At 40.1% G+C, this 922746-nt stretch carries 799 protein-coding genes, 15 tRNA genes, 6 rRNA genes, 2 other RNA genes, 2 pseudogenes and 3 riboswitches (1 of these 827 running past the window's edge); of the genes and pseudogenes, 471 read left to right on the forward strand and 353 right to left on the reverse strand.

The features are described from left to right. Positions 1-273, forward strand: partial view of a zinc-dependent peptidase gene (locus tag OQ289_RS02405; protein WP_270089278.1) — the 3' end only. The gene continues 528 nt to the left of window position 1, outside the view; the window shows 273 of its 801 coding nt (coding positions 529-801); its start codon lies off the left edge, out of view; the stop codon is at positions 271-273. Positions 274-558: 285 nt separating this feature from the next. Here OQ289_RS02405 and OQ289_RS02410 read toward each other — a convergent pair whose 3' ends face one another. The 5 genes from OQ289_RS02410 to OQ289_RS02425 form a co-directional block, all read right to left on the reverse strand. Further along, a complete protein-coding gene (locus OQ289_RS02410; protein ID WP_270089279.1) occupies positions 559-816 on the reverse strand; it encodes a hypothetical protein in 258 nt (85 codons plus the stop codon). Between the two features lie 107 nt (positions 817-923). After that, positions 924-1106, reverse strand: a complete 183-nt coding sequence (locus OQ289_RS22130) for a winged helix-turn-helix domain-containing protein (protein ID WP_443020448.1) — start codon at positions 1104-1106, stop codon at positions 924-926. Then, a complete protein-coding gene (locus tag OQ289_RS02415) occupies positions 1103-1390 on the reverse strand; it encodes a helix-turn-helix domain-containing protein (protein WP_270089280.1) in 288 nt (95 codons plus the stop codon). The genes OQ289_RS22130 and OQ289_RS02415 overlap by 4 nt, the downstream gene beginning before the upstream one ends. Positions 1391-1480: 90 nt before the next feature. After that, the gene (locus OQ289_RS02420; RefSeq protein ID WP_270089281.1) at positions 1481-2311 is read right to left on the reverse strand and encodes a universal stress protein; all 831 of its coding nucleotides are present in this window, start codon (positions 2309-2311) and stop codon (positions 1481-1483) included. A 212-nt stretch (positions 2312-2523) separates the two neighbouring features. Then, on the reverse strand, positions 2524-3600 hold the full coding sequence (locus OQ289_RS02425) for a cyclic nucleotide-binding domain-containing protein (protein ID WP_270089282.1): 1077 nt from the start codon (positions 3598-3600) through the stop codon (positions 2524-2526). Positions 3601-3785: 185 nt separating this feature from the next. On the opposite strand from OQ289_RS02425, the gene OQ289_RS02430 reads away from it, so the two are divergent. Next, positions 3786-4223 carry a hypothetical protein gene (locus OQ289_RS02430; protein WP_270089283.1) on the forward strand — a complete coding sequence of 146 codons (438 nt, stop codon included), beginning with the start codon at positions 3786-3788 and terminating at the stop codon, positions 4221-4223. Positions 4224-4466: 243 nt separating this feature from the next. Here OQ289_RS02430 and tnpC read toward each other — a convergent pair. From tnpC to tnpA (OQ289_RS02445), 3 genes and pseudogenes are all read right to left on the reverse strand, one after another. Next, positions 4467-5983 (reverse strand): annotated as a pseudogene (tnpC, locus tag OQ289_RS02435) (IS66 family transposase). 44 nt (positions 5984-6027) lie between these two features. Beyond that, a complete protein-coding gene (gene tnpB, locus OQ289_RS02440; protein ID WP_270089284.1) occupies positions 6028-6366 on the reverse strand; it encodes an IS66 family insertion sequence element accessory protein TnpB in 339 nt (112 codons plus the stop codon). Continuing rightward, entirely contained in the window at positions 6366-6647 is a 282-nt protein-coding gene (gene tnpA / locus OQ289_RS02445) for an IS66 family insertion sequence element accessory protein TnpA (protein WP_270089285.1), read from the reverse strand. The genes tnpB and tnpA (OQ289_RS02445) overlap by 1 nt, the downstream gene beginning before the upstream one ends. 367 nt (positions 6648-7014) lie before the next feature. Here tnpA (OQ289_RS02445) and OQ289_RS02450 point away from each other — a divergent pair, with 367 nt between their 5' ends. The 25 genes from OQ289_RS02450 (at position 7015) to OQ289_RS02570 (ending at position 36405) form a co-directional block, all read left to right on the forward strand. Next, positions 7015-7773 carry a polysaccharide biosynthesis/export family protein gene (locus OQ289_RS02450; RefSeq protein ID WP_270089286.1) on the forward strand — a complete coding sequence of 253 codons (759 nt, stop codon included), beginning with the start codon at positions 7015-7017 and terminating at the stop codon, positions 7771-7773. Positions 7774-7792: 19 nt separating this feature from the next. After that, a complete protein-coding gene (locus OQ289_RS02455; RefSeq protein WP_270089287.1) occupies positions 7793-10081 on the forward strand; it encodes a GumC family protein in 2289 nt (762 codons plus the stop codon). Positions 10082-10375: 294 nt separating this feature from the next. Further along, positions 10376-10930, forward strand: coding sequence for a UpxY family transcription antiterminator (locus tag OQ289_RS02460; RefSeq protein ID WP_270089288.1), 555 nt, complete (start codon positions 10376-10378; stop codon positions 10928-10930). Further along, a complete protein-coding gene (tviB, locus tag OQ289_RS02465) occupies positions 10918-12213 on the forward strand; it encodes a Vi polysaccharide biosynthesis UDP-N-acetylglucosamine C-6 dehydrogenase TviB (protein ID WP_270089289.1) in 1296 nt (431 codons plus the stop codon). Before OQ289_RS02460 ends, tviB begins: the two co-directional genes overlap by 13 nt. Before the next feature lie 3 nt (positions 12214-12216). Beyond that, the gene (locus tag OQ289_RS02470; RefSeq protein WP_270089290.1) at positions 12217-13659 is read left to right on the forward strand and encodes a lipopolysaccharide biosynthesis protein; all 1443 of its coding nucleotides are present in this window, start codon (positions 12217-12219) and stop codon (positions 13657-13659) included. Next, entirely contained in the window at positions 13656-14822 is a 1167-nt protein-coding gene (locus OQ289_RS02475) for a DegT/DnrJ/EryC1/StrS family aminotransferase (RefSeq protein ID WP_270089291.1), read from the forward strand. The genes OQ289_RS02470 and OQ289_RS02475 overlap by 4 nt, the downstream gene beginning before the upstream one ends. Positions 14823-14829: 7 nt before the next feature. Then, a complete protein-coding gene (locus OQ289_RS02480; RefSeq protein ID WP_270089292.1) occupies positions 14830-15693 on the forward strand; it encodes a glycosyltransferase family 2 protein in 864 nt (287 codons plus the stop codon). Between the two features lie 40 nt (positions 15694-15733). Further along, complete coding sequence (locus OQ289_RS02485) at positions 15734-16906, forward strand: O-antigen ligase family protein (RefSeq protein WP_270089293.1); 1173 nt, start codon at positions 15734-15736, stop codon at positions 16904-16906. A 1-nt stretch (position 16907) separates the two neighbouring features. Next, the gene (gene asnB, locus OQ289_RS02490; RefSeq protein ID WP_270089294.1) at positions 16908-18731 is read left to right on the forward strand and encodes an asparagine synthase (glutamine-hydrolyzing); all 1824 of its coding nucleotides are present in this window, start codon (positions 16908-16910) and stop codon (positions 18729-18731) included. 173 nt (positions 18732-18904) lie between these two features. Continuing rightward, entirely contained in the window at positions 18905-20005 is a 1101-nt protein-coding gene (locus tag OQ289_RS02495; protein WP_270089295.1) for a glycosyltransferase, read from the forward strand. 55 nt (positions 20006-20060) lie between these two features. After that, positions 20061-21359 (forward strand): DegT/DnrJ/EryC1/StrS family aminotransferase, encoded by a 1299-nt coding sequence (locus tag OQ289_RS02500; protein WP_270089296.1) that lies wholly within the window; start codon positions 20061-20063, stop codon positions 21357-21359. Next, positions 21349-21945: a sugar transferase gene (locus tag OQ289_RS02505; protein WP_270089297.1), complete on the forward strand. Its 597-nt coding sequence runs from the start codon at positions 21349-21351 to the stop codon at positions 21943-21945. The genes OQ289_RS02500 and OQ289_RS02505 overlap by 11 nt, the downstream gene beginning before the upstream one ends. Positions 21946-21983: 38 nt before the next feature. Beyond that, on the forward strand, positions 21984-23081 hold the full coding sequence (locus OQ289_RS02510) for a glycosyltransferase family 4 protein (RefSeq protein ID WP_270089298.1): 1098 nt from the start codon (positions 21984-21986) through the stop codon (positions 23079-23081). Positions 23082-23170: 89 nt separating this feature from the next. Next, a complete protein-coding gene (locus OQ289_RS02515; protein WP_270089299.1) occupies positions 23171-24052 on the forward strand; it encodes a glucosamine inositolphosphorylceramide transferase family protein in 882 nt (293 codons plus the stop codon). 58 nt (positions 24053-24110) lie between these two features. Continuing rightward, on the forward strand, positions 24111-25199 hold the full coding sequence (locus OQ289_RS02520) for a glycosyltransferase (RefSeq protein ID WP_270089300.1): 1089 nt from the start codon (positions 24111-24113) through the stop codon (positions 25197-25199). Between the two features lie 53 nt (positions 25200-25252). Continuing rightward, positions 25253-26353 (forward strand): NAD-dependent epimerase, encoded by a 1101-nt coding sequence (locus OQ289_RS02525; protein ID WP_270089301.1) that lies wholly within the window; start codon positions 25253-25255, stop codon positions 26351-26353. Between the two features lie 201 nt (positions 26354-26554). After that, entirely contained in the window at positions 26555-27937 is a 1383-nt protein-coding gene (locus tag OQ289_RS02530) for a pectate lyase family protein (protein ID WP_270089302.1), read from the forward strand. A 97-nt stretch (positions 27938-28034) separates the two neighbouring features. Beyond that, positions 28035-29183 carry a glycosyltransferase family 4 protein gene (locus OQ289_RS02535; RefSeq protein WP_270089303.1) on the forward strand — a complete coding sequence of 383 codons (1149 nt, stop codon included), beginning with the start codon at positions 28035-28037 and terminating at the stop codon, positions 29181-29183. A gap of 45 nt (positions 29184-29228) precedes the next feature. Then, positions 29229-30260, forward strand: coding sequence for a GNAT family N-acetyltransferase (locus OQ289_RS02540; protein WP_270089304.1), 1032 nt, complete (start codon positions 29229-29231; stop codon positions 30258-30260). A 68-nt stretch (positions 30261-30328) separates the two neighbouring features. Further along, positions 30329-31132, forward strand: a complete 804-nt coding sequence (locus OQ289_RS02545) for a phytanoyl-CoA dioxygenase family protein (RefSeq protein ID WP_270089305.1) — start codon at positions 30329-30331, stop codon at positions 31130-31132. Between the two features lie 34 nt (positions 31133-31166). After that, a complete protein-coding gene (locus tag OQ289_RS02550; protein WP_270089306.1) occupies positions 31167-32153 on the forward strand; it encodes a hypothetical protein in 987 nt (328 codons plus the stop codon). 58 nt (positions 32154-32211) lie between these two features. Then, the gene (locus OQ289_RS02555; RefSeq protein ID WP_270089307.1) at positions 32212-32712 is read left to right on the forward strand and encodes a GNAT family N-acetyltransferase; all 501 of its coding nucleotides are present in this window, start codon (positions 32212-32214) and stop codon (positions 32710-32712) included. 255 nt (positions 32713-32967) lie between these two features. Further along, on the forward strand, positions 32968-34023 hold the full coding sequence (locus tag OQ289_RS02560; RefSeq protein WP_270089308.1) for a GNAT family N-acetyltransferase: 1056 nt from the start codon (positions 32968-32970) through the stop codon (positions 34021-34023). Between the two features lie 10 nt (positions 34024-34033). Beyond that, entirely contained in the window at positions 34034-35986 is a 1953-nt protein-coding gene (locus OQ289_RS02565) for a polysaccharide biosynthesis protein (protein ID WP_270089309.1), read from the forward strand. A 65-nt stretch (positions 35987-36051) separates the two neighbouring features. Continuing rightward, positions 36052-36405 carry a hypothetical protein gene (locus OQ289_RS02570; RefSeq protein WP_270089310.1) on the forward strand — a complete coding sequence of 118 codons (354 nt, stop codon included), beginning with the start codon at positions 36052-36054 and terminating at the stop codon, positions 36403-36405. A gap of 392 nt (positions 36406-36797) precedes the next feature. Here OQ289_RS02570 and OQ289_RS02575 read toward each other — a convergent pair. Further along, a tRNA-Glu gene (locus OQ289_RS02575) sits at positions 36798-36869 on the reverse strand. A gap of 144 nt (positions 36870-37013) precedes the next feature. Here OQ289_RS02575 and OQ289_RS02580 point away from each other — a divergent pair. Beyond that, positions 37014-39518 carry a family 20 glycosylhydrolase gene (locus OQ289_RS02580; RefSeq protein ID WP_270089311.1) on the forward strand — a complete coding sequence of 835 codons (2505 nt, stop codon included), beginning with the start codon at positions 37014-37016 and terminating at the stop codon, positions 39516-39518. A gap of 33 nt (positions 39519-39551) precedes the next feature. Here the strand turns inward: OQ289_RS02580 and ytxJ are convergent, their stop codons facing one another. The 5 genes from ytxJ to OQ289_RS02605 form a co-directional block, all read right to left on the reverse strand. Further along, on the reverse strand, positions 39552-39884 hold the full coding sequence (ytxJ, locus tag OQ289_RS02585; RefSeq protein WP_270089312.1) for a bacillithiol system redox-active protein YtxJ: 333 nt from the start codon (positions 39882-39884) through the stop codon (positions 39552-39554). 11 nt (positions 39885-39895) lie between these two features. Beyond that, entirely contained in the window at positions 39896-40648 is a 753-nt protein-coding gene (locus tag OQ289_RS02590) for a hypothetical protein (RefSeq protein WP_270089313.1), read from the reverse strand. A 270-nt stretch (positions 40649-40918) separates the two neighbouring features. After that, a complete protein-coding gene (ribH, locus tag OQ289_RS02595) occupies positions 40919-41413 on the reverse strand; it encodes a 6,7-dimethyl-8-ribityllumazine synthase (RefSeq protein WP_270089314.1) in 495 nt (164 codons plus the stop codon). A gap of 238 nt (positions 41414-41651) precedes the next feature. After that, positions 41652-42332, reverse strand: coding sequence for a tetratricopeptide repeat protein (locus OQ289_RS02600; RefSeq protein WP_270089315.1), 681 nt, complete (start codon positions 42330-42332; stop codon positions 41652-41654). 89 nt (positions 42333-42421) lie between these two features. After that, entirely contained in the window at positions 42422-44344 is a 1923-nt protein-coding gene (locus OQ289_RS02605; protein ID WP_270089316.1) for a nucleoside-diphosphate sugar epimerase/dehydratase, read from the reverse strand. Positions 44345-44502: 158 nt separating this feature from the next. Between OQ289_RS02605 and OQ289_RS02610 the strand changes: the two genes are divergently transcribed. From OQ289_RS02610 to OQ289_RS02620, 3 genes are all read left to right on the forward strand, one after another. Continuing rightward, entirely contained in the window at positions 44503-45714 is a 1212-nt protein-coding gene (locus OQ289_RS02610; RefSeq protein WP_270089317.1) for an alanine dehydrogenase, read from the forward strand. A 141-nt stretch (positions 45715-45855) separates the two neighbouring features. Continuing rightward, positions 45856-46722 carry an alpha/beta hydrolase gene (locus tag OQ289_RS02615; protein WP_270089318.1) on the forward strand — a complete coding sequence of 289 codons (867 nt, stop codon included), beginning with the start codon at positions 45856-45858 and terminating at the stop codon, positions 46720-46722. Between the two features lies 1 nt (position 46723). Then, positions 46724-47251: a TlpA family protein disulfide reductase gene (locus tag OQ289_RS02620; protein WP_270089319.1), complete on the forward strand. Its 528-nt coding sequence runs from the start codon at positions 46724-46726 to the stop codon at positions 47249-47251. Here OQ289_RS02620 and OQ289_RS02625 read toward each other — a convergent pair. From OQ289_RS02625 to porX, 6 genes are all read right to left on the reverse strand, one after another. Further along, positions 47236-48222, reverse strand: coding sequence for an ABC transporter ATP-binding protein (locus tag OQ289_RS02625; protein WP_270089320.1), 987 nt, complete (start codon positions 48220-48222; stop codon positions 47236-47238). The two genes, OQ289_RS02620 and OQ289_RS02625, sit on opposite strands and share 16 nt — an antisense overlap. A 151-nt stretch (positions 48223-48373) precedes the next feature. Continuing rightward, positions 48374-49177, reverse strand: a complete 804-nt coding sequence (locus tag OQ289_RS02630; protein WP_270089321.1) for an outer membrane beta-barrel protein — start codon at positions 49175-49177, stop codon at positions 48374-48376. Between the two features lie 2 nt (positions 49178-49179). Further along, complete coding sequence (locus OQ289_RS02635) at positions 49180-49941, reverse strand: hypothetical protein (protein WP_270089322.1); 762 nt, start codon at positions 49939-49941, stop codon at positions 49180-49182. Next, positions 49938-50483 carry an RNA polymerase sigma factor gene (locus OQ289_RS02640; protein WP_270089323.1) on the reverse strand — a complete coding sequence of 182 codons (546 nt, stop codon included), beginning with the start codon at positions 50481-50483 and terminating at the stop codon, positions 49938-49940. Before OQ289_RS02640 ends, OQ289_RS02635 begins: the two co-directional genes overlap by 4 nt. A gap of 106 nt (positions 50484-50589) precedes the next feature. Next, positions 50590-51000: a tRNA (adenosine(37)-N6)-threonylcarbamoyltransferase complex ATPase subunit type 1 TsaE gene (gene tsaE, locus OQ289_RS02645; protein WP_270089324.1), complete on the reverse strand. Its 411-nt coding sequence runs from the start codon at positions 50998-51000 to the stop codon at positions 50590-50592. Positions 51001-51107: 107 nt separating this feature from the next. Next, positions 51108-52661: a T9SS response regulator signal transducer PorX gene (porX, locus tag OQ289_RS02650; RefSeq protein WP_270089325.1), complete on the reverse strand. Its 1554-nt coding sequence runs from the start codon at positions 52659-52661 to the stop codon at positions 51108-51110. Positions 52662-52935: 274 nt separating this feature from the next. Between porX and OQ289_RS02655 the strand changes: the two genes are divergently transcribed. The 7 genes from OQ289_RS02655 to OQ289_RS02685 all read left to right on the forward strand — a co-directional run bounded on the left by OQ289_RS02655 (position 52936) and on the right by OQ289_RS02685 (position 59430). After that, positions 52936-54213 carry an HD domain-containing protein gene (locus OQ289_RS02655; RefSeq protein WP_270089326.1) on the forward strand — a complete coding sequence of 426 codons (1278 nt, stop codon included), beginning with the start codon at positions 52936-52938 and terminating at the stop codon, positions 54211-54213. Positions 54214-54239: 26 nt separating this feature from the next. Further along, on the forward strand, positions 54240-55277 hold the full coding sequence (lpxD, locus tag OQ289_RS02660) for a UDP-3-O-(3-hydroxymyristoyl)glucosamine N-acyltransferase (RefSeq protein WP_270089327.1): 1038 nt from the start codon (positions 54240-54242) through the stop codon (positions 55275-55277). A 41-nt stretch (positions 55278-55318) separates the two neighbouring features. After that, a complete protein-coding gene (locus OQ289_RS02665) occupies positions 55319-56713 on the forward strand; it encodes a bifunctional UDP-3-O-[3-hydroxymyristoyl] N-acetylglucosamine deacetylase/3-hydroxyacyl-ACP dehydratase (RefSeq protein WP_270089328.1) in 1395 nt (464 codons plus the stop codon). A 1-nt stretch (position 56714) separates the two neighbouring features. Further along, complete coding sequence (gene lpxA / locus OQ289_RS02670) at positions 56715-57509, forward strand: acyl-ACP--UDP-N-acetylglucosamine O-acyltransferase (protein WP_270089329.1); 795 nt, start codon at positions 56715-56717, stop codon at positions 57507-57509. 17 nt (positions 57510-57526) lie between these two features. Continuing rightward, complete coding sequence (locus OQ289_RS02675; RefSeq protein WP_270089330.1) at positions 57527-58150, forward strand: ABC transporter ATP-binding protein; 624 nt, start codon at positions 57527-57529, stop codon at positions 58148-58150. Between the two features lie 69 nt (positions 58151-58219). Continuing rightward, on the forward strand, positions 58220-58780 hold the full coding sequence (gene efp / locus OQ289_RS02680) for an elongation factor P (RefSeq protein WP_033563464.1): 561 nt from the start codon (positions 58220-58222) through the stop codon (positions 58778-58780). 77 nt (positions 58781-58857) lie between these two features. Continuing rightward, the gene (locus tag OQ289_RS02685) at positions 58858-59430 is read left to right on the forward strand and encodes a 5-formyltetrahydrofolate cyclo-ligase (protein WP_270089331.1); all 573 of its coding nucleotides are present in this window, start codon (positions 58858-58860) and stop codon (positions 59428-59430) included. 144 nt (positions 59431-59574) lie between these two features. Here the strand turns inward: OQ289_RS02685 and OQ289_RS02690 are convergent, their stop codons facing one another. Next, positions 59575-60867, reverse strand: a complete 1293-nt coding sequence (locus OQ289_RS02690) for an HAD-IB family phosphatase (RefSeq protein WP_033563462.1) — start codon at positions 60865-60867, stop codon at positions 59575-59577. Positions 60868-60870: 3 nt separating this feature from the next. Then, on the reverse strand, positions 60871-61881 hold the full coding sequence (locus OQ289_RS02695; RefSeq protein ID WP_270089332.1) for an SDR family NAD(P)-dependent oxidoreductase: 1011 nt from the start codon (positions 61879-61881) through the stop codon (positions 60871-60873). 87 nt (positions 61882-61968) lie between these two features. Here OQ289_RS02695 and OQ289_RS02700 point away from each other — a divergent pair, with 87 nt between their 5' ends. Together OQ289_RS02700 and rmuC are read left to right on the forward strand one after the other, a co-directional pair. Further along, positions 61969-63153: a formimidoylglutamase gene (locus OQ289_RS02700; protein WP_270089333.1), complete on the forward strand. Its 1185-nt coding sequence runs from the start codon at positions 61969-61971 to the stop codon at positions 63151-63153. Between the two features lie 55 nt (positions 63154-63208). Then, the gene (gene rmuC, locus OQ289_RS02705) at positions 63209-64537 is read left to right on the forward strand and encodes a DNA recombination protein RmuC (RefSeq protein WP_270089334.1); all 1329 of its coding nucleotides are present in this window, start codon (positions 63209-63211) and stop codon (positions 64535-64537) included. A 41-nt stretch (positions 64538-64578) separates the two neighbouring features. Here rmuC and ggt read toward each other — a convergent pair whose 3' ends face one another. The 4 genes from ggt to OQ289_RS02725 form a co-directional block, all read right to left on the reverse strand. Then, complete coding sequence (gene ggt, locus OQ289_RS02710) at positions 64579-66267, reverse strand: gamma-glutamyltransferase (RefSeq protein ID WP_270089335.1); 1689 nt, start codon at positions 66265-66267, stop codon at positions 64579-64581. Positions 66268-66361: 94 nt separating this feature from the next. After that, entirely contained in the window at positions 66362-66688 is a 327-nt protein-coding gene (locus OQ289_RS02715; RefSeq protein WP_270089336.1) for a nucleotide pyrophosphohydrolase, read from the reverse strand. Positions 66689-66770: 82 nt separating this feature from the next. Continuing rightward, positions 66771-67229 (reverse strand): D-aminoacyl-tRNA deacylase, encoded by a 459-nt coding sequence (gene dtd / locus OQ289_RS02720; RefSeq protein WP_270089337.1) that lies wholly within the window; start codon positions 67227-67229, stop codon positions 66771-66773. Between the two features lie 70 nt (positions 67230-67299). Next, positions 67300-69762, reverse strand: a complete 2463-nt coding sequence (locus OQ289_RS02725) for a TonB-dependent receptor (protein WP_270089338.1) — start codon at positions 69760-69762, stop codon at positions 67300-67302. 439 nt (positions 69763-70201) lie between these two features. On the opposite strand from OQ289_RS02725, the gene OQ289_RS02730 reads away from it, so the two are divergent. From OQ289_RS02730 to OQ289_RS02740, 3 genes are read left to right on the forward strand one after another with little or no spacing between them, the layout of a single operon-like run. Next, positions 70202-71374, forward strand: coding sequence for an amidohydrolase family protein (locus OQ289_RS02730; RefSeq protein ID WP_270089339.1), 1173 nt, complete (start codon positions 70202-70204; stop codon positions 71372-71374). Between the two features lie 36 nt (positions 71375-71410). Further along, positions 71411-71689 carry an acylphosphatase gene (locus tag OQ289_RS02735; protein ID WP_270089340.1) on the forward strand — a complete coding sequence of 93 codons (279 nt, stop codon included), beginning with the start codon at positions 71411-71413 and terminating at the stop codon, positions 71687-71689. A 7-nt stretch (positions 71690-71696) separates the two neighbouring features. Beyond that, positions 71697-73208 (forward strand): lipopolysaccharide biosynthesis protein, encoded by a 1512-nt coding sequence (locus tag OQ289_RS02740; protein WP_270089341.1) that lies wholly within the window; start codon positions 71697-71699, stop codon positions 73206-73208. Between the two features lie 2 nt (positions 73209-73210). Here the strand turns inward: OQ289_RS02740 and dusB are convergent, their stop codons facing one another. The 17 genes from dusB to OQ289_RS02825 all read right to left on the reverse strand — a co-directional run bounded on the left by dusB (position 73211) and on the right by OQ289_RS02825 (position 94849). Then, complete coding sequence (gene dusB, locus OQ289_RS02745; protein WP_033563454.1) at positions 73211-74206, reverse strand: tRNA dihydrouridine synthase DusB; 996 nt, start codon at positions 74204-74206, stop codon at positions 73211-73213. A gap of 232 nt (positions 74207-74438) precedes the next feature. Further along, positions 74439-76877, reverse strand: a complete 2439-nt coding sequence (locus tag OQ289_RS02750; protein WP_270089342.1) for an outer membrane beta-barrel family protein — start codon at positions 76875-76877, stop codon at positions 74439-74441. A 50-nt stretch (positions 76878-76927) separates the two neighbouring features. After that, entirely contained in the window at positions 76928-78094 is a 1167-nt protein-coding gene (locus tag OQ289_RS02755) for a PepSY-associated TM helix domain-containing protein (RefSeq protein ID WP_270089343.1), read from the reverse strand. An 84-nt stretch (positions 78095-78178) separates the two neighbouring features. Then, on the reverse strand, positions 78179-79432 hold the full coding sequence (locus tag OQ289_RS02760) for a DUF4374 domain-containing protein (protein ID WP_270089344.1): 1254 nt from the start codon (positions 79430-79432) through the stop codon (positions 78179-78181). A 25-nt stretch (positions 79433-79457) separates the two neighbouring features. Beyond that, on the reverse strand, positions 79458-81848 hold the full coding sequence (locus OQ289_RS02765) for a TonB-dependent receptor (protein WP_270089345.1): 2391 nt from the start codon (positions 81846-81848) through the stop codon (positions 79458-79460). A gap of 327 nt (positions 81849-82175) precedes the next feature. Next, a complete protein-coding gene (locus tag OQ289_RS02770) occupies positions 82176-83381 on the reverse strand; it encodes a hypothetical protein (RefSeq protein WP_270089346.1) in 1206 nt (401 codons plus the stop codon). Positions 83382-83387: 6 nt separating this feature from the next. Beyond that, positions 83388-84005, reverse strand: coding sequence for a hypothetical protein (locus OQ289_RS02775; protein WP_270089347.1), 618 nt, complete (start codon positions 84003-84005; stop codon positions 83388-83390). Positions 84006-84041: 36 nt separating this feature from the next. Next, the gene (locus OQ289_RS02780; RefSeq protein WP_270089348.1) at positions 84042-84557 is read right to left on the reverse strand and encodes an RNA polymerase sigma-70 factor; all 516 of its coding nucleotides are present in this window, start codon (positions 84555-84557) and stop codon (positions 84042-84044) included. A 217-nt stretch (positions 84558-84774) separates the two neighbouring features. Beyond that, entirely contained in the window at positions 84775-85557 is a 783-nt protein-coding gene (gene trpC, locus OQ289_RS02785) for an indole-3-glycerol phosphate synthase TrpC (RefSeq protein ID WP_270089349.1), read from the reverse strand. Between the two features lies 1 nt (position 85558). Beyond that, on the reverse strand, positions 85559-86131 hold the full coding sequence (locus tag OQ289_RS02790) for an anthranilate synthase component II (protein ID WP_270089350.1): 573 nt from the start codon (positions 86129-86131) through the stop codon (positions 85559-85561). Beyond that, complete coding sequence (locus OQ289_RS02795) at positions 86103-86417, reverse strand: chorismate mutase (protein WP_270089351.1); 315 nt, start codon at positions 86415-86417, stop codon at positions 86103-86105. The genes OQ289_RS02790 and OQ289_RS02795 overlap by 29 nt, the downstream gene beginning before the upstream one ends. Continuing rightward, positions 86414-87817, reverse strand: coding sequence for an anthranilate synthase component I family protein (locus tag OQ289_RS02800; RefSeq protein ID WP_270089352.1), 1404 nt, complete (start codon positions 87815-87817; stop codon positions 86414-86416). The genes OQ289_RS02795 and OQ289_RS02800 overlap by 4 nt, the downstream gene beginning before the upstream one ends. Before the next feature lie 245 nt (positions 87818-88062). After that, positions 88063-88740: a tRNA (guanosine(37)-N1)-methyltransferase TrmD gene (trmD, locus tag OQ289_RS02805; protein WP_270089353.1), complete on the reverse strand. Its 678-nt coding sequence runs from the start codon at positions 88738-88740 to the stop codon at positions 88063-88065. 330 nt (positions 88741-89070) lie between these two features. Beyond that, positions 89071-89247, reverse strand: coding sequence for a hypothetical protein (locus OQ289_RS02810; protein ID WP_270089354.1), 177 nt, complete (start codon positions 89245-89247; stop codon positions 89071-89073). A gap of 409 nt (positions 89248-89656) precedes the next feature. Next, positions 89657-91969 (reverse strand): 5-methyltetrahydropteroyltriglutamate--homocysteine S-methyltransferase, encoded by a 2313-nt coding sequence (gene metE, locus OQ289_RS02815; RefSeq protein WP_270089355.1) that lies wholly within the window; start codon positions 91967-91969, stop codon positions 89657-89659. Positions 91970-92040: 71 nt separating this feature from the next. Continuing rightward, positions 92041-92148, reverse strand: a riboswitch (SAM riboswitch). A gap of 140 nt (positions 92149-92288) precedes the next feature. Then, entirely contained in the window at positions 92289-92975 is a 687-nt protein-coding gene (locus OQ289_RS02820) for a response regulator transcription factor (RefSeq protein WP_033563440.1), read from the reverse strand. A gap of 53 nt (positions 92976-93028) precedes the next feature. Then, entirely contained in the window at positions 93029-94849 is a 1821-nt protein-coding gene (locus OQ289_RS02825; RefSeq protein WP_033563439.1) for a sensor histidine kinase, read from the reverse strand. Positions 94850-94980: 131 nt separating this feature from the next. Here OQ289_RS02825 and OQ289_RS02830 point away from each other — a divergent pair, with 131 nt between their 5' ends. Continuing rightward, positions 94981-95331: a hypothetical protein gene (locus tag OQ289_RS02830; protein WP_033563438.1), complete on the forward strand. Its 351-nt coding sequence runs from the start codon at positions 94981-94983 to the stop codon at positions 95329-95331. A 32-nt stretch (positions 95332-95363) separates the two neighbouring features. On the opposite strand, the gene pyk is transcribed toward OQ289_RS02830, so the two are convergent. Further along, positions 95364-96794, reverse strand: coding sequence for a pyruvate kinase (pyk, locus tag OQ289_RS02835; RefSeq protein ID WP_270089356.1), 1431 nt, complete (start codon positions 96792-96794; stop codon positions 95364-95366). Between the two features lie 181 nt (positions 96795-96975). Further along, complete coding sequence (locus OQ289_RS02840) at positions 96976-97482, reverse strand: IPExxxVDY family protein (protein WP_270089357.1); 507 nt, start codon at positions 97480-97482, stop codon at positions 96976-96978. Positions 97483-97747: 265 nt separating this feature from the next. Here OQ289_RS02840 and OQ289_RS02845 point away from each other — a divergent pair, with 265 nt between their 5' ends. The 8 genes from OQ289_RS02845 (at position 97748) to OQ289_RS02880 (ending at position 106223) form a co-directional block, all read left to right on the forward strand. Further along, a complete protein-coding gene (locus OQ289_RS02845; RefSeq protein WP_033563902.1) occupies positions 97748-97984 on the forward strand; it encodes an acyl carrier protein in 237 nt (78 codons plus the stop codon). A 27-nt stretch (positions 97985-98011) separates the two neighbouring features. After that, entirely contained in the window at positions 98012-99265 is a 1254-nt protein-coding gene (fabF, locus tag OQ289_RS02850; protein ID WP_033563435.1) for a beta-ketoacyl-ACP synthase II, read from the forward strand. Between the two features lie 71 nt (positions 99266-99336). Further along, positions 99337-100077, forward strand: coding sequence for a ribonuclease III (gene rnc, locus OQ289_RS02855; protein WP_270089358.1), 741 nt, complete (start codon positions 99337-99339; stop codon positions 100075-100077). A gap of 69 nt (positions 100078-100146) precedes the next feature. Beyond that, a complete protein-coding gene (gene hisS, locus OQ289_RS02860) occupies positions 100147-101529 on the forward strand; it encodes a histidine--tRNA ligase (RefSeq protein WP_270089359.1) in 1383 nt (460 codons plus the stop codon). Between the two features lie 243 nt (positions 101530-101772). Continuing rightward, positions 101773-102768, forward strand: a complete 996-nt coding sequence (gene pdhA, locus OQ289_RS02865; RefSeq protein ID WP_033563433.1) for a pyruvate dehydrogenase (acetyl-transferring) E1 component subunit alpha — start codon at positions 101773-101775, stop codon at positions 102766-102768. 38 nt (positions 102769-102806) lie between these two features. Next, the gene (locus tag OQ289_RS02870; protein WP_270089360.1) at positions 102807-104438 is read left to right on the forward strand and encodes a pyruvate dehydrogenase complex dihydrolipoamide acetyltransferase; all 1632 of its coding nucleotides are present in this window, start codon (positions 102807-102809) and stop codon (positions 104436-104438) included. A gap of 208 nt (positions 104439-104646) precedes the next feature. Next, a complete protein-coding gene (locus tag OQ289_RS02875; protein ID WP_270089361.1) occupies positions 104647-105837 on the forward strand; it encodes a serine hydrolase domain-containing protein in 1191 nt (396 codons plus the stop codon). Between the two features lie 23 nt (positions 105838-105860). Next, the gene (locus tag OQ289_RS02880; protein ID WP_270089362.1) at positions 105861-106223 is read left to right on the forward strand and encodes a CoA-binding protein; all 363 of its coding nucleotides are present in this window, start codon (positions 105861-105863) and stop codon (positions 106221-106223) included. On the opposite strand, the gene OQ289_RS02885 is transcribed toward OQ289_RS02880, so the two are convergent. Further along, positions 106220-110155 (reverse strand): hybrid sensor histidine kinase/response regulator transcription factor, encoded by a 3936-nt coding sequence (locus OQ289_RS02885; RefSeq protein WP_270089363.1) that lies wholly within the window; start codon positions 110153-110155, stop codon positions 106220-106222. The genes OQ289_RS02880 and OQ289_RS02885 overlap by 4 nt on opposite strands. Before the next feature lie 205 nt (positions 110156-110360). Here OQ289_RS02885 and OQ289_RS02890 point away from each other — a divergent pair, with 205 nt between their 5' ends. The 38 genes from OQ289_RS02890 to OQ289_RS03075 all read left to right on the forward strand — a co-directional run bounded on the left by OQ289_RS02890 (position 110361) and on the right by OQ289_RS03075 (position 138409). Continuing rightward, positions 110361-113480: a SusC/RagA family TonB-linked outer membrane protein gene (locus tag OQ289_RS02890; protein WP_270089364.1), complete on the forward strand. Its 3120-nt coding sequence runs from the start codon at positions 110361-110363 to the stop codon at positions 113478-113480. Between the two features lie 15 nt (positions 113481-113495). After that, positions 113496-115181, forward strand: a complete 1686-nt coding sequence (locus tag OQ289_RS02895; RefSeq protein WP_270089365.1) for a RagB/SusD family nutrient uptake outer membrane protein — start codon at positions 113496-113498, stop codon at positions 115179-115181. A gap of 259 nt (positions 115182-115440) precedes the next feature. After that, entirely contained in the window at positions 115441-116700 is a 1260-nt protein-coding gene (locus tag OQ289_RS02900; protein WP_270089366.1) for a DUF2264 domain-containing protein, read from the forward strand. A 19-nt stretch (positions 116701-116719) separates the two neighbouring features. Next, positions 116720-117991, forward strand: coding sequence for a glycoside hydrolase family 88 protein (locus OQ289_RS02905; protein WP_270089367.1), 1272 nt, complete (start codon positions 116720-116722; stop codon positions 117989-117991). Between the two features lie 346 nt (positions 117992-118337). Further along, entirely contained in the window at positions 118338-118955 is a 618-nt protein-coding gene (gene rplC / locus OQ289_RS02910; protein ID WP_033563426.1) for a 50S ribosomal protein L3, read from the forward strand. Positions 118956-118959: 4 nt separating this feature from the next. Further along, a complete protein-coding gene (gene rplD, locus OQ289_RS02915) occupies positions 118960-119589 on the forward strand; it encodes a 50S ribosomal protein L4 (protein WP_033563425.1) in 630 nt (209 codons plus the stop codon). 1 nt (position 119590) lies between these two features. Further along, positions 119591-119881 (forward strand): 50S ribosomal protein L23, encoded by a 291-nt coding sequence (gene rplW / locus OQ289_RS02920; protein WP_033563424.1) that lies wholly within the window; start codon positions 119591-119593, stop codon positions 119879-119881. A gap of 6 nt (positions 119882-119887) precedes the next feature. Further along, positions 119888-120715, forward strand: coding sequence for a 50S ribosomal protein L2 (gene rplB, locus OQ289_RS02925; RefSeq protein WP_033563423.1), 828 nt, complete (start codon positions 119888-119890; stop codon positions 120713-120715). After that, positions 120715-120981, forward strand: coding sequence for a 30S ribosomal protein S19 (gene rpsS, locus OQ289_RS02930; RefSeq protein ID WP_002997495.1), 267 nt, complete (start codon positions 120715-120717; stop codon positions 120979-120981). The genes rplB and rpsS overlap by 1 nt, the downstream gene beginning before the upstream one ends. 6 nt (positions 120982-120987) lie before the next feature. Beyond that, entirely contained in the window at positions 120988-121419 is a 432-nt protein-coding gene (gene rplV, locus OQ289_RS02935) for a 50S ribosomal protein L22 (RefSeq protein ID WP_033563422.1), read from the forward strand. An 11-nt stretch (positions 121420-121430) separates the two neighbouring features. Next, positions 121431-122243: a 30S ribosomal protein S3 gene (rpsC, locus tag OQ289_RS02940; protein ID WP_270089368.1), complete on the forward strand. Its 813-nt coding sequence runs from the start codon at positions 121431-121433 to the stop codon at positions 122241-122243. 60 nt (positions 122244-122303) lie between these two features. Then, positions 122304-122726 (forward strand): 50S ribosomal protein L16, encoded by a 423-nt coding sequence (gene rplP / locus OQ289_RS02945; RefSeq protein WP_033563420.1) that lies wholly within the window; start codon positions 122304-122306, stop codon positions 122724-122726. 97 nt (positions 122727-122823) lie between these two features. Then, positions 122824-123042, forward strand: coding sequence for a 50S ribosomal protein L29 (gene rpmC / locus OQ289_RS02950; protein WP_033563419.1), 219 nt, complete (start codon positions 122824-122826; stop codon positions 123040-123042). A gap of 13 nt (positions 123043-123055) precedes the next feature. Continuing rightward, positions 123056-123310: a 30S ribosomal protein S17 gene (rpsQ, locus tag OQ289_RS02955; protein WP_033563418.1), complete on the forward strand. Its 255-nt coding sequence runs from the start codon at positions 123056-123058 to the stop codon at positions 123308-123310. Position 123311: 1 nt separating this feature from the next. Beyond that, complete coding sequence (gene rplN / locus OQ289_RS02960; RefSeq protein WP_033563417.1) at positions 123312-123680, forward strand: 50S ribosomal protein L14; 369 nt, start codon at positions 123312-123314, stop codon at positions 123678-123680. 2 nt (positions 123681-123682) lie between these two features. Further along, complete coding sequence (gene rplX / locus OQ289_RS02965) at positions 123683-124024, forward strand: 50S ribosomal protein L24 (protein WP_443020420.1); 342 nt, start codon at positions 123683-123685, stop codon at positions 124022-124024. Further along, positions 124024-124593 (forward strand): 50S ribosomal protein L5, encoded by a 570-nt coding sequence (gene rplE, locus OQ289_RS02970; protein WP_033563415.1) that lies wholly within the window; start codon positions 124024-124026, stop codon positions 124591-124593. Before rplX ends, rplE begins: the two co-directional genes overlap by 1 nt. Beyond that, positions 124586-124855, forward strand: a complete 270-nt coding sequence (gene rpsN / locus OQ289_RS02975; RefSeq protein ID WP_033563414.1) for a 30S ribosomal protein S14 — start codon at positions 124586-124588, stop codon at positions 124853-124855. The genes rplE and rpsN overlap by 8 nt, the downstream gene beginning before the upstream one ends. 134 nt (positions 124856-124989) lie before the next feature. Then, positions 124990-125388 (forward strand): 30S ribosomal protein S8, encoded by a 399-nt coding sequence (rpsH, locus tag OQ289_RS02980; protein WP_033563413.1) that lies wholly within the window; start codon positions 124990-124992, stop codon positions 125386-125388. A 21-nt stretch (positions 125389-125409) separates the two neighbouring features. Continuing rightward, positions 125410-125964: a 50S ribosomal protein L6 gene (rplF, locus tag OQ289_RS02985; protein ID WP_033563412.1), complete on the forward strand. Its 555-nt coding sequence runs from the start codon at positions 125410-125412 to the stop codon at positions 125962-125964. A 5-nt stretch (positions 125965-125969) separates the two neighbouring features. After that, positions 125970-126323, forward strand: a complete 354-nt coding sequence (gene rplR, locus OQ289_RS02990; RefSeq protein WP_033563411.1) for a 50S ribosomal protein L18 — start codon at positions 125970-125972, stop codon at positions 126321-126323. A gap of 12 nt (positions 126324-126335) precedes the next feature. After that, the gene (gene rpsE / locus OQ289_RS02995) at positions 126336-126854 is read left to right on the forward strand and encodes a 30S ribosomal protein S5 (protein ID WP_033563410.1); all 519 of its coding nucleotides are present in this window, start codon (positions 126336-126338) and stop codon (positions 126852-126854) included. 5 nt (positions 126855-126859) lie between these two features. Continuing rightward, on the forward strand, positions 126860-127039 hold the full coding sequence (gene rpmD, locus OQ289_RS03000) for a 50S ribosomal protein L30 (RefSeq protein ID WP_002997468.1): 180 nt from the start codon (positions 126860-126862) through the stop codon (positions 127037-127039). A gap of 108 nt (positions 127040-127147) precedes the next feature. Further along, positions 127148-127594 carry a 50S ribosomal protein L15 gene (gene rplO / locus OQ289_RS03005; protein WP_270089369.1) on the forward strand — a complete coding sequence of 149 codons (447 nt, stop codon included), beginning with the start codon at positions 127148-127150 and terminating at the stop codon, positions 127592-127594. Between the two features lie 3 nt (positions 127595-127597). Then, positions 127598-128938: a preprotein translocase subunit SecY gene (gene secY / locus OQ289_RS03010; protein ID WP_033563408.1), complete on the forward strand. Its 1341-nt coding sequence runs from the start codon at positions 127598-127600 to the stop codon at positions 128936-128938. Positions 128939-128949: 11 nt separating this feature from the next. Next, positions 128950-129732 carry a type I methionyl aminopeptidase gene (gene map, locus OQ289_RS03015; protein ID WP_270089370.1) on the forward strand — a complete coding sequence of 261 codons (783 nt, stop codon included), beginning with the start codon at positions 128950-128952 and terminating at the stop codon, positions 129730-129732. Between the two features lie 75 nt (positions 129733-129807). Further along, positions 129808-130026: a translation initiation factor IF-1 gene (gene infA / locus OQ289_RS03020; protein ID WP_002997456.1), complete on the forward strand. Its 219-nt coding sequence runs from the start codon at positions 129808-129810 to the stop codon at positions 130024-130026. 36 nt (positions 130027-130062) lie between these two features. After that, positions 130063-130179, forward strand: a complete 117-nt coding sequence (rpmJ, locus tag OQ289_RS03025) for a 50S ribosomal protein L36 (protein ID WP_038702005.1) — start codon at positions 130063-130065, stop codon at positions 130177-130179. A 26-nt stretch (positions 130180-130205) separates the two neighbouring features. Then, on the forward strand, positions 130206-130583 hold the full coding sequence (gene rpsM / locus OQ289_RS03030) for a 30S ribosomal protein S13 (protein ID WP_033563406.1): 378 nt from the start codon (positions 130206-130208) through the stop codon (positions 130581-130583). Positions 130584-130593: 10 nt separating this feature from the next. Beyond that, positions 130594-130983, forward strand: a complete 390-nt coding sequence (rpsK, locus tag OQ289_RS03035; protein WP_033563405.1) for a 30S ribosomal protein S11 — start codon at positions 130594-130596, stop codon at positions 130981-130983. Positions 130984-131046: 63 nt separating this feature from the next. After that, entirely contained in the window at positions 131047-131655 is a 609-nt protein-coding gene (gene rpsD, locus OQ289_RS03040) for a 30S ribosomal protein S4 (protein WP_033563404.1), read from the forward strand. A gap of 96 nt (positions 131656-131751) precedes the next feature. Then, a complete protein-coding gene (locus OQ289_RS03045; protein WP_033563403.1) occupies positions 131752-132744 on the forward strand; it encodes a DNA-directed RNA polymerase subunit alpha in 993 nt (330 codons plus the stop codon). A 146-nt stretch (positions 132745-132890) separates the two neighbouring features. Beyond that, positions 132891-133445: a 50S ribosomal protein L17 gene (gene rplQ / locus OQ289_RS03050; RefSeq protein WP_033563402.1), complete on the forward strand. Its 555-nt coding sequence runs from the start codon at positions 132891-132893 to the stop codon at positions 133443-133445. Positions 133446-133590: 145 nt separating this feature from the next. Further along, a complete protein-coding gene (locus OQ289_RS03055) occupies positions 133591-134727 on the forward strand; it encodes an aspartate aminotransferase family protein (RefSeq protein ID WP_270089371.1) in 1137 nt (378 codons plus the stop codon). A gap of 12 nt (positions 134728-134739) precedes the next feature. Then, entirely contained in the window at positions 134740-135708 is a 969-nt protein-coding gene (locus OQ289_RS03060; protein WP_270089372.1) for an acetylornithine carbamoyltransferase, read from the forward strand. Positions 135709-135727: 19 nt separating this feature from the next. After that, positions 135728-136525 (forward strand): acetylglutamate kinase, encoded by a 798-nt coding sequence (gene argB, locus OQ289_RS03065; protein WP_270089373.1) that lies wholly within the window; start codon positions 135728-135730, stop codon positions 136523-136525. Positions 136526-136548: 23 nt separating this feature from the next. After that, a complete protein-coding gene (gene proC, locus OQ289_RS03070) occupies positions 136549-137349 on the forward strand; it encodes a pyrroline-5-carboxylate reductase (RefSeq protein WP_033563398.1) in 801 nt (266 codons plus the stop codon). Continuing rightward, entirely contained in the window at positions 137342-138409 is a 1068-nt protein-coding gene (locus OQ289_RS03075; RefSeq protein ID WP_270089374.1) for a M20 family metallo-hydrolase, read from the forward strand. Before proC ends, OQ289_RS03075 begins: the two co-directional genes overlap by 8 nt. Before the next feature lie 50 nt (positions 138410-138459). On the opposite strand, the gene OQ289_RS03080 is transcribed toward OQ289_RS03075, so the two are convergent. Further along, on the reverse strand, positions 138460-138933 hold the full coding sequence (locus tag OQ289_RS03080; RefSeq protein WP_033563396.1) for an Lrp/AsnC ligand binding domain-containing protein: 474 nt from the start codon (positions 138931-138933) through the stop codon (positions 138460-138462). Between the two features lie 662 nt (positions 138934-139595). Between OQ289_RS03080 and OQ289_RS03085 the strand changes: the two genes are divergently transcribed. Then, positions 139596-140639: a hypothetical protein gene (locus OQ289_RS03085; protein ID WP_033563395.1), complete on the forward strand. Its 1044-nt coding sequence runs from the start codon at positions 139596-139598 to the stop codon at positions 140637-140639. On the opposite strand, the gene ruvC is transcribed toward OQ289_RS03085, so the two are convergent. Then, positions 140640-141206: a crossover junction endodeoxyribonuclease RuvC gene (ruvC, locus tag OQ289_RS03090; protein WP_033563394.1), complete on the reverse strand. Its 567-nt coding sequence runs from the start codon at positions 141204-141206 to the stop codon at positions 140640-140642. A 90-nt stretch (positions 141207-141296) separates the two neighbouring features. Here ruvC and OQ289_RS03095 point away from each other — a divergent pair, with 90 nt between their 5' ends. Next, positions 141297-142271: a lysylphosphatidylglycerol synthase domain-containing protein gene (locus OQ289_RS03095; protein ID WP_270089375.1), complete on the forward strand. Its 975-nt coding sequence runs from the start codon at positions 141297-141299 to the stop codon at positions 142269-142271. Further along, the gene (locus OQ289_RS03100) at positions 142255-143385 is read left to right on the forward strand and encodes a glycosyltransferase family 2 protein (protein WP_443020421.1); all 1131 of its coding nucleotides are present in this window, start codon (positions 142255-142257) and stop codon (positions 143383-143385) included. The genes OQ289_RS03095 and OQ289_RS03100 overlap by 17 nt, the downstream gene beginning before the upstream one ends. A gap of 7 nt (positions 143386-143392) precedes the next feature. On the opposite strand, the gene OQ289_RS03105 is transcribed toward OQ289_RS03100, so the two are convergent. After that, on the reverse strand, positions 143393-144133 hold the full coding sequence (locus OQ289_RS03105; RefSeq protein ID WP_270089376.1) for a lysophospholipid acyltransferase family protein: 741 nt from the start codon (positions 144131-144133) through the stop codon (positions 143393-143395). 429 nt (positions 144134-144562) lie between these two features. On the opposite strand from OQ289_RS03105, the gene OQ289_RS03110 reads away from it, so the two are divergent. The 4 genes from OQ289_RS03110 to OQ289_RS03125 are packed head-to-tail and all read left to right on the forward strand — an operon-like array spanning position 144563 to position 147251. Continuing rightward, positions 144563-144838 (forward strand): DUF2089 family protein, encoded by a 276-nt coding sequence (locus OQ289_RS03110; protein WP_033563390.1) that lies wholly within the window; start codon positions 144563-144565, stop codon positions 144836-144838. After that, positions 144828-145331 carry a hypothetical protein gene (locus OQ289_RS03115; RefSeq protein ID WP_270089377.1) on the forward strand — a complete coding sequence of 168 codons (504 nt, stop codon included), beginning with the start codon at positions 144828-144830 and terminating at the stop codon, positions 145329-145331. The genes OQ289_RS03110 and OQ289_RS03115 overlap by 11 nt, the downstream gene beginning before the upstream one ends. Further along, positions 145318-145908: a hypothetical protein gene (locus tag OQ289_RS03120; RefSeq protein WP_270089378.1), complete on the forward strand. Its 591-nt coding sequence runs from the start codon at positions 145318-145320 to the stop codon at positions 145906-145908. The genes OQ289_RS03115 and OQ289_RS03120 overlap by 14 nt, the downstream gene beginning before the upstream one ends. An 8-nt stretch (positions 145909-145916) precedes the next feature. After that, the gene (locus tag OQ289_RS03125; RefSeq protein ID WP_270089379.1) at positions 145917-147251 is read left to right on the forward strand and encodes an alpha/beta hydrolase family protein; all 1335 of its coding nucleotides are present in this window, start codon (positions 145917-145919) and stop codon (positions 147249-147251) included. Between the two features lie 73 nt (positions 147252-147324). Here the strand turns inward: OQ289_RS03125 and OQ289_RS03130 are convergent, their stop codons facing one another. The 3 genes from OQ289_RS03130 to OQ289_RS03140 all read right to left on the reverse strand — a co-directional run bounded on the left by OQ289_RS03130 (position 147325) and on the right by OQ289_RS03140 (position 149394). Then, positions 147325-148035, reverse strand: coding sequence for an SDR family NAD(P)-dependent oxidoreductase (locus OQ289_RS03130; protein ID WP_270089380.1), 711 nt, complete (start codon positions 148033-148035; stop codon positions 147325-147327). A 39-nt stretch (positions 148036-148074) separates the two neighbouring features. Further along, the gene (locus OQ289_RS03135; protein WP_270089381.1) at positions 148075-148998 is read right to left on the reverse strand and encodes a lysylphosphatidylglycerol synthase transmembrane domain-containing protein; all 924 of its coding nucleotides are present in this window, start codon (positions 148996-148998) and stop codon (positions 148075-148077) included. Between the two features lie 66 nt (positions 148999-149064). After that, complete coding sequence (locus OQ289_RS03140; protein WP_270089382.1) at positions 149065-149394, reverse strand: hypothetical protein; 330 nt, start codon at positions 149392-149394, stop codon at positions 149065-149067. Positions 149395-149452: 58 nt separating this feature from the next. On the opposite strand from OQ289_RS03140, the gene OQ289_RS03145 reads away from it, so the two are divergent. After that, positions 149453-150019 carry a lipocalin family protein gene (locus tag OQ289_RS03145; protein ID WP_270089383.1) on the forward strand — a complete coding sequence of 189 codons (567 nt, stop codon included), beginning with the start codon at positions 149453-149455 and terminating at the stop codon, positions 150017-150019. Positions 150020-150238: 219 nt separating this feature from the next. Continuing rightward, positions 150239-151162, forward strand: a complete 924-nt coding sequence (locus OQ289_RS03150; protein ID WP_270089384.1) for a hypothetical protein — start codon at positions 150239-150241, stop codon at positions 151160-151162. A 59-nt stretch (positions 151163-151221) separates the two neighbouring features. On the opposite strand, the gene OQ289_RS03155 is transcribed toward OQ289_RS03150, so the two are convergent. The 5 genes from OQ289_RS03155 to OQ289_RS03175 form a co-directional block, all read right to left on the reverse strand. Then, a complete protein-coding gene (locus OQ289_RS03155) occupies positions 151222-154974 on the reverse strand; it encodes a sensor histidine kinase (protein ID WP_270089385.1) in 3753 nt (1250 codons plus the stop codon). 95 nt (positions 154975-155069) lie between these two features. Further along, entirely contained in the window at positions 155070-155843 is a 774-nt protein-coding gene (locus OQ289_RS03160) for a succinate dehydrogenase/fumarate reductase iron-sulfur subunit (RefSeq protein ID WP_270089386.1), read from the reverse strand. Between the two features lie 72 nt (positions 155844-155915). Then, positions 155916-157847 carry a fumarate reductase/succinate dehydrogenase flavoprotein subunit gene (locus OQ289_RS03165; protein WP_270089387.1) on the reverse strand — a complete coding sequence of 644 codons (1932 nt, stop codon included), beginning with the start codon at positions 157845-157847 and terminating at the stop codon, positions 155916-155918. A 53-nt stretch (positions 157848-157900) separates the two neighbouring features. Further along, positions 157901-158674, reverse strand: coding sequence for a succinate dehydrogenase cytochrome b subunit (locus tag OQ289_RS03170; RefSeq protein WP_270089388.1), 774 nt, complete (start codon positions 158672-158674; stop codon positions 157901-157903). A 166-nt stretch (positions 158675-158840) separates the two neighbouring features. Beyond that, on the reverse strand, positions 158841-159437 hold the full coding sequence (locus tag OQ289_RS03175; RefSeq protein WP_270089389.1) for a porin family protein: 597 nt from the start codon (positions 159435-159437) through the stop codon (positions 158841-158843). A gap of 72 nt (positions 159438-159509) precedes the next feature. Here OQ289_RS03175 and OQ289_RS03180 point away from each other — a divergent pair, with 72 nt between their 5' ends. From OQ289_RS03180 to pruA, 5 genes are all read left to right on the forward strand, one after another. Beyond that, complete coding sequence (locus OQ289_RS03180) at positions 159510-159725, forward strand: hypothetical protein (protein ID WP_033563378.1); 216 nt, start codon at positions 159510-159512, stop codon at positions 159723-159725. Then, positions 159725-160063 carry a tRNA-binding protein gene (locus tag OQ289_RS03185; protein WP_033563377.1) on the forward strand — a complete coding sequence of 113 codons (339 nt, stop codon included), beginning with the start codon at positions 159725-159727 and terminating at the stop codon, positions 160061-160063. The genes OQ289_RS03180 and OQ289_RS03185 overlap by 1 nt, the downstream gene beginning before the upstream one ends. A 9-nt stretch (positions 160064-160072) precedes the next feature. Further along, entirely contained in the window at positions 160073-160540 is a 468-nt protein-coding gene (locus OQ289_RS03190; RefSeq protein ID WP_270089390.1) for a nucleoside deaminase, read from the forward strand. 102 nt (positions 160541-160642) lie between these two features. Further along, a complete protein-coding gene (locus OQ289_RS03195; RefSeq protein WP_270089391.1) occupies positions 160643-161254 on the forward strand; it encodes a superoxide dismutase in 612 nt (203 codons plus the stop codon). Positions 161255-161488: 234 nt separating this feature from the next. Then, on the forward strand, positions 161489-163126 hold the full coding sequence (gene pruA, locus OQ289_RS03200; RefSeq protein WP_270089392.1) for an L-glutamate gamma-semialdehyde dehydrogenase: 1638 nt from the start codon (positions 161489-161491) through the stop codon (positions 163124-163126). Positions 163127-163215: 89 nt separating this feature from the next. Here pruA and OQ289_RS03205 read toward each other — a convergent pair whose 3' ends face one another. From OQ289_RS03205 to OQ289_RS03220, 4 genes are all read right to left on the reverse strand, one after another. Next, positions 163216-163986: an endonuclease/exonuclease/phosphatase family protein gene (locus OQ289_RS03205; protein ID WP_270089393.1), complete on the reverse strand. Its 771-nt coding sequence runs from the start codon at positions 163984-163986 to the stop codon at positions 163216-163218. 157 nt (positions 163987-164143) lie between these two features. Then, on the reverse strand, positions 164144-165160 hold the full coding sequence (gene recA, locus OQ289_RS03210) for a recombinase RecA (protein ID WP_033563372.1): 1017 nt from the start codon (positions 165158-165160) through the stop codon (positions 164144-164146). A gap of 79 nt (positions 165161-165239) precedes the next feature. After that, a complete protein-coding gene (gene nth / locus OQ289_RS03215) occupies positions 165240-165923 on the reverse strand; it encodes an endonuclease III (RefSeq protein WP_270090850.1) in 684 nt (227 codons plus the stop codon). A gap of 344 nt (positions 165924-166267) precedes the next feature. After that, positions 166268-167899 (reverse strand): S8 family serine peptidase, encoded by a 1632-nt coding sequence (locus OQ289_RS03220; RefSeq protein ID WP_270089394.1) that lies wholly within the window; start codon positions 167897-167899, stop codon positions 166268-166270. Between the two features lie 178 nt (positions 167900-168077). Between OQ289_RS03220 and OQ289_RS03225 the strand changes: the two genes are divergently transcribed. Further along, positions 168078-170234 (forward strand): S9 family peptidase, encoded by a 2157-nt coding sequence (locus OQ289_RS03225; protein WP_333485568.1) that lies wholly within the window; start codon positions 168078-168080, stop codon positions 170232-170234. Between the two features lie 27 nt (positions 170235-170261). Here the strand turns inward: OQ289_RS03225 and OQ289_RS03230 are convergent, their stop codons facing one another. Then, the gene (locus OQ289_RS03230) at positions 170262-170510 is read right to left on the reverse strand and encodes a hypothetical protein (RefSeq protein WP_033563367.1); all 249 of its coding nucleotides are present in this window, start codon (positions 170508-170510) and stop codon (positions 170262-170264) included. A 624-nt stretch (positions 170511-171134) separates the two neighbouring features. Between OQ289_RS03230 and OQ289_RS03235 the strand changes: the two genes are divergently transcribed. The 3 genes from OQ289_RS03235 (at position 171135) to argC (ending at position 174358) form a co-directional block, all read left to right on the forward strand. Further along, the gene (locus tag OQ289_RS03235; RefSeq protein WP_033563366.1) at positions 171135-171851 is read left to right on the forward strand and encodes a GNAT family N-acetyltransferase; all 717 of its coding nucleotides are present in this window, start codon (positions 171135-171137) and stop codon (positions 171849-171851) included. Positions 171852-172007: 156 nt separating this feature from the next. Next, on the forward strand, positions 172008-173195 hold the full coding sequence (argG, locus tag OQ289_RS03240; RefSeq protein WP_270089395.1) for an argininosuccinate synthase: 1188 nt from the start codon (positions 172008-172010) through the stop codon (positions 173193-173195). 143 nt (positions 173196-173338) lie between these two features. Next, positions 173339-174358: an N-acetyl-gamma-glutamyl-phosphate reductase gene (gene argC / locus OQ289_RS03245; protein WP_270089396.1), complete on the forward strand. Its 1020-nt coding sequence runs from the start codon at positions 173339-173341 to the stop codon at positions 174356-174358. Between the two features lie 66 nt (positions 174359-174424). Here the strand turns inward: argC and OQ289_RS03250 are convergent, their stop codons facing one another. The 5 genes from OQ289_RS03250 to hemA all read right to left on the reverse strand — a co-directional run bounded on the left by OQ289_RS03250 (position 174425) and on the right by hemA (position 180849). Next, positions 174425-175255: a hypothetical protein gene (locus tag OQ289_RS03250; protein ID WP_033563363.1), complete on the reverse strand. Its 831-nt coding sequence runs from the start codon at positions 175253-175255 to the stop codon at positions 174425-174427. Between the two features lie 135 nt (positions 175256-175390). Next, entirely contained in the window at positions 175391-176710 is a 1320-nt protein-coding gene (hemL, locus tag OQ289_RS03255; protein ID WP_270089397.1) for a glutamate-1-semialdehyde 2,1-aminomutase, read from the reverse strand. Positions 176711-176851: 141 nt separating this feature from the next. After that, positions 176852-177826 carry a porphobilinogen synthase gene (hemB, locus tag OQ289_RS03260; RefSeq protein ID WP_270089398.1) on the reverse strand — a complete coding sequence of 325 codons (975 nt, stop codon included), beginning with the start codon at positions 177824-177826 and terminating at the stop codon, positions 176852-176854. Between the two features lie 77 nt (positions 177827-177903). Then, positions 177904-179490 (reverse strand): hydroxymethylbilane synthase, encoded by a 1587-nt coding sequence (gene hemC, locus OQ289_RS03265; RefSeq protein ID WP_270089399.1) that lies wholly within the window; start codon positions 179488-179490, stop codon positions 177904-177906. A gap of 117 nt (positions 179491-179607) precedes the next feature. After that, positions 179608-180849: a glutamyl-tRNA reductase gene (hemA, locus tag OQ289_RS03270; protein WP_270089400.1), complete on the reverse strand. Its 1242-nt coding sequence runs from the start codon at positions 180847-180849 to the stop codon at positions 179608-179610. Between the two features lie 360 nt (positions 180850-181209). Here hemA and OQ289_RS03275 point away from each other — a divergent pair, with 360 nt between their 5' ends. Beyond that, positions 181210-181620, forward strand: coding sequence for a hypothetical protein (locus OQ289_RS03275; RefSeq protein ID WP_033563358.1), 411 nt, complete (start codon positions 181210-181212; stop codon positions 181618-181620). A gap of 23 nt (positions 181621-181643) precedes the next feature. Here OQ289_RS03275 and OQ289_RS03280 read toward each other — a convergent pair whose 3' ends face one another. The 5 genes from OQ289_RS03280 to OQ289_RS03300 form a co-directional block, all read right to left on the reverse strand. Then, on the reverse strand, positions 181644-182291 hold the full coding sequence (locus OQ289_RS03280; RefSeq protein ID WP_270089401.1) for a hypothetical protein: 648 nt from the start codon (positions 182289-182291) through the stop codon (positions 181644-181646). Between the two features lie 193 nt (positions 182292-182484). Continuing rightward, the gene (locus OQ289_RS03285) at positions 182485-183573 is read right to left on the reverse strand and encodes an aminotransferase class V-fold PLP-dependent enzyme (protein WP_270089402.1); all 1089 of its coding nucleotides are present in this window, start codon (positions 183571-183573) and stop codon (positions 182485-182487) included. Between the two features lie 3 nt (positions 183574-183576). Next, positions 183577-184212, reverse strand: a complete 636-nt coding sequence (aat, locus tag OQ289_RS03290; RefSeq protein ID WP_270089403.1) for a leucyl/phenylalanyl-tRNA--protein transferase — start codon at positions 184210-184212, stop codon at positions 183577-183579. Positions 184213-184232: 20 nt separating this feature from the next. Then, positions 184233-184604 carry a 30S ribosome-binding factor RbfA gene (gene rbfA / locus OQ289_RS03295; protein ID WP_270089404.1) on the reverse strand — a complete coding sequence of 124 codons (372 nt, stop codon included), beginning with the start codon at positions 184602-184604 and terminating at the stop codon, positions 184233-184235. A gap of 479 nt (positions 184605-185083) precedes the next feature. Then, on the reverse strand, positions 185084-187996 hold the full coding sequence (locus tag OQ289_RS03300) for an alpha/beta hydrolase family protein (RefSeq protein WP_270089405.1): 2913 nt from the start codon (positions 187994-187996) through the stop codon (positions 185084-185086). A 279-nt stretch (positions 187997-188275) separates the two neighbouring features. Between OQ289_RS03300 and argH the strand changes: the two genes are divergently transcribed. Beyond that, positions 188276-189607 (forward strand): argininosuccinate lyase, encoded by a 1332-nt coding sequence (argH, locus tag OQ289_RS03305; protein ID WP_270089406.1) that lies wholly within the window; start codon positions 188276-188278, stop codon positions 189605-189607. 158 nt (positions 189608-189765) lie between these two features. Here argH and OQ289_RS03310 read toward each other — a convergent pair whose 3' ends face one another. Then, the gene (locus tag OQ289_RS03310; RefSeq protein WP_270089407.1) at positions 189766-190821 is read right to left on the reverse strand and encodes an aldose epimerase family protein; all 1056 of its coding nucleotides are present in this window, start codon (positions 190819-190821) and stop codon (positions 189766-189768) included. Between the two features lie 78 nt (positions 190822-190899). Beyond that, positions 190900-192222, reverse strand: coding sequence for a serine hydrolase domain-containing protein (locus tag OQ289_RS03315; protein ID WP_270089408.1), 1323 nt, complete (start codon positions 192220-192222; stop codon positions 190900-190902). 209 nt (positions 192223-192431) lie between these two features. Here OQ289_RS03315 and OQ289_RS03320 point away from each other — a divergent pair, with 209 nt between their 5' ends. After that, the gene (locus OQ289_RS03320) at positions 192432-194021 is read left to right on the forward strand and encodes an aromatic amino acid hydroxylase (protein ID WP_270089409.1); all 1590 of its coding nucleotides are present in this window, start codon (positions 192432-192434) and stop codon (positions 194019-194021) included. Next, a complete protein-coding gene (locus tag OQ289_RS03325) occupies positions 194022-194195 on the forward strand; it encodes a hypothetical protein (protein ID WP_270089410.1) in 174 nt (57 codons plus the stop codon). Here the strand turns inward: OQ289_RS03325 and OQ289_RS03330 are convergent. Continuing rightward, complete coding sequence (locus OQ289_RS03330) at positions 194184-195086, reverse strand: flavin reductase family protein (protein ID WP_270089411.1); 903 nt, start codon at positions 195084-195086, stop codon at positions 194184-194186. The genes OQ289_RS03325 and OQ289_RS03330 overlap by 12 nt on opposite strands. Positions 195087-195125: 39 nt before the next feature. Further along, complete coding sequence (locus OQ289_RS03335; RefSeq protein ID WP_270089412.1) at positions 195126-196100, reverse strand: fumarylacetoacetate hydrolase family protein; 975 nt, start codon at positions 196098-196100, stop codon at positions 195126-195128. Between the two features lie 301 nt (positions 196101-196401). On the opposite strand from OQ289_RS03335, the gene OQ289_RS03340 reads away from it, so the two are divergent. The 5 genes from OQ289_RS03340 to OQ289_RS03360 all read left to right on the forward strand — a co-directional run bounded on the left by OQ289_RS03340 (position 196402) and on the right by OQ289_RS03360 (position 203748). Continuing rightward, positions 196402-197559, forward strand: a complete 1158-nt coding sequence (locus OQ289_RS03340) for a homogentisate 1,2-dioxygenase (RefSeq protein WP_270089413.1) — start codon at positions 196402-196404, stop codon at positions 197557-197559. 23 nt (positions 197560-197582) lie between these two features. Next, positions 197583-198710: a 4-hydroxyphenylpyruvate dioxygenase gene (gene hppD / locus OQ289_RS03345; protein ID WP_270089414.1), complete on the forward strand. Its 1128-nt coding sequence runs from the start codon at positions 197583-197585 to the stop codon at positions 198708-198710. Between the two features lie 177 nt (positions 198711-198887). Further along, positions 198888-200123, forward strand: coding sequence for a Glu/Leu/Phe/Val dehydrogenase dimerization domain-containing protein (locus OQ289_RS03350; RefSeq protein WP_270089415.1), 1236 nt, complete (start codon positions 198888-198890; stop codon positions 200121-200123). Between the two features lie 52 nt (positions 200124-200175). Beyond that, on the forward strand, positions 200176-201540 hold the full coding sequence (locus tag OQ289_RS03355; protein ID WP_270089416.1) for a deoxyguanosinetriphosphate triphosphohydrolase: 1365 nt from the start codon (positions 200176-200178) through the stop codon (positions 201538-201540). A gap of 93 nt (positions 201541-201633) precedes the next feature. Then, a complete protein-coding gene (locus OQ289_RS03360; RefSeq protein WP_270089417.1) occupies positions 201634-203748 on the forward strand; it encodes a type IA DNA topoisomerase in 2115 nt (704 codons plus the stop codon). A 63-nt stretch (positions 203749-203811) separates the two neighbouring features. Here the strand turns inward: OQ289_RS03360 and OQ289_RS03365 are convergent, their stop codons facing one another. Continuing rightward, on the reverse strand, positions 203812-204420 hold the full coding sequence (locus OQ289_RS03365; protein ID WP_270089418.1) for a DoxX family protein: 609 nt from the start codon (positions 204418-204420) through the stop codon (positions 203812-203814). A gap of 154 nt (positions 204421-204574) precedes the next feature. On the opposite strand from OQ289_RS03365, the gene OQ289_RS03370 reads away from it, so the two are divergent. After that, the gene (locus OQ289_RS03370) at positions 204575-205564 is read left to right on the forward strand and encodes a hypothetical protein (protein ID WP_270089419.1); all 990 of its coding nucleotides are present in this window, start codon (positions 204575-204577) and stop codon (positions 205562-205564) included. A 42-nt stretch (positions 205565-205606) separates the two neighbouring features. Here OQ289_RS03370 and OQ289_RS03375 read toward each other — a convergent pair whose 3' ends face one another. Next, entirely contained in the window at positions 205607-206746 is a 1140-nt protein-coding gene (locus tag OQ289_RS03375) for an acyl-CoA dehydrogenase (protein WP_270089420.1), read from the reverse strand. A 177-nt stretch (positions 206747-206923) separates the two neighbouring features. Between OQ289_RS03375 and OQ289_RS03380 the strand changes: the two genes are divergently transcribed. After that, positions 206924-207559 (forward strand): peroxiredoxin, encoded by a 636-nt coding sequence (locus OQ289_RS03380; protein WP_033563339.1) that lies wholly within the window; start codon positions 206924-206926, stop codon positions 207557-207559. Between the two features lie 51 nt (positions 207560-207610). On the opposite strand, the gene OQ289_RS03385 is transcribed toward OQ289_RS03380, so the two are convergent. The 3 genes from OQ289_RS03385 to OQ289_RS03395 all read right to left on the reverse strand — a co-directional run bounded on the left by OQ289_RS03385 (position 207611) and on the right by OQ289_RS03395 (position 210976). Then, positions 207611-209095: a TPM domain-containing protein gene (locus tag OQ289_RS03385; RefSeq protein WP_270089421.1), complete on the reverse strand. Its 1485-nt coding sequence runs from the start codon at positions 209093-209095 to the stop codon at positions 207611-207613. 151 nt (positions 209096-209246) lie between these two features. Next, entirely contained in the window at positions 209247-210356 is a 1110-nt protein-coding gene (locus tag OQ289_RS03390; protein ID WP_270089422.1) for a S1C family serine protease, read from the reverse strand. Positions 210357-210394: 38 nt separating this feature from the next. Continuing rightward, positions 210395-210976 (reverse strand): RNA polymerase sigma factor, encoded by a 582-nt coding sequence (locus OQ289_RS03395; RefSeq protein ID WP_033563336.1) that lies wholly within the window; start codon positions 210974-210976, stop codon positions 210395-210397. A gap of 360 nt (positions 210977-211336) precedes the next feature. Between OQ289_RS03395 and OQ289_RS03400 the strand changes: the two genes are divergently transcribed. Next, on the forward strand, positions 211337-212290 hold the full coding sequence (locus OQ289_RS03400; protein WP_270089423.1) for a glycoside hydrolase family 43 protein: 954 nt from the start codon (positions 211337-211339) through the stop codon (positions 212288-212290). Between the two features lie 133 nt (positions 212291-212423). On the opposite strand, the gene OQ289_RS03405 is transcribed toward OQ289_RS03400, so the two are convergent. The 6 genes from OQ289_RS03405 to OQ289_RS03430 all read right to left on the reverse strand — a co-directional run bounded on the left by OQ289_RS03405 (position 212424) and on the right by OQ289_RS03430 (position 215169). Then, a tRNA-Asp gene (locus tag OQ289_RS03405) sits at positions 212424-212497 on the reverse strand. Positions 212498-212549: 52 nt separating this feature from the next. Continuing rightward, a tRNA-Asp gene (locus OQ289_RS03410) sits at positions 212550-212623 on the reverse strand. 140 nt (positions 212624-212763) lie between these two features. Beyond that, positions 212764-212837 (reverse strand) — tRNA-Asp (locus tag OQ289_RS03415). A 71-nt stretch (positions 212838-212908) separates the two neighbouring features. Then, complete coding sequence (prfA, locus tag OQ289_RS03420; RefSeq protein ID WP_033566205.1) at positions 212909-213982, reverse strand: peptide chain release factor 1; 1074 nt, start codon at positions 213980-213982, stop codon at positions 212909-212911. A 94-nt stretch (positions 213983-214076) separates the two neighbouring features. After that, positions 214077-214409, reverse strand: coding sequence for a DMT family transporter (locus OQ289_RS03425; RefSeq protein ID WP_033566206.1), 333 nt, complete (start codon positions 214407-214409; stop codon positions 214077-214079). A gap of 10 nt (positions 214410-214419) precedes the next feature. Then, positions 214420-215169 (reverse strand): UDP-2,3-diacylglucosamine diphosphatase, encoded by a 750-nt coding sequence (locus tag OQ289_RS03430; protein WP_270089424.1) that lies wholly within the window; start codon positions 215167-215169, stop codon positions 214420-214422. Between the two features lie 280 nt (positions 215170-215449). Here OQ289_RS03430 and OQ289_RS03435 point away from each other — a divergent pair, with 280 nt between their 5' ends. Then, entirely contained in the window at positions 215450-217585 is a 2136-nt protein-coding gene (locus OQ289_RS03435) for a prolyl oligopeptidase family serine peptidase (protein WP_270089425.1), read from the forward strand. Between the two features lie 71 nt (positions 217586-217656). Here OQ289_RS03435 and OQ289_RS03440 read toward each other — a convergent pair whose 3' ends face one another. From OQ289_RS03440 to OQ289_RS03525, 18 genes are all read right to left on the reverse strand, one after another. Continuing rightward, the gene (locus tag OQ289_RS03440; protein WP_270089426.1) at positions 217657-218889 is read right to left on the reverse strand and encodes a thioredoxin fold domain-containing protein; all 1233 of its coding nucleotides are present in this window, start codon (positions 218887-218889) and stop codon (positions 217657-217659) included. Between the two features lie 201 nt (positions 218890-219090). Continuing rightward, the gene (locus OQ289_RS03445) at positions 219091-220275 is read right to left on the reverse strand and encodes an aminopeptidase C (protein WP_270089427.1); all 1185 of its coding nucleotides are present in this window, start codon (positions 220273-220275) and stop codon (positions 219091-219093) included. A 215-nt stretch (positions 220276-220490) separates the two neighbouring features. Continuing rightward, positions 220491-221549: a TerC/Alx family metal homeostasis membrane protein gene (locus OQ289_RS03450; protein ID WP_033566211.1), complete on the reverse strand. Its 1059-nt coding sequence runs from the start codon at positions 221547-221549 to the stop codon at positions 220491-220493. 2 nt (positions 221550-221551) lie between these two features. Then, positions 221552-222523 carry a polyprenyl synthetase family protein gene (locus OQ289_RS03455; protein ID WP_033566212.1) on the reverse strand — a complete coding sequence of 324 codons (972 nt, stop codon included), beginning with the start codon at positions 222521-222523 and terminating at the stop codon, positions 221552-221554. Positions 222524-222584: 61 nt separating this feature from the next. After that, a complete protein-coding gene (locus OQ289_RS03460; RefSeq protein WP_033566213.1) occupies positions 222585-223148 on the reverse strand; it encodes a DUF3109 family protein in 564 nt (187 codons plus the stop codon). A 4-nt stretch (positions 223149-223152) separates the two neighbouring features. After that, on the reverse strand, positions 223153-223944 hold the full coding sequence (locus OQ289_RS03465) for a DUF3108 domain-containing protein (RefSeq protein WP_270089428.1): 792 nt from the start codon (positions 223942-223944) through the stop codon (positions 223153-223155). 35 nt (positions 223945-223979) lie between these two features. Further along, the gene (locus OQ289_RS03470; RefSeq protein ID WP_270089429.1) at positions 223980-224495 is read right to left on the reverse strand and encodes a DUF2480 family protein; all 516 of its coding nucleotides are present in this window, start codon (positions 224493-224495) and stop codon (positions 223980-223982) included. A gap of 62 nt (positions 224496-224557) precedes the next feature. Continuing rightward, complete coding sequence (locus tag OQ289_RS03475) at positions 224558-226660, reverse strand: SurA N-terminal domain-containing protein (RefSeq protein WP_333485570.1); 2103 nt, start codon at positions 226658-226660, stop codon at positions 224558-224560. 165 nt (positions 226661-226825) lie between these two features. Then, a complete protein-coding gene (lptC, locus tag OQ289_RS03480; protein WP_270089431.1) occupies positions 226826-227422 on the reverse strand; it encodes an LPS export ABC transporter periplasmic protein LptC in 597 nt (198 codons plus the stop codon). Between the two features lie 13 nt (positions 227423-227435). Next, positions 227436-228758 carry a hypothetical protein gene (locus OQ289_RS03485; RefSeq protein ID WP_270089432.1) on the reverse strand — a complete coding sequence of 441 codons (1323 nt, stop codon included), beginning with the start codon at positions 228756-228758 and terminating at the stop codon, positions 227436-227438. Positions 228759-229130: 372 nt separating this feature from the next. After that, positions 229131-230114: a DUF6427 family protein gene (locus OQ289_RS03490; RefSeq protein ID WP_270089433.1), complete on the reverse strand. Its 984-nt coding sequence runs from the start codon at positions 230112-230114 to the stop codon at positions 229131-229133. Between the two features lie 96 nt (positions 230115-230210). Then, entirely contained in the window at positions 230211-230420 is a 210-nt protein-coding gene (locus tag OQ289_RS03495) for a CcmD family protein (RefSeq protein WP_033566219.1), read from the reverse strand. Positions 230421-230575: 155 nt separating this feature from the next. Further along, positions 230576-231256 (reverse strand): cytochrome c biogenesis protein, encoded by a 681-nt coding sequence (gene ccsA, locus OQ289_RS03500; protein ID WP_270089434.1) that lies wholly within the window; start codon positions 231254-231256, stop codon positions 230576-230578. 24 nt (positions 231257-231280) lie between these two features. Then, complete coding sequence (locus tag OQ289_RS03505) at positions 231281-231940, reverse strand: heme exporter protein CcmB (RefSeq protein WP_270089435.1); 660 nt, start codon at positions 231938-231940, stop codon at positions 231281-231283. Between the two features lie 64 nt (positions 231941-232004). After that, a complete protein-coding gene (locus OQ289_RS03510) occupies positions 232005-232346 on the reverse strand; it encodes a YtxH domain-containing protein (protein ID WP_033566222.1) in 342 nt (113 codons plus the stop codon). A 99-nt stretch (positions 232347-232445) separates the two neighbouring features. Beyond that, positions 232446-234281: an ABC transporter ATP-binding protein gene (locus tag OQ289_RS03515; RefSeq protein WP_033566223.1), complete on the reverse strand. Its 1836-nt coding sequence runs from the start codon at positions 234279-234281 to the stop codon at positions 232446-232448. Positions 234282-234353: 72 nt separating this feature from the next. Further along, the gene (locus tag OQ289_RS03520; protein WP_270089436.1) at positions 234354-234893 is read right to left on the reverse strand and encodes a hypothetical protein; all 540 of its coding nucleotides are present in this window, start codon (positions 234891-234893) and stop codon (positions 234354-234356) included. Positions 234894-234944: 51 nt separating this feature from the next. Further along, positions 234945-235733, reverse strand: a complete 789-nt coding sequence (locus OQ289_RS03525; protein WP_033566224.1) for an SAM hydrolase/SAM-dependent halogenase family protein — start codon at positions 235731-235733, stop codon at positions 234945-234947. Between the two features lie 434 nt (positions 235734-236167). On the opposite strand from OQ289_RS03525, the gene OQ289_RS03530 reads away from it, so the two are divergent. The 14 genes from OQ289_RS03530 to OQ289_RS03595 all read left to right on the forward strand — a co-directional run bounded on the left by OQ289_RS03530 (position 236168) and on the right by OQ289_RS03595 (position 249880). After that, positions 236168-237148, forward strand: coding sequence for a PhoH family protein (locus OQ289_RS03530; RefSeq protein ID WP_270089437.1), 981 nt, complete (start codon positions 236168-236170; stop codon positions 237146-237148). Positions 237149-237322: 174 nt separating this feature from the next. Next, on the forward strand, positions 237323-238273 hold the full coding sequence (locus tag OQ289_RS03535) for a phosphoribosylaminoimidazolesuccinocarboxamide synthase (RefSeq protein ID WP_270089438.1): 951 nt from the start codon (positions 237323-237325) through the stop codon (positions 238271-238273). 202 nt (positions 238274-238475) lie between these two features. Continuing rightward, positions 238476-238853: an STAS domain-containing protein gene (locus tag OQ289_RS03540; RefSeq protein ID WP_033566227.1), complete on the forward strand. Its 378-nt coding sequence runs from the start codon at positions 238476-238478 to the stop codon at positions 238851-238853. A 3-nt stretch (positions 238854-238856) separates the two neighbouring features. Beyond that, positions 238857-239768 carry a ribonuclease Z gene (locus tag OQ289_RS03545; RefSeq protein ID WP_270089439.1) on the forward strand — a complete coding sequence of 304 codons (912 nt, stop codon included), beginning with the start codon at positions 238857-238859 and terminating at the stop codon, positions 239766-239768. A 192-nt stretch (positions 239769-239960) separates the two neighbouring features. Then, positions 239961-241019 (forward strand): histidinol-phosphate transaminase, encoded by a 1059-nt coding sequence (gene hisC / locus OQ289_RS03550; protein WP_033566229.1) that lies wholly within the window; start codon positions 239961-239963, stop codon positions 241017-241019. 18 nt (positions 241020-241037) lie between these two features. After that, the gene (gene hisB, locus OQ289_RS03555) at positions 241038-242177 is read left to right on the forward strand and encodes a bifunctional histidinol-phosphatase/imidazoleglycerol-phosphate dehydratase HisB (RefSeq protein WP_270089440.1); all 1140 of its coding nucleotides are present in this window, start codon (positions 241038-241040) and stop codon (positions 242175-242177) included. A 44-nt stretch (positions 242178-242221) separates the two neighbouring features. Beyond that, on the forward strand, positions 242222-242815 hold the full coding sequence (gene hisH, locus OQ289_RS03560) for an imidazole glycerol phosphate synthase subunit HisH (RefSeq protein ID WP_270089441.1): 594 nt from the start codon (positions 242222-242224) through the stop codon (positions 242813-242815). Positions 242816-242834: 19 nt separating this feature from the next. Beyond that, on the forward strand, positions 242835-243587 hold the full coding sequence (locus OQ289_RS03565; RefSeq protein ID WP_033566232.1) for a 1-(5-phosphoribosyl)-5-[(5-phosphoribosylamino)methylideneamino]imidazole-4-carboxamide isomerase: 753 nt from the start codon (positions 242835-242837) through the stop codon (positions 243585-243587). Between the two features lies 1 nt (position 243588). Further along, on the forward strand, positions 243589-244341 hold the full coding sequence (gene hisF / locus OQ289_RS03570; RefSeq protein ID WP_270089442.1) for an imidazole glycerol phosphate synthase subunit HisF: 753 nt from the start codon (positions 243589-243591) through the stop codon (positions 244339-244341). 130 nt (positions 244342-244471) lie between these two features. After that, positions 244472-245056 (forward strand): bifunctional phosphoribosyl-AMP cyclohydrolase/phosphoribosyl-ATP diphosphatase HisIE, encoded by a 585-nt coding sequence (hisIE, locus tag OQ289_RS03575; RefSeq protein ID WP_270089443.1) that lies wholly within the window; start codon positions 244472-244474, stop codon positions 245054-245056. Positions 245057-245124: 68 nt separating this feature from the next. Further along, on the forward strand, positions 245125-246042 hold the full coding sequence (locus OQ289_RS03580) for a WD40 repeat domain-containing protein (protein WP_270089444.1): 918 nt from the start codon (positions 245125-245127) through the stop codon (positions 246040-246042). 96 nt (positions 246043-246138) lie between these two features. Continuing rightward, entirely contained in the window at positions 246139-248481 is a 2343-nt protein-coding gene (locus tag OQ289_RS03585; RefSeq protein ID WP_270089445.1) for a DUF2339 domain-containing protein, read from the forward strand. Position 248482: 1 nt separating this feature from the next. After that, entirely contained in the window at positions 248483-248644 is a 162-nt protein-coding gene (locus OQ289_RS03590) for a hypothetical protein (RefSeq protein ID WP_270089446.1), read from the forward strand. 15 nt (positions 248645-248659) lie between these two features. Then, the gene (locus tag OQ289_RS03595; protein ID WP_270089447.1) at positions 248660-249880 is read left to right on the forward strand and encodes a DUF3999 family protein; all 1221 of its coding nucleotides are present in this window, start codon (positions 248660-248662) and stop codon (positions 249878-249880) included. A gap of 32 nt (positions 249881-249912) precedes the next feature. Here the strand turns inward: OQ289_RS03595 and OQ289_RS03600 are convergent, their stop codons facing one another. From OQ289_RS03600 to dacB, 5 genes are all read right to left on the reverse strand, one after another. After that, a complete protein-coding gene (locus tag OQ289_RS03600; RefSeq protein ID WP_270089448.1) occupies positions 249913-250380 on the reverse strand; it encodes a GAF domain-containing protein in 468 nt (155 codons plus the stop codon). A 135-nt stretch (positions 250381-250515) separates the two neighbouring features. Further along, a complete protein-coding gene (gene sov / locus OQ289_RS03605; RefSeq protein ID WP_270089449.1) occupies positions 250516-257550 on the reverse strand; it encodes a T9SS outer membrane translocon Sov/SprA in 7035 nt (2344 codons plus the stop codon). A gap of 160 nt (positions 257551-257710) precedes the next feature. Further along, positions 257711-258295: a Holliday junction branch migration protein RuvA gene (gene ruvA, locus OQ289_RS03610; protein WP_270089450.1), complete on the reverse strand. Its 585-nt coding sequence runs from the start codon at positions 258293-258295 to the stop codon at positions 257711-257713. 6 nt (positions 258296-258301) lie between these two features. Further along, a complete protein-coding gene (locus OQ289_RS03615; protein ID WP_270089451.1) occupies positions 258302-260590 on the reverse strand; it encodes an NADP-dependent malic enzyme in 2289 nt (762 codons plus the stop codon). 121 nt (positions 260591-260711) lie between these two features. Further along, positions 260712-262139, reverse strand: coding sequence for a D-alanyl-D-alanine carboxypeptidase/D-alanyl-D-alanine endopeptidase (gene dacB, locus OQ289_RS03620; protein WP_270089452.1), 1428 nt, complete (start codon positions 262137-262139; stop codon positions 260712-260714). Between the two features lie 614 nt (positions 262140-262753). Between dacB and OQ289_RS03625 the strand changes: the two genes are divergently transcribed. Then, complete coding sequence (locus OQ289_RS03625; protein ID WP_270089453.1) at positions 262754-264532, forward strand: aminopeptidase P family protein; 1779 nt, start codon at positions 262754-262756, stop codon at positions 264530-264532. 57 nt (positions 264533-264589) lie between these two features. On the opposite strand, the gene OQ289_RS03630 is transcribed toward OQ289_RS03625, so the two are convergent. Next, positions 264590-264808, reverse strand: a complete 219-nt coding sequence (locus OQ289_RS03630) for a hypothetical protein (protein WP_033566258.1) — start codon at positions 264806-264808, stop codon at positions 264590-264592. A gap of 380 nt (positions 264809-265188) precedes the next feature. On the opposite strand from OQ289_RS03630, the gene OQ289_RS03635 reads away from it, so the two are divergent. Next, complete coding sequence (locus OQ289_RS03635) at positions 265189-265743, forward strand: TetR/AcrR family transcriptional regulator (RefSeq protein WP_270089454.1); 555 nt, start codon at positions 265189-265191, stop codon at positions 265741-265743. Further along, on the forward strand, positions 265743-266987 hold the full coding sequence (fabF, locus tag OQ289_RS03640) for a beta-ketoacyl-ACP synthase II (protein WP_270089455.1): 1245 nt from the start codon (positions 265743-265745) through the stop codon (positions 266985-266987). The genes OQ289_RS03635 and fabF (OQ289_RS03640) overlap by 1 nt, the downstream gene beginning before the upstream one ends. A gap of 101 nt (positions 266988-267088) precedes the next feature. Here fabF (OQ289_RS03640) and OQ289_RS03645 read toward each other — a convergent pair whose 3' ends face one another. Then, a complete protein-coding gene (locus tag OQ289_RS03645) occupies positions 267089-267646 on the reverse strand; it encodes a GtrA family protein (RefSeq protein WP_270089456.1) in 558 nt (185 codons plus the stop codon). Positions 267647-268240: 594 nt separating this feature from the next. On the opposite strand from OQ289_RS03645, the gene OQ289_RS03650 reads away from it, so the two are divergent. The 3 genes from OQ289_RS03650 to OQ289_RS03660 all read left to right on the forward strand — a co-directional run bounded on the left by OQ289_RS03650 (position 268241) and on the right by OQ289_RS03660 (position 270696). Further along, positions 268241-269287 carry a sensor histidine kinase gene (locus tag OQ289_RS03650; protein ID WP_270089457.1) on the forward strand — a complete coding sequence of 349 codons (1047 nt, stop codon included), beginning with the start codon at positions 268241-268243 and terminating at the stop codon, positions 269285-269287. A 114-nt stretch (positions 269288-269401) separates the two neighbouring features. Beyond that, positions 269402-270163 carry a LytR/AlgR family response regulator transcription factor gene (locus OQ289_RS03655; protein WP_033566261.1) on the forward strand — a complete coding sequence of 254 codons (762 nt, stop codon included), beginning with the start codon at positions 269402-269404 and terminating at the stop codon, positions 270161-270163. 257 nt (positions 270164-270420) lie between these two features. Next, positions 270421-270696, forward strand: coding sequence for a hypothetical protein (locus OQ289_RS03660; RefSeq protein ID WP_270089458.1), 276 nt, complete (start codon positions 270421-270423; stop codon positions 270694-270696). Between the two features lie 20 nt (positions 270697-270716). Here OQ289_RS03660 and OQ289_RS03665 read toward each other — a convergent pair whose 3' ends face one another. Beyond that, positions 270717-271178, reverse strand: a complete 462-nt coding sequence (locus OQ289_RS03665) for an Lrp/AsnC family transcriptional regulator (RefSeq protein WP_270090852.1) — start codon at positions 271176-271178, stop codon at positions 270717-270719. A gap of 202 nt (positions 271179-271380) precedes the next feature. Between OQ289_RS03665 and OQ289_RS03670 the strand changes: the two genes are divergently transcribed. Next, positions 271381-272466, forward strand: a complete 1086-nt coding sequence (locus OQ289_RS03670) for a PLP-dependent cysteine synthase family protein (protein WP_270089459.1) — start codon at positions 271381-271383, stop codon at positions 272464-272466. A 201-nt stretch (positions 272467-272667) separates the two neighbouring features. Further along, the gene (locus OQ289_RS03675; protein ID WP_270089460.1) at positions 272668-274347 is read left to right on the forward strand and encodes a protein-disulfide reductase DsbD family protein; all 1680 of its coding nucleotides are present in this window, start codon (positions 272668-272670) and stop codon (positions 274345-274347) included. A 62-nt stretch (positions 274348-274409) separates the two neighbouring features. Here OQ289_RS03675 and OQ289_RS22135 read toward each other — a convergent pair whose 3' ends face one another. From OQ289_RS22135 to OQ289_RS03720, 10 genes are all read right to left on the reverse strand, one after another. Continuing rightward, entirely contained in the window at positions 274410-274661 is a 252-nt protein-coding gene (locus OQ289_RS22135; RefSeq protein ID WP_443020422.1) for a fibronectin type III-like domain-contianing protein, read from the reverse strand. Between the two features lie 41 nt (positions 274662-274702). Further along, the gene (locus OQ289_RS03680) at positions 274703-276382 is read right to left on the reverse strand and encodes a RagB/SusD family nutrient uptake outer membrane protein (RefSeq protein ID WP_270089461.1); all 1680 of its coding nucleotides are present in this window, start codon (positions 276380-276382) and stop codon (positions 274703-274705) included. A gap of 10 nt (positions 276383-276392) precedes the next feature. After that, a complete protein-coding gene (locus OQ289_RS03685; protein ID WP_270089462.1) occupies positions 276393-279695 on the reverse strand; it encodes a TonB-dependent receptor in 3303 nt (1100 codons plus the stop codon). A gap of 222 nt (positions 279696-279917) precedes the next feature. Continuing rightward, the gene (locus OQ289_RS03690; protein ID WP_270089463.1) at positions 279918-281141 is read right to left on the reverse strand and encodes a FecR family protein; all 1224 of its coding nucleotides are present in this window, start codon (positions 281139-281141) and stop codon (positions 279918-279920) included. Between the two features lie 58 nt (positions 281142-281199). Next, positions 281200-281826, reverse strand: a complete 627-nt coding sequence (locus tag OQ289_RS03695; RefSeq protein WP_270089464.1) for a sigma-70 family RNA polymerase sigma factor — start codon at positions 281824-281826, stop codon at positions 281200-281202. A gap of 845 nt (positions 281827-282671) precedes the next feature. Beyond that, the gene (locus OQ289_RS03700; protein WP_270089465.1) at positions 282672-284453 is read right to left on the reverse strand and encodes an alpha-L-fucosidase; all 1782 of its coding nucleotides are present in this window, start codon (positions 284451-284453) and stop codon (positions 282672-282674) included. A 164-nt stretch (positions 284454-284617) separates the two neighbouring features. Then, positions 284618-285031: a hypothetical protein gene (locus OQ289_RS03705; protein ID WP_270089466.1), complete on the reverse strand. Its 414-nt coding sequence runs from the start codon at positions 285029-285031 to the stop codon at positions 284618-284620. Positions 285032-285168: 137 nt separating this feature from the next. After that, positions 285169-287076: a SusD/RagB family nutrient-binding outer membrane lipoprotein gene (locus tag OQ289_RS03710; RefSeq protein WP_270089467.1), complete on the reverse strand. Its 1908-nt coding sequence runs from the start codon at positions 287074-287076 to the stop codon at positions 285169-285171. 20 nt (positions 287077-287096) lie between these two features. After that, positions 287097-290174, reverse strand: coding sequence for a SusC/RagA family TonB-linked outer membrane protein (locus tag OQ289_RS03715; RefSeq protein ID WP_270089468.1), 3078 nt, complete (start codon positions 290172-290174; stop codon positions 287097-287099). Positions 290175-290186: 12 nt separating this feature from the next. Further along, positions 290187-291383 (reverse strand): ROK family protein, encoded by a 1197-nt coding sequence (locus tag OQ289_RS03720; protein WP_270089469.1) that lies wholly within the window; start codon positions 291381-291383, stop codon positions 290187-290189. Between the two features lie 185 nt (positions 291384-291568). On the opposite strand from OQ289_RS03720, the gene OQ289_RS03725 reads away from it, so the two are divergent. Then, positions 291569-292114, forward strand: a complete 546-nt coding sequence (locus OQ289_RS03725) for a hypothetical protein (protein WP_270089470.1) — start codon at positions 291569-291571, stop codon at positions 292112-292114. A gap of 114 nt (positions 292115-292228) precedes the next feature. Here the strand turns inward: OQ289_RS03725 and OQ289_RS03730 are convergent, their stop codons facing one another. Genes OQ289_RS03730 through OQ289_RS03740 form a run of 3 tightly spaced genes read right to left on the reverse strand, consistent with a single transcriptional unit; the run spans position 292229 to position 298454 of the window. After that, positions 292229-294118 (reverse strand): SusD/RagB family nutrient-binding outer membrane lipoprotein, encoded by a 1890-nt coding sequence (locus OQ289_RS03730; RefSeq protein WP_270089471.1) that lies wholly within the window; start codon positions 294116-294118, stop codon positions 292229-292231. Positions 294119-294131: 13 nt separating this feature from the next. Continuing rightward, positions 294132-297242, reverse strand: a complete 3111-nt coding sequence (locus OQ289_RS03735; RefSeq protein WP_270089472.1) for a SusC/RagA family TonB-linked outer membrane protein — start codon at positions 297240-297242, stop codon at positions 294132-294134. A gap of 12 nt (positions 297243-297254) precedes the next feature. Beyond that, the gene (locus OQ289_RS03740; protein ID WP_270089473.1) at positions 297255-298454 is read right to left on the reverse strand and encodes an ROK family protein; all 1200 of its coding nucleotides are present in this window, start codon (positions 298452-298454) and stop codon (positions 297255-297257) included. Positions 298455-298901: 447 nt separating this feature from the next. Between OQ289_RS03740 and OQ289_RS03745 the strand changes: the two genes are divergently transcribed. The 3 genes from OQ289_RS03745 (at position 298902) to pnp (ending at position 302892) form a co-directional block, all read left to right on the forward strand. Continuing rightward, entirely contained in the window at positions 298902-300116 is a 1215-nt protein-coding gene (locus tag OQ289_RS03745; RefSeq protein ID WP_270089474.1) for an acyltransferase family protein, read from the forward strand. 141 nt (positions 300117-300257) lie between these two features. Continuing rightward, the gene (rpsO, locus tag OQ289_RS03750; RefSeq protein WP_033564720.1) at positions 300258-300536 is read left to right on the forward strand and encodes a 30S ribosomal protein S15; all 279 of its coding nucleotides are present in this window, start codon (positions 300258-300260) and stop codon (positions 300534-300536) included. Between the two features lie 181 nt (positions 300537-300717). After that, entirely contained in the window at positions 300718-302892 is a 2175-nt protein-coding gene (gene pnp / locus OQ289_RS03755; protein ID WP_270089475.1) for a polyribonucleotide nucleotidyltransferase, read from the forward strand. 77 nt (positions 302893-302969) lie between these two features. Here pnp and OQ289_RS03760 read toward each other — a convergent pair whose 3' ends face one another. After that, the gene (locus OQ289_RS03760) at positions 302970-303296 is read right to left on the reverse strand and encodes a DUF493 domain-containing protein (protein WP_270089476.1); all 327 of its coding nucleotides are present in this window, start codon (positions 303294-303296) and stop codon (positions 302970-302972) included. A 550-nt stretch (positions 303297-303846) separates the two neighbouring features. Further along, complete coding sequence (locus OQ289_RS03765; RefSeq protein WP_270089477.1) at positions 303847-306132, reverse strand: GH92 family glycosyl hydrolase; 2286 nt, start codon at positions 306130-306132, stop codon at positions 303847-303849. A 164-nt stretch (positions 306133-306296) separates the two neighbouring features. Here OQ289_RS03765 and OQ289_RS03770 point away from each other — a divergent pair, with 164 nt between their 5' ends. Beyond that, complete coding sequence (locus OQ289_RS03770; protein ID WP_033564725.1) at positions 306297-307316, forward strand: LacI family DNA-binding transcriptional regulator; 1020 nt, start codon at positions 306297-306299, stop codon at positions 307314-307316. A gap of 30 nt (positions 307317-307346) precedes the next feature. Here the strand turns inward: OQ289_RS03770 and OQ289_RS03775 are convergent, their stop codons facing one another. Then, the gene (locus tag OQ289_RS03775; RefSeq protein WP_270089478.1) at positions 307347-307754 is read right to left on the reverse strand and encodes a peptide-methionine (R)-S-oxide reductase; all 408 of its coding nucleotides are present in this window, start codon (positions 307752-307754) and stop codon (positions 307347-307349) included. A gap of 538 nt (positions 307755-308292) precedes the next feature. Here OQ289_RS03775 and OQ289_RS03780 point away from each other — a divergent pair. The 16 genes from OQ289_RS03780 (at position 308293) to OQ289_RS03855 (ending at position 325517) form a co-directional block, all read left to right on the forward strand. Beyond that, positions 308293-309567 (forward strand): cytochrome c3 family protein, encoded by a 1275-nt coding sequence (locus OQ289_RS03780; RefSeq protein WP_270089479.1) that lies wholly within the window; start codon positions 308293-308295, stop codon positions 309565-309567. A gap of 43 nt (positions 309568-309610) precedes the next feature. Then, a complete protein-coding gene (locus OQ289_RS03785; RefSeq protein ID WP_270089480.1) occupies positions 309611-312616 on the forward strand; it encodes a TAT-variant-translocated molybdopterin oxidoreductase in 3006 nt (1001 codons plus the stop codon). A 30-nt stretch (positions 312617-312646) separates the two neighbouring features. Further along, the gene (gene nrfD, locus OQ289_RS03790; protein ID WP_270089481.1) at positions 312647-314125 is read left to right on the forward strand and encodes an NrfD/PsrC family molybdoenzyme membrane anchor subunit; all 1479 of its coding nucleotides are present in this window, start codon (positions 312647-312649) and stop codon (positions 314123-314125) included. A 5-nt stretch (positions 314126-314130) separates the two neighbouring features. Continuing rightward, positions 314131-314667 carry a DUF3341 domain-containing protein gene (locus OQ289_RS03795; RefSeq protein ID WP_270089482.1) on the forward strand — a complete coding sequence of 179 codons (537 nt, stop codon included), beginning with the start codon at positions 314131-314133 and terminating at the stop codon, positions 314665-314667. Next, positions 314639-315289, forward strand: coding sequence for a c-type cytochrome (locus OQ289_RS03800; RefSeq protein WP_033564731.1), 651 nt, complete (start codon positions 314639-314641; stop codon positions 315287-315289). The genes OQ289_RS03795 and OQ289_RS03800 overlap by 29 nt, the downstream gene beginning before the upstream one ends. Positions 315290-315308: 19 nt before the next feature. Continuing rightward, positions 315309-316544 carry a quinol:cytochrome C oxidoreductase gene (locus OQ289_RS03805; protein ID WP_270089483.1) on the forward strand — a complete coding sequence of 412 codons (1236 nt, stop codon included), beginning with the start codon at positions 315309-315311 and terminating at the stop codon, positions 316542-316544. A gap of 44 nt (positions 316545-316588) precedes the next feature. Beyond that, complete coding sequence (locus OQ289_RS03810; RefSeq protein WP_270089484.1) at positions 316589-317920, forward strand: cytochrome c oxidase subunit II; 1332 nt, start codon at positions 316589-316591, stop codon at positions 317918-317920. Positions 317921-318038: 118 nt separating this feature from the next. Continuing rightward, positions 318039-319826, forward strand: a complete 1788-nt coding sequence (locus tag OQ289_RS03815) for a cbb3-type cytochrome c oxidase subunit I (RefSeq protein ID WP_033564939.1) — start codon at positions 318039-318041, stop codon at positions 319824-319826. A 51-nt stretch (positions 319827-319877) separates the two neighbouring features. Beyond that, positions 319878-320921: a COX15/CtaA family protein gene (locus tag OQ289_RS03820; protein WP_270090853.1), complete on the forward strand. Its 1044-nt coding sequence runs from the start codon at positions 319878-319880 to the stop codon at positions 320919-320921. An 85-nt stretch (positions 320922-321006) separates the two neighbouring features. Then, positions 321007-321915, forward strand: a complete 909-nt coding sequence (cyoE, locus tag OQ289_RS03825; protein WP_270089486.1) for a heme o synthase — start codon at positions 321007-321009, stop codon at positions 321913-321915. Between the two features lie 11 nt (positions 321916-321926). Further along, entirely contained in the window at positions 321927-322508 is a 582-nt protein-coding gene (locus OQ289_RS03830) for a cytochrome c oxidase subunit 3 (RefSeq protein ID WP_270089487.1), read from the forward strand. Positions 322509-322517: 9 nt separating this feature from the next. Next, positions 322518-323252: a cytochrome c oxidase subunit 3 gene (locus OQ289_RS03835; protein ID WP_033564737.1), complete on the forward strand. Its 735-nt coding sequence runs from the start codon at positions 322518-322520 to the stop codon at positions 323250-323252. A gap of 23 nt (positions 323253-323275) precedes the next feature. Further along, complete coding sequence (locus OQ289_RS03840; RefSeq protein ID WP_033564738.1) at positions 323276-323659, forward strand: cytochrome C oxidase subunit IV family protein; 384 nt, start codon at positions 323276-323278, stop codon at positions 323657-323659. Between the two features lie 5 nt (positions 323660-323664). After that, the gene (locus OQ289_RS03845) at positions 323665-324393 is read left to right on the forward strand and encodes an SCO family protein (RefSeq protein ID WP_270089488.1); all 729 of its coding nucleotides are present in this window, start codon (positions 323665-323667) and stop codon (positions 324391-324393) included. A 1-nt stretch (position 324394) separates the two neighbouring features. Next, positions 324395-324940 (forward strand): DUF420 domain-containing protein, encoded by a 546-nt coding sequence (locus OQ289_RS03850; protein ID WP_270089489.1) that lies wholly within the window; start codon positions 324395-324397, stop codon positions 324938-324940. A gap of 124 nt (positions 324941-325064) precedes the next feature. Continuing rightward, positions 325065-325517 (forward strand): ABC transporter ATPase, encoded by a 453-nt coding sequence (locus OQ289_RS03855; RefSeq protein ID WP_270089490.1) that lies wholly within the window; start codon positions 325065-325067, stop codon positions 325515-325517. A 73-nt stretch (positions 325518-325590) separates the two neighbouring features. Here OQ289_RS03855 and OQ289_RS03860 read toward each other — a convergent pair whose 3' ends face one another. Further along, positions 325591-325998, reverse strand: coding sequence for a DoxX family protein (locus OQ289_RS03860; protein WP_270089491.1), 408 nt, complete (start codon positions 325996-325998; stop codon positions 325591-325593). Between the two features lie 4 nt (positions 325999-326002). Continuing rightward, positions 326003-326905, reverse strand: a complete 903-nt coding sequence (locus OQ289_RS03865) for a S66 peptidase family protein (protein ID WP_270089492.1) — start codon at positions 326903-326905, stop codon at positions 326003-326005. 101 nt (positions 326906-327006) lie between these two features. Here OQ289_RS03865 and metG point away from each other — a divergent pair, with 101 nt between their 5' ends. Next, on the forward strand, positions 327007-329076 hold the full coding sequence (metG, locus tag OQ289_RS03870; RefSeq protein ID WP_270089493.1) for a methionine--tRNA ligase: 2070 nt from the start codon (positions 327007-327009) through the stop codon (positions 329074-329076). Between the two features lie 78 nt (positions 329077-329154). Here metG and brnQ read toward each other — a convergent pair whose 3' ends face one another. The 6 genes from brnQ to OQ289_RS03900 all read right to left on the reverse strand — a co-directional run bounded on the left by brnQ (position 329155) and on the right by OQ289_RS03900 (position 334428). Continuing rightward, positions 329155-330453, reverse strand: coding sequence for a branched-chain amino acid transport system II carrier protein (brnQ, locus tag OQ289_RS03875; protein ID WP_270089494.1), 1299 nt, complete (start codon positions 330451-330453; stop codon positions 329155-329157). A gap of 60 nt (positions 330454-330513) precedes the next feature. Further along, positions 330514-331356, reverse strand: a complete 843-nt coding sequence (gene folP / locus OQ289_RS03880) for a dihydropteroate synthase (RefSeq protein WP_270089495.1) — start codon at positions 331354-331356, stop codon at positions 330514-330516. Between the two features lie 179 nt (positions 331357-331535). Continuing rightward, positions 331536-332348: a hypothetical protein gene (locus OQ289_RS03885; protein WP_270089496.1), complete on the reverse strand. Its 813-nt coding sequence runs from the start codon at positions 332346-332348 to the stop codon at positions 331536-331538. Positions 332349-332405: 57 nt separating this feature from the next. Beyond that, positions 332406-332885, reverse strand: a complete 480-nt coding sequence (locus OQ289_RS03890) for a DUF4920 domain-containing protein (protein ID WP_270089497.1) — start codon at positions 332883-332885, stop codon at positions 332406-332408. Between the two features lie 130 nt (positions 332886-333015). Next, on the reverse strand, positions 333016-333591 hold the full coding sequence (locus tag OQ289_RS03895) for an L-threonylcarbamoyladenylate synthase (protein WP_270089498.1): 576 nt from the start codon (positions 333589-333591) through the stop codon (positions 333016-333018). Between the two features lie 15 nt (positions 333592-333606). Then, a complete protein-coding gene (locus tag OQ289_RS03900) occupies positions 333607-334428 on the reverse strand; it encodes a 2,3,4,5-tetrahydropyridine-2,6-dicarboxylate N-succinyltransferase (protein WP_033564749.1) in 822 nt (273 codons plus the stop codon). 528 nt (positions 334429-334956) lie between these two features. On the opposite strand from OQ289_RS03900, the gene OQ289_RS03905 reads away from it, so the two are divergent. The 6 genes from OQ289_RS03905 to OQ289_RS03930 all read left to right on the forward strand — a co-directional run bounded on the left by OQ289_RS03905 (position 334957) and on the right by OQ289_RS03930 (position 339463). After that, complete coding sequence (locus OQ289_RS03905) at positions 334957-335367, forward strand: RNA-binding S4 domain-containing protein (protein ID WP_033564941.1); 411 nt, start codon at positions 334957-334959, stop codon at positions 335365-335367. Positions 335368-335511: 144 nt separating this feature from the next. Then, positions 335512-336063: a YeeE/YedE family protein gene (locus OQ289_RS03910; RefSeq protein WP_270089499.1), complete on the forward strand. Its 552-nt coding sequence runs from the start codon at positions 335512-335514 to the stop codon at positions 336061-336063. A gap of 10 nt (positions 336064-336073) precedes the next feature. Then, entirely contained in the window at positions 336074-336487 is a 414-nt protein-coding gene (locus OQ289_RS03915) for a DUF6691 family protein (protein WP_270089500.1), read from the forward strand. Positions 336488-336499: 12 nt separating this feature from the next. Further along, positions 336500-337129, forward strand: coding sequence for a Crp/Fnr family transcriptional regulator (locus tag OQ289_RS03920; protein WP_270089501.1), 630 nt, complete (start codon positions 336500-336502; stop codon positions 337127-337129). Between the two features lie 122 nt (positions 337130-337251). After that, positions 337252-338046, forward strand: coding sequence for a sulfite exporter TauE/SafE family protein (locus OQ289_RS03925; RefSeq protein ID WP_270089502.1), 795 nt, complete (start codon positions 337252-337254; stop codon positions 338044-338046). Positions 338047-338077: 31 nt separating this feature from the next. Then, positions 338078-339463, forward strand: coding sequence for an MBL fold metallo-hydrolase (locus OQ289_RS03930; RefSeq protein WP_270089503.1), 1386 nt, complete (start codon positions 338078-338080; stop codon positions 339461-339463). Between the two features lie 41 nt (positions 339464-339504). Here the strand turns inward: OQ289_RS03930 and mtgA are convergent, their stop codons facing one another. Continuing rightward, on the reverse strand, positions 339505-340233 hold the full coding sequence (gene mtgA, locus OQ289_RS03935) for a monofunctional biosynthetic peptidoglycan transglycosylase (RefSeq protein ID WP_270089504.1): 729 nt from the start codon (positions 340231-340233) through the stop codon (positions 339505-339507). 237 nt (positions 340234-340470) lie between these two features. On the opposite strand from mtgA, the gene mutS reads away from it, so the two are divergent. Then, positions 340471-343080: a DNA mismatch repair protein MutS gene (gene mutS / locus OQ289_RS03940; RefSeq protein ID WP_270089505.1), complete on the forward strand. Its 2610-nt coding sequence runs from the start codon at positions 340471-340473 to the stop codon at positions 343078-343080. Here mutS and OQ289_RS03945 read toward each other — a convergent pair. After that, the gene (locus OQ289_RS03945; protein WP_270089506.1) at positions 343077-344207 is read right to left on the reverse strand and encodes a hypothetical protein; all 1131 of its coding nucleotides are present in this window, start codon (positions 344205-344207) and stop codon (positions 343077-343079) included. The genes mutS and OQ289_RS03945 overlap by 4 nt on opposite strands. A 152-nt stretch (positions 344208-344359) precedes the next feature. On the opposite strand from OQ289_RS03945, the gene OQ289_RS03950 reads away from it, so the two are divergent. The 3 genes from OQ289_RS03950 (at position 344360) to fbp (ending at position 346651) form a co-directional block, all read left to right on the forward strand. Beyond that, positions 344360-345013 carry a tRNA1(Val) (adenine(37)-N6)-methyltransferase gene (locus OQ289_RS03950; protein WP_270089507.1) on the forward strand — a complete coding sequence of 218 codons (654 nt, stop codon included), beginning with the start codon at positions 344360-344362 and terminating at the stop codon, positions 345011-345013. Positions 345014-345080: 67 nt separating this feature from the next. Beyond that, positions 345081-345575, forward strand: a complete 495-nt coding sequence (locus OQ289_RS03955; protein WP_270089508.1) for a metallophosphoesterase family protein — start codon at positions 345081-345083, stop codon at positions 345573-345575. Between the two features lie 77 nt (positions 345576-345652). Further along, the gene (gene fbp / locus OQ289_RS03960) at positions 345653-346651 is read left to right on the forward strand and encodes a class 1 fructose-bisphosphatase (RefSeq protein ID WP_270089509.1); all 999 of its coding nucleotides are present in this window, start codon (positions 345653-345655) and stop codon (positions 346649-346651) included. A 19-nt stretch (positions 346652-346670) separates the two neighbouring features. Here the strand turns inward: fbp and OQ289_RS03965 are convergent, their stop codons facing one another. Then, a complete protein-coding gene (locus OQ289_RS03965) occupies positions 346671-347006 on the reverse strand; it encodes a MerR family transcriptional regulator (protein WP_033564760.1) in 336 nt (111 codons plus the stop codon). Positions 347007-347152: 146 nt separating this feature from the next. Between OQ289_RS03965 and OQ289_RS03970 the strand changes: the two genes are divergently transcribed. After that, the gene (locus OQ289_RS03970) at positions 347153-347494 is read left to right on the forward strand and encodes a hypothetical protein (RefSeq protein WP_270089510.1); all 342 of its coding nucleotides are present in this window, start codon (positions 347153-347155) and stop codon (positions 347492-347494) included. A 29-nt stretch (positions 347495-347523) separates the two neighbouring features. Here the strand turns inward: OQ289_RS03970 and accD are convergent, their stop codons facing one another. The 5 genes from accD to dprA form a co-directional block, all read right to left on the reverse strand. Beyond that, positions 347524-348366, reverse strand: coding sequence for an acetyl-CoA carboxylase, carboxyltransferase subunit beta (gene accD, locus OQ289_RS03975; protein ID WP_270089511.1), 843 nt, complete (start codon positions 348364-348366; stop codon positions 347524-347526). A gap of 689 nt (positions 348367-349055) precedes the next feature. Next, an RNA gene (gene ffs, locus OQ289_RS03980) (signal recognition particle sRNA small type) lies at positions 349056-349153 on the reverse strand. A 148-nt stretch (positions 349154-349301) separates the two neighbouring features. Next, positions 349302-349529 carry a DUF6814 family protein gene (locus OQ289_RS03985; protein WP_270089512.1) on the reverse strand — a complete coding sequence of 76 codons (228 nt, stop codon included), beginning with the start codon at positions 349527-349529 and terminating at the stop codon, positions 349302-349304. A 1-nt stretch (position 349530) separates the two neighbouring features. After that, positions 349531-351039 (reverse strand): MFS transporter, encoded by a 1509-nt coding sequence (locus OQ289_RS03990; RefSeq protein ID WP_270089513.1) that lies wholly within the window; start codon positions 351037-351039, stop codon positions 349531-349533. Positions 351040-351058: 19 nt separating this feature from the next. Then, entirely contained in the window at positions 351059-352159 is a 1101-nt protein-coding gene (dprA, locus tag OQ289_RS03995; protein WP_270089514.1) for a DNA-processing protein DprA, read from the reverse strand. 221 nt (positions 352160-352380) lie between these two features. On the opposite strand from dprA, the gene OQ289_RS04000 reads away from it, so the two are divergent. Beyond that, positions 352381-352611, forward strand: coding sequence for a hypothetical protein (locus tag OQ289_RS04000; protein WP_033564767.1), 231 nt, complete (start codon positions 352381-352383; stop codon positions 352609-352611). A gap of 92 nt (positions 352612-352703) precedes the next feature. Here OQ289_RS04000 and rsmG read toward each other — a convergent pair whose 3' ends face one another. Both rsmG and OQ289_RS04010 read right to left on the reverse strand, forming a co-directional pair. After that, positions 352704-353339: a 16S rRNA (guanine(527)-N(7))-methyltransferase RsmG gene (rsmG, locus tag OQ289_RS04005; RefSeq protein WP_270089515.1), complete on the reverse strand. Its 636-nt coding sequence runs from the start codon at positions 353337-353339 to the stop codon at positions 352704-352706. Between the two features lie 25 nt (positions 353340-353364). Next, positions 353365-354513: a glycosyltransferase gene (locus OQ289_RS04010; protein WP_270089516.1), complete on the reverse strand. Its 1149-nt coding sequence runs from the start codon at positions 354511-354513 to the stop codon at positions 353365-353367. A gap of 235 nt (positions 354514-354748) precedes the next feature. On the opposite strand from OQ289_RS04010, the gene tgt reads away from it, so the two are divergent. From tgt to OQ289_RS04025, 3 genes are read left to right on the forward strand one after another with little or no spacing between them, the layout of a single operon-like run. Beyond that, positions 354749-355879, forward strand: coding sequence for a tRNA guanosine(34) transglycosylase Tgt (gene tgt, locus OQ289_RS04015; protein ID WP_270089517.1), 1131 nt, complete (start codon positions 354749-354751; stop codon positions 355877-355879). 23 nt (positions 355880-355902) lie between these two features. Next, entirely contained in the window at positions 355903-356982 is a 1080-nt protein-coding gene (locus OQ289_RS04020) for an LptF/LptG family permease (protein WP_270089518.1), read from the forward strand. A 10-nt stretch (positions 356983-356992) separates the two neighbouring features. Further along, positions 356993-357907, forward strand: coding sequence for a DMT family transporter (locus OQ289_RS04025; RefSeq protein WP_270089519.1), 915 nt, complete (start codon positions 356993-356995; stop codon positions 357905-357907). Positions 357908-357979: 72 nt separating this feature from the next. On the opposite strand, the gene OQ289_RS04030 is transcribed toward OQ289_RS04025, so the two are convergent. Both OQ289_RS04030 and gltB read right to left on the reverse strand, forming a co-directional pair. Further along, positions 357980-359446 (reverse strand): glutamate synthase subunit beta, encoded by a 1467-nt coding sequence (locus OQ289_RS04030; protein ID WP_270089520.1) that lies wholly within the window; start codon positions 359444-359446, stop codon positions 357980-357982. An 11-nt stretch (positions 359447-359457) separates the two neighbouring features. Continuing rightward, on the reverse strand, positions 359458-363975 hold the full coding sequence (gltB, locus tag OQ289_RS04035) for a glutamate synthase large subunit (RefSeq protein WP_270089521.1): 4518 nt from the start codon (positions 363973-363975) through the stop codon (positions 359458-359460). A 456-nt stretch (positions 363976-364431) separates the two neighbouring features. On the opposite strand from gltB, the gene OQ289_RS04040 reads away from it, so the two are divergent. Then, positions 364432-365157, forward strand: a complete 726-nt coding sequence (locus OQ289_RS04040; protein WP_270089522.1) for a hypothetical protein — start codon at positions 364432-364434, stop codon at positions 365155-365157. A gap of 120 nt (positions 365158-365277) precedes the next feature. Here OQ289_RS04040 and OQ289_RS04045 read toward each other — a convergent pair whose 3' ends face one another. Continuing rightward, positions 365278-366765, reverse strand: a complete 1488-nt coding sequence (locus OQ289_RS04045; RefSeq protein ID WP_270089523.1) for a sulfatase — start codon at positions 366763-366765, stop codon at positions 365278-365280. A 235-nt stretch (positions 366766-367000) separates the two neighbouring features. On the opposite strand from OQ289_RS04045, the gene OQ289_RS04050 reads away from it, so the two are divergent. From OQ289_RS04050 to rdgB, 4 genes are all read left to right on the forward strand, one after another. Beyond that, positions 367001-368098, forward strand: a complete 1098-nt coding sequence (locus OQ289_RS04050; RefSeq protein WP_270089524.1) for a mandelate racemase/muconate lactonizing enzyme family protein — start codon at positions 367001-367003, stop codon at positions 368096-368098. Between the two features lie 280 nt (positions 368099-368378). Further along, on the forward strand, positions 368379-369359 hold the full coding sequence (locus tag OQ289_RS04055; protein WP_270089525.1) for a deoxyhypusine synthase family protein: 981 nt from the start codon (positions 368379-368381) through the stop codon (positions 369357-369359). Positions 369360-369436: 77 nt separating this feature from the next. Further along, positions 369437-369979: a hypothetical protein gene (locus OQ289_RS04060; protein ID WP_270089526.1), complete on the forward strand. Its 543-nt coding sequence runs from the start codon at positions 369437-369439 to the stop codon at positions 369977-369979. A gap of 105 nt (positions 369980-370084) precedes the next feature. After that, entirely contained in the window at positions 370085-370660 is a 576-nt protein-coding gene (gene rdgB, locus OQ289_RS04065; RefSeq protein WP_270089527.1) for an RdgB/HAM1 family non-canonical purine NTP pyrophosphatase, read from the forward strand. 87 nt (positions 370661-370747) lie between these two features. Here the strand turns inward: rdgB and OQ289_RS04070 are convergent, their stop codons facing one another. Continuing rightward, on the reverse strand, positions 370748-373108 hold the full coding sequence (locus OQ289_RS04070) for an OstA-like protein (RefSeq protein ID WP_270089528.1): 2361 nt from the start codon (positions 373106-373108) through the stop codon (positions 370748-370750). 189 nt (positions 373109-373297) lie between these two features. Here OQ289_RS04070 and tilS point away from each other — a divergent pair, with 189 nt between their 5' ends. The 5 genes from tilS to OQ289_RS04095 all read left to right on the forward strand — a co-directional run bounded on the left by tilS (position 373298) and on the right by OQ289_RS04095 (position 377042). Beyond that, the gene (tilS, locus tag OQ289_RS04075) at positions 373298-374647 is read left to right on the forward strand and encodes a tRNA lysidine(34) synthetase TilS (protein WP_270089529.1); all 1350 of its coding nucleotides are present in this window, start codon (positions 373298-373300) and stop codon (positions 374645-374647) included. A gap of 5 nt (positions 374648-374652) precedes the next feature. After that, positions 374653-375144 carry a hypothetical protein gene (locus tag OQ289_RS04080; RefSeq protein WP_033564779.1) on the forward strand — a complete coding sequence of 164 codons (492 nt, stop codon included), beginning with the start codon at positions 374653-374655 and terminating at the stop codon, positions 375142-375144. 156 nt (positions 375145-375300) lie between these two features. Further along, the gene (locus OQ289_RS04085; RefSeq protein ID WP_270089530.1) at positions 375301-375594 is read left to right on the forward strand and encodes a DUF4834 family protein; all 294 of its coding nucleotides are present in this window, start codon (positions 375301-375303) and stop codon (positions 375592-375594) included. A gap of 37 nt (positions 375595-375631) precedes the next feature. Next, positions 375632-376735: a DNA replication/repair protein RecF gene (recF, locus tag OQ289_RS04090; protein ID WP_033564781.1), complete on the forward strand. Its 1104-nt coding sequence runs from the start codon at positions 375632-375634 to the stop codon at positions 376733-376735. Further along, the gene (locus OQ289_RS04095) at positions 376728-377042 is read left to right on the forward strand and encodes a DUF721 domain-containing protein (RefSeq protein ID WP_033564782.1); all 315 of its coding nucleotides are present in this window, start codon (positions 376728-376730) and stop codon (positions 377040-377042) included. The genes recF and OQ289_RS04095 overlap by 8 nt, the downstream gene beginning before the upstream one ends. Here the strand turns inward: OQ289_RS04095 and OQ289_RS04100 are convergent, their stop codons facing one another. The 3 genes from OQ289_RS04100 to sucC form a co-directional block, all read right to left on the reverse strand. Then, a complete protein-coding gene (locus tag OQ289_RS04100; protein ID WP_270089531.1) occupies positions 377043-377663 on the reverse strand; it encodes an L-threonylcarbamoyladenylate synthase in 621 nt (206 codons plus the stop codon). A 118-nt stretch (positions 377664-377781) separates the two neighbouring features. Then, complete coding sequence (gene asnS, locus OQ289_RS04105; RefSeq protein ID WP_270089532.1) at positions 377782-379227, reverse strand: asparagine--tRNA ligase; 1446 nt, start codon at positions 379225-379227, stop codon at positions 377782-377784. Between the two features lie 366 nt (positions 379228-379593). Next, positions 379594-380787: an ADP-forming succinate--CoA ligase subunit beta gene (sucC, locus tag OQ289_RS04110; RefSeq protein ID WP_033564785.1), complete on the reverse strand. Its 1194-nt coding sequence runs from the start codon at positions 380785-380787 to the stop codon at positions 379594-379596. Between the two features lie 148 nt (positions 380788-380935). On the opposite strand from sucC, the gene OQ289_RS04115 reads away from it, so the two are divergent. The 5 genes from OQ289_RS04115 to OQ289_RS04135 are packed head-to-tail and all read left to right on the forward strand — an operon-like array spanning position 380936 to position 385292. Then, positions 380936-381592 (forward strand): ABC transporter ATP-binding protein, encoded by a 657-nt coding sequence (locus OQ289_RS04115; protein WP_270090854.1) that lies wholly within the window; start codon positions 380936-380938, stop codon positions 381590-381592. Continuing rightward, entirely contained in the window at positions 381593-382081 is a 489-nt protein-coding gene (locus OQ289_RS04120) for a hypothetical protein (RefSeq protein WP_270089533.1), read from the forward strand. Between the two features lies 1 nt (position 382082). Continuing rightward, the gene (locus OQ289_RS04125; protein ID WP_270089534.1) at positions 382083-382631 is read left to right on the forward strand and encodes an HAD family hydrolase; all 549 of its coding nucleotides are present in this window, start codon (positions 382083-382085) and stop codon (positions 382629-382631) included. A 31-nt stretch (positions 382632-382662) separates the two neighbouring features. Continuing rightward, positions 382663-384228, forward strand: coding sequence for a S41 family peptidase (locus tag OQ289_RS04130; protein ID WP_270089535.1), 1566 nt, complete (start codon positions 382663-382665; stop codon positions 384226-384228). A gap of 56 nt (positions 384229-384284) precedes the next feature. Next, complete coding sequence (locus OQ289_RS04135) at positions 384285-385292, forward strand: LacI family DNA-binding transcriptional regulator (protein ID WP_270089536.1); 1008 nt, start codon at positions 384285-384287, stop codon at positions 385290-385292. Between the two features lie 53 nt (positions 385293-385345). On the opposite strand, the gene lpdA (OQ289_RS04140) is transcribed toward OQ289_RS04135, so the two are convergent. Then, positions 385346-386734, reverse strand: coding sequence for a dihydrolipoyl dehydrogenase (gene lpdA / locus OQ289_RS04140; RefSeq protein WP_270089537.1), 1389 nt, complete (start codon positions 386732-386734; stop codon positions 385346-385348). A gap of 335 nt (positions 386735-387069) precedes the next feature. Here lpdA (OQ289_RS04140) and OQ289_RS04145 point away from each other — a divergent pair, with 335 nt between their 5' ends. Next, complete coding sequence (locus OQ289_RS04145) at positions 387070-387372, forward strand: DUF3817 domain-containing protein (RefSeq protein WP_033564791.1); 303 nt, start codon at positions 387070-387072, stop codon at positions 387370-387372. 74 nt (positions 387373-387446) lie between these two features. Here OQ289_RS04145 and OQ289_RS04150 read toward each other — a convergent pair whose 3' ends face one another. The 7 genes from OQ289_RS04150 to OQ289_RS04180 all read right to left on the reverse strand — a co-directional run bounded on the left by OQ289_RS04150 (position 387447) and on the right by OQ289_RS04180 (position 396565). Further along, entirely contained in the window at positions 387447-387851 is a 405-nt protein-coding gene (locus OQ289_RS04150; RefSeq protein WP_033564792.1) for an acyl-CoA thioesterase, read from the reverse strand. A 125-nt stretch (positions 387852-387976) separates the two neighbouring features. Further along, a complete protein-coding gene (gene lpdA, locus OQ289_RS04155; protein WP_270089538.1) occupies positions 387977-389383 on the reverse strand; it encodes a dihydrolipoyl dehydrogenase in 1407 nt (468 codons plus the stop codon). Between the two features lie 137 nt (positions 389384-389520). Continuing rightward, positions 389521-390048: a plastocyanin/azurin family copper-binding protein gene (locus OQ289_RS04160; RefSeq protein WP_033564794.1), complete on the reverse strand. Its 528-nt coding sequence runs from the start codon at positions 390046-390048 to the stop codon at positions 389521-389523. 57 nt (positions 390049-390105) lie between these two features. Next, complete coding sequence (locus tag OQ289_RS04165; RefSeq protein ID WP_270089539.1) at positions 390106-391737, reverse strand: response regulator; 1632 nt, start codon at positions 391735-391737, stop codon at positions 390106-390108. Positions 391738-391741: 4 nt separating this feature from the next. Beyond that, the gene (locus OQ289_RS04170; protein WP_270089540.1) at positions 391742-392323 is read right to left on the reverse strand and encodes a chemotaxis protein CheB; all 582 of its coding nucleotides are present in this window, start codon (positions 392321-392323) and stop codon (positions 391742-391744) included. A gap of 7 nt (positions 392324-392330) precedes the next feature. Then, complete coding sequence (locus tag OQ289_RS04175; protein ID WP_033564797.1) at positions 392331-393140, reverse strand: CheR family methyltransferase; 810 nt, start codon at positions 393138-393140, stop codon at positions 392331-392333. An 8-nt stretch (positions 393141-393148) separates the two neighbouring features. Further along, positions 393149-396565 carry a response regulator gene (locus OQ289_RS04180; protein ID WP_270089541.1) on the reverse strand — a complete coding sequence of 1139 codons (3417 nt, stop codon included), beginning with the start codon at positions 396563-396565 and terminating at the stop codon, positions 393149-393151. Between the two features lie 642 nt (positions 396566-397207). On the opposite strand from OQ289_RS04180, the gene floA reads away from it, so the two are divergent. From floA to OQ289_RS04200, 4 genes are all read left to right on the forward strand, one after another. Further along, entirely contained in the window at positions 397208-398194 is a 987-nt protein-coding gene (gene floA / locus OQ289_RS04185; RefSeq protein ID WP_033564799.1) for a flotillin-like protein FloA, read from the forward strand. Between the two features lie 219 nt (positions 398195-398413). Then, a complete protein-coding gene (locus OQ289_RS04190) occupies positions 398414-399709 on the forward strand; it encodes a DUF3472 domain-containing protein (RefSeq protein ID WP_270089542.1) in 1296 nt (431 codons plus the stop codon). 542 nt (positions 399710-400251) lie between these two features. Beyond that, positions 400252-400770: a KdsC family phosphatase gene (locus tag OQ289_RS04195; protein WP_270089543.1), complete on the forward strand. Its 519-nt coding sequence runs from the start codon at positions 400252-400254 to the stop codon at positions 400768-400770. A 3-nt stretch (positions 400771-400773) separates the two neighbouring features. After that, positions 400774-401352: a Maf family nucleotide pyrophosphatase gene (locus tag OQ289_RS04200; RefSeq protein WP_270089544.1), complete on the forward strand. Its 579-nt coding sequence runs from the start codon at positions 400774-400776 to the stop codon at positions 401350-401352. A gap of 47 nt (positions 401353-401399) precedes the next feature. On the opposite strand, the gene OQ289_RS04205 is transcribed toward OQ289_RS04200, so the two are convergent. Continuing rightward, on the reverse strand, positions 401400-404321 hold the full coding sequence (locus tag OQ289_RS04205) for a cation transporter (RefSeq protein WP_270089545.1): 2922 nt from the start codon (positions 404319-404321) through the stop codon (positions 401400-401402). Positions 404322-405077: 756 nt separating this feature from the next. Here OQ289_RS04205 and OQ289_RS04210 point away from each other — a divergent pair. Both OQ289_RS04210 and OQ289_RS04215 read left to right on the forward strand, forming a co-directional pair. After that, positions 405078-405524 carry a PepSY-like domain-containing protein gene (locus tag OQ289_RS04210; RefSeq protein WP_033564802.1) on the forward strand — a complete coding sequence of 149 codons (447 nt, stop codon included), beginning with the start codon at positions 405078-405080 and terminating at the stop codon, positions 405522-405524. A 213-nt stretch (positions 405525-405737) separates the two neighbouring features. After that, entirely contained in the window at positions 405738-406175 is a 438-nt protein-coding gene (locus tag OQ289_RS04215; RefSeq protein ID WP_270089546.1) for a PepSY-like domain-containing protein, read from the forward strand. Between the two features lie 252 nt (positions 406176-406427). On the opposite strand, the gene trpA is transcribed toward OQ289_RS04215, so the two are convergent. The 10 genes from trpA to OQ289_RS04265 form a co-directional block, all read right to left on the reverse strand. Beyond that, a complete protein-coding gene (gene trpA / locus OQ289_RS04220; RefSeq protein ID WP_270089547.1) occupies positions 406428-407189 on the reverse strand; it encodes a tryptophan synthase subunit alpha in 762 nt (253 codons plus the stop codon). Between the two features lie 3 nt (positions 407190-407192). Next, positions 407193-408377 (reverse strand): tryptophan synthase subunit beta, encoded by a 1185-nt coding sequence (trpB, locus tag OQ289_RS04225; protein WP_033564805.1) that lies wholly within the window; start codon positions 408375-408377, stop codon positions 407193-407195. After that, a complete protein-coding gene (locus tag OQ289_RS04230) occupies positions 408358-408999 on the reverse strand; it encodes a phosphoribosylanthranilate isomerase (RefSeq protein ID WP_270089548.1) in 642 nt (213 codons plus the stop codon). Before OQ289_RS04230 ends, trpB begins: the two co-directional genes overlap by 20 nt. Further along, a complete protein-coding gene (trpD, locus tag OQ289_RS04235) occupies positions 408996-409985 on the reverse strand; it encodes an anthranilate phosphoribosyltransferase (RefSeq protein WP_270089549.1) in 990 nt (329 codons plus the stop codon). Before trpD ends, OQ289_RS04230 begins: the two co-directional genes overlap by 4 nt. A 66-nt stretch (positions 409986-410051) precedes the next feature. After that, on the reverse strand, positions 410052-410216 hold the full coding sequence (locus OQ289_RS04240) for a hypothetical protein (RefSeq protein WP_156142805.1): 165 nt from the start codon (positions 410214-410216) through the stop codon (positions 410052-410054). 39 nt (positions 410217-410255) lie between these two features. Beyond that, positions 410256-410717, reverse strand: a complete 462-nt coding sequence (locus OQ289_RS04245) for a hypothetical protein (protein WP_033564808.1) — start codon at positions 410715-410717, stop codon at positions 410256-410258. Positions 410718-410804: 87 nt separating this feature from the next. Further along, the gene (locus OQ289_RS04250; protein ID WP_002996718.1) at positions 410805-411026 is read right to left on the reverse strand and encodes a DUF2795 domain-containing protein; all 222 of its coding nucleotides are present in this window, start codon (positions 411024-411026) and stop codon (positions 410805-410807) included. A 150-nt stretch (positions 411027-411176) separates the two neighbouring features. Next, the gene (locus OQ289_RS04255) at positions 411177-411935 is read right to left on the reverse strand and encodes an ABC transporter ATP-binding protein (RefSeq protein ID WP_033564809.1); all 759 of its coding nucleotides are present in this window, start codon (positions 411933-411935) and stop codon (positions 411177-411179) included. Positions 411936-411960: 25 nt separating this feature from the next. Further along, positions 411961-412704, reverse strand: a complete 744-nt coding sequence (locus OQ289_RS04260; RefSeq protein WP_270089550.1) for a lysophospholipid acyltransferase family protein — start codon at positions 412702-412704, stop codon at positions 411961-411963. A gap of 98 nt (positions 412705-412802) precedes the next feature. Continuing rightward, positions 412803-414173 (reverse strand): dipeptidase, encoded by a 1371-nt coding sequence (locus OQ289_RS04265; RefSeq protein WP_270089551.1) that lies wholly within the window; start codon positions 414171-414173, stop codon positions 412803-412805. 256 nt (positions 414174-414429) lie between these two features. Here OQ289_RS04265 and OQ289_RS04270 point away from each other — a divergent pair, with 256 nt between their 5' ends. After that, complete coding sequence (locus OQ289_RS04270; protein WP_270089552.1) at positions 414430-417195, forward strand: outer membrane beta-barrel protein; 2766 nt, start codon at positions 414430-414432, stop codon at positions 417193-417195. 14 nt (positions 417196-417209) lie between these two features. Next, complete coding sequence (locus OQ289_RS04275) at positions 417210-418001, forward strand: GLPGLI family protein (RefSeq protein ID WP_270089553.1); 792 nt, start codon at positions 417210-417212, stop codon at positions 417999-418001. Between the two features lie 44 nt (positions 418002-418045). On the opposite strand, the gene OQ289_RS04280 is transcribed toward OQ289_RS04275, so the two are convergent. Together OQ289_RS04280 and OQ289_RS04285 are read right to left on the reverse strand one after the other, a co-directional pair. Next, positions 418046-420283, reverse strand: coding sequence for a Tex family protein (locus OQ289_RS04280; RefSeq protein WP_270089554.1), 2238 nt, complete (start codon positions 420281-420283; stop codon positions 418046-418048). A 278-nt stretch (positions 420284-420561) separates the two neighbouring features. Continuing rightward, the gene (locus OQ289_RS04285) at positions 420562-421059 is read right to left on the reverse strand and encodes a Sec-independent protein translocase subunit TatA/TatB (RefSeq protein WP_270089555.1); all 498 of its coding nucleotides are present in this window, start codon (positions 421057-421059) and stop codon (positions 420562-420564) included. A gap of 190 nt (positions 421060-421249) precedes the next feature. On the opposite strand from OQ289_RS04285, the gene OQ289_RS04290 reads away from it, so the two are divergent. Then, positions 421250-422611: an MATE family efflux transporter gene (locus OQ289_RS04290; RefSeq protein WP_270089556.1), complete on the forward strand. Its 1362-nt coding sequence runs from the start codon at positions 421250-421252 to the stop codon at positions 422609-422611. 64 nt (positions 422612-422675) lie between these two features. On the opposite strand, the gene OQ289_RS04295 is transcribed toward OQ289_RS04290, so the two are convergent. From OQ289_RS04295 to OQ289_RS04305, 3 genes are all read right to left on the reverse strand, one after another. Next, on the reverse strand, positions 422676-424043 hold the full coding sequence (locus OQ289_RS04295; RefSeq protein WP_270089557.1) for a dihydrolipoamide acetyltransferase family protein: 1368 nt from the start codon (positions 424041-424043) through the stop codon (positions 422676-422678). A gap of 95 nt (positions 424044-424138) precedes the next feature. Next, the gene (locus tag OQ289_RS04300) at positions 424139-425398 is read right to left on the reverse strand and encodes a competence/damage-inducible protein A (RefSeq protein WP_270089558.1); all 1260 of its coding nucleotides are present in this window, start codon (positions 425396-425398) and stop codon (positions 424139-424141) included. Between the two features lie 39 nt (positions 425399-425437). Beyond that, positions 425438-428029, reverse strand: coding sequence for a putative LPS assembly protein LptD (locus OQ289_RS04305; RefSeq protein WP_270089559.1), 2592 nt, complete (start codon positions 428027-428029; stop codon positions 425438-425440). Here OQ289_RS04305 and OQ289_RS04310 point away from each other — a divergent pair. From OQ289_RS04310 to OQ289_RS04320, 3 genes are all read left to right on the forward strand, one after another. Further along, the gene (locus OQ289_RS04310) at positions 428028-428201 is read left to right on the forward strand and encodes a hypothetical protein (RefSeq protein WP_270089560.1); all 174 of its coding nucleotides are present in this window, start codon (positions 428028-428030) and stop codon (positions 428199-428201) included. The two genes, OQ289_RS04305 and OQ289_RS04310, sit on opposite strands and share 2 nt — an antisense overlap. Positions 428202-428259: 58 nt before the next feature. Then, complete coding sequence (locus tag OQ289_RS04315) at positions 428260-429102, forward strand: N-acetylmuramoyl-L-alanine amidase family protein (protein ID WP_443020423.1); 843 nt, start codon at positions 428260-428262, stop codon at positions 429100-429102. Positions 429103-429170: 68 nt separating this feature from the next. Further along, positions 429171-430118 carry an MlaD family protein gene (locus OQ289_RS04320; protein ID WP_270089562.1) on the forward strand — a complete coding sequence of 316 codons (948 nt, stop codon included), beginning with the start codon at positions 429171-429173 and terminating at the stop codon, positions 430116-430118. A gap of 57 nt (positions 430119-430175) precedes the next feature. On the opposite strand, the gene OQ289_RS04325 is transcribed toward OQ289_RS04320, so the two are convergent. The 4 genes from OQ289_RS04325 to OQ289_RS04340 form a co-directional block, all read right to left on the reverse strand. Continuing rightward, positions 430176-432275, reverse strand: coding sequence for a S9 family peptidase (locus OQ289_RS04325; protein ID WP_270089563.1), 2100 nt, complete (start codon positions 432273-432275; stop codon positions 430176-430178). Positions 432276-432440: 165 nt separating this feature from the next. After that, positions 432441-433880, reverse strand: coding sequence for a cell envelope integrity protein CreD (creD, locus tag OQ289_RS04330; RefSeq protein WP_270089564.1), 1440 nt, complete (start codon positions 433878-433880; stop codon positions 432441-432443). A 51-nt stretch (positions 433881-433931) separates the two neighbouring features. Further along, positions 433932-434234 (reverse strand): winged helix-turn-helix domain-containing protein, encoded by a 303-nt coding sequence (locus OQ289_RS04335; RefSeq protein ID WP_033564823.1) that lies wholly within the window; start codon positions 434232-434234, stop codon positions 433932-433934. Then, positions 434231-434851, reverse strand: a complete 621-nt coding sequence (locus tag OQ289_RS04340; RefSeq protein ID WP_270089565.1) for a hypothetical protein — start codon at positions 434849-434851, stop codon at positions 434231-434233. The genes OQ289_RS04335 and OQ289_RS04340 overlap by 4 nt, the downstream gene beginning before the upstream one ends. Before the next feature lie 163 nt (positions 434852-435014). Between OQ289_RS04340 and OQ289_RS04345 the strand changes: the two genes are divergently transcribed. After that, positions 435015-435096 (forward strand) — tRNA-Leu (locus OQ289_RS04345). A 78-nt stretch (positions 435097-435174) separates the two neighbouring features. Beyond that, the gene (tig, locus tag OQ289_RS04350; RefSeq protein ID WP_270089566.1) at positions 435175-436500 is read left to right on the forward strand and encodes a trigger factor; all 1326 of its coding nucleotides are present in this window, start codon (positions 435175-435177) and stop codon (positions 436498-436500) included. Between the two features lie 403 nt (positions 436501-436903). On the opposite strand, the gene OQ289_RS04355 is transcribed toward tig, so the two are convergent. After that, on the reverse strand, positions 436904-441253 hold the full coding sequence (locus tag OQ289_RS04355) for a translocation/assembly module TamB domain-containing protein (protein WP_270090855.1): 4350 nt from the start codon (positions 441251-441253) through the stop codon (positions 436904-436906). A 103-nt stretch (positions 441254-441356) separates the two neighbouring features. Here OQ289_RS04355 and tsaD point away from each other — a divergent pair, with 103 nt between their 5' ends. Next, entirely contained in the window at positions 441357-442358 is a 1002-nt protein-coding gene (tsaD, locus tag OQ289_RS04360) for a tRNA (adenosine(37)-N6)-threonylcarbamoyltransferase complex transferase subunit TsaD (RefSeq protein WP_270089567.1), read from the forward strand. Between the two features lie 17 nt (positions 442359-442375). Here tsaD and OQ289_RS04365 read toward each other — a convergent pair whose 3' ends face one another. After that, positions 442376-443224, reverse strand: a complete 849-nt coding sequence (locus OQ289_RS04365) for a hypothetical protein (protein ID WP_270089568.1) — start codon at positions 443222-443224, stop codon at positions 442376-442378. Positions 443225-443437: 213 nt separating this feature from the next. Between OQ289_RS04365 and OQ289_RS04370 the strand changes: the two genes are divergently transcribed. After that, positions 443438-444319, forward strand: a complete 882-nt coding sequence (locus OQ289_RS04370) for an energy transducer TonB (RefSeq protein WP_270089569.1) — start codon at positions 443438-443440, stop codon at positions 444317-444319. A 31-nt stretch (positions 444320-444350) separates the two neighbouring features. Here the strand turns inward: OQ289_RS04370 and OQ289_RS04375 are convergent, their stop codons facing one another. Genes OQ289_RS04375 through OQ289_RS04385 form a run of 3 tightly spaced genes read right to left on the reverse strand, consistent with a single transcriptional unit; the run spans position 444351 to position 447656 of the window. Beyond that, on the reverse strand, positions 444351-445514 hold the full coding sequence (locus tag OQ289_RS04375) for a glycosyltransferase family 4 protein (protein WP_270089570.1): 1164 nt from the start codon (positions 445512-445514) through the stop codon (positions 444351-444353). Continuing rightward, complete coding sequence (locus OQ289_RS04380; RefSeq protein ID WP_270089571.1) at positions 445489-446475, reverse strand: lysylphosphatidylglycerol synthase transmembrane domain-containing protein; 987 nt, start codon at positions 446473-446475, stop codon at positions 445489-445491. The genes OQ289_RS04375 and OQ289_RS04380 overlap by 26 nt, the downstream gene beginning before the upstream one ends. Positions 446476-446477: 2 nt before the next feature. Next, positions 446478-447656 carry a glycosyltransferase family 4 protein gene (locus tag OQ289_RS04385; protein ID WP_270089572.1) on the reverse strand — a complete coding sequence of 393 codons (1179 nt, stop codon included), beginning with the start codon at positions 447654-447656 and terminating at the stop codon, positions 446478-446480. Positions 447657-448006: 350 nt separating this feature from the next. On the opposite strand from OQ289_RS04385, the gene OQ289_RS04390 reads away from it, so the two are divergent. Further along, positions 448007-448882 (forward strand): endonuclease/exonuclease/phosphatase family protein, encoded by an 876-nt coding sequence (locus tag OQ289_RS04390; protein WP_270089573.1) that lies wholly within the window; start codon positions 448007-448009, stop codon positions 448880-448882. Between the two features lie 6 nt (positions 448883-448888). Here the strand turns inward: OQ289_RS04390 and OQ289_RS04395 are convergent, their stop codons facing one another. Together OQ289_RS04395 and OQ289_RS04400 are read right to left on the reverse strand one after the other, a co-directional pair. Next, positions 448889-450130 carry a carboxypeptidase-like regulatory domain-containing protein gene (locus OQ289_RS04395; RefSeq protein WP_270089574.1) on the reverse strand — a complete coding sequence of 414 codons (1242 nt, stop codon included), beginning with the start codon at positions 450128-450130 and terminating at the stop codon, positions 448889-448891. Beyond that, positions 450123-450701 carry an RNA polymerase sigma factor gene (locus OQ289_RS04400; RefSeq protein ID WP_270089575.1) on the reverse strand — a complete coding sequence of 193 codons (579 nt, stop codon included), beginning with the start codon at positions 450699-450701 and terminating at the stop codon, positions 450123-450125. The genes OQ289_RS04395 and OQ289_RS04400 overlap by 8 nt, the downstream gene beginning before the upstream one ends. Before the next feature lie 236 nt (positions 450702-450937). On the opposite strand from OQ289_RS04400, the gene OQ289_RS04405 reads away from it, so the two are divergent. Both OQ289_RS04405 and OQ289_RS04410 read left to right on the forward strand, forming a co-directional pair. Next, positions 450938-451753, forward strand: a complete 816-nt coding sequence (locus tag OQ289_RS04405; RefSeq protein ID WP_270089576.1) for a metallophosphoesterase family protein — start codon at positions 450938-450940, stop codon at positions 451751-451753. Continuing rightward, a complete protein-coding gene (locus OQ289_RS04410) occupies positions 451734-452363 on the forward strand; it encodes a hypothetical protein (protein WP_270089577.1) in 630 nt (209 codons plus the stop codon). The genes OQ289_RS04405 and OQ289_RS04410 overlap by 20 nt, the downstream gene beginning before the upstream one ends. Positions 452364-452370: 7 nt before the next feature. On the opposite strand, the gene OQ289_RS04415 is transcribed toward OQ289_RS04410, so the two are convergent. Both OQ289_RS04415 and aspS read right to left on the reverse strand, forming a co-directional pair. Next, entirely contained in the window at positions 452371-453762 is a 1392-nt protein-coding gene (locus OQ289_RS04415) for a LutB/LldF family L-lactate oxidation iron-sulfur protein (RefSeq protein WP_270089578.1), read from the reverse strand. A 249-nt stretch (positions 453763-454011) separates the two neighbouring features. Then, positions 454012-455769, reverse strand: a complete 1758-nt coding sequence (aspS, locus tag OQ289_RS04420; protein WP_270089579.1) for an aspartate--tRNA ligase — start codon at positions 455767-455769, stop codon at positions 454012-454014. Positions 455770-456244: 475 nt separating this feature from the next. Here aspS and mraZ point away from each other — a divergent pair, with 475 nt between their 5' ends. From mraZ to OQ289_RS04495, 15 genes are all read left to right on the forward strand, one after another. Further along, positions 456245-456718, forward strand: a complete 474-nt coding sequence (mraZ, locus tag OQ289_RS04425) for a division/cell wall cluster transcriptional repressor MraZ (RefSeq protein ID WP_270089580.1) — start codon at positions 456245-456247, stop codon at positions 456716-456718. Next, complete coding sequence (rsmH, locus tag OQ289_RS04430) at positions 456711-457625, forward strand: 16S rRNA (cytosine(1402)-N(4))-methyltransferase RsmH (RefSeq protein ID WP_270089581.1); 915 nt, start codon at positions 456711-456713, stop codon at positions 457623-457625. The genes mraZ and rsmH overlap by 8 nt, the downstream gene beginning before the upstream one ends. 12 nt (positions 457626-457637) lie before the next feature. Beyond that, complete coding sequence (locus OQ289_RS04435; protein ID WP_270089582.1) at positions 457638-458048, forward strand: FtsL-like putative cell division protein; 411 nt, start codon at positions 457638-457640, stop codon at positions 458046-458048. A gap of 16 nt (positions 458049-458064) precedes the next feature. After that, a complete protein-coding gene (locus OQ289_RS04440; RefSeq protein ID WP_270089583.1) occupies positions 458065-460188 on the forward strand; it encodes a penicillin-binding protein in 2124 nt (707 codons plus the stop codon). 10 nt (positions 460189-460198) lie between these two features. Continuing rightward, positions 460199-461656, forward strand: a complete 1458-nt coding sequence (locus OQ289_RS04445) for a UDP-N-acetylmuramoyl-L-alanyl-D-glutamate--2,6-diaminopimelate ligase (RefSeq protein ID WP_270089584.1) — start codon at positions 460199-460201, stop codon at positions 461654-461656. A 7-nt stretch (positions 461657-461663) separates the two neighbouring features. Further along, positions 461664-462908, forward strand: a complete 1245-nt coding sequence (gene mraY, locus OQ289_RS04450) for a phospho-N-acetylmuramoyl-pentapeptide-transferase (protein WP_033564844.1) — start codon at positions 461664-461666, stop codon at positions 462906-462908. A 2-nt stretch (positions 462909-462910) separates the two neighbouring features. Beyond that, positions 462911-464284, forward strand: a complete 1374-nt coding sequence (gene murD, locus OQ289_RS04455; RefSeq protein ID WP_270089585.1) for a UDP-N-acetylmuramoyl-L-alanine--D-glutamate ligase — start codon at positions 462911-462913, stop codon at positions 464282-464284. Positions 464285-464320: 36 nt separating this feature from the next. After that, entirely contained in the window at positions 464321-465520 is a 1200-nt protein-coding gene (locus tag OQ289_RS04460; protein WP_033564846.1) for an FtsW/RodA/SpoVE family cell cycle protein, read from the forward strand. A gap of 13 nt (positions 465521-465533) precedes the next feature. Further along, on the forward strand, positions 465534-466631 hold the full coding sequence (murG, locus tag OQ289_RS04465) for an undecaprenyldiphospho-muramoylpentapeptide beta-N-acetylglucosaminyltransferase (RefSeq protein WP_270089586.1): 1098 nt from the start codon (positions 465534-465536) through the stop codon (positions 466629-466631). A gap of 4 nt (positions 466632-466635) precedes the next feature. Further along, positions 466636-467991: a UDP-N-acetylmuramate--L-alanine ligase gene (murC, locus tag OQ289_RS04470; protein ID WP_270089587.1), complete on the forward strand. Its 1356-nt coding sequence runs from the start codon at positions 466636-466638 to the stop codon at positions 467989-467991. Continuing rightward, entirely contained in the window at positions 467981-468808 is an 828-nt protein-coding gene (locus OQ289_RS04475) for a cell division protein FtsQ/DivIB (RefSeq protein ID WP_270089588.1), read from the forward strand. The genes murC and OQ289_RS04475 overlap by 11 nt, the downstream gene beginning before the upstream one ends. A 36-nt stretch (positions 468809-468844) precedes the next feature. Next, positions 468845-470218 (forward strand): cell division protein FtsA, encoded by a 1374-nt coding sequence (gene ftsA / locus OQ289_RS04480; protein ID WP_270089589.1) that lies wholly within the window; start codon positions 468845-468847, stop codon positions 470216-470218. A 138-nt stretch (positions 470219-470356) separates the two neighbouring features. Next, on the forward strand, positions 470357-472048 hold the full coding sequence (gene ftsZ, locus OQ289_RS04485) for a cell division protein FtsZ (RefSeq protein WP_270089590.1): 1692 nt from the start codon (positions 470357-470359) through the stop codon (positions 472046-472048). A gap of 160 nt (positions 472049-472208) precedes the next feature. After that, positions 472209-472394, forward strand: a complete 186-nt coding sequence (locus OQ289_RS04490) for a histone H1 (protein ID WP_270089591.1) — start codon at positions 472209-472211, stop codon at positions 472392-472394. A gap of 99 nt (positions 472395-472493) precedes the next feature. Beyond that, positions 472494-473633 (forward strand): sugar phosphate isomerase/epimerase family protein, encoded by a 1140-nt coding sequence (locus OQ289_RS04495; protein ID WP_270089592.1) that lies wholly within the window; start codon positions 472494-472496, stop codon positions 473631-473633. A 43-nt stretch (positions 473634-473676) separates the two neighbouring features. Here OQ289_RS04495 and OQ289_RS04500 read toward each other — a convergent pair whose 3' ends face one another. After that, on the reverse strand, positions 473677-474315 hold the full coding sequence (locus OQ289_RS04500) for a response regulator (protein WP_270089593.1): 639 nt from the start codon (positions 474313-474315) through the stop codon (positions 473677-473679). A gap of 211 nt (positions 474316-474526) precedes the next feature. Between OQ289_RS04500 and mscL the strand changes: the two genes are divergently transcribed. The 5 genes from mscL (at position 474527) to tsaB (ending at position 476733) form a co-directional block, all read left to right on the forward strand. Next, positions 474527-474934, forward strand: a complete 408-nt coding sequence (mscL, locus tag OQ289_RS04505) for a large-conductance mechanosensitive channel protein MscL (protein ID WP_033564855.1) — start codon at positions 474527-474529, stop codon at positions 474932-474934. Between the two features lie 238 nt (positions 474935-475172). Next, positions 475173-475331 (forward strand): 50S ribosomal protein L34, encoded by a 159-nt coding sequence (gene rpmH / locus OQ289_RS04510; protein WP_081981212.1) that lies wholly within the window; start codon positions 475173-475175, stop codon positions 475329-475331. A gap of 63 nt (positions 475332-475394) precedes the next feature. Further along, a complete protein-coding gene (gene rnpA / locus OQ289_RS04515) occupies positions 475395-475802 on the forward strand; it encodes a ribonuclease P protein component (protein ID WP_270089594.1) in 408 nt (135 codons plus the stop codon). Then, complete coding sequence (gene yidD / locus OQ289_RS04520) at positions 475765-476019, forward strand: membrane protein insertion efficiency factor YidD (protein WP_270089595.1); 255 nt, start codon at positions 475765-475767, stop codon at positions 476017-476019. The genes rnpA and yidD overlap by 38 nt, the downstream gene beginning before the upstream one ends. A gap of 12 nt (positions 476020-476031) precedes the next feature. Then, positions 476032-476733 carry a tRNA (adenosine(37)-N6)-threonylcarbamoyltransferase complex dimerization subunit type 1 TsaB gene (gene tsaB / locus OQ289_RS04525; protein ID WP_270089596.1) on the forward strand — a complete coding sequence of 234 codons (702 nt, stop codon included), beginning with the start codon at positions 476032-476034 and terminating at the stop codon, positions 476731-476733. Here the strand turns inward: tsaB and OQ289_RS04530 are convergent, their stop codons facing one another. Both OQ289_RS04530 and OQ289_RS04535 read right to left on the reverse strand, forming a co-directional pair. Beyond that, positions 476734-477639: a magnesium transporter CorA family protein gene (locus OQ289_RS04530; protein ID WP_033564858.1), complete on the reverse strand. Its 906-nt coding sequence runs from the start codon at positions 477637-477639 to the stop codon at positions 476734-476736. Positions 477640-477756: 117 nt separating this feature from the next. Then, entirely contained in the window at positions 477757-478365 is a 609-nt protein-coding gene (locus OQ289_RS04535) for an OmpH family outer membrane protein (RefSeq protein WP_270089597.1), read from the reverse strand. 207 nt (positions 478366-478572) lie between these two features. Here OQ289_RS04535 and gyrB point away from each other — a divergent pair, with 207 nt between their 5' ends. The 5 genes from gyrB (at position 478573) to OQ289_RS04560 (ending at position 487469) form a co-directional block, all read left to right on the forward strand. Beyond that, a complete protein-coding gene (gyrB, locus tag OQ289_RS04540; protein ID WP_270089598.1) occupies positions 478573-480531 on the forward strand; it encodes a DNA topoisomerase (ATP-hydrolyzing) subunit B in 1959 nt (652 codons plus the stop codon). A gap of 105 nt (positions 480532-480636) precedes the next feature. Further along, complete coding sequence (locus OQ289_RS04545) at positions 480637-481440, forward strand: DNA-binding protein (protein ID WP_270089599.1); 804 nt, start codon at positions 480637-480639, stop codon at positions 481438-481440. Then, positions 481430-483481, forward strand: coding sequence for a helix-hairpin-helix domain-containing protein (locus OQ289_RS04550; protein WP_270089600.1), 2052 nt, complete (start codon positions 481430-481432; stop codon positions 483479-483481). The genes OQ289_RS04545 and OQ289_RS04550 overlap by 11 nt, the downstream gene beginning before the upstream one ends. A 5-nt stretch (positions 483482-483486) precedes the next feature. After that, on the forward strand, positions 483487-485571 hold the full coding sequence (locus OQ289_RS04555) for a ComEC/Rec2 family competence protein (RefSeq protein WP_270089601.1): 2085 nt from the start codon (positions 483487-483489) through the stop codon (positions 485569-485571). A 2-nt stretch (positions 485572-485573) separates the two neighbouring features. After that, entirely contained in the window at positions 485574-487469 is a 1896-nt protein-coding gene (locus tag OQ289_RS04560; RefSeq protein ID WP_270089602.1) for a RecQ family ATP-dependent DNA helicase, read from the forward strand. Positions 487470-487505: 36 nt separating this feature from the next. Here the strand turns inward: OQ289_RS04560 and OQ289_RS04565 are convergent, their stop codons facing one another. The 7 genes from OQ289_RS04565 to OQ289_RS04595 form a co-directional block, all read right to left on the reverse strand. Continuing rightward, positions 487506-488066, reverse strand: coding sequence for a YdeI/OmpD-associated family protein (locus tag OQ289_RS04565; protein ID WP_270089603.1), 561 nt, complete (start codon positions 488064-488066; stop codon positions 487506-487508). Positions 488067-488157: 91 nt separating this feature from the next. Further along, positions 488158-490092, reverse strand: coding sequence for a 30S ribosomal protein S1 (gene rpsA / locus OQ289_RS04570; protein WP_033564865.1), 1935 nt, complete (start codon positions 490090-490092; stop codon positions 488158-488160). A 134-nt stretch (positions 490093-490226) separates the two neighbouring features. After that, the gene (locus OQ289_RS04575) at positions 490227-492365 is read right to left on the reverse strand and encodes a hybrid sensor histidine kinase/response regulator (protein ID WP_270089604.1); all 2139 of its coding nucleotides are present in this window, start codon (positions 492363-492365) and stop codon (positions 490227-490229) included. Positions 492366-492435: 70 nt separating this feature from the next. Beyond that, positions 492436-493404 carry a YihY/virulence factor BrkB family protein gene (locus OQ289_RS04580; protein ID WP_270089605.1) on the reverse strand — a complete coding sequence of 323 codons (969 nt, stop codon included), beginning with the start codon at positions 493402-493404 and terminating at the stop codon, positions 492436-492438. Next, on the reverse strand, positions 493404-493814 hold the full coding sequence (locus tag OQ289_RS04585) for an acyl-CoA thioesterase (protein ID WP_270089606.1): 411 nt from the start codon (positions 493812-493814) through the stop codon (positions 493404-493406). Before OQ289_RS04585 ends, OQ289_RS04580 begins: the two co-directional genes overlap by 1 nt. A 13-nt stretch (positions 493815-493827) precedes the next feature. Next, positions 493828-494850, reverse strand: coding sequence for an endolytic transglycosylase MltG (gene mltG / locus OQ289_RS04590; protein ID WP_270089607.1), 1023 nt, complete (start codon positions 494848-494850; stop codon positions 493828-493830). A 24-nt stretch (positions 494851-494874) separates the two neighbouring features. Continuing rightward, positions 494875-495633 carry a PASTA domain-containing protein gene (locus OQ289_RS04595; protein WP_033564870.1) on the reverse strand — a complete coding sequence of 253 codons (759 nt, stop codon included), beginning with the start codon at positions 495631-495633 and terminating at the stop codon, positions 494875-494877. A 296-nt stretch (positions 495634-495929) separates the two neighbouring features. Here OQ289_RS04595 and OQ289_RS04600 point away from each other — a divergent pair, with 296 nt between their 5' ends. After that, positions 495930-496934: a D-alanine--D-alanine ligase gene (locus OQ289_RS04600; protein ID WP_270089608.1), complete on the forward strand. Its 1005-nt coding sequence runs from the start codon at positions 495930-495932 to the stop codon at positions 496932-496934. A gap of 69 nt (positions 496935-497003) precedes the next feature. On the opposite strand, the gene OQ289_RS04605 is transcribed toward OQ289_RS04600, so the two are convergent. The 4 genes from OQ289_RS04605 to OQ289_RS04620 form a co-directional block, all read right to left on the reverse strand. Beyond that, positions 497004-498257: a serine hydrolase gene (locus OQ289_RS04605; RefSeq protein ID WP_270089609.1), complete on the reverse strand. Its 1254-nt coding sequence runs from the start codon at positions 498255-498257 to the stop codon at positions 497004-497006. Positions 498258-498426: 169 nt separating this feature from the next. Beyond that, positions 498427-499752 carry a cryptochrome/photolyase family protein gene (locus OQ289_RS04610; protein ID WP_270089610.1) on the reverse strand — a complete coding sequence of 442 codons (1326 nt, stop codon included), beginning with the start codon at positions 499750-499752 and terminating at the stop codon, positions 498427-498429. Further along, on the reverse strand, positions 499749-500249 hold the full coding sequence (locus tag OQ289_RS04615; RefSeq protein ID WP_270089611.1) for a dihydrofolate reductase: 501 nt from the start codon (positions 500247-500249) through the stop codon (positions 499749-499751). Before OQ289_RS04615 ends, OQ289_RS04610 begins: the two co-directional genes overlap by 4 nt. A 99-nt stretch (positions 500250-500348) precedes the next feature. Then, positions 500349-501170, reverse strand: a complete 822-nt coding sequence (locus OQ289_RS04620; protein WP_270089612.1) for a thymidylate synthase — start codon at positions 501168-501170, stop codon at positions 500349-500351. A gap of 110 nt (positions 501171-501280) precedes the next feature. On the opposite strand from OQ289_RS04620, the gene mtaB reads away from it, so the two are divergent. Continuing rightward, positions 501281-502600 carry a tRNA (N(6)-L-threonylcarbamoyladenosine(37)-C(2))-methylthiotransferase MtaB gene (mtaB, locus tag OQ289_RS04625; protein WP_270089613.1) on the forward strand — a complete coding sequence of 440 codons (1320 nt, stop codon included), beginning with the start codon at positions 501281-501283 and terminating at the stop codon, positions 502598-502600. Here mtaB and OQ289_RS04630 read toward each other — a convergent pair. Further along, complete coding sequence (locus tag OQ289_RS04630) at positions 502597-503505, reverse strand: EamA family transporter (protein WP_270089614.1); 909 nt, start codon at positions 503503-503505, stop codon at positions 502597-502599. The two genes, mtaB and OQ289_RS04630, sit on opposite strands and share 4 nt — an antisense overlap. A 360-nt stretch (positions 503506-503865) precedes the next feature. Here OQ289_RS04630 and OQ289_RS04635 point away from each other — a divergent pair, with 360 nt between their 5' ends. Together OQ289_RS04635 and OQ289_RS04640 are read left to right on the forward strand one after the other, a co-directional pair. Then, positions 503866-504279, forward strand: a complete 414-nt coding sequence (locus tag OQ289_RS04635; RefSeq protein WP_270089615.1) for a C40 family peptidase — start codon at positions 503866-503868, stop codon at positions 504277-504279. Between the two features lie 157 nt (positions 504280-504436). Beyond that, positions 504437-504853: a hypothetical protein gene (locus OQ289_RS04640; RefSeq protein ID WP_270089616.1), complete on the forward strand. Its 417-nt coding sequence runs from the start codon at positions 504437-504439 to the stop codon at positions 504851-504853. A gap of 491 nt (positions 504854-505344) precedes the next feature. Here OQ289_RS04640 and OQ289_RS04645 read toward each other — a convergent pair whose 3' ends face one another. From OQ289_RS04645 to OQ289_RS04660, 4 genes are all read right to left on the reverse strand, one after another. Then, positions 505345-506721, reverse strand: coding sequence for a nucleoside permease (locus tag OQ289_RS04645; RefSeq protein ID WP_270089617.1), 1377 nt, complete (start codon positions 506719-506721; stop codon positions 505345-505347). Positions 506722-506748: 27 nt separating this feature from the next. Continuing rightward, entirely contained in the window at positions 506749-507378 is a 630-nt protein-coding gene (locus OQ289_RS04650; RefSeq protein WP_270089618.1) for a bifunctional nuclease family protein, read from the reverse strand. 206 nt (positions 507379-507584) lie between these two features. Beyond that, on the reverse strand, positions 507585-508559 hold the full coding sequence (locus OQ289_RS04655; RefSeq protein WP_270089619.1) for an electron transfer flavoprotein subunit alpha/FixB family protein: 975 nt from the start codon (positions 508557-508559) through the stop codon (positions 507585-507587). A 26-nt stretch (positions 508560-508585) separates the two neighbouring features. After that, positions 508586-509323: an electron transfer flavoprotein subunit beta/FixA family protein gene (locus OQ289_RS04660; protein WP_270089620.1), complete on the reverse strand. Its 738-nt coding sequence runs from the start codon at positions 509321-509323 to the stop codon at positions 508586-508588. 332 nt (positions 509324-509655) lie between these two features. On the opposite strand from OQ289_RS04660, the gene OQ289_RS04665 reads away from it, so the two are divergent. Then, positions 509656-509991 (forward strand): tetratricopeptide repeat protein, encoded by a 336-nt coding sequence (locus tag OQ289_RS04665; RefSeq protein WP_270089621.1) that lies wholly within the window; start codon positions 509656-509658, stop codon positions 509989-509991. A gap of 80 nt (positions 509992-510071) precedes the next feature. Next, positions 510072-510515: a copper resistance protein NlpE gene (locus OQ289_RS04670; protein ID WP_270089622.1), complete on the forward strand. Its 444-nt coding sequence runs from the start codon at positions 510072-510074 to the stop codon at positions 510513-510515. Positions 510516-510586: 71 nt separating this feature from the next. On the opposite strand, the gene OQ289_RS04675 is transcribed toward OQ289_RS04670, so the two are convergent. Genes OQ289_RS04675 through rsmI form a run of 4 tightly spaced genes read right to left on the reverse strand, consistent with a single transcriptional unit; the run spans position 510587 to position 514780 of the window. Continuing rightward, on the reverse strand, positions 510587-511729 hold the full coding sequence (locus OQ289_RS04675; RefSeq protein WP_270089623.1) for a cysteine desulfurase family protein: 1143 nt from the start codon (positions 511727-511729) through the stop codon (positions 510587-510589). A gap of 30 nt (positions 511730-511759) precedes the next feature. After that, a complete protein-coding gene (lnt, locus tag OQ289_RS04680; RefSeq protein WP_270089624.1) occupies positions 511760-513373 on the reverse strand; it encodes an apolipoprotein N-acyltransferase in 1614 nt (537 codons plus the stop codon). Positions 513374-513375: 2 nt separating this feature from the next. Continuing rightward, positions 513376-514074, reverse strand: coding sequence for a PH domain-containing protein (locus tag OQ289_RS04685; RefSeq protein WP_270089625.1), 699 nt, complete (start codon positions 514072-514074; stop codon positions 513376-513378). Between the two features lie 40 nt (positions 514075-514114). Next, positions 514115-514780, reverse strand: a complete 666-nt coding sequence (rsmI, locus tag OQ289_RS04690) for a 16S rRNA (cytidine(1402)-2'-O)-methyltransferase (protein WP_270089626.1) — start codon at positions 514778-514780, stop codon at positions 514115-514117. 357 nt (positions 514781-515137) lie between these two features. Between rsmI and serS the strand changes: the two genes are divergently transcribed. Continuing rightward, complete coding sequence (gene serS / locus OQ289_RS04695; RefSeq protein ID WP_270089627.1) at positions 515138-516409, forward strand: serine--tRNA ligase; 1272 nt, start codon at positions 515138-515140, stop codon at positions 516407-516409. 76 nt (positions 516410-516485) lie between these two features. On the opposite strand, the gene OQ289_RS04700 is transcribed toward serS, so the two are convergent. From OQ289_RS04700 to OQ289_RS04710, 3 genes are all read right to left on the reverse strand, one after another. Next, on the reverse strand, positions 516486-517202 hold the full coding sequence (locus tag OQ289_RS04700) for a class I SAM-dependent methyltransferase (RefSeq protein ID WP_270089628.1): 717 nt from the start codon (positions 517200-517202) through the stop codon (positions 516486-516488). Continuing rightward, the gene (gene pncB, locus OQ289_RS04705) at positions 517202-518374 is read right to left on the reverse strand and encodes a nicotinate phosphoribosyltransferase (RefSeq protein WP_270089629.1); all 1173 of its coding nucleotides are present in this window, start codon (positions 518372-518374) and stop codon (positions 517202-517204) included. The genes OQ289_RS04700 and pncB overlap by 1 nt, the downstream gene beginning before the upstream one ends. A gap of 179 nt (positions 518375-518553) precedes the next feature. After that, positions 518554-519948 carry a DUF6600 domain-containing protein gene (locus tag OQ289_RS04710; protein ID WP_270089630.1) on the reverse strand — a complete coding sequence of 465 codons (1395 nt, stop codon included), beginning with the start codon at positions 519946-519948 and terminating at the stop codon, positions 518554-518556. A gap of 287 nt (positions 519949-520235) precedes the next feature. Between OQ289_RS04710 and OQ289_RS04715 the strand changes: the two genes are divergently transcribed. The 6 genes from OQ289_RS04715 to OQ289_RS04740 all read left to right on the forward strand — a co-directional run bounded on the left by OQ289_RS04715 (position 520236) and on the right by OQ289_RS04740 (position 524481). Next, a complete protein-coding gene (locus OQ289_RS04715; RefSeq protein ID WP_033564893.1) occupies positions 520236-520994 on the forward strand; it encodes an MlaE family ABC transporter permease in 759 nt (252 codons plus the stop codon). Between the two features lie 4 nt (positions 520995-520998). Next, entirely contained in the window at positions 520999-521775 is a 777-nt protein-coding gene (locus tag OQ289_RS04720; protein WP_270089631.1) for an ABC transporter ATP-binding protein, read from the forward strand. A 6-nt stretch (positions 521776-521781) separates the two neighbouring features. Further along, positions 521782-522795 (forward strand): MlaD family protein, encoded by a 1014-nt coding sequence (locus OQ289_RS04725; protein WP_270089632.1) that lies wholly within the window; start codon positions 521782-521784, stop codon positions 522793-522795. A 186-nt stretch (positions 522796-522981) separates the two neighbouring features. Then, positions 522982-523668: an RluA family pseudouridine synthase gene (locus tag OQ289_RS04730; protein ID WP_033564896.1), complete on the forward strand. Its 687-nt coding sequence runs from the start codon at positions 522982-522984 to the stop codon at positions 523666-523668. Positions 523669-523813: 145 nt separating this feature from the next. After that, positions 523814-524071 carry a hypothetical protein gene (locus OQ289_RS04735; protein ID WP_033564954.1) on the forward strand — a complete coding sequence of 86 codons (258 nt, stop codon included), beginning with the start codon at positions 523814-523816 and terminating at the stop codon, positions 524069-524071. 14 nt (positions 524072-524085) lie between these two features. Beyond that, positions 524086-524481 carry a DUF983 domain-containing protein gene (locus OQ289_RS04740; protein ID WP_081981214.1) on the forward strand — a complete coding sequence of 132 codons (396 nt, stop codon included), beginning with the start codon at positions 524086-524088 and terminating at the stop codon, positions 524479-524481. A gap of 19 nt (positions 524482-524500) precedes the next feature. Here OQ289_RS04740 and OQ289_RS04745 read toward each other — a convergent pair whose 3' ends face one another. Then, positions 524501-524785 carry a DUF4286 family protein gene (locus OQ289_RS04745; RefSeq protein ID WP_033564898.1) on the reverse strand — a complete coding sequence of 95 codons (285 nt, stop codon included), beginning with the start codon at positions 524783-524785 and terminating at the stop codon, positions 524501-524503. A gap of 104 nt (positions 524786-524889) precedes the next feature. On the opposite strand from OQ289_RS04745, the gene OQ289_RS04750 reads away from it, so the two are divergent. The 9 genes from OQ289_RS04750 (at position 524890) to OQ289_RS04790 (ending at position 533725) form a co-directional block, all read left to right on the forward strand. Next, the gene (locus OQ289_RS04750; RefSeq protein ID WP_270089633.1) at positions 524890-526776 is read left to right on the forward strand and encodes a S9 family peptidase; all 1887 of its coding nucleotides are present in this window, start codon (positions 524890-524892) and stop codon (positions 526774-526776) included. Between the two features lie 27 nt (positions 526777-526803). Beyond that, complete coding sequence (locus OQ289_RS04755; protein ID WP_270089634.1) at positions 526804-528465, forward strand: sensor histidine kinase; 1662 nt, start codon at positions 526804-526806, stop codon at positions 528463-528465. Positions 528466-528481: 16 nt separating this feature from the next. Then, the gene (locus OQ289_RS04760; RefSeq protein WP_033564901.1) at positions 528482-529177 is read left to right on the forward strand and encodes a response regulator transcription factor; all 696 of its coding nucleotides are present in this window, start codon (positions 528482-528484) and stop codon (positions 529175-529177) included. A gap of 143 nt (positions 529178-529320) precedes the next feature. Continuing rightward, positions 529321-529794 (forward strand): transcription elongation factor GreA, encoded by a 474-nt coding sequence (gene greA, locus OQ289_RS04765; protein ID WP_033564902.1) that lies wholly within the window; start codon positions 529321-529323, stop codon positions 529792-529794. 129 nt (positions 529795-529923) lie between these two features. Then, entirely contained in the window at positions 529924-530337 is a 414-nt protein-coding gene (locus tag OQ289_RS04770; RefSeq protein WP_033564903.1) for an HIT family protein, read from the forward strand. A 128-nt stretch (positions 530338-530465) separates the two neighbouring features. After that, on the forward strand, positions 530466-531101 hold the full coding sequence (locus OQ289_RS04775) for a DedA family protein (RefSeq protein WP_270089635.1): 636 nt from the start codon (positions 530466-530468) through the stop codon (positions 531099-531101). Positions 531102-531130: 29 nt separating this feature from the next. Next, on the forward strand, positions 531131-531673 hold the full coding sequence (locus OQ289_RS04780; protein WP_033564905.1) for an inorganic diphosphatase: 543 nt from the start codon (positions 531131-531133) through the stop codon (positions 531671-531673). Positions 531674-531681: 8 nt separating this feature from the next. Continuing rightward, entirely contained in the window at positions 531682-532995 is a 1314-nt protein-coding gene (locus OQ289_RS04785; RefSeq protein ID WP_033564906.1) for a hemolysin family protein, read from the forward strand. A 16-nt stretch (positions 532996-533011) separates the two neighbouring features. Then, positions 533012-533725, forward strand: coding sequence for a 16S rRNA (uracil(1498)-N(3))-methyltransferase (locus OQ289_RS04790; protein ID WP_270089636.1), 714 nt, complete (start codon positions 533012-533014; stop codon positions 533723-533725). A 119-nt stretch (positions 533726-533844) separates the two neighbouring features. Here the strand turns inward: OQ289_RS04790 and OQ289_RS04795 are convergent, their stop codons facing one another. The 3 genes from OQ289_RS04795 to OQ289_RS04805 all read right to left on the reverse strand — a co-directional run bounded on the left by OQ289_RS04795 (position 533845) and on the right by OQ289_RS04805 (position 536402). Then, positions 533845-534324, reverse strand: a complete 480-nt coding sequence (locus OQ289_RS04795; protein WP_270089637.1) for a hypothetical protein — start codon at positions 534322-534324, stop codon at positions 533845-533847. 44 nt (positions 534325-534368) lie between these two features. Then, complete coding sequence (locus tag OQ289_RS04800) at positions 534369-535691, reverse strand: ABC transporter permease (protein ID WP_270089638.1); 1323 nt, start codon at positions 535689-535691, stop codon at positions 534369-534371. A gap of 72 nt (positions 535692-535763) precedes the next feature. After that, complete coding sequence (locus tag OQ289_RS04805) at positions 535764-536402, reverse strand: ABC transporter ATP-binding protein (RefSeq protein WP_270089639.1); 639 nt, start codon at positions 536400-536402, stop codon at positions 535764-535766. Positions 536403-536787: 385 nt separating this feature from the next. Here OQ289_RS04805 and OQ289_RS04810 point away from each other — a divergent pair, with 385 nt between their 5' ends. Both OQ289_RS04810 and OQ289_RS04815 read left to right on the forward strand, forming a co-directional pair. After that, entirely contained in the window at positions 536788-539661 is a 2874-nt protein-coding gene (locus tag OQ289_RS04810) for a TonB-dependent receptor (RefSeq protein ID WP_270089640.1), read from the forward strand. Between the two features lie 66 nt (positions 539662-539727). Further along, positions 539728-541101: a hypothetical protein gene (locus tag OQ289_RS04815; protein ID WP_270089641.1), complete on the forward strand. Its 1374-nt coding sequence runs from the start codon at positions 539728-539730 to the stop codon at positions 541099-541101. A gap of 45 nt (positions 541102-541146) precedes the next feature. On the opposite strand, the gene OQ289_RS04820 is transcribed toward OQ289_RS04815, so the two are convergent. Then, positions 541147-542319, reverse strand: a complete 1173-nt coding sequence (locus OQ289_RS04820) for a hypothetical protein (protein ID WP_270089642.1) — start codon at positions 542317-542319, stop codon at positions 541147-541149. 940 nt (positions 542320-543259) lie between these two features. Next, on the reverse strand, positions 543260-544168 hold the full coding sequence (locus OQ289_RS04825) for a DUF6268 family outer membrane beta-barrel protein (protein WP_270089643.1): 909 nt from the start codon (positions 544166-544168) through the stop codon (positions 543260-543262). A gap of 228 nt (positions 544169-544396) precedes the next feature. Here OQ289_RS04825 and OQ289_RS04830 point away from each other — a divergent pair, with 228 nt between their 5' ends. Together OQ289_RS04830 and rlmB are read left to right on the forward strand one after the other, a co-directional pair. Next, positions 544397-546187, forward strand: coding sequence for a DNA polymerase III subunit gamma/tau (locus OQ289_RS04830; protein WP_270090856.1), 1791 nt, complete (start codon positions 544397-544399; stop codon positions 546185-546187). Between the two features lie 43 nt (positions 546188-546230). Further along, complete coding sequence (gene rlmB, locus OQ289_RS04835; RefSeq protein ID WP_270089644.1) at positions 546231-547010, forward strand: 23S rRNA (guanosine(2251)-2'-O)-methyltransferase RlmB; 780 nt, start codon at positions 546231-546233, stop codon at positions 547008-547010. A 162-nt stretch (positions 547011-547172) separates the two neighbouring features. On the opposite strand, the gene OQ289_RS04840 is transcribed toward rlmB, so the two are convergent. The 5 genes from OQ289_RS04840 to OQ289_RS04860 form a co-directional block, all read right to left on the reverse strand. Next, positions 547173-548996, reverse strand: coding sequence for a DEAD/DEAH box helicase (locus OQ289_RS04840; protein ID WP_270089645.1), 1824 nt, complete (start codon positions 548994-548996; stop codon positions 547173-547175). A 171-nt stretch (positions 548997-549167) separates the two neighbouring features. Then, the gene (locus OQ289_RS04845) at positions 549168-550487 is read right to left on the reverse strand and encodes an OmpA family protein (RefSeq protein ID WP_270089646.1); all 1320 of its coding nucleotides are present in this window, start codon (positions 550485-550487) and stop codon (positions 549168-549170) included. Between the two features lie 271 nt (positions 550488-550758). After that, positions 550759-552099: an OmpA family protein gene (locus OQ289_RS04850; RefSeq protein WP_270089647.1), complete on the reverse strand. Its 1341-nt coding sequence runs from the start codon at positions 552097-552099 to the stop codon at positions 550759-550761. Between the two features lie 246 nt (positions 552100-552345). Continuing rightward, positions 552346-553197 (reverse strand): universal stress protein, encoded by an 852-nt coding sequence (locus OQ289_RS04855; RefSeq protein ID WP_270089648.1) that lies wholly within the window; start codon positions 553195-553197, stop codon positions 552346-552348. A 5-nt stretch (positions 553198-553202) separates the two neighbouring features. After that, complete coding sequence (locus tag OQ289_RS04860) at positions 553203-554054, reverse strand: universal stress protein (protein WP_270089649.1); 852 nt, start codon at positions 554052-554054, stop codon at positions 553203-553205. Between the two features lie 410 nt (positions 554055-554464). On the opposite strand from OQ289_RS04860, the gene alaS reads away from it, so the two are divergent. The 3 genes from alaS to OQ289_RS04875 all read left to right on the forward strand — a co-directional run bounded on the left by alaS (position 554465) and on the right by OQ289_RS04875 (position 558982). Continuing rightward, positions 554465-557080, forward strand: coding sequence for an alanine--tRNA ligase (alaS, locus tag OQ289_RS04865; protein ID WP_270089650.1), 2616 nt, complete (start codon positions 554465-554467; stop codon positions 557078-557080). Between the two features lie 10 nt (positions 557081-557090). Beyond that, positions 557091-558188 carry a TlpA family protein disulfide reductase gene (locus OQ289_RS04870; RefSeq protein WP_270089651.1) on the forward strand — a complete coding sequence of 366 codons (1098 nt, stop codon included), beginning with the start codon at positions 557091-557093 and terminating at the stop codon, positions 558186-558188. A gap of 101 nt (positions 558189-558289) precedes the next feature. Next, positions 558290-558982: a response regulator transcription factor gene (locus OQ289_RS04875; RefSeq protein ID WP_270089652.1), complete on the forward strand. Its 693-nt coding sequence runs from the start codon at positions 558290-558292 to the stop codon at positions 558980-558982. Between the two features lie 53 nt (positions 558983-559035). Here the strand turns inward: OQ289_RS04875 and OQ289_RS04880 are convergent, their stop codons facing one another. Together OQ289_RS04880 and OQ289_RS04885 are read right to left on the reverse strand one after the other, a co-directional pair. Beyond that, positions 559036-560955 carry a DUF3857 domain-containing protein gene (locus OQ289_RS04880; protein ID WP_270089653.1) on the reverse strand — a complete coding sequence of 640 codons (1920 nt, stop codon included), beginning with the start codon at positions 560953-560955 and terminating at the stop codon, positions 559036-559038. Further along, entirely contained in the window at positions 560955-562928 is a 1974-nt protein-coding gene (locus OQ289_RS04885; RefSeq protein WP_270089654.1) for a DUF3858 domain-containing protein, read from the reverse strand. The genes OQ289_RS04880 and OQ289_RS04885 overlap by 1 nt, the downstream gene beginning before the upstream one ends. A 247-nt stretch (positions 562929-563175) precedes the next feature. On the opposite strand from OQ289_RS04885, the gene OQ289_RS04890 reads away from it, so the two are divergent. Beyond that, complete coding sequence (locus OQ289_RS04890) at positions 563176-563748, forward strand: helix-turn-helix domain-containing protein (RefSeq protein WP_270089655.1); 573 nt, start codon at positions 563176-563178, stop codon at positions 563746-563748. A 152-nt stretch (positions 563749-563900) separates the two neighbouring features. On the opposite strand, the gene OQ289_RS04895 is transcribed toward OQ289_RS04890, so the two are convergent. Beyond that, complete coding sequence (locus OQ289_RS04895; RefSeq protein WP_270089656.1) at positions 563901-564812, reverse strand: hypothetical protein; 912 nt, start codon at positions 564810-564812, stop codon at positions 563901-563903. A 347-nt stretch (positions 564813-565159) separates the two neighbouring features. Between OQ289_RS04895 and OQ289_RS04900 the strand changes: the two genes are divergently transcribed. Then, positions 565160-565233 (forward strand) — tRNA-Pro (locus tag OQ289_RS04900). Positions 565234-565346: 113 nt separating this feature from the next. On the opposite strand, the gene OQ289_RS04905 is transcribed toward OQ289_RS04900, so the two are convergent. Then, entirely contained in the window at positions 565347-567515 is a 2169-nt protein-coding gene (locus OQ289_RS04905) for a hypothetical protein (RefSeq protein ID WP_270089657.1), read from the reverse strand. Positions 567516-567969: 454 nt separating this feature from the next. Between OQ289_RS04905 and OQ289_RS04910 the strand changes: the two genes are divergently transcribed. The 7 genes from OQ289_RS04910 to rrf (OQ289_RS04940) all read left to right on the forward strand — a co-directional run bounded on the left by OQ289_RS04910 (position 567970) and on the right by rrf (OQ289_RS04940) (position 574934). After that, on the forward strand, positions 567970-568797 hold the full coding sequence (locus OQ289_RS04910; protein WP_270089658.1) for a glycoside hydrolase family 16 protein: 828 nt from the start codon (positions 567970-567972) through the stop codon (positions 568795-568797). Between the two features lie 291 nt (positions 568798-569088). Further along, positions 569089-569400: a hypothetical protein gene (locus tag OQ289_RS04915; RefSeq protein ID WP_270089659.1), complete on the forward strand. Its 312-nt coding sequence runs from the start codon at positions 569089-569091 to the stop codon at positions 569398-569400. Positions 569401-569904: 504 nt separating this feature from the next. After that, positions 569905-571426: ribosomal RNA gene (locus tag OQ289_RS04920) — 16S ribosomal RNA — on the forward strand. A 112-nt stretch (positions 571427-571538) separates the two neighbouring features. Further along, positions 571539-571612: transfer RNA gene (locus tag OQ289_RS04925), tRNA-Ile, on the forward strand. Positions 571613-571625: 13 nt separating this feature from the next. Next, a tRNA-Ala gene (locus tag OQ289_RS04930) sits at positions 571626-571699 on the forward strand. A 153-nt stretch (positions 571700-571852) separates the two neighbouring features. Further along, a 23S ribosomal RNA gene (locus tag OQ289_RS04935) occupies positions 571853-574737 on the forward strand. 85 nt (positions 574738-574822) lie between these two features. Next, a 5S ribosomal RNA gene (rrf, locus tag OQ289_RS04940) occupies positions 574823-574934 on the forward strand. 464 nt (positions 574935-575398) lie between these two features. Here the strand turns inward: rrf (OQ289_RS04940) and OQ289_RS04945 are convergent. After that, positions 575399-575554: a hypothetical protein gene (locus OQ289_RS04945; RefSeq protein ID WP_270088791.1), complete on the reverse strand. Its 156-nt coding sequence runs from the start codon at positions 575552-575554 to the stop codon at positions 575399-575401. Between the two features lie 270 nt (positions 575555-575824). Between OQ289_RS04945 and OQ289_RS04950 the strand changes: the two genes are divergently transcribed. From OQ289_RS04950 to OQ289_RS04980, 7 genes are all read left to right on the forward strand, one after another. Next, positions 575825-576232, forward strand: coding sequence for a GtrA family protein (locus tag OQ289_RS04950; protein ID WP_270088790.1), 408 nt, complete (start codon positions 575825-575827; stop codon positions 576230-576232). Between the two features lie 535 nt (positions 576233-576767). Next, a 16S ribosomal RNA gene (locus OQ289_RS04955) occupies positions 576768-578289 on the forward strand. 112 nt (positions 578290-578401) lie between these two features. Beyond that, positions 578402-578475 (forward strand) — tRNA-Ile (locus tag OQ289_RS04960). 13 nt (positions 578476-578488) lie between these two features. Then, positions 578489-578562: transfer RNA gene (locus tag OQ289_RS04965), tRNA-Ala, on the forward strand. Between the two features lie 153 nt (positions 578563-578715). Then, positions 578716-581600: ribosomal RNA gene (locus tag OQ289_RS04970) — 23S ribosomal RNA — on the forward strand. Between the two features lie 85 nt (positions 581601-581685). Further along, a 5S ribosomal RNA gene (gene rrf, locus OQ289_RS04975) occupies positions 581686-581797 on the forward strand. The 16S, 23S and 5S rRNA genes sit together here with 4 tRNA genes alongside, the layout of an rRNA operon. Positions 581798-582072: 275 nt before the next feature. Next, complete coding sequence (locus tag OQ289_RS04980) at positions 582073-583020, forward strand: TIGR01212 family radical SAM protein (RefSeq protein WP_270089660.1); 948 nt, start codon at positions 582073-582075, stop codon at positions 583018-583020. Positions 583021-583060: 40 nt separating this feature from the next. On the opposite strand, the gene OQ289_RS04985 is transcribed toward OQ289_RS04980, so the two are convergent. Further along, entirely contained in the window at positions 583061-583531 is a 471-nt protein-coding gene (locus OQ289_RS04985; RefSeq protein ID WP_270089661.1) for a nucleoside triphosphate pyrophosphohydrolase family protein, read from the reverse strand. 99 nt (positions 583532-583630) lie between these two features. Further along, on the reverse strand, positions 583631-584866 hold the full coding sequence (locus OQ289_RS04990; RefSeq protein ID WP_270089662.1) for a pseudouridine synthase: 1236 nt from the start codon (positions 584864-584866) through the stop codon (positions 583631-583633). Positions 584867-585151: 285 nt separating this feature from the next. On the opposite strand from OQ289_RS04990, the gene OQ289_RS04995 reads away from it, so the two are divergent. The 9 genes from OQ289_RS04995 to OQ289_RS05035 all read left to right on the forward strand — a co-directional run bounded on the left by OQ289_RS04995 (position 585152) and on the right by OQ289_RS05035 (position 596369). After that, the gene (locus tag OQ289_RS04995) at positions 585152-585937 is read left to right on the forward strand and encodes a lytic transglycosylase domain-containing protein (protein ID WP_270089663.1); all 786 of its coding nucleotides are present in this window, start codon (positions 585152-585154) and stop codon (positions 585935-585937) included. 175 nt (positions 585938-586112) lie between these two features. Continuing rightward, complete coding sequence (gene ccoN / locus OQ289_RS05000) at positions 586113-588257, forward strand: cytochrome-c oxidase, cbb3-type subunit I (RefSeq protein ID WP_270089664.1); 2145 nt, start codon at positions 586113-586115, stop codon at positions 588255-588257. A gap of 11 nt (positions 588258-588268) precedes the next feature. After that, the gene (locus OQ289_RS05005; RefSeq protein ID WP_033566434.1) at positions 588269-588454 is read left to right on the forward strand and encodes a hypothetical protein; all 186 of its coding nucleotides are present in this window, start codon (positions 588269-588271) and stop codon (positions 588452-588454) included. Between the two features lie 69 nt (positions 588455-588523). Then, the gene (locus tag OQ289_RS05010) at positions 588524-589399 is read left to right on the forward strand and encodes a cbb3-type cytochrome c oxidase N-terminal domain-containing protein (protein ID WP_270089665.1); all 876 of its coding nucleotides are present in this window, start codon (positions 588524-588526) and stop codon (positions 589397-589399) included. Between the two features lie 11 nt (positions 589400-589410). Continuing rightward, the gene (ccoG, locus tag OQ289_RS05015; protein ID WP_270089666.1) at positions 589411-590799 is read left to right on the forward strand and encodes a cytochrome c oxidase accessory protein CcoG; all 1389 of its coding nucleotides are present in this window, start codon (positions 589411-589413) and stop codon (positions 590797-590799) included. A 10-nt stretch (positions 590800-590809) separates the two neighbouring features. Beyond that, on the forward strand, positions 590810-591232 hold the full coding sequence (locus OQ289_RS05020) for a FixH family protein (protein WP_270089667.1): 423 nt from the start codon (positions 590810-590812) through the stop codon (positions 591230-591232). Positions 591233-591235: 3 nt separating this feature from the next. Then, positions 591236-591925 carry a sulfite exporter TauE/SafE family protein gene (locus OQ289_RS05025; protein ID WP_270089668.1) on the forward strand — a complete coding sequence of 230 codons (690 nt, stop codon included), beginning with the start codon at positions 591236-591238 and terminating at the stop codon, positions 591923-591925. 138 nt (positions 591926-592063) lie between these two features. Continuing rightward, positions 592064-593563 (forward strand): cardiolipin synthase, encoded by a 1500-nt coding sequence (gene cls, locus OQ289_RS05030; RefSeq protein WP_270089669.1) that lies wholly within the window; start codon positions 592064-592066, stop codon positions 593561-593563. A gap of 82 nt (positions 593564-593645) precedes the next feature. Beyond that, a complete protein-coding gene (locus tag OQ289_RS05035) occupies positions 593646-596369 on the forward strand; it encodes a carboxypeptidase-like regulatory domain-containing protein (protein WP_270089670.1) in 2724 nt (907 codons plus the stop codon). 73 nt (positions 596370-596442) lie between these two features. On the opposite strand, the gene OQ289_RS05040 is transcribed toward OQ289_RS05035, so the two are convergent. Then, complete coding sequence (locus OQ289_RS05040) at positions 596443-597423, reverse strand: YihY/virulence factor BrkB family protein (RefSeq protein WP_270089671.1); 981 nt, start codon at positions 597421-597423, stop codon at positions 596443-596445. Between the two features lie 7 nt (positions 597424-597430). Then, on the reverse strand, positions 597431-599206 hold the full coding sequence (locus tag OQ289_RS05045; RefSeq protein WP_270089672.1) for an AMP-dependent synthetase/ligase: 1776 nt from the start codon (positions 599204-599206) through the stop codon (positions 597431-597433). 308 nt (positions 599207-599514) lie between these two features. Between OQ289_RS05045 and OQ289_RS05050 the strand changes: the two genes are divergently transcribed. Continuing rightward, positions 599515-600018, forward strand: coding sequence for a hypothetical protein (locus OQ289_RS05050; protein ID WP_033566427.1), 504 nt, complete (start codon positions 599515-599517; stop codon positions 600016-600018). A 43-nt stretch (positions 600019-600061) separates the two neighbouring features. Here OQ289_RS05050 and OQ289_RS05055 read toward each other — a convergent pair whose 3' ends face one another. Then, positions 600062-601801: a M61 family metallopeptidase gene (locus tag OQ289_RS05055; RefSeq protein WP_270089673.1), complete on the reverse strand. Its 1740-nt coding sequence runs from the start codon at positions 601799-601801 to the stop codon at positions 600062-600064. A gap of 182 nt (positions 601802-601983) precedes the next feature. Here OQ289_RS05055 and OQ289_RS05060 point away from each other — a divergent pair, with 182 nt between their 5' ends. Together OQ289_RS05060 and OQ289_RS05065 are read left to right on the forward strand one after the other, a co-directional pair. Further along, positions 601984-602850 (forward strand): N-acetylglucosamine kinase, encoded by an 867-nt coding sequence (locus tag OQ289_RS05060; RefSeq protein WP_270089674.1) that lies wholly within the window; start codon positions 601984-601986, stop codon positions 602848-602850. Positions 602851-602861: 11 nt separating this feature from the next. Then, a complete protein-coding gene (locus tag OQ289_RS05065; protein WP_270089675.1) occupies positions 602862-603383 on the forward strand; it encodes a glutathione peroxidase in 522 nt (173 codons plus the stop codon). 237 nt (positions 603384-603620) lie between these two features. Here OQ289_RS05065 and OQ289_RS05070 read toward each other — a convergent pair whose 3' ends face one another. Continuing rightward, positions 603621-604205, reverse strand: a complete 585-nt coding sequence (locus OQ289_RS05070; protein WP_270089676.1) for a thymidine kinase — start codon at positions 604203-604205, stop codon at positions 603621-603623. 214 nt (positions 604206-604419) lie between these two features. On the opposite strand from OQ289_RS05070, the gene OQ289_RS05075 reads away from it, so the two are divergent. Beyond that, a complete protein-coding gene (locus OQ289_RS05075; protein ID WP_270089677.1) occupies positions 604420-605463 on the forward strand; it encodes a hypothetical protein in 1044 nt (347 codons plus the stop codon). Positions 605464-605590: 127 nt separating this feature from the next. Here the strand turns inward: OQ289_RS05075 and OQ289_RS05080 are convergent, their stop codons facing one another. Continuing rightward, on the reverse strand, positions 605591-606202 hold the full coding sequence (locus tag OQ289_RS05080; protein ID WP_270089678.1) for an ABC transporter substrate-binding protein: 612 nt from the start codon (positions 606200-606202) through the stop codon (positions 605591-605593). A gap of 125 nt (positions 606203-606327) precedes the next feature. Here OQ289_RS05080 and OQ289_RS05085 point away from each other — a divergent pair, with 125 nt between their 5' ends. Next, on the forward strand, positions 606328-606642 hold the full coding sequence (locus tag OQ289_RS05085; protein ID WP_270089679.1) for a YbaB/EbfC family nucleoid-associated protein: 315 nt from the start codon (positions 606328-606330) through the stop codon (positions 606640-606642). Positions 606643-606644: 2 nt separating this feature from the next. Next, positions 606645-607328, forward strand: a complete 684-nt coding sequence (locus OQ289_RS05090; RefSeq protein ID WP_270089680.1) for a metal-dependent hydrolase — start codon at positions 606645-606647, stop codon at positions 607326-607328. 70 nt (positions 607329-607398) lie between these two features. Here OQ289_RS05090 and OQ289_RS05095 read toward each other — a convergent pair whose 3' ends face one another. Continuing rightward, positions 607399-608256 (reverse strand): N-acetylglucosamine kinase, encoded by an 858-nt coding sequence (locus tag OQ289_RS05095; RefSeq protein WP_033566416.1) that lies wholly within the window; start codon positions 608254-608256, stop codon positions 607399-607401. A gap of 248 nt (positions 608257-608504) precedes the next feature. Continuing rightward, on the reverse strand, positions 608505-610232 hold the full coding sequence (locus tag OQ289_RS05100; protein WP_270089681.1) for an MFS transporter: 1728 nt from the start codon (positions 610230-610232) through the stop codon (positions 608505-608507). Positions 610233-610576: 344 nt separating this feature from the next. Here OQ289_RS05100 and rho point away from each other — a divergent pair, with 344 nt between their 5' ends. Next, on the forward strand, positions 610577-612073 hold the full coding sequence (gene rho / locus OQ289_RS05105) for a transcription termination factor Rho (RefSeq protein WP_270089682.1): 1497 nt from the start codon (positions 610577-610579) through the stop codon (positions 612071-612073). Between the two features lie 75 nt (positions 612074-612148). After that, positions 612149-612844 (forward strand): CDP-alcohol phosphatidyltransferase family protein, encoded by a 696-nt coding sequence (locus OQ289_RS05110; protein ID WP_270089683.1) that lies wholly within the window; start codon positions 612149-612151, stop codon positions 612842-612844. Here OQ289_RS05110 and OQ289_RS05115 read toward each other — a convergent pair. Both OQ289_RS05115 and folK read right to left on the reverse strand, forming a co-directional pair. Beyond that, a complete protein-coding gene (locus OQ289_RS05115) occupies positions 612836-613192 on the reverse strand; it encodes an Hpt domain-containing protein (protein WP_270089684.1) in 357 nt (118 codons plus the stop codon). The two genes, OQ289_RS05110 and OQ289_RS05115, sit on opposite strands and share 9 nt — an antisense overlap. Before the next feature lie 3 nt (positions 613193-613195). Further along, positions 613196-613681, reverse strand: a complete 486-nt coding sequence (folK, locus tag OQ289_RS05120) for a 2-amino-4-hydroxy-6-hydroxymethyldihydropteridine diphosphokinase (RefSeq protein ID WP_270089685.1) — start codon at positions 613679-613681, stop codon at positions 613196-613198. A 230-nt stretch (positions 613682-613911) separates the two neighbouring features. Here folK and sppA point away from each other — a divergent pair, with 230 nt between their 5' ends. Together sppA and OQ289_RS05130 are read left to right on the forward strand one after the other, a co-directional pair. Then, positions 613912-615681 carry a signal peptide peptidase SppA gene (sppA, locus tag OQ289_RS05125; RefSeq protein WP_270089686.1) on the forward strand — a complete coding sequence of 590 codons (1770 nt, stop codon included), beginning with the start codon at positions 613912-613914 and terminating at the stop codon, positions 615679-615681. Positions 615682-615797: 116 nt separating this feature from the next. After that, a complete protein-coding gene (locus OQ289_RS05130) occupies positions 615798-616988 on the forward strand; it encodes a phosphoglycerate kinase (protein ID WP_270089687.1) in 1191 nt (396 codons plus the stop codon). 51 nt (positions 616989-617039) lie between these two features. Here the strand turns inward: OQ289_RS05130 and OQ289_RS05135 are convergent, their stop codons facing one another. Next, positions 617040-619871: a hypothetical protein gene (locus OQ289_RS05135; protein WP_270089688.1), complete on the reverse strand. Its 2832-nt coding sequence runs from the start codon at positions 619869-619871 to the stop codon at positions 617040-617042. A gap of 746 nt (positions 619872-620617) precedes the next feature. On the opposite strand from OQ289_RS05135, the gene mgtE reads away from it, so the two are divergent. The 5 genes from mgtE to OQ289_RS05160 all read left to right on the forward strand — a co-directional run bounded on the left by mgtE (position 620618) and on the right by OQ289_RS05160 (position 624984). Then, positions 620618-621997: a magnesium transporter gene (mgtE, locus tag OQ289_RS05140; protein WP_270089689.1), complete on the forward strand. Its 1380-nt coding sequence runs from the start codon at positions 620618-620620 to the stop codon at positions 621995-621997. A gap of 123 nt (positions 621998-622120) precedes the next feature. Next, positions 622121-622194 (forward strand) — tRNA-Asn (locus OQ289_RS05145). A gap of 466 nt (positions 622195-622660) precedes the next feature. Further along, positions 622661-622737: transfer RNA gene (locus tag OQ289_RS05150), tRNA-Asn, on the forward strand. Between the two features lie 184 nt (positions 622738-622921). After that, positions 622922-624223 (forward strand): site-specific integrase, encoded by a 1302-nt coding sequence (locus OQ289_RS05155; protein ID WP_270089690.1) that lies wholly within the window; start codon positions 622922-622924, stop codon positions 624221-624223. Positions 624224-624561: 338 nt separating this feature from the next. Continuing rightward, entirely contained in the window at positions 624562-624984 is a 423-nt protein-coding gene (locus OQ289_RS05160; protein WP_270089691.1) for a GNAT family N-acetyltransferase, read from the forward strand. Between the two features lie 416 nt (positions 624985-625400). Here OQ289_RS05160 and OQ289_RS05165 read toward each other — a convergent pair whose 3' ends face one another. From OQ289_RS05165 to OQ289_RS05185, 5 genes are all read right to left on the reverse strand, one after another. Then, complete coding sequence (locus tag OQ289_RS05165) at positions 625401-626732, reverse strand: c-type cytochrome (protein ID WP_270089692.1); 1332 nt, start codon at positions 626730-626732, stop codon at positions 625401-625403. 12 nt (positions 626733-626744) lie between these two features. Continuing rightward, complete coding sequence (locus OQ289_RS05170) at positions 626745-628226, reverse strand: c-type cytochrome (RefSeq protein ID WP_270089693.1); 1482 nt, start codon at positions 628224-628226, stop codon at positions 626745-626747. A gap of 238 nt (positions 628227-628464) precedes the next feature. Beyond that, the gene (locus OQ289_RS05175) at positions 628465-629334 is read right to left on the reverse strand and encodes a helix-turn-helix domain-containing protein (RefSeq protein ID WP_270089694.1); all 870 of its coding nucleotides are present in this window, start codon (positions 629332-629334) and stop codon (positions 628465-628467) included. Between the two features lie 37 nt (positions 629335-629371). Then, positions 629372-629749: a hypothetical protein gene (locus OQ289_RS05180; protein WP_270089695.1), complete on the reverse strand. Its 378-nt coding sequence runs from the start codon at positions 629747-629749 to the stop codon at positions 629372-629374. Positions 629750-629771: 22 nt separating this feature from the next. After that, complete coding sequence (locus OQ289_RS05185) at positions 629772-630371, reverse strand: SCO family protein (protein WP_270089696.1); 600 nt, start codon at positions 630369-630371, stop codon at positions 629772-629774. A 293-nt stretch (positions 630372-630664) separates the two neighbouring features. Between OQ289_RS05185 and OQ289_RS05190 the strand changes: the two genes are divergently transcribed. Beyond that, entirely contained in the window at positions 630665-631339 is a 675-nt protein-coding gene (locus OQ289_RS05190; RefSeq protein WP_270089697.1) for a hypothetical protein, read from the forward strand. Positions 631340-631470: 131 nt separating this feature from the next. Here OQ289_RS05190 and OQ289_RS05195 read toward each other — a convergent pair whose 3' ends face one another. From OQ289_RS05195 to OQ289_RS05290, 20 genes are all read right to left on the reverse strand, one after another. Continuing rightward, positions 631471-632022, reverse strand: coding sequence for a cysteine hydrolase family protein (locus OQ289_RS05195; RefSeq protein ID WP_270089698.1), 552 nt, complete (start codon positions 632020-632022; stop codon positions 631471-631473). Between the two features lie 62 nt (positions 632023-632084). Then, positions 632085-632957 (reverse strand): AraC family transcriptional regulator, encoded by an 873-nt coding sequence (locus tag OQ289_RS05200; protein ID WP_270089699.1) that lies wholly within the window; start codon positions 632955-632957, stop codon positions 632085-632087. 87 nt (positions 632958-633044) lie between these two features. After that, entirely contained in the window at positions 633045-633488 is a 444-nt protein-coding gene (locus tag OQ289_RS05205; protein ID WP_270089700.1) for a hypothetical protein, read from the reverse strand. Between the two features lie 105 nt (positions 633489-633593). After that, on the reverse strand, positions 633594-634196 hold the full coding sequence (locus tag OQ289_RS05210) for a TlpA family protein disulfide reductase (protein WP_270089701.1): 603 nt from the start codon (positions 634194-634196) through the stop codon (positions 633594-633596). A 24-nt stretch (positions 634197-634220) separates the two neighbouring features. Further along, on the reverse strand, positions 634221-635240 hold the full coding sequence (locus OQ289_RS05215; protein ID WP_270089702.1) for a TQO small subunit DoxD: 1020 nt from the start codon (positions 635238-635240) through the stop codon (positions 634221-634223). A gap of 83 nt (positions 635241-635323) precedes the next feature. Beyond that, a complete protein-coding gene (locus tag OQ289_RS05220; RefSeq protein ID WP_270089703.1) occupies positions 635324-635680 on the reverse strand; it encodes a hypothetical protein in 357 nt (118 codons plus the stop codon). Positions 635681-635864: 184 nt separating this feature from the next. Further along, the gene (gene trxA, locus OQ289_RS05225) at positions 635865-636158 is read right to left on the reverse strand and encodes a thioredoxin (RefSeq protein WP_270089704.1); all 294 of its coding nucleotides are present in this window, start codon (positions 636156-636158) and stop codon (positions 635865-635867) included. Beyond that, entirely contained in the window at positions 636136-636357 is a 222-nt protein-coding gene (locus OQ289_RS05230) for a DUF6132 family protein (protein ID WP_333485586.1), read from the reverse strand. Before OQ289_RS05230 ends, trxA begins: the two co-directional genes overlap by 23 nt. After that, on the reverse strand, positions 636341-636619 hold the full coding sequence (locus OQ289_RS05235) for a hypothetical protein (protein WP_270089705.1): 279 nt from the start codon (positions 636617-636619) through the stop codon (positions 636341-636343). The genes OQ289_RS05230 and OQ289_RS05235 overlap by 17 nt, the downstream gene beginning before the upstream one ends. Positions 636620-636686: 67 nt before the next feature. Beyond that, positions 636687-637262 (reverse strand): class I SAM-dependent methyltransferase, encoded by a 576-nt coding sequence (locus OQ289_RS05240; protein WP_270089706.1) that lies wholly within the window; start codon positions 637260-637262, stop codon positions 636687-636689. Positions 637263-637307: 45 nt separating this feature from the next. Further along, a complete protein-coding gene (locus OQ289_RS05245; protein WP_270089707.1) occupies positions 637308-638015 on the reverse strand; it encodes a DsbA family oxidoreductase in 708 nt (235 codons plus the stop codon). Between the two features lie 70 nt (positions 638016-638085). Further along, positions 638086-638502, reverse strand: coding sequence for an OsmC family peroxiredoxin (locus OQ289_RS05250; RefSeq protein ID WP_270089708.1), 417 nt, complete (start codon positions 638500-638502; stop codon positions 638086-638088). A gap of 89 nt (positions 638503-638591) precedes the next feature. Beyond that, entirely contained in the window at positions 638592-638855 is a 264-nt protein-coding gene (locus OQ289_RS05255) for a hypothetical protein (RefSeq protein ID WP_270089709.1), read from the reverse strand. Next, complete coding sequence (locus OQ289_RS05260; protein ID WP_270089710.1) at positions 638852-639223, reverse strand: rhodanese-like domain-containing protein; 372 nt, start codon at positions 639221-639223, stop codon at positions 638852-638854. Before OQ289_RS05260 ends, OQ289_RS05255 begins: the two co-directional genes overlap by 4 nt. Next, entirely contained in the window at positions 639220-639522 is a 303-nt protein-coding gene (locus OQ289_RS05265) for a DUF3817 domain-containing protein (RefSeq protein WP_270089711.1), read from the reverse strand. The genes OQ289_RS05260 and OQ289_RS05265 overlap by 4 nt, the downstream gene beginning before the upstream one ends. A gap of 529 nt (positions 639523-640051) precedes the next feature. After that, positions 640052-640642: a TetR/AcrR family transcriptional regulator gene (locus tag OQ289_RS05270; protein ID WP_270089712.1), complete on the reverse strand. Its 591-nt coding sequence runs from the start codon at positions 640640-640642 to the stop codon at positions 640052-640054. Positions 640643-640860: 218 nt separating this feature from the next. Next, positions 640861-641709 (reverse strand): helix-turn-helix domain-containing protein, encoded by an 849-nt coding sequence (locus OQ289_RS05275; protein ID WP_270089713.1) that lies wholly within the window; start codon positions 641707-641709, stop codon positions 640861-640863. A 137-nt stretch (positions 641710-641846) separates the two neighbouring features. Beyond that, entirely contained in the window at positions 641847-642236 is a 390-nt protein-coding gene (locus OQ289_RS05280; RefSeq protein WP_270089714.1) for a nuclear transport factor 2 family protein, read from the reverse strand. 11 nt (positions 642237-642247) lie between these two features. Continuing rightward, positions 642248-643144, reverse strand: coding sequence for an SDR family oxidoreductase (locus OQ289_RS05285; RefSeq protein ID WP_270089715.1), 897 nt, complete (start codon positions 643142-643144; stop codon positions 642248-642250). Positions 643145-643168: 24 nt separating this feature from the next. Next, positions 643169-643933: an MBL fold metallo-hydrolase gene (locus tag OQ289_RS05290; RefSeq protein WP_270089716.1), complete on the reverse strand. Its 765-nt coding sequence runs from the start codon at positions 643931-643933 to the stop codon at positions 643169-643171. A gap of 106 nt (positions 643934-644039) precedes the next feature. Between OQ289_RS05290 and OQ289_RS05295 the strand changes: the two genes are divergently transcribed. The 17 genes from OQ289_RS05295 (at position 644040) to OQ289_RS05375 (ending at position 658837) form a co-directional block, all read left to right on the forward strand. Beyond that, complete coding sequence (locus tag OQ289_RS05295; RefSeq protein WP_270089717.1) at positions 644040-644372, forward strand: winged helix-turn-helix transcriptional regulator; 333 nt, start codon at positions 644040-644042, stop codon at positions 644370-644372. Positions 644373-644553: 181 nt separating this feature from the next. After that, positions 644554-644988: a MarR family winged helix-turn-helix transcriptional regulator gene (locus OQ289_RS05300; protein WP_270089718.1), complete on the forward strand. Its 435-nt coding sequence runs from the start codon at positions 644554-644556 to the stop codon at positions 644986-644988. A 110-nt stretch (positions 644989-645098) separates the two neighbouring features. After that, a complete protein-coding gene (locus tag OQ289_RS05305; protein ID WP_134433181.1) occupies positions 645099-645722 on the forward strand; it encodes an ExbD/TolR family protein in 624 nt (207 codons plus the stop codon). Between the two features lie 743 nt (positions 645723-646465). Next, positions 646466-647020 carry an SCO family protein gene (locus tag OQ289_RS05310; protein ID WP_270089719.1) on the forward strand — a complete coding sequence of 185 codons (555 nt, stop codon included), beginning with the start codon at positions 646466-646468 and terminating at the stop codon, positions 647018-647020. A gap of 179 nt (positions 647021-647199) precedes the next feature. Then, a complete protein-coding gene (locus OQ289_RS05315; RefSeq protein WP_270089720.1) occupies positions 647200-647415 on the forward strand; it encodes a hypothetical protein in 216 nt (71 codons plus the stop codon). A gap of 183 nt (positions 647416-647598) precedes the next feature. Beyond that, on the forward strand, positions 647599-648441 hold the full coding sequence (locus OQ289_RS05320) for a FixH family protein (protein ID WP_270089721.1): 843 nt from the start codon (positions 647599-647601) through the stop codon (positions 648439-648441). Positions 648442-648473: 32 nt separating this feature from the next. Further along, entirely contained in the window at positions 648474-649346 is an 873-nt protein-coding gene (locus OQ289_RS05325) for an MbnP family protein (RefSeq protein WP_270089722.1), read from the forward strand. After that, on the forward strand, positions 649346-650467 hold the full coding sequence (locus OQ289_RS05330; protein ID WP_270089723.1) for a cytochrome-c peroxidase: 1122 nt from the start codon (positions 649346-649348) through the stop codon (positions 650465-650467). The genes OQ289_RS05325 and OQ289_RS05330 overlap by 1 nt, the downstream gene beginning before the upstream one ends. A 5-nt stretch (positions 650468-650472) precedes the next feature. Continuing rightward, a complete protein-coding gene (locus tag OQ289_RS05335; RefSeq protein WP_270089724.1) occupies positions 650473-651372 on the forward strand; it encodes an MbnP family protein in 900 nt (299 codons plus the stop codon). A gap of 15 nt (positions 651373-651387) precedes the next feature. Further along, positions 651388-652455, forward strand: a complete 1068-nt coding sequence (locus tag OQ289_RS05340) for a cytochrome-c peroxidase (protein ID WP_270089725.1) — start codon at positions 651388-651390, stop codon at positions 652453-652455. A gap of 10 nt (positions 652456-652465) precedes the next feature. Continuing rightward, the gene (locus OQ289_RS05345; RefSeq protein ID WP_270089726.1) at positions 652466-653416 is read left to right on the forward strand and encodes a transporter; all 951 of its coding nucleotides are present in this window, start codon (positions 652466-652468) and stop codon (positions 653414-653416) included. Positions 653417-653439: 23 nt separating this feature from the next. Further along, positions 653440-653928, forward strand: coding sequence for a c-type cytochrome (locus OQ289_RS05350; protein ID WP_270089727.1), 489 nt, complete (start codon positions 653440-653442; stop codon positions 653926-653928). A gap of 19 nt (positions 653929-653947) precedes the next feature. Then, positions 653948-654673 carry a superoxide dismutase gene (locus OQ289_RS05355; protein ID WP_270089728.1) on the forward strand — a complete coding sequence of 242 codons (726 nt, stop codon included), beginning with the start codon at positions 653948-653950 and terminating at the stop codon, positions 654671-654673. 22 nt (positions 654674-654695) lie between these two features. Further along, the gene (locus OQ289_RS05360; protein WP_270089729.1) at positions 654696-655463 is read left to right on the forward strand and encodes an MbnP family protein; all 768 of its coding nucleotides are present in this window, start codon (positions 654696-654698) and stop codon (positions 655461-655463) included. A gap of 10 nt (positions 655464-655473) precedes the next feature. Beyond that, positions 655474-656304, forward strand: a complete 831-nt coding sequence (locus OQ289_RS05365; protein WP_270089730.1) for a DUF4595 domain-containing protein — start codon at positions 655474-655476, stop codon at positions 656302-656304. A gap of 279 nt (positions 656305-656583) precedes the next feature. Continuing rightward, positions 656584-657522, forward strand: coding sequence for a helix-turn-helix transcriptional regulator (locus OQ289_RS05370; protein WP_270089731.1), 939 nt, complete (start codon positions 656584-656586; stop codon positions 657520-657522). 136 nt (positions 657523-657658) lie between these two features. Further along, entirely contained in the window at positions 657659-658837 is a 1179-nt protein-coding gene (locus OQ289_RS05375; protein WP_270089732.1) for a hypothetical protein, read from the forward strand. Here OQ289_RS05375 and OQ289_RS05380 read toward each other — a convergent pair. Next, complete coding sequence (locus OQ289_RS05380) at positions 658832-659050, reverse strand: hypothetical protein (RefSeq protein WP_270089733.1); 219 nt, start codon at positions 659048-659050, stop codon at positions 658832-658834. The genes OQ289_RS05375 and OQ289_RS05380 overlap by 6 nt on opposite strands. Before the next feature lie 110 nt (positions 659051-659160). On the opposite strand from OQ289_RS05380, the gene OQ289_RS05385 reads away from it, so the two are divergent. The 5 genes from OQ289_RS05385 (at position 659161) to OQ289_RS05405 (ending at position 662277) form a co-directional block, all read left to right on the forward strand. Next, the gene (locus OQ289_RS05385; protein ID WP_270089734.1) at positions 659161-659415 is read left to right on the forward strand and encodes a helix-turn-helix domain-containing protein; all 255 of its coding nucleotides are present in this window, start codon (positions 659161-659163) and stop codon (positions 659413-659415) included. Between the two features lie 108 nt (positions 659416-659523). Then, on the forward strand, positions 659524-659850 hold the full coding sequence (locus tag OQ289_RS05390; protein ID WP_270089735.1) for a hypothetical protein: 327 nt from the start codon (positions 659524-659526) through the stop codon (positions 659848-659850). 293 nt (positions 659851-660143) lie between these two features. After that, on the forward strand, positions 660144-660419 hold the full coding sequence (locus OQ289_RS05395) for a hypothetical protein (RefSeq protein ID WP_270089736.1): 276 nt from the start codon (positions 660144-660146) through the stop codon (positions 660417-660419). Positions 660420-660451: 32 nt separating this feature from the next. Beyond that, positions 660452-661306 carry a hypothetical protein gene (locus tag OQ289_RS05400; RefSeq protein ID WP_270089737.1) on the forward strand — a complete coding sequence of 285 codons (855 nt, stop codon included), beginning with the start codon at positions 660452-660454 and terminating at the stop codon, positions 661304-661306. Between the two features lie 317 nt (positions 661307-661623). Beyond that, positions 661624-662277 carry a toprim domain-containing protein gene (locus tag OQ289_RS05405; RefSeq protein WP_270089738.1) on the forward strand — a complete coding sequence of 218 codons (654 nt, stop codon included), beginning with the start codon at positions 661624-661626 and terminating at the stop codon, positions 662275-662277. A gap of 300 nt (positions 662278-662577) precedes the next feature. On the opposite strand, the gene OQ289_RS05410 is transcribed toward OQ289_RS05405, so the two are convergent. Beyond that, positions 662578-662973 (reverse strand): hypothetical protein, encoded by a 396-nt coding sequence (locus OQ289_RS05410; protein WP_270089739.1) that lies wholly within the window; start codon positions 662971-662973, stop codon positions 662578-662580. Positions 662974-662993: 20 nt separating this feature from the next. Between OQ289_RS05410 and OQ289_RS22140 the strand changes: the two are divergent. The 26 genes and pseudogenes from OQ289_RS22140 to OQ289_RS05535 all read left to right on the forward strand — a co-directional run. Continuing rightward, positions 662994-663332 (forward strand): annotated as a pseudogene (locus OQ289_RS22140) (DNA cytosine methyltransferase); the annotation flags it as partial. Between the two features lie 39 nt (positions 663333-663371). Then, the gene (locus tag OQ289_RS05415; RefSeq protein ID WP_270089740.1) at positions 663372-664043 is read left to right on the forward strand and encodes a hypothetical protein; all 672 of its coding nucleotides are present in this window, start codon (positions 663372-663374) and stop codon (positions 664041-664043) included. Continuing rightward, the gene (gene mobC / locus OQ289_RS05420) at positions 664040-664450 is read left to right on the forward strand and encodes a plasmid mobilization relaxosome protein MobC (protein ID WP_270089741.1); all 411 of its coding nucleotides are present in this window, start codon (positions 664040-664042) and stop codon (positions 664448-664450) included. Before OQ289_RS05415 ends, mobC begins: the two co-directional genes overlap by 4 nt. After that, on the forward strand, positions 664447-665628 hold the full coding sequence (locus OQ289_RS05425; RefSeq protein WP_270089742.1) for a relaxase/mobilization nuclease domain-containing protein: 1182 nt from the start codon (positions 664447-664449) through the stop codon (positions 665626-665628). Before mobC ends, OQ289_RS05425 begins: the two co-directional genes overlap by 4 nt. A gap of 38 nt (positions 665629-665666) precedes the next feature. Beyond that, entirely contained in the window at positions 665667-666302 is a 636-nt protein-coding gene (locus OQ289_RS05430; protein ID WP_270089743.1) for a ParA family protein, read from the forward strand. Continuing rightward, positions 666299-666646 (forward strand): hypothetical protein, encoded by a 348-nt coding sequence (locus tag OQ289_RS05435; protein ID WP_270089744.1) that lies wholly within the window; start codon positions 666299-666301, stop codon positions 666644-666646. Before OQ289_RS05430 ends, OQ289_RS05435 begins: the two co-directional genes overlap by 4 nt. Further along, complete coding sequence (locus OQ289_RS05440; protein WP_270089745.1) at positions 666643-666963, forward strand: hypothetical protein; 321 nt, start codon at positions 666643-666645, stop codon at positions 666961-666963. Before OQ289_RS05435 ends, OQ289_RS05440 begins: the two co-directional genes overlap by 4 nt. Before the next feature lie 7 nt (positions 666964-666970). Beyond that, positions 666971-667276: a DUF4134 domain-containing protein gene (locus tag OQ289_RS05445; RefSeq protein ID WP_270089746.1), complete on the forward strand. Its 306-nt coding sequence runs from the start codon at positions 666971-666973 to the stop codon at positions 667274-667276. Between the two features lie 41 nt (positions 667277-667317). Next, positions 667318-667626 carry a DUF4134 domain-containing protein gene (locus OQ289_RS05450; protein WP_028069947.1) on the forward strand — a complete coding sequence of 103 codons (309 nt, stop codon included), beginning with the start codon at positions 667318-667320 and terminating at the stop codon, positions 667624-667626. Beyond that, the gene (locus OQ289_RS05455; protein WP_182982322.1) at positions 667623-667934 is read left to right on the forward strand and encodes a DUF4133 domain-containing protein; all 312 of its coding nucleotides are present in this window, start codon (positions 667623-667625) and stop codon (positions 667932-667934) included. The genes OQ289_RS05450 and OQ289_RS05455 overlap by 4 nt, the downstream gene beginning before the upstream one ends. Continuing rightward, a complete protein-coding gene (locus OQ289_RS05460; protein WP_270089747.1) occupies positions 667906-670395 on the forward strand; it encodes a TraG family conjugative transposon ATPase in 2490 nt (829 codons plus the stop codon). The genes OQ289_RS05455 and OQ289_RS05460 overlap by 29 nt, the downstream gene beginning before the upstream one ends. Beyond that, positions 670392-671054, forward strand: a complete 663-nt coding sequence (locus tag OQ289_RS05465) for a hypothetical protein (protein ID WP_202103796.1) — start codon at positions 670392-670394, stop codon at positions 671052-671054. The genes OQ289_RS05460 and OQ289_RS05465 overlap by 4 nt, the downstream gene beginning before the upstream one ends. Continuing rightward, positions 671051-671710 carry a hypothetical protein gene (locus OQ289_RS05470; RefSeq protein ID WP_182982319.1) on the forward strand — a complete coding sequence of 220 codons (660 nt, stop codon included), beginning with the start codon at positions 671051-671053 and terminating at the stop codon, positions 671708-671710. Before OQ289_RS05465 ends, OQ289_RS05470 begins: the two co-directional genes overlap by 4 nt. Then, on the forward strand, positions 671707-672381 hold the full coding sequence (locus tag OQ289_RS05475; RefSeq protein ID WP_270089748.1) for a hypothetical protein: 675 nt from the start codon (positions 671707-671709) through the stop codon (positions 672379-672381). The genes OQ289_RS05470 and OQ289_RS05475 overlap by 4 nt, the downstream gene beginning before the upstream one ends. Before the next feature lie 2 nt (positions 672382-672383). Further along, a complete protein-coding gene (locus OQ289_RS05480) occupies positions 672384-673172 on the forward strand; it encodes a hypothetical protein (RefSeq protein ID WP_270089749.1) in 789 nt (262 codons plus the stop codon). 27 nt (positions 673173-673199) lie between these two features. Next, the gene (locus OQ289_RS05485) at positions 673200-674333 is read left to right on the forward strand and encodes a plasmid transfer protein (RefSeq protein ID WP_028069942.1); all 1134 of its coding nucleotides are present in this window, start codon (positions 673200-673202) and stop codon (positions 674331-674333) included. 21 nt (positions 674334-674354) lie between these two features. Continuing rightward, positions 674355-674975, forward strand: a complete 621-nt coding sequence (gene traK, locus OQ289_RS05490; protein WP_148908905.1) for a conjugative transposon protein TraK — start codon at positions 674355-674357, stop codon at positions 674973-674975. Next, positions 674953-675393, forward strand: a complete 441-nt coding sequence (locus tag OQ289_RS05495; protein WP_270089750.1) for a hypothetical protein — start codon at positions 674953-674955, stop codon at positions 675391-675393. The genes traK and OQ289_RS05495 overlap by 23 nt, the downstream gene beginning before the upstream one ends. Positions 675394-675408: 15 nt before the next feature. Continuing rightward, complete coding sequence (gene traM / locus OQ289_RS05500; protein ID WP_270089751.1) at positions 675409-676572, forward strand: conjugative transposon protein TraM; 1164 nt, start codon at positions 675409-675411, stop codon at positions 676570-676572. A gap of 20 nt (positions 676573-676592) precedes the next feature. Continuing rightward, positions 676593-677441 (forward strand): conjugative transposon protein TraN, encoded by an 849-nt coding sequence (gene traN, locus OQ289_RS05505; protein WP_270089752.1) that lies wholly within the window; start codon positions 676593-676595, stop codon positions 677439-677441. Between the two features lie 35 nt (positions 677442-677476). Further along, positions 677477-679513 (forward strand): TraM recognition domain-containing protein, encoded by a 2037-nt coding sequence (locus OQ289_RS05510; protein WP_270089753.1) that lies wholly within the window; start codon positions 677477-677479, stop codon positions 679511-679513. 49 nt (positions 679514-679562) lie between these two features. Continuing rightward, a complete protein-coding gene (locus OQ289_RS05515) occupies positions 679563-680087 on the forward strand; it encodes a M23 family metallopeptidase (RefSeq protein WP_270089754.1) in 525 nt (174 codons plus the stop codon). Position 680088: 1 nt separating this feature from the next. Further along, positions 680089-680247 carry a hypothetical protein gene (locus OQ289_RS05520; RefSeq protein WP_003005492.1) on the forward strand — a complete coding sequence of 53 codons (159 nt, stop codon included), beginning with the start codon at positions 680089-680091 and terminating at the stop codon, positions 680245-680247. After that, entirely contained in the window at positions 680237-681463 is a 1227-nt protein-coding gene (locus tag OQ289_RS05525; RefSeq protein WP_270089755.1) for an ArdC family protein, read from the forward strand. Before OQ289_RS05520 ends, OQ289_RS05525 begins: the two co-directional genes overlap by 11 nt. 28 nt (positions 681464-681491) lie before the next feature. Beyond that, the gene (locus OQ289_RS05530) at positions 681492-682307 is read left to right on the forward strand and encodes a DUF4099 domain-containing protein (protein WP_270089756.1); all 816 of its coding nucleotides are present in this window, start codon (positions 681492-681494) and stop codon (positions 682305-682307) included. After that, complete coding sequence (locus OQ289_RS05535; protein WP_270089757.1) at positions 682307-682927, forward strand: hypothetical protein; 621 nt, start codon at positions 682307-682309, stop codon at positions 682925-682927. The genes OQ289_RS05530 and OQ289_RS05535 overlap by 1 nt, the downstream gene beginning before the upstream one ends. A gap of 321 nt (positions 682928-683248) precedes the next feature. On the opposite strand, the gene OQ289_RS05540 is transcribed toward OQ289_RS05535, so the two are convergent. Next, complete coding sequence (locus OQ289_RS05540) at positions 683249-683842, reverse strand: hypothetical protein (RefSeq protein WP_270089758.1); 594 nt, start codon at positions 683840-683842, stop codon at positions 683249-683251. 343 nt (positions 683843-684185) lie between these two features. Here OQ289_RS05540 and OQ289_RS05545 point away from each other — a divergent pair, with 343 nt between their 5' ends. From OQ289_RS05545 to OQ289_RS05585, 9 genes are all read left to right on the forward strand, one after another. Further along, a complete protein-coding gene (locus tag OQ289_RS05545; protein WP_270089759.1) occupies positions 684186-684464 on the forward strand; it encodes a SinR family protein in 279 nt (92 codons plus the stop codon). A 74-nt stretch (positions 684465-684538) separates the two neighbouring features. Further along, complete coding sequence (locus tag OQ289_RS05550; RefSeq protein WP_270089760.1) at positions 684539-685543, forward strand: hypothetical protein; 1005 nt, start codon at positions 684539-684541, stop codon at positions 685541-685543. A gap of 11 nt (positions 685544-685554) precedes the next feature. After that, entirely contained in the window at positions 685555-686424 is an 870-nt protein-coding gene (locus OQ289_RS05555; RefSeq protein WP_270089761.1) for an S-4TM family putative pore-forming effector, read from the forward strand. Between the two features lie 417 nt (positions 686425-686841). After that, positions 686842-687759, forward strand: coding sequence for a 5'-methylthioadenosine/S-adenosylhomocysteine nucleosidase family protein (locus OQ289_RS05560; RefSeq protein ID WP_270089762.1), 918 nt, complete (start codon positions 686842-686844; stop codon positions 687757-687759). Then, the gene (locus OQ289_RS05565) at positions 687749-691753 is read left to right on the forward strand and encodes a hypothetical protein (RefSeq protein ID WP_270089763.1); all 4005 of its coding nucleotides are present in this window, start codon (positions 687749-687751) and stop codon (positions 691751-691753) included. Before OQ289_RS05560 ends, OQ289_RS05565 begins: the two co-directional genes overlap by 11 nt. Positions 691754-691759: 6 nt before the next feature. Beyond that, positions 691760-693424 (forward strand): DUF4209 domain-containing protein, encoded by a 1665-nt coding sequence (locus tag OQ289_RS05570; protein WP_270089764.1) that lies wholly within the window; start codon positions 691760-691762, stop codon positions 693422-693424. Positions 693425-693437: 13 nt separating this feature from the next. Continuing rightward, positions 693438-695366 (forward strand): hypothetical protein, encoded by a 1929-nt coding sequence (locus OQ289_RS05575; RefSeq protein ID WP_270089765.1) that lies wholly within the window; start codon positions 693438-693440, stop codon positions 695364-695366. Positions 695367-695960: 594 nt separating this feature from the next. Continuing rightward, positions 695961-696034: transfer RNA gene (locus OQ289_RS05580), tRNA-Asn, on the forward strand. A 62-nt stretch (positions 696035-696096) separates the two neighbouring features. Next, positions 696097-697017 (forward strand): PfkB family carbohydrate kinase, encoded by a 921-nt coding sequence (locus OQ289_RS05585; RefSeq protein ID WP_270089766.1) that lies wholly within the window; start codon positions 696097-696099, stop codon positions 697015-697017. Positions 697018-697031: 14 nt separating this feature from the next. On the opposite strand, the gene OQ289_RS05590 is transcribed toward OQ289_RS05585, so the two are convergent. From OQ289_RS05590 to murB, 3 genes are all read right to left on the reverse strand, one after another. After that, positions 697032-697280, reverse strand: a complete 249-nt coding sequence (locus OQ289_RS05590) for a cytochrome b5 domain-containing protein (RefSeq protein WP_270089767.1) — start codon at positions 697278-697280, stop codon at positions 697032-697034. 38 nt (positions 697281-697318) lie between these two features. Next, positions 697319-697822: a sigma-70 family RNA polymerase sigma factor gene (locus OQ289_RS05595; RefSeq protein ID WP_033565285.1), complete on the reverse strand. Its 504-nt coding sequence runs from the start codon at positions 697820-697822 to the stop codon at positions 697319-697321. Between the two features lie 299 nt (positions 697823-698121). Continuing rightward, positions 698122-699138, reverse strand: a complete 1017-nt coding sequence (gene murB / locus OQ289_RS05600) for a UDP-N-acetylmuramate dehydrogenase (RefSeq protein ID WP_270089768.1) — start codon at positions 699136-699138, stop codon at positions 698122-698124. Between the two features lie 108 nt (positions 699139-699246). Here murB and OQ289_RS05605 point away from each other — a divergent pair, with 108 nt between their 5' ends. Then, entirely contained in the window at positions 699247-699852 is a 606-nt protein-coding gene (locus tag OQ289_RS05605) for a TetR/AcrR family transcriptional regulator (RefSeq protein ID WP_270089769.1), read from the forward strand. Here the strand turns inward: OQ289_RS05605 and OQ289_RS05610 are convergent. From OQ289_RS05610 to OQ289_RS05620, 3 genes are all read right to left on the reverse strand, one after another. Continuing rightward, positions 699841-700833: a YpdA family putative bacillithiol disulfide reductase gene (locus OQ289_RS05610; RefSeq protein WP_270089770.1), complete on the reverse strand. Its 993-nt coding sequence runs from the start codon at positions 700831-700833 to the stop codon at positions 699841-699843. The two genes, OQ289_RS05605 and OQ289_RS05610, sit on opposite strands and share 12 nt — an antisense overlap. Beyond that, the gene (locus OQ289_RS05615; protein WP_270089771.1) at positions 700814-703012 is read right to left on the reverse strand and encodes an FUSC family protein; all 2199 of its coding nucleotides are present in this window, start codon (positions 703010-703012) and stop codon (positions 700814-700816) included. The genes OQ289_RS05610 and OQ289_RS05615 overlap by 20 nt, the downstream gene beginning before the upstream one ends. Before the next feature lie 158 nt (positions 703013-703170). Continuing rightward, on the reverse strand, positions 703171-703584 hold the full coding sequence (locus tag OQ289_RS05620; protein ID WP_270089772.1) for an organic hydroperoxide resistance protein: 414 nt from the start codon (positions 703582-703584) through the stop codon (positions 703171-703173). A 198-nt stretch (positions 703585-703782) separates the two neighbouring features. Here OQ289_RS05620 and OQ289_RS05625 point away from each other — a divergent pair, with 198 nt between their 5' ends. From OQ289_RS05625 to OQ289_RS05650, 6 genes are all read left to right on the forward strand, one after another. Beyond that, positions 703783-706359, forward strand: a complete 2577-nt coding sequence (locus tag OQ289_RS05625; protein WP_270089773.1) for a phosphoenolpyruvate carboxylase — start codon at positions 703783-703785, stop codon at positions 706357-706359. A gap of 214 nt (positions 706360-706573) precedes the next feature. Then, on the forward strand, positions 706574-707146 hold the full coding sequence (locus OQ289_RS05630) for a hypothetical protein (RefSeq protein WP_270089774.1): 573 nt from the start codon (positions 706574-706576) through the stop codon (positions 707144-707146). A 17-nt stretch (positions 707147-707163) separates the two neighbouring features. Beyond that, the gene (locus tag OQ289_RS05635; protein ID WP_270089775.1) at positions 707164-708186 is read left to right on the forward strand and encodes a Gfo/Idh/MocA family protein; all 1023 of its coding nucleotides are present in this window, start codon (positions 707164-707166) and stop codon (positions 708184-708186) included. A 240-nt stretch (positions 708187-708426) separates the two neighbouring features. Then, positions 708427-710475: a polyphosphate kinase 1 gene (gene ppk1 / locus OQ289_RS05640; RefSeq protein ID WP_270089776.1), complete on the forward strand. Its 2049-nt coding sequence runs from the start codon at positions 708427-708429 to the stop codon at positions 710473-710475. Next, entirely contained in the window at positions 710472-711362 is an 891-nt protein-coding gene (locus OQ289_RS05645) for a Ppx/GppA phosphatase family protein (RefSeq protein WP_270089777.1), read from the forward strand. Before ppk1 ends, OQ289_RS05645 begins: the two co-directional genes overlap by 4 nt. Before the next feature lie 63 nt (positions 711363-711425). Further along, a tRNA-Leu gene (locus tag OQ289_RS05650) sits at positions 711426-711509 on the forward strand. 45 nt (positions 711510-711554) lie between these two features. Here OQ289_RS05650 and OQ289_RS05655 read toward each other — a convergent pair. The 9 genes from OQ289_RS05655 to OQ289_RS05695 all read right to left on the reverse strand — a co-directional run bounded on the left by OQ289_RS05655 (position 711555) and on the right by OQ289_RS05695 (position 721148). Further along, entirely contained in the window at positions 711555-712349 is a 795-nt protein-coding gene (locus OQ289_RS05655) for a (Fe-S)-binding protein (protein WP_270089778.1), read from the reverse strand. 17 nt (positions 712350-712366) lie between these two features. After that, a complete protein-coding gene (locus OQ289_RS05660; protein WP_270089779.1) occupies positions 712367-713662 on the reverse strand; it encodes a (Fe-S)-binding protein in 1296 nt (431 codons plus the stop codon). Positions 713663-713804: 142 nt separating this feature from the next. Next, positions 713805-714362, reverse strand: a complete 558-nt coding sequence (locus tag OQ289_RS05665) for an OmpH family outer membrane protein (RefSeq protein WP_270089780.1) — start codon at positions 714360-714362, stop codon at positions 713805-713807. 116 nt (positions 714363-714478) lie between these two features. Beyond that, on the reverse strand, positions 714479-715012 hold the full coding sequence (locus OQ289_RS05670) for an OmpH family outer membrane protein (protein WP_033565272.1): 534 nt from the start codon (positions 715010-715012) through the stop codon (positions 714479-714481). A 71-nt stretch (positions 715013-715083) separates the two neighbouring features. Further along, positions 715084-717660, reverse strand: a complete 2577-nt coding sequence (gene bamA / locus OQ289_RS05675) for an outer membrane protein assembly factor BamA (RefSeq protein WP_270089781.1) — start codon at positions 717658-717660, stop codon at positions 715084-715086. A 116-nt stretch (positions 717661-717776) separates the two neighbouring features. Continuing rightward, on the reverse strand, positions 717777-718514 hold the full coding sequence (locus OQ289_RS05680; protein WP_270089782.1) for an isoprenyl transferase: 738 nt from the start codon (positions 718512-718514) through the stop codon (positions 717777-717779). 20 nt (positions 718515-718534) lie between these two features. Next, positions 718535-719356 carry a type IX secretion system protein PorG gene (gene porG, locus OQ289_RS05685; RefSeq protein ID WP_270089783.1) on the reverse strand — a complete coding sequence of 274 codons (822 nt, stop codon included), beginning with the start codon at positions 719354-719356 and terminating at the stop codon, positions 718535-718537. Between the two features lie 98 nt (positions 719357-719454). After that, positions 719455-720339 (reverse strand): NAD kinase, encoded by an 885-nt coding sequence (locus OQ289_RS05690; protein ID WP_270089784.1) that lies wholly within the window; start codon positions 720337-720339, stop codon positions 719455-719457. A 146-nt stretch (positions 720340-720485) separates the two neighbouring features. Then, the gene (locus tag OQ289_RS05695) at positions 720486-721148 is read right to left on the reverse strand and encodes a CBS domain-containing protein (RefSeq protein ID WP_270089785.1); all 663 of its coding nucleotides are present in this window, start codon (positions 721146-721148) and stop codon (positions 720486-720488) included. Between the two features lie 313 nt (positions 721149-721461). Here OQ289_RS05695 and OQ289_RS05700 point away from each other — a divergent pair, with 313 nt between their 5' ends. The 3 genes from OQ289_RS05700 to OQ289_RS05710 all read left to right on the forward strand — a co-directional run bounded on the left by OQ289_RS05700 (position 721462) and on the right by OQ289_RS05710 (position 725093). Further along, on the forward strand, positions 721462-722295 hold the full coding sequence (locus OQ289_RS05700) for a 1-acyl-sn-glycerol-3-phosphate acyltransferase (RefSeq protein WP_270089786.1): 834 nt from the start codon (positions 721462-721464) through the stop codon (positions 722293-722295). Positions 722296-722298: 3 nt separating this feature from the next. Then, positions 722299-723255, forward strand: coding sequence for a GNAT family N-acetyltransferase (locus OQ289_RS05705; protein WP_270089787.1), 957 nt, complete (start codon positions 722299-722301; stop codon positions 723253-723255). Positions 723256-723824: 569 nt separating this feature from the next. Next, a complete protein-coding gene (locus OQ289_RS05710) occupies positions 723825-725093 on the forward strand; it encodes a 6-bladed beta-propeller (protein WP_270089788.1) in 1269 nt (422 codons plus the stop codon). A gap of 648 nt (positions 725094-725741) precedes the next feature. Here OQ289_RS05710 and OQ289_RS05715 read toward each other — a convergent pair. The 5 genes from OQ289_RS05715 to ubiE all read right to left on the reverse strand — a co-directional run bounded on the left by OQ289_RS05715 (position 725742) and on the right by ubiE (position 729183). After that, on the reverse strand, positions 725742-726209 hold the full coding sequence (locus OQ289_RS05715; protein WP_270089789.1) for a GNAT family N-acetyltransferase: 468 nt from the start codon (positions 726207-726209) through the stop codon (positions 725742-725744). A 3-nt stretch (positions 726210-726212) separates the two neighbouring features. Next, positions 726213-726662 (reverse strand): GatB/YqeY domain-containing protein, encoded by a 450-nt coding sequence (locus tag OQ289_RS05720; protein ID WP_270089790.1) that lies wholly within the window; start codon positions 726660-726662, stop codon positions 726213-726215. 79 nt (positions 726663-726741) lie between these two features. Further along, complete coding sequence (locus tag OQ289_RS05725) at positions 726742-727506, reverse strand: SDR family oxidoreductase (RefSeq protein ID WP_270089791.1); 765 nt, start codon at positions 727504-727506, stop codon at positions 726742-726744. 112 nt (positions 727507-727618) lie between these two features. Next, a complete protein-coding gene (locus OQ289_RS05730; protein ID WP_270089792.1) occupies positions 727619-728446 on the reverse strand; it encodes a PorT in 828 nt (275 codons plus the stop codon). Then, positions 728443-729183 (reverse strand): bifunctional demethylmenaquinone methyltransferase/2-methoxy-6-polyprenyl-1,4-benzoquinol methylase UbiE, encoded by a 741-nt coding sequence (gene ubiE / locus OQ289_RS05735; protein WP_033565260.1) that lies wholly within the window; start codon positions 729181-729183, stop codon positions 728443-728445. The genes OQ289_RS05730 and ubiE overlap by 4 nt, the downstream gene beginning before the upstream one ends. A gap of 444 nt (positions 729184-729627) precedes the next feature. Between ubiE and dnaB the strand changes: the two genes are divergently transcribed. Continuing rightward, positions 729628-731226, forward strand: a complete 1599-nt coding sequence (gene dnaB / locus OQ289_RS05740) for a replicative DNA helicase (RefSeq protein WP_033565259.1) — start codon at positions 729628-729630, stop codon at positions 731224-731226. Positions 731227-731317: 91 nt separating this feature from the next. Here the strand turns inward: dnaB and OQ289_RS05745 are convergent, their stop codons facing one another. Then, positions 731318-733933, reverse strand: coding sequence for a valine--tRNA ligase (locus tag OQ289_RS05745; RefSeq protein ID WP_270089793.1), 2616 nt, complete (start codon positions 733931-733933; stop codon positions 731318-731320). 165 nt (positions 733934-734098) lie between these two features. Between OQ289_RS05745 and OQ289_RS05750 the strand changes: the two genes are divergently transcribed. Both OQ289_RS05750 and OQ289_RS05755 read left to right on the forward strand, forming a co-directional pair. Next, positions 734099-735979, forward strand: coding sequence for an LTA synthase family protein (locus OQ289_RS05750; RefSeq protein ID WP_270089794.1), 1881 nt, complete (start codon positions 734099-734101; stop codon positions 735977-735979). A 2-nt stretch (positions 735980-735981) separates the two neighbouring features. Further along, positions 735982-737928: an LTA synthase family protein gene (locus OQ289_RS05755; RefSeq protein WP_270089795.1), complete on the forward strand. Its 1947-nt coding sequence runs from the start codon at positions 735982-735984 to the stop codon at positions 737926-737928. 26 nt (positions 737929-737954) lie between these two features. Here the strand turns inward: OQ289_RS05755 and OQ289_RS05760 are convergent, their stop codons facing one another. The 4 genes from OQ289_RS05760 to OQ289_RS05775 all read right to left on the reverse strand — a co-directional run bounded on the left by OQ289_RS05760 (position 737955) and on the right by OQ289_RS05775 (position 744578). Next, positions 737955-738959 (reverse strand): hypothetical protein, encoded by a 1005-nt coding sequence (locus OQ289_RS05760; RefSeq protein WP_033565255.1) that lies wholly within the window; start codon positions 738957-738959, stop codon positions 737955-737957. Positions 738960-739054: 95 nt separating this feature from the next. After that, positions 739055-740293 (reverse strand): 2-oxoglutarate dehydrogenase complex dihydrolipoyllysine-residue succinyltransferase, encoded by a 1239-nt coding sequence (gene odhB / locus OQ289_RS05765; RefSeq protein WP_270089796.1) that lies wholly within the window; start codon positions 740291-740293, stop codon positions 739055-739057. Between the two features lie 55 nt (positions 740294-740348). Continuing rightward, positions 740349-743093: a 2-oxoglutarate dehydrogenase E1 component gene (locus tag OQ289_RS05770; RefSeq protein WP_270089797.1), complete on the reverse strand. Its 2745-nt coding sequence runs from the start codon at positions 743091-743093 to the stop codon at positions 740349-740351. 204 nt (positions 743094-743297) lie between these two features. Then, positions 743298-744578, reverse strand: a complete 1281-nt coding sequence (locus OQ289_RS05775) for a deoxyribodipyrimidine photo-lyase (protein WP_270089798.1) — start codon at positions 744576-744578, stop codon at positions 743298-743300. Positions 744579-744822: 244 nt separating this feature from the next. Here OQ289_RS05775 and OQ289_RS05780 point away from each other — a divergent pair, with 244 nt between their 5' ends. From OQ289_RS05780 to OQ289_RS05830, 12 genes are all read left to right on the forward strand, one after another. Beyond that, positions 744823-745695, forward strand: a complete 873-nt coding sequence (locus OQ289_RS05780; protein WP_270089799.1) for an SDR family oxidoreductase — start codon at positions 744823-744825, stop codon at positions 745693-745695. Positions 745696-745786: 91 nt separating this feature from the next. Further along, entirely contained in the window at positions 745787-747625 is a 1839-nt protein-coding gene (locus tag OQ289_RS05785; RefSeq protein WP_270089800.1) for a UbiD family decarboxylase, read from the forward strand. Positions 747626-747680: 55 nt separating this feature from the next. Beyond that, positions 747681-749030 (forward strand): sigma-54-dependent transcriptional regulator, encoded by a 1350-nt coding sequence (locus tag OQ289_RS05790; protein WP_270089801.1) that lies wholly within the window; start codon positions 747681-747683, stop codon positions 749028-749030. A 283-nt stretch (positions 749031-749313) separates the two neighbouring features. After that, positions 749314-749676, forward strand: coding sequence for a DUF7674 family protein (locus tag OQ289_RS05795; RefSeq protein ID WP_270089802.1), 363 nt, complete (start codon positions 749314-749316; stop codon positions 749674-749676). A gap of 114 nt (positions 749677-749790) precedes the next feature. Next, positions 749791-750123, forward strand: coding sequence for a DUF7674 family protein (locus OQ289_RS05800; RefSeq protein ID WP_270089803.1), 333 nt, complete (start codon positions 749791-749793; stop codon positions 750121-750123). A 1-nt stretch (position 750124) separates the two neighbouring features. Next, a complete protein-coding gene (locus OQ289_RS22145; protein WP_443020435.1) occupies positions 750125-750202 on the forward strand; it encodes a potassium-transporting ATPase subunit F in 78 nt (25 codons plus the stop codon). 113 nt (positions 750203-750315) lie between these two features. After that, a complete protein-coding gene (gene kdpA / locus OQ289_RS05805; protein WP_270089804.1) occupies positions 750316-752004 on the forward strand; it encodes a potassium-transporting ATPase subunit KdpA in 1689 nt (562 codons plus the stop codon). Between the two features lie 30 nt (positions 752005-752034). Continuing rightward, positions 752035-754062, forward strand: coding sequence for a potassium-transporting ATPase subunit KdpB (gene kdpB, locus OQ289_RS05810; RefSeq protein ID WP_270089805.1), 2028 nt, complete (start codon positions 752035-752037; stop codon positions 754060-754062). Positions 754063-754079: 17 nt separating this feature from the next. After that, positions 754080-754649 (forward strand): K(+)-transporting ATPase subunit C, encoded by a 570-nt coding sequence (locus OQ289_RS05815; RefSeq protein ID WP_270089806.1) that lies wholly within the window; start codon positions 754080-754082, stop codon positions 754647-754649. Between the two features lie 35 nt (positions 754650-754684). Next, positions 754685-755779, forward strand: coding sequence for a porin (locus OQ289_RS05820; protein WP_270089807.1), 1095 nt, complete (start codon positions 754685-754687; stop codon positions 755777-755779). 30 nt (positions 755780-755809) lie between these two features. After that, positions 755810-756934 (forward strand): sensor protein KdpD, encoded by a 1125-nt coding sequence (locus OQ289_RS05825; RefSeq protein ID WP_270089808.1) that lies wholly within the window; start codon positions 755810-755812, stop codon positions 756932-756934. Between the two features lie 178 nt (positions 756935-757112). Beyond that, positions 757113-758840: an ATP-binding protein gene (locus OQ289_RS05830; RefSeq protein ID WP_270089809.1), complete on the forward strand. Its 1728-nt coding sequence runs from the start codon at positions 757113-757115 to the stop codon at positions 758838-758840. Between the two features lie 108 nt (positions 758841-758948). Here the strand turns inward: OQ289_RS05830 and OQ289_RS05835 are convergent, their stop codons facing one another. Both OQ289_RS05835 and OQ289_RS05840 read right to left on the reverse strand, forming a co-directional pair. Beyond that, positions 758949-759230: a GNAT family N-acetyltransferase gene (locus OQ289_RS05835; RefSeq protein WP_270089810.1), complete on the reverse strand. Its 282-nt coding sequence runs from the start codon at positions 759228-759230 to the stop codon at positions 758949-758951. Between the two features lie 263 nt (positions 759231-759493). Then, positions 759494-760087 (reverse strand): Crp/Fnr family transcriptional regulator, encoded by a 594-nt coding sequence (locus OQ289_RS05840; RefSeq protein ID WP_270089811.1) that lies wholly within the window; start codon positions 760085-760087, stop codon positions 759494-759496. Positions 760088-760460: 373 nt separating this feature from the next. On the opposite strand from OQ289_RS05840, the gene OQ289_RS05845 reads away from it, so the two are divergent. The 4 genes from OQ289_RS05845 (at position 760461) to OQ289_RS05860 (ending at position 767348) form a co-directional block, all read left to right on the forward strand. After that, on the forward strand, positions 760461-761018 hold the full coding sequence (locus tag OQ289_RS05845; RefSeq protein ID WP_270089812.1) for an RNA polymerase sigma factor: 558 nt from the start codon (positions 760461-760463) through the stop codon (positions 761016-761018). A gap of 89 nt (positions 761019-761107) precedes the next feature. Beyond that, positions 761108-762187 carry a FecR family protein gene (locus OQ289_RS05850; protein ID WP_270089813.1) on the forward strand — a complete coding sequence of 360 codons (1080 nt, stop codon included), beginning with the start codon at positions 761108-761110 and terminating at the stop codon, positions 762185-762187. Between the two features lie 178 nt (positions 762188-762365). After that, a complete protein-coding gene (locus tag OQ289_RS05855) occupies positions 762366-765644 on the forward strand; it encodes a SusC/RagA family TonB-linked outer membrane protein (RefSeq protein WP_270089814.1) in 3279 nt (1092 codons plus the stop codon). A gap of 102 nt (positions 765645-765746) precedes the next feature. Continuing rightward, entirely contained in the window at positions 765747-767348 is a 1602-nt protein-coding gene (locus tag OQ289_RS05860) for a SusD/RagB family nutrient-binding outer membrane lipoprotein (RefSeq protein ID WP_270089815.1), read from the forward strand. A 78-nt stretch (positions 767349-767426) separates the two neighbouring features. Here OQ289_RS05860 and OQ289_RS05865 read toward each other — a convergent pair whose 3' ends face one another. Beyond that, the gene (locus OQ289_RS05865; RefSeq protein ID WP_270089816.1) at positions 767427-768317 is read right to left on the reverse strand and encodes a 1-aminocyclopropane-1-carboxylate deaminase/D-cysteine desulfhydrase; all 891 of its coding nucleotides are present in this window, start codon (positions 768315-768317) and stop codon (positions 767427-767429) included. Between the two features lie 90 nt (positions 768318-768407). Between OQ289_RS05865 and OQ289_RS05870 the strand changes: the two genes are divergently transcribed. Both OQ289_RS05870 and OQ289_RS05875 read left to right on the forward strand, forming a co-directional pair. After that, positions 768408-769451 carry an RluA family pseudouridine synthase gene (locus OQ289_RS05870; protein ID WP_270089817.1) on the forward strand — a complete coding sequence of 348 codons (1044 nt, stop codon included), beginning with the start codon at positions 768408-768410 and terminating at the stop codon, positions 769449-769451. 18 nt (positions 769452-769469) lie between these two features. Beyond that, on the forward strand, positions 769470-770327 hold the full coding sequence (locus tag OQ289_RS05875) for an aminotransferase class IV (RefSeq protein ID WP_270089818.1): 858 nt from the start codon (positions 769470-769472) through the stop codon (positions 770325-770327). A gap of 403 nt (positions 770328-770730) precedes the next feature. Here the strand turns inward: OQ289_RS05875 and OQ289_RS05880 are convergent, their stop codons facing one another. The 12 genes from OQ289_RS05880 to OQ289_RS05935 all read right to left on the reverse strand — a co-directional run bounded on the left by OQ289_RS05880 (position 770731) and on the right by OQ289_RS05935 (position 787499). Then, positions 770731-771870, reverse strand: coding sequence for a TlpA disulfide reductase family protein (locus OQ289_RS05880; RefSeq protein ID WP_270089819.1), 1140 nt, complete (start codon positions 771868-771870; stop codon positions 770731-770733). A gap of 3 nt (positions 771871-771873) precedes the next feature. After that, the gene (locus tag OQ289_RS05885) at positions 771874-773064 is read right to left on the reverse strand and encodes a thioredoxin family protein (RefSeq protein ID WP_270089820.1); all 1191 of its coding nucleotides are present in this window, start codon (positions 773062-773064) and stop codon (positions 771874-771876) included. A 34-nt stretch (positions 773065-773098) separates the two neighbouring features. Continuing rightward, a complete protein-coding gene (locus OQ289_RS05890) occupies positions 773099-774544 on the reverse strand; it encodes a RagB/SusD family nutrient uptake outer membrane protein (RefSeq protein WP_270089821.1) in 1446 nt (481 codons plus the stop codon). A gap of 26 nt (positions 774545-774570) precedes the next feature. Further along, complete coding sequence (locus OQ289_RS05895) at positions 774571-778152, reverse strand: SusC/RagA family TonB-linked outer membrane protein (protein ID WP_270089822.1); 3582 nt, start codon at positions 778150-778152, stop codon at positions 774571-774573. 31 nt (positions 778153-778183) lie between these two features. Next, positions 778184-779395 carry a FecR family protein gene (locus OQ289_RS05900; RefSeq protein WP_270089823.1) on the reverse strand — a complete coding sequence of 404 codons (1212 nt, stop codon included), beginning with the start codon at positions 779393-779395 and terminating at the stop codon, positions 778184-778186. Positions 779396-779497: 102 nt separating this feature from the next. Beyond that, a complete protein-coding gene (locus OQ289_RS05905; protein ID WP_270089824.1) occupies positions 779498-780061 on the reverse strand; it encodes an RNA polymerase sigma factor in 564 nt (187 codons plus the stop codon). Between the two features lie 235 nt (positions 780062-780296). Then, positions 780297-781727, reverse strand: a complete 1431-nt coding sequence (locus OQ289_RS05910; protein ID WP_270089825.1) for an amino acid permease — start codon at positions 781725-781727, stop codon at positions 780297-780299. 11 nt (positions 781728-781738) lie between these two features. Further along, positions 781739-783049: a type IX secretion system plug protein gene (locus OQ289_RS05915; RefSeq protein WP_270089826.1), complete on the reverse strand. Its 1311-nt coding sequence runs from the start codon at positions 783047-783049 to the stop codon at positions 781739-781741. 110 nt (positions 783050-783159) lie between these two features. Further along, a complete protein-coding gene (locus OQ289_RS05920; protein ID WP_270089827.1) occupies positions 783160-784779 on the reverse strand; it encodes a DUF4139 domain-containing protein in 1620 nt (539 codons plus the stop codon). Positions 784780-785004: 225 nt separating this feature from the next. Continuing rightward, on the reverse strand, positions 785005-785172 hold the full coding sequence (locus OQ289_RS05925; protein ID WP_270089828.1) for a hypothetical protein: 168 nt from the start codon (positions 785170-785172) through the stop codon (positions 785005-785007). A gap of 7 nt (positions 785173-785179) precedes the next feature. Beyond that, complete coding sequence (gene feoB / locus OQ289_RS05930; protein ID WP_270089829.1) at positions 785180-787261, reverse strand: ferrous iron transport protein B; 2082 nt, start codon at positions 787259-787261, stop codon at positions 785180-785182. A gap of 1 nt (position 787262) precedes the next feature. Beyond that, the gene (locus OQ289_RS05935; protein WP_033565229.1) at positions 787263-787499 is read right to left on the reverse strand and encodes a FeoA family protein; all 237 of its coding nucleotides are present in this window, start codon (positions 787497-787499) and stop codon (positions 787263-787265) included. A gap of 112 nt (positions 787500-787611) precedes the next feature. Between OQ289_RS05935 and OQ289_RS05940 the strand changes: the two genes are divergently transcribed. After that, a complete protein-coding gene (locus tag OQ289_RS05940) occupies positions 787612-788079 on the forward strand; it encodes a MarR family winged helix-turn-helix transcriptional regulator (RefSeq protein WP_033565228.1) in 468 nt (155 codons plus the stop codon). A 70-nt stretch (positions 788080-788149) separates the two neighbouring features. Here the strand turns inward: OQ289_RS05940 and OQ289_RS05945 are convergent, their stop codons facing one another. Then, on the reverse strand, positions 788150-788944 hold the full coding sequence (locus OQ289_RS05945; RefSeq protein WP_270089830.1) for a ZIP family metal transporter: 795 nt from the start codon (positions 788942-788944) through the stop codon (positions 788150-788152). Next, entirely contained in the window at positions 788941-789537 is a 597-nt protein-coding gene (locus OQ289_RS05950; RefSeq protein ID WP_033565226.1) for a phosphatase PAP2 family protein, read from the reverse strand. Before OQ289_RS05950 ends, OQ289_RS05945 begins: the two co-directional genes overlap by 4 nt. 338 nt (positions 789538-789875) lie before the next feature. Here OQ289_RS05950 and glmM point away from each other — a divergent pair, with 338 nt between their 5' ends. Continuing rightward, positions 789876-791258 carry a phosphoglucosamine mutase gene (gene glmM / locus OQ289_RS05955; RefSeq protein ID WP_270089831.1) on the forward strand — a complete coding sequence of 461 codons (1383 nt, stop codon included), beginning with the start codon at positions 789876-789878 and terminating at the stop codon, positions 791256-791258. A gap of 41 nt (positions 791259-791299) precedes the next feature. Here the strand turns inward: glmM and rlmF are convergent, their stop codons facing one another. Beyond that, positions 791300-792214 (reverse strand): 23S rRNA (adenine(1618)-N(6))-methyltransferase RlmF, encoded by a 915-nt coding sequence (gene rlmF / locus OQ289_RS05960; RefSeq protein ID WP_270089832.1) that lies wholly within the window; start codon positions 792212-792214, stop codon positions 791300-791302. A gap of 215 nt (positions 792215-792429) precedes the next feature. Between rlmF and OQ289_RS05965 the strand changes: the two genes are divergently transcribed. Then, positions 792430-793305 carry a glycerophosphodiester phosphodiesterase family protein gene (locus OQ289_RS05965; RefSeq protein WP_270089833.1) on the forward strand — a complete coding sequence of 292 codons (876 nt, stop codon included), beginning with the start codon at positions 792430-792432 and terminating at the stop codon, positions 793303-793305. A gap of 50 nt (positions 793306-793355) precedes the next feature. Here OQ289_RS05965 and OQ289_RS05970 read toward each other — a convergent pair whose 3' ends face one another. The 5 genes from OQ289_RS05970 to OQ289_RS05990 all read right to left on the reverse strand — a co-directional run bounded on the left by OQ289_RS05970 (position 793356) and on the right by OQ289_RS05990 (position 798098). After that, positions 793356-795617, reverse strand: coding sequence for a multicopper oxidase family protein (locus tag OQ289_RS05970; protein ID WP_270089834.1), 2262 nt, complete (start codon positions 795615-795617; stop codon positions 793356-793358). Between the two features lie 48 nt (positions 795618-795665). Beyond that, on the reverse strand, positions 795666-796145 hold the full coding sequence (locus OQ289_RS05975; protein ID WP_270089835.1) for a heme-binding domain-containing protein: 480 nt from the start codon (positions 796143-796145) through the stop codon (positions 795666-795668). Then, complete coding sequence (locus OQ289_RS05980; RefSeq protein ID WP_270089836.1) at positions 796145-796696, reverse strand: DUF3347 domain-containing protein; 552 nt, start codon at positions 796694-796696, stop codon at positions 796145-796147. Before OQ289_RS05980 ends, OQ289_RS05975 begins: the two co-directional genes overlap by 1 nt. 30 nt (positions 796697-796726) lie before the next feature. Beyond that, positions 796727-797614 carry a DUF3347 domain-containing protein gene (locus OQ289_RS05985; RefSeq protein WP_270089837.1) on the reverse strand — a complete coding sequence of 296 codons (888 nt, stop codon included), beginning with the start codon at positions 797612-797614 and terminating at the stop codon, positions 796727-796729. 112 nt (positions 797615-797726) lie between these two features. Then, positions 797727-798098 (reverse strand): hypothetical protein, encoded by a 372-nt coding sequence (locus OQ289_RS05990; RefSeq protein WP_270089838.1) that lies wholly within the window; start codon positions 798096-798098, stop codon positions 797727-797729. A 277-nt stretch (positions 798099-798375) separates the two neighbouring features. Here OQ289_RS05990 and OQ289_RS05995 point away from each other — a divergent pair, with 277 nt between their 5' ends. The 7 genes from OQ289_RS05995 (at position 798376) to OQ289_RS06025 (ending at position 807795) form a co-directional block, all read left to right on the forward strand. Continuing rightward, positions 798376-798798 (forward strand): HYC_CC_PP family protein, encoded by a 423-nt coding sequence (locus tag OQ289_RS05995; protein WP_270089839.1) that lies wholly within the window; start codon positions 798376-798378, stop codon positions 798796-798798. A gap of 150 nt (positions 798799-798948) precedes the next feature. Next, the gene (locus OQ289_RS06000) at positions 798949-800337 is read left to right on the forward strand and encodes a TolC family protein (RefSeq protein WP_270089840.1); all 1389 of its coding nucleotides are present in this window, start codon (positions 798949-798951) and stop codon (positions 800335-800337) included. A 9-nt stretch (positions 800338-800346) separates the two neighbouring features. Next, the gene (locus OQ289_RS06005) at positions 800347-803502 is read left to right on the forward strand and encodes an efflux RND transporter permease subunit (protein WP_270089841.1); all 3156 of its coding nucleotides are present in this window, start codon (positions 800347-800349) and stop codon (positions 803500-803502) included. A gap of 3 nt (positions 803503-803505) precedes the next feature. Beyond that, complete coding sequence (locus tag OQ289_RS06010) at positions 803506-804612, forward strand: efflux RND transporter periplasmic adaptor subunit (RefSeq protein ID WP_270089842.1); 1107 nt, start codon at positions 803506-803508, stop codon at positions 804610-804612. A 212-nt stretch (positions 804613-804824) separates the two neighbouring features. After that, positions 804825-805250: a TRASH domain-containing protein gene (locus tag OQ289_RS06015; RefSeq protein WP_270089843.1), complete on the forward strand. Its 426-nt coding sequence runs from the start codon at positions 804825-804827 to the stop codon at positions 805248-805250. A gap of 129 nt (positions 805251-805379) precedes the next feature. Next, the gene (locus OQ289_RS06020) at positions 805380-806213 is read left to right on the forward strand and encodes a universal stress protein (RefSeq protein ID WP_270089844.1); all 834 of its coding nucleotides are present in this window, start codon (positions 805380-805382) and stop codon (positions 806211-806213) included. A gap of 367 nt (positions 806214-806580) precedes the next feature. Further along, positions 806581-807795 (forward strand): MFS transporter, encoded by a 1215-nt coding sequence (locus OQ289_RS06025; RefSeq protein ID WP_270089845.1) that lies wholly within the window; start codon positions 806581-806583, stop codon positions 807793-807795. A gap of 35 nt (positions 807796-807830) precedes the next feature. Here the strand turns inward: OQ289_RS06025 and purL are convergent, their stop codons facing one another. Next, complete coding sequence (gene purL, locus OQ289_RS06030; protein ID WP_270089846.1) at positions 807831-811499, reverse strand: phosphoribosylformylglycinamidine synthase; 3669 nt, start codon at positions 811497-811499, stop codon at positions 807831-807833. 391 nt (positions 811500-811890) lie between these two features. Between purL and pheT the strand changes: the two genes are divergently transcribed. From pheT to OQ289_RS06115, 17 genes are all read left to right on the forward strand, one after another. Next, positions 811891-814290: a phenylalanine--tRNA ligase subunit beta gene (pheT, locus tag OQ289_RS06035; RefSeq protein WP_270089847.1), complete on the forward strand. Its 2400-nt coding sequence runs from the start codon at positions 811891-811893 to the stop codon at positions 814288-814290. 32 nt (positions 814291-814322) lie between these two features. Then, the gene (locus OQ289_RS06040; protein ID WP_270089848.1) at positions 814323-814631 is read left to right on the forward strand and encodes a hypothetical protein; all 309 of its coding nucleotides are present in this window, start codon (positions 814323-814325) and stop codon (positions 814629-814631) included. A 48-nt stretch (positions 814632-814679) separates the two neighbouring features. Beyond that, the gene (locus tag OQ289_RS06045) at positions 814680-814970 is read left to right on the forward strand and encodes a cell division protein ZapA (RefSeq protein ID WP_033565209.1); all 291 of its coding nucleotides are present in this window, start codon (positions 814680-814682) and stop codon (positions 814968-814970) included. Between the two features lie 280 nt (positions 814971-815250). Further along, the gene (gene rny / locus OQ289_RS06050) at positions 815251-816816 is read left to right on the forward strand and encodes a ribonuclease Y (protein WP_033565208.1); all 1566 of its coding nucleotides are present in this window, start codon (positions 815251-815253) and stop codon (positions 816814-816816) included. Positions 816817-816890: 74 nt separating this feature from the next. Further along, on the forward strand, positions 816891-817430 hold the full coding sequence (locus OQ289_RS06055; protein WP_270089849.1) for a hypothetical protein: 540 nt from the start codon (positions 816891-816893) through the stop codon (positions 817428-817430). Between the two features lie 137 nt (positions 817431-817567). Beyond that, positions 817568-818566 carry a ligase-associated DNA damage response exonuclease gene (locus OQ289_RS06060; RefSeq protein WP_270089850.1) on the forward strand — a complete coding sequence of 333 codons (999 nt, stop codon included), beginning with the start codon at positions 817568-817570 and terminating at the stop codon, positions 818564-818566. Next, the gene (locus tag OQ289_RS06065; RefSeq protein WP_270089851.1) at positions 818563-820152 is read left to right on the forward strand and encodes an ATP-dependent DNA ligase; all 1590 of its coding nucleotides are present in this window, start codon (positions 818563-818565) and stop codon (positions 820150-820152) included. The genes OQ289_RS06060 and OQ289_RS06065 overlap by 4 nt, the downstream gene beginning before the upstream one ends. Next, entirely contained in the window at positions 820149-822572 is a 2424-nt protein-coding gene (locus OQ289_RS06070; RefSeq protein ID WP_270089852.1) for a ligase-associated DNA damage response DEXH box helicase, read from the forward strand. Before OQ289_RS06065 ends, OQ289_RS06070 begins: the two co-directional genes overlap by 4 nt. After that, on the forward strand, positions 822572-823216 hold the full coding sequence (gene pdeM, locus OQ289_RS06075; RefSeq protein WP_270089853.1) for a ligase-associated DNA damage response endonuclease PdeM: 645 nt from the start codon (positions 822572-822574) through the stop codon (positions 823214-823216). The genes OQ289_RS06070 and pdeM overlap by 1 nt, the downstream gene beginning before the upstream one ends. Before the next feature lie 175 nt (positions 823217-823391). Next, entirely contained in the window at positions 823392-823973 is a 582-nt protein-coding gene (locus OQ289_RS06080; RefSeq protein WP_270089854.1) for a sigma-70 family RNA polymerase sigma factor, read from the forward strand. A gap of 56 nt (positions 823974-824029) precedes the next feature. Beyond that, complete coding sequence (locus tag OQ289_RS06085) at positions 824030-825232, forward strand: FecR family protein (RefSeq protein ID WP_270089855.1); 1203 nt, start codon at positions 824030-824032, stop codon at positions 825230-825232. 121 nt (positions 825233-825353) lie between these two features. Next, entirely contained in the window at positions 825354-828716 is a 3363-nt protein-coding gene (locus tag OQ289_RS06090; protein ID WP_270089856.1) for a TonB-dependent receptor, read from the forward strand. A 115-nt stretch (positions 828717-828831) separates the two neighbouring features. Further along, positions 828832-830241: a RagB/SusD family nutrient uptake outer membrane protein gene (locus tag OQ289_RS06095; RefSeq protein WP_270089857.1), complete on the forward strand. Its 1410-nt coding sequence runs from the start codon at positions 828832-828834 to the stop codon at positions 830239-830241. Between the two features lie 43 nt (positions 830242-830284). After that, positions 830285-830791, forward strand: a complete 507-nt coding sequence (locus OQ289_RS06100; protein ID WP_270089858.1) for a DUF4843 domain-containing protein — start codon at positions 830285-830287, stop codon at positions 830789-830791. 115 nt (positions 830792-830906) lie between these two features. After that, complete coding sequence (locus tag OQ289_RS06105; protein ID WP_270089859.1) at positions 830907-832031, forward strand: metallophosphoesterase; 1125 nt, start codon at positions 830907-830909, stop codon at positions 832029-832031. A gap of 313 nt (positions 832032-832344) precedes the next feature. Next, on the forward strand, positions 832345-833478 hold the full coding sequence (locus OQ289_RS06110) for an SPFH domain-containing protein (protein ID WP_033565200.1): 1134 nt from the start codon (positions 832345-832347) through the stop codon (positions 833476-833478). A gap of 20 nt (positions 833479-833498) precedes the next feature. Continuing rightward, a complete protein-coding gene (locus OQ289_RS06115; protein ID WP_270089860.1) occupies positions 833499-834623 on the forward strand; it encodes a hypothetical protein in 1125 nt (374 codons plus the stop codon). 59 nt (positions 834624-834682) lie between these two features. On the opposite strand, the gene OQ289_RS06120 is transcribed toward OQ289_RS06115, so the two are convergent. Further along, positions 834683-835522 carry a prephenate dehydrogenase gene (locus OQ289_RS06120; protein ID WP_270089861.1) on the reverse strand — a complete coding sequence of 280 codons (840 nt, stop codon included), beginning with the start codon at positions 835520-835522 and terminating at the stop codon, positions 834683-834685. A gap of 76 nt (positions 835523-835598) precedes the next feature. Beyond that, positions 835599-836753 (reverse strand): pyridoxal phosphate-dependent aminotransferase, encoded by a 1155-nt coding sequence (locus OQ289_RS06125; protein WP_270089862.1) that lies wholly within the window; start codon positions 836751-836753, stop codon positions 835599-835601. Positions 836754-836968: 215 nt separating this feature from the next. On the opposite strand from OQ289_RS06125, the gene OQ289_RS06130 reads away from it, so the two are divergent. The 4 genes from OQ289_RS06130 to OQ289_RS06145 all read left to right on the forward strand — a co-directional run bounded on the left by OQ289_RS06130 (position 836969) and on the right by OQ289_RS06145 (position 841432). Further along, positions 836969-838795 (forward strand): ABC transporter ATP-binding protein, encoded by a 1827-nt coding sequence (locus OQ289_RS06130; RefSeq protein WP_270089863.1) that lies wholly within the window; start codon positions 836969-836971, stop codon positions 838793-838795. Between the two features lie 86 nt (positions 838796-838881). Further along, positions 838882-840084, forward strand: a complete 1203-nt coding sequence (mqnE, locus tag OQ289_RS06135; protein ID WP_270089864.1) for an aminofutalosine synthase MqnE — start codon at positions 838882-838884, stop codon at positions 840082-840084. A 6-nt stretch (positions 840085-840090) separates the two neighbouring features. After that, positions 840091-840720, forward strand: coding sequence for a histidine phosphatase family protein (locus OQ289_RS06140; RefSeq protein ID WP_270089865.1), 630 nt, complete (start codon positions 840091-840093; stop codon positions 840718-840720). Then, the gene (locus OQ289_RS06145) at positions 840713-841432 is read left to right on the forward strand and encodes a menaquinone biosynthetic enzyme MqnA/MqnD family protein (RefSeq protein ID WP_270089866.1); all 720 of its coding nucleotides are present in this window, start codon (positions 840713-840715) and stop codon (positions 841430-841432) included. Before OQ289_RS06140 ends, OQ289_RS06145 begins: the two co-directional genes overlap by 8 nt. On the opposite strand, the gene OQ289_RS06150 is transcribed toward OQ289_RS06145, so the two are convergent. The 3 genes from OQ289_RS06150 to OQ289_RS06160 form a co-directional block, all read right to left on the reverse strand. After that, positions 841427-842695, reverse strand: coding sequence for a voltage-gated chloride channel family protein (locus OQ289_RS06150; RefSeq protein ID WP_270089867.1), 1269 nt, complete (start codon positions 842693-842695; stop codon positions 841427-841429). The genes OQ289_RS06145 and OQ289_RS06150 overlap by 6 nt on opposite strands. A gap of 64 nt (positions 842696-842759) precedes the next feature. Continuing rightward, a riboswitch (Fluoride riboswitch) is annotated at positions 842760-842822 on the reverse strand. 69 nt (positions 842823-842891) lie between these two features. Continuing rightward, a complete protein-coding gene (locus tag OQ289_RS06155) occupies positions 842892-843266 on the reverse strand; it encodes a DUF423 domain-containing protein (RefSeq protein WP_270089868.1) in 375 nt (124 codons plus the stop codon). Between the two features lie 493 nt (positions 843267-843759). After that, positions 843760-845151, reverse strand: a complete 1392-nt coding sequence (locus OQ289_RS06160; protein WP_033565191.1) for an arginine decarboxylase — start codon at positions 845149-845151, stop codon at positions 843760-843762. Between the two features lie 109 nt (positions 845152-845260). Between OQ289_RS06160 and argS the strand changes: the two genes are divergently transcribed. The 5 genes from argS to OQ289_RS06185 all read left to right on the forward strand — a co-directional run bounded on the left by argS (position 845261) and on the right by OQ289_RS06185 (position 851437). After that, the gene (gene argS / locus OQ289_RS06165; protein ID WP_270089869.1) at positions 845261-847045 is read left to right on the forward strand and encodes an arginine--tRNA ligase; all 1785 of its coding nucleotides are present in this window, start codon (positions 845261-845263) and stop codon (positions 847043-847045) included. Positions 847046-847232: 187 nt separating this feature from the next. Further along, on the forward strand, positions 847233-848309 hold the full coding sequence (locus OQ289_RS06170; protein ID WP_270089870.1) for an oxidoreductase: 1077 nt from the start codon (positions 847233-847235) through the stop codon (positions 848307-848309). Position 848310: 1 nt separating this feature from the next. Further along, positions 848311-849501, forward strand: a complete 1191-nt coding sequence (locus OQ289_RS06175; protein WP_270089871.1) for an NAD(P)/FAD-dependent oxidoreductase — start codon at positions 848311-848313, stop codon at positions 849499-849501. 76 nt (positions 849502-849577) lie between these two features. After that, positions 849578-849962, forward strand: an RNA gene (rnpB, locus tag OQ289_RS06180) — RNase P RNA component class A. A 62-nt stretch (positions 849963-850024) separates the two neighbouring features. After that, on the forward strand, positions 850025-851437 hold the full coding sequence (locus OQ289_RS06185) for a sigma-54-dependent transcriptional regulator (protein WP_270089872.1): 1413 nt from the start codon (positions 850025-850027) through the stop codon (positions 851435-851437). Between the two features lie 502 nt (positions 851438-851939). On the opposite strand, the gene OQ289_RS06190 is transcribed toward OQ289_RS06185, so the two are convergent. From OQ289_RS06190 to OQ289_RS06205, 4 genes are all read right to left on the reverse strand, one after another. After that, complete coding sequence (locus OQ289_RS06190) at positions 851940-853121, reverse strand: homoserine dehydrogenase (RefSeq protein ID WP_270089873.1); 1182 nt, start codon at positions 853119-853121, stop codon at positions 851940-851942. 21 nt (positions 853122-853142) lie between these two features. Then, complete coding sequence (locus tag OQ289_RS06195) at positions 853143-854198, reverse strand: homoserine O-acetyltransferase family protein (RefSeq protein ID WP_270089874.1); 1056 nt, start codon at positions 854196-854198, stop codon at positions 853143-853145. 36 nt (positions 854199-854234) lie between these two features. Further along, positions 854235-855542: an O-acetylhomoserine aminocarboxypropyltransferase/cysteine synthase family protein gene (locus OQ289_RS06200; protein WP_033565184.1), complete on the reverse strand. Its 1308-nt coding sequence runs from the start codon at positions 855540-855542 to the stop codon at positions 854235-854237. A 253-nt stretch (positions 855543-855795) separates the two neighbouring features. Then, positions 855796-855910, reverse strand: a riboswitch (SAM riboswitch). 209 nt (positions 855911-856119) lie between these two features. Then, complete coding sequence (locus tag OQ289_RS06205) at positions 856120-857388, reverse strand: chloride channel protein (protein WP_270089875.1); 1269 nt, start codon at positions 857386-857388, stop codon at positions 856120-856122. Positions 857389-857834: 446 nt separating this feature from the next. On the opposite strand from OQ289_RS06205, the gene OQ289_RS06210 reads away from it, so the two are divergent. From OQ289_RS06210 to OQ289_RS06260, 11 genes are all read left to right on the forward strand, one after another. After that, complete coding sequence (locus tag OQ289_RS06210; RefSeq protein ID WP_270089876.1) at positions 857835-858344, forward strand: GNAT family N-acetyltransferase; 510 nt, start codon at positions 857835-857837, stop codon at positions 858342-858344. 250 nt (positions 858345-858594) lie between these two features. Continuing rightward, positions 858595-859212: a hypothetical protein gene (locus OQ289_RS06215; protein ID WP_270089877.1), complete on the forward strand. Its 618-nt coding sequence runs from the start codon at positions 858595-858597 to the stop codon at positions 859210-859212. A gap of 54 nt (positions 859213-859266) precedes the next feature. Next, on the forward strand, positions 859267-859560 hold the full coding sequence (locus tag OQ289_RS06220; RefSeq protein WP_270089878.1) for a hypothetical protein: 294 nt from the start codon (positions 859267-859269) through the stop codon (positions 859558-859560). 806 nt (positions 859561-860366) lie between these two features. Then, complete coding sequence (locus tag OQ289_RS06225; protein WP_033565179.1) at positions 860367-860693, forward strand: ArsR/SmtB family transcription factor; 327 nt, start codon at positions 860367-860369, stop codon at positions 860691-860693. Next, positions 860690-861661: an SRPBCC domain-containing protein gene (locus tag OQ289_RS06230; RefSeq protein WP_270089879.1), complete on the forward strand. Its 972-nt coding sequence runs from the start codon at positions 860690-860692 to the stop codon at positions 861659-861661. Before OQ289_RS06225 ends, OQ289_RS06230 begins: the two co-directional genes overlap by 4 nt. Further along, the gene (locus tag OQ289_RS06235) at positions 861658-862293 is read left to right on the forward strand and encodes a DUF998 domain-containing protein (RefSeq protein ID WP_270089880.1); all 636 of its coding nucleotides are present in this window, start codon (positions 861658-861660) and stop codon (positions 862291-862293) included. Before OQ289_RS06230 ends, OQ289_RS06235 begins: the two co-directional genes overlap by 4 nt. Before the next feature lie 8 nt (positions 862294-862301). After that, positions 862302-862700, forward strand: a complete 399-nt coding sequence (locus OQ289_RS06240) for a DUF1801 domain-containing protein (RefSeq protein ID WP_270089881.1) — start codon at positions 862302-862304, stop codon at positions 862698-862700. Positions 862701-863623: 923 nt separating this feature from the next. After that, the gene (gene tnpA / locus OQ289_RS06245) at positions 863624-863881 is read left to right on the forward strand and encodes an IS66 family insertion sequence element accessory protein TnpA (protein ID WP_270089882.1); all 258 of its coding nucleotides are present in this window, start codon (positions 863624-863626) and stop codon (positions 863879-863881) included. Between the two features lie 220 nt (positions 863882-864101). Further along, positions 864102-865517 (forward strand): aldehyde dehydrogenase family protein, encoded by a 1416-nt coding sequence (locus OQ289_RS06250; protein ID WP_270089883.1) that lies wholly within the window; start codon positions 864102-864104, stop codon positions 865515-865517. Positions 865518-865571: 54 nt separating this feature from the next. After that, positions 865572-866390, forward strand: a complete 819-nt coding sequence (locus tag OQ289_RS06255; protein ID WP_270089884.1) for a helix-turn-helix domain-containing protein — start codon at positions 865572-865574, stop codon at positions 866388-866390. A 439-nt stretch (positions 866391-866829) separates the two neighbouring features. Next, on the forward strand, positions 866830-867372 hold the full coding sequence (locus tag OQ289_RS06260) for a hypothetical protein (RefSeq protein ID WP_270089885.1): 543 nt from the start codon (positions 866830-866832) through the stop codon (positions 867370-867372). Positions 867373-867460: 88 nt separating this feature from the next. On the opposite strand, the gene OQ289_RS06265 is transcribed toward OQ289_RS06260, so the two are convergent. Further along, a tRNA-Lys gene (locus OQ289_RS06265) sits at positions 867461-867533 on the reverse strand. A 260-nt stretch (positions 867534-867793) separates the two neighbouring features. Here OQ289_RS06265 and OQ289_RS06270 point away from each other — a divergent pair. Continuing rightward, positions 867794-868468 carry a response regulator transcription factor gene (locus tag OQ289_RS06270; RefSeq protein ID WP_270089886.1) on the forward strand — a complete coding sequence of 225 codons (675 nt, stop codon included), beginning with the start codon at positions 867794-867796 and terminating at the stop codon, positions 868466-868468. Next, positions 868465-869739, forward strand: coding sequence for a sensor histidine kinase (gene porY / locus OQ289_RS06275; RefSeq protein WP_270089887.1), 1275 nt, complete (start codon positions 868465-868467; stop codon positions 869737-869739). The genes OQ289_RS06270 and porY overlap by 4 nt, the downstream gene beginning before the upstream one ends. 27 nt (positions 869740-869766) lie before the next feature. On the opposite strand, the gene OQ289_RS06280 is transcribed toward porY, so the two are convergent. The 4 genes from OQ289_RS06280 to rpsF form a co-directional block, all read right to left on the reverse strand. After that, complete coding sequence (locus OQ289_RS06280) at positions 869767-870060, reverse strand: hypothetical protein (protein WP_270089888.1); 294 nt, start codon at positions 870058-870060, stop codon at positions 869767-869769. 124 nt (positions 870061-870184) lie between these two features. Continuing rightward, positions 870185-870628 (reverse strand): 50S ribosomal protein L9, encoded by a 444-nt coding sequence (rplI, locus tag OQ289_RS06285; RefSeq protein ID WP_033565172.1) that lies wholly within the window; start codon positions 870626-870628, stop codon positions 870185-870187. Between the two features lie 13 nt (positions 870629-870641). After that, a complete protein-coding gene (gene rpsR / locus OQ289_RS06290; RefSeq protein ID WP_002998940.1) occupies positions 870642-870905 on the reverse strand; it encodes a 30S ribosomal protein S18 in 264 nt (87 codons plus the stop codon). Beyond that, complete coding sequence (rpsF, locus tag OQ289_RS06295) at positions 870905-871273, reverse strand: 30S ribosomal protein S6 (protein WP_033565375.1); 369 nt, start codon at positions 871271-871273, stop codon at positions 870905-870907. The genes rpsR and rpsF overlap by 1 nt, the downstream gene beginning before the upstream one ends. Positions 871274-871405: 132 nt before the next feature. On the opposite strand from rpsF, the gene OQ289_RS06300 reads away from it, so the two are divergent. Beyond that, positions 871406-872305 carry a DUF4886 domain-containing protein gene (locus tag OQ289_RS06300; protein WP_270089889.1) on the forward strand — a complete coding sequence of 300 codons (900 nt, stop codon included), beginning with the start codon at positions 871406-871408 and terminating at the stop codon, positions 872303-872305. Between the two features lie 218 nt (positions 872306-872523). Here OQ289_RS06300 and OQ289_RS06305 read toward each other — a convergent pair whose 3' ends face one another. Further along, the gene (locus OQ289_RS06305; protein WP_270089890.1) at positions 872524-873177 is read right to left on the reverse strand and encodes a metal-dependent transcriptional regulator; all 654 of its coding nucleotides are present in this window, start codon (positions 873175-873177) and stop codon (positions 872524-872526) included. Between the two features lie 206 nt (positions 873178-873383). Here OQ289_RS06305 and OQ289_RS06310 point away from each other — a divergent pair, with 206 nt between their 5' ends. From OQ289_RS06310 to OQ289_RS06335, 6 genes are all read left to right on the forward strand, one after another. Further along, positions 873384-874199, forward strand: coding sequence for a ZIP family metal transporter (locus OQ289_RS06310; RefSeq protein WP_033565169.1), 816 nt, complete (start codon positions 873384-873386; stop codon positions 874197-874199). A gap of 179 nt (positions 874200-874378) precedes the next feature. Further along, positions 874379-875095 (forward strand): 3-ketoacyl-ACP reductase, encoded by a 717-nt coding sequence (locus OQ289_RS06315; protein WP_270089891.1) that lies wholly within the window; start codon positions 874379-874381, stop codon positions 875093-875095. Between the two features lie 165 nt (positions 875096-875260). Further along, positions 875261-875437 carry a hypothetical protein gene (locus OQ289_RS06320; RefSeq protein ID WP_156142835.1) on the forward strand — a complete coding sequence of 59 codons (177 nt, stop codon included), beginning with the start codon at positions 875261-875263 and terminating at the stop codon, positions 875435-875437. A 78-nt stretch (positions 875438-875515) separates the two neighbouring features. Continuing rightward, positions 875516-875875, forward strand: a complete 360-nt coding sequence (locus tag OQ289_RS06325; protein WP_270089892.1) for a hypothetical protein — start codon at positions 875516-875518, stop codon at positions 875873-875875. 193 nt (positions 875876-876068) lie between these two features. Beyond that, a complete protein-coding gene (locus OQ289_RS06330; protein ID WP_270089893.1) occupies positions 876069-878342 on the forward strand; it encodes a TonB-dependent receptor in 2274 nt (757 codons plus the stop codon). Between the two features lie 9 nt (positions 878343-878351). Beyond that, positions 878352-878813: a thioredoxin family protein gene (locus OQ289_RS06335; RefSeq protein WP_270089894.1), complete on the forward strand. Its 462-nt coding sequence runs from the start codon at positions 878352-878354 to the stop codon at positions 878811-878813. A 72-nt stretch (positions 878814-878885) separates the two neighbouring features. Here OQ289_RS06335 and OQ289_RS06340 read toward each other — a convergent pair whose 3' ends face one another. From OQ289_RS06340 to OQ289_RS06355, 4 genes are all read right to left on the reverse strand, one after another. Then, positions 878886-880355, reverse strand: a complete 1470-nt coding sequence (locus OQ289_RS06340) for an efflux transporter outer membrane subunit (RefSeq protein ID WP_270089895.1) — start codon at positions 880353-880355, stop codon at positions 878886-878888. A gap of 49 nt (positions 880356-880404) precedes the next feature. Next, a complete protein-coding gene (locus OQ289_RS06345; protein WP_270089896.1) occupies positions 880405-883557 on the reverse strand; it encodes an efflux RND transporter permease subunit in 3153 nt (1050 codons plus the stop codon). Between the two features lie 84 nt (positions 883558-883641). Further along, positions 883642-884817, reverse strand: coding sequence for an efflux RND transporter periplasmic adaptor subunit (locus OQ289_RS06350; RefSeq protein ID WP_270089897.1), 1176 nt, complete (start codon positions 884815-884817; stop codon positions 883642-883644). Between the two features lie 173 nt (positions 884818-884990). Next, on the reverse strand, positions 884991-885455 hold the full coding sequence (locus OQ289_RS06355) for a GNAT family N-acetyltransferase (protein WP_270089898.1): 465 nt from the start codon (positions 885453-885455) through the stop codon (positions 884991-884993). A gap of 192 nt (positions 885456-885647) precedes the next feature. Between OQ289_RS06355 and OQ289_RS06360 the strand changes: the two genes are divergently transcribed. From OQ289_RS06360 to OQ289_RS06380, 5 genes are read left to right on the forward strand one after another with little or no spacing between them, the layout of a single operon-like run. Beyond that, the gene (locus OQ289_RS06360; protein ID WP_270089899.1) at positions 885648-886781 is read left to right on the forward strand and encodes a porin; all 1134 of its coding nucleotides are present in this window, start codon (positions 885648-885650) and stop codon (positions 886779-886781) included. Between the two features lie 18 nt (positions 886782-886799). Further along, entirely contained in the window at positions 886800-888230 is a 1431-nt protein-coding gene (locus OQ289_RS06365; protein WP_270089900.1) for an anion permease, read from the forward strand. Positions 888231-888240: 10 nt separating this feature from the next. After that, positions 888241-888897: a succinate dehydrogenase cytochrome b subunit gene (locus OQ289_RS06370; RefSeq protein WP_270089901.1), complete on the forward strand. Its 657-nt coding sequence runs from the start codon at positions 888241-888243 to the stop codon at positions 888895-888897. Between the two features lie 16 nt (positions 888898-888913). Further along, positions 888914-890830, forward strand: coding sequence for a fumarate reductase/succinate dehydrogenase flavoprotein subunit (locus OQ289_RS06375; protein ID WP_270089902.1), 1917 nt, complete (start codon positions 888914-888916; stop codon positions 890828-890830). Between the two features lie 18 nt (positions 890831-890848). Next, positions 890849-891595 (forward strand): succinate dehydrogenase/fumarate reductase iron-sulfur subunit, encoded by a 747-nt coding sequence (locus OQ289_RS06380; protein WP_270089903.1) that lies wholly within the window; start codon positions 890849-890851, stop codon positions 891593-891595. Between the two features lie 18 nt (positions 891596-891613). On the opposite strand, the gene OQ289_RS06385 is transcribed toward OQ289_RS06380, so the two are convergent. Further along, the gene (locus OQ289_RS06385; protein ID WP_033565369.1) at positions 891614-892705 is read right to left on the reverse strand and encodes a 3-oxoacyl-ACP synthase III family protein; all 1092 of its coding nucleotides are present in this window, start codon (positions 892703-892705) and stop codon (positions 891614-891616) included. A 396-nt stretch (positions 892706-893101) separates the two neighbouring features. Here OQ289_RS06385 and OQ289_RS06390 point away from each other — a divergent pair, with 396 nt between their 5' ends. Continuing rightward, positions 893102-894526 carry a Glu/Leu/Phe/Val family dehydrogenase gene (locus OQ289_RS06390; RefSeq protein ID WP_270089904.1) on the forward strand — a complete coding sequence of 475 codons (1425 nt, stop codon included), beginning with the start codon at positions 893102-893104 and terminating at the stop codon, positions 894524-894526. A gap of 132 nt (positions 894527-894658) precedes the next feature. Here the strand turns inward: OQ289_RS06390 and OQ289_RS06395 are convergent, their stop codons facing one another. Further along, entirely contained in the window at positions 894659-895621 is a 963-nt protein-coding gene (locus OQ289_RS06395) for an alpha/beta hydrolase (protein ID WP_270089905.1), read from the reverse strand. Between the two features lie 66 nt (positions 895622-895687). Beyond that, positions 895688-896197 carry a hypothetical protein gene (locus tag OQ289_RS06400; RefSeq protein ID WP_270089906.1) on the reverse strand — a complete coding sequence of 170 codons (510 nt, stop codon included), beginning with the start codon at positions 896195-896197 and terminating at the stop codon, positions 895688-895690. A gap of 235 nt (positions 896198-896432) precedes the next feature. On the opposite strand from OQ289_RS06400, the gene OQ289_RS06405 reads away from it, so the two are divergent. Both OQ289_RS06405 and OQ289_RS06410 read left to right on the forward strand, forming a co-directional pair. Next, the gene (locus OQ289_RS06405; RefSeq protein WP_270089907.1) at positions 896433-896795 is read left to right on the forward strand and encodes a hypothetical protein; all 363 of its coding nucleotides are present in this window, start codon (positions 896433-896435) and stop codon (positions 896793-896795) included. Between the two features lie 10 nt (positions 896796-896805). Continuing rightward, positions 896806-897012 (forward strand): helix-turn-helix transcriptional regulator, encoded by a 207-nt coding sequence (locus OQ289_RS06410; protein ID WP_270089908.1) that lies wholly within the window; start codon positions 896806-896808, stop codon positions 897010-897012. A gap of 199 nt (positions 897013-897211) precedes the next feature. Here OQ289_RS06410 and OQ289_RS06415 read toward each other — a convergent pair whose 3' ends face one another. Both OQ289_RS06415 and OQ289_RS06420 read right to left on the reverse strand, forming a co-directional pair. Continuing rightward, positions 897212-897343: a hypothetical protein gene (locus OQ289_RS06415; protein WP_270089909.1), complete on the reverse strand. Its 132-nt coding sequence runs from the start codon at positions 897341-897343 to the stop codon at positions 897212-897214. 10 nt (positions 897344-897353) lie between these two features. Further along, positions 897354-897722, reverse strand: coding sequence for a hypothetical protein (locus tag OQ289_RS06420; protein WP_270089910.1), 369 nt, complete (start codon positions 897720-897722; stop codon positions 897354-897356). 41 nt (positions 897723-897763) lie between these two features. Between OQ289_RS06420 and OQ289_RS06425 the strand changes: the two genes are divergently transcribed. Then, positions 897764-898561 (forward strand): helix-turn-helix domain-containing protein, encoded by a 798-nt coding sequence (locus OQ289_RS06425; protein ID WP_333485592.1) that lies wholly within the window; start codon positions 897764-897766, stop codon positions 898559-898561. Positions 898562-898586: 25 nt separating this feature from the next. Here OQ289_RS06425 and OQ289_RS06430 read toward each other — a convergent pair whose 3' ends face one another. Beyond that, positions 898587-900872 (reverse strand): glycosyltransferase, encoded by a 2286-nt coding sequence (locus tag OQ289_RS06430; protein WP_270089911.1) that lies wholly within the window; start codon positions 900870-900872, stop codon positions 898587-898589. Continuing rightward, positions 900862-901950, reverse strand: coding sequence for a hypothetical protein (locus OQ289_RS06435; protein WP_270089912.1), 1089 nt, complete (start codon positions 901948-901950; stop codon positions 900862-900864). The genes OQ289_RS06430 and OQ289_RS06435 overlap by 11 nt, the downstream gene beginning before the upstream one ends. A 389-nt stretch (positions 901951-902339) precedes the next feature. Between OQ289_RS06435 and OQ289_RS06440 the strand changes: the two genes are divergently transcribed. Then, positions 902340-902636, forward strand: a complete 297-nt coding sequence (locus tag OQ289_RS06440; RefSeq protein ID WP_270089913.1) for a hypothetical protein — start codon at positions 902340-902342, stop codon at positions 902634-902636. Positions 902637-902803: 167 nt separating this feature from the next. Here OQ289_RS06440 and OQ289_RS06445 read toward each other — a convergent pair whose 3' ends face one another. Next, entirely contained in the window at positions 902804-903541 is a 738-nt protein-coding gene (locus OQ289_RS06445) for a GntR family transcriptional regulator (RefSeq protein WP_270089914.1), read from the reverse strand. Between the two features lie 177 nt (positions 903542-903718). Here OQ289_RS06445 and OQ289_RS06450 point away from each other — a divergent pair, with 177 nt between their 5' ends. The 6 genes from OQ289_RS06450 to OQ289_RS06475 all read left to right on the forward strand — a co-directional run bounded on the left by OQ289_RS06450 (position 903719) and on the right by OQ289_RS06475 (position 916138). Further along, the gene (locus OQ289_RS06450) at positions 903719-905491 is read left to right on the forward strand and encodes a class I mannose-6-phosphate isomerase (protein ID WP_270089915.1); all 1773 of its coding nucleotides are present in this window, start codon (positions 903719-903721) and stop codon (positions 905489-905491) included. Positions 905492-905523: 32 nt separating this feature from the next. After that, positions 905524-908658, forward strand: coding sequence for a GH92 family glycosyl hydrolase (locus tag OQ289_RS06455; protein ID WP_270089916.1), 3135 nt, complete (start codon positions 905524-905526; stop codon positions 908656-908658). Between the two features lie 36 nt (positions 908659-908694). Further along, on the forward strand, positions 908695-909189 hold the full coding sequence (locus OQ289_RS06460) for a DUF3823 domain-containing protein (protein ID WP_270089917.1): 495 nt from the start codon (positions 908695-908697) through the stop codon (positions 909187-909189). 25 nt (positions 909190-909214) lie between these two features. Beyond that, positions 909215-910510, forward strand: coding sequence for an MFS transporter (locus OQ289_RS06465; protein WP_270089918.1), 1296 nt, complete (start codon positions 909215-909217; stop codon positions 910508-910510). Between the two features lie 3 nt (positions 910511-910513). Beyond that, positions 910514-912847, forward strand: a complete 2334-nt coding sequence (locus OQ289_RS06470) for a GH92 family glycosyl hydrolase (RefSeq protein ID WP_270089919.1) — start codon at positions 910514-910516, stop codon at positions 912845-912847. Positions 912848-913480: 633 nt separating this feature from the next. Then, entirely contained in the window at positions 913481-916138 is a 2658-nt protein-coding gene (locus OQ289_RS06475; protein WP_270089920.1) for an alpha-L-rhamnosidase, read from the forward strand. 189 nt (positions 916139-916327) lie between these two features. Here OQ289_RS06475 and OQ289_RS06480 read toward each other — a convergent pair whose 3' ends face one another. The 3 genes from OQ289_RS06480 to OQ289_RS06490 all read right to left on the reverse strand — a co-directional run bounded on the left by OQ289_RS06480 (position 916328) and on the right by OQ289_RS06490 (position 919750). After that, complete coding sequence (locus tag OQ289_RS06480; RefSeq protein ID WP_270089921.1) at positions 916328-917545, reverse strand: enolase C-terminal domain-like protein; 1218 nt, start codon at positions 917543-917545, stop codon at positions 916328-916330. Positions 917546-918029: 484 nt separating this feature from the next. Beyond that, on the reverse strand, positions 918030-918737 hold the full coding sequence (locus tag OQ289_RS06485) for a LytR/AlgR family response regulator transcription factor (protein WP_270089922.1): 708 nt from the start codon (positions 918735-918737) through the stop codon (positions 918030-918032). After that, positions 918734-919750, reverse strand: a complete 1017-nt coding sequence (locus tag OQ289_RS06490) for a sensor histidine kinase (protein WP_270089923.1) — start codon at positions 919748-919750, stop codon at positions 918734-918736. Before OQ289_RS06490 ends, OQ289_RS06485 begins: the two co-directional genes overlap by 4 nt. Positions 919751-919921: 171 nt before the next feature. On the opposite strand from OQ289_RS06490, the gene OQ289_RS06495 reads away from it, so the two are divergent. Next, positions 919922-922336, forward strand: a complete 2415-nt coding sequence (locus OQ289_RS06495) for a TonB-dependent receptor domain-containing protein (RefSeq protein WP_270089924.1) — start codon at positions 919922-919924, stop codon at positions 922334-922336. 17 nt (positions 922337-922353) lie between these two features. On the opposite strand, the gene OQ289_RS06500 is transcribed toward OQ289_RS06495, so the two are convergent. Continuing rightward, positions 922354-922710 carry a bleomycin resistance protein gene (locus tag OQ289_RS06500; RefSeq protein ID WP_270089925.1) on the reverse strand — a complete coding sequence of 119 codons (357 nt, stop codon included), beginning with the start codon at positions 922708-922710 and terminating at the stop codon, positions 922354-922356. Positions 922711-922746: the final 36 nt, after the last annotated feature.

Raw genomic sequence — 922746 nt, forward strand, 5'->3', positions numbered from 1 at the left:
CTTATTGATAAAGCCGATGGTGAAATTGATGGAGTCCCCGAATATCTTATTCCGAAATCTTTAGTGGGGCCATGGTTGGCCGAAATGAGTAAAACGATAAGACAGATTAGAAGCGAACAATCAGATATTAGAGATTATGCGGCCACCAACGAAGCCGAATTTCTCGCTGTACTATCAGAGTACTTTTTTCAAAAACCAAAATTATTGAAAGAGGAACACCCTGAGCTATTCAAAATTCTTTCAGAAACCTATGAACGAAGTGGTACGATTTAAGGGGGAAAAGAAAAAGCGATTTACATTGTAAATCGCTTTTTTAGTAGAGGGCAGTTTCGGAAAATCTAACCTCATCGACGACTACGAAGCCATTTTAAATATGAAAAACCTCATCGAATAATCCGGAATAAAACATTTCAATCAAACCGCCTGTTTCGCTGCCCGAAGCAGGCTTTTTTGTTTTGACAATAGAAAATATCCTACATTATTAAAGAAAATATCAAGCTAAATATTATCAAGTTTCCGTTGCTCATCTTCTGGAAACTGAATATGTTCAGATAAATCCTAAACGAATTTTCTGGCAAAGACCGCACCTTCAGCCTCGCTTTTCATAATATCGTCATCACCAAGATCGGCATTTTCACCGTAGATCGCTTTCTTAAGTTCAACACGCTGGTGCATTTCGGTCACTTTTTCTTCCAACTGTTCCACCACGGAAAAATCAGGTGTTCCCCGTTCCAACAAATCACTAAAATCCTTATAGGGAGAAAGGCTCTCCTTAATCACTTTCTGCAGCACCTCATCCCCATTGCAATATCTCATGTTTAGCATACTCAGGATTCAATTAGGTGTACGTTCTGTCAATACTGGCCACTTTCTGTACAATTAAACTGGTTCTTCGTCACTTTTGGTGAAAGTATTATATAAAATTACACGGAACATACTAATCCCTGCTTCTTCATAAAGGTTATGTCAACCTTTTCCAGTAAGTTGTATACCTGCGCTTTCTGATAGTCTAAGCCGTATTCCTTTTTTATCCATTTTGCCAAAATCGGTCCAGTCCATCTGTTTGATTCAAACCCATAGTCTGAGGGAGTCTGTTTCAGGACTATTTTTTTATTTTCTCAAGCTGTTCATTTGACAGCGCACTATGCCTTCCTCTTCCTTTCTTATCTTTCAAACCTTCTATGCCTTCATTCTCGAAACGATGAACCCAATTGGTTATCTGTTTAAAACTTATGTTGTGAAGCTCAGACAGTTTTCTGCTGGAATGTCCCAATGCGACCAGGTAAACAAGATTTAGCCTGGCTCCAACGGTATACGCCTCATTCTTGCTTAAGATTTTCTTTATTTTCTCAGCCTCTGCACGCTGAACTTTTAATACTGATTTTCCCACGATACCGAAAGATAAGTTGCCAAAAACCGTTGAGAATGAACCAGAAGTTGAGATTCTTTATATATTAGATTGAACCTCTTGGGGATTTATTTACTTTTTATAAGTTAATATCGGGATTTTTCTCAAGCGAGATAGTTCGTGTGTCGTTGAAGTATAAAGTATTGGGTTTAAATAGTGTTTAGATTTATTTATAAAAAAAACAACTAGAGACGGTCTTATTTTTCTAACCGCAAGATCAATATCTTCAATTATAGTGTTCGTCGAGGTTCTGAGAGCATATTTAACCTTAACCGCAACTCCTATTCTTTTGAACAACCGCGCTTCTAAAAGCGTAGCTTTAAGCATAATTTCTCGTGGAGAGACAATATGCAATAATTTAATTTCAAAATTAAGTGTTTTTACAAACTCTACAATCTTCTTGATTTCCTTTTGATAATTAGTCATATCTGAAGCGTAACAAATACTATCTATAGTTTTTGTCTTATAAAAACTAGGCACACTAATCACGGGAACTGGAGATTTCGCAATTAATTTGTTTGCTGAGGCACCAATCGTCTTTTTTAATCTCCCTCCCCCCTGAATACCAAGGCATATACAGGTACATTTATGCTTGGACACGCATCTCAAAATAGTGGTCACTATATTTGGATTCATCTGAAGGTCTATCTCAAAATTGACGGCAGGCGCTTCTATGTTACTAAAAATTCGATTTAAAAACTTGTTTAACTTAGTTAATATAAATTCTCTTCTGACTTGACGGTAATTTTCAAACCTATGAGGTCTCCAGCTTTTGGGTTTCAAAAGATGATAAACATGCACAATAATCAAAGTGGCACCTTTTAACTGTGACAATTTATAGGCAAAATGAATAGCTGAAGTAGAACCAGCCGAAAGATCTGTAGCTACCAGAATTTTTTCCATACATCCTCATCATTTTTTGCTAAAATTACTTTTAGAATAGTACAGATACAATGATGGCTATCAGTTAAAACACTGATCGTTAGCGTAAAATATGCTTTACAGATAATTTGATGATATACATTTTTCAAGATTTGGAGAGAACACCTTATACAGGCATTTTAGGGAAGGTAATTATAATTGTTCTGATGAAAACGGGGCTGTAAACCGTTTGTTTAGCTTTTCATCTTTATTAAACCGCCAAGATCCATAATCTGGATCTGACTTCCATTTCTTTCTATTAATCCTCTTTCTTTAAAATCGGTAAGTATTCTACTAACCGTTTCTGTAGCAATACCAGCAAGTCCAGCAAGCTCATCCCTACAAATATCTATTTGGTCTATTGGAACTGCATCCTTACTTAACCGAACCAACACTTGTGCAAGTCTTTTTCTCACAGACTCATAAGCAAGCTCTATAAGTTGGTCTTCTTTTTCATGTAAATTGGCTGATAATATTTTAATAAAGTGTTGATTAAGTTCGACATGCTCGTTTAACAAATCAATAATTGCACTTTTAGATATAAAATAAAGAGATGAATTCTGAGTAGCTTCGGCACTTTCAAGCCAAGGATCATCTAGCAACAAAGTATCCAAACCAATAAAACTTTTTGGTTTATACAACCCTGTGATCATTTGTCGACCATCGGCTGTTAATTTCAAAGTTTTAACACAACCTTCTACCAATAGATAAAGCCATTGTGAATGATCGCTTTCGTAATACAACGTTTGTTTCTTTTTGATATGTCTTATTTTGCATTGAGAAATAAGATCGAACAGTTTTTCCAGGCCTTTACCATTATGGGGATGATTATTACTCGCCTCGCTAACTGGCAATGATGTCCAATTCTGATTCTTATTCTTGTTAATTCGAGCTTCTACAGATCTAACAAGCTGATCGCCCTGAAATGGCTTGGTGACAAAATCATCAGCGCCACACGCTATACCTTTTTTTACAATATCTGGAGTCGATAAAGCATTTAAAAAGACGAAGGGTATTTTAGTAGTTGATGGATTTTTTGATAATATAGATAATACTCCAAAACCATCTATATTTGACAACACAGTATTGCATAATATTAAACTAGGAAGTTCACTTACTGCAAGGTTAATCCCCATTTCGCTATTAAATGCTGCTGTTACTTCATGCCCTGAATTTTTTAATACATCCGAATATTTACCCAGTAAATCCAGATCATTTTCGATAATTAAAATGTTTTTCATTTTTGTCAATACCTGTAGCAGATCATTCATAAATCTACTTCTAATTCTGCTTTGCGACAATTTTTTAAGAAAAAAATGTAGCGTTTCAGCGACAAAACCGAGATCAAAATATGTGACCATCGTCACTATAAACCCTGACAAGCATCATTTCACATACAGAACATTTGAAGGAAATTTATACAAAAATTAATTATGTCCTAAAAATTAAGAAAATTATGAACGCTATCAAATCGAGGATGGATTTTTTTAAAGTTGGTTTAAATACCGAAAGCAGCAGAGCTGCCTTAAAAGATTCTTCGCAAAAACATGCAGGTAATATTGTAGAATCTATTATTAGAAAGCAAGGTCATAATATAAGTAAGCTGGCCAAATATATGAAGGTTAGCAGGTGTACGTTATACAATTGGTTTGAGCTTGATACTTTACCTTTTGATATATTAGTTAGAATTGGCTCTTATACTAATTATGATTTTTCTTCTGATTTTCCCGAAGTTTTTCGCTCAAATTCAGGCGCTAAAATAGAACAGCATCCTTTACAAAACCCATTCACAGAAAATGAGAAGATTGACTATTGGATAAGAAAATATATCCTTCTGTTAGAAAAATATAACGAGTGTCTAATAAATCAAAATCACTCTCAACACCCCAAATAACTTTCTTAATTCGCTATCTTCTTTTAAAATACATCCCTTTTATCCTTTCCGTTAGCTTATATGTACTAAGGTCACTAAAACTTGGTTATGATCGTGTTTAGGATATAACGCCCGATTTGTACCCGTCTTTATATACCTCACCATAAAGACTACACAATACCTGACGGGCTCCTCCCCCCATTCTATCTGCTATATGCATTTTTCTTTTGATTATCTGTGGTTTAAAAGTATCCTGCCTATGAACTACAGGTTAGCTGATTTCTTGAAGTTCTGAGGATATAGCTCTTTAAGATTTTTGTGGTTTATGGACATAATATTTTCCAGCGTATGTTTAACCACTGAAATGGGTTTACCTCATGCTTTTTGCAGATCGCAAAAAAAGAGTATATCATTGCTGCACGCTGTGCTGCTTCATGGCTTCCTGCAAAAAGGTAGTTCTTCCTTCCGAGGGCTACAGGTCTGATTGTATTTTCGACAAGATTATTGTCGATTTCGAGGTGTCCATCGTATAAATAAGCTGATAGTGCATCCCATCTGGCGTATGCATACGCCATTGCTTTACCGATCTGGCTCTTAGGGAGTGTGCTTTTTATCTCTTCAAAGATCCATTTGCCCAGCTCGTTGATAACAGGTAAGGATTCGGTCAATCGAAGTTCTTTGATCTGCTCTGCGCTTAGATTTTCCTGTTTGGCTTTCCGTTCTACGGTATACAGCTGTTGAATCATCAATAATGCTTTTTCAGCTCTTGCTTTATCATTATCCAATGCTTTTTCAAACTCACGGCGTGCGTGCGCCCAACAGGCCAAGTGCGTCACTTCCTTCTTTTTGCCATACTTTTCGTATACAGTATAGCCATCGGTCGGGAGATAACCCTTAAAGTTTCCAAGCATAGGCACAGCGGCAATACCACCACGGGTAGGGCTATAATCAAACAGCACGGTTCCATCGAGCGGAGCAAGGTATACCCAATAATAGCCCTGATGGGCAGCGCCTTTTTTGTCGCTGTCCAATACTTTGATCGGTGTTTCGTCTACCTGTAAGGAGCCCTGTACTTTAGTGTCAAAGACGAGTTTTTCATACAATGGTTCCAGTTTTTCTAGCGCTTGTTTGGTCCATCCTTCGATGGTCGAGGAGGCTATCTTTATGTTTTCCCTTGCAAAGATTTGCTTCTGTCGGTATAGTGGAAGATGATCCATGTATTTAGCGGTCAGGATCATCGCTAACAGGCTGGCTCCTGGGATTCCTTTGTCGATGACCCGTTCGGGAAGCTCGGCAATGGCTACGGCAGATTTATCTTTGGCAGCATATTTATAACGGATGTAACGTTTGATATAGAATTTAGCAGGCTCGCATTCCAGTTCTTCGGTAATTTCCTTACCGATACACGCCATTTCAGACAGATCACCCTCTGGGTGGATCTCGATATCTTCTACAGGAAGGTGTGCGGGCAATTTCACACGTCCTTTATGGATGGGACGTTTACGTATATACTCGATCTTTTCTTTGGTTTCCTCCTGTTGCTGAACAACGTTGGCCGGCTCTGCTTCAAAGGGGAGCATGGTCTGAGCAGGATCGCTTTCAAAGCGCTCACGCTTCTGTCCCAACTGCATACGCTTGTACATGGCAAGCTGTGACTTTAGGTAATCTATCTCTTCGTCTTTTTTTGAGGTATCTTGAGAAAGGGACTTTATCTTTTCATCACGGCTGGAAATGACCTTGAGAAGGTCCTCTTTAGAGAGATTTTCCAGCGCTTTTTCCATAGTGTAAATATACGGAGCAGCTTTTATCCTACAATAAATCGCTTTTAAGTCGAAGAAAAACGTCTTTTTTGAATGCTTTTTACGACCTGTATCCCTTCAACCATCAGTACCAGATCACTCCAGGACAATTCGTGGTTTTTTGTGTGTGGCGCCAGAAAAGTTCCGCTTTCCAAACGTTTGTAATACAACACAAAGCCACCCTTCTCCCAATGTAACAGCTTTACGTGCGTACGGCTACGGTTTAGGAACACGAACACCTCTCCACTGGTAGCCTGCCGTTGCATACCTGAACTGATCAGTCCACAAAGTCCATCAAAAGACTTCCTCATGTCGCAAAAACCATCATAAAGATAAAACCTATGCGATGAGACTAGCGCAAACATCAGTACAAACGAATCAATTGAGAGAGAAGCCCAAGGTCCTTTTCTACCTTTATACGTACACCATTGGGATAGATAATTTCAATATCACTGTTTTTACTGGCTTTATCGATGGTTAAAAAGCCAACAGCGGACTTATCGCTTTCTTTAATTCGGGAAAGCCAATAATAAAATTTGGCTTCATTGATCCCATGTTCAGCACAATATGCCTTCTTACTTTTTCCGCTCTGCTGCCAGTCTGCTATCATCGATAGCATATATTCTCTTTTTTCTTGTATGCTCATGCAACAAAGATCGAAACTAGATACCCTTTATAAAACATGTACTTGGTCGGACGGATACGTTTAAAACTGTAAAGAAATCAAATGTTTAAACTGAGAAATGCAAATCTGCTGTTTTACAACTTCTCTCAAATTGATATACAACAAAAATTACTTTCATCACACATTAAATACAACCAAGTATTACACATATAGTAATTCACTTTTTTTACAACTCCTGCTAAATCTGTTGAACAAAACCGTAAACTTTTGTAAAACCTGTACACCATTTATACACTTTAAATACATAGTAATCTGCCGCATAAATTATTGATAGTTTTATATATACCTTAGTTGTAAAGAAGGTTTGCACATTTTAAGATATAAAATCATGAAAACAAAACACCTGCTAATTATTATATATATACTCACTTTTAGCTCATGTGCGCAAAAAAGAGAGTTGGCTTATTTCAGCAATTTAGCTCCGCAAAGCGCCGAGAAAACGATACGAGACGAATCAATAAAAATACAACAAAACGATCTTTTGAGGATAAATATAAATAGTCTTAACCCGGAATCAAACACGCTATTTACGGTTAACCGCCAAAATGCAGCAGGAGCTACCTATGAAGGACCGGCAGGTTACAGAGTAGCTAAAGACGGAATGATTACTCTCCCCGTAATAGGCAATATTAAAGTGGAAGGTTTGACTATTACACAAACCCAGGATGCATTAATAGAAAAACTAGCTAAATATGTCAAAGAACCAATGGTTGAAGTACAACTTTTAAATTTTAAGATTACCGTAATCGGAGAAGTAAATAAACCCTCGAGCTTTACCATACCTGGCGATCATATTAATTTATTAGAGGCGCTTGGTATGGCAGGCGATATGACGGTTTATGGTAAACGAGAAAACGTATTAGTCATTAGACAGCAAAATGGGAAAAGAATAATGAAAAGGTTGAATTTAAACCAAGAAGATGTGCTTAATGATCGCTTTTTTAATCTGATGCAAAACGATATAGTTTATGTGGAGCCGGATAAATCTAAAGCTATAGAGTATAGCCCTAGCACGAGAATTATGCCTATTGTTATTGCCTCTATATCGGCAGTTGCTGTCCTGATTTCATCCATTTTAAGAAATTAATTACTTAAGGAATAAGATCATGTTTGCAGAAAAGAACTTAAACGGCCCTAAAGATGTTGCAGAAGCTTTGAAAAGTTTTACCAAAAACTGGCCCTATTTTTTAATTAGCATTACGACAGCAATAGCTTTCGTTTATGGCTTCTTGTTCATAACACCTCCTGTTTATAAAATTAGTAGCACATTGTTAGTACAAGACGATAAAGAGGGTGCTTCTATGTCTAACGGCACTGCTTTTAGCGATTTGAACATGTTCCAAACCACTAAAACAGTTGAAAATGAAACTGAAATTTTCAGATCAAGAGATTTGATATCTAAAGTTTTAAAAGATTTGAATCTTGAGACATCATACTTTCAGAAAGTAGGTTTTAAAACAAAAGAGTTATACGGTAATACATTACCTATTAAAGTAGAAGTACAGGAATTGAAAAAAGGAGCTTATTCCAGAGCTATAGAAATTACATCTATTAACAACAACCAATTTCGTTTAACAGTTGGTAATATTAATATGATTGCAAACTATAATCAACCTATCAAAAATAAAAACTATACAATACTAATAAAGAAAGGGCCTGCTTTTAAACCTGAATATGGAAAAATAAATATTCAATTTCAAGATCTGTATAAACTGACAGAGTCATATAGCTTAGCTAGGTTGAATATAGTTCCTGTAGTTAAAGATGCTAATACTATTACAATTAGTTTGAACGATAATATTCCGCAACGGGGATTAGATATTTTAACAAATCTTATTGAAAACTATAATATTAATAATGTAAACAATAAAAATATTATCGCTCAAAATACAATTAAGTTTATAGATGACAGATTAAAATATTTAATAAATGACCTCGCTGGAGCGGAACAAGATGTAGAGAACTTCAAACAACAAAATCAAGTGACCGATTTCGGTATAGATGCACAATTAAATGCAACAAGATCGGTTGAATACAACCAATTGTTAGCGGAATCAGTTGTAAAGCTCGGCCTAGTAAAATCTATAGAAGGTTATTTTCAAAGCAATCAGGCACAAGGCAGTTTAGCGCCAAGCGCCATGGGAATAGAAGATCCTATACTAAATGTAATGATTGGAAAGTTTAATGATTTACAGTTAGAAAGAAACAGAATGCTTCGTACAGCTAATGCTGAAAATCCTCTTGTTTTAAATTTGAATGAGCAATTATCAAGTTTAAAAAGCAACATTCTGGAAAACTTAAAGTCAATTAAAAGTGGGTTTAATATTCAGAACAAAAATTTACAAAAAAATTATTCACAATTCTATAGTAAAAGTAAATCTGTCCCTACAATAGAAAGAGGACTTTTAGAAAGAAGTAGAGATCAAAGTGTGAAAACTGGGTTATACCATTACTTGTTGCAAAAACGTGAAGAAACAGCATTATCATTGTCTACAACTGTACCTACATCACAAGTTATAGATAGACCAGCTTATAATACGGTACCTATTGCTCCAAAAGCACAAATGCTTTATTTATGTGGTTTAGTCTTCGGATGCTTAATACCTGCAGGGTTTATTTATGTTAGGGGATTTTTTAACAATAAAGTGAGGGATACCAGAACAATTGAGCTTACAGGTGCAAAATTGCTAGGTGAACTTTCCCACAATCTAGATAAAGGTACCAATGTTTTTCAAACAGACCATCGCTCCACTATTTCCGAGCTATTTAGGTACATACGCATGAATTTAAGCTTTATGACAAATCAACGTCATAAAATGATATTGGTTACATCAAGTATGAAAGGGGAAGGAAAGACATTTTTTAGCATCAATTTGGCGACTACATTAGGAATGCTTAATAAAAAAGTTGTTATTGTAGAACTTGATTTAAGGAGCCCCGTACTATTAAAAAAGTTAAAATTATCATCAACGCTAGGAGTTACAGATTATCTTGATGATGAGTGTATTTCTGTAGATGATATTATCCAACCCAGTCTATTATCAGATAATGTCAGTGTAATTGGGTGTTCAGAAATTCCAAAAAACCCAGCAGAAATGATAATGAGCTCCAGAGTTGATGAACTCCTAAGTGAATTAAGAAAACGCTTTGACTATATAATTGTAGATACATCCCCTGTTGGACAAGTAGCTGATGCTTTCAGTTTAGCGCCTTATGTAGATATAAGCATTTACCTGGTAAGATATAATTACACGAATAACTATCAATTAGGTATCCTGAAAGATATTAACGACGAAAATAAGCTTAAAAATCTAATGGTAGTATTTAACGACGCTAAAAGAGGAAAGAACCAAAAGTATGGGTATGGTGGCTACGGATATGCCATGCCTAACTAATACGCTTCTTAAAAGAAAAAAATAGATCTATTACAATATTTAAAGCAATAACTATTATAAAAACAAACTTACGCTGCACCTGATTTGAAATAAATGATCTTTAAATAATAATTTTAGCCGCCTCCAATTTACCCTTCATCTAATTACTTCACAAAATACACGCTCATCACTGTAAGTGATATGGCGAAGCCTTGCACCCCAAAGTAGCAAACCAGTATTTACACAATGTCCGGAAAACTCTATTGGGTCTAATAAAACAACACATTTTTTTACTTCCTCTTAAAGAATCTGACAATGGAAATGGCATTAAATTACAAAAGAAAACTTAAAAAAAACTGGCTGGTTATTTATGTACGTCCTCGTTGGGAAAAAAAGGTTGATAGGTTGTTGCAGGAACAAGGGATTGATACTTTCTGTCCCTTAAGAACTACAGAAAACCAATGGGCGGATAGAAAAAAGATGGTAAGTGTACCACTTTTTACTGGTTATGTTTTTGTTAAAATAGATGATAGAGAGCTTACAAAGGTCAGATATACGCTTGGAGTAGTTAACTATATCTATTTTATGGGGAAGCCAGCTGTGATAAGGGATTCAGAAATTGAACAGCTTAAGGAACTGATGAAAACATATAATAACCTTGAAATAATTAACCTAAAAGATCTTTCGCCTGGTGATAGAGTAAGAATTAAAAGTGGCTTATTCTACAATCATGAAGGTAAAATAATCAAAGTACAAGGAAAAACAGTCCTGATGTCGCTTGACCATATAGAATGCGCATTGGTAACCTGTATCGAGATTAATCATCTTATAAAAGCTTCACCTTTAAACACAGCATTATGCACGAGATAGAACCCGTAAGAATAGCCATAATTGGCCTTGGGTATGTTGGACTTCCACTCGCAGTAGAGTTTGCCAAAAAGCATAAAGTCATTGGTTTTGACATTCTTCAACGAAGGGTGGATGAACTTAACGAAGGCAAAGATTGTACTTTAGAGGTAAGTGAAGAAGAACTCAAAAAAGTGCTAACTTTTTACTGTACAGTTCAAAATGGACTGTATTGCACGAGCGAAAAAGACAAATTAAATTCTTGTAAAGTTTTTATCGTCACCGTTCCGACACCTGTTGATAAAAATAATAGACCAGATTTAACGCCATTAATAAAGGCTAGCAATCTAGTAGCAAGTGTATTAAAAAAAGGAGATATTGTTGTTTATGAATCGACTGTATATCCTGGTGTGACAGAAGATGAGTGTGTTCCTATTTTAGCAGAAAAATCAGGACTAGTTTATAACGAAGATTTTTTCGTAGGATATTCGCCAGAACGGATCAACCCTGGTGATAAGGAACATACAGTTGCCAATATATTAAAAATAACTTCGGGCTCTACACCTGAAACGGCCACTAAAATTGACAATCTTTATAGATCTGTAATTGGGGCAGGCACCCACAAAGCTTCATCAATAAAAGTCGCAGAAGCAGCAAAGATTATAGAAAATGCACAAAGAGACATCAATATTGCCTTTGTTAATGAATTAGCGATGATTTTTAACAGGCTGGGTATAGATACCACTGAAGTGCTTACTGCTGCAGGTACAAAGTGGAATTTTCTGAATTTCAGACCAGGTCTGGTAGGTGGGCATTGTATAGGTGTTGATCCGTATTACCTTGCGCAGAAAGCACAAGAAGTTGGTTATCATCCTGAAATTATTTTGGCTGGGCGTCGCGTAAACGATGGAATGGGAGCTTATGTAGCAGATCAGCTTATTAAACAAATGATCTATAACGGCACGCATATCATAGATGCAGAAGTGTTGGTGTTAGGATTTACTTTTAAGGAAAATTGCCCCGATGTAAGGAATACAAAGGTAATCGACATAGTTAGGAGGTTAGAAGAATATAAAGTAAAGGTCTGCATTCACGATCCTTGGGCCAATTCAGATCAAGTTAAACAAGAGTATGGCGTGATTTGTCAGAACGGGGAATCGAAAAAGAGACAATACGATGCAATTTTAATAGCCGTTGCTCATCAGGAATTTAAACAGCTCGACCTTACAAAGCTCTGCAAAGAAAATACAGTCATTTACGACATCAAATCAGTCTTGCCAAATACCATGGTAAGTGCACGCTTATAACAAATGACTTTAAAGGAAAAGACCATCTCTGGCGTAATATGGGCAGTAGGTCAGCAATTTGGTTCTAAACTAATTAGTTTTTTTATAACCATAGTGCTTGCCCGCATTTTAACCCCGGCAGAATTTGGGTTAATAGCTATGTTATCGGTATTTATATCCATCGGAAATACATTACTAGACAGTGGCCTTACTTCTTCGCTTATACGAACGGCCGATGCAGATCAAAAAGATTTTTCTACCGTTTTTTATTTTAATTTGATAGGGAGCACAATACTTTATTTTATATTATTTTTTTGCGCCCCTCTTATTTCATCGTTTTACCATCAGCAAGTCCTTACAACTATCATTCGTGTTTATAGTCTGATATTTATTTTAAATGCTTTCTTTGGTGTACAAAACACCTGTCTTGTAAAAGAGATGAGGTTTAAAACACAAACAAACATACAAATTCCTTCATCTTTAGCAGGGGGAATTTTAGGAATTATTTTGGCTAAAACCGGATATGGCGTTTGGAGTCTGGTATGGATGAGTTTATTTACTACATTTTTATCTACCATACTTCATTGGATATATTCAGACTGGCGTCCTGCTTTGATATTTGATAAAAAAAGTTTTAACCGTCATTTTGATTTTGGTTATAAAATGACCCTATCGGGAATACTTGACACCCTTTACCAGAATATATATACACTGATTATAGGTAAATTTTACTCTGCCACTCAACTAGGATATTATTCCCGGGCCGATTCTATCAGTCAGCTACCAACAGCAAATATTTCAGCAGCTGTCAATAAAGTTACCTATCCGATGTTTTCAGAAATATCCCATAATAATGTGCAATTGAAAAGGGTAAACAAAAAAGTGATGCAGCAGGTTATTTTTTGGAATGCTCCCATATTGATTTTTATGAGTGTAGCAGCTCAGCCTCTTTTTAGTTTTTTATTAACCGATAAATGGTTGCCAGCAGTACCTTATTTTCAAATACTTTGCATTGCAGGTGTAATGCAGCCCCTTCATGCGTATAATTTAAATATTTTAAAGGTAAAAGGCCGGAGCGATTTGTTTTTAAAACTGGAGGTTATAAAAAAAGCACTAAGTGTAATAGGCATTTTGAGTGTAATACCATTTGGTATTTATGGTCTGTTATATTTTCAATTATCCTTTAATTTTATTGGATTTTACATCAACACAATCTATAGCGGAAAGATGATTAACTATCCGGTCAAAGAACAGATATTAGACATTTTACCCACCATAATCTTAGCTGTCTTTATTGGTATTTCAACTTATCTTCTTGATTCTTTCTTAGTGGATTCTTTTAATATTAACAATTTGACACGGATTATCATAAGTGCTCTGTTTTACGCTCTTACTTATTTAAGTATCAGCAATCTTATAAACCTTACAGCAATAATAGATTTTAAACAATTAATACTAAAAAGATGATACCAGTAACTAAGCCTTTTCTTCCTAAAATAGAGGAATTTGAAAACTATGTAAAAAGCATTTGGGACCGCCAATGGTTAACCAATAATGGCCCTCTAGTTAATGATTTGGAACTTAAACTCAAGCAGTACCTAAATGTGGATTATTTATTATATGTATCCAATGGTACTATTGCTCTCCAGATGGCTATCAGAGCATTGGAATTGAAAGGAGAAATTATTACAACTCCATTCTCTTTTGTTGCTACGACAAATAGTATTTTATGGCAGGGCTGCAAACCAGTATATGTGGATATCGATCCGGATACGTTCAATATTGATCCCAATAACATCGAAGCTGCAATTACTCCTAAAACCTCCGCGATTTTAGCAACGCATGTTTATGGCAACCCATGTGATATTGATGCAATACAAAATATTGCTGATAAATATGGTTTAAAGGTGATATATGATGCAGCCCATTGTTTCGGAACAAAATATAAGAACAGGTCAGTCTTTGCGTATGGAGATATTAGTATCACAAGCTTTCACGCCACTAAATTGTTTCATACCATAGAAGGAGGAGCTGTTTTCACTAAAAAACCAGAGTTGTTAGAGAAAATGGCATTTATGCGAAATTTTGGGTACAGCGGTCCGGATACCTTTGCGCTGGCAGGTATCAATGCTAAAAATTCGGAATTTCATGCAGCTATGGGGTTGTGTAACCTGGGACATATTGATGCCATTCTGGAAAAGAGAAGATCTTTGTCTCTGCATTACCGAGAGAACCTGAAAAAGTTAAAAGTTAAATTTCAGTTCATTGATTCTGCTCCCGATTACAACTACGCCTACTGTCCGATTCTGTTTGATTCAGAAGAACTGATGCATGATTGTATTGTCAAACTTGAATTGGCAGGTGTATATTGCAGAAGGTATTTTTTTCCTTCTTTGGCTACATTACCGTTTGTAAGCCGTAAAAGAATGCCCGTATGCGATTCTGTGGTAAAGAGAATCGTTTGCCTGCCCCTGTATGATACACTCACCATCCCCGATCTGGATATGATTTCACGTATATTATTGAGAGCACAGAAATATCCTGTGAAAACCATCAATACACAAAATGGCTTTGGAGAATTGATTGCCAATCGAATAGAAAAAGTCATAAATGGTCATGAAAAAAAGTAAAACAGCTATGAAAAGTATAGAAACTGAAGTGATGGTTAGCATCTGCTGTGTAACTTACAATCATGAGAAGTATATAGCACAGGCTATTGAGGGCTACTTGATGCAGCAAACTTCTTTTAAATTTGAGATTCTTATCGGGGAAGATTGTTCTACCGATAATACCAGAAAAATTGTAGAGGAATATGTGCTAAAACATCCTGATAAAATAAAATTAATTACTTCAGAATCTAACGTGGGTGTCCACAAGAACGCGGTAAGACTGTATAAAGAGGTAAAAGGTAAATATTTGACCCAATGCGATGGAGATGATTATTGGACAGACCCTTTAAAACTGCAAAAACAAGTTGATTTTTTAGAACACAATCAAGAGTATATCATGTGTTGTCATTATTCAAAAAGGATTAAAGAAAATAATGAAATATATTATATGAATTTAAATCCAAAACCAATAATCTATTCGTTTGAGGATATATTATTCGATAATGATTTTGAAACAGTACTCAATACAATTCTTTTCAGAAATACGTCCGAAATTAGAGAAATTTACTCAACAGATTGGTTCTTTAAATTTAATGCCCCAGACAGATTTCTTAAACTTTATTTAACATTTACTTCCGGAAAGAAAATCTATGTTTTACCCGAAATAATGTGCTGCTATAGAAAACATCCAGGAGGCATCTGGAGCATGTTAAAAGCAAAAAGTTTAAAACAAAAAACACTTGACGATTTGTACTTGATTATTGAAATTTTCAAATATTCCCGCGTTCAAAAAATCAAGTTGCTTCTCTATTATCTTAAAAAATATTTCCTATTTGAAGTTAGAGATCACAGTCTACAAAATGCTTTTAGTACAATAAGAACCATATTGTAAGCGGTTAGAAAATATAATTATACATTAAATAATTTCCGATATGAAATATCTTAAGATTATTATTTTATTCTTAGTTTTCTGCAATCTTCCAAGTTATTTCTTGGTTAAAGCTAATGCCGCAATTGGTCAACTTTTAAGTTACAGCACCTTCCTACTCCTAATCGTTTATTATTTTTTAAGTGAGAATAAGAAGCCAATAGTTCCATTTATCGTATTCGGTCTTTTATTCTTTTTGATATCTATAATAGTCAATGCACAAAATGACGATGGTTATTTAGTAACGCTTATTAAATATTTTATTGTCATAGTTATGGGAGCAAGTGTTGTAAGCGATACCACAAAGGAAGATATATATATAGTGCTTTTACTAGGATGTTTAAGTATAATTTTTGAATCTATTTTTATTGAAGGTATTGGTGGCAGATATAGAGGGTATTATATTAACCCTAATGCAGCTGGCTATGCTTGTATATTAGGTTATTCTCTAAGTTTTTCAATAAATAGCAAAAAATTAAAAATCATTGGCCAATTACTATTTTCAATGGCCGGCTTTCTTACTTTCTCCAGGACTTTCTTATTTATCTGGATATTAGTCAATTTGATATCTTTGTTGATCAATTATAAAAATGTATATAAAATACTAGTAGGTATTGTTCTATTTGGTCTGTTTCTTTCATTTGGAGATAAACTGGATTTAAGTACGAAAAGAATGCATGCATTTTCAGGAATACTTGAAGGAAAAGTAAATGATGATTTAAAAGAAGAATCGAGAACAGAAACCTGGTCCCATTATTATAATCAAATTTTAAACAATCCAATCTTGGGTAATGGATACCATTCCTTTAGCGGAGAAATTTTTGGACCTGAATACAATACTTACACCGTAAAAAATGGTGTACACAACACTTTTTTAATGGTTATTGGTGAAGCCGGTTTTTTTGTCCTTCTCTATTTTCTATGGATATATGGGTCTTTTTTAATTAATGGCATAAGAATGTTTCATGATAATCCGGTAATTTTTCTGGTTTCATTTTCTTTAATAATGTACATGCTTACCAATCATAATTATTTTGAAAATAACCTGGTATTATTTGTTTCGATGTGGCTGTATATTCAAATAAATCTGGATAAGAAAGTATCTGAAAAGAAACATTTAGATCTTCACCAAGTCAAGAACTATCAGGTTGAGTATCTAAATATAAATGCATTTTAGTATGTGTGGAATTTATTTAACCAATATTCCTATTGAAGAGGAGGCCGTAAAATTAAAACTGGAATCCATACAATTCCGTGGACCGGACTATTTAGGGATTCAAAAAGTATTTGATTTGACTTTTGGACATTTACGACTATCCATTTTAGATTTAAATGTTCGTTCACATCAACCTATGACATTTGAAGACCTTGTTATAGTGTTCAATGGTGAAATTTATAACTTTCAGGAGATAAAAACAGATTTAATAGCTCTAGGGTATACTTTTGATACAACCAGCGATACGGAGGTTTTATTAAAAGGTTATAAAGAATGGGGAGCTGCTTTAGTGCCGAAACTAAACGGAATGTTTGCTTTTGCTATATATGATGACACAACACGAAAAATATTTTGTTCACGCGACCGCTTAGGTGTAAAACCCTTTTATTATTCATGGAAGGACGGTGAACTTGAAATTTGCAGCCAGTTACGTCCAATAAGCCAACACAAACAAATAAACGATGAAGCTATATCGATGTATTTGGACTGCGGTTATATCCCCAGCCCATACACGATCTATCAAAATGTCTATAAATTACCTCCCGGAAATAATCTGGAGATTGATTTGGACAGACAAAAATACGATGTTAAAGAGTACTGGAATCTGAAGGAGGTCGTCGAAGCGGGCTTGTCTTATAATGAGGCCAAAGAGAAGTTGCACCATCTGTTAAAAGATGCCGTAAAAATAAGATTGCAAGCAGATGTGCCTTTTGGATCGTTTCTGTCTGGAGGAATAGATTCTGCTCTAATATCCAGTATTGCTTCAACGGTTTCAAAGGATCCTATCAAAACATTTTCGATAGGCTTTGAGGATCCGGAATATGATGAAAGCAAGATCGCTGCAGAATATGCAAAAATTATAGGTTCTGAACATACAGAAACAATTTGTAAAGCAACAGATATTTTAGAAATGATTCCCCAATTGGTAAAAGTGTTTGATGAACCTTTTGCAGATAGCTCTGCATTGCCTTCTTTACTGTTGAATAAAATCACGAAGCAATCTGTTACCATGGTCTTATCTGGAGATGGGGGGGATGAAAGTTTCTTTGGATACAACCATTTTAGATTAGTGCCTTACGCAGCTAAAATTACGTTTGTTCCCTATTTTTTGAGAAAAATAGCCGCCGGCGTATTGAGTTTTAATTTCCTGGGTGCACGAGCATTTTCCTATAAAGGAATACTCAATGCTGTTTCAAAATATGATTTCATTGCAGGTATATTTGTTGGATATGACTCTCTTCTAAAGAAGAGAAACTTTAATTGGCTGTCCCACTATAATGGTTATAAAATATGGTCGAAAGATTTGTTACAGGCAACAGCTGATTTAAATATTAAATTGTGGTTAGAAAACGATAGTAATGTAAAAGTAGATCGTGCCAGTATGGCTCATTCAGTAGAAGTAAGAAGCCCCTTTCTGGACTATAATATCATTGAGTTTGCAAGAACACTTCCTATATCATTTCGTTACGAAAAAGGCCGGAGAAAAAAAATATTAAAGGATATTCTGAAAGAATACATTCCTGAAGAAGTATTTGATCAACCCAAAAGAGGATTTGCTGTGCCTTTAGCCGGCTGGATAAGAAATGAACTGCGTAATGAATTTGAAGAAAACCTAACAGACGATTTTTTACGTCAGATTCCCATTTTAAATACACCCAGATTTAAAGATATTTTTAGAAAGCATTTAGAAGGAAAGCATGACTATTCATCTTTTATTTGGAGAATATATATTCTGTCTAAGTGGTACCAAGAATTTGGATTTTATAAAAAGATTACTGTCCAATAAATACCTTTAGCACCGAATAATAATATCCTTTACTTCTTCTTTAACCCCAAAAAAGCACTGTTTCAGGCATGTATGGCTTTTTTAAATACTTTTAATCGTTGGTATTGTCCCATTAAATATTTTGATCATTGAAGTTTTCCAGATAGCTGTCAGCAAGGCCAGATTATACACATATGAAAAATAAATTGTTTTTTGTTATTAATAACCTTCATAGTGGAGGAGCAGAAAGAGTATTATCAATACTGGCAAATGAATTTAGTAAACAAGGACTGACCGTTTTTATTCTTTGTCTTAACGAAGCCGAGCCTGGATATCAAATTTCACCTCTTGTCAGGATGATTAATTTATTAGAGAAGAGGGATAAAGAAAATATTTTTAATCGTATTAAATATGCATTATTAATATTTCTACGATTGTCTAATTTGCTTATTAAAGAAAAGCCAACTTGTGTTATTTCTTTTATGACCACAGCAAATTTATGGACCGGTTTGGCTTGCTCTTTAATTAAAACACCCTTTATCGTTTCAGAACGAACTACCCCTGATCATACGATTAATTCATTCAACTTCTTTTTAAAAAGAATTTTCTATATCACATATAAAAAATCTAAGGCTATAGTTATACCAGCCAAAGGAATAGAGGACTGCATTAGAAACCATAAATCTTTTAAAAGATTAAATAATTTTAAAATTATCCGAAATCCTTTAAATGTATTTAAATCGCCCTCTGTTAAACCGGTAAACACCAGGAAGTTCATCTTAGGAGTTGGTCGTCTTTCCTATATTAAAGGATTCGACCAACTAATTGAGGCCTATAGTAAAATTAAAGCTGATGACATTGATTTATTAATTGTTGGTGGCGGAAGTGAATATGAAAACCTATCCAACCAAATTGAAAAATTGGGTATGCAAAAACGGGCTAAACTAATTGGACCAAAAGATAATCTGCAGGATTATTATAATCAAGCCGAATTGTTTGTTCTACCATCCAGAAATGAAGGATACCCAAATGCTTTAATAGAAGCGATGAGTTTTGGCTGTCCTTGTATTGCAATGGATTGTGAGTTTGGCCCATCAGAAATAATAGAAAATGAAGCAAATGGAATTTTAATAGAGGCAAATAATACTGGTCAACTTACTTCCGCAATGGATAATTTATTAGCCGATGAAAGCCTTAGAGTAAAAGTTGCTAGCAATGCGCAGTTAATAACTCAAATAAATTCTATAGAAAACATTCTGCCAAAATGGAAAGATTTGATATTGCATAATGCATAATCAATGTCCTTTCTTTTACTGAAACAGACATTTAACCACCTTAAATTTTAGAATTATGAATATTCCATTTTCACCTCCGTTTATTGATCAATCGGTTATTGATCAAGTAGTACAAACACTTCAAGATAAGTGGATTACAACCGGACCTAAAGTTAAATCTTTCGAGCAAGAAATAGTTAAACTTACCAATTCTGATGCAGCAGTTTGTGTAAATTCCTGGACATCCGGAGCAATACTGATGTTAAAATGGTTTGGGATTAAAGAGGGTGATGAAGTAATTATACCAGCTTACACTTATTGTGCAACCGCTTTAAGTGTTTTGCATTGTGGTGCTATTCCTGTAATGGTAGATATCAACGATGATTTTTGTATAGATCCTGAAAAAGTCAGAAAAGCCATAACGGCGAAAACAAAAGCTATTATAGCTGTAGACATTGCAGGATGGCCATGTAATTATGTTGAACTAAAAGCTATTATTCTGGAATCGGAGGTGAATAATATGTTTACAGCAGAGTCTGAGAAACAACAACTTTTAGGACGTATCTTATTGATCGCAGATGCAGCACATTCTATCGGTGCAACGTATAACGGTTTGTCTTCAGCAAAAATGAGTGATATCGCTATATTTTCATTTCATGCTGTAAAAAATATCACTACAGCTGAAGGTGGGTGTATATGCCTAAATCTTCCACGCAGTTTTAATGCAATGACAGAATATGAATTTCTAAAGATATATACACTTAATGGACAAAATAAAGATGCTTTGGCTAAATCAAAAGGTGGCGGCTGGCGTTATGATATATTATTTCAAGGGTTAAAAATTAATATGCCAGATATATGTGCTGCTATTGGTTTGGCACAAATAAAAAAATACACTAATGAGTTATTGCCTAAGCGTAAAGAAATAGCTTCAAAATATTGTAAGGGCTTGGAGCAAATGGATTGGTTTATAAAGCCACCTTTGCGGGATGATGAGAGAGAATCTTCCCACCATTTGTTTCCACTACGAATAATGGGTATTACCGAAGCACAGCGGGATCGGATAATAGATGATTTGGCCCAACTAGGTGTAGCCGCCAACGTACATTTTATACCGATGCCTATGCTTACTTATTTTAAAAACCTTGGGTATCATATAGAAGATTATCCGGTCGCCTATAAGCAATATTCATGTGAGATTTCATTACCTATTTACCCTCAGCTTACTGATGCCGAAATACAATTTATCATCGAATCGGTAATTGCTACCGTACAAATTCAGCTGAACAAACCAGTACAGGCAGAGGTTGAAGATAAAATTAAGAGAACAAGAAGACCAATTGTTTCAACAAGAATTTTTGGATATGGACACTAAACGCATATTTGATATTTTATTAGCCTCATTTGGCCTGATTGTACTTAGTCCGGCTTTTGTAGTAATTGCTATACTAATACTTCTAGATTCAAATGGAGGAATATTCTATCGTCAGATCAGGGTTGGGAAAAACGTGGAAGATTTCCCATTGTTCAAATTCAGGACAATGTATGTGCATCAAACAGATCTGCAACTACTTACGATAGGTAATCACGATAGTCGTATTACAAAAATTGGATATTGGTTAAGAAAATATAAACTGGATGAATTACCTCAGTTATTAAATATATTAAAAGGCCATATGAGTTTTGTTGGTCCCCGCCCTGAGGTTCGTAAATATGTAAATCTTTATAACGAGGAGCAAATTAGGGTACTCTCCGTTAAACCGGGAATTACCGATTGGGCATCAATTGAATTTTCTGACGAATGCGAACTTTTGGAAAAATCAAATGATCCAGAGCATTTTTATATAGAAGAAATAATCCCATTAAAAATCACACAAAATCTGAAATACATCAATAATCATGATTTATGGATTGATCTGAAAATCATATTTCTGACTTTAAAAAAAATTGCGATTGGATAAAGCAGTCAATTAATACGATTCTAAAACTCATCAACAAAATGAAAATAGTTCACATTATAGGCGCACTTAGAAGAGGTGGAGCTGAGCGCTTTGTTGTCGACTTATGTAATGAGTTGGCAAAGAATGATCAGTATCAAATATATTTAATTTCTCTTTGTGATAATGATGCTGATACAACTTTTCTTAATGAAATCAGTGGGAAGATAAGTTATTTATCCCTACACAAGGGCAAAGGTCTAAATTTCCGGGTACTTTTTAAATTGACCAGTTGGCTGGTTAAGCAAAAAGCGGATGTAGTTCACACGCACTTAAATGCTTTTGAGTATTTGCTTTTGTATAGATTTATGAGTGGTAATTGCAAGTTTTTTCACACCATCCATTCAACAGCCGAAGCCGAATGTCCGAATTTTTTAATTAAGGCATTTCGTAAAACTCTTTACAAGAAGAATAAGGTAATTCCTGTCGCAGTTTCAAATGATGGGGGCAAATCATTTAAAAAATATTATGGTTTGGATAATGTTATTGTCATTGAAAATGGTCGTCCATTTTTAACTCTGACTGATGAATATCCCGTACTTACTAAAAGATATAAAGAAAATATAAACTTTTACCTTTTAATTCATGTGGGAAGGATTATGAAAGTGAAAAACCAGCAGCTATTAATTGAAGCTGTACAAAAGTTTAATGCAAATGAAGAAAAAAAATGCAAACTATTAATAATCGGTGATGTTCGTGATGAATCCTTATATCATCATCTTTATTCAATGATAAAAGACGACCCTTACGTTGAGTTTCTTGGAGGAAAAGAAAATATCGCTGATTTTCTAAGTATGGCAGACTTTTTCTGCTTATCAAGCTTTTATGAAGGGATGCCTATATCCTTAATTGAGGCATTATCAGTTGGATGTATATCGATTTGTACTAAGGCCGGTGGTGTTAAAGATATGATTAAGAATGAGGACACCGGCTTCTTGAGCGATGATAATAGCGTAGATTCATATTATCAAACGATAAAAAGAGCTGTTTTCTATCCAGATAAACAAAAGATAAAAGAAAATAGCCTGAATTCATTTAAACAGTACTACCATATAGGAACTTCGTGTAAGAAACATGTAGATGCATACCTTGTGATCTAAACATAAATACTAAATAAACAGAATCTTTTAAGAATTTGCATAATCAGGTTTGGATAATGAAATTCTTGTTATTTAATCTTGATGAAAACATGAAAAACGTAATTGACAGGTATTTTGGTGCAGACAAATGGAATATAGGATTTGTTAAACAATCTGCTGCAGATTTAATCCGGAGAAAAAGATTTAATGGAAAAGTAGTATGGCTGGAGGAGGATGAAGCCCATTATTCGGCAGACCCCTTTGTTGTCAAAATTAATTCCAGTCTTTTCATCTACTATGAGGAGCTTAACTTTTGGAAGATTAAAGGTAAAATTTCAAGAATTAAAAATTTTAATTTTAGCACTAAACAAAGGATATCTGGGCTTACGCCAAAGGGGATCCATTTTTCATACCCGTACATTTTTGAAGAAAAATCAAATTTTTATTGCATTCCAGAAACAGCAGATGCAGGTGAAGTAAGTCTGTATCAACTGGATCATAAAAACTCGACCGAGCTAAAGAAAAAAAGGGTTTTGCTAGTGGGCCCTCGCTATGTAGATACTTCGATTATCCACTACAAGGAAAAATATTGGTTGTTTACCAATATAGATGGCATGTTAAATGATTTATACATATACTATTCAGATTCATTAGAGGAGGAGTTTAAGCCACATGCATTAAACCCCATTCCGGTAAGGTCAAAAAATTGCAGGAGTGCCGGAAACTTATTTATAGTAAACGGGCAACTTTACCGCCCAACTCAGAATCTGGAAATCCGTTATGGAGGATCCATAATTATTAATAAGATTTCTGAACTTTCTGAACATTCATTTAAATCAGATCCTGATTTTGAATTATTACCGGAAGCCCCTTATTTGGAAGGTATGCATAATATCAGCTTTGGAGACAATTTGATTGTTGTAGATGGAAAGAGAAGAACACATTCTCCCATCACTCCCGTACATAGATTATTAAAAAAAGTTCTTTACTAAAATAGTATGCCCTTATTGGCGCATAATGTTAGCTGAGAAGTGTGATTATTTTCAAAGGATGGATACGATTTCAAATAGATTATTATTTGTATCAATGTCTGATACTGCAGGTGGAGCAGAAAATATCCTGCGTATGATAGCAGGGGTAACAAACAGTCCATTAATATTTCTCAAACATGTATTCGATTCGCGCCTTTTCATACCAACAAAACAGGAGGTAAAGCATTTGACTCAAGGGGCGCTATTGATCGGCTTTTTAAAACTTATTAAAGAGCTGTGCCCTTACAGAAAAGATTACACGATCATAAGCACACATCCTTACCTAAATTCGTATTTAGGCCTACTCAAACGCGTTGGTTACCTAAAATCCAACCTGATTGTCCGCGAATGTACTTCGGTATTTACTCGCTATACAGGTGTCAAAAAATTGAGCTATCAGATAGCATATCGATTAGGTTATCCGGCAGTTAATTTAATCGTATGCCAAACGGAGATTATGCGTAATCAGCTATTAGCGCAAAATAAATTTATCCCAGACGATAAGGCTGTAATAATAGAAAATCCGATTGACCTAAATCATATACTAAGAAATGCAGAAGCCTCTATAGATGAAAGTCTGACAGATTCAGAATTTATCTGCTCAGCTGGCAGGCTAATTCCTGAAAAGGGCTTTTCAATACTAATCCGTGCATTTGAAAAAATTGCACAGCAGCATGAGAATCTAAAGTTATTGATATTAGGAGAAGGCAAAGAAAGGAAAAATCTACATACTTTAATAAAAGACACCGGTCTACGAGAGCGAGTAGTCCTAATGGGGCATGTTGATAATCCAATACCTTATTATAAAAAAGCAAAACTATGTGTTGTCTCATCTATTAAAGAAGGATTTCCAAATGTTTTACTTGAAATGATGGCCGTAAATGACTCGGTTGTTTCAACCCTTTGCGCCGGCGGCATTGAAAAAATACCTTCTATTTTTAAAGTTGAACCCAACAATATCAACTCTTTAACATCAGCTATAGGATTTGCCATTGCTGCTTATCCCAATCAGAAAGACAACGGCAAACAAGACTATCTCAAAGATCGCAGTCCTGAGCAATTTATTAATTCCATTCTGGAAGAGGTGCACCGGGTAAATAGCTTATAACTTTTAATAAAAAGACTCAAATAGTCTATAATTCATCTATAAACTTATATCTTATGAAAATTTTAGTCACAGGTACGGCCGGATTTATTGGCTTCCATCTAGCCAAACGTTTGTTAGAAAGAGGAGATACTGTAGTAGGTATAGATAACATCAATGATTACTACGATGTCAACTTAAAACACGATAGACTTATAGAAACAGGAATAGATGTGACAGCACTTGAATATGGTAAAAGTAGGATAAGTACTAAATATCCAAATTATACTTTTATTAAATTGGATATATGTGATAGTGAAGGTTTAGCGGCTTGTTTTGAAACTTTTCAGTTTGATGCTGTTTGCAACCTTGCTGCACAAGCAGGCGTAAGATACAGTATCACAAATCCTGAAGTTTATGTAGAGACTAATATTAAAGGGTTTTTGAATGTTTTAGAATGCTGTAGAAATTTTGAAATTAAACACTTACTTTATGCCAGCTCATCAAGTGTGTATGGGTTAAATAAGTTAATGCCTTTTTCTACACATGAAAGTGTAAATCATCCCGTTTCACTATACGCTGCGTCTAAAAAAAGTAATGAATTAATGGCTCATGCTTATAGCTATTTGTTTAATTTGCCAACGACAGGTTTAAGATTTTTTACAGTTTACGGTCCTTGGGGTAGACCAGACATGGCTTTGTATATTTTTACTAAAGCAATAATGGAAGGTCAAGAAATAGAAGTTTTCAATAGCGGTGAGATGAGTAGAGATTTTACTTATATTGACGATATTGTCGAAGGTATAGTTCGAGTAATTGATACTCCCGCACAAGCAAATCCAAATTGGAATGCGAAAAGCCCTGATCCTGCCACTTCAAAAGTACCTTACGTTGTTTATAACATTGGAAGAGGAGAACCGGTAAGTTTGCTAAATTTTATTAATGAAATCGAAAAACATACTGGAATTAAAGCCAATAAAGCTTTTTTGCCTATGCAAGCCGGAGATGTTGCCGAAACTTCTGCTGACATTAATGATTTAACCAATAAGCTTCATTATCAACCAAAAACAAGTGTGGGAACAGGAGTGAAAAATTTTGTAAAATGGTACAACAACTATTATACAGCGTCTTATCAAAATCAGACAAAAATTATACAAACCGCAAATGGTTTGTCATAATACTGTAACATAAGGTTTTTTAACAACTTGAATAATTTTACTTGAAAACAAAAATTTAAAAAACCACAACTAACTAAATATCAAGGCTTAACGAAAAAATATTCAAAATTAAGTTAGATAGCTACTTCATTATCTGCATTGTGTTTTAATTTACAAATCCTTTAGGTTTGCGCCCAAGATGTAAATTTAAAACACAAATTCATGCAGAAGAGAACAAAATTAATTACAAAAGTGCTAGTATTTAGCTCACTACTGTTTACAATTTTTACCTTTAGTCAATGTCAAAAAGAAGGGGTAGAAAATCTAACAATTGATGCGCCTAACGATGTGGATTTACAAAGTGTTGTTTCAACAACTTCAACTTCTGTATTCACAGTAAATGTTTCAAAAGGTATTTCCGATGGCGGATTTTCGGTACGAATTCCGATGGACGCCAATTTAATAAGCGACACGAACGATAAGCCAACTGCATCAACCGTAAGAGTATTTGAAAATGGTGTTGAAATAGGGCCTTCGCACTCTGTACACCAGGAAATCAGAAACTTAGGTAAAGGTCGTTTCAGTCATAAATCGGGCTTCTTGTTTCTTTCGGCTTCTGATAACTCAGATCCGCGAACCAATCGTAAGAAATACACCTATACTGTAGGCGATCAAAGCATTACAATACCTCCAGTTGTTCCGCCAACCGGTACCACAGATCCTCCAGTATCTACTAATGTACCTATCGGATATGCTTCTGTAAATGGTAAAACAACAGGTGGTGCAGGTGGTCAGACAGTAACTGTGTCAACTTTTTCTGCGCTTCAAAGTGCTGTATCATCCTCGGCACCGTTAATTATACAAGTATCCGGAACGATTACCGGTTCAGGACTACTTCGGGTAGAATCTAATAAAACGATTTTGGGCCTTAACGGATCTAAACTGATTGGTGCAAGTTTATTTATCTACGGGAAGAGCAATATCATTATCCGGAATATGACAATCAGCAAAGTTAAAACATATTCAAATATAATTATCAAAGGTGGTGCACACCACGTATGGGTAGATCACTGTGATCTTTCATCAGAACGGGTAAGTGACTGGGATTACTATGATGGATTGTTGGACGTAGGAACTGGTGCTGATTACGTTACACTATCATGGAATAAGCTGTACGATAACCATAAAGCGATGCTGATCGGTTTTAGTTACAATGAGCCTGAATCTGTTGGTAAACTTCGTGTTACTGTACATAGTAACTATTTCTATAATGTTTCAGAACGTTGCCCGAATGTAAGATACGGAACTGTTCATACTTTCAATAACTATTATGACAATGCAGGATTTGTTAGCTCTTTTATGGGGGCAATCGTAAGAGTGGAAAATAGTTATTTCAAAAACACTACACTTCCTATCAGAACAGAACTTAGTCCTGTAGCAGGTGTTATCAGCGGTGAAAGTACCAATATATTTGATAACTCTGGGAAAAACAAAATTACTACGGCCCCTTCAAACTGGGTACCTACTTACGAATATAAATCAGTACTTAGTGCTGCAGCAAATGTTCCATCTATTGTGATGAAAGGTGCTGGCGCAACTTTATAATCAACAGAAGTAAGTTAAAACATTTAATTGCAAGGCCATCTGACTGTAAGTCAGGTGGCCTTTTGGTTCATGTATAATTCTTTTTAATTCCACTATTATGGCAGAAAATAGAAAAAAAGTATTGATAGCGTGCGATTCTCCGCGTACATTACTTGATTTTAGGGGTAAACTCATTGAAGAACTTATCAAGAAGAATGAGGTGTTTGTTTATACCCCAAAAATTTCACAACAGCATGTTCAAGAAAAGCTAAAGAATCTTGGAGTAACTGTTTTTGAAAATCATCTGAACGGAAGTAATGTATCGATCCTCTCCGATCTTACATACATGATTCAATTATACAAGGTTATCAGGAAACTAAGACCGGACATTTTCTTTCCCTACACATTTAAACCTGTAATCTATGGAACTATTATAGCAAAGCTTTGTGGAATAGATTGTATAACTCCGATGTTAACCGGACTGGGATATAATTTTACCGATAATGGTTCTAAGAAGAGTGTAGTGAGTCTGATAACCAAAACACTGCTTAAGTTCAGCCTAATGGAAAACCGAAGGGTCAGAATCATTTTTCAGAACCGAGATGATTATAATAAACTAATAGAATCAGGTATAATCGGAATTAAACATCAGGCATTTGTAGTAAATGGTTCTGGTGTGGATTTGGGCCATTATGATTATTCTGAACCAGAAACTACTAATATCAGCTTTCTAATGATAGCTCGCCTTATCAATGCAAAAGGTGTAAATGAGTTTTTTGAAGCCGCGAAAACCATCAGATCCAAATACCCGGACATAAAATTCAGGCTTATTGGTTCTTTTGATGATAATATTGACTCCATTAACAAAGAACTGTATTTCAAAATCCAATCTGGAGATACCTTGGAATATATAGGGCAAGTGGATGACGTAAGACCATATATAAAAAATTCATCCATCGTTGTACTCCCTTCGTATTATGGAGAAGGTGTTCCCAGATGTATCCTAGAAGGCATGGCCATGGGAAGGGCCATCATTACCAGCGATTCTGTTGGATGTCGTGAAACTGTAAATGTTTCACCTTCCTGTACTAATGGTTTTTTGGTTCCGGTAAAAAATATTCCAGCGCTTGCTTCCAAAATGGAGCACTACATAAATAATACCCGAGATATTATCTCATATGGTATCAATGGTCGAAAATTCGCCAAAGAGAAATTTGATGTGAACCTTGTCAATGCAGAAATGCTGAAAATCATGAACGTTGGCTAGCTTGTACATCTAAAAAACTGTAGTTCTTTAAAAATACTATAAGTCATGGCATATCGCTTAATCAATTTTCAACAATCGGAAGAATGGACAGCATATGTCCATAATTCTGTAAACTATGATTTTTATCATACCTGGCACTATCATTCACTAGAGAAATACGGGGATCCATTTCTTTTCGTTTACGAAGAATCGGATGTGTTTATTGCGCTACCTCTGCTAAAAAGAGAAATTGAAAATTCAGGTTTATATGACCTGACTTCTGTATATGGTTATTCAGGGCCGATTTCCAATAGAAAATTTGCAGACATAAGTGACCAGATACTTGAAAATTTCAAGTATTTCTTCTTAAACTTCATGAACACGGGAAGATATATCTGTGTTTTCTGTAGACTTAATCCTTTCATTGACCAGAAAGTGTTGATTGAAAAAATAGGAGGTATTTCCAACAATGGTAAAACTGTATACATGGACTTATCCATTTCTATTGAAGAGCAAAGAATAGGCTATGAAAAAAGGATGGGCAGACAAATCAGACATTTGAGAAAGATGCCTTACAATATTAAAGAAGCTAAAACCGGAGATGAAATAAGTTTATTTACGGCCATGTACAATGAGAACATGCACCGGCTGAAAGCAGAAAAAAGCTATTTTTTCAACGAAGATTATTTTGCAGCAATCATTAAAGAGGATAGTTGCAAGTTAATCGTGATGTATGATGGAGTTAAAATGATTTGCGGCGCAATTATTATGTGTTGTGGAGGCATAATCCGAAACCATCTGTCTGCCACAGCAGTCGATTATGTTAATCAATCGCCCAGTAAGTTACTCACGGACGAAATAAGTATAATAGGCAGGCAGCTGGGAATGAAGTATTTTCACCTGGGCGGTGGTTTGGGAGGTCGGGAAGACTCCTTATTTAAATTCAAATCATCCTTTTCAAATCTGTTTCTCGAAGATTCTACCTGGAAATTTGTATCGGATACAGTCGTATACAATGATCTGATCAAAGAAAGAAAGAACGATTTAAATATAAATTATTTCCCCTTGTACCGTTACCCTGAAATGGCCATTAAATAAAAGCAATCCGATTTCAAAATACCGGATTTTCTAAAAAAAATAAATTTTAACCATTAAATCTGTATGCTTTGAAAAATATATTTAATTATTCTGGAGCTACTATTAGTGACTTTGAGAATGCAATTGATCAGTTTGGTTGGGTTATATATGAAAACGCTCTTAATGAAGGGCTGATTGCTCAAATTATTAATGACCTAGAACCGGCTTATTTGCAAAGAAGAGAAATCCAAACCCAAAACGGTATTGAAACAAATATGGAGGGAACCCTTCATCATTTATTGGAATGCGACAATTTTAGTTTACATTTTTTAGAACAAATGTTTTGTGATAAGGAAATGCGCTTCTTTTTAGGTGGAAACTATATCTTAAATGGGTTTAGCGCGGTTATTAACATGAAAAATGATAGGCCGTATGTTCAAAATATTCATCGGGATTTGAGAAGTTTTACCGGAAATATGAAAATGATGATCCAAATGATTGTGTTGCTTGATCATTTTACAGAAGAGAATGGTGCTACTTATTTACTTTCAGGCTCACACAAAGAAGATATTAAACCAAGTGAGGAATATTTTTACAAACACGCTGACCGGGCGATAGCAAAAAAAGGCAGTATTATCTTGTTTGATTCTAACTTATGGCATGCTGCCGGTAAAAATTATACTGAAAATGCTAGAAAAGTATTAACATTAAGTTTCACCAAACCATTCTTTAAGCCAATGTTTGATTTTCCAAGATATTTAGGTTATGAATTTGGAGAATCTTTAAGTGAAAGCTTAAGGCAAGTTGTTGGTTACAACGCCAGAATTCCAGCAGATTTGTACGAGTTTTATCAACCTCCTCATAAAAGAATGTATTTATCGAATCAAGGTTAATAGTTTTTTTGAGAAAATTTAACTTCCAATTTTTATGAAAGATCAAAAAGAACTTCAGAAAACCATTGGAGGCTTTTTTCAGTTACAACTCTCAAATGGCGAAGAATACTATCCTTCACTCATAAAATTAAATACAACCAGAAATGCATTGGAATATATATTGAAGGTTAAGGGGTATACTAAAATTTATATACCCTATTTTACGTGTGATACGATATTGGAACCTATGTTAAAATTGGCAGTTCCATATGAGTTTTATACACTGGACAAACAGTTAGACCCTATAGTTGATTTTGAAATTGGATATGCTGAATGCTTTTTGTATACCAACTATTTCGGCATAAAACAGCATGCAGTAGAAAAATTAAGCAAAAACGTTAAAAATTTAATTGTTGATAATTCGCAGGCCTTCTTTTCAAAACCAATAGATAAGATCGATACAATATATTCATGCAGAAAGTTTTTTGGCGTCTCTGATGGTGCTTACTTGCAACTTAATAGTAGTCTCCGATTGAACATAGAAACGGACATATCTTTTGATAGATTGTTGCATCTTATAAAGAGTATCGATGTTGGGAGTGAAAATTCATATGGGGATTTTGTTGAAAACGATAAAAGTCTTGAAAATAACGATATTAAAAAGATGTCTATTCTAACGCAGAAAATTCTTTCCGGAATTGATTATCAACACTGTGGAAAAACAAGAAAACAAAACTTTAAATACTTGCAAGAAAATCTGGGTGCAATAAATGAACTTGATATTGAAATGCCTCTTGATGCTGTTCCAATGGTATACCCTCTTCTTATTTCAAATGATCAAGTTAAAACTAAACTTATAGCGAATAAAATATTTGTTCCTACTTATTGGCCCAATGTTTTTAAGTGGACAAACGAACATATGTTTGAAAATCATCTGGCAAAACACCTTGTCCCACTACCAATAGATCACCGGTATACTATAAAAGATATGGAACGAATAGTTTGTGTGTTGAGAGATATAATACGTGAACTAGCATCCTAACTCTATTGACTAGGCTCTTTATTTTTTGATTCACACTATGAATTTTCATTTAAATAAGATGGATAATTTAGTTTATATAAGACCATTGGTTTTAAGTGATGCAAATGTCTCTTATCAGTGGAGAAATGATTCTGATATCTGGAAATATACTGAATTTAAACCTGATAGATACATTTCTTTAGAAACTGAACAGGAATGGATAAAAGGCAAATTAGAGAATAAGGATGAACGACGGTTTGCAATTTGTCTTAAAGAAAACAATCAATACATAGGAAATATTCAGTTATTAACTATAAATAATGGACTGGCATCCTTTCACATATTCATAGGTGAAAAAAGCTTATGGGGAAACGGAATAGGCAAGCAAGCTACAAAGCTTATATTAAAATATGCTTTTTTCGAACTAGGTTTAAAATGTGTTTTATTAGAGGTAAATCCATTAAATATTTCTGCTTGTAAAACTTACGAAAGAATGGGTTTTGTTGCAGTAGGTTCCAATAAAGTAAATGGATTTATTAAAATGAAATTAAATAAAAAAGAGTTTCCCATCCAACTTTAGTTCACTTACTATCATGAGAAAATTTAATTACTCTTTTTCACAAAGAGCAATGGATAGCCTACGTATGTTGCCAATGAGCCAATATATAATTCCTTAGTTGATCGTATAGGAATCGATCCTAATAATAAGATTGACAATTTCCCCTTATACAGATGCGACTTTGTGCCAGTAAATAATGCAGTACTCCAATATTAGCTAATATATGTTAGTATTTGATTAACCTCTTGGTCTTGTGTCCACCTAAAAATGTATTCTATGATTAAATTACTTACCCTTAACGAAAGAAATGAATGGAATTCTTACGTTAAACGCTCTTTTGTACACGATTTTTATCATACCTGGCATTATCATTCTTTAGACAATAGTGGTAATCCTATACTCTTGATTTATGAAGAAGGCGAAGATTTCATAGCCTTTCCGTTCCTCAAAAGAGCTATCCCTGATTCGTCATTTTTTGATTTAAGCTCTGTTTATGGATATCCTGGACCAATTGCAAATAAAAAATTCGAACACCTGGATGAAGGATTAATCGATAATTTTAAAAAGTCATTTTTAAAATTTCTGAAAAACGAACAGATAGTCTCCGTATTCTCCCGATTGCACCCTTTTTTTGATCAGTATATTTTGATGAAAGAATTTGAGGGGGTTCATGAAAATGGACTTACTGTTGCACTCGATCTGAATTTACCTTTAGATGTTCAGCGTAAAAAGTACGATCGGTCTACCACTAGAGCGATCAAAAGGTGCCGGGATAAAGGATACTTCGTAAAGGAATCAAAACGACCAGAAGATATTGACACATTCATTGATATCTATACAGAAAACATGCGTCGAATCGGATCCACTGAATACTATTTATTTGATAAGCAATACTTTACAAACCTAATTCATTCAAATGAGTTTGACTGCAGATTATTATTGGTTTATTTAGGTGATGAAATAACATGTGTAACGATCATCTCTTTTTCTCACGGCATTATTCAGGCACATTTGGTTGCTACTAAAGCATCATATTTAAATCAATCTCCTGCAAAATTTCTAGTTGATGAAATTACCATTATTGGACGGGAAAGGGGAATGAAGTTTTTTCATCTAGGTGGGGGGCTCGGCTTTAAGGAAGATTCCCTGTTCCGATGGAAATCGGCTTTTTCAGATCTGTTCTTAAACTATAAAAGCTTCCGGTTCATTGCAAACCACAAAGCATACAACTATTTGCTTGATAAGCGAGGAATTGATAAAAAAATAGCAATCGACTATTTCCCTTTATACAGAGCTTTCATTACCTTATTTTCCTCTTTATCATTTATCTAAAATTACTCTTATGAAAAAGTTATTATTTAGTGATAAAGTACATTCAAGATGGTTGATATTATTGATCGATCAGTTAATCGTAATCTGGACACTCTTTATATCTTTATTGCTGACCAAAAAAATTGAATCTGCTGAATTGTTTTACACGAGCGATATCCTGTATATAGGTCTGTACAGTGTGATCTCTATTTACGTGTTTATCAGCATGAGAATTCATACAGGAATCATAAGGTATTCCAATACAGAAGATATCTTTCGTGTATTCATGGCAGTGCTAATAAGCAGTATTGGTTTTATGCTTATCGGTAATCTGCTTGTTGCTCCATATTTTAAACTTCCATGGATATGGTTTGACAAAGCACTGTTATTGAACTTTTTTATTTCTTCATCCTTGTTAATTATTTTGAGAATAGCCGTTAAACACATTTTTGGATATTTAAAAGATTTACAACCTGGAAATATAAAGGATAATATCTTAATTTATGGGACTGACAACACCTCAATCCTAGTGAAACAAGCACTCGACACCTGTCAGGAAGCACCTATAAACGTGTTTGGTTTTATTGATGATGATCAAGATAAAATAAACAAACATATAGAACAAAAAAATGTATATCCGTCATTTTGCATAGAAACACTTAAGAAAAAATATGCTATCAATAAGGTTTTATTAGTTGGCAACGATCTGAATATTAATGGAAAAAAGAAAGCAATTGAAAAATGTATAGAGCTGGGCATTAAAGTCGTTACAGTGCCGTCCTCTGATAAATGGCTATATGGCAAATTAAGCCCTAATCAGATACAGGACTTGAAAATTGAAGATCTTTTACAACGGGAACCTATTATCCTCAAAAAGAATAATGTATCAAAAGAGATAAACGGAAAGAGAGTTTTGATTACCGGAGCAGCAGGTTCAATCGGTTCCGAAATTGTACGTCAGGTTTTAAACTATAACCCAGAGTATATCATCCTCTGCGATCAGGCAGAAACACCTTTACATGAGCTTCAGCTTGAAATTGAAGATTATTATCCCCAAGGTAAAACCAAAATATTCATGGCCAACATCCAAAACAAAAGCCGGATGAAAACACTGTTTGAAGAATTTAAACCACAGATTGTTTTTCACGCGGCGGCTTATAAACATGTTCCGATGATGGAAAATAATCCTGCAGAAGCTATATTAACCAACGTATTAGGTACGAAAAACATATCCGATCTTTCGATAGATCATGAGGTAGAAAAGTTTATTATGATTTCTACAGACAAAGCTGTAAAACCCACTAATATTATGGGAGCTTCTAAACGTCTTGCAGAAATGTATATCCAATCGCTAAATAACAATAATATATTATCAGCTTCGGAGAACGTTAGAGCAAATTTTAAGAGTTTACTTAAACCAAAAACTAAATTTATTACGACCCGTTTCGGGAATGTTATGGGGTCAAACGGATCTGTCATTCCGAGATTTAAAGCTCAGATAGAAAAGGGTGGCCCAATAACAGTTACCCATCCCGAAATAACCAGATATTTTATGACTATTCCTGAATCTGTACAATTGGTATTGGAAGCTGCGGCAATGGGAAATGGAGGTGAAATCTTTATTTTTGATATGGGAGACCCGGTTAAGATTGTTGATCTGGCAAAGAACATGATCAAACTTGCCGGCATGGCGCCTGATAAGGATATCAAAATTGTTTTTACCGGACTACGCCCCGGAGAAAAGTTATATGAGGAGTTACTCCTTTTGGAAGAAGAAACTATTCCGACCCATCATCAAAAGATTAAAATATCTAAAATTATTGATTATAGCTTTAATTATGTTCATCAGGTTACAGAGGAATTATTGTGCTTAAATAGCTTGAACAATGACTATGAAATGGTAAAAAAAATGAAAGAAATTCTACCAGATTTCATCAGTAATAATTCCAAATATGAAGAGCTAGACTTGTTTGAGGCTAATTAGATCAACTTTTACATTTTTTTATTATGGGCATACACGTAGGAAATATTCTAAAACAGGTTCTTCGAATGGAACGTATTGGGATTAGCGAATTATCCCGAAAGCTTAAAGTAAGTAGAAGAACAATATATAATTGGTTTGAACAAGAGAATTTGAATCTTCAAATTCTCTTAGAAGTTGGTAATATAATTGGACACGATTTCACGGCCGAACTACCTGAAACGTTAATAAAAAACCATCGTCACGTGCTTAGTGCACAAGATGCTTCTTCTGTAAAAAATACAGACGCCGATAATAATTCTGTTTATTTCTGGATGAATAAATATATTGGCTTGTTAGAAAAATATAATGATCTATTAAATCTCATTTCCGAGGACTCACCTTCAAATAAGAATCCAACAGGCAAAAATGGTTATTTTTAATGTAAAGATGACCTGAACCCTATCCTACTATCTCCATCGATTCAGAATCAATATATAAAATATAGAGAACACAAAGATTTGCGTTTTCTTCTGCCCTAAATCAGGAGAAACCAAAAAACTGTTAATCGAACCCTAAAACCAAAAACAGGATATAAAACACCACCTCACCATCTCTTCTTTTAACATTCCTCTCGTTCCCTTACTTTTTAAGTACGGATTCCAATCCTCAACAGTCAGTACATCGTATTTTATGACGTTCAGAATTGGCACGTATTTTTCCCAGTATGTTCCTTAGAATTCCTTATTACTGAAACAGTAACAACTGTTGCTAAACCTTAACCAAAAGTCTAAAAACAACAAAAGCCTCACTTTTCAGTGAAGCTTTTAATTTGTAGCCCGTAGGGGAATCGAACCCCTGTTTCAAGAATGAAAATCTTGCGTCCTAACCCCTAGACGAACGGGCCTTTTTGTGTTTCGGTGTGCAAATATAGAAACAACATTCTATAAACCAAAATTATTTTGATATTATTTTTATTTTTTTCAGAAATAGATTTTTGTTTGCACGAATTTATGTATTTTGACTAGTTATAAATGTCTGTATTGTGACTATGAACAAAAAACATATAGGAAGCGTAACCTTAGGGCTATTGATGGTTGTACAAGGGGTTTCGAATGCACAAGAGAAGCTAATGAAGTCAGCTTTACACGTGAAGTGGAAAATAGAGGAGACGAAACCGATAGATGAATCGTCAACTTCTTCATTTATTATAAAAAATACAGGTACTAAAGCTGTAGATATAAGGGATTGGTCGCTTATGTTTAACTATTTATACCCGGTGAAAGAAGATAAAGGAAATACGAAGTTTTTGGTGGAGCACAGAAACGGTGACCTATATCAATTAAGTTTCTTAGATAACTCCTATCATGTCATCAAACCGAATGATTCACTGATTGTGACATTCGATGCGATTGCACCATTGCGAACTACGAGTAAGGCTCCAGGAGGCCTTTATTTTGCCAATAGGAGCGGCGAAAAATTTGACGTAGTCAATTACAAGATTGTGGAGCCAAAGATGGACAATGCACAAATGATGGAGGTATTGGAGAAGCAATACATATTCAACCAAATGGGCAATGCACAGCAAGGCCAATTAATATTACCGACACCTGTATCCTTGATTCGAGATTCTGAACGCACATTCTTACTGCCTAGTAAATTGAGTGTCCAAACAGATGAAAGATTTCTCGATGAAGCCAAAATATTTGTATCTGATATAAAGCAATTGGGATGGAAAGCATCACTTTCTGGAAAATCTAAAGGTGTTATTTCAATTCAGAGCTCGCAAAGCCTCGCAGCAGATGAGTACACGTTGAACATAGATGGTGAGGGTGTTGTGATAACCGCCTCTAGCGCTACCGGTGCTTTCTATGGACTGCAATCCGTCAAGTCTTTGCTTGTGCCTCATAATCCTGCCAAAACAAATGCATTCTTTCCTTATGTACAGGTGAAGGATAAGCCACGGTATAAGTACCGTGGATTTATGATGGATGTAGCCCGTAATTTTCAAGACAAAAAGATGGTTATGAAGATGTTGGATGCAATGGCTATGTACAAATTAAATGTATTCCATTTTCACTTCACTGAAGACGAAGCTTGGAGAATAGAGATTCCAGGACTTCCTGAGCTGACAGAGGTAGGTAGTCAAAGATCAGCAACATTTGCAGATGGTCGCTCTTTGCAACCTGCTTATAGATCGGGTGCTAAGGGCAAGGGACGGCAGTATTACACCGTTAAAGATTACATCGAAATCCTTCAATATGCAAAAGCAAGACATATCGAAGTCATACCCGAGATTGAGACACCTGGACACGCACGGGCAGCCATTAAATCAATGGAGTCTCGGTACAATAGGTATATGAAATCAGGAGAGCAAGATAAGGCCGAAATGTATTTATTACACGATATAGCCGACAAATCTATTTACAATTCAGCCCAAAATTGGAATGATAATGTCATCAATGCGGCACTACCCTCCACATATGCTTTTATTGGAAAAGTATTAGACGAGTTAAAGAAAATGCACCAACAAGCTGGAGTGGAGCTCAGAACTGTTCATCTAGGGGGCGACGAAGTGCCCGCTGGTGTATGGGAGAAATCGCCGAAAATAGCGGAACTGATGAAAGCGGCCAATTTAAAATCAGTCAATGACGTATGGCCCTATTACATACAAAAAATTAATAATCTGGTCCAAGAGCGTGGATTGACAATGGAAGGATGGGAAGAAATGGGAATGTATAACGATGGGAAGGGTATGGGCGTAAATCCACAGTTGACAGGAAAGGGAATGAAATTGGATGTTTGGAATAATCTCATTGGTGGTGGGCAGGAGGATCTTGCGTACCGTCTCGCAAATGAAGGATACAAGGTCATATTTGCAAGCGCCAGTAATTTTTATTTAGATATGGCCTGGAATACAACATTTGCAGAAACGGGTCTAAATTGGGCTGCTTATACAAACTTAAGAGAAGCCTATACTTTTGCGCCAGAGAATTTCTTTGTTAATGTCACTGAGATTGGAAAAGGAAGGGCAAAAGGCGCAGCGTATTTTAAAAATAAAACTAAGTTGACAGAGATTGGAAAGGCTAACTTTTTGGGTGTCAAGGGAGCAATATGGTCTGAAACGATAGGAAGTGCCGCAGATATGGAATATTTAGTATTTCCAAGATTTTTGGCGGTAGCTGAGCGCGCATGGTCTCCGGTAAAGAGCTGGGAGGAATCTGCTTCTTATGATCTCAAGAAATTTGATAAGGATTTTGCCGAATTTTCTAAGAAGGTAGGAGGGGTGGAATTACCAAAGTTAGATAAGCTAAATGGTGGCTACGCGTATCGACTGCCAGCTGTTGGCGTTAGGTTGGAGGGACAAAATGCATTGGTGAATACCGAATACCCAGCCTATCAAATATTTTATACGGATGATAAATCTGAACCTACACTGAAATCTCAACCCGTCAAAAATGGCGTAGTCAAGTTAGAGAAAGGAAAAACATACTCCTTCGCCGTTTTCGCAAGCAATGGTAGAAAAGGACGAACGTATAGTTTTAAATACAATTAATGACTAACAGACGAAGGTCTAGGCCTTCGTCTGTTAGCTTATGAATTTGATAATATCAGCCATTTCGATATCGCCGTGTGAGGCATAGTACAAACATTCATCTCCCTTTATGACCAGTATCTGAGGCGATTCATGGTGGATCTGCCATTTCTCGGAGATCATATTGGAAATCTCTCTATAGCGGATTAAATCTAGATAATACAAGCTATAATCAGGAGGCAGTAGTACGGCACTGTACTCCAATGATCGCTTAGCCATACTGCTTACCGAACAGCGTGTACTGTGTTTGAAAATAACATGAATTTGACTGTCCTGAGCGATATCGTCAAGCTGCTGAACGGTTGAGAGATCTTTCCATTGAATCATATTGTAATTTGTTATAGTGAAGAAAATTTACTAAGCTCCATATCTACAAAGGCCGCTACTGTTGTAAAAGTCACACTTTTACTGTTGTCATTTGAAGACTTAAAAGTCGTTGGTAGAATCAATCCAGCACCAATATCCTTATAATTGTCGACCATATACTGTACATTACCGTCTTCCGTGTCCAATTCCCAACGACGTATTCGTCCACTATCGGAGTTGAAGTATAACTTACCGCTTATTCTGATATTGACCTCGGAAGTCGTACTAACATTAATCATGGTTAATTTCTCAGTATCAACTATTTTCTGTTGAACATCATCCGGTTTTAATTGTTTGTTGCCTAACGTCGTCGGAAGAAAAAGAAGAGATATATCCTTTTTGAACTGTTCTGATATTATTGGAAAATTCTTAATTGTAAAATTTTCAATATTGGTCTGCTCTACTTCATTGACATAAAGCTTTTTTATTTTGTTGCTTTTGTAATTGAATAATAATACAATTTGATCGCCAGAGGAAGTTGATCCTTCAAAACGAGAATCTCCATTTTTTCGATTTATTAAGAATTTTCTAGGATTCTCAATAAAATTGGAAACATTGTTACCAGAAGCCGAAAACAGGATGAAGTGTGTTTCTTCCCATTTGGCCTTTCCACCTATTCCTTCCCACAATTTATTGGTTGATACAGCCTCTTGAGCTGTCAAACTATTTTGGGAAAAAAGAGCGCAGAAAAAAAAGATGAATGATAAGAATTTGAAAGTTTTCATATTCATTATTTTAGTAAGAATAGACAGCTAGCAGGAAGGGATTACGTAGTAGCTGCAGTTCTTTGACGTGTGTAGGAACGCTATCTTGTCCTTGTTTTTTTCTTGGGATAGGAATTATATGCGGCGCATTGTTTCTGGGACGAACAGGACGAAAGTAAGGTCGATCCGATAAATATGAACGTAGCCAAAATCAATAAGTAACATTTCATGTGGATTGTATTTTGATAGTCAGCGTGAATTGCACCTGACAATTTTTATTTAATATAGCGTCTATTGTGTGTATTTACGACCGATGTTCGCCATCTGTATAGCTGTAATTGCAGCCTCTTCTCCTTTGTTCCCGTGTTTACCGCCTGCGCGTTCCTCTGCCTGTTGTAAATTGTCCGTCGTCAATACCCCAAATATGACCGGCCTGTTGTATTTGAGCGCTACATTTGCAATGCCGTTAGCAACAGCGTCACAAATAAAGTCAAAATGCCTAGTTTCCCCCTGTATCACACAACCTAAACAGATGATTGCATCAAATGTTTGGTCCCGTAGTAAGATATCCGCTCCAGAAATAAGTTCATAACTGCCAGGTACCTCAACCAACTCAATGTTTTCTTCTTGGGTATTATGTTTCAATAAACCCTGTACGGCACCATTTAACAATGCGCCTGTGATTTGTGCATTCCATTGGGATACGACGATTCCAAATTTAAAATCTTTCGCATCACTAACTTGGATGTGAGAAAAATCAGATAAGTTTTTTAAAGTACTTGCCATATGGTTACAAACTTAGACAAACTTGCTTTTATATGCAATTATAATTGTTCGGATTATAAAATCGATGTGTACAAATGATACGACATCTTGATATTTGATTTTGTATCTTAATGGAATGTCCAATTGATATTTGATGACGATTTTCCAGAGTCTTGCAATGTCGAACAGGAGGAAATGGTATATATAACAAAGGGCTGCCATAATGCAGCCCTTTGTTATATTGTACGCTAGGTATATCCTATTGCTCGGCTTTTACACGAGCGATTAACCCTTCTACCAAAGAAGCCTCTTGGCTCTCTGGGTAGTTATTTTTTATTTTGGTATAAGCTTCTTCAGCTTTTTTATTTTCTTTCAACTGCTCATACACCAAGCCTAATTTTTTAAGGAATAAAGGGGAGGTATAAGAGTTTTCCTTCTTCTCTGCAGCTTGCTTATAGAAAGAGGCCGCTTTGTTATAGTCTTTTTGTTCAGAATATGCATCGCCCAATAGACCTACGACTAGTGGGTCTAAGACCTCACTGCCCGTATCGGAGTATTTTTCTAAAGCCTCTATTGCTTCAGCATACTTACCTTCTCTAAGGTACAAGCCCCCAAGGTAAGCATTTGCGATATTCGCTGATTTCGTGTTAGAATATTCATCAGCGATTTCTTTGAATCCTGGGTATGATCCATCACCAGCAATCGCTTTTTTCTGTAGAGAGTCATCAGTAGATGAAGCATATTCTTCTGCTTTGAAAACCAAGTTGGCGGCTTTTTCAGCTCTTGGTGCTAAATAAAGCTTTTGGTAACCGAAATACAATAATATAAGGACTGCAATACCACTGACAATAAAAGTGATACTTTTCTGGTTTTCAATAAAAAATGAACCTTTTTGAGGTTTATTTGCAGGTTCAGCTGCACGGGTTTGATTATTTGACATTTTCAAAAAATAAAAATTCGGAAAGCAAAATTACACTTTTAAAAATTATTTGCAAGTGTTTTGGGTTTATATTATTAGGAATGATGAGGTTATTGGATTTGCACTTTCTCTTTATCCAATACTTCATAGATGGAGTTCTGACTTTTAAACTCTGGTACGATACGCTTCATTTGTCTAACCATGTCAGTTTCATTCTGTGTCTTAACAATCTCAAATAGCTTGTTAAGTTCTTGATTTACATAGTTAAAGTCGTTTTCCCGGACCTGTGCAATCATAATTTTTTCATGATGAGTAGGCATGGTGTTTTCTAGGTCATTCAAGAGCTCTTCATACAACTTTTCCCCCGGGCGGAGTCCCGTGAATTTTATTTGAATATCTTTGTTGGGGATATAACCAGATAGCTTAATCATTTTTTCAGCTAATTCGACAATTTTTACCGATTTCCCCATATCGAATACAAAAATCTCACCACCTTGACCCATATTGCCAGCTTCTATAACAAGTTGACAGGCCTCAGGGATGGTCATGAAGTATCTCGTTATCTCCGGATGAGTGACCGTGACTGGGCCGCCCTTCTCAATTTGATCCTTAAATCTAGGGATGACAGATCCATTGGAGCCCAGTACATTTCCAAATCGAGTCGTGATGAATCTCGTATTACGCTTGTCAGGATTGGATTGTTGGATATGGGTATTTAGTGACTGTACATATATTTCAGCAATACGTTTAGTAGCACCCATGATATTTGTTGGGTTGACCGCTTTATCTGTAGAGACAAAAACAAATTTTTCAACATCATACTCCACCGCTAGATTGGCAATGGTGAAAGATCCGAAGATATTTGTACGAACTCCCTCAATGGGGTGGTTTTCCATCATGGGGACATGTTTGTAGGCGGCAGCATGATAGACCACATGGGGTTTGAAGGTCTCAAAAAGGGCAATCATACGTTCTTCATTCTTGACGTCAGCAATGAAGGTATGATATACTTGATTTTTGTGCAAATCTTGGAGGTCCAATTGTAGATTGTGCAGTGGCGATTCGGCTTGGTCACATAAGATAATCATCTGCGGCGAATATTTTCCAAGTTGTTTGGATATTTCGCTTCCGATGGATCCGGCTGCCCCAGTGACAAGAATACGCTTGCCTTTCAATTGGTCCAATATGTTATTGTTGGATATCTTTATAGGATCTCGCTCCAATAGATCTTCAATTTTTATTTTTTGTATCTGATTTGGGTTTAAGTCTCCGTTGATAATCTTTTGTACTGGAGGTAGTGTTAACACATTGACATTGTATTCTAGACAGATATCAATAATTTCATTTTTACGATGTGCAGGAATGTTGTGCGATGCAATAATCAATTCCTCTACACTCAATTTGTTGATGAGTTTGTCTAAGTCATTCGGGGAATAGATTTTGACCCCATCGATAGATTTTCCGATTTTTTGATCACTATCATCCAGGTAACCAATGATAGCATTTATAGACCTAAGGTCGTGATCCATCGTTCTTTTAACGGCTATTCCTAAGTCTCCTGCTCCAAATACTAACGTATTCTTTTTCGTATCCCTAGCGGCTTTGGTATATTGAAAGAAAACTTTGATTGACGTGCGATAAATGACTAAGCAAACAAATGCAAATAAGGCATATAGGATAATCAGGTTCGTGGGGAGGAGAGTGGGGATACGAAGTGCAATAAGCACCAATTTGACAGCAAATAGAATGATTACCACAAAAAGAATGGTAGATAGTATTCTTATCGAATCTACTGCACTAGTATACCTAATGATGCCCGTGTGTGTTTTAAAGATTAAAAAAGCGATAGAAGTCACGGACATTCCGTATAAGAATTCCCCCGCAAGTGTGGGTCTATAAAATGCTTCTTGAGAGAAGTTGTAATAGACAGAGTACGCTAAGAAAAATGCAAAAGAAGCACAGGCAATATCAAAAAGAAATATTATCCACCGCGGGACGATGCTCAGTTGATTGACTGAATTTAGTATTTTCATCTGTTTTTAATCTGGACAATGGTTAAGCAAATCTAAACTTTTTATTCATCAAACTATAGTGTTGACCACTATTATTGTTAGCTGAAACTAAAAGAATAGCGTTTTCTTTTAGATACCTTAATATTTACCTAAATTAGTGACAGAAAAATTTTGAATAGATGGGTAATATTTCCAAAATAGCCCAACAAGCGATGATGCAGCCTCAGGAGGCGCTTATGGCTGTTGGTAAATCCAAAAATAGCCTTACCATAGGTATTCCTAAGGAAGTGTCATTTCAAGAAAACAGAATTGCATTGACACCTCTTTCTGTTGCACTGCTGATTGAAAATGGGCATGAAGTAATATTAGAGTCAGAAGCGGGGGCTGGCTCTAATTTTTTGGATCAGCATTACAGTGAGCAAGGAGCCTTGATTGTATACAGTCCTGAAGAAGTCTATAAAGCAGACCTGATTATAAAAGTGGCAAGTCCAACATTAGACGAGGTCGGACAGATGAAGCCGGGGCAGGTGCTATTTTCTTCCCAGCAGCCCTCGATGATGAGTCTAGAGGTCTTACAAGCCTTGATGCGGAAGAAGGTTACAGCACTATCATATGAATATCTTCAAGATGAGGGCTGTCACCTTACCGTCGTTAGAGCAATGAGTGAAATCGTCGGAGCTACTTCAGTATTGATAGCCGCAGAATATTTAAGTAATGTTTTTGACGGAAAGGGTTTGATGTTGGGCGGAGTGACCGGTGTACCTCCTACAGAAATGGTCATTATTGGGGCAGGGACGGTTGGCGAATTTGCTGCCCGCACAGCGATTGCGTTGGGAGCACAAGTGAAGGTCTTCGATAGCTCGGTTTACAGACTTCGGAGGTTGCAGAACAATGTGGGTAGCCGTGTATTTACCTCGGTAATGCAGCCCATAGTGTTGAACAAAGCAGTCCGATCTTGTGATGTCGTTATCGGTGCTGTTAGGGCAACAAATGGACGGTCCCCTTGTATTATCTCCGAGGAAACTGTTTCACAGATGAAGCCAAATTCGGTATTAATCGATGTAAGTATCGATCAAGGAGGCTGTTTTGAGACCTCGGAAGTAACCAGTCACGATAAGCCCATTTTTCGAAAATACGATGTTATCCATTACTGCGTGCCCAATATTGCCTCAAGAGTAGCTCGTACAGCTACTTATGCATTGACCAATATATTTACACCGATCCTTTTGCAAATTGGAGAGGCTGGAGGAATGAATAAGATGATTTGGGCAGACCAAGGAATCCGTAGTGCGATTTATTTGTACCAGGGAAATCTCACCAATAAAGACATGGCCAACAAGTTCAATCTTTCAGCAAAAGATTTGGACTTGATCATCGTCTCCAATCTCTAGCGATATGGAATATCCACGTACTACAAGCTATACGAATAAAAATGGCCCTCAAGCAGCATGCAGCAGCTAGAATAAAATTAGTTCATAATACAGTGTGGATTCGTCAGCTGACGAAGGACCGTTAAAGAACAATATATGCATATGAAAACTCTTATTTTTTTTAGTTTGTTGATGATTGCAATGACGAGCGCAACAGCGCAACAGCGGATAGAAATCTATCCAAATGGCATACCAAACAGTAAGAACCAATCGAGCGAACGGTATCAGAAAAATATACCTGAACTTTTTGTGTATAAGCCGACGACTGTAGATAAGCATATAGGAGTACTCGTGATTCCTGGAGGTGGTTACGCACACGTCGCTATAGATCACGAAGGCCATCAGGTAGCCAGTGAGTTTGCTAGGAATGGCTATACAGCATTCGTATTGAGGTATAGACTACCGCACGAAGAGATTATGTTAGACAAGCGTATTGGTCCTCTGCAAGATGCACAGCGAGCCATGCAACTGATCCGTGAAAATCAGAAGGAGCTGGATGTTGATATCCAAAAATTGGGTGTGTTGGGGTTTTCTGCTGGAGGTCACTTAGCTGCCACCTTGTCTACACACTACAAAAAAAGCTATATCGAAAATAGAGCGAAGACAAATCTCAGACCCGATTTCTCCATTTTATGTTATCCTGTCATTTCAATGGATACAACAATTACCCATATGGGGTCTCGCGTTAATTTACTTGGTCGCTCGCCTTCAAACGAAGATGTAGAATTGTTCTCCAACGAGTTGCAGGTGAATAAAGCAACACCACCAACATTCTTAATGAGTGCTCTAGACGATAAAGGCGTAGTAGTGGAAAATGCCTATCGATATCAAGCTGCATTAAAGAAGCATGGTGTATCCAATGAAATTTATACCTACCCTAATGGTGGACACGGCTTTGGTTTAAATAATAAAACTAGCGAAGAAAAGTGGATGAAATCTTGCCTTCTTTGGATGAGCAAATTGAAATAATATGAAACATCTGCTTTTGTGGTTAGCCGTCTTAGGTAATATCTGTGCCTTAGCTCAGGAGGATAAAGAATGGAAAGTCAAATTAGGAGCCGTCACCCCCAATTTTGAATGGCAAAGCAAGGATGAAAAAATTTTTACTACCAAAGATCTCATTGGCAAAATCGTGCTCATCAATTTTTTTGCTACATGGTGCCCTCCATGTAGAGAGGAACTTCCACGAGTTGAAAATGAAATATGGAAACGCTATCAATCTCGCTCTGATTTCTCATTACTAGTTTTTGGACGCGAAGAGAATTGGGATAAGTTAAATCCCTTTATGATACGAGAAGGATATACATTCCCTGTATTTCCAGATTTGAAAAGAGGTGTTTTTGCATTGTTTGCAGACAGCTCCATTCCCAGGAATATAATCCTCAATAGAAAGGGAGAAATCATCTATCGATCTATAGGTTATAGTGCCGTCGAATTTCAGAAAATGCTAGATGTCTTAGAAAAAGAGTTAGGAGCCGATTCTCAAAATAAGAGATAATTTTCAATATGGATGGAAACACCACTCCCCACACTGATTGAGGATATAGGATGGTCTATCACGTGTAATGATAGGTTTTCATTACCCACGGTCAGTTCCCGGTAGAATCCTCGGAAACGTATGTCCATAACAATCATATCTCCTGTAGGTGATTCCTGTATTTTTATCCATTCTTGATGTATAGCGACCATGCCGTCCGCTTCAATCCCTAACATAAGAGCTTGCCCAGGAGAAATTAAATTACTTTTAGATAATAGTAAAGCTGTATAGGGGTTGTGAGGTGTATAGTATAATGTAGCGGGCGTTCCCTGATCTACAATCTTCCCTTTTTTCATAACGATCAGTTTATCTGATAGAGATAGAACCTCTGCGGGGTCATGTGAGATAAGCACCACAGTCAGGCCTGTCTCTTTTACAATCTGTCTGATGTCATGCTGAAGATTATCACGGAAGGAAGCATCGACCTGATTAAAAGGTTCATCCATTAAAAGTACTTCAGGGTCATTGATCAATGCCCTTGAAATCGCGACTCGCTGTTTTTCTCCGCCACTTAAGTCAGCAACCCGTTGATTTTCGAGGTGGGCTATCTTCAATTTTTCGAGAACCTCTTGTGTTCGCTGTTCTTTAAGAGCCAAATTGGTGTTGGAGAGTTGAGAAGCGATATTGTCCCATACCTTAGCATAAAGATTAAGGTCATCAAATCCTTGAGAAACCAATTTCATTGCTGGATGTCCAGGGATAAGTTTATCTCTACGTGTAGGGACAAGCCAGCCCTTATATCTGATACTTCCAGTGTTAGGCTCCAGGAGGCCATAGATTAGCTTTAATAGCGTAGTCTTCCCACTACCCGACTCCCCGATAATTGCCGTAATCTGTCCCTGTTCAATATCAAAGCCCACATGGTTTACAGCAGTTATCGTTTCCTTATTTTCAAATATGCAGCTCACATCATCCCCGTGAATTAATGGCAAACCTAATTGTTGTTGATCAGATGGTATAAATTGGCACGGAGAAAGTTCTTGCATAGCTATAAAAAAAATGTGTCTGATTTTCTATTTAAAAATCAGACACAAAAATACAGTTTATTTGTTTCGAAATCAAAAACCAATACTCTCCAGGATATTACATGAACAGTGTCAGGCCGAATGTAAAATTGTTAAGATCCTTCTGATTTGGACTTTTTTCAAATATATCGTTAAAGTAATATTTACTGAATAGACCTACATTCCCAAATCCTGCACGCACAAATGCTCCATATTGGAATTGCTGTAGGTTGTAATCATCGCGAAACTTTTGCTTACCATTTTCTTCACTCTTCAAACGTTGACTACCCTTCAAAAGGACGCCACCTATCGGGCCAAAGGCTACCTTTAAACGGTCTCCATTAGCCATTCTTCGGCTTCTAAGTTCGACGGTCAATGGGATTCGCAAATAGGTAGACGTTAAGATGTTTTTTTCAAAATTCACATCATTTCGATCAAGTACTTCATAGCTTAGGGGGGTGCTGTTTTTGTTCAAGAGTACATTCTCCTTAAGTCGGGTGTAATTCCATTCAAAACCTGTAGATAGGTAAATACGTAAATGATTGTTCATCCTCACGCCAAATTGAGCAACGTCAAAGCCAAAGTTTGTAGTTTTTCCTCTTTTATAGTTTAGGAATTGATTGTCATCTGATAAATTGAAGCTTCCATTGTCTATTATTCGTGAAAATCCCCAGTCTACGCGAGCGAAGGTAATACCATAAAATGTTCGAGGATATTTAATCTGCCTATCAGTATCATTTTTGCCAATATTATTCGAATAGGAAACGTGTTTCTTATGACTAGAGTTTTCATGTACCGTAGTCGTGTCATTCTCTTGCGCGGATACCTGAGTCCAACATGCGATGACAGTCAAGACGGCAATTAATGTTTTTATCTTTTTCATAATTATTTATTTTTCTTTTTGTTTTTAGCAATATATTGAATACTAATAGAGCCTTCCTCATCCGTGTGGAACTCCAATGTTTTGCCCTCAGACTTATCTACCTTGCCAATTAGTGAGTTGAGGATACCACCTATACTGATAGGCTTTCTATTCGGCCTGTCAGTGCGGGCAATCATTGTGTCCTCTTCCTCCGGATTTTGTACAAGTGGCTTTAGAGGCGGCGCTTCCAATGATGCCGTTGGGTTCGGGAGCGTGATTTGATGTTTAATAGTATCCGCTTTGAACATTGCTTTTTCGACTTGTGCTGCAAGAACCTGTTGGTTGGGAGTATCGTCGTAGGGCTTCTTTATTGTGCGCGTAGATTCAATAGGTGTCGATGACGGTGAAGTTTTTGCGATCAAACTGATAGCTATCTTTTCCGGTTTCGGCAACAGGCTCTCCTCGCTTTTCTTTTGGATAGATGTTGGGCCTTCCATTTTAGGCGTTTCCCGCTCAAAAGGAGGTAAATCCCGTTGTGATACTATTTCCTGACTTGCAATAGGAGCTTTGTTCTGCGTAAACCAGAAGGCAAAAATCCCTACCATAATCGCAACTGCCGCAGCAGTACCTAAATACCAAAGTGTTTTTTTAACTACTTTTTTACGATTCCTTTTTTCCTGTTCAGCTAGTTCATGGTTGATGCGATTCCAGATTTCCGGATTAGGTAATTCCTCTGCATGTTCTACATGAGATTGGAATATAGCGTCTAGTTCGTTGTCTTTCATTTTTTTAGTTCCTCTGTTTTACTCAATTTCTCCTTAAGCCAAGCTCTCGCTCTTGATAGCTGAGATTTGGAGTTGCCTTCACTCATATTGAGGAGGTTTGCAATTTCCTTGTGCGAATACCCCTCGATAACATACATGTTAAATACCGTCCTATATCCTGTAGGCAATCCCTTGATCAATTGCATCAAGTCATGATATGCTGTAGGATCATGGCCTACCTCGCTTTCTCCGACTAAAACTTGAGTACAATCATCTATATCGTAAAAATTCATTCTATTCTTACGGAGTATCTCAATTGCATTATTAATCATAATACGTTTGATCCAACCTTCAAGCGAGCCCTTTTCATCATACTGGTCATGCCTGCCAAATACCTTAATGAATCCAGTCTGCAACATATCCTCAGCTTCCAATGTAGTATTGGCATAGCGTAAACAAATAGCGTACATCCTTGGAGCAAAATGATGGTATAGTAAAGATTGCGACTTTCGGTCAGCATCTTTGCATCTTTTCCATACATGATCAAGAGTATTCTTTTCCAAGGTGTTCGTCGGTTTGTTATTAAGAAGACGTCGGTTTTGAGACAAAGGTTGCGTCAACGCACAAAAAAGGCAGCTGATTTCTTTAATTAGCTGCCTTTCAGAGGTTTTATTTTATTTCTATCTTTCGCGTATGCTCATCTATTACATATATAGAGATAGATTTTGCATCCGATGGGAGTAAATTCTCAATTTTTTGAGGCCATTCAACAAAGCAGTAATCACCAGAGTAAAAATACTCTTCATAACCCATGTCAAAAGCTTCCTGTTCATTCTTGATCCGATAAAAGTCAAAATGGTACACACTTCCGTGTGGCGAATGGTACTGGTTGACAATAGAGAATGTGGGGCTTGAGGTTGAATCTTTCACTCCAAGTTCCTCGCAGAGGGCCTTGATCAAAGTCGTCTTACCAGCTCCCATGTCACCATACAATAAGAAAATCCTAGATGATGGAAAGGCTTGTAGCATTTCTCTTGCTACACTCCCTAATTGATCGACATGGTTGACTTGTGTTTCCATGCTGTAAAATTAATACTTCAAGTCGAATTATAAGTCGAGAAATCAATCTTTGTTTATGGAGTTGAATGAGAGCTCATCTCCATAAACAAGTTCGAAATCGATATCTACTATTTCGTCGAGTAAGTTGCGTAGGGAATAATCATCTCTTCCAAAGAGATACCCCCATGCTGAAATGTTCCATTAAAATAATTGACAAATTGATTGTAATTATTGGGGTATACAAAGTATATATCTTCTTTGGCAAATACAAATGTAGAGCTCACATGAAGCTTTGGCAGTTGTGCATCATGCGGATTTTTGATAACAAATACATCCTTGTCCTGATAATTCAGGTTTTTACCTTGTTTATAGCGAAGATTGGTATTCGTATTTCGATCACCAATAATCTTGCTTGGTTTTTTGACGCGGATTGTTCCATGATCTGTAGTGATGACAACCCGTACATTGCGTTGAGACAGCCATTTCAACGTGTCTAGAAGAGGTGAGTGCTCAAACCACGATAGCGTAAGAGATCGATAAGCCGCCTCATCGTTAGCAAGTTCGCGAATCATCGCCATATCCGTCCGAGCATGTGATAGCATATCTACGAAGTTGTAAACCAATACATTAAGGTCATTTTGCATCAAGTTGTTTACATTATCTAATATATCCTTTCCTTGCTCCAACGTTAGTATTTTATGATAAGAATGTTTAATATCCCGCCTGTACAGCCTTTTAATCTGATCTGCCAGGAATTTATCTTCATGGAGATTCTTGCCCCCCTCATCCTCATCGTTTTGCCAATAATCTGGAAATCTCTTTTCCATTTCCAAAGGTGTAAGCCCGCTAAATATAGCATTGCGGGCATATTGTGTCGCAGTTGGCAATATACTGAGGTAACTATCCTCTTCATCTAGGCGGAAATAATCCGTAATGATGTCATTGATGATTTTCCATTGATCATAACGGAGGTTGTCAATTAAGAAGAAAAAAGTAGGTTTACTTTCCTGCATCCCAGGGAAGACTTTCTTCTTAAACAGTTGATGGGACAATATTGGACCGTCATCTGGATTTTTCATCCAATGTGTATAATGCTTCTCTATGAATTTCGAGAATAACATATTAGCTTCCGATTTTTGCATGGTTAGAATTTCATGCATGTTGGAATCTTCTAGCTTTTCCAATGACAATTCCCAGTATATCAATTTTTTATACACATCCGTCCATTGGTGGATATCGAGATTGTCATTTAGAATCATTCCCAGATTCCGAAAATCCTGTTGATAAGCCATAGACGTCTTTTCGCTGACCAGTCGCTTATTCTCTGTGAATTTTTTAATCGTCAACAAGATCTGTCTAGGATTTACCGGTTTAATCAAGTAGTCATCAATTTTACTCCCAATCGCATCTTCCATAAGATGCTCTTCTTCATTTTTGGTGACGAGCACTGTAGGAATAGACGGGTTGATTGATTTCAGTATCGCCAAAGTTTCCAAACCCGTAAGGCCAGGCATATTCTCATCCAAAAAAACTAAGTCGAATGGTTCATTTTTGAACGCTTCAACAGCATCATTTCCATTGTTAACAGTTTTGACTTTATAATTCTTTTCCTCTAATAGAAGAATATGCGGTTTAAGGAACTCAATTTCATCATCCGCCCAAAGTATATGTGTTTTTTGCATAGGAAATTCTTTAATTATTAGTAGCTGATGAGATTTAGCAGAAAATCCAAAAACTAATTTTGCAATTCGAAGATAAATATTTTTGCACCAAATGTGATGCTGTAAGGCTGCTAACTTAGCCAATTTGCGACTTTAATTCTGGATTTTTAACATTTCTTAACGAGCAACTCCGTATCTTTGCGCTATCTTAGCTTTATAAGATAATGGTATCTACCTTGCTATCAATAAACATAATTTGAGTGTAAGTTTGTTTCGTTGTAGTTGTGGTGTAAATATGTTTTACGTGCAGTCCAAATTGAATAAGAAAAAAATAATTAATGACCCAGTTTATGGGTTTGTTACAATCCCCTCAGGGTTTGTCTTTGATCTTATTCAGCACCCTTATTTTCAAAGACTTCGCTATATCAAACAAGTCAGTATGACCCATTTGGTTTATCCCGGAGCTTTACATACCCGATTTCAGCATGCAATAGGGGCGATGCATTTGATGTCGTTGGCCATTGATACCCTAAGAAGTAAAGAAGTACAAATATCTATAGAAGAAGAAGAAGCTGCTTTGGTCGCCATACTTCTCCATGATATTGGTCATGGGCCTTTCTCCCATTCACTTGAACATACACTTATTGATGGTGTATCCCATGAGATGCTGTCATCCCTATTGATGGATCGTATTAATGATGAATTTAATGGTCACTTAGATTTGGCCATTACTATGTTCAATGATAAATATCCCCGCAAATTTTTTCATCAGCTGGTATCCAGTCAATTAGATACCGATCGGATGGACTATTTGAATAGAGATAGTTTCTTTACAGGAGTATCCGAAGGCGTCATCTCTTTCGATCGAATCATAAAGATGCTCAATGTACATGAGGACGAGCTTGTTGTAGAGCTCAAGGGAATTTATTCAGTTGAAAAATTTCTTATTGCCAGAAGATTGATGTATTGGCAGGTCTATCTTCATAAGACAGTCATTGGAGCCGAGCAGATGCTGATTAAAGCACTTAAAAGAGCGAAAGAATTAAGTAACAACGGAGCGGATATGTTTGCTTCGCCTGCGCTTTCTCATTTCTTGAAAAATAAGATTACGATTGATAACTTTTTATTGAATGAGTCACATTTACAATGGTTTACTCGTTTGGATGATACAGATATCATGTCCGCTATTAAAGCGTGGGTTGATCATGAAGATAAAATCTTAAGTATGTTGTGCCGAAAGCTTATGGCTCGAGATCTTTTTAGGACAGTCATGAGTAACGAGGCGTTTTCACCCGATGATATTGCAGCTATCAATGAAGCTGTCAAATCATATTTTGGTGTATCGGACCAAGAGCTGGAATATTTTGTCTTTGCGCAAGAGGTTCATAACAGTGCATATACTTCAAGAGAAGATAGCATTAAGATTATAAATAAAAGAGGCGAGGTGCAGGACATTACCGAGGCCTCTGACCTCTCCAATTTGGAGGCGTTGGCCAAAAAAGTCCAGAAATTTGCTGTTTCCTACCCGAAAGAGGTCGGATATCCATGGATTAAGCAAAAACTTAAAGAATAATTAACAAAAACGTATACATTTGTAAAATGCAATTTTCTGCACAACAAATAGCCACATTACTCAAAGGCAATATCGAGGGAAGTCCAGATGTTGTCGTAGGTCAATTGGCTAAAATAGAAGAAGCAAAATCTGGTGATCTTTCTTTTTTGGCGAACCCTAAATACGAGCATTTTCTGTATACAACAAACGCTTCGATAGTTGTGGTGAATGCCGATTTCGTGCCAACTCAAACCGTTAATTCAACATTGATTCGGGTAAAAGATGCGTATTCATCCTTTTCCGAACTATTGACCTATTATAGTCAGATGAAGTTAGAGAGAAGCGGACGTGAAGAACCTTCTTTTGTACATGAGTCGGTCATGATAAGTGATAATGTGTATGTAGGAGCTTTCTCCTATATTGGAAAAAATGCTAAGATAGGACAGCATGTCAAGATTTATCCTCATGTTTATATCGGAGATGACGTAACCATAGGTGATTATACTACGCTTTTTCCGGGCGTCAAAGTCTATAGTGAATGTAGCTTGGGACAACATGTTGTATTGCATGCTGGAGTGGTAATTGGAAGTGATGGTTTTGGCTTTGCACCACAAGACGATGGTTCCTATAACAAAGTCCCTCAGATTGGAAATGTTGTCGTGGATGACAATGTCGAAATCGGGGCTAATACCGTTGTCGATAGGGCAACGATGGGGTCGACAATTATACGCAAGGGAGTCAAGTTGGACAATTTGATTCAGATTGCTCATAATGTCGAGATTGGTAAAAATACAGTGATAGCAGCTCAAACCGGAGTTTCTGGAAGCACAAAGATTGGCGAAAATGTAGTGCTGGGTGGTCAAGTTGGTGTTGTTGGACACATTACTGTTGCCGATAGGAGTCAGGTACAAGCACAATCAGGAGTGAATAGATCGATTGTGCAAGCGTCCAAAAAATGGGGTGGGTCACCCGCAACACCTTATCAGGCTCAATTGCGCTCCCAGGTATTATACAGTAAATTACCCGAATTGGAGAAGAGAATAGCAGATCTTGAACAAATCATACAGAATCATAGTGCTAAATAAACAAATAAAACCCTATATTGCTTAATAACAGAATGTTAGATATGAATGTAAAACAAAGAACCATCAAATCCGAAGTTTCCATTTCGGGTGTTGGTTTGCATACAGGAAAATCTGTTACCCTAACCATTAAACCTGCTCCTGAATACCACTGGTACAAATTTAAGAGAGTGGACATAGAGGGGCATCCCATTATTGCCGTGGACGCAGATAATGTGACCGATACCTCACGCGGGACCACCATCTCTCAAAATGGTGCCAGTGTAAGTACAATCGAACATTTAATGGCCGCTTTGGTAGGTTTGCAGGTCGATAATGTGCTCATTGATATCGACGGACCTGAAGTGCCTATTTTAGACGGAAGTTCTTCACCATTTGTAAAACTTCTCGAAGGAGTTGGATTTCAAGAGCAAGATGCCGATCGTGATTTTTACGAAATTCAAGATAATATCCATTATACCGAAGCGGAACGTAAAGTAGAGATTGTTGCCATGCCATTAGATGGATATCGTTTGACATGTATGATCGACTTTAATTCGCCGGTACTAGGGAGCCAACATGCTTCTGTGAGTAATATCGGCGAATTCGTAAAAGAAATATCTGCATCACGTACGTTCTGTTTTTTGCATGAGCTGGAAACACTGGTCAACCAAGGTTTAATCAAAGGAGGTGACTTGTCCAATGCAATTGTAATCGTAGATACAGAAGTCGAAAAAGAGGAGTTGGACAAATTGGCCCATTTATTCAATCGTGATGACATAGACGTAGCAAATGAAGGTATATTGAATAACATCCAATTACGTTATCAGAATGAACCTGCACGTCATAAGTTACTGGATATGATTGGTGACCTAGCGCTAGTAGGTAGACCCTTGAAAGGACATATTATGGCCGCGCGCCCCGGACATGCCGCTAATGTAGCATTCGCCAAAAAGATTCGAGCCGTAATCAACAAAGAGAAAAATCGCAAACATGTGAAGGTATATGATCCGAATATGACACCGTTGTATGATACGGTTCAAATCATGAAAATCCTTCCTCATCGTCAGCCATTTCTGATGGTGGATAAAATATTGGAATTAACAGATAACCATGTTGTTGGCCTCAAAAATGTGACTATGAATGAAGATTTATTCATGGGGCATTTCCCCGGATCACCAGTGTTTCCAGGGGTACTTCAAATTGAAGCAATGGCACAGACCGGAGGTATTTTGGTTTTAAATACCGTACCCGACCCTGAAAATTGGTTGACATTATTCCTAAAGATAGAAAATGCAAGATTCAAAAATCAAGTAGTACCTGGAGATACGATTATTTTCCGTTGCGACCTTATGGAGCCAATCCGTAGAGGTATAGCGCGTATGAAAGGTGTGGGCATGGTTGGAGAAAAAGTTGTTAGTGAGGCAGAGCTAATGGCTCAGATAGTAAAAGTAAAATAAAATGATACAGCCCTTAGCTTATATACACCCAGAGGCCAAAATAGCCCAAAATGTAGTGGTTGAACCCTTTACTACAATTCATAAAGACGTAGTCATTGGAGAAGGCACTTGGATTGGATCCAACGTGACGATTATGAATGGCGCGCGTATCGGGAAAAATTGTAAAATTTATCCTGGAGCCGTTATTTCCGGTGAACCCCAAGACTTAAAGTTTGAGGGAGAGGTGACCACTGCAGAAATTGGTGACAACACTACTATTAGAGAGTGCGTGACTATAAATAGAGGTACTAAGGATCGCTATAAAACAGTCATCGGCGAGAACTGTCTAATACAAGCTTATAGCCATATTGCCCATGATTGTTTCATTGGTAATAACTGTATCTTTTCCAATTCAAGTACATTGGCCGGACACATTACAGTAGGAGACCATGTGGTCTTGGCCGGTATGGTTGCCGTACACCAGTTTGTAAAGATTGGATCACATGCCTTTGTGTCTGGTGGATCTTTAGTGCGTAAAGATGTACCCCCCTTCATCAAGGCTGCTCGGGAACCTATTACCTATGCAGGAATTAATTCAGTAGGGCTGCGCAGAAGAGGATTCTCTAGCGAGCAAATTAATGAAATTCAAGGAATATATCGCGTTTTGTTTATCCAGAATGGCAATCTTTCCAAAGGACTGGATATTGTCGAGGCCGAATTTAAAGCCACTGAAATCCGAGATGAAATACTGACGTTTGTTAGAAATTCAAATCGTGGTGTTATCAGAGGGTTTGGCCAAGGCCGTTCTAACGCATAGGTTTAAATAGAGGTGTTTTGAATATAACACTACAAGATATTGGTAGAAGGTATAATCGGGAATGGATATTTCGTCATCTCGATTATACCTTTTCTATTGGAAAGAGATACGCAATACTTGGAGCCAACGGGTCCGGCAAGTCAACCCTATTGAAGATCTTGACAGGCAGCCTAACACCCTCCCAAGGAAAAATCACCTATCATTTAGAGGCTGCGCAAGTCCCAATTGAACATGTCTTTCAACATATTTCCATTGCAGCTCCATATGTGGAGCTTGTTGAAGAATTAACATTAGACGAAATGATTGATTTTCACTTTCGGTTCAAACGTTATAAGACAGGGTATAACAAGAATACACTTGTTCAATTATTGGGTCAGGAATCCTCTAGAAATAAAGAATTAAGATACTTCTCATCAGGTATGAAGCAGCGTGTTAAGCTTGTTTTGGCTTGTTGTTCAGCTAGTTCTGTTGTTTTTTTGGACGAGCCCAATAGCAATTTAGATGAAAAAGGAGAACAGTGGTATTTAACACTTGTTGAAAAAACAATAAGCGCAGATAGGCTGTTAATCGTGTGTTCAAATCAAGAGAAGGAGTATTCTTTTTGCGATGAGCAAATAATAATAAGTGATTATAAAAAGTAATTTGTTCGGACTTTTTTAAAAAACAAAGAATTTTTGTAGTTTTGTGGTCTCAAAAACAAAAGAATTAACATGGCAAAAGCATCGGAAGTAAAAAGTGGAAATGTCCTTCGTTTTAATGGTGAGTTAGTAGCTGTAGAGGAATATATACACCGTACACCAGGAAATTTGCGTGCTTTTTATCAAGCAAGAATGCGCAATGTGAAGACCGGTAAATTAGTGGAATATCGTTTCAGAGTAGATGAGTCGGTAGAGATAGCTAGGGTCGAGACGAGCGATTATCAATACTTATATGAAGATGGAGAATTCTACGTGGTAATGGACAACAATACTTACGAACAATTCAATATTCCGAAATTTTTATTTGGTAATTCGGCACGATTCTTGAAAGAAGGTATGAGTGTAATCGTCGCCTTTGAAAGTGAAGAAGCGATAATGGCGCAGGCTCCGAAGAGCGTAGAGTTGGAAATTACATATACAGAACCAGCGGTAAAAGGAGATACTTCAACCAATGCTTTGAAAAAGGCTACTGTAGAAACAGGAGTTGAGATTAACGTTCCTCTTTTTATTAACCAAGGGGATAAAGTGAAAATTGATACAGCGTCCGGTGACTATATCGAACGTGTGAAATAAATAAAGATTTTAGGTTTAGGTTGATTATTCGGTCTTGTTAGCTCCCAGCTGCAAGGCCGTTTTTTTTAGAATAAAAGATGACAAAACAGCAACTTAGAAAAATATTTAAACAAAAGAGAACTGCGTTGTCCCCTGAAATTCAAGCAGTATGGAATGAACGTATTTTCTCCCATTTAAAAAGTTTGGATTGGACAACCTGTCAGTATTGTCATATCTATCTTCCTATTGAGAAAAACCACGAACCCAATACCTTAAACCTTATTAACTGGTTACAGCATCGTTTCCCAAATATGCACTTGGTGGTTTCTAGAAGCCATCTTGATGACTTATCCATGTCCCACTATCTTTTAGATGAGACTGTACGTCTTCTTCCCAATAGGTGGGGTATACCTGAGCCAGTCGATGGTATAGAGGTGAAGGAGGAGCTAATTGACGTTGTTTTAGTGCCCATGCTTGTCTGCGACCAAAGCGGTAACCGTGTCGGTTATGGAAAGGGATTTTATGATCGTTTTTTACAGAAGTGTAGACCAGATATCTTGAAAATTGCATTGTCATTTTTCGAGCCAATAGCGCAAGTGGACGATACAAATATTTATGATATTCCCGTAGATGTCTGTATTAGTCCGAGCGAAATCTATTATTTTAAATAAAGCAATTTGGCGAGATATCTTAGATGCTTATCTCCGAATCAGGTCAATAGGGCTGAAGATTACAGCCCTATAAAATATATTTTGATAAAAAAGGGAGCAACATCATGACATTGCTCCCTTTTTTATCAGTTAGATCCACACCTCTTAATAGAGTATTCTAAATTTTATCGTGTTTTCAATCTTTTTAAGCTGTTTGATTAAGTCCTTTTCATATTCGACGTTCAAATCGGTGACGGCATAACCGATATCACCCTTCGTCATTAAGAATTGAGCAACGATATTGATATTGTTTTCTGCATAGATATTATTGATTTGCGCCATTACACCAGGTACATTTTGGTGAATGTGCAAAAGGCGATGTGCTTTACTCAACTTTGGCAAGATTAAGTTTGGAAAATTTCTGCTTTGATCGGTATCTCCATTATTAATGAAATCAGCCATCCGACGTGGAATGAACTCTGCATTTCGTTTTTTATCCTTCTTGTCATCAAATACCACGATACCTTTCTCATTGCAGATTACCTTGTTGATATGACCTTTGATATCGCCTAGAAAACCTATTGTTTTTAGTTTGTCAGCCCGCGACAGTTGTTCATCAGATACACTTACGTTAGGTCCAAGCAATAACATACCGACATCTTTGGTGTATTTCTCTTCAAATGTCTCCTTGGTTCTGACTGAGAAGCCATCTCTTTTCAAGATATGCGACGCAATTTCTGGGACTTCACCGACGATTAAGCATAGGATTCTATTTTTTGGGTACGATATAGCTCTCGGTAAATCGTTGACGTATAGGAATTCGTCAAAACTAGGCGTGATGTGATCTGCTTTCTCCGTGACGCTTTGTCTAGCGATATTTTCCGTGAACGCGAAAAATTTTTCAATCAAGCCTGATTCCTTAAGCTGGAAGTCTGAGTATCCATCACCGATACCGAATATTCGTCCTTGTATATTCAATTCCTGAAGCAGTTTGACCTTACCCCCTTCATCGGACAATGGGTTGTGTTCGTCATATCCAATGATATTACCCTCTGCATCAAATTTAAAGGTATTCGCGTAGATGTTTTCCTTCTTGATATGATAAGGTGTTACCACGGGAGTAATGAATTCTTTAAAGCCCCCAGACACAATCCAAGCGGTGTCTGAGTTTTTCCTGAAAAACTCCCTGTTACGGTTAAACGAATGTGATACCTTCTTCTTGAGATGGCTGACTAATTTGTCGAGGTGGCTTTTATTGGCCTTTAACAATTTAATTCGGCCTGCCAAGCTCTCTCTGAAGGATATCTTCCCTTCCATTGCCAAGTTTGTGAAACCTTCAATTTGTTTGTAAACTTTATCTTGGTCTGGATGGCCTTCCAATGATATCCGTGCAAGCTCATCTAGCGCTTCTACTTGCGTAAATGTACTGTCAAAATCAATAATGTAATAATTTTTCACTGTTTATTCGGGTTTGGTTTGATACGTTAATGTAATTTCTTTCAAGGTGTCATCTATATTCTTGAAGGTATACTGAGTCGCCCCAATAATTTTAGCGTTGTTGTACATCAGCTTGGCCGAAGAGGCCCTCGCCGAGTCCTTGGTGATGGCAGGTCTTGTGTTGGTGATGAGCGAAATTGCCTTCGCAATACGCCAAGCAATACTCAAAAGAGTCGGTGAGGCCCGGATGGTCGGTGCTGGTTTTCCCATTGCAGCACTTATTCGCTCTATTAGATCTTTGTTTGATAGATTGGCCGAATTCAGGATATATCGCTCGCCTGAAATATCCGGTCTATTCATCAATATAATCATTAAACGGGCCACATCTTCCACATCGACTAAGCCAACGCTACCACTGGGATATACCTTTAAACCTTTTTCTATCATAGCAAAGATGGCTCCAGAGCCTTTCTTTCCAGCTGCTGCCCCCATAATGACCGAAGGATTGACAATGACTGCATCCAGTCCCTCTACTACACCTCGCCATACTTCCAGTTCACTCTCATATTTGGATAGAGCGTATTTGGATATTTTAGGATAGTATTCCCATTTGTCATTTTCACTAACCGGCTTATGCGCTTTATTGGTGCCCAAAGCAGCAATAGAACTCACATGGACCAGACGTACTTGGTGCTCAAGGCAAAGGTTAACAATATGTTTCGTTCCTTCAATATTGATTTTCATCATCACCTTTGCATCTTTTGGTTGGTAAGAAACCATTGCCGCACAGTGGAATACATGTGTAATTCCTGCAAAACAGCTAGAAAGTGCAAAGTAATCCGTTACATCCGCATCCACCCAGTGGACCAAGGAAGATGATTTTAAACATTCAGGAATGGTCGAATTAGGTCTTTTTGTAGCCACCACCGCGACACCTTCATTGATAAGTTGTTTAATCAGCGTTGAACCTAAAAATCCTGTTCCTCCAGTTATTAATATCACGGGCTTGTGGTGTTGATAAAATAATGTTTTCAAAAGTAAGCTAATAAATGGATATTTGCGAGATACTCCCTATATTGTTTTGTACATTTTGATAAATAGAGTAGGTTAAATAGCAAGTTTATGTCCTTATCAGTTTTCTTTTCTCCAGTATCCGTTCAAGAGTTCTCGCCCAGAGAACGTTTTTATAAATCTCAATTTGGAGATAGCATCCAGGCATTTGAAGATGAGTTTCCTGTTTTGGAAGGAGATGATAAACCTCAACTCGTCATTTTTGGCGTTGAAGAGGATAGGGGAGCAGTGAATAATGAGGGGGCTTCCTTAGCACCTCAAGCCGTACGCAAACATTTATACCAGCTTTATCAAGGAGACTATAAAATTAAAATCGCTGACTTGGGTAATATTAGAGCGGGCGATACGGTCCGCGATACCTATTTTGCAGTTAAGACAGTCGTAGAAGAACTGATTAAGCAAGATATTGTACCCATTATCATAGGAGGTGGACACGACCTGACCTATGCGCAATACCTGGCCTACCAAAATCTTGAACAACGGGTAGAAGTTGCAATTGTCGATGCCAAGTTTGATTTAGATCAAGAGCAAGTAGAAAGTGCGCTATTGAATTCTGAAACTTTTCTCAATCATATTATCTTACATCAGCCAGATTATCTTTTTAATCTCAATAATATTGCTTACCAAACCTATTTAGTCAGCAAAGAGTCAATTAACATGTATGATAAGCTGTTTTTCAACGCGACACGTGTAGGCGCAATAGCTGGCAAGATGGATCAATCAGAGCCTTTGATTCGAGCCGCCGATATGGTTAGTTTTGATATCGGTGCGATTCGAGCTTCCGAAGCCTGCGGAAATGCAAATGCAAATCCCAATGGTTTATTTGGTGATGAGGCTTGCCAGCTGGCAAGATATGCAGGAATGTCCGATAAGTGTAGTTCAATAGGATTCTATGAGTTCAATCCCAAATATGACCCCCTTGGTCAGACCGCTATGTTAGTCTCACAAATGATTTGGTGTTTTGTCGATGGTTATTACAATCGCAAGCAAGACGCCCCTTTGGTACCCAAAGCCTCCTATATCATTTATCGGACTACACTCGAATCCATGGATCACGAATTAGTATTTGTAAAAAGTAGAAAATCCGATCGGTGGTGGATACAAGTTCCTTACTTTGGTTCCAAATCTGTTAATGAGCGGTATTATCTAGTGCCATGCAGATATGAAGATTACCAATTGGCTGTCTCGGGGGAGATGCCAGACTTGTGGTGGAGGACCCATCAAAAGTTACAATAAATAAAAGATAACAAAATAATGGTCCTCAAGGGCCATTTTTAATAATAAACATATCATGGAGTGGATATTTGGTGTCGTCGTCATACTGTTAATCTGTTGTGTCATTTTCCTATTGATAAAATACAAAGAGGGTGTCAGTAAGCGCGTGTATGAGGACTTACGTGTGGACAAGGACGAATTGGCCTTGGAATTGGCGAGGAGCCAACAACGGGAGGAAGGATTGATAGGAGAGCGAGCTGACCTGAAGGAAGACTTGGACAAAGAAAGAGCGCAGCGATTACGAATAGAACTTACATTGGAAAATACAAATGCCTATCTACAAGCGCAACAGGAAAAGTTAGAATTCCAGAAAAAGGAAGTGGAAGAAACTAAAAATAAATTCAATTTAGAATTTCAACACATCGCCAACAAAATTTTAGAGGAGAAAACCCAGAAATTTACCGAAGTCAACCACCGAAGCATCAACCAGCTTCTAGATCCACTGAAGGATAAGATTAAGGCATTTGAAGAGAAAGTAGAGCGAACGTATCAGCATGAGTCTGCTGAGCGAAATGTGCTCAAGGGCGTGGTTGAACAACTCATGCAACAAAGTGTACAGATAAAAAATGAAGCTAATAATTTAACGAGGGCACTCAAAGGAGATTCCAAGAAGCAAGGAAATTGGGGAGAGGTAATCTTGGAGCGAGTACTGGAGCGATCGGGACTTGTTAAAGGGCAGGAGTATAGGTTGCAAGCTTCATTAGTAGATGGGGATGGGCGACGCATGCAACCAGATGCTATTATTGACCTTCCTGATGAAAAACATTTGGTGGTGGACGCTAAGGTATCGCTCGTGGCTTATGAAAAATGGGTAAATGCAGTATCCGACGAAGAGCAACATACCTTTGCAAAGCAACATGTACAGTCGGTAGAGAATCATGTGAGAGAGCTTTCTGCTAAGAATTACCATGAGCTCTACCAAATCCAATCACCAGATTTTGTCCTACTTTTTATGCCTATTGAATCCGCACTCAGCATGTCCGTACGTGAAAAACCAGATTTATTTAGCGATGCATGGGATAGAAAAGTCGTTATTGTAAGTCCATCGACATTGTTAGCGACTTTACGAACGATAGCCAGCGTCTGGAAGCAGGAGCGACAAAACCGAAATGTTTTGGAAATCGCAAGAGAAGCGGGAGCCCTATATGATAAATTTGTAGGTTTTATGCAGGATATGCAGTTGGTCGAGAATCAAATCCAACGCGCCCTTGAACGACATCAAGATGCAACTAAGAAGTTGGGTAGTGGTGCCGGAAACATTATCAAGCGGGTAGAGAACCTAAAGGACTTAGGGGCCAAAGCCAATAAACAAATAGATCAGAAATACTTAGACAATATTGAGTAGGATAGGGAGAGTATTTGTGACACTCCCCCTTCCATATCATATCAATACCCCATCGCTCTGTCGTCCCCTCTGGGATCGGCACCCGTTTGTAATTTCTTATTAGGGAGTACTATAATGTTTTCAACCCGACCAATGGCACCTCTAGGTGATATCTTGTAGCCATCTTTCTCTAAACTTTGTCGCACAGTAGCCTTGATGGCTTTCTCTTCCACATCTATCTGGTCAGGTAGCCATTGATGGTGAAATCTTGGAGAATTGACAGATGTCTGCGCATCTTGTCCGAAATCGATAACATTTAATATCGTTTGAAATACAGACGTCATGATCGTTGACCCTCCAGGAGTACCTAAAACCATGTGTAGGGCGCCATTTTTTTCAATAATTGTTGGCGTCATGGAACTTAACATCCGTTTGTTTGGTTGTACAGCATTTGCCTTACCTCCGACAAGTCCATAAATATTCGGTACACCTGGTTTGACAGAAAAATCATCCATTTCGTCGTTTAACAGAAATCCAGCTCCTTGCACAAAGACCCGCGATCCATATGAATTATTCAAAGTTGTGGTAATAGATACAGCGTTGCCTTCCTTGTCCACGATGCTGAAATGTGTCGTCTCCTCCGATTCATAACCAGGAAACTTGGCCGCATTAACAGATGAACTTGGTGTCGCTTTTGACAAGTCCACTTCTTGCATGCGCTGTTGATTGAATGTCGCATCTGTCAGTTCGGCGACAGGAACGCGTATGAAATCAGGGTCACCTAGATATTTAGCCCGATCAGCATACACACGACGTTCCGCTTCGACCATCACACGTACTGTAGAATCTGATTGGAAGCCCCATTTTGTCAACGGGAATTGCTCTACCGATTGCAGTAGGGCGACTAGTGCGGGACCTCCGCTCGAAGGTGGAGGCATGCAGATTATTTTGTGACCTCTGTAATACCCAGTGGTCGGAGTCCGCCATATAGCGTGATAATTTTCGAGATCGGCGTGGGTGATTATACCCTTTCCTTTTTTCATCTCATTAACAATTAGATCTGCTGTCTGGCCTTTATAGAAACCCGCGCGACCTTCTTCAGCGATTCTTCTTAATGTAGCTCCCAAATCTTTCTGTACAAATGGTTGTCCCTTTTTCCAGATATCAGGTTGAAGGATGGGGGCGCCGTTTGGATTGTATTTTGTAAAACTCGCTTTATAGTAGTTAAATTCTTCAGCTTGTTGTGCGGTAATGGGAAATCCATTTTCAGCCAATTCTATTGCAGGCGCCAATAATTTTGACCACGCTAATTTGCCATATTTTTTGTGGGCTTCCTCCATTCCAGCCACAGATCCTGGTACCCCGGCAGATAGGTGGCCATATACGCTTAGATCTTCAATAACATTGTCGTTTTTATCCAGGTACATCTTTTCAGAAGCGTTAGCTGGAGCTTTTTCCCTGAAATCTAATGCATTTGTAGCCCCCGAGTTATCTCGATATACCATGAAGCCACCACCCCCGATATTCCCTGCATTCGGATACACGACAGCTAGTGCAAACTGTACGGCTACTGCTGCATCGATAGCATTGCCTCCCGCTTTAAGGATATCGACACCTACTTGTGAAGCCAATGGGTGTGCCGTGACCACAGCAGCATTGGAAAATGTTTGCGCACGTGGGAGATGTTTCGGAGCGCTGCATGAGGATAGGACGAAGCCTATAATCAAGCTGTATATACATAGTCTTTTCATGAATAATAGAGTATCGAGAAGATATTAATAGATTCCAAATTAGTCGAGCTTAATGAACATGTTACCATGGAAGATACACTTTGTGTCGACATTGCTATTTTAATTTTTCATTGTTCTTGTGGCGATCGCCATCTCTGATCGATTTTTTTTCCAGATTCTTTTCCAATGCGTCAGTTAGATCGATGCCTGTCTGATTGGCCAAACACATCAAGACAAAAAGTACATCCGCCATTTCGTCGGCCAAGTTAACTTCCTTGTCCGATTTTTTAAAAGACTGCTCGCCATATTGTCTGGCCATAATACGGGCAACTTCTCCCACTTCTTCCATAAGCATGGCTGTATTAGTCAACTCATTGAAATAGCGGATTCCAGTCGTATTTATCCATTTGTCGATTGTTTCCTGTGCTTCCTTGATAGTCATAATTTTCGTTGTTCTATTAAATTACTCTGAATGGGATGAATTCCTAATATATAGATCCATTGCTTGATGTCGTTTATGGTCGTTAATAGTTGTCTTTGTCCCGTGTATTCATTACAATCGTGACAGGACCGTCATTGCGTAGATCTATTTTCATATCTGCTCCAAAAATACCAAGTTCTATTTTCTTGTTTAACAATTCAGAAAGATAATTCGACATGGAGTTGTACATGGGAATCGCTATGTCAGGTCTTGCCGCACGTATAAAAGACGGTCTATTTCCTTTTTTTGTTTGTGCAAATAACGTGAATTGAGAGATAAGTAAAATCTGACCACCTACATCCTGAATAGACTTGTTCATAAGGCCATTTTCATCAGAGAATATCCGAAGATTGACAAATTTTTGAGCCATCCATTTCATATCATCTTCGGTGTCCGTTTCTTCAATACCAATAAATATCAACAATCCGTGTTCTATTTCCCCGGTAATGATGTGGTCGACTGTGCATGACGCCTGCGTCACTCGCTGTATTACTGCTCGCATGCTACAATATTACAAAATAAAAGCTCCGTCGGGTATATTCCGACGGAGCTTTCTGTTCTTCAATAAGATATTAGAACCTTATATTCAGCCCCAATATGAAATTGGCAGTTGCCTGTGGTGTGTAAAAATTATAAAAGCTACGCGTGTGATTTTGGTCAAATGACCCCCATGTATACCCGCCAGTTTCGTATTTCTCATTAAAGATATTATTGATACTTAGGTTCACATCTATTTTTTGTAACCCCAATACGCTAAAGCTATAGATTGCCCGTACATTGTTGACAAAGAACGCATCAATACTTCTCTCATCGGCAGTTGTATTGTCAAGGTACTGCTTGGATACATATTTTGAGATGAATGCAAGATTGAGAGCAGGGGTAGGAGAGTAACTTAATTCATTTGACACTATCGTCGAAGGTGATAGTGCAATATTTGTTTTTTTATAGTAAATCTCTTCTTCGCCCACAATGTTGAAATCATCGTCGTAGATTGTGCCATATTCAATAAAATCTTTAATCTTATTTTGGCTGAGTCCTGCAGTAGCCTTCCATGTAAAATGTTCCGAAATACGCCATGCCCCATCAAACTCAAGGCCTATCCGATAACTTTTAGCCACATTTTGACGAATAGGAGAACCAACATCGTTGATAGCACCGGTCGGAATGAGTTGGTCTTTATAGTGCATGCCGTAGCCGTTAATGCCTACATTGAGATTGTCCGTCCGTAAACGGTACCCAAATTCGATATCCTGCATTTTTTCTGGTTTAGGAGCTTCACTACTGGTGTTCTCCACAAAATCTTTTCTAACAGGCTCTTTGCTAGCATAAGCATAAGATGCGTATACGTTGGATGTGCTATTGATGAAATAGGTCAATCCTAACTTTGGGTTTAAAAAATCATATTGAGGGTGGAAAGCCATGTTCTTGATTTTGTCGTCATCACCATCTATGCGATAATCTACATTGCGGTATTGGATATCCGCCATGAGCAGCCATTTTCCAATTTGATAGTCCCCTTTCATAAATATGCTGAAATCGTTCTTTTGAGCATCGCCTGCATAATATTTGTCTCCGATGAAGCTGGTTGAGGCATGTCTTGCCCATATTATCTCTCCATAATGATCACCACGATATTGATTGTAGGCACTTCCTAGCGTGAGCTTTAAATCGGTAGAAGGTGTATATATCAACGAAGAGGTTGCACCATAGTAGTAGTTATCCAGCCAACGACGCCTGACTAAGTCAGTTTTCTCGATTGTCTCTCCTCCAATGTTGACGTTTGGCAATCCATATTTACTAAATTTGTCCCCTAAACGTAATTCTTCGTAGTATCCAGCGCCTCTGGTGTAATGTAGCGCTGCGTTCCAACTGAGCTGCTCACTAAGAAGATTCGTGTAGTGTAGTTGATGATGCGTCTGTGTGTAATTGTCCGTCTGATTGTCGTAGGTATACAAGTTGTACTTTCGGTCTGCACTTAGTAGGCGTGCTATTTCTTCAGGAGATCCTAGCTCCATTGCAACAGCATAGTCCGCAAGTTTAGCTCGATCACCTTTAATCAACGGTTCCGGTGTGCCGTACCACGCTTGGTACGTCTTTTCCTTTCCTGAAAAGACAATGGCCTTCACAATGTGTTTTTTACTGTAATAACCTCCGTCAACATAGAATGATTTAAGGTCAGAGGAAGCTCGGTCAATGTATCCATCACTTGAAATGCGGGATAATCTAGCATTGAAGGCAAATTTATCGTTGATTAATCCCGTTCCTACTTTTAATGTGTTTTTCCAAGATTGATAGGATCCAAAAGAGTTGTTGAATTCAACATATGGAGTTTTCTCAAGCGTATTGGATTGTATATTTATTGAGGCTCCAAAAGACCCTGATCCATTTGTAGAGGTTCCGATCCCACGTTGCACTTGGATACTTTCAACAGAGGATGCAAAATCTGGAAGATTAACGAAAAATGAGCCCATGCTTTCTGCGTCGTTTAATTGGATTCCATTGAGCGTAACATTAATCCGTTGATTATCAGATCCGCGTATTCGGATGTTCGTGTACCCAATACCCGCTCCCGCATCTGAACCGATTACTACAGATGGTGTCTGGTCAAGTAGGTAGGGGATGTCTTGGCCAAGATTGTTTTTCGCTATCTCTTCTCGTCCTATATTTTTGAAAGTGGTAGAAGAATTATCCTTAGCGCGAGTCGATTGGACTAGAACCTCTTCCGTTATGATAGATCGAGGTTCCAACAAAATCTTTGTAGATGACTGTCCCAATTGGAGAGGCTGTTGTACAGAATTGTAGCCAATATGGCTGACCTTAAGTGCATGTGGCCCTGTTGTTAGGTTGTTAAAAATAACGACTCCTTTTTCGTCAGTAGTCTGCGTACTGTTTGTTCTACCAGTGATGACGACGGTTACATGCTCGAGTCCTTTTTTGGAATTTGCATCTTGGATGGTCACTGTGACCGATTGTTGCCCAAATACAAAAATGGACATTAAAAACATCACCGTTACGGCGAATGATTGCTTAATCATGATAATTAAAATGATTTTTTTGAGTTAAACAAACTGCTGCAAGGGGCTACAACAGTATATTAATCTAACTTAACCTTTTCCCTCCGCCAGCATTATCTGGATCAGGTGCATCCCGTAAAAACGGGATTGGGTATAATCTCAGCCTTTATTCGTGTTCAGAAAACAAGGCACCCCTATTCGATAGTGCGAAGGTAGTAAATATATTACAACAATCGCATAAGCATGTTAGTGATTTGTTAAATTTTGTTAAATTAATATGCTTGGCATGATTCTTTCTTTTTTATTATAAGTTTTCTTTGTAGGATTGGGGATAAGATTTGTTTCTACTTTAATAAAAAATATATTCATTGTCAAGGTTTTCTGAAAGAAATTGAGTATTTTTGTATGTCACATTAAGTAAAGCCTCCTACTCTTAGGACATTTTATAAACAAGTTAAAGATGGTGAAATATTATTCTGGAGATTACGTATTACCAGTTACGAATCTACCAATTAAGCGTGGTGTAGTGGGTATCGACGAATCTGGAACTATCCAGGGGATATACACAAATGACGCCGTTGAGTTAGTGGGAAAGGAAATCGAGCACTTGGATGGAGTATTGATACCTGGGTTTATTAACGCCCACTGTCATATAGAATTGTCGCATTTAAAGGGCAAAATCCAAAAAGGAACTGGCCTTCCGAAGTTTTTGAGTACTGTAATGACTTACAAGAAAGAGACGGCGCGTACTATCCAAAAACAAATTGAAAAGGCTGACAAGCTCATGTTTGAGAATGGAATTCAAGCCGTAGCTGACCATGTTAATACTACCCATTCGGCCCAGGTTAAAGAAAGTAGTAAAATCAAGTACCACACATTTGTGGAGGTCATGGGTTTGGAAAATGACGCCGTGGATTCAAGAATAGATGCTGCTATTGAAGTCAAATATAGTTTTGACGAAATACATTCATCTCTCACGCCACATGCGCCTTATTCTTGCTCAAAGCTGTTGTTTAAAGCTTTCAAAAAGAAGATTCCTGTCGGAAATCTACTCAGTATCCACAATCAAGAAAGTGAAGAAGAAAACAAGCTTTTTCGCTATAAAGACGGAGAGTTCCTTTCCTTTTATAAGGAAATAGGTCACAACTATGATGACTTTAAAGCACAAGCTAGAAATTCGATTCAATCCTACCTTCCAAACCTGCCCGTTCGGAATAAGTTGATGTTGGTGCACAACACTTACACTTCTCTTAAAGATTTGGATTTTGTAGAGCGTATGGACAGAGATGTCGTATGGTGCCTTTGCCCTAAAGCAAACCTGTATATCGAAGGTGTGTTGCCGAAGGTAATGAACTTTGTCCATGATGATCAAAAGATTGTTATCGGAACAGATAGTCTTGCTTCGAATGATACATTGGATGTATTGGAAGAGTTAAAGGTTTTGCACAACGCATTCCCAGCACTTGATTTTGTAAATACAATCAAATGGGCTACAATTAATGGAGCTGAGTTCTTGAGCTTTGATGATCAAATAGGTTCTTTGGAAGTTGGTAAGCGTCCGGGACTTGTACTGCTCAAAGGCATGGAGAATCTCCGATTGACAACAAATGTCACTGTTCAACGAATAGCATAGTTTTTACTCAAAATCTTCTGTACTTTTGTCCTTAATATGAAACACATCAATATTTCTATTAAGGGAAAAGTACAGGGGGTATATTTTAGATTGACGACAAAAGCCGTTGCCGACCAATTGGGTATCAAAGGTTTTGTGACCAATTTGCCTGATGGTTCTGTATATGTAGAAGCCGAAGGCGACAAATTTTCTTTGGACTCCTTAATCGAATTTTGTGAAGAAGGACCAGAACGGGCCGAGGTAGAACATGTTTCGATTGAAGATGGTGAGTTGAAGAATTTCCATAATTTTGAAGTAACCAGGAAAATTAAATAGGCTTACAGTGTCAGTAATCAAAAAATTTGTTAGCGATACATTCATATACGGTCTGAGTACAATCGTCTCGCGGTTACTTCATTTTCTGCTAACACCACTTTTCGTCAAGAACTTTCCAACGGCAGTATTTGGAGTTATGTCCAGCCTGTATGCATCGGCATCTATGATCAATGCCTTACTCGCCTTTGGAATGGAAACCACCTATTTCCGGTACTTGCAAAAAGTAGATAAAGAAGATAGAGAAAAGGTCTTCAACAACAGTTTCTTTATTATATTAGTCACTTCCGGGCTTTTTCTTATAACGGTATTTGTATTCAATAAACCCATTGCCAGTTGGTTGGGTAATGGTGAGCGTTTAGCTGAATATATGCAGTTCCTCAAGTTTTTTTCTATTATTCTTATTGCAGATGCACTTGCCGTTATTCCATTCGCCAAGCTGAGGGCGCAGGGACGACCTATTCGATACAGTGTATTGAAGCTCATTAATATTCTTATCTTAATTTTTTCCAATCTATTTCTTATTCTATGGTTGCCTCAATTGATGGCACTTAGTTCATTTTGGCAATCCTTTGCGTCAGGCTGGTTTCAACAAGGATGGTTGGGAAATGTCTTTATTTCAAATCTGTTGGCAAGTGTCGTCACCTTGATTATGCTGCTCCCACAACTAGTGACCTTTAGACTTCAACCAGATAAGAAGCTTCTGATGGACATGTTCAAGTATAGCTTCCCGGTTTTGATAGCAAATATATCTTTTATCATCAACGAAAACCTCGATAAGATACTTTTTCATAAGTTAATGCCTGGTGAAATAGGAGAGCGCGAACGTGGAATATACAGTGCGGTTAGTAAATTGGCAATTTTTCTCAATCTGTTTGTGACGGCATTTAGACTAGGAGCCGAACCCTTCTTTTTTTCATATTCGAAAAATAAGAATGCGCAGAAAACCTATGCCCTGATTATGGATTATTTTGTCATTATCATGGTGATCGTCATGGTTGGGATTTGTGCCAATATCAGTTGGCTCAAATATTTCATTGAAGGGTCTGATGAAGAGAGGATAGCCTATTGGTCTGGGTTGTACGTAGTTCCTATTTTGCTATTTAATTATGTACTCTTAGGTATTTATATGAATCTATCGGTATGGTACAAACTGTCCGATCAAACCAGATACGCCCTTTATATCTCCGGAATAGGAGCTTTATTGACAATCCTATTGAATATATTGTTTATTCCAAAGTACTCGTATCTAGGCGCTATCTTATGTACCTCCATCGCGTATGTAGTTATGGTAGCACTGTCTTATTTTTGGGGACAAAAGAATTATCCCATACCTTATCATACAAGTAAGATATTAGGCTATTTGGCATGCGGTGTCTTAATATCTGGGCTGTGTACTACTGTTTTGAATAACAGTTTTTGGTATGGTAATTTACTTTTCCTAGCATTTCTTGTAACCGTATTTTTTCTAGAAAAAGGAAATGTAATCCGAATTATTAGCAGTAAGGAAATAAGCGAGTAGGATTAAGCCATCTCAATGACAAATTTATCCTTGATTTCTTCCAATACTTCTTGAATTTCGTCGTAGGTCTGTAGGCTGACAAGTAGCATACGATATTCCTTAAAGTTTGGGATACCTTTGAAATAATTGGCATAATGTCTACGCATTTCAAAAATCCCTGTTTTTTCCCCTTTCCATTCGATGGACTTTGTCAAGTGGGTATGGCATACTTCGACACGTTCTGCAATAGTTGGACCCTCTAGGCGCTCACCTGTCTCAAAGAAGTGCTTGATTTCTCTGAAAATCCAAGGATATCCAATCGACGCTCTACCAATCATAATACCATCCACCTCAAATTCCTGTCTCCAAGCTGCTGCCTTTTCCACCGAATCTATGTCGCCGTTTCCGAAAATAGGAATTTTGATTCGTGGATTACGCTTTACATCTCTGATCATTGACCAGTCAGCTTGGCCCTTATACATCTGCGCACGTGTTCGTCCATGGATAGACAAGGCCTTGATGCCAATGTCTTGGAGACGTTCCGCAACTTCATATACATTTTTAGTATTATCGTCCCAACCGAGTCGTGTTTTCACTGTTACCGGTAAGTGGGTTGCCTCTACAACAGCTTTTGTCATAGCGACCATTTTGTCTATGTCTTGAAGTAGACTAGCTCCTGCACCTCTACAGGCTACATTTTTTACAGGACAACCGTAGTTGATATCAATGAGGTCTGGATGGGCTAGCGTGCAAATCTCCGAAGACTGGCGCATATGTTCAATCTCAGATCCAAATATTTGGATACCAATAGGACGCTCGTATTCAAATATGTCAAGCTTTTGGCGAGATTTGGCCGCGTCCCGAATCAATCCTTCCGATGATATGAATTCGGTATACATCATATCTACTCCGTTTTGCTTGCATACGTAACGGAAAGGGGGATCGCTGACATCCTCCATGGGGGCTAATAACAAAGGGAATTTACCTAAATCAATATTCTCACCTATCTTAACAGACATTTTTATTAATTTTTTACAAAGATAAGGAATTTAAATTTTTGATTGGTAATGTACATTTAGTGCCAGTCATCTCAATCTCAAATTTGAATTGGCCTTCCTTTCCCATATAAAGAAATTACAGAACAATCGTTATGCTTTTTGACCTTCTTTTTTACGAATGGAACCAGAAAAAAAGTCGACTTTATAAAAGCACGAGATGTCGACTTTTTTAACCATGTATTTCTGGTCGAGGCTACAATCTATTTTTGATATCTTCACTTCCAGTACTCCTATTATTACTGGATGAAATATTCCCTCCAAATCGATAGCTGAACGTGAGTAAGACCGATCGACTATCACGATTGATTTTACCAAAAGTCCGGATGTCGGTATACATGGTTTCATAGCGACGTTGATTGGTTTTTAATATGTCGTTGATGACAAGTTTTAACATGGCTTTCTCGTTTAGGAAGTTCTTTTGGATTCCTGTGTAAATGAGACCATAGCTTTTGATTTCGTGAACCCCCACTGTCATCCCAGACGTGTAGTTTCCTCCCAACTCTAGCTTCCAGCTCTTTGGAAGAGAAAAGGTATTCTGGCCGTTAATTGCAAGTGTATTTCCAGAACGTATACTGATTGCCTCGCCCATTGGTAGTTCGTATCTGTTGTAGTAAAAGTTTGCAAAATAAGTCGCATTCCACCATCTTGTAAATTGAGTTGGTACCGTTAGCGACACGCCCATATTGGTGTAGGTTCCTAAGTTTACTGGTCGTTCGAATACAGTGTTGGATGCTAACAGATCCCGTCCTACAATCTCATTGACCACATCTTTAGCATGGCTATAGTTTGTTGTTACCATATACTTACCTAAGAGCGTATAGCCCAATTCGAACGAGTTCGAAAACGAAGGGTCCAATTTTGAATTGCCCTCATAATAGGAGAATGGGTCTGTATATACCCTGAACGGATTCATATCCCAGAAAGAAGGGCGTTCAATTCTTCTGCTATAATTGGCTTGCACTCGGTGCTGGTCTGCTATAGTGTATGTGACAAATAGCGATGGAAATAAATCGAAATATTTTTTGGTAAATGTTTCATCTGTTGTAATCTGCTCCCCTTTTGTATCCGTATACTCACCTCTAAGTCCTACCTGCGTTGTCAATTTTCCCCATTCTTTGTTAAGATTCAAGTAAGCAGCTTGTATGTTTTCTTGGTAAATGAAGTGATTGCTTGTTTTATGGTCGGGCAAGTAAATCCCGTTCTGAAGCGTATCATATCGTAAATCATTTTCCGTTCGGACGATACTTCCTTTATATCCCGCTTCAAATTTTAACCCATTTCTAAATGGAAGTGTGTAGTCAACTTTTGCAACATACGCGCTGTTTTTTGATGGAATATCACCAATTCGAGCAGATAGCGGTCTAGTTGGATTTTGCATGTCATCTGTGTAAGTGGTCTGCAACGATTGGTCCATCTTTGAATAGTGATAGACGTGATCCAAATCTACTGTCAATTGATGCCCGTCCTCATCAAATTTGTGGACATAGTTCAGGTTGTAGAGCAGGTCCTCCCAACGTTCTCGTCCCTCATTAATCGTATGTGCTCTCCAAAGCAGACTATGGTCTGTTGCATTTCTGAAGTCATTTTCAGTAGGTTCATATTTGGGATATTTGCCAAATCCTCCATTGATTAGAAATCCAATGATATTTTTTGAATCGAGTGTAAAATCTGCTCCAATCCTAAAATTGTTAGAACGTAATTTTGGTTTTTCGATATTGCGTTGCTCAGAAATATACTCCGCTTGCTGGGTCCCATTATTCATTAAGTATCGGGTGAGTTCTTGACGGTTTTCTAGATTTTGATAATATTGGTTGTACGTAGCAAAATAGTTTGTTTTTGAAGTTCTATAGTTTAAATTTATGCTTCCCCCCATCTGTGCACCTCGTCCCATCCCCCCGTTCAAGCCAATCGAACCATTAAAACCTTGCTTCAGGCCTTTTTTCAACACGATATTTACAATACCACTTTCTCCGGCAGCTTCATACTTAGCTGATGGATTGGTCATGACTTCCACTTTGGTTACATCTAAAGAGGAAGTGCTACGTAGAAGATTTGTCAATTGGTCGGCTGATAGATAGGTGAGTTTACCGTTGATCATAATCGTTGTTCCAGATTTACCTTTAAGGGTAACTGTACCATCTGTCGATACCGATAACCCAGGAATCTTATTAAGAAGGTCTAGGCTTGAGCTTCCGTCAGAAAGTCCTGAGTTCTCGACATTCACAACCATTTTGTCTACATGCTGTTCAATCAACGGTTTTTTCTGTTGAATCACGACTTCGCCAATTGCATTCGACTTACTCAATAATTGAATTAAACCAATATTGTGATTCGAAGCTGAAAGACTGATTTGGAAAGGTGCGCCGATATGTTCCTGATGCGACAGACTCTTTATTGATATGTTATAGTTACCAGCAATAATATTTTTAAATGCAAAAGTCCCAGTGCTATCCGTAATTGTCGCAATAGTGACAGTCCCGCTGTCCATATTATGGAGCGTCACAGTCGTATAGGATAGTGTTTCATGTTTTTCATTAACCACCTTTCCAAATATATGTGACCCGGTCTGTGCTTTAGCGACTGGTAAGGATGCAATAATGATGAATATAAAAATTGAAAATAGTAATTTCATTGAATATGAGCTTTTACGCATGTTACACAGGATGAGAAATGAAGTAATCGTTAGGTCAGTGCTATTGGTGTTTTTCCTAAAGGATCTTTTCTTTTCCTATATTTTTTTGAGGTCTTGTTTTTATTTTTCTTACCCCACCAAATATAGAATCCTGTGAGGGGAAGTGTCGCACAGATCAGACTCGCTAAGAAGTAAAGTACCTTAGTGGTCATTCCACCGATAAATCCTGTATGCAACGCGTAGTTATTACGCATGAGCCATTCTGTAGGATTAGCTGCTGCCATAGGTTTTTGTGTTCGGGCGGTAAGCGCTAACGTTTTACGGTCAAACGACAAATCCCGCCAACTGCCTAGATGCATATCTGTGCAGGCATATATTGTCTCATCTTCACCTTCTGGAATATGAACGATAACAGCTTCTTTATTGTATTGTGCAATCTCCTTACGGACAGTGTGCCAGATGTAATCTGCTTTTTCTAGATCCTCACGCTCCGTAAAGGTAAATTCCTCTTCTTTCGTATCTTTTGGTATTTCCATTTTTGCGCGAGGAGGATAGCCCCCACTTAACCACACGACGGATTGTCTCGCCCAAGGAAAGCTCATGACAAGTCCCGTGACAGCCATTACCGTAGCAATCAAAAGAGCATAGAATCCTAACACATTGTGGAGATCGTAGTTAATCCTTTTAAACCGGGCTTTCCAATTGATAAAGAAGCTCTGCTTTGTTGCACGTTTCGTCCACTTTTTAGGCCACCATAAGATAAGCCCTGTGATGAGTAAAGAAAAGAAAATCAACGTACTGTAACCGACTACTTTTCTGCCAATTTTGCTCGGAAACCAAAGATGCCGATGACCCTCATCAATAAAATGGAAGAAATCCTCGTGGTCAACAGCAGCCAATACTTGTGCGTTGTAGGGATTTACATATACAATTGTGTCACTGTGATTCAGACTTACTTTTACAGATTTGTCCAAACCATAATACCAAAAGCTTCCTATTTCTTTCTCAGGAAAGGTATTCTGCACACTCTTAAAAAGTGCGGAAGGCGGAAGTTGTTCCTCAGCCGTTTTTTCTTCAATCCTAATATAGCTTGTGGTCCATTGCCTGATTTCTTGTTCAAAGACAAGCACACATCCCGTAATACTAATCAGTACAACGGGTATTCCAGTAATGATGCCTAGCCAGAGATGTAGCCATGCATTGAGTTTTTTGAGCATTGAATTTACTTTCAGTATAGATTCCGATAGGTCTGTGGTCTATCGGAATCAATGTTGGTTTTATAAATTGAAAAAAAGTAGACGTTAGTAGTTAAGCTTGCTGATTGCCGTGACATCAGATACGCCCAAGAACTGTAGACCTTTTGTTCCTGTAGCCTTTTCTGTATCAATCACATAGACGTAGAATTGCTTGTCTGTTGGGTCTTGGAGTACGTAATATGCTTTTTTACCATCTTTGTCAACATGTACCTTGTTGTTATATCCAAATTGTTCGTGCACCGGGACACCGTTTACAGCTGTCATGGTTTTGGCTTGGATATCCACGATGTATAACTTAACATTTCCGCCACCAATCCCTTCAGCGGTAGAACCTTTGTCATATACCGTCATCAAGAATTTGCTTCCTTTTAAGTAGCTGCCCCTCGCTATTTTTCCATTACCCAGTGCTTCAACATCGAAATAGTAACCTTTATCAAATTCATTGGTTTCTTTGTTGACGCGTAAAAAACCAGAATGATTTTTTGTTTTGATTTCTTCGGCATCAGCCGTAAACCAAGCATATGCATAACCATCAGCAGCCTCTGCAATACCTTGTTGGCTGAACCAATTGCCAATATGGCTACCACGACCGTCTTTGATGGTTTTCTCAAATTTTAAATCTGGATAAGAGAATACCCCGATATATGTGGTGTCAATAGTCGTGAAGTCTCCTCCCCAATTATTGGAACCATCCCCAGATTGAAAAGGAATATAAATCTTTGATCCCACTTGGAACAATCCAGTCCATATCGCCATGCGTTTTCCACCCAATACCTTCGACAGATCCACTGTATTCTTGCCTGCAATTTGAAAGTTTTCAGCATCATAATTGGTTAATGTCGCGATAGGATTGCTTAGACTACGAGTTGTTGTTCCCATGACAATGTTTTTGTCACCATAGGTTCCATAGACTCCCGCTACCAACGCATTGACAGTTTCATCTTCCAAGCGGACCAGTTTGCCACTGTTGTCCACTTTATATGGAGTGACCTCACCTTGGCCACCATATACCAGGCCAAATAGATGGTTATTTTGGAAAGCAAAAGAGAACTCTTTAGAAGCAAGTCCATTCCCGGCTAGGCTTAACGAGCCTTTAGATACATCATCCGTTGATACTACGTATGTGCCAGTACCACCCGTTTCGGAAGATCCTTGTCCAGATACTACAAAGACAAATTTCTCTTTACCTTGGTCAATTGGCTCTTGATCTTTACCCGCAGGATTGTCTTTACTACAAGATGTGATAGCTACAGCACCGATTAAAAATGCTAGGCATTTTAACGTATTCAATTTGTTCATTATTATTGTATTTTAGTGAATTTTATTATTTTCTATTGATAAAGTAACGTAGTTTCAGATGGAATAATCTGCTTGGTTTTTGCATTTCAAAATTGTCAAATCTCGTTACATCCGTGAGGTTGTTACATTCAAAGGCTACATTGTATTTGCCAGAAGCAAGTGTGTAGATTAAGCTCACATCGTGTGATAATTGTTGAGGAATTACGAAGTTTGTACTTACATCTCCGAGACTTGGCCAGTCTAAAAAGAACTCATGGATATACTGTAGATTGTAACCGATACTTAAGGTATTGGCTTTCTTTAAGAAATTATGCAAATAATACGTCACATCAGCATTCCCGTATAGATAGGGCGTATTGGGCAGACGATCTTTGTAGATGATTGCCTGATTGACATCTCCAGGTTCGGATTTCGTGGTATTGATCATATTTTGATAGGTCATATTTGCACCTACCGCAAGAATCTGTTTAAAATAATATCTGACATTCAAATCAACACTCTGATTGCGTACATTTCTAAGGTTAGCGAAATATCTTTCACGACGACCATTGCTATTCTCTGGCCCAGTAATTTCTCTGATGAAATCCTTTGCGTTCCTGAAGATATAATTGGCATCTACGCTAATCTGATTGTTATCGTTAAGCTTAGAGAAGTAGCTGGCGCCGATATTGATATTGTCTGACGTTTCTGGACGCAATAGCGACTTACTCGCTGATAAATTTACTTCATCTCCAAAAAGCTCCATATTTTCGGGAAGTCTGATGGCCTTTTCGTAAGATGTCTTTAGTTGGACGGCCTTGTTCAAATAATACGATCCAGCAAATCCATACCCTAATTTGCTATTGCTAGTTTTCAACTTTTCGTATTCTGTAGTGCTGATTTCTTTGCCCGATGTGTTATTTTGATGGTAGTTTTTTACAAAAGCATTTAAATCCCATTGATCTGCAATCGCGAATCGGTACCCCAGTCCTGTTATATTCTTTATGGTTTTTTTAGGAAACTTGTTCTCGATAAGATCTGGAAAATATTTGTCTGTACCCTTTCTGTCAAAAGTGGTCAATAAATGGTTGACCATAATCCCGTTTCTTTCGTCTATATTGTAACTAATGCTTGCGGTGAGGTTGCCGTTGTTGTTTTTATATCTATAGTCCGTTAGACCTGCCTCCCCACCCTTAGCCATAGGGTCGTTTGGGTACTTAGGAATCCCTTGCCCACTCCAGTTAAAGATTTTTGGAATGGTGTCTATGCTCCTATCTTTTCCCATATTATAACGTGCTTGCAGACGTACGTCCAGACCCGAAGTGAATAGGTTATTTTTGATATATTTCAAGCTAGGTTGGATAAGCGAGCCCTTTGTTTCGCGCCCCCCGTATACGTCATACATATTGTTTCCGGTCTGTATTTCTTTTCTATTTTCCCCAACCGTAATACCAAATAATAGTTGGTCTGCGTATGGTTTGTTTGAAACACCCGCTTGCATCACAAGTGTTTCATTTCTATATTGGTCATGAAAGCGCCTTGTGCGTTGTGGTTTTGTATATTTAGACGTTTGGGGATCGTAATGTTTTACATTGACCCAATAATTGTTGTCAGAAAAATTTTGAAAAGCATTGATCATCAATGTGAAACCATTGTCAGCGACGTAGCCCGTGTTGATCGTACTTTTGTGTGTATGGAAAGAGCCATACGAATAAGATGCATCCAAATATTTCCCAGGTCTCGATTGTGTAACAATGTTTACCGCCCCGCCCAAGGCATCGCCCCCTAGCCAAATAGGAACGACTCCGCGGTAGACCTCCACCCGTTCCGCAAAATTGATTGGAATATTGTTTAATTGGAAGGAGGATCCAAAGTTGTCCATTGGAATGCCGTCTAAAAAGAGCTTAACCTGATTCCCCGAAAAACCATTTAGAGAGAAAGATATATTGGAACCTACTCCGCCCGACTCTCTCATACGTGCACCGGATACACGATTCAATGCCTGACCAATGTCTAAGGTCGTATTGTGTAGCTTTTTCGCGTCTATGGCAGTTACGTTGTAGGGTTGCCTATTGACTTCTTCTGTTGTACTTCTTCCTATTATCTCCACCTCATCAATGCGTGTGGTGTTTGGTTCTAATATTATCACCATTTCTTGCGAAGGATGAATTTTCGTTATTTCAAACGTAGATTTTATTGTCCGATAGCCGAGTGAGGAAGCGGTGATTGTATACGAACCGATAGCTAGGGAGGATAATAGAAAATTTCCGTTTTTATCTGATTGCGTTGTTTTTCCTGATGCTCCAATGCTGATGGAAACACCCTCTAAGCTGATATTATTTGATTTTACCTTCCCCTTAAGCTGTCCAATCTCTTGCCCATAGCTAAATGTCTGGACCAATAATGCGATGAAGGTGATAAATCTTACTTTAAACATTCTTATTTAGATTAATTATACATTGTATATGTTGCCCTTGTTTGAATCTACCGAAGGTCTATTGTAAATTAATTTTAAATAATATTACAAGTCATTGTCATTGAGGGAAATAAAAGAAGTGAGGTTTATTCTAAAAAGGAGCAAGATAGGGGAGTAGGAGTTGGTCAGAGCCGTAGAGGCAGGTACGTACAGATAGGAATAGCCCCAAAACATGGGGGTATACATGTTTTGGGGCTATTCAAATCGAATCCACTGGAATAAGCAGCTTTAACTGTTTTTTTCGAACGTTTTACATGTGGTAAAACATTTGATACAGCAGGGATAAAATTACATTTTGTCTATTCGGAGTATAAAATCGGTTTCCTTTGTCAATTTCAGTCCTTTACTGATTGTTGTGCTTCCGATATCGTATACCCAAATTTGATGGGTATCCGTTGAGTCATCTATGCCGATGTAGGCCTTGTTGTTATCGATTACAACCGATTCCTTTCGAGTGCCCTTATCAAATGGTAGTGATAGCTTGGTCATTTTTCCGGATTGGAGGTTGACTCGGTAATATTCGAAATGATAGGTAGAATGGTGATCGGAAAAGTCTTTGTAACGATCTTTTCGTTCGCTTCTGATTAGGACTTCGCCATTTCCTAAATACCACATTCCATATGCATGATTACCTATTGTTCGAGAGATATCAACCATATAATCTCGATCGATCAAATCAGTTGTGGTATTAATTTTAAAAATAGCAGTGGGCATCTTCAAATTATTACCTAATGCAATGCCTGGGCAGCTCATGAAATAGAAATTATGGTATTCATCTTCGAAACTATAGGACTGTATCGTATTTATTCCTCCCGGATAAGCCGATCGTGAATCCTTCTCTATGCTCTGGAGTTCCATAGATGGATAGCCGAGTGTAGCCACATACATCGTATCGATTGTCGTATAATTCTCGCTGTCCAGAATCTTATTAAAACAATAGCCAAAGAGAAGTTTGTCTTGATCAAGATTGCTAAAACCTATAGATATTGTTTTGAACGCGGTTGAGGGAAAATCCAATGGAATAGTGCCGGAGGATACCACGCTAAAGTGTTTCATGTCAATTTTGTAAAAACCGACCTGTCTATAGGTCTGGTCATCTAGCGTCAATAGCAAAAGCGTATCTTGTCCCACCCATACTTTATTTTCAATATGTGTATCTACTATCCTGATGCCAGCAACTTTTTGCAATCCATCTATCGTTAGTCTATATTTATTAAAGCTGTTTTCCTCGGTATCCATGTGATAGAAGAATCCATCCTTTAAAATGATTGATCGGTCAAACGACGCAGGAATAGAAATGGACGCTACCTTCGTATCCATGCTATCATCCGTTAGGCTATCAACCTGTAAGAGGGCATGCGTACCATCTTTTTGCATGATATACAGGGAGTATGCTCCAGTTGTTTTTTTTGTAATCGATGTAGGATTACACCCTAACATCGTAGCTACCAGCAATAGTGCTCCAAAATATGTTAATATTTTTGTTATCGACATAAGCTGCTACGAAATATTAAACTGTAGTTTGAGCTGATTTTGAAGAATAGGCGATAAGAATGTGAGTTCCTGCCTTGTCAAAACAACATGTTCACAATTTTTATTTTGTGCCAACAGAATGTAAGTTTCGCCAGATTTTAACCTGATTTGATGATTGCGGTTGCATACATGAAGGATGAGATCCTTTTTAGGGGTGAACATAATGTCTCCTTTCACATCTAAATCTCCCGTTTCCGTATCTATGCGAACAAAAGATTTTTTAGAAAGCGTAATGTTGTAATTGTGCTCTTCAAAGTTTTGGATTTGATCACCAGAAAGATTGTCAAAAGTGAATTCATCTGGGAACTCCGTATCTAACATAAAAGTACCAATGCCCAACACTGCCAATAGCACAGCTGCAGTTGCAGACATCCACCGCCTCAACGACAGGGAGTATTTTTCTTTTTGGGTGGAGCGATGTACTTCACTCCAAATAGACGCCTTGGTATTAGCGAGGTCATTTATACCATGGACAGCACCTTCCATTTCCAAGTTGTCATTATCCAACCACTGCTCAACAGTATCTCGCTCATTCTTTGTGCATTGGCCGAGATGATACCTTTCTAGAAGCTCTTTGTTGATCATTTTGTTTTGAAGTGCTTATGATGGATAAAGATAAAATTATTTTATGTAATCAGCTAGATGTGTTTTCAATGTCGTTAAGGCCCTTGTGATATGGTATTCGACGGCACGCTCTGAAATATATAGTCTTGTGGCAATTTCTCTATTGGTTAACCCCTCTTGTCGACTCATTTGAAACACATTTTTACATTGATTGGGCAGGGCGCTAATCAACTGATTGATTTTACTAGACAACTCTTGAGTCTCTATGTGATTATCTTGATAGTCTTCTTGCAAGCTGTTTTGGATCTGCTCATGATGTTGCTGTCGCGTCACCTTATTTCGAATATGTTCAAATGATTTTAACTTGACGGATCGCACAAGGTAACGCTCTACTTCTTTGAGTTGTAAGGAATCTCTACGTTCCCATAGCGACTTAAAAACATCTTGAACGATTTCTTTTGCAACATCTTCATCTTGACAGGCCTTGACACAGAAGAAGAACAACTTTTCCCAATGATCGAGATAAAGTTGTTCAAAGCTTTTATGTGTTATAATAAATATTGTCGTCTCCAAATCTGGTATATCAAGTTAAGATAAATTGCTGTTCAAGCTAACTTTACACAATTTCTAACTGCATATCGTTCTTGTCTATTTTATTTATAGACCATGTAAATGGTGCGCACTAGCGGTGCCTGTCAATATTTAAATACCAAGCAATGGCGGAAAGACAAAAAACCAAAAATGCATTCGACGACAAATATAAGCTATTTAGATTAATTACAAATAGAGGCTATAGTTCTTTCACAAAATCAGCAATAGATTTAGATGGATTTGTTGTTTTCATGAAGTTCTCACCAATCAAAAAAGCTTGGAATCCTATTTCTTTCAGTTCTTTTATCGTATCTGGATTCGAAATGCCACTTTCGGAAACTTTAATGAATTGAGTAGGAATCTTGTTGACCAAATCATAGGAATGAGCAAGAGAAACCGAAAAATCTTTCAGGTTGCGGTTATTGACCCCAATAGCATCAATAGTATCCATGATGTTGGGTGTCAATTCTTCTTCGTTGTGAACTTCTAATAATACACTCAATCCCAGTTGCTTCGCATAAGTGGAAAAATCTTTAATCTCGTCGGATGTCAGGCAAGCCGCAATTAGTAGAACGATATCCGCGCCGTAAGCTTTTGCTTCTGTGATTTGATATTTGTCAACGATAAATTCCTTTCGGAGAAGGGGAATACTAAGTGCTTCTCGTGCTTCTGTCAGGTCTTTTAGATTACCGCTGAAATAATCGGTATCTGTTAATACCGATACAGCTGATGCACCTGCATTTTGATAGCCCGTAACAACTTCCGTCACCGTTGATGTCCCGTTAATAAGCCCTTTGGAAGGAGATGCCCGTTTGTACTCGGCAATAATTCCAGTACGATTGGGATTCAAGACCGATTCTTTAAGAGAGTAGCATTCCCGGTCAAAGAGGGGATACGTTAGGAGTTCTTCTATCGTGACTAGCGCTTTGGCTTGCTCCACTTCCTTTTTTTTGCGTTCGACTATTTTATCTAGGATTGTCATATTAGCTTTTTAACCAATTGTTGATAAGTGTTTTCCCATTATCCGTCAACACAGATTCGGGATGAAATTGCATTCCCTTTATTTTTAAGGTTTTGTGGCTTAAGGCCATGATGATTCCGTTCTCGTCTACAGCCGTGATACGTAAAGAAGATGGTAACGACTCTTTGTCTACCGCCCATGAATGATAACGTCCGATTTTGGAATCATTTGGAAAATCCTTGAAGAGTAGCTCTTCTGGGTCGGTGATGAGAATATCCGTCGCCACACCATGCAGTGGTTTGGCCATGTTGAATAGCTTTCCTCCAAACACCTCAGCAATCGCCTGTTGTCCCAGACAAATGCCCAGTATGTTTTTCGTATTCGAGTAAGTCCGAATTACATCAAGCAACAAACCTGCTTCTTCAGGAATTCCAGGACCTGGAGATAAAAGGATTTTGTCAAAGGCATCGACATCCTTTAAATCAAATTTATCATTTCTCCAAACTTCGTACTCTTGTCCACACTCTTGTAGAAGATGGACCAAATTATAGGTAAATGAATCGTAATTATCGATTACTAATACTTTGTTGCTCATCGAATATATTTAATTCTTCGTTTATAAAATAATTGACAATGTCAGTAAAGAGGTTCTGTACGAAGGTCTCTTGCAAACCGAAATCTGTGGCTAGTTGACGACGGTCTTTTAAGAGTTGATTAACACGTTCCTCGGCTTTTACCTCTTCGCTATTTGTCTTAAATTCAGCTGCTTTTATTACATATTGCTTACGGAGAGCAATAAGTTCCAGTATACGATAGTCTATGGTGTCTATAGATGAACGTACATGAGCGAGATTTTCGCAATATTCCAATGGTCTGATCATATTGTTTCTGCTATTTCCAGTGCTTTTCTCAAGGCTGCAATTTTATTGTTCACTTCTTGCAATTCCATCTCTGGATCAGAATCTAAGACGATTCCCCCTCCAGCTTGATAATGCAACAGGTTTTGCTTACTAAGGAATGAACGGATCATAATCGCGTGATTGAAATCTCCGTTAAATCCCATATAGCCGATGGCTCCACTATAAAAAGATCGTTGTTGTCCTTCATAACGATCAATAAGTGTTAATGCCATATGCTTAGGGGCGCCACTTAAGGTTCCAGCGGGATACGTGTCACCAACCACATCAAATGGATTGATATCTTTTTTCAGTTGCCCGGTGACCTTAGAAACCAAATGGATGATATGCGAGTAATATTGCGCTTCCTTATAAGAGCGCACCGTCACCTGATCACAATGTCTACTCAAATCGTTCCGGGCTAGGTCTACCAACATGACATGTTCCGATGTCTCTTTTGGATCGTTTTTCAGTGCTTCGGCTATTTTTTCATCTTTTTCCATATCCCCGGTCCGTTTGAATGTACCAGCGATTGGGTAGATGGCAGCCTCATTTTTTTTGATGGTTAATTGTGCTTCGGGGGAAGAACCGAAGATTTTAAAATCGCCATAGTCAAAATAGAATAAGTAGGGGGAAGGATTAATAGATCGTAAAGCTCTGTATACATTAAATTCATCACCCAGGAATGGTGTTGCAAACGCACGTGAAGGGACAATCTGGAACACATCTCCTCTTTGGATATGTTTGATCATTTTACGCACAAGCTCACGATGCTGCTCGTCCGTGCGATTGGAGGTCTCCGGTCCGCTTGTCCGGAATTCATATTCCGGGAAGTTTTTGTTTTGGATGAGGTATTCCAGCTTGTCAAGGCCCGATTGCTCATCGTCTAAAAGATGCTCAAAGATATAAAGCTGATTACGGAAATGGTCTATGGCAATGACATATTTATAAATATGATATTGCATAAAAGGGATATCGCGTTTTGGGTCGACAGGCGTGGTTAACTTAATGTCTTCAAAGTGTTCGATACAATCGAAAGTAAAATAGCCAAACAACCCATTTGTAATCACATTGACTTCAGGTTCATTAGCCTCTGAAAACTGCTTTCTGAAAGCAGATATTTCTTCTCGTAGATTGATGCCTACTATATTTTTATGTTCAGTCTGGTGATTCGGATAGCTGATTTCCAATGTCTGTTTATTCAGTTTGATACCCGCTACAGGTTGACAACAAATGTAACTGATATTGTTGTCCCGACTGTGGTAGTCCGAGCTCTCCAGCAAAAGGCTATTAGGGAAGGCATCCCGTAGCCGTAAATAGATACTTACCGGTGTCGTGGTATCGGCAAGTATCTTTTTGAAATTCGTTTTAAACGTATATGACATGAATTCTTATTTTTTAATTTTTTTACAACAAAAAACCCGACGTTTTCTTCGCGTCGGGTGAACTTCCATAAGTGGTTTTGGTTGATTATGAAATATTTTGACAATACACTAGCACCCGATGCAATTTGCGTCCGGCCACCACCATGTATTGTTTAATTGAATTGTCAACATTATATCACAAATTTATAAAAAAAATTCATAATGCAAATTTTATGTGACAAAAAAATAAAAAAAAGGCTTTTTCGTTACTCATTTAATAAATCTGGGCGTCGTTCTTTAGTTCTTTGTAACTGCTGTTCATCTCTCCATGCCGAAATTTTAGCTTCATTGCCACTTAGCAATATCTCTGGTACTTTGTGTCCATTCCACTCTGCTGGGCGCGTATAAATTGGAGCATCCAATAGCCCGTCTTGAAATGAGTCTGATAAAGCCGAAGTTTCATCCGACAATACCCCAGGGATTAGCCTGATTATCGCATCTGTCAAGATGGCGGCAGGAAGCTCACCTCCAGAAAGAACATAATCTCCAATTGAGATTTCCCTTGTAACGAATATATCCCGAATACGTTGATCGATTCCTTTGTAGTGTCCACATAGGATCATCATATTACCTCTAGTTGAAAGTGTATTGGCAATTTCTTGATTTAAGGTTTCGCCATCGGGGGTCATAAAGATAATTTCATCATATTTTCGCTCGGTTTGTAGATGCTCAATACATTTGGCAAAAGGCTCAATCTGCATTACCATACCCGAGCCACCACCGTAGGGATAATCATCTACAGACTTCTGTTTATTCGAAGCATAATCTCGCAAATTATGAACCACAATCTCGGCCAATCCTTTTTTTTGCGCGCGTTGCAAAATAGAATGTGCAAATGGGCTTGTCAGTAAATCGGGTAATACGGTAATAATATCAAATCGCATACCGCAAAGATAATGAATCGCTCATCAAGAGCGCGTATGGGCAAAAGAATATCTGTTGTTTTTCATCTAAATCAATTCGCTTTTGTAGGGAGGGTTTTATGTTTTTTATAAAAAGATTGTAACAATTTATTTAAAGCTTCACTAATTCAATAAAAAACACCGCGAATCAAAGCTATGATAGGAATACCCTGAAAAAAATGTTGCATTCTCGGCGGGATGGGATATTGTAATGCAGCTTTACCAACTATGGGGAGGTAGTGAATGCAGGAAGAGGTTGTCCCAGTTTGTGAAACAATCCCATCCTCATACCTTCTGTAACGAAGTAGGGGCTTAATCTTTTCGTCCCCCAAATAATTTGGCCAATATCCAGATTAGAAGTGCTAGTACTACAACGACCATAATTACACCAGACCATACGCCTGCTTTAAATATCCCCTCAATTGCAGCACAGCTGCTGAGAAGACTAGTTGCCATAACGACCAATGCTATCGGAAATATTCTCTTCATAATATCTTTTTTATACTGTATTTCAATAACAATCCAGACATCAAAAAGTTCTGAATCAGCTTTTTTATCCGATGATAAAGCATTTGATAGTGTTCTCTCCCGTGTAGACCTCTTGTGGTTACTTCCCCAATGATGCTTGATAGCGTTTATATAAATTCTGATTTAATAAAGACTTAAGACATAATTACTAGAGGATTAACAGAGGGTTGATAGAGGTCATACCTCTATCAACCCTCTGTTAATCCTTTATCTTATCTCTATTTAACCTCTACTAATAATAGCTTTATGTCGAATTATATACCATTCAATTGTGAATTGAAGTCCTATTGCATTGGCAGGTAAAAAAAACACCCCGTAGTATATTTCAACTACGGGGTGTCTCTATTTTAATATTACGAATGCTTAAAGGCTATTCAGCTCTAAGGATTTTGGCAGCTTCCACCATTGACTCTAAAGCCGCTTTGGTTTCCGGCCAAGCACGTGTTTTCAATCCACAGTCAGGGTTTACCCAAAGTTGTTCTGCAGGAACTACAGCCTTAGCTTTACGTAAAAGGTCTACCATTTCTTCTGTACTTGGTACACGAGGCGAATGAATATCGTATACACCTGGACCAATGTCATTAGGATATTTAAAATCACCTGCAAAAGCGTTCAATAATTTCATTTGCGAGCGTGATGTTTCGATTGTGATTACATCAGCATCCATTGCAGCAATATCCTCAATTACATTGTTGAACTCGGAGTAACACATGTGTGTATGAATCTGGGTATTATCTTCTACATTCGATGATGATACGCGGAAAGCACGTACAGCCCAATTCAAATAATCTTTTTGATCAGCTTTACGTAAGGGTAGTCCTTCACGAATAGCAGGTTCGTCAATCTGAATGATTTTGATTCCAGCTTTTTCCAATGCCTGTACTTCGTCCAAGATGGCTAACGCAATTTGATAAGTAGTAGTCGAACGCGGTTGGTCGTTACGTACGAATGACCATTGTAAGATTGTAACGGGGCCTGTTAACATTCCTTTTACAGGACGATTGGTCAATGATTGTGCGTATGCCGACCACCGTACGGTCATATCTGCAGGACGGTATACGTCACCGTAAATAACCGGAGGTTTTACACAACGAGAACCGTAAGACTGTACCCATCCGTATTGCGTGAAGGCATAGCCTGCTAATTGCTCGCCAAAATATTCCACCATGTCATTACGTTCGAACTCACCGTGTACCAAAACATCGATACCTAAATCTTCTTGCAAACGGATGGCTCTTTCAGTTTCCTCAGCAATCTCTTTGTCGTACACTTCTTGCGTAATAGCTCCCTTTTTCAAATCTGCTCTCCATTTACGAACGTCTTTGGTTTGCGGGAATGAACCGATAGTAGTAGTAGCGAAAGCAGGGAGACTAAATTTTGCTTGTTGAGCGAGTTTACGTGTTGCAAATGCCGATGTACGTTTAGCATCCTCATCCGTGATGTTGCTTACCCGATTTTTTACTTCTGGTTTGTGGATAAGGGGAGAGGTACGACGGCTTTCAGCAGCAGCTTTATTCGCCGCAAAGCGCTCTGCAGTATTTGCATCTACTTCGCCATCAGCCAAGATAGATAGGTCTTTTACTTCTGCTAATTTTTGCTTAGCAAATGCTAACCAATTTTTAACCTCAGCAGGAAGTGTTTCTTCGTTTTTCTCGCTGTCCAGGTCAAATGGAACGTGCAGTAATGACGATGACGTACCTACCCATACTCTGTCTGCGCCTAAAGCAGCTATAGCTTGTTGGAGTTTTGTTAACGATTTTTCGTAATCATTTTTCCAAATGTTACGACCTTCCACCACGCCCAAGGAGAGAGTCAATGACGCCGGTACTTTTGGTAGCACAGTGTCGAGTTGATTTTCCCCGCGAACTAAATCTAGGTGTAAAGCGTGTACTGGAAGCCCTAGCGCTAAATCTTCATTGTCCTTTAAAGCTTCAAAATATGTTGTAGCGATGAGTTTAGCATTACCTGCTGCTGCACTTAATCTTTCGAATACTGAAGTGTATAAAGCTTTTACTTTTGCATCTATGTCTAAAGCCAAATAAGGTTCATCTATCTGGATATATTTAGCACCAGCTGCGGCTAATTTCGAAAGAATTTGCTCGTAAACGGGTAATAAGTTTTCGATTAGATCGATACGGTCAAAACCTGTTTCTTTTTCTTTACCGATTAAAAGGTAAGTGATTGGACCAATGATGACCGGCTTTGTTTCAATGCCAGCTGTCTTAGCCTCGTTGTATTCGTTTAGAAACTTTTCAGAAGTTAACTTGAATGTTTGACCTTTAGTGAATTCAGGAACCATGTAATGGTAATTCGTGTCAAACCATTTTGTCATTTCAGAAGCTGTGACGTCGATTCCATCTTGTTGGAAACCCCGCGCCATAGCAAAATAAAGATCTAAGCTATAGTTGTTGTCTACTTTGCTTAATAAGGTATTGTATCGAGCTGGAATAGCACCAACTGTCAATGAAAGGTCTAATACTTGATCATAGAATGAAAAATCATTGGAAGGAATCAAATCGATGCCCGCATCTTTCTGAGTTTTCCAATTTGCTTCACGGATTTCTTTAGCTGCCTGTAATAATTCTTCCGCAGAAATCTTCTTAGCCCAATATGCCTCGTTAGCTTTCTTCAATTCGCGGAAAGGTCCCACTCTTGGGTAACCTAAGTTGTTTGTAATTAACATACTATTTCCTTATTAATTGTTATCTAAATTATTTATTGCTAAAGAGGAAGGACACCAGATGTAGTGACTTCGGCTTATCTTTCCCTCTTCCATGAAGGGGGGTAGAATTTAGCACCTTGTCAAGTGACAGGTTGCTAAGGCTTCTTCGGGTCTATTCCCTCGGCCTTTCTCTATAAGCGACGCTAATATCGGAATAAGAATTGATATTACAAAAAAGAACAGATAAAAAAGAAAAAAAGGATTGAAACTGATGGTTGAACTTCTAGGTTCCAACTCATTTTCAATCCTTTCGGTATGCCTTCTATTCTATATTAATGCGTTAGCTCACGAGCAATTTGTATCCTTTACCGTGTACATTAACAATTTCTACATTTGAATCTTGCTTGAGATATTTTCGTAATTTGCTTAGGAAAACGTCCATACTTCTACCTGTAAAATAGTTGTCGTCATGCCAGATCTTTAGTAACGCCTCCTCCCGGGTCAGGACATCATTCTTTTTGAGGCACAGGAGTCGGAGCAGCTCAGCTTCTTTTGTGGAGAGTTTTTGCTGTTGGCCTTTGTAAGAAATTTGCTGACTGGTGTAGTCAAAGAAGTAATCGCCAATTTCAAACTTGTCTGCGACTTCCTCATCTTTTTCACGGGAGCTTCTTTTTAAAAGAGCGTGTATGCGTAACAAGAGTTCTTCTACTCGAAAGGGTTTGGTGATATAATCGTCCCCACCAAGTTCAAATGCTTGAGTTTTATCCTCCATCATGCCTTTGGCGGTAGCATAAATAATCGGGACAGTGGTGTTGGTTTTACGGATGTCCTTACCAAGTGTGAACCCATCTTTTTTAGGCATCATCACATCTAGTATGCAGAGGTCGTATTCATCCTTATGAAAGGCGGTGAGCGCTTCCTCTCCATCCTGGCATAGCGTGACATCAAACTTGCTTTTTAATTCAAGATAGTCCTTTAATAATTCCCCTAAGTTTGGATCGTCTTCCGCTAATAATATTTTTTGCATAATTCGCGTATTTGTTCATTGGACAATTGCAGATGGAAATTCATCCGCGTTAGTTATAGTTTGTAACCCTTTAGCGGCAATGTTACATCAAAATGTGTGCCTTTATCTTTCTCACTTTTTACCTGTATACGTCCGTCTAATCGTTTGATTATGTCATTTACATAACTCAAGCCTAGGCCAAAACCCTTTACATTGTGAATGTTGCCTGTCGGAATGCGATAGAATTGGTCAAATATCTTTTGTTGTTGTTCTCGGGTCATGCCAATACCGTTGTCAGCAACAGAGATGACAATTGTATTTTTGTGGTTATGAGTTTTCACTACGATGTGTGGCGCATGGCGACTGTATTTGATGGCATTGTCTACCAAGTTGAATAGTACGTTGGAAAGGTGGAGTTCGTCTCCAATGACGGTATCTTCCTTCGCTTCTAAATATACTTCTAACGTACCTTTTGATTTCTGAAGCTGTAAATTCATACTGTCCAGTACAGCATTAGTGAGTTCATTTATACGCACGTCGATGCGGTCAATTTTAAGGTTTTCTTTTTCTAATCTAGCGATGTTGAGCACTCGTTCGATATGGTCACCTAATCTGATATTTTCGTCATATATGATATTTGCAAGTCTATTTACCCTTTTTTGGTCGGTTATGATTTCGGGGTCACGTAGCGATTCGCTCGCAATCATGATAGTCGCAACAGGCGTCTTAAATTCGTGCGTCATGTTGTTGATGAAGTCAGTTTTCATCTCTGATATTTTCTTTTGTCGATAAATAGTGGTCAGCGTATAGGCAAAACAACCAATCAAAAGAACTAATAATGCGCCCATTGGAAAGAAAAGATAGCCCATGTTGTCCATGATGATATTCTTTTTATTTGGAAAAGAAATAGTCAGCTTTCCAGGTGCATTTCCGAGATCTCCTTGAAATAATAAGGTGGAATAGCTATTGTGTTTTTGGGGTTTGTCTAATTCCCCTAATGTATTGATGTTGTATATGAGATTGTTGTTCTCCCTGACTTCAATATTGAATTCTGATGTAATATCCCGATTCAATAATTCTTTGGAAATTTCGCGCTCCAAAAATGGTAGGTTAATGCGTTCTTTTAGAGGTTTTTTTGATAACTCTATGCTAGCTGCAAAATCCTCTATTACATCTGTTTTTTTTCCTCCCATCACTGCGATGCTGTCGTATAGATTGGCTGCATCATTTAATTGTGTGAGCTTTAACTTCCTTTCTAGCTCATGGATGCGAAGGGCTAATTTCATATCCGCGCGGGGGGGGAGGGTTTTTATTGTAAACCCTATGGCATTGAGGTCATATAGGTTGTAGTAAGCCAAATACCTGCTGCTGTCATCTTTCCCATCTACTTGTGCTATTTTCTCTACTGCATATACTTCAATAGAGTTGTCTACGGCGTTATCTTCGTAGTTAATGCCTTGTGAGATCTTGAGTTTGACAAGGTAATTGTATCGAGTACGGCGAATGTAGGTCTCGTAAAATGAATTTTCAATGGATACGACAATAGGATAGCTCATTTTGAGATGGTCTTCTGCGTCTTTAAATTTTTGCTGTGTTTCGTATTGTCGTACTCGAAGACTTTCAATTTGCTTTTGTATGTTGATTTGCTCTTCTAGGCGTTTTTGCTCGCGTTCATATTTTTCTTGATTACTTTTTTGCTGTGTTTTGGCAAATGCCATGACTTCATGCTTCTCGACTTTTGAAGCTACGGTTGACAATGAGGCATTTACAGCTTCGTCAAAGAGTTGAGATTTTTGACGAAAGGAATCTCGAATAAAAAAGTACTGCATAGCCATTACCCCCAATAGGGCAATTGACATCAAACCAATAATGACTGTGATACTTTTTTGTTTCATTTATTACAAAAATAGGAATGCTTTATGTTCATATTTTCCATTTAACACTATTTAACAGCTGTTTATGGAAGTTATTTGGTCCTTGGACGGAAATTTTCTAAATTTAATGGAATTAATTAAGCACTTTATTTATGAATTTACGATATAGTCTTTTGTTTGCGATCGGCCTAGTGCTGGCCGTGAATGTTGAGGGGCAGGAGCTTGCACCGTTGCCTGCGAAGGTTAAGAAGAGTCTTGTTGGCCAGCAAGACTCAATAGCGTTGCCTGATACCTCTGCAGGGGATGTTGTGGCCGTTTATTATTCTAAGATGAAACCACCCGAGGATCGGAACAACATGCCCGTAAAGAAATTGTATGGTCGTGATTCGGCGAATATGCCGGGTACGGAAAAATTAGCTGAAATCGATCAGCAGGAGATCGATAAGATACAAAAGTTTACTCCAAAGCTTTTATTAGAGGAGAAAAGGGTAATAAAAAAATAGGCGATTGAATTTTTCCAATCGCCTATTCTCAATTATTTTACTTCCGAAACTCGGATAGTATTTGTACGTCCTTTTTCGTGTAAAGGTGTAGATGATGTGTTAATCACAATTTGTCCTTTTGATACTAGATTTTTCTCCGTTAAGAGCGTGTTTACATCTTGGATAGTTCCATCAGTACTTTCAAATTTTTCGTAAACAAATGCTCGAACACCCCAAACAAGGCTGAGCGAACGTAACAAATGTTTGTTGCCAGTGAAGATGTAGATATCAGCATCTGGTCTATAGCTTGATATTTCAAATGCTGTGTATCCAGATGATGTCATGACTGCAATTGCGGAAGCTTTAGTTTTTTGCGCTAAGAAAATAGAGGAACCGCAAATTGCATCTGGAATTTTAGTCAAATCGGTGTTTTGGTCACTCTTGTCACTATAGTAGTTGTAAGAAGTACGCTCAACATGTACGATGATTTTAGTCATTGTCTCAATAACAATTTCTGGGAATTCACCTACAGATGTTTCTCCACTCAACATTACCGCATCTGCACCATCGAGTACGGAATTGGCAACGTCGTTAACTTCGGCACGAGTAGGACGAGGAGTTGTAATCATGCTTTCGAGCATTTGGGTAGCGATGATTACTGGTTTTGAAAGGTCACGACATTTTTGAACAATGATTTTTTGTAAGCCAGGGACTTCTTCCATAGGCATTTCGACACCTAGGTCACCACGAGCTACCATGATACTGTCAGTGGCTTCTATAATGGCATCTATATTTTCAATTGCTTCTGGTTTTTCAATCTTTGCAATGATGCGAGCGTGGCTGCCCTTTTGTTTAATGATTTCTTTACATTGGTAAATGTCTTCTGCAGAGCGAACGAACGACATAGCAATCCAATCTGCGCCATGGTCAAGGGCAAAATTAAGGTTGTCCAAATCTTCTTCCGTCAGGGAAGGAATAGAAACCTTTGTGTTGGGCAGGTTGACTCCTTTTCTAGATGTCAATACACCGCCGTGTACAACCTCACAAATAACAGTATCTTTGTGATTGGTCGATAGGACTCGCAGTTGGAGTTTTCCGTCGTCTAAAAGGATAATCTCATTCTCTTGGACGTCGTTCGGGAAATTTTCATAAGTGATATAGATACGTTTTTCATCTCCAATTAATTCTTGGGTAGTAATTTCTACCTGTGAACCATTGATTAAGATGGCACCGCCCTCTTTCATTTTGCCAATTCGGATTTTAGGTCCTTGAAGATCTGCAAGGATAGCTACATTAAATCCTGTTTCAGCGTTTATTTCGTTAATCGTGTTGATCACTTTTAAGTGATCCTCTTGACTTCCATGGGAAAAATTAAGTCGACATACATCGACTCCTTTGGCAATCATGTTCGTTAGAACAGTTTTATCTGCCGATGCCGGTCCAAGGGTTGCTACTATTTTGGTCCGTTTTTGAACTTTTTTCATCCTTTATTTTTTTTAATTGTTGATGAGCGGTCGTCCGATTAATCGGGGGCTGCTTCATGTAATGTTTTTTAATATCTATCTGATTACTATTCCGTGTATTTGCATTAAATAAAAGAAATAGCGTCTTTCTTTTCTCGTTTATAAATTTGGAGTGTAGAATGTACACCTTTGGAAAAGAGTGCTAAAATATGAGATTTTCTTTAGATTTCAATATTTTAGGAACTATTTCTTTTACCATTATGATATCATTTATTCTATTTATTTGTTGAATTAGTGTATTTAGATCGTCCTCATGTATAAAATGTTTGATGACCATAAAGAAATCAAAATTGGCGATTTCAGGTATCAATATCCCTCCTTCGAGGCTTCTGTTGTTAATCAGGTAGTATTCGTATTCATAGTTTGGGTCACAATCTCTATATATTGCAAAATGGTGTTTTAATGCTGGTTTTTTATTTCGGCTTTTTTCTTGTATGATATGGTATTCGTATTCCTCTTTTGGGCCTTCCTTCGAATTTCCCTTGTGGTCCAGGTCACTTTCTTTTCCATAGATAAAGCGTAAGCCGGTGTTTTTATTTAAGAAATGGCAAAGTCTGTAATCCCGTAAAGGGGAACTGATTCCAAGGAGAACAAAATCGAGTTCTTCCTCCATGTCCATTTCCAATTTAAATACTGTTATTTTGTTCAATTTTGACGCTAAGTTTTGTACGAAAATACTATAATTTCGTGTATCTTGCGGAGATTCTATGTAAAATTTGCATTAAGAAAAGCGAATGTTTGTAAATAAAGCTAAAAGTTAGTATTATTGGATAGGATTAAGTATTAGCTCATTAGTGTATGTTTAATGGGTTAAAATCCTTATTTTTGCAGTGCCAAAAAATCAAAAGGGTTTGATAATTGGTGAAATTTAATTTTCTTTGCACAGATTTATTAAACAATTAAACTATAAAATCATGTCAGATATCGCTTCAAGAGTAAAAGCAATTATCGTTGAAAAACTAGGTGTTGATGAGAACGAAGTTACACCAGAGGCTTCATTCACCAATGATTTAGGTGCTGATTCACTTGACACTGTTGAGTTAATCATGGAGTTTGAAAAAGAATTCAACGTGGCTATTCCTGATGACCAAGCTGAAAACATTGGCACAGTAGGTCAAGCAATCGCTTATTTAGAAAAAAACGTTAACTAACTAATTTAATTAGGCCAATCATCATAAATGGAGCTTAAAAGAGTAGTAGTAACAGGGTTAGGCGCTCTTACACCACTTGGCAATACCGTTCCCGCTTATTGGGAAGGATTGATAAATGGTGTAAGCGGTGCTGCTCCTATTACAAGATTTGACGCATCGAAATTCAAGACTCAGTTTGCGTGCGAAGTGAAAGGATTCGATCCACATGATTTTATGGATCGTAAGGAAGCTCGTAAAGTTGACCCTTTTGTACAGTATGCTATTGCCTCATCTGATGAAGCAATCAAGGATGCTGGTTTAGTTTTTGAAAATTTAGATACGAATCGTATCGGAGTTATTTGGGGGTCGGGAATTGGTGGTTTGACTACTTTTGCTGACGAGGTGGCAAGTTTTGCCAAAGGAGATGGAACACCCCGTTTTAATCCTTTCTTCATCCCGAAGATGCTTGTAGATATTGCTCCTGGACATATTTCTATGCGACATGGTCTTCGCGGACCGAATTTTTCTGCTGTTTCGGCATGTGCTTCGGCGACAAATGCTATGATTGATGCTTTTAACTATATTCGTATGGGAAAAGCTGATGTCATTGTTACAGGAGGATCGGAAGCAACCATTAATGAGGCTGGAATAGGCGGATTTAATGCGATGCATGCGCTGTCAACAAGAAATGATGATCCTAAAACTGCATCTCGTCCTTTTGATAAGGACCGTGATGGCTTTGTTTCGGGCGAAGGTTCTGGTGCGATTATATTAGAGAGCCTAGAACATGCGCTAGCTCGCGGAGCTAAGATTTATGCTGAGGTTGGTGGTGGTGGTATGAGTGCTGATGCACATCATATTACAGCATCTCATCCCGAAGGATTAGGGGCCAAGCTCGCCATGACTATGGCTGTAAAGGATGCCGAATTAGATTTCTCGGATATCGATTACATTAATGTGCATGGAACTTCTACTCCTGTAGGTGATATTAGTGAGACTAAAGCAATTGTAGATTTGTTCGGTGAACATGCTTATAGATTGAATATCAGTTCTACCAAGTCGATGACAGGTCACCTTTTGGGAGCTGCCGGCGCGATAGAGTCAATTGCTTCAATTTTAGCGGTTCAACACGATATTGTGCCTCCGACAATCAACCATTTTACTGATGATCCTGAGTTGGATAATCGATTGAATTTCACTTTCAATACAGCTCAGAAGAGACAAGTAAATGCTGCAATGAGTAATACTTTTGGATTTGGTGGACACAATGCTACTGTTATTTTTAAAAAATATCAGCCATAGTTCCCATAGATAGTGGAGAGAGTTTAAACAGTGAAGACTAGCTTTTTTCTCTCTATATTTTTTTGAGCAGCATGCCCTTCTTGTGGATTTATAATTTGTATTTCTCACCGCATAGAATATATGTGCGGAAACTGAAAAACCTTCTTGGGTTCGTCCCTGATAATGTACGGCTATATCAGATGGCTTTTAGGCACAAGTCTGTGGCCGTGGCAATTAAGGAAGGTGCAAAAAATAGCAACGAGCGGTTAGAGTTTTTGGGTGATGCTGTCTTAGGTTCGGTAGTTGCTGAGCTCTTGTTTAAGAAGTATCCGTATAAGGACGAAGGATTTTTGACCGAAATGCGGTCAAAAATCGTTAGTCGTGTGAATTTGAATCAACTTTCCCGCAAGCTGGGGTTGAATGAATTAATACAGTACGATGCGCGTATGATTAGCTTTCCAAATAAGCAAGGCTCTTTGCTTGGAGACGCTTTTGAAGCACTAATCGGAGCCGTATATCTGGATAAAGGGTACCAATTTACTCGAAGTTTCCTTCTAAATAGAATTATCAAGCCACATGTTGATATTCAGCTTTTGGAAATGACGGAAACAAACTTTAAGAGCCGCCTAATAGAATGGTGTCAACATTTGGGTAAGGAGGTGCATTTTACACAGATTGACAATCCAGAAGGTGAGTCTGCTAAAATGTTCAGCATTCAGGCCGTTGTTGATAAAGAGGTTTGTGGAATAGGGCGTGACTTTAATAAGAAGAGTGCCGAAAAGCTTGCCGCCGAAAAGGCCTGTGAGTACCTCAAAATCTTCGAAGTCGAATAAACTAAATTTACGATTAACCTTTCTCTCCTTTCTTAAATTTCAATTTGATACCTTACCTTTGTCGTCATTATGGCAATAGTAAAACCATCCTTGGCTAAAGGTACGCGTGATTTTTCACCGGCCGAAATGAGCAAACGTAATTATATCTTTGATACCCTTAAATCAGTATTCCGCAAATACGGGTATCAAGAAATCCAAACACCTTCTTTTGAGAATTTGCAAACATTAACCGGTAAGTACGGTGATGAGGGGGATAAGTTGATTTTTAAAATTTTAAATTCTGGTGATTTTCTGAACAAAGCACCGGATTTGTTATTGCATGAACGCGCATCCAATAAATTAATTCCACATATTTCAGAGAAAGCATTACGGTATGATTTGACGGTTCCTTTTGCGCGTTATGTGGTCATGCGTCAAAATGAGATAGCATTGCCATTTAAGCGATTTCAAATTCAACCGGTATGGCGTGCGGATCGTCCACAACGTGGACGCTATCGGGAGTTTTTTCAGTGTGATGTGGATGTTGTAGGGTCGGATAGCTTATTGAACGAGGCCGAATTTGTGCTGATTTATCATGAGGCATTAAAGGCACTTGGTCTGAATGATTTTACCATTAAAATCAATAATCGTAAAGTGCTATCAGGCATTGCTGAAATTCTTGGCAAACCTGAGTTGATTGTCGATATGACTGTTGCTATCGATAAGTTGGATAAAATTGGGCTGGAGGGTGTTAACAAGGAGCTGTTAGCGCGTGGTTTTACTAGTGAGGATTTGAACGTTTTGCGTCCCATTATTTTGTTGGAAGGCTCGACTTCTTCAAAAATCGAACAGTTGAAGGAAGTGTTGGGTAGTTCGGAGATAGGATTGCGAGGTATCTCGGAATTGGAAGAGGTATTTGATTATTTAAATAGCCTGGATGTTTCTCAAGAGGTATTCGGTCAATTTGTTGAGCTGGATATAACGCTTGCTCGTGGGCTGAACTACTATACGGGGAGTATTTTCGAAGTGAAGACCAATGAGGTTGCCATGGGGAGTATAGGCGGAGGGGGGCGTTATGATGATTTGACTGGTATGTTTGGTTTGAAGGGCTTGACAGGAGTGGGGGTGTCATTTGGAGCTGATCGTATTTACGACGTCCTAGAGGAGCTTGGCCTCTATCCTGAAAATGAGTCTGTAAATACGAAGTTGCTGATTATCAATTTCGATAAAGCGACGGAGGCATTTACGCTTCCTTTGGTGCACCGATTGCGGAAGGCCGGTGTAGCAACGGAGTTATATCCACAGGCTGCCAAGCTTAAGAAGCAAATGAGCTATGCTGATGATAAGCGGATTCCTTTTGTGTTGCTTGTTGGAGAAGAAGAGGTGTCTTCGGGATTACTTTCCTTAAAAGATATGGAGACTGGTGCGCAACAGAAAATAACAGAAGACGAGCTAATGAAGCTGTTAAAATAGCAGCTGTAAGATAATAGTTTTGCAAAGCGACCATTTGATGAAATAATCAAATGGTCGCTTTGCTTTTTGTAAAAATATATCGTTGAGTGTGAGGTGTTATCCTGATGTTAAAATTTGTTAATATGCTTTGAATCCTGTAATTGGATTGTTTTCGCACTGTAATAAAATTGTGCTCGATAACAAAAATGTTGTAAATATTGATTAGATTTGTAGTCAGTTAAGTCAGAAATTCAATACTTGAAAATGAGTTCAACACCTATAACAAAAGAGACATATTTGGAGTGGTATAAATCCATGCTACTCATCCGTAAATTCGAGGAAAAAACAGGTCAACTTTATGGTCAACAAAAAATTCGTGGGTTCTGTCACCTTTATATCGGACAGGAAGCTGTAGTTGCGGGTACAATGTCCGTAATCGGACCTGAAGATTCGTTGATTACTGCGTATCGCGATCACGCACATGCACTGGCAAAAGGCGTATCTGCAGATGCTTGTATGGCAGAAATGTATGGTAAGTCAACTGGCTGTTCTAAAGGTAAAGGTGGTTCTATGCACTTTTTCTCAAAGGAACATAAGATGATGGGTGGACATGGTATCGTTGGTGGACAAATTCCATTGGGAGCCGGTATTGCTTTTGCTGAGAAATATTTAGGAACAAATAATGTAAACGTTTGTTATATGGGTGACGGAGCGGTGCGTCAGGGAGCTTTTAACGAAACTCTCAATATGGCTATGCTTTGGAAACTTCCTGTGATCTTTGTTTGTGAAAACAATGGTTATGCGATGGGTACTTCTGTTGAACGTACAACAAACATGATTGATATTTATAAGATGGGCCACGGTTTTGATATGCCTTCTGCAGCTGTAGATGGTATGGATGTGGTAGCGGTTCACAATGCGATGGACGAGGCTGTTCAACGTGCTCGTGCGGGTGAGGGGCCAACGTTCTTGGAAATCCGCACTTATCGGTACAAAGGACACTCGATGTCTGACCCTGCGAAGTATCGTACAAAGGAAGAGTTGGAAGAGTATAAAGGTCGTGATCCATTATTGGCTACGAAACATGCTATCTTGGAAAATAACTATGCTGATGATGCTTGGTTTGCAGCAGTAGAGGCCGATGTGAAGAAAGTTGTAGATGATTCTGTGAAATTTGCTGAAGAATCTCCTTTTCCTGATGCTTCTGAAATTTACAAAGACGTATACGTTCAAGAGGACTATCCTTTTGTGATGGATTAATTGACAATTACTTTAACTAAATATAATTAAGTAACGAAATGGCTGAAGTAGTAAAAATGCCTAAAATGAGTGACACCATGACTGAAGGTGTTATTGCAAAATGGCACAAAAAAGTTGGTGACAAAGTAAATTCCGGAGATCTCGTTGCCGAGATTGAAACCGATAAGGCGACGATGGATTTTGAATCCTATCAGGAAGGTACATTATTATATATCGGACCTAAAGAAGGCGAAGCTGTACCAATCGATGCCGTTATTGCTGTTCTTGGAGAAGAGGGAGAAGACTACAAAGCGTTATTAGACGGCGAGAGTGCTCCAGCTACTGACGATAAAAAGGAAGAAAAGCAGGAAGAAGTATCTGCCCCGGCTGAAGAGTCTGGTGAGACAGTTAGCGCCGAAGATTTGGGTGTGACAGTCATTACTATGCCTCTTTTGAGTGATACAATGACGGAGGGAGTAATTGCCCAGTGGAACTTTAAAATAGGTGATTCGATCAAATCTGACGATGCTATTGCAGATGTAGAGACCGATAAAGCTACGATGGAAGTGACAGCTTATGCTGAAGGTACATTATTGTACGTCGGATTAGAAGCAGGGCAAGCGGCCAAAGTAAATGATATTATTGCCATCGTTGGCCCTGCGGGGACAGATGTGACTCCATTGTTGAATCAAAAATCTGCATCATCGAAAGCTCCAGTTGAAGCTAAAGAAACCAAGACTGAGGAACCTGCTAAAGCAGTAGCTGAAAGTACAACAACAGCTTCGTCTTCCTCAGATGATTCTAGAGTGAAGGCATCTCCATTGGCTCGTAAAATTGCTAAAGAAAAAGGAATTAACCTCAATGATGTAAAAGGTTCTGCGGATGGCGGACGTATTGTGAAGAAGGATGTTGAGTCATTTGTGCCGACAGCTAAGCCTGCGGCAGCCTCAGCGCCAAGTACCTCTGCTTCAGAAGCCAAGACAATCACGCTGCCAACATTTGTTGGGGAAGAACGTTATACAGAACAGCCTGTATCTCAGATGCGCAAAACAATCGCGCGTCGTTTGGGAGAAAGCTTGTTTACTGCACCTCACTTCTATCTGACGATTAGCATTGATATGGATAATGCGATTGCTGCTAGAGCTCAAATAAACGAAGTGGCGCCAGTCAAGGTGTCATTCAATGATATTATCATCAAAGCAGCTGCCGTAGCTTTGAAAAAGCACCCGGCGGTGAACTCATCATGGGGTGGAGATAAGATCCGCTTCAATGAGCATACAAATATCGGTGTGGCAATAGCTGTAGAAGATGGCTTATTGGTGCCTGTCGTTCGTTTTGCAGATGGTAAATCGTTGTCTCATATATCAGCAGAGGTGAAAGATTTTGCTCAAAAAGCGAAGTCTAAGAAACTTCAACCCTCTGATTGGGAAGGGTCGACATTTACAGTGTCTAACTTAGGAATGTTTGGTATTGATGAATTTACATCAATTATCAATTCACCTGATGGCGCTATTCTTTCTGTCGGCGCTATTCAAGCAATACCTGTCGTTAAAAACGGCGCCGTTGTTCCTGGAAATATTATGAAGTTGACTTTAGGATGTGATCATAGAGTTGTGGATGGGGCTACAGGAGCTGCCTTCCTTCAAACTTTGAAAGCATTGGTCGAAAATCCTGTTAGATTACTAGCATAATTACGGGATACCATTATATGAAAAGCCACTTTAGAAATAAAGTGGCTTTTTTTGTTGGTGGCGACACCATTGGGTATGTTTTATTGAACGCTCAATTTGTATTGGTATTTGTGACATGATTTTATGAGCGTTTTATTTGGGGGTTACAGACTAATTCGTTATTTTTTCACATTATAGATATATACCATAAAATTTTAAAGAAAAGCTAGTGAAATTGATTGTTGCGAAAGTATTATTGGGTTTAAGTATTATTAGTTTAGTGGCCTGCACATCCGCAGAGGAGCGGAAAATTAAGGAGGAAAAAAGTCAAGCAGAACAGGACAGCCTTCGATTGGTTTATAATCCGAATGAGGAGGATAAGAATGTAGATGCATTTATGCAGAATTTACATAAACGAGCTGGCTTTAATGGGAACGTGCTGGTCGCGAAAAAAGGAAAGATAATTTATCAAAAATCCTTTGGATGGGCTGATTACCTCTTGAAGGACAGTTTGAATCTACAGTCTCAATTTGAACTTGCATCGGTGACAAAGCCAATGACCTCGATTGCTGTTCTTAAATTGGTAGAAGAAGGGAAATTGAAGTTGGATCAGACGGTAAATGATTTTTTTCCAGATTTTCCGTACGAAGGAATTACCATTAAGATGCTTCTAACACATCGCTCAGGATTACCCAATTATGTATATTTCACTGACGGAGTCTGGAAGGATAAGAAGAAAGGAATGACCAATATGGATGCTATTCAGCTCTTGACAGAGTATAAGCCAGGGAGATATGGAAAACCTGACGGAAGGTTTCATTATAATAATAGCAATTATATGGTCTTGGGAGGAATTATCGAAAAAGTATCCAAGCAGGATTTTGCAGTATATATGAGTGAAAATGTATTTGGACCTGCAGGAATGAAACATACCGCGGCGTACTCAAAAGCTGTTTACGAAAAAATTCCGACCAAGGTGATTGGGCATGATAAAGTTTGGAGGCGTTCCGTAGTCCAGAATTTCTTAGATGGGCCTTTGGGAGACAAAGGCATATACAGTACTGTTCAGGATATGTTCCTGTTAGATATTGCTCTTAAAGAAGGACGGCTATTGAAGTCTGAGACATTGGATTCTGCATACGTTCCTCGTAACGATTCGCAGAAAAAGAGTGTATTTGGATATGGATATGGGTGGCGAACATTTAATCATCAAGATCAACATATTGTGTATCATACCGGTTGGTGGCATGGATTTCGTAATTTATACGTACGAGACCTCAAAAATGACGTAACTATCGTATTGTTGTCTAATATGGCTAATGGTAGTTTGGTAAAGTTGGATGAGTTGTATAAAATTTTGGGAATGCCTATCCTTCGTAAGAACGCCTACAATTCGGACGGTGATTTTATGGTGGATTAGATAAGGTTGCAAAGTATTTTGGAATGAATAAGAAAACATTGATTATTGGTGCTAGTACCAATCCGGAACGCTACTCTTACAAGGCGGCCCATATGCTGAGCCAGTACGGACATAGTATTATAAACGTTGGAATAAAAAAGGGGGAAGTAGCTGGTCAACCTATTGAACCAGCGACAACTATATATGATGATATTGATACAGTGACCATGTATATGGGCGCCCAAAATCAAAAGCCGTTGTACGATTACATCTTGGAGCTTCATCCTAAGCGGATTATCTTTAATCCGGGTGCTGAAAATACCGAATTGCAGCTGCTCGCCGAGTCAAATGGTATTACTGTGGAGAATGCTTGTACGCTCGTGCTACTCCGTACAGGTCAGTATTAATTTTCAGGATCGTTGGTATCTCTGATGTATTCTGTCGGATTGACACCAAATTGCTTTTTGAATTCTTTACTGAAGTACTTCCGGTCGCTGAATCCGACTTCATATGCCACTTCGACAATGGTATACAATCCGGTTTTTAACATTTTTGAAGCTTGATTCATGCGTATGGATTTAATAAAATTTATAATGGATAAATTGGTCATGGCTTTAATTTTCCTATTTAATATAGGATGACTCATTCCTAACTCCTTGCATAGAAAATCAACAGATAGCTCTTCGTCTGCTAAATGTAAGTTAATAATATGAATGGCTTTCGTTAGGAACGCATCATCATCTTTGTTGATAGTGGATCTTTTTTCAATGAATTTTTCCAAATTAAAGGATTTTCTATTTTTCTCGGAAAGTGCAAGTAAATTACGAATGGTCAATAAGAGGTAGTCACGATCGAAAGGTTTGACGAGATAGACATCTGCACCATGTTCGAGACCTTCTATCTGTTTTTCGAGATTGCCCAATGCTGTCAATAGTACAATGGGTATGTGACTGGTTTTGGTTTCTGTTTTTAGTCTCTGACAGAGCTCGAGCCCAGATATTCCTGGCATCATCACATCACTTAATATGAGGTCTGGGATTTCCTCTTGCGCTTTCTGTATACCATCGAGACCATTGTATGCAACAGATACCTTGTAAAGTCCTGACAACATATCTACTAACATATTGTTTAAATCAGGATTGTCTTCAACGATAAGAAGTGACAAATTCGTCTGTTCTTGTAATGGATTTCTATTATGGCTTTCGAATCGGCTTGTCGAATATATTTTATCTTTGGTGAGAATATTGATGTGCTTTTTGTCTTGCAAATGCGTGATACCCTTCAGAAGCTTGATTCGAAAAGTAGTATTGCTGGAATTGTAGGGCCTGTGTTTTTCATGGTACGCACTAATCGTGCCTCCGTGGAGATTAACCAATATTTTGGATAAAGCGAGGCCAATACCTGTCCCATCATGTGACAGTTGGCTATCAGGAGTTCGGTAATACTGTTCGAATATTTTATCAAGGTTGTCCATTGGTATTGCTATACCCGTGTTTCTAACATAGATATTGATGTCGGTATCAGATTCTGCTAAAGAAATGGAAATGGAACCACCGGTGTGGCTATACTTGATGGCGTTGGATATGAGGTTGTAGATGATCTTTTCAAATTGAATCCTGTCGAAGAAAACATTGTTTTGAATATTAGGGACGTCAATATTATATTGAATTTCTTTTTCCCTAGCTAAATCTAGAAAAACATGGCTTATCTCGGTCAGGAATTCGGATAGATTGTAATTATAAACATTTAGGTGTAAGCTATTCTCTTCTATCTTTCGAAAGTCCAATAATTCATTGATGAGGGACAATAGCCTGTTGGTGTTTTTTTCCATGGCCATCAACTTACCCTGTACGTGTTCATTTGCTTTGGTCTCTTTTAAGAGCTGCTTTAAAGGATGTGTTATTAAGGTAAGTGGCGTGCGTATTTCATGGGAGATATAGGAAAAGAAGTTGATTTTGGCCTGATGATCTTTTTCTGATTTGAGTAAAAGCGCGCGTTCTATCAAAAATCGGTTTAAGAGATATATTATGCCGATGATGACTGTTATGTAAATAAGATATGCCCACCAGGTCTTCCATATAGGGGGGAGAATTGTTAGTGTTAGGGTTGTCGTATTAGACCATATACCATCATTGTTTGCTCCTTTTACATTTAAGATATAATCTCCGGGAACCAGATTCATATAGGTAGCGGTGGGCGTGTCTGTAAATACCCAATCTGGGTCGAGACCTGCTAATTGATACGCATATTTGTTTTTTTCCGATTTGATGTAGTTTAGGAGCGCAAAGTCGATAGAAATTACATTTTGGGAATGTGCTAGTTCTATATTGGTCAGCAAGGATATATCTTTATTTAGAATATGGGTACTGTCGCCAATCTCGACATTTTTATTGAATAGGCGGAGTTTTGTGAAATAGACTTTTTGTTTTTCTAAATTGTATTTGATTTCATTAGGATCGAATTTGATTAATCCATTGAGCGTTCCGAAAAGCAATTCATTATTGGTTGCGGACAAATAGGAGTTTTTGTTGAATTCATTTGATGGTAAGCCGTCTACCGTGGTTAATAGATGTTCGGAATTTGTACTTGGGTTGTAGGATACTATCCCATTGGGGGTGCTAACCCAAATATTGTCGCCAGATTTTAGGACGGAAAGTAAATTAATGGCTGACTTGATAGGATAGTATGTTAACTGTCGGCTTTTGATGTCATATTTTGCTATTTTACCTACGGTAGTTCCACACCAGACGATCTTTCCTTGTTCCAAGAAAATACTGTTGAAGGTAATGTCACGGGTCTGTTCAATGAGATAGATTCTTTCTTTTATTTTATGGAACAATCCGGAGCTTGTGGCAATTAGGAACTCTTTAGGTCCTATCTCTGTAATTTTGGATATGAGTAGTCCTTGGGTTTCTTTGTATATTTTACTTATTTTTTTGTTTTGTTCATCAAATAGAAATAGTCCACTATTAGTACCAATCCATAGATTTTTTTCGGAGTCTTTTAAGATTGAGTATACATTGTTGACGGGATTTAGAATATTATTTTGATCGATAAGGTAGTGTTCTACCTGACCTGTCTTTTTATTAAGTTTATTAAATCCTCCATTGTAGGTGCCTATATATACCATGTTGTCATAGGTAAAGACGTCCTTTATGAGGTTGGAAGAAAGTTGACGATTGTAATGTTCAATAGTCTGATTGTCCTTTCTGATAAAATTTAGGCCTTCTTCTTCGGTTCCAATCCAATATCCTTGGGAATCTTCTGCAATGCCACTAACGATGTTGCTGCTAATAGAGTTATAAGATTCGGTGGGGCGATATATTAGAAAGGGAGAATTGGAATTGTATATGACATTTATCCCTCCGAAGTAGGTGCCAAGCCATATATTTTGTTGTCGGTCAATAAGGATGTCATAAATCGAATTCTGGCTTAGGCTTTGATTATGGCCAACTTCGTGTTTGTAGGTGGCGAGGGTGGAAGTGGAATCTATTACTGATAATCCTTTTAGCGTACCAATCATTATCTCTTTGGCGGAGGTTTTGATTATTTTTCTAATCCTGTTGCTGGCTAGTTTGGAGTTTTGTTGATTCCATTGGATAAAAGTATGGGTTGCTGGTGTGTACCTTACTATACCCGAATTGAATGTACCTAACCAGATGTGGTTGTTGTCTTTAAAAATGGTGGTAACATAGTCATTGAACTGTTGGTAGATTTTTTGATGAATGTTTGGGTTAATATGGAAGTTCATCTTAGGATTAATGGTATAGTATCCTTTGTTTGAACTTATTGTAGTGCTGTTTTCATCTGCATGTATGGCTTTGATTTCTTCTCCATATAGATGGGATGTGAATGTTGTATCTCCTTTGGCTATGGTGAGTATATTCAATCCTTTATTGGTTCCTACGGCTATTTTTTTATCCCTCAATAGCTGGATGGCTGAGATGACGTTGCCTATCAGTTTTGTTTTGTCGGTATAGTGATAACGTCGACCTGTGACTTGGTCAAAAACAAAGAGTCCGGTAGAAGTTCCAATAATTACATTGTCGGTTGCATCTACGGTTATGGCATTGATGTAAAATGGATTTGGAGAAGCGAGTAGATGACTCAAGGGGTGAAATTTCACTCCGTCGTATTTGTAGAATTGATAACCGCCTCCCAGCCATAGGAATCCCTTACTATCTTGACCAATTGTCAGGATGGGGGTTCGAGCAATTCCCTGTTTTTCGTTGAACTGGTGAAAGATTCTTTTTTGCTGTGCATGACCTGCCGTGATGAGTACAAGTTGAGCTGTTAGGAAAATCAGTGTAAAGACTGATTTTAAATTGATTATTAGCATGATGAATCCTGGTTGTTGGGTCGGTTAGCATGTGCTTATGCCGTAAATCTACAACTTATTTCACGGACTGCGGTGTTGGGCTAAAGAATTATTACCCCTATTTTTTTTGAAAATTACCCCCTTACAAGCCGTCTGGCATTCTACATTTGATTCATATACCAGTTATTAAAGGATAACTAAAGCATTATAAACTAAATCAAATTTTATGAACAACATTTACAAATGGCTAGCCACGTTATGGCTAATCGGTATGTCTCTATTTGCTCTTGGTCAAGAAAAGAGTATTGTTCGGGGGACAGTAAAAAGCGAACTGGGAGAAGTTTTGTCTGGTGTGACGGTCTCTATCAAGGGTACGGCTATAGCAGCTTCTTCAGATGCGAACGGGATTTTTCAAATCTCAGCGGGAGGTAAAGATGTATTGGTGGTGAAGTATATTGGGTATACTTCTCTTGAAGAGGCTATACGTGGAAGGAATAGGTTAGATATTACTTTGCGTAGTGTTCAGTCGGAGATCGATGAGGTGGTTGTAGTGGGGTATGGTACACAGAAGAAAGTCAATCTAACGAGCTCTGTCTCGACGATAGATGAAAAGGTATTTGAGTCTCGACCTATTTCGAATGTGATGTCTGCAATGCAGGGAGCAGCCCCCGGGCTGGTGATAACAAGAGGTGGTGGGCAACCAGGTGCGGAGGGGTTCTCTACAAGTATACGGGGCGAGCTCTCAACAAGTAACTCTGGACCATTGGTATTGATAGATGGAGTTCCTGGATCTTTAACATACACTAATCCAGATGATATTGCTAATATTTCGATTCTTAAAGATGCGTCGGCAACAGCCATCTATGGATCTAGGGGGGCGGCAGGTGTCATTTTGGTAACTACTAAGTCTGGGAAAGGCAAACCTAAATTGAGCTACCAAGGAATGTGGACAGCGAAGACATTGGGTATGTTTCCGGAGCGAATAAATAGCTGGGAGGAGGCCGAAATGCAGAATCTAGCACGGGTTAATGCAGGACAATCTCCAGATTGGACGGAAGAGCTTATTAATTTAATGAAGGATCCGAACCAGTATTATCGTGTTAATCCTACTAATCCGACAGCTTACCAGTATTTCGGCAATTACGATTACCCGAAATTGCTGTTGAAGGATAAAGCTACTCGTTTAAATCATAACCTATCGTTGTCTGGAAGTACTGATAAAGACAACTACCTATTCTCCTTGGGATATGTGAAGGACAAGGGAATCTTTAAGGTGGGACCGGATGACTATAATCGATTGAATGCACGATTTAATTATAATAGAACGCTTACTGATAAACTAAGTGTCAGTTCAAAAGTTGTTTTTAGCCGATCGGAACGAAACTCAAGTATCCTAGGTGCTACGAATGATTATGGTCTAATCTATAACATCGTTTCTTCAAGGAGTATCAGCCCAATTTATCTGCCAGGAAGTGATGATAAACTATATGCTGCAGGTAGCGCGGCTGGAGAGACTGTAGGTCTGCTTAAAGATGGGGGACGTAACCATAATGTGGCGCAGGAAATAGGAGCTACTTTTGAGGCTAGTGCGATAGATATTTTGACGCAGGGGTTGAACTTCAGGGTATTGTATAGCCCTCGCCTTATTGTGGACAGTGATAATAATACAAGAATTCCGGTGCCGATGTATAATTTGAATGGTCGGACTGGCTGGGCAGGGGGTATCAATTTGAATTCGAGTATAAAGGGGCGTGGATTGACGATTTCCAATAACTGGCAGTTTATTGGTGAGTACATTCGTACTTTTAATCAAAAGCATGAGGTGCTGGCACGAGCAGGACATCGATATGACGACTACCGCTATGATTACACTTTTGCTTCTGCTTCGAATCTTCCAGTGGATGATGTGTTGGCCTTGTCACAATTTAATGATAAGAATAACACCAGCGTCTCGGATAATATTCAGACCAATGCATTGCTTTCGTTTTTTGGAACGGCACAGTACGTATTCGATCAGAAATACATTGTACAAGGAACCTTGAATAGAGAGGGAAGTTCGAGACTTTCTCCATTGAATCGATGGATTACGTATCCAGGTGTGTCGGCGGGATGGCGTATTAATAATGAATCGTGGTTTGAAGGGGCTAAGGGATTGGTGAGTGAGTTAAAGTTGCGGACATCGTGGGGTAAGCAGGCGAACGATCCTAACAGTGACAACCCTCGTTTATCCAACTACGATTATATAAGTAGGCTGTCGAAAGGAGATGCTTATCCTTTTAACAATATCAGGAATACATATTATTGGATTGGCAACGCGCCATCACCACTGCGGACATGGGAACGGGTGACTAATACGGATGTAGGGTTGGATTTTACTACTTTGAATAGGCGTTTGGAGGGGTCGTTCTCCTATTTTTGGAGGGAAACAAACGGTACGTATGGGGTGATACCTCAGCCTGGAGTCTTCGGAATAGGAAGTCCAAGTACCAACGTTGGTGACTTCAAGTCGTGGGGATGGGAGCTAAGCCTAGGCTGGAAAGATAAAATAGGTGATGAATTTGACTATTTTGTATCGGCCAATGTATCGGATAACAACAACAAGGTATTGAAGTATGCGAATCGTAATACAATTGGACTAGGACTGACATCTGTTTTGGAAGGGTACGCGAAGAACTCAATCTTTGGTTATCGAACGGATGGGTATTTCCAAAATGCAGACGAAATTGCTAATAATAAGGTCAATCATCAAAATCCTAATCTTGCAGCAGGGGATATCCGATACGTGGACGTCAATGGAGATAATATTATCTCCAGTGGGAAGGGTAATTTGGAGGACTCTGGCGATTTGGTCTATCTGGGAACCCAGAACCCAAGATATTCTTTTGGCGTTAATTTAGGGTTTAACTATAAGGGTTTTGATTTCAGTGCATTTATTCAAGGAGTCGGCAAACGTCAGTTTTTACTGCCGTCTATCTTGACGGTACCGTATACGGAGAGTTGGCGACAGGCTTGGGCTATCCACAAGGATTATTGGACTCCCGACAATCCCGATGCTATGTTTCCGCGTCCAGTGATGGGAGGGGGCAGTAATACCCGAATTTCGGATAAATGGGTGGTAAATGGTGCTTACGCGAGATTGAAAAATGTACAATTGGGCTACACTATTCCGCAAAGTATATCTAAAAAGGCAGCGGTTGATAGAATGCGGGTATTTTTCTCCGGAGAGGATCTGTTTGAGACAACGAAATCATGGCATCCATATTATGATCCGGAGACGCCTAACGGACAGGCGTTTGGATATCCATTTTTCCGTTCATTCACATTTGGGGTAAATGTTTCATTCTAAAAATGTAGAGAAATTATGAAAGCAATTAAATTAAAAGGTTTATATAGAAGAAATCTAGTATTGTTTGGGGCACTTGCATTGACTACGGGCATGGTATCTACCTCGTGTATGAAAGAACTGGACAATAAATATGACGAGACGACTGTGACGGATATTTCCTTTTGGAAAACGGAAGCGCATTTGGCGATGGGGGTGAATTACCTATACACCTACCTGCCAGGTATAGGTGAAAATAATGCAGCCAATTGGTCTGACGATGGGCGGGCGACAGGAAACAACAGCATCAGTGATGGTTCAAGGTTGGTGCCTAGTGGGAGTGGAGATTATACCGGGAACTATGGTCTGATTCGTGCGGTGAATACCATTTTGGAAAAATCAGCAACGATGGCCATCGATCAGGGGATTGTAACCAAGTATAATGCGGAAGCTCGCTTCTTTCGGGCATATGCTTATGGAGAACTATTGAAGCGATTTGGTGGGGTACCACTGATACTTCGTACTATGGATATCGGGGATGAGCTATTAGCTGCGCCGCGGGCTACGCGGACGGAAATAGTCAATCAGATTTATGAGGATTTGGATTTTGCGATTCAAAACTTACCGGAAGCTTCACAAACGAAGGCTACAGACTATGGTCGTGTCAACAAAAACGTAGCACAGGCTTTAAAGGTGCGTATGGCATTGTTTGAAGGGACATTTAATAAATACCATCAACTCGGAGATGCCAATAAGCACCTTGTCATTGCGAAAACATTGGCGAACGATATTATTAGTACGGGCTATTTTAGCCTATATAAGTACGGGCCGGATCCTGCAAAAAGCTATTACTACCTTTTTCAAAAGGACGGAAATGGATATGCAAATAAGGAGAATATGTTGCCAAGGTTGTACGGAAAGGATATGACGGATCGGATATCTACACATAACTACAGCCGTAATATAGAACAGGGTGTGATAACCCCAACGCGATATTTGGTAGATGCCTATCTCTATGTGGATGGGTTGCCGAGAGATGGTGTAAATAGATCGCCTTTGTATAAACCAAGTATAGGTACATTGACGGAATTTGAGAATCGGGATCCTCGCCTAGCGATGACTGTCTTTAAGACTGGAGACCCTTACATCAATGGTAGTCCTTATCAACCGATGTTCTCTTTTACGCAAACCGGTTATAAGACATTCAAGTACTTCAACAATACGGATTGGATAAATCAAGCTAGTTTTAATGAACATAAGGTAATCCGTTATGCAGAAATATTGCTGTCTTACGCGGAAGCCACCTATGAGCTTGACGGTAGTATCTCGGACGCTGATCTGAATCGTTCACTGAATGTGGTACGCGAGCGTGTGGGTATGCCAAAGCTTTCCAATGCTTTCGTGTCGAATCATGGTTTAGATTTGTTGTCTGAAATTCGTCGGGAGCGAAGAGTTGAGTTTGCGCTAGAAGGGGAGCATCGCTATTGGGATATTATCCGTTGGAAGGTAGCGGAGCAGGTGCTCCCGCTACCAACTTTAGGGATTCAATATTTTGAGCAGGAATATGCTCAAAAGCCTTCGGTCACGTTGACTCCAGAGGGATATGTGGTTGCGCAGACAGCGGCGACGCGCAAATTTGATCCTAAAAGAGATTACCTTTGGCCCTTGCCAACAGTAGAGATGAGCTTGAATCCCAATCTTACTCAAAATCCAGAATGGAAATAATACATGAATTTGCATAACCATGCGCGCATTGATTAATTTCGTGGTTGTGTAAATGGTTTGTTATCAATTGTTTTTGCAATCTTTTGCGAGTATAATATTGATAAAAAAATGGTTAATGGCAATAAATGCCAGATTTTAGGGGCAGCCAATTCAAATGTAATTGGTGCCCCTATATGAGGAAGTAGAATGTTTTATTCGAGTGTGAAATGCACCTTTTTGGATAAACATATTTAGGAGGTTGATTTATTAGATACTGTACATGGAAAGAAGAATATTATTGAAGTTGCTGGCCACCATAGGATTGGGGGTTGTGTCTTCTCCTTTTTCAGTAGATGCGAAAGTAGTTGACCAAAGTCGAGGAATCGAAAAGGGGAATGACCGAGCATATTGGGTATCCGTGTTGGATAAAATGGCGGCTCCGATTTTGGATAACATCAGTGAACAGCAGCTCCGTAAGCGGATGCCTATGCTCGTGAGCCCAACCTTCGACTCTCGAGATCCGGGAGTGGGCTATCTAGAAGCTTTCGGTCGCTTATTGTCAGGAATGGCTCCTTGGTTGGCCTTGCCAGATGATGAGACGGTTGAAGGGAAACTGCGTCAGAAGCGAAAAAAGCAGGCACTATTAGGGATACAATATGGTGTGACACCTACGTCTCCAGATTATTTCACATGGAACAAATCTTCACAACCGTTGGTGGATGCGGCTTATTTGGTGCAAAGTTTTATGAGAGCTCCCAAAGCGCTGTGGGACCCGCTGCCTGTGGAAGTAAAGGCCAATGTGACGAGGGAACTGATAGATTTACGACGAATAAAGCCAAATGAAAGTAATTGGTTATTGTTTGCAGCTATGGTCGAAAGTTTTTTATATAAGATCGGGGTAGATTGTGTTCGGGAAAAAATAGATTATGCTATTCAGAAATTTGATAAGGATTGGTATGTAGGGGATGGTTGGTACAGTGATGGGAATTCCTTCAGTTTTGATCATTACAATGGGTATGTGATTCATGCGATGCTAGTGGATGTATTGCGGGAAAATCTGTCTGCAGATGCTAAGTATAGGGAATTGTATGATCGAGCATACAAACGTATGCAACGATATGGACATCATCTAGAACGGATGATATCGCCTGAGGGGTATTTTTTGGTTGTGGGGAGGTCTTCAACTTATCGTACTGCAGCCTTTCAACCCTTGGCGCAATTAATATGGGATGAAAAATTGCCAGAAGGTTTAACATATGGACAGTTGAGGGCAGCATTGACGGCTGTGAAGAGGCATGTATATGTGGAGCAGACTTTTGATAAAAGTGGATGGCTTACTATGGGGCTAGTGGGGGACGAGCAAGCGAATCTGGCGGATTATTATACCAATGCGGGTAGTATGTATATCACCTCGACTTCTTTTTTGCCACTTGGGCTACCTGCCGATCATCTGTTTTGGACTACTGCCGCCGAAAAATGGACTTCTCAAAAGGCTTGGTCTGGAGAACGGTTTGCGAAAGATTATTATGTCAACTATTAATATATTTTATAAGAAAAACATGAATTTTAAAAGAATGTCTGCTGTTACAGCGTTAGTCATGGTTGCTCAATATTTCCTGTTGTCTGCCGAGGCGCAGCCAAAAAGTGCCCAATTCAAATTGTCAGCATCTTTTGTAGAACGCAATTTGACGGATGCTGCTCAGCAAATAAAATTTTTGGAATCTAACATTCAAGAGTCAGATATCCCGACGACCTACAAAAATGGTAAATATGTGAACTGGGGATCGAGTTGGTGGTGCTCGGGATTCTACCCAGGAACAGCATTTTATCTTTACGAAGCAACGCAGGATAAATCGCTGCTGGACATCGGAACATCCAAACTGAAATATTTGGAGAAGGAAAAGAATAATAAAGGAACACATGATCTTGGCTTCATGTTGTATTGTAGCTTTGGAAATGCACTTCGTCTGACGGGAGATTCTGCGGCCTATAAGGATGTATTGGTTACAGGGGCCGAATCGCTATCTACTCGTTTTAATGAACAAACCAAGACTATTCGTTCTTGGGATGGTGGAAAGAATTGGGATGGAGAACCATGGACGTATCCGGTTATCATTGACAATATGATGAATTTGGAGTTTCTATCACAGGTGTCGAAAATGACGCATAATCCTAAATATCTGAAAATAGCAATTACACATGCGAATACGACGTTGAAAAATCATTTTAGGAAAGACTACAGCTCTTACCATGTCGTGGACTATGATAAGCAGACGGGGAACGTGTTGGCAAAAAAGACTGCACAGGGTGCATTCGATGAATCTGCTTGGGCGCGTGGACAGGCTTGGGCCCTGTATGGTTATACGATGATGTATCGCGAAACGCGGGATAAGAAGTATTTAAAGCAGGCGAGAGGCATTGCTGATTTTTACTTGAGACATAGGAACCTGCCTAGCGATTTGATTCCATATTGGGATTTAGACCAAAATAACCTGCCTACAGGAAGTAAGTACGAGAAGGATAAAAATTTTCGAGATGTGTCAACAGCGGCCATCGTGGCTTCTGCGTTATTAGAGCTGAGCGTTTATACGAAGGGAAAAGAAAGTCAGCAATACATATCTAATTCGGAAAAGATGATTGAAAGTCTGTCAAAGTCTCCTTATAAGGCTTCTTACAAAGAGAATGGTGGATATATTTTAATGCATAGTGTAGGCTCTATTCCACATAATACAGAAATAGATGTACCCCTAACTTATGCAGACTATTACTATGTGGAGGCCTTGGTTCGTTACCAAAGGTTGCTGAGAGGTGAATCTGTAATCAAGGAGTAGGGCGGGGGCTGTCGCAGCATGACGAGATATATCGCACAGTTATAACGTTTTTGAGGGAGAGAATCACCTATTAAAGAAAGCGTATTGTTTTAAATAACAAGGAAGGGTTTAAATATTAAACCCTTCCTTGTTATTTAAAGATATTCGTAATCGCTGATGCAAGATTTGTCAGGTAATTGGTCAATGGAATTTTATTTGGGGTGGATAAAAGAAAAATAAAAAAATAATGCACTAATTATTTGACAGTTAAAGAAATGTTCGTACTTTTGCAGTCCCTTTAATGGGGATAGTGTGTCTTGAGCGAAGCCCTACTGCTTCGAAGGACTTTAATTAATTAATTTATAACATGTCAGGAATTATTGGTAAAAAAGTAGGAATGACCAGCCTGTACAATGCAGAAGGAAAGAATATTCCTTGTACAGTGATTGAGGCTGGACCGTGCGTGGTAACGCAGATACGTACGGAAGACAAAGATGGTTATGCTGCAGTTCAACTTGGCTTCGGTGAAGCAAAAGAGAAGAACACAACATCATCTTTAAAAGGGCATTTTGCAAAAGCAAACACAACGCCTAAGCGTAAGTTGGTAGAATTTAAAACTTTCCCAGACGAAAAACAACTTGGTGATGTAGTTGACGTTACTATTTTTGAAGAAGGCGAATTCGTAGATGTCGTCGGTACTTCAAAAGGTAAAGGTTTCCAAGGTGTTATGAAGCGTCACGGATTTGGTGGTGTAGGAGGTGCGACTCACGGTCAGCACAATAGACTACGTGCTCCAGGTTCATTAGGTGCTTCATCATGGCCTTCTCGCGTATTCAAAGGTATGCGCATGGCTGGTCGTACAGGTGGTGATCGTGTAAAGGTTCAAAACTTACAAGTGTTGAAAGTTTATGCTGAACAAAACCTAATCGTTGTTAGTGGTTCCATTCCAGGAGCTAAGGGTTCTTTTGTAATCGTAGACAAATAGGAAGATGGAAGTTAAAGTTTTAAATTTATCAGGTAAAGAAACAGGTGCCAAGGTGCAACTTCCTGAGTCGGTATTTGGGTTAGAGCCTAACGATCATGCGATTTATTTAGATGTTAAACAGTATTTGGCTAACCAACGTCAAGGTACTCACAAATCTAAACAACGTAATGAGATCGCTGGTTCGACTCGTAAATTACACAAACAAAAAGGTACAGGTGGTGCCCGTGCGGGTAGCATCAAATCTCCATTGTTTAATGGTGGTGGTCGTGTATTCGGTCCTCAACCTCGTGACTACAGTTTCAAATTGAACAAGAAATTGAAACAATTAGCACGTAAATCTGCATTAAGTTACAAAGCAATTGAGAACAACATTGTGGTGTTGGACGCAGTTAATTTTGATACTATCAAAACTAAAAACTACGTGAGCTTTGTTGCAGCTTTAAATGTTGCAGATGAGAAAACTTTGTTGGTATTGCCAGCATATGACAATAATGTTTATTTATCAAGCAGAAACTTGAAGAAAGCAAAAGTAGTATCAGCAGATCAGTTGAATACATATGATGTATTGAATGCTACTAAATTGTTATTGACAACAGATTCTGTTAAAACTTTGGAGGAGGCATTCGCTAAGTAATATGGAAATTATAAAAAAACCTATCTTAACAGAGAAAGCTTCAATCTTAACGGAGAAATTTAACCGTTATGCTTTCAAAGTGGATCACAGAGCAAACAAAATCCAAATTAAATCGGCTGTAGAAGCAATGTTCGGCGTAACTGTCGTAGCAGTAAATACTTCGGTAGTTGCTGGAAAAGCGAAGAGCCGTTACACAAAAGCAGGTTTTGTTTCAGGCAGAAGCCCTAAGTATAAAAAGGCCATCGTTACAGTTAAAGATGGTGAAACTATTGACTTTTACAGTACTATATAATTAGAGATGGCAGTTAAAAGATTCAAACCGGTTACCCCTGGTACGCGTTTCAGAATAGGCGCTGACTATTCTGATATAACTACAAACGTTCCTGAAAAGACGTTAGTTGTAAGAAGCAACAAAAGATCAGGTGGTCGTAATAAATCCGGTAAAATGACTATGCGTTATATCGGTGGGGGACACAAGAAAGTGTACCGATTAATAGATTTCAAACGCGATAAAAAAGATATCCCTGCAACAGTAGCCACTATCGAGTACGATCCAAATCGTTCTGCTCGTATTGCATTATTACATTATGCAGATGGTGAGAAACGTTACATCATTGCTCCAGCTGGATTAACAGTTGGTCAAACAGTGGTAGCAGGCGATTCAGTAGCCCCAGAAATAGGTAATACTTTACCATTAGCAAACATCCCATTGGGTTCTATCATTCACAATATTGAATTGAATCCAGGTCAAGGCGGTTCTATCGCACGTAGTGCGGGTACATACGCTCAATTGTCTGCTCGTGACGGTAAGTATGCCATCATCAAGTTGCCTTCAAGCGAGGTTCGTATGATCTTATTGACTTGCGTAGCTACGATAGGTTCAGTATCTAATCACGATAGACAAATCGAGGTTCTAGGTAAAGCTGGTCGTAAACGTTGGTTGGGACGTCGTCCAAGAGTTCGTGGTGTGGCTATGAACCCAGTCGATCACCCTATGGGTGGTGGTGAGGGTCGTACCTCAGGAGGTCAGCCTCGTTCACGTACTGGTGTTTTAGCTAAAGGCTTCAAAACACGTGACAAGAAGAAAACATCGAATCGTTACATCATTGAGAGAAGGAAAAAATAATGGCTCGTTCAATTAAAAAAGGTCCTTATATCGATCACAACTTAGAAAGAAAAGTTCTTTCTATGAATGAAACTAACAAAAAGTCAGTTATCAAAACTTGGTCTCGTAGATCAATGATTTCACCAGATTTTGTAGGCCATACCTTCGCGGTGCACAACGGGAATAAATTTATCCCTGTATATGTAACGGAAAACATGGTAGGTCACAAGTTGGGTGAATTTGCACCTACGCGTACATTTAGAGGCCACGCAGAAAAGAAAAAATAATAGGTAATGGAAGCAACAAAAAAACTTAAAAAGTCTGTTTTAATTAAGCAGCGCAAAGAGCAGGAAAAAGCTCAGATAGGAGGAGCTTCTACTGCCAAATTATTAAACTGCCCTACTTCCCCACGCAAAATGCGTTTAGTAGTGGATTTAATCCGTGGTGAAAAAGTAGAAAATGCTTTATATATTCTTAAACATTCTAGCAAAGAAGCAGCAGCTCGTGTAGAAAAATTATTACTATCGGCTATCAAAAATTGGGAGGCTCACAATGAAGGCCAATCAGTTGAAGAAGGTGCACTATTTGTTAAAGAAGTGTCTGTAGGTGGAGGTCGTCAATTGAAAAGATTGAGACCAGCTCCTCAAGGCCGTGGTTACAGAATTCGTAAACGCTCTAACCATGTAACTTTGGTAGTAGATAGTTTAAATAACGTAAACAACTAATATTTAGAAGAATGGGACAAAAAGCAAATCCAATAGGTAGCAGATTAGGGATCATCAAAGGATGGGATTCTAATTGGTTCGGAGGCAACAACTATTCCGATAAATTGGTTGAAGACGAAAAGATCAGAAAATATCTTTCTGTTCGTATAGCAAAAGGTGGAGTAGCAAAAGTTGTTATCGAAAGAACTTTGAAACGCATCACTGTAACTGTTCATACAGCTCGCCCAGGTATCGTTATCGGTAAAGGCGGTCAGGAAGTTGACAAGATCAAAGAAGAGTTGAAAAAACTGACTAAAAAGGATGTTCAAATCAATATTTTCGAGATCAAACGTCCTGAGTTGGATGCCAAATTAGTAGCTGAAGGTGTAGCTAAGCAATTAGAGGCACGTATTTCATTCCGTCGTGCAATGAAAACAGCTATCGCATCTACAATGCGTATGGGTGCAGAAGGTATCAAAGTAATGTGTTCTGGTCGTCTTGGTGGTGCTGAAATGGCACGTACTGAGCAGTACAAAGAAGGAAGAACTCCTTTGCACACATTGCGTGCTGATATCGACTATGCATTAGCAGAAGCATTGACTACTTACGGTAAGATTGGTGTTAAGGTGTGGATCTGTAAAGGTGAGGTTTACGGTAAACGTGACTTGTCTCCTAACATTGGTCAAACATCTAACGTAAAAACCCGTGGTGGAAACGAAGGCGGAGGTGAGCGTCGTGACCGTGATAACCGTAAAGGCGGAAATCGTGGTGGAAACAATCACAACCGTGGTGGAAACAATAGCCGTGGCGGAAACAACAACCGTGGTGGTGCAAATAGAGGTTAATTAAGTTTAATAGATTACAACAAATGTCCCGTCGCAGACGGGATTAAATAAAATACGAACATGTTACAGCCAAAAAGAACGAAGTTCAGAAAGATGCAGAAAGGCCGCATGAAAGGTAACGCTTCACGTGGAGCAGAGTTAGCTTTCGGTTCATTCGGTATCAAGTCACTGGAACCAGCATGGATCACAAGCCGCCAAATTGAGGCTGCTCGTATTGCCGTAACACGTTTTATGAAACGTGAAGGTCAAGTTTGGATCCGTATATTCCCTGACAAACCTGTTACGAAAAAACCTGCAGAGGTACGTATGGGTAAAGGTAAGGGAGCTCCAGAATACTGGGTAGCAGTAGTACGCCCAGGCCGTATGTTATTTGAAGCAGAAGGTGTGCCTTTGGAAGTAGCCAAAGAAGCATTACGCCTTGCGGCTCAAAAACTACCGGTTCAAACTAAGTTTGTGATACGTAGAGATTACGTTGAAGCATAAAAATAGTTGGTAATGTCAATAGTTTAGCCTTACGGCCGTTACCCGTAAGGCATACATAAAAACAGAATTGATAACCCAGCATAATAACTGAAACAAAATGAAAAATTCAGAAATTTTAGAATTATCAACAGAGGATTTAGCAGCTCGCCTTGTCGAGGAGAAAGCTGCCCTTAGCAAATTGAAATTTGCACATGCTGTTTCTGCAATTGAGAACCCAAACGTAATCAAAGCAGCTCGCAGAGCTATTGCTCGCATCAGTACTGAATTGAGCGCTCGCAAAGCTGCAGCTAAAAAGGAAACAGCCGCTGAGGCATAAAAATTAAGTCGAAATGGAAAGAAATTTAAGAAAAACAAGAATCGGCTTAGTAGTTAGCAACAAGATGGACAAATCTATCGTAGTTACTGTTGAACGTAAAGTAAAACACCCTATCTATGGTAAGTTCGTCAAAAAAACTACTAAATTTAAAGCTCATGACGAAGAGAATACCTGCGGTATCGGCGATACGGTATTAATTATGGAAACTCGTCCGCTGAGTAAAACTAAGAATTGGAGATTAGTAGAAATTTTAGAAAGAGCTAAATAACATGGTACAACAGGAATCAAGACTAAATGTTGCTGACAATAGCGGAGCTAAAGAAGTTTTAGTAATCCGGGTATTGGGTGGCACGCGTAAGCGTTATGCATCGATCGGTGATAAGGTTGTTGTTACCGTGAAAAGCGCTATACCTTCTGGAAACGTAAAGAAGGGATCAATTTCTAAAGCAGTTGTAGTAAGAACGAAAAAAGAAATTCGTCGTAAAGATGGTTCTTATATTCGTTTTGATGACAATGCAGCAGTATTGTTGAATAATAATGATGAGCCACGTGGAACACGTATCTTTGGCCCAGTTGCCAGAGAATTGCGTGAGAAGCAGTTCATGAAAATTGTATCACTAGCACCGGAGGTTTTATAATTATGGCACAGAAAACAAAAACAACTCACAAAATCAAGATTAAAAAAGGTGATTTAGTGAAAGTTATCGCTGGTAACTCTAAAGGTGTTCAAGGAAAGGTAATACAAGTATTAGTGGACGCCAACAGAGCATTAGTAGAAGGCGCTAACATCGTTAAAAAACACACTAAACCAAGTGCGGCTAATCCTAATGGTGGCATCATTGAAAAAGAGGCAGGTATTCATATCTCTAATTTGGCTTTGATCGATCCTAAAACTGGAACTCCTACTCGTGTAGGCCGTAAGGTTAATGAAGATGGAAAAATTGTTCGTGTAGCAAAAAAATCAGGGGAGGAAATTAAATAATGACTTACGCACCAAGATTGAAAGTGAAATATGCGGATGAGATCCGCTCTACACTTAAAGAGAAATTTCAGTATAAGAGCATTATGCAAGTTCCTAAACTTGAGAAAATCGTTATCTCTCAAGGTATCGGTGCTGCTACTGCTGACAAGAAATTAATTGATAATGCTATTGCTGAGTTGACCCTTATCTCTGGACAACAAGCGGTGCCTACGAAATCTAAGAAAGATATTTCAAACTTTAAGTTACGTAAAGGTATGCCAATTGGCGCACGTGTTACTTTGCGTGATAACAATATGTTTGAGTTCTTGGATCGTTTGATATCCGTATCTCTTCCTCGTATCCGTGACTTCCGCGGTATCAATGATAAAGGTTTCGATGGTAGAGGTAACTATAACTTAGGTATCACAGAGCAAATTATCTTTCCTGAGATCAACATTGACAAGATCAATAAGATCCAAGGTATGGATATCACATTTGTAACTAGCGCTGGTACAGACGTTGAAGCTTTAGAATTACTTAAACAATTCGGTTTACCATTCAAAAACCAAAATACGAACAACAATGGCTAAAGAAGGATTAAAGGCACGCGAAGTAAAACGTGCGAAATTGGTAGCAAAATATGCTGATAAACGTGCGGCGCTTAAAGCAGCTGGTGATTATCAAGCATTAGATAAATTGCCAAAGAATGCTTCTCCAGTACGCTTACACAATCGTTGTAAATTGACTGGACGTCCTAAAGGATATATGCGTCAATTCGGTATTTCACGTGTAACATTCCGTGAGATGGCATTGGACGGAAAGATCCCAGGGGTAAAAAAAGCTTCTTGGTAATCAAAAAAAATAATTACTTTTGCCCCGGTAAACCGTAAATGGTTTATCAGGGTTTTTTGTTTTAAATTTTTTAACAGACAAAAGGTCTCCTATCTTCGGTTAGATGGGTGAAACCATTGTCATAATTATATTATATGAATACAGATCCAATAGCGGATTACCTTACACGAGTAAGGAATGCCATCAAGGCCAACCACAGGGTTGTTGAAATTCCTGCATCGAACCTTAAAAAAGAGATTACTAAAGTTCTTTTTGATAAAGGTTACATTGCTAATTACAAATTTGAAGACGCTGCCGTCCAAGGTACTATCAAAATCGCTTTGAAGTACAATCCAATTAGCAAAATTCCGGCTATTCGCACATTGACACGTGTGAGTAAACCTGGTTTAAGAAAGTATGCAAGTGTTGAGACTATGCCTCGTGTATTGAACGGCTTGGGAATTGCTATCTTATCTACTTCTAAAGGAGTAATGACAGATAAAGAAGCCCGCGTTTTGAATGTTGGTGGTGAAGTTTTATGTTACGTTTATTAATCTAGGAAAAACACACAGAAAATGTCAAGAATTGGAAAAGCGCCTGTCGCTATACCTGCTGGTGTAACTGTAACAGTATCTGATAAAAACTTAGTTACTGTAAAAGGACCAAAGGGTGAATTAACACAACAAGTTGATCGTGACATTACAGTTGCTCAAGAAGATGGTAACATCTTAGTAACTCGTCCAACAGATCAAAAGAAACACAAATCGTTACACGGATTGTATCGTTCATTATTGAACAATATGGTTGTAGGTGTTACGGAAGGTTACAAAACTACACAGGAGTTAGTCGGTGTGGGTTACCGTGCATCAGCTAACGGTAATACATTAGAGTTAACTTTAGGTTTCTCTCACCAGATTGTTTTTGTATTGCCACAGGAAATTAAAGTATCAACTACTGCTGATAAAGGTAAAAACCCTACTATCACATTAGAATCTATCGACAAGCAATTGATCGGTCAAGTAGCGGCTAAAATCCGTAGCTTCCGTGCACCAGAGCCTTACAAAGGAAAAGGTATCAAGTTTGAAGGTGAAATTTTAAGAAGAAAAGCAGGTAAATCAGCTAAAAAATAATAACCATGGCAGGACAGAAATCAACTCGCAGAGCGAGAATCAAAAAAGGAATAAGAAAGCACCTGGCTGGATCATCTGAGCGTCCACGCTTGTCAGTTTTTAGAAGTAACAAAGGTATCTATGCCCAAATCATTGATGATGTTGCAGGTAAGACATTAGTGTCTGCATCTAGCACATCTAAGGAGTTTGTAGGTTCAGGTAACAAAGTTGATCAGTCTAAAGCTGTCGGTAAATTGGTAGCTGAAAAAGCAGTTGCAGCAGGTATTAATAAAGTAGTTTTTGACCGTAATGGGTACTTATACCATGGCCGTATCAAATCTTTGGCTGAAGGTGCTCGCGAAGGCGGTTTAGACTTTTAATCACAAGAAGAAATGGCATTAAGCAATATAAAACGAGTAAAATCAAGCGAGATTGAACTAAAAGATCGCTTAGTAAGTATCCAACGTGTAGCAAAAGTTACTAAAGGTGGTCGTACTTTTAGTTTCTCCGCTATCGTAGTTGTTGGAGATGAGAATGGTATCGTAGGATACGGACTTGGTAAAGCGAAAGAGGTTACTGAAGCTATTACTAAGGGTATCGATGATGCAAAGAAGAACTTGGTAAAGGTTCCCATCATCAAAGGTACTGTACCTCACGCACAACGTGGTAAATATTCAGGAGGTTCAGTATTAATCAAACCAGCAGTTCACGGTACAGGAGTACTAGCCGGTGGTGCAATGCGTGCAGTATTGGAAAGTGCAGGTATCACAGACGTATTGGCAAAATCATTAGGTTCATCTAACCCACATAACGTGGTAAAGGCGACAGTTGATGCTTTGGCTAACATGCGTGATGCTTACACAGTGGCACAGCACCGCGGTGTCGATTTAAACAAAGTATTTAACGGTTAATTATCATGGCAAAAATCAAAATCACCCAGATAAAGAGCGTTATCGACAGAAGCGAGCGCCAAAAGAAAACTATTGAGGCATTAGGATTGAAACGAATCAATCACTCTGTAGAAGTAGAAGCTACACCTTCCATCATTGGAATGGTTCGCAAAGTGAACCACTTAGTAGCTATCGAAGCAATTTAATTTAAACTTTGGAAAGAGCATCACACTCTTTCCATTGTATTTTATTATTTTTTTATCGTTAGGACCTGTTTAGTGAGAGCGAAGGCCTAACACAATCTAGTTTTTAAAATGAACTTAAGTAATTTAAAACCAGCAAAAGGTTCCATTAAGAGTAGCAAACGTATCGGTCGTGGTACAGGTTCTGGCCGTGGTGGTACATCCACACGTGGTCACAAAGGAGCTGGCTCACGTTCTGGACACAGTACAAAGATCGGTTTCGAAGGAGGTCAGATGCCTTTGCAACGTCGTGTGCCTAAATTTGGTTTCAAGAATTTGAATCGTGTAGAGTATAATGGTGTTAACCTTGACGCTCTTCAAGCTTTAGTCGAGAAATTCAATTTGACAACTGTTGACTTGGAAGCTTTGGTAGCTCACGGTCTCGTATCTAAAAATGATAAAGTTAAAATTTTAGGTCGTGGCGAGTTAAATGCCAAAGTTGAAGTTAAAGCACACGGTTTCTCCGCTACTGCTCAAAAAGCCATTGAAGCAGCTGGCGGTTCTATCGTTAAACTTTAATACATGAAGAAACTAATCACAACCTTAACCAATATTTGGAAAATTGAAGATTTACGTAATCGTATCTTAAATACCTTACTTTTTCTTCTTATTTACCGTGTTGGATGTCATATTGTATTACCAGGGGTCAATCCTTCAGCTCTAGCTTCCGGTCAAAAGGAAGGACTTCTAGGTTTGTTGGATATGTTTGCGGGGGGGTCTTTCTCTCGTTCTGCAATCTTTGCACTCGGGGTAATGCCGTATATTTCGGCATCCATTGTTGTTCAGTTACTGGGCATCGCGGTACCTTATTTCCAGAAAATGCAAAAGGAAGGAGAGTCTGGTCGTAAGAAAATGAACCAGATTACTCGTTATCTAACATTGGCTATCACATTAGTTCAAGCTATTGCTTATGTGAAAACACAGATTGAGCCTGGTGCAAGAACTATTGCCGATCCGATGTTTACGATCCTTTCTACATTTGTTTTGACAGCAGGTACTTTATTCGTGATGTGGCTCGGGGAGAAAATTACGGATAAAGGTATCGGTAATGGTATCTCATTGATTATCATGGCAGGTATCATTGCACAATTACCAAGTGGTATTACGGCAGAATGGGTGACTCGTATGAGCCCTAATGGTGGTGGACCTATTCCATTGTTGTTAGAGTTTTTGGCTCTATTCTTTGTTGTGATTTTTACGATTCTAATCGTGCAAGGTGTTCGCAAGATTCCTGTACAATACGCTAAAAAGATTGTCGGTAATAAGCAAGTGGGTGGCGTAAGACAGTATATTCCCTTAAAAGTGAATGCTGCTGGTGTTATGCCTATCATCTTTGCGCAAGCGATTATGTTTGTGCCTATGTCATTGAGCCAGTTTTTTCCAAGTATGCAATCTGACTTCTTGACTTCTTTAAGCAACTATACGTCTGTAGCATATAATGTAACGTTTGCAATATTAATTATTGCCTTTACATTTTTCTATACAGCTATTATGGTTAATCCTCAACAGATGTCTGAGGATATGAAGAAGAATGGTGGATTCATACCAGGTATTAAGCCAGGTTATGACACGAATCTGTATATTGATCGAGTGATTTCAAATATCACTTTTCCAGGTGCAGTATTCTTGGCTATCATCGCTATATTGCCAGCGATTGCAAGTTTATTTGGAATCAACAATCAATTTGCCCACTTCTACGGAGGTACGTCATTGTTGATTTTGGTTGGTGTGGTATTGGATACTTTGCAGCAGATTGAAAGCCATTTATTGATGCGTCACTATGACGGATTGATGAAGACTGGTCGTATCAAAGGACGTTCAACGTCTGCGACGGTTGAGGGTATTGATCAATCAGCAATATAAATTTCTTTAGCATGTCTAAAGTATACTATAAATCGGAGGATGACATAGAGCAAATAAGGAAGTCCGCAGATGTACTTTCTTTATTGCTTGGTGAAGTGGCAAAGGTTATAAAACCTGGAATCACTACCCTATCTCTTGATAAATTAGCTTACGATTTTATCCATGATAATGGTGGAACGCCCGCGTTCTTAAATTATCATGGATTTCCATTCTCGCTTTGTATTTCTGTGAATGATCAAATTGTTCATGGTTTCCCTAGCGATTATGTCATTAAAGATGGCGACTTGGTTTCTGTAGATGGTGGGGTCAACCTTAATGGTTTCATCAGTGATTCTGCTTATACCTTTGGTGTAGGCGAGGTTTCAGCAGAGGCACAGCAACTATTGGATGTGACCAAGGAATCACTAAATCGTGGTGTTGCACAGGCAGTTGCCGGTAAACGTGTTGGGGATATTTCTTCTGCTATTCAGGAGTGTGTAGCGCCTTATAACTATGGGATTGTGAAGGAATTGGTTGGACATGGGGTGGGATACCACTTACATGAAAAGCCTGAAGTTCCAAACTATGGTAAACGGGGAGTTGGACCGAAATTGGAAGCGGGATTAGTGATTTGTATCGAACCCATGATTAATGCTGGCAAGGCAGGAGTTAGATTTTGGGATGATGGATGGACGGTAAGTACAGTAGATGGAAAACTTTCCGCTCACTTTGAACAAATGGTCGCAATTCAGAAAGGACAACCTGATGTATTGCTTACTTTTGAACATGTAGAGAAAGTTTTGGGTAAAAAATAATTGATTTTCAATTATTTTATTTATCTTTGCACTCCTGTTTGTGCAGGCTATTTAACAGTTAATAATCAAGAATATATGGCTAAACAAGCCTCAATAGAACAAGACGGAATAATTAGAGAGGCACTTTCTAACGCGATGTTTAGGGTGGAGTTGGAGAATGGGCATGAGATTATTGCTCATATCTCGGGTAAAATGCGCATGCATTATATCAAGATCCTTCCTGGAGATAAAGTGAAATTGGAAATGTCTCCTTACGATTTAACTAAAGGACGGATCACTTATCGTTATAAGTAGTCGATCCTTAGTTTAAAGCTTTTAAAAATATACATCATGAAAGTAAGAGCATCAATAAAAAAACGCAGTGCGGATTGCAAAATCATCCGTCGTAAAGGAAAAGTTTTTGTAATCAACAAAAAGAACCCTAAGTACAAGCAACGTCAAGGGTAATTATTAAAATAATCGCTTAGTAATATATGGCAAGGATAGCAGGTATAGATTTACCTAAAAACAAAAGAGGTGTGATCGGCCTTACTTATATTTTTGGTATTGGTCGTCAAACAGCGGCTTATATCTTGGATAAGTCAGGAATCAGTCATGACGTTAAGGTTCAAGAGTGGAACGATGAGCAATTGACAGCAATTCGTACTATTATCAACGACGAGTTGAAAGTAGAAGGTGCTTTACGTTCAGAGGTTCAATTGAACATCAAACGTTTAATGGATATCGGTTGTTACCGTGGTTTACGTCACCGTAAACATTTACCGGTTCGTGGTCAACGTACTAAAAACAACACCCGTACTCGTAAAGGAAAACGTAAAACAGTTGCAAACAAGAAAAAGGCTACTAAATAATAATTAAGAAATGGCTAAAACTAAAAAAGCTACAAAAAAGCGTATCGTCGTGATCGAGGCCGTTGGTCAAGCTCATATTAACGCAACGTTCAACAATATCATTGTAACTTTAACTAACAATCAGGGGCAAACTATTTCTTGGTCTAGTGCCGGTAAAATGGGCTTCCGTGGTTCTAAAAAGAATACTCCATACGCTGCTGGACAAGCTGCTCAGGATTGTGGAAAAGTTGCTCATGATTTAGGCCTACGTAAAGTAGAGGTTTTTGTTAAAGGACCTGGCGCAGGACGTGAATCTGCAATCAGAACACTACAGACTGTTGGAATCGATGTGACTACTATTAAAGATATCACACCACTTCCTCACAACGGTTGTCGTCCCCCTAAACGCAGAAGAGTATAATTAAATTTTAAAGATAAGATTCATCGGCTTTAGGCTGATTGATACTTTAAACGAAGAAAAAAAATGGCTAGATATACAGGACCTAAGTCCAAAATTGCCCGTAAATTTAGAGAGCCGATCTTCGGCCCTGATAAAGCGTTAGAAAAGAAAAACTATCCTCCTGGACAACATGGTCCTTCAAAACGCAGAGGAAAACAATCTGAATATGCTATTCAGTTGTTAGAAAAACAAAAAGCTAAATACACTTACGGTGTATTAGAGCGTCAGTTTTCTAATTTATTTGTGAAAGCTGCTGCTAAGCATGGTATTACAGGTGAGAACTTCTTGAAATTGTTAGAGGCTCGCTTGGATAATACAGTATACCGCTTAGGTATCGCAACGACTCGTTCCGCTGCTCGTCAGTTGGTATCTCACAAGCACATCACTGTAAATGGTGAGGTTGTTAATATTCCTTCATATAGCTTACGTCCAGGTGATGTAATCGCTGTTCGTGAACGTTCACAAGCTCTAGAAGCTGTTACTACTTCGATTGAAGGAAGAAAAATCAACAAATTTGCTTGGTTAGAGTGGAATGCAAATGAATTCAAAGGTACTTTCTTGACTTATCCAGAAAGAACTGACATTCCAGAGAACATCAAAGAGAACTTAATTGTAGAGTTATACTCTAAATAATAAATAGAACGGAATCATGCATAATCTCTCGGGGTTATGCATCATTCTGTTTGTATACATAAGTATTATTACAAATAAAACTTTAATAGAAATTAAATGGCAATTTTAGCATTTCAAAGACCGGATAAAGTTATCATGCAAAAATCAACTGATTTTGATGGTACGTTCGAATTTCGTCCATTAGAGCCAGGATTTGGTGTGACAATTGGTAATGCTTTGCGCCGTATTTTATTGTCCTCGCTTGAAGGATATGCAATTACGTCGATAAGGTTTTCGGGAGTTTCACATGAGTTTTCTACTATTAAAGGTGTAGTGGAGGATGTAACTGAGATTATCTTGAACTTGAAGCAGGTTCGTTTCAAAAAGACTGGTGAGCAAGGTGATAACGAAAAGATATTTGTAGTAATCAATGGTCAAGATCAATTCTTAGCCGGCGATATCACGAAGTTCTCTAGTAACTTCACTGTACTTAATCCTGAGCTTGTTGTATGCAACATGGATAGCTCAGTGACAGTTGAAGTTGAATTGAGCGTAGCAAAGGGACGTGGATATGTGAATGCTGAGGAGAATAAAGTAACGGATGGACCAGTTGGCCTAATCGCAATCGACTCTATCTTTACTCCGATTAAGAATGTAAAATATACCATTGAGAACTATCGTGTAGAACAAAAGACCGATTACGAAAAATTGTTGTTGGACATTACAACAGATGGTTCTATTCACCCAGAAGACGCATTAAAAGAGGCAGCTAAGATTTTGATTCAACATTTCATGTTGTTCTCGGATGAGAATATGCTGTTAGAATCTCAGACTAAAGAAGAGACTAAAGTTGTGGACGAAGAGATTTTGCATATGCGTAAAATTTTGAAAACAGAATTGGTAGATTTGGATTTGTCTGTTCGTGCATTAAATTGCTTAAAAGCTGCTGATATTCGTACTTTGGCAGAATTGGTTACTTATGATGTAGCTGACATGTTGAAGTTCAGAAACTTTGGTAAGAAATCTTTAAGTGAAATCCAAGAATTGGTCAAATCTAAAGGTTTGTCATTCGGAATGAATTTGTCTAAGTTCAAATTGGACGAAGAATAATATAATAATAAATTAAGCGACCTGTTGCATAATTCCCCTGAAATAAGAGTCAAGATGATCGGAACAAGGAGAGTATACGTCTCTTTAATCCTTAATCCAAGAGTCTTTTAAAGAAGGACGGTATGCACAAATTACATTAAAACACAATGAGACACGGAAAAAAAGTAAATCACTTAGGCCGCACAGACAGCCATCGTAAAGCAATGCTTGCAAACATGGCTACGTCCTTGATTAAACACAAGCGTATTACTACTACATTGGCAAAAGCAAAAGCTTTGCGTACATATGTAGAGCCTTTGATTACGAAATCTAAAAACGATACGACTCATTCTCGTCGTACAGTTTTCTCTTATTTGAAAGACAAAGACGCCGTTACTATCTTATTCCGTGAGGTATCTGAGAAAGTAGCAAATCGTCCAGGCGGTTATACGCGTATCATTAAAATGGAAAACCGTTTAGGTGATAATGCTGAAATGGCATTTATCGAGTTGGTTGACTACAACGAAGTGTACGGTGCTAAAGCTGCTGAAGCTGAGAAGAAAACTACTCGTCGTCGTGGCGGAAAGAAAAAAGCTGAAACTGCTGAAGTAGTTGCTGCTGAGGAAACAGTAGTAGTTGAAGAGGCTGCAAAAGAAGAAAGCAAGGCAGAAGAGGTAGAAACACCTAATGCAGAAGCTGACGCTGATAAAAAAGCGGAGTAATCTTTAGCTCTGAGATAAAACTGAAAGTCCTCTTGACATCAAGAGGACTTTTTTTTGTGTTTATAATTGACTACAATTAGTTTTTACTTATTTATATTTGTATCTCATTTTGGATGGGGACATCCTAATTATACTTAAATCATAAATGGACTTATTTAACGTTTATCCCATCAACCCCATTAATATAGTCAAAGCGCTAGGGTCAACAGTGTGGGATTCAGAAGGGAATGCTTATTTAGATTTGTATGGAGGTCATGCTGTGATTTCCATTGGACATACTCATCCCCATTACGTACGACGATTGAACGACCAGTTGCAGGAAATTGGTTTTTATTCTAATTCTGTTGAGATTCCAATCCAAAAGAAACTTGCAAGTCTGTTAGGCGAAATATCCGGTAAAAGTGCGAATCATCTTTTTCTCTGTAATTCTGGTGCAGAGGCAAACGAGAATGCATTGAAATTGGCTTCTTTCTATAATAAACGCAAAAAGATAATTGCCTTTTCTAAGTCTTTTCACGGTCGTACTTCACTTGCGGTGGCTGCGACAGACAATGCTACTATAGTTGCACCAGTGAATGAGACGGAGAACGTTGTATTTTTACCTTTTAATGATGAGGAGGCTTTACAACAAGTTTTTACGTCATACGGTGAGGAAATTTCTTCGGTGATAATCGAAGGGATTCAAGGTGTTGGTGGAATTCGAGAGGCATCTGTTCCTTTTTTGAAATTGATTAGGTCGCTTTGCAATCAGTATAATAGTGTTTTTATTGCCGACTCGGTGCAGTGTGGATATGGCCGTACGGGCCTTTTCTACGCTCATGATTACGCTGGTATTGAAGCTGATATCTATACGATGGCTAAAGGAATGGGCAATGGTTTTCCAGTTGGCGCGATTAGCATTGCTCCGAAATTTAAGGCTTCTTTTGGTTTGTTGGGGACGACATTTGGTGGGAATCATTTGGCTTGTGCGGCAGCAATGGCTGTGTTAGAAGTAATGAAGGAGGACAATTTGATGAGGAATGCAGAAGTAGTGGGAAATTATCTCATTGGTGAACTTCGAAAAATGGATAGGATAAAGGAGGTACGTGGTCGAGGTTTAATGATTGGGATAGATCTTCCAGAAGAGCTTTCGACTTTGAAGAAGGACCTTTTGGAAAAGGATCGTATTTTTACAGGTGAAGCGAAACCGAATGTAATTCGCTTGCTCCCGGCATTGAATATAACCACTGCACATGCCGATCAGTTTTTGGAGGCATTGGACAGAAGATTAAAAGCTATTTAGTAAATTACAACGATGAACAAGTTTTTTTCAGTAGACGATATTCCTAATCTCTTGGAAGCGGTCAAGGAGGCACTATCCTTAAAGGCAAATCCAAATGCAAATGAGAACTTGGGAAAACATAAAATGCTAGGATTGGTATTTCTAAACCCTAGTTTGAGAACTCGATTGAGTACGCAAAAGGCAGCTCTTAACCTTGGGATGAATGTCATGGTGATGAATATGGATAAGGATGGTTGGGCTTTGGAGACTCAGGATGGTGTTGTAATGAACGGGACCACGGTGGAACATATACGAGAGGCTGCAGCTGTGATGGGCGAATATTGTGACATATTGGGACTACGGTCATTTCCTAAGTTGAAGGACAGAAAGGAAGATTACAGTGAGGATTTGTTTACAAAATTTATGAATTATTGTAAAGTGCCTGTGATTTCTTTAGAGAGCGCGACACGCCACCCTCTGCAAAGTCTAACGGATTTGATTACAATCATGGAACACTGGGATAAAGAAACCAAGCCGAAGGTAGTGTTGACATGGGCGCCGCATGTTAAAGCGTTGCCTCAGGCGGTGCCTAATTCATTTGCAGAATGGATGTGCAGAGCGCAAGAAGAAGGGCTTTTGGATTTTACAGTAGTACAACCTGAGGGGTATCAGCTTGCCAAAGAATTTACTATGGGTGCGCATATTTCAACCGACCTAGAAGAAAGTCTTAACGGGGCTGATTTTGTTTATGTGAAAAATTGGTCTTCTTATGAGGACTATGGGAAGGTATATCCGATTGAAGAGGATTGGATGATGGATAATAAGAAATTGAAATTGACGAATAATGCTAAAGTAATGCATTGTCTACCAGTGCGTCGCGACTTGGAATTGTCAGCTGAGATTTTGGACGGTCCTAGTTCTTTAGTGATCAAGGAAGCTGGAAATCGAGTTTGGGCAGCACAGGTGGTAATCAAACGAATGTTGGAAAATTTAGGGAAATAAAGTAAGCAATAAGGAGATTATGGGGGTTAGCACGCTAAATATTATAAAAATTGGGGGAAATGTCATTGATAATGAGGAAGATCTTAACGATTTTTTGGAGAAGTTCTCTGCATTGTCAGGAAAGAAAATATTAGTACACGGTGGGGGTAAGATAGCTACCAGACTAGCGACGGAGTTAGGGGTTGACGCAAAGCTCGTAGAAGGGCGTAGGATTACAGATGCTGAAATGTTGAACATTGTGACGATGGTATATGCTGGGCTTACAAACAAATCAATTGTTTCCAAATTGCAGAACTTAAAATGTGATGCGCTTGGTCTGAGTGGTGCTGATGGAGATACTATTCGTACGATGAAAAGACCAGTAAAGGATATCGACTATGGTTTCGTGGGTGACATGATGCATGACTCTATTAACAAGGGGGCAATAAAGAAAGTATTAGAGGCAGGGTTTGTTCCTGTTTTTTCTGCAATTACTCATAATGGTCTTGGTCAGTTGCTGAACACAAATGCGGATACAATCGCATCTTCTTTGGCTGTAGCACTATCGGATTTATATGAGACTTCTTTAATCTATTGTTTTGAGAAAAATGGGGTATTGCGAGATGTAAATGATGAGAACTCTGTTGTTAATCAAATCAGTGCAAAAGATTTTGTGATGATGAAGGAAGAGGGGATAATCCATGCGGGAATGATACCAAAGCTGCAAAATGCATTTGATGCTATTCGTAAAGGTGTGAAGCATGTACATATTGGTAATGCGAATAACCTTCACTTGTTCCAGCAGGGGCATTTTGGAACTTGCCTTGTTCAAAAATAAAGAAAACGAATCAACCTATAACCATGAGTAAAATAACAATAATTGGGACTGGCAATATTGGTCTATCATTGGCCAAGGGCTTAGTTAAGTCGGGCGCATATGCAGCTTCTGAAATTACATTGACTAGACGGTCTTTAGCCGCTTTGGAGCAGGAAAAGTCTCAAGGATATGATGTAAGTGATAACAACGGACAAGCTGTAGTGGGGGCGGAGGTTGTTGTGTTGGCAGTACTTCCTCAACAATTAAAGAAGGTTATGGAGGAGCTTAAGTCAACAATCACTCCTGATCAGTTGGTTGTTTCTGTTGTGTCGGGGGTTTCATGTCTTGATGTTAAAGCGGTCTTGGGGAGTGATATGACAATTGTGAGAGCTATGCCTAATACAGCTATTGCTATTGGACAGTCTATGACTTGTATAGCTACCGATGATGCAAACGAGGTGCAATTGCAACGAGTGGAACACTTGTTTGAAACAGTTGGGGCTGTCGTCGTGATAAACGAGGATTTGATGACCTCGGCGACAGCATTGTGCGCATGTGGCATTGCATTTTTTTTACGTAGTATTAGAGCGGCATCTCAGGGTGGTGTAGAGATTGGTTTCCATGCCCATGATGCCTTAAAGATGGCTATCCAGACGGCAAAGGGCGCTGCGGATCTCTTGTTGCAAACACAAAGTCATCCTGAGAGTGAAATTGACAAGGTAACGAGCCCTAAAGGATGTACTATTGCGGGCTTAAATGAGATGGAACATAACGGTTTCAGCTCAGCATTTATAAAAGGAATTAAACTTTCAGCGACCAAAGCCGGAGGCCTATATAATGAGTGAGGTTGATCATTTAACGAACGCGAGTATCAGCCTTTTGCGAGAACTGATTGAGATTCCATCTTTTAGTAGAGAGGAGCATCAAACAGCGAATCGAATCCAGTCCTATTTGGAATCATTTGGTGTCAGAACTTACCGTAAGGGGAATAACGTTTGGTGTTATAATCTTCATTTTGATGCTTCGAAGCCAGTAATTTTACTTAATTCGCATCACGATACTGTTCGGCCTAATGCGGGGTATACGCGTAATCCTTTTTTGGCTACGGAAGAGGAAGGAAAGTTGTATGGTCTGGGAAGTAATGATGCTGGAGGTTGTTTGGTCTCATTGATTGCTACATTTCTTCATTTTTATGCGGAAGAGGGAATGTTGTATAATTTTTGCCTAGCGGCTACAGCTGAAGAGGAAGTGTCTGGTCATGATGGTATTGCATCGGTATTGACGGAGCTCGGAGATTTGAGTTTTGCTATCGTGGGAGAGCCCACGCAAATGCACTTGGCTGTCGCTGAGAAAGGACTTATGGTATTGGATTGTGAAGCTCATGGAGAAGCTGGACATGCTGCTAGAGAAGAAGGGGTTAATGCAATTTATAAGGCGATGGCTGATGTGGAATGGTTTCGTACTTTTCGTTTTCCAAAGGAATCTGCGATGTTGGGGCCTATTAAAATGTCAGTGACTCTTATTACTGCGGGAACGCAACATAATGTGGTACCTGCAATATGTACATTCGTGGTGGATGTCCGTACTACGGATGCCTATAGTAACGAGGAGACGCTATCGATTATTCAAGAGCAGGTTGAGAGCTCGGTGCGCGCACGATCGACTCGTTTGACGTCATCGTCGATATCCTTGGAACACGCTATTGTGAAAGCAGGTGTAAGTCTAGGGAGAGAAACATATGGGTCTCCGACAATGAGTGATCAGGCCCTACTCAATATCCCATCTTTGAAGCTGGGGCCTGGAGATTCCGCACGTTCCCATATGGCGGATGAGTACATTTACCTAGATGAGATTAAAGAAGGTATCGCTCTCTATATAAGGATGTTGAGTGAAATTATCCGATAATATCAAAGCGGCCATTGCATATGCAACGGCCGCTTTGATATGGAATGTGCTTAAATCAAGCTGATTTGTCTTTTGATACTTTCTTCTAGAGAGATAATCGTTTCCGTTCGTTGTATACCTTTTACAGATTGTATATCTTCATTCAGGACCTTTCTCAAATGTCCAGTATCTCTACAGATAATTTTTGCAAATATACTGTACTGCCCTGTGCAATAGTGTAATTCTACAACTTCTTTGATTTTCTTTAACTGTTCAACAGCATCTGCATATTGGGATCCTTTATCAAGGTAAATCCCGAGAAATGCAGTAATATCAAACCCTACTTTCTGCGGGTTGATAATCAAATTGGAGCCGCGAATAATACCTAGTTCTTCCATCTTCTTCATTCGAACGTGAATGGTACCACCTGAAACAATTAATTTTTTAGCAATTTCGGTATAGGGGATTGAAGCATCTTCCATCAAAATAGACAAAATTTGAATGTCTAATGAATCTAAGTCGTAGTTGGAATAATTAATTTCCATAAATCCTATATTTTGTTTTTAAAATAATGCTTTTATTATGACGCTATTGATATTATGAATGAATAACTGCTTGCGCAGAATATCAGTTTTCTTTCAAAATGTATATCCTTTCATTCAAAAATATCTTGGTTTATGTTTTTGGTTAGCACTATAGATGAGTTTATTCGTTATCTATAATTTATCTTTCTATAATTCAATTTGATATTCTTGACAATTTTACAAAAATAGTAAGTTTTTTGGTTATTGTGGTATTAATTTCATAATTAATATATCCTTAACTTGTGAAAATTACTAGGATTGCATTTTTTTATTCTGGCCGATTATATTATAGTGTAATCTCGTGGTGGACGGGAATAACTGTGCTCCATGCGTTTGCAGGGATGGTGGGTATGGAACGAATATTAGGAAATATTCTGATTAACGGATTGTAAGGCAAATGTGGCAGAATAATTATTTTCGAATAGTGACTGGGGAATACAAAGCATTTTTTCTAAGTTTATAGAATCATCACCACCGAACGACTGGCTGATGACCATTGCAAAGTAAACCGATGCGCCAAATGGCGATTACAAAGTGATTACATATAGATGAAATCAAGATAGGCATATGACTTACAGATTAAGACAATACGCCGATGGTTGTTTCATCTTTAAAAAATAGATATGGAATTTGATGATGTGAAGATATCTAGAAAGAAGCCTATATTTCCTGTGGGTTCGGGATTGAATAAATATCTCAAAGTGTATCAGCGAGATGCCAAATTGCCTATAGCTTATCGAGATTTATTGTCATTTAGTGAAACAATTCCTGTGTTGGATAAAAATGGGAACGATACTTTTTGGGAGACCCCTTTGTATCTGCCCTATTTGCAGGATCAGTTGTATGAGGGGTTAAAAATTGTCTATGCAGAACTGAAAGCTTCTGGTAATACCCGTATAGTACAGCATAAATACATTGATAGGATTGAGTATTGTGCATTTGGTAATACCAGACCGTTTCGTATTCGTATCGTCAATCGGTTGAATGACGTTTACGATTATTTTTATGTAAAACAAGCAGATGCGTCTCGTATATATGGTTTAGAACTGGAGGAAATCCTGTCACCTAACCAAGTCAATTATTTGGTTGATCAGGATACATTAATCGAAGAACATATTGTCGGGATTCCGGGTGATGTCTTTAGTAAGGATAGAATGTTTTCTCCTGACTATAATATGACGAGGATTGCAAAGGAATTTGTGAAGTTCAATGAGCGATGTATAATTACATTGTTAGGTGATATGAGAGCATATAATTTCGTTATGCAAATCACACCTGACTTTGATGATTTTCAATTTAGGATTAGGGCGATAGATTTCGACCAGCAATTTTACGAAGGTAATCCAAAAGTGTATATGCCACAGTTTTTCAAAGAAAATTATCCATATGTCAAAGTATGCATGGAATACCTGAATGATCGAACGGTATCTCAATATCAACAAGAGGAACGGTCTTCTTTAGTCCATCGCGTGCGAAGTGAACGTCATCGTATTGCTGATTTAAGAGATGCATCCCAAACGCAGCAATTGTCTTCTATTGCGAATATTGTCCAGTTACGGGAAGGGTATGCGGCTTTTCATTCGGACGCCCGATATCTGAAATGCAAAACTATGACAGATATTATTGAGTTGAATGTGAAAAATGTGATTCGACAAATGCAGCTGTAGCTATTTTACTCGGTTTTGATTCTCTTTGGCAAAGGCTTCCCAGCCACTGTATGATTTGGATAGGCCTGAGGTCGTATTTTGTTGAAAAGAATGGCATACGGCTACTGCAAGTCCATCTGTAGCGTCCAGGAACTCCGGTGTCTCTTTGAATGATAATAACGTTTTAAGCATAGCCGCCACTTGCTCTTTTGTGGCATTCCCATTTCCGGTTACAGATTGTTTTATCTTTCTGGGAGAATATTCAAATATGGGAATATCGTGATTGAGTGCTGCTGCCATTGCAACGCCTTGAGCACGACCAAGTTTGAGCATAACTTGGATATTTTTACCATAGAAGGGTGCTTCCAAAGCGACACAGTCTGGTTTGTATTCTTGGATAAGTGCCGATGTTTTTTTAAAGATGCGTTGTAACTTCAAGGCGTGATCATCTAGATGCCCCATTTTTATAACACCAAGGGATATTAAAGAAATTTTCTTTCCCGTTTCTTTGACTAGTCCATACCCCATTACGACGGTGCCAGGGTCAATGCCTAAAATAATTCGCTCTTTTGCTGCTTCCTTTTGCATGTGGATACAATATTACACTTTCTTTTGTGAATTAACTTCAAGCTATGTCACTAAAAATTAGTAAAATTGTGATCTTGATAAAATAGTGTCTTGACAAACAAAACAAGAAAATATCTCAATCTATGTATTAAAATTGCGGTCTTGCTATTAGCGGGATGGTATATTTATTTCAAAGTCAATAATCAAGATAACCTTAAAGAATTCAAATCTTTATTGAATGACCTTGACAAGGACCTTATCTTGGCCGTATTGATTACTGTAATCGTTTTGATGTTTTGTAACTGGTTTTTGGAAGTTGCAAAATGGAAGTTCATCAGTAGGCGCATTGAAAGAATTAGTTGGTGGCGAGCAATTGAGGGCGTATTTTGTGGGCTTACCTGGGCGATATTTACACCGAATAGAATAGGTGAGTATGGGGGGCGGGTCATGTATTTATCTCCTGAAAACCGGGCCTCTGGAGCCGTTGCAATGGGAGTGGGGCATTTTGCTCAATTGGTATTGACCAGCATATTTGGAGCGCTAAGTATCGCATGGTTCGTAGCAAAATTTCTTCCCGTATCGATTGAAATCAAGATATTGGTCTGGGTGATAGCTCTGCTCTATGCACTTGCATTCTTGGTCGTTTTCTTTAATGTACATTGGGTAGATAGACTTGTAAAACGTATTCGCATATTCCGGAAAATTCAATCTTTTTTTTCTGTACTTGAGGACTATGATAAGCGGGAGCTCAGTGTAATTCTGGGAATTTCCTTGTGTCGATTTGTCATCTTTACTTCGCAATATATCATATTAATGGAGGTCATATTACCAGACTTACCATTTGTATCTATGGTATTGATGATTTTTATCTTGTTTTTTGTGCAATCTGCCGTACCTTCGCTTGACTTATTCGATTTTAGTGTCAGAAGTTTTGTGGCGAGTAACTTATATGGTTATATTACCAGTCAGGAAATCGCGGTCATGGCCATTGTATCTTGTATTTGGTTTGTGAATCTAATATTGCCAGCTATATTGGGGTCCTTTTTTGCAGTAAAAGTTAATTATTTAAGTGATAACAAGTCTTAGTCTCTTTCTCATTATTATGACCATGGTGTATGTAGCATTGGTGCTTTACATGCGACATGGTTGGCTTTCGATACCTCCTTTTCAAGTGCAGAATGCTCCCTCAACTTCGGTGTCGGTATTAATTGCTGCTCGTAATGAGGAGGATGTAATCGAACGGACAATCAATGCGTTGTTGAACCAGGACTATCCGAAGGAGCTTTTGGAAATTATCATCATAGATGATCATTCTACAGATCGTACTGCAGAGATTGTTAAGACTTACGGATTCAAAGGGGTTAAGCTCCTGCAGATGAATGAACGTGATAAACTTAATTCTTATAAGAAGAAGGCTATTTCAAAAGCAATAGAGATTGCGCAAGGAGAGATTATTGTGACTACGGATGCGGATTGTCGAATGGGAAAACAGTGGTTGTCAAGCGTGGTTAGCTATTTCGAGGAGCATGGTTGTTATATGGTCTCGTCGCCGGTTATCTATTCTGAAGAATTGAATATGTTTGAGGAGGCACAAACACTTGAATTTCTATATTTGATTGGTCTAGGTGCGGCAGGTATCGGTAATGGACATCCGACAACTTGTAACGGAGCTAATCTTGCTTATAGGAGGGATGTCTTTTTTGAAATGGAGGGATTTAAAGGTATTGACGATCTTGCATCTGGTGATGATGAACTATTGCTCCATAAGGTGGCTGAGAAGTATGCTGACAAAATCGGTTTTTGTAAGTCAAGATCTGCAATAGTCTATACGGATGCCAAGCCTAATTTATTTGCTTTCATTAGCCAACGAAAACGTTGGGCATCTAAGAGTACTAAATATAAAAATAAGAGTGTAATCGTGCTGGGGGTCAGTATCTGGCTTTTCAATCTGGCAATGTTGTTGAGTGGGATATTGGCTTTTTTCTACCCGACAACCTTGGGGACGCTGATCTTTGGTGTTGTCATGGTCAAGTTTTTAGTTGAATTATATTTTATGAGACCGCTCTGTGAATTTGCTGAACGGACTAATTTGTTGAAATATCTTCCTCTATTGACGATCGGGCATATCGTCTATCTGGTCTATATTGGGATAGCGGGAAATATTGGAAAATACGACTGGAAAGGACGAATTGTAAAATAAAGGGAGACTAACTTCCCCTTACCTTTGCGCGGATAGCCATTTCGGCTTCTTTAACAACCTCTTCTGTGGATTTCCCTGTTGGGTCTATGGGCGGTAAAACTTCCCATGACATCTTCGTGAACGGATTCAAGGGGAACATTCCATATTTTACCATTTCATAAGAACCATTAATTGCTATTGGTACAACGAGAGCTGAAGGATTTTTCTTTAAAATGGTCGCTATTCCCCCTATTGCAAACTCTTTCATCTTTCCATTTTTAGTACGAGTTCCTTCTGGAAATATAAAGACGGACCAGTTTTTTGTCTTCATATTGTTGGCTAATTTTAAAATCTCTCCAATGGATTGTTTCGAATCTCTCCGGTCAATGTTTGCGGCTCCTCCATATTTTAGATTAAAAGAGATACTTGGAATATTAGCTGTGGCCAATTCAATTTTAGAAATAAATTTAGCATGGTACTTCCGTAGAAAATAAATCATAGGAGGAATGTCGAATTGGCTCTGGTGGTTGGCAACAAAAATTAAGGGTTGACCTGTTGGGATATGCTGTTCGTTGATGAACTTGACCGAATTGAAGAGTAGATAATTATCGCTAAATAGGGTGAAGTTCAAGAGGTCTACACTGCGTTTATGAGCGCTGTACCCACCCAGTTTCAGGCATAGCCATTGAATCGGGTGGAAAATAATCAGTTCGATAAAAAAGAATAGATAGAATATAGGGGTAAGGATATAACCAATAATTTTTCTCATATGCTTAGTCTGTTTTAAGGTGCAAACTTAGATAAACTTGCTTTTATATGCAATAATAATGCATTCCCTATTAAGGAGGGCTACTCTATCTAAAATACATCTTTCTTTATACAGATATTGTGCTTTGCTGTCATTCCCACAATAAGCAACATACTAGATGAGCCTAATTGCTTTAATGTTCAATTTGTTGTGATATAAAGTGATTATTTTTTTTAAATTATTCATTATGTATTTAATTTTATTTAAGTTTGTGTAAATAAAATCAATTTTTGAATTGATATGATTTTGCACATGAGCTTTGTTCAAAAAACGATAGTTAGGCTATCAATTGGCGCGAGGGTAATTTATACAATTGCAAAATCTTATTTATGAATATAGAATAGACGAATGATGATAGCTTCGCGCTTCTAAAATTTAAAATAAATACAGATGAAAAAAATACCTGCTACTTGTCCCAGTTGTGATGCTAAACTTAAGGTGTCCAAACTTGTCTGCGATGTATGCGAAACAGAAGTTGTAGGCAAATTTTCTCTTCCAATTCTAATGCAGCTCACTGTCGAGGAGCAGGAATTTGTTTTGGGGTTTCTTTATAATTCAGGTAGTTTGAAAGACATGGCTAGAGACTTAGGGAAGAGTTATCCTACTGTACGTAATATGTTGGATGATTTGATTCAAAAAATTAAAAATTTAGGTTATGAACAGTAAGTTTAAAGAAGTGCAGTCTTTTTCGCAATGGTGGCTATGGTTATCACTGCTGGCTCTTGTCATTCCGATTTATAGGGCTGGAGTGTCAATGTCCTTTTCCGAAGGTTGGGGTACTATGGTTTTGGAAATCGTGACTTATCTACCTTTTTATATTTGGTTAGTCTTAATCTTGTTCTTCCTTATGGTCCGACTGAAGACTGAAATTACAAATGACGGAGTAAAGGCAGACTTTAAGCCATTTTTATGGAACAAAACGTATAAATGGGAAGAAATAGTGGATTGTAAAGTCGTGAAGTATTCTATTTTTGATTATGGAGGTTGGGGGATGAGGGTTTCATCAGCGGGAGTAGCGTATACAACTAAGGGTAAATATGGGCTTAAAATTACTTTAAGGAGTGGACGTCAAATCCTGATAGGAACACAGCGTCCTGAGGAGCTTAAGGCGATTGTTAATGAATTTTTAAAATCTATAAAGACACATGAAGGTCAGTAAGATATTTTTAAAACCATTCGATGATTTTTCAGAACGGACATTGTTAATTGTCGGACTCCTGTTCTATATATTGGGAAGCTTGTTTGCCTATTTTTATGATATTAAATATAACGGTTTTATTAACATACGGTTTGGAGATGGTGGTCCGTTGTATAGGCCTTTTGTAAACAATTTGGTAAATACGGTATTGCCAACGATTGTACTGTATTTGTTTGCTAAGCTTATTTACACAAAAACTAGGTTTATTGATGTCCTCAATACAATTCTGATTGCTAGGATAGTGATTTATTTCACTTCGGTACTTGTTGTGTTGGACAAGTCTAAGGCTACGACACAAAAAATTACTGAAGCCGTGGCAAATGGGGATGTGCAATTGGAAACCGTTCCTAAATCGGATATTTTTTTAGCTGTTTTCGTGGGTTTGCTTTCGCTATTTGTCTTGATCTATTATTTCTATATATTGATTCAAGGAATGAAAGTTGCTATGAATAATAGGAAAATTCTTATCAACGGAGCGATTGTGATTATTTTCTTGGTCTTGGATTTGGTGGTACAATTTTATTTCCCTTATTTCTAATGTTTATTATGAAGTATTTATATGCTATTTTTTTACTTTCGATTCTAAATGTTGCTTGCGGACAAAGCATTACTGGGACTTGGAAAGGAGAGTTACAGACTCCTGGACAGAGGATTCCGCTTGTCTTTCATATTCATCAGGATAACGAAGGATATGCAGGGACTATGGATAGCCCAAAGCAGGGGGCGATTGGATTACCTTTGAGTGAGGTGAAGTTGAATGGGGATGTTCTCAAATTGAAAATGAGCACTGCGGGATTGGAGTATGAAGGAAGAGTAGCGAGTGATACAATAAAGGGAGAGTTTAGGCAGGGGGGTGGTACTTTCAACTTGAGTTTGACAAAGACTCTGGATTCTATTACAATAATCAAACGACCCCAAGAGCCTGAAGGTGTACCTAATTATCGCGAAGTAGAGGTTTCATTTTTTAATAAAAAGGCTGATTTGACCCTTGCGGGAACCCTTACTATGCCAGCGACTGGCAAAGGTTTTCCTGCAATATTGTTGGTGACGGGAAGTGGTCCTCAAAATAGGGATGAAGAGCTCTTTGGTCACAAACCTTTTAAGTTAATAGCTGATTATCTGACAAAGAATGGCTATGCTGTATTACGTTATGATGATCGGGGTGTTGGTGAGTCTACTGGTGATTTTTCACTAGGGACGACTGCGGACTTCGCTGCTGATGCAGCTGCGGGTGTTGCTTTTTTAACCGGGCATCCAGCAATCAATCCCGCTAAGATTGGGGTTATTGGGCACAGTGAAGGAGGGATGATTGCTCCCATGCTGGCTGCGGAAGACTCAAAAATTGCATTCATTGGATTATTGGCGGGGCCTACTATAGCGATAGACTCATTAATGTTGCTTCAAAATGCTGCATTTGGAAAGGCTTCGGGCATGAGCGAGGACGCATTGATGAAAGCTCGTGATCTAAATCGAAAGATTTATGCCATTGTGAAGAGTAGTCGCAGTGATGGAGAAGTGAAAAAGACATTAATGGGAATTTTGAACAATAGTAAACAGGTGGATGAACTGACTAGTCCTTGGTTTAGATCATTTTTCCGATTCGAACCTGGGGTTTATTTAAATCGTGTGAATTGTCCAATATTTGCAGTGTATGGGGGCAAGGATCTACAGGTCCCTGCTGAGGCAAACCTGAATGCAATCTATCGAATCTCGGAAAAGAAGAAGAATCGTTTGGACTTCATCAAAGTTTATCCTGATCTTAACCATTTGTTTCAACATGCTCAAACAGGGTTGGTAAATGAATATGGTTTTTTGGAGGAAACGATGAGTGAAGAGGTCCTTCGAGATTTAAAAACGTGGTTGGATAGGGTAACCTTGTAGCTATTTGACAATTTTAAGGATATTGATTAATATAATAAACACCTCCAGCGCAATACTGGAGGTGTTTATTATATTAAGGAGTTGTATTTGATACGGGAAGAATTTTTCCATTGTAGTACTTATTGCCATTTTGCGCAAACTCAGCAAGATATCGTCCCATTTCAAAGGCGAGGGTACCAGCTTCTACTCCGGGAAAGGCTGTTTCGAACATCTCTGTTTGGGAAGAACCCAATGCGAGGCAATTGACTTTAATGCCTTTTTCTTTCAATTCCTCAGCTAGGCATTCTGTAAGGGTCGCTAAAGCACCTTTACTAGCGGAGTATGCCGATAAGCCTGGAAATTTTGAGGCGCCCTGAAAGCCACCCATACTGCTTACATTCACAATGTGACCTCCATTTTTGATGAGAGGAACAATATGCTTGATCATGTTGACATGGCCTAATAAATTGGCCTGTAACATCGTTACAAAATCTTCGGTAGTAGTTTCTAAAAATGGTCTATTAATGAGTTGACCAGCGTTGTTGATGAGGATGTCTACTTCTTTAAACTTGGATTGAATGAAAGGTATGAGCGAATCAGTATAGTTATCATAGACGATGTCGAACTGTGCAGGGTATAGCTTACCGCCGTCATGATTTAATGATGATGCAATTTCATGAAGCTTTCTGAGTTTATCAGCCGATCTTGCGATTGCAATTACATTGTTCTCTTTATTTGCCGTAAGGTCTAAGACTGCTTCAAATCCTATGCCGCTACTTGCGCCTGTTATAATAATATTTGCCATGTTAAATTGTTTTTAATACTGTATTTTGAATGCGGACTACTATTCGGAATTTGTAATCTCGGTTCTACTACGTTCTACTTCTTCGGCCGATGGAAGCTTCTCTTCTCCCAACCCTTTTGGGTCGAATGTATAATAGGCTCCTGTCAAGGATACTAGAGCCGATATAATATAAAATAGCAAGCTAATCAATACGGCTAAATGTGCATCTAGATAAAATATTTTCGCTCCCCACATATAAACTACTTCACGCATACCTAGTCCTCCTACAGAAAAAGGGATGATAGCAACGAGAGATGAAGCTAGGAATAAGAAAAGGTATGGGGAGAATTTTCCTTGAAAGCCCAATGCATATAGAATTAGAATCGCAGAGATAACTTGCATAGCCTGAACACCGATAGCCTTGATATGTGTGATTGGAAAACTTTTTGTAAAATGAGGGAAGAATTTCGTAATAACGAAATAGTATATCAGCGTGCTCAGAAGAAAAGCAGATATCGTGAGTGCATTGGGGATCTTAAGTTGTGGCATACAGACAACTAGAGCGGAGGTAATTAAGCCAAGTGCCCATAGACCGCTTAAGCGGTCAAAAAAAAGAGCTCCAAGTAGTCTACGTCCCTTGATATTGAATTTTTTTCGTAAAAAATAGATTTTATAACCGTCACCGCCGATGCCTCCTGGTAGAAAAAGATTATAGAACATGCCCAATTGGTAAAGCTTCAAATTATACTTTTCGCTCACTTCTAATCCTATTGCCTTTAGGAAGCTTAATAGTCTTGAAGCGGAAATAAGGATGGAAATCAAAAAGGCTAAAAGTGCGAGTAAAAGAAACCAAGGATTGCTGTTCGAGATTGCCTCTAAGAGGTCTCTTATTTCAACTTTCTTGAATACCCAATACAGTGCTCCTGTGGTGATGACTAACTTGAGTATGTTTTTGAAAACAGTCTGAATTTTTTTGATATCCATTGACGTCTGTATTCTAGCGCTTACTTGAACGAATTGGGTAAAGATAAAAACTATCTTGGATAAATATTAGCTAGCAAAGATGGGATAAATCCTGCTGTACAACATTAGGAGATAAATGCTGAGCATGATGGTGGAAAGTGAAAATAACCAATTCACCTCAGTCTTTGTGTACTTATTTTTCAACATGGTGAATAGTAAAGTGACAAATATGACAAAAAGAAGCAGTGGAAAAATCAGTACCCACTTGTTTTCAAAATATAAATAGGTGTTTTGGAGCTGCGCCTTATTGTCTGATAATAATGGGATAAATGCTAAGGCCAAGATAATTACGAACAATCGTAAGAGTATTTTTGCAATTACTTTGCTTATGGTATGATTTTTGGATTGTTCGTTCATGATTTTGTATTTGTATATTTGCAAAAATACAAAGATTGATTAACATAATTCTTAAACAATGCGCAAACATATTCTGACCTCCGTGGCTATTTTATCAGCCGTTATCCTATTTTCATCTTGTGGCGCTCAAAAGAAGACTACATCTTCGGTGGGCAACTCGAATTCGTCCAATACCGAAGTAAATGATGGGCCGAGTGCCTCTCAGTGGAAAAGTGGAGTCAAAGGTAGCTGGATTTTGAATAGTATCGATCGAGAAAATATTCCGGCTGCATATACTATTAAGACTGTTTTTGAAGAAGCACCAGCCGAGTGTTTTGAAGGAAGTGTGTGGACATTGCCGTCAAATGGAAAAGGAACAATCGAGTTTACAGCTGACGGTACATTGTGCGCCAAAGGTGCAGTACGAAACATTGTGTGGTCTATCTTCAATCCGGGCAAGACTGGTGGTCAGCCTCAATTTCAATTTAAGAAGATTTATTCGGGAGACAAAGCTCGGAATGTTACAAGTGGTTACAGATTGGACCTCTCTTTCTCAGATGGTAATAAATTAGTCATGCGTATGCCAATCGATGTGGAAAGTGGTACAGGTTATTTGGTTTTTAACTTCACGAAATCTGTACGTTAGGTATAGCGAGTTTTAATCATATATATTGCCGTAAGTTATTATCTTACGGCTTTTTTGATGTTTGTGGCTGTTGTGTTTTTTATTTTTGATTCGTTGGGAAAATTGTTGGGTAAGCTTTAAATAGATGATTCGAATATTGGAACATTTTTTGCTGTAACATCCTCAATAAAGACATACCTATGGGAAATAGCGGTAAATTGGAAAGTAATCAACATTGAAATGGTAGATGAAGTTAGAGAAATAGAGCAAGAGAGATTTAAGAAAAGAGATAGTTCAAAGATTTATTTTTTTGTAATTGCTATAGCTGCATTGTTAGCAACCAATATATACTTTTATATCAAATTCAACTCTTCGGGCGAAAAGATATATACGTTGACTGTCCAAAAGGAAAATTTGCAGATTGAGATCGATCGGATAGAAGCTGAACTTGATAATTTGAACGAAGAGAACCTGAAGCTGAGTGAGAGCATGATGAAATCGGAAGTTCAAGCTCGGAAGATAATCGAGGATCTTCGAAAGGAATTAGAAATGAGTACATTGACTACCGAACAAATCAATCAAGCTCGAAAGATTGTAGCATCATTGAAGGTGGACGTATCCGGTCTGAAGACTGATCTCGGAGATTTAAGGGTTAAGAATGAGATGCTTCGCAAAGAGAATGAATTGTTAAATAGCAAAGTAGATGAGCGGGAAAGTAAGATTGAGGGATTGACGGACAATAATGCACTCCTTAAAGATAAAGTAGCTACAGCATCTGCTATAAAAGTTTCGAATATTATCATCAATGGTCTTCAAGAAAAGAGAAAGGGACGTTTGGAGGTGGAAACTAGGGCTAAGCGGGTGGATAAGCTAGAAATTAACTTTACCATTGCAGACAATCCTTTAGCTAAGCTTGGTGCAAAAGATATCTTCGTCCGAATAATCAATCCTGATGGAGATTTGATTGCTGAATCTACGGATATATTTTTTGTACACGGAGAGAAACTTCAATATACATTTAAGGAAAGTATCAACTTTACGAATAATGGAGAGGAATACAAATTTTTCTGGCAAGAACCAAATAATTTTGGCAAAGGTGCCTATACCGTGCTTCTGTATGCGGACAATGCTATCATGGGTAGATCGAGTATTATCTTAAAATAATTTTTTCGCTCATAACTATAACAAAAGAAGGTCTGGAAAAAATTCCAGACCTTCTTTTGTTATTCTATTTCTTTTAGTGCGCTATCGTACATAGGAATTAGGATAGTAAATGTGGTGCCTTTTCCAGCTTCTGTTTTAAAGGTAATAGATCCTCTCATACCTTCAATTGTCTGCTTGGCAAAAGCTAAGCCTAAACCTGTGCCTGAACTCTTGGTGGTGAAGTTAGGTTCGAAAATTTTGGATAGAGATTCATCGGAGATTCCTCTTCCGTTGTCATTTATCGCTATTTTTATAATGTCGGGATGTATACGAGAGATTTCAAAATGGATTTTAACCTTTTTGCGGCCAATTGCTGCTTCTATTGCATTTTTTATAAGATTGTTGAACGTTCTTAACAATTGATCTTTATCTCCGAGTACATATATCGGTTGTAGGTCAGTGTGATTTGTAATTATGATACTGGCTTGGGGATTGTTGGTATATACCGCAGTTGATTTATTAATCTCTTCAACGATGTTGACCTTTTCCAAATGGGTGTCTGGCAATTTAGCGAAGGCAGAGAATTCACTGGCAATATGAGATAAACTATCTATCTGTTCAATAAATGAGATAGATATTCTATTAAATCGTTCTTCGAATCGAGGGTCACCTTCTCTAAATGATCTCCCTAATTGCTGAATGCCTAGCTTCATGGGGGTTAGCGGATTTTTGATTTCGTGGGCTATTTGTTTCGCCATTTCTCTCCAAGCAGCTTCTCGTTCTACACCCATTAGTTTTTTTGAATTTTCTTCTAGCTTAATTAGCATAAAATTGTATTCTTTTATCAAGGTTCCAACTTCATCATTCCGTTGCCAAAAAAGAGGTTCATTTTGTTTGCCTACATTTGTTTGTGATAGCTTTTTGCCAATCATGACCAAAGGAGCAGTAATCTTATTGGAAATATAGACCGCGAAGAAACCAAATGCAATAATGATAATCGTATATATATTGATTAGGGTATTCAGAAGCAGGTTGATGCTGGCACTTTCTTCTTTTCTGGATGAGAAGTAAGGAACATTTAGATAATAGGCTAATTGATAATCTCTGTTTCGGATACTAGCGTAACTAGATGAAAATTCAAACTCGCCAACGTTTTCGGATTCAATGGTTTCAGTTTTCTTGATAAGTGATAGCTTTTTATACGCAACGGGATTGATAAACGTGGAGAACAACTTTAGGTCGTATATTTTGGGTTGTGATGAATAAATTAGCCGACCATTTCTACCGAATAATGAAAAATCTGTCGTCATCGCTTGCGATAGCAAGTTGAGATAGGCTTCGGCTTGCAAGAAGTCAGAAGTCGCTTCGGCTGTGTTTAAGATGTTTTCTAGCTTTCTCGATATTTCGGCTATGTATTTTATTCTCGCATTTTCACGTTCTTTGCTGAGCCTAGAATTTATATTATAGAAGGCAAGGACGCCCGACATCAATATGGCGAAGATTATGGATATAATAAATATAGTCTGGATACGGGTACTATATTGAATGGAATTTTTTAGAATAAGAAAGTGATATTTGATGCTTTTAATTCTAAATGATCGTTGGGATACGGTTTGTCCTAAATAAAATAGAATATAGATAATGCTAAAGAATACAAATAAGAGCACAAAAAAGAAGCAGGTGATAGCCACATATTCGTAGATATTTTGATTTGCACGGCTGATAATAAGGGTGGTGTGCTCATCTGGACGGTACATCAGATGAAAGAATTCGCTTGGGTCGTCGATTTCTAAAAATGTGCCTACGCTTTTAGGGAATTTGGAATCTGTGCTGGGGTAGGTGTATTGACCATATTGTGTGATTAGTTGTCGATCTTTATATAGCGCAAATGAATTGTTGAGAAAGGCTTCTTGTTGAAGAGAGGTGGTGCGACTGTCTGACAGTATCTCCGGATAGGGCAGAATATAGCTGAAAGATCGATTTCTAAGATTGAGGAACAAGCTGGCAGTTGTTTCATTGTCAATTGGGATATTGATTGTAGCAAAATACTCATGTGTACCTAGTTCACTTTTTAAACGATAGAAATTGTCTGTTACTTTAATGGAGTTTGTAATAACTTTTTCCCTGTATTCTTCAAATTTGTTATTATTGTAATGTTCTAATGGTTGGTTATTTGCATAGTAATAGCCGTTGAAGTCAAACTTTGAAAGATACCCACTGAAATACGTTTTCTTTAAGAACTCGGTGATTTCGGTAGGGTCATTTTGATTGGCGGCAATACGAAGGCGATGTTGGAGTTGCTCATCATTTTTCATTGATTTTTCAATATCCATGAATAGGGAGATGGCATTGGTATCGTCTTCTGCCTCAAGATTTGCCAATACTAATTTCATATTCTCCAACTTTTTCAAACGCATATATTTGTCGTGATTTATAGAGGAAAATATAGCAGCGATAACCAGTATCACTATATATAGCGAAAACTTGTATTGATCTAAGGCGTACTTATGGAGGAAGATGAGCAAAATAAGTATGCCTAACAAAACATTGTTTATACTATTGTCGCCTAATAAAGCATATACAATCATCGATATGATAAGTACTGCAAGTTGGAGGTTCAACTTTACCCCAATAGCATCAAATAGTTTGTCCATCAATTTGAGGACGAAGTTGATATAGAGAAAGAGAGACAAAATTGCTAAGCACAAGTTGAGTAGATTCAGCCAACTATATTTGCTTAGGTCTGCAATTTTAGAAAAATCATAGCTTACGATGGAAGTGTGAGTTATCAAACTGCCGAGGTGCTTAAATAGGAGGTTCGAAAAAAAGTATATACCGAAGAGTAATGTGCTCGCAATGACGTAGGGAATTACTCCTTTTTTAGTGCGTTCAGGTAATGTCAGGTTGGTCAGTATAGAGGTAATAAATAGCAGATACCATAAACAGCTCAAATTGGTCAACGTCAAAGCCCATAAATGAGGAAAGATGGCATTGTAAGCGTAATATTTGGGGTCAAATATCCCTAAGCTGGAGTGAGATGCCAGCCAATTGGTCTCAAGGTCTATAACTCTTATACCAATGAGTACAAGGCCGAATATTGCTATTGAAGTCCATACAAAACCTTTTTTTGCAAGGCTCAAACAAATATTGTGTGCTAGTATGATAAAGCAGAACATGGCAGCGACCCAACAGATGAATTGTAGAAAAATATAGATGTTATCGTGTTTTCCATCTTTTAATTTGACAGAGAAAAGATAGGTGCCGTCTTTACTGTATACATTTTGAATATTCCTAGTATCTGTATAGTCTGCTATTTCTAGATTATTGTTGCCGATAAGGTCTTTAGCAAACGTGTTTTTAAGATATTCGTTGTTGCTATTAAAAAATCTTTTGACAAGAATAAGCGCTAGAACATTGATGTCTCCTACTTTCTTTTGTCGGGCGATAAAAGATCTATTGCTTTCAAGGATATATGTTGTAGTGGGTTTTAAGCCTGCATCTGTAACGGGTACATATACATCTGTGCTCCACAGTATGGGTTTTCCGTCTTTGAAGAGGTATAAAAGTATGCGCTGCTCATCCGAAAATTTTTCCAGTATTTCCGACGACTGAATGGGAAATTGCTCAATATTTTTAAAAGTCTTCATAATCGTCGAATCTGCAAATAGATCTTCGATCATGCTTTCCTTCTTGTGTATATTGGACATGAGCTCCTCTTTGTCCAATCTTAACATGTCTTTATCCGTAATGGTTAGGTGAATTGTAAGGGCAGTGCCCATAAATGAAAACGTGAGGATAAGAAGTAGGATACGGATTTTGGTGGTGAGTTGCACAGTGCTTTGTTATATTGTTAGATAAGTAAATATAATAAAAAAGTCCCCATATACAAGGATATGGGGACTTTGGTATTTTTGACAACAAAGGATGTCTAATTGTGGACTTCCTCTTGTCTGAAGATTTTGGCGTTTAAATACTCGCGATTCAATCGAGCAATGTTTGTCAATTTAATACCTACTGGACATTCTGCTTCGCAAGCGCCAGTGTTGGTACAATTGCCAAATCCTTCGGCATCCATTTGATCTACCATTGCTTGGGCACGTTCATAACGTTCTGTCTGCCCTTGAGGTAAGAGCGCAAATTGAGATACTTTTGCGGATACGAATAGCATCGCAGAGGCATTTTTACAAGCTGCGACACAGGCACCACATCCTATACATGTAGCGGATTCGAACGCTTCGTCAGCGATTCTTTTTGGAATCGGGATTGTATTGGCATCAGGTACTCCACCTGTATTTACATTGACATACCCGCCAGCTTGTTGAATGCGATCGAAAGCTGTACGATCTACTGCCAAATCCTTCAACACTGGAAATGCAGCTGCTCTCCAAGGTTCAATAACGATAGTCTGGCCATCGTGGAAGCTACGCATGTGCAACTGACATGTGGTAGTGCCTTGTTTAGGGCCATGTGGACGACCATTGATCACCAATGAACACATACCGCAGATACCTTCGCGACAATCGTGGTCAAAGTAAATAGGATCTTCTCCTTTACGAGTCAATTCTTCATTAACAATGTCAAGCATCTCCAAGAAGGACATATCATCAGCGATATTATTCGCTTGATAAGTTACGAATTGACCTCTTTGTTTATCATTTTTTTGACGCCAAACTTTCAGCGTTAAGTTCATATGTGCACTCATATCTGTATAGTATTGAGTACTGAGTATCGAGTATTGAGACATTTCGTATATCTCAATACGCTATACGCAATACTATTTATAACTTCTTTGTGTTAATTTAACGTTTTCGAAAATTAACTCCTCTTTATGAAGAACTTCTGGTTGGTTCTCACCGTTGAATTCCCAAGCAGATACGTAGGTGAATTCTTCATCATTACGTTTAGCTTCACCTTCTTCTGTCTGACTTTCTAAACGGAAATGGCCTCCACATGATTCAGCCCTGTTGAAAGCATCATCTACCATCAATTCTCCCAATTCTAAAAAGTCAGCTACACGTCCAGCTTTTTCTAAAGAAAGGTTTAATTCCTCGTTTTCACCAAGTACAGTTACATTTGACCAGAATTCTTTCTTCAATTCTTGGATAAGTCCTTTTGCCTTGGTCAACCCTTCTGCAGTACGGGCCATACCACAATATTCCCACATAATCTTACCTAATTCTTTGTGGATATCATCTACCGTTTTGGTTCCTTTAAGAGAAAGAAGTTGCTTTGTTTTTTGTTCAACTTCTAGACGAGCCTTCTCGAACTCTGGGTTGGTGTTGTCTACAGGAGCAAATCCTAAAGTGGACAAATAGTCTCCAACCGTATAAGGGATTACAAAGTATCCATCAGCCAGACCCTGCATCAATGCAGATGCTCCGAGGCGATTAGCCCCATGGTCAGAGAAATTACATTCTCCTAGTGCGTATAGGCCTGGAATAGTCGTCATTAGGTTGTAGTCTACCCATACGCCTCCCATGGTATAGTGTACAGCAGGGTAGATACGCATAGGCTGCTTGTATGGATTTTCATCTGTAATTTGATAATACATGTCAAATAAGTTTCCGTATTTAGCACGTACAGTATCTTCTCCAAGACGGTTGATTGCGTCAGCAAAATCCAAATATACGGCAACTCCTGATTTACCTACTCCACGGCCGTCATCGACCGCTTCTTTGGCATTTCGGGAAGCTACGTCACGTGGTACTAAGTTACCAAATGAAGGATATTTTCTTTCCAAGAAGTAATCTCTGTCTCCTTCTTTGATATCAGATGCTTTTAGTTCGCCTTTACGCAATCTAGCAGAAAGCTCTTGTGTTTTAGGTACCCATACTCTGCCATCATTACGAAGAGACTCGGACATCAAAGTCAGTTTTGACTGATGGTCACCTGTGACAGGGATACAGGTTGGGTGGATCTGGGTGTAGCAAGGATTTGCAAAGAATGCGCCACGCTTGTGTGCTCTCCATGCCGCGGTTACATTACATCCCATTGCATTGGTTGATAGGAAAAATACGTTGCCGTATCCACCAGTACATAATAAGACTGCATGTCCTGCATGGGATTCAATTGCTCCTGTTACCAAGTCACGTGTGATAATTCCTTTTGCATGACCATCTATTTTGACAACGTCAAGCATTTCGTGACGATTGAACATCTCTACTTTACCTTTTTTGATTTGACGGTTAAGTGCAGAATAAGCTCCTAATAGAAGTTGTTGTCCAGTCTGTCCACGTGCATAGAAGGTACGGGATACTTGGGCTCCACCGAATGAACGGTTGTCCAATAAACCTCCATATTCGCGCGCAAAAGGTACTCCCTGAGCGACACATTGGTCGATGATATTTACAGATACTTCAGCGAGGCGATATACATTGGCTTCACGGGCACGGTAGTCACCACCTTTGATGGTATCGTAGAATAGACGGTATACAGAGTCACCGTCATTTTGATAATTTTTGGCTGCATTGATACCTCCTTGTGCGGCAATAGAGTGTGCGCGACGAGGTGAATCTTGATAGCAGAATGCTTTTACATTGTATCCCAATTCGGCTAATGAAGCGGCTGCCGACGCACCCGCCAAACCAGTACCGACAATGATAATGGTAAATTTACGCTTGTTAGCAGGGTTGACTAACTTAAGATTGAATTTATGATTTGACCACTTTTGGGCTAATGGACCCGCTGGTACTTTTGAATCTAACATATCTCTTTATTTTATTTTGATAGATATTGCTTTCGCTCGTATCTTAAAATAGTTTATTTAGCAAAGTAAAAGTATAAAGGCATCGCTGCAAAGCCAATAGGGATAAGTATCCCAAATATCCAGACTCCTAGGAAACGAACGGTAGAAATGTATCTTCTATGATTGAAACCGACTGTCTGAAATGCAGATTGAAATCCATGAATTAAATGGAATGACAACGCTGCCATAGCTACGACATATAATAATACCAACCAGACATTTTGAAATGCATAGTCGACTTGCTTATACAAGTCACGCGCTTGGATGGTCTGGATGCCGTCTTTTACTTCTACTCTAAAATCGCTGAACTCAGCTTGCTCTAGTACTCTAGTAGTTGTTACATTAGTTGCCAAATCTGTTTTGTACTCGATGTAAGGGGTTTGATCATTGTGGTATTTCCACCAAAAGTTAGCCATGTGCGTAGCAATGAAGACTAACAATACAGTGCCTAATATACCCATGTTTCTGGAATTCCACGCGCTGTTTGCTGCTCCGTCATATTTGGCATAAGCGATAGGGCGTGCAGCTCTATTTTTCAATGTCAAAATAAGTGCATAAATAGCGTGGACAATAATAGAAGCGTAAAGTAAGTAGGAAACTACTTTAATAGGTGCAAAATGGGTCATGGTGTACGCGTATTGGTTAAACGCTAGACCTTCATCATTCTTAAACAGTTGTAAGTTTCCGACCAAGTGAACGATCAAAAAAGTACATAAGAAAAGTCCTGTTAAGCTCATGATTAGTTTCTTCCCCAACGAAGAACTTAAAACTGGCTTTGAATTGCTCATTATCCTTGTATTTTAATATTAATACGCAAAACTATCCATTTGCGTCATAAAAATGTAAGTAAGATTGTAAAAAGTACTAATTTAGAATTGTTCTAAGGTTGTAAACGGCAAAAGCCCAGTTAACTGGGCTTTTGCTGGTGTTTTTTATACCGAAATTGTCGTTAGACTATAAAAAATTATAGCCAACTCCAATTGACCACATTTTGACTTTTTGAGAGCGGTCTTTATTGTCGCTCAAGTTAGAAAGACCATGTTCATAACGAAGGTCTACTGTGAATTTACTAATATCTGCACCTACACCTCCAATGATACCTGTAGATGCTTTTTTGTAGTTCTCGAAATCTGTGTATTTGCTCAAGGAGCCTCCTTCGCTAACTTTGAACGCAAATACTGGACCTGCCTGGAAACGCACACCTATCGGACCTACACCTACTCTTGTTCCTAATAAGATTGGAACGTCTATTGTGGTGAAATCAAAAGTCCCGTTTTCCACATCTCCATCTGCTTTTTCATAACTTCCTTTTATTTTTTTTCCTGTAAAATATGCTTCCGGTTGTACATGGAATCCCGCTGCACCAATTCTAGCCCATAAACCTGCTTGATATCCTGTTTTAGTATCGGAATTTAACCATTTTCCATCTGATTTTAGGTTGGTAAAATTCAAAGCGCCTTTTACCCCAAATTTAAGGCTAGGGATTAACTGTGCATGTGCCGAAGCGATTAGCATTAGAGATGCGGCTAAGCTGAGTAGAAACTTTTTCATAAATAATGTATTTTTTGTTATAATTTTAATTTTTATTACTTTTCCAGTTGTGTACAAAATTTAAACCAAAAAATGGCAAACATTAAAATAAGCGATTCCGAATGGGAAATCCTGAAGGTAAAGTTAAGAAGAAAATACAATAGTTTGAGTGATGAAGACCTGATGTACAAAGCTGGGATGGAAGCAGAGCTTATAGAGCGACTCGCCAAGCGACTTAGACGAAATGTGGATTACGTTGTATTTACACTGGGTAAGGAGTTGACTGACTTGGCTAGTAATAGATTATAATGGAGGAAATAAATTGGTCAGATTTTGAAAAGGTCGACCTAAGGGTTGGCACAATATTGTCTGCTGAGGATTTTCCAAAAGCTAGAAAACCTGCTTATCAATTGACGGTAGATTTTGGAATCGACATTGGTGTTCGGAAGTCGAGTGCACAGATTACTGTACATTATTCAAAGGAAGAGTTAATAGGGATGCAAGTGGTGGCTGTAGTGAATTTTCCCAGAAAGCAGATTGCGAACTTTATGTCTGAATGTTTGGTAACCGGGTTTGCGGATGAGAATGGCGATATTATTTTGACTTCTGTAAATAGAAAATTGCCGAATGGTGCTAGACTTTGTTAATTTTGGGCAATGAGATATTTCAATTTTGAAGAGGGGAGAGACCAGTCTAATCCGGATGAGCTTTTTATGCGAGCTGCCTTAGATCTAGCAAAGCGTGCATATGAAGAGGATGAGGTACCGATAGGTGCAATAGTAGTAAGTCAAGGCAAGATAATCGGTAAAGGATATAATCTGACCGAGCGCTTAAATGATGTTACTGCACACGCGGAGATGCAAGCTTTCACCGCGGCATCTAATTTTTTGGGCGGGAAGTATCTTAAAGATTGTACACTGTATGTGACCGTAGAACCTTGTGTGATGTGCACAGGTGCATCGTATTGGACACAGGTATCGAGAGTTGTGTATGGTACAGTGGACGAAAAGCGAGGCTCATCGAAATATGGACATCTCTATCATCCTAAGACTGAAGTGGTGTCCGGTGTTCTGGGGGAGGAGTGCGCCCAGTTGATTACATCATTTTTTCGTCAGAAAAGATAGGTCTGCCTATTTCTTAGAAGAGATTAAAAACATATCCTCGATCTAAACGTTATATTTGTATATAAATCGAATAAAGTAGTTAACATTAAATTTTAATATATTATGGCATTTCAATTAGAAGCGTTACCATACGCATCAGACGCATTAGAACCACATATTGATAAGGATACCATGGAAATTCACCATGATAGACATCATCAAGCATACGTTGACAATCTCAATAAAGCAATAGCGGGTACCGATGCTGAAAACTTGTCATTGGAGGACATTGTGAAAAATGTTTCTAAATATAGCCCAGCAGTGCGTAACAATGGCGGTGGACACTTTAACCACGATTTGTTTTGGAGCATATTGGGAGCGAATACCGGTGGTCAACCTACGGGTGAATTGGCGGAGGCTATCGATGCTACTTTCGGTTCATTTGACGAATTGAAGAAAAAGCTTCAAGAAGCAGGCGCTGGACGCTTTGGTTCGGGATGGTCATGGTTGATTGTAGGCGCTGATGGCAAATTGGCTGTAACTTCGACTCCAAATCAAGATAATCCGCTTATGGATGTGGCGGAAGTAAAAGGTACTCCTATCTTGGGAATAGATGTTTGGGAGCACGCATATTATTTGAAGTATCAAAATAAGCGACCGGCATACTTGGAAGCTATTTTCAATGTTATTAACTGGGACGCTGTTGCGGAACGTTATGCTGCTGCAAAAAATTAATTTCGCTATAGTGCGATAGCTAAATATAAGCGATGGACGATGACGTCCATCGCTTTTTTTGTATAAATCATTTTAATTTTATTTGATGATCTAACCGATATTGGAAAAGTTTAAACGGATTTTCTCCAATCTCTTGAGGTCGACTTGTTAAGGCTTATTAATCAGTGCTTTTTGCTTAATTTTATGAAAAAATAGAAGGTTAAATATCAGATTTTCTGATTAAAAATTGTTACTATGTTAAAAGGATTTTTTAATGTTCCGGTTCCAGTCAATGAACCTGTTTATACATACGCTGTTGGTACCAAAGAGCGCAAACTCTTAAGGGCGGCCATTGACGAGGCTCGTGCTCAACAGATTGATGTTCCCATGTTTATCGGTGGAAAGGAGATTCGGACAGACAAGAAGGTGACACTAACACCTCCTCATGATCATCAACATGTTTTGGGGACTTATAGCGAAGGAACCAAGCAACACGTTACGGATGCGATTCATGCAGCCCTATCTGCGAAAGCCTATTGGGAGAACTTGGCATGGGAAGATAGGGCAGCGATATTCCTGAAAGCGGCGGATTTGATTGCTGGCAAATATCGCTACAAACTGAATGCTGCTACCATGTTGGGGCAGTCTAAGAATCCTTATCAAGCAGAGATTGATTCGGCTTGTGAAATTGTCGACTTCCTCCGCTTCAATGTACAATATATGAGTGAAATCTACGCACAGCAACCACCAGTGTCCGGAAAAGGTGTCTGGAATCGCTTGGAACAACGACCATTGGAGGGATTCGTGTTTGCTTTGACGCCATTTAATTTTACGGCTATTGCGGGTAATCTGCCTTCTTGTGTGGCGATGATGGGTAACGTAGTGGTATGGAAACCGTCTAATACACAGATTTATTCTGCAAATGTATTGATGGAGATTTTTAGAGAGGCTGGTTTACCAGATGGGGTTATTAATTTGGTGTTTGTTTCTGGGCCTGATGCGGGGGATGTAATTTTTAAACATCCTGATTTTGCAGGTATTCACTTTACAGGATCGACTGGTGTGTTTCAAAATATTTGGAAGACAATTGGTGAGAATATTCATTTGTATAAAACTTATCCGAGAATTGTTGGTGAAACCGGAGGTAAGGATTTTATCTTGGTGCACCCGTCTGCTGATGTCAAGGTGGCCAATACGGCTATCGTGAGAGGGTCTTTTGAATATCAAGGTCAAAAGTGTTCAGCAGCATCGCGCGTTTATATTCCACAGTCTTTGTGGCCGACGCTTAAATCGTCTATAGTTAAGGATGTTCAATCATTCACGATTGGTGGCACAGAGGATTTTTCTAATTTCATCAATGCTGTAATTGACGAAAAATCATTTGACAAATTGGCGAAGTATATAGACCGTGCGAAAGCGTCAAACGAAGCTGAGATTATTGTGGGCGGTACTTATGATAAGTCGAAGGGATATTTCATCCATCCAACGGTAATAGTGGCATCCAAGCCGGATTATGAGACTATGTCTGAGGAATTGTTTGGCCCAGTATTGACTGTTTATGTTTATGAAGATGCAAAATGGGAAGAAACGCTTGAGATAGTCGATAAGACATCTATTTATGCTTTGACAGGTGCTGTGATTGCTCAAGATCGCTATGCGATTACGCAAGCGACTCATGCGCTGCGTAATGCTGCGGGTAATTTTTACGTAAATGATAAGTGTACCGGAGCGGTAGTTGGCCAACAACCATTCGGGGGGGCTAGAGGCTCGGGAACGAATGATAAAGCCGGATCGATGATTAATTTGTTGCGTTGGGTTTCTCCTCGTACTATTAAGGAGACGTTCCATCCAGATACGGATTATAGATATCCATTTTTAGAAAAAGGAGAATAGAGCTAGGTATTTAAAATAAAAAAGGGACAATTTGTCCCTTTTTTATTTTAAATGAGAGGTATCGACTTTTATGCCTTATGATATGGATATTATTTAAGAGATATCTCTACATATAGGGGGAGATGGTCGGACGCATAGGGTTCATCGATGACCGTATGGTTGCCAAACTGTACATTGCTTCTCTTATTGACCATTATGAAATCAATTTCTCGATTGGGGTTGACCTCTGGAATCGTAAACCCATTAGGAATGCTACTTCTTTTAAAGAGACCCTCCAATGTTTTGATTGGCTGTGAGTCGGGTTGGGCATTGAGGTCACCGACAAGGATTACTAGATCTTTTGTGTTTTTGAAATGATCAACGATAAACTGAGTTTGTGCGATTCGATTTTCGTTTTTGAGATCAAGGTGCGTGTTCGCAAAATAAATGATTTTTTTGGAAGGTAATTTTATTTTAGCAATTCCGAGGCTCCGCATCTCACTCTTTACGGGCATAGGGAGATAGTGGTGCTCTGTGTTTTCAATAGGATATTTAGATAGTATAGCTGTTCCATATTCGCCTTTTTCTAGGTCGATTCCTTTTGAAAAGAAGTAGTATTTCATCCCGGTAAGTTCGGCAAGCTTTTTGGCTTGATCGGTATGTTCTGATCGGCTTACGTTTATATCGACTTCCTGGAGTCCTACTATATCAGCATTCGAGTTTTTGATGACGGCTGCTATCGCATTCAGATCAATAACGTTTGCCTTGCTAGGTGGATTGGCGTGATGGATATTGTAAGATAGGATTTTTAGCGTGGATTGCCCTTGTGAATCAAAGGCCATAAGTAGTAAAAATAGAAATAGAATCAGTTGTTTTTTCATTGAAATAGTTGCTTTGTACTTCGTGGACTTACGAAGTGGTTATTAGAATCTAAGGTTGTAATAGTTTGCATATGTTCGATGCACATTGTTTCATTAAATAAATATAGCCATTCCTTTGGAATGGCTATAAACATACATTATAAAATTGTAGTGACAATTATTCTCCGATAGGAAGTACGGTTTCTACTCCTGTAACCTCTGCGCGAATTTTAGCTTCGAGCTCATCCATTAAATCTGGATTATCTAATAATAAGGTTTTGACCGCATCACGTCCTTGACCAAGTTTGGTATCTCCATAGCTAAACCAAGAACCTGCTTTTTTGATGATGTTGTACTCAACGCCTAAATCAATGATTTCTCCGACTTTAGAAATACCTTCTCCAAACATAATATCAAATTCGGCAATACGAAAGGGTGGGGCTACTTTGTTTTTGACAATCTTGACTTTTACACGGTTGCCAGATACTTCGTCTGAATCTTTAATCTGAGAGGTACGACGTATATCCAGGCGTACAGATGCGTAAAATTTTAAGGCATTACCACCAGTTGTGGTTTCAGGATTTCCAAACATGACACCGATTTTTTCCCGTAATTGGTTAATGAATATACAGCAGCAATTTGTTTTAGAGATTGTTCCTGTCAGTTTTCGCAATGCTTGGGACATTAAGCGGGCTTGAAGTCCCATTTTAGAATCTCCCATTTCGCCTTCAATTTCGCCTTTAGGTACCAATGCAGCTACAGAGTCAATTACAATTACATCAATAGCACCTGAACGAATTAAATTGTCCGCAATTTCTAGTCCTTGCTCGCCATTATCTGGTTGGGATATCAAAAGATTCTCTACATCAACTCCGAGTTTTTGCGCGTAGTATTTGTCAAAAGCATGTTCCGCATCTATAATAGCTGCAATTCCACCCTTTTTTTGAGCTTCAGCAACAATATGGGTAGCTAAGGTAGTTTTACCAGAAGATTCGGGTCCGTATATTTCGATGATACGTCCTTTTGGAACACCTCCAATGCCTAATGCAATATCTAAGCCCAATGAGCCTGTGGAGATAGATTCTATTGGTTCAACAGCTGAATCTCCCAATTTCATGATGGCTCCTTTACCATATGATTTTTCTAATTTATCTAAAGTAAGCTGTAGGGCTTTTAGTTTATCTGAATTGCTCATATTTTTAGTAATTATAGTTCAAAAATACAGATTAAAATGAAATCTACAAATTTATTTTGCTAATTTTATTAGTTGTTGTTTATTTGCGCTCCGTTTTAAGCTTAGGACGAGTTATTTTCTGCTTCAAAAAGTTAGTCTCGTAATATTTACACATGTATGTAATTGGACAAATTTCACATTTTGGGGTACGTGCTAAGCAAATGTATCGGCCATGTAGTATCAGCCAATGATGAGCTACAGCAATGGTTTCTTCGGGCAAGTATTTGACCAATTGTTTTTCTACAGCCAAGGGGGTAGTAGCTCTACTAGTTAAACCTAATCGGTTGCTCACTCTAAATACGTGTGTATCTACGGCCATGGCAGGTCTGTTGTATACCACTGATGAGATGACATTTGCAGTTTTTCGACCAACTCCTGGGAGCTTTACTAAGTCTTCAATTGTTTCAGGAACGTGCCCATTGAAATTTTCGACCAACATTTTTGCCATGCCAACTAAATGTTTGGCTTTGTTATTTGGATAACTGACCGAGCGTATGTATGCGAAGACCTCATCTATGGACGCTTCCGCTAGTGCTTCAACAACTGGAAAGCGCTCAAATAGCGCTGGCGTGATTTGATTAATTCTTTTATCCGTGCATTGGGCGGATAGGATTACAGCTACTAATAGCTCAAAGGGATTACTATAATTTAATTCGGTTTGGGCATCAGGATTATGAGTGGAAAAATACTCTACAAATGCACGGTATCGATCTTTCTTTAGCATAATCAAAGATACGAAACCAAAGTTGAAGGAGAAAAAACTAAGGCTCGATGATATCATCGAGCCTTGTTGTTGTAGAGTACTTATTTGCTTTTCAATGATTTTGAATAAGCCAAAATATTGTCAATTGTCGTTTTGTTGGGATTTTTCGACAAATTTTGTAGACTTGATTTTAACTTAATCTCAAATATCTCGTCGTGGCTTTTGGCCTGGTCTTGATTTTTGAGTACATAAGCATCTACTTTAGTTTTTGTAAAGTTTTCGACCATAAGCTAATCTAATTTTGTTTGTTATCAACTTCTTATCAAACGTAAGATAGGTAGCTTATAGTATTTTATCACAAAAAATTATTTTTTTGTTTTTGACATATATTTATCGGCTTCTACAACGGCTTGGTAAGCATTCACTATTCCTCCTGTAACACTGATTTCGTCCAGGTATACTTTTCTATTACTGCCATCTTCTCCTTTTACTTTTATCTTTTTGTCCACTTTGATTACAGATTTTAGAATGATGTCCTTGGTTTCTTTTGCTGTCAACTGTGGATAATATGAACGGATTAAAGCTGCTAACCCGGCGACCACAGGAGATGCCATGCTGGTGCCTTGTTCTTCTTTGTATTTGGAATCGGGTACGGTGGAATAAATCTGTACTCCTGGAGCAAATACGTCTACAGTCTTGTAGCCGTAGTTGGAAAAGTCAGCTACAAGATCATCATCTTGATAAAGACCACTAGCACCTACCGTAATCCACGCATCGGCTTCACCTTGAATAGCATCTAAACTGTCAGTAAAGTATTTCGTCGGGTAGTTCTTGTGTATGTCGACGTCTTGGCCATCGTTACCAGCAGCGTGTACTAACAATACATCTTTGGATAGGGCAAACTTAATCGCTTCATCTACAGCTTTTTTGTTGTAGGCATAGCTTTTCCCGAAACTCATGTTGATGACCTTTGCTCCATTTTCCGCTGCATATCGGATGGAATTGGCTACATCCTTATCTCTCTCATCCCCATTAGGAACAGTTCTTAGTGCCATAATTTGCACATGATCTGCTACCCCATTGATGCCGATTCCATTATTACGTTTTGCGCCTATTATTCCTGCCACATGCGTTCCGTGAAGTGCATCTGGGCCTGTCACGTCTGGATTTCCGTAATAGCGCTCGTTTGCGTCTTCATAGTTGTCTCCAATAATATATCTAGGGTCGAACTCCTTGTTTAAATGATAGTTTATTTGATCCCCGAAATAGATGTTTGCATCTGCAATTTGGCTATAGAACTTTCCAACTGATTTTTCTTCTTGGATACCTTTTTTTGCAATCCGGATGGCCATTTTCTCCTGATCAGTAGTCGTCTGATAGTTTTCGATGTCGGCAAGGGTTAATGCCGAGGTATCTTTTCCAATCTTTATGAAGATATTGTCCAACTGTTCCTTAAGTTTACCATAGTTGAGTTGGCCGAATTGCGCTTCTTCAAGTTTACGGGCATACTCGCTTACCATCCCTTGGTAAGCAACGAACTCTCTTCTTTCGGCGGCACTTAATGGCGTGCTGGGAAGGACGGAGATATATTTAGGTTCGAATTTCCTAATTTGGCGGGTCAATTCGAGGTTGTCTTGGTTGACATTCTCTCCATTGGCATTCCCAATGAAATTCCAACCGTGCTTGTCATTGACATACCCATTTTTGTCGTTATCCTTGCCATTATCGTTGTTGTCGTTCGTATTTGTCCAGAGCACATCTTTTAAGTCCTCATGTTGGACATCTACTCCTCCGTCAATGACAGCTACTATTATAGGAGTTGCTTTTCGGCCTTTTAGTAAAGTATTGTATGCTTTTTCCGTGCTAATCCCCATCACTCCGTCTTGTTGAAAATCAAGATTAAACCAGTTTTGCGGAGCTTTTTTATCTTTTTGGGCAAATGATAGCGAAGGTAAAAGTCCTAGTGCTAATATAAATGCTAATTTACTTAATCTCATTCTTGCTGCTTAATGTTTTATTTAAAATTGATGTATAAGCAAATATAGGGCAATAATCTAAAGCAAACTGTTAATTTATTCTAAATCGCTAAAATTTTCGCCTATCTTTAATGAATTTTCATTGAGAAAGGGAGTAAATGCTTTTTTATTGTGGAATTGCTAATCTTGACGCTAAATTATGAGTAAATTAATTTTGTGGGCTGCTGGAGTATTCACTATGGCGTCCTGTTCTTCAAATAATACAATGTTGGAAAATAAAGCAGTAACATGGCCTGACCTGACTCCACCAGTTGCGGATGTAAAGGCACACGAGCGGATTATCCATGGGGATACCGTAGTCGATAATTATTATTGGATGATTGACTATTTCAAAAAGGGTCCAGATTCGTCCAACGTCGTCCAATATCTAGAAGCGGAGAATGCTTACACCTCAGGCATGATGAAAGATACCGAACCCTTTCAGAAGCGACTTTTTGATGAGCTGAAAGGACGGATTAAGGAAGCTGATGAGTCGGTGCCATACTTAAAAAATGGATATTACTATTATACACGGACAGAGGAAGGAAAGCAGTATTATAAATATTGTCGTAAGAAGGGAAGTCTTGATGGGGTAGAGGAGGTCTTGCTAGATGTTGATGCTATGGCTGAGGGACACGCTTACTATGCCATCAGTGGTCTGTCTATAAGTCCAGACAATAAGCGACTGGCCTATGGGGTTGATACCATTTCTCGTAGAGAATATATAGTACACATCAAGGATTTGGAAACTGGCAAGATCTTTAGTGATCGTATCAGCAGGACCTCAGGTGGTACTACTTGGGCGAATGACAATGAAACGCTGTTTTATACATCCAAGAATCCAATCACTTTGTTGAGTGAAAAAATTAAAAGACATCGTATTGGGACCGATGAACAAGCAGATGTAACCGTATATGACGAGAAGGATAATACAAATTATATTGGAGTAAGTAAGTCGAAAAATGGAGAGTTCATCCTGATTTATTCAGGAGGGACGCTTTCTTCTGAAGTTTACATTTTAAATGCTAATGATCCAAATGGAACATTCAAGGTTTTTCAACCTCGTGTAAAAGATGTGCTTTACTCGGTGGTGGCTTTGGAAAATAAATTTTTGATTGTTACAAATGATGGCGCGACGAACTTTAAAGTGATGGAATGTCCTCTTGACCGTACAGGAAAGGAAAATTGGAAAGAATTCATCCCCCATCGTACAGATGTGTTGGTGAGTGATATCGACGAGTTTAGGGATTTTATTGTTATTTCGGAGCGAAAGAATGGACTTACTCAGCTGGCTGTTCGTAGTTTGAAAGATGGAAACCAGCATTACCTAGATTTTGGAGAAGCCGCGTATACGGTGTATCCAAGTACGAATGTAGAATATAATTTGGATGTGGTTCGATATGGCTATACTTCTTTGGTGACACCCTCATCGACATATGAGTATAATATGGATACGCACGATAAGAAGCTTCTTAAACAGCAGCCTGTCTTAGGTGGATATGAGATTAAGGATTATGCAACGGAGCGAGTATTTGCAAAAGCGCAAGATGGGACTTCTATTCCTATTTCGATTGTTTATAAAAAAGGGATAGAGCGTGACGGTAGGTCTCCTTTATTGCTGTATGCCTATGGATCATATGGAGCATCTATGGACCCATCTTTTTCGTCTACAAGATTAAGCCTTTTGGATCGTGGTTTTGTTTATGCCATCGCTCATATTCGGGGTGGAGAGGAAATGGGAAGACAATGGTATGAGGATGGAAAAATGATGAAAAAGAAAAATACATTTACCGATTTCATTGACTGTGGACAATATCTTATTGACCAACAATATACAGCTAAAGGTCGCCTATATGCAAAGGGAGGGAGTGCTGGTGGGCTATTGATGGGAGCTGTAGTCAACATGGCTCCAGACATGTGGCATGGTGTAATCGCAAATGTTCCATTTGTAGATGTGGTCAATACTATGCTTGATGAAACAATCCCATTAACTACAAATGAATATGATGAATGGGGTAATCCGAATGGTAAAGAGGCATATCAGTATATGAAGAGTTATTCTCCTTACGAAAATGTAGAAGCAAAGGACTACCCCAATATGCTGGTCACGACTGGTCTGCATGATAGCCAAGTCCAATACTTCGAGCCAGCGAAATGGGTAGCAAAATTACGTGTAATGAAGACCGACAAAAATGTACTACTACTCAAAACGGATATGGACTACGGCCATGGTGGTGCGTCAGGAAGATTTGATTACCTAAAGGAGATTGCTTTGGAATATGCTTTTCTATTTAAATTAGAACATATTGATAAATAAAAAAATGGGACTATTTGTCCCATTTTTTTATTTATTGTGAAGACTATCCAGCTTCTCTTCCCGTTCAATTTCTCGAGAGTCTATCTGATGTTGACGATAGTTGTCCATTGCAACCTTACTGGCCTTTTGTGAGACTATGATTCCGATGATGGCTATTATTGTCACAATGGTAATCCCCCACACGTATTTTTTTTTGTCTTGCTTGACGAGCCAGTACATGACAAAAATATAAGGCACTGCAAAAAATAAGTAAAAGATTATACTGGGCGTATCCATTTCGCTATGTTCTATAAGTTCGCTCCAAAAATACCTAAAATTAACCACTTACAAAATCCATAAATCTTTTACGGTCTTATGATGACATCAAATTGACCTGTGGATGCTTTTTTGAGTGAATGTTTTAGTAATAGAAAGGTTATAAATATTAGACGAAAAAATAGCAATTTCGTAAAAACTGGAGCGCAAGAGTGGTGGTAGGTAGTAGTCTGAAAATCAATAAATTCTTAAGTTATCATGAATGCGTAAGAATTTGTGTTTTTTTCAAAAAAACGAAGAGTTTCTTGCATAAAAGAAAAAAATAATTTTATACATTTGCGCAGTCGATATACATGGACGTCTATAACAAAAAAATGAAGATACATCAAATAGGACATATTTCTTTTTCGCAACCTTTTGAGAGGTTTGTGGGAAGGTGTGCTTATTCTTCGTTGCAAATGGAACGTCCGTTTATCCGCTTCCGACGACCCATACTGCCTCGAGCTTGATAAAGAGGCAGGCCACTTCCAAAAAATAAGAAGATTTTCCTGCTCGGAGATCCGATTTTTCAATCCTTTAGTTTATATATTTTTTAACAAAACTAACATTCAGTTGTTGTTTTATTATTTGGGGTCGTATAAATAGATGACTATTTCAGATTTTTTGATTATTCCGGCAAAGCCCGAACATACACAGTACGCAGAGACTATCTGCGATGAGATGTTTGAATCTGCAAAAGCACGCGGTACAGGTATAGCGCGTCGTAAACCGGAATATGTAGCGAAGAAAATGATAGAGGGAAAAGCTGTCATTGCCTTACATAAAGATGGTAGATGGGCAGGATTTTGTTATATTGAGACATGGGGGCACGAAAACTATGTGGCCAATTCGGGATTGATTGTGAACCCTGACTTTAGAAAAGTAGGACTGGCTAAAGCTATTAAGAAAAGAGTCTTTGAATTGTCTAGAGAAAAATACCCTCACGCCAAGATATTTGGACTTACTACGGGACTCGCAGTCATGAAGATTAATTCTGACTTGGGCTACGAGCCTGTGACCTATTCGGAGTTAACAACTGATGATGAATTTTGGAAGGGATGTCAGAGCTGTGTTAATTATGATATATTGATTAGCAAAGAGCGTAAGAATTGTATGTGTACTGCCATGCTTTGGGATCCAGTTGAAAAGGAAAAGGAACTAAAGGAAAAGATCCAACGAAAGCTTGAAGCTAAGGAACGGTTAGAGCGGATTGCGAAGAAGCAATCACTATTGAAACGTATTGAAGCCAAGTTGTGGAAATCGACAAAAAAGATAGTACTGACCTTTTTTCCTCAACCTCGTAAGGCGGCAAAGGGATTTTAGCCTATTTGTTGTCAACCCTCGGTGGGATTGACTACCTTTAAAATCAGTGAAGGTAATTTACGAGCCTTTGGAGACAAACCATAATGAATAAACAAACCGAGTGTAACGGGCTCATTTATACAATTTGGGCTTATACTCATAAATAAATATATTCCAATGAAAAAAGTAGTTTTAGCATTTAGTGGAGGATTGGATACTTCATTTTGTTGTATTTATCTTACTCAAGATTTAGGTTTAGAAGTTCACTCTGTGATTGTAAATACAGGTGGTTTTTCGAAAGATGAATTGGATCAAATTGAAAAACGCGCTTATGAATTAGGTGTTAAATCTCATGCTGTTGTTGACGAAACAGAGAACTACTATCGTGATAGCATTAAATATTTGATCTTTGGGAATGTACTTAAAAATGCTACCTACCCCTTGTCAGTATCCGCGGAACGTGTATGCCAAGCTACTGCAATTGCCAACTACGCAAAGAAAATTGGGGCTGAATGTGTGGCACATGGATCGACTGGAGCAGGTAATGATCAGGTACGGTTTGATATGATTTTTAATACTTTGATTCCTGGAGTGGAAATCATTACCCCAATCCGAGATTTAAAGCTTAGTAGAGAAGCTGAAATTGAATACTTAAGTCAGCATGGAGTGGAATATTCTGCAGAAAAGGCTAAGTATTCAATTAATAAGGGCATTTGGGGTACGTCTGTTGGAGGAGCAGAGACGTTGACTTCCAATCAGTATTTACCAGAATCAGCTTGGCCTACAGCAGCAACTTCTACAAATACCCGGAAAATTACGATTGATTTCGAAAATGGAGAGCCTGTAGCATTGGATGGAAATAAAATTGGTGCTGTGAGGGTTATTCAGGAACTGCAAGCTATTGCGCAACCTTATGGCATAGGTAGGGACATCCATGTTGGGGATACCATCATTGGTATAAAGGGACGTGTGGGGTTCGAAGCTGCTGCACCTGTGATTTTGATTAAGGCACATCATACCTTGGAAAAACATACGTTGACTAAGTGGCAATTGGCTTGGAAGGATCAAATTGCTGGTTTCTATGGTAACTATATGCATGAAGGGCAGATGCATGATCCTGTCATGAGAGATATCGAAGCTTTTTTAGCGAGTTCTCAAGGTACTGTGAACGGACGTGTATATGTAGAACTTAACCCTTATCGTTTTACTATACTGGGAATAGATTCAGATAATGATTTGATGTCAAATAAATTTGGTACCTACGGTGAGATGAATAATGGTTGGACTGGTGATGATGTTAAGGGGTTTTCTAAAATTTTTGGAAATCAGACTCTTATTTGGCATAAAGTAAATACTAAAGACTAGTTATTTGATTAAGGTTGAATTTTTCGAATGAAGACCGTAAAACGACACATGATTGGTAAGTAATATATTGGTCTGTATCTGTTTAAAATTTCATTTTTTATCATAGAGATGACTTTGAATTTTAATGTTAAAAATATTTATAGATGAAAGAAATTAAAGTTGGTATAGTGGGATCAGCCGGTTATACAGGAGGTGAGCTGCTTCGTGTGTTGATCTACCATCCTAAAGTCGAGATTGTTTTTACACAGAGTGCGTCTAATGCAGGTAATAAAGTCTATGATGTGCATAATGACCTATTTGGCGATACAGAGCTCATTTTTTCTTCAGATATTTGCGATGACATTGATGTCTTATTTTTGTGTGTGGGGCATGGTGATGCTCGGAAATTCCTAGAGACAAATATTATTGCTGAACATGTGAAAATTGTCGACTTGTCTCAAGATTACCGATTAAAAGCCAATACCGAGTATCAAAGCCGGAATTTTGTTTACGGACTTCCAGAGCTGAATCGTGAAGCCATCAAAGCTGCACACTATATTGCGAATCCAGGTTGCTTCGCTACTAACATCCAATTAGCACTATTGCCTTTGGCTGCGGATGGAAAGCTTTCAGAACAAATCCACGTGCATGCCACGACAGGCTCTACAGGCGCTGGCCAAAAGCCAGGGCCGACTACCCACTTTTCGTGGAGAAATAATAACCTATCTGCCTATAAATCCTTTGAACATCAACATCTACAAGAGATCTCGGAGTCATTGGATCAATTGCAAGATGGGTTTTTGCCAGATATCCCTGGTACTCTTTTAGAGAGGGCCGCGCAGAGAATAAATTTTATCCCGCAAAGAGGAGATTTTACACGAGGTATATTTTCAGCTATTTATGTTGATTTTCAGGGGGATGAAGCGGACGCTTATCAGTTGTATGAATCGTATTACGGCACCCATCCTTTTACAATAGTTAGTCATAAAAATATTGATCTGAAACAGGTAGTGAACACCAATAAAAGCATTATTCACTTAGAGAAGCATGGAGATAAATTGCTGATTTTGAATGCTACTGACAATCTATTGAAAGGTGCATCTGGTCAAGCCGTACAAAATATGAACCTACTATTCGGTTTAGATGAACGTGAGGGTTTGAGATTGAAGTCTGTAGGGTTTTAATCTATAGCAAAGAAGGGACTTAAAACTAATTTTAAGTCCCTTCTCTCTTTTTTTGAGTATATCGGACTATTTTTCTAATAATTTGATATCTCTTTCTACTGACACGTTGTCTCCAGTAACGGCATTGCCATCTTTGTCAACAAGTGTCAATTTAATCTTCGCATCTCCAAGAGGTAGTCCTTTAATCTCATATGGAGTCCATTGGTCCAATTTAAATTCTTGGCCGTTTACTGTTGCGACAACTTTGTTCCCGTCAGCTGCAATAGCTGTATTTACCAAATAGAAGTCTAGCAATAAATTTTTAGTATCTTCTCCTTTGTATTCTCCTTTTGGACGGCTGTAGAATAAGCTCGCTTCAGTAGGTGTTGGAAGTTCAGTCAATTTGCCCGTTCCATCCACTTTGAATTTAACGAGCTTATAAGCATCAGCAGCTTTAATAGATTCGTGGTACGAACGTGATAGGAATGAAAGTAAATAGTGCTCAGAGTTCAACGCAACCGTCACTGAATTCTCAGGCTTATACAATGCTGCATATGGCTTATTATCCAAGATGAAATGAATGTGCTGGCCGTCATGGGAGTTGGCGAGATGGTCAGCGTGCTCATGCGCTGTCTGCTCTGTCAGTTTGAAATTATTGACGGTGTACTTCACTGTTACTTTCGCGGAGTCTGTTCCTACTTTTTCAGATGTAAGTGAGGCTATTTTTAATTCAGCTCCCGGAAAATCTTTGGAGTGAGCGATAGGAGTGACTGTTATTGAGGAAGTAGTGGAAGAGTCTGAAATTGCTGTTGAATCTCCGCTCTCGTCCCCTGTTGTTTTGGCTGGATTATTACATGAAGCTATGGTTGCGCCAACGGCCAAAATAGCTAATGCTGCTTTCCATGATTGTTTTTTCATTTTAGTGTATTTATAATTAAAGATTTGATTGAATTTATGTAAGACCGAAATCCTATTGTTCTATAACGCTAAATGTATAGAATTGTTTCGATTTAATCTATTTTTTATACTTTTTAGTATGCAATTATGAAGGCCCTATTGGCTAAAAACTACATCTAAGCTTTCGAAAATTGCCTTCTTTGCTTTTTCAAGATCTTGTGCGGTGTGTGCGGCAGAGATAAAGCCAACTTCATACCCCGATGGACCAAAATAAACACCTCTATTTAACAATTCACGATGCATGATTTTGTATTTTTCCATCGACTTATGGTCGATTTGATCAGCGCGAGTGATATTCGTGTTTGGACTAAATGCAAACCAAAAGATCGATCCCACAAGTTGTATCTGCAGTTCATAGTTTTTAGATAGTACGTACTCGCGGATTTCAGAGATGAATTTTTCTGTAACCTGGGCGAGATTCTTGTAAAAATCGGGTTGCGACAATATGCCCAATGCTGCAATTCCTGCGGACATCGCTACCGGATTGCCCGACAATGTACCTGCTTGGTATACATTCCCGTCCGGAGATATACAGGCCATGAGCTCTTTAGAACTTCCATATGCACCTACAGGCATTCCACCACCGATGATTTTTCCATAAGTAATAATATCAGGCTGAATATTGTAATGTGCTGCTGCACCTTCAAATCCAAGTCGGAAACCGGTAATGACCTCGTCAAATATTAAAAGTGTTCCATTTTCTTTTGTAATCTGACGAAGGAAATCGATGTATTCTTTAGACTGGATGAGTAGACCATTGTTAGCGGGTATGCCCTCAATTATAACGGCTGCAATTTGATCTCTAAATTGACTGAACACGGTTTGCAGTGCCTCTGGGTCATTCAATGCAATGACGATAGTTTCTTCTGCAAAAGATTTGGGTACACCTGCTGATGATGTTTCGCCAAAGGTTACCAAACCTGAGCCAGCTTTTACTAATAGTGAATCGGAGTGACCGTGATAGCACCCCTCGAATTTGATAATCTTATCTCTTTTGGTGTAGCCGCGAGCCAATCGAATTGCCGACATGACGGCTTCTGTACCTGAACTTACAAAACGAATTTTCTCCATGTAATTGTTATTGGACAGAATGAGGTCGGCAAGGTCATTTTCCAGTGCTGTTGGGGCTCCAAAACTCAATCCTTTCTCCAATTGACTGGCGACGGCGTTACGTACCTCAGCATTGTTATGTCCTAAAATAAGGGGTCCCCAGGAACAACAAAAATCAATGAATTCATTCCCGTCAGCATCCCATAAATGGGCTTTATCGCCACGCTCGATGAATAGAGGAGATCCATATACGGATTTGAAAGCTCTTACTGGAGAATTGACCCCGCCGGGAAAATATTGTTTTGCTTTTTCAAATAGTTCTTTAGATTTTTCCCTTGAAATATCAGGATAGAATGTGTTGCTCATAGTTGTCGTTGTTATCGCTCCAAAATTATCTATTTATTTGCGAATAACCACTTTTGATTAGAACTATGAGGTTAGATTGACAATAAGAAGTTGATTGGACATAAAATAAATATGCCCGAAACATGTGTTCGGGCATATGGATTATTTTAACCAACCTTTTTCCAGTACTTCTTTGGAATGATAGGTTAGGATTGCAGTTGCCCCCGCTCTTCTGAAACTTAGCAATGTTTCCATTATGGAGCGTTCTTCATCTAACCAACCGTTTTGAGCAGCGGCCTTCAGCATCGCATACTCACCGCTCACATTATATGCTGCAATAGGTAAATCAAAGTTGTCTGCCAATAACTTGATGATATCCAAATAAGGGAGACCGGGCTTGACCATCAAGAAATCTGCGCCTTCTTCGGCATCTAGTTGTGCTTCAATCAGAGCTTCTCTTGAATTGGCGGGATTCATCTGGTAGGTTTTTTTATCACCATGCTTTGGTGCCGACCCTAAAGCATCGCGGAATGGACCATAGAATGCGGAAGCATATTTGGCGGTATAGGACATTAGAGAGACCTCGGTAAAACCATTTTTATCAAGTATATTGCGAATGTATCCAATTCGACCATCCATCATATCTGATGGCGCGATAATATCTGCACCCGCCTGCGCATGAGCTAACGCCATTTTACCTAATACATCCAGGGTTTCATCGTTCAATATCCTGCCACTTTCAACGATTCCGTCGTGTCCATCGCTACTGTAGGGGTCCATCGCGACATCTGTCACTACGCACGCCTCTGGAAAATTTTTCTTTACTTCTTCGATGGCACGCGTGTATAGATTTCCGCTTCGGTAACTTTCGGTTGCATACTTATCCTTTAAGGCTTCTTCTATATTAGGGAAGAGATCAAAAGATTTTAAGCCTAGAGCTAAGCAACTTTCGACTTCACGTAAAAGATTATCAATCGAATATCGATAGATGCCAGGCATCGAAGAAACTTCAGTTTTCTGGTTTTTCCCCTCTACTATAAATAAAGGAAAGATTAAATTAGACGCGTCTAAACGTGTCTCTTGAATCATGTCGCGAATCACGGCAGATTTACGATTTCTTCTAGGACGTTGTAACATGTTGTTTTGATATTAGATAAGGGCGTATAAATGGGAGCAATCCCTTTTACACTACCTTTTAATTGCTTTTTTGAATGTTAGTACTTCAATCCGAACACCGCCTCTGCAAGGCCTATTTCATCTGGAGAATAAGGAGTGACGTAGGGTAACCCCATTTCCTCAATCTTGGCACCGGTTGACTTTCCTATTGATATGATTTGTTGCCCAGGTTCGATGAGGTTATCATTGAAATAAGCCTCTACATTGCTTGGGCTAGTAAAGATCAGGACATCGGCAGCAGAGGCTGCTACGTCTTCTTCCAGTACTGTCTCGTAAACAGGCATGTCGATTATTTTCGTGCCTGCGGTCATCGCTTTTTGAATGGTTTCTAACGAACCTTTAGCTCTAGGAAACAATACGGTCTGTCCATCGGCAATCTTTGCAAATTCGTGGCCGATTTCATCGGTATGTATACCGAAGTCATCACCTGAAAAATCTGCTATACGATCATACTTGCGTAAAGCTTCTTCAGAGCCTCTGCCTACGACACCTATTTTAGTGTGTTTGCGGAGTTGGGGCTCCAAAGCAAAGAAATGATCAATTCCATTCTTGCTAGCAAAGAATACCCAGTCTACATGTTTAAGGATGAATGGGTCTAATTTGTTGATAACAGGATATATTCGTATTAATGAACGAGCGTCGATGACGATATTATGTTTGGCCAATGCACGGGCAAAATAGGTGTTTTCATCAATATCCCTAGAAATGAATACTGACCCTGGAAGTTTTCGGTCTTTAGCAAATTTCGCAAAAATCTCTTCGGCCATTCCATCAGTTGTATCCCTTTGGATATACAGACGGTCAGGGAATTCATCGCTGGTATCGGCTACTGATGTCCAAGCTTCATACTTGTTGTCAACTTTGCGGCAATAGCAGCCTAGAGGGGCGTGACAGCCAGCATCAAATAGATTAAGTACTTTTCTTTCAACTGCTATGACCTCTGCTACAGCAGCATCATGGATTGCTTGCAATGTTTGGAAGAGCTCTTGGTCGTTTTCTCGGATTTGAATTGCCAATACTCCTTGAGCTGGTGCTGGAATGATTTCTACTGGTGGAATCTCTTCTACATGAAATTCTGAAAGATCCATTTCAATGCGCTCTATGCCCGCTTTTGCTAATACAATCGCATCATAGTTCTCATCTCTCAACTTTTGAATACGTGTTTGAAGATTGCCTCTCAAGTCGTCAAACTCTAAATCTGGACGTAGAGAGAGCAATTGAGCTTTTCTTCGGTTGGAGGAAGTGCCTACCGTAGCGTTATGTTTTAAGGACAGACGCTTTTTGATATCAACACAGTCTTTTAGTACAATTAATAGTTCGGCAGGATTTTCGCGCTCGGACACTGCTGCTATAATTAACCCAGGAGGATTTACAGTAGGGAGGTCTTTATGTGAATGAACAGCGAGGTCAATGGTTCCGGAAAGCAATTCTTCCTCTAACTCTTTTGTGAAGAATCCCTTTCCTTCTAATTTGTCAAGTCTCAGGTGTTGTATGATATCACCTTGGGTTTTGATTACTTTTAAGTCGGCTTCGATGCCTACGTCGGCAAGTCTATCTTTGATATGGTTAGCTTGCCACATTGCAAGAGCGCTTCCGCGGGTTCCAATGATTAATTTTCTGTTCACGTTATACTATATTAAATAGATTAGAATATGATAGCGCAAATTTAGCCAAATAGATGTACAATGCCGACATAGCACTGTCAGAATATATCGATTTTTAAGAAAAAGGAATATGCAAATCTAGTTGTTGTCGATATCTGTAGATTTTACCAAGATTTCTTTGGCCATGACCATGGGGACTTTTATGTATTTTTTCTCCATGTAACTGATGACCTTCTCCAAAACCTCTCTTGCTTGTGGGTCAAGCTTATTCAAGTCTTGTGCAAATACTTCATTCATTGCGAAGGATTTAATTTCCTTGATTTTTTCAGGAACTTGACGCATTGCTATTTCTACGCGTCGCTGTTTTACAATGGGGAGGAACTCTTCTATGTTTTGTTTGATGATGAGTTCTGCACTGGAAAGTTCATCATAACGCTCCTGTATATTCTTCTCAGCAATTGCCTGTAGGCTACTGACCTCGATATAATGTATTGGATATTTGGCAATGACCGCTGCGTCGATGTCATTCGGAATGGCTAGGTCGACAATTATTTTCTTGTCTGTCTCCCCGTTTAACAAAGATTGATACATCTCTTCATTGACAATCGAATCAGGGGCACCAGTACAAGTAATCAATATGTCAAACCCATTTTTGTAATCTTTCAAAGCACTCAATGGATAGATAGGTGCATCAAGTTCAGCGGCAAGTACTTTTGCATTTTCAACTGTACGGTTGAAGATAACAAAGTTTGTAAATTTATGCTTTTGTAGGTATTTCGCAAGATTCTGATTGGTCTCTCCTGAGCCTATGACCAAAATTCTTGGGTTTTTGCTTAATTTTAACTCTCTGAGTTTACGATAAGCAAGTGATACGACCGAAATAGGGTTTCTAGATATTTTAGTATAGGTGTAGACCTCTTTAGCGGTCTTAATCAGGCGATCCATCATCAATCTTAGAAAGTCTCCTGTAAAACCAGCTTCTTTGCACTTTTCGTATGCACGTCGTACTTGCGCAAGTATTTCTTTTTCGCCAACTACTAAGCTCTCTAGTGAACAGGACATACGTAAAAGATGGTTGAGCGCATCTAGACCTTCATAACGATTGACCTGTCCAAGGTAGCATTGAAGACGTTCTTGAGGGACACAAAAGTTTAGTTTCTCCATAAACTTTGCCACAAAGTCGTCACTTAATTCATAGGCTCCATAAAAGACAAACTCGACACGATTGCATGTGCCGATATAGAAAATCTCAGGAATATCAAGACTATGTTTTAAGTTGACCAATCTGCTCTCTAGCTCTTCATTACAAATGACTAGATTGCCAAGGTCTTTAAGCTCGACATGCTTATGTGTAAATGCTATAACTTTTAAATTCTTCAAAGCTAAATCTTGTTGCTCACTATATTAGTTGTGCAAATGTAGGTTAAAGCGGCATGTGTTCTGTCAAAAATCTGTCATACACAAGAATTTAGAACGATTATAAATAATGTTAAATTATTGTTAATTATCTGTTTTTCAAAAAATTACATTTGTTGTTTACAAAAAATAGTGACCATTATCATTTTTTGTCAATTTTAAAAGACTTGAGATATTGTATAAAATGATAAAGACTACAGTGGTTGTAGGGTAGTTTGTAAGGTTGTTATATAGGGTCACCTATGAACCCACTTTTCATTTTTTTTACATGAAGATATAGGCAACTATAGTTACTTTTGATGGATTTATAAATAATTTGAGAGTATGTTGATTGTTCGTAAAAAGTTTGTTTTGGTGGGATTATTCCTATGTTTGATTTCCGGAATATTACCGATGTTAAAGGTTCCTATAAAGGGCAATTGGAATCTATATCAAACCGATGAGGCTTTATTCTTTATCACCTATATCATTGTTGGTATAACTGGCCTATTATTCTTTGTTAGGCAACTAGGGTTTTATAGATTAATGGCAAGAGTTACTGCCGTGTGGTATCTAATTAGTGTTTCTGCAGTTTTTTTTAAGATTAACAACTATTTTGGATGGAAGTTTGCGGACGGTATACTTTCTAAATCTATACATATGCGATGGGGATGGATCGTATACCTTCTAGGAGTTCTGTGTTTGCTCCTTAGTACTTGGCAACCTCGTAAGGTGAGAGAAGGTGCTGAAGAATAGAAAATAGGGCGGAGTTACCAGCCCTATTTTCTATTCGGTCTATTCGAAATAAAGTGTGATTTCAATTTGTCAAGACCAATTTCCTCTTTATTGTCCAATTCATAATACCATATTTTTTCACCCAAAGTGGTATTGAGATGTTTGGTCTCTGTCAGGTCTATAGGACGGACACGTTGCTCTCTATCCAATAGTTCATTTGCCTTATGGAGTGATGATCGATGTCTAAGGATTTGAAAGTGAAAGATGGGCCAGTTTCCTACATTACTGAAATTGGCGGAAAAGAAAGCAGAAGCACTGTGCTTGTCTACTTTTTCTGCGAATATTCCCTTTACTTTGTTGTTGTGGACTTCGGAGATACTGACCAGTAGTTCGTAAGAAGTCATATTGATGATATGTAGCTTTGCTAAGCCTTCTTTTTGATCGCCCGAGATTCCTAATAATATGCCGTTTTCTATAAATTGTGTCGGTTCCACAATCGTTTTCACTTCTTCTTGTTCATCATCTTCGCGTTGCATGTTGCCATGCACTAAGGTGACTTTATTGCTGAGTACGGGGATTTCAAATCCTGTATCATCTGTCACACCGATGATATCATTGTGTTGAAAAGATGTGATGTGGCCTTCGATTGGTTCGTCGACGAATCTGACCAAGTCTCCTATTTTAAATTTCATCTCGTTATTTTTTAATTCATTATTATCTGTTTCCAAAGATATCCATACAGCCTTTAACGTTTTTAAATGCTGATGAGAGCTGGATGGGGTGATATTTGATTTTTGGTATCAAAATCATTTATTTTTCAGTTTCATCTGTATCTACTTTAAAGTAATTTGGCCTCTGTTCCACTTGCCAAAGATAGTTTTCCTCCTACTTCAGTTGAAAGTCAATTACATGTAATAACATTTCCAAATCCCTTGGGTCGTTATACAGGTGGAATCCTATTCGGATGCCATTACCTCGAGGAAAGCACTTAATACCATTGTCCATTAACGTTGAGAAATGATGCGGTTCAATTTGTAGATTGAAGATATTGCTGGATACTTGCCTTTTGCTGATTATGGTGGATAAGATACCTCGGGCCTCAAATTCTGCTTTTGCTGCAGCTGTCAATTCTTTTGTAAAAGCAGATGTGCGTTCTATAGTAAGCTTCTCTAGAAAATGTAAGGATTGCTGGAGCGTGCCTTGTGCTAAAGTGTCTACATGACCTGGTTCAAAGTATAATTGAAGTATCGTTTTCCCTTCCCACATTTTTTCAAAAGTTGGTGTTTGCTGTTGAGCTTCCCTATATAAATAGTTCCTGGTTTTTTCATTGAGGATGAAGAAGCCATTTCCAAAACCCGACATCAACCACTTGTATCCACTGCATCCTATGGCATCGAAACCCGAAGTGTCAAAATGGAAAGCTTCGGTACCTAAAAATTGCGTGCCATCTCCAATAATCATCATATCGGGGTAGCGGTGCTTTAGTTCTTGGACAAACGACAGATCTATTTTTATGCCCGAAATATATTGGACGATACTTAGGATAAATACATCTGGTTTGTAATGTCCGATGGCTTCTATTACGTTTTGTTCCAAATTTTCATTGACTTCAACAAACGTATGGTCGAAATCTCGGCTTATTACTGGGAAATTTACTGACGGATAGTCATCGGCTAATAGCAGTATACGAGCATCTTTTGGAAGACCATTCAATAAGACATTAAATCCAATTGAAAAGTTAGGTGTACAAAAGATATTAAGGGAAGTAGTTCCAAAAAAACGTGCAATAGATTGCTTTACTTGATTTATAAATGCGCCCTGTTGTTCTCGCAAGTCGGTAGCAGTTTCGAAAAATGCGATATCCCGTTCTGCTCGCCACTGTTTTATTTCTGAAGGAATCAATCCAGAGCCTGGCGTAGAAAGATAAGCGATATCTTCAGGGATATCAAAGTAGGTTTTATAAGATGATTGCATGCGTTAAATATTAAGCATCTCTAAATAATCTTCCTGTGAAATCATCTCGCCACCCATAGAGGCAAGGTGATCCGTATGGAATTGACAATCTACAAATTTGAGATTAAAAAAATGGAATAAATCTATCAATGCTATTTTCGAAGCATTTGAGGTTTCTGAAAACATGCTCTCGCCACAAAATATTCCGGTTGTTGCCATGACGCCATACAATCCACCTACAAGGTTTTTTCCTTCCCATACCTCTATAGAGTGTGCATATCCACAATTATATAGCGTGATGTAAGCTTGGATCATGTCATGTGTAATCCACGTGCCCTCTTGGTCTTTTCTACTGATTTGGGCACATCGTTGAATGACTGTGGCAAATGACTGGTTACAAGTGGTCGTATAGATGCCTTTCCTAATGGTTTGTCGCATACTCTTGCTGACTCGTAGACGCTCTGGAAAGATGACAAAACGATTATGGGGAGCGTACCATAATATAGGGGAATCATCACTAAACCATGGAAATATGCCATTTTCGTATGCAAGTATCAATCTTTCTGTTGAAAGATCTCCTCCGATTGCTAGTAGCCCATCGTCATCAGCATAGCTGGGATGAGGGAATGTAAGCTCGTTTTTGTCTAGTTGAAAAATCATGACATTAAAAAACCAGATTGCTAATCTGGTTGTCTTGGCTCTTTACTGATTTTGTCAAATATTTTGTCCATATGTTCGACATACTCATTGGTGTCATCGAGGAAAAACTCTAGTTGAGGGACGATTCGCGCTTGGTTTTTAATTCTCGAACCAAGCTTATATCTAATTTCGGTTGTCTTAGTCCTTACAGCTTTGATGTCCTCTTGCGCTGTAGCTGTATTTAGGAAACTGAGGTAAACCCTTGCTATTGCTAGATCAGGTGTGACGCGCACCCGCGTGACTGTGATAAATGCACCGGGCGCCCAATGGTTTCCTTCTCGTTGAAATAGCTCTGCTAAATCCTGCTGAATGACCCCCGCAAATCGTTGCTGTCTTTTGCTTTCTGTTGCCATAGTTGGGTGACTTGATATTTGAATAGTGAATTGATGACAAATGTACGGTTTATTTTTTTAATAATTCTTCACGTAGAGGTACTTCAAGGGGAAATAAAAAAGGCCTGTCGTGGGTGTTGACGGGCCTTTTGCTCAAAATTAGTTTATAATTGGTTAGGTTGTAATATTTTTCAAGTTTTAAGACTTTAGGGTCTATCATAGTTGGTTTATTTTGCTTTTGAAAAAGGTGAGTATTAGCTCATCCGTCCTTTTTCCTTCTTTCCATTCTCCCTTTGTTGTCACAAACATATGGATATAAATCCTTTGCACAAAGTGTTATCTCAAAAAAAAGTAACCGATCACTTACTTATTGTGTTTCGATAAATTGTAAAAAAAGGCCTACCAATATCAAGACACAAGCTTTTAAGCTGTTTGAACATCTTAAATTTTTTTTGTTAACACAGTATTAAGTCAATATTAATACTGTGTTAACTTCCGTTTTAGAATGCGCGCTCCTCCAGATGCTTGTCCATGTCAATCAGATCAACTCCTTTTTCCCACCAGTCGGGAGATTTTTCATTTTTCAAAAAGTGATCAAAATACTCCATCATTCGGACGGCATAGTCTTTTTTGTTTTCTTCTTTTACCAATCCGTGGTTTTCGCCATTGTAAGTGAGCATCACAACAGGTTTGTTCAGTCTACGGAGTCCGTTATAGTACTCGATACCTTGAGTATAATCTACAGCACCATCTTTGTCATTGTGCAATAGTAGGAGTGGTGTATTTACTTTTTTGATATGGAAGATTGGGGAGTTTTGGGCATAAGCTTCCCAATTGTCCCAGTATCCCGTGGTTAGTCTTCCCTGGCTTGATTCAAATATCGCTTGGTTGGAGCTTCCCGAATTCCAGTAAATTAAGCTGTACATGGATATCATGTTCGTCAAAGCCGCGCCCGCTGCTGCCGCTTTGAATATATTTGTCTGTGTTATTAAGAATGACGTTTGGTACCCTCCCCATGAGTGACCGTGAATACCTACATTCTTTTCGTCAACAATACCTGTCGCTATGGCGGCTTTCACCGCTGGAACCACGCAAGCTACCGCCGACATTCCGGGTTGATTCAATTGATAAGTGATGTCTGGCATCAAAACAGCATATCCGTTGCTGGTGTACATTGCTCTATTAAATCCACCTCCAGGAAAAGCAGGCATGGAGTAGGCATTCAATTCGTCTGTCAGGCGCTCATATATGTAGGTTATTGTCGGATAAGTTTTCCCTTCTACGTAGTTGGCGGGTAAGTAAAGAGAGGCTTGTAAAGTGTCTCCGAAATCATTTACATAAGAAATCAATCTGACCCCCGATGAAAAAGCAAATTTGTTTTGATCAGGAGTGTTGCTAGTGAGTTGTACTGCTGCGTCCAATGTCTTTTGTTGAGATGCAAAGACTTCAGGTGATTTGGTACTACTCTGCTTATTAAAGAAAAATGTGCTCCCTTCTTCAGCCTTTCCATTAAGTCCATATCTATTCGAGTCGAGAAACAGGATTTTTATCTTCTGCGTGCCAGGAGCTAATATCCCAATCCCTGAATTTTTTGTTTTATCGTCAAAAATTCCAAAATATTGGTCTTTTTTTAGATCAATGTTTTTGTCCTTCTCATAGATACGGTATACTCCTTGTGCCACTAAGCCGCTTTTTTTAAAGTTGGCTGTCAATTGTACAATAGATTGGCCGTCCTGACTGATTTTCCATAGATCATTGTTATCGCGAATGAGCAGATATTTACTATCTGCTGTCCATCCATAACTTGGTGTCGCCGGACGGTCAATATTGTGGTCTGATTTATTATCTATAAATGAGCTTTGGATTTTGGCGGTAATGTTTTGAGATTTCAAACTCTTCAAATTCATTACATAGTAAGCTCCATCTTGGTAATAGGATATCCATTCGCTGTTAGGTGCGAATTGGAATCCACCTCTGGAGGCGTTCATGTAGAACTTTTTGATGAGCAGCTGCTTTTGTCCACTATGGACATCAACGAGGTAGATGTCTGCATAAGACTGACCATTGAGGTTGCTTTCCAATTCATATTCGCTGATATCATATGATAGGGCGAGTTGTTGACTAGGAGCCAATTGTACGGATTTGAATATGCTATCTCCAAGTTGTACAAATCGGTTTTCATCGATATGATATACCCCCAATGCATTGAAGTTTTTGTCACGCATGAGTTGGTTTTTCTGGGCCGATTGAAGGCGCTTATCCTGCCAGTTCCAGATAATCATATCTGGTTTTTTGATGGATTTTTTATCCACCACTGGCTTTTTGTCTTTCTTATTCGAGGTAATCTTCGTAGAATCTGCAGTAGTATTTGTACTGTCAGTAGTTTGTTTTGCAATAAGATCCTGTGTACTCAAGGTATCCTTTTTTCCAACCGATACCGTCTTTTCAATCTCTTTTTTCTCATCTCGCTCTATTTTTGCAATCCCAAAGAAGATAGATTTTAAATCTTTGGACCAATATGGTGTGCTGTTCGAGCTAATTCCAAATCCTTCTGTAATGTCTTTGTTGGCTAGACCATTATATTGGGTAATCTTGGTCAAATCTCCATTGAGATCTTTGACAGCAATTGCAGTATATAGCAAATCTCGGTATCCTTTTTCCTTTTTGCTTTTTATTAATGTGAATGCCGTACCTTCTTCGTTCCAATTAATCTTTGAAAAAGACGCTTTATCGTTGGCCAATGCCGTAATCAATCCTGTTTTCATATCACGGATGAATACCCCGTTTCCATTTTCTCCGGCAGCGTCTACTGTGAATGCCAAATAAGACCCGGCTTTATTAAAGCTGTAGTCGGAGACATTTCCAATATTATAACTTTTTTTCGTGAGCAGGTTGTACAATAGTAGATCTGCTCCTTTGAATGTGTTGGAAGCTTGTCCTGTCGGTGAAAAACTAACCGCTAGCCAAGATCCGTCATCAGCTGAAAAGGTGAAACTTTTTACGTTTTCAAATACGACGCTGGATGTGTCTTGTAGTGAGACAACCCTCAATTTCTTAGTAGGGGTCTTTTTTTGTTGTACAAGCGCTTTAATTTCTTTTGTTTTAGGAGACTCCATAAAACCGACGAAATTACTGTTCTGGCTAAATATGATTTGACTCGATTGTCCACCTATAGGGTAATTAAAGCGCGCAGTGTCTATTACCTTTCTTATTGTTAATGTCAAATCTCCTTCCGTTGGACCTGCCACGGAAGCAAACCATTGGCCGTTATTAGAATAACTACTTCCACTTGTACGAGTGAAATTCCAACTTGGGATGTCCGTCCACTTCAGAGCAGACTTTGCTTGGCCTTGGGTGATGTTACAATATGTGCATAGTAAGGCTATACAACTGATTAATTTGAGTTTCTTCATGTTTGTTAATAAAAATTAGGCTTATGCAGTAATTTTGTGCGAAAATAATAGTTTTGACGCACAAGGGTGTCGCATTTCAAGAATGATACAAATTGCTGGACTAAACCTAGTATTAGATTGTAGTATTTCCGTTGCAAATGGTATTTTTGCTTTCGCGCTATGCGTTGGAAGGTTGCTATCATTTCGAGCGATTCACCATAAAAAGGCATATTATTAGATATGAAAAGAGTCCCGCTAAAGGAAAGGCTCTGATGTATCATTAAAAACATAGTATTAGATATGAAAATCTGGCAAAAAAATATAGATGTAGATTCATTTGTCGAATCATTTACGGTAGGGAATGACCGTGTGATGGATTTGCAGCTTGCGGCAGCTGATGTATTAGGCTCATTGGCTCATACCAAAATGTTGAATAGTATTTCTTTGTTGTCGGATGAAGATCTTGAGGTTGTCCAGATGGAATTGAAGAATATTTATTCGGAAGTTATGAACGGTCAGTTTCAGATTGAGGATTCCGTGGAGGATGTTCATTCTCAAGTTGAGATGATGCTGACCCAGCGCGTCGGAGATGCAGGAAAGAAAATACATTCTGGACGTTCACGAAATGATCAGGTGTTGGTCGATTTGAAATTATACTTTCGTTCAGAAATACAAAGCATCTTTCGTAATACAGAAGAATTGTTTTATACCCTTACGGGATTAAGTAACCGCTACCAACACATTTTAATTCCTGGCTATACACATCTGCAGATAGCCATGCCTTCTTCTTTTGGACTATGGTTTGGAGCTTATGCAGAAAGTTTGGTTGATGATTTAGAATTATTGAAAGCTGCTTGGAATGTCTGTAATAAAAATCCACTAGGTTCAGCTGCTGGATATGGCTCTTCTTTTCCGCTCAATCGTACCATGACAACCCGTTTGTTGGGTTTTGAGGATCTTAATTATAATGTGGTCTATGCACAGATGGGTCGAGGTAAGACGGAGCGAATCTTAGCACAAGCAATGAGCTCTATTGCGGCGACCCTTGCCAAGTTTGCGATGGATGTAACACTCTATATCAATCAAAATTTTGGGTTTATTTCATTCCCCGCACACTTAACTACAGGTTCCAGTATTATGCCACATAAGAAAAATCCAGATGTGTTTGAGTTGATTAGATCTCGCTGTAATAAGATTCAAGCATTGCCCAATGAAATTGCTTTAATGACAACCAATTTACCTTCAGGCTACCACCGTGATTTGCAACTATTGAAAGAGAATCTATTTCCAGCGTTTAAGTCCCTGAATGAATGCTTGGAGATTGCGGCTTATATGTTAAATAATATAACTGTTAAGGATAATGTATTGGATGACCCAAAGTATGATTATCTTTTTTCGGTGGAAGTCGTAAATAACGAAGTATTGCAAGGAGTTCCGTTTAGAGAAGCATATAAAAATATCGGTATGGCGATAGAAGAGGGGACATTTAAACCATCCAAGGAGGTCAATCATACCCATGAGGGTAGTATAGGCAATCTTTGCAACGATCAGATTGAAGCAATGTTTGAACGCATAAAGGCTTCTTTCGGGTTTGAAAAAGTTGATCAAGCATTGAACGAGTTGGTCAAATAGCTCTTCATACAGAAATTGAAAATGGTCGTACATGTATGTACGACCATTTTTTATATCAGATATTTTGAGACTCTCTCGGGTTGGAAAGATTGTATTGGGGAAGCTCTGTTCCTTTTTAAGGTGCATCTTCCTCCAATAATGAATAATTTACAAATAACTTATTTCTCAATAGAAAAGCTGAAATGTGTTTCTGAAGTAAAAACTTCCTCCTTTTTAAGCACCGTTGTTGGAAATTCTGGTTGATGGGGACTGTCCGGAAAGTGCTGTGTCTCTAGACAAAAACCTGTGTAGGCGAGATATCTATGTCCAGATTTGCCAATATCATTTCCAGTCATCCAATTGGCGGTATATAGCTGCACGCCGGGTTCGGTTGTAAACACATCCATACGAACACCTGAATTTGGTGAAAAAATAGACGCACATGGTTGAGATATGGGAGTATTGACGGCAAAACAGTGGTCGTATCCTTTGGCAGCGACTAATTGATGGTCTTCGTTCCTAATATCTTGGGCAATTGTTTTGAATTCGCTAAAATCAAATGCTGTACCTGCTATAGGGAGTATTGCACTTGGGATTTGATGCTCATCAACGGCAATGTATTCGGTAGAGTTGATTTTCAGATGATGGTTGAGGATATCACCATTCCCCTCGCCATTTAAATTAAAGTAAGTATGATTAGTGAGATTGATGACCGTATCTTCATCTGTTTGCGCCCTATATTTGATAATGATTTTGTTTTCGGAGGTAAGGGTGTAAGAGACGACCACGCTGAGATTTCCAGGAAAGCCCTCCTCTCCATCCTTCGATATATAATAGAATTCGGCGTGTGCCTCATAGCTGATACGTCGGTCCCATACTTTACGATGAAATCCTTCGGGGCCGCCATGTAAGCTATTTATGCCGTTATTTTGGGCTAATGTGTAAGTTTTACCATTTAGTTCAAATCGCCCATTGGCTATTCTATTGGCAAATCGACCTGCAGTCACGCCATGATATTGTTCGTCAGCCTCGTAATATTTTTGGATGCTGTCAAATCCCAAAGCGACGTCTATCAAGTTGCCTTTCCTATCCGGTACCAGTATACTGACTATTCGGGCACCATAATCACTTAGCGCTACTTGCATACCTCTGTCATTTTTTAGCACAACAAGATGGGTATTCTTGTTACTAAGTGTACTTTCAAAGTTTTTGGATGGAGGAAGTGAGTATGTCATGATGCTTGTCTATAAATAATAGACTAATTTAGCCATTTTTGGACAGAATGATGAAAGACATCTAAATTTTCGAAAACATTATCTTCGTAAGATTTTTCGAAAAACGATCTGCTCATTGTTTTGGTGCAAAATCATCTTATCTTCATCGGGAACAAATTCTATATGAGCCTCCTCGTTGGGGACTTCAAATATTAGCTTATCTTTATAATCGAGTAGATAGGTTAGTCTATTGGGTTGTGTTGCCCGTAAATAATTACCATCCTTCGAAAAAGTTATTTTAAAATCTTTTACTTCATTATAGTAAGTACCAACAAGCCTGTCGGCAGATGGGCCGATGACTACACCTGTCCTAAAGACTGGTAGTTCATAGGGTATATTGAGTAAATCCTTAATTACATAGTTTTTCAAAGACGAAGTAGGGAATCGCTCTCCGTTTACTATTATGCAATAGTAGATATTGTATTGAGGGTCGAAATATGCTCTTGTGTGCGTGCCCCACGTATCGCCCCCAAGTTCGGGTATTGACCTGTTGTGGATAGGGAAATTGAGCGTGCCCATACCAAAGTAATTGTCAAACTTGCTACCCTTTGTCATAAGTGCTACGGTTTCTCGCTTTAAGATTCTATTGCTCATCAATAATCGAAAGAAGCGATTTACATCCTGTGGAGAGGCCACGATATCGCCTACACCTATATTATTTTTCGGTGAGAAGTCCAATTTGGTCCGCCATTTCCCATTAAATTCTAGGCTAGGATTTATGACATGACCCCTGATGTCCTTTGCTGAGTATGTTTGGTGTAGCTTATATGGAATGCAAATTTCTTGCTTCAATATCTCATGATATTCTTTTTTATATATTTTTTCCAGTATACGAGCGAGTAGGTAGTATCCTGAGTTGGAGTATTTCACGGCTGTGCCAGGTTCAAACGCTAGTGGCTCTTTAAATATGCGTTCAAGAATGAACTTTTGGGAGGTTGGCTTGGCTTCCCAATAGTAGTTTTTCTTATCAATAACGTAGTCTCCAAGTCCTGCACTGTGTTCAAGGATATTTTCTATTGTTATCTTTTCTGCTCCTGGCACTTGTGGAAAGTATGTTGAAAGCCGAGTGGTCAACATCAATTTTCCATCTTCTACGCACCCTAAAATCAATGTAGAGGTATATGCTTTTGTAACAGACCCAATTCTATAAAGATTACTTTTATTGACAAGACTATTGGGTACTGCTGTTGATCCAAATTGACGTTGATAGACTTCCGTACTATCCTTATAAACTGAAATGACACCAATAGATTGATTATGGACCTCTATATAATCTATTAATTTATCGATGCGATTTTTGGCGTCTTGGGCCCAAAGTGAAAGCGGAAATAAGAAAGCTAGTAGATATATAATTGGCTTCATCTCATTAATATTATTTACTGATTAGGATTTGACTGCATATTGGTTACCCTTTGAGTCGAAATTATTTACATTTCGAGTTGGTGGTACCTCATACGTTATGACGATAAATATATAGAAAAGGTTGCATGTATTATTGTGGTCAGCATAGCCGCACATAAGTATTGTACTTCAATTTCAAAATCTTTAAGTTTGTTGCAAACCAGTTATAAATGGAGACTTACAATAATCCAGTATTGGCACGTCTGCCATCACATCTCAAAAAGTATGTGGTACCGCAGCAATATGAACGATATACCGCTATTGATCAAGCAATATGGCGTTATGTGATGCGGCAAAATTATGCCTATCTCAAAGATGTAGCTTACTATCCCTATATTCCTGGACTTCGTAAAGCAGGTTTGACTATTGAGTGCATCCCCAGCTTACAAAGTATGAATGATAGTTTGCAGCACATTGGTTGGGGTGCTGCTACGGTGGACGGTTTCATTCCACCATCTGCGTTTATGGAATTTCAAGCATATCGTGTGCTTGTTGTTGCGGCTGATATCCGACAGATGGAACACATCGAATATACCCCTGCACCAGATATTATACATGAGTCTTCGGGTCATGCGCCAATAATTGGGGAACTAGAATATGCCGAGTACTTGCAATATTTTGGTGAGATCGGTGCCAAAGCGATGTTTTCTGCGAAAGATTTTGAACTTTATGAGGCGATTAGACGATTGTCCATCATCAAGGAAAAGGGCGATGCGACAATTGGCGAGGTTGAAGAAGCAGAGTCGATTCTGAATAATATACAACAAAATATGGGAGAGCCATCCGAAATGGGGCTGTTGAGTAGGTTGCATTGGTGGACAGTTGAATACGGGTTGATTGGCCCTTTAGATAATCCCAAGATATATGGCGCGGGGTTACTATCGTCTATTGGTGAGAGTGCATCTTGTATGCGTCCTGAAGTGCTCAAACTTCCCTACACCCTAGAAGCTATTGAGTATCCCTATGATATTACCAAGCCACAGCCACAATTATTTGTGACTCCTGATTTCGGTCGACTGAGGGAGGTGCTGGATAAGTATGCTGACTCGATGGCTTTTCGTGTCGGGGGCAAGGTGAGCGTCGACAAAGCGATTGCTTGCCATAATATTTGTACTGTAACGTATAGCTCGGGATTACAGGTTTCGGGTGTATTTCAAACGACTGCTCAGTCTGATGGACTGATATACATTCGGACAAAAGGACCTTCTGCGCTGTCCTTTCAAGGGAAACAACTGGATGGTCACGACAAATCGTATCACGCTGAGGGATTCAGTAGTCCGGTAGGCAGATTAGCGGCTGCCGGTAAATCTCTAGAGTACTATACGGTGGACGATCTGGCTGGTGCAGGTATACAAATTGGCAAAGAGACCCAACTTACTTTTGAATCTGGGATAGAAGTGCGGGGAGTCGTCCAATCCATGATTTTTCGAGAAGACAAACTTTTATTGCTGTCATTTTCGCCTTGTCAAGTGACAGATGTTCGAAATTGTATGGTGTTATTTGAACCTGATTGGGGGACATACGACATGGCTGTTGGAGAATATATAACATCGGTGTTCTCTGGAGCTGCTGATAAAAGTGCTTTTGAAACTCAAGCAACAGTTTCCAATGTCAAATCGGCCCAACAACAATACGATGAAGACACCATTTTTCTACAGGGGCTGTATGCCGATATCAGAAGTATCCGTGAAGGGCATCGTGCTGAAAGGACTGTTCAAGACTTATTTGAGCAGTTGGTCGATCAATACCCAACAGCTTAGTTGGCATTGTTGGAGATACTCGAAGTTGTCACTGAACAGTCTGATAATGAATTGTCCTTAGCAGTTGAGCGTAGATTGAACGCCATTCAAACACAACATCCGCAGCTCAATAAATTGATTGCCGATGGGATAAGGTTGGTGAATGATCGTGACATTGGAATCCTATTGATTTAATAGTAAAATCTGCCAAGCTTGCTCTATCTCTCCATCATCCAATAGCTGTGCGGCATACTGATGTAGGTGCAACTGGAGTTGCTGCGTGTCATTTTGCCAAGTATTCAGTAGTTGTTGGATGAGGAGATTGGTGGCCGCGCTTTGTTTTAGTAGAGGTAGCTCCTCAACATTGGCCAATAGGCCGAGGTGATTACCTGTTAATACTCTAGAGAGTCGGATATGTGTCGGTAATCTGTCAATTCCTATTCCTAGACTACGCAGTGGTTTGGGGATTTTAAAGAGATTGTCTCTCGTTACTCGACAATACCAGTCCCCACCCAATCGCGCAACGAGGTCCAATGCATCTTGAGCAATCTCGTTTTGTTCATCGACAAGGTGTTCGTGCACATGCATACTCAGTATTTCGGCTAATACCAGGTTACCTGCTCCGGGGGCATCACTGAGTGGTATAATATTCGTCACTCGACATTCTAATTGTACGGGAGATTCTGCTACGCGTGGGGGGGTCACATGATCCGATGCAATCGCTGTAAAACCCGCCTTTTCAAATTCATTTACTCCTTTGACATACTCAGTGCTAGCCAGAGATTGTTGCTGCACCATGCTGTAGCTCACAATATTAATGACTACCTCGCCAACTTCTTTTATGTTTTCCAGTGTATGCTTGGTCGATCCATCTCGCATTCGACGCAAAGGAGAGAAGACGCAAATCGGCGGTTGGTGTGACATCAGGTTGAAGTAGCTAAAGGGGCTAAGATTAATATTGCCGTTAGCATCAACTGTACTGGCAAAACAAATAGGACGGGGAGCTACCGCGTATTTGATTAAATTATCAAATATCGTTTGTTGTTGTATGGGGTCAAAAGTTTTGGTGTTTATATGCTGTGACATGTAGCGTATAGTTGGAAAATTAGAATGTAGATTTCTTAATTAAGATTGTAGAACAAGAGTATTGTGCAGCTGTCCCAGCCCTGTTACTTCTAAAGTTACCTCGTCGCCTTCGGATAGCCATTGTTCTGTGTAATTGGGCGAGTGGAGTTTGCCCGTACCGTTCAATTCCAGGAAGCACCCTGTTCCTACAGTTCCTGAGCCGATGACATCTCCTGGATATATCTCCACACCATAGGATATTCTTTCGATGATTTCTGCAAATGTCCAGTGCATATCTGCAAAACTACCTTTAGACACTTGAATGCCATTGATAGAGCAGGTCATTTGAAGGTTGTATGCATCGCCAATATGTCCTGTTGGAGCAGGTATCTTGAATGGGAGGAGTTCGTCTTTTGTTACTAGCCATGGACCGATGGCCGTCGCAAAGTCTTTCCCCTTAGCTGGCCCCAAGCTCAGTTTCATTTCTTCCATTTGTAGCGCTCGCGCACTAAAGTCGTTCATGATCATATATCCTGCTATATATTGATCTGCGTCTTTGGCGGCAATATTTTTGCCGCGTTTGTTAATGACGATAGCGACTTCCAGTTCGAAGTCTAGTTTTTCAAAGTGTTGGGGCATGCAGTATACATCACCTGGGCCAACTATAGCTTGATGATTGGAAAAATAAAATACGGGAAACTTATCAAATTCTGGAATCATGTCCAATCCACGATTCCGTCTGGAAGTGGCCACATGCTGCCTAAAAGCATACGCATCACGTAGTGATTTGGGGTGAGGTACCGGAGCCATAAAGGATACTTCTTCAATAGCGAGAGTTCCTTCATGATTTTGTTTGGAAGTGGTGATGCGGTCATAAGATTCTTGCAGGATTTGCATGCTTTCAGCACCCCCATCCAAAAACTGAGCCATAGTAGCGGGGTACGTTGGGTTGGTTTTGGAAATTGGGTAGATCCATTTTCCGACAACAAATCCTAAGCCTTCTAATCCTTCATATAGGTATGTTGCAATTTTCATATTACTGAAGTATCATCATAAACAGGTATTGGGGTAAATATAAACATGTTCTGATTTAAATATGCAAAATCTATAAAAGTTATTGAAAATATGCGTTATATTTGAGTAGTAACTATATACCAATTTATGAACATCAGCAGGTTACATTATCTAAAAGTATCCACAGGTATGATTGCTTTTACTAGAGCAATGATTGCTGATGTGGTGTTTGCCCAATATTAAGTTCCTCTTCCCTTTGCCATTTATTCTTTTGGCTATCTTAATTTATTAATTTTTTAACGGTTTTAAATCAGGCACTATTATGTCAATTTATCATCAACTGGGTAAAATCCCAAAAAAAAGACACACAGTTTTCAGAAAATCCAACGGAGAGTTGTATGCTGAGGAACTAGTATCTACACATGGTTTCTCTAGTACGTACTCCTTGGTTTATCACTGTCATCCTCCAACCTTGGTCAAACAGATTAGAGAGCCCTATGATGTCTCTCCAACAGTCGCCCGTGAAAAACATCTTAAACATACCAGTTTAAAAGGATTTAAGATTCAACCAAAGGCCGACTACCTAGAGAGCCGGACCCCAATTTTGGTTAATCAAGATTTGCATATCTCACTCGCAGCACCTCAAGAATCCATGCGCACCTACTTTTACAAAAATAGTCAGGCGGATGAAATCATCTTTGTGCACGAAGGGAGGGGTGTCTTGAAAACGGGATATGGTCATATTCCCTTTGAATATGGTGATTACCTCGTGATTCCACGAGGGGTTATCTATCAATTAGATTTCGAAAATGCAGAGAATAGACTTTTTATCGTAGAGTCGTTTGCACCTGTAAGGACTCCCAAGCGATATCGTAATGAGTTTGGACAGCTTATGGAGCACGCTCCCTTTTGCGAGCGGGATATCAAACGACCTCTTGATTTGGAGACAATAGACCAATTCGGGGAATTTGAGATTAGGATAAAGAAGCAAGGGTTGATATACCCATATGTGTATGGCAGTCATCCCTTCGATTTTATAGGATGGGATGGCTATCATTATCCATGGGCATTCTCCATACATGATTTTATGCCTATTACGGGCAAGCTTCATCAACCTCCTCCTGTGCACCAGACATTTGAAACCGATTCTTTCGTGTTGTGCAGTTTCTGCCCAAGGCTATATGATTATCACCCCCAATCCATCCCAGCTCCTTATAATCATAGTAATGTGGATTCAGATGAGGTGTTGTATTATGTAGATGGAGATTTCATGAGTCGTAAATCTGTTGAGCGGGGGCAGATCACATTACACCCGGGGGGGATACCTCATGGACCACATCCCGGTACTGTCGAAAAAAGTATTGGGCAGACCAAGACGGAAGAGCTTGCGGTCATGATTGATCCTTTTAGACCCTTGATGTTAACACAAAAGGCGTTGGAAATCGAAGATCAGGATTACTATAAATCTTGGTTGAGTTAGATAATGAAAAAAACATAAACGTTATGACAAAAACCTTTGCAGAGAAAATAGCACTTGCCCAAGATTTTCTTCCCATTAATGGGACGGATCACATTGAATTCTATGTCGGCAATGCTAAGCAAGCGGCACATTATTACAAGACGGCTTTTGGATTTCAGTCTGAGGCCTATGCCGGACCGGAGACCGGAGTGCGTGATCGGGCTTCATATGTCCTTCGGCAGAATAAAATTAGACTAGTATTAACCACTGCACTCCATTCGGATCATCCAATAGCTCATCATGTCAAAAAACACGGTGATGGAGTAAAAATATTGGCTCTATGGGTGGATGATGCTAAAAAGGCTTATGAAGAAACTGTTAAGCGAGGAGCAAGGTCATATCAGGAGCCTAAAATCATGCTGGATGAATATGGTGAGGTTTGTACGTCGGGTATTTATACTTATGGCGAGACTGTTCATCTATTTGTTGAACGGGGGAACTATCGAGGCGCTTTTATGCCTGGCTATGAACCTTGGGAGAGCGACTATCAACCGAAGGAAACAGGTTTGTTATATATCGATCATTGTGTAGGTAATGTTGGGTGGAATCAAATGAACGAAACTGTTGAATGGTATCAAAATGTGATGGGTTTTGTCAATGTACTTTCTTTTGATGACAAACAGATCAATACCGAATATTCCGCCCTTATGAGCAAAGTAATGAGTAATGGAAATGGTTTCGTCAAATTTCCTATTAATGAACCGGCCGAGGGAAAGAAAAAATCCCAGATTGAAGAATACTTAGAATATTATGAAGGCGAGGGTGTACAACATGCTGCTCTGGCAACCCAAGATATCGTCAATACGGTAAAAGCTTTAAAGGATAGAGGCGTAGAGTTTTTAGGTGCTCCACCAGAAGCTTATTATGATATGTTACCTGAGCGTGTAGGGCAGATTGATGAAGAAATTAAGATTATCCAAGAGTTGGGTATCTTGGTTGATAGAGATGATGAAGGGTATCTTTTACAGATTTTCACAAAGCCAGTTGAAGATAGACCGACATTATTTTACGAGATTATTCAACGTAAGGGGGCACAAAGTTTTGGCGCCGGTAATTTTAAGGCATTGTTCGAGGCAATAGAGCGTGAGCAAGAGAAACGAGGTAATCTATAATACAGTTGTTTTAGAATTAGGGGATTCTAAAAAGGTCACTGCCTACCTGCTAGGAATTAGAAAGTACCTATGGGTCAATGAAGATTCTTTAAACCTTGAGTGCGAGTGAGTCGTAGACAATCAAGGTCGGGAAGTTTGTGGTCTTTTTGGACCCCCAAACCATCTAATTAGATATGCATGAAAGATTTATTACAGGCATTTGAACAGAAGCGTCCTGAAATTGTATTTGAATGGAAAGACAATCAGACCGAGGCAGAGGGTTGGGTCGTAATCAATTCCTTAAGAGGTGGTGCAGCGGGCGGAGGTACCCGGATGCGTGCCGGTTTGGATCGTAATGAAGTAGAATCACTGGCCAAAACAATGGAAGTGAAATTTACGGTATCTGGTCCTGCTATTGGTGGGGCAAAATCTGGAATCAACTTCGATCCAGCGGATCCTCGAAGACAAGAGGTATTGGATAGATGGTTTAAAGTTGTTACGCCACTACTTAAAAACTACTACGGCACAGGGGGCGATCTCAACGTAGATGAGATACATGACGTCATCCCGCTGACTGAACAATATGGCCTATGGCACCCACAGGAAGGGGTGCTCACTGGACATTTCAATGTGAGGGAAAACGAACGTATCCATCAAATCGGTCAACTGCGCTATGGTGTCTCAAAAGTATTGGAGGACTCGGCGTATAGTCCAGATCTCAAACGAAAGTATAAGGTCGCCGATATGATAACAGGTTATGGTGTTGCTGAAGCAGTTCGACATTTTTATACTTTATACCTCAATGGATGTCAAGGTAAACGGGTCATTATCCAGGGTTGGGGGAATGTGGCTGCTTCCGCGGCCTTTTACCTTTCCAAGCTAGGTGTAAAAGTAGTTGGAATCATTGATAGGGTAGGTGGGTTAATCCGTCAGGAGGGATTTACTGAGGAGGAGATTACGGCGCTTTTTTTGAATAGAAATCGAAATGAGTTGAGCTCCTCTGATCTCGTCCCTTTCGAGCGTATCAATGAGGAAATTTGGAAGGTAGCTGCTGATATTTTTATTCCCGCTGCCGCCTCTCGCTTGGTGTCTAAAGATCAAATCGCAACAATGGTCAGTAATGGACTAGAGCTCATTGCTTCGGGTGCAAACGTACCCTTTGCCGATCGAGAAATCTTCTATGGCCCGGTAATGGAATATGCGGACCACGAAGTAGCTGTTATTCCTGACTTTATAGCTAATTGTGGGATGGCTCGGGTATTTGCTTATTTGATGCAGTCGAATATCGAAATGAGCGACGATGCTATTTTTTCCGATGTATCTGCCATCATTTTTGCGGCGCTTCAAAGAATTAGAAATGAAAGCTCCCTCAAAACACATATCTCCTCCAAGGCTTATGAAATTGCATTGAGACAGCTGGTGTCAAATGTCTGAATAGAGGGATTTCTCATCGGTCATTTTGAGCTAGAAACAGTATATTTGCGCTATGTCTGATAACATGCAAATGAATTGGAAGCAGTTGCTTTCCGCAAAGCGCTGGGGCTATGAAAATCGTACGAATGACGATTATCTAGAAGCTCGCTCTGAATTTCAGCGGGATTATGATCGGTTGATTTTTTCTTCTCCTTTTAGGAGATTGCAGAATAAAACACAAGTATTCCCTCTGCCTGGTGCGGTATTTGTGCATAACCGATTGACACATAGCCTTGAAGTCGCCAGCGTTGGCCGGTCGTTAGGACGCCTATTCTATGCAAGGATGAAGGATGCTGATCCTGCAATTGACGATCATTATCCTTATCTCCAAGAAGTAGGAAATATTGTTTCGGCAGCATGCCTCTCCCACGACTTAGGCAACCCCGCCTTTGGTCATTCGGGTGAGGCGGCCATCTCGACCTACTTCACGGAGGGAGAGGGGCGTAAATTCCAAGAACAAGTTACTGCTGAAGAATGGGCTGATTTGACACATTTTGAAGGGAATGCCAACGCTTTACGCATCTTGACCCACCCTTTCAATGGAAAGGATGATAAAGGATTTGCGTTGACTTACACTTCTTTAGCTGCTATTGTCAAGTATCCATGTGCAGCCATAGATGGGCATATCAAGAAAAATCACCACCGCAAGAAATATGGTTTCTTTACTGCCGAAAAGCAAACCTTTGATAAAATAGCAGATGAACTAGGATTATTAAAAGATCCTACTAATCCAAGGGGGTATCTTCGACATCCGCTCGTGTATTTGGTAGAGGCTGCCGATGACATTTGTTATAATATCATTGATTTGGAGGATGCCCATCATCTCAAAATTTTGTCTTATGAAGAGGTCGAGAGTTTATTGCTACCCCTTTGTGGAGGAGAGAACCTCCGTCACAGATTGGACAGCCTATATGACAAGGCAAGTCGCGTAGCTCTACTACGTGCAAAAGCGATCAATACACTTATCCACGGATGTGTAGATGTATTTTTCAAAGAGCAGCAGAAATTTCTCAACGGAACCTTTCCAATGGCATTGATGGATGCACTGCCCGAGCAGGTGGTTTTGCAGATGAAAAAGATATCTAAAATATCAATAGCCCAGATTTATAATGCTCCTACCGTCGTTCAAATTGAAATTGCAGGCTACAAAGTTATGAATGCATTATTGGCTGAATTTGTACCGGCCTATCTCAAGAAGAATAAAAACGCGTACGATCAGAAACTGGTAGCGTTACTCCCGCATCAGTTTTATACCGATCGAGATGATGCATATGCCAAAATTCGTTCTGTACTCGATTTTGTATCGGGTATGACAGATGTATATGCAATAGATTTGTATCGCAAAATTAAAGGAATTACTATTCCGTCCATCGATTAGAAAATTTGCTTAAGGCCGAGTTTAGGGAGAATAGCTAGCGGGCAGTAGGGTGAGCTCACCTTGATTAGCAGTGGAGAAGAAAAATTGAAATAGATGAAAGTTGTTATAGCGGAAAAGCCATCTGTGGCGAGGGATTTGGCGCGTGTAATGGGAGCCAAAGAAGTGAATGATGGATATATTTCAGGTAATGGATACGCCTTTACATATGCTTTTGGACATCTGGTCCAGTTGTGTACCCCACAGGCCTATGGTTATCATTCTTGGAGTATTTCCAATCTGCCTATTATACCTCCAGCTTTCAAATTAGAAGCAAAGAAGGTCAGAAAAGATGGAAAGCAAATAGATGATGCTGGGGCGCTGAAACAATTGAATACCATCAAATCTCTTTTAGAGAAAGCGGAAGAAGTCATAGTCGCGACCGATGCCGGGCGTGAAGGAGAACTAATCTTTCGAAATATATATTACTTTTTGGGGGCAAAGTTACCTTTTAAACGCTTATGGATATCTAGTCAGACTGATAAAGCTATTAAAGAGGGTTTTGCCAATCTGAAAGACGGTACAGAGTACGATAGTCTATACATGTCTGCGCGTTCCCGTTCCGAATCTGATTGGTTGATTGGTATAAATTCAACTCAGGCCATTACGTTGGCCGCGGGTAACAGAGGGTTGCTGTCATTGGGTCGCGTGCAAACACCGACATTGGCCATGATTTGTTCGCGTTATGTTGAAAATAAAAATTTCAAACCCACGGCCTTTTATAAGGTTCAGGCACAGTTTGAAAAAGATAATATTCGATTCAAAGCTACTTCCAATCGAATCGATAAGAAGGATTTGGCTGAAGAGACACTTGCTAAAGTGACGGTGGGTGCAGATGCGTTAGTCACCAAAGTAGAAGGAAAAGAGGTTAAAGAACCTCCGCCGTTGCTTTATGATTTGACCACATTACAGCAAGATGCCAATAAAAAATACGGATATTCAGCGGATCAGACATTAAACCTAGCCCAGACGCTTTATGAAAAGAAAGTAATCACTTATCCACGTACGGGCAGTCGGTATATTGGTGAAGATGTTTTCGAAAATATTCAAGAGCTCTTTCAGCATCTCGCTGATACTGCAGAAGAGGGTATAGCGAGTATAAGTCGCAATTTGATTGGAGCCAAGCTAAATAAGCGTTCAGTAGACGATAAGAAAGTCACCGATCACCATGCGCTACTCGTCACGGATGAGAAGCCATCAGCTATGTTGAAAGAGCAGGCTAATATTTATAATATGATTGCCAAGAGGATGGTAGAAAGCTTTTCCGAAGTATGCTTAAAAGACATTACGACAGTCATCTTGGATGCGCAAGGGGTAGAGCTTATTGCTAAAGGAACCGTTATCAAACAATATGGCTGGCGTCTTTCAGCAGACCAACTGGAACAACCTGATGATGATAAAAAGGACGCTGATGATGCGGATAGTGAAAATGCACAGCTTCCTAAATTGATTGCGGAAGAGCAATTGGAGATTTTGGCCCTTGAGTTGATGGAGAAATTTACCAAAGCTAAACCGGTCCATACCGAAGCATCGTTGCTGAAAGCAATGGAAACCTCAGGTAAAGAGATAGATGATGATGAGATGCGTCAAGCGATGAAAGATTGTGGTTTAGGGACTCCAGCTACGAGAGCGGCCACAATAGAAACTTTATTTCAACGAGATTACATCAAGCGCGATAAGAAGAAACTCATTCCTACGGATAAGGGCTTGACCGTCTATAATTTGGTCAAGGACCGGGCGATTGCCAAGGTCGAGCTGACAGGGAAATGGGAGCAAAAGCTAGAAGAAATGAGGGCTAATAAGGTGTCCTATGATGTGTTTATGAAGCATATTAAAGATTTCACTATACGTATTACAAAGGAGTTATTGCAGTTGCGTATTTCATTGACACAAGAACCCGAGCTCCCTAAGCAGACCCTTCAGATAAAATGTCCTAAATGCAGCCCAGGGAAAATGGTCCTGTATGAAAAAGTTGCACAATGTGATCACTATGCGAGAGGTTGTGATTTTAAGTTATGGCGTACCCTTTCAGGTGTTCTGCTCGAGGAAAAGGAAATGAAAAACCTTTTAGAAAAAGGGAAAACAAGTCCTTTGAAAAATCTTCAAAGTAGAGATGGAAAGAAAGTTGACGGATCTCTTGTGCTTGAAAATTTCAAAGTCAATATCGTGTAGAGCCTGTTTAGTGTACACGTTGTACGTGTAAACAGACTCTATCGTTTTTGGGGACCTTGTTTTTTAAAATATACTTTTTATCATTTCCCAAATATGATGTGGGTGAGTCGCTGCTATGTATATTAATTTGAAAACAGAGCTAGAACATTCCAAAAGAATCATAAATACCGGTACAAGCATATAAGACAGTTTGGTATGCACAAGCTTAATTGCCTTTATATCCACGAGCCTTTTCAGTAGTGGTAGTAGATCTTCACGATAGTAATACAACAGTGCGGAGATAAAAAGCAGATAGAACGACAGCCTAAATGTAAAGGCTATTTTGAGACCTTTAGGCATAATCGTCAGGTCAATCACCAAGATGTTCACGATGATGGGAATCAGCATCAACGCACCTATTATTACGGTCTTGCGGTGCAATAGAAGTAATGAGGCTATTATTTGTGAAATTCCAATAAAATATTTAAACGGTTGATGGTCGAATAAATACCAACCCACCTTAAAAAGTGAAAGCTCTTGAATGGGGGTTGAGAGTTCTTTCGTCGTTAGATTTCCAAATTGACCATTGGACAATTTTCCTATTCCGTATGACAAGAAGATAAAGGCTAACAAGCAGCGGATAGAAAGGATAATTAGATCATGTATCTTTTCGTTGTGAATTTGAAACTTCATAGGTTAATGATTTAAAATGGTTATATATTATTCACGTAATTAAAGCTACTAATGAGATGAAAACTGTTCATATATTCCATAATCAAATTTTAATTAGATTCATGACAGTAAGTAAACGGTTATATATACCAAAAAAAGCTAGTTTTGTAGTCTTATGTCAACAACATTATACAATCCCTTTAAAGCATTTAAGTTCGATAATGCAACCTGTTTTTTGACGGGGCAAGCTTTAGTCTCTACAGATGAACAGATACAAGTCTTTCCGATATGGATGATGCGTGCATTTGACTTGGAAGACAAACCTTTTAAGATGCTGGATGAAAGCGTCGTCACCTATAAGTCGTTAAAGTTGCCATGTTCCGTAGACGCCGCATTGGCAATTGAAAAGATGGAAAGCGAAGTAGAGCGTGCATTTGCTGAAGGGTATGCTGCCGTGAAAGAGCTTTCACCCGTTGTTCTCTTTCAATGGATGGCAAAAATTGTCTATGGAGTTGTTTTTAATGAAATTCAATCCGGGATTCGCCAGCAGGTTCTCTCGGGTGAAGAAATGAATTTTTCCCAGGTATTGGTCCAGAAGTTCAAGAATCTACATGCCATGTTGCAGTCCTTATTGATACCAATGGAGTTCGAAAATACACTGCCATTTTCGCTGGTGGTTGTACCTGTTGATAACCCCGAGCAGACCTTTATTTATAGGGATGAAATCAATACACTCATTTTCTCTCTACGCATGAATGATTTCGGTCTGATTTCCTGTCTACAAGATAATGCAACCAATAATATTTATCACGAGGATAGCCTAGCTTTGGTAAAAGGACAGACATTGCATCCGATTCAATTTGAAGAATTGGCCGCACGTTACTTTTATTCGTCATACCTATTTAACCGCTTACCGGAATATACCTATCTACAGACTCCCCATAAAGTGTATATAGAGCCCATGCCGCTAGCAGATATGTCTATGAAACCTATCTTTGACCACTGGCAGGTTAAGACGTACGGTCAAGTATTAGAAAATTTTTGGAAACCATGGGGCTTTATACTTTTCGAGATTATCAAAAATCCTGAGCAGCCGATGAGCTTCATTCAAGATGAGGATGGTCAATTTATTCCGAATAGTCAATTGGATTTGCCACGATCATAATCTATAGGTCTTACAAGATTGGGAAACAATATTCCCCAATCCTTATTTTAAGATTTCTCGTGCGATGACTAACCGCTGTATTTCAGATGTGCCCTCATATATCTGGGTAATCTTGGCATCCCGCATGAGTCGCTCTACGTGATATTCCTTTACATAGCCGTAACCACCATGGATCTGTACGGCCTCAATGGTGGTTCGCATAGCGACTTCGGATGCGTATAACTTGGCGATAGCCGCTGCTTTTCCATAAGGTTGTCCAGTATCTTTGAGCCAGGCTGCTTTGTGAATCAGTAATCGTGCTGCTTCTATTTCTACTTCCATATCGGCGAGTTTGAACTGTATGGCTTGATGCTCACAGATAGGTTTGCCAAATGTTTTGCGCTCCTTAGCGTATGCCAAGGAGAGTTCATATGCTCCCGCCGCAATCCCTAGCGCTTGTGCTGCTATACCGATTCGTCCACCATCCAGTGTCTTCATCGCAAATTTAAATCCAAACCCATCTTCTCCAATTCGGTTTTCTTTTGGAATCTTGACATCAGTGAACATCAAGGAGTGCGTATCTGAACTACGAATTCCCAATTTGTTTTCCTTTGGACCAATGCTAAATCCGGCGGTGTTTTTATCCACAATCAATACATTAATACCGCGATGACCTTTATCGATATGAGTTTGTGCAATTACAAGATAGATATCTGCATTGCCGCCGTTTGTAATCCAATTCTTCGTGCCGTTCAAAAGATAGTAATCTCCCATATCTTCTGCAATGGTGTGTTGTGAGGTAGCATCCGATCCTGCCTCGGGCTCTGACAGGGCAAATGCACCCAGTTTTTCCCCAGATGCTAACGGTTTTAGATACTTCTCTTTTTGATTGACTGTCCCGAATTCGTTCAATCCGTAACACACCAGCGAGTTATTTGCCGACATGATTACAGCTGCCGACGCATCAATCTTTGATATCTCTTCTAATACGAGGGTGTAGGCTAGTGTATCCATACCCGCCCCATTATATTGAGGATCGACCATCATTCCCATAAAACCCAATTGTCCCATTTGCTTTACATGTTCGAAAGGAAATTTTGCTGACTCATCCCGTTCTATCACTCCAGGTTTGAGGTCCTGCTGTGCAAAGTCTCGCGCAGCATCCCGTATCATTTTATGTTCTTCGCTGATTTCAAATATCATAACATATTCATTTTGAAGGTTTATAACCAAATATATTAAAATTTTATTATGCATGCATAATAAAAACTTAAAATAATAGTCTTTGGTGTGTCACTTTTTAGCTGAGGTAGTTGGTGGCTATATAAAATCTACTATATTTGTAGAGTAAATAATTTGTACATTAAATCTTGATAAATTATGAGTTTAAGACTAGGAGATGAAGCGCCAAACTTCAAAGCGCAGACAACAATAGGAGAAATCGATTTTCACGATTATATTAAAGATAGTTGGGTCGTATTCTTTTCACACCCCTCTGACTACACACCAGTCTGTACGACTGAATTAGGAAGGACAGCTAAGCTGAAATCAGAATTTGACAAAAGAGGAGTAAAGGCTCTTGCACTTAGTGTTGACAATTTGGAAGACCATCATGGCTGGGTGAAAGATATCAATGAGACCCAAGGTACTACGGTCAATTTTCCGATAGTCGCTGATGAGGACCGTCATATCTCTGAGCTATACGATATGATTCATCCTAACGCTTCTGCTACTGCCACTGTTCGTTCTGTATTTATTATTGGCCCGGATAAGAAAGTCAAGTTGACTTTAACCTATCCTGCCTCTACTGGGCGTAATTTTGACGAAATCTTGCGCGTTATTGATTCATTGCAACTGACTGCCGATTATTCTGTAGCTACTCCTGCAGATTGGAAACATGGTGAAGATGTGATTGTGGTTCCAGCAATCAAGACGGAAGATATTCCAGCCAAGTTCCCAAAAGGATTTAAAGAGATAAAACCATATTTGCGTACAACACCACAACCGAACCTTTAGGACAAGAGGAATAAATAGAGAGAGCTGGGATTATTTCCAGCTCTTTTTTGTTTACCAGCGTCCGCCAGCACCACCACCACCACTTGAACCACCTCCAAAACTCCCACTGCTGGATCTAGAGCCGCTTCCTCCTGATGAGCTTGAAGATCCCGATGACGTGCTGCGTACCTTGATAGGGATGATAACTTCTCCTAGCTCCGATTTATGATGACAATTTTTACAATCTTGTTTCTCCATGCCTAGTCCTGAAGAGGAGTAGGTTGCTTGTTTAATCGTGTCCACATAGGGCTTGCTATAAGTGAGGTATTGGCATTTCGGACAGATTTCGTAGTCATCAGCTTGGGCTCCATTGAAGCCAATGATTTTTATTTGGTAGTTTTTTTTATTCCTCCAATGCTCAAAGACCCTAGATGCTATCCTTTGTTCGGTAAGCTGTCCTTTATCAAGATTTTTATTGAGTTCTTTGGTGGCGTTCGTATCCTTATTAAGACGTTCCCAGTCGCCCGTGTTGTCTGGAGGTACAAAGCGGACTTTAGTTTTATTATTAGACCGCATGATACTAAAGAAATCAAAAAGAGCCAATGGTGCTAGCAACATAGGTATAAAAGTCCGCAAGGAAAATTTGGAAAGTGCCTGTAGTTTGCTTTCTTCGTCCTTATAGGAGTTGCTGATGCTATTGCGACCGTCATTGTACTTCATCGCTACAACAAGGCTACCCAGTATGGCCAGAAATATGGGGAGATTGCGCAGACGGAATACTTCTTCGATATTGTTAAAGCCAAATGCGAATACAAAAATGCTAATAAACATGAGCACTAGAAAGCACCCACAGCCACTCGCTAAGGGATGTAGCCCTTTTTTAATCTTTAAGGGCCCTACTAGCGTTTTGGTGATTACACTTATTATCAGGTAGGCTATTAAAAATAAAAATACTACAAATCCAGATTGTTGAAGTAATTTGCCATGCTTGAACCAAAAAGAATTGTTCTGTTTAAAAATGCGATCAAGCTCTTTTGTCGCATCGGGCGTTAATAATGCCTGTTTGATTACTCCCATTGCCGCCAACACACCAGCGTCATAATCGGAGTTTTTGAAATGTGGGACCAGGAATTCTTCACCGATTCTCTTAAGATAGGCATCGGGCAGTATAGCTTCCATCCCATATCCCGTTATAAATCGATAATAGTGTCGATTCGTCCCAATGAAAAGTAATAGGCCATTGTTGGCTTCTGCTTTCCCTATTCCCCAAGTGTTAAATAGCTGATGTGCAAACTGAAAATCATCATCCCCTTCAAAATCACCGACAACGACAATTGCTACTTCGGCTTTTGTCCGGACTTCTATTTCTACCGCCATCTCATTAAGCAATTGTTCGGTATCACTTCTCAATATCGCATCTGGATTGCTAATGAAGTAGTTTTGTCCCTTTTCTTTGGGATTGGGGACTTGCTCTATTGAATACTGTGCAAATGTAGAGCACGTTCCTAATAGAAAGATGATGAATATTATTATCCTTTGAAACGAGGAAGTACGCATATATCTTATGTTGATATTCCGAATATAAAAAAATTATGAAAGATTTCGTCCGAAATTAATTGTTCATGACTTGTCATATGGACAACAGAAATGTCCATTTACAAAAAAGGCCCTTTCCATTTGAAAAGGGCCTTTTTTGTAAGTATAACGTCTAAAAAACTTTTACCATGTATATATAATCTTGCATCTGTTTAATTTGATCTGTCCGCGAAAGATTGTACAACGTATTTTTCTTATTGAGAATGATATCGCCTTCAAGCGAATCTGCCGGGATTTCATTTAGTGCTTGTAGCAACACTTTCGTTTTGATTGCAAATCCAGCTCCGTCAATTCCCGTCTGTTTACCACTGATAATACCGATTACATTACCTCTACTGTCCAATACAGGTCCCCCGCTGTTACCAGGATTGACTGGAATGGATATTTGATACGCGATAGTATCACCAGCATAGCCAGTTGCAGAACTTAAGTAACCTTGGCCATATACAGCCTCATCCCTAGGAAATCCTATTGTATAGATATCTTCACCTAAGTCCGACGCTCGAGATTTGAATGTATAAGGGATATTTTTTAATTTTTTGAAAGCCTCATCATTGATATGCAATACAGCGAGGTCCCTAGCAGCATCAGCATAGACTACATTTGCTTTGAAAGATTCTCCTTTATTATTTTGAAGGTGGATGGAGTCAGCTCCCGTAATTACGTGATAATTGGTTACGACATAGCCGTCTTTGGTCACCATAAATCCGGTAGCTCCAAAATGACTATCTGCTTTATTTGCGTTCTTCTTTTCGGTATTGATATTTCGTAGTGCTGCATTATGTTCATTAACATTCCGCTTCACATTATTCATATCCCGTTTTAAAGCACTATAATCTGTAGATGTTTTTTGAAGGTTTTTATAGTATCCGCTCATCCACAATGTAGAGAATACAGATATGATAGCTACAGCAGCAGCTACTGCTATATTAAGCTTGAAGCGTTCCCAGATCGGTATAACGGGGGTATCCTTATTTTCTTTAGGAGATGCTTTTTCAGTCATTTGATGGTACATCTTTGCACTATGGCCCAATTGCGATTTGAATGCTTGACGGGAAGCATTTAAATTCATATCGGTAATGAATGCTTTATGTTGTTTCAATTGGATACTGAAGCTCGGATTTTCGGCACAGAAAATTTCAAAGGACTTACGTTCTCCAACCGACATTTTGTCTTGTATGTATCGATCTGCTAAATCGTAAAACTCTTGTTGACTCATCATTGTCATTTCGCTGACCCCTTTTTGTTGTTAGTTATAATTCAATTGTCGTTCAGAAAAAATAATTTCTTCAGCCTTTGTAGGCATTTGTACTTTTGAGTCTTGGCATTGTCAGTATTCGTGTAACCGAACTTTTCGCAGATTTCCTGCATCGAATGATTGTTGATATAAAAATCCTGAAGAATAGTCTTACACGGCTCCCCCAACTTGTTCATTGCTGCTTCCATTTGGGAAAACTTGAGGTCCTGTTCTTCGTGCTTGGCTATATCATCCTCATATTGGAGGGTGTCTTGATAATCATTGATGTCATTCGTCGCATACGATGCGCCACTACGATTGAGCTGCTTAAGCCAAAGTCGTCTGCAAATCGAATAAAGATAGGTTTTCAGTTTACTCTTCAACTCAAAATTTCCGAAAGTAACTTTATCGTATAAGACGATAACTGCCTCCTGAAAAATATCCTTTGCTTCTTCTTCACTGCCGTTGTTCTGGAGAATCATGTGACTGATGCTGGGATAATAAAGCTTATAGATTGCATCTAATGCTAAGTTATCACCAGCGAGAATCCCATCGACAATCTCCTGATCATTTTCTGAAGTGAAAGACTTGCTGAACTTACTCACCTATTAATACCTTTTATAACTAATAGTAACCCAACTACTTTGATGATTTTTCAATTTTCGTTAAAAGTATTCGATTACCCATTCCAAACGTACGCTATTTTTTTTAAAATGGGTAAGATTAGTTGGGCCTTTTTTTTGAATAAAAACGTTCGAAATAGCTGCTATGTTGTCTTTCAAACATTTATTTTTTTTCTAGATGATTTGTCTCCTTCAAAGATATCAAGCACCCAATAGGAAGGTTGATTTTCCTTTTTTGCAGTTGTTAATTTAAATTGATAAAACGTTTTATCATATGATTTTCGTACCTTCAACTTGATAACAAACCTATTTTACCTTATTTCTTAATATGATTCATATCTTATGAAAAAAACGATTACTACGCTTTTGAGCTTAGCTTCCCTTACTTACTGTCTTGGTCAGCAAAATCCTATTGTGAAAGGTTGGTACGCTGATCCGGAAGGTATTGTCTACAATAACCGATATTGGGTTTTCCCCACCTTTTCCGCTGCCTACGAAAAGCAGGTCTTTTTTGATGCATTCTCTTCTGATGATTTGGCTCACTGGACAAAACATGAGCGTGTATTGGATACAGCTGCGGTAAAATGGGCAAAAAAAGCTTTATGGGCTCCTAGTGTCATTCAAAATAGTGGAAAATATTTTCTTTTCTTTGGTGCAAATGATGTTCATGAAGGCGAGATCGGTGGGATAGGGGTATCGGTTGCTGATAAACCCGAAGGACCATATAGAGATTTATTGGGCAAACCCCTGATTAATAAAATCGTTAATGGAGCTCAACCCATCGACCAATTTGTCTTTAAGGACAGCGACGGAACGCATTATATGTATTATGGAGGATGGCGGCATTGTAACATTGTCAAACTGAAGGATGATTTTACTGGACTAGTGCCATTTGATGATGGTGAGATTTATAAAGAAGTCACTCCACAAAATTATGTTGAAGGCCCCTTTATGTTTATTCGGAATGGTAAGTATTATTTTATGTGGTCCGAAGGGGGATGGGGTGGTCCCGACTACAAAGTAGCTTATGCCATTGCTGATTCTCCTTTTGGTCCATTCAAGCGGGTTGCTACAATACTGGAGCAAGATTCTACAATAGCGACAGGAGCTGGTCACCATTCAGTCATTAAAGTGCCCAATAAAGATAAGTACTTTATCGTTTATCACCGTAGACCCATCGGCAAGACAGGGGCTAATGAGCGAGAGACTTGCATTGATGAGTTGAATTTCGATGAGCAAGGTTTTATCCTGCCTGTCAAGATGACTAAAAATGGTGTCAAATTTCCGTTGAAATAACTACAAGCTTTCTTCTATCCTGTATTCTTCCATGAGAAGGATGCAGGATAGAAGGGGGATAAATTCTTAAGATAGTAGGCCGCGAAATGAAAAGGCCACAAACAAAAAAAGCATCCTAAAAGGATGCTTTAAGCGGTCTGGACGGGACTCGAACCCGCGACCCCATGCGTGACAGGCATGTATTCTAACCAGCTGAACTACCAGACCAAAATATTTTAATTGTTGTAATGATGTTTTGAAAGTAAGATACTTTCAAGAGCGGTCTGGACGGGACTCGAACCCGCGACCCCATGCGTGACAGGCATGTATTCTAACCAGCTGAACTACCAGACCGTTTGTGCTTTCATCATTCCAATTCTGCCAGTTTTGTATTTCCTTAATGAAAGGATTTTCAGCTAACTGAGCCATCGGAATTAAAATATTATTACTATTGTAAAGAACGTTTTGAAAGTAGTAATCTACTTTTCTTTAAGCGGTCTGGACGGGACTCGAACCCGCGACCCCATGCGTGACAGGCATGTATTCTAACCAGCTGAACTACCAGACCTTTTTCCTTCCTGAGAAGGTGTGCAAATATAGCGTTAATTTCTTTACTTGCTAACTATTTTTTTAAAAAAACTACTCTACGGCTCCGTCTTTCATCTTTTCAGCATTTTCAGCAAACTGTAATGCATCTATAATTCCTTGAATATCACCGTCCATAACCGCTGGAAGATTGTAAAGTGTCAATCCAATTCTGTGCTCTGTCACACGCCCTTGTGGATAGTTATAAGTACGTACTTTTGCCGAACGATCACCTGTAGATACCATTGTTTTTCTTTTTGCAGCTACATCTCCATGTTTTTTCTGCACCTCAAGCTCGTATAATTTGTTTCGGAGCATCTCCATCGCCAGCTCACGATTGGCTAATTGTGAACGTTCCACTTGACACACTACGACTATTCCACTTGGTTTATGCGTAAGCTGTACCTTGGTTTCGACCTTGTTCACATTTTGTCCACCAGCTCCACCTGAGCGCGATGTTTGTAATTCAATATCTCCAGGGTTCAATTCCACATCCACTTCTTCCGCTTCTGGGAGCACAGCCACTGATGCTGCCGAAGTATGGACTCGCCCTTGTGTCTCTGTGTCTGGAACACGTTGTACGCGATGTACTCCCGATTCGTACTTTAACTGTCCATACACGTCATCACCTATGACTTTTAAGATTACTTCTTTGTATCCACCAGAAGTACCTTCCGTTACATCCATTACTTCATTTTTCCAGCCTTTGGTTTCGAAGAAGCGTGTATACATGCGATATAGGTCTCCTGCAAATAGCGCTGCTTCATCACCTCCAGTACCTCCGCGGATTTCTATGATAGCATTCTTCGCATCTTCTGGGTCTTTAGGAATTAACATCAAGCGGATTTCTTCTTCTTTTTCTGCTTTTTGCTCATACAAAAGGTCGAGTTCTTCTTTCGCCATTTCGCGAAGTTCTTGATCTTTTTCATTGGCCAAAATATCCTTGTTTGTCTCCATATTACTCACCATATTCTTGTATAGATGGTATTGCTCTACGATTTTGCCAAGGTCTTTGTATTCTTTATTGAGTTTTGCAAAGCGCTTCATGTCGCTGATTGTAGCAGGATTGCTCAATTCAGCTTCTACTTCTTCCCAACGTTCTTTTATTGCTTGTAATTTATCTAACATATAATCAAAGTATCACGATAATACCGAAAGAAATTTCGGTACATCTTTTTTAAGTGTACAAAAATAAAGAAATTTTGTCGCTTTTTAGTAAGTATTATTCATGCGGAGAGACGGCCTTTAGACCTATTATAGAGACTATTAATGTGAAAATAAAAAATATTCTCCAAAATTCGGCCGGCTCCTTGAAGAAAAATATTCCCATTAATGCTGTACCTACCGCCCCGATGCCGGTCCACACTGCATACGCAGTGCCTAGTGGGAGTGATTGGCTAGCTTTCATTAGCAAGGCCATACTTACGAACAAGGAGATGATAAAGCCTACATACCACAGATACATTTCTGTGCCAGAGGAGGTTTTGGCTTTACCCAAGCAAGTCGTAAAGCCGACTTCGAATAATCCACCGATTATTAATATAATCCAATTCATATATTACTACTTAGTGTTCCCAATACTTTAATTCCAATTGCGAACCATCCCATACGGCATATGTTTGATTTTTGAACCATTCTCCCAAATTCAGCACCCGAGAGTTATTCGATAACGGTATATCATACGGCAGGTGGCGGTGTCCAAAGATATAAAAGTCAAAATGTTGGCTTACTTCCAGCTCCTTAGCATAATTGATTAACCATTCTTTATCTTCTCCCAGGAAAATCTCGTCAGTATCATTGGCTGCTCGACTAGAACGGGACCATCTTTGTGCTATTCCAATACCTAAGTTAGGATGGAGACGGGCAAAAAGCCATTGACATGATTTGCTGCGGAATATTTTTTTTAATAATTTATATTTAACATCGCCATCTCCTAACCCATCCCCATGGTGTAAGTAAAATGAAGTGTTATCCCTTTCAATTATTAGCTCATTATCAATGATGGTTGCACCAAGCTCCTTTTTCAAATAACCAAACATCCACATATCATGGTTACCCTTGAAAAAAGTTAATTTTATGCCCATATCAGCTAGCTCGGCAAGCTTACCTAAGAAACGGATATATCCCTTTGGAACTACAGTCTGGTATTCGAACCAAAAATCAAACACATCTCCCATTAAATAAAGCTCTGTGGCGTCGTGCTTGATGTGGTCTAGCCAACGCACAATTTCGCGCTCTCTGGACAGTGATTTTTCTGCAGGATATGATCCTAAGTGAAAATCAGATGCAAAATAGATTTTTTTCGTTTCGGACATTTGCCTCAAAACTACCTAAATAGGCTTAATTTTCAAATTCGGAGCCCAATAAAATTGAATATCTTGATGCTATAACACCACTGTAACCGACAGTGGTTTCAGCTGAGGGAATTTGAGGTGCTGTTGCCGAATGCGTAAATAATACCGGTCAGATGTGGCTATTTTTGCTAACTTAATAATTGAATGGTGCTCTTGTTGAAAAAATGCTTACAGATTGGGTGTGCTAGTCTTATTTGTTTGGTATTATTATTAGATTTGTGAATCAAGGAACAATACAGTTATGATAAATAGAAAATTAGGAATGGTTTTAATGGTGTTAAGTCTAGCAGCAATTCAAAAACGTGGTTCAGCGCAGTCCGAACCTCAATTGAAAGCTTATCCATCTACACAAAAAGGGAGTGTAAACGATGAATATTTCGGTGTTAAAGTCGCAGATCCGTACCGTTGGCTAGAGGATGATCGGTCTGCGGAAACAAAGAAGTGGGTTTCCGAGCAAAATCAAACTACATTTGATTATCTAAATGCGATTCCTTACCGAGGCAAGCTCAAGGAACAATTGACGGATATTTGGAACTATGAAAAAGTTGGCACCCCATTTATAGAAGGCGAGTATACGTATTTTTATAAAAATGATGGATTACAACAGCATTCGGTATTGTACAGGAAGAGGGGCGAGAACGGAAAAGAAGAGGTTTTTTTAAATCCCAATACTTTTTCTAAAGATGGATCTACTTCTTTGGCTGATGTAAGCTTTTCGAAAGATGGTAGTCTGATGGCTTACTCTATTTCCGAAGGTGGATCAGATTGGAGAAAAGTGATTGTTTGGAAAACGAATGACAAATCTAAAGTAGGAGAAACACTTGTTGATGTCAAGTTTTCAGGCATCGCCTGGAAAGGGAATGATGGATTTTACTATTCCAGCTACGACAAACCTAAAGGATCTGAGCTGTCTGAAAAAACAGATCAGCATAAGCTCTATTATCATAAACTAGGCACAGCTCAGTCTGAGGATCAGTTGGTATTTGGTGGTCCCCAGACTCCGAGACGCTATGTTGGGGCTTACCTTACTGATGATGAGCGTTTCCTTATTATTACAGCAGCAAATACCACTACGGGTAACGAATTATATTTTAAAGATTTGAATCAAAATGATGCCAAGATTAAGACCATCGTTGGCGATTTTAATTCGAATACGACTGTGATAGACAATGATGGCGAGCAGTTCTACCTCATGACCAATCTAGGTGCCCCCAACAATAAATTAGTAAAAGTAGCCAGCAGTAAGCCGGAAGCGAGTAATTGGATTACACTTATTCCCGAGACCGAGAATGTATTGAGTATATCGACTGGTGGCGGATATCTATTTGCGAATTATTTAAAAGATGCAATATCCGTAGTCGAGCAATATGACTATACCGGCAAAAAGATTCGCGAAATTCAATTGCCAGGTGTAGGTACTGCTTCTGGATTTGGGGGAAAGAAGAAAGAAAAAGATATTTATTTTAGTTTCTCTAACTATATCACACCTTCTTCCAGTTTCAAATACAATGTGGAGAGTGGACAATCCACGCTTTATATTAAGCCTAACGTCAAATTTGACAGCGACGAGTACGAATCCAAACAAGTCTTTTATATCTCTAAGGACGGAACTAAAGTCCCTATGATTATTACACATAAAAAAGGGTTGAAGATGGACGGTAAGAATCCTACCATTGTATATGGTTATGGCGGATTTAATATTAGCCTGACACCTGCATTTAGCGTATCTACTGCAACTTGGCTTGCGAATGGCGGAGTTTATGCTGTTCCTAACCTACGTGGAGGTGGAGAGTATGGGAAACAATGGCACGACGGGGGGCGGCAATTCAACAAATTGAATGTATTCCATGATTTTATTGCAGCGGTAGAATGTCTTCAGCAGCAAAATTATACTTCACCCGCCTATACAGCACTTGCTGGTGGATCTAATGGAGGGCTTTTGGTCGGAGCGACGATGACGATCAATCCCACTATCGCTAAAGTAGCGCTGCCTGCTGTGGGGGTTCTCGATATGCTACGGTACCATACCTTTACCGCAGGAGCAGGTTGGGGACATGATTATGGTACTGCCAATGATAGCAAAGAGATGTTTGAATATTTGAGGGCTTATTCTCCTGTGCATAATGTTAAGCAGGACGTTTGTTATCCTGCTACATTGGTGACCACTGGCGATCATGATGATCGAGTAGTACCTGCCCATTCTTACAAGTTTGCGGCCGAGTTACAAGCCAAGCAGTCTTGCCCTAATCCCGTCCTAATTCGTATCGAGACCAAAGCAGGGCATGGAGCAGGACGCTCGACAGATGTTGTAATCAATGAAACAGCCGATAAATTTGCCTTTACCCTGTGGAGCATGGGGATTAAGAGTCTAAATTAGAATCGAATCCACGAGTTAAGCTATGTACAAGCCTCTGACGTCAGAGGCTTGTGCATTCGTATATAAGGCTTTTACCAGGTAGGCTCACCTTTTTTCATTTTATCCAAATTGACCTGAAGCTCTTGTTTTGAATCCTCATCTGCTGTTGCGACGGCTTTTTCTTGCGTCAAAATAGCATTATCTTTATCCCCTTTCTTATACAAGAGATTCGCATAAGTATCCAAGAACGCCGAATTGTTTTTATCGTCCTCTAGTGATTTTTCACTCCAAGTTAAAGCAGCCTCAATACATGCATTATCGTCACAGTTTTCGAAGATAGTCCATGCGAATGAATTCAATTGAAGAGGAGCGACATCTGTTTTCGCTAGAAAACTCTCTACAGACTCTTTGAATGCTGGCCAATCTTTTTTGCTGAAATAGAATTGCGGCTTGAAGCGCACAAACATCTCGGTCATGTCAATATCGGCATGGCTTTGGGCCAATTCATCTTGAAGTATATTGATGTCAAGGTTTTGATCCTGTTTGATTTTTGAAAGTACCTGTTCATTCATCAGTATCATTGCCAAGGTTTTATTTACCGTGCCAGCACCCATTAGTTCATCAATTTTCGCTCTATTCTTTGAAATCAATTGATAAGATTTCGTGTCTGAAGAGGATGCACTTTTCAAAAGCATTTCCAGGTTTTCTTTTTCGAATAGTTCTTTTTCTGTTAGTGAATTGATGATTGCAGCTTGGGCTTTCTTTTGATTCTCTTGATCATAAGCACTTTCTGCTGCTTTTGCTAGACTTTTTGCAACAGCTATGTTATTTGGAGCAGATTCGAATTTCTTTAATAGACTATAATACTGCGTCTGTGGATCCAATCCTTCTTTTGCTCTAGCTATGAATTGGTCCGCCTCTCCACCGCCAACTATACGATGTACAAGCTCGCCATTCGGATCGAAGATAAGGAATGTTGGATAAGCTTTTATATTATATTCCTTTTCAAACCGAGCCGCTTCTGTATACCAGCTTTGGACTTCCTCATTGTCATTTTTGGTTTTGTCCATCTGTATTTTAGCATTTACGAATTTGCTATTAAAAAAATCACCAACTTTTGGCTGGGGGAATATTGTATTAGACATATATTTACAAGGCCCACACCATGTTGTAAAGCAATCGACAAATATGTATTTCTTTTCTTTTTTCGCCTTCTCTTTAATCTGTGTCCAAGAAAGACCGTGTTCAAATACAGTGGCTCCCTCTTGCGCTACACACATCAATGGCAAGAAGAACAGTATAAAAATTAGCTTTTTCATCATCATCTAGTTTAGTTAGGTACCTAAAATTTGTTATCCTTAAGAGCTCTTTTTATGGTTATATCGTATTTGCGAGAAATATCGTCGTGTCGGCAAACCTATTTTTGCTTACATATTTCATATGAATGTAAAAAAATATTCAATATAAAAAAAATAGGTTCCTGAGCATTTCAGCTCAGGAACCTATTCATCAAGGGTTATATAGGGCTAGAAGCCCATTTTAGACCTCAAGTCCTTCTGGATGCCGTCTTTGTGTATCAATAAAGAAGTAGTTTTGTAACGAACAAATTCCTTACTAGCGTAAAGATATCCTTTATAATCATTAGAAGTACCCCATGAATTTTTAACGATATAGTATTCTTTGCCATTTTGGTCTTTCACCAATCCAACAATATGCATACCATGGTCATCGGTCGTGCTATAGTCATCAAAAGCCTGTTGTCTCTGATCAGATGTGATTTTAGCTTCTGGTTTTGGGCCTACAAACATAGACTGTCTTTCCGTTTCAGTCATTTCTTCAACGGGCTTTTCTGGGACGTAAGCGATCCCATTCTTCCAGCTAAATCCCTTTTCCGACACATCTGTTGCCCAAGCCACGGTATATCCTTTAGCCAGAGCGTTGTCGATGACAGAGGTTAAGTCATTCATCTGTACATTATAAAAGCTGTCAAAAGACCAATTGTCAGGAATCAATAAAACGAATTTCTTATAGAAAGGTTGATCGGTGACCGATGCAAGTCCGATATAGTCGTCTGGATTGATACCTATTACTTGATCTGCAAATGTTTTAGCGGTGTAAGTTTTTCCTTGGTAGTCAAATTCCTTCGGTACTTCTCCTAAATAGCTGTCCATTGCGGCTGCATATGCTTTTTCCCAATTCGGTGTTAGTTTCTTTGCTTTAACAAATGTGCCGATCATAGCGTCTAGCATATTCGTCATCTCTCCGAAATTATTGCGATTAGCCCCATAGTGTAAGCCAGTATATACTTCCTGCGGTAATGCACCATATTTACGATATGCGTTCAATACATCATGAAATTGGCCACCTTCACCTAAGGATAGCCCTCCATGTAGTCGTACATAAGTCTTAGCTTTTTCTAGGTAAGTATTGCGAGCCGAGAAAATTTGAGAAATTTCAACCGGTTTTTTGCCCATACGAATCATTTCAGACTCTAAAAATGAATTTCCCGAGTAGGACCAACATGTACCAGATGAGCCTTGATCTTTGATTGATGTATTGGCAAGATTGATTACTTCGGTAAAAGTAAATCCGGACTTGCTGTTGTCATTTTGATTTGCCTTTAAAGCATTGATGAGATTGTCTTGTGCTTGAACGTGAAAAGATGCGACAAATAGAGAAGCAGCAAGTACAAGGGTTTTATTCCAATTCATATATAACAGTTTGATTTTGATGTTGAAAAGATATTTCCAGTATTATGTTCAATAGAATCCCTTATCTAGTGTCCGATGAAGATTCCGAATTATGGGACGAATTTAGCTTTATTATCAATAAACCTTGAATACAGCGTGTAAAATTATTACAACAATTAGCTAAAGCTTGGTCATTATAAAACGAAGAAGGAGCTCGTTTAGAGCTCCTTCTTCGTTTATTTCAGTGCGGGATCATTGTTCTTTTTCGGAAACATTAATGAGGCAATGACGCTCAGGACCAATATACCGATAATGATGATTAACGAATGAGAGGTGGTAAAACCTAGTTTCTCTAACCAACTATGCAAGAGCATTTTTACGCCGATGAATACCAAAAGGAATGCCAACCCAACCTTTAGGTAATGGAACTTGTGGATGATGTTCACCAATAGGAAGAACATCGACCTCAACCCTAGGATAGCAAATATATTTGAAAAGAATACAATATATGGGTCTTTCGTTACCGAGAAAATTGCCGGAATTGAATCTACCGCAAAGATAAGATCGGTGAATTCAATAGCTAGCAACACTAAAAACAAAGGTGTGACATAGCGGATGCCATTTTCGATGTGAAAAAAGTTTCCATGTTCGATTTTTGGATATACTTTGAAGTACTTTGACGCAAATTTAACAACAGGATGTGTTTGGGGGTCCACTTCCTCTTCTTGATTCCGATTGATGTACATCGTGATTCCTGTATAGACTAAGAATGCGCCAAATACATACAATATCCATCCAAATTTTGCGATTAGGGCGGCGCCTACGAATATGAAGATACATCTCAAAATTACAGCCCCTAGAATACCCCATACCAATACCTTGTGGTAATACTTTTCAGGTATCCCAAAGGAATGGAACAAAAGCACCATTACAAAAATATTATCCACAGAAAGTGCATATTCAACTACATAACCAGTTATGTACTCTAATGCCAAGTTATCATTGTATATCTTAATGCTTCCTGCTAGGTCATTCGTATTTATCTTGATATTGTGGTAATGTTTGGCGATTACATCTTGTAGACTCGCTATATCATGGGCATTGTGTAGTTCGTTTCCCCATATTTTTAGCACTACAAAGAATCCTAACGCAAAAAGCACCCATATTGCGCTCATGATTGCCGCAGCTTTAAGCGATATTGGTTTGTCTCCTTTCGAGAATAGACCTAGGTCTATTGCCAGCATAAGGATGATGAAGATAATAAATCCTCCAAAAAACATTAATTCGTGACTCATATTTATTTTTTTCTTTCTGTAGTGTACCTTACTAATTGCTCTAATCCTGTTTTATATGCTCCTTCCGGAAAAGATTTTAAAATATCAAAGGCTTCCTGTTGATATTCTAACATCTTTGTCGTTGCATAATCCAATCCGCCGCTACTTCTCACGAATTCAATCACTTCTGCCACTTTTTTATGGTCTTCATTGTGATTTTTGACCAAGTTTATGATGCGACGCTTCTCCGCTTTGTCCGTTTGTTGGAGTGCATGTATCAAAGGTAACGTCATTTTTTTTTCTTTAATATCATTTCCAAGAGGTTTACCTACATCGTCCAATCCAAAGTCGAACAGGTCATCTTTGATTTGAAATGCAATACCTACTTTTTCTCCGAAGGCATGCATTTGTTTCACAAGTTCGGTGTCGGCACCAGTTGATGCTGCTCCACATGCACAGCAAGAGGCAATCAAAGAAGCTGTTTTTTGCCTGATTACTTCGAAATAAACACTTTCCTCAATGTCCAGTTTTCTAGCCTTTTCGATTTGAAGTAACTCCCCCTCACTCATCTGCTCCACAGCTTCTGATACAATCTTCAAAAGATGGAAGTCATTGTGCTCTACAGATAGGAGTAAGCCCTTAGACAAGAGAAAGTCTCCAACTAACACAGCGACCTTATTTTTCCATAGTGCATTTACAGAAAAAAAACCTCTTCGTTCATTTGCGTTATCTACCACGTCATCGTGTACGAGAGAAGCCGTATGTAATAATTCTACCAATGAAGCGCCTCTATATGTAGATTCATTGATAGACCCACAAAGCCCCGCTGAGAAGAAAACGAACATAGGACGCATTTGTTTGCCTTTACGTTTGACAATATAATGCGTTATCCTATCCAGCAAAGGAACCGAACTTTGCATAGAGGCTTTAAATTTATGTTCAAAAGCCGCCAATTCAGTGGCTATAGGCTTCTGGATATCGTTTAATTTGAGCATGAATGATGGTTAAAAACCATGAATTAGACACCTTTTAAGAGGCCTAAAGATAACAAATAGATTATAATGATGCTACAGTATTCTCTAATTCTTGATACCATTCTTCACCATATTCGCGGATCAGTGGATCTTTCAAAAATTTGTACACCGGAACTTGCAATTCCTTGCCAAATGAACACGCATCTTTACAAATATGCCATCGGTCATAATGCAACACATCAAACTCTGGATAAGCGGTAGTTCGAATAGGGTAGAGGTGACAGGAGATCGGCTTTTTCCAGTGAATGTCACCCAGTTCATAGGCTTTTTCAATTGCACATTTGGTCACCCCATTTTCCCAGGTCACATAAGCACATTCTTTATTCCCATCTACGCAAGGAGTAGTGAGGTCACCATCCATATCAATTACATGCGTTCCATATTCTTCTACAGCCATAATACCCTTCTCAGTCATATAGGGTTTGACTTTAGGATAGATTTCTTCCAAAATGGCAAGTTCATTCTCCTTAAGAGGGGCACCAGCATCTCCTTCAATGCAACATGCTCCTTTACATTTTGAAAGATTACATACAAAATCATTTTCAATCAAATCTTCGTGTACGAGTACACTTCCTACTTCTATCATGTTTTTATTTTGAATAGCTTACGCGTTTGCCTAGTGGATGTTTCAATCCACTAGCTTTGTGCAGTTCCATTGTTACCGAACCAATTAATATTTCTACCTCAGCTTTTACTGGGATACGGTTGCCATCGTTAGTTACCCAGAGGTATAATTGACTGTCTTTTTTAAATATACGTCCGGGTTTAATCTCAGGACTGAATTTGATACACTCTAGGCTTCCAAGTTTTGTTTTTATTGTTTCAATTCCCAAGTATTTTATGCCCAAAGTTGCGACCTCATCGTTCAGGAAATAGGTAATCTTAAATGAGTCGCCAATCTTTAATTTGGATAGGTCCAAATTCCTAGAAAAATAATAAGCAGATAGGAGGTCAAATGTTTGAGCAGTAGGACTTTTGAAATTCCCCTTTTTCCCTTTTATAGATTGTGTATTTTGCTCAAAAGTGACATAATCCTGTCTTGTATAACTGCCTTCATGTATATCTTCTGTATATAAGTACGGAAGGAACGTGCTTCCATCTACATAAGAATTGTATTTGTTTTTTACTGTATAGAATACCGAGAATGCTCCAGATGTTTGTCCAAGTGCTGTAAGTTGAAAAGTCTTAGGATTACTGAATCTCAATTTTGAATCGGACACTATCAGTGTGCCACTCGCAGCAGATATAATGCCGTATTTCAATTTATACTCCAGTTTTTCACCGGCTTGATAGGCCGATTCCTTCAGATAGGGTAGACTCTGTGCTAAGGCACAGGTCATGCTGGATAAGACAAGAAGTAGTAGCGTAAAGGTTCTTTTCATATAGTTATGGACAGTTTGCAGTCTTAGAAGTTTAATTATGTCTTTCTCTTGAATACAGGTACAGTGGAGCAGGGCTCCCCATACATAATACTTTTGGCCACTTTGCTGAGTTTGACAGTCAATGTAACGAATGCCGATTCTGGGATATATATATCACCGCAACCTTTGACAACGACACGCTCATCCACGAATCTCGACATGTCCAAATTTGCTAATTTAGCATCAAACAGTTGATCTCTTAAATCCTCCTTAGTCCCAAAAATAACAGTTTTTGCGAAAGGTTCAAGTTTATTTGCTAAAAGCATGATAGCCCACGTTGGGATAATGGCATCTGCTGAGCACATAATGGCGACGTGCTTTCCCCCATATTGGGACCAGTCATTATCCTTTATAAAGGCTCTAAAGTCTTTCTCTTTCAGGATAAGGCCATGGAAAAGATTGTCTTTGATATCATATTCTACCAAGTCACCATCTGGTGCGAGAGTAGCTAGGTCAAATGTTAGAAGTCCACTTTGGGCAACTTTGTTGATTATATTTTCTTGGATATCCATGATGCTATAAAAATAAAAAAGCCGGACCATACAGTCCGGCTACAAAGTTACTTATTTATCTTTTAAAAGAATCTAATGCGATTGTCATCAATCTTTGCCTTGTCTTGAAGTGCTTTGAAGATTGAATTCCAAGCACGTTGTGCTTTTGAAGCCATTAGTTGTTTTTGTTGTGCTTTCACTTCACTGTCAATTTGGTTTTTAGGATTAACAAAACCGTTGACTTGAACAACATACACCCCTTGATTTCCTTTGATTGCAGCAGATGGCTTATTAGGCTGAAGTCCAAATACAGTACCCACTACAGCATTTTCTAATGCAACACCTGGAATTACTGGATTTGCCAATACTACATTTTCAACTTGGATAGGAGCTTTTCCTAATTTTTGTCCAACTTGGTCGATGGAAGAAGCCCCTTTAACAGCTGCTTCAGCCTTTTCTTTCAGTTGTCTAGCTTTCACAAGGTTCCGCACGGGAGTTTCGATATCTGCTTTAACAGATTCCAAAGGAAGAGAACCTTTTGGTTGGATATCCACCAAGCGAGCTACTACAAATGTATGGTCCGTCTCGTAAACTTTATCTGCAACTTCTCCTTTTTTAGCCTCAAATGCCCATCTAATCAATTCGCGAGGTACTTCATTGCCGTCCAATGTGTTGTCCATTGCCAGCACACGCTTAGCAGTAGCCTCTTTCAGCCCTTGTTTAGCAGCCTGCTCCTTGAAATTATCTTTATTGATTGCTGTGAAAAAGTTGTTGGCCTTTGCATAGGCGGCATCGATTGTTTCCTTTCCACTCGTAATCGCTTTATCGACGATAGCTGCTTTTACGACTTTCGAATTGCCGATTTGATTTTCAATCTTAATAATATGAACCCCAAATTGTGTGTTAACTACAAGCACATCTCCAGTTTTTCCTTCAAATACAGCCTTGTCAAATTCAGGAACCATGCGGCCACGGGCAAACGTACCTAACTCACCACCATTGACCTTACTGCCTTGATCTTGGCTGAATTGTATAGCCAATGGAGCGAATGACTCACCTTTTACAAGTAAGCTCTTGATCGAGTCTGCCTTTGCCTTAGCTTTATCGATACCACCTTCAGCGGTTGGGTTAAGTAAGATGTGACTAGCTTTGACCGAATCAGGACTAAATGTAGCATCTTTGATTTTCGCAATCTCATATGCCCCATTGGATAGATAAGGGCCTACAGTGGTACCAACAGCAGCTGTAAATAGAACAGAGTCTAGTGCAGGACTCACTTGTCCTTTTTTAAGATAAGTGTATGGATATTTTGTGTCCGAGTTTATACTTGCAAACAAGGAGTCATTTGTAGACGCGATCAAATCTGCTTTCAGTTTTTCAATAGCACTCAATGTCGCTACTGTATCCTTTTGGGTAGGGCGGCCATCTACTACGACATATTCAATAGAACGAGATTCTTCTGGATTTTTGAAAGCATTCTTATTTTCATCATAGTACTCTTTATAGTCTGCATCTGTCAATTTAACATCAGCATCTTTGATAGAAGAGTAGTCTAATAGTACATATTTAAAGTTAGCTAATTTATTACGTTGCAGATAGTCATCGTTCGCTTCCAAGGAAGTAACAAAAAGACTATTGTTAACTAGATTCGTGTATTTGGTGCCTATACGCTCATCCCGTACACTCTCCAATAACATTTCCCATTGCTGGTGCATCTCGGGAGTTCCTGCACTAGAAAGCTGTCCGATAAACATATTAAGTTGAGCTTTATCAAATTGACCTGTCTGTGGATTTGTAAATGCCTGTACGATTTGGTACGATGGGTTTGGTCCACTCACCAACGTATTCAATTCATCTTTACCGACAGTAAGTCCAATTTTTTCAACTTCCTGTTTTAGAATTTCTTTCGTAACGAATTGATTCCATACCTGCTGAACGGCATAATTCTTCATTTGAGGTGTGAGGCTTCCTCCACCCATCTGTTGTTGAAACATCGCAGAAGTCTGGTCGACTTGCGCATTAAAATCATTGTAGCTGATTGTTTCTCCATTGATGCTTCCGACTTGATTCTGGTTACTGGCCCAAAAAGGTGCTCCAGTACGAACAACGTCTCCTAACAAAAACGCAACAATTGCAATACCGATAACGGTTACGATCAAACCCGCACGGTTTCGCAAAAAGGTCATTAATCCCATAGTTTATAAACTGTATTTTATTGTTTAAATGCTGATTTTTAGTTTAATAATTCACCTACACTAAAAACGAGGTGCAAGATACAACTTTTATAAAAAAAAGCGTAATATTTTGTCACTGATGAAAACTATTCTGTTACTTTTCTGTTTATAAACACTTTAATTTCCAAAATTAGGGAATGCAGTGCCACTTTGAACGTGGTATAGCGCAGTAGCATTCTCAATATTGATGTTTTTAAAGTTACCATCAGATGTAAAAGATGATCCTTGCAGGTTGTCGTTTTTGGAGTAGGCCGTGATTAGCGTATGATTGTAAAACGTATCTGAGTTTTCATCATAGATCAACTCTTCCGTTTTTACGATATCTCCATTTATAGCGGTGACGACTACATTTTTACGGAAAGTAGTCGTTTTTTCTTTCTCCCGTTGGATGGCATAATCCGAGACAATTCGGTGGCTTTCCTTTCCGGCCTCATCGTAGAATACAATCAGCACCCCTTTTGGGAACTCATAGTTTTGTGTACTATCATGCAGGACCCTCATCTCCGGGCTCGTCATTACAGCCTTTACCACTGCCGAATCACTGTAAGTTAGGGTCACTCCGTAGGAAATATCCACAGCTTCACCCTTCTTCATATTCGCAATCCTGTCAACTTCTCTTAAATCCGGCTCACAAGATCCCAATAAGATAACCCCTAACCAGATGAATAAGGATAGGGGTATAAATTTTTTTATGAACCAAACGTTGATAAACATAGATTATCTGATGTTAATCATAATTTCTTCTTATAAACCACTTGTCGTTTAGCGTAAAACCAATATTAAGGTTGATATAGCGTTCTCGTACTAAGTTGTTTGATAGCGTACCCATCTGTCCAAACTCAGCTGAAACATTTATTTTGGAAAAAGTTCTCGAATACGGTTGTGTTGGAAGTGGAAGTCCCATCCCCACCGTAATCGCCATATCCTTTATATCCGTACCGTTGTAGCTCATTTGCGTTTTGTTATATCTGAACCCTAGTCTATAGTCCACAATATTCAAATAACGGATGGAAGATGGGTCAGGTGTAAATTGACCACCTATTGCCCCTCCATAATTTTTACCCAATCTAGGTTCACCCTGTCTCACCTGAAAGTCTGACCAATCTTCATATTTGAAATCGGCACCAACCATCCATTTGTTGGATTTTGCGAGTGTAAAGCCGATACTATGCTTCAATGGAAGGTTGATTTTTCTTGAACTTTTCTCATTGATGTAAGAGGTGTCTTTCGGAATGTTTTCTACATCAGAAAAGCTGGGCTCTGTGCGCGTAATTACCAATGTCGATTTATCCTTAATCGTGTTGTTTAATGATCCCGCATATCCTACAGTTAAGCTCAACTTGTTTCCCAGTGGTTTAAAATATTGGACACCATAGTCCAAAGATACTCCAGTGAACGAACGGATATCTTTTCTTGTGGTGTTAAACGCATCAAGTGAATATGGAAAATCTATTTTACTGATATCCGTAAGATTTCCAAAAATATAACTCACGTTGGCACCGATACTAAAGCCCTTGAATGGACTCACACCGTAGCCGATAAAAGCCTTGTTTACGCCCCCTTGACCAGACAGTGTACTTCTGTAATTCAGCGTGTCCAAAGTCTTTATGCTACTTGACGAATAACCGACATCCGAAAAAGGCATCAGGCCAAAAGCGATACCTCCGGCTTTGCCCAACGGGATTCCCATTGTAATGTGGCTAAATGCAAAGTCAGCCGAATTGTCAGCAGCGCTACCCTTTTCGAGCTGTGTCAAATTTCCATACAACCCCGCGTCAAATATAGTGTGATGAAATCCAGTATAGGATGCTGGGTTAGCCAAATTTAAGGTGTTGGCACCTCCCAAGAATCGCACCCCTGTTGAAATACCTCCCATAGCACGCGTTTGGGGAAGTAAGTCTCCGCGCATCTGACCAAGTCCGAATTTTGAATATGGAGAGGCCGAAGTGGATTGTTGCGCATACACACTCGTGCTGCATGCCAATAGACCTAATGCAATAAATAGTGTTGAAGCTGCTTTTTTCAGCCCGTGTATATCGTGTTTCTGCATGTTAAAAATTGATATTCGCGTTACAGATTCTATTTGATGACATCAATAATACTCTTTTCATTCCGTATAAATTTATCTGTAGCACATTTTGGTCGGGTAAGGACAAAAAGAATCGTTTACTTCTCAAACAATAATATTGGATCAATATCCTCATGCTGGCAATACCATCTCTATCTGGATGGCAGGAGTAAAGATTCATGTTCAGCTTTATATTTGATGACAATTTTGATCGTATTACAAGTTAAAATGAAGATAAATTATTCGATTCAAATAAGTTCTATCCTAATTTTTTCAGTTACAAAACTATCTAAATTTTGGTTATTACGTAGATTCTATTTGTTAAAAAAGGTTAAACATCTATTTTTCAGATATTTACATGAATTGGAAGTAGATGATTGTGAGAATAATGAGAGCATACATTGACTCGTATATCCATTTGTTCTTGGCATATGTAAAGTAATAAGCCAGATATACAGTTATTGGCGGTGCACATAGGAGAAAATGGCTCTCTGTGATAATCGGATTAAGATAGAAGGAGCCAATAGCCAGCAGTAGCATGAAAAAGAGCAATTGAAACGACTTTCGCACATGCACTATGCTTTTGAAAAATTGATCCTTTAATATCAAAAGAAACAATACCAGCGCGATGAAGATTGGTATTAAGACGAGATAGTCATGGAAATCCATACTTAGCGCAGTCGGAAAATTGTAGGTAAACGGTTTGAATATATTGAAAAATTCCTCCATTCGGTCTAACCAGTAGTAAATGACCGCCAACATAAAATAAATCGTGCATAGACCAAGTAGCGTCGCTATCCATTCACGCCAACTAAATGGTCTGAAAATAATTAAGCTAATCCAAAGTAGGAAAAACATGACAATGAAAGGAAAGTATATTAAACTCCCAATACCCACAATCATGCCCAGATCAAACATTAAACTCTTGATATCTTGCTGATGATAGATTGTCAACAGCTTTCTTAACATCAGAATAGAGATGAAGTTACAAATCAATGTTGGTGACAGTACCAAAAAGGGGATGAATAGACTCGCTAGTGTCATATACATTAATGCTGTCAAAAAGCTAGGTTTACCCAAGAAATTAAAGTCATTCATAACCTTATTAAGTAAGAATGCCTGTAAGATTGTCAATCCCAAGGTCGTAATGACATTGGATTGGGGAGCCAGCGAAAGGCCCGATTGCAAGCCTAGAAGGTTATTTAATGCAGGCTCAAACAGTATTGGTGTCAGTTCATTTGGCAAATGTAGAAATACCCCTAAACACAGCGCTAGCCCAATTAATGCTAATAACCCAATGTTGATGGGTGTGAATTTCCTGAATTGATTAATGATCATATCCCCAGATGTCTATGCAAAGTTGCCCTTATCTAATAGATACAGAATTAGGTCTGCCATTTCAACTATACCCATATATCTATTCTTTTCCGACAATTACTTATTGTGCTTCTCCAATTTAGATATTTTTTTATCCAGTGTAAATAGATAAGCTGCTATCCCAAAGAATACGATCAGTAGCACTAAGACTACTACCCATATTTTGCCAGAGCTTCTTAGGCCAGTAGCCATTTCTATCTCCCCTTGAGCATATACAGATAAGGACGACATTAATAAAAGCGATAGTGTGAAAATATAATGTTTCATACGTATATAATTATTTATGAGTAGTGAGTATTTCCTGAATAAATGTGATTTGTTACACTCCGTTATTTCTACTTATTAAGACAATTTCGTCTGCCTTTGATGGTAGGAGTGTATCTTTATGAAGATGCTCCTATGTAGCTCTTTCACGATAAAATTCAATTCGATTCATCTAATTCGTTGTCAAGCTCTTTATTTTCTATCAAACGGGTTCTGTAGCGGAGCGTTGTAATCCATGCACCAATCAAAATCCAACCAATAGCAGCAGTGTACAAGACGAATCTAAGTTGGTTGTTCATGTCGATATCGCTAAACGTCGAATTTCCACCATTTCCAGGGTGGAGCGAATCGGTAAGTCGAGGAAGAATGTACAAAAGGACGATCATCACAGGGAAGGCAAATATGTTGTAAATCGCTGATATCTTAGCTCGTTTTTGCTCCTCATCCAAGGCATTTCTCAATACAAGATAAGCTAAGTACATGAGTGTTGCAATTGCTGAGCTATTCAATTTAGGATCCTTCGGCCAAGGGTCTCCCCACGTATAGGTTGCCCACAACATCCCAGTCGCCAACCCCATGAAACAGAAAACAATCCCAGTATTTACCGCTTCTACAGCTATGATATCAAACTTCATGTTCCCAGAACTTAGATATTTAATACTGTATATGACCGATACTAGATACAATGTGACCATTACAAACCACATTGGGAGGTGAAAGTATAGATTTCGAATGGTTTCATGAAGAATCGGAAGAGTAGGGACCGGACCGATAAACCCTGCTACGATAGATGCTGAAACTAAGACTACGGCAAGGATTTTCCACCAATTTTTTCTCATTTCAATTGAATATTTAATGCTGTTTTAATCTCTCCAAAGGTAAGGAAATAACAACAAAGAAATCGTAACAGTTATAACATTAATCGCAAGCAACACGACGATGTCATCCATACTTACAGTTCGATCCAGCCCATCCATCGCATTTTTGGACAAGCGGATGAGTACCAGTAGTAGCGGGATAATTACTGGAAAGCTCAAGATAGCCATTAATGTACTATTGTTCCCTGCTTTTGAACTTATCCCCGATACCATGGTAAACACGGAGGCAAAACTAATACTTCCGAGTAGTACCGCTATGAAATATAAAAGAGGGTCTCCAAGTGGGTTGCGAAATATTACGGAGTACACTAAGAAAGCTATACCAGATAATAAGACCATTACCAGTATATTATAAATAATTTTAGATAGAATGATTGCTTTAGCCCCTACGATTGAATAATAGTAGAGTTGGCGATTGGTGCTTTCTTGGACAAAGCTTCTGCTGATAGCATTTACCGATGCGAACAACATTATTATCCAGAATAATGCGTTCCAAACAATAGGATCTACGGCTGTGAATGCTTGATAGCAAACAAAAACCGTAGATACTACGTAGAGTAAAATTCCATTGATTGCATATTTTGAACGCCACTCCAAGAGGACGTCCTTATATACTAAAGTCTTTACTTGTTGATATAGATTCATTCGCTACGAAGATACAAAAATCAAATTTGGATATAGCGAAAGTGAATACAACAGTCGGGGCAGTTTACGCGTTTTCGATATCCGATTTCGCTTTTGAAGCTCCTTCGTCTACCTTGTTAGCCATGTTGTGTGCTGCGTTACTTGCTTTATCCGCAAGGTCCTTGCCAAATTCCTTCGCTTTTCCTTTCATCTCCATGATTTCATCTTTAGCAGATTGAGCAAATTTTGCAGCACGCTTAGCCTCTTTTTTAGACATCTCTTTAAGAGATTTTGTTAAACTTTTAACGCCATCATTAGCACGATCCAATTGTTTCTTACCATCTTCTGTTGCCAACAAATAATATGCGGCTGCTCCTGCTGCCAATCCTAGTAAAGCAAATGCTACAATACCGTTTTTATTTTTCATGATTTCCTCTTTTAATGATTTCAATACTATTGTCAATTCTATATTAGGATAACAATAGCTGCACCAAAAAGTTTCGTGCTTTCAAAAATTAACATTTTTTTACAGTTCCTCTTTTTGAGAAGATTGAAGCGAATATAAGTGATGGTACAAACCAGATCCCTTACTCATCAATTCGATATGGTTACCCATGTCTGACACCATGCCATCCTCAAGGACGATGATTTTATCGGCATCGATCACTGTTGACAATCTGTGTGCAATGATGATTGATGTTCTGTTTTTCATCAGTTCCTCAAGTGCTAGTTGCACCAAGCGTTCGGATTCCGAATCCAACGAAGATGTAGCCTCGTCCAAGATTAGTATAGAAGGGTCTTTAAGAAGTGCTCTCGCTATAGCAATACGTTGGCGCTGGCCTCCAGAGAGTTTAACTCCTCGTTCACCGACCAAGGTATCATATCCCTCTGGAAAGTCCATAATAAAATTATGCGCATTGGCGCGCTGTGCCGCTTTGATGATATCTTCAGCATCAGCTCCAAGTCTACCGTAACCAATGTTCTCACGGATTGTACCTCCAAAAAGCAAAACATCCTGTGGTACAATCGCTACTTGATTTCGAATATCTGTGAGTAGGTAATCCTTTGCTGGAACTCCGTCATATAATATCTGACCATTATTGGGTTTGTAGAACTGAAGGATTAAAGAAGCTATGGTCGATTTTCCACCGCCACTAGGACCCACAATCGCTATTTTTTGTCCTGAGTTTACATCAAAGGAAATATTTTTTAGGATTTGGTTTTCCTTTCTTCCAGGATAGGTGAATTCTATATTTTTAAATGTTAGGTGACCTTCAATCTGCCTTTTAATCGTTTTGTTATCCTCACTTAACTCAATGTCCTCCGGTTTTTCATTTAAGATTTCGAGAACCCGCTCACTGGCCCCAAGCGAGCGCTGAATGTTGGCGTAGAGTTCCGGAAAACTTCCCATTGAACCAGCAACGAACATGGAATAGAGGATATAGGTTGTCAGGTCTCCAACGGTAATCTCCCCTGCAGCAACCAAAGATGCACCATACCAGATTACAGCAATCACCGCTCCGAATATGCAGAATATAATAAAAGAGGCAAAAATACCTCTGTATGTGGCCCCTTTTACAGCAAGTGCTACGACAGCATCCAGTTTGCCAGAGTACCTGCGTGTTTCATGATATTCGTTGACAAAAGCCTTTACATTATGGATTCCTAAGAGCGTTTCCTGTACAATGCTGTTCGAATCGGCCAATTGATCTTGTGCCTGACGAGAGAAATTTCGAATAAATCGCCCAAATATCAATGCCGTCACGACCAAGATAGGAAGGATACATAGGTTCATCAAGGCGAGTTTCGGTGATACAGCTATTAACAAGATGACGCTAAAAGCCAAGCTGATCAGCTGTCGAAGAGTCTCTGCCAAGGTCGTGGTAATCGTATCCTGAATTTGAGCTAAATCAGACGATAGGCGGCTATTGAGCTCACCCACTCTCCGGTTTGCGAAAAATTCAATTGGAAGCGTAATCAATTTGTTGTAGGAGTCTCTCCTGATGTTGGCCAATGCCTTTTCTGCAATTTCTACGAATAATCGAATTCGAAAAAAGGAGATAAAAGATTGAATGAAGAGAATACAAAAACTAATGCTCCCGATGGCTGTGATACTATTGGGCAACCATTTATAAGTAGGCTTTCCCTGTGCCGCGTCAATCATCTCTCCGAGTAGGGCCGGGAAAGTCAACATGGTCAGACTGGACACAATTAAAAAAAACATCCCAAAGCCGAATTTGACCCGGTATGGTTTAATATATGAAAAGATTTTGCTTGCCTTTTGAAGTAACTCTTTATTTAATTTGGGCTTGGGTAAATCTTCAGATTGCGTATTTCCGCTGTTCAATCTTGCTCTCGCCATTTTCTATTGACTATAAAAAAAATCTATATTGCAAAACTAGGTATATTATTATGTGGCCTTATCACACTTACGTCAATTTTTGACACTCCTCTGTTTGTAGAATTTATAAGTGAAGAAGCCAAGTACGATAATACCTGCAAAAGTTAAGTAAAGTAATAGGTCATTGCCGTGGTCCTTTCCTTCCAATGCGCTCAATTGCTCTTTCAGTTCTTCGTTCTCATTCTGTAGTTTATTGATTGTCGTCATGTAGGCCGTAATCTGTCCATCATATTCTGTAGCCAACTTTTGGAATTTTTCTCGTTCAAAATCCTTGAAGTCTAGCAGCTTTTTTGTTTCAATGAAGATATTGTTGTCCGTTATGACTATTTGTTTTAGGATATCGATTGACCTTTGCATATCCCCTTTTGACTTGAAAAGTCCAAATATCCCTGTTTTCTTTTGCAGGCTCACATCGTATTCTCCAAATTTGGTGCTTCTCGCATGCAGTAGGTCATTGACGCGTTTGCGCTGAGATTCGTATGAAGTACTATCGTCGGTGTTTTGTTGTGCATACAGGGTGTTTGTATACAATAGGGCGATAAAAAAGTGTAGTGCAAGAGCGATGATTTTCATATGCTATCTGTTTTTCATTAACGACCCAATCAATCCGATGAAGGTTTAATATTATTGTGCTTCGTGAAATTCTACCCTAATAGTCTCGTCCTGATATAAGCCTAATAATTGACTCGCATTTCCTTTATTGATTGCAATCTCCAAGAAGTTACTGATTCCAAATAGACAAAGTTTTTCCCCTTCGGATACTTCGTTGTAGTGCCAGCTCATCTTGTCAATGGTCTCGTTTCTTTTAAAATACAAAGTAAACCCCCTTCCAGCTTGTATCCTATTAAAAAGATCCTTGCTGATATTGCTGATGACATTGCCAAACGAATCGATATAAGACACATGTCCCTTTATTGAATTTTGGTCAAAGATTGGCTGGAATGTGGCTTTTTCCACAGGGTCATCTATTGGTATACCAATATCCGTCATCTTTCCACCCTTGGCAATGTGGCAAGTGGCTTTGGTGAGAATGTCAGCTAGTGGGAAATGCAAATATCTAAGGTCTTGCATGATGTCAAGTTCTACCACTTCTTCTGCTTTATCTTCTCCCAAAAGTATGCTGAAAATGCCATTGTCGGCACCAACGAAGAAGTGCCCGTTGTATTTCATTGCTATATATCTCGATCCCTCGTGAAATACTGTGTCAACCCCAATTAGGTGTACTGTCTTCTTAGGGAAATAGTGATAAGCATTTTTGAGCACGAAGGCTGCATGTTGTACATTGAACGAAGGGATCTCATGGGTGATATCTACGATACGTACATCCGGAAGCTGAGAGATTATACTCCCCTTCAGTGCTGCTTGGTAAAAGTCTTGATATCCTAAGTCCGTCGTTAATGTAATAACTCCCATATAACCGCAAAACGTATTTTTTCTTTAATTTTTGTTGATCTTGGCGGCCTTCCCCAAAATAGCTCGCGACAATTGTTGAATCGAAACACTTTTTCGATAAGGACTACAAAAGTAACAGTAATTTACTGGATTCATAGTTTACAATCAATTAATCTTTATCTTTTTTTAATCGGAAGTTGATATCCTTATTTTCTTAAAATAGCTTCAGGTATTCTTTGCTAAATACGAATTCTTCATGTACTTTTTACTTTAATAAGTGGCGGTACATCCTTTAAGTTTTTTTGGTTTAATACTGTGCAAAGTACTAAATTTATGTCAAATATTTTGAAAAATAGTGCGCGTTATCCCGCTAAAAATTTACTACATTTAGAGCGAAATAGGGATGCGTTATTTAGTCCCATATTTTGCCCTCATCACTTTTAAAGGATAATAATTTGAACGAACTACTCATCACATTAGAAGACGTTAATTTGGTCGCTCTTTGGGGAGCCCAAAACGAGAATTTTGAGTTCATCAAAAAGCAATTTCCAAAAATACGAATGGTCGCTAGAGGCAATGAGCTAAAAGTACTAGGTGAATCGCATGAGCAAAAGCTTTTTGAATCTGGTTTTCGGGAAATTCTTTTACATATCGACAAGTTTCACAATCTCTCCATTTTGGATTTAGAAGAAATTTTGGGGGCAACCAAGCCTACGAGCGAAAAGAAAAATGTACATCCAGATAAAAAGGATACCCCTGTAGGCATTCCTGCCTTTAGTGGCGAACCAATTGTTTATGGGCCTAATGGCGTTATTGTTCGAGCAAGGACACCCAATCAGCGCAGGATGGTGGACAGTATATCCAAGAACGACATCCTATTTGCTATTGGACCCGCAGGTACAGGGAAGACTTACACAGCTGTCGCATTGGCGGTTAGAGCATTGCGTAATAAGGAGATTAAACGCATCATCTTGACTAGGCCCGCAGTCGAAGCCGGTGAAAATTTGGGCTTCCTTCCTGGTGACCTTAAGGAAAAAGTGGACCCTTATCTACGACCTTTGTACGATGCGCTTGATGATATGATTCCTGTCGAGAAATTAAAAGGATATCTAGAGAATCGGACTATAGAAGTTGCCCCATTGGCCTTTATGCGCGGTCGGACCCTTGATAATTGCTTTGTCATATTAGATGAGGCGCAGAATGCTACGGATATGCAGCTCAAGATGTTTTTAACTCGAATGGGCCCTACCGCCAAATTCATAGTCACTGGCGATATGACCCAAATAGACCTTCCTAAGAAAAACCAATCTGGACTCGCCACAGCTGTCAAGCTTCTAGAAGGCATCGAAGGGATTGATATGATTTACCTGAGTGGAGGAGATGTTGTGCGACACAAGCTAGTAAAACGCATCCTCGAAGCATACGGGGACATTTGATAACGTAATATGACTCGACCTGCAAAGTGTCGAGTTTTTTTTTTCTAAAAGCATGGTTGTTTTATACAGACAACAGCAAGCCTTAAAATATTTTCATCCTAGATTGATGAAGATACTACAATAAGGTTTTATTTTTGTACCACATTGCCAACAGTATTTTGAATTTATTTGACCATGAATACAATAAGAGAGACCAACTTTAATTTCGAAAATCAAACAGCCTTTTATCGAGGTAAGGTGAGAGACGTTTACACAATTGCCAATCACTATCTTGCCATGGTGGCCACCGATCGGATTTCAGCATTCGATGTTGTATTGCCCCGCGCTATCCCTTATAAAGGACAGGTGTTGAATCAGATTGCCTCCAAGTTTCTGAAAGCCACTGAAGACATCTTGCCCAATTGGGTGGTTTCTGTCCCTGATCCTAGTGTAACCATTGGACATATGTGTGAGCCATTTAAAGTTGAAATGGTCATTAGAGGGTATCTTTCCGGTCACGCTTGGCGAGAATATAGTGCAGGTCGCAAAGAAGTTTGTGGCGAGCAGATTCCAGATGGTCTTCATGAGAATGACAAGCTTCCAACTCCAATCATCACACCAAGCACCAAAGCTGCCATCGGGCATGATGAAGATATCTCTCGTGCCGAAATTCTAAGTAGAGGCATTGTGAGTGAAGAAGACTATGTTCAGTTGGAAAAGTATACCCATGCCCTTTATCAAAGGGGAGTAGAGATTGCGAAAGAAAGAGGGCTGATTCTCGTGGATACAAAATATGAGTTCGGTAAAAAAGATGGCATGATATACCTTATTGACGAGATTCATACGCCGGATTCTTCCCGTTATTTTTATGCAGATGGATACGACGAACGTCAACTTCAACAGGAGCCTCAAAAGCAATTATCCAAAGAATTTGTTCGCAAATGGTTGATTGAAAACGGGTTTCAAGGCAAGGATGGGCAGCAAGTACCTGAGATGACAGACGATATTGTAAGTTCCATATCCGAACGTTATATCGAGCTCTTTGAGCACATTACAGGCGAGAAGTTTGAGTACCCCAGTCAAAGTGACGTTTTGGTAAGAGTCGAAGAAAATGTCTCTAAAGCACTAAAGACATTGAGATATTAGTCTAGATTTAGTATATTTCCGCTATAAATAGTCCTTCAGCAGAAGGAAGAGATAGATAAGGTTTCTTTTTTGCATATTTAGAGCAACTTTATCTGAGTTTTAAACAACAGTTATATTGTTGCGAGAGAGCAATGGGTAACACGAGGTTAAAAATCCCAAGATACTAAACGGGGTTTTTATATTTAAGGTAAACAATATACATATGAAATATACGATTGATAAGCATGATCGCTATGTTGTGATCGAGCCCCTGTCTGATGTGTTGAACGCGGAGCGGGCAGCAAAGTTGAAAGGTGAACTATTGTTGAGAAATACTGTCGGACAGCGCAATATTGTCCTCGATTTATCCAACGTTAAGGAAGTCGACGAAGAAGGCGTGCGTATAGGTATTTTAGCCAATAGATTATGTAACTCCATTGGCGGACTATTTATCTTGGCCAATGTAGATTCAGCAGTATTGGACGTGCTCGAAATGTCCCATCTTCATCAACAATTACACATTGTCGATTCAATCAAACAAGCTGAGGATGTTATTTTTGCACACGAACTGGAGATGGACTATAGAGGCGAAAAAGAATAACAGATGAGGTTTGAGGTTTTGATTTTAGGGAATAGCTCCGCGACTCCCATGTACGAACGTCACCCTACGAGTCAACTTCTCAATTTCAATGAACAATTTTTTTTGATTGATTGTGGAGAAGGTACGCAGATGCAGCTATTTAGGTATGGCATCAAGAGTAATCGTATAGGTCACATTTTTATCAGTCATTTACACGGAGACCATTATCTAGGATTAGTAGGGTTATTGTCATCCATGCATTTAGTCGGTCGTAAGACCGATCTTCATCTCTACGGGCCCAAAGATTTGGAAGAAATTTTGGAAGTACAGTTTAGATGTTCTGAGACTGTATTGCGATACAATCTTATCTTTCACCCTACCGATCCCGAAAATGAACAAGTCATTTTTGAATCGCCAGCCTTTAAGGTGACCAGTTTCCCGCTGACCCATCGCATAGCCTGTACGGGATTTAGGTTTGATGAAGGTCGGCGTTCGGCCATTGTTATTGGTGAATTGGTGGAGAAAATCAATATTCCCAAAATCTATATTTCCAGATTGAAAAAGGGAATCGATTATACAGCCCCCGACGGTACCGTACATAGGGCGTCGGAGTTGACCACTCCAGCTCCCGATTCCAGAAGCTATGCTTTTTGTTCCGATACCGTAAGAGTCCCCGATTATCTATCAACCATCAAAGGTGTCGACCTTCTTTATCATGAGTCTACCTTTCTTCACGAAATGGTCGATCGAGCTAAGGAGACACTGCACACTACAGCGCTAGAGGCAGCTGAGATAGCGGTAGAAGTTGGTGCCAAGAAGCTTTTACTTGGGCACTACTCCGCCCGATATCGTGATTTGCAGCCACTATTGGATGAGGCTAGATCCGTTTTCCCACATACGCAGCTTTCAGTCGAAGGCAAATGGTTTACGATTTAAGATCCGATATTTCTGTTATCAAAAATGCGCTTCGTAACAGGCATAATTACAGGTGCAGCCCAATAACATTATATTCTATATCCGGCCGATAGGGGATATATGGGCTTATCTTCTGTAGGATAGAATACCCTATCTTCGGTTTGTGAATCCAAAGCATTTTATCTAAGTTTACGGCTCTAATTTCTTTTAAAAATGGATAATCCATTCAACTTAACCGACTTATTGCGAGATAATATCAAAAATCTCGTGCCTTACTCTTCTGCAAGAGATGAGTTTAAGGGAGAAGCATCAATTTTAGTTGATGCAAATGAAAACGCATTTGGTTCTCCTTTAGCCCATGATTATAATCGTTATCCAGATCCCTTGCAACATCGAGTAAAGGAAAAACTATCTACTATAAAAGGAGTTCCTGCTGCAAATATATTTCTTGGAAATGGCAGTGACGAGGCCATTGACATCCTGTTCAGAGCCTTTTGCAAGCCAGGTATAGACAACGTCATCTTGGTTCCCCCAACATATGGCATGTATGAGGTATCTGCCAATATCAATGATGTCGCGTTTAAAAAGGTCAATTTAACGAAAGAATATCAGTTGGACTTAGACGGTATTCAAGAAGCTGTAGATGCCCATACCAAATTGATTTTTATTTGTTCACCCAACAATCCGACCGGAAATGCTATCAATAGATTGGATATTGAAGTCATTCTGAATAACTTTCATGGTATAGTCGTCGTGGACGAAGCCTACATTAATTTCTCACAAACCAAGTCTTTCACCCAAGAGTTGAACGACTATCCCAATCTTGTGGTCTTACAGACCTTGTCCAAAGCCTGGGGGTTGGCTGCACTCCGATTAGGTATGGCATTTGCGAGTACGGCTATCATTGACGTATTTAATAAAATTAAGCCTCCCTATAACATCAATCAAGCTACCCAAGACATTGTTTTAGAAGCATTAGACAATGTGGGGCAGGTCAATGATTGGATTAAGGAAACGGTTGCCCAGCGAGAGTATTTGGTAAGAGAGCTCTTCAATTTTGAATATGTACAATACATTACACCTTCCGATGCCAATTTTATTTTGGTAAAAATGAATGATCCTCGCGGTGTCTACACCTATTTGGTCAGTCATGGCATCATTGTTCGAGACCGCTCAAAAGTGGAACTTTGTGAAGGCTGTTTGCGCATCACAGTGGGTACCCCTGCTGAAAATAGATTGCTATTAGAAAAGATGTCTGCTTATGCAGGCTAATATAATTTATATATAATCATGCCTAACCTTATTAAAAAAGTATTGTTTATCGATCGTGACGGGACATTGATACTCGAACCCGAAGATGAACAAATCGATTCCTTTTCCAAACTGAAATTCTATCCAGGGGCTTTGCAGTACCTACCACGTATCGCGAAGGAATTGGATTTTGAGCTGATTCTAGTTTCCAATCAAGATGGTCTAGGCACCGATGCCCATCCAGAGGCCAATTTTTGGCCCGTACACCAATTTATCTTAGATACATTTGCTGGGGAAGGCGTTGTCTTTGAGAGAGAGCATATCGATCGTACTTTTCCACACGAAAACGCGCCCACACGTAAACCTGGCATTGGAATGTTACTTGAATATTTTGACCCGTCAAAATATGATTTGCAACGCTCTTTCGTTATAGGTGACCGTATCAATGATGTCAAACTGGCCCAGAATTTAGGTGCCAAATCAATTTGGTTGCGCGCCAATGATCAACTCGGGGCACTCGAGAATCTAGAAGTAAACCCTGAGGTCATTGCACTTGAATCCACTGATTGGAAGTCAATCTATGAGTTTCTAAAATTAGGGACCCGCAGTGCCGAGCATATCCGCAAGACCAATGAAACCGATATTTATATCCACCTTAACCTAGACGGTTCGGGTAAATCCAAGATCGATACCGGATTACCCTTTTTTGATCATATGCTTGACCAAATAGCGAGACACGGTGCGTTGGATTTGACCATCAAAGCCAAAGGAGATTTGCATATTGATGAACATCATACCATTGAAGATACTGGGATAGCACTTGGAGAGATATTTTTAAACGTATTAGGAGATAAGCGTGGCATTGAACGCTATTCTTATACCCTACCTATGGATGATTGCCTTGCTCAAGTCGCGCTAGACTTTGGCGGACGTAATTGGATAGTTTGGGACGCTGAATTTAAGCGCGAAAAAATAGGCGATATGCCTACCGAGATGTTTTTCCACTTCTTCAAGTCCTTTTCTGATGCCTCCAAATCCAATTTGAATATCAAGGCTGAGGGAGATAATGAACATCATAAAATTGAAGCCATCTTCAAAGCCTTTGCCAAATCTATAAAAAAAGCCGTGCGACGGGATGCCGATAATATGCAACTGCCCAGTACTAAAGGCGTTTTATAGGAGTTGAGGTCAATAAATCAATCAATAGCTCGTATCTTTAACATATGATTGGAATTATCAACTACGGTGCAGGCAATATTTTTTCTTTAACTGCAGCGCTTAATCGAGTCGGTCTATCTTATATGATGGTGAATAAACCTGATGAGATCGATCATTGCGATAGAATTATTATCCCAGGTGTGGGGCATGCCGGAGCAGCTATGACAAAGCTGCGTGAATCGGGACTTGCCGACTGCATAGCGCATATAACCAAACCTGTATTGGGTATATGCGTAGGTATGCAACTGCTTACCGCCTATTCAGAAGAAGGTGATGTCAATCTATTAGATATTGTCCCCATTAAAACCTTACATTTTAGCGGACGTATTGATCAAAAGGTACCCCATATGGGTTGGAATAGCATTTCACCCCAGAAAGAAAGTCCGCTTTTTAGCAATATAGAAGATAATGCGTACTTTTACTTCGTGCATTCGTATTTTATTGAATATCATGAGGATTACACGATTGCAAAGTGTGATTATGGCACATCTTTCTCGGCTGCGATGGCCAAGAGCAATTTTTACGGCGTACAATTCCATCCTGAAAAATCAGGAAAGGCGGGAGAACAGTTACTAATGAATTTTTCAAAAATAAACTAGAAATAAAATATTTACAAGTATGTATATTATACCAGCAATCGATGTATTAGACAAAAAAGTAGTTCGTCTGCGTGAAGGAAATTATGATGATGTAACGACTTACGATATCAGTCTTGAAGATCAGATTGAAAAATATCGTGCGAACGGGACTGAACTGGTTCATATCATTGACCTAAATGGAGCTAAAGGGGATTTTAGCAATCAAGAATATCTATTTGACATTATCCGCAAGACTGAAATGAAAATCCAGTATGGTGGTGGTGTACGTAGTATCGAAAAAGTGAAGGAGCTGATTGATGCAGGGATATTTCGGGTTATCGTCGGTACACAAGCCATTACTAACCCTGAGTTTCTGGAAGAACTTAGTGTGCTGAACGAAGGGAAAGTAAAATATGCAGACCACATCGTCATTGCGATTGATGTCTTAGACGAAGTTATCAAATATTCTGGATGGCTGGAAAGCTCTCCTATCAAGCTTATCGAATATATTGATAAATGCTTGGCTTTAGGCTTCTACCGCTTTCTGTGTACAGATATTAGCAAAGATGGCAAGTTGGGCGGTGCGGGAGTAGAATTATATCAAAAGTTACTTGATCACTCTCCCATTATCAAATTGATTGGATCTGGAGGCATCAGCTCTATGCAAGATATACAAGTCCTAAGCGATCTAGGTCGGATGGAGTCATGTGTCGTAGGTAAAGCTATTTATGAAAATAGAATTACGATTGAAGAAATACAAGATTGGAACCTAAAGTCGTTAATCCGTTTTTAAGATGCTTGCAAAACGCATAATTCCTTGTTTGGATGTCAAAGACGGACGGACAGTCAAGGGAGTAAACTTTGTTGATTTACGCGACGCCGGCGACCCGGTTGAGTTGGCCTATGCCTATTCCGAGCAAGGAGCAGATGAATTGGTCTTTCTCGATATTACGGCAACCCATGAGGAGCGCAAGACTACTATTGATTTAGTAAGTGCCGTTGCCAGGCAGGTCAATATTCCATTTACTATTGGTGGTGGCATCAATGAAATAAGAGATGCCGAAATTCTATTGAATGCTGGAGCAGATAAGATTTCAATAAATTCTGCAGCAGTGCGCAATCCTAATTTGATCGATCAAATGGCTGCGGCATTTGGTGCACAGTTTGTTGTCGTAGCTATTGATACTAGACACATTGCCGGGCAAAATTTTGTTCATTTGAGCGGTGGTCGTATTCAGACCGAGTTACAAACCGAAAAATGGGTACTCGAAGCGCAAGAGCGTGGGGCAGGTGAGATTCTCTTAACATCGATGGATCATGATGGCACAAAGAATGGATTTGATAATATTCTTTTAAAGAAAATCAACGATTCTATACGTATCCCGTTGATTGCCTCGGGAGGAGCAGGAGCACAGCAGCACTTTGTAGACGTATTTCAAGAGACCAATGTTGATGCAGCTCTGGCGGCTTCCGTATTCCACTATGGTGAAATATTAATCCCAGAATTGAAAGCAACACTCCGCCATAACGGTATCATTGTACGATGACAAGAGTATAGACAAAGATTAAAGAGACACAGACAATACAGATAAGCTTAGGGTTCTTAGCGCAATGCTTTTTTTCTCGATTATTTATCGATTGTCCTATACTCATTACTAAATATTCAATACTAATAGAATGTTAGATTTTTCAAAAAGCGAGGGACTTATTCCTGTAATTGTCCAAGATTCGCAGACATTAGAAGTCCTAATGTTGGGATATATGAATGAAGAAGCCTGGTCCAAGACACAAGCAGAGGGCAAGGTGACCTTCTTTTCAAGGAGCAAGAACCGGCTTTGGACTAAAGGGGAGGAGAGTGGAAATTTTCTACACGTTGTAGGCTACCATGTAGATTGTGACCAAGACACTTTGCTAATCAAGGCTAGTCCGCAAGGACCTACCTGCCATACGGGGAGTAGAAGTTGCTTTGGTACCCAATATGGACAGAATTTTCTCTTTGAATTAGAGCGTATCGTACACAATCGCTATGAGCATCCAACCGACGAATCCTATGTCAACAGGTTGAGAAGTAGGGGAATTAATAAAATCGCTCAGAAAGTAGGGGAGGAAGCTGTCGAGACTGTTATTGCTGCCCTCAAAGAGACTGACAAAGAATTTATAGATGAAACCTCCGACTTATTGTTTCATCTAATTGTATTGTTGCGAGAAAAAGGGTTTTCGTTGGAGACTATCGCCAAAAACCTCGAAAGTAGACACCAGTAAGCAAAGTTATCCTTACATGACACAATAATCTTAAAAGTGCCGTACATTTGTGTACAGCACTTTTTTTTATGGACAATCTTTCAGTTGAACTCATATCCACCCTTAAGGGCCATCAAAATCCTGTCTTTACATTAGAGAACGGTTTTTTTGCCAATACTTTATTTTCCGGAGGGAATGACAAAGGTGTTGTGGAGTGGGATCTGGAGACATCCACCTTCAAAAGGATTCTCTGTTCTGTAAATTCGTCTGTATACAGCCTACATCTTATTCCAGAGACTTCCTATTTGGCAATAGGACTTCGTGAAGGGCTTATCATGATCGTTGATGTCGAAAATCAAAAATTGGTTGTAAAATTGAACGTAGCGAACGGAGCTGTTTTTGACATCAAGACATTGGTATCTAAAAGAGAATTGATTGCTGTTGGTGAAGATGGATTTGCTTATGTATGGTGCTTGGATAATTTTTCATTGCTATATCAATTCCGAATTGCTCCCACACTTGTTCGCACTATTTCCATATCGCCCGATGAGCGACAATTAGCATTTGGAAGTAAAGACGGAAGTGTGCACCTCTATGATGCCTTAGAATATCATTTAATCGCATCAGCAGCCGTTCATACGCATCCTGTGACCTCCTTAGCGTTCGATCCCAATGGTCAGAGATTATTGTCGGGCGGGCGTGATGCCAAATTGGTCGGTTGGAATACCCATGACCTTTCCGAGCAGCTTTCTTTCATTCCACACATGTTTACGGTATATGGTATTCACTTTCACCCCGTACATCCTCTATTCGCAACCGTAAGTCGAGACAAGACCTTTAAGATTTGGGATAAGCATACCTATGCATTGCTACGCATCGTTGGCCGTGATAAAGGATTTGATAGCCATCACCTTTCCATCAACGTGGGGATTTGGACCCCAGACGGCACCCGTTTTATTACAGCTGGGGATGACAAGGTTGTTCGCGTGTGGGAAGTGACAATATAAGCGTCCCAGTGCCCTAGAAAAAAGCCACTATATTTCTAAATGTTTTTGGTTAGATTTGGTTTGTTAGCTTTTATTGCCAATCTAATCAAATCATATATGGAATACTTGGGGTTTATCTTACTTGTTATTGTTATCTTTTCTATTATAAAGGCGGGAAGACAATTAAACAGCCTGAACGATGGCCTGCATAAATTTCAAGAACATCAGTTTGAACTTCAGCAAAAGATAGATCAAATCGCTAAGAAACTGGATGAACTGGAAAGGTCACCTAATGAAGTTAGGCCTTTGGTCGATACACTCCCTACCAATCCTCCTCCTATTCCTAATAGTGCTGTTGGTCAAATACCCGTAATTCAACCAATGTCCGAATCACTACCTGTAGAGGCTGAGCCAGACCAAGTCGAATCTTACGAAGTACCAGAGCCGATTAGCACTTCCCCTTTCCCGCCTGAACCTATAGCTTCCACTATTACCGAGCCAGTATCTCATATCCACAATGTCATTGAAGAACCCCCTTTAAATTGGTTTCAGAAATTTAGACAAAGCAATCCCGACCTTGAAAAGTTTATTGGCGAAAACCTCATTAATAAAATCGGAATATTGATTTTGGTATTGGGTATCAGTTTCTTTGTTAAGTTCGCTATTGATCGAGATTGGATCAATGAAGCTGGCCGTGTAGGGATAGGCGTATTATCTGGTGGTCTTCTCATGGGAGTTGCACATTTTTTACGACGTAGATTTGCGGCTTTTAGTTCCGTTTTCGTTGCTGGTGCTATCAGTGTATTCTATCTGATGATTGGTATTGCCTTTCATGATTATCATTTATTCAGTCAGCCAGTCGCCTTTGGTATAATGGTCCTAATCACTGTATTTAGCATCCTCATATCGTTGCTTTACAACCGACAGGAACTAGCTATTCTATCCATTATTGGTGGATTTGCGGTGCCATTTATGGTCAGTACAGGACAGGGTAATTATCACGTACTATTCAGCTACCTCTCTATTTTGAATGTCGGTATGTTGAGCATTTCCTACTTTAAAAGATGGAATTGGGTCAATTTTGTGGCCTTTGCTGCTACCTATCTCATATACAGTGGATGGTATTTCCAAGTAGATTTTGCAAAAGAAGTTAGCTATGCCGGAGCATTCGGATACGTCACCCTCTTCTTTCTTCTTTTTAGCCTCGCATTCATCATTAACAATGTTCGGTTCAAAAATAGATTTACGAAGTGGGAGCTCATCATTGTCCTGGCAAACACATTTCTTTATTTCAGTTTTGGACTCGCTATACTATCCCAATGGAATTCAGGATACAACGGATTGTTTACATTGATACTCGCTATATACAACCTGCTGTTCGCGGTCACCATTTATAAAAAATATAAATTGAGCGAGGAGATCGTATATCTTTTGATTGGTTTGACATTGTTATTTGCAGTCGTCACCATTCCTATCCAATTCAAAGGACATTATATTACCGCATTCTGGGCCTGCCAAGCCGTCATATTATTGTGGCTGGCCATGAAATCTAGATTTACGATTTTTTACTTATTTGCCATTATTTTGCAGGTCTTGGTCGTTATCAGTTTGCTGATAGATTGGACAATAGACTACAGTGTGACAGATCCCTTGATGTACATAGGCCTAAATGAAATCTTTTTAACAGGCTTGCTTGTGGTTGCATCTTATTTTGTGGCATCTAGACTTTTAAGAGATTCGAATGAAGTTGTCAATTTTGGATATGGTATTCATTTCAATCCAGCAATATATCGGAAGATTACCGCTAATATAGCCATAGCTTTGAGCTATCTTGTGTTGATTCTCGAAGTTTCCTATCAAGCCTCTAATCGAATGTCTAATGATGGGTCGGTCATGGCATGCGTTACATTAGCACATTTTGCGTTTGCTAGCGTTTTAATCTATTTCGGGAAGAGATTTGGTACTTCTAAATTGACAAAACCACTGGCGCATATCTTGATCCTAGTCAATATTGTAGCCTACATAGTGTTGCTCCACAAAATTCCATTTATGGAAACGATAGGCCGATTGAATCAAATTGAAAATAGCTATATCGCCTTTATCTTACATTATCTTATTCTATTCTGTCTGATATTTCAAATCTATCATATTAGCATAGACACTATCTTAAATTCCTCGAGCCTATACTATCGGCACAAATTGTTGATATGGCCGCTTGTATTCGTTCTCGTATTTATTGCTAGTGTCGAGATTAGTGTCCATACGTTGTCATTCTCCGCCACCTTTGATATTTATCATACAAGAGAGAATATGGTCTTTAAAGTCATGTTTCCTGTAGCTTGGGGAATTCTTTCGTTTATATTTTTAATTCTTGGAATCAAGAAAGATTGGCGGGAGTTACGCATCGTTGCACTATCCTTACTCGGCATCACCATCCTTACTCGGCATCACCATCCTTAAGTTGTTTATTTATGACATTCAGGATGTTTCAGAGACCGGAAAGATCATCGCATTTATCTTGTTAGGGGTTTTGATACTCGTGATTTCCTTTGTATACCAAAAGATTAAGAAATTAATAGTAGTGGATGGTCAAGAGAGTCCCGATGACACCACTCCTCAATAGACAAGCCATACTCCAATGAAAAGATTAATTAGCATATTTTTATGTACCATTTGCGCTATGGTCCAGATATATGGTCAGCAGTACAGTGCCTCTCTAGAGGGCAATAAGCAGACTGGATATTTTCGGCTTGAGATTCCCCAGCCTATTCGCTCATTGATTGGCAACGACATTGCTAAAGCTCGGATTTGGGATCGCGAGGGACGGGAGACCCCCTTTGTCAAATATATAACAACTATTGCTGACCACAAGTTCGTCCCACTTAATATAGTTCGTAAAGAGATAATTCCCGATAGTGTCACTACGCTCGTTGTCAAAAATGAAAAACAACAGACTTGGACAGGATTATGGCTAAGGGTGGCCAATAGTAATAGTAGGAAGCAATATACTCTAACCGGTAGTAACGATTCTCTTGATTGGTTCAGTCTTTCGGAAGATCAGGTCTTAGAAAATCTAACAGGACATCATCAGACTTTCAAAGAGCAGGAGATTAGTTTTCCACTGAATAACTACAAATATCTTAAAATAAGTATTCAGGACAAAGGCACTAATCCGCTCAATGTAATGGCAATCGGCCGATATGATAATGTTGTCTCCTCTACGGTTTATCATACCATTAATGGAGGTAAACTGGATGTTGGAATCAAAGACAAGAACTCTATTCTTCGCGTTCAATTGCCCCATCCACAAGTCGTAGATAAGGTGACTCTTCATATTTCCAGCCCTAGATTATACAAACGCAATGCATCAGTTTTCGTAAAAAAACGCGTGCAGGTGCGACGGAATAAGGTAGAAGAGCAGTTCGTCGAAATCGGGCAATATGAGCTAACTCCCAATAATACCACATTGGAGTTACCTAGTCTATTTGTTAAAGATTTTTATATCCATATTGAGAATATGGATAGTCCCCCTCTACAAGTAGATAATTTTTCTTTAAGGCAGAAACCATTGACACTCGTGACCCACCTGTCGGAGGGAGAGCAGTATGCTATAGTGGTTGATTCCTCTTTTAAACTGCCCGATTATGACCTGGCATTGTTTAAACTCCAAGCCAATCATGAACTCCCAATATTGAAGGTTAATAAATTGACTCGTGTAGAGCCGCAACTTAAGGATGCTCAGCAAGATGAACAGCGCGTCAAATTAGGGAATATCTTGTTATGGGGAGGGCTAATAATAGCAGTTATATTGGTTTGTTACTTTGCCATCAGCTTCTTCAGAGATATGGAAAGGAAGTAATTTATGATAATACCGTCTATAAGATTGTAAGTCTAGATAAACGACAGTATCTTTTCTAAGTGAATAGCATCTTCCTTGTCAAATGAGTCTAGGGAATCACTATCGATATCCAGCACACCTATCACACGGCCGTCTTTACGTAATGGAAGAACAATTTCCGATTTGGACAGAGAGCTGCATGCAATGTGGCCGGGGAATGCTTCTACATCTGGTACAATCAGCGTTTCATCCAGCTGCCATGCTTTACCGCATACTCCTTTTCCTTTTTTGATACGCGTGCACGCCACTGGGCCTTGAAAAGGGCCCAATACTAATTCATCCCCGTCAACAAGATAAAAGCCTACCCAAAAGAAACCAAATTGCTCCTTCAATGCTGCACTAATGTTGGCCAGATTTGCAATCAGATTTGATTCGCCATTTAGCAAAGCTTCTATCTGCGGGATTAACCCTTTATATTGTTCCGTTTTATTACCCGTTAGTATATGTAAATCTTCTGCCATGACAGTAATCCTGAATAGTAAAGAAAGTTAAAATAGTAAACAAAGCTACACAGAATTTTGTCCTTACAGCGTAAAAAACAGAAAAGGGGAGTGTTATTCAAATAACACCCCCCTTTTCTACTTCTTGTATCTTGACTATTGGAACATGATTCGAAGATTGATGCCAAAGTTGGTGTACGATGTAGCATAATTTTGCGAAGTGTACGGTTTGACTGAGTTGGTGTTCAAGAACAAACGAATATTGTACATCTGATTAATCATGTAATCAAGTGTAGGGTTGAAACTGATACTTTTGTTTCCGGCAGATATCTCTGATCTATTCAAATCAGATCGATATACCATTGTTTTTCTATCGTTAATTGCCACATCCAATTTGAAATTCAGATCGCTGTTCATCTTGCGATCGCTAAACCATCCAAACGGCAATCTGAAATTATTCTTTCTATATCCAATGCCCAATACAAATGCTTCTTCAGTCATCATGGCCATTTGGCTATTCTGTAGACTGAAATTCAAATTTCGGTTTCTTCGGTATTCTGATGTTGCCGAGAGGTTATTTTTAAACCTTGCATCCAATCCAAGTAATGGAACAAATTGGTCAATGATAGAAATCTGTTGAAATTGGTTCTCAGGCAAGAAGTTACCATTCACATCTCTTGCGCTAGGAGCATCTGATTTTTCTTCGTATCTGATGACTGAATTGTATCCGCTAATGGTATATTGTGATGCATAGCTGTGCAATACCGTCAGGGATGTAAAAATGTCTTCAAGTCCTGGGATTTTATTCAATCCGTTGTAACTGATACGCCAGTTCGGAAGCGGGAAGCGAGGAGTAGAGCTTAGTTTTTCCTTACTAATGTTCTTTCCTAGGTATGTGCTCAAGAAAGAATTAACAACCACATCCTGTTGGGCTTTTCCGTATCCATCAGCATAGAAGTCAGTTGCCGATCCCACAGAGTTAGGGTTGATTTCGGCTAATCTATGCGATATGGTCATTCTGTTTTCTTCAAACTTCTGGAATAGCGCTTGATGGTCTTTAAATACCGTGCTGATTGCAATCTGTGTAATGCTGTAATTTCCAGTGGTGTATGGCGTTACACTCTCAAAAGCATTTGTAGTACTGTTGAATTGTACAGTAGCTGTATAGTTGTAGTTATCCGTCCGAGCAGCAGTCAAATCTATTCGGAGGCCCTTCACAGGCTCTAGATTTGCAACCAAGGACAGATTCTCGGCAAATGATCGCGTAAACATTTGTGTTTGCATAGAGTCTGTAGACAACCAATCGTTATTGATGGCTCGCTGTAGGATATCGCTCTGGCTGCCAAACAAAAATCCCCAACCGGGAGCATTTGCATCAAAGTCGTACCCGAAAGCTTTGGTTTTTGGTAGATATCCCGGTAAATAAGTCCCCTCTATTTTGGTATAAGCCCCATCAATCTTACGGATTGAAGTCAAGAGTTGAACCAAGAAAGCATTTGAGCCTTTAGCGTTACGGCCAGAGTTACGTCGGATGAAACCAAATTTGTTGTACAGACCAACCATATTCAAAGACGGATTCACTTGGATGGTTCTGTTGTTTTGGATGCTATTACCAATATTGATATCTGGGCTTCTTAGAGATAGCAACGGCTCGCTTTGCCAATTGAACTGTGCCCCATATCTTGTGATTACATTGACCCAATCCAGATAAGGTAATTTAGATATAGGTAATGTGTAGGCGATATTCAACATGTGATTGTAGTCCGTTGTGCGTCCCATTTTCCAGAAATTGTTCCACATCGTGTCTCTCTTCACACCGTTTACTCGACCATCTGGCTCGTCAATGATGGAGTAGTTGGTCGCATTGAAATCCAGACGAAGGGATTTTGTCAAATCCCAACTGATGCCGTAGATTCGGCTCATGTCAAAGTTTTTGTTGTACAACGTCGGAAGTACATTGTCCGATGTATTGTCTCGGATTGTATTCTCACTGTATATTCTGTTTACATCGACCCTAAAATTGATCAACGATGGCATTAAATTAAAATTAAAGTCCTTCAGAATCTTTAGATAGTCAGACTTGATAACATTCTTTAACGGCTCGATAAATTTTACTGACGAGTTGCTAAAGTTGTAGTCCAAAGCAGCACGATAGTTCTTTTGAATGGATGAAGCCACTGAGTAATCGCGGTGGTTGTATGCTGAAAAAGCATAGGTAGCACTGAAATTTTCGATATCCCAAGGACGGATCGGTCTTTCATTGTTCATTCTTATTTTGCGGACATTCGTGAGGCTAAAACTTTTACGGGTCGTATAGTCCTGTACAAGTCTTAACAACGAATCTTGTTGGTTTCTCGAAAGATTGGCCAAGGCCGAATTCAATTCAATATCGGGATTCAATGGATTGTACTCCGGTGTAGAAGTTTGTTTCGAGTAGCTAAAGTAGAATGGAATCACCAGCCCAAAATCTCTAGGGAAGAATTTTCCCAATTCGGCATTTGACATAAAGTCAAAGTAAAGGTCCTCGTTCCGACTACGTTCATTCATCCGTTGCGAAAGATATCCAAATCCTATTGACGATTTGGTGCCCGATACCGAGACATTCGCAAAGTCGGCTAATTTCAAATTCAATCGAGCAGTAGCTGCCCAGCCACCTTTGTCATCAAAGTCTGTAAGGCGAAGTTCATTGAACCAAAATGAACCCGAAATATCACTGCCATCATCATTTGGAGAGCTCGAGGAGCTACCTTTCAATGGATTACGTACGCCCATCATGTAATAGCGCACCTTGCTGATATCTGGCGCACCCACTACTGTGATAATATTGTTTCCATCTTTGTATTCAAAAGGTACATCCAGTGGCCATGGTTGTCCATTAAGTGTCGCCTTGTCACGCGCGAGTTTGGCATCTTGGAACAGGCGGATTTGGATATTCATCCTATTCTCATTGGGCCAAATCAAATCAGGTGATGTTGTACCATACGGAGTGACAAATAGTGGCATGTCGTACTCGTAGTAGTTGTAGCGGTCATCGGTACCCACCCGCAAGAATGCATGAGCATCTCCATTTCTGAGATTCTGTCCTTCTGCGTGGATGAACATTTCAATACGACCGTAAGGTCTAAAGTCATGCGATGAAGTTTTGTATGTTCCACGCCCATAGCCGTCCCGTAGGTTCAATACATCCATGCTAAGCGCTTGTTCATTGAGACGGACGTTATAGTTGTTGTTCGTCCAATCTACTTGTCTATTAATTCCAGGGGGCTGGATGTAAGGGATAGGGTCTCGATTACCATTTTCTTCCACACTGATATTGGCCACATCAAAGATAGAATTGTCTGAAGCTACAACTCCCATGGAGTAGTCGCTTATGACTTTAGATGGATTGTTCTCCGCATTATATCTTCTCCATTCACCTTTCACCAATTGCATCTTCGCCAACCTTACAATAGCCGTGTCCGCAAAATTTGTCAAAAATGTACGAACAAAGCGGATGGATTTGAAATCCTGTATATCGCCAAATTTGCTTTCATACTGCGTCAATGGGATACGGAACTTGTACCACTTTACATCCACTTCCGCGTCATTGACCAATTTTACTTTCGTTATCTGTTCATCCACAATATGGTTTTTACCAACGATTAAGTCTTGCGGACGTAACGAGATGCGATACTGATAGTATTCATCAATCTCGTTCATGTTATTGTCTCTGTTGACATCTTCGCCATCAGGAAGCAACGTGCTAGCAGATGTTTCCACACCAAAGTCCCGTTGTGATTGCTCATTCGTTTTGGAGTTGCCATCCACACCATTGTACCGCTGGTATCGTTTCAATATACCTGCAGCCTGTTGGTCCATCTGCTGGCTACGAAAATACATGTAATTGTCGCTTGATGGGTCATTACGTAGGTCATCCAACGCCGTAGGGTTTAAGATTCCCTGCAATTGAGAGAGGAAGCTACCATGAAAAGTTGATTCGTCGGCATCATTCAATCCGTCTAAACCCACGTCTTGTCGTTCTCGACTTTGGCTATCGTTATCAAAAGCTTGTACTACGGGTTGATTTTTAGTGACACGACCCCAGTTAGTTTGGTCCACCTGAGACATGTCGCCAATTGGAGAAATCGAGTTTTCTAGCGATTTGCGACCATCTTTCAAAATGTCTTCCGATATACTTCCTAAGTTAAAATAAATATCTCCACCATCCTTATTCGGGTTGGTCAAGGCCGGATCCATCATCCACATCTCTATGAATTCAATATTTTGCGCCTCGAAGTCGGTATTATCGATTTTTCTGAACATGCCACCCCACCTGCTTTTTGGATTGGCAAGGGTACCGTCGTTATTAATACCAGTAGTCGTATAGTTATATGGCCCGCGTAATGTAGGGTAGAAGGCTAGATCTAACGTCTGTAACCATTCATTCTGCCCCGAGCGAGTATCCTTATTGGGGAATACCTCCTTTTCGCCAACTTCGCGGACACGGTGGTCTGAGAGTTCACTGGTGGTGATATTGTTTGGTGTTAGGCTGTTGTTTCTGTAGAAAATAGGATCTATGTTGTAGAAAGCCAAAAGAGCTCTGTTATAGCCATACTGTAGATTATCTGTCAATGCAGATTCCGAAAACATCCGTGGTGTACCCGATATCTGCCAGCTGTATTGGTTTTTGAGGTCAATATAGGAAACACTGTTTTCAAAGTCGTCGATATAAGTAGTTCCTGTGCGGCCATTTTCCGTATCCAAGCCCTTTGGATGTCCCGGGATCAATTTTGCAAACTCTCCATAGAAGGAAATACTGGACTCTTCTTTTGTGCTCAAGAATGGAAGTTTATCAATCATCCGAGTAAGCCAGCGAGATGGAGCATTGTAGGAAAGGTCTGCACCCAGCATGGTATTGGACATAGGCTCTTCACCAATATTGACCTTCTCAGTCAAGGGTTTTTCCGTTAAGTTCATGATGGTAGCCCCCACTTGCAAGTTGTCGTTTACCAAGTAGTCAAATCGGCCACCCATCAAGGTTTTTTGCTGAAGGTTGTACATTGCATCATCTTCTACCGTTACGCGGATTGGTTGGCCTGAAAGCATCAAAGCTTCGTTCAATATCCTCAATCGACCAATTTCGTAATCTATGGTGTAATCTACTCCCTCCTGTAACATGGCGCCACCGGCCATTACTTGTATAGATCCTCTGGTGATGTTGAATGCTCCGATTTGGTATTCTGTACCCATTGCCGAGTTGTAGCGACCTTTGATGCGGTACCGGTTTTTTGTTGGAAATTGTTGTTGAGCTGCGACTTTGGTCGAGTCGTATAGCTCCGGAAAAGTGTACTTATCAATCAGTGCCTGTTCGGCTCCCGTGACAAATTGACTCGCCAAATCTCTGCCAAAAGGCTCAACTACCGGAAAGATTAGTTTTCCTCTTTTTGGTTCTATCGTGATGTTTTCGATGTAATCAAAGTATCCATCTGGGATTTGCGCCTGTTGCTGGTTTAATCGATCTAACCCCGTGAGTTCTAGCCAAGTCTTTTCAGTGGTGCGTTGACCCTCATAGATAGCCGGGCGCTCCGTTCCGCTCTCATTTTCCGTACGGTATATTTGAAGGATAAAGTTCGAGTTCGAGACATTGTAAGCGCCTAGCGCATAGATGTTTTTCATCATCAAGTCCCATGTCGGCAACTTCGTCTTTAAGACCTCATTCTTCAATAATTTAGCATAGAGCATTTCTGGATTAGACGGAGTTACTGGACGATCGGAACTAAACTCCCCAACTTGGTACTCCCTGCCATTTGCAGTATACCGATAGGCCACCGCTAAGATTTGGTCAGCGTTAAGGGGGAGATTCAAGGATATATATCCCAGTTTGCGCTCTACCGTATAGTCTCTGTTTTCGACCAGCTTTCTAGCGTAGGTCATCTTCGCATAGTTATCATTCCCTCCAGATCCCCCAAAGAGATTCTGTACAAATGTTCCATTGGTCGGTCTGCCATTATTTCCTAATAATTCCAAGAGATTATTGGAGACAGCGGGGTTGCTCTCATTCGGGATACCTGAGGATGGGAATCCAGATGGGGTGGGTCTACCTGCTATCACTTGTGTGTTGTAAGGCGAGTTCTCTCCTAAATCCATCAAAGCCATCACATCACGCGCATCCTCATATGAATTAGATCGATTGCTCATCCATACCTCCACTTGAGTAATATTGATGGTCGTATTGATCAATGGTGCAAGTGCCAGCGTCTTGTTGTAATTGTCCCTGAAATATTGCGCTAAAAAATAGTGTTGATTGGCCTCATAATTATCTGCCTGTAACGTAAATTCACTTTCCTGAGCACCATTTGTAATGGTGATTTCTTTCTGTCGGGATCGCTGTTGCGAGAGTAGTCCGGTGAATTTTAGATTACCGAATTGCATTTGTGCCTTCACCCCGAATAAAGATTGGACCCCTTGGATTAAAGTCGAATTAAGTGGCATCGATACATTACCCACCTCCAGTCTCCGTAAGATATCGTCATCTTTGGCTACATAGTCGAAGCGGATTTGATTTTCAAAATCAAATTGTGCAGATGAGTTGAAGTTGGCATTGACCTTTACACGCGTCCCGATATGACCCGTTAGATTCATGTTAATCTGTTGATCAAAGTCAAATCCCCATTGCTTACGTTTGGTCTCATCAAACATGGGGTTGGCATTGTTGTTATATTGCCCCATCAAGGTGATGTCTGCACTTCCTCTAGGAATGAGGTCAATCTTGTTGCTGCCAAATATTCTTTCAAAAGCAGGACTCTCTATTTCGATAACCGGAAATAGGCGTCTCCGACGTTCTTCCAGAAGACTTTTGTCAGCTAGCTCTTCCCAATAGTTCTTTTGTGTACGCTTTGCCTCGTAGTCTCTAAATTCGGGAAGGGTAAGATACATCGGTGGGCGGTATTGCTTGCCGCCTAATTTTTCTTTTAAAATATATTGACGGGATTCTGTATCATATTTAATCTCCCTTTGAATATTGCTGGGATAATCCAACGAAAATGGATTGTACTTTTTATGGATATTAAGAAAAGGATTGTCTTCAAAGCGGTAGGGAATAGCAGTAGAGTCCGGCTCTTTTTGTTGAGCCGACCGTATGGTTTGTCCAATTACGCCTTCGTATGGAAAGATCAAGAAAAACGCAAGAACTAAGTAGATGTTTGTCTTCAAATGGTTGACATTAAAAATTTTCACAACAGATTAATTGATCTCAAAAAGTAAGCATATGCAAATATCAACTATTTTGCATAACAAAACAACCATTATATTCTTAGTTAGGAGAATGACAATGGTAACTTATCCAGAAATGTTATTTAATGTAGCAATGTGGCTACAATCGCTTGAGCGCCAGTTTAATGAGGTTTTCTACTGTTAGGTCGGGGTTCGCGGTGACAATACTATTCAATACTTTTTCAGCTTGAGCCTTGACAAAGCCTAGCATTATGAGCGCAGCCAGTGCTTCTTCAGGTACCGATTGTTTGGTAATAATTGGTGATATCAAGGCATCCGGTCCTTGCTTTTTCAACTTATCCTGTAATTCGAGGATGACACGCTGAGCAGTTTTCGGACCTATTCCTTTAATTTTTTGAATAATATTCACCTGTCCATTGATGATGGCAGATTGGATTTCTTCGGGGGTAATAGATGATAAGATCATCCGGCCAGTATTTGGGCCAATTCCTGAGACAGAAATAAGATGTTCGAATAGCTTGCGTTCACTCTCGGTCGCAAATCCAAACAAGGTCTGCGAATCTTCGCGAACCTGAAAGGAGATGAACAGCATGCAGTTCTCTTGGTCCTTGATAGCAGAAAACGTATAGAGCGAGATATGGACATAATAGCCAATCCCACCCACATCGATAACAACGTGGGTGGGGGCTTTAAAAACTAATTTACCATTTAAATATTCGTACATGTACGGTTATTTTTGTTGATTTTTTACTTTTTGATAGGATTGCACATCTACTACCGCAATGGTGACCATATTTACGATTTCGCGAACAGAACTATCGAGTTGTAGTACATGGATAGGTTTATTCATACCCAAGAGAATAGGACCTACGGCTTCAGCATTCCCAATCTCCTGTAGCAATTTGTAGGCTATATTCCCAGACTCTAAGTTAGGGAAAACTAATGTATTTGCAGCATGCCCATTCAAGCTACTGAACGGAAAGTTTGCGGCAAGCATATCCTTATTCATTGCAAAGTTAGCCTGAAGGTCTCCATCTACAATAATTGAGGGATACTGGTCATGTAATATCTGGGCGGCTCTACGTACTTTATGAGGTGTATCCCCTTCGTTAGAACCAAAGTTGGAATATGACAGAAGTGCTATTCTTGGTTCTACACCCATTTTACGGATAGCCTTATCCAATAATACCGTGATATCAACCAGTTCTTCTGAAGTAGGGTTTGCATTGACCGTAGTGTCTCCGAAAAAGACGGGACCTTTTTCAGTTAACATCATGTACATCCCTGCAATTCTACTTCCTGGCTGCGCACCGATGACATGGAGTGCAGGACGAATCGTTTTTGCGTAATTTTTTGTCAATCCCGAAATCAATGTATCCGCCTCTCCAAATTCGACTAGACTTGCTCCGAAGTAGTTTCGGTCGAGTAACATTTTTTCCGCATCCAAGCGGGATACTCCACGACGTTGTCTTTTTTTGTAAAGATGATCTACAAAATTTTTATAACGATCAGATTCCATATCCTCAAGTGGGTCGATGATTTCCACACCTTCAAGCTCGAGTGCATATTCATTTATTAGACTATTTATCTTAGCTTTCTTGCCTAATAAGATTGGAATCGCGATACCTTCTTCCTTGACGATCTGAGCAGCGCGCAGCGTCTTGTAGTTGTCTGCCTCCGCAAATACCACACGCTTAGGATCTCTCTTGGCAACCATTGTTAAATCACGCATGATGCGGTCGTCCTTGCCCATACGTTGACGTAGGTCTTCCTTATATTTATCCCAATCAGTAATGGGCTGCCGAGCTACTCCCGATGCTATAGCCGCTTTGGCCACCGCTATAGACACTTCTGTAATTAACCTCGGGTCGGTAGGTTTAGGGATAATATATTCAATGCCAAACTTAATGTTATTGGCGTTGTAAGCTTGGTTTACAGACTCGGGAACAGATTGTTTTGCTAGTTCAGCAATAGCTTTTACTGCCGCGATTTTCATGTCTTCATTTATAGCCGTAGCACGTACGTCCAGAGCACCTCTAAAAATATATGGAAATCCAAGGACATTGTTTACCTGGTTAGGATAGTCCGAGCGGCCTGTACCCATGATGATATCTTGACGTGTTGCCAAAGCCAATTCGTAAGCAATTTCTGGATTCGGATTAGCCATCGCCAAGACAATAGGTTTGTCGGCCATTGATAGCAACATTTCTGGAGTCATGACATCCGCTTTAGAAAGGCCAATGAATACATCGGCACCTATTAGGGCGTCTTCCAAACTGTGTAAGTCTTGTTCTGTCGCAAAACAAGCCTTCAGACTATCCAGATTTTCTCTGTCTTTTCGGATTACTCCCTTGCTATCCAGCATGACGATGTTTTCCTTTTTTGCACCTACAGATATGTACATTCCTGTACATGAAATAGCCGCTGCGCCGGCTCCATTAACGACGATTTTTACTTTAGCGATGTCTTTGCCCTGGAGTTCGCAGGCATTGATTAATGCCGCACCGGAGATGATAGCCGTACCGTGCTGATCATCGTGCATTACCGGGATGGACATCTCTTCTTTTAATCTTCTTTCGATCTCGAAGCACTCAGGCGCTTTGATATCCTCCAAATTGATCCCGCCGAAGGTTGGTTCCAATGCTTTTACGATATTGACAAATTCATCGACATTCTTGGTGTCCAATTCAATGTCAAAAACGTCAATATCTGCAAATATCTTGAATAGTAAGCCTTTGCCCTCCATTACGGGCTTGCCTGCCTGCGCGCCAATATCGCCAAGTCCAAGTACTGCCGTACCGTTACTGATGACAGCGACAAGATTCCCTTTCGCGGTATATTTATAAGCATCCTCTTTGTTGGCTGCGATTGCGAGACAAGGCTCTGCAACACCAGGGGAGTACGCTAGTGATAAATCTCTCTGTGAATTTGTAGGTTTGGTTGGTACCACAGCGATTTTTCCGGGGCGACCCATCGAGTGGTAATTTAAAGCTTCTTGCTTACGATTGATTTTACTCATTGTGCACTATACTTATTTCGGTTATTTACTTATTTAAGGCTACAAATGTAGTTTTCTTTTTTGGACATCGATTGTTTTTAAGATATTAATCTTCTTAAAAAAAAGGTTTTAAACGAATTTTTTACTTCAATGTGTTGAGTAGGCTGAACATTGTTTCTCTCATTTTTGACCCCGAGCCTTCAAAATTGTTGACCAGCAGACTAAAGGTGTATTCTTGACCAGCAGCTGATTTTTGATAACCCGTGTATCCTAGTGCTCCGCCAATGGTACCGCTCTTCATTTTCATTCCATTGTAAGTAGGTAGGCTTTTATAGAAACCGTCATACCACGATCGGGTCCTGGCGTAATTCATGATCTTTGTCATGGCCGCAGTCGTGACACGGTTTTGTGGCGAAAGCCCTGAGCCATCTACAAAGTTCAGCTCGCCCTCGGGGATATTGAGCTTAGCTTTCCAAAACTTTTTAACCATCTCTGCCGCACCTTCCGTATCCGCTTTTTGACCACTATACATTCCAATCGTTCGCAGCAATGTTTCGCCATATAAGTTGATGCTTTTTTGGTTGAACCAATGAATTATATCTGTCAATTTGGGTGATTCATGGACATCCAATTCTACCCTATGGATATCTAGAGTCATGCCGAGTTCATCTATTTGTTTACCCGTCATCGGTTCGTTTTCCGTCAATATATTGATACGGCGAAGTGCCTTCTGTAGTTGGTAGGCGGCATCATACGCGGGGTCGGGAACGGATATCTCGATTGTCTTTTTAAGGTCTATTCCATATGTTCCACGTGCGTAGATTTTGGTAGAATAAGGAGCGGAGTATGCATACACATTATCGCCAGTTCCCTTTGGTCCCGTGATCGCTTCATTGTAGATGTTCAGATAAGAAGAGTCTACCGTCAGCGAGGTGATTTCTGTTTTATCTCCAGGTCGTGAGCCAGCTTTGAAATTTAGCCCTATACTATTTTCCCGCCAATTGAGGCCTGAGGTGCCTGCACCATAATAGTTGCCAATATCCGTCCAAGTCCATCCGCCAGGAACGGTATTGCCATTAAAATACCTATCATCACCTATGATGCTGCCTTCAATACATTGAATTCCCGCATTTTGAATCGCATAGACCCATTTGTTTAACAATGACTCTTCGTTCATTTCTGGGAATCTTGCACTCGCAAGCGTAGGGTCTCCTCCTCCTTCGATGACGATATTGCCACGCAAGGTGCCGAGACTATCAATCTCACCTGTATAATAGAGCTTGGTCTTGAATGTGAAGTTGGGGCCAAGTAAATCAAGTGCTGTCGCTGATGTGATGACCTTCAGGGTAGATGCTGTGGGCAGTCCGGTTTCTCCGTTCTTAGAGAAAACTACTTTTCCCGTCTTCGCGTCAATGACCGTTAGGGATGCCATTCCGTATTTGAGATTCGGTTGTTGCTCAAATGTTTGATAAGCTTGTTCAATAGTCTTTGCGTCTTGAGCCGAAGCCATGACACTCATTACATTTATACAAATGATGGTTACTAGATTTTTAATAAAGATTTTCTTCATCTATTGTTTTAGTTTATACCGTTCCCTTCTTTAAGACCAGATACGTGCCAAAGTCCAGTCGCGTAAGCGTGTTATAGTCTGGTATAGCTTTTTATACATCTGTTTTTTTTAGGATATAGGCCGGTTTCCGTCAGCCTTTTCCTGTCTTAGAGCCGTTCTTTATCTATATTTTATTCCGAGAACATTTTACATACTTTCGCCTTTATTGGTACTGGCACTTCATGAAGATCCTCGTGGTGTCCGGTTTATAAACCAATATAGGTAAGGCAAACTTAGATAAAATGCTTTGCATTCACGAATTCCGAATAGATAAAAAGCGTGTCGTAATAGCCACCCAATAGGCCACTCTACCGTATTTTAAAGATTTTAATGCTTTGACGGCGTCATTTTCCAATCAGACATTATACATGCATTCTTGTAGCGATAGCAAATAATCGCAGCCAGGACGTAAGCCAGACAGAGACACCAGTATCGTTTGCTCAGGGATACCCATTATAAAAAGATGATTTAATAAGCCTAATTTACGGGATACATAAAGTCAAAACTTAATAACGCGATTATTTACTTATTCTCGAATTGACTAACTTGCGTCCATTATAAAATACAGTGTCGTAATGAAGCATATAGAAAAATTGACTGCTATCCGTAGCTTGATGAAACAACAAGGGATTGATGGATATATCATTCCTTCGTCCGACCCTCATATCAGTGAGTACTTACCGGAAAGGTATAAATGTATCGAGTGGGCCTCTGGGTTTACAGGTTCAGCGGGTACTTTAGCGATTACTCAAGATTTTGCTGGTCTTTGGACAGATTCCCGCTATTTTGTTCAGGCCGAGGAACAATTGGCAGGTTCGGGCTTTGAATTGGTGAAACTTAAGGTGCAGGGCAATGCCGAGTATGCCGAATGGTTAGCCCAGACACTACCTACGGGATCTCTTGTTGGTTTTGATGGTAATCTAGCCTCTTTACAAGTTGCCCAAGCTGTACAGCAATCGCTGATGCCCTTTGGTATAAAAGTAGCTGGACACGCTGATTTGTTATCATCTTTATGGGCAGATAGACCATCGCTTCCTTCTGCTCCAGCTTATCTGTTGGATGAATCGACAACAGGTCAATCCACGGTATCCAAAATAGCAGCTGTACGCCAATCATTAACTAAGGATCGAATTGCAGCTCATTTAATCTCTTCTTTGGACGATTTAGCTTGGCTTTTGAATATACGAGGGCAGGATGTGCCCTGCAATCCGGTAGTATTAGGATTTGTCCTTTTGACGGCAACTGATACGTCTTTATATATTGAACCGACCAAGCTTGATACTGATGTCGTCGCTTCTTTAGCAGCTTCAGGCGTGCAGGTGAAACCCTATCTGCAAGTATACAATGACATAAAAGCACTGACGGTAGATACAATTCTGCTAGATCCTAAACGGACTTGTTTTGCGGTATATGATCAGATTCCCAAGCATATCCTTATTGTAGAGAAATTGAACCCCTCAACATCTCTTAAGGCCATAAAAAATGAAGTTGAAATCAATCATACCCGTCAGACGATGATTCAGGATGGCGTGGCGATGACTCGATTTTTTAAGTGGGTCGAAGAGGAGGTTGCTGGTGGAGAGTTGACCGAGTTGTCTATTGCGAAGAAGTTGCGAGGACTACGGGCCGATCGACCTGGTTTTGTCGATGTGAGCTTTAATACTATTGCTGGATACCTGGAGCATGGAGCATTACCTCATTATTCTGCCACGGAGGAAAGTAATGCTCAACTCTTCTCTAAGGGACTCTTGTTGGTGGATTCTGGAGGTCAGTATAAAACAGGGACTACAGACATTACCCGCGTCATATCACTGGGAGGACTGACCCAAGCTGAAAAAGAAGACTATACCATCGTCCTGAAAGGCACTATTGAAGGCTCACAAGCTGTCTTCCCAAAGGGTACGCGTGGATACCAGATTGATGCGATTACACGTCGTCCTATTTGGGAGACCATGCGCAACTACGGTCACGGCACAGGTCATGGAGTCGGTTTCTTTTTAAATGTCCATGAGGGCCCACATACCTTTAACCCGTCCAATGTTGATGTCGCCATCGAGGCGGGTATGATTACCTCTATTGAACCAGGGCTGTACCGAATAGGTAAGTATGGTATTCGAATAGAAAATCTAGTCTTGAGCAAGCATATCGAGGCAAATGAATTTGGCGAATTCATGGATTTTGAGACATTGACACTCTGTTACATCGCAACGGATCTCGTCGATACCTCTCTATTGGCCCAATCGCACATCGACTGGCTAAATGCATACAATAAAGCCGTCTATGAGCGCATCTCTCCTTTATTAGAAATGGAAGAGTGCGAATGGCTTGCCGATAAGTGTAAGGCTATTTCGTAATCGAAATTGTTCGTTAAGCCCCTATCTAGCAATAGGGGCTTAATTCAGGGAGCAGTCCTATTCCTCATAAAGACGTTGTGCTTCAATACCCACTATTTCTAGCTCTTTTATGATTAATTGATGATCCAGGCACTTGCCTTCAATCACCAAGACATTGTAAATCGAATCCAAATCTATCTTCCATTTGGTAATGCCATCGAATTTTCTGATGACAAGGTAAATTTTCTGTAGCAAGCTCGTGCATTGAACATTGGTCTCAAACATTAATTTTTCCATGGCCTTTGTATTTTAGATAAAGATTTCGTTTTTAGAAATCTTTGGGTTTAACAATTAAGTAGATTTTACATGAGGACGTAGAAATTTCCCCTTACAGCATATGTTGGTATTTAAGAATTCGAATAGCAGCTGTGCTATTTTCTTAAATATTAATATCGCCCTCACTATTAGTGAGTTGTGTATTGTGAATTTATAAAAAAATGACAACAATCTCAAATTTTTAGGTTACATAATGTAATAACATTTAGAAATAGTGTAATCACTGATCAAACAGATACAGGCTGTTTGATATAGAGCGAGAGCCGTGTTTGTTATCGGGTCTCAAAAAATTGTATTTTAATTTGCCTACCTATTAGTAGGTAGTTATCTTTGTTCCGATCATGGACACAAAATCAGAGATTATTCGAATTGGAGATTCGCTTATCCGGGATAGGGGATACCATGCATTTAGCTTTACGGATATTTCGACTGCGTTGAACATTCGAAATGCATCTATACATTATCATTTTGCAACCAAGACCAGTCTCGGAATACAAGTGGTTCGAAAGCATTTTGAGAGTATGCTACAGGTTCAGGAGCAAGTTTCAAATATGGACCCATTACAGAAATTGCATTCCTTTTTAAACATCTATGTGCAAGCACACACTGAAGATAGGGTCTGTATTATAGGCGCATTAGCTCCGGCTTCTCACGCTGTTGAGGCAGAGTTGGGAAATGAGCTTAGTCAATTTGCAAACAGCGTGTTACGGTGGTTGTCTGCTATTCTTGAGGAGGGACAGCTAAGCAAAGTCTTTTTCTTTAATGTACCACCCCGTACCAAGGCCTTGATGATCGTCACCAATATGTTAGCTGGGCTGCAATTGGCGAGATTGACCGGCAGTGATGATTTTTACCTTATTAAACAAACAGTTATCAACGATCTAACACAATCATAATGAGAAGAGTTGTAGTAACAGGACTAGGTGCACTGACACCAATTGGGAATAATGTCCAAGATTTTTGGCAGTCACTTCTAAGTGGCGTGAGCGGTGCTGGACCGATCTCTAAATTTGATGCAAGCAAATTCAAAACGCAATTTGCCTGCGAACTGAAGAATTTCGTATTATCTGATCATATAGATAGAGCTGAAGCTCGTAGATATGATGCATTTACACAGTATGCGCTTATCGCGGTTGATGAAGCTGTAAAGAATGGCAAAATAGATTTTGAAGCTTTAAATAAAAATAGGATTGGCGTTATTTGGGGGTCTGGCAATGGAGGGATCAATACTTTCCAAGAGCAAGTAAGTGAATTTGCATTGGGAGATGGAACTCCTCGTTTTAACCCCTTCTTTATCCCGAAGATGATTGTAGATATTGCTTCAGGTATCATCTCGATTAAATATGGGTTGCGTGGTGTGAATTTTACCACGGTATCAGCCTGTGCTACCTCCAACACTGCATTGATCGATGCCTTTAATTATATCAAATGGAATAAAGCGGATATGATTATCACGGGTGGTTCAGAAGCTCCTATAACCGAAAGTTCAATAGGTGGATTTAATTCGGCAAAGGCGCTCTCCACGCTGAATGACAATCCGACCATCGCATCGCGGCCATTTGATACCGCTAGGGATGGCTTTGTGATGGGCGAGGGCGCTGGGGCCATCATATTGGAAGAGCTTGAAAGTGCAAAAAAACGAGGCGCTACCATAATTGCTGAAATTGTCGGCGGTGGAATGGCTGCTGATGCTTATCATATGACAGGTACCCATCCTGAAGGTGAGGGGGCATACCTAGGAATGTTGGCCGCACTGGAGGATGCTGGTATAGACGCTAAGGAGATCGACTATCTAAATGCGCACGCTACGTCAACTTCACAGGGTGATATCAGCGAGTTGCGTGCAGCTCAACGTGTTTTTGGAGAAGGCAGCGATATCAACATCAGTGCTACGAAATCCATGACGGGTCATCTTTTGGGTGCCGCTGGTGCTGTAGAGGCTATAGCGTCCATTTTGGCGGTTGTTAACGATGTGGTACCGCCAACCATAAACGCTGTAGATATTGAACCTGAATTTAAGGATATGTTCAACTTAACGTTAGGAACCCCGCAAAAACGAGTGGTGAATTATGCCATGAATAATACCTTTGGATTTGGTGGCCATATCGCGACCACAATTTTTAAGAAATACGTAGAATAAAAGCGCTGCTTGTACTACTGTACTATTATTGATACGGAGTTTTTATGTTGATTTATATGTCATAGGTCAACATAAAAACTCTTTTTTGTTTTATTAGCTTTTTATCGATGTTTGAATTTTCGATTTTCCGTTTTTACTGTTTTGAAAGTAAATCCTTTTTGAACGAGATAACTGAATATAGTCACAATTACGGTCGTTAGGAGCGCAGATGGTGTAGGGTAAAAATCAAGACTCTCTACAAAAAACTTAATTAAAATGTAATTCATCACAATGCAGCATATGGTGACCGTGAAATAACGGGACAGATGAATTCTTCTTTTCATATTTGCCTCTTGGAATACAACAAATAGATTCAGGTAAAAGCCAATCGGGAAGGTCACCAAGAATGCGATGATAAATGCGGCAATATGTGGACTAATTGCGAGGTAATCATGAATCTGGACAATCTGCTTTTTTAAAAGGAAATTGTAAGAAAGAAAATAAATCAATATGTTTAACACAACATTCCCACCTCCACAGATGGCGTATCTAAATGTTTTGATAGGGATGAAGCGGAAGAATGCGCCATGTATACTGTCAATAATGTGTATAATGACCGGTTTGACTATTCTGTGTATTTTTTTTACGTTGTTCTTGAATCCCTTTACCTGTTGTTTCATCCGATATTAGTCTGCTTTCAGAAATCAAGTGCCAAGGTACAATTTTATTTTTTTTGGAGCCTGTTTAGATTCATTTTGTAGGCGTTCTTATCTATTTTTTGCGTCTCCAAGGGATGCATACTGCCCTAGTAGTTACAAGAGATAATAGTAACCCTGCTTCAACAAAATAAAGCAGTCTCCAAACATCGGCATAAGCAAATTGTTCGATAAATTTTAAACAAGAGCTAGACACCTCGCAGCATACAGCATCGTATAAAATGGGAATGATACAGGGTGTAAGGAGTCGGGAAATGTTAAAAAGTCTTAAATTTAGAGGTCAACTGTAATTTATGGACAGTACAGGTCGTTATATCTGTACTTTTCATAATTTAGGTTAATAATTGGTTAGTAGAAACACCCACAGCTCCCCGCTTTGGGTGTTTCTCTTTTTAATCGCAATTTAAAAAAAGGTATTTGTGAAAAGAAGCAACTTTGTCTAAGTTTGTGTCTGTCAGGAAAAGCTTGCAGCAATACCTACATGGTAAGTAGGCATGGAGTTGAAAGTATACTTTTGGAAATCAATCATCACATAACATCGTATAGACACATCATCGTATGACCAACGCAAGAAAGGCTAAGCACCCTTTTATATCATGGGCCAAAGAAACTTTGATTTTTTCTTTTGCAACTACCTCCTTAGCCGCTCTGGTCTTTTATACCGAGGGATATCGCGATGTCAAGATGATCTATCAGTCATTGGTGACCTTTTTCGTTATTTTCTCAGTTACGCTAACGAATTTATTCATTCATGTAGCCTTCAAGGTTGAAGACCCGGTTAAATCACCGGTCAAGGTCAAGCTAATTAGTTTTGCCAGCACCGTATTGATTATCTTTTGTGTCAGTTTGGTCGAAAATTATTTGGATATTTCTAGAATAGACACCCGTGTGCCGTTACCAAAAGGCAATTGGGAATATTATCTCTACTTGATTATACAAGCTTGTCTATTGAACTTTATCACCTTGCTCTGGCTTTATTTCTTGATGTCCCAACATGTACGTGTACAGCACGAAATCGAACGGTCACGGTTGGAGAAAGCAAAAGAAGAGGCGGTGAATCAATTACTAAGGCAACAAATCCAGCCCCACTTTTTGTTTAATGCTCTCAATACCTTAAAGGCACTGATTCATAAAGACGCCCGCTTGGCAGAACAATATCTTATCAAATTGTCTGATTTTCTTCGGATTTCCATAGTAGCCGATCCGCAAGGGTTATCTACTGTACAAGAGGAGGTGAAGCTGTGTCTAGATTATCTAGATATGCAAAAGATGCGTTTCAATGAAGCCTTGGAGTACAAAGTTGATATACCGCCAACAATTGCTGAAAAGGGCACACTACTGTTGTTCTCGATGCAGCCCTTGGTCGATAATGCAATCAAACATAATTATTTCACCCGCGAACAGCCCCTTTTACTCTCTATATATGAAGAGGAGGGATGGATTGTAGTGCGAAACAATAAAAGTAAGAGACGACACGTGGTTGATTCCGCAAAAAGCGGATTGAATAATCTTGTGGAAAGATATCGACCATATTTGGAAATGGGGGTAGTGGTTTCTGATCGAGATGATGAATTTGAGGTGAAAATTAAAATCATGGAGAAGTAGAGAGATCATGGTATACTGCTCCCGACCCACTTCGTCTGTTGATGACACATGAAATAGCAGGGGACATGTATGCGAATCTATGAAAACGAGGTGTACATACATAATTATACAGGAATGAACATTATTGTAATAGAGGATGAAGACCTTGCCGCAGAGGACTTAATCAATACCTTGAAACGGGTAGAGCCAAATGCAGTTGTAGAACAACGTCTTACTTCAGTCGAGAATAGCATCGCATATTTAGAAAAAAATAAATCGGCCCAATTGATTTTTTCAGATATTCAGTTAGGCGATGGCTTGAGTTTCGAAATCTATGAACGTATAAAAATTGAAATTCCCATCGTGTTCTGCACGGCCTATCATGAGTATATGCTTCAAGCATTTCGGAACAATGGAATTGACTATTTGTTGAAGCCGCTGTCCGAGGATGCTGTTCGCCACACCATGCACAAGTACTATGGGTTAAAGCGGAGCATGCAATCTGCTATGCCTGATTGGAGTACATTGTACCGTAATCTTGCACAAGAAAGTTCCCAAAGAGTCAAATCTATCCTAGTCAATTATCAAGATAAGATTATCCCGCTACAAATGGCGGAAGTAGCCCTTTTTTATATACAGCACGAAAACGTATTGGTCAAGACCAACGATGGGAAGGAGTATCTAGTTTCCAAATCCCTGGACGAATTGGACAAAAGTCTGGGCACCGATTTCTATCGGGTCAATCGACAACATATTGTCAATCGCAGTGTCATCCGGCACGCAAGCTATTCCTTGGCACGAAAACTCGTGTTGGATATCAAGATCAATCATGATATTCGTATTTTGGTGAGTCGTGAAAAATCCGGTTCTTTTTTACAATGGTTAGGCGGGGAGTGATTTGTTCATCTTTTTATTCTAACACTTGACCCCAATTTTTGTCCGTCTCGACTTGTTTGTGATTGCTTGAAAACAATATTATCTTCAATTTTAGGATATGAAGATATTGACGATGGTCGTTTTCCCTTTGATAGCAGGTTTCGCTTTATTGTTTGAAGCCCTTCGGTTGAAAGATATCTGGCCCTATTGGGATAGATGTTGTCATTATCATGCTATTGATTGCTATAAGTACAATTAACAAACTAAATCCTTACGCCATGTCCACATTCGTTTCCATATTCAAGACCTCGATAGGCAGCGAGCAAGATAAAAACCATCTCCTTTATCTATTATCCCAAATGGATGATATTATACACTGTTCGCTCGATTTAGCAGATGACGAGCGCATATTACGAATATGCTCAAATTGCATACGGACCATTCAAGTGGGTGAATTGATGGATAGCTATGATTTTGAATATGAATTGATGGATATATTCGAACATGGAGTATCGATGCTACGCAAGCAAGGAAACTTGAAAGCAGCTATTTAACCTATTATGTACTCGTCGGGCTATAGTGGATAGGCTGTCTCACTTTTTGTCTCGGAGAGTACAAAATATGTTTGTACTGTACTTACATGTGGCAATACCGATAGCTTATGTCTGAGGAATTGGTGATAGGCCTCCATGTCCCTCGTCGCAATTCTCAGCATAAAATCATACGACCCTGCCATCTGATAGCATTCCATCACTTCTGGAAACTTAGCAACTTCTCTTTCAAACTCATTCAGTACATCTGCGGTATGGGCTTTAAGAAATACCTGAGAAAAAGAAATCAATCCCATTCCGATACGATGTCTGTCTAAAATAGCTACAGTCCGCTTAATATATCCTTGCGTCTTTAGCTTCTTAACCCTTTCGTGCACTGCCGGAATAGACTTATGAAGATGAAAAGCAAGCTCTTTGTTGCTTAGGGTCGCATCCTTTTGTAAAAGGCGCAACAATTTTAAATCGATGTCGTCTAGCATACTTATTTTATTGAACCGTTGCCAATATAGCTATTGTTTTTGAAAAAAATCATACGATTATCTGTATGTGCCTAATATTTTATCGTTTTTATTGGTTCATGTTGAATATTATATTGTTTAATATCATTTTTGCTTTATATATCTCTAATGGATATAAATGGTTTTCTGTGGCCTTGCAACAGAAATTTCGAACAAATAATTGATGATAATGGAATTAGGATTAAGCGAGTGTCTTTCACCCGAATTAGACAGCAGATTTAAACACTTATGGCACTTGGTGGGTAATACCCCTATGCTAGAGCTGCATTATGTTTATAAAGGTAAACAGGGTAAAATCTATGTAAAGTGTGAAAATTATAATTTAACAGGAAGTATCAAAGATCGGATGGCTTTATACATTTTGTACAAGGCTTACATGAATTGTCAAATTCGCCCTTCAGATATGATAGTGGAGGCAACGAGTGGCAATACCGGAATCGCATTTTCAGCAATTGGTAAAGCTTTGGGACACCAGGTCAAAATTATTATGCCCAATTGGTTAAGCAAGGAACGCATCGATATCATCAAGAGTATGGGGGCTGATATACAGTTGGTCTCTAAGGAAGAGGGGGGCTTTTTGGGCAGCATCCGTATGAGTGAGGAAATGGCTGCCAAAGGTGGCGTATTCCTCCCGAGACAATTCGAGAATCAATTCAATGCTGAAGCCCATGAGCTGACTACGGGTAAGGAAATTGCGATGCAACTCTCTTCTATTGGTCTGATCCCGGACGCTTTTGTTGCAGGAGTAGGTACAGGTGGTACTGTGATGGGAGTGGGTAATTACCTTCGCAATCAAAATCCTGAAGTTCGTATTCATCCACTTGAGCCCGCAGAAAGTCCTACCCTTTCCACAGGACACAAAGTAGGTTCGCATCGTATACAGGGCATCTCTGACGAGTTTATACCCGCTATTGTCAAGTTGGATAGTTTGGATTCGGTGGTCAACGCTTGTGACGGTGATTCGATCATCATGGCCCAAAAACTAGCAAAGGAATTGGGGCTAGCCGTAGGGATATCTTCAGGCGCCAATGTAATCGGGGCCATCAAATTGAAAGAAGAAATGGGCGCTGACGCTACTGTCGTGACGTTACTATGTGATGACAATAAAAAATATTTGAGTACTGATTTGGTCAAAGACGAACTTGTGAAGGAGGGATATATATCATCTGACCTGAAGTTTACTGGATTTCATCCAATCTGTAGGCTGGAGCAACCTCTTTTTGGAGCAAAAGTCTCTACGAGCCATGTTTATTAATGTTCAATCAATAGGTGTTGGGGCCGTGTCAACCACACGCCCCAACAGGATTGGATAATACGGCCTTATTAAGGATAGTCAACCTATATTACAAGAATATTCATATCCACACAACTATTAAAAAGACCTCAATGGATCCGTCATATGGCGGATCCTAAAATCAACAAGATTGCTTCATTACTATAAAAACAAAAGAAACAGATGAAATTTTATTTAAGACTAATTTTATTCATTTTGCTACTGTTACCCGTGCTGGCTTCAGCCTCCAGTTTGCAGGATAGTATCGCAACTGACAGCTCAATTCTTTCGGATATGCCGTCGGATCTAGAGTTCTCAGATGCGGCAACAGAAGAAGTTGAGGATACCGCCCTGGTGGAGCGGGATTCTGCTGCGGTAGCGGCAACTCCTAGATTGGGAGATGCTCCGAGTTCCGGAAGTGACTCCTTATGGGGGATTTTTATTGCAGGACTTCTAGGCGGATTTGCTGCTTTCCTAATGCCCTGTATATTTCCGATGGTACCATTGACAGTCAGCTTCTTTACTAAAAAGGCCGGTAATAAAGCTCAAGCAGTAGGGCAGGCCCTATTGTATGGTCTCTTTATTATCGTCATCTATGTGGCCTTGGGCATGGTCGTTACGATTGTTTTTGGGTCAGATGCACTCAATGCCCTGTCTACCAATGGGATTTTTAACTTCTTTTTCTTCCTGCTCTTGGTGATATTTGCCGCTTCATTCTTTGGAGCGTTCGAAATTACATTGCCCAGCTCCTTTGTCAATAAGATTGATGCAAAGTCGGATAAAGGCGGATTGATAGGTCTATTTTTTATGTCTTTCAGCTTGGCGTTGGTTTCTTTTTCCTGTACTGGTCCCATTATCGGGACATTGCTGGTCGATGCGGCCGCTAAAGGAGATCGTTTGGGACCTGCTATCGGAATGCTTGGTTTCTCCGTTGCATTGGCCATTCCATTCGCACTATTCGCCATGTTCCCATCTTTACTTAAATCAATGCCAAAATCAGGAGGCTGGTTGAATAGCGTCAAAGTAGTATTGGGATTCTTGGAGCTAGCGTTGGCTTTAAAATTCCTCTCCAACGTCGATTTGGCCTATCATTGGAACTGGTTAGATCGTGAGGTCTTTTTGTCGCTATGGATTGTGATATTTGGATTAATGGGACTATACTTAATCGGTAAAATAAAATTCTCCCATGATAGTGACCTGAAATTTATGTCAGTACCCAGGACTATCATTGCCATAGTTGTATTTTCATTTGTAGTTTACATGGTTCCGGGTCTTTGGGGTGCACCTCTTAAGTCCATTTCGGCATTTTTGCCGCCATCAGCTACGCAAGATTTCGACTTGACTACCGGTATATCTGCAAGTGGTGCTACAGTACATGATGGAAAAATAAAGAAGTATGCCGAAATATTCCATGAACGTGGTACTCCAAAAGGATTTGATCCTTACTATGATTACGATCAAGGATTAGCAACAGCCAAAGAAGTCAACAAACCTGTCATCATTGATTTCACTGGTTGGAATTGCGTCAATTGTAGGCAAATGGAAGCCAATGTGTGGACGGATCCACGTGTAGCCAAAATCCTGAAAGAACAATTTGTGATGGTTGAACTCTTTGTAGATGACAAAACCGAATTGGCTAAAAAGGAGCAATATGTTTCTACATTCAGCGGTAAGAAAATCAAGACCATCGGAGGTAAGAATAGCGATTTTCAGGCGGCGACATTCAATAGTAATTCGCAACCACTCTATGTCTTAGTAGATACCGACGGAACAGTACTAGTCCCCCCTAGTGGTGCCGATTACAATGTGGAGAGCTATATCAAATTTTTGGAAAGCGGACTTATAAAGTTTAAAGAACAATAATCATAAAAAACCCCATTCAACCGAATGGGGTTTTTTATAAAGTATGCGATTTTGAAAAAGCCCTATAATGGATAATCGTGGTTCAACATAAATGCCGATTCCAGTTTGATACTATCAGATGAATTCCCTACGAGTACTTTAAATTTCCCCTTTTCTACTTTCCAATTTTTGTGAGTATCGAATAGTTTCAAATCTTCTTGAGTAAGCTGCTCATGAAACTTGATTTGTATATTAAGGTAGTTTTTTGCTTCAATTTTTTTCGCAAATTTCGAAGGTCTATTCTCCCTGTTAAATAATAAGCGAGGTAACACCACCTAGGGTGATACCTCGCTTATCATTAGCTAACCGATTAGATTTACCAACCTGGATTTTGGGTTAAGTTGGGGTTTCGGTCTATCTGTGGTTGAGGAACAGGCCATAAGTAATTCTTAGGATCTTCAAATCTTCTATTCCATTGTACAACAAGGTAGCCTTCTTCATTCTTGCGGAAAGTACTACTACTCAATTGCGGAAACCAATCGGCTCTCACTCCTTCTATTTCCTTGCCTAGTCGCTCGCCTTCTTTCCAACGTCTAACATCAAAATAACGATGACCTTCCATGACGAGTTCAATCCGACGTTCACGTCGAATTTCCGTTCTAGTGTCCATCCCATGTTGTGCTAGAAATCCTAAATCCATAGGTTTCATTCCAACCCTATTTCTAAGTAGATTGATGGAAATATCCAAGTCTGCCTGTGTAAGTTTACCTTGTTCAAATCTGGCTTCGGCATAGGTCAATAGTACCTCCGCAAAACGTATATGGTGTATATCATTGTCGTCGCGATTATAATTCGGAATAGCAGTCGGTTCAGCGTACTTTTTGTAGTAGTAACCGGTAGTAGTCACTGAACCGCGACCATCTTGACTAAACTTAGGTGTCATAAACACAGACGGATCTGGATTGGATGCCGTTGGTCTACCGTCATACCGTCCTCCCCAAGTATCTCCAGGGACGAGTATTGTTTGCTTTAGCCGTGGATCCCTATTTTCGAAAATGTCAGTATAGGTATCGTCTTTGTATAGTGGTGATTTGTCAATAGGAAGCCCATCAGCACATAAATACGATTCGACTAAAGAACGCGTAGGGACAAATCGAGCAAACTGATCTGGGACTTGAATTTCTCTACTTAAGTTGTGCATAATAACATCCGCTTTATGCATCCTAGCAAATAGCGTTTCTTTATTTTTTCCTTCTGCCAATTTACCTTTACGTGTAAACAATTCTTGGTAGGAGGTCTTAGGGTCCCCGTTACTATAGAGCTGATAAATCCCTAAATCCATAACTGCTTTAGCTGCAAGTTCGGCTACCTCGTAGCGACCATAAGCTAGTGCTATACGGGCTTTAAGTGCGAGTGCGGTACCTTTACTCACCCGTCCTAGATTTTTTCCACTGGGGATCTCCTTAGGTAATACAGCCGCAGCATCGTCTAGTTCTTTTAAAAGAAAATCTACAACTTCCTTTTGTGGGGTACGTGTTCCGTATACTTCTTCATCTGAAGGGTTGAGTGTCTTGGTAATGAGTGGTACGTCCCCATAGAATGAGGTAAGAAAACTATAACCCAACGCTCTAATGGTGCGGACTTCAGCAGCTAATCGTTCAACCGCACCAGGATCGCTTTCAGTAGCTTGTTTATAATTCTCCAGGAAAGCATTGCACTCCCGGATGTCCCGAAACATATTTCTCCACTCGGCGTCAACCGTTGGTTGTGTAACCGGAAATACCCCAGATCCGATATCTTTGTATTCTGTGGTTGTAGGCCACATGGTATTTTCGGCTAGATTCTCCATATCGACAAAGTTTTTAGCCTTGACGCGGGAATAGATTCCTGTGACGGCCATTTCCAACTGCTCTTGTGTCTTCCAGAATGTTTGATCTACAATCTCATCTTGAGGCAATCTATCCAAAAAATCACTACATGAAGCGTGTAATATGCTAGAACTGATTATCAACAGTGCCAGATTGACTCTATATCTCTTATTTCTTAAAATATTCATGATTATTTTACTACTTTAAATTCACATTTAAACCGAAAACAAAGGTCTTCACCTGAGGATAATATCCTCCTGTATTGCCTACAGGTACCTCTGGGTCGTAGCCGTAATAGAAATCCGTCTTCGTGAACAAATTATCTGCAGAAAAGTATAGCCTCAGCTTGCTTATACGCATTTTCTCAATTATACTATTCGGAATAGTATAGCCTATTTGGATGTTTTTTAAACGAAGGTAGGATGCATCTTCAATCCACTTGGATGACAAACGTGTATTGTGGGTACGCATGTATACCAACCTTGGATATGAGGCATCGGTATTCTCCGGTGTCCAACGATCTAGATGTACCTTCTGTGGCATGGCACTATTATCTATAAAAGCATGTCTCGCCGCACCGCCCAAATATCCGTCTGCCTTGCCGACACCTTGGATAAAGAAACTAAAATCTACGTTCTTGTATGCCATTTCACCCCTAAAACCATAGGTGTATCTCGGAATGTCACTGCCCAAGATATGTCTATCTTTGGCTACTGTAATTTCTTTATCATTCGGATTGCTAGGTTGATAAATGAGGTCACCCGGCCCTACGAGATCTCCCTTTTGGAAGGGAAATTTGGCAACATAGTTTCCATTTACCACCTCAAAATCCTCTATTTGTGCTATTCGATCGGCCTTGAATCCATAGAAGGCATCCAGCGGTTGACCGAGTAATCTGACTCTATCACCAAGGTTTTGGGCATAATTATCAAGCTTTGTAATTTTATTCCTAACATCTGAAAGGTTAAAATTGGCTCGGTATTTAAAATCGCCTAACTGATCTTGATATCCTACTACGATTTCCCAACCTTTATTTTGTACTTCTCCCGAATTTTGAGACGGATAATTCGTGCCAACACCGATCACATCCGGCAAAGGTGGGTTTAGCAGTATATTTTTGGTGTTATTGACAAAGTACTCCGCTGTAACCTCTAATTTGTTGGAAAGGAAGCTTAGATCTAGACCGATATTGGTCTTTTCAGATGATTCCCAGGTAAGCAGTTGATTCGGGATAAAGCTTTGTCTGAAACCTACCTGCCCTTCATTACCGATGGGATTATTTCCTGTCACTTGTACAGATTCTAATGTAGCCATGTATGGGAAGTCTCGCCCAACCTTATCATTTCCCTGTGTTCCGTAGGAGAATCTAACTTTACCACGATTCCAAAATCCCTTTAGATCCTCAAAAAATCGCTCTTCACTGAACACCCATCCGGCAGACACTGCTCCAAACCAGTTCCACCTTACATCAGGATGAAATCTAGAAGAACCGTCATAACGGAAATTTCCTTCTAATAAATACTTGTTGTCAAAGTCGTAATTAACGCGACCGAAGAATGACATGAGCGCATTTTGGGAACTGGAACTACTATTGAGTTGATTCTCGGTTCCGATAGCCAATGATGGTAAACCTTGGACAGGCAAATTTTGTCTCGAGGCCCAAAAATCATTACCTACACGCTCTTCCAGTGAATAGCCTAGTAATCCTGTAATGTTGTGGAGTTCTTTAATAGAGGTATTATAATGTGCAGTACCAATAAAAGTTTGATAACGAGCAGAATAGTGATCCATCTTGACGTTATTTGGATTGTTGGTCTGATAAATAAGCTTATTATCATCTGGACTGTAGTATTTAATCGTTTCGTAGAAATTCGTCCTTTTGGAATTATACCTAACAAGTCCGTATTGCCCCTTGATATCCAATCCTTTCATTAGGTTGACTGTAGCACTTACATTAGCGGTGATTTCTTGGGAAGTAAAACTATTCGTACCACCATCTTGTGCTATTGCCACTGGATTACTTTGTCCTCCGTGGTATCCCCAGCTTCCATTTGTAAATCGGACTGGGACAAGAGGTCTGATCGTTGTCGCTGCGGATAATGGGCCTGTTCCAGAAGCCGAACCATTGACCCCTCTATCTACATATCCTAGATTGCCTTCTATCTTAATCCTGTCCAGCACTTCACTATTGATACGCAATCTCGCATTGTGTCGATTGGCTTTAAAATTGTCACCGACTACTAGTCCACCTTCACCTAAGTATCCATAGGATGCGTAATAACTTGACTTTTCTCCGCCACCTTGCATACTGAAATTATGACTCTGTTGAGCTGCATTTTTACGATATACCTCATCTATCCAATTGGTATTGGCAAAGTAGTTTGGGTCGCTACCATCGGCGGCAATTTTGATTTGTTCTTCGGAATACGTTGGGTTTTGACCTGCATTTATATTTGCTTCATTTTGAAGCTTCATATAATCAATAGACCCTACAAGCTCTGGTAGCGCAGTAGGCGTTTGTAATCCGTAGTAACTGTTGAGGTTGATTACTGGTGTGCCCGATTTTCCTGTTTTGGTGGTCACTACAATAACTCCATTAGCCCCTCTGACGCCATAGATCGAAGAAGATGCTGCATCCTTCAATACGGATATACTTTCGATATCATCTGGATTCAGGATGTTCAAATCGCCCCCCGGAATTCCATCGATCACTATCAACGGATTGGCATCGCCCCAAGTGCCTACACCTCTAATCCTTATTTGAGGCGCTTGACTTCCAGGCGCTGTATTCAGATTCCTAATGGTCAGGCCTGGCATCTGTCCTTGAAGACCTCTTCCAATGTTGGTGATTGGCCGACTTTCTAAGTCTTTGCCAGAGATACTGCTTACTGCACCTGTCAAATTTATTTTCTTCTGTGTGCCATATCCCACTACCACAACCTCTTCTAGATTATCGTTCTGAAGGACCAATATCACATTGGCAGTGGTGGAGTTGTGAAGTTTTACCTGTTGAGGGATATACGAAATGTGCTTGAAAATCAACGTTTCATTGGGCTGATTCACCATTAGGGAGTATTTGCCGTCAGCGCCCGTGACGGCTCCAATACTCTTGTCTTTAACAGTGACCGTCACACCGTCTATGGGCTCATTTCTTTCATTTCGGACTATTCCACTGATTTCGATATTTTGCTGGATATTTGCTTCGGAGTCTAGCTTCTTCAACACGATGTAATTGTCAACGAGTTTATAGCTTATATTTTTGTCCTTAAATACTCTGTCCAAGCCTTCGGTCAATGGAACGTTTTTTAAATGAACACCCTCTATTTCGAATCCTGTGAGTTCCGATTTATCGTAAACAAAGAAGTAGGGAATCTGTCGCTCGATAGTTCCTAAAAGATCGTTGACACTCATTTTGTTCCCTGACAACGAAATCCGCTGTCCAAAGCTCTCCGCTTTTACAGCGCTAAGGGATAAAATAAGTATTGCTACTGAAAACTTCATAAATAACAGAACTTTGTAAAGTTTATAACGATAGCTTGCATAAACTTTCTGATTAAAATGCATAATTTTAAGTCGGTTTAGTTTTTTAAATAATTTGATTGATACTTGAATTGTTAAAGTCGCTAAGCTACTATCAGGGAGCGTTGGCGCGCTTCCTGATTTCATCACATATGGACTTTGTCTAGTTTCTCTTAGTTTTTTTCATTCATAGGCTTCATCCTTTTAATTGTTGTCTGTCATAATTAGTTTGCCATTTTTCTGTTGATAGTGTACGCCGGAAAAGCTTAACATCTCGAGTACCTTTGATAATTTCACGTCTCTGGATATTTTTCCAGTCAGGCGTTTTTCACGGATGCTCTCTTTAGATTCGATATCAATGTTATACCACCGTGATATTTGATTCATAATAGTATGGATGTCAGTATCATCAAAATTGAAATATCCGTCCTTCCACGAAAATTCTTGATTGATATTCTTTTTGTATTGAATCTGTATTGGGCCGTTGCTTTCAATGGTTGCCAATTGATTTGGCTTCATTATCGCAGCGTTGTTGTTGGTTGACACCCGGACGCTTCCTTCTAGCAAGGCGGTTACTGTAGAATTCTCGTCGTCATATGCCTTGACATTAAATTTGGTGCCAAGGACCTCAATTTCGTTAATTCGATTTTTAACGATAAATGGTTCTTTATGATTTTTAACGACTTCAAAGTAGGCTTCTCCCGATAGCTCCACTACACGATTGGCCTTATTAAAATTAGAAGGAAAGTGAATGGTGGAAGCTGCATTAAGCCAGACCCGACTGCCATCAGGTAACACAAAATTGATTTGACCTCCTCTTGGTGTCTGGATGCTGTGCGTCTCCACGGGACCTTGGGCCGCTTTGCCCCGATACTGGATTTCTCCCGTTTCTAGACGCACGATTTCGAAATTCTCCCCCTTCTTTAATACTCCGGGCTGCGTGCCTGTCAAGCTTACCTTTTCTCCATTATCGAGCGTGAATATCGCCTCTTCTTTACCAGGGTCGCGATCATTCCTTACCTCTTCGACTATCTCTGGAGCGCTCATATTATCAACACCTTTGTGCTTAAAAAAAACTGACCAATACCACCACCCGCCTAAGACCATGAGTAGGCAAGCGGCTGAAATGGAGTAGCTGACAAAGCGGAGTGAGAGATGATTTTTGGAGTGGTTATGTGGAGTTTCCTTCGCGGATTCTTCTTTATTTAGGATTTTGGATAATATATTGGCTGTACTATCAGCGGTAAAGTAGTCTGGTAGATTGGCCGACTCTGATTCTTGGTCCCAAATAGCAGTAAAAGCCTTGTTTAAGTCACTTTCGGATACCGAATTTATTAATTGACTAAGTATGATAAGTTCCTCCTCTGAAATTGTCTCTTCAACATATTTCGATAGATAAAAACTCAATTCTTCTAATCTAGTGTTCATTTATGAATTTTGACTGCTTCTAATATAGGAAGACAATAAAATTCGAAAAAGGGGGGTATTAGGCTCGTAAAAAAAGTAAAATAAATAAAAATGTGAAGTCTTTATTTTTTTGTAGATAGGATACTATGGAAGCATTGGCCAACTGGAGGTACTTCTTTACCGTTTCTTTCGAAATCTGTAGTTCTTCAGCAATCTCAACGTATTTTTTGCGTCCGCTTCGGCTTAATAGATAGACTTTCTTTTGTTGGGGTGGAAGGTTGTCAATTGCGCGGTCCAGTAGCTGATAGTAAGCAGATTCGTCTATCTCTTGGACTTGGTTTCTTATTTGGGTTTCTTCGGATCTGAGCCATTCGATTCGTTCGGTTTCTACCCTGATATTCTTTTTTAGTGTATTCAGCGATGTGTTTTTTGCCAGTACAAACAAGTAGCTGCGAATGTTTTCAACTTTTGCCAGTATATCTCTTTTTAACCACAGCTTCACAAAGACTTCCTGCACCAGCTCCTCCGTTTGTTCGCGGTTTTTGATGAATTTTCCAATAGTTCTTCCAAGCTCTTGATGATGAAGCATGTAAAATGCTGTAAATGCATCCCGATTCCCAATAGAAATTTGATACAGAAATTCTTGTTCGGTATATACTTTGGTATTTAGTAGCATAATATCCTCGGCATCCTTTGAAAAGGACAAATGTAGGGCTAATTTATTAGATGGAATATTAATATTATATTAAAATATGATTAAGCACTCCTGCATGTCGAAGTTTAAGTGCCTAGCTAGTAAAGATATAAAAATTATTTTTATGTCGCTTATTCACACTCAACGCGTGTACTTCTTTTTGTTAACTGCAAAGGTCTATTTTTTGGGCTTTTTTTTGTTTCGGTATATGCCGCTGGTAGATGATAAGCTAGTGGTACCGGATTGTCCTATTTTAACATCTTAGTGTGTCTATAGTAATTAGTTGCGTATTATAATCCATTAGCAATGACCTTTTAGGAACCAATAGTGTTGAAAAACTGTAAGTAGTTTGTCATAAACTCCTAGTAAGTTGAGCCAAACAGGGTATAGATATCGAACAAGTGCCAAGACTTTGTGAACAAGTGCTATGCGTTTATGGCAAACTGCTCTGCTTTATCCGACAAGTGCTATGACTTTGTGGACAAGTGCTTTGCGTTTGTCGCAAACTGCTATACGTTATCGAATAAGTGCTCTGACTTGGTGGATAAGTGTCGTGCGTTTGTCGCAAACTGCTATGCTTTGTCGAAAAAGTGCTATGACTTTGTGAACAAGTGTTGTGAGTTTGTCGTAAACTGCTATGTGTTTGAGCCAACCTACTAGCAGTTTGGCTCAAACTACTATGCGTTTTTTGGAATATCAGGGGCAGAGTCCCATAAAAGACAAAAAGGCTGCCTTTTTTCTTTCGCATTCTTTGGTGTTTATTATTCTTTTTTCGCTTATAGTGAGGTGCTTTGTTTGTCCTGTTGTTACTGGCTTCGTGAACAGTGGTTTTATTTATGATGTATAGGAAGTCAATTTTATTTCTGCGCTATCCAAATTCGGTTTAGCCAAAGGGTATTGTGGTCTTTGATTTGAAAACTGATCTCATACTCGCCTGCAATTGGGAACTCAAGTAACCCTATGGACTGATCGACAAATTCCTGTGTGTAATTGTCCTCATTTGGTTCGGCTACCACTTGACCATTCGGCTTGATTTGAGCGGTGACTTGCTGCTTCCCGTTTGACAAGCGTACATCTATTGGAGCTTTCTCGGGATTGTGAGCGGATATGTCGATCATATATTTTCCAGCTTTTGGAATATATATATGCCATGTTAGAGGCTTTGCCTCATTGATAAGGGTATGTGTAGGTCGCTTGCCATCATAGCGTACGTGCTTGAAGGGGCTATTGATGGCGTTAGTCCCATTTAGGGAGAAGCCTCCAAAGGTGGACTCTGCTACGCTTTTCTTGTCGAGTACAATAGGTTCCTCAAAAGTCAAGGCCAAGACAGATACATATCGGTCACTTTGTGTGGGGGGTACCTTGATATGCAACAATGGACCCGTCTGTTGATAGGTGAGGGTTTCCCGTCCATTGTCTGTTAGGAGTTCGATCTTTGAGGGGGAGGAGGTGATGCCACTTATTCTCAACGTATGGTCTAAGGGCCAGTTAAAGACATGGGCATAGACAATCTGCTTGCCATTGACTATTTTGGTGGTTAGCTTTCCCCAGTCATGTTGATTTGCGCGTAGCTCCAATCCGGTATTGCCGTAGAGGGCTTCCCCGTTTTTAGTCAACCATGTGCCCATATCTGCCAACCGACTGATGCTTTCATACGGTACGGTACCGTCTGCACGGGGACCTATATTGAGAGTGAAGTCACCGTTAAGGCTGACATTGTCGATTAATGACTGGAACAATTGGGACGTAGATTTCCACTCGTTTTCTTGTGCATTATATCCCCAGGAGTGGGCTATCGTACCGGGTGTTTCCCAAGGGTGAGTGGTATAAGCGGTTCCAAATTGGTTATCGCCTAATGTCTCAAAATCAATGTTTTCATTGGTTGCAGGAAGACCTAGTCTGGAATTAATCAAGCAATTGGGCTGTAGCTCCCTGATCAACGTAATGGCTTGCTCCAATTGTTCTTTTTTGAAAATGGTCTTTTCATACGGAATCCACATATCAAACCACATGATAGCAATGTCTCCATAGTTGGTCAGCAACTCGCGCAGTTGCGGGAGTGCTTTCTCGGTCCAGTATTGGTTGAACTGGGCATCTGAAACTCTTCCGGTCAGCTCTTGGTTGTGGTCCCAAGCGTATGGATGCTCCCAATCTATCCAATGGGAATAGTAAAAGCCCAATTTCATATCGTGCTTACGACAAGCTGCGGCGAGTTCCTTAATTACATCTCTGTCGCTTCCACTTAATTTGGGAAGGCTATAGTTTCCGATTTTGGTGTCCCAGATAGCTACCCCATCATGATGTTTGGTGGTCATGATGATGTATTTCATGCCTGCCTTTTTGGCAAGAAGTACCCATTCCTCGGGATTAATCTTATTCCAATCAAAGCGGTGGGCGAGTGTTCCGTATTCTTCCTTGGAAATCCGATTGCGATAGCGGATCCACTCCGCATAGTTATTGACGTAACGTAGTTTTTCTCCTTTCCAAAGACCTTCAGCACCACTATATAATCCCCAATGGATGAACATGCCGAATCGAGCGTCGGTAAACCAGTCCGTTCTTTTGGGGGTGGTATGTTGCGCAATTGTATTGTTTGATAAAAAAGCGATAAAGCAAAGCGTGAATAGTATTTTTCTCATATCGTATTAGACTTGCTTTAAAACTACACAAATTAAATTTTCAAAACGATAGTAATGAAAATTGACGAAAGCTATATACAGGTATCCTGTTAATGTGTTTATCACCTAACTTTACGACAGGGAGATTGATGCGGGAGACGGCTTTGGCTACTCTATGGTGATACCTATGGAGCGAGTACCTTTTTCAAATCGTAGGTATAGGTGTTTTCATTAATAGAGGGTCTTTTTAGGGTTAAGTTGTCTCCCTTTTTATTAAAATTAAAAGTACCATTCATGATCAGTGCCCCATCAAAGTCGGTTGTCCAAAAATTAGTGTCCTCAAAGATGATTTGTTGTTCTTCGATATGGTTAGTGCCCGATCCACCGGCGGGAAACCTGTTTGGATTTCCACTGCAGGAGAAATGACCATCTTTAAGCCTTAATGTAACTTCTCCCTTCATTGTTTTGTCTTGATCTTTGTAGTAAACGGTAAAAGCTCCGGCATAATCGCTATCTAAATGTTTGAGTTCAATTTTTTCTTTTGAGCAAGAGGATAATACAAATGCTAAGAATAGAAACATTGTGGTTATAACTTTCATAATTTTGATTTGTAAGAGTAAACGAGCCGATACAAGTTTTTGCTACAAGGAAAGGTGTATGATGAGTAACTAGTGCTCTAAATAAAAATCCCCGGTACGATTTTCGTACCGGGGATTTCTGTTATTAGTAAAAAAACTTAGTTTTTCTTAGCCCACCAAAGCGGGGTAAGGACTTTGTCCTCTCCTCCGAGTAGTGAAACTGCCTCTTGATAGTTTGTCGGATCTGCATCTCTGAAGGATGACGGAAATGGTAAACGCTGTGGATAGAATTTAATACTATTCGTTTTGTAATTTCCAGAATTTAGATCAGGCAGGTTCGGTAGTGCATTTTCAATTGCAGGATTCTCAAAGAATGGCAAACCTAGTCTTCTGTGATCGTTCCAAGATTCCAAAGGTAACCAAGGAAGATTGGCGATATACTTTTGAGTAATGATTTTGGTCAATGCATCATTGCGGACACTACCATTTTTGTAAATTGTGTTTACGGGATAATTGATAGTGGTTGTTCCGCTACTTCCAGTATATCCATCTACATAATTCATAATATAGCCACTTGTTGGCTCTGCTGTATGCGCAAAGTTTACCGATGTTCCGATACGATTATAATCTGATGAATTCAAATAATCTCCCGCATATTGAGATACGCCCCAATATTCGAAATTGGCTTTAATACCATTTTCGTAGGCTGCTTGTGCAGTAGTACCTGTAGCCCATCCTCTAATCGCTGCCTCGGCTAATAAGAAATAGGACTCCCAGTTAGCGAAGAAAATACGACTATTGGTACTAGCTCTAAACTGTTGCCCCAGAGCAGGTACCTTACCAACTAAGGTAGTCCTAAGCCTGTTGTTGGTGCCTTTTACAGCCCAATCTCCCAGTGAGAATGCATTCCAGGTATATTTGGTATTCACAGCAATTTTAGTACTTCCATTTACCAATGTATCCACATTTGTCGATGCATCTTTAGTATAGGTAGGGTACAGAGAATAATTTGAATTTGAAAAATCACCAGGGATGAAGAATGCCTTGTATGCCCGAGGGTCAATTTTGTTTGGTAGGCCATCCAGCCAATATCCTGCTGAAGGGTCATTGGTCATTGTGGTAAATTGATTGGCATAACGCTTTCCAATGTAATCTTGAGCTTTGATTGAGGAGACAAGTTCCGGTTGAACAAGAGTCTTGGACTCAATACCTCCTAGACCAATAAATAGATTATTTAAAGTAGCTGAAAGGGTTTGAGAGTTCCACTCCCGACTCATTACACCAGATAAAGGATCCCAGCCTTCGCGCTCAGCGATGGTGAAATTTTGACTCGTATTGGTGATAAATAAATTGGTTGCTACAGCAGCTTCAAATTCGCTTTGTGCTTTTTCGGCATCAACTTCGGATAGACGCATAGCAAGTCTCATGCGCATAGAGTTGGCATAACGTAACCAATTGTCATATTTGAACCCAAAGGCGCGATCGAATTTTACAACATCTTCAGGAATTTTGACATCTTTGTTTATTTTCGAAATCGCATCTTTCAACTCCTCAAATAAGAAGTAGTATACATCTTGTACGGATTTATATTTTGGATTTTCACCCGTAGCGAAATCTAATGGCATAGGACCGAAATTATCTGCAGCTTCGCTGATTAGGTATGCACGCCAAATGCGGGTGATTTGTACGATATTGTTGGTGTAGTCTTTGGCCGTTCCAGCTGTAATTTCGTTGTTGGCAATTTCTATCCCTTTACTTGCATTTTTAATCCACTCTGCAGAATATCGATAGTATTCTTTCGAATAGTCATCGTTTACTGTTCCTAGTGCTAGACCATTGGTCATGTGTTGCCTTCCCGCCGTTTTCCAGTCGAGCACAAAGATGCGCTCTGCGATGTTAGGGTCTTGTTGTGCTCCTGTTAGTGAGTTATTGAAGAAATATTCTATTTTAGCCTGTGTGTCGTTGGCTTTCAGTGGGTCAACGTTCATGTCCTCAAACTTGGAACAAGAGGTGATTGTGCCCCCTAACAATAACGCTATTCCTATTTTTGATATGAAATTTTTCATGTTTTGTCTTGATTAGCTAATTAAAACCCTAATGTTAAATTGAAGAAGAATGATCTAGAGGTTGGTGTAGAGAAATTCTCGAAGCCAGTGGCATTGGAGTTTACTGCGAATACCGATTCTGGATCGACTCCGTTGCCGTAACTTTTGATCATCCAAACATTGTTGGCTGTGAAGCTTAATTTAGCACGTTGAATGATGCTGTTGTTCAGGATTGACTGAGGGAAATTGTAACTTAAAGTCACATTTCTAAGACGAATATTAGTGGCATCGTAAACATTGGCCTCACCTATACCGTAATTACCAGACGTAGTGGTTACTTGTGTCCAGTATAATTGTTGTGTTGTCTCGTTTGTGTTTTTTTGATAGCCTCCGTTTGACGAAATAACACCGTCCACAACAAATGCATCCCGACTTCCATTAGGGGCAGTCACTGCTGCACTACCATTCGCTTGTAAATTTAGGTTTGTACCCGAGAAGAATTCTCCACCAAAGCGGCCATCGACCAAGAAGTTTAATCCGAAGTTTTTATATGAAAAGTTATTTGACCAACCCACTAGTGCCTTGGGGGCTTGATTCCCTAATTTATGAATACCACTGGCAGCCTGAGGAAGTCCATTTCCATTTAAGATGAGCTGTCCGTTGAATTCGCTGTTTGAGTCTTCTACTCTCAAAAATTTGGTGCCATAAATATCACCATAAAGCCCCCCTTCAATTGCCCGAATTGAAACGTTGTCATATGAACCTAAGGGATACATATCGACACCTTCGGTCAAACGAACAATTTTGTTGGTATTTTTAGAGAAGTTTACGCTTGTTGTCCAGTTTAGCTTGTCTGGATTATTTAAGATTCTTCCGTCCAGTACGATTTCAATTCCTGAGTTTTGGATATTTCCTGCGTTTATTTTTTCTTTCTCATAACCGCTATATGGGTTTTTTGGCAGGTCTATTAGCTGATTGGTCGCATTTGTCTTGTACCAAGCAAAATCCAACCCTAATCTATTTTGAAAGAAGCGAGCATCAAATCCAAATTCGGTCGTCTTGATGAGTTCACTCAAGATATCTGGACTGTATTTTGTATTGGCCATACCGGCTGTGGTATTTGAATTAGGATCCTTACCAATACTGTATACATTGTAAAGCTGGAATGCTGGAAGGTCGTTGCCAACCTCTGCATACGATCCTCTAAGTTTAGCAAAAGATAACCAAGATGGCAATGTACCTCCATTTTTAGCAATCATATCTGATACTACCCATGATGCACTAACTGATGGATAAAAGAATGATCTATTGTTTAATCCCAACGCTGAGGACCAATCGTTTCGTCCAGTAACATTAATGAAGACATAATTGTCATAGTTGATTTCAGCCGTGGCATAAAGCGAATTGATTTGTTTTTGAAGAAGAGTCTGTTCGATACTTGGTCTTGATTTACTGTTGTTTATATAGAACAAATTTGGAACTTCTAAATCTCCAGTGCTTGCATCGATACCAGTAGACCTAGTTTTCATGATTTGACCAAACAAGGAAACAGCGCCGCCCCATTTTCCAACTAATTCATCTTTTCGAGCATTGACTGCTAATGTGAAATTATTTTCAAAGAATGTGTTTTTTCCAAGCCCATAGTTTCCTGGAGTGGTTAAAGGGCTACCAGCGTAGGTCTTATTTTCATAGTTGGTGGTATATTGATCGCGACCAAAACGAGCTTCAGCGTCTAACCAGTCGTTAAACTTGTACTTTAGATTACCGTTCATAATGAAACGGTCACGAATATCTTGGTTTAACCGATATTTTTCTAACCAATATGGATTAACGGAATTGGTAGTGCCATACCATGCCATATTCCCTTGTGGTGTGATAGGGTTACTAAAGTCTAAGATATTCAATGATCTTGGCATGGAGAATAACGTCCGGTATGCATTTGAATTGTTTTGGCCAGAGATTGGTCGATTTTTTGTGTTCATGTTCATATACTGAACTTTCACGTCTGTCGTCCAACGCTTATCCGGACCGAAGGAGGTGTTCACCTTGGTCATCAAATTTATCCGTTCTAAGGATGATCCCGGTATTTTGCTTTGATCATTTAGGTAAGTGGCAGATGTATAGATGTTTGTATTCTCTCCAATTTGTTGTTGAAAGGCGAGGTTTTGGGTATGATTGATACCGGTATTGAAGTAATTCCCAATATTGTCAAATGGCTTACCTGTAATTTTTTCACCCCAGTTCTCCGTACTGGTTGGATTACTAGCCCCATCTTTACCTTGACCAAAGTTATTTTGGAGTTCGGGAGTCATGAACAATGTTTCTAATCCAAGGGTTGACGAATAGGTAATGCCTGCACCTTTCTGTGCTTTTCCAGATTTAGTGGTAATCACAATGGCACCGTTTCCAGCGCGTGAACCGTATAATGCCGAGGCTGCACCGCCCTTTAATACTGACATACTTTCGATATCTTCGGGATTAATATCTCCTAAACCGCCTCCCATGTCTGTTCCAGGATTCCACATGTCATTATTTTTTGTTCCAAGAAAATTGTTCAAAGGAACTCCATCAACGATGATTAGTGGCTGGTTGTCTCCCGTTAAAGAATTATTACCGCGTAAAGTAATCTTTGTGGAGGATGCAGGGCCGTTGCTTCCTTTGATAACCTGTAGTCCAGAAACCTTTCCAACCAATGCATTGGCAATGTTTGTTTCTTTTGCTTCTAACAATTGTTCGGATTTGACTTCTTGGAATGAGTACCCTAAGGTTTTCTTTTCTCTTTTTATACCCATTGCCGTCACTACTACTTCACCTAAAGCACTTGCATCTTGCTGTAGCGTTACATTTAACGTTTTAGCGGTGGTAGCTGAAATCTCTTGAGATGTATACCCCACTATGGAGAATCGTAGTGTTTCTCCAGCATTTACTTGAATGGAATAGGTCCCGTCGATATCTGTCTGGGTACCTCTCGAAGTCCCTTTGACCGCTACGGTAACACCGGCTACGGCACCTTGGGCATCTGTTACTTTTCCAGTAACAGTCTGCTGTGCTATTGCAGCTGATATCGAAAAGAACGATATCATTAGCACCATGCAGCATGTTTGATAGAATTGTTTCATTTTATTGATGATTTAATTAAGGTTTACAAATTTGGATAATGAATATTCGAACACGATTGAGGCGGTACCGATAAGCTGGGCGTCTTTCGTGTCGGATATCTCGATGTGGGTCTTGTTGGCAATTCTGGGAATACAGAATTCATTAACAGCGGTCTGAATCTGTGGCATAAGGATGTTGCCCGCCTGAGCGCCTCTACCACTGATGATGATTTTCTCTGGATTCATGATGTGTATCAAAGTGGCGACGCCTTTGCCCAGCATATACCCCGCTCTGCTTAAAGCCGAAATGGCGAGCTGGTCGCCATTTTGAGCAGTGGAAAATAAAGCCTCCGTGGAAACAAGTTGCTCTGTAAGATGGGCCAATTGTAAAACGGACTTTTCTCCAGCAATGAGTTTTTCTTTCACATCCTCAACAGTGGCAAGTAACGAAGCTTCTACTTCAAGGCACCCCCGTTTTCCACAAGAGCATAGCTTGCCACTATCAGAAAGCGGAATATGACTGAACTCTCCAGCGTAACCACTATAGCCTCTAAAAAGGTTGCCATCTACAATAATGCCTAACCCTACACCCCAACTCATATTGATGACCAGCGCATGGGAAATATCTTTTGCCTTGCCAAAATTTTGCTCGGCAATGGCTATGGCTGTCGAGTCGTTCTCGATGTAGGTAGGGATTTTGAAAACAGCTTCCAGTTGTTTCTTAATGTTGAATAATTTGCAACTACTGTCTTTGAAAGAACCATTCGTACCGGTAACATTATCTACAAAGCCTGGCATACTAACTCCTATCCCTAGTATGCTAGATTTCGGATGTTGATGGTCAGAGAGCGTATTTTCTATTAACTTGACAATATTCTCAAAAGCTGTATCCCCATTATCAAGCGGATTTTCTATCGTTTGCTTTGACGTGACTTCCTTGTTATGGAGGTCATAAACAACTGCTGAGCTATAGTGTTGATCTAAGGCAACGGTCACTATATAACAATTCAGCTCACTGTTGATGGTATAATGAATAGCTCGTCGCCCCCCAGTGGATGGTGCTAGACCTTCTTCGGAGATATGTTTTGATACAAGTAACTCATTAATAATCTTTGTGATGCTGGGGATGCTTTTTGATGTCAAGATACTTAAGTCCGCAATAGTATAAGTTCCATTGTAGTATAACAAGTCTAGAACAAGCTCTTTAAGGCCCAAAATGGTCTTCTCCATATGCATTGATTATTAACCTAATATAGATTTGGCATTAAAGGTATGTTAAAAAGATATAAACTTCAAATACTTTTTAAAATTTAGCAAAAAGTAATGTAATTTATTCTTGTTAAATTTAAAATAAGTCCTATTGTTTGAGTAGATTTTATTAAGTGAGTGGATGAATAACTATCACTAGACTTAGATTGAACAAAATATCTGCCCCTGTAGCGTTCAATCTGGGTATGCCGTTACCTAATAAACCTACAAAGATGAAACAGTTTGTCACTGCATTATGTATTATGTTTTCCTTTACCGGATGTGATAAGGAAAGCGAAGAGGAACGGGAAGCCGCGTTCCCTATTGATATCCAACAACAACTGACTGGTCATAATTGGGTCCACTATCTACCCATACGTGATACGTACAGGCTTTATTATGATTACAGTCCAGCCGAATGCGAACTTGATAATGTATACAAGTTTACATTTTCGAAAGGCTCCGTACTGAAGGTTATTACTGGCGATAAGCCTTGTATTAAAAATGCAGGAGAATTTGAACAATTATTTAATGGGAAAAATCAGATTTCTCTTTCTTATGATAAAGCTCTTAAATCTCTAGTTTTTAATGGCGATAAATACGTAAGCTACCGAGTATTCATTGATCATGATAAACTTATACTTTTCTTTCATAGTTCGAATCCTCTTATAGATTACATACCTACTGAATATCATTTCAAGGCAGAAAAGTAAATACGCATAATTTGTTGAGACTGACTTTGGAGAAATAAGGGAGAGCTATTTGGAATGGAAAAGGGAAGCTCACGTTGAGCTTCCCTTTTAAACTGGTATTATATCGTCGATGAGTTAATTTTTCTTTGCCCACCATAATGGGGTGAATAAATTGTCTTCACCTCCTAATAACTCGACTGCTTTGCTATAGTTGGAAGGGTCGGCAGTTCTAAAAGTTGAAGGATATCTTAATCTTTGCGGGAAGAAGTTGACTTGATTTTGAGTATAATTGGATGCCGTTAACTGTGGTATGGTAGCTATGGGCTGTTCAACTGCAGGATTTTCGAAAAACGGTAAACCGAGTCTTCTATGGTCATTCCACGCTTCTAGAGCTAAATAAGGAAAGCTGGCAATATATTTTTGCGTAATAATTTTAGTTAGCTTATCATTCTTGATAGTTCCATTTTTATAAATGGTGTTAGATGGATACAGAATGTTGGCTGTCCCTGATTGATTTGTATATGCGTCAACAAATTTGACTGTAAATGAAGTCGGAGGTTCGGTTACGTGGTCGTATTTCACAGAAGTCCCGACACGGTTGTAAGCTGTCGAATTTACATAGCTGTCAACATAGGTGCCTGCGCCCCAGTATGCGAAATTTTCCGATATTCCTTTTTTGTAGGCGTCTTGGTCGGAGATAGGGGTTGTCCATCCTCTTAGATTAGCTTCAGCTATAAGGAAATACGATTCCCAAGAGGCAAAGAATAGCCTTCTTTGTGTACTTTTTCTAAACTTATTAATCATCCCAGGTAATCGACCGTTTTGACCTCTAAAAACAATGTTTGATGCTTTACCTCCCCAAGTACCACCAGAAAATGCATTCCAAGTATATTTCGTGTTCAAATTGTCGGTGCGGGTGTCAGAGACTTTAATTGTAGCTGCTTGGTTCGATGCATCCGCCCAATATTCAGAATCGGATGTGTTGCCAGGAATGAAGAACGCTTTGTAGGCTCTAGGATCCATTTTATTTGGGAGTCCATCGAGATAATATCCTTGACTTGGATCATTTGACATTGTCGAAAAATTATTCAAATAGCGAATTCCAAAATCATCTTCATTTTTAATTTTAGCTAATAAGTCGCTGTTTGAGAATTGATCAGCAGTTTTGATTCCACCTAAACCAATAAAGAGATTGTTCAGCGTTGTGGATAGAATTTGTGTATTCCATGAACGGGACATGACGCCGGTTAATGGATCCCAACCATCCTTTTCTTGGACACTAAAATTTTGTGATGATGATTCGATATATTTATTGGTCGCTACTGCGTCCTCAAATTCTGACTTAGCTTTAGTTGCATCAACTTCTGATAGACGCATTGCTAATCTCATACGCATGGAATTGGCATATCGAATCCATTTCTCCCAATCATAGCCGTAAGCAGCATCGTAGTCCTTGATGTCTGCAGAGGCTATATTCACATCTATTTTAGATGAAGCATCCTTGAGTTCAGCAAGGAGGAAATAATAGACTTCTTTTACCGAATTAAATTCAGGATTGACTCCTTGAAAAGCCAGAGTTGGAGCAGGGCCGAAATTATCGGTTAGTTCACTCATCAAATAGGCTCTCCATATTCGGGCTACTTCCTTTAAATTTTTATTGTACGGATCAGCACTGCCATTAGCTTCCTTTTTATCGGCTATTTCCATAGCTGCATTTGCATTGTTCAACCACTCGGATATATATCTCCAATAGTCTCCATTGAAGCTGTCATCATCCGATCCGATGTTTAACACGTTCATGTAATGATGATGTGCGGCGGTCTTCCAATAATAGACAAATATACGTTCAGAGATGTGGGGGTCTTGCTGTGCTCCGACGATAGAGTTGTTTAGAAAGTACTCTGGTTTGACCTGTTGCTCATTAGCTGCAGTAGGGTCGTTATTAAGTTCTTCAAACTTATTGCAGCTTGAAAGAACTGCTGTAATTGCTAATGTTAATGATATTTTAGAAAGTATATTTTTCATGATTTAGTTCAAATTAAAATCCTAAAGAAATATTTAAGAAATAAGATCTGGAGGTTGGGAATGAAAGGTATTCAAAACCAACTGCATTTGAGCTTAGCGCAAATGTTGACTCAGGGTCTACGCCATTTCCATAACTTTTTAGCATGGCCAAATTGTTCACAGAAAGCCCAAATTTAGCGCTTTTAACCATAGAGGATTTAAGCGATTTGGATGGAATCGAATAGCTGATTTGCGCATTTCGGATTCGGACATTTGTAGCATTGTACAAATTTTGTTCGGTGATACCTAGATTGTCAGGACCTGCTACTGCATTCCAATAATCTTCTGGATTAACAGCGACCTCACTTTTTGAATAGTTTCCATCTTTCAAGATTACACCGTCTACAACGAATTTTTCGCGGGCACCATTAACAACGGTTTCTTTCGAAGATCCAGATAATTGGAGTGCTCGTTGAGTTCCTGAGAAGAATTTTCCACCAAAGCGACCATCTATTTGGAAACTCAGACCAAAATTCTTATACCCAAATGAATTCGTAAGTCCAACTAGAGCTTTTGCTGTTTGGTCACCTAAGTGATGAATTCCTACTGCTTTTTGGGGAAGACCTGTGTTCATTAAGATCATCTTTCCGAAATGTGGACTTGCCTCATCCTCGACTCTTAAAAATTTACTTCCATAAATTGCACCGTAGTATTTACCTTCTTCTGCGAATACACCGACATTTTCAATCCCACCTAATTTGCTTTGTTTCACATCTTTGTGAAATTCAATTATTTTGTTGATGTTTTTAGATATGTTGGCATTCATATTCCATCTTAGACCATTGGGGTTTCTAAGGATATCGGCGCTAAGGACGAGTTCTAGACCTTCATTTAAAATATTACCTGCATTTGCTCTAAAACCACCGTATCCAGAAAGATTATTCATAGGGATGTTTATCAATTGATTGGTAGAGTTATTTTTGTAATAAGTGAAATCTAAACCAATTCTATTGTCTAAGAAGCGTGTGTCAAAACCTAGCTCTATACTTTTTAGCAACTCATTCACGACGCCAGCATCATATAATGTTGAACGTTTAGAAGCTGTAGTATTGTTGTTTGGGTCGTTACCTATGCTATAGGTGTTATACAATTGATAAGGATCCATATCACGGCCAGTTTCGGCATAGGAAGCTCTAATTTTAGCGAAATTGAACCAAGAGGGCATATGGCCGTCACCTTTGTTGATTAAATCTGATAAGACTAGTGAAGTACTAATTGACGGATAGAAGTAGCTGTTGTTATCAGGGTGTAGCGTAGACGTCCAGTCATTTCTTCCTGTAACACTCACGTACCAGACATTGTCGTAATTCAACTCAACATTGGCATATAGGGAATTTATTTGTTTGCGACTAATGGATTCAGAGACTCCAGGGTTGCCGATAGAATTTCCTAAAGTGAACAGATTTGGAACGCGTAGACTTCCTGCTGAGGCACTTAATGAATTACGGTCCCTTTCCATTATCTGTCCATACAAAGAGGCATTTCCTCCCCATTTTCCAAATAGATTATCCTTCTTGGCGTGTAAACTCAATATATAATTGTTTTCAAAGAATTTGTCTGTTCCATTAGAATAGGAATTGTTGATATGACTACCTGTATATGTTTTTGAGTCATATTTAGTAGTGTAGGTATCTGTGCCAAAACGGGCATCGGCACTTAACCAGTCATTAAAATCATATTTAACGGTGGCATTCATCAAATATCTATCACGAGTATCGTTGCTTAGTTTATTGTGAGCTGCCCAGTAGGGATTGATGCCCGAATCTTCTAAATACCATGTTTGTTCTGTTCCAAGTACATCCATGCCTTCCTTAAATTGGGTAAGATCAAGTGAACGAGGAAAGAGCAAAGCTTGTGCATAATAGTTGCCTCCATTCTGACCCCCAACGGCTCTATTGTAGGCCATGTTTTTCATATATTGTACCTTGACATCGGTACTCCACTGATTACGCTCGCCAAATTTAGAGGTTACGCGATTGATTAAATTCAATCTATTCAACTTCATACCCGGAGTTTTGCTATTATCGTGAAGGTAAGTTGCGGATGTATATAGGTTGGTTTTGTCAGATACAGCTTGTTGAAAGTTGATGTTTTGAGTTGTGTTAAATCCTGTCTTAAAAAAGTTGTTTAGGTTGTCGTAGGCTTGCAGTTTCGTTTTTGATCCGTCCCACATGTCAACCTCCTGCCCGGAAATCTTTTCTCCCCAAGAAGTGGTTGCTAATCTTCCATATATGCCACCTGCACCCTGAGAGAAGTCACTTTGAAGTTCAGGAGTCATGAAAATATTTTCGATGCCTGTGATGGTTGAATAAGATATTCCTACACCCTCTTTAGCTTTTCCTGTTTTTGTCGTAATCAGAATTACACCATTGGATGCTCTTGACCCGTAGAGCGCGGAGGCAGCTCCCCCTTTTAGTACTGACATGCTTTCAATATCCTCTGGGTTTAAATCTCCTAAGCCGCTTCCCATATCAGCTGAAGGATTCCAGAAATCATTATTGGAAGCTCCAACGAAATTGTCCATTGGTACACCGTCGACTACAATTAAAGGTTGATTATCTCCATTTAAAGAGTTAAAACCTCTTAAGATGATTTTTGAAGACGATGAAGGTCCGTTAGAACCCTTTATTACCTGTAGGTTAGAGACCTTACCTGCGAGCGCATTTGCTATATTGTTTTCGCGAGCTGCGGTTAAATCCTCACCCTTGATTTCTTGAAAGGAATAGCCCAGAGATCTTTTTTCTTTTTTTACACCCATTGCAGTAACAACCACCTCTTCGAGAGCACCTGCATCTTCCATAAGAGTAACATTAATTGTTTTGGTCGTTCCAACAACAATTTCCTGTGGAGCATAACCCACTATTGAATAACGTAGGGTTTCTCCTGAACTTGCTTGGATAGTGTAATTCCCGTCAGTTCCTGTTTGTGTACCCCGATTGGTCCCTTTGACGCTCACTGTGACGCCAGGTACATTTCCATTTGCATCCGTTACTTTTCCGGTAACAGTTTGCTGTGCAAATACGCTTGATATCGATATGATCGATATAAGCATGATTGTGCAACATGTGTGATAGAATTGTTTCATGTTATTGATGATTTAATTAAGGTTAACAAATTGTGGTAATGAATATTCCAATACAATGCATGCAGATCCAATAAGCTGTGCATTATTTTTAAGTTCGGAAACCTCTATAGTGGTTTTTTGAGCGATTTTTGGTATGCAAAATTCATTGATAGCAGTCTGGATCTGAGGCATCAAGATTTGGCCTGCCCTAGATCCTCGTCCACTTAAAATTACTTTCTGGGGATTCATAATGTGTATCAGTGTGGCAATGCCCTTCCCGAGCATATAGCCTGATTTATTGAGGGAGTAGATAGCCAATTGGTCACCATTTAATGCCGATTTGATTAAGGTTTCACTTTTTTCAAGTTGATCCTGTTGGAAGAATTCTTTTAACGGAGACTTGTCCCCATTTTCAAGTTGTTCTTCCGCAAATTCTACTGCAGCTGATAAGGAAGCTTCAACCTCGAGACATCCTTTTTTGCCGCAAGAACACAGTTTGCCACTATCTGAAAGGGGGATATGGCTGAATTCACCCGCATACCCGCTATAACCTCTGAAAAGCTTATTATCAACGATGATACCTAAGCCAACCCCCCAACCAATATTGATGATAAGTGAATGTGAAGTATCTTTAGCTTTTCCGAAATTCTGCTCGGCTATAGCAATAGCTGTTGAATCATTTTCAATGAAAGTTGGTAGTTTGAATTCGTTTTCGATTTCACGCTTAATATGATAGAGTTCCTCGTTTTTATCTTTATACGAGCCATTTGTTCCTTGCCGGTTGTCGACAAATCCTGGCATACTAATTCCAATGCCGATAATATTTGTATAATCGAATGCGCCATGCTCTAAAGCTTGTTTCATGACGTTTACTATATTGGGAAAGGCAGTTTCGGGATTATCCAGATGATTTTCAATGGTAAAAATAGGTGTACGTTCTTGATTTGCTAGATTGTAGACAACAGCTCGGCTGTAATGTTGGTCTACAGCCACTGAAAGTATAAACTTATCCAGGTTTCCATTAATAGTATACCTAAGTGGTCTACGCCCTCCAGTCGATGGAGCTAACCCATCCTCGATTATGATATTGGCATCTGCAAGTTCATTTATAAGCTTAGTTGTGCTGGGGATACTTTTTCCAATAAGTACGCTCAGATCTGCAATGGAATACGATTTGTCGTAATACAATAAGCTTATAACAAGTTCTTTAAGTCCGTAATTGGTTTTTTCCATTTTGACTCAGGTTATTAATTAGTTAGTTATCTTGTGTAAAGTTAATGTAATTATAATGTTACTTCCAAATCTTTTTAAAAAAAAATAAAAAGTATCTCTTTTTTTTAAGAAAAATTGATGCGCTGATAATCAATGTTTTAATGACAGTTGGGTTTTTTAAAGTTTTTTTCTAGAAATTAATTGTGCTGGTTGTGAATTGAATGCGATTTGCGTACTCATTTTTGATGGATTTTGATGATTGGTTCAATTTGATTTCTTTTTAAAAATTAATAATAAGTTTGTCTTGTTTTTGCGCTATTTATTTAAATAGTGCAAAGTGCTGCATTTGTCTAGTATTTTTTATACGTTAACCAATTGTTTTAGTACCTTTATCGTCTTATAACCTATTTTATTAATTAACTGTCATCTATTTCGATTGCGTAAGAACACGCTTAAAAAAAATCAAAAATGAAACAACGCTATTATTCATTAGATGTTTTCCGTGGTGCTACAGTAGCACTGATGATCATGGTTAACAACCCCGGCTCGTGGAGCCATATGTTTGCTCCACTGAAGCATGCATCATGGCATGGCTGTACGCCTACGGATTTGGTCTTTCCCTTCTTTTTATTTGCGGTGGGAAATGCTATGTCTTTCGTAATGCCTCGTTTGCAAGAAGCTGGGCCATCGGTATTTTGGAAGAAAGTATTGAAGCGGACGGTACTGATCTTTGCGATTGGAGTTTTTATCAATTGGTGGCCATTCGTTCAGTGGTCAGGAGATATGTTGGCGTTTAAGCAATGGGCGTATGCGGACGATCCCATGCGAGGGGTGAGGATATTGGGAGTCTTACAGCGGATAGCTCTTGCTTATTGTTTTGCGTCTATTATAGCTTATTATTTTAAAGAGCGAGCCATTATTTGGATATCGGCTGCGATTTTGTTAGTGTATTGGGGTATATGTGCATATTTGGGTGCTCCGCAGGACCCCTACAGTCTGCAGGGCTGGTTTGGGACAGCTTATGATGTTCAAATCTTAGGAACGGCCCATATCTATAAAGGTGAGGGGGTGCCGTTTGATCCGGAAGGACTCATGAGTACGCTTCCAGCGGTGATACAGGTGGTGTTGGGATATTTGGCTGGAACTTACATCAAAAAACAAGGACAGGTTGATTGGCTTTGGAAGAAGGTGCCGCTATCGCAGGAGCCTCATTTTAAATTGCTATCCGGACTTTTTGTAACAGGGTTTATACTATTGGTATTGGCTTGGACATGGTCTTTGGGCTTTCCTATCAATAAAAAGATATGGACGAGTTCGTACGTACTTTATACTACAGGGCTGGGAATGATGACGATTGGAGGTATGATTTGGTATATTGAAGTGCAAGGGGTCAAAAATAAGCTGACCAAGTTCTTTGATGTTTTTGGTAAAAATCCATTGTTCATATTCGTGCTTAGCGGTATCTTACCTCGATTGGTAGGTTTGATAAGGATTCCGAATGGCGTGAACGATGGGGGAGAGCCTTTGTATACTAATGCCTTCAGCTGGTTTTACCAACATGTATGCGCTAAGGTTCCTGGGCCACCGGAAGTGGGGTCTTTTGTCTATTCCTTATGTTTCTTGGCTTTAATGTGGGGAATCTGTTATGTGTTGGACAAACGGAAGATATATATCAAAGTGTAGTGTGGGTCACAGACGGTTCGAGGTGGCTTTGCGGGCGATGTACTAAACAAAATAGATACATCCGTTTTATTTTTTAATTTTAATCCGTACCTTTGTGCGCAGTTAACAAAAATTTATTAACACTTTAATATTATTCAAGAGATGTATTTAAGTAAAGAGTACAAAGCGGATATTTTCGCAGAATTTGCTGGCGCAGCAACTAACACAGGGTCTGCGGAAGGTCAAGTGGCTTTATTCACAAAGAGAATTGCTCACTTAACAGGGCATTTGAAAAAAAACAGAAAAGACTTTGCAACACAACGTTCACTACAGATGTTAGTGGGTAAACGTCGTTCTTTGTTGGCTTATCTGCACAAAAAGGATATTGAAAGATACCGTGCTATCATCAAAGGCTTAGGCTTACGTGATATCATCAAATAGACTTTTGATAAAGATTTTTTAGAAGCCATCCCGATTTCGGGATGGTTTTTTTGTTTTCATGACTATTGGTGATTGTGTGGAATCATGAAAGTTTTATCTTACCTTTGTGGTGAATTTAAAAAAGTTTTAATAGATTAATGCGCTGCCAAAACGATGAAAAGCGTATTACAACGAACACACAATGAGTTATAACGAAATCAAAACAACCATCGATATGGGTAATGGCACCCAAATCGAACTTTCTACTGGAAAGCTAGCTAAACAGGCTGACGGATCAGTAGTGCTGAAACAAGGTAATACCATGTTATTGGCGACAGTCGTTTCTGCTAGGGAAGCGAAGCCAGGAACAGATTTTTTGCCTTTATCAGTAGACTATCAAGAAAAATACGCGGCTACAGGTCGTATCCCAGGGGGATTTTTACGTCGTGAGGCGAGATTGTCAGACTACGAAGTATTAATCTCTCGTTTAGTGGATAGAGCTTTACGTCCATTATTCCCAGAAAACTATCACGCAGATACACAAGTGGCGATCAGTTTGATCTCGGCTGATAAAGATATTATGCCTGATGCACTTGCGGGCCTGGCAGCTTCTGCAGCTATCGCCGTTTCTGATATTCCTTTCAATGGTCCTATTTCTGAAGTGCGTGTTGCTAAGATTGACGGACAATTGGTCATCAACCCTAAATTGTCTGAATTGGAACGTGCAACCTTGGAGTTTATCGTAGCTGGATCTGCTCAAGATATCGGTATGGTGGAAGGGGAAGCAAAGGAGATTTCAGAAGAGGAGATGGTAGAAGCGATTGCTTTTGCACATGAGGCTATCAAAAAACAAGTGGCTGCTCAAGTAGAGTTGGCAAACTTGGTCGGTAAGCACGTAAAACGTGAATTTAACCATGAGCCGACAAACCCTGAATTGCGTGAGGCAATCTTTGCGGCTACATATGATCAAGTATATGAAGTGGCTAAGTCAGGCTCAACAAAGGGTGAAAGAGGAGAGAAGTTTGCTACTATTGGTGCAGCGTTCTACGAAACACTTGGTGAAGAAGTAGACGATGAGACTAAATTTTTATTTAAAAAATACTATCACGATGTACAGTATGATGCGGTTCGTAACCTTGTATTGGATGAAGGAATTCGTCTAGACGGTCGTAATGCGCGTACTGTACGCCCTATATGGTCAGAAGTAGATTATCTTCCTGCAGCACATGGATCGGCTGTCTTCACCCGCGGTGAAACACAGTCGTTGACTTCTGTGACTTTGGGAGCAAAAGATGATGAACAGATGATTGATGGTGCATTCATCAACGGATACAATAAATTTATCCTTCACTATAATTTCCCAGCATTCTCTACGGGAGAGGTGAGACCAAATAGAGGCCCTGGTCGTCGCGAGGTTGGTCACGGTAACTTGGCTATGCGTTCATTGAAACAAGTATTGCCTGCTGAAGCTGAAAACCCTTATACTATTCGTATTGTTTCCGATATCCTAGAATCGAATGGTTCTTCTTCTATGGCGACAGTATGTGCGGGTACATTGGCCCTATTGGATGCTGGTATTAAATTGAAAGCTCCAGTGTCAGGTATTGCAATGGGATTGATCTCTGATGAAAAAACAGGGAAATATGCCATCTTATCGGATATCTTAGGTGACGAAGATCACTTAGGCGATATGGACTTTAAAGTAACAGGTACTGCTAAGGGTATCGTTGCATGTCAGATGGATTTGAAAATCAATGGTTTGAAATGGGAGGTGCTGACTCAAGCGTTGGATCAAGCTAAAGAAGCTCGTCTTCACATCTTAGGTGAAATGGCGAAAACTATTACTGCACCGCGTGAAGATTACAAACCACATGCTCCTCGCATTGTCCAATTGATCATCGATAAAGAATTTATTGGTGCTGTAATCGGCCCAGGTGGTAAAATCATTCAAGAAATGCAACGCGAAACTGGCGCGACCATCTCTATCGAAGAAGTGGATAACAAAGGTATCGTCCAAGTATTTGCTGACAATAAAGCAGCAATCGACGATGCTACTTCACGTATTAAAGCTATCGCAGCGAAACCGGAGGTAGGAGCAACTTATGAAGGTAAAGTGAAATCAATCATGCCGTTTGGCGCTTTCGTTGAAATCATGCCAGGTAAAGATGGTTTGCTACATATTTCCGAAATCGACTGGAAGCGTTTTGAAACCATGGATGGAATCTTCAAAGAAGGCGATGAGGTGACGGTTAAACTTTTGGAAGTTGACAAACAAGGTAAAATGAAGCTTTCTAGAAAAGCATTGTTGCCACGTCCTCCAAGAGAAGATAAACCTAAGCAAGAAGAGAAACCTGCCGATCAGGCTCCTCAAGCATAGATATTGGGTTCCAGTGTAAAAGAAAAAGGGCTGTTGAAAATTTTCAACAGCCCTTTTTTTATTTAGCTGTTTCAAGCTTACATCATGATAATGCCTTTCAGCTTAGATACTTCTTGATAATATTTGACTACCTCATCAGCATCGCTGGCGTTGACCACCACCGTGATGGAATTGTATTTGCCAGTCTTGGATTCTTTGACAGAAAATTTTGCATCCTTCTTGGCAAAGATGTCCTTGATTAGATTAAATTGCTCCTCGTCCTTTGGAAGAATGAATTTGTAAGTGTAATCTGTGGGAAAGGTCTCTACATCTTGCAATCTTTCTTTAAAGGTAGCATAGAAATCTTGTTGGTTGTCACCACCATCAGGGATATCCTGAATGTTTATGTTTTTTAAATTACTCATGTTTTCTCCTTTTTACGCTTCATACATAACAAATACTATTCCCTTGTGTTTTCGATGTCATTCTGTCAGGAAAAAACGAATGAAAAATATCTAGCTATTCCGGTAGCGGGAGATGTAAAGCTGGATGCCTAGTCTACGGTGCTGCGGCTTCAGTGGAGGGGCTCTTGGCGCTGGGATACGTTTCTCCCGTGTTTCCTTATTAAGGGGTGTTAAAATTGATTTAATACAATTAGATTGTCGGCCATTCTCTCATTAGGATGGGCCGTTAGCTAAATAGAAGACGTTGCTCACTCATTGTGATCAATTCGATTAACCCAATCGTATACCTTTGTTTTTAAAAGGATGCTTACTATAAAACAATAAATTATGAAAGTAAAGTTAATAGCAGTGCTCATAGGGGTAGCAGCAGTTGCGGCTTTGCGTAATGTAGATTTGAATGATTACAAGAAGGTGGAGCAGATTCTAAATGCCAATAAATAAATATAGAATAGGGAGGTGTAACAACACCTCCCTATTCTATAACTTTCAATCTGGATCTTACTGACAAATCTTAATCCTCGATGGCTGACGGCCACGTGGCTTTGTTTTTTCCAAAACTCTTATTTGCTGTGCTGCTCATTTCGATTTCCAGATTCCCACCCTTCATGATATCAGCATGTGTGATATATGTCTTGATGTAAGGCTGTCCATTCAATTTGATGGATTTGATATAGGGGTTATTTTTACCTTGATTTTTCACATTGATGTTGAATTTGATTCCATTGCCTAAGGTAATGGAAGCTTTGTCCATCATGGGTGAACCAAAGACATAGGTGCCGATCATCGGGTTCAGAGGGTAGAAGCCCATTGCCGAAAATACGTACCAAGCGCTCATTTGACCAACATCATCATTTCCGCAAAGACCAGCAGGTGTATTGGTATAGAACTCGGTCATGGCTTTGCGTGCAAGCGCGGCACCTTTCCATTGTTCGCCAGCATAGGCATAAAGGTAAGGGATGTGATGATTAGGTTCATTGCCTTGTGCATATTGACCGATAAGACCTGAGATGTCAGGTGATGCTTCGTCTCCCAATTGTGATGACATGGTCGTGAATTCGTCTAGCTTATTCAGAAACTTCTTCTCTCCGCCAAATAAATCGATAAGTCCTTTTACATCTTGAGGTACTAGCCATGTGTATTGCCATGCATTGCCTTCGCAGTAGTCATTTTCTCTATGTTTGGCCATGAGTGGATTGAAAGGTCTTCTGAAGGATCCATTAGTGTGTCTGCCGACAAAGTGACCTACTTCTTTATCAAAATATTTTTCGTAGAGTTTGTAGCGCTTTTTAAAGTATGCAGCATCGTCTACTTTACCTAATTTCTCGGCGATTTTATAGGCTCCAAAATCTGCTATCGCGTATTCTAATGCCCAAGCTACCGATTCGTGATCCATGCTGTCTATCGGGATATAGGTGAGGTCTCTGACGTACTTTAATCCGTTGTCGTACCCCATAGCTGTTGTTTTGACGGCTTCCCAAGCTAATTCTTGTTCTGCTGGGCTTAAAAAACCTTTGAGGAGCGCATCTGCAACTACCGGAATGGCTGGAAGGCCTACCATGGTGTTGGTCTCGTTACCTTGAAGATGCCATACAGGAAGTTTGCCTTGTTGCTGATAAATGGCCAACATGGTCTTCACAAAATCCCTAACGACCTGTGGATCTTCGGTGATGGTCATAAGTGGATGTAGGGCACGATAGGTGTCCCATAGCGAGAGGACGGTATGGTTTGTGAAATCTTGTTTTTCGTAAACCTGCTTGTCTGTACCTAGATAATCCCCGTTGGCATCGTTGAATATAGTAGGGGCAAAGTACGTGTGGTATAAAGCCGTATAAAAGATTTTCATGACGTCTGGGTCACCTTGGAAGTCAATTTTACCCAGTGTTTTGTTCCATTTGTTGTCCGCTTGTTTTTTTGCCTCTGCAAAATCCCAACCTGGCAGTTCGGCTTGTATATTGGCGAGTGCATTGATGGTACTTACTGGAGATAAGCCGACTTTCAGCTCAAGGGTCGGGTACTGTGTGGCATCAAAGTACAGCGCTGCTTTTATCCCCAAACCTTTGACGACTTTAGTTCCATGTTTGGGCGTCGTATCATCATAGAACTCTACTTTTTGGATAGGTACAGAAGTGGTAATTGCAAAATATACCTTTTGGTCATTTGCCCAGCCGGTTGAAAAGCGATAGCCGACAAAGGTGGTGTCATCGATTTGCTTGAAATAGGAGTCTGTGGTTTTGTCCCAATTCATCTTAAAGGCGAGGTCTACTAAGATATGGGCATTGTCTTTCTTCTCGTAAGTGTATTGATGATAACCTACTCGCTCGGATGCGGTCAAGTTAACCTTAATTTTATAATCGTCTAAGTATACCCCGTAATATCCTGGCGCTGCAGTTTCATTTGCTCTGTCGAAATGTGATCCATAACCGGTATCCATTTTGTCAAATTGGGCAGGGTTGAGCTGAAGCTTTCCATTTGCAGGGACGACCATAATATCATTAAGGTCGCCTATGCCAGTCCCGCTTAGGTGGGTGTGTGTGAACCCTAATATGTCTTTGCTCTTGTAGTTGTATCCGCTGACCCAATCCCAGCCATTGAACTTGTCCCATGTTTGCGCAATTTGGGTGGGTCCTAGTTGTACAGCGCCCAATGGGACATTTGCTCCAACAAATACGTGGCCATGGTCGGCGGATCCAATAAGAGGATTAACATATTGGGTGAAATTTTGGCCATAAGAAGGATACGTAAATAGCCCGCTACCTAGAAAAAGACAGGCTATAAGTTTAATTCCTATACGTTTCATTTATATTTTTTTTGTGGTTATATTTAAAATAGGGATAATATTACGAAAAATATTTCAATTTGAGCTATTAAAACCTTTTAGCATTTTTCTCAAAAATGTAGTGCTTATTTGCTAAATTTTTTTTAGCTTCGTTATCTTAATCAATTTTACCTATCAACTGAATCATGAAGAAACGAATCCTCATCAGTGATATTGCTAAAGCTTTGGGTATTTCCGTAACGACGGTTTCCTTCATCTTGAATGATAAGGCCAAGGAGAAGCGTATTAGTGATGCTTTAACAAAACGGGTACTTGAATATGTGAAGAAGGTTGGGTATAAACCTAATCAACTTGCTAAAAGTTTACGTACGGGGAAGACTAAAATTTTAGGACTTTTAGTGGAAGATATCTCCAATCCTTTTTTCTCTAACATTGCTAAGCTCATCGAGGGTAAGGCATATGCAAATGGATACCACATCATTTATTGTAGTATGGACAATGATGAAACTAAATCCAAAGAGTTGATCCAGATGTTCTACGATAGACAGATCGATGGATTTATTATTACCCCCTCAGAGGGGCTAGAAGAGACCATTACACAGCTGTTGCAGAATAATGTGCCACTTATCCTATTTGACCGATATCTCTCTAATGTGGAGACCAACTATGTGGTGACGGATAATCTTAAAGGTGCTTATGACGCGACGGATCATCTTATTGATCAAGGCTTCAAACGCGTGGGATTGGTCTCGCTGTATTCCAGCCAAACGCAGATGCGAGATCGATTGGAGGGGTATATGAAAGCTGTGGATAAGCACAAGAAGCAAGCTTTTATCAAAAAAGTGCAACAAGATGCAGCCGAAGCGGAACGAATAAAAGAGATAGATGAGTTTGTGGAAGAGAATCGATTGGATGCTGTGGTGTTTGCAACTAATTATTTGGCCATAGATGGCCTTAAAGCTGTGAAATTGAATAAGCGAAATTTGCCTGCAATCGTTGCATTCGACGATCATACGCTCTTTAAACTATACGAGCCGTCGATAACGGTGGTATCTCAGCCGATAGCTGAAATAGCGGATGAGTTGATTACGGCTCTGCTTGCACAGATCCAGGGTAAGAATAAGAGACTAAGGCAAATTGTACTCCCTTGTGACCTCAAAGTCCGGGAGTCATCTTTGCAAACAGTCAATCAATATGAAGGCTAGCTGACTTGCTCTAGTCTTCATATTGAATTGCTAAAGCGCTGCGTTCACATTTTGTTTTATGCAGGCTATTTTGCTATAAATTTCATGGATATGGAGTTTACACAGTGTCGGATGTTTTTGTCGGTCAATTGTTCGCCGATAAAAACATGCCCAAGGTGTGCATGGCAGTGGTTTGCACACAATTTCGGTCCGTCGCCCATCGGCATCTATCACTTTTTGGATTGCGCCAGGTATTTCATCGTCGAAGCTAGGCCATCCGCAATGGGATTCAAATTTGTCGATGGATCGATACAAAGGCGCTTCACATCTTTTGCAGATATAAGTTCCGTGGGCTTTGTTTTTCAATAATGCTCCGGTATAAGGATATTCTGTGCCTTTGTGTACGATTACATAGGTCTCTTCTGCTGTCAAGCTATTATAATTTCCCTCGTCTTTCATGTTGTTCCGTCATTTTATATTATTTTTTGTATCATAGGGTAAGATTGTTTGTGACATAGGGCGAGCTCAACAATTGATGTGTCTTTCTATATTCCTGGTGTTGATTACCTGTTGGCGAAGGCTTGAAGAGATTCAAATCAGTAACGATATAAAAATATTCTGAACACAAAATGACCAAAGTCATACTTGCAAATGTCGAATAGGCTGTTCTCCAAATCCTTAAGAATGCACCCCAATCTTTACCCTTTATTTGGGGGTTAAATCTCGCAATAAAATCCCTGACAATTGGCATTGTAAATACAAAAATAACTTTAAATCAGGGGACTGGGGGCATCTTTTCCGATTATGCCGTCAAGCCCCCAGCGCCCTAAATCGCAGAGTTATTTAGAATGTTTATAAATTGATAAATTAGGTCATGAAATTGTCAGCTATTCCTTAATAAGTTATACTTTTGTGGCACTGTGTAGTAGGAGTGTCCTATTATGTGGTCGGATTAAAAATTTTTATATTCATAAATAAATAGTATAAAGTGCTAAATATGAGAAATATCTCATCCGTTTTGGGAAGACTTGCGAAGTCAATATCAGTATGTGTGGTATTGTTATTTGCCGTTACGAATGTGTCGCAAGCGCAGGATGCTAAGGAAGGTGAAGCTATCTTCAAATCTAAATGTACGTCCTGTCACGCGATTAACAGAAAATTAGTAGGTCCTGCATTGAAGGATATTACGAAGACTAAAGATGAAGAGTGGTTGGTCAAGTGGATTAAGAATTCACAGGCAATGATCGCTTCTGGAGATGCGGATGCAATCGCGATTTTTGAAGAGTACAATAAATCTGTGATGACTTCATTTACGGATTTGTCTGACGATCAAATCAAAGGTGTTTTAGCTTACATCGATGCGGAGAGTGTAAAAGCTGATGCTCCAAAAGAAGGTGGTGCTGAGGGTAGTGGTGGTACGAAAGATACTGGTGCTTCAACTTGGTCTATCTTAGGTATGTTTGGTATTATTGCTTTGGCAGTAGTTGTTATCGTGTTGCTTAACCGTGTCACTAAGACATTGGAGAAAGTCATTGCGAAAAGTCAAATTGCTGAGGATGCAAATCTACACACTGGAGCAGATAGCCGCTACTTGGTCTTTGCTAAAAACTTTGTCAAAAACAAAAAGCTTGTGTTTTTTGCAGTTTTGATGATTGTCGCAGTTCTCTCCGTTGCAGGTTGGAAAACAATGTGGGAAATTGGTGTGCATGAGGGGTATAAGCCTGTGCAGCCGATTAAATTCTCTCACCAACTTCACGCAGGTGTAAACAAGATTGAATGTCAGTACTGTCATGGTGGCGCTTACCAATCTAAAAATGCGTCGATTCCATCGGCGAATGTGTGTATGAACTGTCACAACACTGTAACGGCCTCCGAGCATTACGAAGGAGAGATTTCTCCTGAGATTGCTAAGATTTACAAGGCATTGGATTACAATCCTGATACTCGGACGTATGGTAGCAATCCTACACCTATTCAGTGGATTCGTATTCACAACCTTCCAGACTTTGCTTACTTTAATCACTCGCAACACGTCGTTGTCGCTGGTGTAGAGTGTCAAACTTGTCACGGACCTATACAGGATATGGAAGAAGTGTACCAATACTCTCCATTAACAATGAAATGGTGTGTGGATTGTCACAGAACAACTGAAGTAAATACTGACAATAAATACTATGACCAACTCATCGAAGCTCACGAGAAATTGAAAAAAGGTGAGAAGATGACAGCAGCGATGATCGGTGGTCTTGAGTGTGGTAAATGTCACTATTAATAATTATTATTTAGGAATACGCAATCTTATATATACAGCTTAAATGGATAGCAACAAGAAATATTGGAAAGGTTTGGAAGAATTGCATCAAACACCTGCTTTTGTGAAAAACAGCAAAGGTGAGTTTGCCGAATCGATTCCTGTAGAAGATGTATTGAATGAAGCCGGCTTGAGTACTAAAACTCCTCGTCGTGATTTCTTAAAAGCATTGGGCTTTGGGTTAGGTGCTGTAACACTTGCAGCGTGTAATCGTACCCCTGTGCACAAGGCTGTGCCTTACGTTATCAAACCTGAGGAGATTACCCCAGGAATCCCTAACTTCTACGCTTCTTCTTTCAACGGACAAAGCGTTTTGGTTAGAACACGTGAAGGCCGTCCTATTTCCTTAGAAGCCAACCCAAATTCTATTGGTTTGACTCAAGGTACAGATGCTGCTACATCAGCATCCGTATTGGACCTATACGATATGTCAAAGGTTCAGAACCCTCAAATTGGAGGTAAAGAAGTAGAGTGGTCCAAATTGGATAGTACAGTTATAGCAGCTTTAGATAAAGCTGCTGGAGCTGGAAAACAGATTGCGATTGTCTCTAGTACACTTAATAGCCCTACGGCATTAGCAGCAATTGCTAAATTGGCAGCTAAATACCCAACCACGAACCTAGTGCAAGTGGATGCTGTCTCTTACAGTGGTATTGCTGAAGCTAACAATCAAAGCTTCGGAAAGCCTGTAATTCCTTCTTATCATTTTGATAAAGCACAAGTGGTTGTTTCAGTTGCTGCTGATTTCTTAGGAAGTTGGTTAGCAGGTGAGGAGCACACGCAAGATTATATGAAAAATCGTGACTACAAATCATTGAAAAATGGTAAGATGTCACGTCATATCCAATTCGAGTCGGGTCTTAGTATGACCGGTTCTAATGCGGATGTTCGTATTGCAATTAAGCCTTCAGAAGAAGGGTCGGTCTTAATCTCACTTTATAACGAAGTGACAGGTTCAAGCCTTCCTGGTGGTATCACAGTGCAAAAAGCACAAACCGCTGTTAAATTGGCCGCGAAGGAGTTGCTGGCTAATAAAGGTGCTTCGGTAGTTGTAGCAGGTTCTAATGACGTGAACGCGCAGGTGTTGGTAAATGCTATCAACAGTGCTATTAGTGCCTATGGTCCTGTTATTGATTTGACAAACTATTCGAAACAACACCAAGGTTCGGATGCAGCATTCCAAAAATTCCTAACTGATGCGAAAGCAGGCCAGGTAGGGGTAGCATTTTTCTTGAACAGCAACCCAGTATATAACTACTTTAAAGCGGAGGATGTAAAATCCGCAATCGCTAAAGTGGAATTTACTTTGTCATTCTCCGATCGTGCAGATGAGACTGCTTCTGAATTGAAAGCAATAGCTCCTAACAGTACATTCTTAGAATCTTGGGGTGATGCCTCGGCGACAGAGGGTTATTACACCATTGTACAACCGACGATCAATCCCGTGTTCAATACAAGACAAGCAGAACAAAGTTTGCTAGTCTGGGCTGGAGAAAGTGTCAATATCTACGAATTTGTTAAGCAAACATGGGAAGCCACTATTTTGCCAGGATCTGGTAAGACTTGGAAAGATGTATTGCAAACAGGTTTCGTTTACAAAGGAACCAGCACTGGTGCTGCTGTAGCATTTGCGGGTAATGTCAATTCAGCAGTGTCCGCATTGTCAGCGGCGGCAAAGAATATCGCTGGCGATGTAGAGCTTAAGCTTTACGAACCAACTACAGTTCGCGATGGCCGTTACGGAAACAACGCTTACTTATTAGAGTTGCCCGATCCAGTATCTAAAGTGACATGGGATAACTATGCTGCTCTTAATCCTGCCTATGCTGAAGAGTTGGGTCTGGGAGAGAATGGTATCGTTACAGTAGAGGCGAATGGTTACAAAATCGATCTTCCGGTAGTATTACAACCCGGACAGGCAATGAAAACAGTATCTGTAGCTTTAGGTTTTGGACGCGAAAAAGTAGGTAAAGCTGGTGATGGGGTTGGTAAGAATGCTTATCCTTTTGCTAGTCTAGTTAACGGTACAGTACAACTTGCAGCTAAAGCAACCGTGACGAAAGCGTCTGGTACATACGAGCTTGCGCAAACTCAAACGCATCATACGATTGAAGGACGTAATATCATCAGAGAAACGTCATTCGCCAAATACCTTAAAAACCCAGCGTCAGAGTCAGGTAAGTTCTCCGATAATCATAAAACATATGATTTGTGGAATAAGTTTGAACAGCCAGGTCACAAATGGGTAATGGCTATCGACTTGAACGCATGTACTGGTTGCGGATCATGTATCGTAGCCTGTAACGTCGAGAATAATATTCCAGTGGTGGGTCGTGACGAGGTGCGCCGTCGTCGTGAGATGCACTGGTTGCGTATCGATCGTTACTACACGATTGAAGAGGAAGGTAAGACATATACAAAAGAGAAAGAAATCGCTCATATTAAAGATTTCGAAAATGTAACGGTGGTTCACCAACCGATGTTATGTCAGCATTGTGCGCATGCACCTTGTGAGACGGTATGTCCGGTATTGGCAACTGTTCACTCTTCAGAAGGTCTTAACCACATGGCTTATAACCGTTGTTTCGGTACTCGTTACTGTGCGAACAACTGTCCATATAAAGTACGTCGTTTCAACTGGTTTAACTACTGGAACGATTCTCGTTTCGACAACTACTTGAATAATGAATTCACTCAGTTGGTATTGAACCCAGATGTTACATCACGTTCACGTGGGGTAATGGAAAAATGTTCAATGTGTATCCAACGTATCCAAGCTGGTAAATTGCATGCTAAAATGGAAAACCGAAAAGTCAAAGATGGCGACATCAAAATGGCTTGCCAGTCGGCTTGTTCAGCAAATGCTATCATCTTCGGTGATGCCAATGACCCTGAATCAGAAGTTTCTAAAGCGTTACGCAACGAGCGTGTTTATTATGTTCTAGAAGAAATCAACGTACAACCAGGTATTGGTTATATGACGAAAGTTAGAAACACATTTGAAGCTTAATCTTGTTCAATACTTGAAATTAAAAAAACTATGTCATCGCATAACGAATCAATATTAAGAGAACCATTAATGACTGGTCGTGATATCACCTATGCTAAGATCACGGATGATATTCTGCTACCAGTTGAAAATAAGCCAAATAAAGCTTGGTGGATTGGATTTACAGTAGCTGCTTTAGGCGCTTTATTATGGGTAGTGAGTGTGGGTTATACCTTTTGGACCGGTATCGGTGCTTGGGGACTTAACAAGACTGTTGGATGGGCGTGGGATATTACCGACTTCGTATGGTGGGTAGGTATCGGTCACGCGGGTACGTTGATTTCAGCGGTACTCTTGATTTTCCGTCAGAATTGGCGTAACTCCATCAACCGCTCGGCAGAGGCCATGACTATCTTCGCCGTTATCTGTGCTGCAACATATGTTGTCGCGCACATGGGGCGTCCTTGGCTAGCTTACTGGATTTTCCCACTTCCAAATCAGTTTGGTTCACTTTGGGTAAACTTTAACTCACCCTTAGTGTGGGATGCCTTCGCTATCTCCACTTATTTCACGGTATCCTTGGTCTTCTGGTACTGTGGTTTATTACCGGATATTGCTACAGTACGTGACCGCGCTACAGGAATGAAACAAAAGGTCTACAAGGTCTTGTCTTTCGGATGGAACGGATCAGTCAAGACTTGGCAACGGTTTGAGATTGTTTCTATTATCCTTGCGGGTATATCTACACCACTCGTACTCTCGGTACACACGATTGTATCCATGGACTTTGCAACGTCTGTTATTCCAGGATGGCACACGACTATCTTCCCGCCATATTTCGTTGCGGGCGCGATTTTCTCCGGATTTGCAATGGTGCAGACGTTGTTATTGATTCTTCGTAAGGTGATGAACTTCGAAGATTACATTACGATGTTCCATATCGAAGCAATGAATAAGATTATCATGATTACGGGTTCTATCGTTGGTATTGCGTACTTGACGGAGTTATTCATTGCTTGGTATTCAGGTTCGGAGTATGAGATGTATGCATTTGAAAATCGTATCGCTGGACCTTATGCTTGGGCATATTGGTCAATGATGACATGTAACGTAATCTCTCCACAATTGTTTTGGTTCAAAAAAATCCGTACCAGTATTCCGATTTCATGGGTATTGTCCATTGTTGTAAACATCGGTATGTGGTTTGAACGTTTTGTAATTATCGTAACTTCATTGCACCGCGATTACCTCCCTTCTTCTTGGGCTATGTTTTACCCTACTTGGACGGATGTAGGTATCTTCGTCGGATCTATAGGTCTATTTTTCACTTTATTCTTATTGTTCCTACGTTTCTTGCCTGGTATTGCAATCGCAGAGGTCAAGTTGTTATTGAAAAGTTCAAGTTTACAACACAAGACCAAATTGGTTAAAGAAGGTGCTTTCCCTGAAGAACAAGTTGCATTCTTCAGAGATTCATTGGAGAAATATGATTCAGTTACTGAACAGGATATTAAAGAGTTACAAAAATAATAGCAATGAGCAATACAAAATATATACTAGGTAGTTTTGCTGACCCAGACGAAATGATGCATGGGATAGACAAATTGCAGGAAAATAATATCAGCATTTACGATTGCTTTACTCCTATGCCTATTCACGGTATAGAAGCCAAATTAGGAGTACGTCCATCACGTCTTCCAATTGCAGCTTTTTGTTTTGGAATTACAGGTACCATTTTAGGATTTAGTTTATTGTATTACACCATGTCATATGATTGGCCAATGAATATTGGGGGAAAGCCCTCTATGCCATTGCCTAACTTTGTTCCGGTGACATTTGAGGTGACGATTTTACTATGTGCATTAGGTATGGTTGCTACATTCTTTTATCGCAATCACTTATTCCCAGGACGCACACCACGCGTTATGGATTTAAGAGCCACTGACGATCGTTTTATCATTGCTATTGATGCACACGAAAATACTGATCATGAGAAGATTGACTCTTTGTTGAAGGAAGCGGGAGCCGTAGAAGTTAAATACAATGAAAGAAAATATGTTAGCTATGAATAAGAAGAATTTTCTTGGAACTGTATGTGCAGCTTTAGCCTTTGCAGCAGTTGCTTCTGCTTGTGGTGATGGGACCACTCGTAGTAGAGGATGGGAATTTTCTCGTAATATGTATGATCCAATTGGTTATAATCCGGATCAACCAAATGAGAATTTTAAAAACAAACAAACCGCTCAGACTCCTCCCCAACATACTAATCCTATCGGATTCGATAGATTCGAGTATGCGAATACTTTGGAGGAGTACGAACGTGCAGGTAGAGAAGCCGTCAATCCATTGGAATTGACTAAAGCTAATCTGGCTGATGGTCAGGCACTCTTCACTACATATTGCGCGGTATGTCATGGACCAGATGGAAAAGGAGATGGACCTATCACTAAAGATAGAGAGATTACAGATTCACGTGGAACTCGTAAATTGGAAAATTTTCCGCCGCCTCCATCTTATCATAAAACCGATGCTGCAAGTTCTTCAAGAGGAGGCTTAATGAGCGAATTAACGGATGGAAAGATTTATCATACCATCTATTATGGACATAACTCGATGGGCTCGCATGCTTCTCAACTGTCACCTGATGATCGTTGGAAAGTGGTAATGTATGTTCATGAATTACAGAAGAAATAATCTAACACCGAAATATTAAATGGGAACTCACAGTCATCATCACGATTATAATTTTAGCGAACAGTTTGCTTTCGGTGGTAAAGCGAAGTTGTTTAGCATTATCGCTATCGTTATTGGATTAGTGGCAATAGCCTATGGTTTATTTGCTGGTGATTCACATACGACAGAGCGTACTTACGCTAACCTGTTATTGATGGGATATTATTTTGCTTGCGTGTGCGCAGCAGGGGCTTTTTTCGTGGCCTTGCAAAGCGTGACACAATCAGCTTGGTCCGCTGGACTAATCCGTATTCCGCAAGCTATGGCAAGTACTTTGCCAATTGCAGCCATTGTATTGTTTATTATCTTGGCTTTTGGATTGAATACACATAACCTTTATCATCATTGGACAGGAGAGGGATTGACCGATCCGAATAGCCCTAACTATGATGCTTTGGTCGCTGGTAAGTCAGCATTCTTGAATATACCTGGTTTTTTAATCCGTCAGGTGATATTCATGGGGTCATATAGTATATTTGCGTTTGTACTAGCAAAACTTTCTTACAAAGAGGATTTGGAGGGTGGATTGAATTCTTATAAAAAGACATTCAAATTATCAGCGATATTCTTGGTTATTTTTGGTTTTACAACACCAATCTGGTCTTTTGATACTATCATGTCTTTGGAAGCCCATTGGTTTTCGACTATGTTTGGTTGGTATAACTTCGCAGGTATGTGGGTAAGTGGATTGGCGACAATCGCTATTATCTTGATTTTATTGAAAAAGGCAGGTTACTTGAGTTGGGTGAATGAAAATCATTTACACGATTTAGGTAAATTGATTTTTGGTTTTTCTATTTTCTGGACATACGTATGGTTTGCACAGTTCATGTTGATTTGGTATTCCAATATTCCAGAGGAGACTGTCTATTTTTACAAAAGATGGGAACCGGAATACAAACCTTGGTTTTGGGTGAATGTATTGATTAACTTTGTCGCTCCAGTATTGTTATTGATGGACCGTGATGCTAAGCGTAAGCTGAATATGATGTTGTTCGTATGTATAGTTATACTTTTAGGTCATTGGTTGGATTACTATATCATGATCATGCCGGGTACAGTTGATAATCATCCCGGATTTGGGATTATCGAAATCGGTACTGCTATCGGATTTGTGGGATTGTTTACATTCTTAGTGATGTCTAAGTTGAGCAAGCATGCCTTGGTTCCGAAGCATCATCCATTTATGGAAGAGAGTTTAAATCATCAGATATAGGTTTCTAATCAAAACGATATTACGTTCTAACGTTATTATAAGAAATGAAATTCAAATTACATAACAGATTCAGATCCATAATGGGTTGTGCGCTTGCAATGGGCTTGTTTTTTTCAACTCCCACATTTGCAAGTCAAGATACCGTCGCTGTAGACTCGGCGGTGCAGACAACTGCGGTAGCTGCTCCGACTGATTCAGCAAAAGTCGAATCTGCATCTACAACTGCAGTAGATTCAGCTGCGGCGGGTGCTACTGTTTCATCAACTTCAAGTGCAAAGAGTAAGCCTGTCATAGAAGAGGTGAAAAAGATCGATCCACAGGTCTATAAAAATTTAGTGTATTACATCTTATTATTCCTAGCTATTTGTACCGTTGTTGCAGTAGTAGGGAAGGTGCTTTCTCTTTACGAGTTAGTGACTAAGATGAATGGAAAATACAATCCATTGGCAGGAAACAATTTGCAGGCCATCCTTTTGGGATTGTTCCTGATTTTCTTCCTATATGGATTGTACTATGGATATGATGTTTGGGGAAGATGGGCATGGCGTGATGCTGTCACGGAGCATGGTAAGTTGATTGATAACATGTTTATCATCACGACCGTGATTACTACTTTGGTGTTGATCTTGACGCATATTTTACTATTGACATTTCCTTTTGTCTACAGAATGCGTGCGAAGCGTCAAGCTTATTACTATCCACACAACAATACAATTGAGAAGATTTGGACGATTATTCCTGCAGTTGTCTTGACGGTATTGGTCTTGTTTGGGTTCTTCACATGGAGGACAATTACCAATGTTCCTGAAGACCTTCAAAAATCCGCGCTACAAGTTGAGGTATTGGGCGAGCAATTTGCTTGGTCGGTAAGATATCCTGGGGCTGACGGAAAGATAGGTAAACGTAACTACAAAATGACCACGCCAATCAATCCTTATGGTATTGATTTCAATGATAAGAACTCTTGGGATGATATCCAGGGTTCGGATATAGTGCTACCGGTAAATAAATCGGTCCGTTTCCATATCCTTTCTAAGGATATTATTCACTCTTTCTTTATTCCAGACTTTAGAGTTCAGATTAATGCGGTACCGGGTATGACCAACTATTTCCAATTCACACCGCAGGTGACAACCGCAGAAATGCGTGAGCGCATGAACGATCCTAAGTATGATTTCGTGATGTTGTGTAACAAGATCTGTGGTTCAGGTCACTACAATATGCAGAAGAAAGTCGTTGTCGTGACAGAGAAAGAATACAAAGAATGGTTGAGCACACAAGGTAAGTACTTCAATGAGGATTTGCAGAAGGAGTTTGCTGCACAGGAGTCAAAAGAGAATAAAGAGGAAGTTGTCAAGACTGCTTCATTGAAATAAATTGTATTAAGAATTTTTAAAAAATAATATGTCAAGTACAGTTATATCGCATAGCGCAGAACATCACGATTCGCACGGACATCATCAAGAGTCGTTCTTGTCTAAATATGTATTTAGCATGGACCACAAGATGATTGCCAAGCAATTCTTGATCACTGGTATTATTATGGCAGTTTTTGCCATGGTATTATCGATATTATTCCGTATCCAGCTCGCTTGGCCGGATAAAGAGTTCCCGATTTTGGAAATTTTCCTAGGAAAGTGGGCTGAGGGAGGTCGTATTCGTCCAGAGTTTTTCTTGTCGTTGGTAACCATTCACGGTACCATGATGGTGTTTTTTGTATTGACCGCCGGTCTGTCGGGTACGTTCAGTAATCTATTGATTCCTTATCAAATTGGTGCTAGAGATATGGCTTCGCCATTCATGAACATGCTTTCTTACTGGTTTTTCTTTATTGCATGTGTGATCATGATTGCTTCTTTCTTTGTCGAGAGTGGTCCTGCATCTGCTGGTTGGACAGTATATCCTCCGTTATCAGCGGTACCTAAATCTATAGCAGGCTCCGGTCTGGGGATGACATTATGGTTGGCGAGTATGGTCTTGTTTATAGCTTCTCAGGTAATGGGTGGAGTCAACTATATCAGTACCGTTCTAAATATGCGTACTAAAGGAATGGACCTTTGGAAAATGCCGTTGACAATATGGTCTTTCTTCTTGACTGCTATCGTAGGTTTATTATCCTTCCCGGTATTAGTGTCTGCAGTTGTCTTATTAATTTTCGATCGTAGTGCTGGTACTTCATTTTACTTATCAGATTTGGTTATAGCTGGTGAAGTATTGCCAAATGAAGGTGGTTCACCAATATTATTCCAACATTTATTTTGGTTCTTAGGTCACCCTGAGGTGTATATCGTAGTAATGCCTGCATTAGGTTTGACTTCTGAGGTTATCTCTACGAATTCTCGTAAGCCTATTTTCGGATACCACGCGATGGTGTATTCATTGGTGGGTATTACTGTACTTTCATTTATTGTGTGGGGTCACCACATGTTCGTAACGGGTATGAATCCTTTCTTAGGAGGGGTATTTATGATTACGACGTTGATTATTGCAGTTCCATCTGCGGTAAAGGCATTTAACTACCTAGCTACTTTATGGAGAGGTAACATTCGCTTCACACCAGCAATGATGTTTGCGATTGGAATGGTATCATTCTTTATTTCGGGCGGTGTGACAGGTTTGTTCTTAGGGAATGCTACGCTGGATATCAACCTACATGATACATATTTTGTTGTGGCCCACTTCCACTTGGTAATGGGATCTGCATCTATCTTTGGTATGCTTTGCGGTGTTTATCACTGGTATCCTAAGATGTTCGGTCGTATGATGAACCCTAAATTGGGATATTTGCATTTTTGGTTGACATTCGTTGGCGCTTATTTGGTGTTTTTCCCTATGCACTTTATGGGTATAGATGGTGTCCCTCGCCGTTACTACGCTTTCACAGCATTCCCTTTCATGGAGAAATGGGTTTCTGTAAACTTGTTGATAACTTGGGCAGCTATTATCGCAGGTCTTGGACAGGTTGCTTTCCTTTGGAACTTCTTCTCTTCTATCGTATGTGGTAAAAAAGCAACTCAGAATCCTTGGAAATCGAATACATTGGAATGGACTACTCCTGTGGAGCATATTCACGGTAACTGGCCAGGAGAGATCCCGACAGTACACCGTTGGCCATATGACTACAGTAAGCCAGGTCACGATGATGATTTTATTCCGCAGAGTACACCTTTCTCTGAAACAATGAGCTCAAACTTGCCTCATGACTTTGAGGGTAATGAAGAAGCTGTTCGTCTTCAGGAGGAGTGGAATAAACAAAATAATAGAGAAACAGGAGAAGGCTAAGCCTATTGGCTTAGCTCTCTATAGGTTAAATATAGAGGTAACGATTTGAATATGTATCCAGCTGCTGAGAAGCGTTTTGTAAGAACCAATAGAATAACAATTATCGTTCTTTTTTTGGTCATTGCGGCTGGGGGAATTGTTAGAAGTACGGGCTCGGGTATGGGATGCCCTGATTGGCCAAAGTGTTTTAATCAGATTATTCCGCCGACTGATGTCTCTCAACTGCCTGCTGGCTACGAGGAGCATTATATAGAAGGGCGAGCGAAAAAGAATCAGCGTTTTGCAAAAATGGTCGAATTCTTTGGATTCCCGGAAAAGGCAGAACAGATAAGAACAGATAAGGGAATATTGGTACATGAAGAGTTCAATGCTGCAAAGACTTGGACGGAGTACGTTAATCGCTTAGTTGGTGTCGCTGCTGGTTTTTGCTTATTGTTTGCCGCTATCTTTTCGTTTACCTATGTAAAAAGTAAAAAGTCCATCACAGTATGGAGCGTTCTTAATCTTTTTGTCGTTGTTGTTCAAGCTTGGTTGGGATCGATTGTTGTCTCTACTAATCTGACGCCGTGGGTGATTACCGTTCATATGCTTTTAGCGTTGTTGATAGTTGGGATAAGTATTTATACATACTTTAAAGCAACTACGCTTCGCAATAAAAATATTCTTGTCAATCATCAGTTTGTAGGCTTTAAGATATTGGCTGGTCTGGCACTGTTCATCACTCTTGTACAAGTCGTGTACGGTACTGAAGTACGGGAACATATCGATCATTTGAGCGATATTGGGACTGCACGTTCGGAATGGATTACTTCTATTGGGATTCATTTCGATATTCATCGAATACTGGCTTACGTTACATTAGCTTTGGTCGCTATTTTATTCTTCTTGATTAAGTCTAGATTTAGCGTACTTTCTATACAAGCCAAATACGCGTGGATTATGTTCGTTTTGGTGTTGATCCAGATGATTTCAGGAATTGTATTGGCTCGATTCGACGTACCAGCTTTTGCACAAACAACACATTTGGTGATTGCCAGTTTGCTTTTTGGCGCTCAATATTATGTCATGTTGTTGCTTTCGAAATTTAAAAGATAAGATATTAAGGGATGTTAATGTTAGATATTGGAATGATTTGCTCGGCTTATGCCTATAGCGATGTTACAGAGAGGGGGCGGAAGGGATGAAGCAGTTTATTTCTGATTTTAACAAGCTTGTAAAATTACGACTGACGTTAACTGTTGTATTTTCGGCATCTATTTCATTTTTGATAGGTGCAACTCAACAGGGTGAAATCATGTGGTTCAATTGGGCCTTGCTTACTTTAGGTGGTTTCTTGGTGACAGGTGCTGCCAATGGTTTCAATGAAATCATTGAAAAGGATTTAGACCGATTGATGAAACGTACAGAAGATAGACCTTTACCAGCAGGCCGTATGACGACCGGACAAGCGTTGGTCTTAAGCGTCTTTATGGGTATTTCGGGAACGCTTGTATTGGTGCAACTTAATTTTATTGCGGGTCTTTTGTCTGTTTTTTCAATCTTTTTGTATGCATTTGTATATACACCTTTGAAGCAGAAGTCTCCCATTGCCGTTTTCGTTGGGGCCTTTCCCGGAGCGTTGCCTCCTCTGATTGGTTACTATGCTGCATTTAAGTCGGCCGGATTTGGCCTAGAATATGCGGCTATCAGTGAGGCGGCCGTAGTGGTAACTCCTCTAGTATTGTTCGCAATTCAGTTCGTCTGGCAGTTCCCTCATTTCTGGGCTATTGCTTGGGTGGCTGACGAAGACTATAGAAATGCGGGATTTAGGCTTTTGCCAACCAAGGAGAAAGATGCTGGGTCGGCATGGATGATATTTTTGTCCGCATTGCTCATGATACCTGCAGGGTTTTTGCCCTTATATTTTGGATTTGGAGGTCTCGTTTTTACAATTGTATCGTTGATTGGTGGGTTGGCATTTAGTTGGTACGGATACAAGCATTTACAAGAAAGAAGTATTAGCTCGGCTAAAAAGGTAATGTTTACCTCGTTTATTTATTTACCAGTTACACAATTGGTATTATTGTTTGATTTTATCCCGTTGAGATAATGGTTTTAGATATGAATACCGAATTACAACAAGAGGAATTACAGCAGTCAAGGAAGGCAAAGAAGTTTAATCTTTGGCTGGGTATGATTGGTATGTTCATGATGTTTGCAGCGTTGTCAAGTGGCTTTATCGTGTATACAGCTAGTGGTGTCGATAAGGGCATCAAGACGACACTTCCTAATGCATTTATTTACAGTACAATTCTTATTATATTGAGTAGTGTCACCCTTCACTTTGCGAATGTAGCAGTTAAGAATAAAGAATACGCGAAGCAAAGAAGTTTGCTGGTAGCTACAGTCGTGTTGGGGATATTGTTTTTTGTCTGTCAAGTACATTCTTGGCAGGTGTTGATTGATAGAGGGATTTATTTCTTGAATATCAATGCATCCCAGTCTTTTATTTATGTATTTACAGGGATGCACTTAGCCCATATCATTGCGGGCGTGATCGTACTGGTTAGATGTTTTGCGGGGACTGTTAAACCAATTCCGCATGGCGATAACCTGTTCCGCATGGAGCTTGCCACTATTTTTTGGCATTTTCTCGATCTTTTGTGGATTTATATATATGTTTTCTTACTTTTGAATCAATAATACTAAACAATGAGTACAACTGTATCGCAATTGGATAAGGTAAAGGACGGCCCTTGGAGTGGCGGTAAGTCACCTTGGAACTTAGAGTATGGAAAGATCATGATGTGGTTTTTCCTTGTGTCGGACGCATTTACATTTTCGGCTTTCTTGATTTATTATGGAGCTCAACGTTTTGCGCATTTCACGTGGCCGGATCCAGATAAGGTCTTTCAATCTATTCCTCTTATCGCGGATAGTGGACAGCCTTTGGTTTTCGTAGGTATCATGACGTTTATCTTAATCATGAGTTCCGTTACCATGGTATTGGCGGTAGATGCTGGTCATCGTAACAAAAAAGACGAGGTCGTGAAATGGATGTTGTGGACTATTCTCGGTGGTTTGGCTTTCTTAGGTTGTCAAGCTACAGAATGGACGCACTTACATCACCTAGGCTTTTGGTTTGGTCAGAATCCAGGAACTGGTTTGGAAGGCGACGCCATTGCGGAAGCTTTGAGACCTTATTTCACGAATGATATTTCTTACGTATCGGCACTTCAATTCTCGAACTTGTTCTTTACGATTACAGGGTTCCACGGATTTCACGTATCGATTGGGGTAATCTTGAATATAATTGTTCTTTTTATGACAATGAACAATACTTTTCAAAATAGAGGTTCCTACCTGATGATTGAAAAAGTGGGTCTATACTGGCACTTTGTCGATTTGGTTTGGGTATTCGTATTTACATTCTTCTATCTAGTCTAATTACTTTTTAACACGAACTGATTATGTCAAATCATCACGATAATATAGCTGCACACGAAGGTCATGACCATGACCACGGCGGAATGGATAAGAAGGGCATCTGGAGAATTTTCTTTGTTCTTCTTGCGCTAACATGTTTAGAGTTTTTAATTGCCTTAGGATTTGTTCATCACTGGCAAATCTTGGCGAAAGGTGCATTGGTCAATACCATTTATATCGTATTGACCTTAGTGAAGGCGTACTATATCGTCGCTTACTTTATGCACTTGAAATTTGAAAAATCGAGCTTCATTGTCTGTTGTGGTATTGTTTTTATCTTTATCATTTATTTTATTATTCTCATGCTGACAGAAGGTGATTACTTACTGCACCATTTTCATGAGTACCCGATGTGGCCAAATAAATAATATTCATGCAAAATACTTCTCGTAAGAAAGGTATTTCTACTCTAATAATCCTGGCTATGGTTCTCCTGCTGCCAGGATTTTTGTATGTATTGGTGAACCGAATGGGAGCTTCAAATACATATGTAAAGCTCCCCATCTACGGAGAGAAAGTGCTTAGCGGTACTGTAAGTCGTAAGATGGGAAGGGAGTTTAAGGATACCTTGTTTCATCAAGTTCCTGTCATTCAATTTACGGATATGAATGGGAAGACTGTTAATTTTATTGATAACGATTCAACGATATCTGTTGTTCATCTTTTCTATACTAAGGATAAGTCATTCTCACGAACGATGATCAATAGATTGAATGCAGTTGCCACTAATTTGAAGCGTAATCCAAAAGTACGTTTCTATTCTATTTCAGTCGATTCGAATAGTGATACTCCTGAGATATTGAAGATATACGCCCAAGGATATAGGTCGGAAGAAAAGAATTGGTCGTTTCTGACAAGTCCATCGGTTGACATACTAAAGTTTGCACGAGAAGAACTATTATTGGATGCTATGGTTGATACGCAAGACTCCTCCAAGTTGATTATTGGTAGTTCTTATGTATTATTGGATTCGCAGAGGCGTATTAGAGGATTTTATGATTTGAATTTGACGACTGAGCTGGAACGCTTAGAGGAAGAAGTTAAAGTACAATTGGTGGAGGAATTTCGCAATATACCGACGAAGGTCGAAAAAAGAGATTAATATGGGACAACAAACACTGGCGGAGAAAAAGTATAATAAATGGATTGTGATATTGTCTATCACTATTCCAGTGGTCGTAGCTATACTTTTCGGCGTAAATTTGAGAAAACTAGGGTACGATGTGACACCGTTGTCATTTTTGCCACCTATATATGCGGCTATTAACGGGCTGACCGCTATTCTACTGGTTTGGGCGGTGGCTGCCATTAAAAAGGGCAATCGAAAGCTACACGAACGATTGATTAAGCTCTGTATAGCTTGTTCTGTGGCTTTTTTAGGGATGTATGTAGCCTACCATATGACTGCTGATTCGACACCATATGGTGGTGAGGGCGCTATGCGATATGTTTATTTTGTCATTTTGATATCACATATACTGCTATCGATTGTAATAATACCTTTTGTACTGATTACCTTTGTAAGAGGAATCGCTGGGGCATATGAGAGACATAAAAAGTTGGCGCGGATTACCTATCCGATGTGGCTGTATGTAGCTGTTACTGGAGTTGTGGTTTATTTAATGATTTCGCCCTACTATGCACACTAGCGTTTGGTATAACGATTGACGTGTGGTAATACCCGTGTCCCTGCCGGATATAGGTAGTTTGTATTAGGAGAATCTGGATAATACTTTTTGTGTTGTCAAGTTAGTCTTTATAATTTTAATAGTTATGAGAGTTTGGATTTATCAATCAAGTCGTCGCTTCAGTGTGGAAGAGCAGAATATAATTCAGCAAAAACTATCTTCGTTTGTAGAGGTTTGGAATGCCCATGGGAAGTCTTTGGCCGCTAAGGCTGAATTGCGACATGGACTGTTTATTATACTTGGAGTCGATGAGAAGCAAGTACCCCCTTCAGGTTGTTCAATAGATAGTTCCGTGCATTTTTTGAAGGGATTGGAAAGCGAATTTGGGGTGAGCTTATTTGATCGTTTTCAGTTGGCCTATCGAGATCAGGGTGAAATTAAAGTAGCCGCACGACAAGAGTTCGAACAGCTGGTACAAGCCGGCTTGATTACGCCCGATACTATCGTCTTTAATAATATGGTGACCGAAGAGGCTGCATTATTGAATGAATGGGAAATTCCATTTAAGAAGAGTTGGCACGCGAAGGTCTTTAATTGAGTTGTAAGCGAATTTTTAGAATTAGTATAATTAGAGAAAAGCGGCTGTTGATATTCAATGGCCGCTTTCTTTATTACTTTTTGTCTACACTATATGAGCCAGGGCCTATGAATATTAGACCGATATAGACAAACATTAATTCCAATGCATGGGAGGCTCCACCCCAGCCATCGCCAGCGCTTAGATGCTTTGCACCTGCGACAAGCATCGTGAAAGCTAACAAAATGCAAACGGGCCTATACCATAGTCCCATTAAAAAGAATAAGCCACCTATAGTCTCCGTAACGGCTGCCATAAATCCCCAAAATGCCGGAATAAATGTGACGCCTAAATTGCCCATTGACTTACCTACACCATTCCATACATCTGGTCCACCCGTCAATTTGGGAAGACCATGTAAAATCATAAATGCACCAACGCCTACACGTAGTATGAGTAAGCCTAAATCTTTTTGTTTTGATAAAGAAGAGAGTATCGCCATTTTATTAATCTATATAGTTGAGTTTTACTTTGGTTTTGGTCGTTACTAATTGGACCTTTCGGCCCATCATGAGTGCGTGATTGTCGTCTATATGACCTGCTGGATAAGCAAATGCAACCGGGTAATTGTATTCCATTACTTTATCCATCACGATTTCTTCTACAGATTGACCGAAGGAAGGGGCGCTGTCCTTCATCGAGGTGAAACCGCCTACAATCAGGCCATTGAGTGCCGCTAATTTGTTGGCTCGCTTAAGTGTCCATAGCATGCGGTCGATATTGTAATACTGCTCTCCGACATCTTCAATGAAGAGTATTTTTCCGGCATAGTCTACATCCGATTGCGAGCCAATGATACTTTGTAGTATAGCTAGATTTCCACCTGTGAGCACCCCTTCACCCAATCCCGAACGGTTGACGAATGACTTTTGGATATAATTGAAATCTATCTTATGACCAAAGAGGGCCGCTTTCAATGTTTCCAAGGATTCAGAGGTGCCATCTGCAAAAGATTTAGGCATCTGACCGTGAATGGTCGGGATTTTATACAATTGTTGTACGTGGCTATGTAAAACGGTTATATCACTAAATCCGATGATCCATTTGGGGGTTTTCTGGAATTTAGTGAAATCGATACGGTCTATGATACGCACTGAGCCGTAACCGCCGCGGGCTGCAAATATTGCTTTTATCTCCGGATTGTCCAAGGCGTCTTGTAAATCTTGAGCTCTTAAACTGTCATCGCCTGCGAATTGGTGATGTGTCGAACCGACGGACTGGCCGAGTTGTACTTTCAATCCCCAGTTTTCTAAAATATTGACGGCTTCGTCTATATTGCCACGAATAAAACTGGCTGGTGCTACAATTGCAACCTTATCTCCGGCTTGAATAAAATCAGGTATTTTCACGTATATCTTTATTTTAATAGCGCAAATTGAATTATCTTTGTCAAACAAACAAAAAATGTTTGTTTTTTATTTTTTGAACACATCTAAATTACAATTATACTTTGAGTAGTACAGATAAAAAACGTTACACCATTACATCGGCATTGCCCTACGCCAATGGACCATTGCATATTGGGCATTTGGCTGGAGCTTATATCCCGGGAGATATTTTTGTCCGTTATTTGCGTCTTAATCAGAAAGATGTCGTGTATGTATGTGGTTCGGATGAGCATGGCGCAGCTATTACGATTAAAGCGAAAAAGGAAGGTATTACTCCTCGCGAGATTATTGATAAATACAACAAACAAATAAAGGATAGTTTTGAAGAGTTTGGAATATCTTTTGATATTTACCATCGTACTTCCGAACCGATACATCATCAACTTTCCCAAGAATTTTTTCTGAATTTATATCAGAAAGGTGAATTCGTCGAGCGCTTTTCAGAGCAATATTACGACGAAGAATTTCATCAGTTTTTGGCGGATCGATATATTGTAGGTACTTGTCCTAATTGCCATTCCGAAGGTGCCTATGGTGATCAGTGTGAGAAATGTGGTACTTCATTGAGTCCTACGGACCTGATTAACCCGATATCAACGCTGAGTGGGAAGACTCCCGTATTGAAAGAGACGAAGCATTGGTACTTACCGTTGGACAAATACCAACCTTGGTTAGAAAAGTGGTTGATTGAAGGTAAGAAAGATGAGTTGAAGTCCAATGTGTTTGGTCAATGTTCTTCTTGGTTGAAATCTGGTCTACACCCGAGGTCGATGACGCGTGACTTGGATTGGGGCGTAGATGTGCCATTGGAGGAGGCTGAAGGAAAGAAACTATACGTATGGTTGGATGCTCCAATAGGTTATATTTCTGCTACTAAACAATGGGCTTTGGACAATGGTAAGAATTGGGAAGACTATTGGAAAGAACAACCCAATCCAGAAGACAATTCTTGCTTGATTCATTTCATAGGAAAGGATAACATTGTCTTCCACTGTATTATTTTTCCAGCGATACTTCATGCACATGGTGGATATATCTTGCCTGATAATATTCCCGCCAACGAATTCTTGAATCTAGAGGGCGATAAATTGTCAACTTCTAGAAACCATGCAGTATGGCTGCACGAATATTTGGAGGAGTTCCCGGGTAAGCAAGACGAGTTGCGATATGTGTTGACCTCCATTCTCCCTGAGACTTCAGATAGTGAATTTACATGGAAGGATTTTCAGGCGCGTGTCAACAATGAGCTGGTGGCTATTCTGGGGAATTTTGTGAATCGGGTAATGGTACTTTCGCATAAATATTTTGAAGGAAAAGTCCTGAGAGGTTCTGCTTTGGAGGCGACCGATCAGTATGTATTTGATGAATTGAAGAAATATCCGGAACAGATTACGCAAAGTATAGGTCAGTATCGGTTCCGTGAAGCGTTGGCACAATTTATGAATGTTGCGCGATTAGGTAATAAATATCTGGCGGACGCTGAGCCTTGGAAAGTAATCAAAACGGATGAAGAACGTGTCAAAACGGTGTTGAACGTGTCGTTGCAAATTGCTGCAAATCTGGCGGTGCTTGCTCAACCTTTCTTACCTAAAACATCAACGACACTTTTTGAAATGCTAGATTTACCACAACAGGATTGGTCGCAGGCGGGAAGAGAAGATTTGTTGGCTGATGGACATGGTTTGGGTGAGGTACAGCTATTGTTTGAAAAAATCACAGATGAACAAATTGCATTCCAATTGGATAAGCTAGCTGCTGCGAAGGCCAATAATGCTAAAGTTGTGATGCCTGCAGCGCCAGTGAAGGAAAATATTAATTTTGATGATTTTGTAAAGATGGATATCCGTGTGGGTACTATTCTTGCAGCCGAAAAGGTCGCTAAAACAAAAAAATTGCTTAAGTTAACGATTGATACAGGAATAGATCAACGTACGGTAGTTTCTGGGATAGCTGAGTTTTTCACCCCTGAAACTATTGTTGGACGTCAAGTCTCCATATTGGTGAACTTGGAGCCGAGAGAAATAAAGGGCATCATGTCACAAGGTATGATTTTGATGGCTGAGGACATGGATGGTCGTTTGGATTTTGTACAACCATCAACCGCCATTCAACCTGGAAGTACAGTGAGATAGATAAATATTATTGTATATATCGCTATAGCGAAAAGGGCGGATTGATAAGATTCGCCCTTTTTATGTTATACCGAAGGTTTAGGCCGCTTGTCTCTTTCTCCAGTAATCAAATAGTAAGAATAGCAAGAAAGATGCAAATGAGGGCAGGACCCACCAAAGCTCATACTTGGCCAGGGGAATAGCTTGGACGAGGTGCTCAGCACCTTGAAGATGGAGGTCAAAACTCGATAACAGATAGATGGTCGAGACTAAAGTAGTACCTATCATAGCCCCTATAAAAGGAAGATTCGTAGAAAGAATCCTCCCAAAGACGAGCACATATAGGACCAGTGTGATGACAATGGGATAGATGAATGCTAAAAAGGGATAGGCTACTTGAATAATATATTCTACTCCAGTGATGGCGAGTACGCCAGATAAGATACAGCAGATAGTGACAATCCATTGGTAGCTGACCCTACCTCCTGATAGCTTACTGAAAAATGTACCTACAGCGCATGTCAAAGCAATAGCTGTTGTTAGGCAAGCAAGGGCGATGCTTAGTGATATAGCTGTTGTGCCATAGCGGCCAAATATCTGATGTGAAATATAGAGTAGTAGTTCCGCTCTTTTGACTTCATCAGTCAGTGGAAAACCTGATGTAGCACCTAAGAGTACAAGTCCTCCATAAATCAAGAATAGAAATATAGCAGCTAAGAGACCGGCACTGGTGACTATCTTATTCTTGTCTTTGAGCTTTTCGTACCCCTTCATCTTGGCCGCCGAGATGATGATTCCAGTGAAAATGACAGAAGCCAATACATCCAAGGTCTGATAGCCTTCCATAAATCCAATCTTGAAGGCCTCGCTTTTAACTATTTTGGTAGCAAAATCGGAAGAAATGGGATGCCATATACCCATGAGGATTAATCCTAATAAAAGGATTAATAATACAGGGGTCAAAAAATTTCCAATGACATCGACTACTTTTGAAGGACGGATAGAGAGTGTAAAAGTTATTGCGAAAAATAGCACTGAACCCCAAATAGGAGATAGGTTCGGGAAAGTCGGTAAGAGTCCTACTTCAAAAGTAGTAGCAGCCGTACGCGGTATGGCTATAAGTGGACCTATCCCTAACATGATCATGATTCCAAGTATTGTGGCTATGTACGGGTGTGACCTATTTCCTAAATCGTTAAAAGTCTCCCCTGAGTTAATGACGGCCAATACACCTAAAAAAGGAAGGAGAATACCTGTGAGCCCAAATCCTAAAATAGCCGAATCCCATTGACTGCCACTGCTCAAGCCTATGAGTGGGGGTAACAATAGATTACCTGCTCCGAAGAACATGGCAAATAAGGCAAAGCCTAGGGTGGTGATGTCACTGATTTTTTTCAACGTGTATTGGGTTTGACGGGTTGATTTTGTTTTTCTGTCCCGCAAATATAATAGGACTTTCTAATTAAACAATAAATCCACAATCTGTTTGGCCTCTTTCACATCGTGGACACGCAGTATTTGGACACCTTTACTAAGAAGGATTGTATTTAGGGCTGTCGTTCCATTTAGTGCATCATGGGCTTGGAGTCCAAGTTTTTTATAAATCATTGATTTTCGGGACAGTCCACCTAGAATAGGAAGTCCGAAGTAATGCAACTCATCAATACGATGTAGGAGTTCATAATTTTGAGTGGTGTTTTTTGCGAAGCCAAATCCAGGATCTAGAATAATATCCTTCACACCAAGTGCCCGCAATTCTGAAATCTTATTTCCTAAAAAAGTAGCGACATCCGTGACGATATCCTCGTAAACGGTGAATTCCTGCATGTTCTCGGGTAATCCACGCATATGCATTAGAATATATGGAACTTGTAATCTTGCTACTGTGGTAAACATTTGTTGATCAATAGTGCCTCCAGATACATCATTGACGATGCTAGCACCTGCTTGGATACTCGCTGCGGCGACATCCGCGCGGAAGGTATCAATCGAGAGTATGGCGTTAGGAAAGGCATGATGTATCGCTTCAATGACAGGGAGTGCCCTATCCATTTCTTCCTGGGAAGAGATTAACGGGGCCCCTGGACGAGAAGAATAGGCCCCGATATCCAGAATATTGGCCCCATCATTCAATAGTTGGGATGCTTTTAGCAGGGCCTGGGTTATGGTCGTATGCTGACCTCCATCAAAAAACGAATCTGGGGTGACGTTGACTATGCCCATTAATTGTGGGTAGTCAAATGTGATAAGCTCTCCTTTTACGTTGATTGATTGAGCTTGGTGGGTATGCATCATCTTCATAGTAGACAAACCTAAATAAATTCATTTACAATATAATTGTGATAACCCATAAAATGAATTTATTCATCTGTTCCTGCCAATCTGTTACTGATGGTTGTAACATAATATTAACTTTTACAAGCCATTCGACACTCGTTTTTGAAGGGAAGTGTATGATCTAGGAGAGAAGTTAGACTAAGTTATATTTTGTTAATCGTTATGGCGTAAAATTTAGAAATGGGAACTGCAGATGGATAATAGATATGCTTGAAATACATTTTGTTGTCGCCACGCCAAAAAACATCTGATATAAAGCAAAAATAGAGGTTTTCTTTTTCAAGAAATGCGAAAAAATCTCGCAGGTTAAATATGGTTTTGAACCCCGAATTATTCTTTTTCTGGATAAAATATTCCTCACATTCTTGTCCAGGGAAGTAACCATTGAGTCTGATGGTCTGAGATTGATTATACCTTATACAGTTCGGGTTTCCTACCTCACCGCCTTGTTCGCCAGTTGTTAAGTTAAAGCTATAATCGGATGTGTGGCCACCTTCGCAAAGTAATATATCTTCAGAGGGACAGTATGTTACAAAAGCGACATCCGTCACTCGTTTGACCTGCTCTATGGAATCGTATGTCTCGTAATAGTGTAATTTTCCATTCTTGAATTGTATACTACTCACAAATGGCCCATCAATGGTAGAATCTAACGCAGAATGTTCGTTGTAGCCGGCGAAGACGACCCGACCTTCCAGCATTTTCTTTACTTTTTCGAAATCACTGATTGTATATAAAGTGTCAGGCTGATAGGTCGTTGAAGTTTTGAGGTGTGTAAAGGCAAGAGAGTCTATCTCCGAAATCTGCAAGCTGTCCGAGTTGAATTTAACGGTGCCTGTGGTATCGACGAGGGTGGGAGGAATCTCCGAATGAGCGAGTTCTTGTTTTTTCGAGTGGTTGATACATCCTGTAAGGGAGGTCAGCAATGCGAGGACGATGAATATGTATATTTTCATAGAACATAAATGATAGAAAGGCCGATGTTAAGCGATGTCTACAGAACTGTTTGCATTTTATTTTACAACTACACCGTCCGCTATGATGGTTATAGATGCTTTGGGCTTTGTAATTTTGGCGATTTCTTCCTTGGTTTTGCCTAAATCTTCAGCATAATGTTTTTGCCAAGCGACAGTGGATTCTTTTACCCTAGCTCTGCCTTCTACGACTACGGTCTTACCGACAATATCCTCTGGCATGAAGTAGCTATAATCGGCAAAACGAACCATGATGGGTTCTTTTCCTCCGTCTCGCTTGATGGTCATGAAGCATCCTTTCTTTTTGCAGACCTCGAGCACGACTCCTTCTATCTTACCCGTGTAAACACTATCTTTCCCGAAAGATTTTTCCAATTTGGCTACAGAGATAGCCTGATTGTAGTTGATTTTCTTTCCATACTGCATACCAGACTTAGCTGAAGGAATCTTCGTTTGCTGCGCTATACTTGAAGATATGCATGCAATTGATAAGACCAAAAATAGTGTTGTTTTTTTCATCGGGAAATAATTACTGATACGTGTTTTTGATAGCTGAAAGCATAGGTTCACTTGTGCGAGTAGGTTAGCTGAAGAACCCCCGTCTACTTGTAGACAGGGGTAATTCGTTTATCCATGCTCCACGGAGACGTTATTTTCTTATAAACTCAAATTTGCCACTTGGGTCTAATTTCATAATGGTGGAAGGAGTTCCAATAGTACGTTCTTGTTGTCCGTATTTCACGACATAGTCCACACCTTTGATAATCTCTTCATCGATATCATCAAACTTTGCAGCAGAGGGTTGGCCGCTGACATTGGCGGAGGTCGAAATGATGGGTTTTCTAAAACGCTGCAATAGTTGCTCACAAAAGGGATGTTTTACCAATCGGATTCCAATAGACCCATCGTCTGCAACCGCATTAGAGGCGAGGTTTTTGGCATTGGAGTAAATAATCGTCAAAGGTTTGTCAGTATACTCTATGAGTTGGTAAGCTACTTCTGGAACATCATTGACGTATCCTGCCAGCTGATTCTCATTGTGCAACAATACGATAAGACTCTTCTCTTTTGCACGTCCTTTTAATTCAAATACACGTTCTACCGCTTCAGCGTTTGTGGCATCGCATCCTATGCCCCAAATCGTATCTGTTGGGTATAGGATGAGCCCTCCATTTTTTAATGTCTCGAGGGCTTTATTGATATCTTCTCGATCTATTGTACTCATCCGGTTGAAGTGAAATTAAACAGCGACATTGTGATCGCGAAGTGCATCATTAAGTGATGTCTTTTTGTCCGTAGATTCCTTACGTTGGCCTATGATTAATGCGCAAGGTACTTGGTATTCTCCAGCGGGGAATTTTTTTGTATAAGACCCTGGGATGACAACGGAACGGGCAGGTACGCGTCCTTTGTACTCTACGGGTTCATGTCCAGTGATGTCAATTATTTTTGTAGACGCTGTCAATACAACATTTGCACCAAGGACAGCTTCAGATTCTACGCGAACACCTTCTACAACAATCACGCGCGACCCTACGAACACATTATCTTCAATAATAACGGGCGAAGCTTGTAGGGGCTCTAATACACCGCCTATACCGACACCCCCGCTGAGGTGCACATGCTTACCTACTTGAGCGCAAGAACCTACTGTGGCCCAGGTATCTACCATAGTGCCTTCATCTACGTAAGCGCCGATGTTGACATACGAAGGCATCATAATGACCCCTTTAGCCAAATATGCCCCATATCGTGCAGATGCCCCAGGTACTACACGTACACCCAACTGCTTGAAGTTAGTTTTTAACTTCATCTTGTCGTGATATACGAAAGGACCAGCTTCCATTTCTTTCATCTCTCGGATAGGAAAATATAGGATGACCGCTTTTTTTACCCATTCGTTTACGTGCCATCTTGTACCAATAGGTTCAGCCACACGGATTTCTCCGTTGTCTAATTTTTGAATAACTGTGCGAATGGCTTCGGTGTACTCTTTATACTCTAACAATTGCCTGTCTTCCCAAGCGTCTTCAATTAATTTTTGCAAATTTTCTAATTCCATCGAACTATATCTGATATGTTGTATAACAAAGATGAAAAAAAATGTTGACATCGGAAGGGCGTTTAAAATTTATCTACTAATTTGACTGTGCTTTCTGTGTATTTTTTAGTTGTTGGATTTATCCAATATTTGCGATCTGCATATGTGTTCAACCTGGCTTAGGAAATTGTCTAGGGCCCGTAGGGCTATCTTCTAAAATGGAGGTATCATTTAGTTGTGCTCCTCGCTAGAGCAATTCATCTAGTTAGCATCTAAAACAGATGATAGGTACAGGGAGGGTGACGTTAGATTTCGTGGATGTGTACGAGAGATCACGAAACCCTAGCATAAAACCTTTAACGTAGGATAGCTCGTTAACGTCTTTATTACTTTTGCGTCTTCATAACTTCATTTTTTACTTTTAACTTTGATTCTACCATGACATCTGAGCAATCAGATAGTCTATGTTACGAAGTTGCCGACAGAGGGAAGTTGATTCATAGGTCTGGGACAATAGGCAAGTTACAATATAATTATTCCAATAAAACTATGGCAGAAGAAAAAGAAAAACTTAGAATAGACAAGTATTTATGGTCCATCCGGATATTTAAAACACGAAGTTTGGCAACTGAGGCATGTAAAGCAGGAAGGGTAAAGCTAAAGGGACAGAATATCAAGCCTTCCTATCCTGTCAAAGTCGGTGAGACTTATGCCATCCAAAAGGGAGCAGAGCGTCGAGTGATTAAGGTTGTGGGCCTACTAGAACGTCGGGTGGATGCCAAGACAGCTGTACAATTTTATGAAGATCATACTCCTTTGGAAGAGACTTATGCTTATAAGTCTGTCTTTCTTCAACCTGTCTTGCAACGAGACAGAGGAGCTGGACGACCTACCAAACGAGATAGACGAGATATTGAGGGCCTTCAAAATGAATGGTGGGAATCTCTTGAGGATGATTAGGGAATACAATAGCCGAAGTTGTGTAACTTAAGTAGCCAAACTATTGAGATTTATAGCTGATCTTTGTAGAAAATAAAAAGCATATGGAAGCGATTTCGAATACTAAGGGGAAGCTCTCATCTGCAAATGATAAAAAATGATGATATGGAATTGATTTATGGTCCATGGCCGTGGTATATAGGCGGTCCGCTTGTAGCGTTTTCTATGATTGCACTTATTTTATTGGGCAAGAATTTTGGTGTCTCGGCTAATTTTAGGACAATGTGCTCTATACTGGGTGCAGGGAAAACGTCAGATTTTTTTAGATTCGAGTGGAAATCCCAAATCTGGAATTTGTTGATTTTAGGGGGTGCCGTGATAGGTGGGTATATAGGTGCGCATCTATTGTCCAATGGACAGCAGGTGCCGGATATCAGTCCAGATACTATCGCTCACCTTCAAGGTTTGGGGTTTGCGAGTGCAGGACAAGCTTATGCGCCATCAGAGCTATATCAGGATTTGACCATCAAATCTTTGGGGCTATTGCTTTTTGGTGGCATATTGGTGGGGTTTGGTACTCGATATGCTGGCGGGTGTACATCTGGTCATGCTATTTCAGGACTTAGCGATTTACAATTACCGTCCCTAATTGCCGTTATCGGTTTTTTTATAGGAGGATTGGTGATGGTACATCTTCTATTTCCCTTTATTTTTTAAGTATTAAGACATGAGAAAATTGATTTTTATCTTTATCGGATTAATCTTAGGATTGACGATGTACAAGGCTGAAGCAGCATCTTGGTTTAGGATATATGAAATGTTTAGCTTCCAGTCCTTTCATATGTATGGATTCATCGGTTCGGCTCTGCTTATTGGGATTGGTGGAATCCAGTGGATCAAAAGGAAGAGTATAAAGGACATCGATGGCCATGCTATTGCGATACAACCCAAAGAAAAAGTATTTAAACGGTACTTATTTGGAGGAATTAGTTTTGGGCTGGGTTGGGCCTTGGTTGGAGCGTGCCCTTTGCCAATGTTTGTGTTAATCGGTGCTGGGGTGTTTCCGATTTTAATCGTTATTTTCGGAGCTATTTTGGGAACCTGGATGTATGGAATGCTGCGTAATAAATTACCTCATTAAAAAAAAGACAGTATGATGCATGCGGCACTTTTACAGGCCTATCAATCCGTCTTTGAACCTAGACTCTTGGGCGAGATTGAGGAAAGCGCGCGTTTTATGGAGTATAAAGCCGGCGATACGATCATAGATGTAGGACAGTATGTAAAGATGATGCCTTTGCTTATTAATGGCGCTATCAAAATATTGCGTGAAGATGCGCGCGAAGGGGAGTTGCTGTTGTATTTTTTGGAAAGAGGTGATACTTGTGCGATGACATTGGCTTGTTGTCTGGGCAATAAGAGAAGTGAAATCAAAGCTATCGCTGAACGTGATGTGTTGGTAGCGATGGTGCCGATTACTAAGATGGAGGAATGGCTGGCCAAATATGGCACATGGCGTAATTTTGTGTTTTCCAGTTACAATAATAGGTTTGAAGAGATGCTAGGTGCAATTGATAATCTGGCTTTTCATAAAATGGATAGTCGAATTATGAACTATTTGGAAGAATTGGCCAAAGTAGGTCAAAGTCGTACTATAAACAAGTCCCATCAAGAGATCGCCGATGCGCTCAATACTTCGCGTGTGGTCGTATCCCGTATTTTGAAAGTTTTTGAAAATGAAGGAAAGATAAGGCTGAATCGAAATACCATCGATCTCTCTTGAGAGTTGGATGGAAATCCCACCTCCCCTCGAAATGCTAACTTGATAATCACCTGTTGTAACAAATGTTACCGTTTTAGTGGGCGGAGCTGAATAGCTTTGTAGTCTAATCATTAAAAGAAAAAATGGAAATAGTCGCTTACTTGTTAGCCGTATTGATTGGAATATCACTTGGTATGATCGGTAGTGGTGGGTCTATATTGACTGTTCCAATATTGGTTTACTTGTTGGATATCGATCCTATACTCGCGACGGCCTATTCTTTATTTATCGTAGGTTTGACATCGTTGGTGGGCGGAGTCACGCAGACGATTCACAGACAAGTAGATTATAGAATGGTATTTCTCTTTGGTGTGCCTTCTATTATAATGGTCTTGATAACTAGAGGATATTTGGTGCCATTGATTCCCGAGCATATTCTGTCGGTTGGTGAATTTGAATTGACAAAGGGAGCGTTAATCATGTTACTATTCGCAGGGATTATGTTGTTGGCTTCGATTTCGATGATTCGAACTAAAGATTGTTCGCTTCAAGAAAATCATACTCTGGATTATCAACAGATCATAATCAAAGGTGGTTTCTTGGGGTTGGTGACAGGTATGGTCGGGGCAGGGGGCGGATTTTTGATTATTCCTGCATTAGTTCTTTTTGGGGGAATGCCAATGAAGAAAGCGGTTGGGACATCGTTATTGATTATAGCCTTTAATTCGTTGATAGGGTTTGTAGGTTTTATTGAGATAGATGGACATCAAGTGGACTGGAAATTGTTGTTTATCTTTTCACTGGCGGCTATTTTGGGGATTCTGATAGGAACATTAATCGCGAAGAGAGTAAGTGGGCAACGACTTAAGACTATATTCGGATGGTTTGTTTTGGGCATGGGACTGTTGATATTGGTTGAGGAGATTTTTAATATTTAGAAGAAGTAGACATTAACGAAAGGTATTTACTATGTTTTTTGAACGCATATATGATGAGAGTCTAGCTCAAGCGAGTTATATAATAGGCTGTCAGGCAAAAGGAGTGGCCATTGTCATTGATCCTAAAAGAGATGTTGATACTTATCTAGAAGTAGCTAATCGAAACAACCTAGAAATCACAAACGTGACCGAGACGCATATACATGCAGATTTTTTAAGTGGCTCAAGGGAACTAGTCGCGGCCACAGGGGCCTCGTTACACCTGTCAGATGAGGGGGGGAGCGATTGGCAATATGAATTTGATCATATCGGGCTGAAAGATGGAGATGTTATAAAGATAGGAAATCTAACGTTAGAGGTGATGCATACACCTGGGCATACACCTGAGAGTATCAGTTTTGTACTAACGGATCACCCTGCTTCGGATTTACCCATTATGGTATTCACAGGTGACTTTGTATTTGTTGGAGATATCGGGCGTCCTGACTTATTGGAGAAGGCGGCAGGTTGGAAGGGCACCTCCGAAGTTGGTGCGAAGCAAATGTTTCATTCAATACAACGTTTCTTAGCATTGCCTGATTACGTGCAGTTGTGGCCAGGACATGGGGCCGGTTCTTCTTGTGGGAAGGCTCTAGGTGCTGTCCCTAGTAGTACAGTCGGTTATGAACGTATCCGTAATTGGGCACTATTACAAACTAATGAAGAGCAGTTTGTGACGGAATTATTAGAAGGGCAACCTGAGGCACCGACCTATTTTGCGATGATGAAAAAACTCAATAAGATCGAGCGACCTTTGCTTGTGGAGGTTCCAAGGATCCCCTTGTTGAGAGATCAACAATTTCAGGAATATCAACGGGAGGGAGCTATTATAATCGATACACGTCCTAAGGATGTCTTTGTCAAGGGACACCTTGCGGGGGCACTTAATATTCAATTTAAGCAATCTTTTGCTACGTGGGCTGGATGGACCATTGCATATGACAAACCTATTATACTTCTTGCTACCTCTGAGCATATAGAACAGCTTACCCGAATGCTGATGCGGATTGGGTTAGACCGTGTAGTAGGTTACATTTCAGGAATGGAGGGATTGGACCTGCCACTTCAAACTACTGAGGTGGTGTCTATGGAAGAGGTAAAAGAAATCATAGGAGATAACTCTGTTCAGCTTATTGACGTACGCAGTGCCGCTGAATACGAAGCTGGACATATTCCTGGGGCCAAAAATATCATGTGGGGAAGGATGGAACAGCATTTAGAAAACATCGATACGCATAAGGATGCTGTTATTTATTGCCAGAGTGGAGATCGGGCGACAATAGCTGCTTCGATATTAAAGAAGAACGGATTTAAGAATTTGAAGATTTATATGGGTAGTATGGCCGATTGGCGAGCAAAGGGACAAGAGGTAGATTAATTAAGAAAGAAAGGCGGCGAATGGATTTCCGCCTTTTTTTCTTATTCGGGTATATTAGAATGCCCCATGTACCGTACGATTCGATTTGCTTTGCCGTTGACATAAGGTGATGGATTTCTCGCATCCCATTTTTGAGGGCTTGGCAAGATTGCAATGATGAGGGCAGCCTCTTTCTTAGTCAAGCTCTTGGCTGATTTATGGAAATAATACTGAGCCGCAGCTTCGGCACCATATACACCTTGCCCCATTTCGATTACATTGAGATAGACTTCAAGAATTCTCTTTTTGCTCCAAAGAAGCTCGATCAAAAAAGTAAAGTAGGTTTCAAAGCCTTTTCTTACCCAAGAGCGATCAGGCCAGAGGAATACATTTTTGGCGACTTGTTGGCTGATGGTGCTACCACCGCGAAGCTTCTTTCCACTTTGGTTTTTCTCAAGGGCTGTCTGTATTGCTTTTACATCAAAACCATTGTGATCCATAAAGCGAGCATCTTCGCTGGCGATTGCCGCTCTTTTGAGATTGTTCGAGAGTTCATCATAGTCCAACCATTCCTTTTCTAATTTCCATTCTTTGCCCGCACCTTTGCGTTCGAAACCTCGTTTGAGCATTAGATAGGTGACTGGAGGGTCAATGAAACGCAAACAGATAACCCAAAAGATAGTCAGCGCAAAAAAGCCTCCAACGACACGTAGTGTCCATTTCAATATCTTTTTCTTTAAATCCTGTGTGCTGGATTTACGTTTGACTTTGTTTCCTCTTCTGATGGCCATTTACCTACGCTGTTTTTTGCTGCAAACTTAAGCTGTATTAAGCATTGTTGATACATTTATTTTAAAATACCTGTATTTTGTACTTATCATAGTGTCAATCCCCATAAAATATAGGATTCCTGATGACCTTGGAATACATAGCTGTTGAGGAAAAAGATTAGGAATGACTTTACCCTTGATAAGTTGCCTAATTGGTACATTTCTCTTATTTTTACGACTTATCTAAATTCAATAAAATTGGCAAAGGCAGTGAAGAAAGAAACCCCTCTTATGCAACAGTATAATGCGATAAAGGTTAAATATCCTGGAGCATTATTATTATTCAGAGTAGGAGACTTTTATGAAACGTTTGGTGAGGATGCGATTAAAGCCGCGGGTATTTTAGGGATTGTACTAACAAAAAGGGGCAACGGAACGGAATCGGAAACTGCTTTGGCGGGATTTCCGCATCATTCTTTAGAAACCTATTTACCTAAATTGGTAAGAGCGGGACAGCGGGTCGCTATATGTGATCAGCTAGAAGACCCAAAGATGACCAAAACTATTGTAAAAAGGGGAGTGACCGAACTTGTGACGCCTGGAGTATCCTATAGTGACAATATCGTTCATCAAAAATCTAACAACTACCTTGCATCTGTCTTTTTTGAAAAAAATATATTAGGGGTATCCTTTTTGGATATCTCTACAGGTGAATTCTTGGTTGCGCAAGGAAGCAGCAACTATGTTGATAAACTTTTGCAAGGCTTTAAGCCGACTGAGGTTATCCTACCTAAAAAACAGCTGAAGGAATTTACAGAGGCATTTGGAAGTCATTTCTATACGTACACCTTAGATGAATGGCCTTATACGGGCGACTATGCTTCAGAGAATTTGCTCAAACATTTTGAAGTGAACTCGATGAAGGGATTCGGGATTGAACGAATGCCTGTTGGAATAGTAAGTGCCGGAGTAGCTTTACATTATTTAAATGAGACCGAACACCGTAATCTACAGCATATCTCCAATATTTCAAGGATAGAAGAAGATCGTTACATGTGGTTGGATCGCTTCACGATACGTAATTTGGAATTAATCGGCTCGGCCAATGATAATGCAACCACGCTATCAGATGTACTCGATCAGACCTCGTCTCCAATGGGAGCTCGGCTATTGAAAAGATGGATTGTGATGCCTTTGAAAGATAAGAAATCAATTCAAGAGCGATTGAATACTGTCGATTATTTTTATCAAAACCAACCCCTACGGGATGAGTTGATAAAGGAAATCAAGCAAGTAGGTGACCTCGAACGACTGATTAGTAAGATTGGTTTGCAAAAAGCAAATCCTCGAGAAATCGTACAGCTTAAACGATCGCTATTTGCCATAGAGAAACTAAAAGAACTCACACAGGCGACGGATTCTGAAGCTTTGCATGTGATTGCTGAACAACTCAATCCGTGCCTCTTGATCCGTGAAAAGATTGAGCGTGAGATACAGTCCGAACCCCCAGTAGCCTTGAACAAAGGTAATGTCATGGCTAATGGTATAGATGTCGAAATGGATCGATTGCGTAAGATTGCATTTGGAGGAAAGGATTACTTACTCGAAATCCAACGGAGAGAGTCGGAAGCTACGGGGATCCCATCTCTTAAAATAGCCTTCAACAACGTATTTGGATATTATTTGGAGGTGACCAACACCCATAAGGACAAGGTGCCTGAAGGCTGGATTCGTAAACAGACTTTGGTAAATGCAGAACGCTACATCACGGAAGAACTGAAGGAATATGAGGAACAGATTCTTGGTGCCGAAGAAAAAATCCAGGCTATAGAAAATAGATTGTATTCCGAGCTTTTAATAGCGATAGCGGACTATATCAAACCGATACAATTAAATGCACAACTGATTGCAAAATTGGATGTATTGTTGAATTTCGCTGTGATTGCGGAGAAGAACTATTATGTCAAGCCCGAAGTCAGCGAGAGCAAAGTGTTGGATATAAAAGGCGGAAGACATCCTGTGATTGAGCGTAACTTGCCGATTGGTGAGGACTACATTACCAATGATACTTATCTGGATAATGATGGGCAGCAGATTATTATTATTACGGGACCGAATATGGCGGGTAAGTCCGCATTACTTCGTCAAACGGGTCTTATTGTACTGATGACCCAAATGGGCTCTTTTGTGCCTGCAAAAGAGGCACATATCGGATTGGTTGATAAGATTTTTACAAGGGTAGGGGCTTCGGATAATTTGTCCTCTGGCGAGTCTACCTTTATGGTGGAGATGAATGAAACTGCGAGTATCATGAATAATCTTTCGGATCGAAGCCTGATATTATTGGATGAGATTGGACGAGGTACCAGTACGTATGATGGTATATCTATTGCCTGGGCTATTGCCGAATTTTTGCACAATCACCCGACAGCAAGAGCCAAGACTCTTTTTGCGACACACTATCATGAATTGAATGAATTGAGCACTTCAATGCCTCGAATTAAGAATTTTAATGTGACGGTGAAAGAAGTCAATAATAAGGTTATTTTTCTCCGTAAGCTGGTGCCGGGAGGTTCCGAGCATAGCTTTGGAATACACGTTGCTAAATTGGCCGGTATGCCTCCTCGATTACTTGCGCGCGCCAATGAAATCCTTAAACGGTTAGAACAGGAGCGGACAGGGGGTGAGCAGATCAAAGATAGCATGCGTAAGATACAAAAGCAGGCCTACCAACTCCAGATGTTTGCCATTGATGATCCCATTCTGGAAAAGATAAGAGACATGCTGAATAATCTAGATGTCAATACCCTCACTCCGGTCGAAGCATTGATGAAGCTTGATGAAATCCAGCGACTCCTAAAGAATTAGAATCTGAAAAACAATTCTAAGCTGCCATAGTGTTGGTAGATATTGGTCACTAAGTTGTTGTCCCATTGATAAGGGGTATGATGGTATCCTAGCTCTAGTCCGATATAGTTTCGTTTGGATACGCGGTACATTGTAGCGAGACTAGCACCTAGATGTAAGGTGTTAACATTGTGAAATTTGGTACTTGAACCATCCCCATACTCGTCATAGTAATTGTCGTTATATACCGTTTCGGAAAGTCCGGTTGTAATCATATCCCAACCAATTATTAGTTTCGGGATTATAACGTATTTATCGCGGTCGTAGACTTTGTAGCCAACATTCCCGCCCACAAAAATGCTTGCAGATGAATTGACGGAGACTACTTCATCGTACAATTGGTAGTCAAAGTTTTTGTCTGAGCTGTTGATTCGGACTTTGATGCCTCCTTCAAAGATGAAGTTCCTATTTAATGAACTCATTATCGTAATGCCTAATGTAGGATTGTATCCAAATGTGGTATTGCGCCCACCTAAAGGACCATACCCTCCCACATAGGCTAATATCCCTGTTTTTCCTTTGTAATGTTCTATGTCAATTTGATCTTCTGAGGGGGTACTTAGCGCCGCTATTTCATCAAAATCATCTGCAAATAAGGCGATGAGCTTTCGCTCTTGTGGGGACCAGTCATACGAGGCTGAGGACAAGAGTGCTTGAGCCTTTAATTTCAAAAGGGAGTCGATAGGGTGACGCAGTGGTACAAAATCGTATTCTTGGGGTTGCTTTTTAAATAAATCTTGGAAATTCTTTTTATCGGTACTGTTCCATCTTTTGATAAGTTTCTGATCCAATCCATCGTTAAAATATTGATCAATCTGGCTAGGGGTATTATTATTAGAAATGAGTGCCAATGTGATTTTTAGACGTTGGTTGAACTCGTTTGTACCACAGGTTGCTATCATGGACTCTATCAGCTGTGTACTATTAGCAAAATCATTTTTTTCCAATAGGGGTACTAATTTGGAAAGAGATTCATGCATTAAGGGTTCACATCTTTGGGCATTAGCTTGCTGAGCAGATGCAGAATACGGAGCTATCAAAATAATCAGTATCAGATACAGCGGATTGAACGTCAGGGTAAGTTTCATATCTATCTTAGAATATGGAGACCAATGTAGTGAAATTTTATGATTTACGGAATGTAGAATAGTGACTTGTTAAAGTTCTAAAGCACTATCTTTGTGAGATGTCGTCAATATTTTCATTCAAGCAATTCCAGGTGGATCAAACTGATTGTCCCATGAAGATCAATACCGATGGAGTATTACTCGCTGCAAGTACACCTACCCTTCCTATCGGACGTATTTTAGATATTGGTACTGGTACCGGCGTGATTGCGATGATGTTGGCCCAACAGTTTAATCATGCGACAATAGAAGCCGTGGAAATCGATCATGCTGCCGCCAATCGCGCGCGGTCTAACTTTCAGTCCTCCATTTTTGCTGAGCGGTTGTGCTTGCACTCTGGCTCCTTTGAAGAGATGTTAGTAACAGGGACTTATGATTTGATTGTTTCTAATCCACCTTTTTATGTAGACTCTTTGCACAATCCGGATCAGCGAAAGAAAGTTGCTCGACATGCCGATGAATCATTTTTTGACAAATTACTATACTTTGCTGGCTTGCATATCCATGATGGGGGGATGCTAAGACTTATTTTGCCGCCAGAACTAGCTGCTGAGGTGGTGAGCAGAGCCATATCACAGGAGCTTTATCTCGCACATACTCTCCGTGTCAAGTCTTACACTAAAGATGCAGATATTAGACATATTGTTTCATTTCGTAAACGAATGAAAGTTGATAGCGAAGAGAATATATTCGTGATTTATGAACGTAGAGGAGTTTACTCTGCAGGTTACAAAGCCTTGTTAAAGCCTTATTTTTTGGCATTTTAAGTAGATGTTGAACATGGTATACTCCACGCAAATCGAGCTTGCTAGCTCATGAAATAATTACGTACATATGAAAAAAATTGGACTGATATCCGATACACATAGTTACTTAGATGATGCGGTATTTGAGTATTTCAAATCTTGTGATGAAATATGGCATGCTGGGGATTTTGGCACAATTGAAGTGGCAGATGCCCTTGCTGCATTCAAACCCTTTAAGGGTGTATATGGTAATATCGATGGTAAGGATATTCGAATTCAATATCCCGAAAATTTGCGGTTTAAGTGCGAAGAAGTGGATGTGTGGATGACCCATATTGGTGGGTATCCGGGAAGATATGCTCCTGCAGTCAAAAGCGAAATCTATCTTCACCCGCCGCAATTATTCATTTGTGGACATTCGCATATCTTAAAAGTTCAGTATGATAAAAAATTGCAATGTTTACATCTAAACCCAGGGGCCGCTGGTAAGCAAGGTTGGCATAAAGTGAGAACATTGATGCGATTTGATATAAACGTGAATAAAATTGAAAATTTGGAAATAATAGAATTGGCTAATCGTTAAGGTCTGGTTGTCATTTGGTTGCGATAATGTTTTTGGTTACCTACATTTGGCGCAAATCATATAAACAAAACAAACGAATGACAATTATGAAAACATTAGGCCAGTTTATTATTGAGAAACAGGCTGATTTTCCCTATGCGAAAGGGGAGCTTTCCCGGCTATTGCGAGATATTGGTATCGCTGCAAAAGTCGTCAATCGGGAAGTCAACAAAGCGGGGCTGGCTGATATTCTGGGTGAATCTGGGCACGTAAATATTCAAGGTGAAGGCCAAAAAAAACTGGATGTCTATGCTGACGAACAATTTATGCGGGCATTAAGTAGTGGAGGGGAGTGCTGTGTGTTTGCTTCGGAGGAGCAAGATGAGGCCGTCTATCTCAATTCAACAGTTTCTAAAGATGCCAAGTACATTGTTTGCATCGATCCGCTTGACGGTTCTTCTAATATAGATGTAAATGTCTCGGTAGGGACTATCTTTTCTATCTATAGGCGAAAATCAACAGAAGGAGAGGCTACGCTATCAGATATTCTACAAAAGGGCATTCATCAAGTTGCTGCTGGGTATATTATCTATGGTTCTTCGACGATGTTGGTCTATACCACGGGTAAGGGCGTGAATGGGTTTACATTGGACCCTTCTATCGGAGAATTCTGTCTTTCCCATCCTAATATCATTATTCCTGAAAAGGGTAATATTTATTCCATTAATGAGGGTAATTACGTTAAATTTCCGCAAGGAATAAAAGATTATATTAAATACTGTCAAATCGAAGACGTAGCCACCCGACGTCCTTATGTATCGCGATATATTGGCTCTATGGTTGCCGATATACATCGTAACTTGTTGAAAGGAGGGATATTTTTATACCCCACAACCTCAAGTCATCCGCAGGGTAAGCTCCGTTTATTGTATGAATGTAATCCAATTGCATTTATAGTGGAGCAGGCAGGAGGTAAAGCGACTACTGGATATGAACGTATACTAGATATCCTACCTAGGGAATTGCACCAGCGGTGTTCGGCTATAATGGGGAGCCGAGAAATGGTAGAAAAAGTGGAGGATTTCTTAAGACCTTAGATGTAGTATTGAGGTAGTCTTACAGGCTATCCCTTACTTCTAATAGAAATCCTTTTAATTTTTCAAGTGAGTCTACAACACGTTGGTTTTCTCGGGCTTCATTTTTATTGGAGCGCAGGTAATCACGCGCACCTTGCAACGTGTAGCCTTTGTCCTTGACTAGGTTGAAGATAATCTTTAGATTAGCGATGTCATCTTGCGTAAATAGGCGATTACCCTTCTTATTTTTCTTAGGTTGAAGGATAGGAAATTCGCGTTCATAAAACCGAATTTGTGAAGCATTGACATTAAACATTTCCGTCACCTCACCCATCGTATAGTATAGCTTGTTTATTTCACGTTCCTTATAAGGCATATTATTTATCTACATTAATCCTAGTCAAACAAACTTAGATAAAATGCTTCATATTCACAAGCCGAATATGGTTCGTTTACATATTACATCTCGTGTTTTCTCAGCTTGTATTGGTGAATGCAATGCATTTTCTCTAAGTTTGAATTATGCTTATCGTTAGTGAATTTTGGACAAAGTTGTTTTCGTTTGGTAAAGCACACGCTGTAACGATATATCCATTTATCTTTCTCAAGAAGCGGCAGCTTTTGGACGATCAGACACTCATTAATCATGAACGTATCCACTTGAGACAGGCGCTTGAACTGGGTATACTATTCTTTTATATTTGGTACCTTATCGAGTTTGGGATTCGAATGTTGCGATATCGAAATTTTAGAAAGGCATATCTAATGATTTCCTTTGAACAGGAAGCCTATCTGCATGAACAGGATTCACATTATTTGGATAGGCGTAGGTATTGGCAGTTTTGGCGGTATATTAGCAAATGAAAGAGCTCCTTTAGGAGCTCTTTCATTTGCTATTGAATCAACTTCAAGAAAGTCGAAATCTTTTGCTTCAATTCACGTCTATCGACAATGAAATCCAAGAAACCATGTTCCAGTAGGAATTCCGAAGTTTGAAATCCTTTGGGTAGATCTTTCTTGATTGTTTCTTTGATGACTCGTGGACCAGCAAAGCCAATCAATGCCCCTGGTTCGGCAATATTGATATCTCCAAGCATCGCATATGATGCTGTAACTCCTCCTGTTGTAGGATCTGTTAATAGACAGATGTAAGGAATTTTTGCTTGACTTAAAAGTGCTAATTTTGCAGAAGTCTTGGCCATCTGCATCAAAGAGAAAGCTGCTTCCATCATGCGTGCTCCACCTGATTTGGAGATTAACATGAAAGGGACCTTGTGCTCTAGACAGTAATCAATAGATCTAGCAATCTTTTCTCCCACTACCGATCCCATGGATCCGCCTATAAAAGTGAAATCCATACAGGCCACCACCAAATCTTTGCCATCAAGCTTGCCGTGTGCACTTCTTAGTGCATCGTTAAGTCCTGTTTTTGCTCTTACTTCAACAAGGCGCTCGGCGTAGGGTTTCGTGTCGATAAAATGGATAGGATCACCAGATTTGAGATTCGCAAATAGCTCAGTGAAATTGTTGTCGTCAAATAGGATTGAAAAATAAGCCGCGGATCCAATGCGGATATGATATCCACAATATTGGCAAACATAGTTGTTTTCAATCTGTTCAATATTTAATAAGGGTTTTTTACATGCCGGACATTTATTCCAAAGACCATCTGGTGCCTCTTTCTTGTTTTCTGTCGCGGTATTAATCCCTGCTTTTTCTCTTTTAAACCAACTCATATAAAAGTTCTTATTCGACTACAAACTTAGATAAAAATGCTTCTTTTCACAAGTGTTTTTATTATTGCGATTAAAGAGGGGATGCTTGAATATAGGGTGGTGAGGATATATGCAATTATTTGATGTTTGTAGAATCGGCTTGGAGGTGTTTTTCCAATGCCAATTTATACTAGTTTCCCCTAAGTATAGACTTACTTGTCACTGTTTACAGCGCTTAATAATCCATTAGGGGTCCCACATCTTGTCCAATATTTCTTAGTGTGAATCATGGGGTGCCTTCGGCTGTTCCTTGGTAGTGGTACGGCATAAAAAACGATAAGACTTTTACGAAAGAGATATGGGGAATCCGAAAAAGAGAGCAAATACGTGATGTGCCTTTGGGTGGCACACTATGCCAAATGGTATGCACTGTGTTCTAAATAGGGGTACCTCTATAGGATTCACTGTAGAGCATTTAGGAAGTATCGTTTGCCATTCGGTAACGACATCTTGGAACACAGTTGCTACGGCCTTTGTGCAGAAACATTTTCTACGGCAGATTTAAGATGCAATTTTAAATGTGACGAATAAAAATACAGGGTATTTGATGAAGAATTCAAGAAGATGGCCGTGAAAAATCGTCCAGTAATCAAAGAATTTATATTTCACAGTGATCCGATGGAACACGTTTCAAAATTTTAGGCATAAAAAATGGGCAAGCCCCTTTTATCGCACCGCTCAACCAAATACCCTTGCTGTGTTCCCACCCTGGGGGATTCAAAGGGAGCTGGTCGTAAAAGACTTACCCACCACAAAAGTAGCAAATTATTGGGATTTGCGAAAACAAATATCCTTTAATTTGCTACTGAGCTGGTTTTCATCTTATTATTTTTTTTTCGACGTCGCTGTGATTGTTTCCACTTAACAGAATCTGCCCATGCCTACATTAAGTAATATCACATATTCTTGTCGTCATATTCGCCAATCAGCGCGTAATATCCAAATAATCCCAAGCCAACGGATATAATGGGTGTAAGGATACCCAGGATAATAATACCAAATACCAAGTCTTCTTGATGGCCAGTAACTAATTTAGGGATACCTAGCTCTGCAATGCAGAAGTATGCTGTTAGCAATGCGAGTATAATCCAGATAGCTCCCAATATTTTTTTGAGGATTCCCATATTAGTCGTTTATGTTCTTATGAATGATAGATTTATTGATATAAAATGCGCCAATGATAAAGCACACAGCGGATATGATGATAGGGTACCATAAGCCGGCTAGGTAGTACTCAGGGTCTTGTGCGATTTGTGCATTGGTGGCCAAATAGGTGGATACAGCAGGCAAAAGGCCTCCGAATATGCCATTTCCGATATGATATGGAAGTGACATCGATGTGTAGCGTATTTTAACCGGAAACATTTCAACTAAGAATGCTGCAATCGGTCCATATACCATCGTGATGTAGATGATTTGTATGAAAATAAGAAAAGTGAGCCACCATCTATTTTGTCCTTCTATTGTGACGATGCTTTTAGATGTTTCGTGCCCATCAGCATTGCTTACTGTCCGTACTTCTTGGACTAACGTTTGGTCGCTATAGCGCGTTTCTGAGGTATAGATTGTTGAATTATGCAGGTCATCTTTTTTCTGTGATAGTAGTTTCTTATCGGCTGATTGCTCTTTTTTGCTAATATTGGTGATGGTATACATGGCTTCATATATTGGCCGGTAGGTACACAGTGCCAGCAGCATGCCTAAGAGCATAATCCACTTGCGTCCCACTTTGTCACTGAGCCAACCAAATACAATGAAGAAGGGAGTACCTAAGAGAAGGGCTGTTCCCAAAATAAGATCTGCTTGGTCCGAATCTAGGAACATCACGGTCTTCATGAAACTCATAGAGTAAAATTGGCCTGTATACCAGACAACACCTTGTCCCATCGCTGCACCGAAAAGCGCTAATAGTACAAATTTCAGATTATATCGGTTACCAAAGCTTTCTTTTAGTGGGTTTGTAGAAGTCTTCCCTTCTGACTTGGCTTTCTTAAACTCAGGGGATTCATCCATATTCTTACGGATTAAGTAAGATACATATACCATCACGATAGAGAGCATGAACGGCACACGCCATCCCCACTGATCGAATTGCTCTGCTGTAAGGAAGCTTTTGGTGAGTAGAATGACTATTAGTGAAATGAAAAGACCGAATGTGGCTGTCGTTTGTATCCACGAAGTCCAGTATCCGCGCTGCCCTTTGGGAGCATGCTCAGCAACATATGTTGCTGCTCCGCCATACTCACCTCCTAAGGCGAGTCCTTGCAGTAGCCGAAGAATAAGGACCAAAAGCGGAGCCAAGAAGCCAATCGAGTCATAGCTTGGGATACAACCAATGAGAAACGTAGCGCCCCCCATTAATAATAGGGTGACCATAAAGGTGTATTTTCGACCAATCATGTCACCTAGCCTGCCAAAGAATAGAGCACCAAAGGGGCGGACGACAAAGCCAGCAGCGAATGTGGCTAGTGTAGAAAGAAAGGCGGCGGTGGGATTGTCCGACGGAAAAAATTTGGTTGAAATGACAATGGAAAGACTTCCAAAGATAAAGAAATCGTACCATTCAATAAGTGTGCCCATGGAAGAGGCACCAATGACTTTCCAGATTCCTTTTTTGTTTACAGGGTCTTGCATAGTTGGGTTTAGGTATAGGTTATTGTTGTAACTTGTATGTTTTTCCAGGTAGGGATATTAATAAGTCTTCCATCTCCATTTCTAACAGGAGGATAGCCAGTTTACTTTGGGGCCAATCACAGTACAATGCAATTTCATCCACAGTAGCCTGCTCCCGCTCTTGGATATATTGAAAGACTTTCTGCTGATCCTTTGTTAATTTTGGGAGGCGTAGTGTAAATTGGGTATTTGTGACCTTAGGTCTGTCTGGCTCCCAATTCATGAGGTAGCACAGATCTTCTGCATGGCGTATCAAGTGAGCCCTATTGGTCTTGATTAAATAATTGCACCCCGCTGAAAACTCTTGGTCGGTAGCCCCAGGGACTGCACACACATCCCGATTATAACTATTGGCAATTTCTGCGGTGATAAGAGCTCCGCCTGAAGCGGCAGCTTCAATGACGATGGTGACATCTGCCATGCCCGCAATGATGCGGTTTCGCATCGGGAAGTTCTGACGGTCGGGGTTGGTTCCCGAAGGAAATTCTGTAATTAGACCTCCGCAGTCAATCATGTCGGAAGCAATATCCCGATGTGCCGCTGGATAGATGCGGTCCAAGCCGTGCCCTAGCACACCTATTGTGGGTATTTGATGTTTTAAGGCTATGGTATGGGCATGCACATCGATGCCGTAGGCCAAGCCACTGATAATGTGTGCATCAAGGTGCTGGAGATCTCGTATTAGATTTTCGGTCATCTTTCGACCATATGCAGTGGCCTTACGGGTCCCCACGACGCTGATGACTTTAGGTGGATTTAAGGATACTGATCCTTTGTAGTATACAATTAGAGGAGCATCTTCACAATTTGCTAATCTTTTGGGATAGTTGGGGTCTTCCCACCAAAGTGGGGCAATGCGATGTTTTTCAATAAACGCAAGTTCCTTTTCGGCATCTAATAGCGCTTGCTTGCTGAGAATTTCATTTGCCAGTACTTCCCCAACACCGGGAATATGTTGTAGTGTTTTTTTTGAAGCTTCAAAAATAGCGTCTACTGCGCCCAGTTGCGATAATAATGACCGCGATAGCTTAGGCCCAATGCCTTTGATTTTGGTCAATGCTATTTTTTGTAAGATGCTCATAAATGGTTATCCTAATATAGGAATAATTCCTAAAATCACGAATAGGTTGGGCTTCTTTTGTAAAGAATAGTAACTTTGTGCCTTATATATTGAAATGTTAATCAGTATAGGCACATCGTGCATATATTATTTATTTACACGGATTAACAATTAAACGAGGTATAGTGAAGTCATTTATGCCATAGCGTTCACACACGTAATCAATAAAAGAAAACATTAGCATGGAAATGAAAGAACCTTTTGACATAGAAATAGAGAACATCATCTATTCTATTTTTCCAGAAGAAGAGGATACTTATGTGGTATTTAAAGACGGAAGGGAATATGTCCAGATTATTAAAGATACGGATACAAGTTGGCTAAAATTACATCCTGAAACTGGGTTGCCTATGTTTGGTATGGACGAAGAGATTCATTTGATTGGGAAGAAAATTCTAGAGGAGCTAGGGTAGTAGGTGGGATGTGCGTATTGGCTTTGGCATAAAGAGGATTATTATTATCGCCCATAGTTACTCAATACGCACTATTTAGTCCGCTCGACGTTCTACATTTGCACGTATACGACATATTTAGTATCAAAGAAATCCTCTTTAAAATAACTAGACAGCGGGTGGAGTTCAGCTTTGAGTTTTGACTCTTTGATTTCGTCCTTCAAATCTCCGCCTTTAAGGTAGAGAATCCCATTGGGTACACCATTTTTGTCTTGCTTAAGAAACTTGTTGCGTATCCAAGGTGCAAAATCTCCTAATCTAGTTACAGCCCTAGATACCACAAAGTCATATTTATAGTCCAATTGTTCAGCGCGTATATGGTCTGCCTCAACGTTGGTAAGTTTCAAAGCAGCAGCGACCTCACGAACTACTTTTATTTTCTTGCCGATGGAATCAACTAGATGAAATTTTACTTCAGGAAAAAGAATGGCTAGTGGAATACCTGGGAAACCACCACCCGTGCCAACATCTAAGATATGAGTGCCAGGGGTAAACGCTGTTATAAATTTTGCGATACCCAAAGAATGTAGGACATGATGCAGATATAGGCTTTCTATGTCTTTTCTGGAGACTACATTGATTTGGTTATTCCAAAAAGGGTAGAGCTCAGCAAGCTGCGCAAACTGACTTTTTTGAACTTCATTCAGGTTTGGAAAATATTGATAGATTATGTCTACTGTAGGATTCAAAATATTGATAGTTTAGCGTGAACGATTATTTCCAAGTGCGTTGCGTTTTTTTTCTATTAAACAAGCCATTGATACAAATATAGAAATAGTAATACAGGTCCAGAAATGGAAGCCACCATATTAGATCATGTACAGCAAGTTTTTTATAGATTGGACGAAAGACTAAAATCTGTGTGATCAATCTGATAAAGTAGGCTCCTACCACATAGTGCCACATGTAGGGGAAGACGGACACGATTGTTAATAAGGATATGTAAAATAATGCTGCCGATATCAATTGGATTCCTAGCATGCGTTGGTGCTTCTTTTTGTACAAGACTGAAGCGCCAGAATGCCTAGCCTTCTGTTTATAATAGCTTTTCCAGGAATCCTTAGGGACCGAATACATATGTGCATCCGGATGAATCGCGATTTTAACATTGGTTCGGTTGGCATTTTGATTGACAAATAAGTCGTCATCCCCAGATTTGATATGCATGTGTGAGGTAAATCCCTTGGATTTAAAAAAAAGCGACTTTCTGTAGGCCATGTTGCGTCCTACGCCCATATAAGCATTTTTTTTGAGTGCATAAGCGAGATAGCTCATCGCGGTGTGCGTGGTCTCAAATCGGATGAGTTTATTGAGGAAGCCCTTCTTTTTAAAATATGGAGAATAGCCAAGTACGATTTCGGTCCTTTCTGAGAAGGCGCCTGCTATTTCGGACAGCCAATGGCTAGAGTTCGGTTGACAGTCTGCATCGGTAAATAAGAGGTGCTCATGACTAGCGGCTTTGATACCAAGTGTGACGGCAAACTTTTTATTGTGTTTAAGTTGTATGTGTTCCTTGATCTCCACAAGCTTTAGATTGCCATGTTGCCTTTCAAGGTCTTGTAATACCCATTTGGTATCGTCACTAGAGCAGTCATTGACGACGATGACTTCAAAATGTGGATAATCCTGTCCAAGTATTAAAGGGAGAAATGTTTTCAGATTTTCCTCTTCATTCCTAGCACAGATGATAATGGAGAGTGGGATTGTATTATCCATCGTCTGAAAGGATTTGACCTTATGCAACGAAAGTTTTCCATATACAAATAGGATATAAAAGAGTTGAATCAACAGTAGTACCCCTATAATAGCTAATGCTAGATGGAAGAAGGTAAAATTAAGATTAGAAAAATAAGATATATTCACGAGTCAAAATTATGGAGAAGTATTGACGAATCTGTGATTCGAGCGTTAAAATTAGTTATTTAATGTCAAAATGAGACGTTATCTGATAATATTTGTATAGCATCTATAAAGAGATGCCATATTTTGTAGTACTTTTGCAAGTGTTTTTGAATGTCTGTATATTGGCTTTCAGAACCATCTGTATGAGGTTAGCGTATTGCGCCTTAGATATCGCATAGAATAGAGAGGTTATTTCATGAAATTTACGCTTCAAGCAAACGACAAATTTTCTAAAGCCCGTGCTGGGGAAATCGAAACAGCTCACGGTAAAATCCAAACACCAATTTTCATGCCTGTAGGTACTGCCGGTACTGTCAAAGCTGTCCACCAACATGAATTGAAAAAGGATATTGAAGCACAGATTATTTTGGGGAATACGTATCACCTGTATCTACGACCAGGATTGGATGTCTTGAATAAAGCTGGAGGTATACATAAGTTCAACGGCTGGGACGGTCCTATTTTGACGGATAGCGGCGGGTATCAAGTATACTCGCTTACCGAAGTTCGTAAAATAAAGGAAGAAGGGGTGACTTTTCGCTCCCATATCGACGGATCCAAGCATCTTTTTACTCCAGAGAATGTGATGGATACACAACGGATTATCGGTGCTGATATCATAATGGCTTTTGATGAGTGTACACCATATCCATGTGATTATGGGTATGCACGTCGATCAATGGAAATGACCCATCGCTGGTTGAAACGCTGTTGCGATCGATTCGACGCTACCCAACCCTTATATGGTTATGATCAAACATTGTTTCCAATCGTACAGGGATCTGTATACAAAGATTTACGGGAGCGATCGGCCGAAGCGATAGCGTCTTTTAATCGAGAAGGGAATGCGATAGGAGGTTTGTCGGTCGGAGAACCAGCTGAAGATATGTATGGGATGACCGAAGTGGTCTGTAATATCCTACCTTGGGAAAAACCTCGTTATCTCATGGGTGTAGGTACGCCTATCAATCTACTCGAAAATATAGCTTTGGGTATTGATATGTTTGACTGTGTGATGCCTACTCGCAACGCTCGCAATGGAATGCTATTTACACAGAATGGAATCATCAATATCAAGAATGAAAAATGGAAGGATGATTTCTCGCCTATCGAAGCGGAAAGTGACTTAATGGTTGACCAAATTCATACTAAGGCGTACCTCAGACATTTAATACGCTCCCAAGAGATTTTAGGAGCGCAGATCGCATCATTACATAATTTACATTTTTATCTTTGGCTTGTCGAACAGGCGCGTGAGAAAATCGTAGAAGGGACTTTCTATGATTGGAAAAATAAAATGGTCAAAATTTTAGGACAACGTTTGTAAAATAGCGAAAGAAGCATGTATCCATGAAGATCATAGATTGGTATATCATAAAAAAATATTTGTCGACTTTTGTCTTCACTATGGCTATTTTTACGGTTGTCATGGTTATTTTTGATGTTTCTGAAAAGCTGGATAATTTCTTAGAGCATAAAGCACCGCTTTCTAAGATTGTTTTTCAATACTATGCCGGATTTATACCATTCTACCTTAATTTTCTATCTCCACTAATTAATTTTATCGCTGTTATTTTCTTTACATCTAAGATGGCCGATCAGACGGAGATTGTCCCCATACTTAGTGGTGGGATGAGCTTCAATAGGATGTTGAGACCTTATATGATTGCTGCGTCGATTATCTTTGCGGTGACTTTTGTCTTCAACATTTACATCATCCCCCGGACGAATAAGATGAAGGTAGGCTTTGAAAATGTATACGTAAAGCCCGATCGTGCCGGAGGGTCGACTTCGTCCACCCATATGCAGATAGATTCGAACAGCTACGTATACATTGATAATTTTGATACCAAACAAAAGATTGGCTATAACTTTGTCCTTGAAAAATTCGATGGAGATAAACTCATTGAGAAAATGATGGCTGATCGGATTCGATGGGATTCAGTTGCTACAAAATGGAAAATCGAGAGTTACACTAATCGAATAGTCAACGGTCTGAGTGAGCGTATGGACAAGGGTGATCAGAAAGATACCACATTGGATATGAGGCCCTCTGATTTTGAGAAATTTGACAATATGTTTACAGCGATGAATACTGATGAGCTCAATAAACGTATTGAAAAAGAAGGGACCCGAGGTACCGGAATGATGACGGATTTGCTGTTGGAAAAATACAAACGTTATATCTACCCTTTTTCTGCCTTTATCTTGACGCTGATGGGCGTATCGCTTTCATCGAAGAAAGTAAGAGGTGGCATCGGCCTGAGTCTTGGATTGGGGATTGCATTAAGTTTTGTTTATATCGTATTGATTCAATTTTCGACCATGTTCTCGCTCAAAGGGGGACTACCACCGTTGATAGCAGTGATGATTCCGAATCTTATCTTTTTGACCTTGGCGGTCTATTTACTGTATAAGGCTCCTAAATAATATTTAATCAATGATATCTTTTTTTAAAAACAACCAGAATGTCCTCATTCTGCATTTGACGGTTTTAATCTGGGGATTCACAGGTATATTAGGCAATTTGATTTCTGTCTCCGCTATTCATTTAGTTTGGTATAGGGTCTTGATAGCAGCGCTTTCTTTATTGGTCTATTTTCTATTCAAAAAACAAAGTATAGCTGTTAGTAAAATCGATTTTATTAAATTCTTCATGACCGGCGCGGTCGTGGGGTTGCATTGGGTATTATTCTTTTATTCGATAAAGGTATCTACCGTTTCGGTAACATTGGTCACCTTGTCATCTTTAACATTATATACCGCTATTTTGGAACCAATCCTGTATAAGAGAAGGATTGCAGGTTTGGAGATTGTGGTGGGACTTATTATTATTCTAGGTATTTATACGATATTTCAGTTTGAGACGCAATATTTGATGGGGATATTAAGTGGGTTGGCTTGCGCCTTTTGCGCGAGTATCTTCTCGATCCTGAATAGTAAAATGGTCAAATCGGCTAGTGCGACAATCATCACTTTTTATGAAATGTTGGGCGCTTTCTTTTGGATCAGTGTATTTATGCTTTTCTCGGGCGATTTCAATAGTCAACTGGCTCTTGGTGTACAGGATTCGCTTTATTTGCTGCTCCTAGGTGTCGTATGTACGGCTGTAGCTTATGTGTTGGGAGTAGCAGTGATGAAAGAGCTTACAGCATTTACGGTGGCATTGACGACCAATTTAGAACCAGTATATGGTATTCTATTGGCAGTACTTATCTTTGGGCAGCAAGAGACGATGAGCGTAGGTTTTTATATGGGTTCAGCCATCGTATTGGGGGCGGTATTTTTATATCCTTATATCAAGACCAAAATAGAACGGCGTCAAAAAGAATTGCTCATTCGTAAGCTTCATTAGCAATCCTATAAAAGCAGAAATGCCCGACAGGAATGCTTCCAATCGGGCGCTTTCTTATTTACTTAGGTTGATTTAAGCGTACTCGTATACTGCTTCCTTGCTTTCCAAATTGGAATATCCCATCAGGAATTTGTCCACTTGGCGTGCGCACTCGCGACCTTCCGATATGGCCCATACGACTAGGGATTGGCCCCTTCTCATATCTCCTGCAGCGAAAATTTTATCTGAAGAAGTTTTATACTCACCTTCGTTGGCAAGAACATTGCCGCGAGGGTCTAGGCTTACTTTCAATTGCTCCAGTAAACCTTCTTGCTGCGGGTGTAGAAAACCCATTGCTAGCGTGACAAGTTCACAAGGCAATTCTCTTTGTGAACCTTCTACCTCTTTGAATTTTGTAGGTCTTCCCAATGCATCTGTTTCCCATTCCAAATCTACAACTAGTGCTGCTCTTAGATTTCCTTGTTCATCACCCAAAAACTCTTTGGTACTGATGCTCCAATGACGTTGACAACCCTCATCGTGAGATGTTGTAGTCTTGAGCAACATGGGATAGGTAGGCCAAGGCATGGCCGCTGATCGCGAAGCTGGTGGCTGTGGCATGAGTTCAAACTGTGTGATTGATTTCGCTCCGTGGCGGTTGGACGTTCCAACGCAGTCAGATCCAGTATCACCGCCACCGATGACCAGTACATTTTTGCCTGTAGCTGTGATTTCTTCGACCTCAATAGCTGATTCTCCTACGCGCTTATTCTGTTGTTTTAAAAACTCCATGGCGTAGTGAACCCCCTTTAAGTGACGTCCTGGAATGGCAAGGTCCCGAGGTATTGTAGATCCACCAGAGAGCACGACAGCATCATACTCCTGTAACTCGCTGACAGGGATATTTTTGCCTACTTCACTATTGGTGCGGAATTCTATCCCTGACTCTTTCATGACGTCTACCCGTCTATCAATGATAGATTTGTCCAATTTGAAATCTGGGATACCGTAGCGCAGCAGCCCCCCCACTTTGTCGTCTCTTTCGTAGACAACAACATCATGCCCCGCCTTGTTTAGCTGGGCGGCGGCGGCAAGACCTGCTGGGCCCGAACCTACGACAGCCACGCGCTTGCCAGTTTTTAAAAAGCTCTTATTGGGCTTTACATATTTCTTCTTAAAAGCTATCTCAATAATATGTTTTTCGATTTCCTCAATTGATACTGGGGATTTGTTGATGCCAAGTACACATGCGGATTCGCATGGTGCAGGACAGATTCTTCCCGTAAATTCAGGAAAGTTGTTGGTCGATACCAAAATGTTGTAGGCATCTTCCCATCTACCATCATAAACTGCATCATTGAATTCTGGAATGACATTGCCAAGCGGACAACCCGAATGGCAGAAAGGTATTCCACAATTCATGCATCGCGCCGCTTGTTCATTAAGTTGTGTATCAGAATAGCTCTGAACAAATTCCTGATAATGTTGTTTTCTATTTTCTGCTGCTTCCTTTTTAGGAAGTGCTCTATCATATTCTAAAAATCCTGTTGCTTTTCCCATGACGTTCCCTCTTATTTGGCCTCTACTAATTGTTTAAGTAATACATTTTTATATTCCCGTGGAAATACTTTGATAAATTTGGATTTCTCCGCATTCCAGTTTTGGAGGATGTAACCTGCACGTTCACTTTTGGTCAGGTGGGTATGGCGCTTCAATAATGCTATTATTGCGGTTTCATCTTCGGTGTCTAGAGGGTCTAAATCTACCATTTCAGGGTTGCAGTTGTCTTTGAACGTCCCATTGATGTCGTAGATCCAAGCTATTCCTCCACTCATTCCCGCAGCAAAGTTACGACCGGTAGGACCTAGTATCAATGCTCTTCCTCCAGTCATATATTCACAACCGTGGTCACCGATACCTTCCACTACTGCTGTCGCACCAGAGTTCCGTACGGCAAAGCGTTCACCCGCCATTCCGTTGATGAAGAGGTGTCCCGAAGTCGCTCCATACAACGCGACATTGCCAATGATGATATTTTCGTGAGCGATGAGTGGGCTATCACTTGTAGGATATATAGCCAACTGTGCACCAGAAAGACCTTTCCCTACGTAATCGTTGGCTTCACCTTCAAGTTCAAATGATATCCCTTTGGTATTGAATGCACCAAAAGACTGGCCCGCAGATCCTTCAAATTTAAAGTTGATGGTATTGTCTGGTAGCCCTTCAGCACCGAAGACTTTGGATATTTCGTTGGACAATAGCGTTCCGATTGTGCGATCCGTATTCTTGACCGGGAAAGTTCCGAATACAGGAGTCTTACTTTCAAATGCATATTTCGCTTGCTTTAGAAGGCCCCAATCTAGAATCATACCCATGCCATGATCTTGTTCTTCCGTATTATGAAGTGATTCACCAGGAGCGTTGGTCGGTACATGGAGTATGCTAGAGAAATCAATTTTCTTTGCTTTCCAATGTAGGATACCTTCTCTTTTCTTCAGGAATTGCGCACGGCCTACCATTTCGTTGATGGTACGGAAGCCCAATTGTGCCATTGTCTCCCTAATTTCTTCAGCTAAGAATTGGAAAAGGTTGACAATGTCCTCCGGCTTGCCCGAAAATAGTTTTTGTAACTCCGGATCCTGTGTTGCTACACCTACAGGACAAGTATTCAGATGACATTTGCGCATCATGATACACCCACCCGCAATTAGAGCTGCGGTAGCAACTCCCCATTCTTCAGCACCAAGTAGGGTTGCAATGACAATGTCACGACCAGTCTTCATTTGTCCGTCAGCCTGTAGTACTACACGGCTTCTCAGCTTATTTTGTACCAATGTCTGATGGGCTTCGGCTAGACCAAGCTCCCATGGCAGTCCAGCATGTTTCACTGAGCTGATTGGAGAAGCGCCCGTGCCACCATCATATCCTGCAATCAGAATAACGTCGGCATGTGCTTTTGCGACACCTGCTGCGATAGTACCTACACCTGCCTTGGATACCAATTTAACATTGATACGGGCTTCTCTATTTGCATTTTTAAGATCGAAAATCAGCTGTGCAAGATCTTCGATTGAATAAATGTCATGGTGAGGAGGTGGAGATATCAATCCTACACCTGGAGTAGAGTGTCTCAGTCTCGCAATAAAGTCATTGACCTTATGGCCGGGGAGTTGACCACCTTCTCCAGGCTTGGCACCTTGCGCCATTTTGATTTGAATTTCATCCGCCTCGGTTAGATAATGTGAGGTGACCCCGAAGCGAGCAGAAGCCACTTGTTTAATCGCTGAGCGCATGGAATCCCCGTTAGCCAAAGGTACGAACCGAGCAGCATCTTCTCCTCCCTCTCCTGTATTACTCTTGGCCCCGATACGATTCATAGCGACCGCTAATGTGCTATGCGCCTCGGTTGAAATAGAACCTAGGGACATCGCTCCAGTGGCAAATCTCTTCATGATATCGCGTGCTGGCTCTACTTCTTCAAGAGGCACAGGCATACGGTGCTTTGCAAAGTCTAGTAAGCCTCGAAGGGTATACATTTTTTCCTTCTGGTTGTTGATAAGTCCTGCATATTTTTTGTAAGACTCGTAATCATTGGTCCGACAGGCCTGTTGTAATAGGTGTACAGTCTGTGGATTCCACAAGTGACCTTCGCCACGTCTTTTCCATTGGTATAAACCTCCTTCAGGAAGTAGGTTCTTCTCTGTGCGCGCATGTCCGAATGCAGACCAGTGCTTGGCCAACACTTCTGTAGCGATGTCATCTAATGATAACCCTCCAATACGAGATACTGCTCCGCAGAAGTATTTATCTACTACGCTAGAGTCTATACCCAATACCTCGAAGATTTGAGCGCCGTGGTAAGATTGCAAGGTGGATATACCCATCTTCGAGAATATTTTCAATAATCCGCCGCAAATAGCTTTTACGTAATTTTTCTTTAAGGTGTCCCAAACCAGGTCAGTATCCATGTTCCCTTGTTCTTTCATGGTACGGATACTTGCCAATGCCATATATGGATTTATAGCTGTAGCGCCGAAAGCCAATAGACAAGCAAAATGGTGAACCTCCCATACATCACCCGCTTCAACAACTAATCCGACAGCACCGCGGTTGCCTGTTTTAATCAAGTGGTGGTGTACGGCCGACACGGCAAGGATAGAAGGAATTGGTGCGTGTTGGGAGTCGATAGCACGATCGGATAGGATTAATACTTCAAATCCATCACGCACGGCGTCATCGGCATAGCGGCATAGTCTTTCTATACCATCTTCTAATGATCCCGGATTGCCATCGGCTTTAAAGTACAATTGTAATGTCTTCGCTTGGAAGACTCCGGTATCAATAGAACGTAATTTTTCAAGTTCGCTGGAAGTCAGGATAGGGTGCTGCAACATCACACAATGACAGAATTTTTTGTCCTCTATCAGAATATTGCCTGCATTCCCGATGAAGGTTGCTAGACTCATGACCAATCGTTCGCGGATAGGGTCAATCGGAGGATTGGTAACCTGTGCAAAGAATTGTTTAAAATAGCTAGATAAGTGCTGTGGCTGATCGGATAGTACGGCAAGGGGTACATCTGTACCCATAGATCCTATAGGTTCATATCCAGTTAGCGCCATTGGTGTAAGGATAGTTTCTAAATCTTCTCGCGAATAACCGAATCCTTGTTGATATTTAAAAACAGATTCCTTGGACAGATAGGTGTATGTCACACGTGGGTCTGCCAATTCCTCTAATCTTATTTTGTAATTGTTCAGCCATTCTCCGTAAGGTTGTTGACGGATGAGTTCACCCTTTACCTCTTCGTCTGTACGAATACGTCCAGCTTCCATATCCACTACAAATATCTTACCGGGTTGTTGACGCCCTTTCTTGATAATGGTATGCTCTGGGATAGGTAAGGCTCCAGCTTCAGAAGCTACAACTACACGGTCATCCGATGTAATGGCATATCTCAAAGGACGTAAGCCATTGCGGTCCAATGTGGCTCCAATGGTTTTTCCATCCGTAAAACACAAAGCCGCTGGACCATCCCATGGCTCCATTAGGGTAGCATGATATTCGTAAAAAGCTCTTTTGAGAGGGTCCATCTGTGTATTGCCATCCCAAGCTTCTGGGACTAGCATCAGCATTACATGTGGAAGACTGCGACCGCTGTGCAATAAAAGTTCTACGACATTGTCCAAACAGGCCGAGTCTGACTGCCCCTTGTCTACTACAGGTAGTAAAATCTGCATTTCCTCGTCGGTGAAATACGGGGATGACAATGATCTTACGCCAGCATAGAACCAGTTAAGGTTTCCTGTCAAGGTGTTGATCTCGCCATTGTGAGCGATATGTCTGAACGGTTGGGCCAGCGACCATGAAGGGAAAGTGTTTGTAGAAAAACGGGAGTGTACTAATCCGAAAGCAGAGACTACTCTCGGGTCTCTCAAATCCTTAAAATAAGTGCCGACCTGATAAGTAGTGAGCTGTCCTTTATAGATAATAGTCTTGCAGGATAGTGAAGCAATATAAATAGGGAGTGGATAAGCTTGAAGTTCTTTTATTTTTTGAATAATCAAGCGTCTAAGTACAAATAGTTTGCGCTCAAACTCTTCGGTGTTGGATATGCCATCAGGACGTGCTACAAAGAATTGGACAATTTCGGGCTCAGCGCTTAATGCTGTCTGACCAATTCCTTCCCGATTGACAGGTACAGAGCGAAAACCTAAGAATCGCATATTGCGCTCCTCGCAAGATTTGATAACTGTTTCTCGGCAGATGTCATTCATCTCGGGATCTTTAGGAAGGAATAACATTCCCGTTCCATAGTATCCGGGCTCCTCTAGTTGAATACCTAATGAAATACATTCTTCCCACAGAAATTCGTGTGGCAATTGAATCATAATACCTGCGCCGTCACCACTCTCAGGGTCACAGCCACATGCTCCGCGATGCTCCATGTTTTCTAACATAGTAAGTGCATCTTTAACCTGATGATGAGACTTGTGGCCTTTTATATGAGCTACAAAACCAACTCCACAGGCATCATGTTCAAAATCAGGGTTATAGAGTCCCTTGCTCTCCGGTCTTTCGTTTGTCATCTTTCTCCTCAAATAATTATTCAGTTTGCTAATATAGGAATAAAACAAAATATATTTTCAAAAAAACATAATAAAAATTTCATTTTATTATGTTTTTTCTAATATAAATATTGATTTGTGAGCGATTTTATATTATTTGAGCTTTAGGGTTGGAAGTCCTTAAGCTATGGATATATTGGGCAGTGGGGGTATACTTGGAAGCGATGATAGTCAGAGATGGGCAAGCTACATTGTCTTGATATGGTCTAGTAAATCTGAGCTGATGTAGATAAATATTGATTTTTAGTAGGTATTCGTTGGTCAGGGCTACTTAAAAAATGTCCTCCTACACCAGTCACAATGGAACCCTGTCAGTGTGCATGTGTTTTGCAATAAAATATTGTAAATACCTATATTACGGTATTTTTTAGACAGTGGCACGGGGTTACATTTGTACTTTATTAATCTAATGTCGTTATGAATTTAAAGTTTTCCTTTATTGTCCTATTACTAGGGCTGGTAAAAATTGGATTGGCACAAAGTCAATTGAACAAATCTGATGAGCAAAAAATTGTAGATGCTGTATCTGAACGAATGCAACTGCAGAAAATGAGTCAAAGGTATCTGAATCTAGGCTTTGCAAAGCACAATCTGCATGATAGTGGTAATGTATTCTCGTTTGATAGTAAAATTGGAGCACACTTAACTTCTGGAAGGACATTTTATATGCATCGTAGTCCAGTGGCTAATATACTGAAGATTGGACTGGATTGGACCTATCTCGATTTGAACTATAGTCAGTTTGAAGAGACTTCTATTATCTCTAATCCTGAGTATGCTAGCCAAGAAAATGATCCGTTCATGATTCATAAAGCTGAGGTAGCTATGCAGATTGGACCATCTCTCACAATCTTGCCAGTAACACGTCTAGCGATAAAGACCTATTTCCGGTATGCGCCATCTTATTCTGCTATGTACGATAATAATAATGAAGAGTTTGGTGGAGGGTTTGGATCGTACTTTGTGACAGGTGTGACCTTCAATTATGGCATAATTGGGCTAGGGGTTGAGCAGCGTTGGGGCAGCTCAAAACATAATGTTCTAGGTTGGGAAGTTAGCGAGGACGGAATATCTGCTAATACTGACGCAAAGCAAAAAATCAATATTAAAGGACCTAGGATATTCTTGTCCCTAGCTTTCTAACTATAGGATTGTAGGGTTTGTGTTGATCTGATAGAGTTAATTCAAGGTAAGATGTCCTTCGGTTGGTAAGTCCAGGCGAGGGATGTCTATCTTAATTTCAAATAAAAATAAACTGCTACTTTACTTTTCTCTTTTGGACTCTGGTCTAGCTGGTAGTGGTTGAGGCATTCCATCCAATACTCTTTTTAGTCGTATAAATTCTGGATGGTCTTTATTCCAGATATTCCGGGTCTCTACTAAGCCGTCTTTATAGGCGTACAGCTCATATATAGGCTCCTCATTTTTTTCTATGCTTTGCCAAGAAATTAACCTATAGTCCTGACTGCGGATAGCTCGTCCTAGCTTCCCATCTCTTGGGAAGCAATGGTATACGGATTTACGCACTGGGTTTCTGGAGTCAAAAAGAAAGTCCGCATAGCTTAAGCCATCGAGTGGTTGTGGGGTTTGAGGAAGCTGTATTCCGGCAAGGTCGGCTAAAGTAGGATAGATATCCACTGTTTCAATCAATGCCTTGGTATGCATCCCCTTTTTTAGTGCTGGATGTCGTATGATTAGGGGGATACGGTTAGCCAGTTCGTAATTAACATGCTTAGTCCACATTCCCATTTCGCCAAGAAGGTAGCCATGGTCTCCCCAAAGTACGACGATAGTGTTTTCGTCTAGCCCCGATTCTTTCAAATGCTGTAATACTTTTCCAATCTGAACATCTACATAACTTACTCCTGCATAGTAACCGTGTATTAATTTTCGTGTCAGTGCTTCAGGAAACGGGCTGCTTTCAGAGGCTTGTGGAATTTCGGTGTATTGTGCAATTTCTCCATCTCTTTTGATGGCGACGGGTGCAGCATTTATAGGGCTAGTTTGTGTGATGGGAAGGGATAATTTGGAAGGATCATATAAGTCCCAATACTTTTTGGGGACGGTAAAGGGGAGGTGCGGTCGGGCGAAGCCTACGGCCAAGAAAAATGGTTTTTGATTGTCTTTGAGCGTGGTCAATCTAGCAATGGCTTCTTTTGCTACTCGTCCATCTGCATAAGCTTCATCCTCTACATCCAATCGCTCCCAAGCGGATCCCTTTTCTAAACTATTAGCATATCCCCATGTCTTGTTCGCAAATAATGCCTCTTCGCGAGTTTCGGTTTTATGGTTGGAATCCGCATACTCGATGACTTTGTCATGCCAATGTGGTACAGACCAGGATTGGGCATCGTTGTAAGTATTGTGACCTACGTGGAATACTTTGCCAATGGCTGCTGCATAGAAGCCTTGGTTTTTGAACAATTGTGGTAACGTGACTGCCGCAGGGTAAAACTGTCTAAACGCTCTTCCGAAATCATATAGTCCGGTGGAGGTTGATCTTGAGCCTAAAAGCAAATTATATCTAGATGCTACACATACTGCTTGATTAGCATATGCCCTTTCAAAAACTATTGCGTCATTTGCCCAGCGGTCAACGTTTGGACTGATAGCTGTTTTATCTCCAAAAGTGCCCAATGCAGGACGTAAGTCATCTACGAGAATCAGTAAGACATTGTACGTTTTTTCTTGACTCCAACAGCAGCCAGCTGCAGCAAGTAATAGGGCTAATATGTAGGTGCGTAGGTGCATGTTGTTTGTAATACGAAATATGGTTACTTATCAAAGTTAGGTTGAATGCTCGTTTTTTTACGGACGATTTGTCTCGATTTATAGCTATTTTGTTTCATAGACCCATTAGGAGATCGATTGTTCGTGGTATTGACTAGGTAGGTCGATAGAAGAGGTGCATGTTTTGTAGAAGATATTTTTTGTTTGTTATTTTTTACTTTTAACTTTCGACAAGTAAACACTGTAAGTTTGTAAAATGAAGATTACGAAGATAGAAATATATAGACTGAGTATTCCGATGGAGCCTTTTGTCATTGCGACAGGTACTATGGATTATGCGCAGAATACATTTATTCGCGTGCACACAGATGTTGGGTTATATGGGGTTGGAGAGTGTTCGGCTTTCCCAATGATTGTGGGAGAGACTCAGAATACCTGTATCAGTGTTGCTCAGGGCTTTGCTCGAATTTGGAAAGGACAGGATCCGCTAGATATGGATGCGCGTCTGGCCGAACTTCACCTTTATATAGCGGGAAATGCCACAATCAAATCTGCTTTTGACATGGCCTTGTACGATATTGCTGCCAAGCATGCGGGGCAGCCTCTGTATAAGTTTTTAGGAGGCCAAAGAAGAGAAATTGTCACGGATATTACACTCGGCATAGCTTCAGCCGAAGAGATGGCCGTTAAGGCTTTACGACTCAAAGAAGGAGGCGCATTTGCCTTGAAAGTGAAGCTCGGCAAGGGACCTCAAGAAGATATTGAACGTATTAGATCTATCCGAAAGGCAGTAGGCTTTGATCTCCCAATACGTATTGATGCTAATCAGGGGTGGTCCTATGACGGAGCCGTAGAGGCATTACAAGGATTAGAAGCTTTCAAAATACAGTTCTGTGAACAGCCAATGCGCACTTACAACGACCATCTGCTCACTGAGCTACGTTCGGAAACGATCGTGCCTATTATGGCTGATGAATCGGTGTTCAATCATCATGACGCCGAGCGTCTGTGTCGAGCGGATGCTTGCGATTATATCAATATTAAGTTTTCAAAATCCAGTGGGATTCGCGAAGCTTTACATATAGCACATTTGGCTGGAGAATATAATATACCCTGTATGGTTGGTGGTATGTTAGAATCCCGATTAGCTTTGGCTGCAAAAGTGCATTTTGCTTATGCCGCCCCTAATGTCAAATTTTTTGATTTAGATACGTGTATGGTAGGGCATCTGGAAGATCCGGTAGAAGGTGGGGTTCAGTACAAAGGATATCAGGTTTCGGTAGCCGATAATATTGGCATTGGAGCTGATATGAAAGAAGACTTTTTGAATAAATGTGAAAAATGGATGGTTTAGCGGAAATGAGAATTGAAACTATTCGCTTGCAAGTGGATTATTAAACAATTATATACATATGAATTCGATGCGTTGGGGTGTAGGTACCTCGGAAATCATTATTCTGTTGATATTAGTGGTTATCGTCGTGATTTTTTACATGGTGTTCTCCCGTTTGCTGAAGAGAAAGTGATTTAAAGATTTGTAAAAAAACTGGCTATGACTTGCTTTATCGTAGCTTGAAGGACTAAAATTGATTATATTCAGTACCTTTGTGGGACTTGTTAAAACAGAATAAAAGATGAGTATACAAAAAGGGCCTATTAGCCAATTTATTGAGCACAATTACCGTCATTTTAATGCAGCTGCTTTGGTGGATGCTGCTAAAGGTTATGAATCACACCTTGTAGAGGGCGGGAAGATGTTGATTTCCTTAGGTGGGGCGATGTCTACTGCTGAACTAGGTGTTTCACTTGCAGAAATGATCCGTCAAGATAAGGTACATTTTATCTCGTGTACAGGTGCAAACTTGGAAGAAGATGTGATGAACCTAGTGGCACATTCGCACTATAAGAGAATCCCGAATTGGCGAGATTTGACACCGGAGCAAGAACGTGAATTGTTGGACACACATTTTAACCGCGTAACGGATACTTGTATCCCTGAAGAAGAGGCTTTCCGTCGTCTTCAGAAGCATTTGGAGGATGTATGGCATGCTGCCGAAGCCAAAGGAGAACGTTATCTACCACATGAATATTTATATCAAGTGGTAAATTCAGGTGTCTTGGAGCAATATTATGAGATAGATCCTAAGGATTCTTGGATTGTAGCTGCTGCTGAAAAGAATTTACCGATAGTATGTCCGGGATGGGAAGATTCAACGACGGGCAATATCTTTGCTTCCAATGTCATCAAAGGAAATTTAAAAGCGAGTACTGTTAAGTCTGGTATTGAATATATGATTTACCTCACAGAATGGTATCGTGCTAATTCTGGTGGTAAGGGAGTCGGTTTCTTCCAAATCGCTGGTGGTATATCCGGTGACTTTCCAATATGTGTAGTCCCCATGATGTATCAAGATTTGGAGTGGACAGATGTGCCTTTCTGGTCTTATTTTTGTCAGATTTCAGATTCGACTACTTCCTATGGATCGTATTCTGGAGCTGTTCCAAATGAGAAAATTACGTGGGGTAAATTAGATATCGACACGCCTAAATATATGATTGAATCTGATGCGACGATTGTCGCCCCATTGATATTTGCTTATATTTTAGGTCAATAATAATGTATGATGAGATGCGTATTGCGTAGAGACTATCGTCAAGCAGTACGCATTTCGTAATACTTTAAGCAATTCTTATGTTGAAAACAGATAATCCAATAGCATTGCAAGCGTTAATGTCAGAAACTATGTTTTCGACAGGGTTTTCTGTAGATGAAATGTCTCTTAAGGAAGCACCATTATCTCCTGTACAACCCCATATTCCTGCTGTTCAGGAGTCTATTGTAGAGGAGTTTGTCTATCAAGGTAGTAAGGAGAGAGGAATTGTCTTTATCCTTCGCTATCAAGACTATCCTTATTTTTCACCGGGGGGAGAAGAAGCTTTTATAAAAACTATTGGCGCTCTTCAACTTTCTCCAACAGATGTAGCGGTGGTCAACTTGGCTAATCCACATAATCCCAATGACTTCAAACGCATAATGCAATTTTTTACTCCCACCAAAATTATTCTTTTAGGAGTAGAGCCTGCGTCATTGGTCTTACCTGCCATCGCGCATAATTCCTATATGAAAGGCCGCGTCGCAACTGTATTCAACACCTACAGTTTTGAGGAAATGTTTGTGGATTTGGAAAAGAAAAAGGCCTTCTGGACCGAATTTAGAACTTTTATAGGTAGTTAACAAGAAGTCAGGTGAGGTCCTTACCATGTCTTCTAGTGAATATGGTAATGTGTCAGGGGAAAATCCATCACAATATCGCCAATAACCCTATAACAATATTAAAATATGTTAGAACTAGTTTTTGCGACTAACAATGCTCATAAGCTGGAAGAAGTCCAAGCTATAGTGGGAAGTCGCTTCGTACTTCAGAGTCTTGATGATATAGGATGTCATGATGATATCCCAGAGACGGGAGTCACATTTGAAGAAAATGCAAAACAAAAGACAGATTATCTGGTCAGTAAATATGGACTCTATTGTTTTGGAGATGACTCAGGTTTGGAAATAACCGCCCTAGATAATGAGCCGGGGGTGTACTCAGCACGGTATTCAGGATCTCGGGATATGGAAAGAAATATAGACCTAGTATTGGAAAAATTGGGCGATAATCCTAATCGAGCTGCTCGTTTTAGGACTGTGATATCACTTTTTTTGAACGAACAACAATTTTTCTTTGAAGGGTCCATAGAGGGCCAAATCGTTGGCTCCCGGAAAGGTACAAAAGGTTTTGGCTATGATCCTATCTTTGTGCCTAATGGGTATGATAAGACGTTTGCAGAGATGGCTGCCGAAGAAAAGAATAGGATTAGTCACCGGGCGATAGCTGTAGGTAAACTTGCTGATTTTTTGAAATCTTACTAAGCACCCTAGCTGACTTGCCAATCCAAAATTATTTCAATGGATATACTTTTAAAATAACAGAAGCGGTCCCCATAAGGACCGCTTCTGTTATTTTGTTGTTTCTTTTATCTCAACTTCTTTAGATTCTTGCTCTGACTTTTCTACAATGGTCTCAGATGCGGCCTTTTTAGTGGGTACCACCTGAGATTTGTTTTCCATTTTAATATCAGAATTCTCTGCATCTGGTGGTAGAGACTTGTCTGATACTTCATCTGTTGGGGTAGCCGCCGGAGCAGTCGTGTCTTTTGGAAGTTCTCGTTTGCGGTTGAGGAGATCTTCCTTGGATTTTGGTCTATCTTCTGGTCTCCAGATAAATCCAGGTAAGATCTCGTTCTCATTCGTAATCATACTGAGTGGATACACCTTTCCATCGACCTTACGAATCGAGACGTAATCTTTTATCTTTCGATTTTCCATGATGATTTTAATCCGACTGCTTCGGTCATGAAACATTTCGCTGATTATTTTTTTCTCTTCGTTAACGACAAAAATCATATTCTCGGCATTGCCATCTACGAATAAACGTTCCAAGCTGTTGCCCTTAAAAAATCCTGTAATTTTGCGTCCTTTAAGTTGATTAAATTTTACAGTGTCTAGGACAGCATTTACCATGAATGCATTATTAACCAATAACGTGTTGTCCAAGCGTTGGTTTTTGATTTGGAGATAAAGCGTATCTGCAGAAATCTGTGAACCTTCGGCCCACATCATTGGACGTCCCATAAACCTGAACATAGAATCTGCCATGCCATAGTACAAAGAGTCTGCTACTGCCTGTACGTCAGATTTAAACATGCGAACGTTGTAATGGGCCTTAATAATCCGCGTCCTAGCCGTATCCAAGTAGGCGCTATCTTTAGGCGTTAGGAGCTTTGTCGAATCTACGGCCTGAGCGGATTCCAGTGCTTTGTTAATGAGACTGTCACTCTCGTTACCTTTGGGTAGAACCGTTTTTTGCCGCAATATGCTGTCAGCAGCCAATGTTTTACCAATCAATATTTTATTTGGATCGCCAGTTTCTTGTTTCGTGATTGGCGTTTTCGTGATTACGGCAATTTTTTCTTTAACCTTGTCCTGATCGACCTTTTTAAGCGTGGATTTTCCTTCTAAAATTGTCTTCGTGGAATCGGTTTGTACACTATCTACTAGAGAGTCCAGCTCGTTGTTAACGGTAAGGCTATCTGTAAAATTTTCTTCATCGCCGTAATCCTCTTCCTTGACTTCCTCGATAAGTCCTCCATTTCGATCTAATTTGAAATCGAGTGCTTTATAGTCTTTTAGCAAAATCACTTTGGAAAATAATGTGTCAGCCGTCATATAGGCCGAATCAACTTTTGGTTCGGGAGGAGGGACATGTAATGAGTCCGTCTGGACGGAATCCTTCGTAGAGATTACTTTGGCAGTATCGGGGGTGGGAGTGACAGCAGGAGCTGCATCTTTCTGTTTTTTGATTTTGCTTTTTTCGGTAATATCTGGTTTGGAGACAGGAGCTGTTTCCGCCGAGTCTTGCTGTGTTGAATCACTTTTGACGACCATGGTCACCAATGGTTTGTCCGTCATCGTGATGGATTCGTCAGCCTGTCTATAAAGTCCGTATCCACCGTAGGCATAAAACTTATCCAGGGTATCGATAAAGACGACGTTTCGATAGGCCTTGCCCTCTCCTGTAGCTCGGTCGTAGTATAGGCTATCTCCTTTTAGGAATTTGGAGCCTTCGGTATAGAGATTGTTCTTTGAAAATTTCGCAATTCCTGTAGCAGTGCCGTAGTTTCCTTTTTCTGTATATAAATTCTCTCCCTTGTTTCCTTTAATATTTGTAGGGCCGAAGAAATAGGTCACTCGCTCTGCCGAATTGTACTTCATGGTGTCTGTATATATCTTGACATCAGGGGTTCGTACCACCACTTTATTGCGGAAGTAAGCATCTTGGGTAGTCTCGAAGTAGTAGGCATTTTTGGAGGTGATGGTATCTCCTTTACTGACAATACGACCTCCCGTGGTATAAGTTCCAACCTTACTTCTCATGTTGTATGTCAAGAAATTGGTCGTCAATACTGAGTTGTTGTCTACCATCTTTACATTGCGCGTCAGCGTGGCGAGTTGGATGGCTGCATCATAATGTAATTTGTCTGCATATATCACTGTACCATTCGGTTGTGTGATAACGACATTGGAAAATGCTTCAAAAAATTGCCTGCCAATGTCGTCTTTATAAAGATAGCCGCTATCGGCTGAGAGGGTACTACCTTTGTGCTCGAATACTGGTCTATAATAAACTGAACGGTCTGTCTTTGGTTCTATACGCATGCTTGATGACGATACCAATTTTAGCTCATCTCCGGTTGGTTGCTGAGCAAGCAATGGAGAAATGAACAACAGACTCAGGATAAATAGCAAATGATGTTTCACGAGAGCAAAAATATGCAAATAAAGTGCAAAATGATGTTAAAGGATAAATTTTCGTTGCAAAGTAGGCTTTGCCTGAATTATCCTTAACTTTGGTCGTATGGCTAGGCCATTGAGGTGGCAACTAAATCAGTGTAGCAGAGGGAATATCTAGTAGCTTAAAGTCCTGAAAGCCATTAAAACAAAGAGAATATGTTACATATGAATGTGCTGGAAAGATTTAAAGCATACGTCTATCAAAACAATTTATTTCAAATCGATGATCGTGTATTGCTTGCGGTGAGCGGAGGCAAAGACTCTATGTTAATGGCTAAGCTCTTCATTGACGCTAGTATTGATATCATTATTGCGCATTGCAATTTTTCACTTCGTGGAGAAGAGTCTGATAAAGACGAGGCACTTGTGGCCACATTTGCTGAACAGTATGCTATTCCGTTTTTTTCGAAACAGTTCGATACGATTGGTTATGCTGAGCTCCACAAGATATCGATTCAGATGGCAGCACGTGACCTTCGTTATGATTGGTTCGAAAAGCTTCGAAGTGAACACGCTTGCCGGTGTATAGCAATTGCACAGCATAAAAACGATCATATAGAGACCGTACTATTGAATATAGTGAGAGGAACTGGGCTCGCAGGACTTCAGGGTATTCAAGCAAAGCGGGGTGCAATCATTCGTCCGCTATTATTTTTGGATGCGAAAGAAATCACACGTCTTATTGTGGAACTCGATGTTCCATACAGAGATGATCAATCTAACTTCTCTACAAAATATGCACGAAACAAGATTCGGTTGGACGTAGTCCCGCGCTTGGAAGAAATAAACCCCGAATTTGTCAAAGGTTTATGTCAAAGTGTCGTTCATTTCAGTGATGCATACACGCTGCTGAGGCAATTTGTGGACCCTATTAGAGAGGCATTGTTTAAAAACAGGGTTGTAAAGAATGAGATTGTAATCCGAAAGGAGGAATTACAACCTCATTTAAAAAATATCCCTTTATTGTATGCTCTTTTTGAACCGTATCATTTTCAAATGAATGTACTAATGGATTTGGTGAATAGTTGGTCGAATGAAAATGGTCGCATCTTTGATTCTACGACGCATCGTATTTTAGTAGACCGAAGCGCTTTGATTTTACGTCCAATACAGTCTATACAGGAAGAGCAAAATGATATTACATGGATTGCTGAAGGAGATACGGAGATTTGTTGGAATGACATGCGTTTCCAAGCTCTTTATTCTGAAACACCTACTATATCCTTTAATCGAAATGTGGCTTGCATAGATAGGGAGAAGATAATATTTCCACTGCAGATTAGGTCATGGCAGGAGGGAGATGTCTTTTATCCGATAGGAATGCGTGGGAAGAAAAAAATTAGCGATTATTTTATCCAGCAGAAGATTAATTTGTTTGATAAGGCGCGAGTACCTATTTTGATAGATGGTAGTGGTGAGGTCATCTGGATCGCGAACTATAGATTGGACAATCGTTTTAAGATTACTGACAATACAAAAAAAGTGCTTACTTTAGTCTGTGAATAATAATTATGGGAGAAAATAATTTATTTGTCGAAAATCAATATTTGGGCCGGGATAAAACTTGGATTAGTGTACGTTTGATTTTAGCGTTGTTCTGTTTTGTTGCCTATTACCTTAACTTGGATCATTTGGCCTCTCGTCAATTGTTTTTTATAGTAGGGGCAGCTGTTATATTGATTTCTATATTGATGATGTACATGCTGCACTATCGGACTACTGTGACAGATAACTATATCAGTATAAGTGGGCTATGGACCACCCGTCTCGTTAAAATCGATTTGAATAGCATTGCTCAAGTAGAGAAGAAGAAGTATAGTACCTTTATTTTCAATAATCCGGTTTACAATCTTCATAAAAATGGCAAAATAAGATTCTATTCAGGGGGCAACGATGCTGTTTGGGTGACAGATAAAGAAGGGCTGATTTATGTAATAGGCACCCATAAACAAGAAGAGTTGTTCAAAGCGATAGAAAAAGCACGACGTAATAACAAAGCTTAAAATTTTGTTAATTGATTTTTATTTGACAAAATCATTCCCTTTGACACTTCATTATTTGTTAAATTTGAAAACGTACTTGGCCATTCGACACTTTTTATTTAACGAGTGCATTGTTAAGAAGGCCGGTTTTGATTATAAAAAATATTTAGAATAATTATGGGTCCATTATTGAAATTCTTATTAATAGCTTTTGCTGTTTACTTCATAGTTAGATTTCTTTTTAGGCTTATTTTACCATTCGCCATGCGTAAGGCGGCGGAGCGTATTATGAAAAAAGCACAACAATCTCAATATACCACTGGCGGAAACCCTTTTGAATATCGTGAATATCGACAAAATCCCCAAGAGGAAGGTAAAGTGCGTATAGAGGTCAATCCAACGAAAGAAACCAAATCCAAATCCGGTACGTCCACTGCTGGTGAGTTCGTGGATTTTGAAGAGATTAAATAGGCGACTCTCCTAGCAGAAAAGCTTATCTTTGTGCTGTATGTGGCTTAAACAATTATCTGTTTTAAATTTCAAAAATTATACCGAGTCTGCGCTGGAATTTCTGCCAGAAGTCAATGCCTTTGCGGGTGACAACGGAGCTGGGAAGACTAACTTGTTGGATGCCATACATTACCTGTCATTATGTAAGAGCTATTTTAACCCTGTAGATTCCCAGCATATTAAACAAGGCTTCGATTGGTTTATGGTACAGGGTTCCTTTGAGATGGACGAGCGTACTGATTTGATATCATGTAGTCTAAAGAAAAATCAGAAAAAGCAATTTAAGCGAAATAAAAAAGATTATCCCAGGCTTGCGGACCATATAGGTCAGTTTCCGTTAGTTATGATCTCTCCTAATGACAGTGTAATCGTCACCGATGGAAGTGAAGAGCGACGGAAGTTTATGGATAATGTCATATCCCAGACAGATAGTCACTATCTGGATAAACTTATCACCTACAATAAAATACTACTTCAACGAAATTCGTTATTGAAACAGGCCCGAGAAAGGGGCCAATTGGATCTCGGGTTAATAGATGTACTCAATCTACAATTAGTAGAGGTCGGTGAGCTTGTATTTCATAAACGAAGACAATTCATGGAGGCTTTTTTGCCTGAATTTGAAAAACACTATCATTTTCTGACAGACAGCGCTGAACAAGTGTCTTTAGCGTATGATTCGCCATTGTTGAGCCATAGCTTTCTTGATTTATTGGACAAGAATCTCGATCGTGATCGTGCATTAGAACGGACATCTCAAGGTATCCACAAAGATGACCTTCACTTTACGATACACCAAAGCATGTCCTTGAAGAAGTTTGGGTCACAGGGACAGCAAAAGTCTTTTTTGATTGCCTTGAAATTAGCGCAGTACAGTTTTCTTCAAGCTAGAAAGGGCTTCAAACCGCTGTTGCTGCTAGACGATATATTTGATAAGCTTGATGAGAGGAGAACACACAAATTAATGCAAATGGTCTCGCAAGATGATTTTGGTCAGATTTTTCTGACAGATACGGACTCGGATCGTTTGCAAAGAATTTTTGAGGAAATCGAGCAACCAATCCGTATCTTTGATATCAAAGAAGGAGCTATTCATGTATAAGAAAAAGGCGGACGAATATCATACTAAGGACGACGTAAGTATTAAATTGGCAATTGAAAAGTGGGTTGATACGTATCGTTTACGTCGAAAATTTGATGAATCCTCTATTGTGAATGCTTGGCCTGAAATTATTGGTAAAGCAATCGCCAATCGTACCCAAAAGATATACATCAAAGATAAAAAGATGTATGTCAAAGTCGAATCTGCTGTAATAAAAAATGAGTTGGCGCTTATGCGTCGCCAGATTATTGGTCGGATTAACGAATTTGTGGGTCAGGTTGTTGTTGAGGAGTTGGTTATCCTCTAATTATAAGAACTGTTCCAAATCACCTTTTCCCTCTCTTAGGACTTCAAATCCACCATCCGTAAGGTCGACTACTGTAGAGGCTATATTATCACCATACCCTCCGTCAATGACAATGTCAACTAGATTCTCATATTTCTCATGAATCAATTCGGGATCCGTAGAGTATTCCAAAATGTCGTCTTCATCACGTATAGATGCTGTCACAATTGGGTTGCCAAGTTGCTTGACAATCTCTCTGACAATATTGTTGGCCGGGACCCGTATCCCGACAGTCTTTTTCTTTGAGCTGAGCAGTTTGGGGACTTGACCACTCGCATTAAAGATAAATGTGAAGGGCCCTGGAAGTGCTTTCTTTAATAGTCGGAATACGCTGGTGTCAAACGGTTTGGTGTATTGCGATATATCTGTTAGGTCATAGCAGATGAAGGACAAATTAGCTTTATCCACTTTGAGCCCACGAATCTCACAGACGCGTTCGATGGCCTTGTGATGTGTAATATCACAGCCAATTCCATATACCGTGTCGGTAGGGTATATAATTACTCCTCCTTGTTTCAGTACATCAACGACCTGTTGGATGACCTTCTCGTTTGGATTATTTTCGTATATTTTTAATAACATTATGTTAGGTTTTAGATCTAAATAAGGTAGACGGTAGTCTACGCATTCCAATCTATGTTTTGTCCATCTACTTAAAATAACAACAGCCAAAATGATTTGTTTTGGCTGTTGTTATTTATTAAAATTCGGCGTTTTTCGGTGTTCTCGGGAAAGGAATGACGTCGCGAATATTGGTCATCCCAGTGGTGAATAACACCAGTCGTTCAAATCCTACACCAAATCCTGAGTGCGGCACTGATCCGTAACGACGTGTATCTAGAAACCACTCCATCTCCTCTGCAGGAATCCCTACTTCTTCCATTCTTACCAGTAGCTTTTCTAGATTTTCCTCTCGTTGTGATCCTCCAACCATCTCGCCAATGCCGGGGAATAAAATGTCCATTGCACGGACAGTATTACGGCCTTGCGCGTCAGGTTCATTTTGCTTCATATAGAAAGATTTAATCTCTCTAGGGTAATCGGTTAATATGACTGGTTTCTTAAAGTGCTTCTCGACCAAGTAGCGTTCGTGCTCTGACTGCAAGTCAGCTCCCCATTCATCGATCAAATATTTGAATTGTTTCTTTTGATTGGGTTTGCTTCTTTTTAGGATTTCAATGGCGTCTGTATATTTGACTCTTTCGAAGTCATTATCCAGACAGAATCTTAGTTTTTCAACTAAATCCATCTCCGAGCGCTCCGTAGCTGGTTTGCCTTTTTCTTCTTCAAGAAGACGATTTTTAAGAAATTCGATTTCTTCAGGGCAGGTATCTAAGGCATACTTGATGACATATTTCAACAAAGACTCGGCGAGGTCCATATTATCTTCCAATTCATAAAAAGCCATCTCGGGCTCTATCATCCAAAATTCCGCTAGATGACGTGTCGTGTTGGAGTTTTCTGCGCGAAAAGTAGGACCGAAAGTGTAGATGTTGCCAAATGCCATTGCTGCCAATTCACCTTCTAACTGTCCAGATACCGTTAAGTTTGTAGATTTACCAAAGAAATCTTCTCTGAAATCGATTTCACCACTTTCGGTGCGTGGCAGGTTGTTGAGGTCAAGAGTGGTCACTCTAAACATTTCACCTGCACCCTCGGCATCGGATCCCGTAATAATAGGCGTATGCATGTAGACAAAATCCCTTTCATTAAAAAATTGATGCACAGCAAAAGAAAGGGCATTACGAACTTTAAAGATAGCGTTAAATGTACCCGTGCGGAAGCGGAGGTGCGCAATTTCTCTTAAAAACTCTAAACTATGTTTCTTAGGTTGTAGTGGGAATTTTTCAGGATCTGAATCACCGATGATGCTCAGCTCATTGACTTTTATTTCTACTTTTTGACCTTTACCTTGTGACTCAATAAGATTTCCCTTCACGCGTACTGCAGCACCAGTGGTGACTCTCTTTAATAGAGATTCATCCGTATTGGCAAAATCAACAACTGCCTGAATATTATTGATTGTCGATCCGTCATTGATAGCTATAAACTGATTGTTTCGGAAGGTCCTTACCCATCCTTTGACAACAACCTCTTGCCCAAATTCAGTGGCATTCAATAATTCTTTAATACGTGTGTGTTCCATTTTATTGTTAATATTAATATAGGTTCTCTTTTGAACCTAATCACTTATTTTGATAATCTGTATAGGTCACAAAAATAGTTTATAATTTGTGAAAAACCTCGTTTTATTTCCGCTATAAAATAAATTGTAAAAGGTAGAAGCCAGTAGTTTCGAAGCTGTTTGTCACTTTTAGAACAGTATCAAGCTATGCGCGTTATGCGTTGAGACTGCGTACTACCTTCATCAATATAGAATGAAACGGTCCGATGGACAGGATGGATGTTATCTATATGGATTATCTACAGCTTTGTCCACCAATAATATCACTGCATTTCAAAAAAAAGCCTCTGATTTTCGTCAGAGGCTTTCGTATTACTATTAAAAGAATTAACCTTTCAAAACTTTAGTTACTAAGTCTGCTGCTTCTTTCAGTAGGATTGCAGAGTATACTTTCAATCCTGACTCATCGATTAATTTTTTAGCTTCTTCTGCATTAGTTCCTTGAAGACGAACGATGATCGGAACAGGAATATTACCAATTTCATGATAAGCGTCGATTACACCCTGTGCTACACGATCACAGCGTACGATACCGCCGAAGATATTAATTAAAATTGCTTTGACGTTAGGGTCTTTTAAGATAATGTTGAATCCAGCTTTCACCGTTTCAGCATTGGCAGTACCGCCCACATCTAAGAAATTGGCAGGCTCACCACCTGCGATCTTGATGATATCCATTGTTGCCATAGCTAGACCAGCTCCATTGACCATACAGCCTACGTTACCATCTAGTTTTACATAGTTCAAGTTGGATTCTCCAGCTTCAACTTCAGTAGGATCTTCTTCCGTAACATCACGCATTGCAGCATAGTCCGCATGACGGTAAAGAGCATTTTCATCGATGTCAACTTTCGCATCTACAGCTAGGATTTTGTCATCAGATGTTTTTAATACAGGATTGATTTCAAACATAGAAGAGTCTGTAGAATCATATGCTTTATAAAGCGCAGCGATGAATTTAACCATCTCTTTATGAGCACCACCAGTTAGGCCTAGGTTAAAAGCTATCTTACGAGCTTGGAAACCTTGGAGACCCACCTTGGGGTCGATTTCTTCTTTGAAAATCAAGTGAGGGGTTTTCTCTGCAACTTCTTCAATATCCATTCCTCCTTCTGTTGAGTACATGATGATATTGCGTCCCTTAGCACGGTCAAGTAGTACAGATACGTAAAATTCTTTTGTCTCGCTAGCTCCTGGATAATAGACGTCTTGTGCTACCAATACTTTGTTTACTTTTTTACCCTCAGGTCCCGTCTGAGGAGTCACTAATTGCATACCGATAATATCGGTTGCTCTTTGTTTGACCTCGTCAAGGTTTTTAGCCAATTTAACACCGCCACCTTTACCGCGACCACCTGCATGAATCTGAGCCTTAATGACAACCCAGTCTGAGTTGTAATCTACTTTCAACTTTTTAGCAGCTTCTACAGCTTGTTCAGGAGTGTCGGCTACAATTCCTTCTTGTACAGTAACACCAAAACTTTTTAGTATTTGTTTTCCTTGATATTCGTGAATGTTCATTTCGACAATTTTAAGTTGTAAAAATATGGTTTTTAACTCTAAAGGTCAAGCGCCATAGCGGTTTTTAATATTAATTTGATAAAACTTGGTTTTGAAGCTGTAATTTAATCATATGTTCGGTGGCAAAAATTAGTAACTTCGCTGTATGATGTTACAAGCAAAGGGTATTCACAAGTCCTACGGCGACCTCACAATCTTGAAGGGGGTTGACCTGGAAGTCGATAAGGGAGAGATTGTCACCATTGTAGGAGCGTCGGGTGCAGGTAAAAGCACGTTGTTACACATAATTGGTACACTGGACAAATCTGATTCTGGCGAAGTGTGGATTGATGGTGTAAAGGTTAGTGAACTCAATGAAAAGAAGCTAAGTGCTTTTCGCAATCAGCATATTGGTTTTGTATTTCAATTCCATCACTTATTACCTGAATTTACAGCTTTAGAGAATATTTGTATACCAGCATTTATAAATGGTGTATCCAAAAAGGAAGCCGAATCCAAGGCTATGGAACTAATGGAACTTCTTGGAGTTGCTCATCGTGCTGGACACAAGCCATCCGCAATGTCTGGAGGAGAACAACAACGGGTGTCTGTAGCAAGGGCACTCATCAACAATCCATCTATTGTTTTGGCAGATGAACCTTCGGGGAATCTGGATTCCGAAAATGCGACTGCTCTTCACCAATTGTTTTTTGATTTGCGAGACCAAATGAATCAGACTTTCGTTATCGTCACTCATAACGATGAATTGGCAAACATCTCCGATCGTATCGTGCATATGAGAGATGGAAACATAGTATTAAGTTAAATGAGTAAAAAGATATTAATCACATACGGGACTAGGCCATTTGGCCAACGTATTGCACAACAGCTGTCCGAAAAATTGACTGTCCAACTCGCCTCTTGCGAAGCTGTTCCAGATTTGTTTGTGAAGTCCGGACGCGTAAAAGTGATTCCGCATGGTGTAAACCCCACCTATGCTCACGAATTGTTAAAAGTATGCTTGGATTTAGAGATAGACTATGTATTGCCTTTGGGGAGATCCGAAATAGAAACTTTGACAGGTAACGCAATCTTGTTTGAAGAATACGGGATCCAGGTATTGCTACCCTCCAAAGAGCTGCTTAATGAAATATTTCTAATTGAGAATCCAGAACGAGGGTTGGAAATCAATATTCTCAAAGAAGGAATGGATTTCTTGTCAGAACAACGGCTGTTAGACAATCAGTATTCGGGAGTGCTTGCTTTGTCCGATTCGGGAGAACACGCCTCGCTTTGTATAGTTTCAGATAAATAGTATGATAGCTTACAAGGAATTTCCACACAACGCTAAAATGTTCCTTTTTGAATTGGATGACGTGTTGTTTCCGAAAAAAGATTATTTACTGCAAGTTTACTACCTATTTGCAAACTATGTCGAGTTCAATGAATCTAGACCCCTTGCAGGGGCGATGACTACTTTTATGCGTGATACTTATCTCTTGGAGGGTGATACAGATTTGTTTGATAAAATAAAGTCTAAATTTGACTTAGATGAGCAGTACCGTCATCAATTTGGTCGTATTCAAGTGCATGCGCAGCTTCCTTTAAAGCTTCTACTTGCTCCAGACGGGGTCAGACTAATTCATGATTTAAAGAGTAATGACAAGCAGATGGCTATACTGACTAAAGGTAATCCACTGGAACAACTCAATAAAATGAAGCATATGGATTGGCAAGGATTAGATAAAGGGTTGAAAGTCTACTTTTTAGATGAGTTGAACTTCAGAAATATAGAGCCAATTGGTTATATTGCAGATGAATTTGGTATCAAACCTGAGGAAATTGTATGTGTTCGTAACGAATAGTCGTATTCACCTCTGTGTAGAATCTAAATATATGATAAATAAAATCTGCGTTATCTTGATAGTGGTGCTGGCGACTTCTTGTATGACAGCGTGTACCAAAACGACAAATGTTAAGCCTGATGAAGGGGCCAAGTCGTCATCGTCTCGATCCTCCGATCGTGTATCTAATGGAGGTTATTATACAGAAGAGGACCTCATCAAACAGGATGTCTTTTACTACACAAAGCTATTTTCTCTTTGGACTGACAATATACCTCCACAGAATGTTGTAGAGGACAGAGAGATTTTACATTCCTATACGAAAGATTTTAGGGACGGTGAAGAGGTATTGAGTCATTTGATGAGTTTTACACCTCCATTCATGGGCAAGCCTATCGATCGTTATAGTTTCTTGGATAGAGAAGGCGAGGTGAGCAATGAGATTCAAGACGGCGTCAGTTCCAGCTACGGCTTATATGTGTTTTATCTACGAACGAGTACTTCTGGAAATAATTCGGATTTGTACATTCGAATGGTAGATAAAAATTCTCCAGCATACGCTGCTGGTTTGCGCCGAGGAGATCGGATTTTGAGTATCAATGGCAATACCAATATTGATTACAATACACAAAAAGCCCAAGATTTTAGAGTGGTGGATGATGCCATTTATTACTCAAAGAGCGTATCCCTAAAAATTGTCAATCCTGCGGGTGCTACTAAGGATATCCAATTGACGAGCACGGTGTATGATATGGATCCAATCTTGAGTTCGAAGGTGTTTGAGCAGAACGGAAAGAAGATCGGATATTTGGCATTCAATTCATTTGTAAGTGTAAATGTCAATGGTGTTAATTCGGCTATGTATACAGCATTTGAACAAGTCTTTCGGACCTTCGAACGCGATAATATCTCAGAGCTGATTGTCGATATCCGTTATAATGGGGGAGGAGCTGTAAATACCGCAGAGTACTTGGCCAATTATCTTGCACCAGCTTCTGCCAATGGTCAACGGATGTTGAGCTACAAGGTGAACAGGACGATGGTGGAGTGGGGAGATACTAAAGAGGGAGCTGAGTTTGGACCTGTTAATTTTTTAAGAAAAGGAACGTTGAATTTAGGGAAGGTGTATTTTTTAGTTACGAGCTCTACCGCCTCGGCTAGCGAACTTTTAATTAATGTATTGAAGCCTTATTTTGGAAGCAATTTGTTGATAATTGGAACATATGGTTTGGATACCGAGGGCGCTCGTATTCCCGAAAACACCTACGGGAAGCCTGTTGGTTTTTTTGGATATCGAATTGTTAATGATAAAACAGATCTCTTCGTAACCTCCTTCCAGATGTTTAATCGAGACAATTACGGCGACTATTTTAATGGTTTAGTACCCGATCGTCACACGTCCGAAGATTACTTCAAGGATTTTGGCGATCCTCAAGAGGGTATGATTGCCGAGGCATTGACCTACAGTGCTACAGGAAATTGGGTTTTAGCCAATGCGAGAGTTGCAATAGCATCTGCCAATAAGGTGAAGAATGAGCGGAATCAACGAGTTAGATTTTTAGAGAAAAATCGGCACATGAAGGGAATGTATAAGTTTAAAGAAGCTCCGATGAAATAGTGGCAAATGTTGAGAAGATTTGTTATTTTGCGAAAGAGGATAGATTTATGAACGATATGAAGAAAGAAAAACCGACCACAATAAAAGAGATTGCTCGAAAATTGAAGATATCGCCTTCTACCGTTTCTCGCGCGTTGAATGATCATCCAAGTATTGGGTTGGTAACCACGATGCGTGTTAAGAAAATGGCTGAAGAGATGAACTATGAGCCTAATCAAACAGCCATATTTTTTAAGCAGAGAAAAACATTTACGATAGGGGTTGTCGTGCCAAGTCTTTCCGAACCATTCTTTTCTGCGGCAATCAGCGAAATTGAAAATTTTGCGAACGAACATAAATATACGGTCATCATGGGGCAGTCCTTGGATGATGCGCAACGCGAGCTTCGTATCCTGCAGACACTTAAAAAACATCGTGTAGATGGAGTTTTGATGTCTATGGGGAAGAATACGAATAATATGGATTTTATCAAAAATTTGGAGGAATCCGAAATTCCAATCGTATTCTTTGACTGCGTTCCGGATTTGAATGATATAGATCGTGTAGAATGTGATTTAGCTACAGGAGTCTACGAAGCTATTGATGCATTTGTGTCGAGAGGACATCAAAAAATTGCGTTGATCAATGGTCCTGATACACTTTTAGCAGCTGAAGAACGAAAACTGGCTTACATAAAAGGATTAAGAAAAAATGATATTTCCTTCGACGAACGCTATTTGGTGAATACAGACTTGACTGAAGAGGGGAATGAAGAGGCTATGAACCGGCTATTGAGTCTTTCAGACCGCCCTTCTGCCATACTCTCATTTAGTGATTTTGTCACCTTAGATGTCATGAAATTTGCTCGTCAAAAGGGAATTTCTATAAATCAGGATATACATTTCATTAGCTTTGCCAATTATCCACTATGGAAGTATATGGAAAATCCTCCAATGGGAAGTATCGAACAGTTTCCTGGCCAACAGGCTAGAAAGGCTGCCGAAATATTGTTTGAAAGATTGGAGAATAAGGAAGGATTGGCTCCTCAACAATATATATTCAAATCACGTTTGATTTTACAATAACAAGAAAAGCCTTCCATTTTGGAAGGCTTTTCTTGTTTCTATTTTCTCCTTGACTACAGGTGAATGACTTCATCATATGCATCTGCACATGCTTCCATAATCGCCTCACTCATTGTTGGGTGCGGGTGAATGGATTTAATCATTTCGTGACCTGTTGTCTCTAATTTACGTGCTACAACGATTTCGGCAATCATTTCTGTGACATTGGCACCAATCATATGTGCGCCTAGTAATTCGCCATATTTAGCATCGAATATAACTTTCACAAATCCGTCTTTTACGCCAGCAGCGGATGCTTTTCCTGATGCTGAGAACGGGAATTTACCGATTTTAAGTTCATATCCAGCTTCTTTAGCCGCTTTTTCAGTATATCCTACCGAAGCGATTTCTGGCGAACAGTAGGTACATCCTGGGATATTGTTGTAATCGATAGCTTCCACGTGCAAACCTTTAATTTTCTCTACACATGTAATCGCTTCGGCTGATGCTACGTGAGCAAGAGCCTGTCCTTTTACAATATCTCCGATAGCGTATACCCCATCGATGTTTGTTTTGTAAAAATCGTCAACCAATACTCGACCTTTATCTGTTTTTACACCGACTTCTTCAAGACCGATATTTTCAATATTAGGTGTAATACCCACTGCTGAAAGCACGATTTCTGCCTCAAGGATTTCGACCCCTTTGGCGGTTTTGATGCTCACTTTGCTTAGCTCACCTTTTGTATCTACGGATTGTACTTCTGATTTTGACAGAATGTTAATTCCAGCTTTCTTTAGACTTTTCTCTAATTGTTTGGAAACTTCTTCGTCTTCAACAGGGACAACTCTATCCATGAACTCAACGATGGTCACCTGTGTACCCATCGCGTTGTAGAAATAAGCAAACTCTACTCCAATAGCACCTGAACCCACGACTATCATCGACTTAGGCTTTTGTGGGAGTGTCAAAGCTTGTCTATATCCGATGATTTTTTTACCGTCTTGCGGTAAGTTTGGAAGTTCGCGAGAGCGGGCACCAGTTGCTAGTATAGTGTGCTTAGCGCTATATTCTTTCGTAGTTCCATCTGCAGCTTTGACCTCAATTTTGCCGCCCTTTTTAATCTTACCTGCTCCGTTGATGACGTCGATTTTATTCTTCTTCATCAAGAACTGTATACCTTTGCTCATCCCATCAGCAACACCACGACTCCTTTTTACGATAGCATCAAAGTCAGCCTCACCGCCTTGGACCTTAATCCCATATTCCTCAGCATGGTTGAGATATTCGAATACCTGAGCACTCTTGATTAACGCTTTTGTTGGGATACAACCCCAGTTAAGACAAATTCCTCCTAAGGATTCGCGTTCTACGATAGCCGTTTTGAAACCTAGTTGCGCAGCTCTGATGGCAGCAACATAACCTCCGGGTCCACTACCAATTACAATGATGTCGTAATTCATATGTATACTATTTGTTTTTGTAAAGGCCATATCGATATCCCAATCACACTTTTCAGCGTTGGAGTCGTTTAGCACTCCATGGATATTTCATAAGATAATTCCTTCAGTTGATTTTATTTTGTTAACAAACCCGCTTCCCTTACTAGACTGGGAGCATAATTACCTCCAAATGTACGTATAATTTTTTAATCCTTCATCGGCTTTAAACTCAATAATTTGGCCGAAATCGATAAGGTAGGTCTTCCTCTTTTTTTTGTCACCCCTTGGTCAAAGAGATATTCAGAGCAATCTACATGTGACAATAAATCTTATTTTTGAAGTTTGATACTATAGATATGCTTAGACTCTTTCAACAAATCGCCCTTTGGGAAGCTATTTCCACTGTTCTTTTATTTTTTTTGGCGATGCCGCTCAAATATTTTGGTGATATTCCTGAAGCTGTCCGTATTGCGGGCTCCATTCACGGTTTTTTAGTTGTGATATTTGTCGTGATGTTGATCGTATGCACCATAGAGTATAAATGGTCCATTATGAAGGCCGTCAAATATTTTGTCATCTCATTAATTCCAATTGTTTCGTTTTGGGTGGAGATTGACCTTAAAAAGGAAATAGCTAAAAATAGAAAAGGAGTTGCTTAGTAAGCGACCCCTTTTTTATAGATTAATACCATCTTAGGATACAGAAACGACTACCTTACAGTCTAAGTGAGCAGTTACTCTGATTTTTTGATGCTTTCGATACCCATATAAGCATAGGTGATTTCTTTTTTGCCATGTGGAGTAGGTATACCCTCCTCATTTAAATTCACGAACACTAATTTTTCTATAGATAGGATTGTTTTTCTCGTTATTTTGTTGCGCACTTCGCATTTCATAGTCAAAGAAGTTTGTCCAAAAGCGGTTGCTTCAATTCCTAGTTCTATTATATCCCCTTGTTTGGCAGAACTTACAAAATTGATTTCAGAGATATACTTCGTTACAACAAAGGGGTTGCCCAATTGTACAATGGCATAAATAACCGCTTCCTCATCAATCCATCGCAAGAGCGTCCCCCCGAATAGCGTGCCGTTGGGATTGAGATCTTCAGGTTTAATCCACTTTCTAGTGTAAAAATTCATGGTAATTCAGTGTTTAAGATAAGCGTGCTGGTATAGAGATTATTGTACAGTTTCGGTCAGATAATCTTAGCATTCAAGACGCTTAAAAAAGAAGGGCAAAAATTGTTTTGCCCTTCTATATGTTTCTATGCGTGGATAGCTCGATTAGCTGTTGCAGCTAAGGCAGCTTCTTTCAATGCTTCTGTAAAAGTTGGGTGAGCATGGCAGATGCGACCGATATCCTCAGCGGAAGCTCTATACTCCATTGCGACAACGGCTTCAGCAATCATGTCTGCAGCCCGTGGTCCAATCATATGTATGCCTAATACTTCATCTGTTTCGACATCTGCCAATACTTTGACAAATCCGTCTGTATCCCCTGAAGCTTTGGCACGACCAGAAGCCTTGAAAGAAAATGATCCAGCTTTGTATTTCTTTCCAGCTTCTTTCAACTGTTCTTCTGTTTGACCTACCGAAGCAACCTCTGGCCACGTATATACGACACCCGGAATCAAGTTGTAGTCAATATGTGGTTTTTGGCCCGCGATGAATTCGGCTACAACTACACCCTCATCTTCTGCTTTATGTGCCAGCATCGCACCAGTGATTACGTCACCAATTGCATAGACTCCAGAAACAGCAGTTTCTAAGTGCTCGTTTACCGGAATCTTGTTGCCTCTTTCTTCTGTCTTGATTCCTATTTTATCTAAGCCTAATCCCTCGGTATAAGCTACACGTCCGACCGCCACTATACAATAATCGCCTTCTAGAGCAATGTTTTCACCTTTAGTGTCTTCTGCAGTAACGGTTACTTTCTTTCCTTTGACAGAGGCTCCAGTTACTTTATGTCCCAACAGGAACTCCATGCCAAGAGATTTTTTCAAGACACGTTGCAACTCTTTACCTAAGCCACCATCCATTGTGCTGATGATAGATTTCGCATACTCTACAACAGTTACTTTGGCGCCCAAACGAGCATATACTGAGCCTAACTCCAATCCGATTACGCCTCCGCCAATGACAATGAGGTTTTTAGGGATTTCGGTTAATGAAAGCGCTTCCGTTGAAGTAATGATACGTTTTTTGTCAACAGGTAGAAAAGGAAGTGCTGTAGGTTTAGAACCCGTTGCAATAATGACATTCTTTGTTGTCAATTGCTCTGTTGTTCCATCCTCTTTTGTAATCAATATGGTGTTCTTGTCTACAAAGGAGCCAATTCCCTGGAAGCTATCGATTTTATTCTTTTTGAACAAGTAGGTGATACCTGCAGTATTTTGAGCAATGACATCATTTTTGCGAGCCATCATTTTGTTGATATCAACTTTTAGATTGCTTAAGCTTATCCCATGGCTTTCGAAGCTATGGGCAGCATTGTGATAGTGCTCTGACGAATCGAGCAATGCTTTGGAAGGGATACAGCCCACATTTAGGCAAGTTCCTCCAAATGTACTATACTTTTCGATTACGGCTGTTTTTAAACCCAATTGCGCACAACGGATTGCAGCCACATATCCGCCTGGGCCACTACCGATTACTATGACGTCGTATTGCATAAAGTTTGATTTTTATTTTGTTGTCAAAGTTAGTGATTATTAAGACTAATAAGGTAGTAACTGCTGAAAAATATAGCCGTTTTGACATAAAAAAGACGCCCCATAGGGCGTCTTTTAAACGTTATAGCAAACTTTGATTATTCTGCAACAATCTTACCTTGCATAATGCCAAAGTGACCTGGGAAACTACAGATAAAAGAGTATACACCTTTTTCAAGTGTGAATGAAATTTTATCAGTTTCTCCTGGACCTAATAATTTAGTGTGTGCAATAATAGATGAAGCAGAAGATTTAGGAATGTATTCGTCTGCAGCTGCACCTGCAGCTTCTCCACCAAAAGTGGCAAGGTCTGTACCTGGAGTTAGGATGACAACATTATGCCCCATAGCCTCTTTTGGCATTTCTCCTGCATTCTTAAAATTCAATTCAACAGGTTCGCCAGCTTTTACACGGAACAAATCTTTGCTGAATTTCATCTGATCATTTCCCTCGAGGGAAATAGTATTTGAAATAGCTTCGTTTTCGATGCCTGGAACTGTTTCTACTGGTGCTGTCTCCTCTGTTGGTGCTGTGTTTTCAGAAGTAGTCGCTTTTTTGCTTTCTCCTCCACAAGAAGCAAAGGCAACAGCCAAAGCCAAGGCAGGAATAATAAATAATTTTTTCATTGTGAACTGTAAATTTAATCTTTGACCAAAATACACAATATTTATCTCATCTCTAAATCAGTTCCTTTTGAAGGTCACTTTTATTCCCTTTTTTTTCTCGATTACCTCAATCGCCTTATGATATAGGTCAATCGCATCGAAAGGTTTTCCGATTACGCCATCAGCGCCCACATCATAGGCTTCAGCTTGTTCAGACTCCAAAACAGAAGCAGATATAGTAATAATAGGGGTATTGGCCTTCTCGTAGTCTGTATGATTCTTGATTTCTTTGATTGCTTCGAATCCGCTCATGATAGGCATATGCGTATCCATCATGATTAAGTCATAATTTCGATGCTCAATATTTTCGAGCACTGCTTTTCCGTTTTTGACGATGTCTACATCGCAATCCCAAGCTTTTAAGATATGAGACAACATAAAACTGTTGAGGTCATTGTCCTCCGCAATGAGGACATGCAATTTTTCAAACTTCGGGAGTTGTGTATAGAGTTGTTCCATTTTGGGGTCTGCAATTGCAAAATCATTGGTCTCTTCAAACCAAGATTGAAAAGAAAATTCACTTCCATTTCCATATTCACTACTCGCGTCCACCTCTCCTTCGAATAGATCAGCCAACCGCTTTACAATGGCAAGTCCCAAACCGGTTCCGCCAAATTTTTTGGTAATGCCATCATCCGCTTGTTCAAATGCCATAAAGATTTTGTTGAGTGAGACAGTGCGAATTCCGATACCTGTATCCCTTACACTAAATCGAATCAAATGCTTATTGTCAATGGTTTCGAGGACTTTGATTCGCAGGGTGACTTTACCTTTCTCTGTAAATTTCAGACCATTGGAAATAAAATTGCTGAGAATCTGCTGAAGTCTCAAAGAGTCCGTCTTGACACATACCGGGAGCGCAGGGTCGGTCTGCATTTCGAATTGTAATTGCTTATTGGCAGCTTTAATCTTAAAAATTTTGTTCAAGTCATCGAACAAATCTTGCATAACCAAATTTTCAAACTCTAGTTTCATCATTCCAGAGTCTATTTTCGAGATGTCTAAGATGTCATTGATGATGAGTAAGAGCGAGTGAGATGCATTATCCAACCGGCCTACCCAATCTTTCTGTTCAGGAGACAAGCTCGAACTGCGGAGCATCTGTGTGATTCCCATAATGCCGTTTATCGGTGTACGAATCTCATGACTCATATTGGCCAAGAATATCTCTTTTGATTTGCGAGCTTGCTCCGCCTCCTCTTTCGAACGAATCAAGGCTTGTTTTGAAAATTCCAGTTCTGCATTTTTTTCCTTTATTTGCTGCTGTGTAAAGACTTGCTGCATAAAGGACCTTACTTTAGCAATAGTAATCTCGGGGCTAAGCGGTTTGTACAAATAATCCACTGCACCGCTATTTAACCCTTGAATCAAATACTTGTCTTCCTTGGATATGGCAGTGACCATAATCGCGATGATATCTCGAGTTTTAGGATTGCCTTTCAAAATGGACACAAATTCGAATCCATTTATATCAGGCATCTGAACATCTATCAGTGCGATAGCGATGTCCTCTTTCCAACATAATCGTAGCGCCTCATTTGGATCCGTGCTGCTCAGGATGCTAATTCCCTCAATATCTTCCAATAATGCTTGGAGGCTTATGATATTTTCAATCTTATCATCTAAAATTAATAGATTTAATTTTTTCATGGAATTAATTCTTGATGTGTGGTTTGTTTAAAGTGAGGATATAGTCTAGGATACGGGCGCTGTCCAAAACTTGATCGTAGGCAGCTTGTCGAATTGCTGCTTCCGGCATTGTCGGAATCTCAGCTGTCTGCGGGTCTTGGACAATGCAAGTGCCTCCCATCTGTTTGATATAAGCCATGCCATCTGCCCCATCTTGATTGGCCCCAGAAAAAAGTATTCCGATTGTCCCTGTCAGGTATACATCTGCTGCCGATTCCATCGTCACGTCTATTGAAGGCCGGCAAAACTGTACAGGCTCGGATAGATCAAGTGAGAAGGTGTAATTGGGTTCAATCAGTAAATGATAACCAGGAGGTGCAAAATAAACTACGCCAGGCATTATATCTTCTTTCTCTTCAGCTGCTTTAACCGTAATTTCACATTTTGAACTTAAATTTTGTTCAATATGGGTTTCATACTTCGCATTTCGATGAAGTACTACCACAATGGGAATCGTCATATCGGAGGGCAGAGCCTTGATAATATCTACCAAAATGCCATAACTTCCTGCTGAACCGGCTAATATGATGATGCTTGATTTATCCATTCGTCCGTTATGCAATTTTTTGGTAAATATTGTGTTTTTTGTTCACCAGCTTGAACTTACTAGATACCGCATGCTGATGTAAGCTTTCTTTAGAACCTAAGCAAAGGAAGCCGAAAAGGCAGAGTGAGTCATGAAAAAGTTCAACAACCTTTTCCTGAAGGTTAGGATCGAAGTATATGAGTACATTACGACACGAAATTAATTGAAACTCATTGAATACACCATCCGATACCAGATTGTGAGAGGAAAAGAGTACATTTTTCTTCAATTCACTATGAATAGTTACGGCATCATACATTGCTGTGTAGTAATCCGAGAGCGAATTTGTGGTGCCACTTTTCAGAAAATTATCCGAATATTCTTTCACCTTTTGCAAAGAATAAATCCCCTTTTTTGCATGTTCGATAACATCACTATTGATGTCTGTTCCATAAATAAAAGAGCGATTATCCACTTTGCTCTCTTTTAACAAAATGGCCAAGGAATATACTTCTTCTCCGGTAGAGCATCCAGCGCTCCAAATCTTGATTCTTTGAAAAGAAGCTAAATACGGAATGACCTCCTCACGTAATGCCTTATAGAAAAGAGGATCTCTAAACATTTCGGTCACATTGACTGTCAGCTGGATGATGAAGTGATTGAAATAACCCGGTGTATTGACCAAAGAAGTCTTTAACGCAACAAGATCTAATTTGTCAAGATTCATCAACCTGGCAACCCTACGTTTTAAAGATGCCCTGGAATAGCCAGATAGATCCATCCCATTCACATTCTTTACAAACTCAATTAGCTCATCTAACTCTTCAAAGGATATCATATCGTTTATTAACTTAACCAAACACGCATTAATGAGATAAGCTTATCCAAATCTATCGGTTTGCTTATATAATCATTTGCTCCTATCTGAATTGTTTTTTCACGATCCCCCTTCATCGCTTTTGCGGTTACCGCTATAACAGGGAGATTCGCGAACTTTTTATTTTGACGAATTTTTTCAATGGCTTCAAAACCATCCATTTCAGGCATCATGATATCCATCAATACAAGGTCGAAATCGTTACCCTTTTCCAATAATTGAATAGCCTCTAAGCCATTATTGGCAACTTCTATCTGCATATTGTATGCTTCGAATGCCGTACTTAGCGCAAATACATTGCGCATATCATCATCCGCTATCAATACTTTTTTGCCCGCTAATGCTTTTTCAAGTATTACTTCGCCCTTTGTATTGGTGGGGCGTTTGCCTTGTTCTTTAATATCCTCTAGTCTGTTGAGAAATAGGTTGACTTCATCGATAAGTCTAGTATTGGATTTGCCCGATTTCAATACCATTGCTTGCGTATGGCGTAGAATTCGTTCCGTGCTTTCAGCAGGTATTTCCATCGCTGTATTGATGATGATGGGCGTATTTTGATACAGGGGTATAGCTTTGATTTCATCCAACAGTTCAAGACCCGACCTGTCAGGTAGGTTGATATCTAGGATAATACAGTCATATACTTTTTGCATGGAGAGGATTTCCATTGCTTCTTTTGCATTGAACGCTTGATCCACTACCGTGTTACCCTCATTTAGCGAAGATTTGATGAAATCACTTTGTAACGCATGATCCTCTATTATGAGTACTCTTTTTAAAGGTGTAGAGATTAGAGATTTTATAGTTTTAAACGCATTGTCAAGAGATTCTTCTGAGACTGGTTTGCGTAAGAATCCAATTGCTCCTTTATTGATTGGCTCATTCTTGTTTAGTGAAGCCGCAGACATCATATGCACGGGGATGTCACGAGTAATCTCGTTACTCTTCAATTTTTTGAGTACTTCCCAACCATCCATTAACGGAAGCATAATGTCTAGGATTATAGCATTAGGTTGGTGTTCGAGGGCCATATCCAATCCTTTGACCCCATTGTAGGCTAGCAGTGGTTCAAATCCTTTCTCGATAGCGTAATCTCTAAGTATTTCAGCGAAATTGATGTCATCCTCTATAATCAGCAAGCGATTTCTATCAGACTTGTTTTTAATATCACTCGATAAGGGTGACTGAATGATTGATGGAGTGACACTCTCTTTATTCGTTGTCCTGAATTCAGTACGCGTTTGTTTTTCCGAGACCGGTTGGTAAGGAACAATAAATGTAAATGTACTCCCCTCATTTGGCTTACTTTCTAGTGAAATCCGACCCCCTAGTAGATTCGCTAACTCTCGACATATAGAAAGACCAAGCCCGGTACCACCGAATTTTCGACTAGTGGAGCCATCCTCCTGTTTAAAGGCTTCAAAAATAAGTCTTTGTTTCTCTTCCGCGATTCCGATTCCATCGTCTTTCACTACAAAATGCAGATTAGAATTCACCTGTTTAAACTGAAGGCTAATTTGCCCGCCATTCTGTGTGAATTTAAAAGCATTTGAAAGTAAATTCTTTAATATTTGCTCCAATCGATACTCATCACATAAAAACGATGTTGGTGTAGAAGGATCAACAATTAAGCTAAAATTAACCTCCTTTTCTTCTGCAGTAGTGCGGAACAGCTCCTCAATATTCGACACCAAAGTCTTAATCTCGATATTATCTTGAGATAACTCTACATTCCCGGATTCAATTTTAGCCAAATCTAACAACTCATTGATCAGGTGAAGCAGGTCCGATCCTGCGCTATGAATCACCGAAGCATATTTGATTTGGTCGGTATTGAGATTTTCATGTTTATTATCTTTCAACAGCTTTGCTAATATCAATATACTGTTGAGGGGAGTTCGTAGTTCATGACTCATATTGGCCATGAATTCGGATTTATAATGACTCGCCTGTTCTACTTCCTTCACTTTATCGGAAATATTTTGTCGGGCCTTATCTAAATCATTATTTTTAATCTCTAACAGTTTTGCTTTTTCTTCTAATTCATTATTCGTCTGTGTGAGTTCTTCCTGCTGCACACGGAGCTCTTCTTCGGAAGCTTCTAATAAACTGGTTTTATGTATAAGCTCTTCGTTAGTAGTACGTAGTTCTTCTTGCTGTGCCTCCAATTCCTCAGTCTGCTGCTGCATCTCTTCAAACATCTCTGACATTTGGTTGTGTGCTTGTGTTACTTTGACTGCAGTTGCCAACGTATTTCCGATTTTGTCGAGATACTCCTTGATTCTATCAGCATGCTTTTCATCTATCTGCACGCCTATTTCAATGATTCCTACAGTTTCGTGTTCATATATAAACGGTACAATGTAAAGATCGGTATTAAATTGGGCAACCAATATGCTTGATGCATGAAGTTGGGTATTACTGACAGCTGGGATGTATATTTGTTCTTGGGAGGAAATTACCTCAAAAGGTAACCCACTCTTGTTGTCAATAAATTTGGGTAGTTGGTCTATATCTGTACCATACGAGCCTGCCAATTTGTAGGAGTCACTTTCTGAAGATTTAAAGTAAATAGTCCCTACTGTCGCATGGATACTCTTGCATATACACGAAAGTGCCTGTTTGGCCAGTTGACTTTCTGTAAAATCGCCTCTTACTACAGTGTCTAACTGTGACAGTTGCTGGAGTACCCAGTTCGAATCCTCAATCTGATTCCCGAGCATTTTCAATTGGTCGTAACTTTGTTGCTCGTTTTTCAATGTTTTACGCAATACTATGAAGACCTGGTTGATCCTTACGAATAGAAAGATCATGATCGCCAACCCAAGTATAACTAACGCATAGGTAACTAATCTACTTATTTTGAGATGTTCATTGTTTTCATCAATGAATTTTGCCCGGCTATCTACAACGGAGTTAATCGTACTCGTGAGGTGTTTCTGAATCTGATCGTAGTCTTGTATGATGCTGTGAATAAGTTCTTTTTCATTTGTTTGTGCATCTTTTTTTAACTGTCGATTATCTAGAAATGCTTCTACCTCTGACTTAAAGGTAGTTTCCATAACTCGGTTTGGAGTGTAGTAGGCTGTGGCCTTGAAGAGGTCAACCAAATCTTCTTTAATAATAGTTTGCTTGCTTTGGATAATATCCAACATACGCGGATCCTGGGTACTCGCGTATAGCAGTTTGTTATTATTGACGATACCTAAATTAATTTCCAGATCGTTGATCGTGTTGAATTTTTGTTCCGACAGTCCCATGACTTCATCATTAAATCGGACACTTTTGTCGAATGAAATGAAAAAGAAGACCACCGCAAACAGAATGATCAAAAAAGAGATAACAATTCCTATTGTTACTTGTGTCTTAAAATTAATTTTATTCATCTTTAAAAAGTAAGATTAAATAAGTATTTGCCTCTTCACACATTGCGAAATGGATAAAGGCATATGTTGTCTCCTTGGGATTTGCTCAGTTCAGACCATTCAGTTTCTGTATATACAGTCCCTTAGGGTGGTCGAGCATAGTCCCCATTAATAAATGAATTTCATAGTAGTTAGTTTTGAGGATTAGACTCCTCGCCACTTTATTAAAGCCTTGTTACTTTCGTCTCCGGAAGATTCCTAATGGGCTTCAAATGCAATACCAAAGATAGTTTTTCCTTTTCTAAATGTTTTATTACACGAAAATTATATTTAAGATTTTATGGAATGAATTGGGAGGAGGGCCGTGGATGTAGCTCTGTGTAAGAAGAGCTCTTTGATTATCAATTGCGTAGAAGTGGAGATGCTGATGTTTTGAGGATGACGGACTTGTTTTTTGACTCGTTATTTATTTTATAGTGTAATACATGGGCCACTGACTTTTTTGAGAAATCCAGTTTCGGTCGGTCACTAATCTGAAAAATATAACCGGAGGTATCACAAAAAAACTCTGGTCTGCTTTGATTCAATCTATCAATTTTATTCACAATTGAATAAATTATGGTATATTTATGAAGTTTGAACTGTTGATTGTTAATTTGACTTATGAATCCTGAAATTTCGCTTGTATTATTTATTATCGGAGGCCTCATTGCCTTCTTCTTTCTTTTGTATCTATTGCCCGTTAATCTTTGGTTTACGGCACAGCTCTCTAATGTTAAGATTAGTCTATTGAATCTAGTTTTGATGCGATTGAGAAAGGTTCCACCCTCATTGGTGACAAATGCCATGATTATTTCTACTAAAGCGGGCCTGAATATTACCTCCAACGAAATAGAAACCCATTATCTTGCAGGCGGAAATGTGAACAAGGTCATAAAAGCCCTCATCTCTGCTGATAAAGCTAATATTCCTCTGGATTTTAAATTGGCAACTGCTATTGATTTAGCAGGAAGGGACGTGTTCGACGCCGTCCAATTGTCGGTGAATCCACAGGTTATTAACACCCCTCCAGTGGCGGCAGTCGCAAAAGACGGTATACAATTGATTGCCAAAGCGCGTGTTACCGTACGTGCTAACATCAATCAATTGGTTGGTGGCGCCGGAGAGGAAACTATTTTGGCTAGGGTGGGTGAAGGGATTGTCACCACGATAGGATCTTCTGTCAATCACAAAGAGGTGCTCGAAAATCCCGATCGGATTTCCAAGACGGTATTATCAAAAGGTTTGGACTCTGGTACGGCATTCGAAATCTTGTCTATTGATATTGCAGATATCGATATCGGTGAGAATATTGGTGCAAAATTACAAATTGATCAAGCCGAGGCCGATCTTAAAGTGGCCAATGCACGTGCGGAAGAGCGCCGAGCTATGGCAGTAGCTAATGAGCAAGAGATGCGTGCAAAAGCGCAAGAAGCTAGGGCTAAAGTAATAGATGCCGAAGCACAAGTACCACTTGCTATGGCAGAAGCATTCCGAAGTGGTAACCTTGGTGTTATGGATTATTATAAGATACAAAATATACAGGCCGATTCCGAAATGCGTTCCTCAATTGCCAAGCCAAACGCTGGAGATAAGGGGACGAACAAATAGTCTTTTCGATTGTAATAGAAATATTATAAAAATAGTCAACCGATTGTGTATTGCACAATCGGTTTTTTTATGTTCAGTTGATTGCCTCTAGTTACCATGTTCAGTTCGAATCCGCTATATTTAGCCAAACTTTAATTTTTGGATGGAAATATTACCCATCATAAGGTATTCCTATCCGTAGTAATTTGGAGTTTATCCTTAAAACCAAACAATATTCCAATGAAAAAAATGTTTTTGTTTTTCCTCCTCTTTCCTATTCTTACACAAGCACAGCAAATCGTAGAACAAGGAGCCACCACCTTCTTCTTGCCAATTGGCGGAAATACTTGGCAGTACCCAGCAGCCACGAATACCCAGAATCTATTAAAAGGAGATGAAATCAAAGGATGGAATGATCCACAAATTAGTTTTAAATCATTTGTCAGATTTGGACGAACTGGACAAGTTAATCTGAAAATAGTAATATCGGCGATAAACGATGGCGGAAAATATACCGTTAAGATTGGCGAACAAAAGAAGGCAATTGTACTGTCCAATGAAAAAGTAGTTGACTTAGGAGAGTGGAGTGTAAAAGATACCGGGTACTATGCGATTGAATTGGTCGCAGAAGGAGTAAAGCGTCATTTTGCAGATATTAAAGGTTACCAAGTAGAAGGTAATCCTCTTTTGATAGCTTCTGCCAATTTTGTGCCGAACAATGAAGGTAATTTTTTTTACTGGGGCAGGAGAGGGCCATCGGTACATATGGGATACATACAGCCTCAGGATAAAGAAATTGAATATTACTATAATGAAGTGACAGTTGGTAAAGGTAATGACGTAGAAGGCTCATACTACATGGCGAATGGTTTCTCCGGCGGATATTTTGGTATGCAGGTGAATAGCAAAACAGAACGAAGAATACTTTTTTCAGTATGGAGTCCCTTTACCACAGATGACCCAAATGCAATCCCCGATGATCATAAGATTATTCTAAAGGCTAAAGGGGAGGGAGTACATACGGGTGAGTTTGGGAATGAAGGGTCGGGTGGTCAAAGTTTTTTGCGATATAACTGGATTACCGGCAATACCTATAAATTTTTGCTGAAAGGAAGACCCGTTGCAGATGACTACACCGAGTATACGGCATGGTTTTACGCCCCAGAGAAAGGAAAATGGCAACTCATTGCACAGTTTGAGAGGCCCAAAACGCATTCGTATTTAAAAGGATTCCATTCCTTTTTAGAAAATTTTGATCCTACCAAAGGAATTTACCAACGTCAGGTGACGTTCGGGAATCAATGGGTGCGAGATGCACAAGGCAATTGGATTGAATGTACAAAAGGTAAATTTACGGCCGATCAGACAGCCCGAAAAGGATACCGACTGGATTATGCCGGTGGTGTGAAAGGTGATTCTTTTTTCCTCAGAAACTGTGGTTTTTTTGCAGATAAAACAGTAGTAGATTCTCGTTTCGAACGGAAGTCTATTGGAAAGATTCCAGAGATTGATTTTAATAATTTGCCTTTGAAATAAGCAATTGATATAACAAAGTGTAAGGCAGCCATCGGCTGCTTTTTTTTTCGAATTCCCGATTAGTTGTTGTAAACAGTTTAAACTGATTGATATTTTTATATTTTACTTTATCCCTTTTTTATGGTACCGTTAGAAAAAACAAAACCCTGACGATGGGCGCCAGGGTTCGTTACTAACCAATTATAAACCTAAATTATGAAAAGACATTTTAAAATTAGCCGTCACTACAACGACTAGATAACCTTTAATTATCTTCTACAAAGATACAATCTAATCGGGTCTCGTTCCAAATGATTTGAGTAAAAAGTTGCGATAACAACTATTTCATGACATTAATTTGATGAAGCATATATCATCCATATTTTTATACCGAATACTTTCATTCTTCACCGAAGTTTCCTTGGTTCTGATTTAGTAATTATTCATTCAGTAAATGATGGAAATAGATATAAGTTTAATAGCAACAGCATTATAAAAAGAAAACTATTACTTGTTAAAAGATACAAGTTTATCTAAGTTTGAATACATTAAAAGATCGATGTATGGTTTTACAGGAATTTGCAAAAATAAAAGCAATCGTAATGGATGTAGATGGGGTGCTGACCGACGGAACTGTCCAAGTGGATGAGCATGGAGAGCAGCTGCGTACGTTTAACGTTAAAGACGGTTATGCCATGCATTTGGCCATTTCGAAGGGGCTACCTATCGTTGTGATTTCAGGAGGAAAGAACGCAGGCGTACAACGACGATTGGAGGGGTTAGGTATACAGGAGATTCATCTTGGCGTTGCTGACAAACTAACCTTGCTGGGAGATATATTGCACCGTTTCAAAATTGAATTGGAAGACGTCATGTTCATTGGAGACGATATGCCCGACTATCACTGTATGAAAGCTGTGGGGATTGCGGCTTGTCCTGCCGATGCAGTTGAAGAAATTAGACAAATCTCACACTATGTATCGGGCAAGAGCGGAGGGAAAGGCGTGGTGCGTGAACTAATCGAAAAGACATTAAAGCTCCAAAATAAATGGTTTGATGATAATAATGTGAAAAGCATCTAATACATGTTAAAGAATTTAGAAAATATTTCAATAGTACTAGGCTCGCAATCACCTCGACGTAGCGAACTATTGAAAGCTATGGGAGTACACTTTGAAGTTGTGGTCAAAACGACGGACGAGTCGTATGACGAAGCCTTGTCCCCCAAAGAAATAGCTGTCGCTATTGCTGAAAAAAAAGCTTCGGCATTTCAAACAACCGAATTTCAAGATAAACTCGTCATCACGGCAGATACCATTGTGGTAGCTAATCATTTGATACTAGGTAAACCCAAAGATAGCGATGCCGCAAAAGAGATGTTGTCACTCCTTAGTGGAAATACGCATGAGGTGATGAGTGCAGTTACTCTTCTTTGGAAGGGGCAGGTCAATACATTTGTGGAAGTAACTGCAGTTACACTTAATCCATTGACAGATGATGAGATTGCGTATTATGTTAATCAATATCAACCGTTCGATAAAGCTGGATCCTACGGAATTCAAGAGTGGATAGGCTTAGTCGGAATTCTTAAATTAGAAGGTACTTATACGAATGTGGTAGGGTTGCCGACAGCCAGACTCTATCAGGAGTTGAAAAAAATATAAGATAAAAAAAGAAGGGGGACGCTTAGCATCCCCCTTCTTTTTTTATCTTATTTGATATGGTAACGTACTCCGGTATAGAATAGGCGTCCAGATAATGGACCCCAAAGCATATTCGTATCAAAATAATTGCCAAAGGGATCATCATGTGCCAAAATAGGGTTCTTTTGATAATAGTTGGTGAAATTTTCAGCTCCCACATAAATATCAAAATTCTTCGCTGCTCCAAAAGTTTTGCTCACTTGTGCATTCATCGTGGCATAAGACTTAGAATACGCAGGAAGTTGGTATTCGACTGGATTCGCCGTTGTAGAAGGTAACCTTTTTTGTCCTACAATGTTGAGGGTGTAATCAAAGTTCCAGCCCGAATGTAAGGTGTATGCAAGGTTCAGAAAACCTCTATGTTTGGCAAGAAGTGGTTTGCTAAGCCTTTTGTCTGCATAGTCGGTCTTCACGTCTAAAAGCCTATAGGCCATGCGTGCTTCTAAATGAGGTGCAGGCATGAATCTAAGCTCGGCCTGCATGCTATTGGAATAAGACTTCCCGTCAAGATTGTAAAAGGCGACCTCCCTAGGATTTTCAAAATCAACGACTACTTGGTTTTGGAAATGATTTGAAAAGACCTCCACAGAAGCCCCAGCCTCTCTTCCTAATAATTGAAAAGTTTGATCTACACTGATACCTGTATTCCAGGATACTTCCGGACTTAGACCGTAAGCCTTGTCTTGAGGATTATTTGATTTGATCACCAATGCTCGACTGCTAGCCATTGCTGCCATATTCTCGGCAAAGATGTTGGCCGTACGCTGTCCTCTTCCAGAGCTCAGCCTTAAAGTAGTCCCTTGGATCGGTTGATAACGAAGTTGCATACGTGGGGTTCCGAACCAACCGTACAACGAGTTGTAGTCCGCTCGCATCCCCAACACGGCATCAAACTTTTCATTTGGACTATACGTATATTCTCCAAAGACACCTGATACCACTTCTTTTCTGGCGTAACCCGTACCGGCCAATGTTTCATCTATATTATCATAGGTCACGGTCATCCCAGTTCTATATTTATGGGCTACAGACCCAATAATATCTTGGTATATTAAATTAGCATATCCATTCTTTTGTTCCGCATCATAAGTACGAATACCGAAGTAATTTTTTTGGTCATAGTACGTGCCTGATAATTGCAAGCCTATACTGCGATGGGAGTTGCCTTCAAACACATACCCAAACTTAGCAAACCCTTCGAATCGGTTGATGTCAAAACCTACACCATAGCGGTTGGTTGTCAGTTTGTCGGTTTTCTCGTCAAAATCCACTTGTCCCCCAATACGGTCATCCTTTAGATATTTAACTCCAAATTGTGCGATAAAACCTTTACCATTTTCATAGGCCCATCGATTCACCCCTGAGAAAATATTACCAACAGGAAGGTCGCGAAATCCGTTGTTGCTGAAATTCATGTTTTTGTTGTACATGAAGTTATCATGTAAAAGCAAACCTACAGACCAATTATTCCCAAGTTTCTGTGCTAGATTGAGGTTGATATCTGTTCTCCCCATGTCATTTGCATAAGCATTGAAAAATAACTTTTCCGAATTTTGAGGCTTTTTTAGCTCTACATTGATTTGTCCAGCCATGCTTTCGTATCCATTGACGACCGATCCGATTCCTTTGCTGATCTGTATGGACTCAATCCAAGGACCTGCAATACTGTTGAGTCCTAGAGGCGTGGCTAGCCCTCTTGGTCCAGGTAGGCTTTCGACAGTAAGCTGTGTATATATGCCACTCAGTCCAAGCATCTGTATTTGCTTACTGCCAGTGACTGCGTCATTACTGACCACATCTACCGAAGCATTCGTCTCGAAACTTTCACTGAGGTCACAGCATGCAGCTTTAAAAAGCTCCTTAGAAGTCAATACTTCAACGCGAGAAGGGGTTAATGCTGATATATAGCTAGACTTGCGTCTGCCAGATACGACTACCTCGGAAAGAACATTCTCTTTGGCATGGACCACTAATACTTCATGCAGATTCTTGACTTCGACCGTGTCTGAGCGCATCCCGGCAAATGAAAATATCAAATACTTATATCCTTTCTCATGCATGATATTAAAAACTCCGTTTTCATTGGTGGATGTCTGACTACCCTTGTGCTCCAGCCATCTGACATTTACACCTGCGATAGGAGTAAGGTCACCTTTGCTATTTTCATCGACAACGACTCCTTTTATTTCATGATCGTGGTCATGGTGGTCCTCCTCTTTGTGTCCACTACCTTCGTGATTGTGTTCGTTTTTTTCGGAATCCCCAGCTGGATCCCCCAATCTTTCGTACAAGCAACACTCGTGCAATTCATTATACACATCATCTTTTGCTCTAACCGCGTCCGTATCATGTCCAACTGCCGCAATATTTTGTTTGATACGATTAAGTCCTATGACTTCCGAATCATATTGAACGGTAATCATTCCCGTATTGCTATCCCAAGTTGATGATTTTACACCCTTTGTCAAAGCTGCGGTTTCGATTCTTTTTTTACACATGGCGCAGTTGCCTGCCACCTCAAAGATAGCTGTGCTGTCTTTTTTTGTATGCAGCTGTACCTCAGTATTGGTTGCGGCTGGGGGCGGAGCGGGGAGCCTCTCATATTTGCAGCACTCATGTAGTTCGTTGTACACTTTGTCACTTGCTTTCCTGCCTTCTACATCGTGACCCACTGCTGTAATACTTGCTTTGACTTGTTCAATTTTTACCTTAGAAGCATCGTATGCGATTTGGATATTTCCGGTCGCATTGTTCCACTGCGCAGTTTTCACACCTTTAATAAGGGCCGCTTTTTCGATTCTCTTTTTGCACATGGCGCAGTTTCCTCCGACTTTAAAGGACACCGTATTATCTTGTTTACCATTTTGGGCAAAGGCTGGTAATGAACCTATCATGAATAAAAATAGTATGATATGGGATATTGCTTTCATTTGTAATGATTAATTGTATGTGAATAAATAATCCCTTAGAAAGTGGTCCCCTAATATCAAGCACGGTCAACGTGGTTTTTGAAAGTAGGCAATGCACTCACAGTCTTGGGAGGATAAAAGGACTCTATACATCCTTTATTTCAAAGACAATTAATGCTAAATTCTGAAATTACAATGTAGGAGGTGTGATCGGGTACCCGATATAGGTGGAGAGGAGTTAATATTCGACAACAGATGCGGAATAGCGATATCCTCAATAGGATTGAAATTATATACCCAGAGTAATGTAATTACTGCTGGGGCAAATAACGTAAAGGAGTTAATCTGCTGGCCAGAAGAATAGTAAGTATCAGACGACTGTTCAAGGTCCAGTTTTACGTCTTTACATTTATTTGTACTATCCACATTTCCCATTGGGTGGCATGACATCTTGATGTTGTCATGCTTTGGGCTGTCCTTTTTTAAACAGAGTGAACAGTTATCATGCGAAGCGACTTCTTTAGAAAATGAAACCAAATTCGTTTTTCCACTGCTACAAAAATGAAAATAGAGAGTCGCTCCGCTCGACGTGAACGAATATATAATCAATAAAAATAGTGCTAACCATCTTTTCATCAATCGCAAATATAATAAAAACCAATCGTCTTGGCACGAAAATGGTGATTGTTACAAAAAAGTTATAATTGGAAAAGCTTCTCCCAAATCTTTCCCAAATTGACAATTTACTTTGTGTTAGAAATATAAAAGATAAGAATTATGAAAAATCTAATTTTAGCATTAATGCTTTTATTCAGTATCCAGGCTATTTATGCACAGGATATCAAAGAGTCTCAAGTACCTGCTGTAATCTTGAATGCATACAAACTGCAGTTTAAAAATGCTAAGCTCAGCGAGTGGGAAATTAAGCATAATGGCGTGTATGAAGTTGATTTTAAGACAAGCCTTACAGGAAAGGACCATACAGCCCTTTACACACCTGAAGGCAAATTAGTGTCATATAAACAAGAGATTACTGCCAAACAGCTTCCCCGAGAAGTGAAAGATGCCATTAAAAAGGAATTTAAAGGATTTAGAATCGATGATGTTGATCGTTATGATCAACAGGGAAAGGTTACTTATAAAGTCGGTTTAAAAAATAGTCCACAAGAATACGAAGTCGTATTTTCTGCAAGTGGAGCAGTAATCAGTAAAAAAATAGATTAGTCAACATATTTTGTCAAAACATGTGGTGAGACCATCATGGTTCATTCAGATCGAGTGAAACGAGTTCATGATGCCATTAAAAACAAATTGTGAACGAATAGTAACACCCAGAAATGAATAAATCTGATAACTTCATCGGCCTTAAAAACAAACCGAGTGAAACGAGCTCATTGATGCAAATGAGAAAAAGCACTCCTCAATAACTATACACAGATGAAAAAACTACAAATTGTATCATTCGTTGTCGCCTTAACCGCGATTTTTATCTCTTGCGATAAAGATGAAGTAATCGATCCCACTACCTTGCCTAGTACAGCTCAAGAGTATGTGTCGTTTCATTTTCCAGAAGCCAACATCAGTAGAGTGGTAGAAGATAAAGGGGATAATGATTCCTACTACGAAGTATACCTATCCACTGGACACGAATTGGATTTTAACAAGAAAGGTGAAATACACAGCGTCGATGGAAAAACTTTAAAGCTTCCTTTTAGTGTGATTCCGCCGAAGTTGTTAACATATGCTACGGAGAAATATCCAGATGCCTTTATTGTTAAATGGGAAAAAGAGCGTACACTTCAAGAAATAAAACTAAATACAGGAATTGAGTTGGTTTTTGATTTGGAAGGGAATTTTAAAAATGTTGATAACTAATGGGTTGAAGGTCTTGTAATTGTTTTTATGGTTTACTAATTTAGGTCTAACATTGATGCTGAACTAAGTATAAACCTAAAATTAATCAAGATGGAACAATTAATGTCTAATTCGACGCTGTTGTACATTTGCGCCGTCCTACTGCTTACCATTGCAGGTGCGCTGTATAAAGTATACAGCACGTTGATAAAGCGAGTCTAGCCCACTAGATAGTAAAATACAAAGTCCCAATCTTCATTGGGACTTTTGCATTTAGTCTTTGATTTGATGTATAAAATCTGAAATTTTCTCCATATAATCGTCAGTAGCTAATAGTTTGACGAACGCACTTCCGATGATTGCACCTCGTGCATACTGGGTTGCTTGAGCAAACGTCTGTTTGTTGGATATTCCAAATCCAATAACCAGAGGGTTCTTTAGCTTCATACGTTGTATTCGTTCGAAATAGACGGTCGAGTCATCAATATCCAAGCGTTTTCCAGTAGTCGCATTGGAAGATAATAGATAGATAAAATTAGTTGATAATTCGTCTATTTTTCTTATTCGGTCTTCGCTAGTTTGAGGCGTTACCAAAAAAATATTGCTAATACCGTACTTGCTAAAGATATCTTTGTAAAGTTCTTCATATTCATACATAGGGAGGTCTGGTACGATTATCCCATTGACCCCGACACGCTGACACGCTTTACAAAAATTTTCAATTCCGTATTGCAAGACCGGGTTAAAATATCCCATTAAATAAACTGGAATATTCACCCGCTTCCTTAAATCCGCTAGTTGTTCAAATAGAACATGTAATGTCATCCCATTTTTTAATGCAACTTCGGAGCTGTGTTGGATAGTCGGACCATCTGCAACAGGGTCTGAATAAGGGAAGCCTATTTCGAGAAAATCGACGCCTGCTTGCTCTAACTTTTCCGCAATATCTAGCGTGCTATCTAAAGTCGGGTAGCCCGCGGTGTAATATATTGATAATAGGTGTTTATTTGTTGAAAGTGATAGTGTGCTGCTCATGGTTTAAAAATCGAAGTATTTCATATAATTGTCTAAGTCCTTGTCTCCTCGGCCCGATAGGCATACCACTACGGTCTCTCCACCTTTGAAATTCATTTTTTCAAGATGGGCCAAAGCATGTGAACTTTCGATAGCGGGTATGATACCTTCTAGACGAGTCAGTTGAAGTCCCGCTTCCATTGCTTCTTGATCTGTGGCACTCACGTATTGTCCTCGGCCGCTTTTGAACAACCACGCATGCTGCGGGCCAATACCGGGGTAGTCAAGCCCTGCTGAAATTGAATAGGGTTCTACGACTTGCCCGTCTTCGGTTTGCATTAAAATCGATCTACTGCCATGTAGCACGCCCTCTTTGCCCAATACTGTTGTCGCAGCACTTTCTCCAGAGTGAACTCCTAGCCCAGCGGCCTCAATAGCAATAAGTTGTACCTCTTCTTCATCTAGATAGTGATAAAACATGCCTGCGGCATTCGACCCACCTCCAACACAGGCAAGGACAAAGTCGGGATTCTCTTTGCCAGTTTTGCTTAACAATTGTTTTTTTGTTTCTTCGGATATTATGGATTGAAATCTGGCTACCATGTCTGGATAAGGGTGCGGGCCTACCACAGATCCGATGATGTAATGTGTATCTACAGGATTGTTGATCCAATCCCTCAATGCCTCGTTGGTTGCATCTTTTAGTGTTCGACTTCCTGATTTTGCCGCCACCACCTCTGCCCCCATCATCTTCATACGTGCTACGTTAGGTGCTTGGCGAGCAATGTCGACTTCGCCCATATATACTACGCATTCTAAACCTTTTAACGCACAGACCGTTGCCGTAGCCACGCCATGTTGACCAGCACCAGTTTCAGCAATAATACGTTTTTTACCCAATCGTTCCGCTAGCAAAATCTGTCCGATTGTATTGTTGATTTTGTGTGCGCCTGTGTGGTTTAAATCCTCTCTTTTTAAATAAATATTTGCACCATACTTTGCCGAGAGACGCTTCGCAAGATAAAGCGGTGAAGGTCTCCCAACATAATCCGTTAGCAATTGCTGATATTCTTCTTGAAAGTCCGCTTCTTGGATGATGCGGAGATAATCTTGACGTAGTTCTTCTACATTTGGGTAAAGCATCTCTGGAATATAGGCTCCACCAAATGGTCCGTAATACCCTTTTTGGTTAACTTGATATTTGCTCATGTTGAATTGTTTTCACTACTTTTTTTAATAATTCTATATCTTTTAATCCGGGTGCGGATTCGAATTTAGAGTTTAGGTCCACCGCATAAAGCCTCGGGTCACTGCTCTGTAGGGCCCCATGAATGTTATGTGGTCCAATGCCGCCACTCAAGAAATAGGGAACCTGAAGGTTGTAATTCTCTAAAATACGCCAATCAAATGTCGTTCCCGTTCCGCCATGCTGATTGCTTTTGGTATCGAAGAGGAAGTAATCTACAAAGGGTACATAGGCTGGTAAAATAGACCAATCAAATTCGGAGTCTATGCCAAATGCCTTGATTACTGTTACCCCTGAGTCCCTTACCTTTCTGCATAAATCTAGCGTTTCATTTCCATGCAATTGTATCACCTGAAGTTCAAATGCCTTTATTTTTTCTTGAATAATCCGAAAGTCGCTATTGACAAATACACCCACGCGTTGGATAGCTGGTGTGAGAGGTATGTCTAGCGGTGCAAGTTTATCGACGAAGCGCTTTGACCCTTCGAAAAAGATGAAACCCATATAGTCAATATTCAATAGACCCAGTGCCTGAATATTGGATGGATCTTTCATCCCACAAACTTTGATTTTAATGGATTTCATTGGCTTATCAGTTTTTTGAATGCATTTAAGGCTTTCAATCCCAATAGGGATTCTTCGGCTTCATAATAGCAATCGGCAAATGACTTCTCTGGATTGAATGTATTGATGGCAAATGCCGCATTGCTGAGCACCACACTGTTTTGGATGTCATCTCCTTCACCTCTGAGTATTGTCGAGAATATTTTTCCAGCTTCCTCTACCGTATGGCCACCACTGATAGACGCTGGATCAATATTTTCGAAGCCCAGGTTTTGAGGGGTGTAGTAATGTTCGCCTTGGTTATTGATGACTTTAAAATCGCCAGTCAAGGATATCTCGTCGTAGCCGTCCAAAGCATGTAATATAGCGTACTGCTTGTCTGTATTTTGATATAAATAGCCATAAAGACGTGCTAATTCCAGACTGAATACCCCTACGGATTGATACTTTGGGTTTGCAGGGTTTGTGAGGGGGCCCAACATGTTGAAGAATGTTTTAACGCCCAATGCTTTCCGGATTGGAGCTACCGTCCTCATTGCAGGATGAAAGAATGGCGCGTGAAGAAAACAAATATTCGCTTCATCCAGTTGCCGTTTGATCAAGTCCTCATCATTCGTAAAAGTATATCCTAAGTACTCCATGACATTTGAAGAGCCGCACCCCGATGATACCCCGATATTACCATGTTTGGCTACTTGATATCCGGCTCCAGCTACTACGAAGGAAGCTAGGGTAGATATATTGAATGTGTTTTTACCATCTCCTCCCGTTCCGCACAGGTCAACGAGCTTGTAGTCTTTCAAATCTATTTTCTTACACAAGTCATACATCGCATCTCGAAAGCCAGCTAGTTCTTCAACACGTATGCTCCTCATTCCGTAAGCCGTCATGAAAGCAGCCACTTGGTGACTGTCATATTTTCCTTCCGTGATGTGAGTCAGAATATCATACGCCTCCTTCCGAGTGAAAGCTTTGTATTCGAATAAATGTGCTAATATTTCTTTCATGGTTTATTAAAATAAAAAAGGCTCGCCAAAAAAGGCAAGCCCACTATTCTTTGATATGTAAATAATTCAAGCAATAGATAGTTGCCACAACATTAGCTGTTGTGCCACCACCACTCTGTATTTACATGCTTTAATTTCATTTTTATTATCAATATCACAAATATGATGCATTCTTTCTAAAAAAACAACTTTTTTTAAAAGAATATGGTGATTGATGATTCCATCATCCATTAAATATGGTCAATACACCCTTTTATGCCCTACATGAATTTAATAGGTAACGAAATGGGCGACTTTGTTGCCTTTGGAAACAAGGGTGAACGAAGCTATTTTGCCATCTTCCAAATATATAGCAACAACTTGGCGGTTTTTGTATTTTAGAAAATACATGTTATTTGTATCCAATCCCTCAGGATCTATATCCCGTGTTTCCTTTTTGGGGATTTGAGTCCAATTAAGATATTGGATTTCTTTCGTATTCTTATTCTGTATGTTCAGCCTTACTTCATCCAAGCTAGCAATGAGATAGTCGAGATAATCATCATCGACCTCTTGTTTGATGGTAACATATTGGCTAAGCAATACATCTGTCGCAATACTATCTACGGACAGATCGTGTACAAATCGTTTTAGATAAGGGATGTCACTATTATTGGATTGACCAAATGATAATAATGGAGCAATCATCAGAGCGAAGAGAAAGGTGTAGATATGCTTTAGTAGTATTGTCATATATTTATTTGACTCTTCGTCTTTGGAATGGATTAATATAACTTAAATGTCAAACGCCCTAATCGAAATTAAGGCGTTCAGCATTTTTTAGTATTCATCTTCGTTAAAAAAGAAATCATCTTTTGTCGGATAATCCGGCCAGATCTCTTCAATATTCTCATAAGGCTCGCCGTCGTCCTCTAAGGCTTGGAGATTCTCTATAACTTCTACGGGGGCTCCTGAACGAATAGCATAGTCTATTAATTCATCTTTAGTTGCTGGCCATGGGGCGTCTTCAAGGTGCGAAGCTAATTCTAATGTCCAATACATATCTAATAATTTAAAATTTCGGATTTCCGCAAAAGTAATATTTAATTTGACTTATCCAAGTCTTTCGATTGTAATTTGTTGTTTTTCGAGTAACAAACTTGTTATTTGTGTATTGAGCGATGAAATTGGATAATTATTAATTGCTAAATGTCACATTTTTTCAAAATCGTCTCCTCTTTCTTTCAGTGCAGACATTCGTGGTGAGACCGATTTTACATCGGTATTTGGATAATCATCTTCGATTAAACCATCTCGCATTCTGACGATGCGATGTGCATGTTGAGCTATATCCTCTTCGTGCGTAACAAGTATAATCGTATTGCCTTTAGAGTGGATGTCTTCTAAGAGCCCCATAATTTCAATAGACGTCTTGGTGTCCAGATTACCGGTAGGCTCATCCGCTAGTATAATCGACGGGTCGTTGATCAATGCACGTGCAACGGCTACACGTTGCCGCTGTCCACCGGACAACTCGTTAGGCTTGTGGTCGGTACGGTGCTCCAATCCTACGCTGGTGAGTGTCGCCAGTGCTTTCTCGTCCCTTACTTTTTTGGACTTGCCGGCGTATATCAACGGAAGCGCTACATTCTCTAATGCAGTAGATTTAGGCAATAGATTGAATGTTTGGAATACGAATCCAATTTCTTTATTCCTGACTTCCGCAAGCTCGTCATCCGACATCTGGCTTACATTGATACCGTTGAGAATGTAGTCACCTTTTGAAGGAGTGTCCAAACATCCCAATATGTTCATTAACGTAGATTTGCCAGAGCCTGAAGGACCCATCAACGCAACAAATTCTCCTTTGTTGATATGTAGAGAAACTGATTTGAGCGCATGTATAGTCTCAGATCCTATAATATATTTTCTGCCGATATCTGTTATTTCAATCAGTGGATGCTCCGCCATTTGTTCTGTAATTATTGGTCAAAAGTTACGATATTTTATTTGTTTCCCAATGGGTTTTCATTTTTTCGTAAATCAGCAATTGCAGTTCACCTGAATTCTCATCCGTGTATCCATCTGTAGAAATGGGGGCGAGGATTGTAGATTGGACTATACCCGGCCGCGAGCCGAATGTAAGTCCACTGTCCCAAAGAACGTCCCAGGCATTATGGATAATAATAGGGATGATGGGGATATTATTTTGTATAGCCATCCTAAAAGGACCTGACTTGAATTCGTGAAGTTGTGGCGGGTAACCATCATCTATTTTACCTTCAGGAAACACAACTACAGATCGTCCAGCAACGAGCAATTCGTTCGCTCTTTTGAACGCCTTGAAGGCTGATATCCTGCTTTTTCGGTCCACAGTAATGTCAATACTTTTGAAGAAGATGCGCGTTACTGGATTTTTTAGAAGCTCTACCTTACCTAGAAAAGAAAAGGGTTGCTTACAAAGATGGGTAATGGCGGTAATATCCAAAATTGAGGTGTGATTGGCACATAGCACATACGGTTGGGACCAATCGATAGGCACTTCATGACGGACTTGAAAGCGTATTCCTACCGTATAAGCCCCTAAAATGCTAATCCATTTTCGACAAAAGGCAATCTGATTATAATATTTCTCAGGCCGTTTACACAGAAATAATAGGAAAGGGAAAAATATAATGAAAAATAGAAACACGGATGTCAAATAGCATATCCGATGGATTTTTCTGAATATCCTGATCATAGACATAGTAATGTAGACGGAAACTTAATTCTATAGAAAGTCAAGGTCCTGGGCAAGAGATAGCACGAGCTGAAATTTTGCCAGGACCTCACCTAGGACTATTTACTTAGTTCCGCATAATACTTATGGAACAACGGAATCGTCGAAATTCCCATGAGATAGTTCTCAATACCATATTTCTCATTTGGTGAGTGAAGATTATCACTGTCCAATCCAAATCCCAACAATACAGTTTTTATCCCCAACACATCTTCAAATAATGCAACGATAGGGATAGAGCCACCACCTCTAGTTGGGATAGGTTTAATGCCAAATGTCTCTTCCAGCGCTTTTTCAGCCGCTTGATAGGCCGCGCTGTCCGTTGGAGTTACTACGGGCTCTCCTCCATGATGAGGTTTGACCTCAACTTTAACGTATGCTGGAGCTATCGACTCAAAGTGTTTTTTGAACAAGTTTGTGATTCTTTCGGAGTTTTGATTAGGAACTAATCGCATCGAGATTTTTGCAAAGGCTTTTGATGGAAGCACGGTTTTGGCACCTTCCCCAATATATCCACCCCAGATACCGTTTACCTCCAATGTCGGCCGGATTCCGGTGCGTTCGATAGTCGTGAATCCTTTTTCACCCCACACTTCCGCTATGCCCAAATCTTTTTTATATTCTTCGATTTCAAAAGGAGCTTGATTTAAGGCTTTACGTTCTTCCTCGGATAGCTCAACGACATCATCATAGAATCCTGGGATTGCAATATGATTGTTTTCGTCATGTAGCGAAGCAATCAGTTTGGATAAGATTGTAGCCGGATTGCCAACAGCTCCTCCATATACCCCAGAATGAAGGTCTCTGTTAGGGCCTGTGACCTCAACTTCTACATAGGAAAGACCTCTAAGGCCAGTTTCTAAAGAAGGTTGTTGCATGCTGATCATGGAGGTGTCAGAAATAACAATGACATCAGCAGCTAGCTTATCCTTGTTTTCTTTGACGAAAGTACCCAGATTTTTTGAACCAACCTCTTCCTCACCTTCAATCATAAACTTGATATTACAAGGCAAAGTATTATTCTTCATCATGTATTCAAATGCTTTGACATGCATGTAAAACTGGCCCTTATCATCTGCAGATCCCCTTGCATATATTTTACCATCTCTTACAGTTGGTTCGAACGGAGGGGTATCCCAAAGTTCATATGGATCTGCTGGCTGCACATCATAGTGGCCATATGTCAATACTGTAGGTAAAGATGGGTCAATGATTTTCTCGCCATATACAATAGGGTAACCTGCAGTGGGACATACTTCCACATTGTCAGCGCCCGCTTCGCGCAATTTCTGAGCTACAAATTCAGCCGTTTTTTCGATATCCCCTTTAAATTTAGGGTCTGCACTCACAGAGGGAAGTCTAAGCAAATCAAACAACTCATCTAAAAAGCGTTGTTTGTTTGCCTCCACATATTCTTTGATATTTTGCATAGTATGAATGTATTTGCACCAAAATTACATAAAACTATTTTGTTAATGAAGATCCACGGGGTGGATTATACCTGTCCAAAAAAAGATTTATTTTTTTATGGAAAGCGAATCTAAGATACATCTAAGACTAAGTGAGGGAGTCGTGTATATATGCTTTATGTTAAATTTTAGTTAACCTATAATTTAGAATTTATAATAACCTTATATTTGCTCGTGATATTAACCCTTGTGATAATTTAAACCTTAATCATATACTATGAGGCGATTTTTATTCGCGTTTTCAGTCCTATTATTATGTTCCGTGCCAAGCAATTCACTATTCGCCCAAAAGAAGTTTTCTGGAGTGGTGCAAGATGAAAAAGATAAGCTAAAGCTGGAAAACGCTACAATCATGCTCCTACAGGCGAGTGATTCTATAGTGGTCGATTTTGCTAGGTCCGACAAAGATGGGAGATTTTCCATCCAACTCCCTGACACCGGTACCTATTTGATTATCTCCAGTTATCCTAAGTATGGAGATTTTTACAGCGTTATTGATACCAAAAATGATTATTCCACTTTCAATATTGAAATGAGTACAAAGGCTCAGTTGTTGGAAGAAGCGATCGTCATTGGACGAATCCCTATTGTGGTAAAAGGAGATACCACCGAATACGATGCCGGAAGCTTTACCGTCGAAAAAAATGCTAAAGTAGAAGATTTGCTCAAAGTACTCCCTGGTATATCGGTAGATGCATCGGGTAAGATTACGGCGCAAGGAAAGACCGTAGAAAAGGTTTTGGTAGATGGGGAAGAGTTCTTTGGTAACGACCCAAAGCTTGTCACACGGAATATCCGCTCTGATATGGTAGACAAAGTACAGGTATATGACAAAAAATCTGAAGATGCCGAACGAACAGGAGTCGATGATGGACAAAAGGTAAAAACCATTAATGTCAAACTGAAAGAAGATAAAAAGAATGGGATTTTTGGAAAGGCTTTGGCAGGCGGAGGGACAGACGATTATTACATGGGACAGCTGATGTTCAATAAATTTAAAGGGTCTCAAAAAATAGCTGCTTTTGGTCTTTTTGGCAACAATGCAAGTACCAGTCTGTCATGGCAAGATTATGAAAAATACGGGGAGAGTGACAACGTATCCTACTCTGATGATGGCGGACAGATGTATTCCTTCGGTGGGGGCGGTGACGATTTTTCGGGAGAGGGAGTCATTGGACGACCTAAGGCTATTAACTCCGGGCTCATGTTCTCTGATAAGACCAAGGATGGAAAACATAAGCTAAATCTTAGCTATAAATATGGTAAGATTGAACATGATGGGACCGAGTCCACCTTTAGTCAGAACAACTTGCAAGATGGGGTACAGTACACAAATGCCAATAGGGATATAGCTGCAGATAAAGACAGGCAAAAATTTAACCTTAAATATGATCTGCAATTTGACTCCTTGACGAGTTTAATGATTACAGGAAATGCTTCACGGGACAATATTTGGAACAGTATGTCCAATAATTCTACGACGTTAGATCGAAACTTAGATTCGCTCAATACCAGTAGATCCATTGATATTAGCGATCGTAAGGTCGAAAGTCTCAACGCAAGGGCATTGTTCACACGAAAGTTTCTAAAGAAGGGAAGGTCCATCACACTTGGGCTTAGCATCAATAACAACGAAAGCGATGGGGTAGGTACATTGTATTCCAATACGACAATATTCGAGAATAACCCCCTAAAGAGCCCAATCATTGTGGATCAACAGAAAAAGAATGAACAGCAATCCACCACAAAAGGAGGTAGTCTTTCCTATACCGAACCCCTAACGAGCGAATTGAACTTGACATTGAATTATAGCTTGACACGAAATGATAATTCCTCATTGTCGAAATCTTTCAATAAGAATGAAGGCACAGGAGATTATGATATCTTGGATCCCATCTTTAGTAATGACTACGATTTTAATAGAACGAGCAATGGTTATCGAGTAGCGTTGAACCTAAACAATGATAAAATTTGGGCCAATCTCACCAATAATTTAAACAACGATCGGTTGCACCAACAGAACAACTCGAACTCGGATAAGTTGACGCGTTCATTTTTGACATACAATCCTTCATTGTCGATGTCCTATAAATTGAGTAGTGCCTCCAATATCTATTTTAACTACAGCGGGCGGAATCAATTACCTTCGCTTAGTCAAATACAACCTTTGCGAAATAATCAAGACCCTATAAACGAGTATCTCGGTAATGAAAATCTTAAGCCTTCGTTTACCAATAGCTTCAATGTCAATTATAATTCATCAAAGTTGCTCACAGGGTCTTATAGATATATAGGGGGATATTTTCAATTTAATAAGAACGCATTGATTCAAAATATAGATAGTGAGAATGGACTTAACAAGTTTAAATGGGACAATTTGAAGGACCATACCAATTTTTCGTGGAACGTGTGGGGAGGGTATTCGTTTAAACTGAGCAAAAAACTCAACATTTCTAACGGACCTCGGGTTTCGATAAATAGTAACAAAAACTTTAATACGGTTAATGAAGATCTCAATGAGATCAACAGCACAAATTATACTTTTGGATACAATTTTTCAAGGAGCACTACTAAGGGGCTTGATTTCAATTTGATGTTCTCCCCAGGATATCAGCAGATGACATCGAGTTTACAACCCGATCAACGTAATAATGGCTTTATCTTCAATAGTAACGGGTCTGTTTCGTACTATCTACCGACAAAAATTAAATTCTATGTGGATTACAATTATGTGTACCAAGCGGGGACAGATGCAATGCCCGATAATTTCGAGCAATTTTTGGTGCATCCGGGTATTAGTAAGAAATTCCTGAAAAACGAATCCCTAGCACTCGATTTTGTGGTTAATGACCTTTTCAATAAAAATACGGGATTCAGTAGGTCCGTTAGCAATACTTTCTTTACCGAAAGAAGGTCGGATACCATCCGAAGGTACTATATGCTAAAGGTATCTTGGGATTTTACTAAAATGTTTGTTAATTAAGAAAGTGTCCAGTCATGCAGATAATTAAGATTTCCATTCTCATACTTTTTGTACTGATTACCAAACTTAGTTTTGGACAGTATACGTTGTTCCCTAAGACAGGGACTATTACATACGACAAGACCATTTATCTTCAGAATATGCTGACCAAACAGCTCTATGCCAAATCCGAGGGAATGACGCGTCAATGGTATGATCAGTTGAAGGACAAATTGCCGGGAAGCGTCGTACAGAAGAAGTCGCTTAAGTTTGACAAAGATCAGTATGTCTTTGAAAATATCAAGACAGAGATAGATCCACAGGCTAAGTTTTTTATGGAAGCCCATGCAATTACTGGAGATGGTATTGTTCATGTTAATTTGACCAATAAGAAATACAGGCGGTTTCAGAGCTTTGCAGGAGACGATCTGGTCATTGAAGATTCTATATTGGGTGTTAAGTGGAAGATAACCGATGAGTATCGTGATATAGCAGGCTATGAATGTAGGCGAGCGAATGGCTTGACCCAAGATTCGTTGTATGTGATTGGATACTATACCAATGAAATTCCGATTAGTGGTGGGCCTGAATCTATCGGCGGTCTACCGGGCATGATAATGGGATTGGTAGTCCCGTACGACCATGTGTCGTACTTTGCTTCCAAGGTGGAATTTTCCAACACGGTGACCTATGACCTTTCTGTATTTGAAAAGAAGAAAAATAAATTCATGAAGCGTAATGAGGTCGAGACTCGATTTAGACAGATGCTAGAAAACTTTTTAGGAAAGGAGATGGTCGGATATCTTATTCAGTATTTTCTATTATAAGTAATAACAAAGAAATGGCGCCAACAGGCGCCATTTCTTTGTTATTACTTAAACTTGCTGGCGAGCGCAGCAAGCTTGGAGGCCATGTCCGTTTGCGGATTCTCGCGTTGTCGTGGATTGCCTGAAAATTCTTTTTTCTTGGTTTTAGGGACCATTTTTTCATCTGATTTCATGGTCAACCCTATCCTGTTTCTTTTTTCATCCACCTCTGTTACGGTTACATTTACCTTCTGTTGCACCTTTACGACTTCATGGGGGTCTGAAATAAATCTGTTGGCCAATTGGCTTAAGTGAACAAGACCGTCTTGATGGACACCTATGTCTACGAATGCTCCAAAATTGGTAATATTGGTCACGATACCTGGCAGTTTCATCCCGATTCTAAGGTCCGAAATACTATTCACACCGTCGGTGAAAGAGAATGTTTCAAATTGATCACGTGGATCTAGTCCCGGCTTTGCCAATTCGGATATGATATCCTTTAACGTCGGCAATCCTACTTCTTCTGAAACGTATTCTTTCAATGAAATGGATTTACGAAGATCTTCATTTTTCAATAAATCGGATACATTCTTACCAAGGTCACCTGCTATTTTCTCGACCAGCGGATAGCGCTCTGGATGCACCGCTGAGGCATCCAATGGATTTTCTGCATTCCGGATTCTTAAGAAACCCGCTGCTTGCTCAAATGCCTTATCTCCCAAACGAGGTACTTTTTTTAATTCTTTTCTCGATTTGAAAGGTCCGTTAGCAACCCTGTAATTGACAATCTGTTGGGCCAGTGAGGGGCCTAGACCGGATACGTATGACAAGATCTGCTTTGAAGCGGTGTTTAGTTCCACCCCTACGGCATTTACACAACTGATGACCGTATCATCCAATGCCGTTTGTAGTTTGTTTTGGTCGACATCGTGTTGATATTGTCCTACACCAATCGATTTAGGGTCAATCTTGACTAATTCGGCAAGTGGGTCCATGAGTCGTCTCCCTATCGACACTGCACCACGTACCGTCACGTCGTGGTCTGGAAATTCTTCACGCGCAGTATCGGATGCTGAATAGATGGAAGCACCACTTTCATTGACCATGACAAGGGTTACATTTTGTAGGCTCAACTTGCGGACAAATTCTTCTGTCTCACGCCCAGCAGTACCATTGCCAATAGCGATGGCTTCTATTTTGTGCTTCTCGACTAGATGCTGCACCGTTTTGGCAGCCTCAGCAGCTCCACCAGCCCCCGTATGAGGGAATATAGCCGTATTCTCCAAGAGCGTGCCTTGTTCATCGAGCACCACCGTCTTGCACCCTGTCCGGAACCCAGGGTCTATAGCTAATAACCTTTTTTGCCCTAGAGGTGCTGCCAATAACAACTGTCTAACATTGTCTGCAAATACCTTTATGGCTTCTTCATCAGCTTTTTGTCTGGTAACTACGCGTATCTCAGTCTCCATCGAAGGTTTGAGTAAGCGCTTGTATCCGTCTAACAGCGCTAGCCTTACTTGTGTGGCTGCTGGATTTGCAGCTTTAACGTAAAGTGAGTCGATAGCAGGTATTACATCTTCCTCCGAAATATCTATATCCAGGTATAGGAGTTCTTCTTTTTCTCCGCGACGCATAGCTAGGACACGATGTGAGGGGGCATCTTTCAAGGATTCTGACCATTCAAAGTAATCTTTGTATTTCTGTGCTGCTTCTTCTTTCCCAGGCACTACTCGAGATAGAAAACTACTTTTTTCCAAGAAAGCCTTACGAGTCTTAGCGCGTACAATTGCATCCTCCGCTATTGTTTCGGCAATGATATCTCTAGCACCAGCAAGTGCTTCTTCTATACTATTTACCCCTTTGGCTTCATCTATTAATGATGCCGCAAGCGATTCAAAATCATTACTTTCTTGTAAAAGAATAAGATCCGATAAGGGTTGAAGACCCTTCTCGCGCGCAATACTGGCACGAGTCCTACGCTTAGGTTTATAGGGGAGGTATATATCCTCCAAATTAGACATCGTCTCCGCAGAGAGAACCAGCTTCTCCAACTCTGCGGTTAATTTGCCTTGTTCGGTAATCGATTTTAGCACGGCTTCTTTACGTTTTTCCAAGTCCCTTAGTTGTTGGGCACGGTCGCGTATGGCCGTAATTTGAACCTCATCCAAACTGCCTGTCATCTCCTTACGGTAACGGGCTATAAAGGGTACCGTGGCTCCTTCATCTAATAATCCAAGGGTAGTGCGAACTTGTCTATCACTAATGGATAGCTCATTCGAAATGACGATTTCGTGTGACATAAACGAATATTGTAGTACATTAAAACCAAAAGCTGTTGGGTTTAGCCAACAGCCTTATCGTATTTTTTGTAAACTTAGATAAAATGCATTGCATTCACGAGTGCCTAATAGAAAAAATGGTAGATAGTAATTTTAATTTTTTCCACACATGTTCTTATCTATTAGCGCCCTGGTTGGCTTTGCTGTGATAACCAATAGGATTCATTGATTTTGAAAACCAACCCACCAATTTTCCATGCTATAGATTGAAGCCCATAGTAGGGAACAGTAGTGTGAAATTAAGCGTCTTTAGTTTGTGGTTTGCTTTCTAAGGAGTCAATTTCATCAGTATGTCCCTGTGTTTTTTCTACTGATGCTTCTGATCCGCTGTCCGTATTGCTGGCAAAATTATCCTTATAACCATAGTTGTAGTGCTCCGCATGTGGGTCATAGTCAGGCTGGCGGCCTGGGTCGTGTTGATAAGTCCCTTCAGGTGCTGAGAATTGGGGTGTTTTCTTTTCTTCAGATGTTGTGTCGGTAGAAGCCGTTTCTACTTCTTCTGTAACAGATGAGGAAGGTACTTCTGCTGTTTTTTTCTCATCTACGTCTTTCTCAAAGTTATTGATTTGATCTGATATTTCACGTTTGATGCCTTCAGATGCATCTTTAAATTCACGAATCCCTTTTCCCAGCCCACGTGCCAATTCAGGAAGTTTTTTGCCTCCAAAAAGTAACAACAAAACGATTACGATTAGAATCATTTCTTGTGTGCCAATGTTTAAAAATGCTAATGTCATGTGTGACGAAATTTTATTTGTATTTATAATCTTTAGAACTAAGGTAAGTGTAAATTGTGTTAATGTCCAACAAGATTTTGTAATTATTGTGTGATTTTAACAAAACATGAATATGAATAGGACCATATTAGGACTTTCAATTAACGATTCCCAACATAAACTTTTCTATTTTTGCTGAAATTTTTTCGATATGTTGGGTAGGATAAAATCTTATAAACCGTACTACTGGAGTACGTTTTTGCTTGCAGGACCTGTGGTTGTCTCCCAGTTGGGGCATACATTGGTCCAAACTGCAGATACCGTTATTGTTGGACATTTTGCCGGGACTATTCCATTAGCCGCTGTATCTTTGGTACATAGCGTTTTTATGGTGGTACTGGTCGTTGGCTTGGGTATCGCTTATGGATTGACGCCTCTTATTGCACAAGAAAATGGACGTGGTAATAAAGAGGGATGCGCCAAGTTACTATCCAATAGTCTCTGGTTGAATGTTATAGCTGGTCTTCTCTTATATTGTTTGGTATATTATGGCTCTATGTACGCGGTCGAGCATTTGGATCAAGATCCTCGAGTTGTGAAAGAGGCCAAGCCTTACCTTTTCTTGTTGAGCCTGTCGATTTTACCTTTGATGGTCTTTAATACCTTTAAGCAATTTGCCGAAGGATTGGGCTTTACAAAGCAAGCGATGAACATCACCATATGGGGGAACATATTAAATATTATCCTAGCTATCATACTGGTAAAAGGAATGTTTGGCTTGCCTGCACTTGGGATAAGAGGGGTAGGGATAGCCACCTTAATAGACCGTGTAATGATGATGGTGGTGATGAGTGCTTATGTCATGAAATCGCCCGTATTTAGGCCTTATATTCAGTATTTCAAAGTTCGATATCTGAATCGAGAAAAGCTTTGGAATATCCTCAAGATAGGGGCGCCGGTCGCGATGCAGTATGTTTTTGAAATCGGTGCTTTTGCGGGGGCGGCATTAATTGCAGGAAAGATTAGTGCTGAAGCACAGGCCTCTCATCAGGTAGCCATTACACTGGCAGCTATGACCTATATGATGGCTAGCGGTATCGCTTCAGCAGCTACGATTAAAACGGGGAACAGTTTTGGAAATAAGAACTACTTCCGATTGCAGCGATTTGCTGCCTCATCTTATCTCCTCGTGCTTATTTTTATGTTAATAGCCGCTGCGGTTTTTGCAATCTTTAATCAATATTTACCCTATTTAATCACCGATGATGTAGCAGTCGTCGCAATTGCAGCGCAACTATTGATTATAGCGGGATTCTTTCAATTGTTCGATGGCACACAAGTGGTGGGGCTTGGTATCCTAAGAGGAATGGGAGATGTAAATGTGCCTACTTTTATTACTTTTATCGCATACTGGATAGTGGGACTACCTATTGGATATGTATTAGGGATAGAACTCGGTTGGGGCGTGAAGGGAGTGTGGTACGGATTGACATTGGGGTTGTTGACTTCATCTTTATTGCTGTACGCTCGCTACAGAGCTGTCATTGGCAAATACCTTTTGCAAAAGGATTAGTGTTTCGGTTTCACAATATTTAAAGAAAAAGCGGCTTATTATTTAGATAAGCCGCTTTCATCTTTTAGATGACTCTGTTGGTATCCCATTGTTCTAAATAATCTGCCACTCTCCTTAAGAAAGTCCCGCCCAAAGCGCCATCAATAACACGATGGTCATACGACATGGACAAATACATGATGTGGCGTATTCCAATCATATCACCAAACTCGGTTTCGATGACAGCAGGCTTTTTAGTAATTGTACCCACTGCTATTATCGCAGCTTGGGGCTGATTGATAATAGGAGTTCCCATAATATTTCCAAATGCACCGATATTGGTGAAAGTAAAGGTACCACCCTGCGTGTCATCTGGTTTTAATTTGTTGGCACGCGCCCTTGTTGCCAGATCGTTGACCGATTTACTGAGTCCCACTAAGCTAAGTTGGTCAGCATTTTTAATAACAGGTACAATCAGATTCCCAGTCGGTAAAGCTGCAGCCATCCCGATGTTGATATTTTTTCTTTTGATGATTTTAGAACCATCTACTGATACGTTGACCATGGGGAAGTCTTTCAATGCCTTGCTGACCGCCTCGATAAAAAGTGGGGTAAAAGTTATATTCTCGCCTTCTCTCTTCTTGTAAGCATCTTTCATTTTGTTACGCCAATTGACCATATTCGTCACATCGGCTTCCACAAATGAGCATACATGTGGAGAGGTTTGCACACTTTTTACCATATGGTCGGCAATGAGTTTGCGCATGCGGTCCATTTCGATGATTTCATCTCCCGCTGAAGTAATGGTATGCGTTGGTTGGACACTTGCCTGTTCTGAAGACGTTGGTTTGGCTGCTATTGACACGTTGGCCGTTGCCACCGGAGAGGATGTCTTACGTTGTTGTAAGTAGTTAAGTACATCTTGTTTGGTCAATCTACCATCATTCGCGGTGCCCGGGATACTATCTAATTCTTGTTGCGTGAGTCCCTCTTCATTAGCAATATTTCGTACCAATGGTGAGTAAAAGCGGATACTATTGGATGCTATTGGTCTATTTTGCTGTGTAGATGTTTCTAATTGTGTTATTCCTGGAATATCCGTTTCTTGGATTTCTGCTGCAGGGCTTGTCGTTTCAGAAGTTTCATATTCTTCTTTCACTAAGGTTGGGGTAGCAGCAGCTTCCTGTATTTCTGTACTAGTGTTCGTTTCACCTTCAATCTCTAAAATTGCTATAGTATCACCTACCTGCGCAACTTGTCCATCTTGAAACTTCTTCTCTTTAAGAACTCCTGCCACAGGTGATGGGACGTCCGAATCTACCTTATCTGTCGCAACCTCCACAATTGGTTCATCTTCACCGATCCAATCACCTGGTTCTTTTAACCACTTGGTGATAGTGGCTTCGGATACACTTTCTCCCATTTTGGGAAGAGTTAAATTATATAGTGCCATTTGTATTATTCGTTGTCAAACTACTAAGTTAATTATTTATTGCGTTAGTTCTAGTGAACAGAATAAAATATTGAAATATTGATATTTTCAATACTTTATTTCATGCTAAAGTTGTTTTCCTGTTTAAATAGATTCCAGAGCAAAATGTATGCCTGAGCAGTTGCCAACTCTATATTCACTTGTCTATTGGTGGTGAATAAGAATTTTTTACTGATGATGTGTCCCTTACCTGCTACCGCAATCCATACCGTGCCTACCGGTTTTTCAGTAGTTCCGCCATCAGGACCAGCTATGCCGCTAGTAGCAATAGCATAATCAGTTCCGAGACTTTGCTTCAGACCCTTCACCATTTCGATGACAGTTTGTTCGCTGACTGCCCCAAAAGCTTGCAAGGTCGATTCCTGAACATTTAACAATTGTTTTTTCAGCACGTTGGAATAGGGAATTATCCCACCCTTATACATTTTGCTACAACCGGGGATGGCAGTAAGTTGTGCTGCCAGAAAACCTCCAGTACAACTTTCAGCAGTAGATAAGCTGAGTCCTTTCTGTACGAATTGTTGAATGATTACCTCTTCGATACTCAAGTCTTCTATGGCTATGACGTAAGGAAGTATACGATCCACGATAGCTGATGCTATGTGAGCAGTGTTCTTTTGTAGTTGTGGTAGATGTTCTCCCAAGGCGGTGAGCCTCAGTCTCACCGAGCCATATTTGGGTAAATAGGCAAGTTTTATATAGGAAGGGAGTTTATCTTCAATATCTGCGATTTTATCTGCCAGAAAAGACTCTCCTATACCTGCAGTAATGATATTTTGTGTCCAGATGGTACCTGATTTGTATAAAGATGACAGTTTAGGTAGAACACGTTGGGTAATCAAAAATTTCATTTCGAATGGTACACCCGGGATAAATATATAGTGGGTGCCCTGATGGTGCACCCACATTCCTGGAGCGGTACCCACATCATTGAACAAGACTTCGCAGTTAGCAAGTATATCGGCCTGCTGCTCGTTGATGGGGAGCATCTCCAAAGATCGTTGCTCAAAAAAAGACCTCACATGACCAAGTACTACTTCGTCACGTATTAATTCTGTACCAAAAAAACTGGCTGCTGTCTTTTTGGTAATGTCGTCTTTTGTGGGACCCAAGCCCCCTGTTACGATAACAATATCTGCTCGCTGTGAAGCCGAGGCCAAGGTGGTCAATATAGCCTCTTGATTGTCAGATATCGATGTCATCTGTATCACAGAGATATGAATGTCTTTGAGCTGTTTGGCTATCCACGCCGAATTGGTGTCGATAATCTGTCCGATTAAGATTTCGTCACCGATGGTAATGATTTCTGCCGTCATTGATTTAGATATTTAGATTCAGCAGTAGCCTAGCCCGTATTAATATCTGCTGAAGCTACTGTTACGTTTGGATAATTTCAGATCTTGTAAAACAGATGCTTTGGCCCGGATAGTGATGTTGTAGCTTTTGTACTGTCCGAAGGGAACCCATCCCACAGACATATCCCAGCAGTGTAAATCTCTGTAAATTTGGAATTGCGTCATGGAAAGTTGTTTGGCCTTAAGGTCATAGCCTGAGTTAAATTGCACCTTCCATTTAGGGGTAACGTTAAAGTCTCCGTGTACATTGACAGTCGCGGTGATGTTGGACTCTAGGCCTGGTTTGCTATATTGAAAACTAAAAGATCCAGCAAGATTCCACGGGATATTAAAATCGACGAATGCATTGGGATTGGAGCTGATTCTAGATAGTGCCTCGGCCTGTTCCGGTGTCATGTTAGGCGCCGTATTTCGGAGCGAATCGATATTTTGATTACGACTCTTGGAAGCGTTGGGATTAAAACTATAGTCGAATGAGAAACCAAAATTGGTCAGTCGCGCCAATTTACCATCTTTAAGAGCATAGCGATCTATCTTTTGGCCGAATCTATCCATGCTGTAAGGGTCTAAGGATCCATTGAAGTTAATATTCACTTTTTCCTTAAATAAAGCGGTCCGTCCTGAAAATCCTATGGGTGAAAGTTTTAAGGAGTCAGCTACGAAGTTGTAATTCCCACTAAAAGTCAATCCCTGTAAAATAGGTATTTTTTTAATTCCGTTATTGGCAGTATCTGTCTTGCTTAATATTTTAGCTTCAAGATTATTATCTACGGAGAAACCTATACCCATGGATCTGCCAGACCCTGGTCCTCCGAAAATTCCGTTCTGAAAGATGGAATAACGATCTGTTCTACCGGTAGATAAATTGGTGTAGTCTCTGTAGAAACCAAAAGAAGGGTCTGAAAAATCAGGCCGATAATTGAGGTTGATAGAGGGAGTGACCACATGGCGAATGGCTTCAATCTTTCCTATTTTTGGATACATACCGTATACCTTGGTCGAGAGTCCTGTCGAGAAAGAATAGTCATATGCACGGTTGAATCCCTGTACAGTATCTACCATCTCTTTATATCCGCCCGGTTCATTGAGATTGAATTTACGGATACTTTGCAAGTACCACCGTTCGGTATAATTAACACTTGTGTTGAATTGAAAATGCTTAAATGCATTTAAGGAAAGGCTTATTGGGATGGAGTGTTGGAATCCGTTCGTGAATTTCTTCAAGCCTTCTTTAGTGAAAAGTATGGAATCTCCAGCTGTTATAGAATTACGTCCCTGTAAGCTGTATCCTACATTAATACGTTGATACCATTTTTGCTCGCCTACCCTTTGTTTACTGTCGAAGGGGTTGAACGAAGCTACGTTCAAACTGAAGGAAGGTAATTCTAAAGAAACTTGTCCTGTGGCCATATCCTGTCTATGGCTTAGACTGGATGTAAAGTTTACTTTGCCATCCGCAAATACTTTTCCATAACTAATGGACGACGACATGTTATTACGTGTCAAATCTTGGTAGCTATTGGTCGTATTTACACCTGTCCTTCTGAAATAGGAGCTCGTACCGAAATTTACGGATGCACTGAAAGAGGTCCCTGGATTGGCTTCTTGACGTTGTGTATGATTCCAAGTGACATTGAAATCCTTATTGGAACCGTAATCATCTGTTCCTTCTACACCTGTTTTTGTAGATGCATAACGGAGATTAAATCCTCCGTTGTATTTGTAATTTACTTTGTATTGCGTGTTGACCGAGGCTTCCCACGAACCTTTCGAGTAAAGAGTTCCTCGTATTTCACTATCCCAATAGTCATTGAATGCTAAATACCAACCCGCATCACGTATGGCAAACCCTCGCGTAGCATCTTCACCAAACGAAGGGAAGAGAAAGCCTGATGAACGTTTGTTTGGCTTCGGGAAAAAGCCGAAAGGGATGGCGACAAATTTGACGGGTATATTTTCTACCACCAAGTAGGTAGGACCTGCAATGATTTGATTCTTAGTGACTATACCTTTTGAAATCTGAAGTCCAAAATGGGTGTGAGGGTAGGGGAGGTCACAGGTACTGTAGAGTCCTTGATATATGGACATCTCGTCATACATGTTTTTACGGACAATCTTGGCTTGTATGTACCCTCCATCGACCTCTGTCATGATACCAAAGGTATTACCTTCCATAGTCTTGTAGTTGTAGGTAAGGGAGTCTACAGATTTTGGTGTCTCATTTGGAAAAAGGACGACCGGGCGACCCACATATTTGCCGTTATGATCAATGACGCCACTGGCAAATAGTTCGTTGGTATTACGGTTCAATCGGATATAATCTGCAGAAAGTTCAAAATCCTGATACTTCACTTTGGCTCCTTTGTACAAGTGGGTAATGTTTTTATCAACCTGTGTATACTGACTGTCTACGGCAACAATACTCACCATGGCTTGGAGGCCATCTTTATCTTTAACAATGACAGAGTCACGTATACTATCTTGTTGCACTACTTTTGTGCTGTCCGAAAGGGTCTTGGAAGTGTCTTGAGCGTTCGGAATCACAGTTTTTGAAGGAGTGACTTCTTGTGCATTCACCAAGGAAAAGCACATGATGAGAAGTAATAAATATGTTAAAAAGTCCGTTAACGCCTTCAAAATTGATAATGAATATTATTTTTGTGATAAAGATAAACTCTTGGCTGCAAAATTAGTCAAAAAAGATGTAGAAAAAACAGCTGTTTTAATGTTAAATAATGCTAAATGGTTTATTTTTGCGTTTTAATCAAAAGAGCTCATCTTGAGTTCGTTTAAATAAGATAAGATATCACATGGAAATAAAAATGATTCTAACAAAATCTAAGCTCATCACATTCTCTTTACTAGTCACTATTTCTCTCCTCCCTTTTTTTGGTCAAGCACAGAGTCAGTCCGCATATAAAGTTAAAACCATTGTCATCGATGCGGGACACGGAGGGCATGACTCGGGAGCTAAAGGGCATCAGACATTGGAAAAGCACTTGGCTCTACAGGTGGCTTTGAAGCTGGGAAAACTTATAGAAGCCGAGCTACCAGGAGTGAAGGTGTTATACACCCGTAAAACAGATGAATTCGTGGAACTTTATAAGCGTATTTACTACGCAAATGATAACCATGCAGACCTTTTTATTTCTATCCATTGTAACTCTGGAGGGGTTAGTCGAGTGACCTCGCGTAATAAAAAAGGAAAGCGTGTTACCTCTTCAGTACTCAATACCTCTGCCAAAGGTACAGAAACGTTGGTTTCAGGATATGGGCGCTTAGGAGAGCAAGATGCCGCCATACGGGAGAATGCATCCCTATTATTAGAATCCAACTATAAGGACAACTATCAAGGATTTGACCCCAAAGATCCAGAGAGTTACATTGTGTTTTCTCTAATGAAAAATCAGTTCCGTGATCAAAGTATCAAGTTGGCCTCATATATGCAAAATGAATATGTGAAATCTGGACGTACCAATAGAGGCGTTTGGGAGAAAAGTTTGGCGGTACTTGCTCGTGCGGGTATGCCAGCTGTCCTAACGGAGATTGGTTTCATCAGTAATCCGGCCGAGGAAGAGTTTATGATGACTGATGCAGGGCAGAATGAAATCACTCAGAATCTGTTGAATGCAATAAAAACCTTCAAAAGAAGTGTCGAACGGTAAACAATTCCTATATTAGAGTGTTGTTTAGAGTAGTTTTGATTTCTTTAAGTTTGTAATAAGATACGATTTTGAAAATAGCGAATGAAACCAAGGTAGGGGCATTGACCGTCGTTGCCATAGCATTATTATTTATAGGCTACAGTTTTTTAAAGGGAAATGATGTCTTTAGCAGCGAAAATTCTTTTTATACCGTTTATGGAAACGTTGACGGATTGGCCGTGTCTAAACCTGTGACGGTCAATGGATACCAAATAGGTCGAGTCTCCAAAATGACCTTGATGACAGATGGTCAAATCAGGACTGAATTTAAAATTAAAAAAGAATATGAAATCCCCTCGAATACCGTCGCTCGTATTATGAGCGCGGATTTATTGGGAAGTAAGATTATTGTTTTTGATTTAGGTAATAGTACGACGATGGCCAAAGATGGAGATCCTCTCACATCTGATGTTCAACAAAATCTCATGGAGAAGGTAGAACCACTTCAAAAGAAAGTTGAAAATATAGCATCACGCCTTGATTCTGTATTGTTTGCCGTAAATTCAATTTTAAACAAAGACTTTCAAAAGGATCTTCAAAAGAGTATGCACAGTGTGTCAGTATCCATGAAGAATATAGAAGGTATTACAGGGGAAGTCAATAATCTCCTCGGTACCGAGCGTGTACGATTGAGTCGTATCATGGCCAATCTGGAATCCATAACGACCAACTTTAAGACCAATGGTAAGAAGCTCGATCAGGTTATGAACAATCTCGATGCTATGTCTGACCAGCTGGCTAAAACGGAGTTTAAAGCAACTGTTGACAACGCGAATAAAGCCATGCAAGATGTGCAATCCATTACAGATAAAATTAATTCAGGAAAAGGGTCAATTGGTTTATTGATCAATGATGATGAACTCTATAATAATCTTAACAACGCTTCCCGTGATTTGGATCATTTGATTAAGGATGTAAAAGAAAGACCAAGTCGATACATTCGGCTGTCGATTTTTGGCAAGAAAGACACCAAATAGGCAACTTTAATATAACAATAGAAAGGGGACATGAAATTTCATGTCCCCTTTCTATTGTTATAAGGTTTCCTTCAGCCAGCCAAAGAATTCCCTCTGCCATACTTGAGCGTTGTGACCGGAGAGAACCCAATGATTTTCGTCAGGCAGATAGACCAGTCTGCTTTTGATTTTTTTGAGTTGAGCTAGTTGAAAAGCTGCCAATCCCTGTCCAATTGGTACACGATAATCTTTTCCTCCTTGAAAGATAAGGATTGGAGTATGCCATTTGTCAGCATATTCAATTGGGTTGAATTCATGATAGGTTTTCGCATTATTCTTGTCCCAAAACGGACCTCCCAGGTCGTGGTTGGCAAAAAATAGTTCTTCCGTTGTACCGTACCAACTACGCATATCAAATAGTCCATTGTGAGCGATAAAGGATTTAAATCTATTCTCATGTACACCCGCTAGCATGTAGACTGAGTAGCCTCCATAGCTTGCCCCGATTGCTGCCCTTCTACTTGTATCCACATAGTGCTCTTTTGATATGTCGTCGATAGCTGCTAGGTAATCCCGGATAGGCTGACCACCCCAATCCTTTGAGATATCTTCATTCCATTTAACTCCCCACCCAGGCATTCCCCGACGATTGGGAGCGATGACGATGTACCCTTGTGAAGCAATTAATTGTAAGTTCCAGCGAAACGAATAGAATTGAGTCAATGCTGACTGAGGCCCACCTTCACAATACAAGATAGTTGGGTACTTTTTTGTCGCATCAAAATTTGGAGGATAGATTACCCAAGAAAAGAGGTCGGCTCCGTCAGAGGTTTTGCTGACTCTGGATATCACCTCATTTTCATAAATACCACTATACAAATCATTATTTACTTTGGTGATGGGACTTAACGTTTTTTTGCTGAGGTCGAAGCGGTACACCTCGGGTGCGTGTGTCAATTTAGTAGAGGTGACGACCAATGCATTGTCGATCATTCCTACAATCCCTGTGATGTCAAATTGACCTGCGCTTAGTTGTGTGATAGTGGGAAGCGATTTGTTTTTCAAGTTTGTAGGGATAGTCAACTCGAAAAGCTGCACAGTTCCTTTCGTTGGAGCTGTAAAGTAGATTCGACGATTGTCCGTGCTCCAAATAAAAGAGTTGACCGTGCCATCCCAATGCGCAGTGAGATTCAAGCGAATAGCACTCGCTTTATCAAATAAGATAATGTCGTTTTTATCTGCCTCATAGCCATCTGTCTTCATGCTTAGCCAAGTTAGTTTCGAGCCATTCGGACTGTAGGTCGGTGAGGTGTCGTAGCCATTCATGCCCTCCGTCAGATTGACCGTCTGTTTGCTGGTTAGGTCGTATCTATAAATATCGGTATTGGTACTTATGGCATAGTCTGTCCCAAATTTCTTCTTAGCAACGTATAGGACCGATTTGCTGTCGGGGGACCAGGCAAAGTCCTCGGCTCCTCCAAATGGCATTTGCGGGCTATAGAATGGTTCATCCTGTAGTAAATCAATAGGTTGTCCAATAACGCCATCTGAATAAGAGGCTACAAATGGATGGTTGAACTTCCCATTATTGAAAGTATCCCAATGGCGGTAGTCCAAGTTGTCATAAATATAGACGTCGGATTTTGGTAGGTCAGGATGACGGTCAGGACTGTGGTATTTTTTGATTAAAACTGGTTGACTGAAAAGGATAAACCTACCGTCGGGCGACAATTTTACATTTTCCAGGTCAGTGTTTCCTTTTGTCAATTGTACAGCTGAGTTACCGTTAATGTTTCTTTTCCATAGTTGTCCTTTCAGTAAATAGATGATATCTCCGTTGTTGGCAATGTGTACTACTGACTCACCACCTTTTGCTGTAGAGAATGGGGTAGGAAGGCCCCCAGCGACAGGGACGGTAAAGAGATTTTTTTCGGAAGCGTTGCTTTCCAAATCGTATTGCGAAACTGCGTAGATTAAAGATTTGCCGTCAGTTGTGAGCCCCTCTGCAGACACGCGTCCTAGTTTCCACAGCATCTCGGGGGAAAGTGGCGCCGAGTTGGATTGATTCGCCATGCGATGATCGATTAAAGATTTGTTTATCATTTTCTCGGGAGCCCGTTGAGCTACCGCGAACGCTGAAATCGAAACCATAGCGATGGCTAATATTTCTTTCTTCATAAATGTTGAATATGCGTAATCCTGCAAGTTACTAAAAGCCTTTAAAAACAGGAACAAATCTCCTTATTTATGCAAGAATAGTATCCATATGGATGTGATATATAGTCGGATGAAATACATGCAGGAAGTATCTTAATGGGGCTTCTTTGAAGAAGCCCCAAGTTGTTATTTATTGTCAAATTGATACCAATTGATTTTCGTAGAGAAGCGCATTAATACCGCTAGGATGATGAATATGCCAATTGTGCCAACAATTAGTGAAAGATCACGGAGTTGCATAAGTACAAATATAAAGGCATAGAATGTAGAAAGGATGGCCGCAAATACCAACGCGGTTTTGGTTTGTTTGACAATGCCTTTTATAAATGTGGCAATCAAAGAGACGGTAGCCGCACCAGCTATGATATACGCCCAATTAAATCCGATTTGCTCGCTGAAAGCTAGTAATAAAGAATAGAAAAGAACCATAGCCGCGCCAATCAAAATGTATTGTATGATATGGATTCGTTGCTTTTTGATGATTTCGGTGAAGAGTAAAGCTGTGAATGTAAGCAGTATCACTAACAATCCGTATTTCGCGACCCTAGTGGTCTTTTGATAGTTATTGACCTCGGGTAAGAAGTTGATTGACACCATATCATCATTGGTTAAGATTTGATTGCGATCCGATGACGTAGATGCCGGTTCGGGGTACGCTGTCGTATTGGTAAAGTCAGATGAGGCATTGGTATCGAATAGATAGAGGCTTGCGGCATTCCCAGTCCATGCTTGTGGCAGTTTACGACTGAAACTCGGGATGCTCCATTGTGCGGAGAAGCTATTGGTAGATACATTCCTGTTTTCAGGTAGGAAGGCACCATCGAAACTAGGGTTTGACCAGTCTCCGGTTACCGAAATCTGTGTTTGCGCCGCCAAAGGTAGGAAGTTTAAAGATTTAGATCCTTTTAAGTTAAATTGTATTTCGAATTTCTGTTTTGTATCGATTAAGCTTTTAATATTTACGGGTGCAGTCAATGTCTGAGGAAATAGTTTTAGATTGTTGAAATCTGTCTCTAGATGTAGGCTTTGGTCTCCCCACGACAGGTTGGGTGCGGACTTTAGGCCCTTAAAATCTTCTACACCAAAAATAATTTTCGATTGATCCCACATGATGTCCGCTACATTTACACCTAATTTGGCCAAATCTACTTGGTCGAAATCACCTGACATCTTTAATTTGGTATTGTATACCACGACATCATATATTCCTCTCTTTAACGACTCTGGTGTCACCTTGCTGTCTATTTTGATTTGGTTGGGAAGTACAAAGACCCACTCAGTGGTCTTGACTTTTGTACTAATTTTGGTGTTGGCTTGGACAGTCACTTCATCCACGATTTTGCTGTAAGGAATAGCTAGTACGGGTGTGCCAACAACCTGCTGCTTCCCCCATTTTAACGCAATCTCGCTATGGACTTCCTGCTCTCTGTACTTTCTTTCATCAATAAGCTCACTGACCCAATGCATCGGAATCAGCATAAATAGGATGAGGAATAAGATGAGCATTAGCTTCACGACGACTGATTGTGCTAGTTTTTCAAAAAGTGTTTTTTCTTTAGTTTTCATTTTATGTATTTTAAAAGTACTTTGAATTTCAAAGTTGTTGGGTAAAAAAAATTATGTGTACCGTTTTTTAATTAAATTTTCTAACGCTGTGAGGTGATTCAAGAAGGCAACTTTTCCTTTCTCTGTTTTTCGATAGCGCGTATTCGGTTTTCTATCGATGAATGTTTTTAAAATTTCGATGTAACCCTCCTTTTCGAGCGACTTTAAGTTGGAGGCCAGATTTCCATCTGTGATATCCAAAAGCGTCTTCAACGAGATGAAATCGTATTCATCGTTCGCGACCAGCACACTCATGATCTGTAGGCGAACTTTATTCTCAAATATCTTGTCGTATTGATCTAAATTAATCTTCACTTGTCATATTTATTGTGTACGATTATTCCATAAATAATGTGCAGTACCCCGAATCCCAATGTCCAAAAGACAATACCATACCCGGGAAAAGCCAACGCCAATAGTCCCATTAAAATTTCGCAAACACCGAGTCCTTTGACCTCTTTAAAAGTAAAGTTGCCAGCAGCAACCAAAGCTAGACCATAAAAGATGAGTAGAGAAGAGGACACAGCAACGAACATTCCTCTTTGTATCAAGAGAAGCGAGAATATTCCACCTGTTACTAAAGGGATAATTATGGCAAATAAGAGGTCTTTGCTTGTTTTATTCCAAATAGGCTGTTGCAGTCTCTTAGCTTTACGCTTTGCCATAAGGATACCGGTCGCGATTGAAGCTACTAGTACTATTAATGCAGCAACCATCAACTTAGTAATCACCAATGGTTCATTGACGTAATGGTCGCGGTAACCCGCTTGGCTATCGAATCCATAGACCTCATAGTACGCATAGGCGGCACCAAGTAGGGCATATATCCCAATTAGAACACTGGAAAGACCACTGATGGAGATAAACTTTGTGGATTTTTCCATCAATTTCCTGATTTGGGAAATATCTTTAATTAAATCGTCGTCTGTCATAAAAGTACTTTGATTTTCAAAGTAAATGAATTATAGTGGATTATGCAAAGTTTTTTTTCACTTTTATTTTGCGTTTAAAAAAAAATAAAAAAATACCTGGGAAATACTTGCAAGATATCGTTTTGGTTTCTATCTTTGTGCCACAATAAAAGTCCTAATAACTGCGGAAGTGGCGTAATTGGTAGCCGCACCAGACTTAGGATCTGGCGCCGCAAGGCGTGGGGGTTCGAGTCCCTTCTTCCGCACTTGATGTCCTCCCGAAATTTTATCATCGGGAGGATTTTTTTTTAAAAAATAATGCGATTAAACGCTTAGAATAAAGTATGAAAGTTTCTCACAACAAGATTGATGACATCAACGCAAGTATCATCGTTGACCTAGCACCAGAAGACTACAACCCTCAGGTTGATAAAGCAATAAAAGAGCAAGCTAAAAAAGCGAAGTTACCAGGATTCCGTCCAGGGATGGTTCCTACTGGTCATATCCGAAGAACTTATGGGAAGGCCATTTTATTGGAAGAAGTTAATAAACTTGTCAACGACAAAATTGCTGAGTACATTTCAGAACAAAAATTAGAAGTATTAGGTCAACCGCTTCCTACAGAAGATGAAGATAAGTATAATTGGGACTACAAAGATACATTTAGCTTCACCTACGAGATTGGTTTAGCTCCTGAATTCGAAACCCCGTTTACAAAAGATACTGAATTTACGGAATACGATATTAAAGCAGATGCAGAGACATTAGAGTCCCGTATCAAAAATCTTCGTCGTAGCTATGGTAAAATGACCAATCCGGAAGTATCAGAAGATGGTGACGTCTTGTACGCTACGTTAAAACAAGATGGAGAAGAGGGAATCGAAAAGACAACTTCAATCCGCACAGATCTTGTAGAAGATGCGAAGATTAAAAAATCTTTAGTGGGCTTAAAGCAAGACGATACTGTAAAAATAGACGTTAAGAAGGCTTTTAAGGTAGATGATTTAGCGCGTATCCTTGGGATTACGGAAGCTGAAGTTGAAGCTATCTCTCCTTCAAAATTCGAATTGACAGTGAAGAACATCAATCGTCTAGAGGAATCCGATCTTAATCAAGAGTTCTTTGATAAATTATTCCCTGCAGGTGAGGTTACCACTGAAGAATTATTCAAAGAAAAGGTAACGGAAGAAGTAGAGAATTTATTCAAACAAAATTCAGCTCAAAAACTTCGTAACGATATCTACACTTTCGGAATGGAAAAAGTAGACGTAAAATTCCCTGAAGCGTTCTTGAAAAGATGGTTGAAAGCAACTAATCCAAACATCTCTGATGAGGAATTGGAAGAAGGCTTTGCTGACTTTATCAATAATTTGAAATGGACAATCATTGAGAACCGTATTGTTACAGCTAATAATTTAGAGGTAAAATATGATGAGGTGATTAATCTTGCTAAGGAGCGTATTTACGCACAGATCAAAATGTATAACATCAACGAAGAACCTGCTGATGAGCAATTGGCTCAGTATGCAGTACAATTGTTGCAAGATAGAGAGCAAGCGAATCGTCTTTTTGAAGAAGCCAAAGCACTTAAAGTGTTCGACTACCTAAAAGGATTGGTAAAACTGAAATCTAAAAAAATAGATTACGATAAATTCGAAAAATTAGCATAAGCTGTATTTATAGATAATGAAAGGCCTCTTTAAAGAGGCCTTTTTTTGTTGAACATAATCTCTCCTAAGGGCTGTGTGAAGCCATCTTGATTCATAATTATTTTAAGAAATTAGTTCCAATTTGCTGCACTGCGCCTCACACTAGAAAGGGAGCAAGTTCATATTATAATTATACCAATTTGTATATTAATAGGGATATTATTCGAACTTAATACGGACTTAGTCCGGACTTCACTCGGATATACCCGAATTTAATCCTTACCAAAGCCCTATAATATAGGATGTAAATCCTCCTTACTACTAAAATTGGTATAAAGTTGTCTCCCTTTTGAAGCAGCACAGTTCCCAAACTCAACTGGTGTTGACCTTCATGTTAATAGGAGTAATGCTGGGATGAATGCTGCTATTTGGATTTTGGGGCAATTTGTTTCTTTTGCGGGTTTATTTCGTCTTCCAACCTGCGCCAGAATAGCATCCTTTTAAAAAACTCGGAGAAGCTATTGAATTCTTGCCTGTACACTAGACCCACCGCGCTGACATAGTCATTGTCCATGCCCAGTAGGAGGAAATTGCGAGTGTTCAACCGGTTAGAACCTCTTAAGATAAGACTACCATCTTTTCGGAGGCGATAAGATAACTCGGCATCGGTGGCAACTTCGTCCGAAAAGACATTCAAGTCATTGAGTTGTAGATTTCGGCGATCGGTCACTCCTCCCGTAATAATCAAGCGATCGTCAAAAAAGCGGAGCGAGGCTGATGCATCATTTAAAGAGCGGATGTTCAAATCAAAGAAATTGATATTCAAGGACTGTGATATGATTGTGTTGAGTTGATTAAAGGCCAGTTCAGTTCCTGCCGAGAGTAAGGTACTATTAACTTCTTTTCCAAACTCGCTTGATGACCCAGGAGAGAAACTTCGACGCATGATAAGGCTCATGGCCTGTTGGTTCACATTGTTGGCATCACTTAGGTAACTTTGAAGTTCGTCTTTGATATATGGGTCCTGTGGAAAGTTCAGGGCGAAGCTAATGTCAGGTTTTGTCAGATTGCCTTTGAGGACCATATCTGCCTGTGCCAATACCCGTTGGTCATTCCCCGATCTTCCTGCAGCATTGTAGAGAGGAGCCACCGATGTGCGTTGTTCATACATGGCACTTAGGTTGATAACTGCGTCACTAGGATTTCCTGCCCAACGAATTGTGCCACCTTCTTTTATGTCAAATATTTTATTTATGAAATCCTGTGCTGTGAAATTGAATTTGCCAGAACTTGTGACGTAGTCTCCGAACATTTCGAAATCGCCTAGACTAGAGATCTTTAGGTTTAATGCTCCAGTACCTCTACCTTTAAGTGAGCCTAAATCCGTTTGTAGGTTTACCTCTGCATCTGGCGTGATATTCAGATCCATATTCATACTGAGTCCTTGAAACGTCTTACGATTATCCTTTTTCTTGTTTTCAGCTGAGTCGGGGCTGATAAAGTAGATAAAATCACTTTCTGTCACCGTCATGGCACTGTTGAATGGTATAGTGAAGGTGGTGTTTTCATTGGATTTAGCACGAATGTCGATATTCATAGCTGATGTAGGACCTTTAAACTTGAATTCACCAGTGGCATAAGCCTTTCCGAAATATAGATTATTGTCTTTATAGGTTGTATTGAGTGCCAGGAAATTTCGAGCATCGATATCAATGTCGATATGAGGGTCTGAAAGCCTATTGAGATTTACATAACCATTAGCTGTTGCAACATGATTATTGGGGTCAAATATTTTGAAATTATTAAGGATAATATTATTCTTAGACAGTTGGAGGATGTCATCTGCGATGCGATAGGGTGTTTGTAGATAGTTGACGGTAAAAGAGGCTTCTTTAAATCGGGTGACGGCGTTGATTTCTGGTCTTGTGGCCGATCCTAGGATCGTGACATCTCCCGATACGGTACCTCTAAGGTCAGACACGAGATTTCTTAAAAAAGGTTGTAGGATGATTAGGTCTGTATTGACGAGCTTGCCGACTAAGTCGATTTCATTTTTTCTGTCATCACTAATGTTATATGTACCAGCGAGGGTGAGGCCCTTGCGATCACCATCGGCTAATTTTAGATCCATATTGACGAGTCTTTCATCAGGGTCGTAGGCCGCCTGTAAGGCGAGTTGACCAATCGGTAACCCGTTATATATGATTGGAGTAGTTTGTAGATCGGCATTAAGATAGGGCTTCTTGAATAATGAATTAAGTTGGACATTACCATTTACTTTGCCTTGCATTCGAATACCCAGTGGTTTTGTAAAGCCATCCAACGAAGAAAGACCAAAATTGTTGAATGCAAACTTAATCCGGTCGTCCTGGTCTGACATGACGCCATCAACAATAACTTCCTGTTCCCCCTGACTTAATTTTAGATTGTCGAAATAAAGCTTGCCTTTTGAAATGCGGGCAAGCGCGTCCTGATTGATATTCCATTCTTCGTGGTTAATTTGGAGCGTAGAGGGGAAGAAATGGATGTACGCAGGTTTGTTATGCGCAAATAATATGTTTCCATTTAAATCCATGAAATTGGGACGGGCTTGCTCGGATAGTTTGATGTTAAAGTGTAAACTATCATTGGAAAGAATATTGGTAAGGTTGATGTTATCAATATATAAACTGTCCGAGAGATTTAGCTTGTCCGCTGTGACCATAAGGGCAAGGGACTCTTGATTGGCATTCTCTTCGATAATTAGATTGGTGACTTTGATGCCACTGTATTTAATGGTAGGACTGTAGGCTTGAAATTGAGCTGTATATTTTTCAGACGAGAAGTTGGCATTAAGCGTCGCGCCATCTTCCAAGGTCAGATTAGGGTCTAAAAAGGACGCTATTGGAGCAAAGGATTTGATATTCAGGAAGAGGTCGAACTCTTGCTTGTTATAAGGTTGTATTTCGATTCCGATGGCAGGGGCATATCGCATTGCCAGGGATTTGAAATAGGGCACAATTGTAGTTAGGTCGATTTGACCCTTTAGATTGCCTTCTAGTATATCCGAATTAAGGATAAGATGGCGTTCGGCCTCATTTCCCTCTGCATTAAAATCTAGGAAATCAATAACAAAAGTGCCCTTAGAGGATGTGAAATGTATGTTTTTAGCCGCGAGGTTTCCGATAATATTATTGATGTTGTCTCCTTGTATATTTGTGGAAAGTGTGGTTTTGTGAATCGTTATTGTATCCTTTTTGAATAGATTTAGGGCATACAAATCGGCGTTTTCGATATCGGCTTCAAGTAGATAGGAGGGCGTGCTCCTTTTCCAGTCCATATCGGTATGGAAGTCGAGCTTTGCATTTCTATCATCCAGCAATCCCGATACATGCAGAAAGCGATCGTTTATTTGCGCATCAATGTCCAATTTCTCATACTGGTATCCCTTGAATTCTACGGAGTTAAATCGACCTTTCACTTGTAGGTCAAGACTTTCAAGTTTGGTGCCCTTTCCATCAAATGTAAGGGAGAGACCAGTGTGGCCAAGATTTTTGACCTTAGCAATTTCATGGATGGCAAAATGATTGGATCGAACGTGCCCCTTGTAAGTGAGTTCTTTCTTCAAATTGATACTAGTCTCTGTCTGGATATTACCGAGAGCAGTCTCCAAACTGCCTGTCGCCTTGAAATCGTTATAAAATCCCTTAAAGAGTCCCTTGTAATGGATGTTTTTCAGCTGGTGTACGATTTTTGGAAGGGCGAAAGACTTCATGTTGCCCAATTTAGGGATAATGTCTTCCAGATCTTGGGCGTTGCTTTTCAGGGTTTTTACATTGATATCGAAGATGGTCTCGGCTATGCGTGGCAACCCTCTGATTGTAAAATCTCCTTCGAGTTCGGTATCCTTTCCTAACCGCATAGTTGTATTTCGGGCAGATGCGTTGGCGACGGTTCCAGATAGTTGCGCGGAAGGGATCAATACATCAAACTTAACGAACTTCATGTCCGTTGCAAAATATTCGATGTCTCGGGATGATACGAAGGAGTTTTTGAGAGCAGCCTTGACCTTCACTTTATCCATGAATGCGGTGAAGTCAGCAAGACTGTCATATTCAAACTTTAAATAGTCCGTGACTCGTGACCGATTGGTGATGAGTTTGAGTTTGTTAAACTCCATTCGTCTATTGCTGTAAAAAGCTTCTGTAGACAGTTCTTTTAGTTGTAATCCCGATTTTTCAGAAAAGGCGAGCTTTGTGATATGTGCCGATATGGATTGAGAGCTATCAATTTGAATGTGGTCGATTTTACCTGACAATTTGCTAATTTCTAAGTTGCCAAAGTCGACTCCTTGCTGAGTATGCTTTTTAGTGTTGTTGACAATTTTGATGCGATTGTTTTCAAGGACGATTTCATTCAAGACTAGCGCAAGTGTAGAAGAGGTGTTTTTTTTGGGGACCTTCTTATTCGGGGCAAAATAGTCAATTAAAAAGGTAAAATTAGTGCTGTCTTTGAAGATTTGGAAATCTACTCTCGTATCTTTTGAATATAGTTTATTGACAATAATCTTGTTTTTTCTCCATTGGCTTAGGTTGATATCGGCCTCCATCTTTTCAGAGAAGAAAATGTTGTTCCCGTTCTTGTCGTCAATTTTTAAATTTTGGAGGACCAGTGATGAAAATGGTTTGAAATAGAGCGACTCAATTGAAATGTCTGCGTGAAGTTCTTTGGATAAATAGTCCGCTGTTTTTTGTGCGAAGTAGGTTTGTATAGGTTTGTACTGCAGGGAAAACACCAAAATCGCTAACAGCAGGGTAATGCTTGTTAACGTAATCAGCGTTATTTTTATTATTTTTTTGATAACTTTGTAATCTATTTAAAAGTTACTCCTATTTAACATGGCCATTATCTTGGGTATTGAATCCTCTTGTGACGAAACATCTGCATCCATATGTATAGACGGTGAAATTAGGTCAAATATTATTGCTAGTCAAGCTGTTCATGCAAAATATGGTGGAGTGGTTCCTGAACTTGCATCTCGAGCACACCAACAGAACATCATTCCGACTGTAGAACAAGCAATACGTGACGCAAAAGTACACAAAAATGAGATAGATGCAGTAGCTTTTACCCGTGGTCCTGGATTATTAGGTGCACTATTGGTTGGAACTTCATTTGCAAAATCTTTTGCCCTAGCTCGGGGTATCCCATTGGTAGATGTAAATCATATGCAAGCACATATTTTAGCTCATTTTATCGAAGATCCAAAACCTAGTTTTCCTTTCTTATGCCTGACTGTGTCGGGAGGTCATACGCAAATTGTATTGGTGAAGGATTATTTTGAAATGGAATTGTTGGGTGAGACGTTGGATGACGCTGCTGGTGAAGCTTTCGATAAGACGGCAAAGATCCTTAATCTTCCCTATCCTGGAGGGCCGTTGGTTGATAAATATGCTCAAGAGGGTAATCCCCAGGCTTTTGCACTGCCGGAGCCTCAGATTCAGGACTTGAATTTTAGTTTTTCAGGATTGAAAACTGCCATCCTTTATTTAGTGCAGAGACAGGAAAGAGAAAATCCTAATTTTCTTCAAGAACATCTCCAAGATGTGTGTGCTTCGGTGCAGGATCGAATTGTATCCATTCTTCTGAATAAGGTCAAGAAGGCTGCAAAGCAAACGGGTGTGAAAAGTATTGCTATTGCAGGTGGTGTGTCAGCTAATTCGGGCCTGCGTCGATCATTGGTCGATATGGGTGCTCGATATGGTTGGCAGGTTTATATCCCCAAGTTTGAGTATTGTACGGATAATGCCGCGATGATTGCCATCGCTGGATACCATAAATATCTGCGTCAAGATTTTGTAGGGCAAGATGTGTCCCCACTAGCCCGGATGCACCTATAAATGGACTTCATTCCTCTTTAGAGTGGGGCAGAGTAACCGTAAGCTTCTTTGTCCAATACAAATTTGCCGTCTTTCTCCTTTAGATACTGCAAGACGTAACCTTCTGCTCCAAAATCAGCAGTTACAAGTTCGATATTCTCTCCATTGGAGAAGACATTCAAGATTTGGAAGTAATCCATATCGAACTCCCCTCCATCATCCACACGCCAAGTGCTAATTTCGTCATATTTTGCAGGAAACTCTTTCGTGATGATTTTCTCTGGAGATCGATAGATTAATACAGCAAGGGCTGTGCTGTCCTTCACTTCAAATTCTACCAAGGTGATTGTTCCTTGATTAGCCAGCTGAGCGAGGTTTTTGTGTTTTTTGATTTTCCTGTCTTTTTCTTCTGAAAGTTGTTGAATGTAATCTGGGATATTGTCACTGGAATGGGGTGGCTGGATAGACAGTGTTTTATGGTTGTTTAAAAATGCGCGATTGACCAAGGTCACTGCCACAGCTTCAGTTGGCACTGTAGGGAGGGCAATTTGATATAGATAACCCCTGCTGTTTTTGAAATTTTCTGCTGTCTGTCTGCCATTGTCTTGCTCATTTGCTTGTTGAAGGTGCAGATAGCTTATGTCCTGTTCGCCACCGTCAGCGTGGATGAGATAGGTGTAATCTTGTGGAGAGTCTAGTGAATCTTGCTCCAGTGTGAGTAGTTGACTACCCGCTGCGTTGATAAATCCAAAGGTTATTAGAGCTGTTGTATCCGCTACACGATGGGTAATAGTATCTGTTGTAGATGCTTGATGTTCTGTTTTTTTGGCGTGTTGTTGACAGGAAAATAAGCCTAACAACATCAATAGAATTACGAAATACCTCATTCGTTTATGATACACTTAGTTTTTGAATAACAGCTGCAGTTCATGATAAGTTATGACAATAAAGTCGCTGTCTTTAATTTTTTTAAAACTAGTATTTTTTTATTGAAAGAACCTTGATAATAGCGATCGATAGCATGTTAAATTAATTTTATGGAAATGCTTTGTGTTTTACATCACAGAAGAAAAAGGTTTCACAATTTAAATTCAAAGCTTATGTTCGGTTCAAAATTAAACATTTACAGACGAGAATGGCTAGAGGTAATTTTCGAAAATAGAAATCAGACCTATGGCGCTTTTGAGCTTCGTCAATTGTCGACTAGGGCCACAAATTATGGTCTTGCCATTGTTTCGACGGTAGTATTGGCGTTGAGCATTGGCAAATTCGTCTATGATCGTTTACCAAAAACGGAGTATATCGTGCAGCCTCAACAAATTACAGAGGTGACGATGGATGAATTGATTGAAAAGATTCCGGAGGATAAGGCAGAGGAGGATCCACTTCCCGTAGAAAATAAGCTGCAGCAAATCGCGCAGGACGCGCCAGCCATAGATTTGATTCGTCTTTCACAACCAACTGTAGTTGACGCGAAGAAGGCTATTGAGGATGTGACCTCTCAAGACGATTTTAAGGATGATAAAAAAATGCCGGGACGAATGACACTGAAATCAATTCCTGGTGGGACTACTGTAGCAAGAGGGGAATTTGGAAGTAAAAAACGGGATGGGGAGCTTACTGGTGAGAGGATAGGCAGCAAAATGGGGAATGATAATGAGGTGTATAGTATGGGGAGTTTGGAAGTAATGCCTGAGCCAGTAGGAGGGATGAAAGCATTTATGAAATGGGTAGGGGACAATTATCAGTATCCATCGGGTGCGTTGGAGCAAGGGGTACAGGGTGTGGTAATGGTATCTTTTGTCATTGAGAAAGACGGTGCGCTTACTGCAATTAAAATCACGCGTGACCTTGAGTATGGTACGGGGGAAGCGGCGATTAAATTATTGGAGAAGGCGCGTAAATGGACGCCGGGTGTCCAAAATGGACGTCCAGTACGAGTATCTTATTCATTGCCCATTCGATTGAATACAGTCCAATAACGGGTCTGTCCGATGGCTACGCGTTGCGGAATTAGTGATGGAAAAGTTGTTTAAAGGCTTTGAAATAGTTTTGAACCATTTTATCCCATCCGTAGGTGTCTGTGGTGAAGTTTTGAAATTTTTCGATAAGTGATTTTCGGCTTATTTGGTCGTGATATAGCGCATGGATTTGTTGACTCCAAATTGTGGGTTCTTGTGGCGGTAGAAGGATGCCATTCTTCTGATGTTGAATGGCATCTGGGATACCATCAATAGCGGAGGCTAAGACTACTGTGGCGCATTGATTGGCTTCTAAACAGACCAAGCCAAAACCTTCCATATCACCTTCTACGGGAATATTAGGCATTATAAAGGCTAGTGAATTGGTTAGCAATATCTGCAATTGCTCTTGGGGCAGTTTGCCTAAATGACGAACCCTACGGGCCACATGTTCATTTTGCAGTAATTCCCTGATGTCTCCCTCATCGGAAGGATAACCGAGGAATAACATGAGTTGTTCCTTAAGCGTTGTAGGCAATCGATTGAGGAAGTGGTCAAGCGCCCGTTTCTCTTGTCGGAACGGACCAATGATAAGGAGTTTAATGGAGGGGTTTAAATGGGGGATGACGTGTCTGATAAACCAAGAAAATCCCTTTCGCTTTACGGGACGACCCAGTGCTATTAGATAGCTGCATTCAGGATGAATGTCGAAATCTTGATAGAGTTGCTGGACTTGTATATCGGAGACCAATGGTGTGGGAACAGTATGTACACCATTGGGAATGACCGTTATTTTCTCTTTGGCGATACCTCTTTCTAATGCAGCGGTAGCAGTGGCTTCACTAACGGCAATCAATAAATCATAATTATTGAACTTAGGAAGTATATATCGTTGAAAGACGTGGTTTGGGAATACGACGTCAAGCCCATGTAGTGTTACAACCTTTCGAAGATGATTATACTTGTGGTGTAAGAGACAGAATGCCGCCATTAATCCATCGTTGTAGTGGATGGCTATGATGTTGGGATACTGTCTACACAAGGTGCAAATGCGTCGTTCCAACAACAGGAAGAACTTTAAGATGGATTCTTGCCCTTCGTATACGAGGGAATGGACTTTACAATGTGCCTTCATTCCGGTGATGAGTTCGTAACTTTGCTTTTGCATACCTCCGGTGCTTGGTGGATACTTATGACTGACGAACAGGATTTCCATAGATTTTGTTGAGTTTGATGTAGTATATTCCTGAAATCGCAATCCAGACCAATTGTCGTGCACGACGCAGTAGGCTGGCATTGAGCCAGATCGATACAGACGTGATGCCTAGCCCTGTCAACATGATTTTGTTTCCAAACTCTTCGATGCCTATTTGTGCCGGGACAAAGGCTCCTAAGCTTTTGATGAGAACAGCGCCCATATCTATAAATAGCCCTTGGAATACCGTAATGTGAATCCCTAACAGACGAATAATTAGGTAAAACTCAAGCGAACCAATAAACCAATGTAGGGTAAAGCAAAGAAAGGAATGCCAAAATGAACGTTTATTTTCTTTGTAAAACAGGGAGGTCTGTTGAAGGGTGTTGAAGAGGCGTAATCGGAGCCTAGTAATTAAATTCGTCTTTACAATTGATGTAGTAGTACTGCTGAAGCGGGTTATAGCGATGAAAAAACCGAATACGAGGAGGAGGAGGAGGAGGGTTGTAAATAGGCAAATGTAGGCCAAAGTTTTGTTGGTACTTTGAGTCATGTTATGTATCCCGAACCATATCAAAACGGTGATAAGGAGTAACAATTGGGACATGATGGCAATCACTCTGGAAAGAAATACCGATTGCGAGATGTCTTGTTGACTTAAGGCTGAAGATTTCAGGATTTTAATTTTGAATAAATCCCCAGCAATGATATTGGAAGGGTTAAACAAGCTGATGGTCTCTCCGACTTGTCTGACCATGAATAACTTGTGCAACGAAATATTTCGGGAATTTGGGGGCAGACAATATCTCCACCCCCAAGTGCCCATCAAGTAGGCAAGTGCAGTGAGTGGAATCAAGACTACAAAATAGAACCCAAAATCTGTCATTGATTGTTGCATGGCTTCAAAATCTGTCCGATAAATGAAAGCGGCAATAAAAATGGCAACCGTGATGAAAGTGATTAATTTTAAAGCTTTCATCATGGCTATGCAGATTGGTATTTTTTTTGGCTAGGTGTTAACACCCCCGCACTCTCACTAAGGTCGTCAAAATAGGTGTTTGCTAGATGTTGCCAATTGTATTGCTTACTGTATTTTAGAGCTGATTTTTTGATTTTTTTTCGTAATCCCTGATCATCTATGAGCTGCTGTATACGGAAAACGTATTCGAACGTATCTTGGGCTTTGCATTTGAACCCGTTAATCTCATCTTGAATAAAATCCGAACTACCACCTTGGTCAGCCGTGATACAGGGCAGTCCCGAGGCCATGGCCTCGATAACCACATTTCCATAAGTCTCCGTAATAGATGGGAAAAGAAATAGAGTTGCTGAAGCATATATTTTGGCGAGCTCTTTATGAGAGCGTTTGCCTAAAAAATGAGCATCAGACATCTGCTGCATACATGCAGCTTTAGCTGTACCGTCGCCCACGATGATGAAATTGCAGTCCAAGGCCAATGCACGGCAATGTTGGTAAATTGCAATCAGTGTTGTGAGATTTTTCTCCCACTCTAATCTGCTTACGAACAGGATGTTGGGTTTTTTATTTTGGGTAATCTTGCGGATGTATTTGAGGTCCTTTTTTCGAGGTGAAAACAACTGCGTATCAATTCCTCTTTGCCAGAGTGTAAGCCTTTCTGGGTTAATTCCGATACTGGTCAACTCTTTTTGAATTGTTTTTGAGGGGATATACACTTTCGAGCATTTGTTGTAAAAACGAACAGTCTGTTTAATGAATTGCTTCTTTGTAGGGGTGATAAGAAAGGGCGTTTTCTTGAGGTAGTAATCGATATAGCTGATAAAATGGGTATGGTAAATGCTTATGGTAGGAATCTCATTTTTTTTTGCATATTGGAGGGCATAATTTCCCAACATCGAGGGGGTAGCGATATGGATTACATCCGGCTGAAATTCTTTCAATTGTTTTCGAATACTCTTTTGGGCTATTGCCGGTACGGCTAATGTGTAATTTCTATTAAAGGGGATGTGAAAGGCTGGTATTCTAAGTGATTTGAACGAGTCAAGTTGTTCTGGCCCTGTTCCGTATATGAAGAAAAATTCAAATCTACTGGTGTCAATCCTGTTGATTAATTGAAACATGGTGCGGGAGGCTCCATCGAAGTCTTCAATCATCATTTCTGCGAAAAAAGCAACTTTTATCATCCTTGATGTTATTTAGCATTTGCCAATGATACATATATCATATAGCCTCTTCATTAACTCAATATTATAAATATGTTGATTTTTCTTTAACAGTATGTAATCGAAATATAAACGCAACGTCTAGAATATAAGCATGTTGACGCTTTTTTAAATATTTGGTTGTTAAAATCTTAATTTAAAATTAGGGTATAGGTTATATGGACTGTCTAATTTTATGAAAACAATGATGAGTAGTTATGTACCTTCACTATCCTAAGTTACCGAAGCGGAGATGGATCTTAATTTTGATCCCACTTTCTTTAACATTTGTCGCTTGGAACCTGACGCATACCCTACGACCGGCATCGTCTATGAAACGAACACCCACCTTACCATCAACGGTCAATTGGATACCTACGGACGCAAAAGAAGGTGTGATTTCTTTACTAACGTATAATATTGCCGGATTGCCAGAGCCCCTCTCCAGTGCCAAGACACCGCGAGGTAGAAGTATTAGAACGATAGGTGAAAGATTAAATCAATTTGATGTGGTCAATGTACAAGAGGATTTTAATTATAATGACGAGCTGTACTCAAGTGGAAATAGTCATCCATTTCGTACCAAATCTATGGGAAAGGTTCCGTTTGGAGATGGATTGAATACGCTTTCTAGATTTCCGATTTCTGAGTTGAGGAGAGTCAAATGGAGCGATTGTACAGGAGCGGATTGTTTCACACCGAAAGGCTTTAGTTATGCTAAGCTTCAATTGGCGAAAGAAGTATGGGTCGATATCTATAATGTGCATGCAAATGCACAAGATTCAAAAGAGGCTAGTGCTGCTAGACGGAAGAATATGAGGCAACTGCTCGAATTTATGGATGTACATTCAAAAGGACAAGCTGTGATATTAATGGGTGATTTCAATGCCAATTATCGTTTTGAACTTGACAATATTCGTGATTTTGTTGTTAAAGCAGGTGTGCTTGATACTTGGGTGTATCTTAAGAATAAGGGCCGTATACCACGCGTGGAAACTTCTTTTAAAGCGTTAGAAATGCTGCATGTACATGATAATTGCGAGACAATAGATAAGATAATATTTCGCAATAGTGAAAGGATCCATTTTACACCACAAAGTTATAAAGTTGAGATTGATGCCTTCAAGGATAGGGTCGGTATGCCGTTGTCTGATCATCTCGCAGTCGGGGTGACCTTACATTGGGAGTATTGTACTCGGAAAATATGAGCGTGACTAGTTGGACTGAAAATCTATCGTGAATAAGATGATTTCGCTTGGATTGTTCATGGTTGCTCGCCATTTTGGTCCATTTTTGATAATTTCGACAGCACGCTGATCTAAAGTGGAGTTGTCGCTGCTTTTTACTTTGATATTGACAGGACTGCCCTCCACATCTATTTTAAAAGATAAGGTTACCGCACCCGTCGCTCTATACACAAACTGTTTGGTTGCTTCTTCCACATAATCGTTGTAGGCACTCCAGCCCATTATGGGTTGTGCTTTGCCGAATTTGATTTCTTTCCGTAATGGATTATTGGTTGTTGGAGAATTGTTGCCGATGATAATGCCTTCGGGTTTTAGTTTGATTCTTCCGTTTGCAAGTATATTGGAGGGCACTTGCTGTGTCTGGTAGCCTATTGCCCGAACTTCCACCAATGGATTGGCGGTACTGGACGATAACTTGAAATCTCCAGTGGAATCTGTGACCGCGGCATCTTTGGAGTTCTTTACTTTAAGTGTCGCACCGTATAGGGGCTCTCTTGTACTATTGTCTACTACTTTGCCTGTAATAAGCTTCATTGAAGAGCCATTGGGCGATAATTCCGAAATTTGGTCTGCTTCTCTAAAAGCTGTATTGGCAGCAAGCCTGTTGCTTCGGCTCTTCCTGATGACAAAATTAGAATCTAAAGAGCTGGCTTGTCGCGGACTTCCCAATGTGATTGGTGAGGGAAGTGCTTTCGTTTTTTCGACATTCGTATTTGTCTTAGATCTTGATTTTTTACTAATTTCTTCCTGAATTTTGGGGTAATTTGTCGTCGCATCAGCCAATCGAGAAGTTGAATCGCCGCCCATATGATTGATGTAGTTCTCCACTGACATGTTAGACTTGGAGTCGGGTAGTTCGGGCGTTGTTTCAGCAGCAGAATTATCTTGTGAGGCCAGTTGTTCTTTACTTTTTGGTGAAAAGGTGAAATAAGCCCCAATACCCAGACATAGTATTGCCGTTGCTGCAATCGACCAGGTTTTCCAATTAAAAATAGATACTGTTTTTTGAGGATGGACGCGTCTCTCTATACGCTTATGTATATCCGCAAGCGGTGCCTCTTGGCCTATCACACGTTGCTGCTCCATACCCATGAGAATATCCATTAGCATAGGATCATGCTCTGCTTTATACTCCAGCTCATACATTTCACGAGCACTAAGCTCGCCCTTGTGATAGCGCCGAATTAAATCAAAATCTATCTTACTCATGTTCATGGGCCGCCTCCATACAATTTTTCAAGTTCCGTTTCCCATTTTGGATATAGCTCTTAACTTCTTTAAGGCTATAGCCAGTTATATCTGATACTTCGTAATAACATTTTTCATTTAAGAAAAAGAGGTCGATACTTTTTTTCTGTTTCTCTGGAAGTTTGTCCAAACATTGTTCCAATACTGTTAGTTTCTGTTCTCTATTTTCCACATTAGTGTCTTGATGCATATCGAAGGGAAATTCCACAAATTCGTCAAGAGAAATGTGTTGTTGATGTTTTGAGGCCCTCAAAATCATCAAGCAATGGTTCCGGGATAGTACATAGAGCCATTTTGCAAAAGATTGGATTTCTTGTTTGTTAACTTTTGTAACAAGTTCTTCGAAAATGTCCATTACAGCATCTCGACTCCGCTCACTATCTTGAAAATAGCGTAAACATACGTAATAGACCATTTCGGAATGGTCTTGATAGAGTTTGCCTAAATAAGACAGGTCTCCTGTATCTCGATAGTTCTTGAGGAGTAACTGCTCATTTGATTCAAAAAGTGTGGATATGCCGCTGCGGTTCATCTTCGGGGCTCAAAATAATTCATTTTTCTTGTTTATGGAAATTTTTATTGTATTCGATAGGTGAATAGCATTTGTTATAATGCCGAACCTTAAGGGCATGTGATTCAAAATAGTTTCTTTTTTTTATGCAGGGAAACTAGGTGAGGAATGTAATAGCATGCAAAATAACATTAAACTGACTTTTTGTATTTGTATGGTCAGTATATTTGTTTTGTTAGTTTTTGTTTCCTTTTTATATGTTTAAAGCAGTATATTTTAGTGTTGTCTTTTTGACTTTTTTGGTTATAGTTGGTTGTGAGCGATTGGAATATAGTCCAAACCAGATTTTTGATAAGTATAGTCCTCGAGATTTGAATGCGAAAAATCTAGAGAAATTGTATGCGGGGGAGGATACAGCGGATGATACTATTCGGTTTGTATTGACAGGTGATACACAGCGTGCCTATGATCAAGCTGCTCGATTGGTAAATGTCGTTAACAAGATTGAAAAGTTAGATTTCGTCTTTCTCAATGGTGATATTTCTGATTTTGGATTGCTTCAAGAGATGAAACTTGTGGCAGAGATTTATAACGGTCTCAAGGTGCCGTATATCAGTGTGATCGGGAATCATGATTTGGTAGCCAATGGTCAAGCGGTTTTTGAGCGCATGTTTGGAAATCGAAATTTTAGTTTTGTCTATAAGGGTGTCAAATTTGTGTGTCACGATACAAATAGTAGAGAGTATCATTTTGATAAAACTGCTCCTAATATACCTTGGCTAGCACAAGAATTTGCGGTTGGAGCAAATGTTTCTGGAATAGTCGGTGTATCTCATGTCCCTCCTATTTCTGATGATTTTGACCAAGAAAGTCGGCAACAGTACGAACGAATGATTGTAACCCATCCGAAATATGTCGCCAATTTCCATTCGCATGTCAACAATCATTCTGTTTCCTATCCTTTGGATGGAGAGATTCCTTTTATCGTTTCAAATGCGATAATTAATAGCGAGTTTTTGTATGTTGAAATGGTTGGTAATAAGTTAATCTGGTATGAGAATGTGGCGTATTAGTCTGTTGTTGATGGCGGTTTGGTTATTGTCCGCTTGTGTATTTGCGCAAGATGTGGTTATAGATAGTGTTGCCGAGTCGGGAGGGAAGTGGTGGTTGCCAACTAGTGGAGTGCTGCAACATGCCGGAAGTATTGGTTATATCAGTGGCGGTGTGGGATACAACCTCAATAAAAGAGGAAGGACAACCTTGGATTTGCTATATGGTCATGTGCCTAAGTCGAAGGGAGGACCTCTTAATATCTTTACGGCAAAGATTGCTTGGCGTCCCTTTTCCGTAAAGCTTTGGGATTGGGGAATCCTTCATCCGTTGAATCCCGGTTTTTTTGTGAGTTACCACGGGGGGCGTCATTTCGACTCTAAGTGGGATGACAATAATTACCCTAAAGGATATTACTGGTGGTCGACTGCAATCCGCCCCCATATTTCCATATCGCATGAAGTTATACTATTTCCCAAAATGATTAAGAAATCAATACCTCTAGAGAAAATAGGTCTTTATGTGGAGTACAATGCTAATGAATTGTATTTAATCAGTCATTTTCAAAATAAAGAGGTTAGCACCATTCAGAAGACATTCAAAATGGGACTTGGTATCCGTACTTATTTTTAAGATGTATTTATTTGTTTAATTCTTTCTGCTGGTCCTTCCATTGTTGAGCAAAGGATTTATCAGCTAACCGAGGGAGATTTCTTTTACTTCCCCATGCTTTCTTGAAAAAATTGCGAAGGATAAAGTTTTTAAACTTGCCACCAAACATATCAATCAGCTTCCTTTTCCGGATGAAATAGGTGAAGCCCTTCCATGCTCTCTTCTCCATTGCAGGTGCTAGATTTTCTTGCACAGCATCGCGACGATTTAGAAGCAACATTTTCTGGATATCTATACCTACGGGGCATACCTCAGTGCACTTGCCACATAAGCTGGACGCGTAGCTCAAGTGTTTGAATTCTTTAAGCCCATGTAAATGAGGTGAAATGAGTGAGCCTATAGGTCCGGAGTACGTCGTGTCATACGTGTGACCTCCAATGTTTTGGTAGATGGGACATACATTGAGGCAAGCGCCGCATCGTATACAATACAGTCCTTGGCGCTGCTCTTTTTCGGCCAATAAAGTGGTACGACCATTGTCTAACAGGACTACGTACATGTGTTCGGGACCGTCAGCATCACCCGCTTGTCTTGGGCCACTTAGGATGGTGTTGTAGACTGTCAGGTTTTGACCTGTTCCATGTGACGCTAGTAGTGGCCAAAATAAATCTAGGTCGGTCATACTGGGGACCATCTTCTCAATGCCTACTAATGCGATGTGAACTTTTGGAAAGCTGGTGGTGAGTCTTGCATTGCCCTCATTTTCGGTAATAGCTATTGCCCCACTGTCTGCAATTAGGAAGTTGGCGCCTGAAATCCCAACGTCTGCTGTCGTGTATTTTTCCCGTAGAAGTTCGCGAGCTTTCATGGTCAGCTGTTCTGCGGTGGAGTCTAGTGGAGTGCCAAATTTATCATGGAACAACTTCGCTATATCTTCTAGGCTGAGGTGCATGGCCGGGGTGACGATATGATAAGGCTTTTGACCCAATAGTTGGATGATAAATTCTCCAAGGTCACTTTCGATGGGCTCAATTCCCTTGTTTTCTAAAAAATGATTCAGCTCTATTTCTTCTGTGGCCATCGATTTGGATTTGATGACCTGCTTTGCGTCGTGAGCTTGCATGATTTTCCAAATCTCTTCTCTCGCTTCCTCTGCGTCATTGGCCCATATTACCTTCCCTCCGCGTGCCGTAAAATTAGCCTCAAATTCAGGGAGCAAACGATCCAGATTTTCCATAACCTTCCACTTGATTAAGTTGGCCTTTGTTTTGGAATTCTCTAGATTGAAAAATTTACTTTTCCCCTTCTCAAACGCAATATTATATTTGTCAATATTGGTATTGATGATATCACGATGTCTTTGATCAAAAGATTTAGACGAGCTTTCCTTAATAAATTTTTCGGCAACCGTTTGGGACATGAATTTATTACAGTTTTTAGTGTTATTACAAAAGTAAAAAAGTTGGCAGTTAATTACCAACTTTATAAAGATAACGTTAAACTTAGAAAAAATTGTGTTTGTATACAATATAGTTGTTAGGTATACAAATCTTGTTTTTTTCTTTTGAGTGTGCGGTTTGTCACTGTATTAGCTGTCCCACACTTGGATATTTGTCAAGTTAGAAGCTAAGCAGCTGAATGTACATACACATAGTAGCCCGGATTGTGCCTATGATGGGGTCTTCTGGTTCAGCACCAAGCTTAATTCTTTTAATTGTGCTTGATCTATCGTTGAAGGTGCATCAATCATCACATCCCTTCCAGAGTTGTTCTTTGGGAATGCAATCACATCTCTGATGGTATCTAAGCCCGCAAAGATTGAAGCCATACGGTCGAAACCGAACGCTAAGCCGCCATGCGGAGGTGCGCCAAAGGTAAATGCTTCCATTAGGAAACCAAATTGCTTTTGCGCTTCTTCTGGAGAGAATCCTAGATGCTTGAACATCAATGCTTGCAAGTCTTTGTCGTGTATTCGGATAGAACCTCCACCAATTTCACTTCCATTAAGAACGAAGTCGTATGCATTTGCTCTAACCTCTCCAGGGTTGGAATCTAATAAGGGGATGTCTTCTGGTTTAGGTGAGGTGAACGGATGGTGCATAGCATGATAGCGTCCCGTCTCTTCGTCCCACTCCAACAGCGGGAAATCTAGGACCCACAGAGGTGCAAATTTGTTCTTGTCGCGAAGACCTAGTTGGTTTCCAACTTCCAGTCTTAATTCATTAAGTTGTTTGCGGACTTTATCTTGAGGGCCCGCCATGATAAGGAATAGGTCGCCAGGTGTAGCCTCAAATGCAGAAGCCCAACTTTTGAGATGTTCTTCTGAATAAAATTTGTCAACAGATGATTTCAGTGTTCCGTCTTCATTGTAACGCGCATACACCAGTCCCGAAGCGCCTACTTGTGGCCGTTTTACATAGTCGGTCAAGGCGTCAAGCTGCTTGCGTGTATAGTGGGCGGCACCTTGGACATTGATACCCACGACAAGTTCTGCTTGTTCAAATACTGGAAAACCTACCCCTTTTGTGAGTTTGTTAAGCTCAACAAACTGCATCCCAAAGCGAATGTCAGGTTTGTCTGAGCCGTATAGACGCATAGCGTCTGCATATGTCATGCGTGGGACGCTTCCAAGGTCTACACCCTTTATGGTCTTGAGCAAGTGACGGGCTAGTCCCTCAAACATATTTAAGATATCTTCTTGTTCTACAAATGACATTTCGCAGTCTATTTGTGTAAACTCGGGCTGTCTATCGGCTCTAAGGTCTTCGTCTCGGAAACATTTTACTATCTGGAAGTATCGGTCAAACCCGGAGACCATAAGCAACTGCTTAAATGTCTGTGGAGATTGGGGTAGTGCATAAAACTCGCCTGCATTCATCCGGCTTGGAACTACAAAGTCACGAGCTCCTTCTGGTGTGGATTTGATTAATACAGGGGTTTCTACCTCAATAAAATGTTGTTCATCTAAATACTTACGAACTTCTTGCGCCATTTTGTGGCGCAGGATTAAATTTTCTCGGACAGGGTTGCGACGTAGGTCTAAGTATCTGAACTTCATGCGTAAGTCTTCCCCTCCGTCTGTTTCATCTTCGATGGTGAAGGGCGGTAATTTGGATGCATTTAATACGTCCAGGGAAGTAACTTTGATCTCAATGTCTCCGGTAGGGATCTTGGGGTTTTTGCTGGACCTTTCAATAACCTGTCCATGGACTTTAATGACAAATTCTCTGCCTAATTCGCGTGCTCCAATGCGAAGTTGCTCATCATCATCAGTGTTGAATGCCAATTGGGTCACTCCGTATCTGTCGCGCACATCGATAAATGTCATTCCTCCTAAATCTCGGGACTTTTGTACCCAACCGCTTAAAGTGACCGATTTGCCTAAATCCGAAAGTCTAAGTTCGCCGCAAGTATGTGTTCTGTGCATGTTGATTTAAATGTTTATCCTGCAAAATTATCTGTTTTGGAGGAGAATAAAGAATATTGCCCCGTATTATAATTGAAAATGTTCACTACAATCAGGAGCGGTGTGTGTCTAGAAAATGAGGTGTTCCATCGACGGTAATTGGCTCGTCTGTGGAGGGGCGGAAATCTTGCTCCACTTTGCTCCACTTTTGGGATAAAAGTCTCAAAAAAAGGAGTTTTTAGGAGCAAATTGATTTTGAACGCTCGGTTTTTTTAGTGTTTAATAAAATGTTTTTGAGGTTGAACCGAAATTAAAATGGGTTCAAAATGTTTATTTAATCGATTGTATTGTAGTCTTTTATTGATGTTTTGGTGTCGTTGGTGAGTGTGTTTGGTCGTGTTTTTACTATGTGGAAAACTTTTTTGTGGAGGATTGTGGGGGAAAGTGGGGGAAAGTGTATACTTTTACATCAAATTAGAATAGGATAGTTAGCTAAATGAATCATCTAATCGGAGAATTTGAATGCAAGCTTGACACCAAAGGAAGAATGGTGTTACCCGCAGCGCTCAAGCGGCAATTGCCGAATGTTGAGCGTGATGGGCTTGTTGTGAACCGAGGATTTGAGAAACATTTGGTTTTTTATACTCGCGAAGAGTGGAACGTAATCACGGCGAAGTTGGCTAAGCTCAATCAATTTAATGAAAAGAGTCGGATGTTCGTGCGGGCGTTTACGCGAGGGGCGACGGAGTTAACGTTGGATTCGGCGGGGCGTGTATTATTGCCAAAAGGATTGTTGGAGTATGCTAACATTAACACTGAATTGGTATTGGCATGTCAGTTTAATAAAATAGAAGTGTGGTCGAAAGAGGGGTACGAGGAGTTGATGAACGGAGGGTTGGGCGATGATTTTGCTGCTTTGGCAGAGGAAGTGATGGGCGGAATGGATTTTGGAGGATTAATGAATGAGTGATGTTTACCACGTACCAGTAATGTTGAAAGAGTGCATTGATGCGCTCGCTATAAATCCAAATGGAACCTATGTGGATGTGACTTTTGGCGGGGGAGGGCATTCGCGTGAGATATTGAAACATTTGGGGTCTGGTGGGCGTCTGTATGCTTTTGACCAAGATCCGGATGCATTGAAGAACGTGATTGATGATGATCGATTTGTCTTGATTCATCAGAATTTTAGGTTTTTGAAAAATAATCTTCGCTTGAATGGGGTGAAAGCTGTGGATGGGATTTTGGCTGACTTGGGTGTCTCTTCGCATCAGTTTGATGCTGCAGATCGCGGGTTCTCGATTCGGTTTGATGCGGAATTAGATATGCGGATGGATCAGGTCTCTGATTTGGACGCTAAAAAGGTGTTGAATACATATGCTGAGGAAGACCTGCATCGGATTTTTGGTATGTACGGCGAGATTATGAATGCAAAATCACTGGCCAAAACTATAGTCACAGCACGATTGAGTGGTGAAATTTCGACAGTGGCCGAGTTGAAGGGTCGGATTAAAAAGCTTGTTCCGAAAGGGAAAGAACATAAATATCATGCGCAAGTTTTTCAGGCACTTCGTATTGAAGTCAACCAAGAGCTTGCGGCCCTTCAAGATTTTTTGATGCAGACTATATCGGTCTTGAAGCCAGAAGGAAAGCTGGTGGTCATGTCTTATCATTCTTTGGAGGATCGGTTGGTCAAGAATTTCATGGCCAAGGGCAAATTTAAAGGAGATGTGGAGAAGGATTTTTTTGGAAATGAAATCAAGCCTTTTCGCGTGATTACACGTAAAGCCATTACGGCATCTGAAGAAGAATTATTAGTGAATAATCGGTCTAGGAGTGCAAAACTGCGTGTGGCTGAAAAAATAGATATATCGTAAGGAGGGGGGGGTATGAAGCGCAATACAATAAAGCAGAAGGAATTAAGTGAAGAGGTTCAGGAAGAACTGCAGGATACAGTAGAGGAAAAAGCGGAAGAGACGAAGGATTTTTTGAAATCAATCTTTTCTCCACAAAAGATTACTACGTATGCTGTGGTGAAAAACTTGCCTTTTGTTGCCTTTGTTGCTTTTTTGGCGTTGCTGTATATTTCGAATAGACACCTCGCAGAGCGAACGGTGAGGCAAATCGATCGATTAGGGAAGGATGTGAAAGAATTGGGGTGGGATTATAAGTCGTTGTCTGCCGAATTGATGAAGAGGAGTACACAGTCGGAAATTGCAAAACGGGCCGATACCTTGGGGTTGAAGGAACGGAAAGAGCCGCCAATTAAAATCGAGGTGATCATAGAGGAGAAAAAGTAAATTAAGTTAAATAGGCATGAATATTAGAAAATCCATACTTCTAAGAGTGTATCTCGCATTCGGCCTAATGGTGTTGGGGGCATTGATGGTATTTGCTAAACTGGTGCATTTGCAATATGTGGACGGAGGTAAGTGGAGGGCTATTTCGGATAGTTTGACAATACAGGAGAGAGAAGTTGAGGCAGCACGCGGGAATATTTATTCTAACGATGGCAGTATTTTGGCCACCTCGATTCCTGAGTATGATTTGCGCTTTGACGCGATGGCCATATCTGAAGAGGATAACGATATTTTTAACGCAAAGGTGGATTCGTTGGCTTATAGGCTGTCTACCTTCTTTAAGGATCGATCTGCGCGTCAGTATTTAGCGCATCTCAAACAGGCTAGGAGCAAGAAGCAGCGTTATGTGCTCATTATGCGTGAGGTGAGTCACCAAGACTTAAAGATTGTGAAGGATTTTCCGCTTTTTAAGTCGTTTAAAATAGGGAAAGACAAGTATTCGGGTGGATTGATTGCGGAACGTCATAACAAGAGAATCTTACCGTTTACCAATCTCGCTGCTCGAACAATTGGATATAAAAATACAAAAGGTGACTCTATTCTAGTCGGACTAGAAGGGGCTTATGGTCAATATATTGATGGGCGTAGCGGCAAACGATTGGTGCAGCGTATAGCTGGAGGAGTGTGGGTGCCTGTCAATCGAGATATGGAAGTGGCGCCTGTAGACGGCTCGGATATCATCTCGACAATAGATGTCAATATGCAGGATATGGCACAACGAGCGCTAGAAAAGCAATTGCAGGTTGTAGATGCAGATAATGGATGTGTGATATTGATGGAGGTGAAGACTGGTGAAGTAAGGGCGGTAGCCAATTTTACCAGAGATGAACACGGAGTATTTAGGGAGAAGTTTAATTATGCTATTGCACAATCCGCGGAGCCCGGATCTACATTTAAACTGGCATCCTATCTAGCACTGATCGATGATGGTAAGATAGATTCGTCTACCACGGTGGATGTGGGGAACGGAACGTATAAAGTCCCAGGGCATACTATCAAAGATTCGCATGCCCCGCGTAAATCGATTATGTCGGCAAAGTATGCATTTGAGCAATCTTCCAACGTGGCCATTACCAAGTTGGTGAATACGCATTACAAAGATAATCCAGCGAGGTTTACCTCGAAATTATTAGATATGGGATTAGGAAAACCTTTGGGTCTCCAAATTCCGGGGGAAGGTAATCCCGTAATCAAGACTCCTAAAGCGAAATCATGGAGCAAACTGTCATTGGTGCAAATGGCGTATGGGTATGAATTGTTAATGACTCCTTTGCAAACACTGACTTTGTATAATGCTGTTGCTAACAACGGAAAGATGATTGCACCTCTTTTTGTTAAGGAGATACGTCATTTAGGTAATACGGTTGAGAAATTTGATGCGCGTGTGATAAAGGAGAAAATAGCGTCTGATCATGCGATTTCCGAAGTGAGGGGTATGATGGAGAGTACGATGATAGAGGGGACGGGTAAATCCTTGCGAAATCCGTTGTATACTTCCGCAGGAAAGACGGGAACTGCCCAAATCGCGGATGGTGCTCGGGGATATAGCCAGCGTAAATATCAATCTTCTTTTGCAGGATATTTTCCAGCTGAAAATCCAAAGTATTCCATCATTGTGGTGATTCGTAATCCAAGAAAGGGATACTATGGGGCATCGACGGCAGGTCCCGTATTTAAAGAGTTAGCGGATATGGTTTTTGCAAATGACCTCTCTATGCATGGTACGTTTGCTTCGAAAAAGGTGATTCCGGCAGGGGAGAAGATGCCGCTTACGCTGAAAGGTTCAAGAGAGGCATCGATGAAAGTATATGAAGGCTTAGGTATTAAATCGTTTGATTGGAATGCAGCGGCTCAAGGTGTAGTAGATACTTCGAGACGTGGGATTCCTTTTACGGATGTTCAGATAAAAGAAGGTGTTGTGCCAGATGTGAAGGGAATGGGGTTGATGGATGCGCTTTATACAATGGAAAATGCGGGCTTTAAGGCTTACATTTCAGGTAAAGGCAAAGTCGTCGAGCAATCCTTAGTCCCAGGTTCCAAACTGAAGTATGGAACTCAAGTGGCAATAGTGTTGAATTAAAGAAAAAGCAATGAAGAAACTCAAAGACATATTACATGCTATTCCTGTACAGGAGGTAGTGGGTCAGCTTGATGTTGAGGTGGTCTCATTGTGCTTTGATTCGCGTTTGGCAGTAGAAGGCAGTCTTTTTGTTGCCATAAAAGGAGTACATACCGACGGTCATTTGTTTTTAGACAGAGCAGTCGAGCTAGGGTGTAGGCTAGTGATGGTAGAGGTGATTCCAGATGTAAAGATTGATGGTGTGACTTATATTATGGTTGCAGATACTGCCTATGCCTTAGGTATCGCAGCCAGTAACTTTTATGATAATCCGTCAGCAGATTTGAAATTGGTGGGGGTGACTGGCACAAATGGAAAGACAACAATTGCGACTTTGCTATTCAATCTTTTTGATAGATTGGGTTATCACGTGGGCTTGTTGTCTACTGTTCAAAATCAGATTGGTGATCGGATAATTCCTGCGACCCATACCACCCCAGATCCTATTGCGTTAAATCGGCTTTTGCGCGAGATGGTCGACGAGGGGTGTGACTATTGTTTTATGGAGGTGAGTTCGCATGCAGTTGTGCAACAACGAATTGCAGGATTGCGATTTGCGGGAGGGATTTTTAGTAATATCACGCATGATCACCTCGATTTTCACCTAACATTTGATAATTATATAAAGGCGAAGAAGAAGTTCTTTGACGATTTAGATCGTTATGCGTTTGCATTGACAAACGCTGATGAAAAGAACGGAGCGGTGATGTTGCAAAATACTTTTGCGCATAAAAAGAATTATGGACTTAGAAGCAATGCTGATTTTAAGGCAAAGGTTATTGAAAGCCACTTCGATGGAATGTTGCTGAATATTGATGGGCATGAAGTGTGGGTGAAACTTGTCGGTGGATTTAATGCTTCCAATATTATGGCCGTGTATGGTGCTGCCATCCTTTTGGAGCAAGAGACAATGAAGGTGTTGACCGCGTTAAGTCAGATATCAGGTGCTGAGGGTCGTTTTGAGGTTATAAGGGCTGAAAATGGAATTATCGGAATCGTGGATTATGCACATACTCCTGATGCCGTAGAAAATGTGTTGAGTACAATTCAGCACTTGCGCCAGAAAGGCCAACATATCATTACAGTGTTGGGTTGTGGAGGAGATCGGGATAAAACAAAAAGACCTGAAATGGCTGCAGTTGCAGCCAAGATGAGTGATAAAGTCGTCATCACATCTGATAATCCGAGAACAGAGGATCCCTTGCAGATTATAAAAGATATGGAGGGTGGTGTGCCGGCAGATAAAAAGAAGAATGTCTTTTCTATAACAGATAGAAGGGAGGCAATACGTGCAGCCTGCCACTTGGCACAATCAGGGGATATCGTGCTAATTGCAGGTAAAGGGCATGAAAAATATCAAGATGTAAATGGCGTGAAAAACCATTTCGACGACAAGGAAGAATTGGAGAAAACGTTTAACGAACAATAAAGAAGAGATGCTATATTACTTATTTACATGGCTAAATGAACATGTCCACATTCCAGGGGCAGGATTGTTTCAATATATCTCCTTCCGTACGGCAATGGCGGTTATCGTGTCTCTGATTATTACGACAGTATACGGTAGTCGCTTGATCAAGATGTTGCATGACAAACAAGTGGGTGAGACAATTCGTGATTTGGGATTAGAAGGGGAAAAGAAAAAGCAAGGCACGCCAACTATGGGGGGGCTTATTATTATTGCTGGGATCCTGATTCCTACATTACTGTTTGCCAAATTGGATAATATATATATCATTCTGATGATAGTAACCACGCTGTGGATGGGGGCTATCGGTTTCTTGGATGATTATATCAAAGTGTTTAAGAAGAATAAGGAGGGGTTGCAAGGTAAGTTTAAGGTAATTGGTCAGATTGGACTCGGCATCTTTATCGCTGTTACCATGTATTTTCATCCAGAAATCGTTGTCAGGCAGCAAGTGGCTCATCCTAGTTCGTTAAAACCTGTTGAAGTATCGATTAACAGCCAGACGGGTGAAAAATACTATACTGAAAATGTCAAGTCCAGTAAAACGAATATTCCTCTGTATAAGAACAATGAATTTGACTATGCCAAAGTGCTTACAATGTTTGGGTTGAAGGGCGATATGATCACGTTTATGGTTTTTCTGGTCATGGTGGTTATCATCGTGACCGCTGTATCCAATGGTGCTAATATTACAGATGGTATTGACGGACTGGCTGCAGGAACATCGACAATCATAGGTATCACCTTGGCAATTCTGGCCTACGTCTCTGGTAACGTCATTTTTTCGGACTATTTGAACATAATGTATATCCCCAATTCTGGCGAGCTGGTCATTTTCGCAGGTGCATTCATTGGAGCCTGTACCGGATTTCTATGGTATAATGCATATCCTGCTCAGGTGTTTATGGGTGATACGGGTAGTTTGACCATAGGGGGAATTATTGCGGCATTTGCAATTTTGATTAGGAAGGAGCTCTTGATACCTGTATTGTGTGGCGTGTTCCTTTTGGAAAATGTATCGGTTATCATGCAGGTGAGTTATTTCAAATATACAAAGAAGAAGTATGGTGAAGGAAGACGTATTTTTTTGATGTCCCCCCTGCATCATCATTACCAAAAGAAGGGATATCATGAAGCTAAGATTGTCACGCGATTTGTTATCGTGGGGGTGATATTGGCAATTTTGACAATTGTTACGCTTAAAGTAAGATAAGAATGGGAAATATCTCAAATATATATTACCCTCAAAGTGGAAAACTGATTGTCCTTGGTGCTGGAGAAAGCGGCGTGGGCGCAGCTATTCTGGCTAAGGATAAGGGTTTTGATGTATTGGTGTCGGATAAAGGAGCGATTACTGAGAAATATCTTCTGGCGTTGGAGAGGGAGGGTATACGATATGAGTCTGGTCAACATAGCGAGGTCGAAATACTGGGTGCTGATTTAGTTGTAAAGAGTCCTGGAATTCCAGAAAATGCACCTTTGATAAAGGCTTTGAAAGCTAAGGGTATCCCTGTTATTGCGGAGATTGAGTTTGCCGCTCAATATACGGACGCAAAACTATACTGTATAACAGGTTCAAATGGTAAGTCTACAACTACTATGTTGACGTATTATATGTTGCAAAAGGGAGGGGTAAATGTAGGGTTGGCTGGAAATATAGGGAAGAGTTTTGCGCTACAGGTGGCACGCGAAGATTTTGATGCTTACGTGCTAGAGATTTCGAGCTTTATGTTGGATGATATGTTCCACTTTCGGGCAGATGTAGCTGTGATACTAAATATTACACCCGATCATTTGGATCGCTATGATCACAAGATGGACAATTACGTGGATTCTAAGTTTAGAATGGTTCGTAATCAGACAGCGCGCGACTATTTTATATACTGTCTTGATGATGAAGAAACAGTTAAAGGTCTAAAGAGACATCATACTCCAGCTGTCGCCCTGCCCATAACGCAGGAGCAAATCGTAGAAAATGGAGCTTATTTGGACGGAGATAAAAATATTATAATCAATACCTCAAAAGGAGAACAATTTATTATGAATACAGAAGATTTGTCATTACAGGGCAAGCACAATGTGTATAACAACATGGCGGCAGGGTTAGTAGCAAAAGTACAGGAATTGAGGAATCGCTCCATGCAAGAAAGCATGAGTTCATATGTGAATATTCCGCATCGATTGGAACATGTAGCTTGTATCGGTGGTGTAAATTATATTAACGACTCCAAAGCGACAAACGTGAACTCTGTATGGTACGCGTTGGAAAGTTTTTCTCCTCAAATCGTCTTGATTATGGGTGGGGTTGATAAAGGAAATGATTATGAGATGTTGCGGGATCTAGTGAAGTCAAAGGTCCGTGCTGTCATTTGTATTGGAAAAGATAATACGCGCATCCATGAATCTTTTGAAGATGATACAGATGTGATTGTCAATAGTTCATCTATGCGAGATGCAGTAGAGATTGCGTCGCACTTGGCACAAAAAGGAGATACGGTGTTATTGTCACCTGCGTGCGCAAGTTTTGACTGGTTTAAAAATTATGAAGAACGGGGAGATAAATTCAAGGAAGCGGTAATGGCCTTGTAACGAGTAAGGGTGTCAACATTAAAAGAAAAGTGGAATATGGAACAACTATTTTCTAAGGCAAAAGGCGATCGCTGGATTTGGATAATAGTCATCATCTTGTCGGGGTGGTCGCTATTGGCTGTATACAGTTCGGTCGGAACTTTGGCATACAAGGAAGGTAAAGGAACGGAAATGTACCTGTTGAAGCATTTTTCCATCATCGCCATAGGTTTTATTTTAATGTACGTTTCCCATAAGGTCGACTATCGATATTACGCCGGAATATCCAAAATGCTGATGATTGTGACGATACCATTATTGTTGTATACATTGCTCTTTGGAAGTAAGGTAAATGACGCGAGTCGTTGGGTTACAATTCCGGTGATTAATCAAACCTTCCAAACTTCGGATTTGGCAAAATTGGCTCTGATTACTTTTTTAGCACGCATGCTCTCCCGTAAACAAGAAGAGATTAAAGACGTGAAGAAGTCATTTGTGCCAATAATGGGGTCGGTGTGTGTGATTTTTGTGTTGATTGCTCTTGCCAATCTTTCAACAGCATTGATGCTCTTTGGTGTAAGTATTTTGTTGTTGCTCATTGGTAGGATAAGCTTTAAACAAATTGCGGTCGTGAGCATGGGCGTGGGATTTCTGTTGTTACTAGTCATTTCATTTGGACCTCGGCGTGCGACCTACTATAGTCGAATCAAGTCCTATTTTAAGACAGAGGAAGTCCATCCTACAGAGAAGGTATCATTTCAAGATGATAAAAATTATCAGGCAAACAACGCTAAAATAGCAATCGCTACTGGTGGAGTTTTTGGAAAAGGGCCAGGAAATAGTATGCAACGTAACGTACTTCCGCACCCATATTCGGATTTTATTTTTGCGATTATCATCGAGGAATACGGGACTATAGGAGGAGTAATCCTGTTGGTATTGTATATTGTTTTGATGTATCGATGTATTCGTATTGTAACGATGAGTCCGCGTGCATTTGGGGCTTTTTTGGCGGCAGGGTTAGGTTTTAGCTTAACAATACAGGCGTTGGCGAATATGGCTGTTGCTGTGGGCTTGGGTCCGGTAACGGGAGTGCCATTGCCATTGGTGAGTATGGGAGGAACATCCATCTTATTCACGAGTGTCGCATTGGGGATTATATTGAGTGTTAGTCGGAATATTGAAGAATTAAAAGGTAAACAGGAGCTTGAGGAAACACCGAAGCCTAAGAAGGTAGTGGTCGGGACATTAGCTTAAAAGTATAAGTAGCATGGCAAAAAAGGTAATCATCAGTGGTGGCGGTACCGGGGGGCATATTTTCCCTGCGATAGCAATAGCTAATGCATTGTTGCGTTTGGATCCTGCTACAGAAATTTTATTTGTTGGGGCCAATGGTAAAATGGAAATGGAAAAGGTTCCTGCCGCGGGATACCAAATAGAAGGGTTAGATATCGTGGGGATTAATCGGCAGCAGCTTTGGAAAAATATTACATTGCCCTACAAGCTTTGGAGAAGTATGCGACAGGCGCGTGCGATTATTAAAAAGTTTAATCCTGATGTTGCTGTTGGTGTAGGTGGATTTGCTTCGGGACCCTTGTTAATGGTGGCGAACCGTCTCGGGATACCCACGTTGCTGCAGGAACAGAACTCGTATGCTGGAGTGACCAATAAGAATTTGAGTAGGAAGGCTGCCAAAATATGCGTGGCATTCGAGGGAATGGATCGTTTTTTTCCAGGAGATAAGATTTTATTGACAGGCAATCCTATTAGAAGGGCGTCGGTTGATATCGAGGGGAAGCGGGAGGAGGCCTTACATGCATTTGGACTTGAATCGACGAAAAGAACGATTTTGATTACGGGAGGCAGTCTTGGGGCGGGGACATTGAATACTTGCGTGAAGAATGGGCTGGACTTCCTTGTCTCAAATGATGTTCAAGTGATTTGGCAATGCGGAGGGTATTATCATGCCAAATTGGTGGATGAGTTAGGGACGATATTGCCATCATCAATTAAGTTGACGGCTTTTTTGCAACGCATGGATTATGCCTATGCTGCGGCGGATTGTATTATTGCTCGGGCTGGTGCAGGAACGATTTCCGAACTATGCGTCGTAGGGAAGCCTGTTATTTTGGTCCCATCACCGAATGTGGCCGAAGATCATCAAACCAAGAATGCCTTGGCCTTGGTCAATAAGAATGCTGCCATCTTGGTAAGGGATAGCGAAGCTACCAATACGCTGATTAAGTCTGCCGTGCAATTGCTCAAAGATGATAAGAGGCGAGAGGAGTTGGGTGTGAATATTAAAAAGCTTGCATTGCTGGATGCAGATGAGGTTATAGCAAAACATATTGTAGAATTAGCGAAGTAAGGGTATGAATATAGATAATATAAAAAGGGTTTACCTTATAGGTGTTGGCGGAATTGGGATGAGTGGGCTTGCTCGTTATTTCCATAAATTGGGATACCTTGTCGCTGGATACGATAAAACAGAAACTGATTTGACCAAACAACTGGAAGAGGAGGGGATGTCGATAATCTATCAGGATGAGGTAGGTCTTATTCCTGAAGAATTCTATCCAGTGGATGCCGGGACCCTTATCATCTATACGCCTGCTATTCCCAAGGAATTGACACTAAAGAAGTTCTTTGCGGAGGCTGGACAGGAACTATATAAACGGTCACAAGTGCTGGGGTTTATTAGTGCTAGTCGATTTACGATTGCGGTAGCTGGCACCCATGGTAAGACTACAACTTCGACCATGATAGCGCATGTATTAAAGCATTCGGGGTACGATTGTTCAGCTTTTTTGGGTGGAATCAGTACAAATTATAATAGTAATGTGCTGTTTGGTGACAATAATACCGTAGTGGTGGAAGCGGATGAATATGATCGTTCGTTTTTGACTTTGCATCCTAATATTGCCATCGTGACGTCTGCAGATGCCGATCATTTGGATATTTATGGAGATGAAAGCCATGTGGTAGAGTCTTTCTCTCTATTCTTAGATCGTCTGGTAGACGGCGGCACACGAATCGTGAAAGTAGGATTGCCTTTTGAAAGTGAATTAAAGTATTCAGGAAGTGGAATAGGGGATGTGTACGCTGAAAATATACATGTAAAAGAGGGCGAGTTCTATTTCGATTATGTGCATGCTAATGGTCGCATCAATGCCATACATCTAGGAATTCCGGGTATTCATAATGTAGAAAATGCCGTAGCGGCGATTACAGTTGCGCGGCTTTTAGAAATTGAAGATGCTGCTATCATTGCTGCATTAAGTGCATTCAAGGGTGTAAAGCGTCGGTTTGAATATATTGTAAAGAAGCCGGAGGCGATATATATTGATGACTATGCGCATCATCCGGAAGAGTTACGTGCTTTCCTTTCTTCTATGCGCAAGCTATATCCAGAAAGACAATTAACGGTTGTTTTTCAGCCTCATTTGTATACAAGGACGAGGGATTTTGTAGCGGGTTTTGCGGAAGTGCTGGCGATGGCTGATGAGCTGTTGTTGATGGAAATATATCCTGCAAGGGAGCTTCCTTTGGAAGGGATTACCTCGTCGTGGTTGGCTGAAAAAGTGAAGCTAAAAAATAAACGTGTATTAACGCCGCAGGAAGTACTAGATGTCATTTCATCTGAAAAGCCCGAGCTGGTGGTCACTGTAGGTGCTGGTGATATTGATAGATTGGTCAAACCATTAAAGGAGATAATGAATGCTAGATAAGTTACGTAACATACGATGGGGAGCAGTTTGCTATGCTGTGCTAGGGCTATTGGCTTTGGTAGGCCTCGGTATGTTAATGTCTCTTATTGGGAAAAAGGATAATACGCAGGTCTGTACGGATCTAAAAGTGATGATTGAGGGGAAGGAGACTTTTATCGATCAAAATGATATTTCCAAATTGATAGACAAATCATATGGAGCAGTTCGTGGAAAGGAACTGAGCACTATACCAATCCATAGTATTGAAGAAAGCTTAGAAAAATTGCCCTATGTTTCTTCTGCTGAAATACATATGGATATGGATGGTGCATTGCAGGTCAAAGTGCGGCAACGAGAGGTGTTAATGCGTGTGATTAATAGGTCAGGGAAGGATTTTTATGTTGATCCGAATGGATTGAAAATCCCAGTGACCTTAAAGTACGTCCCTCGCGTAATGGTGGCTACAGGGAATATAGCTGAGGGATACAAGGAGCCCTTAGAGCCTATTTCATCTGCTACGTTGAAAGATTTGCTAGAGGTTGTCAAGTATGTGAACAAAGATGAATTATGGGGTAACCAAGTCGTTCAATTGTTTGTCAATACGGATATGGATATCGAATTGATTCCTCGAGTAGGTACTCAAGATTTGATAATTGGTGATGCGGACTCATTGGATAGCAAGTTTCAGCGATTGAAATTGTTCTACAATGAAATCCTTCCAAAGGTAGGTACGGAAGCCTACAACAAAGTAAACGTGAAGTATGCGCATCAAATCGTGTGCGAACGAAAAGGGGCTTGGACTATTGATAGTGCGCAAGTCGTTAAAAAATTGCAATAAAGGAAATAATAATATACAGCATTAATACACAGGAATATGAAACCAAGAGTTACAGACAACGAAAAAGAGAATCCAATTATCGTGGGTCTCGACATCGGTACCACAAAGATTTGTGTCACCGTTGGACGTCGTAGTGGTACGAACAAAATTGAATTATTGGGCGTGGGAAAAGCAGAGTCTGCGGGTGTCAACCGTGGGGTGGTAGCCAATATTCAAAAGACAGTAACCAGCATTAAGGAGGCTGTGGCATTGGCAGAGGGGCTGTCCAATGTAGATATTAAAGTCGTCAATGTAGGAATTGCAGGCCAACATATCAAAAGTATACAACATCGTGGTATCCTGACCAAAAATGATGATGATGAAGTGGGTAGAAGGGATATCGAAAGGTTGATATCCGATATGTATAAATTAGTGCTGCCTCCAGGAGAGGAGATTATCCATGTGCTTCCCCAGGAGTTTACAATCGACAACGAGCCCGGTATCAAAGAGCCTGTTGGGATGGCGGGTAGGCGCATTGAAGCTAATTTCCATATTATATCAGGGCGTGTCACTGACATTAAGAATATCAAGAGATGTGTGGATTATTCATCTTTAGAAGTTTCTTCGTTGGTGTTGGAGCCTTTAGCGTCTTCCGAAGCTGTATTGGATGAAGACGAAAAGAATGCAGGAGTTGTGTTAGTGGATATTGGAGGAGGAACTACTGATGTTGCGATTTTTCATGAGGGAATCATCCGTCATACCGCTGTTATTCCTTTGGGCGGAAATATCGTTACTGAAGACATCCGTCAAGGATGTTCGGTTCTAAGAAACCAAGCTGAATTATTAAAAGTAAGATATGGCTCTGCTTTAGCTGATGAAAACAAAGAAAACGAGGTTATCTGTGTTCCTGGGATTCGTGGTAGAGAAGCTAAAGAAATTTCTGTCAAAAACTTAGCGTATATCATCCAGGCTCGTATGGAAGAAATCATCGAGCATGTATATTATGAAATTAAATCATCTGGTTATGAAGATAAGCTTATCGGCGGTATCGTAGTGACGGGTGGTGGAGCGCAGTTAAAGCACCTGGTGCAACTTGTCGAGTACATTACTGGAATCGATTGTCGAATTGGATATCCAAATGAATATCTGGCGAAGACGGATTTATTGAACAAGCAATTGTTTGATGAGTTGAAAAGTCCACTGTATGCAACCGGTATTGGACTTTTGATTAAAGGTATACAAGCTATTGAGGATGAGGAGGAAGCGGAGCAAGAAGATACAATGAAACGAGTGGCAAAGAGCAATGGACCTGGGGTGAAAGATATTGCCGAGAAACAGCAAAAGAAGGAAGGTTGGTTAAAAAAGTTTTTGACCGAATTTATCAAGGACGATACCGGAATTGATGATGATACCTTTATTGGAAAGAAATAGTTTTCAACAATCAGGGATTTTTCCACAATCTAACAAATGTGGAAAACTGTTGTTAAGAATTTGGTATTATTACATTAGAATTGTTGAAGATTATGGTAAAATGTAAGGCGCTCAACAATAGTTAAATAGGGATAAGTTATGTCAATACAGTTTGAAATGTTAAAGGAACAATCGTCGATAATCAAGGTTATCGGGATTGGTGGGGGAGGTGGCAATGCCGTCAACCACATGTATAACCAGGGGATCAGCGGAGTAGATTTTATCGTATGTAATACAGATGCGCAAGCATTGGAGTTGAGCCCAATACCTAACAAGGTGCAATTGGGAGTTAGCCTTACCGAAGGTATGGGCGCTGGTGCTGACCCTGATGTGGGTGAGAACTCTGCAATTGAAAGTATAGAAGATCTAAAACGCATGCTGGGTACGAACACCAAAATGTTGTTCATTACAGCTGGTATGGGTGGTGGCACCGGTACTGGTGCAAGTCCTGTATTGGCTAAAGCAGCTAAAGAGCTTGGTATTTTGACTGTGGCTATAGTGACTACCCCATTTACATTTGAAGGTAAAAAACGGAGAGCGCAAGCTGAAGATGGATTAGAAGAATTACGTAAGTATGTGGATTCGTATTTAGTAATATCGAATGATCGTCTTCGTGAAATTTTCGGCAATCTGACCATGACCGCTGCCTTCGCAAAAGCTGATGATATCTTGACTACTGCTGCAAAAGGCATCGCTGAGATCATAACTATTCCGGGTTATGTCAACGTGGATTTTAAAGATGTGCGTACGGTCATGAGCGACAGTGGTGTGGCTATAATGGGTAATGCAAAAGCGAAAGGTGATAATCGAGCACTAGAGGCAGTAACGGGTGCTTTGGCTTCTCCGCTATTGAAAGATAACGAAATTGAAGGTGCACGGTATATTTTATTGAACATAACATCTGGGAAAATGGAAGTGACAATGGACGAAGTAGCCATTGTGACGGACTTTATACAAGATAAGGCTGGACTATCTGCAGATCTTATCTGGGGTAACTGTATCGACGAGACATTGGAGGATGAGCTTTCTGTAACAATCATAGCAACTGGATTCCAAACAAGCGAACAACGCGTGAAGGAGAAGGAAATGGAAAAAGTTGCACTACCTTTGACTCCAGAAGCATCTACAAACCCATTTGTGCGCCCTGTATCTCAAAATCAGTTTGTACCGAGAGAGGTTGCTTCGTCAGCAGTGAATCCTGCGACGCAAGAGCCTCACCTCCTTGAAAACAAGATTTCGGAACGACAGGTGGATTTGTTCTCGCCATCGAAAACAAATGGAAGCGTCTCGAATTCATTTGTGCAAACGAACAAGACAGAAGTAGATACTGTCGTTAGGCATACACTGGAGATTAACGAGACTGTTATAAAGCAGGAAGAGGAAAGTAAGAATGATGGCTTTGAACTCAAAACGTCTCCTTCAGTATTCCAATTTGAAATGCCTTCGGTATTTGATTCGTATCAAAATACACAGGACAATAACAGAGAAATCGGTCACGAGGTAGAAGAGGCAATCGTTTCTAGTCAAGTAGAAGAGCCGGCAAGTTTCGAAGATCAGTTGTTGAAAACAAAAGAGCGAATATTGAGATTGAAAGAATTGAGTATGAAACTTAAGTCCTCAAATGGTCTTCAAGAGCTTGAGAATGAGCCAGCATACAAACGTAAGCAAAAGTCTTTAGAGGATCTTCCGCATTCATCACAGTCATCTGTATCCCGTTTTACTTTATCATTTGATGAAGGAGAAACAGAAATTAGACCTAACAACTCTTTTTTGCACGATAACGTAGATTAGTCATACAACTCTATTTATATGGAAAGCGGCTTGAAGTGATTCATGCCGCTTTTTTTGTGAATGTCAAAATTGTTTTAGATTTTGTTTTTTTAAAAATAGATGTTATTTTTAGCTTACACAACGATAAATGATTGATTATTAAAACTAAAAAAAACAAATTATGGCAAGTGTTGATAAATTCAAAGAATTAAAGGCTTTAGTTGATGGTCTTGAAGGTGATGCAGATAAATTTTTCAATAAGGGAAATAGTGCTGCAGGTACACGGGTGAGAAAAACTTTGCAAGATATTAAAACGCATTCTCAAGCATTGAGATTGGAAATTCAAAGTGCGAAGAATTCGAAGTAAACCATTTTAAGTTAGTGGTTACATATTCTAAAGCCCTTTTTTAAGGGCTTTTTTTATTACCTTTACGATATACCATTACAAAATAATACTATCAATAACATGTCTAATAAATTGAACAATCCAATTTGGGTCATGAGTTCGGCCTACGATAAATTGTCACTAACAGAGCTTATTGCGACAGCGAAAGATGTAGGGGCGCAAGGAATAGATCTCTGCGTTTTTAGAAAGGACGGTACGCGTCAGGACCATACTGCAACTCATTTAGAGTATGAGAATTTTACCCAAGAGGATGCCAAGCGAATTTTAGATCAATTTAATGATGCTGGATTGCAGTTGTCACTCGGGGCCTTCGAGAATATGATTGGAGGTGATGAAGAGCAACGTGTTAAGAACCAGAATCATCTGCTGAAGTTGATTCGTATCGCTTATCTCTTAGGAGGGGACAAAAATAATGTAAAAGTAGGGACATTTGTGGGGTACAACCATGAGCTGGGCAATCAAATCGACGGTTTCCAAAAGAATATCGATGAGTACAAGCGCGTCTTTACACCTATTGTAAAGTATGCTGAGTCGCTAGGTGTGACTATTCTTTATGAAAACTGTCCAATGGAAGGTTGGCGTTCTTCGCGATTTAGCTCGACCTATAATAATCTTCCAGCAACTCTTGCAGCTCGCAAGCTTATGTATGCTGCTATTCCTAGTCAAGCGCACGGGGAGATATATGATCCATCTCATGATGTATGGCAGAATACCGATCCTGTAGAGGTGATTAAATTGACCGACATGAGCAGGCTTCAACGGATTCATGTAAAGACTACGCGTAACCTTTCGACCCAAGCGCGGGTGGAGTGGGGGGGGATGTATCCTATGCAACATGTCGATGCTACTTTAGCCCATCTTGCGGGAGTTACTATTCCTCAACATGATTGGGATAGACACCATTATGAAGCGATGTTACCGGGTTTTGGTGGCTCAGACAGCATGGATTGGCGTGGGTTTGTTGACGCGCTACAGGAGCGGGGTTACAACATGCCATTTGAGATTGAAAATGAGGCTAAAAATTCTAAAGATACTGGCAACTTCGCTGCTACCAATCAAGGATTCTCAACCTGCATCAACTTTTTGGCTCCAATGTTATGGAATTTGAATGCCGAAACAGGTTATACTTATCAGGCGGGTGGATTACTTTCTTATCCTGAGGTTCAGGATGTTCCTGTTGCAAGTATGGATCAACTCTAATCCATGTTAATCTAATTTACATTCCAACGAATCAATCAATAGATTAGTTGGAATGTAAATTAAATAATTGAATAAGTTCGGGTACATTACTCACGCCCAGTTTTTCGAAAACTCTACTTTTATAGGTACTTACTGTAGAAGCACTCAGTTTTAGCTCGTTTGAAACCTCTAATATTCCTAGGCCTTGTGTCAAATGTTTGGCAACATCCATCTCTCGGTTAGAAAGCTTGGAAAGTGGATTTGACTTTTGTAAGCTGGACTTGCTTTGTGTTAATTTCTTCAGGTAGAGATCCGTTACGGTGTCAGACATGTACTTTCCTCTGCTGATGATACTTTCTATTGCATTCCCGAGCTCAGACATAGCGGTATTCTTATTTAAATAGCCTACAGCTCCAGCCTCAATGTAACGAAGGGCGTATAGTGATTCGTCGTATGATGAGAAAACTAGTATTTTGAGGTCCTGTTGTTTCGCTAGAATCTCGTGTATGACTTTGATATTATTCCCACCAGGCATATTAATGTCTAGTAGCAATAAGTCATAGCTGTTATTGTCCAGTAATTTGTTAATCTCATTGTAATCTTGTGCTTGGGTGATATTTGCGCTTTCGATAACCCCTTTTATAATAACAGAAGCCCCAAGTCTTACAATGCTGTGATCGTCAGCAATTAAAATCTTCTTCATGAATAGATATTATTAATGTTAAAAATTTACTCAAAACGGTCTAAGCGAAATCATTGAGATATTTTTTTAACAATATTTTAAAATGTTATATTCAATCAAAAATAACAAAAAAGCCGTACTATTTCGTAAAATCATTTTTTTTTCAAAAACTATGATTTTAATCACCATTTTTGTTACTTAGTATTAATTGATTATTAAACATAGGGAAAAAATGGGATTTATTAAAGAATTTAAGGAATTTGCAATGCGCGGTAGCGTAGTTGACTTAGCTGTGGGTGTTATCATCGGTGGTGCATTCGGTAAAATCGTTACTTCGTTGGTTGACGACATTATCATGCCTCCTATTGGATTTATAACCGGAGGTATTGATTTTTCAGATATGAAGTACGTCCTTACCCCAGCGGATGAAGTCGCAAAAATTAAAGAAGTGGCAATCAATTATGGTAATTTTATCAACATTATTATCCAATTTATAATCGTAGCCTTCTGTATATTTTTGGTGATAAAAGGATTGAATTCATTAAAGCGAAAAGAGGAGCCTGCACCAGAAGTTGCGGCAGCGCCTACCAAGGAAGAAACATTGTTGACAGAGATTAGGGATATCCTAAAAAATAAATAATGCTTTTTTAAGCGAAGGACCTATCTTTCAGCCATAAGGGGGTATTTCTAACTTTTTCCTATTTGGAGGAGCCAACGCGTGTTGGCCTGCTCCAGTAGATTGAAATTGGTATGCGACTGACAGACTCTCCAAATATTTCTAAATAATGTTTGTGAGTTTGTTAAATAAACATTACTTTTGCATTCCTCTTTAGAGTATAAAAGAAGTTTAAAAATATTAAATATACAGCATAAGCGCCATGAAAAGAACATTTCAGCCATCGCAAAGAAAAAGAAGAAATAAACACGGGTTCAGAGAACGTATGAGCACTGCTAATGGTAGACGAGTATTAGCTTCTCGTAGAGCAAAAGGTAGAAAACGTTTAACAGTATCTGACGAATCTCGTCACAAAGCATAATTTCACATCGCCGGAGACTCCTATAGCTTGCGCTGCATAGCCGGCTTATTCAAGTCATCGGATATGGAAAATTTTACTTTTAAAAAAGAAGAACGATTATGTAGTAAAAGACTTATAGATAGTCTTTTCCATAATGGTTCTTCTTTTGTTTTATATCCGTTTCGGATAGTATTCTGGGTCACTGCCGATCTTGATGCTACAGCTCAGGTGATTATCTCTGTGCCAAAAAGACGATTTAAGAAAGCCGTCAGCAGGAATCTCTTGAAAAGAAGGATTAGAGAGGCTTATAGATTGCAAAAACAAGCGAATCTATATGCACAGCTCCCACTGAATCAAGGCAGCTTGTTGTTTGCTATTCAATACGTAGGTAAGACAACGCTTTCTTTTACGGAGATTAGTGCTAAGTTAGGCTTGGCTTTACAACGAATGCAACATGAAAGTCATCCGCTATATTTGGCAGAAAATAATTAGACCAATTTTAGGATTTTTATTTTTGACACTCATTCGAGCCTATCAACTCTTGCTATCCCCAATGTTGGGTGGTAGTTGTCGGTATAGTCCAACCTGTTCCCAATATGGGGTGGAGGCAATCCGTAAGCATGGACCGTTTAAGGGAGGATGGTTGACTATCAAAAGAATTTTAAGATGTAATCCTTGGGGTGGACATGGTCATGATCCAGTCCCGTAATAATCGGCGTAAATGAATAACAACTTTATCTTACAGATTGAAACAGCTACCCCTGTATGTTCGGTTGCCATAAGTAAAGGTGGCCAGATAATCGCTACAGTAGAGGCCTTAGCAGATAATATTCACGCATCGCATTTGACAGTATTTGTAGAACAGGTTCTTGAAAAGGTGTCCATCACTCTACATGATTTGTCGGCGGTGGCGGTGAGTATGGGACCGGGGTCATACACAGGGCTTCGGATCGGTGTTTCAGTCGCCAAGGGTTTGTGCTATGCTTTGGATATTCCATTGATAGCTGTTAATACTTTGTATGCGATGTATGATGGTTTCAAGGAACGCTTTTCTAGTGAAGATGGTGTTCATATCTTTTGTCCGATGATAGATGCCCGTAGAATGGAGGTATATTCTTGTATGGTTGATCAGGTAGGAGGAGATTTGGAGCCGATCGGAGCTAATATCATTGATGAGCATTCATTTGATGCTTGGATTAAAGCGGGTAAGCAGGTCCATTTGTTTGGCTCTGGTGCTGCTAAATTTGACGCCTTGTACAAGGAAGTAGAAAATCTAACGGTACACGATAATTTTTTGAATTCAGCAGCATTTCTAACCTCTAGAGCTACAATCAAACTGAGTCGGAAGGAGTTTGAAGATGTGGCATATTTTGAGCCATATTACTTAAAAGATTTTGTGGCAACAACACCTAAAAAGAAATAGTTACATCCATCTTTTTCTTTTAAACCAATAATAAATCAATACTGCTACAAATACCATTATCAGAAGTGATAGCGGGTAGCCATAATACCACTCCAACTCGGGCATATTCTTGAAATTCATCCCGTACACTCCAGCGATGAATGTTAGCGGCATGAAGAATACCGATATGATCGTCAAGGTGCGCATGATTTCGTTAGTGTGGTTGGACTCTATGTTGAAATATACGGAGAGGAGCTGACTAGTATTTTCACTAAGGTTACGATATAGTGTGGATGTCCGCACATAGAGGTCTCTCAGGTCTTGTGTATAAATATTCTTGTACTCAGGCATATGGAAGTAATCCACAATATCTTTGCACAGGGCCAATATATTTCGAATCACATCAATCTGCCGCTTAAGATAATACAGCCGTTTTAAGAAAGGTTTTCTCTTGCTGTGTAGGAAGACAATCTCCTCGTATTCATCTAGGCGTTCGTTGAGTTCTGTGATGACTAGATTCTCAAATGTTTTCAACGACTCCGAAGTGATGAAATTAATAAGGCTTTTTGTATTGCTGAATTTTTTGTTTGTGCGATCCGCCCTTTTTATGTTATTAAGGTATTGTATTTCATTGCGGTGTACCGTAATGATGAATTTTTCATTAAAGAATATGGAAACTCGGTCGGTAATCTCGGTCAATGTGTCTGAGGTCTCCTCAAATTTTTGAGGAATGGAACGAATGATTAAGAAATGATAAGTTTCGAATTCTTCTATTTTAGGAAGGTGCCCTACTTCAAGACAGTCTTTTATAGAAGCTTCATGAAGATTGTATTGAGTGGCTAGGTCCTTAAAATCTTCTCGAGTCGGATTAGTAATGTCTATCCATATGTATGGAAGTTTTTCATCCTCTATCAGTATTTCTGTCATATCGGAGATAATTGTTTGTACAAGATAATGACGATGCTGTGATTATGCAAATAATCGGTCATTAAAAAAGGCTAGTCTTTTTGACTAACCTTTTGTTCGTAGGGTATTATCTTTTACTTACTTCTTTGTCGCTTTGTACTCCTTGTTTAAGGCCTCAACAACTTCATTAGTAATTTCTAATTTAGCGTCTGCAAAAAGAACTGTAGGATTTGACTTAGAATAGGTCAATACCAATTTGTAACCTTTTTCAGAAGCGTGCTTCTTTAAGTATTCGGTAATGCTGTTGTATACATTGTTGAATTCGGTCGCTTCATCCTGTTGTATAGATGCCGAAGCATTCTGGTCCAAGCGACCTAGCTCATCTTGTTTACGGGCGAGTTTCTCTTCCGTTGCTTGACGCTCAGAAGCACTTAACGTGGCAGCTTTTTGTTGATAATCGGCAACTTCACGTTGAAAAGCCTGACTTTTCGATTGTAAATCCGTTTGTGCTTTTTTCACTTTGGCTTCCATCTTGACTTTGATATCCTTGAAGTACTCGTACTTTTCAGATAATGTATCCGCATTTATGTACACGATTTTTTCGGACGAGGAAGATGAGCTTTCCTTCGAAGCCGAAGAGTCTGTAGACCCTGTTGGTTTTGAAGCATTCTGATTACAAGAGATGGCAGCCGTTGCGATAATAACACCTAGTGTTGCTTTCGAAATAGTTGTTAAAAATTTATTCATTTGTTTTGTCGTTGTCATATTTGAAGTAACAAACCTACTATAAAAAAATCAAAATCTTATTTTTAGATGATAATTCTCTTGAAAATATGTGTCAAATATCTTGTTGTTAGGGGTTTAGGTCGTGTTCGAAGGGGGGATTAATCACTTGTAAATGTGGTTAAAATTTCGTATTTTTGAATATAGAACTAAATCATAGAATAATCTTACATGAGCGAAGAAAACAAGAATTTATCCACATACTCAGCCGACAATATTCAGGTATTAGAAGGTTTAGAAGCCGTGCGGAAACGCCCTTCCATGTATATTGGTGATACGGGTGTCAAGGGGTTACACCATTTGGTTTATGAAGTCGTTGATAACTCTATCGATGAGGCGGTTGCCGGATATTGTGACGATATATTGGTGACTATCCACGAAGGTAACTCCATCTCTGTTCGGGATAATGGTCGTGGTATCCCAACAGGAATAAATAAAAAAGAAAACAAATCTGCATTGGAGCTTGTCATGACAGTGCTGCATGCAGGTGGTAAGTTTGATAAAGATACATATAAGGTTTCTGGAGGATTACATGGTGTCGGGGTATCTTGTGTGAATGCACTTTCTACGCTTCTGGTGGCGGAGGTAAGACGTGAGGGAAAAATATTCAAGCAGGAATACGAAAAAGGAAAACCAATGTATGACGTTAAAGAGATTGGAGAAAGTGACGAAACTGGTACTACAGTTACGTTTCATCCAGATCCCGAAATCTTTACCCTTACAACGGTCTATAATTACGATACATTGGCTAACAGACTTCGTGAATTAGCCTTTTTGAATAAAGGTATTCGTTTGGCAATTGTCGACGAAAGAGAGACATTGGATGATGGCTCTTTGAAAGGCGACGTATTCTTTTCTGAAGGAGGTTTACAGGAGTTTGTTGAATTCTTGGACGGTAATAGACAGTCATTAATTCCGTCCCCAATTTATGTTGAAGGAATCAAACAGGGAATCCCTGTTGAACTGGCTTTGCAATATAACGATACCTATTCCGAGAACGTACACTCTTACGTGAATAATATTAACACAATTGAAGGTGGGTCTCATGTTGCAGGATTTAGAAGGGGGCTGACTCGCACATTGAAAAAATATGCGGAAGATTCAGGCTTGTTGAAGAATCTAAAAGTGGAGATCGCAGGCGACGACTTTAGGGAGGGATTGACAGCAGTTATCTCGGTCAAAGTTGCGGAACCTCAATTTGAAGGACAAACAAAGACCAAACTTGGAAATAACGAGGTCATGGGAGCTGTGGACGTAGCTGTGGGGGAAATTTTAAGTGTCTATTTGGAAGAAAATCCACGAGAAGCCAAGATAATTGTTCAAAAGGTTGTCATCGCTGCTCAAGCACGTGCTGCTGCACGTAAGGCGCGTGAGATGGTACAACGTAAGACTGTCATGGGTGGGTCTGGACTTCCAGGTAAACTGGCCGACTGTTCCGATAATGACCCTAAAAAATGTGAGATATTTTTTGTCGAGGGAGATTCGGCGGGTGGTACTGCTAAGCAAGGTCGCGATCGTAAGTTTCAAGCTATTATGCCATTGAGAGGTAAGATTCTGAATGTGGAGAAAGCTATGGAGCACAAAATCTATGAGAATGAGGAAATCAAGAACATGTTTACAGCACTGGGGGTTAGTGTGGGTACTGTTGAGGATGCAAAAGCCTTAAATCTTGAGAAATTGCGTTATCATAAGATTGTGATCATGACGGATGCCGATGTGGATGGTAGCCACATTGCTACTTTAATCTTGACCTTCTATTTCAGGTATATGAAGGAACTGATTGAAAATGGATACATTTATATCGCTACACCGCCACTATATCTTGTCAAAAAGGGTAAGGAGTCTGAGTATTGTTGGACAGAAGACCAACGCTTGAATGCTATTCAACGATTAAAGGGAGCTGGTAAGGAAGATAGTGTACATGTACAGCGCTATAAAGGTCTCGGAGAGATGAATGCAGAGCAACTCTGGGAGACAACCATGAATCCCGAACATCGGACATTACGTCAAGTTACAATAGAAAATGCTGCGGAATGCGATCGTATATTCTCTATGTTGATGGGAGATGAAGTAGCCCCTCGTCGTGAATTTATTGAGAAAAATGCTCGATATGCAAAGATTGACATCTAATCGCTAGCCGATTAACTATACTAAAAGCCTGTTGAGTATTCAGCAGGCTTTTTTATTTTAAAAATATTTTTTAACTTCATGTTATATTAGACCAATTTCTAAATCATGAGAGTTAAGGAGTTAATGTTTTTGATGTTAATTTCTCTTGAAGTATTTGGGCAAGATTTTAGTGCAGCACCCTTTCTAGGGATGGGGAATACTGGCGTAGGGCAAGGAGGAATTTACAGTTTGACTGCCAATCCAGCTGGATTGGTCATGTTGGAAGGAGTAACGGCTGCAATTGCCTATCAACAACATGTTCTAAAATCCGATATTCAGACACAAGCAGCTTATCTGGGAATACCATTGGCGAGAAAGGGAGCTATTGGTTTGGCCATACACAATTATGGAATACCATCGGTAACTTCATTCCTTCGGAGCAATCTTTCATATGCTCGGTCCTTTGGAACTGTTTTTCAAGCCTCAATATCTGCCAATTATCATCGAAAACATGTCCAAACATATGGTGGAGGGCAGACGTTGTCTGCGGATCTCGGACTACAGTATTCAGTCCAGAATAGCCTTAAGGTAGGTGCGCTCTTCCGTAATGTTAGCGGAGCTAAGTTTGATAATAGCGTCAGCGAACGTATAGGCAGAGAGTTGGTGTTGGGAATGGAATATTTTGTTTCCCAATTTTTAAATGTCAATGTTGATTTGGCTCATGATTTAGAACATCATTTTTTTATAAGAAGTGGATTGGCCTACGCTATATCTCCCTTTTTTCTAATCAGGATGGGCGTGTCTTCAAATCCCCTCCAATACTACGGTGGAGTGGGATTTGTTTTGAATAATATTACAATTGACTTATCGTCTTCCTTTCATCCTAGATTGGGCACGTCCCCCCAAATAGCGTTGGCCTATGTATTGTAGATTTCGAATCATTGGATTGTTTTACATGTGCATTCTTTCGCTATCCGTTCATGCGCAGGAGCTAAGTGAGGAAGCGGAGGAATTAATTGTAGAACAGTTATTGGAGATTGCGGATGATGACATCGATGTCTCCGAACTTACAGAACGATTACGACGCCTCGTAAATCATCCACTTGATTTGAATAGCGTAAGCGAACAGGATTTAGCGGCTCTTTTTTTTCTTAGCCCAATACAGATTGCTAATATTATTGCACATCGAAAGGCTTCGGGAAGGATACTATCTCCGCTGGAACTCCAAGGGGTCGAAGGGTTTGACAGCCAAAGCTTACAACGACTTTTGCCCTTTGTGACGGTAAGTGCTCCTTCACACTTGGAGGATATGAGTTGGCGAAGATTGTGGAATGAAGCACAACAAGAAGTCATGCTGCGGTATGGAAGGGGACTCGAGCTACCAAAGGGATATCAAATTGAGGATACTACGATGTCCCGGTATTTAGGGGATCCTAATCGCCTAGCGCTACGGTACCGTATGGATTATAAAAATACAATTCGATTGGCTGTAAATATGGATAAGGATGCCGGCGAACCCTTTTTGAAAGAAAAGCAGAAATACGGATTTGATTATTACTCTATAAGCCTCTCTCTTAAATTGAAAGGAACTCTCCGACATCTTGTGATAGGAGACTATGCATTACAATTGGGACAGGGACTGGCCATGTGGAACGGACTCAGTTTTGGTAAAGGGGCATGGATAGAGGGTATGGCTAAGCAAGCTTCTGGTCTGAAAGCTTATACTTCCTTGAATGAGTCTAATTTTTTGAGAGGAATTGCAGGAGATTTTGAATTTGGACGTTTTCAGCTTACTCCCTTCTTTTCATTCAACAAGTTGAGTGGGAATATGTCATCTACAGACTCCGTGCCTAGTATCCTGGCTATATCCCACTCTGGCCTACATCGTACACCTACAGAATTGCGAAATAGAAATGCGGTTAATCAGATGGTATATGGTGCTAATCTAGTATATCGCTTGTCTCGATTGAAAGTAGGATTTGCGGCGTTTCAGACCCATTATAACGGAATCATCACGCCTTCCGACTTGATGCGTAACCAATTTGCCTTCCGTGGACAGCGTTTGACTAACTGGACTACTTATTATCAGTATACATTTAGAAATGTGTTTGTATTTGGAGAGGTTGCTCATAGTCTAGGTAGTGGGATAGCGCTTACAAATGGTACGGTAGCGAGTCTAAGCCCTAGATTGTCTTTTGTAGCTTTGCATCGTTATTATCAAAAAAATTATCATCAGTTTTTTGGACAAGGACCTGGAGAGGGAGGGAATGTCAATAATGAACAGGGACTGTATACAGGGGTTGTCTTCCATCCATCGCGAGCGATAGAATGGGTCAATTACGTGGATGTTTTTAAATTTCCATGGTTGCGGTATAGAGCAGATGGTCCTACCGAAGGATATGATGTGTTTTCTCAATTTTCGTATTCTTGGTACAAGCGAGGCAAGCTTTCATTTCGATTTCGACACCGTAAGCAGCAAGAAAATGGAAACGTTTTGGCAGTAAGTGGGCCTGTCCTTGCTGATGTCAAACGCTATCAATCTCGCATTGAATTTCAAATGAAATTGTCCGAGCATTGGACTGTTCGCAGTCGCGTCGAGGGGACTTACTACGAAAAAGAATTTGTTCCATCTGAGCGTGGATTATTAGTATATCAAGACTTCTTCTGGAATAATAGGAACAAGCGTGTAAGGGTCAATATGAGATTGGCCTATTTTGATACGAATGGTTATAATTCACGAATTTATGCATATGAGAATGACGTCTTGTATGCCTCGTCGTTCCCGATATATTATCATACTGGTATCCGAACCTATGCCAATTGTAGGTTCCGAATTACACGCGCAGTAGATGTATGGGCTCGGTATGGAGCTACATACTATAGGAACTTAGATCGAATAGGAAGTGGGTTGGATGAGATTGCTGGAAATCGAAAGTCGGATATAAAGCTGCAATTAAGGGTAAAATTCTAATAGATATGGAATACTACACGCCTAAACATGTCCCACTTATTAAAGTCGTATTTTTTCTTATGATAGGGATCTGGCTAGGGTTTGTAGTAGAGGACATATCATTTCCTGTTTTCTACCTTGAAGCAATAAGCGTTATCATCGTTATAATACTCATCCTCAGTTTTTTCTTAAGTAGTAAGCGCTTATGGAAGAGACTATATGTATTCGCACTTTATGTATTGTTGTTGTTTTTGGGTATATATAATATCGTTAGTAAAAATCCTATCCATCATCCTAATCATTTTGCTCACTTTGATGATAAGTTATTGATTGGCATCGTGGATGATGAGCCACGACTGAAGGGGGATTTACTGCGATGTCCTATTCGCATAGTTGGAGGAGTAGATGGCAGTCTGGAAATATCTCGAATGGGGATGTTAATGATGACCATTTCAGGTGTTGATAGTTCTCAAATTTTGAAATATGGAGATGAGATTATTTTTCGTAACAATATCAAAGAAGTAGCACGCCCATCCAATCCTCGCGAGTTTGACTATGCGCGATATCTTTCCTATTCAAATATTTGGTATCAAAGTTTTTTGGAGACAAGCCAAATTCAGATACGAAGACATAATCAAGGAAATAGCTTGCAAGCTTTTGCCTTTCAAGTTAGGGATAATCTAGTCGAAAAATTCAGAAACTATATATTAGATCCTCAAGCATTTCATGTGGCCTCGGCCGTAATATTGGGGTATCGTGTTCACATGGACGAAGAGATTATCAGTGCATTCAACGATACTGGCACGATCCATCTTTTGAGCGTTTCAGGTCTACATGTTGGATTGGTCTTTGGAATCTTAGTCTGGTTGCTGTCCTGGATGGATAGGATAAAGGGAGGGGCAATAATTCGTACGCTGATTATACTATTGTGTGTATGGGCATATTCAATTATGACTGGTATGTCGGCTCCTGTGATAAGGGCCGCCATTATGATTTCGTTTTATATCGTGGTTACCCTCATACGTAGAAGGTCAAATATCTATAATACGATAGCAGCCTCTGCGTTCTTTATGTTGATTGTAGACAGCAAGCAATTAGCTGATATTGGCTTTCAATTGTCTTATATGGCCGTATTGGGTATAGTTGCGGTCGTCCCTGTTTTGAATACTATCTACCGCCCCAAATACAGATATATTCAAAGTATACTAACTTATTGCTATGTCTCATTGGGTGCACAATTATTTACGCTACCACTTATCATATATTACTTTGGACAGTTTCCCAATTATTTTTTAGTTGCTAACCTTCTTATAGCCATCCCATCGTCTTTAATCATGTACCTAGGCATGGGATTAGCCATTTTGCCCTTTGAAAGCATGGGGACAGTATTGGGATATTTGCTAAATGAGTTGATTGTTGTAATGCTTTCTGGATTGAAGTTCTTAGGTGCATTGCCAGGGGCAGTTACACGTGGCGTTGTATTCAATGGTTTGCAAGTTAGCTTGTTTTTTGTTGTGATATGTAGTCTATTTGTCTCCTATTACACTAGGAGTAAGACAGGTCTATGGGCATTGGTCGGATCTATTTTGGTTCTAAATATAACCCTGATTAATCACGATATTAGCCATCAGAATTACCAAGGGGTAAAATTTTATAATGTAAAAGGTGATGTAGCGGTTGCATATATTGATAGAGGCCGTGTCACCTTATTTTCAAATTTGGACTCTCTGTACCACCCGGTATTGGCGTTTCGCGTTTTGCCCGATATACTTGGTTACACCTCAAAAGAAAGAATTGTTTTTCAACGAATCTTAGCTTCGAAGCAAAAGTCAAATCTATTCATCGCAACACCCTATGTCCGATTGATGCTTTTGGAAGGGCCTTACATCCCCGACACTCTTAGTACAACCGATATCCTTTTCTTACGTAGGAATAGCACTGTCGATCTGCCTGACTTAATACCTAAAGCGTCTCCTAAGTTGGTGCTGTTGGATGGATCAAGCTCTGATAAAAGAATAATGAAGTATATTCGTCAATTGGATTCTTTGGCGATTCCCTATTATACGATGAAGAATAATTTTGCTTATGTTTGGGATAAGGATTTACGATAAAAATGAATAGCAAAGCAATTCTACAGCAATATTGGGGGTATGACTCGTTTCGTCCGCTGCAGGAGGAAATAATTGAGTCTATTCTAACTGGGAGAGATACCCTTGCGCTGATGCCTACTGGCGGAGGTAAATCCCTGTGTTATCAAGTGCCAGCTCTCATGAAAGAAGGCATATGTATAGTCATCAGTCCCTTAATTGCTTTGATGAAGGATCAGGTCGAGCAGCTGAAGAAGCGAGGCATTGAAGCGGTTGCTATTTTTTCGGGAATGACGGCAAGAGAAGTTGATATTACTTTGGACAATTGTATCTTCGGCAAGATTAAGTTCTTGTATCTCGCGCCCGAACGGTTGTATAGTGATTTGGTAAGGGAGCGCATTCGATATATGAAGGTCAATCTTTTCGCAATCGACGAGGCCCATTGTATATCGCAGTGGGGATATGATTTTCGTCCCTCTTATCTTCAACTGATATCACTTCGTGAATTACATGCTGATATCCCTTTTCTAGCAGTTACGGCTTCAGCGACGACAAGAGTGGTGGAAGATATTCAAGACAAGCTCCAATTTAAAGCACCACACGTTTTTAGGATGAGCTTTGAACGGAAGAATTTGGGCTATATGGCATTATCAGAAGAAGATAAATGGGGACGGATGATTCGTATTATTCAGAAGCAGGGAGGAGCTGGGGTCATCTATGTGCGAAATCGACGAGAAACCCAAGAAATAGCCCGACACTTGCTTAACCATGGAATACCGGCTGATTATTATCATGCGGGATTGAGTACTTCAGTACGTGCACAAAAACAGGATGAATGGATGAATAACAAGTCTCGTGTAATTGTCGCGACAAATGCTTTTGGAATGGGCATTGATAAATCAGATGTACGGTTTGTTATCCACATGGATATTCCTGATTCTCTTGAAGCCTATTACCAGGAGGCTGGTAGAGCCGGGCGTGATGGTAAAAAAGCCTTTCCGGTATTACTTTATCAACAGCAAGATCGCGATCGACTCTGGAATAGTTTGGTGTCATCATTTCCCTCGGTTATATTTATCCAACAAGCTTACCATCATCTTTGTAACCATTTTCAGATAGCTTACGGTGCTGGAGAGGGGACAATATTCGATTTTGACGTAATAGAATTTGCAAAGAAGTACAAAATTGACTTGGTAGAAACCATGAGTGCACTTAAGTTTTTGGAGAGAGATGGATGGGTATCTCTTTCCGATGCGGTATTTATACCGGCCCGATTTAAGTTTGAAATAGACTATCAAGAGTTGTATAAGTATCAAATCAGTAATGCAAAATTTGATGGACTGATTAAAGCTATCTTACGGTCGTATGGTGGCGTTTTCGATTTTCATATCCATATCAACGAGTATGAATTTGCCAAGAAATTGAAGATGCCATATGAAGAAATCGTTAAGATGCTAATGGATTTGCAAAAGCAAGGAGTAGCTACATATTTGAAGTCTACCGATGCTCCTCAGCTACAATTCTTGCAAAATCGTGTCGATTATAAAAACCTTTACATTGATACCCAGTTCATCAAAGAGCGAAAGGTGGTTAAAGAAGAGCAACTAAGGGCTATATATAATTATTTAGATGCTAAAGAGTGCCGTAGTATTGCGCTCCTACAATATTTTGGAGAGCAGAATACTCCCGCATGTGGCGAGTGCGACCTGTGCCTGACTAGGAAGCATCGAAATAATCAAGAACGAAAGATTCGTCATGAAATACAGCATCTCCTCATTGATAGCCCCTTAGGGATACATCATCTTGTGGATCGGTTGACCATTGGAGATGACGATATAAGACTGAAAGTCATTCGAAAGTTATTGGACGAAGAGTTGCTCATTGTCCAAGATGAGCATTATTATTGGAAGACAGTGTTCTAATAAAGAGCAAAGATGTGCTTGTAGCGTATTATTCCACTACTTGTACTTATCATTTAGGCCTTTGCCCTCTAAAATGATATGTCTTATCTTTTCAATCCGTGTGTACTTAGTTTTTTCTTGCTTGGCCTCTTCTATATACTCGTTATATTCATTTTGCTTAGCTGCACTTAATCTTGAGAAAGCCTCTCCAAAACTTTTGTTCTCTGTTAAGGCAGCTTGTAGGATTTCAGGGATTGGAATATAGGCCTTTTTTCCTGGTTTAGGTCTTAGTCCGGCGTTTTCAGTTTGAATTGCTTCATCGATATATTTTAGAATCATCTTTTCATCTATCTGTTCCCGATTTGTAAATCGCCATTGTCGTAGATTCTTAGTTTTCTCTCCTTGCGTTGCGGTAAGTACATTTGCAGTATCGGGCAGGTGCGATCCGTTGAAGAACCATAATGCAAAATGGTTTTTGAATCCCGCATATGAAATCACGTTTTTACCATTATAAGTGAAGACGGGACCTCCCCACTTCCTTGTTTCCATCAAAGGTGCTTTTAGTATGATGGTATGCAATAGTTCTAATTCTTTGTTCCATTTATTGGTCTTGTCCATTGTGTTTATATGATTAGGATACCCTGCTAATATAAATAAAAAAACCCCTAGTGATTTCACTAGGGGTTTGAAGTATTGGATAATCTAAAAATTATTTAGATTTCTTTTCGTCACCTTCCATTTGCTCTTTCAATTGTGCTAGAACGTCTAAGTCACCTAAAGTAGATTTCTCAACCGAGTCTTTCACTTTTTTCACAGCAGAAGTAGCCGCTTTTGCTTCTTTTTTACGTGCATTGAATTCTTCCACACGAGCTTCAGCTCTCTCATCTTCCCAAATACGAGAGTGAGATATAACCAAGCGTTTGTTTTCTTTGTTGAATTCAATGATTTTGAACTGGTTAACTTCGTCAACTTTCAATGCAGTACCGTCTTCTTTTACAGAATGTTTAGATGGACAGAATCCTTCAACACCATATTGTAGAGCTACGATATCGCCTTTTTCACCAACTTTCAATACAGTACCTTCGTGAACAGAGTCAATTGTAAAGATAGTCTCGAAAGTGTCCCAAGGGTTCTCTTCTAATTGTTTGTGACCTAAGCTTAATTTTCTGTTGTCTTCATCTAATTCTAAAACAACAACTTCTAATGTTTCACCAACTTTAGTGAATTCGTTAGGGTGGTTGATTTTCTTAGACCAAGAAAGATCTGAAATATGGATTAGACCATCGATACCTTCTTCAAGTTCAACAAATACACCGAAGTTAGTCATGTTCTTCACAACAGCTTTTTGTTGTGAGCCTACAGGGTAACGATCAGTGATGTTTTTCCAAGGGTCAGGAGTCAATTGTTTAATACCTAGGCTCATCTTGCGTTCGTCTCTGTCCAAAGTCAATACTTCGGCTTCGATTTCATCACCTACTTTTAAGAACTCTTGTGGAGAACGTAAGTTTTGTGACCAAGACATTTCAGATACGTGGATTAATCCTTCAACACCCGGGATAATTTCTAAGAAAGCACCATAATCAGCAACTGTTACGATTTTTCCTTTTACTTTAGAACCAATCACAAGGTCTTTATCCAATGACTCCCAAGGGTGCTCAGATAGTTGTTTCAATCCTAATGCAATACGTTTTTTCTCGTCATCAAAATCTAATACAACAACGTTGATTGTTTGATCTAGTGATAACACTTCTTTTGGATGCTCGATACGACCCCAAGAAATATCTGTGATATGAAGAAGTCCGTCTACACCACCTAAGTCGATGAACACACCGAAATCTGTAATATTTTTAACAGTACCCTCTAATACTTGACCTTTTTCTAATTTAGCAACGATTTCAGATTTTTGGTTTTCCAAATCATCTTCAATCAATACTTTGTGAGATACGACAACGTTTTTAAATTCGTGGTTGATTTTAACAACTTTGAATTCCATTGTTTTACCAACGTAGATGTCGTAATCGCGGATAGGTTTGATATCGATTTGAGATCCAGGTAAGAAAGCCTCTACACCTTTGATATCCACGATAAGCCCCCCTTTAGTACGGCTCTTAACAAAACCATCGATGATTGCATCATTTTCCAATGCTTCATTGATAGCTTCCCAAGATTTTTGAGTTTTAGCGCGTTTGCGAGACAACACCAACTGACCGTTAGCATCTTCTTGTGACTCTACAAAAACGTCAACTTTGTCACCAACTTTCAAGTCAGGTAGATCACGGAATTCAGAAAGTGCAACTAAACCGTCTGATTTGAAACCAACGTTCAAGACAACATCTTTGTTGTTAACCGATACTACAATACCTTCAATGATCTCCCCTTGGTTGATTTGGTTGAAAGTTCCAGCATATTGCTCTTCTAATTTAGTGCGTTCTGCGTCGCTGTAGCTTCCGAATTTTTTCTCGTCAAGATCCCAATCGAATTCACCTTCAGGTGTAATCCAAGTGTTGGATTTGATTTCGTCGATTAATTTCGAATCAGCTTCTGATTCAATTTTTTCTGTGTCTTTCACCACTTTGGTGTCAGCACCGTGTAGCTCTGCGTTTTTCGCTGCTAACTCTTTTTCTGCTTCTTGTTTTTTTGCCATTAATTATTTTATCTCCTTTTCCCAACTCAGTTGGGACTGCAAAAATACGAAAAACTTTTATTAACAAGTATTTATGTGAAAAAAATATTGACTTTATGATGAAATCATACTGTAAGGTGATTCAAGTCGGACTATTAAATCACTTCAGACCTTGATTTTAAGGTCAATAGGATGGTATCCACTAGTTTTTTTTCATTAAATGGTTTGATTAATATACCATCAAATTTTAGTCCATGTTTCAGTTCGAGAGCTTTAACTTGTTCATTATCAGATGATGTTGCTATAGTGAATATATGGTTGTATTTTTCGTCCTTCCGAATGCGCACCAAGAGCTCGTCTCCCGCCATCAGCGGCATATTGATATCTGTGATGACTACATCAATTCTCTTTTCTAATATAATTTTCAATGCTTCAATTCCATTTGTAGCAGTTTCCACAAATGGATGCTGTGCAAAAAATTGCTTCATATAAAGTAGATTCAATGCGTTATCATCTACAATCAACCAAGAAATGTCCTTCCCAAGTTCAGCAATTGAGTTTACACGTTCAGTGCTAGGTAGCTTGGGTCTTTTTGCGGCAGGGATTGGTATCTCAATTCGGAAGATTGTTCCTTGGTTCACAACACTGTTAAAATTGATTTTTCCTTTAAGGCTACTTGCCAGTTTTTTCGTAATGAACAAGCCTAATCCCACTCCACCTTCTACTTTGTTGGTCTTATTGACGGTGAAGTATTTTCTGAAGATGGTTTTTTCAAGGTCTTCAGAAATTCCTATACCCTCATCTTTGACAATTAAGAGTAATTGATGATTTTTATCGTTAATCTTGACTGTTGTTGTGATATTTCCTTTTTGCGAATATTTGATAGCATTTGAAATAAGATTGTTCAAGATATGCCTAATTTTGAACTCATCCGAATGTATCACTGTATTTTTGCTCTTTTCAATAACATATTTTAAGGACAAGTTTTTGAGTTCGGCCTGATTCCGATATTGTTCGGTAACGTCAATCAATAATTCGTTGATATCAAAGTCGCTGAGCAATAGATTACTATCTGCCCCATCAACTTTGCTGAGGTTGAGAATGTCATTTATGGTTTTGGAAGTACTTTGGATACTGGAATATGCCGACTCAAGCAATAGACGGTCTTTATTGGTGTAAAGATCTCCTCTCTTTTTGAGTAAATCTATAATTCCTATTAAGGAGTTGATAGGTGTCCGAATTTCATGTGTAATTTCAGCCAAAGTATCTGTTTTTTCTTCTGCAAGATTGTTGGCATATAGCTTTTCTTCGATCAGTTTCCGTTCATAATAATTGCTGTATAATTGGTAGTAAGCAATAAAGCAAATCATGATAAACATAAATATCATACTACTCACCAATGTCCATTTAAATTGATTTGTTTTTTGAAACAACACTTTGGTTTCTGTACTCGTGTTGGCATGCTTTTGTAACATCTGCCTATCATGTACATCACGAATGATTTTATTGAGCTCGTAAAGGAGTACGAAATTTGTAGATAGTAATTCTCTTTCCTTTTGTCTAAGGTCGTAAAATGATTTTTTAAGTTCCGATAGCCTATCTTGTGTGTGTTTTTTAGCGTTTACTATTTGCGTTTGATATTGCTGTTCAAGCTGTTGTTGTTCGACTTCAATGGCCTCCAGATTGGGAAGTTTAATGGTATCCGCTTTATTGTCGAACAGCCTTTTGAAGAAGGATTTTTTCTTTATTACTACGTATGACTGCTCCTTAGGAACTTTCTTTTTTTCGATTTTTGGTGGGGGCGGAGTAAAATCCTTGTTGTAAATAAGTAATTGAGGGTAGTTTTTTAGCGTATCAGAAAAGTCAAGTATCTCAGTGATTCGTAATCTTAACAATACGAAATCATCCGCTATTTGTCGTCGTCGTTCAATATTATCATTGTATGAACTTGAGGATTTGTCACTGTTTTCAAAGACAATCAACATGGAGTCTATCACACCATTAATATCCAATAATGTGTGTTCATATTTTTGATAATTTTCCTTGTCAAAATCTATCGAGAATAGACGGAAATAATTCTCAGCTTCATTATATTTAGTCAATATGTTTGAAAAATCGCTGTTTTCTTCATTGATGGAGCTATAGATGTTTTCTAATCTCTTCTGAATATTCTGGTATTGTTGAAATGAAATGAGAAAGACCAGCACGATAAATGCAAACAAAACAATAGTGGAGAAAAGAAGTAGATTTCTTACTCTATTACTCTTTTGGTACGATACATTTGTTTTTTTCATAAGACGAAAGAGATACAAAATAAAGCTTTATTATTAAGCCGACTCTTATCAATCTTTGAAAATGTAGCGTCTAATCTACAGGCTTGAATGAATTATAGGTGCGTGGTCTCACTATTTTAATGCTTTGCTTGGACAGCGCGATACTGGCATTGAGTTCGTAGCCCACAAGAAGGATAAGGGAGTTGAGATACATCCAAATCATGATGACGATAATAGTTCCAATTGAGCCATATAGCTTATTGTATGCCCCGAAATGATTGATGTAATATGCGAATCCCGAGAAGGTGAGGATGGCAAGAATTGTGGCAAGTGTAGCTCCAGGACTAAATAATTTCCATTTGCGATTTGAAGCCGGTCCAAATTTATAGAGACAACTTACCGTAAAGAAGTATGTGCTAAATAGAATTAACCATCTTGCGGCCTTAATTATGAATGTCCAGAACCAAGAAGCGTCTACCGATATGTTGGATTTCAAATAATTGATGACAATGCCTGCAAATGTAAATATACTCATACCCACCGTTAACGCGAAGATAATGATGAATGACAAAACCAATGCCACTAAGCGCTGTTTGATCCAGCTTCTATTCTCAGTCGTCAGCGATGCTTTGTTAAATGCTAACATCAGGGTGTGCATGCCGTTGGTCGAGAAAAACGTTGCCAAGACAAAACCAAAGGAAAGAAGTCCCCCATTCTGATTTTTGATAATATCTTCCAAGGTAGTTTGGATTACACCAAATGCATTGTGCGGTATGATTACTTTTAGAAATTCTAATAGCTGTTCTTGAAAATTGTCAATGGGTATGTAGGGTATCAATGTAAAAAGGAAAATGATAGCCGGAAACATAGCCAGTAGAAAATTGTATGCTAAAGAAGAAGCCTTATTTATAATGGATTCCCGAGCAATCTCCTGAAAAAAAAACGTTCCAACCGTATATAAAGGAAGTGAGCCAAAGCCGGGAAGCACTACGCCCTTAGTCCATTCGATAAAATGGTCGTATGGTTTGAAAGAGAGCAATATATGATGAAACCGGTTCATTAATCTCCAAAATAAGCGGACATTTTTTCTTGAAAAATAGCTGGAGGTAGGCAGGGTTTATTTTTGACAATATCTACAAATACAAGCTCCGCCGAGCCTGTATTGATGAGTTCACCGGCCTCATTAAAGAGTTCGTGTTCAAATTTTAATCGTATAGATGGCTTGACCCTGATTTTTGTCTTGATGGTAATCAATTCATCGTAGCGCGCTGGTTTCAGATATCTGCAGTTTAGTTCCAAGACAGGCAGCATCACACCCATTTCTTCCAGTTCTTTGTACGATATTCCAGTACTTCGTAGCATTTCTGTACGAGCTACTTCATAGAAAGCAGCATAATTACCATAGTACATATAGCCCATTTGGTCCGTTTCAGCATATCTTACACGTAGTTGATTCTCGAATACAAACATGGATATCTACCTTTTATTTTTTTATATTTCTTTCATTCAGTTTCTGTTGATATTTACGAGCATAGGCAAGATGTTCGCTCTCAGTTCTGGAGAAATTGTGATATCCTGAAAAATCTTCCTTAGCGACCATGTAAATGAAATCGTGGTGTTCATAGTTCAAGACGGCATCTATGGAAGCAATGGTAGGCAGGCTGATAGGTCCTGGAGGCAACCCTCTATTGAGGTAGGTATTATATGGAGATTCTGTCCGGAGATGTTTATTTAAAACCCGACGAATTGTAAAATCTTTTGTTGCAAATATGACTGTGGGGTCTGCTTGCAGAAGCATGCCTTTTTTCAATCTGTTGATATACAATCCCGCGATGGTGGGCATCTCATTTTTATGTAGCGCCTCACCTTTGACGATGGAAGCCAATACACTGACTTCTTGTGGAGTCAAATTGATAGCCCGAGCTTTGGCCATACGGTCTTCATTCCAAAACTTATTATATTCGTCGTGGAATCGGGCAAACATCTTTTCTGGAGCAGTATTCCAATAAATCTCGTAAGTATTTGGGATAAACATCGAAAAGAAATTCTCCTGTGTAAATCCATACTTTTCGGCTGTAGTTGGGTCATTTAATAAGGAGATGAAAGCAGTAGAGTCCGCTTCAAAATTTTTGCCCAGCAATGCTGCAAAATTCTCTTTTAGCCTTACCGTTTCAAATCTAAATTTTACAGCTTCTTGATATCCCCCCCTTAAATTGCCGATAAGACGACGATTGTTCATCCCCGGAGTCAATTTATATCGCCCTGGCTTTACGTTGTTTTTATAATCCATCTTACCCGCTGCCACATCAAATAAATCGGGATTATCTACGATACCCTTTTCTGTGATTGTACGGAGTACTTTTTCGTAATTGTCTCCCTCACGTATGTAGAGGTACTCTTGCTGGTCTGTTACGCTAGCGCCAAAAAACGCTTCGTAGTAGCGCCATCCAAAATACCCACCGACAATGATGATCAGTGCTAATATAATTCCAAGCCACTTAGGCATTTTTCTCTTGTTTGACGTCATTTCTTATTGTTGTGAAAGTGATAGATTGATGGGGGTCCCCAAGCTCACCAACCCACCTGTGGTATCTGGGGTTTGGGCAGAAACTCTAGCAGCGGTAGAATCACTTATAGCACCTTGGTACTGGACAACACCTAGGTTAAGTCCTACACCTTGTAATGCAAATTTGGCTTCACTAAGCGTCAAGCCTATTAAGTTCGGGATATTAATTTCATCTTCACCACGACCATCACCCAATACGAGTTCGATGCGTGAGCCCTTGGGCACCATTCGGCCAGCTTTTAACTTTTGCCCAGCGAACTTAACATCCAGTACTACATCTTTGGCAATATCTGCCACGTATGTAGTGTCTCCCATACGGAATCCATGGTTTTTTAGAATCGCTGTAGCTTCAATTAAGGTTTTATCTATGATATTTGGAAAATCTGTCTCAGGGGCACTTTTGGTAATGATAGTTAAATAGATTGTACGGCCGCTTTTGACATGGAAATCTGCTTCAGGATCTTGTTCGATAACCAGACCTGGCTTTGCATCCATCTGATACACGGAGTCTACTTGGTAGTCAAGGTCCGCCTTTTCTAAAGCAGCAATAGCCTGTTCGATTGTCATTCCTTTTACCGTAGGTACTGGAATAGCTTCGTCATGTTTGGTGTAGATGCCCAATCCAAAGTATATGCCCAAGAATAGAATGACAAAGAAGACAATTGCTAATATTAAGTTCTTTCTGAACGTGTCAGTTCGTAGGTAAGTGAATATTTTTGACATTGTAAAAATTAAGAGTCTATTAGTACATTACGTAAATAAGACATGCAAAATTAAAGCCATCCTTTAATTTTGACCTCGTCTTTTTTAAACTAAAAATAAATTTGCTTTTATATACGACACCATCTATGTTGGATATAAAACAAATTTATTCATTTACCTATGGTGGACATCTTGCCCACGAATCGGCTTTCCGCTGCTTCTGAAAGATGACTTTTACTGCGGAAATATTAAAACAAAATTATTCGTTTTTCCGTGTATAGCAAATTATATTTGCTATTAAGAATCACTAAATTTTTATGAAAGCAAAAATAGCATTATTAACTGGAGGATATACAGGCGAATCGGAAGTTTCTTTCAAAAGTTCAGCTTTCGTATATGCTAAGATAGACCATGAAAAATATGATGTCTACCTTATTACGATTACTAAAGAACAATGGTTTTATGTTAATGACGCTGGAATTAAACATGTAATTTCAAGAGAAGATTTTACGCTTCAATTGGAAGACAGGAAAATTCATTTTGATTTAGCTTTTATTATGATCCACGGGACTCCAGGAGAAGATGGTAGACTGCAGGGATATTTTGACATGTTGGATATTCCATATACATCTTGTGACGCACTGACCTCATCATTGACGATGAATAAAGGATACACAAAATCTGTTTTGCAAGGAATTGACTATCTTCATATGGCAAAATCTGTTTTGTTGTTTGATTCCCAATATGATTATGCCGTTGAGTTGGTCGAGGCCAACCTGGCTCTTCCATATTTTGTGAAACCCAATGCCGGAGGCAGTAGTATTGGTATGACTAAGGTGAAGACCGCCACTGAGCTGCCTGATGCCATTGCCAAAGCATTTAATGCCGAAAATACAGGCAGGCAGGTGATTGTTGAAGAGTTTGTTACTGGACGTGAGTTTTCAGAGGGGGTATATAGAAATGAGCGAGGAGAGTTGGTCGTGTTGCCAGCGACAGAGGTAAGGACTACGCGAGAGTTTTTTGATTACGAAGCCAAGTATACGCCGGGTCTGACTGAAGAAATTACACCAGCAGATTTGACCACATTACAAACGACAAGAATTGCACAAATACTTAGAGAAATCTATGTACGACTCAACTGTAAAGGCATGGTTCGTATTGATTTTTTTCTTGAAAAGGACACGGATAAATTCTATTTTATTGAAATCAATACCATACCTGGTCAAACACCCCAAAGCTTCATCCCCCAACAAGTACGAGCGGCAGGGATGAGTGAGACAGAATTCTATGGGCAGTTGATCGAAGTCGCGTTAAAGAAGTAACTAAGGTGTAACGTTGCCTTATTGGGAAAGGGGAGATAATTACACTATGCTCCCTTTCCCAATTGTTTTTTACTTTAGTCTTTTTCTGAAATCAAACTTGCTCAGGTCAGGTTTTACTTCCTTCACCCGTTTCAACTCCTCTTGGTATAATATTTGACCCAAATTTTTCAAGAAGGGGTAAGTAACAGTTTCGTATTCATATATACCGTCATTGTATATCTCATTGGCATTGGCTTGCACCACTACCGTGAGTAAAAACTCCACACCATTTTTAAAGTCTACGATATAGGCATTGTCAATATTGTATCCGTAGGAGTCTCCATACTTATTAAAGATTCGAATGTTCGGATTTAAAACTGCATTTTTTTCCCTTCCATAAAAGAGTAATTTACTATAGGTCGGCCAAAATTCCACAGTGTCATAGCTGGGATAATTGGATTCATGTGGATACCTAGACATGTAATCATATAATAGACAGTAGTCCCTTTCTTGTAGGCAGAATCGCTCTGATACAGGAAATGACTCTGGAAATAGTAGTTTTCTTAAAATCATCTGTTGGTCTTCAATAGTATATACATTCAGTCCTTCAAAGCTCCAAGGCTCATACACCACTTCATCTTTTTCGTTCATGTGACCCTTGCCCTGTACTGTGTTTTGTAAGGCAATGGGATAGTCACTAGCGTCATATTGAGCGGCCTGTTGATAGACAATCGTATCATTCAGGAAGAAGGTAATGGGATTGGTATGCTTAGACCAAATTCCTTTATCGCCAATCGCCAACCGATTCACAATACGGCTGTGTTTTGCTCCATGTTTTTTTAGCTTTTTATTGAGTTCCGCTCTACCAATAAACTCATAAAGTCTATTTTGGGCATCATTGTCACTTGTCAAGAGGATTTTACGGACATATTGAGCTATCGAAGGGAGTCCATTTATCGCAGACAGGTCAGTGTAGACACTAGATTGTTTGTCAAATGCCGAATCGATTCGTAGAGGAGTATCCGAAGTAAGCCCCTTTATGTTCAACTCATTGATTTTTTCCAATGCAAATATAGCGGTCGTTAATTTCACCGTGCTAGCTGGATAGAAATACCATTCTGAATCCAATCTATATGAAAAGGATTGAAAACTCGCAACATTCTCCTTATTTCGATTGATTTGTGTAAATAGGATTTGCACCTCGTGATGTCGAGGATGATTAAGGACGTCTGCGAAGACATCAGAATGTTTTTGCAGGAGCTGCTTTAAGTAGGTAGTATCTGTGCTTTGTGCGAAGCTATTCATAGCAAGTAAACTCAATAGTAAACAACATGTCTTTTTCATTTGGTTAGGCATTGGATATTTTAAAGTATTCACGAATAGTTCCCATCCAGGTGCGAGTGGGGTAGTCCATTTAGGTGAATGAATAATGATGATACACAGGTCGAGCGCTGATGTTCAAAGCTTACTCTTGAGTGAAGGTAGTTGAAATTTGCATAAAAATGCAAATAGGCTAAGAATTCGAGAGTGCCGATTTGTAACGCGCAAGAGCTCGCTCTCTAGCCCAAGAGTGGTCGACAATGGGTTGAGGGTAAGTTAGTTCTTGAAACTCGGGAACCCATTTTTTAATATAAATCAATTGAGGGTCAAATTTTTTCAACTGCAACGTTGGATTGAATATGCGGAAATATGGAGCTGCGTCCATACCACACCCCGCAGCCCATTGCCAATTGCCGACATTGGCACTTTGATCATAGTCGAGCAACTTTTGAGCGAAGTAAGCCTCACCCCATCGCCAATCAATGAGCAAGTGTTTGCATAGAAAGCTAGCAGTAAGCATACGGACACGATTGTGCATAAAACCCGTAGCATTCAACTCGCGCATTCCTGCATCGACGAGCGGGTATCCTGTCTTTCCTTTACACCAAGCTTCGAATTGTAGCGTGTCATTCTCCCAAATAATGTAATCGTACTTTTTGTAAAAAGCGGTATTAATCATATTGGGGAAATGCCACAAGTTCATCATGAAAAATTCTCGCCAAATCAGTTCGCTTAGAAAAGTACGATCTTGATTTGCATAAGCTTTGGAAACTAGATTTCGTATGCTAATAGTTCCAAATCGCAAATGTAATCCCAGACGAGAAGTGCCCTTATCTAGCCCAGGTATATCTCTTGTATTGGGATAGTGAGTTATGATATCACCAGTTATCACATCAGGTGGAAATTCGATATTCGACTTTCTAAACCCGATTTGAGAAAGCGTATGTAGGACGTGTTTTGACGGGTAGAGCATGTCGAGTTGCTCCAGTGAGGGAAATACTAGAAGCTGTGTTTCATCTTGTTCGAGCCTATCTATCCATTTATTCTTATATGGTGTATAGACAGTATAAGGTGTGCCGTCACCTTTTACAATTTCCGCTCTATCGAAGATAACTTGGTCTTTGAACAAATAGAAATCTACATTGCTTCTAGATAGTAAGTTCTCAATTTCTTGGTCCCTTTGAGAAGCCAAAGGTTCATAGTCTCTATTGGCAAATACTGCCTTTGGAGCATATGTGGATAGTATTTCTTTCCATATTTTCTCAGGATCTCCAAAGTAAGTTTTGATACTTGAACCGTAAGGTTCCAATAGGCTCTGGATTTGCGAAAGCCGTTCATGAATGAACGTTACTCTTGCATCCTCCTTATTCTCAATTTGAGATAGTATACTGGTGTCAAAAATAAAAACAGGTTGCACTCTCCCCCCTGACACCAAAGCCCTGTATAAGGCATGATTGTCCGTCAGACGAAGGTCACGACGAAACCAATAAATAACTAATTCACCATCCGTCACATTCATTTGGCTTGGCGTACATATACTTGGAATGTATATGCAAATGCATGCTTTTCATCTGCCTCATGTCTTTCTTCACTTTCTAATAGCCATTCTTGTGGAGCAAGTTCTGGGAATTTTGCATCCCCATCTAATTCGGTATGTACACGAGTAAGCAATACTCGGTTTGCAAAAGGCAGGCTTTGCGCATAAATATTGGCACCGCCGATAATAAATATCTCCCGTTCATCTCGACAATAAAGCAAAGCTTCGTTCAGGCTATTGGCCGTATCCACCTCTAGCGGATTGAAGTCTTGATTACGAGTTACAACGATATTACGACGTTCGGGAAGGGGCTTACCAATGGCATCAAAAGTCTTTCTACCCATGATAACACTGTGTCCTAATGTGACTTTTTTGAAATATTTAAAATCATTAGGCAAGTGCCAAGGCATCTGATTGTTCTTTCCTATGATATTGTTCTCCGTAGCTGCTACGATTAAAGTTATGGTAAGATTGTTCATTGTTTTTGGAATAAGGATAATAGGATTAAGAGTAGAAAAAAGTAATTCAATATTTTTAATCTTCCTACTTCATTTTTAAATCTTAATCTTCTTTAATACCTATACAGCAACAGGTGCTTTGATATGCGGATGAGATTCATAGTTGACCAGTTCAAAATCTTCAAACTTAAAGTCAAATATATTCTTGACTACGGGATTTATTCTTATTTGTGGCAGAGCCAAAGGTGTTCTGCTTAATTGCAACTCTGTCTGTTCAAAGTGATTGCTGTAAATATGTGCATCCCCTAGGGTATGAATGAATTCGGAAGCCTCCATATCGCAAACTTGTGCTACCATCATTGTCAATAATGCATATGACGCAATATTGAAAGGCACGCCTAAGAAAATATCAGCACTTCGTTGATAGAGTTGACAAGAGAGCTGTGGTTTTAATATCCCTTTGTCTGGTTGTGCAGGTGCTACATAAAATTGAAAAAAAGCGTGACAGGGAGGTAAAGCCATATTTTCGATTTCTGCAACATTCCATGCTGATACAATAATCCTTCGTGAGTCAGGTGTATTTTTCAATTGTGAGATGATTTGTGCAATTTGATCGATATGTCGCCCGTCTGGTGTTGGCCAAGAACGCCATTGCGAGCCATATACAGGCCCTAGATTGCCCTCTTCATCAGCCCATTCATCCCAGATACTTACCCCATTTTCTTTTAAATATTGGATATTTGTTTCACCTTTTAAAAACCAGATAAGCTCGTGTAGGATCGAGCGAAGATGCAATTTTTTAGTCGTTACAAGTGGAAACCCCTCCTTCAAATCAAAACGCATCTGATAACCAAATACACTTTTCGTTCCGGTACCTGTACGGTCAGTTTTGACGACACCATGGTTATATACGTGCTGTAAGAGATCTAGATATTGTTTCATGATTTTTATTAAAAGACTAGACGAAGATAAGAGATTTAAGACCATTGAAGTGTCACAATTTTTCAACAACTCACATTTTGCCAGTTTTTATGTATTTTTGCAGAATTATCATGAACAAAAAAGTAGCTTTCTATACCCTTGGATGTAAACTCAATTTTTCAGAGACATCTTCTATTGGCCGTGTTTTTAAAGATGCAGGCTATGAAACCACATCTTTTAATAGCCAAGCAGATGTATATGTAATCAACACCTGTTCAGTTACTGACAATGCAGATAAGAAATGTAGGAAGGTCGTAAAAGAGGCTTTAAAATATTCGCCCAATGCATATATTACTATTGTAGGGTGTTATGCGCAGTTAAAGCCGCAAGAGATTGCGGATATTCCTGGAGTAGATATGGTATTAGGAGCTGCCGAGAAGTTCAACATCATAGCGCATATCAATGATTTGACCAAACAAGAGAAGACCATTGTTCATAATGCTCCTATTGATGAAACCAATCAATTCGTTTCCGCATATTCAATCGGCGATCGTACACGTACATTTTTGAAGGTGCAGGATGGCTGTGATTATTCCTGTACATTTTGTACCATTCCGTTGGCTCGTGGAGCAAGTCGTTCGGGTACCATTGAAGATATCGTTCGTCAAGCCAAAGAAATAGCCGATTCTGGTGTTAAGGAAATTGTATTGACGGGTGTTAATATCGGAGATTTTGGAATAAGGGACGGAAGACGAGAAGATCGGTTTTTGGACTTAGTTACCGCGTTGGATGAAGTAGACGGTATCGATCGTATTCGAATTTCATCTATAGAGCCCAATTTGTTATCAACCGATATCATTGAGTTTGTTGCACAATCTAAGCGATTTGTGCCCCATTTTCACATGCCCCTACAGTCGGGCAGCGACAAAGTATTAGGGCTTATGCGCCGCAGGTACAAACGTGAGTTGTACGCGGAGCGTGTAGAAAAAATAAAAGCTTTGATGCCTGATTGTTGCATAGGCGTAGATGTTATTGTTGGATTCCCTGGAGAGACCCGCGAAGACTTTTTGGATACCTATCAATTCCTCAACGAAATGGATATATCCTATCTGCATGTATTTACGTATTCCGAACGTGAAAATACCATTGCCTCACAAATGGAAGGTGTAGTACCAGGAGCGCAGCGTAGCGATAGAAGCAAAATGTTACATATTCTTTCAGAAAAAAAACGTCGAGCATTTTATGAGAAACAATTAGACAAGATTGGGCAAGTATTATTTGAAGGCGATGAGAAAGAAGGATACATGCATGGTTTTTCTAAAAACTATGTCAAAGTGCGCACTCCATATGACCCATTGTTGGTCAATGAAGTCATTCCCGTCAAATTTACATCTATAACGGATAGCTGTGAGGTCGAAGTAGAGGAGCTCCCTGAGGTGCTGGTTCATTAATGGTATCGGTAATCATCTTCTTTATTCCGAATATTCATCCAGACTACGATTATCAGAATCAAGACGACTCCTATCCACTGGAGAGAGGTTACAGGTTCCAGAAGTACAAAATAAGACATGCCGACCGCGACAGGAAGCTCTGCCGCACTTAAGATGCTGCTCAATGAAACTCCTATCTTGGGAATCCCGTATGCAAACAGTAGGGGAGGAAGTACAGTTCCGAATATAGAAAGTATGAGACCAAAGTGCCAGAGCCCATTTCCCAGTTCGCCGGAGAATAGGTTGAACGGTCGGAATAACGCAAAGATTAAAATGCAGGATCCAGTAACCATTAATGCACTTTTTTGAATGGGTGGGTAGTCGTTGCCCACACGTCCGTTGACGATTAAAAATACAGCATAGCCCGTAGCTGCCAATATCCCATAACCTACTCCCATTAAGTCAAAGGATTCAATTCCCTTATCTACTAAACCGGTAGCTAGGAGTGTACATATGAGAATGACTACAATGCCGATTGATTGCTTTTTACTAGGGACGACACGGAAGACAATGTATTCAATCAGTGCTCCTATCCAAATATATTGCATGAGTAAGACAATAGCCAATGATGCTGGGACTAGCGATACGCATTTATAGTATAAGATACTGACCAGTCCCGTAGAAAATCCGCTTATTACAATAGTCCACATCTTACTTCTTTTTGGGTAGCTATCTAATCTCTTTTTATTAAATAGTTGCATGCCAAGATAGATGATCCACAAGATTACCATTCCAAATAGTACTTGCATCCCGATAACTTCTGAAAGTGTGAAATTTTGGGAATATGCTTGTTTCACAAATGTGGATAGTATACCAAAACTACCTGCACCAATAAATACGGCTAATACCCCCTTTAATTTTTCCATATGCTAATGTTCGTGGCAAACCTAAATAATTTCCTTTACAATATGATTGCCTTAGTCTGTAAAATGGATTTATTAACATCTTCTTTTTCATTAGAGGTCTTATGTCAGAGGAAAAGTACGAATAGAGCAAGTTTCCCGTTAATATGTTGGTGCCATTTGACGTTTTAAGTACATTTGCATATGACCAACTTTTACATGAGGATGCGTTACATTTATTTTTGTTTAACATTTTTAGTATTGTTGACAGCGTGTAGTACACGTAAAAAGGTTTTGATAGGACCTAATAGTCGACCTATAGGTAGTAATGAGATTCTTTCGGATGCTAGTTCCGCTAGAAATTTAGATTTAACGGGCAGCAACATGGAGAATTATGCGAAGCTGTTGGGTGTGAATGTGCGAGAGTTAGACAATAGGTATCTTTATGGTTTTATCAATCAATGGATTGGTAGTCCGCATCGCCTTGGTGGACAGAATAAGAATGGGATAGATTGTTCGGCTTTTGTGGGAATACTCTACAAAGATGTCTATAGTAAGATTATTCCACGTACATCTCGTGATATTGAGACTGTCGTAAAAAGCAAGAAGGAGGGGCAACTTAAGGAGGGAGATCTTGTTTTTTTCTCTTTTGGAGGTAAGGCAATCGATCATGTAGGCGTGTACCTACATAATCACAAATTTGTCCATGTGTCTACTCGTAAGGGCGTGATTATTTCAGACCTGACCGATTCGTGGTATGCCAAATACTTCACAGGAGCAGGTGCTTTGAAAATCTAAACCACTAAAAAAGACGGAAAACTTTTTAGCCTAACATAATTGCGTACTTTTGTCTAAAATTTAAGATTTAGAGATGAATGTAAATAGTAGAAAGATTTTCATTGGGCTTTGTATTGTTGTGCCTTTCTTATTGTACTGTGTGTTTTATTATTCAAATATGGTGAAGAATGCACCATATCGGTTTGCTGATTTCGAATCGATTGTCATTAAGTACGGTGAACCACATCATATGGTCAATGAGTACAATACCAAAACGCATCACTATCAATATCTCGATAAAAATGACGTATTAATTAGTGATACCCTAAAATTGCGTAAAGATGATTTACTTTATCTGCACCGCAAGGCTATGGAGCTCGGATTTTGGAATCTAGATAACGATATGACAACCCCGCGACCGGATTCGACAGTGGGACGAGAGATTCCAAGGTTTTATGTCGAATACAACTATAAAGATAAATCTAAGAAAGTAACTCTCGATGCAGATTATGCGGGAAATCCCAAAATGAAGGATGCCGCAAAGACCGTGGTGGACGAGATTTTAAAAATGTTGGCCGAGGCCCAAGCGAGGTAAGTATGAAATTGCCGAGAGCAGTACCTTTTTGATTCGATAATTGTCTAAGTGACTAGTGGTAGGGCTAGTTGTTTAACAAGCAATATATGAATTTGTGAAAAGACATCTGGTTAAGATGTCTTTTTTTTTGAGAAGCTCCTCCCTATGTAATCTGGTATATATACGATGCATTTGTACACGTATTAACCAGATGAAAATAATGATGATTTAATTGATGCTTAATGATACCTTAATATCCTGATCCTATATTTGTGTCAGAGTAATTTTTGTTTATATCCAATGTTAGGGTTAAAAATGTTAGCGATCTGTTGTGAAACACATGCGTAACATAGTTTGTTTTAAGATGGAAAAAGGTAGTCGCCAGACTACCTTTTTTTGTAAATAAGTGTATCCAATTCTATTGAGTTCTCCCGGTCGTTAGTCGATTACAAGTCTGTCGTTAACCTTCAGCTTGATTATATACAACTCTGGATAAGCTAACACAACATCTATTAATGATTTGCGCTCTCAAGGGCTTTTGGGTCGTGCTCATGCTTGAACAATACTGCAAACAGTATGGCCACTATAAGCGTGTATGCAGAGAATGCAAGCCAGATGTGGTGCCAGTTTTTTAAGAAGATAGGTTTCTCAAAATTTCCATTGCTCAATACTGTCGTACCTTTTTCCTTTATAAAGTCCAGAAAATGACCATCTGTTACCTGTGTCTGTAGAAAACTTGCGAGGTGATTGACGTCGGCAAATGACATCGTAAAATAGTGGTCGATGACCCAGCCCGAAATAAGGCTGCCCAGTACTGCTCCAAACCCGTTGGTCATCATCATGAAGAGTCCTTGAGCAGAAGAGCGTATCTTGGAGTTCGTAGAAGTTTCTACAAAAAGAGATCCAGATATATTAAAAAAGTCAAATGCCATTCCATATACGATACAGGATAGGACGATCATCCACAGTCCATCAGCCGGATTGCCATATGCAAATAGTCCGAAGCGTAATACCCATGCTACCATCGAAATCAGCATAACTTTTTTAATGCCAAATCTTTTTAGGAAAAAGGGAATGGCCAAGATGAACAATGTTTCCGAAATCTGAGAAATCGACATGATGATTGTCGAATATTTTACAACCAATAAGTCTGTATATTTAGGAAAGAACTTGAATTCGTCGATATAAACATCACCATAGGCATTTGTCAGCTGCAATGCCCCACCTAAAAACATGGAAAAGACGAAGAACAATGCCATCTTGTAGTTTCCGAATAGCTTGAACGCTTCCAAACCAAATGTTTGAATCCACGAACTTTTTTCCTTAATTAGATTCTGAGGCGTATTTTTTGGAAGTGTTAGTGCATAGAGGCCTAAAGCAATAGCTGCTGCTCCCGCTATATAAAATTGATTAGCAGTAGCCTTATTACCGGAAAGATTGACAATCCACATCGCCGCTATAAAACCTACAGTGCCCCATACTCGAATCGGTGGGAAACTCCTAACCAAATCATAGTTGTTTTTAATCAGAGCTGTATAAGCAATGGAATTGGATAGCGCCAATGTGGGCATGTAGCAGCACATCGCTGCAAGCATGATATAGAAAAAAGATCCCGGATCAGTGACTTGAGGTAAGTAAAACAGAATCAATCCATATAAAATGTGGAGGGCACAATATAAACGTTCCGCATTTATCCATCGGTCGGCGATTATTCCAATAAGGGTTGGCATAAATAGCGACGCAATACCCATTGTGGCGAAAATAGCGCCAAATTGTGTGCCGTCCCATTGTTTTGTGCCAAACCAAAAGTTTGCAATTGTGATTAACCAAGCTCCCCATACAAAGAATTGTATGAAGTTCATGATAGTCAATCGGAGTTTAATGGACATGTAGTAAGGATTTCGTTAATTCTAAATCTAGCGAGTAGATTTTCGGCGCGAGATTTCGTCTCGAATGGCGGCTGCGGCCTCATATTGTTCTTCAGAGATTGCTTTGTCTAAAGCTGTCTCCAATTGTTCGTCACTCAATGAGCTGTAAACTGATTTGGTCTGAGGTGGGGGAGGAGATTTGTGTTGTTCCTTGGAAAGCTGAGCAGTTTCTACATTTTCTATGTTTTCTAGAAAGGCAAAGTCATTGCTTTCGATTACAATTCCCGCCGCAGCCATGATAAACTCGTAGGTGTATATAGGAGCATCAAAACGCACAGCCAAAGCGATAGCGTCAGAGGTACGAGCATCAATTTCCGTTGTCGCATTGCCATCACTACAAATAAGCTTTGCAAAGAAGATGCCATCGATAAGGTTGTATATAATTACTTCTTGTAGTGTAATTTCGTATGCATCTGCAAATGATTTAAATAAATCATGGGTAAGTGGGCGACTCGGTGTCATCTTTTCGATTTCGACGGCAATGGCTTGCGCCTCAAAGCCACCAATGATGATGGGTAATCTTCTATTCCCGCCAACTTCGCCAAGTACTAACGCATATGCCCCCGATTGGGTCTGGCTATACGAAAGCCCTACAATATCTAAATTGATTTTCTTCATTTTCCCTCTTACGATGTACAAACTTAGACAAATTTGCTTTTATATGCAATTTAATAGCGTGATATATAAGCAATTTGTCACCCTATACATTGTCATTCGCGACATCGTTTTTTCACTACCAAAACATGTAAATTGATGGCCAAAAAAAAGTGGCTACTGCAATTATCTAGAGTAACCACTTTTTCGAATAGTAAGGAGTTGTTTTTTTAATTTCCTTTGTATGATTTTAATGCTGCTGTCAGTTTAGGTACCACCTCAAAAGCGTCACCCACGATACCGTAGTCAGCAACTTTGAAGAAAGGGGCTTCAGGATCTTTGTTGATAACGACTATGGTTTTGGAAGAGCTTACACCTGCTAGATGCTGGATAGCTCCCGAAATACCGATGGCAATATATAGATTAGGACTGACCACAATTCCGGTCTGTCCAACATGTTCGGAATGAGGCCTCCAACCAGCGTCTGAAACAGGTTTTGAGCAAGCTGTCGCTGCACCAAGCACTTCGGCTAGCTCTTCAATCATTGCCCAATTCTCTGGTCCCTTAAGGCCGCGACCAGCTGAGACCACAATCTCGGCCTCAGGCAATGATACCTTATCAGTAGCCCTTACGATTTCCTTCACAATAGTGCTTAAATCTTTTGCATTAACTTGCGGAGCAAAAGCTTCAATGCTCGCGGTACCTCCTAACGTCTTTGCTTCAAATGCATTTGGATTTAGAGAGACTACTTTGATAGGAGATGTCAATGAGATTGTTGCAAATGCTTTGTTGGAAAATGCGGTCTTCTTAACAGACAGCGAATCTCCATTTATTTGAGGCAATTCGATTGCTCCGTCAGCAAGTCCCGCCTGTAGTTTAGCTGCGACACGTGGAGCCAATCCCTTGCCGCTGAAAGAGTTTGAAAGTACCACAAGTTTAGCCCCCTCATGCCTCGCCGCCTCAGCAATTATAAAGGCATAGGCTTGGTTGACAAAGTTTTTGAGATCATTGCTTTGGACGCTTAAGACTTTCTCTGCACCATATCGCCCTAGTTTTTCCAATTCTGAGGCTTCCACATTCCCAATAGATATTGCAGTAACTGTGTCCCCAGTTTGAGTAGCTACGGCTTTAGCATAGGAAACGACTTCGAAAGCCGATTTTTTAAACTGTCCTTCGATATTTTCGATATAAACGAGTATAGACATAATCTTCAATTTTTTCAATAAATGAATTAAATGACTTTTGCTTCATCATGCAAAAGACCCACTAACTTCTCCACTTCTGCGGCACCTACTATTTTGACAGCTCCACGAGGGGCAGGTGATTCATAGTTGCTTACGGAAGAGAGTTGAGACACTTCGATAGGCGCAATCACAGCTAGAGGCTTAGTACGCGCACTCATAATACCACGCATATTTGGGATTTTAGGTTCGGCTACACCTTCGGCCACACCCACCACTATTGGAAGCGTGGTACTCAAGACTTCTTTGCCTCCTTCAATCTCGCGCTCAACTGTCGCATTATTGCCTTCAATATCCAGCTTCTTTGCAATGGAGATAGACGGGATGTCTAATAGTTCGCCAAGGATCGCAGCCACTTGTGTACCGTTATAGTCAATTGACTCCCTACCCGTAAGGATGAGGTCAAAAGCATTGCTCTTCACATAGCTGGCAATTTGGTTGGCTACAAACCAAGCATCTCTAGGCTCGCTGTCGACACGAACGGCATCGTCAGCACCAGTTGCCAAAGCTTTTCGGATTGTGGGTTCGGTACTGCCTTCACCAACATTGATGACAGTCACTGTGCCTTTTCCTCCCTCAGCTAGGTCAATAGCTTTGGATAAAGCAATTTCATCGTATGGATTCACGATAAATTGAACACCTGCCGTATTGAATGTTGAACCATTATTAGCAAATGTTATTTTGGATGTCGTATCGGGGACATTACTTATACAAACTAATATTCTCATAATCGGATGCGTTTTACACAAACCTAATATAAATTGGTGTAAAAGAAAAACAAGAGGAGTTTGTTTTCTGTTTTTTGCTTTTTTGATTTCCTGTCTTTTTTGACTAATAATATGTCCTCTTTAAGTATGTTTGTTCTTTTAAGTTATTGTTTTTAAGTGTGTTGTGATTGTTTCTTTCGAATTGTTAATGTAGTTGTATTAATCGTCAGTGGAATGTCATTTTATATGCTAGCATAGTAAATCGTAATTTGAGATACCGTGATTCTTCTACAGATTTAGGTTTATACGAATCAATGATTATTTTTGGATATATATATTAAGGATTGAAACATATGTCTTCTAAACTAGAACAGCTTCAAGATTTTTTGAAGGAAACTCCACAAGACCCTTTTTTGCATTACGCTTTAGCAAATGAGTATTTGAAGTTAGGGAATGAACAAGAATCGCTGGCAAGATTTGTCGCAATAACCGAACAATTTCCCGATTATGTTGGTACTTACTATCATTTAGGAAAATTGTTGGAGAAATTAAACCGTACCGATGAAGCTATAATTTATTATGAAAAAGGCATGGTTGTCGCACAGAGCAAGCGCAATATGCATGCTCTGAATGAGCTTAGGGGAGCATATAGACTCGCTTTGGGCGAGGATGAAGATGAGGACTATTAAATGTTAAAGTTTAGCGAAAACGTATAATTATTGATTTTGTGGTATCACTTTTGATTCGCTCTTAGTAAGTTACTAGAATCATGAAAACGTTAACGTACATTTTTGCCACTTTTTTATTGCTTATGGCATTGGCGGGTTGTATTAACAACCGTCAAGGTAAAAATGAACACTCAAACTCTACCGAACAGAATATCGCACAACAAAATGGCGTAGCAACTAGCGGAAGTGAGGTCTTGGGAAACTATAGAGGTGTATTGCCCTGTACTGATTGCCAAGGTATTGAGACAATCCTGCAAATCAAAGCAGATAAATCGTATCGGTTAAGTACAAAATATCTTGGCAAAAGTGACGAAAATTTCATCAAAGCTGGTAGATGGAAGATTCATGCAAGTACATTGAGTCTAGAGGGTATCGATTATAAATTTAAAATTTTTGAAGACCACTTGGGACAATTGGATCTGTCAGGTAATGATATGAGAGGTGATCTCGCCGACCAGTATCTGCTATCCAAAATTGAAAATTAGTCAAGGGTTATAAATAAGCAAGGAGCCTATTGATTAATAGGCTCCTTGCTTATTTATAATCATATGGAATACTACACCAATGCATCATGTTGACAAAGCTCTTTGAGCTTAGCAACGACAAAATCCACCTCATCTTTTGTGTTAAGTTTAGAAAAAGAGAATCGAACAGACGGTCGGTCGCTTGACGCTCTTATGGCAGTCAATACATGTGACCCTATGTCCGTTCCCGAGCTGCATGCGCTACCCCCGGAACAAGAGATGCCCGCGATATCAAGGCTAAATAATAGCATATCTGACATGTTGGTACATGGAAAAGCGACATTTAATACGGTATATAACGAGCGATCCTGATCCGTCTCGCCATTGAATTGGATATCGGGTATTGCTTGGACAAGCTCTTCCATCATATAAGATTTGATGCCCTGGATGTGTTCCCGATCTTGGTCCATGTGTTGATAGCACAATTCAAGTGCTTTTGCCAAACCTACAATCCCATATACATTTTCCGTCCCACCTCGCATATTACGTTCTTGAGCACCACCATAGATCAATGGTTTGATTTTGTTTTTTGCATTCACATATAGAAAACCAACTCCTTTCGGGCCATGAAATTTATGTGCAGCACCTGTAATGAAATCTATATTTAATTCGCTAAGATTATGGTGGTAATGCCCCATAGTTTGTACTGTATCCGCATGGTATACCGCTTGATAGCGCGTACATATCTCCGCTACATATTTGATGTCGGTTAGATTTCCTATCTCATTATTGGCGTGCATCAGTGAAACAAATGTTCGGGGTTGCTGTGCCAATAACTCCTCTAGTTGATTAAGATCTACATTTCCTTTTTCATCTACACGGAGAAGTTGAAGGTGTATTTGTCCTGCTTTCTCCAACTCCTCTAGCGTATGCAATACAGCATGGTGTTCTATAGGCGATGATATTGCATGCTTGATGCCAAGGTCTACTATCGATCTAACTATAGCCATATTATCTGCTTCCGTACCACCCGAAGTGAAGAAGATTTCAGAAGGAGAAGTCTTTAATAGGGCAGATACCGTTTTTCGAGCTTTTTCAACTATTGTTTTAACTTGTCGACCATGAGAATGAATAGAAGAGGGGTTTCCAAAATTCTCTTGCATGGTCTCTACCATCACTTTGATGACTTCAGGATCTAGTGGAGTCGTCGCAGCATTATCGAAATAAATTTGCATTCAGCAAAGTTAGAAATTAGTATTCATTTTTTAAACTACTTTTTTAGTAGGCTTTATCAATAATAGGATTGACAGAAATGCTGTTATTAATGACGCAAATGCAATAAGATCACCATATCGGGTATATAACGTGAGCTGTTCGTTCAGGTTAATCTCTTGAGCTAGCGCTGCTGGTACCCACCACTCCGTTTGCTGAACGATATCACCCCGCTGGTTAATAAAGGCCGAAATGCCCGTATTTGCCGAACGTGCCACCCAGCGACGATTCTCAATCGCTCTCAACTTGGCATATTGGAGGTGTTGGTCTTTACCTGAAGTATTTTTCCACCAGCCATCATTCGTCACAATAGTGATGAATTGAGCACCTTGTCGGACATAATCACTTACATAGTCGCCCCATATAGATTCGTAACAGATTACTGGTGCTGCTCCGATGCCACTTTGACTATAAAATACACTGGGTTCGTCCTGACGTCCATAGCCGCCAGTAGTACCCCCAAACTGCGCAAAAAGGGGCTTCATGAAACTCAGAGCCGAACCAAAGGGCATTTGCTCTACACCAGGTACAAGTTTGGATTTGTGATAAAATTGGAGCTTGGAAGAATTGTCTACCAATACAGCAGCATTAAAATGATCCACGAATTGACTCCCGTAAGGTCGTGCCGTGGTGGTGCGCTGGTCATTGTAAAATCGGATGCTCTCGATTCCTGAAAGTACATTCCCATTTTTGTAGGAGTCCAGAAAAGTCAGTATCTCCTCGTATGCAGGATACTCGCGAAAATTTTCTTCATCAATCCAGCTGCGGGAGGATATAGCCGTTTCGGGCCAAATGAAAAATTCTGTATTTGGTTTGCTTACCGATTTAGAAAGTTGAAGAAGAGTCTGTAACTGATCTTCGGGGGGAATTGGTCCAAATTTGCTATAAGGATCGATATTAGGTTGGACCACTACAATTTCAGAGGGATTGACATGTTCTTCAAACGTAGAGTATCGAACTATTGAGCCAATCACGGGAATGGCTATAATTCCAATCAATAAACTTAATACGAGCTTATGACGTTTGAGGACATAGTGTTGATGCCTATGTAGAAAAAGCACAAAAAGAAGGATGTTGACCAGCCAAATCCATAAAGAACCACCGTATATACCTGTCAGTTCGTACCATTGTACGAGTTGGTGAGAGGTTGCAAACCCATTGCCAAGCGTCATCCATGGGAAAGCTAAGTCCCAAGTCTGGTGGAGGTATTCATAGCTTATCCATAACGAAGCGAGTCCAACCAATGAAATCGGTAAGCTTCTTTTTTTTCGCAGTTGATAATATAACCAGAAGGCTGTGGCCATCAAAAGTGGGGCCAAGCCAAATGGGATAAGAGAAATGGGAAGCGCGGCATAGGCAGGCAGTTGGGCACTCATAGCATTGTAAACCCAATAAATAGATGCCGTATTCCAGATGAAACCAGTCAAAAAAGCCAAGCCGAATACTTTTCTACCTTTTAGGGAGCTGTCATTCCTTATAATCTGTTCTATACCCAACAGTAAGGGGACAAAAGCAATCAATAGAACCAGGCCGGTATAAGGAATCGGCGGCCATGCCAGCCACAATAAAAAGGCACTTAAAAGTGCCAATACATATTTGTTGTTCACGTCTACAGTTGAGAAAGTAATTCGTTCTTCTTGTTCTCGTATTCCGCTTGAGTAATCAGCTGTTTGTCAAACAGTGATTTCAATTTTTTTAATTTCAGGGTAATTTCATCATCAGCCTCTTCTACAGGTGTGGCCTGCTCGTTCAAGGGCGGAGGCAGTGGTGCCGTTGTGTAAGATGGGACTGGTGTCGGTTCCGCAGGTGTTGTGTATTCCGAAATAGGATGAGAGTCACTAGGGCGCTCTTCCTGTTCCTCTATAATCACAGGTGCGGGCTTGGGGATTTCTGTTATTCGCTCTATCTTTGTCTCCTCTTTCTTGTTGGTTTCCAAAGCACCTTTGATTAACTGGTATAGTTTGCGGGCTTGTATTTTTGGAATATAATCAATGCTGAGATTCTCACCAGTGAGTGGAATGACCGTCACCTTTGAACCAAAGATTTCTTCTTTAAATGCGATATCCTTAATGTCCTTCCAGCTAAAAATTTCAAAATTAGTGGCTAGTCCCAATTTTGTAAACTCACATAGGAAGATACGCTTGCTACTCACCGCGATGCTGTCCGGTAGAATCGTTACTGCAGGTTTTTTCTGCAGAGCAATGTAGTCAATCTGCTCTCCAGGGGTCATCATATCCTGTAGCTTGTCTACCAATTTTTCTACTACTTTGACGTCTTGTCCGTCCTGTATATACTTATCAACAATCATTTTCTACTCTATTTGGATAAATAATAAGATTCTCTAAAAATTAGTCTAATCCTGCTATACAAATTACAAATTCTCCCTTAATCGGATTGTTTTCAAAATGTAATTTAACATCTCTTAATGTTCCACGTGTATTTTCCTCATACATTTTGCTCAATTCTCGGGATACAGAAGCCAATCTCTCTTCCCCAAATGTAGCTATAAATTCGTCCAAAGACTTCAGTAATCGATGTGGAGATTCGTAAAATATCATAGTGCGGCTTTCCCCTGACAGGTTTTTCAACCTCGTTTGGCGTCCTTTTTTTACAGGAAGAAAACCTTCAAAGCAAAAACGGTCATTTGGTAAGCCCGAATTGACAAGTGCTGGAACGAATGCCGTTGCACCTGGCAAGCATTGGACTTCCAAGCCCTCCTTGATAGCTTCTCGAACCAATAGAAAACCAGGGTCCGAAATTGCGGGAGTCCCTGCATCAGAGATAAGGGCGATTTGTTGACCCTCTTTCAGAAAACGGATGATTTCGGAAACGGCCTTGTGTTCATTGTGCTGATGATGAGCAAATACCTTTTTATCAATACCGAAATGCTTCAATAAGGGAGCCGAAGTACGTGTATCCTCAGCTAAAATCAAATCGGCCTCTTTCAAGATGCGTATGGCACGAAAAGTCATATCTTCAAGATTGCCTATCGGCGTGGGTACTAAGTATAGCATAGTCAAAGGTAAAGTTTTTTTGTAAGTGTCAAGTTATTCACGCATGAATACTTTCGTGTGTGTAGAATTAGTTTGTGGTCAATTAGTTCTAACATAAGCTTGCTTTATTAAATGACTATCCATTAGAGAAATGTTCTCAGTTTGTCCCAACTATCTATGAGTCTTGTCCACAGAGATAGGAATTTAAGTGCTTTGCAACCTTACGAATAGTAAGAACAATATCTTTGTATTAATAAATTCACATCGTTTTTGGCATAAGGGGCATGTTACACACCATCTTGTCAAACCTTTTATGAATTGATATCGAGATTTTTCTCTGCACTTGTTATCTTTGCTGATTATAAAACACATGCTATTATGTTGCAATTAAATTATATCCGTGAAAACAGGGATAAGGTAATCGAAAGATTAGGAGTGAAGAACTTCAAGGAGATGGGTTTGGTAGATGAGATCATCAGTCTAGATGAACAACGTCGTAAAACTCAATCGGAGTCGGATGCTCTTTCAGCAGAAGCTAATGCTGCAGCGAAGCAAATAGGAGATTTGATGCGCCAAGGTAAAAAAGACGAAGCAGAATCTATCAAGTCCCAGTCCTCAGGGTATAAGGAGCAGATTAAAGTCATGATAGAAAAACTGTCTGAGATTGAGTCTGAGCTACACAACAAGATTGTGCAACTGCCTAATTTACCACATATCACTGTACCACAAGGCGTGGCGGCAGAGGATAATGAGATTATTTTTGAGCAAGGGCTTATTCCTAATTTAGAGGAGGATGCATTGCCTCATTGGGAATTGGCAGCTAAGTATGATATCATTGATTTTGAATTGGGTAATAAAGTCGCAGGGGCTGGTTTTCCTGTCTATAAAGGTAAAGGGGCAAAGCTTCAACGTGCCTTGATCAATTTCTTTTTAGATCAAGCAGGCGAGCAAGGATATAAAGAAGTACAGGTTCCCATCGTTGTGAATGAAGCCTCTGGATTTGGTACTGGACAGCTTCCTGATAAAGAAGGACAAATGTACCATGTGGGACAGGATGACTTGTATCTGATTCCTACTGCAGAAGTTCCCGTAACCAATATGTATCGGGATGTCATTGTAAAAGAAGAAGAGTTCCCGATTCGTCATTGTGCCTATACGCCATGCTTTCGTCGCGAAGCAGGTTCTTATGGTGCACATGTGCGAGGGTTGAATAGACTTCATCAATTCGACAAAGTGGAAGCTGTACAGATTGTACATCCTGACAAATCATATGAAGTTATCGAAGAAATGTGTCAATACGTTCAAGGACTACTGAGCAAATTGGAACTCCCGTATCGAGTATTGCGTCTGTGTGGTGGTGATATGAGCTTCACAGCAGCGCTTACCTACGATTTGGAAGTATATAGTACTGCTCAAAAAAGATGGTTAGAAGTTTCTTCTGTTTCTAATTTTGAAACTTACCAAGCCAATCGTTTGAAGGTTCGTTTCAAAAATGAGGAAGGCAAGATGCAACTACCACATACCTTGAATGGTTCGGCCCTAGCTCTACCCCGTATAGTAGCTTCGTTGCTAGAGAATAACCAGACGGAGAAAGGAATCAAGATTCCGGCTATATTGGTGCCGTACACTGGGTTTGAATATATTGACTAAGGAAAGATAGGTGGGTTTCATTTCGATAAAAAGGTTCTTACGCTAGTAGCGTAAGAACCTTTTTATCGAAATACTTTTAAAATTCAAATTCATTCTTTCGTGGTTCCATTCGTACCAGATACTGGTCATTGTCGTCCTCAAATAGGATTTGTACGACCCAGTTTTCCTCCCGAGCAATCTTGATCAACATCTTTTGGTCAAGGTATAGCCATTTGAAAGGAGATCCTTTTATGCCTTTGTATTCATATTGATAGTTGATCTCCCCAAAGTAGTGATCAGGTTTGGGTATTCTATACTCTTCGTACAAATAGGAGATATCTGAGGAGTCAAATAAAAGTTGCCCTCGAGTCGTAAGTAAAGACTTGCAATGTTTTAATAGTCTTTTGAACCCCTCAATATCTTCTGCTAGACCAATTCCATTCATCAGAAAAAGAAGAGTGTCGTATTTCGTATTCTGCAGTTGAAAGATATTCTTATTAAGAATATGATGCACACCACGCTGGGCCATTATGTTGGTCGCTACGGTAGAAATTTCCAGTGCTTCGACTTCAAATCCCTTCTGTTGGAGATAGAGTGCATGCGTACCTGCTCCAGCACCAACATCCAGTACCTTACCATCACATAGCGATAGGGCAATGAATTCCAGTTCTGTATAATCCTCATCTTCCCTAAAAAAGATATCTATAGGCATTTCTTCTATATCACCGTAGCTGCTATGTAGCAAGAGCGGTGATAACTCTTCACCCGTTGCAAAATAATCTTGTAACGCCTCTCCATATACATCTCTATTCATTAGTCTTCAATCATTAGTGTCTTCTTTGCTAAATCGATGGATTCATCATTACCGGTATGCTTCTTGGGTTCATCTGATAGTTTAATAACGGATGTCCATTCTCCCTCTTCAGGATGTGCGTCCGTCATCTTCAACACAATATTCATTGCTGGCACACCAGCATCGTTGGTGAAATTCGTGCCAATTCCAAATGAGTAACCAATTTTTCCTTTGCAATAGGTTGATATTTTCTCCACCTTTTCATAATCCAAACCATCAGAAAAGGTGATGGTTTTGGAGAGCGGATCGATCCCATTTGCCACATAATGTTGGATAGTTTTATCTGCAAATAATAGAGCATCCCCACTGTCGTGGCGTACTCCATCAAATAATTTGGATAGTTTTTTGTCAAATTGCTTGAAGAAAACGTCTGTCGTATAAGTGTCTGCCAGGGCGATTCCCAAATCGCCACGATATACCTCCGACCAATGCTCTAATCCCAGATGATTCGCCATTTTATAGCCATATTTGGCTGCATGGAACATAAACCATTCATGAGCATGCGTGCCAATTGGTTTAATTTGATGGACCATGGCCAAATGTACGTTGCTCGATCCTATGAATGTACCTTTTCCATATTTCTTTAGGGTCTCTACGACTAGATTGTGTACAAAATAAGAGTGCCGTCTTCGCGTTCCAAAGTCAGCGATAGTAACACCCAGTTTGTCATACTTGAGGATTTTTTCCTTGGCAATATGGATGACAGCAGCGTCTGAGATTCGATCTTGGAAGGTCGTTGTATAGTATAATTCACATATTAAAGCCATTATGGGGACCTCCCAAAGGATTGTTCTATACCAATATCCTTCAATCTGGACAGATAGGTCTGTCCCGTTTTGCTGGATTATCACCTCATCCGGATCATAACGGTAACCTTCTAAGAAGTCAAAATAAGTAGGATCAATATAAGGACAGTTTTCAGAAAAAAACTTTTTCTCGGCCTTGGTTAGTTTGAGCTTCGCCATAGCCTGTATTGCTTCTTCCAGCAGCTTGCCAAATCCATTTGGGAATTTGTGCTCACCTCTATTAATGAAATGGTATCGAGCCTTGGCCTTTGGGAATAACTTGACGACGGCAAATTGCATGGTGAATTTGTAAAAATCGTTATCCAGTATAGACGTGAGTGTTGTCATGTTTTGTTCTTAGCAAGTTTGACCATTATTAATATACCAAAATACAAAAGTTACGGCAAACATAGGCTTTTTAACGCATTTAATCATAGCAAGACCGCTGTTGTTCATAGTCTCATAAAAAAGGTGCCCTTATTATAAGGGCACCTTACTTCACAAATTTATTTCAATTAAACTATATATTAGCGACCTCTGCTACTTCTTTCGCTCCCTGTGTTAGATTGTCTTCCTGTATGTTGTGTCGTTCCTCTCTCACCTCTGCTTGAGCTGCGTGAAGAGGTGCTTTGTACTTGTTCTCTATTGCTGGCTTGTTGAAAACGAGTCGAGCTTTCGCTAGAGCGGCTTCTACTTCTATTTTCCATCTGCGGCTGTGTATTTTTTCTATCTATCGAGGGTCTGTTTTGAGGTGTTGACTCGCCTCCTCTAGATGACCTCTGTTGGCGCTCAACACCTGAATTATTTCTTTCCGTACGATTTTGACTCGCTGCACCATTGTTTGGCTGTGTATTCCGTTCACCTCTATTTCTTGATATCTCGGTGTTGGATTGTCCTCGTTCTACAGAGCGGCCGTCACTCCCACGTGTAGGGCGGGATGTGTTGGATGATCGTTGTTCAGACCGATTGGTTTCCACACGACCAGATTGGCCTCTAGTGTTGTTTTCTACACGAGCGTTACCGTTCCGATCATTACGGATAGTCCGATCTCTTTCACTGTTGGTCCTGTTCGTTCTTCCAACTGTCCTGTCAGTAGTCCGTGAGTTGTCTCCCCGAGATGAAGAGTTGTTCGAGCGAAAGTCATACCTGTCGTTTCTATCTGTCCTCGCAGAACGATCAGTCGTTGAGCGACCATTGTCTCTACTTCTATCTGGACGGTATATTGATACCGAACGCTTGTCTACCTGCGATCTGCCCGGTCTATCACTATCTCTTAAACTCCGTACAGCGACACTGCGACCAGTAGAGCGCTCCATGTCTCTACGAGACGGGCCTCCGTAATAGTGATTATTATTCACTACGTAAGTATTGTTCACAATCGTCGTCCTATTGTAAATAGTCCGATGGTCATGGGCATAGTGGCGATGGAAGTGACGGTCAAATATATAACGTGAAGGTAAGAATACCCAAAGATTAGCCATGCCTATTGACACGCCAATGTTGATAGAAGGCGTCATTGGTGCCCATCCGTAATACCCATTACCGGTTCGCCAATCTACCCATGCAGGTCCCCATTCGTATCCAGGAATCCAACCCCAGCCTCTATAGTTGGAATGGACCCATCTACCATAATGGAAGGGTGCCCATCCCCAAGGATAGTCTGATACCCAAGTATTGCCATACTCCGTCATCGCCCAGTATCCATTCGTCGAATAAGGTCTGAAGTTTGGGCCCTCGTTGGGGTACCATACATCTCCGTAGCTTGGGTCTCTATCCCAATCTCCGTAGGGAGATAATTCGTCATAAAATAAATCGATTGATACTCCCCCTCTCACTTGAGCTCCAGCAGGTGATACGAAAAATAAACCAACCAGTCCGATGATGGTTATGATATATATGCTTGATTTTTTTAGCCGTCTCATAGTGTTGTCATTTAAAACGTAAATATATTTGCCTATTTATTGGTATGACTGTACATAGCCACTGTAGGTTTAATAAGAAGAGTTAGCAATTTTTTATTTTCAAGTTATCAAACAAAATGGCCAACATTTTGTAATTGAATAATGTAGGTTAGATATTGTTTTGTGTGTTAAACATTCACTCTTCAGGGCTAAGAAAAAAAATATCCGGATCAAATTTAGAAATTAGTACCTTTACAGCCTGTTTGAATAGAATTTACAGTAGTAGAAGTAAATAATTTGTTGTGTAAATGAAGAATAAAGTAAGGAATTTACTTATAGAGTTTGCTAACATCCACCGTTTCTTGATGCGGTTTTTAAAGGAAGTTGTCAGTCCTCCATTTGAATTTAAAGAAATAATCCGTCAATGTTATGAAATAGGGTGGAGATCACTTCCACTCATCAGTGTAACTGGATTTATCGTAGGTTTTGTATTCACAAAACAATCGCGCCCATCATTAGAAGAATTTGGTGCTACTTCTTGGTTGCCTTCATTAATATCCATCGCAATCATTCGTGCTCTCGCTCCGCTCGTTACAGCATTGATAGCCTCTGGTAAAGTAGGTTCTCAAATTGGTGCAGAATTAAGCTCTATGAATGTGACTGAGCAAATCGATGCGATGGAGGTGTCCGGGACCAATCCATTTAAATTTTTAATTGTCAGTCGTATATGGGCCACCACAATAGGGATTCCAATCCTTTGTTTTTATACTGCAGGAATTGGTCTTGTAGGTGGGTACTTGAGTATTGCAAGTAAGGATGATGTTAGCTTCTTAAGTTTCTTTACTCAGGTTTTCGAAGCTATCGCCTATAAGGATATTTTTGCGATGGTCTTTAGGGCGATTGTCTTTGGTTTCACGATTGGAGCGGTGAGCAGCTACTGTGGCTATTATTCATCAAAAGGAACTGAAGGGGTCGGTAAAGCGGCAAATAGCGCAGTTGTAGCGTCCATGTTTATCGTTTTTATAGAAGAGATATTAATTGTTCAAATTTTAGCCGCTTTTAGTTAGCCATATGGAAAAGAAGAACGGTTTAGATATAGATTATAACGATGTCGTAATTGATGTCAAAGGCGTCAGTAAGTCATTTGGTGACCTACATGTGTTAAGAGATGTCGATCTACAACTATTTAATCGCGAGAATTTGGTGGTGCTTGGACGTTCAGGAACAGGTAAATCGGTACTTATTAAGTTGATTTCAGGATTATTGACGCCCGATTCTGGCTCCATTCATGTACTTGGTGAGTCCGTTACAGAGCTGAAGGTCAAAGAACTGCAGAAGTTACGTTTGAAAATTGGGTTTTCGTTTCAAAATAGTGCATTATACGATAGTATGACCGTGAGGGAGAATCTTGAATTCCCGTTAGTACGCAATAAGCGAAATTTAACCCGGGCAGAAATTAATGCCGAGGTCGAGGATGTTTTGGAAGGCGTAGGGCTGTCACAAGCTATTAACCAGATGCCTTCGGAGCTATCCGGTGGACAGCGTAAGCGTATCGGTATCGCCCGAACATTGATATTAAGACCCGATATCATGATGTATGATGAACCTACAGCAGGCTTGGATCCCATCACCTGTTTGGATATTAATAAATTAATTAACGAAGTACAAGCGAGGTATAAGACGACCTCTATTATCATTACACACGACTTGGCTTGTGCTAAGACGGTAGGAGATAGGATAGTCATGTTGTTGGACGGAAAGTTTGAGCGACAAGGAACCTTTAATGAAATATTTGACACAGATGACAAACGCGTAAAAGCGTTTTATGATTACAATTTTATAGTATAAAAGAATATGAGCGCAGCAGACAATAAACGCACATTGGTTGTAGGTCTATTTGTATTTATCGGATTGATTATTTTGATAGCCGGTATTTTAACATTAGGTGGCCAGCAAAAGAAGTTTACAAAAACACTCACCGTCACTACTGAATTTGAAGACGTTAAAGGTCTTAAAGTCGGGAACAACGTTTGGTTTTCGGGAGTCAAGGTCGGTATTGTCAAAGATATCTCCTTTGAAAGCATCAGGTTTGTCAAGGTGGTGATGAGCATTGAGGCAAAGTCTAGCGAGTTTATCCGTAAAGATGCGGTTGCTAAACTAGGCTCGGACGGGTTGATTGGTAATTCAATCATTACACTTGTGGGCGGTTCTCAAGCTACAGCATCTATAGAAGATGGCGATGTGTTGATGTCCGCCAAGGGCACAGATATGGAAGCGATGATGGCTACACTTTCTGTTAATAACGATAATTTGGTAGAAATCACTAAGAATTTTGCGATTCTTTCTAAGAATCTTGTAGACGGTAAAGGTATGGTAGGTGCTATGCTTACAGATACTACGATGGTAGTCTCCTTAAGTAAGTCACTAGATCAATTAAATAAATTGATGGCCAATGCAAATCTAGCTTCTGCAAATCTTGCCACAGTGACCAATAAATTGAACAGCAATCAGGGGCTTATCCATGATTTGTCAACCGATACAGCAGTCTTTGCTAGCTTAAGAGAATCTGCAGCCCAATTGCAAGGTGTCACGCAGACAGCTAATGCACTGATGGCTAATTTGAATGAAACTTCGGCCCGTCTCAATGATAAAAATAATGTGGTAGGAGCTCTGACCAATGACCCTGAAGGAGCAGCAGAGATTAAGCAAATCCTTCGTAATCTGAATGTCAGTACTTCCAAGTTAGATCAAAATATGGAGGCCCTGCAACACAATTTCTTATTGCGAGGTTTTTTCAAAAAACAAAAGAAAGAACAGGAAAGGGCTTTGGCCGATAGCTTAAAAGCTGTAGGAACAAATAATAACTAGAGACATAGGAAAATCATTTTTGAAGAAGAGCAATCAGTATGATTGCTCTTCTTGTATTTTTCAGATGTATGTGATGCTCTGAGAATGCTCTTAAAATAGTTTCATCAGCAATAGTACACCTTCAAAGGTTTTATTTATACACAAATTTATCTAAGTTTAAGCTATTTTTGCAGCAAGATTAGGATTATGCAGATTACAGACAAAGACGTTATATACGAAGATAACCATATTATCGCAATCAATAAAAGGGCGGGGGATATTGTTCAGGTCGACGATACTGGTGACAAGTCGTTGGACATGATGGTTAAGGATTATCTGGAACAAAAATATAGTAAACCCAATGCTTTTATCGGCGTTATTCACCGATTAGATCGTCCAGTGAGTGGACTTATTGTATTTGCCAAGACAAGTAAGGGGTTAGATCGGATGAATAAGCTGTTTCATGATCGAGACATACAGAAATCCTATCTTGCAGTGGTACGTACTCAACCACCTCATTTGGCAGGGAAACTCGAAAATTGGTTATTACGGGATCGAAAGAAAATGATTACCAAGGCTTTTAACAGAGAGGTCAAAGGAAGCAGCTATGCCGAGCTAAATTATCAGGTTCTTGGAGAGTTAGAGGGATACTATCTGCTGTTGGTACAGCCCAAAACCGGTAGGACCCATCAAATAAGGGTGCAGTTATCAACCATGGGCTGTCCTATTGTAGGAGATAACAAATATGGCTATCCAAGAGGGAGCCTCCGCAGGAGTATTTGTTTGCACTCAAGAGGGTTGACATTTGAGCATCCTATCAAAGGTGAGGCCATGGCTCTTACGGCAGATTTGCCTGTGGACGGCTTTTGGGAAAAATTTAATACTCTCCTATAAATCCACACTGTTGTACAAATCAAGCCGCCGATAGCTGTACCTCCTAAGAGAGGCTACTTTTAAGGAAGAAATGCTTAACTTTGTAGGCTGAAAGCCGCTTGTATTAAATCGGAAGGCTATTCATCAATCAATAAAAAGTAAACGGATGACAACAATTAAGCGAAATGTAGCTGTGATATTCTGCTCTTTACTATTAGTCGTATCGAATGTAGACGTAACAAATGCACAATGTGCGATGTGCTCGTTGAATGCAGAAAATAGTACTAAAGGAGGTAATACACAAGGGCGGGGGTTGAACAATGGTATTTTTTTCCTACTAGGTGCGCCTTTTATTATTGTCTCAGCTGTAGGTTTTTTATGGTACAAAAAATTCCGTAAAAAAGATGACAAAGTCTATTTATAGTACAAATAGTATTTATGGCTACATCCAAATTTAGTGCTTTAGCACAATCCAAATGCCCGAAATGTAGGATTGGATATGTCTTTGAAGGTCCAGTATATGGTTTTCGTAAGCAAAAGATGAATGAATCGTGTCCACATTGTGGGGTTAAGTTTGAAGTCGAACCTGGTTACTTTTACGCAGCAATGTATGTTAGCTATGCATTTTCGGTAGCAGAGGTTGTGAGCTTGGCCGTTGGTACCTACATGTTGAGCAAGAGTGAGTCACCTTGGGTGTATCTCGGGGTGCTTATATTTACTATTCTCTTGTTTGCTCCCTTTAATTTTAGATATTCACGATTGGTACTTCTTCATTATTTGACGCCAAAAATTTCATACAATCCAAGATATGAAGAAGAGCAGTCAAAGTTATAGGCTCTTGAACAGTATCGTGCTATAGGTATTTCATCACACTATTGAATACAAATGCTCTTCCGTGAAATGAACTGGCGATATACTCTTGGAGAGGAATCAGGTGCTTTTCATTAAACAACTCAATTTCGGATTCATTTTCCACTATTATTTGGATACAGTGTGTGTGACCTTCGTGAGGAGAGTCCAACAATTCCAAAAATTTGGTATTGAATGTCGATTGGCTTAAAATCTCAGCTTTCAACCACTCAACTACGGTTGCGTTAACGGAATCTTCGGTAATGATAGAAACATTATATAAATACATGTTGCAAATGTACCAAACTAATGAATAATTTATGTAAAAATAAGGTTGCATTTCTGCCAGTGTCATTAATAATTTGAATATTTGGAATAGGGGACATTTAGTGTATGGTTAAGATTGTATTATATGCCGTGATAGGCTTGTTGTTGGTTTGTGTTGGTTGTTCCCATCAAGGAGACAACAGTAGGATACCCGTGCAAGATTTCTTTAGCGTACCGGAAAAGAGTAGTTACAAAATTTCTCCTGATGGACAGCAGATTGCTTATCTTGGTTTAGAAAACCACTGCAAGAACATTTTTATTTTGAATTTAGAGGATAAGTCTAAGTCTAAGCAACTTACCTATCAGGCAGATATGAATGTTCAGTACTTCTTCTGGACAGATGATAATCAGATTATTTATTCTAATACTCAATCTTCAGAGGACAGTTTACGATTATACTCCATCAATGTAGCTAGTGAAATCGCTACCCCTTTATTCAAGCCTATCAAGAAAAGATTACGTTGGATTCATCCTATAATCCCTCGAGACAATAGCTTGTTAGCTGCCATTAATGAACGTGACTCATCAGTATTTGATGTTTATAGAGTCTATTTAGATGGTAGACCCAAGGTGCTTTTGGAACATAATCCGGGCAATGTCATCTCTTGGTATGGGTCCACAGATGGACATGTCCGATTGGCCCTAACCAGTGATAGTGTCGAAGAGTCCATTCTGTACAGGCCTGAAGGGACAGGTCCTTTTCGTGAGGTAGTGACCAATAGTATTGAGACTACTGTATTGCCACTAGGATTCAAAAAAGGATCTAATTCTATAGCATATGCACTTTCCAATATTGGGCGAGATAAGCTTACCTTGATTGAATATGATGTTGCCAAAGGTGTGGAAGTAAAAGAACTCTACAGTAATAAAGATGCAGATCTCACATCCAGTGGATATGTAAGTGAGTTGCAGGAGATGATATACACTAGCTATTCCCTAGATAAGGAAAAGCGTTTTTTCTTTAATGATAGAATTAAGCAGATCAATGATCGCATCCAAGCCAAAGTAGATGGTGCTGAGATTGATTTTTTAGATCATGACTCAACGCTAAACCGTTTCATTATTAAAAGTTATACTGATAGAAATCCCGGTGCTATTTACTACTACGATGCAAACGAGGATAAATTACAAAAATTAAACGACTTAAATCCGAAGATTACCTCTCGTCAAATGTCCACAATGGAACCGGTTAGTTACAAGACCAGAGATGGACTGACTATACAAGGGTACCTCACTTATCCCTTAAATACCGACCGAAAGAATCTTCCTGTGATTGTCATTCCACATGATGGGCCCAATGGACGCGTGGATTGGGGATTCCAACCAGAAGCGCAGTTTTTGGCAAATAGGGGATATGCTGTATTTCAAATGAATTACAGAGGTTCGGTAGGCTATGGGAAGGCTTTTTGGGCCTCTGGATTTAAGGAATGGGGTGGGAAAATACAAAATGATATCACCGATGGTGTGATGTGGTTAATCCATGAGGGAATTGCCGATCGAGATAAAATAGCAATCATGGGCTACGGTTTCGGAGGATACTCAGCATTGTATGCTGCTTGTTTTAACTCTTCCTTATATGCATGTGCAATATCGAATTCAGGTTATACCAATCTGTTTACCTATTTTAAGCAGGTGCCCCCTTACTTTAAACCTTACGTACAATTCTATTATCAAGTAATTGGTAATCCTGAGACTGAGTCTGATTTATTTAAGGCAATATCCCCTGTTTTCCATTCGGATAAGGTGAAAATACCAGTTTTTATGGTTCAAGGAGGACGAGATAAATTTAGCTCCGTTAATGATGCCAACCAATTTGTCCAGCGTTTGAAAAACAATAACGTGCCTGTAAGGTATATTGTTAAAGACGAAGAGGGAAAAAGATTCAGGAATGAAGAAAATGTGGTTACCTATTATCAAGAATTGGAGCAGTTCTTGAACAAGTATTTGAAATAATCGAACGATTGGCATAATACACCACCAATGACCACTTCAACAAAGTACACGTATAAAAAGAACATAGGCTTGCTCATTGCGTTTGTGGTGTTTGTCACTATACTTTTTGTTGTATCGGTGTTCTTTGCTCGCACTATGATATCCAATTTTGTAGATAGTGAGTTTTCCAATCGTAAAGTGGAAGTGTATGACAAGTCGTTGGTTCCGTTCAATGACTTCTTTCAAAATCGTATACCCGAGATTTCCTATTATCAAGGTTTTTTGGATACCAATGAAGCTAAAGGTATGATGGACAATGTCCTTCGTAAATACCCCTTTGTTAGGGAAACCATTTTCTACGATATTGCCTTCACGAACGATGTTGAAGAGCCCTATGATATCAAGTTGAATAACCTGTTGATACAGTCCCGCTCGGTGTACTCTTATACGTTAAATGATACCTATCATTTGATATCTAAAAGAATTGGCGGCGATCAGCTTAAAGATTACTATGAGGATTTCAGTACGATGACCATGAAGTTGGGCAATTTCTTAGATCGTGTAAACGAATCAACCAAATTGACGGACAACATGATTTTCAAGATATTCTATGACATGGCTCCAGGCAAAGTCACCTATATGAATATCCCGCGGATTAGCGACTTGGTGTCTTATCGAGATTTGTATAGGGGAGCAATAAAGCAAACGGTGAGCTATGATCAGGATCTTTTTGTTTTTTTTATAGACCCCAAGCGAATTCGAATTACAAATGTCTATCCCAATTTATATGAGCATATAGATGTTGTGCCGTTGGTGAGTGTCAATTTGACTGGGGAGAAACCCTATCTTTATACTGAAGTGTCCTTGCCAGGAGCACTTTCTGACTACAAGATTACTTTTAACTCATCGGAATCTTTTATTAGAAAGGAAACCAACCGTCGTTTTTTACCTGTAGTATTTGGTATATCGATTATCTATTTCATTTTATTACTGATTGCATACCTTATTTATCGGAATGTCATGACCAATGGGAGGTTGTATCGATTACAATACGATTTCATCAATAACCTCACGCATGAGTTCAAAACTCCCGTTAGTGTTATCAAGATTGCAGGCAATAATATCAAAAGTGCAGAAAATATAAGTGAGGATGAACGCATGATGTATGGACGTATCTTGGATCAAGAAGCAGACAAGTTGAATAGTTTGATGAACAAGTTACTGTCCTTTACGCAAATTGAAAATAAATCCATCAAATTTAAACGAGAACGAGTAGATTTAAAAGAATTATGTGAAACATTGTTTTCGGCCACAAAATTGAGTTATCCTGACCTTAAACTTTCGTATAGAATTCAAGTCAAAAATGATATGATAACGGACCCCGTATTGCTGTCGAGTGTTTTTCAGAATTTGATTGATAACGCCTATAAATATTCCAATCCGTCGAACAAAGTTTTAGATGTTGATATCCAACAAAATAAGAAGAATTTTGTTATCATATTTAAGGATGAAGGGATTGGAATAAGTAAGCAGGAGCATAATCATATATTTAAGAAGTTTTATCGAGTAAAAAATCAGTATAATCAACAGGGGAGTATCGGATTGGGGTTGGCATTTTGTAAGGAAATAACTGAATTTATGGGAGGAGAAATCCGTGTTGAAAGTCAGTTAGGAAAAGGTACCACATTTACGCTCACCTTCCCCGTTTAAAAGAATTAGAGAAGATATGCAAAAAGATATTACTATTGCCGTAATAGAAGACGATGAAAACTTACGTTTTTTGGTAAGTCATCGTTTACAATCCGAAAATTATAAGGTCATCCAGGCTGGGAATGGGCTTGATGCTGAAAAATTAATTTTGGATCAAAAACCCGACATTGTATTGTTGGACTGGATGTTGCCTGGGAAAGAAGGAAATGATGTGTGTGTGGATGTTAGGAAGGCTGGCTTCGAAAATATCATTATTATGATGACGGCTAAGTCTCAGGATATCGATAAGATTGATGCATACAGTTTTGGAGTGACCGATTATATCACGAAACCTTTCAATATGGATGTGCTGGTCGCGATGATCGAAAACAAAGTTCGCTTCTTCGTGCCGAAGAACAGTGCCGAGGTATATCATTTTGGAAATACTGAGCATCAGCCCAATGTGCATTCCTTGGTCAGAGACGGTAAGAAAATCGAGCTGACCATTTTGGAAAACAGGATTCTCCTACATTTTCTGCAGAATGTAGGTAAGGAAATTACGCGAGAAGAGTTGATGGAAGTGGTATGGGGATATAGTTCGAATGTCAATACGAGGACATTAGACATGCATGTCGTACGCCTGAGGAAGAAGATAGAACGCAATCCTGACAAACCCCATTATTTGCAGACAGTTAGAGGGTTGGGGTATAAGTTTGTGGATGAAGATGAATAGTATTGGAATTGATAGATAGTTTTTGTTTATTTCAAAACAATCATTATCTTCGTAAAAATAGCAAGACCATATTGTCCGGAAGGCCAGTGTGGTCTTGTCTTTTTATGTTTTTAAAAGTTAGAAAAGTTAAAAGTTAAATAATTATGGCAGAAGTAACTTATTACAACCAAGAGGGGTTAGATAAGCTTAAAGAAGAGCTACATTATCTAAAGACAGAAGGAAGGGCTAACATTGCTAAAGCTATTGCGGAGGCACGTGACAAGGGTGATTTGTCCGAAAATGCAGAGTATGATGCTGCTAAAGAGGCACAGGGACTGCATGAGGCTAAGATTGCTAAACTGGAAGACGTACTATCTAGTGCGAGATTGATTGACGAGTCTAAATTGGATACTTCAAAGGTTTTGGCACTATCCATTGTACGTATCAAAAATAAAAAGAATGGCATGGAGATGACCTATCAGCTCGTTTCGGAGACAGAAGCCGATATGAAATCGGGTAAGATTTCGGTCAAATCTCCAATTGCGCAGGGGCTATTAGGTAAATCCAAAGGAGATGTCGCCACTATCGATGTCCCGGCCGGGAAAATCGAGTTGGAAATCTTGGAGATATCAAGGTAACGATTATAAGAGGTTATGTGCGGTTTTGCCATAACCGCATATAATTTCAATGACATATTTTTGAACGGTCACAATATATTTGTGACCGTTTTTCATATATTTGTCATTGCACATTAATAGATATAGAGTATGTCAACTATTTTTTCAAAGATTGTTGCCGGTGATATCCCCGCTTATAAAGTAGCGGAAAGTATTGATTATTTGGCTTTCTTAGATATCCAACCCTTGACAAAGGGGCACATCTTGGTGATACCGAAGAAAGAGACCGATTATATATTTGATATCGCCGATGACGAATATATGGGACTGTGGGTATTTGCCAAAATTGTCGCTCAAGGTATAAAAAAAGTTTTTCCTTGCCTCAAAGTTGGCGTAGCTGTTGTAGGCCTCGAAGTCAATCACGCACACATCCATTTGATTCCTTTGAATGCAGTGCAGGATATGAACTTTGAAAGGCCCAAATTATCTCTTCCCGCTGAAGAGATGGAGCAAATAGCCACGGAGATAAGAGAAGCTATTGCAGTAGTAACGAATGGTAACTAACATTTAGATTGAAAATTTAACCCCAACGGATGATCTACAGTGTGTCAACTTTGCTTATCGATGAGATACGTTAATGTATTCGATAGCGTTAAAGAAATAGCACTTAGTCCATCCGTATTTTATTTTATATGCAAGATTTGTTAATGTCTTTTCAGCAGTTAATGGATGCCGAACACTTATTGAGTTCTGGCGGTTTCTATTTAGTTGTATTGATTGTTTTTGCCGAGACTGGATTATTTTTTGGATTCTTTCTTCCAGGTGATTACTTATTGTTTTTAGCGGGTTTATTCTGTGCCCTCAATAAAGTTGATGTCAGTATTGAGACCATGTATTTTGGTATCACAGTGGCCGGGATAGCGGGCAATTTTGCAGGCTATTGGTTTGGATATCGAGCCGGTCCGATGCTCTTCAAGCGAAAGGATTCGTGGATATTCAAGCGAAAGTACGTCATTATGGCTGAAGAGTTTTACCAAAAATATGGCGGTACCGCTCTAATAATTGGAAGGTTTGTTCCTATTATTCGTACATTTGCTCCTATATTTGCTGGGGTGGTGAAGTTGGATTTTAAAAAGTTTGTCGTGTACAATGTATTCGGAGCCTTTTTATGGGTCTCTCTTCTGACGTTGTCCGGCTATTTTTTAGGCGTAAAGTTTCCCGGGATAATCAACTATGTCGAGTATATCATCGTAGGTTTGATTGTTATTGCGTTTCTTCCCATTATAATAGCCTTGATTAAACGTGCGATTACAAACAAGAAAAAATAAAACAACAGATAAACAGTAATTATTATTAAATGAGTACACAAAATCCTTGGCACCAGGTCTCCCCTGGAAGTAATATGCCAGAATCAGTCAATGCAATTATAGAAATATCTAACGGATCCAAAGGGAAATACGAACTTGATAAAGAGAGTGGACTCCTATTATTAGACCGTGTCATGAGTTCTGCAGTCACCTATCCAGCCAACTATGGATTTATTCCTCAAACATATTGTGATGACAACGATCCACTGGATATCTTAGTCATCTGTTCGGTTGATATCATGCCGATGAGTCTTGTTGAGGCTAAGATTATTGGTGTCATGAATATGGTTGACGGCGGTGAGCAGGACGACAAGATTATTGCCGTAGCTAAGAATGACCCCGTTATGAACTATATTAACAATATCGAAGAATTACCTCCTCATACCATGAAGGAAATTGTTCAATTCTTTGAGACCTACAAAGCATTGGAGAATAAGCAAGTACTTGTAGAAGGTGTTCAAGGGCGCGAAAGAGCGAAGGAGATTTTATTGGAAAGCCTCGAATTGTACAAGCAAACATTTGTTAACAAATAAATCATATAATGGCGCTGGACGTTTTTTGGACCCTTTTGTTAGTACTTGCTAATGGTTTTTTTGTGGCTGCCGAATTTGCCATCGTAAAAGTTCGGGCTTCTCAAATAGAACTACAAGCCAAATCAGGAAGTAAGGTAGCAAAAATAGCTAAAAATATTACAGACCATTTAGACGGATACCTAGCTGCAACACAGCTAGGTATTACGTTAGCATCCCTAGGACTAGGTTGGGTCGGCGAGGCTGTAATGACACAAATTGTCCATCAGTTTTTTGGATTCTTCAACGTTGAGCTTTCTGGAAAAATCGCAACAAATCTAGGACATGTGCTGGCATTCAGTATCATTACTGTGATGCATATTGTTTTCGGTGAACTTGCGCCTAAGTCCATCGCTATTCAAAGACCAGTCGCTACCACAATGAAAATTGCTCTTCCTTTGCAATTTTTCTATTTAATTTTTAGACCTATCATCTGGGTATTGAATGGTTTTGCCAATTTAATCTTACGAGGCCTAGGTTTTCAAGTCAATGTCGGAGAGTCTCACCACTCATCAGAAGAGCTCCAATATCTATTGGACAAAGGAAAGGAAAGCGGAGCGTTGGATATCTCCGAACACGAACTGATTAAGAATGTGTTTGATTTCAATGAGCGTATTGTCAAGAATATTATGGTGCCGCGCACCAAAATTGTCGCCATTGACAAGGATGCAACCGCAGACGAATTTATCAATACGGTCATGGAAGAGGGCTATTCTCGGATACCTATTTATGATGACAATATCGATCAAATCATAGGGATTGTACATACCAAGGATATTCTACCCATTATTGTCAAAGGAAAAGAGGTGGTTTTGAAGAATATCATGCGTAAGCCTTACTTCATACCAGAGACCAAGAAGATCAACGACCTAATGGCTGAATTTCAGCTAAAACGTATTCAGATAGCCATTGTGCTGGATGAATTTGGTGGAACAGCCGGGATGGTCACCTTAGAGGATATTGTCGAAGAGCTTGTCGGAGAGATTCAGGATGAATATGATGAGGAGACTCCTGTCGTAGAACGAATTTCGGAGACAGAATATATGGTGGATGCTGGAGCCAGCGTACACGATGTCAATGGTTACTTACCTTTAGAGTTGCCAGAGAGTTCTGACTATGACACCATAGCAGGCTTGGTTAGCGATTTATTCGACAAGATACCGGAGGTAGGAGAATATAAAGAAGTCTATGGCTATACTTTTACAATCATGAAGAAAACCCAACAAAACATCGAATTTGTTAAGTTGGAGATGATAGAGACGCCTAATGACGATAACGAAGAATAGCTAATCCGTTTTCGATATGCAACTTTTCTTTACCCCAGATGTCAATCCAGATGCTGTTGTTTATACCTTGAACGAAGAGGAGAGCAAACATGCCATACGTGTGCTTCGTTTGGTTGTTAAGGATCAGCTTCATCTTATTGACGGTCAAGGTAACCTATTTTTGGCGGAGATTATTGATGCCCATCCCAAACGGACCGAGCTTCGACTCTTGGAGGTTCAACGCGAGTTTCAGAAACCCTCTTATCGTCTTCATATTGCTATAGCACCTACCAAGAATATCGATCGAGTGGAATGGTTCCTTGAAAAGGCTACCGAAGTTGGCATTCATGAAATAACACCGATTATAAGCGAACATTCTGAACGAAAAGAGGTAAAATTGGAACGATTGAATAAAGTAATCGTGTCAGCGATGAAGCAATCTTATAAAGCATACTTGCCGCAATTGAATCCCGCGATTTCGTTCTCGCAATTTCTAAAGAAAATGGAGCAAGATTCAGCTACTAAAGCAATTGCACATTGCGAAGAGACCGATAAAAAGTATTTGAATCAAATTTTTGAAGCCAATGGAAACTATCTGCTATTGATTGGTCCTGAAGGAGATTTTTCAAAAGATGAAATTGCTCAAGCCTTGGATGCGGGATATGCGCCAGTTTCATTAGGCGAGGCTCGTCTAAGGACAGAGACCGCGGCACTAGCATCTTGCGTAGAGGTCGCACTGCTCAATCGTTAAGATAAATGGACGAACAAATCAGCCAGCTCAATAACACCTAACACTGATTTTCAACTACTAATGTCTGGCCTCCAACGTTATGACCTAGTTTTGGGTATCTAATTACTAACTACTCAATACTATTTAATCAAAACTGCATCAACGATTTGAATCTCTGAATTGCCTTCCAAAGGTTTAGGATTGAACTTCATCTTTCCTTTCACTTTTATTGGTTCATCGGTGAATTTGACTGAACCATCCTTCATGAATATTTCTACCATCGGCGGAATTCCATTTGTTCCGCAAAATTGACATTGCATGACCGGTAATACCGATAGCATGAATACCTTGTGATTGCGTCCGCTATTCAAGGGGACCAGATATCCTGGCAATGTGACGACTTTATCTTCGAGCGCCTTAAGTGGAGGTGGGTAGGAGGGAGTATAGATTTTTTTGCTTCCTTCGTATGTAACCTTGTACATCATCTTGTCAATTGCTTCCCAGGTACTATTCATCATAGGGGTATGATCTGGTACCCCTGGATCTCTGTTCCCAATTTGCGCATTTGCTATTCCCGATATTGTCAATAAGAATAAGGTGACGATTAGATATCTGTTCATATGTTATGTGTTTTTTTAATTCGACGAGATTGTATGCCTCGTTGTTACTTGTCAGCAAGAATAGTCGATATAGTTGTCTTGTATGCCTTCAATGAGGGGACCAAGGCTGCTAATAGTCCAGTCAAACAAGCAAGTGCCAATATGCCGAGTTCGGTCGGTTGAAGTTGGAAAGCCTGAATAAAATCTGTGCTTTGTCCAGTTTGTTGGCTAATCAGAAAGAGAGCTATATGTCCTAATATTAGTCCCAGTAAACCCCCAAAGAAGGTGATTAGAAAACCTTCTAGGAGTACCATGGTAAAGAGTTTTTGTTTTGAAGCTCCCAATGTGCGCATGACAGCCAAATCGTATTTACGACTTTTTAGTGCATTGTATAAGCTTATAAATACACTGAATCCAGCCATAAGCATAATAATATAGGCCAAAATGGTAAGCGAATCTATACCTACGCCGAGTAAGCTGAATAAACGTGCACTTTCTATAGCTGGAGAGGCTGCTTGCATAGAGGTACTTTGGTTAACCATCTTTGGCAACATCCCTATTGCTGCAGGTGATTGATATTGAATAAGCATTGCCGTTATTTCTTCACCATGGTCTTCAATCAACTCCTGTCCAATGTTCTTGACATATTCTTCCTGTATATGGTTATGCTCTTCTTCGTGGTGTTCTTCGCCATGGTGGTGTTGGTGGGCGTCTAACTGTTCTTCCGTCGCTTCTTTTTCATGACGATGTTCAGCCGCCTCATGACCATGTGCGATTCCGTGTACATCCCACACACTCTCTAAATTGCAAAGAATCAGATTGTCCGTGACGTTATTGTTCTTTTTTAGAATACCAGTTACGATAAAAGGATGATGGTGGTGGTCGTCCGCACTCTCGGTTAGCCCATGTGAACTATTGATTTGATCTCCGATTTTTAAGCCTCTTTTTCTCGCCACTTCAGCGCCAACTACGATTTCAAAAGGCTTGTTAAACAGCTTCCCTTCACTGACTGTCGTATTATATAGTGTGAGGAAGTCTGCAGTGGTGCCTACTATGCGGTGGCCTTTGTAATTGTCTCCTAGCGATAATGGTACTGCCAACTTTACAAAGGGATTGTCCTTAAGCTGATTCGCTTCCGAGAGTGGTATATTGCCAGTAGGATTGTCTACATGGTACACTGCGCTTAGGATTAACTGAAGCGGGCTGCCTTTGGCGCCCACTACCAGGTCTATGTTTTTACTATTGCTGTCAAGCTGTTTTTCAAAGCTATCGCCGGTCACATATAGTACACACAGGATAGCCGCACCAAAGGCTGTTAATATGATGCTCAATAAAGTAGAGCCTAGTTGTCTAGTGATATTCTTCCAAACAATCTGTAGTGTATTCATGTCTTGTAAACTTTAACTTAGATAATTGCTTGGTACCTATGGATACCAAACTGACTTTTTGATACCTACTGCCTACTTCAAGTGATAGGTATGTGTAAATTGATCTTTAATACGTTTGTCGTGTGTAGCAATCAACAGGGTGGATCCGTACTGATTGGCTATACTCGTTAACAGTTGGAGCACTCTTTCAGTGTTGTTGTCATCTAACGAAGCTGTAGGCTCATCAGCAATCAATAAGAGCGGCTTGTTGATCAATGCTCTTGCTATTGCTGCTCTTTGTTTCTGTCCGCGACTCAGCTCATTGGGGTGCGCTTTCGCTTTATCCCTCAGTTGAAGTTGTTCCAGTATATTTAAGATAGATTTTTCGTCTACTGATAGTTTGGCTAGACTTTGTGCTAGCTTGATATTTTCTAGCAAGGTAAGGTTCTTGAGGAGATGTGCCTCCTGAAATATAAAGCCTATATGCCGAGCTCTGAAGGCATCCAGCTTGCTGGAGTTGAGTGCATAAATAGATTGTCCATGGATATCAATTGTTCCGCTCAAGGGAAGGGATAATCCAGCTAGAAGTTGAAGCAAGGTCGTCTTGCCACTTCCTGAATCTCCTAGTAGCAAGGTATGTTGGCCTTTGTTTATTTCAATATTGGGGAAAAGTAAGGACGTACCATTTTGATATCGGAAAGATAAGTCGTTAGCTTTTAGAATGTAATCCATATGGCTAAGAAATTTATATACATTATAATACCCTAAACTTAGATAATCTTGCTTAGAAATGCAATTATAATGGCATTTACAGGTAAGTAGTTACATCCTTTGTCATCGTAGGGAACATAAATCTAAAGTGGAAAATTAGTCTTATTCTCGAATAAAAGCGAATATGTACAAGATTATTACATCTAGTGTTTGGATAGTGTTAATGTCGCTTTTCTTAACATATACTTTTCAAAACCATTAAAATTCATTGCTGAATAGCTACTTATGTTCGTCCATTAGGTGTTGTTAATAATTTATTAACAACCAATTGATGTAATAGTAATTTGTTGTTAACACAATGCTAATACTGCGGTAATAGTTTTGCAGAAACAAAAAACTCAAAGAATTGAAATCGCAATTAAAACTCAAAAATGCCCTGTTGACATTACTTCTTTTTGTATTGACGACAACAGCTTTTTCTCAAGAAAGTGGAAAAGTAACTGGTAAAGTCATTAATAGTAAAACAAACGAACCTATCGTTGGATTGACGGTCAAAGTATTGGGAACTTCTAGGGGGGGGAGTTCTGATGTTTCCGGTATATACAATATTCCTGGATTACCTGTCGGCAAGCACACATTAGAATTTAGTTATGTGGGCTATTCAACCAAACAGATTACTGATGTTGAGATTAAGGACAAGGAAGTGACTACTTTAGATGTACTGATGGACAATTCAGAAGGAACGATGTTAGATCAGGTTGTGGTGACGGGGTCATTTAAAAAAGAGTCTATAAATGCTCTTTATGCACAACAAAAGAATAGCATAGCGATTTCAGATGGTATTTCAGCCGAAATCATCAAGAAGACACCAGATAAAAACACAGGCGAGGTATTAAAGCGAGTAAGTGGCGCTAGTGTCCAAGATAATAAGTTCATTATCATCCGCGGATTAAGTGATCGCTACAATGCGGCTTTGTTGAACAATAGTCCACTTCCTAGTACAGAGGCAGATCGCAAAGCATTTTCATTCGATATTATTCCCTCTTCTTTGATAGATAATATCGTTATTAGTAAAACAGCAACAGCAGACTTACCTGGTGACTTAACAGGCGGAGCAGTAAACGTTAAAACCAAAGATTTCCCGGATAGAAAAACTATTGAATTTAATGTTGGACTAGGTTATAATTCATTGAGTACATTCAAGAATTTTCTTGGTAATAAAAGAACGACCGGTAATTATTTTGGCGCCTTAAATCCAGAGAACAAGTTGCCAAGCAATTTTCCATCTTCGTTTAGTGATTATTCTAAATTGAATTCTGCGGAAAAGGTAAATTTTTCAAAAGAATTTAAAAATACCTGGGTTACAGAGAAATTAGGTAAAGCACTCCCTACTCAAAGCGCGCAAGCTCTATTTGGAAATACCTATATGCTTAAGAATGAAGGAAAGCTAGGAGTAATAGGCTCTATTTCTTATAGAAATTCTGAAACAATTTCTCCTGAAATCCGCAATGACTATAATTCCATCGATCAAGGGAAAGATAGTTATATCTTCAAGTACAATGACACCTATTATAGATTCAATTCGAATGTAGGGGCGCTTGGTAATATCTCTTATCTAAATGACAATCTGAAGCTTTCTTGGAAAAACATATTTAATCAAGGTTTAGAGCAGAGCTATACAGACAGAGAAGGTGAGTTTGATGATGGTGGAATTGAGCTAAGAAAGGTAACCCTATTAGAGACAGTTCAGAAGAGAATGTTTAATTCGGTATTGGATGGTGAGTATCTTTTGAATAATGAGAAGCAGTCTAAATTATCTTGGAATTTCTCATATAGCAATGTTAATGTGGATCAACCCGATTTGCGACGTACAATTTACAGTAAGAAACTTGATCCGAATAATCCCGATAGACCTTATCAAATTAGTGTAGGTACTAGTCCATCTCCCTCTGGTGCCGGAAGATTCTATAGTAATCTAAATGAAAATATTTACAGTGGAGGTTTGAATTGGTCTTACGGATTGAAATTATTGGGTCAGGAACAAACATTAAAAGTAGGCGTATTAAAACAATACAAAAAACGCAACGTGGACGCACGCGTTTTAGCCTATAGAGATGCAACTGAGACGTTCTCAGATCAAGAGGCCTTGTTGTCGATGACGCTAGAAGATATCTTTTCCCCTGAAAATATGGCGTCAAATCGGATTTATTTAGAAGATATTACCAATCCAGACAACGCGTATGAAGGTGCTGGAGATTTAAATGCGGGGTTTATGATGGTTTCAGGGAAGGTTGCAGAGCGGTTGAAAGCGAGTGTCGGTGTGCGCTATGAAAATTATAAAGAGACATTACTAACAGGAGCTTTAAATTCTGGTGAAAATAATAATGTAAACAATACTTATAATGACTTTTTACCCTCTCTAAATCTAACGTATGAATTAAACCCTAAGACAAACCTAAGATTTAGTTATTCGAATACTTTAGCCCGAGCACAATTTCGAGAACTAGCATCATTTTCTTTCTATGATTTTGTGACTGGCATCACGAAAAAGGGAAATCCAGATGTGAAAAGGACTAGAATTTCAAATTTTGACCTGAGATATGAATTTTATCCAAGTTTAGGGAAATTGATTTCGGTTTCTGCGTTCTACAAGGACCTAAAGGATCCTATTGAATCTAACATCATAGCAGGTTCCTCTCCAGCTAGCAAATTGATGTCTTATGTTAATGCTCCAAAAGCATACATAATGGGGGGAGAGTTAGAAGTTCGTCATGATTTTGGATTTATTAACCAAGATGTTGATTTTTTCAAAAACCTCGTATTCAGCGCAAATGCCGCGGTAATAAAATCCGAAGTGAACTTTGAAAATACACAGCCTACTATGGAAAATAAAAGAGCGCTGTATGGACAATCACCCTTCTTATTAAATTTTGGTTTACAGTATTCTTCAGCAAAAGGTTGGGAAGCAAATGCATTTTTTAATAGGATTGGAAGACGGATTGACGTTGTCGGGTTTGGTAGATATGAAAACAGCAATTTCATCAATGAATATTCAGATATCTTCGAAGCCCCACGAAGTGTTTTAGATATACAAGTCGCTAAGAAGTTGATTTCGAATAAAGCTGAATTGAAGTTAAACGTCGGCAATATCTTGGATACGAAGTCAATTTTTTATCAAGATGTAGACGATAGTGGTAAATATAATGCAAATAACGACCGCTTAATGAATTCGGTAAACTACGGCAGGAATTTTTCTCTTTCATTTGGCTACAGGTTTTAAACATTAGATAAACATTGCTTAACATTAAGGTTAAGTGCAATAGATAATTTTACAAAAAAACAGATTATGAAATTCATCAAAACAACAAAATGGTTTGCTTATTTAATAATTGCAACCTCATTAACAATTGTAAGTTGTAGTGACAGTGATAAACCTACACCTCCTACTCCAGAGCCTGGAGATAGAGAGCAAGTTGTGTTGGAAGGAAAGATATCCAATGCAAAAGTTTTGGATGCCAACAAAACATATTTATTGAAAGGATATGTACAAGTAATGGACGGTGGGACATTGGAAATTCCTGCGGGAACTATAATAAAGGGAGAGAAGGCTTCTAAAGCTGCGTTAATTGTTGAAAGAGGAGGAAAGATTAAAGCCAATGGAACAGCTACTAATCCAATTGTCTTCACATCAGATCAGGCAGATGGCAGTCGTAAAGAAGGCGACTGGGCTGGTATAATTATTTGCGGAAAATCAAAGGTGAATTCTGCAGATGGTACTGCTCAATATGAAAGTGGTGTTCTTGGAGCATCAGTTGCAAACTATGGCGGTGGAGCGACCCCGATATTGGATGACAATTCAGGGGAGTTGAGTTATGCCCGCATCGAATTTGCAGGTAATGCAATTCAAACAGATAAAGAGATTAATGGCTTGACTTTATGCGCTGTAGGTTCTGGAACAAAAGTTCATCATATTCAAGTATCTTACGGAGGTGATGATTCGTTTGAATTTTTTGGAGGTACGGTGAATGCGACTCATCTAATCGCTTACCGAGGAACTGATGATGATTTTGATTTTGATCAAGGCTACACAGGTAGTATTCAATACGGTATATCTATAAAAGATCCGATTATTGCGGATGGAGCTGGTACATCTAGAGGAATTGAGTTAGAAAATAAGGGAGCGGTTGCAAATAATCTGTACACTCGTCCCGTACTATCTAATTTTACTTTCATTGGTCCTGGAAAAGAGAGCAATTCGAAACATGGTGCAGGTATACATTTCGGATTAAGCAGCCGTATGGTTTTGGCAAATTCGATTATCGTAGGAGCAAAAACATATGCGGTAGAGTTTAATTCAGATTTTCCTGCAGCGGAGTTGAAAGCAGGTCGTTCTATACTTTCGAATAATATGATATTTGGAAACGATGGAAACTTCAGTTTGAAGGATGTAACAAGTTTTGCTAATGTCGATGCGGTCACTACATTCTTAAATGACTTAGGAGTATTCTCAGTTGCTAGTGTGGATGCTGCTGGTCTTAATAATACGGGTATTGCAACAATAGACCTATTACTTAAATCCACCTCGCCAGCGTTGAATAAAGCTAAGTACGAAGGAGATTTAGCTTCAGGTTTTGTAAAAGAGACATTTATAGGTGCTATGGGTGCTACAGATTGGACTAAAGGTTGGGCTAGCTGGACTCCAAAGACTAATAAATATTAAAAACTAATTCTTAGCGGAGACCATTTCTTGTCGGAATGGTCTTTGCTATTTAGGCTCATAATGGTAAACGATTTCAAATTGTTGATCCTTTAGATTGTTCGAAAGTTCACCTATTCTCAGATTCTGTTGCTGGGGTGTTGGTTCGCAGATAGAATAATATTTTCCATTAAAAAGAATAGCGTCCCCTATCGGTTTCTCAAATTGAACAGCCATCGTGATATGAGTTGGGTAAAGAAGCGTAATCATAGGTAGATTATATATTTCCTTTACCAGATAGAAGAATAGTGCAGCTCGATCATCGCAGTCACTGTATTGATTTAATAAAGTCTGTTCTGGTGATAGTCTTTTTTCTTTTCCGAAGTTATCCTCGTCATTTTCATATAGAAAAGCATATCGTGTAAATCTCATTAGGTAATCAACACCATTTTTTTGCGCCATTTTCTTCACATTTTCCTTTAAAACGGGAATCAGTGATTGATAAGTTGCTTTACTTAAAGGGATGTTGAAGTAACTTTCAAAGTCTACCCCTGGATAGTTTGCAAATATATCGCTAATGTCATTGTTTAGTTTTATTTTAAAGTGATAGGCTTTGCTTTTGTATTTAAATTTAAGTTGTCTCTCTACATATCGATCAGGTTTAAAGTCAGGTATCCGAGTCACTTTATAACTAAATGCCTTGTGCGCATTTGGTACATTGATATCAACGGGTTTGTAGGCGCCGTTTCCATTAAAGAGCTTTCCATAATCATGGTAGTTGAGACACATATATTTATGTTCCTTTAAATTGAAGAATGGAATGTCTGAGATATCTTCCTCATTTCTAATATAAAAAATAATCTGATTGTCTCCAGTGGCTAGTCTTGCATCGTAACCTGACTTGACCATCAAAAACCATTTATAAAGTGTATATCGAGCGTAGTTGTCGGACTTGGCACTTAGCTGTTGTGCCGTCTTTCGGATTAATTGGTAATAGAGCCAGTCATTTAGTTCATACTTTTCCTTGTAGTCTAATAGGCTATCTATCAAAGGCTGATAATTGCTTTTGTCGATTATATCATAAAATTCAAGAATTGATGAGGACGAGAGACTGTCGTCAAAAGCTATATTAATGGAGGGGTCTTCTATGAAATTAAAAGCTCCCTCATAGAATTCAAAACTAGTCGTTTGAGCAATTGTCTTATGAACGGACAATGTCATTATGAGTACTAAACTCACCATATAGACGATATGTTTGACTGGGCTTCGCATCTCCAATTAACAATTGCATAACTTTTTGTTTATATAAATTTAACATATATGGCTGGTATAGTTAATATTTCTTTTGTCATATTTTTTTGTAAAATATAGAAATAGCTTGTACATCATAATCTGATGATTCTAAGCATGCAATTAAAAACTTTTATATCACTTGGCTTGGATGCTCAGAAGTCACAACTTTAGTATTAAAATTACGAAGTGATAACTATCCATTTTTGTTTGATGCAAAATATGAAAAGAATGGAAACGGATCCAAGCAGCCCTAAGAGAGGCGTACGGATACAGGGAGTATAAGAAAAAAACTTCTTTTGCGGCGAGTATCGCCCATTTCTTTCCCAAACTCCTTCCGATTTATTGTCATATGAGTTTTCTCGGTAAAGGTTACAGAATAGAAAAGTCTTCAGATAGACTAAATTAAGGTCAAATTATGGATTAACGGGGTATTTACATAGGGATAGCATAGCCTTAACATAGCCTTAGCATAGCTATTGGCTATACTAAGGCTATCTAAAAGATAGCTAAATAGTGCATTAGTAGTGAATTTAGTGTAAACCAAGTCTCAGCTTATTCCAAACCAAAATATTGAAACGCTTAAAAGCTGAAACGAGCAGCTATCATTTTTAGATAAATTATTCCATTTTGCACAAGCAGACGGCTCTAGATAGTTTTATTTAATTTGGGATGATAGTATCTCAAAGCCAATTAATGAAATGCCAAGTTTGGTAACGTCATCGATGATGTTACCACATCTTAGCTCTCAGATTATAATGAATCTTTCCTATAGGGGATAAGTCCATAGAGTCAGCCTTTTTATAAGTAATTTAACGAGGTCAATTTGATTAATTGATCTCTAGCTCCTTAAATGGATCTGAAGGATTAAGGAGCTTTAAATTATGTCTATTTAAAATTTCATTTTTAAACCGACCGAGCCATAAGGAGATGCCTGGAAATAATGTTCCTTTTCTTGAAATATACTTTTTAACTTTCTATCCGTTATCTGTGTTGGCCGCCACACATTCATACCAGCTGTAATTGGAATTGAAATCGTTTTTCCAATCTTTATTTCTGGACGGAAACCTGTAACTAAATACATATGAGAGAATATTTTATCCTTTCCTTCCTGTTTCAATAATGCTGTCTGTCCGTTCATTTCGGCAATGATACTGAGGCGCAGATTTCTGTGCATATTGTATCCTACAGACATTTCCAATCCTTTCATAAGAGCAATCCTAACATCATATTTGCCCTCCGTACGCCAGTTAAGATAGAAAGCCGGGAATACCATTGGAAAACCAAAAGAATTGTTTAATGCGAGGCCTCCGCCCAAATCCAGATTTGGTCTTAAGTGGCGAATGAATACGATTCCAGCACTTCCAAGTAGATTGTTAAGTTCCATTTGAGAGAAATCGGTACTTGGCATATATATCCCTCCTCCGACAGAGGCAACCATGGACCACCTATCATTTAAAGGTCTGACATGATTTAAGCTAATGCCAATATTCATAATCTTGTCGATCACGAGTGGCTCTGTGAAATTTTCGTTGTCGAGTTTGGCATATGCTAAGCCTGCATTGATTGCCCATAGAGTGGGACGTTTGAGTTCATTCAACTTTAAAGATAGGGGGATGTTGATGTCAGCCTGATGGACCTTCGCCGATCCCTTACTATTTCCGACTTTTTCATTCGTTTCACCTTTTGTAACGCGATAGCTTGACTTTCCTAAATATTCAGATTTTAATTCAACTTGGATTTGAGCATGTACATCTAGATATGTTCCAATTGCAAGCACAAAAAATAGTAACTTCTTCATTTTAAAAAATAATAATTTGCTGTGTGTATTTCAGTTATGACAATCAGAAATGCCGATACCCTCGACTAGTATAAAGGATCTCATTCGTGCGCATTGCCCTAGCCAATTTTCAACGTTATAGGCAGATAGGACTTAAGTTGAACCAGTATACTGCCGAATCGTTTCATCTAGCTGTAGATCATGAAGTTTTATATTGCGGTAGATTTGCAAAATGTGTATCTTCGTACGATGGAAAATTTTATTGTTTCTGCTCGTAAATATCGTCCGGTCACATTTGACTCGGTCGTTGGTCAGCAACATATTACAGGGACATTAAAGAATGCAATCCTCAACAATCAGTTGGCGCAAGCATTCTTGTTTTGTGGACCCCGTGGTGTTGGCAAGACGACTTGTGCGCGTATTTTGGCAAAAACAATAAACTGCGAGCAGATTACCAGCGAGGCTGAAGCCTGCGGTGAATGTGATAGCTGTAAGTCTTTTCAAAATGGTAACTCATTCAGTATACATGAGCTGGATGCAGCATCCAACAATTCTGTCGACGACATTAGAAGCTTAATCGATCAAGTGCGTATTCCGCCACAATCAGGTAGATATAAGATTTATATCATCGATGAGGTACACATGCTGTCTCAACAAGCTTTTAATGCTTTTTTGAAGACGTTAGAGGAACCTCCTTCTTATGCGATTTTTATCTTAGCGACGACTGAAAAGCACAAGATATTGCCTACTATATTATCACGTTGTCAAATCTTTGACTTCAATAGAATACGAGTCGACGATATGGCGCAACATCTGGGACGTATTGCGGATAATGAATCCATCCAGTACGAATTAGATGGGCTTCATATCATCGCTCAGAAGGCTGATGGTGGGCTGCGTGATGCTTTGTCTATGTTTGATCAGATTGTTAGTTTTTCCAATAAGCAGATTTCCTATCAGTCGGTCATTGATAATTTGAATATTCTTGATTACGATTATTATTTTAAGTTGACAGATTCCATTTATAAGGAAGATGCTGCGCAAGCTATCCTAATCTTCGATCAGGTACTCAATAGAGGATTCGATGGTAATCATTTTATTGGGGGGTTGTCTTCGCATCTTCGTAATCTACTGGTGACCAAGGACCCATCGACATTAAAACTCTTGGATGTCAGTGATAATATCAAAAAACGTTATTTGGAGCAATCTCAACAATTGTCCTCTGGATTGTTATTGTCAGCATTGAATATTTCCAACCAATGTGAGATAAACTATAAAAGCAGCAAAAACCAAAGACTTCAAGTGGAGCTAGCTTTATTGAAGATGTGCCATATCGCCAGTGCGATAATGTTGAGTGACAACGGTACATTTTCAGCTTTAGCTGAACAAAAAAAAAAACGACCTGAACCAGCGGTAACTTCAGCAACTGTGTCAGTTGCTGAAATAAAGAAACAGGATGTTCCTGTTGAACCAGAGTCAGTCAAACCCTCGACTCTGATTCCTCCTGCACCTTCCAAGCCAGTGGAAAATCATCCTCCAAAAATGTCCGACACAGGAAAAAAGGGATGGGGAAGTGTAAAGGTTGCCACCAGTATCCCGAATCTCAACGCGATTTTTGAAGAAAAGGCTGTCGAGGAAGACAACAAGCCGAGTTTGGTAAGGGGAGATGCTAATAAGGAGGTAAGCCTGAATGAATTTTTGCAAAAATGGCAAGAATTTGCAGAGCGGCTCAAGAATGAAAACAAGATAAACTTGTTTACCTTGATGACGGTGGCCCAGCCCAGACTAAGTGGAAATAGCCTTATTGAAGTAGAGGTGGAGAATGCCATACAAATGGACGTACTGAATTCGGCAAAGATTGATATGCTTAATTTTCTTCGAGTGGAGCTTCAAAACTTTTCATTGGATATCAAAGGAACCATGATGGAGCATCAGGTATCTCGTAAGCCGTATACCTCACAGGAAAAATATCAGGCTATGGTCGCCAAAAATCCTACCTTGGAAAAACTTAGACAAGAATTCAATCTCGGTTTGAGCTAATCTTAGTCAATAGATTTATACATATACTATCTTAAAAAAAGAGATGCATAATTTTCAAAATAATAATAGAGGTGATAAGCGTGAAACGAACCAAATGGTGTTTGGTATACGTGCCGTGATAGAGGCCATTGACAGTGGGAAAGAGATAGAATCTCTATTTGTGCAACGTGGATTAGGAGGAAGTTTATATCTTGAATTGCGAAATTTGTTGAAGGAACGTGAGATTGGTTTTCAACAAGTGCCTATTGAAAAGTTGAATAGGATTACACGTAAGAATCACCAAGGTGTGATTGCGATTATTTCTCCGATTATTTATCAAAAAATTGAAGATCTCATCCCTACGATTTACGAAAAAGGAGAGGTGCCCTTGTTGTTGATGTTGGATGGGGTGACAGATGTACGCAACATGGGAGCAATTGCAAGAACTGCTGAATGTGCTGGTGTACATGCTATAATTGTCCCGAATAAAGGCTCCGCTGAAATCAATCCAGATGCAATTAAGACATCTGCGGGAGCGCTATATAAGATACCTGTATGTCGGCATGAGAGTATCTCCAAGGTCGGTAAATTTTTAATAGAGTCGGGTATTCAATTGGTCGTAAGTACTGAGAAGACAGATTCAAGTGTGTATGATGTAGATTATTCAGCTCCTACATGTATTATTATGGGAGCAGAAGATGTGGGAGTGTCGGATGATTTGATTCGTATTGCCGATCATTTGGCCAAGATCCCAATGTTTGGTGAGATAGGGTCGTTAAATGTGTCAGTATCAGCTGGTGTTGTCCTTTACGAGGCGATTCGTCAACGTGTCTCGATTAAATAAATGCACTGAAAGAGATAGAAATACGATTGGATATTAAAATCTAACCTTTGGGGAAAGCCAAAGGTTTTTTTATGGGCTGCTGTTGAAGGAGAAAGGTTATAATATATAAATAAAAAAGGTCGGGTGTTGACACCCGACCTTTTGATAACGTATAGTTGCAAATTAATATCTGCTATTGGATTCTTTTCGTTTTCCTGAAAAGTCACGGAAACCACCGCTATTTCCACCTTCACGACGGTCGCGTCTTTCGCCGCCTCCACCGCTTCTTCTCTCGCCACCACGATATCCGCCTTCACGTCTTCCGCCGCGATCTCCACCACGACTTCTTCCTCCGCCGCCTTCACTTCTTGCCTCTCCAGAAACTTCAATACGTACGTTACGTCCGTTGAAATCTACATTTTGGAAACCTGAAAATACTTTTTCAACCTCTTCGTCTTGAACTTCGAAGAATGTAAATACACCCTTTAAGTCAATTTTACCGATGGATTTTCCAGAAATCTTAGCATTGTTACAGATGAAGCCTAACATGTCTCCTCTGCTAAACTCATCGACCGAACCTAAGTTCATGAAAAGACGAGTATAGCCTTTAGAGCCACCACGTGAGCGATCATCGCGTCTTTCTCCGCGTTCGACACGCTCTCCACGACCTGAATCTCTAGCGTCGATGTTCAAGTCTGGTGCATTTTTATAGTAGTCCAAGAATCTGTTGAATTCTAATGAAGCAAATCTTTTGATGATGTCTTCTTTAGATAGAGATTCGAGATTTTCCATGATAGCAGGTAGGAACGGAGTGATTTGATCCTCATTTACTTCCACATTCTCGATTTTACTCACGATTGAGAAAAGTTGTTTCTCACAGACTTCAGCACCTTGCGGTACTTGTCTCTTCTCGAAAGCTTTTCCAATAATTTTTTCAATATGACGGATTTTGTTCAATTCCTTCACATTGACCAATGATAGAGAAATACCTGTCTTTCCTGCACGGGCTGTACGGCCTGAGCGGTGGGTGTAATTTTCAACTTCGTCAGGAAGGGAGAAGTTGATAACGTGTGTCACGTCATTAACGTCAATTCCACGCGCTGCAACGTCAGTAGCAATCAATAATTGAAGGCTACGATCACGATAACGTTTCATAACTTTATCGCGTTGTTGCTGTGAAAGGTCGCCATGCAAAGAGTCTGCGTTATAACCATCTTTGATTAAAGACTCCGCAATTTCTTGTGTTTCAATTTTAGTACGGCAGAATACTATACCGAAAATGTCGGGATTAGAATCTACAATACGTTTGAAAGCAGCATACTTATCTTTCGCTTTGATTAGATAGTAATGGTGTTCGATGTTTGCATTACCAGTATTCTTGGTGCCTACAGTCAACTCTACAGGGTCGGTCATATAGTTTTGTGCTATACGACGAACTTCTCTAGGCATTGTTGCGGAGAATAACCAAGTTTTTTTCTCATCTGGAGTTTCTGATAAAATATTGTTGATGTCTTCTTGAAAGCCCATGTTCAACATTTCATCCGCTTCGTCTAATACAACGTATTTCACGCCGGAGAAGTCAATAGCTTTACGCCCGATGATATCAAGCATACGACCTGGAGTCGCAACAACAATCTGTACGCCACGACGAATCTGACGCAGTTGGTCAGAAATGTTTGCGCCACCGTACACAGCTACTACGTGTACATTGTCAAGGTTCTTGGCAAACCTTTCTAAGTCTCTTGCAATTTGTAAACATAGCTCACGAGTTGGGCATAAGATCAACGCTTGAGGATGTTTTTGAGAAAAGTCTAATAGTTCTAATAATGGAAGACCAAATGCCGCGGTCTTTCCTGTGCCAGTTTGGGCTAATCCGACAAAATCGTCGTTACCAGTCAGTAAAACAGGAATGGCTTTTTCCTGAATAGGAGAAGGTTTTTCAAAACCTAACTCAGAGATGGCATTAACAACTTCATGACGGATTCCCAGTTCTAAAAATGGGTTCATGAAATAATATATACAATAGGCTCTATTGCCTAAGGCGGTGCAAAGATGAGAATAATAATTGATAAAAACAAATAATATTCAATGTTAATTATTTTAAAATGAATAAGTTAAAAAAAAGAGGCCCTATGGTGATTGCCAGAGCCTCTCTTTTTTATATTCTATTGTCAATAACTAGTATATCGTAAATTCTACGCGACGATTTTCTTGACGTCCTTCCGCAGTTGCGTTGGTGGCAATGGGTTGATTTGGACCGTACCCAGTTGCTTCGATACGGGAAGGATTAGCACCTTTGCTAGATAGGTACGATTTTACAGCCTCTGCACGCTCTTTTGATAATCTAAGATTGGTTTGCATTGATCCTGTATTGTCAGTATGTCCGGCTAACTTCAAGCTGAAATTTTTCTCAATCAATAACGCCGCAACTCTATCCAAGCTTGGGTAAGAGGTCGAACGGATAGTAGATTTGCCTAGGTCAAACTCGAGGTTCTTAATCGCTTCATCAACCACTTTCCTGTCAGCTTCCGTAACGACTACTTTCTCGACGATTTTTGTTTCGTTTTTCAATACGATAGGACAGCCCGATCCGTCCACTGGAGTACCCGCTGGAGTACCTGGGCATTTGTCAAATTTGTTAGCTACGCCGTCACCATCATCATCTTTCAAATCATTTGAAATTTGTTCAACTTGAGATTTCAACGCCTCATTGGAAGCTGCCAATGCATCACGTTCTGCTTTCAGTTCGTCATATTTGGCTGTATAGTCACCAATTAAGGTGGCTACGGGATTGCTATTGTTTAAAGCAGGCTTGCTGGGGTCTCCAAGTGAAAATTCCAAGCCTGCGTGAATGTATGAAAATAGATCATGTTTTACTGTACCGATACGTGTGCCATCAAAGTCTTGATTGACCCAGTTCAATTGATATCCTAGATCTAGGTTAATACCTTTGGCAACGGCAAATTTCAATCCAACGTCCATAGGAACGAATAATTTTGTCTTGGATTCGTGTGTAGTGGTGACGCTGCCGATTGTGGTGGTAGATTCAAAATCCATCGCACCAATACCAATTGCGGCATAGGGTTTAATTAAGCTGTTGAAAAACCTGAAATTGGTGTTTGCAAGTGTAAATTCACCCGACAACGCTGCAGACCATGGCGTTTTTGTTTCAAAGGAATTGGAGCCGTCATCTCTTTTACCTCCAACTTTGCCACCTAAATACTGAGCTTTTAAGCCGAAAGACGGAGAAATTTGTTTTTTAATGTATGCGCTGTAGCCGACATTGTTCTCCAGGTCATTGTAGCCTTTGCGATTCACGCCAAATCCATTACTTTGATTTAGTACTCCAGCATTTACACCTATAGACCACGTGCGGTATTGCGAAGACGAGCCGAAGGGAGTCGTACCATCGATTGTGGATTTGTCCTGTGCGAGAGAAGGGGATGTCAATAGTCCGGCAATGCCTAGTACTACTGCTGATTTTAAGTTTAATTTCATCTATTTATTTTTTCGTTTTCTTATTGATCGCTAGTAATCATTTACATCGGGATTTCATGGAGATATGTTTGTTCCCCAGGTGGCTCAGGAATGTTGAGGCCTGGGCAATAAAATGAACAGCATAATAGTGGTTGATATAAATTTTCTGCAAATTTAATTAATTACACCGGATTGGATCACGTTTTTTTTGTAGTAATATCTTGACTTTTTGAAAATAAAAAAGGCCAGTGAATTTTTCACTGACCTTATCATTATTTATAATATTTATCTACTAGTATATTGTAAACTCAACACGACGGTTTTGTTGACGACCTTCCGCTGTTGCGTTCGTTGCAATAGGTTGGTTCGGTCCGTATCCAGTCGCTTCGATGCGTGATGGGTTAGCTCCCTTACCTGATAAATATGATTTCACAGCTTCTGCACGTTCTTTTGATAGTCTTAGATTAGTTTTCATGGAGCCAGTGTTGTCTGTATGACCAGCTAACTTCAAGCTGAAGTTTTTCTCAATCAATAGGGCCGCAACTCTATCTAAGCTTGGGAATGAAGTCGAGCGAATCGTTGATTTTCCCAAATCGAATTCCAGATTTTTAATAGCCTCGTCAACGACTTGCCTGTCAGCTTCGGTTACCACTACCTTTTCTACGATTTTAGTTTCATTTTTCACGACGATAGGGCAACCTGCACCATCAACGGGAGTTCCGGTTGGAGTGCCAGGGCATTTGTCGAATTTGTTAGCCACACCATCTCCATCATCATCTTTCAAATCATTGCTTAGACCATCTAATTGACTTTGCAAGGCTTGGTTCTTCGCACTCAAAGCATCGTTCTGCGCTTTTAGGTCGTCGTATTTTACATTGTAGTCATTGACCAGTGTCGCTACAGGATTGGAGTTATTAAGTGCAGGTTTGCTACTGTTGCCTAGTGCAAGTTCAATGCCGGCATGTGCATAAGAAAAGAGGTCATTTTTATATTGCCCTCCTTGGATGCCGTCGAAATCTTGATTAGCCCAATTTAATTGGTATCCCAATTCAAAGTTGATGCCTTTAGCAACAGCAAATTTTAACCCCAAATCAACAGGGACATATAATTTGGTCTGTTTCTCGGCTTTCATTTCCGTGCCACCGGTTGTGGTCATCGTTTCGAAATTCAATGCGCCTACACCAATTGCAGCATAAGGCTTGATAAAGCTGTTGAAAAATCTCCAATTTGTATTGGCCGCAAGAAATTCTCCTGATATTGCTGCTGACCAAGGTGTCTTGGTTTCGAAGGAAGAATGTGGATTAGCGGTTCCTATGCTTTCATTGGTCCCGCCAACCTTGCCGCCGAAATATTGGGCTTTAATGCCGAATGATGGAGAGATTTGTTTTTTGATGTATGCATTGTAACCTAAATTCCAATCTAACTTATCGTAACCTGCCGTGTTGAACTTAGCGATGTTCATAAGACTTGTCGCTCCAGCCCCGATACCGATAGACCATGTCCTGTACTGTTGCGCCGAACCAAGTGGCGTTGTTCCTTCTATGCTGGAATTATTACGTTCCTGTGCAAAAGAAGTTGCGCCAATCATTCCTGCGAGAGCCAAGAGTGCTGTTTTTTTGTAATAAATGTTCATATAGTTTTTTTTAATAGTGTGTAATTATTGTACATTGGTGCTTGTGCAATTTATCTGCCAAAAGATATAATTGTACTTTATTTTATTGGTGTAAAATATTGGTTTTTAGTTTGTTCTGTTTGTTCTTGTAGAAATGTATCTACATGAAAAATCCCGATACGTCATGTCTCTAAATGGGGACAGTCTGTATCGGGATGTGTATGTTTTTTAGTATTTATATATGCCTTTTACGGCGTTTCTCTAAGATTAAATCCGGGCAAAAAGATTGGGTATTTTACTTTGAAAAGCTAACTCTTTTGAGATGTTTTCAGAAAAAATGTAATTGAAAAAATTCTTTCTACCTTTCGTTACCAATAGAATGTCGACGGATTCGTCAATCAGTATCTGTTGGATTGCATGAGCAATTGTCTCTTTGTATTTAATATAATAAGCTTGAGATTTTACCGTGTAGGAGATATCATCGAGCCCTGTTTCGCTGATGATGAGGTCAATCCATGCCCGGAGTTTTTGGTCGATTGATTCAACAGTCTCATCCGTCCGATTAATATGGATAAGTTGAAGGTGAAAATTGCTGCCGAATAGAGCAATGGCCTGTTTGAGGACCTCCAGTTCTCCATTTTTAAAGTTACAGAGTAATCCAATATTGTTTTTCGTATAGTTTGTTACGCTTTTTGGGATAGTCAAAATTGGTGTTTCGGTTGTTTTGATGACGTCGTAAGCATTGCTGCCGATAAAAACCGAATCAAGACCTGAAGAACCTTTGGTGCCAATGACGATAGCGGCATACTTATCGTCTTTTGCTTCGTTCAGAAGTTGGTCGGCAAGGACACCGTCTCTAGTCGATGTCGTGAAGTTGACATTCGGATGTTTTTGTCTAATAGGGATGAGCATTTCCTCCAGGTTTTTTAATGCTTCTTGGATAAGAGGTTCGATAAGATCCTTATTCCAAGTGGCATTCGCAAATCTATTGGTATGCTCCGTCATGATATAGATGACGTGTACGTCGCGTTGAGTATCGGCAGCTATTTGTGCAGCGTATTCTGTAGCAATTCTTGCATTGTCAGAAAAATCTACAGGGACTAAAAGGGGCTTGTTCATAGTAGTTATACTTTAGAAAAATATGATGGCTTGTTGATATCTAGTACTACTGCCTTCGAGACGGAAGGGTTGAAGAGTCGTTCGAAAAAGGACTTTCTGGATTTGGTAATCAATACGATATCGATATCGTTTTTGTCGACTAGATCATGGATGACTTCAGCGATTGTATCAAGCTCCTTATTGTTAGATTGAAGATGGTCTATACAAGGATTGATTTGGTCAATAGATATGCTTTGGTTGATTTTCAATGACCATTCATCTAGTTTTTTACGAACGGTTGATTCAATCTCGTCCTTGTTGTAGACGTGAATCAGCTCCAGTTGTGATATTGGGCCAAAAGTATCGACAAATTCATGTACCGTATTTAATTCTTCGGTTTTAAAATTCGTTAACAGCCCAATTTTTTGCGTTTTAAATTGATTGAAGTAATTGGGTACAATCAATACCGGGATTGGGGATTTTGCCGCGACAGCGGACGTATTGCTGCCCCATCTTACACTTTTTTTATCGCTGTGGCCTTTGGTGCCCATTACAATAATCTCATATTCCGACTTCTTTGCTTCTTGTGGAAGGGTGTCTTGAAGAAATCCTCTAGCGGTACGATGGGTGTAGTTTACGGTAGGGAATTCTTCTTGTAGCTTTTTTTCAAACTCCACAATGGTTAAGTCCGCTTTTAATATTTGGCTGTTTTCAAACTCTTTACTTAGCTCTTCAGTAGCAAATGAAGAGGATTGCGCCGTATAATAGTGGATTAAATGCACGGAATACTCTCTTTCAATTGCTAGCTTAGAGGCATATTTGGCAGCTGATAGCGAATTGTTTGAGAAATCTGTGGGGACTAATAAAGTCTTCTTCATTTGACGTAGTTTTTATGTATAACAATGCAGGTTGCTATGATATTTTTCATCTGTTAATTTTTTAGTTATCAGTGTATGAGCCCGATGATATTACTGGGCGCATACATGCCGTTTCATACCTTATCAAGATGCAGGAACAAAGATACTGTGGTGTTTAAGATCAATTGTTGCTACTTTTTTACTTGGGTAATCGACTTGTGATTTCTTGCTCTAATTTAGGTTTTTCTTTTCTTATAATGTAACCTTATTTAGCTTTAATTGCTTTTGAATTGTCATAAGTCGGTCGTGTTGCTTAAGGTCGGTTGTTTAATTCTGGATCGTTAAGTATTATGTTGCTCATCAATTGCATAAGGAAGCGATTTTGAGTAACTTTGCAGTTCGATTTTAATAAGAAGATTATTTAGATATCCATGACTAATAGAGAAATACGTGACGCTTACTTGAATTTTTTTAAAACTAAGCTTCATCAAATTGTTCCCTCAGCTCCCGTAGTTGTTAAAAATGACCCTACATTGATGTTTACAAATGCAGGGATGAATCAATTTAAAGATTTTTTCTTGGGTGAAGCATTACCCAAGTATACGCGAGTAGCAGACACGCAACGATGCTTGCGTGTCTCTGGTAAGCATAATGACTTGGAGGAAGTTGGAATCGATACCTATCATCACACGTTGTTTGAAATGTTGGGTAATTGGAGTTTTGGCGATTATTTCAAAAAAGAAGCTATCGAATGGGCATGGGAATTATTGACTGCTGTTTACGGGCTGGATCAAGATAGACTTTATGTAACCATTTTCGAGGGCGATACCGACGAAGGCTTAGAAAAGGATGTAGAGGCGTTTGAATTTTGGAAACAATGGATTGCTGAAGACCGTATATTATTAGGGAATAAGAAGGACAACTTTTGGGAGATGGGCGAGACTGGGCCATGTGGTCCTTGTTCTGAAATTCACTATGATATGCGCGCAGATGAGGATCGTAAGCTTGTCGCTGGACAAGAGTTGGTCAATGCCGATCATCCGCAAGTGATAGAAGTTTGGAATTTGGTCTTTATGCAATTTAATAGGCTGAAGAACGGCACGCTAGAATCACTACCCGCCAAACATGTGGATACAGGGATGGGATTTGAACGTTTGGTAAGAGCCATTCAAGGAAAGTCTTCTAATTATGATACGGATGTCTTCCAACCGCTAATCTCTTTTATTTCCGAAAAATCGGGAATTAAATATGGTGTCAACGAAAAGACGGATATAGCTATGCGTGTGTTGTCTGACCATATACGTGCGGTAAGCTTTGCCATTGCTGACGGCCAATTGCCTTCCAATAATAAAGCAGGATACGTCATACGTCGCATCCTACGACGAGCAGTACGCTATGCTTATACGTTTTTAAACTTCAAAACGCCATTTATCAATGAATTGGTGCCTCTTTTGGCAAAGGAATTTGAAGGTGTATTTGACGAGTTGATCAGTCAACAGGATTTTGTACAAAAGGTGGTCTTAGAGGAAGAGGTTTCTTTTCTTCGGACGCTGGTGGCGGGTGTACAACGATTTGAGGCTTATGCTGAAAAGAATACAGCGGTAGATGGTGATTTTGCCTTCGAACTTTTTGATACGTTTGGATTTCCTATTGACTTAACAGAGCTATTGGCACGGGAGAAGGGATTAGAGGTCGATATGACTGGATTTCAACAAGCTCTTCAGGTTCAAAAAGAAAGATCTAGGGCAGCTACTGCTATAGATACCGGTGATTGGGTGTTCGTCAATGACGAAGAACAGGCTGAATTTGTAGGGTACGATGTGTTGACAGTAAAGACAGAAATCTTAAAATATAGAAAGGTAACGGCCAAAGGAAAAGAACAAGTACAATTTGTCCTATCTGTGACGCCATTCTACCCGGAAGGTGGGGGGCAAGTGGGGGACACAGGAGTCTTGATTTCTGAAGAGACGGGTGAAAAAATCCATATTACAGATACTAAAAAGGAAAATGGTCTTATCGTCCATTTTTCTAACCAACTGCCGTCTCAGCTAATTGGAATTTTTCAAGCTAAGGTAGATTTGCAAAAGCGTATAGATACAGAGAATAACCACTCCGCCACGCACTTACTTCATGCAGCATTGAAGGAAGTATTAGGAAACCATGTCAATCAGAAGGGATCTTTGGTCAATGCTGATATTTTACGGTTTGATATTTCGCATTTTTCTAAAGTGACTGAGGAAGAGCTTAAACAAGTTGAAGATATTGTGAATGCTAAGATTCGTGAAAATATAGCGCTTAAGGAAAATCGTAACGTTCCCTTTCAGGAGGCTTTGGACTCTGGGGTAACAGCTTTATTTGGCGAGAAATATGGAGACTATGTCCGTGTGATTACTTTTGGAGATCAATTTTCTAAGGAACTCTGCGGAGGTACACATGTAAAGGCTACTGGTCAGATTGGTTTTTTTAAAATTATTTCAGAATCAGCTGTTGCAGCGGGCGTAAGACGTATCGAAGCCATCACTGGGACAAAAGCTGCGGCTGTGATACGTGAGCATTTCGATTTGGTCCATAAATTAGGGGAGCTTTTGCACAACCCCAAGGATTTTGTCGTAACCCTCGCCAAGGTAATTGATGAAAATTCTGCTTTAAAGAAGGAAATAGAAAAGAGTATTATTGAAAAATCACTTGCCCTAAAAACCGATTTAGAGCAAAAAATCGAGGAGATAAATGGCGTACGTTTTTTGGCTACAGTCGTTGATCTACCCAATGCAGAAGCTTTAAAAACCCTTGCATATGCATTGAAAGGTGCTATAGATAATTTGTTCCTCGTGTTAGGCGCTAATTTCGATGGTAAACCAAGCATTGCTGTTGTCGTTAGCGAGCACTTGTCTAAAGAGAGAGGGCTAAATGCAGGAAGTATTGTGAGAGAGTTGGCCAAAGAAATAGATGGTGGAGGGGGAGGGCAACCTTTCTTTGCTACCGCTGGAGGAAAAAATGCTAGTGGACTAGGGAATGCTATTGCTAAAGCTAAAACATATCTTGATTAAGGAGGAAAACATGAATAGACTGTTAATTTTCGTTGCCGTATTAAACCTAATGCTGATTGGATGCTCGAATCCTGACCAGTACGTGATTTCTGGACAAATTGAAAATCCAGGAAACATAAAAGTAGTCTCTCTCTATGAAGGAGATCGAAAATTAGATTCTGTATATCTTAACGAAAGCCAACAGTTTACCTTCAAGCGAGGTACAACTCAAGCTCGCCTACTGTCTTTGGAGGCGGGTAAAAAGCGATACTACCTCATCGCCCAGCCAGGAGAGAAACTTACATTTAAGGCTGACCTGCAGAAGGAACCATATGTGTATAATATAGAGGGGTCTGAACTCTCAAATGCCATACAGGAATTTGCTCCGATACGGATAAAGAGAGATGTCATTCAAGATTCTTTACAGCGGGAATTTGCTAAAAGAACGGGTAGTCTCAACGCAGAACAAATAGAGAGCCTGAGGGGAGAATATCTAACAAAATTTAAGGCAGCTCTCCAATATTACAATCAACAAGCTATCACTTTTAAGGACAAGTACCCTAATCTTGCGGGCTTTTATGCGATGAGTACTCTTGATCCAGAGGTTGCCGAAGCAGAAATTATAGCTTATGCAGAAGAGATTCAGGATAAATTTAAAGACAATGGTTACGTGGAGCAGTTTAAAGCTGAAACTGCGAAGTTGAAGGTATTAGCAATCGGTCAGCCTGCGCCAGACTTTGAGGGATATACACCTCAAAATAAACTTGTAAAGCTAAGCGACCTAAAAGGGAAATATTTGTTGGTAGACTTTTGGGCATCTTGGTGTGCACCTTGTAGGCAGGAAAACCCAAATATAGTAAAGCAATATAATGCCTTTAAAGGGAAGGGGTTTGATGTCTTAGGTGTCTCACTGGATAATAATCCTGGACCGTGGATGAGGGCAATTCAAGATGATGGATTGGAATGGACCAATATATCCGATTTGCAGGCCTGGGGATCCACAGTTGTGGGATTGTATAGAATAAAAGCTATACCTACGTCTTACCTTCTTGATCCCGAAGGCAAGATTATCGCTAAAAATTTAAGAGGAAGGGATCTTGAAGATTTCTTAAAGAAAACATTAAATTAGTCAGAATGTTTTGTTAATTAACCTTATGTTAGTTAACGATTTGATAATATTGGGTTAACGTTATATTGCCATTAAGTACATAATTTAGCAAAAAAACACGTATGAGTATTGCAAAGCATAAAATACTAGTGGTAGACGATGAGCAGGACATTGTTGAACTGATTGCTTATAATCTGAAAAGAGAGGGATATCAGGTATTTACGGCCAACAATGGTAAGGAAGCAATCGCCCAAGCTAAAGAGGCAAATCCAGATTTGATTATCTTGGATGTTATGATGCCTCTGATGGATGGAATTGAGGCCTGTCGATTAATGCGAGCTATGCCTGAATTTAAACATACCTTTATGGTATTTTTGACAGCAAGGAGCGAAGAATATTCAGAAATAGCGGGATTCCATGTAGGAGCTGATGATTACATCGCCAAGCCTATCAAACCACGTGCACTGATGAGTCGAATCAATGCAATCTTGAGAAGGAATACAAGTGAGGAGGAGGTGCATGAGGGCAATCGATTGGAAGTGGCTGACTTGGTAATTGATAGAGATTCGTTCTTAGCTTACCGCGGAAGTGATAAAATTGTTCTGGCAAAAAAGGAATTTGAGCTACTTTATTTATTAGCATCTAAGCCGAATAAAGTGTTTACCAGAGAGCAAATCTTAAAAAGTATTTGGGAAGATTCTGTGGTGGTCACCAATAGGACAATAGATGTGCATATCCGAAAGCTAAGGGAGAAAATCGGTGAAAATTATGTCGCTACCGTAAAAGGTGTCGGGTATAAATTTGAACTTGCATAAAGGTTATACTAAAAAGGCCGTCTTTAGACGGCCTTTTTTCATGGGATTAGAAGTTATTCCCCATTAGTCAGTGATGTTTTCTTAACCAGTGCAAATCTACCTTTGTCCGATTGGTTGACTTCTCGGATGAAGTTACTGAACTCAGCATATTTTTCAGGGGGATAAATACCTTCTTTAATCTCAAGTTTCCTATGGAAGAATAACGTGCCTTCCTTTACATATGCCTTTAGTTCGTAGACCCCCATGTCGCACGCTATTTTTTTGATTTCTGGTTTAACCAAACCCGCATATTCCTCAGGTAAATTGTACGTAATTTCATCGATATCGGTATAGCTCCTGTTGATGTACAACTCGTTTACCCGACTCCTGAGGTCGGGAATATTACCTTTGATATTAAATAGATTGGGATGAATAATCATTTGATTAGCATTTAGCACTGCATAGTTTTTGATAAAAATGCTGAGATCTTCTTGAAGAGCTGCGGTGTCTGATCGTAATTCTTGATATTTGACCTGCTGAAAGGATATATTGTCAATATCATAGTATTGGCTCAACTCTTTTAATTGCTCGTTGCCACTTAACAAAGTCGCACCAAAGTGATTAAAGTATTGGCTTCCACGAAAAGACGTCGATACTGTACCTGAAATAGATCCGTCGCCTTCTACGTGTAACACAGCTTTCCGTTTCTGCATATTGTCGTGACCTTCGTATTTCGGTGTTCGCATAATACGCCCTCCTTCAGGCGTGATTGCCAATACGGCACGATCATCAGTAAAAGAGCCCAAGTATCCAAAGGGAATCTTCTGATTCGTGCACTCTAGCCAAGTGGTGTCATTGGCAAATGGTATAGCCAGGATAATGTGATTGCCATCTGATACGTTGGCAAAATCAAGGTCGATGTCCATCTTGGTATCACCAGCCTCCACAATGGTGTAATAGGAGGGGATATTCACGACGGAAAGCAAGCTTTGCATATAATTTACTAATGCTTTACAGTCTCCATATCCAGTTTGATCAACCGCTAATGCTGAAGAAGGCTGTAACCCTCCAATACCTACCTGCACACTCACATATCGTGTTTTATTCTGCATGTATTCATAAAGAATCTTAGCTTTTTCTTTATCCGTTTTTGCTGCACTCGTTAAGTCTCGCACATGTTGAATGGTTTTTTCATTGAGCTGTTGTTTATCGGCAAGGAGGTCCTTAGATACCCAGTGTCCAAATTCTTCCCAGTTAGAAAATACTCCCTTTTTATTATAATAACTGAATCTCTCGGGTACGATTCTGATAAGGGTAGAGGTAAGGTACTTGGGTTTACTATAAATCTCACGTTTATTGGCTACAATATCATTTACTTCCCAAGTGAGCGTCTGCATACCATTGGATTCTTCTTCCTTGACTTTTCCATTGTAGTGCTGTGATTTGATTCTTATTTTTTCTTGCACCGGATAAGAGAATTTGAATATGCTCCTCTCTATGGATATCTCGTCGTTGCCATTCGGATTCCATGCGGGGATAGAAAGATTTTGTTTGTTGCGGTATTCATATGAGATGACGACAGTGAAAGGGTAATCTTGCATGTTGGGTAGGTAGTGTTTTACCCGACCATCGTTAAACATGCTGACGTTATCCCCTGCACTCTCATCTGTGAAATTCTTTTGTGTAAATTCAGAAACAGGTATGCCCAATGCATTGTAAACTTTACCCTTGATTGATTTGATGTCTGTGCTCTTATCGTAAAAAAGTACGGTTCTGGCATATTCATTTCCGGCTTTGTTGTATACGGTTATTGCTTTAGTGGCACGAATGACCACATTGTTGTCCGCTTTCATTTCAACATTCATTTCAGCATAGCGTATTGTTGCCGATGCTCGACTTTTTAAAGGGCTGGGGATGAGATCAACGGCATACTCTTGCGCGAATAGTTGAAGGGACAGTAACGTTAGATAGGTAATTAGAATAGCTGCTCTCATTAGTTCTTACTAAAATGGTAATCAATTTTTTGTTGTTGTATAATGCGGGACATGAGTTCCTTAAGATGAAAATATTCTTCGACATCATAGACTGGTTTCGATAGATTTACTTGCTGCTCAAGATGGAATTGCGTGTCTTTTACCTGACCATTGAACTGAAATTTGGCGGCACTGTTGGGTAATGTTAAGGCCATGTTTTTCGGCCGTTCTTTTAAATTATATCCTTCTGGTAACTTGATGTTACAGGTATAATTGTCAATTCTTGCAAAGCCTAGGTCGACAGGGTATGTTCGGTCAGTCAAGTTGAAAGGATTCTTTGTTATTTTGAACATAAAATTGGGATTGAAGGCATAGGATCTACTGATGGGGACGTCGTATAATTTGTATTCTATTTCGTACACCTCGAGTAACGGGTTTTCTAATTCTTCTATCCCACTGACTTTATGGTTAAGTATTTTTAGATTGGGTATTTTTTCTTCCATTTTTTCGACGTATTCAACTATCGAATTGTATTTTGCAAATTCAATTCGTTTGTTAAATGCTTCCATCTCCGAACTAGTAATGTAGAGGATACCCTTTAGTAGCCCTTGGGTCGTTAACTCACCTTCTATAGAAGCGGATTTAATAATTCGTAAAGTAGACTTTATTGGCGTCCAATCTGATGATTTTTTAGAATGAATAACCCTTCCTTCTTCATTCATACAACGAAGGGGGAGGGCTCCAAAGGGAAGTAAATCTTCTGAGGCATCTAATAGATAATCTACCCCGTCAATGGTCGTTTTGGCAATGACATAATTGAAATCAGACAGTACTGGGAACAATTTATTCGGAAGACCATTTTCTCGAGTCGATAAAATAACCGGATAGGTGTCTATCTGAGCTGCATTTAATGCAGCGATAAGGCCTAGGTTGATGTCTCCAATGTTACCACTTCGATTTTCCATAGCATTCTTTATTCCTTCTTCACTATACTTTCCAAAGTATTTGTTCCACTTAATTTTACTTTTTATGTATTTATATATCAGCTGGGCACGTTCGAGCTTGGAGAGCGATTCGGGAGCGATGGTAGGCAGGTCGTCTTTGAAGAGTTCATCCTTCTTTAATTGTCCCCCAAATTTTTTGTCGGATAGTAATTCTCTATCTACATCAGACCATTTTTTTGTATAGCTTTGTTTTGAACCATTAAGCATATATACCTCAGAGAGTTCAAAGTGGATTGCTGATAGAAAATTGGATGGAGCTGTCATGAAGTCTTCTTCGACAAATGCTGGGATATTCGCTATCGTATATGTCATTTTGGAACAGTCAAATCTTCTTCCTCCCATTACAATGCATTCTCTTAGCACATCCGATTTTTGATTGGTGAGTTTTAATGGACCTCTAAGGGCGACGTTGTAACTGTAATTGGCAGGAATATACGCTATGTAAGTACTATTGACCTTTGGTATGTCATCTTGGAAATCCCAATTTCTGAAGTTGAAGATATGCGGTGATTTTAGGATATAACTGACTTCAATAATGGATCCCTCTTGAATATTTGGAAGCGTAAATTTAGTTAGGTTGGTATATTTAGAGTGGTTTTCTTTAAATATACTGTTTTTGCCCAGGGGGGTGCTTACTATACGGCCATCCTGAAGGTTATAGGTATTGGCTACAATATTGCTGAGATATTCTTTTTTTGAATCGTCTTTATAAGTCGGGATAGTAAAATTGGCTTTTTTGAAACCTTCTTTGTTTCGGATCAAAATACGTACATTATATTCATGTTCGATGTAGAGACGACCCTCATGTTCATCTACAAAAAATCTACTTTTACCAATTTCATCAAGGACAACGGCATTTGCAAATGAGTCCAAGGAAAGGATATCATATTTGAAATCATTTATAGATAGTTTAGTAAATGGTGATTCTTGTGCGTTTGCAGAATAGAGGAAGCCCATTAGTAGGCCCATTGCGAAAATGAATTTGGTCATGAATATACTGCTTATGTCAATAATCGGATTTTGTGATACGAATATAAAGTTTTGTGAGAATTAAAACTAATCTCAAAAGGAAACAGATTTCTATTAATGAGAATAATATTGTCTGTTTTATTTGCTGAATCCTCATGATAAATTTCATGGATATAAGGATTAATGCGTTTCTTTGAAAGAGATTTGATTCTTTAATCAAATTAATAGTAAATGCGATTATATATTAGGTAGAGAAATTTGTACTCAAATGAACGAACTGAATGTGAAAAATATGGTTTGCGACCGCTGTATAATGGTTGTCAAACAGCAACTAGCAAATCTAGGATTTGAAACTTCTGAAATTGGTCTAGGCTATGTAAAGCTAAAACAGCCTATTACAGAAGCTGAAAAGAAAACCATCGCAACAACGTTAAGTTCATTTGGCTTTGAATTACTGGATTCGGATAGGGCTAAGATAATTGAGAGAATTAAGAATGTGGTAATCCAACGTATACACCATGAAGAGGAGTTGGATTTGAAAATAAACTGGTCTACACTCTTGGCAAAGGAATTGAATTTGGATTATTCAGCGATTAGTTCTCTTTTTTCATCAGTCGAAGGGATTACACTGGAGCAATACATCATACGGCAGAAAATAGAACGAGTCAAGGAGTTCCTTTTCTATGACGAATTATCTCTTAAAGAAATAGCCTATAAATTGGACTATAGCAGTGTACAGCATTTATCTACACAATTTAAGAAAATAACTGGACAGACGCCTACTGAATTTAAATCGCAACGATTAGGAAGGGGACAGCGAAACCCCTTGGATTACATCTGATTTTTCGTTATTCTAAACGACAGAACCGAGATGTAGAAAGTATTTTACGCTGTAAATTATTAGGTGCTCGACATCTCATCAACGGATAAAACGCCGCATATAACGCGCTTAACTACTCCACTGGGTGCCTAAAGAGGAAGGTAAAATAGCGACTACATGATAATCCCTTGTTCGCGGTAGTCTTTTATGATTTGATTTACGGTTGTATAATTTTTCTTCTTGAATGCCTCAAAATAAGGACTGACCCATTGGTTGCTTTTAGAATTGGGATATTTCGCTTGCATTTGAGTATAAGCGTTTTGAAAATAGTCTGCTAATCCACCTTTGTCGCTTTGACGGGCAGGTGTATTGTTCATTCCCAAGATGTAGAAGGTTAGATATTCTTTGTATTTGGACGTTGCCATAGCGAGAGCAGGGAACGTTGGGAAATCATGGATAAATTTTTCCCACCAGATTAATCGATTTGTAAATTCCTCCGCATTTATGATAATGGCACCATCATCAGCAAAGCCTAACTTGTTTTCTTGATTGAGTTGCCCTAACATAATTTGCATGGTCTTTGATAAATAGGGGTAAAAGTGCTCACTTAAAAAATCCCCATTTTGAATAACCGTAAACATTCCCTCAGAGGAGGAAATACGATAACCGTTTGTATGGATTGTTTTGTAAATAGGTTTGAGTTTTTCGGGAATGGAGACAGAGGCTGGACCAGTTTCGATATCTACAAGTGGTGTCAAGTCTACATTCGCAGGGAGGGCACGATAAGCGTTCAGCTCCACCTTTTTCCATAATTTGTCAAATAATAAGAAAGCGGAGTCGTTTACCGTACTGTCACCCTCTGTAAATAAGGTCTTAAATTTCTGAGTTGCCTTACCAATCGATTGTATGTCATTTGTATCCAACGATGTGATGAAGCTTTGATAGTTGGCATATGAACTATTGTTAAGAATTTGGGTGCTAGCTGAATCATCCAAAGTGGCTTTTTTATCTTGTCGGTCAGCAGTTTGATTACATGCAATGGCAGTCAAAAGAATCGCTATGGCTAGCATGAAAAAGTATCTCATGGTGATTTTTATGTTTGATTATGGTAGGTAACAATCGAGAGACTCTTTTTGTTCTATGTTATAAATAGGAGGACCTTCTAAGTGTATCGGCACGTTGCTATGTACAAGTTGAAATGGATGATAAACAGCTCCACCATTTTTCCTTGGCCTTATTATTTTCAAGGAAAAATGGTGGGTGGGATATCCTAATAGCGTTAATAAATTAGAAAGAAGGGCAATTTTTTAAGTGAATTAAAAATTATTGTGCAATTATTCAGTCACTTATGTTTTATGTTGTGGATTCTCTTTGATAAGACTATTTTTTCACCGTATATTTGTGCCACACAAAAACAAAGGTGATACCTTTTCGGGGTGTAGCGTAGCCCGGTATCGCGCCACATTTGGGATGTGGAGGTCGTAGGTTCGAATCCTGCCACCCCGACAAAAAAGCTCGACAAAAGTCGAGCTTTTTTTATGTATGGTTAGGACAAACCGAAGTTAGATGTATGGGAATATCAGCTCATGTATGAAATAATGGATGTGCGTTTTTTACATCTACTTGTCCATAAAGATATACTTAGGATACGATTCACGACTAGGTAATTCAAATTCTTCATCATCAGGTTGTGTACCGTTATTATTGTTGTATAATGCAACACGTTTTACACCCGTTGCTGTGCTGCCACCACTACCATTGATTACATTTTGGATATTACCTGTGCCAGCAAAACGAGTGATACACATTTTTTCGAGTTTCACATTTGGATTGTTTGGTGCCTCAAATCCATTTTTCTTATTCACATTGCCATCAGTACCTGTGAAAACTGCATACGAACCCATACCTATGCTATGATGTTCCTTTACGGTATTAGCGACCTTAAATGCTGCATAACCATCTACTTTGCCAGCTTGACTGCTCCAACTTTCTTGATTTGGAGCATCATATGGTGGTTCATTTTGGAAGAAATAAGTTCTGCCCCGTTCTCCGAGCCATAAAACTTCATATTCTTGATAATGTTCTGCAAATAGGGCGTAGAGTGTGACGTTATTGCCAGTTACAATAAGTCCATTTTTACATCGATCTCTTATCCAACGTGCATCACCACCGCGTTGAGAGCCATGATCTGCACGCCATAGCCAAAAGTGATCGCCTACTACATGGTTACTGTTTATTTGCATCGAAGTATGCACTTGTACATTTTTTGATTGGACCCCACCGACTCTACACGTAATATCTGTGAGTAGGGTCGGATTGGCAGAATGGTCTACATTTGACACTTCATCACCAATTCTAATTTGATAAGTTGTACTGTTGAATGAATCCATAAGAAGTCCAGCAATGATAATTCCATCCTTGTCATCAGCATAGACACATCCCCAAATGTTGTTCTCGGTGGGTTCAAGAGTAACTGATGCTATGCCGGTTCCTAAAAGTATTGCATCTTTTCTATTCACTTGGATAGGAGCATTCAATGCGTAATGACCAGGAGTGAAAAATATATTTTTACCTGATTTTAACGCTGCATTGATTTCTAAATCCGTATCACCTTCTTTGGCGACATACCATTCGGTAAGCAAATCCTGAATTTTGCCTTCACCTATATTTGTTGACGACCAAGAAGCGCCTATTCTATCTTTCTGCCATGCCGGAACAAATACCTTATATTCACCATCGTTGTCTATAAAAAGGAAAGGTTTTTCTCTTATAATGGGTGTAGTAGGAATTGACGAGTTAGTGTCATCCGCTGTTGGAGGATTGATGCAACCTTGCCAAACCATATTATACGAACCACCCATCTCCCCTGAGCCTATCGGGAAAACTGTATTTCGAGTATACCATTGCTGTTGTCCTCCCCAGTGTGGCCGAGATGAGGTATAGCGCGTATCGGCAATAAAACCACCGCTACCCCAAAAGTTATTGTTTCCAATATCCGAAATATATTTTGAAGTGCTTTCTATCAACATTCTTCGGGCACTAGTTGATTGAGAAACTGTCCAAGCAAAATCTCGCATCACCGTTACATTTTCCATAGAACGCCAAAATGTGCATGTCGCGTTTGCTCCATCTGAGAGGTGAGGCCTCGTGAATATAGAACCTAATCTAACATCCGTAGGCACTTTGCCCAACCCCCCAATATGAGAGTAGAATCCTAACTCTATTGAGTTCGCCTCTGCAGCTGAGGCACTACCCGATCCACCAGGATCATAAGTTTGATCATCAATATTTGCTTTGAAATAATATGCTTGACGCTTTGTGGTCCACTCACCGTTTAACCCTCCTAGACCAATCGTTCCAAAGTGTGTATTAATCTCGTTTTTTGCAGTTTCCGCTTGTTCATGTTTTCGATCGTAGAAATACATATTCTGACCAAAAATTTGATGCTCTAATGAAAGGAGTATGGTTGTTCCGTTACGAGTAATTTTATAGTAGTTTTCGTATTTATCTGTATTTGGCCTATTATCTGTAAATGTCGGTTTTGAGGTTGAACCCAAGGATACAAAATTTGATGCCAAGCGACTGCCCCCTCTGCTGATAATATAATTTCCCGAAGTGCCAAATGCTGGCCAAGTTAAGGTCATACTACGTTTTTTCTTATCATAAACAATCTTGCTTTCTATTCTATTCTTCTGTTTTTCTTTATCAGATGAATGAGGTATTACAGAACTACAGAGCGTCAGCATCAGCGTCATTGCTGTAAATACCTGGATTACTTTGTTAGTCATAAGAAGGTTCGTTTTCTTTTTTTTGTGTAAAAATATCAAGTCACAATTTAATAAAAATGTAAGAATTTTCTCATTAAAGGGATTTGAAAAGCTAATATAATCATCATCCTGTGATATTTATATTATGAGGTAATCAAAGATGTTCCTTGAGAAATAGAAAATTCGGCTATTTTAGTCTGTTTTTCGATAAGCATTTCAGATGTCAAATCCCCTAAAGAGCTGTGGGGATTGAAGATGTTGCATTCCTCCGCCAGACTTCAATTTTTTCCTTAGCGTATTCCTATGACAAGAGCTAAACTGTATTTAGGCACTCGTCCTGCCCCACCCATTGAATGTTCCTTTTTTTGGGTAGAGGTCAAAATGCTCATGAATGACCTAACTGTTGAGGAAATATTAGTATTTTTAACCGTCTTAAACTTATACCATGAAAAATATCTAAAACCTCGTATCCAAAATGAACAGAATTGTTATCTTACTATTAATCGTACCTCTTTTTTTTTCCGCATGTAAGGTTACTGAGCGATCAGGATCCAGCAAGCATATATACGTTCAGAAATATGGTCGTGAAACCAAACAATGGAAATTGGTTTGGGATGATCAGTTTGATGGTTCTGCAGTAGATACTTCCAAATGGTCGCGCATACCTCCTGGGAAATCAGATTGGAATTTGCATATGAGTAATCATGATTCTTGCTTTCACTTGAGTGATGGGTTGCTTTATCTTAGAGGTATCAACAACCCAGATAGGAGTGTGGACCCAAGACCGTTTTTTACAGGTGGACTGTGGACAAAGGGTAAGTTTGCTTTTCAATATGGTCGGATAGAAATTCGAGCGAAATTGGAGTCTGCACAGGGTGCATGGCCTGCAATGTGGATGCTTGCAGAGCAGGACAAATACGGGAAATATCCTCATAATGGAGAGATTGATATTATGGAGCATTTAAACTATGATAAAATCATTTATCAAACAACACATTCTCACTATACCCTTAATCTAAAGCAAACGAGCAATCCTCCACACTCAGGCACAGCGGAAATCAATGCTGGAGAGTTTAATATATATGGCCTTAGTTGGTATCCAGATAAGATTGTTTTCCAACTGAATGGTAAAGATACGTTTACCTATCCACGAGTACAAGACGTAGATTCGTCACAGTGGCCTTATGATCAGCCTTTCTATTTGCTTATCGATCAGCAGTTGGGAGGAAATTGGGTCGGAAAGGTCAATCCGGCTAATCTTCCTGTTCAAATGATAGTTGATTGGGTAAAGGTCTATCAATAGTATCTTCTATGATTATGTGAGGTCGCGTAATGAGAGATTGCAATGGTATATAGCTGAGATGGTTTTTCTTGATGAGAGTGGTTTAATTTTTATAATTTAGTTTTCTCCGTTCGAAATCATATGCAATATCTGTATAGTGGAGGTCGCACAAATATGAATGAAAATAATGTAGATATTCCATATTAGAATTAAGAGGCAGCCTGAGCGTAAGAGTTCATGAAATAAATCTGATAGCTTTATCACTTTGAAAATAAACCGAGTGTAATGAGCTCATGAAATAATTAAATATAGATGAAAGATACTTTGATTGTTAACGGTGTATCTATTGAAAGAGAAGCAATACGGACTACACTTTACGTGAAGGGTAAGGATATGGCTGTTCAATATGTTATAAACTGTTCAAAATGTAATGTAGATGAGGCATTACTTATCGTGGATGAAATGGAAGATTCCTATATAGGAGATGAACCTCTTATCCAACCCTCGTCTTTTGTTAGCTATAATGATGAAGTATTAGGAAAGAAAAAACCTAATTATGTGTTGATTGGATGTGTAGTACTTCTTTTGGTTCTATTGATTATTTATTGCTATTATAATTTATAATTTCCTCCCTTATTTATTGCAGATGGTTTGAATTGTAAATTAACCTTCCAGTGAGTCAATATGTTACCTATTTTAGGTAAAAAACTTTGTTTGAAAGTTTGGAAGTGGTTGTTTAAAAGTGCTACCTTTGCACCACTCCGCAAGGGAGGTATGGTCCGATCGCGAGGTCGTTCCGTTTGAAAGAGGGGATTGGCGATGTGTTCCGGCGAACAATTTTAAAATAAAGTTTGCGGATGTCGAAAATATCCCTACCTTTGCAGTCCCTTCGGAAACGGAGGGTTTTGGAAACAGGAAAACGATCGGGGCGCGAAGCCCTGTGAGATATATGCCGGAACGCGAGTCGAGGCAGATGAGTTCTTTAAGGAAATGATCATGTAACGTAACGAGTAGCTGGGATTTTTCCGGGCGAAAGTTCGGAAAACGAAAGCCAAGCCAATCAGGTCGGGAAATTAAAAAAGACAATTCTATTTATGTTATAGATAGTTAGAGTCGACACTTCATTTTACAATGGAGAGTTTGATCCTGGCTCAGGATGAACGCTAGCGGCAGGCCTAATACATGCAAGTCGAACGCGATCGGGGTGCTTGCACCCCGTGAGAGTGGCGCACGGGTGCGTAACGCGTGAGCAACCTACCCTTGTCAGGGGGATAGCCCGGCGAAAGTCGGATTAACACCGCATGACATCCCTGGAGGGCATCTTCCGGGGATCAAATATTCATAGGACAGGGATGGGCTCGCGTGACATTAGCTAGTTGGCGGGGTAACGGCCCACCAAGGCGACGATGTCTAGGGGCTCTGAGAGGAGAATCCCCCACACTGGTACTGAGACACGGACCAGACTCCTACGGGAGGCAGCAGTAAGGAATATTGGTCAATGGGCGCAAGCCTGAACCAGCCATGCCGCGTGCAGGATGACTGCCCTATGGGTTGTAAACTGCTTTTGTCGGGGAATAAACCCACCTACGAGTAGGTGGCTGAACGTACCCGAAGAATAAGGATCGGCTAACTCCGTGCCAGCAGCCGCGGTAATACGGAGGATCCAAGCGTTATCCGGATTTATTGGGTTTAAAGGGTGCGTAGGCGGTCTTTTAAGTCAGGGGTGAAATACGGCAGCTCAACTGTCGCAGTGCCCTTGATACTGAAGGACTTGAATATGGTTGAGGTATGCGGAATGAGACAAGTAGCGGTGAAATGCATAGATATGTCTCAGAACACCGATTGCGAAGGCAGCATCCCAAGCCATCATTGACGCTGATGCACGAAAGCGTGGGGATCGAACAGGATTAGATACCCTGGTAGTCCACGCCCTAAACGATGATAACTCGATGTTGGCGATAGACAGTCAGCGTCCAAGCGAAAGCGTTAAGTTATCCACCTGGGGAGTACGCCCGCAAGGGTGAAACTCAAAGGAATTGACGGGGGCCCGCACAAGCGGAGGAGCATGTGGTTTAATTCGATGATACGCGAGGAACCTTACCCGGGCTTGAAAGTTACTGAAGTATCCAGAGACGGATACGTCCTTCGGGACAGGAAACTAGGTGCTGCATGGCTGTCGTCAGCTCGTGCCGTGAGGTGTTGGGTTAAGTCCCGCAACGAGCGCAACCCCTATGTTTAGTTGCCAGCACGTCAAGGTGGGGACTCTAAACAGACTGCCTGCGCAAGCAGAGAGGAAGGTGGGGACGACGTCAAGTCATCATGGCCCTTACGTCCGGGGCTACACACGTGCTACAATGGTCGGTACAGCGGGCAGCTACACAGTAATGTGATGCCAATCTCTGAAAGCCGATCACAGTTCGGATTGAGGTCTGCAACTCGACCTCATGAAGTTGGATTCGCTAGTAATCGCGTATCAGCAATGACGCGGTGAATACGTTCCCGGGCCTTGTACACACCGCCCGTCAAGCCATGAAAGTTGGGGGTGCCTAAAGCATGTAACCGCAAGGAGCGTGTTAGGGCAAAACCGATAATTGGGGCTAAGTCGTAACAAGGTAGCCGTACCGGAAGGTGCGGCTGGAATACCTCCTTTCTAGAGTACCTGATAGGTACTCGTTACGTACATACATGATCGACCTAGGAAAAAGAAATGGAATAAGGTCCGTCCCTATATATGGAGGTCGGTACCGAGAGAGATATAAGCTAGTCCCGTAGCTCAGTTGGTTAGAGCACTACACTGATAATGTAGGGGTCAGCAGTTCAAATCTGCTCGGGACTACGATCGGTTATACGGGGGATTAGCTCAGCTGGCTAGAGCACCTGCCTTGCACGCAGGGGGTCAACGGTTCGAATCCGTTATTCTCCACGAACGCCGCCGTCCTATATGGATTGCGTGCGCAAAGAGTTCTTTGACATATTGAAAGAAAAAAATTACAAGAGAAGACAACAGTAGGGACGTTTTCCTTTTGGGGAACGTAACGACAAGCACTTCCATGGTAGCAAAAGGGCCATGAGGAGGAAGAAAGTAAATAAGGGCACACGGAGGATGCCTAGGCTCTCAGAGGCGATGAAGGACGTGATAAGCTGCGATAAGCCACGGGGATCGGCAAATGCGACTCGATCCGTGGATTTCCGAATGGGGAAACCTGGCATACTGAAGGTATGCCGTACAATACGCGAACGCGCTGAACTGAAACATCTAAGTAGGCGTAGGAGAAGAAAATAACAATGATTTCCCAAGTAGTGGCGAGCGAACGGGAAAGAGCCCAAACCCATCATGTTACGGCATTTTGGGGGTTGTAGGACCACGATATTGCATTGGCGCTATGAACTGGAACCGGTTGGGAAACCGGGCGATATGGGTGATAGCCCCGTACAGGCAAAGAATGCCAGCATAGTGGTATCCTGAGTACCGCGGGGTCGGAGACGCCCTGTGGGAATCCGGCGGCACCATCCGCCAAGGCTAAATACTCCTGAGAGACCGATAGTGAACCAGTACCGTGAGGGAAAGGTGAAAAGAACCCCGAACAGGGGAGTGAAAAGAACCTGAAACCGTGTGCTTACAAGCGGTCGGAGCGGACAAGTTCCGTGACGGCGTGCCTTTTGCATAATGAGCCTACGAGTTACTCTTGTCTGGCAAGGTTAAGCGGTTCAGCCGCGCAGCCGAAGCGAAAGCGAGTCTTAATAGGGCGCATAGTCAGATGAGGTAGACGCGAAACCTTGTGATCTACCCTTGGGCAGGTTGAAGTTGCAGTAACATGTAATGGAGGACCGAACCGATAAACGTTGAAAAGTTTCCGGATGACCTGAGGGTAGGGGTGAAAGGCCAATCAAACTGGGAAATAGCTCGTACTCCCCGAAATGTTTTTAGGAACAGCGTGAGAATAGAGTCTAGCAGAGGTAGAGCTACCGATTGGGTGCGGGGGAGTCAAATCCTACCAAATCCAGACGAACTCCGAATGCTGTTAGATATGTCTTGCAGTGAGGCTCTGGGTGCTAAGGTCCAGGGCCGAGAGGGAAAGAACCCAGACCATCGGCTAAGGTCCCCAAATGTAGTCTAAGTTGAACTAACGAGGTCCGGTTGCCCAGACAGCTAGGATGTTGGCTTGGAAGCAGCCATTCATTTAAAGAGTGCGTAACAGCTCACTAGTCGAGCGGCCGGGCGTGGATAATAAACGGGCATCAAGATTACTACCGAAGCCATGGATTCATACAGCGATGTATGTCTGGTAGGGGAGCATTCCATCGGGGGCGAAGCAGCATGGCAATGTGCTGTGGACCTTATGGAAAAGCAAATGTAGGCATAAGTAACGATAAGGCGGGTGGGAAACCCGCCCACCGAAAGACTAAGGTTTCCTGATCAACGCTAATCGGATCAGGGTTAGTCGGGGCCTAAGGTACACCCGAAGGGGGATAACCGATGGACAACTGGTCAATATTCCAGTACTTTTTATAACTGCGATGTGGTGACGGAGTAGTGACACTGCCGCGGACTGACGGAATAGTCCGTTGAAAGGCGTAGGTATAGGGACGGTAGGCAAATCCGCCGACCCTGCTGAAACCCAATAGTACAGCAAAGCTCCGGCGGCGCTGATAGAGCAGGTAAACAGACTTCCAAGAAAACCCGCTAAGCTCCAGGTTATAAAAACCCGTACCGTAAACCGACACAGGTAGTCGAGGAGAGGATCCTAAGGTGCTCGAGTGAATCATGGCTAAGGAACTCGGCAAAATGGCCCTGTAACTTCGGGAGAAGGGGCGCTTCCTCACGAGAGTGAGAAGCCGCAGTGAAAAGGCCCAGGCGACTGTTTAACAAAAACATATGGCTTTGCGAAATCGCAAGATGAGGTATAAGGCCTGACACCTGCCCGGTGCTGGAAGGTTAAGAGGGGATGTCATCGCAAGAGAAGCATTGAATCGAAGCCCCAGTAAACGGCGGCCGTAACTATAACGGTCCTAAGGTAGCGAAATTCCTTGTCGGGTAAGTTCCGACCTGCACGAATGGTGTAACGATCTGGGCGCTGTCTCAGCCATGAGCTCGGTGAAATTGTGGTATCGGTGAAGACGCCGATTACCCGCAACGGGACGGAAAGACCCCATGCACCTTCACTATAGCTTAACATTGGAATTGGGTACAGGATGTGTAGGATAGGCGGGAGATGTTGAAGTGGCTTCGCCAGGAGCCATGGAATCAACCTTGAAATACCGCCCTTTCTGTATCCGGTTTCTAACTCGATTATGTCGAGGACATTGTTTGGTGGGTAGTTTGACTGGGGTGGTCGCCTCCAAAAAGGTAACGGAGGCTTTCAAAGGTAAGCTCAGTACGCTTGGTAACCGTACGCGGAGTGCAATGGCATAAGCTTGCTTGACTGTGAGACCGACAAGTCGAACAGGGTCGAAAGACGGACATAGTGATCCGGTGGTTCTGTATGGAAGGGCCATCGCTCAAAGGATAAAAGGTACGCTGGGGATAACAGGCTGATCTCCCCCAAGAGCTCATATCGACGGGGAGGTTTGGCACCTCGATGTCGGCTCGTCACATCCTGGGGCTGGAGAAGGTCCCAAGGGTTGGGCTGTTCGCCCATTAAAGTGGCACGCGAGCTGGGTTCAGAACGTCGCGAGACAGTTCGGTCCCTATCTGTTGTGGGCGTTGGAAGTTTGAGTGGATCTGACCTTAGTACGAGAGGACCGGGTTGGACCGACCGCTGGTGAACCTGTTATGCCGCCAGGTGTACGGCAGGGTAGCTACGTCGGGGATAGATAAGCGCTGAAAGCATCTAAGTGCGAAACTAGCCACGAGATGAGACTTCCTTAGAGGGCCGTAGTAGATGACTACGTCGATAGGTTGTAGGTGTAAAGGTAGAGATACCATAGCCGAGCAATACTAATAGCCCGAAGCTTTCTCAAGCAGAGGACACTGTTGTCTTCCTCTTTGTTTTTTTCTTTCGATTGTCTATAGATACGACCATAATGTGTCGTACCAAAAAGGATTTCAGGTGCCTATATCGGCGGTGTCTACCTCTTCCCATTCCGAACAGAGAAGTCAAGCCCGCCAGAGCCGATGGTATTGCCGTAACAGGTGGGAGAGTAGGTCGGTGCCTTTTTTTATACGCCCCCCCGGGAAACCGGGGGGGCTTTTTTTTGTTGTCCCTCCCCGGGGGACACAACAGCCCATATTCCCATCGTTCCCAGGGGATACCCGACGCGTATTTGCAGCGGATGGCAGATAGGACAGTAGCTCGACACCTTATCGTACGCCCCTGCGTGAACCCGGGGGGATTTTTCGTTGTGGATAAATTTGTACAGATGTCCGCCAGATGGCGGATAAGCGAGCGGGGCATCAGGATGGGGGCCCGTGGACCACGGAAATAAGCTGGTTGGCCCGCATAGGAAGAGGTCTATGTCCCCCCGCATCCTGAGCCGACTTGCATATGCTTTTATCCCTTTGCATCGAAACACCCAGCGGCTGCACCCGTAGCTTCCTATCGGAATAGGCGATATCTTTTTGTGGTGGAGATGTGGGGTCCTGGATACCCTGTCGAATAACCTGGGACCAGCTTGGCCTACCTTATCCGCCCCCTTGGCAAGCCCGTAAAGGCATCGGTCCTGCCAAGGATCGCAACGACTGTCCAGCCTTGCTCCTCGGGCAGCCCGTAGAGGCCCTTTCGATACCCGGATATCGACCAAGCACCAGGTAGCCCTTTCCTTTTGTCCCACGTTCCATTTATGGCCATTCCTATAGAGCAGACAACGCCCCCCGGAAAGGATTTGCTCGATGGTGTCCCCGTTGGTCGGTATTTCCGCAAGGATAGGCCTCCTTCGTCCTTCTGGACCCTGCGATGGCCTGCCAGCGGTGTTGGTCCTTATTTCCCGGGGAGCCTCGTCGGCCGGACATGGGAGCGGTCTATTACCGGGCACGGGGAAAGCACCTCTTGGCCATAGGTCCCCTGTTTTCGGCAAGGACAGGTAGGTTATTCCCACAACAGCATCGCGGATGCCCTGTTGGACCTTAAAAAGATATGGAACAGCAGATATTCGCGTTTGCAAAAGCCGAGCCTCCATCTTTATGGGCGGAGTTTTTGATTATGTGGCAATGGTGTCCTGCAAGGAAGTCGTCGGGATCGATGCCAAGGATGCTATCCGTATATCCGGAGCCCTAGGTGCCGTGGTCAATTTTTCCCTAGATCGATATTGGGCGTTCCAGAAAGTCGACAGTCCGGTCGGGGGGCAGGTATGGAAGTTTATATCGGTGGTGTTGGGCAGTATTCTCTTGAAATCCGAGGCGACCCCGTTCGTGTCGCAGGTCTTCGGTATAGATTACAAGGTAGGTAGGCTGGCCGTCGAGCTGGTCGTGTCCCTGGGATTCAACTATCCCCTGCAACGCTACTGGGTCTTCAGATGATCCGGGGCCGTGGGCCATGGCCATAGGAAATAGGGCCTGATTTCCCCGATTTTCCGCCCCCATATCGTTTTTTATTCGGCAGGTTGATAGGCCGTTACCTATTTTAATTAAAAAACTTTGTTTGAAAGTTTGGAAGTGGTTGTTTAAAAGTGCTACCTTTGCACCACTCCGCAAGGGAGGTATGGTCCGATCGAGAGGTCGTTCCGTTTGAAAGAGGGGATTGGCGATGTGTTCCGGCGAACAATTTTAAAATAAAGTTTGCGGATGTCGAAAATATCCCTACCTTTGCAGTCCCTTCGGAAACGGAGGGTTTTGGAAACAGGAAAACGATCGGGGCGCGAAGCCCTGTGAGATATATGCCGGAACGCGAGTCGAGGCAGATGAGTTCTTTAAGGAAATGATCATGTAACGTAACGAGTAGCTGGGATTTTTCCGGGCGAAAGTTCGGAAAACGAAAGCCAAGCCAATCAGGTCGGGAAATTAAAAAAGACAATTCTATTTATGTTATAGATAGTTAGAGTCGACACTTCATTTTACAATGGAGAGTTTGATCCTGGCTCAGGATGAACGCTAGCGGCAGGCCTAATACATGCAAGTCGAACGCGATCGGGGTGCTTGCACCCCGTGAGAGTGGCGCACGGGTGCGTAACGCGTGAGCAACCTACCCTTGTCAGGGGGATAGCCCGGCGAAAGTCGGATTAACACCGCATGACATCCCTGGAGGGCATCTTCCGGGGATCAAATATTCATAGGACAGGGATGGGCTCGCGTGACATTAGCTAGTTGGCGGGGTAACGGCCCACCAAGGCGACGATGTCTAGGGGCTCTGAGAGGAGAATCCCCCACACTGGTACTGAGACACGGACCAGACTCCTACGGGAGGCAGCAGTAAGGAATATTGGTCAATGGGCGCAAGCCTGAACCAGCCATGCCGCGTGCAGGATGACTGCCCTATGGGTTGTAAACTGCTTTTGTCGGGGAATAAACCCACCTACGAGTAGGTGGCTGAACGTACCCGAAGAATAAGGATCGGCTAACTCCGTGCCAGCAGCCGCGGTAATACGGAGGATCCAAGCGTTATCCGGATTTATTGGGTTTAAAGGGTGCGTAGGCGGTCTTTTAAGTCAGGGGTGAAATACGGCAGCTCAACTGTCGCAGTGCCCTTGATACTGAAGGACTTGAATATGGTTGAGGTATGCGGAATGAGACAAGTAGCGGTGAAATGCATAGATATGTCTCAGAACACCGATTGCGAAGGCAGCATCCCAAGCCATCATTGACGCTGATGCACGAAAGCGTGGGGATCGAACAGGATTAGATACCCTGGTAGTCCACGCCCTAAACGATGATAACTCGATGTTGGCGATAGACAGTCAGCGTCCAAGCGAAAGCGTTAAGTTATCCACCTGGGGAGTACGCCCGCAAGGGTGAAACTCAAAGGAATTGACGGGGGCCCGCACAAGCGGAGGAGCATGTGGTTTAATTCGATGATACGCGAGGAACCTTACCCGGGCTTGAAAGTTACTGAAGTATCCAGAGACGGATACGTCCTTCGGGACAGGAAACTAGGTGCTGCATGGCTGTCGTCAGCTCGTGCCGTGAGGTGTTGGGTTAAGTCCCGCAACGAGCGCAACCCCTATGTTTAGTTGCCAGCACGTCAAGGTGGGGACTCTAAACAGACTGCCTGCGCAAGCAGAGAGGAAGGTGGGGACGACGTCAAGTCATCATGGCCCTTACGTCCGGGGCTACACACGTGCTACAATGGTCGGTACAGCGGGCAGCTACACAGTAATGTGATGCCAATCTCTGAAAGCCGATCACAGTTCGGATTGAGGTCTGCAACTCGACCTCATGAAGTTGGATTCGCTAGTAATCGCGTATCAGCAATGACGCGGTGAATACGTTCCCGGGCCTTGTACACACCGCCCGTCAAGCCATGAAAGTTGGGGGTGCCTAAAGCATGTAACCGCAAGGAGCGTGTTAGGGCAAAACCGATAATTGGGGCTAAGTCGTAACAAGGTAGCCGTACCGGAAGGTGCGGCTGGAATACCTCCTTTCTAGAGTACCTGATAGGTACTCGTTACGTACATACATGATCGACCTAGGAAAAAGAAATGGAATAAGGTCCGTCCCTATATATGGAGGTCGGTACCGAGAGAGATATAAGCTAGTCCCGTAGCTCAGTTGGTTAGAGCACTACACTGATAATGTAGGGGTCAGCAGTTCAAATCTGCTCGGGACTACGATCGGTTATACGGGGGATTAGCTCAGCTGGCTAGAGCACCTGCCTTGCACGCAGGGGGTCAACGGTTCGAATCCGTTATTCTCCACGAACGCCGCCGTCCTATATGGATTGCGTGCGCAAAGAGTTCTTTGACATATTGAAAGAAAAAAATTACAAGAGAAGACAACAGTAGGGACGTTTTCCTTTTGGGGAACGTAACGACAAGCACTTCCATGGTAGCAAAAGGGCCATGAGGAGGAAGAAAGTAAATAAGGGCACACGGAGGATGCCTAGGCTCTCAGAGGCGATGAAGGACGTGATAAGCTGCGATAAGCCACGGGGATCGGCAAATGCGACTCGATCCGTGGATTTCCGAATGGGGAAACCTGGCATACTGAAGGTATGCCGTACAATACGCGAACGCGCTGAACTGAAACATCTAAGTAGGCGTAGGAGAAGAAAATAACAATGATTTCCCAAGTAGTGGCGAGCGAACGGGAAAGAGCCCAAACCCATCATGTTACGGCATTTTGGGGGTTGTAGGACCACGATATTGCATTGGCGCTATGAACTGGAACCGGTTGGGAAACCGGGCGATATGGGTGATAGCCCCGTACAGGCAAAGAATGCCAGCATAGTGGTATCCTGAGTACCGCGGGGTCGGAGACGCCCTGTGGGAATCCGGCGGCACCATCCGCCAAGGCTAAATACTCCTGAGAGACCGATAGTGAACCAGTACCGTGAGGGAAAGGTGAAAAGAACCCCGAACAGGGGAGTGAAAAGAACCTGAAACCGTGTGCTTACAAGCGGTCGGAGCGGACAAGTTCCGTGACGGCGTGCCTTTTGCATAATGAGCCTACGAGTTACTCTTGTCTGGCAAGGTTAAGCGGTTCAGCCGCGCAGCCGAAGCGAAAGCGAGTCTTAATAGGGCGCATAGTCAGATGAGGTAGACGCGAAACCTTGTGATCTACCCTTGGGCAGGTTGAAGTTGCAGTAACATGTAATGGAGGACCGAACCGATAAACGTTGAAAAGTTTCCGGATGACCTGAGGGTAGGGGTGAAAGGCCAATCAAACTGGGAAATAGCTCGTACTCCCCGAAATGTTTTTAGGAACAGCGTGAGAATAGAGTCTAGCAGAGGTAGAGCTACCGATTGGGTGCGGGGGAGTCAAATCCTACCAAATCCAGACGAACTCCGAATGCTGTTAGATATGTCTTGCAGTGAGGCTCTGGGTGCTAAGGTCCAGGGCCGAGAGGGAAAGAACCCAGACCATCGGCTAAGGTCCCCAAATGTAGTCTAAGTTGAACTAACGAGGTCCGGTTGCCCAGACAGCTAGGATGTTGGCTTGGAAGCAGCCATTCATTTAAAGAGTGCGTAACAGCTCACTAGTCGAGCGGCCGGGCGTGGATAATAAACGGGCATCAAGATTACTACCGAAGCCATGGATTCATACAGCGATGTATGTCTGGTAGGGGAGCATTCCATCGGGGGCGAAGCAGCATGGCAATGTGCTGTGGACCTTATGGAAAAGCAAATGTAGGCATAAGTAACGATAAGGCGGGTGGGAAACCCGCCCACCGAAAGACTAAGGTTTCCTGATCAACGCTAATCGGATCAGGGTTAGTCGGGGCCTAAGGTACACCCGAAGGGGGATAACCGATGGACAACTGGTCAATATTCCAGTACTTTTTATAACTGCGATGTGGTGACGGAGTAGTGACACTGCCGCGGACTGACGGAATAGTCCGTTGAAAGGCGTAGGTATAGGGACGGTAGGCAAATCCGCCGACCCTGCTGAAACCCAATAGTACAGCAAAGCTCCGGCGGCGCTGATAGAGCAGGTAAACAGACTTCCAAGAAAACCCGCTAAGCTCCAGGTTATAAAAACCCGTACCGTAAACCGACACAGGTAGTCGAGGAGAGGATCCTAAGGTGCTCGAGTGAATCATGGCTAAGGAACTCGGCAAAATGGCCCTGTAACTTCGGGAGAAGGGGCGCTTCCTCACGAGAGTGAGAAGCCGCAGTGAAAAGGCCCAGGCGACTGTTTAACAAAAACATATGGCTTTGCGAAATCGCAAGATGAGGTATAAGGCCTGACACCTGCCCGGTGCTGGAAGGTTAAGAGGGGATGTCATCGCAAGAGAAGCATTGAATCGAAGCCCCAGTAAACGGCGGCCGTAACTATAACGGTCCTAAGGTAGCGAAATTCCTTGTCGGGTAAGTTCCGACCTGCACGAATGGTGTAACGATCTGGGCGCTGTCTCAGCCATGAGCTCGGTGAAATTGTGGTATCGGTGAAGACGCCGATTACCCGCAACGGGACGGAAAGACCCCATGCACCTTCACTATAGCTTAACATTGGAATTGGGTACAGGATGTGTAGGATAGGCGGGAGATGTTGAAGTGGCTTCGCCAGGAGCCATGGAATCAACCTTGAAATACCGCCCTTTCTGTATCCGGTTTCTAACTCGATTATGTCGAGGACATTGTTTGGTGGGTAGTTTGACTGGGGTGGTCGCCTCCAAAAAGGTAACGGAGGCTTTCAAAGGTAAGCTCAGTACGCTTGGTAACCGTACGCGGAGTGCAATGGCATAAGCTTGCTTGACTGTGAGACCGACAAGTCGAACAGGGTCGAAAGACGGACATAGTGATCCGGTGGTTCTGTATGGAAGGGCCATCGCTCAAAGGATAAAAGGTACGCTGGGGATAACAGGCTGATCTCCCCCAAGAGCTCATATCGACGGGGAGGTTTGGCACCTCGATGTCGGCTCGTCACATCCTGGGGCTGGAGAAGGTCCCAAGGGTTGGGCTGTTCGCCCATTAAAGTGGCACGCGAGCTGGGTTCAGAACGTCGCGAGACAGTTCGGTCCCTATCTGTTGTGGGCGTTGGAAGTTTGAGTGGATCTGACCTTAGTACGAGAGGACCGGGTTGGACCGACCGCTGGTGAACCTGTTATGCCGCCAGGTGTACGGCAGGGTAGCTACGTCGGGGATAGATAAGCGCTGAAAGCATCTAAGTGCGAAACTAGCCACGAGATGAGACTTCCTTAGAGGGCCGTAGTAGATGACTACGTCGATAGGTTGTAGGTGTAAAGGTAGAGATACCATAGCCGAGCAATACTAATAGCCCGAAGCTTTCTCAAGCAGAGGACACTGTTGTCTTCCTCTTTGTTTTTTTCTTTCGATTGTCTATAGATACGACCATAATGTGTCGTACCAAAAAGGATTTCAGGTGCCTATATCGGCGGTGTCTACCTCTTCCCATTCCGAACAGAGAAGTCAAGCCCGCCAGAGCCGATGGTATTGCCGTAACAGGTGGGAGAGTAGGTCGGTGCCTTTTTTTATACGCCCCCCCGGGAAACCGGGGGGGCTTTTTTTGTTGTCCCCTCCCGGGGACACACAACAACCCATATTCCCAGCGTATCCCAGGGGATGGCAGATAGGACAGTAGGTCGACACCATATCGTACGCCCCTGCGTGAACCCGTGGGGATTTTTCGTTGTGGATAAATTTGTACTAATTCAAACCAAGACCCATTGCAGTTTGATAGATGTAAGTGCGTGATAACTTATAGGTGAATAGTGTGTTATGAATCCTCTTTCGTATCTTTGCAAAATGGGTACATTATTGGATATCGGTCAAAAGCCTTATAATCACTATGGTTCTTATTTAAAAGAAAAATATGATGGTCAGCGGGTGTTTAAAGTAATCGTGGATGGAAATTTTACATGTCCGAATCGAGATGGTAGTAAGGGATATGGCGGATGCTCTTATTGTAATGTGGACTCGTTTACCCCAGACTCTGCTCGAAAACTACCAACAATAAGAGAGCAGGTAGAGGCTGGTATAGAGCGTGCCCGGAATGGTTACAATGCCGAGAAATTTATTATTTATTTCCAGCCCAATACCAATACTTATGCTCCTACACATCTTTTAAAGATGATGTACGATGAGGCTATCAGTGTCTGTCCCGAGCATACTGTAGGGCTTTCCGTGGGTACTCGTCCTGATTGTATTGATTTTGAAAAGGTCGCTCTATTGGAAAGTTATTCCGATCGTCTCGATGTGGATCTAGAGATGGGGATGGAATCTATTTATGATGAAACCTTGGCCCGAATCAATAGAGGGTGTTCTCATGATGAGTTGCAGAAAGCATTGAATTTGGTCCAGAATAGTCCTTTGGAAATTTGTGTGCATACTATATTTGGCTTTCCGTGGGAGACGAAAGAAATGATGTTGCGTTACGCAGATGAAATCAACAAACATCCGCAGATTAAGTTTGTTAAGCTGCATCATTTACATATTGTGGAAGGTTCTATTATGGGCGTGCAGTATAAACGTGAGCCGTTTCACCTCTTTAGTATAGAGGAGTATACGGTTTTTTTGAGTGAGTTTATACCGCTTTTGAGACCAGATATTATTATTCAAAGGGTATTTGGATTGGCTGATAAAGAATTGCTTATAGCACCAAATTGGGGGCTTGGTAAATCTGCTATCCAAACGTACATTGATAAGGGATTGGAGCAGCGTAACGCAATTCAAGGGAGTCGATATACTGGATAAAAAAAGGGCTAAGATTAGCCCTTTTTTAAAATGATACAGTCTACTGCTCGAGTATAGACTTAAGATTTGCAGGTGAATAGTAGATAGACTTGAGTGTTTTGTGATCTCCTTCTCTAAATACTAAGTATAGGCCATCTACCTCTTTATAATAGCTGTCTACACCTTTCTCTTCCTTATAATATTTTATAGTTGCTTCAGCCTCTTCAATTGATTTACATGCTTTACTCATGTTAGAGCGTTGAACCTCTTCAAAGAGCGCATTAAATTTATTTTTCAAACCAAATTCTAAAACTGCACCAGATAATACGTATTGTATGTCGCATAATGCATCAGCAATTTCTACCAAATCTTTGTTTTGGATAGCTTCTTCCAATTCCTTTAATTCCTCAGCAATCAGTGATACGCGTAATTCGCACCTCTTTTCAGTGGGAATAGTGGGATGCTCTAATATAGGGTGTTGAAAAGTCTTGTGAAACTCTGCGACCGAGGTTAACGTCTTAGGATCTGTCATGTTACTTGTTTTTTTCGTAAAAATAATAAAATTGATAGATATGTTCAACCTCCTAAAACTACAAAAGCAGCTTTAAAGCTGCTTTTGTAGTTTTAGGATTTATATCAAATGCTTTAGTTGGATCAATTCTTTTTCTTCGAGATATCTCCAACGACCTCTAGGTAAATCCTTCTTGGTCAGGTTTGCATATACTACACGATCAAGTTTAACCACATCGTATCCTAACGATTCAAAAATTCTTCTTACGATACGGTTCTTGCCGCTGTGAATTTGGATGCCAATTTCACGTTTGCTAGCTCCTTGAACATAGCTCAAATCGTCCGGTTTGATGAATCCATCTTCTAATTCAATACCAAATTCTATTTTATTGAAATCCCCTTGTGTAAGGCTTTTATCTAGCTCGACATTGTATATCTTGCTAATGCTGTTACGAGGATGAGAAAGTTTTTCCGCTAAATTTCCATCGTTGGTGAGTAATAATAAGCCTGTAGTATTTCTATCCAGACGACCAATCGGATAGATACGCTCTTTAGTAGCGCTGGCTACCAAATGCATTACTGTACGCCTTTCTTGAGGGTCATCTGTAGTGGTGATGTAATCTTTTGGTTTATTGAGGAGAACATAAACCATTTTTTCCCTTTTTAAGCGTTCTCCATTGTATTTAATCTCGTCGGTTGCAGGATTGACTTTCGTACCTAATTCGGTAACAGGTTCTCCATTAACGCTAACAACACCTGCGATAATTAATTCATCTGCTTTTCGACGTGAACATATCCCTGAATTGGAAATATAGCGATTCAAACGAATCATTCCATTATCGTCATATTCGGAAGTGGCTTGTCTACCTATGCTACTAGAGGGTCTACGTTTCGCAAATTTGGAATCAGTACTCTCTTCATATTTGTTGAACGGTTTTTTTTCTGCAAAGGGCCTTTTCTCTCCGAAAGATTTCTTTCCGTCGAAGCTTCTTCCTTCACCGAAGGACTTTTTCTCTCCGAAAGATTTCTTTCCGTCGAAGCTTCTTCCTTCACCGAAGGACTTTTTCTCTCCGAAAGATTTCTTTCCGTCGAAGCTTCTTCCCTCACCGAAGGACTTCTTCTCTCCAAAACTCTTTTTAAAGCCACTTGATTTGTTGCCCTCAGTTCTTTCGAACTTACCTGGACTATCATTAAAATTTGAAGATTTTGAATAAGATTTCCGTGGTGATTTGTCGTCATTATAGCCGGTTGACTTTTCTGACCTGCTGCTGGAGCTTTTTGACTTGAAGTTTTCTGAGTTACTTCTCGGTCTTTTGGAGTTGTCATCACGACTGTTCCGATTTCTGCTGAATGGCATATTTGCTTTAAAAAAAATGTGAACCACAAAGGTAGCTATTTAATTTAGTTCCTTGAAATTTAAGTGTAAATATTTTTTAGAAACTGTGTACAATAAAACTGGTTTTCAACGTTATAGCATAGGTTGGTTTTGTAACTATTTGTTTTTTAGGATAATAGTGCGTATCTTTGCCACCTTGAATTTAACCAAGCTATTTTTTGATCGATATTTATCGTGGATAGGATAGCAGTAAGGGAATGAATGATTAAAAAGAAAGTATTATGTTGTGGCTTGATTTTGTCAGGGATGTTACTGTCGAAATTGTACTCAAGCACGAATCAAAATGTGGTCGCAGGTGGTGTTAAGATTAACAGCACAAAGATCCTTAACATCAAAAAAGAAATAGAAGGAGAGGGTGCTAAAGCCCGCTCGGAGAAGGATAAAAAGGAAGGAGATAAGGAAGGCTATTTAACTTCTATCACCTTTGCTAATGAAGGCCTTCCGTTAGATCTACCTCAGGTCGAACGTAAATTGACGCAGTACTTAAGTCGCTTTTCATTTAGAAAGCAACAGTCTTATGGTCTGCATAAGAAAGCAGAAAAACATTTACCTCAAATTGCTCGTATCTTGGAGTCTTATGGAATTCCAGAGGATTTTAAGTACATCCCTTTGGTAGAAAGTGGAATGGATAGTCGAGTAGTTTCCCATAAAGGGGCTGGAGGTTATTGGCAATTTATGCCTACCACAGCCCGTTTGTACGGACTTCGAGTAAATGGAAAGGTAGATGAGAGGTTAAATTTGACAAAGTCTACACATGCAGCAGCACGCTACTTAAAAAGCCTGTACAAAGAATTTGGAGACTGGACTTTGGTTGCGGCGGCCTATAACGTCGGAGGAGGTAGTCTTAGGGGCGCCATTCGTCGTCAGAAACAAGATGATTATTATCAATTGAAACTAAATAATGAAACAGCTTCTTATGTTTACAAATTAATTTCTGTAAAAGAGATTATTGAAAACCCTTCTAAGCATGGTTACACTCGATATGCTAAGGCAGACTTGGGCGACGATGATGGCGAGAAGAATATGCTGTAACAGGCTTAATATAAATATTTGATAGCGAATCTGATACACAGATTCGCTTTTTTTTTTGCCTGCCTCCAAAGTTTTTTTTAAAAAGTGACAACAATCACATTAAAACAAATGTTATATCATTTTAATGTCATGATTTATTCTATATTTTTACACTAGAAACCAACATTATTAAGTGATGCAGTTAGAGCAGTTTAATTACGACAACAAGATTGTCAGGAACTTTGGATTAGCCACTATCATATGGGGCATCGTCGGGATGTCAGTAGGATTGCTTGTGGCTTTACAATTGGTATGGCCCGAAATGAACTTTGGTGTTCAATATACTACGTTTGGACGTGTTAGACCTGTACATACGAATGCAGTGATTTTCGCATTCGTCGGTAATGCTATTTTTATGGGAGTATATTACTCTTTGCAACGCGTACTAAAAGCTAGGATGTTCAGCGATATGTTGAGTAAGATCCATTTTTGGGGCTGGCAGTTGGTTATTATAGCGTCTGCTATCACACTGCCGCTGGGATTGACAACTAGTCACGAATATGCAGAAATGGAATGGCCTATTGACTTGGCAATCACTGTTATTTGGGTTGTGTTCGGGGTCAATATGTTCGGTACTATTGTTAAAAGAAGGGAACGCCATATGTATGTGGCTGTCTGGTTTTACATTGCTACTTTTGTAACGGTCGCGGTGCTACATATCGTTAACTCCATCCAATTACCGGTCACTGCATGGAAAAGCTATTATGTATATGCTGGGGTACAGGATGCCTTAGTGCAATGGTGGTATGGACATAATGCTGTTGCTTTCTTTCTAACAACCCCATTTTTAGGAATGATGTATTATTTTCTCCCTAAAATGGCAAATCGTCCAGTGTATTCTTATAAGTTGAGTATTCTACATTTCTGGTCATTGATTTTTATCTATATATGGGCGGGACCTCACCACCTTCTATATACATCTTTACCTTCATGGGTACAGTCATTAGGAGTAGTTTTCTCTATTATGCTAATTGCACCAAGCTGGGGGGGTATGATTAACGGATTGTTGACCTTGCGAGGCGCTTGGGACAAGGTACGTACCGAACCTACACTTAAATTCATGGTAGTAGCATTGACGGCTTACGGTATGGCTACTTTTGAAGGTCCAATGTTATCTTTGAAACAAGTCAATGCAATTGCACATTTTACTGACTGGATAGTTGCCCACGTACATGTGGGTGCTTTAGGTTGGAATGGATTTATGACGTTCGCTATTCTTTATTGGTTGGTACCTAGAATATACAAAACAGAGCTTTACTCTAAAAAATTAGCAAATGTCCATTTTTGGATAGGTACCTTAGGTATCCTCTTCTATGCCATTCCTATGTATTGGGCGGCAGTAGTCCAAGGATTGATGTGGAAAGAGTTTACGCCAGAGGGGGTTTTGAAATACCCCAATTTTCTTGCCACGACTTTGGAGATTTTGCCTATGCATATGATGCGAGCAGTGGGGGGAGCATTGTATCTATCAGGTGCGTTGCTCATGACATACAACTTGGTGAAAACGATGACCAAGGGCAAATTGATAGCCAATGAACCTGCAGAGGCTCCAGCGCTTGAGCCAATTGTGAAGAATGAGCGGGAAACACACCGTAGACTTGAGCGTAAGCCAGCATTGTTTATGGTATTGGCATTAATTGCAATTCTTATTGGCGGTATTGTGGAGATGATTCCTACGTTTACAATTCAATCTAATATTCCTACAATAAGCAGTGTGAAACCATATACGGCACTGGAAATACAAGGTCGAGATTTGTACATCCGTGAAGGTTGTGTCAATTGTCATACGCAGACCGTACGGCCGTTCCGTTCGGAGACTGCCCGTTATGGAGAGTACAGTAAGGCGGGTGAATATGTATATGATCATCCATTTCTATGGGGGTCTAAACGTACTGGCCCGGATTTACATAGACTAGGAGGTAAATATCCAAATAAATGGCATTTTGACCATTTGTTAGACCCTACAATCACTTCTCCAGGAAGTATTATGCCGAGCTACCCTTGGTTGATTGAACAGAAATTGGACAATTCTACTATTAAAGAGAAATTGAATGCGATGCGTATGCTGGGAGTTCCTTACAGTAATGAACAAGTTGAAAATGTAGAACAAGATATGCAAAAGCAAGCAGAGACTATAACGAATGATTTGGCGGCGAATCAAGTAAAGATCGCAAGCGATAGAGAAATTGTTGCCATGATTGCTTATTTACAGCGTCTTGGGGTGGATATTAAGGCTGAATCTGTCACGAAAGTGACGGATGGTCAAACTGTTGATAATTAATTGTAATTAATATGTTCAAGCAAATCACAAATCTAAATGGTGACGAAATCTATTTGATAGCCTCACTATGGTTGTTTCTTGTCTTTTTTGTAGCTGTTGGTTTAATGCTATTTTGGATGAACAAAGATCATATACAGTATATGAAAGAGCTACCTCTAGAGAAACATGACGAACAAGAGGGGCAAAAAACGGAATAGTAGAATAGAGTCAGGAAATCGATCCCAAATATTGGGAAAACTCTCATCAACCATTAAAAAAATAAATAGATGAAAATATTTTTAATTGCGGATTCGACAGCGATAGGCTCAGCTTGGAGCGTCAGCACGGGTAATATCTATAATGATATTCTAATCCTTTTGTTGATTATCGTATTGATTGTGCTTTTATTTACAGCACTTTCGGTTAGTAAGGCTGTCAAATCGATTTTGAAAATTACGATGCCAGAAGTCGTTGAACAAGAGCGTATAGAAAGAATACAGGCTAAAAATAATCGTAAAATTGAATGGAAAAAAACATGGAATAAGCTGCTGGGACTGAGACCTATAGAGGAGGAGAAAGACATTGTTATCGATCATGATTATGACGGAATATCCGAATTGGATAATCCAATACCGATTTGGTTCAATGCATTGTTTTATTCAACCATAACCTTTGGTGTTATTTACCTTCTTGTGTACCATGTATTTGGCTGGGGGCTGAACCAAGATCAGGAATATGTTCGTGAAGTAGCCCTAGCAGAGAAAGCTAAACAGGAATATCTAGCCAAGGCGGCCAATCTTATTGATGAAACTTCGATAACGGTTGACGAGACTGGCACAATGGCGGCTGCCGGTAAGGCAATTTATGTGGCTAACTGTGTGGCGTGCCATGGAGGTGCGGGGGAAGGTGGGATTGGTCCTAATTTGGCCGACAGGTTCTGGCTGCACGGTGGCGAAATCAAAGATATCTTCAAAACGGTAAAATATGGTGTTCCCGATAAAGGAATGGTGCCTTGGGAGCAAACTTTAACACCGGCACAAATAGCAGAGGTAAGTAATTATATCATCACGATGAGGGATACAAAACCTGCGAATGCCAAGGAGCCGCAAGGGGTAGAGGTCGAATATGAATCTGCAGTGACAGACTCTACTGCAGTAAAATAAAGAGGAAGGAAATGGATGCAACGAGGAATACAGAACTGTTTGATAAGCCTAAATCAAAGAAGAGGGAATGGATTTATGCAAAAAAACCTTCTGGAAAATTGTATAACTATCGCCAGTGGTTTGGTTATTCATTATTGTTTTTTTTATTCGCTGCACCTTTCTTGAGAATCAATGGGGAACCGTTTTTGATGTTCAATATCATTGAGAGGCGTTTTTCTATATTTGGTAATTTATTCTATCCTCAAGATCTCCACATCTTTGTATTTGGGATGTTAATCGCGATGGTGTGTGTCGTGTTGTTTACTGTGGTTTATGGGCGGGTCTGGTGTGGTTGGGCCTGTCCGCAAACTATTTTCATGGAGCTCATTTTTCGAAAGATAGAGTATTGGATTGAAGGTGACTGGACACAACAGAAAAAATTGAATGCAGCGCCCAGCTCTTTTGAAAAAAGGAAAAAGAAGATTCTGAAGCATGGAATATTTCTGATTATTTCATTTTTTATATCTAATATATTTTTATCTTATATCATTGGTACTGATGCGCTAATAGGCATTGTAACCGATCCTCTTGATGCCCATATCGGTGGACTTCTATCTATTATTGTCTTTACTCTTGTGTTTTATGGTGTATTTGCATATGTAAGAGAGATTGTCTGTATTGCCATATGTCCATATGGACGTTTACAAAGTGTATTGCTGGATGATCAGAGTACCGTAGTCGCGTACGACCATTTTAGAGGCGAGCCTCGCGGAAAGTATAAAAAGGGTGAACAATCTGAACATGGAGACTGTGTAGACTGTCATCTTTGCGTACAGGTATGCCCTACAGGGATAGATATCCGTAAAGGGTTGCAAATGGAATGTGTAAGCTGTACCGCTTGTATAGACGCATGTGATACTGTGATGGAGAAGATTGGTAAACCTGCTCGATTGATTGGATTCTACCCGATGGGACAAATCGAACAGAAATTAGACTTCAAGAAAAATAATATCAGAGCACTTGCTTATTCTGTAGTATTGATAGTTTTGATAGGGATTTTTGGATTTATGATCTTTAGCAGGACAATAGTGGACGGGACATTGTTAAGAGCTAGAGGAAGTACTTACCAGTTGCGTGATGATAAGACCATCTCAAATCTTTATTCCTTAGAACTTATAAATAAGAGTGGGAGGGAGATACCTTTTAGTCTTAAATGTGATGATGAAAAGCTTATCCTACAAATGGTCAATAAGATTGATAAATTGAAGAAGGATGGGAGTGCGACGTTGAGCTTTTTCTTAATTATTCAGAATAAAGATGTTGAGAAGTACAAGAGTAATGTGCGTGTTGACGTAATCTCTGATGGTAAAAAAGTAGAAACCTTAAAGACGACATTTATTGCACCTCCGGGGATGGACTAAAATATGAAATATGAATTGGGGAAATAAAATAGTAATTAGTTTAGCGATTTTTATGATTGGAATCGTATGTGCAGGGATCTATATGGTGTCGAAAAATTCGGATACATTAGAGGAGGAGGATTATTATGAGAAGAGTCTTCATTATAATGACCGCTATGATCGAAAAGCAAATGTCAATAAATATGAAGCCCAACCACATGTTGCAAATATTAAAGATACGCTATTTATAGAATTTAGAGGGTCGCAAAATAAAGGGAAAATAATGCTTAGGCGTCCATCCAATGGTCATTTGGACCTTGATTTCCCATTCGTAACTTCTTCTGGTATTTATCGCTTGCCCGTGACCACCTTGACAAAGGGGATGTGGGAATTGGGAATTGAATGGGAGAGTGCTGGTATCACTTATTTTTATGAGAAAAGTATTTTTTTATAAATCATGACCTATCATTATCTAGCATTTTTCATGGGGCTATTTGGAAGTTTACACTGTGTGGCAATGTGTGGCCCTTTGCTGATTGCAGCACAGGGACATCTAACCCTGAGTTGGAGGGATGTGTGGAATAGATTATTATATCACGTAGGACGAGTCTTGACCTACGGTGCGCTAGGAATGGTGTTAGGTGCCTTTGGGAATTTGGCATTGATACAAGGGGGACAACGTTGGCTGAGTTTGGTGACAGGAATGCTTCTGCTTATGATCGGTGTCTTTCATTTGCTCGGTAAATCCTATACGTTTTTTGCTAAGTGGCAGTCTCTTGTTGTTCGACCTTTTGCCAAACTTATGGGAAAATGGCTTTATAGGCCAGGTGGAAGTCTGATAGCCGGTGTATTGAATGGCATTCTTCCATGCGGGATGGTATATATGGCGCTAGCCTCAGCCATGAATGCAGCTTCTATTTCGGATAGTTTTCTCTTTATGATTCTGTTTGGTCTAGGTACGTTGCCTTTATTATTTGTCGTTTCTTTTGCCCGACAATTTTCAAGAATGATTAAAATGAATTTTAATAAGTGGCTCCCGGCGTTATACATAGTGATGGGAATCTGGTTTCTACTTCGTGGAGCCAATTTGGATATCCCATTTTTAAGCCCCCTGATTCATGTAGATGGGGCTGCTTATTGTGGATAATTCTATATTATCGTCATCTTTTTCCAATTGTTGATAAAATAGCCTAAATTTAAATAACGGTAATTCTAGTATAGTGTATCATTGCCAATGACCTCACAGTTTATGGGGAATTGGTGTTTCTTTTGATCTGTATAAATAATGAATATAGAATTTGGTGCTATTGAACCTTATCATGTTAGTCAGGTTTGGGAATTTATTCTACAATGGTATTGGATTCCACTGTCCATTTTGTATTTAGGTGTTATATCTACAATTCTCATCGAAAATCGGAATCCTAGTAAAACTGTTTCATGGGTCATGGTCATCGTATTTTTGCCTGTAATTGGGCTTTTGCTTTATTACTTATTTGGGCAAAAATTTCAAAAGATCAGAAAGTTCCAACGGGTTAATCAACATCAGGCCGACTTACTCGACCGAGAGTGGAAAAAGTTGGAACCCGAAATGGAACAAGATTTAGAGACTATAGAGGCGTGGATAGGTTCTGCACATCGAGTCTTTACATTTTTGAAGAATGAGCGGCTTTCTTCGCCTTCATTGAGAAATCAGGTAAAGCTCCTTACAAATGGTGAACAGAAGTTTCCTGCTCTTCTGGAAGCTATTAGAAATGCACGGCATTCTATTCATATGGAGTACTACATCTTTGAATTAGATCAAATTGGCTTAGAGGTATTAAATGCCCTTGAAGAGAAGGCCAAAATAGGAATAAAAGTACGACTGATTGCGGATAGCTTTGGTTCACCAGACTTGGATAAGTACCTATCTAATCAAAAGCACTCTAAAATAGAATTTCAACCTTTTCTTCCGGTTACTTTTACATCTTTAGCCAACTCTAACTACCGCAATCACCGCAAAATAGCAGTAATCGATGGTCATATAGGATTTGTGGGAGGCATTAATATCTCTGATAGGTATATTAATAGTCCCGCATATGAAAATACGGGTTTTTGGAGAGATACTTCGGTGATGATAGAGGGGGAGGCTGTTAACATGCTCCAGGTTAATTTTTGGATGGCTTGGAATCAAACAGATGGGGAACCTTTTATGATATCAAGAGAATATCTCTGCCCAATACCATTTAAGTATCCCGAACAGGCAGCAGTATCTTTTACTTCGAGCGATCCGGGTTCCATCGGCCCGTTTAACATGGAGGCTATTTTGCTAGCAATCAGTGAAGCGAAGGATACCATACAACTTTGCACTCCATACTACATCCCTAGTGATGAGCTATCTACTGCGCTGCAGGTGGCTGCTGCGTCGGGTGTTCAGGTGGAACTGATGTTGCCAGCCGAGTCAGACTCTTACTTTGTGCAACATGCTAGTTTTTCTTTTTTAAAACCTTTGTTGACCAGAGGGGTAAAGGTATATCTGTACAAGAAGGGATTTATGCATGCTAAGACGTTGTGCATAGATCAAAAAGTTGCTTTTATAGGGACGACCAATTTGGATATCAGAAGCTTTTATATAAACTTTGAAATTTCGGCTGTTATCAGTGATTTGGAACTATGTACACAACTTAGTGCAGCTTTTGAAAATGACAAGATGGAATCAGATTTATTGACCACCGCTATTTGGAAGAGTCGTTCGAGATGGAAGAGAGGGGTCGATTCTTTGTGTCGATTGCTTGCTCCCTTGCTTTAAGTAATGTTAAAATTAATATCAGTTGAGCTGTCTTTCATCAAAAATGGATATATTTAGCATTCTGTAAAATACGATGCTATAAATGAAGTCATTAAAATTTTCCATTGCAATCCTTTTTGCTTTTTACTGTAGTCCAATTCAGCTCCTTGCACAGGATAAGCCGACTATTCCAATCAATACGGTTGTGGAGCGTGCGCAAAAGCTTTTTCAAGTTTATCCTATAGAAAAAGTTCACGTACATTTTGATAAACCTTATTATGCCGTTGGGGATACCTTATGGTTTAAGACCTACCTCAATCGTAATTTGTTTGAATATGATCCTTCTAAGATTGCTTATGTCGAGGTGTTAAATAGCAAGGATTCGCTGATTCAGACCTTTAGACTGCCGCTCAAAGATGGTGTTGGAAATGGGCATTTTGTGTTAGACCCACAATTTATGGTCAAAGATAATTATCGCTTTCGAGCCTATACGAAGTGGATGGGTAATTTCGATCCGGCTTATTTTTTTAACAAAATTGTTCCTATAGGAGATGCCATCAACAATAAGCTAATTACACATGTGGAATTCAAGCCCAATGAAAATGGGAATAAAACTCAGGTGATGGTCCAATTTAAGGATAAGACGGGCAACATACTCAGTCGAACCAAACTCAATTGGGAGGCTATTTCGGGATGGGAGACGATTGGGAAGGGAAAAGGTGAGACGGATGATATGGGGAGGGTAACCATGAATATCTCTGCCAAAGACAAGGAAATGCTGCAGAATGGATTATTGACGGTAAAGGTCGGTGGTGAAAAAGGAGAGTCCGCTCTCGTGGGTGATTTTTCCTTGAAAAATGCTATTTGGGATGCTGATGTTCAATTTTTTCCTGAAGGAGGTGAGCTGATTGCTGGTTTGGCAAAGAATATAGCTTTTAAAGCTGTAGGGGCAAACGGGAAAGGATTGAAAATTACCGGGAGAATAGTAGATGCAAAAAATGTGACGGTTGTTGAGTTTAAAGATCAAACGATGGGTATGGGGGTCTTTTCAATGCTGCCTATCGCTAATGAAAAATATAAAGCTATCGTTAAGTTTGATAATGGGCAGGAACGTTCATATGCTTTACCAAATACGAAAGAGGACGCGGTCAATGTAGTGTTGCATAAGCAAGCAGATTCGACGATTCAAATTGGAATAGTAACAAATGATACTTATTTCAAAAAAGTCGAAAATCAACCATTTTATATTCTAGCTGTCTCAAATGGACAGCTTTGCTACGCCGCACAGGCAACTCTTAAGAATCCATCTTTTTTGCTTTCCATTCCTAAAGATAGATTTCCAAATGGTATTGCACAGATTACGCTCATGAAGCCCGACGGTACGCCGATTAGTGAGCGCCTAATATTTGTCGAGGCTGAGAGCCTGTTGGATATTAAAGTCCAGACGGATAAGGATACTTATAGGCCGAAAGATCCTGTGAAATTAACCCTTAATGTAAGTAATAATGGACAAAAGACATCTGGAAGTTACTCTGTTGCTGTCGTTGATGAAAGCAAAGTCCCTTATGATGATAATCAAGAATTGACAATCGTCAATAATTTTTTATTGACTTCGGACTTGAAAGGGTATATTGAAAATCCGAACTATTATTTTAATACGAAAAATGTGGATCGACTAGAGGCTCTTGATGTATTATTGATGACGCAGGGATTTAGAAGGTTTTCTTATCCCGATATTCTTGCTGAAAAGTTGCCTCAGCTCAATTTTTTACCCGAGCAGGGAATATCCCTGTCTGGTGTATTAAGATTAAATACTGGGCGTACTGTCGAAAACGCTGGTCTACTCCTCAAAATCCCAGCCGCAGGCGTTAATAAGGATGCATACACAGATGCTAATGGCAAGTTCGTCTTTGAGAATCTTGTTTTTCCAGATTCGTCGAAAGTTACAGTGAATGCTCGAAGCAATGCTAACTATAGGAGTCTGGTTATCAATATGGACCAATCTTATTTTCCGGGAATAGATAAGAATAATCCTTATTTGAATAATATTGTGGAAAATATCGATCAGGTATTTGCTCCGTATTTGGATAATAGTAGAAAGGAATATAGGAAGTCTATACTATTAGATGAAGTCGTAGTGACGGGTGTGGTGAAAAAAGTACAAACGAATAAAGACTTTTCGTCGCTGTCGGGCCTATCTATGCCTGAGCATCGTATTGAAGCTTCTCGCCTATCGGGATGTACAGTTTTGACAATGTGTCTGAATACCGTTTTGACTGGTATAACCTATGATTCTCAAACGCTTAAATATTACGTTAGCAGAGATTACAATGCAGGAGGGCGTATTCCTGTTCAGTTTTTCCTAAATGGGATGCCGATTGATGAACCTAGTCTCAATTCCATAAACGTCCCGGATATAGAAGGTATAGAGATTTTTCTTCGCGACGAGTTAGGGACAGTTAGTAGAATGTATCAAAATAATGGAGTCGTTTCTATTTATACCAAGAAAGTCGAGAAGCAACCAAGAATGTCTTTGGCTCAAATCGAAAGCATGCTGCCAAAGACTAATATAATCGATATGTATCCATTGGGTTATATCAAAGAAAGGACGTTTTATACACCGAAATACGACACACCTGAACGCAAGGCTACGAATGACCTTAGGACAACTATTTATTGGAACCCCAACGTCGCTATTACTGAAACAGGTGAGCTAGCTCTTGACTTCTATAACGCTGATGGGAATGGAAAATATAAGGTTGTCGTTGAAGGTATGGATCAGACAGGTAATATCGGACGACAGGTGTTGGAATATCAAGTAAAATAGACATAGAGTAGATCGTATAAAAAGGGGGCATTCTTAGAATGCCCCCTTTTTATAGATTGCATACGGTTAATGATTATTGCGAAGCGGTGATAGCCTTTGTCTTTTTAGTCTTGTCATCCAGGTCAATCTCTAACTCTGTTTGTTTTATTAATACAGCGAAGGAAGTTGGTTGAATACCTCTACCGTATCGTATTGCAATTTCTTTGGTGAATTCAGCGCCAAAGTATAGAATAGCAGAAGAGTAATACACCCACCCTAGTAATACAATGATGGATCCAGCGGCACCGTATGCGCTGGCAGTAGCAGATTGTGAAAGATAAGTGGATATCCCATAGCGACCTATCATAAAGAGGAGGGCCGTGAAAATTGCTCCGCCAAGGATGTCTCTAAACCTCACTTTGGCATCGGGAAGAAAGGAGAAGATAAATCCAAATAAAGAAGTAATGACCAAAAATGTTATACCTGTATTAATCCAATCTAACATGGGGAGGCTGATCATGTCAAAATATTGACCTACCGTGTTGGTGAGCGCGACGATGACCCCATTAATGATCAAAGATGCAATTAATAAAAAACCTAATCCCAAAACCATGGAGAAGGATATCAATCTATTGATGATGAGCTTTACCCATCCTTTTTTAGCTTTAGCTTTTACCTTCCATATCGTATTGATGGAATCTTGGATGTCCACAAATATAGTCGTAGATGTGATGATTAAGGTTACTATACCGACAATAATTCCAACATTCGATTTGTTTTCAAAGCTGATTTTTTGAATAGCCGATTGAATCTGTATGGCTACATCTTTTCCAAACAGAGCTGTAAATTCTCTAAATACCTCGTCTCGAGCTCCTGTGGGGCCTTCTAATTGGGTGCCATAGAAGAAACCAATGCACCAGATGACAATCATAATCAGTGGCCCTATAGAGAATACGGTATAGTATGCCAGTGAGGCACTCATCTTCATACATCTGTCATCAACAAAACCATTAACGACATTCATCATGAGTTCCCAGAAATCTTTAATTTTGTCCTTAAAAGGGATTTTTAACATAGATTGATTACTTTTTATCTCCGTTTTCTGCATAAATGTCAGTGATGACGGTTTCAAATTTTTGAAGTATTATTTTCCGTTTCAAGCTAAGCTTTGGTGTTAGCTCTCCACTGTCTATACTCCATTCTTTTGAAATTAATACAAATTTTTTGACTTGTTCCCAATGACCAAAGCTTGTATTTAGCCTATCTAACTCGCGTTGATACTTATCTATCACCTGTGGATTTTTGATGACGTCTTCTTTTGATTGGAAGGCAATGCCTTTGTGTTTGCACCATTTTTCAAGTTCTTCGAATGCTGGAACAATAAGTGCGGATGGAAATTTTCTATTTTCGCCAATGACCATCACCTGTCCAATTAACGTGGATTCCATAAATTTGTTTTCCAAAGCCTGTGGTGCTATATATTTACCTCCTGCAGTTTTAAACATTTCTTTTTTGCGATCTGTGATTTTGAGGAATCCATCCTTTGATAATTCACCGATGTCACCTGTATGTAGATAGCCATCTGCATCAATAGCTTCTTGGGTTGCAATTTCATTTTTATAGTATCCCTTTGTCACACTAGGTCCCTTTACCAATATCTCGCCATCCGGTGCTATCTTGACGTCAAGATTATTTAATACTTGGCCTACTGTCCCGAACCTGACACCATTTGGTAACCAACTATTGACCGCAATGACAGGAGATGTCTCAGTCAGACCGTATCCTTCTAAGACTTTGATATCAGCTGCCCAAAATACACGCGCTAAGCGTTCTTGTAGTGCTGCCCCCCCCGATACAATCATCTTTATTTGACCGCCTAGAGCCTCTTGCCACTTAGAGAAAATAAGTTTTCGGGCTATACTAAGTTTGAAATTGTAAAATGTACTATTCTTTTCGGGTTCTTTAAATTCGTGACCAAGGTCTAATGCCCAAAAAAATAGAGCCTTTTTAATGCCCGTCAAAGCTTTGCCTTTTTCGACCACCTTATCATAGACCTTTTCCAAAACTCGAGGTACCGTAGTAAAAACGATTGGCTTCACGTCGTTGATATCTGCAACAATATTATCCAGTGTCTCAGCATAGTATATTTGGACACCGCGGGAGAAGTAAAGGTAGACTACCATCCGCTCGAAGATGTGGCACAATGGCAAAAAACTAAGCGCCTTGTTGTATTCGGATGTTAGTAAATGATTACTTGCCTGTACATTGCTCATCAAATTCTTGTGTGAAAGCAGTACACCTTTGGGTTTACCTGTAGTGCCCGAAGTGTAAATCAATGTCAATAGGTCGTCTTCTGACACTGCATCTCTATAGGGCTGAATGTCGATATCTTGTTGTTCACCAAATGCAATAACTTCATCCAACGACGTGAAGCCCTCTGTTTTGTCAAAGGTGAAAATATTGATGTCCATTTGATTTTCCGTAAGGGCCATCTTAATTTTATCGGATAGTTCCTTATTACTAGTAAATACGGAGCGGACCTCTGCGTCGGATATGATAAACGATAAATCTTGGCTGGAGAGGGTAGGGTATAGGGGGACGATAGCGGCGCCAATCTGATTGGCAGCGAAATCTATAAAGTTCCATTCGGGACGGTTTCCAGACATGAGCGCAATTCTGTCTCCTTTTTTCACCCCGCGAGCAATCATTGCTTTACTGATATTATTAATAATAGAAACAAATTCCTCTGTTGAATAGGTTTTCCATTCTCCACCTCTTTTGCCAGCTACCATTACTGATTTGCTAAATTCCGCTTGATAGCGCGTAATAAAATCGAATACTCTAGTTAGTTTGCTCATATCTTCAATTTAACTGGTTTATAATGGAATAACCATCTATTGAACTAAGATAATAATTTTACACCTCTTATTTGGGTAAAACTTAATCAAATATATACCAAAAATCTTTTAAAACCGTTAGAATGATGTTGCAATTCTACGGTTGAAAAATTCTCTTTTAGGTAATGCAAAATAGAGAGGATTGACGTCTGTCAGTAACGCAAACGCATTGCATACAAAAGCGGATTACCAGATTTTTTATCCTTAGGTGTTCGTGAATGCAAGGCATTTTATCTATGTTTGATGTTTATATTTTAATTTAACTTTTAATGAAGAAAACGTACTTATTGACGCTTATTGTTGGCTTTTTTACATTATTGTCACTAGACGCTAAAGCTCAATTGACCAGTGATCATGCCATTGGAGGTCGGTTTGGCTCGGCTCAGGGAGTGACTTATCGCTACACGATGAATGAGGAACGCGCAGTTGAAGGTATCTTGAGTATTCAGAGTAATTCCGAATCCCGACGATTCCGACTGGTGGGCCTTTACGAATACCACCAACAGCTTTCCGGAGATTTTAATTGGTTCTATGGTTTCGGTGGTAGCGTCGGTAGCTATACAAGAAAACCGTTTACAGATGCAAATGGCAATAGATTTGATCGAGCATCCGAGGCAATTGTCAGTTTAGATGGTATTATTGGAATTGAGTATAACATACCTGAAGCCCCACTTGCAATTTCATTAGATGTCAAGCCTTATTTTGATTTTTTACAGAGTAGCAGCATCAAATTGATTGACCCCATCGGGTTTTCGATACGTTATAAATTTTAACAAGAAACGGGCTTGAGGATGTTTTCAAGCCCGTTTCTTTTAACTATCTTGTTGATAACCATATTTTAGAAAGCTGAGCTTGTTGTGGACTCTGTGTTTCTAGGGGCAAGATTTTTAGCGATTTCTTTAGACTAATACCTAGCGTGATGTCAAGTTCTCGCATCAACCCATCACGCGCCACCAATACTTTTACTTGGTCTCCAACTTGACCGTTGGTTAGCGCATATTCTAATTCTCTACCGGCAGGGTCTAGGCGTACACCATTGATAGCAATCAGTTCATCTTTTACACTAATTCCTCCAGTCCAGCCTGTGCTCCCTCTCTCTACATGGGTGATCATCACACGTTGTTCATTTTTGCTAATCGTAATACCTATGCTGAGAATTGGGGAATCTTGAAGTGTATCAATCATCTTATAGCCGACTTTATTGAAATAGTGGTTATAGTCGAGTTCATGCAGTGCATAGGCAGCATCGAAGATATTACTTAAATCTATTCCGGTAATCTTTTCAGCCAGGTCCTTGAATTCAAATTCTTCAAAGCCTCTATCTTCGTCTTGATAGAATTTTTGATAAGCAGCTTTTAACACATCGTCCAAGCTTTTCTCTCCGGCAGTTCCCGAGATAATATCGATATCCATAGCACAGGCGAGCATAGCCCCTTTGTTATAATAGGATATCGATGTATTTAAACTATTCTCGTCCGGTCTGTATTGTTTTATCCAGGTATCAAAACTTGACATCCCGACTGACTGGAGTTCGTAACCAGGTCTGTTGTATACAGTATTAAATTCGGCTGCTAGAAATTGTAGATATTCTTCTTCAGAGGTGAATTCACAACGTCGCATGATCAGATTATCATAATAGGCTGTGAATCCTTCCATAATCCAAAGAGCGGAAGTGTAGTTTTCAGCTTCGTAGTCAAATGGGCCTAGTGCTTTGGGACGCAATCTCTTCACATTCCAGAGATGAAAATATTCATGGGCCACTAAGTTTAGAAAATTTTTATAAACTGCATCTTGATTATATCCATTTCTTGTTGCCCCTAAAACCGTTGAATTAAGATGCTCAAGCCCCCCCCCGCCAGAATGGAAGTTATGGGTAATGAAGACATATCTGCCATTTGGATTACTTCCCCATATCTTGGTTTCTTCTTCTACAATTTTAGTGATATCCTTGGCGAGTTTTTCTTTGTCATAGTTACCTCCATTGACCATGGCGAATTCATGGGGAATTCCGCTGGCGTCAAATGTCCAAATATCTTGATTCCCAATCTCAAGGGGGCTGTCAAATAGTATGTCGAAATCAGGTGCGAAGAAAGTGTCTAGAGCATCAGCTATCGACGCCAGACCTGTAGATATGGCATTCCATCCTGTATAGGGGATGATTTTTATCTCTGATGCATGGTTAAGATAGCCATCTATAAAGAAGAAAGTAGCGGCAGGGACGATAAATGCATGGCTATCATCTATATGGCTCGTTCTTACAGATGCTTCAAAAGCATAGACCCGATAAGTAACTTTTATATTTTGCTTTTGGGTAAATACCCTCCAAGTGTTCTTACTGATTTTTTCAAATGGGATTCTATGCCCTTCTTCATCAAAAGCTCCAAAGGATTCTACATTTTTGGAATATTCTCTAATAAGATAGGAACCTGGGGTCCACACCGGCATTTTTAAATCAACGAAATCGGTGTGAAAATTTGTGATACACATCTCTATGTCTGCATAATGTGCTTGTGGTTCGGTAAAGGATACTTGGAAATTTATTTTTGAATTCGTCATTTGCCCAGTTTAAGGTGTGATCTCACTTATTCAGAATGTTACAAAGGTAAAGGTATGGTTTTGTAGAGCCAAATTATTCGGCTTGTAATTATATTAATAGATTCATTTGCGAGCTGTTTTTTGAGTTATTGATTTTGTGTATATTTGATGTTAGGGTATCCCCCTTTTTGAATAGACAAAATATGATATTAGTTGCAGACAGTGGATCATCAAAATCGGATTGGATTTTAGACTTACCTGACAGTAAACCATTGACATTTTCAACCAAAGGCTTGAATCCCTTTTTTGTTAGCGAAAAGGAAATTGAAAAGGTATTGAAAGAAGTGCCTGAGATTATTCCCTATGCTGATGAGATTAAGGAAGTTTACTTTTATGGCGCGGGGTGTGTAACTCCAGACCGTCGAGAATTAGTCTCTAACGCTTTGACTCATCTTTTTCCTTCGGCATTTATTTCGGTTGAGTCCGATTTGTTAGGGTCTGCATTGGCTACGTGCGGTGCTAAGAAGGGATTTATTGCCACTATGGGGACGGGGTCTGATGTAAGTTTTTTCAATGGTGAATATCTCTTGCAAAGTCACAACGGAAATGGATATGTACTCGGGGATGAAGGGTCCGGAGCGTGGTTTGGGAAGCAATTAATCACCAGTTTTTTATATGATCGGATGCCGATCGACCTTTCTGGAAGATTTGAGGAAAAATACAGATTAACGAAAGATATCGTTATTAAGAATGTCTACCAACGAGAGCGCCCTAACGCGTATTTAGCAAATTTCGCCGAATTTATGGATGCGAATCGTTTGCATCCTTTCATAGATGGTTTGCTTCGAAGAGGGTTCGACGAATTTGTAAGGACAAATTTACTTACGTATCCTAATTATTGGGAGTATGAAATTCATTTTGTGGGGTCGATTGCTTTTCATTTTGATTTGATTCTTCGGGATGTATGTCGTATACATGGTGTTCAACTTGGGACTATTTTGAAATCGCCCATACAGGAGATTTTTGACTTCGTAATAGAGCGTGAAAAAAAATCGATTTTAAATTTTTAAAGGAATAATATATGATTTTGATGACATTAATGATGTGTATGTCGATAATATCGAGTACACCCCCAGCAGCGAGTATTTACGACTATAGTTTCAAAGATATGGAGGGTAACGTAATAAAGCTTTCCGACTATAAGGGTAAGAAATTGCTTATCGTCAATACCGCTTCTAAATGTGGATTCACCAAGCAGTATAAAGACTTGGAAGCGTTACATGAGCAATATGGAGATAAAGTTGTGGTGATAGGGTTTCCTGCCAATAATTTTGGAGGACAGGAACCTGGGAGCAACGAGGAAATTCAGGAATTTTGCGAAAAGAACTTCGGGGTAACATTTACCCTCTCGGAAAAAGTGGAGGTCAAAGGAGATGAGATAAATCCTCTCTTCAAATTTCTGACTACACAAGATAATCCTGATTTTAAGGGAGATATTAAATGGAACTTTGAAAAATTTCTGATTGACGAGCATGGAAAATTGATTCATAGGTATCGCTCGGCTGTCACTCCCATGGATAAGGCGATTACCGCTCATTTGTAGGAAATACATAGCAACATAGTATAAGCCGGAAGTAGAAGCTTCCGGTTTTTTTATGCAAAAAAGAAGCGACTCCTGTGGGGCAGGAGTCGCTAACTAACCAATTATAAACCTAAATTATGAAAAGTATCTTGTATCTATTTTTAGATGTCTTGTTTATGGTGTTGTAGTGTGTTAATCAAAGAGCTTGCCAAAAAACACCTATTTGATGCATTTTATGTTAAGTTTTTGTTAACAATATCAGCTACATGTAAGACTATAGTAACATGAGCGGCATCTAGGTTCGTAGCTTTCTTTTTCTCCTAGTAATACCTGTTGGTCGTTCGCCGTAAGTCTATATGAATAATTAGCTGGCGCTCCACATCTTACACACACCGCATGAACTTTTGTCACATGCTCGGCTATCGCTATTAAAGCAGGAATAGGACCAAAGGGTGTTCCTCGATAATCCATATCTAGGCCTGCCACGATGACACGGTAGCCTTTGTTTGCAAGTTGGGTGCAGACATTAGGTAAGTCGCCGTCGAAGAATTGCGCCTCATCTATTCCGACCACGTTGGTATCTGCACTTAGTAGTAATATAGCGGATGAATGCGATACGGGGGTGGAGGGTATACTGTTGTGGTCATGAGACACAACCAATTCTTCGTCATATCGTATGTCGATCGAAGGTTTGAAAATCTCTACTTTCAAACGAGCAAACTGGGCTCTCTTCAAACGCCTAATCAGTTCTTCTGTTTTACCTGAAAACATCGAGCCACAAATGACTTCAATACTTCCACACCTACCTCTGCCTTCTCGAAAATTGTGCTCAGAAAATAACATGTTAAAAAAATGCTTGCTTAAAAAATATTTGGGATAGTAATAACGTTAGAATATTGACATCTAGAGACCTTAATAGAGGGCTAATATCGAAATAAAATGTTAGATTTGACATAGTCAAACGTTGGTCACTACTGAAGCCTGTAGTTTTCAATGACTTGAATTTTAGTTGACAAGCCTTGTCATAATGTTACAAATATAAAATTTAGAAATAAAGATGGCCGCTACAAAACAAGATATCTTTGCCAAAATAGGTGATTTACTTTTAGAGTTAAATGAGCAGTATGCAGCATTGGGAGAAAGCGAAAGCTGTGAATTAGTAGAGGTCTCTCTACTGGAAGCGAATGCAAAGTTTCTTGCCGATCATATCAATATTCTGAAGGTCTTAAAATTACAGTATGTGAAGGACGAAGCTCACTCGGTAGAACAATCCACTGCGGAATATCACATAGACAATGAGGTTAAAAAAGTGTCATTTGAGGATTTTTTTACCCCACCTTCAGCGCATAGGGTAAAAGAAGCTGATAATCAGCAGACACATGTAGAGATTGAAAACGAGGCGATAACGACGCCCGCTGAAAGTTTTACGGCTGCGGAACCCCATTTCGTAAAAGCAATACCAACTGACGCTAACGAACCTGCTGCTACAGTAGAGCAAATACCAGTCTTGTCTCCCCCGGTACAGGATACCGTTTACGAGGAGCCAAAATTTGAAGAAAAATCCGTAGAAACAGCCCCAATGTTCGAAGCACCTTCCCCTGCACCGCAACAATTGTCGACCGTTGATAGACCAACTCCTACTCAGGATATAAATATACCTACAAAAGTAGTGGAGGAGCAACCCGTTGAGTCAATTGTTAATAAGGTTGTCATCGAAGAAAAAGAAATTATTGTTGCGGAGGTGGAATCTCGGGAGGAGGAAAAATCAAGGCGTCCACTTACATTGAATGAGTTGATTTCCCAACAAAAGAAGGCTGGATTGAATCAGCAAAATATTTTTCAAACAAGTCAACATAATCCAGAGCGTGTTACAGACTTAAAGTCGGCCGTTAGCCTCAATGACAAATTGCTCTTCATCAAAGATTTATTTAACGGTTATAGTTTGGCATATAGTGAGGCAATTGAGCTATTGAATAGATTTGATAATTTTGCTGAAGCGGATGCGTTCTTACAAACCAACTACTCCCTGAAAAATGGCTGGGCAGATAAGTCTCAGACTGTGGACAAACTATATGCTGTATTAAGAAAAAGGTTTATTTAAGCTATTAGCAATCTTTTATCAAAAGAAGACTGCTATTTGGATACAATGAAGTGGCCCTGAAAACAGGGTAACATTATAAATTAGTTAATGAGGTGATGAGCTCGATATTTTATCGGGCTCATCCCTTTTAGATCAAATCAAATTTAATCCAATGTATACCTTGATGTCCAAAGACAAAGTATTTTGGTTGGATAATCTCCGCCAATAGTTCGAGTTCCGTTAGAAAATTTGTACCTGGAACACCTGCAAAATCTTCTTTCTTGATGAGATATACCTGATTATTCTTAATTGCAGGAATTTGCTTCCATTGATCTTGATTGACAAAATCAGGCAATTGTCCATATAAGGTAAACTCATCTTGTTTTATGATTAGGATTTGCGCTTGTTGATAATCCTGAAGGGGTATCGGAAGTCCTCCTGCGATTTGGATAGTTTCCGCTATAAGTGTACTTTCTAATAGAGCAGGGGGGGTGATACTTTCTAATAGTAAGATTTTTGGTCTGGATTCCGAAGCGATAAATTTTAATTTGTGCAATACAATATCTACCTCTTCCTCCAATAGCTCAACTAAGTTGGTCGATGGAGCGTATCTATTAGAGAAGCGTCTTATAAATTCTTTCAATTCTTCAAAGGAAGATATTTCGAGGGATGCGGACTCTAGCGTTGAATCCGCTATGATTTCCTTTAATTCCAATCGCTTTGCTAGTTCTTTTATTAGGGTACTGTTGTTGTCAAACATGCTGCAAAGTTAATAATGATCATAGTAACTACCTAATCTGGACCATAAGTCATCGGTTATATTTTTTGTTTCAGCACTCTATTTTGTAAATTGCGTATTCAAATTGATAAATAAATTAAAAAGATATGTTTGATAAACTTTTTGAAGCCCAACAGAAGGCCCAGGAAATAAAGAAGAGATTGGATAATATTTCTGTCTTTGGAGAAGCGGAAGGCGGCGTGTTGAAAGTAACGGCCACGGCCAATAAAGAAGTCCGTGAGATAACTATTGATCCCGTCTTTCTTTCCAATGCGGATAAGGAAGAGTTGGAAGAGCTCATCGTAGTAGCCGTTAATAAGGCATTGGCCCAAGCAGAAAACGTTAGTCAATCAGAAATGCAAGCTTCTGCCCAAGATATGTTAGGTGGTATCGGGGGCTTAGGGAATCTATTCAATAAATAACTATGAAAGCAACTTACTATGGTCAATCTTGTGTAGGATTTGACTTTAATGGAGTCAAGGTATTGTTAGACCCCTTTATTCAGTATAATCCGTTAGCGGCAGATATCGACATGGGTGATATACATCCTGATTATATTTTTCTTAGTCACGGTCATCAGGACCATGTTGCTGATATGTTGACCATTCAAAAGAATAGTAACGCCATGGTTGCAACCGTCGTCGAAACTGCCGACTGGGTACGTAAGCAAGGGGTACCTGAGGATAGAGTAATTGAGTTTAATCTCGGCGGTACTATATACACATCTTTTGGTAAAGTTAAGATGGTGCTTGCGGTGCATACTAATAGTACCCCCGATGGGTCTTACGGTGGTTGGCCCGTTGGTTTCGTGCTATTTGTTGGTAAGCAGAAGATTTATTTTGCTGGAGACACTGCATTGACATATGATATGAAATTGCTTGCCGACCTCGAATTGGATTGGGCTTTTTTACCTATTGGAGGGCATTATACCATGGATGTTGATGATGCAATCAAAGCTGCTGGATTTATAAACTGTAAACGTATTGTGGGGATTCACTACAATACCTTTCCACCAATATCGATTGATACTGCAGAAGCTCGGCATAAATTTGAATCTTCAGGATTGCAATTATTACTGCCATCTATAGGGGAGTCCTTTTCTCTATAAGGCTCTTCGTAGAACATAAAAAAGGTTGGATTTTTATCCAACCTTTTTTATTGTAATGTATTATCGTTAGCTATTTTTTTGCAGCACGATTCATGTGGAATAGAACCAAGTCGTCAATAGGTGAACGTAAGATTTTTCCAACTTTCATTCCGTATTGAGTAGCTTTATGTTCTAATACATTCCGGAAATTGTAGCCTACCGAACCAATACAATTAAATGTATAATCTTTGTAATCTGGATATTTGCTAACCAAGTTGTTGAAAAATGCTTCAAAAGAGTCTTCGACAATTTTACGTGTATATTCGATATTTACATTATTGTCGTATACAAATTTACTAAAGCTTGCGCAGAAACGGTTTGCTAAAGGTTTAGTATAGACTGTATCCATGATTTCATCAGGTGTCAACTTATACGTTTCAAAGAATACTTTCTTTACATCTGCCGGCATCAAGTCTCGGATGTAATCAATCAATAATTTTTTTCCAATATAGCTCCCGCTACCTTCGTCCCCTAAAATGTAGGCACCCGAATCAATGTTTTTGGTAATCTCTTCGCCGTCGTACACACAAGTGTTAGTACCGGTACCTAGTATGGCTGCAAAGCCTGCTTCTGTACCAAGTAGAGCTCTTGCTGCTGCTAGTAAGTCATGCCCAACTTCAACTTCAGAATTTGGAAATACTTGTTTAATCGCATCGATTACGATTTGCGCCTTTTCTTGGTTGTGGACACCTGCACCGTAGTAGTTTACCTCACTGATTTTTTCAAATGGTAAATCAAGTGGAAGACCCTTTTTCAATGAATTCACGATGTAATTACTATCCACAAAATATGGATTGTATCCCTCCGTATTAAAGTAAATCTTCTTGTTAGAATCATCTAACAAACACCAGTTTGTTTTGGTAGATCCTCCGTCAGCAATTATAATCATTATTGTGAAGTTAATTTGTGTTTATATTGTTTGTTGTTTTAAAAAAAATAAATGTTTGTCTGTCCGAAAATACGTTTTTTAATATAAAAACCACATTATTTGATCCGTTTATTTTGATTAAAAATGAGTGTCTCATCACTTTTTAACTAAAAACGACGCTTACGTGTGTGTAAGCGCCGTTTTTTATTTTCGTCACAATTTTATTTGATAGTGTACTAAATACAATTAGTTCTTCTCTTTTTTTGAAATTAGTGTCCGCCTTCGGCTTCAATTTCATCCATATTGATACCTTGTTTTTTCAGAAAACCTCTTACTAACACTGCGAAAACTACGATATACACAAATCCGAAAAGAGGCAATATGTAGGAGTTGTGTATGCCGATGATATCCGCAAGCTTACCTTGTATAGGAGGTATAACACCACCACCTAAAATCATCATTACTAAGAATGCCGATCCTTGAGCCGTATATTTTCCTAATCCTGCAATAGAGAGGCTGAATATAGAAGACCACATAATTGAACATGCTAACCCACCTGCTAAGAAAGCGTAGATAGCAACTACTCCTGAGGAAGCTAGACCGACAGCCATAGCTAGTATTCCGAAAATACCGAAGATAATCAATGTCCGGACGGGTTTATCTTTACTTAAAAAGAAAGCGACGACCTGTAATGCAATGCAGATACTATAGAAGTAAAGATGAGACATTTCAAATCCAGCCAATGTATTCACACCAATGATTACAGTGAAAGCAACAAAAGGCACTACAATCAATAAAAGCTGTTGTGTCGATTTCGCTAACTTGAAAGCGCTAATTGCGCCTGCCCATCTACCTATCATCATACTCCCCCAATACATGGATACATATGGTGTGATTTGAGAAGATTGCAAACTGCCAAATTCTTTTAATGTAAGTAGCTCACCTAAGTTACTCCCGATGGCTACTTCTACCCCAACGTATAGAAATAAAGCTAACATGCCGAGTACTAATTGCGGATATTTCATTGCTCCCCATCCTTCAGCGTTCTTTCGAGCACTGAAGTTTGCATATAGAAGTCCTCCAACGATAACAATGAACGCTCCCGCTAACCACATCATTCTTGTTTTCTCAAGTGGGTGTGCAATGTCTGCAATTTGAGCTTTTAGTTGGTCTATTGCAGTTATATCAGTAAGTGATTTTAATTGTTCTCGTAAAGCTTCGATTTGAAGAGCTTCTGGACTCTTATAACTTAAGAATACTGGGGCAAACATTGCGAAAAGCAGTACCGTCATTATAATTAATGTCCGCAAAGCCTTATTTGCTTTTTCCATTGGCTCATCACTTATTCCGGCCGGAACTTTTTTAGAGAAGTGAAACAATGCTGCTGCCAGGACAAACAATAAACCTACACCTATATAAAGAATGATTACTTTATCTAGGGGTAGATTCGCAATTTCGCTATCTGAAATTGTTTCAAATGTGCCAAATAAGGCGAAACCAATCACCAACGGGCCAATTGTGGTTCCAAAGGAATTGATACCACCACCTAAATTAACTCGGGATGATCCCGTTTTGGGGTCGCCTAGAAGCACTGCAAATGGATTGGCTGCGGTTTGTTGTAATGAAAACCCCAATGCAACCGTGAAGAGACCAATTAGCATACCAATGTAGAGGTTTACTTCCACGGCAATAATCATAGCACCAGCTCCCAGAGCTGAAAATAGCAGGCCGTAAACAATACTCTTTTTGTAGCCCCATTGACCGACCAAGTCTTTCCCTTTTAACGTGCTAAAAATAAATAGTAAGAGGGCTCCAATGTAATAGGCAGTGTAGAATGCAAAGTCAATAAGCTGAGATTGAAATTGATCTAGATGGAAGTAGTTTTTACAAAAAGGAATGAATACACTGTTGCCAGCAGCAATGAAACCCCAAAAAAAGAATACCACAACTAAGGTGTACAAGGCTGGGTAATTTGTTTTAATTTCGTTTTCTTTCATGAAAGGTGATTTTAAATAAGACAGCTAACATACAAAGAATTCAAAATATTATTCCATAATTTATACAAAAAATTTGCGTTATATGATTTAGTAAAACGTTTTACTTGTTATGAAGTCATTTTTATTTAGTTTTTTTTGCGATTTTCCTTTGAAATTAGAAGACTTATGTTTTTCTTTGTGGCGGTTCTCAAAAATTATCCGTTAGTTGGTATAACAGAATTCACTTAGTTCTGGAAGCCAATCATTTTAACATAGCAACATATTATTTTGGAATTGTTGAAACTAAACGGGTGATTTTCATGTTAAGTAAAAAATCCTATATATCATAATACATATAAAAGTTAATGGATATTAATGAATTGAATGCAAAGCTCGTTTCTGAATTGCGCGAGATTGCCAAAGCTATTGGTATTGGAGATGCCGATAAATTAAGAAAGCAAGAGCTCATCGATCGTATTATCCAAACAGGAGATGAGAATGGTGGCAGCACAGAAGAAGTTGCTGCTGAGTCATCTGCTGACCACGACGATACATCTGAACGTCCAAGAAAACGCACTCGTACTGTTAAGACCGAGCCTGTCACTGTGCGTCGCAGAAGCGAAGACTTGCCTGCCGAAGCTTACCCAGTACAAGAAAGAAGCGCTGAGCCAGTTGGCGAAATCAAAGTTTCGGCTGTTCCCCAGGCATCTGCACCAAAAGCAGAAGCCCCGGTAGTACCTACAGATTTTGACAACGTCATCGTTAACGAAGGTGTTTTGGAAATTATGCCCGATGGCTATGGTTTCCTCCGTTCTTCCGATTACAATTATTTGACTTCACCTGATGATATTTATGTATCCCAATCACAGATTAAGCTTTTTGGTCTGAAGACTGGAGATACAGTAAGAGGCTCTATTCGCCCGCCGAAAGAAGGGGAGAAATACTTTCCTTTAGTGAGAGTTGAAGCTATTAATGGTCAAAATCCTGCTGAAGTAAGAGATCGTGTTCCTTTTGATTATTTGACGCCATTATTTCCTACAGAGCGATTGAATCTGAATATGGGTGCGAATAATTATTCTACTCGTATCATGGATTTGTTTACGCCAATAGGAAAAGGTCAACGTGGGCTTATCGTTGCCCAACCAAAGACAGGAAAGACGAACCTTTTGAAAGAAGTTGCCAATGCTATTGCCAAGAATCATCCAGAAGTATATCTAATCATTTTATTAATCGATGAACGTCCAGAGGAGGTTACTGATATGGCGCGTAGCGTACGTGCTGAAGTCGTCGCCTCTACATTTGATGAGCCTGCTGATCGCCATGTTAAGATTGCCAATATTGTGTTGGAAAAAGCAAAACGTATGGTGGAATGTGGTCATGATGTTGTAATCCTATTAGATTCCATTACAAGATTGGCGCGTGCATACAACACAGTAGCTCCTGCTTCCGGTAAAATTTTATCCGGAGGGGTAGATGCCAATGCACTGCACAAGCCGAAGCGTTTCTTCGGTGCAGCGCGTAATATTGAAAATGGTGGTTCATTAACTATTTTGGCAACAGCGCTGACTGAGACGGGTTCTAAAATGGATGAGGTAATCTTCGAAGAGTTCAAAGGTACGGGTAACATGGAGTTACAATTGGATCGTAAGCTTGCAAATAAGCGTGTGTTCCCAGCTATTGACCTTACAGCTTCTAGTACACGTCGTGACGATTTATTGTCAGATAAAGATACACTACAACGTGTTTGGGTATTACGGAATCATTTGGCCGATATGAACTCGAATGAAGCTATGGAATTCCTATTGTCCCAAATGAGAGGTACAATCTCAAATGAAGAATTTTTGATAAGCATGAATGGGTAAAAACCCTTTTTAATGTATAATTTTGAGCCATCTTTGCGAACTATTCCAAAGGTGGCTTTTTACTTTTAGTGACTCATGAAAAAATATATTCCAAATACACTAACTTGTCTTAATCTATTCAGCGGATGCATCGGTGTCCTTTTTGCATTGAAGGGCGAATTTCAACTTACCTTCTATTGTATACTTTTTTCTGGAATATGTGATTTTTTTGATGGAATGGCTGCACGTGCCCTTAATGTGAAATCTACCATTGGTAAAGAATTGGATTCTTTGGCCGATATGGTAAGCTTTGGTTTTCTACCTGGAGCAGTGATATTTTTTTTATTGAAGGAAATCAATAGCGAGGATTCGATGCTACCCTATCTAGCATTTGTTATGACTGTATTTTCGGGGCTGAGGTTGGCAAAGTTCAATGTTGATGAGCGTCAGTCTACCGATTTTATAGGATTAAATACCCCTATGAATACTTTTTATATTATATCTATCCCGTTTATTGCTCAAGTCTATCCCGAATGGATTATGACCAATGCTTTTCTCTTATTCAGTACGATCCTATCCAGTGCCTTGCTGGTTTCTGAAATTCGCCTCTTTTCGATGAAGCTGTCGTCTTTGAAGTGGAAAGACAACAAGTTTAAATATATTTTTTTACTCGTTAGCGCGGTACTTGTCATCATTTGGAAGTTTTTAGCATTGCCCATTGTGCTGTTACTCTATATCCTACTATCAATTGTTCACTTTAAGACGCAAAAGAAAAGTCAATCTTTAGTCTAGCGATTGTAGATATTGTTGAAGCTCTGTATACAATTCTTTAATTTGAATCTCTAGGGAGATAAAACGTTCGGTGATATCGGTCATACCCTGACGATTTTTTGCTAAGGATTCAATCTCTATTATTTTGTTTTTCAGTGTAAAAGCACCAATGTACTCCATTGTCGGTTTTATGTGATGGGCACGACTTGCGATGTCTTCATAGTTTTGTAGGGCCACTGCTGATTTGAGAGCCGAAATGTCGATGGGAGTCTGGGATAAGTATAGACTTACGAACTCTCGAATCGTATCTTTATTGTCCATCATAGTTGTGGCGATGATAGAGGGGTCTATCAGATTGTATATGTTCATAACTTAATGATTTAAGATGTTTACAATGGCGGTGTCTGAACTCTTATCTAGCAAGGATTCGTTTGTGATACCTAATATAGGGTGTACAAATTGGGGAGCGATTTCATTTAAAGGGATTAACACAAAATTTCGTTCTTGGAGCAAGGGATGTGGGACAAGTAGATTATCATCTTTAATGATTTCGGCATTGTAATAGAGAATGTCGATGTCGATCAAGCGAGCTCCCCACTTTTCAGCTCGTATTCGGCCTAACTGATTTTCGATGTACTGTGTCTTTTCTAGTGTCTCCGTTGCAGATAAAGCCGTTTCGACTAAGATAACTTGATTAACAAATGTGGGTTGATCCACTAGTCCCCAAGCTTCTGTCTCATATAGATGTGATGCTTTGGTGATTTTCCCAATGGATGTCTCAATATGCTGTCGTGCATGGAGTAGTTGGAGTACCGGAGTGCCCAAGTTTGCGCCTAATAGTAGGTATATCTGATTCATGAACGAAAAACTAATTTAGTGTTTTGCATGTATATTATGTTGTAATAACTAATTTATTGATTTACTTTTATGACGATTAAAGATTGCAAATTAAAGAATACTACAAGTTAAAACAATATAAAAAATCAGATCTGTGTAATATGAAGGCTAAAGTCAAGTAATATTCGCTATCGGGACTCACCAAACGTTAATAAAAACCGAGCCTGCGAGCTCAAAAAATAAATAGACAGATGAAATCATTTTTGAAATATGTACTCGCCACCGTAACAGGGATAATTATTTCTACGGTTATTATTTTTATTATTCTAGCAGGTATTATTGGGTCGATCGTCAGTTCGGCATCAAAAGATACGTCTCCCATTATAGCGGACAATTCGGTATTATACATTACCCTTAATCATGCCGTGAAAGAGCGAGGAGAGACCAATCCGCTGGAAGGAGTTGACCTACCTGGTTTTGGTACGATTAAGACCCTTGGGTTAGACGAGATTCTTGAAAGGATTGAATCTGCAAAAGCTGACGATAAGATTAAGGGGATCTATCTCAATTTAAGTGGTGTAAATGTAGGTTTTGCCACTTTGCAGGAAATTAGAGATGCCTTGTTGGATTTCAAATCTTCCAAAAAATTTATTGTATCCTATAGCGAAGGCTATACTCAAAAGGCATACTATTTAGCTTCACTGGCCGATAAGATATACTTGAATCCAGAGGGCAGTTTGGATTTTCGAGGCTTGAGCAGTTCTATCATGTTTATGAAAGACGCGCTTGATAAGTTGGGTGTGGATATGCAGGTCGTAAAGGTTGGGACTTATAAAAGCGCTGTAGAACCTTTTATCTTAAATGAAATGAGCGAGCCCAATCGCCAACAGGTAGCCTCTTATTTGAATAGTTTATATGCTACTTTTTTATCCAATATTTCCACGAGTAGAAATATCCCTGTAGATTCTTTACATGCGATGGCCGATCGCTATGCCGTTAGAAATGCTGAAGATGCTGTCAAGTTAAAGTTGGTTGATGCGACTTTGTACAAAGACGAAGTTATTCAAGACTTTCAGAAAAGGTTGAACATCAAAGATTCAAAAAAAGGTATCCCCAATGTCTCACTGCTTGATTATCGGTCTATAAGTACGACATCCAATGCAGATGGACGTATCGCGATTTTGTATGCTGAGGGGGAGATTGTAAGTGGGGAAGGGAGCGATGGTCAAATTGCCTCTGAGAAGATATCTCGAGAGTTACGCAAGTTACGGGAGGATGATCGTATAAAAGCAGTTGTATTCAGAGTCAATTCTCCAGGAGGGAGTGCACTGGCATCAGACGTTATTTGGCGAGAAGTCGTGTTGACCAAAAAAGTGAAGCCTGTTATTGTTTCTATGGGCGATTATGCTGCCTCGGGAGGATATTACATCTCTGCAGCGGCAGATTCTATCTTTGCAGAGTCCAATACCATAACAGGATCGATAGGTGTATTCGGAATCATTCCTAATTTTAAAGGTCTTTTGAATGATAAGCTTGGAATTCATTTTGATGAGGTCAAGACTGGGCAATATGCGAGTCTTATGTCATCTCCAGATCGTCCGTTGACCGCCGAAGAGCGTAGTATTATTCAGCATGAAGTTGATAAAACTTATGCCACATTCACCAAAAAGGTCGCTGAGGGAAGAGGACTCTCTGTTGCGAATGTAGATAGTATTGGCCAAGGCCGTGTGTGGACAGGTAATCAAGCGATTGAAATCGGTCTGGTAGATCGCATAGGTGGCATTAACGATGCTGTTAACGCAGCAGCTAAGATGGCGAAATTGAAAGATTATCGAATTGTTAAATATCCATCTCTTAAGGATCCTTTCGCTTCAATTCTTTCCACGTCTAAGGAAAAAATCAGTATTTGGTATATGAAAGACCAATTGGGAGATCAATATAGGTACATCCAGGAATTGAAAGCAATAACCCAGCAATCCGGAATTATGGCAAAATTACCCTATTCAATTGAAGTTCATTAACATTTTCCTAAAAAAAAGGGGTATTTCTTTAGGAACTACACCCTTTTTTATATATTTATTCACTCAACTTGAATCAAATAGATTCGACGCTCAAAAAAAATAGTTTTAAACATATCATGAAAACGATTGACGATTTGAATTTCTCTGGCAAAAAAGCCTTAATCCGTGTAGATTTTAATGTTCCTTTAGACGAACAGTTTAATGTAACGGACGATAACCGCATACAGGGAGCACTCCCTACTATAAAAAAAATACTTAAAGACGGTGGTTCTGTAATTTTGATGTCTCACTTGGGCAGACCTAAAGAAGGACCTACAGATAAGTATTCTTTGAAACATATTGTAGCATATCTCTCTAAGGTGATAGGTGTTGATGTTCAGTTTGCCGACGATTGTATAGGAAGCCAAGCGATTGAAAAATCAGCTGCTTTACAATCAGGTCAAGTGCTATTATTGGAAAATCTTCGTTTCTATAAAGAAGAAGAAAAAGGAGATAAGGATTTTGCTGGAAAATTATCCAAATTGGGTGATGTTTATGTGAATGACGCTTTCGGAACAGCACATCGTGCGCATGCTTCAACGGCAGTTATCGCCCAATTCTTTCCAAATAGCAAATATTTTGGTTATCTAATGGCTGCCGAAGTGTCTAATGCCGAAAAGATAATGAACAAACCTGAGCGTCCGTTTACTGCAATTATGGGCGGGGCTAAAGTTTCGGATAAGTTGGAATTAATTGAAGCGTTGCTAGATAAAGTTGATAACTTAATTATTGGTGGTGGAATGGCTTATACTTTTGTAAAAGCACGGGGTGGTGAGATTGGACAATCTTTGGTCGAGTTGGATAAATTGGATCTAGCAAATAGGTTGGTTAAGAAAGCTGAAGAAAAGGGTGTGAATTTAGTATTGCCCACAGATAGTCAGATAGCTGATCGATTTGCTAATGATGCAGCGGTATATGATGGTCCTAATGATCAAATACCAGCAGATAAAATGGGGCTAGATATTGGAAAAGAGTCTGGAAAGCACTTCGCCGACATTATTTTGTCTTCTAAGACAATTCTTTGGAATGGTCCAATGGGCGTTTTTGAGATGGAGACCTTCTCGAAAGGTACTAAGGCAGTTGCTGATGCGGTCGTAGCCGCGACCGAGAGAGGTGCATTCTCTTTAATTGGTGGGGGAGATTCTGCAGCAGCGGTATCTAAATTCAAAATGACTGAACATGTTAGCTACGTCAGTACCGGTGGAGGTGCTTTGCTTGAATATATGGAAGGTAAAGAGCTTCCAGGTGTGAAAGCTATTAATGAATAATTTAGTAAAACCTGATGTTAAAAAGGGGATATCCATTGGATATCCCCTTTTTTAGTATGTGTAGCCTAAACTAAACGAAGGAACTATCTTCTGTTTAGCACTGCTATCGTTGATATAAGTCAATTTCATTCCACATTCGAAATCGGGTAATACGTACCTCAGAAAGTTAACGTCTGCTGAAAGATTGATTCCAAATGTTTTGGGCGTTGCATTATTCTTGTGGATGTTTTGGTAGTCCGCAAAAAATCCACCTTTGAATCTTTTAACATAGGCTAGACCTCCGATTGTCCAATCGGGGTAAGCTAGAGGCATTCGGTAATTAAGCAGCAGGGTGTTTTGGACTTTTTCCGAATGGAAATGTCCATATCCACTCACCGTGGGTATATCCGTTGTATATTGGTAGACCTCTGATGCCTTTTGGACACTTAATCTTACCTGAAGACTATGATTGTTCGCAACACCTGGGAAATAAAAGCTGCTTCGCCATGAGGCTATTGTACCACCTATGGCTGTCTCGAATGGGGAGTGCCGATAGGTGAAACTCATATTTTGCCCCCATCTCGGCGCCAAATCCATTTTAGACATCATGGAATTTCTATTCAAGTAAACTTGATAGCTCATCGGAAACTTAAGTTCCTTTCTGAAGTTCGGAATATTATCAATGCTTTGGTTGTACCTATTTTGATAATATGTCGCTACGCTAAGCCCATAGCTATATATCTGATTTTGTCTATATATGGTCCATGGAAGACTAATTTGTGCCGTTACCAAGTGTTCTTGCCACTCAAATGATACAACACTGTCTGGTTTACTCATATAAGCTGCTCGACCTATCTGACTTTTGTTTTCATAGCGGAGAGATAGCTTTGGAAAATATTTTTGGTATTTCAGTTCAGCTGAATATATCCCTTTATTCAAGTCTGTATCGTATTCGTATCCTAGGCTAACTTTGGTTGTATTCATCAAATTATTCGAAATCCAAAATATGCCCGGTTTATAATTGTCAAAACTAGAGAAGTCAGTACTGCTAATAGTGAGACTGTGAAAGTTCAATAATCTTTTAATTCCTTTATACGGTGCGATTTTGAATGTAGTAGCATCTGTTGATGTGGAATGACTGATTGTGTCAGATAGGGGTAAAGAGGCCTTGTAATAATGGATGAATTGATCTGCAGTCATATTGATATCTATCCCTTGTGTTGTATCTAGTTGAATGACAGATATTTTATAGCCATCTACCGCGTAATCATTAAAGTAAAGTTGATGATTATCTACGTCATAAAATGGGTTAAAGGCACCAAATCTTGTATTTGTAATGGACGTTATATTTTTCTTTTCTGGATCGTAACGGTATAGGTTGTCCGTGCCGTTATAGTGGGCTTTGAAGATAATGTTGTTCAGTTGATATATTGGACGTTCGAGCTGCTGATTACTCCAGCTTGTCAATTGTGACCATTTTTTGCCAATAAAATCATATTCGAAGAGGCAGGTGCCGTGCTGACTTACTCCTATAGTAATGACTCTATTTCCATGTTGATTGAATTGGGGTTGCTGTATATGTATATCCTCCGGTGCCAATATGTTATTCAGGATATAGCCCGTCTTGGAGTCAAGTATTACGAGTGAAGTCCTATTGCTCATATCTACTGAAATACAGGCAATTTGGCTAGATAAGTAGTTGAGCGCGGGATTGTAGTATCTTGTTCTGGTAGTCAATGTCCTAGTTTGCCCGCTTGTTAGATCATGTATGTTTATTACATTGTAATCTCTCTTGCCGTATCTTGCATCTCTTCGATTCTCGTCCCAAACGATTTGGTAACCCTTTAGGTCGTAATAAGGCATTAATTGTCGTCCAGTCTTTAAGATACTTCTTTGTGAGCCTGTGGCACTGTCTATCTTGACGATTTGTGTGATTAGTTCTGGTGATTGATATAGGGTATAAAGATTTCCCGATTGATCCTTTTGGGGAAGTATCCAGCTTTGTGGGTATTTAGATATTTTGGAGCGTATATGTTGGTATGTCACCGGAGACTTTAGTCTTTCCTCTTCCTTCCATCTATTAGTCAATTCCTTGATAGTGGTTGTGTAAAGTTTGGACGCAGACATGCCAGTTTCTTTTTTAAGCGCACTATTGAAACTGTAAGGCTTCAGGAGATTGTTTCTTACATGTGTCAGCAGCCGATCCTGAATATCGTCACCATATTCGTTCTTTAATCTCGTTGCGAGAAAGTAGCCGATAGTGTAATAGGAGGGGACTATATCTTTGTAGGAGCCCAGGATATATTTCTCGTAGGTATAATGTCGACCTTCGATAAGGTTTGTTCTTATCGGCATTTCCCAAGAAGGCAGTCGACCTCTTCCTCCGTTGGTCAATACTGTTTCGGTATGTACTGCGTCGCCCTCAAAGTACCAACTTGGAAGGTGCAATCCATAAAGCGCGAGCCCCAGTTGTTCAAACAGTGGTGCTTTGAGTTTTGCTGTCAAATTGTCAAATTGCACTACATGTCGGTATTCGTGCACAGCAAGATTATCAAGCCAACTTTGATTGGAAGCTACACCTGAAGGTGTGGCAAATAGCTCCGATTTACGTGGGGCAAGTTGTACATATCCATTCTGTTCAAGAGTATGTGTCTGGATAATGAAGGTGATTTTTCGGGGTTTTAATCTAAGGTCTCGCTTTACTTTTTTAGTAATACTTGTTAATTCAGTCGCTAAGTTGAGAGCCTCAATATGGAATTCTTTTGGAAATATAAGTTGAAAATCATCGGTTGATATTTGGTCCCATTTAATGTTTGGAGGCGCTTGACTATCATCAAATATTTGAGCATATACATTACATGAGTTTATGATTAATATAATAGATATTAAAATTCTGATTTTCATATATTTGTATCGTTATTTTTCGAGTATAATCTTGATTGCTAAAGATAATAGTTTTATAATGGTTGTCGGTAAGTTGTTTTTATTTATTTGATTCTTGTAAATATCTGATTATCTGTTGTTTAATATTTGATTTGTAATTTTAATTTTATGCGTTTTTTTCATTTATACCGAGCGTATTCTATTCGTTTTACTATCGGTTTTTATTTGAATCGTTTCACCTATGTCTAGCGGACTAAGTTACATTTTCTTTTGTGTAATAAGATGTGAAATACAGGTTTTCTGAACCTAATACGGATTGCTCCTTTTGAAAATTTTTGTTTCTTAATTTAGTCATCGCGTTGAAATAGCGTGTGCTTAATTTGGCGAGAGAGATCTCATCGTTTACGATAGTACTGGCTGAGGTTATGATTTACTATGCATAACCAATCTTTAAAGACGTAACTATGTATTGCGTCGGGAATTTGTCCTCGTGTATATTTTTTTTCTATGTGGTGACATTTTGTCTGATTTGGGTTTGTCTATTCAAAAAGCTTTATATTGAAAAGAATCACAAGGTTAGTGGTAGGTCATGTCTGTTGAGTAATAGCAAGGTCTTACTTTCCTGCTAGGAGGTTTGTTTAAAAAGAGAAATTCCCTAGAACAAAGGATATGATTTTTGGTTATAATTTTACGGATAAAAAAAACGACTTTTGCAAAAAATAAATATTTACCCGAATGTAAAAAATTAAAAAGATTGATATCCCCATATGGAAGATTTGGAAATACAAGTAGAACGTGTAGAGCAGCTCGTCGAAGAAAAAAACTTGGCTGGGCTTTCTGAATATCTGAATGAGCTCAATATCTCGGATGTAGAGGAATTGATCGATGAATTGCCTGAACATGCAGCTTTGTTTTTGGAAGTCTTAAGTTTGAATCGTGCAGTTAACGTGTTTAGGATTTTAGATTTTCCAACACAAGAACGAGTATTCAAAAAGCTTCCTGCGTCTAAGGTACGTGAGATCATCAATGATTTGCCTCCAGATGACCGTACATCTTTTTTTAGTGAGTTGAAAGGTGATGTCGTCAAGCAGTTGATCATCATGCTTACGCCACAAGAACGGAAAGAAGCACTTTCACTATTGGGATATCCTGAAGATAGTGTGGGACGTTTAATGACGCCCGACTATATTACCGTTAAGGAATACTGGAACATGAATCGGGTCTTAGATCATATCCGTAGATATGGTAGTGCTTCGGAGACGATCGATGTGCTTTATGTCATTGATGGGAATGGCAAGTTAGTAGATGACCTACGTATCCGTGATGTGCTGATTGCAGACGAAAATACTCTGGTCGGAGATTTGATTGACAACAGGTTGATATCTCTCAATGCCAATGATCCACAAGAGGAGGCTGTAACTGTATTCCGGATGAATAATAGGGTAGCGTTGCCCGTCGTGGATGAACAAGGCATTATGTTGGGTATTGTAACGATTGATGATATCCTCTGGGTTGCGAATGAAGAGTATACGGAGGATATGCAACGTTTTGGGGGTACAGAGGCTTTAGATGAACCCTATCTGGATGTGGCAATTTCCCACCTAGTTAAGAAAAGAGCTGGTTGGTTGGTCATCCTGTTTTTGGGGCAGTTGCTCACTGCTACAGTGATTGAGCATTTTGAGGCCCAATTGGCGACCGTGATGGCTTTGTTTGCTTTAGTGCCACTCATTATGTCTAGCGGCGGGAATAGTGGCTCACAGGCGTCGACGTTGATTATACAGGCAATGGCGTTGGGAGAAGTCACGCTTGCAGATTGGTGGCGGGTGATGAAACGCGAATTTTTGTCGGGACTTACATTGGGACTGATCTTGGGTACACTTGGTTTTATACGGATCGCTACTTGGCAGAGTTTTTCACATGCCTATGGAGATCATTGGATTATTATTGGTTTTGTGGTGAGTCTCTCGTTGGTCTGTGTGGTATTGTGGGGGTCCTTGACAGGGTCGATGCTGCCATTCTTACTTAAGAGATTAGGTGCCGATCCAGCCAGTTCTTCCGCTCCATTCGTTTCAACATTGGTAGACGTTACCGGCTTGCTAATATATTTTACCTTCGTTACATTGCTTTTGAGCGAGGTGCAGCTATAGTTGTAAAATTTATTTTGCTTGAAAAAGAGTGAGTTGCTTTTTTTTATGTTCAAAATATTTGCAAGATTCGAATAAACTTCCGATACTTGCATCACTTTAACGGAGAGACGTTATAGAGAGCATTCCTGAATAGCTCAGTTGGTTAGAGCATCTGACTGTTAATCAGAGGGTCGCTGGTTCGAGCCCAGCTTCAGGAGCAATAAAAAAATCGCTTTTCTTTTGGAAAGCGATTTTTTCGTTTTAAGCCACTTGATATGGTTTGTTTTGATGGCTGACTTTCTCTTGTCGCTCTTCTCTTGTCCGCCTATTTGAGGACTATCTGTAAGAGGACTGTCTCAATATTCACATCCGAGATTTATAGCCATGCTGCGATTAACAGAGTCGCCTTCCGAAGTCCAATGTTAGTGGATCAAATGGATGTGTAGATTGGAGTCGCTATGGTTCTCAAAAGTAGCGTGTATCTGTAGCGTCGCTATGAAAGAGATCAGGTCAACACGTTTGTTCTCCGCTCGATTTTTTTTTATTTGAAATGATTTATTTGAAAATCAACGTAATATAGGTGTAGCGGCATATTTTTGTTTGAAATATTTGTAGATTAGTAAAAAAGCTGTACTTTTGTATCGCTTTCAAAAACAAACGCAATTTGTTTTCGAAGGTCGAAATTCCTGAATAGCTCAGTTGGTTAGAGCATCTGACTGTTAATCAGAGGGTCGCTGGTTCGAGCCCAGCTTCAGGAGCCAATAAAAAAAGTCGTTTTTGATACAAAAAAACGGCTTTTTTACGTTTTTAGGGCAGATTAGGGACATCTGCGCTTGCCGATTCGGGTTCTCCGATATGGCGTGATTTACATAGTTTTTTGTTGAACTTCACGTAGGAATGGTACAAATAGGGTACAGAAATTCCGGCGTGCTTAAGTAAAAAATTATGGCATCCGTAAGCGCAAAGATTTTTGAACATCACAAGAAAGCTGATGGCACTTACAACGTAAAAATCCGTGTCTACCACAATGGTGAAAGAAAGTACATCGACACGGCACATTATGTGGTCAGAAAGCAACTGACCAAAGATTTTAAAATCAAAGACCCCTTTGTTGCTGATATAGTCGAGCAACAGTTGAGGGATTACCGCAAAGTTATCAGCGACCTCGAAGGCAAACTTGACTTTTTTTCGGCGGAGACATTGAGGGATTACCTGAGGGACAAGGACGAGGACATTGATTTTATAAAGTTCTGCGATACCCATATCGCTCGGCTAAGAAGTGAGGGCAGGACCAAGACAGCCGAAAACCAGAACGTGGTACGGAACAGTCTGGTCGATTACTTCAAACGCACCTCGGTATCCATCAATGAAATCCACTACAACATGCTGGTGGCGTATGAAAGGTTTTTAAAGACAAAGCGTACCCTTATCCGCCTCAACCAATTTGGGCAGCCCATAACGATCACCATGGACGGTGTGAAAGATGCAACCGTACACAATTACATGCGCGACCTGCGTACGCTGTTCAACGAGGCCCGAAACCAATTCAACAACGAAGATATCGGCATCTGCCGCATCAATCATTATCCGTTCAAGAAATACAAGGTCGGTTCGCCGCCCCTCACCAAGAAGCGGAACAATACTTTAGAACAGGTGGTGACTATACGCGATTGTGTGACCAAGCCGGGTAGCCGTGCGGAATTGGCCAAAGAACTGTACATGCTTTCGTTCTACCTCTGCGGTATCAACGCTATTGACCTCTATCAGCTTAGGCCGGAAGATATCCGTAATGGCAGGTTAGACTACAACCGCTCCAAAACCAAAGGCAAGAGAAAAGATAATGCCTTTATCAGCATCAGGGTCGTTGATGAGGCCAAGCCGCTGTTGGAGAAATACATCGGTAGACTAAGTGAGCGTTACTCAACAATAGGGGCTCTAAACAAAGCATTGAGCAAGGGAATGGAGCAGATATGTAAACTGATGAGCATACCCGAAGCAACCTTTTATTGGGCCCGCCACACCTTTGCCAATACCGCGCGCAACGATTGTCGTATGTCCAAAGATGATGTGGCTCTTGCGCTCAATCACGTTGACGAGGGCAACCGTACGACAGATATTTATATTGCCAAAGATTGGAAGATTGTGGATGATGTACAAAGGAAAGTGATTGCACAGCTTCGGAAAGTCGAAGACAGGATATTGAAAAAAATGCAGGCTAAAGATAATTCAGACAAGATCGCTGCATAAATTATTAATTCGTTGCATGGGCATTAAGCCTATGCAACGTTATAGTTATATAAATAATAAAATTTAAATTTGGCTAACAATGAAAAATGTAATTTGGTTTTTTATTACCTGCATCATTGCAACGGTAGGTTTTTTTGCCGCATTATCTATGAAAACTCCGTGGATTGGGTTTGGTGTCGCTTTTGGTATATGGTTTATATTTATATGGACTACAACAAAGCCAAGAAGACGTAGAAGATAATTTCGATTTTTTGTTAATACAACTTTTAAAGGTTGGTCATTTATTTTTACAAAAAATATTCCTCTCGAGGAAGGACACTTAAATAAAGCTGATAGAAATGACATACAAAGCTCTGTACGATTCTCCCACTGTAGAAAAATACCGATTTCTAAGAGAGACTTGCGGGCTTTTCCCAAAGTCAGAAAAAGCCGCAACAATAGCGCTAAAAAATTCACTTTGCAGTGTTGTCGTCTTAGATACAGACAGTAAAAACGAAGTGATAGGTATGGGAAGATTAGTTGGAGACGGGGGCTGCCATTGCCAAATTGTAGATATTTGTGTATTACCAGAGCATCAAAAGAGGGGGTTAGGAAAGCTTATCATGACGATGCTAAATGATTTTATTGAACGCGAATTGCCATCATCTTGCTATGTCAATCTTATTACCGACGGCGATGCTTATGACCTGTATGCCAAATATGGTTTTGAGCCCGTGTGGCCAAAATCGAGAGGTATGGGAAAAGTGGTTAAGAATTATTAAGTCACTTTACCAATTAATCTTAATACAGCCCCCGAATAAACTCATACTTTTTGTTTCTATCGTTTTCTTTGTAACCAACTTCGGGCTTTTTATTAGCAAAAATCGTTATAAAAATTAGGTTGAGACACTGTGCCCCAATTGCAACTACGCCAAATGCAAGCCCTATAAAAAGAATCCATATGGTTGGTTCTTTTTCAAGATACCAAAGCATAGCAAATGTCAGTGATATAAGGATTGTCAATACAAGTAAAAACGTTATTTTAATTTTAGGTATGTTACGTACCATAGTCATTCAAAAAATAGGTGAAATAATATATAAGCGATTTTTAATACCATACAGCTAATTAAGATACCGTCTACAATCTTTGTCTGCATGTTTCTATCATAATCGTCCATCGTGCTCCAACTTAATTGTTTCATTCAACAGACAGAATGTACTTTGCAATTTCTTTTAAATCTTCATCCGGTATCTGTGGGAAACCAGGCATCTGCATCAGTTCCATGCGCTTCCTCCCCGGTGCTTTTATCCAAGCAATTAATCCCATCTCATCTTTCTCATAAATTTGCTTCATTTCCCTTATTGGAGGCCCCACCAGTTGCTGATCCAATTGGTGGCAACCTGAACAACTCGCCTGAAAGAGAGCAGTCCCTTTTGCAAGATCGCCCAATGACTCATCAATTTTTAATTCCGCCTCTTCTTCAACATAGTTTTCCCGTGCTTCTTTACTCAAGGCTTGAAATGAAGCGGTATGTGCTGCCATCATCTGTTGATGCTTGTCTAAAGCATTGTGTCGGTACATTTGGCGGCTTCCGCCATAACAGATCATGAAAGCAAATATGGCCATCGTTATTTTCCAAAAATGCCTATTCAGGTTTTCATCGGTGTCTTTTACCGTTTGCCATATCCACCATAGCGCTAAAACGAGCAATCCCCCAGCTACCCCCATAATTTCGATAACCTCAAAACTCACCCCTTTTGCGGGTAATGTCATCAATACAATAGCACCAAAAACGATCTGTCCCGCTAACCCAACCAATGCGATGTGGTAGCCGACGCGCTTAACCTGGGCTCTGGTGAAGTTGTTATAGATTTCTTCAAACGGATAATTTTTACGCCCGTTGTACCAGACAATGAATACTCCTGTAACCGAAACACAAGCACCTAAAAACTCAAAATATCTGGGGAAAACGTTCGGTAAAACCAATGCACTGAGAAAACCTTTTATCGTTCCCCATTTTTCAGGAAACATCATCAAGTTGACGTTCGTCAAAAATATTAAGGGAATAAATAAAAATATCAAAACGGATAACGCTATGATGCCGATATGTAGTGCTTTATGGTTTTTCATCGCACTCCAACTGTACTTATGCAAGTAAGTCAACAAGAACGCAATAGTAACCAATGGGATAATCATAATCCATGCAAATCCAGTTAGCGCATTTGCAGAATAAAAGTAAACGGTGTAAAGCGTATTGATACTCAATAAAGGGGCTACTCCCAATACAACAGCAATACTTTTATTGACAGTGATAGTCTTCGCTATCTCATATGCAAACACATCATACTGTTTATCCTTCAAGCCTTTGACCTGAGCCCAAAGGACGACGATACTACCTCCAACCATCAAGTTGATAAAAATAATATGAAGTAGAAAAGAAACGATCAATAGTGTGACCAGTAGCCATTCAGGCAGTGGTAAATCCAATGGTATATCTTTGGGTACTGGTGTGTTTATTTGTAATAACATGGGTATAAAATCTTAGTTGTTATCGTCTTCTTGTTCTTTTTGCGCCAAATCAGCCTCTATGCGCTTTGCTACCTCATCGATCGCATTTATGGGGTTAACTACAACACCTTCGGACTGCGCACCCTGCAGCGACTCACCCGAGCTTTGCAGTTGTTTGATGTATGCTACTAATGCCTCGAGCTCTTTTTTATTCCCCGGAAATGGAGGCATGAATGCCCTTCCTTGATGCATATTCGGGATGTAGCTCGCCATAGCTTGTTCATTCAACGGTTTATCCTTGCCATACATGTTTTCAAATACTTCGACAATCGAGTTGATACCATTGCTTGTATGGCAGCGGCTACACGTTAGCATAAACACATCCCGGCCGGCGAGAACTTTATTTTCAGGAGTAATTTCACTGACGGTAGCATAAGTTGCATGCTTTAACACACCATCTTTTTTATACAAGGGATAATCTTCTTCACGGAGGAGATTGGAGTACATGTAATTTCCGATGACATAGGGTTTACGTACGAATTCGCGCACTCGCTCAAATATGCCGAGAAATCCGAAAACGAATAGACACGGTACAACTACAAGTGCAAAATTTACTTTCTTAGGTCTGAAAGTGGCCCATAGCGCAAGTGTGATTGACAGCGATGCGGCTCCTACGATAAAGTATTTCAGCAAATCATAATATTCTTCGAAATCCATAGAACCTACCGCTGTACTCATATTAGCCTTCATCGCATCGGGCATCACATTCCAATAATAAATTGCTCCCGCGATGGCAAATGGTGTCCAAAACATGACCCATTTACCTGCATATTTGATAGCTAAAATACGTATTGCGGATCCTTTTTTTGAAAATATAGTTGTCAACAGCATCCCGAATATTCCACCAACCAACATGGCTACAGGTGTGCGAAATGCCAGTTGAGGAATATAAATAGGATTTGTAAACCCATTAAGCAAACTTTTGTCCGTATTCCAGTTCCCAGGATCCATCATGAATCCTAAAATAGATACGATAATCACCATCGTAATCCAAGAAGCAAGACTTAAAAAAGCGCCAAATCGTATGTGTTTTAGTTTTGCGTTCAACGATTTATTGGAATTTTTCCACGTAAGGTAATAGATCATGATAAGTACAACTTCGGTTACGAAAACGATCCATTCCGTAAACCAGGCCCAATAGAACACACGTATCAAACTCCCGATCGAGCTTGGACTGACCAGAGCAACAGAAAACCAGATGCCGACACCGGTCATGGCACCGATTGTAGTCGTGATGATGAACGCTACCTTCATCTTATTATAAATAAGCTCGTCCCATTTGGTATCAGTTATCTGGTCTGCCGGTGCATTCTTAACACCTTTGTATTCCAACCAGGTAATGTAAGGGATAAAACCTACGGCCAGACCGTGGTTAATCATAACGTGGATGATGGCAATGACGGCTATTAAAAAGCGGTCATTCAACCAATCCAAATGAAACATAGGAAAATCCATAAATCTCTCTCTTTTGTTGTTGACAAAGCTCTGACTTTCTACGGAGGTAAGGATGAAATAGAGATGCAGATGATTTACGTTTTTGGAACAGACGATTGCTGTTTATGGTATAATAGTTTAGTTATTTGTAACAGCTTAATAATCGCCAAAAAAAGTACTTTTTCTAGTAAGTATGGAAAAAGAAAGGCAGCCCTAATTCAATAGAACTGCCTATGCTATGTCGACTAAAACTTTGCGTTTATCTTTGCATTTTGCGGAACTCCTCTGGACTGATTCCATGTTTCTTTTTAAAAAAGGTGATGAAGTACGAAGAACTGTCAAATCCCAGTTCAAATGAAATTTCGGACACGGTCTTGAACGTGTGATATAGCAATCGCTCTGCTTCCATTAGAATTCTGTCCCGTATCAATTCACCCACACTTTTATTGCGTCGCTCCCGACAGATCCGGTTCAGGTAATTGGTCGATATGTTTAACTTCTCTGCATAGAATGAAGGAAAGCGCTCACTTTTGTAATATTGTTCGAGCAATTGTTCGAATGCCCGAACCCTATTTTCTCTTTCCTTATTATAAGGCGTGGCAAGCCGTATACCGCTGCAACGTTCCAGCATACCCAGTACAATATTCAAATAAGACCTCAGAATCGTTTTAGAGTCTTTATCCGACAGCTTGAGCTCATCGTACATCGAATCCATCATCATACGCAACTTGGAAATGTCGATGTTGTTTTCCAATTGCTTATATACTGCATTATTCTTTAAGAAAGAGAAATCATGCAACACGTTATCGTTGTAACGTTTTGTAAAAAAGGCATCCGTAAAAAGCAAAATCCAACCTTTCGCTTCTTTATGTATTTCAAATGTGCAGACACTGGATGGTGCAATGCTCAGTGCTTCTCCTTTTTCAACCTGTACGATCGTCTGATCGATGGCAAATCTTCCCCCTTCTTCCTCAAAATAGATGATCGTATAGAACATTCTTTGATTGGGTAAGGACAGAAAACCATATCGTTGATTAAAGGTGTGAAGCGGAGTGACAATAAAGCCTATATTAGGGCTTCCCATATCTTCCAGTGTCAAAACGTTTATTTCTTCTGTTCTGACAACCATATAAATATTTCCTTAATTTAAATAATCTTGTGATTAATTAAACAAGGAATATCGGTGGTTTGAAGATGCTAAAGCAAAATCCGTTGCACAACGACCCGATAGGAATCGGAGTAAAAACAATATCTTCTATGGTATGTTCGATAGGCTTTTTGTGGCTATCATCGAGAACAGGTAAAACCATAACAACCTCGAGCAACTTAACTGTTATCTGTGCATCGGCGTTACTTTTTTCCTCTTTAATCTTTTCTTCCAGATAACAGGATCCTTTACATACAGGAATGGTTTCAAATCGATTGATACATAGCTGGCGTGCGATGTAATCGCGGTTGAGCTCAAAACCCAGATAAATCCATATACTGCTGGTGGACTGCATGATAACAGCCAAAAGCAACGATATGTACATGAATTTTTTCAAAACTGAGCGAATTTAATAAAATTTACTTTTCTTTTTTTAGTATAGCGATGTCTTTCAACAGCCTTTTTGTTTCTTCGTTTGATGTGCCATCATATACTCCCCGGATATGAAGATCCTTGTCGACTAAAAGCAGGCCTCCACTATGCGTAAAACCTCCGGGAGCCAGACTATCAGGATATGCAATCGCATAATAAGATTTGTCCGCCAAGCGCATTACCTCTTCCTGATTCCCATACAGAAAATGCCATTTATTACCTTTTGCTCCTATTTTATTAGCGTACGCCTTTAGGGCAGGTATGGTATCCCGTTTCGGATCAATGCTATACGAAAGCAGAAGCACGTCGTCCATGCTCTGGGTTTTCTCCTGCACCTCTTTCATCTGAGCGCTCATCTGGGGACAAATTGTCGGACAGGAAAGGAAAATAAACGATGCCACATGTATCTTGTTCCTCAAACTATTTGAGGATACTTCCATACTATCTTGATTGAGCATCGTAAACGAGTCAATCGTCGGATAAATGGTAGTATCCCCCTGCGTTGAAGCTGTGCCCAGATAAGGTAATTTGTTCTCCTGACAAGAGGCAAAACTAATCGCCATTAATAACAACAAGACTTTATTCATAAAGTGCTGACAAATATTAGAATTTCATATCCAAATATACGTTTTCTCACCTTAAATCTATTGTATCGACTCCCACGATATTCTATTTAAGTTACTTTATGCACGAAAACCTAAACCAATAGCACGCTTATGTAGCTATCAGAAAATATATAGAGTGGTAACTTTGTATGAAATTTTGGTACTGCCCAATCTGAGGTAGGAACATAATTATAAATTGAATTTCAGATCGACGTAAGTTGCTTTAGTTGAGGTGAACTTCTTAAAAAATTCCAAAACAAGTAAATTTCTGAACAATGAAGTTATTAACAAAAATTAGTTATGTTTTTATAGTACCGCTTTTAGCCCTAAGCGTAAATGCCTTTTCGCAAGAAAACACGGATATTCCAGTAATAAACCCTCCAATTAATACAGAGTTATTGGGCAGCAACAGAGGACTGGCTTTTCAAATGATCATTGATAAAAAATTTAAGAGTATTCCTAAATTGGGAATTTTCAGCGTAACTTCCTTGGTGGGTGAATGGGATAATGGTCAAATCGACGACTACATGACACAAGCCAGCCTGACTTATGAAGTTGTGAAAGGTTTAAAACTTGCGGGAGGTTTTCATGTAACGCCTGTTAAAGGTATGCGACCCATAACCGGCATAATTTATACTGTAGCCAACCCGACCTGGTTGTTTGTGGCCAATTCAAGAATAGATTTTTCTAAAGACACCAATGTTGAAGGCCTGGTTTTAGCTGAATATAAGCCAAAGATTAATGACAAATGGCGTGTCTATTCACGACTTCAGGCTTTATATGAATACAATACCATCATCGACATGCAGACCAGAAGTTATTTGATGGCTCGTGCCGGATTAAGTTATAACGAGTTTTCTTTTGGATTGGGTTCTAACATCGATTATTATGGTCCAGAGAAACACAATAAAAACAGCTTTGGTGGCTTCGTTAGCTTTTTGCTTTTCTAAGGGCAGTAACCCAGACAAATACAATTGTTAATACGGAGATAAAAAAGGAGAAAACCGTAACCTTCTTAGTATTGGAATAAAAAGGACAGACTAAAAAACGTTAACCTGTCCTTTGCTTTTTGCTTGTGAAATTATGCAGATAGAAAATCTTCTGTACTTTTTATCTCCGCATAGAAAAATTCTAATGCTGCTAAAAACGCATGGTGCACATCATCAGCTTTTACCGTTTTACCATTAATTTCCAAGTCTCGTGACGCACAAGTATCACCGAGAACCGTACACTTATAGCCGAAGTCAAATGCAGCGCGGGTGGTTGCGTCCACGCACATATGGGTCATCATTCCTGTAATAATCACTTCGGTTACTTCATTTTCTTTTAAATATTCCCCAAGTCCTGTTTCTCTGAAACTGTTTGGGTAAAACTTTTGAAAAACTTTCTCCTCAGCAAGTGGCTTTACATTTTCGTGGATTTCTACACCGGGAGTTCCTTCAACAAAAATAGGTAATGCTTCTGGGTTAGCCGTTATGTGCTGGATGTGTGCAATGGGTAAATTGTTTGCTCTGAAATGGTCCAGGACCTTGCGGGCATTTAGACTCGCCGTTTCAGGGTTTACCAACGGAAGTGCTCCGTTTTCAAAATATTCATTCTGGATGTCGATGACAATCAATGCTTGTTTGCTCATAATCACTTATTTTTTGTATAACAAAATTAGCAAACATCGTCATGACCGATTATACCAAAACATCAAGAAATGCTACCATTTTGATAATCGGCTAAAAATTCGGTGGTTGTCATCCCGGTTTGCTTCTTAAAAAAACGCATTAGATGGTTGGGTTCTGAAATATGGAGTTTGTAAGCTATTTCAGAAATAGTCATTTCAGAATGGATAAGGTAATCTTTGATTTCAATTAGCAAGCTTTGCTTTAACAGATCCGTTGCTGTCAGATTGAACTGCTCTTTTACAGCCTTGTTTAGGGTAATACGACTGATGCCCATTAGTTCTGTATAATCGCTGATTCGCTGTTTATGTTCGATATTTGTTTGAATCAGTTTTTTGAATTGAAACGCATAACTGGTATCTTGATTTTTTAATGATAAGTGATGCGTTTCGGCATATACCCTGTTTAATTTCTGTAAAAGGTAATAGATTAGGGAACGGATAATATGTACGCTATCCACTCTGGTTTTTACTAATTCGCTTTTAATTTCTGATAACAATACGCAATACCGCTCTATGCTTTCTTTTTCAACCTGCATATTTAACGGAAATTCCAACTGATAAAAATAAGATAAACGGTAGGTAAATAGTTTGTCGGAGAAAAATTCATTCAGAAAATCCTCTTGAAAGGCCAAAACCGTAAAATCAAAATTTTCAGCATCAAGTTTCCATTGGCGTTTTTGAAAAGGAGAAATGAAAATAATACTGTTATCCTGAACCTCTATTTTTTGGTAATTGAGTGTAAGCTGACCGCTCCCTTTCTTGAAAAAAACGATTTCAAAATAATCTGTATTAAACAATTTTCGACTAAGATATGCCTCCCCGATTTCATCAGAAGGAAGTACATTGAGCAGAAAATCTACCCCGCATTCTGTCTTGTTAAATTTTATTGTTTCCAACTATTTCTTTCTTTGATTATTGAAACGAAACCCTAAATTACGCTTTTTTATTTGTCAGTTTTGTCAGTTTAATTCTGTATTTTTCTTTTAATAAACCAGCGTATTATATCCTTTATCATTCAGTTCAAACATATATATCAACGCATTTGGAGTGATGGTGATTCGTTTGTCGAGTTTTGATTTGTCAACTTTTAGAATATCTAAGGCATACTCGCAAACTACCAAATGTGCGCCTGACTTTTCTGCTCTGTCAATCAATTCTAAAAGTTCTTTATTTTCTACGATTTCTTTTGCCAATATACCAACTATCACAATTTCAAAAGTCAATCCGTTTTCTTTTAGCTTAAGTAGCTCTACGGTTTCTATGGTGGTATTAAAACGCTTAACGTCTGCAATCATCACTGCCAATTTCTTGTTAGCGCCTTTGTATTCTACTTTATTTCCAAAAGTTTGGGTTTGCGCATTACTGTAATTCGAAGTGAAAATTAGGACTGATAGTAAAATTAATGTTGATAAAAAATTTGCTTTCATTATAAAAAATTATAGTTTAATTAAAAAATAAACGCTCAAAACGATAGCTCATAAGATTGATTTTGAGCGCTCTTGGAAAAACGAACGGATGCGTAGAGCCTATTCTTAATCTTTTAGAAGTTGATTGATTTCCTCATAGAAAGAATCCTTGCTGTAATCTGCCATTCCTGCGTGATGCATTCTTATTTTTCCGGTTTTGTCCAAAACAACAGTTGTTGGGAGTGAACCGCTGAAATATTCATTGGGAATATTTCCGTTTGGAATTAAAAATGGAATAGTAAATTTTTCTTTCTTAAGGTAAAGTTTTCCGGCTTGTGGTTCATCATCTAAATTTATCGTGAGAAAGACGAGATCGTCATTTCCCTCATATTTTTCGTAAAACTTCTGAATCGAAGGAAATTCAGCCCTGCAAGGTGGACACCAAGATGCCCAGAAATTAATAAAAACCACTTTGCCTTTCAGTTCAGAAACATTGATTAATTGTCCGCTTTCATCTTTTACGCTGAAACTTTCAGTGATGGTTGCTATATTTTCATCAGCAGGTTTTTCAACATTTTTCTCTTCAATTTTTGAATTAAGTAAACCTGTTGAAATAATCTGTCTCATTAACCACGCTTTTGCGTCTGGGCTTACCAATAAAAAAACGAATATTGCGAATAAAAGTGTTAGGCTCCAGTTTTTTTTGAGCCATATTTTGAATTTTTCCATTTTTTTTGTTTTTAAATTATCTGATTAATTTTTGATAACAGTTATCTTTTCTTGCCATTTTACACCGCTGATATCCAACAATTCTAAGGTGTATTTTCCTTCTAAAGTTGTAAAAATAGTTTCCTTAAAATTTAATGATGCTTTTGCACCCAAAGGCAATATCAAACTGTGTTTTCCGGGTTTTACCTTTGCTACATACTCATTTTTAATGTGCGCAGAAGTCAATTGTGAAAGTTGCGTTTGCGTTTGTTCAAAAACCGTATTTCCATTTTCATCCATCAATTTTATGCCTATCAAAAACGAGCCATATACATCGGCACCCTCATCTCTGAAAACGATAAAAGACAACGTATCATTCTGAATTTTTGCATTGCTAATACTTACGTGCGGACGAACGGAGAGGTTGTGCAAAGTTCCATAAACGCCACCGTGAAAATATTGATTGGTAAATAATGTCAAACCAAAAATAAAAATCGCATCCACCAAGACCGTTTTGTTCAGTACTTTTTCTGTTAATGGCAACATTCCAGAACCTAGAAATTGAAACCATTTTGTGCTCGCAAATGATTTGTTTTTTCGAATAAAATATTCGTCAAAAGAATATTTTCCGCCACCTGAAAGGAAAATGGTAACCCCAGAAGCAACACCCAAAACGCCAATTTGCCACTCGTCTAAACAGGTCGTTCCGAGCCAGCCGGAACCCAATAAAATTCCTAATGCTAAACTGAAAACGCCAATGCTCATCAATCTGGTAAAAACGCCGAGTATAAATAAAAGTCCTACAATTCCCTCTACAATGGTGAAGGTCATCATTGCCCACCAAAGACTTTCAGGATTGGAAACAAGGTGTTCGATAATGGGTTTTATGCCCAAAGCATTGGGTAAAAAGTGATTGAACTTTTCACCGATATATCCCGCCTCATCAGGATTGAGTTTGTTCTCTAAAATTAATCTTCTCCAAAACGCGGAAAAGTAGGTCCAGCCGGCCACCCAGCGCAATGCTGTGGTAAACATTCCGGCATACGAATATGTTTGATTGTTCATTGTTTTGAATTAAAATTTGATAAAATAAAATGCATAAAGCTTCAATAAAAAGATATTGAAGTGGCTAAATTTTAATCAAAAAATCAAATCAAATATTGCTCGTGAAGAATATAAATGGGAATCGATGCAGTAAATTCAACATCTGCAAAAGGCGAAAAAATGAAGTATGAAACTTCAGATGAATATTGAATACTTCCAGATTTATAATTAAATTTCTGTACCTCTTTTTTCTTACAAGAAACCGAATTATTGTTGCTTTCTGTCTTTGAAAAACTCGAACAAACGACAGATTTATTGGGCTTTTCTGCCTGTCCCAAATCTGAAACAGGGATATTTAAAACTTCTTTAAAATCTTTTTTCACAGCACAAGGAAGACCCACCATAAAAGTCATCAAAATGACGATAACTTTTGTAAAAAATGGTCTGATGCTGATTTTCATTTTAGATGTTTTGTTTTTTAAACTTTACAAAAGTAAGTAATTTGTTTTGAAGGAGGTTTTGATGAGGTTGATTAATATTTAATGTGGCAACTTCCCCGTAAGCAAACCATAAGCCCAAGTACCTGCAATGGCAGTTAATAACGTTATTGCTGATGTTCTATTAAAACTTCTAACACGTATATTCTCATTTGTTTTCGTTAATCAATCTTTCTAGTTCATTTGCAGGAAATACGCCAGATTGTCGCCAGCGGATTTCTCCTTCTTTAAATATAATAAGTGTAGGTACGCCCCGAACCTGATACGCTGCTGCCGCCTGCGGATTCTTGTCCACATCAATTTTAATGATGCTTGCATCATCGCCCAAACGCTGTTTTAATTCTTCCAGAATGGGTGACATCATTTTGCAAGGACCACACCATTCGGCAAAGAAATCTACCAATACCGGTTTATCACTGTTAATTATTTCTTGAAACGTCATATTGCTTTTTGTCTTTTTTAAATGTTGATAATAGCAGCCCTCCGATGATCGAACCGTAGAGAGTGCTGTTTATTGGGTTGGAAGTAATGGCACAACTGCCTGTATTGCATCCGATAAATTTCCAATAGAAATAGCCTGTGACTGCACCAATAGCCATTCCTATTATAGTGAACAAATATTTCTTACCGAACTTCTTCATACAATATATCGTCTAATTTTTTATTGCTTTTCCGAACTGGCGTATTACAACCTGATACACCACAGCAACCTATATTCATTAATGGCATCAATGAAAACAGACTTCCCATACCCACCAGCAGCCACTGCTGTTCCATGATTCCCTGCACAATAATAAAAATGCCCAATGCTAACCGCAGCACCCGCATTAAATTCCAATTTCTTAAATATCTATTCATCTTCTTAAGCGTTTTGATTAGCTGCTTTAATTTAAGTTCTGACATGTAACAGCTTTGATGGTCAGATGAAAAGCGTTATGTGCTAAATGCTCTTGCTCTTCTGCTTTGATTTTTAAACAGATATCTCCGGAATTTCCGCTATTATGCGAATTCCTATTGTGGATTCCAATAGTGTAAAATCCACGTATCCAGCCCTTTCGAAAAGCTTTTCCCAGCCATGTTTGCTGCCTCCAGAATGTGGTGTGAAAGAACAGACCAACTTTGATCCCGGCAGCAGTACACGTCTGAGCTCGGTTAATCCATTCAACGGTTCGCTCCAAAAATGCATATTGTCCATCGCGATTGCACCATTAAAATAGTCATCATAAAAAGGTAGATTTTCTACAGTTCCTTTTATAAGAGTGATTTTTCCTGAATCTACAGAATCTTTGTTACGTTCACTCGCAAGTCGATGCATTAACTCGGAAGGATCAATTCCTACAATAGTACCTTGCGATACCGTTTTTGCCAAAATTTCCAGGCCTATTCCCGGTCCAAATCCTATTTCAATTACACGGTCTTCCTGCCCAAGGCCAAGAAGTGCGATAGCTTCACGAGCCATTGCATCACCTAAATCTACCATCATTTTGGCTCCCTTTTCGCCCGACTTGCCTTCTGGAACAACAAACATTCGGTACATATCTAACATTGTTTTGTTGATTTTTAGAAAGTAGAGTATTTGTGACTTATAAGGTTAATCACACTTACCATCAATCGTACAACTATTTCCTTCTGTAATTTCTAACATAGTTTCAGGATTAGACTTTTGCCATTCGGCAAAAGACTTGCTCAAAGTTTCTAAAAAAGCTTCTGCTGGTTGAGCTCCAGAAACTGCATATTTTCTATCGAAAACAAAAAATGGAACGCCCGTAACTCCTATATTTTGGGCTTCCTGGATATCCTGAGCTATTTCATACTTGTATTTTTCATCCTCTAAAATGGCTTTGATTTCGCTTTCGTCCAAACCGAAATCTTTACCCAATTGAACTAAGGTCTCTGTATCAGCAATATTTTTTCCTTCAATAAAAAATGCTTTGAAAAAACGTTCTTCAGCTTCGTTACCCAAATTTTTTGATTTTGCAAATTGTATCAGCTGATGCGCTTTTAGCGAATTAACAATTATTGATTGATCTAAATGATACTCTAGTCCTACCTGCGTAGCCATTTGTGTTACATTGGACAACATTCCTTGGACTTGCTCTACAGCCATTCCTTTTCGTTTCACCAAATAATCGGTATAGCTTTCCGTAGCAACTTCTGGAATTGTAGGATCCAATTGAAAACTTTTCCAGATTACTTCAATGTTTTTTTGATCTGCAAATTGTTCTAAAGCCGCTTCAAAATTTCTTTTTCCGATGTAACAAAACGGACAAATTACATCACTCCAGATTTCTATTTTCATTTAAGAGATTTTTTGTTTATTTCAAATGGGTTAGCTCCATAACAAGTTAAAGTTTTGGTTATAACTGTTTTTATGATACCAAAGTAGCTTCTAAACTAATTTCAACATTAAGGGCATTACCCACAGGACACATTTCTTTGGCTTTCAAGGCAAAATTTTGGAACTGTTCCTCTGTTATATCAGCGATTTTAGCTTGTACGGTCAAAATTGATTTTGTAATTACATTGTTGTTCAGCACTAATGAAACGGTTGTTTCAATTTGATTATCAGCAGAAAATCCGTTTTCTGATAGAATATAACTCAACGTCATTGTATAACAGGCAGCGTGAGCGGAAGCCAGTAATTGTTCCGGATTTGTAAAACTTTCATTGTCTTTAGCAAATGAAGGTTTGAAAGTTGTATTATTTATTGCAGAATCAGTTACATTAAACTGTCCTTTTCCTTCTTTAAAACTTCCTTGCCAGACGGCTTTAATCTTTGTTTCCATAAACTTAATTTTACTAAAATTTTATAGTACAAAGTTACCGGCTCTTAAAATTTCACACAATGGATATAGAACTCATTGTATAGGACATTTTACCCAACATTTAATCTTGGCTTGTTGTTATTGGCTGTTCTTCTTATCGGTGAACCTTCAAGCTCCTCGCATTCGAAACCATTGTCTCTCAAAATTTTAACAGTACATTCAGTGATTTCGTTTTTACTATCTATGCGCAAAATATTGTCGCAGTCTTCAAGGTCAAAATTCCATTTTGCAATTTCGAGATGTGCGTCAAGAAGTGGTTTAAGTGTTTCTATTTCTTTCCTGTTTGTCACATTTGTTTTAAATACCGAAATCATCTTTTGCCTTTTTGTTCGATTACGATTTTTTCAAGATCAGACCAAGCTCCGCCATTAAAAACATTTTTATATCCCTTTTCCTTTAAAATCGTTTCAACTTTTACACTTCTCAAACCGTGAGAACAAGTAGTGATGTAGGTTTTACCGGTGTCAAGTTCAATGTATCTTTCCCGAATTGTTCCTAATGGGATATTTATCGAACCATCAATATGACCTGTTTTATACTCGTATTCGGTTCGAACATCTAAAATTATTGCTCCATCTTCTATCTTTTCGGAAAGTCCGTTGTCTAGTTTTGCAAAGCGATAGGTGCGGTAAGAAATATAGATTAAAAGAATTGCACCTGCAATAATGTATATCGTTTTCATAGTTTGCTTAAAATTTTATGATCAACGTAAAACGTTCCGAATGGAATAAAACAAGCCAAAATAATTTTCCAGGTCGTGGTTTTAAATTTCCAGTTCTGCTCTACAGCTACACTTAAAGTATTGAAGAGGAATAGTAAGAATATAGCTCCGTGAATTGGTCCAAGAATCTTCGAAAAAGCTGGATTGTCAAAATAATGTTTCATCGGTGACGCAATAAAAATGAGCACCAGTAAGGAAACTCCTTCAAGAAAACCAATAATGCGTAATCTTCCGATTTTTGTTTTGAATAAATGTATCATACTATCTAAAATAAGGTCTGTTTGCCAAGGGTGAAAATGGCCACGGAATGGCGATGAAAATGATAATGAGGGAAACCGAAAACCAAACCAACATTGTTTTGAATTTTTCTTTGTCAGTTGTTTTTCTTTTTGATAATGCAGAACCGATGGTTATTAAAATGATTGCAGCTAGCATTAAAATTAGGTGAAGTAAGCTAAAAAAAGCAAGGTCTAAATTTTGGACGGCTTCATTGAAGTTTTGCCAAAAGTATTTGATTATCGGACTTTGGGTGTACAATATAATCCCAATTAGAAGCTGGATGTGCGCTATTGTAGCTGTCCAATGCCGAACGGCATTATCTGTTTTGGAAAATTGGGTGTTCGAAGAATAACCTCTGTATGCCCGATAAATTGCGTAAACTATACTTGCTAAAACAAGCCAACGCATGATGGAATGGTAAAATGTAAGTGTTTGAAACATCGTAAATTTTATTTAACGATGCAAAGATATTAAAACATACTAATCGGTATGTTTTTTTTGCGTAAAATTTTATCCTAAGTTATTTAGATAAATTTTTAGCTCTTTTAGATAGGAATGATAGCAGTCAGTATTGTTATAAACCTTACCAAAATTCCTGATTCCCCAATATCCCGACATAATAAAATAGGCTACCTGTTGCGGATCTACACCATCTCTTATCGTTCCATATTCTTTGGCACTTTTGATACTATTTTCTATTGCCTGTTGCCATTCTAAAGTAAGCGCCGCTAAAGCTTTTCCAAATTCTACATTCCAGGGTGTCATTTCCTGTGTTAAGTTTCCTGCTGGACAACCATATTCTAATTTTAAAAACGGATTTTCAAGAAGTAATGCTTTGGTCATATCGTAAATTTCCTTGATTGGGTTTTTAGCATCTTGCAATGGTTTAATGAAATCATTTTTCATTGTCGGTTTCAAAATTTCATTAATTATGGCCAAACCCATTTCGTCTTTAGTCTTGAAATGATAGTAAAATGCACCTTTTGTAACTTTTGTCGTAGCAATAATCTCATCAATACTTGTCGTCTGATAGCCTTTGGTATAAATCAATTCAAATGCTTTTTGAAGAATTGTATGCCGTGTTGTGGATGCTTTTGTCATAAAAGATACTAATTAGTATGAATTGCAAAGAACGTAAAAGTTTGCTAGGCCGGCAAATTGTCTTTATGAATACCCACTATTTGGATTGGTGTTTATTTTGTCTTTCCAAAAAAAATCCATTCTAGATACGTACTGATATAGCAATATTTGATTATTGTTGGATATCGATAAAGAATTCCCTCAGATAGAAAAAACATGCAGGAGTTTTTATCAAGGCTTTAATTATCATTTATTGTTTTTCTAAATTCAACCGGAGATTTTCCAGTTTGTATTCTAAAAAAACGCACAAAATAAGATTGGTCTTCATATCCGAGCTGGGCAGCAATTTCCTTGATAGTGAGGTCGGTATTGACAAGCAATCTCTTTGCCTGCAGTATAATCCTGTTTTTGATAATGGTATTAGGCGATGTTCCTTTTTCATCTACAATTTTTCTGTACAAAGTTTTGGGACTGATATAAAGTAGTTCCGCATATTGTGCAACACTATGATGTCGATAATAATTTTCCTCAACCAAATGACTAAATCTTCTAGTTATCGCATCCTCTACTGTTCCCAATCCTTTTTGTTCAGGTGACCTAGTAAGCCACGCTCTACTTGCTGTGATGATCAACTCCTTCAATTTTGTTCTTGTCATTTCTTCTGTCCAGTAATCATCCTTATTCAATTCCTGCTTTATCTCGTCAGCAATCCTACTGAATGATCTATTTTCGTCATCAGTTAATGTAATGTACGGTGTTTCAAAAACATTGTTGAACAGAATTCCGTCGCAGGTCAGCTCTTTGTCGTGGAAGGCAATACAATAAAACTCGGGATTGAAATAAATCAGGGCTCCTTTACTATTATCCTCAATTTGAAAATGTTGTCCGACACTGAAAAAAAATAAGGTATCCTGCTCTGTTTTATGCTCAACAAAATCAGTAATTACGGAACTTCCCGCTTGTGCGTAAAGAATGATGTAGCAGTCGTTCGATTTTCGACACGGCAGCGAAAAACCATCCATTGGACTAGTGGTGTCAAAATCTAAATAACCGATTTTCTTGTTTCCAAATGACTTTAAAATTTCCATAAATAGATTACTAACATTATTTCGATTGAGATATACAAAAATACTTTATTTGCCACTAATGGTTCGTTCGGCTCATAGATAAAAAAAGGACGGTAAGGCTTTAAAACCAACCGTCCTTTTTCAAATTTTAAAAGGATTTACTTTCCCCAAAACTCGTCTTCAGCAGCTTGGTCTTCAGAAAACAACCAAACCTGTACAATCTTCTCATCCACCACTTCAAACAGATCAACACCATTCATATCCACTGTTCTTTCTCCAATTTTACCGCTAAAACGTGTTGGAAATGAAACTAAATTTCCGTTAGCCATCAAAGCACCAGTAGGATTGATAACCAATGAACCTTGTGTGGCTCCCATCATATCGCCGAGCATTTTGCCAATGGCTTCTAGACCAGTTTTGGTTCCGGAAAATTGATGGTTTCCCGGTTGGTGCCATTTGGCGTCTGGACTAAAATGTGAAAAGGCGGTAGGAATATCTCCTTGCGAAAGGGCTACTGAATAAGCCGTTACTACTTCTATTGCTGTCATAATATTGGATTTTATTTAATAAAATAATTTTTATTCTCGTTCGCCCATTCCGCTAAAGAAGTCATTTTTACAGGAAGCTTTTCCAGTATTTCGTTCATTTGAGGGTTGAATTTTGGAGGATATTCCGTAGCGTTCTTAAGATTTTCATAGTAAGCTGCAACGCTGTTTGCACCCGCTTCACCCACCATTGGCTTTAATATATCGCCAAATTCTTTCGGTTTCTGCGGATAATAAACGATTTCTTCACCTGCACCTTTAGAAAACGCTGTAGCCAAATCATTGCCTTTTAAATTTTCTAACCCGCTGATCTTAAAACTATCTGCTTTTAAATTTTCATTATAAATAGCTTCAACCACAAAAGCACTCACATCTTTAGAGGCTATCCAACCAATTGGCATTGCCTCTGGCGTAGGATAAGCTAATTTTTTCTCATTTGTGATGAAAGGAGCACAAAAGGGTCCCATCATATTTTCCATATAAATAGTTGGTTCGACGATTACATAATCTACACCGCTATTTTTCAAATAATCAAGAACATCCAATTTCACATCATCTACAGGAGAACCTATTTTTTTGGTTTCTAACCAGCCACTTGTATTCCACACAATTTTTTTTACGCCATTTGCTTTAGCTGCATCAATGACATTTTTTGAATATTGCAAACCATCAGAAGGATTGGGAAGCGATACAGGTATCATAAAGGCAATTGCATCAACACCGGTGGTAATTTCGTTAATTCTATCTGCATCAGCTAAGTTTGCCAAAACCGGCGTTGCTCCCGCCTGAGCCAACTTTTCAAAACTATTTTCTGAGCTTGTCGCAGCAATTACTTCTGCACCTTTTTTCTTTGCTTCGCCTATCACGTTGAATTGTTGCGAGCCCGTAGCTCCAAATACTAATATTCTCATTTTTCTATTTCTATATTTAATTTATTAAAATGTGTATGATTGTCCATCTTCAGGAACGTTCACTTTATCGGTTATTCCTTTTCCAGAAAGAAATTCTTTTAATTCTTTTCGCGTAAGCGTATTGTGGTTCACACCTTCCATGTGGCTTACTAAAATTGTGGCATTCGGAACCGCCTTATGGACTTCGTTAATGTCATTTTTATTCATAATGACCTGTCCACCGAAAGCAAACTGGTTGTCGCCACCGTTTAATACAATTATTTCTGGTTGGTGTTTATCAAGGGCTTCCTGGACGCCTTCGTACCAAACGGTATCGGCGGCTACGTACAGGGATTTTTCTGTTGGGTGTTTTAGTACTAAGCCGCAAACACATCCTGCAATTTTCAAAATATAGCCCTTCCCGTGTTGGGCTTTTGTTCTGCTCAGTTTTATATCTCCAAATGAAGAATTTTCACCAAGAACTTCAACATTAGAAAAACCGGATTTTTCTATTTTCAATTTATCGGTGTAATCCTGGACAAATATTTTAATCCCTTTAGGCAAAATACGAACAGCTTCTTTATCCCAATGGTCGGGATGCAGGTGACTCACAAACACAAAATCAACATCTTTGATGATTTCTTCTTTAGGGTAAGGTAAATCGTTTAAAGGATTTTTTTTGAACGTCCAATTTTTAGCCGGAATAAAAGCAGGCAATGTTCCTTTACTAGACAACATTGGGTCAATTAAGATTTTCTTTCCCGCATATTCGACAATTAGCGTGGCATTTCGTATTTGCTGAATTTTCATTTATCCTGTTTTTAAACTTGTACAAAGTTAAACCATTACTTACCTTTGTACAAGTACTTACAATATAGTTAGGTACTTACCAAACGGTTAGAATTATTGAATATCAATGAAAAAAAACTTAAAAATAAATCCGGCCTGCGATGACAGATGTCCGGTAAGAGCCTCTTTAACTTTGTTAAGCGGTAAATGGACATTAATGATACTGTTCCAAATTAACGAAAATACGGTGCGATATGGCGAACTGAAAAGATCGGTTGTAGGCATCAGTGAAAAAATGCTGATACAAGAATTGAATATGCTGGTTGAGAATAAATTAGTCAGCAAAAAAGTCTATCCCCAAATTCCTCCTAAAGTGGAATATCAGTTGACGGAATTGGGATTAAAAACTTTACCAATCGTAGATAAGCTGGCTGAATTTGGATTGGAGAACTTGGTTTGACGAAGCCCTCTCACACACTGATTTGTAATATAGAACGACTTCAATTCCGGACTGCCTATATTTGGATACCCTGTGTATCGCTAAATGAGAAATAGAGTAGAGTAAGAAATGTGAAGGATTTACAACATTTGGCAGTTCTTGTTTATGTTATTATGTTTGTTGCACCCTTAAAACTAAGAAAATGGATTTGTTTAAAATTTTACAACCTATCGAATATATTAGAACAATATATGCTTTAAAAAAGGATATTGAAGAATGGGCTGAAATCAATTTGAAAGATTTATGGCCTGGAAAGTTTCAACTATCTTATATGCAAATTTTGATACATATTAATGAAGAAGGCACCACAAACAAACTTCTAGCCCAACAAGCGCAAATTTCTAAACAGGCTATGAGTCGTATTATTTCAAAGATGGTCGAGAAAGACATTATAACAATTCAACCAATGTCTTCAGATAAACGCTATTCGAAAATTTCTTTGACGGAATACGGGCGGAAAATTATCTACGAATCGCATCTGCGGTTTAGTAAATATTTATTAGAAAATTCAAAAGAAATAGATGAGGAGGCAATAATAGAAAGCTTAAACGTACTTTCTGCATTAAGAAAAAAATAGCCGCGCAATTTATTATTGTCACATCTCAGTCATAATAATAAATATAAGTCAACAATGTTGACTATTATTAGTCAACATTGTTGACTTTTGTCTTGTTAATATACAAGACTATGCCAAGAATTAAAATTAAAAGAACTGCACCAAGTGTAGACATGACAGCAATGTCCGATGTGACGTTTCTACTCCTGAATTTTTTTGTGATGACGGCGGTATTTAAAGCGCCAGAACCTATTCCCGTGGATTTACCAAATTCTGTTACGACAGAAAAAATGCCTGATATTAACTATGCTATGATAACAATAGCGGAAGATGGTAAATGCCTTCTATCATTTGCAGAAAGAGATGTGAAGGAACAGGCCTTAGATATAATGGCTGAAAAATATAACCTCACACTGAATTCTGAAGAGAAAGAGAAGTTTATGGCAATGGAAAGCCTAGGTGTGCCGATGCGCCAACTCAAACAATTCCTTGCATTATCTCCAGATCAACAAATGGATAAGGCGAATCATTTCGGCATTGCAGTGGATACAACTGTAAATATCTCTAATGAACTTTTTCACTGGATTTCGACTGTTCGCAAAGTAAACTACAAATTGCATGAAGAACAGTTAAAAATATTGATCAAGGCAGATGGTAACACAAAATTCCCCTCAGTAGATAAAGTTATAGAAACACTTCGAAACCAAAAAGCCAATAAATTTAGTTTTGTTACGAGTTTAAAGAGCGAGAGTTGATACATCTTTCAATTATTAAATTTATGTCAGAGAAAGTGGTGCAATTTTATCGATTTTTGTCATTCTTCCTGTTAGGAACATGCTCTTTTGTTGTTTTTTTATTTTTAGTATATGTGTATTTTATACAAAACTATTCAGATTTTTCAAATGGATTAAAGCATGGCCTATCTATAGGAACAATCATCATAATTTGGGAAACATATAGGTTTATTCGAAAGGAGTACTTAATATTTGATAGAATAGAAATATGCTATGATCTAGTCAGTTCTGAAAAAATTAAAAGAAATCTGTTTTTAAGAAACTTAAAATTAAAGAACACTATACTGGTATTAGTAGTTATTCTTATCGAAGTATTGTTTTTAACTAATATTTTTCCGGTGAGTATGTATCTGAAGGGTATAAAATTGGCTCTGCTAATTCTTGCTCCAGTGCTTATGTCGATTTCAATCTTTCTCACTATAAAATATAAATTCTCTTTAAAGCGATTATGAATACAACCGTATCTCCCTAATATAGATTCGTTAACGCAACTTATGCACGAAAACCTAAATCAATGGCACGCTTATGTTTATGCCCGTGAATATATAGAGTGGTAACTTTGTGTGCAATTATTGGTATAATCTGATATAAGGAAAAAATATATGCTGTCTTTCAAATTTCTTAAAGCATCTCTTTTGCTTTTTAGTATTTCTGTCTTTCATTCTTGCACTAACCAAAACAAGGACAAAGAAAATCTTCCTATTATGGGTGAGAAGGAAATTGTATTGCTCGAAAAAGATGGTAAAAAAGTTAACGACACGATATACCACACTATTCCAACATTCCGCTTTGTGGACCAGGATAGTGTCTGGATTTCTAATGAGAATGTAGCGGACAAGATATATCTAGCAGATTTTTTCTTTACACGTTGTCCCACGATATGCCCATTGCTTGCCAAAAATATGCTGATAATAGCAAAGGAATTTGAGAATGAAAAGCGGTTCGTTATCTTATCCCATACCATTGATGACAAACATGATACGCCAGCTGTGCTAGGCGATTATGCCAAAAAACTTGGAGCTCCATTAAATTGGAGATTCTTAAACGGACCTCAGGATGCTGTTTATACGATTGCAGGTAAAGAAGGTTATTTTTCTTATGCAGAGGAGAACCCCGATGTCCCGGGAGGATTTGACCACAGTGGCGCATTTACGTTGGTAGATACCAAAGGGCATGTTAGGGGTGTTTACGATGGTACGAGTGAAGAGGAAGCAAGAAAGGCAATAGAAGACATCCGAAAATTATTGAAACAACTGTAAACGTTTAAACCAAATTGAAAAAGATCATATCTTTCTTACTCCTTATTGTACTTGCTTTCCAATGTCTGGGAAGCATGGGGGTGTTTGTGTGGTTTGAAAGTAACCGATCATTTATTGCAGCAAACCTTTGTGAAAATAGAGCCCGGCCTGAGATGCATTGCAATGGTCAATGTGTGCTCATGAAAAAGCTCAAGGCACTCGATGAGAAATCTTCTGATAAAAGCCTCCCCCAAAATGTAAAATACGAAACCTTCATTTGCCTGATTCAAGATCAGTTGACTATCCCGGAGCAAATATTGATTCGTGCAGAACATAAATACATTACGTATTACAGCGCCTACTACGGCTTTATCCATTTTAAGAATAACTTCCGTCCCCCTCGATTCCAAGTCTAATTTACCCCTATAAATTTAGTAGTGCTGTGTTGGCCAAAGGTATATTTATCCTTATGGCTGTCAACACAGCTATTTTGACATTGAATAAAATCGAGAATGAAACCGAGATGTAAATAATATTGATCACAGGGCAATGATTATTTACATCGAGCTCTCATCTTCCATTAAAAAGGAAATAAACAGATGAAATCAGTTTACTTTGGAAAAGTATCCATGCTTTTGGGCATTGCGTCTATGGCTTTGGTATACAGTTTAACCGGGTGCGGAAACAATACACAGACCCAACAAAAGAATCCTGCTGACCCAGCAGGTAATACGTTTGATATAAGCACATTAACCAAAATTGCAGATACCACGTTAACCGATAATAAGGTGAGTGTATTTGCACAGGACAGTCTGACAAGTAAAAACGAAACAATCTATATTCAGGTCACAGACCTCGAAGGAAGTCCAGTTACAAATGCACATCTTGATTATGATGTAATCATGGACATGGGCATGATGTCTCATGGAGGGCCCTATTACCCTTTAATCGATTTGGCAAACGGATTATTTAAGGCCGAAGTTGTCTTTATCATGGCCAACATGGATGATATGGGTGAAGGATGGATGTTGCATGCCGTCCTTAACAAAAAAGATAGCTTGTCTTTTCTCTTACCTGTATCAGAGGCGAAGCCTGCGCGCACGATCCCCGTAGGCACCAAAGATGATAGCCAAGTGTTCGTTAGTCTATTATTACCCGCGGAGGTAAAGACCGGTAGCCAACCTATTGACTTCACGCTTCACAAAATGGATCATAACCTCTTTCCGGTATTGGACGGCTACACGGTCGAGATAGAACCTTTTATGCCGGATATGGGCCATGGATCGCCGAATAATGAAGCCGCTACAAGTAAAGGTAATGGACGTTATAGCGGAATGGTCAATTTTACGATGAAAGGTCATTGGAAGATTAAAGTGAACCTGTTAAAGAACGGCGAAAAGGTATCACAGGAAGAACTGGAATTTCCCGTAGAGGTTAAATAAATAGCAAATCAATTAGTATAATAATTAGAGAAATGAAGAAGCAAAATCTATTTTTTGCAGCCATCGCTGCGTTGGTGTTCACATCTTGTGACAAAACAGAAATTAAAGAAGTTGAAAAAATAGTCTACGCTGATCAGGCGGGATCTTTGTCATTGACATTTGATGCCCGATATGGTGACTCAGATTTTGAATTGAATAAGAAATATCCCTATCAACTTACCAGTTCAGGGGGAACATATGATCTGGAATTCGATTTTAGCCGTCTCCGTTATTGGGTGAGCAACGTCAAACTGGTTGACAACGACAACAAGGAGCATGAATTACCAGACTCCTACTATTTAGTGGAGGAGACCAATGAAATTGCAGTACCGCATTTGATCAACGGAGAAAAGTATCCAGCAACCAAGCGCGAAGAAGTAACGATCAAAGACATCCCTTCGGGCGAATATAAAGCCATTAAATTTTCTATTGGTGTAGATCAAAAATACAATGATAATATCGCTTTGACCGCAGGAGAACTAGGTTCGCTGAACGGAATGGGTGTCAGTGATGGCTGGATGTGGTTCACCAGTTACAAATTCTTGACCCTGGCCGGTACTATTCATTGGGCAGACGGGACACCAACTTCGAAAGCACTATCATGGGAAACAGGTTCGAACGAACTGTTTGATGGCGCTGAAAAAACTGTAGAACTGGCTACACCGCTAAAAATTGATGCCCGAAATTCTGGGAAAATTATTTTCAATGTGGATGTAAAAGAATTACTGTCCGCTACAGATCTACCTTGGGTCAATAACAGCATCAGCCAAAGGAAAAAAGACCTGATGATCGCTGTCCGAGATGCTTTCTTAGGTAAATCGCTAACATTCAAAGAAGCGGGTTCGGTTTCTGTGGAAGCAAATTAATGTCAATAACAGGAAGCGATCAATATAGTAAAGGGGTCTTCATCTTTTTGGTAATGCTGTTCGGATTATTTTCCTGTTCAAAGGATGATGACCTACCCATTACCGGCGAGGAGGAGATTCCTTTTGCTTTTCGTCAGCCTGCATTTTTTCCCAAAGCGGTGGAATCCGCTATTGATCCCAAAACGGGTCTTCCCTCAAATCCGCTGACCGAGACGGGAGTTGAATTGGGCCGACGACTTTTCTACGACCCGATTCTGTCCGCCAACAAGCAGGTTTCCTGTGCAAGTTGTCACCACCAAAGCAAAGGCTTTTCCGATGGAGTGGCTATTACCACAGCCGGTGTATCGGGTAAGCCTTTGGAGCGGCACTCGCCCACATTGATCAATCTAGCCTGGGCAGACAACGGCTTTTTTTGGGACGGAGGGTCGACTAATCTGGAATCGCAGGCATTTGGTCCGCTGACGCATGCAGATGAGATGGGCATGTATCTACCCGTGCTGGTTGAACGGTTGCGGGCAGATGCTACTTATGTGGAGCTATTTCACAAAGCATTTGGAGACCTGCCGAGTGAACATCGGACAGCTATGGCGCTATCGCAATTTCAGCGCATACTGATCTCGGCTGACGCCCCATACGACTTATATCGGCGTGGAGAAAAGCCGGATGCGCTATCTGCTGACCAGCTTCGTGGACTAAATCTGGTCCGACAAAAGTGTAGCAGTTGCCATGCTGGAGAACTTTTTACAGATAATGGTTTTCACAATAATGGCATAGATGATGATTTTGGTGATGGATCGCATGAGGGAATTTATTGGGGCAGATACCGTATTACCTACAACCCATTGGATTTGGGTGCTTTCAAAACACCCACGCTGCGCAATGTGATGGTAAGCGCACCCTATATGCATGATGGGCGGTTTAAAACGATAGATGAGGTATTAAATCATTACCGTTTCGACATTAAAGATACCCCTGTTACCGCTTCGGTATTATATCAGAACAATGACCGGGTCGGCATACCCATGACAGACAAAGAAGTCGAGGACATTAAGTCCTTTCTGAATGCGTTGACCGATGAGACATTTTTAAAAAGCAGGGAATTTTCAAGTCCTTTTAAATAATTGATATGAAATATAAAATGATAAAAAGAAACTGGAAGAATATGGCGACCGCACTTATAGCGTTTTGCTTTTTCCTATCGGCCTGTAAAAAGGACGACGATATTATTGACGAAACTAAAATGGGCAATTTCTCTATTGAGTTTGACCATATCGTTGGGGAAGACCGATTATATATCGACCCTAACTATCTGTACCGAAATGCAGAGGGCGAGCAATTCAGTATACGTATCCTGATGTACTACATCAGCAATATCAAGCTTTACAAAGCCGATGGAAGTAGCTATACCGTTCCGCAGGACGACAGCTATTTTATGGTAAATGGATCAGATCGAACGACCCGCTTTACAAAAGTTAAAGTGCCGGAAGGAGATTATACGAAAGTTGAGTTTATGATCGGAGTCGATCAGGAAAGAAACATGATGCCTATGGAACGACGAACAGGGGTGCTTTCCTTCAATCCGGGAGAAGGCCATGCGGGTATGTTCTGGACATGGAGCCAGGGTTATATCTTCTTCAAACTGGAAGGGAACAGTGACGTGGTATCCGATGATCAGCAAGGTGACCCTACTGGTAATAAACAATTCAAATATCATATCGGTGGTTTTGGTTATCCCTTTGACGATCCGGAAGCAATGAACAATATCAAAGTCATTACAGTTGACCTGACCAAAACCAGTGGGGACCATTTGGCGTATGTGAGAGCAGACTTAAGGAGCAATGTCCATTTGATGGTTGACCTGATGCAGGTCTTTAATGGCCCGTATAAGTTGAGTATAGCGGATAAACCTAACGTCATGTTCAATAAAGAGGACAGCGGGAATATCGCGGGGAATTTTGGCTCCCTGTTTACGCATGACCATACCGAGAATTATGTGCGAAGTGAAGAGGAGCTTTCCTCGAATTAATAAAACAAAGAAGAGATGAAGAAGATATTGGTGTTAACCTTACTATTTGGAGTGGTGTGGGCCTGCAAAAAAGGAAATGACATCTTGGAGGACGAGGAAACATTCTTTGGATTTGTACAGCCTTCCAATTTTCCGAAACCTGCCTATGACCTGTCCAGAAATCCAGTAACCAAAGACGGCTTCGAATTAGGAAAAAAACTTTTCTATGAACCCCGGCTTTCCAGAAACAACACCATTGCCTGTGGGAGCTGCCATATACAGGGCGCTGGATTTACGCATCATGGGCATGACGTAAGCCACGGGATAGATGACCGGCTCGGGACACGTAATCCCATGCCGATTATGAACCTGGCCTGGCACCATGAGTTCTTTTGGGACGGTGGAGTATTTGATCTCGACTTGTCAGGCGTGAATGCTATTCACAGTGAAGTGGAGATGGACGAGACGGTACCCAACGTGCTGCTCAAATTAAGGGCTCGTCCGGAATATCCTGCGTTGTTCAAGAAAGCTTTTGGGACGGAGGAGATTACAGATGTGTTGTTTTTTAGGGCCTTATCGCAATTTATGCTCATGGCTACCAGTAGTGACTCCAAATACGACAAAGTGATGCGTAAGGAAGAAGGTGCTTCCTTTTCAGAATCGGAACAACGGGGTTACCTGTTTTTTCAAAATAACTGTGCGAACTGCCACAAAGAGCCCTTATTCACGGATCTTAGCTATCGTAACAATGGTATACGTCCCAATAGAAGTGATGACAAAGGAAGAGCTATCGTAACGGGTAACGTAAATGACGAATACAAATTCAAGGTGCCCTCTTTAAGGAATCTTTCCTTTACTGCGCCTTATACACACGATGGACGTTATCTGACCGTGAGCAGGATGCTCGACCATTACCGCCATGACATGGTAGGTTCGCAGACATTGGATCCGTTGTTCCGGCAAGCTGACGGCACTTTGGGCATTGCCATGAGCGAGGATGAAAAAACAGATTTAATGGCCTTTCTGAAAACATTGGAAGACCCTACCTTTTTGTCAAATAAATTACTTTCAGAGCCATTCGGGTCTGATTTTATCGTCAATTAAATATTGGAATATGAGAAAGAAAATTATACTATCGATTTTGTCCGTTGTCGCACTGTTTGCGAATATGCCTGTGTCAGTAGCCTGTGATGTTTGCGGTTGTGGCGTAGGTAGCTATTATCTAGGTATCTTGCCGGATTTTAACAAACGTTTTGCGGGTTTGCGATACCAACAGAATAGAATACAGACCCACCTTGGCCCTAACGGTATCCGTACACCGAATTCAACCAATGAAACCTATCGTACGATGGAACTTTGGGGGGCATGGAGTTTTGGCGAACGTTGGAGAGCTATGGCTATCATTCCGTATAGTTTCAATGAGCGGACTATTGGTAACAACAGTTTGGAAACCGGAAAGAAGAACGGGCTTGGCGATATAGTTGTTATGGGGCATTACAAACTTCTCGATGATGTCCGTACGACAGGAACGAACAAACTTTTGATGCAGTCCTTATGGGTGGGGGCAGGAATCAAGACACCTACCGGTGAATATGATACCAGCGAACAATCCAGTGCAGAGATGGGCGCTCCGAATAACTTCCAATTAGGAACGGCGAGTACAGATTTTATGATCAATGCGGCTTACGACATTCGTTTGATGGATGCCGGACTCAACGTCAATGCAACGTATAAGATCAACACAGAAAACAAGCATGATTATCGCTATGCCAACAAATTAACGATTAATGCACTGGCATATTATAAGTTCAATATAAAGAACAAAGTACGTATTTCTCCAAATGCAGGTGTGCTATATGAAACACAGCCAAAAGATGTGCTTTATAACCGTTTTGACGTTACCCAGTCTGGAGGACATTCCACGATGGGAATTGCAGGTGTTGAAATCAATGTCGGGGCAATCTCTATTGGTGGAAATTTTCAGACTCCGATCAATCAAAATCTCGCAGACGGACGTATAAAGGCTGAAAATCGTTTTATGACCCATGTATCATTCTCCTTTTGATTTCACCAGTAAAATAAATAGATATGAAAAGATTAAATATAATATTAGCCGTTGGTCTTCTCGCTACGGCGATTGCGTGCAACAACAGTCCGAAGACAAACAGTTCAGCAACTCCACCGGAGATAAAAGCAGACCAACCTAAAAAAATGGTCGTCCACGATTACCTTAAAGAAGGCAACAAAGGGATCGGACCTATAACGTCATTTACGCAACCTGAATTTCAGCAGAACGTTGCAGATGATGGCAACAAGCTTTTCATCGTGAAGTGTACGATGTGTCATGAACACGGCGAAGACAAACTGGGGCCAGCTTTAAAAGGTGTTACCAAGAAAAGAACACCGGAATGGATACTAAATTTAATGTTAAATACACAGGAAATGTTCGATAAGGATCCAGATGCACTTGCCATAAAAGACGACTTCGAAAGTATGATGGTCAGTGTTGGCCTGAATGAACAGGAAGCAAAGTCTATACTGGAATACTTAAGACAGGAAGATGCAAAAATGAATTAATAACTAAAATCCATTTATCATGAAAACCACAAATAGAAGAAACTTTGTAAAAGGAAGTTTAACACTCGTTACAGGTCTATTGTTGGCCAATAAGTCATTTGCAGATAGTATCATAGGCTCTACATTAAAGAGTAATTTTAAGTTCGGGTTCTCAAAACTTACCTATTCATTTAGTGATCTCGAACCTGTTATCGACACGGCGACTATGGAAATTCATTATGAGCGTCACTATGGTGCATATGTGAAGAATGCCAATGAAGCGATATCGGAAGAAAATATGTCGGCGACTGATGCAAAGGATTTGTTTTCCAAAATATCCAACTATTCTACAAAGCTCCGCAATAATGCTGGAGGTGCATTTAACCACGAACTATTTTGGTCTATCCTCCGTAAACCGACCCCGAACAATGTGCCAACAGGACAGCTTGACCAAGCGATCAAAAGAAGTTTTGGATCTTTCGAATCGTTTAAAGACGAATTTTCTAAAGCCGCATTAGGCCAGTTTGGCTCGGGATGGGCATGGCTGGTAAAAGACGGCAATCAATTAAAAATTGGTTCGACACCTAATCAGGACAATCCATTAATGGATGTGTCGCCATTCAAAGGTACCCCGATCTTGGCGCTCGATGTGTGGGAACATGCTTATTATCTGAACTATCAGAACAAGCGGGCCGACTATGTCGATAAATGGTGGGAGATTGTAAACTGGGAACATATCGCGCAACTATATCGTACATCTAAATAAATTAATCATATACAATAAACAAATGATCAAAAAGAGTTTTTTTTCTATCGCATTACTTGCGATGATGGCATCTTGTTCTAAGGATACGGAACTTGTGGAAGTAGTTGGTGGAGATTTTTCCATCGAATTTGACAATGTCGTAGGCAATGAGGATTTTGCGCTTGATAAGGCTTTCGACATTGATGGCAAAACCTATATATTTAATAGTTTTAGATATTGGGTAAGCAATATTCGATTACAAAAACAGAATGGAGAATGGATCGAAATCCCAAACTCTTATTACCTGATCGAGGAAACCAAGGACATTGCTATTCAAGATGGAGCTTATACCTACCCTGCCAGAAAGCGCGAGCAGGTAGACCTTCAAAACCTGCCTATTGAGACCTACACCGCAATAGAGTTTGGTATCGGTGTAGATAGTGAACTTAACGATAATCTCAGTATAACCTCAGGTGAATTATCTGCTATGACAGGTATGACAAATATCTCGTGGATGTGGCACACGAGCTATATCTTCAGTTCACTAAAAGGTATGGCAGAGGACGGTACAACTAAGGTCGTTAAGATTGAAACAGGGCTGAATGATAGTTACCGAACAGTGAAGCTCGATTTTAAAGTTCCCGTTGATCTTGCCCGGGCAACACCATCAAGAATTGGGTTTAAAGGTGATGTACTTAGCCTTCTCGGTTCCTTCGATAGTTGGCAGACACCTGTTGTGGGAGCGCAGCAACAAGATCAGATGAAGGCAGTATCCGATAATTTTTCCACTAAATTTTTTACGCTAAAATAACCATATAACCATGTTATTTAATATCAAATCATACTTATTTGTCGCTCTAGGGATAGCATTTCTGTTTACAAGCTGTTCGGACGACAGCCCATTATTAGAACAGGAGCCTGAGCCCGAGTTGTTGTGCCGTGTGAACTTTTACACGAGCAATTGGTATATGGGGGATCGATCTGGAGATCCAGATCAAACACCATTCGGTTATGATGCGCAAGGACGCGTTATATTGGCTCCAGTGGGAAACAATCAGATTTCTTTCGAATATTATAATGACAGCGTGATTCTGAAATATGCAGGAGAAGCTCCCAACACTGTAACCGATTACTATTCTTTGAATGAAAAAGGTCTTATTACTCACCTTAGACGTGTATGGATGGCGCCTTGGGAGACCGAAGCCAAAGATTATCTAGTACTGGATTTTGTATATGATGAACAAGGATACTTGTCTCGCATAAAAGAAGAAGACAGAGAAGTTTTGTTTTCATATGAAGGCGGAAACTTGGTCAATATTCATGATGGACTGAAAGGGAATGATGAGGATATAAAGCTTACCTATTATACAAATATGGATTTTTCTAATCTTCCCATCCACAGCACCACACCTATTTATCATATTAATTCATTACACAGGACACCTACACCAATATTTAATCCGGTCGGAATGGCCGTTCTTACATCTGGCGGATACCTTGGTAAGTTCTCGAAAAATCGTATTAAGACTATTGGTACATATGAGCTGTCATACGAAGCAGATGACAAAAACAATATAAGTAAACTAAAGGAGGTGAATTCTGCCGAATCAATCGATTCGATGGTTTATCATATCGAACATACCTGCTTTTAATCTCTCTTTACATGGAGGGGTAAATGATCATAGTAAAATATTGAAATTCATAGGAAAGTATAAAATGACTATCATGTAGATTTGTAGTAAAATATCACGTAGAAAAATATTAGCGTGCACACGCTTCCGCTTAAAGAAAACTGGTAATTTTTAAAAATACACGGGAACAAGTGCAGGCCTGCCTAAGTGCGGGCTTGTCTGTTTTGTGTATTAGGTATACCAGTACCTCTTTAAGCAATATGACAGCCCCACTTAGATAGGTCATTATTTAAATAGAGAATGACAAAATTGAAACCTATGAATATCGGCTGTACTCAAATGCACACGGTCACACTGTTGGCCATAATCATTGGGCTCGTCGCCATCGGGGCGCAAAGCGCACTTTACATCAACCGACCGCAGGACAAATCCAAGTTATGGTATCTTGGCTTGTTGTTATTGCTGTTGTTATTCAACGTGGTTAATGGGCTATTTCCTGATCCGGCATACAACATCGCCCTAAACATACAGCACATCATCGTCAACGGAGCGGGCTTCGCGGTCGTATCCTATTTCCCCTTTTACTTCTATCGTGCATTCGGGTTGGAAAAGCTACGCTTCTTTGCCGTCTATGGTGTGCCCTTGTTTTTACTGCTGCCTTATCTGGCGTTTTTCGTCATCGGTTACTCCGTTCATGGAGACCTGGCCTTTACCCATAAATACGGCTACATCATACCCACATGCCATTCATTCGTCCTGTTGGTAGCCATAGGCCGATCCATCCGGTACGCCTACCGCGAGAAAAGGAACAGAAACCGTTATATTGAGGAGGTGGCTGCCTATGCCGCCATCATGCCGTGGTCTTTTATGGCTCCGGTGGTATACTTCCAATGCGGCCAGTTGACCGAAACCCTGTTTACCAATGTGGGTTTTGTTACCATCAGCACCCTGTTGCTCTACCGGGCGGTCAATGTCGGACGCGCCGAACAAAAATTACTTGCCGATCTGGAACTGGTGCCGATCAACCCCGAAGCCATCGAAAGGAACAGCAAGCACTTCGGTTTGAGCAACCGCGAAATCGAAATTGTATACCTGATATGTGAAAGGCTAAGTTACAAGGAGATTGCGGACAAACTTTTCATCTCCGACCGCACCGTGAGCAAGCACGTACAGAATATATTCAGTAAAATACTTGTCAATTCCAGATCCGAACTTGTCAAGAAGATGAATGACTTTTAAGATTAGCAAAATAGCTGGTTTACCAATGGATTACGCTGTCCACACGTAGAAAAATACGCTTTGGCCTATTAGTGTGAATCCGCTCTCATCTACCATTTTTACAGGTTCATGGTTGTACATCTATTAATTGACGGTTATGGAAAGCAAATCAATGGAATGGCTGTATGCGCTGGAACGTGACCTGCACCCGCATTGCCTAATGTCAAGTTTGCTGAAAACGGAGCAGCAATTGCCCGATATCGACGGTAGGTTGGCATCAGGAATAGCTATGTTCAGACCCTATTTTGCCGAACGGCTCGGAACATCCCACAAACAGGCCGGGACCCTGCTGATGCAATTGGTCATCGCCAGCGATAAGGTACATGGCTTTCTGACCGCAATGTCCAAACAGCGAAAAGAAAAAGGTATGAGCGAAAAAATAAGGAACCATTACCGTAAAACGCTCGTGCTACTGGAATCGCTTCTGGAAGACTGTGGCAGGATCGACCATGAAATACTTTCCCGCATTCCCCTCACCGCATATTCCATACCGGGTATCAGGATGGCATTGAGAAAACGACTGGTCGCCCTGCAACACTGGATAAGGGCTGCGGAGATTGAACCCGAATTATATACATTATTGGTGGACGGTCTGCACATGCTGGTCTCGCGGAATGGGATTAACAGGTCAGACGTGGCCTACGCGCTCGCCGTCATGGATGCTTTGGACGAAGTGGCGACGCTTGGAACATCAGCGGTCGAGGACCTGCTCTATCAGTTGGACTTCAACATACCCGCCTTTTTTCACCATTGGACAAAACGCTGCAACCACTTACTATCCAATGAACCAAACCTGCACCGCCAAATGGAAATACTGATCGGTATAGAGGACAGGTTCAACGGATTGACACCTAAAGAGAAAATGAAGTGTTTAGCCGATGACCTATCCATTTGTACCCAATTAAAGGAATTTCTGAAAGAGAAGAAACGTCACGTGAGCCAGCGGATCAAGATACGGAGGATGGAATTCCGGGACGGAAAACTCGCCGAATCCGGCGGAAGGCTACTGCTCAACCTTTCTGTGGCTCAATTCGGGTTGCTCATCCGCCTGTTCATCGAGAAAGGGCTGTTGGTGAAAGAGGACATCGGGGCTACGTTTGCCCATTTTGCCGCATACTTCCGGACACCCAAGACCCCAGCCATTTCCTCGGAAAGCCTGCAAAAGAAATCAACAGATGTGGAATTTTCCAGCGCAAAGAAAATGAAAGGGCTCCTGATCGGTATGGTCAATTGGCTGAACGAGCATTACAGTACGTCCAACCATAACGATTCATAATTGCCGACGCTGGAACTCGTTAAGAAGACCCTGCTTTTCCAGCACTTCCAAAAGGACGGAATACCAGATGTAGTTGAAGCCTTTCTTCTTTCGCAGATCGGGCAATTTAATGTCCATGATGTCGCCGACGGTTTCCAAACCCATGCCTTTAGCTTGTTTAACAAAATCGGCATCAATGCCCAATGCCGCAAGGTATTTATCAAAGGTTGTCATCTGTTGATCTGAATTACAAGGTGAAAATTAACCATAAATATTCTTACCACTACAAATTTAATGTACCAAATCCTAAGTGTGAAATATACTTCATAACATCGCAGTTAATTATGTCGCAATTTCGTCATGTGAAGCACATACGGAATGACGATATAATCAAAGCTCTCGGCCAACGGGTTAGAAACCTAAGGTCGGAAAGAGGGTTGACGATGGAAAAGTTGGCCGAACTCTCAGGCATCGACTACCGTCAACTTTCCTACATCGAATTGGGCCAGACCGACCCCGGTTTGAGCACCCTGTATGCCATAGCCAAAGGGCTCGATGTTACCCTCTCCTTTTTGACGGATTCGGAATCTCTCCGATAAAATCCACTCCCTTTAATTTCTTGAAAAACACGCTTTAATTCCATTTGAACCTATATTTTGACTTGGGGGTGAAACTTTTTTTTCACCCCCTTTCACTGTTTTTGCCCTATGCCATTTTCGTGCTTTGTACCCAATGGGAAAATAACCTCATCTGGAAGAATGAAGTACATGGATTTGGCAATGCTGCTAAAAAATGCAGCCGAACAGGGAACAGCAAAAGCAATCAACGAAGAACGCTCCGTTCCTGATCGGCTGACCAAAGCCGATGCCTACCGCCTGTACGGTAGGAGCAATGTGGACAGATGGCTCCGCGAGGGGCTGATCTCCGCGCAACAACCTACCGACACTTCTCAGATTTTTCTTGACAGATCGGAACTCGAAGCCGTTGCGGCTTCGAGCAATCGGATCACCTACCTGCCCATAACGGACAGGTAAGCGCATCCGCTGCGATAGCGGTGCATGGATGTTCTTTGACACTCAGGAGTGAAGCATTATCCCGTGAGGAACGGGAAATTTTGCGAAAGTGAGGTTAGCCGATACTTGGCGATACCAATATGCTGAAAGCGCATTGGCAGGCAGTAGCCCGGTCCGTACGGACTGACGTGAGTAGCTCCGACAACTTATCCCAATCGGCAAGAGCGGATCATTTCGGGTTCGTTGCCCGTTGCCGGTTCCATCGGGGAAAACCCTATTCCCCATATCAGTAAACCATCAAACCCCAAGAAGCTATGAACATACTATTGACACCGCTGCAATTGCAGACATTGCTTTCCTATGCCGCCGAAATGGGTGCAAAACTGGCCCTTTCCAAGACCGGGCATATCAGGCCGTACCTCAAAAAGTCGGAAGCGTTCCGCCGTTACGGACGAAAAAACGTAGAGCATTGGATCAGCTTGGGACTGATTACCCCGCGAAAGGACGGCGACCATTCCGCCGCTTGGCGCATCGATCGTATGGAGATCGAAGCCGTGAGCAAGTCACGGGAAGCCATGCGCTATCTATAAACCTACTCATCATCACATCAAAAAAAAATCTCATGACACCCAACAAAAACAAAACACCATCCAACGAACCAATTACCCTCGTTTCCCTGCTCAAAGCATTGGGGCAAGAACCTATATCGACCAACGGAGATGAATTTTGGTACGCCAGCGTGTTCGGAAAGCGTACCGATAACAAAATAGTCCTAACGGTCAATAACCGATTGAACACTTGGTTTGACAGCTCATTCGGTCTACTTGGCAAAGGTGGCAACCTCATGGACTTTGCCCGTACATATTGGGCCGATCTATCAACTGATGAAATCGGGGAGCGTCTCCAAGAAATACTGAACAAAGAATTGAGGGTGGCAAATCGAAAAGACAGGCCCAGACGTAAACGAAAAGCAACCAAGATACCCCATTATGAAATCGACAATACGGGCCCGTTGGGATACAACAGGGAGATCACTGATTTTCTGATGGAAAGCGGCCTTTGGGAACTCGCCGACCTGAATATACAAGAAGTCTATTATTATGTCATTGACCAAAAAGGCAACCGCAAGGACTTCTGTGCTGCGGGTTGGCCTACCGAAAATGGAGGTTGGGAAGTACGCGCCCAAAATTATACGGGCTGTATAGGCCCCAAAGGAATGACCTCTATTTCGGTGAGCGAAAATGTACTCGCGATATTCCCCGATTATGTGGACTATCTGAAAAGACGACATGATAAATATCTGCACTACGCATCGGTACTGATATTGAACCATCCCGATTTTTTGTCCGCATCGGTAAAACGTGCCCGCCATTTTGAAAGGGTACTATTCTATGTCGATGATACGAGGATCGGATACCAATCAGCGAGAGACGTATTCAATGATAAACTACCGGATACCGAAGTTATACCCCTTTAATTATCCAATCCCTGCTTATGTCTAAATATGTAAACGTGGACGACCTGCGGGAAATCCCGATTTCAGACTTCCTGGCCCGGCTCGGCCACCATCCCGTCCGTAAATCCGGCAAGGAACTTTTCTACCACAGTATGCTAAGGGAGACCAAGCAAGACACGCCATCCCTCACGGTTTGGGATGAGGGTGGCAAATGGCTTGACCGCGGCGGTCCGAACGCAACGGGCGTTCAGGGCGGTGGCATCGTCCAGCTCGGCCTTGCCTATTGGCCCCAGCTTTCCTTTGTCGAGGTACTAAACAAGATAAAGGACACCTGCGATATGCAGGTCTCCACGTTACCAGCCTACAAACCTGTCAAATCCACTTCGGAACAGGAACAAAAAGGCTATACCTTTGAACTCGTCCGAACCGGGCCTATCGGCAGAAACTTTGTCCTGACCAAATACCTTGAAGAACGTGGGATATTGGACGTTGCAAATGGACAACTGCAAGAAATCTATTACAGAAACCGTCTCGACAACGAAAATAAAAACACTTTCTATGCCATTGGATGGAAGAACGAACTTGACAATTGGGAGTTTACCAATGCCAAAGGCTTCAAGAGCAGTATCGGTAAAAAGGGGATTTCCATTATACCCGGCAATCAAGAACATGCCGTTCTCTTTGAGGGTTATATGGACTACCTAAGCTGGCTCAAAGTCAACCGCCCAGACCCTGCACCCACCGCCATTGTCCTAAATTCCATCGTCCAATTGAAGAACGCCATCGAGCGGGTTAAAGGCATAGCCACCGTGGACGTGTATTTCGACAATGACGAACCCGGCCGCAACTGTACACAAAGGCTGATCGAAGCCGTGCCACAGGCCAAAGACCGATCCGGTGTTTATGGGGCGTATAAGGATTACAACGATATGCTAAGGGCAGTCCTAAACGAGCAGGAACTACAGCATCAACGTGCGGGCCCCAGACGGTGACTTTCGGAGGGAGCGGACAAGTTGCAGAGTATAGGTACCGATATTCAGATATGTAGGTGTTCAGATATATGGATACATAGACATCCCGATATGTAGGTGTTCAGATATACGGATACACAGACATCCCGATATGTAGGTGTTCAGATATATGGATACATAGATATCCCAATATGTAGGTGTTCAGATATACGGATACACAGACATTCCGATATGTAGGTGTTCAGATATATGGATACATAGACATCCCGATATGTAGGTGTTCAGATATACGGATACATAGACATCCCGATATGTAGGTGTTCAGATAGATGGATACATAGATATCCCGATATGTAGGTGTTCAGATATACGGGCACACAGATGTTCAGATATGTAGCTGTTCAGATATATGGATACATAAATATCCGAATGTTCAGATATAATATTGACCATCTCCGAATCCAAGTGCCTAAAAAAGCACCCCGACCCGCTTTTTTGCCCTTTGGGGTATAACCCCTCTTTTTTGTTTTGTAATGCGCAAGTTGTGTTTTTGTACGTACGGCTCTCGTACCTCGATGCCGTACCCACAAAAACCAACTTGCCCCGGAACGGCCCGGCTCCGGTGGAGCGAATCCGTACCAGGGTAGGAAAAAGGTCGCAACTCCCTTTTTCTCCTGCATAGCGCACCATATCGTCGCTACGCGACGAAACATCCATAAACCATTAAAACCATCACCATGCTAAGACACGGTAGCCTTTTTTCGGGCATCGGCGGTTTCGACATCGCCGCTTCATGGATGGGTTGGCGAAACGTTTTCTCATGCGAGAAAGACCCATTCTGCCGAACCGTTCTCAAACATTATTGGCCAAATACAACACACTATGAAGACATCTACGATTTTCGGGCAGCTCACTATCGAGGACATATCGACATCATCAGCGGAGGTTTTCCTTGCCAACCGTTCAGTCAGGCCGGACGGCGAAAGGGGGCGAAAGATAACCGTTACCTCTTCCCGGAGACTATCCGAATTATTAAGGAAGCACGGCCGGAGTGGATCGTTCTTGAAAACGTTACTGGACTGTTCACCATTCTCGAACCCGATAGTCTTTCTGAAATGGAGATCAAAGCGGTTGAGCTTTTTTGTCAGGACGACGAGCAACCTGCAACAAGTACCATCATCCGACTCCAACGACGCGTTATCGGAAGCATCATTTCAGAAATCGGATCAGCAGGATATGTACTTCCGACACTTGAAGACGGCACACCAATCGTTTTGTGTATTCCGGCTGCTGCCGTTGGCGCTCCACACCAACGGGATCGGGTTTGGTTTGTTGCCCACGCCGACGGCCACCGAGATAAGCAATATAAAAACAACGATGGAACAGGCGCAGGACAGAAGACGGCTAAAGGACAGGAAGAACGAGCGGGGCAACGGTGGTCAGGTTTCCCTGACGGATTTTCTGGTGTACCACGCCCTGATCTCCCTATGGAGCCCGGCAGAGGAAATAACCGAGAGGATGCCCAACGAAATACAGAAGCGTTTGCTGAAAGTGCTGCCGACAGCGGAACAGGTCGATGGCACGACATTCCCCTATGGACGGGATGGCCAAGTGAACCCCCGTTTTGTGTCCGAGATGATGGGCTTTCCGAAAGACTGGACGGAATTACCTTTCCTGCGTGGCGAACCGAAAGCATAAAAGCCTATGGCAACGCCATCGTTCCGCAGGTCGCCTTTGAAATCTTTAAAGCAATCCAGTCCGTCACCTTGAACCACCAAGCACCATGAAAAACAGAACAGGAAACCGAAAACCCCAAGCCCATGAACAGCGTACCCGACGCTTTGAACTCCGGTTGAGCGAAGCGGAACGGGCGCAGTTTCTCGAACTTGAAAAAGTGCTTGGCCTAAGCCGTGCGGACATCGTGCGTATCCGTGTGCTCCAACATTCCAAAAAGATGCTGGTCAATACCACCAAAATCATGAAACTGCTGGACAGTATCGGAACAGAGATAGGCCGATCGGGCAACAATATCAATCAATTGGCAAAGCACGCCAATTCCTTGCAACAACAGGGAATGCTGCACTCCGCCATTTTGCGTGACCTTGCCCCATTGCTAACCGAATATGTCAGGTTGCAACGGGAATTGGAACAGTCCATCCGGCGGCTTATCAGGCTTATAAGGGGGCAAACATGATCGTTAAGATACTTGACCCGTCAACCACGTTCAAAGGGGTGCGTTATAATACGAACAAAGTGGACAAGGACAAAGGCGAACTGATGAAAGTATCGGGTTTCGGTGCCTTGCAAGCCCTGCAAAATCTCCGTCCAGAAGACTACGTCAATTATATGGAAGCTCAATCCGCAGCCAGTAAACGGACGAAGTACCCACAGCTCCACGCCGTCATTTCCTGCAAGGGACGTTCCCATAGCAAGCAACAACTTACAGCCATCGCCGAACAATGGCTGAAAGGAATGGGTTACGGCGAACAACCTTATCTCTTGGTATTCCATAAGGACACGGCAAACAACCATATCCATATCGTTTCCACACGGGTAGACCGAGACGGCAAAAAGATAAACGACAGCTTCGAGAAAATCCGTGCCTACGAGGTATTGAACCGTATCGTTGGCGTGGACGAAAAACAGGAGATCGACAAGAATATCGAAAAAGCATTGAGCTATGGTTTCTCCACACGGGCGCAATTCATGATGATACTTGAAGCACGGGGCTATTCGCTTAAACTGTCCGATGGGATTTATCAGATCAGTCGTTACGGCAAAAGACAAGGTACGGTCCCTTTGGAACAGGTGGACGCCAAAATCGGCACATTCAGTAAAGACATCAGTCGGCTGGCACAGCTCCGCGCTGTCTTTGCCAAGTACCGTGGCCAGTACGATCCGGCGGTTGTTCATGTTACGGCCCCGCTTCCCGGTAATAGATCGTCCGCTCCATCGGGCTACACGTCGGCAATGGCGCAGATGCTAACGGACAAATTCGGGATACAGATCATATTTCACGGTAAGGACGGAAAACCACCTTACGGTTATACCGTCATCGACCATTCGAGGAAAATGGTCTACAAGGGCAAAGACCTCATGCCGTTGGCAGAATTTATCGCACCATCGGAAAATACACCCGAAATATCTGCCAAAGCGGACAGAGCAGAGACTAAAGCGGACAGGACTGGACAAAACGAAAAGGAACAGAAAACGCCGCCAGAAGAAACCGCTACCTATACCGATCATGTACAGGGAACATCCGAGCAATGGATACCAAATATCCAGATTGACATTTCCGACGACATCGACGATGAAGCGATCCACGGACGCAACCGGAGACGTAAGCGCAAAGCCCGTACAAATACCCGCTGACATCACTTTATCAACAACACCTTTAAAACCCACGCACTATGCTCATACTTATAGGAAACCAAAAAGGCGGGGCGGGAAAAAGTACGCTCACCCTGCTGCTCGCCAACTACCTGACCCAGCAACAAGAACGGCGGGTTACGATACTTGACATGGATTACCAGCAATCACTTTCCGCCAAAGCCGAGAAAGCAAAAATCTTGGAAAATGAACCGCTGTACGAAATCGTACCCGCAGACCTCAGCCATTTTCCGGCAATGCAACGGAGGTTGGGGAAGTCACGGAACGAAATCGTACTGATCGACCTGCCGGGCAAGATGGACGACGATGGTCTGATCCCCATATTTGCTGCCGCCGATGCGGTGATCTGTCCGTTTGCCTTTGACGAATTTTCGGTGGACTCGACATTGCTGTTTGCAATGGTAATGGGCAGGATCAACAGGCGGGCGCCCCTGATCTTCGTGCCAAACCGTATCAAGAACACCGTCAAGTACGAAACCCGGACGGAAGTCGAAAATGTCCTGCGCGGTTTCGGTACGGTCGCACCCAGCCTGCCAGACCGTATAGACTTCCAGCGGGTAAACACATTCCAGACACCGATCATCCTATATCCCGTTATCCTGCCGCTCTTAGACCTGATCTATGAACAGTACATTGCTAAGGAGGAACCATTATGAGCGGAATAAAAAGCCTTGCCGACGAGCTTCGGGATTCCATGCGGAAAGGGAAACCGCCACAGGCAAATGAAATCCCCCCTGTAGAACCACCAAAGGACACACCAAAGAAAAAAACGGAAACACTGGAACGCCTGTTTGAAAGTATCCAAAACCATGAACTGACCGGGCGTGAACGGTTACTGATCCGTCTGGACGACAAGACCCTTTTTCTACTCAAACAACTGAAAGTTGCCAAAGGTATCGACATGACCAAGATCATATCCTACAGCCTGCACCAATTTCTAAAAACCCATCCCGAACTCACCCGATACATCAAAGAACACATTAAAACCCTTGATCTATGAACTGGACACAATTCCTGCTCGGCGTTATCGCCATCTATGGCATTTACTATGCCCTAAACGTACTGTATGACCTGTTTATCCAACTCCGTGCTCCGCGGGCGGCCGATGGAGGAAACGAATTGACATTTGATGAAGATTCACCGCCCGAAAGGGTTATTCCCGAACCATCCAAAAGAGAAAACGAACCTATGGTAACGGAGGGGAAACCCGTTATCTCATCCGGCCCCCTGCAATCCACAGGAGGCATAAACCTAAAGCAACTCGTATCGCTCATGCAAAACGACGTGGTCGAGTACACCAAAGCCATCCCTTATTAAATCCATTATGCGACCAATCCGCTTTGTGGCAGTATTCCTTACTGTCATTTTTTTTGCCCTGTACGCAACCGCCCAGCCCGGCCTTGCCGAATTTAGGGAAGTGCGCAAAGAAGTCAATACGTGGTACTACAACTTCTCTGACCTTGCCTTTGTCATCGGTGCCGTGTGCGGACTGCTCGGTGGTTTGCGGGTGTACAGCAACTGGCAGTCCGGCAAGCATCATATCGATGCACAGGTCATGGGATGGTTCTTTTCCTGTCTTTTCCTATCGCTCGTCGGTGCCGCACTAAAGGCCCTTTTCGGGGTAAACTAACAATCCTATCATTTTTTATTCACTTTTTATCCATTATCTCTATGACAGTAAACACTAAAAAACTGTTTGCAATGGCCGCGCTTTGCCTTTCCGCGGCCCAATCAACATTCGCACAAGGTGGTACAGTTGGTATCGATGCCGCCACATCATCATTGACCAGCTACGTAGACCCCATTTCGACGCTCATTCTGGCCATCGGCGCGGTCGTCGGGCTCATTGGGGGAATACGGGTGTACATCAAGTGGAACAGTGGAGATCAGGACATCAATAAAGAGTTGATGTCGTGGGGAGGTTCCTGCCTGTTCTTGGTACTCGTGTCGGTGGTCATCAAAGCGTTTTTCGGCGTATGACACACGGGCGTTATCCAATTTATAAGGGGCTGCAAAAGCCCCTTATTTACCGCGGTTTCAAGGGCAAGTTTATCTATTGGGGCATAGGTTCCCTTATCGGTGGTCTGGCCATCGGTGGACTTATCGGCGCACTGACCAACCTGATCCTGGGCGGCTTTGCTACCCTTGCCCTGATGGGTGCAGGACTTGCCTATACATTCATGAAACAGGGTAACGGTCTCCATGACAAAACCCGCCACCGAGGCGTATTTATCCACCCCGTCCATTTATCGATCAGCTATGAGAACAGAAAGAAAGACAGCCTTTGAAATGCCCTACGTGGGTATTGACCATTATCAGGGCATGTCCATACTGTACGGCGACCGTGGCGATTTTTCAGTCGTGATGCGACTGACCAATCCCGTCTTACAGTATGGCGCCGATCCCGAAGCCTATACCGCTTTCCAACAGGTATTGCTTAACGTCATCAAGATACTTGGCGAGGGGCATATCATCCAAAAGCACGACGTATTCATCAAACGGAAATACCAGCCCAAACCTGCAACCGAGTTCTTGGAACAGAAATACCAAGAACATTTTGAGGGTCGGGAATATACCGAAATCAGAACCTACCTGACCGTTACCCGTCTGGTCAAAAAAGGGGCATTCTACACCTATGACAAAAAAGTGCTGGCCACTTTCGGGCAGAACATGGCCAAAGTATTTGACCTGCTTTCCGGCGCCGCACTTAACCCCGCATACCTCACCGAAGCGGAAATAAACCGTTTTGTAAACAGGGTGCTCGCCGTGGAGTTTGAGCAGCCACACATCACGTTGGACAATCTCCGTTGTGCAGACCGTGAGTTACGGATCGGTGACCGGGCCGTCCGCTGTATCAGCATGGTCAACACCGATTCGGTTGACCTGCCCGAAAAGGTCGGAACCTTTACGGCCAAAAATGAAACGAACGGTATGCGTGATTTTCCGGTGGACAACCTGTTTTTCCTGCACCATGTTCCCGGTTATCGTATCATTATCTATAACCAATTATTGGAGATACCCAGCCAACAGATCACGCTCGGCAAACTTGAAGTAAAACGCAAAAGGCATTCGAGCGTACCCGATCCGGCAAACCTCATGTGCGTGGAGGACATAGACCGTTTATTGGTAGACGTGGCACGCGACAACCAGCTATTGGTAAATGCGCACTATTCCATGATCGTATGTGCCGATACGGACAAGATCGACAAAACGGCCAATTTTATCGAAGCCGCCCTGTTCCAGCAGGGGATCATCCCATCACGCAATGCCTACAACCAATTGGAACTGTTCCGGTGTGCCTTGCCGGGCGTTGGCGTGGAACTGAAAAAGTACGATTGGTTCCTGACGACGGCCGATGCCGCCCTCTGTTTCTTTTTCAAGGAAAGGCTGCCGACCGACGAACCCTCGGAGTTTCTGCTAAGGTTTACCGACCGTCAAGGGGTGCCCGTGGCGCTGGACCCGTCGGACCTCGTTATGAGGACAGGCCGTATAAAAAATCGCAATCGCTTCGTGTTAGGTAGCAGTGGCACGGGTAAGAGTTATGCCATAAATGCGATCGTCCAACAGTACCTGCAATACAACATGGACGTGGTGATCGTGGACATGGGGCATTCCTATTCCGGTCTTTGCAGCACCTATGGGGGCAAGTACATCACCTATTCGGAAGAAAAGCCTATCACGATGAACCCCTTTGCGATCAGCGAGGAAGAATACAACATCGAGAAAAAGGATTTTTTGATAACGTTGATCTGTCTGCTCTGGAAAGGTTCCGAGGGTTCGGTAACCACCGTCGAGCGTGACGTAATTTCCAATGTCATTTCAGCCTATTACGCCCATCATTTCGATAAAGCCATCGAAGACCGCGTAGACAGGTTGGACTTTAATTCCTTTTATGAATTTGCCGTTCGGAAAATCCCCGATATAAGAAACGAAGAAAGCATCGCTTTTGACGTGGAAGAATTTCGGTTTGTATTAAAGAAGTTTTACAGAGGGGGTGAATACGAAGCGATACTGAACGAAGATGCCGACCAATCGCTATTCAACGAACGGTTCATAGTCTATGAAATTGACAATATACAGAATAACAAGACGCTCCTGCCAATCGTAACGCTGATTATAATGGATCTGTTCGTGCAAAAGATGCGCCACAGGAAGAACCGCCGGAAAACACTGATCTTGGAGGAAGCATGGCGGGCCATTTCCTCGCCAATGATGGCGAATTTCCTTTTATACCTAAACAAGACCGTGCGGAAGTTTTGGGGGGAAATCATCGAGGTGACGCAGGAAATCAATGACATCATCGGCAACCCCATTATCAAGGACAGCATCATAAACAATTCGGATACCATCATCCTGCTGCAACAGAACGAGGCCGATTTTAGAAAGGTTGCCGAATTGCTCTCCATCACCGAGGCCGAACAGAAGAAGATTTTCACGATAAACCGTCTTGACAACAAGGACGGACGTGCCCGTTTCAACGAGTTCTATATCCGTCGGGGAAATGTCGGGGAAGTGTACGGCGTGGAGGTTAGTATTTACCACCATTTGGCGTTCACGACCGAAAAACCCGAAAAAAGCGCCGTGGAGATTTACGCCAAACATCATGGCAGCTACCCAAAAGCCCTAACGGCGTTCGTGTCCGATATGGAAAAGAGCGGTCTTGCATTGGGCGATTTTGTGCAAAGGGTAAACGAGAACAATGCGCCAGTTGAAACACAAAGAGAATATTTTAAACCTGATTTTACATGAAACGAATTATTGCAATAACGATCCTGTCCCTTGCTGTTTTCTATGCAAGAGGGCAGATTTACATTGACCCCGCCGTCGCAGCCGCAACGGGCGTCCATGCCGGAGTGATGAACAGCCAGCTGGGCAACGTGAACGACAATCTCACACTTATCCAACGTGGACAGCTCGCCGTAACGGGCCAGCTCCTGATCGTGAACGATTTGCAGGACAAGATTTATAAAGGGTTAAGCGAAGTATCCGGCGTTGTCCGTTCACTGCTCACCGTAAAGGACATTGCCAGCATTTCCCTTGACATCGTTAACGACGTGGAAAAGGCAATGAACATTGCAAGGGGAAATCCGGTACTCCTGCTATTTGCCGAAGCGGGCGCACGGGAATTTAAGACACGGGCGACCAACCTGTCTGCGGAGGTCAGTGCCTTTGTATTGAAAGGTGGAAAGGATAATCTTATGGATGCGGGCGAACGGGCAAAACTGCTCAACCGGATACGTACCGAATTGACTATCCTGCGAGGCGTAGCCTTTGGGATGCACCGAAGTATGTATTGGGCGAAACAGCGCGGTATCCTTAACTCCCTCAACCCATACGCTGGTTTTATCAATATCGACAAACAGATTGCCGATGACATTATCCGTAATTCAAAATTGCTCAAACGATGAGATACTTTATCCTGACCCTCTTGCTTTTGGTCATCGCCCTGACCAGAGCAAACGCACAGCTCAATGTGGAGCTGCTCCACCAATTGGTCGAACACAGCAAAGATGAATACGACCGCCAGATCACCGCAAGAAACAGACAGGCCATCACCTCGGCCAACGAGGAAGTAAACCGAGAAGAAACGGCAAAACTCAAAACCCGCTATCGGCAGTTGCACAGCCGTTTTCAAGTTTTGGGAACTGCATTGCAGGGGCTTAGTATGGGGCTTGAATCCGCGCCAATCGTAACCGAGATCATAAACCAACAAAAAAGGATTATAGGCATTGTTTCCACACACCCCGAATTTCTTTTACTTGCCATCGATGCAGAAAAAGATATGGCAGAAAAAGCCGTGCAGCTCGCACGCTACCTGACAGGACTTTTTATCAGTATCGGCGACCTCAACCAGATGAAAGCGAGCGACAGGAGAATACTTTACGGACACGTCCTGCAGGAGCTTCGGAAGATCGCAGGAGCATCAAGGGGGCTTGCAGCTACCCTATACTATTCGACACGAAAAAAGCTGCTCGATTCCCTCAATCCGTTTTCCGGTTATATCAATGAGGACAAGCGTATAGTCGATAATATTTTAAGGCAATTGGAGGAATTTAAACCATGAAGAAGCAACTTATCATCCTGCTGTTTATCTGTCTTTCAAAGATGACTTTCGCCCAGAGCTATGTGACGATCATCTATGATGCCAAGCATCTTGCCATCGTAAACGAAAACGGTGCTGTCAGGTTGATTTCCGAACAGACCCATAACAATATGCTCGGCAACATCTGCGGACGGATCGACGATATTAACGTCAATCTTTCTTCCGTGGTGCTGGTGCAGAACATGATCCACCGATCATTGACCGAAGTGGATCGGGCATTGAAGTCCGGCCGCTCCGCGCTCCATATTTCGAGGCTTGTTCAGGACATCGCCACCCACAGCACGAAGATGCTCGAAACTGCCAAAGGCGAACCGTGGTTATTGCTCTTTGCCGAGGACGTTGCCCGCCAGCTAAAGGACAGGGGCATAAACCTTGCCGCCGAAGTATCCGACTTCGTGCTACAAGAGGGAAAAAACGTGCTGATGGACTACGAAAAAAGAGACCACCTCATGCGCAAGATCATTCTGGAACTGAAAGTAATCCGGGCATTGGTATTCAGCATGGAAAGGTCAATGTATTGGGCGAAGATCAACGGTGTACTGAAAATGGCGAACCCATACCGAAACTTTATCAATATGGACAAACGCAAAGCGGACGAGATCATAAGGAACTATTATCTACTAAAGGACTGAACATGAAAACAAAATACATCACAGGGCTACTGCTGTTCCTATTTTCCATTACGGGAACGATGGCGCAGAACGTGAAGCGACAGACCGATAAACATATCGTAAACCAACAGGAACGCATGGTTCATAAGCAATGGGATCGAAAGAAGTTTACGCCGACCAAAGGTTTTTTGGGACTGAACTACCAATATTGGCTCACCTGGGCGTGGCACCCCAATTACCCCAAGACTGACCGCCGACCGTTGAGCGGTACAGGGCCACAGACCTTGCGCATGGGTATGGTACTGGCCATGCAACAGACAGACGAAGCCTATAAAAAACATGCAGATACCATCCGAAATGTGGCGGTGACCGAAGCCCTCAATTATTCCGGTCTGGTCACGGATGTCGATCCTTTGTGGCTTCTGTATTACCGCAAGGAATTTGGAAACCTTATCGACGGAACAGAGGCCGATCCACTTGCCGGACTTTCACCGGACGTGGGGGATTATTTGAGAAATAAAGGTCTATTGGAGTGGTACAGCGAAGAACGTGCAGAACTCAAAGAACGGTTGGAAGCAGCCCGAACGACCACGCTTGACCGTGGCAGCCGTATCATGGCCTATCACCGTTTGCTTGGGGAACATAGAAAACTACTGTCCGCATGGGAAGCTAAAAAGAACTATGCCGCCAAATTCCTTTTATTGGCGGGGAGCCGTGACCGCCTGCAAAGCGATAACCCCGATCTGCCGGAGTTTGCAACGGATCGTTCCGACGTACAGATTGCGGAGGACATCCTAAAAAGAACCCAATAACCAAAATCAAATTACTTTATGGACTTTATGAACATGACGGGGCTAATGCCCCGTTTTTTATTGCAGGGAAATCCTGTAAACGTGCCCGATTCCTTTAAAGACACGTTCAATTTTTTACAGGGGAACGGTGTCTATGAGGAGGGTGTCATGCACTTTCTCAAAGGCATGAAAAACACGATATGGACGCACTTCGATACGTTCATCACCGATGCACAGGCCCTTGCCGCCATTTTCATGCTCATATTCTTTGCCATCAAATCGTACGAAATGATGGCGGGCGACAAAAAAATGGAAATCATGCCTTTGTTGCGACCTTTCGGGCTCGTGATGGTCATTATCTGGTGGGGAACGTTTACCCGCGTACTTGCATACCCCACGGACATCGTTGCCGCCAAAACGGAAAGCCTGTTTGACAGCGGACAGATCGAAGTTAACAACCTACGCCTGCAACGTGCAAAACTCATGGTTGACGTTGCCGATCAACTGACCACCATACAGGCCGAAACCGAAATCGCCGAAAAAGAAGCGGATACGTGGTACGGTCAGGCATGGGATGCGGTTACCTCAACCGTAAAAGAGGGTTTTGCTTCGGTATGGAACCCAATCGTTGAACTTAAAAACCGTATGCAAGTAGGGTTACAGCTACTGGCGACCTATACCTTAGAAACGTTGGCCGTCTGGGTATTGCGCATCTGCGTTTATATCATATTCATTATACAGATCATCTATTCGACCATCCTTATCATTTTAGGCCCGTTTAGTGTTGCCGTAAGTATCCTGCCTGCCTTTAGGGATTCCTTTGGTACGTGGATAGCCCGGTTTATCGCCGTTAACCTCTATTCGGGCATTGCGTATCTGGTCATGCACGTAGCCAGTCTATTCCAACAATATGCAATGGAAGCCGAGATCACCCGTTATCAGCAACTCCTTGAAAGCACGGGCGACACATTGGAGAAAATGGGCTGGTTTGCGGGCAACGGAATTTTGAGTTTCGGTATCGTCATCGTAACGTTCCTGATCGGAGGACTGACCATGCTCACCGTGCCGAGTATCAGCACATGGATCGTATCGACATCCGGCATCACCTCTGCCGCCAGTACAATGGGACGCGGAGCATCCAATATGGGACGTGCTGCAAGAAAGATCATCGCCAAGTTTTAACCCTTTTACACACTTCATTTCATGATAATAAAAAATATCGAAGCCAAGATCAGGCTTGCCACCTTTATTGCAGGGGCAAGCCTGATCGCCGCCCTGCTCATGGTGGTGGCCGTGTCTTTTTTTGCCTACAAACAGGTCGGCAATGCACGGAAATCCGTATATATACTTGATGCCAATAATGTACCCATGTCCGCAAGCCAAACCGACGTAGAGGTAAACAGGCCCGTGGAATACCGTACACATATCAACCTTTTTCATTCACTGTTCTTTACGCTCGCGCCCGACGAAAAGTTTATCGAATACCAGATGAAAAAAGCCATGTACCTGATCGATGAATCCGGTGCATTGCAGTACAACAACCTGCGGGAAAAGGGATTTTTCAATTCCGTGCTATCGTCCAGCTCCGTGCTCACCATCCAGACGGACTCCATCCACGTCGATCCGGTAAAGAAATACTTTAAGTTTTATGGCAAACAGACCATAGATCGGCGCAGCTCTACCGTAATACGCTCGCTGGTCACCGAGGGCTATTTACGGGACCTTGAAATGCGCACGGAGAACAATGGTCATGGTGTACTGATAACCCGATGGAAAACACTCGAAAACAAAGATATATCCTATGTTCAAAAAAATAACTTCTAACCGACCACCCGACACTACCTTGTGGGCAGCTTTTTACAGGGAGTTTGGCAAGTACATCGATGGGAGCATCACACGTACCAAACGGTTTCTTGAAGCCCGGCCACGTGCGGTATTTTCGGCAATGGTGGTAAGCATCCTCGTTTCCGTTGGATGCTTTCTTTTTCTCCCAAAGGAAATACCGAAGAAAGAACCCTTACAACTTTCGGTACAACAGCCCCTAATGGACGGAATGGGCGGTATCGTCACCACCGTTTCAGCTTTAAAGGAACTGCTTGAAATCCGTACCGTCCTTGACACGCTTATGCAAAAGGACAGTTTGGACAGTGCCGACAGCCTGCTGATGGAAAGTGCCATCGACAGGATGCAGATACTCGAAAAGCGACTGGCCGAAGCAAACAAACACCAAAATTCACCCTAATACAATCCAACAAACATGAAAATCAATTTCAGACAACCGCGCTATGTGCTGCCCCTCATAGCACTGCCTTTTCTATGCCTGTTTTTTTACGTCTACCAAACAGGTTTTGCAAAGGAAGAAAAACCCCAACAAGAGGGCGATCCCTTGCAGGGCCAGATTGCCGAAGTATCGGAGGACGTGAAGAACCGCGCGCTATCAGACAAACTTGCCGCCTACCGTGAGCAGTACCGCCGTGGTGATGGCTATACAGCAATAGGCCAGTTACAGGAAGAAAGAGCCGAACAATTCCGTTTTGATGAACTCTACAATGAGGAAGAAAAGCGCAGGCTTGATTCCATCGAGCGGGCGCTAAAAAATCAGCGACCTGTTTCCGTTAACGGAGATTCGGAAAATGACGACCAAGACCGAGCATTGCAACAGGCCCTTTCCTCATTACAGCGAAAACCCGAACCGACCAAAGAGGAACCGGATAGGACCGATCCGATGGAACTTTTCCGCAAACAGATGGCCTATGCGGACAGTATGGCAAGGGCGAATGACCCCGACGAACAGGCTGCCCGCAGGGAACGTGAACGCATGGAGGAAGCGAAAAAAGAACTCGAAAACCAGCCCCGTCTTTCCGTTTCCAAATACGGTACAGGTCAGGGAGCATTCAACACCATCCGCCCCGAAAGCGACAATACTTTCATTCAAGCCATCATTGACGAAAACATAACGGGTTATGCCGATTCCCGTCTACGGATACGGCTTATGGATGACCTTTTGGTCGGACAGCACATCGTTAAGAAAGGTATCCACGTTTTTGCAAGGATTTCCGGTTTTTCAGGACAACGGGTGCTGCTTACCATCACTTCCATTATGCACGAAAACAACATATTGCCCGTCCGGTTGGAAATCTACGACAATGACGGTTCCCCCGGACTGTACGTGCCCGCGTCGGCATTCAGGGAGTTTAGCCGAGAGCTTGGCGGTAACACCACACAGGGAATTACCCTGCAACAACAGGCCGAAAACAATAGCCAGTTGGTCATGAGCGCCATTCAGCGGATGTTCCAATCCACAACGACCGCCGTATCAAAGCATATACGGAAGAACAGGGCTAAATTAAAATTCAATACGATGGTGTACCTCATCGATCCCCAGGCACTCCGCCAAAACCAACAGAACTACAAACAGTAAAACCATTTTAAGATTTCACCATGAAAAAGAAACATCATTTTCTTATCCTTTTCCTTTTATGTTGTATCGGATATTCCGCACACAGTCAACAGGCTACGGATACCCGATTAGGAACACTTCCCGAACTAAGCCTGCACCGTGGCCATACGGTGCATATCCTTTCACCCGAACCCATCCAATACGTTGACATTGCTTCGCACCATGTATCGGGCGACCTGCCCCTTGAAAACGTATTGCGGATCAAATTGAACGAGGATACCACGCAGACAGAACACCTCGATTATGAACTCGGAACGGTTACCATTGTAGGCGATAACTTCGTGGCGCAATACCGCCTAACCGCCCCATTATGGGTTAATGACGAGAGCATTCCGGCCATGCTGGAAATCAAACCGGAACACACCCGGCCTTTGGAACTTTCGGAGATCGGATTGAGCCGTAGCAATATGAAAAACCTTGCGCTTGGCCTGCTTACAAAAAGTGTTCACAATCCTGTACGAAGCACAAAGGAATACGGTGTAGTCATTGTACTTAACGGTATCAGCACATTGGGCGATTATATCTTTCTTGACGTATCATTTACCAATACCTCAAACCTTTCTTACAATGTGGATGAACTCCGGTTTTTCATTGAGGACAAGAAAATCACCAAAGCAACGAACGTGCAGACCGTCGAGATTAAACCCTTGTGGCAATACCAACCATTGACGGAGTTTAAGAAAAGACACCGCAATGTGTTCGTACTAAAAAAGGCAACCTTTCCCGGTAGTAAGGTACTTCGGGTAACGCTCACCGAAAAACAGATTTCAGGCCGTACGGTCAATCTAAAAATAAAGTACGGAGATATTCTGAACGCCGACACCTTTTAGGTCGGCTGTATCCAATCTTTGAAAATCAAATTATTATGGAGGAAACCAAAGAGCAACAGGGGCTTTACCGCTCCCTGCAATTTGGCATATACCTATCCGTCGTTCTCGAAGTCTTTCTTTTTTTCTATGTAGATAGCTTCCTCTTTACAGGAACAACCGATAACGGGTTGTTCCTGTTTGCGGAGAGACTTTCGAGAGTGCCGTTTTATGCCGAACTGATAAACAGCAAACTCTTTACACTCGTGCTGATCTGTCTGGTCTCCGTTGGAACATTGAGCCGAAAGAAAAAAGACCTCAATCCCAAGACACAGGTCGTATATCCTTTGGCATTGGGGATGCTTATCCTTTTTTCGGGCCTTTGGTTGCAGGGGCGTGAAGCAGCCCCGATATGGCAATCGGTCAATTGGTATGACCTCGCCTATATCACGAGTGCTTTTGCGGGAGCGATTTTGGTACACATGGCAATGGACAATGTATCCAAGATCATAAGCTCCAATCTGGGAAAGGATCGCTGGAATGTCGAAGAAGAATCCTTTATGCAGCCGACCCAGCCCGTCGTAAGCCCATATGCGATCAATATTCCGACCTTGTTCTATTACAAAGGAAAAGTCCGTAAAGGGTATATTTTAATTGAAAATATTTTTAGGGGCCTGCTTCTTTGCGGGGTTCCGGGCAGCGGAAAATCGTTTGGGATCATCATGCCGATCATCCGTCAAATGCTGGCCAATTCGTTCACCATGTGCCTATACGATCTGAAATACCCCGATCTCGGCAAAATTGCCTATTATCATTACCTGCTTGCCAAGCAGAACGGTCGGTGCAAGAATTACCGCTTCCATGTTATCAACCTCAATGAACCCGAAAAAAGCAGACGGGTAAACCCTTTGAAACGGGAGTATCTTAATACCCTTGCAGATGCTTCGGAAACGGCCGAAGCGCTCGTTGAAGCGTTGAAAAAGGGAGACAAAAGCGGTGGTAGCGACCAATTCTTTACACAGTCTGCGATCAACTTCCTTGCCGCCTGTATTTACTTTTTCAGTAGCTATCAAGATGGACGCTATTCCAGTCTGCCCCATGTACTTGCCTTTCTTAATCTGTCGTATGAACAGATTTTTACGGTGCTGTTCAGTAACGGGGAGCTTGCTTCCCTTTTGTCGCCGTTCATGTCTGCCTACAAGGCGAAATCGTACGATCAACTGGAGGGGCAAGTTGGAACGCTAAAAATCTTTATCAGCAGAATGGCCACCAAAGAAACATTCTGGGTTTTCGGTGCGGATGATTTTGAACTACAGGTCAGCAATCCCAAACACCCCGGTGTTCTGGTGCTTGCCAATGACCCGCGAACCCAGAGCATCAACTCCGCTTGCCTGTCGGTGGTACTTAATCGGGTAACCAAACTTATCAATACGAAAGGCAATTTACCCATCGGTTTAGTGGTGGATGAGGCCACCAGCTTGTATATTCACCGTGTTGACCTATTGGTGGCACAGAGCAGATCCAATTTTTCCGGGGTGGTCTTGGGGCTTCAGGAGTTGCCTATGTTACGCCAACAGTACGGCAAGGAAACAGCGGAAACCATCACGTCTATTATGGGTAATGTACTGTCCGGTGCGGTCAGGAGCAAAGAAACATTAGAATGGCTGGAACGTTTGTTTGGTAAGGTCAAACAGACGGGAGAAAGCCTAAGCATCGACCGTACGAAAACCTCGCTATCTCTGAATGAAAAACTTGAACCGCTGATACCCGCCGGAAAGATAGCATCATTAAAAGCGGGTGAAATCGTGGGTATCGTTGCTCGTGATACGATGGAAACCTACACGGGCAAATACGAGACCACGGCGGTTAACTGCCGCGTCAATCTGGATATGGAAGCCATCAAAAAAGAAGAAGCAAATTATCGGGAACTGCCGACCTATTACGACTTTGGTGATCGAAAAGAAGAAATCCTATTGGACAATTTTTTCCGTATCAACAGGGAAGTTGAACAAATAGTCGAACAGTTTATTCCCGTTCAGGACAACATGCAATTCCCAACACCAACCGAAACAACGGAGTACAACAAAAGAAAATAGTCGCCCGACTTTTAAAGGGGTATAGCCCATTAACAAAATCAAAAACATCATGAAGAAATCCGAACGTTCCGCATACCTACGGAACAGAATTGCCGTACCAAGCCTTTTTTGGGGGTGGTTGATGCTTGTTCCCTTTATGCTTTGTGGACAGGTTATCGACTATAGCCCACCGTTGGACAAGTTAAAGGTTACATCGCCATTCGGATACCGTATCCACCCGATCAGCGGTAAGGCTTCACACCATAACGGTGTTGACTTTGCCGCCCGTTCCGATCCCGTTTTCAATGTACTTGACGGCCGGGTTAAAGAAACCGGAAAACATAAGTTGCTCGGCAAGTACATACGTATAGTACATGGCGAAGTAGAAACCATTTACGGGCATCTTTCCCATATACTCGTTTCACCGCGTGATACAGTTATAGCTGGACAGCCTATAGCCATCACCGGAAGCACAGGCAGAGCGACAGGAGAACACCTGCATTTTTCGGTGAAATTCAACGGTAAATTCCTTGACCCTTTGAAATTCCTACGCAGGATAAAAGAACAATCAGATCAATCCTTAAACATCGAATAATATGGACTATCATTTAAGATCACTGCAACAAAAACTAAGTGTTCTGGCCAGTGGTGAGGACATTGGACTGACACCAGCGGAAGCGGCCATTTATGGCGTGGAATACGCCGACGAATGGCCAGACGACGAATCCCCGGAGGTGGACGAAGATGAGCAGTAAAAATTCAAAATCCCTGCATGAAATAGTTGCGGAGAACATTATCAAGAAACTTGAACAGGGTACGGCCCCGTGGCAGAAGCAGTGGAATAGTAATAGTCCCGCTTTTGAACTGCCCTACAATGCGATTACGGGTAACCGTTACAAAGGAATAAACAGCCTTTCGCTGTTATCGTCAGACCGTGAAGATCCGCGTTGGATGACGTTCAATCAGGCTTCGACAAACGGTTGGAAAGTACGAAAGGGAGAAAAAGCATCCCTGATCCAATTTGTCAAGACCCATGAACTTGTTACCAAAAGAGACGAACAGGGCAAACCGATTTTGGATGAAAAAGGTAAACCTGTAAAAGCCAAAGTAGGTCTGAACCGGGCAATCATTACCAGCGCATGGGTATTCAATGCGCAACAGGTCGATGGCATCGAACCTTTGGTAAAACCCGACGTAAAGCAATTCCAATGGGATGCTATTCAAAGAGCGGAAAATATCATTCAGGCGTCGGGAGCAGACATAACCCACAAAGCAGGAGATCGAGCCTATTACAGTCCGGCACTCGACAGTATCACTATGCCCATGCGTGAACAATTCGACGCATCGGATAAGTATTATGCCACGCTGCTCCATGAGCTCGGCCATTGGACGGGGCATAAAGACCGTCTGGATAGAAGTATGATTGGCAGCTTTGGGACAGAGGGCTATGCCCGCGAAGAACTCCGTGCCGAAATCGCTTCGATGCTTATCGGTCAGGAACTCAACATTGGCCATGATCCAGGCCAGCACATTGCCTACGTGGACAGTTGGATACAGATATTGCGTGACACACCTTTTGAAATACATGCCGCCGCTGCCGATGCGGAAAAAATCCTTAATTACCTTTTGACATTTGAGCAAAAAAGGGAAATCAAAGCAGTCGCTAATGTTCAGGCCGAGGAACGGGCCGAAGCAAGACCACAAAGGACAAAAGAAAGCAGCCTTTCTATAGGTGATGAAATTGCCTATAACAATGCCGTCTACAAAGTGCAAGGTCATCTGAAACGTGGCCGTATGCGTGTGGAAGACCTGACTACGGGAAATATTTTCCCGCTATCGAAAACTGATCGGCTATACGGTTCACTGCTCCACGCCAAACAGCATCCCGATGCTGTTAAGGTAAGTGAAGAACTGCACCGCCCGGTACACGCCGAAAAGGAAGCTGTTGCCGCCTATGGTATCAGAAGATAAAATCTAAAACTTAACAAACAATTACATCATGAAATATCCTATCAACGAAAATGAAATGCCCCTAAGTGAACTTGAAAAATTGGGGCTTTACAAAGACGGAGGGTTCAGTATCAGTCCGGAGAATATCGATGCCCTGCTTGCAGGAAGAAGAACCGATATGTTGAGCATGGCAGGTCTGAACATCGACGGGCTTGCAATCCGTCAACTCGATGCCAAGTTATCCCTTAGCCGGAATGAGCTCGGCGATGTCCAGCTCAACATACATCCCATTTACCGAGAACCGCAATGGCATCCATTATTGAGCGATGACGAGGAAAAAGCCCTGATCGCAGGAGAACAGCACGTAGTCAGCAAGGAACAGGAGATTGACGGCAACAAAAAAAAGAAAGTCATCATTGAATATGACGACTTGACGAGGGAATTTATAGCGTATGAACCCGACGAAGTGCAGGCCCCAATCAGAGTAAACGGCGAAGAACTTTCGGAAAAGCAACAGGAGGCTTTCCGCAATGGTGAAGTGGTAGAACTCACAGATGGAACCAAAATCCAGCATTCGGCAACGGACAACAAAGGTATCCGTTCAGACCGAAAACGGCTTATCTTATCGGTGCTTTTGGACGGCGGTATATCTTACTTGGTTTTCCGAGGTATCAATAACCTCAAAGGTAGGTTTGAACCGCAGAGTGAGGGTTACAGCGAGGGATATAACCGCGCATTGACCGATATGATGATGGCCGATAAAAAACAAAAAGACAAAGGCAATGAGAAAACCGTTCAAGACCTCGTGCTAAATCTTCGTGATAAACAAGAAAGCAGAGGCTACGGACGTGGCGTTGCAAGGTAATGGTATTTCTCCGATTGAAGTCCGAAGTACGGAACTTCTTTGCTCCACATATCAATATAGTCGAGGATAACATTCTGTTTCCTTATACATTGGAAAATCAGGTTTTAGCCCAAGAGCATTGGAATGAAAACGGTGTCCGTATTCCTGTCTGTAAAGGTATGTGGTTGGTGACGGACGGCTTGCCCGTATCCGTCACCCATCTTTTTATCGGTCATTCCGCAAGCGATCTGTTGTGCTTTTGCCATTATCACCCCAATTGGGTTGATCCACCTTGTTTGAGTGCATTTGCTTCATTGGGGTTGTTGCCGACCAAAGAACAATTTACTTGGCTAAAATCCCTTTTCACCAATGCAAAAATACATACTGTATTTGATGGAGGAATAAGCGGGCGTGTAGCCGATTGCAAAGTGGCAACGTGGCAGATCGGCAAGAGTGCAAGGTTTAGTCTTGCTGGTGACCACGGAGAATTTTATTACAACAAAAAGAAGCACCGTATTCCAGTCAATATTTTTTCATTGAGCCGTTTTGAAAAATTATCCGGTATCCGTTCGGGTATCCGAACACATAAACCAAAAGCGCCATTTGAAACGTTCTATCAATCCTTTACAAATATGGGCTGATCCGAACCAACCCCCTGATCCTTCATTGGTTCAGGGGGTTTTGTCGTATATCAACTCAAAAAATGCTTATCTATGTTGAGAGTATTAAGATGGTAGCCTGAACAATAGGTCGATCGAAATTATTTAAGAGCATAAAATATAGTTATACCGCAATATCAATCCTTTAGATTATTGAATAAAGACAACTGCAATTGCTGATTTACGAAAAATACTGGTCCCCACGTTGTTGAAAGTCATTGTTTAGTGTTGATTTTCATGTTAATAAATACTCAACAATATGATATTAAGAACTTTTTAATTTGACCAAACCATGTGCTCGAATTATTTTAGAATTTGGGAAAGTGCCGGTAAAAAAGGAGCAAACACCGTCATATGGTTTGCTGCTGCTACTATAAAATTTTGATAGGCACTTGTGAAGTCTTTTTTACCTTGGTTACTTTCCATTTCTCTCACCAGATTTATTAATGTCAGGTTACCCGACAACTGCTCCTCGATCACTTTGACCAACGAGGAAAATAATATCCCTTCAATTCCACCTGAAACAACATTGTTGGAATTATCAATGGAATCGTGATAGATCCTTGTATTATTTCCGCTAAGATGGTAAGTGACCGAGGAATACTGCTCTTTTTTAACGGCATTACCTTTGCTGACTTGGCATTCATACCGCTCCGGTGCGATTCTTCCACGAGGTTTGTATCCGCTGTCCAAAACAGTAAAATTTTCTATTCTGTCTCCGGGTAAATCCCTTACTAGGCTGTCACCGTCTTCAATGTACCAACCAGCCGGAAGGTGTTCTGAATATATAAGTATCGTATTGTTTTTCGAATCAACATTTGCTTTGATTTCCGAAGAAACAGATTCACTATTTGCTTTGACTATTCGGACAATATCGTTTTGGTTTTTCCCAAACATGGTTTAAATATTTGATGTACAAATATAATGTATCATTTGAATTTACAGATCATGGAAAGATGTAAGAATCCCGATTTCGATAGCAACAAGAAAAATATCCTTTTGACACGCAAAACTAATCCTAACTGACAGATTTTCAGTCAACGTATATACCAAGCTGACAAAAGCATGACAATATTGAATTGGTACTGCAATTGATGACCATCCATACCTTACTGCTAAAGAGGAAAAGTATTAAGGCATAGAGGATTATTGCCGATTTTATTCGGCGAGACAACTATTATCAATCATCTATTGTCAAGACCTTATGGAACCGTTCAAAAGCGGAACTTAAATTTTTGATATGAAAAAAGCTTACATAATAAACTATGATCTAAACAACACGAAGGATTATGATACATTGTTTGCGGAGATACATACGCTCGGCGGTAAACGCGTCTTAAAATCTTGTTGGTTGATTATGTCTTCCCTTTCAGCAAAAGCCATTAGAGATCGATTATTATCACTAATGGATGGCGATGATGGGATTTTCGTTGTACGTGCTCATGGGGCGGCTGCGTGGCGCAACGTCGAATGCGCAAATAAATGGTTGAAAGAGAATTTACAATCACAGATGGCCTAAAGTCTTTACTACTTCTGTTAAATACAGAAGCAGTTGCTTATTTTTAACTTATTTTTTTACAAAACAAACTAATTATGGCCTCAACTGTAAACAGCGCTTTCCATGAGTTTATGTCTAACGTGATCAGGATACATCCTGACAGGAATGATATAGCCAAAAAAAGTAAAGCAAATCTTGTTACTGAAATCAAGAAGTTCCCTAATGACGGAAAGTTCTTGACCTTACATTCAGATTTACCCAGCATCGATTATGGGTCTTTCTCTCGTAAAACCAAAATACGGCCGTTGGACGACATCGATTTAATGATTGTCCTGCATGCCCAGGGAAATTGGCGTGAATCAAATTATGCAGGAGGATATATAATTCGGGTACCGCAAGATGCCGATAAACAATTGGCACTATGCAATGCCGGGACTAACATACTTAATTCTATCAAAGTAATTAATAAGTTCAAGGATTATCTAGGCAAAGTGCCTTCTTATAAAAAAGCCGAAATAAAACGTAATCAGGAAGCGGTGACTTTAGAACTGGGTTATGAATGGGTTTATGATATCGTTCCATGTTTCATTACTGCTCCGGATAATACCGGAAGAGATTTTTTCCTTATACCAGATGGTAGCGGCAATTGGAAACCTACCGATCCTAGGATAGACAAACGAAGAACTACCGGCATTAACGGCAAGCACCAGATTTCCGTACTGGATATGATCAGAATTATGAAGTACTGGACGAAACGCCGAACGGCCGCAACAATGGGATCATATTTCCTTGAATGTCTTATCTTGCAGTATTATGATTCATATGGTATAACCAGTAGCAATTATATTGACATAGAGCTGCCGAGTTTGTTTGCATACATTTATAATCAGATTCATAATCCACTAGCTGATCCAAAAGGCTTTCAGGGAAATCTTAATACACTCACTTGGGAAGAACGCAATTCAATAAAAACCAGAGCGCAATTGGACTACAATCGTGCAGTTGAAGCTAGACAGTTAGAGACCGATGGAAAGCAAAAGGAATCCATTACAAAATGGCGCGAAATATTTGGTCTAGAATTTCCTTACTATACGATTTGAATTTTAGCAATATGAATGATATAAAAACAAGGCAGGAACTGCCCGAGAACATGGGCTTGCTAAAAGCCCAAAGAGTAATCTATGCAGATGCAAAAAGAATCTACAGGTGGCAACTAACCATCACCATAATTATTGTCGTATTCTTGAACTTTACAAAACTCGTTGCCAAAGATCTTTGGCAAATCGATGTTACGGTCTACGTTGGTTTGATATCGGTAGGTATTACCTTATTCGACGTTCTGTTTTTATCCGGCTACCTTTCTAAATTCAAAACAAATGGCGCGAAAGTACAGGAACTTTTTGATTGTAGTGTGTATGCCATGGAGTGGAATGAAACAAATAGTGGTGAAAAGCCTGAAAATTCAGTCATTGATGAAGCGGAACAAAAATATGTCTATAATCCTAGAGCGCCTCTAAACAACTGGTACCATATTGAATTAGAAGGGCTAAACCATGAACAGGCTGTGCTTCGCTGTCAGGAAACAAATTTGGAATATGATCGGAAATTAAGATATCATTTTAAGAACGATTGCATGATTATCTGTTTATTGGTTGTTATTGGTTCATTCACAATCGCAACTGTAATCGATGCATCCATTCAAGGATACTTACTCAACTTCGTTACACCGACTTTGCCACTTATTGTAGTTCTGATCAGATTGATACTGGATAATCAGAAGGCTGCCAAATCTTTGGAAGAGGTCAGGAAGGCTGCAAGAAAGCTACGATCGGCCGGTGCGGTACCTACAATGGCACAGTTGCGCCAGGTACAGGATAAACTTTACTGTAGTAGAAAAGATAGCACTTTAATTCCTGAAAATTACTATCACTATCGGAGATCTAAACTTGAAAGATCCACAAAAATCAACGCGGGTTCTTAGTTACAAAATTATGCTATTTTAATCAAGAAGAATGATTTATTTTGATGAGGTAGGGAACAAAGGCGATTATCTGTTAGACCCTAACCAGCTAGCCTTTAAGTTATTATCACATGATTTTTCTTTAAAACGATTCAACAGATATTTTAGCCCCATTGCTAGGAAAAGTTATGGCCGACGAATTGAGTTAATCCGTCAAACGGAAGAATATAGTAAGAGTATCGGTATGAAAATTTCCTTAGTGTAAGTGCTTATGGTATACCTCAGTGTATCTCGGCACCAATAGACGTTAATCGTATCTGAAACCTCTCAATCCACATTTTTTGCTGTAACCGCTTATGATGGTATACAGGTATATATGGACTTCACAATATCTGTGATTTTAAGTAAATTTGAAATATATGTACATTATTAAATCAAATGACCTCATACAAAGAAGTAGACGATTTATTTGTCTCAAAGCATAAATCAAAAATCAACCTGTTAATCGTAACAGCGACAGCAACAGAAAAAGAGACACTTCATAAATACCTTAAGCCAATACCGGGGTATTCCGATATACTTAAAATTCAAGTTGGTAAACACACATACTTTGTTGGACAGTTCGGCGCATTCTATGCCGTACACGTAGCATGTAACGAAATGGGGTCAACAGGTAGAAGTTCGTCGATAGTAACTACTTCTGACGCCATTAATACCTGGTCCCCATCTGTTGTTTTGATGGTTGGTATTGCTTTCGGTAAAGATGAAACGAAGCAAGAAATTGGTGACGTCCTAGTGTCAGAACGCATTATACCTTACGAACCGAAAAGGTTAGGTAAGGACGAAACAATATCACGTGCAAAGGAAGGTCCGGCCAGCTCATTATTGTTCGACCGTTTCAAATCTGTCACAGGATGGGATTTTAAACAAGAGGAAAGAGCCCCCGAAATTATATATGGCGGTATTTTATCGGGAGAAAAGCTAGTTGATGATCCTGCATTTAAGGCTGAATTATTCAAGGATCACCCCGAAGCAATCGGAGGTGAAATGGAGGGTGCTGGAATATATGCTGCTTGCGACCAGAAAGTTAACGACTGGATATTGGTTAAGGGAATTTGTGACTGGGGCGAAAACAAAGATAATCCTGATAAGAAGAAGCATCAAGTTTTGGCGATTGAAAGCGCGGTAGACCTTTGTGCCTTTGTTTTTAATTCGCCTTTCGGATTTAAAGATGTCAGTCTAGTTGCCCAGGATGAAGTCCTGAAAACAGATTTTTCAGAAGATCGGGGTGCCATACCGGAATGGATGTTTAAGAAAGAAAAGTCACTAGCTAAAGAAATAAGAAATGAAGATTAATAGAAGCGGACTTCTTGAGGACATGATCTCCTTTTTTCACGAGCAAAGCGGTGTGGTTGTAGGTGACCCCGGTGTTGGTAAATCTTATTTGCTTAGTGAAATGGTTAGCCTGTTGCTTGACAAAAACATTCCAGCAACAATGGTACGCCTAGATTTTCTAACCGATGGTAGTAATAAAGATATCGCTGAATCGATCGGCGTAACAGGGGAAGACTGGATTGATGCGCTTAAACTTATCAGCCTGCCTGAGAACACAAAAGGGATAATCATTTTTGATGCCTACGATACTATCAAAGATGAAAAATTAAAAGCAGCAATACTTAAACAGATTGCAAAAGCAAAACAAGAGCTGCCCAGCTGGTCAATAGTAGTTAGTGTGAGAACCTACGATGCAGCCAGATCGCAAAAGTTGATCGATCTGTTTCCAGCCGAGTTTAATAGTGATAATATTCATTGTCGGCGATTTAAAATTCCGGTATTATCGGAAGAAGAGCTGAGCGCATTCCTTACCGATCAGGAAAAGTTAAAGATCATTTACGAAGAAGGGACAGCCAAATTAAAAGACATACTTAAAATACCATTTTTCCTTTCCCTGCTAGATGTCATCCTTGCAAAAACAGATACAAGTACGGAAACCGTTAAGGGATTAAAATCTGAAATTGAATTACTGGAAATGTATTGGGTAAAGGTAGTGTACAAAGTTACGCCAACCATTCAAACAGAGTTGTTTTTGAAAGACCTTACAATAAAAATGGTCGAAAGCCGGGTAATATCAGTTGATAAGCTCGATTATTTGGGTGACTTGTCTGCTGAAAAGGTATTAATAGCAGACCAGCTATTAGGCGAAAATGTTTTAACAGAACAAGGTTCATATTCACCCAGAATCGCTTATGCCCATAATATTCTATTTGATTTCGCAGTCAGTAAACTTGTGCTGAAAGATACTGCCGCAGAACTGCTTGAATTTATCGCGGCAGACCAAGCGCGGCCTTTCTTTCTTCGTCCGAGTTTTATATATTTTTTTGCGCACCTATGGTATGTAAATCAAGCTAAATTTTGGGCGATTTACGATGAATTATCACGGAGTACTGATGATGTAATTTCGCTATTTAATAAACTCATACCTTCAACAGTAATCGCAAAGGAATTTGAAGATATTAACCAGCTCGGATTTCTACATGGCACTGATCCCATTAAAGCATCACAGGCAAGTAATGTGTTACAAGCTCTTAGGTTTGTAAAAGAGACACCAAATAAGGCCGCCCAGGCGTCGTTGCTTTTAAGATTGTCTTCCGATCTTCAATTACCTTTTGTATGGGACTTTACTTTTATACTAGAAGGATTGATTAAAGATCCGACCGTACAAGCAGATGCTACTATTTTTTCGATGTGCGGAAATGCAGCGAGAAATCTTATGGACTTCTTGCTGGCTAATAGGTCAAACCCAAGCGTCGATCAACTGGCAAGCTATCGTGGCATATCACTTATTGCAAAAACTTATTCAACGGATATTGAGGCATCAAGAGCCCGCTTACAACTGATTTTGGATATGATGCACCAACCAGGTTTTAACATTGCCTATTTTTCCACTCTGACTGATGAGATCAAAGAATTTTATAAGATAGATCCACAATTTTGTGCAAGCATCTACGAAAAGGTTTCAATTCATGAAGAAAATTCCTTTGATGCTGCTCCGATGCACTCCGGCGTCTTAATGAGCTTTACATCCAGCAGACACGATCAGTTTGGCACTTGTCATTATCGGTTACAGGAGTTATTTCCACGATTTATAAGATTTAGCCCAGAACTCGCAATACCTCTTGGGTTATCAATCTCAAATAATTTTATTGCAAAAAAGAACTCTGATGGATTTGTTTTCCCTGACACTATTAAAATTCCGTATGACTTTTCAGTTGATGGTATAAATGCACATTACCAGGTTGATATGTCCCATTTCTGGGATCAATTTATGGTTCGCACAGAACCCTTACAGCATACACAACTTATTATCAATTATTTCGAAGCCCTTATTGGTGCCAATGAAATTGAATTGCTAAAGACCTGCTTGAAGTCGTATTTCGCACACGCCAAGAGTGCATATAATTGGAAAATGCTACTTGACTTTGGTGCCTCGCACCCAGAGGTTTTGCATAACTTATTATTTGATGTTCTATTGCAACCGGCCGTTTTATACTGGAACGACAGCATCATCGCTGCTGGCGCCTTTATCGAATCATCAATTTCTTTTTATACCGACGAACAGTTACATCAATTGGAAAATACAATACTATCGTTGCCTGGATATGTCGGCCATGCAGAACAAGAAAAAGCAAACGTTGTTGTTTTGCGACTTCTCAGCAGGATACCTAAAGAACGACTAACAGATGCGAAGTCCGTCGCTATAATGTCGGCCTCGGAGCCGGTGACAAATGAGCCGTTGGTAACGTACAGTTCAACTTCTGAGGTGCTTACTACCGAAATGTTTTTGACGGAACATGGTGTTGATATCAAAAAGCCAGAAAATGAAGAACTGCTTTCCGAAAACCGGAAAATGGAGTGGCTAGGACATAATTTTTCTAATAATCTTGCAGATCCTGAAACCTATGCCGAGCCATTGAAGGCCGCGAACTTATCATTTGCCATCATTAAAGACAATACAGAACTACCCCAGCGATTGAAGCAAACCATTTTGACCAGCATCGCAGCTGTTTGCGGAATAGTTTTACGTTCCAATCTGATTCTTAAGCATGAAGCCCAGTTAACACCCGAACAATACGCATCATTCAAGGAGATGCTCCTTTATTGTTTGAATTATTATACCGAATCAGACACCTTTGCGGAGCAAAATTCATCACCGGGAAGCGGTTATTCATCAACGCCACGCAGTGAAGCAGCCTTTGCACTCCCTAAATTGTTCGCAATTACCAAAGATGCTGAACTGTTACCGCTTATAAAACAATATTCTACTGACAAGAATGCCGTAACTAGGTTTGGCATTTTACAGTCCATAAATCATTTATATCCTACGCAAAAGGAACTGTTTTGGGAAATAGTTAACGAGCGACTAGCTAACGAGACAGATTGGTTTACCAAATCTGCGGTAATTGGCCGTCTCGACAACTCCAGAATATTTACAACAGAACCGGATCGCTTTCTAGCCGCCTATCAACTTGCAAAGCAAGAGATTTTTGAAATGCAGGAAGGACGTAATTCATATCTGGATTCCTTTCTAGTAATGGCATTGGCATTTTTGAGATTTACTGGAGATACCAGAATCAAAGATATTTTGCAAGAATGCTTAGAGAATAATTTATCCATCGGCACCGATCTGGTCTTCCAAGCATTTGAAATCATTGAGCCAGAAAATGTGTGTCGTAACTACTCAGATGCTGTTGATGTCGAAAAAAGCGGAAGAGTGCTGGATATGGTGATGTTATTGCTTGATATGTGCGAGAGGATACTAATTTCTGTCAAGGCTGAGGACGAGGTGACAGAAGAAGTTCAACAGTCCTTTAAAATAATAGATACCGTAATTCAGCGGATCTATTTTTCTATGCAAGTCAGCAAAAGGATACTTCGGCGAAACACTATTAAAATAACCCAGGAACATCAAGAAATTTTTTACTTTTTTTCCAAACCGTTACTTGAAAAGATCCTTGGTATATCCCGACAATTAGGAGGCGGACATATGCAAGGTCACAGCGCCCATTATTTTATCGAGATCATGGGTGAGGCACTTCGTTTTGATCCGCGGTTTTCTTTAGCTACAACAAGTGAAATTACAGCAATGGCTGCCGGGACCAATTATACTTTCGATCATTCTGCAATCCGGGAAGTAGTAAAATACACTGAAAAACTACTTGCAGATCATAAAAGTATGTTGATAGAACCAGAAGCATTTTCGCAGATCATGAATTTACTTAATATCTATGTACGTTCAGGTTGGCCTGAGGCGCTAGAATTACTTTGGAAATTGGATGAGATATTTAGATAAGAAAAAATGATTGGTGCGGAAGACATTATAAATAGATATTTTGCTGCTGATGATACACTAGGACGCATATTAGCTAATGCAGCCTCATTTTTAGAAAATAAAAATTTGCCAAAACTGGAGTTAGAAGTGGTTATCTACCTTGATACTGTTCTAAGGCTGGCATTACTCAGTCCAGATAGCAAAACAAAAGATATCAATGAACATAAACCAGGGCAAGCGACACTAACCGTTTTGGAAGATATCTCCCCACGAATAAACAATAATTATATTAGAGCTTTTTTTTTAGACATTCTACAAGTTAATAAGCGAAATAAATTCCAGCATGCTAAACTTGCAATGCAAACTTATTGGACGATTTGTGAAACCTTTAGCACTCTCAGTGAAAAAAGGGACTGTTACATCAGAATACTTAGGATACTGGTTAGCTTAGGTAAAGGGAGGAAGGAAATCGCTAAATTTTACTTTCAAGCAATTAGAAATGAAGTATTAATGGCGGACATAGAAAAGGACTGCTATTCTGCTACAAAGCTAATAGAGGAGATGATTCCTGTAACATCTGAGCCAGATCAATACGTTTCATTGATCGATAAAATCAAAGTTGCGGTCAAGCAATTTCTCAATGATGGTAGATTTGAAAATTATAGGCAGTGCAATCATGTCTTAGCCTTACTTTTACCTGATCAGTCTATTATTTACGGGACAGAAGTAGCTCGGTCGCATATTATGGACGTCGACGATTGGGACAATAAAACAAATGCCTTGCAGTATATGGTGGCAGATGGTTATAAAAAAGGCTTGAAGGTATTCCAAAGTCTAGGGATAAAGAATGAAGAGACGGAAGGTTATCGACAAAAGTTGACCGTTATTTTACAAAAAGCGGCGGCTCAACAAAAATTACTTGGAACGCTTCCACCTGTTCAGATTGGACAAATAGATTTTGATATGCCCGATTTTGAAAGCTTTATACAAGGAATTTACTGGTTGATCGATTTGGATATACCATCTAAAGCTAAGTTTATCTCGGATTTAGAAATCAAGAAGAATGAATATTTCCATTTACAGCACATGGGATCGTCAATGACGGATGCCGACGGCAATACGACTGATATAAGTGCTGACAATAATAAATTGATCTATAAAGATGCTGCATTGATGCGCGAAATTGTATGTAAAAAAATCCTTAGACCTTCTTTTGAAAAGTTTTCCGATCGGTTTGCGATATCAGAACTAGAAGTTTACTGGCTAATCTCTGATAGTAACTTCGTTCCAGATGACAGAAAAGATATGTACGCCCATGGTCTTTATCATGGCTTTTGCGGAAATTTCGCCGTCGCTGTACATTTACTATTACCACAGATAGAGAATGCCCTAAGATGTATACTAAAAAAACATGGTAAGATAACTCGTAAAGTAACGGAGGATATTCAAACAGAAAATGGACTATCTACCTGTTTCAATAACTTGCAGGGTATTTTACATGATGATCTTATATTTGATCTAGAAGGTCTATTGATTGAGTCGTTTGGTGATAATATCAGAAACTTAGTTTCTCACGGTATGTATAATAGTGGTAATTTTTTTAGGCATCCGGGATTTTATACATGGTGGATAGGCTTAAAATTAGCACTCGACATAGAAAGTTATTTAATTGCCGAATTCAATAGTAATTAATAGCAAAATTAGAATGAAAGTTGCAAAAAATAATATTGATCGAGTTGTTTTTTTCTCAAAGGAGGATCTTTCTTGGGCAAATATGCTTAATAAGGCAGAGAAAATATTAAACAATCTTCAAAATTTATCTAATTCGGGTATTAATGATCTCTTAGAACTTTACCAAATTAAACTGTATTTCGATAATAATATCTTCTTGACAAAGTGGACTGCTGATGAACGTGCAACCTACACAGCAATAATTACTCGTGTATTTGATGAAATTCGAGATGCTTTTGTGAACTTGGACGTTAAAACACTAAATGTATTGATCCAATCCATAGAGTTCAGCTACAGAAGATCATTTTGGTACCTAATCTCTCTTTTTGAAACTTATAAACGTATTGACAGAGATTCGTTTTTAGTTCTTCTTAATAATTCCCCTAATCATATTAGAAATGTATTAACCAATAAACAGCTTGTTCTTTATTTTAATAATGAAATAAGAACGTTTTTGTTAGGTCATTCCGAGAGTGCTGAAATCTTGCTTTCACATTTTGAAGAAAAGCATAGCCGAAGGCAATGTGAGTATTTTTTTCCAAAAAGCCTTTCATCGACAGATATACATAGCATCATCAGGAACTATTTGGCATTGGAAAATCCAAACCTTAATTATGTTGACCTAATACAGAACTCAAAACATCTAAAGTTGCCTCCCAAATTGTTGCTTAAAGCCAAGCAACTTTCAGAATCGATTAAAGATGAATACTTAACTGAGGAGAATTCTTTCAAAATCTCTGTCGAAGCTACTCTAGATATGGTTCAGAAAGAACCAGTCATCTATAATCATAATCAGTCAGAGACAAAAGCCTGTTATGGAGGAGCTTTTTTTGATACGATGGAGGATGATGTTCAACTTTTTGCTGTTTTTAGCGACGTTTTCCTCTATACGAATGAAGAAGGTTTAATTGACTTATTCAGCAAAGATGTTGAGTTAGACACCTTGGAAAAAATCTTGATGCGTTCCAAAAATGAATATCATACGGGTCAAGTTTTTTGCAAGAAAGACATGTTATCTTTTATTCAACTCGAAATTTTCAGTGCATATCTGAAGAAAAAAGGTCGCAACATCGAGGAGTTCATTGATAATTTTGTTCAGCAATTTTTTCGTGAGCGGGCTAAATTGAATAATGTAGTGTTTGAAATGCCAGATGCTAATCTAGGTCCTTCGGACAAAATAAGGCTTCTTGCTCCTGAATTGGAATATTTGCTTAAACAGTATAAAAGCTTGGTTAATGAGGAGGGGATTGATCACGACCTATTGCAGATTGATTCAAGCCCGATTTTTTATAGTGAAATCCCAAGTTTGGTAAAGCAGAAATATGTTATGCCTGTTCACAAAACAATTTTAAGTTTACAATATCAGTTTTTTAACCCCGATAGCATTTTGTCAGATAGACAAAAGCAAAATCGTCCGAGTAATTTATTTCAAAAAATAACAACTGAAAAAATAATCAAATCGGATCTGGAAGATTATCAGCAGGATTATATTTCATTTTTGGAGAAACAAGAAATGGTTCGGTTAGATGAAAATGGAGTTATTGGGCTGGTAGATCCAATTCAGATATTTATTTCTGGAAGACTTCGAAAAAACGAAGCCCTGAGTTACTGGCGATATCCGAATAGGGTTAGAACAAAGGTTGATGAAATGGTCGAAAATAAGCTGCTAAACTATAGTTCTTCATTGTTTACAAGTGAAGAAGTAAGCTACATTAATTACTATCTGAACAAAAAAGAGTTTGCAAATGGTCACGATCTGAGAAATAAGTATCTACATGGTTCCAATAAAAGAAAACTAAACGACCAGCAAACAGACTATCGATATTTTCTTCGAATTGTAGTCTTAATTCTTCTAAAACTAAAAGATGATATTGAAATATATGAAGCGTTATCTGATTATTGAAAATCGAAGATGGATAAGTGAGTTGACTTTAAATCCAGCATTTATACGGACTGTGTCATTACCCATACAACTTTTGTTAATATTCCTACCTGCCTAAGAAATGAAAGTTAAACGACTGGATGGTTATTTAGTATGACAACATAGAAAAACCGTAACAAATACGTAACAGCGCAAAATTTTGCGATTTTAAAAATTGTTCATATATTGCCTCTGTAAAGCAGAAATGGCATTTTTTAACCATTTCCAAGATATATGACCATCAGACTCATAATCTTCTCCTCTTTTTTAACACATTTTATTTGGTCAAAGAAGATTTGTAATCATTATAAGGGTCGATTTTACGTCCTAAATTTTGAAATAAACGAAATTCGGTAGGAGAGTGGAGTATACAATTTTTTGGGGAGAGGTCAATCAAGACAGATTTAGTAGATTGGTTTTCAAGTTATATAATTTTTTTGGTACAAATAGGGTACAAACACTTTTGTGTAATTGAAAAATATTGGTAAATTTGCAACAGTAAATCAAGAACGTTGGTTTCTAAATCCCTTGATAATAGTTAGTTAAATAGGGAAAATTAGATACAAATGATTATACTCCTCAGTAGCTCAGCAGGTTAGAGCATCTGACTGTTAATCAGAGGGTCGCTGGTTCGAGCCCAGCTTCAGGAGCAATGTTGAAACCGGCTATTAATTGGCCGGTTTTTTTTTGTTTTGAAAATTAAACAACAATTATGAGTCTAGTAATTATTGGTACGATTGCGTATGATGCGATAGAGACACCCTTTGGCAAAACCGAGAAAATCGTTGGTGGCGCTGCTACCTTTGCTGGAATGGCGGCTTCCTATCTTTACAGTGATGTAAAGTTGATTTCGGTCATTGGTGAGGACTTTGGTGATGACAATCTAAATTTGCTAAAAAGTAAAGGTATCGATACAGAAGGCGTGCAGATTATTGAAGGAGGCAAATCATTCTTTTGGTCAGGACGTTACCATAATGATATGAACACGCGGGATACTTTGGTCACAGAACTGAATGTCTTGGCTGATTTTGATCCTGTTGTGCCTGACAATTATCAAGATTGTGAGTATTTGTTGCTAGGTAATTTGACCCCTCAAGTTCAGATGGCGACACTTTCGCGGTTGAAAACAAAGCCCAAATTGGTTGTTCTAGACACCATGAACTTTTGGATGGATGTGGCTATGGACGACTTAAAGGCCGTCTTGAAAAAGGTTGATGTGTTAACTATTAATGACGAGGAAGCTCGTCAACTCTCTGGAGAATATTCATTAGTGAAGGCTGCTCAGATTATCTTGACTATGGGGCCAAAATACTTGATTATCAAAAAGGGAGAGCATGGAGCATTATTGTTTGGTGATGATCAAGTCTTCTATGCACCAGCATTGCCTTTAGCTGAAGTCTTTGATCCAACGGGCGCGGGAGACTCTTTTGCAGGAGGCTTCATAGGCTATTTGGCTAAAGTCAATACCGTCAACTTCAACAATATGAAAAATGCGATTATCTACGGTTCGGCATTAGCCTCATTTTGTGTAGAGCGTTTTGGGACGGAGAGTTTGCAGTGTCTGACCCAAGATCAGATTAGGCTTAGGATTGGACAGTTTATAGCACTATCTAAGTTTGAGATAAGCGAATAGTCCGCTTATCTCAATCATATCAAAAGTCCAATTATTGGGAATCGTTCAAATACTTGACAGGAGTGAGGGGCATCTTTGAGTTCATCTGTTAAATCTTGACCAGCCCAATGTTCATAGTGTTTACCATCTCGCCAGAGCCTACTGCAAGACACATCGTAGATTATACCTTTGTAAGCAACCCATATTTCCGGCCTATCCTGCCCATTGCGTAATGCTAGTTTAAATCTCGAATACGAAGGATAGTTGTTTTTGTCGTCAATCATTGTGCAAAAATAACAAATTGAGCTTCTTTCGGATGCTGTTATTTGTAAGCCACCAATGTTTTCTTCATTGCTTTACGTGCAACGTGAATTCTTGTTTTGACAGTGCCTATAGGTATATTGAGGTGATCTGATATTTCATGATACTTATATCCTTCAAAGTACATGCTGAAGGGGATATAGTATTCGTCTGCCAGATTCGTCAACGCTTTATTGATATCTTCCATGATAAATTTGTTTTCACCTTCATTTTTCGTGGCCGAAACAAACAGGTTCGCACTGGTTATTTCCTCCTCTTTAGTGATGAAGGAGTTGGTTTTGACAATACGTCTATAATTGTTGATAAACGTATTTTTCATGATTGTGTAAAGCCAGCCTTTGAGATTGGTGCCTTCTTTAAAATTTCCAAAATAAGTGACAGCCTTTAGCAACGTGTCTTGTACTAAATCGTTGGCGTCATCTTGATCTCTGGTAAAGTTTTTTGCGTAGAGCTTGAGAGAATTCGCATGCTGGATAACCATTGAGTTAAATTCGATATTAGTCATACTTGATTGGTTTTAAATCTATGCACTTTTATGCACAAATGAGTTAACACTATGATAATAAGATACTCTATTTATATATGCTCAATTAAACTAGAGCTACGGTTTCAAGTCTAATGATGCAAATACTATGCTAAAATCTGCTGGAATTTGAGATATTGGAGGAGGTAGTTGGAATTCTACTGTTGATTAATAATAGAAAAAGGTGCTTGGAGGGTGAATTATCCCCCTTTTGGACTATATTGGATTTGTAATTTGGGGTGTTAATTAACTCAAAATTAATTGAAATTTAATGTTACTGACTAAAAAATATTCACTTCTCGTTCGAGCTGTATTTCAAATTTACTATACACATCGTTCAAAATTGTGGACGATAGTTCAAAAATCTCTTGACCGGTGGCTTGATTGGCGTTAATCAGGACCAGTGCTTGATTATGCCACACTCCTGCTCCGCCCTGCTTTTTCCCTTTCCAGCCACACTGCTCAATAAGCCATCCGGCGGCAAGTTTATAACTCTTCTCATCTATCTTATAATGAACAATTTCCGGAAAATCAATTAATAACCGTTGCAAGGTGGATTTTGGAACAATCGGATTTTTAAAGAAACTGCCTGCATTTCCCACTGTGCTAGGATCAGGAAGTTTTTCGACTCGAATATAGGACACTACCTCTGCGATATCCTTTATAGTTGGGTGCTGAATTTGGCGGTTCGACAACTCTTTTTCAATAGCTCCATAGCTGGTGTTAATGGTTGCGCTTAAATCGAGCTTATACGTGACTTCTATAATGATATATCGATTTTTATATTTAGATTTAAAGATACTTTCGCGATACGAGAAATTACAATCGTCCTTGTAAAAAGTAACAAATTGACCAGAGGTTGTATCAAAGGCTAGGCAACTATAAAAGACATGCATCAATTCGGTGCCATAGGCTCCAATATTTTGAACTGGAGAGGCACCCACGGTGCCGGGAATGAGCGCCATGTTTTCAAGCCCTGGGAATTGATGATCAATGCAATACCATACCAGGTCATTCCATACTTCCCCACCTTGGGCTGTTACAAAAGAATGATTTTGTTGGATAGTATACCCGATGCCTTTCAAGTTAATCTTGATTAGTAATCCAGTGTAGTCTTGTGTGAATAATATATTGCTTCCGCCACCTAATACTAGAAAATCTTGCTTAAAAAGGCCTTCATTGAAGAGTTGAGAAAGGTGTTCTCTTTTTGTTATTTCTACAAATTGCTTTGCTTGTACAGCAATTCCAAATGTGTTGAAGGGTTTTAGTGAGACATTCTCCTGTATCAGGCTCTCCATTTTTTGACTAAAGTTTTCAAATGTTCAAAAAAATCACTAACTTTATCAGTGATATAAGGTGGTAAATATAGTATAAAGCTTTTATTTAAGAAGAATTAAAAATAAGAAATGGCAAACGCAGATTTGAAGAGAATAAAAATCTTAGAGGCGGCAACAAGAAGGTTTGCTCACTTTGGGATGTCTAAGACAACGATGGCGGAGATTGCGAAGGATTTGTCCTTTTCCAAAGCGCTTTTATATTATTATTTTCCGGATAAAAATAGCCTTTATTCGGCCGTCTTTGAGTATGTGATGGACGAAATGATCAATGAGATTGGTGTCTATATAGATAGTTGTGATGATTATGAGAAGGCTATGATGTTTGCTCTCAATAAACGGATCGAACTAATAAATCGGTATTACAGTTTGTTTGAGCAATCCACTACACTTGTGAAAGAGATGCCAACTGAAGTCGAAAAGGTAATCAAGGAGTGTTTTGAGAAAGAAGCGCATCTGATAGGTCGAGTATTGCAGATCGGCGTGAACAAAGGTCAATTGATAGTGGATGATTTGGACGGCACTTCTAAGCTGTTATTGTATTCACTATTCGGTATGCGTATCGGTATTATGAAAGATATGAAATGTATGATTTTCCCAACCAAAGAGGAGTTTGACTTTATTTTGGATCTTCAAAAGAAAATGGTTAAGATTTTCTTGAATGGGTTAAGAAGTTAGTTTTTTTGACAGGATATGTGCTACAATTTGGGTGGCGTGAACTCTTGAGTTCTCGATAAACCATAGATGGGTATTTAATCCGCCGCAAACGACTCCAGCTAGATATATTCCGTTCATATTGGTTTCCATGGTTTCTAAATCGTGTAAGGGAGTCCTCGGGGATTCATTTGGAATAGATATTCCAATACGGCTTAGAAAGTCAAAGTTAGGTTTGTAGCCCGTCAATGCCAGTACGAAGTCGTTTTGAATAGTTTGTACGCCATCAGGTGTGGATATTTCTACACTATCATTATTTACTCTGCAGAGGCAGCTGTTGTATAAAACATCTATTTCTTTGGAAAGAATACGATTTTCAATATCAGGCTTGACCCAATATTTTACTCGAGGACTTATCTCACTTCCGCGGACGACCAAGGTTACCTTCGCACCTTTTCTATATGTTTCTAGCGCGGCATCTATTGAAGAGTTGCTAGCTCCCACTACGATCACATTTTGACCTGCGTAGTAATGTGGGTCGTTATAATAGTGTCGCACTTTACTCAGGTCTTCGCCTGGAATATTCAATAATATGGGATGGTCATAGAATCCCGTAGCAACTATTACGTTAGTGGCAATATATTCCCCTTTGCTAGTCTGGACTCGATAGCTGCTGCCATTTAGTTCCGGAATTACGTCAGTAACCTCTTCAAACAGCTTTATCCGCAATTCAAATTTCTGTTGAATGCGGCGATAGTACTCTAACGCTTCGCTGCGTCGGGGTTTAGAATTTGTAGTGACAAACGGGGTGTCGCCAATCTCTAATCGCTCCGATGAAGAGAAGAACGTCATATTGGTGGGGTAGTGGTACAGAGAATTGACCAAGCAGCCCTTTTCAATAATAATATAAGAAAGTCCGGCTTTATCTGCTTCGATCCCGCATGCCAAGCCTATCGGCCCTCCACCGATAATAAGAATATCGAGTTCAACTATTTTTTGCTTCATTCTCTAGCGCTTCCAATTTGGATTGTTTTTCGACATCGATGATTTGCATGACCGATTTTTGTAAATCTGAGGAAATTTTATTCAAAAACTGTAATTGCTCTGTAATTAATTTTGACTCTTCGGACTCATTGTTGTCATTTGTTTCCTTAGGTAATGTGTATTTAATTGCAAAAAATGGATGTTGTTCGTGCTCATCCTCTAAAGCTGCGATTAGTTGTTCAAGGCTGTTTAGCGTTTTCTTTACCAGTCGGAGATGTTCATTGTTCAATTCCGAAGAGTTAGCTTCCCACACTCTTCTGGTCAGTGTGGCCGAGTACGAGGACAGTATATGGTTGAAGATGACAAATCTATTCAGCTCCTTTGTATTTTTTTGTTTCCATTTAGGCTCGGTAAGCATTCGTTGAAAAGTGGAGCCCATATTGGCAGTAGCGATGTATACATCTTTTCTAGCCAGTTTGAATTCCGTGACGGTCGGTTTTTCTCCCGAAATGATTTTGATGATTTGTGCGATGTAATTATAATTGGCCATAAGCAATTTTCGCATATTTCCCTTGACCTGTGTGCTTTCCCAATTTGGCAGAATGACGTAGCTCGAGACGAAGGCCAGCATCCCTCCTAAAAAAGTATCAATAATTCGACTTTGAGCCATTTCCAATGTATTCATTCCATTAAAGCTTAAGAGAATCAATACATAAGGGGTCATAAACATTACGGCGACGATATAGTTAATCCTAAATAGGCTATAGGCCGTAAGAAAGAAAAATACCAACAATATAAATCGGGTGGTTTCGTCCTGTATGGTAACCAGGATAATTGTTCCGATAATTCCACCTACAATGGTCCCGATCAAACGTTGTAAGTTTCGCTCCTTAGTAAGACCAAAACCCGGTTTTAGGATCACCATTATTGTCAACATGACCCAATAGCTGTTGAATTGACCAAAACCTAGTAATTTAGTCAAAAGGTAGCCGAATGTCATGACAATGGACATTCGTATGGCATGTCTGAATATCGTAGACTTCAGATTTAAATTTTCTTCAAATTGGCTCCAATCTAAGTTGACCTTATTGACAAATTTTTCGGCATTGTCAACATCTTCTTTCTTGATGTCTTTGGCAGATAAGAGACTCAAATTGTATATCCTATCCAGCTGGGCTACAATATTCCGAAGGTTGATCACCACCTTTTTTAGAGCGATAGTATTATACTGGTATTCCTTTTCAATCTTATCAATGGATTGGACTAAGCTATCGATGTCATTGTTGAAATTGTAGAGCGGTTTCGGAATTTTATTGGCATTAAGCTGATAAGCCAAGTGGTCTAGTTCATTGGTTACTTTTAATATCGTGAATTTGAAACGGTTCAAGATGCCGGTATGGCCAAATTTTTCGCTGACGGCATCGTAATCGTAATGAGTCGCCATGCTTTGTTCAAATAAATCTACGATGTCGGAAAATATCAACGTTAGGTATCGTCCTGTCTTTGTAGTGTCCTTGATTGAACGCTTACTCTGAAAGAGATGATCTCTTACATTTTCTTGGTGCTCATGGACTTGAATTTGCTGGTCGATGAGTTTTAGATAGTTGGCATCATTGTCAATTTTTATGTCATAAAAATTGGCCTTAATTCTAAGATATTCCGCGACCTTACGGATTGTTTCGGCAAGTTCTTGTTGGGCTAATCGATACGGACGTACTTGTGTAAAGGATAGGCTTATGATGATATACCAAGCCGCACCGAGGATAAAGTAAAAGAGGTTTGTAGCAAATTGTTGAAATGACTCTGTTGCATCTATATGAATAAGGAGCATCAGTATGCCCATTAACCCAATATTGGCCGCTCGGGAATTGAAGACTGCGAGCATCGAGTTTAAAAAGCAGAGGGATGCAATAGCTATAGCAGTGAATAATATAGAGCCACCCGCGAGGTAGACGACAATATAGGTAAATACAGTTATTCCTAAGCAAGCAAACATTCCATAGCGGCGATGGGCTGGAGCTCCTGGTGTATCGGACAATCCAATCAGTAATGCCCCCAAAGAAATAAGAGTGCCAGTTTGAAACACTCCCAAAATGGCACATACCACAATAGGCACAATACAGCCTATTGTAATCCGTAGACCATCTGCAAAATATTGACCGTTAAGGAAATGTTTGATTTCCTGTATAATTTTCTTCATAATCTATACCATGCAAAGATACAGATAGATTTAGGATAAGCGATTGACCTTGTTAATAAAACCTTCTCTAAATTATATACGACGTATGTGGAGACAAGATACAGGTAGTCGAAGACACCGAAACCTGTACAGCACCTTCGTAACCTTTGCGCTTGTTGTTATACTGCTGTAACAGTAACGTTTACGTTTCCTCGAGTTGCCTTAGAGTATGGACATACTTTGTGGGCCTTATTTGCAAGGGCTTGTGCTTCCTCTTTGGATAGAGAGGGGACGTGTATCTCGAGGGCTGCCGATATAAAGAAGGAGTTGTCTTCTTCATTGAAGGAGACTTTCGCCGTCACGGTAGCATCTTGGAGTATTATGTTATCTTTTTTTCCAACGGCTCCCATAGCTCCCAAAAAACAAGAGCTCCAAGCTGCGGCAAATAACTGTTCGGGGTTAGTTGCACCACCCTTTCCTCCCATAGCCTCGGGCTTGTGTACTTCGAAATCTAGGATGCCATCTGAAGATTTAATGGCGCCGTCACGACCTCCAATTGCTGTTACTTCTGCAGTATATAGTATTTTGTCCATTATTACGTAGTTTGGTATATATAATAACAACAAATTCTAAAGATTGTTGTTGATGATTTTTTAAAATTTGCACTGTTTGTGTTGAAAGTTGGTATTATAATTAATGTTTTGATATAAAAAATGTATATTTGGTTTTCTGAGGCTGAATCAACTTATATAAAACAAACAAAACACCCAGCCTCGTGTTAATTCAAAAGCATGAAATTAAGTCAAAAAGAAGCCGCCTTTCAAAACGAGGTGTTGACCCGTTTTGAACTTTTCAAAAGTTTATTTCTAACCTTGCCTTTCCAGCGGGTCAAGCATACGGGTACGTTACTACCATTCTTCACTACGCACTGTGAAAAAGGAGTAGAGGAACACCTCTCTCCAGAAGAGATTATTGATAGCTTCTTCGGGCAATATGAGCAGTATGTTCAGGAAGAAGATCGTATGGATTTACTTTTCCGTATCGTCCAATATGTAGAAAGACAAGTGGTGTTATTCGATGCCGTTGAAGATTCGTCATTTCAGTCTATTGGTCACTCCGATGAGACAGGTTCTTTGGAGCCACTCTTCCGCCAGACACAAACGAATAATAAGCTCCGAAAGCAAATTGTCGATAAGTTAAAGGATTTTTCGGTTCGTTTGGTATTGACGGCCCACCCAACACAGTTTTATCCTGGTGCCGTTCTTTCCATTATCAATGATTTGATAGAGGCCATAAAAGAGAACGATATCAATAATATCCATCTTTTGCTCCAGCAACTCGGAAAGACGCCCTTTATTAATAAGGAACGCCCAACACCAGTCGATGAGGCAGCTAGTCTAGCTTGGTTTTTAGAAAATGTTTTCTATAAAGTTGCTTCTGAAATCCAACACACGATAGACAATGAATTAGAAGTGCCTACCGAAGATGTCAAGCAGCTTATTGAGCTTGGATTCTGGCCAGGAGGCGACCGTGACGGGAATCCTAACGTGACAGTAGAAAGTACAAAAAAGGTGGCAACCATGTTACGGACTATCCTTTTTAGATGTTATTATCGTGATTTTCGTATTATCAGACGAAGGATTACTTTCAGAGGGGTTGAACAATATATGGATGAACTCCAAGAATTATTTTATAATAATAGCTTCAATCCCATTGAAAATCCAAAGGACGAGACTGCGCGAATATTGTCAAATTTAAAATCTATTGAGCGCGTATTGATTGAAAACCATAATAGTCTCTTTATAGACGTTGTGGAAGATCTTATTCGGAAAGTGATCACATTTGGATGTTATTTCACGACCTTGGATATCCGTCAGGACAGTCGTGTCTTGCGTGATACCCTGACATACCTGATTGATTCCAATCAGGAGCTGACTAATCAACCTACAGACTTTGAAAGTTTGGATGAAAAAGAGAAGCTAAAGAAATTTCCGTTTTCTGAATTAAACCTAGTAGTTGGTGAAGATGCTCCTGCACTGGTTAAAGATACTTTGGAAGTGATACCCTTGCTTAAGAGTGTTCAACAGTCAGGTAGCGAGAGAGCTGCACAACGGTTTATTATCAGTAATTGTCAGCAAGCCTCAGATATTCTAGGTTTGATGCAATTGTTCTTATGGTCAGGTTGGCAGAAAGAATCGTTGACCATTGATTTTGTGCCTTTATTTGAAACCGTGGATGATTTGGTACGCGCTGCTGACGTGATGAAAAGTCTTTACACACATCGGGATTATGTGAAGCATTTGAAGTCAAGGGGGAATAAGCAGACCATCATGTTAGGGTTTTCGGACAGCACAAAAGACGGAGGCTATTTAATGGCCAATTGGTCTATCTACAAAGCCAAGATGGAATTGACCGCAATCGCACGCGAGTACGATGTTGATTTGGTATTCTTTGATGGGCGGGGTGGACCTCCAGCTAGGGGCGGGGGCAAGACCCAACGTTTCTATGCTTCTATGGGGCGTGATATCGAGAATAAGCATATTCAATTGACTATTCAAGGACAGACCATCAGTAGCCAGTACGGATCAATAGATGCTGCAAAGTATAATATTGAACAATTGCTTCATGCTGGGATTATTTCGGAAATCAACCAAAATGATGGCGACACACTAACGGCAAAGCAGAAAGATGTCATCGACCAGATGGCCGAAGTCAGTTATGAAAAATTCATGTCATTACGTAAAGACCCATTGTTCTTAAATTATTTAGAGAATCTGAGTCCATTAAAGGCTTTATCTACTATAAATATCAGTAGTCGTCCTGTCAAACGAAATACAGATAAGGAACTACGGTTGGAGGATTTGAGAGCGATTAGCTTTGTGACCTCTTGGAGTCAATTGAAACAAAATATTCCTGGGTTTTATGGCGTAGGTTCGGCATTGCAATTTGCAGAGGAAAACAATCTATGGTCATACGTTCGAAATCTGTATGAGCATTCAGGTATGTTTAATACGATTATTGACAACTGTATGATGTCGATGACTAAGTCAAATTTTGACATTACATCTTACATGCAGTATGATGAAAAGTATGGTACTTTTTGGAAGATGCTCCATGATGAATTTCAGCTCACCAAAAAATATGTACTTAAGCTTAGTAATACGAAGAAATTGATGGAAAATTATCCAGTGGAGCGAGAGTCTATCCTGGCGCGCGAGAAAATAATTTTGCCATTGCTCACTATTCAGCACTATGCGATTCGTAAACAAAAAAATCTAAGTTTAGAGGATCCGCAGTATGATGTCTACTCGAAGCTAATTGCAAGGACCATATACGGAGTTGTAAATGCAGGACGTAATTTAGCGTAGCAAGAAGAGTAGGGAAATTAGTATATTATTTATATTTTTGTCCGTAATTAGAAGAAAACGAGGTATCCAGCGAAAACGTAGCGATGCGACACGATTGGCATATCACAAATAAATTATATAGGTATGAAATATCTATTTAGCCTAATCTGCACAAAAGTGATGGATGTAGTTTAGATATTTCGTATGACAATTGAAGAATAAATTATATATGTATATGAAACTTAATACTTTACTTGCAGCTGCAGTTATCGGTGGAAGCTTTTTATTTGCTTCTTGTAATAATAAAACAGCTGAACAGAATCAGCTCAAGTACACGCACACTTCACTGGTTGATGGAGATGGTTATCATTTTTTTCAGACTGTAGGTCAAAAGGTACCCTATGAGTTAGCTTATGCAGACTATGCCGCTTCTGTTTCATCCGATGCAAAGGTTAAAGCTTTAGCCGTCAAGATAAAAGAAGTATACAGTGCTTTGATTCCGCAATTGGACAGTGCTGCTACAGCGGTTCATGTAGACTTTCCAATTAGAGGTGCAGAGGCGTTTGCCGTCCCTGGACAACAAGGCCCTACTGCTGATAGTGCCGTGTCAACTGTTGCTACAACCTATTCGGATGCTGCCTTTTTAGCACATGTGCAACACGAGCAGACTTTGATTAAAGAACAGTTTGGACGTGTATCTAGAAATACAAACGTGATTTTGCAAAAATTAGCGAAAGACAATGAAAAGGCTTTGGAAGAAGTATATACTTTGTCTGGTGTCAAAAATGATGAGCACGCACATCATTAATCAATAAAATCTACTGAATGGCTGTAAAACAGATTATTACAGGTTTAATGTCGTATGGAATGTCCGGAAGGGTATTCCATGCGCCGTTTATAGTGGGAAATGAAGGCTTTCAATTGAAGGCAGTTGTGGAGCGTACAAGCAAGCAAATACATCTTCAATATCCAGAAGTTGTCAGTTATTCCAGTATTCAAGAACTATTGGATGATGATGAAATCGAGTTAGTTATTGTCAACACGCCAAATGACACTCATGTAGAGTTTGCTACGATGGCTTTACAAGCTGGTAAGCATGTATTGATTGAGAAACCATTTGCTCCCACTGCTGAGCAAGCCAAAGGATTGTTTGATCTGGGACGTAAGATGAACCGATTGGTATTACCTTATCACAATCGTAGATTTGATTCAGACTTCCAATCATTGGTTGAAATTCTCCAGACCGGTAGGGTAGGGAAGCCCGTAGAACTCCATCTTCGTTTCGATCGTTTCAAGCCGGAAATTGGAGTCAAGATATTTAAGGAAACCAAGCGCCCTGCGAGTGGCATTTTATATGACCTAGGTTCACATTTGTTGGACCAAACCATTTCAATTTTTGGTAGACCAAAGTCGGTTACCAAAATATTGACTAAAAATCGTACCCACACCCAAGTGGATGATTATGCCAGCATTGTACTGAGTTACCCGCGCGGACTAAGTGTATTCATTACTGTAAGCCTGTTGGCTGCCAATCCCCAAAAGAGCTTTGTCTTGCATGGCACAAAAGGGTCATTTGTAAAAAATAGAACCGATATTCAAGAGCAGCAGTTGTTGAATGGGATGACACCTCTCACGGATGATTATGGTAGAGAGGCAGAAGGTCAAGAGGGCATTCTTACTGAAGTCCAAGAAGATGGGCTTCTTGTCAGCGAGGCCATTGCAGCATCCAAGGGTGACTATATGCATCTATTTGATGCTGTTTTTGCTGCGATACGCCATAATCAACCCTATTTTGTGTCTGAAGATCAGATTTTGTGGCAATTGGAGATTTTAGAACCCTCTCGTTAATAAGTAAATGAAATATCTACATAAACTCGGGGTGTCCAAATACGGATAATCCCGAAGTAGCATGAGTACTATTTATCATGGACCACTACGAATGATATGATGGTATTATTCTATCTGACGGATAAAAATCAAATTCTATATGAATTAAGGATTGATTAACCATTTATTTACATTTAATTCACATCAAATCTTTAATATTGATTTTTAATATATTAAATTAGTGAATATATCTTGTTAGTAGTGGCTGATCAATTTCCTGTCCTTAATCGCGAGCTAAGTTGGCTGCAGTTTAACGAACGCGTGCTTCAAGAAGCAGCCGACGAAACTGTCCCTTTGCTGGAACGTATTAAGTTTCTTGCCATATATTCCTCTAATTTATCCGAGTTTTATAGTGTTCGTGTTGCAATTCTCCATCGTATGGTGGAAAATGAACTTAAGAACAAAAAGATAGGCTTCAAACCTAAGAAGATACTGAAGCAAATCCAGCAGAGTGTCTTGAAATTAGATAAAAAATTCGACTATCTCTTTGATCAGGTGCTGACCAAACATCTAGAAGAAGAGAATATTAATATTTTGGAAGCCGATGATTTGACCGATGATCAACGTACATATTTGCATACCTATTTTCAGGATGAAATTCTGAAGCACCTTATACCAATATGGGTTAGTGATGCATTCTTTCCAAATGTCAATGGGCGCACCCTGCAGTTTATGGTCAAGCTTACGCATAAAGGCAAAGAACGCTTATCCATCATCGACATTCCTAAAAACACGGTCAGTCGGTTCCATCGAGTCCCTAATAATGAAGGGCAGCATGAGATTATCCTGTTGGACGATATTATTCTGATGTTTCTGGAAAACGTATATACAGCCGTGGAGTTTGATGATATTTCTGCCTATCGGTTTCAGATAACTCGGGATTCTGAACTTGACTTAGATGTCGATCGAAGCGACAAATTTCTGGAAGTACTGAAGAAGAGTCTTGTCGATAGAAAGAAAGGTAAGGTGATTCGTTTGGAATATGATGCTAATATGCCTCCGTCACTGTTGAGCTATCTAGACGCTCATTTAGAAGTGGATGACGATGGATTCATTCCGATGAATCGATATATGATTTTTAGTGATTTCATTGATTTCCCAATCGGCAATCGATTGGATTTAGCTTATGAACCGGTCCTTCCTTTGGCAATTGCTGGGCTAGATATCAATAAAAGCCTTTTCAAGCCTATTAAGAAAAGAGACTATCTTATCCACTTACCATACCAGACTTACGATTATGTATTGCATTTCATCCGAGAGTCTGCTATTGACCCCTCAGTTGAAGAAATCAACATTACGTTATACCGAGTTGCAAACAATTCGAATATTATTAACGCACTCGTTATTGCTGCCAAAAACGGAAAGAAAGTAAATGCATTCTTGGAAGTCAAAGCTCGATTTGATGAAAAAGCAAATTTGTATTGGTACACAAAGCTTGAAGAAGCTGGGGTGAATGTCTATTTAGGGAATGTCAATATCAAGCTACATGCTAAGTCCTGTCTGGTATATCGTAGGGAAGGAAAGAGAAGAGCAGCTTATACCTATTTATCTACGGGAAACTTTAACGAAAAAACTGCACGCATATATTGTGATATAGGACTATTTACTGCCAATAAAAACATCACAAGAGATCTTAAGCGTTTATTCGCAGGATTAAAAAAGAGTGTATATTATGACAACTATAACACGTTGATTACCGCCCCTTTGTCAATGCGGGGTGTTTTCTATGAAAAAATAGACAAGCTAATTCAATTAAGCCAACGGGGGATACGCGTATCGATGGTTCTCAAGATGAATAGCTTGACGGATGAAGATATCATTCAAAAATTATATATCGCCAATAATGCCGGAGTCCGCATACATTTGATTGTTAGGGGAATGTGCTGCTTGATACCCGGTAAGGTGGGTTTTAGTGAGCATATCTATGTGATGAGTATTGTCGATCGGTACTTGGAACATGCCCGGGTATGGCTATTTGACTACGGCGATCACAATGAAATCTATCTCTCCTCGGCCGATTTGATGACACGAAACCTAAATAGGAGAGTGGAAATCGCTTTCCCGATTGTAGATTCCAACCTCAGAACTGAGATTTATAATCTCATGCAGATTCAGTTGAAAGACAATACTAAAGCTAGGATTATAGATGCGCAACAGAAAAATAGATACAAAAGGAGTCCAGTTGGGCAATCGAACAGAGCGCAGACAGATACCTACGAATATTTAAAAGATAAATTAGAAATTTTGTGAGATACGCAGCCATAGACATCGGGTCGAATGCAGTACGTTTACTGATAGCAGATATAGACCAGAGTAAAGAGAAAATTGATTTTACTAAAAATACTTTATTACGCGTACCCCTAAGATTAGGCGACGACGCTTTTATTCAGAAGCATATTTCGGATGTCAAGTTTAAGGATATGGTTAGCACCATGACTGCTTTTAAAAATTTGATGGACGTCTATCGTGTTACGGATTACATGGCTTGTGCCACCTCAGCGATGCGTGATGCTTCCAATGGCCAAGATGTAGTAAGCGCATGTAGTAAAGTTGGTATCGATATTCAAATTATTGACGGAGCTCTTGAGGCAGAGATTATATATAACAGTCACTTGGAGCAAGATTTGGATAGAGACAAGGTGTATTTGTACATTGACGTAGGAGGTGGTAGTACTGAGCTCTCGTTGTTTGCAAATGCCAAATTAGTTGCTTCCCAATCATTCAACTTAGGTACTATTCGTATTTTGGATAATCAAGATAAGCCAGAGACATGGGAAGATATGAAGGAATGGGTGAAAAATAATACCAAAATGTATAAGCAAGTATACGGAATAGGAACGGGGGGTAACATCAATAAATTGTCCCGTCTGGCAAATGATAAGGTAGATAAGCCTATGTCTTATGCTAAACTAAAGGCTATTTACACACATCTAGCTTCCCATTCGCTGAAGGATAGAATAAATGTATTGGGTCTTAAGCAGGACCGTGCAGACGTTATCATTCCCGCTGCTGAGATATTTCTCACAATTATGAAAATTGGACATCTCAAAACCATCGTAGCACCAAGGGTAGGTTTGGTTGATGGAATCATCCAAACTTTAATTGGCAGAAATCTTCGAGATAAAAAATCTGTGTAAAAGATGATATTTAAGTTGCAGGTTTAGAAAAAAGCACTATTTTTGCATCTCAATAGTCCTCAAGCCCAGGTGGCGAAATTGGTAGACGCACCATCTTGAGGGGGTGGCGCCTGTATGGGTGTGGCAGTTCGAATCTGCTCCTGGGCACAAAAAAAAGTAGAGCGGTAAGGATTTCCTTACCGCTCTACTTTTTTATAGTTTGTTGGCCTTTGCCGTTATCTCTGCGATGTCGAGTACCTGTATATCCGATTCTTTATCTTTTATCTTAACACCGTCCCGTAGCATAGTCATGCAAAATGGACAGGCAGCCGCCACAATTTGCGCTTCGGATTCGATGACATCTTCAATCCGTTCGATATTGATGTCTTTGTTCCCAGGTTCAGGTTCTTTGAACATTTGTGCTCCACCAGCCCCGCAACACAGACCGTTGCTGCGACATCTCTTTAGTTCTACCAGTTGAGCATCCAATACTTCTAGGGCCTTTCTAGGGGCCTCGTATACCTCGTTGGCCCTACCCAGATAACAAGGATCATGATAGGTGATCTTTTTCCCCTTGAATTCATGACCGTCACTTGGTTTGAGCTTACCTTCATCAATAAGCGACTGAATCAATTGAGTATGGTGTATGACTTCATAATGCCCTCCTAGTTGTGGATATTCATTTTTAATGGTATTGAAGCAGTGCGGACATGCCGTTACTATCTTTTTGATTTCATAACCATCTAAAATCTGGATATTCATCATGGCCTGCATCTGAAAAAGAAACTCATTGCCAGCTCGCTTAGCTGGGTCACCAGTACAACTTTCCTCAGTTCCTAAAATAGCGTATTTGAGTCCGACATGACGCAAGATCTTACATATATCGCGGGTAATGCGTTGAGCTCGCTCATCAAAACTTCCAGCACAACCTACCCAGAATAGAATTTCTGGGGATTCGCCCTTATTCACCAGCTCAGCAACAGTGGGTATATGAAATTGATTTTCCATAATTTTTTAAGCTAACATTATTGATTCGTCCAATTTGCCCGATCCGCTTGGGAATATTTCCAAGGCGCACCGTTGTTTTCCAAATTGCCTAGCATGGCGTTGACACTTGCTGGGGCTTGGGATTCTTCCATGACAGCATACTGCCTTAATCCCATAATGATTTCCAACGGATTGATATTGACGGGACATTGCTCTACACAAGCATTACAGCTCGTGCAAGCCCATATCTCTTCCCTGGAGATGTATGTGTCTATTAAAGCGCGGCTGTCATCTTTAAAGCTTCCATTTTGATCGATGTTTTTGCCAACCTCTTCCAATCGGTCGCGTGTATCCATCATGATTTTTCTTGGAGATAGCAATTTTCCGGTGATATTGGCTGGACATGCTGCGGTACACCGTCCACACTCGGTACAGGTATAGGCATCCAGCAGATTCTTCCACGTGAGGTCATGTATATCCTTTACTCCAAATCTGGCTGTAGCATCCGTTTGGGGAGGTGTAAAGGTTGGGTCTAGCATAGCTTTGACTTCATTGGTGACAGTTGGCATATTCTCAAATTTCCCTTTCGGTTCCAATTTGGAAAAATAGGTATTAGGAAAAGCCAATATGATATGTAGGTGTTTGGATATGGGAAGATAGTTTAAAAACAACAATACCCCCACAATATGAAACCACCATGCTCCTCTTTCCATTATAATCAACCCCGTGATGTTGTCTGGCAATACGTTGATGAGTAAGGAGCTGATAGGAAATGCGCCTGTCTGATGATAGTGGGGTGCTCCAAGCGTTTGTAATTTGTAGTCAGCGGCATTCATCGCTAGAAATGCCGACATGAGAAGAATTTCCGTAACCAGAATCAGAATAGCATCTGTTTTCGGCCAATTGTTGAGCTCTTTGTTTTGAAAGCGTTTGATATTCAATATGCTTCTACGGAGGAGAAAAATCACACATGACAACAGTACTGCAAAAGCTAAGATTTCAAAAGCGTAGATAATAAAATTGTAAAACTCACCCACGAAAGAGAGCACACGATGGGTACCGAATAGACCATCGATAACAATTTCAATCATTTCGATGTTGATGATACAGAAGCCGGCATAGACAAAAAAATGAAGTAGCGCAGGAATGGGCTTTTTGAACATTTTTTGTTGACCAAAAGCTACCAAAAGCATCGTTTTGATGCGCGCGCTACGATTACCAAAACGATCTACTGTTCGGCCTAATTTAATATTTCGTACGATTTTCTTCGCATTCTTGATAAAGAAAATAAGGGCAACAATAAGCAGTATTGCAAAAATGAGTTGACTGATCATAACAATTCTACATCAGGTTATACACAAATATATAATAAAATAAATACTATGCATGCATAATAATCAATTTAGAACGGTTAAAAATATAAAAAAAGGGGGGATAACATCGTTATCCCCCCTTTTTTTATATTTTTAAATCCAACTATTTAGCTGCAGGTGCTGCTGTCGCGGGAATTCCTAATTTCGTTTTAACATCAGTAGTTAAATCATCGCCACCAGCAAAATAAGGGATGTTAGTGCTTGAAATGTCAAATACATATGCATATCCTTTTGCTTTAGCAACATCATTTACGGCTGTCATTACTTTGCGCTCGATAGGTTGGTACAATTCTTCTTGTTTCTTACCAATGTCTTCTTGTGCTACGCGTTGAATATCTTGGATGCGACCTTCAAGCTCACGTAGTTGAGTTGCCAATGTATTTAATTCCGCATCCACAGTCTCTTTATTCGCTTCGCTACGGTTACGTGCTTTATCATTCGCCGCAGTCTGTTGCTTTTGGTACTCGGCATACATATCCTGTAATTCTTTTGTTTTGGCATCTTGCAATGTCTTTAGCTGATCTTGTGCCGTTTTAAACTCTGTCGTACCTGAGATTATATCACCAAAATTGATATGTCCGATTTTTTGTTGTGCATTTACCAATTGAGTGGAGATAAACAAACCTGCTACTAATGCCGCACTTTTTACTAAATTTTTCATTCTTTTCATGTTAATCTTTTGTCCTGCTCTTGATTAAAGAAGCAGACGATGTTTATTTTGTTTAAATAAATTTTTGTTGTCTTGTTACTACCTGTCGCAATGATAATAAAAAAAAATTATTTTACAAGTGATGCATCAGGTTTAAATCCCAATTTAGTAATGATTTCATTACTTTTATCCAGTTTAGGATTAGCATAAAGGAAAGTGACTTCATTTCCTTTGTCAAGAACGATATCCAATCCTTGATTACTTGCTACATCTTGTATCGCTTTCGCTACACGGTCTTGGATTGGTTTGATGAGTCTAATACGTTGTTGATATAGTTCACCCTCATATCCGAATTTTTGACGTTGAAATTCTTTTGCCTCTTTTTCCTTTTTGACGATTTCATCTTCTCTTCTACGACGCATATCTTCATTCAACAATACTTGGTCATTTTGATAGGCTTTGTATAGCTTTTCAATCTCACCATACTTGTTATCAACCTCTTCTTGCCATTGTACGGAAAGATCGTCTAGTTGTTTCTGCGCTGATACGTATTCAGGAATATGCTTTAAGATATATTCCGAGTCCACGTAAGCAAATCGTTGAGCAAACGCCCCTGACGTAGTCAACGTTAAAAAAGCAAGGATTATAAATATTTTTTTCATTTCTATGTAGATAAATCGTTAAACAATAATCTTTTTTATATGACAATTTCTATTCCAAAAAGTTTAATGGACTAGAATCCGCCCATGTTTTGCATGATACTAAATGTGAAGTTTTGTTTCCATGAACTTTCCGGTAATCCAGGAATAGGATCAAATGCGTGACCATAATCAATACCTAGCATACCGAATATCGGTAAGAAAATACGAGCACCCACACCTGCTGTACGTCTAACCTTGAAGGGGTTGAATTCGCTGAATTTGTTCCACGTGTTACCTGCTTCGGCAAATGCCATGACGAATACTGTAGCCTGTTCATTTAACATGACCGGATGTCTCAACTCGATTTGGTATTTGTTATAAATTGGACTACCTGAGTTGATTGCAATTTGTTGATATCCATTCTGCGTACTCTCTGGGATGATAACACCATTTGCATATCCCCTGAGCGCGATAATTTCCGAACCTTGTAAGAAGTCAAAGCCTTGCATACCGTCTCCTCCTAATTTAAAGCGTTCGAAGGTAGATGTCTCCGTTTTGTTGGTATAGTTGCCTAAGAATCCGAATTGTGCTTGTGTCTTCAAGACCAATTTACCAGCAATCTTGATATACCATTGGGAGTCGAACTTCCATTTGTGATACTCTGTCCATTTATATTTTTCTTCTTGTGGGGCAGTTTTGTAGTTGATGTTGTTCCATGCCGAATATGGAGGCGTCAATTGTACTGAGAATTTAATATTAGATCCCGATGTCGGATAGATAGGGGCATCCACTGAATTGCGACTAATCTCCTGTGTAATGTTCATGTTGTAAGCAGTACCATTGGAGAATAAGAAATAGTTTCCATAATTCTGCAATTTATAACGCTGGAAAGACAATGAGGTATTAATCTGGAAGTAGTTATCTGGCCATTCAAGACGTTTACCCAAAGTGGCTGTAACCCCGGTCATCCAGATACGTTGTAGTTCCGAGTCTTTTACCATTTGTTCGCCCGTGTAGTAGTTGAAGCCTCCATAGGAAGAACTGGAAGTATAAGCGCTCAACCCAAAGTAAATTGGTTTTTTACCACCTAACCACGGCTCGGAAAATGAAAAGCTGTAAGACTGGTAGCGCTTACCAGATGTTTGACCACGTACACTTAGTTTTTGTCCGTCTCCACGAGGCAAGGGCTTCCATGAACTTTTATCAAAGAAATTACTAGTCGAGAAGTTATTAAATGTCAGACCCAATGTACCGATGATTTGCCCTGCTCCGTATCCACCCGATAGTTCCACTTGATCCGAAGGTTTTTCGGCCACATTATAAAGTACGTCTACTGTACCCTCTGCGTGGTTAAGGTTGGTAGGTACAGGGTTTGTCTTTTGTTCATCAAAGTTTCCGAGTTGAGCAATCTCACGAACGCTTCTCATAATCAAGTCCTTGGAAAATTTCTGCCCCGGTTTGGTATAAATGGATCTCAAAACGACCTTATCATTCGTGACATCATTACCCTTTACGATGACATTGTTGATGGTGTATTGTGCTCCTTCGTACATGCGGATTTCTACATCAATGGTGTCGTTGTATATCTTGGTTTGTACAGGATCTACAGAAAAGGTCAGGTATCCATCATTCATATATAGGGATGAGATATCGTCGCTATTCCGAGTAGGACCTGAAAGCTTAGTTACCAATTTTTCTTCACTGAATACATCTCCCTTTTCAATTCCTAAGATAAGGTTCAAGACTGAATCCGTGTACTTGGCATTACCAGACCAGCTGATATTACCAATATAGTACTTAGGACCTTCATAGATTTCCATGTCTATGACAACTTCATTAGCGTCGTACTTTTTGACTGAATCACTTATGATTTCAGCATCACGATAACCTTTGTCATGTAGTTTAGCTATCATCTTTTCCTTAGCCTCTTTATACTTCTCGTCCTTGAATTTTCCAGGACCGAAAATGCGGTACCATTCACGTTGCTTCACCCCTTTGAGTGATTTTCTCAAGGCACGTTGAGAAAACTCTTTGTTCCCCGTGAAATTAATCTTGCGAACCTTTACCTTTTTATTTCGTGCTACGTCCACGACCAGTATTTCGTTATTCGCTTGTGTGGTATCTTTGATAGTACTTGTCTTAATCTCAGGATATAAATAAGCTTTCTCTCTTAAGAATCGTTGAATCGTAAATCTTGTCGTGTTAATCAAATTTTCATTGACAATCTTGCCCGTATTACTGTTCAGTCGTTTGCGTACTTCCTCCGTTTGGCTTTTGCTCAATCCGTTTATATCGATACGAGTCAGACGAGGGCGTTCTTGCACCTTGATATTGAAATAGATGTTGTCACCGTCTACACGGTCAGCATATAGTTGTACATCGTCGAATAGCCCTTGAGCCATTAAGTTCTTAATTACATTCGCTGTAGCATCACTTGGTACTTCGATATGTTGACCTACGACCAGCTTCGATAATGTGATTAGGATATCATTTTCCAGGAATTGTGTCCCGGTGACAGTTACTCCACCAATGACATAGTCTCTAGGAGTTAAGTAGCTTATTTCGTCAGGGTTACTCAGATTAATAGGTTTGTTACCTGTGATCTGAGCAGAGGCTGAGTAAGAGTAAACCGAACTAATAAAAGATATTAAAAATACTATACGCTTCATCTATAATTTTTTATCGATGCTAAAGTACACCAATCTGTTGTTAAATTTTGTTAAAAGAAAATATTGCTAAATTGTTATCCAGCAACACATTTTGCGTGCAAAGTTAATCATTAAGATTATAATTGCTCACTTGTTTTTCCGAATCGTCTTTCGCGTTGCTGATAGTTATATATACATTCAAATAAATCTTCTCGGGTAAATTCAGGCCACATTTTGGATAGGAAGCTCAATTCAGCATAAGCAATCTGCCAAAGAAGGTAATTGCTTATCCTTTGCTCACCACTGGTGCGGATGAGAAGGTCTGGATTTGGCATATCAGCTGTATAGAGATTATTGGAAATGACTTGTTCATCAATCTGATCTATGCTCATTTTGCCATCTATGACTTGTTGACATATACGTTTTGTGGCATCTACTATTTCCTTTTGTGAACTGTAGCTAAGCGCTAACGTTAGTACACAAGCTGTATTATTAGCTGTTAAAGCAATGGTCTCTGCAAGCTTTGACTGACAGTTTTTAGGTAATTTTTCGATATCACCAATGGTTTGTAGGCGAATACCATTGTCTTGGAATGTTTTTATTTCCTTATTTAATGTGGAGACCAGTAGTTCCATCAATGCGAGCACTTCCAATTTTGGACGATTCCAATTTTCGCTGGAAAAGGCATAAAGGGTCAGATACGGTATACCCAATTCCACTGCTCCTTCCATTGCTTCGCGGACAGCAGATACGCCATTCTGATGACCAAATATTCTTAATTTGCCCAATCCCTTTGCCCATCGACCGTTACCATCCATGATGATAGCAACATGCTCGGGTAGATTTTGTAGGTCAACTTTATCTTTGATACTCATTTTTCTAATTCATTGTACACTTACCACCAGTAACATTTTTGACTTATAAAGGTATAAGTTAAGGTCAGGCCTAGAGTCATATAGCCATCATGTGGGCGACCGTCACCTCTTAATTTGCCTTTGTTGGTTGCCCAGTTTCCGCTTCTATCGGCTAGGTCTTCCCAAAGGCCGATACCTATTGCAGATCCCGGCCCGGCAGTAGGTCGAGTTGTTGCATAATTTTTACTGACATTGTCAATATTGTCAGATAGTACTGTTCGATATCCCAGTTCAGCTCCTATACTCCAAGGACCTTTAATATTATATTTAAACCCGAATCCAAAGGGGATAGCTATCGCTATTTTACCGTATGTTGTAGGATTCTGCTCTACGTCGTACTCTAGTTGCAGCTCCCCCAGAGCCTGTTTGTCGCCAGAGGCGAACGTGACATAAGGGCTGTGATAAATTCCTGCAATACCTGCAAAAAGATACGGAGTATAGGTCAGTTTGTTCTTGCCAGGAACAAACTTAAAAAAATTAAACTCTCCAACCACAGAAAATTCGACTATCTTATTTTGGAAACTGAGATTGCGATTTTGATGAAATTCACTTGATTTATCCTGGTCCGAACCATACACGTGTAAGAAGTTAACACCTGCCTTTATCCCCCACGTAGGGTCAAAATTGTACTTTCCACTCAATCCTCCTCCCATGCTCCTGAGGTAGAATGGATTGTCGGGATTAATATCTCCCATATACCCAGTTGTTCCAATGTTGGCCCCTGCTTCCCATTGCTGAGCGCACAAATTGCTGATTGGCAAAAGGCCAATAATGGTTAGAAAGGTGTAAACCAATTTTTGCAAAGCAGTTTTTTTGCGGTAAAGATAATGTATTTCGACCAATAGATACTTATTAAATGTTGTTAAAATACATTAAATCCAAGTAGGCAATTCGCCCAAATCTAGTAGTTTCTGACATCTATTCCCCAAAGTAGTTTTTCCCTCAGTGTACTGAAATAGCCATCGTTACTCAACCGTATCAGATTGATGGAAAAGGGTGCTTTTCTAATTTTTAGTTTTGTAGTCGTAGAAAGAGTTTCATTTTGGGAGTCGCAGCTTAGAATATATTTGCCCGTTCTACTCTCAATTTCCAATTCCAATTCAAATTCCGAAGAAATGACGATGGGCCTTACATTTAAATTGTGTGGTGATATAGGGGTGATGACAAAATTGCCACTTCCAGGCATCATTATTGGTCCTCCACAGCTTAGAGAATAAGCTGTAGAACCCGTGGGAGTAGCGACAATCAAACCATCGGCCCAATAGGCATTGAGCAATTCCCCATTAATCCGCGCATTTACGGTAATCATTGCCGAACTATCATACCTGAACACCGTAATGTCATTAAGAGCAAAATTCCTACCCTTGAATAAATCTATGTCATCGGCCTCCACCGTCAATAGAGCCCTTTTCTGAAGCGTGTAAGATTTGTTTATGATTTGGGTAAGTGAGTCCTCTATATCGATTTTATTAATTGTCGCCAAAAACCCCAAGCGTCCAAAATTAATTCCTGCAAGTGGAAGCCCTGAATCTTGGACGATTGATACGGCAGATAGCATCGTGCCATCTCCACCTAGGCTAAGCATGAATTCGATATCTGTCGGCAGGTCACTGTGGGACGTAAAAGTCGGTAGATTTTCTTGACAGGGGAATTGACTTCTCAAAAAGATGTAAAAATCTTGATAGATATAGATATCCGCCCCTTGTCGTTTTAGAAAATCGAACAATTGTTGGACAAACGGTAGTACCGAAGGATTGAACTCTCTTCCGTAAATCGCTATTTTCATTGGAGTACAGGTATGTATTTGTGTCTACTTCTACTGGTATTCATGAGCTTTTACACTCGTATTCTTTTTAGCAATAATAAAGTTTGCCTACGACAGGCAGGGACTCTATACAATATTTTTCAAAGATGGGAAAAAGCAGGCGCATATTAAAGGTTAAGATAATTCATCAATAAGTCGTAGCGTTGTTGAAGGTCATTTTCGTCGTTTCCGTCATTAAATGTTGCCTTAACAACATAGTCAAAGCGCCAAAGAGTGGATACCAGAGAAGCGATATTTGTTTTGTTTACTTTAATGGTCAATTCCAGCTTCGACGAGTCCGGGAGCGTTTTGATGGCCGTGCTAAGGATGTTCGTATTATCCGACTCAATAATGTGGGCGATGTGGGAGAGGGCATTGTCCTTTGCTCCAATCTCCAGAACAATGATCGCACCGGACTCATTGTTTGATTGCAATCCATTCAATGCCTGAATGACATCTACAGCTGTAACAACCCCTACATATTTATTCTCTTTGTTAAGTATTGGTAGGATATCAGCTTTGTAATTGCTTAGATAAAGCAAGGCATCATATACGTGCTGGTATTCATATAAGTAAAGGGGAGCGAGGTTGAGTTTCATGTTTTTAATGATATCGTCCTCGTCCTCATGATTTAAAAGCTCATCCTCTTGAACAAGCCCCAAAAATTCATTATTAGATACTACGGGAAGATATGAAAGATGAAATTCAGCCATCTTATCCAAGCCCTTCTGTACTGTATCTGAAGGATGGACCTCACAAAATTTTTGAGATAGTATTTCGCCGATATACATGGTTCCTATTTCTTATATACTTTTAAACAATCCAAATTGCAAAACGTTTAATCTGGATATTGTTTTACTACGAAGTTAAGCAATATGTCAGTATCTGCAATAGTTACGAAATGTATTTAATCGTTAATTTTGATTCATCACATGGCTTGAGCTATGTAGGTCTTGATAGTTTTTGTGATACGTGTAGGACAAAGCACTTATTAGAGTAGCTCCAAGTTCATATAGGTCGTACCCAGAAGAAGAATAACATTTGTTAAAAAAAGCAAATTTATCTAAGTTTACAAATCAAAACCGAATCGACTAAATCATACATATGCAGGTGGACGAACAGAAGAAGTTTATTGAAGTAAGAGAAGTAATCCGGAAGAAGAGTCCAAAATTAGCAAAATGGATTCCTTCACCCCTCATTAGTTATTTAGAAAGAATTATTCATGAAGATGATATCAATTATATCATGAATAAGTTTGAAGATAAGTATGGTCTTGACTTCGTTGACGCTTTATTGGAAGAGCTGGGCGTGGAAGTCGTATTAGAGGGAGTGGAGCATATCCCCACGAGTGGGAGTGTCATATTCGCGTCCAACCATCCTTTGGGTGGCCTTGATGGCGTTGCTTTTATGCATGCTGTAGGTCAATATAGAAGAGATGTCAAGTTTTTGGTCAATGATATATTGCTAAACATCAAGAATCTTGAACCGCTCTTTATTCCTGTGAATAAACTTGGAGGGCAGGGAAAAAGTGGTATGGAAATGATTGAACGGGCATATGCTGGCGAAGATGCCCTATTGGTCTTTCCTGCCGGACTAGTTTCTAGGAAACAGAATGGTATGATTATGGATTTAGAATGGAAAAAAAGTTTTATCAATAAGTCAAAAAAATATCAAAAGGATATCATTCCAGTATATATTGACGGTAAGAATTCCAACTTTTTTTATAATTTTGCTCGACTCAGGCATAAACTAGGTTTAAAAGTGAATCTCGAGATGTTGTATCTACCCGATGAGATGTTTGCCCAACGGAATCATCGCGTGACAATTAGGATTGGAGAAAGGATTCCTTATACTTATTTTGATACATCAAAAAGTGAAAGGGAATGGGCTCAAGAAATGAAACGATTGGTCTATAGTATGGCTGAGGTAAAAAAATAATCTATGCAAGAAATTATTGCTCCCGTTGAGAAGCATCTGATAAAAGCAGAATTGACAAAGGATGCTTTTATTCGTTATACCAACAATGGAAATAATGAAGTTTATCTAATTAATAATCATAATGCCCCGCATGTCATGCGGGAGATTGGGCGTTTACGTGAAGAGACATTCAGGGCCGCTGGCGGAGGAACTGGCTTGGCTCTGGATATCGATGAGAATGATATCAGTGAGGATTGTTACGATCAACTAATTGCTTGGAATCCTGAAGAAGAGGAGATTATCGCCGGTTATCGCGTTATAAAATGCGAGGCAGCCAGTTGGAAAGATGGTGTCATCAATCTTTCTACCGCCCACTATTTTAATTTTTCGGATCAATTTATCAAGGAATATTTGCCCTATACGATTGAATTAGGACGCTCATTTGTTCAACCTCGATTTCAACCGGCTATCGACAATCGCAAAGGGATATTTTCTTTGGACAACCTTTGGGATGGACTAGGTGCGTTAGTGATGATCAATCCTGAAATCAAATATCTTTTTGGCAAGGTGACCATGTATCCGCATTACAATGTGGAAGCACGTGATTTATTACTCTATTTTATGGAGTATTATTTTCCCGACCATGAAAATTTAGTCACACCTATTCATCCTGTTGGCTATAAGACCGATATTAGTCCATATATGGGGATTTTTGATGGCTTGGATTATAAAGAAGGATATAAAGTGTTGAATTCGAAAGTTAGGGGATTGGGCGAAAATATTCCACCACTTATCAATACCTATATGAATCTATCGCCCACAATGAAATCTTTTGGAACAGCTCGCAATGATGAGTTTGGAGAAGTAGAAGAGACGGGAATTTTGGTGACGATAGCCGATATATATCCTGTGAAGAAGGAGCGTCACATGTCTACCTTTGAACGAGATCGCGAATATGGAAACCCTAAAAAAGTTAAATAATACAGGGGTGGTTTAAGTATTTACCACCATGCCTGTATGTGGGAGTGTAAACTGGCCCTGATTAAAAAACTTGGTCTTTGTAGGTGTGCGTATGTCCCTTCGTATTCAGAGAATGTAGAAAGGTTCGGCCAGAACTAACAGCTCAGAAGATAATTCTTTCCCATTTTTGGTTGAACTCTAGCCATTTTTAATAACCCTGCTGTTCAATATTCGTCTGGTAGATGGCTTTCCGCTCTTTTATCTTTCAGAGCGATATAGCGCATGGAAGCGTGGATCTGGGGAGGCCCTTGAATCCATCAATACCAGCGATTAAGATTTCTTAAACGCCACGTGTTTTTTGATTAGTGAGTGCCGAAAGCCAAAATTCGGTACAATCGTTTTCAACCATATAAAGTCCTAAAACATCTTTTTTACCTTCAATGGGTTAGTATCTTTTATTACTAATAGGGTGGCGGACTGAGTTTAAGCTATTTTTAGTACCATGTGATATTTTGTAACGCGAACCGTAATTAATATTAAAAATCATACTCTTCTTTTTTTAGTTATTTTTTTTATTTTTATAGTTGCCTATGAAAATTCTGTTTTTTAAGTATCTGGTTTTGTGTTTATTGCCTTCTTTCATAATTGGAGGAGAGGTGGGAGCCCTGCATCTTTTGAAAGCCGGGTATCTAGAGAACCCAGTATCGACAATTGGAACCGATCTATCAGTGGGGTATGCGAATTACTTCTTTCCAAGAAGCAATTCGCCGGTGTCTGTTCCATATGATACGGCGAGGACGATTGTTGTTCCAAAAGAAAGTGTTGGAGTAAATTTTGAGGAGTTGATAGCTAAGGTGCGGTACTTGCCTTTGGAATTTACACCTGAAAGTTCGGTTAAGTCAGTGACCAAGCTACTGGTTGGAAAGACAGTCATAGTGATTTGGGATCGACAAAGTGACGCTGTATTGCTTTTTGACAAAAAGGGCAAGTTTATCTCCAAGTTAGGAAGCCTCGGTAAGGGACAGGGTGAGTATCTTCAAATATTCGATATCGCAATAGACGAAATTCAAAAATGTGTTATTATAGGAGATATGGAAAAACGATCGATGCTTTATTTTGACTTTAAAGGATATTTTTTACGCAATAGTACCGTGAAAGACCTTATGAAGTCAGGGATAGCTTTTACGACCTATAATCAGGCATTGATATTCAATAGGGGATACTATAATTTTGATGGCCATTATCTTGGTGTATTCGATCAAGACAGTCTTACACTAAAGACCGCATTGATTCCGTATCGATTTACCAGCCTGCGAGGAGCTGATTTTTTAGATAATTTCTGTCCGTTTAATGATAAGCTTTTTTACCTCGCTCCTTTTACCAATACCATTTACGAGGTCGATAAGGATTTTGATACCCGACTAGTGTACAACATTACTTTTGAGAATATGGGCAGTAATCCCGATTTTAGAGATATAGATGCGCAGAAATTCAATAATATAAAAGAATTTTATGAGTACTGTCAAAAAAAAGGTTATCTCTTAAATATGAACCGACTTAAAGTCACGGATAATTATGTCCATTTCTCATTTGGGGATAATACGTATAGTAATACCTTTTCAATAATGCAAAGTGTTTTTTTTAGAAAAGCGAACGGTAAGACGAAACTAATAAGCGGAGTTAAGCCAAGTGCAAATGACTTCTGGTCTACTATAGTAGCTGTGGATGGGAATGAATTTGTATCGGTTATTTCGAGTCCAAATGATACTGCAAAAAGCAAAGGTTTAATAGTAACGGACGTGAGCAAAGGCAATCCCTGTCTCGCTTTTTACACCTTGAACGATTCGTTATTCCAGTAAGCCTCGGAATAGTTAGGGTATGGTCTAAAAGTCCATTTTCTTGACCAGATGTCTAAATAGTAATCTAGGATTCATAAGGTTGACCATTTCCCGACTAGACAGGGAGGACAAGCTTCTCGGTAATGCTAGGTGTTCCCTCATGCAGATAATCGCTGCAAACATTTTGAACTAAAAAATTATCTGTCACTACATCGCAGAGATTTTCTGTGCAGTATGCTATCTTGTGCTTTTTTGGAGATGTCAGAAAGCAAGTATGGCGTTGCCATATTACCCCATGATTTTGAGTAAATAGATTTTGTGTCGAGTAGACATTAGATGCATCTGGCGGTAATAATAATGAATAGCGAATTACGATGCCAATTACACGTATCATGATTGCAAATCATGTAGGGATTATGTAAGTATTATGTAGGTGTAATGTAGGTAAATTATCCTATGTTAAAGGCGCATAATCATCGTATAATAGATACGATATAATTTCATATTTCTCACCTTAATCGATGATTGGCTATTAAGCAGATTTAGAACTTCAAGGACAAGTTCGAATAGAAACTAATATCGGTGACTAGAATTCTTATAAATTGGATGAAGAGAAGAGAGAGAAAAGTAGTTAAGCAGGCCGCCCTTTATAAGCGCGACTTGCTTGATTCATTTGGTATGGTCCCATAACATTTCTATATGAGGGATGTCGTCTTCCAGATATTCTTCAGACACTTTCATAAAGCCGAAGCCTTCATAGAATTGCTGTAGATAACTTTGTGCACTGATTCGGATATTAATAGGGCCGTATTGCTCAACGGTCGCGTCAATAGCTCGTTTCATCAATTCTCGACCGAAGCTCAGCCTTCTATATGCCCGATTGGTCGCTACCCTCCCAATTGAGGCTTCGGGATAAGAGACTCCTGGTGGTACTATCCGAGCATAAGCGACGATGTCCTGATCCAACACTCCCCACAAATGAAGGGATTGCGGGTCTTTGTTGTCACAGTCTTGGTAAGCACAATCCTGCTCTACTACGAAAACTTCATTTCTGAGCTTGAGGATATAGTACAGTTGGGAGACTGATAATTCATCGAAGGACTTACAAAACCAAATAGGCGTGATATGTTTCCGCATAGATTAAGAAAGGAGACTTTTGACAACTTCAGATATCGTTCTTCCGTCTGCTTGTCCAGCGAGTTTTTGATTAGCAGTACCCATCACTTTTCCCATATCTTTCACGCTTGTGGCTCCCAATTCTTCAATGATTGCTTTTATGATCGTTTCAATTTGACCACGGTCGAGTTGTTTGGGAAGGTATGTCTCAATTACTTCTAATTCCTCCATCTCGATTTGATAAAGATCTTCTCGATTTTGAGTTTTATATATTTCCGCAGATTCCTTACGTTGTTTCACTAATTTTTGCAAAACTTTTATTTCGGCATCCTCATTGAAGGTGTCGATATTTCCTTTTTCGGTTTTTGCAAGTAGAATCGCAGCTTTAATCGCTCTTAAGCCCCGCAATTTTGCACTGTCTTTGGCAATCATCGCTGCTTTGATATCTTGATTTATTTTTTCTTCTAAAGCCATGATATGTAATGTTTGAATTATGAATATTTTATTTTTTTCTTTTATGAATAACCCCTGAAGAGCTTTTCTTGTTTTATCCTTATTTTCCTCTATTCACGATAGTACCTGTTGCTTGAGCTGTAGGCATTATCAATAAATCGTTGATGTTGACATGTGGAGGTCTGGAGAGTACAAATGCGATTGTATCTGCGATATCCTTTCCGCTTAACGGCTGCAAATCTTGATATACAGCAGCAGCCCGCTCCGTGTCTCCGTGAAAGCGCACCTCGGAGAATTCTGTCTCTACCATTCCTGGGTTTATAGCTGTCACTTTTATCCCTTTGGATAATAAATCTATACGCATTGCTTTGTTCAAAGCGTCCACTGCGTGTTTGGTAGCGCAATATACATTTCCGTTGGGGTACACCTCCTTCCCTGCGATAGACCCCAGATTGACAATATGCCCTTGACCTCTTGCTACCATCAGCGGGGCCACAGTTCTAGTGACATATAGCAATCCCTTAATATTAGTGTCAATCATCCTATCCCAGTCCCCAATGTCACCACTTTGGATTGGGTCCAATCCCTGGCTAAGACCAGCATTATTGATTAAGACATCAATCTGTTGCCATTCATTTGGGAGGTTTTCAAAGGCCTGTTTGACCTCTTTTGCATTCCGGACATCTAGCTTGAAGATGTATATATTGATATCCTTATGTTTTTCAGTTATTGATTTTTTTAAATCTTCCAATCGTTCTAGGCGACGGGCACAGAGCAGTAAGTCGTAGCCCTCATCGGCTAGTACTTGCGCACATGCAGCTCCTATTCCTGAGCTAGCACCTGTTATCAGGACAATTTTTTTCATTGGAATCTATTTGTTTAGTCGTTCATTGTATAATTTACCCCTCAAGGCAATCGCACTGCCTTATGGTATGTGTTTATTTTTCTCCATATTGGAAGAATTAGCTAGTATCCTATTATTGAAAAATTAAACTAAAATAAATGTTTCGGAGCAATGTTTTATCCAACGGAGCCATGAAATGGTTTCCTTTTGTTAATTGGTGGTCACGATCGAGGATACTTCCAAAGCTTTGGGAGAACTTAAGTTCTGGAGAGACCTTGAAATGTGTGAAGAAGATATCTGCTCCGATTCCCGCTTCCCATGATAGGTAGTCAGGCTTAATAATAATAGGGTCAGGCGAAGTTTGGTTGCTTTCCACTAAATCTTTATATTCCTGTCCTTGTTGACTCCATTTTGTCCATTTGACGCCACCAAGTATATAGCCTCTGTATCTGTTGAATTTATTTTTCAATATTTTTTCGTCCGATCTGAATTTTAGACTTAAGGGGAACTCGAAAGAATTAAAGTTTGTTCCTTTTTCGGAACGGGAAATATGGCGTTGTCTTCGTTGTATGGTAGGGACGGATGTGCCATCTGCTAATTGCCCATCATAGAGGATGCTTGAGCCATTGATAAACACAAAAGTAGGGCTAAAGGTGGTATACAAGTTGTCCGTGAGCCTAACGTGCATGGGGATTCCCACGCCCATTCCATGACCTACTCCAGACTTTATCGATGTGAGGTTGTCTATTTTCTTATAACCTGGTGGATAATCGAGCTGGTAGTCCTGCCAATTTTTCTTTAAGCCAATGACATATCTAGAATTAACATAGGAGTAATGTATTCCAAAGAGGATAGTCGCATTTTCATCATACCTCGAGGAGAATGGTAATGAAATAGATTGCCCAATAGAAAAGAAAGGCAATAGGATAACACACCCTAATAAGGCTAGCTTTTTAATCATTTCGTGGCCACATAGATGGTACAAATCCCAAAAGTTTGAGGTCTTACCAATGTTTCAGAAAATCCTACTCTAGACATAATGGTCGCAAATCGATCCCCATCAGGGAATTGAGCGACGGATTCGGGTAGATACACGTATGCACTGTTATCTTTCGAAAAGATTTTGCCGATAAGTGGCATCACTTTATGAAAGTAAAAATTATAGAATTGTTTGATGGGAAATGCCTTGGGATTTGAGAATTCGAGTATAATCGCTTTGCCTCCCGGTTTTAAAACCCTACAGATATCCGCTAGGCCTTTTTCTAAATTTTCGAAGTTGCGTACGCCAAATGCTACCGTTACGGCATCAAACATGTTATCTTCAAACAAGAGACGTTCAGAGTCACCAAGTTGAACTTCGAACTGCGATTCGAGATTACGATTCTTTATTTTTTCTTTTGCAACTTCCAGCATTCCAGCAGAAATGTCGACCCCTATTATTCTTTTCGGATTCAGTATCTTGATGGATTCAAACGCGAAATCTCCGGTGCCAGTTGCTACATCCAACATGAGCTGGGGTTGAAGGGACTTTAATGACCTGATTGCTTTTTTACGCCAAATAATGTCGATGCCAAGTGAGAAAAAGTGATTTAGGAAATCGTAAGTTTTTGAAATGTTATTGAACATATCAGCGACTTGCTTTTTTTTACCGCCTTCAGCGTCTTTATAAGGTTTTAAAGTTTGAGAGTCATTTGCCATAGTACAAAGATACAATATTATCTTTCAGCTGTTCAAGCTTACTTACATAAAAAATATTCCAATTTTAGTATAAGTCGTTGAGTCTTATAGGTCTATAAAAATGAGGGGAATGATATGCTGATTATAATCAACTATAATTTGTAAATTTATGTTGTTAACAAGCTCTAAAGTTATTAACATATTTATAATATATTGATGTTTTGGGAGTTATAATTTAGACTAACATTTTACTAACAATACATGTTGATAACAGTAGGGTCCTATTGCGTCTGTATCAAGGGTTTTTGGTATTGCAAATTGGAGGATATTTTGACTTGTGTACAACTCTTTGAACGGAGCAAAAGTATTTTTCATACTTTTGTTATCCCCTAGGAGTTTACAATATATTTCTCCATCAACAGGAAATCATTTTTTCATCAACACAAACAAACGCAGGCCGTCGATATGAGCAACGAAAACGAATTTTCAGGCAATAAATTTGATAGCGCAAAACGAGGGAATTTTGGTGAGCGAAAGACCCGTCTTAACAATCTTGTTAGTGGATTGGGAAAGCTTCCACCTCAAGCACTTGATCTTGAAGAAGCTGTATTGGGCGCTTTGATGCTTGAAAAAAATGCGTTGAGTGAAATTATTGATATCCTAAAACCAGAATCCTTCTACAAAGAAGGACATCAAAAGATTTTCGAAGCGATATTTGCGTTATTTCAAAAGACATCGCCAATTGATATCCTAACCGTTACTACTGAATTACGGAAAATGGGCGCTTTGGAAATGGTGGGAGGGGCGTATTATATTACCCAGCTTACCGATCGTGTCGTTTCTGCCGCAAATATAGAGTACCATGCTCGTATTATTTCTCAAAAATATATTCAACGCGAATTAATCAAAGTCTCTACCGAAATTATCAATAGTTCGTATGATGAGACTGCCGATATCTTTGATTTGTTGGACCATGCGGAGAAAAGTCTTTTTGATATTGCACAAAACAATCTAAGACGAGATTCTCGAAAGATGGATGACATCATGAGAGAAGCAATCTCTCAACTGGAGTTATTAAGGGACAAGACAGATGGTCTTACCGGTGTACCATCAGGGTTAACAGCACTCGATCGGATGACTTCTGGGTGGCAACCATCCGACTTAGTCATCATTGCGGCAAGACCTGCAATGGGTAAGACGGCATTCGTTTTGTCAGTTGCGCGCAATGCGGCAGTTGATCACAGTAAGGCAGTGGCAGTCTTCTCATTAGAGATGTCATCGGTTCAACTTGTGAATCGTCTTATTGCAGGTGAAACCGAGATTGAACAAGAGAAACTCAAGAAGGGTAATTTGGCCGATCATGAGTGGCAACAGCTACATTCTCGCATCGGAAGATTGACAGAGGCTCCTCTCATTATAGACGATACACCCGCACTGAATGTTTTTGAATTTCGTGCGAAATGTCGTCGACTTAAAGCCCAGCATGATATCCAAATGGTTATTGTCGATTACTTGCAGCTGATGCATGGTAAAGCCGAAGGAAAGGGTGGGGGTAACCGTGAGCAGGAAATCGGTAGTATCTCTCGGGCATTGAAATCTGTTGCTAAGGAGTTGAATATTCCCGTACTCGCATTATCTCAGTTGAGTCGTGCCGTAGAGTCAAGGCCAGGTAATAGTAAGCGTCCCATGCTTTCGGATTTGCGTGAATCGGGGTCTATCGAGCAAGATGCAGATATGGTTTTGTTTCTTTATCGCCCCGAATATTATGGGCTTACAGAAGATGAGGAAGGTCGTCCTACTGCTGGTGTTGGTGAGGTTATTATCGCTAAGCACCGTAATGGGGAGACTGGAATCGTACCGCTTCGATTTGTAGGTAAGTTTGTGAAATTTGTCGATTTGGAAGATGAGTTCTCGGGTATGGGAGATCCTGGAGCAGGGTTTGGAGAGCCTACTTCATTCTCCTCTTCTGCAATGAATCCATCAGCAGCATTTGATGGATTTGGAGGAGGTGGTATCACCATGCCTTCTCGTATGAATGATATGCCTGATGACGCTCCTTTTTAAAAGTATCTCCATACTATTTGACGCATAGCGTTTTTAATAAAAATGGGGTTTTCGTTGGATAACGAAAACCCCATTTTTATTAAAAGGTGATTTAAATTAAACTAGCCAGACTCTCTTCTAGAATTTTGATTTTTGTTTCGGCATCTGCCTTCTTATTCTGTTCATTTTGAATGATTTCTGGCTTGGCATTCTGAACAAAACGTTCGTTAGATAGCTTTTTGTCTACTGATGTCAAAAATCCTTTCAGATAATTGATTTCTTTAGTAATGCGCTCGCGCTCAGCATCCACATCAATGTTGTTTTCCATTGCTATATAGCACTCATCGCGTCCTGCCAAGAAACTGACCGCTCCAGATATTTTCTCGTTCACAAAGGTAAGTTCCGAGATATTCGCCAATTTAATGATATGGTCTTGATATTTTGCAAAGCTGATGTCCTGTGCGTTTATTGCCAATGGCAAGGCTACCTTCGGTGAAATCTGTTTGGTATTACGTACATTCCGCACTTCCGATATGACCTGCTTTACGATGCTGAATTCTTTGATGATTTGCTCGTCAAACGTGTTACTCCTTGGATATTCAGCTACTATACAGCAGTCTCCTGCCGCGCGCTGGCCAAATAACTCATCGTGCCATAGTTCTTCTGTTAAGAATGGCATGAATGGGTGCGCCAGTGTAAGTACGTTTTGGAAAAATGTTTTGACCGTCTCAAATGTTTCACGTGGGATCGGGGATCCATAAGCAGGCTTAATGAGCTCGAGATACCACGCACAAAAGTCATCCCATATCAATTTGTAGGTCGCCATGAGTGCGTCTGAAAGCTTGTAATTGGCGAAGTGTTCTTCAATTTCGATTAAAGCTTGATTGAACCGGGCTTCAAACCATGCGGCAGAGATTTGATCTGATGCTGGAGCAGGCACATCAGATATTTCCCATCCTTTTACCAATCTAAATGCATTCCAAATCTTGTTTGCAAAATTACGGCCTTGCTCGCAATACGATACATCAAACATAAGGTCATTGCCGGCAGGGGATGAAAGCAACATCCCCACTCTCACTCCATCTGTACCGTATTGTGCCATCAGTTCGATCGGGTCAGGTGAGTTACCTAGTGACTTGGACATTTTGCGCCCCAATTTGTCACGCACTATTCCAGTGAGATATACATTCTTGAAAGGTGCTTTTTCGGTATAATTGTGCCCCATAATCATCATGCGCGCTACCCAAAAGAAGAGTATCTCAGGTGCTGTGACTAAATCATTTGTAGGGTAATAGTATTTAAAATCTTCATTATCAGGATTACGAACGCCGTCGAAAACAGACATTGGCCAAAGCCCCGAGGAGAACCATGTGTCGAGTACGTCCTCTTCTTGTCGAATCTCATTTGTAGATTTTCCCTGATTAGTGAATTCTTGTAAGGCCTCTTGCTCGGTTTTAGCGACAACCCACTCATTTTTATCGTTATACCAAGCCGGTATACGTTGCCCCCACCAAAGCTGGCGAGAGATACACCAATCCTTTACATTCTCCATCCAATGCTTGTAGGAAGCTGTGAATTTGTCGGGAATCAAATTGACCTCACCACTTAATACGTAGTCTAGGGCCGGTTTAGCGAGTTCATCCATCTTGCAAAACCACTGCATAGATAGTTTTGGTTCGATAGCAGCATCTGTACGTTCTGAAAAGCCAACTTGAGATTTGTAATCTTCAATCTTTTCAACTTGGTCGACCTCTTCTAGCAATTTAACCACCTTTTTACGGGCGATAAATCGATCTTCACCAATAAGGATAAGCGCTTTTTCATTGAGGGTACCGTCATCGTTTAAGATGTCAATTACTTCCAGATTGTGTTTCTGTCCCAATTCATAGTCATTCAGGTCATGGGCAGGCGTTACTTTAAGGCACCCTGTTCCAAATTCCATGTCCACGTACTCGTCGGTAATAATCGGAATCTCGCGGTTTACCAATGGTACAAGGATGGATTTTCCTCTTAGGTGTTGGTAGCGCTCGTCATTAGGATTAATACAGATTGCGGTATCCGCCATGATGGTTTCAGGACGTGTCGTAGCGATGATAACAGATTCATTGCTATCCTTCACCTTGTAACGTATGTAGTAGAGCTTTTGGTTCACTTCCTTACGGATGACCTCTTCATCGGAGAGGGCGGTTTTTCCTTGAGGATCCCAGTTGACCATGCGTACCCCTCTATAGATATATCCCTCTTTATAGAATTTGATAAATGTATCAAGTACCGATTCAGATAAATCGGGGTCCATTGTAAACTTTGTGCGCTCCCAATCGCATGAAGCCCCAAGCTTTTCTAATTGTTTGAGGATGATACCCCCATATTTTTCTTTCCATTCCCAAGCATATTTCAAAAATTCTTCGCGGCTAATGGATTTCTTATCGATACCTTGCTCTTTTAACATAGCGACTACTTTGGCTTCGGTAGCGATAGAGGCGTGGTCGGTACCAGGTACCCAACAAGCATTCTTGCCCTGCATCCGTGCCCTACGGATTAACACATCTTGAATCGTATTGTTTAGCATGTGCCCCATGTGTAATACACCGGTCACGTTGGGTGGAGGCATGACAATTGTGTACGGTTCACGGTCGTCAGGAGTAGACCTGAAAAATCCGTTGTCCATCCAATAGCTGTACCATTTATCTTCAGCTTCTTTGGGATTGTAAGTTTTCGCTATGTTCATTTTTTAGTCCAAAATAAAAGACTACAAAAATAAGCATTTAGAACTACTTATTAGCGGATTCCAATCGTAAAAAGAGTTTCATAAATTGATAATATTATGTTAATGACAAATTAACTAGCTGAATTTAGTGTACTTTTGCAGCATTCTTAATAATTGGATACTCAAATGATTACTATTACAGCTGAAGTTAGAGCGCTAGTGCAATATTTTCTCTTCTGGCTTCTTATAACGTTTATCGATAGATTGATCTTTATTTTTGCTTTTTTTGAGAAAATCGGTCTCTCCAAGCTTACTGATATATTCAACATCTATTACAATGGCTTATCTTTAGATTTATCTGCCGTCTCCTACATAGTTGCTGCACCCTTTCTAGTGTATGCTGTACTTTCTTTTTTTCCTAAAGTCCAGATATCTCGCAAATGGTTGAATAGCTACACCGCAATGGTGTTGGTCATCTATTTTGTCATTACATTTATTAATATTAACATATACCGCGAGTGGGGGGATAAGATTTCTAGACGAGCAATTGACGCTTTTTGGGCCTCTCCGTCGGGTGCTGTGGCATCTGCTGAATCTACGCCTATTGCTATTCCCATCATAGGAATGCTCGTGAGTATAGCATTGGGGTGGTTGCTCTACAAGAGAATGTTGGCCAAGGTACAATTCTTTAATTTGAAAACCGTAGGAGCTAATGCTCTCAAATTGCTAGCCGTTGTTTTCATTCTTTTCACTTTTATAAGAGGGGGGTATGGTAGGGCGACTTTAAATCCAAGTAAGGCTTATTTTTCGGATGAAACCTTTTATAATCATGCTGCCGTAAATACACAATGGGCCCTTTTACGAGATTATTTCAAAAAGAGCACCAAAGTGAAAAATCCTTATGTTTTCTTTTCTGATTCCAAGGAACTGGATACGATCCTAAAGCCTGCTTTTTCAGCAGAGGCAGACTCTTCGGTTCGGATTTTGAAAACCGACCGTCCAAACGTTGTTTTTATCTTACTGGAAAGCTTTGTTGGCGATTTGATTTACACTATGGGTGGGGAACAGGGCGTAACCCCTAACTTTGAAAAGCTCATCAAGGACGGTGTTTTTTTTGATCATATTTATTCAGCGTCAGATAGGTCCGATAAGGGGATGGTGGGGGCCTTTAGTGCCTTTCCAGCTCAAGGACCCGAGAGTATCATCAAGTATATTGATAAACATGAAAATATGCCCGCAATGGGACAAGAGTTAGATTCCTTGGGGTATCATACCTCTTTTTATCATGGAGGACAGAGCGAGTTCTATAACTTTAAATCGTATATGTACATGCACGGTATTTCCAAGATTGTAGACAATGCTAACTTTGGTCCCCAAACAGAACGGGCATCTTGGGGGGTGTATGATCATGAGGTCTTTAAAAGAATGCTTACGGATTTCGATAGGGAGAAAAAACCTTTTTTCTCGACTATCTTTACATTAATTAATCACGAGCCCTTTGAATTGAAAAATGGATACAAATTTGGGAGCAAAACCAACGCGGACAAATTTAGAAGTACTGCCTACTACACCGATTCGGTTTTGTACGATTTTATTCAACAAGCGCAAAAGAAGGATTGGTATAAGAATACACTCTTTATCATGATGGCCGATCATGGCCATCGCTTACCTTCTGAAAAATGGGATCTTTCACATCCGAATCGTTTCCATATCCCATTATTGTTTTTTGGAGACGTGATCAAGCCTGAATTTAGGGGAAAGATAGATTCCAGAATTGGCAATCAGACTGATTTGGTTGCTACCTTATTTCATCAACTAGGTATCCGTTCAGATCGCTATCATTGGAGTCGTGACCTCTTTAATCCTACTACTGCACAAATTGCATTTTATAATTCAAAGGATGCATTCGGAGTAATTACACCCGAGCAAGCTTTAAGTTTCGACAATGTAGGTCGTATCATAAACTACAACCAAAATAAGCAGTATCCAACGACAAAAAATGATAGCTTGTTGAATATTGGAAAAGCCCTATACCAAAAGGTTTATGACGAATTTTTAAAATATTAGGTATGAAGAGAATAACGTTGTCGGGTTTCGGAGCTCCATATATAGCGCTATTGATTCGTTTTGTAGTTCTCCTGTTTCTTTATGGATTGTTAAGATTGGGATTCTATGTTGTACATGCTGAATTATTTCCCAATGTCAGTCCAAATGAGTTGATGGTAATGCTGTGCGGAGGAGTCAAATTTGATATCGCAGCTTTGCTATATCTTAACATCCTGTACATTCTTCTAATGATTCTACCCATACCTTATAAATATAACGACGTTTATCAACGGGTAGCGAAGTGGATTTTCGTGATCACGAATGGGATTGGTATAGCATTGAATTTAGTGGACTATGCTTATTATCCTTATACATTGAAACGAACTACAGGAACTGTCATTCAGCAATTTTCAAACGAGAGTAACCTGTTAAAGTTAAGCTTTGATTTTATCATTGGTTATTGGTATCTCTTGCTTCTATTTGTCGTGACAATCTACTTGTTGATCAAGACCTATGATATTCTTCGTATCGTCAAGACATCCAACTTTACTTGGAAGACAGCCTTGGTGCAATTGATATTGGTGTTCGGGTGTGCATTTCTCTTCGTCGGAGGGGTGAGAGGTGGATGGGCACATAGTACGCGGCCCATTACTTTAAGCAACGCTGGAGATTATGTCAAAGTGCCCGAGGAGATGAACATTGTTTTGAATACGCCGTTTGCTATTCTAAAGACCTTGAAAGCGGTCAATTTGAAACCTGTTCATTATTATTCCGATACCGAAATTCAGGCTATTTATCCAACCGTTCATTATCCAACCCATAAAGGTGCATTCAAAGGCCTCAATGTGGTATTCCTGATATTGGAGAGCTTTGGAAAGGAGCATATAGGGGCCTTAAATAGAGATATACAAAATGGACAGTATAAAGGTTATACACCATTTTTAGACTCTCTTATTGGAGAGTCCTATACCTTTAATCATTCCTATGCTAACGGACGTAAATCTATAGATGCCCTCCCTTCTATTATTACTGGTATTCCGTCTGTAGGAGAGCCATTTGTATTGTCCATTTATTCAGGTAATGAGACTACAAGTATTGCTAAGTTGTTAGGACAGAGGGGCTATGAAACTGCATTCTTCCATGGGGCACCAAATGGCAGTATGGGATTTTCGGCCTACACCAAATTGGCTGGAATTAAGCATTATTATGGTAAAAATGAATACAATAATGATGCAGATTTTGATGGTGTATGGGGTATTTGGGATGAACCTTTTATGCAATTCATGGCCAATAAAATCAATACCATGAAGCAACCTTTCTTTAGCAGTTTTTTCTCGCTATCTTCTCATCATCCGTTCAAGGTTCCTGAACAATATCAAGGTGTCTTTCCAAAAGGCAATCTACCTCTTCATGAACCAATGGGTTATGCCGACCACGCGCTAAAAGAGTTCTTTAAGACCGCATCTAAAATGCCTTGGTATACCAACACCTTATTCGTAATTTGTGCGGACCATGCTACCGTAAGTTACCTACCAGAGTATAAAACATTACCCAGTTCATATGCGATTCCAATTGTCTTTTACTATCCAGGAGGGGAGTTGAAGGGGACATCAGATAAGCTTATACAACAGATGGACATTATGCCTACGGTATTGAACTATCTGAATTATGATCAAGCTTATTTCTCCTTCGGCTTCGATGCCTTCGACATGAAAAAACAGGATAACTTTGTGGTCACCAATAACTCAGGGTCATTTAATTTCTTCTATAAGGACTATTTTATGACCTATGACGGGAAAGGGCCACTTACCTTATTTGATTTGAAGAAAGACCGGTTGATGAAAAAGGACCTTATAGGCGAGAGACCAGTTATTTTGGATACGATGGAGGTGAAGATGAAAGCATTCATCCAAGAGTATAACAATAGAATGATAGATAATAAGCTGACCTATAAAGCCGATTTTAAATAAAAAGTGGCTCGTTCGGGGTTAATACACTACCGTTTCAAAATTGATTTTGTAAACAGGTAGCGCAATGTGAATGTTTGTTGATTGGCGATTTGTCCAGGGGTAAAGTGCAAGGCCAGTTTGAAGATTCCTTCAATATTAGCCGATTTGAAAGGAGACCAACCGAGATCCAGTCTATTGTAAGTCTTGGATCGATAGTAACTGTCTGCATAGGGTGTATTTTGACTTTGACCGCTGTAGAATGTGTTCTCTAACGAAAATTTCCGGTACGCCATATATATATTCGCAATGAATCCTTTTGGAAATCTGAATTCATATTCACTACGTATCCGGTCCATGCCAATGAGTATCCCCGCATCTACAGTCAATGAGTCCAAGATAGTCTTCCTGCTTAGATCTGCACCGAATTTGAACATCGCTGTCCCATTGTCTTGGATATGTTGTTCTATGCTGTCATTGCTACTGAGCGCATTATGCCACATGATGATATCATCTGAGAAATAGAAGCTACCCCATTTTATTTTTCCGTTCAGACCGACAAAAAATTGCTCTCTATCCTTATCAGATTGTTTACTAGTCCAGTCGATGAATAGCTTTTGGTTAAGCATATTGTTCTTGTAAGCCAATACCATACCTTCGATATTGGGACGATAATAAAGCATCGTGTCTGACAATAGTGCTCTAGGTGTATTTTTCATGAGGTCATAGCGCGGTATATGACCAATGGAAAAGTCAAAGTTGGAATCTTGATAATTGTAGTAAATAATAGGACGGACTGTGGGGTTATTCTGCTCTTTCTCCCCGAAATCCTGGCCAATATGTACTCCACCATGAAGTTTGTGGTTTGGGCCTACTTGAAAGTATAGGTCTGGTGAAATGCGGGTTCCGAAAATAGTCTTAGGAGTCGTATATGGCAATTTATACTCCCGATTGTCGGCATAACCTAAAAAATCAATGTTAAAGCCTACTTCTTGGGCTATTGCAGAAAGGTTGAAAGATAGAAAAGTCAGAAATATTATTATTTTTTTTGGCATAGTTCAATACACATCTGATAGGAGGATAAAGATAAATAAATTGGGCCATACAAGATATGTACGGCCCAATTGTTTTGTCATATTTAAATAAAAGATTACACTTCTAGTAAAAGTCTAGCAGGATCTTCTAAGAGTTGTTTGACACGTACCAAGAAGCTTACAGACTCACGGCCATCAATGATGCGGTGGTCATAAGATAATGCAATATACATCATTGGACGAATGACGACTTGACCATTTTCAGCAACTGGACGTTGGATGATGTTGTGCATGCCTAGAATTGCAGATTGCGGTGCATTAATGATAGGAGTAGACATCATAGAGCCAAATACGCCACCATTGGTGATGGTGAAAGTACCGCCAGTCATTTCCTCAATCGTCAATTTATTGTCACGTGCTTTACCAGCCAATTCACCAATCTTTTTCTCTATTTCATGAAGAGAAAGTGATTCAGCATTACGAATAATAGGGACTACCAAACCTTTAGGAGCAGATACCGCGATAGAAATATCGGCAAAGTCGGAGTATACCAATTCGTTGTCTTCGATACGTGCATTGACAGCAGGCCATTCTCTCAGGGCTGTCGTTACTGCTTTTGTAAAGAAGGACATAAAGCCTAGGCCTACGCCATGTTTTTCTTTAAATGTGTCTTTGTATTTGGATCGTAAATCCATGATAGGCTGCATGTTTACTTCATTGAATGTCGTTAACATAGCCGTCTCATTCTTAACAGCTACCAAGCGTTTCGCAATAGTTTTGCGAAGAGAGGTCATTTTCTCACGACGTTCGTTACGAGCTCCAGCAGCTGGCGCGGATAAGGTAGGAGCAGGAGCGGCTTTGGGCTGAGCAGCCTCAGGTTTTGCAGTTACTTGCGCTTTTTCAGCATCTTCTTTTGTAATACGACCATCCTTACCTGTTCCTTTGATTGAAGAAGGGTCTATTCCTTTTTCTCTCAAAATCTTGGCAGCAGCCGGAGAAGCAGTACCTGCAGCATACGAGTCTGGGTCTTCGTTATCTTTAGCCGAAGTAGCAGTAGGAGTTGCTGCAGCGGCCGTTGTCGATTTATCGGCTGCTTTTGGAGCATCACCAGACGGAGCACCACCTTCTTCGATTGTACATACTACAGCACCGATTTCTAAAGTATCACCTTCTTGTGCAATGATTTTTAGGATACCTGCTTTTTCAGCTGGCAATTCAAATGTTGCTTTATCGGATTCCAATTCGGCGATGTTTTCGTCCATCTCTACGTAGTCGCCATCTTGTTTCAACCACTGTGCTAAGGTGACTTCCGTGATAGATTCACCTACTGCAGGTACTTTAATTTCTAAGCTCATATACTCTCTTTTTGTGAACAACAGATGATAACAAAATAATCTGCCATTGTATTTGTTATTTTTTTATTTCGAATGCTTTGTTTATGATATTTGCTTGTTGTGCCGCATGCTGCTTCATGTAACCAGTAGCAGTGCTTCCACTCTCTTCTCGCGCAATAACGGTCAAGTTCAGGTCTGAACCGTTGAATTTACGAAGATAGAAAGGCCAAGCACCCATATTTTCATTTTCTTCTTGTACCCACACAAATTCAGCTTTTGCATATTTCTTGCGTAACGCCCCAATTTGGTCGAAGGCAATAGGGAAGAGCTGCTCTACTCTAACAATTGCAACGTCATTTCGTTTTTCTGCTTCTTGTTTTTCTAACAATTCGTAATAGATTTTGCCCGAACACAGCAATACGCGTTTCACAGACTTTGCCGTTACGTTTGCATCGTCTATGATTTCCTGAAACGATGCATTGGTAAAGTCTTCAAGCTTGGACACCGCTTTAGGGTGACGTAATAAGCTCTTTGGAGTCGCCTCCACCAACGGTTTGCGGAAGTCACGATGAAGTTGACGACGCAACAGGTGGAAGTAGTTGGCAGGTGTAGTACAGTTAGCCACAATAATGTTGGCATTGGCACACAACTCTAGGTAGCGCTCTATGCGAGCTGAAGAGTGTTCCGGTCCTTGACCTTCGTATCCATGTGGCAATAGCATCACTAAACCATTAGAGCGTTTCCACTTAGTCTCTGCACTCGATATGTATTGGTCAAATATGATTTGGGCACCATTTGCAAAATCTCCAAATTGAGCTTCCCAGATTGTTAAAGAGTGCGGATTGACAGATGCATAGCCATATTCAAATCCCAATACACCATACTCGGATAGGTGAGAGTTGTAAATGTTGAATTTATCACCTCCTTCTACATGGGCTAAAGGAATGTACCTTTCTTCGGAATCCTCTAACGTCACTACTGCGTGACGGTGAGAGAATGTACCCCGTTGTACATCCTGTCCAGATATACGTACCCGATTACCTTCATTTAGAAGCGTAGCATAAGCCATCAATTCACCCATTGCCCAGTCATAGCTGTCATTAGCAATCATTTTTAAACGGTCTTCAAAGACTTTTGTAATCTTGCGGAAGAATTTTTTATCTGATGGAAGCGTACTTATTTGTTTGGCAAGCTCCAAGAACTTCTTCTTGTCTACTTTTGTATTTGCAACCTTGAAGATATCGTTTGCTTTAGCCTGACGCAAGCCTTTCCATGCCCCAGAGAACATAGGGGTTTCATCATTCAGTTTTTGTGAACCCTTCGCTTCGTCCAATCTTTCTTGTAATAAGCTCCTGAATTCTTTTTCCATCTCTTTGGCAAGATTGGCATCTACACTACCTTGATCTAATAATTTCTGAGCGTAGATTTCACGCGGATTAGCGTGTTTTTCAATTGCTTTGTATAGTAGAGGTTGCGTAAATTTAGGTTCATCTGCTTCATTATGACCAAATCTTCGGTAACAAAGCAAATCAATGAATACGTCCGTTTTATATTTTTGACGATATTCCACTGCTAGGTTAATCGCATACACAAGGGCTTCTACATCATCACCATTCACGTGGAATACCGGAGATAACGTTACCTTTGCTATATCTGTACAATACGTTGACGAACGAGCGTCTTTAAAATTGGTCGTGAAACCCACTTGGTTATTGATGACGATGTGGATGGTACCACCAGTCTTATAGCCATCTAATTTAGACATCTGGATGACCTCGTAGACGATACCTTGACCTGCCACAGCCGCATCTCCATGAATCATAATCGGTGCTATCTTAGAAGAGTCGCCATCGTACTTCATGTCGATCTTTGAACGAACCATACCCTCAATAATGGCATCCACAGTCTCTAAATGGGAAGGGTTAGGCGCGAGACTCAAGTGGACGGATTTACCGTCGTCTGTCTTCACATCCGAAGAGAAGCCTAGATGGTACTTGACGTCTCCTCCAAAATGAATCTCAGGATCTTCCTCATACATCTTGCCTTCAAATTCTGAGAAGATATTTTTGTAGGATTTACCCATGATATTGGCCAATACATTCAGGCGACCTCGGTGTGCCATACCGATTACAAACTCTTGGATTCCTATTTCCGATCCCTTTTCGATAATAGAATCCAATGCAGGTATTAAGCTTTCGGCGCCTTCTAATGAAAAACGTTTCTGACCAAGAAATTTAGTGCCTAAGAAACTCTCGAAGACAACGGCTTCGTTCAGTTTCTTAAGGATACGCTTCTTCTTATCAAGTGAAAAGGTTGGGACATTACGGTCTGCCTCCATTTTGTCCTGCAGAAATTTGATTTTTTCAGGGTTGCGGATATATCTGAATTCAGCTCCAATAGAACGGCAATAAGTCTCTTCGATCAGTTGGCGGATTTCTCTTAATTTAACAGGACCTAATCCGACCTCCACACCGGCGTTGAAAATAGTGTCCATATCGGCTTCGGAAAGACCAAAAGTCTCCAATTCTTTTCCGGGATAATACTTACGACGTTCTCTAACAGGATTAGTCTCTGTAAACAGGTGACCACGATCACGGTAACCATTGATCATGTTCAATACATTAATTTCTTTTAAGAAATGCTCTGGAGCAGCTCCTGCATCTCCCGAGACTCCGCCTTTTTCGCCCGAAAGGCCAAAATCGAATCCTTCGAAAAATTTCTGCCATCCAAAATCAACGGATTCTGGGTCCTGTTTGTAAGCTTGATAAAGACCGTCAATATAACTTGAATCGGCGTTGCTCAAATATGTTAAATTGTCCATTTAGAAACGTAATAGTATAATTTCGCCAAAGTTAGGAATTATAAAAGAGTTTTGGCTAATCATTTGTGATAAAATAATGCGATTTTTGACTTCATTATGAGTGTATTGACCATGATAAGGGCAGTTTGTAGAAAAGTTGAAACAAGCAAAATATAATACCTGTAAAACGTCTTCTTCTCGTGGTTTGTTGCGCAATTTATTTGATTATGCCAAAATATTTTGGCTCAACAATATGTTTTCGATTCCATTTGGATAATTGCTCTTGAGTTGACTCTGCCAAGGGATGCTTACATTGTCTTTAGGGCTCGTTCCGACTCCTGCAAAATGCGCCCAGTAGCCATACGTTGTAGCTGGTGCAAAATCAATCAGTACTTCCTCAAAATAGGAAGCACCCTTTCGCCAGTCTACGTCATATTCTTGTAGTAGAAAGGAACTCACTATTTTTTTGAGTTCTATAGGAAGGTTTCCAGTCTGTTGCAGCAGCTGCATCGCCTTGTCTATGGTCTCCTGTCCGACTTGGCCCTTTTGCCATTTTTCGAGAATATTAGCGTTGTTTTCTCTAGGTAAGGAATCATTCCCTTTTGTAGCTCCGTGTCTTTTGAAGAAGACATTCGGATATTTTTTAAGCATGAAACGAAAATAATCTCGCCAAAGTAATTGTAAGATTAGTTTTTCTGCTCTCTTCTTATGCTCTTGTAGCATCACATCTTTTATTCGATGATACAGATAGATGGGAGACAATGCGCCAGCAGCGATATAAGGAGATAGGGATATGTAATCCAATTGTTCATTTTCCTTCCCCATAATGATATGCTCGACTCTTAAAAGCGCTGCATCCTCACCTCCCTCCATTAACATCGGATTTGATTGTCCTAGATGAATCTCTTCAAGCGAAAAACCTAAATCTTCAAGCGAAGGGAGTAATGTTTTTTCTAAATGAGGGTGAGTGACCAATCCTGTTGGCTCCGGAAACGGTTGTCTAACTGTACTCTCCCGTTCGGTTTTCTTTTTGAATATGGTAAAGTCATTCGGAATGTCGCGAATTGGAAAAGGAAGGTCTTCTTTATGATAAAGGGTATGCCCTATAAAGTGTTTCAGATTAATCCTGAGTTTCCAAAGTTCAGTTTCAACATTTTCCGAAATTTTGGTTTCCCTTGAGGCAACTTCGCGATGATGGTATACCTCATGCACTTCGTATTTGGCCGCCAAACGAGGGATAATCTCTTCTGGTTGCCCTATATAGGTCAATAAATCGCATCCTATCGCATTAAATCTTTCTTTTAGTTTCTGAACAGATTTTAAAAGAAAGAGGGCGCGATGGATGCCGGTATTCCGATAGCCACTGGTATTTTTAGCGAAATAACGCGGGTCAAAACAATAGACAGGAATAATGATAGGACTCTTTTGGATTGCTTCAAAAAGTAATTCGTTGTCATGAAAACGAAGATCATTTCTAAACCAAACAAGAGTCACTTTATTTTCCATAGAACCTTTCTTAACACCCTGAATATTTAATATTGAATCTTTCCAAATAAGCACAAATATACACATTTGTAATGCATTTTGGGCTTGATTGGCCCTTTTGATATTATATTGACAATAATCGGACATTAACGGTCAAACACCTATTTTTGTAAAAATTTGATTTTTATTAAACATAAGGGATGGAATGGTGTTCCTAAATTATAGATATGAACAGAGAAGCGCGCACCTTTAAAAATAAATTAGGATGAGAGAGGTTTTGATATGCGGTCTGAACAATTACTTGGGGAGGAGAGCAGTTGCACATTTTGCGAATGATGAATTGAACGTAACCGCGATCACTCGAAATACGACCCTTTTTTTTTCTCGGATGAAAGAGCCTCCAACGGCAAAATTATATACGATAGATCTTGTTAGACGGACTGGAGATTTTGACAGTTTTAAAATTATTAATCTCGAGGCTGCTTTCTATTTTGCCCAGGCACCCACACTCAATGATACAGTTAATATCAAACTGGAAATTCTAGCGCTTAAAAACTATATAGAGCTTGTGAAAAGACAGGGTTGTTGGCGTATTGTCTATGTGGCTAGATTGATGGATAGGATGTATCTCCAACCTGTTGTTGAGCTTTTTAATGTAGAGGGTATTCAATATACCATAGTCTTGAAAAACTGTGCAGTAGGCAAGGGGTCTATGCTTGACAACATCTTCAAAGTACTAGAAAAGCAAAAGATTGTAGTTTACGTCAACCAGATCGCGAAGGTGAGGTTCCAACCCATTGCTGCACTTGATGTAATTCGTTGGCTGCAGTCTATGTTGACGATTGATGCATTCGTGGACAAGATTATTGAGTTGGGCGGCCCCGCTGTCATGAACTTTAGAGATTTTTTTCAAGTCTATGGGCGCTTTAGTCCAACCCATGCTCCCCCTAGAACATTGTCTCTCCCGAAGAAATTAGTTAAGTTTATTTTTACAAAATTGTATAAGGTGAACGGCGAAAATTTCGAGGAATTTAGACATGTAATACGACATGAAAATCTAGTTGACAATACCCTATGGATGAAATATATGCCGTTTGAGCTCACACCTATTGAGCAAGCTGTCGAAATCGATTGCTAATCGGAACATGTAAATCTTCGCTTTTATCATTTCGTACACCTTGGATATGAGGGCTAAGTTATCTAAGTTTGTATTCTTCATTAGCAACATTATGGGATACAAAAGTTTAGAGGAATGTGTATTGGATTTGGAACGACATGGACACTTGATTCGGATTAGAGAAGAGGTGGATCCGTATTTGGAAATGGCTGCGATTCAGATGCGGGTTTTCGATGCTCAGGGACCAGCACTATACTTTGAACGAATTAAGGGTACCGAATTTCCTGCTGTCTCTAACCTTTTCGGTACGCTTGAGCGATCGAAATTTATGTTTAGGGACTCTTTAGACCACTTGAAGAAACTTGTAGATGTAAAGATGAATCCAGCTGCGGTCTTAAAAAGCCCATTTCAATATATTGGCTCATCGATGACAGCATTGGGCGCATTACCTTGGAAACGGAAAAGAGATGCTCCTATTCTTTATGGAAAAACCCAAATTAGCAAATTACCACCCATTGTCAACTGGCCTATGGATGGAGGAGCTTTTGTGACGATGCCTCAGGTATATACCGAAGATATTACCAAGCCTGGAATCATGAATGCAAATTTGGGCATGTACAGGATCCAGTTAAATGGTAATGAATATGTACAAGATAAGGAAATAGGATTGCACTATCAGCTTCATCGAGGTATTGGTGTACATCAGTCTAAAGCAAATGCAATTGGACAACCTCTAAAGGTCAGCATTTTTATAGGAGGTCCTCCTGCACATCCTCTCGCTGCCGTAATGCCACTTCCGGAAGGTCTTTCAGAAATGATCTTTGCCGGAGCCTTAGGTAATCGGCGTTTTCGATATTTTTATGATGAAGAGGGATTCTGTATTTCTGCAGATGCTGATTTTGTTATCACGGGTACGGTGTATCCCAACGATAATAAGCCAGAGGGGCCTTTCGGCGATCATATTGGATATTATAGCCTTACGCATCCCTTTCCACTCATGAAAGTCCATAATGTTTATCACAAGAAAAATCCGATATGGTCATTCACAGTGGTGGGGCGACCTCCTCAGGAGGATACCAGTTTTGGCGCATTGATCCATGAAATAACAGGAGCTGCGATACCCCAAGAGATTAATGGCCTTCATGCTGTGCATGCTGTGGATCCAGCTGGAGTACATCCCCTACTTTTTGCAATTGGATCCGAGCGGTATACGCCTTATCAGCAGGTCGATCGGCCACAAGAAATATTGACGATCGCCAATCAAATATTAGGCAAAAATCAACTAAGTCTGGCCAAGTATCTTTTTATCACTGCCCATGAAGATAATCCGCGTCTAGATATACATGATATCTCTAAATTTATGGAACATGTGTTGGCTAGGATTGATTTGACTCGAGATATACATTTTCAGACCAATACTACTATCGACACCTTAGATTACTCTGGTGATGGACTCAATGCCGGATCTAAGGTAGTCTTTGCTGCCGCAGGTTCTGTCAAAAGAAAGCTAGCAAACGAAATACCAGCAGGGTTTGATTTGCCAAGACCTTTTCAGAAGGCAAAAATGGCAATACCAGGAGTTGTTGTCATAGATGGTGCTTCTTTCACAAATTATGATGAAGAGCAACGCGTGATAGAAGAGTGGTGCAAGGAGGTCGCACATTTGAATTGGGAAGGTTTACCCATGATTATATTGGCTGATGATGCAGGCTTTACCGCAGATACCGTCAATAACTTTGTATGGGTGACATTTACCAGAAGCAATCCTGCATATGATATTTACGGTGTGGGTAGCTTTACCAAATTTAAACATTGGGGATGCAATGGCCCCGTTATTATTGATGCTCGTACTAAACCACATCATGCTCCAGCCCTGATTAAAGACGAGTCCGTGGAGAGAAAGGTAGACCAATTGGGCAAAAAAGGCGGTTCTTTATATGGGATTATTTAGTATTGCTCAAAATTGAATGGAGTCTAGAATATAGCTTACTTTTAATATAGATACCTTGAAACGAATATTGTTGATTGACGACGAAGAAAAGCTTCGGAAACTAATGGCTCGCATTATTGGGCTAGAAGGAGAGGGTTACGAAGTGAGCGAAACTGGCAGCTTGAGAAGTGCAACAAAGTTACTCTCGCATAGTGATTTCGATGTGGTTTTATGTGACGTCAAGTTATCGGACGGAAATGGGGTAGAGTATGTTAGCGAAGTAAAGCGACTACAACCCTATGCTGAAGTAATCTTACTCACTGCATATGGAAATATTCCGGATGGCGTCCAAGCTATCAAGAATGGGGCTTTTGACTATATCACAAAAGGGGATGACAACAATCGAATTATTCCTCTACTGAATCGTGCATACGACAAAGCATTTCTCGCCAAACGAGTTCATCAACTTGAATCCCAGATTGGAAAAAAGTATTCGTTTGATAGTATCATTGGCAAGTCTAGGTCTGTGCAGCAGGCAATTTCTCTAGGTAAAAAAGTAGCTCCGATGGATACTACTGTTTTATTATTAGGAGAGACGGGGACGGGTAAAGAAGTTTTTGCTCAAGCAATTCACTACGATAGCGGTCGGAAGCAACACGCATTTGTAGCGATTAACTGTTCGGCATTCGGACGCGAGCTGTTGGAAAGTGAGTTGTTTGGTCACAAAGAAGGTGCCTTTACTGGTGCATCGAAAGATAAAAAAGGCTTGTTTGAAGAAGCAAACCTTGGAACTATTTTTTTAGATGAAATCGGTGAGATACCCATTGACCTTCAAGCAAAGTTACTAAGGGTTTTGGAATCCGGAGAATTTCTAAAAGTTGGAGATACTACGCCCACTCGCGTAAATGTACGCATATTGGCTGCTACAAATCGAGATTTGGAGGAGGAGATAAAAAAGGAACACTTTAGAAGCGACTTGTTTTATCGACTCTCTGTTTTCTCCATTACATTGCCGCCACTTCGTGAGCGTCAAGAAGATATCCCCTCTTTAGCTAGTCATTATGCACAAATATTTGGACTTAAAGCGAATAGAACGGGGCTTAGATTGACATCAGCTTATATTGATGCTTTAGGTAGATATCCATGGAAAGGCAATATTCGCGAACTTAAGAATATTATCGAACGTAGCGTTATTATTGCAGATGGTGACGAGTTGGATGTTGACAGCCTCCCCATGGAGTTCAAAAATAACGGACATCATGATTCCCGATCCGCTTCCCCATTTTCGTTGGCCAAAGTAGAGTGCGATCAAATCGAAAAAGTATTGCATCACACCAGTGGTAATAAGGCTGAGGCAGCTAGATTGCTAGAGATTGGTATCGCAACCTTATATCGTAAAATTGAAGAATACAAGATTAAAATATAGGTGCCCATCCTATTGGTTGCTATCGACGTTTTAGATTTCCGTTAATATCATGCATCGGTTTGAAATCCTGTCTGTAGGTTTCTTCAGAGAAAAGGCAAATCCTTGACGTCACAAGTCGTATACTCCTTCCATTTTAATAAAGAGCCTATCATTTTGATAGGCTTTTTTATTTTTACAACTTATTGAATAAATGTTTTGTTGCTGATATACAGTTGGTTGTGTTTTTAATTTACTTGTTGGTCTTTCGTTTGGCCTAGGCTATCCCAAATAGCATCCATTTAATATGAAACGAATAAAAAAAAGTGATCTTTTTCAACTTATCTCTTCTGAGATACCCGAAGTCCAGGACGAAGTTAACAAGTTGACGTCTCGAGATAACATTGCAGGAGCCATCCAAATAGTAGTCACCTTTATGAAAGATATGCTCCGTGTACACAATATCTCTCGCGTCAATTGGAGTATGATGTTCATGGGATGGTTATATGGTAGAGGAGATAGCCGCTTGAAAGAGCTTATCGAAAATCTCTTTGTCCGGTCCTTTAACAGTATGAAGAGGCATTGTGATCCACAAGAATGGTACATAGTTCAAAAGAAGATGCCCTTTAGTCTGCGAAAAGTGTACACCTATCAAAATGCTAATCTGTAAACACGAAAATATGCTCCCTATTATCCTCATCCTATCAGGATTGATTTGTTTCATCCTGTTTTACAAGTCTATCAATTTTTTTGATAGCATCTAATTAATAATCTGAAGAAGAAAATGGAAACTAAAGTTTTGAAAACCATCAAGGAGTGGGTTCCACAAGCTGTCGAGACAAGCGTGGAGAATGATTATCAAGCGCTAAATGAATTAGCCGAATATTTTATACAATCGATGACGATGGGAGGAGCGGGACAGGAACGAGCTTCAGAATCTATACAGGTCGTCAACTTGCTGTACATGAGCGGGAAACTGCACGATAAGAACGCGATAGAGAATGAGTTTTTAGCTAGGATTGCTGAAGACGAAACGCCAGGAAGCTTAAAAAAGCATCTGCAATTTTTTCCGAAAGAACTTAGGCAAGCTTATTTGAAAACTATAATCGAAAACTAAAATGATAGTATTATTCATCGTGGCAATATTTGTGTTTTTGTACATCTGCTATGTATTACTAAAACCTGAGAAGTTTTAAGGGCACAAGCCAATACCAATTCCGATTTAGCGCACCCTTCGATGCCATGGAGTACATACAGGCGATAAATAAAAATAATAGATGAAAATTTAATATATCCTAACACAAAAAATATGAATACTGAAATTCTAGGGGTAGTCTTTATGTTTCTACTGACCGTAGTACTAGCTATCCCTTTTGGAAAATATATAGCCAAAGTCTTCCTGCATGAAAAGACCTGGCTGGACGGCATATTAGGGCCATTAGACAAGGCTATTTTCAAATTGACAGGGATTGATCCTACTGTTGAAATGACATGGAAGCAGCATTTAGTAGCCTTGTTGACCATCAATATGGTCTGGTTCCTGTTAAGTATGCTGGTGCTGATGAATCAAGGTTGGCTCCCACTGAATCCTGATTACAATCCCAGCATGTCTGCTGACCTCGCCTTCAATACCACGATTTCATTTGTCGTAAACTGTAACCTGCAGCATTATTCTGGTGAGATAGGGATGAGTTATCTGGGCCAGTTTTGGTTAATGTTTTTACAATTCGTGAGTGCAGCGACAGGTATTGCTGCTGCAGTCGTATTATTCAAAGCTTTTCAGGTCAGATCCAGTGCTGTGTTGGGTAATTTTTACGACTTTTTTATTAAGTCCTGTACCCGTATTCTATTGCCTCTTTCACTCGTAATTGCTGCAATCTTGGTATTCAATGGTACACCCATGACTTTTGAAGGGAAGGATACCATGATTTCCTTGGAAGGGGATACCGTACAAGTATCCAGGGGGCCAGCTGCAGGTTTTATTGCCATCAAGCATGTCGGCACCAATGGTGGTGGTTTCTTTGGAGTGAATTCCAATCATCCCTTCGAAAATCCCAGCTATCTTTCCAATATAACGGAAATGTTTGCCCAAATGATTATTCCTTTAGCGATGATTTTTGCCTTTGGTTATTTTATCAAACGTAGGAAGATATCATGGATGATATTTGGTGTTATGACCATCGGTTTCTTAATCTTGGCTATCCCTAATATCGTGATGGAAGCCAAAGGAAACCCCATGATTACACAAATGGGAATAGACAATTCGCTGGGGAATACCGAAGGTAAGGAGACACGATTTGGGACTATCGCTTCAGGTTATTGGAGTATCGCGACCACCGTCATTTCTACAGGATCGATTAATTCTATGCACGACAGTACGATGCCTTTGAGCGGGATGAATCAACTCCTGGCAATGATGATTAATGCTTTTTATGGCGGCTGTGGAGTAGGGATGCTCAATTTCTTTGTCTTTATCATTTTGGCAGTTTTTATCAGTGGTCTTATGGTTGGACGCACACCGGAGTTTCTCGGAAAGAAGATAGAAGCACGAGAGATGAAGATCGCCATGATCATAGCATTACTACATCCATTTCTCATCCTTGTTGGAACCGCATTGGCTACCGCATTACCGGCATATGGGATGGCGACGTTGAACAATCCCGGTTTTCATGGGTTTAGCGAGATGCTATACGAATACACTTCATCGGCAGCAAACAACGGCAGCGGATTTGAAGGCCTGGGGGATAATACCCTATGGTGGAATATCAGCACAGGTTTTGTTCTAATCCTTGGACGTTTTCTGCCCATTATAGGACCTGTGGCCATCGCGGGGTTGTTGGCGAATAAAAAATATATCCCTGAGAGTGCAGGTACCTTGAAGACAGATACGTCCACTTTCGGATTGATGGTCTTTGCTGTCATTGCGATTATTGCTGCCTTATCATTTTTCCCGGCGCTGGCACTAGGACCTATTGCCGAACATTTTTCATTGAAATAATCGAGAGATATTCTACATACTATTCTTATCATGAACTCAGAAAATAAAAAATTGCTTCAACCGGACTTACTGAAAGAAGCATTTGGACAAGCGTTTTTGAAGCTTAATCCAAAAAGTATGTTCCGTAACCCGGTCATGTTTACCGTAGAGATCGGTACAGTGGTGATGTTGGTTGTCACCTTATGGACATTGACGGGTGAGCGTTCCCAAGGTAGCTTTGGGTACAATTTTACCGTATTTGTCGTTTTGTTGTTGACATTACTGTTTGCCAATTTTGCGGAGGCAATTGCCGAAGCCAGGGGCAAAGCTCAAGCGGATAGCTTGCGCAAGACCAGAGAAGAGACACCCGCCAAAGTCTTGAAAAAGGATTCGACAGAAATCGTTCAGATCGCTTCCAGTCAATTACAAAAAGGGGATATCTTTTTGTGTGAAGCTGGTGATGTGATACCCACAGATGGTGAGATTATAGAAGGACTAGCGACTATTGATGAGAGTGCCATTACTGGTGAATCGGCTCCTGTGATACGAGAGGCTGGGGGAGATAAGAGCTCGGTCACAGGCGGGACGAAGGTGCTCTCCGATAAGATTAAAGTGATCGTCACTTCGCAGCCAGGAGAGAGTTTTTTGGATAAGATGATTGCATTGGTAGAAGGCGCCAGTCGTCAGAAGACACCCAATGAAATAGCCTTAACGATTCTGTTGGCAGGATTTACCCTTGTATTTGTCATCGTAACGGTCACACTCAAACCATTTGCTGACTATGCAAATGTATCCATTACGATCGCATCCTTCATCGCCTTGTTCGTCTGCTTAATACCGACCACCATTGGCGGATTGCTCTCTGCAATAGGCATTGCAGGGATGGATCGTGCACTTCGTGCGAACGTGATTACGAAGTCCGGAAAAGCTGTTGAGACAGCAGGAGATATCGATGTGCTACTTTTGGACAAGACAGGTACCATCACCATTGGTAACCGCAAAGCCACCCAATTTTACGCCGCCGGTGGTATTGCCGCCGAACGATTGATACGTGCAGCAGCATTGGGATCTACAGCGGATGATACCCCTGAAGGGAAGTCCATTGTTGAATTGGCAGCGCTTGATCCTTTATCCTTGCATGTCGAACAGCCACGTTATATCAATTTTACTGCCGAAACACGCACTTCGGGTGTCGACTTTGGAGATACGCGGATTCGAAAAGGCTCTACAGATGCCATAAAGGCTATTGTAACACAGGCTGGGCACCCCTTTCCAACCGAAGTGGACGAAAAAGTGAAATTCATTTCGAGCAATGGAGGAACGCCTTTAGTCGTGTCTGAGAATGAAGAGGTAATGGGGGTAATCGAGTTACAGGATATTATAAAACCCGGTATTCAGGAACGTTTTCAGCGGCTTCGCAAAATGGGCATTAAGACCGTAATGGTTACCGGAGATAATCCGTTGACCGCCAAGTTTATCGCTGAAAAAGCAGGAGTAGATGATTTTATCGCAGAGGCTAAGCCCGAGGACAAAATGAACTACATTAAGCGTGAGCAAGCCGAAGGGCGTTTGGTGGCCATGATGGGAGACGGGACTAATGATGCACCAGCTTTGGCGCAGGCTGATGTAGGAGTAGCGATGAATAGTGGTACACAGGCTGCTAAAGAAGCTGGTAATATGGTCGATCTAGATAATGACCCGACCAAATTAATAGAGGTCGTCGAAATAGGAAAGCAGCTCCTGATGACTAGAGGTACCTTAACGACTTTTTCTATTGCCAATGATGTAGCCAAATACTTTGCGATTATCCCGGCATTATTTATTACCGCTATCCCAGCTTTACAGGGGTTGAATATCATGAACTTGACCAGTCCACAAAGTGCAATCCTCTCCGCCGTCATTTTCAATGCCATTATTATTCCAATGTTGATCCCTTTGGCGCTCAAAGGAGTGGCATACAAACCCATAGGCGCATCGGCACTACTACGTAGGAATCTATTTGTGTATGGATTCGGGGGAATTGTCATTCCGTTCATAGGCATAAAATTGATCGATGTGGTCGTGTCTTTATTTATCTAACTAAAAAAATTAAACAAATGAAACTACATCTTTTATCCGCCATAAGACTGACCCTGGCCACTCTCGTGTTGTTCACGGTCATTTATCCCTTAATTATTTGGAGCATTGCCCAAGTAGCACCCAATCAAGGCAAAGGCTTTGTCGTACAAAACCGTACCCAGACAGCTGTATTTTACGAAAATATTGGCCAATCCTTTACACAGGACAAGTATTTCTGGTCGAGGCCCTCAGCTGTAGATTACAACGCAGCAGGATCTGGAGCGAGCAATAAAGGACCTTCCAATTCTGAATATCTTGAAGTGGTAAAGGGACGTATCCAAGCATTTATGGTGCATAATCCTGATGTTCAACGGGCACAGATTCCTGTTGACTTAGTTACTGCCAGCGGAAGTGGACTCGATCCACACATCTCTGTCCAGGCAGCAACTGTGCAGGTCAGTCGTATTGCCAAAATACGCAATATCCCGACCGATCAGCTCAAGAGGCTTATTGAGCAGCAAGTTGAAAAACCCCTTTTGGGCTTATTCGGCCCTCAACAGGTCAATGTGTTGCGTCTCAATTTGGCTTTAGATGCGCTTGTCCAATAACAATATGGTGCAGTCATTAACAATATAATATTAAGATGAATCTATTTATAAAATACCTGACATTTGGTGTCATCCTCTCTCCATTGGTCACTCCTGAAAGATCCTATGCGCAGACAACAAGCAACCCACTGATCATTAGCGGATATGCCGAAGCATACTATACCCAAGATTTTAACAAACCCAGCCAACATATGCGTCCAGGGTTTATATACAGTCACAATCGCGCAAATGAAATCAATATCAATCTCGCGTACATTAAGGCCAATTATACAAGCGAACAGGTGCGGAGCAATCTTGCGCTTGCAGCAGGAACGTATATGAATGCCAATTACAGTGCCGAACCTGGAGTCTTGAAAAATGTATATGAGGCCAATGTAGGCGTTAAGATCTCTAAGCGACACAATCTTTGGATAGATGCCGGGATCATGCCCTCCCATCTGGGGTTTGAAAGTGCCGTAGGCAAGGACAACTGGACGTTGACACGCAGTCTTTTTGCTGAAAATTCACCTTACTTCGAAACTGGTGCTAAGATTACCTATACCACTACCGACGATCGTTGGGTTCTGAGCGGGTTGTTTTTGAATGGCTGGCAACGGATACAACGTATAGATGGCAACAGTACTCCTGCATTTGGCCACCAGCTAACGTTTAAACCCAATGAAAGATTACTTATCAATAGCGGATCATTTGTCGGTAGCGACAAGGCGGATAGTGTCAAGCAGATGCGGTACTTTCATAATTTGTATGCCATATACCAGATCACTGACAAATGGGGGGTGACAGCAGGATTTGACTTGGGGGTGCAGCAGAAGGCCAAAGGTAGCGAGGATTACAGCACCTGGTACACACCTGTATTCGTGACTCGATATTCCCCTAGCCAACGCGTCAATATTGTGGCACGTGCTGAATACTATAAGGATAATGATCAAGTAATCATATCCACAGGGACCGACCGTGGATTTCAGACTACTGGATTTTCTTTAAATGTGGATTATGTAATATTGGCCAATGTGATGTGGAGGACAGAATTGCGTAATTTGAAAAGTAAAGATGCTATTTTTACAAATAGGAATACAGAACCGACCGATAATAGTCTGACGGCGACTACAGCATTGACTTTTAGCTTCTAGGACGTTGTAAGTGGCAAGGATAACGTTTATATGGATAACGATAGAAAAAACGCCGAATATTTCCTTTCCTTGATTAAAAAATCGAGGAAAGGAAAATTTAAGATTTATATCGGCATGAGTGCCGGTGTAGGAAAGACCTATAGAATGCTTCAAGAGGCACATGCCCTGCTGCGGACAGGAATCGATGTGAAAATTGGTTATATAGAGACGCACCATAGAGCCGAAACCCATGAATTGAGTATAGGATTGCCGACAATCCCAAGGCGCAAGTCCTTTTATAAAGGAAAGGAATTGGAGGAAATGGATGTTCAGGCTATTCTCAATGTAAGACCTGAAGTTGTACTGGTTGACGAACTGGCCCATTCCAATATAGAAGGTAGTAAAAATGAAAAGCGCTGGCAGGATGTCATTGAGATTCTAGAAGCGGGGATTAGCGTCATTAGCGCAGTCAATATTCAGCATATTGAGAGCCTTAATGAAGAGGTTCGGGGTATCACGGGTATAGAAGTCAAAGAGCGGATTCCCGATCGAGTGATTACTATGGCAGACGAGGTCGTCAATATTGACTTGACGGCTGAAGATTTGATCATCCGTCTCAAAGAGGGGAAAATATATCCACAGGATAAGATAAAGACCGCACTGGCTAATTTTTTTCAGAACAATCATATTCTTCAACTTAGACAACTTGCGCTTAAAGAGGTCGCGAGCCATGTCGTCAGGCAAGTTGATCATGTTGTGCCTCGCGACGGGAAAAATAAGCACGACCGATTTTTAGCCTGTATTGGAAGTGACGCCAAAAAAGCTAAAAATGTAATTCGAAAGACCGCTCGACTAGCCAGTTACTATGGAGGGGATTGGTTTGTCCTATACGTGCAGACGCCACGAGAAGATGTGCATAAGATACCTTTAGATAAGCAAAGGATGCTGATTAATAATTTTAAGTTAGCGACCGAGTTAGGGGGCAAAGTATTACAGGTGAAGGACCGTAAAGTGCCCAACGCAATTATGGAGCAGGTTACTAAGATGAATATTACAACTGTATGTATTGGTAAACCCAAATTGTCTCTTATTCGTATTATATGGGCTACTGGAGTGTTCAACGAGTTGCTAAAGAAACTTTCCTCCGCGAATATAGATTTGGTAATTCTCTCCTAATTGAAAACGGATTCGGCAGAGGTATCTTAAATCGTTTGAATAAGATGTAAGTTTGTTAGGGTAATGAGGTGAAATAAGTAAATTAAGAGGATGAAACCAAGATAGTAAATAATAGGGATACATGGAGCAATCATTATTTACGCGGGCTCTCATCAGCAATCGAAAAGAAAATAATAGGATGAAAATTAAAGCAAAGTTGACCCTCGGGGTCGGATCCTTATTTTTATTAATAATATTATTGGCCGGGGTGAGTACCTATTATGTCAATAGCCTAAAGAAGGATACTAAGAATATTCTGCGTGCCAACTATAATACATTGGAATACGGCCGTGGAATGTTGTTGACATTGGACGAAATCCAGAAAGATCCCACCGCCATTGAGGTATTTGAATCTAATTTGCAGAAGCAGATTCAAAATGAGACAGAGCCTGGGGAGAAGGAGGCTACCGAACAAATTGTGAAGCACTTTGACGCCTTGAAAAAGGATCAGAATGATTCTGCTCTATTTGTATTTTTAAGAAGAGACATTACCGAGGTAATGCGACTCAATATGGAGGCAATCGTGCGCAAGAGCGATGTTGCTAATAATACGGCTGAATCCGCAATTGTGTGGATATCGGTCACTGGGGCGCTTTGTTTTTTATTCGCATTTGTTCTGTTGGTTAATCTGCCTGGCAATATTGCCGATCCTATCAAAGAACTCACGGTCAGTATTAAACAAATAGCTGCACAGCAATATGGCCAGCGAGTGCATTTTGAGGGACATAGTGAGTTTGGAGAATTGGCCCAATCTTTTAATACGATGGCGCAGAAACTGGAAGAATATTCGAATAGCAAGTTGGCGAATATTATGAAAGAAAAAACCCGGATCGAAACGCTAATTAATAATATGCATGATCCAGTGATTGGTATTGACGAGCATAAAAAGATACTCTTTGCCAATGAAGAAGCGCTAAAAGTGGCCGGTCTAAATTGGCTGGAAATACAAGGTCGGCAAATCCAAGATATTGCAGTTTCTAATGATTTAGTCCGCTCGCTGATTACAGATTTGGTGGCTGGTCACTCCGTGTCAACAAATGGGGAGCCAATTAAGATTGCCGCAGATGGCAAGCAGCAATATTTTGATAAGGAAGTGTTAGACATCAATATCGTACCTACCGGAGAGCAGACACCTCAGCTCATTGGTCATGTGATTTTACTCAAAAATATTACACCCTTTAAGGAACTTGATTTTGCGAAAACAAATTTCATTGCAACGGTTTCACACGAACTGAAGACACCGATTTCTTCGATTAAGATGAGTCTCAATATATTGAATCATGTGCGTACAGGGACGCTCAATGAAGAGCAGCAGCAACTCCTGGAAAGTATAGGCGATGATAGCGAAAGATTGCTCAAAATTACCTCTGAATTGTTAAATATGTCCCAAGTGGAGACGGGTAATATCCAATTGAACATACAGCAAGCCGATCCTACACATATCTTAAAGTATGCGCTTGAGGCTACCAAGGTCTCTGCCGATCAAAAGATGCTACAGGTTACCACCGTAGTGGATGCAAATCTGCCTGTGTTGAGTGTCGATCCAGAAAAAACGGCATGGGTACTCACTAATTTCATTACCAACGCTATTCGCTATGCTCCTGAGCAAACGGAGATTATTGTATCACTATGCCGTGACAACGATCGGATTCTATTTTCTGTTCGGGATTTCGGTCCGGGAATAGATCATCGGTATCAGGAGCGCATATTCGAACGCTATTTCCAAATCCCGGGTAGCTCAAAGGCTGGGACGGGTTTGGGATTGGCAATCAGTAAGGAATTTATAGAAAATCAAGGTGGACGAATAGGTGTGGACAGCGAGCAAGGAATGGGGAGTACTTTTTATTTCTATTTCCCTATCCGATAATAAGATAGTTCTCGCAGATTGCTAGATGGCGCTATTGGCAAGTTTCCTGTGGTCGAACGTTTGCTGCTTATTCTCACTGGAAAATAAGCAGCAAGGTCAGGATAGAGACTAAAAAAGTACATCTTTAATTTCTGGCGTCTTGTCGAAAACGGATTTTGCAAAGGGACAGAGGGGCAATATTTTTATGTTGTTTTCCCGCGCGTAGGATACGATTTCCAATACAATCTTCTTTCCGATGGATTGGCCGCGATACGCATCGCTCACATCTGTATGATCAATGATAATCTTGGTGTCTCCGGCATGGGTATAGGTTACTCTACCTGCTTCTTTCTCGTTGTCGATCATAGAGAAGTAACCCTTTTGAGTGTCTTTAATGTGTTTGATTTCCATGTTTTTTATTTTTTAATAATCGTATATGTTGTCTTAACCTGTAATATGTATCATCTATTTTCTTTTTCTTCTCACAAAGGTACTACCCGATTTGGCAATACATATTGATATAGGTTAAGAAATCGTGTTAGCATGCGCAAACATTTTTTTATTGGAGTCTTACCGATACTGTGTCAACCACGCTATGGCGACAGTATGAGGATTGGAAGTACCAAAAGACATTATGGCCACGACCCACTACTAATCAGCAACCACCAGAATTACTAGCGATTGAAATTTTTATGTGCAAGGTCTTTTCGCACCCGACTCAGGCTTTCTGGGGTGATGCCTAGATAAGATGCAATCAAAATCTGCGGAACACGTAGTGTCAGGTTAGGGTATATCTTAATAAAATCGAGATAACGCTGCTCAGCTGTCGCACTGAGCAATAAGGTGATTCTTTTTTGGAGATGCCGAATATGGTTGTGTAGCGATTTATTGTTAAACTCTAAAAAAGATTGGTTTTCCTTGGCCAACTGTACAATGAATTCTTCATCGATTTGTACAACTTTACTATCCTCTATAGCTTGGATATAATAATCAGAAGGGAGACCAAAATAGACACTGCCTCTATCGGAGACGATCCAATTTTCTGGAGCGAACTGCAAAATATGCTCTTTACCTTTGTCATCAATGGAATATTGCTTGAGTAGACCTTCTTCTACAAAATAAGATAGTTTGCCTACTTCGCCGGCCCGCAGTAGATAGTTTCCCTTTTTTACGGTCAATACTCTACAATTCATGACCAAGTGTTCTATGGTTTGAGTATCTATATCTGTATTGGATGTCAGATATCCGGAATAAGAGAAATTTTTCATCGAAATGTTATTTGTTTAATGTCCTAAAATATTAATATTATTTAGGAACGGAAAATTAGCAAGTATGTAGGTGTATCTCTTGATATTGAAAAGACAATTATTAGGTCTAAATGGTTGCTTTCTAGCTATAAGGCAAATCTTTTTAGTGCAAGGGACGACCGATATGATATTTTTTTCAATTAAAAGATTATATTGCATCGATAACACTTGTTTTTCGATATGAGATAGTTGTTTGCCAAAATTTATGCCATCAATAATTTCGGAACTATAAATGGAGACTTATAGGTACCTAGGGTAAACGAACAAAATCTAAGGATATTTTATTACACTCAAATAAAGCAGGTTTTGTCGCAATAGCAAACAAATTGTTCGGATGAAAAATAGACTTGCCTATCGACTACTTTGGGAACGCATACGGAATGGCGATGAAGATGCATTTTTCGATCTTTATAAATCGTTGTATTATGAGTTGGTCAATTTTGGTGTACGTACGAGTGGTGACGTGGATTTATCTAGTGAAGCAACAGATCAAGTATTTGTGACGATTTGGGAGAAGAGGGAAAAATTGGAACGTGTAGAAAATGTTCAAGCCTATCTCATAACTTTTCTAAAGAGAAAAATTCTAAGACTACTCGAAAAACAGAATAAAATCAATAAAGCCCTTCAAAATGTAAAAGCCGAGGACGATTGGTTTGAGATGCCATACGAAGAGTTTATCATACAGGTCCAAACCAATGAATGGATTCAACATCGATTAAAAGAAGCCTTGGATAAATTGACTTTCAGACAAAAGCAACTTATCCATTTGAAATTTTTCGAAGGGCTTACCTATGAGCAGATTGCCTCACGTACTCAGCAAACAATTAAGACTGCGTATAATACCGTCTATGATGCGTTGAAGATTCTGCGAGAGGAATTAAAAGATATTTAATTATCTAGTTGTCAGTGTTTTGTGTTTTTATTTTATTTTTCCTTAGGAAATTTTCAAATTCTAAGGCACTATAAAGTAAATAGCACCAAATGATAAACAATAAATATGAAAACGTTGAAGATTTTCTAATCGATAATACTTTTCAAGAGTATTGTGCTGGGGACAATCAACAATGTATCCAATACTGGACTAATTATCTGCATAAGCACCCTGAACAGGAGGCCACGATGATACAGGCAAAGAGATTGTATCACATCCTCGTTGGCAACAAAAGACCCTTGGATGCTCAGGTTGGTAAGTTGAAAGCCGATATTCAGGCACTTGCTCCTATCCCAACCATTACTAAATTTCAATTTTCATTTTGGATTAAAACTGCTGCCGCACTAGTCATATTGACAGGCGGATTGCTTTGGGCTATCCAAAGATCTAGCGTAGAGGGTGTCGCTTCCCAACAGCGAGACGTCAGCTACGTGACTGCCAATGGCGAAAAGAAAACTATTGAATTGGCAGATGGTAGTAAGGTGACGCTAAATGCTGGAAGTAAATTGTTTATGGACAAGGGATTTAATGTGAATGAAAGGCATGTCCACTTGACAGGGGAAGCTTTCTTTGATGTCAGTAGTAACAAGGAAAAACCATTTATAGTGCATACACAGGATTTTGATATTCGCGTATTGGGGACATCCTTCAATGTAAAGGCTTATCCCGAAGAGACTACTTCAGAAGCGGTATTGATCCATGGGCTCATTGAAATGAAAAGCAAGAGAGGCAATGAAAATCTAGTGCTGTTGAAGCCCAATCAAAAAGTGACGATATACAAAGCTGAGGAAAAAATTGAAGGCAAAGAGAGTGTGAAGAAAGTGAAAAAATCGCAACTTAAGGAGATTGCGATACAAGATTTAGAACCCGAAGAAGATAACTTGACATTACCGGATGTTGCCTGGAAAGAGAATCGTCTGGAAATTATTGATCAAGACTTCTCCTCGTTGCAACATGTGTTAGAGCGTTGGTATGATGTCGAAATCCAGCTGCAAGACGAACACCTACAGGACTATAGATTTACAGCCACCTTTAACAAAGAGCGTATCGATCAAGTATTAAATGCCTTACAAAAAGTACAACCCTTTAAATATAAGATATATGGAAAAAAAATAACGATTTACAAGTAAAAGAAAAGGATGGTGGTCCAACACCATCCTTCCAAAGTGATTATCAAACCGGCAGTCCCATCTAAGCTAAAAAACGAGCTGCCAAGTTTAAACTTTAACCAAGTACCAAAATATGATTAAAAATTGCTTAATGCAAGTGCATAGAGTATATTTTATGCGCTTTAGATTCATTATCTGGATGAAACTAACCTTAATTATGATGTTGATTGCCAGCCTTCATGTGTCGGCTAGCGTCTATTCTCAGCAAAAAGTTTCTTTTGATGTCAACAGGGCTAAGCTGAGTAAAGTGTTGAAGATTATTGAAGAAAATAGTGATTACTATTTTGTCTATAACTCAAGCAACCAATTATTAAACAAAGAGATTTCCCTTGCAGTGGATAATACCAAGGTAGTGGATGTACTTGCCAAGATATTCAAAAAATCTGGACTTCAATATTCGGTATCAGACGAAGGATTGGTAGTGGTGAGCCAAAGACAAGATTTGCAAGTTAAAGGCATAGTGACAGACGCTGAAGGCCATGCGCTTTCTGGAGCTACCGTCCGTTTGAAAGGCACCGCTATTGGCAGGGCCACTGATATTAATGGTCGTTTTGAACTGGATGTTCCTACTGGTAGTGTACTGATTTTCTCTTTTGCGGGCTATCTATCTCAAGAGGTTGCTGTTCAAGGGAACAACGAACTCAAGATTGTACTTCAAGAAGATAATCAATTATTGAATGAAGTGGTCGTTACTGCCTTAGGAGTAAATCGTGAAAAACGTACTTTGGGATACTCTGTCACCCAAATTAATGGGGAAACCTTGACTCAGGCACGGGAAAATAATATAGCTAATTCGTTGGTTGGTAAAGTTGCGGGGTTAGACGTTAGCTCCACTTCTGGTGGTGTAGGGTCTGCGACTAGTGTTGTTATTCGAGGTGCATCCAGCTTAAGCCAGACCAATCAACCTTTGTATGTGATTAACGGTGTCCCTATGGAGAATGCGCCAGTCGGCTTTGGTAATACCAACCCTAATGGCAATAAAGGTAGCCAATGGGATAATGCTCCCGATATGGGAGATGCCATAGGCAACCTCAATCCGGATGATATCGAGAGTATCTCTGTGTTGAAAGGTGCTGCTGCTTCAGCTCTTTATGGTTCACGAGCAAAAGCTGGTGTTATTTTGATTACGACCAAATCCGGAAAAGGTTCTGGGATTGACTTCAGCAGTAATTACGTTGTAGAACAGGTCATGGATCGGACCGATTGGCAGTATGTGTATGGACAAGGGGCCAATGGAGAAAAACCTCAAGATGGAGTTGCAGCAGCTCAGGTAGGCGGGTCAAGTTGGGGAGCCAAGTTGGACGGTAGTAGTGTGCCACAGTTTGATGGAGTTGCTAGACCATATGTAGCGCAGAAAAAAAATATAGAAAACTTCTATAACAATGGGCATACTTGGACTAATTCCTTGGCACTCAACAAAGCCTTTGAAGGTGGTGCACTACGTTTTTCTGCTAGCGATCTCTCCAATAAGTCCATTATGCCTAATTCTGGTTTAGATAGACAGTCCCTGAATTTGACGGGTACTTTCGAGCCTGTTAAAAGGCTAGCCATTGACGCACGTGCTAATTATATTATTGAAAAGGCAAAAAATCGTCCTATGCTTTCGGATGGTGCGGGCAGTGCTAATTATAATGCCGTATTCCTACCTACGAGTTTGGATATTCGGGATCTGAAACCGTGGAAAACAGATAAAGGATCTGAGATTCCTTATAATACGGGGAATTCATGGGACACTAACCCTTGGTTTGCTGCTTATGAAGTTCAGAATAATACAGATAGAAATCGTTTAATTAGCTCGTTGTCTGCTCGATATACCTTTGAGAACGGTTTGTTTGTACAAGGACGCGCAGGACAAGATTTTTATACAAATAGTTATCTGAGTGTGCTTCCTACGGGTCTTGCCTATGCACCTCCGAATAATCTGGTATCGCAGAAGATGCGGTTCTCCGATCTCAATGCTGATGTGCTAGTAGGAAAATCGTTCAAAGTGAATGACGAAATTTCTTTAACACCCAATTTGGGAGCAAGTTACCGCAATACAAAGACAGATCTGACCATCAACCAAGGTTCAGGAGTTTTGGTGCCTGGAGTCTATACGATTGTCGGGTTAAAAAATAAATCTGTTGCCTATTCAGAGACAGAGCAAGAGACACAGTCGGTATATGGGACTTTGGAATTTGCTTATCGGGATATTTTATACCTGACCGGGAGTGCTCGTTCAGACTGGTTTTCCACCCTTGCAGCACCTGGCAAAAACAATAAGTTGAGTGTGCTCTATCCATCCATTAGTGGTTCTTTTGTCTTTACTGAGTTTATAAACTCTGGAGCACTTAGTTTTGGTAAGTTAAGGGCAGGGTATGCAGTAGTTGGTCAGGCTACACGTCCATACCAGACCGCTTTAACATATAGTGTCCTTAGTCAGTCTTTAGGAGGAGCTTCTCTAGGGCAAATCACAAATTTGGAAATTCCAAACTCAGGACTTAAAGCTTCCAAAGCCTCTGAGTTGGAGATAGGTACAGATTTGCGGTTCTTTAACAACCGATTGAATATCGATTTGACTTGGTATAAAAAGCGCTCGGATGATGAGATTACGAGTGTGACTACGTCAAGTACCGTTGGTTATGATGGTGCTATTCTCAACTCCGGATCTATTGAAAATAAAGGTGTTGAAGCTTTGATTTCGGGTGTCATCATTAAAAAAGACAATTTTAATTGGACTTCCTCCTTGAATATGACCTACAACAAGAATACCGTGCTGTCACTCGCGGATGGCGTATCTGAGCAACTGATTGCAACTTCGCGTTCAGGCGTGGGCTTTCTCAAAAATATTCGTGGAAAGGCTTTGGGACAGATTGTAGCATACGACTACAAATACGATGACAACGGCGAGATTATTAAATTGGCAGATGGCTCGCCTGATCGTGGTGAATTGAAAGAATATGGTTCAGCTTATAACAAATGGTTTGCTGGCTGGAACAATGATTTTACCTATAAGCGCTTTAATTTCGGTTTCTTGATTGATGGTAAGTTTGGAGGCAAATTATTCTCAGGAACAGATTATTTAGGCTATATCAAAGGCTTACATAAAGAAACGTTGGAAAATCGGGAAGGTTTAGGTAATACGGCAGCCAAATTCTATGAGAATACCGCCAATAATACATCTTATCGTTTTGTCAATGACGCTAGTTTTATCAAATTTAGACAGTTGACATTTGGATATAGTTTCCCTGCTTCGGTATTTAACAATAAAATTAGTGGTTTGAATATAAGCCTTGTTGCACGTAATCTTTTCATACTGATGAAGAAAACGGATAACATCGACCCCGAGTCCAGTTACAATGCGACTTTTCCAGGTCTGGAATTGGGTGGTATGCCCCCAGCCAGAACCTTTGGGGTGAATTTGAATGTTAAGTTTTAATGGAGAAAGGACGATAAAACTGAGATGCCAATAGCATCAACTCGAACGCTCATTAACAATGAAATGCAATCGGATAATTGATGAACAAATAATTATATTCTGATGAAAAATAACGTAATAAAAATATATGGTCTTTTAGTAGTTGCCGGGCTTATGGGAATGACCGCGTGTACCAAAGACTTTGAAAAGATTAACACGGATCCAGTCAATTATGGTCCGACAAACTTTGATCCTAATTTTACCTTTTCTACTGCACAGTTGACCTATACCGGCAGTACGGATTTAGCATATGAGACCTGGCGGGCCAATCTCATCTATTCAGGTACCATGATGCAGGGATTATCTTCTGTAGTAAGCTATTGGGCTGGAGATAAATACCTTTTGACCCCTTGGTATACCTCTGCTTATTGGGAGCGCGCATATGCCGAGCAGGTAAAGCCCATAGTAGATATTGTGGAATTGACACGTGACAAACCGCAGTATAAGAATCTACATAATATCGCTCGTATCTGGAAGGTATTGATATTCGCTCGATTGACAGATTTATATGGGGACGTGCCATATTCAGAAGCAGGACTTGGATATTATAAAGGCAATCTTTCTGCTAAATACGATAAGCAACAAGATATCTATATGGATATGTTGAAGGAGGTGGAGGCGGCTATGGCAGCATTGGACCCTGCTGCAGATCAAGTGACGGGTGATGTTATCTATAAAAGCAATTTTGAAAAATGGAAACGTTTCGGAAACTCATTGATTTTGCGGTTAGCGATGCGGCTCACAAAAGTGGACGATATCACCGCAAAAAGCTATGTGGAAAAGGTTGTTGGGAAGACGATGGCCAACAATGATGATAATGCGTTCCTTAAGCACGATGCAAGTGGTGCCCGTATAACCCAAAACCGTAATAGTCAGGTCCTATTGGGAGATGGAGGACAGGAACATTACTATGTCAAGTGGTCAGACACTTTTATCAATGCACTGAAAAATAGTAATGATCCACGTATTAAGGTGGCAGTTACCAAGTTGTTTCTTACACCTAGCGAGGTGGAAGAAAGTGACGGGACCAAAAAGAAAAATCCGGACTTTGTTACAGATCCAGTTGTTCAAAAAGGGATGCCTAATGGAAAAGATTTGAATACTAATCCCCTGTATGCTATTAGCGCCCACCCATCCTACACCACTTTTCCTGAGTATTCGTCGCCACACCCAGGCATGATTAAAAGGGATGGAATTACCTTTATTCTGACGTATGCAGAGAGTGAGCTTCTGCTGGCAGAAGCAGCGCAACGGTGGGGTGTGGGCGGATCGGCAGAGACTCATTACAAGAATGGTGTCAAAGCTGGAATCACCTTTCTGGGGCAATATGATGCTGCTCTAGCCATCAGTGACGCAGATGCGGAGGCTTATGCTACCGCACACCCATTGACTGGAGGATTGAGCCAGATTGGATTGCAGTATTGGATTCATCAAAATACGGCCTTGAATTTTTATGAAACTTGGTCCAATTGGCGGCGTACGGGCTTCCCAAATCTGATACCTGTGGTATACCCTGGTAATGCAACCAGCGGTACCATACCTCGACGTTTGCCTTATCCAACCGCGGAAGAAGCAGGGTCAAATAGCGCTTATTACAAAGCTGCTGCTGCTGCTGTTCCTGGAGGAGATAATTTAGCTGGTCGAGTATGGTGGGATAAGCAATAAATAGGCTCACTTTTTTCTATTATATAGGGTCATTCTTGAAAAAGAATGACCCCTGTTTTTGTGCCTGGAATGGTTTGTCTAAAATTTTTCATACATCCCTAAAAATCCAGTCAATCCACCTGTATGGATTAATAAAATTTTAGTATCCCGCGCGAAATAATCTTGTCGGATGAGGTCATATGCCGCATAAAAGAGTTTTCCAGTATAAGTTGGCTCGATCATGATGCCTGTTTGGGTTACAAAAGATTGGATAAAACCCAGTAAATCGGGTTTCGTTTTGGCGTAGCCGCCAAAATGGTAGTCTGTATGCAATTTGATAGTCTGTGCCGTTATTCCTAATTGCTGCACCTCTTTACGAATGAATTCGCCGCCTTTTAACACGGGTACTCCATGTAGTTGCATGTCCATTGTCTTATTTGAAATACCTTGTTGCAATCCGGCCAACGTAGCACCAGTACCACAAGCACATAAGATATCATCGTAGGATTGCTGTAACTCAGTTATGATTTCGGCACATCCTTGAGCAGCTTCCTGACTATATCCGCCCTCATTAATAAAAAAAGCAGCGCTGTCTAATCCAAATCTTTTTTCGAAAACGGATGGTTTGTCCCTATAATCATCTCTTGAAATAAAGCACAGTTCCATCCCGTATAGCTTACATAGTGCCAATACGGGGTTGTGCACTTCATCCCCTCTTACATATCCGATTGTGCTAAATCCGAAGGTAGCTCCTGCACAGGCTGTGGCTAAGAGGTGGTTGGACCAAGCTCCTCCAAAGGTTACCAATGTTGACTTATTTTCCTTGCGCACCCGTTGAAGCGTATATTTTAGTTTTCGCCATTTATTGCCCGAAATAAAAGGGTGAATCATGTCGTCCCGTTTGACGAATACTCGTACTCCCTTTTCTAAAAATAGAGTGTCGTTGATTTCCTGTTCAGGACTGTGAAATTCAAAAGATAACGTATTCATTCTATGCGATAAAGACTAAGCGAAGACTGATATTCATGCTTAACTTCACAAAGTTACGGGAATTTGCATGAATTCATCTAACTTTGTACAATGGCAGAAGATTTAGAATTATTAGAACAAGACGAACAAGAATTATTTGAACATCTGAGAATTGAGGTTGATAAGGGGCAAGCCCTGTTGCGTATAGATAAATTCTTGATGAATAGGGTGGAAAATGCATCTCGAAATAAGATTCAGAATGCGATAGATGCCGGTTCGGTATTGGTCAACGATAATGTTATCAAATCGAGCTATAAAGTTAAACCTTTTGATGTCATTTCTGTGGTATTGCCAGACCCTCCCCGGGATACTGAAGTATATCCCGAGGATATTCCATTGGATATCGTCTTTGAAGATGACGATGTTATGGTGTTGAATAAGGTAGCGGGCATGGTGGTACATCCAGGGTTTAATAACTATACAGGTACGTTGGTTAACGCATTGACGCACCATTTTAATCAGTTGCCAACATTGCCTGGCAATGCTGGTCGCCCGGGACTTGTTCATCGTATTGATAAGGATACTACAGGTCTGCTGGTCATTGCAAAATCAGAATGGGCCATGACCCATCTTGCTAAGCAGTTCTTTGATCACAGCATTACGCGAAAATATGTAGCGTTGGTATGGGGTGATATTGAGCAAGATGGCACAATCACGGGGTATATCGGGCGAAATCTTAAGGATCGACGAGTCATGACTATGTATGATGACCCCGAAAATGGTAAATGGTCGGTCACACATTATAAGGTACTAGAGCGATTGGGATATGTGACCTTGATTGAGTGCCAATTGGAGACAGGTAGGACCCACCAAATACGTACTCATCTCAAATCTATAGGTCATCCATTATTTAATGATGCGCCCTACGGTGGAGATCGAATTTTGAAAGGAACAGTCTTTAATAAATACAGACAGTTCGTGGATAATTGCTTTGCTCTTTTGCCTCGTCAAGCCCTTCACGCTCAAGTTTTGGGATTTGTACACCCCAAGACAAAACAATATTTAAACTTTGAGGCACCATTGCCCGAAGATTTTCGTTTAGCATTAGAGAAGTGGAGAGCGTATTCCAGCTCATCTACCCAAGAGCAAGATTAGTAAGGGAGTAGAATAGTTATGTCAACGATATATATTAATTATAATGGAAAGATTGTAGCCGAACATGATTTGGTGATTTCCGCTGAAAATAGAGCATTTAGATATGGCGATGGTCTCTTTGAAACCATGCTTTGGAAAGACGGTGATATCCGCTTTCTGAATTTCCATGTCCAACGTTTACAAGAAGGCTTGGGTATGCTCCATATGGAGGATAGCCATCGTTTTGACACATTCTTTATCAAATCCAAGACAGAGGAATTGATTCGAAAGAATAACATGTTGGGACAGCAGGTCCGTGTGCGACTCATTGTATTTAGAGAGGGCGGTGGCTTGTATAGCCCGGATACCAATAAAACTGCTTTCGTTCTGCAAATTGCCCGGATACCTGATTCTTTAAGAGACAAGAAAATTGGCTTGATTATCGATTTGTATACGGAATATAGGAAACCATACAGTGACCTTTCGAAGTTGAAATCCAATAACGCCCTCATTTATGTGCTGGCAGGATTGCATAAACGAAAACATCGCTTCGACGAAGTCTTGTTACTCAATCAAGAGGGGTTTTTATGCGAAGCTTTATCTTCCAATATATTTATTTATTATGAGAAGGTCTTATACACACCAGCTATTTCTGAAGGATGTGTGGCCGGTGTTATGCGTCGAGTCGTGATGGATATGGCCGCTGATGAGGGAGTAGAAGTGGTAGAGGCCCAAATCAGCCCAGAAATCATGAAACAGGCTGATGAAATATTTTGTACCAATGCTGTTCATGGGGTACAATGGGTCATGGGCTATAAGCAGAAACGTTACTTCAATAAGATTTCGAGAATATTGCAAGAGAAATTATTGACTTGGGGGTATGATGAGGACAATTAGGACGAACGAATCGTGATTTTTGCAATCGAATAAAAGATGCTGGACGGCGTATAGTGAACTATACGCCGTTTTTTATTGATATAGTAAAAGGGAGAGGATATCTAATTTCTCAAGGAACATGTTAGTCAATTTAGACTGTGGGAAATAATTTTATGTTAAAAATAGAATGTTTTGTTTCCTATACTCACGGTTTTGGATGAAATATGTTTTTTGTGCATTTACAGACGAAACCTTAATTCGTAACAAAAGCGGGGTATTGCTGAATGAACTTGCTTTCTTCTAAATCAATACAGTGCAACAAACTCAATTGCGGGTCTCTTTAACAAACCTGAAACAAATATCCCCCTTAACATCAAAGATAAAGGGGGATAGGGTAAATGGAAATGTTATAAAGGCAATTCAATTATTTCAATAGCTTCTCTAATTGTTGTGTAAGCTGTTCTCCATGTAGATTGACGGCTACTATCTTGCCATCGGGCCCAATGAGGTAATTTTGAGGAATGGCGCGTATCCCATATAGTTGGGCGGCTTCATTTTTCCAACCTTTGAGGTCGCTGACCTGTGTCCAAGGGAGACCATCTTTTTCGATGGCTGCCAACCAATTCGCTTTTTTGCCCGGATTGTCCAAAGACACGCCTAGAACCGTGAAATTCTTGTCTTTAAACGTATTGTAAGTTGCTACAACATGTGGATTTTCCGCTCTGCAAGGTCCGCACCAAGATGCCCAAAAATCGAGCAATACATACTGACCTCTAAAATCGGATAGCTTGATAGGCTTGTCGTTGATGTCATTCTGGGTGAAATCGGGCGCTAGTTTACCTACTGAAAGCATTTTAGCGGTAGCTATTTCAGCGGCAAGTGTCTTACCCATCTCACTGGTACGCAATGTCGTGCTAAGACTTAAAAGGAGCGGTTCAATCTTGGCAATATCAATGCTGTAACCAGCCATATCCTTCAACGACAAAAGACTGAAATAGGATTCAGGATGTGCTGTGATATATTTTTCTAGGGCGACATTTTTACGCGCATCAACTTCATCCATTCGACGTTCAATCTCTGTCAGTGCTTCTTTATTTTCACTCTTGCTCTGATAAAGCTTACTGCGTTCTGCATACAATACTTCTAACTCGTGATCATATGTGTATGTCGCTTGACTGAAGCGTTCGAACTCCTCCTGAATGGGTGAACCTGCGACCGTTGCATGTTGAATAGAGTCGGTGAAATTAAGGGTTGTTTTTCCTCCATCGACATAAAAATTCTTGCGGTCGATTTTGCCTTTTGACTTCCCGAATCTTTCGCCATTGGGTGAGTAGGTGAGTGTAACGAGAGTTGGCTTGGTAATGTTTCCTGTGTAAAGGAATGAGCCTTCAGATGCAGAGATAGAATCCAAGACGATTTTATTGTCTACCCCATACCTAATAAATGCTTTCGCTTTTGGTTTTGGATTTTGAATTTGGACGTTGATCTCAAAGGACTGCTGTTGTGCGAAGGCAAAAGCCGAATAGACGACTGCTGTAAATGTTAATATAAGTTTCTTGTTCATGTTTTATATGGCTTTGGCTCTATCTAATAATTCTTGCGCAATCTTTTGGATTTTGGAGGTTTCTAAATCTGCTAAAGATCTTGCAGCCTCCGCGGCTTTGACAGCTTCTTTTTTCTTCTTCAGTGTGATACAGATATCTGCAAATGTGCCTTGATTGGAATAGCTATTGGGATCCATCTTTACAGCTTGTTTAGCTAGGACGTAACATTGTTCCAAACGGGTGGCATTCTCTCTACTTATTTTACTGGAGCCATATCTTCGCGCGATGAAACTCAGTTTTTCGGCTTCGTCTTTTAAGATGCCTTTTCTAAGCGTGTTGGTGAGCGTCACAAATTCCTTTGGAGTACCGTGTGCAGCTACCCATTCAACTTCAAACATAGCTCCATCCTTTTGTTTATCCTGATCGGTACTGTTGACAAAATATTGAAGTCCGTCTTTGAACTCTTTCTCATTTTTCTCGCGGATATAAGTATACATGGCATATCGCAAGATTTGAAGTTCTTTTTTGTCAAAGGCGATTTGTTCCACATGTTGTTTGAAATAGGTCCTATTGGCCATGAAGAATTGACCATAACGGTCATTTGCATTTTGAGCTAAGAGTTCAATTGTCTTCCAGCCTGCCGCCGATCTTAGAAATTCGTCAGAAGCCTGGGCATCTAATTCGTTTCGAGCTTCTTTGACCAATAAAGGGTTTACCTTATTCATTACGATAATGTAGTTTAAGAGAAAGGTAGGGTTGCGGTCTCCCTCAGTGTATCTTTTTTGAATTGTTGGAATTTGTGTTTCTGGATTAAGTGCACGTTTGCCCTCAGCCAAAAATTCATCAGCCTCCATTCGGGATTGGGTACGGTAGATGAGCTCACCATTGCTATCTAGAAAGAGGTAGGTCGGGAAACTACGAATGTTATATTTTTTCGCCAATTCTATACCTTCTCCTTTTTCACAATCAAATTTGGTATTTATAAAATTCACGTTATAGAACGAAGCGATGGCTGTGGTATTGAAGACGTTTCCTTCCATCCACTTGCAGGGAGCGCACCAAGATGTGTACCCATCTAGGAAGATTAACTTGTTCTGCTCTTTGGCCAAGGATTTGGCCTCAGCAAAAGAGATTGCTTTAAATTCGATGTGTTCTTGGGCTTGGGTAGTCATAAACCCTAGTAGACCAATGACTAATATAATATACTTCTTCATGAGAATAATTTACTGCTGTTTTTAATATTCTTGTTTATCTTTCGTACTGAGGAATGGAAGGATTGAGTGATAGGACCTTTGGTGGTACAGGAAGTATCATCCTTATATCAGAAGATTCCATGCTCCATTCTTGTGTCTCTAGCTTATGTACAATTGTCTTTGTCAAATCACCGCTGGTATGCAGACGCTTCAGGTCGATAAGACGGGTCGATGCGAGATAAGGCATTTCTCTCCTGCGTTCGTCAAGAACCAATGAGAGGGTTTTTACTTTGTTAAGGTCCATGATGTGGATATTATTGTCAATACGGCTATCTCTAAGCATATTTATCAATTTCAAAGCTTCTTCTGTCGAGCCAACACGAGCTTCACATTCTGCGGCAATTAATATCAGTTCGGGAGTACTGAATCCCGTATTCATCTCAATATAGGGTGCCCATAACACACGCCCAGGAAATTTCATTACGGCCGATCCAAAAGAAGCTTGATCTCTACAGAAAAATAATTGATAACGCATATCTATGGCATTAGCGGTCAGGTCTTTCTTATAAGTATCTATTAAGTCTTGGCTAGTGAATACCTCTGCATTCAGACTTCCATAGCTGCTTGTACCTAGGCGGGACCATATTGATTCCTTATTTGTACGGATATCCGGAAAGGGTATATCTTGGTCATCTTTGCGGCATACGCGACCAAAGGTCTTCTGCTCGCGGTTGGTATAGAGTGTGTAATCTTCCAAGTAGCTGTGTTGCTTTAGTGCTTCCCTGGCATTTTGAAGCGCTTCCATATAACGACCCTGGTACAGATACATCCGACTTAAGAAAGCATACCCCACTGATTGTAGTGGTTGAAAGGTGGTATTGGCGGTTTTGCCTAGGAGGGGTAACGCTTCCTGAAGGTCGTTTTCGACAAGTGTATAAATTTGCTGAACGGACACACGTTCATAACTCTTGTTGATGTCCTCGGATAGAACCAAAGGTACACCATAGTCGGTAGCCGCAGTTTTAGAATCATAGTGTCTTCCATAAATATTGACAAGATTCAGATATTCAAAAGCACGTCCGACCTTGGCTTCGGCCCATAGCCTTTTTTTCTCTGTATCCTTGCCGTCTGTTACTTGGAGGACATTGTTAATCACTACATTGTATGTAAAGATGTGACTGTAGGCGGTTTCCCAATAACTATCAGCTTGACCATCTTCAAATATGGCACCATGCTCAAAGGTATAGAGACGCTTCTTAACCGTTGGATAACTATCAAAGCCAGTTCCCGAGATATCGACAGGATTGCCAGATACGATATGATCAGTTAGGTAGTCTGGAAATGCAGGAGTGGCTCTTATAAGGCCCTGATTGTTCATCAGCAGCTTATAGTCATCTATAAATTCTGGAATAGTAAAGCCTTTGGGCTTGATATCAAGATAGGAGTTACAACCCAGTAGCAAGAAGCTAGTAAAGAGGGCTGACAATATTGTTTTTTTCATTTTGTTCTTAATCTTTAAATTTAGGATTATATACCAATGGAGAAACCTAGATTGTACACAACAGGAGTTAACCTCCCTCTAGAGGGAGACATAACACGACTTGGCGCTGGCTCACTCGTCATACTGTAGCCCGACCAAGCTTCTGGGTCCAAGTTCTCTTTGTTGGCGGCCCATCTCCATGGATTGGTCACTTGACCAGTGATGCGTATGTAGCGTAACGGGGTTTTCTCCACAATTTTTCTGGACAGATTATAAGAGATAGAGACGTCTCGAAGTTTGATGTAATCTGCTTTTTCTACAAATTTATCGGCTGCGGTATAGATGTCCATTATATTTCCTGATGCAGCGGACATAAATGCAGGACCAAGGTCAGGGTTGGATTCATCACCGGCTTGTTTCCAATAGTTAAGCCATAGCCTATCTACATTGCTATTGTAATTGAGTTCGGCAAGTTTAGTCAATGGCTCTGGGCGTACCGAACGCATAATATGCCCTCCATTGTAAATAAACATAAAAGACAGACTGAAGTCTTTGTAACGGAATCCATTGCGGAGAGCTATGCTATAAGGGGGGATAGTAGTGCCTTCATAAATCAAATCGTCTACCACTAATTGTTGTGTGCTTTTGACCAAGGTGCCGTCTTTCTTGCGGGCTAGTGGTTGCCCCTTTTCGTCTAACCCAGCATAGTCAATGCTATACACACTACCCATCGGTTTACCGACTCGATTTTGAGTAGTGTAGTAGTAATAATATGGGGTATTTTGCTGAGTATATAGATTGGTGATTTCATTCTTATTATAACTGAAGTTCAGGTTGGTTGTCCAATCAAAATTCGCAGATACAATTTGTTTAGAATTGACAGCCAGTTCTATACCTCTATTACGCATGTCCCCATAGTTGAGGTTTACTTGGCTCCAGCCCAGCGTTGGGTCGATAGCAGTAGGGCCGAGTAAATCGGAAGTACTCTTATTGTACACATCTATGCTACCTGAAAGTCTGTTTTTTAAAACGGAGAAATCAAGACCAAAGTTGGTAATTGCCGTTCGCTCCCATCTCAAAGAAGGGTTTGGAGGAGAATCGATGTCGGCTTGCATTTCACCGGTATAGGAGTTCAAGTTATTGGAAACCCGCGAGATTAGATACGGACCGAAATCTTTTGGAACGTTTCCGTTAATACCATAGGTAGCGCGGATTGCCCATCGATCTATCCACTGTTGGTCAAAGTTGGGCATACGGTATAATGCTCCTAGTGACCACATAGGCTTGTATTGATTTTTTATATCCGTACCGAAGAGATTGGATTGATCCACACGTATACTTCCACTCAAAGTAAGATTTTTCTGGTAGGTGTAGGATCCATTGGCGTAAAGCGATATGAAGCGATCGATGATATCGACAAAACCTTCGCCCTTTTTCTTCTGTAGGGTGTAACTGCCAAATATACTTTGCGTATTTTGAATGTTGATTCCAATTAGCTCTTCATTGATGCCTTTGTACATCAAACTGCTTTCGTCATATCCATATTTATAAAAATTGGTATAACGGTTGTTAATCTGACGTCGTTCTGCCCCTGCAATGACATTAATTTCATGGTCACTCCCAAACTTACGCTCAAAATTGAACTGTCCTCTTAACGTGTAAGAGTTGATATCTTCACGTTTTTCATCAAATTGTCCACCTTTAGGAACAATATTTTTGATAATACCTTTTTTATCAATCTGTGTTGCATCGTTGATCTGGGTGGCGACTGCAAATGCATTCTTGGAATAAGTCTTGCCTAAGTACCCTTCTGTACGCTCTGTTTGATACATCAAATCAAATGTGAGGCCCTCCATTAAGCGGAAATTGGCTCCAAAGTTTAAATTTAGATATTTGTTGTAGAATTTTTCGTGTGTATAGGCATTCTGCTCAATGGGGATAAAAGTTTCATCTTCTAAACCTAATTCATTGAGTCTATCGATTTCAAATTGTGACTTATTATTGTACCATTGAGCAGGACTGCCGTCTGCATTTCGGAGTAAAAAGTATGAAGCTTTGCCTCCCATATAGTTGTCGAAGAAGTTGAAACCTACATTACCATTTCGGCTTTGGTTTTGTCCCAAAATACCAACCGTTAATCTCGCCCAATCGGTCAATTTGACAATGTTTTTAAGGTTGAACCCCAAATTTTTATTGACAGGACGATTTTTATTATAATCACCAGGCTGCGTATAGTTCAAGGAGTAGTTGTATTGGTAACGATCGTTTCCTCCTGATAGGGATAAATTATGCTGTTGACTGAAATTTATCTTATTTAGAAACTCATCCATATCAGCGAATCGATCGCGATTGCGGTATACATCCAGTTGTCTTTCCATCTCCTCAGCGCTAATCTTGCCACCTTTGTGCTCATAAAGAATAGCGTAAACATCATTCATTGATTTTCGAGGGTCAATATTGGAGTAATCGCCCGAGCGATAATTGAACATGGCCTGCTGAAAGTCGACGAGCTCGGTACTGCTCATTTGATTCAGATATTTCCTGCTCGGTAATCCTTTAAAAGATAGTGTGTTGCTATAGTCTATACGTGCTGGTCCTGGTTTGCCCATTTTGGTCACCACGACTATAACCCCATTAGAGGAACGTACTCCGTATATCGATGCCGCAGAGGCATCCTTTAATACTGTAATGGTTTCAATATCATTAGGATTTAAGGCGGTAAGGTCCCCTTCGAATGGCATGCCATCTACTACGATAAGTGGGGCGGCTTGCGCATTGATGGTGGCACGTCCTCGAACTTCGATTCCTAGGTTGTTTTTGTCATTCTGTGGATTGGAAATACTCTTATTTCCGGCAATGGCCATACCTGGTAGTAATCCCTCCATCCGCTCGATGATGCTGGTCTGCAGACGTCCTTCCATATCTTTAGCAGTCACCTGTGCAAATGAACCAGCGGCTCTTTCTTTACTGATTTTTTGATAACCAGTATTGACGGTTACATTGACCTCTGATAGTTCGGAGTGGAGTGGGGATAAGCGAACCACCTCCATGTGTGTACTGCATTTTCTTTCGGCTGGCTCATATCCCACAAATGTGATAATTAATGTAGAGGTCAAAGGGATGTTCTCTAATTTGAACTGCCCCTGAGCATCTGTCATCACGGTGATAGTTGTACCTTTCACGCGGATAGAGGCTCCGGACAATGGTTCTCCATTTTCATTTATAACTGAACCTCTGACAGATTCCTGTTTTTGTGCTTCTATTAGGGAGGAAAGTTGCTTGTTGTCACTTGGTTTCTTGATAATGACAATTTTATTTTGGATGGTGTATTCAAGTCCATTGTTCTTGAGTACTTTTTCCAATACCTCATTGATATTGGAACCCTTTAGGTTGATATCTATCGGCGACAGGTTGGATAGCAGAGATTCATTGTAAAAAAAATCATACCCTGACTGTGTTCTGACTTTTTTTAGCACGGATGAAATTGATTCCTTTTTACAGTCTAAAGAAATGCTCTGTGCCAGACTGTTGCCTTTGGCTTGAACAAGTAGTAGTCCCGCTAGGACTGAGACCATGGTTTTTCGCCAGGTTACGGCCGTAAAGATACGCGGTTGCGTTGTAATCTTCATTTTTATAAGATGTGTTAAGGTTTTGGATTATTTATTTTTTTGATGTGATGCGTATGCGTTTGACGGTATCGTCCGATATCGATCGTTCAACAGTAAAGTCGAGTTGATTGGTGGCTTTCAGCATTTGTAAAACTGCTGACAAATGTTGTTTTCGCGATATAGCCCCACTAAATTGGAGATTCCCAACATTATTTTCAAAATGAACATCCACGTTGTACCAGCGTCCAATTTTTTTCATAATTTCCGAAAGAGATTCTTTATTGAAAAGGAAATCCCCGTTGACCCATGCAATGTCGGAAGATACATCAACTATTTGTTTCATTAAGCGATTAGATAGTTGCGCTTGTTGATTGGGAAATAAAGTCTCTTTTCCTATACGGTGATCTCTTGACTGGTCCGAGAATGCCGTTACTTCTACCTTTCCCTTGATGAGTGTCGTGGTCTCTTCATCATCATCAACGTATGCTGATACATTGAATTGTGTGCCGAGTACTTTGATATCCTGACGATTGGTCTCGACTATAAATGGAAGCGTTGCTTTAGTGGAAGACTGGGCCTCCTGATGGGTAACGTCAAAATAGGCTTCGCCTTGTAGTTTTACTCTCCTTTCATGCAAGGCAAAATGTACTGGAAATCTAAGTGTCGCCCCAGCATTTAACCATACTTTTGTACCATCAGACAGCACAATTTTGTATTTTGTACCCTTGGGTGTAAAGATTGTATTGTAGGCTTGGTGTGAAGAGGGGCTATCTTGTGTCGAGGCTTGGTATTGGATTTCACCATTCATATTCTTTGAAATATGCAGAAGACCTTCTTGGATGGATGTACCTGGACTTAGTTTATCTAAAGCGATGGAGTCACCTCCAGAAGTGATTAAAATTGCTAGATCCTGAGCGGCAGGAATGTCTCGATATTCCGTAACAAATGTTGGTGCCGAATATTGTTGGGCTGGGACGGACAAGTAATAATAGATGCCTGTACAGATGGTCAAACAAGCTGCAACAGAAGTAGCCCATATTTTCCACACGACTGTTTTACGTTCTGTCACATGCAAATGCTTTTCTAAAAGTCTTCTTTTTAGCAGGTCTTGTCTTTTTTCAAGTGTAGGAATATCTAGTGGTACATGTTGAGCTTGATCGACCTCTTTCAAAAACCACGATTCCACCCACGACTTTTCTTGGGGGGTACATGTATTGCTGAGGTATCGCTTTAAGACATCGTCAGGTATATTTTTTTCATCCATTAATCTATACTTATAATAATTGGGCTAGTTAATCAGTTTACTAGCGGTTGATATTTATAAGTAGGTTAGAACTGAAAAAAGTAGTAGATAAAAAATAAAAAATTAATACAAAAACATTAAAAATGTTTTTAATGCTGTTCGCATGATCTTTAAAGCGTTGCTAATCTGCTTTTTGATAGTTTTGTCTGATAATTGAAGCTTATCCGCAATTTCTCGATAGGACTTGTTTTCGAACCTACTCAATAGAAATATATTCCGCATTTTTTCAGGAAGAAGCTGCAATGCAGATTCGATCTGCTTAGCGAGTTCTTTTTCTCTTAGTTTATCATCGGTTATGCAGGCACCCTCTTCTATATAGTGCTGTAAAGATGCTGCATATTGGGAACGTACTTTTTTTCGGTCTATGAAATCCAGAATCTTAAAGCGCGTCATCCCATAGACATAAGAAGAAAAGGATTTTTCAAGGGAAATGTCCTGTTTTTCCCATAGCGCTAGGAAGACATCCTGTAATACATCTTCTACTTCCTCATCGTTGGCTATGATTTTTTTCGCATAGATGTATAGTAATGAAAAATACCTGTCATAGATAATTTCAAAAGCTCTTCGATCCTGATGCTGAATCAATTGGAATAGTGCGATATCTGATAAAGTATGATAACTATACATTGCAGAGCTGCAAACTTAGATAAAAAGCTTTGCATTCACCAATATCATGTGAAAAAGCAAAGCGACAATAAGATTACGCCTTTATTCTCAAAAGATTATAGATAAATTTTGAAACGGTGACTACTTGTTGATATACTTAATAATAAAAGTGAAATTACCTGCATGGGTAAAGGATACTGAAGGTGTCATCAGCTCGTCGATGTAATGACACCTTCTATTTTTTGTGTATGATAAATTATAGTTGTCTTTTTTTATTTCGTTTCACCAGAAGGTATCCGACATATAACAGGAGTAGCCAAATGGGAATGAGTTCGACCGATATTTTGAGCCCTGTAAGCCACATCATGACTAGAATGCCAATCAAAAATATAAGACATATGTAGTTGCTGATAGGATAGAGGAACGATGGGAACAGGGTCTGATGTCCATCTTGTATTTTCTTCTTTTTAAAGAATAAATGGGTGATGGAAATCATAAGCCAATTGATGATTAATGCCGAAACGACAAGTGACATGAGAATGCCCAATGCTTTTTCAGGAATCATTTTATTGATAACGATACAAATGGCTGCAAAAGCCGCCGATACCAAAATGGCCATTATGGGCACATGATTCTTGTTGAGCTTTAATAAAAATTTGGGTGCATTACCTTGTTTGGAAAGTCCATAAAGCATTCGACTATTACTATATACACTGCTGTTGTAAACTGAAAGAGCTGCGGTCAGGACAATGACGTTGAGCGCATTGGCAATAATAGAAGTGAAAAAGAAAGTTTTTCCGAACAAAGAGAACTGGAAACCTTTGAGGTTTTCAAAAATCATTACAAATGGGCTGCTACCTTCCGTAATATTACGCCAAGGCGATAAGGAGAATAAGATAATCAAGGCTCCTACGTAGAAAATAAGAATACGATAAATGACTTGGTTAGTCGCTCGAGGGATATTTTTCTCCGGATTCTCGGCTTCTGCTGCAGTGATACCAATGAGCTCTAACCCTCCAAAGGAAAACATAATCAGTGCCATAGCTGCAAGAAGTCCTTGAAAATTACCCTCAGAACCTTCCGAAAGCCAGCCTTTGGGAAAGAAGCCTCCGTCATTCCATAGATTTGCAACTTTAGCCTGTTCACCACCATTGCCGCTTAATAACAAATAAGAACCGAAGATAATCATGGCGATAATGGCCAAAACCTTTACAATGGAAAACCAAAATTCGGCTTCACCATATACTTTTACGGATGCTAGATTCAAGGCATTGACCACAATAAAGAAGAATAAGCTGGATTGCCATAGCGGTATCTCGGGCCACCAAAATTGTACATATACACCAATTGCCGTTAGTTCGGACATACTGACTAAAATATACAAAAACCAATAATTCCAGCCGGATGAAAATCCCGCAAAGGGCCCCCAATACTTATTTGCAAAATGACTAAAGCTACCCGACACCGGCTCGTCGACGACCATTTCACCCAATTGTCGCATGATGAAAAAAGCCACTATACCCGCTACTGCATATCCTAAGATTACAGCAGGTCCAGCTAACACAGCGGCAGGACCTATTCCCAAAAACAAACCAGTGCCAATCGCTCCGCCCAAGGCAATCAATTGGATGTGGCGGTTTTTTAATCCTCTATTTAACTCTTTTTTTTCTGAAGCTTGCTCTTCCACGCTGTTTGATTTTATTTACGATTGTTAATACTGGTTTCTCCAAAGCCCAAAAATTCATCCCAAAAAGTGCCGATTTTGCGATTGTACAATAAAATTTGGTAATTATTGCCCGTCTCGTAGAAGCTACCTGAAAAAGCATCGGTGACTACATTGCCGTTGAGATCCTGCAATACATATTCGTAATCATAAAGCCCTTGTTTTAGTGGAAGCGTGACCTGCCAAAGTTTGGTCTTTTCTTCATAATGAAGTTTGTTCTGGGCTGTTCTTTGGTAATTGTTAAAGCCCCCAACGAGGTATATGTCTCCTTTTATTTCTTGATCGGTCTTAAGCGAAAAGGTTACCTGCGCATAGTCGCCCTCTACATTGGCTTCCGGTTGGTCCATATTCCGGATATAAAATTTTCCGTTTTCGTCAAAAGTAGACGCATAGGTGGATTGACTGTTGTCTTCATCTATATGTAAGGAAACGCGCACTAGCGAATCTACGTGTATACTTTGAACCCGTTCGGACCCGAGTTTAAAACTGCGTAAGTCAACATATCTAAACTCATTATTTCCTTTAAAATCCAATGTTTGGCTATTGTTATAACTGATGTCACTTCCTCCAACAAACATGGGGTCATTCAAACTCATCATATTGTCCATGCGCTGATTTTGCATAACTACTACGCGTAAGTCTCGTTGTGGATTCGCGACTGTGATGGCACCCGTTTTAACGAAAACATCTAATTTTTGATTTTGACTTCGCTTGGCTACAATGGTGGACGGCGATACTTTCGCTGCTACGCCCATCAAATTACGGACGACATAGAATTTACGGGTAAGGATTAACCTGTTTTTGTCTGCATCTTCATAGACTTTTAAAAGGTAGTTGCCCGGTAATTTCGGTGCTACATACTCATCAGGGAAGTTGGCAGAGTAATGCGTGTAAGGTTGATAAGTTGACTTAGAGCTGGTATAGTTGTCTATACGACCTTCATTGAAGCCTTCCGCGTATTCAAGCGGGGAGAGTCTGCTTGGTATCCAATTGGCATCACAATGCTCAATGCCGAAATAGAAATTCCGGATGTCAGCTCGTAAATCATCAAAGTTAAAAGTCAATGTATTCCTTTTCTCCAAGTCAATAATAGGTAAGTTGGTTTCTGTATTGCCAGTCAGGAATTGGACGGATTGAATCGAAGGGAGGTAATTGACGTTATCATAAACTAACTCCTGCTTAGGAGATTGGTCACTGTCATTGTTTTTCTTTTTTTTCTTCTTTTGCGCAAAGCAACAGCTTACTATTAGAAGAAGAGAAATACTTACGACTATACATTTTTTCATGCCGTCAAACTTAGATAACTAGTTCTTTTTTCGCAAGAATTAGTTAGTATTATCCAAATAAAATTAGAAAACCGCTGTGTCCTTACAGTGGTTTTCTAAGATAGCTATTTTTAGTAAATATTTACTTGCTTGTCTTTTGGATATTTTACGGTGTATCCAAAACGTATCTTTTTTGTCGCACCAGCCGGTACATCTAAACTCCATTTAAGGAGACCAGTTTCTTTGTTGATATCTGCGCTACCGCTGTCATCTAAGGTTATTTCCATAGATTTATCCGTGGATACTGGTATTTGATCTTGCAAAGAAATACTTACATCGTTCTTTTTATTATTCTTGATGGTGATTTCGTAGACCAAACTTTGCTTTTTGCTTCCACCTAATATTTTCGTTTGGGATAAATCATTGATTTTTTCCCGTTTGATGCTGATCATCTTATCTCTGCCCAAGCTTAATTTGAGTGTGTCAGTGGCATCATTTGGATTAATAACAGTCTTGCCTACCAGCATATTCTCGAACATGACGTTGGCAGTACCGGGCATCAAATTAAGTTTTTCGTAATCTGTTAGCTCAGCCAATAAATAAATGTTAGGGTCCAATCTAGGTACGGCTAGATAGGTATAGCTTGCAGCATGTTTGTAGTCTTTTAACGAAACGCTATGCGGCTTACCATTAGACGCAATATCATATGGGATAGAGATGTCAAACGTTGTATTCAGTTGATTCTCGCTTTGTTGGGTATAGGATCCGATACTAGAAGCAGCTCCAAATCTTACATTTTTTTGTTTAGTTACGACAACTTCATCTAGCGTTGCACCAGCGATTAGAATTTGAGGGGCCGAATTCACTTTAGCTCGCAAGTAGTCCTGCTGATAATAAAGCTGCCACGGTTGCAATATAGGAGCAACTCCATATTGTGAGGGGTTGCCCGTTGCTAACGTAAGATGAACTTTTTTCCAATCAACGCCAGTAGCTTGGGAAACATTGGCTTTGTATACAATTTCTAACGGTGAGTTTGTATTCGTAGCGCGAAGATCATAAGACGCATACCATGAAGCTTGTGGAGAACTGTAGGTAATATCAAAAGGTTGATTGCCAGCTTGGTTGTTGATTACTTGAACGACCAGTTGTCCCCCCGAACCTGTTGTTTGCCCGCGAACTTCGTCCAATTGCACTTTTGCTTTATTGACCACATCCTCCTGAATAACGATTTTTTCATCTAGACTTGAAATCGTGTTTTTCACTTCTAGGTATTTAGTTTTGTAATAGTCTGCCATTTTGGAAAGCTCTGCTACAGTCGTAGTGCCATTTGTACCTGCAATTTTCTGATTGCTTTCCAGTAGTTTAAGTATACTTTCTTCTGTTGATTTTTCATTTTGTAGAGATTTCAAAAGATTGAGTTCCTTATTATGGTGGTTTTCTACTTTAACAAAACCCTCACTCTTGACATCAGCATCTATATAATTTAACATTGATCGCACGGACATAATTGTGACGTGAGGGGAGCTACCGATCTGGATGCTATTTTCATCGATACCATTTGCTACATGTGTAAATACGATCTCACTGGTACCTGTCGGTAGATTGACATTGGCTTGATGATTTAGTTCAGCTGCATTTGTGTAAAGGGTTACATCTTTAAGTTCCGCCTTTATTACTTTGGGCCCTTGGGCGAACAAGCCGGTGGTCACCAAAGCACCACCTATGGCTAGAGAAATCTTTATTATGTTCATCGTTTTCTATGATAATTTGGACAAGGATGCGTGAGGATACCGTATTCCACAAAAATATTTCTTGTTTTTAATAAAAATTTTATGAACTACATCTCAGAGCTATCAGAAAGATGCTCGCCAGCAGACTGTTGCTAATCTTCGGGTCAATCCCAATGACCGTAGTTGGATGTGATATTTATGAGTAAGATAGTTATATTCAGGTATGTAAAAAAAAGAGGAGCTATATTAAACAGCTCCTCTTTTACGTTTATCGGGAGTATTTACCCCACAGCAGCCACCAGTTGAACACCCGCAGCTGCCTTTGGAGGAGCCTCTCATTTTTTTATACAAAAAGATGATGGCTCCGATAAACACAATTCCGATAATCAAATATTGAATAGCTTCATTTGTCATAGTTGTATTATTTTAAAAGCTGATATGCAATAAATGCAGCAATATAGGCTAGCCCCGTCATCATACCTGTTTGTATCAACGTCCATTTCCAAGAGTTGGTTTCCTTCCTTACGATGGCTATAGTACTCATACACTGCATTGCAAACGCATAGAATAGTAATAATGATATACCAGATGCGAAATTATAAGCGGGTAATCCTGTGTTTCTATTGATTTCTTTACGCATCTGTCCTTGAATGGTCGTCTCATCGTCCGTGTCACCAAGGGCGTATACAGTTGCCATGGTACTGACAAACACTTCTCTAGCAGCAAAGGAGGAAATAAGACCAATTCCAATTTTCCAATCATAGCCTAACGGTGCAATGGCTGGTTCAATGGTGGTGCCTAAGATACCTAAATAGGAGTTTTCAAGTTGGTAAGATTTGATATGGTTTTCCAGATCCTCAGCAGATGCATTTGGATAGTCTTGTTGTACGATTTCTTCTGCACGGTTAAAGTTTCCAGGGCCGAAGCTACCTAATACCCATAAGATAATGGACATGGCTAGTATGATCTTACCGGCATCGATGATAAATCCTGAAGATTTTTCCCAAACATTTACAGCAACATTTTTCCAATCCGGAAGTTTGTAGGTCGGTAATTCAAAAATTAGGAATGTCTTATGTTTGCTTTTAATTACCTTTCCGAGTATCCAAGCAGCGCCAAGGGCACTTAACAATCCCAATATATACATGCCAAATAAGGTCATTCCCTGCATGTTGAAACCTAGTATTTTTTGATCGGGAATGACTAATCCGATAATGACGATATATATAGGTAATCGTGCCGAGCAAGTCATGAAGGGGGTGACCAATATGGTAATAAGTCTTTCCTTGGCATTTTCAATGTTACGGGCAGACATGATTGCAGGAATAGAACAAGCAGCTCCAGACATCAAGGGGATTACTGATTTGCCATTTAGTCCAAAAGGACGTAGCCAGCGGTCCATCAAAAAAACGACGCGACTCATATATCCCGTTTCCTCCATTAAAGAGATAAACAAAAATAGGATCGCAATTTGGGGAATGAAAATAACAATCCCTCCGATACCCGCAATAATCCCGTCTGTCAACAACCCGGTGATTGGGCCTTCAGGAAGCATCGCCTGTACACTCGCACCCAAGGAAGCAAAGGTTTCGTCAATAAAATCCATCAATGGCGCAGCCCAAGCAAAGATAGCTTGAAAAATAAGGAACAGGATCCCGAAGAAAATTACATAGCCCCAAAGCGGATGGATTAAAATCCTATCGATGCTGTTGGTTCTGTTTTTCTTGGTTTGATGATTATAGGAAATGATATTGACAAGATCTTTGTCAATCTGATGATGACGTATAAGTGATTCACTTTTTTGAAGCTGCCCCGTTTCTAAGATATGTTTGGATCGGATCTCCTGTAGCTTTTCTTTCTTCTCCTCTGTTAAAAAAGAAACGTTCGCTTGGGCCAAAAACTGCCAAGTAGAATACTCCGTTTCCAAAGGAAACAACTGCTTAGCTTCCGAAAGTGCGGATTGAAATTGTTCATCTATCTTTAATCCCCCGAAGTAGCTACCTGTCGTGATTGAAAATTGTTGAGTGAGCGCATGGATTCCCTCTCCAGTGCGAGCGTTCGTTTGAAAAATTCGAGTCTGTAGATATGATTCTAATTTCGGTATATCGACAGACACTCCTTTTTCTTTGGCTTCATCTATCATATTCAAGACGAAGATGGCGGGAAGGCCAAGCTCTCGAGCTTGTTGATAGAGTACAATAGATCTTTTTAGATGCATGGGCTCACTCACCACGACCACAAGGTCTGGGTAGTTCACATCTTGTTTATTACTTAAGGTGTTGAAAACGATTTCCTCGTCCATAGAGTTTGGGAACAAGGTATATGTCCCAGGTAAGTCGATTATACGATAGGTGACATCTTTCACCCGGACCGTACCTTCACGTTTTTCGACTGTAATCCCGGGATAGTTTCCTACCTTTTGATGTAGCTTGGTGATTTTATTAAATAGGGAAGTTTTTCCGACATTTGGATTCCCTAAAAGGGCTATTATAGGGGATTTCATACTATTTTTCAACGATTATGTGCTTAGCTTCGGATTTACGTAAAGCAACTAGTGAATTGTTTTGAATGATACTAACACATATTGGGCCATTGAAAGGTGCAATATGTTTGATTTCGATATCAATCCCAGGAAGGAAGCCAATCTCAAAAAACTTTGCAGGTATTTCGGATGAGGAATAGCTCAATATCTTAGCTCTTTCTCCTTTTTTTAATTTATCCAAGCTATTATTGTGATGCATTTCGTATATTTAATATTATTTGAACAACATAAACCCCAAAGATAAATAATTGTTTTGAGGAAATTGAGTCGGAAAGTGTCATTTGTGTGTATTAAATTTATTTAGATTAATTATGAAGATAGAGGAGGAGCTACAAGTAAGGCAATTCAAAAGCGAGTGGCATAAGGCAACAGTAAACCTTGTTTTTACAGCAAATAAATTAACGGAAATATTAGAGAAAAGAGCTGAAAAGCAGCAAATTACCTTGCAACAATTTAATGCATTGCGCATCTTGCGAGGACAGTATCCTCAACCCGCAAATAACAATCTTTTAAAAACCAGATTATTGACCAATACGCCTGATATTTCAAGGCTAATGGATCGTTTGGTAGCCAAGAATCTGGTGTCTAGGTGTAAAAGTGCTGAAGACAAACGGTCGGTAGATTTGGTGATTACTGATAAAGGGCTAGTCGTGTTGGAGGAGCTGGAAGAAACCATGTTATTAAACGACATACTTCCCAAGAACTTTAAAGAAAAAGACTGCGAGCGATTGAGCGATTTGTTGGATAAGTTGCGCAATTCACTGCGCTTGGAAGAGTAAAGTATATTTTCTTGCTTATTCGACAGCATTAAAAAGGCCATGATAAATTTTATCATGGCCTTTTTTTCATTTAATGATTGTGGTCGTGATGATGCTCTGTGGGATGTTCATGGTTGTGTTGGTGACTACCATGGTCATGGCTTTCAAATAAGAAGTTTAATAAAGAAACGGCCACACCCAATATTACTGCAATCATTTTTTTCTTGTTGAATTTATGATGATCTGCAGATCCAGATTCAAAAAGTATAGTGGTGGATATATGTAAAAAGATACCAATGACTACAGCCATTATCTTATCGAAGTACTGGTGTATATTACCCACCTCTCCGGCACTGATTCCTTTACTAAGCATAAAGCCTAGTGGTGTCATTGCTGCGAAGATGACTAAATATATCGTAATCTTGTTTTTTGTCAATTTTGTGTTTAGGAGAAGACTACCTAGCGCAAAGGCTGCAGGAATGTGGTGTATAGCGATACCAAAAACCAATTGTGTTTGATGACCAGAAGCTAATGGCATCCCTTCTAAAAAGGCATGTAGGCATAAGCTTGCCATAATTCCAAGTGGAAAAGCTTGATGTGAATGATGGTGGATGTGTCCATGCTCGATGCCTTGCGAAAACTGTTCTAATACAAGTTGAAATAAAAATCCACCTAGAATATACAAGCCAATTACTTCAGGATTAGTATTTGACCCTTCATAGACATGAGGAATAAGGTGTAATACAGTAATCGCAAAAAGATATGCACCACTAAAGGAGAGAATCAATTTGAGACTATTCGTATTATCGCGTTTGACAAAAAAAACAGCTATTCCGCTGACCAATGCAGAAATGAATAAAATGGCGACTATAAGAGTTGCACTCATGTAGATATGGGGTTAATTGTTGTTGTCGTGAAAAAATTGGGCATCACTTTTTTAAATATATTGCCCGTCAATAGCCCTATACATATTCCCAGCAGTGCGCCGCATAGAATATCGAAAGGATAGTGTACGCCAACATATATTTGGGATATGCTGATTAAGGCCGCCCAAGTAATAGCTAGCCAAAGGGTATGTTTCCACTTGCGTCTAAAGAGGACCACCCAGAAAAAGGCCATCGCAAAGTGATTGGTGGCGTGGGAAGAGGTAAAGCTGAACCCTGATCCGCAACGCACCCGTATGTTGACTTCTTCTTTAAATTCAATGTCATTACAGGGACGCACTCGCTTCACGGTTTTTTTTATAAGATGAGAAGATACTGCGTCTGATATTCCAAAATTCGCCAAGGTAAATAGGACAATGATGATTCCTGTTTTGCCATAGGTTTTGACAAAGAAAATAACCAAAAATAAATATAGAGGAGCCCAAGTATATGGATTTCTTAGTATAGGAAGTAACCAGTCAAAAAAGGGATTGCTTAAACCTTGATTAATAGCCAAAAAGATGGCCTGATCAATTTCAATGAGTTGTTGGATCATGTTTTCTAGTTTATGATGAACAAAATCTAATTAAGTGGAATCAAACTTAGATAAAATGCGTTGCATTCACGAAAACCAAGTAGAAAAAATACACGATGTAACTTGTTCTTGTAGGCAATAGTATTAAATTGTGGCAACAAGGAATGTTTCAAGTTTTCCTCTATCATGGAATGATTTCGTTTAGAGAGGAAAAATAGAAATAATTTGCACATATTGAAAGCAATCTTTTAAAAGTAACTTTGTTGCAACAAATATACGACATGTCTTTTAAAAAAGAAATAGTTAATTATAAAATATACAGCTATTCTCTTAAATTTACCCAGTAAATATAATTTGAAATGACATTAATTAAATCAATATCTGGTATCAGGGGTACTATTGGAGGTCGCTCCGGCGAAGGCCTTACTCCAATTGACATCGTAAAATTTACAGCTGCTTTTGGGAAAATAATCGTCAAGCAATCCGGTAACAACAAGATTGTAGTTGGTCGTGACGCGCGGATGTCCGGTCAAATGGTCAATAATCTCGTTGTCGGAACACTACAAAGTATCGGAATTGATGTGATTGACCTCGGTCTTTCGACTACCCCGACAGTAGAGATTGCGGTTCCCAAGGAAAATGCAGGCGGAGGAATTATACTGACCGCCTCTCATAATCCTGGACAATGGAATGCACTTAAGCTCTTGAACGCCAAAGGGGAGTTTATCAATGATGCCGAAGGAAAGGCAGTATTGACGTTAGGGGAGAGTTTGGACTTTGACTTTGCTGAGGTTGAGAACTTAGGAAAAGTAATCAATGATGAATCCTATTTACAAAAACACATTGATGATGTCCTGGCTTTGGATTTGGTCGATGTTGACGCAATAAAGGCTGCTAATTTCAGGGTAGCCGTAGACGCAGTGAACAGTACGGGAGGTATATTTATTCCAGCTTTACTAAAAGCGTTGGGTATAGATACCGTCTATAAAATCCATTGTGAACCTAATGGTGAATTTCCGCACAATCCAGAGCCGTTAAAAGAGCACTTAACAGATCTAGCTAAAGCAGTGGTGGATAACAATGCAGACATCGGTATCGCAGTGGATCCAGATGTAGATCGTTTGGTCTTTATGATGGAGGATGGCGAGTTGTTTGGGGAAGAATATACATTGGTGGCAGTTGCTGACTATATTCTTCAGCATACAAAAGGTAATACGGTTTCAAATCTATCTTCCACCCGAGCGTTGAGAGATGTGACTGTGAAGCATGGTGGAGAATACTTTGCGGCTGCAGTGGGGGAAGTGAACGTGGTGACTAAAATGAAGGAAGTACAGGCGGTCATAGGTGGAGAAGGAAATGGAGGCGTAATCTATCCGACCTCTCATTATGGAAGGGATGCGTTGGTAGGTGTCGCTATATTTTTAACGCATTTGGCCAAATTGGGTAAAAAAGCGTCTGTCTATCGTGCTGAATTGCCTCAATATTTTATGTCGAAAAATAAGATTACCTTAACCCCCGAATTGGATATTGACAATCTTTTGGCAAAGATGGAAGAGAAGTATAAGCATGAGCAGCACTCGACTATAGATGGTTTGAAGATTGATTTTGAGAACGAGTGGGTGCATTTGCGAAAATCGAATACTGAGCCCATTATTCGTATATATTCGGAAGGGCCTACTGCCGAAGCTGCTGACGCTATTGCGCAAAAGATAATAAAAGAGATTGAAGAAATCATTAGTTAACAACATAAAAGAAGCCGCTTTAAGCGGCTTCTTTTATGTTGTTATGACCATCTCCAGGCCAATATGCGACTTATTTTATTTCCTTGTTCCATCTTGATGATTTCAATATCTTTTGCTTTTTTAAACTCAAGTACAGCAATCAAGGGTTTTAGATTATTTTTATCAGACACTAACGTCGTGCACCAGCCGAGTTGGTCTTTGAAGTCCAAACTTTCATAAATCATTGAACGGATAAAAGCTTTTTCACCACCCTCATACCAAAGTTCGTTTGCGTGGCCTCCAAAATTCTGTACCGGGATTGCCTCCTTATTTTTTGTGACATTTTGAAATTTTTTGGTTGTACTTTTCCAATTGTCTTCGCGTGAAGAGTAAAAGGGTGGATTACATACAATGAGGTCGTATTTCTCTTTGGGTTTGATAATTCCTTTGAAAATGTGCTCCTTATTGGGTTGGAAACGAAGTTCTATAGCTTTTTTTAACGACTCGTTTTTCGAAATGTTCAATTGAGCGTGATGTAAAGATTGTTGATCGATATCTGTCGCTACAAATGACCATCTGTACTCTTGGTGGCCTAAGATTGGGTAGATTAAACTGCTTCCCGTTCCGATATCCAAAACCCTTACCTTCGGTCCTCTAGGTATCTCTCCATTGTGGTCCTTAGCTAGAAGGTCGGCCACATAGTGTATATAATCTACTCGACCAGGAATCGGTGGGCATAGGCTATTTTTGCCAATTTCCCAGTGTTGCATATCATAGTGTAGCAACAATAAAGTTTTATTGAGTGTAAACACCGCCTTTGGGTTGCCAAAGTCAATGGTAGACTGTCCATTTGGGCTTTCTACTAAAAAACTCTTTAACTCCACATTTTTTTTAACCAATCGCTGAAAATCGTATCCGGAAATATGTTTATTGCGAGGGTGTAGCGTTTTCTTTATTTCTTTTGAGGACATTTTCATACGATAACAATTTTAAGGAGCAAAGGTAAGATTTAAATCCTGAAGTGATTGGACAAATTAATATTATTGTTTGGATCCACCGATATCGATTGGAGCATTCGGAATCTGGATTGGGCTGCTATTCGTTTGAATAATGATTGTTTAATATGTAAGTAATCTTATTCGTGTCTATTTATTAATATGGAATGATTAATTTCACATGTTAAATTGTAAATATGAACGCTAAATCTATTACCACTATTTTCATGCTTTCGGCGATGATGGTGTCCCAATCAGAAGCTCAAAAGCTCTTCACTCAGAAATTCAAGTCTGCACAGGAAATGCATGCTGCTTTTAAGTATGCTCCAAATAAAAAGATAATTAGTGGCCATCGTGGCACGATTGAAGAAGGGATGCCTGAGAATTCTATTCCCGCTTTTGAGGCTGTTTTGCGACATACTCCTGCCATCTTCGAAATCGATCCTCGTCTCACCAAAGATAGTATTCCAGTGATGGTACATGATGTGGACCTTGAACGTACGACCAATGGACATGGAAAAGTCGCCGACTATACTTGGAAAGAACTTCAAAAACTTAGACTCAAAGATCATCATGGTAATGTGACTAATTATAGGATAAATAGTTTGGACGAAGTTATCCGATGGGCAAAAGGAAAGACTATTCTCAATTTGGATAAAAAGGATCTTCCCTTAGAAATGACTGCTGCTATTATCAAAAAGCACAATGCATATAATTGGGTATGGGTAACGGTGCATAATGTAGAACAAGCAAAGTTCTATCTTACACAGCATCCAGACCAGTATATGTCTATGCACATTAAGGACCAGGCGGGATTAGATAGCTTTGATAGCTCTGGACTACCTTATAATCGGATGATTGTCTATATTGGACCTGAAATAAAAGCCTCAAATCAGAAGATGTACGATTTTTTCCATGCTAGAGGTGTGATGTGCATGATATCATCGGCACCTACTTATGATAAACTAGAGACGAAATCACAACGTGCGGCCAAATATCAGGAGGTATTTGAAAGTGGAGCCAGTATTTTGGAATCAGATCTACCGATAGAAGTATCACAAGCCGTAAAGTGATAATAAGATCCAGCTTATAGAACTGGATCTTATTATATCAGGTTCCTAACTTAGTAGTTAAGGGAGAGACCTACTCCAAACCCCATATCACTATCATAGTGGGTTCTGGCACTCATATTCTTAGTCAATATATAGTTGAGTCCTACCATATACTCCTGGTCAGTGTTATACATAAAATCACCTCGCAATCGTTTGGACAGTGGAATATCCTCTCGCATGAGGGATAGACGTAGTATGCCATCATGGTATACTTCGGCCTGGAAGTTGATTAACATGGGAAGGGTGTACATGAAACCTAGACTGACAGCACTTCTGCTATCTTTTTTATTGCTTTGTCCAAATAGATTCTTTTCATGTTCGTCTTTCCCCATTTTGCGATATCGCCAATCAAAGCCAACAAAAGGCATGAACCATTGCATTTTTCCGATATATCTTCCCACATGTGTCTCTACTTCGTACCCATGCATCTTGTTATAGCCTAGACGCCATTCTGTTCCCACACTCCATCGCGCATTTTGGACCATTGCTTGGCCATCATTACCATTGGTAGCGAAATCATTTTGGGCCATAAAATGCCACATATTGCTTTCTCGTTGCAACATTTTATAAGCGCCCTTTTTATCAGGGAGTAGAGGGTTTTGATAATCACCTACTTCAAATACTCTGTTCATACCCGACATCATGTGGTATAAAATATGACAGTGGAAAAACCAGTCACCCTCCTCATTGGCCAAAAACTCAATTGTGTCGGTTTCCATAGGCATAATATCAAGTACATTCTTGAGAGGTGCATTTTCACCCTTTCCGTTAAGCACCCTAAAATCAAAGCCATGGAGATGCATAGGGTGGCGCATCATCGAATTGTTTTGAAGCGTGATGCGCAGCACTTCTCCCTTTTTGACGGGTATTTTATCTGACTCCGAAAGAACCTTATTGTCCATACTCCATACATACCGATTCATATTTCCGGTAAGTACAAATTTCAAATCCTTTATGGGCGCATCTTTTGGCAGAGTGGTGTTATGTGGTGATTGTAGCATGCTGTAGTTTAGAGTCACAATATCTCCTAATGCGTTTGCATTATAGCGATTGGAATCTGTATCCATGTCCATGTTATGGTCGCTATGGTCTGTTTTTTTCGAAGAAGAACCCGTAATTTCGGGATACATGACCACGTTCATATCCATTTTGTTAAGACTCATTTGCATTCCCATGTCATCTAGGTCGCCATTCATCTTCATCATATCATTCATCATCTTCATTCCCTCAAAATATTTGAGGTTAGGTAGCGGTGATATCAACTGTTTGACACCATCACCTATGAAATAGCTTGAAGAGTTACTTCGATCTTCGGTAGTGGCCATGAATTCGTAGGCAATTCCATTCTCCGGTATTGTAACCACTACATCGTAGGTTTCGGACACCGCAATGATTAATCGGTCTACTTCTACCGGCTCAACGTCGTTGCCGTCGTTTGCCACTACTGTTATCTTTCCACCTGCGTAGCGAAGCCAAAAGTATGAGGAGGCGCCACCATTTGAAATACGAAGTCTTACTTTATCCCCTGCCTTCAAAGGCTTCCCGTCTATACTCTTTAAGTCCGTAAATACACTACCATTCATGAGTATTTTGTCGTAGTATACATCACTCACATCCATTGCTAGCATACGTTTCCATTCATTTGTAAGCTTGGTTTTTAGCTGACCTTCTTGAATAGCCTCTGCATAGGACTGGGTTGCACCTTTCTTAATTGCCGCCCAATCATTGGCGCTATGTAACATCCTGTGGATATCATCTGGATTCAAGTTTGTCCATTCACTTAATACGATTGGTACAGTGGGTAGGTCATCGATGCCCCGTCTAAAGCTTTTATCGTTCGCTCTTTTTTTCATGACAAAGTTCCCATACATGCCGATTTGCTCCTGTAAGCCTGTATGTGAATGATACCAATGCGTGCCATGTTGGATAATCGGGAAACGATAAGTGAACGTTGTACCAGGAGCGATTTGTGGTTGTGTCAAATAGGGTACTCCATCCTCTTTATTGGGGAGAAATATACCATGCCAGTGCAAAGATGTATTTTCCTTTAACTCATTGTGGACCACAATTTCGGCGGTATCCCCCTCTGTAAATTCGAGCGTTGGCATTGGGATTTGCCCATTGACTGCAATCGCTCGTTTATGTTTTCCAGCATAGTTTACAAGGGTATCTCTTACATATAAGTCGTACCTTTTGACCTGTTGAGCCGCTAGCTCCTGCAGGAGCAACGAAGAGATAAAGGTCAAGAATACTATTTTCAATTGATTTTTCATGTAATTTACTTTAAAAGCGCATCCGTAGAGCAGCTCTGAATGAAGATTTTATTTGCCATTTGCTACTGTTGCGTCTAATTCCTCTTCTTTTGTAACTAGGTCATTAAAGTAAGAAATCAGATTATTTTGCTCATTTTTTGATAAGGATCCATGTATCAACGTGTAAGAAGGCAGTGGCATACTACCATCTTCCAAAACTTGGATAATGCTTTTGAATTTTGCCAATTTCTTCCGTTTTCGATAAGATGCTAGCTCGTCAAAGTTTAGTTTTTCCTTTCCCTCTTTAATATGGTCGAACATAAAGTATTTCACTGGTTGAAGATTTGCATACCAAGGATATTCTGTCTTATTGCTATGGCAATCAAAACAGGATGCTTTTAAGAGCCGATGGGTGCTTTTCTCGGGAGCGAAATGGCTTATAAAACTGTATGCATTCTTATTCCCATTATTAAGAGGAGCTACGGGGATAAATTGAAGAACAACGAATAGCCCCATTATTATCCCCGCAACTAACCCTGTTTTCCTCATTATTTTAATGTCTCGATCAATTCACCGCAGGGCTGATGATTCTCTCCTAGATAAGGATTGTGTACTTCCTTGGAATTGCTTAGCCACATAGTCGGCTTATTATCTCGTTTGCATTCAAATTTGTACAGCTCCTGAGCTGTGCCAAATAGTTTGATCAAATCATACATATCTTGGCTCACAATCTGATAATGTTCTACTTGATGATTTAAATCCCCTTTGCTGGCGATGATATGTTGTATGTTTTCTGTTGAATTCTCTAAGATGTCCTTCAAATCCTCTCGCGAAGATGTTGGTACTAGCTCTGGTCGTTGCTGTGTGAGTACCTGTGCAAAAGTAGTGGCGACGGTTGCTATTTTTGCCTCGTCGCGATTATATAATGCTGTACCCAGCTGCAAATAAGATTCGACCATGGAAGCAGTTGTGAATACAGCTGAAGCATCTTTATACTCGATCGAATCTTTTGTGACTATTTTGTCCTTGGGCATGGGAGATTGGCACGCTGTAGCTATCAAAGCCACTGTAGCGAATGCCCATATTTTGATTTTTTTCATCTCGATTTCTGCTTAGTACAGTAGGTTTTACTATTTAATGATCTCTTTGTTAGCGCCACATGTTAACATTTGCGAGCCATAGTAGGGATTTTGAATAGCTTTCTCTTTACTTAACCAATTTGCTCCTTTACCGTCATTGTACATTGGACAGTGACTATAATAGACTGTGTAAGCAGGATCGGTTGCTTTTATTAACTTGTATATAGTGTCAGATAATGATGAAAAAACCAATCTTTGACTTTCCAGATTTTTTGCTGATACCAGTGTAGTTACTTGCGTGTTGAGGTCTTTCATCACGGCCATCCAAACATCATGTTCCTTGGACTCGAGTTCGCCCATCTTTACTGCTGTAATTGCTGATTTCAATGTCTTAGCTTTTGCACTCACTGTTTTAGTATCGCCTTTTATTAATGCATCTTTAATCGCAAAATAGTGGTTATAAAGAGACTCCAATTTTGACGTCGATGATGAAGATGCAGTGCTGTGATCCATACTTTTCTCGTGGTCCATGGTCGAATGGTCCATGGTTGCATGATCTTGAGCTACCTTATTTTGATGCGTATTCCCTTTGATTTCTCCTTTATATTGGCATTCTTTGTCAAGACTTTGGTATACATCGATTGGGGCATTGTAAATTTCGTTGTCGAATCCCGCAAGAGCTACACGTTTAAGCACTTCATCCTTGGAAGTTTTTTCTGCATTGTAGGTTAATAGCGCTTCTTTTGTTGCCGCATTCCACGCTAATTTTGATTCGTGATTCTTATTTGCAGCCTTTTCGATCTGATTTTTACAGTTGGTGGAAGCTCCCTCGATTTTAACTGTTTCAGTCTTTGCATTTTTTATTTGAGCTACGGCCAATACCGGTGTCGTAGCAATTCCCAATAGAATTGATAGGGTAATAATATTCAATGTTTTCATTTTCAGAAGTTTTTATTAATAATATAATACGGATGAATAGCATTTTGTTTGCTGTCCATTCACAGATAGTGGGCCTTTTGACAAGACACACCATGGGCTATACAGTACTATATTAAACGAGTTGAGGCGGTTGCCAAATGGGGAGATAGACAGCCGGGAAAAACATGTTATTTTTCCAATAAAGGCGTTTGTCTATAGTATGTGGAATGCTAAAAACAAGCGTATGACCATGGGCGAGGGGAGCTTTTGCAGGAATTTGGCAGATATGCCCTGCACACTTTTTGTCACAATCCTTAGATTCGCCATGTTCGTGCCCATCATTGCAACATGATTTGCTTTGTTCTTCTTTTGAAGGCATCGGGCAATGCTCCTCTGTATTTACATCAGGGCTTATCGTTTTTTCATCGCACGAGTAGCCCAGCTTAGGTAATAAGAATAAACCTAACCAAAGAGTCGCAAGTATGATATTGAACTTTTTACCCATTTGCTTACAAAGGTAAGCTATGTGTCATTTAGTGCAAAATCTTTATAGTATATTATTATGGATTACATGTATATAATTATTTTTAGAGATTTAGTTTATAATATCCACTAACCCTTTTTTGTTGTCAGCCATCACAAGTTGCTGAAATTGTATAACCTTTCCTTGAAATAGTATAACCGTTTTACCAATCATTTCTTGATTTTTGCAGAGACGTATACAGGCATCAAGAGCAAAGGTACTCATGACTCTTTAACACCTCTTGAGGATAATTATTTCAATGAAAAAGCTGTTTTTAATATTTCTTTCTTATTTGTATCTGCTGTCCGCGTTTGGCCTGACAGTGCAGACACATTTCTGCAAGAAAGAAGTTATTAAAGAGACCAATTTTTTTTCGAATACAATATCTCAAAGTGATCCCTGTGCGATTTGTGTCAGCAAGAACAAGGAGCAGAAAGTAAAAAAGAATGGTTGTTGCCAACACGATACCAAAGTCGTTAAATTGAAGGACAACCAACATAAAGTAGTTAAGCAAGAGCTATCCTTCAAATTTTGGAATGATGCCATTTTGCATAGGTTCTTTGGTGCGGTATTTGAGCCGGCTCAGGCATTAATTGACGACCAAATTATTAGAAATCTCCCTGATTTCTTTTCTGTACACGAGACACCGTTGTACATTTATCACTGTGTATATCTGATTTAGACTCGAGTCTTGGTCCAACAATAAGCTTATTGCCGTAGTTGGTTCGTATTGACTACGTGTGTCCATACGCCACGTTGTACGTCGAAGTAAGCTGTTCGACCAATTTGTAGATTCCATCTTATTGTCTATTACTCAATTTACACATTATATATGTATCCAAAATTTATTGTATTTGGGGTGCTCTGTCTTTTCGGTACAACTGCTAGAGGACAGGCTTTAAAACTCTCCGATGCATTTCAACGATCGACAAAGAACTATCATACGATTAAGGCTAAAGAGGCTTTGGTAGAAGCTTCTGTGCAACATGTCGATTTTCAGAAAAGTCAATATCTTCCAGATGTTACAGCGTTAGCCCAGCAGTCGTTTGGGACAATCAATGCTCAAAATGGACCAATGTATGCCTACCGTGGATTAGGTGCCGCCTCTACATCAATGCCTTTGGCTGAGCAAAATTGGAATTCGGCCTTTGGGTCGCTTTACCTCGCAAATGTCAATTGGGATCTCTTTACCTTTGGTCGCCTCAAAAGTCAAGTGAGTAGCGCCCAGGCCAATCAACGATTGAAGATTTCAGACCTTGATCAAGAGATTTTTCAACACCAAATTAAAGTTGGGGCCACCTATCTCAATTTGATTGCCAGTCAGCGAATCAAATATGTGCAAGAGCGTAATCATTATCGCGCCAAAGTGTTTTTTGAAATGACCGCAAGCCGTGCGCATAGTGGACTTATTCCTGAAGTAGATGCCTCTCTTGCAAAGGCCGAGGTTTCCAATGCATTATCTGCTCAGATTAAGGCATATGATAAAGAGCTCCATTATTCCAAGCAATTGGCCGTGTTGATGGGCGAACCTTTTCAGCATTATCAAATGGATAGTGTCTATAATACTTCTAAGCCCTATGTGTTTATCGATGGACCTACTTCTTTTGTGGACCATCCTGCGATGGTCTTCCAGCAGAGTCGGATAGATTACAGTATTGAAAACGAAAAGCTGGCAGAAGCTAGTCGAATGCCCACTCTTTCTGTATTTGGTGTTATTCAAGGACGGGGTTCAGGCTTTGACTGGAACTATGTGCAAGAAAATTCCGCTTTCTCTTCCTCTTACTTAAAAGGTGTGGGCATTGATAGAGGTAATTATTTATTGGGTTTCAATCTAAGTTGGAATTTGACCAACCTCTTTCGTTATGACCATAGGAGGAAGGAGCAATACTACATAACGCAATCCTTCAAACATGATTACAAGTTGATGAATGAAGAATTATTGGCACAAGATGCGCTCGCGAAGGCGCAATTTCGCAACGCGGAAGAAAATCTGCTGGAAACCAAGACGCAGCTAGAGTCGGCATCATTAGCCTATAAACAGCACACAGCTCTCTATGAAAATGGTTTAACTACATTAGTGGATTTTACCCAGGCCCTTTACACGCTCAATCGCGCAGAGATAGCATATGAGATTGCGCAGAATAACATCTGGCAAGCATTATTGCTACAGGCAGCGGCTCAAGGCGACCTTAACCTAATTCTCAACGCAAGTCAAAAATAACTCAAGAATATGAATCTTATTCGCTTTGCATTACGCAAACCTATATCTATTATGGTAATGGTATTGGGACTTTTATTCTTCGGAATTAAAGCAACCAGAGAAGTTCAGGTTGATATTTTACCTGAAATGAATCTGCCGGTGGTATACATAGCTCATTCTTTCAACGGCTATACTCCACAGCAGATGGAAGGATATTTTACCAAAATGTATGTTAATATGATGCTCTTTGCAAATGGTATTAAGAGCATAGAATCCAAGAATACACAAGGATTGACCTTGATGAAAATTAATTTTTATGAAGGTACAAATATGGGCGAAGCAATAGCCTCAGTCAACGCACTATCCAGCCGTTCGCAGGTGTTTTTGCCACCAGGGGCTCCGCCACCCTTTATCATCCGCTTTGATGCCTCTTCCCAGCCTGTGGGTCAACTCGTATTCAGAAGTGATACCAAGACTAATAATGAATTGCAAGATATTGCCAATTTCAATGCACGCCCGTTTTTGATTGCCATTCCCGGATTGACGACCGCTCCTCCCTTCGGAGGAAGCCCCCGTACCATTGAAATCAATATCGATCCTAACAAATTGAGAACGCACTCGTTGTCTCCAGATCAGGTAGTAGAGGCCATTAGTCGGCAGAATATTACCTCACCATCCGGCAATGTGTATATCCAAGATATCAACTATTTGACACCAACCAACAATACGTTGAAGACAGTTGAAGAGTTTGGGGATATCCCCATTTTTAAAGGACAGGTAGACAATGTTTACATCCGTGATGTGGCTACCGTAAAGGATGGCGCAGATATTACGACAGGATATGCGTTGATTGATGGTAAACGTTCTGTCTATATCAATATCGCGAAATCTGGAAATGCATCTACGTATGATGTCGTGGAGAATCTCAAGAAAGCAATACCCAATATCCAACGCAATCTTCCCGAGGGTGTATCGATATCTTACGAATTTGATCAATCGGTTTATGTCATTAACGCTGTGAAGAGTTTGGTGATGGAAGGTGTATTGGGAGCGCTATTGACTGGGCTAATGGTGCTGCTATTTTTACGAGATACTCGAGCAGCCATTATTGTCATTTTGACCATTCCCATCTCCATCATATCTGGGGTGTTGTTCTTGAAATTATTTGGTCAGACAATCAATATCATGTCACTCTCTGGATTGGCACTCGCAATAGGTATCTTGGTTGATGAAAGCACGGTCACTGTCGAGAATATCCATCAACATTTCGCGATGGGCAAGACCAAGGCACAAGCAATTTGGGATGCTTGTAAGGAAATTGCATTTCCTAAGCTTCTAATCTTACTCTGTATTTTGGCCGTTTTCGCGCCGGCAGTAGTTATGACCGGTATTCCAGGAGCATTATTTATGCCGCTGGCGCTGGCTATTGGATGCTCCATGACCGTATCTTTTTTAATGTCGCAGACATTTGTGCCTGTCATGGCTAATTGGATGATGAAAAACAATCATAAACATGGCGAAGAACCCAAGGTGACAAAATTTGATGTGTTCAAAAATCGTTTTGTCGGCTTTTTGGACATTTTGATGCGCAGTAAAAAAATAGTCTTTACAATCGCCTTTACGATTGCTTCAGTTGCCGTATACGTCATGTATATCAATATTGGGAAAGATGTACTGCCTACAGTCAACTCTAGACAATTTCAAGTTAGAATTACAGCACCAGAAGGGACTAGGATTGAAAAAACAGAGGAAAAGATTAAAGCTGTTCTTAACGAACTAGATAGCCTATTGGGCAAAGGAAACGTGGCAATTTCGTCAACATTCATCGGCCAGCATCCCTCAACATTTGCTGTGAGTCCAATCTATCTCTACAACGCGGGGCCACATGAGGCTCTTATGCAAGTGGCACTTAAAGAATTCGATGGAAATACCGATGAGCTTAAAGACAAGATCCGTAAGCATCTAAACCAAAAGATGCCAGATCTCAAACTGTCGTTTGAGCCAATAGAATTGACAGAAAAAATCTTAAGCCAAGGAGCTAATACCCCAGTCGAAATCCGGATTTCTGGAATGATGAAGAAGATGAACATGATGTATGCCAATAAGTTATTAGCTAAGTTGAAAGAGATAGACTACATGCGCGACCAACAGATTCCTCAATCCATGAACTATCCAGCTTTGGAGATTAATATAGATCGTACTCGCGCTGCCCAGCTTGGCCTTGACGCGCAGGATATTGCTAAATCGTTAGTTGCGACAACAGCTTCTTCACGTTACACCAACAAGAATTTCTGGGTAGGAGGGATGATGCATATTGCATATGACGTGCAGGTACAGATGCCTCAAAATTTATTGACTTCACAAGACGAACTAGCCAATATTCCCTTGTCAAAAAATTCGGACCGTCCTGTTTTAGGAGATGTCGCGACCATTACACCGACCAAGACAATGGGAGAAAGTTACAACGACGGTACCATGGGTTATACTACTGTAACCGCTAATCTTTATAAAACAGATATCGAACGCGCCAAGAAAGATGTGGAGCTGGCTATTGCTTCTTTAGGGGCGCTACCTAAAGGTGTGAATATCAAAATGTCTGGAATGGCCCCAGTATTGGATGACACACTCGGGAGTTTGTTGGGTGGTCTTTTGATAGCTGTTGTTGTTATATTCTTGATGTTGACCGCTAATTTTCAGTCTTTTAAGGTGTCCTTTGTTATTTTAACAACTGTACCCTTTGTTATTCTCGGATCCTTAATTCTGTTGAAGTTGACAGGGTCGACTATCAATCTACAATCCTTTATGGGTATTATCATGTCTGTTGGGGTATCCATTGCCAATGCTGTTCTACTCATTAATAATGCAGAGACGCTCAGGCTACAGACTGGAGATGCAACGGCTTCCGCACTACAAGCAGCTAATTTACGGATGCGCCCCATCATTATGACTACGCTAGCCATGGTTGCGGGCATGTTGCCCATCGCTATTGGATTTGGAGAAGGTGGAGATCAGGTATCTCCCCTAGGTAGGGCAGTGGTTGGAGGGCTATTTGCCTCTACATTCTCAGTGTTGATTCTATTGCCATTGCTATTCAGTTGGCTACTGGACAAGACATCAACCAAGTCAGTTTCCTTAGATCCGGAAGATGAGGATAGTATCCATTTTTTAACTCCTAATAATAAATAAAACATGAAAAGTTTAATATATATATTACTGGCATCTACATTGACATTTGCGGCATGCTTTGATACGAAGAAAGAAGATAAAGCTGATACGAGCGATAAATCAATGCCTATGATGATGCCTCTTGAAACAATGCCTATCCACAGAAGCAACCCATTGGTGAAATTGAAGTTGGCTGGAGAGTTGGCGCCCGATCAGGAAACAGAACTCTACGCCAAAGTAAGCAGCTACGTCAAAAAAATCCATGTCGATATTGGTGATCGTGTAGGGCTAGGACAGGTATTGATGGTTTTAGAAGCCCCAGAGATACAGTCGCAATTGGCTACCGCTAAAGAAAAGTGGAAGGCTCAAGAAGCCATATATATTGCGACTAAGGCCAACTATGATCGTATGTTCAAGGCTAATGAGACACAAGGTGCTGTAGCTAAGGATGCATTGGATCAAATTACAGCCAGAAAATTGTCTGACGAAGCGCTGCTCAATGCAGCCAAAGCCGCATATGCTGAAATTCAAGATATGGACAACTACCTTATTATTCGTGCTCCCTTTGCAGGTACCATTACCGATCGTAATGTAGATTTGGGAGCTTATGTGAGCCCTATGGGTAAAGCTGGTGAGAAGCCTCTTTTAGTTGTGCAGAATACGCAAAAACTTAGACTATCTCTTGCTATTCCGGAGGCTAATACCCATTTTTTGCATGTAGGGGACACCATTCATTTTAGGGTGCGCTCACTACCTCAAAACAAGTATTCAGCAAAAATATCTCGCAAATCCGGAACATTGGACCTCAAGCTGCGAGCAGAAAAAATCGAAGCTGATTTTATAAATACCGGTGACGAGTTAAAGCCATTTATGGTGGCGGAGGCCGAAATACCTTTGCAGCATAGGGAACCCACTTTCTTTATCCCCAAAACAGCCTTAGTGGAAAGCAACTTGGGTGTCTACGTCATAAAAGATGACAACGGCAAAGCAATGAAGATTCCCCTATCCAAAGGACGGGTGATGGCCGATAAATTTGAAGTCTTTGGTGAATTGAATGAGGGCGATCGTATCGTCGTAAAGGCATCGGAAGAAATTCAGGAAGGAACGACAATCCCAGCACCAAAGAAATAAAGCGAGTCTAACGAACTCCTAAAGTAACAGTGTACCTACTTTCATGTAGGCTAAATGAAAGTAGGCACTGTATTGCGGAAGGCTGTTGAATACTTTCATCATGAATAATAGAGGAACAAATAATTATCTATGAAACCGAGACGTAAATAGTTTTGACATACAGGGCAAATATTATTTACGCGAGCTTTCATCAACAAATAAATAAAAAATAAATGAAAACAATAAAAAGGTTAAGTGCCCTGACGTTGATATTAATTGCCATGGTATCGTGTCAAAATAGTAATGCTACTCATCAAGAGTCTAATCAAGACCATCCAGCCAAAACTGCGTCATCGGGCGATTTGAAAGTTGAAAAAGGGGACCATGTACCGTCTGATTTAGTTTGCATGGTTAATGATGCCTATATGGGTAAGGAGCAAATTGCTGTACCTGTAGGAGAGAAGATATATTATGGATGCTGTGATATGTGTAAGGAACGTATTCCCAAAGATGCTGCTGTTCGCAAAGCAATCGATCCTCACACGATGCACGAAGTGGACAAAGCGTCAGCCTATATCGTTATGATTGGTGATAATGGCGACGTCGCCTACTTTGAAAGCAAAGCTACATACGATGATTTTTTAGAAAAAAATAAGTAACCTCCAATGCCATCATACGTATACTGTGCAGAGGTTTTTAGTCGAGTATACTCGACTAAAAACCTCTGCACACCAGGTCTCTAATCACATCCGATTCGTCTATTGGCGGGTCATAAATTATTTATTCTAATGAAGAAAATATTGTTTCCGACTGATTTTTCGCCAACGGCGAACAACGCTTTTATATACGCCTTACATATCGCCGATACTTTAAGGGCAGAGTTATATGTGCTACATGCTTATTTGCTTCCTATTGTATCTGAACGGCGCACCTATCCAGAATCGAGACAGGACGTGACTGAACGATTGATTTCTGAGAAAACGAATGAATATATTCAATTGATACCTGTGCTTGATAAACTAGTTGAAGCCAGTGATAGGAAACATATTAAGCGCATTTATATGCTGGAGCAGGGCACTGTAGTGTCGGCTATTGAAAAAGTACTTAGTCAAGAAGAGTTTGATTTGGTTATTATGGGTACTACTGGTGCATCTGGTTATGAAAAGAAATTTCTGGGGTCTAATACAGTCAATGTGATGAACATGGTTCAAAAACCCCTGCTATGTATACCTCATAGTGCTCGATATGAGGGAATATATAGATTTGGATTTACAACTATTTTTAAAGAGGTAGATTTTGAAATCTTAAGACGAATGATACCCATAGCCAACCTATTTCATGCACAGATTAAGTGTGTGCATGTGTCAGCATATGCAGATGCTCAACTCTTGGAAACGATTAGTCGGTGGGGACACATCTTGAATACAGATGTTGTGGATATTTCCTTGATATTGAGTGACAGTACGAAAGAATCTATTTTGGATTTTGTTGAGAGCAGCCTAGTGGATATTTTAGTGATGGTCAAGCGTAACCGAGGGTTTTTTAGTGAACTCTTTCAATCCAGTATGAGTCATGAAGTTACCTACAGCAATCAAATTCCTGTGTGGGTATTTCAAGAATAAAGGAGGTCTTTAGATAGGTAATCTAAGTTTTAGTGTGCGTCTGGGTTCATCACCCAGGTGATGTTCAGGAGCCCGTAAGGGCTCTTGCTTTTGGAATGGGTATTAATTTCTGTTCAGTTTTTTTAGGCGTAAAAGACATATACTTTTAGTTTTCGAGATTTTTTATATATTTGTGGCATACATAAACACATACCACCATGTGGATAGCTACACCAAATATCGTTTTTCCCGTTCGCGACAGATTTGTCGCCTAACTGTGGACAGAATTTTCTTTTAAATTCTATCTTAATGAATCGAGTCTGATTCGTTGATTAATCATTTTTTATTTTACGCGAAAATGCAATAGCATTTTCATCAATGTTTTTTTATGCAAGAATCTTGGAAAAGAAAATTCTCCATCATATGGGTGGGACAGTTTATCTCCATTTTAAGTAGTACAGCGGTTAATTTTGCTGTTATCATATGGTTAAGTCTTGAGACCGGGTCAGCAGAAGTGTTGGCCTATGCCGCTATCGCTGGTTTACTTCCGCAAGCCATAATCGGTCCGATTGCCGGAGTCTATATAGATCGTTGGGATCGTAAGAAAACGATGATTTTTGCAGACAGCTTTGTTGCTTTTTGTACCCTCGTCATGTCCCTTAGTTTTTACGTTGGGTATGAGAGTCTGCTGCTGATCTATGTTATGTTGGCGTTACGTTCCGTGGGTTCGGCATTTCATATGCCGGCTATGCAAGCTGCCATTCCTTTGTTGGCACCTCAATCTGAATTGCTACGTATCGCTGGCATCAATCAAATGATCCAATCGGTATCGAGTATTGCCGGCCCGGCTTTAGGGGCATTAGCGATTGGATTATTTTCGATAGGCAATGTATTGTTGTTGGACATCATAGGAGCAATTATTGCCATCATCTCACTCCTCTTTGTCCATATCCCTAACCCTGAAATTGTCGACAAAGCGAAGGCCAGTGTAGCACAAGTTTGGCGCGATATCAAGTTGGGGCTTGGTGAAATACTCAAAAATAGAGGATTGACCTTGATGTTTCTCTATTCCGTGATCGCTACTTTTTGTATCATGCCTGTTGCAGTCCTTTTCCCTTTGATGACCATTAATCATTTTGGTGGAGATAAGTTTGAGATGAGTATAGTGGAAATTGCCTGGGGAGTTGGGATGCTAATCGGTGGTGGCCTACTTGGTATTCTAAAACCTAATATTCATAAAGTGATTATTATCAATACTATGCATATCTTGTTGGGACTAAGTTTGGCCGTGTCCGGATGGTTGCCACCCTCTACATTTATTATTTTTGTGATTTTGACAGGTATCGGAGGTCTAGCTGCATCTGTTTACAATGCTAGTTTCATGACTGTAATTCAGGAAGAGGTACAGCCAACGATGATGGGGCGTGTATTCTCGATGTTCTTTAGTATTGCAGTTATTCCTTCAGTCATTGGACTGTTGAGCACTGGATTTGTTGCGGATACTATTGGAGTCAATCTTACTTTTATCATCCTAGGATTGGTCGTAGCGGTAGTCGGTACCGTATCCTTCTTTACCCCGTCGTTGATGAAGTTGGGTAAATAAAAAAAAGCCTCTTGAGTTCAAGAGGCTTTTTTTTATTACTTTTTGTTTTCAATCCATTTTCGAGCATTTACAAATGCTTCTATCCATGGTGATACTTCGTCTTGTCGCCCACTAGGATAGTTGGCCCAGTTCCATTGAAAAGTCGAACGCTCGATATGTGGCATCGTTACCAAATGACGGCCTGAATTGTCACACATCATGGCTATATTATAATCCGATCCATTTGGATTTGCCGGATATTGTTCATAGGCATATTTGGACACGATTTGATATTTACGCTCTTCATACGGTAAGCTGAATTTTCCCTCCCCGTGTGATATCCATACACCCAAAGTTGTACCTGCTAATGTTGACAGCATGACGGAGTTATTATCCTGTACTTTGACCGAGATAAAATTAGATTCATGTTTTTGGGAAGTGTTGTGCAACATCTTACCATGTAACTCATGATCAGGATTGATAAGTTCCAATTCCATAAATAATTGACAACCATTACATATACCCACCGAGAGTGTATCCGGACGAGCAAAGAACTTGTCTAGTGCCGCTTTGGCTTTCTCATTGTATAAGAATGCTCCAGCCCAGCCTTTGGCCGAGCCCAATACATCTGAATTTGAGAATCCCCCGACAGCACCGATAAATTGGATATCTTCCAATGTTTCACGACCGGAAATCAAATCCGTCATATGTACGTCCTTTACATCAAATCCGGCCAGATACATGGCGTTTGCCATTTCCCGCTCGGAGTTAGATCCCTTTTCACGTAAGATTGCAGCCTTTGGCTTTGGCTTGGATATATCGATTACAGGTTTCTTTCCATCAAAATGAGTCGGAAATACAAAGTTCAGGGGCTGATTTTTATAGTTATTGAAGCGCTCCCGTGCCATTCCATTCTTAGATTGTTTCTGATCTAATAAGAAAGATGTCTTGAACCACATATCTCTCGTTGCAGCAACGTCAAAACTAAAATTATCACTATTGTTTTTGAATGTTACTGTAGTTCCTGTGATTGCTTGGCCTATTTTTACGGCTACAATACCTTGCTCTGCCAATGCCTTTTCGAAAAAATCATCTGTTTTAGCTTGAAGTACTACAGCAATATTTTCATTGAATAATGCTTTGACCGTATCAGTCTCATTTAGCCCCGACAAATCGTAGTGGGCCGCAAGATTGACGTCGGCAAAGGTCATTTCCAATAACGTCGTCACGAGACCACCTGAACCAACATCGTGACCAGCTACAATTTGTCCAGCCTTAATTAGTTCCTGTATTGCATTGAATGCTTTTTTGAAGTAGTCGGCATCTGCGATTTTAGGAGCATCTTTACCAATCTTATTCAAGATTTGTGCAAAAGAAGAGCCACCTAGTTTAAAGTTATCTTGCGATAGATTGATGTAATATATAGAGCCACCATTTTGGCTCAATACCGGCTCTACTACCTGATTTATATCTGTACAATTTCCAGCTGCTGAGATGATGACAGTACCTGGGGCAATCACATCCCCATTCGGGTATTTTTGCTTCATCGACAGTGAATCTTTTCCTGTAGGGATATTGATTCCTAGTGCTATTGCAAAGTCTGAGCAGGCCTTTACAGCCTCATAGAGACGGGCATCTTCCCCTTCGTTGTTACATGCCCACATCCAATTGGCCGATAGAGATACTCCTTTAAGGCCATCTTTGATAGGTGCAAATACGATGTTGGACAATGCTTCCGCAATAGCTGTCTGAGACGCCGCAGCAGGATCTATTAAGGCTGCAATAGGAGAGTGTCCCACAGTTGTAGCGATACCCTCTGTTGATTTGTAATCGAGCGCCATGACCCCTACATTGTTGAGGGGTAGTTGTAATGGTCCAGTACATTGCTGTTTGGCTACGCGACCACCAACACATCGATCGACTTTGTTTGTTAACCAATCCTTAGAAGCAACAGCTTCCAATTGAAGGACTTGCTCCAGGTATGTCGGTATATTCGAAGTTTCGTAAGTGAGGTCGGCATATGACCGATTTACGGTTTTATCCGTCATGATCGTCTTGGGCGATGAGCCAAAAAAATCTTCCAAAGCGTAGTCCATTGGTTTGGCTCCAGTAGTCTTAGAAGCAAAGGTGAATCGGTGGTCCCCTGTTACATCACCCACCGTATACATGGGTGAACGTTCACGGTCCGCTACCTTTTGTAGGGTCTCCAAATCCTTCTCGCCAATTACTAAGCCCATGCGCTCTTGCGATTCATTTCCAATGATTTCTTTCGCGGAGAGAGTAGGATCGCCTACTGGAAGTTTATCCAAATCTATTAAACCTCCGGTATCTTCTACCAGTTCCGAAAGACAGTTGAGGTGGCCTCCAGCACCATGGTCATGGATAGACACAATCGGATTGTGATCCGATTCGACCAATCCACGTATAGCATTAGAAGCACGTTTTTGCATTTCGGGGTTGGAGCGCTGGATAGCATTGAGCTCAATACCTGAGCCAAAGGATCCAGTATCAGCTGATGATACAGCTGCACCACCCATACCGATGCGGTAGTTTTCCCCTCCTAGGATGACGATTTTATCACCGGGGGTTGGGGCGTGTTTTTTAGCTTGTTCTAATTTACCATAGCCGATTCCACCTGCTTGCATAATGACCTTGTCATATCCAATCTGGCGAGCATCCTCTTCATGTTCGAAAGTAAGCACGGATCCAACAATTAGTGGTTGTCCAAACTTATTGCCAAAATCTGAAGCACCGTTAGATGCTTTGATTAGAATATCCATTGGTGTTTGATACAGCCAAGCCCTCTCTTGCATCCCTTTTTCCCACGGGCGCTCCTCGTTCAACCGGGAATATGCCGTCATGTAAATAGCGGTTCCTGCCAACGGTAGAGATCCTTGACCACCAGCTAAGCGGTCTCTGATTTCACCACCGGATCCTGTTGCCGCACCTGAGAAGGGCTCCACTGTAGTCGGAAAGTTGTGCGTTTCCGCTTTTAACGAAATGACCGAGTCAAACTCCTTTTCACTGTAGAAATCAGGTTTGTCTGCAGAGTTGGGTGCAAATTGTGTGACACGAGGGCCTTTGACAAAGGCGACGTTATCTTTATAGGCCGAGACAATGGTATTAGGATTTGTCTCGGATGTTTTTTTGATCAATTTAAATAACGAAGTAGGCTTCTCTTCTCCATCGATAACAAAAGTTCCGTTAAATATTTTGTGGCGACAGTGCTCCGAATTGGCTTGTGAAAAAGCAAATACTTCCGAATCCGTCAGTTTACGGCTTAATTTTGTGGAAAGGTTGTTTAAGTATTCGACTTCCTCCTGGTTGAGTGCCAGTCCTTCTTGTTTATTGTAGGTGGCGATATCATCCACCTCTATAATAGGCTCCGGAGTAATGTGAATGGTGTACATTTCTTGTGTCAGCGCCTCATATTTTTGGGATATCATAGGGTCGAAGTCCGAAAAATCGGCTTCAACTTTTTGGAATTCTTCAATCCGGATGATGCCTTCGATAGCCATGTTTTGCGTGATTTCTACCGCATTAGTACTCCATGGTGTAATCATGGCAGCCCGAGGGCCTACATAAAAATCATCAAGGGTAGTTTTTTCGATTTTGGTAGCGTTGCCAAACAGCCAGTTGAGTTTAGAAATATCTTCGGTTGATAAATCTTTTTGAGTTTGAACCCCATAAACGGTGTTCGATTGGTTCACAAAGAAATGAATCATTATTATGAAATTGTTGTCTTGTAGAATTAAAGTACAAAAATACGTTAATCCTTTGACTTAAATAGCATAACAACGTAAAAAATGAAAACCTATTTTGCCTTTAACTCAATATCTCATGAGAGTTGAAGAACACTTTGAGAGTTCGCCCAATGTAAAGTGTATTCCAAGCATGCTCTATATTCAAGTATAGCGAATAGAATCCGTTAAAGATCTAGCTGTTCGAACGCTGAGCTGAACGAAACAAACTACTTTCTTGCCTTAACCGTTCTTTTGCTTGCTGTCATGTAATCTCAACACTGGAAGGTTGAATTAATAAAAGGAATTTTAGGATCCCTTAAAATCTGTATTTCGTTACAAAGTTTTATCTTTGTGCTACATATAGTAATAGATAATGAATATTTCATATAACTGGTTAAAGAATTTTGTTGATATAAAGGACAATACACCCGAGCAGATATCCCATATTTTGACTGATATAGGTCTAGAAGTAGAAGTGTTGGAAAAAGTACAGAGCGTACCGGGTGGATTAGAAGGTCTTGTAGTAGGTGAAGTAAAGACTTGTGAGCAGCACCCAAATGCAGATCGTCTACGTGTCACTACCGTCGATGTGGGGAGAGAAGAACTACTCCATGTCGTGTGTGGTGCCCCCAATGTAGCTGCTGGGCAGAAGGTTATCGTTGCGGCTGTAGGGACTACGGTGTATCCTTTAGAAGGAGAACCCTTTAAAATCAATAAATCCAAAATCAGAGGAGAAGTATCTGAGGGAATGATTTGTGCTGAAGATGAAATCGGACTGGGAAAATCACACGATGGTATTCTAGTACTTTCAAAAGATACCCCTGTTGGAAGGACAGCTCAAGAATACTTCAATATAAAAGACGATTATCGCTATGAGATAGGGTTGACGCCTAACCGTGCCGATGCAGCTTCGCATCTAGGGGTAGCCCGTGATTTGGCTGGATTTTTCAGGACCTCATTCACCCTGCCGGATTTGTCTTCATTCAACGCTGTTGAAGAAGGTGTGGCTACAACCGTATCTGTTTTGAATACAGATGCTTCCCCAAGATATACAGGTGTCAATATATCTGGCGTCACAGTCAAGGAATCTCCAGACTGGTTAAAAGAAAAACTGAATGTCATTGGGATTAGGCCCATTAATAATATTGTCGACGTCACCAACTATGTACTTCATGATTTAGGGCAGCCTTTACATGCTTTTGACGCTGATCGGATTGCAGGGAATAAGGTTATTGTCAGGAATGCAGTTGAAGAAGAAGAATTTGTAACCTTGGATGGTGTGGCACGTAAGCTGACCAGTGAAGATCTTGTTATTGCTGATGCTGAAAAGCCTATGTGCATTGCCGGAGTTTTTGGCGGATTGCATTCTGGGGTTACCGAATCTACTCGTAATATATTTTTAGAAAGTGCCTATTTCAATTCTGTTTCCGTACGCAAGACGTCCAAAAGACACGCGTTAAAAACAGATTCTTCCTTTAGGTTTGAACGCGGTACAGATCCAAACATGACCGAATTGGCGTTGAAGCGTGCAGCGTTGATGATTCTTGAGGTAGCGGGAGGTCAGGTGAGCTCAACAATTACTGACATTTATCCTAACCCTGTTCAACCTTTTGCGTTTACCGTTAATTACAAAAATGTACAAAGGCTGATTGGTAAAGAGATTCCGAAAGAAGATATCAGATCCATAATTGTGTCCCTGGGTATTGCAGTCGTCAATGAAAATGATTACGAACTCTCGGTAGAGGTACCTCCATTTAAAGTTGATGTAACACGTGAGGTAGACGTAATTGAAGAGGTACTTCGTATCTATGGTTATAATAATATCGAAATCAAGCAGCAGATCAATGCATCTTTGAACACCTCAGAAAAACCTGATAGAGAAGTCGTTTTAAATCAGGTTGCTGATTTGTTGATTGCCAATGGTTATCATGAAATACTTTCCAATTCCCTTACAAAATTGGATTACGTAGATAATCAAGATACTGCAGTTAAATTATTGAATCCGTTGAGTAGTGATTTGGATACCATGCGTCAGAACTTGGTGTTTTCGGCCTTAACTGCTATATCATACAACCAAAAACGCAAAAACCCTGATCTCCGATTCTTTGAATTTGGTAGAACATACCACCTTACTGAAGAAGGTTACCAAGAAAGGCAACATTTAGCATTGACGTTGTCAGGAAAGAATACTGCTGAACAATGGAATGAGGAAGCAAAAAATGTAACGTTCTATAATCTAAAAGCAGCCGTAGATACCATTATCCGTAGGTTGAATATTCAAGGTCTGGAAGTAATCGAATCCGATTCCTCCTATTTCGATTATGGATTGACCTATAAAAAGGGAGTCAAATCGTTAGTTAGCTTTGGAGCAATATCTACTTCCAATCTCAAAAAAGCAGACGTAGAAAATCAAGTGTTTTTTGCAGACTTTGATTGGGATTTGGTATTAAAAGCAATCCGTAAAAATCAAATCAAATACAAAGAGGTTTCTAAATTTCCAGCTGTTAGGAGAGATTTGGCACTGTTGGTGGACGAATCTGTTACTTTTGAGAGACTTCGGCAGGTAGCCGTGAAGACCGAACGTAAGCTTCTAAAAGACGTTAATATTTTCGATGTTTACAAAGGCGATAAATTACCGGAAGGTAAAAAATCTTATGCATTGAGTTTTGTGCTGCAAGACGAAGAAAAAACTTTGACAGATAAACAAATTGACACGTTAGTTCAAAAATTAATTCTTAACTTTGAGAAAGAAACTGGTGCAGTAGTGCGCTAGAGCGTGATATCAAAATTTAATTGCAGAAATATATGGCATCTTTATCAGCACAAATGAATGTTATCGTTGAGAAAACGAAAAATTTAATTCAATTGTGTGAGGCCTTGCAAGAAGAAAATGATTTACTTAAATTAGAGGTGCAATCATTGCAAGTTGCTCTAGAAACAAGTTCTGAAAAAGTAAGACAGACGGAAGAAAAGGTGAAAGCGTTAGCTGTAGCACGTACTTTGGAAGACTCGAGCGGCGATAAAGAGGCAATAAATGAAAAAATACTTGATACAAAGCAGAAAATTAACGATTTTGTTAAAGAAATAGACAGATGTATTAGTCTGTTAAAATAGTAACCAATCGTAATCTTAACAGTTTTGTGTTATTAAGCTCAAAGAAAAATGGGAGATATTTCCATAAAAATAAATATTGCTGATCGGGTTTATCCGTTAAAAGTGGATGCAAGTGAGGAAGAAATAATCCGTCATGCAGCAAAAATGGTTAATGAAAAAATAAAGGAACTACAGGATAATTATGCGGTTCGAGATAAGCAAGACTTATTGTCCATGTGTATTTTGCAGTATGCAACAGGCATGTTGAAAGCAGAAAAAAATGCACAAAGCCATGAAGAAGGCGTGGAACAATCTGTTCATGAACTCGATCGGTTATTGTCGGATTTCTTTACTAAATAACTATATCGTTCTTATATCATAGAGCTTTGTAACAACGAATTTGCCGCAATTAAATTCGGGTTGTCACTATTTTAAACTTAACGCTTCAATATCACGGGCGAAAAAAGATGTAGGCCATTTTGCGTAAGCCATCTAGGTCATGATCAATCGCTTAATCATGTGTAATGGAAGTTTAATAATACTTGGTACCCGTTTATATTTAATTGCGGTTTTTTTTTTGATTTTTTTGAATAATACATATAGAAACATTTTTTAACAATTATATATTACACACATACAAATGAACATAATGATTACCATAGCGATAACAATCATAATTTCCCTAGTCGTGGGTATTCTGATTGGTCGTTATCTGTTGCAAATCTTATTAAAAAAGCAGGAACAAGCAGCACACGATAATGCCAAGAGAATAGTAAAAGAGGCTGAGCAAGAAGGGGAACATATTAAGAAGAAAAGACTTCTTGAAGCAAAAGAGAAATTTTTGCAAATGAAGGCAGAGCATGAAAAGGAAGTCAATCAGCGAAACAACTCCATGACGCAGAAGGAAAACTCAATCCGCCAGAAAGAGCAATCTATTAACCAAAAACTCGAAAATCTAAATCGAGAAAAGCAAGAAATTGACACCGCGAAAAAACAGCTTGATAAACTTGTCGAACTCAACGAACGTAAGAGTGAAGAGGTGGATCAAATGAAATCTCAACAAATTAAGCAATTGGAAGCCATCGCTGGAGTTACTGCTGATGAAGCTAAGAATCAATTAGTAGATTCTTTACGCGAAGATGCCCGTTCGCAGGCGATGATTCAGATTAAAGATATCGTTGATGAAGCTAAGTTAACGGCAACCAAAGAAGCCAAAAAGGTCGTTATCCAAACCATTCAGCGCACGGCGACTGAGTCAGCGATTGAAAATACAGTATCCATTTTCAATATTGAGAACGACGAAATCAAAGGTCGTATTATTGGTCGTGAAGGACGAAATATTCGTGCGCTGGAAGCGGCTACAGGAGTAGAGATTATTGTAGATGACACTCCGGAAGCAATCATTCTGTCAGGATTTGATCCCGTCAGAAGAGAGATTGCTCGCTTGGCATTGCACCGTTTGGTTACAGATGGACGTATTCACCCTGCTCGGATAGAGGAGGTCGTGGCCAAGACCCGTACACAAATCGAGGATGAAATCGTCGAAATTGGGGAGCGTACAGCTATAGATTTGGGAATTCACGGGCTACATCCTGAATTGATACGTATGGTAGGTCGTATGCGCTACCGTTCATCATATGGGCAGAATCTATTACAGCACTCCCGCGAAGTTGCTAATTTTGCTGCTACAATGGCTTCTGAACTAGGACTCAATGTCAAGCTTGCTAAACGTGCCGGATTATTGCATGATATTGGTAAAGTGCCTGATGATAATCCCGAACTGCCCCATGCTATCTTGGGTATGCAATTAGCCGAAAAGTATAAGGAACATCCTGAAGTTTGTAATGCCATAGGTGCCCATCACGACGAAATTGAAATGACCTCCTTAATTTCTCCAATAGTCCAAGCATGTGATGCTATATCCGGAGCTAGACCAGGAGCAAGACGTGAAGTTGTAGAAAGCTATATCAAAAGACTTAAGGAATTGGAAGAATTAGCACTGTCGTACCCAGGTGTAGAAAAAACTTTTGCCATCCAAGCCGGTCGTGAATTGCGTGTAGTAGTTGAGAGCGAAAAAGTAACGGATGCGCAAGCTGAAATTTTAGCTGCAGATATCTCTAATCGTATTCAAACCGAAATGACATATCCGGGACAGATAAAAGTGACTGTAATAAGAGAGACTAGATCTGTTTCCTACGCTAAGTAAAAATTAGTAAATTGAATGGCTAAGCTGTCTAAGGGAGAAATCTATTAGACAGCTTCGTTTTGTAAAGTAGCATCATGAGCAATAACAAAAAGAATAAACACACAAGTAAGCCAAAAGAAGAGTTAAGACCCGTAGATATTTATTTTAAAGAATTGGCTATTACTTTTGCCAATCCTCGGAATAGGATAAGTTATGTCGTTTTGTTGACATTGTTTTTCTTTGGTGTGATGGGGTTGATTTGGATGATACCGTTTCCACAGTTTGATTTTTTGGTTAAGATGGGATGGCATACTTTCCTTAATTGGGGGTCTATCTTTATCGCTATCGTTGTATACGCATACCTTAAACTGGCACCCACCCTATCTTATGCCATGTTGATTGAAATCGGTATCATGAGTTTCTTTATCGTCCAGTTAGAATATTTTGAAAGAGATGGCGGACCTGCTGTTTGGATGCTTACAGGGGCAATCGCTCTTTTGTCATTTTTATTATTGTTGGTGGTCAGTAAAAAAGAAGCTCGTCCAGTTTCTTCTGCCGATTTTCTGAAACTGTTGGCAATAGGTCCCATCTGGATGTGGAGCATGTTATTTAAGAAAATGAACCTTAAGTTCTAATAAACTTCAAGCTTTAAAAAGGCCTATTGATATTTCAATAGGCCTTTTTTGTATACTAAATTCTCTGAATAAACAATTGCGCAGTCCGATTGTCTTTAGTATAGTGCATGTTGCCAGCTTTTACATCGTATGCGAAGATGAAGTTATTATCCGTTACCAACAAAGGTCTATTTTGCAAGCAGGCCAATATCTATATCGATCCATGGCATCCGGTAGACCGAGCCATCATTACCCATGCACATAGCGATCACGCTCGGTCAGGTATGGGGCATTACTGGTGCCATTTGAATAGTATCCCTGTTCTCAAAATGCGAACCGGGGCAAATACGAATGTGACAGGATTGGCGTATGATGAAGTTATGGAGGTCAATGGTGTACATATCAGTCTGCATCCTGCTGGTCACATCATAGGTTCGGCACAGATAAGGTTGGAATATCAAGGAGAGGTATGGGTGTTTACGGGTGATTACAAGCTAGCTCCAGACGGGGTGAGCGAACCATTCCAATTGGTGAAATGCAATCATTTTATTACTGAATCTACATTTGGATTACCGATTTATCAATTCCCTTCTGTATTTGATGTCTATGAAGATATCAACCAATGGTGGAAACATAATCAACGGCAAAATCTTAATACAGTGTTATTAGCGTATTCCTTGGGAAAAGCACAGAATATTTTGAAGCACTTGGATACCAATATTGGTCCAGTCTACTTGCATGGCGCTGTTGACAATGTGAATCAAGCGCTGAGAGAAGTCGGCTATCAATTTGAAGGTGAGCGTATACAATCAGATACAGACCGAGATAAAATAAAAGGAGCGTTGATTATAGCCCCACCTTCCGCTGCAGAGACTCCTTGGGTCAAGAAATTAAGGCCTTATAAGATCGCGATGTGTAGTGGGTGGATGCAACTTAGAGGCGCTCGACGAAGACGAGGAGTAGATCAAGGATTTATTCTATCCGATCACTGTGACTGGGTACAGTTGAATGAGGCTATTATACAGACGGGTGCTCGCAACGTATACGTCACGCATGGTTACGAGACCGTATTTGCTCGTTGGGTTCATGAACATTATGATATAAAGGCCACTGTATTGAAGACCTTGTTTAATAAAGAAATGGAGGGAGACGAATGAAGAAATTTGTATATCTATTTGAACAGTTGGATGCTACGACCAAGACTAACGATAAAATAGAGGCCATTCATCAATACTTGTCTACAGCAAATGATGAAGACAAATTGATTGCAGTCGCTTTTCTGATAGGTAATAAACCAAAGAGACCAATCAAGACAAGCCTGCTCAAAAAGTGGGCCGCTGAAATATCGGCTATACCCGATTGGATTTTTGACGAAAGCTATTACGTTGTCGGGGATTTGGCGGAGTGTATGACCCTTGTCTTACCGAAAGTCGACAATCAGAATCCATTCTCTCTAAAAGATATCTATCAAAAATTGTTAACTTGGTATGGATTGGAGGAATCTTTACAAAAGCAAGCTATAATTGCTTACTGGCACGAACTATCAGACACTGATTTGTTTGTCTTTAATAAATTTTTGACTGGCAATTTTAGAGTAGGGGTCTCCAAAAAGTTGGTCATTAAAGCGCTCTCGCGTTACCTCGTATTGGACCAGACATTTGTTGAACATCGCTTATCAGGTAAATGGAATCCACTTCAGGAAAATATGAATACCATCTTTTTAGGCGACCTGCAAGAAGATAGACATTTTTTACCCTACCCTTTCTATTTGGCTTATCCGTTAGATACATCTGTGGATACACTGGGAGATATATCGGACTGGATATTGGAAGCGAAGTTGGATGGAATTCGGGGACAGTTGATTTTTCGCAAACACGAACTCTTTGTCTGGAGTAGAGGTGAAGACTTGATGACTGATAAGTTTCCTGAATTCGCCCCATTAAAATCACTATTACCCAATGGAACGGTAATCGATGGCGAAATAATTCCATGGAAGGATGGTAAACCATTGAATTTTAATGTTATGCAGACGCGGATAGGTCGTAAGAATTTGTCCGCAAAAGCATTGGCTGAAGCGCCACTGGTCATGGTTTGTTATGACCTGCTCGAATGGGCAGGAAATGACATTCGTGACCTTCCATTAGTTGATAGACAGGCCTTATTGAAACAGTTGCTGGATGACATACAATCACCGGTATTGTTACTTTCTCCTCCGCTCCATTTCGATAGTTGGGAAGAGGCTATGGACTACCGGACCCATGCTCGTGACTATTATGCTGAAGGGTTGATGATCAAGCATAAGCAGAGCCCGTACGAAAGTGGCCGAAAGCGAGGCAAATGGTGGAAATGGAAAACCGATCCAATGACTATAGATGGTGTATTGATCTATGCACAGTCTGGACATGGACGTCGCGCAAATCTATTTACAGATTACACTTTTGCGGTATGGGATGGTGACTTATTGGTTCCTTTTGCCAAAGCATATTCAGGCTTGACAGATAAAGAACTGATTACGATGGACAACTGGATTAAACGCAACACCATTGAAAAATTTGGCCCTGTGCGTAGCGTCAAAGCCCAGATGGTCTTCGAGCTAGCATTTGAAGGTATTAATCTTAGCTCGCGACACAAGTCAGGGGTAGCCCTCCGATTTCCAAGAATTTTGAGATGGCGCAGAGATAAGGATATTCATGATGCCAATACCAAACAAGATTTGTTGGACTTAATAGCTGCATCAACATGAATCAATTCGCAGATGTTTGGTTTTATAACCAAGGGTGGAAGGCACATGATTTTCAGCAGAAAACCTGGAAGGCTATTCAAAAAGGTCATTCCGGGTTACTGAATGCTCCCACGGGATACGGGAAGACCTTTGCTATCTGGTTCGGAATACTCGACCATTATTACGCACAGTCGGAGGGCAGAAGGAAGACTAATTTGCATACCCTTTGGATTACCCCATTACGTGCCCTGTCCAAAGAAATCTATAAAGCCGCCAACACCGTTTCAGAAGGTCTAGAATTGGATTATAGGATTGAATTGCGTACGGGTGATACCAGCGCAACCAGTAGACAGAGGCAACGCAAGAATCCGCCACACGCCATGATTACCACACCAGAGAGTGTTCATCTGTTGTTGGCCTCAAAGGAGAGTACTGTCTATTTCAAAAACCTTGAATTTGTAGTTGTCGACGAATGGCACGAGTTGTTAGGAAGTAAACGTGGCGTACTTGTAGAGCTGGCACTGAGTAGGCTCCAGGCTATCAATCCAAAATTGAAGATATGGGGAATTTCGGCTACGATTGGCAATTTGGAAGAAGCTAAGGAAATATTGTTAGGAAAGAAAAATAAAGGCGTTTTGGTAAGGGCAAATGTCGATAAGCGAATCCAGGTAGAAACTGTATTGCCTGATTCAATAGAGAAGTTTCCCTGGGCAGGCCATCTCGGTATCCGTTTATTGGATAAGGTAGTCCCCATTATTCACGCACATCAATCTACGCTTATTTTTACCAACACACGATCCCAAGCTGAGATATGGTATCAGCAGTTGATTCTCAATTACCCTGAATTTGCTGGACTGCTGGCCATACATCACGGCTCTTTGAGCGATGAGATAAGACTATGGGTTGAGGATGCACTCCATGAGGGACGGTTGAAAGCAGTTGTGTGTACAAGCAGTCTGGACTTAGGAGTAGATTTTCGACCCGTTGACTGCGTTGTTCAAGTGGGTTCGCCAAAAGGTGTCGCACGCTTTCTGCAACGAGCTGGACGATCTGGACATCGTCCAGGTGAAATATCCAAGATCTATTATGTCCCTACTAATTCATTGGAGATTATCGAAGGAGATTCACTGAAATATGCTATTCGTCAACATATAGTTGAACAACGGATTCCTTATATCCGCAGTTTCGATGTTCTGATCCAATATCTAATGACGTTGGCAGTGGGAGACGGATTTGATGCCGATCAAATTTTTGCAGAAATCAAGCAAACGCACTGCTTTGAGTCCGTTGCTCGGGAAGAGTTTGAGGAATGTATGGCGATGTTGATACATGGGGGGAAATCTTTATCTGCTTACGACGACTTTCATCGACTAGAGAAGATAGATGGTCTATTCAAGGTCACTTCTAGAAAATTGGCTATGCGACATCGTTTAAGCATTGGTGCTATTGTATCAGACGCTATGATGCGGGTCAAGTTTATGAACGGAAAGTATCTAGGGTCCATAGAAGAATCTTTTATCTCCAGATTAAACCAAGGAGAGGTTTTTTGGTTCTCAGGTAGGCAATTGGAGCTTCTGTCCACCCATGGAATGGATGTGGTCGTTAAACCATCGACTAAGAAAAAGGGCGTAGTTCCTTCCTGGATGGGCGGGAGATTTTCCATTTCACCCGATTTGGGAGAAGCTATCCGGCACAGTTTTCAAAATATTCAGAAACCAAATCATCAGCGTGAGGAAATCGCTTTCCTAAAGCCCCTCTTCGAGGAGCAGAAACGACGGTCGCAATTGCCACTTGATAATGAATTGCTTGTAGAATATATCGAAACTCGGTATGGATACCACCTATTCGCCTATCCTTTTGAGGGCAAGCTGGTACATGAAGGGATGTCTCAAGTCATTGCTTATCGTTTAGGAAAGCTTAAACCGGCCACATTTAGTATTGCGACCAATGAGTATGGTTTTGAGTTAGTATCTGAAACACCTTATGAGGTGGACATCACGTTGCTAAGGACACTTTTTTCTCCTGTGCATTTGCATGAAGATATCAATAACGGGATAAATGTACAAGAGATGGCAAAACGGAGATTCAGGGATATAGCCGGTATTGCAGGGTTGGTTTTTCAGGGATTTCCAGGGAAGAATATGAAGACCAAGCATCTACAGGCAAATTCCGGTTTGTTTTTTTCGGTCTTCCAAGATTACGATCCCAACAATTTGTTATTGCGTGAAGCCTTCGACGAAGTGTTTGATTTTCAATTAGAAGAAGGTCGAATGCAAAAGGCGTTTAATCGTATCAATGCCCATCATATACTCCTTTCGTTACCGGAGAAACTAACTCCTTTCGCCTTTCCCATCTTTTCGGAATCATTTAGAGAGCGATACAGTAATGAAGATTGGCAAAGCCGTTTGGAAAAACTTAAAATGCAATTAACTTTGGAGTAATGGCAAAGCGGATTGTATTAAATGGATTGGATTGTTTTATGTTACCACAGAAGGTGCTCTATATTCCGGACTATAGATTGCTGGTCGTTTCCGATTGGCATTTGGGAAAATTGACCCATTTCAGAAAAGAAGGTATTTTTATTCCGCCAGTACAAATCAATGAAGAAATAGATCGAATGGAGTTGTTATTGGAGGAGCTTCCCGTCGAGCGGGTAGTCTTGCTGGGGGATTTATTCCATTCTGAATGGAATGAGGATTGGCGACAATTCACCTTCTTTATACAACGCTATCCCCACATATCTTTTGTACTTACCAAGGGCAACCATGATATTTTAGCTATTGACCATTGGCGTGAGGCGAAGATTAATGTAGTACCACTGTATATGTTGAAAGAAGGATTAGTCTTCTCTCATGAACCTCAGCCCGATTTACCAAACTATATGATTAACATAGTGGGACATGTGCATCCGGGATGTTTGTTAAAGGTTAAAGGGAGGCAAAGCTTCCGGTTACCCTGTTTTCACTTAGCTGAGCGCATTCTCACTCTTCCTGCATATGGAAAATGGACGGGTGTTCAGGTGTTGCCCCAAATAGAGGGAGTTCGATTTTTCCCCATTATTAATGATGAGGTTTTAGAGCTATAAGCGTACCCTGATTAAAATCTCTTATATATTTGGAAAGGTCCATGCGCTTGGAACAGATAAGTACTGAAACATTCATAAGGATAAATGGATTGTAAATCGTATTTTTAGCCACTTTAAATGTGGAAAACCTCTCCATATATAGCGCTGACTATGGATAGATAAGCAATACATGGGCATGAAATTACAGGATAGACCTTCAAATCTTACTGAATACCCCTTGAATATGGGGGTTGAGGCGGATTTTGATTATATTTATTCTGCATACTTTGCTCCTTTATGTTATTTTACGACCAAGTTCGTAGCGGAGCACGGAGTCGACGTTGTCAATAGTTTGTTTGCAAGAATGTGGGCGAATCATATCGAATTGAATAATTCGGCACATGCACAATCATTTCTCTATCTATCAGCAAAAAATGCTTGTCTAGATTATATTAAGACAAAAGGAAGGGAACGAGAACGAGAAAAAGAGTACACATATTTACTTCAACTTTCAGATGACGATTTACAGCTTGAAGTTATCTACGTAGAATATATGGCTGACATTTACCGCGAGATTAATAATTTACCCGCACAATGTGCGAAGATAGTGACGCTCAGCTATATAGAAGGGATGCAGAATAGTCAAATTGCTGAACAACTCCAAATCAGTGTCCAAACCGTGAAAAATCAAAAGTCAAAAGGCCTGAAGATATTGCGAAAACTGTTTATTAATAACCCAAACAAATATCTTTTTTTTCTTTTCTTGATTAAAATGTAATTTTTTTCAATACGGGATGGTACGATGTGCAGGTCTTGTCGTATTAGTATCAAGAAATGAAAAATCAGAATAGAATCTTGTATTTATTGACCCGTAAGAGAAAGTACGGATTAGACGAGCAAGAACAACAGGAACTGGACAGTTGGATTGGAGAAGATGATTCCAAAAAGATGTTATTGAAGCAGCTTGAGAATCAAGACAAGCAGCATGAAGTCCTTCAAAAATTCCAACGCTTTGCCAGTCAGCAATCTTTGGCCGAATTCAAAAAACATCATATTAACGTAGTTCATTCGACAAGCCGCCTCTCAACGAAAACCAGGCCGCTCATTTACTGGTCAGTCGCAGCTTTGGTGTTGGTGTGCAGTACGATTGCGCTTTATTTTATGGCGGATAGACATACAACTAACAAAGCAGATGAATTGTCGATTGCTGCTAAAAATATCGCCCCGGGTAAGGATAAGGCCATATTGAAGTTGTCTAATGGCGATTATGTCATATTGGAAGATATTGCCTATGGAACCTCTAAAAATGTGAATGGTTTAAAGATCATCAAATCTTCTGATGGAGAGATTTCCTATGAACCTTCAGGCAATACAGAGTTATCGGTGATGGTCAATAAGATTGTTACCCCTAAGGGAGGGCAATATCGAATTCGCCTTTCCGATGGTACACGTGTATGGCTGGGTGCCGAGTCGGAATTGGAATATCCCCTTCAATTTGCTGGAAACTCCCGACAAGTCAAGTTATCAGGTGAAGCCTTTTTCGAGGTTACTCGACATAAAGGGGCTGATGATGTCCATGTTCCTTTTCAACTTATACTTCCTCAACAGACCATCGATGTGCTGGGAACTTCCTTCAATGTGTCAGCCTATCCAAATGACCCTATCAATAGGACAACATTGGTTAAAGGTAAGGTCAAAGTGACAACTTCACATAGCTCCATTACCTTGGAACCCGGACAGCAGGCTCTAGTGGTGAAAAATGAGGGGACACTACAAATCAATCAAGTGGATGTTCGCAATATGGAGGAGTGGAAAAATAGGAGCTTTAGATTTGAAGAAGAGTCCATTCAGGAAATCATGAAAAAGATAGCTAGGTGGTACGATGTAGAAATAAGCTACGAAGGAGACGTGACGACAGAATTATTTACAGGTGCAGTCTCTAAGTATGAGAACCCGTCAAAAGTTCTCAAACTACTAGAACTGACTGGTAAGATAAAATTTAGAATAGAAGGAAGGAGGATTATCGTTATGTCATAAATCTACCCAGATCCGACGATAAAGATACAGAGCATTGGTGGAACAATGCCCTGTAGATAATTGTCAGGTTACTCGCAGTATATTGAACATTTATTATTACTTATAACCCTATACCAAATTTATGAAAATAAAGAACTATAAGAAGGCCTTTATGCGTATTAATCTTATTTTTATTATGTTGCTGTCTACCGTTATGAGTGCTTATTCCTCCGTGAGTTATGCACAAAAAGTAACGTTGGAAACTCGAAATGCTTCAATTAGAGAAGTGTTTGAATCCATCAGACAGCAAACATCTTACAATTTTATCTATTCAAAGCGATTGCTATCCAAGTCTAATCCAGTGAATGTAAACTTGAAAAATGTCTCTGTGAAGGAGGCGCTAGATGCCTGTTTTGAAGGTCAACCTATTAACTACTTGCTCCAAGGGGAGAATATCGTCATCAGTTCAAAAATAAACTCGAACTATATTGCAGAAGTTGTTGATTTGCAGTTTGATATACGTGGAAAAGTGGGCCTTAAGACAAATGATGAGCTACGTTCTGCTGCAGGTGTCAGTATCCGTATCAAGGGAAAGGATGCGGCAACATCTACAGATGGGAATGGTAACTTTCAGATTAAGGCATCTATGAATGACGTGCTCATAATCTCCTTTGTGGGCTATGTTACAGAAGAAGTTACCGTCCGAGGGACCTCCAATTTGGAAATTACCTTAGATGAAAAAATCAATGAGCTGGATGCGGTGGTCGTGACGGGGTATACGACACAAGAGAAGCGATCGATTACTGGAGCGATGTCATCCATCAAAAAAGAGGCCTTAGAAAATGTTCCGGTGCAATCGTTCGATCGTGCAATGCAAGGACAAGTATCCGGTGTCAATGTAATGGCAGCAAATGGGGTTCCAGGCGGTCCCGTTCGGATCAATATTCGAGGCACCGGCTCTATCACTGCTGGAAATGAACCTTTAATCATTGTTGATGGCGTACAGTTAAACACGTCCACATCCTCTGGGCAGACAGCAAGTAACCCACTTTCATTTTTGAATAACAATGATATCGAGTCCATTGAAATCTTAAAAGATGGTGCCGCAGCATCTATATATGGTGCACAAGCTGCGAATGGTGTGGTACTGGTGACCACGAAAGCTGGTAAGGCTGGAAAGACCAAAATCAATCTAAACTATTACAACGGTATCACTAGTCCAATGCCTGAAATGAAGATGATGAACTCTCAACAGTTTTTTCAATCCCGATTCGAAGCCAGAAATAATCGGTATCCCACTCGTACGCCGGAAAGGAATAGAGCTGATATTCTGTCTGGACTTGGTCTTCCAGAGGATATGACTGACGCAGAAATAGCTGCGTTACCCACTTATAATTGGCAAGAGGCTGCTTTCAGGACTGGACATACCAATAACGTAGATCTCTCAGTTAGCGGCGGAAACGATAATACCACTTTTTTTCTATCCGGATCATATAATAAGACGGATGGAAATGTAGTTTCTATTGATTTCGAGCGCGCCACTGCTAAATTGAGCTTGACACACAAACTTACAAATAGACTTGCCCTGTCAACCAATGTCAATCTAAGCACCATCACTCAGAATGGAACTTCGGGAAGTAATGGATCTACTGGGGCATATGCAGCACCCCAATATAGTGCACCTATGATTCTCCCATACATTCCCATCTATATGCCCGATGGTAGTTATAATGCGCCTATCGACGGTTTTCCTGGTTCATCTAACCGTAACCCGATACAAGAGAGTGTATTAGGAACATTGAAGAGCCGCACTAAAGCCATCGTGTCTAATTTTTCGGCCACTTATCAGATCAATGACAAATTGAATTTTAAGTCTTTTTACGGAATAGACTACCGTATCATAGATGACGAACGCTATGTCGACCCTCGTACTCGGAGTGGAGCGGCCTCCCAAGGATCACTGACTATAGGGAACCGTCAAAATAGCAACTTCTTAACCAATCAAACCTTAAACTATAAAACATCTTTTGGAAGTCATCATAATCTTTCAGCGTTATTAGGAGCCGAGTATCGCTATGACAATAGAGAGATATCTTCGGTGACTGGTACAGGATTTACAACGTATCAATTCCGATCTATGCAATCCGCTGCAATTGTCACCGCTGGTAGTGGCAGCTGGACTGGATTTAAGCGCGCAGGGGTATTTGGTCAAGTCAACTATGATTTTCAGAAAAAATACCTTTTGAGTGGAGTGTTGAGATATGACGGTTCGTCCCGATTTGGGAAAAACAACAAATTTGGATGGTTCCCAGCCATATCGGCGGGTTGGAATATAGCTGAAGAGTCCTTCCTCAATGACCTTGCTTGGGTCAATCAACTGAAATTGAGAGTAGGGTATGGCGAGACAGGCAATGATGATATTGGCAATTTTGATTCGAGGGCGCTTTATGGAAGTGCAAGCTCTTCTAACTATAATCAGGAACCTGGTATTTATCCAATAGGCATAGAAAATGCTTTACTTAAGTGGGAACGCAATGTTACCACCAATATTGGAATAGACTATGGCTTCTTCAATAGCCGTATACAAGGATCTGTTGAACTTTTTAGAAGAGTGAGTAAAGATTTACTTTTGAATAAGCCATTACCTTACCTAAGTGGTTTCTCTAATGTAACGAGTAATGTGGGAGAGCTCAAAAATGAGGGCATAGAGTTCGAAATTAGGACACGTAATATTGAATCTGATAATTTTTCATGGTCGAGTAATTTCAATATCTCTTTTTTACGTAACCGCGTGACCAAATTGTTCGGAGAGGATGATGTCCTGCCTGGAGACCAGTCTGTAAGGGTGGGATATGCATTGGGCACTAACGTGACTTATGAATATGCTGGAGTCAACTCTGCTACGGGGCGACCCATGTGGTATGATGCAAACGGTAATGTTACCTATCAACCATCTGCACCCAATGATTATAAGATTTTTGGAAATAAATTAAGTGATTTCTATGGTGGATTCACCAATACCTTCAATTATAAAGGTTTCTCTCTAAATGTATTCTTTCACTACGATTATGGACGTGAGCTCAGCAACAGCGGTATGAATTCGAAGTGGTACGCCAATGGCGGAGACAATAGAAATACATTAGAATGGATATTCAATAACAGATGGACTACACCTGGTCAGTTGACCACAGTACCACGTCCATATGATGGTAATGCCGAGACTAACGGCATGTCACAAGTATCTTCAAGTAGTAGATATTTGGAAGATGCGTCATTTATCCGTCTTAAGAATGTGTCGTTATCTTATCGATTGCCTAAATCCTGGACCAATCGTATTAAACTATCAGATGTTAAAGTGTATGCACAAGGTGAGAACTTAGCTACTTGGACCAAATGGACAGGGTACGATCCCGAATTAATCATTGATTCAGGAGACTTTACCTCTTCTCAAGGCGCGATTCCACAAACTAGGGCTTATACACTAGGCATACAAGTTGGATTTTAATCGGGATGCAAGATCCTGGAAAGATGATTAATAAAGTAAACTTAGACAGATGAAATCGCATATAATGAAATTAGTCATTCAGTTGAAAAGTATATGCATGAATAAATATATTCGAATGAAAATGAAAAAATCAGCATTTATCATACTATTGGCTACTACTGTGTTAGCCAGTTCCTGTGAAAAAATATTAGAAGTAGACCCACGTCAATCCATCGACGCTTCTACGGCGCTCACCAGTCCAGAGGCATTAACTGCAGCTACAAATGGGGTGTATGCAAAATTGCGGGAGGTGAGTCTCTACGGTCGTGATTTGATTGCCATACCAGAAGTTCTTGCCGATAACGGTGTCAATACAGGTGCCGGAAATAGATTGATAAAAGAATCCAATAACGAGATAGGAGCCCATGTGTCCAATTGGCAACAGTCTTATTATGGAATCAATCGCATCAATCTGATTCTAGATGCGTTGAACGGAGTAGCGATGGAAGAAAGTGTAAAAAACAACATTAAAGGACAGAACTTGTTTTTGAGAGCGCTCCTATATCATAATCTCCTAAGGGTATATGCATACGACCCGACCGCTATTGTTCAGGAGTCTAATAGGGGAGGAGTACCCATTTTGGTTAAAGGCGTGCTGGAAGTCGATGATATTCCCTTTGCTGCTCGTGGCAGTATCAAAGAAGGCTATGATTTGGTTTATCAAGATTTAGCGGAAGCTTATACCCTTATTTCAGATAAGAATAATGCGCCAGCATTCGCAACTAAAGGAGCCGTTGCTGCACTTTTTAGTAGGGTTGCTTTATATAATGGAGATGATCAGAAAGTAATTGAAGAAGCAGATAAGGCAATCGCAAGTAAGGTAGCAACCTTTCCTGGGAAAGCGGAGTTGCTTAACTCCTGGCGTGCAGAAAAACATCCAGAGTCTTTCTTTGAGATTGCATTTACAACGGCCGATAATCTGGGTAGTAACGAATCATTAAGAGCTACCTTTATGACCCGTACCACCGTAACGTCTAGCACCACGGCTTCTTTTGGGAATGTAGTAGTCAGTGATGACCTTTACGCGGCCTATTCCGCTGTTGATACCCGAAGAGGATGGATTCAGAAAGGATTGGGCGCTAATGCCAATCGAAATGAAATGACAAAATTTGCTAGTAAGAACGGAGTGGCCAACCTAGACAATGTGCCAGTGATTCGATACGCGGAGATTCTGTTGAATAAAGCAGAAGCCTTGGCAAATTTAGATAGAGGAGAAGAAGCCAATACCATCCTAAATCAAATTCGAACGCGCGCAAACCTTGCAGAAGTGTCTCTTTCAGGAACGGCATTACTTGATGAAATTCTCTTGCAAAGAAGATTGGAACTTGCGTTTGAAGGACATCGTTTTTTCGATTTGAAGAGAAGAGGGGAAGACGTCATTAAGGACGCCGGGAATGTATCATTCCATGATTTTAGAATGTTAGGAAGACTTCCTATTAGAGAAGTCGAAATTAATCCGAATCTTGTTCAAAACTTCGGTTACTAGAAATTGTAAATTAGAAAAACAGAGCAATGAAACTGATTTCCCAATGCAAAAGTTTTTATTGGCCTTTAAGAAAAACAAAGAGATGAAAAGATATATAAGTTTATTAATCGTCGTGTTATGTATTTCGATGACTTCATGTTTTAAAGATCATGAAGAAGATTTTTATCTTCCTGATTTTAGAATAGAGTTTCAAGATGCTGTAATCACGACCAATACTCCTGGACTGTCATATCCAATTCTAAAAGATCTTCGCACCAAAGCAGGTGTTCAAAAGTATCAGATTAATTTGATTGGAGGGTTGAAAGATACGGACCAAGTTGTTAAGATTAAAATTAGAGAGGAGAGTACTGCAAAAGCACAAGAACACTATTTGCTCCCCAAAGGGCTGGAGATTGTCATTCCCGCAAAGACAGCTTTTGGTTATTTTGAAGTGGAGATTCCTGAATTAAGCAATACCAGTGCTGTTCGTTTGATTTTTGATTTAGAATCAAATGAACACATTCAAGCCAGTGCAAATTATAAGACGTTAGGGCTGTCCATTCGAAAATAACTTTTGACGATAAAGCCAACTGGCTGTCCGAAATGTAGCAGTGCCATGGCATCCATTCATGTAAGAGTGAGTAGGCAATGAGATATTAGGACAGCCTTTTTAATGAAACATATTTATGCAAGCAAAAAGACACATATTACTCCTTTTGTTGATATGCTCCTGCTTATGGAGAAATCACAGCGTATACGCCCAACACAGTACCCGTCCAATAGAAGAATTGCCTCACATTTTCTTCAAGAACAATTCCACCACACTTAAATGGGTCGAGAACGGTACCACTAGACAGGTCAATTCTGACGATCGAAAAGCGTTTACGAAATATATAGGTTTATTCTCTAAAAAGTTGCAAGTTGATCTTCGGCGACTGTTAGTTGAGGGGGGGAATCCTAAAAGGGGAACCGAGGCTTTTTTAGAACAATACGACAATGTTCAACGTTTTGCAGCTGTAAGTGATTTACATGGTCAACACGACTTATTTGTTAAATTATTACAGCAACATCGTATAATTGACCAGCATGGCGATTGGATTTACGGTAATGGACATTTGGTGATAGTGGGAGATATCATGGATCGAGGGGATAAAGTGACCGAAAGTCTATGGTTATTGGTCAAGTTGGAGAAACAGGCTACAAAAAAAGGTGGAGCAGTACATTATGTTATTGGCAATCATGAGCTCATGGTTTTTGATAATGATTTACGTTATATCCATCACAAATATCAAGAGATTGCTGATATGTTTGGCGTCGGTTACCATCAGTTTTTCGCTCAAAATACGTTCTTTGGTAGATGGTTGAAGCAAAAGCCAGTTGTTATAGGGATTAACAACATCTTGTTCACGCATGGAGGAATTTCGCCTGAATTTGTGACTCGTGGATTAACAGGAAGTCGTACCAATCAACTTTTTGTGGATAGTATTTTTACACAGCCTAAGCAACACTATCGGAAGAATGAAGAGTTGGAATTTTTGACACGGTCCAAGGGGCCGCTCTGGTATAGAGGTTATTTCACAGATACATCCTTTAATGCCGAGACACTGAATTTTGTTCTGCACGGCTTAAAAAAAGACCATATAGTAGTGGGACATACTTCACATCCGACAATTGTCAATTTATATGACAATCGTATATTCGGAGTAGATTCAAGTATCAAAAATGGGAAAAATGGCGAAATCTTGCTTTATGAAAATGGAATATTCTATCGTGGCTTGTTAAACGGAGAAAGGCAAAGCTTTTTAAACTAATCTTTCCAGATTTCTTAATTATCAAGCATCAGGTCAAACGATATATTTCTATTGCATATTAGACCAAATTTATCTAAGTTTATAAGAACATGTTTAAATTTATATTGTGAAATTTTTATAGACTGTTTTTGAGCGAGACGAGGCATGTTTATTGATTGCTTGTTGCCATTTAAGGCGTTCATCTACCGTTAGGTGGTTGGAAGAGATAGCAGCGATTCTGACTCGAAAAGATATAACGAAATCATCGCCAAAAAGAGACATACGAAAATCTTAGTTGAATTTTAAACAGGCTCCAAAAGTAAACTTGAAAAATATGGGACTATTAGATAAGATTAGAAATGAATTTATTGATATCATCGAATGGGTTGATGATACCAAAGACACCATCGTTTGGAAATTTCCGAGATATCAGAATGAAATCAAGATGGGAGCCCAACTTACTGTCAGGGAAGGGCAAGCAGCTGTCTTTCTAAACGAGGGGCGAATTGCTGACGTTTTCCATTCAGGGAGATATGAATTGTCTACCCAAAATATGCCCATCATGACTACGCTACAAGGATGGAAATATGGTTTCAACAGTCCCTTCAAAGCTGATGTTTTCTTTGTAAGCCTGCGTCAATTTGTAAATCAGAAATGGGGAACAAGTAATCCGATTATGTTGCGCGATGCCGAATTTGGTCCTGTACGTTTACGTGCATTTGGGAATTATGCATTCAGCATGAAAGATCCCGGCCTATTTATCAAAACCATAGCTGCTACCAATCCGACGTTCACAGTTGATGATATCAATGAACAACTCAAAAATATTGCAGTTTCCAGAGGAATGGATGCTATTGCTGAATCGAAAATTCCAGTACTCGATCTCGCTTCCAATTATGATGAGGTCTCGAAACTTATCCAAGATAAAATTGCTCCTGAATTTGAGGAAATAGGTCTTACACTCAATAAATTTTTAATCGAAAATGTTTCATTACCCGACGAGGTGGAGAAAGTATTGGATAAAAGAAGTAGTATGGGGATTGTTGGTGATTTAGGTGCCTATGCACAATATCAGGCTGCAAACTCCATGGAAAAAGCTGCTGAAAACCCGAATGGTGGTGGACTAATGGGAGCAGGTATGGGCGCAGGACTAGGCATGGGCATGGCGGGAAATATGGGAAATGTTTTCCAAGAACGAAAATTTGACGGTAATCAACCCAGTACTCCTCCTGCGACGGCGGCGATACCTCCTCCACTACCTACACAGATTACCTATTATGTTGCCGTGAATAACAAGCAAGAAGGTCCCTTTGATATTAATCAACTTCGCAATATGGTAACTACAGGAAGTTTGATGCCCAATACGTTGGTTTGGAAAACTGGCCTTGCCAATTGGATTGCTGCAGACCAAACAGCTGACTTAGCCAATCTATTTCATCAGACCCCACCCCCAATTCCAGGAGTTTAGATTAATTCGTTTAGAAGTAGATGGCATTTGAAGAGAAAACAGCCGAAATCAATAAAACATTTAAGTGTACCGGCTGCAGTGCTCCACTAAAATACAAGCCCGGCACCAACTATTTGTTGTGCCCGTATTGTAGTACACGTAACGAAATCAAGGAGGAGCAGGCAGCTATGCCCCCTCTTCTCTTTCCAATTGATTACCAGCATTATCTAGACTCCCTAAAGGATGTTAACGACCAGCGATTTGAACAAGTACAGGAGATTGCCAAATGTACAAACTGTGGCGCCTCTACGACGTTAGAGCCACACGTCATGGCTTCCAATTGTGCCTTTTGCGCATCACCTCTTGTTATTGACCATCATACGGAGCACGTCGTTCGGCCCCATGCACTAATCCCTTTCTTTATCGACAATAAGAGTGCCTATCAACAATTTAAGAGTTGGGGTGGCAAGAGGTGGTTTGCTCCTAATGATTTTAAGCGGATATTTGATACCTATTCCCTCAATGCTTTAAAGGGCGTATATATACCCTTTTGGTTATTCAATGCACAAACAGATACCGATTACACAGGCGAGAGAGGTCGTTATTACTATGTCAGTAGGACTGTACGTGACAAAGACGGAAATACCACTACCGTCCAAGATCGACATACAGATTGGACCTATACCAGCGGCAATGTAGATGTTAATTTCAAGGACATAGTGGTCTGCGCATCACAATCTCTCTCTCAATCCTCCAGTGATAAAATAGGACCTTGGCATCTAGATAAATTGGTGCCTTTCAATGAGCAGTATATGAGCGGCTTTTCAGCCCAGACCTATCAATTATCTCCCGAGCTAGCAATGACTGTAGCGAAGTCTATCATGGAGCATCAGATCAAGGGGTATATTGAAGGTGATATTGGGGGTGATGAACAACGAATACTGTCTACTCGCACCACGTTTAGCAAAGAAGGGATAAGATATGTATTGCTCCCTGTATGGCTGACCTCCTATAAATACAATGGTAAGCCTTATCAGATCATAATCAATGCATTTTCGGGTAAAGTCTATGGCGGTCGCCCCTATAGTGTTTGGAAGATTATAGGAGCAATTCTTTTGGGATTACTGATCTTATATGTTATAGCCCTATTTTCGGGAGCGGGATAGAAAAAATACAAACTATCAAAAAACGCCTTAAGGATAGTAGACCTTAAGGCGTTTTCTTGTTATTTAATAATCCGTTTAATCTTATTCGATTTTTTGATTAATTTATGAAGTCCCTCATAGTCTTCTTTGTCGATTGCATCATATAGGGATTGTAGTTGCTTGATATGCTCGTCCAGTACTTCAAGAACATTGGTCCTATTCTGTTTAAAAATGGGGGTCCACATATCTGGAGAGCTTTTTGCCAGACGTACCGTGGACTCAAACCCAGATCCGGCAAGTTCGAAAATGCGTCCCTGAGATTTTTCTTTGCCGAGTACTGTCAATGCAAGAGCGAATGATGTTAAGTGCGAAATATGTGATACATATGCTGTATGTACATCATGTTCATTTGCATTCATGAACGAGGTCTTCATTTCCAATATCTCCGTAATCGAATCGGCTAATTCAAAAGCATCTTCATCCGATCGTGAAGCTTCGACGTAAACCATCATTTTATCCTTGAATAGATTTGGTAAAGCTGCTTCTGGTCCTGAATACTCCGTTCCGGCCATTGGGTGTGCAGCCACATAACGACCTCTGTTGGGATGGTTCTCAATCAACTTAAGGATATTCTCTTTCGTAGATCCCATATCTATTACCACTTGGTCCGTTACTAGGTCCAATACTTTTGGCGCTAATTTCAATATCGCATCTACGGGAGCTGTCAAGATGATAACTTTTGCATCCTTCACCGCATTTTCCAGCGTTGCTACTTCGTCCACCAAGCCCAATTGAATGGCTTTTTTCTGGTTGACCTCACTCTTGTCAACACCTATTATTTTGGAGAATGGACCTTTCTCCTTTAATCGGATAGCTATCGACCCACCGATAAGCCCTATTCCGACAATTGCTATATTCATTTTATAAATAAAAGTAAAATTTAAAAAAATCTTCTTGAAGACCGGGATTAAAGAGCAAAGATCTACCGTCTAATATCTATTGCCTAATTCTCCCAATTGCTTCTTCAAATATTTGTTCCGTGGCACATAGACTCACCCTGATATATCCATTACCAGCATCTCCAAAAATACCTCCCGGTGTGATAAATACACGAGACCTGTTAAGTACTTCGTCGCTCAGCTCGTATCCAGAGCTATAAGAAGCTGGAATCTTTGCCCAGATAAACAGGCCTACTTGATCTTTTCTATATGTACATTGTAATAAATCAAGCAGTTCTAGGGCTTTTTCTTTTCGCTTTTGATAAGCTGCATTCAGTTGCGTATACCAAGTCGAATCAAGACTTAGCGCTTTCGCTGCTGCAAGTTGAAGCGGCAAAAACATGCCCGAATCCATATTGGATTTAAACCGAAGTATTTCATTGATACGTTCCTCTGCTGCTACCAACATGCCAATTCGCCAACCCGCCATATTGGATGATTTGCTAAGCGAATTCAATTCTATTGCTACCGCCAGAGCACCAGGGGTAGACATTATGCTTTGCGGTTTATCATTCAAGATAAAACTATACGGATTATCGTGGCAGATGAGAATATTATGTCTTTGACCAAATGCAACGACATCTTCAAAAAAGGTGGATGTCGCTTGCGATCCTGTAGGCATGTGGGGATAGTTGATCCACATCATTTTGACTTTAGATAGGTCCATTGTGGATAATTCATCCAAATTAGGTAACCAATCGTTCTCCTCCGACATGGAATAGGTCACCGCAGTTGCACCACTTAGACGTACCGCCGAAGCATAAGCAGGGTAACCTGGGTTTGGAATCAGTACTTCGTCACCCTCCTGCAGATAGGTCATACAGATGTGAACAATCCCTTCTTTGGAACCAATCAAAGGTAAAATTTCTTTTTCAGGATTGAGAGACACGTGATAATATCGTTCGTACCAGTCAGCTATAGCTTTACGTAACACCGGGCTACCTTTATAATTTTGATAACCATGTGTCGTGGGCAAGCTTGCTTGCTCATGAAGGGTTTGGATAACTTCAGGATGAGGAGGTAGATCTGGACTCCCAATTCCTAAATTAATCACGCGAGCTCCACTTTTATTAAGCTCGTCGATCTCTCTCAATTTCTTTGAGAAATAATACTCTTCCGTTTGTTGCAGCCTTTTGGCAACCTGAATCTGCATTTTAATGTTGTTTTTAAAGTCCTAAAATTAAAGATTATGTGTCGAAATTCTGCAGATTTATCATAAATTATATAAATTGAGCTAAGTCAGGTTCGTTTTTTCCGTCTTGCATACCAACAGGATTATCAGTAGTTTGCAACAATTTAGGATAAGAACCTCAGCATTTTAGAGTTGTTGATTATCTTTTTACTATTTTTGCTGCCTTATACGATTTGATGAAGACATATCTTAGACTACTTTCATTTGCTAATCCTATCGGGAAATATGCGGTCCCGTATATCATTACGACGGTCATTACGGTGATTTTTAGCACGCTCAACCTTGCACTGTTGGCTCCACTGTTGCAGACGCTATTCAATGCTGAAAATGAAGTTAAGGGGGAGTTGGTCAAACCAGACAGTATGTTCAATTTGCTGGATAATTTCACTTATTATGCTAATTGGATCAATCATCAATATGGGCCCTATGAAGCATTGAAAATGGTCTGTATTGCGGTTATTATTTCCGTGTTAATCAGTAATATATTTCGCTATTTTTCTCAACGTATTATGGAGAATCTGCGTATACATACTTTGCTCAATCTTCGTAAGGCTGTGTTTAATAATGTAATGGATTTACATCTGGGCTTCTTTACAGGGCAGCGCAAAGGAGATGTAATTTCAAAAATAGCTTCCGATGTTCAAGTCGTACAATATTCGGTCACCGGTACTCTGCAGGTTGTATTCAAAGAGCCGCTCCAGTTAATTGCTTATTTGATTGCTCTTTTCGCTATATCGATCAAGCTCACCTTGTTTTCGATGCTCGTTATACCCATATCGGCCTTTTTTATCTCTAGGTTAGTCAAGAATTTGAAATCACAAGCTACCGCGGGCCAACAGTCCTATGCGAATATGATTACCTATTTGGATGAAGCATTATCGGGTGTTCGAATTATTAAAGCCTTCAACGCGACCACATTCGTTAAAAATAGGTTTGATAATGAGAATAGCAATTACGCAACCATTATGCGTCGTATGGTGCGTAGGCAACAGCTGGGCTCACCTGTGTCAGAGTTGTTGGGCGTTATTATGGTCGCGATCATTTTGCTATATGGAGGTAGTTTGGTGCTAAGTGGAAGTGACGAATTGCCTGCATCAGAGTTTATAGCTTATATCGCAATTTTTTCCCAAATCATGAGACCAGCGAAAGCCATTACGGATTCATTCAGCAACATTCACAATGGAGTGGCTGCCGGAGAACGCGTATTGGAGTTGATAGATGAGAAAAATGAGGTCACGGATAAGCCAGATGCCAAAGTGGTAACCACCTTTGCCCAAAATATTCGATTTAACCATGTGAATTTTGCATATGGTGAGAATCAAGTACTGTCAGATATCAATTTGACAATTGAAAAAGGCAAGACAGTTGCTCTCGTAGGCCCATCTGGAGGTGGTAAATCTACTTTGGTAGACCTCATTCCTCGATTTATGGATGTGACAGATGGACAGGTGTCGTTTGATGGAATTGATGTGCGCGACTTACAACAAGAATCTTTGCGTAGATTGATTGGGGTTGTCAATCAAGAATCAATTCTGTTTAATGATACGATATACAATAATATAGCCTTCGGTAGTGAAAATGCAACTCCCGAACAGGTAGAAGCAGCCGCTAAAATTGCAAATGCGCACCAATTTATATTAAACACAGAAGAGGGGTATCAGACTAATATTGGTGATCGTGGCTCCAAATTATCAGGTGGTCAGCGTCAACGTATTTGTATTGCGAGGGCAGTTTTAAAAAATCCACCCATCATGTTGTTGGATGAAGCAACCTCTGCGCTAGATACCGAATCCGAAAAATTGGTACAGGAAGCTTTGTATAAATTGATGGAAAATCGAACGACTGTCGTTATAGCGCATCGCTTGAGCACCATTCAAAATGCAGATAAAATTATTGTTGTGGAAGCCGGTCAGATTGTAGAGTCGGGGTCTCATTTAGAATTGATTGGTCAACAAGGACTATACAAACGACTCATCGATATGCAGCAGTTCGCTGAATCGTAATCTTTCTGTAAAGGGTTTGTTTTAACATCTAATCTTCTCGTATTTTTAGTCTAATATTGGTACATTTGTCTAATAGGAGAAGAGATATGGAAGCTAGATACAAGATAGATTTTTTAATCAACAACAGCCGTTTAGATCCTGAACTGCGTAGCATAGCCCAAAAAGTTTTAGACAGTGAGCGCTTGACTTTTGAGGAAGGTGTATTACTTTTCGAAAAAGGTGAACTTAGTTATCTTGGCGTACTTGCCAATTTTATTCGTGAGCGCAAACACGGTGACATTACTTATTTTAATCGAAATTTTCATATTGAGCCTACTAACGTGTGTGTATACGATTGTAAGTTCTGTTCCTACTCCCGCATGATTAAACAACGGGAAGAAGGTTGGGAAATGGATGTCGATGGAATGATGGAAGTCGTCAAAAAATACGATGAAGAGCCCGTTACGGAAGTCCATATCACAGGTGGGGTGGTCCCCAAACAGAATCTCGAATTCTACGCTGATTTTTTTCGTAAATGTAAGGCATATCGTCCGGAGCTACACATCAAAGCACTTACTCCAGTCGAATACTACTATATCTTCAAAAAGGCTAAATTGAGTCATTATGACGGTATGAAATATTTGCACGAAGCGGGACTTGACTCTATGCCTGGAGGAGGTGCCGAAATCTTTCATCCCGAAATTAGGGAAAAGATAGCACATGATAAATGTACTGCCGAGCAGTGGTTAGATATTCATGAGCAGGCGCACAAGTTAGGTATGCATACCAATGCGACAATGTTGTATGGGCATATTGAGCAGTATTGGCACCGTATAGATCATATGGAACGATTGAGGCAGCTCCAGGATAAGACTGGGGGCTTCCAGACCTTTATTCCTCTCAAATTTAGAAACAAGGAAAATCAGATGTCTGACGTTCCTGAAGTGTCCGTTGTTGAGGATCTGCGCAACTATGCGATAGCTCGTATTTACATGGACAATTTTCCACACATTAAGGCGTATTGGGCAATGATATCACGAGACACTGCTCAGATGGCCCTCAGTTTTGGCGTAGATGATATTGACGGTACACTTGACGATACCACAAAAATTTATAGCATGGCTGGAGCGGAAGAGCAAACCCCGGCAATGAGTACACAGCAATTGGTCGAATTGATAAGAAATGTAGGGCGTCATCCGATAGAACGTGATACGTTGTACAATGTCGTGACCGACTACAAAGATTATGTCTTTGAAGATGCGGCTGCTAAAAAGAAAAGTTATTATTCGCTACCCGTTATCAATAGTTAACATTATTTGGAAAAGATATTTTATTTCATAAGACACGGTCAGACTGACCTGAACCTTCGAGGTATTGTTCAAGGGCGGGGTGTCAACTCTCCTTTGAACGAAAATGGGCAAAGACAGGCCCAAGCTTTTTACGAAAGCTATAAGGATATTAAGTTCGACAAGGTATATACGTCTACTTTGTTGAGAACACATCAGACGGTAACCCCCTTTCTGGAGCAAGGGATTGCTTGGGAACAGTTGGAAGGGTTGGATGAAATCAGCTGGGGAATCTACGAAGGACGTGAACAAAGTCCAGCAATCATGTCAGGTTTTGAGAAAGTTGTTGGTGCTTGGCGCAAGGGCGACCTGGATCTGAATATAGAAGACGGAGAATCTCCTAACCAAGTTGTCGAACGACAAAGGCAAGCAATTGATCACATGCTTAGGCAACCCGAGGAAGATACCGTTTTGGTATGCCTGCACGGTCGTGCATTAAGGATATTGATGTGTGTATTGACAGATGTAGATGTTAGACTGATGGATGATTTTCCGCATACCAATACAGCTCTGTATGTTGTCAAATATCAAAGCAACCAATTTAGCATTATAGATTATTACAATATCAAACATTTAGAAGGAATAGTTGAGAATGGATAAAATTAAAATATCTGCTGTATCCTACACGAATACGTTACCCTTTTTAAACGGAATTGCCCACTCTCCTGTAAAAGATAAGATAGACCTCCGGGTAGATCATCCGAGTGCATGTGCACAGCGCGTGATAGATGACGAGGTCGATATGGGGATTATCCCAACGGCGGCTTTACTCAGCTTACCCGAGTATTATATCAACACCGACTTTTGCATTGGAACAGAAGGTCCCGTAGATTCTGTTTTCATCTTTTCACAAAAACCTGCCAATGAGATTTCGTCTATATTACTGGATCAACAATCCAGGACTTCCAATGGACTAGCTCGTATACTATTGAAATACCATTGGAATCGAGACGTTGAGATTGTTGCCGATGGAGAGGCAGATGCCTATGTACTGATTGGCGATCGGACATTTGGAAAGAAAAAAACGGTACCATATGTATACGATTTGGGCTTAGAATGGAAAAAATTCACTGGTTTGCCATTTGCTTTTGCGCTGTGGGTCTCCAACAAAGAGCTGCCGAAAGAGTTTCTAGAAGAGTTCAATGAAGCCTTGAAATACGGTGTCCAACATGCTGATGATGTCATTGCTGGATTGCCTGTCTATCCCGATTTAGACTATCATCAATACCTGACACAAAATTTGGATTTTCATCTGACGGCGTCCAAAAGGTTGGCTGTTGAAAAATACCTCACACTCTATAAGACCCTATAGGTTGCGGAGGTACTTTTTTCGAATGCGAAAGTAGAAATTACGCTTGTTTTTGCCTATTTTCTGGGCGCTGTAGATGCCCTTTCTTCCTGAACAAAGATAAGCTGCAAAGCACGCAATAGCCAATACGATTCCATACTCTACTCCAAATAATTCCATTCCCATCACCGTGCACGCTAAAGGTGTATTGGTCGCGCCGGCAAATACCGCTACAAACCCCATTGCGACAAGAATTGACATCGGTATCGGAACGAATAAGGCTAGCATATTGCCTAGCGTCGCACCAATAAAGAAAAGGGGGGTGACTTCACCACCCTTGAAACCGGCACTCAGAGTGAAGGTGGTAAGCAATAGTTTGGCAATGAAATCATATGTTGGTAGTTGGGAGTCAAAAGATGCTATTAACGTGGGAATTCCAAGACCTATATATCTTGTCGATCCTGAAATTAATACAACACTCGCAATGATAACTCCACCAACAAAAGGTCTCAGAGGCGGAAATTTGATTCCTTTCTTGAAGAGATGACTAAAGAGGTCTCCAGTTTTTGTAAACAGGAGCGCTGTCACTCCAAAGATGATACCTGCGATTATCGTATATAGCAACAGCGATATAGATAATGTGGGTAGAGGCGCACTCACTTCATAATGGGTATGCCCCACTTGCCATAACCGACAGGTAATATCGGCGACAAATGCACACATCAGACTAGGAACAAATAGATGTAGCTGCCTTTTTTTAATAATCAATACTTCCAATGCAAAGATAGCTCCAGCGAGTGGAGTGCCGAAGACAGATGCGAATCCAGCGCTAATTCCCATAATCAAAAGTGCTTTTCGATCTTCGCTATCTATTTTATATCGTTTGGAAAACTGATCTGCTATTGTTCCACCCATTTGGACAGCTGTACCCTCACGGCCCGCCGAACCACCAAATAGATGGGTTATTAATGTGCCAATCAATACCAATGGGAACATGCGGAAGGGGATATGTAAATGAGGTTGGTGATATTCTGATATCAAGAGGTTATTTCCTTTATTGGCAGTGCCTCCCCAATAGTGATAAGCTAATCCAATACACAGACCAGCAATTGGTAAAAATATAATAATCCAATTATTTAAATCTCTATATTCCGTCACCCATGATAAAGAGGTCAGAAAAAAAGCTGATGCGGAGCCAACAAGGATACCAATAGTCAGGCTAAGCCAACTCCATTTGAAAAGGACCGAACCTGTAAATCGTGAAGGTGGAAGTGTGGTTTTGAACATGTTTGTCTACTTGAATATTAATCAAAATCCCCTATCCATTAGTATACCTAATCAAATAGATGTGGGGTCAGTAGACGTCATCAGCTTTTTACAGCGGTTTAGGGCAGACATCATTGCCATATGCATATCAAATCTAGGGAAACTTATATATAAATGCAAGCTAATTCTGATTGGGAAAATCGAGTTATTTAACCGATTAAATCAACTTCATAATAAGTGCCACCCAGCCGATAATCATTAGTAATCCCCCTAGCGGCGTTATGGGCCCTAAGAATTTGAAATTCTTCTTCCAATAATCTGCAAATGATAGGAAATAAATACTTCCAGAAAATAGAATCGTTCCAATAGTGCTTGCATAATAGGCTGTCTTTTCGGAAGGGACGTCAAAGGTTAGATTGAATCCTATAACTAATAGAAAGATGGCAGTATACATCTGATAGCGGACACCAACTTCAAAGGAAGCAAGCTTATCCTCACTTAATATTTTTTTGAAAGCATGCGCTCCAAAGGCTCCAAGCACAATTCCGCTGGCACCTAAAACTCCTGCTGTAATAATAACTAGCTCTTGCATGGCAATGTCGTGTTGTATGAATGTCAAACCTAAATAAATTCTTTTGCAATACAATCGTATTGATATATAAAAATGATATCATCAAGATTCTTTTACTGCCGATAGTCGAATTTCAGAGGAAGAAATGGGGGCAGTGACCTAAATATTTGGTGTTGGCTTAGACATACCTTTGCGATAGATTCAACTCTATTTGGATAATACTTTATCCTTAATACAGAGTTAATACTGTTCTAGTAGAGGGTTGACAGGGGGTTGATAGAGGTAATACCTCTATCAACCCCCTGTCAACCCTTTATAAAAGCTTCATCAATTCTCTATTAACTAGCCATTTGTATAGCATTATTCGTGCAATCGACCTGAGGTTGAACTGAAGGTATAGGCCCCTATCGAAGGGATGAAAAAGAGTGTTTTATATATTGCTGGTTGCAATATAGGGAGAATGAAAAAGAGCGGTCTATTTTGACCGCTCTTCTTTTTACGTATTTGATAAATCTTATTGGTAGCCCAATAATTTCATGACTTGTTTTGAATTTTGTTCTTCTCCAAATACCTCATAATTGAATGTCTCGTCGCGATTACGACGTATCAATACATGCTTAGGGGATGGTAGTAGACAGTGGTGAATACCACCATAGCCACTTAATACGTCCTGATAGGCACCCGTGTGGAAGAATCCTAGATATTGTACCTTTCTTGTTTTTGGCATGAACACAGAGTTCATATGGGCTTCCTGATTGTAGTAATCTTGGCCATCACAAGTAATACCACCTAAGTTGACTCGTTCGTACTCCGAATCCCAGTTGTTGATAGGGAGCAGGATATACTTTTGATTAAGGGCCCATACATCAGGTAGATTGGTGATAAAGGAACCATCAATCATAAACCATCTTTCACGGTCATTCTGTTGCTTTCTGCCCAGTACTTTATAGAGTATACCTGACGCCTCTGCAACTGTATATTTTCCAAATTCAGTAATAATATCTGGTTCCATGACCTCGTGATGCGCACATATCTGCTTGATTCGGTTGACAATTTCATTGACCATATATTCATAATCGAAATCATGAACCAATGAGTCTTTGAAAGGCATTCCGCCACCAATGTCAAGGGTATCAAGTTCTGGATTTACTTTCTTGAATTTGCAATATAATGTTACATACTTCTCTAATTCGTTCCAATAATACGGCGTATCCGAAATGCCGGAATTGATAAAAAAGTGAAGTAATTTAACTCTGAAATTTGGATTTTCAGCTATCTTGTTGTTGTAGAAATCAATGATGTCTTCACTTCGTATTCCTAGACGAGAGGTGTAAAACTGAGAGTCTGGTTGCTCTTCCGAAGCTATACGGATCCCTAAATTGCAGGGCTCTTCCATTTCAATTTCATCATCGTATAGATTGAATTCTTCTTTATTGTCCAATACAGGGATAATATTCTTGTACCCATCATGGATCATATCAATGATGTACTGTTTGTATTGATAGGTTTTGAACCCATTACAGATTACCGTAATGTCTTTTGTGACAGTTCCTTGTCGTTCTAACATATCAATCATAGGCATGTCAAATGCAGAGGAAGTCTCTAAGTGGATGTCATTTTTTAATGCTTCTTCGACAATGTGTTTGAAATGCGATGATTTAGTACAATAACAATATTTATACGACCCGCGATAATTGTGTTTCAAGATAGCGGTTTGAAACAAAATTTTAGCTTGTTGAATTTTTTTGCTGACGATAGGCAAATAGGTAAAACGTAATGGTGTCCCATACGTTTCTATCATTTCCATTAGATTCAAATCATGGAAATACAATTCGTCGTCGATGATTTCGAATCCGTCTTGCGGAAAACCAACACTTAGGTCAAGAAATTCCTGATAGCTCTGCATTTTTTATTATTTTTGGCAAAGATATGCTTTCATCCCGAATACAGGTATAGCGAATGCTATTTATTTGTCGTTCATAATCAGAAAGTTGTAAAAATTACTTATTCATTACATGACTGTATCTATTGAAAATGCGCTTGTGGACCTTACGGTGCAAGCAGTAAAAGAGCTTTATCAGGCCGAAATTCCCGTTTCGCAGGTTACCTTGCAAGAGACTCGAAAAGAGTTTGAAGGTCAGATTACTATCGTTGTTTTTCCGATAACGCGATTTTCAAAGAAATCTCCAGAGCAAACGGGAACCGAAGTCGGTGAGTTCTTGCAATCGAAAATAGCTGAAATTGCTGCCTTCAACGTTATTAAGGGATTTCTCAATATCAGTCTGTCGGATGTGTATTGGATTAATCTCTTAAATTCGAAATTGGTCGCCCCTAATTTTGGAAGTTTCCCTTCAAATGGAAAACGTATAATGGTTGAATATTCTTCTCCAAATACGAATAAACCGCTGCATTTGGGGCATATCCGTAACAACTTGTTAGGTTACTCAGTAGCAGAGATTCTCAAAGCTTATGGCTATGATGTGGTCAAAGCCAATTTGGTCAATGACAGAGGTATCCACATCTGTAAGTCCATGTTGGCATGGCAGAAATTTGGAGACGCCGAGACGCCAACTTCATCTGGTATGAAAGGTGATCATCTTGTGGGCAAATATTATGTCATTTTTGATAAGGAGTATAAAAAGCAAATCGATACGTTAAAGGCCGAAGGGCAGACGGAAGAAGAAGCAAAGAAGAACGCTCCTTTAATACGAGAAGCACAGGAGATGCTTCAAAAATGGGAAGCTGGAGATCAAGACGTGATTGAATTGTGGACCATGATGAACGGATGGGTGTATGCTGGATTCGAAAAAACCTATAGGCAACTTGGGGTGGACTTTGATAAGTATTATTACGAATCCAATACTTATCTTTTGGGAAAGGATATTATACAAGAGGGTCTTGCAAGTGGAGTTTTCTTCAAAAAGGAAGATAACTCGGTATGGATCGACCTTACTGATGAGGGCTTAGACCAAAAATTGGTATTGCGTGGAGATGGTACATCCGTATACATTACCCAAGATCTGGGAACGGCCCAGTTAAAATATGATGAGTTCAAAATGGATGAATCTATTTATGTGGTAGGGAATGAGCAAGACTATCATTTTAAGGTGTTATTCTTGATTTTGAAAAAATTGGGTAAGTCCTGGGCAAACGGACTATTTCATCTTTCTTATGGAATGGTAGATTTACCTTCAGGAAAGATGAAGTCTAGAGAGGGCACCGTGGTGGATGCCGATGACTTGATGTCTGAGATGGTGGATACTGCAAGAGAACGTACCGAAGAGCTCGGAAAGACAGAGGGGTTTACGAATGAGGAGAAAGAATCACTCTATCAGGTTATTGGAATGGGGGCATTGAAGTACTTTTTGCTGAAGGTTGACCCGAAGAAGAGGTTGTTGTTTGACCCAAATGAGTCAGTGGATTTTCAGGGCCATACCGGACCTTTTATTCAATACACGCACGCACGTATTAAATCAGTTTTGAACAAATCAAATTTCTCAACAACCGATGGTGTGGCTGTGCCTCCGTCTTTATCCTCTTATGAGCGTGACCTGATTCAGTGTTTGGGCAATTATGGAAATGTTGTAGCGGCCTCTGCAGAGGAGTTTAGCCCTGCACAATTGGCGAATTACGTGTACGATGTGTCGAAGCTTTATAATAAATTCTATCATGAAGAGACTATTTTGAAAGCAGAAGATGAGGCTGTTCGCACATTCCGTCTCCATCTCTCTGCAGTTGCAGCAAATGTGCTCTCAAAGGGTATGGGGTTGTTGGGTATCGTGGTGCCTGAAAGAATGTAAGCGAATTGACTTTTTGTCTTTTCAAGAATTAGCATAAAGCCATCATCCCGCCTAACAGGGATGATGGCTTTATTATCATAGTCTCAAGATTTTCGATTGATTGTCATCTAATGCAGATGCAATAGGCAGAAGGACTTGCTAAAGTGGAGCAAATAATACAATTATAAAAGTAATTAATGAACTGAATATGAATAAAATACGCGTTGGACTAATCGGCTTTGGTATATCGGGACAGGTATTTCATGCACCTGTTATGCGGTCTGTGGCTGAGTTGGAATTGGTTAAGGTGACCGCTCGGAAGGAAGAGCAGAAGGCTATTTTGCGCGCGAAATATCCTCAAGCTCAGATTGTAGAGTCTGCTGAAGATATATTTACTGATGAAGAAATCGATTTGGTCGTTGTCGCAACTTCCAATGATATGCACTATCCATTTGCTAAAAGAGCCTTAGAGGCAGGAAAGCATGTGGTCGTCGAGAAGCCCTTTACTAATACCGCTGAGCAAGCTGATGAATTAGTACAATTAGCTGCACAAAAGGGAAAAATTCTTTCGGTATATCACAATTATCGCTTTCACTCGGATTATCGTACACTTCAAGAGGTGATCAATGAAGGACGTTTGGGAACAATTTATAACGTCGAGATGCGATTTGACCGGTTTCGAAACTTTTTGCGACCGAATGCATGGCGAGAGGAAAATTTACCAGGTTCGGGTATTTTTTATGACTTAGGCGCACATGGTATTGATTTAAGTTTGCAGTTATTTGGGAAGCCAGAGGCTATATTTGCCGATTTGGCGGTTCAACGTCCTGGCGCAAGAGCGATAGACAATTTCGATGTTCTGCTTTACTATCCAAACATGCGTGTGTCGATAAAAGGAAGTATGTTGGCAAAAGAACCTACCCAGCGGTTTATGGTTTTTGGGTTGAACGGTAATTTTACAAAGTTTGGTACAGACCCACAAGAAGTACTGCTACGTGCTGGACATTTTCCTGATGAGGATCCTAATTGGGGGAAAGAAAGCACCGACATATATGGCAAGCTGAATTTGTTGCTTGAAGACCGCGATATTGAAGAAATAGTCCCTTCTAAGATAGGTAGCTATCCAGACTATTATCAGAATGTAGCGGATGCAATATTAGGTAAATCACCTTTAATCGTAAAGCCTGAGCAAGCACGAGATGTTATTAAGCTTATCGAACTGGGATATCAAAGCCAAGAGGAACGCAGGGTAATTCCTGTTCAAGGGCAGTTGATTAGCTATTAATATGCAATACGACGCAATCATTATCGGAGGTGGAGCATGTGGACTTATGTGTGCTGTGCAGGCTGGGTTATTGGGTAAAAAGACATTAATCTTGGAACGAAATGACAAGCCTGGGGCTAAAATTTTGATTTCGGGAGGGGGGCGATGCAATTATACTAATCTCGGTACATCATTGGATAATTTTGTTTCTGAAAACCCTTCGTTTTTGCATACTGCTTTTAATCTTTGGTCTGTGTCAGATACCCTCGATTTTTTTGAATCACAGGGTATCTATGGACAGGAAAAGACACTTGGTCAACTGTTTCCGACAACTAATAAGGCCAAGGATGTGGTGGGTGTGTTTACCAAACTGATGTTTGAAACTGGTCAGGATATTTGGTTGAACAGCATAGTTACATCTGTAGAACAGAGTGGGGCTATGTATCGCGTGAAAGTGGAAACGCCTTCGGGAGAGAAAGTCTTGTCTTCACCGAAGGTAGTTTTTGCGAGTGGCGGGCTCCCTGTTCAAAAATTAGGCGCATCGGACTTTGCTCTTCGTGCTGCCAAGCAGTTTGGACTTAAGATTGTACAAACCGCTCCCGCACTGGTTCCTTTGACCATTACTGGCAAGGATGCCGATTGGTACGCCTCGCTTTCTGGTAACAGTGTATTCTGCCGGGTGTACAATAAGAAAATTAGTTTTGAGGAGAATATCCTCTTTACACATTGGGGATTGAGTGGCCCTGCTATTCTTCAGATTTCTTCCTATTGGCGTCCCGGGGAAGAGTTTACCATGGATCTCTTGCCTCGCTTTAGCTTGGAGCAAATTATTAAATCAGAGCGTGATAATGGAGGGCGACGCTTGGTGTCACAGGTTCTACACGATTATTTTACTAAACGGATGGTAGAGGCATTGGGCCAGTTTCTTCCGATAAACACAAAAGTCGCCTCGTTGAGTAAAGCGGATTCCAAATCAATCATAGATACTATCCATCGATTTAGTGTGAAGCCAGCGGGTGACAAGGGATATGATAAAGCGGAGGTGATGCGAGGTGGAATTTCGACCGATGAGTTGAATGCGCGTACATTGGAGTCCAAGAAGATAGCTGGTCTGTATTTTGGTGGTGAAGCTGTGGATGTGACAGGTTGGCTTGGAGGCTATAATTTTCAATGGGCGTGGGCATCTGGCTATGTCATTGCGCAGGCTATCTAAGGATTGTTAGGCGCATTATTTACTTTTCTCATATTAGCAGAAGTATTCCGATTATAAAACCTTATTTTTGCAAGCGAAGCAAACCGGTTCTATCGCTGTTTCGATTTATCGGAAGAGAGGAAAGTCCGGGCAACACAGAGCGACTCACTTCCTAACGGGAAGGATCCGTATTCACGGAGACAGCAAGTGCCACAGAAAATATACCGCCACATTTTAATGGGGTAAGGGTGAAAACGTGAGGTAAGAGCTCACGGTATTGTATGGTGACATGCATTACGGTAAACCTTGGGTGTTGAAAGACCAAATAGGTTACGAAATCCGAAGGCTGCTCGTCTTCTGCGGTCTATGACTGCATTCGTAATGGGTAGGTTGATTGAGCTTGTCAGTGATGGTAAGCCTAGATAAATGATAGAGGTTCGATTCGTCGTCCACAGAACCCGGCTTATAAGGTTTGCTTCCTTTTTGATTATTCCGCTTTAATTACTATTTTGCTTTCGCAAAAGATACAGCATATAACTATTTTATGGCTACAATATTAATAATTGATGATGAGCGTGCCATTCGTAGTACGTTGAGAGAGATACTTGAATACGAAGACTATAAGGTATTTGACGCTGACAACGGGTTTGATGGACTAGACATATTGAAGAAGGAGAAGATTGACCTTGCTCTATGCGACATCAAAATGGAAAAAATGGATGGTCTAGAGGTCTTAACTATGGCCCAGACGATTAAATCTGAAGTCCCCTTTATTATGATTTCGGGACATGGTACCGTTGAGACCGCAGTAGAGGCAACGAGAAAAGGAGCGTATGATTTTCTGTCGAAACCTTTAGACCTAAATCGGATATTGATAACCGTAAGAAATGCTTTGGAACGAGGCTCTTTGGTGGAAGAGACGAAGGTCTTGAAGAAAAAGGTGTCCAGTTCAAAAACAAAAGAAATTTTAGGAGGGTCGGAGACCATTTCAAAAATTAAGGAAACAATCGAACGAGTTGCACCGACCGATGCGCGCGTGTTGGTGACAGGTGAGAATGGGTCGGGTAAGGAGCTGGTCGCTAGATGGCTGCATGAGAAATCTCAACGTTCCAATTTACCTTTGATAGAAGTCAATTGTGCTGCTATCCCTTCAGAGCTGATTGAGTCCGAATTGTTTGGACATGAGAAAGGGTCATTTACCTCTGCTGTTAAGCAACGAATTGGTAAATTTGAGCAGGCTAGTGGCGGAACGTTATTTCTAGATGAAATTGGAGATATGAGTCTCTCGGCGCAGGCAAAGGTGCTGCGTGCCCTGCAGGAACATAAGATTACAAGAGTGGGGGGGGAGAAAGAGATAGAGGTAAATGTCAGGGTAATTGCCGCTACAAATAAAGATCTATTAAAAGAGATTGATCAGGGTAATTTCAGAATGGACCTTTACCATCGCTTGAGTGTTATCTTAATCCATGTACCTTCTTTGTCCCAACGCATAGACGATATCCCGACAATCGCGACTAGTTTTTGTGAGGAAATCTGTGGAGAATACAATATGCCTGCGAAGAAGATTACGACAGAAGCAATGGATGCTTTACAGTCGTTGCCTTGGACGGGTAATATCAGGGAACTACGGAATATGGTTGAGCGACTGATTATTTTGAGTGACAAATCCATTACGGATAAGGACGTATTGGCCTATGCCAACCCTTCTATTATACAGCCGCGAAATGGGACTAGTGCTGAGGTACATACTAATGGAGAAGTCAAAAGTGAATCTGCTGCTTTAACATTTGAGAAATTCGATTCCTTTCAGGATTATAAAGATCACGCGGAGAAGGAATTTATCAACTATAAATTAGATAAAAACAATTGGAACGTATCCAAAACTGCGGATGATATCGGCATACAAAGAAGTCATTTATATAGCAAGATCGAGAAGTTTGGTCTTAAAAGAGATTAATGAAAAAGGGGACGAATAATCGTCCCCTTTGTTATTTAATGATTGAATGTATACAATTATCAATCGTTGAATTTTCGTTTCTGTTTGTTGTAAAGTGTTAATACAACGATTGCTATTAGGATCAATCCGATAATCAGATATGCCGTGGTGGAATGATCTTGTAAATCCCTTTCATTCTGTGCAAATCCGAGATTTGCAACTCCCATCATTAAAATTAAAAACCATGCTCTCATATGACAATAAATTTGTTGACTCGTTAATTTACGAATATTAAATGAATATACAAAATTTATGTGTAAAAATATTGATACGTAAAATAGGTTATTTTCTTTAACGAACTATCTTATGACATTATTTTTTTTCTAGCATGTTATTTTTACGGATGGGTAGCAACTGTGTGGATGGAATATATGAAGAAAAAAGCGTTGCCTTGTAAGTACAAGTACAACGCTTTGGTTTGGAGCTGCGAGTTGCAGCAGGTTGGTTATGGTTGATTTACCTGTTATTCAATTTCTGCAATAAATACTCCACTCTGCTTGATGTCAGCTTGGTTTTCAATAATATGTTGAAGATTGATTTTTCCTATTATATATTTGAAATCATTCGCAAAATAACGCTCACTGATACTTGTAAATTGTAATTTTTCAATTAGCGTATCATCTTCATATCTAAGATATACCTGAAGCTCATAGTCAGTAGAATATGTTAATTGTTGTGCGTCCAAGTGTTTTTTGTATTCATAGCGATAGCCGTAGCGTAAGGCGGTGATATCGGAGAGTACGGCAGATCCGGTAGGGTGGCCACCTGCGCCTTTACCAAAAAAGAATTGTTCATCCGCAAAGGCTGCTTTGACCAATACGCCGTTGTTTTCATTTTCAACGTTGTAAAGTATATTCTCTTTACTGACAAATTTTGGGAGTACATATAAAACAACTTTCGAATTGTCAATCTCTTTAGCCAACGGGATTAATTTGATTTTATATCCTTTTTCTCTTGCAAAACGTATATCCTGTGGTCCTAATCTATCAATTCCGACATTGAATATACTGTCAGGTTTGATATATAGTCCGTAGGCATGTGAGGCAACAATAGCTAATTTGAATTTTGGGTCATACCCACCGACATCCAATGTGGGGTCAGTTTCTGCAAACCCCAATTCTTGGGCTTTTTTTAATGCTTGGTCATAACTCTGATTTTCATTAAAAATCTTAGACAAGATGTAATTTGACGAACCATTGAAAATTCCGCTTACCGAATGCAGGAGTTCGTTATCATAATACTCTTCTAGATTTCTAATGATGGGAATACTACCACATACAGCCCCTTCATATAAAAGACTTGCACCTGTCTCCTGTTGAATTTCTGTAAGTTCTTCGAGATGGGTCGCAATCATTTTCTTATTTGCAGATACGACGTTTTTCCCAGCTCTAAGCGCAGTTACAGTAATGTTATAGGCAGCTTCTGCATCATCGATCAATTCTACAACTGTATTTATCTCGGGATCATTAAGGATGGCGCTAGGGTCTGTGGTGAATAATTCAGCTGGTAACGACCGCTTCTTGTCGGCATTTTTGATGACAAACTTCTTAATTTCTAAATTTAGATTTTTTGTTTTTATGATGTCATATAGGCCCTGTCCAACGACTCCAAATCCAAACATGCCCAAGGTTAACTTTTTACTCATTTGATTGTTGCTGACTTTAATTTATGCTGTAGTTAATTCTGTTGATTTAATTTCTGCCCTATTGTTATTTAAAAAATTTGCAATGACTTGGGTCAGATTCGCGGTTTCTACTAAAAAACCATCATGTCCATAAAAGGATTCCAGTTCATAGTACACTGCGTTTGGAATGTGTTTCGCAATGAATTTGGATTCCTCAGGTGGGAATAATATATCCGTCGTGATACCTATGATAAGCGTATTGCTCTCTATTTGGCGTAAGGCGTGTTCCAATGAACGACGGCCTCTTCCCAGATGGTGGCTATCCATTGCCTTGGATAGGTACCAATAGCTATAAGCATTGAAGCGATTGACAAGTTTTTCGCCTTGATAGCTTTGGTAGGAAGACGATCGATAGTGGTCTGTTTTTTCGGTGTCTGATTCAAGTTGTGTTGCACCATAAGTGGTGTAGGACCTATATGAAAGTAAAGCCATACTGCGTGCCGCTTTTAATCCCTTTGCGCCACCAGTAGGTTGGTTTGCATGAAATGTCCTATCGGCTGTGATGGCTAATCTTTGACTTTCGTTAAATGCGATACCCCAGGGGGAGTGTGCAGCATTGGTCGCGATGGCAATCAAGCGCTTTATACTCATTAAGCCTGAAACTGCCCATTCAAGCGCCTGCTGTCCTCCCAAGGACCCACCAATGAGCACGTCAATTTTTTTTATGCCTAGGTAGTTGGCTAATAGTTGGTTGCCTTTTATAATATCCCGTATAGTAAATTGAGGGAAAGCAAGATAATATGGGTGTCTCGTGGCTTCATTTATAGAAAGTGGATTGGTGGACCCATAATGAGAGCCAATGACATTGGCGCATATGATGAAGTGGTCTTTGGGGTTGAAAAAATCGTCTTCACCAAAAAGCCCACTCCACCAATCCAGTACATCCGAACTAGCGGTCAGTGCATGACATACCCACACTACATTGTCTTTTGTTTCATTCAGCTGTCCATAAGTATGATAGGCAATCTCCAAGCCAGTGACCTGTTTGCCATTTTCAAATACAAATGGTTCATTATGCTTATATGTCTTAATACTCATGGATGTAATGTTGTACTCGTCAGCACTGACTTTTGCTTATTTTATTTTTTCGAAAGCTTGTTGCAAATCAGCTTTGATGTCGTCAATATGTTCGATTCCTACAGCCAGTCTTAATGAGCCAGGGTAGACTCCTGCGGCGCGCTGTGCGTCTTCACTCAATTGTTGATGTGTTGTAGCAGATGGATGTATGATTAATGATTTGGTATCTCCAACATTGGCAAGATGGCTAATCAAGGACAAGCTGTCAATAAAGTCATTTGCTTTGTTGGGGTCTCCTTTAATAGTAAATGAAAGTACTGCTCCAAATCCGTTTCTCAGGTATTTTTGGGCATTTGTAAAATGTGGCGAGCTTTTCAGGCCTGGGTAGCTTACTTTTTCTACTTGTGGATGACCTTCCAACCATTGTGCAATCTCCAAGGCATTGTCAACATGGCGTTGTACTCTCAAAGACAAAGTTTCAAGGCCTTGTAGAAGGAGGAAAGAGTTGAATGGAGATAATGCTGGACCGAAGTCTCTAAGTCCTTCAACGCGGGCTCTGATGGCGAATTGAATGTTGCCAAAAGGGCCACCTTCGCCAAAGACATCGGCAAATACCAATCCATGGTAACCTTCTGATGGTTCAGTAAATTGTTTGAATTTTCCATTTCCCCAGTTGTAATTTCCACCATCTATTATGACTCCACCAATGCTTGTACCGTGACCACCGATCCATTTGGTGGCAGATTCTACAACTACGTGTGCACCATGTTCCAATGGCTTGAATAGATAGCCCCCAGCGCCGAAAGTGTTGTCCACGATAAGCGGAAGGTCATATTTATTTGCAATTGCAGCTATTTTTTCAAAATCTGGAATATTGTAACTTGGATTTCCGATTGTTTCAATATAGATGGCCTTGGTCTTGTCGTCAATTAATGCTTCTATGTTTTCCGGTTCGCCGTCTTTCGCAAATCTAGCTTCAATGCCTAACCTTTTAAATGAAACCTTGAACTGATTATATGTGCCTCCGTATAGATTCGAACCTGCAACGAAATTTTCGCCAGCATCTATGATATTGTTGAGCGCTATGAACTGGGCAGCTTGACCAGACGCCACTGCTACTGCAGCTACACCACCTTCCAATGCTGCGATTCGTTTTTCAAACACATCAGTGGTGGGATTCATGATTCGTGTGTAGATATTTCCAAACTGTTTAAGTGCGAATAGGTTAGCGCCGTGTTCTGCATTTTCAAATACATATGAAGTAGTTTGATAGATAGGCACCGCACGGGCTCCTGTAGTCGGATCTACGACTTGACCTGCATGTACTTGTAAGGTTTCGAATTTGAGGTTTGTATTTTCTGACATGTTCTCTAGCTTTAAGTTTTATTAATTTGTTGTTGATAAATGGATATGTTCGATACTCCTTCTTATAGGGAGCAAGGCATAGTACTATAATGGGGGTGATAAGGGTATTTCCTTAACAGCACATCATAGCAGACATTCGCATTCGGGTGTGGGGCTCCACGGAACGCAATGATGCATTTTTGGTATCCTGCTTAGCGGATATTCTTGTTGATGTGTACTTGTTAAATGTAATTGTAATGATCATAGCTTTTTTTATTTATATTCTCCAAAGCAACATCGCTTTGGACAGGATTTGGCACCTTTTCAAACTTTTTTTGAAGGTTGCCAGTGGGTCATTGAGCCAGTCTCTCGCCACTTCTTTATAAATCAAAACCCTACGATAAAGAGAGGTTGTGATTAGGTGTCTTTCTCGAAGACCTTACAAATATATCTTTTGATTTTTAGTTTCGCAAATAAATAAGGTAAAAAAATATCCCAAAAACCTATAACTAAGCTTTATATCAATCCTTAAAGTCGTATTAGAGCGGTCTGTTAGTCTTTGGAAAGGTGTGTAGTGCGGAAAAGTGTTTGCCGCAGCTTAGACCAATTTAGGTTCTTTATAGGTGTATACGTTATAAGGGTACATCCATTTGACCAAGTATTTAGCGATTATACTGACGATGGCCAATGGTATGAATAAGATATATCCTCCTGGCGCGATACTGCAGATGAGAAAAATTGATGTCAATGGCGCATGTATGGCTGCTGACAGTGTTGCTGCGGCTCCAAAGAGCGCAAAGTTGAGTACGATCAGCTCGGTGCCCAAATAAGCATTGCACACTAGTGCGAATAAAATGCCAAGAAAGGCTCCTGCGACTATACTAGGGGCGAATACACCTCCATCTCCTCCTGCGCCCAATGTAAGTGAGGCTGCCAAGGGTTTTAGAATGACCAATAATAAAAGTGTAATACCAAAAGGAATGGATAGGGTCTCTTTTAGCCCCTGTTCAATTACTTGTTGTAAGCCGTGATAGCTATCTCCATACAAATACGGAAAAGCAAAAATCATAAGGCCCAAAGATAAAGCTCCAAGATTTACCCGGATAAAATTGTTCTCGATACCATTAAATACTTTTTTGATATGGATAACAATTTTGGTGAAGTATAAAGCCAATATTGCGGCCAATAGACTGAGACCTATCACATAAGGTAAAGCAGTCCAATGCCAGGTTTGAACGGTGAAAGGTAATAGTTTTTGACCCGCTATAAAATATCCAAAAAGGGTGGCCATTAGTACCGAACTCGTGCAGCTGATTAATATAGGTCTGCTGACTCGGCGAGCAATCACCTCAATGGCAAACAACCAACCTGCAATAGGGCTGCCAAACAACGTGGCGACTCCAGCCGCCACACCTGCGCAAATTAGTTCATTTTTATAAGCAAAGGCTATTTTCCCCTTTTTATAGACGATATTTCCGACGGTAGCAGTGGCTACTACGGTAGACACCTCTATTCCCGTTGATCCACCAAATATTACGGTTAAAAAGCCATTGAAGTAATGGGAAGGAATTTTAAAGATGGGCAGATGGTCTTTTCGAGTTTCTAAGGTGGTGTAGATTTCTTTTATACCTTTGTTCTGCCTTTTTTTGAAAGCATACTTCCTTAGGAAATAAATAACAGTGATGCCAATAGAAGGTAGGATTATATAGAATAGGGAAGAAATACTGCCTATCCCAACAAATATTTTATGCTGATAGCTTTCGGTGATATATTTTAATGAATCGGCAAGAAGGGTGCAGATTAAACCAATAAATAATGATGCTACAACTAGTTTAAGCGAGTTATATATTATAATTTTCGTTCTCATTTTTGAGTTCTATTCTTTAGTTGGAGAGAATACAAATGTATTGGATAATTGGCCGATATACAAATCCTTCTGTTCTGTATGTTGCTCTGGTACAGAATTCGAACCACTTATTGAAAGATTTAAGGCGATTGAACCCATTGAAAATCCGTTCCAATAAAGGTGTTTTGGATACGATTAATGCAAGTCAAAATAACCTTTTAGCCTGGAAATCCTAAAAAGACAGGAAGGGTGAAAAGATCGTATAATTTGAGGTTTCAGTGCTAGACTTAAAATTAAAAAAGCTTCAAGTACATCTATTTTGTAAAATAATCGTGCTCAATGTCGCTTACGAAGCTAAAATATAGTATATATAAGATATTATCCTACATCACTGAATTTATATGCTTTTGCACTGATTTATCAGGTTGTTTTGATTTTGGTCCTATATTTGATTTTTAAATAAAAGTATGAAGGGCATAAGTGAATTGGGTTATAAATTGGAACGTCTTATACCTTCGCAATGGCGAGATTATAAACGTATACGCTTGGAGGCTTTGCAAATGCATCCAGAGTTTTTTGGAAGTAGCTATGTAAAGGAGTCTACTTATGCGTTTGAGCATTGGATGACTTTACTCGAGGATAAGAATAGGGCTTTATTCGCCTTGCGACATGGAGAGCAGCTTGTAGGCCTGGCGGGAGTAGCGGTTAAAAAAGAGGACTTAGAAAAGGCATTGTTCTATTCTACCTTCATACGTGCTGAGCACCGCAGAAAGGGTTTGTCGGCGTTGTTTTACCAAGCACGAATCGACTGGGCTCGTCAAATGGGGTGCCGCGCTATTGTTGTTTCCCATAGGACCGGCAACGATGCGTCTGAAGCAGCAAATAGGCGTTTTGGCTTTTTATACATGGACGCCGAGGAGACGCTTTGGCCAGATGGCGAACGAGCGGAGGAATTACGCTATGTTTTAGAGCTGTAGGGACCTCATTAAATCTAACTAGAAAAGAACTAAATGAAATCTTGAAAAGAAAACCGTTAAATGGTTCTGTAGAGTCGGAAACGAGTTCTGGACAGATGGTCATCCGCTCTATTTTGGACTGGTTAAACAATATAAAGAGGAAGGGAATGAATATGAATTTTATATGGTAAAAATAATTGGTAAGTAGATGAGTGCTCTTAATGGCACGATTGAAGAGTTAGAAGACTAAGAATAAATTCCTGATATTGAAATGAAAAGACTAACCACTCTATTTCTGATTGCAGCATTATTTTTATTAGCCTGCGACAGCAAAACAGATAAGAAAATTACCGAAACACAGTCAACAACGGCAACTTGGATGAATGATAGTATAAATTTAGAAACAAATCATGGGCCCTCTACTGTTGAAACAGACGTGTTAGCAACCCTTCCTGTCAGGTATTTTCCGATCATTGACAGTACAAATTTCGACAATTTTGAGAAATCCGGTATACGCGACAAAGGTTTTCTGAAACGGATAAAGTTTGACCCCAGACGTAAAGATGCAACAAATTTCAGGCTACTCTATAAAATACCTTTTTCTGAAGGCTATACTGCCATGGTCGTTTCCTATCAATGCGGTGAACACGAGCTGTTCACAATATTGATTACAATAGATAAGGACAACAAAATAATCGACAAACTGGAAATTGCTTACGATGAGATTGCCGAATCCGCATTCGGGAAAGCGAGTAAAATAGAAAAAGACAAAATAGTGGTAACAAGCGCTAATTGGATGAGCGAAGAACCTATTTTTGATGCCGAAACGTACATTATACAAATCAATGGTAAGTTTAAAAAAATGCAAGCCGATCGCATGCAGGAATAAAATGGCGCGGTAGAAAAAATATACATCCCATAAATTTTGAAATTTTTAAAACTGATGCCAACAAATCTAAAAATTATATCACATGAATTGATGGACAAGGAATATCTTCGGCTCTATGTTGTGTCCGGGAGCCAGCCGTGCGGTACTATCGATCTAATTTCCGAAAAGATCAATTTTAATATTGTCGGCAAATATTTCTTTAAGGGGATGAGCGCTATTAAGAATATCGCATTGAAGCATAGTGAAGAGAGGTTAGTTTTTAAATTTGGGAATAGCAAGAGCTTATCGGTTGGTTGTGACATGACAGCGTTTACAGCGGTCAGTATGCATATAAAATCTTTTCAGTAGGTGGCGATGAAAATTATAAAAATGCACCGGGGCTATGTTGAAGTCGAAATAGACGGATACGACCTAAGGATAACAGGTGAAGCTATGTTGCCTAAATTGCCACCTGAACTATCGGAATATGTCCTTTTTAAAATACCTTGAGTTGGGCAAATACATATATTCACCTGGATATCGACGAAGAAGTACTTTTCTCGTTTTTGAGCAGCGAATTTTTTGAACGAAGCCTACTTTTAATTATTGAATAAAATTTGATTAGAAACTGTTTAAAAATAAGCGGGTGATCATATAATAAAATAGAAGCTGACTATTCTTATAAAAATATATCCACCAGGGACGAAGCAGCTATTGGTCAATTCAGGGATTATAAAGGACAAACTTTGGCTGAAATCTGGAAATCTCCAAGGTTCAGTCTGCATTTTTTTCACGACACAGCGGGCAGTCTGTCCTTTCAGCAGCGATGTTTCTGTTGCTCCTTATTTTTTTACAATTGTGATTACACCGCAAATAGGAACTTGCAATTCAATCTATACTGAAATAGAAAATGAATAGTAGAATCGACGATACATGTTCTGTTTGTCTATGGCCAACAATGAAGCCCTAATTTTGAATATGTTAATTCGGATATTTAAGGAGTGCTACCATTAGCCGAACCTTTGGGGTATCGACTAACCAGATCAATTATGATTAGTGAAATCATTGCGCTGTCAGCGTGTTTTAGATTCCGTGTAAAAAAAATATAAATATACTTTGCGCAATCAAATGATTGCAGTTATATTTGCAATCAATTAGTTGCGAATAATTAAACAATGAATAAAAGAAGAGACATATTTCAAGCCATAGCTGATCCTACTAGACGGGCCATTATTATGTTGCTAGCTGTTGGGGCAATGACACCAAATGCTATAGCAGAACATTTCGATAGCAGCCGACAAGCCATATCCAAACATTTACAAATCCTCACTTCATGTGAAATCGTAAAACAGGAACAGCAGGGGAGGCAGATACAATACCACCTAAATGCAGATAAAATGAAAGAAGTCGAAAAATGGTTAGAGCAATTCAAATTACTTCTTTCGAAACGATTTGAGCAGCTTGATGAAGTATTAAAACAATTAAAATCCGATATACAATGAAGAAATCAGTTTTATTCGACTTTATTGTCGACAAGGAAAATAACAAAATCAATGTCGAGAGATCTTTTGACGCTCCCGTTGACTTAGTGTGGGCAGCTTGGACAGAGGCAGATATTTTAGACAGATGGTGGGCTCCAAAACCGTATCAAGCAGTCACAAAATCATTGAATTTTGCTGAAGGTGGCCAGTGGCATTATTATATGTTAAGCCCTGAAGGAGAAAAGCATTGGTGTGTTTTTGATTATGAAGTAATTAGACCCTTGAAATTTTATGGCGGTAGTGATGCTTTTTGTGATGAAAATGCGGTTGTAAACGACAGCAAGCCACGAGTTAAGTGGGAAAATGGTTTTACCGCTAATGACAATCAAACCGTAGTAAACATCCAGTTACAATTTGAGACCCTTGAAGACTTGCATGCCATTATTGAGATGGGATTCAAAGAAGGATTTACAGCAGGTCTGGAAAACTTGGATCAATATATCGCCGCACAATTTTATCTCCGACAACAAAACAAACCTAACAATCAACCAAGAGTGACTACTTATGTGAATTTTCCGGGCAATACGGAAGAAGCATTTTTGTTTTACAAATCAGTTTTCAAAACAGAATTTTCGGGAAAAGGCATTCAACGTTTCGGTGATATTCCTGCCGAAGCCGGTCATCCGGCAGTTGCAGAAAATATAAAGAAAATGGTTTTGCATGTAGAGCTTCCGCTTCTAGGTGGGCATGTATTAATGGGTACAGATGCACCTAAAGAAATGGGGTTTACACTTACCAAAGGGAACAATATGCACATTTGCCTAGAACCTGCAACGAGAGAAGAGGCCAAACGACTTTTTGATGAACTATCGAATGGTGGAACTATCACCATGCCTTTACAGGATATGTTTTTCGGAGCCTACTTTGGCGAGTTTTCTGATAAATTTGGAATCAACTGGATGATTAATTTTCAAAACACTAAGCAATGAACAAATTAAACGTCACAAAATTTAGTGCTGTTGGATTTATATTAATTCTATTACTGCTGCACTTCCTTAACTCGTCAGTGAATCCCAATTGGCAACCTATTAGTGAATACGCATTAGGCAATTTCGGTTGGTTAATGAATTTGGCTTTTATTTTATTTGGGGTATCATTTGTTTTTTTGGGTATTGCAATATTTCAAAAATTACCAAATATCAGTGCAAAGATTGGAGCTGTTCTATTAATTTTATCATCAATTGGTAACTTCATTGCTGGTTTTTTTAATACAGATCCTATTACCACAAAGCCAGATAACATATCAACTAGTGGAGAGGTTCATAGTATTGCGGCTAGCTTTTTGGGATTTATGATTTTAGCCACTATATTTATAACAATACAATTTTATAAACAAAATTCGCTGAAACCATACAAAAAACCAATGTTGATTATGACTGTTATGCTTTGGGTTTCAGAACTAACACTAGTTGGTTTTATGGGGTATTATTTAAGTGAAACTAACGGAATGATTTCTGAAGAAACACCAATAGGTTGGTATGGAAGGATTGTTGTGATACTATGTGCAATTTGGTGCTATATGTGTGCCAATAACATCCGAAAAAGCGAACTTTCAATTTAGATGATGCCATGAATAAAATAGAACAATTCATCGAGGAAAAAATTAAACCCGAATTCAGACCTATTTTCTTAAATTTCAGAACATTGGTTCAGAACAAATTCCCGTTTATACAAGAGGAAATGCGAGGAGGGACAGAAAAATACTATGGTGTACCAGTTTACCGAAACAACAAGATTATAGTTACTGTCAGCCCAACACAGAAAGGCATCACATTCTCATTTACCGAAGGCAAAAAAATGAAAGATAAGTTCGGAAAGTTAGAAGGAGTTGGTAATAAATCGTTAAACTTAAGAATTACAAGTTTGAAAAATTATTCGGACGCAATGCTTGAATATTATATTATGCAAGCGATTGAAATTGACTCTGTTGAAGTAAAGAACAAAGTGGCAGAGGGTAAAAAAATATAGAATAAAGCAGTATTCACAAGGGGAGATGCACGAGGTTTTCTTTTTAAAGCAGTAGGTCCGAACTTTCTATTAGTAGGTTCCATTTAAGGTATTTATAAAGCCTCTAAGAGTGAAAGGATGCTTTCAGAAAATGCCTCAAAAGGGAGAAACGCATATTATAACTACTACCAATGTAGCTCCCCCTGCGGTACAAGGTGTAAGGCAGAAATCGCAAATAAAGCTTTTGTAGAACAATTACGGTATTTATCACCAAAGGCAGATTTGGTAGATGTCTTTATTGAACGTTTGTAAGCGATTTCATTATGCCAAACGAAAGCCCAAAGCAGTGAAAGAAAAGGTCCCAAGAAGTGACTCCGCTGGGATTGGTTCAGTCCCACAATCCCCAAACACCGTCCTGAACCTTCTCCGAATTGAACCCGGCCGACTCTTCTGTTCTTACCCTATTGGATACAAAAAAAGCCCAATCTTTCGATTGAGCTTTTCTTGTGAACCCACTGGTACAGAACTCGAACCATCTATTGGACGATTTGCGAAGATTGAATCAGCTAAAAGATATACGACTTCAAATTAACGAAGATGAAAAAGTTAAATCTAACAGCGAAAAAAAAGTGCTTTTTAAGCATGCTGACAACTAGATTGCTATTGTTATTCTAGCACTAAATATAGGAGGTGTCTTTATGCTAGCTACCTTACCTTTTTATCAATAATCATATTTTCTAAGAATTTAGGCGAATGTTTGTTATATTCAAGAAAACTGAGTAGTTCACGTAAATTTATAAATGGATGCCACTTGTTTTTACACGATTCAACAATAATTTTCTCAAAAGTTGACTGTAGTTCTTCGCCGACATGGTCTGCTAAGATTATGTAATCTTCCCCGAATTTAGCTAGGATTATTAAAGTAGTTTTATAATTTATGGATAATGAGAAAAAGTAAATTTAGCGAGTCGCAAATCATCAAGATTTTATCACTTCAAGAGTCAGGTCAATCTGTTTCTGACATTTGCCGAGAGAATGGTATCAGTCAGGGTACATTCTATTCCTGGCGGAGTAAATATTCAGGAATGGAAGCATCCCAATTGAAGCAACTCAAGGACAATCTGCCTACAGTTACATGGCTGAACCGGTTGCTGGCTACAAGCTCAGTTACTAGCTCTGGGGAGCAGGCATCCTGTTCTTAATGTGTTAGCTATGCGGGATTTTACATATAATCAGTTGTTTCTTATATGGCGATGCCTGATCCGCCTTGACCGTTTTTCGATCAGATGATCAGACGTTCACTTAATTGAGCTTGTTGCACGAATTATTTATTTGGACGTCTCAGCAGGTAAAATTGAACTTTTCAACAAACGAACTGCTACTTAAGCTCGATATCTTTGCTTTATCAAAAGCAAAGATAAAATGAAAGTAATCGATAAAATTTATGTGAATGGGGTTTTTATAAAACCAGAGGGAACAGATTTTTTTAATCTTGTAAACCCCGTTAATCAGGAGTTGTTAGGTAAAGTGGTAATGGCTAATAAATCAGATACTCGAAAGGCTATTGCAGCAGCAAAAAAAGCGCTAGAAGGCTTTTCCTTAACCACAGCATCTCAACGGGTTGGATATTTAAATAAACTACACAAAGCTGTCGAAAAGCGCAAAGCCATCTTAGTAGATACCATGGTGCTTGAATTTGGTGGACCAAGGCAATTTTCTAGTGCCATTGTAGATGCCGCTCTAAATGCAATTGGAGCGATGACTAAAGTGGCTGAGAACTTCAAATTTGAGGAGACTGACCACTTAACAACGGTTCGCATGCAACCGGTCGGTGTTGTTGGTATTATTACGCCATGGAACGCAAGCTACATGTTTATTCTGAACAAACTAGCAACCGCTGTCGCGGCCGGTTGTACAGTAGTTATAAAACCCAGTGAGATGAGTGCCATGCAAACGGAAATAGTGCTAGAGGCTATTGATGAAGTCGGTTTTCCGCCCGGTGTAGTGAATGTGTTAAATGGTTATGGCAATGAAGTTGGAGAAGAACTAAGTCTTAATAAGGACGTCAATAAAATTTCATTCACAGGTTCTACCGTCGTTGGGAAAGCAATTTCACAAAAGGCGGTTGATACCATGAAAAGAATCACCTTAGAATTAGGAGGGAAATCTCCAAATATCATTTTGGATGATGCCAACTTTGAAGAAGCTTTGGTCAGGTCTTTGTATTTAGGTTTATCAAATTCTGGACAAATATGTACGGCTGCGACACGAATTTTAGTTCCCGAAAATAAAATAGATTTGGTAAAAGAGATTATAAAGGAAAAGATCTCAATTTTTAAAGCTGATTTGCCGAATGATCCTAACACCGTTGTGGGACCGTTGGTAAGTGTTAAGCAATACGAGAGAGTCCAAGAATATATTCAAATAGGAATAAATGAAGGGGCTGAAGTCCTAGTTGGAGGTTTGGGGCATCCTGAAGGATTTGAAAGTGGTAACTTCGTCAAACCTACTATTTTTGTAAATGTCAATAATAAAATGCGCGTTGCTCAAGAAGAAATTTTTGGCCCTGTATTGTGCATCATAACCTACAAAACTGTAGAGGAAGCCATAACCATTGCAAATGATACGGCGTACGGTCTAGCGGCTTATGTTCAAGGTGAAGATAGAGATAGAATCAATCAAGTAGTGAATCAAATAGACGCAGGGTATATTACTGTTAATGCGGCTAATCCTGACCCATTAGCTCCATTTGGTGGGTTCAAGCAATCCGGTATCGGTCGAGAATTTGGCAAGCCAGGACTATCAGCCTACTTAGAAATAAAAACAATTTTAAGATAAAAAAAAAGCAACTTTGTAATGAAGTTGCTTTTTTTTTATCTTATACACATGCTTATGTATCCATTACCTGACAATCGTACGAATTTCACATCTTGTCTTTCAGATATTATAGATGATGGAGAGGAGTTTATAAATGACCATTATTTTACATTTCAGACGTCAGGATCGTTATTAATTAAAGAAGAAGACACACAGCATTATTTTTCGCAGGGCGACTTCCGTTTGAGCAAAAGAAATAGCCTCGCTAAATTTCAAAAAATCGAACATAACGGACAGCGGTTTGAATCGATTCATATTTGTTTGGATCAGAATAGTTTGAAGGAGGTCTATGAGTCTTTTAGAGTTGAAGTTAATCCACATAAGTTTAAGAATAAAAGTGTAATACCTATCTCTTCCCACAACCTGTACGTGAACTTCATTCAGTCGTATCGTGTTTATCTAAATCTCTTACCAAAAGATCGCCTGCAGTTTATGAGTTTAAAAGTAAAAGAGATTATCTTTCTCTTACTATACCTAAATCCGGAGTTGAAAGATGTCTTGTTTAATTTTAGCGCGCCAGATAAAATAGACTTAGAAGCATTTATGAATAAGAATTTCCAGTATAATATTCCGCTAAATCGATTCGCTTATCTAACTGGGAGGAGTTTGAGTACATTTAAACGTGATTTTGAGAAGATATTTAAAGAGTCGCCCAGCAAATGGTTGTTAGATCGACGTTTATACGAGGCTCGATTCCTAATTGCGGAAAAAGGTCTAAAGCCGAAAGATTTTTACCTCGAAATAGGTTTCGAGAACCTATCGCATTTTTCATATGCATACAAGAAGAAGTTTAACGTTACACCTTTACAAATCAGATCTTCATTGGAGAGCTGAAAAATGTGATCCGCCAGCTGGCGGATAGTCCGCGTCTCTCTCCATCTCCGTGATTTAGTTCGCAAAGAAGTTGGCGACACCTTTTGAGAAATTATTATAAACGAAAAAGCAGATCTTTTGATTTGTCTTTTTTATGATCCCGCAGCTGTAGAATTTGAGCCCTGTGTGTCAAGGATTGAGCTGATTAGCCAGTTAATAGCTCCTACTGCAATACGTATGTTGGTCGGAAAAATGATAGTTCCGTGTTGTTGCTTGCCGCTTAGAGGCTTTCTGAAATGCCCTAAGTGCGAAAGGATGTTGACAGGAAGTGCCTCAAAGGGGAAAGGGGAACTATTATAATTATTACCATTGCAGTTCCTCCTGCGGTACAAGGTTTAAGGCAGAAGCCGCTAATGAAGCTTTTGTAAAACAACTACGGTATCTATCCCCAAAGGCTGGTATGGTAGATGTTTTTATTGAAGCCTTTATAAACGATTTCAATAAGCAAACGAAAGCTCAAAACAGTGATAGAGCTAATATCATAAAAGAGATTGATACGCTGAACAAACGCTACCAAAATGCACTTCTAAAGAATGCTGACGGAGAGATGGACTATGACGATTTTAAGGAAGTAAAGAAGTTAACTAAGGGTAGGATTGAGAAATTGGAGAAGCAATTGAATGACTTAGCTTCGGTAGGTACTGAAATTAGAGACTTGGTAGCTTCGGCTTTAAAAAAAGTCGCAAACATTGATAGACGCTATGAAAACGGCGATATTGAAGAAAAAAGGGTAGTATTGAGTTCGATGTTCCCCGATTTCTTGGTATTTGATGGAACTCAACATCGAACTCCGAAGATAAATTCCGCAATATTGCTTATGTATCAGAATACCAGTAAATTACAAGGCAAAAAAAATGGGACAAGTCTATCGTTTTTAGACTTGTCCCAAGATGTGATCCCGCTGGGATTGGTTCGTTCCCACAATCCCCAAACACTGTCCTGAACCTTCTCCGAATCGAACCCGGCCGACTCTTCTGTTCTTACCCTATTGGATACAAAAAAAGCCCAATCTTTCGATTGAGCTTTTCTTGTGATCCCGCTGGGATTCGAACCCAGGACCCATACATTAAAAGTGTATTGCTCTACCAGCTGAGCTACGGAATCCTTTCTTTTTGTAGGAATTAATTCCGTTTTTGAAAGTGATGCAAAGGTAGGTATTTTGTTCAAAAATGCAAATTATAAAAGTGCTAAAAAAGTGAAAATGACTGAACGTATTCATTTTTAGTGAATTATTTTTTGGGATTGATTGTTGTGGTTTTGCTATCTTGACGAGATTACCGTTTCTTTCCAGAATTAAACCTTTATTTTTGCTGTTGTTGGATGTGTGTGGTTATTTTGGGATATCACTGAAAAAGAAAAACAAAATGAAAATACTAATCGTGGAGGATGAGATTGAATTACAGAAAAGCGTACAACAATTTTTGATAGATGAGCAGTATGTCGTGGAGGTTGCATCGGATTTTTATTCGGCTACAGAAAAAATCAATCTTTATGAGTACGATTGTATCCTGTTGGATATTTCATTGCCGGGGGGGAGTGGGTTGGATCTATTGGCGCAGCTGCAACATAAGCAGGAGCATAATGTTATCATTATCTCGGCAAAGGATTCCATAGATGACAAAATCGAGGGATTGAATCTTGGTGCTGATGATTATCTAACTAAACCTTTTCATTTGGCTGAACTCAATGCACGAATCAAAGCCGTATTGAGAAGGAAGCAGTTAGCGGGTAGCCAAGAGATGATTCTCAATAATGTGAAGGTGGATTTTGATGCTCGGACGGTGTGTGTCAGGGAGGAGAATTTGCATTTGAATCGTAAGGAATTTGATGTGTTTTCCTTTTTTGTCCTTAATAAAAATAAACTGGTGACCAAGACTTCTTTGGCCGAGCATGTGTGGGGTGATAATTCTGACAATGCAGATAACTTGGACTTCATCTATTCGCAGATTAAGAATATTCGTAAGAAGTTAAAAGATAGCCACGCTGAAGTCGAAATTCAGGCAGTGTATGGTGTGGGCTACAAAATGATTGTTTTATGAGGCTTTTGAACTTGACGATGTTGTATCTTTCAGGGGCACTGTTGTTGATATTAAGTGTTTGGGCCATCGTGTTTTATGTTGATATGATGGATGAAGTATATGACAGCCTGGACGATGGACTGGAAAATCATAAAATGCTCATTATACATAGGGCGAAAGAAGATCAGATGGTGTATCAAAAAAAGGATTTTGCAGAGAGTAATTATAGACTCACACCTGTAGATCCTGAGGTCGCCATAAATGGGTTTGAAACCTATTCGGATACGTCTATGTATATGGTTAATGAAGAAGATTTTGAGATAGTGAGGATGTTGACGACCTATTTTCAAGATAATGACGGACAATACTATAAATTGCAGGTCATTTCTTCTATGGTAGAAGAGGATGATTTAATTAGTAGCTTGTTATATTCCATTATTACACTATTTGTGGTGGTGTTGGTCTCTATTTTTGTTATCAATAAGTTAATCTTGAGTAGGGTATGGCGTCCGTTTTACCAATTAAAGAATGAGCTTAGTCGTTTTAAACTAGGGAAAGATAACAGCTTTATGGCACCTCAGACAAGTGTTGTTGAATTTAAGGAGTTGAACTTAGCGATTGATAAGTTATTGAAAGAGAATACGGAGGTCTATGACAAGCAAAAGAGTTTTATTGAGAACGCATCACATGAGCTTCAGACACCTCTAGCAATCTCCCAATCTAAGGTAGAAATGTTGCTGCCTGATTTTGAAGAGAATGAAAAAGTCTTGAACCAGTTGTCAGATATTCTTGTCCAGTTGGATCGCATGAAACGATTAAATAAGACGTTATTACTGTTGACAAAAATAGAGAATCGTCAGTTTAGGGAATATGCATCTATAGACTTTAATTTACTGTGGAAAGATCAAATTGAAGCTTTTAAGGAGTTGTTGCAACATAAAAGTATAGCTATCCATATAGAAGAGAAAGGGCAATTGAGCTGTCAATTTAATCCCGACTTGGCAGCAATGCTGGTTTCTAATCTTTTGAAGAACGCTATGGTACATAATGTGTATGGTGGACTCATTAAGGTGTGTGTGGGGGAAAATCGGTTTACAATAGCTAATACAGGGAATAATAGTGCATTGGATGCTAAATCTATTTTTGATAGATTTTATAAAGATGTTGAAAACCAGCAGTCTACAGGTCTTGGGCTTGCTATTGTAAAATCGATAGTGGAGCAGGAGCAAGGGAAGGTGGTCTATCAATATCAGAATGATATGCATACGTTCGAGGTTGTCTTTGAACGATAGCTTCTCTTCTGACCGTCGAGTAGACACTTAATCGTTGCGAAGGTATTCTTCGTCCTCCTGGCTAATAGAAGTTGGAGCAGGCGTTAGTATGGGAGAGTCGGAGTTAACCGTATAGCTTGAAGGGTGTTGGTCTTTTTTTCGTCTCGGACGACCTAGAAGTAGGCCTACAATTACACCTATTAAAAAGAATATAGCCAGAATAGCAAGTTTAGAAATATTGTAGTTTCCAAATACCCAAAAGGTTACCTCTTCAGTGTTTTTCATGAGAATAATGGTCAGTAAGACCGTGAGTATAAGGAGTACAATTGTTTTTGGGCGCATATCGTAGTTCTGAGACGCAAACTTAGAGAAACTTTTTTTGATATGAAAGTTTATGGGAGGGACACGGACATAAAAAAGGGGATAACATTGTTATCCCCTTTTATTTTGAATATTGTAAATGCTATTATTCAGCAACCACTTCAAAAGGAACTTGAACTTTAACTTCTTTGTGTAGGTTCAAGTTGGCGATGTATTCACCAACCAATTTAGGTTCAGTTTCGAAAGTGATGCGACGGCGATCTACGTCAAAACCTTGAGCTTTCAATGCATCAGCAATTTGGATGCTGTTTACTTTTCCAAAGATTTTGCCAGATTCACCAGCTTTAGCACCAATTGTCAACTTAATTGCTTCCAATTTAGTTGCTAATTCTGTCGCGTCTTTTTTAATTTTCTCTTGTTTGAACTGTGCTTGTTTAATGTTCTCAGCCAACACTTTCTTTGCAGAAGGAGTTGCTAAAGTAGCCAAACCTTGAGGAATTAAGTAGTTACGACCGTAACCTGGTTTTACGACGACCACATCGTCTTTTTCACCTAGGTGTTTGATATCATGTTTTAAAATAATTTCCATGTCGTAATTCTCCTTATTTTAATGAGTCAGTAACGTAAGGCAACAAACCAATGTGACGAGCACGTTTTACAGCTTGAGCAACTTTACGTTGGAATTTCAATGAAGTACCAGTAAGACGACGAGGTAAGATTTTACCTTGGTCATTCACAAATTTCAAAAGGAAATTAGCGTCTTTATAGTCGATGTATTTGATTCCGTTCTTTTTGAAACGGCAATATTTTTTACGGTTGTCCTCTACTTTAGGAGCAGTTACGTATTGGATGTTTTCGTTTGCCATTATTTTGCTACCTCCTCAGTTTTAGTTTCTGCTTTCTTATTGAATGCACCGCTACGTTTTTTCTCGCTGTATGCAATGGCGTGTTTGTCTAACGAAATCGTTAGGAAACGCATTACGCGTTCATCACGTCTGTATTCAATTTCAAGTTTTCTGATTAATTCACCTGGAGCCTTGAATTCAGTTAAGTGATAGAATCCAGTTGTTTTTTTTTCAATTGGATACGCTAATTTTCTCAAACCCCAATTGTCTTCAGCGACAATCTCGGCTCCGCCTTCTGTTAAGATGTTTTTGAATTTTGCGACGATTTCTTTCGCAACATCTTCAGAAAGCAACGGGGTAAGAATGATTACAGATTCGTACTGTTGCATTTTGTTAATTATTTTTGTTAATTTATATTCTCCGCACTTACGGAAGTGCAAAGGTATAAAATTGTTTTTATTCATGAAAGAAAAAAATGGATATTACTAAGGGTGTATAAATATTTGATAACTTTACAATCTATGAAACGAATCAACTATTATATACTTACGTTACTGACCGTCTGTTTTTTAGGAAGCTTTCAGTCAGAGGTGCTTGCGCAACGAAATCCTTTGGATGATGGAGTTGTGCGTATTTTGGCGATTGGGAACAGTTTTTCGGAAGATGCCATTGAGAATTATTTGTATGACCTTGCCAAAGCTGAGGGGAAATCTATGGTGATTGGGAATCTTTATATAGGCGGTGCGCCGTTGAGTTTGCATCTTAAAAATGTGGAAGAGAATAAAGGCGCGTACAACTACCGAAAGACGGGAGTAAATGGGCAAAAGACGGCTGCCACTGATGTCAAAATAGCGGATGCTTTACTCGATGAACAATGGGATTATATTAGCTTTCAACAGGCGAGCCCTTTGTCGGGGATGTATGATAGCTATGCAGCCTCACTGCCCAAGCTATTTGAATACGTACGTGGAAAAGTACAATATCCACAAACACAATATGTACTTCATCAAACCTGGGCCTATCAACAAGATAGCAAGCATGATGGGTTTCTTAACTATGGTAAAGACCAAATGAAGATGTATAACGCGATTGTAGAGACTTCCAAACAGGCATTCAGATTGGTTCCTTTTGATTTGCTAGTGCCTTCAGGTACAGCGATCCAGAATGCTAGAACAAGTTTCATTGGTGATCATTTCACTAGGGATGGTTACCATTTGCAGTTAGATTATGGACGATTTACAGCAGCTTGTACGTGGTATGAAACGTTATTCGGGATGGATGTCCGTAAAAATAAATATAAACCTTTGACTGTCAAGGGAGTCCAATCTGAAATCGCAAAGGAGGCGGCCCACAACGCCGTGCAACATCCATTCCGTGTGATTCAGTTGGCTGCTTTTCAGATTATGGATATAAGTCATTAAGGATATTCCCGTCCTTAATTTTTATGAATTAGTTAAATAAATCGAGATTGTTCTATCCGTTGGAGGATAGGTCGTAATGCAATTGTAGTGCTTGTGAAGGAATATAAAATGTGCCCTATGAGCTGGAGTTGCTTGCGCTTATCAGTACAACATAAGAAACCCCATTTCTCTTAAATCTTAGCAGATGAATTAGAATATGGGGACTGAGGGGCTTATGGTCAATGTAGGATTAGTAGTTTTTCACATACTATTGAACTGAATACTTCTTCTATTTGACCGTTGATGGATACTGTCATGTTGCCATCAAAAGTCTCTTTGCCAATTATTTTTATTTGCGCACCTAATTGTATGTTTTTTGAATTGAGGTATTGCAGAAATGCTTCGCTCGAATCACTGATGGCCATCAATACGACTTCGGTATTTAGGTGGGCAGTGGAAAGGGCTTTATACTTCGGTATAGCGACTTTGCCGTGGATGTCCGGTATAGGGGAGCCATGAGGGTCAAACTTGGGATAGCCTAATAGTTCGTCCATTTTCTCAAATAGTTTTGGCGACTGGATATGTTCGATTTGTTCAGCTATGGCATGTACCTCTTCCCAGCCAAATCCCATCTTTTGGAAAAGAAACATTTCGGTCAAGCGGTGTTTACGAAGAATCATAGCGGCTTCTTTTTTGCCTAATTTTGTTAGCTTCAGTGGTTTGTAGCTTTCGTAATGGACTAGACCTTTTTCTGAGAACTTCTTAATCATACCATTGACAGTGGGCATCTTGAGGTCCAGTCGTTTACTTAACTCATTGATGCTCACCTCTCCTTGGTCGTTTTCCAAAGATAGTATCGCTTTTAAATAGTTCTCCTCAACAGCTGAATACATAAATTCAAAATTATAAAAAATGTAAATGATTTGAAAGTTTATAGTTAGTTATTTTGAAAACATTTTGTTAGTCTAAGCTAACTTTTTATATTTGCATAATCTAATAAATTAAATTGCAGAATTTAAATCAATGTTGGAATTGGCGCAATGTAGGTATTAGGGGCTCGCAAATGTAAAATGATATTTAAATTTATTAATGACAAGATATGGATGCTTTGATTGATTATCTTTCTACGGTTGACCCTGTTCTGGCAGCATTATATGCTGGACTTTTTACTTGGGGGGTGACTGCATTAGGCTCTTCTTTTGTCTTTCTCTTTAAAGAGATTAATCCGAAATTGTTGAACGGCATGTTGGGCTTTACGGGAGGGGTGATGGTTGCCGCTAGTTTTTGGAGTTTGCTGACCCCTGCAATCGAGATGAGCAAAGGAGAAGGGTTTGAAAAAGTGCTTCCATCGGCTATAGGATTTTTGCTTGGTGCTTTTTTTATATTCGGATTGGACAAGTTGATGCCTCATCTCCATATCAATTTTAAACGAACGGAAGGTCCAAAATCTTCCCTTCAGCGTACGACATTGCTTACTATCGCTATTGCGCTGCACAATATCCCAGAAGGGCTTGCTGTGGGAGTGCTATTTGGAGGTGTGGCTAGTGGTATCCCAGAGGCTAGTATTGCTGGAGCGGTGCTGTTGGCTATTGGAATAGGGTTGCAAAATTTTCCAGAGGGTGTAGCGGTGTCGATGCCTTTGAGGAGGATGGGATTGTCTAGGTGGAAAAGTTTCAATTATGGACAGCTTTCTGCAATCGTTGAGCCTATTTTTGCTGTGTTGGGTGCTTTGGCTGTTGGTTTTTTTATGCCTATCTTGCCTTATGCACTTTCCTTTGCTGCTGGGGCTATGATTTTTGTGGTGGTAGAGGAAGTCATTCCCGAGACACAACAACAAAAGCACTCGGATATCCCCATTATGGGGTTTATTATAGGGTTTGTCGTCATGATGGTGCTGGACGTTGCCTTGTCATGATCGATAATATGACGGTTTGTTCATCTTAAATTTAACGAAAAGAAAAAGACATTTGCTAAATTTAAGGTGTCATAGCGGTGGGATTAAAGAGTGGGAGGGATGTTGGAGACGACCTATTTATAGTCGAAAGTTGGATTGTTTAATTTTGCGTTTATTTATAACAGTAATATCAATAGAATATGGAAAATCTACATCATAAAAAGGCCATTGTAACAGGTGGTGGAAGAGGACTTGGTAAGGCAACAGCAGTTGCTTTGGCTAAGGAGGGAGTATCGGTTGCCGTAACAGGACGTAATGAAGCGAATTTGATTCAGACTGTGAGGGAGCTGGAGACGTTGGGTGTAAAAGCAACATATGGTGTGTTTGATGTTGCGGATAAAGAGCAGGTTGCTTCGGTTGTTCCTAAATTAATTGAAGAATTGGGTGGGATTGATATTTTAATCAATAATGCTGGTATTGCAGAGTTTGGCTCATTTTTGGAAATGGATTCAGCGCGTTGGGAGCAGATTTTGATGACCAATGTGATGGGAATATATCACGTGACCTATGCCGTATTACCTCATTTGGTGGCTAATAACAGTGGAGATATTGTTAATGTGAGTTCGACCGCAGGACTATCCGGTAGTCCGGGGACATCGGCTTATTCAGCATCCAAGTTTGCGGTAATAGGACTTTCGGAGTCTCTAATGAAAGAAGTTCGAAAAAATAATATTCGTGTATGCACATTGATGCCGAGTACGATTGCGTCAGATATGTCTATCGATTTAGGACTTACTGATGGGGATCCTGAAAAGGTCTTACAGCCTGCTGATTTCGCTGAGCTAATCATCGCAAATCTCAAACTGCCGAGAAGGGCATTGTTGAAATCTGCTTCTCTGTGGTCCACCAATCCTTAAAACAAAAGCCCATCGTAGACGATGGGCTTTTGTTTTAAGGAGGTGTAGGGACTAGTCAATAGTTCAGGAATTTTCTTACTTGTGTATGTTAGTTTTAGGAATAATAAATTGTTAGGTTAGGCTAACTTTTCGTATATTTGCTTATTCAAATTTGTAAAGAATGATATGGAATATGTAATTGAATTGTTGGAAAGAGAGCGGAAGAGTTTGGAACGAGGTGTCAGAGATCAGGATTTGATGCATAAAAATATGAATCAGGCCACCTTGCAGTTGAAGTACATCAACGAACTTAAAAGAGCTGTGAAAATATTAAAAGGGAAATCCACCGCAAATATCCGTTAGTCCAGTACGGTATAGAAATTATTTAATATTAAAAATTGGAATAGTTTATTATTTTTGAAATTCATTTAGATATTAACCTTGAAACTGCAACGATATAGAAATGTACTCGCGTATGGCATGAGCATCTGGTTCATGGTGACGGTATTTTCTGGTGCAGTATTCACCCACAAAGAAGTGACATCAACAGGCGAGATTGTTATCCACAATCACCCATATGATTTCACTTCGAAGAAAAAAGATCATCACCATAAGACAGATGATGAAATCCAATTCCTGAATGTTATTTTTTGTCAGGTATTTACCTCTACGGATTTTGTTACGTTTCAGGCGCCTATACGCTCGGTTTTTGACATACATCGAGATGTGCAATATGTGTTGTCTTTTGCTAGTCACACTGTCTCTCACCAATTTCTTCGTGGCCCACCCACGTTTTGTTAATTATATTGGTTCATGGGGTTTTAGAAAGATTGCAGTAGCTCTTACAAACTGTTATTTGTATTCTTTTCTGATTGGGAGGGTCATGTCGCTATTAGGCGGATGCTGTTATGGTATCTTGAAAGTAGCGTAGACAGACCTTGGCTGACCTCATTTTTATCTATTGTTAACATACTATATTAAAGAAATTTCTTTTATGAAAATTATTCGTAACGGACTACTAATGGTCTGTTCTATGCTATACACATCTGTTTTATTAGCACAATCTATATCTGGGAAAATTACAAATGAAGACGGAGAACCGATTGCTGGCGCTTCGATTCAAATCCATAAAACGACATTAGGAGCTTCCTCTGATGCCGAAGGCCAATATGCGGTTAAAAATATCGCAAATGGAACTTGGACAGTGAGGGTAAAAGCCATTGGTTATATCAATACGGAAGCGAAATTGACAATTACTGGTAAAGATCAGAATAAGGATTTTGTTCTCGCTTCTAATAGTTCTTCTCTTGACGAAGTAGTTGTCTCAGGAACGATGAAGGAAGTTTCTAAGTTGGATAGTCCTGTTCCCGTGGAGGTCTACACCTCCAGATTTTTTAAAGCTAATCCTACTCCTTCAATTTTTGAATCTTTACAAAATATCAATGGGGTAAGACCTCAATTGAACTGTAATATCTGTAACACCGGCGATATCCATATCAATGGATTGGAGGGGCCTTATACAATGGTGATGATTGATGGAATGCCGATTGTATCAGGACTTTCTACGGTATATGGACTTAGTGGAATTCCGCAATCGCTTATTGATCGTGTTGAAATTGTCAAAGGACCGGCCTCGACATTGTACGGAAGTGAAGCTGTCGGTGGCCTGATCAACATCATCACCAAGAATCCTAAGAATGCACCCCTGCTTTCTGCGGATGTGTTTGGCACTACATGGGGAGAAATCAATGCAGATATAGCCGGTAAATTCAATGTGGGTAAATCTGCACAGTCTTTGATCGGTGTAAGTACATTTAATTACGCTAACCCGATTGATAATAACCATGATAACTTTACAGACGTGACGCTCCAAAGTCGGGTATCCGTATTCAATAAATGGAACTTTAATCGAAAAGACAATAAAGTTTTTTCATTGGCGGGACGCTATGTCTATGAGGATAGATGGGGAGGGGAGATGAATTGGTCTAAAAAGTACAGGGGAGGGAGTGATGTGTATGGAGAAAGTATCTATACCAAACGTTGGGAGTTTTTTGGTACATATGATTTGCCAATTAAAGAAAAGGTATCTATCATGTTCAGTGTCAATGGGCATAATCAGAATAGCTATTATGGGAATCAATCATTTATGGCGGATCAATATATAGGATTTTTACAAACTACCTGGAATAAGACTATTAAAAATCATGATATCTTGACAGGAGTAGCTTATCGATATACTTATTACAATGATAATACTGTAGCTACAGAATTAGAGGCCTCTAAAATTAGTTTGCCAGGCCTATTTGTGCAGGATGAAATTTCTCTTAATGAGCAGAATAAGCTGTTGGTAGGTGCGCGATATGATTACAACTCTTTACATGGGAGTATCCTTACCCCTCGAATCAACTACAAATGGAATTCAAAGGATAAATCCGATGTGTTGCGTTTAGGGATTGGAAATGGATATCGCGTAGCAAATATCTTTACGGAAGATCATGCAGCTCTCACCGGAGCGCGTAAAGTGATTTTTGAAGAGGATCTGAACCCGGAGACTTCCTGGAATGCAAACTTGAACTATGTAAAGAAATTTTATTCTAGCGGAGGCTCGGTTTTTGGGTTGGATGCAACGGCGTTCTATACGTATTTTAATAACAAGATTATCCCAGACTATGAAACGAATGTAAACGAAATCCGATATTCTAACCTAGATGGACATGCGGTTTCTAAAGGATTGACCTTAAACGCGGATGCATCTCTTACCAATGGATTGAAAATATTGATAGGAGCGACGCTTATGGATGTGTATAGTGAGGAAAAGGGTGAAAAAATTGAGCAAATGTTGACTGAAAAATTTATGGGAACGTGGAGTATTGGCTATACCATCCGTCATCTAGGGATAACAGTTGACTATACAGGGAATCTATATGGTCCGATGCGACTTCCTCTACTTGGCGACCTGGATCCAAGACCAAGTAAGTCTCCATGGTGGAGCATTCAGAACATCCAATTAACTAAAGCATTTTCTAACGGGATAGAGATATTTGGGGGTGTAAAGAATTTATTGAATTGGACTCCTGGGAAAAATGCAGCTTTCCTTATTGCGAGAGCTGAAGACCCGTTTGACAAAAATGTTCAATGGGATTCTTCAGGTAATCCTATTCCAACACCAGATAATCCATATGCGTTAACATTTGACCCCAACTACGTATATGCACCTAATCAGGGTATTAGAGGGTTTTTGGGATTCCGCTACAATTTATTTAAATAGGAGGAAATTATGCGTTTTGTTTACTTGCTATCTTTTTTGTTGTTGTGGATTGCTCCGCTAAATATATTGGCTCAGGAGGAGATGCTATCTATTCAGGAATTACAGGATAGTATGGAAAACGACCCTAAGCCGGTATTGTTGTTACTGCATACGGATTGGTGCAGCTATTGTGCACTTCAAAAAAAGCAGCTTGGTAAGCGTAAGAACAAATTGAAAGATGTGTATGTGGCGTCCTTTGATGCCGAGAGCAATGATGACATAAATTTTAAGGGACAAATCTACGGATATTTACCTCATGGAAATAGGAGTGGAATACATGCTTTGGCACTCAAACTGATGGGAGAGAAGTCGAAAGGATATCCAACATGGGTGTTATTGGACAGGGAGATGAATGTAGTGGAACACTATGCTGGATATCTGAAGCCTAAAGAATTGGATTTTATTGCGAAACAATTGGTGATGAGGGAGTAGTGACGTTTTTAGATGGCCAGGAAAAAGAAAGTCCCATCTGTTGCTGATGCAGCAAATGGGATTTTCTATATATTAGTCTTTCCAGCCTCCACCCAAAGAACGGTAGAGGTCAACGTAAGATTCTAGATGTTGCTGTCTTAATTCTACTAAATCTAGTTCACTGCTCAAGGCATTGCTTTGTGCGGTGATGACTTCTAGATAGGTTGCATAGCCGCTTCTAAATAGTAGGTTTGAATTGCGTACTGCGAGTGCGGAATTTGCTACTCTATTTTTAGCAAATTCTAGTTGTTCGCGTTGTTTCTCTACTGTGATAATTGAATTGGAAACTTCACTGACAGCCTCTAAAACGGTTTGTTGTAATGTCAGGTCGGCCTTTTCTCGTTCTAATTTGGCGACTTCATGGTTTGTTTTAAGAGTCTTGTTTTTAAATATTGGGGTGGCCAAATCACCTGTAATACCACCCAATAAGGCACCGGGGATATTGAACCAATTTTTGGGCAACATAGCATTCACACCCAGGGATCCACCAATAGAGAGGGTGGGGTATTTCAAGGCCTGTTGGATATTTGCGTTAGCGTTGGCGGCGATAAGCCCAAACTCAGCACTTCGTATATCTGGTCTATTGCGTATAATTTCCAATGGCGAACCTAAGGATATGTCTTGATTTTCGGCAATCAGATGTTCGAAGCTGTTAATCCGTTGCACATGTGCTGGCATTTGCCCTGTTAGGGTTCTCAATGCATTTTCTTGAATGGCAATTTCTTTCTCTAATTCGGGCACGAGTGATGCGGCTAGCAATCTTTGGGATTCTGTTTGTTGGATTGCTAATGCTGTAATTTCCCCAGCCTCATACTGAAGTTTGATCATCCGGAGTGTACTGTCGTTGAGCTGTACATTGCGTTTGGCTACTTCAATCTTTGCATCAAGCATCAATAGATTGAAGTATCCTTTGGCAATGCTCGATATGAGGTTAGTTTGTACAGCATTTCTTGCTTCATGGGTATCAAGATATTCGGCCATAAGCTGGTCGCGTTGACTGGATATTTTGCCCCAAATATCCAGTTCCCAACTGAAACGGACCTCAGTACCGAATTGGGAAAGATAGGTAAACATGTTTTCGGAAGCTTCTTTTTGATGCCTATCATACCATTTTGTTGACGGGCCACTTCCAAATTCCTTGGAACGCCACTGCTTATTGGCACTAGCAATTGTAGCATCGACGGTGGGTAGGTAGTTTGCTCGGTTTTGCAGCAGTTGAAGATTTGCAATCCGCGTATTCAGAAGTGCGGTCTTTATATCGTAATTATTGGAGATACCACTGTCTATCAGCGCAAGTAAGGTGGAGTCATGAAAAAAATCTTTCCATGCAATTTGGCTGATACTGGTTGTGTCTCCAAAGTAGTCTAAAGTATCTCCTCGAAATTGACTAGGGAGATGAAGGTCTGGGCGCGTATATTTCTCTCCGACTTTGCAACTCTGTACACCAATCAGTATGAGGCAGAATGAGAGAATGAGATTATATTTATTTTTTTTAAGTTTCATCTTTTTGTATTTTTCGTGATTTTTTTGGATGCGGTATAAACATGCTCCGTTAATCTTGTGGTTTTATCTTGCTTCTTACCTTTTCGTCTATCGTCTTAAATACAATAAATAGGATTGGAATAATAAAAATTCCCAGTACGACTCCTGATAACATTCCTCCGGCCGCACTGAAACTAATGGAATGGTTACCGATTGCTGAAGGTCCTACACTCCACATCAAAGGGACTAAACCAGCAACAAATGCTAAAGAGGTCATTAAGATGGGACGCAATCGTAGTCTAGCTCCCATAATTGCAGCCTCCACGATACTGAGTCCTTTGTTGCGCTGCTGGACAGCGAACTCGATAATAAGGATGGCATTCTTGGCTAGTAAGCCGATCAGCATAATAAGTCCAACTTGTACATATATGTTGTTTTCGAGGCCTACGAATAGTATCGTTGCATATACGCCTACTAAGCCCACTGGTACAGACAAGAGTACAGCCCATGGGAGGATATAGCTTTCATATTGGGCCGCTAGCAAGAAATATACAAATAATAGACTTAAGCCGAATATCAAAGTGGTCTGTGAGCCGGATTGGCTTTCTTCATAACTCATCCCGGTCCACTCGAAACCGTAATTGCCTGGAAGTTTTTCATCAGATAGCTTTTGGATTGCCTTCATGGCATCGCCGGTGCTATATCCATCGGCAGGTTCGGCATTGATGGATATGGCATTATAAAGGTTGTATCGGGCAATGGTTTCGGGACCTACGACTTTTTCGAGTGTCAGTATAGTGCTGACCGGTACCATCTTCCCATTTTTATTTCGAACGAAAATGGAATTGAATGATTCGGGGTCTTTACGATAGTCAAAGTCAGCTTGTACGTATACTCGATATTGTCTTCCAAATCTGCTAAAATCACCTGCTTGGACACGAGCAAAGTAGGCGCGGATAGTGGTCATCAATTCCTTGATATCAACACCCAACGTTTTGGCTTTGACTGCATCTATGTTGACTTCGTATTGTGGGAAGTTAGCTTTGAAAGAAGTATAGGCGTTGTTAATTTCAGGTAATGCATTGAGCTGATTGATAAATGTATCTGCAATAGTGTTGAAATCATGTATGTCGCCGCCCAAACGATCTTGGAGGACGAGTTCTATTCCAGCGAAATCACCGAATCCTTGGACCGTAGGTCTTGGAAATACGGTGAACTTAGCTTCGTTTATCTGCGCAAGGTCATGACGGATCGTATCCATGAATGCATCGATGTTGTGGATGTGCTTGCGTTGGGCATGAGGTAACATGTTGATATAGCCTGCAGCAAATGCGGGACTGGAACTTCCGTCCAATACATTGAAACCGGATACGGTGGTCATTCCTTTTATGTCTTCTCTTTTTTTGAGAATGCTATCGGCGCGTTTAAGCACTTCTGTTGTACGAGCCAATGATGCTCCTGGCGGCATCGCTAACGAGTATGTGACAAAGCTATCGTCCTCAGTAGGGATGAAGCTTTTGGGAGCGTTTATCATTAACACCATTCCTATCACAGAAATGATTATCAATCCGGTCCAAGCGAGAGTTTTCTTTTTTATCAAGAACTTGACGGCATCAATATACTTTCCTGTGAGTCGGTCAAAGGACGTATTAAAGGCCTGGAAGAAACGTAGTTTGTAGGTCGAAAATTTGTTTTTTGGAGATGTACCTTCGTCTCCGGTATGTGGATTCTTCAAGAGCAACGCACATAGGGCGGGACTCAATGTAAGCGCATTTAATGCGGATATGAGAATGGCGGTGGCCAGGGTGTACGCAAATTGTCTGTAAAAGATTCCTGCTGGGCCTTCCATAAATCCTACGGGTAGGAATACAGCTGCCATCACCATGGTAATGGAAAGGATGGCGCCTGTAATCTCAGACATGGTGGAGAGGGTAGCTTCTTTGGCCTTAAGTCCTGTGGCGTGCATTTTCTGGTGTATAGCTTCTACTACTACTATGGCGTCATCGACCACAATACCAATGGCCAATACCAAGGCAAACATGGTCAATACATTGAGTGAAAACCCGAACAATTGAAGAAAGAATAAGGTGCCAATGAGTGACACAGGAATGGCAATGGCAGGAATCAAGGTCGATCTAAAATCCTGTAGGAAAATAAATACGATAATGAATACCAAGATGAAGGCCTCGAAAATGGTATGCTTAACTTGTGTAATCGATTCGTCAATCTGGTCTCTTACAGCGTACGTGACATCATATTTAATACCCTCCGGAAATGATTTTGACATCTCTTGCAGGGCTTTTCGGACGGCAATATCAATGTCGTGGGCATTGGATCCACTTGTTTGGGTAAGGTTAAGTGTGAGTCCGGGGTGTCCATCTACTTTGTTGTCACTTCCTAAATTGGTTGCTCCAAATTCGATTCGGGCAACATCTTTAAGATAAAGTACCGATCCGTCTTTATTGGTCTTGATAACTATAGTTTCAAATTCTTCGGGTTGTGTAAATCGACCTTTGTGTTTAATTACGGTTTCGAAGGCTTCGTCAGATGTCTCCCCGAATTTTCCAGGCGCAATCTCAAAATTCTGGTCTTTGATGGCGCTCATGACGTCTTGGGGCACGAGGTTGTAAAGTGCTAATTTTTCGGGATTGAGCCATAGTCTCATGGAGTAATCTCGAGCGCCTACGCGAGATACCTGCGCAACACCATCGACACGTAATAAGGGACGCATCATATTAATTTGGGCATAAGCCTGTAAAAAGGTTTCGTCGTAGGCACTATCTTGATGGTCAGAGTATAGATTGATGGTCATGATAATCCCACTTTGCCTAGGCATCACGGTGATACCCGCTTCGTTTACTTCTGATGGGATGGAGCTAATGGCCTTGGATATGCGGGTTTGTACATTTACGGAAGCGACATCGGGGTTGGTGCCAGTCTTAAAAAAGACTTGTACGGATCCTGAACCAGAGTTGGATGCAGATGATTTAATATAGGTCATGTCCTCTACACCATTGATGGCTTCTTCTATGGGAAGTAATACGCTCTTGGCTACTGTCTCTGAATTAGCCCCGGGATAACTTAGGGAAACGACTACGCTTGGGGGAGCGATTTCTGGAAAGCGGGAAACGGGAAGTAATTTTAATCCGACCAAGCCCAGTATTACCAATAAAATGGATACTACTGTGGCTAGAACTGGTCTGTTGACAAATGTTTTTAACATATCTTTTATCGATTTGGATAGACAATAGAATATCTATCTTCCTCTTTTGAGAGAGGAAGGAGCTGGGTATTGAGTCTTGTAACGTTATTGTTTTTGAGGAATCGGCTGAATAATCGATCCTTCTGTAATTTTGTCGAATCCGCTTAGTATGACGCGATCTCCAGCGGTAAGGCCATCGGACACGATGTAGTTTGCCTTACTTTTGCCGTTGACTTTTACGGTCTTACGCTTAGCTTTATTCTGTTTGTCCAATACATAGACGTAGGTTTGATCTTGTAGTTCGTTGGTGGCGACCTGTGGAATCTGAATGACGTTCTTCTTGATTTCGGCTATCTTCAATGTCCCGCTACTACCCGTACGGATGATGTTTTCGTGATTAGGGAATGTTGCCCGCAGGGAGATTGCTCCTGTGGTACGATCCACTTGACCATTGACGGCATCGACTTTTCCCTTTTTGGAATATTCTTCTCCGTCGGCAAGGACTAAGGTTGCTTCAGGAAAGGTCAATTGATTGTGATTATTGTATTCAACGCCTGCTATGCTGTCTTCACGGGCCTTGGCTTTCGAAAAATATAAGAAATCAGATTCGCTCATGGCAAAATATACATATACCTCCTGAACATCTGATAATACAGTCAAAGGATCTTTATCCCCTTTGGAAACTAGATTGCCTATACGCTTTGGTATCCGACCGATATACCCACTCACAGGAGCTTCTATAAGCGTAAATCCTTTGTTGATTGCTGCACTTCTCACTGCAGCATTGGCTTGGTCAAGTGAGGCTTTGGCTACTTCATACTCGGATTTAGCAGCAGAAAGTCTGACATCGGAAATGACATCATTTTGTACCAAAGGTCGTAACCTATCTACCTCCAGTTGGGCATTGGCGAGCTTTGCTTTGGCCACTCTAGAGGTTGCTACCATATTGTTGAGATCTTCTTGATAAGTGGAAGCATCTACTTTGAACAGCTTTTGTCCCTTCTGGACAAAAGAACCTTCATCGACATATATCTCTTGTAGTAATCCTTCAACCTGAGGACGTATTTCAACGTTTACCTTTCCCTCGATTGTTCCGAGGTAGTCCTTTACTGTACTTGCATCGCTGCTCTGTACTTCATAGACAGGTAGAGCAATCGCCTTATTGATGTTCTCTTTTTCTTCTGATTTACCTGCAGTGCAGCTGGCTAAACTTAAGCTGATGACTAGGAACCCTAAAACATGAGGAATAAATTTTAAATTAAATAGCTTCGTTCTTTCCATTAATATATAATCTGTATCGTGCAACTTTCTTGTTACCGTATTGCATATACAACGCCAAAAAAACAGATTTGGTTTGTTTTTAACAAAAATTAACAGATTAACTAATAGGTCAGCTTGTGAATATACTGACCAAATTAGTAGATGTCTTTCTGAATAGTTATTATTGAAATGTGTTATTCTTGAGTGTGCTCTTTATATTCCATCCAATAGAGATCAAAGCCTTCGGCCCAATAGTCTTTTATTACTTCTTTTAAGATGAAACCATTTTTCTGATAAAATAGATAGGCGAGTTGGGAAGTCCTCACAGAAATTAAATGAGTGTGGGGTAGAGACTTAATGTAAGTTAATCTGTATTCGAGTAGTTTTTTGCCAATACCCTTTCCATGAAAATCTGTCGCGATAAAGTCCCAACTAATTTTAGCAATATTTTGAGGGATATCAAAATTTATACCGCCAGCACCGACAATCGTTTGATCTATTTCCGCGACAAAATACTGCTCTAGCTGATGTTCTAAATAGGTTCGAAAATCTTCGATCTCACTTTCTGCAAAATAGGTGGGTACATTTTGTTTCAATAGTTCAATCAGCGCATTTTTGTCTGATTTTTTGTATGGCCGTATGGTGATGGATGGATACATTGTTATTCTTATATCATGCGCGTGGGATATGTCTGATATGAAGGTAATGAAATTTGCCAATGGTTTGGGTATTTGTAGTCGATTACTAATTTATTTTTTTAAACTAAAACAATTACTATCTACGAATTGTATCTAATAATACCAATTGACAGTGTTTAACTAATGACCTAGTAGCCTATGCGAAATATTGTTATGTTTCTAGTTTTATTCTTTTTAGTCACATTCGGCGCTGTATGCTCCTTATATGCGCAGGTGCCAGATAGCACTTGGGGAAAAGAATTTGAAAATTATCCAACGTTTAAATTTAAGGGGCTTTTCCAAGCGCGTTATATAACGAGTCTTGCTAAAGATGTAGATGTGGGTGGTTTACATCATGTCGATCATTCCGGAACGGACAATACATTTGCCTTGAAGTACATGCGTGCACAGGTACAGGCCAAGATCAGTAAACGTACCGAAGTCGTAGCATTGGTCAATCTAGCTGATTTCAAAAATGATCCGAAGACAAGGGTCCTCGAAAATGCTTACCTCAAATATACGTTTAATCCGAAAATAGCGATTACTGTAGGACAATTCAGACCTTGGTTCGGTATTGAGGAGACCTATCCAGTAGATGTCATTAAATCTTTGGAATGGTCTAACCAGTATGCTGAATTTGGAAAAAACGGATGGACTAGTTTTCAGATAGGGGCCTCTATAGGCGGTACGCTTCAACTGGGAAATCTTCCATTCCAGTATGCCGTGTCGGTGGTAAATGGAAATGGCAAAAATCAAGTTTCAGATAGCGATAATGGCAAACAGTATATGTCGAGGTTGGTCTTTGGTATTTCTAAGAAATATGGAGTCAACATCGGTTTAAATGGTGGTGTAGGGGAGGTTGTCAAAAAAAATGTTTATGCCTGGGGTGCAGATATCGTAGGGAATATCCCGTTTTCGCAAAAATGGAATCTAGACCTTCAACTGGAGGGTAAGCAGGCCACAAACCATAGCCTCTATACGTCATTGGCGGAGGATGAGCGCATCGGAGGGATCAACAATTATCTAGTTCGTGGCTTTTACTTTTTACCGAATCTACGCTACGAAATCAGACACAAGAATCTAAGCGCAATAGAAGCATCGTGCCGATTTGAATATTTAGATCGTAATTTTAGTATGAATCCAAACCCACGACAGACATTCACACCTATGCTTGGGCTGGAGTTCTTAAAGAATTATGGCGCTCGGATTCAAGTCGGTGTACAAATGGATCGGTATAAACATCAGTACGAGAACACTACAACCTATAACGGCAATCTATTAATTGTACAGGTGCAGAGTAGACTTTAGAAAACTAACCCCTAAGATATGAAGGAAATTAACATTAAGAAGATTGGTATTACCTTTCTAGTTGCGCTGGCTATCTGGTTTATGCCTATACCGGAAGGTGTAAAACCGGAGGCTTGGCACCTATTTGCAATATTTGCATCCACCATTTTGGGAATTATCCTTAAGGCGGCGCCAATGGGAACGATGTGTATGATGGCAATTGCTTTTACAGCGTTTACTCAGGTATTGGCCCCTGGAAATGCAAGTGCTTCAATCGTTAAGTCCTTGAGTGGATTCGGAGATAAAGTCATCTGGCTAATTGGAATTTCATTTTTCATAGCAAGGGGTTTTATAAAGACAGGGCTAGGTAATCGAATAGCTTTTTTGTTTATACGGATATTTGGTAAAAGCTCATTGGGACTGGCGTATGGGCTAGGACTGGCGGATGTATGCTTGGCTCCCGCGATTCCGAGCAATACAGCTCGGGGTGGAGGTATAATCTACCCGATTATGAAATCTATGGCGATTAGTTTTGGTTCTGTGCCCGAAGATAATAAGACTCACCGAAAGCTTGGTGCTTTTTTGACTTTGAATAGTTATTATATGAATCTTATCGCGTCGTCCATGTTTTTGACAGGGACGGCCAGCAACCCAATGTGCCAGAAATTCGCTGCGAATCTGGGCATTGATATCACTTGGATGTCTTGGGCGATTGCTGGATTTGTACCGGGTCTCGCCGCATTTTTTATCGTTCCGCTTGTACTCTATAAATTATATCCACCCGAATTGAAGAAAACTGAGGGTGCGGCGAAGATGGCGAATGACAAATTGAAAGAGATGGGGCCAATAAAGATGAACGAATGGCTGATGTTGCTAGCGTTTTTTATCTTATTGGTGTTGTGGATTTTCGGTGCATCACTGTCAATTGACGCGACAACTACAGCATTCATTGGACTCACATTGCTGTTGTTGACTTCAGTATTGACGTGGGAGGATGTGAAATCTGAAAAAGGAGCTTGGGATACTATTGTCTGGTTTGCAGTATTGGTCATGATGGCGAGTTCGTTGAATGAATTGGGATTCATAGGTTGGTTCAGTGATTTGGTTCGGGTACAAATTGGTGGCCTTAATTGGATGATTGCTTTTCCTGTTATCATTTTGGTCTACTTTTTTAGCCACTATATATTTGCGAGTGCTACAGCGCACGTTGCTGCAATGTATGCGGCACTACTGGGAGTCGGCGTCTCACTGGGTATTCCACCTATGCTATTGGCCATGATGCTGGGTTTTATGGGGTCTATTTATGGCGTGCTTACTCACTATGGCCATGGTCCGGCCCCGGTGTACTTCGGGAGCGGCTATGTAGAGTTAAAGGCTTGGTGGCTGAGAGGGTTGGAGATTGGTATAGTACTGTTGATTATCTACATGGTGATAGGAGGTTTATGGATGAAAGTAATTGGTTATTATTAACGATACGCATATGTTGACAACACTCGCTCGAAAAATAGTTATGTGTCTGACAGGACTTTTTCTGTGTTTTTTCCTTATTATCCATTTGTTGGGGAATCTTCAATTATTCCTACCCCCAGAAGAGGCTCGGCTTCAATTTAATTGGTATTCAAACTTCTTGTCTGGCAATGTACTTATTAAAATAGTGTCGTATGTGCTGTATCTCAGTATTCTTCTACATATGCTAGATGCCTTGGTGATTACCATCAAGAATCGAAAGGCGTCGAAGCCGTATAAAAGAGATGGGCGGGGTCGTGCTAGTAAGTGGTACAGCCGCAACATGGGTGTTTTGGGGACAATTATTTTCATTTTTTTAGTGATCCATTTTCAAAACTTTTGGTATGTGTACAAGTTTGGCGAATTGCCGTTGGATGGCAATGGGCATAGAGATTTGTATTTGCTAGTCGTTACTACATTTCAAGAATGGTGGTACGTCATCATCTATGTTGTGTCTATGGTCGCCCTGTGCTATCATTTAATACATGGGGTCCACAGCGCCCTTCGGACATTAGGACTCTTTCATCCCAAGTATATGAAATGGCTAAAGATTGTTGGGGAGGTGTATGCGGTAGTCATCTGTATAGGGTTTGCGATGATGCCTATTTATATTTATTTCACGATGCATTAATTTAAGAATAAACGAAATGGATTTAAATGCGAAGATTCCCGAGGGGCCGTTGGAGCACAAATGGGAGAATTATAAAAAAACTGCAAAACTTGTTAACCCTGCGAATCGGAAGAAGCTTGAGGTTATCGTGATCGGAACAGGCCTTGCTGGTAGTTCGATCGCGGCTTCTCTTGGAGAGATGGGCTATCAAGTGAAAGTTTTTTGTTTTCAGGATAGCCCAAGAAGGGCCCACTCTGTGGCAGCTCAAGGTGGTGTTAATGCAGCAAAAAACTATAAAAATGATGGGGACAGTGTGTACCGAATGTTTGTAGATACCTTGAAAGGCGGAGATTTCAGGGCACGGGAGGCGAATGTGTATCGAATGGCAGAGTGCTCGCTTAACCTAATTGACCAGGCTGTGGCACAAGGAGTCCCTTTTGGTAGGGAGTATGGTGGCTACCTGAATAATCGCTCTTTTGGTGGGGTGCAAGTAAGTCGGACTTTCTACGCAAGGGGACAGACTGGGCAACAGCTGTTGCTAGGGGCTTATCAGGCTTTGATGAGGCAGGTAGGGAAGAAGACCGTTCAGTTATTTTCTAGGCATGAGATGCTTGACCTTGTGGTAATAGACGGAAAGGCAAGAGGGGCAATTGTTCGTAATCTGGATACAGGTGCGTTGGAGCGACACGCTGCACATGCGGTTGTACTGGCAACTGGAGGGTATGGTAAGATTTATTACTTATCTACATTGGCCATGGGGTGCAATGGGTCGGCCATTTGGAGGGCACATAAGAAAGGGGCATTTATGGCGAGTCCGAGTTGGATTCAGATTCATCCGACATCGTTGCCGCAGTCAGGGGATTACCAATCTAAGCTTACATTGATGTCTGAATCGCTGAGGAATGATGGGCGTATATGGGTGCCCTTGCAGCGCGAGGATAGTCGCCTGCCAAATGATATCCCTGAAAAAGATAGGGACTACTATTTAGAAAGAAGGTATCCGGCATTCGGGAACCTTGCCCCACGAGACATTTCCTCTCGAGCTGCCAAGGAAAGGATAGATGCGGGATTTGGTGTTGGTCCTTTAAAAAATGCAGTTTATCTTGATTTTGCAAAGGCGATTAAGGAACAAGGAGTCGATAAGATTAGAGAGAAATATGGAAACCTGTTTGACATGTACCATAAAATTACAGGATATGATGCTTATCAGGTTCCTATGATGATTTCTCCTTCGGCCCATTTTTCTATGGGAGGATTGTGGGTGGATTACGAATTGATGACCACCATACCAGGTCTTTTTGCTCTGGGGGAAGCCAATTTTGCAGATCATGGTGCAAATAGATTGGGTGCCAATTCATTGTTGCAAGCATCTGTTGATGGTTATTTTATTGCTCCTTACACAATTGCAAATTATTTGTCTGGAGACATACATACGGGTAAGATGTTGACTACGGACGTTGAATTTGAGGTTGCGGAGTCAGCTGTAAGAGAAAATCTATTGCGATTGATACGCATCAAAGGGGATACGACTGTAGATTATTACCACAAAGCCTTGGGTAAAATCCTTTATGACTACTGCGGTTTGGCCCGAAATGCTGACGGTCTGAAATGGGCCATTTCGGAGATAAAAAAGCTGAAGGAAAATTTCTATGAACACGTGAAAATACCTGGAGATCTAGATGGGATGAACGCTGAATTGGAAAAAGCAGGGCGGGTGGCAGATTATATGGAAATCGGCGAATTGATGTGTTACGATGCATTGACTAGAAATGAGTCTTGTGGGGCACATTTTAGAGAGGAATATCAAACGGAAGAGGGGGAGGCCATGCGCAATGATGCAGAGTATCAATTTATATCGGCTTGGGAATGGGACGCTAGGAAAACAGAGCCTACTCTTCACAAGGAAAACTTGACATTTGAGGTGGTGCAGCCTGTAGTACGTAGTTATAAATAGAAATTAGATAATTGAGTTATGAAATTGAACCTAAAAATTTGGCGTCAAAAGAATCGTGAATCTGAGGGACAATTGGTAGATTATATATTGGAGGACTTAAATCCGCATATGTCTTTTTTGGAAATGCTGGATACCTTGAACGAAAAACTGGTGCTATCGGATGAAGATCCAGTAGAGTTTGACCATGATTGTCGTGAGGGTATTTGTGGGCAATGTGGTGTAATGATCAATGGAATCGCACATGGACCGCTCAAAAATATAACCACTTGTCAACTGCATTTACGGACGTTTAAAGATGGTGAGACTATTTTTATTGAACCTTTTCGTTCGGAAGCTTTTCCCGTGAAAAAGGATTTAAAAATTGATCGTTCGGCATTCGATCGTATTATTTCGAGCGGTGGGTTTGTATCTATCAATACTGGACAAGCTCCGGATGCGCATGCACTTCCAGTGTCGCATCAAACGACCGAAGCAGCTTTTGATGCGGCCGCATGTATCGGTTGTGGTGCGTGTGTCGCAACTTGTAAGAATGGAAGTGCTGCCTTGTTTACTTCGGCCAAAATCCATCATATGGTATTGCTGCCTCAAGGGAAAGAAGAGCGACAAGAAAGGGTACTCCATATGGTCAAGCAGATGGATACGGAGGCTTTTGGGCATTGTTCGAATACGGAAGCCTGTGAGGTCGAATGCCCACAGGGCATCTCTGTCCTAAATATCGCGCGGATGAACTATGAATATAATAGAGCGCTTCTATTTAGGAAATAGGTATTGTCATGCAAACTGCTAAAAATCTTCCGGAAATGTGTATACTAGGCTGTTGATGTTCATTCCAGCTCCCATAGCTGCCATGACAATATGCTCGCCTTTTTTGAAAGCGTGTGGCTGGAGCTTACCTTGTACAATTAAATCAATAAGGGTGGGAATGGTGGCAACGGAACTATTGCCCAAAAATGAAATCGTCATAGGCATCCTATTTTGTGGTACCTCGAGAATGCCATACAATTCAAAAAGGCGAGTAAGCACCGCTTCGTCCATTTTGAGATTGGCCTGATGTATCAGAAATTTGGATATATCCGTGATTGAAATCTTGGCTTTCTGTATACTTTCGTCGATGATAAGTGGTACGTTTTTAAGAACTTGTTCATATAATTTGCGTCCATCCATTTTGAGAAAAAGGTCATTCCCAATATAATTTGGATTATAGGACTTGTCTAATCGTAGATAATATGCAAATGGATCGGCATAGGTTTTAGTACTGTGGGCGATGATGCCTATTGGCGTAGCACTTTGTTGTGCTGCTAAGATAATGGCTCCTGCGCCGTCGGAGTATATCATACTATCTCGGTCGTGGGGGTCGCATATACGGGACAAAGTTTCTGCTCCAATTACCAATATGCGTTTGGCACTGCCTGCTTTGATATACTGGTCTGCTTGGATAAGTCCTTGTAACCATCCCGCACACCCAAAAGGCAAATCGTAAGCGATGGTCTCCGGATTGTTGATCTTTAGGTTGTACTTAACTCTGGAGGCGAGGCTGGGTACCATATCGCTTCGGCCAATGTTACTTCGGATATCACCAAAGTTGTGGGCTAGGATAATATAATCTAGCGATTCAGGATCTATACCACTGTTTTGAAGTGCTTCTTTGGCCGCGAATGTTGCAATATCGGAAGCTACTAGATGATCTTCAACATATCTCCTTTCCTGTATTCCGGTGATTTGAACTAGTTGGTCGATGATTTGTTGATTTGTTTTTGCAAGTTGCTGCCCACTACTATCATAAAACGTATGGGTCAAGAAATTATCGTTTTTGACTATTTGTGTGGGTAGGTAACTACCACTACCCTTGATTATCGAGTAAATATGATCTGACATATTAGGATACATTTTAAGACCTCTGTCGCGCTCAGCAGTGACTAGGTTATGATGATGTAAGTTACCATTTAAACTTTATCAATACAGCAAAATCAATAATATTTTGTGCTAGACAAGAGGGCGCTAGAGGTGATTTACAAAATGTACTGTTATGCGCGATTGAAAAATTGAATGAATTGTGGGGCGAAAGCTGATGTTTTTATCATTGATTTAGCGATTCTATTTGATGATTTTTATCAAAATGACCTGAACATAGTTATAGTTTTAAAAATTTGATTGTCAGTGTATTTCGTTGTTATTCAATCGTTAAAAATCATAACTTTAATCAGTGGTAAACAAGCCCGTGTTATGATTTTAAGAACAATAGGAAATCAAGTATAAACTAACATATATTTTATGTCGAATTCATCACAAGAGAATTATAGTTTTTTAAAAGGAGTTGGTCAAAATTTTGATAAAGCGGCTGGTTTTACTCGATTTTCAGCGGGTATTCTGGAACAGATTAAGGCTTGCAACTCGATTTTGAGGGTCAAATTTCCGGTCAAGATAGGCGATACGGTAGAAGTAATCGAAGCCTATCGTGTGCAGCATTCGCATCACAAGCTCCCCTGCAAGGGAGGGATAAGGTTTAGCATGGAGGTTGATCAGGAGGAGGTTATGGCATTGGCTGCTTTGATGACTTATAAATGTGCGATTGTTAATGTCCCTTTTGGCGGTGGTAAAGGAGGGATCAAAATCGACAAAAGCAAGTATACCGAATTTGAACTTGAAAAAATAACGAGACGCTATACTTCCGAATTGGTGAAGAAGAATTTTATTGGTCCTGGTATTGATGTGCCCGCACCTGATTATGGGACAGGTGCGAAAGAAATGAGTTGGATACTGGATACGTATTCATCTCTGAATCCGAATGATGTGAATGCTCAAGCGTGTGTGACTGGTAAACCTCTTTCACAGGGTGGTGTACAAGGAAGGACGGAGGCAACGGGGCTAGGGGTATATTTCGGTATTCGGGAGGTCTGTTCTGTCAGGGAAGATATGGAGAGATTGGGGTTGAGTGTCGGGATAAAGGGCAAGAGAGTGATTGTACAGGGATTAGGGAATGTGGGTTACCATGCGGCTAAGTTTTTTCAAGATGCAGGGGCTATCTTGGTTGGGTTGATTGAATATGAGGGGGCGATTTATAAAGAAGATGGTCTAAATGTAGACGAAGTAATCGCACATCGTAAGTCCACAGGATCCATTTTACAATATGTGGGAGCTACTGACCTTGCAAATGGCGCTGATGGATTGGAACAACCTTGTGATATTTTAATTCCGGCAGCGCTGGAGTCCGTGATTCATGCTGGCAATGCTGATCGGATACAAGCTAAGATTATTGGTGAAGCGGCTAATGGACCTTTAACACCTGACGCGGATGCTATTCTACTCAAAAAAGGGGTTTGGATAGTTCCTGATATGTATCTGAATGCAGGAGGGGTAACAGTGTCGTATTTTGAATGGCTCAAAAATCTTAGTCATGTGCGGTATGGTCGACTGGAAAAGCGATTCAGCGAGAATATGTATGCCGAATTGGTCAATATTATTGAGTCCCTAACATTAAAAAAGGTATCTGAGCTTGAACGAAAAATTATCTTGAGAGGACCCGATGAGATTGATTTGATCTATTCGGGGTTGGAAGATACGATGATTGGATCTTATCAAGAGATTAGGGAAGTATATGTAAATACGAAAGGTGTAGATGACCTTCGAACGGCTGCTTTTATCTGCGCTATCAACAAAGTGGGTGCTGCATATGAGCAGCTAGGTATTTTTCCATAAGGACTAGCTCTCTATATATTTGCATATTCCTCATTTTTAATTAAGTGAATTGAGGGATATATTAATGAATTGAAAAATAGCCTGATGTATGGATTAACGCACTTGTTAATGAGGTTCTTTGGATGCGGTATCCTAGATTCTCTTTTCTGTTAACCAAGCAAACAGTTTGCTATAGACGAATTCTCTTACTTCTTTGGAAGATAGCACTAAGTCATGTACTCCGTTTTTGACAGACATAGTCGTGATATCGCCTTTTAATTTTTTGGCTTGGTTTTCAATTCCCTTGACATCGAGTACCAAATCACTTTTTGTCACATCGTCATTCCATTCGTTGTTTTTTTTACTTTGGGTACTGTACATGATGAGTGTTGGTACACTGATTTCAGGGCTTTGCCAGAGTACTCGATGTACCCGATGTACCGCCTTAATGAAGTGGATGGATGAATAGGGGAAATCTAGGGGTTTCCAGTTGAGATTAAAATTCCATTCACCAGCATAGTCTTTGTGTAGGCTTCTAGCATAGTGTTTGTTTAGTCTATTGGGCAGTTGTAAAGTAGGGAGCAATCCTGCCAATCGGCTGGCGAGAGGGATACCAATTTTTTTGGTGAATGAATCTACATTAAAGTCGTAAAATGGACTATTGAGCCATAACGCTTTTAAGAGTGGGTGCTTCGGATGTCGTATCGTATAGTAAGTCGTGGTCAACCCGCCTGTTGAATGCCCGCACATAAGAACGGTATCATGCCCTTCATCTCCAATGATATCTAATGCCATTGAAATCTCTTCATCATATTCTTGCAAATCTTTAACCAGAAAAAGGGACTGGTGAGGAAGGTGGGACCGACCGTATTTTCGAAGATCGAGTGCATAAAAGTCGTAACCATGAAGATTGAATTGTTCGGCCATTTCAGTTTGAAAGAAATAATCGATATAGCCGTGTATATATAGGGCTGCTTTTTTCGTTTTCTCTGAGGTCTTTTTACGAATTAGGGTCGCGACAACTTTGCCTTCGTAGTCATCGGCTAGTTTTAAGACGGTTTGCTCATACGGTGGCCCGAGGATGTCGGTTTGATAAGGATGATTGTTTGTTTTCATGAACGATCTGAATTGACGGTTAACTAACGGTATTCACTGCCTTGGATTGCTAATGACAGGACGGTGTTATAGTTCAGTTTGGTTGAAACTTCTGAGCACTTCTTTGAGGCTTCCTAGTATAGCTGGATTTTCATGGCCATATACTACATTGTCTATTTTCCATTTACCCTTTTTTAGTAAATGAATATCATCTGTCCAAGAAATATTTTCCCCGATATTATTGTGGAAACGGACCTCCACGACGGCAGTGCTGTCGCGAATACGTATTTCTAGTATTTCATGGGAAGTAGATCCTTCATACAGTCCTGTAAAGATATCACCTTCTATAAGAAGAGGTTTATCTGTAGGATAATTGCTTTTGGAAATCTTTTCAGCAGATTTTTTTTCCTTTTGTTGTGCACTATCTATGAGTGTAACAAGTTCAGCTGAAAGTAGACTCTTATTGACATTTGCGTAGTTTTCGCGTGTGCTATAGAAAGTGTCGATAAGCACAGCAATCTCGCTTTTATCAGTGCTGCCACAAGCGATTATCAGCATAAATATACCCCATAACAAACCTGTTGAAACCTGCTTCATAGTCTTTAATGTTTTTATAAAGGTACTTACCAAATCTCGATATTACAAGGTGGTCAATCTATGGGTCAAAAATCAGTATTAAAGATGTTTCTCTCTAAAAAACTTCAGGATATAACATTCAGGTAGAGTAGTGTATACGCTATTACCGATTTATAGTGTTAAAAAAATAGAAAAGTAAAGTAAACTTGTCATTTTGAGTAGTTTGTTTATCTTTACTGTATTAAACTTAAACAACATGAACGCAAAAAAAAATTCGAATCTCTTCTCATTTCAACGATATGTAGGGATTGGGGTGACTATACTTGGTATATTTGTCATCATTGGAGACCGTTCAGCGGGGGCTACTGTACCTCTCATGGTGGGATTATTTACGTTGTTTACTTCGAGGGAACGTGTCGAGGACGAACGATCAGTATCTATTAAGACATCTTCTCTTTATTTTGCACTTGTCATCGCCTATACCATTAAGCTATTGAGTTCCTATTTTTACTCGGAGGGATTGATTCACTGGCAAATTACAGAGGTTGATTATTTCATTATCCTATTATTCTCGTTAGCTTTGGTGATTTATTATTTTAGATTGTACTTCGGAAAATAGGACCTATCATATGACAAACACACTGAAGGTAGAGCGGGCAAAACGTAATATGACACAAGCGGAGCTTGCTGGACTGATAAATGTATCCAGACAGACTATTAATTCGATTGAAATTGGAAAATTTGTGCCCTCCACATTACTGGCGATGAAAATCGCACATATATTCGAAACGAAGATAGACGATATCTTTACGCTTGAAAATTCGGACTGGAGTTAAAAATATTTAAGAGTTTCGTTACCTGAGATTGACTCCAATGACTTGAACAAATCTCCAAGTTCATTCAGAAAGAACAACGGAAAAATTGTACAATGGCCATACTAACCATATGAAAAAGGCGGTAAAACTTTGCTAGTGTTGACCGCCTTATTTTAATTCTTACCTAGTCGAATTCTGCAGTTTCGGATTAACTATCAGATTATTTCTTGGATTTACCTGATACTTTGGAGGTTAGGTTGGGAACGTCTTTTGAAACAGTATCTTTTCCTTTTTGATAATCAGATAATTCCTTTTCTTTCGATCCTTTTGCCTTTTTCTTTTCTTTGCTCATGATTTTGTTTTTAGTTGTGTTTAATATTTTGTTCCAATTGTCGTATGTGCCTGTCTAGGAGATTGTGATTCAAATTTTGGTAGTTGTCGGCACGAAATGTCTTCAGCGTTATAATGATTTTTGTGGCTTCTGAAAGGAGCGAATTTATATAACAGAGTGCTCCTGATTTAGCTCTTTCCATAGCCAATATAATGTCAGTATAGTCTCTAAATTTATAAAAATTGGGATTCAGGGTGTAGTGCTCAACGTCCGTTGATGGCTGCTCTTGTTGGACTTCATTACTACAGGACTGCCAAGGCGATCTTGCGAAATCATTTGCAGATATAATGACTACATCTGTCTGGTTTTTGTAGACCCGATAATATTTGATATAATTCATGACAGTATTTTTTAGTAACGTTTGACCGCGTTGTATTTATCATGAAAGAGTATCTTGTTGCCTCAAGGCCGTCCGATAGATTCCAGACCAAAAACAAAGTAGTTTTTAACCAAGGCATTCCTTATTCGGTGACTGTCCCTTATGATATGCCCGGTGGCATAAGGGTGTTTAGTAAAGATAGTGAAATATATTGGTTATCAATTATTTATTGCGATAATGGTGTATCTTTACGCTTTGTTATCCTAGGATATCACATTTTATTTTTTTATGTAGGGACGTTGAAGATATTTGTTAAATATATGGTAAGCAATCGCTGTAAGTTGATTGTTAAGGCTGAGCTTGATCACTTGGGTATTATATACGGTGATATTGATCTTGGGGAGATAGAAATTAAGCAGCGCTTGACAGCATCGCAGCTGGAGTCTTTTAAAGTAGCGCTATCTAAGTCTGGTTTGGAACTGATGGATAATAAGCGCGCAATTTTGATCGAGCGGATTAAGAATGCAGTCATCGACTTGGTTCATTATACAGCAGATTTTCCGACTATCCGTAAATCCGATTATCTGAGTGAAAAGTTACAGTATGACTATACCTATCTGGCCAATGTATTTTCGGAATCGACAGGGACGACCATTGAACACTACTTTATTCTACATAAAATTGAAAAGGTCAAGGAATTGCTCATCTACAATGAGATGAGTCTATCCGAGATTGCTTTTCAGCTTAATTACAGCAGTGTGTCACACCTTTCTAAACAATTCAAAAAAATAACCGGCCTGACCCCCACTTTTTTTAAAAATATGCGTTATAAAAAGCGGATTAATCTGGAGGATGTATAAATTGAATGGCAACAGCTGAAATATGTTATTTTATATCCAGCTTCTCTAAGGTAAGTCTTGCCAGGAGATAACTTACAGTGGATTCTGCCCCCTGATTCAGATTGATGTATTCTTCTTCAATTCCATCATAACAACCGCCGGTTACCGGATTATAAACGATTTGATTCAAATGATTCTTTCCTAAGAACCAATCAAAAGCCTGTTTAATCTGTAGGGCATACTTTTCCTGTGGGAATATCTTTTCAAATTTATTAAGAGCCAAAATAGTATAGGTAATATCAATCGGTTGTTCACCCCCAAGCGTTGGATTCTGGCAGATACCCTTGTGTGCCCATCCTTTGTTAGAAATTACGTGTATACGATCGTTGACAAATATTTTGGAAAGGAGAAAGTCGAAAGACGATTTTGCTATTTCTTTGTAGATGGGATCTTGAGTGGAAATATAGGCACAAAGGAGGGCTTCGGGTATTGCACTATTACCATAGGTAAGGTATTTTTCAAACCATAGCCAAGAATCTTCTGCTTCCGTTTCGTACATGGCAACCAACCTGTCTGCAAGTTTTGATAGGATGGGAAGATTTATCTTGTTGTTTTGCAGGTGAAGCCCCTTAATTGTGAACGACAAAGCTCTTGTAGAGCATATTTGTTGTAACATTGGAAGAGCTTTTTCTAATATGTCATCAGCCTGTTGAGTATACGTATTGGGCAGTATGTTTTTTAGCGATACTACATGCCCTAACGCCCAAGCTGCCCTGCCATTGGAATCGTCTAGATTGACCTCGGCATTTTGACTAGTGAATGCTTTTTCACTATCCATGTAATTCAAGAATTTACCATTTTCTTGGAGACAATGGCCAATAAAATTTAGGTAAATTCCAATAAGTCTTAAATCCGATACGTCTCGATAGAGCTCGAAGTGCTGACTTAAAGCGACCAATGCTCGTGCATTGTCATCTAAAGTGTATCCTGAAGAAAGATCAGGTGTACTGGTTTTTGCAAATTGGATCATGCCAAAGTCGGTCGTCATTCTCTCGATATGATCGAGATTCACTTGGGGTAATGAGTATCTGATTATTTTATTCTTGTCTTTAATCTTAAAGATATTGGCGTGCGCTATCGCTGAATTTTGCCAAGATGTGCACACCATCTTTTGAAGACTGTTTAATCCTAGCCATTCCTGTATATCCGTATTCTCGAGTATATTGTTTGCAGCATCTGCTAGTTGAGTGAAAGCTTCAAAATCGATAATAACCCCCATATCTTCTTTTAATACCTCGCGTACATGGGGTATTGGAGTAGATATGATGGGGCACCCACTACTGATGGCATACGAGAAAGTGCCACTGACAGCTTGATGTCTATCATTAGACGTAAAGAGATAAATATCGGTTAATAGGAGGTATTCGAGGAGATTCTCTATAGGCAGATATTGATCGACTAAAAGGACGTGTTCTTCGATTTCCAGTGTCTTTATAATCGATTTCAAATGTTCTCTATATTGCTCACCTTCATTTTTAACAATGGATGGATGTGTTTTGCCAATTATCAAAAAAATAACGTCTGGATTCTGTTTGATGATTGTAGGAAGTGCATGTAAGGTAGTTTCAATGTTCTTCCCAGGACCTAAAAGCCCGAATGTAGAGAGCACTCTGCGATTAGGGACCTTATATTTCTCTTTTAACTCGTCTTTATCTTTAGCAGGTAGAAGATGGGTGCCATGTTGGATGATCTTAATTTTTTCAGGTTCAATGCCATAGTCTTTCATCAATATATTTGCGGAGTGGTTGGTCATGACAATGATACGTTTGCAGGCTTCGGCTATTTGCTTTATCTGCAGTTTGAGTTTTTCATCCGGATTGGGTAAGACTGTGTGGAAGGTGATGATTACATCTTTCTTGAGTAGATTCAAGAAAATACCAAACATTTCTTCTTGTTCTTTAAATAAACCAAATTCGTGTTGGACAGATACCACTTGGACATTATTAGCCTTGTTGATATTATCAGCTAGATTAATGTAGGATCCCGTGTCTGATGTGTCTAGTATATATCGGGGCGTGCGTTCATATTGGAGATGTTCATGGGATGCTTCTACAGGGACGATAGAGATTTCGAAAGATTCGTTAAACTTCTCTTCTATCGCTTGAATCAAATCAGTAGTATATGTTGCTATTCCACATTCTCTTGGTGGGAAGGATGAGATAAACATTAGGCCAGTACGGGGATTGGTAGTCACTACCGCTGGTAGCGAACCTATAATCTCACTTAATTGATTTTTTTCAATAATATGATACATTACGTCTTTAGTTTTCATAGTGATTGGGGGAATGTTGGGTAGAAATATGGGATTTTTTCGTTTCTGTATGTTGGAGTTCAAATAGTAATGCGGTGATTGATACAGACGCTACCGCAATCCGTTCATCCGCAGCCCCGTAATAGATGTAGAGCATATCTCCTTCCACTACGGCCCCTGTGGGAAAGCATACATTACTAACTTGGCCCATGCGTTCGTATTCTTCCTCTGGGAAGAAAAGTGGGTAGGGTAGTCTGCCGATTTCCTGTTGAGGGTCGTCGAGATCTAGCAAGGCGGCACAGCAACAGTAGGTATATCCTGCGATAGTATCGTGCACTCCATGATAGATCAGCAGCCAGCCTTCTGAAGTCTCGATAGGAGGACAACCGCCTCCAATATAACTGACTTCATGTGCGTATTTTGGTGTTAACAGCACATTTTCTTCAAAACGTGTAAGATAATTTTTCCAAAATTGCTCGTTCAACTCCTCTAAACTATTGATACCAATCAATAATTGTACATCGGGTCTTATTCTATGTAGAAAATACAGTCGATGATGGATCCTCCTTGGAAAGAAAATTAGATTTTTGTCCCAAACCATAGCATTTCCATCGGTATGTGGCTTTTCAGTCATATCGATGTTGTATCGACTGTATTTAACATTCAAGTGGGCCTTAGTTTCCAATAATGTTTTGAATTCATCATAGGTAATCTGCGGTACTATAATCCCATGCTTATGCCATTTGGTCAAATTGAGGGAGGTCGCAAGTGCGCCAAGAGCATTTACACCGTCATAAGCCGTGTAGGTAAGGTAGTACAGCCCGTCAATTTTGACAATTCGAGGATCTTCCATTCCATGAATCTCAAAGTTGTACTCTGGGCTCATAATCGGTATATCCCGTCGTTCTTCTATGACTAAAGGGCTCGATAGTCTGCAATACCCAATAGAAGAAAAATTACCCTTTCTAACAGCCCGATAGAAGAGATGGATATGTTGTCCTTCCTTAATGACGCCAGGATTGAGCACGCCTACATTTTCAAACGCAAGGTCGGTCTTTTGCAATAGTACCCCCTCCTTTCTAACCTTGATTGTTCCCATAATTGTTATCTGTTTTTTGCGTGCATTCAATGGATGACTGGTTGTTAGTGTATACCCGCAGAGAAGTAAATCGTTACATCAAAGGTGGTGTTTTGTTGTTCGATCTCGTTATATCATTTATCACCAAGTTTGTATTATTCACACATTTTACTTTTTGTGACATTATCATGTGTAATAGGGATATTGTATAAAGTGCAGATTGAATTATGCACGGTCCGTGTTTGCGACTATCCAATAACAAAATGTATAGAACCATGGGCATGCTCGTGTCAATGCTTTTGAATCTATTATCCTCCGATTTTTGCCGATGGATTGTCAAACAAATTAGTGACTTACCTGTTTTTTACATGTACTACCATATAAGATGGTTCTAATAAAAAGAGATGATTATGCTAGACCCCAAAAAAAATAATCAAGAATCAGAAGATAATCAAGATTATCCTGGGTATCCGCACTATTCGGCAAAGGAGGATATTTTTAGTAAAGAAACGCGGGTATTGGACGAAGAATTGGGACAGGAGCCCTTATCCAAAACCGATGAACGGTCTTTGGATGAGGGCTTGGATGTGCCTGGTTCAGAGCTGGACGATGACCAAGAAGAAATTGGTTCAGAAGATGAAGAAAATAACTATTATAGCTTAGGAGGGGACAATCACGAGGATTTAGAGCAAAGCGAGGATTTCTAAATCCTCACTTTGCTTAAAAATATCCTATTGTTCAAGGTCGATGTTTCAGGGGTTCGTTGCGATGACTTGGTGCAATATGAATATAATGTAGCCGATATCTTAGGTTCGCTCGTAAGCACTTTTTTGACCTATCTTGTCATTATAAAAGCTATATATTGGTTACTATTTTAAGGTCCTTGTTCACTTTCAATGGCATATATAAAGCGGTCGGATCGATAGTAACCTTTGTTGTATTCGATCGGCTTGCCCTGCTTGTCTACTACATAGCGACGTCTAAACAATATTGGACTCCCTATTCCAATGTCTAATTTTTCGGCAATGTGATCATCTGCAGCCATTGCACTAATCTCTTCTTGTGATTTGTATGCGATTACATTAAAAGATTGCTTTAACATTTCATATAATGGAAGTTTGAAATTCTCATCACCCGTCATTCCTATCTTTGGATCGAAGAATGATTCGAAATATACAAATGGACCATCCGGAGTACCGCGCAGTCGGGCGAGTCTTAATATTTTACTGTCCATTTTGATATCAAAAAAGGTTGCTGTTTTTTTTGTTGGATTGACCCATGAAATATGGAGTTCAAAGTTTTTAATCGGAATTTCACGGGCCGCCATTTCTTGGGTGAAACTCATCCAGTTTTTTGATTTGGAGCTGATATGACATTGTTGATTCACCCACGTACCACGTCCCTTTTTACGGATGAGGAGTTCTTCAAATACAAGCTTGTTAATCGCTTGACGTAATGTGGTGCGTGATACCCCCATTACTTTGGCAAGTTCCAATTCATTGGGTAGTAGCTTTCCATTTTGATATTCTTTGACGACTATCAGGTCTCGTAACAATGTTTCTACCTGCTGTATCAAGGGGATAGATGAAGTTGGGTTGATTTTTAGATTCATGTAATTCTCTTCAGTAAAATCGTGTAGTAAAATATAAATACGCAACAAATGTATGTACAATTTATTTATTTAACTTGTATATGTAGATACAAAGTTTTATAATTGTGTATTAAATCAAGTGAATTATTCTTTTTGACGGTATGTGCATAATTTTATGTGTATACATTTTAATAAAATATGGAAACAACATTTTTGCAACGAGGCACACGGCAGCCTGTAATGCCAGCACAGATTCAATCTACTTCATCTGAAGGATATACTATTTATCCCTCTTTTTCAATAGCGAGTGGCCAGATTCATGGGGGGTATGACTCCTTGGTTGATTGGTTGAGCAGTCAAAAGCAGGTTGTGGTAGATGGTTATGTGGGAGTGGATTGGAATGGTATCCGTGTTGCTTTGGATGCTGGGTTTGTGAAGCGTGGCCTTCGTGTAAATTGGATTGATACACGAATGTTTCTAAAGAGTGAAGAGACTTTGGATGCTTTGGTGGCTCCCTATATGGGAGCAGTGGATTCGGTCTGGGGAAAGGTGACCGATTTAGAGTTGGGGCAGTTTTTTAATCTTGAGGAATTGGAGTCGGTCGCGGTAGATGATAGCTATGATGTCAATATTGTTTGGGGTACAGGGGCACTATTTGCTAAGGGCTTTACTAGATCTATTTATTTTGATTTGCCAAAGAATGAATTGTTGTATCGAGTTCGAGGAGGCTCTGTTTTCAATTTGGGGTCAAGCCACTCTATTAATGGGATGACAACCTATAAGCGTCTGTATTTTGTAGATTGGATTGTTCTAAATAACCATAAGAAGAAGATGTTGGGACGGTTGGACGCCTATGCGGATACACAGTGGGGTGATACGTTGAATTGGATGGAGGGTGCAGCGCTAAGTGAATCGATCAAAGCTATGGCAACTACAGTTTTTCGCCCACGTCCTTGGTTCGATCCTGGAGTGTGGGGAGGACACTGGATGAAGGATAGATTTACAGAATTGGCTCGTGAGGAAGAAAACTATGCGTGGTCTTTTGAAATTATAGCGCCCGAAAATGGAGTAGTGATGGAAAGCGATGGTTTGTTACTTGAGGTTGCATTCGATACGTTGATGTATGCGCAGTCCAACGTTATCCTAGGGCGTGATCACGCTCGTTTTGAAGATTTCTTCCCAATTCGGTTTGACTTTTTGGATACTTTTGATGGGGGTAATCTGTCGATTCAATGTCATCCGTCATTGGAGTATATCCAAGAGCAGTTTGGTGAAAAATTTACACAGGATGAAACCTATTATATCATGGACTGTAAAGAGGATGCTAAGGTGTTCTTGGGTTTCCGTGAAAGCGTCGAACCAATCAAATTTCGTGAAGCTTTAGAGTCTAGTCAAGCGAACGAAGAGCCGCTCGATATTACACAGTATGTAAATGTATTCGATAGTAAAAAGCATAACTTTTATTTGATTCCGAATCAGACTGTACATAGCTCGGGTAAGAATAATATGGTTCTAGAGATTTCGGCGACGCCATATATCTTTACGTTCAAAATGTATGATTGGTTGCAGAAGGATAAAGAGGGAAAGCCTAGGCCAATCAATATAGAGCATGGTTTTAACAACTTAGATTTCACTTGCAAAGGTGATCGAGTAGAGCAAGAATATATTTCTAAACCCTATGTAATTAGCGAGGATCAATCGCATCAATTGATTCACTATCCGACCCATGAACGTCATTATTACGATGTGCATCGCTTGGATATCTATACAGAAGTGTGCGTGGAGACTAATGACCAAGTGCATGTGCTGATGTTAGTTGAAGGTTCGGCGATAGAGGTAGAGGATGCATCAGGCCGTTGCCAACGCTTCTTTTATGCTGAGACCTTTATTGTGCCTGCAGGGAATGCACGATACACTATTCGTAACCTAGGCGATGAACAAGCGAAGGTAATTAAGGCATTTCTGAAATAGCCACCAAAGAAGTAACCAATAAAGAAAACTTTATGAATAGACGAAATAGATTTTTAGTAACCGCGGGGATGCTTTTCCTTGCTTTTGGCCAACCGGCCTTAGCACAAGAAAATGTTGTTTGGGAGTTGGGTAAGACCGATGGCTCGAGTGGTGAGTTTGCACTATCACCTGGTGATTTTAAGAAATTTTTAGCTCATGATATGGGTTATGAAGATAAGCAAGTAATCATTGGCCGTAGCCAGCTTGGTGCGGAGTTGCCCTATGTACTTCCTGGGCCAGCAAATGGTTGGGGTGGTACGGGACCTACGTCAGGTTTACGAACACACTTCCTAAACTTTTACTACGCTTTGGATAAACCAACGGATAGCACACCTTATGCATTGGAAGTCAATCTAGTGAATTCGGATCCCAAAAACCACCCAACATTGCAAGTATCTATCAATGGAAAAAACTACAACTATGACATCAATAATGGTTCAGGGAGCGGTGATCCGGGCATTGGTGCCGTAGGTAAAAAGAAAATTGTTGTCAATCTAGATCCATCTACACTTCGTCAAGGATATAATCACGTAACATTGACGGTGTTGAAAGGTGGTTGGGTGGAATTTGATTCTTTTCGTTTGTTGGGACCTTCCAAGACCAAACTGGTCACAGGATATGATGCTTTGGTGAAACAGGTGAAAGTTGCTGATTTCGAATCAAATAGTAGTAAAGGGCGTGTACAGAACCTATTGGTCGAAATATTAAGACTGAGTGATGCCCAACGTGTCAAAGTGCTGGTGGACGGAAAGTCTGTTTATCAAGGTGACTTAGGCAAGGGCTTGTCGATGTTGGAGTTGCCTCTTACTACTGTAAAGAAGCGCAAACAGAGTATATGTGAGATTTATATTAACGATAAGTTGTCTCATCGCACACAATTAGAGAGAATGCCTAGACGTCTGGGTGGTGCATCGGACTATGTCAATACCATGATTGGGGCGGCGCACTCTCGTTGGATGATTGCACCAGGACCTTGGATGCCTTTTAGTATGGTCAAGATAAGTCCAGATAATCAGAATACGGGCTGGCAAGCTGGATATGAACCCTCAATAGAATCAATAGGAGCTTTTAGTCATATTCATGAATGGACTATGGCGGGCTTGGGGACTTTTCCTACGTCGGGCACCTTACAGACCAAGATTGGGGATCAATACGATCCTGATTCGGGATATCGGTCTCGGATAGATAAAATGACAGAGCGTGCACCGCTTGGGTCTTATCATGTAAAGTTGACGGATTATGATATAGATGTGGATTTGACGCAGACTACCCGTGCCAGCTTTCAGCGCTATACTTTCAACGCTTCTGATACAGGGCGTGTGATGATTGATTTAAAAACAAATGGAGAATACCCATATCAAATATTGGATTATAAGATTAAGAAAGTCTCAGATACCAAAATCATCGGATACAGTAGTCAACTCTCGGAGAATGTCTGGTCTACTGACGCGCAACAAGACTATATTGTACACTTTGCCATTGAGTTTGATTGTCCCATCCTCAATTTCGGAACATGGGAAGGCGATAAAAGAAAGACAAGAGAGGATGGTCAAGGTGGACATGTGAGGGAGGCGGGAATGTATGTGGAATTTGACGTGCGTAAGCAGAAATCCGTGCAGCTGCGTACAGGTATTTCTTATGTAAGTATTGAAAATGCAGAGGAAAATCTTCGTGAAGAGATCAGTAAGCCATTTAATTGGTCCTTTGATAAAGTTGTCGCTCATCAGCATGAGGTATGGAATGAGTTGCTTAGTAGATTGGAAATATCTTCAGATGATTATTTAGAGAAGGAAAAATTCTATACAAATATGTACCGCGCACTGTCCCGCAATACTTTCAGTGACATCAATGGTCAGTGGCGTGACTCAAGAGAGGTGGTTCGAACTTTTGAAGACAAAAATGATTTGGCTCTGGGGTGTGATGCTTTCTGGAATACATTTTGGAATCTGAATCAATTTTGGAACTTGGTTACACCAGAATGGTCCAGTAAATGGGTGAAATCTCAATTGGCGATGTACGACGCGGATGGGTGGCTCGCTAAAGGTCCTGCGGGAATGGAATACATTCCAGTGATGGTTGCCGAGCATGAAATTCCACTTATTGTCGGAGCCTACCAAATGGGAATTCGTGATTATGATGTAGAAAAGGCGTTTGCAGCGGTTAAAAAGATGCAAACAACCAGTCCCTTAAAGTTTGAAGGTGGTTTCGCTGGAAATCGAGACCTAGATGTCTATTTAAAATATAAATATGTTCCTTCGGATTTGGGACGATTCTCTAATACATTGGAATATAGTTATGATGATTGGACGGTAGGTCAATTCGCTAAATCACTAAAAAAAGAAGCTGATTATGCGTATTTCAATGATCGGGGCACCTGGTGGAAAAATGCCATAGATCCCGAAACTGGATATGCACGTATGCGAGATTCGAAAGGTGAGTGGCTAAAAGACTTTGATCCATTCAAGTCTGGTGCCAATCATCACTATGTGGAGGGAAATGCATGGCAATTAACATTCTTTGTGCCTCAGGATTTACCAGGGTTGTCGAAATGGATAGGTGAAGATGTCTTGTTAAACCGTTTGGAATGGGGTTTCGGGGAGAGCGAAAAGTGGCGCTATAACGGGCCGAATGATCAGTACTGGGATTATCCTGTCGTACAAGGTAACCAACAATCCATGCACTTTGCCTATATCTTCAACTATATGAATAAGCCTTGGTTAACGCAAAAATATAGCCGTTCAATTGCTGAACGCTACTACGGGCAGGGTATCTCAAATGCATACCTAGGAGATGAAGATCAAGGACAGATGAGCGCTTGGTATGTCATGACGGCAATTGGTCTTTTCCAGATGGATGGGGGTACGCGTAGTAATCCGGTGTATGAAATCGGCAGTCCAATGTTCAAGGAAATCAAAATCAAGCTAGATAACAAATATGGTAGGGGAAAGCAATTTGTGGTTAAGGCTAATAATAGTAGTAAGAAGAATATCTACGTGCAGAGCGCACTCCTTAATGGGAAAAAACTTGATACTTTTTATTTCGATGCAACAGCACTGTTAAGTGGTGGAGAGTTGATTCTAGAAATGGGGCCTGAACCTAATAAGCAGTGGGGCCTAATGAAGCCATAGCGTAAAGCGGAAACAAACATAAACCCAAAAAAAATTATGAACACAATGCTTTTTTATGTGAAGCCGCCACAGCTGTCGTTGAGATGGCTCGTTGGCGGACACCGATTGCTTAACCTACATGCGATACGTTGTGGGTTAAGCAGTCTCTTTTTTATACTTTGCGTAGTGGCACCTTTCCTTCGCCTCGACTGGGGGGGAACGCCAGTGGTTAATGCTGATGGGAGTGTCTCGGTAAAGGTGAAAGTGACACGTGGTGCCAATCAGACTGAATTTCATAAAAATTTGATGGATATAACGCTATTCGTCAACAATAATCCTTATGTAGGAGACAATAATTATGATAGCCGTTTTTCGCCGCGAATCGCTTTTACAGGGCAGGTTGGCAATGCTAGGATTGGAGAAGTCATCGAATTGAAATCAACCACACCATTACCAGCTCAGAGAGATTGGTATATCCGCGCCGGAGAACGGGTAGCACATGGTCTTAATATCTATAATTACAGCGAACCATTAACGGTGACTATTCCTTAGTGGATATCCCATAAATCTAATAACAGTGAATTTAACAACAAAACAACTTATTTTTATTGCGATTGTTGCTTCCTTGGGTGGTTTGATCTTTGGTTTCGATATGGCCGTGGTATCGGGGGTATTACCCTTGATTAAGTCGCAATTTGCGCTTGACACCTTCTTGGAAGGCTGGTTTGTGTCGTCGGCTTTGCTTGGCTGTATCCTTGGAGTGCTTATTTCTTCGTATTTATCCGATCGTTATGGTCGCAGGGCCACGATGCAAATTGCTGCGGGGATATTTGTACTAGCTACGCTAGGCTGTGTTCTTTTGGAAACTTTCTCACCTATTATCTGGGCACGAATCCTGACAGGAATAGGTATTGGAATAGCTTCAAATGTAGTTCCTCTTTACCTCTCTGAAATTGCTCCAATAAAGGATCGGGGCAAGTTGGTGACTTTCTATCAATTAGCCCTGACCTTCGGAATCGTACTTGCTTATGCTTCGAATGCGTTGATCATCAAGCAGCAGCCTGTTTTTGAAGAAATGTTTAACTCGGGTTTATTTCGACATATTTTTGCGGAGCAAGAGTGGCGTGGCATGATCAGCATTGCAATGTTGCCTTCTTTGATCTTTTTTATCGGATTGCTTTTTGTTCCAGAAAGCCCGAGTTGGGGTAATGCTGCTAGGAAACAGTCGGCAATGGGGTATAGTGAGTTATTTAAGCCTATTTATCGTAAAGCGATGCTTATAGGTCTTTTACTGCCTATTTTTTCTCAATTCTGTGGCATTAATGTCATCATATACTATGGACCTACTATTTTAAAAACATTAGGCTTTAGCTTAGATAATTCACTCTATGGACAGATTATTATCGGTGTAGCCAATATGCTTTTCACGATGATTGCGATATGGAAGGTAGACAGTTTGGGAAGGAGACCACTGTACTTGGTAGGGACGATAGGGGGAGCAGTATCTCTTTTTGTTACGAGTCTTCTTTTCTATTTGGATATGGTGGATAGCTGGTTATTGGTCTTGAGCATTGTAAGTTTCTTGGCTTTTTTCGCATTTTCGATCGGGCCTTTGAAATTTGTAGTGGCTTCGGAGATTTTTTCGGCAGGTATCCGAGCTAAGGCAATGGGAATTAGTATATTGGCGATGTGGCTGTCGGATTTCCTGATTGGCCAGATTACGCCGTTTCTTTTAAGCGATTTGGGGGTGTCAGGGACATTCGCTGTCTTGGGTGGTGTTTGTTTGTTAGCGTTCGTATTTGTATACCGCACCCTCCCTGAAACGAAAGGTAAAACTAGTGAAGAGATACAAGAATTGTTAAAAGGAGGATAGAAGATGATAAAAAGAATAAGCTATTTGTTAATCCTATGCTTGAGCATGATGCAGGGTGCATTTGCGCAGCAGAACTATGTACAGTATGTAGATCCTCTGATTGGGACTGCACACGCCCGTTGGTTTCACTTTGTGCCTGGGGCGATACCTTTTGGTATGGCCAAGCCTGGGCCTTCCACTAATGGAAGCTTTGGTAATCAACACGGCTGGGATGCTACGGGGTATGACTATCGTCATACAAGTATAGAGAGTTTTCCCAATTTTCACGAATTTCAAGTGGGTGGTATTGCCTTGATGGCTACTACTGGTAAGTTGCAAACGGTACCTGGTGGTTTGGACGACCCGACCTCAGGATACCGTTCGCGCTTCGACCGTCACGACGAGCTTGCTCAAGCTGGATACTATAAAGTGCTTTTGAAGGATTATGGAATTCTTGCTGAACTGACTTCTACGGCACGCGTCGCTTTTCACCGCTATACCTTTCCGAAATCTGAATCATCGCATTTGATTTTTGATGTGGGTAATATCATGGGAGAAAGTGGTAGAGTGAAGGATGCCGAAGTGCGGGTCAATAGTGATGGTAGTGTGGAGGGATACGTAATCACCATACCCCGCTATGTGGAGAAATACCAGTCAGATGCTGATGTTCGGATGTACTTCTATGCAGTGCCAAGCAAGCTTGCTAACCAGGTGGGGGTATTTCATCAGGATAAGGTGCAAACTGGTCAACGGATGGCTCGAGGTGTAGGTGCTGGAGCATATCTTGATTATAAGACAGACGCAAACGAATCAATCGAAGTAAAGATAGGCCTATCTTACACTTCGATCCAACAGGCGCAGGCGAATTATCAGAAAGAGGCCACGGAGCTGAATTTTGATCAAGCTAAATCCCGTAATCAGTCTGAGTGGAATAGCATGTTGGGACGTATACATGTTGAGGGAGGGGAAGATATAGATCGTAAAAAGTTCTATACAGGCCTATATCATGCATTGCTGGGACGTGGACTTGCCAGTGACGTCAGTGGAGCTTACCCGAAAAATGATGGGACAATAGGGCAGATTGCCCAAAATAGTGACGGGACAGCCCTTCATGCCCATTATAATACAGATGCTGTGTGGGGTGCGTTTTGGAACTTGACACAACTTTGGACGATTGCTTATCCCGAGTATTTATCTGATTTTATAAAGAGCCAATTGTTGATTTACAAAGATTCGGGCTGGTTGGCTGATGGGATCGCCAATAGCAAGTACGTATCTGGAGTAGGGACTAACTTTGTCAGCTTGGTCATTGCAAGTGCTTATATGCAGGGGATTCGTGATTTCGATTATAGACTTGGATATGAAGCGGCATTAAAGAACGAAATTGATGGAAAGCAACGTCCTCGTGGAGCGGGTAAATTGGATGTAGATCGATTCGTTCAATACGGATATGTCAATCATTTGGATAAAGGAGATGATTGGGCTGAAGCCTGGCAGTTTTCAGCTTCACATACATTAGAGTATGCCTATAGTTCGTATGCTGTAGCCCAATTTGCGCAAGCATTGGGTAAGAAACAAAATTACCGTCAGCTGATGAAACTATCCGACGGTTGGAAGCATTTGTTTGACCCTTCTTTAAAGTTGATTCGTCCCAAGTTGGCAGATGGAACCTTTATCGAAAATTTTGACCCTAGCGCTCCTTGGAGAGGGTTTCAAGAAGGTAACTCTTGGCAATATACATTTTATGTACCGCATGATCCCCGTGGATTGATACAAAAGATTGGCCGAACAGATTTCAATAGTCGACTCGATAGTATCTTCATTAAATCAGCTCCACTCGCTTTTGGTGGTGGGACTACGCTGGATGCATTCAGCGGTTTACAAGGATTGTACAATCAAGGAAATCAACCCAACTTACATGTGGCTTGGCTTTTTAATTTCTCAGGACGTCCTTCGCTTACGCAAAAATGGGTACGCGAAATCAGTGATAAATTCTACGGTGCCGATGGTGTCCATGGCTACGGCTATGGACAAGATGAAGATCAAGGACAGTTAGGTGCCTGGTATGTGATGGCTGCTATGGGGCTTTTTGATGTCGGTGGGCTTACTGTTGCTGATGCTAAGATGGGACTCGCTTCACCACTATTTGATAACATTACGATTCAGTTGAATCCCAAATATTATAAAGGTAAGCAGTTGCAGATTCAACGAAAGAACGGAGCTGTAAGCAATGGATACATTCAAAAAATACGGGTCAATGGTAAAGTACAGCACACTCCTTTTGTCCCTTTGAAAGCATTGACTACGGGGGGAACGGTTGAATTACAAATGGGTAATACACCGGTGGATCATTATTGACTGGGCGCCTGAGGAATATCACCGGGAACTCGTGCGAATGACAGCTGATGAACGCGTGATATGGGACAATCACTATGCGTCGTTTTATTAATTTACACCATCGAGTAACAGTTGAATTTAGGGAAAAATATTCATAGCGGGGTTTTTAACCCCGCTATTTGTCAAGGCAACTTAGCACAATTGTTCTCTATGTATGTGCAGTCTAGGATAGATAATAACGAAGTTGCGTTTCTTCGATTAGTAATTCGCAGGACGTATACTGATCAATGGACCATGAGAGTACGGGATAGTTATCGACTTCATATGACATATATTTGCGCGTATACCTGAGAGGTTATATCTTACCATTTTTTTAAGGACTGTTGCAAACCACATGATTTATGAAAAGTGGGGTATAGCGTGGGGTGCATCTTTCTGAGGTTATCAATGGGAGGGAAATACCGTAATGTTGAGAAAGTCATCCCTAACTATTGATAGAACAGGTTTAAATGTGTTATTTTAGGGCGCAACCTGTTTTTGCTAAAACGAATTATCTAATTCATGACTTTGTCAAAATCGGCCTGTGTTGTATCGTTTTAAACTATGAGAAACGAAGTATCTCTATTTGCTCTAGAGCAGTATTAAAAAGACATTATGCAATTGTGGAAATTTAAACAAATTATATTGCTAGCATCCTTTAGTGTGTGCTGCAAGACTTATGGTCAGGATCATGGCAAGTTATGTGAACCTATAGAATTGAAATGTGAACATTTGACTGCTCCCATAGGAGTTGATACTCCACGTCCAAGATTCACATGGATGTTAAAGGATGATAGGCAAGGAGCTTTGCAGACAGCATATCAAGTACTGGTAGGGACTGATTCTGTTGCCGTAGATAACAACCGAGGGAATGCTTGGGATACAGGTAAACAGTCCCAATCAACTTTACTGGTATCTTATGGTGGCAAGAAATTAGCTGCTCAGACCAAATATTTTTGGAAAGTTGTCGTGTGGGACAAAGATGGAAAGCAGAGTGCCTCTAATATCGTATCTTTTGAAACAGGTATGATGGGGCGTTCCAATTGGAAAGGTGCTTGGATTAGCGATCATCATGACATCCATCATAAAGCAGCTCCTTATTTCCGTAAAAAATTCCAGATAAAAAAAGCCGTAAAATATGCACGGGCTTATGTAGCTGCAGCGGGTCTATTTGAGCTTTCTCTCAATGGTGCGAAAGTAGGGACCAACATTTTGGATCCCATGTACACACGCTTTGATAAGCGTACGCTATATGTGGTACATGATGTTACTGAGCAGATTCAGTCGGGTGATAACGCATTGGGAGTGGTATTAGGTAATGGTTGGTACAATCACCAGTCACTTGCGGTATGGGATTTTCACAATGCACCATGGCGAAATCGTCCTGCATTTTGCTTGGATTTAAGGATTGTATATGTTGATGGTACAGAAGAGACCATCGTGTCTGAACAGGATTGGAAAACCTCTTCTGGACCTATTATTTATAATAGTATTTACACTGGCGAACATTATGATGCCCGATTGGAGCAGCAAGGTTGGGATAAGGCTAATTTTGATGACTCCAAATGGCAGGGTGTTCGTTACCGGAGTGCGCCGGCCGATCTTATCGTATCCCAGCAGACTGAGCCCATTCGTCTGATTAAAGCGTATACTCCTAAGACAGCCAAGAAAATCGATGAGCAAACTTATGTATTCGATATGGGTCAGAATATGGCTGGTATTACACAAATTCGAGCTAAAGGTGTAGCCGGTACAATACTGAAGATAAAACATGGCGAGCGTTTATTGGACGATGGTCGGATTGACCTATCAAATATCGACGTATACTACCGAGGGGATAAGGAAGCGGACCCTTTTCAGACCGATGTGATTATATTAAGTGGAAAAAAGGAAGATGAATTTTTACCAAAATTCAATTATAAGGGATTTCGCTATGTAGAAGTAAGTAGTAGCGCACCCATAGCTCTTGAAGATTTAAAGATAACTTCGTATTTTATTCATAGTGATGTCGCTCCTGTAGGACAAGTCAAGACGTCTTCTAAATTGGTGAATGATTTGTGGGAGGTTACCAACAATGCATATTTATCCAATTTAATGGGGTATCCTACCGATTGTCCTCAACGTGAAAAGAATGGCTGGACTGGCGATGGGCATTTAGCGATTGAGACTGCATTATACAATTTTGATGCCATCACTATATACGAAAAGTGGCTTGCAGACCATCGTGATGAGCAGCAACCGAATGGCGTATTGCCTGATATCATTCCGACCGGTGGGTGGGGCTATGGTACGGCAAATGGTTTAGATTGGACAAGTACGATTGCCATCATTCCATGGCAGATGTATATGTTTTATGGGGATAGCAGACTTTTGGAGGATTGTTATGAAAATATTAAACGCTATGTAAATTATGTAGACCGTATCAGCCCGAACGGACTGACCACTTTTGGACGGGGTGATTGGGTACCTGTCAAATCAACTTCCAATTTGGAACTTACGTCCTCGATTTATTTCTATGTAGATGCAGTAATCTTGGCCTCAGCGGCTAAGATGTTCGACAAGCAGGAAGATTTTAAGAGATATGATATGCTGAGCAAAAAGATAAGAGAGGCGATTAATAATAAGTTCCTAGATCGTACTACTGGTGTTTATGCAAGCGGTACTCAGACGGAGTTGAGTATGCCATTGCATTGGGAGATTGTGCCTGAGGATATGAAAGCTAAAGTAGCAGCGAATTTGTGTAAAAAAGTAGAGGAGTCGGGGTTTCACTTGGATGTGGGAGTACTTGGTGCTAAGGCTTTATTGAATGCTCTTACTAACAATGGCTACGGCACTACGGCTTATAAAGTGGCCGTACAAGATACTTACCCGTCCTGGGGTTGGTGGGTTGTGAATGGTGCTACTACATTGTTGGAAAACTGGGATTTAAATGCAAAGCGGGATATTTCAGATAATCACATGATGTTTGGGGAAATAGGAGGGTGGTTTTTCAAATCTATCGGAGGTATCCTTCCAGACCCAGAGGAGCCAGGGTTTAAGCACATTCTATTGAAACCTATATTTCCCGAGACACTAGAGCATAGTGAAGTGCAGCATGCATCTCCGTACGGGAGGATAGTCTCAAAATGGAAGAAGAACAAGAAGATTATTACTTACGATATTCAAATACCAGCCAATTCCAGTGCTACCTTTTTTCCTCCAAGCAATGTTAAGGATACTTCAAGCGTAAAACTGAGTGCCGGTAAGCATCAATTGAAGTTGCATCTTAGGTAATGCGGCAAGGGAAGGGAATTTATTATAGTTTATTTATTGAATAAGGAAGAGTAGATATTATCCTTGTTTCCCCAAAAAACTTGGCTAATTTCTGAGTTTTTTGGGGAATATGAGGTAAGTGATATGTTACTGTTAATTTACTATCCTTTATCGACAAGCGGGATATTTGTTCATTCGGATTAAATGCGCTTACAGATCCTTTAATAATTTCATGCCAAATCCAGGTGATGGAGGTGGAATTAATTTACCTTTTTGGATGGTGTAACCTGATAGGTCAACATCATCTGATGTACTGGTGACTCCTTCAATAGTGACGGTATTACCTAGGCCTCCAGCGAGGTGGGCGGTATAATATGATTTGAGTAGTGAGCCCCAAGCATGTGGCGAGGCTTGCGCGCCTAGCTTTTCAAGTTCGGGCATTAATTTTCGCCAATTGGTAAATCCCAATCCCTCTATGTCCGTAAGATGGACATCCAACAGCTTCTTTTCTATCAATTGTTTGAGCAATCGCGGGTCTGGATCTGCTTCGCCATCTGCGAGGAGGGTCTGTATGCCTTCGCTTGTGAGCCAATTTCGCAATCTTTGATAGTCGGGAATGGTTTCATGAAAAGGTTCTTCAATCCAGAACAGTTTTACCGGTGATATCCCACGTAGGTACTGAATAAACTCATCTACTAAAAAGCCGTTATTACCATCGACCAAGATTTGACAGTCAGGAAATGCTTCAGCTACTTTTTTAGTGACCTCAATGTCGCGTTCTAATCCGGCCTTGAAAGGCATCCAGCGATGTCCACGACCTATTTTAAGTTTGAATTGACGATAACCTAAATCATAATCGAATCGGCACTCTTCCAATATACGATCTATACCACCAGGCTTATGGCTTGGTTCTAAATCGTCAAAATAGATCATCCCACTATAATAATCCGTAGTAAAGGGTTGTTCATTCCCGAGTAGTGCATAGACGGGTTTATTTAATATCACCCCTGCGAGATCGTGTAATGCAATGTCAAAGGCGATATGTTCGTTTAATAGTGTTCCGACATGAGGTTGAAAAACAGCTGTTACTTTCTTGCCAATCAGTTGCCCAGCTACATGTTCAGCATCCCTTTTTGAACCTCGTAATGAACCCCAGCCCCTGGCTCCCTTGTCGGTAATTATACAGCAGATTTCCACGAGAGGGCCATAGCCATGTAAATCAAGTCTCGCATTTTTACCCACTAAACGCGGATATTGTAACCGTACATGGGCATATTTGATTTCTTGGATGGTGTGATAGTTAAGTTCACTGTCTGCGGTGATGATTTGTGACGCCATTTCATGTGTACTTGCATAGAGTTTTGAATTTAGCAATGCAGTAGATGCGATACCTAGGTTCATCGCTTGTAAAAATGTCCTTCTTTTCATTGGTGATTATTTCGTGTCCTTCTTAATTAACTTAGTGGTTTATTTATATGGCCTATTTTAAAAAAAGGTGGCAATATTCCGCTATCTTTAAAATTGCTTAGGGAAATCTACTCTTCAAAAGAGAATGATGATATTCAAATCTAACTTTAATTTATCGGTAAATACTTTAAAATAGTCTCATTTTCAGTTTGTTTTGTCTCATTTTGTCTTTTTGTAGCTTAGGACGGATATTTATATTTTACCGGAATTTTTTGTAATCACAGGCTGTTTTTTTCTCTGTGTACTGGAAGAAATAGGTATTCATGCCGTCTAGGTATCCTCTTTTTAAAGAAGAAAGTATACTACCCTACATTTGTGAAGGGCAATGGTTTGACGGAGTGCTCTGTGAAATGAAAAAAATGAGGACAACTCTGGGCGAATATGGGTGTATTGTCCTAAGATTTTTCACCTTGCCTTATTAAAAATAGTTCGAATCACATGATCGCTATATTTTCAAGCTTTCTATAACCTCTTTTTTATAGCGTTTACTTAGTGGAATAAGATGGTCGCCCACTATTAGATGATTGTCATCTATCGTCTTGATATGTGATTTCCCAATGATGTAGGACCGGTGTGTCATACAGAATTCCTGGCTTGGTAATTCCTTAAGGATGCCCTTCAACGTCATGTAGGTCACAATTGTTTCTGAATGGGTATGTATAGTGATATAGTTGTTTAGTCCTTTGACGAAAATAATATCTAATAGACGGATGCGGTAATATTTATGCTTAGCGTCACCTTTTATTATTATATAAGTCTTTGTCTCTAATGCACAAGATACCGTGAGCTGCAACTGACGAAATTTGTTCACAGCACGACTAAATCGTTCGAAAGATATTGGCTTCAGTAGATAATCCACAACATTAAAATCAAATCCCTGCAATGCATACTCCGAATATGCTGTAGTTAAAATAAAACGACATCTTTCGCCGCATAATCTTAAAAATTGAATTCCATCTAGCCCTGGCATCTCAATATCTAAAAATACGAGGTCTATCACCCCCTCATTGACATAGTTAACTGCTTCAAAGGGATCGGTCAATGCTGCTACAAGTGTAAGGTCACTTTCTCGCTTTATGTAAAGTGATATAATGTCCGTTGCGTAGGCCTGATCGTCCAATACTAAGCATCGATATTTCTGATTATTATTCATCCGGTAATCTTGATTGTTAAACAGATTTTAAAGAGGTAATCATCTTTAAATATCGTCAGTATATGCTTAGCCGGATACATTATCTCGAGGCGTCGGCGTAGGTTGTCTAGGCCTAGTCCGCTGTTAAGATTTGTAGGGAGATTGGAGATATGGTTTTGCATTTTGAAGATAATCTCATTATCTGTGGTTTCTAATATAATCGAAATAGGCTTGTTGGCATCATTCAGTACTCCGTGTTTAATCGCGTTCTCAACGAAGGGCATCAGTACTAGTGGGGAGATTTCTTTACCATCAAGCGGGCCATCTATAGACATTTGAAAGCAAATCCCCTGATTATGTTGCAATGCATGGAGCTTAATGTAATTTTCAATGAATTGGATTTCCTCCTGCAAGGATGTCAGCTGTTTTTCATTTTGAGTCAGCGTATGTCGCATCGTGTCAGATAGATGTAGGATTGCGTCGGCAAGCTTCTGTGAAATAGGGAGTGCCTGGGCATACATGTAGTTTAATGTATTGTATAGGAAATGTGGATTGATTTGTGATTTTAAAAAAATGAGTTCGGCCTGTTGTACAACGGCTTGCAAGTTTTTATGGTCTTGTTGGGACTCCAATAACTGCACCATTAAGAAGGCTATTAATGCTATGAAAATACCGGGTAGTGAGTGATAGAAATTTTCGTAGATAAAGAATTGAAGGTTTAGATTTGCCGTCTTCGGGAAATTGAGCAAGTGGACGAATAAGACTTCATCGAGCAAATATCGAATAGCAATGACTGCTAGGATTAGTATCACCGTAGACACGGTCAATAGTGGAATCTTATTTCTTTTCCAATATTTGGGAAAGATATAGAATAGACAGATTAGCATTTGAACTAACAAAATGATCTGAGAGGAAACAACTAATATGAGTCCGTAGTAGGTTGAGTTTGCAAATATAAGAGTGCCCAAGAGCAAGTATAGGGTAGATATCAACCAAAAAAGTAAGATAATGTAGAGAAGTTTTCGATTCTTCATCTTCAAATTTAAATATAAAGCGATTAACTAGCTAATCACGTTATGCGAACACTTCAAATTATTATGCGAATGGGCTGATAATGCCAATGGCGTAATAATAGTAACTTCTCCTGTAATAAAATTTAGATAAAGGTACTGAATAGTGATTTTTGACAAAAAAATCAATTCAAGATGCTACTAAAGAAATATTTGGTGATTGGTGCAATCTTTTTAGTTCAGCTTTGTGTGTGTGCACAAAATAGTGAAGAATCTGTTAGCCTTAGAGAGATAAGTGGGACGATTAGAGATTCACTAAATTTGAAGGAACTAAAAGGCGTTACAATCACATTAATCGAAGAAAATAACCAAAAGATAATCGATATGCAGGTTACAGATGAAAGTGGAGATTTTACATTTTTCATGGACAAGAATATAACGTGTCAGATTAAAATTACAATGATTGGCTATCGCACCAAATTGCTTCAAGATATAAAACAAGGTAACCTACCACCCAAGTTAGGGACGATTGTGCTATCGTATGATATCAAAGAGCTGGAATCCGTGGAGATATCGGCCGTAAAACCCATACTGGAAAATAAATTGGATCGACTTATTGTACATGTTGAGCGAGATGCCATGTTAGATGGTGCTACTGCTTTGGATGCCTTACGAAAAGTACCAATGGTCGCGATAGATATGGAAGATCGCATCTCTTTGCGAAGCAATCAACAGGTGCAGATATTGATTAATGGAAAGCCTTCTGGTATGACGGGCAGTCATGTGGCAGATGCCTTACGTATGTTGTCAGCGAATCAGATACAAACAATCGAAGTGATGGTCCAGCCTACTGCAAAGTATGATGCTGCAGGAGGTGGAGTAATTAATATCATCACAAAAAAGCGTATCCAGCAAAATTTACATGGCACTGTAGCTTCTACAATTGGTACACGGCAGGGAGACTGGAATGCTGGCCTCAACTTTGGGGGAGAGAGAATAGGACTATCAACTCATATCGGAAATACCTGGAGCTGGCCAGTAATGACGCAGATTACATCTGAACACCGCACGTCTGATGGAAGACTAGTTGCCTTTCAACATAACGATAGTAAGAATCGACGTCTTGGTTATCAAACTAATATAGTGATGGACTTCCAAGTGGATACTAATAACACATTTACCTCTACCTTTAATTTTAACCAGTTTGCTATTCTCACCAAGAATAAAATTACAAACCCATATCACATGATTGATCTAGTGCCTATTCTCAACAATAGTAAGCAGATGTCTGGTGGCCTTGATTGGAGTTTGGATTATAGAAGAGGGTTAAGAATGAAAGGACAGGAACTCGCTATGTCAGTCCAACTATCTACAAGTAAAAATGATATGGATTTGTCCATAGACAGCCCTCCGCTCCTAGAAGAGGTACGTAACTCTGGGGCCAATAAAGAAAAAACATTACAGATTGACTATGTACATCCAATTGGAATGACGAAAGTTGAATTGGGAGCTAAGGCTATTTTTCGAGATATTACGAGTGAAACCATACAAGGTATTCAAGTCGCCCAAGATCCATACCATGTATCCAATGATGAATCGTTGACCTATCGTCAGCAGGTTACAGCCGCTTACACTAGTCTAACTATGGACATCGGTAAAGATATTCAGGCTATTTATGGGCTACGGTATGAGCACACTTTTTTAGCTAACAATACCGATAAAGGAGCGGAAGGATTCGTACGTCGATATAATCATTTTATACCCAATATAATCTTGGGCTACCAAGTCCATGAAAAGCTCGGGCTCAAGACCAGTTATAGCCAACGTATTGCCAGACCGAGTCTATATTTTTTAAATCCTTTTCTGAATACATCTGACCCGATTAATCACCAGCAAGGGAATCCAGCTTTGCGAGCCGAATTAGCTCATAATTTGGAACTTGCTGGTAATTTGATAGACAGAAATCTAATGATGAGCATGACCGTCTATTTTAGAAAAACGAGTGATATTATCGAATCAATTTATACACCTAGGAATCAGGGCAATCAGACCTTGATGCTGCAACACTTTGACAATATCGGCGAGGCTTATGTATACGGTATTAATATGTTTGCGTCAACCACCTTATTCAAAGTTTTGAGTTTTCGCGCTAATCTGGATTTCAATCTGCAAGAGATTAGACCCTATTCGCAATATACGTCGCATAGTATCTACGTAAATCGATGGTTGTCTAATTATAAATCTTTTGCTGGAGCTGCTGTAGATCTCAAGAAAGGTTACTTGGTCGAATCATATGTATTCTTTGATTCACCACAGCGTGTTTTTCAAGGCCACTATTCCGCGTTCAATTTGTGCACTTTTACGGTCAAAAAGAAAATTGGTACAGATAACGGTACTGTAGGTCTTATCCTAGTAGATCCTTTCAGCGGAAGAAAAAATCTTCCATCGCACTTTAGGACGCCTACACATGAGCTGAATGGGAATTTTATACTTCCCTTTAGATCGTTAAGTGTAAGTCTTTCTTGGAAATTTGGCAAAGGGAAATACAGTTCACGAAATCGTAGAATTATCAACAGCGATCAGAAAATCGAGGGAAATACGGGTAGATAATGATTTCCTTTTTCATCCTAGATGCTCTGCCCGAAAGTAAGCAAATTGTTGTCTGGGTCGAGTAATGAAAATTCTTTTTGCCCCCAAGGTTTCGTTTGTAGATGACCCGCAGGATGTATCGCTACTCTCTTATCGAGAAGGGATTGATATAGTCCCTCAATGTCGTTAGTACGGATATAAATCTGTCCATAATTCTCCTTGGGGTCTAGATTTTTGAATGCGTAGAAATGAATCTCAATCGCGTCTCTTTTCACCATTAAATATTCAGGATAGTCTGCCGTTCCCAATTCTTCAAAGCTTAGTCTATTTACATAGTATTCCTTTGTTGCGGTTTTATCCCGCATGGGTAATTTGGGGTTTACACTTGTCAACATATCTTTTTGTTTTTCTCTTTCTAAATTTACACAATG

Origin of the sequence: Sphingobacterium sp. SYP-B4668, from assembly GCF_027627455.1 — a bacterium.
Taxonomy (GTDB): Bacteria; Bacteroidota; Bacteroidia; order Sphingobacteriales; family Sphingobacteriaceae; genus Sphingobacterium.

Excerpts from the sequence above, each read along its gene's own strand:
- OQ289_RS02410 (WP_270089279.1), bottom strand. The coding sequence starts at position 816 with ATGAGATATTGCAATGGGGATGAGGTGCTGCAGAAAGTGATTAAGGAG.
- OQ289_RS02420 (WP_270089281.1), bottom strand. The coding sequence starts at position 2,311 with ATGGAAAAAATTCTGGTAGCTACAGATCTTTCGGCTGGTTCTACTTCA.
- OQ289_RS02425 (WP_270089282.1), bottom strand. The coding sequence starts at position 3,600 with ATGAATGATCTGCTACAGGTATTGACAAAAATGAAAAACATTTTAATT.
- OQ289_RS02430 (WP_270089283.1), top strand. The coding sequence starts at position 3,786 with ATGAACGCTATCAAATCGAGGATGGATTTTTTTAAAGTTGGTTTAAAT.
- tnpB (WP_270089284.1), bottom strand. The coding sequence starts at position 6,366 with ATGTTTGCGCTAGTCTCATCGCATAGGTTTTATCTTTATGATGGTTTT.
- tnpA (WP_270089285.1), bottom strand. The coding sequence starts at position 6,647 with ATGAGCATACAAGAAAAAAGAGAATATATGCTATCGATGATAGCAGAC.
- OQ289_RS02450 (WP_270089286.1), top strand. The coding sequence starts at position 7,015 with ATGAAAACAAAACACCTGCTAATTATTATATATATACTCACTTTTAGC.
- OQ289_RS02455 (WP_270089287.1), top strand. The coding sequence starts at position 7,793 with ATGTTTGCAGAAAAGAACTTAAACGGCCCTAAAGATGTTGCAGAAGCT.
- OQ289_RS02460 (WP_270089288.1), top strand. The coding sequence starts at position 10,376 with ATGGAAATGGCATTAAATTACAAAAGAAAACTTAAAAAAAACTGGCTG.
- tviB (WP_270089289.1), top strand. The coding sequence starts at position 10,918 with ATGCACGAGATAGAACCCGTAAGAATAGCCATAATTGGCCTTGGGTAT.
- OQ289_RS02470 (WP_270089290.1), top strand. The coding sequence starts at position 12,217 with ATGACTTTAAAGGAAAAGACCATCTCTGGCGTAATATGGGCAGTAGGT.
- OQ289_RS02475 (WP_270089291.1), top strand. The coding sequence starts at position 13,656 with ATGATACCAGTAACTAAGCCTTTTCTTCCTAAAATAGAGGAATTTGAA.
- OQ289_RS02480 (WP_270089292.1), top strand. The coding sequence starts at position 14,830 with ATGAAAAGTATAGAAACTGAAGTGATGGTTAGCATCTGCTGTGTAACT.
- OQ289_RS02485 (WP_270089293.1), top strand. The coding sequence starts at position 15,734 with ATGAAATATCTTAAGATTATTATTTTATTCTTAGTTTTCTGCAATCTT.
- asnB (WP_270089294.1), top strand. The coding sequence starts at position 16,908 with ATGTGTGGAATTTATTTAACCAATATTCCTATTGAAGAGGAGGCCGTA.
- OQ289_RS02495 (WP_270089295.1), top strand. The coding sequence starts at position 18,905 with ATGAAAAATAAATTGTTTTTTGTTATTAATAACCTTCATAGTGGAGGA.
- OQ289_RS02500 (WP_270089296.1), top strand. The coding sequence starts at position 20,061 with ATGAATATTCCATTTTCACCTCCGTTTATTGATCAATCGGTTATTGAT.
- OQ289_RS02505 (WP_270089297.1), top strand. The coding sequence starts at position 21,349 with ATGGACACTAAACGCATATTTGATATTTTATTAGCCTCATTTGGCCTG.
- OQ289_RS02510 (WP_270089298.1), top strand. The coding sequence starts at position 21,984 with ATGAAAATAGTTCACATTATAGGCGCACTTAGAAGAGGTGGAGCTGAG.
- OQ289_RS02515 (WP_270089299.1), top strand. The coding sequence starts at position 23,171 with ATGAAAAACGTAATTGACAGGTATTTTGGTGCAGACAAATGGAATATA.
- OQ289_RS02520 (WP_270089300.1), top strand. The coding sequence starts at position 24,111 with ATGGATACGATTTCAAATAGATTATTATTTGTATCAATGTCTGATACT.
- OQ289_RS02525 (WP_270089301.1), top strand. The coding sequence starts at position 25,253 with ATGAAAATTTTAGTCACAGGTACGGCCGGATTTATTGGCTTCCATCTA.
- OQ289_RS02530 (WP_270089302.1), top strand. The coding sequence starts at position 26,555 with ATGCAGAAGAGAACAAAATTAATTACAAAAGTGCTAGTATTTAGCTCA.
- OQ289_RS02535 (WP_270089303.1), top strand. The coding sequence starts at position 28,035 with ATGGCAGAAAATAGAAAAAAAGTATTGATAGCGTGCGATTCTCCGCGT.
- OQ289_RS02540 (WP_270089304.1), top strand. The coding sequence starts at position 29,229 with ATGGCATATCGCTTAATCAATTTTCAACAATCGGAAGAATGGACAGCA.
- OQ289_RS02550 (WP_270089306.1), top strand. The coding sequence starts at position 31,167 with ATGAAAGATCAAAAAGAACTTCAGAAAACCATTGGAGGCTTTTTTCAG.
- OQ289_RS02555 (WP_270089307.1), top strand. The coding sequence starts at position 32,212 with ATGGATAATTTAGTTTATATAAGACCATTGGTTTTAAGTGATGCAAAT.
- OQ289_RS02560 (WP_270089308.1), top strand. The coding sequence starts at position 32,968 with ATGATTAAATTACTTACCCTTAACGAAAGAAATGAATGGAATTCTTAC.
- OQ289_RS02565 (WP_270089309.1), top strand. The coding sequence starts at position 34,034 with ATGAAAAAGTTATTATTTAGTGATAAAGTACATTCAAGATGGTTGATA.
- OQ289_RS02570 (WP_270089310.1), top strand. The coding sequence starts at position 36,052 with ATGGAACGTATTGGGATTAGCGAATTATCCCGAAAGCTTAAAGTAAGT.
- OQ289_RS02580 (WP_270089311.1), top strand. The coding sequence starts at position 37,014 with ATGAACAAAAAACATATAGGAAGCGTAACCTTAGGGCTATTGATGGTT.
- ytxJ (WP_270089312.1), bottom strand. The coding sequence starts at position 39,884 with ATGATTCAATGGAAAGATCTCTCAACCGTTCAGCAGCTTGACGATATC.
- OQ289_RS02590 (WP_270089313.1), bottom strand. The coding sequence starts at position 40,648 with ATGAAAACTTTCAAATTCTTATCATTCATCTTTTTTTTCTGCGCTCTT.
- ribH (WP_270089314.1), bottom strand. The coding sequence starts at position 41,413 with ATGGCAAGTACTTTAAAAAACTTATCTGATTTTTCTCACATCCAAGTT.
- OQ289_RS02600 (WP_270089315.1), bottom strand. The coding sequence starts at position 42,332 with ATGTCAAATAATCAAACCCGTGCAGCTGAACCTGCAAATAAACCTCAA.
- OQ289_RS02605 (WP_270089316.1), bottom strand. The coding sequence starts at position 44,344 with ATGAAAATACTAAATTCAGTCAATCAACTGAGCATCGTCCCGCGGTGG.
- OQ289_RS02610 (WP_270089317.1), top strand. The coding sequence starts at position 44,503 with ATGGGTAATATTTCCAAAATAGCCCAACAAGCGATGATGCAGCCTCAG.
- OQ289_RS02615 (WP_270089318.1), top strand. The coding sequence starts at position 45,856 with ATGAAAACTCTTATTTTTTTTAGTTTGTTGATGATTGCAATGACGAGC.
- OQ289_RS02620 (WP_270089319.1), top strand. The coding sequence starts at position 46,724 with ATGAAACATCTGCTTTTGTGGTTAGCCGTCTTAGGTAATATCTGTGCC.
- OQ289_RS02630 (WP_270089321.1), bottom strand. The coding sequence starts at position 49,177 with ATGAAAAAGATAAAAACATTAATTGCCGTCTTGACTGTCATCGCATGT.
- OQ289_RS02635 (WP_270089322.1), bottom strand. The coding sequence starts at position 49,941 with ATGAAAGACAACGAACTAGACGCTATATTCCAATCTCATGTAGAACAT.
- tsaE (WP_270089324.1), bottom strand. The coding sequence starts at position 51,000 with ATGGAAACACAAGTCAACCATGTCGATCAATTAGGGAGTGTAGCAAGA.
- porX (WP_270089325.1), bottom strand. The coding sequence starts at position 52,661 with ATGCAAAAAACACATATACTTTGGGCGGATGATGAAATTGAGTTCCTT.
- OQ289_RS02655 (WP_270089326.1), top strand. The coding sequence starts at position 52,936 with ATGTTTTACGTGCAGTCCAAATTGAATAAGAAAAAAATAATTAATGAC.
- lpxD (WP_270089327.1), top strand. The coding sequence starts at position 54,240 with ATGCAATTTTCTGCACAACAAATAGCCACATTACTCAAAGGCAATATC.
- OQ289_RS02665 (WP_270089328.1), top strand. The coding sequence starts at position 55,319 with ATGAATGTAAAACAAAGAACCATCAAATCCGAAGTTTCCATTTCGGGT.
- lpxA (WP_270089329.1), top strand. The coding sequence starts at position 56,715 with ATGATACAGCCCTTAGCTTATATACACCCAGAGGCCAAAATAGCCCAA.
- efp (WP_033563464.1), top strand. The coding sequence starts at position 58,220 with ATGGCAAAAGCATCGGAAGTAAAAAGTGGAAATGTCCTTCGTTTTAAT.
- OQ289_RS02685 (WP_270089331.1), top strand. The coding sequence starts at position 58,858 with ATGACAAAACAGCAACTTAGAAAAATATTTAAACAAAAGAGAACTGCG.
- OQ289_RS02700 (WP_270089333.1), top strand. The coding sequence starts at position 61,969 with ATGTCCTTATCAGTTTTCTTTTCTCCAGTATCCGTTCAAGAGTTCTCG.
- rmuC (WP_270089334.1), top strand. The coding sequence starts at position 63,209 with ATGGAGTGGATATTTGGTGTCGTCGTCATACTGTTAATCTGTTGTGTC.
- ggt (WP_270089335.1), bottom strand. The coding sequence starts at position 66,267 with ATGAAAAGACTATGTATATACAGCTTGATTATAGGCTTCGTCCTATCC.
- OQ289_RS02715 (WP_270089336.1), bottom strand. The coding sequence starts at position 66,688 with ATGACTATCAAGGAAGCACAGGAAACAATCGACAAATGGATAAATACG.
- dtd (WP_270089337.1), bottom strand. The coding sequence starts at position 67,229 with ATGCGAGCAGTAATACAGCGAGTGACGCAGGCGTCATGCACAGTCGAC.
- OQ289_RS02725 (WP_270089338.1), bottom strand. The coding sequence starts at position 69,762 with ATGATTAAGCAATCATTCGCCGTAACGGTGATGTTTTTAATGTCCATT.
- OQ289_RS02730 (WP_270089339.1), top strand. The coding sequence starts at position 70,202 with ATGGTGAAATATTATTCTGGAGATTACGTATTACCAGTTACGAATCTA.
- OQ289_RS02735 (WP_270089340.1), top strand. The coding sequence starts at position 71,411 with ATGAAACACATCAATATTTCTATTAAGGGAAAAGTACAGGGGGTATAT.
- dusB (WP_033563454.1), bottom strand. The coding sequence starts at position 74,206 with ATGTCTGTTAAGATAGGTGAGAATATTGATTTAGGTAAATTCCCTTTG.
- OQ289_RS02750 (WP_270089342.1), bottom strand. The coding sequence starts at position 76,877 with ATGAAATTACTATTTTCAATTTTTATATTCATCATTATTGCATCCTTA.
- OQ289_RS02755 (WP_270089343.1), bottom strand. The coding sequence starts at position 78,094 with ATGCTCAAAAAACTCAATGCATGGCTACATCTCTGGCTAGGCATCATT.
- OQ289_RS02760 (WP_270089344.1), bottom strand. The coding sequence starts at position 79,432 with ATGAACAAATTGAATACGTTAAAATGCCTAGCATTTTTAATCGGTGCT.
- OQ289_RS02765 (WP_270089345.1), bottom strand. The coding sequence starts at position 81,848 with ATGTTTAAAGTAAGATTTATCACCTTCATCGCATTATTGGTCCAGACA.
- OQ289_RS02770 (WP_270089346.1), bottom strand. The coding sequence starts at position 83,381 with ATGTCGATAACAAAAATATTAACATATTTTGGAGCACTATTGCTGGTA.
- OQ289_RS02775 (WP_270089347.1), bottom strand. The coding sequence starts at position 84,005 with ATGATCAACAAAGAGCTTCTAGAAAGGTATCATCTCGGCCAATGCACA.
- trpC (WP_270089349.1), bottom strand. The coding sequence starts at position 85,557 with ATGACAATCCTAGATAAAATAGTCGAACGCAAAAAAAAGGAAGTGGAG.
- OQ289_RS02790 (WP_270089350.1), bottom strand. The coding sequence starts at position 86,131 with ATGAGCAACAAAGTATTAGTAATCGATAATTACGATTCATTTACCTAT.
- OQ289_RS02795 (WP_270089351.1), bottom strand. The coding sequence starts at position 86,417 with ATGATCAGACCATTGGAATATTGCGAAAATCTCGCTCATGTACGTTCA.
- OQ289_RS02800 (WP_270089352.1), bottom strand. The coding sequence starts at position 87,817 with ATGTCATATACGTTTAAAACGAATTTCAAAAAGATACTTGCCGATACC.
- trmD (WP_270089353.1), bottom strand. The coding sequence starts at position 88,740 with ATGCGATTTGATATTATTACCGTATTACCCGATTTACTGACAAGCCCA.
- OQ289_RS02810 (WP_270089354.1), bottom strand. The coding sequence starts at position 89,247 with ATGAAGAGAATATTTCCGATAGCATTGGTCGTTATGGCAACTAGTCTT.
- metE (WP_270089355.1), bottom strand. The coding sequence starts at position 91,969 with ATGTTAATTACAAACAACTTAGGTTACCCAAGAGTGGGACCTTTCCGC.
- OQ289_RS02820 (WP_033563440.1), bottom strand. The coding sequence starts at position 92,975 with ATGCAAAAAATATTATTAGCGGAAGACGATCCAAACTTAGGGGAATTA.
- OQ289_RS02825 (WP_033563439.1), bottom strand. The coding sequence starts at position 94,849 with ATGAAACAAAAAAGTATCACAGTCATTATTGGTTTGATGTCAATTGCC.
- OQ289_RS02830 (WP_033563438.1), top strand. The coding sequence starts at position 94,981 with ATGAATTTACGATATAGTCTTTTGTTTGCGATCGGCCTAGTGCTGGCC.
- pyk (WP_270089356.1), bottom strand. The coding sequence starts at position 96,794 with ATGAAAAAAGTTCAAAAACGGACCAAAATAGTAGCAACCCTTGGACCG.
- OQ289_RS02845 (WP_033563902.1), top strand. The coding sequence starts at position 97,748 with ATGTCAGATATCGCTTCAAGAGTAAAAGCAATTATCGTTGAAAAACTA.
- fabF (WP_033563435.1), top strand. The coding sequence starts at position 98,012 with ATGGAGCTTAAAAGAGTAGTAGTAACAGGGTTAGGCGCTCTTACACCA.
- rnc (WP_270089358.1), top strand. The coding sequence starts at position 99,337 with ATGCCCTTCTTGTGGATTTATAATTTGTATTTCTCACCGCATAGAATA.
- hisS (WP_270089359.1), top strand. The coding sequence starts at position 100,147 with ATGGCAATAGTAAAACCATCCTTGGCTAAAGGTACGCGTGATTTTTCA.
- pdhA (WP_033563433.1), top strand. The coding sequence starts at position 101,773 with ATGAGTTCAACACCTATAACAAAAGAGACATATTTGGAGTGGTATAAA.
- OQ289_RS02870 (WP_270089360.1), top strand. The coding sequence starts at position 102,807 with ATGGCTGAAGTAGTAAAAATGCCTAAAATGAGTGACACCATGACTGAA.
- OQ289_RS02880 (WP_270089362.1), top strand. The coding sequence starts at position 105,861 with ATGAATAAGAAAACATTGATTATTGGTGCTAGTACCAATCCGGAACGC.
- OQ289_RS02885 (WP_270089363.1), bottom strand. The coding sequence starts at position 110,155 with ATGCTAATAATCAATTTAAAATCAGTCTTTACACTGATTTTCCTAACA.
- OQ289_RS02890 (WP_270089364.1), top strand. The coding sequence starts at position 110,361 with ATGAACAACATTTACAAATGGCTAGCCACGTTATGGCTAATCGGTATG.
- OQ289_RS02895 (WP_270089365.1), top strand. The coding sequence starts at position 113,496 with ATGAAAGCAATTAAATTAAAAGGTTTATATAGAAGAAATCTAGTATTG.
- OQ289_RS02900 (WP_270089366.1), top strand. The coding sequence starts at position 115,441 with ATGGAAAGAAGAATATTATTGAAGTTGCTGGCCACCATAGGATTGGGG.
- OQ289_RS02905 (WP_270089367.1), top strand. The coding sequence starts at position 116,720 with ATGAATTTTAAAAGAATGTCTGCTGTTACAGCGTTAGTCATGGTTGCT.
- rplC (WP_033563426.1), top strand. The coding sequence starts at position 118,338 with ATGTCAGGAATTATTGGTAAAAAAGTAGGAATGACCAGCCTGTACAAT.
- rplD (WP_033563425.1), top strand. The coding sequence starts at position 118,960 with ATGGAAGTTAAAGTTTTAAATTTATCAGGTAAAGAAACAGGTGCCAAG.
- rplW (WP_033563424.1), top strand. The coding sequence starts at position 119,591 with ATGGAAATTATAAAAAAACCTATCTTAACAGAGAAAGCTTCAATCTTA.
- rplB (WP_033563423.1), top strand. The coding sequence starts at position 119,888 with ATGGCAGTTAAAAGATTCAAACCGGTTACCCCTGGTACGCGTTTCAGA.
- rpsS (WP_002997495.1), top strand. The coding sequence starts at position 120,715 with ATGGCTCGTTCAATTAAAAAAGGTCCTTATATCGATCACAACTTAGAA.
- rplV (WP_033563422.1), top strand. The coding sequence starts at position 120,988 with ATGGAAGCAACAAAAAAACTTAAAAAGTCTGTTTTAATTAAGCAGCGC.
- rpsC (WP_270089368.1), top strand. The coding sequence starts at position 121,431 with ATGGGACAAAAAGCAAATCCAATAGGTAGCAGATTAGGGATCATCAAA.
- rplP (WP_033563420.1), top strand. The coding sequence starts at position 122,304 with ATGTTACAGCCAAAAAGAACGAAGTTCAGAAAGATGCAGAAAGGCCGC.
- rpmC (WP_033563419.1), top strand. The coding sequence starts at position 122,824 with ATGAAAAATTCAGAAATTTTAGAATTATCAACAGAGGATTTAGCAGCT.
- rpsQ (WP_033563418.1), top strand. The coding sequence starts at position 123,056 with ATGGAAAGAAATTTAAGAAAAACAAGAATCGGCTTAGTAGTTAGCAAC.
- rplN (WP_033563417.1), top strand. The coding sequence starts at position 123,312 with ATGGTACAACAGGAATCAAGACTAAATGTTGCTGACAATAGCGGAGCT.
- rplX (WP_443020420.1), top strand. The coding sequence starts at position 123,683 with ATGGCACAGAAAACAAAAACAACTCACAAAATCAAGATTAAAAAAGGT.
- rplE (WP_033563415.1), top strand. The coding sequence starts at position 124,024 with ATGACTTACGCACCAAGATTGAAAGTGAAATATGCGGATGAGATCCGC.
- rpsN (WP_033563414.1), top strand. The coding sequence starts at position 124,586 with ATGGCTAAAGAAGGATTAAAGGCACGCGAAGTAAAACGTGCGAAATTG.
- rpsH (WP_033563413.1), top strand. The coding sequence starts at position 124,990 with ATGAATACAGATCCAATAGCGGATTACCTTACACGAGTAAGGAATGCC.
- rplF (WP_033563412.1), top strand. The coding sequence starts at position 125,410 with ATGTCAAGAATTGGAAAAGCGCCTGTCGCTATACCTGCTGGTGTAACT.
- rplR (WP_033563411.1), top strand. The coding sequence starts at position 125,970 with ATGGCAGGACAGAAATCAACTCGCAGAGCGAGAATCAAAAAAGGAATA.
- rpsE (WP_033563410.1), top strand. The coding sequence starts at position 126,336 with ATGGCATTAAGCAATATAAAACGAGTAAAATCAAGCGAGATTGAACTA.
- rpmD (WP_002997468.1), top strand. The coding sequence starts at position 126,860 with ATGGCAAAAATCAAAATCACCCAGATAAAGAGCGTTATCGACAGAAGC.
- rplO (WP_270089369.1), top strand. The coding sequence starts at position 127,148 with ATGAACTTAAGTAATTTAAAACCAGCAAAAGGTTCCATTAAGAGTAGC.
- secY (WP_033563408.1), top strand. The coding sequence starts at position 127,598 with ATGAAGAAACTAATCACAACCTTAACCAATATTTGGAAAATTGAAGAT.
- map (WP_270089370.1), top strand. The coding sequence starts at position 128,950 with ATGTCTAAAGTATACTATAAATCGGAGGATGACATAGAGCAAATAAGG.
- infA (WP_002997456.1), top strand. The coding sequence starts at position 129,808 with ATGGCTAAACAAGCCTCAATAGAACAAGACGGAATAATTAGAGAGGCA.
- rpmJ (WP_038702005.1), top strand. The coding sequence starts at position 130,063 with ATGAAAGTAAGAGCATCAATAAAAAAACGCAGTGCGGATTGCAAAATC.
- rpsM (WP_033563406.1), top strand. The coding sequence starts at position 130,206 with ATGGCAAGGATAGCAGGTATAGATTTACCTAAAAACAAAAGAGGTGTG.
- rpsK (WP_033563405.1), top strand. The coding sequence starts at position 130,594 with ATGGCTAAAACTAAAAAAGCTACAAAAAAGCGTATCGTCGTGATCGAG.
- rpsD (WP_033563404.1), top strand. The coding sequence starts at position 131,047 with ATGGCTAGATATACAGGACCTAAGTCCAAAATTGCCCGTAAATTTAGA.
- OQ289_RS03045 (WP_033563403.1), top strand. The coding sequence starts at position 131,752 with ATGGCAATTTTAGCATTTCAAAGACCGGATAAAGTTATCATGCAAAAA.
- rplQ (WP_033563402.1), top strand. The coding sequence starts at position 132,891 with ATGAGACACGGAAAAAAAGTAAATCACTTAGGCCGCACAGACAGCCAT.
- OQ289_RS03055 (WP_270089371.1), top strand. The coding sequence starts at position 133,591 with ATGGACTTATTTAACGTTTATCCCATCAACCCCATTAATATAGTCAAA.
- OQ289_RS03060 (WP_270089372.1), top strand. The coding sequence starts at position 134,740 with ATGAACAAGTTTTTTTCAGTAGACGATATTCCTAATCTCTTGGAAGCG.
- argB (WP_270089373.1), top strand. The coding sequence starts at position 135,728 with ATGGGGGTTAGCACGCTAAATATTATAAAAATTGGGGGAAATGTCATT.
- proC (WP_033563398.1), top strand. The coding sequence starts at position 136,549 with ATGAGTAAAATAACAATAATTGGGACTGGCAATATTGGTCTATCATTG.
- OQ289_RS03075 (WP_270089374.1), top strand. The coding sequence starts at position 137,342 with ATGAGTGAGGTTGATCATTTAACGAACGCGAGTATCAGCCTTTTGCGA.
- OQ289_RS03080 (WP_033563396.1), bottom strand. The coding sequence starts at position 138,933 with ATGGAAATTAATTATTCCAACTACGACTTAGATTCATTAGACATTCAA.
- OQ289_RS03085 (WP_033563395.1), top strand. The coding sequence starts at position 139,596 with ATGGAATTTGATGATGTGAAGATATCTAGAAAGAAGCCTATATTTCCT.
- ruvC (WP_033563394.1), bottom strand. The coding sequence starts at position 141,206 with ATGCAAAAGGAAGCAGCAAAAGAGCGAATTATTTTAGGCATTGACCCT.
- OQ289_RS03105 (WP_270089376.1), bottom strand. The coding sequence starts at position 144,133 with ATGAGAAAAATTATTGGTTATATCCTTACCCCTATATTCTATCTATTC.
- OQ289_RS03110 (WP_033563390.1), top strand. The coding sequence starts at position 144,563 with ATGAAAAAAATACCTGCTACTTGTCCCAGTTGTGATGCTAAACTTAAG.
- OQ289_RS03115 (WP_270089377.1), top strand. The coding sequence starts at position 144,828 with ATGAACAGTAAGTTTAAAGAAGTGCAGTCTTTTTCGCAATGGTGGCTA.
- OQ289_RS03120 (WP_270089378.1), top strand. The coding sequence starts at position 145,318 with ATGAAGGTCAGTAAGATATTTTTAAAACCATTCGATGATTTTTCAGAA.
- OQ289_RS03125 (WP_270089379.1), top strand. The coding sequence starts at position 145,917 with ATGAAGTATTTATATGCTATTTTTTTACTTTCGATTCTAAATGTTGCT.
- OQ289_RS03130 (WP_270089380.1), bottom strand. The coding sequence starts at position 148,035 with ATGGCAAATATTATTATAACAGGCGCAAGTAGCGGCATAGGATTTGAA.
- OQ289_RS03135 (WP_270089381.1), bottom strand. The coding sequence starts at position 148,998 with ATGGATATCAAAAAAATTCAGACTGTTTTCAAAAACATACTCAAGTTA.
- OQ289_RS03140 (WP_270089382.1), bottom strand. The coding sequence starts at position 149,394 with ATGAACGAACAATCCAAAAATCATACCATAAGCAAAGTAATTGCAAAA.
- OQ289_RS03145 (WP_270089383.1), top strand. The coding sequence starts at position 149,453 with ATGCGCAAACATATTCTGACCTCCGTGGCTATTTTATCAGCCGTTATC.
- OQ289_RS03150 (WP_270089384.1), top strand. The coding sequence starts at position 150,239 with ATGGTAGATGAAGTTAGAGAAATAGAGCAAGAGAGATTTAAGAAAAGA.
- OQ289_RS03160 (WP_270089386.1), bottom strand. The coding sequence starts at position 155,843 with ATGAGTGCACATATGAACTTAACGCTGAAAGTTTGGCGTCAAAAAAAT.
- OQ289_RS03165 (WP_270089387.1), bottom strand. The coding sequence starts at position 157,847 with ATGTTAGATTCAAAAGTACCAGCGGGTCCATTAGCCCAAAAGTGGTCA.
- OQ289_RS03170 (WP_270089388.1), bottom strand. The coding sequence starts at position 158,674 with ATGAGCAATTCAAAGCCAGTTTTAAGTTCTTCGTTGGGGAAGAAACTA.
- OQ289_RS03175 (WP_270089389.1), bottom strand. The coding sequence starts at position 159,437 with ATGAAAAAGTTTCTACTCAGCTTAGCCGCATCTCTAATGCTAATCGCT.
- OQ289_RS03180 (WP_033563378.1), top strand. The coding sequence starts at position 159,510 with ATGGCAAACATTAAAATAAGCGATTCCGAATGGGAAATCCTGAAGGTA.
- OQ289_RS03185 (WP_033563377.1), top strand. The coding sequence starts at position 159,725 with ATGGAGGAAATAAATTGGTCAGATTTTGAAAAGGTCGACCTAAGGGTT.
- OQ289_RS03190 (WP_270089390.1), top strand. The coding sequence starts at position 160,073 with ATGAGATATTTCAATTTTGAAGAGGGGAGAGACCAGTCTAATCCGGAT.
- OQ289_RS03195 (WP_270089391.1), top strand. The coding sequence starts at position 160,643 with ATGGCATTTCAATTAGAAGCGTTACCATACGCATCAGACGCATTAGAA.
- pruA (WP_270089392.1), top strand. The coding sequence starts at position 161,489 with ATGTTAAAAGGATTTTTTAATGTTCCGGTTCCAGTCAATGAACCTGTT.
- OQ289_RS03205 (WP_270089393.1), bottom strand. The coding sequence starts at position 163,986 with ATGAAAAAACAACTGATTCTATTTCTATTTTTACTACTTATGGCCTTT.
- recA (WP_033563372.1), bottom strand. The coding sequence starts at position 165,160 with ATGAGCAATTCAGATAAACTAAAAGCCCTACAGCTTACTTTAGATAAA.
- nth (WP_270090850.1), bottom strand. The coding sequence starts at position 165,923 with ATGCTAAAGAAAGATCGATACCGTGCATTTGTAGAGTATTTTTCCACT.
- OQ289_RS03220 (WP_270089394.1), bottom strand. The coding sequence starts at position 167,899 with ATGAGATTAAGTAAATTAGCATTTATATTAGCACTAGGACTTTTACCT.
- OQ289_RS03225 (WP_333485568.1), top strand. The coding sequence starts at position 168,078 with ATGAGTAAATTAATTTTGTGGGCTGCTGGAGTATTCACTATGGCGTCC.
- OQ289_RS03230 (WP_033563367.1), bottom strand. The coding sequence starts at position 170,510 with ATGGATACGCCCAGTATAATCTTTTACTTATTTTTTGCAGTGCCTTAT.
- OQ289_RS03235 (WP_033563366.1), top strand. The coding sequence starts at position 171,135 with ATGACTATTTCAGATTTTTTGATTATTCCGGCAAAGCCCGAACATACA.
- argG (WP_270089395.1), top strand. The coding sequence starts at position 172,008 with ATGAAAAAAGTAGTTTTAGCATTTAGTGGAGGATTGGATACTTCATTT.
- argC (WP_270089396.1), top strand. The coding sequence starts at position 173,339 with ATGAAAGAAATTAAAGTTGGTATAGTGGGATCAGCCGGTTATACAGGA.
- OQ289_RS03250 (WP_033563363.1), bottom strand. The coding sequence starts at position 175,255 with ATGAAAAAACAATCATGGAAAGCAGCATTAGCTATTTTGGCCGTTGGC.
- hemL (WP_270089397.1), bottom strand. The coding sequence starts at position 176,710 with ATGAGCAACACATTCTATCCTGATATTTCAAGGGAAAAATCTAAAGAA.
- hemB (WP_270089398.1), bottom strand. The coding sequence starts at position 177,826 with ATGTTACAACGTCCTAGAAGAAATCGTAAATCTGCCGTGATTCGCGAC.
- OQ289_RS03275 (WP_033563358.1), top strand. The coding sequence starts at position 181,210 with ATGTTGATTGTTCGTAAAAAGTTTGTTTTGGTGGGATTATTCCTATGT.
- OQ289_RS03280 (WP_270089401.1), bottom strand. The coding sequence starts at position 182,291 with ATGAAATTTAAAATAGGAGACTTGGTCAGATTCGTCGACGAACCAATC.
- OQ289_RS03285 (WP_270089402.1), bottom strand. The coding sequence starts at position 183,573 with ATGCAATCATCTTATAAAACCTACTTTGATATCCCTGAAGATATCGCT.
- aat (WP_270089403.1), bottom strand. The coding sequence starts at position 184,212 with ATGATTTTTCAACTAGACAAAAACGAGCTTACATTCCCTCATCCCAGC.
- rbfA (WP_270089404.1), bottom strand. The coding sequence starts at position 184,604 with ATGGCAACAGAAAGCAAAAGACAGCAACGATTTGCGGGGGTCATTCAG.
- OQ289_RS03300 (WP_270089405.1), bottom strand. The coding sequence starts at position 187,996 with ATGAAGAAACTCAAATTAATCAGTTGTATAGCCTTACTATGCACATAT.
- argH (WP_270089406.1), top strand. The coding sequence starts at position 188,276 with ATGAAAATCTGGCAAAAAAATATAGATGTAGATTCATTTGTCGAATCA.
- OQ289_RS03310 (WP_270089407.1), bottom strand. The coding sequence starts at position 190,821 with ATGACATACTCACTTCCTCCATCCAAAAACTTTGAAAGTACACTTAGT.
- OQ289_RS03315 (WP_270089408.1), bottom strand. The coding sequence starts at position 192,222 with ATGAAGCCAATTATATATCTACTAGCTTTCTTATTTCCGCTTTCACTT.
- OQ289_RS03320 (WP_270089409.1), top strand. The coding sequence starts at position 192,432 with ATGGAGACTTACAATAATCCAGTATTGGCACGTCTGCCATCACATCTC.
- OQ289_RS03330 (WP_270089411.1), bottom strand. The coding sequence starts at position 195,086 with ATGTCACAGCATATAAACACCAAAACTTTTGACCCCATACAACAACAA.
- OQ289_RS03335 (WP_270089412.1), bottom strand. The coding sequence starts at position 196,100 with ATGAAAATTGCAACATACCTATATGAAGGATTAGAAGGCTTAGGATTT.
- OQ289_RS03340 (WP_270089413.1), top strand. The coding sequence starts at position 196,402 with ATGTCAATTTATCATCAACTGGGTAAAATCCCAAAAAAAAGACACACA.
- hppD (WP_270089414.1), top strand. The coding sequence starts at position 197,583 with ATGACAAAAACCTTTGCAGAGAAAATAGCACTTGCCCAAGATTTTCTT.
- OQ289_RS03350 (WP_270089415.1), top strand. The coding sequence starts at position 198,888 with ATGAAAGATTTATTACAGGCATTTGAACAGAAGCGTCCTGAAATTGTA.
- OQ289_RS03355 (WP_270089416.1), top strand. The coding sequence starts at position 200,176 with ATGTCTGATAACATGCAAATGAATTGGAAGCAGTTGCTTTCCGCAAAG.
- OQ289_RS03360 (WP_270089417.1), top strand. The coding sequence starts at position 201,634 with ATGAAAGTTGTTATAGCGGAAAAGCCATCTGTGGCGAGGGATTTGGCG.
- OQ289_RS03365 (WP_270089418.1), bottom strand. The coding sequence starts at position 204,420 with ATGAAGTTTCAAATTCACAACGAAAAGATACATGATCTAATTATCCTT.
- OQ289_RS03370 (WP_270089419.1), top strand. The coding sequence starts at position 204,575 with ATGTCAACAACATTATACAATCCCTTTAAAGCATTTAAGTTCGATAAT.
- OQ289_RS03375 (WP_270089420.1), bottom strand. The coding sequence starts at position 206,746 with ATGATATTTGAAATCAGCGAAGAACATAAAATGATACGGGATGCTGCG.
- OQ289_RS03380 (WP_033563339.1), top strand. The coding sequence starts at position 206,924 with ATGAGTTTAAGACTAGGAGATGAAGCGCCAAACTTCAAAGCGCAGACA.
- OQ289_RS03385 (WP_270089421.1), bottom strand. The coding sequence starts at position 209,095 with ATGCGTACTTCCTCGTTTCAAAGGATAATAATATTCATCATCTTTCTA.
- OQ289_RS03390 (WP_270089422.1), bottom strand. The coding sequence starts at position 210,356 with ATGATGAGTCAACAAGAGTTTTACGATTTAGCAGATCGATACATACAA.
- OQ289_RS03400 (WP_270089423.1), top strand. The coding sequence starts at position 211,337 with ATGAAAAAAACGATTACTACGCTTTTGAGCTTAGCTTCCCTTACTTAC.
- prfA (WP_033566205.1), bottom strand. The coding sequence starts at position 213,982 with ATGTTAGATAAATTACAAGCAATAAAAGAACGTTGGGAAGAAGTAGAA.
- OQ289_RS03425 (WP_033566206.1), bottom strand. The coding sequence starts at position 214,409 with ATGAATTGGATTATATTAATAATCGGTGGATTATTCGAAGTCGGCTTT.
- OQ289_RS03430 (WP_270089424.1), bottom strand. The coding sequence starts at position 215,169 with ATGTCCGAAACGAAAAAAATCTATTTTGCATCTGATTTTCACTTAGGA.
- OQ289_RS03435 (WP_270089425.1), top strand. The coding sequence starts at position 215,450 with ATGATAAATAGAAAATTAGGAATGGTTTTAATGGTGTTAAGTCTAGCA.
- OQ289_RS03440 (WP_270089426.1), bottom strand. The coding sequence starts at position 218,889 with ATGATGATGAAAAAGCTAATTTTTATACTGTTCTTCTTGCCATTGATG.
- OQ289_RS03445 (WP_270089427.1), bottom strand. The coding sequence starts at position 220,275 with ATGAATTGGAATAAAACCCTTGTACTTGCTGCTTCTCTATTTGTCGCA.
- OQ289_RS03450 (WP_033566211.1), bottom strand. The coding sequence starts at position 221,549 with ATGAGTCACGAATTAATGTTTTTTGGAGGATTTATTATCTTCATCATC.
- OQ289_RS03455 (WP_033566212.1), bottom strand. The coding sequence starts at position 222,523 with ATGCTCAAATTAAACGATATCCAGAAGCCTATAGCCACTGAATTGGCG.
- OQ289_RS03460 (WP_033566213.1), bottom strand. The coding sequence starts at position 223,148 with ATGATAGAAGTAGGAAGTGTACTCGTACACGAAGATTTGATTGAAAAT.
- OQ289_RS03465 (WP_270089428.1), bottom strand. The coding sequence starts at position 223,944 with ATGAAAAGAACCTTTACGCTACTACTTCTTGTCTTATCCAGCATGACC.
- OQ289_RS03470 (WP_270089429.1), bottom strand. The coding sequence starts at position 224,495 with ATGGATATCCAAGAAAATATAATCAACAAAGTTGCCCAAAGTGGACTT.
- OQ289_RS03475 (WP_333485570.1), bottom strand. The coding sequence starts at position 226,660 with ATGACCTTTTTGCGAAACCGTGCGGGTTTGATCGTAACCGTTATCGGT.
- lptC (WP_270089431.1), bottom strand. The coding sequence starts at position 227,422 with ATGTTTATCAACGTTTGGTTCATAAAAAAATTTATACCCCTATCCTTA.
- OQ289_RS03485 (WP_270089432.1), bottom strand. The coding sequence starts at position 228,758 with ATGCAGAAACACGATATACACGGGCTGAAAAAAGCAGCTTCAACACTA.
- OQ289_RS03490 (WP_270089433.1), bottom strand. The coding sequence starts at position 230,114 with ATGATCATTAATCAATTCAGGAAATTCACACCCATCAACATTGGGTTA.
- OQ289_RS03495 (WP_033566219.1), bottom strand. The coding sequence starts at position 230,420 with ATGAAACATTATATTTTCACACTATCGCTTTTATTAATGTCGTCCTTA.
- ccsA (WP_270089434.1), bottom strand. The coding sequence starts at position 231,256 with ATGAGAAAAAATTGGTGGAAAATCCTTGCCGTAGTCTTAGTTTCAGCA.
- OQ289_RS03505 (WP_270089435.1), bottom strand. The coding sequence starts at position 231,940 with ATGAATCTATATCAACAAGTAAAGACTTTAGTATATAAGGACGTCCTC.
- OQ289_RS03510 (WP_033566222.1), bottom strand. The coding sequence starts at position 232,346 with ATGAAAAATAAAAACGGTATTGTAGCATTTGCTTTACTAGGATTGGCA.
- OQ289_RS03515 (WP_033566223.1), bottom strand. The coding sequence starts at position 234,281 with ATGGCGAGAGCAAGATTGAACAGCGGAAATACGCAATCTGAAGATTTA.
- OQ289_RS03520 (WP_270089436.1), bottom strand. The coding sequence starts at position 234,893 with ATGAAAATCATCGCTCTTGCACTACACTTTTTTATCGCCCTATTGTAT.
- OQ289_RS03525 (WP_033566224.1), bottom strand. The coding sequence starts at position 235,733 with ATGGGAGTTATTACATTAACGACGGACTTAGGATATCAAGACTTTTAC.
- OQ289_RS03535 (WP_270089438.1), top strand. The coding sequence starts at position 237,323 with ATGAATACAATAAGAGAGACCAACTTTAATTTCGAAAATCAAACAGCC.
- OQ289_RS03540 (WP_033566227.1), top strand. The coding sequence starts at position 238,476 with ATGAAATATACGATTGATAAGCATGATCGCTATGTTGTGATCGAGCCC.
- OQ289_RS03545 (WP_270089439.1), top strand. The coding sequence starts at position 238,857 with ATGAGGTTTGAGGTTTTGATTTTAGGGAATAGCTCCGCGACTCCCATG.
- hisC (WP_033566229.1), top strand. The coding sequence starts at position 239,961 with ATGGATAATCCATTCAACTTAACCGACTTATTGCGAGATAATATCAAA.
- hisB (WP_270089440.1), top strand. The coding sequence starts at position 241,038 with ATGCCTAACCTTATTAAAAAAGTATTGTTTATCGATCGTGACGGGACA.
- hisH (WP_270089441.1), top strand. The coding sequence starts at position 242,222 with ATGATTGGAATTATCAACTACGGTGCAGGCAATATTTTTTCTTTAACT.
- OQ289_RS03565 (WP_033566232.1), top strand. The coding sequence starts at position 242,835 with ATGTATATTATACCAGCAATCGATGTATTAGACAAAAAAGTAGTTCGT.
- hisF (WP_270089442.1), top strand. The coding sequence starts at position 243,589 with ATGCTTGCAAAACGCATAATTCCTTGTTTGGATGTCAAAGACGGACGG.
- hisIE (WP_270089443.1), top strand. The coding sequence starts at position 244,472 with ATGTTAGATTTTTCAAAAAGCGAGGGACTTATTCCTGTAATTGTCCAA.
- OQ289_RS03580 (WP_270089444.1), top strand. The coding sequence starts at position 245,125 with ATGGACAATCTTTCAGTTGAACTCATATCCACCCTTAAGGGCCATCAA.
- OQ289_RS03585 (WP_270089445.1), top strand. The coding sequence starts at position 246,139 with ATGGAATACTTGGGGTTTATCTTACTTGTTATTGTTATCTTTTCTATT.
- OQ289_RS03595 (WP_270089447.1), top strand. The coding sequence starts at position 248,660 with ATGAAAAGATTAATTAGCATATTTTTATGTACCATTTGCGCTATGGTC.
- OQ289_RS03600 (WP_270089448.1), bottom strand. The coding sequence starts at position 250,380 with ATGGCAGAAGATTTACATATACTAACGGGTAATAAAACGGAACAATAT.
- ruvA (WP_270089450.1), bottom strand. The coding sequence starts at position 258,295 with ATGTACGAATATTTAAATGGTAAATTAGTTTTTAAAGCCCCCACCCAC.
- OQ289_RS03615 (WP_270089451.1), bottom strand. The coding sequence starts at position 260,590 with ATGAGTAAAATCAATCGTAAGCAAGAAGCTTTAAATTACCACTCGATG.
- dacB (WP_270089452.1), bottom strand. The coding sequence starts at position 262,139 with ATGAAGAAAATCTTTATTAAAAATCTAGTAACCATCATTTGTATAAAT.
- OQ289_RS03625 (WP_270089453.1), top strand. The coding sequence starts at position 262,754 with ATGAAGCATATAGAAAAATTGACTGCTATCCGTAGCTTGATGAAACAA.
- OQ289_RS03630 (WP_033566258.1), bottom strand. The coding sequence starts at position 264,808 with ATGGAAAAATTAATGTTTGAGACCAATGTTCAATGCACGAGCTTGCTA.
- OQ289_RS03635 (WP_270089454.1), top strand. The coding sequence starts at position 265,189 with ATGGACACAAAATCAGAGATTATTCGAATTGGAGATTCGCTTATCCGG.
- fabF (WP_270089455.1), top strand. The coding sequence starts at position 265,743 with ATGAGAAGAGTTGTAGTAACAGGACTAGGTGCACTGACACCAATTGGG.
- OQ289_RS03645 (WP_270089456.1), bottom strand. The coding sequence starts at position 267,646 with ATGAAACAACAGGTAAAGGGATTCAAGAACAACGTAAAAAAAATACAC.
- OQ289_RS03650 (WP_270089457.1), top strand. The coding sequence starts at position 268,241 with ATGACCAACGCAAGAAAGGCTAAGCACCCTTTTATATCATGGGCCAAA.
- OQ289_RS03655 (WP_033566261.1), top strand. The coding sequence starts at position 269,402 with ATGAACATTATTGTAATAGAGGATGAAGACCTTGCCGCAGAGGACTTA.
- OQ289_RS03660 (WP_270089458.1), top strand. The coding sequence starts at position 270,421 with ATGTCCACATTCGTTTCCATATTCAAGACCTCGATAGGCAGCGAGCAA.
- OQ289_RS03670 (WP_270089459.1), top strand. The coding sequence starts at position 271,381 with ATGGAATTAGGATTAAGCGAGTGTCTTTCACCCGAATTAGACAGCAGA.
- OQ289_RS03675 (WP_270089460.1), top strand. The coding sequence starts at position 272,668 with ATGAAATTTTATTTAAGACTAATTTTATTCATTTTGCTACTGTTACCC.
- OQ289_RS03680 (WP_270089461.1), bottom strand. The coding sequence starts at position 276,382 with ATGAATATTTTAAGAAATAAGAGATATAGAGTCAATCTGGCACTGTTG.
- OQ289_RS03685 (WP_270089462.1), bottom strand. The coding sequence starts at position 279,695 with ATGAAGTTTTCAGTAGCAATACTTATTTTATCCCTTAGCGCTGTAAAA.
- OQ289_RS03690 (WP_270089463.1), bottom strand. The coding sequence starts at position 281,141 with ATGAACACTAGATTAGAAGAATTGAGTTTTTATCTATCGAAATATGTT.
- OQ289_RS03700 (WP_270089465.1), bottom strand. The coding sequence starts at position 284,453 with ATGAGAAAAATACTATTCACGCTTTGCTTTATCGCTTTTTTATCAAAC.
- OQ289_RS03705 (WP_270089466.1), bottom strand. The coding sequence starts at position 285,031 with ATGAAAGTTATAACCACAATGTTTCTATTCTTAGCATTTGTATTATCC.
- OQ289_RS03710 (WP_270089467.1), bottom strand. The coding sequence starts at position 287,076 with ATGAAAAATTTCATATCAAAAATAGGAATAGCGTTATTGTTAGGGGGC.
- OQ289_RS03715 (WP_270089468.1), bottom strand. The coding sequence starts at position 290,174 with ATGAAACAATTCTATCAAACATGCTGCATGGTGCTAATGATATCGTTC.
- OQ289_RS03720 (WP_270089469.1), bottom strand. The coding sequence starts at position 291,383 with ATGGAGAAGACCATTTTGGGCCTTAAAGAGCTTGTTCTAGACTTGTTA.
- OQ289_RS03730 (WP_270089471.1), bottom strand. The coding sequence starts at position 294,118 with ATGAAAAATATACTTTCTAAAATATCATTAACATTAGCAATTACAGCA.
- OQ289_RS03735 (WP_270089472.1), bottom strand. The coding sequence starts at position 297,242 with ATGAAACAATTCTATCACACATGTTGCACAATCATGCTTATATCGATC.
- OQ289_RS03740 (WP_270089473.1), bottom strand. The coding sequence starts at position 298,454 with ATGGAAAAAACCAATTACGGACTTAAAGAACTTGTTATAAGCTTATTG.
- OQ289_RS03745 (WP_270089474.1), top strand. The coding sequence starts at position 298,902 with ATGAAACAACGCTATTATTCATTAGATGTTTTCCGTGGTGCTACAGTA.
- rpsO (WP_033564720.1), top strand. The coding sequence starts at position 300,258 with ATGTATTTAAGTAAAGAGTACAAAGCGGATATTTTCGCAGAATTTGCT.
- pnp (WP_270089475.1), top strand. The coding sequence starts at position 300,718 with ATGAGTTATAACGAAATCAAAACAACCATCGATATGGGTAATGGCACC.
- OQ289_RS03760 (WP_270089476.1), bottom strand. The coding sequence starts at position 303,296 with ATGAGTAATTTAAAAAACATAAACATTCAGGATATCCCTGATGGTGGT.
- OQ289_RS03765 (WP_270089477.1), bottom strand. The coding sequence starts at position 306,132 with ATGAAACGTATAGGAATTAAACTTATAGCCTGTCTTTTTCTAGGTAGC.
- OQ289_RS03770 (WP_033564725.1), top strand. The coding sequence starts at position 306,297 with ATGAAGAAACGAATCCTCATCAGTGATATTGCTAAAGCTTTGGGTATT.
- OQ289_RS03775 (WP_270089478.1), bottom strand. The coding sequence starts at position 307,754 with ATGAAAGACGAGGGAAATTATAATAGCTTGACAGCAGAAGAGACCTAT.
- OQ289_RS03780 (WP_270089479.1), top strand. The coding sequence starts at position 308,293 with ATGAGAAATATCTCATCCGTTTTGGGAAGACTTGCGAAGTCAATATCA.
- OQ289_RS03785 (WP_270089480.1), top strand. The coding sequence starts at position 309,611 with ATGGATAGCAACAAGAAATATTGGAAAGGTTTGGAAGAATTGCATCAA.
- nrfD (WP_270089481.1), top strand. The coding sequence starts at position 312,647 with ATGTCATCGCATAACGAATCAATATTAAGAGAACCATTAATGACTGGT.
- OQ289_RS03795 (WP_270089482.1), top strand. The coding sequence starts at position 314,131 with ATGAGCAATACAAAATATATACTAGGTAGTTTTGCTGACCCAGACGAA.
- OQ289_RS03800 (WP_033564731.1), top strand. The coding sequence starts at position 314,639 with ATGAAAGAAAATATGTTAGCTATGAATAAGAAGAATTTTCTTGGAACT.
- OQ289_RS03805 (WP_270089483.1), top strand. The coding sequence starts at position 315,309 with ATGGGAACTCACAGTCATCATCACGATTATAATTTTAGCGAACAGTTT.
- OQ289_RS03810 (WP_270089484.1), top strand. The coding sequence starts at position 316,589 with ATGAAATTCAAATTACATAACAGATTCAGATCCATAATGGGTTGTGCG.
- OQ289_RS03815 (WP_033564939.1), top strand. The coding sequence starts at position 318,039 with ATGGACCACAAGATGATTGCCAAGCAATTCTTGATCACTGGTATTATT.
- OQ289_RS03820 (WP_270090853.1), top strand. The coding sequence starts at position 319,878 with ATGTATCCAGCTGCTGAGAAGCGTTTTGTAAGAACCAATAGAATAACA.
- cyoE (WP_270089486.1), top strand. The coding sequence starts at position 321,007 with ATGAAGCAGTTTATTTCTGATTTTAACAAGCTTGTAAAATTACGACTG.
- OQ289_RS03830 (WP_270089487.1), top strand. The coding sequence starts at position 321,927 with ATGAATACCGAATTACAACAAGAGGAATTACAGCAGTCAAGGAAGGCA.
- OQ289_RS03835 (WP_033564737.1), top strand. The coding sequence starts at position 322,518 with ATGAGTACAACTGTATCGCAATTGGATAAGGTAAAGGACGGCCCTTGG.
- OQ289_RS03840 (WP_033564738.1), top strand. The coding sequence starts at position 323,276 with ATGTCAAATCATCACGATAATATAGCTGCACACGAAGGTCATGACCAT.
- OQ289_RS03845 (WP_270089488.1), top strand. The coding sequence starts at position 323,665 with ATGCAAAATACTTCTCGTAAGAAAGGTATTTCTACTCTAATAATCCTG.
- OQ289_RS03850 (WP_270089489.1), top strand. The coding sequence starts at position 324,395 with ATGGGACAACAAACACTGGCGGAGAAAAAGTATAATAAATGGATTGTG.
- OQ289_RS03855 (WP_270089490.1), top strand. The coding sequence starts at position 325,065 with ATGAGAGTTTGGATTTATCAATCAAGTCGTCGCTTCAGTGTGGAAGAG.
- OQ289_RS03860 (WP_270089491.1), bottom strand. The coding sequence starts at position 325,998 with ATGGCGATACTCTCTTCTTTATCAAAACAAAAAGATTTAGGCTTACTC.
- folP (WP_270089495.1), bottom strand. The coding sequence starts at position 331,356 with ATGAAGATGATGCATACCCACCAAGCTCAATCAATCAACGTAAAAGGA.
- OQ289_RS03885 (WP_270089496.1), bottom strand. The coding sequence starts at position 332,348 with ATGAAAATATACATATTCATCGTCCTCGCATTGCTGACCTCCCTTACA.
- OQ289_RS03890 (WP_270089497.1), bottom strand. The coding sequence starts at position 332,885 with ATGAAAAAAACAACACTATTTTTGGTCTTATCAATTGCATGCATATCT.
- OQ289_RS03895 (WP_270089498.1), bottom strand. The coding sequence starts at position 333,591 with ATGAGTACAATAGATCGAGAAGATATCAATAAAGCCCTCGAGACATTA.
- OQ289_RS03900 (WP_033564749.1), bottom strand. The coding sequence starts at position 334,428 with ATGGAATTAGAAAATTTGCAAAAATTAATTGAAGACGCTTGGGAAGAC.
- OQ289_RS03905 (WP_033564941.1), top strand. The coding sequence starts at position 334,957 with ATGGCAGAAGAAAAAGAAAAACTTAGAATAGACAAGTATTTATGGTCC.
- OQ289_RS03910 (WP_270089499.1), top strand. The coding sequence starts at position 335,512 with ATGGAATTGATTTATGGTCCATGGCCGTGGTATATAGGCGGTCCGCTT.
- OQ289_RS03915 (WP_270089500.1), top strand. The coding sequence starts at position 336,074 with ATGAGAAAATTGATTTTTATCTTTATCGGATTAATCTTAGGATTGACG.
- OQ289_RS03920 (WP_270089501.1), top strand. The coding sequence starts at position 336,500 with ATGATGCATGCGGCACTTTTACAGGCCTATCAATCCGTCTTTGAACCT.
- OQ289_RS03925 (WP_270089502.1), top strand. The coding sequence starts at position 337,252 with ATGGAAATAGTCGCTTACTTGTTAGCCGTATTGATTGGAATATCACTT.
- OQ289_RS03930 (WP_270089503.1), top strand. The coding sequence starts at position 338,078 with ATGTTTTTTGAACGCATATATGATGAGAGTCTAGCTCAAGCGAGTTAT.
- mtgA (WP_270089504.1), bottom strand. The coding sequence starts at position 340,233 with ATGGCCATCAGAAGAGGAAACAAAGTCAAACGTAAATCCAGCACACAG.
- OQ289_RS03945 (WP_270089506.1), bottom strand. The coding sequence starts at position 344,207 with ATGAAACTTACCCTGACGTTCAATCCGCTGTATCTGATACTGATTATT.
- OQ289_RS03950 (WP_270089507.1), top strand. The coding sequence starts at position 344,360 with ATGAAGATCAATACCGATGGAGTATTACTCGCTGCAAGTACACCTACC.
- OQ289_RS03955 (WP_270089508.1), top strand. The coding sequence starts at position 345,081 with ATGAAAAAAATTGGACTGATATCCGATACACATAGTTACTTAGATGAT.
- fbp (WP_270089509.1), top strand. The coding sequence starts at position 345,653 with ATGACAATTATGAAAACATTAGGCCAGTTTATTATTGAGAAACAGGCT.
- OQ289_RS03965 (WP_033564760.1), bottom strand. The coding sequence starts at position 347,006 with ATGCCTTATAAGGAACGTGAAATAAACAAGCTATACTATACGATGGGT.
- OQ289_RS03970 (WP_270089510.1), top strand. The coding sequence starts at position 347,153 with ATGCTTATCGTTAGTGAATTTTGGACAAAGTTGTTTTCGTTTGGTAAA.
- accD (WP_270089511.1), bottom strand. The coding sequence starts at position 348,366 with ATGAGTTGGTTTAAAAGAGAAAAAGCAGGGATTAATACCGCGACAGAA.
- OQ289_RS03985 (WP_270089512.1), bottom strand. The coding sequence starts at position 349,529 with ATGGGAATCCTCAAAAAAATATTGGGAGCTATCTGGATTATACTCGCA.
- OQ289_RS03990 (WP_270089513.1), bottom strand. The coding sequence starts at position 351,039 with ATGCAAGACCCTGTAAACAAAAAAGGAATCTGGAAAGTCATTGGTGCC.
- dprA (WP_270089514.1), bottom strand. The coding sequence starts at position 352,159 with ATGAGCATCTTACAAAAAATAGCATTGACCAAAATCAAAGGCATTGGG.
- OQ289_RS04000 (WP_033564767.1), top strand. The coding sequence starts at position 352,381 with ATGGAAATGAAAGAACCTTTTGACATAGAAATAGAGAACATCATCTAT.
- tgt (WP_270089517.1), top strand. The coding sequence starts at position 354,749 with ATGAAATTTACGCTTCAAGCAAACGACAAATTTTCTAAAGCCCGTGCT.
- OQ289_RS04020 (WP_270089518.1), top strand. The coding sequence starts at position 355,903 with ATGAAGATCATAGATTGGTATATCATAAAAAAATATTTGTCGACTTTT.
- OQ289_RS04025 (WP_270089519.1), top strand. The coding sequence starts at position 356,993 with ATGATATCTTTTTTTAAAAACAACCAGAATGTCCTCATTCTGCATTTG.
- OQ289_RS04030 (WP_270089520.1), bottom strand. The coding sequence starts at position 359,446 with ATGGGAAAAGCAACAGGATTTTTAGAATATGATAGAGCACTTCCTAAA.
- gltB (WP_270089521.1), bottom strand. The coding sequence starts at position 363,975 with ATGACAAACGAAAGACCGGAGAGCAAGGGACTCTATAACCCTGATTTT.
- OQ289_RS04040 (WP_270089522.1), top strand. The coding sequence starts at position 364,432 with ATGAATTTAAAGTTTTCCTTTATTGTCCTATTACTAGGGCTGGTAAAA.
- OQ289_RS04045 (WP_270089523.1), bottom strand. The coding sequence starts at position 366,765 with ATGCACCTACGCACCTACATATTAGCCCTATTACTTGCTGCAGCTGGC.
- OQ289_RS04050 (WP_270089524.1), top strand. The coding sequence starts at position 367,001 with ATGAAGATTACGAAGATAGAAATATATAGACTGAGTATTCCGATGGAG.
- OQ289_RS04055 (WP_270089525.1), top strand. The coding sequence starts at position 368,379 with ATGAGTATACAAAAAGGGCCTATTAGCCAATTTATTGAGCACAATTAC.
- OQ289_RS04060 (WP_270089526.1), top strand. The coding sequence starts at position 369,437 with ATGTTGAAAACAGATAATCCAATAGCATTGCAAGCGTTAATGTCAGAA.
- rdgB (WP_270089527.1), top strand. The coding sequence starts at position 370,085 with ATGTTAGAACTAGTTTTTGCGACTAACAATGCTCATAAGCTGGAAGAA.
- tilS (WP_270089529.1), top strand. The coding sequence starts at position 373,298 with ATGTTACATATGAATGTGCTGGAAAGATTTAAAGCATACGTCTATCAA.
- OQ289_RS04080 (WP_033564779.1), top strand. The coding sequence starts at position 374,653 with ATGGGAGAAAATAATTTATTTGTCGAAAATCAATATTTGGGCCGGGAT.
- OQ289_RS04085 (WP_270089530.1), top strand. The coding sequence starts at position 375,301 with ATGGGTCCATTATTGAAATTCTTATTAATAGCTTTTGCTGTTTACTTC.
- recF (WP_033564781.1), top strand. The coding sequence starts at position 375,632 with ATGTGGCTTAAACAATTATCTGTTTTAAATTTCAAAAATTATACCGAG.
- OQ289_RS04095 (WP_033564782.1), top strand. The coding sequence starts at position 376,728 with ATGTATAAGAAAAAGGCGGACGAATATCATACTAAGGACGACGTAAGT.
- OQ289_RS04100 (WP_270089531.1), bottom strand. The coding sequence starts at position 377,663 with ATGTTATTAAAAATATACGAAAATAATCCAAACGAGAAGGTCATCCAA.
- asnS (WP_270089532.1), bottom strand. The coding sequence starts at position 379,227 with ATGGAACACACACGTATTAAAGAATTATTGAATGCCACTGAATTTGGG.
- sucC (WP_033564785.1), bottom strand. The coding sequence starts at position 380,787 with ATGAACATTCACGAATATCAAGGAAAACAAATACTAAAAAGTTTTGGT.
- OQ289_RS04115 (WP_270090854.1), top strand. The coding sequence starts at position 380,936 with ATGTTACAAGCAAAGGGTATTCACAAGTCCTACGGCGACCTCACAATC.
- OQ289_RS04120 (WP_270089533.1), top strand. The coding sequence starts at position 381,593 with ATGAGTAAAAAGATATTAATCACATACGGGACTAGGCCATTTGGCCAA.
- OQ289_RS04125 (WP_270089534.1), top strand. The coding sequence starts at position 382,083 with ATGATAGCTTACAAGGAATTTCCACACAACGCTAAAATGTTCCTTTTT.
- OQ289_RS04130 (WP_270089535.1), top strand. The coding sequence starts at position 382,663 with ATGATAAATAAAATCTGCGTTATCTTGATAGTGGTGCTGGCGACTTCT.
- OQ289_RS04135 (WP_270089536.1), top strand. The coding sequence starts at position 384,285 with ATGAAGAAAGAAAAACCGACCACAATAAAAGAGATTGCTCGAAAATTG.
- lpdA (WP_270089537.1), bottom strand. The coding sequence starts at position 386,734 with ATGAATTACGACATCATTGTAATTGGTAGTGGACCCGGAGGTTATGTT.
- OQ289_RS04145 (WP_033564791.1), top strand. The coding sequence starts at position 387,070 with ATGCTTAGACTCTTTCAACAAATCGCCCTTTGGGAAGCTATTTCCACT.
- OQ289_RS04150 (WP_033564792.1), bottom strand. The coding sequence starts at position 387,851 with ATGAATTTTTACACTAGAAAGTGGATTAAACCTGAAGATCTCAATCCC.
- lpdA (WP_270089538.1), bottom strand. The coding sequence starts at position 389,383 with ATGCAATACGACGTCATAGTAATCGGTAGTGGCCCAGGCGGATATGTG.
- OQ289_RS04160 (WP_033564794.1), bottom strand. The coding sequence starts at position 390,048 with ATGAAAAAATTATTTATTATTCCTGCCTTGGCTTTGGCTGTTGCCTTT.
- OQ289_RS04165 (WP_270089539.1), bottom strand. The coding sequence starts at position 391,737 with ATGAAAAAATTAAATCTATTAATTTTAGATGATAAGATTGAAAATATC.
- OQ289_RS04170 (WP_270089540.1), bottom strand. The coding sequence starts at position 392,323 with ATGGATAAATCAAGCATCATCATATTAGCCGGTTCAGCAGGAAGTTAT.
- OQ289_RS04175 (WP_033564797.1), bottom strand. The coding sequence starts at position 393,140 with ATGATATCCTTTGAAGAGTTAGATGAGCTAATTGAGTTTGTAAAGAAT.
- OQ289_RS04180 (WP_270089541.1), bottom strand. The coding sequence starts at position 396,565 with ATGAATAAAATTAATTTTAAGACACAAGTAACAATAGGAATTGTTATC.
- floA (WP_033564799.1), top strand. The coding sequence starts at position 397,208 with ATGAATCCTGAAATTTCGCTTGTATTATTTATTATCGGAGGCCTCATT.
- OQ289_RS04190 (WP_270089542.1), top strand. The coding sequence starts at position 398,414 with ATGAAAAAAATGTTTTTGTTTTTCCTCCTCTTTCCTATTCTTACACAA.
- OQ289_RS04195 (WP_270089543.1), top strand. The coding sequence starts at position 400,252 with ATGGTTTTACAGGAATTTGCAAAAATAAAAGCAATCGTAATGGATGTA.
- OQ289_RS04200 (WP_270089544.1), top strand. The coding sequence starts at position 400,774 with ATGTTAAAGAATTTAGAAAATATTTCAATAGTACTAGGCTCGCAATCA.
- OQ289_RS04205 (WP_270089545.1), bottom strand. The coding sequence starts at position 404,321 with ATGAAAGCAATATCCCATATCATACTATTTTTATTCATGATAGGTTCA.
- OQ289_RS04210 (WP_033564802.1), top strand. The coding sequence starts at position 405,078 with ATGAAAAATCTAATTTTAGCATTAATGCTTTTATTCAGTATCCAGGCT.
- OQ289_RS04215 (WP_270089546.1), top strand. The coding sequence starts at position 405,738 with ATGAAAAAACTACAAATTGTATCATTCGTTGTCGCCTTAACCGCGATT.
- trpA (WP_270089547.1), bottom strand. The coding sequence starts at position 407,189 with ATGAGCAGCACACTATCACTTTCAACAAATAAACACCTATTATCAATA.
- trpB (WP_033564805.1), bottom strand. The coding sequence starts at position 408,377 with ATGAGCAAATATCAAGTTAACCAAAAAGGGTATTACGGACCATTTGGT.
- OQ289_RS04230 (WP_270089548.1), bottom strand. The coding sequence starts at position 408,999 with ATGAAATCCATTAAAATCAAAGTTTGTGGGATGAAAGATCCATCCAAT.
- trpD (WP_270089549.1), bottom strand. The coding sequence starts at position 409,985 with ATGAAAGAAATATTAGCACATTTATTCGAATACAAAGCTTTCACTCGG.
- OQ289_RS04240 (WP_156142805.1), bottom strand. The coding sequence starts at position 410,216 with ATGGATGATGGAATCATCAATCACCATATTCTTTTAAAAAAAGTTGTT.
- OQ289_RS04245 (WP_033564808.1), bottom strand. The coding sequence starts at position 410,717 with ATGACAATACTACTAAAGCATATCTACACCTTTCTCTTCGCTCTGATG.
- OQ289_RS04250 (WP_002996718.1), bottom strand. The coding sequence starts at position 411,026 with ATGTATTGGACATTAGAATTAGCTTCGCACCTTGAAGACGCCCCATGG.
- OQ289_RS04255 (WP_033564809.1), bottom strand. The coding sequence starts at position 411,935 with ATGGCGGAGCATCCACTGATTGAAATAACAGATATCGGCAGAAAATAT.
- OQ289_RS04260 (WP_270089550.1), bottom strand. The coding sequence starts at position 412,704 with ATGATCAGGATATTCAGAAAAATCCATCGGATATGCTATTTGACATCC.
- OQ289_RS04265 (WP_270089551.1), bottom strand. The coding sequence starts at position 414,173 with ATGCAAAATATCAAAGAATATGTGGAGGCAAACAAACAACGCTTTTTA.
- OQ289_RS04270 (WP_270089552.1), top strand. The coding sequence starts at position 414,430 with ATGAGGCGATTTTTATTCGCGTTTTCAGTCCTATTATTATGTTCCGTG.
- OQ289_RS04275 (WP_270089553.1), top strand. The coding sequence starts at position 417,210 with ATGCAGATAATTAAGATTTCCATTCTCATACTTTTTGTACTGATTACC.
- OQ289_RS04280 (WP_270089554.1), bottom strand. The coding sequence starts at position 420,283 with ATGTCACACGAAATCGTCATTTCGAATGAGCTATCCATTAGTGATAGA.
- OQ289_RS04285 (WP_270089555.1), bottom strand. The coding sequence starts at position 421,059 with ATGACATTAGCATTTTTAAACATTGGCACACAAGAAATGATTCTAATC.
- OQ289_RS04290 (WP_270089556.1), top strand. The coding sequence starts at position 421,250 with ATGTTGGGTAGGATAAAATCTTATAAACCGTACTACTGGAGTACGTTT.
- OQ289_RS04295 (WP_270089557.1), bottom strand. The coding sequence starts at position 424,043 with ATGGCACTATATAATTTAACTCTTCCCAAAATGGGAGAAAGTGTATCC.
- OQ289_RS04300 (WP_270089558.1), bottom strand. The coding sequence starts at position 425,398 with ATGACGGCAGAAATCATTACCATCGGTGACGAAATCTTAATCGGACAG.
- OQ289_RS04310 (WP_270089560.1), top strand. The coding sequence starts at position 428,028 with ATGATGAGAAGTAATAAATATGTTAAAAAGTCCGTTAACGCCTTCAAA.
- OQ289_RS04305 (WP_270089559.1), bottom strand. The coding sequence starts at position 428,029 with ATGTGCTTTTCCTTGGTGAATGCACAAGAAGTCACTCCTTCAAAAACT.
- OQ289_RS04315 (WP_443020423.1), top strand. The coding sequence starts at position 428,260 with ATGATTCTAACAAAATCTAAGCTCATCACATTCTCTTTACTAGTCACT.
- OQ289_RS04325 (WP_270089563.1), bottom strand. The coding sequence starts at position 432,275 with ATGAAGAAAGAAATATTAGCCATCGCTATGGTTTCGATTTCAGCGTTC.
- creD (WP_270089564.1), bottom strand. The coding sequence starts at position 433,880 with ATGAAAACTAAAGAAAAAACACTTTTTGAAAAACTAGCACAATCAGTC.
- OQ289_RS04340 (WP_270089565.1), bottom strand. The coding sequence starts at position 434,851 with ATGACAGACGACGATTTAATTAAAGATATTTCCCAAATCAGGAAATTG.
- tig (WP_270089566.1), top strand. The coding sequence starts at position 435,175 with ATGAAAGTTTCTCACAACAAGATTGATGACATCAACGCAAGTATCATC.
- tsaD (WP_270089567.1), top strand. The coding sequence starts at position 441,357 with ATGGCCATTATCTTGGGTATTGAATCCTCTTGTGACGAAACATCTGCA.
- OQ289_RS04365 (WP_270089568.1), bottom strand. The coding sequence starts at position 443,224 with ATGAGGTATTTCGTAATTCTATTGATGTTGTTAGGCTTATTTTCCTGT.
- OQ289_RS04370 (WP_270089569.1), top strand. The coding sequence starts at position 443,438 with ATGTTCGGTTCAAAATTAAACATTTACAGACGAGAATGGCTAGAGGTA.
- OQ289_RS04375 (WP_270089570.1), bottom strand. The coding sequence starts at position 445,514 with ATGGAAATCCTGTTCGTCAGTCATAAGTATCCACCAAGCACCGGAGGT.
- OQ289_RS04380 (WP_270089571.1), bottom strand. The coding sequence starts at position 446,475 with ATGATGAAAGCTTTAAAATTAATCACTTTCATCACGGTTGCCATTTTT.
- OQ289_RS04385 (WP_270089572.1), bottom strand. The coding sequence starts at position 447,656 with ATGATAAAAGTTGCTTTTTTCGCAGAAATGATGATTGAAGACTTCGAT.
- OQ289_RS04390 (WP_270089573.1), top strand. The coding sequence starts at position 448,007 with ATGAAACGAACACCCACCTTACCATCAACGGTCAATTGGATACCTACG.
- OQ289_RS04395 (WP_270089574.1), bottom strand. The coding sequence starts at position 450,130 with ATGAGTAAGATAGATTTTGATTTAATTCGGCGCTATCACAAGGGCGAG.
- OQ289_RS04400 (WP_270089575.1), bottom strand. The coding sequence starts at position 450,701 with ATGAACCGCAGCGGCATATCCACACTTTTTGAATCAAATGAGCAGTTA.
- OQ289_RS04405 (WP_270089576.1), top strand. The coding sequence starts at position 450,938 with ATGTTTAAAGCAGTATATTTTAGTGTTGTCTTTTTGACTTTTTTGGTT.
- OQ289_RS04410 (WP_270089577.1), top strand. The coding sequence starts at position 451,734 with ATGAGAATGTGGCGTATTAGTCTGTTGTTGATGGCGGTTTGGTTATTG.
- OQ289_RS04415 (WP_270089578.1), bottom strand. The coding sequence starts at position 453,762 with ATGTCCCAAACGGTTGCCGAAAAATTTATTAAGGAAAGCTCGTCTAAA.
- aspS (WP_270089579.1), bottom strand. The coding sequence starts at position 455,769 with ATGCACAGAACACATACTTGCGGCGAACTTAGACTTTCGGATTTAGGC.
- mraZ (WP_270089580.1), top strand. The coding sequence starts at position 456,245 with ATGAATCATCTAATCGGAGAATTTGAATGCAAGCTTGACACCAAAGGA.
- rsmH (WP_270089581.1), top strand. The coding sequence starts at position 456,711 with ATGAGTGATGTTTACCACGTACCAGTAATGTTGAAAGAGTGCATTGAT.
- OQ289_RS04435 (WP_270089582.1), top strand. The coding sequence starts at position 457,638 with ATGAAGCGCAATACAATAAAGCAGAAGGAATTAAGTGAAGAGGTTCAG.
- OQ289_RS04440 (WP_270089583.1), top strand. The coding sequence starts at position 458,065 with ATGAATATTAGAAAATCCATACTTCTAAGAGTGTATCTCGCATTCGGC.
- OQ289_RS04445 (WP_270089584.1), top strand. The coding sequence starts at position 460,199 with ATGAAGAAACTCAAAGACATATTACATGCTATTCCTGTACAGGAGGTA.
- mraY (WP_033564844.1), top strand. The coding sequence starts at position 461,664 with ATGCTATATTACTTATTTACATGGCTAAATGAACATGTCCACATTCCA.
- murD (WP_270089585.1), top strand. The coding sequence starts at position 462,911 with ATGGGAAATATCTCAAATATATATTACCCTCAAAGTGGAAAACTGATT.
- OQ289_RS04460 (WP_033564846.1), top strand. The coding sequence starts at position 464,321 with ATGGAACAACTATTTTCTAAGGCAAAAGGCGATCGCTGGATTTGGATA.
- murG (WP_270089586.1), top strand. The coding sequence starts at position 465,534 with ATGGCAAAAAAGGTAATCATCAGTGGTGGCGGTACCGGGGGGCATATT.
- murC (WP_270089587.1), top strand. The coding sequence starts at position 466,636 with ATGAATATAGATAATATAAAAAGGGTTTACCTTATAGGTGTTGGCGGA.
- OQ289_RS04475 (WP_270089588.1), top strand. The coding sequence starts at position 467,981 with ATGCTAGATAAGTTACGTAACATACGATGGGGAGCAGTTTGCTATGCT.
- ftsA (WP_270089589.1), top strand. The coding sequence starts at position 468,845 with ATGAAACCAAGAGTTACAGACAACGAAAAAGAGAATCCAATTATCGTG.
- ftsZ (WP_270089590.1), top strand. The coding sequence starts at position 470,357 with ATGTCAATACAGTTTGAAATGTTAAAGGAACAATCGTCGATAATCAAG.
- OQ289_RS04490 (WP_270089591.1), top strand. The coding sequence starts at position 472,209 with ATGGCAAGTGTTGATAAATTCAAAGAATTAAAGGCTTTAGTTGATGGT.
- OQ289_RS04495 (WP_270089592.1), top strand. The coding sequence starts at position 472,494 with ATGTCTAATAAATTGAACAATCCAATTTGGGTCATGAGTTCGGCCTAC.
- OQ289_RS04500 (WP_270089593.1), bottom strand. The coding sequence starts at position 474,315 with ATGAAGAAGATTTTAATTGCTGACGATCACAGCATTGTAAGACTTGGG.
- mscL (WP_033564855.1), top strand. The coding sequence starts at position 474,527 with ATGGGATTTATTAAAGAATTTAAGGAATTTGCAATGCGCGGTAGCGTA.
- rpmH (WP_081981212.1), top strand. The coding sequence starts at position 475,173 with ATGAAAAGAACATTTCAGCCATCGCAAAGAAAAAGAAGAAATAAACAC.
- rnpA (WP_270089594.1), top strand. The coding sequence starts at position 475,395 with ATGGAAAATTTTACTTTTAAAAAAGAAGAACGATTATGTAGTAAAAGA.
- yidD (WP_270089595.1), top strand. The coding sequence starts at position 475,765 with ATGAAAGTCATCCGCTATATTTGGCAGAAAATAATTAGACCAATTTTA.
- tsaB (WP_270089596.1), top strand. The coding sequence starts at position 476,032 with ATGAATAACAACTTTATCTTACAGATTGAAACAGCTACCCCTGTATGT.
- OQ289_RS04530 (WP_033564858.1), bottom strand. The coding sequence starts at position 477,639 with ATGACAGAAATACTGATAGAGGATGAAAAACTTCCATACATATGGATA.
- OQ289_RS04535 (WP_270089597.1), bottom strand. The coding sequence starts at position 478,365 with ATGAATAAATTTTTAACAACTATTTCGAAAGCAACACTAGGTGTTATT.
- gyrB (WP_270089598.1), top strand. The coding sequence starts at position 478,573 with ATGAGCGAAGAAAACAAGAATTTATCCACATACTCAGCCGACAATATT.
- OQ289_RS04545 (WP_270089599.1), top strand. The coding sequence starts at position 480,637 with ATGAGAGTTAAGGAGTTAATGTTTTTGATGTTAATTTCTCTTGAAGTA.
- OQ289_RS04550 (WP_270089600.1), top strand. The coding sequence starts at position 481,430 with ATGTATTGTAGATTTCGAATCATTGGATTGTTTTACATGTGCATTCTT.
- OQ289_RS04555 (WP_270089601.1), top strand. The coding sequence starts at position 483,487 with ATGGAATACTACACGCCTAAACATGTCCCACTTATTAAAGTCGTATTT.
- OQ289_RS04560 (WP_270089602.1), top strand. The coding sequence starts at position 485,574 with ATGAATAGCAAAGCAATTCTACAGCAATATTGGGGGTATGACTCGTTT.
- OQ289_RS04565 (WP_270089603.1), bottom strand. The coding sequence starts at position 488,066 with ATGGACAAGACCAATAAATGGAACAAAGAATTAGAACTATTGCATACC.
- rpsA (WP_033564865.1), bottom strand. The coding sequence starts at position 490,092 with ATGGCAAAAAAACAAGAAGCAGAAAAAGAGTTAGCAGCGAAAAACGCA.
- OQ289_RS04575 (WP_270089604.1), bottom strand. The coding sequence starts at position 492,365 with ATGAAAAAAACAAATGTATCGTACCAAAAGAGTAATAGAGTAAGAAAT.
- OQ289_RS04580 (WP_270089605.1), bottom strand. The coding sequence starts at position 493,404 with ATGAACCGGTTTCATCATATATTGCTCTCTTTCAAACCATACGACCAT.
- OQ289_RS04585 (WP_270089606.1), bottom strand. The coding sequence starts at position 493,814 with ATGTTTGTATTCGAGAATCAACTACGTGTAAGATATGCTGAAACGGAC.
- mltG (WP_270089607.1), bottom strand. The coding sequence starts at position 494,850 with ATGCCTAAGTGGCTTGGAATTATATTAGCACTGATCATCATTGTCGGT.
- OQ289_RS04595 (WP_033564870.1), bottom strand. The coding sequence starts at position 495,633 with ATGTCAAAAATATTCACTTACCTACGAACTGACACGTTCAGAAAGAAC.
- OQ289_RS04600 (WP_270089608.1), top strand. The coding sequence starts at position 495,930 with ATGAAAGCAAAAATAGCATTATTAACTGGAGGATATACAGGCGAATCG.
- OQ289_RS04605 (WP_270089609.1), bottom strand. The coding sequence starts at position 498,257 with ATGAAAAAGACATGTTGTTTACTATTGAGTTTACTTGCTATGAATAGC.
- OQ289_RS04610 (WP_270089610.1), bottom strand. The coding sequence starts at position 499,752 with ATGAATGTGACGGATGGTGAATTAGTTATTTATTGGTTTCGTCGTGAC.
- OQ289_RS04615 (WP_270089611.1), bottom strand. The coding sequence starts at position 500,249 with ATGAACAATCTTACCATAACTTTAATCGTAGCAGCTACGGAGAACAAT.
- OQ289_RS04620 (WP_270089612.1), bottom strand. The coding sequence starts at position 501,170 with ATGAAACAATATCTAGATCTCTTACAGCACGTATATAACCATGGTGTC.
- mtaB (WP_270089613.1), top strand. The coding sequence starts at position 501,281 with ATGAACAAAAAAGTAGCTTTCTATACCCTTGGATGTAAACTCAATTTT.
- OQ289_RS04630 (WP_270089614.1), bottom strand. The coding sequence starts at position 503,505 with ATGGAAAAATTAAAGGGGGTATTAGCCGTATTTATTGGTGCAGGTAGT.
- OQ289_RS04635 (WP_270089615.1), top strand. The coding sequence starts at position 503,866 with ATGGAGAATTATGCGAAGCTGTTGGGTGTGAATGTGCGAGAGTTAGAC.
- OQ289_RS04640 (WP_270089616.1), top strand. The coding sequence starts at position 504,437 with ATGGTGAAGAATGCACCATATCGGTTTGCTGATTTCGAATCGATTGTC.
- OQ289_RS04645 (WP_270089617.1), bottom strand. The coding sequence starts at position 506,721 with ATGTCCATTAAACTCCGATTGACTATCATGAACTTCATACAATTCTTT.
- OQ289_RS04650 (WP_270089618.1), bottom strand. The coding sequence starts at position 507,378 with ATGAAGAAAATCAATTTAGATATTGTAGGGCTTTCGTATAGCCAGACC.
- OQ289_RS04655 (WP_270089619.1), bottom strand. The coding sequence starts at position 508,559 with ATGTCTATACTCGTTTATATCGAAAATATCGAAGGACAGTTTAAAAAA.
- OQ289_RS04660 (WP_270089620.1), bottom strand. The coding sequence starts at position 509,323 with ATGAGAATATTAGTTTGTATAAGTAATGTCCCCGATACGACATCCAAA.
- OQ289_RS04665 (WP_270089621.1), top strand. The coding sequence starts at position 509,656 with ATGTCTTCTAAACTAGAACAGCTTCAAGATTTTTTGAAGGAAACTCCA.
- OQ289_RS04670 (WP_270089622.1), top strand. The coding sequence starts at position 510,072 with ATGAAAACGTTAACGTACATTTTTGCCACTTTTTTATTGCTTATGGCA.
- OQ289_RS04675 (WP_270089623.1), bottom strand. The coding sequence starts at position 511,729 with ATGCAAATTTATTTCGATAATGCTGCGACGACTCCACTAGATCCTGAA.
- OQ289_RS04685 (WP_270089625.1), bottom strand. The coding sequence starts at position 514,074 with ATGATTGTTGATAAGTATATACAGGACGGACAAGACGTCAAAGTAGTA.
- rsmI (WP_270089626.1), bottom strand. The coding sequence starts at position 514,780 with ATGCTATACTTAGTACCCACGCCGATAGGCAATCTTGAAGATATGACT.
- serS (WP_270089627.1), top strand. The coding sequence starts at position 515,138 with ATGTTGCAATTAAATTATATCCGTGAAAACAGGGATAAGGTAATCGAA.
- OQ289_RS04700 (WP_270089628.1), bottom strand. The coding sequence starts at position 517,202 with ATGAATAGAGATGTATATGGAGAGGCGTTACAAGATTATTTTGCAACG.
- pncB (WP_270089629.1), bottom strand. The coding sequence starts at position 518,374 with ATGACAACACTCACGTCTATACTGGATAACGATTTTTACAAATTCACC.
- OQ289_RS04710 (WP_270089630.1), bottom strand. The coding sequence starts at position 519,948 with ATGAGACGGCTAAAAAAATCAAGCATATATATCATAACCATCATCGGA.
- OQ289_RS04715 (WP_033564893.1), top strand. The coding sequence starts at position 520,236 with ATGAAGAATAAAGTAAGGAATTTACTTATAGAGTTTGCTAACATCCAC.
- OQ289_RS04720 (WP_270089631.1), top strand. The coding sequence starts at position 520,999 with ATGGAAAAGAAGAACGGTTTAGATATAGATTATAACGATGTCGTAATT.
- OQ289_RS04725 (WP_270089632.1), top strand. The coding sequence starts at position 521,782 with ATGAGCGCAGCAGACAATAAACGCACATTGGTTGTAGGTCTATTTGTA.
- OQ289_RS04730 (WP_033564896.1), top strand. The coding sequence starts at position 522,982 with ATGCAGATTACAGACAAAGACGTTATATACGAAGATAACCATATTATC.
- OQ289_RS04735 (WP_033564954.1), top strand. The coding sequence starts at position 523,814 with ATGACAACAATTAAGCGAAATGTAGCTGTGATATTCTGCTCTTTACTA.
- OQ289_RS04740 (WP_081981214.1), top strand. The coding sequence starts at position 524,086 with ATGGCTACATCCAAATTTAGTGCTTTAGCACAATCCAAATGCCCGAAA.
- OQ289_RS04745 (WP_033564898.1), bottom strand. The coding sequence starts at position 524,785 with ATGTATTTATATAATGTTTCTATCATTACCGAAGATTCCGTTAACGCA.
- OQ289_RS04750 (WP_270089633.1), top strand. The coding sequence starts at position 524,890 with ATGGTTAAGATTGTATTATATGCCGTGATAGGCTTGTTGTTGGTTTGT.
- OQ289_RS04755 (WP_270089634.1), top strand. The coding sequence starts at position 526,804 with ATGACCACTTCAACAAAGTACACGTATAAAAAGAACATAGGCTTGCTC.
- OQ289_RS04760 (WP_033564901.1), top strand. The coding sequence starts at position 528,482 with ATGCAAAAAGATATTACTATTGCCGTAATAGAAGACGATGAAAACTTA.
- greA (WP_033564902.1), top strand. The coding sequence starts at position 529,321 with ATGGCAGAAGTAACTTATTACAACCAAGAGGGGTTAGATAAGCTTAAA.
- OQ289_RS04770 (WP_033564903.1), top strand. The coding sequence starts at position 529,924 with ATGTCAACTATTTTTTCAAAGATTGTTGCCGGTGATATCCCCGCTTAT.
- OQ289_RS04775 (WP_270089635.1), top strand. The coding sequence starts at position 530,466 with ATGCAAGATTTGTTAATGTCTTTTCAGCAGTTAATGGATGCCGAACAC.
- OQ289_RS04780 (WP_033564905.1), top strand. The coding sequence starts at position 531,131 with ATGAGTACACAAAATCCTTGGCACCAGGTCTCCCCTGGAAGTAATATG.
- OQ289_RS04785 (WP_033564906.1), top strand. The coding sequence starts at position 531,682 with ATGGCGCTGGACGTTTTTTGGACCCTTTTGTTAGTACTTGCTAATGGT.
- OQ289_RS04790 (WP_270089636.1), top strand. The coding sequence starts at position 533,012 with ATGCAACTTTTCTTTACCCCAGATGTCAATCCAGATGCTGTTGTTTAT.
- OQ289_RS04795 (WP_270089637.1), bottom strand. The coding sequence starts at position 534,324 with ATGAACAGATATCTAATCGTCACCTTATTCTTATTGACAATATCGGGA.
- OQ289_RS04800 (WP_270089638.1), bottom strand. The coding sequence starts at position 535,691 with ATGAATACACTACAGATTGTTTGGAAGAATATCACTAGACAACTAGGC.
- OQ289_RS04805 (WP_270089639.1), bottom strand. The coding sequence starts at position 536,402 with ATGGATTACATTCTAAAAGCTAACGACTTATCTTTCCGATATCAAAAT.
- OQ289_RS04815 (WP_270089641.1), top strand. The coding sequence starts at position 539,728 with ATGAAATTCATCAAAACAACAAAATGGTTTGCTTATTTAATAATTGCA.
- OQ289_RS04820 (WP_270089642.1), bottom strand. The coding sequence starts at position 542,319 with ATGGTGAGTTTAGTACTCATAATGACATTGTCCGTTCATAAGACAATT.
- OQ289_RS04825 (WP_270089643.1), bottom strand. The coding sequence starts at position 544,168 with ATGAAGAAGTTACTATTTTTTGTGCTTGCAATTGGAACATATCTAGAT.
- OQ289_RS04830 (WP_270090856.1), top strand. The coding sequence starts at position 544,397 with ATGGAAAATTTTATTGTTTCTGCTCGTAAATATCGTCCGGTCACATTT.
- rlmB (WP_270089644.1), top strand. The coding sequence starts at position 546,231 with ATGCATAATTTTCAAAATAATAATAGAGGTGATAAGCGTGAAACGAAC.
- OQ289_RS04840 (WP_270089645.1), bottom strand. The coding sequence starts at position 548,996 with ATGAACCCATTTTTAGAACTGGGAATCCGTCATGAAGTTGTTAATGCC.
- OQ289_RS04845 (WP_270089646.1), bottom strand. The coding sequence starts at position 550,487 with ATGAAATTAAACTTAAAATCAGCAGTAGTACTAGGCATTGCCGGACTA.
- OQ289_RS04850 (WP_270089647.1), bottom strand. The coding sequence starts at position 552,099 with ATGAACATTTATTACAAAAAAACAGCACTCTTGGCTCTCGCAGGAATG.
- OQ289_RS04855 (WP_270089648.1), bottom strand. The coding sequence starts at position 553,197 with ATGAACAAGCCCCTTTTAGTCCCTGTAGATTTTTCTGACAATGCAAGA.
- OQ289_RS04860 (WP_270089649.1), bottom strand. The coding sequence starts at position 554,054 with ATGAAGAAGACTTTATTAGTCCCCACAGATTTCTCAAACAATTCGCTA.
- alaS (WP_270089650.1), top strand. The coding sequence starts at position 554,465 with ATGACTAATAGAGAAATACGTGACGCTTACTTGAATTTTTTTAAAACT.
- OQ289_RS04870 (WP_270089651.1), top strand. The coding sequence starts at position 557,091 with ATGAATAGACTGTTAATTTTCGTTGCCGTATTAAACCTAATGCTGATT.
- OQ289_RS04875 (WP_270089652.1), top strand. The coding sequence starts at position 558,290 with ATGAGTATTGCAAAGCATAAAATACTAGTGGTAGACGATGAGCAGGAC.
- OQ289_RS04880 (WP_270089653.1), bottom strand. The coding sequence starts at position 560,955 with ATGAGAGCAGCTATTCTAATTACCTATCTAACGTTACTGTCCCTTCAA.
- OQ289_RS04885 (WP_270089654.1), bottom strand. The coding sequence starts at position 562,928 with ATGACCAAATTCATTTTCGCAATGGGCCTACTAATGGGCTTCCTCTAT.
- OQ289_RS04890 (WP_270089655.1), top strand. The coding sequence starts at position 563,176 with ATGAACGAACTGAATGTGAAAAATATGGTTTGCGACCGCTGTATAATG.
- OQ289_RS04895 (WP_270089656.1), bottom strand. The coding sequence starts at position 564,812 with ATGAGATACTTTTTCATGCTAGCCATAGCGATTCTTTTGACTGCCATT.
- OQ289_RS04905 (WP_270089657.1), bottom strand. The coding sequence starts at position 567,515 with ATGACTAACAAAGTAATCCAGGTATTTACAGCAATGACGCTGATGCTG.
- OQ289_RS04910 (WP_270089658.1), top strand. The coding sequence starts at position 567,970 with ATGAACAGAATTGTTATCTTACTATTAATCGTACCTCTTTTTTTTTCC.
- OQ289_RS04915 (WP_270089659.1), top strand. The coding sequence starts at position 569,089 with ATGAAAGATACTTTGATTGTTAACGGTGTATCTATTGAAAGAGAAGCA.
- OQ289_RS04945 (WP_270088791.1), bottom strand. The coding sequence starts at position 575,554 with ATGGAACGTGGGACAAAAGGAAAGGGCTACCTGGTGCTTGGTCGATAT.
- OQ289_RS04950 (WP_270088790.1), top strand. The coding sequence starts at position 575,825 with ATGCCCTGTTGGACCTTAAAAAGATATGGAACAGCAGATATTCGCGTT.
- OQ289_RS04980 (WP_270089660.1), top strand. The coding sequence starts at position 582,073 with ATGGGTACATTATTGGATATCGGTCAAAAGCCTTATAATCACTATGGT.
- OQ289_RS04985 (WP_270089661.1), bottom strand. The coding sequence starts at position 583,531 with ATGACAGATCCTAAGACGTTAACCTCGGTCGCAGAGTTTCACAAGACT.
- OQ289_RS04990 (WP_270089662.1), bottom strand. The coding sequence starts at position 584,866 with ATGCCATTCAGCAGAAATCGGAACAGTCGTGATGACAACTCCAAAAGA.
- OQ289_RS04995 (WP_270089663.1), top strand. The coding sequence starts at position 585,152 with ATGTTACTGTCGAAATTGTACTCAAGCACGAATCAAAATGTGGTCGCA.
- ccoN (WP_270089664.1), top strand. The coding sequence starts at position 586,113 with ATGCAGTTAGAGCAGTTTAATTACGACAACAAGATTGTCAGGAACTTT.
- OQ289_RS05005 (WP_033566434.1), top strand. The coding sequence starts at position 588,269 with ATGTTCAAGCAAATCACAAATCTAAATGGTGACGAAATCTATTTGATA.
- OQ289_RS05010 (WP_270089665.1), top strand. The coding sequence starts at position 588,524 with ATGAAAATATTTTTAATTGCGGATTCGACAGCGATAGGCTCAGCTTGG.
- ccoG (WP_270089666.1), top strand. The coding sequence starts at position 589,411 with ATGGATGCAACGAGGAATACAGAACTGTTTGATAAGCCTAAATCAAAG.
- OQ289_RS05020 (WP_270089667.1), top strand. The coding sequence starts at position 590,810 with ATGAATTGGGGAAATAAAATAGTAATTAGTTTAGCGATTTTTATGATT.
- OQ289_RS05025 (WP_270089668.1), top strand. The coding sequence starts at position 591,236 with ATGACCTATCATTATCTAGCATTTTTCATGGGGCTATTTGGAAGTTTA.
- cls (WP_270089669.1), top strand. The coding sequence starts at position 592,064 with ATGAATATAGAATTTGGTGCTATTGAACCTTATCATGTTAGTCAGGTT.
- OQ289_RS05035 (WP_270089670.1), top strand. The coding sequence starts at position 593,646 with ATGAAGTCATTAAAATTTTCCATTGCAATCCTTTTTGCTTTTTACTGT.
- OQ289_RS05040 (WP_270089671.1), bottom strand. The coding sequence starts at position 597,423 with ATGTTAAAAATCCCTTTTAAGGACAAAATTAAAGATTTCTGGGAACTC.
- OQ289_RS05045 (WP_270089672.1), bottom strand. The coding sequence starts at position 599,206 with ATGAGCAAACTAACTAGAGTATTCGATTTTATTACGCGCTATCAAGCG.
- OQ289_RS05050 (WP_033566427.1), top strand. The coding sequence starts at position 599,515 with ATGAAGAAAACGTACTTATTGACGCTTATTGTTGGCTTTTTTACATTA.
- OQ289_RS05055 (WP_270089673.1), bottom strand. The coding sequence starts at position 601,801 with ATGACGAATTCAAAAATAAATTTCCAAGTATCCTTTACCGAACCACAA.
- OQ289_RS05060 (WP_270089674.1), top strand. The coding sequence starts at position 601,984 with ATGATATTAGTTGCAGACAGTGGATCATCAAAATCGGATTGGATTTTA.
- OQ289_RS05065 (WP_270089675.1), top strand. The coding sequence starts at position 602,862 with ATGATTTTGATGACATTAATGATGTGTATGTCGATAATATCGAGTACA.
- OQ289_RS05070 (WP_270089676.1), bottom strand. The coding sequence starts at position 604,205 with ATGTTATTTTCTGAGCACAATTTTCGAGAAGGCAGAGGTAGGTGTGGA.
- OQ289_RS05075 (WP_270089677.1), top strand. The coding sequence starts at position 604,420 with ATGGCCGCTACAAAACAAGATATCTTTGCCAAAATAGGTGATTTACTT.
- OQ289_RS05080 (WP_270089678.1), bottom strand. The coding sequence starts at position 606,202 with ATGTTTGACAACAACAGTACCCTAATAAAAGAACTAGCAAAGCGATTG.
- OQ289_RS05085 (WP_270089679.1), top strand. The coding sequence starts at position 606,328 with ATGTTTGATAAACTTTTTGAAGCCCAACAGAAGGCCCAGGAAATAAAG.
- OQ289_RS05090 (WP_270089680.1), top strand. The coding sequence starts at position 606,645 with ATGAAAGCAACTTACTATGGTCAATCTTGTGTAGGATTTGACTTTAAT.
- OQ289_RS05095 (WP_033566416.1), bottom strand. The coding sequence starts at position 608,256 with ATGATTATAATTGCTGACGGAGGATCTACCAAAACAAACTGGTGTTTG.
- OQ289_RS05100 (WP_270089681.1), bottom strand. The coding sequence starts at position 610,232 with ATGAAAGAAAACGAAATTAAAACAAATTACCCAGCCTTGTACACCTTA.
- rho (WP_270089682.1), top strand. The coding sequence starts at position 610,577 with ATGGATATTAATGAATTGAATGCAAAGCTCGTTTCTGAATTGCGCGAG.
- OQ289_RS05110 (WP_270089683.1), top strand. The coding sequence starts at position 612,149 with ATGAAAAAATATATTCCAAATACACTAACTTGTCTTAATCTATTCAGC.
- OQ289_RS05115 (WP_270089684.1), bottom strand. The coding sequence starts at position 613,192 with ATGAACATATACAATCTGATAGACCCCTCTATCATCGCCACAACTATG.
- folK (WP_270089685.1), bottom strand. The coding sequence starts at position 613,681 with ATGAATCAGATATACCTACTATTAGGCGCAAACTTGGGCACTCCGGTA.
- sppA (WP_270089686.1), top strand. The coding sequence starts at position 613,912 with ATGAAATCATTTTTGAAATATGTACTCGCCACCGTAACAGGGATAATT.
- OQ289_RS05130 (WP_270089687.1), top strand. The coding sequence starts at position 615,798 with ATGAAAACGATTGACGATTTGAATTTCTCTGGCAAAAAAGCCTTAATC.
- OQ289_RS05135 (WP_270089688.1), bottom strand. The coding sequence starts at position 619,871 with ATGAAAATCAGAATTTTAATATCTATTATATTAATCATAAACTCATGT.
- mgtE (WP_270089689.1), top strand. The coding sequence starts at position 620,618 with ATGGAAGATTTGGAAATACAAGTAGAACGTGTAGAGCAGCTCGTCGAA.
- OQ289_RS05155 (WP_270089690.1), top strand. The coding sequence starts at position 622,922 with ATGGCATCCGTAAGCGCAAAGATTTTTGAACATCACAAGAAAGCTGAT.
- OQ289_RS05160 (WP_270089691.1), top strand. The coding sequence starts at position 624,562 with ATGACATACAAAGCTCTGTACGATTCTCCCACTGTAGAAAAATACCGA.
- OQ289_RS05165 (WP_270089692.1), bottom strand. The coding sequence starts at position 626,732 with ATGTTATTACAAATAAACACACCAGTACCCAAAGATATACCATTGGAT.
- OQ289_RS05170 (WP_270089693.1), bottom strand. The coding sequence starts at position 628,226 with ATGGATTTTCCTATGTTTCATTTGGATTGGTTGAATGACCGCTTTTTA.
- OQ289_RS05175 (WP_270089694.1), bottom strand. The coding sequence starts at position 629,334 with ATGGTTGTCAGAACAGAAGAAATAAACGTTTTGACACTGGAAGATATG.
- OQ289_RS05185 (WP_270089696.1), bottom strand. The coding sequence starts at position 630,371 with ATGAATAAAGTCTTGTTGTTATTAATGGCGATTAGTTTTGCCTCTTGT.
- OQ289_RS05190 (WP_270089697.1), top strand. The coding sequence starts at position 630,665 with ATGAAGTTATTAACAAAAATTAGTTATGTTTTTATAGTACCGCTTTTA.
- OQ289_RS05195 (WP_270089698.1), bottom strand. The coding sequence starts at position 632,022 with ATGAGCAAACAAGCATTGATTGTCATCGACATCCAGAATGAATATTTT.
- OQ289_RS05205 (WP_270089700.1), bottom strand. The coding sequence starts at position 633,488 with ATGAAAGCAAATTTTTTATCAACATTAATTTTACTATCAGTCCTAATT.
- OQ289_RS05210 (WP_270089701.1), bottom strand. The coding sequence starts at position 634,196 with ATGGAAAAATTCAAAATATGGCTCAAAAAAAACTGGAGCCTAACACTT.
- OQ289_RS05215 (WP_270089702.1), bottom strand. The coding sequence starts at position 635,240 with ATGAACAATCAAACATATTCGTATGCCGGAATGTTTACCACAGCATTG.
- OQ289_RS05220 (WP_270089703.1), bottom strand. The coding sequence starts at position 635,680 with ATGAAAATCAGCATCAGACCATTTTTTACAAAAGTTATCGTCATTTTG.
- trxA (WP_270089704.1), bottom strand. The coding sequence starts at position 636,158 with ATGACGTTTCAAGAAATAATTAACAGTGATAAACCGGTATTGGTAGAT.
- OQ289_RS05230 (WP_333485586.1), bottom strand. The coding sequence starts at position 636,357 with ATGAAGAAGTTCGGTAAGAAATATTTGTTCACTATAATAGGAATGGCT.
- OQ289_RS05235 (WP_270089705.1), bottom strand. The coding sequence starts at position 636,619 with ATGTCAGAACTTAAATTAAAGCAGCTAATCAAAACGCTTAAGAAGATG.
- OQ289_RS05240 (WP_270089706.1), bottom strand. The coding sequence starts at position 637,262 with ATGTTAGATATGTACCGAATGTTTGTTGTTCCAGAAGGCAAGTCGGGC.
- OQ289_RS05245 (WP_270089707.1), bottom strand. The coding sequence starts at position 638,015 with ATGAAAATAGAAATCTGGAGTGATGTAATTTGTCCGTTTTGTTACATC.
- OQ289_RS05250 (WP_270089708.1), bottom strand. The coding sequence starts at position 638,502 with ATGGAAACAAAGATTAAAGCCGTCTGGCAAGGAAGTTTTAAAGAAGGA.
- OQ289_RS05255 (WP_270089709.1), bottom strand. The coding sequence starts at position 638,855 with ATGATTTCGGTATTTAAAACAAATGTGACAAACAGGAAAGAAATAGAA.
- OQ289_RS05260 (WP_270089710.1), bottom strand. The coding sequence starts at position 639,223 with ATGAAAACGATATACATTATTGCAGGTGCAATTCTTTTAATCTATATT.
- OQ289_RS05265 (WP_270089711.1), bottom strand. The coding sequence starts at position 639,522 with ATGATACATTTATTCAAAACAAAAATCGGAAGATTACGCATTATTGGT.
- OQ289_RS05270 (WP_270089712.1), bottom strand. The coding sequence starts at position 640,642 with ATGACAAAAGCATCCACAACACGGCATACAATTCTTCAAAAAGCATTT.
- OQ289_RS05275 (WP_270089713.1), bottom strand. The coding sequence starts at position 641,709 with ATGGAAATTTTAAAGTCATTTGGAAACAAGAAAATCGGTTATTTAGAT.
- OQ289_RS05280 (WP_270089714.1), bottom strand. The coding sequence starts at position 642,236 with ATGACAGCAATAGAAGTAGTAACGGCTTATTCAGTAGCCCTTTCGCAA.
- OQ289_RS05285 (WP_270089715.1), bottom strand. The coding sequence starts at position 643,144 with ATGAGAATATTAGTATTTGGAGCTACGGGCTCGCAACAATTCAACGTG.
- OQ289_RS05290 (WP_270089716.1), bottom strand. The coding sequence starts at position 643,933 with ATGAAAATTCAGCAAATACGAAATGCCACGCTAATTGTCGAATATGCG.
- OQ289_RS05295 (WP_270089717.1), top strand. The coding sequence starts at position 644,040 with ATGAAAAAAAACTTAAAAATAAATCCGGCCTGCGATGACAGATGTCCG.
- OQ289_RS05300 (WP_270089718.1), top strand. The coding sequence starts at position 644,554 with ATGGATTTGTTTAAAATTTTACAACCTATCGAATATATTAGAACAATA.
- OQ289_RS05305 (WP_134433181.1), top strand. The coding sequence starts at position 645,099 with ATGCCAAGAATTAAAATTAAAAGAACTGCACCAAGTGTAGACATGACA.
- OQ289_RS05310 (WP_270089719.1), top strand. The coding sequence starts at position 646,466 with ATGGGTGAGAAGGAAATTGTATTGCTCGAAAAAGATGGTAAAAAAGTT.
- OQ289_RS05315 (WP_270089720.1), top strand. The coding sequence starts at position 647,200 with ATGAAAAAGCTCAAGGCACTCGATGAGAAATCTTCTGATAAAAGCCTC.
- OQ289_RS05320 (WP_270089721.1), top strand. The coding sequence starts at position 647,599 with ATGAAATCAGTTTACTTTGGAAAAGTATCCATGCTTTTGGGCATTGCG.
- OQ289_RS05325 (WP_270089722.1), top strand. The coding sequence starts at position 648,474 with ATGAAGAAGCAAAATCTATTTTTTGCAGCCATCGCTGCGTTGGTGTTC.
- OQ289_RS05330 (WP_270089723.1), top strand. The coding sequence starts at position 649,346 with ATGTCAATAACAGGAAGCGATCAATATAGTAAAGGGGTCTTCATCTTT.
- OQ289_RS05335 (WP_270089724.1), top strand. The coding sequence starts at position 650,473 with ATGAAATATAAAATGATAAAAAGAAACTGGAAGAATATGGCGACCGCA.
- OQ289_RS05340 (WP_270089725.1), top strand. The coding sequence starts at position 651,388 with ATGAAGAAGATATTGGTGTTAACCTTACTATTTGGAGTGGTGTGGGCC.
- OQ289_RS05345 (WP_270089726.1), top strand. The coding sequence starts at position 652,466 with ATGAGAAAGAAAATTATACTATCGATTTTGTCCGTTGTCGCACTGTTT.
- OQ289_RS05350 (WP_270089727.1), top strand. The coding sequence starts at position 653,440 with ATGAAAAGATTAAATATAATATTAGCCGTTGGTCTTCTCGCTACGGCG.
- OQ289_RS05355 (WP_270089728.1), top strand. The coding sequence starts at position 653,948 with ATGAAAACCACAAATAGAAGAAACTTTGTAAAAGGAAGTTTAACACTC.
- OQ289_RS05360 (WP_270089729.1), top strand. The coding sequence starts at position 654,696 with ATGATCAAAAAGAGTTTTTTTTCTATCGCATTACTTGCGATGATGGCA.
- OQ289_RS05365 (WP_270089730.1), top strand. The coding sequence starts at position 655,474 with ATGTTATTTAATATCAAATCATACTTATTTGTCGCTCTAGGGATAGCA.
- OQ289_RS05370 (WP_270089731.1), top strand. The coding sequence starts at position 656,584 with ATGACAAAATTGAAACCTATGAATATCGGCTGTACTCAAATGCACACG.
- OQ289_RS05375 (WP_270089732.1), top strand. The coding sequence starts at position 657,659 with ATGGAAAGCAAATCAATGGAATGGCTGTATGCGCTGGAACGTGACCTG.
- OQ289_RS05380 (WP_270089733.1), bottom strand. The coding sequence starts at position 659,050 with ATGACAACCTTTGATAAATACCTTGCGGCATTGGGCATTGATGCCGAT.
- OQ289_RS05385 (WP_270089734.1), top strand. The coding sequence starts at position 659,161 with ATGTCGCAATTTCGTCATGTGAAGCACATACGGAATGACGATATAATC.
- OQ289_RS05390 (WP_270089735.1), top strand. The coding sequence starts at position 659,524 with ATGCCATTTTCGTGCTTTGTACCCAATGGGAAAATAACCTCATCTGGA.
- OQ289_RS05395 (WP_270089736.1), top strand. The coding sequence starts at position 660,144 with ATGAACATACTATTGACACCGCTGCAATTGCAGACATTGCTTTCCTAT.
- OQ289_RS05400 (WP_270089737.1), top strand. The coding sequence starts at position 660,452 with ATGACACCCAACAAAAACAAAACACCATCCAACGAACCAATTACCCTC.
- OQ289_RS05405 (WP_270089738.1), top strand. The coding sequence starts at position 661,624 with ATGCAGGTCTCCACGTTACCAGCCTACAAACCTGTCAAATCCACTTCG.
- OQ289_RS05410 (WP_270089739.1), bottom strand. The coding sequence starts at position 662,973 with ATGGATGTTTCGTCGCGTAGCGACGATATGGTGCGCTATGCAGGAGAA.
- OQ289_RS05415 (WP_270089740.1), top strand. The coding sequence starts at position 663,372 with ATGGAGATCAAAGCGGTTGAGCTTTTTTGTCAGGACGACGAGCAACCT.
- mobC (WP_270089741.1), top strand. The coding sequence starts at position 664,040 with ATGAAAAACAGAACAGGAAACCGAAAACCCCAAGCCCATGAACAGCGT.
- OQ289_RS05425 (WP_270089742.1), top strand. The coding sequence starts at position 664,447 with ATGATCGTTAAGATACTTGACCCGTCAACCACGTTCAAAGGGGTGCGT.
- OQ289_RS05430 (WP_270089743.1), top strand. The coding sequence starts at position 665,667 with ATGCTCATACTTATAGGAAACCAAAAAGGCGGGGCGGGAAAAAGTACG.
- OQ289_RS05435 (WP_270089744.1), top strand. The coding sequence starts at position 666,299 with ATGAGCGGAATAAAAAGCCTTGCCGACGAGCTTCGGGATTCCATGCGG.
- OQ289_RS05440 (WP_270089745.1), top strand. The coding sequence starts at position 666,643 with ATGAACTGGACACAATTCCTGCTCGGCGTTATCGCCATCTATGGCATT.
- OQ289_RS05445 (WP_270089746.1), top strand. The coding sequence starts at position 666,971 with ATGCGACCAATCCGCTTTGTGGCAGTATTCCTTACTGTCATTTTTTTT.
- OQ289_RS05450 (WP_028069947.1), top strand. The coding sequence starts at position 667,318 with ATGACAGTAAACACTAAAAAACTGTTTGCAATGGCCGCGCTTTGCCTT.
- OQ289_RS05455 (WP_182982322.1), top strand. The coding sequence starts at position 667,623 with ATGACACACGGGCGTTATCCAATTTATAAGGGGCTGCAAAAGCCCCTT.
- OQ289_RS05460 (WP_270089747.1), top strand. The coding sequence starts at position 667,906 with ATGAGAACAGAAAGAAAGACAGCCTTTGAAATGCCCTACGTGGGTATT.
- OQ289_RS05465 (WP_202103796.1), top strand. The coding sequence starts at position 670,392 with ATGAAACGAATTATTGCAATAACGATCCTGTCCCTTGCTGTTTTCTAT.
- OQ289_RS05470 (WP_182982319.1), top strand. The coding sequence starts at position 671,051 with ATGAGATACTTTATCCTGACCCTCTTGCTTTTGGTCATCGCCCTGACC.
- OQ289_RS05475 (WP_270089748.1), top strand. The coding sequence starts at position 671,707 with ATGAAGAAGCAACTTATCATCCTGCTGTTTATCTGTCTTTCAAAGATG.
- OQ289_RS05480 (WP_270089749.1), top strand. The coding sequence starts at position 672,384 with ATGAAAACAAAATACATCACAGGGCTACTGCTGTTCCTATTTTCCATT.
- OQ289_RS05485 (WP_028069942.1), top strand. The coding sequence starts at position 673,200 with ATGAACATGACGGGGCTAATGCCCCGTTTTTTATTGCAGGGAAATCCT.
- traK (WP_148908905.1), top strand. The coding sequence starts at position 674,355 with ATGATAATAAAAAATATCGAAGCCAAGATCAGGCTTGCCACCTTTATT.
- OQ289_RS05495 (WP_270089750.1), top strand. The coding sequence starts at position 674,953 with ATGTTCAAAAAAATAACTTCTAACCGACCACCCGACACTACCTTGTGG.
- traM (WP_270089751.1), top strand. The coding sequence starts at position 675,409 with ATGAAAATCAATTTCAGACAACCGCGCTATGTGCTGCCCCTCATAGCA.
- traN (WP_270089752.1), top strand. The coding sequence starts at position 676,593 with ATGAAAAAGAAACATCATTTTCTTATCCTTTTCCTTTTATGTTGTATC.
- OQ289_RS05510 (WP_270089753.1), top strand. The coding sequence starts at position 677,477 with ATGGAGGAAACCAAAGAGCAACAGGGGCTTTACCGCTCCCTGCAATTT.
- OQ289_RS05515 (WP_270089754.1), top strand. The coding sequence starts at position 679,563 with ATGAAGAAATCCGAACGTTCCGCATACCTACGGAACAGAATTGCCGTA.
- OQ289_RS05520 (WP_003005492.1), top strand. The coding sequence starts at position 680,089 with ATGGACTATCATTTAAGATCACTGCAACAAAAACTAAGTGTTCTGGCC.
- OQ289_RS05525 (WP_270089755.1), top strand. The coding sequence starts at position 680,237 with ATGAGCAGTAAAAATTCAAAATCCCTGCATGAAATAGTTGCGGAGAAC.
- OQ289_RS05530 (WP_270089756.1), top strand. The coding sequence starts at position 681,492 with ATGAAATATCCTATCAACGAAAATGAAATGCCCCTAAGTGAACTTGAA.
- OQ289_RS05535 (WP_270089757.1), top strand. The coding sequence starts at position 682,307 with ATGGTATTTCTCCGATTGAAGTCCGAAGTACGGAACTTCTTTGCTCCA.
- OQ289_RS05540 (WP_270089758.1), bottom strand. The coding sequence starts at position 683,842 with ATGTTTGGGAAAAACCAAAACGATATTGTCCGAATAGTCAAAGCAAAT.
- OQ289_RS05545 (WP_270089759.1), top strand. The coding sequence starts at position 684,186 with ATGAAAAAAGCTTACATAATAAACTATGATCTAAACAACACGAAGGAT.
- OQ289_RS05550 (WP_270089760.1), top strand. The coding sequence starts at position 684,539 with ATGGCCTCAACTGTAAACAGCGCTTTCCATGAGTTTATGTCTAACGTG.
- OQ289_RS05555 (WP_270089761.1), top strand. The coding sequence starts at position 685,555 with ATGAATGATATAAAAACAAGGCAGGAACTGCCCGAGAACATGGGCTTG.
- OQ289_RS05560 (WP_270089762.1), top strand. The coding sequence starts at position 686,842 with ATGACCTCATACAAAGAAGTAGACGATTTATTTGTCTCAAAGCATAAA.
- OQ289_RS05565 (WP_270089763.1), top strand. The coding sequence starts at position 687,749 with ATGAAGATTAATAGAAGCGGACTTCTTGAGGACATGATCTCCTTTTTT.
- OQ289_RS05570 (WP_270089764.1), top strand. The coding sequence starts at position 691,760 with ATGATTGGTGCGGAAGACATTATAAATAGATATTTTGCTGCTGATGAT.
- OQ289_RS05575 (WP_270089765.1), top strand. The coding sequence starts at position 693,438 with ATGAAAGTTGCAAAAAATAATATTGATCGAGTTGTTTTTTTCTCAAAG.
- OQ289_RS05585 (WP_270089766.1), top strand. The coding sequence starts at position 696,097 with ATGAGTCTAGTAATTATTGGTACGATTGCGTATGATGCGATAGAGACA.
- OQ289_RS05590 (WP_270089767.1), bottom strand. The coding sequence starts at position 697,280 with ATGATTGACGACAAAAACAACTATCCTTCGTATTCGAGATTTAAACTA.
- OQ289_RS05595 (WP_033565285.1), bottom strand. The coding sequence starts at position 697,822 with ATGACTAATATCGAATTTAACTCAATGGTTATCCAGCATGCGAATTCT.
- murB (WP_270089768.1), bottom strand. The coding sequence starts at position 699,138 with ATGGAGAGCCTGATACAGGAGAATGTCTCACTAAAACCCTTCAACACA.
- OQ289_RS05605 (WP_270089769.1), top strand. The coding sequence starts at position 699,247 with ATGGCAAACGCAGATTTGAAGAGAATAAAAATCTTAGAGGCGGCAACA.
- OQ289_RS05610 (WP_270089770.1), bottom strand. The coding sequence starts at position 700,833 with ATGAAGCAAAAAATAGTTGAACTCGATATTCTTATTATCGGTGGAGGG.
- OQ289_RS05615 (WP_270089771.1), bottom strand. The coding sequence starts at position 703,012 with ATGAAGAAAATTATACAGGAAATCAAACATTTCCTTAACGGTCAATAT.
- OQ289_RS05620 (WP_270089772.1), bottom strand. The coding sequence starts at position 703,584 with ATGGACAAAATACTATATACTGCAGAAGTAACAGCAATTGGAGGTCGT.
- OQ289_RS05625 (WP_270089773.1), top strand. The coding sequence starts at position 703,783 with ATGAAATTAAGTCAAAAAGAAGCCGCCTTTCAAAACGAGGTGTTGACC.
- OQ289_RS05630 (WP_270089774.1), top strand. The coding sequence starts at position 706,574 with ATGAAACTTAATACTTTACTTGCAGCTGCAGTTATCGGTGGAAGCTTT.
- OQ289_RS05635 (WP_270089775.1), top strand. The coding sequence starts at position 707,164 with ATGGCTGTAAAACAGATTATTACAGGTTTAATGTCGTATGGAATGTCC.
- OQ289_RS05655 (WP_270089778.1), bottom strand. The coding sequence starts at position 712,349 with ATGGAAAATCAATTTCATATACCCACTGTTGCTGAGCTGGTGAATAAG.
- OQ289_RS05660 (WP_270089779.1), bottom strand. The coding sequence starts at position 713,662 with ATGATCAGTCAACTCATTTTTGCAATACTGCTTATTGTTGCCCTTATT.
- OQ289_RS05665 (WP_270089780.1), bottom strand. The coding sequence starts at position 714,362 with ATGAAAAATTTAGTAAAAAGTGCGGCATTAGTAGCAGGTTTGTTTATC.
- OQ289_RS05670 (WP_033565272.1), bottom strand. The coding sequence starts at position 715,012 with ATGAAAAAAATATTTATAATCCTTGCTTTTTTAACGTTGACTACGTCA.
- bamA (WP_270089781.1), bottom strand. The coding sequence starts at position 717,660 with ATGAAGCGTATAGTATTTTTAATATCTTTTATTAGTTCGGTTTACTCT.
- OQ289_RS05680 (WP_270089782.1), bottom strand. The coding sequence starts at position 718,514 with ATGAGTATCAAAGATAAAGTTGACCTACAAAATCTACCCGAGCATGTT.
- OQ289_RS05690 (WP_270089784.1), bottom strand. The coding sequence starts at position 720,339 with ATGAAAATAGCGATTTACGGAAGAGAGTTCAATCCTTCGGTACTACCG.
- OQ289_RS05695 (WP_270089785.1), bottom strand. The coding sequence starts at position 721,148 with ATGTATATCGGCGAAATACTATCTCAAAAATTTTGTGAGGTCCATCCT.
- OQ289_RS05700 (WP_270089786.1), top strand. The coding sequence starts at position 721,462 with ATGCAGGTGGACGAACAGAAGAAGTTTATTGAAGTAAGAGAAGTAATC.
- OQ289_RS05705 (WP_270089787.1), top strand. The coding sequence starts at position 722,299 with ATGCAAGAAATTATTGCTCCCGTTGAGAAGCATCTGATAAAAGCAGAA.
- OQ289_RS05710 (WP_270089788.1), top strand. The coding sequence starts at position 723,825 with ATGAAAATTCTGTTTTTTAAGTATCTGGTTTTGTGTTTATTGCCTTCT.
- OQ289_RS05715 (WP_270089789.1), bottom strand. The coding sequence starts at position 726,209 with ATGCGGAAACATATCACGCCTATTTGGTTTTGTAAGTCCTTCGATGAA.
- OQ289_RS05720 (WP_270089790.1), bottom strand. The coding sequence starts at position 726,662 with ATGGCTTTAGAAGAAAAAATAAATCAAGATATCAAAGCAGCGATGATT.
- OQ289_RS05725 (WP_270089791.1), bottom strand. The coding sequence starts at position 727,506 with ATGAAAAAAATTGTCCTGATAACAGGTGCTAGCTCAGGAATAGGAGCT.
- OQ289_RS05730 (WP_270089792.1), bottom strand. The coding sequence starts at position 728,446 with ATGATTAAAAAGCTAGCCTTATTAGGGTGTGTTATCCTATTGCCTTTC.
- ubiE (WP_033565260.1), bottom strand. The coding sequence starts at position 729,183 with ATGGCAAATGACTCTCAAACTTTAAAACCTTATAAAGACGCTGAAGGC.
- dnaB (WP_033565259.1), top strand. The coding sequence starts at position 729,628 with ATGAGCAACGAAAACGAATTTTCAGGCAATAAATTTGATAGCGCAAAA.
- OQ289_RS05745 (WP_270089793.1), bottom strand. The coding sequence starts at position 733,933 with ATGAACATAGCGAAAACTTACAATCCCAAAGAAGCTGAAGATAAATGG.
- OQ289_RS05750 (WP_270089794.1), top strand. The coding sequence starts at position 734,099 with ATGATTACTATTACAGCTGAAGTTAGAGCGCTAGTGCAATATTTTCTC.
- OQ289_RS05755 (WP_270089795.1), top strand. The coding sequence starts at position 735,982 with ATGAAGAGAATAACGTTGTCGGGTTTCGGAGCTCCATATATAGCGCTA.
- OQ289_RS05760 (WP_033565255.1), bottom strand. The coding sequence starts at position 738,959 with ATGCCAAAAAAAATAATAATATTTCTGACTTTTCTATCTTTCAACCTT.
- odhB (WP_270089796.1), bottom strand. The coding sequence starts at position 740,293 with ATGAGCTTAGAAATTAAAGTACCTGCAGTAGGTGAATCTATCACGGAA.
- OQ289_RS05770 (WP_270089797.1), bottom strand. The coding sequence starts at position 743,093 with ATGGACAATTTAACATATTTGAGCAACGCCGATTCAAGTTATATTGAC.
- OQ289_RS05775 (WP_270089798.1), bottom strand. The coding sequence starts at position 744,578 with ATGGAAAATAAAGTGACTCTTGTTTGGTTTAGAAATGATCTTCGTTTT.
- OQ289_RS05780 (WP_270089799.1), top strand. The coding sequence starts at position 744,823 with ATGAGAGAGGTTTTGATATGCGGTCTGAACAATTACTTGGGGAGGAGA.
- OQ289_RS05785 (WP_270089800.1), top strand. The coding sequence starts at position 745,787 with ATGGGATACAAAAGTTTAGAGGAATGTGTATTGGATTTGGAACGACAT.
- OQ289_RS05795 (WP_270089802.1), top strand. The coding sequence starts at position 749,314 with ATGAAACGAATAAAAAAAAGTGATCTTTTTCAACTTATCTCTTCTGAG.
- OQ289_RS05800 (WP_270089803.1), top strand. The coding sequence starts at position 749,791 with ATGGAAACTAAAGTTTTGAAAACCATCAAGGAGTGGGTTCCACAAGCT.
- OQ289_RS22145 (WP_443020435.1), top strand. The coding sequence starts at position 750,125 with ATGATAGTATTATTCATCGTGGCAATATTTGTGTTTTTGTACATCTGC.
- kdpA (WP_270089804.1), top strand. The coding sequence starts at position 750,316 with ATGAATACTGAAATTCTAGGGGTAGTCTTTATGTTTCTACTGACCGTA.
- kdpB (WP_270089805.1), top strand. The coding sequence starts at position 752,035 with ATGAACTCAGAAAATAAAAAATTGCTTCAACCGGACTTACTGAAAGAA.
- OQ289_RS05815 (WP_270089806.1), top strand. The coding sequence starts at position 754,080 with ATGAAACTACATCTTTTATCCGCCATAAGACTGACCCTGGCCACTCTC.
- OQ289_RS05820 (WP_270089807.1), top strand. The coding sequence starts at position 754,685 with ATGAATCTATTTATAAAATACCTGACATTTGGTGTCATCCTCTCTCCA.
- OQ289_RS05825 (WP_270089808.1), top strand. The coding sequence starts at position 755,810 with ATGGATAACGATAGAAAAAACGCCGAATATTTCCTTTCCTTGATTAAA.
- OQ289_RS05830 (WP_270089809.1), top strand. The coding sequence starts at position 757,113 with ATGAAAATTAAAGCAAAGTTGACCCTCGGGGTCGGATCCTTATTTTTA.
- OQ289_RS05835 (WP_270089810.1), bottom strand. The coding sequence starts at position 759,230 with ATGGAAATCAAACACATTAAAGACACTCAAAAGGGTTACTTCTCTATG.
- OQ289_RS05840 (WP_270089811.1), bottom strand. The coding sequence starts at position 760,087 with ATGAAAAATTTCTCTTATTCCGGATATCTGACATCCAATACAGATATA.
- OQ289_RS05845 (WP_270089812.1), top strand. The coding sequence starts at position 760,461 with ATGAAAAATAGACTTGCCTATCGACTACTTTGGGAACGCATACGGAAT.
- OQ289_RS05850 (WP_270089813.1), top strand. The coding sequence starts at position 761,108 with ATGATAAACAATAAATATGAAAACGTTGAAGATTTTCTAATCGATAAT.
- OQ289_RS05855 (WP_270089814.1), top strand. The coding sequence starts at position 762,366 with ATGAAACTAACCTTAATTATGATGTTGATTGCCAGCCTTCATGTGTCG.
- OQ289_RS05860 (WP_270089815.1), top strand. The coding sequence starts at position 765,747 with ATGAAAAATAACGTAATAAAAATATATGGTCTTTTAGTAGTTGCCGGG.
- OQ289_RS05865 (WP_270089816.1), bottom strand. The coding sequence starts at position 768,317 with ATGAATACGTTATCTTTTGAATTTCACAGTCCTGAACAGGAAATCAAC.
- OQ289_RS05870 (WP_270089817.1), top strand. The coding sequence starts at position 768,408 with ATGGCAGAAGATTTAGAATTATTAGAACAAGACGAACAAGAATTATTT.
- OQ289_RS05875 (WP_270089818.1), top strand. The coding sequence starts at position 769,470 with ATGTCAACGATATATATTAATTATAATGGAAAGATTGTAGCCGAACAT.
- OQ289_RS05880 (WP_270089819.1), bottom strand. The coding sequence starts at position 771,870 with ATGAACAAGAAACTTATATTAACATTTACAGCAGTCGTCTATTCGGCT.
- OQ289_RS05885 (WP_270089820.1), bottom strand. The coding sequence starts at position 773,064 with ATGAAGAAGTATATTATATTAGTCATTGGTCTACTAGGGTTTATGACT.
- OQ289_RS05890 (WP_270089821.1), bottom strand. The coding sequence starts at position 774,544 with ATGAAAAAAACAATATTGTCAGCCCTCTTTACTAGCTTCTTGCTACTG.
- OQ289_RS05895 (WP_270089822.1), bottom strand. The coding sequence starts at position 778,152 with ATGAAGATTACAACGCAACCGCGTATCTTTACGGCCGTAACCTGGCGA.
- OQ289_RS05900 (WP_270089823.1), bottom strand. The coding sequence starts at position 779,395 with ATGGATGAAAAAAATATACCTGACGATGTCTTAAAGCGATACCTCAGC.
- OQ289_RS05905 (WP_270089824.1), bottom strand. The coding sequence starts at position 780,061 with ATGTATAGTTATCATACTTTATCAGATATCGCACTATTCCAATTGATT.
- OQ289_RS05915 (WP_270089826.1), bottom strand. The coding sequence starts at position 783,049 with ATGAAAAAATGTATAGTCGTAAGTATTTCTCTTCTTCTAATAGTAAGC.
- OQ289_RS05920 (WP_270089827.1), bottom strand. The coding sequence starts at position 784,779 with ATGAACATAATAAAGATTTCTCTAGCCATAGGTGGTGCTTTGGTGACC.
- OQ289_RS05925 (WP_270089828.1), bottom strand. The coding sequence starts at position 785,172 with ATGACAAATGAAGCTATTCAATATTTGATTATCGGAATTGTGTTTATC.
- feoB (WP_270089829.1), bottom strand. The coding sequence starts at position 787,261 with ATGAAATCCCCTATAATAGCCCTTTTAGGGAATCCAAATGTCGGAAAA.
- OQ289_RS05935 (WP_033565229.1), bottom strand. The coding sequence starts at position 787,499 with ATGCATCACAATAATAGCTTGGATAAATTAAAAAAAGGAGAAAGAGCT.
- OQ289_RS05940 (WP_033565228.1), top strand. The coding sequence starts at position 787,612 with ATGAAGATAGAGGAGGAGCTACAAGTAAGGCAATTCAAAAGCGAGTGG.
- OQ289_RS05945 (WP_270089830.1), bottom strand. The coding sequence starts at position 788,944 with ATGAGTGCAACTCTTATAGTCGCCATTTTATTCATTTCTGCATTGGTC.
- OQ289_RS05950 (WP_033565226.1), bottom strand. The coding sequence starts at position 789,537 with ATGATCCAACAACTCATTGAAATTGATCAGGCCATCTTTTTGGCTATT.
- glmM (WP_270089831.1), top strand. The coding sequence starts at position 789,876 with ATGACATTAATTAAATCAATATCTGGTATCAGGGGTACTATTGGAGGT.
- rlmF (WP_270089832.1), bottom strand. The coding sequence starts at position 792,214 with ATGAAAATGTCCTCAAAAGAAATAAAGAAAACGCTACACCCTCGCAAT.
- OQ289_RS05965 (WP_270089833.1), top strand. The coding sequence starts at position 792,430 with ATGAACGCTAAATCTATTACCACTATTTTCATGCTTTCGGCGATGATG.
- OQ289_RS05970 (WP_270089834.1), bottom strand. The coding sequence starts at position 795,617 with ATGAAAAATCAATTGAAAATAGTATTCTTGACCTTTATCTCTTCGTTG.
- OQ289_RS05975 (WP_270089835.1), bottom strand. The coding sequence starts at position 796,145 with ATGAGGAAAACAGGGTTAGTTGCGGGGATAATAATGGGGCTATTCGTT.
- OQ289_RS05980 (WP_270089836.1), bottom strand. The coding sequence starts at position 796,696 with ATGAAAAAAATCAAAATATGGGCATTCGCTACAGTGGCTTTGATAGCT.
- OQ289_RS05985 (WP_270089837.1), bottom strand. The coding sequence starts at position 797,614 with ATGAAAACATTGAATATTATTACCCTATCAATTCTATTGGGAATTGCT.
- OQ289_RS05990 (WP_270089838.1), bottom strand. The coding sequence starts at position 798,098 with ATGGGTAAAAAGTTCAATATCATACTTGCGACTCTTTGGTTAGGTTTA.
- OQ289_RS05995 (WP_270089839.1), top strand. The coding sequence starts at position 798,376 with ATGAAAAAGCTGTTTTTAATATTTCTTTCTTATTTGTATCTGCTGTCC.
- OQ289_RS06000 (WP_270089840.1), top strand. The coding sequence starts at position 798,949 with ATGTATCCAAAATTTATTGTATTTGGGGTGCTCTGTCTTTTCGGTACA.
- OQ289_RS06005 (WP_270089841.1), top strand. The coding sequence starts at position 800,347 with ATGAATCTTATTCGCTTTGCATTACGCAAACCTATATCTATTATGGTA.
- OQ289_RS06010 (WP_270089842.1), top strand. The coding sequence starts at position 803,506 with ATGAAAAGTTTAATATATATATTACTGGCATCTACATTGACATTTGCG.
- OQ289_RS06015 (WP_270089843.1), top strand. The coding sequence starts at position 804,825 with ATGAAAACAATAAAAAGGTTAAGTGCCCTGACGTTGATATTAATTGCC.
- OQ289_RS06020 (WP_270089844.1), top strand. The coding sequence starts at position 805,380 with ATGAAGAAAATATTGTTTCCGACTGATTTTTCGCCAACGGCGAACAAC.
- OQ289_RS06025 (WP_270089845.1), top strand. The coding sequence starts at position 806,581 with ATGCAAGAATCTTGGAAAAGAAAATTCTCCATCATATGGGTGGGACAG.
- purL (WP_270089846.1), bottom strand. The coding sequence starts at position 811,499 with ATGATTCATTTCTTTGTGAACCAATCGAACACCGTTTATGGGGTTCAA.
- pheT (WP_270089847.1), top strand. The coding sequence starts at position 811,891 with ATGAATATTTCATATAACTGGTTAAAGAATTTTGTTGATATAAAGGAC.
- OQ289_RS06040 (WP_270089848.1), top strand. The coding sequence starts at position 814,323 with ATGGCATCTTTATCAGCACAAATGAATGTTATCGTTGAGAAAACGAAA.
- OQ289_RS06045 (WP_033565209.1), top strand. The coding sequence starts at position 814,680 with ATGGGAGATATTTCCATAAAAATAAATATTGCTGATCGGGTTTATCCG.
- rny (WP_033565208.1), top strand. The coding sequence starts at position 815,251 with ATGAACATAATGATTACCATAGCGATAACAATCATAATTTCCCTAGTC.
- OQ289_RS06055 (WP_270089849.1), top strand. The coding sequence starts at position 816,891 with ATGAGCAATAACAAAAAGAATAAACACACAAGTAAGCCAAAAGAAGAG.
- OQ289_RS06060 (WP_270089850.1), top strand. The coding sequence starts at position 817,568 with ATGAAGTTATTATCCGTTACCAACAAAGGTCTATTTTGCAAGCAGGCC.
- OQ289_RS06065 (WP_270089851.1), top strand. The coding sequence starts at position 818,563 with ATGAAGAAATTTGTATATCTATTTGAACAGTTGGATGCTACGACCAAG.
- OQ289_RS06070 (WP_270089852.1), top strand. The coding sequence starts at position 820,149 with ATGAATCAATTCGCAGATGTTTGGTTTTATAACCAAGGGTGGAAGGCA.
- pdeM (WP_270089853.1), top strand. The coding sequence starts at position 822,572 with ATGGCAAAGCGGATTGTATTAAATGGATTGGATTGTTTTATGTTACCA.
- OQ289_RS06080 (WP_270089854.1), top strand. The coding sequence starts at position 823,392 with ATGAAATTACAGGATAGACCTTCAAATCTTACTGAATACCCCTTGAAT.
- OQ289_RS06085 (WP_270089855.1), top strand. The coding sequence starts at position 824,030 with ATGAAAAATCAGAATAGAATCTTGTATTTATTGACCCGTAAGAGAAAG.
- OQ289_RS06090 (WP_270089856.1), top strand. The coding sequence starts at position 825,354 with ATGAAAATAAAGAACTATAAGAAGGCCTTTATGCGTATTAATCTTATT.
- OQ289_RS06095 (WP_270089857.1), top strand. The coding sequence starts at position 828,832 with ATGAAAATGAAAAAATCAGCATTTATCATACTATTGGCTACTACTGTG.
- OQ289_RS06100 (WP_270089858.1), top strand. The coding sequence starts at position 830,285 with ATGCAAAAGTTTTTATTGGCCTTTAAGAAAAACAAAGAGATGAAAAGA.
- OQ289_RS06105 (WP_270089859.1), top strand. The coding sequence starts at position 830,907 with ATGCAAGCAAAAAGACACATATTACTCCTTTTGTTGATATGCTCCTGC.
- OQ289_RS06110 (WP_033565200.1), top strand. The coding sequence starts at position 832,345 with ATGGGACTATTAGATAAGATTAGAAATGAATTTATTGATATCATCGAA.
- OQ289_RS06115 (WP_270089860.1), top strand. The coding sequence starts at position 833,499 with ATGGCATTTGAAGAGAAAACAGCCGAAATCAATAAAACATTTAAGTGT.
- OQ289_RS06120 (WP_270089861.1), bottom strand. The coding sequence starts at position 835,522 with ATGAATATAGCAATTGTCGGAATAGGGCTTATCGGTGGGTCGATAGCT.
- OQ289_RS06125 (WP_270089862.1), bottom strand. The coding sequence starts at position 836,753 with ATGCAGATTCAGGTTGCCAAAAGGCTGCAACAAACGGAAGAGTATTAT.
- OQ289_RS06130 (WP_270089863.1), top strand. The coding sequence starts at position 836,969 with ATGAAGACATATCTTAGACTACTTTCATTTGCTAATCCTATCGGGAAA.
- mqnE (WP_270089864.1), top strand. The coding sequence starts at position 838,882 with ATGGAAGCTAGATACAAGATAGATTTTTTAATCAACAACAGCCGTTTA.
- OQ289_RS06145 (WP_270089866.1), top strand. The coding sequence starts at position 840,713 with ATGGATAAAATTAAAATATCTGCTGTATCCTACACGAATACGTTACCC.
- OQ289_RS06150 (WP_270089867.1), bottom strand. The coding sequence starts at position 842,695 with ATGTTCAAAACCACACTTCCACCTTCACGATTTACAGGTTCGGTCCTT.
- OQ289_RS06155 (WP_270089868.1), bottom strand. The coding sequence starts at position 843,266 with ATGCAAGAGCTAGTTATTATTACAGCAGGAGTTTTAGGTGCCAGCGGA.
- OQ289_RS06160 (WP_033565191.1), bottom strand. The coding sequence starts at position 845,151 with ATGCAGAGCTATCAGGAATTTCTTGACCTAAGTGTTGGTTTTCCGCAA.
- argS (WP_270089869.1), top strand. The coding sequence starts at position 845,261 with ATGACTGTATCTATTGAAAATGCGCTTGTGGACCTTACGGTGCAAGCA.
- OQ289_RS06170 (WP_270089870.1), top strand. The coding sequence starts at position 847,233 with ATGAATAAAATACGCGTTGGACTAATCGGCTTTGGTATATCGGGACAG.
- OQ289_RS06175 (WP_270089871.1), top strand. The coding sequence starts at position 848,311 with ATGCAATACGACGCAATCATTATCGGAGGTGGAGCATGTGGACTTATG.
- OQ289_RS06185 (WP_270089872.1), top strand. The coding sequence starts at position 850,025 with ATGGCTACAATATTAATAATTGATGATGAGCGTGCCATTCGTAGTACG.
- OQ289_RS06190 (WP_270089873.1), bottom strand. The coding sequence starts at position 853,121 with ATGAGTAAAAAGTTAACCTTGGGCATGTTTGGATTTGGAGTCGTTGGA.
- OQ289_RS06195 (WP_270089874.1), bottom strand. The coding sequence starts at position 854,198 with ATGAGTATTAAGACATATAAGCATAATGAACCATTTGTATTTGAAAAT.
- OQ289_RS06200 (WP_033565184.1), bottom strand. The coding sequence starts at position 855,542 with ATGTCAGAAAATACAAACCTCAAATTCGAAACCTTACAAGTACATGCA.
- OQ289_RS06205 (WP_270089875.1), bottom strand. The coding sequence starts at position 857,388 with ATGAGAACGAAAATTATAATATATAACTCGCTTAAACTAGTTGTAGCA.
- OQ289_RS06210 (WP_270089876.1), top strand. The coding sequence starts at position 857,835 with ATGAAGGGCATAAGTGAATTGGGTTATAAATTGGAACGTCTTATACCT.
- OQ289_RS06215 (WP_270089877.1), top strand. The coding sequence starts at position 858,595 with ATGAAAAGACTAACCACTCTATTTCTGATTGCAGCATTATTTTTATTA.
- OQ289_RS06220 (WP_270089878.1), top strand. The coding sequence starts at position 859,267 with ATGCCAACAAATCTAAAAATTATATCACATGAATTGATGGACAAGGAA.
- OQ289_RS06225 (WP_033565179.1), top strand. The coding sequence starts at position 860,367 with ATGAATAAAAGAAGAGACATATTTCAAGCCATAGCTGATCCTACTAGA.
- OQ289_RS06230 (WP_270089879.1), top strand. The coding sequence starts at position 860,690 with ATGAAGAAATCAGTTTTATTCGACTTTATTGTCGACAAGGAAAATAAC.
- OQ289_RS06235 (WP_270089880.1), top strand. The coding sequence starts at position 861,658 with ATGAACAAATTAAACGTCACAAAATTTAGTGCTGTTGGATTTATATTA.
- OQ289_RS06240 (WP_270089881.1), top strand. The coding sequence starts at position 862,302 with ATGAATAAAATAGAACAATTCATCGAGGAAAAAATTAAACCCGAATTC.
- tnpA (WP_270089882.1), top strand. The coding sequence starts at position 863,624 with ATGAGAAAAAGTAAATTTAGCGAGTCGCAAATCATCAAGATTTTATCA.
- OQ289_RS06250 (WP_270089883.1), top strand. The coding sequence starts at position 864,102 with ATGAAAGTAATCGATAAAATTTATGTGAATGGGGTTTTTATAAAACCA.
- OQ289_RS06255 (WP_270089884.1), top strand. The coding sequence starts at position 865,572 with ATGTATCCATTACCTGACAATCGTACGAATTTCACATCTTGTCTTTCA.
- OQ289_RS06260 (WP_270089885.1), top strand. The coding sequence starts at position 866,830 with ATGGTAGATGTTTTTATTGAAGCCTTTATAAACGATTTCAATAAGCAA.
- OQ289_RS06270 (WP_270089886.1), top strand. The coding sequence starts at position 867,794 with ATGAAAATACTAATCGTGGAGGATGAGATTGAATTACAGAAAAGCGTA.
- porY (WP_270089887.1), top strand. The coding sequence starts at position 868,465 with ATGAGGCTTTTGAACTTGACGATGTTGTATCTTTCAGGGGCACTGTTG.
- OQ289_RS06280 (WP_270089888.1), bottom strand. The coding sequence starts at position 870,060 with ATGCGCCCAAAAACAATTGTACTCCTTATACTCACGGTCTTACTGACC.
- rplI (WP_033565172.1), bottom strand. The coding sequence starts at position 870,628 with ATGGAAATTATTTTAAAACATGATATCAAACACCTAGGTGAAAAAGAC.
- rpsR (WP_002998940.1), bottom strand. The coding sequence starts at position 870,905 with ATGGCAAACGAAAACATCCAATACGTAACTGCTCCTAAAGTAGAGGAC.
- rpsF (WP_033565375.1), bottom strand. The coding sequence starts at position 871,273 with ATGCAACAGTACGAATCTGTAATCATTCTTACCCCGTTGCTTTCTGAA.
- OQ289_RS06300 (WP_270089889.1), top strand. The coding sequence starts at position 871,406 with ATGAAACGAATCAACTATTATATACTTACGTTACTGACCGTCTGTTTT.
- OQ289_RS06305 (WP_270089890.1), bottom strand. The coding sequence starts at position 873,177 with ATGTATTCAGCTGTTGAGGAGAACTATTTAAAAGCGATACTATCTTTG.
- OQ289_RS06310 (WP_033565169.1), top strand. The coding sequence starts at position 873,384 with ATGGATGCTTTGATTGATTATCTTTCTACGGTTGACCCTGTTCTGGCA.
- OQ289_RS06315 (WP_270089891.1), top strand. The coding sequence starts at position 874,379 with ATGGAAAATCTACATCATAAAAAGGCCATTGTAACAGGTGGTGGAAGA.
- OQ289_RS06320 (WP_156142835.1), top strand. The coding sequence starts at position 875,261 with ATGGAATATGTAATTGAATTGTTGGAAAGAGAGCGGAAGAGTTTGGAA.
- OQ289_RS06330 (WP_270089893.1), top strand. The coding sequence starts at position 876,069 with ATGAAAATTATTCGTAACGGACTACTAATGGTCTGTTCTATGCTATAC.
- OQ289_RS06335 (WP_270089894.1), top strand. The coding sequence starts at position 878,352 with ATGCGTTTTGTTTACTTGCTATCTTTTTTGTTGTTGTGGATTGCTCCG.
- OQ289_RS06340 (WP_270089895.1), bottom strand. The coding sequence starts at position 880,355 with ATGAAACTTAAAAAAAATAAATATAATCTCATTCTCTCATTCTGCCTC.
- OQ289_RS06345 (WP_270089896.1), bottom strand. The coding sequence starts at position 883,557 with ATGTTAAAAACATTTGTCAACAGACCAGTTCTAGCCACAGTAGTATCC.
- OQ289_RS06350 (WP_270089897.1), bottom strand. The coding sequence starts at position 884,817 with ATGGAAAGAACGAAGCTATTTAATTTAAAATTTATTCCTCATGTTTTA.
- OQ289_RS06355 (WP_270089898.1), bottom strand. The coding sequence starts at position 885,455 with ATGTATCCATCCATCACCATACGGCCATACAAAAAATCAGACAAAAAT.
- OQ289_RS06360 (WP_270089899.1), top strand. The coding sequence starts at position 885,648 with ATGTTTCTAGTTTTATTCTTTTTAGTCACATTCGGCGCTGTATGCTCC.
- OQ289_RS06365 (WP_270089900.1), top strand. The coding sequence starts at position 886,800 with ATGAAGGAAATTAACATTAAGAAGATTGGTATTACCTTTCTAGTTGCG.
- OQ289_RS06370 (WP_270089901.1), top strand. The coding sequence starts at position 888,241 with ATGTTGACAACACTCGCTCGAAAAATAGTTATGTGTCTGACAGGACTT.
- OQ289_RS06375 (WP_270089902.1), top strand. The coding sequence starts at position 888,914 with ATGGATTTAAATGCGAAGATTCCCGAGGGGCCGTTGGAGCACAAATGG.
- OQ289_RS06380 (WP_270089903.1), top strand. The coding sequence starts at position 890,849 with ATGAAATTGAACCTAAAAATTTGGCGTCAAAAGAATCGTGAATCTGAG.
- OQ289_RS06385 (WP_033565369.1), bottom strand. The coding sequence starts at position 892,705 with ATGTCAGATCATATTTACTCGATAATCAAGGGTAGTGGTAGTTACCTA.
- OQ289_RS06390 (WP_270089904.1), top strand. The coding sequence starts at position 893,102 with ATGTCGAATTCATCACAAGAGAATTATAGTTTTTTAAAAGGAGTTGGT.
- OQ289_RS06395 (WP_270089905.1), bottom strand. The coding sequence starts at position 895,621 with ATGAAAACAAACAATCATCCTTATCAAACCGACATCCTCGGGCCACCG.
- OQ289_RS06400 (WP_270089906.1), bottom strand. The coding sequence starts at position 896,197 with ATGAAGCAGGTTTCAACAGGTTTGTTATGGGGTATATTTATGCTGATA.
- OQ289_RS06405 (WP_270089907.1), top strand. The coding sequence starts at position 896,433 with ATGAACGCAAAAAAAAATTCGAATCTCTTCTCATTTCAACGATATGTA.
- OQ289_RS06410 (WP_270089908.1), top strand. The coding sequence starts at position 896,806 with ATGACAAACACACTGAAGGTAGAGCGGGCAAAACGTAATATGACACAA.
- OQ289_RS06415 (WP_270089909.1), bottom strand. The coding sequence starts at position 897,343 with ATGAGCAAAGAAAAGAAAAAGGCAAAAGGATCGAAAGAAAAGGAATTA.
- OQ289_RS06420 (WP_270089910.1), bottom strand. The coding sequence starts at position 897,722 with ATGAATTATATCAAATATTATCGGGTCTACAAAAACCAGACAGATGTA.
- OQ289_RS06425 (WP_333485592.1), top strand. The coding sequence starts at position 897,764 with ATGAAAGAGTATCTTGTTGCCTCAAGGCCGTCCGATAGATTCCAGACC.
- OQ289_RS06430 (WP_270089911.1), bottom strand. The coding sequence starts at position 900,872 with ATGAAAACTAAAGACGTAATGTATCATATTATTGAAAAAAATCAATTA.
- OQ289_RS06435 (WP_270089912.1), bottom strand. The coding sequence starts at position 901,950 with ATGGGAACAATCAAGGTTAGAAAGGAGGGGGTACTATTGCAAAAGACC.
- OQ289_RS06440 (WP_270089913.1), top strand. The coding sequence starts at position 902,340 with ATGCTAGACCCCAAAAAAAATAATCAAGAATCAGAAGATAATCAAGAT.
- OQ289_RS06445 (WP_270089914.1), bottom strand. The coding sequence starts at position 903,541 with ATGAATCTAAAAATCAACCCAACTTCATCTATCCCCTTGATACAGCAG.
- OQ289_RS06450 (WP_270089915.1), top strand. The coding sequence starts at position 903,719 with ATGGAAACAACATTTTTGCAACGAGGCACACGGCAGCCTGTAATGCCA.
- OQ289_RS06455 (WP_270089916.1), top strand. The coding sequence starts at position 905,524 with ATGAATAGACGAAATAGATTTTTAGTAACCGCGGGGATGCTTTTCCTT.
- OQ289_RS06460 (WP_270089917.1), top strand. The coding sequence starts at position 908,695 with ATGAACACAATGCTTTTTTATGTGAAGCCGCCACAGCTGTCGTTGAGA.
- OQ289_RS06470 (WP_270089919.1), top strand. The coding sequence starts at position 910,514 with ATGATAAAAAGAATAAGCTATTTGTTAATCCTATGCTTGAGCATGATG.
- OQ289_RS06475 (WP_270089920.1), top strand. The coding sequence starts at position 913,481 with ATGCAATTGTGGAAATTTAAACAAATTATATTGCTAGCATCCTTTAGT.
- OQ289_RS06480 (WP_270089921.1), bottom strand. The coding sequence starts at position 917,545 with ATGAAAAGAAGGACATTTTTACAAGCGATGAACCTAGGTATCGCATCT.
- OQ289_RS06485 (WP_270089922.1), bottom strand. The coding sequence starts at position 918,737 with ATGAATAATAATCAGAAATATCGATGCTTAGTATTGGACGATCAGGCC.
- OQ289_RS06490 (WP_270089923.1), bottom strand. The coding sequence starts at position 919,750 with ATGAAGAATCGAAAACTTCTCTACATTATCTTACTTTTTTGGTTGATA.
- OQ289_RS06495 (WP_270089924.1), top strand. The coding sequence starts at position 919,922 with ATGCTACTAAAGAAATATTTGGTGATTGGTGCAATCTTTTTAGTTCAG.
- OQ289_RS06500 (WP_270089925.1), bottom strand. The coding sequence starts at position 922,710 with ATGTTGACAAGTGTAAACCCCAAATTACCCATGCGGGATAAAACCGCA.